This window comes from Bacillus sp. GB_SG_008 (genome assembly GCF_052038115.1).
GTDB classification, from domain to species: Bacteria; Bacillota; Bacilli; order Bacillales; family Bacillaceae_G; genus Bacillus_A; species Bacillus_A rhizoplanae.
The window spans coordinates 1-760,821 of record NZ_JBPZSK010000003.1; the positions used below are offsets into that span (position 1 = coordinate 1).

Below are 760,821 nucleotides of genomic sequence, written 5' to 3' on the forward strand. Positions count from 1 at the left end.
AGCAAAAAAAGACTTCCAATTTTGGAATACATTTTTCATGATGGATTGACTAGATTGCGTAGGCAAAGCACGATAATCATTCTGAATCATCACTTTAAATAATGCATCCAGAAAATTATAATCTACATAAGGTTTTTCTGTAGTTGGTTCTGAAAACAAATTACATTTCACTTCTTTTTGTTTTTCTTTTGGTTTTGTTCTCTCTTTTTCCAATTTTTTTTGATAGGCAAGAAGTTGTGTATCATTCATCTTCTCAATGTTTTTGGAGATTATATCCAAAACTTCTTTTTGTAAAGGTTGCAACTCCTTATCTTGTGTCAAACCTGTATATACTTGTCGTATATAAAAGTTTGTCGTGTTGTACATATTCTTAGCATTTTGGCAAGATTCTCGAAAATAAGAATACATACGATGTCCTTTTTTAATCCAAATCTGAAGAGTTTTATAATTTATTTGATTTTCCGTTGTCATTTTTTCACCTCCTTGTTAAGGATATTATACCAAAACAAGAACGTACGTTTCTATCGTTTTACTTGAACATAAAATATTTTTTTCGATTCACCTCACCACCTTCACATATGTTTAGAGGTGGGAGTCCTCTCGAAAGATATGATAGATTTATACCAATCAATTAATTCTTTATTTTGTTTCCAGACTTTTCTCTTGCTATGACAAACAACATATACGATACTATATAAAACATATCAATTTAGGAGGATTACACGCGATGGAAGAAAAACAATATGAACTTGCAACTTTTGCTGGCGGTTGCTTTTGGTGTATGGTAAAGCCATTTGATGAACTTCCTGGTATACATAAAGTCATTTCAGGTTATGCAGGAGGGCATGTTAAAAACCCAACATATGAAGATGTAAAATCTGGCGAATCTGGACATTTAGAAGTCGTTCAAATTACATTTGATCCTACTATATTTCCTTATCAAAAGTTATTAGATTTATATTGGCCGCAAATTGATCCAACTGATGATGGCGGGCAATTTTTCGACCGTGGTCCATCTTATCGTACAGCGATTTTTTATCAAAACGAAACACAAAAAGAGCTTGCTGAAAAATCAAAACAAACATTAGCAGAAAGCGGGACGTTTAAAGATCCAATCGTAACAGACATTCGCCCAGCTGCTCCATTTTACGAAGCGGAAGAATATCATCAACATTTTTATAAAAAAAATCCAGAGAAATATGCCAAGGAACGGAAAGAGTCTGGTCGTGAAGACTTTATCAAGGGAAATTGGCAGAAAAAATAATAAAGTGAAACTTCCATCAGCGGGGGTTTTCTTCATCCCCACTGATGGTTAGTTGAACCAATCGGGCTTTTACGGACAGTTAGCCCCCACCTATCTTCTTCGCTTCTCTCAATCTTGAGGTGAGGGGCTTACTGCCCGTTAATGCGGGATAAATGGACATTTTTTAAGACTGATGAAAAGTTGTTTCATCAGTCTTTTTAAATTTCAATATAATAATTGTTCTCTTACTTATTCACTTCATTCTTCATCTGTAAAGCAATTAAGCTAGCAAAATCATGCACAAGTGTTGCTGCTAAAAGAGAAGTAATTTGAGCTTGATCATATGGCGGTAATACTTCTACTAGGTCGAAACCGATATAATTAAATCCACTTAATGAACGCACCATGTTTAGTGTCTCGCGACTGTTAAATCCCCCTACTTCTAACGTACCTGTACCAGGTGCACAAGATGGATCTACAAAATCAATATCAAACGTTAAGAAACATGGTGTATCGCCAATGGTTGCTCGCATTTGCTCGAGAACGCTTTCAAAACCACGATCACATAATTCAGCTGTTGTAATGACGTTATACCCTAAATCATTACTAGCTTCTATATCACCAGGATGATTTAATGTTCCCCGGATACCAATTTGGAATACTTTTTCAGGTTGTAGTAACCCTTCTTCATGTGCACGAATAAATGGGGAACCGTGCCAATATTTCTCTTCATAATATGTATCCCATGTGTCTGTGTGGGAGTCGAAGTGAATCATTGCGACAGGTCCATGAACTTTCGCTGCTGCACGAAGACTTGCTAATGTAACTGAATGATCCCCTCCAAGACCTATCGGAATAATTCCTCGTTGCATTAATCCCAAAACAGTTTCTTCAATTATCTCATAACTACGATGAATATTGTGCGGGATCACAGACACATCACCAATATCAATTGCATTTGTATCATCAAACGGATAAACATGGTGAATTGGATGATATGGGAACAAAGTCATAGATGCTTGACGAATTGCTTGCGGAGCAAAACGCGCACCAACGCGAAAAGAAGCAGCCGTATCAAACGGCATTCCTAGAATTGCAATCTTTGCTTGCTCATTACTTGATGGTAATCTCATAAATGAACCTGTCGTACAAAACTCTGGTTTTACATCTGGCGTTAGTGGATATTTCATATGTCATTTCCCCTTATCAACATAATTTTTACATTCAAAAAACTTTCCTAAATCTTTTTTATTAAAATGCAAAAATCATGCCATGCAAAAAAATAATCCTTTCCCTACTGCTCATCTTTTGTCATCTATGCAAAATTGAATAACCTATGCCTTATAGCATAAAAAGGATGATAAAAGATCATCCTTTTTATGCTATAAGTTATTTTCTCAATCTCTCAATAAAATCATATAACTTATCCAGTGAAGTCATATTCTGATTACAGGCTATGCTATCTTGGCAAATATAGTTTCCCTTTTTAACAAAAGTACCTGGTACATCTCCTTTTATTTCAACAAGAAACATGCCTACTTCTTCATGACCATGGCACAATGCACAAATGCCTTTTTTGTTTATACTTTGGAATGTGCCTTGTAAACCAACAAACTTATTTTTATTCTTTGCTATAATAAACTTTCTACTTGTGCCTTTATCAATCCAACCTAGATAAGACATCTCTTTCATATTTATTCCTTCCATTTCAGGAAGCTTCAATTTTTTAGCTTTAGGAAATAATTTTTTTAACGTTTGCGCCGTAACTTCCTGAAACGGAATGACATATGGATTTAACTTGAGTAAAAACGCTTCTGCGTCTTCTCTATTTTCAACCGTCAAAATCATATCAATTAATTCTTGTTGTTCATCAGTAAGATTTTCAAAAACATCTAATACCTTTTCTATCGCAAGAGACTTTAGAGCCGCAATAACACCTCTATCGTTTGCTGTTGCATGTCCATTTACTAGAATATAAGCTTGTGATTTTATAAAATTATATTGATCACTTCTAATAAAAGCTTCCATCTTTATCACTCCATACAAAATTGTTTATCTATTTTTTATTTTATACAATCCATGGTCTTTATAAAATGCAGAGGATAGTTTAGAAACAAACTTTACATGAAAAAGCGCTAATTATTGTTTATACAATAATTAGCACTTACAATTTTTATTTTGAATACACTATTTTTTTTATTGTTTCAACAGCAAGAAAATATTCTTCTGCTAATTGATGAATGGATACTCCATCTTTAAAAGCATGTTTAATTGCTTTATTTCGATCATCAAGGTGCTTTCTTCCTCCAGAGCATGTACCCCATTTATGGTGAGCATTTTCTGGTTTTGGAATATAAATTGTTTCTCCTTGCACATACTTTTGAATTTCTACAATCAAATTTTCAGGTAAAACAGTCGCTGCTTTTACATATTTCATTTTTGCTCGCCCCTTATTTTTTATGTTTCATCTAAATAAGGTGCAAAGCCAACTATAGGAAAAATAATACAATTCCATTTAGGCGATTGTATGTTAGATTATTTGTCTACCTCATGCAAAGTATCGCCTTTTCCATACTTGGCTTTGCATGAGACGCTGCAGTATCTGGCAATTTCATTGTAATCGCCATATCAACACCTCCCAATATTTCTTTGGAATCAACCTTATTATATGATAATTTTTTCCTAATTGCATCTTCATGCCTTTTTAAAAATTGTATTATTAAGAAGTATTAAAACCACAATTGAAAAGACTGACCTAAAAAAAACAAACTTATCCTATTTTTTTACAAAATTATAACTTCCTACTAAAACCCCGCAAAAAAAACACACTTTGTAAAAATACTGTAATAATAAATTTAGTATTTTACTTTATAAAATACGAAGACAAGTTTATAGTAGAAAAAGATGATTCTTAAGCAACATGAGTAGGAGGAAGTATTTTGTCTACTTCAAAAGTATTAAAAGGCACTGCCTTACTAAGCGGAGCCACAATAATTTCACGTATTTTAGGTTTTATTTATTTCTTCCCATTTCAAGCGTTAGTTGGGAGTGATGGAGTTGCTTTATATTCTTATGCATACTCCTGGTATGGGATTTTATTAAGCTTTTCAACAGCAGGTATCCCTATCGCCGTTTCAAAATTTGTTGCCAAATATAATGCTTTAGGAGATTACGGCACAAGTAAAAGATTATATAATTCAAGCTTAAAAGTAATGATGTTTATGGGATTCCTTGGTTTCTTAATTTTATTTTTCGGGGCACCTTATGTATCCGAATTAATAGTTCGCTCTAAAACACCAGATCCTGGATTCGTTGCGGATGTAACACTAACAATGCGTGCACTAAGTTTTGCACTTATTATCGTGCCAGCGATGAGTGTTACACGCGGTTATTTCCAAGGTTTTCAACATATGAAACCAAGTGCGGTTTCACAAGTTGTGGAACAAATTGCTCGCGTTATCTTTATTTTAGTTGGAAGCTTTATTGTTTCTAAAATATTAGGCGGATCGGTTGCATCTTCTGTAGCAGTCGCAACATTTGGCGCTGTTATCGGAGCAATTGCCAGTGTTTCCATGCTCGTTATGTATTGGAAGAAGTACAATGGACTACGTCCACCAGAAGGTGAACGAAAAGTGCGCTCTTCTTCGGTTCCCTTAACAAAGATGTATATGGAACTGCTTCGCTATGCGATTCCAATTGTTTTTGTCGGCATTGCCATTCCACTTTATACGTTAGTGGATCAATATACGGTTGCCGATGCACTACAAGCAGTGGGCACACCACTTGATAAAGCAAATGCTGTTTTTGCTTACATTACGAACTATGCTCAAAAACTTATTATGATACCAGCATCACTAGCAACAGGATTTTCTCTCACAATCATCCCGGCAATTACACAGTCATTTACGGGTGGTAAATTAGATCAGTTGCAAAATCAGATTGAAAAGATCTTCACAATATTATTATTTTTCACAATCCCAGCATCATTTGGGCTTGCTAGCATCGCTTACGATGCATTTCGCATGGTATATTTCGATCACAATACAGCATTAGAAGGGTCACAATATTTAATCTCATTTGCACCATCTGCTGTAATGAGCGCGATTTTCACCGTATCAGCAGCTATCTTACAAGGTATTGATTATCAGCGTAAAACGATGATTGCTTTTACTGCAGGTATCATTGTAAAAGTTCTTGTCAATACACCGCTTCTATATGCGCTAGGTGGACATGGTGCTGTATTAGGAACGATACTTGGTTACCTCGTTTCTGATGTAATCATGTTATATTGCATTGTAAAATATACGAAGTTTAACATCGCAAAGACTGGTAAAACCGTATTACTTATTACAATTTACTCTGCAGCAATGTCTGCTGTAGTAATTGGGGCAAAAACGTTATTAAAATGGTTAATTCCCGGACAAACATATATGGAGTCTTTATTAATTGTAGTCGTATGCGGTGCCCTTGGTGCACTTGTTTACTTCGCTTTTGTATTTACAAGCGGGCTTGCTTCTGACATTCTTGGTGATCGTATCAATCGTTTGCCATTGTTGAAAAAATTAAAACGATAAGCATGGAAAAGGTGTAACTTACATTTCAAGTTACACCTTTTTTATTAAAGTAAAGTAATTACCATTTTAGAAGATGATATAATATGTATGATATTTATTTAAAATCAAGTTGAACAGTTTATAAAAAAATGAACCAAAACATATTATCTTACTAAAAAGGAAATTTGAATTTTTCATATTGCACTAACATTGTAAGTTAGGTTAGTTGTAACAAACACTTACCTAAAAGGCATCTATTCTAGCCTCCTCTAATTATAACCAGTAATTAACTGTGAAATGATTTAGTAATAACATTAGTGAATGAGAAAACTCTTTTAAACATAAATGAAGTGACAACCAAACTATTAATCTTATATATTAAATTATACAAGTAACATCGCAATAAAGGAGGTCCACATATTGTTTGAGAACCATGATGATTTAAAACGCGATATGAATCGTAACAACTTGCGCGCTGACTGTGAAAACTGTTTCGGCTTGTGCTGTGTTGCACTTCCCTTCGCAGCTTCGGCAGATTTTGCAATTGATAAAGATGGTGGCAAGCCCTGTCCTAATCTGCAAGCGGACTTTCGTTGCAGTATTCATAGAGACCTTAGACAAAAGGGTTTTAAAGGATGTACCGTTTTTGAATGCTTCGGCGCAGGACAAAAGGTTTCCCAAGTCACTTTCGAAGGAGTAGACTGGCATGAAAGTCCAGAAAAGGCGAGAAAAATGTACAATGTGTTTCCAATTATGCAACAACTCCATGAAATGCTCTGGTATTTAACCGAAGCTTTAACGTTGAAAGCAACTCGTCCGATTCACAGTGAGCTTAACCACATGCTTGATGAGACAGAACGACTTTCTCAACTTAGTCCCGATTCACTCTTGGAATTAGACGTTCCATTACACCGAGCAAATGTAAATGCTCTGCTTTTAAAGACAAGCGAACTAGTATGGACAGAGGCACGTCGTCAACATAAGAATTCAAAAAAAGGCAAGAGAATAAACCATCGAGGAGCAAATCTTATGGGTGCAAAACTTAAAGGAGCAGATCTCAGAGGAGCAAATTTGAGAGGAGCATACCTTATTGCTGCCGACCTCCGAGGCGCAGATTTGAGAGCGGCCGATCTTATCGGTGCTGATTTACGAGACGCCGACCTTAGCGGAGCAGATTTCACAGAGAGTATCTTTCTTACCCAAGTTCAGATTAACTCAGCGAAAGGTGATGCACGCACAAAATTACCCCACTTGCTTTCTCGTCCAACACACTGGTCTGCTTTGAGCAAAAAAACAAATTAAAAGAATCCAAGATGCTACATATGTAACAAATAGAAAAAGAGGATGTATATCTCATATACATCCTCCATAGCAATTATTCAAATAACCCCATGCTCAAATACCGTTCCCCTGTATCCGGTGCAATACATAACACTTTTTTCCCAACACCTAGTCTTTTCGCTAGCGTAATCGCAGCAAACACAGAAGCTCCTGATGATGGTCCTACTAAAATCCCCTCTTCTTTCGCAAGCTTCCTCATTGTCTCAATTGCATCTTCATCAGCAATTTGAATGATTTCATTATAAATCTCTGTATTCAAGTTTTTTGGGATAAACCCTGGACTTGTTCCCACTAATTTATGCGGACCCGGAGCACCACCTGATAAAACGGGAGATCCTTTCGGTTCCACGACTGCAATATATAAACCAGGAAGTTTTTCTCGTAATGTTTCTCCTGTCCCTGTAATAGTTCCACCTGTTCCAGCGGTTGCGACAAATGCATCTAATTCACCGTTCATTTGTTCATAAATTTCAACAGCTGTTGTAGTGCGATGAATTTCAGGATTTGCTTTATTCTCAAACTGCTGTGGAATAAAGCTACCTGGAATTTGCTGCTGCAATTCCAGTGCTTTTGCAATTGCCCCCGGCATCCGTTCAGCAGCTGGTGTCAGTACTACTTCAGCTCCGTATGCCTTCAGCAAGTTAATACGCTCTTTGGACATGTTATCAGGCATAATAAGAATTGCTTTATACCCTTTCGCAGCTGCATTCATCGCCAATCCTATTCCAGTATTACCACTTGTCGGTTCAATAATTGTGTCACCAGGTCGTATGAATCCATTTTCTTCTGCCATATGAATTAAATTATAAGCTGCGCGATCCTTTACGCTACGTGACGGGTTAAACATCTCTAACTTTACATATATATCAGCCGCATCTTCCGGAACAATGCGAGATAAACGCACAACAGGTGTATTTCCAATTAATTCTGTAACGTTATGATATATTTTCATATTCAGGGCTCCTATTCCATCCATTTCTACATCGTTTTACGATCATTTGGCAGTAACCATGATGATAAACCAATTAACGGCAACATACTACATAGCAGCATAATGAAGTTAAGACTATATATATCTGCCAATTTCCCAAGTACAACCGCTCCTAGTGCTCCAAGTCCAAATGCGAGTCCGACAATTAAGCCAGATACCATACCGACTTTTCCAGGAACAAGCTCCTGTGCATACACAACAATAACACTGAAACTACTAGAACTAATAAATCCAATACAAAGAAATAACGGGACAACCCAAACAAGCGAAACATGTGGCAATAATAGTGCTAGCGGTGCTGAACCGAGCATGGAAAACACAATAATATTTCGCTTTCCAAACCGATCTGCTAACGGTCCTCCAAAAAACGTTCCAAGCACGCCAGCAATCATGAAAGCAAATACATAAAACTGTGCATTTTTAATAGATAGTCCATAATGTTCAATTAAATAAAATTGATAAAAGTTTCCAATCCCTGCTCCGTACCATGAACGAACAAACGTTAAAAATACAAGTAAAACAATAACAAACTTAACCCGGCTGCTTATTACTAGACTTTCCGCTTCTAGTGCAGCTCGTTTTTTCCTTCTTACAGCCCCGCTTTCTAACTCCCCTTTATACCATGTAGAAACAAAGTATAATAAGACAATTCCGACCACCGCAAAGCCCGTAAACCAAATAGTACCGATTTGACCAAGCGGAACAAATACGAGTGCCGTAAAAATTGGCGCAAGCGAATTCCCGGTATTTCCTCCTACTTGATAAATGGATTGCGCTAAACCACGCTTTGCTCCTGCTGCCATATAAGCAACACGTGCACCTTCTGGATGAAAGACAGCGGATCCAAGTCCAATAAATAAAACGGATAAAATAACAATATAAAAGTTCGGTGCAAACGCAAGTCCAATCATCCCAAGCATGCTTGAGAACATTCCAAGTGGCAGTAAATAAGGGGAAGGCTTCTTATCTGAATACATCCCAAACATCGGCTGCATAATGGATGATGTCATATTCAAAGCAAAGGCAATCCACCCTACCTGCATATAAGATAAATTCATCGACTTTTCCAAAATTGGAAATAGCGCTGGCACAACTGCCTGCATCGAGTCATTAAGAAAATGACCGAAGCTAATCGCAAATAAAATACGGTAAATCGTTGGTGTAGTCATCGCATTCGGCTTTTGTGCTACCTGCATGTTACACGCTCCTCTCCTCCTGTGCTGAAAATAGCCTGTGTATATATTTCATACACCTGTTTATTTTTCTGACTTTTTAAACATTTACTATTCTATACCTCTTTTTCACCTTTTTCCACTTCTCTGCTTACTGTCTAGCAAAAAGCATGTAACGGCTAAAGTCTAGTAAAATACCCTCTTTGATTTGTTGTTAAAATTCAGAAAAACCTTTACCATATAAAACCATTCAAGTACCATAATATAAAAAGAATAAGTAAGGAGCTTTTAACATGAATCCATTATTATTAAACTTCCCTTCTGAATTTTATACTGAGAGGCTTCTCATACGAATGCCAAGACCTGGAGACGGAAAAGAAGTATATAAAGCAATCAATGAGTCTATTGAAGAATTAAAACCTTGGATGCCTTTTGCTCAAAAAGAACAAACGGAACAAGAAGTAGAAGCAAATATTAGAGATTCTCATGTGAAATTTTTAGCACGTGAAGATTTACGGTTACTCGTTTTTCTTAAGGAGACAGGTGAATTTATTGCTTCTTCAGGATTACACCGTATTAACTGGGATATTCCAAAATTTGAAATTGGTTATTGGATTCATTCTCGTTTTAGCGGGCAAGGATACATGACAGAAGCCGTTACAGGAATTATAGATTTTGCCTTTAATGAATTACAAGCAAATCGAGTGGAAATCCGCTGTGACTCAAGAAATGTAAAAAGCCGTGCCATACCCGAAAAATTAGGTTTTAAATTGGAGGGGATTTTAGAGAATAACAGCGTATCAGTAGATGGTGCTGAATTAAGAGATACATGTGTATATGCAAAGAAAAGATAACGAAAAAAAGAGTTGCTATACAGCAGCTCTTCTCTTCATATTTCAAACGAACTCTTTAGCGTATTACATACTTTTTATATTTTTCAAAATCACTCGTTTTACATTCCACGGTAATTTTCGTACCTTCATTTTCATAGTCTGTCGATAAAACATGAGCATGTTCGTTAAAATAAGAAATTAACTGTCCTTGATCATAAGGAATTAACATTTCACATTGTATATAATCTTGATAAATTTGCGTACGAATCATTTGTACAAGTTCATCCATACCTACTTTTTGTTTAGCCGACAAATACACACGGTTATCTTGTACCTTTGGAATTTCAATATCCATAACATCTGCTTTATTATAAGCATAAATCGTCGGGATATTTTCAACACCGATTTGTTTTAACGTTTGATTTGTAATGTCAATGAGATGCTCATAGTTTGGATTTGCATAATCAACAACATGAATAAGTAAATCTGCCTCCGCTACTTCTTCTAACGTCGAACGGAACGCTTTCACAAGATGATGCGGCAATTTACTAACGAAACCAACTGTATCTGTTAATAAAAATGATTTGTTATCTGGCAATTGAATATTTCGCACAGCTGTTTCGAGCGTCGCAAACAACATATCTTTCTCAAAGACTTGTTTTTCTTCAGATCCGTTAAACATTTCAAGCATCGCATTCATCGTTGTTGATTTACCAGCGTTCGTATATCCTACTAACGACACAACAGGTACTTCATTTTTCTTACGTTGTTTACGCTGCGTTTGACGATGTAAAGTAAGTGCTTCTAGTTCTTTATTTAGCGCTGCAATTTGCTCTTCAATCTTACGGCGATCAAGCTCTAGTTTCTTTTCCCCGACACCTTTGTTTCTCGTACCAACACCGCCGCTTTGTCTTCCAAGCGATTCGCGAAGACCAATTAAACGCGGCATCATATATTGCAAATGCGCGACTTCAACCTGTAATTGTGCTTCTTTTGTCTTTGCACGCTGCGCAAAAATATCTAAAATTAAAATTGTACGATCAATCACTTTACACTCTAAATCCTCTTCTAAATTTCGGATTTGTGAAGGCGATAACTCATCGTTGAAAATCACCATATTCGCATCGGCTTCTTTCACGAACGCTGACACTTCTTCAATTTTACCTGTTCCAATATAATGAGATGGGTTCACACGATGTAAATTTTGTGTAACTTGCCCTACCACTTCCACATCGCATGCTTCTGCTAAATTTGCTAACTCCTCCATCGAATATTCAAAATCACTTTGATTATTTAAATTCACTCCGACTAATATTGCTTTTTGTACTAACTTTTCCATATATTTATTCCTCCATTTCGATTACGCGCAAAATGAAAAACACAAGCTACTGCCTGTGTTTTTCATAAACGGATGAGAGCACGACAAATAAGCATAAAAACATCGCTGCCAGCTTGTTCAATGGTCGTCAAATCCAGCATGATACACCAATTCTAAGAAATGTTTGTATACATGCATCGTATCATTCTGTTTTTAAAGGCAAAACAAAAAGAGGGCGTATTCGTCCCTCCCTCTTTTCACATATAAGTTTAATAGGGTTCCTTTAAAGAGACAGACCAATCCCGTTCACTCTGTACACAGACAGAGCCTTTGAGCGCTATTCAATTATCGGCACAAAGTATTGAGACGTAATCTGATTAAGATCAAAGGAGACCCCTCCGTTCATTAAAAGTTACATAAATTTTAGCACAGTTATATAACTGACACAAGAATAAACTCCATTTATTAGCATAAAGAAAATCGTTATTTTTCTATCTTATTCATCATTTTTTGCGCATACGTCTTTTCCTATAACAAACGAAAGAAAACGCCTTGGTTTCAACAAGCACTTCGCCCACACTTATATCTTATGCTCTTCTTCAATGTCCTCTTGCTTTTCTTCTTTCATTTCATGATAGTATGATGGCAGTTCTATGCCATGTTCTGAGAAATAGTCCTCAATTAATGAAATTATCACTTTCAATGTTTTTACACGCGCATACAATTTATCATTTCCAGGTATAATATTCCACCTTGCATTCGGTTTATCTGTTTTTTCAAACATATCTTCCATTGCCTCGACATATTCATCCCACTTTTCACGATTGCGCCAATCTTCATCTGTAATTTTCCATTTCTTAAGAGGATTTTGCTCTCGCTCTTTAAATCGCGCTAACTGTTCATCTTTGCTAATGTGATAGAAAAATTTCGCTACTATGTAATGATCATCTGTTAATAGTTTTTCAAAATCATTGATTTCATCGTATGCTCTAGTCCACTCTTCTTTTGTAGCAAAACCCTCTACACGTTCAACCAATACACGACCGTACCAAGAGCGATCGAAAATAGTGATTTGGCCATATTGCGGGATTTTCCGCCAAAATCGTTGCAGATAATGATAACGTTTTTCATGAGGAGCAGGTGCACCAATTGGATTTACTTGCAGTCCACGCGGATCAAGGTGCTCGGTAATTCGTTTAATTGCTCCCCCCTTTCCAGCAGCATCCCATCCTTCCATGGCCAAAATAACGGCTATTTTTTCTTCTCGTAAAATCTGCTGCAATGCTAGTAAACGCATTTGATATTTTTCCAGCTTCTTATTATATTTTTGTTTCGATTCAATTTTTTTGGTTAAATCTACTTTTGCAAGATGATCTTTTTTCATAATTTAAGCCCCCTTTTTAAATAACCAACATTATTTTAACATAATTTTCAGTATTTTGTGTATACATATCTCATTAAAGAATACCAACACGTATCACATGCTATATATACTTTAAGTAATATATCTTTGATACTTTGTTTATAGCTTTTACAAAGTAATCAAAAAAACTTCATTGGAATTATCTGTGTTAAGAGAATTTTGTTTCTTAAAAATACAATACAAACATTAACTTGCATTACCGAATAAATGATAGAAAAAGAGTTTTTTTGAACTTTATTTTTAATTACTAAACAATCATTCATCAGCTTCCCAATACAAAGAAAAATGACTTAACCCCTTCCCTTCTCTCTTGTCTATATCCATTCTTTTTATGTAGTAAAAAAGTGATTCTGTCACTGTTTTGTCAATTTATTATTAAAGGATAAAGAATTCATAATAAAAATATCTATTCACTCGCTATCAATTGTGATATTCTGTTCATTGGAAAATTTATATATTGGTGGTGCATCCATGTTTTCATCGTTCAAAAGGTTTTTAATTGGTAGACCCCTTAAATCAAACGCCTTAGGCGAACAAAAATTAAATAAGCTAAAGGCATTGGCTATTCTTTCATCTGATGCTCTTTCTTCTGTTGCGTATGGAACGGAACAGATTTTAATTGTTCTTGCAACACTTGGATCGATTGCCTTTTGGTACTCTATTCCAATTGCAATCGGGGTTCTTATTTTATTAACCGCACTTATTTTATCGTACAGACAGATTATTTTTGCCTATCCGCATGGAGGAGGAGCTTACGTTGTTTCTAAGACAAATTTAGGTATAAATGCCGGACTCGTTGCTGGCGGATCCTTATTGGTAGATTATATCCTTACCGTAGCTGTAAGTGTATCAGCGGGAACAGATGCGATTACATCTGCGTTTCCGGCTTTACATCAGTATACCGTTCCAATCGCGGTCATACTTGTTATTTTCATTACAATCCTGAATCTTAGAGGAGTAACAGAATCCGCTTCTATTCTAGCTTATCCTGTCTATCTCTTCGTATTAGCACTCATTTTATTAATTACTGTTGGAGTGTTTAAAATCGTAACTGGACAAGCGCCAGCAACCCTACATACACCTATTGGTACTGCTGTACCGGGAGTTACATTATTCTTTTTATTAAAAGCATTCTCATCTGGATGTTCTGCATTAACAGGTGTAGAGGCTATTTCAAATGCTATTCCTAATTTTAAAGAACCCGCTGCTAAAAATGCGGCCAAAACATTAGTTATGATGGGAACAATTCTAGCAGTCTTATTTACCGGAATCACTATTTTGGCATTTTGGTACGGTATTGCTCCGAAGCCTACTGAAACTGTTGTATCTCAAATTGCATCAGATGTATTCGGAAGAAATTATGTTTACTACTTTATACAAGGAACAACAGCACTTATTTTAGTATTAGCTGCTAATACAGGATTCTCAGCATTCCCATTATTAGCTTTCAACCTAGCATCAGATAAATACATGCCTCGCATGTTTTTAATGCGCGGTGATCGCTTAGGATATTCAAATGGAATTTTGACACTAGGAATCGCTTCTATTATTTTAATAATTGCGTTTCAAGGAAAAACAGAGCAACTAATCCCGCTATATGCAGTTGGTGTATTCCTTCCTTTCACCTTGTCGCAAACAGGAATGATTGTAAAATGGTTACGCGAAAAGCCAAAAGGATGGTTACCTAAATTACTAACAAATCTAGTAGGGGCGCTTATTTCACTATCTGTATTACTGATTTTCTTTATCACAAAGTTTACACAAGTATGGTCTGTCGTTATATTCCTGCCAATTATTGTGTACACCTGTCATCGTATTTATAAACATTACGATTCCGTTGGAGAACAACTACGTATCGATCCAAATGCAGTTTCTCACAAATTTGAAGGAAACATTGTCATCGTACCCGTTGCAGGAATCACAAAAGTAGTCGAACAATCGATTAATTATGCCGAGGCTATTGGTGATACTGTCATCGCCGTATATGTAGCCTTCGACAAAGAAAGTGAAATAAAAATGCAACAAAAATGGAAAGAATGGAAACCAGATGTTCGTCTTATTACAGTGGTTTCTTCTTACAGAAGCTTAATGAGACCTCTTACAAAATTAGTAGCTATGATTCAAGATAAAGCACAGGAAAATCATCAGTCAGTTACTGTGCTCATTCCGCAATTTATAACCAAAAAAAGTTGGCATAACATCTTACACAACCAATCAAGTGTTTTATTAAGGGTATACCTTCTATATAAAAAGAATGTTATCGTTTCAACTGTTCCATTTAGATTTAAGAAATAGCTAGTAAACTATTAAATTTTTCTATCCTTTTACAAGAACAAGACCCCTAACTATAAATGAGTTAGGGGTCTTGTTTTTATTAGTTAGTTTTTAATACTTCTCCCCATTGTTCATATTTTTCATGCGGAGAAATTTTTGGCCATCCATCTCTTAGCTTTCACATCACATTGTTAATATGATTACGGACAAGCCTTTTTGCTATTGGCTCTGTTAAAGAATAATGTTGATAATTTAGCAAATAAAAAAGAAACGAATCTCTTAATCAAAAAAAAGAGACAAAACAGGCGCCTCCTAAGAAGAAACAAATCAATCCACAAACAATTGCTGCGTTGTTGCTGACAGGCGCGCAAGTTGTGTACTGGATTATTCAAATTTGTAAACTTCTACTTTTCTAATTATCTAGAGGTATGCCCATTTTGACTCCTAAATCCCAGCGGAGTGTGGTTTTTACCAGTACGGATCTTCTGGTTTCAAAACCCTCTCCCATATTTATAATATGAGATATTTTCCCTTTTGACTCTTCCGTATATCTTTTATTTCATTCAGGGATAGCGTCCCGAAATTTCAATAAGAAAATCATTAAAAACAGCCTTGATTATATATTAAGTTTGTCTTTACAGTTCTCGCAAATAAATTTCCCCTCCAAATTTAAATAGGCTTTAATTTCTGTAAATCCTTTTCTCTTAGGATAGGGTACGATTACTAATGCTTGTTCGTCCTTTTTAATATCTTCCTTACAGTAGACGCATTTCGGAACTATCAATGCCACATTAATCCCCTCTTTCATCAACATAACGATTATATTTAAAAATCTCTTGTAGTCGATCTTGACCTTTAGTGAATTCCTTAATGGGGTACCGCCAGCATTTTGGAAAAAAACCACGCTAAGCAAAAAATACAATAAGCTGCCCATATGGACAGCTCATTTACATAATTATCGTTATTGGAAGTTAGTTAATGAAGAGCAAAATTGTAAAGAATATGTTAAAGTCTGTTCTTTTCTCTTGTTGTATATAAGTATTTGACTATATACTTATGAACGAGAAAGAAAGTAGACGTATCTATATTGGCGTAATAACTTTTATCTGATCTGAAGATGAAGTTGAGCTGTAATCATTAGTAGGTATAAGACCTTTCGTTGAATATATAAGTAAATAATTATGTAATTACACAAGAATACGAGGTGCTTATATGCAAAAAACACTTGTAGATATGGATCGAACGGCACAAGTGTTGAAATTGCTTGGAGATAAAACACGTTTAACCATCGTTACGATTTTAAAACAACGAGAGTGTTGTGTATGTGAATTTCTTGAAGTATTTGACATGAGTCAGCCTTCTATTAGTCAGCATCTTCGTAAATTAAAGGATGCGGGATTAGTGAAAGAAAGACGGAAAGGCCAATGGATTTATTATTCCCTAAACTCACAAAGTGATTTGTATGTACTGATTGAAGATATTTTAGAACATGTACCAGATCAGCATGATAAGATACAGGTCATGCTGAATTGCGCTTCAAATACATGTTGTAATGAATAGATAGTGTGAATACGGGGGAGCTCATGCATGAAAAAGAAACTAACCGCAGAATTTTTAGGAACATACTTTTTAGTTTTTGCTGGAACCGGAGCCGTTGTGATCAATCAAATTACACAGAGTTTGACACATGTTGGAATTGCGTTAACCTTCGGACTTGTCGTGACTGCACTTATTTACACATTTGGACATATCTCGGGTGCGCATTTTAACCCAGCTGTCACGATTGGATTTTTCTTACTTGGGGATACAAACAAGTGGGATGCGATATCGTATATTATTGTTCAACTGTTGGGTGCGATACTGGCAAGTATGACGATGCTCTTGTTATTTGGAAATGTCGCCAAGTTAGGCACAACATTACCAAGAGGAACAGAGATTCAATCGTTTGGTTTGGAATTTATTCTTACCTTCTTTCTAATGATGGTTATTTTAGGATCGGCTGTTCATGGAAAAGCGGTTCAGTCATTCGCCGGACTTGCAATTGGCTCTACGGTTGGACTGGAAGCCATGTTTGGTGGACCGATAAGCGGTGCATCCATGAATCCTGCACGTTCCATTGGACCGGCAATCATGTCAGGTCATATGGAACATCTTTGGATTTATATTGTTGCTACCATATTAGGTGCGATTGCAGCGACTTTCGTTTATAAGTTTATGCATGAGGAACAACAAATCTAATACATTACGTACTAAAGGAGACATGACAGATGGAAAAGCAAACAATCTACTTTTTATGCACAGGAAACTCTTGTCGCAGCCAAATGGCAGAAGGGTGGGCGAAGAAGCATTTAGGTGACAAGTGGAATGTATATTCTGCAGGCATCGAAGCACATGGTGTCAATCCTAATGCGATTAAAGCCATGGAGGAAGTGGATATTGATATTACAAACCAAACTTCTGATGTCATCGATCGTGACATTTTAAATAATGCAGACTTGGTGGTAACTCTTTGCGGTCACGCAAATGATGTTTGCCCAACAACACCTTCGCATGTAAACCGTGTTCATTGGGGATTTGATGATCCGGCAGGGAAAGAGTGGTCTGAATTTCAACGTGTTCGTGATGAAATTGGGGCACGTATTAAAGAATTTGCTAAAACAGGTAAATAAGCGATAGAAAAGGACTTTTCGTACGTTGAAAGGTCTTTTTTTTTGCATACCGTATACATATGAGGTTTACATAACCTATCATTATCAGCAGTAACCAAATCCTAGAAAGCCATTCATACCAATAGTTTGTCAGCCTTCCGTTCCTTCCGCTGTATGCAAGATTTCATACAGCCCTGTCACAACAGCATTTGGCAGTTCAAACCGTTCTCGTAGCCTGCATGAAATCCTGTATATCCTTAGCGTATAAAATCCACGTTTTGTTGGCGAGACCTCAAAAAGAAGCGCGAAACGCACTTCTTTTCTTTGTAATCACTACACATCACATTGTTAATATGATTACGTACAAGCCTTTTTGTTATTAAATAATTCAGCTCCTCCCTACTAAATAAAAGAAAATATTACGGATTACTCACCTTTCAAATAATCGGTGTTATCGAAAGCTGCTATCAATCCCCCATATTTTGTTACTAATTCCTCAGTACATATTACCTTGTATTTAAGAAAATGATAAATACGATGAAATCTTGTACTTTGGAGGTTATAGTATGCGAAAAATAACAGTTGTTCTTTTTTGTATGATGTGTTTTATATTCAATAGCAATATATTAGCGAAAGCTTCCTCGTTTAGTACTCTTCCTATATCAAAGTCCTCTGAACGTTGGTATTTAAAAATTAATAAATCTGACGATAAGCCCAGGCTTTCAAAACCAAAACTGGGCCTAGTTAATACATATAGTCTAGATGTGAAAAATATGGGGGAAAATGCTTATAATTTAGATGTAGATATATACAGTAACTTTAACGATTCCAAAACTTTGCGGGCAAACATGGACGCACCGGAAACTGAAAGAACAGTTCCAAATAATGAATGCCATTTTTCTAACTTTCCTGTGTCAGTAAAAGCAAAGAGTATTACTGTTATCATTACATGGGAGGAAGAGCTACCTAAGACATTCTCTGATGGTAAAACGATAAAAGCGAGAAAATATAAAGAAATATTTGTGTTCGATCAAAAGTAGATGATAAAAAGCTCCCCCTTAAAACTAGAGAGCTTTTTATCATCTATTTAGGTATGAATATCATATATACAAAGTTGATATAACGCATGTTATTGAAAGTAAAAAAGCGAACCATTTCTTATCCATCCAATGACAAAAAGAGGTGCAATTTGTACTGAACTCCAAAAGTTAGACTTTTTCAAAGTGATTCCTTACTCCAATTTTTCTTTTAGTTATCATCCAGTTTCGATACAATTTCAAGTATGATTTTTGAAAATCTGCTAAATCATAGTTCTATCCAGTAACGCTGAACAATTTCGCCAGTATCAGAGGAAGTTGCTTCATTTTCTAAATTTGATAAAACACATCGCACTTCAAAAAAGATGATTTTATTTACTTTCATTTTTTGGAAGTTTTAAGATTTTGAAGAGTTTAAGAATAGACAAAAAAATAAACACTCAAAATTTCTTGCTAGTCATCCATACTGCGAGGCGCGACACGAATGACTAACAGGAATCAATAGCTCATTAAAATTAACTTCCTGTACTAGTAAATACACTTAATCCATATTTCCAGAAACGATAAGCAATGAAACATAGTATTATGGCAACGAATGGTGTGCACAAAGAAATCCATTTATACCCCTTATCAAAGAAAAATGCAGCTGGATAAAATGATGTAAAACTGTATGGAATAATAAATGTTAGGATAAATGCTATAATTTTATTATAGATAGTAATCGGGTAACGCGAAAAATCACTTAAATTGAATACGGCCGATACAACTGGGAGACTATCTGTCATCCAAAAAGAAAAAGTAATAAAAAACAGATTTAATGCAACAAAGATGAGACCACTTGATATAATCATTATGATCAATATCAGTAAATTTCCAAATGTAATAGCAATATTTAGATTACTAATGGAATAATAAAGAACAATTCCCCCTATTATAAGTTGCCCAAACCCATCCTGTTGAACGCGCTCCGCTATAATTTGGAACAGCGGGTTGATAGGACGGATAAGCAAACGGTCTAAATTCCCTGTCCGAATGTATTGCCATCCGATTGTCCATAAATTATCAAAGAAAATATGATGGATTGCCCTTCCTGCAAAAGCAATACCGTAGATTAAGAGAATTTGATAAAAGTTCCATCCCTTCAAAGTTTCAATATGATCAAATACCACTTTTATAAAAAAGATAGAGGCAAATTGTTGAATGAATACCGAAGAAATCCCTATTATAAAATCTACCTTATACTCCATCATAACTTTTAAGTGCTGCTTAAAGTAGACAAGGTATAAGAATGAGTATCGTTTAAGAGTATGCAACAATTCACTCACCCTCCAAATATTGTGATTTTTCGAATCGCTAACGTCCATAGGAATCGGACAAGAATTGTAATAAAAATTAACCATATAAATTGTGTGGCGATTGCCATATAAGCCTGAGCACCGGATATAGAACCCGTATAAATAGAAACAGGTACATAGACCATAGACTGAAAGGGCAAAAACATACTAATTTCTTGAAACCATTGTGGATAAAGCGATAATGGGACAAGCGCACCAGAACAAAACTGAATAACGGACTCTCGCAGCAGTCGAAGTCCCCATATATTAACAGTCCAAAAAGCTAATATACCAATAATAAGATCTAATTGAGTTCCAATTAAAATACCTAAAACCACACTTACTGTAAATAGTATAAAAGCCTCTAATGATTGTGGTAGTTGAATCCCTACAAACCAGATGGCAAACAGTAGCATAGGAAACGTTGTACGTATAGAATTAGAAATTTTTTGTCCTATATCCATCGCTACAAGTTTATCTAACAAATGATATGGCTTCATAAGTTCCATTGCTATGTCACCTTGTTTAATCATTCTCGCTAAATTGTTTCCTACTCCAGATACGTATTGTTCCAATAATAAAGCAATGACCATATAAGTTAGCATATTAGTTAGTGAAAGTGCTCCAACAGTTTCCTTATTCTCGTAAACAGCAGTCCAAAAATAATATAACGTACATAATTTAACGATAATTGCAAATGTACCTGCCCAATACCATGCTGCATAAGAAGCATCTAGCTTTATCTGCACTTTAAGCATTTCCCAATATTTCCTCAAGGGATTCCTCACCTCCATGCTGATAAAGATCTTTAATAATCGTCTCTAATTTAGGATTTGAAATAGTCAAGTCTGATATTTTATTGTGCCTTGCGAGTTCTGAAAGCACAAATTCAGATGAAACAGTCTTTGTGTGAAAACTTAGCTCTACGTGGGATAAGTTTTCTGCTTCACTCTTATGTATCACGATGTCATTTTGTAATGATACAGGAATTTCAAACATTGTGTGCTCTTCTAATTCTAAAGATAGGATGCGGTTATAAGAAAAACGATCTTTAAGATCTTGTAAGTCCCCATCATAAATAATAGACCCTTTATCAATAATAATAATCCGCCGGCAAAGTTCTTCTATATCCTGCATATCATGTGTAGTTAATACAACTGTTGCGTCCAGCTTCTTATTCATTTCCTTAATAAAACTACGTATTTTCGCCTTTACATCAATATCTAGACCAATTGTAGGTTCATCTAGGAACACAACAGAAGGTTGATGAAGAAAGGCAGCAGCCAACTCACAACGCATTTTTTGTCCAAGTGATAGCTGACGAACAGGTAATAACATTAAAGCACCGAGATCCAGTACATCTTCAAATACATACAACATTTCCTGATATTTTGTTTCTGGTATCTCATAAACATGTTTTAATAGTTCAAAAGATTCCCGCACCGGTATATCCCAAGCAAGTTGTGTACGTTGGCCAAAAACAGCTCCAATATTTTTAGCATTTTCCTGTCGGTTTTTATATGGAATAATTCCATTCACCTTAATTTCACCAGTATCTGGAGTTAAAATTCCACACAGCATCTTAATAGTGGTTGACTTTCCAGCACCGTTGAATCCGATATATCCGACCATTTCTCCTTTTTCTACAGAAAAAGAAATTGGTTTTACCGCTTGCTTATCATAATATTTACGTTTTATTAAAGCCTTTATTGCACCTATTAAACCTGGCTTCCTCTCTAAAATCTTATAACCCTTAGTAACATTCTTTACTTCAATCATTTACAATTCCCCTACTTCCCCTTTTACAAAAATTAGCCGTTATACAGTTAAAGTATTGTAGCAATCAGATAAATTTCTTCATCCCATTACACCTGCCCCCTATAAAATAAGGATTGATTGTAGATTATAAGCTAACATCCTCTTTTTACGAAAACGTTTGCATAAATAGAAACTAGTATAATTTTACAGGAGCATTTAAATATTATCAACAAATTTAAGCAAGGCATTAATTATACAACGAACTAATGATGATGAAGTTGGGTGAAATGTTTCAATTGAAAAGATTTTATATGCAACCCCTTGCAAAAACAACTCAACAAGACAAGTAATTATTCTTACATACTTATGTGTAGTTCTCTCAAAGGAACATAGCGATTACCAATGGTCAACAAAAGATCCATTACGATTGCTACTGACTCCAGAAATCAACAGTGGCTTTGAGAAAAATAACGTATTTTCCATGGAAGATTTGAAATAACATTTGTTTTCCCCGAATTACAATAGTTGAAGGAAAAAAGAGTGAAACATTGAAAATATTAAAACATCTCACTTTTCATATAAATATCAATAATCATATTTAATAAATTCATTCACTTAAATATTAAAGCAAAAGAACAACTCTCTCCCTCTCAGTTTGGAGTAATGGTTTTAAAGAGAGAAAATAATAATTGGCAAAAAATTTGGGAGACAAAAACTCAAGGCGTTGGTTTGGAGTTTTCAGGTTTAACTGATATTACTGGTGATGGTATAAAAGAATATTTATTCGGTGTTACAATCGGTGCAGCAGCAGGAAATAAACTTGAAATTTTCCAGTGGAATGATAACTCATTCAAAAAGATTGCAGATGTTCCTTATCATAAGATGGATATTTTGAACGGAAATCAAAAGGTAGGTTTAGCAGTTTGGCAGTGGTATATTGCTGATAGCTACCTTGTAGATGTATTAAAATGGAACGGTAAAAAATTGGCTTTTGATGCTGAATTATATTCCCAATACTACCCTGTCATTGAAAAATTCTATAACGATAAAATTTCAGAAATGGATGCCTGGTTTTATTGGTATTGTCTTGCGGATGCTCAAATAAAAGCAAATTTATTGGAAGAAGCCTCTAAATCCATTCAAAAAGGGTGTTCATTAGCAAAGCAATTATCGATGCCAGATGTAGTTCAAAATTTTAACGAATTAACTGGCAGACTTGAAGAAAAGAAAAAACACTTTTCCAACTAAAAACAGTAAATGTCCTGTTTAACTAGGACATTTACTGTTCTTTCTTTTAAAGCTCTAATAAAATAACATAATTGACAATATGCCCATCACTGTTATAATGGTACATCGGTATAAAAATAACAAAATGGTGATTTTGAGCAAAAAGGACGTGTAATTATGAAACAACATAACGAACAAGCAAGTGGAAAAGATCAAAAAATTAAAGTTGAACGTGTACAAACTGGCATGAGAATGGAAAAAAGAATGGTAAAAGTTTTAAAAGCAATGGCAGAGTATCACGATATTTCACTAGGCGTTCTTCTTGAAAGAATTGTTCTTCATGCTTTTGAAAACAAACCTATCTTTAGCCAAGAGAGTCTTGAAAAGGTTAAAGCTATAAAAGAAGTTTACGACATGGATTATGGTTTAGAAATGAGTCGTCAGTGGAATGATTCGGAAAACTAGAATGATTATTTTTAAGTACAGTATCATCTTGAGTTTTTGTAATCTATCCGTGAAGTAAAGAAGTTAAATAAAATTCCCTGGAGTGAAATTAAATGAAATTTAGTACATTAACGATATTTGACCATTACCCAAATCAATCATCCCGAACACCCAGACAATTCTACAACGAGGTATTGGACCAAGCCGTTCGAGCTGAAGAAATGAATTTTGATGGGGTATGGTTTACAGAGCATCATTTCTCAGATTTTGGCATCAACCCCTCTCCAGCAGTTATGCTCGCTGCGGTATCTCAAAGAACGAATAGAATCCGTCTTGGCGTAGGTGTTTCAGTACTTCCATTACATAATCCTTTACGAATTGCTGAAGATTATGCGGTTGTCGATCTTTTATCAAACGGGAGATTAGATTTGGGATTAGGTAGTGGATATAATCAGAAAGAATTTGATGGTTATAATATTTCATTAGAGGATAAAGCTCAGCGATTTAACGAGTCTCTAGAAGTGTTACAGAAAGCATGGTCAGGTAAGCCTTTTTCTCATCAAGGGGACTTTTTTCAATATAAAGAAATCAAGCTTAGTGTCCAGCCAATTCAAGCTCCGTTTCCCCCTCACTGGATTGCAACCTCTAGTGAAAATGGTGCTACTCATGTCGCCAGTATGGGAAGCAATTTCATGGGGCTTGGATTTAGCAAATCACGAGATGAATTAGCAAAGCTTATTGATACATACAAAAATGTGTATCAAAAATCAGGACATGGTAATCCAGATCAATTAGAAATCCCCGTTGCCTTCCATGTTCATGTTGCTGAAACATCTGCAGAAGCTGAATCAAATGCAAAAGGTCCTTATCAATTATTTATGAATACCCCGCATGGGAAAAATATCTCATATGAGGTCCTTAAACAGAATTTTAATCCAGTAATCGGGAGTCCTGATGAGGTTATTAAACAAATTCAGTCTTACCGTGAAATAGGTGTTACAAACTTTATGGCTGTAATGAATTTTGGTGGCTTAGAACATCATAAAGTGCTTTCATCCTTAGACTTATTTGGTAAGTATGTAATTCCTGCTTGTAAGTGAAAATTTGATAAAGTAAAACCTCCATCAGTGGGGGTCTTACCACCCGTTAATGCGGAATAAATCTAGATCATCCAGTTGTGACAAGATATATTTTCTTATTCAATATAGTGTAGTACTTTATTAAATAAACTAGATAAATTAACACAAGAAAAATCCCTACTTTTAATGAAAAAGAAGGGATTTTTAAAATTTTTATGGACTTAGGGACTTGAGTAATGAATAGGTCCTTTTTAAGAAAAACCCTCGTTTATTGAGTAAGAAAATTATCAATTTTAAAAAAATAATTGATTATATTTTTATATCATAATAGTATTCGAAATGTAGTCAATATTATTGGAGAAAGGAAAAAGAAACTATGAATATTAAAGTTGAAACTCTTCCAAAATATCGCATTGCATATGTGCGACAGGTTGGGCCATATGGTCCTGCTAACATTCAAGCAATGGAAAAGTTAAAGAAATGGGCTGAGGAGAAAAATCTTGTTAAATCGGCAATCATACTTGGAATTCCACAAGATAACCCTGAAACAACGCTTCCTGAAAACTGTAGATATGATGCTTGTATTGTGATTTCAAAGGATTATCAAATTGATAATTCCATTTGCGAAAGTGAACTTTCTGGTGGAAAGTATGTTATTTGCAAAGTCAAACATACAGCGGAAGATATTCAAAAAGCATGGGCTGAAATTTTTCCAGCTTTACACAACAGTGGATATCAAATTGACAACAAACCGATTTTAGAAAGATACACGAGTGTTATGATTAACAACGATTATTGCGAAATATGTGTACCTGTAAAATCGTTATAGTTTGATTAGTACATTTTCACTTATTTGAGACTTTATTGTAGCTTTGAAACAAAGTCGTACCTTTTTTAAGAAAGTTATACCGTTTGCAAAAAGATGAATCGTTTTATCCCATTGACCAATAAATTCATACAGGTTTGTTTTTTATAAAATCTAAACTTAAAACTGCTGAAAAAGAATCCATTTTGATTAATCTTTTTTCAAAATGGATTCTTTTTACTTATCTTAAAATGCTGGGTTTGATCAAACGTTATTTAAAATCTACAGCTACAAAAGAATCTGAGATTGAGGCGCTTCAAGACTTATTGATTTAAATCTAAACTTCTTTAGTTATATCATACTTTAACAATTGTCGTTGGTCATAAAACTTCTCATAAATAATACCCATTAGATAGAAAAATAATAGACCAAAACAAATGTGAATGAGTGTAAATTTAGCTCCAAATGAAGCAAATTCATACACCATAACCGGTAATTTTGCAGTTGTCCAAACTCCTAGAAAAAATACAATGTATCGTATGCTCGCTCCTTTTTTTAATAAAAGTGCCGCAATCGGAAAAGCAACATAGAGGGGACCAGCTGCAATTCCTCCTAATAATAGGGACAACAAGATGCCATAGATGCCAGATTTTTTCCCCATATATTTAATTAATGTTTCTTTCTTCATCCACTGGTCAAGCAACCCTACGAATATTAAGACAGGGGGAAGTAGAAACAGCATATCTAAAATACTTTTTCCTGTTAATTGAAATGCGTTCCATCCCAACGATTGGTTTATAAAAGTCAATATAATGAGTCCCAATAGTAAAATGAAAAAGAAACGATATCTTCTTAATTCATTCATACCATCACCACCCAAATAATATACGAGAATATGAGAGACATTAACAATGCAGATGCATTACGAGAATAAGCAAAACTTCGCCCAAATATCTTTTGTTCCATCGGTAAAGTTGTGATTCCTACTGACATTAATGTAGACATTAATGCCGCAACTTGAGGGAGGCCCGCACCATTTTGGACTAATGTATGTCCAAGAGGAAACACAATAAAGCTTGGAATAAGTGCAACAGAGCCAATTATTGCTGAATAAACAATACCGATGAATCCAGATTTTTCCCCAATGATGGAAGAAATGAAGGAAGGCGTTAATATAGATAGTGATAGTCCAACGAAAAGCATAATCGATAGCATGGAAGGTATAAGATTACGAAACATTTTCCATGACTTTAATAGAGCGTCTTTTGTTTTATTTCGATCCTTTATAAAAGAAATACTGGTAAGAATAATGGCTATAGCGTAAAGGATAGCGCCATTAATCATGTTTAGACTCCTCCCATTTTTTATATTTGTTTAAGAAAAATGATAAATTCTTAATTTTTTCTTCAATATCTATTTGAAAATCTTCTAATTGTTTTTTTCCAACTGTAGTAATTTTGTACATTTTTATCGGCTTATCTTGATCAGATGTGTCCAAGTAAGACTCAACAGCACCTTCTTTCTCTAATTTTTTTAGTGTGCGATATATGATAGCACTATCAATTGGATTGATGGGAAGCTCTTCTTCACATTTCTGCAGAAGTTTCCCTCCATAGCTATCTCCCTCTGTTAAAAACAGCAAAAGAAATGCACCTGTATGTCTCCCTGTATGTTTCATGAAATATACAACCTCCTAATTTAAGTGTAAAAAAGTTTTTTTCGTTAACATAACATCAAAATTATTACTGTTAATAACATTATACTGTCAGTAACAGTAATATGTTACTGACAGTATAAAATTAATCTAATGTCATGTCAATTCTAAAATATTCAACATGTTTTTTTATCTTTGTGATAACATGAATTCGATTGCAAATATTACCGAAGAATTGACAAAGTCAACAAAAATCGCGATTAAACATATGACCAAAACAATTGTTTCATATGTAAGAACAAAAACCTAAGCGGGCTAACCAAAAGGTAGGCGCATGCAGAAATGATCTATTCATAGAAACATAAGATAAGAGGCAAATTTAAAAAGGCGCCATCACTATGGCACCTTTCTATCTTTCTTATATAATCTGTAATGGACCTGTAAGTGTAGAAAAATTCGTATCGGAATGTTGTTCTAGAAGATCATATGCTTCACGCAACAATGTATCTTTCTTGCTGTATAGACTTGGACATATAGACATATTTCTTTTATCACAACAAGGGCACCACAACCCCTCAAATGATACATTGCTGGCTTTGATCGTATGTTCATTCGGATTTATTTCACAGAAAAGAAGTACAGTTCCTCCCTTTTCTATATCTAAATAGAGAATCACCCTATTTTTTTAAAATCGGATTTCACCGTTTTGATCCTTATTGAATGTAACATTCCTAATCTTCACTATTACTCACTCCTAGGCATTTATAAAGTATATGATATACTTTACATTTTTAACCACACATCCATTATATCATTAATCTATTACGTTATAAATTAAATGAACTTCCTACTGTAGATTATATGAACTAAAGAGTGTCTCTACCTCATTTCCGTCTGCTAAATCAATCCTCAATAATAAGAATTAAACGACATAGCAATTTATTTTATCATCTACCCCCAATAGACAAACAGACGACCATAGAATTGGTCGTCTGTTTTGTTTATAACTCAAGCTATGCTGGAATCCGTTTCCTCTATCTTTTTATAAATGCGCTATTGTTGTGACAACACATATTGAGCGTCTCGCAGCAAATAAGTTGCAGCTTCACTTGAAATGTGTTTCCCGCTTTGCGCCTTCACTTCATTCACAAAGCTGTTCAAATCGTTGTTTGCCAATTTGGCCTGCAGGCTGTTGGCAATTCCGGCATTGTCGATCCATTTCGTATCAGCAAAGCGTGTTACCAACGCCTTTAAGGAATCAATGCTTGCCACTGTCTGAAAGTGAACGGTTTTGCTTTCCTGATTACCGGCTAGGTCACTTGAAGATATAACAAGGGTATGCTGACCAAGCGGCAAGGTATACAGCGGAATCGCCGTTCCGATTTTGTAAGAATGCGTATCGAGCGTCACCGTCGTCTTGCTGTTGTCGACACCCGAAAAGTTATCGTTCAATGTAAACTGAGGCGTCAAATCCCCGGAATTTTCATAAATGCTTCCATCTTCCGGTACAGATACCGCGATTGCTGGCCCCGTCTTATCGATGCCAATAGCAAGATGTTTCACTGCTTCCACATTGCCGGCGTTATCTATAGCACGATATTCAACACTGTGCATACCTTCAACAGTCAGCGTCAATTCGGTCTTGTTTGTCCAATCGCCGCCGTCTACTCTTGTCTCGATGCGATTTACACCAGTTCCAGTTGGATTATCATCTGCAGTGAACTTCACATTCACATCCTTTGCATTCCAAGCGTCCTCACCTGTAACTCCATCCGTCGTTACCGTTGTAACAGGCGGCTGAACATCGGCGTCCCGTCCATAGACTTCAAATTCATAAATATTTGCAGTTCCCGTTTCAGCATAATTTTGCGGCGTAGTAATATAAAGTCTTACATATCTTACGTTGGATTTCGTTATATACCTGTCAGTGACGTTTGAAACGTTTCCTGTTACAGAATCAAGATCAGTCCAAGTAGTTCCATCCAGACTTCCTTGAAGCTTATAATTTTTAGTATTCAGAGATAAGCTATCTCCGCCTTCTCCCGCATGCTTTACTACCCATCTAGATATGTCATAGTTTTGTCCAAGATCGACCATCAGCCATTTGTCTCCGTTAGTATTTGAAGACCACTTACTGCCACTTGAAGCTGATCCATCTACTACCTTAGACGCTTCGTAACCTGTCACACTTCCACTGGATGTAACCGTCTTGTTCAAAGTTAAATTTACCGGAGCAGGATCGTAGCCTAAAGTGGTAACTTTTAATGGGCTGCTAAACTCTGAAACATTTCCTGCCTCATCCTTAGCTTTTACAGTAAATTGATATGTCGTATTTGGAGTCAATCCTGTTACTTTAAAGTTCGTACGCCCTGTTGTTGATCCAATCAGAGTATCTCCATTATAAATATCGTAGCCTGTAACACCTACATTACCCTTAAAATTATCTGTAGCTGCATCCCATGAAAGATTTACCATATTGTCTGTTAATACTTTCGTTGTGACATTAGCTGGTGCGGTAGGCGCTTGTTTATCTGCTGCAAGTGCATCCTCCGTATAATTATTGATGGTCCAGGTAGCTATCGTACTCTTTTTGGAAAAGTCTCTTCCATTTATCACCACTCTATCGGCGTAAATATCAAAAATCAAGCCTTGAGCACCTGGCTCTTTTGTATAAGAAGGATTATATTTAATCGCTCCATCTCTTATCATTGTAAAATACTGTTTGTTATACAAGGTACCCGGCAGCCTTATATCATCATGTGCATGTCCCGTTATTAAAACGCTTTGAGGGTATTTCCCCACAATATCCTTAAACTTTTGATCCTGTACCTCATCGCTTTGATAAGAATCCTCAGGCTTTGTCATTGAAACTGTATTCCCTAATGGCTGGTGGACGAATAAAAAGATCGGTTTATCTTTACTTGCACCCTCTGCCAACTTATCATTTAACCACTGCAACTGGGTATCCGAAATATATGCACTGTCTTTGTCATCAGCCTCCGTTGCCAAATAGATGAAGTGATATCCGTTTATCCATTTATCATAATAAACACCTGGCATACCAGTATGTGTCAAAAATCTGTTTTTAGCAGTTTCAAATCCTCCCATCCACCTTACATCATGGTTCCCTAAAACCAAGTTGCGATCAAGTTGAGGATATTTGTTCATTGTTTTCATGAATGTATTATATTGTGCATCTGTGCCAGATTCGGTAAGATCTCCAACAACGCTAACGCTTTGTACATTATTACTAATTGCGTCCTGCAATGCATAATTTAGGACAGCATCGTTGATATCTCCTTGTGCATTTGCATGGGTATCTGAAATAGCCATAAAGCTGAATTTATAGCTAGTATCCTTCTCAGGTGTTGTTGAAGCAAGAACAGTCACATTGATGCTTGTTGACAATGCTACATTATTCGGATTTGCAATCCCTGCTGGCAGTTCTAATGTTCCCGTTACCGTGAAATTCTGCTCGGTCTTTACAGCTGGATCGTAACCTGAATCAGCTATATTCCATGTCACAGGTACGTCGACATTTCCGCCATCGGTCACAAGTGCTACTTTACTTGGCAATCCAAGGGCCGCCGCTGTAGGCACTGTTCCGTTTACCACATCTTTAATCGTTGCAGGTGCTGTAATGCTTGTAAGAATCTTCGGCTTTATTTTTGCAAAAACTTCAACCTCTGCCACAGACAACAAAAGAGGTCCACTATGTGATTCCTCAAAGATGATCGTTATCTTTGTAAATTTAGTTCCAGACGGTATAGCAGCTTCCGCAAGATTAAATGTTACCGATTTATCGTCAAATTGAACAGTTTTTGCGCCTAAATCATATTCCTTTCCTGCTTCAGTATAGGCTTTGGCACTTAGTTTTTTAATTTTCCCATTCGTATATTGCGGACGATTATAAACAATAAATTTAGTTAGTTCTTGTGGTTTAGTAAAGTTAAAATCAACGGGTAACGGCAGTGAAATTCCTTCATTTCCAGTGAGACCCCATTTCAATTCCGCCAATGAACTTTCACTTATCATACCGTCAATCAGCTTATCAAAAGCTTTTGCACCACCTTGCATCTTTGCTCCATCACCAGTAACCGTCATATCCTTATTCGATAATGGCAGTTCTATTGGCTCTTCGTTCAACGTTTTTGAAAATTGAAACCAGTTGAGGTTGGCTACATATGTTTTTCCCGCCGCTACCTTAAATACAAGGTATACATCATGAGTTCCGGTAACATTGGCGATATCGGTAGATTGAGTCTGGTAGACATTCCAGTTGTCTGGTGCTGTAGCAGCGACAGTAAGTGTTCCCGCTAAAGGACCTGTCGGACTGTCAAGCCTGATCTCAATATTACCGCCTGCATTTGATCCCTTTACTGAAAGTCTTGCACTAAATTTCGTAGCACCATTAGCACCGCTACCAAAATCAATATTTTTATATGCTAAATACTGATTGTCATTCGTACCTCCTATACTTTGTCCACCATCTGGACAAGATTCAACTTTAAGGTAGGCACCCGACTTGGAACTAAAGTTTTCTGCTTCTGTGAGACTATATGCATCGCTTGCCGCATGCACTGGCGTATAGCCAACAATACTGCTGAGTAGGAATGCAACTATCATGATAAGTGAAAAAAATGACTTGTTAAACTTCCTTAAGGTAACCATAAACATCTCCTTTAATTTTTTTATTCCTATCGATAACACTTCTATCGTATCAACAGATTGTAAAATTCAAATCCGCGAACAGTAAACGTTTCGTAAAATATGGATTTCTTGCTTTTATCTGCATTTTTTGGGACTCTTTTCATCACTTCTGTTATATCGTCTTGTTTTCGGTAAAGTGTTACACACTGACCGACCTGCTTCCTGTCAGTTTGAAGAAAATCAATAGAGATATAATGGTTGTAACAGTAAGTATGCTTGATTTCGCTGCCGATGTTCCTTAAACCAGCTTAGAATCTAATCATGATAGAGATCTAACTGTTTCAGGTTGTAAAAAAGAAAAATGTTTTTCCGCTTTTGTTTTAATGTCGTATGGATTAAAATTTGATGAAACCACGTTTTAAACGAAGCAATCTCTTCATTTTCTAATAATAAAAAAAACAGACCAAAATATTGCTATGTGGTCTCTCATCCAACTTTTTAATTATCACTTTTTTCTTCCAAATGAGAATCCGTTAGGTGCAATTCACACCTCTTTTCTTTGCAAATCCTACACATTACAGGTTTTTTAATAAAAAAATAATCAGAATATAAAGAATATTCTGATTATTTTTTATCAATTTCTCTAGAAATTAACCCTCCCCTCCAACAGTCGGAATTATGGTAATATTTAGTTAAAAAGGAGGCGTATCTACTATGAGTACAGAAGTCATAACAAAAGAACAACTTACACGTTTACTCAATAATTGGTATCAATCGATATTGAAACAACAATTTGTTGAATCGAAACAATTAAAAGAAGGTATTGATTATAAAATCAACAATGTAGAACAAGATCATGAATTATTATTATATTATTCTTTGCTAAATTTTAGATACAAAGTTTTAACAGACTGGATAGAGATTAAAGAAGACAGTTTTGATCAGGTAGAGTCTTTTAAAATTCCAAGTGAAGGATTTCTGGCATATTATTATCATTTTTTCAAAGCGTTTCATTTTACACTCATTACAAAATATAAAGAAGCAAAAGAACAATACGAAGAGGCTGAAAAACTTTTAAAGTATGTTCAGAATCCATTTGAACAAGCTGAGTTTAATTATCGATTAGGTTATTTCTATTATCAATCGTATCAACCAATACTAGGAATTGATTACATAAAAAAAGCAAAAGAAGAATTTGCAAAACATGAAGATTATCAAATTAATGTAGCTCTATGTGAAAATATGTTTGCTTTATGTTGTATCGACTTAAAGCAATTTGAACAAGCAGAGGAAAGCTTCAATACTGCTTTAGATGTTTTCAAAAAATTAAATAGTGAAAAAGCTGTTTTAATGGTTCGAAGTAACTTAGGATGGCTGTACGGAAGTCAAAATCTTTCAGAATTAGCAATTCGTCACATTTCTGAAGTTGTTGAAAAATCACCTAGACATTATAAGGCTATTTTTACTATGGCTGAGGAAAATTACAAATTAGGTAGAATTGAGCTTGCAAATGAATTCATTAAATCTGGATTAAATCTCTGCAATGAACTAAAAAACAAAGAATTCCAACATCGTTTTATAATTTTACAAGAATTAAATAGACATTCTCACACTACAGAATTAGAAAAGGTAGTGTTGGAAGGTATTTCGTATTTTGAAAGCGAAGGTTTATGGGAGTGTGTAAAAGAATATACTGAAAAATTAGCATTGAAATTCTATGAAGAAGAAAATAATTCAAAAGCAAGTCAGTATTTTTACATGAGTATCATGGCGAGCAAAAAATACCGTGAAAAAGGAGCATTAAAATAATGAAAAAAATTGGTTTATTAATAACGGGACTAGCAATTACGAGTGCTTTAACTATGAGTTTAAATACTTTTACCGAATCCAATAGCCAAGCTTTGAATCGTGGAGATGGTGGCGGTGCACCTGCATTTTCTCTGGGGGATTATGGTGATATAATTAAACAAGATGGCCATGCTAATTTACCTGTGCCTGAATTAAATAGAGGTGACGGCGGTGGTATAATCATTTCTGAATCAGAACATGGGGTTGAATGGTAATCAAAAAAGATTTCCTTTCTATTTGATGACAAATAATGAATTCCACACTATTAATATACAAGGATACATTAAACAGGATGATATTCAAAATTTACTAAAAAAGAATTTTGATATCATCCTATTTTCATTCATATTAATTTTTAATTGAATCATAAGCATTCATTCTATCTAGCCATTATTAAAAGTAACAAATTCTTGATTTGTAATCCCTTAAAATAATACAATTTCTTATCTTTTTAATGAAAGAAAGCAGACCCTTTTCTAAAAAGGTCTGCTTTTTTCATTAAGTTTCGTATTTTCTTCTCCCTGAATATACAGGTATGAAATCCGTTATTGCTTAAGTCCATCTAAAGAAGTTGTAACAGACATATCAACCGTTCCTACTCCATTTACATTCCCACTGTCTGTATATTGCCAAGAATTCCAGCCTTTCCAATCACTTAATGTAGTTGGAAGGGTAGAGCCATACTTTGCAACCCAAATAGGTACATCGCCGAGTCCAGTTATGTTAAAACCATTTACATACCAGCGGCCCGTATAGAGCATAACGCGTTTTCCTGTTGTCTGCTGTACGTAATTAATAAAGGTACGTGCCCAGTTTGACACATAAGATCCTGTTATCGTATTTGTCGGACTAGATGGTGATTCAAGATCAAGTACAGGCATTAAATCGGTATGATATTGATTCAATACATCAACAAAATGTTTCGCTTCCACTATCGGGTCATTTTGTTCTGGATGAGCGAAGTGATATGCTCCAACTAAAAGGCCTGCTGCAGATGCATTTTGTACGTATTGTGCATAGGTTGGATCTGTATATGAAGTACCTTCGGTTGCTTTCATATAAGAAGCACTAATGCCAGACTGCTTCACTTGATTCCAGTCTATATTTCCTTCCCAGTGTGAAACGTCAATAAATGTATAGGCAGGTTTCAGTGTTGTCGTTACTTTACTAAAGCCTGTCCCTTGCATATATTCCACTTCAATCCAGTGAACATCAGCTAATCCATTTGTTGCATTTTGGTTATCATGAATATCAATTCTTAACGCTTGTTCGTTGTAAGTATTATACCCCCATGTATCTGCAACTTTTTGCCCATCTACATATACACGAACTCCATCATCTGCTCCCGTGTATAAAAGATACTGACCAGCTTTCAAGTGCTTAGCTGTGACATAGCGTGCTGAGAAATGAGTTCCTGGTACACCTGTAACTGGGGAGCCTTCAAGACCATTATCATCTTGTAAGCCGCCATTTGCTGCTTGTGAAAGGGTCTTAGCGCCAACAGGATATCCAGAAAGTGTTTCATTCGGATAGTAATATGCAAGCCAGCTACCAAATGGTACTACATCTGAAAATACAGCTGCTTGTCCACCATCTTGATAATATTGCGTATGAATGCTATGGGAGCCTGCTGCTACATTTGGTAATATAGCGCGATTCGTTTCACCAGCAGCTAATGTCCAGCGATCGATGACTAGATTATTATCAACCGAAACCTTTATACCGTCATCTGCAAACGACTGAACAAAGTAATCTCCTCCAGACAATTGCTTATTTTGAACAAAATCAGCTTGAAACTGTTGAGAAGGAAAACCAGCAGGAGCTCCTGATCCCCAGTTATAATGAACTTCTCCATTTGGATCCAACTGAGTATATGCAGTTTGCGAAGATAATACATTCGCATTAACCCAACCTAAAATACGATCGCCTTGCTTAATTTTGTTCCAAGTAGTAGAACCTTTTGTAGCACTTTGTATCACTTGTACCATTTGATATTTATAATTATTTGTAAATTCTACGAATTTCGAGCCATATTCCCCATATGGTAAAGTCCATATGCCATCACCGTTCGTAGATGGTTTTATAACTGCTGTTCGATTCTCATCTTTTATATTCGTTAAATCCGTAAGTGCCTTCCCGGCATCGAGCCAGCCTAACAGCTTACCGTCTTTTGCTACTTGATCCCAAGTAACATTTCCTATTGTTGCAGTCTTCACAACTTGAAGCGTTTGATATGTATAATCATTGGTACTTTGTACATATTGTGCACCAGCAATGCCATACGGTACAGTCCATATGCCGTTACCATCCGTACTTCCAATTGTAACAGAAAAGTTTGCCGGCTTTGCTATCCCTGCATTGTCTAACGCATAACTGCTAATCCAGCCAATAACTTGACCATCTATACTAAACTTATACCATTGTACACCTTGGTATGTAGCGCTCTCCAGTAACTGCAGATCTCGAAAAGCATATCGATCGGTCGATCCTAAATAATTTGCACCTGGAAGGCCATATGGCATGCTCCATATACCATTGACATTTGTCGCACCCATCACAGCCGTTTGATTTATGGTTTGCAAATTCGTCAAACCACTTAACGCACGACTATCGAGCCAGCCAATGACTTGATTATTTACGCTAAATTGATACCATACAACATTTCCTATCGTTAATTTCTGAATCAGTTTTATTTCTTTTCCTACATAATTATTAGTGGAACCGATATAGCTCGCGCCATTTAGACCATATGGATTAGACCAAACTCCATTCCCTGTTGTAAGGACGACCAGCTGATTCTGATTGACGTTCGTTGCAGCATTTAGAACCTTACTATCAAGCCAACCTCCATCTTTCCCATTTATCTGTACATGATACCAAAGCACACTCCCAACCTGTGCACTACCAATAACATGAACCATCATACCACTATATTTGGTAACGTCTCCAAGGTAACTAGCCCCTTGCAACCCATATGGTACTGTCCATATACCATTACCTTTCATATTATCCTTAATCAAGCCATCGAAATTTACCGCTTGTTCATTTGTGACGGTACTAGCTGCCAAAGTAGAGCTTGTAGTGTCCGCATTTGCAACAGGTACTGTCTGAAAACCGCAAACCGTAATAGCGGTACATACAGATAGCCAAATCTTTTTCACTTCTGCACACCCTCTCCTTAAATTGTAGTAATCTTGTAGCTGGAAGAGGTCTATTTTTATGTAATCTTTTAATATACGTTCTAATAAATCAGATCCCCAACATTTATGTCCCTCTCTACTACCTTTACATATTACTATTTTTATAGAAATTTTAATATAGTATTTTTGACAAGTATTTCGAAATATTTTTAACATACAAACTCTTCAACAACCTTTATATAAAAGTGTTTATTCACGTTTTATACAAACAAACGATACATTCTAATACATGTCATTTCACTATTTTGGTATAATTTTCAAAGTAGGTTATTTTCCTATTTATATATCATGTACTCGTACTATCTTTAGCGAATATTACTGGGATTTGTCCCGCTATTTATGAGTCGTAAGTCCCCTACTTCAAGGTTTAAGAGAAATTGACCAAGGCTAATGCGAGGGTGTAAATGCCCGTAAAGCAAAAACCGAAGTGCGCTAATTCAAAGATATGGTGACGAACAAATAATCTATTCATAAAAACATAAAATAAGAGGCACATTTAAAGATGACAAAAAACATTATATCCGTTATACCTTCTGGCATGTCTCCATTAAGCTGACATTTCCAACTGGATGCTTTACTTCTTCTAGAAGCGAAGCAAGAAGGTAAATTACAAAGAATAAAAGATAAAACCATAAAACTTTTAGGAGATGACTACTAAATATCTCTTGAATCATTAATAAATCTGCTAATGGAGAAATTGATTGTATAGCACGTTTCAATATCTTTATATTCGATAATAAAATAAATTATAATGTTTTATACTTTAGCTTAAATAGATTCAGGATGAATATTATATATCAAGTATTACAACGACTCTCTTCTTCCCTTATATAAGATTCGGACCAACTAATCATTTTATGGGGGTAGTTTTTTAAAATTCATTCAATGAAATCGGAAAAACTTCGAAATATATGATTTTGCGAAGATATCTATACAATAAAAAACTTAATTTCTGCAGGAATTAGTGTCACTTTATCACCAGAGATTACAATTTACAAAAACCTTTAAAAGAATACCGTAAAAATACAAATGAGAACTCCCCCTCCAAAAAACAATTTTATAATTTCTTCTACAATACACTCCTTGTGTATCTCTTTTCTTCCCTCTTCTCACCGCCCAAGATCCAGTAAATCCTGTTACAGCAATATTTTTTCACTCACGTTTAGCATAGCGGAAAAATACACCTACCTACCGTTATAAAGACCTTCATCATTTAATTACTTGAATGACAAAAGTAATTCGATTACAATCTAATTAGATAAGAATTAAATTAGGAGGGTTCTGAGTGCAATTAAACAAAATTGTTGAGTTTCATAAAGCGTTAGGTGACCTTACACGGGTTCGTATTATTGCCTTGCTCCAACAAGGTCCTTTGAGCGGACAAGAGATTGCTGGGAAGTTAGGGCTTAAGCCACCAACAATTACACACCATATTACGAAGCTGCGAGATGTTGGACTTATAAAAGAACGCCGTGATAAAAATACGATCTATTTTTCTCTTAATACAAAAATATTAGAGATGAGTGCTAAGGCTATTTTTACTGTAGGAACAGGAGGTGATTCAAACATGGAAATGTCGGTTACTGAAAAGGAACGTTCAGCTATTATCAATAATTTCTTCACAAAAGATGGAAAGCTGAAAAACTATCCTGCACAACGGAAGAAAAAACTTGTCGTACTTTCGCATATGATCAAAGGGTTAGAATTTGGGAAAGTTTATCAAGAAAAAGAAATCAATGAATATTTAAAGCAGTTTCATGAGGATTATGCAACATTAAGACGTGAGCTTATTATGTGCCAATATATGTACCGAGAAAATAATCAATATGAGTTAAACCCCGTTGAGCTATGGTGGTTGAAGTAAAGGGTGTCACCCGACGCCCTTATTTTTTTCGCCCAACTAATTAGATGATAATAAAATTAGATAAGTATAAAATAAGGAGGATAGATATGAATATTTCATTTATAAATGAAGAAAAACAATATCGGAAGTTATTTCTAGCTGGAATTGTTAATGGTATTGGAGATCGCTTTAGTTCTGTAGCTGTGTTAGCGATGCTACTGCATTTAACAGGTTCAGGTTTGGCCGTGGGAATGACTTTAGCAATCCGGTTGATACCTTCTTTGTTTTTTGGGCCAATCGGGGGCATTTTGGCTGATCGATTTTCAAGAAAAACAATATTAGTTGGAACAGACCTTATAAGGATCTTGTTTACCTTGTCCTTCATATTCGTTCAGAGTAAAGAGGATATCTGGATTATTTATGTTAGTTCATTTATTTTAGCTGCTGGTGAAGCTATATATGGACCAGCAAGAAAATCAGCAATACCTCGACTCGTTATTGAACTACCCCCACCTACCGCTCCGCGCTTGAGGTGGGGGTCTTACTGCCCGTTAATGCGGGATATTTTTATCAGACTTTTTAAAATATTTTGACACATATATTAGCCAATGCTAATATGAATGAAGAATAAACATATTAGTAATGACTAATACGAGTGGAGTGAATACAATTGTGCAATACAAATGATTTAGATATAAAAGCCAAATTTATTCGTGGCTTTGCTGATAAAACAAGGCTTCAGATTCTTCAGTGTATGATGGATGGTGAAAAAACGGTATCTGAAATTGTAGAAATTATCAAAGGAAATCAGTCCAATATATCCCAACACCTGAACTGTTTAAAAGGATGTGGCATTATCCTTGGAAGACAAGAAGGAAAGTACATCTACTATTCTTTACGAAATGCACAAATCGAACAGTTACTCACAATGTTTAATGTTGTATTTCATGAAGTACAGAACGAGGTAGCATCATGTGATAAAAACGATGCTTGTTTATCTCAAAAGGGAGAGAATTGTCATGATAGATAAGAAAGAGAAACAGACCTGTCAAACTTCTTCATGCAGTGACTCTCCATCGATTCCTGCTAAAATAGAAGTAGTAAAGGAAACATCATCGTGTTGTTCTTCTAAAAAAGAGATTCCAATTGTTCCTAAAAAAACTTCATGCTGCAGTAGTAACACTGATACTACAAAAACAGAAAATGACTCTTCTGATTCTTGTTGTGAGTCTAAATCGAAAAACGTATCTTCATGCTGCTCTTCTACCTCCACCACACCAAAAGAAGAAGTAACATCAAAAACCTCTTCTTGTTGTAGTAATAGTTCATGTGAAGACAATTCACTTCGTGACACTCCGAAAGTAACAGGAGATGGTGTAGAAACGTACCTGGTCGGAGGCATGGATTGCGGCGCTTGTGCCTTAACAATCGAAAAACATCTACAAAACGTGGCAGGTGTGAAAGAAGTTCGCGTAAACTTCGCTACTGGAAAGATGCATATTCGTCATGACCGAAACGCAGAGGACATTATAAAAGAAGTGTCAAATGCAGGATTTGAAGCATCCTTAGCAGGAAAACGTAGAGGAGCAACACCATCTTCAAAATCTAAAGATACAACTTTGATTCTCTCAGGATTATTTTTAGCTTTTGGCTTTTTTAGTGGATTTACAAATACACCACCCCTGCTTATTACAATTTTCTACGCAGCCAGTATCCTAATTGGAGGATATAAACCTGCAAAAAGTGCTTTTTACGCCTTAAAAAGTAAATCACTGGATATGAATGTTCTCATGACATCTGCTGCATTTGGTGCTGCGCTAATTGGACAGTGGCTAGAAGGGGCAACGGTTGTTTGGTTATTTGCATTAGGGGCAACATTACAAAACAAATCTATTGAACATACGCGTGAATCAATTCGTGGACTTATTAATTTAGCACCTTCAGAAGCATGGGTAAAAGTTGGAACAGAACTTACAAAAAAATTTGTAGACGATATTACAATAGGTACAACAATTGTCGTAAAACCAGGTGAAAAAATCCCATTGGATGGCACAGTTATTGAAGGTACTTCTACCGTGAACCAATCACCCATTACAGGTGAGTCTATTCCAATCGATAAACAAACTGGCGATTCTGTCTATGCAGGAACAATTAACGAAGAAGGTTCCCTATCTATCATGGTAACCAAGCTCGTCGAGGATACCACTCTTTCACGGATTATACACCTTGTTGAGGAAGCACAAGAAAAGAAAGCACCGACCGAAGCGTTTGTTGATCGTTTTGCAAAAATCTATACACCAATTGTCTTTCTATTAGCACTTGTCGTAATGGTAATCCCTCCTCTCCTTGGGATGGGAGCATGGATGGAGTGGATTTATAAAGGATTAGAACTCCTCGTTATCGCGTGTCCTTGTGCTTTGGTCATCTCTACCCCTGTCGCAATTGTATCTGCTATTGGAAATGCTGCGAGAAACGGTGTACTCATCAAAGGCGGGACAGCTTTAGAAGTAGCAGGTTCGTTAAATGCCATCGCATTTGATAAAACAGGAACATTGACCGAAGGAAAACCAAAGGTAATGCACGCGAGAAGTCTAGATTGTTCTGAAAATGAGTTACTGTCTATTGCGACAACAATCGAAGAATACTCCAACCATCCAATCGCAAGAGCAATCACAACATATGCAAAAGAACAGCAAATTCCCGCTCAAGAAGGAACGGACTTCCGTACAATTATAGGAAAAGGTGCACAAGTAAACATCAAAGGGGAAACCTACTATGCTGGAAACGCTACCCTATTCTATGATTTAGGTGTCTCACTTCAAGTGTGGAAAGAACCAATTCAAGAAATGCAACAAATTGGTCAAACGGTGATACTTGTTGGAACAAACCGCTCTATTCTAGGGATGATTTCCGTAGCAGATTCCATTCGTTCGAACACTTATCAAACCATTAAGGAGTTAAAACAAGCAGGCATTCAAGAAACTGTTATGTTAACAGGAGACAATAAAGGAACAGCTAAGCATATTGCACAGAAAGCGGAAGTAGATCGTTATTTCGCTAATTTACTACCAGAAGATAAAGTTCATTCAGTGAAACAACTTCAATCCGAAGGTAAAACGGTAGCAATGATTGGAGATGGTATTAATGATGCCCCTGCCCTTGCCACAGCAAATCTTGGTATTGCTATGGGCGGTGCAGGAACCGATACTGCAATGGAAACAGCAGATATTGTATTGATGGCAGACAATCTTGAAAAACTTCCTTATACAATGAAGTTAAGCCGTAAAGCATTGCACATTATTAAACAAAACATCTGGTTCTCATTAATTATTAAATTTATCGCTCTTGCCTTTATCTTTCCAGGCTGGCTCACACTTTGGATTGCTGTACTTAGTGATACAGGTGCTGCACTCCTTGTCATTTTAAATAGTATGCGTTTACTACGAAACAAGTAATCTGTTAAGAGGCTATCATATAGCCTCTTTATACATAATGAAGAAATGAAAGGGGATACATATGAAAAAAGTTCGTAACATCACATTACTGATGATTGTCAGCATAATCGTATTTTTAAGTGCATGTGGAGACAAACAATTAGAAAACTCATTGAATTGGAAAGTAGAGAAGTTTTCGTATACCGATCAAAACGGAAAACCTTTTGGTCTTTCGGACTTAAAAGGAAAAGTATGGATAGCAGACTTTATTTTCACAAGTTGTGAAACGGTTTGCCCACCTATGACAGCCAATATGACAAAACTTAAAAACATGTTGAAAGAAGAAGGAATCAAAGATGTAGAATTTGTTTCATTCAGTGTAGACCCTACTGTGGACAAGCCAGAAAAAATGAAAGAGTTTATGGAACGCTATGATACCGATATGTCTAATTGGCACTTTCTAACAAACTATACACAAGAAGAAATCACTACGTTTGCCAAGAATAGCTTTCAAGCATTTGTAGATAAACCAGCAAGTACAACACAAGTCATTCACGGAACAAAACTCTATCTTGTAGATAAAAACGGAACTGTTGTAAAGAGCTACTCAGCTCTTACCGATACACCGTACGAAGAGATTATTCAAGATATTAAAACGATTCGTTAATCGATAATGAAAAATAACTGAAGGAACGGAATATTATATATAGCATATCAAAAAAGGAATCATAACATTGATTCCTTTTTTGATAGTTCTATTGACATTGATGTGTACGATATACTATAAAGTTATATCCCCATTTGATGTAGTATTTATTATTACAAGTTTAGAAATCTATACACTTCATGACTAAGCTATCCTTTTTCTGTATTTGCCTTAGTCATGCTTATGTTTATCTTTTTTATCTTTATCTTTATCTTTACCTTTGCCTTTTTTCTCTTTATCTCCACCATGACCTGAGTTTTCATTATCATTTCCTTCATTATCACCCTGTTCCGGATTTTGAGCTTCCGGTGAAACAACTGCGGATGGCGCCACGGATGGTGCCGCTACTGGTGGCACCGCTGCTGGTGGAACAGCGTCAGGACTAATCCCATTAATGTACAGCTCATTATTCTTTTGATATACGCTGCTCGGCTGCTGAAATCTGGATGTGTCTGTTCCTAATGCTTGAATCATTGCTTTAAAAATAAGGTGTGAGATTTTTGTTGTATCTCCAAGCATATAATTCCCTGGGCCATTCTTCGCATAGCCAGTCCAAACAGCCATCGTGTATTGTGGTGTATAACCGGCAAACCAACTATCATTTGTTGCTTTAGATGGATAGCCGAACTGACTGAGTGTCTTGTCGTCAAAGTTTGTTGTTCCCGTTTTTCCTGCAATATCAAGACCCGGTACATTAGCTGCTGTACCTGTTCCGTTAGAGGCATTCACTACACCACGAAGCATATCGGTAATCATATAAGCCGTATAGTCATGCATAACGCGTTTGCCTTTCGGCTTAAAACTTATTTCTTTACCGTCTGAGAAAACAACTTTTGTAACGAAATGCGGTTTTGTATACACACCATCGTTTGCAAATGCACCATATGCTCCTGCCATTTCAAGAGGAGACACAAGGTTACTTCCAATTGCGTACGACTCATAAACCTGATTACCAGAAAACGTAATTCCAAGTGATTGTGCAAACTCTTTTGCTTTATTCAAACCAACTTTCTGTAATGTCTTCAAAGCTGGAATATTCCGTGACTCTACTAAAGCGTTCCGCATAGACATAGGACCTTTATAATCCGTATAAGCGTTTCGAATGGGTTTTCCATTTGAGTAATGATACTGTTCGTCCACAAGTTGGTGGTACGTTGACCATTTTAAATTTTCAATCGCCGGACCATAATCAAAGATTGGTTTAAACGTCGAACCTGGTTGACGGTTTATATCAATAGCGAAATTATTTCCTCGAAATGTTGCTTTATATTCATTGCGGCCACTTCCAATGGCACGCACTTCACCCGTTTTCGAATCCATAAACGTAAAAGCTGCCTGGAAACGGTCGTTCGGATAACTCACAATATCTTGCGTATTCATGATTTTATCGGCATACTGCTGTGCTTTCGGGTCGAGTGTCGTATAAATTTGAAGACCATCCGTACCGATATTGACGTCTTTTAACTTGTCTTCAACTTCTTTTGTTGCAGCATCCAAAAACGCTTCATACGGCATACCTTCTTGATTGGTTTTCGGAACAATACCTTTCGTTACCGGAACCTTCATTGCATCCTGCATTTGTTGCTCTGTGATATATCCTTGTCTATGCATAGATTTTAAGACAAGGTTACGGCGCTTTGTCGCTGCTTCTTCGTTTTCCGGTTTAGACGGATCGTAGTTATTCGGACTTTGCGGTAGTCCTGCCAACATAGCAGCCTGCGGAAGGGTCAATTTTTTCAAATCATTCGCTTCAATACCGTAGTAATTTTTGGCTGCGGCAGCAACGCCGTAAGAGCGGTTTCCAAGATTAATTTTGTTCAAGTACATTGTTAAAATATCATGCTTGGAATATTTTTGCTCCAACTTATACGCCAAGTACCATTCCTGTACTTTTCGTTTTAACGTTTTTTCAGGAGACAAAAATGAGTTTTTAATAACTTGCTGTGTAATGGTACTTCCGCCCTGAGATCCGAAGTCCCCAGTCAAGTTTTCGAAAATTGCTTTACTCGTTCGTTTTATGTCTATACCATGGTGTTCATAAAAATGAGAATCTTCTGTAGCAATGAATGCCTGTTCCAACACTTTTGGAACTTGATCATACGTGATTTTTGTTCGTTTTTCCTTTCCATATTCATAGATAAATTTTCCGTCTTTATCATAAAACTTCGTCGATAGTGGGTCCACCAATTTTGAAGCCTCTATTTCGGGAGCATCCTTAATCATATAAAAGAAAATAACGACTCCTGCTCCTACTAAACTGATGCCAATCAGCAAGCAAACAAGTAAGATCTTTTTCAAAAATGATCCTTTTGGGGAGGACTTTCCACTTCCTTGTTGTTCTTTCTTTATTTGTTTTCGTTCCTCACGAGAACGATACGTTTCTGACATTATTCTTCTCTCCTACGCTTCGTTTATTTATGAAAGTTGCAGACCATATTAAGTAAGCCCTTTTGTTAGCTTACTATCTACTAAATTATGAGTATTATATTTGGCCTAACACTTTCTCATCTATAACGCGTACATAACGTACTAAATAAGAATTTATTATATAAGCTCCTTCGTCACTTTTCGCAACAAAAAACTTGTCGTGTTCTATCTTTTCTAAAACTTCTTGTATAACCTCTTCCTTTTTAACATCTAATCCTTTTATTATTTTTTCTCTTTTAATATCATTATCCAAAGTATAGCAAACAGTAAATTCCTTCAAGTTGAATCTCCCTTTCTAATACGGTTTCCAGTATTTTTAGTAGAAATGAATTTCTATTTATACAGACCCGTATATGCGTAAAATTTATATACTACATACGCCGTAGTTGTCGCTCAATTTTGTTTTTCATAGACTTCACACATAAAATAAGCTTCCACCTATAATTATTTCGTAAGGAACATTATTTTTAAGGGGGTCAAAAAAGTTTTTTCAAAAAAACTTTTATAAAGTGAAACTTCCATCAGTGGATTTTTTTCCTCCTACACTGATGGTTAGTTGAACCAATCGGGCTTTTACGGGCAGTTATCCCCCACCTATTTTCTTTGCTTCCCTCTGAATTTTGAGGTGGGGGTCTTACTGTCCATTAATGCGGGATAAATAAAAAACCCGACTTGCAAATGCAAGTGGGCTTTCTTATTTTCCCTTAAAATGATTCACTATTTTCTGTACTCTACTTGTTGATATGACAAGGCGGCGTAGATATAGCTTTTGTTTCTTGTGTTTTATTATGATCTATATATAGGTATACACCAAGTATTAATAAAGCACTCATTACTGTGTATAAAAAGATTTTCTTTTTCATATCCTTCCCCTTACCTTATCAATAATCTAACCTATATTAACCAAACCATTTTTTCAAAGCTGGCACTCTCTTTATTACTAGCCAATCAAGCGCCAAAGCCGCAAGCAACGAAATGCCCACTAGCGGGAATAAAATCCCCAGTATGATAATAAGAACTACTACACCTTTCATTAATTTGAAATTCTTCGGCAAAGAAGGCGCACCTAATGTACCAGACGGCTTGCGTTTCCACCACATCATGCAACCTGTTACAGCAATTCCGATTAATACAAGACAGATTACAAGATCCAACAACTGATTTGCTAGGCCAAAATAATGCCCTTCATGCAGCGCAATCCCGATAGAAATCGCTTTAGCCAATATTCCATAATCCGCAAAACGTAAATCTGCCAATATTTTGCCGCTGTACTGATCGATGTGCAAAGTTGCTTCCCCTTCCGGTTTATCAGGCTTAACGGAAACTGTATACACACCTTTTTCTCCCTTAGGGAATGTGATTGAATATCCATCCTCTAAATGATTTTTTTCTGCTATTTTCATAATGTCTGCCACTGTAAGAGAGGCTGCTTTATTTCCCTTAGACTCCGGAACTGGTAATTTTTCTGCTGCCCAAGGTACATCCGCCACCGCTTTAGACGGAACAGTCGACTGCGGCAAATTACCGTCCCATAGTCCTGTTGGGTATCCCGTTTCTGTAGTCGTTGCGATTTTATTAATATAATCTCCCCATAACCCGGACCAAGGAAGTCCCGTCATTATGAATATAGAAATGAACAGTGAGAACCAGAAAGCCGGAACGGAGTGTAAGTCACGTAACATCGTCCGTTTTCCTTTAGTGAATCTTGGAATCAATGTACCAAAGATTGATTTTTTATTGCGCGGCCACCATAAATATAAACCGGTAATCAACAAAATCATTGCCCAACAGGCAGCCATTTCTACAATACGATCTCCTGTCGTTCCAATCATAAGCTCGCCATGCATCCGCTCCACTTCGCTCATGAATTTCTCTTCGTTCTTTAAATCCCCTAAAATTCTTCCATTGTGTGGATTTACAAATACCGTCATTGCACCTTCCTTATTTGTAATTCCTACTTCTGCTGAACGATCTGATACAAAGGATGGCTTGTACTTTATAACGGAAGCATCGGGATACGCTTTTTTGACTGCTTCTATTTGTTCTTCAGCAGTCAATTTTTCTTTTGCAGCCTGTACATAGTAATAATCTTTGTATATAATGTTTTCAATTTGCGGTTTAAATAAATAGATAATACCCGTTATTGTCAATAAGATTACAAAAGGCGCAAAGATAATACCAGCATAAAAATGCCAGCGCCATACAGCTCGATATAAAGATTGCGCTTTTGAAACTTCCGACTGAGCTGCATACTTTTCTGCAGAATGATTTATCGTTTGTCGTTTTGCAAACATGTTCTGTTTTCCCCCTAAATGATACTTGCTCTTCCCTTTTCGTATAAACATGTAAGATTATAATTCCGATTTTTAATATATCGAACATATGTGAAGGTTTTGTGAGAATTTTTCAAACTTATTTGTAATTTTTCGTGAAACTTTGAATAGAGCGGGTTACAGGTACTCACCTTCTACCTATCTGCTTTGTTTTCTCTCAATCTTGAGATAAGGCGCTTACTCCTAGTTAATTCTGGATAAATTTACATACTGTTCAAAGCAAAAAATAAGACACCTCTCACTATGCAGAGAGGCGCCTCTATAATAAATCCATACATGTTACTTACTTAGTTAATCTTTTAAAATTTCTTCATAAGGAATATTGGCTTCACTCAGCATAAAGAACTCGTAATCCTAACAATACAAGAAGCCAATATAGAAAATGTAAACCAACTTAGTCGTTCTTGAAAAAACATCATATCTAACAAGTTAGATTTCTGTTACTAGTTGCTGAAATTCGCCCATATCCAATAGTGGAAAAATCTTCGTTTCCACCATCCCTGGTAATTTGCCCGCTAAATCAATTTTCTTTACTGCTAATATGTCAGGTGCTTCAAAAGTGATAACCATATCGTATTCACCTACAATGGCATAAGCAGTTAAAATACGTCCACCGAATCGTTCATAGTTCTTATGTAAATTAGAAAAACGTTCACTAATATTTTTTATATTTACATTTCCTTCACGATTAAACTTTGCTAGAAGTATATATTTTTGCATAAGAACCTCCTCTTATTTAATAGGAATAAAAACAGCTAAGACTATATTCATTACTCAACAAAAATATTAAATTATCATTCTCCTCAGGTGAATTCCTTCTACTTTACATACTTCCCATTAAAGGTACTACATGATGATGCACTTCTTCTTTGTTAATCATTTTAATTAGAAAGGGCATATAAACAAACATCAATCAAACTGACGAATACTCGGAACAGATAAAGCAGACAGGACCACTACAATAGCCGCAATCGCTAAAATGATGATAGTCAAAATACCACCAATTATATTGGCCAACCATCCAACTATCAAATACCCTAACGGTAATAGCGCAAAGGACCCAAGCATATCGAGACTAACAACTCTACCAAACGCTTCTTCCGGCACAAGTTCTTGCAAACTCGTTTCCCAAATTAAACCGAAAATCATAATGCCAAACCCTTCAATAGCCATTAATCCAATTAATGCTGGTGTCCATGAGACAAAAGGCATTATTAAGAGCGCCAATCCACTAATTAAAACACCACCATACGCCAATAAACCACGTTTATGCCACTTCTGTTTCCCTCCAAAAACAAGAGCAGCAACAACAGCACCCCCGCCAGAAAATGCCATTCCGAGGCCGTAAACAAAAGGTTCAAAGTGATGATGAATATTAAATAACCAAGGAATTAAGATGACTACAATACCCGCGTGACAAATATTAATAAACGAAAATGCTAAAATTGTAATCCATAACCATGGATGGCTTTTTAATACTACAATTCCTTCAATGAAATCTTTTTTTAGGTTCACTTTATTATCTGCCCTGTCTTGCACTTTTTTTGCTGTCAAATCCCTCAAAAATAGTAAACATATAAAAGAAAGCAAATAAGTCAATGCATCTAATCCAAAACCGATACCTGCTGATGCGATGGAGACAATGAGACCCCCAAGTGCCGGACCAATTAAACGTACACCTTGGCTGCTCATCTGCGTTAAGGCGTTTGCTGCATTCCGAATTTCCGGCACAAACACTCTTGCTCGAACTGCTGAATAGGCTGGTTGAAATAATCCTTCCATAAGACCATACATTGCTACTAATACATATAAAATATGGATCGTTAAAGTATCAGTAAACATGAGAATTGCTAGCATTATCATTAATATCCCTCGAACAATATCAGTAAATAACATCAATTTAACACGATTAATACGATCTACAATTAATCCTGAAAATGGTAAAATAAGTACGTTTGGAAACATATACATCGTCATTGTCATCCCCATAACGACTGTCGAGCCTGTTAATGTATATACAACCACCGGAAGAATAACCATTGTAATAGAACTTCCAAGAACTGAAAAGAGCTGCCCGATCCATAAAAAAGTAAAATGACGTGATTTTGTAATAGGTAATAATAAATTACTTATATAATTTGAATTTTTTTGTTCTTGTATCTCTATCTCTCCTTGCATATGTCCCCTCCTTGCCTAAAATAAAACAATACCGCATTCCATTATAACATTTAAATGTGATCATTTTCTAAAGATTCAAATTTTATTAATTTTTGTATTTTATATCGTATTATCTAGCAATAAAAAAACGATTGCTATTTTCGAGCAATCGTTTTTTCTATTTCATAATCAATCTCAAGAAACTTCACACCAAACATCCACATTTGATGATGTGCTGTTAACGTGATTTTATCCTTCTCTCTTATCACAAACGTTTCAGCTAACGGTAAGCGAATCGTAAAAAAGCGGCTATGTAAATAAATCCCCTCATCCCCTTTTGTACTGTTCCGTAACCGACTCGTAATGATAAGATTTTTCTTATCATTACGCAGTTTTAACATTCCAGTCATATTCGCATATGGTAATGGCAGCGCAATATTCATGTATGTTTCTCCAGTATGTTCATGCTGAGAGTAGAGCGCGACAAAGATTGTTTCTTTCTGTTCGTTTTTCCGAATCCATGCTCTGACATCATTTCTACCGTCTTTTTCATCTTTTATAGAGACAATCTCTCCATGCATAACCTCTAACCGATTTCCCATTCCTAAATGAATTTGCTGCACACGTCGACTTATTTTTTCATAAAGAAAGGCAAATGTTTGAAACCAACGTGACCAATAAATAGTTGCTTTTAATTCATAGTTTTTCGTGTTCTCATAAAAATCAATAATGAGCGGTGATACACTTTTTGGATTAAACTGTTTACTATGAAAATCTATCATTTTATTTATAAGACCTGTATATTCGTTCTTCTCTATTAGCTTATTTTCCAATAAAACATTCTCTCCAATTTTCATCTTTCCTTTAATACGACTCATTGTTTTTCCATAATGAATGTATTTCGGATCATTCTTTTCGATCATCCACCCCATACAAGCAGGTAATGCCACGCCAATTCCGTTTACAACCCCATGAATCCAAACCATTTGTACAATCGAAATAGTCATCATTCCTCTGAAATTCCCGTATGAGTATAAAAGAGAGAAAAGAATAGTCACCATAAGTGTACTAGACGAAATGATAAGAAGAACTTTCGCACTTATAGATGTAAATTTTGTTTTCCATACAAAAATGCCGTAAACATAGAGCGAAATAAGATAGAGTAGCACCGCAAAAAACTCGAATATTCTCGAATAGGTAATGCCAATGGCAACTGTCATCGGAGAGATGATGATAATAAACATAACAATCGTATATAATTTACTTTTCTTTTGTTGCTTTCTCCCTAGCAAACCCGCAGATAAAGGAAGTAGAAAAGCAGAGTAATGAAAATGAGCTGCTGTGAGTAAGACGATATCTGAACTAAACTGCATAATTGGTATGTTTGCTACAGAAACAAAGAACCAAAAGCCGCCTAAAAATAAATACATAAATCCACTATCAATCGCTGTTTCTTCTAGCGGTTTCCATCCTCTTTCTAATAATCTACATACACCAAATAATGCTACAATACCCGTATATATGAACCAAATTATCGCAAATAGAAAATGGTTTGTTACAAAAGCAAGCATCGCACTTATCGCTGCAATTGGATAAATAAATACTGCAAGTTTGTAACAGAATAATTCATCTCCATCTCTTTTTCTCTTATCTACAATAGAAAACGCCATCGGGATAAATAGAAGAATTGACAATAATATAATCGATTCAACAGGATGTAACTTTGGCCACTCTAAAATGAGAAAAATGACATAACAGAGGAGACCGATTATTATATTTCGCATATATTTACATCCCTTTCTCTAAACGTCCCCTTATAAGAGAAAAGCGGCCCTAATATCGGATTTTGCACTTGTACATAAATCCGATAACAATCTAATTCATCATCATAACTTTCTATAATCTTTGCCTCTCCATATAAAAACCTTGGCAATGGAATTTTCATTCCACATAAGTAGAACCATTGTTTTTTTGATGAAATATAAATCGCTCCTTTTGCATCAACATGAAACGCAAGCGTCGATACGAGCAAATGTGGTTCACCGAAATAATCGACAATTTCATCTTGTTTATCATTCAAATACATAACAGCATTAAAATAACGCTTTTTTTCACCAAATAGAAACATCCGATTCCATCTTACAAATACCTCTCCTCTACTATCTTTCTCTGCAGTATTCTGAATGATAAACGGTACTTCTTCCCCTCTTTCTGAAAAGAACATCCGGAATCTTGCTGCTACTTTTAAAAACATTCTTACAGCAACTGAGCCTTCTGTAATTTCATCCATCCTTCCTTCTCCTACAAAACTATATTTTTCTGTAATTGCATAACGTTTCTGTAATTTTGGATGTAACTGATGATAGGATTCTCCTAATAATGTTTCGTAAATGGAAGACAAATTCTCACCCCTTTCTGCTTCTTTTACAATGTTTTGCTTGCGGTAAATTATTACTATTTACATAACCGATTATTGAGAATCCAATTAGCATGATGTTTAAAGTAATTGGATTAAAAGGTTGTATAAAACTATCAATATTTGTGAATCCTGCTGCAGCTGTCAATGCCAATAGTATAATAATATGAATGAAAAACAATTTCTTCTTTTGGAAAGGTATCAACCATGCGATTCCAAACACGATTTCCAAAAAGCCAATCATTTTAATAATCCATGCAACATTATCAGTTGCACCAATAAGACTAGAAAGCATTCGTACCTCTTCCGGGTGAGTATATAAAACTTTCGGAATAAGTCCTTGATAAATCCACACAAAAGAAAGTAAAAAGCAAACAAAATAGTACGTAACAGCTCTTTTCAATAATAAACGTGGATGAAATCCTTTTTCTAACCACAGTTTTAAAGCATCAAAACTCCATGCAGTTGCCCATCCTAATAACGGACGAAATATGTATGAATCTATAAATCCCCCTATATTTCCAAACCTTGTTTCATAATCATACTGCGTTTCAAAGCGAATCTTGTTCCCATTCGGTGTATACTTCCAATAGCCTCTTCCTACCGTAATCAACGAAAGCTTACTGTCTGTCCAAAAGTTCAGTGAAGAGATTCGTCCCCCATCTTCTTTTTGTAGTTCTCCTATTGATTCTCCTTCTCCAGCAATTTCAAGTCCAAAACCAATTTTTGTTTTATATAAAAAACGCTGCGGTTCGCCTTCCTTTCTCTCTAAATACGATATTTCTGTAAACCGCGCATCCCATTCTGTATGTATCTTTGGATCTTGTGTATATTTCCAAAGTTCATTCATTGTTGTTTCTATTTCAGTTTGCACATAAATAGGTTTTTGTTTTTTCATCCACACTGCTCCATCCGTATAATATAATTAATATATTTTCAAAATATTGTTATAACTTCTTCTTTTAAACATATTTTATATCATTTTCATTTCATATTATAATAGATTTAATTTTCTGAATTTTTATAACCCACTTGATTTCTCTCACCATTTTGATTACTATGGAACAAATGTTACCAACAACTTCATACAACCAATCACTCTCGCCGAACGACGTGAGATAGAGGTTGCAACTTTTATGAGTATTCTAAAGGAGACACAGAGATTGTCCATGAGCTTAGAAGAAAGGAAAAGTTGCCGAAATTTATATGTTTCTCTGAGCATATGAATTGGGGCTGTTTTCGAATAGAAACAGAACTGTCATATATACAGCGGTGTATATATGAAGAGCTATCTACAAAAAAGAGAGATCATGTTTCTTTATGATCGTCTTCTTTTTTGGCGGTTTTTTTATTAGCTCCGTTTTCTGTTTCCTTTTTCCTGTAACAGCACCATCCTCACCTATTTGAGATGGTGTTTTTTTATTTGCTTTCGGTAACTTACAGGAATGAAAGGGATCTATATTTCCCATCTTATGTTTAACAACATTCTTCCTAATTTATTAACCAATATTAAATTGAAAGTGGGCTCTCATGATGGAAATTATTGTTCAAAAATTTGGAGGTACATCCGTTGGAAGTATCGAACGTATTCAACATGTTGCGGATTTAGTCATTGAAGAATATGAAAGAGGACATGGAATTGTAGCGGTCGTTTCCGCGATGGGACATAATACAGATGAATTAGTATCTTTAGCTGCTGGCATCACAGATCAACCTAGTAAACGAGAAATGGACATGCTACTTACAACAGGTGAACAAATTTCAATTTCTTTATTAACAATGGCTCTGCAAGCGAAAGGTTATGCTGCAATTTCACTAACAGGCTGGCAAGCAGGTATTACAACCGAATCTGTACACGGCAGCGCAAGAATTACCGACATTGATACAGATCGTATTCAATCTCATTTACAAAAAGGATCAATTGTCGTTGTAGCTGGTTTCCAAGGATTAAGTGCAGAACAAGAAATTACGACGCTCGGCCGCGGCGGGTCTGATACAACTGCAGTCGCATTAGCTGCAGCATTACAAGCAAAAAAATGTGATATTTATACGGATGTAACAGGTGTTTACACAACTGATCCACGCGTTGTAAAAGACGCTTACAAATTAGATGAAATTTCCTATGATGAAATGCTAGAACTCGCAAACCTAGGTGCTGGTGTGCTTCATCCAAGAGCAGTAGAATTCGCGAAAAATCATAACGTTATATTAGAAGTTCGCTCAAGTATGGAACGAGAAAACGGAACAATCGTAAGGGGAGAATGTAACATGGAACAACAATCAATCGTAAAAGGCATTGCATTTGAAGACAATATTACACGCGTAACAATTAAAGGTTTACAACCAGATGGTCTTTCCACAATCTTCTCTACATTAGCAAGCGCTCATATTAATGTAGATATTATTATTCAAAGTATTACAAATGAAGGAACTGTACATTTATCCTTCTCTATTCATTCAAATGACTTAAAGGAAACACTAGCGGTATTAGAAGAAAATCACGAAACTATGCACTATGAATCTGTAGAATATGAAAACCATTTAGCGAAAGTATCAATTGTTGGATCGGGCATGGTATCTAATCCAGGTGTAGCTGCTAAAATGTTCTCAACGTTACAAGAAGAAAATATTCATATTAAAATGGTAAGTACATCTGAAATTAAAGTATCTGTTGTTATTGGTCGCCTTAACTTAGTAAAAAGTGTGGAAGCACTTCATGAATCATTTATGGCAAAAATTGAGCCTCTCGTATCAGTAAATTAAATGAAGCAAGGGATGGAGAGGTTATCAAGACCTACATCAAAAATATCCCTAAAATAAAGGAGAACACATATTAGTCATGTGTTCTCCTTTTTTCTTTTTCTCAAACTCAAGCCTCCTTTAGTAAAGAAAGACTGGATGTATTAAAGGTTTTTAGCTGTATTTGTTGCGATGTTTACTTTATTACTTAAAAAAACGTTTTTTTCATCAATTGTGAAGTAATAAAGTGAAACTTCCATTAGTGGAGAGTTTTTTCATCTCCCACTGATGGCTAGTTGAACCAATCGGGCTTTTACGGGCAGTTATCCCCTACCTATCTTCCTCGCTTCTCTCTGAATCTTGATGTGGGGGTCTTACTGCCCGTTAATGCGGGATAAAAAAGGATCAGCCTTGATTTTTAGATAAGGTAAGAAAGCTTGTGTAAGTTATTAGATGGCAATAGATAAGTTTCCACTAATGGATTGATGCGTAGGTTAACTTTACCCATTGTCATTTATATCTTGATATAAATTATTAGACATCCAGGTTATAGCATAATTGGTATAACCATTACTTAGAAGCCACCCATGCCCATTCCTGGGAAACCACCCATGCCCATTCCTGGGAAGCCACCCATACCCATTCCTGGGAAGCCACCCATGCCCATTCCTGGGAAACCACCCATGCCCATTCCTGGGAAGCCACCCATGCCCATTCCTGGGAAACCACCCATGCCCATTCCTGGGAAACCACCCATGCCCATTCCTGGGAAGCCACCCATACCCATTCCTGGGAAACCACCCATACCCATTCCTGGGAAACCACCCATGCCCATTCCTGGGAAGCCACCCATACCCATTCCTGGGAAGGCTATAATACGTTGAGAATCTAATGTCATGTTTCCACCTACTTTTTTATAAATATTTCATAGTCTTTTACATGCTATGTTTTAAAAAAATAAAGGAGCTTATTCTCCTTTAAAGTTAGGCAGACTAACTACCAATAACAGGTTTTATGTCAATAAATTTTCACTTCCTGCACCTTGTTACGCCTCCCGCTGTGACCTACGTCCCCTTCTTAACAAATGACCACTTGTTCCGTTATCGTTATATACATGTTAGACTACAGTTTCAATCTCTAGGTATGTAGTATGAGATGTATGAAAAAAGAGGATATATGCCCTCATACTGGACATAGTATCCTCTTCTAATCATAGTATATTTATCAATTGCATCCCTTGTTTTCTTTTTAGAACAAGTGAATGTTTTGCTTTTTGCACTCTTCACGCATGTCATCTGGCCATACAGAAGTTTGAACTTCGCCAATATGTGCTTTGCGTAAGAAGTACATGCACATTCTTGATTGTCCAATGCCACCGCCCATTGTAAGTGGAAGCACGCCCTCTAAAATGCCTTTATGGAAATCATAATCACGTTTGAAATCTTCCCCTCTTATTGTTAATTGTTCATCAAGAGATTTGCTGTCAACACGAATTCCCATCGATGATAATTCAAATGAAGACTGCAGCACTGGATGCCAGAATAAGATATCTCCGTTTAATTTCCAATCATCATAGTCAGATGCACGTCCATCATGTTTTTCACCAGAGCGCAGCGCCCCCCCAATTCCGATGATAAAGACTGCACCGTATTCTTTCGCAATCGCATGCTCACGATCTTTCGGTGTTAATTCTGGATATTTATCTTCAAGCTCTTGAGATGTGATAAATACGATATCTTCCGGTAAATATTTACCAAGGAACGGGTATTTTTCAAATAAATAATCTTCTAAATCTTTGAATATTCCATAAATTGTTCGTACTGTTTCTTGTAAGTAATCTACTGTACGCCATTCTTTTTGAATAATTTTTTCCCAATCCCATTGATCAACGTAAATGGAATGCGTTGCATCAAGTTCTTCATCACGGCGAATTGCGTTCATGTTTGTATATAAACCTTCACCAGCTTCATATCCATATTCATGCAGGGCAAATCTTTTCCATTTTGCTAGTGAATGTACAATTTCTAACTCTTCTCCTGAATGCAGCATATCAAATTCAATTGGACGCTCTACACCGTTTAAGTGATCGTTTAATCCTGACTTTTTCGTTACAAATAATGGTGCAGATACACGGAATAATCCAAGACGTTTTGATAATTGCTCTTCAAAAAATGTTTTAACTTCCTTAATTGCGATTTGTGTTTCTCTTACTGTCATTAATGTTTGGTACATGTTGTTTTCCTCCTAAAATGTTTTGATGTAGTGAGGAAAGAAACCAATAAAAAAAGCCCTTCTTTCCCAAAAAACTGGGACGAAAGGCTTTGGTTCCGCGGTACCACCCAAATTAGCAACAGAGGTTGCTCACTTATTCAGTACGGAGAGTAGAGATATCTCGATACTGTTCTTCTTGTAACGGCGAAGTTCCCGGCTAAGTCTACTTTCCTAAAAAGGATTTCGGTTAGCGACTCCAGGAGGTTCTTCATAACAGGCTTCGTATCAGGCTCACACCACCCCTGACTCGCTTGGACTACGTCCTATTACTACTCTTCCTTTCACAGTCGTTTTACTGTCACATCTCTGAAACATTTTATTAATGTTTATTCTATACAAAAAAATAAGAAAGTCAACGAAAAGTTTTAAAATATTTTTCAATTCTTTATTTTAAGGTTTTTCAAATAGTGTGTGATGAGAAAATTTTTGAACGCAGTTCCATAAATACAATGTGTCACACTTCAATAAATTATACTGTCTTATTAGTACAGATAAAATATAAGGAGGATCTTCATGCGTAGCTTAACTAATAAAGTTCCTGAATGGTTATATGTACTTGTATTTTGCACAGGCGGGATCAGTGTCGTTTCTCAAGGGTTCATCATGATCCCAATTGAAAGGCAGCTTTTATTATACTTTCAGATTTCTAAAAATATTGCATATCTCTCAAGCAGTATATTTTCTATTTTCTACGCTATCGGTTTCTTAATTTTTGCTCCTCTTTCCAATCGGTTTGGTAAGAAGAACATACTAGTTCTCGGTCTATTCGCTTTGTCTTTCTGTACACTGACGATTAGTTTTTACAAAATATATAACCTATTTTTATTTCTTAGAGCTCTGCAAGGACTGTTAGCAGCTACATTTACTCCCTTGGCTCTTGCATATGTATTTGAATTATTTATTCCAAAACGTCAAGGCTATGTCATAGGGATCTTAAGTACAGCTTTCACAATGTCTAGCATATTAGGGCAAATACTCAGTAATTTGTTTATATCTCAATATACTTTTCCTGTTCTTTTTTATCTTTTTGCTGTCATCCATATTTTATGTGCAACAATTTTATATTTCATTCTGCCTTCGTCTATCAAAAGTAATCGTCCATTATCTATCGCATACTGGCTTGATATGTTTAAATTATTCCAAAATCGTTACTTGGCAATTTGTTTAGCAATTACCTTTACTCAATTTCTTTCGTTCGTTGCAATTTATAGTTCTTTACATCATGTGTTAATAAAAACGTATCACCTTATGAATCATGAGATTTTACTATTTCAATGCCTCGGAATAATTGGAATGTCTATTTCTCTTTTCATAAATAGCTTTATTACACGGATTGGAGCCACAAAAATGATCACACTAGGACTCATCATTACTTGCATGGGAATACTCTTGTTCTTGAAAGAGGATAACATGTATTTTCTCTCTATAACTACGATCATATTTGCAGCAGGAATTTCAATTGTCTTACCTTCTATCATTTTTCATATTGGACAAATAAGTGAAGAAAGAAAAGGAGTTGCGATGGCGCTTTATACATTTACTTTATTTTTAGGGTCTAGTGTAGGTCCGTATATCGGGACAAAGATAATATTTAAATATGTCGTACTTATTATTTTCTCTATCTTATTCTTATCCATCCTAATGTCACTTTCTTTACGAAAAAAGCAACATTATTTCTACGAAAAGATACAAGTTAATCAAAATGATTAGTTTGCATTCAATACATTTTTTATTCAAAATAAGAGTTGCTCTAACAGTCATCTCACAACTTTTAGAGCAACTCTATACTTTTAATGTGTAGTAATGTGCTTAAGTTTATCAGGATTCACAACATAAAATATTTGCTCAATTTGATTCGTATTTTGCTTCCAAGCGAAACTGAAAACACCAACCACCTCTTCATCTTTTAATATGAGAACGCCTGGCTGATTATTTACCATGATAGCTTGTGCTTCTTTTCCTTTGAAAAATTTTGTAGCAATTGCAGATAACAAGCTCAGAACACGTTTTTTACTAATAATTTGATTAATAGCTGTAGCGACATTCCCTCCCCCATCTGCAATAAGTATTACATCGCTAGTAAGAATTTTTGAGATTTCTTGAATGTTACCTCTTGATAAAGCCAAAATAAACTTAGTGATCTGTTCTTGTTGAATTTCATATGATGTATACTCCTCATCGAAAGATACATTCATTTTCTTCTTCGCACGGCTAAACACTTTACGGCAATTTATTTCCGTAATATTTAGTAAGTCAGCAATTTCATTATGTTTTAAATCTAATGCTTCTTTTAAGACATAAACGGCTCTCTCTGTAGCAGAGAGTTTTTCCATAAGAACAACAAATGTATAATATAGTTGGTCATCTTGAATGATTTTCTCTGAAGGGTCCCATTGCATGCCCTGTACAATAGGTTCTGGCAACCAAGTACCAGCATAAGTTTCTCTTTTTTTTCTGCTCGACTGTAATTCATTTACACAACGATTTACAACCATTTTGCTTACATACGACTTTATGCTTTTAATATCAGTTGAATGAATTTCTTTCATCTGCAGTTTTATAAATGTATCATGGACAATATCTTCGGCATCGCTTAGAGATCCCAGCATTTTGTATGCTATAGAAATAAAATAAGATTTGTACAATATGTATAATTCACTTACATTCAAGTTATTTTGTTCCACGGTAGTTCCTCCTCAAAACCCTTTAATCCGTAAATCTATCATAATATAAAAAAGAAATACCCCAGAAAAAATTTTCTAGGGCATACCTATGCAAATTTCGCTAAAAACAATCTTACAAAAATAGCTTTCTTATGACAAAAATTATATTAAAAAAATTCTACAAATTATGTTGAAACCCATTAGACCAAGAAGGATGAATAGGTTCCCATCCATATTCCTTTCGAGCTTTTTTATTGGAAGCGCCGCGCTCCCCACGATTACTACCAGCTTGACGAAGAGGCTGAGGCGCACCAATTGCAGAAGCATAAACAGGAATCCAAACATTTCCTGGTGCAGGATTATCATCGACAATGTTAACAGGACCAGATGGCCAATCTAGAGCTAATAATGCAGCTCTTGCTGCATCGTCTACATGTAGAAAGGAAGCTACACCATCAGTTGCTGCAATTTCTTGCCGTCGTACCTGATCAGCAATCTTTCCATCTATTGCATACCAAGTTCCCGGACCATAAAGCGTTCCGTAGCGGAGTATAACAAATTCCGGAATTTGAGACACTTTTTCTTCTAACGCCATAATGCCCTTTATCGTCGTTTTTCGAGGTAACGGAGCTGCAATGTCTAACATTTCTTCTTCTATAGCTGGAGTATCTCCAGGTTCATATGCCCATGAAATACTTTGTGCAATTATTCGTCCAACTCCCACTGCTTTTGAAGCATCTACAAGATTTTCTGTTCCTTCAATTCTTATTTTTGCATTATCAACCAAGCTTCCTGCACTTAACGATGTAAGTTGATGAATCACTACATCCGGCTGACTTTTTTCCAGTGCTGTAAATACAGCATCTCGATTTAATGCATCTGCCACCACTGGCTTTGCACCCATTTTTGTCATTGCACTTGCATACGAGTCATCACGAATCATCCCAAATACTTCATGACCTTCTTTTACTAACAAAGGAATTAAAGAACGTCCGATTACACCTGTTGCACCAGCAAGAAAAACTTTCATTTCTATACCTCCATAATACATTTTTTAAAATTTAATAATTCGGTACCTTTAGAATGAAAAAATGACTATAAAATGTACTCTTTTTTTACGTTCATATTTAAGACAAATTGATCATGTAATGTGTGACATAACTATAAATATAATCACAAATTTTTTCATATCTCGGACTTTTTTTCTTTTTATGCAACGTAAAACTAAAAAATAACAATTCATATATAATTTTTTTGAAATATTACCAAAAATCTATTTTCTAAAAAAATATTGTATAATATTAATAAATTCAAGATTAAACACCTTTTACATAACACATTACTATCAGCAAAAATTAAAAGAGTCCTAACTGTGAAGGACTCTTTTTTCTACTTTAAAAGATTTCTATTAGCGGGATAAACCTGAGGATTTTGCGCATTACTGTCCATGTTATGATATACTATTATATCCTGCTGTTCATTTTTATGAGCAACTGTCGGAAAGGAAAAAGTCATAAACCCAAATTTTATTTTAAAGATTTATTGACTACTGTGGAAACAGATTTGCTATACAATAATAACGGAGTGATTATATTATATGAGTAAAGCTAAAGGTAAAGGTGGAACAGGTAGAGGAACAGGCAGTAAGGGCTGGAACCGATGGAAAGCCAGTGCCAACAAAAAAAAGAGTGCCAAACCTTATACAAGCAAAGGTGTTAAAAAAGCGGGTGGCGCAAAGACAAACAGTAATACAGGTGACAAATCCGAAAGATAGGGACTGCTATTTACGCTTGGTATCTTTCGTGTAAGATAGATGTTGTGTGGGTTTATTTTGCGGAGAAAAGCAAAGATTTAAAACAACAAAACAAGTGGTTACTCATTGTAAAAAGACAACTTTTAAAATTCATTAATACGATAATCTATATTATGAAAAAAGCTATTCTTTTAGTAAGTACTTATACAAAAGAATAGCTTTTTTATGATGTGGATACAATTTTCTATTTACTCGATGACGATATGACAGAACCACTTATAGAAATTTTCAAGTTATATTTAAAGCACAATATCGTAATCCTTTATTTTAATCGTTTCTATATTTCATGTTCATTTCTTTTGCTCTGCACAAACTATATCATACAATCCCTATAAGTTTTTATTAATCCTAAGTTTATTTTATTGAATTTTCAGAAATATAAGTTTATACTTATGGACAAATAAACAGGAGGACGAAAAATGCAACCAAAACTAAAACTGTCCATTGTTCTTATTCTTATGCTTTCTATTATTTTATCAGCATGTAACCAAAACAAATCAGAAACAGCCACTACTCAAACGCAAGAAAAAAGAAAACCAGTTTTAAATATTGTAGAATCAGGCGAAATCTCAACTTTAGATTCTTCAATTGCCTCAGATGGCTTATCCTTTGGCGCTCTCAATAACGTCATGGAAGGCTTATACATGCCTGGCCTTGAGGGAAAGCCTGTACCTGGAGCTGCAGAATCTCATACAGTGAGTAAAGATGGATTAACCTATACATTTAAACTGCGTGATACGAAATGGTCAAACGGCGATCCTGTAACAGCTCATGATTTTGTGTATGCATGGAAACGTGCAGTAAACCCTGAAACAGCTTCAGAATATGCACAAATTCTATTTGATATTAAAAACGCGAAAAAAATTAATAAAAAAGAACTTCCTTTAGATGAATTAGGTGTAAAAGCACTCGATAACAAAACATTAGAAGTTCAACTTGAACATCCTGTTCCATACTTCCTTGGATTAATGGGATTTGCCACGTTTTATCCTTTAAATCAAAAGTTCGTAGAATCACAAGGGAAAAATTTCGGATTAGAAGCTAAAAATGCAATCTATAACGGACCATTCGTACTAAGTGAATGGAAACATGAACAAGAATATAAAATGACGAAAAATCCAAATTACTGGGATAATAAAAATGTAAAATTAGAAGAAATTAATGCTCATATCGTCAAAGATATTTCAACAGCTGTCAATCTATTTGAAGCAAAACAAGTAGACCGAGCAACTATTAACGCTGAATTCGTAGATAAATACAAAGATAGTGATAGCTTAAAAAAATTAGCACGACCAACAACAGTTTTCTTACGTTTCAATCAAAAAAATCAAGTTCTTGCAAATAAAAATGCACGAAAAGCCATTAGCTTAGCTTTTGATAAAAAAGGCGTTGCTAATACAATTTTAAACAATGGTTCTATTCCAGCCAATGCACTCATTCCACAGGGATTTGTAAAAGGACCTGATAACAAAGATTTTCGCAGTACAAGTAATGTAAAAATAGAGACAAATGTTGCAGAAGCAAAAAAATTATGGGAACTTGCTAAAAAAGAATTAGGTACCCAAACTATAACATTAGAAATTTTAAGCACTGATGATTCGAATGATAAGAAGATTACCGAATTTTTAAAAGGGGAGCTAGAAAAGAATTTACCGGGACTAAACATTACATTAACGCAACTTCCTGTTAAAGTATATTTAGAGCGTGAATCTAAAGGCGATTACGAGATTTCTCTTTCTGGATGGGGAGCTGATTATCCTGATCCAATGACATTCTTAGATATGTTTATAACAGGTAGCTCATTTAACCGAATGAACTATTCCAATCCAAAATACGACGAGCTTATCCATAATGCTGGTTCTTCCCTACTAACAGATTTACCTGCTCGCTGGAAGGCTTTCCAAGATGCCGAAAAAATTCTCATAGAAGACGATACAGCCATTGCTCCTATTTATCAAGCTGGACTTGTGTATCTGGAACGACCATATGTGAAAGATGTTTGCATTAGACCTTTTGCTGGAGTGTATAGTTATAAATGGGCGTATATTAAACAGTAAGGGAAATTATCATTGTAACTAAATAAGAAAGTTGTTTAAAAAATATTATCAAGACCTAATTCGTAAAAAGTCATAAAAAATAAAGGGTGATACATATTAGTCATATATAATATGTATCACCCTTTTACTTCTTGTTCAACAATCGCGCCCTTTAATTGAATAACTAAAATGTAGGGGCTTTTTTATTATTTCTAATTTTAATTCAAGTAAAAAGAAGAGCTTCAGCAACTCGTGCCTGACCATTCGAACCTATTGTTCTAATTTAATGTTTTCTCTTGAATAATATTTAACTAGCATACTGAAGGTTCTTTTTTAAAATTCCAGGAAAACGACTAGTAGGCAGCTGGCCTTTTCTCTACAAGGATACTGAAAAGATATAAGACAGACATAGTGATTTTGGCCACTTAATTATCCTGCGTTTCAAATTATTTAATTGAATCCTGCTAATATCATTTTATAAGTATCTTTCTTTTAGCTCGGATTAAGGTACTTTTAGAAATTCCGGTCATTTCCTCTACATGTCTATAAGAGTGGGTTTCTAATAATCCTCCAACACATACTGTGAACCCCGATCAGATAGGATCTCTTCACGAGCTGCCTGTCAGCTACGAGCCGACTAGGCTCTTACCTCGACCGGACTATACCAGCTAGTTGTGCCTGACTTGGCTAGACACGCAATAATAAAAAAGAGCTAGCAAAAATACCGCTAACTCTCGTATTGATCAATAAATAGCCTAATTACAATCTTTGAATCAACCAATAAAATGCCAGCACAAAAATAAGGCAAGACGTTGAGATCATCATTTTACGATACCAAGGGAACCTTCGTAGCCATATCAAGAGGGGCAGTACTAGGCATAAGATCAATAGTTGGCCTGTTTCCACACCTAAATTAAACATCAGGAGTGAGCCAATCAGATTTTCTTTTGGAAGTCCTGTTTCAGCTAAAGCCCCGGCGAAGCCCATACCGTGAATCAGGCCAAATATGGCTGTCAATATCCACCGCCATTTCGCCTTTTGAACAAACATATTTTCCACTGCCACATAACAGATCGTCAGGGCAATCAAGACTTCGACCCAATGCGAACTGACCTGAATACGGTCGGTGGCCACCAAGAATAGTGTTATGCTGTGGGCGATTGTAAAAGCAGTAACAATTTTCAACGCATCCTTGAAGCGAGATGCGATTAATACTAAGGATAACAAAAACAGCAAATGATCATAACCTGTCAAAATGTGTTCGATTCCAAGCTTAAAGTATTTCCACAAAACAGCGCCAATCTTAGGCTGGGGAACGTTGCTCAGATTATCACTTTTAGTGCTATCAATATGGGAAAGGTTGATCAGAATATCTCTATTAGTGCTATCAATCATATCCTGCTGAAAATATTCCCCTGCATGGACCATGAGTACACTCGTATGAGCAGGCGCATCGTTAAACACCAGATCGTAATGAAGATTAAATTGTTCGATTTCTTCATCGGCGATAAACTTCAGTTGAAATTCCATGCCTCTTACGGCACCCTTTTGCGCCATGTTCATCGAAACCAATTCCATCGTTAAGGGCTTCGAATCCGCATCTATGCGAAGACCTTTCTGTAGATAGGATTCGATTTTTTGCTGGGCCAGTTCATCGTTCACCAGATTATCCAGGTCAGTACCGAATTGTGGAAACAAGTCTGTTTGTTCAATAAAAAGATCATAGAGAATCTCGTTCCCTTCAATGGTTAAATCCGAGTAATTCATATTTACGGAATGCGCAAGTGAAGTTGTGGCAGTCCCAAAAAATAATAAGATCATGATGATGAACATGGACAGAAATGAACGCTGCTTCATAGCGGAACCCCTTTTCATGAAATGTTAGTAATACAATCTGCAATATAGCTTATCCGGTTACGAACGTTCAATCTGCAACTTGAACATGTCGCTCGACTTATTTCAAGCTGTCCAAGAGTGTTTTTACTTGTGGGTTAAGGGTCAATGCGTTCAGAACGATCGTAAGTACCTCTGCGCGTGTGGAGTTGCCCTTGACGCTGATGATTCCCGCTTTTTCCGCATCCTTGACTTGGTTTGCTGCATAAGAGCTTGCGCTTGCTATATCCGCAAAGTTGCCTTTGGAAGCATCTTTGTCCACTTTACTTAAGTCCACAATACGGGATAGAATAATAACCATTTTTTCACGGTTAATCGTTTTGTTCGGCTTGAACGTCCTGTCATCGTATCCGGTAATCACTCCTGCGCTAGCAAGCTTCTCAATGGCGTCTTTACTCCCAGTGTCTGTCAATATCTTTCACAACAACCGACTGGACAACAATTAGGTCAATTTCTACACCGACGGCGCCAGCGACCGTCACATTACATATGAAATATGAGCTGGTATTCCGTTGCAGAGCGAGGAAATGCAGCTTTAGTACACCTTTGGTACCATTAATCGTCCAAATAATGAGGGGGAGAAAATTGATCTCCCCCCGTTTCATTACCGATCCATCCTAAATTTCGCTAATGTGATGATACCTGTGTGAATTCAATACAATAAATTCTTTTAAGTTAGAAGCTAATTCTTTACAGCTTCTGTTTCAAGGACGCTAATCTCCGACAAACCGACATTTGGTCCGCTTCCACCGGATACCTGGAATTTGACCCATGTCACCGTCTTTTCAGGGAAAGTTACAGAATAAGCGCTCCCGTCATTCGGGATTCCTGAAACCGTCACAGTGCTTCCGTCGCTAAAGGTAAGCGTTCCGCCGGGCGCCCAGTCAGCTAAATTGGGCCGATCATTGAAGATAATCTTGTTGAACGTTTGATTCGTCGTCCAATTCAGCTGGATCCATGGATTCTGTTCTCCCTTGGACGCCCATTCGCCTCTACCCGATTGCCCTATGATGCCATCGAACGCTTTGTCGGGAGAATAATCGACATTGTAATACGATGAAGCGGTAACTGCGGCGGTCCACGCTGGGATCTTATTAACCGTTACTTTAATACTTGTTGTCAAAGGCACGTTATTGGGATTTTTCACCCCAGTTGGCAAAGTTACAGTTCCATTTACAGTAAAGGTCTGTGCAGTCTTTACTGTGGGATCATAGTTTGAAGCATCTACATTCCATGTCACATCGGCATCCACCCTGTTTTCTAGATCGGAAACCAAGGATACTGTCTTTGGCAATCCAAGGGCGTCCGCTGTCTTCGCCGTTCCGATTGCTACCCCTGTTATGTCAGCAGGCGCAGTGATGCTGTTTAAATTAACACTTTGAGCCTCAATGTCAATGTCCTGCGACGAACGGTTATACATGGAATCGTCGGCGAATACCCTGAGTATATATGGAGTAGTCGGCGACAAATCTGTAAACTTATAATGTCTGTATTCATCGAATGGTTTGTCTAACGGCAGCGAAAGGCTGTTAAACGATTTGTCCACTTTCCCCGTGAGCTTGTTGATAAGCTGAATATTATATTCCAAAACGCGCACATTGTCTTTTGCTTGCTTTATTGTAAAAGCAAGTTCGTTGTTTTTGTAGGAATCGACCGTAATACCCTCTTCAAACTGCGGAGCCATGAGTTCTCTTATATCGCTCCTGCTATAGGTAAAGGCCTCTTTGCCTTCACCAACGACTTTTACAGAAGGTGTGCCTACATATTCATCTGTACTTAAATTATACTGTTTGATGATAATTTTTGAACCGTAAACCTCTATGAAATTCGCGATGCGAGGTGTGGTTTTGTAATTGATATACGAGCCTTCTATATATCCGCCGTACGGACCGTTATCAATATAACTGGAATATGAACTCGCACCGCTGTCGAGATACGTAGCCGCACCTTGATAGTGAGAACGTTCGTCGGTCGGGTCGTATTGCGTATGACCTGACATATATACCACCTGCGAAAAATTATTGTCGGCAATATATTTACCTACATTATTACTTGCCGCGCTGCTCCATGCCGATCCCCACACGGTTCCGCTTATAGGGTAGTGAGAAGATACAAATATGGGTTTGGTTGGATCGTAATCCGCTTCTTTTTTAATTTGGTCAAGGAAATTTTTGGTTTTCCCCACCGTATTGTCGTTGTTATAATTTCCGTCAAAACCCACAAAATTATATCCTTTTACCTTTACCCTATAAGCACTATTAAAGAAATCGTTATCGTATGAATTCGTTGAGGCGTTCCACGCGCCCGCCGAACCGACAGGTATAAATTGTTCGGCGCCGCCCATATCATGGTTGCCTCTTACCATATAAAGCTTCGTATTGTCAAACAGACCCTCACCTTTAAGTTTATTGTATATGTCTGTCAGATTTTTCATCCACACATATTCATTGGCGTTGTTACCGCCGGTAACGTCGCCAGGAATAAAGAGTACGTCGGCCTGTGGGAATAGTCTCAGTTCTGTTCTGTAATCTTTTTCAATGCGCGCGATTGTTGCGGGATTAGCACTTACTTCCGGGTCGCTGTCCACAATCATATTTAAACCGGCGGGAGTTAATGTTTTATTACTTTTTTGATAGATGAATATGGCGTTGTTTAGTTCACGTTCGTAATAATTGATGGTTTCCTGTGTATATAATTTTTCTTTTTGCGTTGTTGCAACCGTATTTGCCGTATTCAAGACCTTTTTCAAATGATCAAAATCGGTTTCGCTGAAGCCGTTGCCGAGACCGTCTGCTATTATTTTATTTGCTTCTGATATTTTGTCGTTAAGTGCCTTCATATCTACTTTATTTACAGCGTAACTATTATAATTCGCTTGAACTACATCACCGCTAAATGCACCTTTCCAAACATTAAGATCAGCTATATCGAATGAATTACCGCCATGTTTGCCCAATCCGTCGCTACCTATATTTAATGGGTTCGATGTATCTAAAGTTCCGACCCCCAGCGAAGTTTCAGTCATTTTGTAACCATCAATATACAACGATGCGAGCATTTTATCTCTGTCTACAACAAATGTCACGTAACGCCAATCGGAAGCATTAAACGTGTCGCGACCAAATTTTACTGATGCGGTCGGGAATCCTAAATTCATATTGACCGAATTAGCTGATGTATAAATCGCCCAGCCTTCGTTAGAGCTCTTAGTAAAATCCTTGTTTGATAATATTACCTGATTATTGTTAGTGTCACCCTTATACCAGAAGGATGTGGTAAAACTGTCATTACCAAAATTCAAGCTATGCTTCGTACCGACATAATTGCCGTCTCCGCTTTCTAAGTGCAGAGCTTTGGTCCCTGGTAACACACCGTCTACATAACTATAATTTCCATTTGCTGTCAAATTCTCTTGATTTACATCGTCCTTTAAATTATTATCGAATTTCATCGATGCAATAAGGGGGTTGGCATTTAATACTGCGTTCGTGGGTAATGAAGTTTTTTTGTCACCATTTGATGGTAAACTAACTACAACGCGTAATTTTTTACCAATATCATTTAACGTTACGGTGTAGCTTTTGGATGTACCACCCGATTTGACATTAATATATTTATCGCTTATACGTGATTCCTGTACTTGCCATTGAAATGTGAGATTTTTGCCATCTGACCCATGACCCATGATTGCACTGGCGGTGATCGTTTGACCGTAAAATGGCTGCATATTGTCGATTTTGACGAGTTTGTCGTCCGATTCGTTTGCAAGTGCGTCTGTGGTGGTCGATAACATAACGAATATCATCGTGAATACGAGGGAAATAGATAATATTCTTTTCATTACAGAAAACCTCCATATTTTAAGTATTTTAAGAGTCTGTTCAAAAAGCTTGTAAAATTGAGTAAAAAAATAGAGCCGTAGTGAAACTTTGATGCGGAACTCATTGATTATATCAATCATGTCGACGACTCCATTGTGCTGGAGAAGGTCGCCCCGCTTTACAAGGATGGCGGGCATCCTCCCATCGATCGGGATGAGAGGAGATTTTTCGTCATGGAAATCCCCCTTTCGTTTCCAAAAATGGTACTTTTTTAATAGGCTCTTTTTGAATTGTAATGTAAAAATATTATATTTATATTTTCTCAGAGTTAATTTATTGTAAAGTATGAAAATTTAGATTTATGTAAAATAATGGTATTGTAGATAAAAGTATCTAGTATATTCAAGAGAAACTTAATAGTTTATCAACCAAATATTTAAGGGGTACCGCCACATGTCCATCAAGCTAAGGTTTTGAAATATCCCCAAAACGAAAAAACGTTATTCTCTCTGTAGAAATATACAGGAAGAATAGCGTTTTTTGACCTCTTCTATTAAATGTGCATGCTATGTTTACACATGATGTGATGGCTTGTATTAACCCTTTATTATTACTAAAGTAGGAAGTATACCAAAATAACATGATGAATAACATGTCCCAAAGCGTGTGCAATCATCGCATATTGTAATCTCAGCTTCTGGTACATCCAACCAAAAGCCATTCCAAAAATGCTATTGAGTAAAAAGCAGCGTATCAGGATAAGGTTGTTCAGACCGCCAAACATCGTAATTGTTGCATTATTTTTAAATAGAAAAACGTTATCTTTTCTTGCAACAATATAAAAAAGATAACGTTTTTCTTTATTATGATAAAAGTTGATATTTAAGAGTGTAACTAATCGCTTACCAACAACCTTTTCAGAAAAGGTAAAATGCCCCTCTTCTATCAATTAACAACTATTCATTTGTAATCAGTCCTTTAAAAATGATAGCAGTGCTTCATTAAATTCTTTAGCATGTGTTGCATTTAACCCATGTGGACCACCCTTTATTAAAGCTACCTTAGAATTAGGAATTGCTTCATGTGTTAGCTTCCCACTATATTCAAATGGAACAGTTGCATCTGAATCACCATGAATAACAAGGGTAGGTATATTAAACTTGGCTAAATCTCCTCTGAAGTCCGTTTTGCTGAAAGCAGCGATACAATCTAGTGTTCCTTTAGGCGATGCACCCGCTGCAATATCCCTATTGTAAAGTCGGAATGGTTCACTGACTAAGTCAGTTCGATCTCCAGCAGCAAAAAATCCTCTCGTAAACTCATCAAGAAATGCTAGGCGATCACTTTTTACTCCATTTTCAAATCCTTGAATTGCTGCATCATCTAATACTCCCTCAGGATGATCTGCTGACTTGTAAAGAAATGGTGGTACAGCTCCTGCAAATACAGCCTTCTCTACTCTATTTGTTCCATAGTTTCCGATATAGCGAGCTACTTCTCCACCACCCATTGAAAATCCGACCAGTGTGACATCTTGGAGATCCATATGCTCTAGTAACAGATGTAAATCAGTAGCAAATGTATCATAGTCATAACCGTTCCATGGCTGAGAAGATTTCCCGAACCCTCGACGGTCATAAGTTATGACTCTGTATCCAGCCTCAACGAGAGCAGGAACTTGGTATTCCCAAGATCGACCACTTAATGGCCAACCGTGAATTAATACTACTGGCTTCCCTGTACCATGATCCTCATAATATAGCTCAATGGGTGCTTGATTTTCGGTTCCTACAGTAATTTTTGCCATTCTTCTACCTCCAAAAAATATTCTAATATATATTCTTTTCTTCAATAATCCGGATGAATCTCGTAACCTATTTATGCACGTTTATGTTGTGGACTCTAAGCATGAAACTCTATTGTTCCGATGAATTCATTTTCTGTTTTTGTAACAATTCCCCATCTAATACTTTTTTCATCATGAAATTAACCTAAAAGACGAAGCAATCCGATTAATTTCCTCTAAGGTCGGCATCCGTCGTTCCTGAAATTGAAACTCAGTCCACCTTCCAACTACTCGAACCCAATGAGGGGCGAGGGTTCGATCCACTTGTTTTTTCAACTTGCGCAAAGCATCAGCCACCGATGGAACTCCATCCCAACGTAGCTCTAAATTTAAATTTAATCCTCCACGTATGAGATGAATGTGGGAGTCATTTAATCCAGGAATTAGGAGTCGCTTATTTGCATCAATCACTTTAGTCGAAGACCCTTTGTATTGCATTACATTTGAATCGTTACCCACAGCTAAGAAACGGTCACCTCTAATCGCAACTGCTGTTGCCATCGGATTAGCTATGTCCATAGTCACAACATTTGCATTGTGAATCAATATTTCTGCCTCTAAAGTGTTTGTTTCATGCGACATAATCTAATTACCTCCTTATTAAATAACGTTATGTTAATAATCATTGATGGTTTAACCACATCTTAGTCCAAGGAACTAGCCGTTCTCCTAAGAACATGCTAATTAGACCTATTAATCCTAGAATAGGAGGAGCAGGTCCCAGAATACGAAGTGTTTGCAAAAAAAGCCAAGGATGATACCTGTACCTAAAACTAATAAAGCAGAACAAATTAACTATCTTCCTTAAACAAATGGTCTTAATTGCTGAACATTCCTCATATTCAATTCTAATAACAAAAATAGGTGACTATCAATATTGTTCTATCTATAGAATGTATAGGTAAAACCAATCAATTTTATGGTAAAAATAACTATAGTTACCATCTATAGAAATTATAGATAATTTAGAATTGATTAATGAATTGGTTTTCAAATACTATAAATTTGTATAGCGCTTCATGTTCTGTGAATGCTGCTATAACTAATATAACGAAAGGAGGAAATATATGACTAAGACCATAGGCCTTATTTGTGGTAGTTTAAGAAAAAACTCTTATAATCGAATCATTGCTCAATCATTAACAGGGATGGATGATTCCCATCAATTTCGTTGGATCGAGATAAATGATCTACCTTTGTTCAATGAAGACTTAGAAATAAGTGTTCCAGAAACAGTGACATCATTTAAATCTGCTATTCAGGACGTTGACGGTATCATTATTGTAAGTCCAGAGTACAATTCTGGAATTCCAGGCGTATTAAAGAATGCATTGGACTGGGCATCAAGACCTCGGGAATCTGCTGTTCTTAGCAGAAAACCAGTTGGTTTAATTGGTGCAACTCCTGGGGGATTAGGTACTGTTTATGCTCAAATGCAAATCAGAGAAATACTAGAAGCCATGCAAGTTCATGTTCTTCCATTTCAAAAAGTACTGATTTCCCAAGTACATGAAAAGATTGATTCCGATCAGAAAGTACTTACTGACGAACAAACAAAACGTTATCTTCAGCGTTATTTACAACAATTTATAAATTGGATAGATAAAGCTCCTATTTTAGATTAATAAAAGGAGATCAAGCATTTAAAAAAATTAGTCTAACTATTTTTCTGATTTTTAAGAAAATTATTGACGTGTCATAAGCTTATAGATAAATTAATTTTAACGGTCAGTTTAGTTATAAACTAATCGTAACAAACGAAGAAATTTATGATAATATTCCACTTTTTAAACTTTCTTCGATTACTTAATTTTTAGGAGGAATACATAATGTCTGATCTCTATTCTCGTATTAACAAAGATGATGCTGTCGTTCTTTTAGTAGATCATCAAACTGGTCTTATGTCCGGACTAGTACGTGACTATGGTGTTGATGAATTCAAGAACAATGTTTTAGCTCTTGCTCACACTGCTAAGTTTTTTGATTTACCAGTTATTTTAACAACAAGCTTTGAAAACGGACCTAACGGACCTTTAATGCAAGAATTGGTTGATCTCTTTCCTCACGCACCAAAAATAGCTCGACCTGGACAAATTAACGCATGGGATAATGATGATTTTGTAAAAGCAATCGAAGAAACTGAAAAAAAACAACTTATCATCGCGGGCGTAGTTACGGATGTTTGCGTTGCTTTCCCGGCACTTTCCGCTATAAAAGCTGGATATGAAGTATTTGCTGTTACTGATGCTTCAGGAACTTTCAGTAAACAAGTTGCAGATGCTGCCAATACGCGTATGGCACATAGTGGCGTGCAACTTATGAACTGGTTTAGCGTAGCGTGCGAATTACAACGCGATTGGCGCAACGATGTCGAAGGTTTTGGCAATTTGCTTGCTAGTAATCTTCCAGGTTATCAAAATATAATTGGAAGCTATATGGGAGCTCAGCGAGATCTTAGTAAACAAAATGCATAAATTTATTCCTAAGAAATAGCTATAAATCACTTTTTTTAAAAGTGGATAGTATAAATTTAGCGCTGATTTAATCAGCGCTCCCTTTTAAATTAAGAAGTATAGAAAGCTTTTATTTTTACGATTACAGCTGAAATTAACAGAAAATATAATTGTTTCAAAAAACTTTATTTGAAACAATTCAAAAAAAGGAGTGTTTTATTATGAGTAATTTAGAATTGTTAACCCCGGAGAACAGTGCATTAATTTTGATCGATTTTCAGCCTCAAATGACTTTTGGGGTTGCAAGCATTGACAGACAAACATTGATTAATAACGTTATGCTGCTTGCTAAATCAGCAAAAGCTTTTAACGTACCTACTATTCTTACTACAGTTGAAACACGCAGCTTTTCTGGTTATTTTTGGCCACAAATTCTTGACATATTACCAAACCATGAAATTATAGAACGTAGTTCAATGAACTCTTGGGAAGATTCAAAATTTGTTGAGGCAGTTAAAGCAACAGGTAGAAAGAAATTGATATTTGCAGCACTTTGGACTGAAGTTTGCCTTGCATTCCCTGTGCTTGAAGCAATTAAAGCTGGCTATGAAGTTTATGCAGTTGATGATGCTTCAGGTGGTACTAGTTTGACAGCACATAATGCTGCTATGCGTCGTGTAGAACAAGCTGGAGCAATTCCAGTGACAGCAATTCAAGTTTTACTTGAATACCAACGTGATTGGGCACGCAAAGACACTTATGATGCTGTTATGGAAATTGTAAAAGAACACACTGGCGCTTATGGTCAAGGCGTGGAATACGCATATACTATGGTACATGGCGCGCTTCCAAGCAGGAAAATATGAAACAAGAAAGAGTAACTGTCGGAGAAACTCATACAGGGAACACGATGGATGCTGGCGGTGCAGTAACAACGATTGTTACATGGGAAATTCAAGAAGGTAGAGAAAAACAGTTTGAAACATGGAGACATGAAATCGAAGCTGCCGCTACTAAATTTCCAGGGCATTTAGGCGTAAATCTAATAGTCCCCAATAACGGATCCAGGGAGTATACTGTTATTTTTCGCTTTGATACGTATGAGCATCTACGTGCTTGGCAAGAATCAGATATTCGTCGAGATTTGTTAAAAAAGGCAGAACAATTTCAAGCTACTAATCCAACTTACAAAACTGAAAGCAGTTTGGCTTATTGGTTTGTTACTCCGAAAACGCCAGTTCCACCGCCAAAATGGAAAATGTCTATTGTTACCCTTCTGGGTGTATGGCCTCTTAGCATGTTGGTTCCTAAAGTGATAGGACCTATTATAAAAAATATGAATCCTATTATGTCAGCTTTTTTTGTTTCTGTATGTATAGTGTCCTTACTATCATGGGTAGTCATGCCGATTCTCGGTAAAACATTTCATCCATGGTTACAGAATAATAGGAAGTAGATGAGGTGTGAACATGAATTTACCGGATATGATCTTATATAACGGAAAAATCACTACCCTTGACCCATCTCAGCCTGAGGTATCGGCTATCGCCATAACTGATGGTTTAGTCACTGCAGTAGGTGGAGATGAGCTTCTTGATAGTGCCACAGAAAAAACCAAAAAAATAGACCTTAAAAGAAAGAGAGCTATTCCGGGCTTGAATGACTCTCATATACACGTTATTCGTGGAGGTCTTCATTATAATATGGAATTGCGCTGGGAAGGTGTGCCATCACTTGCTATTGCTCTGGAAATGCTCAGAGAGCAGGCAAGGCGTACACCTGCTCCTCAGTGGGTAAGAGTAGTTGGAGGTTGGTCTGAATTTCAATTTAAAGAGAGACGGATGCCAACTTTGGAAGAGATTAATGCTGTTTCTGAAGACACGCCTGTCTTTGTGCTACATCTTTACGATAGAGCACTTGTAAATCGTGCAGGGCTGCGTGCACTGGGATACACAAAAGATACCCCAGACCCTCCAGGCTGTTTAATTGAGCGGGATAAACGAGGTAATCCAACGGGGCTTTTAATTGCCAATCCTAACGCTTCTATTCTTTATTCAAGTTTGGGTAGAGCTCCAGTACTTAATTTTGACGACCAGATTAACTCAACTCGCCACTTTATGCGCGAATTAAATAGATTAGGTATTACAAGTGCCATTGACGCAGGTGGTGGGTTCCAAAATTATCCTGATGATTACAAAGTTGTTGAACATTTAGCCGAGAAGGAACAATTAACTTTGCGTATTGCGTATAATCTATTTACGCAAAATCCAAATCATGAATATGAAGACTTTGCTTCATGGGCAAAAATTGTTTCTCCGGGTCAAGGAAATGATAAGTATAAAATGAATGGTGCCGGAGAAATGTTAGTATTCTCGGCAGCCGATTTTGAAAAATTTCAAATGCCGCGGCCCGAACTAGCTACGGTGATGGAAGCTGACTTAAAGAAAGTAATTTCTCTATTGGTGGAAAACCGTTGGCCATTCCGTTTACATGCAACTTATGACGAGTCAATAACACGTTTCTTAAATGTTTTTGAGGAAGTCAACAGAGAAATTCCTTTTAATGGTCTACGCTGGTGGTTTGATCATGCAGAAACAATCTCAGATCGTAGTATGGAACGTGTTAAGGCTTTAAATGGCGGTATCGCCATCCAAGACCGCATGGCTTTCCAAGGTGAATACTTTGTTGATTTATACGGAAAAGAAGCTGCAAAGCGTACTCCTCCGATTTATCGTATGCTAGACCTGGGTATACCTGTTGGCGCCGGTAGTGATGCAACCAGGGTTTCCAGCTATAACCCTTGGGTTGCTCTTTACTGGATGGTTGCCGGAAAAACCATTGGTGGTCTTTCGATATACGATAAAAAAAATAAACTTGACAGAAAAGTAGCCCTGGAACTATATTCCAAAGGAAGTGCGTGGTTCTCTGGTGATGAAGGTAAAAAGGGAACCCTTGCAGTAGGTCAGTTTGCTGATATTGCTGTATTGTCTGCTGACTACTTTACTGTGCCGGAAGAAGAAATCAAAGACCTTGAATCATTACTCACCATTATGGGTGGGCAGGTTGTTTATGGAAATGATGAATTTAAAAATTTGTCACCTGAATTGCCGCCAGCATCACCTGATTGGGCACCGACGGGAGTTTATGGTTATGGTGGTGCTAACCTAGCCCACAATATACTTTCTCACGATGCCCATGATCATAAGTTACATAGTTGCAGTAACCCTCTCCATCAACACACTCATACCGTAATAGGAAAAGATGGAACTAAATGGGGTATTGGTTGTACTTGCTTTGCTTTCTAAGTCAGAACCACCGGTCTAATGCCGGTGGTTTTCTTTCTACAATAAGGGTTTGGGACCGAGGACGGACCCAAATAGTAATGGTATTAAGATCATAATGGTAATATGGGTTCTGGTGCAAAGATAAAATAAAAGAGAATATAGCTTATATATTTCTAGCGGAATTCTATTTTATGCTGTAAGCCCAAACAATCGATGGATGAATTCTTTCTGGTTTTGAACAGACTGATGCCGTAAATCAATCTGTTCTTTTTTAATCATATGCATAGCTTCCACTCCTGCAAGAATGGATGTAGCTGTGCAAAAAGACTTGAATCCTAACATAAAACGTACACGTTTCTTAATAAAACGATGATCTTGCTCTATAATATTATTCAAATATTTGAGCTGTCGGATTTGGATGCCTACGGGCATCTGTTTTTCTTTCTTTAATTTTTTGATAGCAATTGGATAAGCTGGATTTTTATCAACGGTAATTATACGAGGTTTAGAAGCATGAAAAGACCGCAAGGCTTTCTTGAAGAATCGCTTCGTAGCCTTATGATTTCTTGTTTTACTTAGGTAAAAGTCAATCGTGTTTCCTTCGGAATCAACCGCATGGTATAAATACATCCACTGTCCTTTTACCTTTATATACGTTTCATCCACCCTCCATGAATCATTCGTTTGCTTGAGATAGCGTCGAATTCGTTTATCAGACTCCAGACCATATTGATGAACCCACCGCATAATGGTTGTATGTGCTAAGGATAGTCCTCGTTCTTCCATCATTTCCACCAAATCACGAAAACTTAGATTGTACCGCAGGTACCAACGCACTGTTAACAAAATGATGTCTGGTTGATAATGCCTCCATTTGAGCAAATCTCCCTTTTTCATACTTATCACACACCTTTGTTAAAGTAATAGTATCAGTATGTCCAAGTTTAGGAGATTACTTACAAGGGCATTAGAGTTTTTGCACCAGAACCGAAAAAATGTCCAAACAACAAGTGTTTGGACATTTTTAGGCATTCTATATTAGAAACGTTTTACTAATTCACGTGCATTAACAATTGCTGCTTCTTTAATTTCTTGTGCTTTTTCAGGGTTTGCATTCATTCCCTCAACTGCAATATATTCAGTATCATTTACACCGATGAATCCTAATACTGTTTTCAAGTGATTGCGACCAAAGTCTACAGCTGCGTATGCTCCTTCAGAATACACGCCACCTGTAGCTTGAATGTGAAGTGCTTTTTTGCCTTCTAATAAGCCAACTGGACCATTTTCAGTATATTTGAATGTTTTACCTGCGATTGCTAAGTTATCTAAGTATGCTTTTACTACTGGTGGATAGCTAAAGTTCCACATAGGGGTTACGAATACATAACGATCCGCATGCATAAATGTTTCTAGATTTGTGTTCATTGCTGCAACTTTTTGTTGTTGAACTTCAGTTAAAGTTTCAAAGCCTTCACCTGCTGCAAATTTACCCCAAGTAGCAAATACATCTGCATCGATTGCTGGTACAGTAGTATTGAATAAATCAATTGTTACAACTTCGTCTTGCGGATGCTCGTTTTTATAAATTAGTCTGTTCTTTTTTGATCATATGCATGACTGCTAATCTCAAAATAATAGATGTAGCCGTGTCAAGAGACTTGAACCTTAACATTGGAAGGACTCAGCTCTTAATAAAATGAGGAACAGGCGCATATGAAAAGATACTTGGCTGATTTGATTTTTCCATTTTTCCTTAAATAAAAGTCAATGGTATTCCCTTTTGAATCGACTGCACCATACATATACATCCACCGCCCTTTGACTTTAATATAGATCTCATCCCAAGATTTATAGATTATTTTCAATTTTCCTGAAATTTTCACGCTAGAATCATTATTGTATCTATTATACTGATACTTTTTCAGGATCATTTAACTTCTGCATAAAGATACGTGCTGCAAAACTTAAAAATTTATCATCAAAGTGAATAAGATTAATATCTTGACTTGGTGTTGGATCAACAATACGAACTATGCTCAAGGAATCATTATTAACAAAATCAGCCAGTGAGAGTGGTATTATGGCAACCCCATGTCCATTGCATACAAGACTCAATAGAGAAATAGAAGATTTTGTTTCTATATTTGCCTCAGATAAAGATAACCCTAAATTTTCACAATATATCTTAATTGATTCACGACAACTGCTTGAAGCCATTATTCTACTCAGCCCTACTAATTCTCGAAAAGAAACAAATGATTTTTCATTCAAAGGATGATTTTTTGGAACCACAAGGACGAGCTCTTCCCTATACAAAAGAGTGCTTGTTAATGTGTCTGGAGTTTGAAAACTACGTGTGATCCCTATATCAATATTTTTTTCAACGATTTGATTTACAGCAACTTCTGATTCTATGATTTTTACTAAGATGTTAGGATAGTGTTGTTGAAATTGCATAATATAAGGTGTTAAATAGGTGAGGTCCTCTAATAACCCTCCTATAGTAATCACACCTCTTTTCACACCCTTTAATTCAAAGATCTCATTATGAACCTCGTCAAATAGCTGCATGATAAATTTACCTTTATCAAATAGTAACTTACCTGCTTCTGTAATTTTGATACCTCTTCCAACTCGATGAAATAAAGGTGTATCAAGTTCACCTTCTAACACACGTATTTGTTGACTTAAAGTCGGCTGTGAAATACCTAGAACTTCCGCAGCTTTAGTAAAACTACCATTATTACAAACTTGAATAAAATACTCTAAATGGCGTAATTCCATTGTTGACACCCACTCTCAGCTTTTATTAAAGATTCACTCTTAAAAGAACACTTAGCCCCCGCACTATATAAGTAGAGCGGGATTCCTTTATGAATCTTAATTTTTAATTTTCTCACTAGTAAAATGATAATAACCGCAATCAATCCAACAATGTGAATAAGAACGCTGGCTTTATAGTTTCCTATAACTTCTGATAAGATGCCGTTTAATGGGATTATAAGTGCGATGAGAGCACCAATAAGTGCGGAAAGTAATTTATACATACCGCTTCTCCCTTGCATTTTTAAGGTTAATTTATCATGATTAGATTAACGAGTATTATGACATATGTCATAATACAGAGGGGATTTTTTACTTTTATTCAATTTATATTTAATTAGGATATTACTAATTCGAGATATATGTTCAAAAAATTTATAGTTCTTGCGCATAATATCCTAATTTTTTCAACTGTTCGATTATCACTTTTTTCTCACTAGAGCCCAAACCACCAAATATTTGCCGAATCGCCTCTTTATGCTGAGGGAAAATAGTATCCATCAATTCAATACCTTCTGAAGTAATTGACGCATACGTGACACGGCGGTCTTTAGGACATGGTTTTCGTATTAAGAACCTCTTCTTTTCCAACTTATCAACTACATACGTGATACTGCTACTTGCAAGTAATATTTTGTCTCCAATTTTTTGTATAGGCTGATCGCCTTTATTGTATAGTAACTCAAGAACTGCAAATTCAGTTGGATTAAGTCCATAACTTTTTATATCTTCTTCAATACGCTTTGTGATTGACTGTACTGCTCGTGATAATATAACAAATAACTTTAAAGATAAATTCTCATCATTATTAATCACACTCATAATCACCAATCCTTTGTAAAATATTTCTAATTCGAGATTTATTATATGATCGTCAAAATATTATGTCAATAATTCATTTTAGTTTTATCAAACCACTTATAATTTATTTCTCAACATGAGACGTATGGAATCGTAATAAGTCAATTGGTAATATATAGACATCTCAATTACGTTATTTCTTTTAAAGAGAGCTTGTTTTTTGACACAAGCTCTTTTTTTATCATAGTCTACATAGAATTCAGACATATTTTACATGGTGAGTTTTGTACCCTTACAGCGATAGAGACAAAAAATCTGGTTCTGGTGCAAAAACCTCAAAACAATTGCAATTAATCTCTAAAGCTTGGACATACCAAAACTTAAGCAGTCAGACGAATCCTGACTGCTTAAGTTTAATTAAAGAACTATTTCTCTGTGGCAAAATAAAACAGTGCTATGATTGGAAAAGCGATTCCCATCCATAATGCTGCACTCCATCCCCCTGAGGCGTATGCCCATCCTCCGATAGAGGATCCAACAGCACCACCCAAAAAGAAAATAGCCATGAATAATCCGTTTAATCGACTACGAATTTCTGGCTCCAAAGAGAAAATCAAACGTTGACTAAGCACAAGATTTGCGGATACTCCCATGTCCAACAGAATAGCTGCAACTACTAAAACAGCTATTCCAACGGGCGAACTACTCTGAATCATGAGTGGTAGTAATAAAGAAACGATAACAACAGCGAGAGCTATCCCAGTGGTAAGCCGAGTCCATCCGCGATCAGCTAGACGGCCACCTACTGGCGCAGCTATCGCACCCGCAATTCCGACAAGAGCATACAGTGCTATATCTTTCTGAGAAAAATGAAAAGTAGGGCTAGACAATAATAACGGAACAGTAGTCCAGAATAAGCTGAAAGTCCCGAATACACACGCATGATAAATTGCGCGACGGCGTAAGATCGGGGTAGTTCGCAGTAGTTTCCACATTGAACCGAGTAAGGCCGTATAGTTTGTGTTTGCCATTGGCCTCCTAGTAGGGAGTACTTTTGATAATATGATCGCTAAGAGAAGAATTACTGCCGCAGACAAGGCAAATATTGCATTCCATCCCCAAATGTCAGCTACTAGGCTTGATATCGGACGTGACAGCATGATGCCAAGTAACAGACCACTCATGACATTACCAACAACGCGACCGCGTGTAGCTTCTGATGCAAGGTATGACGCAAAAGGTACGAGAACTTGTGCTGCGACCGATCCCAATCCGATGAAGAATGAAGCCACTAGGAAAAGAATTCCGTGTTTCACAAATACTGTGGCAGTCAGGGCGACTGTACTTAGAAGTAAAGATATAACTACTAGCTTTCGGTTTTCAACAATATCTCCTAAAGGCACAAGAAATAGTAAGCCGACAACATATCCAATTTGAGTTAGCGTTACAATCAATCCGGCACTACTAGTAGAAAGTCCAATTGCAGAGCTAATTAACCCAACCAAGGGCTGTGCATAATAAAGATTAGCTACGATGATACCACATGCAGTTGCTAGAAGTATGGTTAACCCCGTTGAAATATCTTTATCAATTGTTTGATTTTTTAAATTAGACATAGTTAACTCCTCCTATACCATTATCCCGAAGTTCTTGGATCATCTTGGCAAATGCTGCCGCAGTGTCAGACGCCATTTTACTAAATTGAGTCTGAACTGCATCCAACTCTTCTTTCAAGACTTTCAATTGTGCCATCTCTCCCCTCTCTTTTCCCATGTATTATTGTAATAAGTTCTTGTGGAGTCTTAGGCTTAGTTGCATCAGTTAACATCGTAAGATTTTTTAACTATTAAATACTAAACGTTTAGTTCATTAATTAAAATAAATAATATACTAAACGTTCAGTTTTGTAAATGGGTTATTTTATTTTGTATTCAAATTAAGTATACTAAACGTATAGTTTATATTTTTGAAAGGAATGATTAATGTGCAAAGTAAAAGAGGTCGGCCGCGTAATGTCGAAACGCATAAGTCTATCCTTTCCGCATCCTATGAGTTATTGTTGGAAAAGGGCTTTAAAGCGGTCACGGTCGATAAAATTGCAGATCGTGCTAAAGTTAGCAAGGCCACGATTTATAAATGGTGGCCTAACAAGGCCGCTGTGGTAATGGATGGTTTTCTTTCTGCTACCGCTGCCAAGTTGCCTGTGCCTGATACGGGCTCGGCATTAAATGATATTCTAATTCACGCCACGAGTTTAGCCAGGTTTTTGACAAGTCGGGAAGGGATCATTATTACGGAGTTAGTAGGCGAAGGGCAGTTTGATTCAAAATTGGCTAAGGAATATCGTACCCGATATTTTCAGCCCCGGCGACTCCAAGCTAAGCATCTTCTGGAGAAGGGAATTCAGAGAGGAGAATTGAAAGAAACTCTCGATATTGAAGTAAGCATCGATCTCATTTACGGGCCGATTTTCTATCGTTTGCTCGTAACTGGCGAAAAGTTGGATGATTCCTATGTGCATCATTTGGTGATGAATGCATTTGAAGGAATCCGATTGACCTGAATAACATTCGAACAAAAATTTATTTACCACGAAATTGCCGATTCTCCACTCTCTCGATATAAACCGTCATGACCTTTCATCACTTTAATATAGCTGAGCGATATCGACCACCGGAGAATCAAAGAGCACTTTTTGAATCTATACCTGACCGATAAACTGGGTTTCCAACCACATTAATGAATTGGATAGTGTGAATTTAGAGAGTATTGAGGAGCATTATATTATACGGATACAAATTTATCTTAAGTTGATGGGCATGGGATACCGCCAACATTTCGGAAATTTTGTACGCTAAGCGAATTTTAACCTAAAAAAAGTCGAATTCCTGTACGCTAAGGAACCGACTTTTTTAGATTGGCTTGTTCAACTATCCTGCTCCGTTAGTTTAAGTACATTCCTTCACAATATTATCTATATATTAACATGAATATCCAGTCTTCTTTAAAGGTGTTGTTCAATTATATGGCCCGATTGTGGAAAAACAAGAGCTTTTTTGTCCCACTAAATAAGATCTGCCTTATCAAACTAGAACTTTTTATAAACCTCCGCGTATACACTTTTCAATTGCTCACGTAATTTTTTATTTTCTTCCTCTAACTTCTTATCCTTACGTTTAAGCGATTCAATAAGAGCCTCCTTTTATTATACAACAAACGCGAAAACATTCTGATTATTAACATTTATTCTATGTACTTTTAATTTAGTTTACTTTATAGTTAAGTTAACTTAATTATTAAGCGAGGTGTTTTATGTATGAAAAATGATCTTATTCAACAAATTAACAGTTTACAAAATCATTTAAACGTTCAATTAGCAAGTAGATTTGAGCATAAAATTGATAATCAACTTACAGCTAAGCAAGTTTTATTATTAGAGCTAATCCGGATAGGTATCACTTCAACGAAAGATTTAGCTACCCAATTGAATATTTCAACGAGTGCAGTTAGTCAACTTCTTAATAAATTAGAAACAAAAGAATACATTACCCGCAATATTAATAAAGAAAATCGTCGTGAAATCATATTAAAATTGGCGATAAAAGGCGAGCGGTATTTCGAAGAATTGCAAATGCTCGAAGATGAAATCAATCACAATGTTTATGGACAGCTACCCTTAGAAGACTTGAAACATTTGGTCCGTATACTTGAAAAATTAAATACGATTGTAAAAGGGGAATAATCTATGTATGTGATTAAAAGAGGAAAGTACATTTGGTTATTATTGCTTTTCGCTATTTTTTGTAGTAATTATATGCTCTATCACACGCAAATAGGAAATAATCTTCTCCCACCAGAAACAAATATGGTAGTATTAGGGTCATTATTAGACCTAATTATTATGTTGCCTTTATTCTTTATGTTGTATAGCAAGAAGTTTTCTGTAAAAACAGCGATTATTTTATCAGCGACAGGATGTATATTAGCTAGGTTTCTAATTCCAAATCATCTTTTAGAACCATTTGTAGCTATTACTTGGGCTGGAATTGTAATAGAGGCTGCGTTAATCATCTTTGAAATTATATTAATTGTTACATTTGTTCGTTACATGCTAAAAATCGTGAGAAAGGTGAAAATGAGCAAATTACCGGTAGTTTTTTCTTTCCCACATGCAATTGATGACTATGTAAAGAAAAATTCAATTATCCATGTGATTTGTTCAGAGGTGATGATGTTTTATTATGCTTTCTTCAGCTGGAAAAAGGCGCCACCTACAGGTATAACACTATATAAAAGTTCAAGTTACATAGCATTTCAAATCATGATGATTCATGCAATTGTTATTGAAACATTAGGTTTCCATTGGTGGCTTCATGATAAATCGATGGTTATTTCGATCATCTTATTAGTTCTTAATATTTATTCTGTAATTTTTTTCTTAGCGGATATTCAAGCTATTCGATTAAATCCAATTTATATAAACAATGGATCTATGTTTCTCTCTCTTGGATTATTAAAGCGTACAGAAATTCAATTTAAAAATATTGAGTGTATTATCGAAGATCCAGCGATTCTAGAAAGTAAGTTATCGAAAGATACGATTGATTTTATTGTACGAGATTTTGAAAAAGTTTATCCAGACATGATTTTAAAAATGAAAAAACCTGTAAGAGCAACACTATTTATGGGAATTCAAAAAGAATATTCACAAATAGCTATTCGTTCTGACAATCCAACACAACTTAAAGAAATTATTTTAAATAAAATAAGAATAAAAACCTAGATTTTTAAAATAGTCTATTAAACTATCTATTTGAGCTGCTGGTCCTTCTTGAATAGAACCAAAATAAAAAATCCATATTTTCTTTTAGATAACTAACTTTAAAGAGCCTTGCTACATAAAAATTGTAGGAAGGCTCTGATTTTTTTAGCTAAAAATTAAACGACCTTATTAGCTCTATATAATCCTTATATATACACAAAGATGTTTGCTACAAACGAGCAAACATCTTTTCTTTCAGCATTCTTTCTCAGAACAGTATTCACTTAGTCTACTTCGGTCAACCGCTTCGCTTCAAAATATAACACTTGAATAAACTTCTTCGTATTAATTCTCGTATGTCCAGATGAGGCTGGTTCATCTTTTGTCAGTTCTGTCATACGTTTTCGTATAATTGTAAAATCAAAAAATTTCGGAGCATAGCTTTCAAACTTCGGATTTGAAAAATCTGTTAAACCGAGAGAAGCTAAATGATTTAACGATTGATAAATCGCTCGGCGTACTCGTTGTTCAGAAGCTTTTCTTTCTTTATCAATCTCCGCTTCCGAAGCCGTTTCTCCTAATTTTTTAACAGTAATATGTTGAAAAATATCTTTTAATGCTGGGAATCCATACTCAAAGGTTTCTTTCTTTTCTTGCCCAAATAAATATTCTAACATACTCAGTAAATCTTTACTTCCGTTCTCTCCGGCAATTCCGAGTTCCGATAATAAATATTGGCCCGAATCAATAATTTTTTTCTCTTCTAACTGTGGTTCACTTCGTAACCCAGGCTTCTCCCACTGAAATACATTATTTAATGATTTTTGAATATCTTGAATGGATCGTTCTAAACGAATACGTTCTATTACTTTTCGTACAACTGACACAACTTCAATTTTATTAAGAGGTTTTGTAATATAATACTCTACCCCAAGGGAGTAAGCTTCACCAATTAATTGCTTTGATTCTACTTGAGAGATCATAATCACTTTTCCTGCAAATGACGGGGCAATGTTTCGAACAGTTTCAATCCCATCTCGAAGGGGCATTAATAAGTCAATAAATAATATATCTACTTTTTTAAAATTCAACTGATCTCCTTCTATGAAAGCTCCATCTTCTGCTTCTCCTACTATTTCTCCAAGGTCTTCATCTTCAATGATTTGTGATAGCATAGAACGAAATACTTCGTCATCATCTACGATGTAATAAAACATCCCCTCACCCTTCCTTAGTCAGACTAGACTCCGGCAGTCTCACAATAAACTTGCAGCCTCTTTCATTGTCTCCGTCTTGTAGTATAACCTCTCCCCCGAGTTCCGTCACCATCTCTTTTATATAAGACAGTCCAATTCCTGTTGATGGCGTTCCTGTTTGATCATACTTCGAGGTAAAACCAGGCTTAAACACTAGCTCCTTATATTTCACTGGGATTCCCGGACCATTATCCATCACTTCAAATATGACGAACGCATCTCTCTTCTTTACCTGAATTGTAATGGCACCAGTGCTATCAACTGCTTCCACAGCATTGGCAACTAAATTATTTAAAATCGACAAAACAGTGTATACATGATACTGCGTATGCTCCCCTTCTAAACGTTTAGAAAATGATATTTTTTTCTCTAATAACTGCGCATACTTCTCGTTAATTCTTATAATCATTTCTATTAGTTCATTTCCATTTATATATTCTGAAAGATTTTTATCTAAAAGAAGTTTGGATAACCCCGCAAAAATTCTTTGATTATCTTTTTTTATTTCGTGTACTTCCCCTGCAATTTTCAGCGCCTTTTTACTATACGCTGCTATGTCATTTTCAGTGTTTCCTACTTTTTTCTGTTGTAAGTTCCGATATAGTTGATACGCTTCTTGTGTAATCATTTCCGCATTTTGCAGCGTTTTCTTTAAATGAACAGATTCCACATACAAATTAGAAAGATGCATAAACATCTTTTCATTTTCTTTCCGAACCTGAGCTTCTTTTAATTTTGTTTCATATAAATTCATCATATTTAAAAAACCGAGAGCAAAAAAGCTCCGAAAAATAGCAATAATAATAATTTTATTGAATTCTGAAACTGTAATCATCGTCCCAAGCACAAAAACGTGATAGAAAGCAAGTTCTGACATACTCGAGATAATTTCAATCGTTATCCCCAAACATCCAATGATAAATGGTTTCTGGTGAAATCTGTTTACTTTACATAGTGAAAAAAGACTTCCATAAACGAAATAGTAAAAAAAGACTGGATAACGCATAGAAAAGGAGTCTGAAAAATGAAAAGAACCTTGCAGCATCCAGTCAAGACCAATGCGAAATGTTACAACAGCTGCGCCAACAATTATACCCGCTAAAGCAGCTGGAATTTTCCTTAAAAATAATAATAAAAAGAAAAAAAGCGGTGTTCCAAAGCTAACACGAAACGTATCATTAAATGGATGAAAATTCAGTTCTCCAGCGATCGGAACAATCAAAATTGCAAGGATTAAAATTGAAATATCTTTCTTCCATAATTGACGCCAGTTCAAATATGCCACTTCCTATTATTTAGTATTCTTATCTTGACTCGTAATATTGAAACATAATAAGGAAAGCCCGCTTATTATATAAACGGGCTTTATTTCTATAGTGTTACCTTTTCAACTGCTTTTATTTGACGATAAACAGGTTGCCACATTGCAGCTTGAACAGCCTTCCTGATATCGTTATCATTTAATTCCTCACGAGCAACACCTTCAGATACTGCCGCTTTTGCCACTGCAATTGCAACTATCTCTGAAATATTACGCAGTTCTTCTACTTCTGGAAGAATCGGTGCACCAGGCTGACTTGTATCTACCATACTCGCTACCGCTTCTGCCGCTGCTGCAAACATGCCATCCGTCATCACACGAGCATGAACAACAATTGTACCAAGACCAAGACCCGGGAAGATAAGCGCATTGTTAGATTGTCCGATTACATAAGTAACACCATTATATGTAACTGGCTCAAACGGACTTCCCGTCGCAACAAGTGCTCGTCCTTCTGTCCAAGAAATTAAATCTGCCGGCTTCGCTTCTGCAAGAGGTGTCGGATTAGACATTGGTAAAATAATTGGTCGTTCCACATGAGCTGCCATCTCTTTTACGATTTCTTCTGTAAATGCCCCAGCAACTGTTGATGTACCGATTAAAATAGTCGGTTGTACATGTTTCACAACTTCAGCAAGACCAATCACTTCAGTTGTTTTCCATTCTTTCACTTCTGATTCTTCACGCGCATACGGACGTTGGAAATCAAGAAGATCCTCCATGTTATCTGTAAGTAAACCATTACGATCAATACACCAAAAACGGCGATTTGCTTCTTCCTCTGATAAACCTAGGCGTACCATCGCATCGCGTACTTGATCTGCAATTCCAATCCCAGCAGTACCCGCACCGAAGACAACAACGCGATGTTCACAAAGCGGAATACCAGAAGATTTCACAGCTGATAACACTCCTGCAAGTGAAACAGCACCTGTTCCTTGTATATCATCATTAAATGTACATACATTATCGCGATATTTATCTAAAATTCTACGTGCATTTCGTGAGCTGAAATCTTCCCAATGTAGTAATGCATTCGGAAACTTGTTACATACAGCCTTTACAAATAAGTCAATAAATGAATCATACGCTTCTCCAGTTACACGCGGATGACGATTTCCAATATAAAACGGATTATTTAATAAATCTTCACGGTTCGTACCAACATCTAAAATAACAGGTAATACACGGCTTGGATCGATACCAACTGCCGCTGTATAAACGGCTAACTTTCCAATGGCAATATTAATACCACCTACGCCCCAGTCACCAATTCCTAAAATACCTTCACCGTCTGTTACAACAACTAAATCGATATTTTCTGCGGTTGCACCCATGTTATCAAATGCTTCTTCAATGCCGCTTGGATCATCAATTGATAAATATACACCGCGTGGTTTACGATACTCATGACTATATCTTTGAATCGCTACACCAACAGTTGGTGTGTATACAATTGGAAGCATTTCTCGCAAATGATCTGTGAGCAAACGATAAAATAATACTTCATTACGATCATGCAATGCTGTTAAATATACGTTCTTTAACAAGTCATCAGGCTGTGAACAAAACTGCTCATACGCACGTCGCGCTTGTTCATCTAACGTTAACACAGCTGGTGGTAACAATCCTTTTAATCCTAGTTCTTCTCTTTCTTCAGCTGTAAAAGCGACACCTTTATTTAAAAGTGGTGTTGCTAATACTTCTACTCCTCGTAATGTCGTTTTTAACGTTCCATCCGAGGAAACCATAAATTTACTCATACAATCCCTACCTCTATTTATATATACCATTTCTATATTGTAAATAAAAAAAGGGGGAAAATCCCCCCCTCTTTTAATTTTTCTTTAAAAGAGCTGCTCCCGCAATTCCTGGGTGCGTCATTTCATATGGATCTAAAATTAAGTCTAATTCTTCTTGTGATAATACACCGTTTTTCAAGCAAAGTTCTCGAACAGATTGACCAGTTGCAATTGCTTCTTTTGCTAACCGAGCTGCTGCTTCATATCCAATATGTGGATTTACAGCTGTAATAATACCAACGCTTTTCTCAACATACTCTTTTAAGCGTCCTTCATTTGCTTCAATTCCTTTTAGACAGTTATCTGTAAAAGCACGGAATCCATTATTCATAATGCTGATGGATTGAAGTAAGTTAAAGACAAGTACTGGTTCCATTACGTTTAGCTCTAATTGGCCCGCTTCTGAAGCAAGACAAATCGTATGATCGTTCCCAATTACTTGGAACGCAATTTGGTTAATAACTTCTGGCATTACAGGATTTACTTTTCCTGGCATAATAGAAGAACCAGGTTGACGAGCTGGAAGCATAATTTCACCTAATCCAACGCGTGGACCGGATGCCATTAAGCGCAAGTCATTTGCAATTTTGGACATATTCATCATACATACTTTCAGTGCAGCTGATACTTCTGTATAAGCATCTGTATTTTGCGTTGCGTCAACTAAATCCTCAGCTCCAACAAGAGGAAGCTCACTAATAGCAGCTAATTGTTTTACTACAGCCTCAATATACTGTGGATCTGCATTTAATCCTGTACCAACAGCTGTCGCTCCCATGTTTACTTCATATAAGTGTTGACGAGATTGCTCAATACGCTTCATGTCACGTCCAAGTACACGAGCATATGCTTTAAACTCTTGTCCAAGACGAATTGGTACAGCATCTTGCAAATGTGTGCGTCCCATTTTAATTACATGATCAAATTGTTCTGCTTTCAATTCAAAGATATCATGCATATAGCCCATTGTTTGCAATAATTCTTCTAACATATTTAACGTTGCAATATGAATTGCCGTTGGGAATGCATCATTTGTTGATTGTGCCATATTTACATGACTATTTGGGCTAATATAATGATAGTCTCCCTTTTCCATTTCTAATAATTCAAGGGCACGATTGGCAATGACTTCATTTGCGTTCATATTCATAGAAGTCCCTGCTCCTCCTTGAATCGGGTCAACGATGAAATGCTCATGCCATTTTCCTTCTAAAATCTCTTGTGCTGCTTGTGCAATTGCTGAACCTTTCTTTAACTCTAATCGTCCAACTTCTGTATTCGCAAGCGCAGCCGCTTTTTTCACGATTGCTAATGCTTTAATTAATCCTTCATGGATTTTATAACCTGTAATCGGAAAGTTTTCAACAGCACGCATCGTTTGAACACCATAATACGCATGCATCGGTACTTCTTTCTCACCTAAAAAGTCTTTTTCAATTCGTACATCTTTTGTAGCTTCAGTTATTGTTGCCATGTTTGTTCACTCCTCAATTTATTTTGTCCCTCATTAACAAACAATCATTCCCATACCTCAAAAATTGTGCAAGAAATAAAAAATTGGGCAGGAGATATACTACTCGTAAAGATCCGATTCGTTCAACGAATAATCAGCGAGAGATAAAAATCCCTCACTGATTAAAATTTCGTTTTTTACGCTGCTTCTGTTGTGTTTACTGTTTCTAGATAATTCTTCGCTTTCTCTTGATCGAATTCACCTTCCCATTTCGACATGACAATCGCTGCTAATGCGTTTCCTAACACATTGACAGCCGTACGAATCATATCTAAAATGCGGTCAATACCAGCAATTAAAGCAATTCCTTCTACTGGAAGTCCCATAGAACCTAACGTTGCCAATACAACAACAAAGGAAGCACCAGGAACACCAGCCATTCCTTTAGATGTTAACATTAGAACAAATAACAATGTAATTTGTTCCGTCAATGACATGTGTACATTATACATTTGTGCTACAAATAGTGCTGCCAGCGCTTGATAAATAGCTGATCCAGTTAAGTTAAATGTATAACCAGTTGGTATAACGAAAGAAGCAACAGCCTTCGGACAGCCGAACTCTTCCATTTTCCGCATCAGATTTGGTAAAACCGCTTCTGAACTTGCTGTTGTAAAGGAAAGAATCAGTTCTTCTTTTAAAACTTTCATTAAGGTGAAGATATTTACTCCCACCATTTTTGCATTAATGCCTAATACAACAACAACAAATAAGATAACTGTTACATAAACGGCAAGCACTAATTTTCCTAGCGGAAGCAGTGTACCTACTCCAAATTTCGCAACCGTTACAGCAATAAGTGCAAATACGCCAACCGGAGCAAATTTCATAACTTGGTTTGTCACCCAAAACATCGCTTCTAATACACCTTCAAAGAAATTAAAGACCGGTTTGCCTTTTTCTCCAATTGCAGCAACCCCTAGGCCGAATAAAACTGAGAAGAAAATAATCGGTAATAAATCACCTTTTGCAATCGACTCAAATACGTTTGTTGGCACAATATGAGTAATTGTATCTGCAAAGCCTTTTTTCTCCGTTGCCTCAGCCGATGCTTGATATGATGAAATATCACTATGTTGCAAATGGCTCATATCAACTCCCGTTCCCGGATGGAACACGTTTGCTGCAATTAAGCCCATTAAAATTGCAATCGTTGTAATAATTTCAAAATAGAGTATTGTCTTTCCGCCTAATTTGCCGAGCTTTTTCATATCTCCTACACCAGCTACTGCTACAACAAGTGCAGAAATAACAATTGGAACAACAATCATCTTAATTAAATGAATAAAGATATCTCCAAGCGGTTGAATATAGGAAATAGCTGTTTTATTACCAGAAAAGATTGCCCCTACTACAACCCCTAAAACAAGTGCTACGAAAATTTGTGTAGCTAATCCGAATTTTTTCATGTATTTTCATCCCCTTCATGCGAACGCTTTCAATTTGAATGTATAAAAGCTTTATTCACATGATATAGATAAACCTACAAAATCAGACAAAAATCTACAAGTTTGTCACAAAACTTTCAAAAATTTTTCTTAAAATGTTCATTGATGCGCATCTTCAGTATACAACCAAAAAATAGTATCGATAAAATATCTAATTATTTTGTATATTCTAAAAAATACGTCTATTTTAAAAATGAAACAAAAAGGAGTGGATGTTATGAAAAAACATACAATGACTTTCATTATATACCGTTCTTTTCTGTTTCATTTTCTCGTAAAGGAGCAAAGGCATTCGCCTTCGCTCCTTTTTTATTGTCATTATTAAAGGGGGAAGTAACAATGAAGCCGTATAAGCGAGTATTAATCAAACTAAGTGGAGGCGCTCTCGCCGATCAAGATGGAAACAGTTTTGGTTCCAAACACTTAGAACATATCGCAACTGAAATTTTATCTATTGTTGATTTAGGTATTGAAGTTTCTATTGTTGTGGGTGGAGGGAACATTTTTAAAGGGAATTTAGCTGAAACATGGGGTATTGATCGCGTAGAAGCAGATAATATAGGTACATTAGGCACAATTATTAATAGCCTAATGTTACGTGGTGTCTTAAAAAGTAAAACAAATAAAGAAGTTCGCGTCATGACATCTTTTCCCGTTACAGCTGTTGCCGAACCCTACATTCATTTACGAGCTGTTCATCATTTAGATAGAGGATATATTGTTATTTTGGGCGGTGGAAATGGCCAACCTTTTGTTACAACTGATTATCCAAGTGTACAACGAGCAATCGAAATGAATAGCGACGCCATTTTAGTCGCAAAACAAGGCGTAGATGGTGTCTTTACAAGTGACCCTAAACAAAATAAGTCAGCAAAAATGTATCGTCATTTAAATTATAATGATGTTGTTCAGAACAATATAAAAGTGATGGATCAATCAGCCTTATTACTTGCTCGTGACTATCATTTACCAGTCCATATCTTTAACTTTGATGAATCAGGAGTAATGAAAAAAATATGTTTAGGAGAACATATCGGCACCTTAATCAGTCATAAGTTAACAAAGCTTGAAGATGAAAACTAGCCTTTTCAAAAAATTCTACTGCCATTATGAAATAAGGTGCGAATTATACCGCACCTTATACTTTCTACAAGAGGGAGCGAGAACATAGAAATATTCAACTCCCATAGTTCATAACCCTACAATCACAAACCATTAAATACAACTACCGGTTCTTCTATATTATTATTAATCAAAACTACATCTGCACATTCCTTTGGCGCATGCTCTTCTATGTACATGTGACAAGCCGCATGATATCGCTGTAAAAACATTTCGCCTGCCTTCTCTTCACTTCCAAAAGCTTGCGCCTCTCGCTTGGAACCACGTTCTCTAGCAATATTAAAATCTGTTTCTACAAATATTCTATAATCAAACAACTGTTTTAGTTCTTGCTTAAATAAAAAGGTTCCATCTACTATAAATATCGTATCTTTTGAAGCCAATATTGGGTCTGAAGGAATATACATATCTGTCTCTAAATCATGTGATTTTATCTCATAACGCATCGTACCATTAGGCCCTAATGGCATTAATAACCGTTCAGAAAATGCTTTATAATCATGAGCATCTTCATAATACCCTTTCGCCGATTCCTTCCCTTGTGAATATCTAATTGCCCTCGGATGATGGAAATAATCTATACTTGTTCGAATTACTTTTCTTCCTTGATTTTGGATTTCTTTTGCCAATTCATTTGCAAATGTTGTTTTCCCTGAAGCTGTAATGCCGCTTACACCTACTCTTACAGGATGATTGAATTCAAGCATACATATATGTTCTGCAACCTCACGAATAGCAGTTTGACGTTTCACTCTAATTCCTCCCCACGGAATCTAACCACATTTCTTCTCGCATTAAAGGAAAATAATTCCTCCCTGCCATTTTAGTTTATCATCCAAAATATATGTTGTAAAAATATGTTTTCGTTTCTCGAGAGACTATTACAAATAAGAAAAAATGCCGTATTACGCCGCATTTTTTCTTATTTATATTACTAATCCTATAAATAATAATCAAACAACCCTGCTATCTTTTCTTTACACCGATCCCAAAAAGATAACTTATCAAAGAATGATATCGTCATTTCTTTTGAATCTTGAAAATCTTGTGCCAATACCTTATTTACTTGTTCAAGAATTGGACCACCCTTTATATAGAAATTCATCTCGTCATTAATACGAAAGCTACGTGAAGTAAAATTTGTTGTTCCTGTAACGATTGTTTCATTATCAAATACCATAGATTTTCCATGAAACATTCCTTTTTTATATCCGTATACGGAAATGCCATTCTCGATAGCTTGACGAATATAAGGATATGCAGCCTCTTTTATAAGAGGGATATCCGGTTTGAAAGACCAAAGTATTTTAATGGAAACACCACGCTGCCTCGCTTGAATTAAGGCATTCATAAGTTTTTCATCTTTTGGTATAAAATACGGTGTGGCAATAATGATAGATTGCTTTGCCTGCTTTATTAATTCAATGTACTTATTTATCACATCATGACCATTATAACAAGACAATGTGTGTAATGTTTTTCCTGGGACAATCTGCTTAGAAGTACTTGTTATTCCTTCAGAAGTATCTCGTTTCCAGTCTAATACAAACTGTTCTTCTAAATCTTTCACTCCTTCTCCCTGTATTCGTACATGATAATCTCGCCAATATCCAAAACGCTTGTCTTTTCCTAAGTACTCATCGCCTATATTGAAACCACCGCTATACCCTATTTTTCCATCAATTGTTGTAATACGGCGGTGATTCCGATGATGCAGTGAATAAAAAAAGAATGGAAATTCAGGTTTTCTACTATATGTAAAATGAACACCGCTCGCTTGTAATTCATTTTTCATTTTTCTTTCGAAAGACAAATCATTAATCCAATCTACTGATAAGTATACTTGTACACCTTCTTCTGCTTTTTCTTTTAACAAATTCAAAAAAGAATGACTGCTTTTATCATCTGAAATAATGAAGAAATAAGTGAAGATGGAATGTTTCGCCTCTTTTATATCAGAAAATAACTGCTCATATAAGGATTTCCCCTCAGCATATAATTGGAAATCACTATAGTGCAGCTCATATTCTTTAGATTGATTTTTTTTCGCTTCTATTTTTCTCCCTAGTGTTACATCAATATGCATCCAAATAATGAGAAAAGCTAATATGGCAATAATAATAGAAATAATCCGAAATATCTTTTTCACCATTTTGTTTTCCTTCCGCACAAAATAATTTTCTCTACATAGTATTTCAAAAGTTGCTTGCTTTAATGCTTAACGTCATTACGAATAGTATTTTTCTTTTAGAAGGAGACTGTATAGAACTCTATAAAAGCATATCAATATTACATAAGCTGCTTTAGTTAGCCAAGATACAAAAAGGGATGCAGTATCAAACTGCATCCCTTTTGTATCTTGAATTAAATAAAATTCCTCGCATCGTTATTACGCCCAAACTTATAAATTGCGATTAGGAAAAAGGCAATGGCAAAGGCAAATAAGATTAAAATGTTTAAATATAAATCTGCGAAATGTGTTCCTTGCTGTAATTTCGTGATTGTGTCTAATAGCCAACGCTGCGGAAGAAATTCAGCAACTTTTTGCACAGATGCTGGCATAATTTCAAATGGAAAGAAGCATCCGGCAAGCAAGCATGTTGGTGTAATAATAATATTTTGCATTGCATTCGCAGAAGTTGAGTTTTTCGCAAAAGATACAATCGCTAACGATAAACCAATTGCGACTAAGCCAAATAGCATCAGTACTCCAATCATAACAATTAAAGGCATATTTATATCAATATGAAACACATTGGTCATAAATAATACTGTTATAACAATTTGCACGATCAAAATAAGCATATTAACAGCAACATTAGATAAAATATATTTCTTCCCATCTATCGGTGTTGATAATAACCTGAAATACGTTCGGTTCTCTTTTTCTTTCAAAATTAATTCTGAGAAATTCACTGCTGAAAAAAGCATAAACATAATGAGATAGCCAACTGTTTGATTCGTCATATCTTTATTTTTCGAAGTATCCTTAAGCGTCTCGGCTGTTAACTTAAATGAATTTTTTTGATAACTTGCATACATCTTCTCAAACTTACTTTGATCATCTTGTGCTACTTTACTAATTGCCGTTATATTATCAATATAATTATACAAATACGATTTTATAAACCCTGTTACTTGAGCACCTTTAATTGAAGAAATTTGAATGTGACTCGGTTTACCATTTCGAACACTTTCTGAAAAACCTGAATCTAACGTAATTACTCCATCCAGCTTTTTCGAGGCAAGCTTCTCCTCAACTTCTGATTCCTTAATTTTACTCACTTTCACATGATTTAATCCTTCTATAAATTTCACGGTATCATTTGCTATATAATGATTTTCATTATTTACAACCCCGATGTTTAATGTCCCTTGCCCTGCATTTCCATACATCAGAAAAGAAATTAGTGCTCCCGCTATCGGTAAGCCGATAATAATAAGTAACCCTTTTTTATTTTTCAAAAGTACCGATAATGTTTTTTGTATGAGCCATAAAATATCTTTCATATTATAGCCCCTCCCGTCTGCGTAATACGATAATCGCAATCAATAAAAACAATGCTGAAATTCCAATATTCAAAGAAATTACCGGAAGTGCTGCCCCTAAATCATTCGCATAAATAATTTTCATAATTGCTGTATTTGCCCATGTTAATGGCGACATATTTGTAAGCACATTTTCTTCGACTACAAAATATGCTCCACCAAAAATAGAAGCCAATTGTACAACAACCATAATCACCGCTTTAGCTGCCTCACCCGTTTTCGTAATATATCCAATCCCTAATCCGAAGCTAATTGCAAGGAATACTTCTGTTAGTAAAATCAGAAAGACTACTCCAAGATGGTCCCCCCAATTTGCGCCATAAACAAATTTACTAAAGACAACGACAAGAAGAAGACAAAGTGCATTTACTACAAGACTACCGAATATTTTCCCAACGAAGATTTCCGCTTTACTAACAGGCGCGGCAATTAAACGATCTCCCGTTCTTCGTAATCGCTCTCCGCGAATGAGATAACTCGCTCCCATCGCTCCATACAAGGCAATCATCGTCGTCATCACAACCGCATAATAATCCATAGAGCTTGGTTTTTTAGCAGCTTGTAAAGATGTCTCTTTTATATAATCATCATGATTTCCACTTGAAATAACTGTGCTAACTTTCCCTGGATCTACTTTCGCAACTTCTACCGCTACGTTGTACTTATCAACAAATGTAGTAAGCATCCCCTCAACAATACTTCCTTCAATACTATTTCTATCACTCTCATATAACTTCACGCCATCTTGATTCATTTCTACATAGCCAGCATATTTATTTTGTTTCACTTCTTCTTTTCCATCTACATCAGTTGAAGCTTTTTTAAAGTGAATTCCAGATTTATCTGCTTCTTTTATAAACGCTTCAAAGGCCTGCGAAAACTGACTATTAGCTTCATCTTTATATAATACCTGTATATTTTCAATAGAAAGACTGTCACTATTAAATGCATTTGTTAAAGCTGTTCCCAAGACTAGCATAAGTACAATTGGGAATGCTAACATAAAAACTAATGTTCTTATATCTCGAAAATCTCTTTTAATTTGCACGATAGCAATATTGAAGATGTTCAAGCGATGAACCTCCTTTTTCTATTTACTATTAATCTTGTTAATCTCGTAATTTTCTCCCCGTTAACGTCAGAAACACTGTTTCTAAGTTGGGTGCCTGTTCTTCTACCGATCGTATTTCTATATCATGACTAATAAAATATTGAATAATTTTATTTAAATTGTTCACTCCTGTATCGGAATTCACTTTAATTACGTTTTCTTCTATTTGAACAGCTTTAACCCCGCTAATTTCTTTTAGTTGATCCATATCCATATCTTCAATTGTTTTTACTTCAATCCAAATATCTTTCGTATCAGTAATGATTGCTTTTAACTGTTCTTTCGTTCCTTCTGCAATAATCTTTCCGTGATCAACAATCGCGATTTTTGTACAGATCTCCTCCACTTCCTCCATATAGTGACTTGTGTAAATGATTGTGCTACCCATTTCGTTTAATTTTCGTACGGACTGGAGGATGTAGTTCCTTGACTGTGGATCAATCCCTACTGTCGGCTCATCCATAATAATTAACTTCGGACGATGTGCAAGCGCACAAGCAATGTTAAGTCTTCGCTTCATTCCACCAGAGAAGTTTTTCGGATAGCTTTTATGTCTATCACTGAGCCCTACAAACTGGAGCGCTTCTTCTACTCTCTCTTTCAATTCAGTTCCTCGCAATCCATATAATCCTGCAAAGAATTTTACATTTTCATAGGCGGTTAACTCCTCGTAAATCGCTATGTCTTGCGGCACAATACCAATGTTCATTTTTGCAAATCGGCTATACTTCTTACTATTTTTTCCTAATATGTTAATCTCACCTTCATTACTTCTTAGCAATCCAGCAATCATATTAATTGTTGTACTTTTACCAGCACCATTTGAACCTAAAAATCCAAATATTTCTCCTTGTGCGATAGATAAAGACATATTATCAACTGCGATGAAATCACCAAATTTTTTCGTTAAGTTTTTTATCTCTAATGCGTTCATCATTTCACCCCTATTTCGGTTTCTCTGCTGTTATTATAAACAAAAAGAATGAACCTGCTCAGTGCATAAGTTCATTCTTTTCACATGAGAATATTCACTTTTTTCCAGTGAGATCATTCATCTTATCTATTCCTTACTGTATCGGCAATAACATTGTTACTGAAAAACCATTGGTCCCATCTACAATAATTTTCCCATTAATAGACGCTGTTCTCTCCTCCATCCCAATGATACCGAGGCCTTTCTTAACAATGGTTGCCCCTTTTCCGTTATCTTTCACCTGCACCTTTACCATCTTGTTAAGCACATTAATATCTATTGAAATGACCGTCGCATCAGCGTATTTCATCGTATTCGTTAACGCCTCTGTAACATTTTCACCAATGATCTTCCATTGGATAGGAGAAATTGTATCCAAATTTCCTTTATGCACAAACGGAATTTTTATATTATGCTTGCTCGCAAATTCATCTATGAATAATTTCATACGATGAATTCCAATTTGTTCAGTTGGCGGTTTCATATTTTTAAGGGTAATTCTAATACTTTCAATACCATCTTTAGAAATATGAATCGCATTTTGAAGTAACTCCGCAGCTTTGTCTTTATCTATTTCCATTAACCTCTTTGCTGCTTCCATTTGAATAAGTGCCCCTGTCATGGAATGACCAATTTTATCATGAATTTCTTGTGATAATCGATTTCGTTCTTCTAGCTTAAATGTGTATTCAGATTGCCTTATGTATTCTTTATTTTCATGCAAACTTTTTGTGAGCCTTTGCATATCTTTTCGCATGATGTCATTTTGCGTTTCAAATTTCACCAATTTTTCCGTATATAGCCTTGCCATTGTGAAAATAACAAAACTAAATACAGCGATTAAACCGTATGTCATACGTATATCTTCCTCAACAAACAGAACCGGAAGAAGCATAATGAAAAACATCAGCCATTTTTCATATATGTAATAAAAAGTAAATTCATATAAATTCAGAGGTAAAAATAAAAATAATAACGGATGAACCTGTCCATATGAAACAATTGTAATGACAATCGATGCCAATATAACTACTTTCTTCGCTGTATCTTTTTTCAAAATATAAATCGTAACATTTACACAAAGATAAAGAAGTAAAGTAAATACAATCCATGGTAGATTCGTAACGTTGGAATGGGCATAACTGAACACAATATATAGGAAAACTATGAGCTTACTAATAATGATCCAAAATTCCATATTTCTAATCCACTGTTCCCGTTAAATAGTAAATGGCGATTTGCGTACGATGCTCAAGCCCCGTTTTACTAAGAATTGAGGTAATATAGTTCGCAATCGTCCCTTCTGATATAAAAAGCTGTTTTGAAATCTCTTTATTTGAAAAACCTTTTGCAATAAGAGCAATAATACTAAGTTCTCTTTCTGTGAAAAGACTCTTATCTATTTTCGGTTCTTCTTCTTTATTTTCTTGTAAGTTTGATTTAATTTTATCGAGGACTACATCTTGTATCACAGTATGTCCGTGATAAACACTTTTTATCGCATCTCGTATTCGCTCCGGATCATTATTTTTTAATAAATAACCTTTCGCTCCATTTTTTACTGCATCTAAAATGTATTCGTCATCATCAAATGTCGTTAATATGAGCGGCTTTGTTTTTGTTTGTTCACAAATTAATTTCGTTGCTTCCACGCCGTTCATATTCGGCATACGTACATCTAAAAGGGCAATATCAACATCATGTTTTTTGCAATACTCTAGTGCCTCTTGCCCATCATTTACTGTTACTAACACTTCAAATTCCGCGTATGTACTTAAAATGATTTTCATACCTTCTCTAATAAAAGAATTATCATCAGCTATTATCACTTTTATTTTCATAGTTGTTAGTAGGTGTTACCTTACTAACATTCGCCTCCTTTCAATATACAAATTTCACCATCTCATAAGTAACATTTTTCATTTTCTTTCCTACTCTTCAGTTACAGTAAAAGTTTCTTTCTTATCCTATTAAATTCACTTTTGCGGTATCCTTATTACGGAAATATTAATAGGTCATTTAGAATTACACAGTTTTATAAAGTGAAACTTCCATCAATGGGGGTTTTCTTCATCCCACATTGATGGTTATTTGAACCAATCGGGCTTTTACGGGCAGTTACCCCCCTCCTACCTTCTTCGCTTTTCTCTGAATATTGAGGTGGGGGTATTACTGCCCGTTAATGCGGGATAAACAAATTAACTGTCCGATCTGATTACATTCTTCTGCAAACCATATTGCTCCATCTGGTCCTAGTACAATCCCATGCGGTTCAGAGTTTTTCGTAGGAATTTGATATTCCGCAATTTCTCCATTCACCGTAATTCGTCCAATCTGATTACTTCCCCACTCCGTAAACCAAAGTACTCCATCCCTTCCTGCAACAATCGCATGTGGTCGGGCATTTACAGTTGGGATAGGGTACTCGCTAATTTTTCCCGATGTCGTAATTCTTCCTATTTTATTTCCGTTTATTTCTACAAACCATAGCGCTCCATCAGGTCCATTTGTAATGCCTACTGGAGCAGAATTCATTGTAGGTATAGAGTACTCAATAATTTGACCGGATGTTGTAATTTTCCCTATTTTATTACTTTTGTTCTCCGTAAACCAAAGTGCCCCATCTGGTCCTGATACGATAAATGACGGATAAGATTCCGAATTAGGTAATGTATACTCGATAATCTCGCCTAACAATGAAATTCTTCCTATCTTATTACTTGTTAGTTCCGTAAACCATATTGCTCCATCAGGTCCTTCTGTTATTCCATACGGAGCTGATTTTGTAGTAGGTAGCATATATTCAGTAACCTCGCCTTGCATTGTAATCTTTCCAATCTTATCCGTCTTGTATTCTGTAAACCATAGATCCCCATTCGCCCCAGATACTATACATGAAAGCCCAGCATCTGATGTAGGAACGAAGAATTCCTGTATTTCACCGGTTACAGTCATTCTTCCTATTCTATTTCCCTTATGTTCCGTAAACCAAAGAGCTCTATCCACACCGACCGTTATCCCATAAGGGCCTGATTCAGCCATCGGAAGACGATATTCATTAAATCTTACTTGCATTGTACTAAAACCTCCTTTTTGTTGATGCGTGCACTTATCATATGAAAATAAATATGTAAGTATTTCCGTGAATATAATTCATATACCTTCATTACTTAGAAGAAAAAACCACAAAAAATTGCACTCAATGAAACATTGAAGGAAAACCCAATAAAAAAACCTTTCACTGCTACATTTAAAGCTGTGAAAGGTTTTAATTTTTATCTTTTATAAGTATGAAGAGGATATATAGATTTTTTCCGCATCACTATTCAAGTTGTTTTTCATTATATAACCGCTTTTAAGCTTTCTAAAACCAATCCAATCATACATCCACAAACGGCACCATTTACACGAATCCACTGCAAATCTTTTCCTACGTTATTTTCAATCATCTCAATAAGTGTTTTATCATCTAATTTATCTAAATTTTCCTGTACGAGTTTTCCGATTTTAGAATGATTGCTTTCAACGACGTTTACAATTTGTTTTTGTAGCCAATCTTCCATACGTTGAACTGTTGCTGCATCTTCTTTTATTTTATTCATTTGTGTCGTCATAAACGGTAGAAGATATTTGTCCGCAAATTCATCTTTTTGAATAAAATCTACAAATTTTTGCTTTGCTTGCTCAAGAAATTCTGTTATCTTCTCAGCTGCCTCCCAATTCACAATCCAATTTTCTTTCCAATTCTCTAGTTCTTTTAATACCGATTCATTTTCCTTCATATGTAGGATTTCGTGGCGAATTTTCATCAATAGAGCTTGTCTCGTGCTATTATCAACGTTTTGCAAACTACTAATATTATTAATAATAAACTTTTGCAGAATGCTACCAACTTTTTCTTCATCGGCAATACTCATAAAGGATTTAAGCGCAAACTGTAAGAAACCATCTACTTTTATATTTTCTAGCGCCTTCATACCTAAACTACCAAGTTGATATCGAGCTTCATCCTGCGCTGTCCATTCTTTCGCTTTGACCAATAAATAATCTACTGTCTTTTCATCATATTGTTGTGTAACTATTTGATCGACAAGTGCTCGAAAAATATTACCTACGTTAATTGTATGTAAATACGTTTTTAATTCTTTTTCCAAAACAATAGCTAACTGTTTTGTATTCACTTGCAGAATCGCCTTTTCAGCAATTGTAACAATCCCTTTCTTTAACGCATCGGAATGCAGCTCTCTTTCCGCAATATGTAATACCGTTGCAGCCAACTTCATTTCTTTTATTTTATCGGTAATACTTTCTTTCGTAAGCCAATCATTTTCCAGCGTGGAAACAAGTCCTTTCGTAACCCGTTTCCGATTTTTGGGCAATAGAGCTGTATGCGGGATCGGTATCCCCATCGGGTGACGAAACAGTGCTGTAACTGCAAACCAATCCGCGAGTCCCCCTACTAAACCAGCTTCAAATCCACCTTGTATAATATTCCCTGCTATCGTTCCTTGAAACGGGATTGTTGCAACAAAACCAACCCCCATTATTCCAAGTGAAATTCCTGCTAAATATTTTGACTGTAATGACATTGTATTTCCACATCCTCTTATTATGTAAAGTAAACCTTTGTAAATTCATTGAATCATTTAGACCTTTGTGTATAGATTCCAAATTTCCTTCAACAAAAGCATATATATATACTATAATAAACCACATTAAAAATAACAAAGAAATTCATACAAAAAAACAAGAGGCTTATACGCCTCTTGTTTTACAATTTCATGATATTGTTAACAATTCAGCAATCCCCTTATTGATGAATTGAAGATTTATGCTTCCTTCTTTATTTCGAAAGAGTAATCTTTAAAATTTGTATTTTTATTGGGCGTTTTTTGGTTTAATGCATAGTAAAGATAATAAAGCTCCTACAAATGCTAAAAAAATTGACAGATAAAATATATAATTATCCGGCCCTTTCATTAATACTGCAAACAACGGAGGGCCTGCGGCTACTCCTACAAATCGCATTGAGCTATAAAGAGATGTAATCGATCCTCTCTGTTCCTTCTGGATTCCTTCTGTTACTAGAGCGTCTAAGCTAGGAAGAGCAACACCAATCCCAATTCCACTAATTACAAGACTCGTGATAATGATGTAAATGTTTTTGAAGAATATTGGAGTTATTAATGTTATTCCTAATAAGAAAAAACCAATACATATACACCACTTCATCATTATTTTCTTATTCCCAATTTTTTTCCCTGTTATATAAGAAGTAAGAGAAAGTGAAGCTAACGGAATAGCTAATACAAAGCCTTTCCAAACTCCCTCTAAGTGATATCGCTTTTCTAAAATGGAAGATAAATAAAAAAGGATACCAAACAGAATGAACATAATAATGCCTCCAAGTATAAAAATTGGAAAAAGCCAACGACCTTTCTCGCATAAAATCAACTTTACATTTTGAAGAAAAATACGTAATGGAGGAGCTTCTTGTTTTTGTTTAGGTGGCTTCACAAAAAAGAGAATTAAAATAATGGATATTATACACAAAATCGGGATGAACCAAAAAGGAAGGAACCAAACAAACGAAGCTAGTAAGGACCCTAAAATTGGACTTAAAACCTTACCTAATGTATTCGATGTTTCGACTAGACCTAGGCCACTGCTCACTTGTTTTTCATCTTGAAACATATCACCTACACAAGGAATCACAACAGGCATTGCCCCAGCTGAGCCAATTCCTTGAATGATCCTCCCTATTAAAATCCACGTATAAGGATTTTCAAGCTTCCATGATACCCAACCCGTAATAGCTCCCCCTATAGCTGCTATAAATAAACTAGGTATAATTACTTTCTTCCTTCCCCACTTATCAGATAAATAACCAGCTATAGGAATTAAAATAATAGCGACAACAGAATAAACAGTAATGATAAGAGAAACTTGAAAATCATTAATATTTAATTTCTTTTCAATTAATGGAAGGACAGGGATTAACATAGAGTTTCCAAGTGTCATAACTAAAGGAACAGATGAAAGGGCCCACAAGCTCCATTTTTCTTTTTTATCCATATTTATAGTATCTTCACCTCTTAATGACTTCATTTCAAAAATATACTCTTACTTTTTCATAATAAAGTTACTATTCCCCGTGCGTGCATTAATGTTGCATGAAAACATAAAAATCCCCTCCAGATAAGCAATCCAGAAGGGTCTTTTATTCACATCATTATTTTGGTATCTTATTTCTATTAACGCTCATTTGCTTAACAAGAAAAAGGATACCAAACCTTTAGCTAATAAGACGCGTAATTCGCTTCTTCTTCCACGACAATCGATAGTATCCATATTGTAAAAGCAAACTCACAATAAACGCAGCTGGATATCCAATCCATATTCCTTTTATCCCAAGGCTCGTATGATACGACAGGAAATAGGCCACTGGAACTTCCACACCCCAAATCGATATAACCGCAAAAATAGTCGGCCACAATACAGTTCCACTCGCACGCATTGTCGCACCAATAATTTGCGCATGACCGAAAATTAAGTAACTCCATAATGTAATCATAATGAGACTATGTGCAATATCAATCGTACTCTGACTCGTTAAAAAGAGCGCTAAAATTTCTTTTGAGAACAAATAAATAAAAGAAATTAATATTCCTCCAATTACATAGTTCATAACAAGTCCGGCTCGGATTACTTTTTGCAGACGATCAAATTGATTAGCTCCAATGGACTGAGCTGCAAATATAGAAACGGTAATCCCAAGACTCACAGCTGGCATCTGTACATAACTTGCCACTTGGTTCACTACTCCGTATGCCGCAGTTGCATCTGATCCAAAGCGATTTACAAAGGAAATAACGGCAATCTCCGATAATGAAACTAGTATCATATTAATACTTGCCGGAATGCCAAGACGTAATAATAATTTTAACAAATCCCAATCCATGCGAAGATACTTTCGAACTGTTGCATCAAATTGCAACGGATGTTTCGTTTTTCTTAAATAAACTAACAGAGCAATAAATGTAACAATTGTTGATATAACAGAAGCATATGCTGCGCCGTACACACCAAGTTTCGGCAGGCCTAACCAACCAAAAATAAGAATAGGTAATAATGCCATATTTAGTCCTGTACTAACAATTAAAAAATAAAATGGTGTTTTAGAGTCACCTGTACCACGCATAAAAGTCGTATAAGCAAAATATAAAAACAGAATTGGCATAGAAATAAATAAAATTCGTGCATAATGAACACTCATGTTGATTATGTTTTCTGGCGTACCAACAAGACGCATAATATCCATTGCAAACATACTACCCACTACCGCTAAGATCGCTCCAAGTACAAACGTAAATGTCAACGTTGTACCAACAATGGCCTTTAAGCGATCTTCATTACGAGCTCCAAAAGCCTGACCGATTAAAATCGAGCTACCAGAACCTATACCAATTACAAATGAAATAAGTAGAAAAAACAACGGGAAGAAGGCCGAAATAGCAGCTAAGTCATTAATGCCAAGCCAACGTCCCACCACTACCATACCAAACAATTGTCCAAGCGACTGCAATACATTACTTAACAGTAAAGGAATGAGAAACATAGACATAGAACGCCATATCGGTTTATTTTCTGTTTCTTCTTCAATTGTTTTCAAATTTCATAACCCCTTTTATCGAGATGTTTCGCGGTTATATCCACGCTCTCCATATGGCTGCAAATTCTCTAACCATTTCTCTTCTAGTTTCTTCAATTCTTCTTTTGCGTTAAAATATCCAGTATCTTTCTTTTTCAACACTTCTAATATTTCAAACTCAAAAGCATCTGCTCCGTATTCCTTCCAATCATCTTGCAATGCCTTATTCGTATGAGAACCCATATTAAGTAAAAGTCGTCTTCCACTCATCGTTTTTAAGTTCCTCGTACTCTCTACATACACTTTTCCGTTTTTCATATTCTTAATACAGTAAATCCCAGATTCTATTTCTGTTTCTTTATACAGTTGTTTTAACTCTTCTCTTCTATTCAATTTCCTTTCTCCTTTCACTTTTTCTATATTGTTCTCTATAATTTCACCCAGTACTGGCTTCCATCAGGTGTTCTGTCTAAGAAACCGTATTCGATTAAATACCTTCTTAACGTGACATAGTCAGAATATACATTTTCTAAAATCTCATTAACTTCTTTTTCTGTATACTTTTGATTGCTATCAAACTTTTTCACTAGATGTTTCAAAATAATTAGCTTTCGCTTTTGTTTCTTCGGAAATTTAGAAAGCGGTCCATCTAATCCTTCTGTAAAATGTAATTTCAAAATTTCTTCATTCTCATCTTCTGTAATATTATATCTTTGGTCGACCATTGTAGCTGTCCTATGAATTGGCAAGAATTTAGGCTGATTCGTTACCTTTTCTTCTGACAACTCCATCAGCGCAAGAAACACTTTTGCTTGCTTCATCTTCTCTCTTAATGTAAAACGATGATTCCGAATTGTTGATGTGCTTCCACCGTCCATTTCCTTCACAATTTCTTTATCGTTTAAACCCATATGAAAGAACTGTATCATCTTCTTTTGCAAGTCTGTTAAACCTGTTAACTTCTTATCTAACCCTAATAAATAGTCGAACATAGAAGTATGTTCATTTGCGATATGAAGCTGTGCAAACTTCTCTGCTTCATAAAAAACGTTTTGCTCTTGATAAATAATACCTTTCATAAATTTTTCTCCGCAAGCTAAACAAACGTATTCTTCAGTGTCCTTCTCAAATACATATCCTTTTTTTAATTCCTCAACCGTGGCATTCCAAAACCATTCTGAAATATCATTCATGCTAAACAATCCCCTAAAAAGTTTATTTTAAAAACAAACAAATTATGATTTGGTTTATTTTTATTTATAATACCACAACAAAAATAAACGTTTCAATATATCGTTTACCCATTTCTAAACAAAAATAAATAATGTTTGTTATTTTAGCAAACATCATTATTATCAGTTGCAGAGTAAATTTATTTTTTAAGTATGTAAATACAAGACAAAGAAGTGTAACAGATATGATAATTATTATTCACATCTCTTAGTCCACATACTATAACGTTTGTGATTCATAAACGTTACATGTATTCCCAAATAAAGCGAAACTTCCATCAGTGAGAATTTTCTTCATCCCCCACCTATCTTCTTCGATTATCTCTCAATCTTGAGGTGGGGGTCTTACTGTAGCATTTAAATTAAGTTTGATAAAAAACATCTTACAAACCCATATTTCTCAATAAATAAAAAGAATCCATTTTGAAAAAGATTGATCAAAATGGATTCTTATCTAGCAGATTTAAGTATCGATTTTATAAAAAAGTTTGATCATTTTCTACATGTGTTGCTCACCAATCGCGCCCGATTGCGGAAGATTAAAAAATGCGAAAGAGCTGTAAAAGTAGCTTCTAAATTATATTACTAACGCATCCGTTCGTAATATAATATTCAGTGCAATTTTTTTGGGTTTTAGGTATAATTTTTTTAGTAAGGTCCATCTAGTAACCGCTGTACAATCACTCCCTATCACGCACCCCATTGACTCCATACTGTCTTCAAAGGAGGATAACATGAATAATCAAATCTTTAGCGCACGCCTGACTCTCACAAGACTGGCATTACACGATTGGGAACTAATCCTCTCCATCTATTCCAACCCGACACTTATGAAACACATCGGAGTGGTGAAAAACCATGAAGAAATCCGCCGTAACTTTGAAAAAGAACTCGCTCCGTGGAGCATCGAATCCACACATTGGCTAACGTGGATAATCCACGAAACTTCCTCAGGTAACAACGTTGGCTTAATCAGCATCTGCACCCGTAACTTAGAGAAACTCACTGCGGAAGTAGGCTTTATAATACTGGAAGCATACAAAGGTAAGGGCTATGCTACAGAAGCAATCAAAATCATAATTGATTTCGCCGTGGAAACTTTAGAATTCAAAAAATTTATTGCGGTTTGTTCCGAAGAGCATATAGGATCACGCCGTGTTTTGGAAAAAACCGGAATGAGTCTGGATGAAATTGTGCCGGAAAGCACTCAAATCAATGGCAAGTTGGTGAATGATTGTTTTTATTCGTTAGAGAGATAACGGTTGTTTCTCCCTAACGATAGAGCTGCTAAGGGAATCTCAAAGGAAGTGAAAGGAGTGATCTGTTACAAGGCCCTTGCCGAATATCTCACAAGTCTTTGTTGCGCTAAACTTGAATAACTTATAGTTCGGTTACTTACGAATGATCCCTTCTCTTATTCAAGAATATGGGGCAATATATAAAGAATGAGCACAATTCTTGCTACAGAATTGCGCCCTTTAATAGAATAACTAGAACGTTCAGTCAACGATTTGATGGCCATGACCCCTGCATTTTCCTTAATTGAATAATTTGGCCTGTATGATAAGCATCATGAAGCATGATGTCCAGTAATTTCCCCTCAAGTGAATTTTGCTCAAGCTCTTTTTCGGAAATTGCACTCAATACCTGTCTTAAATTGCGTTGAGCGTTTTCAGAACGTTCAACGACTTTCCTCCATTCCTTATCATCATTAGATTGATTGGTAAGATAAAAGGTTTCATCACCGTCGAGATTATGTGTCCATTCACGGCCTTCCAAGTTTGCAGCAAGTCTCTCTTTGTAATAAATGAGATGATTAACGTTCTCCCAAATGGTTTTAGTTGCCTCTCCAGATGGTTTCCAGATAGCCTGTTCGGCTGTAAGTCCTTCTATAGCATGTTTAAACGGTGCATACCAACTCTCTTTATCGAATGTTGAATCTAGCACGTTTAAAAGCAAGTCAATTCGTTTCAAAGTAATCTCCTCCCTAAATAGTTAGAGTTTCAAAAAAATCCTTATAACTCTGTTGAGATTCTACATTTTTAAATAAACATCCTGCTTTTTAACTACCCTGCTAATCTTATTCCAAAATCTGGTCCGATTGCGGAATAAAAAACGTCCAGCATATCATACAGGACTTTTAATCAAACTTTATTGTAAATCAACAAGGAGATAAAGCATCGCGACTTTTTTAGAAACGTCGTAACTTTATTTAAAAGCCACAACGAGTATTGATGTGTAATATTTTAAAAAATAGCACAGGAGAAAGCCCCCCTTGGGGCTTTTTACGTAGAAATCTACACAGCAAACCGCGAATTATATATGCAAGATTTTATGCAGACTACAGAAACAGCTGCTACCGTCAAACACAGTCGCGGCGCGGTTGCATGAAATCCTGTATACAGTGAAGCCATTTGAGGAACGACAGATCCTTGCCCCACAAGGGCTGCGGCGCAAACGTCACTGTTGATAATGTTACGTTATGTTAACCTCACATGAATAGGGTATACAACAAAAATTACAAAACATATCACTTCTTCCGAATGGTACAATTAGGAAAAGGAGGAGAAAAAATGAATTGGACAGTCTTAAGAGATTCCAAAACCATGTGGGGGTTTGCAATTGCAATATTGTTTGCGATACTATCAGTTGTTTTGGCTGTAAAAGGAATCGGATATTGGGTAGCTTTTGTTGTGCTTGCAAGCATTCTAACGTTCCTTAGCGTAAATAAAGCAGACAAGGTTTACAAATCAAAAAGTTAAAACAGACACCCTCTCTGAACGGGAGGGGTTTGCTGTTTAAAGGGGTAGCATCAGGAAAATGCGGATTTACAACGATAAGCATTCTGATACAAGCCATATGAGACATTATGAAGTCTATTTTTGTAGGTGATTGGATTGTGTCTCAATAGGCTCTACACTATTGAGATTGTGAAGAACTGTACTTAAACTAAATGGCAGTTTAGTTCAACAAGAATATCAACTATAATAAATTTAGCACATAAAATTAGGAGGAGGATAAAAATGGAAAAGGTAACACCATTTTTAATGTTTCAAGATGGCAACGCAGAAGAAGCGATGAATTTTTATACTTCCATCTTTGAGGATTCTCGGATTACAAACATTGTTAGATATGGGGCTAATGAAGCTGGACCAGAAGGAACCGTAATGCAGGCTACTTTTACCTTGAAAGGGCAAGAATTTATGTGTATTGACAGTTATGTAAAACATCAATTCTCTTTTACACCTTCTTTCTCTATCTTTGTTACCTGTAATACTGAAGAAGAACTTGACAATCTTTATGAGAAACTTAATCAAGGTGGACAAGCACTTATGCCTTTAAACAATTATGGTTTCAGTAAAAAGTTTGGTTGGGTAAATGACCGATTCGGAGTTTCGTGGCAACTAAATCTTCCTTTGTGAATGTTTTAGGGGAAATTAATTAATAACTTAAACAAACGGGTGCTTTACTTGAACAAGACAAAATAAAAAAGTCGATTTTCTATAACATTGAGGAATCGACTTTTTTAATGGGGTGATTTCCTTAGCGTTGTAAATTCGCATTTTCCTGACGGTACCCCATGCCCATCAAGTTAAGGAGACGAATTTCCCCCAAAATGAAAAAAACGTTATTCTTTCAGTAAAATACTTGAAAGGATAACGTTTTTTATGGTTCTCTCGCTTTCTGAATAATCCCGTTGAATATGAATAACTGAGATATGTTTCACTCTTAAAATCACTGAATTACTTTTGAACTAGCACTAGGTCTAGCCAGGATTTCGCCTCATTGTACAAAATTGGATTGTTTTGCGGCGTGTAGTAGGTAAGGATTGCAACTGCCTGTGATACGACCCATCCGCGGGCCCTTGCCAATGTAGCATCGTCCGTACGAATAGCATCAAGGAACACATCGCGCGCCTCTGGCGAGTGCAACTTCCACGCGACCATTACATCACACGCAGGGTCACCTATGCCCATTGTCTCCCAATCAATCACACCGCTGATACGCTTATCACGTACGAGCCAGTTACGTACATCTAGATCGCCGTGATGCCAAACAGGAGGACCGTTCCATGGAGGCGCAGAAAGAGCCGACTCCCATACAGCAGACACCGCGGGATCGCCATTAAATCGTGCTAGCCAATATCGGAAGTCCTTGTCCCGTTGGGCCAAAGGAATGCCGCGTCCTAACGGCCCTCCCGTTGGATCGACTTGTTGCAGTGCTAGGACAAACCCTGCGAGATCGCGTGCTGCCTGAATCTCGTCAATCGCCTCTATCGGCACCGTTTCACCCCTCAGCCACGAATGTATCTCCCAAAACCATGGGTATTCGTTATTGGGGCGCCCCTGAGCGATAGGTACAGGGATTTCAAGCGGAACTAATGGCGCGAGTTTTGGTAGCCATAAGAACTCGCGTCCTCCTGGTGTCGTCGGTCCTTCCCTTCTCGCTAGCCGAATGGAATATTCGTCGCCAAGTCGGAAAACGGCATTTACCGTTCCAACTGGCTCTACCTTACGAAGGGGCAACTCTGCCCAGCGGGGGAACTGATCGACAAGCAAACGACGCACAAGTCGCTCTTCAATTTCCAATTCGTCAGCATGCATCTTCTCGGACATCGTATGATCTCTCCTTGGTAGCTCTGACATAAACCTTTATTGGTGGAAAATTATAATAATGCTCCGTACACCAAAGGTCAAAAAGCCACACTTTTTCATTATAAAATGCAGTCACACCTTAAAAAATTAACTTCTCTTAAGCGAATATAAAGCGATTTATATGATTAAAGATTACTTTCCTTTACTATTTCGGGCTATGACAGATGGTCCAAATGAACTAGTAATGATTCTCCATCGCCTCTATCAATTGCTTACGAAAAATGGACGTAAATGTCATCGTTATAAGAAGAAGACGGTCTTTGATATTCTAGGGATTGTGTACAAAACGACAGCGAAACATCAACAACAAGCTGCCTAGCAAAAAAATTATATGTTAATAGGTTTCTTTGATATGCCTACTTTTCCATTATTCAATCGTTTTGAAACGAGAAGGATTGCGTACCTAGTCATTTCCATCGTTAGCTTGATGAGTATGCGTCAGTACCCCTATTCATTCATCTTTTTTATTCAGTTCTTGGATTTGAAGGAGTTCAACGAAAACATTTAGCATGTCCTGTATTGGAATTCGATTGTCTACAAAATGTTGCAAATTAAATCCATTAAAAATAGCGATACCTGTAATTGCTAAAGTTCTGGCATCTAATGGACTTCCGATTATACCTTCGTCTTTCATTCTCTGAAAAAAATGTGTAAGGAATGATCTCCATTCTTCCATTTGGAGAATAAGACTTTCTTTTATTAAAGGTAATTGATTAGATATCATACATCCTTGGAGAAGCATGGGAGAAGATCCTTTTTCATAAGCTTCATTTACCAAACGAAAAGTATGTTCTTTAAACTCCTTTAGTAAATCACAATCTTTTTGAGTAAGAGCTTCCTTTAAATCTTCAAAATAAAAATCAATTCCTTCTTTTATCAGTTTCAACAAAAACTCCTCTTTATTGGAAAAATGAACATAGAAAGCACCTTTAGAGTAACCAGCATGTTTCACAATTTGATCAACACTTGTACTAGAATAGCCTTGTTTAGAAAACAAATTAATTCCTGATTGCATTAATTTGTTGATGGTGTTTTCTGATTGTTTCTGATGATAAATTCCCATAGCAACCTCCTTTTTTTCGAAAAATACTGAATATTTAATTAATAGTAACACATTCTTCATCATAGAATAAATTAGTTAATACCGACTAGTTAGTACTAAAAAATAATACTTATAGGGGTCTCGCCAACATTTTGGAAAAAACATGTTTATTTTGGATAAAATAGGAGGAATGAGCATGAAAAGATATGTTCAAAAGATTCTAATGTTTGCTATAACATTAGGATTAATGTTTAGTTTTACAGTAATTTCATTTCATGATACAAAAGTTTCTGCTGCAGAAATAATTAGAACTTCAGAAACACAATCACAGCCAATTACTCCTTTAGCAACATATTCCTTACCTTGGTATTGGTCAGCTTCATTTCAAACATATTACGAAGGATCATCAAGATTTATCTTTAAAGGATCAGGTAAACTTTACTTAAAAGTAACTTCATCATCTTCTAGAACTGGTTCCTACACCATCAGGGTAAAAAGAGACGTTCCCTTTTATAGTGATCCAACAGTGGGTTCTATAAGTGTTCCTGTAAACGGAAGTGTAACAAAGTACATTAATATTACAGATAGTTTGGTGAGTGATAATTATTATTTAGTTTTTGATACTTATTCAGGCCCATTTATAAAAGCATCTGGAAAAGTTTATAGATAGCCTATAAAGGGTAGCATCAGGATTATGTGAACACGAAAGCCCCTCCTCCTCGGTAATCTATGTATCTTGGAGGCTTTTTTATGGACTTCTAGATACATTGAATTCTGATAATGATACGTTATGTTAACCTAGCATGAATACGATATTCACCTCTTTTTAGATAGGATCTTATGAAAGCTATGACGAAATAAGATGATATACAAGGAGGAGAATATTCTGTTTAGAATGTTGTTTAAAAAGTTTATAAAGAAAAAATATGTTTGTTTAGTTTGTGGCTACAATCGTTTACCAGGACCACTCTATAATGAAAAAAGAATTCCCAACGTAAGTCTAATATGTGCTTGTTGTGCTTTTCAACCAGGATATGACGATGAAGAAATTGGATGGACTATTGAAGCATATCGTGAGAATTGGCTTCAAGAAGGAGCTACTTGGCTAGATCCCAAAAAGAAACCAAAACATTGGGATTTAAAGCAACAATTAGCCAATATTAATATAAAAAAGTAACTTCCAATAACGATAATTATGTGAACACGAAAGTCCTCCAGTTAAACAATCCGGAGGACTTTTAATAGTCTTCTAAATACATTGAATCCCGATAATATTACGTTATGTTAACCTCACATGAATATAATATTCATAAACTATCATTCAAATATCATGCATGCTCTTATCTATCTTTTTTATTAGACTCTTGAATTTGGAGTAATTCAACAAAAACATCTAGCATGTCCTGTATTGGAATTCGATTGTCTACAAAATGTTGCAAATTAAATCCATTAAAAATAGCGATGCCTGTAATTGCTAAAGTTCTGGCATCTAATGGACTTCCGATTATACCTTCGTCTTTCATTCTCTGAAAAAAATGTGTAAGAAATGATCTCCATTCTTCCATTTGGAGAATAAGACTTTCTTTTATTAAAGGTAATTGATTAGATATCATACATCCTTGGAGAAGCATGGGAGAAGATCCTTTTTCGTAAGCTTCATTTACCAAACGCAAAGTATGTTCTTTAAACGCCTTTAGTAAATCACAATCTTTTTGAGTAAGAGCTTCCTTTAAATCTTCAAAATAAAAATCAATTCCTTCTTTTATCAGTTTCAACAAAAACTCCTCTTTATTGGAAAAATGAACATAGAAAGCACCTTTAGAGTAACCAGCATGTTTCACAATTTGATCAACACTTGTACTAGAATAGCCTTGTTTAGAAAACAAATTAATTCCTGATTGCATTAATTTGTTGATGGTGTTTTCTGATTGTTTCTGATGATAAATTCCCATAGCAACCTCCTTTTTAAAAGACTGAATATTTAATTAATAGTAACACATTCTTCATCATATAATAAATTGATTAATACCGACTGGTTAGTACTAAAAAAATAATACTTATAAAGGAGTTGGTTTAATGACATTATCTCAAGGAATTATAAAAAAATGGTTGTTGCCGTTTATTTTATGTTTTTCAATGATTTTTGCATTTTTTCCACAATCTAAAGTAGATGCTGCCACTCGTACTTACGATTACACCATTACTAGTGGTCGTACAGCAGTAAGTAAAACTTGTCAAACTTCTTACGATGTTATTAATCACAAAGTAAACGTGACAAATGTAGGTGGAGGAATTTTCGCTTATGAACAAATTTGGAGTGATAAAGAGGGTAGGTGGGTAACGATGAAGTACAGATGGTTAACATACTTTAGTACACCCGTTATCTTTAAATCTGGAACAGAAGATGGAGACAAATGGAGAATATATATGAAAGCTGTTGATACATCCCATGTACATGTTGATTGTTATGGTTCTTCATCATTTTAGAGAACGTGGTGTTCAGAAAGATACGAGATCTGAATGAGGTCTCGTATCTTGTTTAAGGATTGGGCAACTATTTTTATTGAGAACGGTATCTCTAATCCAAAGGAAATTATGAACAGTGTAAATAAGCCGTCCATATGGGCGGCTTATTGTATTTTTTGCTTAGCGTGGGGTTTTTCCGAAATGTTGGCGGTACCCCTGAAACAAACAACAAAAAAGAATCCTGCATAAGCAAGATTCTCACAAAAAATATGGTTATTCCTTCAGTCTAATTAGTAAAGAAGATGGAAGACGCCTCATCGTTCCAAGTTGATCCGACATAGCTGACATTGATACCTGATTGCACCCAGAATCTTGCCCCTCTGTAGTTACTATCCCAACACATAACTGTCCAGTTATGATTGTAACCCGCCTTCAACGAAGAGATTTTATCGTTCCAAGTTGATCCGACATAGCTAATATTACTGGAAGCTCCAAAGTAACTCCCTCCGTAATTAGAATGTTGATAAAAATACGAATTATAATAAACAGCTTGGGCTGTAATCGTATTGTTCTTAGTATCCTTTTTACGCTCAATAACAGCACTCTGCAAATGAGCATTTAAACGGTCTTGATTTGTAAACCCATAGACTACTCCCTCTGCTTTTGCAGCGTCATCGAAAACAAACTGAGTTACATTCTTTACATGCGAATCATCTTGTGCATATTTAACACCATCAATCATAACAGGCAAGTCTTTTAATTGAACCATACTCTGTGTTGAAGGCGTTTGTTTTGAAACTGAAGTTGATGTCGTATCAGCAAAAGCAGTAATAGGAATGATCGCCAAAACAAAAGTCAGTAATGTAATAACTATTTTCTTCAAGAAAATCCCTCCTAGATGGTTTCCTATCCCCAAAAAAGGAAAATAGGCTTAATTCATAAGGAATTTAAGTGTTACCTTCATTCCTCGAATCATTTCCGTACCCCTTAATTATTATTAATTAGGGCTTCTCTATATGTATAAAATTCCCAATAAAAGTACAGCAAATTATAATTTCAGACAAAGAGAGTTCCTTTCCTTTCGATGTTTCCCCTTGTTTTTGGGTGTGAGTGCTGGCTAGTCGTGTGGGGACTAAACCCCACGAACTTAACGTAACTACATATAGAAAAAGCTGATTGCTTGAATTGATAAAACTGGGTGGTTCGGCTGGTATAATTGCTAGTCCAAGTCGAGCAATCTAAATCCTCGTTTTTGGTCTGTTCGGCTTGGCGAAAGCTAAAAACCAGCCGAAAAAAGTTTTGCAAGGAGGGAGCAAAGCGGACAAGGTGGAGATTTTTGAGCGTTCTTTGCTCAAAAATACTACCTGTTCCTTGCGGAACTTTTAGCCTTTTAATAATAGTGATAATAGAGAGCATCACAAAAAAACGTGTCAAACACTTGGTATGACTAAGTTTAACGGACTTTTTAGGGTGTCACCTTTTCGTGACACCTAAAAAATTACATATAAGGCCTAATACCAGCGTAGCTGCGTTTAAGGGCAAAGTAGTTTGTTTTGTAACATAAACGATCATTTTTGTTACGTTTCGTTTGAAAAAACGACCACTTTTATAACTATTGAATTTGTTGTAACAAAATACCGTATCAAAAATAATTTGTAACTTTATTAACTAAATACCTTTTTGTTAATGAAAAACATGTATATATTAATAAAATTCGCTACTTTGCCTCTGGTTACAAGAACGCTGGTACTGGGCCGTATTGAAAAGCAAGGTTTGACCAAACCTTGCTTTTCGTTCGGGGTAAAGATTATTTTGGAGGTTTCTTCCCATTATTATTCTATGTAGAGCTTGTCCTACACCAAAGGACAAGTTATCTACAAACGTAAAAAAGGTAGCTTTTTATTAGCTACCTTTTTTACGTTCATCAATCATTTGAAGAACACGTTAGAAACCTGATTCTAACGTGTTTTTTCTCTAGTTAAATGCGATTATGGTCAGCCTTCCAATCCTTGATAGCTTTCTTAATGTCATCCGGCTTTAGCCCTTCGGCAGAGACTTTTTTACACAAATCTGCAAACTCATTGTCGCTAGCGAATCGTAACGCGACAATTTGACCCATACTGAGGGCGGGATCGAGCAACTTTCCGGTTAGTACATAATAACGAAGGCTTTCCTCTGCTCGAATTGCCCGGTCTTGCGCCTTTAGTGCATAGATTCTTACAAGCGCTGCAACGATAACTATAATAATCATAATCAATACAAGAATAACAGCTTGAAGAATATTAGTTCCCGCATTAATAGCGCGGACCATATTTGTAATTGCACCTACCAAAGTTCCTAAAACTAAAAGTGTCAATACATAATGATACACAGGATGCATACGAGTATGGTTCTTATAATTTTGAGATTGCATGTATTTCCCTCCTATTCTCTATCTATCTTATTTACCCCCATTTAAATGTATAACTCGCAACGACAAACGCACCAATGAAGCATCTACAATATTAGTAGGAACACATACTACAAATTCTCCTCTGATAGTTTATAAAAAACTTCCGATAATGTTACGTTATGTTAACCGGGCATGTATATGATATTCATATTCTATTTTATCTATCTTACATAATAAGAATTGTCATATAATAGAAATAAAATTATGCGTTATATAGGAGATACAAATGAAAAAATTTTTAATTAGTTCTGCTGCAAGTCTGCTTACTTTTAATATCATATGGTCCTTAATACCATATATTTCTGATCCTAGTTATTCTTACCAGACTGATTTGAATTGGCCTACCATAATTGGATTCACTATAATTCTCACCATTTATGGTAGTATACTAGATCTTGTAGCTTGCCTAATTGGAGAAGTATTATACAGGAACATAAAACAATGTAGAGAGTTTCGATTTGGAATTCCTGTATTTATAGGACTAGCTGTTATCTATATACGTATACTCTTTCTTCTTAAAAATCCATATTCTTCTAGTTTGGTTACACCTATTATTATGGGTTCCTTAGCTTTTTATTTCGTACGTAGAAAAATATAACTAACTTCCAATAACGATAATTATGTGAACACGAAAGTCCTCCAGTTAAACAATCTGGAGGACTTTTAATAGTCTTCTAAATACATTGAATCCCGATAATTTTGTGTTATGTGAACTAGATTTGTATAGAGTATGCATTCAACCCTTTCGGATCTTCTTCAACTAAAGGGCCATATAGTTGAAGAAGCAAAATAGTTCAGTAATTTGCCCACCTGAATATAAATGTAAAAAGGTATATAGGATTTTTTCGTGAATAAACTGCTTTATACTCATGTAAGTTGATATGTGGTTGCAATGAACAAATACTTATGTTAAAAGGAGAGTTTTATTTGTGACACAAACTTCAAGAACTATTCCTGGAGCCGCAGTACGCGGAACGGCATCTGGTGTATTTTTCCTGGCGTTTTTCGGTACTCTGTGGGCGTACACAGGAATTATGGGATTGCAAGGCTGGGGAGTTCCATTGTTGTTAGTTACTGCTATTGCCATAGGTATAGCTCTGTTCGTCGGCGGTGTTTCATTAATACGTGCATCGCGACAATTAACGAATCAAGTTTCAAAAACAGATTTAAGGCGTGGGAAGCGTACGAGGTTTTGGTTTAACATTATTTTCGCGGCAGAGGGTTTAGCTATAGCAATTGCGATTGCTGTCTGTAACGCTACTCGTCACACTGAACTTATACCTCTCGTAATAGCTATTATTGTCGGTGCTCATTTTATCCCATTGGCCCCTCTATTCCAAGTTAGACTCTATTATTTTACAGGCGCACTCCTTTGTTTACTTGCTATTATTACATTGTTGTTTGTGCCTGAGAAGGTCACACTGGGGGAACATCAGATAAATGCATTTATGTCTGTAGTAGGCTTTGGCTCTGCCCTAATATTGTGGGGAACTGGTCTGGCAATATGGTTAATGGGTAGAAGATTGCTAGGTATCGTCCAGAAATAAATAACATAAAAAGTAAGATAGGACTTTACAGCGAAAAAATATGTTTATTGTACAATAAAATGAAATCAGAGGTATTTACTTATTCAGCCAACGGGCGCGATTGTTCAATAAGCAACACAAAAGGATCTTCAATCGAAGATCCTTTTTCAGTACCAATAATAGTGCGTTATGTTAACCGATTATGTATACGATATACGTCCAAAAATCTAAACAAATCGGTTCTTTCAAATGGTACAATAAGGAAAATAGTTGGATGTGAAGGAGAAACTATATGAAAGAAAAGATTTGTAATCAATGCGAAATACCGTTGACAAAATCCCTTCTGAAAGCTGTGGGAGGCAGTATTGGTATTTTGAACAAACCATCCCAACATGCTGTTGTAAATGCAACGTATAGTGAAGTAATTCCATATGTTTGTGCCACATGTGGAGAAGTTCGTTTTTTTGTTAATGATCCAGAAAAATATAAAGAACAGTAAACCTTCTCTTAAACACTGGGAGGGGTTTGCTGTTTATTTTGAAAGGAGTGTAAACCTTTGAACAAATATCAAAAAATTTCCCTCATGGTCATGATAGGACTTCCTGTTTTTTTTCTCATTCTGTCAGTAATTACAAACAATTGGAGATTCTTTTTTTGGAGTTTACCACCGAGCTTTATATCTGGAATGACAGGCTATTTTGTAGCAAAAAACTCCTCTAAAGGTATGAATAAAAATGTATAGTAAAGGATTTATTTTTAGGTAAAACAACTTCCACTAACAATAATTATGTAAATAAGCTGTCCATATGGGCGGCTTATTTTATTTCTTTTGCTTAGCGTGGTTTTTTTCCAAAATGCTGGCGGTACCCCTAAGGGGAGTTTTCAAATTACTTGTTCGGCAAAAATAATCAACTTCCTAGAATGATAAGTTAACCTTATTAAAAAAGCGCATAAAACAACAGTAAGCGACCTCGATCATCCTCTTAGGAATCACAAGGTCGCTTACACTATTTCTTCATTCATGGTATTCGTAATCCTTTCTTTATTAATTTTGATAAAAGCAACTTTTTATCAAAATAATAAGGTATAGAAGATATTCTAGAAAAAAGATCTTACTTTTACTACCCAGCGTTTACTAGATACGCTTTCGCCTTCCACTACTCTGGTGGTACCACCACCCTCTTTTTCAATAGATTTTGGTTTTATACCCTGTACATCATTTGTACATTCGCCTTGCTCTATCCCACTGGATTCACCTTCTTTTTTGATATGTATGTTTTGCTTGTACTTATCATACATCCAGATTCGAATTTTGTAAATACTAAAAATTATAAATTTTCTAAAAATTCAAAATATACTGTAAATAGGTGGTAATTATAAATGGTTACCATATGATTATAGTGTGCATACATTGAAATGAATTTGCTCATGATATAGGTATCGGGTACGTAACGGTTGAGCCCAGATCTATATATGGTTCATAACAGAGGTGTATATAGGTCGGTCAAAGATTGTATACAGGTCATTAGTTCATATAAACTATGTGGTTTGTGTGCAGTCGGAGAGAAGATTCTATTCGGTGGGGAAAAGGTTCATTGTAGTCGTATGCTAGCTGCTATGATTACAATGAGGTTCCAACTTATCGGATAGGGTCGAGCTAAGATCGTGCTGGGTACCGCAGGCTTTAGAGAGCAATTTAGCTCTTATAAGGCTAACGGTCATATATAGCCGAAAGGTTATATATGGTTGTACAGGTATTTTGTACGGTCGAACGAACCATTAGTATGAGTGGTGAACTGCTTGTTTATAGTCGAAAGATTGTAGGTGGGTAATAAACTATTTATATTAGTGCAAGGTAGATCGTTACGTGCTCGTGTTGTTCTAAAATTTGATACATAAAATCGAGTATTTAAATTATATTGAAAAGCAAACGAGATCTAATAAGATCTCGTTTTTATTTTAGGTGTCATTTTTTAAAAAAGATCGAAGAAGAACATAAGAGGTTTTTGATATCACTTAACGGGGTAGCACCAGCAAAACGCGGTAAATATACGTTAGGACAAATATTGTAAATAATCGTAACCAAAAACGTTTAAATATCGCTTTTGTGGTTATTTGTTTTTAGTTATGGTTTTGGATATACGGAATTGTTATACGAAAAGGAAAATAAAAGTACCACTTAAAATCACCAAAACGAAGGTTTATGTTGGAAAAATCCCTTAGCGTATAAAAAATGCGGTTTTTACTTCCAAAAAAATGTCTTAGCGTATGTTTTCCGCGAAATGTTGGCGGGACCCCTAGCATTTTTCACAATTTATTTATCTGTTTGTTTTTGCTTCTTTTTCAAATACTCCGCACGCAATTTTTCAATTTGCTGCTTTTTATCAAATTTGGCAGGCGTCTGTTTTTCATGAAACTTTGTCACAGCTACCTGACTTTTGTAATCCAATTGATACTTTCCCACTTTGTTCACCTACTTTTCTTATCTTTAAAGAGAATCTATTCAACAAATATAATATACCTTATTTTACTGAAGTAAACCTTATTACTTTATTAGTTTCCTACAACAAGAACTATGTTGACTAAAATGAAGACCGCGCGGTCTTCATTTTTTTGTACACAGCTTATTGAGGGTCTTACTGCAACATCGGTTCTTCTATGTTGTAGTAAATGAGGTCATATGTTGTACAAAAAAAGAATAGATCAAGCACATAATCTCTGCTTGTATCTATTCTCCTCATTCCCTCTCTTATAAAAACTATAATATTATATAAGAGATGTAGTCTTAATCGAGAATACCCTGTTTTTTCTGTTACTTAATAAAATCATTTTACTAAAGGGGATTTTTATAAGCTTTTAAACATATTAAATTCCAATAATAGGACGTTATGTTAACCGACCATGAATATCTATTCATCAATATTTTTTATGATTTTACTTTTTGATCTAAAAGTATCTCCAATTTTTTTCTCACCTACATACCAATAAACATATTTTTACTATTAGGACCCCAATTTTCTCCCATGAAACCTGACATTCCCTCTAAGTTAACGAAGCATGGAAGCACAGTATACATTACGCCCTGCATTGCATTAACTCTAAAAGTTATAACAAATCTCATTTTTGAATTATCAACGGGTGCTATCATTCCCATATCTGGACGTATAGCGTTTTCTGCCATAAGTGCCTCTTTCATTCCTACACTAGCAATACCGACGGGGCCCATATTACTTCTAATCCAATAATTCGAAACATTTGTTGCAGATGCCAAATCAGTTGGTTTATCATAAGTCATTAAAATTTGATTAGAAGAAATTTGTCTAGCCTCAAGAAGTATCGGGTGAGCGACCATTTGGCGAGGGTAATAAGTAAACATAGTATTCCTCCGTTGTTTTTTGAAATAGATAAATTACCCAGATAATATATGCAGATTTTTGATTTGAGTTCACGATAACGAATTCGAGCGTTGCGTTTGGTAGAACCCAAAATAATAGGACCTTATATAGACTTCACATGTATACCCATTCATTGTTCTTTCTTCAACGAAATGGCAGAATAATTCAATAAACCCCGTTCTTTTTCGCTTTTCTGACCTACAATTGGGCTAGGTACTCATCTATGTTAACTAAAATGAATATCTTATTGTTGAAACCATATTAATTACGGAGGAATTAGCATGGGATACTTTGTTACTGTAGAGTCAGGTGTAAATCTATATGTGGAAGATATTAACCCAGGGGGTAACAAGACCATAGTGTTTATACATGGTTGGCCATTAAGCCATAAACAGTTTGAGTATCAGTTTGATGTTCTTCCCGCAATGGGTTACCGCTGTATTGGCATAGACTGGAGGGGCTTTGGTAATTCGGATAAGCCAATGAACGGCTACAACTATGACCGATTGGCAGATGATATTCGCTCCGTTATTGATGCACTTCAATTGAAAAACTTTACACTAGCGGGTCACTCTACAGGTGGGGCTATCGCTATTCGTTATATTGCTCGACATAATGGTTATGGAGTATCTAAACTTGTCCTTATAAGCGCTGCCGCTCCTGTAGGTTTTACAACAGAAACTGCTAATAAATTTCTTAAAGAAACATTAAATGATCGCCCTAAAATGATGCAGGAAGTAACAGATAGTTTTTTCTTTCAGTATATAACTGGCCCATTCTCGAACTGGTTTTTTCAAATGGGATTACAGGCGGCAGGTTGGTCAACCGCCGCAGTCGTAGTTATGCTAAGAGATGAGAAGCTATATACTGATTTGCTAAAAATATCAGTTCCTACTTTAATCTTGCACGGCATTCACGACAAAGTAATTCCATTTGCACAAGCTCAAGAACTAAATCAAAAAATAAAAAATTCACAGCTTGTTCCGTTTCAATATAGTGGTCATGGTCCTTTCTGGGAAGAACGTGACAAGTTTAACCAACTATTGACACAATTTATTTAGTTAAAAATTTGACCTTAATTCAAATAAATGGAGAACGATAGCACAATAATCGGGTACCCTTTACGGACAGTAAAATCTTTGCTGTAATTATTATGCTCGATTCATTGTTCAACGAAAGAATGCTTGAGTTGAATAAGAAAGTAAAAAAACAAATCAAATAATTTCCGATAACGATAATTATGTGAACTAAAGGTAGCTTTGTTAAAAAGATATAAATGCGGTTTTAATGCAACAGAACCGAAACAGTTTCTGTTATCAACAAAAAGATAAAATTTTAGTCAATTTTGTCTAAAAGAAAACTATGCATCCATCGATTTCATGGTCGATATTCAATCGGCAAAATCGAATAAAAATTTACTTAATGTTCGTTAGGTACGTTTTACGTGTATTCACTTGATTGGATATCGACTGAAGTTTACTATGGGATAAACTTAGTGGAAAAATCATCCTAGCACTAAAAAACACGTTAGAAACCTGATTCTAACGTGTTTTTTCTCTAGTTAAATGCGATTATGGTCAGCCTTCCAATCCTTGATAGCTTTCTTAATGTCATCCGGCTTTAGCCCTTCGGCAGAGGCTTTTTTACACAAATCTGCAAACTCATTGTCGCTAGCGAATCGTAACGCGACAATTTGACCCATACTGAGGGCGGGATCGAGCAACTTTCCGGTTAGTACATAATAACGAAGGCTTTCCTCTGCTCGAATTGCCCGGTCTTGCGCCTTTAGTGCATAGATTCTTACAAGCGCTGCAACGATAACGATAATAATCATAATCAATACAAGAATAACAGCTTGAAGAATATTAGTTCCCGCATTAATAGCGCGGACCATATTTGTAATTGCACCTACCAACGTTCCTAAAACTAAAAGTGTCAATACATAATGATACACAGGATGCATACGAATATGGTTCTTATAATTTTGAGATTGCATGTATTTCCCTCCTATTCTCTATCTATCTTATTTACTCCCATTTAAATGTATAACTCGCAACGACAAACGCACCAATGAGGCATCTACAATATTAGTAGGAACACATACTACAAATTCTCCTCTGATTGTTTATAAAAAACTTCCGATAACAAGAATTATGTAAAAAGTAAAGCCGTCCTGATGGACGGTTTTTTGTATTTTTTGCTTAGCGTGGTTTTCTTCCAAAATGCTGACGACACCCCTAGATACCCTTTTTGTTACGAAATAATCCAGGTTATTTATTGTCTTTTTATAGCATAGAAAACCCTTAGCGTACGGAAATCAAGGTTTCAACTTCCAAAAAAATGTATTAACGTGGGTTTTATGTCATTTGGTTGGCGGGACCCCTTTATTAGGTTCTTGGATTTGAAGTAGTTCAACAAAAACATTTAGCATGTCCTGTATTTGAATTCGATTGTCTACAAAATGTTGCAAATTAAATCCATTAAAAATATCCATGCCTGTAATTGCTAAAGTTCTGGCATCTAATGAACTTCCAATTATACCTTCATCTTTCATTCTCTGAAAAAAATGTGTAAGGAATGATCTCCATTCTTCCATTTGGAAAATAAGCCTTTCTTTTATTAGAGGTAATTGATTAGATATCATACATCCTTGGAGGAGCATGGGAGAAGATCCTTTTTCATAAGCTTCATTTACCAAACGCATAGAATATTCTTTAAATTTATTTAGTAAATCTCGATCCTTTTCATTAAGAACTTCCTTTAAATCTTCAAAATAGAAATCAATACCTTCTTTTATCAGCTTTAGCAAGAACTCCTCTTTGTTAGGAAAATGAGCATAGAAAGCACCTTTAGAGTAACCAGCGTGTTTCACAATTTGATCAACACTTGTACTAGAATAGCCTTGCTTAGAAAACAATTCAATTCCTGATTGCATTAATTTGTTAATGGTGTTTTCTGATTGTTTCTGATGATAAATTCCCATAGCAACCTCCTTTTTAAAAGACTGAATATTTAATTAATAATAACACATTCTTCATCATATAATAAATTGATTAATACCGACTAGTTAGTATTAAAAAATAATATTTATAAAGGAGTTGATTGGGGTACGGAAATGATTCGAGGAATGAGGGTAACACTTAAATTCCTTATGAATTAAGCCTATTTTCCTTTTTGGGGGATAGGCAAAGATATCCATCTAGGAGGGATTTTTTTGAAGAAAATAGTTATTACATTACTGACTTTTGTCTTGACGATCATTCCTATTACTGCTTTTGCCGATACGACATCAACCTCAGTTTCAAAACAAACGCCTTCAACAGAGAGTATGGTTCAATTAAAAGACTTGCCTGTTATGATTGATGGTGTTAAATATGCACAAGATGATTCGCATGTAAAGAATGTAACCCAGTTTGTTTTCGATGACGCTGCAAAAGCAGAGGGAGTAGTCTATGGGTTTACAAATCAAGACCGTTTAAATGATCATTTGCAGAGTGCTGTTGTTGAGCGTAAAAAGGATACTAAGAACAATACGATTACAGCCCAAGCTGTTTATTATAAATCGTATTTTTATCAACATTCTAATTACGGAGGGAGTTACTTTGGAGCTTCCAGTAATATTAGCTATGTCGGATCAACTTGGAACGACAAAATCTCTTCGTTGAAGGCGGGTTACAATCATAACTGGACAGTTATGTGTTGGGATAGTAACTACAGAGGGGCAAGATTCTGGGTGCAATCCGGTATCAATGTCAGCTATGTCGGATCAACTTGGAACGATGAGGCGTCTTCCATCTTCTTTACTAATTAGACTGAAGGAATAACCATATTTTTTGTGAGAATCTTGCTTATGCAGGATTCTTTTTTGTTGTTTGTTTCAGTACTTTTTAGTACAAGGCCCAGTACCAGCGTTCTTGTAATCAGGGGCAAAGTAGAAAATAAGTATACAAATCCGCTTGATATACAAATGTTTTGTAGTAACAAAAAGGATTGCTTATGTTACAAAACAAACTACTTTGCCCCTAAACGTAGCTACGCTGGTACTGGGCCTAAATATGGATATGTATTAGCATTTAAATTGTGATGTAAAAGACTCCTTTTTTATTTTTAGATTGAAATATTTGTGGAATCTTGCCTGGTGGTGGGATCTTTTTTTATTGGGGCAAATACATGTGTTTTGTAGTAACAAAAAGGTTACCAATTAATAATGTTAGGGATACTGACGGCAAAACGCAGATTTTATATGCCAAAGATATACAGGATTTCATGCAGGCTGTGAGAACGATTTGAACTGTCAAATGCTGTTCTCACAGGAATGTATGAAATCTTGCATACAGAGAAGGGAACACGCAGGTGGCGGATATCTGGTGATCACAGTATTAGATTCAAAAAAACGATCTCTGATTATGCAAAAGCCCAGACGCTTCTAAAGTAAGACTGAACGATACGATTACGAAGGTCAGGCGCAGTGTTTTAATATAGGGTTGGAGTCGGAGGAGAACAATGGAAGGAAACAATATCGCTTAAAGCAACCGAATAATGATTCCATCTTCCGCCGAAAAACCTATAGCCATAAACTCTTGATTCCCCGACAGTCGTCAAAAAAAACCAGAAATTGTCTCCGTTTCTAAGCCACATATACGTGAAACGATACAAACAATGTTGAAGACCCCAGGGATTCAGGGCATAGGGTGGCATTTGTCGTATATATACCATGATTCTAGGTTCACTCCTTATTGAAATTAGACTTATAACCAGTTTATGCTCAGGGTCAAAGCTTAGATTGGATGTATGCCTAAGTAGCCCACCTAAATTCAAATATGAATGAAAAAGCTTATATGAAATTGTTTAAGGATTGGGCAACTATTTTTATTGAGAACGGTATCTCTAATCCAAAGGAAATTATGAACAGTGTAAATAAGCCATGGAGTTGTTCAACTAACGGGTGCGATACTTCAACAAGGGTATCACATTGACTTCCGCTTTCGAGAATTACGTCGACTAAAATGAAGACCGCGCGGTCTTCATTTTTTTGTACACAGCTTATTGAGGGTCTTACTGCAACATCGGTTCTTCTATGTTGTAGTAAATGAAGTCATATGTTGTACAAAAAAAGAATAGATCAAGCACATGATCTCTGCTTGTATCTATTCTCCTCATTTCCTCTCTTATAAAAACTATAATATTATATAAGAGATGTTGTCTTAATCAAGAATATCCTGGTTTTTCTGTTACTAAATAAAACAAGTGAGAATCCTATTTGTTATAAAACATTTCATTTATTCCTTCGGCCCAATCATTTTCTTTGGATCTACAATTTCATCGAATTGTTCCTCTGTTAATAATCCTGATTGTAGTGCCGCTTCCTTTAATGTTAACCCTTCTTTATGTGCATGCTTTGCAATTTTTGCTGCATTTTCATAACCGATATGTGGGTTTAAGGCTGTTACAAGCATCAAAGAGTTATTTAAATGTTGTCCTATCACTTCTTCATTTGCTTCAATACCTACTGCACAATTATCATTAAATGAAACAGTCGCATCTGCTAATAATCTAGCTGACTGCAAAAAGTTATACGCAATAACTGGCTTAAAGACATTTAATTCGAAGTTTCCTTGACTTGCCGCAAATCCAATTGTTGCATCATTTCCCATTACTTGCGCTGCAACCATCGTTAAAGCTTCACTTTGCGTTGGATTTACTTTCCCTGGCATAATCGAACTTCCTGGCTCGTTTGCTGGAATAATAATTTCGCCAAGACCACTGCGCGGCCCACTTGCAAGCCAGCGTACATCGTTTGCAATTTTCATTAAATCAGCAGCTAACGCTTTTAGGGCACCGTGCGTATAGACAACTTCATCATGACTTGTTAGCGCATGAAATTTATTTGGTGCTGATACAAATTGTTTTCCTGTAAAGTTACTAATTTCTTCCGCAACCATGTCACCGAATTTTGGATGGGCATTAATTCCTGTTCCAACCGCAGTACCACCGATTGCGAGTTCTTTCATATATGTACTGCTTTCTATTATCATACGCTCTGTCTTTTCAAGCATACGATGCCAGCCGCTCACTTCTTGTCCTAACGTTAATGGCGTTGCATCCTGCAAATGAGTACGACCAATTTTAATAATATGCGAAAATGCAGTTACTTTTTCTTTTAACGTTTCCTTTAATTTAGCTATTGCTGGTAATACTTGTTCTTCTACTCCAATAACACACGCAACATGAAGTGCTGTGGGGAACGTATCATTTGAACTTTGAGACATGTTTACATCGTCGTTTGGATGAATGTGTACATCCAGCCCTTTTTCTTTTAAAATTTGATTCCCGCGGTTTGCGATCACTTCATTCACATTCATGTTAGACTGTGTACCACTTCCTGTCTGCCAAACAACAAGCGGAAAATGTTCGTCCCATTTTCCAGATAAAATTTCATCAACCGCCTCTACAATTACAGCTGCCTTTTCGTCTGCTAGTTTTCCTAACTTCTGATTACTAATCGCTGCACTCTTCTTTAAAATCGCAAATGCTCGAACAATTTCAAGCGGCATATGCTCTGTACCAATCGGAAAGTTTTCTTTACTGCGCTGCGTTTGTGCTGCCCATAATTTATCAGCTGGAACTTTTATTTCTCCTAATGTATCTCTTTCAATTCTATATTCCATTTTTTCATCCCCTTAAAATAAAGTACCATATCAAAGATTATCAACAGTTTTTTACCCAACAATTCTTTCTTCCTGCTTTTCTTTTTTCTCTGAAAGTAAAGCATACGGCATACACATATACGTCATGGCAACTGGATCATAGCTTTCACACCAAACACTGTTTCAAACAATTCATTATTTAAAACATCCTTTGGTGCGCCTTCCATTACTTTATTCCCCTCTTTAATCGCAACAATGTGATGCGCATATTTAGCCGCGTGATTTAAATCGTGTACAACCATCACAACAGTTCGGTTTTCTTCTTCATTTAATTTTTTCAATAGCTCTAGTATTTCTAACTGATGGGCCATATCTAAATATGTTGTCGGTTCATCTAATAGCAATAACTCTGTATCTTGCGCAAGTGCCATCGCAATCCAAACACGCTGACGGAAGTTTCACTTTATAAGATAAGCGCTTTTTGCAATACATCATCATATACATATTCTTTTTGTACAAGTGAAGAAACCATGCCGCTTTGCAATGCACTATACGCCGGAACGAATGTCATTTTATCCCCTATGCTATACGGTGTACTATCAGTTATATCAACAATTAAATGGTCACTACTTCCACCAAGAATTTCAACATTCCTATCGGAAGGTCGTAAACCGCTAATATCAAGGTCCTGCCTTCCTATTGCAACGATCGCTCGTAGTCGCTCCCCTTTATCTTCAAAATACGGGACTTGCCCAAATGCATCTTTTCCAATAACGCCTTTTGGCATAGACGGCTTTCTTTTTATTTCAATGATTTCCGCTTCAATTGAAAATACATCTTGGTACATGAAAGAAATATTTTTTCCATACGCTGTTTCTTTCCCAAGAAAAATAGCTTCTCCAATCCGTAAAGAGTTAACACGTCCAATCTGTTTTCTTTGCATGATAAGTGGTAACGAACTTGAATTTCCACCTGAGATAAACCGAAGCGGTTTCCCAATTTTCTTCTCTACCATTTTTGCTAATTGCGTTAATTCTTGTAAAGAATGTTCAGTTGGAATAACACCGCTAAAACAAGTGAAATTCGCTCCAATACCATCGAGTACAATTCCAGATATATTCGATACTTTCTGCGCTGCATCCACCACTTCATATGGCATTATTCCTTCGCGAAGATCACCTAAATCAACCATTAAAATCACACGATGAGTTGTTCTGTATCTTCTCGCTGCTCTTCCCAATGCTTCTATGATGCATAGTTCAGAATTCAAACTAATATCTGCACAAAGAACCGTTTCTTCTACTTCTGACAAAGCTGGTGCACGAATTAATAAAAGTTCAGCTTCTTTCCCTACAATAGAACGGATTTTATAAAGATGCTGTAATCTAGAATCAGCAAATCTTGTATACCCTGCCTCCTGAAGGGTTTCAATTACTTCTTTTGCAGCGCCGACCCCTTTTGTTACAGGAAAACATATAATATTTGAACGCTCGCATAATCGTTTCATTATCATGGCATTATACTTCAATTTTGAAAGGTTTACTTTCATGATAGGCAGCATGTTTATTCCTCCTATTATATACAAAGCGGATTATGAAAACTTGTATACAAATAAGATTTTGCTTGACCTTGTATTCTCATTGCGAACAATGCTTTCGTTTCAATTTGCTTTGCAAATATAGCTGCCTTTTGCTCTTCGGTTGCATCTACCATGTACTCTTCAACAATAGCAGCAACAATTCTCCATAATTCTTTTTCCTGTACGTCATCTATCGAGCGAGCCAACGTAAATAATAAATCCCCAAAATGGTTTTGCAGTACCGAATGAATAAACTTGTTATAAACCTCATTCATATCATCTGTAAATACGACTGCTTCTTTAACCTCAGCAATATCCACTACCTTTGCTAATGTCTTCTTATGAATTCTGACTCCTCCTAAATCACGTACAAAAATACGTTGGACCTCTCCGCCTTTTGTAACAATAATAGAGTTTTGCATATGTCCTTCTAAAGCAATTCCATATTGTAAAACAAGTTGCAGTAAAGGAATCATAACTTTCTCAGTGTAATGAGCAACATAGTGAAATACCTCTTTTTTACCAATCGTTTCTGTTTCAAAATATGTACGCATCATATCTACAATAACAGGTTCCTCTTCTTTTAATGGATTGCTTGCTGTTAAACTAGCTCCAACCCATAATAATTCTCCCTCTTGCTTATATGCATTTGGGCTTTCACGTAAAATAAATGCTAAATTTCTTCCTAAATGAAAATCATTATGTTTTGTAAAAGTAGCTCCAACTCGTTCACGAACGACAACTACTGACTGTGCTAACTCTTTCTCATTCGCATAAATCGTATCAAACAGTGAAGAAAGAATTGGCCCATTTACTGTTATTTCTGGTGATACCGTTCTAACTGCACTTGTTGCTTGTGCACGTACTGGAAGCTTCACATGATACGGTAACTCTAATAGATTCATTGTTCGAAATGAAAGCGTCGCTCTGGACGAAAGTTGATATGGGATCGGAATAATACGTCCTTCCTCTAACTCTTCCCCATACTCCTCTGTTAGTACATGCTCATATTGCCATGGATGAACAAGAAATGGATAAAAGTCTTCTATTCTGCCCCCTCTGCTTACTAATATTTGAGAAGCAGTTTCATATAAATCTGGTAAATTTTCATATAATACAGGTTTTTCAAAGCTATCTCCTGTAACTGCTGTTACATCTTTATGAACAAGCAATACATATAACGGAACAACTTGCTCAAATTCAGGAGCATAACGTTTTACTTCTTCTTTTGATAAACCAAGTTTTGTTTTTGTTGAAGGATGAAGTGGATGCCCTTCGATTACTAATGACTCTGTATATAATAATTCGTCAAACGACATACATTGTTTTAATTCTTCAAGGAATTGGTATAGATTATTTGGTTTGTATTTTGCAAAAAACATCACGTTTGTTTCAAGCTGCTGTTTTGCCCATTCTTGTTTTTGTTCCCATGCTTCATAAGCTAATTCTAGGTTCTCTACACTGTTCTGTAACTCTTTCTGTAAGGAGTCTGAAATATGAAGCTGGAAGAATGGTGCTACTTCCTCAAAAAACATTTGTAATGAATCAATCCATATAATATGCCCTCTTACTTTAAACCGGAGCGGAAAAGCAAATTCGTATCGTTCAAATGCCCCTTCTTGTTGCACTTCTAATAATAATTCTGCTTCATTCATACAATCTATAATTTCAATACCATAATCATGCTTTAGCACCGCACAACTTTCTAATAATTTTTTTTCACGAATTAATGCATTACAAAAACGATTTAAAATACGATATTCCGCCTGTACTCGATTTGATTGTTTACTTTGAATGGACAAAATTCTTCACCTTCCCTTTTTGTTGTTTCACTTTTATATACTGAAATGCAAATGGGATTATACATAAAGTACCCATCATTACAAATGTTTCAGAAATACCCACATATTCAATGGCATAACTTACTATAATTGAACCGAGTGGAATCATTCCTCGATCCATTAATACAACACTAAGCATAAGTCCTCGTTCCTCTTCACAGACATTGTTTTGAAAATAAACACGATTACTGGAACGTAACAACTGTCCAAAAAGGCCAATAGAGAATAGTAGTATAAAAAATACAAATGTATTACTAATAATAAGGAGCGCTATACTAATAGAAAACAAAACTAAACTAATATAATAAATCCTAATTTCTGAGATGTACTCTAACACTTTAGGAAGAATAATGGTTGCTATAATGGCACCGATTGCTGCCGAAGACATCGCAATGCCAAATACTTCTGCTTTTCCCGTAAATTGATGTGAAACAAGTACAGGCAATACAGATGTATACGAAAAACCAAAAGCCATTGTAATCATTGATGTGATAAAAATGTTTCTTCCCATATGATCATGAGAGAAATATTGAACAATTTGTTCCCAGCTTGCCTTTTTCTTTTCGTTTCGTTTTTTCATCGTTTGATCTTTCATTGGTAAGACAAGAATGAATGCAATCAGTGAACAAACTGCCTGCATCGTAAATGTAAGTTCAATATGTCCTCCTGCAATTAGAAATCCAGCTACAGCCGGCCCTGTCGAGCGACAAACATTCATCACAAACGAATTCATAGATATAAGTTTACTAATTTGATTGTTCGTATCAATATCCGAAAGAAGTGTATTTCGATTTGGTGTTTCTAATGCACTAATTACTCCTCTCACAAATGAGAAAAGAAGGAAAATAAAAAAGGACGGAGTAATAAACACAACATAAATGGCAAGTAACGTTGTAACTGCTAGTCCCCAAAATGAATACGACTTCATTAACTTAATACGCGGATGCAGATCACAAAGCTTCCCTGCATATACACTAAACAATGCAATTGGAATGAGCCGTACAAAGTTTATCCATCCTAAATATGTAGCACTATGATACAGATCATAGACGTACCAATTGATTGCAGTCATTCCAAGCCAATTCCCCATAAATAAGAAAAATGAACTACTAAAGAAGAGTTTGCGAATATGAACCACCTCAAATTTTTTGTTGCATTTTTTAATGCTTCTTTTATAATTGAAATTGATTATCAGTATCACTGTAAAAACAATATAAAATATTCTCACTTCTTTGTAAAGACTAAAAAATTGAGAAAGGTGGTTTCTATGAACCTTAATAAAATTCAAACGTTAGCAGTAGAGGAACAAAACTTACTTTCTTTTTTACAACAACATCATGCTCCACTACATGAAACCTATCAACAAATGATTCGAAAGGGACGAACTGGTATACTCGAACGACTACTATCGTCCTTCATACGTGAAAATATATGTAACATGACAAGAACTGGAATCATATTTAGAAAACACGAAGGGGTGTTTGTATCATTTTCAGATCATCGTTGCCCAGACTATTTACTAGATTATATAAACACTCATATTCATCAATTTGACGAGTTTTCAATGATACAAGGACTATATTTTAAACAACAAAATACATATCTACTTATACCGATTCAACACATATATGCCTTTGAACGTCCTGTTGTAAAGGGACCTTACATTCTCATCTCACCGTCTAGTCAAACAGAAATTATACATCCAAATGAAGTATTGGCATTGTTACTACATGAAGATTGGCAAGGACCACTTTCCTATTTTCATATGTTTGAAGATGATCTCGCAAATAGCGCTGCCAATTTAGCTCTTGCTTATACATTTCATGAACAAACCGAGAATGTTTCAACGCTACAAGCTGCTTCTCAAGCACAAGATCCATATGCCCTTTTTGAACAGCTCGTTATAGAAGGTCACCCTTGTCACCCTGGTGCCAAAATGAGAAAAGGTTTAAGTCCGGAAGAAACACTTGCCTATTCAGCTGAGTTTAAAAATACAATTCCATTGCGCTTTGTAGCTGTACACCAAGATTATGTAAGCGCTGCTTTTATGGACGAACAAAATTGGAATGCATTATTGTTTTCTTTTGAACCTGTACTCCAAGTAGAAGCTGAAATAAGACTTGGCGATAAAATAGATGACTACATTTTATTACCGATTCATCCATGGCAAGCTACTCATACGTTACGTGAAATTTACAGTGCTGAACTTGAAAAACAAATTATCATCTTATTTGATTATGAAGCGAATTATTTAGCAGGCATGTCATTTCGTACAATCTTTCCTGAACAATATGAAACGATTAGACCGCATTATAAACTGACAACAAATATTCATTTAACAGGAGAAGTGCGGACGTTATCCGAACAAACCATTCATAATGGACCACTTATGAGCAATATTTTAAAACAAGTTGTTACGCAAGATACGATGATTGACGAAACTCGCTTTGTTCCAATTATGGAACGAGCTGGTGCTCATTTTCTTCATCCAAATGACATAGATGAAGAAATACAAACATTACGAAGCGAAAATCTCGCTTGTGTCATTCGCGACAACATTCATGCTTATGTAAAACACGACGAATGGGCTATTGTCGGTTCTGCCCTTGTTTCTTCTATGCATGGTGCAAATAAACCAGTCATAGCAGAACTAATTGAGTTGTACAAAGATAGCCATGACTTACCATTACACGATGCAATTGTTATGTTTATCGAAAAATATGTAACAAATGCTCTTACTGGCTTTATTCCACTCATGGTTAAGTATGGCATTGGATTAGAAGGTCACCTGCAAAATACAGTACCTGTATTTAAAAAAGATGGCACACCAGACCGCCTACTTGTACGTGACTGGGAAGGTATTCGAGTTCATCGTGGTCGTTTACAAAATGCGGGATTTGATGTAAACGTATTTCATCATAAATCAAGGATTCTAGTAGATGATGAAAAAAGTATGCGTAATAAAGTATTTTACTCCGTAATGCAAAATCACTTTGGCGAGTTATTTTTACATATAAGTCAGTTCTATCAACTAGATGAGCAACTGCTTTGGAATGTTGTAAAACGAGTCTTGAACAATATTTTTATAGATTTACAAAAAGATTCTAACTATAAAGAGCATGCAATATCTGACTATGCTGTCTTTTTTGCAGATAAAGTAGATTATAAAGCTTTAACTCTTATGCGTATAATGGGAGAAGCTCATTCCTATTTTTATGTGAAAGTTGACAATCCTTTATGTAAGTAAAGTAAAAACGAATGATTTTGAATCTCAAAATAGTGGGAAATGAATTGCGAAGAATCTATGATTTGACATACAAATTAAGATGAGCTCAATTATGAGCTCATCTTTTTGTTTACGGTATTAATTGCTCGTATACATACGGTTGCTTCGGAGCTTCTATTTTTTCTACTTTATTTACTTTTACAAGTGGAAATAAAGCTCCTCTATAGGTTGTCTCATCTAATGTTCCAGTAATCGTAACCCACGTTTCATTTTGTAATTTAGTAATTCCTTCACCGGAAACAATCATTCCATAAACGGTAGCATCTGCTATGCAACACGTAATACCGTAACGTGCAACTACAACTTGCTCTCCTTTCACGTCTGTATCACGGTATACAAACCCAGAAAAATTAATTTCTTTCCCTTTAAATCCAATAACATCACGACCAATTATATCTATAGCAGCCATATAGTTTTTATCATTTATTTGTATGCTTTTCTTTTTCAGTAACTCCTTTTCTAGGTCATCAGATGGTGCTTGAGAACTTGCTTGAGAACTTGGTACATTAGCAGTTTGCGGTTCTTCTCCATCTACTAATAACCTCTTCCAATCGTCATTTTCCTTTTGTGGCTTCGTTTGTGTACTTTGATTCATTCCGCGCTTGGCAGCAACACTTCCATCAAGTGATACACTTGAAAATAAAAAGGCACTGATAATAGGTATAAGAAATAATCCATAAAAGAAGCAAGTTCCTATTTTCGTTTTTGGGAGAACATGTTCCTCGCAGCAATGACATGCCTTTAACTTTTCATTTCCACTTCGCCACACTTGTAAACAGCCAAGTAACAAAGACACAATGGTTGCTACATAAATCAGTTTTACCATACGCGGTGCAATAAAGTTATCAATATGTCCCGTAATAAGCAGTTTGAATAATAACATCGCAAATCCAATCAATATAATGCCGCGAATATAAATATGAAATCCTCTTTTCTCCTGTTCTTCCACCTTCTTCGCCTCCTATTTCATGGTAAGTTGAACGATAACGTAAACGCTAATCGTTACAATCGCCATAAACAGAAACACAAACTTCTTTTGAAAATATGCAAATAACATAATTGTATTTTTCAAATCTACCATTGGTCCGAACACTAAAAAAGCGAGAAGAGCTTTTGCTGAAAAAATGTGACCAAATGATGCTGCAATAAATGCATCTGCTGCAGAGCAAAGAGATAAAACATAACCAAGAGCCATCATAACAAGTGGAGAAATGAGATTACTGTTCGCTAATTCGGCAAGGAAATGACGATCTAAAAATGTTTGAAATAAGCTAGCTAAAAATGCACCAATTAACAAATATTTTCCTGTACTAAAAAACTCATCTGCTGCATGAGAAGCAACCTCCTTCCAACTCCTTTTTGAATGCTGATGTTCACTTATCACACTGCTTTCTTTCAATACATTCTTGTCACGATATAAGTAATAGACAATACCTCCGATACATATAGCAACAAGAAAAGCAAGTCCAAAACGAGCATATACAATTGTGGGATTCATGCGAAACGCATAGAATGTTGACAAAAATACAACCGGGTTTAATATAGGGGCGGTAACCAGAATTACCATTCCTACATGAAGAGGTAATCCTTTTTGAATCAGTCTTCTTATGATTGGAATAATTACACATTCACACATCGGAAATAATACACCAACAAATGCTGCTGGAAACATGGCAACAATAGGATGTTTAGGCAACACTTTCTTTATCACGTCTTCTGTCACAAATACTTGAATAACCGCTGAAATGAATACACCAATTAATATGAATGGAACAGCTTCGAAAAAGATACTTAAAAAAATTGTATTTACATTCATCCACTTTTTAGGAATCAGTGCTTGCAACGATGATACATTTGTAAAATCAACAAAAAATAATAAGAACACAAATAGTGCGATTAACATTGTACCAATCATTTCTCTAGAAATCCGTGCAAGTGTCATCACAATCTCCTCCTTTATATTTTCATCTCATATTAACTAGCAATAAAGTGAAACTTCCATCTAACTTCTTTGCTTTCTCAGAATCTTGAGATTAAGATTTTACTGCCCGTTAGAGCGAGATAAAATCCTTTCCGATAGAAGCTCCTCTTTATTGTAAACATATGCTTGTCCTCTTTTTCTATGACATGTTTCATCCGCAACACACTTACTATATCTTACTCTCAAATCGTAATCATTATGATTTACTATTGCAATTTTCTTTTTCATCTTTTAAGATATAACAAGAAATAAAACGTAATTATTACGATTTAAAAAGGAGAGTCTTTATATGAAAAAAATTCCCGTTACAGTATTAAGCGGTTACTTAGGATCTGGAAAAACAACATTACTAAATCATATACTTACAAATCGCGATGGAATGAAAGTAGCTGTCATTGTTAATGACATGAGCGAAATTAACATTGATGCTGCACTTGTTAAACAAGGTGGTTTTTCTAGAACAGAGGAAAAACTTGTTGAAATTCAAAATGGATGTATTTGCTGTACATTACGTGAAGATTTAATTATAGAAGTGAAACGTCTTGTAGAATCTGGAGATATTGATTATATTGTCATCGAATCTTCAGGTATTAGTGAGCCTATTCCGGTTGCACAAACATTCACATATATGGACGAAGAATTAGCAATCAACTTATCAAATACATGTCGTTTAGATACGATGGTTACTGTCGTAGATGCGAATCGCTTCTGGGATGATTATGCTTCCGGTGAAAGTTTATTAGATCGCCAAGAAGCAATTGATGAGACAGATACACGCGAAGTGATTGATTTACTCATTGATCAAATTGAATTTGCAAATGTAATTATTTTAAACAAAACCGATATGCTAGAGCAGGATGATATTACAGAACTTCACAAACTATTACAAAAGTTAAATCCGGAAGCTCGTATTATTGAAGCAGTTTATTCGCAAGTGCCGTTATACACAATCTTAAATACGAATCTATTTGACTATGAAAAAGCAAGTCAAGCAGCTGGATGGATTAAAGAATTAAATAACGAACACACACCTGAGACAGACGAGTATAACATTTCATCATTTGTATTCCGTCGTAAGCGCCCGTTCCAACCTGAAAGATTAATGAAATGGCTTGAAAACTGGCCACTTGACGTCGTAAGGGCGAAAGGCTTCTTCTGGCTTGCTTCCCGCAATAATATCATCGGACTTCTCTCTCAAGCTGGTTCATCTATTACGATTCAAGGAGCCGGTGAATGGATTGCAGCTACTTCAAAAGAAGAACAGCAACAATTTATTTCAGAAGACCCAGACATTTTAAACCGTTGGGATGACACATACGGAGACCGAATTACAGAATTAGTCTTTATCGGTATTGATATGAATAGAGAAGAAATAGAACAATCTTTAGACCACTGCTTATTAACTGAACAAGAAATGTATGAAGACTGGGATATGTTCCATGACCCTATCCCTCCATTTACGAGTGCATTCTGTTAATATGTATCCTACTTTTCCTATTAAAAAGCCTAATTTCTCAATTTATTGTAGAGAAATTAGGCTTTTTTCATCACTCCATTAAAGCGACCTATAGTTTAATGACTTAATTTACTGATTATATCTTTAATCATTCACTTTGAACTATATAGATATAGTTTTTGTTGCAACTGTTTGTTGAAATGCCTTATCATGCTCAACAATAACCATTGTGGGATTAAATTGTTGAATAAGCTCTTCAATCTGCATACGCGAATAAATATCAATAAAATTTAATGGTTCATCCCATATATATAAATGAGCTTTTTCACATAAACTTTTAGCGATAAGCAGCTTTTTCTTTTGTCCACCAGAATAATGAGATATATCTTTCTCAAATTGAATTCGGTCAAAATCCATCTTACGTAGGATGGATTTAAATAACGTCTCATCAATCTCGTGCTCTTCAATAAAGTCCGATAACGATCCCTTCAAATGAGAAGTATCTTGTTGGACATAGGAAATGATGAGTCCTGAACCTAAATTAACTGAGCCTGTATGCTGTATTGGATGTCCTAGAATTAGTTTTAGGATACTACTTTTCCCGCTTCCATTCTTTCCATCAAGTACAATTCGATCCCCTTGTTCAACTATGAAGCGAATGGGTTCATTTACTATTTGGTCATCATACTTAACAGACACATCAGCCAAAACAACCAATTCATTTGACTGAAATTTCAATTGTTCTAATTTTAACGACTCAGTTTTCTCCACATTTTTTAGTAATTTTGACTTTTCTTCAATAGCTTTTTGTTGCCTTGATTCAAGGTTCTTCGCTCTCTTCATCATCTTGGCCGCTTTATGTCCTACAAAACCCTTATCTAACTTAGATCCTGAATTCCTTGTTCCATTTTTGGAAGCTTCCACTTGATGAGACCAATCTGTTGAACGCTTTGAAGACTGTTTTAATCTCCCTATATCTTTTTGTAGACGCTCATTTGTAGCCTCTTCGTGTTCCTGCTGTCTATCAAAATTTAACTTCCAAGAAGAATAGTTACCACTTTGAACTTCAATATTTGCTCTATTTATAGATAAGATATGGTCAACGCATCCATCTAAAAAGATTCTGTCATGTGAAATCAAAATAAACCCTTTTTTCTTCCTTAGATAATCAGAGACCATCTTTCGTGCATCAGTGTCTAGATGATTTGTTGGCTCATCAATTAATAGAAATTGACCCTCATTCAAAAACAGTGCAGCAAGCAACACCTTTGTTTGTTCTCCATTTGATAATGTTTTAAATGGTCGATACATGGCCTCGGCATCAACATTTAAATAGGATATTTCACGCAGAAATTCCCAATCTTCTGCTTGGGGACAAATTTCTTCAAGGATTTCATGAGTGAACTTGTTCTTATCCGAAACTGGGTAAGGGAAATAATTAAATTCTACCGAAGAAGTGATTTTCCCACTATACTCATAATTACCTAATAATAAATTAAAAAATGTCGTTTTACCTCGTCCGTTTCTACCAATAAACCCTAGTTTCCAATCCGTATCTATTTGAAAGTTTACACCTTCAAAAATATTATCAAAGCTACCTGGGTATGAAAAAGTTAAGTCTTGAACTTTTATCATTGACATAATAATTCCTCCTTTATATATCAACACTTTTCATATAAAGTCGGAATATCCATCAATTTTTTAATTCCTCCATATAAGTTTGATGGATATTAACGACTTATATAGAGCATTACATGTGTAACAATAGTGTCTGAATTACTCATTTTTCTCTCTCCTTTATTTGTTAGGTTACAGTTACGGATTAATAAATATCAACTTACCTATAAGAGAATAAAAAAATCCTCCCAATTTGTAATCGGAAGGATTAGTATTTCACTTATACTTAATAAGTTCTTATTAATCATTGGAATCATGACAAATAAAGTATGAACTGATTAATAAAAATGGATAGACTAACCCTATATTTTGTAGTTTGAAGTTATTAATTTCAAATTAAAATATAGATTAGTTAATCATTATTCATCCATCAGTCCTCTCATAATTCTATTTTTAGAGTAACATTCTTTTTTATGGAATGCAATATCACAATCATCTTCATCTGAAATTACTGCTAACTACTTCTTTAGAATCAACAATGTATATTCCTTCTTTCTTTACACTTCCCCTCCATAAAAATCTTAATCCTAAATTGTGTGGCATTAAAACAAAGTTTGATCAAAAAGTGAAAACAAGATTTTATTCAAAATCACAATCCATTTAAAGAAAGCTAACTGTACAATAAGCAAAAGAATCCATTCAAAAAGAATATTAATCAAAATGGATTCTTTTCTTTTTGAATGGACAATTCATGTAATAAAAAATCCAAATTCATTTAAAATTCTTCGATCAAAGCGATAAAGCATCGCATCATTTTTATAAACATCGCAACTTTGTTCAAAGCTTCGCGTCATTCTTACAAACATCGTGACTTTATTTCAAACCCACAATGGTAGGCGAGATGTTCAGGATGTTCGGAAAAGACAATACTCTTCAACTCCTTAAACATTTATAAATTGGTTCTTTATAATATACTCAATTAAATATAAGTGAACAGTACTCTTGTCCATGTTTAAGGTAAATAAGGGTTAAAATAGGGGTGCAGTGGAAATAAACTTGCCTAGTTTAGAGGAATAACACAAAAACTTCCTTGGTAATGAGGGAGAATTTTTTTATACAACATTGTGAAGGTTTACACTTAAACTATCGGGTGCTTTTGTTTAATACTAGATAAAAGGAGAACACATATTATATATGACTAATATGTGTTCTCCTTTATTTTTAAAGCTTTTTATAATTTAGTTCTTGATAATACTTACTGTGAAAGGGGATTTTTATAAAGTGAAACTTCCATCAGTGGAGGTTTTTTTCATCCCCCACTGATGGTTAACCATACCTATCACCTTGAATTCTTCTGAACTGTAAGGTAATAAACTACGCGCGTACATCTTCATATTTTAAGATATCATTATATTCTTTTTCTAATTCATCTAGTGATAATTCATATAATTGTTTATTTAATACTTTGTATACACCTACATCAATTAACTTCTCAATCAATTGCTTTTTCCTTTGTTCTACAGCATAACGGAGCCCATAACTCATTCTTTCTTCAAAACTCCTTTCGGCAATTTCCCTATAATAACCTTTACCTGCTTTAAAATAGATTTTTAGGAAGTGAGATTATACTACCGCTTTGTGGCCACATTATACATATATATGCAAAAAAAAAGATCTCATGACACTTTTTGAGATCTTTTTTTTTGAACATTCTACTTCTTATATCCGGAATGATTACATCAAATATTAACATTCCATCCAGCCTTCTAAACTCTTTCTTTAATAGTGTTTCTTGAAAATAAAACATACCGCATAGAAAAATGTATTTCTGTGCGGTATGTTTTACATATTACTTCTATTTTTTATCATATCTGCTTTCATCACCCTCACAGGTCCAATCTATATTTTCTATATCAACGGACCAACCAATAATTGTGACACTTTTTGCTTCTTTCCAAGAATCTACCTTGTCAAGTATTTGTCCAATATGAAGGGCATCTTCCGCATGTAACGATTGATATAATAGATAATCGTCTTCAAATATCCGTTCACCACATTCAACAATCCCATCTGTTGCCATCACAAGGTGATTGGTTCCTTCTTGTAATTCACGAACCCCCGACGTAAAACAAGGTGTTGCTGCTGAAAAAATATTCTTTCTGCCAATCCTCTCATAACATTGCCGTTTATTCAAACGCCCCTGGTCACATTGTAATAGTCTTGGGTGAAATAAGTAGACAAAACATTCCCCTACTGACAACCAATACAGAAAGTTCCCCTTCCGAAGACAAATAAGGCATGATGTTTGTCCTTGTATTCGTTCACTTTCTTCAATAAATTTTTCATCTGTAAAGAGCGATAATAAATACATATGCGTATGATGAAAAACTAGATGAGAAGGATAAGTGAAAAGCTGTAATAACTTCTCTTTTCTTTTACAAATTATATCTATAATATGCTTTGCTCTGTCGATAGTACTTTGTGCATCAAAAATCATAACAAATTCCCATGTTCCTTGTGGATCACACCAAGCAAGCACAGCATTTTTACTTTTGCTTGCACCAGCTTCTGTATTTCCACCATATAATCCGATAGAAAGAGGACCTAGCGTTTCTACATGAATCTCATTTAAATATGCTTTTTCATCACCAGTCCATTTAAACGTATGTACGGCTTCCATCCTCATCCCTCGTTTCATTGTTATTTTAAAATAAGCTTATATTATCTACTAAAAAAAAGATACTTTTTCACAGAAAAATTTAATAAATAAAACTTTTTACATCTTTACAAGCGATTATATCGTATTATACGATATAAAAAAGGAGTTGTAATCATGCTAACATTAAATAAACATTGGGAAACAATTTATTTTTATCTCCGTCACGAATATGAAGAAAATTTAACTCACCAAGCCATTCGTATTTTACAAATGATTTCTCGAAAAGAAGCACCAACCATCAGTCATATCGCCGCAGAACTACATCTCTCTCATAACACAGCTTCTGAACATATTAAACGGTTAATTCAGAAAGGGTTTGTAGTAAAAGAGCGCAGTAAACAAGATGAACGAGTTGTAATTGTAAAGCTAACAGAAACAGGACAACAAGCATTAGCTACACATACACTGCTCGATGAGGCAAAACTAAAACAAATAGGAGAGAAGTTATCTAAAGAAGAAAAAAAGCTGATTCAATCGGCATTTGAATTATTAGCGAAGGAGGCTCACGATGTCTTTTCTCATTAAAGTGATTGTTTCTGCACTTATTATTGGAGGAGTTACAGAGGTTGCCAAGCACTATAGTACACTTGGCGGCTTCATTGCGGCACTTCCATTAATCAGTTTACTCAGTTTATTTTGGATTTCTGTTGAAGGAGGCTCCCGGGAAGAATTAAGCCGTTTTGCACTAGGAGTTTTGTATGGTTTTCCAGCATCAGCCTTACTATTATTTATTGTATATTTAGGCCTTCGCAACTCATTTTCACTTAGCATTTCTATTCTATTTGGTATAGGAGTATGGAGTATTTTATTAATATGTCAAAGGTTTTTTCAAACTTAAGGAGGCTTTATTTTGATTACACATGTAGATGTCTTCGGGAAAAAAGTTGAAATACTGATAACGGGACAAGGAAAGCAAACTGTTGTGATTCAAACAGGTATGTTTTGTTCCCTTTACAATTGGATAAGAATCGCAACTGAACTGTCTGCATACTACAAAGTTGTTTTGTTTCATCGACCTGGTTACGGAACAAGTGAGTTAAATGAGGAAGACCGTACAACCGTTCAAACCACATACGAATTAAGAGAATTGCTACATGTTTTACACATCCAAGAACCGATTATTTTAGTTGGGCATTCTTATGGAGGTTTATGTGCCCAGCACTTTACCATGCTCTATCCAGAACAAGTTGCTGCGCTTGTTCTCATCGATTCAACATCTATGAATCTGCATCGCTTGGACGAACTAAACTTACCCACATTAGATAAAACAGATTCAGATGAAAAATGGATAAAAAAATGTTTATGCTATGCCAATATGGACACTGTCCAATTACAACAAGAGGTATCCCCAAAACTAACAGCTACGCAAACTACATTACCTATTAAAATACAAAAACGATTATTAGCTTTTACAATCTCTCCATCTCTTTATAAAGCTGTTGCATCAGAAATCATCCATTGGAAAGATTGTGCACAAAAAATAAAAGACTTAAATCAATTCCCTGATATACCATTAATAATTATTAGCAGAGATGCTCATCATTCTATACAACAAGCAATTCAAGATGGTATTCCTTATGAAGAAGCAGAAGCATTAGAAAATGTATGGCAAGAACTCATTCATGAACAAACTACACTTTCAAAACAAAGCCAGCTTGTTGTTGCTACTAAATCGGGGCACTCCATTGAAATAGATCGGCCCGATATTATAATTGAAGCAGTAAAACAAGTTAAAAATATACAACACTTATAGAAAAAGGAAAGCAGTGTCTATACTGCTTTCCTCTTCTTCTTATTCAAAGTCTTCTTCTAACTCTTCTACATCATAAAACAAGTTTCCATTGTTTACATGAATAGGGCCGTTTGCAACATCAACGCGTAACACCCATGCCCATGGCACAGATAAACGCTCATGCAGTGCCCGCCAGAAAGCCATCGATTTTCTCTCATATTCTTCGAACTCTTCTAACATCTCTTTATAGGAGGCACCGTCTAATTGAATATTTGCTTCCATTAAACGTGAAAAAGCGTAATGCTTTAGTTCTAGTTCTGCAGCAATTTCCATTTCCTCAGGTGTTGCCATACCAATAATCGTTCCGTCAGGTGGTAAAATCTCATACACATTGTGAACTTCTACAACTTCTCCTGGCATGGATGAAAATCTATTGTTTTTCTCGAACATATGAACAGCCCCCTTTTATTAAAAAACTTTTTCACTCCAGCCATTGATTTCTATAACTGTTACATAATCTCCTGCCCTTTTCGTCAATCTTCACACATTTTTTACAATGTCTTCCTTCCAAAGTCGATTTACTTGAATAAACTGATCTTCTATAAATGTCAGCTTATATATGTCAGGCATATGAAGCCCTTTCCAAAATGAAAAATCATATTTGGAATCGAAATAATTCATAATAAGGACCATAATATTCCCATGTGTTCCTATTACAATATTTTTCCCTCTATATTTCTGCAAGATTTTCATCATGCAAGAAACTCCGCGCTGCTGGGCAATAACGTTAGATTCTCCACCTTCAAGCTGAAAAGAAGGATTCTCCCATACTCTCGTAATGGATTTCTCAAAATCTTCGATAGGCTCTAAACTTAATAAACGTTCTCTTAAATCTTCCTCTAACTCAATCGATAAGTCGAAATGTTCAGCAATCCCTTCTACTGTTTGAATAGCCCTTTTATACGGACTAGCAATCACAACATCTATCGATTCATTTTGTAATACTTCTATCACACTCTCTGCCGCTTGCCATCCTTTCTCAGACAATGGTCGTTCTCTCTCATCTGGCGTATATGTAGAATGTGCGTGACGTACAAAGTAAATATTAGTCATTCCCCTATCCCCTTTGCATTTTTCATAATTATATAATAACTACTACAACTATAACGAAAGGAATTATCCAAATTTATATAAATTTTGTAATATAACAATAAAATACATTACATAACAAAAAGTGTGATGTTTGTATTTCTAAGATACTCCGCACCACACTTTTGTTTACATAATAAAATTATGGATTTATAATTATTCTAAAAAACATCCCATTAACAGTAGATTTTGTAAAGGTAATGTTTTATCCCGAATTAACGGACAGTAAGACCACCACCTCAAGATTGAGAGAAAAGCGAAGAATATAGGTGGATGATAACTGTCCGTAAAAGCCCGATTGGTGAGAGCTTTCCATCAGTGGGGAAAAGCATCCACTGATGGAAGTTTCACTTTATTTCCCGTGATGTAACATGAAATCACTTGCTTCTTCTTCAATATGATTTAACTTTGCAACCCCTTCTTTCCACTTATGAATGTAACGCGTTACACCTACCGTAAAAGAAACAAAAATAGAAGAAAGAATAACTCCATATACAACACCAACAGTACTCATAACGACACTTCCTTATCATAGGATAATAATATTAGTATACTCCTTTTTTTATCCAAATGCAGGAAGTTCATCTTTTTGTAACAATGACTGCTTATTCTTTAAGATATAGACACTTCCTCCTGCTTTTGTACATTCTTCCATTGCTTCGTTCCCAAAAAAACAACAACAAACAATCCAAACGTAGATATAAGCATAACAGTAGATGCTGGTATATAGTCCAAAAGTACACCATACAAAAGTGTTCCAAGAGGGACAATTGCTGTTGCAATTGTTTCAATTAATCCGAATACACGCCCTAAATATTCTGGTGCTGTCGTTTTTTGAACAAAGACTTGTAATGGAACATTAATCGTGATGATATTTACCCCAAAAAGGATCATAAGTGTAATGTAATATATGAAAACCATTGTTTTAGATAACGGAAGAAACATTGGTACTACAATGCACAACAATAATCCAGACAGTATGAAAAGGTTCCTACGAATCGTCCGAAACTTGTTTGTTGTTTCTGCTCGAATAGATAAAACAATAGAAGCGATTAACATCCCAACAGCAAACATTCCTTCAATTACTCCAAATTGCTGAGAGGAGAGTGATAATTTTTGAACGATAATATATGGAAGTGAGACCGTAACTGCACAAAAAAAGAAATTAAGCCAAAGTGAAAGTTTCAGCATCGAAAATATGTCACTTTGCTCTTTCACATATACAAAACCTTCTTTTATGCTCGTTAAAAAATGATCCTTATCTTCTTTTTTGTCTGCTTTATACAAATCAAATACCATAAATACTTCTATTATCGCTGCAAAAGCAAATGTAATACCATTCAGTAAAAAAAAGAATTTCATAGAAAATAAACCGTATACAAGACCACCGATAATCGGTCCTAAAATTGTTGCAAGCGATGTAGCTGATTGATTTAATGAATTCGCTTTTTGAATACGTGTAGTATCAACTAAAGATGGAATAGAAGATGTTAAAGTAATAGAGAAAAAACTTGCACATATGGATAACAGTGCTGCGGAGACATAGATGAAGATTAATGAAAGTCCAAGTGAAGTTGAAAGTAAAAACATGGTGAACATAATAAGAGCACTTAATATATCTGCTCCAACAGCAAGCAATTTCCGGTTAATTCGATCTGCTGCTGCTCCGGCGATTGGCCCGCAGATCATACGTGGTACAGAACCACAAACAAGTGTAATAGCAAATCCCATGCCAGATCCTGTCGTTTTTAAAACGTACAGCCCCATTGCAAACGTGTAAATATTTGCCCCAAGCATTGATGATAATTTTCCAATCATCATCAAAACAATATTTCGCGTCGCAATTTTTAATCGTGCATCATTTTGCTTTTCTAATACACCTTCCACATCATCACTCTCCTCTTAAAAGTTAAATTGTGTTAAACTTATTATATAATCAATTTTCTGAATTTGACAACAAAAAGTTTAATTCTATTTAACTTTTTTTTAAAAAAAGGAGAAGTTCCATGGCTACCCTCGGAGAAAAAATACGGACATTACGAAAAGAAAAAAAACTTACCCAATCTGAACTTGCTGGGACAGAACTTACAAAAAGTATGCTCAGTCAAATTGAAAATGGTAAGGCAACTCCTTCCATGAAAACGTTACATTATCTTGCTGATAAACTCGGCTGTGATGCAAGCTTTTTATTAGAAGAAGAAGCGAATGAATTTACTACTCTTGTGCAAGAAATGGAGCAACATATACAAGATATGCGTTTTAAAGATGTATACGAAATTCTTCATCCTATTGTGCATGATGCGCTACCATCTACACTAGATGCTGCACGTTTATATAAACAATACGCTAGAGCAGCACTTCATATGAAAGATTATCATGTCCATGCATATATTGAAAAAGCAACGTTAATTTTCAAAAAATATGCTTTATATCGCGAAAGTACAGAAACAAAACTCATCTTCTTTCGATTATTGTTTCTCAACAAAAAATATAATGAATGTTTACAATTAATCAATTCTATTCGTGATGAATATAAAGAAAAACATTTAGAGATGGACTTAATTATGCAAATTGAACTTTTTTTAGATGAAGCAATCATTTTATTAGCAATTGGAGATTATGACGCCTGCAAAGATATTATTTTACAAGCAATTGCTTTTTCTAAAAAAAATCAAGTGTACTATAAGATGGATGAATTTTATCGTGTTTTGTCCTATCAAGCCACATTTGCTAAAGATACAGAAGGTTACTTGTACTATTTAAAGAAAGCAGAGCAATTCGCTCTATTTACAGAAAACGCCGTATCAACAACTCTTCTTCATATATTACAAGCTCATTTTCATAATATGCTAACAAAACAATATGAAGTTGCACTTGCGCACATTGAAGCATACGGGGAACAGTCTTTAAAGGTGCTAGGTCCCCAAAAAGATGGTTTTTATTATCTTGAAAAAGGCAAAGCCTTATATGGTCTAGAACGTTATCATGAAGCATTACAAGCTCTACAACAAGTAACAATCCCTAATTATTCGCATCATCCAATAGACAAAGCATTATTGACTACAGCTGGCTCATTTCGTGCTTTATGCTATATGCACCTGCAGGATAAAGAACAAGCTCTGTATGAAGCAAAGCAAGCGCACAACGCTATTCAAGAATATCACGCTCCTATGTTTTCTTCTTTCACTGAAGAAACATTACAAATGATTCAAAAACTTTAAACTCTCTATCAATTGGTATATTATTCCTTACCATGAGCCAAAATAGTAGTATAGCGTAACTTCCATTAGTGGAAGCTCTCTTGATGGTTAACCAATCGGACACAGAGAGGAGTTTAAAAATGAACATTCAAAGAGCAAAAGAAATTTCAAAATCAACGGAACAAACAAATGTAACTTTTCAAGGTATGCCTGTTACAATTCAACATGTCGACGAAAAAAATGAAACAGCCCACATATACGAAGCAACAAACCCAAATCGTGAACTTACTGTTCCAGTTAACAGCTTAGAGGAAATATAAGAAATCCCACTTCATTTTATTTTGAAGTGGGATTTCTTATATTTCTCGTACTTACAGGCAGTTAATCCCTTGCTTAGATGTCTTACTGCTTATTTAACGAGACTATTCTTGGTTTTTCATGAATTTTTTCATATTAAATCTAATACGGTAAATGAAATTAAAATACGTATTAAATGACACACTATTCAGATTTCATGTTAAACTAAAAAGAAAAAATTTATAGCAAGGAGAAAACAAAATGAACAAAGCACCCTACTACGCGGTTATTTTCACTTCTCAACTCTCAACTGAAACAGATGATTATGAAATCGTTGCGGATGAAATGGTAAAGTTTGCAAAGCAGCAACCTGGATTTGTCGATGTTGAAAGTGTACGTGATGAAACTGGCTTTGGTATTACCATTTCGTACTGGGAATCACTTGAAGCTATTCAACAATGGAAAGAACATGCAGCCCATACGATTGCTAGAAAAAGAGGACGAGAACAATGGTATGAACATTTCCATACAAGAATTTGCCTTGTTGAAAGAGAGTACCGTGCTACAAAAGGAGAATAGTAAATGATAAAACCGAAAACTGCTCTTCTACTTCTGCACGAAATATATGGAATCAACCAACATATGAAGCATGTCATTCACACATTTTCCTCTTCGACTATAGATGTTATTTGTCCAAATTTATTACATCGCTCCTCTCCTTTTCATTACGATGAGGAAACAGAGGCATATTCACATTTTCTCAAGAACGTTGGATTTCAACAGGGGATACAACATATTGAAGATATGCTCGCTGAACTACGAAATAACTATATGCATGTGGGGATTCTCGGGTTTAGCGTCGGTGCAACGATTGCTTGGTTATGTAGTGAAGATCGTAGAATTGATTTTGTTATCGGATGCTACGGTTCACGTATTCGTGATTACACAAACATTGTGCCGACATGCCCTACGTTATTATTATTCCCTGCAAACGAATCTAGTTTTTCAGTTTCTACTTTGATTGATAGTTTGCAAAGTAAAGAGCAACCGCTACTAAACATAAAGCAGCTTAACGGGGAGCATGGATTTCTTGATCCATTTTCTCCAAAATACAACGAGGAGGCTGCGGATCAAGGGTATCAGATGATACATTCTTTTCTTCAAAACATAACAGAGAAGTAGCCCTACTCCTCTGTTATGTTTATTTTTCGTTTATCCCCGTGTTTTCTCAAGTACATATATCTTCCATTTATAATTCATAAGTGTGTAATATTCTTGAATTACAACATATTCCTTCGTATCTGTTTTGACAATATAAGTATTATCTCCTTTATATGTAACACTCTGTACGTTTTTATCTTCAAATTCTTCTTTTATTCCTTGTTCATGCAAAATTCCTTCTGCATGAACATGTTTCAAATAATTGTAAGGTGAGAAAATAGAGATTCCTAGCACGATAAAAATTGTTATAATAGCAGTAATATTAGCTACCTTCGACTTCTTCATTTCTTTTCCCCTTCAACTAAAATTACTTTTTATCTATCTTTATCCTTACTCTCATCCGCACTTTCTTCCTTATCTTCCTGCTCTTCATGAAACTCTACAGATGATTGTGCAGTAATTGATTCAAACGGTGTGTAGTAAATTTGAGGCGTCACTTTTTGAACAAACATTGTATATGTTGTAAGCCCAATAATAAAAAATAAAAACATTGTAAACATAACAACACCAATTGTTAAAATAAACATGGCACCACCCCTTTTGTAATCGTTATATTACAAAGTTCGATGCAATATGAGATAATCCTTGTTACAAAAAATGAAACTTTCATCAGTGAGGATTTTCTTTAATCAAGCCCTACCAATCGTTTTCTTAGCCCCCCATTAAAATGGGAGAAATAAACGTAATAAAAACATTACAATAACTCCCGTTAGTACTGCACCTAATAAGCTCCGTGTAAAAATTGCAACAAGGAACGTCGGAATAGCCGCTAATAAATAATCCACTTGCACGGTTTCGTTCATAAATAATGTTTGTGCTAACAATGCAGCCAATATTGCAATTGGAATATAATTTAGCCATCTTAACCCCCATTCTGGAATTTCTACTTTACTTAATACAAGCAGTGGCACTACTCTCGGAAGCAATGTGACGATTGCAGATCCGAGTACAACAAGTAATACATCCCATCTTACTTCCATTTTTCAATCACCATCCCAATTGTCGTTGCTGCAAGTGTTGCAACAATAACAGCAACACTATTTGATACAAAGAAATGAGCAAAAAATGCAATCATAATCGATGCAATGGCAACGCAAAGATGAACAAATAACTTTGGACGGCTGCTCACAAGTTGTAAAACAAACAACCCGATAAACATCGCTGGAAGTGCATAATCCATCCCGTATGTATGTGGGTCTGGTATCCACTCTCCCAAAACGCCTCCAATGATATTTGCTATTACCCAATTTACATAACCTGTCACATTTAAACCGAGCATCCATTTTTCACTTACATATTGTTTTCCTGTTATATGCTGGGCTGCAACGCCAAATGTTTCATCAGTAATTTGCGAGCCAATCACTATATTTTTCCAAACGGATGCTTTTTTTAAGTATGGAGCTAATGCTGCACTCATTAAAAAATGTCTTAGATTTACAAAGAAAACGGTAAAAATAATAGTAGAAGCTGGTGCACCCGCTACAAACATTCCAGCCATAATAAACTGTGCCGAGCCAGCATAAATCAGTAATGAAATAAGTGCAATTTCTGTTATTGAAAATCCAGCTGTTTTCTCAATAACACCTGATGCAACGCCAATGCTTAAATAACCGAGAACTGTTGGTAAACAATCTTTCACACCCTGCATAAACGTTTCATCTTGCGACTCTAATACCGCTGCTCGTTCCATCCTAACTCCCCCTTCACCCTTATGTAAGAAAACAGCTCACCTAATAAAGTGAAACTTCCATCATTGGGGGTTTTTCTTCATCCCCCAATGATGGTTAGTTGAACCAATCAGGCTCTTACGGGCAGTTATCTTCCACCTATCTTCTTTGTTTTCTCAGAATCTTGAGGTGGGAGTCTTACTGCCCGTTAGTGCGGGATAAACCGATATAAGCGTTGCATTCATATTGAGAAAAACCAAACTTTTACAACTCTTTCACAATATTATCCATTCGCTCTAATGAATCTTAACACTTCTATGAAATCTCCATGTATCATTCAAAGAATGATACATGACCATAAAAATCAGTTTCCTTCAATTTACAATACAACACGTACGTAAAAACATGTTAACGTTTAAATGATGGGTAGTTGACTGATACAATTTACTTCTGTCACAATCTCATTCCTTTTTAGTAGTTATGATTATACCTACTAATATAAAAAGAAAATTCAATCGAGTCAATAATATTCTGAATTTTAAATTAAAAAAGACAACTTTAAAAGTCGTCCTTTTTAATACTTATCTAACAGCCCTTCTTAATTTGCAGCATTGTATCCCCATTTTTGTAAAGCTCTTGTCTTCATGCTTTACAAGACGTGCTTTCATATTTGCATCAACTGATTTTGTTTGTAGACGCGCGATATTTTGCTGTGTCGCTTCATTTATTTTACTAAATGTTCAGCTGTTACAATATGCAAATGCTGTGTAACATCTTGACCATCTGTTGTAAATATAATTGGTGCAGATGAAACAGCTGGAATTTTTAGTAGTTCACCACTGCTTGCTATTTCATCAAACTTTGTAAATATAAAGCCATAAATTGACACATTTCATTTTCGTATTAAGATTAACATATATAGAGGAGGATTTATATGGAATATAATATTTTAAAGATCATTGCACTAGCAGAAAAACTCAAATATGAAATGCGGCACAGTTGGCTTTCTAACGGCCGTCAAGAGAGTGTGGCAGAGCATACATGGCGTATGTCACTTATGGCTATCCTCGTTCAGCCTTATTTAGATAAAGAAGTGAACATAGAAAAGTTACTTAAAATGGTGATTATTCACGATTTGGTCGAAGCTGAAGCTGGTGATATTCCTGCGTTTGATACAATGAATAGTGAAGAATTAAAGCGAAAAAAACAAGAAAACGAACAACAAGCAATCCTGAATATTAAACATACACTATCAGGTCCACTTGGAGAAGAATTATATGACCTATGGATGGAGTTTGAAGAAAAAGAAACATATGAAGCAAAAGTAGCGAACGCTCTAGATAAACTAGAAGTAAAAATCCAGCATAATGAGGCAGACATTGATACATGGCTTCCAATTGAACATAAAATGACATTCCAAGTTGCACAGCATACAGATTTTGATTCGTTCTTATCAAAATTACAACAGATTATTGAGCAAGAAGGGGAAAAGAAATTAATTGCTGCTGGGATTGATGTAGAGGCTTGTAAACAGTAGAAAGGTTACAAAATACGTTAAAAAAGCGGCATATGTAGTAGCCGCTTTTTCTACATTATTTTTTATTAAATCCTTTTTTAACTAAAAACTCTTTCATATGCAATCGCTTCTCCTGCGACATGAACGTACTCATTGAACCAGTCCATGTCACATCCTTTTGATTTGCCAATCTTTCCTTATAATACTGGTTTGTCGTATGATCATATTCATCTAATAATTCATTATATTTTTTCTCATCATATACATTTTCATGTACAATAGCTCCAACTGGTAAACGAGGTTTCACTCCATGATTTTCATCTGGTACACCAATTGTCATTCCAAAGACTGGATATACTTTCTCTGGTAAATGTAACAATTCACTTACTTGCTCTGGATTATTACGAATTCCGCCAATATAACAAATACCGTATCCAAGGGATTCAGCAGCAAGCGCTAAATTTTGAGCAAAGAGAGAAGCATCTACCGTTGCCACAATAAAATTTTCTGTTGTATCAGATTTAATTTCTGTTCCATGCTTCTCGCATGCGATTTCTAATCGCTTTAAATCTGCGCAGCAAACAAAGAATGCCGCGCAGCTTTTCACGTGACGATTTCCAGATAGCTCCGCTAGTTGCTCTTTCAATGCTTCATCTGTTACATATACAACTGAATATGCTTGCACAAAATGTGATGATGCCGCATGCTGTGCTGCTCCAATCATTCTTTCGATTATATTCTTTGGAATTAGCTCTTTCTTATATTTTCGGACTGATACGTGTTGTTCCATTTTATGTATAATTTCATTCATAACATCCCGCCTCCTGTGGTCTGAATACTCAATAATTAACATATTTTTCGCATACAGACAAACGATATGCTTATAACAAAATGATACATAAAAAGGATCAATCTTATTTGATTGATCCTTTCATACGTAATTAAGCTGCTTTCAACACCTTGACACCTTTGACAATATTCCAAACACAGTAATAAATTCCTACAACCGCAAAGATGACATACGTTACAATCATACCAACACCAATACTTGCAGCTTCTCCCATACCAATACCAACTGCCCCCGAAAGAGCAAGGCCTCCAAATAAGATAATGAATGGAATTATGTGCGTCCATAGTGCTTTTTTCGCATGATATTTCACGTCACCTTCAGCAATAAAGAAGACGATAATCGGAAATAAGAACGGTGCAAAGAAAATACTAAAATAACATAATGAAGATAAAATATTATTGCTTTTCATACGATTCACCTCTAAAGTTTTGTTGTTTTTGTTACTTTTATTATGCCATTCCAAAACTTTAGAAACTATCGTTTTACCTTTCAGCTAAATTACAGTTTTGTAAGATTTCTCGTTATATTTGATCCATGAGCCAATACTTTGTAATTGCCAAATATTCTCGAACATTAGATTGAATGATAATAGGTTTTGGTGTTCTTGCAGACAATCCCTCTAACTGCAATCCTTGTTTTTCAGCAATCTTTTTTGCACGATACATATGAAAATCGTTCGTTACGATAATTCCTTTTTTCTTATTTGCTGGAATAAGAGATTTTGAGAATTTTATGTTTTCATCTGTATTTGTAGAACGATCTTCCATTATAATTCGTTCTTCTTGAATCCCCTGTTTTATCAATCCTCGTTTCATAGCCAAAGCTTCGGAAATATCCTCTCCTTTTCCTTTACCACCAGATACAATTACAATTGTTTGTTGATGTGTTTTTAAATATTCCGCGGCTTTATCAATACGATATTGCAGAGAATAAGAAGGTTCTGTTCCTTTCACACGTGCACCAAGTACAATCATATAATCTGCATCGTTCGGCGCTTCCATATGTCCATGCTTGTAAATAATATATTGTAAAATACTCATATAACCAACTACGATCATCAAAAGAATCATGCCATACGTTATCCACTTTTTTCTTTTTAGCATTTCTACAAATACTCCCCTCTCTTTATTTTTTCATCTTAATATTCTTCCAACTACTTGTGTAGTCTTTTTTCCAATTCGGCCCAATTAATCCTTTAAAAGTAATATTCTTACTCCAAATAGGAATATAGAATCACGTATACAATACCATTTTTTCACATAGAGCATACTGAGATTTCTATTAGTGATGCTTAAAATTTTGAAGTAGAAATTCTGTTTATGAATAACAAAACAAAAAATCCCCTTAACACATTAAGGGGATTTCGTTATGCTATATGTTTCTCTTCCAATCTTTGTATAGAAACTGGATGTGAAAAATGATTCATCACAAATACAACACATGCTGTTAATAGTTCCGCAACAGGCATTACAAGCCATATTCCATTTACACCAAATAATTTTGGCATCACCCACAGAAGAGGGATGATCAGCAACAACCCGCGGCTCAATATAATAAAAACAGATTTTGTTGTTTGTCTTACGGATTGAAAATACTCTCCATATACAATGTTATAACCTAAAAATACGTATTGCGTGAAGAATAAACTGATTCCTATTAGAGTCATATTTAATAATTCTTCAGATTGAACGTCAAATAAACCGATAAGATATTTCCCAAAGAATAAACCGATAATTGTTGCGATAGCACCGAGTACAACAGCTGTTTTTACCGCAAGCTGTAACCCTTCTTTCAACCTTTCCGATAAATTTGCACCATAATGGAAGCTCGCGATAGGTTGTAGTGCTGCCCCAACTCCAAAGAATAAAAGTAACGTCATGGCATGAATACTGTTTACCATAGCAAATGATGCAACGCCCTGCTCTCCAGCGTATTGAATAAAAGTAACGTTAAAACCTATTGTTACAATCGCCGCTGTTATTTCTGTTGTAAAGCTAGGAAAGCCAATCACGAGAATTTCTTTTATTGTTTGCCACTCTAATTTTAGTTTTGTCCATTTTAAAATGCTGTTTTTTCTAAAGAAATGACTCAATAGTACAAGAAAGCCAATTGCTGCAGATAAAATTGTAGCGGATGCTGATCCTGTCACACCCCAGCCAAGAATGAAGATAAAAATATAATTAAATATAATGTTTAATACCGCTGTGATAATTAAACCTGCCATAGCTAAATTCGGATTTCCATCATTTCGTATAAATGTACTCAAAACATTTTCTAATACATATACCATTCCAAATGTAAATAATACATGGAGATAATCTAATGAATACGGTAAAATTACATCATTTGCTCCAAATAAGTAAGCTATATCTTCTATTTTCCATAAACAAACAATCATTAACACACCAACAATAGCAACGGCTACCGTCATAGATTGCGTGAAAATAGAACGTGCTCGCTCTACTTTATTTTCTCCTAAAGCGATAGAATACATTGTTGCTCCGCCCATTCCAATCCATAATGAGATCGAGAAAAAGATGGAAAATGCGGGAACGGCAACATTCACTCCTGCCAAACCATTCGCACCCACACCTCGGCTAACCATAATTGCATCAATCATAATATTCACCGACATCAGTACCATTCCAAGTACCGCCGGAATTAAATACGAAATAAATAAACTTTTAATCGGTTTTTCTCTTAAATTCTCAGTTGCTTCCATAACAAAACTCTCCTTTACGACTCTCTGCTCACATTGTAAACCTTCAAGTTACTTGAAGGTCAAGAGAGAAGTAAAAAATATATTTTATGATGAATGAAAGTTTTACTATTTTACCCCGTTATTTGTAGGCAGTAAGACCCCAAACTTAAAATTCTCTGAGAAACGAAGAAGATAAGTGTGGGATGCCCCTACTAATGAAAATTTCACTTTATCTTTTTTTCACCACAGGGATTTGAATTTCTGTCACTTGCTCCTCTTGATTACTCGTTACAGACAAATCAATTAAGGCTAGTTCAATTGCATCACCACATATTTCATACCCATCCTTCTCAATAGCTAGTAGCAGCCTTTTGTAAGTCTTATCGGTTTCTTCGTATGGTCCATGATGATACGCACACGCATATATCCCTTCTTCAATTACATTAGAAGTTGCAATTTGAAATGGCATGTAATCAAGAAGAATGAATACGCTATTGTACGCTTGAAAATCATGTTGTAATAATGCATCTTTTGCTACAGTAACACCTATATCACCCGAAAACAAACTACTATCTACTTGTTTCATATTTTTTTGAAGTGAATGAATATAATATTCAAACATGTCATCCGTTACATTTGGAGTAATAGGTAAAGACGTAATTTTACGCTTTGGTATTTCTGTAAAAAAGACAGTATGAGTATCTGTTTGCACAGCTTCTTTCATTAAACGAATTTTATGTTTTATTTTTGCTAACGTATATTCAATTTCCCTTTGTTTTTTCAGTAACATCTCTTCCTGTTTTTCCAATAAGTCCAACGCAAATTCTGGCGTTCTTTCATCTATATATCGTTTAATTTCTTTTAACGGTATATTTAGCTGGCGTAAAAATTTAATTGTATCCAACATTGAAAATTGATCAATCGTATAGTATCTATAATTCGTTTGTGAATCAACAATTGCTGGATGAAAGATACCTTTTTCATCATAATAACGCAATGTCGATTCAGGAATGTTATGCATTTTCGCCATTTCGCCGATTGTAAAACGTTGATTTAATAACATATTTATTTCTCCGTTCATTTCAAATTCATTAACCTAATCACACTTTTTATTGCTCCGTTGACAACAGTTTCACTTTATCTCGCTATTGTGGGTAACAGATATATTATACATGTATGTATTCTTTGCAATAAATAGCAAACTAAAAAGCGAGCCTTGTTCTTTTGGCCCGCCTTCACCTTTTATCAAATACGTTCCATCGCCGCTTTCACCGTTTCTACAACAAACGCAATTTCTTCGCTAGAAATTACAAGCGGCGGTGCTAACGTTAAAATGTTATTATAACCAGCTGTCGTCATACCGTTGCGGCCAATAAGTAATCCTTTTTCTTTACAAGCATTCACAACACTTGCAATTTTGTCCCCATCAATTGGCTCTTTCGTCGCTTTATCGTTTACAAGTTCAATTCCAATGAGTAATCCCTTTCCGCGAATATCTCCTACATATGGATGGTGACCAATCGCTTCTTTTAATTGTTCTAATAGAAGAGATCCCATCTGAGCAGAACGATCAATCAATCCTTCGTTCTCCATAATTTCTAAATTTTTAAGTGCTAATGCACAAGCCGCTGGATTTCCGCCAAATGTATTAATATGACGGAAAAACTCGTATTCTCCCGCCCCTTGAAACGCCTCATAAATTTCTTTTTTCACTGCCGTTACGGACAATGGTAAATATCCACTTGTAATTCCTTTTGCCGTCGTAATAATATCTGGTTTTACATCATAATGCATGAATCCAAATGGTTTTCCTGTACGTCCAAAACCACAAATGACCTCATCACTAATAAGAAGTGCCCCATGCTTTTTGCACGTTTCATGAACAGCCTTCATATAATTTTGCGGCGGCATTAAAATACCTCCGCCTGTGATAATTGGTTCCATAATAAATGCTGCTATCGTTTCACTCAATTCCCACGTCATCACGCGATCAATTTCTTTTACACATTCCACATCATAAATATCCTCTGCATCAATTCCTGGCATGCGGTAACAGTCTGGCGGTGTGACATGTAAGAACCCTGTAGCTAACGGCTCATATTGATATTTCCGCTGTGCTTGTCCTGTTGCTGCCATTGCTGCCATTGTATTTCCATGATAACCGCGGTAGCGTGCCATAACTTTAAAACGATGCGGTTCTCCTTTATACGCATAATATTGACGAGCAATTTTAAATGCTGTCTCATTTGCTTCTGATCCACTATTAGAGAAGAAAATAACGTATTCCCCACCAAGCCACTCATTTAATTTTTCTGCTAATTGAATTGCCGGCTCATGTGATTGTGACATTGGAAAATAGGAAAGCTTTTGTAACTGTTCATACGCAGCATCAGCTAGTTCTTTTCTTCCATAACCACTATTCACACACCAAAGACCGCTCATTCCATCTAGATAGCGTTTTCCTTCACTATCCTCCACCCAGCAGCCCTCTGCCTTTGTTCCAATCATTGTACTGCTTGGACTATACGGACGCATTCCATGCCATACGTATTTTTCATCTTTTGCTAATAATTCTCCAGATTGCTTCGTTTTCACCATACATTCCACCTTCCATTACAACTTTTTATATCTAAAGCTGTTCGGTGCCTCATGATGATTTAAATTTTTCTCTTCCTAAACTTTCATTCCACAAAAATGCTGTAAATCCTACCAGCCAATTAAAAAATTCAAAAGAGAAAGTTAGTAAATGTTATTTAGTAAAAAACAAAAGTGCTTTCCTTTAGCCGGAAAGCACTCTGTTTCTTAATGTGCCGATACGTCACTAATGCCATGTCCTGTATTCGACTTTACTAATATTTCATCAAATTTCGCGGCATCTTCTTTCTTACTAGATAAAATCGTCCCTAAATAGGCAGCTAAAAATCCAAGTGGAATGGAGATTATGCCTGGTGTTGTATATGGAAATAACGGCTCCCCAACAAAAATTGCTTTTCCAGCCACCGGATTCCATACATTCGGACTCAGCGCAACGAGGACAATAGCAGAAGTTAAGCCAACAAGCATACCACAAATTGCACCGGTCGTATTAAAACGCTTCCAATATATCGTGAATAAAATAACTGGTAAATTCGCACTCGCCGCAACAGCAAACGCAAGCGATACAAGGAACGCTACATTTAATGTTTGTGCAAATAACGCTAAAATAATAGAAAATACTGCAACTCCAACTGAAGCATAGCGCGCCATTTTCACTTGTTCTTTTTCCGTCGCTTTTCCGCGGCGTAAAATTTCATTATAAAAATCATGAGCAAACGCTGATGCAGCTGTTAAAACAAGTCCTGCTACTACAGCTAAAATTGTTGCAAATGCTACTGCCGAAACGAAAGCAAACAAAAAATCTCCACCTAACGCTTTTGCTAACATTGGCGCTGCCATATTTCCAGCAGCATTCGCTTTGACAATTGCCTCATTCCCAACAAATGCCGCCGCTCCAAACCCTAAGAAAATTGTCATAATGTAAAAAGCTCCGATTAACCACGTTGCATATACAACAGATTGACGAGCTGTTTTGGCATCACGCACCGTAAAGAAACGAACGAGAATATGCGGCAATCCCGCCGTACCAAGAACAAGCCCTAAATTTAAAGAAATAGTATCTAAACCAACTTTATACTTTACACCAGGATTTAAAAATGCTTCTTTCAGCGGTGTTGCTGTCTTCATTTGTGAAAACATTTCTGTAATACTAAAATTAAACTTCGCAAACACGATAACAGAAATAATAAATGTACCTGCCATTAATAATACTGCTTTAACGATTTGAACCCAGCTCGTTGCTGTCATTCCGCCAAAAATAACATATACAGTCATCAATGTCCCAACAATCAATACAGCCGTTGTATATTCAATTCCTAATAATAATTTAATAAGTGCTCCTGCCCCAACTAACTGTGCAATCATATAAAAAATCGAAATTGTCATCGTATTAAGCGCCGCTACCCCGCGTACTTTTCTTGCATCAAAGCGTGCTGCAATCATATCTGCTAACGTAAATTTCCCAAGATTTCGAAGCGGCTCTGCAACAAGATATAATACAACTAAATAGGCAACAAGAAAACCAATACTATAAAAGAATCCATCAAAACCTGTTAATGCTATTGCTCCGGCAATTCCAAGAAAAGAAGCAGCGGACATGTAATCACCCGCAATCGCCAATCCGTTTTGCCACCCGGTTAATCCACCGCCTGCTGTATAAAAATCGCTTGCATTTTTTGTTTTTTTCGATGCGTAGTACGTAATGACGAGCGTTCCAAGAACAATTATTAAAAACAATGTAAAAGCTGTTGTATTCAATATTTATCCCCTCTCTTTATCTATGTTTTCAAGAATTTGATTCGATAACCGATCAAATGATTCTGCTTTTTTACTATAGATCATACACAGGGCCCACGTCATAACGAACTGAGCAAATGCAAACACCCATGCCCATGTAATATCACCAAACGCTGGTGTATTAAGCACTTTTGAATATGATGTTAAAATAGGCAAGGCAATAAAAAAACTAAAAAAGAAAATGCTCATCGGTACAATAAATTTTTTCTTTACTTGTAACAAATTTTGAAATTCAGCAGATTGTACTACTTCTGTGTAATTGATTTCACTATTTAATTTACGAGCAGACGTTTCTTGTTTCACTTCATATCGTCCCCTTTCTTTTCAATACGAATAATAGAAAATCCCCTCCCATGAATGTATTAATTACTAAATTTTATAAATATTCAGAAACTTAATCTCATTGTAGACAATCTATTTTTATAAGCAAAGATTTTTCGATAGACAAATTGCGTCATATTTTTCCATTTTTAACGTAGCATTTATTGAAATAAAAAAACAGTGCTTATTGCACCGCTTTCTCACCTTCCAAATTACGAGCTGTTTCACTCGTTTCGACATCTTTCCCTTCTCTATATGTCTTGAATAGAAAATCGTAAAATAGATTCGATACTCCAAACCAATAATTCTCATTTTTATAATGATGGAGTATATGCTGCTTCTTTAGCCATCTTCCATATGGAGTCAGTGGACGAATTGGCCGATGAGCAATGTAATGTTTCCATTCATATACTAAAAGCATGAAGATCATTCCAATTCCAAATGATAATGTCACCGTGACGCTAGAAGTAGTACCGTATACAATGCATAAATATATCATAAATCCAGGAAGACTATACCACACGGGTAAAAATAATAACTTTAAATCATTCGGATATACGTGATGATCATAATGAAGACGTTTTAACATTTTTAATAAAAATGGATTCTTCGGCGGTTTTAAATGAAATAAAAAACGATGTGTTACATATTCATTAATTGTATAAAAGATAATACCCGCAATGACTGCAATAGCCGCAATCCATGTAAACAATTGCATGTTCAAAAAAACGATAAAAGCAATTAAAATTCCAATCATTATGACAATATCATGCTGAAAGAAATACTCTTTTATAACTCGCTTCATCCCTATATTCCTCTCCTTAGAAAGCGGCCGTAACGTATTGTTATGACCGCTTTCTTTTCTCTCTATTCTATTCCCATTATAAACTTACTTGCTTCTCCATTTGGATAGAAAAAATTACTTGAGCCAAATATATTCTGTTTCGGAATAATATGTTCCACTGCAAAAACTGTTACTTCCCCTCTTTGTACTTCTCCAATAATTAGCCCTAATATTTCATGATTTACAGCAAATGTCGGTTGTTTTGTTTGAAGTAATCGTTCAGCAGTTTGAAGAACAGCCTCGTATAATGGGTTTCTATCTGTTACTTCTTTACGAATTTTTGGTGCTAATGTAATAATAATTTCTTTTTCATTTACTATGGTTCGATACATAAAAATCTCCCCTTCAATTTATATGAACAATTGTAAAGCTGTATACACAAAATGAATGTAACAAACGACTAATATAATCCTTGCTCCCCTGTAATATACCCGAATGCTTTGTGTAGAAGCAATGTTCTTTCAAAATGAACAGAAAAAGCAATATTTAATGTATTTCTGAAAGAAATTCTCCTGCCTCTTCCTGTTTATATTCCATATTTTATTGTAAAATTCCTTGTTTTACACTTGAAAATTCAAGATAAAACAATAAGAAGTCCTATATAGCATATGAATGCTTGTATAATATGTGTATATAAACATAAAGATAACCCAAAATTGCAAAGTAACGCTAGATTTAATACAACATTAGAAGAGCTTTCAATTACTGTAAATATCCAAGTTGGTATATCGTCCTTTTCTCATCCCCCACTGATGGTTAACCAATCAGGCTTTTACGGGTACAAGACCGATGCATTCTCTCACCTCTTTATGTACAACCTTTATTTAAAGTTATTAAAATTAGCATTTGTCCTATACATGATTTATAAAGCTAGTGTAAAAAATTATTTAAAAATACAAAAAGATAAAACCGCTTACTTGACTAAAATCTCCCATTTCATGTATATTTAAGTTATTATTTAGCAGAATATTCAAGAATATAACAATTCAATTTTATGAATTTGTGAATGTTTTCTATATTATTCACTAAATGAGAAAGTAATCATATTTAGGAGGCATCATAACATGCAAGGTAAAGTAAAATGGTTTAACAGCGAAAAAGGTTTTGGATTTATCGAAGTTGAGGGTGCAGACGATGTATTCGTACACTTCAGTGCAATTCAAGGAGAAGGCTACAAATCTCTAGAAGAAGGTCATGAAGTTTCTTTCGAAATCGTTGAAGGAAACCGCGGACCTCAAGCTGCTAACGTAGTAAAACTTTAATTCAACATATGACAGGAGGTTATCCATCGGTAACCTCCTTTGTTTATTCCTCTGTATATTTCTTTTTCTCAGAGCGAAAACTATGTGAAATGAGAAAATAAAGGAGGAGAAAACAATGGGTTTACCTGTAAACGATTTTGAAGAAGTAAAATTCCGCGTAGAAACTGCTCAAAAAATGGTTGGCTCCGCGACGGTCACAATGGATCCTGAATCATTGCAGCATGCTACAAATGCGGTTGAATCAGCTCGCCTTCAGCTGGAAACAATGAAAGAAGTAGCAACAGATTTAGATACACCATTTTTATTAGATCAAGAAGAAAAATTAGAGAAATGCGAGCATCAATTACAAGAAGCAAAGCATTAAAAAACATCCAGGGGGATTCTCTGGATGTTTCTATTTATGTACGTAACGAACTATAAAGTGAAACTTCCATCAGTGTTTTTTCATCTCCCACCTATCTTCCTCGTTTCTCTCTAAATCTTGAGGTGGGGGTCTTACTGCCCCAAAATAGCAGGATAAAAACTACTGTAAGCTTTCTACATATAATCGTATAAAATTCCCTATCTCAACAAAGTAAATAGGGAATCGTTCAAGATAATCGGTTTCCATACTCCTTTAGCTTTGCTCCTATTGTGCATTGCCGAATGCAAAAGGAGTGGGCATAATATTTACTATGTTCTTTTCGAAAATGCTGCTGTAAAAAGCAGCCATCGCAATATGTTTCTAATAAATCATTCACTTCCGTAATGAGCTGCTTACGATCCACTCCTTCACACCCCTACTCTGTTATTTCTTTATGACTATCAATATCCGTTCCTTCAAGTGCTTGCGTTGCCAATTGATGAGCTTCTTTATTCTGTTTTCTAGAAACAGGTTCACATATCAATTTTATTCTCATCTGTTTTGCTTTTTGTTCGACTTGATCTAAATAATGGATTAAATGTTCCTCATAACATGGCCATTCACCTGCTAATTGCTGGAGCACCACTTGAGAATCACCGCGAAGTATAACGGATTCATACTTAACTCCTAGCTCTTCTAGCACATTCATTCCGTATAATAACGCAGCATATTCCGCTTCATTATTATCATCAATTCCTTCTATGTAAGCATTGCGACGAATTCGATACGTTTTTCCCTGCTTCTTATAATAAATACTCACTCCCACGCCCGCTTCTTTCTTCTCAATATCGTACCCTCCATCGAAATACAATAAGAGATCTTGCGGCTCTTCTTCAACTTGTTTACTCAATTTCTTAACTTCTTTTAACGTCCACTCCGTCCCCATTTCATCATAAAACAACAGTTCTTTCGCTCTCCCTGTTTTTTCAAAGTCTACTGCAAACTGCATCGCCTCTTCTAAACGAAGGTAATCTGTTTCAAGGTTAGTCTCTAAACCATGCTTTGTTCGATATAACCAAGCTATTTTATATTTCATTTTGCTCCCCCTTTTACATACAAAATCAATACACTACCAAATATTACATGTTCATTTTATAATATTTTGTCTATGAGCACAGTATTCTATTCCGAATACATCTCATCTCCGCACGATAAAGTGAAACTTCCATCAGTGGTTTTTTTCATCCCCCGCTGATGGTTAGTTGAACCAATCGGGCGCATGCCAGCAGTTATCCCCCACCTATCTTCTTCGCTTCTCTCTGAGTCTTGAGGTGAGGGCCTTACTGCCCCAAAATAGCGGGATAAAATGAAACTCCTGCAAATATAAATTGAGGAAAAGAAATAAGAGTTGTCACGATTAAGTGAACAACTCTCTTATCTATCTTATACAAATTTTTCAAACTGCACTCGTTTATTAATAAAATACATAACAGGTGCTCCAATAGCCATTACAACAAATTCACCAATTGCACATGTTAGCCATGTAAACAAAAATGGTAAGTCGAATGCAAGATGTAGTTCAATCGCAATAAGGAACATTGTAACCGTAAAGACAACAGTATTAAAAATCATACGCGCCCATATCCCTTTTATAAAACGCATAGAAACAATTGTACAAAGCAAGGCAATAATAGATTGTCCGACCCCAAATACAAGATCATATGCAATCATTGGTGAGAAAAAGAGGTTTGTTAAAAATACGCCTAACACAATCCCATAAATATATTTTTTATTGAACACAACAAGATGATTGAACATTTCCGAAATACGAAATTGAATATTCGTAAAACCAAAAGGCTGAATAAGCATAGAAACGACAATATATAAAGCTGCTAAAATCCCGTTACCAACAAGTGTCTTAATTTTCATTGTATGATCTCCTTAGTTTTTTTACGTGGGATGGTTACGAACCACGTGAATATATAAATGAACAAAATTACATTATATTTATAATTTGAATTCAAGTCAATATGGCAGAAGATGTATCAAATGATCTGAATTACAAAGGGATAGTCATAAAGTGAAACTTTAATCAGTGGGGGTTTTCTTCATCCCCCCACTGATTATTAGTTGAACCAATCGGGCTTTTACGGGCAGTTTATCTCCCACCTAACTTCTTTGCTTTCACCGAATTTTGAGGTGGGAGTATTACTGCCCGTTAATGCGGGATAAACTATCCTTTTCTTTTTATAAGACGTATAATAAAAAACATGAAAGATTTAGGAGGGTTTGTTCATGACAGCGACAATTCAAAATGAAAAAATGATTGTTTCTATTTCTGAAAAAGGTGCAGAATTGCAAAGCATTCGATTAAAAGAAGATCGTACAGAATATATGTGGCAAGGGGATTCAAAGTATTGGGGACGACGTGCTCCCATTTTATTCCCAATCGTCGGAAGATTAGTAGATAATACATATTATGTTGATGGAAAATCTTATTCGTTAACACAGCATGGATTTGCTCGCGATCTAACATTTACAATAAAAGAACAAAGTGAATCAAAAATTACATACGTAGTAACGAGTAATGAAGAAACATTACAAAACTATCCGTTTGCATTTGAATTACTCGTTTCTTATGAATTACATGAAACATCTGTATACGTAACATATGAAGTAATCAATCCAAACACAAAAGAAATGTATTTTTCAATTGGAGGACACCCTGGTTTTAATTGTCCTTTACTATCAAATGAATCTTTCACAGATTACTACTTATCTTTCAGCACTCTAGAGCACTTAGAAACAAGCGTATTAGAAGGACCATTTCTTTCTAAAAATAAACTCATAGTAGCAGAAGAAACAACCGAACTTCCACTTACATACGATTTATTTAAAAACGATGCGCTTATTTTTGAAAACATGAACAAAAACGAAATTGCCATCCGCTCTCACAAACATAATAAATTTATTAAAGTAGCATTTGAAGGATTTCCATTTGTGGGTGTGTGGACACCTGGAGACGGCGCACCGTTTCTATGTATTGAACCTTGGTATGGCATTGCTGATGAAGTAGAGCCCGTAAAAGACTTTAAAGAAAAAAAAGGAATTCAAATGTTAAAAGCGAATGAAACATTTACATGCCGCTATAGCATTACAATCGGTTAATCGGAGGTTTTCAATTTGATTGAAGTGTACATTGATGGTGCATCAAAAGGAAACCCTGGTCCTTCTGGCGCTGGGGTTTTTATCAAAGGTATTCAACCGCCTGTGCAGCTTTCTGTTCCACTTGGAGTTATGAGCAATCATGAAGCTGAGTATCACGCATTACTTGCTGCATTAAAATATTGCACCGAACATAATTATAAAATTGTATCGTTTCGAACAGATTCTCAGCTTGTAGAACAAGCTGTTGAAAAACGATATGCGAAGAATCCCTTATATGCACCACTTTTAGAAGAAGCATTGCAAATGACCCAGCAATTTGATCTCTTTTTTATGAAGTGGATTCCAAGCAGTCAAAATAAAGTAGCAGATGAATTAGCACGAAAAGCAATTTTAAAAAATGAACGGGGGTAGTGTATTGAAAAAAGAGTGGATTGCTCCTCTCGCATTGTTGTTCGTTGCCTTTATTTGGGGAGCTACGTTTGTTGTCGTTCAAAATGCTATGTCATTTGTCGGTCCATTTTCTTTTAATGCTGTACGTTTCTTATTAGCTGGACTTATTTTACTGGTTATTCAGCTCATTTCTATAAAAAAAATACCTATTAAACGTGCAAGGTATAGTAGCTCCGCTGGTATCATAGTCGGATTCTTTTTATTTATTGGTTACTTGTTACAAACATTCGGCTTATTATATACAACTTCTTCTAAAGCAGGATTTTTAACAGGGCTTAGTATTGTCATGGTACCTGTTTTATCGTTTATCTTTTTAAAGCAAAAAGCGAATATATTTATTGTACTCGGAATTACAGTAGCTACAATTGGATTGTTCTTATTAACAGCTGGAGATTCTTTTCAATTGAATATAGGAGACCTGCTTATCTTAGGTTGCGCTGTAGCATTTGCTGCTCACATACTTGTAAATGGATTCTTTTCAAAAAAGGTGTCTCCGCTATTATTAAGTACAACACAAATATTAGCAGTTGGACTCTTCTCTTCTATTTGTGCGTTTTTGTTTGAAGATTGGGAGAAATTATTTTCGCTATCATTATGGACGAATCGCTCATTTTTGTTTGCATTATTGCTAACATCGCTATTTGCTACTTCTCTTGCATTCTTTATTCAGACAACAGCACAAAAGTACACGTCACCGACCCGCGTTGCCATTATTTTCGCAATGGAGCCAGTCTTTGCTGCAATCACAGGTGTTCTTGTTGCGAATGAACAATTGTCAGTATCAGCTATCATCGGATGCATTTGCATTTTCTTAGGAATGATCTTTGTGGAACTCCCAAATAAACAAAAAAAAGAAGCGCAGGCTGCATGAAGTTATGTTTGTAACTTCCGCATAAAAGCCATCGCGCTTTTTTTATCGGTAATTTTCTCTTCATTTAATCGTTCTAACAAAGCAATAAAGTAACTACCATCAAACTGTAATTGATGCTTAATCGTCGCTTCAATCGCCACATTCACAATTCTATCAGATGAACCTGTATATCCTTGACCAAACATAATAAATCCTTGTGCTTCCTCTGATAATTTAAATCCTTTTGTATGTAAGAATGAAAGGTAATCTTGAACTGTTTGCATGATGTCCCCACCTAATTTGAAAAATTCTCCACTCTCTATCATACATGTTTTCGAGCGTTATGAGAATGAATTTTCTTTGAAAACTGCTGTAGAATCTCCTGTTTTTCTGAAAAATAAAGTGAAACTTCTATTAGCGGTTTCCCCCACCAATGGTTAGTTGAACCAATCAAGTAGCTATCTTCTTCTGATCCCTCATAATCTTAAGGCGAGGGTATGACCGCCCGCGAATAGTAGGATAAAAAATAAAATTCGTTGATTATTCATTTCATTTAGTTTAATATTGAACTGTTCAAAAATGAACTAAATACATAGGAAGAAGGATTAGCAATGGCGAATAACGATTTACATACAACCACAAAAATCATGCAATCATTTTTAGAGATTCAAAAAACAATTGTTTCATTCACCCAACAAAATGCTGCTAGCTTAGGATTGACGGTATCTCAAATGGGGATTTTAAACACTATTTATACAAAACCAGACCTTACTTTAAAAGCAGTAGTAGAAATGCTTTCTTTACCTAAAAGTACAGTAAGTGTAAGTGTAGAGGGACTCTTTCAGCTCGGATTGGTAGAAAGAGCACAATCTCAAGAAGATCGAAGAGAACTCAAATTAAACGTCACTTCTGAAGGAAAAGAAATCGCAAAAAAATCTATCGAAAATTCATCCTCTTATCGTGCAATGATGATTGCATTAGAAAAAATGCCACAAGAAGATATTCAAACTTTGTTACGTATTCATAGTCGTTTACTCACTCATTTACAAGAAATCGACCACAAATAAAGTTTTTTTAACATCCTTTCCAATAATAAGTTAGATAAACAAAGTCCTTTCAGATTATCACTGAAAGGACTTTCGAATTAGCAACACCTTAAGTTGCACTGCTTTCATTTGAATGTATATCCAAGATTTATAGATTAACTCTTTATTATGTGGATTTTCCTGATCAAAAACTTTCCTTTACTCAGTTACTCACCGCTCCATATGATACATGTCGTTTTTCAATTTTTTCTTCAATTTCTCTTATGTTCTCCTTATCATTCAATAATAATTGTTTATTTTCTATTAGTAATTGTTTAAAGGATTTTCTTATTTTTTTTCGCATACTTAATTTCCTCCTTGATTGATATGAAAGATTTCATTTATATAAAAGATAATTAATTATCTGTATTGTGTAATAATAAAAGATTTGTGTGAAATCCATTTGAATTTTAAATGAAAACTATGTATATTTTTTCATGAATCAATATGTGTATAGCTTTGCGATTGAAACATAACTCTTCCAACAGTTTGTTTACTACCTTTACAATCAATATAAAAAAACTAGATATGGTAGAAACCATATCTAGTTGAAATGTTTTAAACATAAATAATAACGCCCAATCAAATGTATAGTTTGATTGGGCGTTATCTATATTCTAAAATAAATCCTTTTCAAGAATCTCTTTTTATCCCGCATTAACGGGCAGTAAGACCCCCGCTGATGGAAGTTTCACTTTATAACATATTTACAAACATTTCAGGTCTGCCCCAATTCATTTGCTCACAAACGAATCGTATTTTCTCTATATCAATTGTGTGAAGAGCTTCTTCTAATTCACAAGAAATTGGCACTTCACAATGAATTTGTGCAAGTTGTAATGACATATGCAAATTGTCTAAGTCATTTTCAATTTTTGTACGCTGTGTTTTCGTTAATAGTGTAATGTTTTCTAAAACAGCTGCAACTGTTCCGTGCTCTTGAATGAGCTTATATGCTGTCTTTTCACCAATGCCCTTTACTCCTGGATAATTGTCACTTGAATCACCCATAAATGCCTTCGCGTGAACAATTTGCCACGGCTGTACACCTTTTTCTTCGATAATTTTTTCAGGCGTGTAATATTCATAGTTTCCAATTCCTTTGCGAAGGAGCATGACTGTAATATTTGTATCAACAAGCTGCAGCAAATCTGTATCACCCGTTAAAATAAACACTTCTGCTTCATTTTGATACGCTTTTGCTAATGTTCCAAGACAGTCATCAGCTTCATATCCTTTTATACCAATGACTGGAATAGATAAATGCGCAGTCATTTCTTGCACTAAATCGAATTGTGGAATTAATTCTTCTGGCGGTGCCCCGCGATTCGCCTTATAGTTTGAAAACGCTTCTGTTCGAAAAGTTGTACTCCCCATATCCCAGCACGTTACAATATGAGTCGGCTCAATTGTCCCAGACGCTGTTAATAAATGCTTCATATAACCATGAATCCCGTTTGTCGGAGTACCATCTTGTCTTTTCATAAATTGTCCGTAGACACTTGTTGCATAAAAAGCACGAAATAATAGTGCCATACCATCTACTAATAATACTTTTTTCATAATTCCTCTCCTAATGACAAAAATAAAAACCTCACGTCATGACGCAAGGTTATAAATAATCAATGATGATTGTACTTTTTATTATACATTGATTTACCCCATTTAGCATCTATAAAGATTACTTACAATATTGATGTAATAGTTCCACATATGTATTATTTCCAGTGGAAACAACAACTGCCTTTGCTGTTCCATTCACAATATGGGTACCTTTGTAGCATAAATTTTCAAGATAAAGTGGATTGTAATCTTTTATGCGTTTTAACGGCATAAATCGTTTTTTCTCGATATGATAACAACTTTCATATTTTTCTACAAGCATTTCTTTTCCTGTTAAAGGAGATTCATCTACTAATAAATCTTTTGCGTAAATAATGCGTGCATCAGCTGGTACAGTATCACCTGCGGAAAGACAAATTACATCACCTGGAACCAATTCTTCTACAGGAATATTCATCATTTCAGAATCTGAATCTACTCCATTTGCTTTGTCATTTACTACTCTTATGACAGCAACTGTTTTTGATGTTGCTGCACTCGTTTGATTCGTTTCCTTTTCAAACAGACTTACTTTTTCAATCAACTTCATCATGATATAAGCTAGCATGATTTTTTTATTCGCATATCGTTCATTTTTCCCGTATTGCGCGATACGTTTTTTGGCTTCTTTAACAGAAAGACCATTTCTTGTAGTTTTAAAATAAGCATATACAGATTTCACATCTCGAATCGCAACTTCTACTAGCATTTCATTATTTTTCTGTAAAATTTCTTGCCCTTTATGGTTTATGTTGCCTATAATTCCATCTCGTTTATTAACATATAACATCGTCCGTCTCCTCCTTGGCGCACGCAGGAAGAAACTCACTGTTTCTCAACTTATCTATTTACAGATATAGAGGGAGGAACAATTCGCTTCCTACCTACATGACATATTCTTTTTTTGAAATATATGGGTAACGGAACCGAGTCCGAAGCTGACATTGCTCCTCACCTCCTCATAAATTTATTTTTTATTATATATATTTGTACAAAATACAACCTTACTAAAAAAGACCTTTCCCGGAAACGAGAAAGGCCTGAACATACGCAAATAAGCGAAGTTTAATGAAGCTGCGCTTTATAAGCAGCTTATATTAAAAAAATCGCACCTCTCCCTCGCCGAGCTTTAGCACTGTATAGCATAGGTTCTTCACCAGCTACATTAAGAAAGACCTTAATTCGATCATTCCTGTTGACCCATTGGCGTCTCTCGACATTTTTGGGCAGTAGCATCTCTCTATACAGGAGCCTCACCTAACAGAGACATATTTAATTATAAGAAAAATGTTACTCTCGTTTCTAGTTGGTGTCAATGTTTTTTATGTAACATTCTCATATTTCTTCTATGATACTGAAAAACAAATAAAAAAACCTTATGTTATACAACATAAAGTTTTTATGAAGGACCCACATATGCCGTTCTCTCTAGATGTCCATAAACCCGCTCTCGCAGGTGGATGCTCTCAAAAATGCTTTCATCTTCCTTCTTAAAAAGATGGCATGATGGCTACATTTAAATATTGAACTTCCGTATTACTCTCATTGGTTTAAGACATACACAAGCTACGTACATCGTAGGCATTTATTATTAATCATAAGGATAAATAGAACCCCCGCACGTGCCGTCCCTCGTAAATGTCCAAAAACCCGCTACTCGCAGGTGGATGTTCTCACAGTTACCGTTCATCTTCCTTCTCAAAGAAAGGCTTGATGTTGGCCTCTAAATATCGAACTTCCGTAAAACTAACATCGGTTTTAGACATAAATAAGTTACGCACACCGCAGGATGTTTTATTTATTTGTCGTTATCTTATCACATTGTTCGCAATGTGTAAAATATATTGTTATTAAAGTATTTCTTGCTTGTGATCCTATTGTAATACAAAACTTTTTGAGGTGCAATAGGCTACTGTTTTTCTTTCGCAATTGGATTTTCAGGATAAGAAATCCAATCACTCCAGCTGCCCGCATATAATTTTACACTTGTAAAACCAGCCATTTTTAACGCTAATACGTTCGGACATGCCGTTACACCTGATCCGCAATACACAATCGTTTCTTTCTTTTTATCAAGATGAATAAAGCGCTCTTCTTGTGCGTCCTGTCCCTTAAAAGCACCAAAATCAGTTACGCCATCTTTCCAAAAATAATTTTGTGCAGTTGGAATGTGACCGGCCACTTTATCAACTGGTTCTTCTAATCCTGCATAGCGCTTTGGTTCTCGCGAATCAATAAGTGTTATATTTGCCTGTTTATTAATTTTCTCTTGTAATTCTTCCATTGTTACGACAATATCATGCTGCAGAGTTGGAACAAACGTCTTAGGTGCAAAAACTGGTATATCATTCGTTACTTCGACCTTTTGCTCCTTCCATTCTGGGAAGCCACCATTTAACACATATACTTTGTCATGTCCAAGGTACGTTAAGAGCCACCAGAGACGAGAGGCCATTGCTCCTCCTTGACTATCATATGCCACAACTGTTGTATGTTCATCAATCCCAGCTTGTGAAAGTTTTTGTACAAACGCTTCTATATTTGGAAGCGGGTGACGTCCGCCATGTTGTGTAACCGGACTTGATAAATCTTTATCTAAATCAAAATAGAGTGCACCTGAAATATGTGCCTCATTATATTGCTCTCTTCCCCAATTCGGATTTGCTAAGTCAAAACGACAATCGATAATACGAACATGCTCATCTTGTATATGTTCATGTAACCATTCGACTGTAACGATCATACTTAACGACCTTCTTTCTCTTGTAAACGTTCTACGTACTCCATCACCATTTCTTCTGTCACAATCTTACGTTGCGGTGCAATACCGTTTTTTGCAAGCCCATTAATTTGTTTTGTTACCATATTAATTACATCAACAGAGAAAGGTTTCCCATTTGATGCAAGCGATACTGCTGCTTCAATTGCTGCTTCACGTTGCGCCTCTAATTGTAGAAATGCTTTCACCACTTCATTTTGTTTACGAGAATGTGCTGTAATTGCTGCATGTACTTCCATGTTCGCTTCCCCCTAGTATAAGTCCATCGTAAGCCGAATCATATCCCGGCATACAATGCCATTTTCTATAATCTCTTCTTCATAATGCTTCGAAAAGTAATCAAAATCAATAGAAAAAATACGAAATCCACATTTTTGATATAAAGCAAGCTGCGAAACGCTCGAATTACCTGTCCCTATTTCAAGCTTCCGCATGCCGTGTTCTTTTGCAATTGTAATCGCATGCTGTAATAACTGCTTCCCGATGCCCTTACCCTGTTCTTGTTCACAAACTGCAATATTCATAATCTCCATCGTATTAGGGCGTGTTTCCAATAATATGTATGACCCTATCACATGTTCATCACGTTTAGCAACGTAAATCATTCCTCGTTGAAGATATGACTGTAACTGCCTTTCGCTCGGATCAGCAAGTAATAATAATGATATCGGTGCCTTATCTTCAGAAATACGCTCAACAATTAATTGTTCCATAAAAATTCTCTCATCTCCACCTGTTCTAAATACCCCTTGTCTTCCATAAGTAATACAAAGGAGGTCATCACTATGGACAACAATGAAAAGAAGTGCAATATAATCTCCATTGATGAGAAGAAAAAGAAAAATGGCACGTACTCCTATCCAAAGTTAGTGATAGAAGGAAAACCATATGAATTCACTTCCTTCGTCTTATGCGGCGAAACGCCAGATGGAAAACGTCTCGTCTTAACTCATATGGTTTCCTCAGATGAATTTGCAGGATTTGTAAAATCATTAGATGCTGTTCTACAAAAACGCATTGAACGTATCTTTTTCTCTTAATACTTATAGAACTTCTACTTCATGTTTTATTTTCATTAATTGTTTTTCCAATTCTTCTTTTCTCTTTTCGTATGCAGAAACATCAATTGTTTCCAATAACGCAAATAATAAACTTTCATAGTATTGCGCTGCGTCTTGCATCATGACTGTTTTCACAAGTTGCCATCCATGAAGCCATTCTTGTTTATAGTGATTAACAAATAGGTGCTGTTCTTCCATTACGTAATCTGCCACAAATGGTTCTAACGTTTGCTTCATTTCTTCTTGCATCAATGCTTTATCATTTTTTTCAAAGAAGCTTTTCTCACTTTTAAAATGGGATAATGCTTTTTTAAATTGTTTTGCTTCCATATTTGGAAATGGATTTTCATGCATAAGAACGCGATAGTCATATGTTGTATCTGTACGGATGACGAGCTGTTCATTCTTTGTAGCACATTGCACCGTTACTTCTTCTTGCACATGTTTCATCGTTTCATTCATCCATTTTTCAAGACGCAGCGACGTTGCACGCATTTCTTGCAATAAATCATGTTGTAAGAAGGCAATTAACTCCATCATGCACTCTTGTAATTTCTCTTTCACATTCCCTTGTGTTCGTAAAGAAGCTGGATTAATAAATTCTGTAAACACATCATTGTATCGTAAAAATAAGCGCTGTTTTACATAATATAGAAGCTCTTTCACTTCATTTTCCAATGCCATTTCTTCTGTTACAACACTATGCGAAGAGATCATATGAAGCAGTTCTTCACGTTCCGCTTCATATTTTTTTCGTTTTTGTTCTTTTTCTTCATTTCCTTGTGTTGCACTTTCAATCATATTTGTAAGAAGTTTATAACCGTTTTGAAGTGCTCCATTTAAAGAATGAACCGATACAAGCATTAAATCTCTCATGATAAACGAAGTGAACGCTTGTTCAAACGGTGCAAGACCAGAATGTTTTAAAATACCATACGTTTCTTTTGAAATATCTTTTCCTTGTTTTTCTTCTAATGCAAATAAGCTAGAAATCGCAAACAGACGTGGATTCCGAATCCCGTACTGCAACAATTGATCACTAATATACCCTTTTACTGTGTGTAATTCCTCTTCTGACTGTGCTAAATCCGCAGCATTAATTAAGAAGAACATTTTATCAAGTGCAAACGTATCTTTTACACGTCCAAGCTGAATTAAAAATTCTCGATCTGCTCGTGAAAACACGTGATTATAATACGTTACAAATAAAATTGCGTCTGCATTTTTTATATATTGGAATGCTACGTCTGTATGGCGTGCGTTAACAGAGTCTGCTCCTGGCGTATCAACAAGTGCAATGCCTTGTCTCGTTAATTCACAATCATAATAAAGCTCCATATATTCTACAAAGCATGACTTTTCTTCATTGGCCACATAATCAGCAAATTCAGCTAATGTTACGCGAGATTGCTCTCCTAAACGATGCCCTACTTCCGCATACCCATGCTGCACCGCTCGTAAAAAACTAAACGTTGTTTTTTGTCTGCCACTTGGCGCTGGATATTGCAGTACATCATCAATTTGTAAGAGTGCTTCTTCCAAAGATGTAATATCACGGTGAAATAACTTATAAACAGCCTTTAAGTCCTCAAAGAGCGCAGTTTCCGATTTGAACTGTACCACTACCGTACCATGCGGCTTCTCATCTGTTACCGGCAAAATTTGATTAATAGTTGCTGTTGTAGGATTCGGTGATACTGGTAATACTTTTTCTCCTAATAAGGCATTGGCAAAGGACGATTTCCCTGCACTAAATGCTCCAAATAACGCCACTGTAAATTGTTTCGTTTCAATGCGTGTTCTCTTTTCAACAATTTCGTCGTATACGTGCGTCAAAGCCGGAAGCTGTTTTAGAACAAATTCTGTTTCCTTTACATGTTCTAATACGCGCTGAATATTAACATTTCCTGTGCTTGCAACTTGATTTTCCGTATACGTAGATACAGCTTCTTGTTCTTGCAATTGAAATTTAGCATTTGTCACTCGTTGTGTTCGTTGTAAAATATCTTCTATTTCCATCGTTTCAGGCACAGAAACACAATCGTTCCATACATCATGCAAATATGTTTCATACTGATCGTACTGTTCCATATATTGACGTTTCATGTCATTCGCATGTTGCACCGCTTCGTATTGCTTTCGTTCTTTATCAATGCTTAGCAGCTCAGCTTTTCCTCTTTCTTGTAATATCGGTAAAGCTTTCGCAAATATAGATTGTGCCGCATTGTAATATCGTTTCTTTAATTCATTTGCAACATCTGCTGTATAATGTAATAAATAATCTCCTGTAAACCCTGCTCCTTGCTTAATCATTTCCTCTAAAAGTGACGATTCAAAAGAAATATTCAAATCATATACTGCTTTTCCTAATTCTTCTGTAAATATCTCTTCTTGCTTTGTAAAAGAAACAATATATTCTTTTACATGAAAGTCTAATTGTGCTTCTACCGTCTTTTGCAGGGACTCATAAAACGCTTGTAAACGACGCTGCTTTTCTTGATCAGTTTTTGCTTTTGCAAATAATAAACCAACTTTAAATTTCGTCAATTTTGTTTCTAAGTATTGATTTGCTAAATCACGCATTTCAAATGGCATTAAATATGCATTATCTAATATATTGTGCAGTCCTATGATAAATCTATTTTTTACTTCATCTTCTTTTGCATAAAATTCTTTTTCTTTTTCAGCAAGTTCTTCTAAAATCGACGTAACTTCTTCATACGATAATAGCGATGTCAATTCTTCACGAAGCGGCTCCAGCTGTTTCTCATACTGTGTTAACAAATAAGAAAGATGTTCTTGTTGTAAATAAGAAACTTCCTTTTCCATTCCACCTTTTACATAAGAACCGCGTTCTTTCATAATAGAAATAAGCAGATCCTCTAGCTTTTCCAATTCATTGTACGAATGTTGTTGCAATCGTAAAGACGTATAAAATATACCATCAACGTCAACATTCCAATTTGCAAATGACTGCATTACACTTTGCTGATACGCAGAAAAAGACAATTCATGTTCTTTATGCTTATCAATCTGGTTCACAACAAGATAAACCGTTTTATTACGTTGCTTTAATTCTTTGACAAACTGTAAATTCACTTCCGATTGCACATGATTATAATCCATCATATAAAAAATAATGTCGGCAAGATGCAGCGTAGATTCAGTCGCAAGTTGATGTGCATCATCAGTTGAATCAATACCAGGCGTATCAACAAGAACAACGCCTTCTGGGAGCGGTGCATCGCTCCGATAAATATGGATTCCAATCACTTCATCGCCATTTTTACAAAGCTGTTTTAATTCTTCTGCTGTATACATACCGTCATACTCGTATTTCTGTCCTGATTTTAATGTAACAACGACGCGAGCATGTCCTTTTTCTATCTTTACCACATTCGCACTCGTTGGAATCGGACTTGTTGGCAACAATTGATCTTTATATAAATAGTTCATCATTGTTGATTTTCCAGCAGAGAAATGTCCACAAAATGCAATCATAAGCTGCTCTTCTTTATATTTCTGTATAACTTCAAGCAACTTTTCACTATGTTCCATATCACCTTTTTTCTGCCACTCTTCATAAAAACAAACAAGCTTTTGTAAACTGTTTGTTTGCACTGTTTTTGTCATCCCCTCATGCCCCTTTGTTCCAAGATGTATCCACCTATTATATTACTAAATTTTCAGCATCTTCACAGTAAAAAAATAAAAAATCCCTTTCATTCTTTTTGAAAACGAAAGGGATTTCTATGTAATATAGTTCATTATTTAGTTGCTCCTACTCGATTTAACACATGTTTTGTTACAACTGCATATAAAACAACTGTTCCTGCTAAAAATGCATATACCATACAATCACACCTAACTTTCTTGATAATGATTATCAATTTTAAACACATTGTACCACTAGAGAGAATGATTATCAATATATATTTTAAAAATAAAAGCTCCTTTTCAAATAAAGGAGCTTTCATACTGCCTGTTCTAAAGGAGTAGTAGGATTGTTGTGCCCTCTTATTATAACTCACGGGAGAAATGTTAACAGTTAAAAAAATTGGAAATATATATCCCACCACTTTCCATACCGTATATACTAAAAGAAATATACAAAAAAGGAGAGGAAGTATGGCAAAGAGTATTTCACAAAATGAAAGAATTCATTCTATTGATATTATACGAGGGATTGCAATTTTTGGTATTTTCCTTGTAAACTGGCCTGTATTAGCTGGCATTGAATCGAGAGATCTAACAGGTGTTTACGAAGGATTGGATCGTTACATTCGACTGTTTTATGATCTGTTTGTCCAAACAAAATTTTACACAATTTTTTCCTTTTTGTTCGGCCTTGGTTTTTATATTTTTATGAAACGTGCTGAAGAGAAAGCATATCGTCCAAAATTACTATTTATACGTAGACTACTGATATTGTTATTGTTTGGATTTTTACATTATGTTTTGCTTTGGGACGGCGATATTTTACATAATTATGCAATAAGTGGATTTGTACTTCTTTTATTTTATAAAAGGCAACCAAAAACTTTACTAATCTGGTCCCTTATTTTATTAAGTATATGGGAATTTATTATGTTGCTTGCTAGCTCAACGATGCTAGTCGTTCCGCTTGAAAAACTTGGAGATTTTTCTGCTCCGGTAGTTCCGTTGCTAAATTGGAGCTTGCAAGTGCAAGATCGTTTTACTGCTTTTTACTCTGAAGAAATCGGCTATTCTCTTATGATGCTACCGGAAACAGTTGGTCTCTTTTTACTTGGCCTATACGCCGGCAAAAAAGAAATCTTCCGCCGCGTAAAAGATATTGATACAAAGCTAAAGAAATGGCAAATCATTGCCTTCATCGCTACTTTGCCAACATGGTGGATTATGATTGTCTATTTCAATATGAACGATTCATACATGCCATTTAAAATGATTGGCTTTATTACGTTAAGCGGAAAAACATTATTCATTTTTTACATTCTCACACTTATGCGTCTATTGCAGCATGCAAAATGGCAAAAAATATTTCGTCCCTTCCAATATGTTGGCCGTATGGCATTAACAAATTATATTTCACAAACTATTGTAACTTTATTGGTATTCGGTTTATTATTTCAAGCAAATATCGTATTCCCACTATGGGGCGGCACACTCTTCTGTATCGGCTTCTATATTATTCAAATCTTTGTTAGCCGCTGGTGGCTATCTCGTTATCAGTATGGACCACTTGAATATATTTGGCGTCTTGGTACCTATGGAAAAAACATGCCTATGAAAAAACAAAGCAGTATCTCATCGTGAGATACTGCTTTGTTTTACGCTTTAGAAACAGCGCTTTGCATTGCAACTTGCTCTTCTTTTACCTTCGTTTGTTTTTGCGGAATCATATTAAACACAATATTTAAAAGCACTGCTGAGGCACTTCCTAATACAATTCCGTTATCTGTTAAAATGCGAACGCTCTCTGGAAGCTGCGAGAATAATGTTGGCACAACTGTTACACCAAGACCAATTCCAACAGAACACGCAACAATTAATAAGTTTTCCTGTTTTGCAAAGTTAACAGCGCTTAACATTTTAATACCATATGCCATAACCATTCCGAACATAGCAAGCATTGCACCGCCAAGTACTGGCGTTGGAATAATCGTTGTTAGCGCGGCAATCTTTGGAATAAATCCAAGTACAATAAGCATACCACCGCATGTGTAAATGACAACACGATTGCGCACACCTGTCAGTTGAACAAGACCTACATTTTGTGAGTATGTCGTATACGGAAATGCGTTAAAAATACCACCTAACATCATTGCAATTCCTTCTGCACGATATCCTTTTGCCAATTCTTTTTCACCAATTTTTTTGTTACAAATATCCGATAGTGCAAAATAAACTCCTGTTGCTTCGACAATTCCTACACAAGCAACTAGAATCATTGTAATGATAGGTGTTAATTCGAATGTTGGTGTACCGAAGTAAAATGGCTGTACACCATGAAACCAATCAGCTTCCGCTACAGCTTGTAAACTTACCTTCCCCATTAATGCTGCAATTGCTGTACCAAATAATAATCCTAATAAGATAGAAATAGAGCGAATGAAACCATCAAAAAAACGGTACATGATGATGATAAATAACAATACTCCGAATGCTAATGCTAAATTGGGTAAACTACCAAAATCTTTGCTTCCTACACCACCAGCCATGTCATTAATCGCGACTGGAACTAATGTAACTCCAATAACTGTTACAACTGATCCAGTAACAACTGGTGGAAACAGTTTTACAAGCTTTCCAAACACACTAGAAAATAAAACAACAAATAGTCCTGCTGCAATAATAGAACCATACACAGCGGATACTCCATATTGCTTACCAATAGCAATCATCGGTCCAACTGCTGTAAAAGTGCAACCTAACACTACTGGAAGTCCAATACCGAAGAAACGATTCGTTAATGCTTGTAAAATTGTTGCAATGCCGCACATTAATAAGTCAATTGACACTAAATAAGTAAGTTCACGCTGATTTAATCCAAGTCCGCCTCCAACAATGAGCGGAACGATAACTGCCCCGGCATACATTGCCAACATATGTTGAATACCGAGAGATGCAACCTTAAGAGGGTGTTGCTTCATCTTACTTCACCTCCGCTGCCGCATGTTCGACAAAACGAACTGTACCATTATCAAGCGATGCGATTTCTGCCAACGATTCTACGCGAACGCCGCTCTCACGTAATTTACTTCCTCCATCTTGAAATGCTTTTTCAATCACGATTCCGATACCCGCCACTGTTGCTCCTGCTTGCTGTACTAAGTTCATTAAACCAAGTGCTGCCTGACCGTTCGCTAAAAAGTCATCAATAATAAGGACGCGGTCGTCTTCATGTATATATTGTTTCGATATAGAGATTTCGTTCGTTTCTTGTTTTGTATAGGAATATACTTTTGCAATATACATATTATCTTGTAACGTTAACGATTTACGTTTTCTTGCAAAAACAACTGTTACACCAAATTCTAATGCAGCCATTACAGCTGGAGCAATTCCTGAAGACTCAATCGTCACGATTTTTGTAATTTTCTCGTCTTTAAAACGCTTTGCAAATTCTTTTCCGATTTCTTGCATAAGCACTGGATCAATTTGATGATTTAAAAATGCATCCACTTTTAACACATCATCTGACAATACTTTTCCTTCTCGCATAATTTTCTCTTGTAATAATTTCATGGTTTGTTCCCCCTCTTATGCAAATAAAAAACTCCAAAAGCAGCCTTCACCCAATACAAGTGAGGGACGTGCTTTTGGAGCTTTGCAAAAAAAGAATGCAACTATAGCAATATATTCGTCCTCACTCATAGTCGAAGCATTTACGGTACTTCGGTAGAAACTTGCAGGCCATATTCCTGCGATTATATGAGTGTTGCTAACTTATTTAATTTAATAAAAGGATTATAACGCACTTTTTTTACTTTGAAAAGCATTTTACGAAAAAACACGTACAAATTTAAAAAATATACAATTTTCGTTCGACTTTTTGAAACCTCTTTCATTTTGAAATCATACCTATTTTTTAAGAACTTCAAAACTACTTAGGTTGCTAGCATTGTGAACGAACCATCTACTTCACATTTTTTTCACAATTCCTCATTACAAAATCTGTAATACATCACGATTTATCAACTTTTCATCATAAGCATAGTTTTAATTGTATCAATGAACACTTTTTGAAAGCACCGCTGACAATGTAGAAATTATCAAAATATTTCGTATGATAAAAATGTAAGATTCACTTTCTCGGGGAGGGAGAAAAATGGGAGAACGTAAACTACAGCCAGTCGAAAACAAACAACAAAAGAAAAGTTCACTAAAAGGAACATTAATTTCTGTTTTTTTGCTCGGCTTCTTTTTAATCTTCACATGGTTTAGTGTATACCAAATTTTTTTAAATCGATTGTAATGTTATTGGTAAACAAAGGGGAGATGGGATATGCACTTGCATAAGTACGAAAAAATTTGGCTCATTTTCGGTATCGGTTCATTATTTGTATTTTTAGCTATAATTGGAGTAAGCGCGTTTTATATGGGAAACCAGCCGCCTAGCTGCTTAACGACAATCGACCCAGAAAAAGTAAATGCGACTGCTCCCTTTGATCATCCTGGTGTAAAACAAGTTGGTAAAGATCATTATCAAGTAACAATTGTCTCACAAGCATTTTCCTTTACACCAAATGTCATTAAGGTACCAAAAGGAGCCAAAGTTGACTTTGTTGTCGCAACGAAAGATGTTGTACATGGCTTTGAAATTGCAGGGACAAATGTGAATATGATGGTTGAGCCCGGCTATGTGAGCACAGCTTCTCAAGTGTTTCAAAAGGCTGGTGAGTATTTAATCGTATGTAATGAATATTGCGGGACAGGCCATCATATGATGAGCGCGAAAGTAGAGGTGACTGACAAATGATACATGTTCAGGATAAAATATACAAAAAAGACGCCAAACTTGCGATGGCTCATATACATGTTGCATTTATCGCTCTATTCTTAGGAGGATTATGTGGGCTACTGCAAGTACTTGTCCGATCTGGAAAATTTAATCTTCCAGCTGGAATTGGTTATTATCAAGTACTAACAACACATGGTGTGTTACTTGGCCTCGTATTAACAACATTTTTTATTATCGGCTTTTTGTTTGCCTGTATGAGCAAAACTGCTGGGACTCTTTCAAAAGGAGTACGAACAACAGGCTGGATTGGTTTTTGGCTTATGACGACTGGAACAACCATCACCGCTATTTTTATACTATTAAATAAAGCTACTGTTCTCTATACATTTTATGCTCCGTTAAAAGCTCACCCTGGATTTTACATCGGTCTTACCCTCGTTGTTGTCGGCAGTTGGTTTAGCGGCCTTGCGATGTTTGCTCATTATCGCACATGGAAAAAGCAAAATAAAGGAAAAGCTGGTCCATTACTTAGCTTCATGGCTGTTATTACAATGCTGCTTTGGCTCGTTGCCACTCTTGGCGTCGCTGCAACAGTACTTGTACAATTTATTCCTTGGAGCTTAGGCATCGTTGATAAAATTGATGTTCTTGTTAGCCGAACATTATTTTGGTACTTCGGTCATCCACTCGTATATTTCTGGCTTCTCCCTGCCTACATGGCATGGTATGTCATTATTCCAAAGATTATTGGCGGAAAAATTTTTAGTGATTCTCTTGCTCGTTTATCATTTATTTTATTCTTATTATTTTCCGTGCCGGTTGGATTTCACCATCAATTAACAGAACCAGGTATTGATCCTGGATGGAAATTTTTACAAGTCGCCTTAACGTTCATGGTTATCATCCCATCATTAATGACAGCATTCTCTCTATTTGCATCATTTGAGCAATACGGCCGCTCAAAAGGAGCAACTGGACTATTTGGCTGGCTGCGTATGCTTCCATGGTCGGATGCTAGATTCTTTGCACCGTTCGTTGGAATGCTTATGTTCATTCCAGCCGGAGCAGGAGGACTTGTAAATGCAAGCCATCAATTAAATCAAGTTGTCCATAATACAATCTGGATAACAGGACACTTTCACTTAACATTAGCCACATCTGTTGTACTAACATTTTTCGGCATTGGCTATTGGCTTATCCCCCACTTAACAGGACGTGTTTTGACAAAAGAAATGAATCGCCTTGCGATGATTCAAACTTGTGTATGGGCACTTGGAATGTTCTTCATGTCTGCTGGGATGCACTTTGCTGGACTATTAGGAGCTCCGCGCCGCTCTTCTTTTTCCACATATGGAAATGCACCGCAAGCTATTGAATGGATACCGTATCAGATTGCACAAGCAGTCGGAGGAACAATCTTATTTGTCGGCATTATATTAGCAATCATTATCTTTTTAGATCTTGCTTTCTTTGCACCAAAAGGGCACACTGAATTTCCGGTTGGAGAAGTATCTGATGCGTCTGATCAACCACCAATTGTTTTTGAAAATTGGAAACTATGGCTTGGAATTACAGCACTACTTATTTTATTCGCATATACCATTCCATTTATGGATATGATTCAAAATGCGCCGCCAGGTTCGAAAGGTTTTAAATTCTGGTAATATAGCAAGCAGAGGTGCTTTTTTAGCTCCTCTGCTTTTTAATTCAATAATGGTACACGGTGAAGGAATTCTCATTACTTGCTGCGAATGTACTCTATAATATACGTGTATGGAGGAAGTGCAATGAGAAATAAGTATACAAGTTATTCCAAATTGAAACTTACATATCAATACAAATTTATCGATATCTATAGTAAATAAACTATTTACTATAGATATTATTGATGTGAAAAACGAAAAAATTATACTGATAATCTCTATTGATTTAAGCAAAGATACAATTGAAATAGAGGGAAACCTTGAAGATTTCCCCTCATAGTATCGAGGAAACTATATTTTCTTCAAAATCTACAGCTAACGATTGCACTAAAAATAATATTTCTAATCCCGATCAACTCTAAAAAGAAAACGAGCTACAATAAATAGCTCGTTTTCTCTCTTATAATTCGTAAATTCCTTTATATTTTCTTTCCAAATAATCCGCTAAATAGTTCGCATTTAATCCTTCACCCGTTACATCTTGCAAAATTTCTAAAGGCTTTTTCATTTTTCCATATCGGTGAATATTTTTTGTTAACCATTCACGAATTGGTGCAACATTTCCTTCTTCTAATAGTTCATCAAAATTTGGAATATCTTCTAGCATCTTATGCTTGAATTGTGCTGCATACATGTAACCGAGCGCATATGATGGGAAGTATCCGAAATCTCCACCAGCCCAGTGTACATCTTGCAGTACACCTTGTGCGTCATTTTCCGGACGGATTCCTAGGTAGTTCTCCATTTTTTCGTTCCAAACAGATGGTAAGTCTTTTACTTCTAATGTTCCATCAAATAATTCTTTTTCAATTTCATAACGAACCATCACATGAAGTGGGTACGTTAATTCATCCGCTTCGATACGAATGAAAGATGGTTTCGATTCATTAATTGCATCGTAAAACTCATCTACAGATAAACTATTAAATTGACCATCTGTATATTGTTTTAATAGATCATAATTCTTTTTCCAGAACGACTTATTGCGACCAATAAAGTTCTCAAAGAATAAAGATTGTGATTCATGAATACCCATAGATGTGCCATCACAAAGCGGTGTACCTTCTAATTCTTTTGAAATATTTTGCTCATACACTGCATGACCACATTCATGAACTGTTCCAAATACTGCCATACGAAAATCATTTTCATCATAACGTGTTGTAATGCGGACATCACCGCGATTTAATGTAATTGCAAATGGATGTACTGTTTCGTCTAAGCGGCCTGCATCAAAATTGTAATCCAATTGCTTTAATAGTTGTAAGCTAAATCGTTTTTGCTGCTCTTTGGAAAAATGTTTACTTAAAGCTTCCGTTTGCAACGTTTTATTTGCGTTAGCAATTTGTCCAACAAGCGGAACAATTCGCTCACGTAATTGTCCAAATACGCGGTCTAATACTTCTACTTTTACACCAGGTTCGTACATATCTAATAATGTATTATACTTGTATGTTTCATAACCCCAATATGTAATAAACTTCTTTTTAAATTCAACAATTTTTTCTAAGTATGGACGAAACATCTCAAAATCAGATTTTTCGCGTGCTTCTTCCCACACACTTTCTGCTTTTGCCTGTATTTTTACAAATTCTTCATATTCATTCTTTGGAATTTTCTTATTTCGATCATATTCTTTTCGGCACTCTTCTACAGTTTTTCTTGTCACATCTGAGAGTTTTCCTTCTGCAATTAACTCTTCTAACCCTATTAAATAGGCCTCCATCTCTTTAGAAGTTGACATATCGAACACTTCTGCCGAAAGCATACCAATTACTTCAGAACGTTGATCTACACCGTTTTTGGGCGCACCTGTGCGTAAATCCCAAAATATAAGGTTCAGCGCTTCCTCATAATTCATCATTTTCTTTATAAAAGCTAGAAACTCTTTTTCAATTTCATGTGTAACTGCCGTCATATCCAAGACCCTCCTTTTCCTACTTCACTTTAATTCAACACAAATACGCAAATTCCTCTTATATACAAATAAGCTTGGCATACGCCAAGCTTATTGTAACATTTCCCCTTCTACTGGGAGAACTCGTTTAACAGCTTCTACTACTTTCTCATTCTCACCTTCTGATAAGAATAACGAAATATATCCTTTATCTTCGCTCGTACGAATTAAACGCCCAATTCCTTGACGAAGACGTAAAATCATATATGGAACGTCAACATCCCAAAACGGATCATTTACATGCTTGCGCTTCGCTTCAAATACAGGATCATTTGGAGGGAATGGAAGCGACCAAATAATAACGTGAGATAACGAAGAACCTGGAATATCTAAACCTTCCCATAAATGAACTGCACATAATACCGTTTCCTCTTCATTTTGGAAACGAGAAACAAGCTGACTAATCTCTTGATCTCCTTCATATAAAAACGGTACTGACATTTGTTCTTTCCCTACATATTCTTTAAATGCTATTAATTCTTGTTTTGTACGGAATAGAATCAATGTACGTCCATTTGTTTTTTGAATTTCTTCTAATGCGTACTGACATTTTCTTTCCCATTCGTTCGCTTTTGCATATGTCGGTAAGTACACTTTCATCTGCTCTTCATATTCAAACGGAGAAGCAACTGAGAATGATAAATAATCTTTTACCCCTAAACTATTTGCAGTAAATGCAAATGAATTGTTTTCTGATAATGTCGCAGATGAGAAGATGTACGGAATTTTTTTGGAGAATACTTTTTCTTGCAGCACTTCTTCTACAGCACGCGGCATAATAACAAGCGTAAAGGCACCATCACCTTCTTCTCCCCACGTAATTACATTTTTCTCATGCATAAACAATCGTAATGAATGCTCTAATACATCTAAATGTTCGTCAACAATATTTAAATCATACGTGTTTACTGTGTACATTTCACTTTCAAAAACAAGCGCATCGCCAACTTCAGAAATTTTTGCATATAAGCGCTTTGCTTCTGTCGTTACTTTTTCTGTTAATTGAATTTCTAGACGATCAGAACCAGCAATTTCTTTCTTACTTTCTTTTAGCGCTTCAAAGAACTGTTCCGTTTGCCAAATAGTTTCTTCTACTAAATGAGCGAACTCTTCGCGAATATCATTTTGCAGTAATCTTGTTAAAAGTTGCTCCATCATTGTTTGTTTTAAACGATACGTAAGTGCTTTTTGCGCTGCATATTCTACAAGATGCCCTTCATCAAAAACAACGCAGCTACTTTCCGGTAACAACGGCATTTGTCCTTCACGTTTACGTGCATCATACGTCCAAATATGGTCCATATAGAAATCTTGCGAACAAATAATTAAATCTGCTGCTTTACGATAATGTTCACGAGATAATGTTTGTCCACAGCGATGACGAGACTCACACGTGAAACAATCCTGGAAATAGTCCCAAGATACTTTAGACCATTCTTCATCGTTTAATAACGGAAATTCTTTTCGATCGCCGTAATGAGTAAAGTTTTGCATTGTTCCATGATCAAATACGAATTGAGGCAATTCATAATATAAATCTTCAATCACTTCCGGAGCTCGTCCACTCATTACATCTTCAAGCTTACGTAAACATAGGTAATTCTCCATTGATTTTGCCAAACGTACATCGACAGATAGTCCTAATGCTTCTGATAATTTAGCAATGTCCCCTTCTTCTTTCACGAGCTGCTCAATCAACGTTTCATCCGCACAAGCAATAATAGCTGGCTTCCCTGTATAACGTGCATAACAAATCGCATAAAGAAGGTATACAATCGTCTTTCCTGTTCCAACACCCGCTTCAGCAAACATTACTTTCTTCTCTTGAAATGCTCGTTCTAATTGGAACGCCATAAAAATTTGCTCATCACGCTCTTCAAATCCCTTTTCTGGTAAAATGTCGTAAAATACGTCTCCAATCCACTCATTTAACTTGTCGAAAAAATTATCTTGTTTCCCCACTTCAAATGGCAGCTTTTGCTTCGTAAACATCGTATTCCTCCAACTACATAATTTCTATATAAAAAGACAGAGCAACCACTCATAAAAAGAGCAGTTGCTGTTTTCTTGTTGCTTACATAACAAACGAGCGAAAAAAGTTTTCCTAATTGCAGGAAAACTTTTCTACTCTATCAATGATTTTAAATACTGTTTATCAATTAATGTTTCATGTGATAAAGCTGATAGATATTCTTCACGTGCTCTTTGTAATTTATGATCCGCTACGCCGTGAAGGTTTACCTCTTTTTCTAATTCATCATACGTTCGATGAATAGCTTTTTGAATCATAGAAAATTGCAAACCATCCATTAGCGCTTCCTCCTTTAGATTATCGCATAATAGCAAGTATATGCGTTCTAAAGAAGTTTTATACTAATCACGCGGCGGACGTTTGCCAAAATACTGATAGTAATCAGTGCGAATAAATCCATTAAATAATTTTCGTTTCTTTGATGCATCTTTGCCGTACCATTTCTCAAACTCTGGATGGCTTGTTAATATATATAAAGACCAAGTATCCAGCGGTCGGAATGCTTGTCCCATCTCTGCATACATTTTTTCAACAAGAGGCTTTTCACTTAAACGCTCTCCGTATGGAGGATTCGTCACAACATAACCATATTCCTCTTTTGTTGTAAAATCTTTTACTTGCATTTGCTTAAATGTAATAAGATCACCAAGCCCTACTTCATCAGCATTATCCTGGGCAACTTGTACCATGCGATGATCAATATCTGATCCGATAATTTGAAGAGGTTGATCATAATTTGCTAAGTCTTCCACTTCTTGACGAGCTTCATCCCAATTTTGTTTACCAATCCAACCCCATCCATCAGAAGCAAAATCACGGTTAAAGCCTGGAGCAATATTTTGACCAATTAATGCGGCTTCAAGTGGAATCGTTCCAGAACCGCAAAAAGGATCTACAAACGGGCGATCTGGCTTCCAGTTGGTTAACATAATTAATGAAGCTGCCAATGTTTCTTTTAACGGTGCTTCCCCTTGTCCAACGCGGTATCCACGCTTATGAAGCCCAACACCACTTGCATCAATTGTCAACGTTGCTACATCTTTTAATAGCGCAACTTCGATACGAAATAGCGGGCCATTCTCTTCAAACCATGTTGTGCGTCTATATGTACTTTTTAATTTTTCAACGACTGCTTTTTTTACGATACTTTGACAATCAGGTACACTAAATAGTGTAGATTTAATCGATTTACCGATAACAGGGAATTCTCCATTTTCCGGAATATAATCCCCCCAATTTAGCGCCTTTGTTTTTTCAAATAATTCATCAAATGTTGTTGCCTTAAATTCACCAACTTTAATTTTTACACGATCCGCTGTACGGAGCCATAAATTACTGCGACAAATAGCTTTTTCGTCCGCTTCAAACGTTACTTTCCCATTATCTACCTGGCATTCATAACCGAGATTGCGAACTTCTCTTGCAACAAGTGCTTCAATTCCCATTGCAGCAGTTGCAATTAAAGTAACTTTTCCCATTTCCATTCTCCTCATATATATAATCAAACACTCATTGACAGTAACTGTTCTCTGCTAACCAGTTAAAATCATAACATTTTATTTCACTTCAATTGTATTAAATTTGTAAAACTTTCTTTACCATTTTAACTCACATTCCAAAAATTCATACAAATAAAAAGCCCTCCTCTTACAAAGGAGAGCTGAACAAACTCATGATTGGTTCATAACGTTCTGTAAGCCATGTTCTGTACCTTTGTACTGCAAACGGCCCACGCCTCGTACTCCGGTGGCAATCATCTATCTACAGAGCAATTGCATCTGTCTTTTCCCATCGTTCATTTCCTTAGGAAAAGTTCCCCTACCAATATTTGGGTTTCTCGCTCGTGGGGTTTACCTCGTTCCACTCCCATCATTTCTTCTGGGACTTCGTCACTGTGGCACTTTAAAGGTAGTCAAACCATATCCAATGGACTTAGGTTTTTTCCCTGCCGTTAATCCAGCTTTACGCCAGAATACCCTAGCTTATGACTTCGCTAGGCACGAACACTACGACCATCTCAGGTCGTGCGAGCATGGACTTTCCTCTACAACAAAGCGTTGCAGCGATTACCCAAACGTTATGACATGAATTAGTATAGTGGAAACATAAATATTTTGCAACGTTTTTTGCATGTAAATTGCTACAAGTTTATTTAGATGCTTCCATTATTCGTACAATTTACTTCCAAACACAGCTTTTTCCAAATTCGACAGACGTTTTAAAATATCTGTATTCGTATTATTGTAAACTGGTTGCGGAGTAGGAACAGGAGCTGGAGTTGGCGCTGGCTGAGATTGTACTTGTTGTGCCATTGCTTTTTGTTGCTCCAATTCTTGCTTTAAACGTGAATTTTGTTGCTGTAATTGTTCAATTTCTTTATGGAATGCTTCATAATCCTTAATAATCATGTCTAAAAATTTATCTACTTCTTCTTGTTGATAGCCTCGCATTCCCGTTTTAAACTCTTTTTCTAAAATATCTTTCGCTGTTAACTTAATTTTATCAGAAATCATTTAGGTCACCTCAAGTCTTTACCAAAACTTTCATTAAGTAAATTTTTTCAGAAACAGTTCGTTTTGTCAATCATATATCCTTATTCCACTGTTCTTCTTCTATTATATCTTGTAAATCAGAAAAAAGTATAAAATAACATTGATAATTTTGGGATTCTTCCTTTTTTTTCGCTGCTTCTACGATGTATTTAGGACTTCCTGGTTTCTCTTCATCATACATAGCAAGTAATGCATCACTTTTTTCAATGAAAAATTGATTTTTTAGCCGGAATTGTTCTGGGCTTTCATATTTCCGCTTCGTTATACTATCAACGTGATCTGCTTGTGAGAGAATACATTCATAATACTCCCGATTGTTTTCCTTCCAATTTTCTTCCTGATCTAAAAAAGGGGTAAATACAGCTAATTTCAAATCTGGATATTCCAATTGCAAATCAAATACAACTTCAGCTGTCCATAGTTCTACCCCTAATTGTCCACTAATTATAACCCATTCTAATCCTTCTTCTAACAAAGGAAGCAGCCTTTGTTGTATCGCTTTTTTTATGTAAGAAATTCCAGGATGGTCATTTGAAAAAATCCCTAATTCAAATGGCTTATATCCTGTAACAGCTACAACTTTCATATGAAACGCCCCTTCTCTTTTCAAAAAAAGAACTAGCAATTTGCTAGTTCTAGCATAACACTTACTTTTTAAACATGCCACCAACATTTGGGCTTGGTGGTAACATTGCTGGACTTACACTTGGGCCAACATTTGGGCCTGGCGGTAACATTGCTGGACTTACATTTGGACCAACATTCGGGCCAAGTGGCGATACTTGAGAACCACCTGGGCCAAACCCACCAAATCCACCAACATACACTGGATCAGCAGGGGATATAACATTTGCAGCAGAGTGTGTGTGTGGGAAATAATGCTGAGATTGCACTACCTGATGATGAACGTGTTTTATATGTGTTGGGTGAATATGAGGGACCACCGTTTTTGAGCATGTGTGTGTTACACAACATTTTGTCGGATGCACAATAGGAGGTGTTGTTGTAATTGGTGCCACTGCTCCCCCAAAAGGTGCAACTGCTCCTCCGAAAGGTGCAACTGCTCCCCCGAAAGGTGCTGCTCCCCCGAAAGGTGCTGCTCCCCCGAAAGGTGCAACTGCTCCCCCGAAAGGTGCTGCTCCCCCGAAAGGTGCAACTGCTCCCCCGAAAGGTGCTGCTCCCCCGGAGCAAGGATGACAATGATACATAGTTTTCTCTCCTCTCACAGTTTGAAAATGAGCTTACACTTTACAATATGAGAAAAGAGTAAAAGCCGTTTGTTACAAATACCTATTTCTATATCGGAAATTTGTCTATAAAAATTGTTTAAAGTTTGTAAAAATAAAAACAATTAATGTAATCATGACAAAAAACAAAAGTAAAATAACCTTGTTCACATTCGTCCTCTCCATACATCATATTTTAACGCTACCGTCATTGTAAAATGGATAGGAGGTCCGAACAACTCTTTTTTATGACATTTCGCATGTAAAATTTGGGTTTTTATTGAGCCACATATATCATCAATACTTTAGAAAATCCTTCTTCAATTCTTTACACATATTGCCCTATATAAAAGATAAAAAAACTACCCTTATAAGCTCGACTCGTTCAACTAACCTTTCATGGGAAAAGCACCCGTGAAAGGTTAGTTTCACTTTATAAAAAAGCCTCCTACTTGTTTGACAATACCAGTAATTTGATTCATTGCATTCATCATTTGACCTGCAGTACCCATCATTTTATTAATGTCATAATTTCCATCGGCTGTTTTAAATTGCGATATTAAACTAGAAAATTGACTTGGCTGTTGCTTTGCATAATTTTGTTTATTCATCATCGGATATGGCGTATGTGGATGAAAAGAAGATTGAATAGGTTGTTTCGGTGGATAAAACATTGGCTGATTCATTGGTTGATTCATTGGTTGATTCATTGGTTGATTCATTGGTTGATTCATTGGTTGATTCATTTGTGGAAGTTGAAAAGGTTGAAAATAATTTGTTTGATTCATATAGTAAGGCATAAAAGGATACATATTATAACGTAAGTATGGATCTTGTTCAATCTGATACATGCTGGACTGTTGAAACATACATTCTCCCTCCTCTAACAGTTTTCTATATAGTTAGAATATGAAATCATAAAAAAAATGTGTAATCATCCTATAAGTTGAAAATTCCTGCGTTGACTAACTTTTTCATTGGCCATTACTAGTCGATCCCCATTTTTCCAAATCATTACCATGAAAGGTAAAAGAAAACCGATAGTTGATAAAGTAATACAAATTATACCTTGCGCAAAATTTAAATTTTCAAAAAAATAAAAAAGTAAGCGTTTGTATGCTACCATTATATAGAAAAGATTCTTATGGGGGAGGAATCAGCATGGTATTAGGGGATTTAAAACAAGATTTTTTTGAAAAAAAGGGATATGAACCTGAGGATTTGAATGAGTTACTTGATTTTGCAAGACATTCTTATCTACAAGGAAAAATTTGCTTATCACAGTATAGAAGTGTAACACGTGAACTAGAAACAATTGGAGCTACAAAACCAGCTTACGAAACAGAAAAAAATATCGTGACAGAAGTATAAAGTGAAACTTCTATCAGTGGGGTTTTCTTCATCCCCACTGATAGAAGTTGAACCAACCGGGCTTTTACGGGCAGTTGTCCCCCCACATATCTTCTTCGTTTCTCTCTGCATCTTGAGGTTGGGTCTTACTGCCCGTAAATAGCGGGATAAAAAATAAGAGGGGATTCTCCCCTCTTATCACTTACATTGTTCTAAAATATTTTGTAATGTATAATGAATCGCCTGATGTGTTTCATAAAAACGCTTCCCATTCATTTTCTGTGCAAAACACTGTAAAGAATTGCTTTGTAAATTTGTACATACTTGTTCAATTTGCTGTACATGTATATATTTAGGCTTTACTCGATACAACCACTCAAGCGCAAGTTGTTTCCATTCTTCTAATCCTTTATCTACTAAAGACACGAATGGCTTTATATCATGATAAAAGTCAAACTCAAGTTCTTCACTTTCTCTTTTTTTTATAATCGTTTCATCGTTATATTCAATTATTTTTTTGGTCATTTCAATCAATGTTACATATTCCACTATTTCCACCTACTTATATACTAACTGCCACTACTTGAAACGTTTGTACCCAACTACCTTTCTCTTCATGCTGCAATAATTTTGCTTCCATATGCTTTATATGCATTTCCATTATCTCTTCTTTATTAACTACAAATTCTCTTTTTTCCTTAAGCGCATGATTAACTCTAAGTGCCATGTTCATTTCAAGCAAATCAAGAGTATTTAACATCTGATCCATTTTTTTCATTACATCCTCTTTCTGAACCATTTTCATCTTTAAAACGCCTCCCTCTTTGCCTTCCGTTTGTCATGTTAATTCGACAGCTCCTTTTCCGCTCCTGCATGCTTGACAAAACTAGTTTTAATTCGGCAAAGAAAGTGATTTTTTGTATGAAGTTTATGAAAGTGGCAACAATACGAAAGGGAGGTGTTGACAATGGCTAAAAGCAAAAATGAAAACAAGAAAAAACAAACTCAAAGTAAACAAAATAAACCAGAAACAGGAAATCCAAAATTGGATGGACCAAATTTCCCTGCTACATAAAGTAAAACTTCCATCAATGGGCGCTTTTCCCATTGATGGTTAGTTGAACCAATCGGGCTCTTACGGTTGGTTTGACTTCCTCTCCGCTCTCACTTCTTACTAACCGTTTGAGCGGGGTAAAGTGAAACTTCTTTTCATGGAAACGATTCTCTTCCATGAAAAGTCAGTTGAGCCAATCGGTCTCTTACAGCTTGTTTAACTTTCTTCCCGCTTTTCATGAAGCGGGATTTTTTTATTATATCATGAATAATGACTTCTGTTAAAAAAGGTCATTAAGTGAAGCAAACAAGTGTAATTGCTTCTGTTTGTGTAAAAACCATTCTGTAATATCAATGTCTATTTTCGGTTCTTCAAACAAAAACAATTCCTCTATATTCATTCCTGAATGAAACCAATCTTTCTCAGCATCACGATGATGGGAGATGACAGAAAATACATCGCGAAGCTGAGGAGTATCTTGTTCCTTAAAAGTAGGGAAGTATTGTTCATAATCTAACCTCGCCCCCGTATGAACTGTTTGAGAAGAAAATGTATAAAACGAATCCTTATAAGTTGGATGAAATAATAACCACGCTAATCGTTTCCCTAACTCAATTCTCTTTATCAGTGTTTCAAACTGACGTACGGAGAAACCATATAATTTCCCATTTACTGTTGGAAATATCACTGCACTAAAATGAAACAATTCCTGAAATTTGAATAATAATGTTTGGAATACATGCTTTTGATAAAAAGGATGCTCAATTACCGGCTTTTGGATGATATGTTGTTCATTAATAATGAGAGCCGTCATAAGTCGATCCTCATTTTTTTGGTTCCAAAAATAATTCCATTCTACTTCCATAAATATCGATACAGAAAATATTTGCAACAAATGAAACAGAGGTTTTTGCATTTGTTTACTATATCCATACAATAGCAGCTGAGGATATGCATCTAAAAAAATAAGCCAATTTGCACGTTCATATGTAAGAAATAACTGTTTACGTATCTCATTAGATAAAACTTTTGGATAATATTTTCCTTCTAAATCTGTCATATTCCAGCCTGCATTTCGAGATACCATACTGGCTAAAAATGACCAACGAATTTCTTTATTGCGTTCATAATATTCTTTATAAGCATGCGTGCGCGAAATATTATCAACATTAGCAAGAAGAGTTTGTTGTACAATACGATGCACGAGCTCTTGCTCTTCCTTTGTATAGGAAGAAATCTTCCTTTTTTGTCTTATTTTTTCATATTCACTTTGTGCAAACATAATGTTCTCGCCTCTTCTCTGTATTCAAAAAAATCGCCTATTTTTCATTTTTTTTGATATAATCACCTTTGTAAGTGATTCTATGCAAGTTGGAGTGGACAAACCATGACCATTCGTTATCCAAACGGAAGAAAGTATAATGAAACGCAGCAAACTCATACTGTGCCTACAAGTAAACATACTTATAGTAATAGAGGTATGTCACTTGAAGAGGAACTAAACGAAACAAATCAGTACTATTTAACGCACAATATTGCTTGCGTCCATAAAAAGCCCACCCCTCTTCAAATTGTAAAAGTCGATTATCCGAAGCGAAGTGCTGCTGTGATTAAAGAAGCGTACTTTAAGCAACCTTCTACAACCGACTACAACGGTGTATACAAAGGTAAGTACATTGACTTTGAAGCGAAAGAAACTAAAAATAAAACAAGTTTTCCCTTACAAAACTTCCATCTTCACCAAATTAAACATATGAAGCAAGTATTAGCTCATGGTGGTATTGCATTTGTTATTATTAAATTTACGCTTTTCGATGAATTTTATTTACTAGAAGCAAAACATATCATTACATTTTGGAATCGACAAGAAGCTGGTGGACGTAAATCAATTACAAAGCAAGAAATGGAAGAGCATGGATACTTATTATCGTGCGGTTATCACCCCCGCATTGATTATATTCATACACTAGACACACTTTATTTTTCGTGATAGAGTCAACAATAAGGCTCATTTTTCGACTTTTGGGGAGGAAATGAAAGGTAGGAGAAAGTATAATGTCAGAAAATTATCGTTCTCGTGAAGAACGAAAACACGCTAAAAAACAGAAACAAGAACAGCCTAAAAAAGCGAAACCAAAGAAAAAAGGTTCTTTTCTACGCAAATTTCTAATCACTTGCTTAATAATCGGCATTGTGGCACTAGTAGCTGGGGTTTCTGCTTTCTTTATTATAATAAAGGATGCTCCAAAATTAGATAAAGCGAAACTTGAAGTTCCATTATCAACAAAATTTTATGATAAAGACGGAAATTTCGTATATGAATATGGCGCTGAAAAGCGAACAAAGGTCACATATGACCAAATTCCAAAAGTAGTAGAAGATGCCTTCCTAGCTACAGAAGATTCACGTTTTTATGAGCACCATGGAATTGATTTTAGGCGTACTGCAAAAGCAATTTTCTCAAACTTGACTAGTGACTCCGGTACTCAAGGTGGTAGTACAATTACACAGCAAGTTATTAAAAACTATTACCTAACACCGGAACAAACAATAAAACGTAAAGTACAAGAATGGTATTTAGCTTACAAGTTAGAGCAGCAATATTCAAAACATGAAATTCTAGAAATGTACTTAAACAAAATTAACTTAGGTAACCGTTCTTACGGTATTGCAACAGCTGCAAAAAATTATTATGGAAAAGAATTAAAAGATTTAACATTACCTGAGGCAGCGATGCTTGCAGGATTACCACAAGGTCCTAGTATTTATGATCCGACAAAACCAGAAAACGTGAAGGCCGCAACAGAACGACGCGATACAGTATTATATTTAATGAACCGACATGGCTATATCACGAAGAAAGAAATGGAAGATGCGAAGAAAGTCCCAGTGACGGAAGGTCTTCAGCCGTCTCAAGAAGCAACACAAATGCCTTATCAAGGATTCTTAGATGCCGCTGTAAAAGAAATCGAATCGCAAATTAAAGATGTCAACATTGGTTCTGATGGTCTTTCAATTTACACAACATTAGATCCAAAAGCTCAGAATTATGCAGATAAAATGATGAACACAGAAGAAATCATTAACTATCCGGATGAAAAATTCCAGGGTGCATTCGTATTCATGGATACGAACTCAGGTGAAGTTCGTGCAATTGGTAGCGGACGCGGTGAAAACAAAGCAACATTTAAAGGACATAACATGGCTATTGACTCAGAACGCCAAGTAGGTTCTACAATGAAGCCAGTTTTTGATTACGGCCCTGCTATTGAATATAAGCAATGGTCAACATATCATCAAGTTGACGATTCACCTTATAAATATTCATCAGGACAAGAGGTTCGAAATTTCGATAACGGCCACAAAGGTCCGATGTCAATGCGCGACGCATTAGCACAGTCCCGTAACGTGCCTGCTGTCAAAACTGCTAAAGAAGTTGGTATAGGTAAAGCACAAACTTTCGCTGAGGGACTTGGCTTTACATTTGGAGCAGATGGTGCCCAAGAATCAACAGCAATTGGTAGTAATGAAGCTTCTCCTCTTACAGTTGCAGGAGCATATGCCTCATTCGGAGACGGTGGTGTATATCATAAACCACACTTTGTAACAAAAGTTGTGTACCCTGATGGCAAAGAAGTGAACTTTACACCAAAAGGGAAACGAGTAATGAAAGATTACACAGCATATATGACTACAGATATGCTTCGTAGTGTTGTGGATTCTGGTACTGGTACAAAAGCAAATGTTAGTTCACTAGATGTTGCTGGTAAAACAGGAACAACAAACTATACTTCAAAAGAACTAAGGGATTATGATTTCCCTGCTTCTGGAAGTCCTGATAGTTGGTTTGCAGGCTATACACCACAATATACGATGGCTGTATGGACTGGGTATAATAAACGAAATGAAGGCTATGTTGATAAAAATTCATCAGCGATCGCACAGCGTATGTTTAAAGCGATGATGAGTGAATTTGGAACTGATGACTCTCGTTTTGAAATGCCAAGTAGTGTAGAACGCGTAAATGATGAACTTTATGTGAAAGGTGCTAAAAAAGATAATATTAAAAAGATTGACGTAAGTGCCCCAGGTGGTTTACAGGCTGCATATGATCAATCTTCTAATAGCATCCAACTAAAATGGGCTGGTTCATCTGATACAGATGTATCCTACTCTGTAAGCTACAAAGGCAGTGATGGTTCCAGCGGAAGTCCAGACATAAGTGGTACAAGCGCAACAATTAGCGGCGTACAACCTGGTGCTACCTATACTATTTCTCTCGTTGCGACAAAAGGTAATAGCTCTAGTGCTCCGGTAACAGCGACGGTAGTAGTACCTGGTGATGACGCTAAGAAAAAAGCTGAAGATGATGCTGCTAAGAAAAAGGCTGAAGAAGATGCCGCTAAGAAAGCTGAACAAGATAAGCAAAATCAAAACAACGGGAATACCGCACCCGGTGGTGGAAATACCACACCAGGTGGCGGAAATACCACACCGGGTGACGGAAATACCACACCAGGTGGCGGAAATACCACACCGGGTGGTGGAAATACCACACCGGGTGACGGAAATACCACACCAGGTGGCGGAAATACCACACCAGGTGGCGGAAATACCACACCGGGTGACGGAAATCATCCGAATCCACCAGCAGAAGGTGGAAATCCAAATAAACCGACTCAATAATAACGATAACAAGCTACACACTAATAAAAAAGAAGCCATCTTCTCTACCGAGAAGATGGCTTCTTTTGCATAATGAGTACTTTTACATATAACTTTTCCAATTCTTCATATAACTGTGTCAGCTGAATAAAAGAATGATACTGATCTGGCTGTTTCATAATAAATAAAAAACGTTCCATAAAGTTAACTGGTTTTTTTTCTAATCTTTCTATTTGTTCATTCATATCCTGTAAACTGACAACAGGTGTTCTATTCATCCAGTGTAAAATAGATAAAAGATGTCCTGCAAATCGTACCATCGGATCTTTTGCTTCTTTTTTGTTTCGATTTCGAAATAATATAGAAATCTCTTCTTTTTGTTCTTTCCATAAGTTTAATACAGTAGAAATACTCATTTCTATCTCATTCCATGGCTTATACCGCTGCTCGATATCAAAGAGAAAGCACGTCTCTTCTAAAAGCTCCCCAAATGATTTTTCTGCATTGTATTCAATGACAGTCTCTTCTTCAAAGAAAGGACTACATCGAAAATCATTTGGTATTTCAAGTACTTGCTTCATTTCTTCTCCTTCTCTCTCATGCGTTTCTTACCTTCACGACATAGCTCTAACAATCTGCATTCTTCGCACTGAGGACGCTGCGCCTTGCAGTGATAGCGCCCAAAAAAGATCATACGATGATGTGTTACGCCCCACTCTTCCATCGGTACTTTCTTCATTAATGTCTTTTCTACCTCTAATACAGAATCTTTCCATTTGCAAAAGGCAAGTCGTTTACTAACGCGCTCTACATGCGTATCAACAGCAATAGCCGGAATACCAAATGCAACGGAGACAACAACATTTGCAGTTTTTCGTCCTACACCTGGTAACTTCGTTAACTCGTCTCTATCTTGCGGCACCTCTCCACCATACTCATCAATAAGCATACGGCATAGCTTTTGAATATTTTTCGCCTTATTCCGATACAAACCAATAGAACGAATATCCTGCTGCAATTCTTCTAAAGACACGCTTAAATAATCCTCTGGTGTTTTATATTTTTGAAATAGATTTTTTGTTACTTTATTTACAAGAACATCTGTACACTGCGCAGATAGCGCTACCGCAATAACAAGTTCAAATGCGTTGTCATGATTAAGTTCACAATGCGCTTCTGGGTACATCTCTCCCATTACATCAAGGCAATGTCTAATTTGTGTTTTATTTAGCATTTTTTCCTCCTACCATTATTGCTCTAGCCAATTATAAAACGGCACTTTTCCTGTATACTTCGTTTCTTGCCGTGATACTTGCTGATTTCGTTGCTGATTTTCTCTAAATTTCCGTCCTTGGTTCTGTGCTTGATCAACCGTTTTAATTCCATTCTTCTTCCATTCAAACAATATGCGATCGATATAACGAAAGTTCAATTTTCCACTCATAACAGCTTCGCGAAGAGCAGTTTGGATTAAAAGTGGATCGTGATTATCCTGATCTTGCCACATTGCTAACGTCTCGCACTCAAATGGAGATAATGGCCTTCCAAATTCATGCTCAAACACTGTATATAAATTGATTTGTAATTGTTTTTGTTCTCGCTCTTCCTCTTCAATATTCTCACTCATTAAAAAATGTAATATCTTTTCCCAAAGAGGCTGTAACGAGTAGCTTTCGCAAATCATTGCTGCGGATTTACGTCCTCCTTCTAGCGCTAAAAAGCCTTTTTGAATTAACGCTTGAATAATCTCCATACACTTTGTTTGTGTAATGGTCATCCGCTCTGCAATTTCTCCTGGTGTTGGGAAAGAGTTTCCCGACTCTAAAAATGTATGGACATGCAACAGTACCATGAACTCTACTTCATTTAAACCGAGTTTTTTATAATGCATCATTAATAATTTTGGAATCGCAATGCTGCCTTGTTCAAACCACTCTAACATGATTTTCTTCTTCATAATCAAACACCTCGCTTTCTAGTATAACACACCTTTTCACATTTCTTTTTGGCACAATTCGTCAAAAAAACCTCCCTATATGAAAGGGAGGTACGATTTGAACTGTCTAAGGCAATTGCAAAGATAGAAATAAAAGAGCTACTCTTATTTCATTTTGTTTTTCATAAATGTATCAATACGTTCTAACGCTTTCTCTAATTGTTCAAGTGAAGTTGCGTATGATAAACGAACGTTATTTGGTGCTCCGAATCCTGTTCCTGGAACGAGGGCAACTTTTTCTTCTTCTAATAATGCTTTTGCCCATTCATCAACTGTTTCATAACCAGCTAATGCTACTGCTTCTTTCACATTTGGGAACAGATAGAACGCTCCTTGCGGTTTAATGCAAGAGAACCCAGGAATTTGAATCAGTTTCTCATAAACGATATTTAATCGTTCTTCAAATGCACTGCGCATCATTTCTACAGGTTGTTGATCTCCAGCATAAGCAGCAATCGCTCCGTACTGCGCAATTGAAGTAGGGTTTGATGTACTGTGACTCGCTAAGTTCGTCATCGCTTTAATAAGTTCTTTATTACCTGCTGCATAACCAATACGCCAGCCTGTCATTGAGTGCGATTTTGACACACCGTTAATAATAAGAGTCTGTTCTTTTAATTCATTAGAAAGCTGAGCAATTGATGTATACTCTGCATCGCCATAAATTAATTTCTCATAAATTTCATCAGAAACAATTAAAATGTTATGCTCTACGCATACTTGCCCAAGCTGCTGCAACTCTTCTTTACTATAAATCATCCCTGTTGGGTTGCTAGGTGAGTTAATAATTACAGCTTTCGTTTTCTCTGTAATTACTTGACGCAATTGCTCCGGTGTGATTTTATAATTATTTTCTTCTAATCCATCTACATATACTGGTTCACCACCTGCAAGCTTTACTTGCTCTGGATAGCTTACCCAATATGGAGTTGGAATAATAACTTCATCACCTTCATCAAGTAATACTTGAAACAGCGTATATAAAGCATGCTTTGCACCGTTACACACAATAATTTGAGATGGTTCATAAGAAATACCTTGGTCACGCTCAAACTTTTTGATAATTTCTTGTTTCAGCGTAGCTAATCCACCTGTTGGTGTATATTTCGTATGACCTTCTAACATTGCTTTATGAGCAGCATCCATAATATGCTCTGGCGTATTAAAGTCAGGCTCTCCTGCTCCTAATCCAATTACGTCATGTCCTTCTGCTTTTAAGGCTTGTGCCTTTGCTGTAATTTCTAACGTTGTAGACGGTGTTAGAGCAGCTACTCGCTTTGCTAATTTCATCCTGAGTTCCCCCTGCACTTATTTTTCAATGCTATATCGTTTTAAAAACTTACCATCTTCGAATGCAAGATAATAGTAAGTGTAACGATTTTCATCATCAATATATGTAACTTCCCATAATGGAACATTGTTTTCAGCGCCTAATTTTGCTTTCACAAATTGCTTCGGCTTTCGCTCTTTGGCAACAATTTGCAAAGCATCTTTTTCAGAAATACCTTCGCTTGCTTTTCGCACTAGAATATCTCCTTTTTTCTCAGGCACCCAAACGATATATTGTTCTCCTTTTTCATTCACACCTTGTACAACTTCATATGGAGCTTGACCGTTATAATAATCGACTTTTGTTACTTTAGTAAGTTTTGCCTTTTCTTTTGCAATCTCAACTGTTTTCGATTCTTTCGGAATTTTTTTCTCCATCGTTGTATTATAGATGTGTACCCCATATAAAACAACAGCAACGATTACAATAAAAATTGTCAAAATCCACTTTTTCATTGTATCACTACGTTCTGTAAATCGTAAATATTGCTGTCTCTTTTTCTTTTTCATCTAACGCTAATCCGAACATCAAATCTTTTTCTTTTAATGTTCGATTTAAACTATCAACAATTTTGTATAAATCAGACGTGTATCCAAGACGCGTCGTTGATAGTACTTCAATTTTCTTCTCCATAAAAACTCCTCCGTTACACAAAATTTCTAATCATAGAAGAACGCATTGCGGTTACAATAAGAGTACATTCTTTATAAACCCTGCTTCATCACCCATCTATTATAGCAGGACATGTTCTTCAAAAAAAGGTTTGAAGTCGAAAACCATCGTATTTCTATACTTAATGTAAGAAAAAATAAAATTTCCTCCTACCCACATGTAACGCCTGAAGCAAATTTGCTTTAGGCGTTAATTTTTATCATGCTATTCGCAAGCAGTAAGCCCCCTCAACATTCCAAGAAACCAAAGAAAATAGATGAAGAATAACTGCTAATCCATGAGTGAGGGATGGAGAATCCCTTCACTCATGGATAATTTTCCTTATTATTCCATTTTTTCCATTAAATCCTCTAACGGTCCTTCGTACAATGGAATGCTCGGGATAGATTGAACAAATCGTTTCCCATAAAAAGATGAGGTGAGACGACGATCTAACACAAATACTGTTCCTGTATCCGTCGTTGTACGAATAAGGCGTCCAAAACCTTGTTTAAAACGAAGGATTGCTTGTGGCAAAGCAATCTTTGTAAATGCATCTTCTCCTTTTTCTTTTAGCCGTTCCCTTTTCGCTTGCATCATTGGCTGATCTGGTGACGTGAACGGGAGACGAACAATTACAAGACAGCTTAACGCCTCTCCTGGTATGTCAATTCCTTCCCAAAAACTGCTTGTTCCTAATAAAATGGATTTTTCAAACTCCTGAAACTTTCGAATCATTCGGGTGCGGCTACGATTATGAACACTCTGTGTCAATAAAAGAAATTCTTCCAGCACCTCTTCTTTTTTCAATACTTCATATGTCTGCTTTAACATTTCGTATGATGTAAATAAAACAAGCATTCGACCATTTGTAGCTTTAGCAATTTTCATAATATGTTCAGACACTGCTCTTACATACTCTTCTTCACTTACATGTTTAATATGTGGAACATCTGTTGAAACCATTAATTTTACTTGCTCTTCATAATGAAATGGTGATGGAATTGTTAATGTATTCGGTGTAAAATCCACTAATCCAAGCTCTTCTTCTATATAATCAAACGTATCATTTACAGTTAAAGTGGCTGAAGTAAAAATAACGCTCCGTTTACGTGTTAAAAATTGATCTGCAAATAAATCGCTTATATCAACTGGCTGTGCATATAGGATAGTCGAATGAATTGTTCCTTTCGTTTCTGCTTCCATCCATGTCACATGACTCGTATTTTCTAAAATAAGTTTCCGTAAAGAATGGGTCATATTAGAAAGCACCTCTATAAGATGCACAAACTCCCCTGTAATCATATGCATTTCCCATTCATTTTGCTTTTGTAACATTTCACCTTGTTTTTCTAATAACGTAAGTAATATGCCTAGTTGATGCACAAAACGATCCGTTAATTCAACAATACTGCGCCAAAGTTTTCCTCTTTCTTTATTTGCATCATAACGATATATGAGCGGTATATTTCCAGGTACGTGTTCTTGCTTTGTTTTTTGAAATATAAATGTACGCAGCATTTGGAAGAGCTCATCTGCGTCAAATTTGATTTCTTTCAACGTACGACTAATCGTTTGAAACTCAGAACGAACAGCAATTTGCGACTGCTTCATCATATCGTACACTTTGGCTAACACATCAGATGTTTCTAGCGTACCAAAACGCGATAAAATAAGTTGAAAATACATACAAGAAAACTGCTCTCCTAACGCTCTACTTGCCGTTTCTTCCAGATGGTGTGCTTCATCAAAAATAATATGTTCACATGATGCAAGTAATGGTTCTTCACTTACGAAATCTTGAAATAATAATGTATGATTTGTGATTACAACATCAGCAAATAATGCTTTATTTTTTGCACGCTGATAAAAACAGCGGCTAAACCACGCATTTTTCATGCTATTTGAATTATGAACATCACTGCAAATACGCTCCCATAGTAGCTTTCCTCCGGCTGGAATATTTAACTCATCTCGATCTCCCGATTCTGTATCAAGAAGCCATACTAAAATTTTCGCTTTCGTTAATGCATCATCGTAATGATTGTCCACTTCACCCAGTGCCTGCTCAAATTTATGTAAACATAGATAATGTTTCCGGCCTTTTAACATCGCTACTTCAAACGGAAATGGAAGTATTTTTTTTAACATTGGGATTTCCTTCGCTAAAATTTGTTGCTGCAACTGTACAGTTTGTGTACTAATAACTACTGGCTGTTCTTTTTCTTTCGCATAAAAAATACTAGGAAGTAAATACGCTAGTGTTTTCCCCGTACCTGTTCCTGCTTCAATTAGCGAAAATCTGGAGTCCCTAAGCGCTTCATAAATCTCATTTATCATCATCTGCTGTCCTTCTCTTTTTTCAAAAGACGGCATTACTTCAGCTAAGCGCTGCATCGCTTCTGTTAAAAAAGAAGAAAAATCAGCAATATTCTCTTCACCTACTTGCAATGTATAATTGCGTTTGCAAAGAGCAATGTTTCGGTGTATATCATATTTTTTCTCGTCATCTGTTCCATGTATCACTTTATTCAAAATACATGCAGACATAATGTCACCAATGTTACTTTGGAACATATCGCTTAATTCATATAACGATTGCAATGTAACAAGTGGTAAACTTTCCACTTTAGAAAGTAATTGTAAAAATATCTCTGCTGTCACCATCGCATCACTATCAGCACGATGAGGCTGATCATGGTCAAAGCCATATCTTTTTGCTAAATCACGCAATTTATAACTATCAGCTGTCGGCAATAAAATATGTGCCAGTTCAACTGTATCAATTTTCGGACATGCTACTTCTGAGAATCCAGCTTGCCGTAATTCTTCTTTCAAAAAATTCCAATCAAAATGAACGTTATGCGCAACGAAGTACGCACCTTGTAATAGTTCAATAATCATCGGCGCTACATCTCGGAACAACGGGGCTTGTCTCACAAGTTTTTCATCAATTCCCGTCAATTCTGTAATAAATGGTGGAATGTCCCGTTCAGGATTTATAAAAGAAGAGAAAATTTCAAGAATTTCTCCATCCTCTACAACAACTGCTGCAATTTGAGTAATTTTATCTTTCCCGTCTTTCCAGGCATTCCCTGTCGTTTCTAAATCGACTAGGACATAACGCTTACTCATCTATGACACCTCAATTTCTTACCTTTCAAACAACAAAAATTTCTATAGTGTTACTATACCACGTTTTCACTCATCTTAATGGAAAGATACGAAAAATGAAATGATTTTGCTTTCGTACAAGAAAAGCTATCCCTTTCGCAGAGATAGCTTTTCTTATACATTATAAAATTGTGCCTGCTTTTTCCGCTCCAAGCATTTCCACAATTTGATTATTGTCATCTAAAACAGCAATTTTCGGAACATGCGTTAGTACTTTTTCTTCTGAAACTAGCCCGTAGCAAATGATAATGACTTTATCGCCCGGCTGAACGAGTCGAGCAGCTGCGCCGTTTAAACAGATTACCCCTGTGCCGCGTTCTCCTTTTATAACATATGTTTCTAAACGAGCACCGTTATTATTGTTTACAATTTGCACTTTCTCATTTTCAACAATACCAACTGCATCCATTAAATCCTCATCAATTGTAATACTTCCTACATAATTTAAATTTGCTTCCGTTACCGTACCTCGGTGTAACTTCGCTCTCATCATTGTGCGAAACATAGTTGCTCCTCCTTATTCAACCGTAAATGTAATATTATCAATTAATCGTGCATTTTCAAACTTTACAGCTATTGCAATAATCATACGCCCGCTTACTTTCTCAACCTCAGTTAAATTCGGATACGCATATAGATCAGCATAATCGACAACACCATGTGTGTTCGTTTCAATATATTCTTTAATAAAGTTCGTAATATTTTTTGGGTTACGCTCCCCTTTAGCAACTCGTTCTTTCGCCATGCATAAGCTTTTATATAAATGCGGTGCTTCTTGGCGTTCTCTCTCTGATAAATAAATGTTGCGAGAGCTACGTGCTAAGCCATCTTCTTCGCGTACAATCTCAACTGGCACAATTGTAACAGGAATATTATAATCATCCACAAATCCCTCAATAACTGCTACTTGCTGTGCATCTTTCATACCAAAATACGCACGATTTGGCATTGTAATATTGAAAAGCTTCATCAATACAGTTACAACTCCAGCAAAATGACCTGGTCGCTGCTTTCCGCACAAAACATCCGTACGCTTCACAACTTCAATATTCGTTGTTCGCTGCGCTGGATACATTTCTTCGACACTTGGATAAAATAAATAATCCACTTCTACTTCACGCGCTAAGCGCTCATCACGCTCGATATCACGCGGATAACGATCTAAATCTTCATTCGGACCAAATTGCAACGGATTTACAAATATACTTAACATAACAATATCATTTTCTTTTTTCGCTTGTCTCAGTAATGTTAAATGTCCTTCATGCAAATAGCCCATCGTTGGAACGAATCCAACTTTTTGCCCACTTGCACGAAGCTCACCCGCGATTTGCTGCATCTCTTGCACTGTCGTAATAATATGCATTATTGTTTTCCTCCGTATAACGCTAAGCATTCTTCTTCTTTCATCGTAAACGAATGTTCTTTCTCTGGAAATTGTCTTTCCTTTACTTCATGAACATATTGTCCAATCCCTCTTACTATCTCTTCTTGCACAGATGTGTACTGCTTCACAAATTTCGGAACGCGTTTTACACCATACGTAATAAGATCGTGATATACGAGAACTTGACCATCCGTTCCATTACCAGCGCCGATACCGATGGTTGGAATTGATAATTGTTTTGTTACAAGCTCCGCTAATTGCATCGGTACACACTCTAATACAAGCGCAATTGCTCCCGCTTCTTCGCATTTTTTAGCGTCTTCTAACAACTTCTTCGCGCTTTCTGCATCTTTTCCTTGCACTTTATAGCCACCTAGCACACCGACAGATTGCGGTGTTAATCCAAGATGGGCTACAACCGGAATGCCTGCATTCGTAAGGAAACGAATGATTGATACAACTTCATCTGCTCCTTCGACTTTTACTGCATGTGCACCGCTTTCTTGTACAATACGGCGTGCGTTATGCATTGTTTCTTGCAGTGAAACGTGATAAGACATAAATGGCATATCTGTTACAACAAATGTATTTTTCGCGCCGCGGCGCACTGCTTTCGTATGATGAATCATATCATCAACTGTTACTGGAATTGTTGAGTCATAGCCAAGCACAACCATGCCAAGCGAGTCACCAACTAAAATCATGTCAACTTCTGCTTCTTCAGCAAACTTTGCTGATGGATAGTCATATGCAGTTACCATCGCAATCGGCTCACTTTGTTCTTTCATTTTCAAAAAATCCGTTACAGTTTTCAAAAACTTCTCCTCCTTTACCTGGAGAGAGGAGATGGCCGGATGAAAAAACATATAAAAAACCCTTCTAACCACAAAAAGGCAGAAGGGTAGTATCATTCGGCAAAATTCATCCCTCTGTCCCAGTCCTATTTTGGATCAAGGCAGAATCCACATTTTTATTTTGATTTTCCTAAACAGCGGTGCAGTTCACATTGATACTGCCCATATTCGACCTTATTATAACAAATAGCAAAACATAATTGCTATACTTTTCTAAAAAAGAAAATCATTTTTCACATACAATAGCCCTTCGCTTCTTTTTAAGCAAAGGGCTATATATTGATGCTAATCTAATGAGCAATGATACTTCGTTTTTCATAAGCAGCAAAGAAAAGAAGTGCAAACTAGCTGCTAAACGTTTTACTTTACTTCAATATCAGCGGAATGAATATGATGTACGATGCCTTCATGATCTTCAAGTATAAGGACACCATCAGCCGTAATTCCTTTTGCAATTCCCGTAATTGTATTTGTCATCGTCCGCGCTGTAATTTCTTTTCCAATACTCACAGCGTAACTTTCCCACAGAAGCTTAATAACTGAAAAACCACGATCTAAATACTCTTTATATAGCTTTTCCATCTGTAAGAAGATTTGCTGCATAAGTTCAGCTCGTACTATAGTTTTTTCGGCTTCGAGTGCTAAGGAAGTAGCAATATGCTGGATATCTTCCGCAAAATGCTCTTGTTTTTGATTGACATTAATACCAATTCCAATAATAACAGCATTAATTTTATCAGGATCTGCCTGCATTTCTGTTAAAATGCCAACTACTTTCTTCCCATTAATTAAAATATCATTCGGCCATTTAATGCCAACGGAAAGACTTGTGCATTTTTCAATTGCCTGCGCTACGCTAACAGCAGCTAACAATGTTAATTGCGGTGCTTGATGAATCGGAACTGTTGGGCGTAAAATAATGCTCATCCAAATCCCTGTCCCTTTTGGTGAGTACCACTTTCTGCTTAATCGGCCACGACCTGCTGTTTGCTCCTCTGCAACAACAACGGTTCCTTCAGCCGCTCCTTCATAAGCAAGACGAGCTGCAATTTGCTGTGTAGATGTTACCGACTCTTCAAAGTATACCGTTCTGCCTAAAAACTCTGTTTGTAAACCAAGCTGAATTTCATTTGCCGTTACTTTGTCCGGTTTACTTGCAATGCGATAACCTAAGCGTCGTACAGCTTCTAGCTCATATCCTTCTTCCCTAAGGGATTCCATATGTTTCCATACAGCTGTTCTTGAGCATCCAAGCTTCTCGCTAATCGTTTGTCCTGATAGAAATTCACCATTAGCTTCAGAAAAGATTTGCAATAACTGTTTTCTTATAGCAGATTGCATCTATGCAGCCACTCCTTTATACACTCTTTCTCATTTTTTAATCTTCCGTATACGACTTCTTCTTCAATTTTTTGCAATGCATTAGCAACCCACGGTCCTGCCTGTTCCTTTGACCATGATAATAAATCGTTGCCACTGACTTGCAATTGCTGACGATTATGAATTGGTAAATCTTCATATACCTTTTCCATACTCTCAACATTCAAATTTGAATATGTATTCATGACGGCTTCGTATACACGCTCTGCCATAAGAGCAATATCTTTCCCTGCTTTATATAATAAAAATACATTCCACCCTTGTTTTTCTCGTGCTCTCACATATAATAAAACGGATACAATATCTTTTATTTTTTTATTCGAGAATTTCCATTGTCGTAAAAAAACAGATGGATGTTCTTCTCTAATGCAATATAAAAAGAACGCCCACGCCTCAGTGTCATTTTTGAAAAAGCTCCAATCATACTCTGCCGATTTTGAAATAAAATCTCCGCACATTTGTAAATAAGGTAAATGCTCATATAATTTCGTTTCTACTAACAGCTGAAGTGCTTTTGCGCAATATGTACCGACAAGTAATTTTTCAAATTCGACTGTAATTCTCTCAATTGCTATATGTTCAAGTAAATGTCCATACTTTATAATGGCTTGTTTTGTTCCTGCTTCTAATGTAAATCCAAGTGTACTAACAAAGCGAATACCGCGCATCATACGAAGAGCATCTTCTTGAAAACGATCTGCTGCATTTCCTACAGTTACAATTTCCTTTTTAGCAATGGCTTGTTGTCCGCCAAATAAATCAACTATTTCTCCGGTCTCCGTCATAGCAATTGCATTCATTGTAAAATCACGACGCTGCAAATCTTCGTCTAACGAACGAACAAATTGAACACTGCTCGGGCGACGAAAATCTTCGTAGTCTCCCTCTGTTCGAAATGTCGTTACTTCATATGGAACATCTTCTTGTACAACAATGACCGTACCGTGTTCAATTCCAACAGGCACGTGGCGCGGGAATAGACGCATTACATCTTCGGGCAAAGCTGATGTTGCAATATCGATATCACCAATTGGTCTTCCAATTATATAATCGCGCACGCTCCCACCTACAAAATACGCTTCAAAGCCATTTTGCGTTAACGTATTAATAATTGGAACCGCTCGTTTAAATCGTTTCATGTTTGTCATCCCTTAATATGTCATAATAAATTGCCTCATATTGTGAAACAATCTTTTCTGAGCCAAATTGTTCATACGCCACTTGCATGGAACGTTTGGCCATTTTAGCATGTAATGTATCATCTTGAAGAAGCTGTATTGCTTGCTGCGCAGCTCCCTCTACATCTCCTAATTCACATATATATCCCGTTTCTCCATGTTGAATAACTTCAGGAATACCACCAATACGCGTACCGATACAAGGGACACCGCACGCCATTGCTTCAAGCAATACAAGTCCAAAGCTTTCTTTCTCTGATAGCAGCAGCATTACATCACTCATCGCCAGAAGCTCAGCTACATTATCTTGTTTTCCTAAAAATAGGACACGATCTTCAATTCCTAAATTTTTCACGAGCTGCACAATCGTACAAAATTCAGGACCATCACCAACAAGCAATAGTTTTACTTTTGCTTGTTTTACAATGAGAGCGAATGATTGTACCACATCCTGAACACGCTTTACTTTTCGAAAGTTCGAAATATGAATTAATACTTTTTCTTCTTTTTGTATGCCATATTCTTTTCTTAACTGGGACATATCTCTTTGAAAGTACACACGTTCATCAATAAAATTATAAACCGTTTTAATTTCTTTTTGCGTGTTTACTAATTCATATGTTTCTTCAATAAGTGAATGGGATACAGCCGTCACAACATCTGATTGTTCAATTCCAAACCGAATTAGATTATTTAAGGAAGGATCCGACCCTAATACAGTAATGTCTGTTCCATGTAATGTTGTTACAATTTTAATGTTTTCTCCAATCATTTGCTTTGCCAAATATGCGCAAATCGCATGCGGAATTGCATAATGTACATGCAATACATCTAACTTTTCTCTATGCGCTACTTCTGCCATTTTACTTGCTAATGCCAAGTCATACGGCGGGTATTGAAAAACAGAGTATTGATTAACTGTTACTTCATGAAAATAAATATTTGGATATACTTTATTTAAACGAAATGGCAATCCTGATGTAATAAAATGAATTTCATGTCCTCGCTCTGCTAACAACTTTCCTAATTCCGTTCCAACCACTCCAGAACCACCAACAGAAGGATAACAAGTAATCCCTATTTTTAATTTCATTTTACTCCTCCTATTAAATCTTCATCTAATAGAAGTGGCCTTTTGCTCATAAACCCTTCTGCATATGTCACGCCAACTTCTTTTCCAAACATTTTTTCACGCGCTACAACCGTTTCTACATACCCTTCTGTCAACGGGGTTTTTACACCGTTTGTTCCTTTTGTAAATTGACTTTCATATGCTTCTAGCGCAGCAATCTTATCAGAAATATATGAGCTAATATCAATACAAAAATCCGGTTTATGAAAGCCATTAATCATGTAAAAATAGAGTGATTGAACGCGATGCGGCGGAAGATCCGGCATATATTTACGAATTCCCGCTGAAAAGATCGCTTCTTCTACAAGTTTTGCACAGTTTGCATGATCTGGATGACGATCTTCATAAAATGGTACGAAGACAAGCTTCGGTTTATATGTACGGATAATTTTCACAATCTCTTGAATATACTCTTCTTTCATATACAGGCCGCGGTCTGGCATCGCTAGATTCATACGCTTCTGTACACCAAGTCTGCTAGCTGCTTCTAACGCTTCCTGTTTTCTCAGTTCTACCGTTCCATTAGAAGAAAGATCCGCCTCTGTTAAATCACAAATTCCAACTTCATACCCTTGTTTTGTATATTTCACGATCGTACCCGCCATACCGATTTCCACGTCATCGGCATGGGCACCAAAAGCTAATATATGTAATCCTTTCATGTCGTTCCCCTCATTTTCGTAGCTTTCGATAATCTAAATCGCCCCGCTCTACTGCATGCATTAAAAGCTCTGCACTTGCCATATTGGTTGCAAGTGGAATTGAGTATACATCACATAAGCGAAGAAGCGCATTCACATCCGGTTCATGTGGCTGCGATGTCAATGGATCACGGAAGAAGATCACCATATCCAAGTCATTTTTTGCAATCATTGCACCAATTTCTTGATCGCCCCCAAGCGGACCAGATTGATATCTTGTCACAGACATACCTGTCGCCTCCATAATTCGAAGACCTGTTGTTCCTGTTGCAAATAACATATGTTTTTCTAAAATAGGTTGGTATGCATACGCAAACGAGACCATATCATTTTTCTTTTTATCATGGGCAATTAAGGCAATCTTCATCTTTATTTTCCCCTTTAGTCAATAATATTTTCTAAACCATATACGAGATGATCTAATTGCATTACTGTTTCAATAGAAAGTTTTACTCCTGACATAAATGATGCACGGTTAAAAGAATCGTGACGAATCGTTAACATTTGTCCATCCCCGCCAAACAGTACTTCCTGGTGTGCAATCAATCCTGGTAACCGTACGCTATGAATATGAATACCATCAACATTTGCCCCGCGTGCACCTTCTAGTTGTTCTGTTTCATTTGGATGCCCTTGTTGTTTCGGTTCACGATTTTGGCGAATTAAATCTACTGTTTTCACAGCTGTACCAGACGGAGCATCTAATTTTTGATCATGATGCAATTCAATTATTTCAACATCTTGGAAATATTTCGCTGCCATTTGAGAGAACTTCATCATTAAAATAGCTCCAACTGCAAAGTTTGGTGCAATAATTGTACCAACTTGTTTCTCTTTTGTTGTTTCTATCAATTTTTGCAGCTCTTCTTCTGTAAAGCCTGTTGTTCCGATAACAGAACGGATACCTCGCTCTACCGCAAGTGTTACGTGTTTCTTTCCGATTTCTGGTGTTGTTAAATCAAGCAAAACATCTGCTTCCACTTCATCTAAACAAGTATGTAAATCCGTATAAATCGGAGCATCTATATTAGGTAATCCAGCAATGTCAGAAATTTTCTTGCCACCGTGTTTGTAATCAATAGCAGCAACTAAATTGAAATGTGGTGTTCTCTCCATAAGAAGTACTGCTTCTTGCCCCATGCGTCCTCGTGGCCCTGCAATAATTACTTTAATCTCATTCATTCCTTCTTCTCTCCCTCTTCAATACGTGTCCAGCGATCTTTATCACGTGTATTAAATTTTTCCATAACTATATTATGAGCTGTTTCTAAATCAATGTTTAAGCTATTTGCCATACAGATCATAACAAATAATACATCACCAAGCTCTTCTTCAATTGTCCGTTCTTTTTCGGTGCTTTTCTTTGGCTTTTCACCATAATAATGATTAATTTCCCTCGCAAGCTCTCCCATCTCTTCTGTTAAACGAACTAGCATAGCAAGTGGACTAAAATATCCTTCTTTAAATTGACTAATATATGCATCTACTTCCTTTTGCATATCTTTCATTGTTTTTTGTTCCATGTTATTCACCTCAAATCCTTCATTTATCATGTTAGCCAATTCATGACGATTTGACAAATATTATCGCATGTTATCGCTTATTTGCCACGTTTTTAAGACTACACTATGAAAACTCCCGTTCCACTTCGGATCTTGAAGTGGTAGTTTCCCATGTGTCACCTTTACTAGATGCTTAACACGCGTGAAGTTTTCTTGCCAATTTTTCAATAAATTACGTATACTATCCTTAAGACCAAGATAAGGTGATGACTACATACTAGGGGGATTTGCATGAAATTAAACTTAAAAATCCAAAATATTCTTTTTATTCTAATTGGTTCTGCTATTTTCTCATTTGGCATCGTTAACTTTAATATTGAAAATCATTTAGCAGAAGGTGGTTTTACTGGAATTACACTGCTTCTTTATTCCCTATTTTTACTAGATCCGTCTTATACAAACTTAATTTTAAATATACCAATCTTTTTTATAGGTTGGAAAATGCTCGGTCGTACGACATTTTTGTATACATTAATAGGGACATTTAGTGTTTCGTTATTTCTCTGGATTTTTCAGCGTTATGATATATTTAATTTACATTTAAACTTACAAAATGATATGATGTTAGCCGCTTTGTTTGCTGGCTTATTTATTGGTGTTGGGTTAGGAATTATTTTCAAGTATGGCGGCACAACAGGTGGAGTCGATATTATTGCACGGCTAGCTCATAAATATATCGGCTGGAGTATGGGGAAAACTATGTTTATGTTTGATGCCGTTGTCATTACCTTATCAATTCTTACATATTTAACATACCAACAAGGAATGTATACATTAGTTGCCGTGTTTATCGGAGCAAAGGTTATTGATTTTATGCAAGAAGGTGCATACGCTGCCAAAGGAGCAACAATTATATCTGAGAAAAATGATGAAATTGCTGCACAAATTTTATCAGAAATGGATCGCGGAGCAACTTTCTTAAAAGGAATGGGTACATACACAAAAATTGAACGAAATGTTTTATATTGCGTTGTTGCTAAAAATGAAATTGTAAAACTTAAAAGTATTATCACATCTGTTGATCCACACGCTTTCGTTGCTGTAAGTGATGTGCATGATGTTGTTGGCGAAGGGTTTACGCTTGATGAAAATAAGAATCCGTTACACAATTAACTATACATGTTCTTAAAAACAACTTAAAAACCCCTTTCTTTTTAGGGGAGGACGAGAGTCTCTGGCCGTGCATAGAAGCGGTCAGGGCTTTTTTTTGCCACATACGAGGTTTTAAAACAAAGAGAGAAAGCGAGTGCAGGTCCTGTTGTATTCTGCATAGCAGCGACTTAGATGTCGAAACATTAAACTAAATATACTCCCTCAACTTTTCTAAATCCTCATGAATCAAATCCAATAAACTGCGATTATAAAAAATTGAAGCAGGATGAAATGTCGGAAAAATTGTATAGGCTTTCTCTGTCCAAGTATACGTTGCGTCATTAAAATCTGCTAGTCGCCGAACAGGTTGCGTAAACACTTGACCGTGTATCTCTGACACTTTTTTGTCTGAACCAACTAAACGTTTGAGCGCAATATTTCCTAGTGTAACAATAATAGGTGCATGAATATGCTCAATTTCATAATCCAAAATTGGAGCGTGGGCAAGTATTTCCTGCTGATTCGGCGTACGATTATATTTACGCTTCACTATTTCTCCGCTTCGCTCTCGTTTCTCCCCCCATTTATATGGACGACTACGTACTGCACTAGTAATGTATACTTCTTCTCTTGTCACACCAACCCTCTTTAGAAAATCCATGAGCTGATTACCAGCTCTTCCGCTAAAAGGTATCCCATTATGAATTTCTGTTTCGCCCGGTGCTTCTCCTACAAGCATCATCTTGGGATTTTGTGGTCCTTGTCCATATACAAAACCTTCAACAGGATAGGGGGCCATTCTCTCTTTCGCTTGCTTCACTAATAACTCTGGAAATTCCATGTTTATCACCTCTGCTTGTTACACTTTTATCCAGCTATTCTTGGGGTAAACAGCTAACTCTTCATTTATTCTTACACAAACTTCTCAAATTACATACGTTTATTAATGAAAGACATAACAGAAACTTCGATAATTATGACAACAAAAAAGACTATCAAAACTGATAGTCTTTAATCATCATTACGCTGCATACCTGTATAAATTAATAAAAGACGAAGCAGTTCAAATACTGCAACTGCCGCTGCTGCGACATACGTAAGAGCTGCTGCATTTAATACTTTACGAGCTTGGCCATATTCGTCCGTTGATACAATGCTAAGCGCTTCAATTTGCTTCATTGCACGTTTTGATGCATCAAATTCAACTGGCAATGTAATAAGTTGGAATAACACACCCGCTGCCATTAGGATAATTCCTAATAACAATAAATTTGACATACGTGCAAACATACCGATCATAATGAAAATCCACGACATATTTGAACCAAAATTTGCAACAGGAACAAGCGAATGACGGAAACGCATAAAGCTATAATCTTTTGCATCTTGAATCGCATGCCCAACTTCATGTGCAGCTACCGCTGTCCCAGCAACAGAATGTCCATAATAATTGTCTGTTGATAAACGAACTGTTTTCGATCTTGGATCGTAGTGGTCAGATAAATGCCCTGGCGTTTCTTCTACCGCTACATTGTACAAACCATTCTCATCTAAAATTCTACGAGCCACTTCCGCACCTGTCATACCAGAAGTTGAATACACTTGTGAGTATTTACTATATGCGCTGCGTACTCGAGACTGTGCATACAACGGTATGATCATGATGATAGCAAAGTAAATTAAGTAAAAACCCATCATGAACCTCCAATAAAGTTATGTCATATAGTAATACCCATTCTATTTTCTTCCCGTAACATTGTCAACAAAGAAACCTTACAACAGAGGTTCAATATTTCACTTTGTTTGAAAAACAATCTTATCTATTCTTCGAATGCATTGCACTTTTTTGTTTTTCTTTTTCCCCTTTATATTTTCTCCAACCAACATACGTTAATGTAAAAATGATAATACCTCCTGTTACAGTCATAAACCATATAAGCGAAGAATCTACCTCGTCCTTTTTCGCCATGCGAAAAATTTTATTTAAATCATCTTTTATAATTCCCACTTGTGTTTGACCACTCTTATTTTGGATCATCATATAACGAAATTCATCTAAATATGACAAATGAGAATTCACACGTTGCAATTGTTTTTCCGGCAAGGCAATCATTAAACTGGGATAAATAATATCAAATTCATGCAAAAATACATTTAACGATTGTTGAAAACGATCATGTTCTCCTTTTTGCATTGCGTTTTCGATTTGTCCAAATGCACTCATTATATTTTCTTCCCGCTCCATCCAAAGCGGCTGATATTTCGATACTTCTGCATCTAACACGAGACGAAGTGCTAGCACATTATCTATCTTTATTTGTTTACTTATTTCTTGTCCTTCTAAAGATTTCAATGCTTTCTCATAAGCAAGCGAAATAACACGAATATGCTCAGGTTCTATTTTCTTTGTTTGATTGACCGTTAAAAACTGCTGTGAAAAATGCGTCAATATTTGCGTCGCTTTGTCGTATTCTTCTTGCTTTACAAACTGCAACGAGTCATCTAATAATCCATTTAGTTCATTCCAATTAGCTGCATATATACGAACAGGAAACAATATAAACATAAACGCTATGATTCCAGCTAATACTCTTTTCATTCTTGTCCCCCCTATAGCTTCTAATACAAAATATGTAGAGTGGGACAAGAATAGAACAGAGAGATTCATTTACTACAGTGAAAACTGAAGACGACGCTCCCGCATGCAAAGGTAGTATGTAATTCCTAAAGCTATTATACTGAGCCAAAATGTGAAATAACCAATTGGTTGATAGTACTTATCTAACACACCATACTGCGGCATTTGTCTAAATACATAATCAATGATGTCATTATGCAGCGTCCAAATAGCTGCAACTACAAAATGCCAACGCTTTATGCGGTAAAACGGAGCATACAGTAAACCTTGGATAGCCATTGCACCATGAGACACAATCAGCATATATCCTGACCACCCAATATCTCCTTGTACAATAAGCAACAATATGTTCATTCCAACAGCCCATACACCGTATTTAAATAAAGTTACAATTGCCAGAGCCTCCATCAATCCCCAGTTTTTCCTTTGAAGAAAAGCGATTAATACAAATACAAAAAACAAACTAGCTGTTGGACTATCTGGAACAAATGGCAAAAATATAAGAGGCGTTTCAATTAACTGATATTGATACCATATGTATCCATATATCGTTCCAAAAATGTTTACAATGAGTAAAAGCCATAAAAAGGTGCGTTCTCTCAATATCGAATATAAAAATGTCACGTTTTGATCCCTCAACTTTCTTAACATACAGTTATATTATAGCAAATTTCCCTATATACAGTGCAATTTCTATAGGTGGATATCTTACAGTCTATGAATAGCAGGATACATCAGTGGCATCCCTCACTGATGGTTAGTTTAACCAATCGGGCGCATGCCAGCAGTTATCCCCCTCATATCTTCCTCGCTTCTCTCTCAATCTTGAGGTGGGGGTCTTACTTCACGTTAATGCGGGATAAACTAGAAAAACTGACTGCAAAATTGCAGTCAGCATTCGTTTACTTTTTATTATATTTCTCGATAAATTCTGTTACTTTCTTCAACTCTTCATCTGTGCCTTTAAAGACACCTTTTGGCATTGCACCTTTTCCCTCTTTTGCGATTTTCGCAATTTCCTCCGGCTTTAATGTCAAGTTTTGCAGTGCAGGTGCAGCTGCTCCCCCTTGTAAGTTATCACCGTGACATGTTAAACATGTATTTTTTTGCATAATTTTATAACCGTCATCATTTTTATCAACTTGTACCGTTTTTACAATCGCACCTTGTCTTTTCGCAGCTGCCCAGTCATGTGTTGCAACAGATTGCCACGTTAAGAAAACGATGGATGCTAATGCTAAAAGCATAAAACCTGTTGCGGCCGGGCGTTTAAATGGACCGCGTTCTGGTCCTCGATCAAGAAACGGAGCAAGTAATAACGCGCCAAATGCGATACCTGGCATAATAAATGCTCCTATGACAGTATATGGACCAGATGCATAAGAATACTTTAACAATTGATACAGAAATAAGAAGTACCAGTCTGGAAGTGGGATATACCCTGTATCTGTAGGATCTGCAATTCTTTCAAGTGGTGATGGATGTGCCACTGTCAAACAAAGATAGCCAATTAAAAAGACTGCACCAACCATCCACTCTTTTAATAAAAAGTTTGGCCAAAATGCTTCTGTTTTCCCTGGATATTCGGAGTAATCTTTCGGAATATTCGGTTTTCTAACAGCAGGTACTCGCGAATCTCCGACAAACTTCATCCCTTTGCCACGATGCATAATCTCCCTCCTTTAATTATGTTCTTCCCTTATAATCTAGTAACATCTTATAGCGGACCGGAAATACCTTGTTTGCGAATCATGATGAAGTGAACTGCCATTAATCCGAGAAGTGCGGCTGGCAAGAAGAATACGTGAATAGCAAAGAAGCGAGTTAGTGTTTGGGCACCGACAATTTCGGAGTGGCCGGCAAGCAACGTTTTTAAATAAGATCCAATAAGCGGTGTTTGCTCCGCGATTTGAAGCCCTACTTTTGTTGCAAATAATGCTTTCATATCCCATGGTAATAAATATCCTGTAAAACCTAATCCTAGCATAACAAAGAAAATAAGTACTCCAACAATCCAGTTTAATTCACGAGGCTTTTTATAAGCACCTTGGAAGAAAACTCGAAGTGTATGTAAAAACATCATAACGATAACAAGACTTGCACCCCAGTGATGCATACCGCGAACAATTTGTCCATATGCCACTTCATTTTGTAAGTAATAGACAGATTCCCACGCATTTTTAATATCTGGTACATAGTACATTGTTAAAAACATACCTGACAAAATTTGAATAACTGTAACAAAAAACGTAAGTCCTCCAAAACAGTACACGAAAGCTGAAAAGTGATGCGCTGGATTTACATGTTCCGGTACTTCATGATCGGCAATATCGCGCCATAAAGGGGTAATATCTAACCGTTCATCTACCCAATCGTAAATTTTATTTAACATCTATTTCGCACCCCCTCTTGGCTTCGCTTTACCTAAATAAAGCGTTCCATCTTTCACCTGTGATTGAAACACATCAAGCGGAGCAAGAGGCGGTGTTCCTTTTACATTTATACCATCTTTTGTATAACGTCCTCCATGGCACGGACAATAGAATTGATTTGGATGTGACTTGTCCGAATTCCAGTTCACCGTACACCCTAAATGTTTACAAATTGGAGAGAATGCTACAATGTCTCCGCTTTCATCTTTGTGAACCCACGCTGACTTTGGTTCTTCTGATTTATACCAGCCGTCAACTTGTTTTACTTTAAAGTCGAAACGCTTCGGTTCAGTCGTAATATCCTTTACCTGTGCAACTGCAACCATCTCTCCCCCTGCTTCTTTCCTTAAAACTGGATCAAGCGCAAAGCGCGTCATTGGCATTAGAATACCAGCTGCCATAAATCCCCCTACACCTGTAAGAGTGTAGTTTAAAAACTGTCTTCTTGACACCTTGTGTTCTTTCTCACTCACGAAAATTTCCCCCCTCTATCAGAAATTGTCCCCCGTGAAAAACTAATATATAAGATAAAAAACTAGGACACTATCATGATATAATACCCTACTACATTGGTCAATATCATACTAATCACAATTATTAAAACTATCAATTTATTATTTATTTTCCCACTTTTCAGTTAATTTTTCCATAACATTTTTTATTTGCGCTTGAATTATTTCTCTTTTCGCTTGATCACTAAGCTGTTCTAGCGGTAGTGCTGGTAAACAAAATAGTTTTTCTGTCAATTCATGTTCACTTTCCTTCCAAGAAAAATCACTTGTGATCAACGCAATATGCCGCAAACCTTGTTCTTTCAAATAGTTCGTCCATTCTTGCAGACGATGCTTCTCACTTACATATGCCCCTTCTACATATGTAAATGGGGGTAATAAAAATACTCTACCTTTATACTCCCTCTCTAACTCTCTTGTTAAAGCAGAAATAAATTCTCCTTCTACAGCAGCCTCTTTCATCCCCTTTTCAAGCGAAATTGAAAGAAGTGGTATAATTCCTGTATCAATATATTCTCTAGCTTGTTCGTATTGCAATACATCTGCTACAGCCCATTTCACACTTAATAGCCCCCTTTTCCCCTTATTCCCACTCTAATGGACAGTATGACCTTCCCCCCCATACTACTTACCCATAAGAGCTTAATTAATTTAAATTATTTCTGAAAGAAGTCTCCATCTTCAAGCGCGTGAAGGGCAATAGCCCAGCGGTAAGATGGGGATGAAATCCGGTTAGGCACAGCCTAAAGTAACTCTTGGCAAATACACGCATGTTTTGCCCATCCATATAAGGATGTAGTTTCCCTTCGCCAATGTTTGTAGGTGTTGGCAGCTTCTTACGAAAGAGGGCCCTACCTTCCCAATCAGAACTGTTACAGAGCCACCATAGAGCCAAGAACTAGGGAATCATTCTTGGGTATGCAGCCTATGAACGGAGTCCACATAGGACTAAGGCTAGACAACCAAAGCTTTTTACAAGCCCTCACTTCAAAACGCATTAACATTTAAGTGGTCGGTAGTTGACCCAATCATAAAGAAAGTTTCACTCTATTTCTATTAAACCATACAGATAAAGGTAAAAAAAGAAAAACCATCTATAAAAGATGGTTTTTCTTCGTAATAGTCTAAAAATTTTCATAATTACTTTTCACAGATAAGTTTATAAGCATTTTAACTCGTCTGTTAACTTGCGGAACGTTTCTTCATCATGAGTATCAAGCGCTTCGTCAATTAATTTCAAAAGTCGTTCTTTTCGAAACGAATATACGCTTTCTTCTAAAAATCGCTCTGCTAATAAACGATCTTTTTCATTTACTTCGATATTCTTCGGTAAATATGGATTTTCTTCTAGCACTGCCACATAATTCGCATTTTGGAAAGATGATTTAAAATTGAGCTGAATATAAATATCTTCATCTCTGTTTAAGCGAATATCATGAAATGATTTTTCCGCATCAGTCGTCATTACATTTTGTTTATAAAAATGAAACGGTAAATCTTTCACGCAATTCGCTGACATTACCAACCCACGCGGACAATATTTCGCATGCTCTACAAAATGCACCTTATCCATTAATTGGTCATGACTCATTAAATAATTTAAAATCCAAACACATTCTCGCTGTTTCAGTTGATAATTATTTAAAAACCATTTTACAAAATCTTTCTTTTCATTCACAGAAACAGGGGTATTCATAGCGCTTGATCCCTCCTCTGTCCTTCTTTTTTCTTTTTACATTCAAGAAGTAGTATTCAGTTTCCTTCCAACTTATGAAAAATCCTCTAAATTATATAATAATTCTTCAATATGAGTTTGTGTCGGATCTAGCTGTAATAAACGTGTAAATACTTCTTTCGCCTCTTTTCGCAATCCCTCTTCTAACAAGAAGTAACCGTACTCCTCCAAGAAATCTGGATGATTCTTAAAAGAAGTATATGCGCTTTGGTAATGTTTTAATGCTTCCGAATACAATTCTAATTGTTTTTTCGCATGTGCAATATCCCAAAGTAATTGCGTGTCCGTTTCCCCATTATCAATGGCTTTTTCTACAACAGCAATCACCTCTTCATACCTTTCTTCTTCCTTTAAGATGTATGAATACTTTAAGGTAGCCCCTAAATGCGACGGATCAAGCTCTAATGCTTTCTTAAGCGAATCTTCTGCTTCATTTCTTTCCCCTAGCTTCGCTGCAACATTAGCAAGCTCTACATAAAATGGTATCGATAGTTCGTCAATTTTTATTCCTTCTTGAAGCGTTTCATAACTTTCTTGAAGCATACCTTCTTTTTCGTAGCATTTCGCCAAATACATATATAAAGATGCATATTCTGGATCTAACTCTTTTAATTCTTCCCATACACTGATTGCTCTTTGGTACTGTTCTCCTTGATACAACGTAAACGCAAATCCAAATAAAGAATGAATATCCTTCTGCTCCTCTAAACCTTCCTCATAATAAGAAATTGCTTCAGTCCATTGCCCAAGTGCGCTTAAATTTTCAGCCAATCGAAGCGGAACAACAACACCGCCCATCACTTTATGTTCTGGAAGTAATGATTCATAATATGGAATTGCTTTACTATCTTCTCCTTTACTGCTATACAATTCCCCAAGCCCGAAAGCAATTACCGGCTCATCTGGCATCATCGCTTTCGCTTTTAATAATTTTTGCTCTGCTACTTCGTCAAAACCTTGCATTTGATATAAATCAGATGCAAGGAGGAGAGATTGAACATATAATTCATCATTCTCTTGAATGTCGTGAAGTACTTCAATTGCTTCATCTTCTTTGTCTACATCAATATATAACTCTGCTAAAAATAACGTGAATTCACTTTCTTCTGGGTATAGCAACCGTAAATCTTCTACTATTTCTAGCGCCTGATCTACAAACCCTAGTGTATAATAATAACGAGCAACTTCATACTTTTCTTCATCCGTACCTTGTTTTACTTGCTCTGCTAATAGTTGTAATCCTTTCTCTGTTTCTCCGCTTTCAATATATGTAACAGCTTGTTCAAACTTTTGCATAACTAGCTCCTTTATATAAATACTTATGTAAATTCCATAATAAACAACTGTTTCCGTGTAAGCAACAGTGTGAAGAAGAAAAGAACCTTCTCAAAAAGAAAAGATTCTTTTAGTTTTGCAGCATATGTAACTGTTCAAAGAAGTTCGGATATGACACAGCTACTGCCTCGCTATTTTCAATCATAACTTCTCCATCTGCTATACACGATGCAATCCCTAACATCATACCAATACGATGATCACCATGACTATTTACCACGTTTCCATCTAATTGCGTTTTACCATGCACAATCATACCATCTTCTGTTGCTTCAATATGTGCTCCTAGTTTTTTCAATTCATTTACAACTGTATCAATACGATTCGTTTCTTTTACTTTTAATTCTTCCGCATTTTTAATCACAGTTGTCCCTTCTGCTTGCGTTGCTAACAGTGCTAAAATTGGAATTTCATCAATTAATTTTGGGATGAGCGCACCGCTAATTTCTATTCCTCTTAATTGTGAGGTTTCAATTGTAATATCACCGCTTGGCTCAAATTCTTCATTGCGAATATTCTCTATTGACAAACTCGCACCCATTTGTGATAACACATCAAGAATTCCAGTTCTTGTCGGATTCAACCCAACGTTTTTTAATACAACTTTACTATTTGGTACAATTGCACCTGCAACTAAGAAAAAGGCAGCTGAAGAGATATCTCCTGGCACCTCAATATTCGCCGCAGAAAGCTTTTGTCCACCTTCTAATGAGACAGTTAATCCATCAACAGTAACGCAGCACCCAAATGCACGTAACATACGCTCTGTATGATCACGAGACTGTAATGGTTCTGTCACAGTTGTCACACCTTCTCCTTGTAGCCCTGCAAGTAAAACAGCTGATTTCACCTGTGCACTTGCCACGGGAGAACGATAATGTATGCCTTTTATATTTCCCCCTCGAATAGAAAGAGGCGTATATTGTCCATCTTCTCTTCCATCAATTTTAGCACCCATTTGACGAAGAGGTTCTGTAACACGTTTCATCGGACGCTTTCCAATTGAAGAATCTCCGATAACTGTACAATGAAACGATGCATTTGCTAGTATACCAAGCATTAACCGAATTGTCGTTCCTGAGTTTCCAACATCTAATACTTCCGTCGGTTCTACTAGTCTTTGTAATCCTTTTCCATATACAGTGACATCGTTACCCTTTTGCTCAATCTTAATTCCTAACTTTTGAAAACAAGCAATCGTACTTAAACAATCTTCACCCTGAAGAAAATTTGTAATCTTCGTTGTTCCTTCTGCAATTGCCCCAAACATAACTGCGCGGTGCGAAATAGACTTATCTCCAGGAACAAAAATCGTTCCGTTTAATCCATTCTTAAGCTTTGTTAATCGGTTCACCTCTATCACCTCTATTTAATGTTCACGTATGTATTCTTTCTTTATCTCGCTATTTTTGGACAGTAAGAGCCCGATTGGTAAAATTCCCCCATTAGTGAGAGATGAAAAAAATTCAATGACGGTAGTTTCACTTTATTGTACTTCTTTCCTTCTTCTTTACGCAAATAGGATGAAAAGAAACGACTCCTAATAATGGAGCCGTTTCTTTTCTTATAAATATGTCTCTTCTTTTTTCAAATTCTCTTCTACAAGTTCAGTAAGCACCGCAATAATCTCCGCGTTCTCTTCTTTCGTTCCAACTGTAATCCGAATACCGTTCGGTAAACCAAGTGGACCACCGGAACGAACGATGTATCCTTTTTGTAGTAGCCTTTCAAATACTTCATCTCCTGGAAGACCAAGCTCTAAAAAGATAAAATTCGCCTGTGATGGATAATAAAACACTTGATACTTCTCACAAAAATCATAATATTGCTGTAATCCTTTATTATTCACGTTCACACACTCTTGTAAAAACGCTTGATCTTCTACCGCAGCTTGCGCAACTACTTGTGCAATTGATGACGTATTAAATGGTAATCTTGCTACCTCTAACGAACACATTAAGCTTTCATTTCCTACCGCATAACCAATACGAAATGATGCTAATCCGTATGCTTTTGAAAATGTACGTAATACCATAAGATTTTCATACTTCTCTAGAAGTGGTAATGTTTGCGGATAATCTTTAGCCCCAGCATACTCATAGTATGCTTCATCCATAATAACAAGTGTTGTTTTCGGAACTGCCTCTAAGAATGAAAGTAACCGCTCCATTGAAACGTACGTTCCTGTTGGATTATTAGGATTACAAATCCATACGATACGTGTATGCTCATCAACTTGTGCAAGCATTGCCTCTAAATCATGTGTCCCCTCTTTTAAAGGTACTTCACGTACTTCTGCTTTTTCAATTACTGCATGATGACGATATTGTGAAAATGTCGGCTTTGCCATGACAACATTTGTTCCTTCTTGTAACAGAGAACGGCTAATCATTTGAATCACTTCATCTAAGCCGCTACCAAATAAAATTTGTTCCTTTTTTACATGAAGGTGATCTGCTAATTTTTCACGAAGAGCATACGCTGCACCGTCTGGATAGAGCGCATATTGCCCATCTAACGATGCCAAAGCTTCAGCTACACGTTTTGAACATCCAAATGGATTTTCATTTGATGCTAGCTTTACAATTTTAGATAACCCATATTGTCTCTTTACTTCTTCAATATTTCTACCTGGCACATACGCTTTTAACGACAATAATTGCTCTTTTACTTTCACTGGAATTCCCCCTATTATTTTTGTAAATCGGGCCTTAGCTGCACCGCTTTTTCTAAATAGATATGATGAATTTCATGCTGTAGTTTATTGGTCATAACCGTCATCATAACGCGAATACATTTCTCAAGAGCATTTGGCACTTCTATTTCTTGCATGCACATGACCGGTACATAAGACCAACCCTCAATACGCCTTAATGCAGCTGCCGGAAAACATGCATTTATATCTGCTGTTGTGGAAATTAATACAGATACAATATCAACAGGAGAAACGCTATTATCGCTTGCCATTTCTTTCACTAAACGCTCTGTTGCAGTCAATATTTCCTCTATTTCATTACAATTGACTGTAGTTGCGCCGCGAATCGCGCGAATCAAATAGACTCCTCCTCTCTTAGAAATGCTTCTAAAGCCGTTCGGACGGTCTCATCTGAAATAGATACGACATCCACTACCCCAATCTCCTGCATAACGACCATACGAATTGTTCCACCGTTCGCTTTTTTATCTTGTTTCATCACTTGAACGAGGCGATTCACATCAAGTTTACTTGGCATGCTCGGATAGCCATATGCAGCAAACCACCGTTTAATCTCCTTATATTGAAGGTCTTTTTCATATATTTGTTCACTTAAAAAGATGGCAAATAACATGCCGATTGCAACACCATCACCATGTGTTATGTTTCCATATCCCATCTCTTTTTCCAGAGCATGTCCAAGTGTATGCCCAAAATTTAAGTGAGCACGAACACCTTTTTCAGTTTCATCCTCTGCAACAATTTTTGCTTTTACTGGAATCGCACGCTGCAGTGTATAAATTAACTTATCATCTCTTAAATCAGTTAACGTTTTCACTTCTTCGCGCAGCCAATGATATAATTCTATATCTCCGATAAACGAATGTTTAATTACTTCTGCAAAACCAGAGCGCCATTCTTTTTCTGGAAGAGAATTTAAAAACGGAGTATGGTAAATAACCGCCTCTGGCTGATGAAATGCACCAATCATATTTTTCCCAAGCGGATGATTGATTGCAACCTTACCTCCAACTGCACTATCATGCGCAAGTAACGTTGTTGGTACCTGTACAAAGCGAATACCTCTCATAAACGTCGCCGCAACAAATCCCGCTAAATCTCCAATCATTCCACCGCCAAGTGCAATAATAAGCGAATGGCGATCTAAACCTTTTTCAAGCGCAAACGTTTGAACCGCATAATAATTTTCAAACGATTTTTCCTTTTCACCACTCGGAATCACAAATGAAAATACATCTTTTTCTAATTGCAAAGTATCTTTCACTTCATCTAGATGAAATGAAGCTACCGTTTCATCAGAAATCAGTAGAATACTTGAAACGGCTGGTTTCATATTTTCTATAATCTTTGATAATTGTAACAATGCCTGGGCTCCAACATACACATTATATTGTTTGGAACCTGTTTGAATTTGTATTGTCCTCATCAAAATTCCCTCGCATATTCGTTATATTTCTCAATATTTTCACGAATTAAATCAATGCGATCCGTCCCAAATTGTTCAATCACGGCTGTAGCCAGTTCCCAAGCTACAACAGCTTCCGCTACAACACTTGCTGCTGGTACAGCACAGCTATCAGAACGCTCAATACTTGCTTGAAACGCTTCTTTCGTATCAATATCAATACTTTGCAGCGGTTTATATAAAGTTGGAATTGGTTTCATGACTCCGCGAACAACAACTGGCATACCTGTCGTCATACCGCCCTCTAATCCACCTGCATTATTTGTACGTCTCGTATATCCATTATCTTTATCCCATAAAATCTCGTCATGAACAAGACTTCCTGGCTTACGAGCTGCCTCAAAACCAATCCCAATTTCCACACCTTTAAATGCATTAATACTCATAATTGCAGCTGCAAGTTTTGCGTCTAATTTACGATCATAATGCACATAACTTCCAACACCAACTGGCATACCCTCTACAACAACTTCGACGATCCCTCCGATAGAATCCCCGTTTGTTTTTGCATCATCAATTGCTTGCATCATTTTCTGCGCTGCTTCTTCATCTAAACAACGAACAGGAGATGCCTCTGTAATCGTTTGTAACTCTTCAATAGAGTTATACGACTGCTTCTCCGCTTTCACTCCTCCAATTTCAATTACATGCCCTGCTACTTTTATACCCAGTTCTTCTAAAATGCGCTTTGCAACAGCTCCAGCAGCTACACGAACCGTTGTTTCTCTAGCTGAAGAACGCTCTAATACATTGCGCATATCGCGATGACCATATTTAATCGCACCATTTAAATCTGCATGTCCTGGACGAGGTCGTGTAATTTGTCGTTTCATCTCTTTTGATTCTTCCTCTGTTAACGGCTCTGCTCCCATAATTTTTGTCCAATGTGTAAAATCACGATTTTCGACAACGAGCGTAATTGGTGCACCAATTGTATATCCATGACGCACACCACTTAAAATTTGAACTTGATCTTTTTCAATTTGCATGCGGCGTCCACGGCCATGCCCTTTTTGTCTTCTTGCCAATTCTGTATTAATATCATCCGCTACTAAAGGTAAACCTGCCGGAATCCCCTCTAATATTGTCGTTAGTTGTGGTCCGTGAGATTCACCAGCTGTTATATATCGCATCGGTTACTCCCCTTTACTTCAGTATTTATGTAACACTATATCATAACCTCTATTGATTCGTAACTAATATGAAACAAAAAAGCGCAAGAAGGAATTCAGACATCCTTTCTTGCGCTTTTTCACTATAATCATTATTTTTAAAGCGTTTACAAATTATTTCGAAATAATTAGTAAATCCACTCATTCATTGATCTAGAATACTCAACTAGCTCTTCTTTGTTAAAGAAAATACCAATTTCACGTTCTGCACTTTCAAGAGAATCTGAACCGTGAATAATGTTTTTTGCAACAGTTAGTCCGAAGTCACCGCGAATTGTACCAGGTGCAGCTTCATTTGGTCTTGTTTTCCCCATCATGTTACGAGCTGTCTCAACAACACCTTCACCTTGCCATACCATTGCAAAAACAGGTCCAGATGTAATGAAATCTACTAATTCACCGAAGAAAGGTCTCTCTTTATGTTCAGCATAATGCTGTCCAGCAATCTCTGGTGTTATTTGCATAAGCTTAGCACCAACTAATTGAAAACCCTTTCTTTCAAATCTAGCAACAATCTCCCCAATGACTGCACGCTGTACACCATCTGGTTTTACCATTAAAAACGTTTTTTCCATAATAAATCTCTCCACTTCATATTATGTATGTAATTGTATATCCCCAAACACATAGTATCACCGTTATCAAAATTGTGCAACAGTTTTGAAATGGAGAGATTATTATTTTCCTCGAAAAACATTTAAAATTTACGTTTCCCTATATACTTTGCAACATTTTGCAACGCCAGTTTCGCCTGTCCACGAGGCAACGGCTTAATAACTTCTAATGCTTTATGTAAATATCTTTCACTAAATGCAAAGGCTTGATCAATTGCATTACTATTTTTGACCGCTTCAATAATTTCTTTCATTTCATTTGAAGGCGTATTTTCATTAACTTGAACAATTCTCTCGCGAAGTTTAGGATCTTCCATCGCATATAAAGCAGGAAGTGTAATATTACCTTGTAATAAATCTCCGCCCGCAGGTTTTCCAAGCTTTTCTTCTGTTGACACAAAATCTAAAATATCATCAATAATTTGATATGACATACCAACAAAGTAACCATACCAAAACAAACGATTGACTGTATCACGACATGCACCAGATGCAATTGCCCCTAATTGACAACTCGCAGCAATTAAAAGTGCTGTTTTTCGTTTAATACGGCGTAAATATGTTCGTAAATTTTGTCCAAAATCATACTTATCTTTAATTTGTTCAATTTCTCCTTTGCACACTTCAAGAATTGTATATGATAATGCTTTATGCACTTCTGGACTTTCTAAATTTGTAATGCATTCTAGAGACTTTGCAAATAAATAATCACCTGTATACATTGCAATACGATCACCCCAGTTTGCATTTACAGTCGCACTCCCTCTTCTCAAAAGAGCAGCATCAATTACATCATCATGCACAAGAGAAGCCATATGAATAAGCTCTAATGCAACGGCAACATGTTTAATTACATCGAGCTTATAATCTCCAAATTTCCCCGCAAGCAGAACGAAAACAGGTCGGATTCGTTTTCCACCGGCCTCAATCAGTTGCAACGCAGCTTCTTCAAGCAATTGTTGCTCAGAAGCAACAACTACTTTTAGTTGTTTCTCAATTTTATCAATATCCGATCGTAAAAAAGAATACATAAGTTGTAACTTCATATCGTTCACCTTAACCTAAAACTTCTTTTCTATTTTTATCCCGCTTTAACGGGAAGTAAGACTCCTACCTCAAGATTATGAGGAAACAAAAAATAGAGATAGGCAGGAGAGAACCGCCTGTTAGAGCCCGATTGGCGATACCTTTCCATTAACAGTTCCTACTAATGATAATTTCACTTTATTCCGGCTTATAACCTAAGTGCATTGCTGCTACTCCAAAAGTAAACGGCTTTACTCTTACTTGTTCTAGTCCAGCTTTTTCAAACATACGAGCCAATTCTTTCATTCCTGGAAATGTGCTTGCTGATTCTTGTAACCACGAATATTCTTTAAAACTTTTAGCAAATAGCTTTCCGAATAAAGGCATAATGTATTTAAAATATAAAAGATAACCTTGTCGAATTCCAAACATTGTCGGCTGCGATGTTTCTAAGCAAATAACCTTCCCACCCGGTTTTACAACACGAGTCATCTCTTTTAACACTTGCATATAATCTGGAACATTTCGGAGTCCAAATCCAATTGTGACATAATCAAACGTATTATCCTCAAAAGGTAGTTCCATGGCGTTACCATGAATTAATTCTACTTGATCCAATTGTAAAGCTTCCACTTTCTCTTTTCCAACCGAAAGCATATTTTTACTAAAATCTAATCCATATACTTTTCCATTTGAACCGACCGCATCAGCAAGCGCAATTGTCCAGTCAGCCGTTCCACAACATACATCAAGCGCTGTGCTGCTAGGTTGAACATCCATAATTCGCATCGTTTCTTTGCGCCATGCTTTATGTCTTTGAAAGCTAATAACTGAATTCATTACATCGTATTTATTGTATATCTTCTCAAATACGTCATGTACTCTTTCTTCTTTTGATTGTTGCATGCTTTTACCCTTCTTCCAACTGTAAAATTCAAAATACTCAAGTCGCCTCTTTTAATGTGGAAAAAAATGTTTCAATCCCTGTATCATCTTGCATCAAAGTATCAATTTGACTTCGTATCTTTTTTATCGATTCGTTGTATACGTTTTCCACTTTCGTTTTATCATCAGAAGATAAAAGCTTTTGAAATGCCGTAAATACTGGCGACGATTCTTTCTTCAAGAATATTTGATACTCAGTTTGCAAACGAGCTATTGCAAATATATTGTTAATTGTTGACTTTACATGTTTCACTTGAAAATGATCACACGTTTTTTGTAAAAGAGCCGATTCAATTATTCCTACACTGCTTAACATTTCTTCTATCGTTTCATATGTTTGCTGATATAACATAATTTTGTGTTCATTAATCTCTTTAATACCTTCTGCCAACGCACGAATCAATACGATATCATGATTCATTGAAAGTAAATAATAATATAGCCCACTATAATAATCCCCTGCTAATACTGTTAGTTGGCGCCGCTTATGAGACCCATCCGTCTCCTCTTTACTTGATACTTTCTCATGTGTATCTAAAGCAATTTGTACAAGCATAATGGTTACTACGTAATGTTCAATTTGCTCTCTATGTAAGTTTGCACTTTTTAAAATGGAATATAAGAACGCTAATTTTTTTTCATCAACAACTGGTTCTTCAATGTATTTTATAAAATAAGGATGGCATAGTTTTTTATATAGCTGCTCCTTTATATCCGTAAACCCTCCGTAGATGTTACCCACAAAAATCACCCTTGTTTTCTAATTCATAAAACTTATTATAACACATTCATTCATTTTTCTATAAAGAAAACTTGACGAAACGAAACAAAGTAAGAATTGAGCTCTATTCACCCTTATCCTGGCCGTTAGATTGGCATAAAGTGAAACTTCCATCAGTAGTTTTTTTCATCCCCAACTGATGGTTAGTTGAACCAATCGGGCACACGCCAGCAGTTATCCTCCACCTATCTTCCTCGCTTCTCTCTGAATCTTGAGATGAGGGGTCTTACTGCCCACGAATAGCAGGATAAAAAAAGAAAAGCAGTTTCCTGCTTTCCTACTAATTCGTCTTAATAAAAGATAGAATCTCCGCACGTGCTGGTGCGTCTGTTTCTAACACACCACGCACTGCAGTTGTTACAGTTTTTGCACCAGGTTTTTTCACACCGCGCATTGTCATGCACATATGCTCTGCTTCTACAACAACCATTACACCATGCGGCTCCAACACTTCCATAATAGAATCTGCTACTGTTGATGTAATTCGTTCTTGTAATTGTGGTCGACGCGCAACTGTATCTACTGTACGTGCCAATTTACTTAACCCTGTTACTTTTCCACCTCGTGGAATATATGCAACATGAGCAACGCCATAAAACGGAACGAGATGATGCTCACACATAGAAAAGAACGGAATATCTTTTACCAATACAAGTTCTTCATGATCTTCACCAAACACTTTATGTAAATGTTCTTTTGGATCTTCATGCATACCAGAAAATACTTCTGCATACATCTTCGCAACACGTTTTGGTGTATCTAATACTCCCTCACGATTTGGATCGTCCCCAATTGCTTCTAAAATAAGACGTACTGCATGTTCGATCTGTTCTAAGTTTACATTTGCCATCCGCTTGCCCTCCCGATTAAAACCTAAAAATACTACGAACACATTCTAGCATATATATGTTTTTAAAAGCAAAAAGAAGAGTTTCCGATAAGGAAACTCTTCTTCCCCGTAATATGTAAGGATTATTTAACCGCATCTTTTAGCGCTTTACCAGGTTTGAATGCAGGTACTTTGCTTGCCGCGATTTCAATTTCCTCACCAGTTTGTGGGTTGCGTCCTTTACGAGCCGCACGCTCACGAACTTCGAAGTTACCAAATCCGATAAGTTGTACTTTATCACCTTGCTTTAAAGCTTCTAAGATGGAATCAAAAACAGCGTCAACTGCTTTTGTTGCGTCCTTTTTAGAAAGGGAACTTGCTTCTGCAACAGCATTGATTAAATCTGTCTTGTTCATGCCATTCACCTCCTCCCAAAGATACGACTGTATAATGATCATAAAATGAGTCTTACCTTCATTTGTAGGCAATTTTTACAAATTCTATACTACAAAGATGTAGATAAAATCATTATCAAGGCCTATATTATACGATTCTCCTTTATAATTCAATATTTTTAAAGAAAATGTTACCACGAAAATGTGAAAAACTGATGAAACTTGACAATCAACTATAAAGTATTAGATAATGACATTTTGTTTTTCTATGAAAAACAAAAAAAGACTCCCAAATAAGGAGTCTTTCAATTATAAAATAATTGCTATTAAGCCGCCAGATCCTTCATTTATAATTCGTTCTAGCGTTTCTTTTAATTTATAACGAGCATTTTCTGGCATTAATGATAATTTTGCCTGAATTCCTTCTCGAACGATAGAGCTAAGTGATCGCCCAAAAATGTCCGAATTCCAAATTGAAAGTGGGTCATCTTCAAAATCTTGCATTAAATAGCGAACAAGCTCTTCACTTTGCTTTTCTGTTCCAATAATTGGTTCAAATGTTGATTCCACATCAACCTTAATCATATGAATAGATGGGGCAACAGCTTTTAATTTCACACCAAAGCGCGATCCATGTCGAATAATTTCCGGCTCATCTAAGCTCATATCTGCTAGTGCCGGTGCTGCAACACCGTATCCTGTTTGTTTTACCATTTTTAGTGCATCTGCAACTTGATCATATTCCGTTTTCGCATGAGCAAAATCAAGCATTAACTTTAATAAATGATCTCTACCACGAATTTCAACGCCTACCACTTCTTTTAAAATTTGATCGTACAATTCATCTGGTGCATATAAGTCTATCTCAGCAACACCTTGCCCCATATCAATTCCTGCAAGACTTGCACGATCAATAAATTCATATTGACTAAATTGCCATACAACGCGGTCAACATCTCGAAGACGCTTAATATCTTTTACTGTTTCTTGGACGGCCTCCTGATAGCTTTGACGAAGCCAGTGGTTGTCATTTAACACCATTACCCAACTCGGAAGATTTACATTCACTTCTAAAACCGGGAACTCGTATAGTGCCTCGCGCAGTACATTATATACATCCCCTTCTCTTAACCCTTCTACGCTCATTGCTAACACTGGAATATCATATTCTTCTACTAAACTTTGACGAAGTTGTTCTGTATCAGGATGATATGGCTGTACTGTATTAATAATCATAATGAAAGGTTTTCCTACTTCTTTTAATTCATTTACGACCCGGCCTTCCGCTTCAATGTAATCACGGCGGGGGATTTCTCCAATTGTTCCATCGGTTGTAATAACTACACCGATTGTAGAATGTTCTTGAATTACTTTCCGTGTCCCAATTTCCGCTGCTTCATGAAATGGAATCGGTTCTTCATACCATGGTGTATTAATCATACGTGGTCCATTTTCGTCTTCATATCCTTTCGCTCCTGGGACAGTATAACCTACACAATCTACTAAGCGGATATTCACATCGAGTCCATCATCAACATGGATAGAAACCGCTTGGTTTGGAACAAATTTGGGCTCTGTTGTCATTATTGTACGTCCTGCTGCACTTTGCGGCAGTTCGTCTTGTGCGCGCTGACGATCCGAATCGTTTTCGATATTAGGAATAACGACTAGCTCCATAAACTTCTTAATAAAAGTAGATTTTCCCGTTCGAACAGCTCCTACAACCCCTAGATAAATATCACCGCCTGTACGCTCAGCGATATCTTTAAAAATATCAACCTTTTCCAAGTGATTCCCTCCCTCAACATTTTTGGGAATAAATCATGATTATTCTTGTAGTTTGGACTGTACAGCATATGATTTTGTCCCAATTTCATATGACTATTTAAAAAGAACTTTTTGTATACGATGCAAATGTTTCAAGAAGTAAAAAACCCTTCTTCTAGAACTTATTCGTTAGAAGAAAGGTTCATGACTTATCACTTAAAAAAAATTGGTTCTTTGTTCTTTACTGTATACGGTAAGGAATACACCGGTACAAATGGAGTATGTTTCACAAGCAACTGGCGAATATCTTCTCCTTCTTTCACTTCATCACCATATTTTTGTAGCATGTCGTATAAGTCAACGCGATAATCAATATATACTTCACCTTTCTCATCAATAACAAAAGGTAGATTTTTACCAGAATATGGACTTTCCACTTGAGGAATTTCTTTATATCCCATTTTTTTATAATCAAGCTCATACACACCATCTGTAATTATTTTTTTATACGGTGGATATTTATGCTCATCACGATAGATTTGTAGTTTCAACTTTAAATTTTGAATCTGTTCAGCCGTTCGAACATCAATTAATTTCACAGTTGGATTTGTTTCTACATCAACTAATACATACTGATAAATGCCTCCGCTTTCAAAAGCATTTCCAGGTGGTTCTTGCATAAGCCCAGGCGTAATTTTTTGAAAATCAATTGGATATTTTTGATAGATTGGTGTATTCATATCGCGTGTTTTAATAGGCAATATATTACCATTTTGTTCTCTATATGTATTAACTGCTGTTTGCACCGCTTGTAATTGATCTTCATATGGTACTACATTTTGTTGTACCTTTTCTTTCGGATATAGACACCCAGATAGCATGCTGGTGCAACACAATACGAAAATTATTAGTGTTTTCTTCATCAGAACTCCGTCCTTTAGTTTCTATTGTTCAATTGGCCCACTAAATACAACAAGAAAAATAATAAGTCCAGATACAATCATACATGCATATGCAAACAAAGCTGTAAACCCTTTCAAAAACGTATTCTTTATTTTATGGCGACTTAACAAAATGAAAATAACAGCAATAAACATGAGAGCCATCGCTCCCAAAGAAAACCACATCTTTATAAGTCCAACAGACATATATACACCCCTTTATTTTAGTATATTTTCCTACTATTTTAACAAATTATAACTTTTAAACAAATAGAAACAATCTATTTATTCCATTCAAACTGAAAATAAGACGAAACTTCACTACTGAAGGACTAACGGTATACATTCACATATAATGAAACCAATAAAAAACCGAAGCGAACGAGACTTCTTCGCTTCGGTTGACCAAATACTCCCACAAACAGCTCATATTCATTCCTTCATCATATCGTATGCAATATATATAACAATGGTTTCTCGTACTTTATTTTTTAAACATTTTACTTAATGAGCTAAAATCGGTTGGCATGTTATTATTAATAATCGCATTTACAATTTGATCTTCTTTCTCTTTTGATACATCTCTTCCTGCCATCGTTGCAACTTGATGAATTAACTGACGTAACACTTGCTCATCTCGCAAATTTGCATTTTGGACAGAAGAAGCTAATTTAAAAATATCATCTTTATTTACTTTCGATTCCTTTTCAATATTGTTGAATAAATTATTATCCACCTTGTTCACCCTCTCTTGTAATCTACACTTCATCGTATGCAGAAAAAAAAGAATGGTGAAAAGACCCAAAATAAGAAAAAGCTGTACAAATGTATCTTTACACTTGTACAGCTTTTCTTACAACAAATCTGGAATTTCTTCTACTTCGTGTTTACGCACACGCCCCATCAGCGTTCCTACAGCATCTTTTACATTTTTCCCATTAAATAATACATCATATAAGACAGCTGTAATTGGCATTTCTACATTCATTTTCTTTGCCATCTCATGTGCAGCTTTTGTTGTCCGCACACCTTCAACAACCATCCCCATATTATCTAACACTTCGTTTAACGAGCAACCTTTACCAAGCAAGTTACCAGCACGCCAATTTCGGCTATGGACACTCGTACACGTTACAATTAAATCTCCCATACCTGTCAAGCCAGCAAACGTTAAGGGATTACCACCCATTTTACGACCCAAACGAGCAATTTCTGTTAAACCACGCGTCATAAGTGCCGCCTTTGCATTATCACCTAAACCAAGTCCATCAGTAATACCAGCAGCAAGGGCAATAATATTTTTTAACGCTCCGCCAAGTTCAACTCCAACAATATCTGGGTTTGTATATACACGAAAATAACTATTCATAAATAAGTCCTGGACTTCTTCTGCTGCTTCCATACGCTTTGCAGCTGATGTAACTGTTGTAGCTTGACGCAATCCAACTTCTTCTGCATGACTCGGTCCCGATAAGACAACAACATCTCGAATGAGATGTGCCGGAATTTCTTCTTCAATCACTTCCGAAATACGCTTTGAAGTTCCTGGTTCAATTCCTTTACTCGCATGAATCCATGTAATTGGCTGCGAAACAAGTTCTTTCATACTTTGCAATACTTCTCTGTATGCTTTTGTAGGTACAACGAGAAGTACTGTATCTACCCCCGCTAATGCTTCTTCTAAGGAAGAATAGGCAACGATACTGGCTGGCAATGTAATCCCCGGTAGATAACGACTATTTTCATGTTTTTCATTAATTTCATTCATGAGTTCTACTCGGTTTCCCCAAAGACGTACATCATGACCGTTGTCAGCTAATACCATTGCTAACGCCGTTCCCCAGCTACCTGCTCCTACTACTGTGATTTTTTTCATAAAATCACACCCTCTCCATTAGTCTCGTGCTCTTGCAATAACTTTAATCGGCGTTCCTACGAAACCAAACGCATCACGCAGACGATTTTTCAAGAAACGCTCATATGAGAAGTGCAGTAACTCTGGATCATTTACGAATACAACAAATGTCGGTGGTTTCACCGCGACTTGTGTTGCGTAGAAGATTTTCAAACGTTGTCCATTATGTGTTGGTGTTGGATTCATTGCAACAGCATCCATAATTACGTCGTTTAATACGTTTGTTTGTACACGAATACTATGACTTGCATTTACCTCATTAATAACAGGAAGCAATGTATGTGTACGTTTTCTCGTTTTTGCAGATAAAAATACGATTGGTGCATAATCCAAAAATTGGAAGTGAGCACGAATATTCTCTTCGAATTCCTTCATCGTTTTCTCATCTTTTTCAACCGCATCCCATTTATTTACAACGATAATAACAGCACGACCTGAATCATGCGCATATCCAGCGATTTTTTTATCTTGTTCAATAATTCCTTCTTCACCATCTAAAACAACTAAAACAACGTCAGAGCGTTCAATTGCTCGAAGTGCGCGAAGTACACTATATTTTTCAGTACTTTCATATACTTTTCCTTTTTTACGCATTCCTGCAGTATCAATGATAACGTAATCTTGTCCATCTTTACTGTACGGAGTATCAACTGCATCACGTGTTGTACCTGCTACATTACTAACGATTACACGTTCTTGACCAAGCAATGCATTTACCATTGATGATTTCCCAACATTCGGACGACCAATTAAACAGAATTTAATTGTTTCATCATCGTATGCTTCTTCTTCAATTTTCGGGAAATGTTTTGCTGCTTCATCTAATAAGTCCCCTAGCCCTAAACCATGTGTACCAGAAATCGGAAATGGTTCTCCAAATCCTAACGCATAAAAATCATAAATATCGCTGCGCATCTCTGGGTTATCTATTTTGTTGACCGCTAATACAACCGGCTTTTTAGAACGATATAAAATCTTTGCAACCTCTTCATCCGCAGCTGTTACACCGTCGCGACCATTCGTCATAAAAATAATAACATCAGCTTCATCAATCGCAACTTCTGCTTGTTGACGAATTTGTGTCAAAAATGGCTCGTCCCCAATATCAATTCCACCTGTATCAATAATGTTAAACTCATGATTTAACCATTCTCCTGCACTATAAATACGATCTCGTGTTACACCAGGAATATCTTCTACAATCGACACTCTTTCCCCAACAATTCTATTGAAAATAGTAGATTTTCCAACGTTTGGGCGTCCTACTATTGCCACTACCGGTTTTGGCATATACTTTCATCCTTTCTAATTGCTTCTGTTATTATGTAAAAAACCCTTCTTTGTGCAAGAAGGGATTTGCATTCCAGAATATTTCTCTTTATATCAAAACATCTCATATTATAGCACATTTCAAGAATGTTTCACAATAATATATAGGTTCTCTTGTAAGCGGTGTGCAATTCCATCTAAAATCGCTTCTAAATTATTAGCAACAAATTCCATTTCTTCCACTGTCTCACATACAAATAATGGAGCGCCGCCAGCGAATTTTTCTGGAATTGTTGTAATGACAGCAAGAATACATTTTTCTAATATCACCCTTTATCTCCCCTTCCGTTAGGAGCCTCAGAAGCCATATGAACAGCACTTTCTAACGTCGGAACATTTCCAATGACTTGAATAGCTTTCTTCACATCTTGATCTTGCGGCAAAACAAACACGCCTATTCTTCCATCATTTAAATCTCGTTTTGCAAGCGGTACAAGTGCTGGTGTTCCAGAATCTCGATAAACACCAAGCGAAACAGACACTTCATGTAAAATGGCTTGCCTTTGACCTAAATTCGCTAATGTTATTCGTGCATCAATAGACTTCGGTTTCAAAATAAACCCCATGCCATACTTCATAATTTCTTTTTGTCTCGCTGGTAAACCAATATTCATAATATAAATATTATCTACATAAAGACCAGCGCCTTCAAAATGTGGTGGCACATGTTCAATTTCAACAAGATCACGCAGTCGTTTACCGGACATTAACATTTTCGAAACAAAGAAACTTATTATTCCAGCAAAAATACCGGCATACCAAGATTTAAACCCTAAATACGCAAAGCTGGTTACAAAAGATGTTAACATTGCTAAATAGTTACGGCTCTCAAACACAAGTGCAATTCCTTCAATATATGTATTCCCCCGCGGGACAAGCTCATATCCATCTAATTGCTGCAGTGTATTACGCTCCATATTACGCACATCACGAAACTGCGATGCCGCTAATGTCAAAAATGTAATAGCGGAGAAATCTTTCTTCATAATAGATGGGATCGCAACCGCCCCAAGAGCAGACGCAGTAATTCCCATTGCAATATGAATAATCTTGCCATGCAAGCGAGTTGGATACTGCCTTGTATCAGTTTGAAGCATTAAAATTCGTGTAACTGTCCCCACAATTACCCCAAGTAAAATCGCTGATGTATATGAACTCATAAACTACCCTTGCCCCTCCTTCACTTGTTTTTGCTTAAATTGCCCTGTGTATGTCATTATTTTCCCAACGCTATATAGAAGACTAAAGAACATTGTGGACACAGCAATCATATTAAAAAACTGCAAGCTTCCCAGTTGATACGGAAAATTGAAGCTCTTTAAGACAAAAGCTACAAACAACTCACCTTGCAAGGCCCCTACATATAATCCCCATATACGTAATAGACGGTCTCGATGCAATAAAATAGATGTATAAACGAGAATACCACTCAGCATCCATGTACGATTTATGACAATCCAAATCGGATCGTATAATTCTATTAAAGAAAAACTTGTATATAGCATTGCGATTATAAGCGCACAAAGTAAAGTATAGATTTTTTTCCATACTGCATATACTGCAATTCCAACAAATGAAATTCCGCCCAGCAAAAGAGCATTTACTGAGATTGTGAAAGAAGAAATTGAAATCACTGTTTGCGAACAACTAATAAATATTAAAATGGCAGCACTAACACAAAGTCTAAACGTATCTTTTTTCAAAAAAAATGTTGCAACAATCCATCCCATCCACGCTAAAAAATAAAAATAACTTCCTTCCACGTTATCACCTCCTATTATTTCCATTATGGGGATTTTTCATGAAAAATAATCCTGTTCTACAGCTGCATATTTTTAAAAATAACAGCAACACTTTGTACTAAGGAGGTGGGGACACTATGGGTAAAGATCGTCAAGAAAAAAAATTGAAACAATCGCGACGTGTGGAATCTGATCGCAGTCAGTCACTACAATATCCGGGCGCAACAGGATTCGATACACCGGAGCAAGCGCGAAAACAAAATCAACATTAAAACAAAAACAGCCAACGTATCGTTGGCTGTTACTTTGTTACTCGGTATTAATGAGCAGTAAGATTTCTGCCTCGAAATTCCAAGATGTATCTTATAAACAAAAAACAACCGAACGGTTGATTTTTTCCTTGCTCTATCAAACAATAAAATGAAACTCCCATCAGTGGAGGTTTTCTTCATCCCCACTGATGGAAAGCCCGCTCAATCGGGCTTTTATGGACAGTAAGACCCCCACGCCTCAAAGATAGGTGGGGGTCTTACTATCCGTTAATGCGGGATAAAAAACCAATTAACAGAGCTGACTACCAGTGCAGAATGCAACAAATACAGCGTTAAGGATTCACTTTATTTTTACTTCGCCAAAAACCCCCTAGATAGAGTTCGTTCAGCGCTTACTATATATTGTTGTATCAATCCCGCGCTGGATAAGCCAATGGTATGTATCACCATTAATAACAACCGGCACTCGTTGAAGCTCAGCGATTGTTCGCGCCCCCAGCGCTGTCATTATAAACTGCAAATCTCTATGTAGTAATTCTATTTCTTCCATTAATTTCTCAATACCTTCATTTATCAGTACTCGTAAAAAATGGCCAGCAAACGCCGCAGCCGATGCTCCTAATGCTAACGCTTTCGCTACATCAAGTGCTGTTTGAATACCACCCGATGCAATAATAGAGAGGTTTTTTTGTATAGAGGATGCTTCAATTAAAGACGAAACAGTCGGAATGCCCCACTCATTGAAATAAGGAAGCACTCTCTGCCTTCTTTCATTTTCAACCGCAGCAAAGTTTGTGCCGCCATAACCGCCAATATCTATAATAGAAACACCAACATTGGCTAAATTCTCTACCGTTTCTTTACTCATACCAAAACCAACTTCTTTTACTATAACAGGAACAGAAGAATATTTTACAATTTGTTCAATTCTCTCTAGTGCACCTGTAAAATCTCTATCGCCTTCTGGCATTGTCAACTCTTGAATGACGTTCAAATGAATTTGCAATGCGTTTGCTTCAAGCATATCAACAGCTCGCTGTGCTTGTTCTACTGTTGCTTCGCTTCCTAAGTTTGCAATAACAATTCCATTCGGATTCGTTTTTCTCACAATTTTATAAGATGCAGCTTCTTGAGGATCTTTTAACGCTGCCATTTGCGAACCGACAGCCATCGCAAGCTGATGCTGATGCGCTGCCCAGGCTAGTTGTTCGTTAATATGTAGTGTATGCTCTCCGCCCCCACCAGTCATCGCATTGATAAAAATCGGCGAACTTAAAGAAAGTTCGCCGATTCCTGTTTGAAATGATATACTTTCATAACTTATATTTGGTAAGCTTTGATGAACAAAGACAATGTCACGAAAGCCATGTGTACGAGACTGTCCGGTAGAAAGAGCATACTCAATATGTTCTAATTTACGCTTTGCTCTTACCACACATATCCCTCATTATTTCTTTAATTTTTTTAGCTGTTCTCCAATAATATCACTTAATTGGAATGTAGCAGAATCAGAAGATGGTTCATATTTACTGTAATCTTCTGTTACATTATTTTCTTCAAGCGCTTCTTTTATACTTAAGGAAATACGTTTTTCTTCTGAATGAACTTCTAACACCTTTACTTTTACGTCTTGTCCGATTTCTAATACTTCATTCGGATTTTTCACATGACGATTTGCAATTTGAGAGACATGTACAAGTCCTTCTACACCAGGAAGAATCTCAACGAATGCCCCGAAAGTAACAAGACGTTTTACTTTCCCATCTAATATATCGCCTGCTTTTACTTGATTTGCAACATTTCCCCAAGGTCCTGGCTGTGCTGCTTTAATAGATAAAGAAATACGCTGTGTATCAGCATCAACAGATAAAACTTTTACTTTTACAGTTTCTCCCTGTGATAATACATCAGATGGTTGTTCTACACGATCGTGAGAGATTTGTGAAATATGAACTAAACCATCCACACCACCAACATTTACAAATGCTCCAAAATCAGTTAAACGTTGTACTGTTCCTTCTACAATATCACCTTCTTTTAAAGAAGAAACAGCTGCTTTTTTCTTCGTTTCCAACTCTTGTTCTACAACTGCCTTATGAGAAAGAATAACACGATTTTTCTCACGATCTAATTCTACAATTTTTACTGCTAATGTTTTCCCTTTATAATCAGTAAAATCTTCGACGTAATGCACTTCTACAAGTGAAGCAGGAATAAAACCACGCACACCAAGGTCAACTACTAGACCTCCGTTAACGATATCTTTGATTGTTACATCAAATACTTCACCTGATGTAAATTTCCCTTGTAATACTTCCCATGCTTTTTCTGCATCTACAGCACGTTTAGATAACACTAGATCATCATCTTCTAATTTAATTACTTTTAATTCAAGAGTTTGTTCTACTTCTACAACATCGCCCGCTTTTTCAATATGGACATTCGCCAATTCACTAATTGGAATGACACCATCAGTTTTGTACCCAACATTCACAAATACTTGCTTTTCTTCGACTTTTGTTACTTTACCTGTAACAATGTCACCTACTTGTAATGCCTTTGTGTCGACAACTTCTTCATTCATTTTTTCTACCATGGAAATACCTCCCTACTGAAATGGCAAAGCATCTTTATGTATATACGAAATGGAAACAATAGCTTCCATTTGCATGTATGTAAAATATTTAGAAAATACCCTCTTTTACTAACTTCTAACAAATCGACGGATTTGTCAAGGAAATTGTCTCATTAATTAACAGGAAGAATCGTATGTTTCAAGAAACAAAAATAAGGAAAGAGGCCAACCTCTTCCCTTATTCTGCGAACGTTACCGATACAATATCCATAATCTTTTGAACTACTTCTTCAATAGATAAAGATGTTGTATCTAATTCAACTGCATCCTCGGCTTTCTTTAACGGAGACACTTCACGTTCAGAATCTAATTTATCACGGCGCGCAATTTCTTCTTTTAGTTGTTCTAAATTAGATGGAAATCCTTTTTGAGTATTTTCTAAATGTCTTCTCTCTGCTCGTTCCTCAACAGAAGCTAACATGAAAATTTTCACTTCCGCATTCGGCAATACGTGCGTTCCAATATCGCGGCCATCCATAACAACGCCGCCTTTTTCTGCTAACCCTTGCTGACGACGTACCATTTCTTCACGAACGAGACGATGTCTTGCCACAATTGATACACGATTTGTTACTTCTGGTGTGCGAATCACTTCTGACACATCTTGTCCATTTAAAAAAACAAGTTGTACATTTTCTCTATGTTGAAATTTAATATCTATATTTTTTATGACTTCCATTAACTTTTCTTCATTTTCAATATCAACACTTTGCTGCAGCGCCGCATACGTTACTGCGCGATACATTGCACCCGTATCAATATAAACATAAGAAAGTTTTTTAGCAACAATTTTGGCAACCGTACTTTTCCCTGCAGCTGCAGGGCCATCAATTGCAATCGAAATTCGTTTATCCATTGTAACACCCCATTTTTCACTTATAAAAACAGAAGGAAAAGCAGGTACGTCCCCCCTGCTTCTCTCATGATTGTTTCACTTTGCATTAACAGGCAGTAAGAGCCTGATTAATTAAATTACGATCGACGTGGAGAAAAATTCTCCTACTAATAATCGTTTCACTTTATTCCGTTTCAAGTCCTCAACTATTGTAGCATAATCCTTCTTAGAAGCAAATGAAAAAGCTATTGATTAACCTCTAAAATATTCGTCATAACCCCTTTTGTTACTCCTTCATAATATACAACTTTTGATACATATTTCGCTATATGCTCTTGGGTTAAAAGTAATTGGACAATACATAGACAAAGACATTGTCCAATAAGTAAACGAATTAAAATCTTCTCTATTTTCTTCAAACTCCACATCTCCTTTTACTTATTACCTCGCTACTTTTTGTCAGTAAAACTCCCGCTTCAAGATTCTGAGGAAACAAAGCAGATAGATTGTAAATAACTGTTGGCATGCGTCCGATTGGTTCAACTAACCTACAGTGAGGATGAAGCCCCCACTGTTGGAAGTTTCACTTTATTTTCATTGTGATAATCTCTTATAAGTTTTATACTTTTTCATTGTCGAATCCAATCAAATCATGTTATGTTCTTAATGTATTTTCATTGATTGGAGAGGGGTAAAGGCATTGAAAAAAATTCTTGTTTTACACACAGGTGGAACAATTGCGATGGAAGAAGATAAAGAAACTGGGGTTGTTCAACCTGGCGCGCAAAATCCACTTTTAAAATTCATTCCAAATTTAGAAGAAGATATCGATTTAATTGTTGAAGATGTCTTTCATCTTCCATCTCCTCACATGACACCAAATGAAATGCTGCAATTGCAAGTCATGATTGATGAGAAGGTTAAGAACGATAACGTGCAAGGAATTGTTATTACACACGGAACAGACACGTTGGAAGAAACAGCTTATTTCCTTGACTTAACTGTACAAGCTGATGTACCAATTGTTGTGACAGGAGCAATGCGCTCAAGTAATGAGTTAGGTGCTGATGGTTTATATAACTTTTTGTCAGCTGTTAAAGTTGCTAGTAGTGAAGAAGCAAAAGGAAAAGGTGTCCTTGTTGTATTAAACGATGAAATTCACTGTGCAACGAATGTAACAAAAACACATACAAGTAACGTAGCAACATTCCAAAGTCCGCAATATGGTCCAGTTGGAATGGTAACGAAGCGCGGCGTTGTCTTTCACCAAGCATTAGTGCATCACGAAAAATATGCCGTTACACAAATTACAAAAAATGTTGTCGTATTAAAGGCATATGCAGGTATGGACGATACATTATTAGCTGCAATTGAACAGCTACCGGTTGATGGAATTATCATCGAAGCACTTGGACAAGGCAACTTACCGCCACGCACACTTCCTGCACTGCAACGTTTAATAGATAAAGATATTCCAGTTGTTCTTGTTTCTCGCTGCTTCAACGGTATTGTTCAAGATGTATATTCTTATGAGGGCGGCGGCAAACAATTGAAAAACATGGGCGTTATCTTCACATATGGTTTAAATGCTCAAAAAGCACGTATTAAGCTGCTTGTTGGGCTAGAAGTAACAAAAGAACAAATAGAGATTCAAGCTATGTTTAAACATTAATATACGATTGTAACAAAAAAACACCTCCTTAATTCGCATTCCTAAAGCTACGAATTAGACGGAGGTGTTTTTCATTTGTCACCATTCATTAATAAATTTTTATTGTTCTCGCTCTGCAATGGTTTTCGCAATTGCGTCTCCATGAAATCTACCATTTTCTATAAAAATTTCATTCGCATTATTACCAGCAGCAATTACACCAGCAATAAAAATCCCTTCCACATTCGTTTCCATCGTTTCCTCTTTATACAGTGGTCTTCCTGTTTCAGAATCAATTTCTACGCCCATTTTCGTTAAAAAACCATGATCTGGATGATAGCCTGTCATGGCAAAGACATAATCATTTGAAATTGTATACTCTTCGTTTCCTACTGTATACGTGGCTGTATGTTCTGTAATTTCTTTTACATGTGCACCAAATTCCATTTTTATCGTACCTTGACGAACTAACGCTTCAAATTCTGGCAAAATCCATGGTTTAATACTTGGAGAATATACTTGTCCTCGATATAAAACCGTCACACGCGCTCCGCATTTTACAAGTTCTAATGCCGCATCTACACTTGAGTTCTTTCCTCCGATTACCACAACATCACGATCAAAATACGGATGACCTTCTTTGAAATAATGCGCAACCTTTTCTAACTCTTCTCCCGGAACATTCATATAATTAGGGTTATCATAATACCCAGTTGCAATAATAATGTATTTTGCTTTATATTTCTCTTGTTTCCCGTCATTCTTTACTGTTTGAACAAGAAAAAAATCCTCTTCTTGCTGTACTTTTTCCACTCGTTCAAAAGCATTTACACGTACATGCTTCCGTTTCACTACTTCTCGATAATATGCTAATGCTTGATTCCGAACAGGCTTACGGTTTTCTGTAATAAAAGCAACTCCACCAATCTCTAGTTTTTCACTAGAAGAAAAAAATGTTTGGTGTGTTGGATAATTATAAATTGCATTAACAATATTTCCTTTTTCAATGACAAGTGGATTAATCCCGACATTTTGCATTGCAATCGCTGCTGCTAATCCGCATGGTCCGCCTCCGATAATAATCGCTGTTTCTTTTTGCATGTAAAACTCATCTCCTAGTCTTCTGCTCTCTATTCAAATAAAAAAATTACAAAACAAGAAAAAACCTACTTTCAGCAGTAGGCACCTATCTTTATTGTATTCATTTTTCATATATTTGTCATCTATACGATACGTACATGCGATAGACGTCCGCTAAAAATTGTCGAAAAGGTATACCTTGATTATTTAATACATGTTCCGGATCAATTTTACGAGCAGGATCAAGCTTTTTATGCGAGACAATAGCTTTCTTTGGATTTAAACCAAATTTGTGACACAAATACGCATGATACCAAGTAAAACGTGTATATGCATCCCAAAAATTTATATTCCCACCGTAGCAAAGTTCAACACCGATCGCTGCGCTGTTAGCATTGTGACCAAATATTTCATTATCTGTCGGAACGTTGTACCGAACATGGTAGGCTACCTCATTGATTGGAATAATCTCTAATATAGTTTTATCATCAATAAATGTATGAGCTGAAGCTTTTGGTTGCACTTCATTAAAATAATCTCGATTCCCAACCGCATTGCTGCCGGGATTTCCAGTATCATGACTGACAATAAAACGAACTTTTGAAAGTCGAATTCCAGATCGAGAGCCTCCGTGTTTAATATAATTTCGCTGTATAGGAAACTTCGCCATTCACATCATCTCCGCTCTTATAAAATTACCTTCCTAATCTTATATGTATTCAGACGATGTGTCTCTAACGCAAACATTATTATGAAAGCAGAAAATCCATCATATTCGAAGCAAATATCATAAACAATAACACACTTACTGTCACCGTATAAAAACCATAAAACCAAATTTCATCTTGCTTCGTTTCTAACCCAAAAAAACAATTCACTGTATGTAGGAAGGAAGAGCGTTTCACATGCTTTTTGCGTAAATTTTCAACTCGTTCCATTACATGTGTTGGCATCATAAAACGTTGTTCTGCAGTCGTTTTCATTAGAATCTCTCCTTTATAATTAGTGAATACTTTCCATCAGTGAGTACTGAACAAACTCCTTACCAATGGAATTTTCACTTTATTTCCGTTTTTCTATCTAAGGAGAGTATAGCACAAATGTTCTGTTAGAACAAGTGTTCTTTTTTTGTTTTTTACTAATTCATATAACTCATAAGCCATACAACTAATGCCCATGCAACTGCAATAACCGACCCAACAATATTATTACAACAAAAAACCGCAACTCCCTTTACAGGAAATTGCGGTTTGCATAATCAATAAGCGGTTTATACCCAACCTCTGAAGCGGCTTGCTTCTGCCATTTTACGAACACCAACCATATAAGCTGCTAAACGCATATTCACTTTGCGAACTTGCGCCGTTTCGTAAATAGAATTAAATGAGCTTACCATTACTTTTTCTAAACGAGCTTCTACTTCTTCTTCTGTCCAATAGTAACCTTGGTTATTTTGTACCCATTCAAAGTAAGAAACTGTTACGCCACCAGCACTCGCTAATACGTCTGGAACAAGTAAAATACCACGTTCTGTTAAAATTTTTGTTGCTTCTAACGTTGTAGGGCCATTCGCTGCCTCTACAACAATTTTCGCTTTAATATCCGCTGCATTTTCTTCTGTAATTTGATTTTCAATTGCAGCTGGTACTAGAATATCACATTCTAGTTCTAATAATTCTTTATTTGAAATTGTATTATTAAACAATTTCGTTACTGTACCAAAGCTATCGCGACGGTCTAATAAGTAATCAATATCTAAGCCGTTTGGATCATGAAGTGCACCGTAAGCATCGGAAATCGCAATTACTTTTGCTCCCGCATCGTGCATAAACTTCGCTAAGAAACTACCTGCATTTCCGAAGCCTTGTACAACAACTCGTGCACCTTTAATGTCAATACCACGTTTTTTCGCCGCTTCACCAATACAGATTGTTACGCCTTTTGCAGTTGCTGTCTCACGGCCATGAGACCCACCTAATACAAGCGGCTTACCTGTAATAAATCCAGGTGAGTTAAATTCGTCAATACGGCTATATTCATCCATCATCCATGCCATAATTTGTGAATTTGTAAATACATCTGGAGCTGGAATATCTTTCGTTGGACCTACGATTTGGCTAATTGCTCTTACATAGCCACGGCTTAATCTTTCTAGCTCACGGAAAGACATTTCACGTGGGTCACAAATGATACCACCTTTACCTCCACCATACGGCAGATCAACAATACCACATTTTAAACTCATCCAAATCGAAAGTGCCTTTACTTCGTTTTCCGTTACATTTGGATGGAAGCGGATACCGCCTTTTGTTGGACCAACAGCATCATTATGCTGAGCACGATATCCTGTAAATATTTTAACAGTTCCATCATCCATACGAACTGGAATCTTTACTGTCATCATACGAATCGGTTCTTTAAGTAACTCATATACCTCGTTTGGATAACCCAATTTCTCTAGGGCTTCTTTAATAACAATTTGTGTCGAATTCAACAGTTCGAAGTGTTGTTCTCTTTGTTGTGTTTGTGTTTGTGTTTGAGCTCCCTTTTCGGCTACCATAGTAAGTAAACCCCCTGTAATTTCACTTGTTTAGTAAACCTTCATTGCCTAGTATACACTCTTAAAATAGGAATGCAAGAGAAAACGCTAACAAATATATACAAACCTTTTTATTTTTTGCAAACGTTTTCAATATCATTATAGTCTTTTTATTCTTTTTAGAAAAGCGAAATACGTTAAAAACTAATATTTTTTATATAATGATTAAATATTTCACATAAAGAAAAACCTCAACTGTATCACTTAGCTGAGGTTTTCTTTTGTGATAAAATACTTATATATTTGCTCAATTGCTTCATTCGCCATAAGTTCTTTTCCATATTCCATCATTCGATAAATTGTAATTGTAGAAGAGTTACCAAACTCTGCTAAAATGGCAATCATATCTTCTTTCAATAACATAGTAGAATCTTCTTCTAACCATAGATAAAAACGATTTTGCCACGCATAAAGCTTTCCACCTGTTACTCCAAGATTATATAAACGACCCGCTAATGCAATTACATCCTCCAATGAAGCAAATTCGTATAGTATATGTTCGCTCTCATCAAGAGTAACTTGCATTTCAATATATTCATCTTGAAATTCTTCTTCCGTATCTGACTCTTGATTTTCTTTCGTAACAATAACAACCATACCTTGTGCTTGCAACGAAAACACCTCTACCGCAATTGGACCATCCGCTTCAAAGCCGAGCTCTTTATTCGCTTCTTGCATCATATCTCGAAACAGTTGTTGTACTTTCGGCGCATTTTTCCATAAATCTTCTTTTGTAAGTCCACGTTCTGACAAATCGTCGAACGTCAGAAAGATTTTAATTTTATTGTAATTTAAACGTTCCAACCTCATCCCGTAACCTCCTTACGCAACCGTTGCATCTAATTTTTATTATATGAAACAGAAAATAGATGGTTCTTTCCGAACAACTATTCTGACATTTTTAACCATTCATCCCATTCTTCTTTCGTATCCCCAACAAACCAGTTACGAGTCTCTTCGTTTTCTTCATCAGAAGTAAACTCAAAGGCAAAACCGCTAAGCCCAACACAAAGGTTTGCATATTGTTCATGTAATCTCTTTGCAAGCTGAACACTTGTCATTACATTTTCTTTTATTGTACAAGAAATAAACAAGATTTTAGGATTTACTTGTTTGATTACATCATCAATATCAGCTTCTTCTATGCCTGTCCCAATATAGATTACTGGATAACCTTTTCGACGCACATATGTTGTAAAAATAAATAATCCAAGTTCACATAATTCCCCTGGAGCGCATATAGAAAGCACCTTTGGTAGTCCTGTATTAATGGGCATACTATGATGCATCATTCCGATACGCGAGCGTAAAAACGAAGTCGCATACCGTTCTTCTGCACTTGTTATTTTTTCATTCAAGCGCATATCTTTTAACCTTACAAGCAATTTTATTAACACATCTGCAATTACTTTATCTATAGAAAAAATACTAAAAGCTTCATCCAGTAACTCGAGAGCTTGCATTTCATCAAATTTTAACAAAGAATAAAGGATATCGTCTACTAAAAGTTCTACTTTATTATATTCTATTTCTGATAAATTGTGATTTTGTAATTGATTATTTTCTAATAAACTAACCGCTTGTCCAATGGTAAACCCTTGATTCACTTTGTTAATAAGCCACTTTAATATTTGAACATGTTCTTCTGTATATAATCGGTGTCCAGCATTATTACGCTTCGGTGCAATGATTTGATACCGTCTTTCCCAAGCTCGCAATGTTCCTGGATGTATACCGAGCATATTTGACACCACTTTAATATTATATTTACCTATTGAACTTGGCATATCTCTTCCCACCTTAAAAAAACAACGTCAATCTTTTCTTTGTAATGTAATCAAATGTGTTTGTGCAGGAGCACGAAAACGCAATGGTACAAGTGTTGTTCCATAACCATTACTTACAAACAAAGTCGTATGTGGATATTCATAAATTCCACCTTTCAAAAAACGTGTAAAATGAAATAACCGAATTTGTCCACCATGCGTGTGACCACTTAATACACAGGAGATATTTTCCGTTCCATTTAATTTATATACGATATCAGGATTATGACTCACAAGGATACGAAATCCCTCTTCTTCACAATCTGCTAGTGCTAAATCTAAACGATCACGTTTCAAACTTACATCGTCAACACCTAGTAACCATATCTTTTCTCCAAACTCTGATTCAAATAAGATCCCTGTATTGTCTAAAATTTTCACTCCATTTTGAAGAAGCAACGCGTCTAATTCGTGAAAATCAATTTCATAGTCATTATTCCCCCAAACAAAATACACTTGTCCCATTTCATTTAACCGTTTAATATTATCAACTACTCGTGTTAGCGGTACCCCTTGTTCAGCTAAATCTCCACCTATAATAACGAGATCTACTTTCCCTTTCACTTGCTGTATTAAAGTTTGAGAAATCGTTCTTCTGTGAATATCCGAAATAAAAAAAATTCGTACTTCTCCAAAACTAATTGGAAACTCCGCAAACGATACGGTGTGTTCTAACAATGTATCACGCATCGCTTCTCTATACATCATAACAAAGCAAACAATCACAACGCATAATATGAAACAACCTAGTAATCCCCATGTCATACACTTTCCTCATCTTTCCTCTTAACAAAATCTAACCACATAATAACACATCACCCCAGCAAGTGAAGAAAAACCCTCTACTTCTGTAGAAGGTTTTTCTTCATCTCGTCATTCGCGGGCAGTAAGGTCTCCCGCTGACGGAAGGTTCACTTTATTTTTTCGGTTCTGGTTCTGACTTCTTCGGAATTTTTAACACTTGCCCTGGTTCTAAGTCTTCTGCTACTTCATTATATTTCTTTATAATCGCTATCCCATCTTCATTCGGAAAATATTTCTTTGCAATATCTTCGAGCGTTTCTCCCTCTTGTACTGTATGAAACTGAAATGTCTCTGATGGTGATGACTTTGATTCATTATCGGTTTTCTTTTTTGAATCAAAAAAAATAACTTCAAATGCACTTTTTTCAGAATTGGCACTCGATTCCGCCGCTTGCTTCTCCTCCATGTAACGCTCTGTATACCATAAAATACTTATTGGAAGAAGAATAAATAATAATGTTAAAATCCGAACAAAAAAGTGCTTTATTTTAAATTTTGATTTTTTCTTGTCTTTATGGACTTCACTACGAGGCGGTAAACCCTCTCCTTCTTTTTCCGTTGACTCTTTCATGTTCTCTTCAAACTCTGTTGTCTGCTTCGCCATATCGGTCACCACCATCTTCCGTTTGCTTTCTTAATTGCAATCCCATTATGAAATCGACTAAAAAATGCGCAAAAATCGTGATCAGTAAATTACCAGTCCATTGAAATACAAAACCAAATACACTACTAATCATCAATACAAAACAAAATAAAAACGGCTTAGTAATATAACGAATATGTAAAACTGCAAATACAACACTCGCAAAAATTAAGCCAAAATACGTTTGTATCACGCCACGAAATAAAAACTCTTCTGCTATTCCAATTAAAAGGGTAACAGCGAACACGCGGAAAACAGACATTCCTTGAAACATACGATCATTAATCCCGCCATCATCAAACCACGATTCAGGAAAAAAATGCATCGCAATATAATCAAATAAAACAATCACACAAGCTACTCCGCCACCTATTAGAAAAATAGATGAAAAATCCCATTTCCACAAAGCTAGAAATGCGTCCATACTCGGAAATAATATATACGCTAACAAGATTCCAATACATATAATGATCGCTTGCGTAATATATAAATTAAGTCGGATTTCTTTTAGACTCATGTCTTCAATACTTGTCTTGCGTATATCCATCATTCCTCCATTCTGAATCCGAAGAGCAATTGTAACTCTGTTTCCCAATTATAGTCGAAAACAGGTTGCCTTGCTTGTCTTTTTTTATAATCTTCTATATGAATCCCGCAATAGTCACAGCAATTTTCCGGCTGCGTTTCCTTTACATATCCAAACTGGGAAAGAATCGCTTCTCTTTTACAATCCGTTCGTCGCATCCATTCTTTCATCGTTTCTAGTTGACCGTATTTATTATAAAGCCGAGTTTTCACTTCTGCAATTAACTTCCGCTCCGCTTCATCTGACAAGGATTCAATCATCAATTCTCTACGTTGTATGATTTTCATCTTTTCAAAATGATACCGAATAAATCGCCAATGTTGTTCACTCAATCCTGCTGTATTGTAGCAAATTTCTTCTACACCTTCTAACGGTAATACTTGGGCTTGAAACATTGTTTCTCGTAATAAAGAAAATAAAAAGCGTATTTGTTGTTCATTTGGTAATTCTTCTTCAATAATGGAGATTGGCAACTCATGATCAAGGGGACTACATAACAAAATGGCAATGCTTGGCTTTCCATCTCTACCTGCCCGTCCAATCTCTTGCAAATAAGACTCTATATTTGTCGGATAATGAAAATGAATAATATAGCGTGTGTTTTGCTTATTTACTCCCATACCAAATGCACTTGTACACACAACGAGCTGGAGTTGATCATTCATAAATTGTTGCTGAATTAACATCCGTTCTTCATGTTCCATTCCACCATGATAATGCGCAACATCTTCAATCCCTTCATTTCTTAAATACGCTGCAAGACGTTCAGTCCAAGCTCTACTCGAACAATAAATAATGCCAGGACTTTGTAAATATTTCACATGAGATAACAGCACTTCTTTTTTCTCTTGAATGGTTTGTACAAATTCTACTTTCATAGCAATATTAGGGCGATCAATCGAATATAAATGCTGCCTCACATCTTTCAAATTCAAACTTTCAATAATATCTTGTAATACTTCTTTCGTAGCAGTAGCTGTTAAAGCAAGAACCTTAGGATAGCCCATCGATGCAATAACTTGATCTAGCTTTTTATAATCTGTTCGAAAATCATATCCCCATTGAGAAATACAATGTGCTTCGTCCACAACAAATAAAGAGATATGAATTTTCCTTAATTCTTTTAGCAACACATCTGATTGCAGCATTTCAGGAGACACGAATACAAATTTATAGGAATGCAATCGCCGCATAGCTTCTTTTTTCTCTGCCATTGTTCGAAAGCTGTTAAAAGCAATAACTTGATTTTTCACAATGTATTTTAACTGTGTAACTTGATCTTCCATTAATGACAATAGCGGTGAAACAATGAGTACCGTTCCATCTTGTATAAATCCTGGAAGCTGATAACAGAGCGATTTCCCCCCTCCAGTTGGCAGCATCGCTACAACAGAATTTCCATTTAATAAGTCTGCAATAACTTCCTTTTGTCCTGGCCGAAATGTCCGGTACCCAAACCACTGATATAAAATATCTTCAAGTTTCATGTAATCCCCCTACTCGCGCTAATACAAGACGAATTTCAAAATAGGAAACATGCTCTCCAGCAGCTTGTTTCAAGACTCGCAGCTTCCGCGTTTGTAACTTCTCAATCATTTTCTGTATTTGTTTCATTTTTTCTTTTTCTACAAATTGCTCCACCTGAAATTCTTTTTCACGCAATGCAATTTCCACAATATGATCCTCAATTGTCGCCACTTTTAATTTTCTTATCCTAGCAATTTCCTCCATAGTTCGTCCTTGCTTCCATAGTTGATATGTTTTTTGTGTTGATATACTAAATAAATCTGCTTTTTCATTCGGATACGCAATAATTTGTGCCAATAACGGAAAATTCTGCTGATGATTTTGTACATGTTGAATGATGAAATGAGTCGTTCCCCAAAATAAAAGATATACTCGAAACGCATCTTGCTTCATCATATTTCCAAGTTGATCTGTTGTATAACCAATACGATGGTATCCTGTTAGACGATATACGAAAATGGTTGCTTCTAGAGAGGTAACATACATTAATATTGAATTTATTTCTTTATATAACTGTTCCGCTAATTGTCCTCTTGAAACAGGAGAGTTCATAATAAATTGTTTTACCCACATCGTGATTTCTGTATCTTGCTGAATTGGAAGGAATTTCACATATTTTTGTTGCAAATTAGATACAGTTTGCACAATTAAGGATAACCTTTTCCAAAAGCTCTCTCCAAGTTCGCCGTATTGCAAACCGTGTAAATATTTCGGGAAAGAAAAGAATTTTCCCCATTCGTTTACTTGTTTCTCTCCCATTTCAGATAAAATGTAAGTATTTTCATGCACACATGTAATAAGTTGCTTGTTTAATAATGCTTCAATCTGTTTATCATAATCATGACGTCTTAAAGATTTATATACACTAAACAAAAAGGAAAGATGAAACATATTCCCATCTTGCAATGTTTGTGAAGAACGTTTCCCTTTTAAAAGGTGATAAATAGAAGAAACCGTTCGTTCACCTTTTAATTGTTTCAAACAGTATAGTACGGTATATTGTAGCTGCAACGCTTCTTCCACCCTTTCAGTCTACTTCTACTTTCATTGTAACAAAATGCATCTTATTTAGATATTTTTAAAATTTTATGTACAACTATAGAAATTAGTTGACACACTCAATTGATAAGAATTATCATTATAATTTTATATTGAAAAGTTTCAAAAACCGTTTTACAATAAGGTTATAATTTTTCATCAGTGTTCTTATATACATATACATATTATTTAGGGGGTATACAAAAATGGCAAAATATACAATTGTTGACAAAGATACTTGCATTGCATGCGGAGCTTGCGGAGCAGCTGCACCGGACATTTATGATTACGATGATGAAGGCATTGCATTCGTAACACTTGACGATAACCAAGGTATCGTTGAAATTCCAGATGTATTAATCGATGATATGATGGATGCATTCGAAGGTTGCCCAACTGACTCTATTAAAGTGGCAGAGGAAGCATTCGACGGTGACGCATTAAAATTCGAATAGTCTTATTGTTGACTTCAAAAAATACCCCTCAAATAATGAGGGGTATTTTTTTTACACTTTATTTTCTTCTATGAAGCACAACTTTCACTAGTCACTCATCCTAAATTTAGTGGTCAGCCCCATCAAACAGACTCTTACTACTCCTTACGCGAGATAAAGTGAAACTTCCATCAGTGGTTTTTTTCATCCCCTACCTATCTCCTTCGAGTTCCTCACAATCTTGAAGCGGAGGGCTTACTGCCTGTTAATGCGGGATAAAAAACATCAGCAGAAAAAACTTCCACTGATGCAAAACCTTCTATATTATGCATTTTTCATTTTCGCAAATACCCATACTTTTAATCGAGAAAATAAAGGAACAAAAATAATTGTTACTATAATTCCTTTAATTATATTAAAAGGTAAAATTCCCGCTACAATTATTTGACGCATTGCATCGTTAGACATAGCAGGTTGACCTAAGAACCAAGTGTAAGCTGGAAAAATGATGAAATAATTTAATACACTCATAATTACTGTCATCATAATTGTTCCGAACATTAATCCTGTTGTTAAACTTTTTACTGTGCGATGTTTACGGAATAAAAGAGATGCCGGAAGAATAAAGAGACATCCAGCAACAAAATTCGCCACTTCTCCTACAGGTACGCCCGTTAAATCGCCTTGAATACCATAATACAGGACATTTTTTATCCCTTCTACAATTACACCTGAAATTGGTCCAAAAGTAATGGCTGCAATTAATGCTGGGACATCACTAAAATCAATTTGCAAAAACGGTGGCAGCCCTGGAAGTGGAAAATCCAGCATCATTAATAAATACGCAATGCTGCTTAGCATCGCAACGCTCATCATTTGTACTACACTCTTCTGTTGTTTCATGTTTCTCTCTCCTTTTCCATCGATCATCTCATGGAAAGTGGAAAGGCTCTGCTATGCCTAAATATATTCCTGCATGAAAAAACCCTTCGCGTCCGAAACGCAAAGGGAGAAATTTTAGGCACATCAAACAGACGTTCAAACATGTATCTTTTTTGAACGCTCGAACCTCCATCTTCTCCCATCCAGACTGTACTGTCGGCTTTGGAATCGCACCAAATCCTGCCTTAACGGCTCGCGGGCTTAGAACAAAAATACACGTTCATCACCGCCGGTCGGGATTTTCACCCTGCCCCGAAGATAGACCGATATTCTATTTTCCTCATCATTATACAACAATTTTAAAACAATGTGAATGAAAATGCTTCTTTTTCACTCACATTGTACAACACCTTCCTATACTTAGCAGTCCCCCACCTCAAGATGCAGAGAAAAGCGAAGAAGATAGGCCGGGGATAAAGAAAACTTCCACTGAGGGAAATTTTCTTTATCCAGTCACATCCTCATAATTGCATGCTATTCTAACAATAAGTAAATAATACGACAAAAAGGAACAAATTTTCGTGTTTGTTCTTTTTTGTCCACAATTCTCTAGCCATTTATACGTGAAAGTGATAAGATATGATATTGTTAAGAAAAACAGCATTTTCTTACAATGGAGGAAATGTCATGAGTAAAGAAAAGAAACAGCCTATTCGAGAAATTATGAAAAAAAATCTTCGCAAAGAATACTTTTATTTAAAAAAGGAATTGCTGTTCTATTGTCCTCTTGACTCAGGTAACTTTTCAAGAGATACATATTATGTTGCTTTTGATGAAGATGGCATTAGTGTATATCAATATGATAAAAATTCAGACAGTAAACTAAAACTTCGCGAACGACATCCATGGAAAAGCTGGAGAAAAGTCAAAATTGATCATTATTTAACAAAAACTCATTTTGTCTTTCAAGGAGAACGAAATTGGATTCTTTCTCTTTTTCATCAAGGAAAAAAGGCAGAAAAAATCATTCAAACTTATACATCCTTAGAAACAGAAATTGTTTCCAGATCATTTTTAAAAAAACTGCCTGGTTATCGATCTAATACAACATTGAACGTGTATATTGGGAGTATTTGCTATACTGTACTTATTGCATTTTTATTAAAATTGATTCTCCCATCTCAAATTCAAATTGCTTTGTATTCGCTGTCTCTCGGCTGTATGCTGCTCGGTCTTCTTTGTTTCGTTATCGGTCTTATTGAACCTACTCTTGTCTTATTTAGAACAGAAGAAAAAACACGAGCTAAAGTGTTTTATTATTATAGCTATTTAATAATTGCTGGATTTGCATGTATCTTTATTTTTTGGTAACAAGTAAAAGAGCTAGTCTTCCTAGCTCTTTTTCAATTAATATGTAATTTTTGTGACGGATAAATAGTATCTTTTTGCAAATAATTTTTCACTTTTAATTCTTCAACAGTTGTACCGAACTTCCTAGCAATACTGACCAATGTATCACCTTTTTGCACGACATATACAGAAGCAGATGCTACCGTATTAGGCTTTTCTTGAATCATTTGCAGCGGATTTACTGCATTTGTTTTCGCTATCGTCCAAGCCCCTTTATGAATTTCTAAATGTAAGTGAGCACCATTCGATTGTCCTGTATTTCCTACTTGACCAATTTTTTGCCCTTTTAAAACTGCATCTCCCTCTCTCACAAGTCGTTTATTCATATGAGCATATACAGCTTCATAATCTTCATGTTTAATAAACACAACATGCCCGTAACTATCAGAAAAATAAGATCTTGTTACAACACCATCTTGCATAGCTGCTATTGAAGTGCCGATCGGTGCAGCAATATCAATCCCAAAATGTTTTCCATTTCTCGTTCCAAAATAATCGCTAATTCTCCCCTCTACCGGCCATGCCCACCGCTTTTCTTCAGCAGCACCTTCTGTTTGTGCTATAAAAAAAACACAAAAGAAAAGCAAAATGATTTTTAAAGCTTTCATTATAAATCCTCCGTTTTCTAAATAACAATCACACTTTCTCTATTTTGGTTGATTATAGCAAAAAGTATACCAAAAAAAGAAAGAGCCTATTTCTCTTTCTTCTCCTCCTTATCTCGAAATACAATCGCGCTTCTTTCATATTCTATATCTTTCACATTAGAACGAGCATTCACAACTCTTGCAACTGCAAATAAATAATCCGATAAGCGATTTACGTATTGCAAAACATATTCATTAATCTCATCTTGTTTCTTTAAAGCAACAATACAACGTTCTGCTCTTCGTGTAACAGTACGAGCAATGTGAATAATAGCCGCCCCTTGACTTCCTCCTGGTAAAATAAAGCGCTCAAGCGGCGGTGCTTCTTGTATATATACATCAATCCTTTCCTCTAGAAAAGTAATGATGTCTTCTGTTACTTTATACGGAATTTTTCTCTTCACAATCGCTAAATCCCCGCCACAATCAAACAACTCATGCTGAATTTTTTCAAGTTCTTGATAAATACCTTGAAACAATTCCCCCTCTAGCAATGTCATCGCATGTCCAATAAACGAATTTGCCTCATCAATTGTTCCATATGCCTCTACACGCAAATTGTCTTTATCTACGCGTCCTCCAATAAGACTTGTTTGTCCCTTATCTCCTGTTTTTGTATATAGCTTCATGTTTTCCCTCCTTATTTCTCTTTTTCATTCTTCTCTTATACTAACATTCCTTTTCTTTTTCAAAAAAAAAGCTTATCAAAAAGATAAGCTTAAAAATTCGCATATAATTTCATCATACTTATGTTGGCAAATATACAGAGAATGTCGTCCCCTTATCTACTACACTCGACACTGTAATCTTACCATCATGTCCTCGCACAATATTTTTTGCAATCGCAAGTCCTAACCCTGTACCACCTGTTTTCCCACGTGTACGAGCCTTATCCGCTTTATAAAAACGTTCAAATAAGAATGGAATATCATCCTCTGGAATACCAACCCCAGAATCTTCAACTTCGAATACAATTCCATTATTTTTCTCATCGATAATAAGCGATACTCTACCACCCGCATTTGTATGTCTTAAAGCATTATCAATTAAATTTGTTAACACTTGTTCCATACGATCTGGATCAAAAGAATGCTGCTCTATGGAAGTGCGAAAATCAACTACTAACTGCACTTCTTTTTCCTTTGCTATCCCTTGGAATTTTCGTGCAATCTTTTCAACAAATGGAACAATATCTACTTCTGATATATGTAATTCTACGTGACCGCTCTCCATTCGAGCTAAATCTAACAATTCATTCACAAGACGACCTAAGCGTACAGATTCATCATAGATAATTTGCACAAATTCATGCACTTCTTCTTTCGTTTGAACAATGTCATCTAAAATTGCTTCACTATATCCTTGCAGCATAACCATTGGTGTACGTAATTCATGCGATACGTTTGCAATAAAATCTTTACGCATTTTTTCAAGACGGCGTTCTTCCGTCATATCACGAAGTACCGCAACAGCACCGCGAATCTTCGTCTGATTGTACAGCGGTGTCATCAGTACAACATAATTACCTTTTTCTAAATTAACTTCTATAACTTGTTGCTGTTCACTTTCTACAACGAGATGAAACAGTTCAACAAGCTCCGATGGCAAACTCACACTTAACTCTATCTCTTTTTCTTCATACCATACTTGTAAGAAACGTTCTGCTGGCGGATTAATTACAACAACTTCTCCTTCTTGATTTAACGTAATAACACCATCAGCCATACTACTTAAAATACTAGAAAGCTGTTCTTTCTCTTGTTGCAGCGCATTAATATTAAACTTCAATTGTTTTCCCATTTGATTTAAAGCTGTTGCAAGTTCACCAATCTCATCTTGCGAAACCGCTGGTACCTTCGCATCAAATTTCCCGCGTGCTACTTCAAAAGCTACTTCGCGCATTTTACGAAGTGGGGCTGTAATTCGAGTTGATAAGAAAAAGGCAAAGAACGTTGTTAAAATAATCGCAATCCCCGCAGATAAAAAGATAAAATCCGTCGATTTTTCTATTCCTTGTTTTGGTACTTGTAACGATTGATATACAAAGACCGCACCATCTTTTGACGACTTTAACGGAACACCGACAATCATAATATCATTGTCAGGATTTTTCTTATTGTTTTCATCTGGGACGGTCTTAATTTTTTGTACCTTTTTACGTTCTGTAAATACCGCTTGTAACTCTTTGTCATTTTTCAAATCAGTTAGTGTTAGCGTTGCCAATCCTTGTTGTGCCGGAGAAGCAGATATTTCATTATTATCTTTCACAATAATAATACGCGAAAGGGGGTCAGCGAATTTATATGCGATATGTTCTATCGTCTGCTCATCCGTCCCCTCTTCTATTAATTCAGAAACACTCGTTGCAACATTCGTAAGCCTTGTTTCTCCCATTGTTACATAATAATTATCAAAAAACTGCGAAAGTAAAATGGCAACAAAACCAAGCACGAAGGAAACAAGGAGTAGAATCGTCATCCATAATTTCCCTACTACACTTTTCCAAAGCATTAATCGTTCACAACCTCAAACTTGTAACCAACACCCCATACAGTTACAATCATTTTCGCTGCATCTGCTGACTTTTTACTTAACTTCTCACGCAGGCGCTTTACATGTGTATCAACTGTGCGTAAATCACCGAAAAATTCATACTGCCATACTTCTTTTAATAACTGCTCTCGGTCAAATACTTTATCAGGTGCCTTCGCTAAAAATAGTAATAATTCATATTCTTTTGGTGTTAAATTCACTTCTTCTCCATCAGCTGTAACACGATGTGCGTCATTATCAATTGTGAGATGAGGAAATACAATAACATCTTTTGTTGTCGTATCTTGCGTAAAGAATGTCGTTGTTACTGAGCGACGTAAAACAGCTTTTACACGTAGCACAACCTCGCGTGGGCTAAACGGTTTTACAATATAATCATCTGTACCAACTTCAAATCCTTGTACGCGATTCACTTCTTCTCCCTTTGCCGTTAGCATAATAATCGGTGTGGCTTTTTTCTCACGAATACCTTTACACACTTCAATGCCATCTTTTCCAGGCATCATAATATCTAAAAGAATTAGATCATAATCATTTTGCAACGCTTTTTCTAACGCCGTCTCACCGTTGTCAGCCTCATCAATAATGTACTGCTCTCTCTCTAAATACATTTTTAACAAACGACGAATACGATCTTCATCATCTACAATTAAAATCTTTAATTCATTTTCCATCGCAACCCGCTGTACATGTAAATGTCACAACGGTTCACACCTACCTTTCTCCAATAAAGTAAAACTTTCCTCAAATTTGGTTTCCACTGAGGGTTCGTTGAACTACTCAAGTGCATATTAGTAGTTATCTCCCACTTGCCTTCTATTCCTCTGAATCTAGTGAGGGGGATATCCTAATTACTAATTAGAACAGAATAGAGCCCTAAACTTACCCTTATCTCATTTTCATAGACAAAACCTTTCATGATTGAAAGTTCACCTTTGCATTATGTTTCACAAAAATAATAAAATTTGTTCATAGTTTTTCCAAAAATATGTATGTTTCCTGAACAATATAATTTGTCCTCGACATCATTTTACAAAATTCTCTTATACTTTGTCATGTTTTTCTCAAAAAAGAAAAGAAATTGACAAAAATAAAATAGGAAAGTGACGGTTACCTTCCTATTTTATCCCGCATTAATGGGCAGTAAGCCCTCCACCTCAAGATTGTGAAGAATCCGAAGAAGATAGGTGGGGGGTAACTGCCCGTAAAAGCCTGATTGGTGAGAGCTTTCCATCAGTGGGAGATGAAAAAACTCTCCACTGATGGAAGTTTCACTTTATCCTGCAATAATGAATCGTACGACTTGACTCGTTGAAATTCAATTATTGTTATGCATATGAATGCAGGCCTGCAATTACTAAGTTTACCACAACAAAGTTAAACATAATAATTGCAAATCCGATTACTGCAAGCCATGCTGATTTTTCACCGTGCCACCCTTTAGACAAGCGTAAATGTAAAAAGGCTGCATAAAAGAGCCAGGTAATGAGTGCCCAAACCTCTTTTGGATCCCATCCCCAAAAACGTGTCCATGCAATTTGCGCCCAAATCATCGCAAAGATTAATGCACCTAACGTAAAGACTGGGAATCCAATTGCAACAGAGCGATATCCAATTTCATCAAGCAAATCACTATCCACTTTTTGTACTACTGGTTGAATCGCCGCTGCCACTCGTTTACGTAAAATCAATCTTAATAAGATATACAGTCCTGTTCCTATAAATATCGACCAAATCACTGTATTTAATTTTTTCGCATTAATAATAGCAGGTGTTTCTATAACAGGCTCAAGTTTGTCAGTTGTGACTAACTTTCCTTCATGAGGTCCTACTAAAGCAGGTAGATTGTACACCATTTCTGCTTGCTGCTCATTTTTATCAATCCATTGGAATTTCGCTTCATACTTTACACTTGAAAAAGCAGTTGTCGCTGCTATAAATCCAATTACACAAACAAGCGAAAAAATAACTGCTTCCAGCCAAAATGTTTGCTTACTTTTTTTTGACTGATCCACATTTTTCAGTAAATATATAACCCCCGCAATAAAACTAATTGCTAAAATAGCTTGGCCAGCAGCTGCTGTTGTTACATGAATCTGTAGCCAGTAACTTTTTAATGAAGGGATAAGCGGTGTAATTTCCCTCGGAAACATACTTGCATAGGCAATGAGTAAAATAGCAACTGGAAGTGCAAATAAACCAAGGATGCTTGTCTTATATATAAAATACATAATAATAAATGCACCAACCATCATCATGCCGAAAAATGTCCCAAATTCAAAAAAATTACTAACTGGTGCATGTCCTGATGCAATCCATCTCGTAACAAAGTATACCGATTGCGCAGCAAAACCTAGAATAGTAATACTTATCCCAATGTTTGCCCACTTCCGCCCTTTTTCTTTAATCGCACCTCCAAAAAACAACGTTGCAATTAAATACAATACGAAAGCAGCAAATAAGAAATTACTACTTATTTCTACCATACTCTCTCCCCACCTTAACTAATTTTCTTCTCATTGACTTTATCATTTGGCTGTGGAATGCTTGTCCCTTCTAAGACTTTTTCTATCTCTTTTCGCAAACCATACCAATTTTTATTTGTATGCCCAGCAATCCACCATTCATTGTTAACACGTTGTATCCAAATGCGTCGATGATTCCAATACATACCTTGAATAACACCGACCATGAAAATAAAGCCTCCCAGAGCTATAATCCAAAGTGTCAAATCTTTTCGTACAGTAAGCGCTGTAACGTTACGCGTTTCTACACCTGCAAAAGACATTTTGTATAAATTGTTTCCTTCTGGCTCTATATTTTGTCGAATTCCAACAAAGCTCACTTCTCCCTTTGGTGTTTCGGGTGTAAACATTTTAAAAACAAACGCTGGATTATTAGGTAGCTTCGTTTTTGTATTCGGTTTTCCACTTTCATCAAAGTAAAAATCCGGAAAATAACTTAACAACTGCAGAGAGTATCCATTTCCTAAATCGTATGTTTCTTTTGGATTTGCTAGGTCAACTGTAATTGGTCCCCATTTTTGGCCACTTTCTTTCTTTTGTAAAGCAAAAGACATTTTACTAAATTCGCCCTCTTTAAAATCTACTTGATAAAGAGCATAATGATCAAATTTAAGAGGTTCATTCACTCGAATGTTATACTCTTCCACTTTCTCAAGCTTTGGCTTTTGACCAGCAATATTTTTTCCAACCGCTTTATATAATACGGCATTTGTTTGATAGTTTTTCGGAATTACCTTATTCCCAACTCGATCAATCGCATCATCAAAGACTTCATTTTCTTTTCCTTTATCATAGACTTCTTTAATGAATTTTTCATTCTTCAAATAATACTTTCCGTCTGTTCCTGGGATTTCTTTCATTTCACCTTCACGAAGCCAAAGCGATTCATCTACATACATACCAGGGACAAAACGCAGCATTGTTCCAAATAAGAAAATAATAAGACCAATATGATTTACATATGGACCCCAACGAGAAAAACGTCCTTTTTCTGCTAGAATGTTATCATTTTCCACTCGTACATTGTATTTTCTCTTTTTCAAGTTTTCCTTAACACATTCAATTTCTTCTTTTGTTGCGAGTGCTACTCCGTATAATCGCTGCCTCTTTAAAAAACTCGGATGCCTTGTTACTCCTTGTTTTTTCAGCGCTTTATACAAAGGAACAACTCGGTCTAAACTACATATAACGAGAGAAATCCCGATAGATGCAATTAACATCATATACCACCAAGAGCTATATAAATTGTCAAATCCTAATTGGTAATACAATTTTCCAAGAAAACCATACTGCTGTTCATAGTATTCCCCCGGCGTGACATTTGGTGGGAGATACATTTCTTGTGGAAAAATCGTCCCCACTCCAGATGCGATAAGCGTAATAACAATGAGCCATACTCCAACTTTTACGGAAGAGAAAAAACTCCAAATTTTATCCACAACTGTTTTTGTATGTGTAAGAGACCGCCGTGCACTTCCTTCATATCGCATATCTAATAATTTCGTATCTTTCTCATCTTCAAAAGGCTTTCCGCAAGCTTCGCAAAAGATTGTACCAATTGGGTTTACATGACCGCAAACACACTTTATTTGTTCCAAATCCCTCACCGCCGTTTCTTTTCTCTATGTATCTATGTTTCATAACACTTTCACTGAATAATCAGAATTTTATTGTTAGGTACTGAAATTACAAACAGCACCTCAATTGACCAATACTACCTGTACAAATATATTTTCTATACATTTCTCATTTATGGAGTAATTTTCTTTAAATATTCTTCCATTTGTTCTTTAGATTGTGTACCTGTAATTTTTTCGACAATCTTTCCGTCCTTATCAATTAAAAACGTTGTTGGTAACGGTCCTACATCATATGTATTTAAAATTTCTTGTCCTTTATCAATCGCTACTGGAAATTTCAGTCCATATTGATTCACAAAGTTTTTCACAGCAAGTTCTGTTTCATCTGCATCTAATGCCACTATTTCGACACCTTTTTCTTTATATTTCGGATATAATTCATTCATATATGGCATTTCTTTCTCACAAGGTCCACACCATGTTCCCCAGAAATTTAAGAAAACACCTTTTCCTTTTAAATCTTTTAACGTAATTTTGTTACCTTCTAAATCAGTAGCAACAAAGTTTGGCGCTTCCTTTCCAACTTGCGCTTTCTCCTTATCAACAAAAAAGTTTTGATATAACGTAAACCCTACTGCCCCTCCTAATATGAGCAAAATGATTACACGAAATAACAGCCTATTTTTCTTCACGGTGTCTCTCCTCTCTTAACGAAATAAATAAGTTTAGCACATACTAAACTTTTCTATGTATTCACTTCTATCAGTAAAGATTTCTTTACTGATAGAAGCTTTTATTCCTGTTACTAAATACTATCTTGGTTTCGTTGAAGCAAGAGCACGAAGTTGTTTTACTTCATGAGGAGATAATTCTCTTGCATCTCCTGGGCGTAAATTACCTAACTCTAAAAAGGCATAACGCTCACGCTTTAATTTCATCACTTTACATCCAACTGCTTCAAACATTCTACGCACTTGGCGATTTCTTCCTTCATGAATTGTCAATTGTACAATTGCAACCTCTTTACGTTTATCCCAAGAAAGGATTTTCACATGCGCAGGCGCTGTTTTCCCTTCTTCAAGCATAACACCTTTTTCTAACATACGGATTTTTTCACCAGTTAACTGGCCCTTTACCTTTGCCACATATGTTTTTTCAACTTTATATTTTGGATGCATTAAAATGTTCGCAAAGTCTCCGTCATTTGTCATCAATATTAAACCAGATGTATCATAATCTAATCGACCAATTGGAAAAAGGCGCTGTGGAATTTCTGGAAAGAAATCTGTGACCACTTTTCTTCCTTTATCATCTGTTACACTCGAAATAACACCAGTTGGTTTATATAATAAAAAGTAAGCAGGTGTTTCTTTTTCAAGAGGAATGTTGTTTACTTCAACTTTATCTTGCGCACTCACTTTCGTTCCTAGTTCGGTCACGACTTTTCCGTTAACCTTAACTTTCCCTTGTTGAATAAGTTCCTCTGCTTTTCTTCTTGATGCGATACCTGCTTGTGCTATTACCTTTTGTAATCGTTCCATTTCGTTTCTTCACCTCAAATTCATCTTACCTTCATTAGAAGGACTTGGCAACTGTCTAACCTAGTAGACAATGCCCATTACTTACCATAAACAACATTGCCAACTTTGTAAGCTAATAAAGGAGTGCGGTATGATTCTCTTCTTTATTATGGTCCACTTCCTTCCATTTGCTTACGGCAAATGTTCACGTTTTTGTCAAAAACAATCCATAAAAAAGCCACTATTAAGCGCATTCTTAATAGTGGCTGTATTCGTATTATAGTCCAATTTGAATGAAAAATGAATCATTATTACTGAAACATAAGTGAAACAAATACAATTGAACACACGATACCAATTAAATCAGCAAATAAACCAACTTTTAATGCATCACCCATTTTCCGAATCCCAACCGCCCCAAAATAAACTGTTAAAATATAAAAAGTCGTATCTGTACTTCCCTGCATCGTGGAAGCAAGTCTCCCAATAAACGAATCTGGTCCGTATGTGGCAATTAAGTCCGTTGTAATACTTAACCCTGCTGATCCAGAAATAGGACGAATAAGTGCAAGCGGAACAATTTCTGCTGGCACATGAATCATATCTAGCATTGGTTTTATCACATGAATCATTGCATCTAGCGCTCCTGAAGCTCGAAAAATGGCAATAGAAACGAGCATACCAACCATAAATGGTAAAATGGATACAGCAATTTGAATCCCTTCTTTTCCCCCTTCTACAAACGACTCATATGTCGGTACTTTTTTTACCGTCCCATATAATAGAATAAATCCAATCACGCATGGAATCACCCATAGAGAAATCATATTGACGATACTCATTTTTTCTTCCCCTTTCTACTTCTTCTTCGGTAAAAATAACGATCAATCCAAATGGCACCAATCATAGATAGCACTTGAGCGATAAAGGTTACCCCTACAATTTCAGTAGGGTTTGCAGAATGATATGTCATCCGAATTGAAATAACCGTAGTGGGAATAAGCGTGATAGCCGATGTATTTAAGGCAAGAAATGTTATCATAGAACGACTCGCAAAGTCTTTTCCCCCATTTAACTCTTTTAAATGTTCCATTGCTTTAATCCCAAGTGGTGTAGCTGCATTTCCTAAACCGAAAAAGTTTGCCCACATATTGGATAAAATAAAACCCATCGCTGGATGATCCTTCGGAACTTCTGGAAACAATTTTTTTACAAGAGGCATACACAATGCAACAAGCTTCTTTAATAGTCCCGCTTCTTCTGCAATTTTCATTAAACCAAGCCAAAAAACAAGAACACTAATCAGTCCAATACAAATAGTTACAGCACTTTTTGAACCTTCAAAAACCGCTTTATTCACTTCTTCCATCGTTCCATTAAACATTGCATACACAATACCAATTAACGCCATCGCAGCCCAGACAAGATTAACCATCTGTTTTCACACCTAACATTTGTGAAAATACTTCTTTAAAATCGCTCCAAAACAAACCTGTTGTCACAATAAGCTTTCGTTTACTATAAAATAAATTACGCTCCCCAATTTCTTCTCCATTTAGATAAGCAATGGCGCGACCTACTTTCTCTCCATCTGTTACCTTGGCTGTTTTATCAAATTCAATTTGTAATGTGACCTTTTTTAACTCCTCTTTTGTTAGCGGCACTAACAAATCATTTTTCGTATATACATGATTTTTATACTTTTTGTCTTGAATTTCAGAAAGTACTCCCTTTTTTAGTACTGTAGTTGATATATACTGTTTAAAGCCTTCATTAAATAAATACATATGATCGTCCCAATCACTCGAAGCCTGCAATGTTACAACAATCAAATCTAGCCCATCTTTTGATGCAGTTGTTACAAGTGTTCGTCCTGCCTTTTTCGTAAAGCCAGTTTTTCCTCCTGTTGCATACTCGTACATAGATGTAACAAGCTTATGTTTATTTTTCCATGGATAATCCCACGCTTGCGACTGATACGTTTTCGTTCCAAAAATTTTACGAAATGTCTCATTGTTCATGGCGTACCGTGTTAACTGTGCCATATCATATGCTGAAGAATAATGTGTCCCATCCCCATCTAAACCGTGCGGGTTAGAAAAATGTGTATCCTTCATTCCAATTTGTGCGGCCTTTTCATTCATTAAATAGACAAACCCATCCGTACTTCCACCAATATATTCTGCAATTGCCTGAGCTGCATCATTTCCAGAACGTAACATTAAACCGTATACTAAATCCTCTAACGTTACTTTCTGCCCTGGCTTTAAATAAATAGCCGATCCTTCCACACGAACAGCCGTATTGCTAATTGATACCTTTTCTTTCATTTTCCCTGATTCAGCTGCCAAAAGCGCGGTCATAATTTTTGTAATACTTGCAATTTTTTCGGATTCATGCTCTAACTTTCCATATAGTACACGCCCCGAATGCTGCTCCATCAACACGGCATTACGAGCACTAACATTATTCATTTGTGCATATGTATCATTGGGTAACATACTTACACATATCATAATAAGTGCTATCACAATCCATCTTCCTCGCATATATTCACGTCCTTTTCGGCACTTTTTGTACAAGTGTATGCTTGGACCTTTAAAATATGAATGGAAGTTGAGGTAGAGGACTTACTGCCAGCAAATAGCGGGATAAAGTGAAACCTCCATCAGTGGGATTTTTTTATCCCCCACTTATCTTCCTCGCTTCTCTCTAAATCTTGAGGTGGGGGTTTTACTACCCACAAAAAAGACGCATCACGATGCGTCTAATATGATATCCACTGAAGTTCTTTTACACTTTCAAATCTTTTCTCTACATCACCCCAGTTGACAATATTCCACCAATTCTTAATATATTCTTCCTTTCGGTTTTGATATTGTAAATAATATGCATGCTCCCATACATCAAGTACTAATAGAGGGATCGTATCCCATTGCGTAAATAATTGATGAAGTGTACTTTGTAAAATTTCTAATCGCCCGGAACGAGGTGCCCAAACGAGAATCGCCCATCCAGAACCTTCCACCTTTGCTGCTGCTTCTGTAAAATGTTTTTGAAAACGTAAAAAGCTCCCGAAATCTTTTTCAATTTGCCTCGATAAGTCTCCATGTGGGCTACCACCACCATCTTTTTTCATATTGTTCCAAAAAATAGTGTGTAAGTAATGTCCGGAACCATGGAAAGCAGCTTCTCTCTCCCAATGCTTTATTAAATCAAATTGATTTGTTTTTCGTGCTTCTGCCATCATTTTCTCTGCTTTATTCAATCCTTCTACATAACTACGATGATGCTTATCATGATGAAGCATCATAATTTCCCTTGAAATATACGGTTCAAGTGCATTATACGGATATGGAAGTGGCGGAAGAGTATGTCCCCCAATCGGTACAGAAGTTTCTACATAATTTCTTTCGTATAATACATATTGTTCTGAATCAGACATTAACGCCTCTTGTAAGTAGTGTTGAATATGTTCAACATCATCACTAATTTCATAAACAAACTCCGCATCATAATCATATTCATTTTCTTTAATACGATCTAATAACATTTGAATTTTATATGCAAGCATATGGACATCATACACTTCCGTTGCCCGGTTATCTAATACGTGGAGAACACTTTCGCACCAACTTTCAACTTCATGAAAGTAATCGGTAAACACTTCTTGCTGACTCATATGTCACCTCCATCAATGCTATCCTTTTTAAATGTATTCGAAAGTATGAGCGTATATGACGTTTCAAAAAGCAAAAGAAGCTAGGAATCACCTAGCTTCTTACAGAGTTAATATTTTTGTATCATTTTCGTTTGATAGTCTGTCTCATAATATTCTAATTCTTCGCGCAACATTTGAAATTTCCCTTCTAACTCTTGCATCATTCGTTCAATAGAAAAAGGAGGTTGTTTTTGAAAGGCAATTGAATTCTTCCCTGTATAAGCTGATCGGCTATTTTCATACCAATAATCATTTTTCGGTGAAAAAAACTCTGCAATCACTTGATGATAGATTTTATATAACGTTCTTTGCGCTGCATTTTTTCGAAACGGCTCATTATTCATTACTACGCAGCAAGCATCTAACCCTTCTTCACAAAATACAAGTAAACGTCGAATTGAAGCTAACAATCCAGCAAAATACTGTTCATCGCCTTCAGGTGTTTCTTCTAATAATAAAGGTAATGTGTGATTATTTACATATTTTGTGATCACTTCAATTACTTCTTCCAAAAAAACAGTTACTTGCCGCGTTTGATTTTCAACCATTAAATTCGACATGCTAGTTTCTCCCCTCACCATTTTAACGGATTTTCGAAAATTGCTTATGCTGCTATTATTGTTTCTTCATCAAAATATACGCGATATTCTTCTATCGTATTAATATGAAAACGCTCTAGCTGTTTCTATTTTTATCACATAAGCTAGCGCAACATATATGTTTTGATTTTCGATTTTAAAAAGCAGATTTCCTTCAAAAGGAGTAAATTCTTGCAAAATTTCTTCAAAATAAAGTGAAACTTCCATCAGTGGGGGTCTTACTGCCCGTTAATGCGGGATAAAACATGAAGCTTCTTTTCTTTTCTTTTCTTTTCTTTTCTATCTTATATATTAATTCTTAAATGTAAAAAAATTTTGTAATATGCTAAATTACATTTTTTAGTTTATAGCTTTTGTAACTGAATTTTCCTTTTTATTTTCACTGAAGTTTGTCATAATAAAAATATTGCCTCAGTTTTCTTATATAAGGAGAGTTGTCTTTATGTCGTTTTCATGGAAACGTATGCTACAAATCGGAAAATTTATTTTCCCCTTTGTCATACTAACAATTGTGTTTTTTCAAGCACGAAAAGAACTATCAGGTATCTCATTTCGAGAAGCAGTTGAAACGATTAAAAACATTCCATCTGGTGGTTTTTTCTTAGCCGTTACACTTGGCGCATTGGCTATTGCTACAATGTTCTTTTATGACTTTGTAATGCTGCGGCATTTGCAAGCTGATATACCAGTTAAAAAGATTTTCCGCATTTCTTGGATTGCTAATACATTAAATGGATTTATAGGATTTGGTGGTCTTATGGGGGCAGGTATACGTACAATGTTATATCGTCCTTATGTACAGGAGAACGGTAAACTTCTTAAAAGTATCGCTTGGATGACAACGGCTTTTATTAATGGGTTAGCATTACTATCCTTTCTTGGCCTCATCGGCGTATTAGATACAAGATTTATTTTACAAGAAAAACCTTGGCTATGGCCAGTTCTCATCTTTTTCGCCCTTTTTGTCCCATTATACATAGGTGTTTCAAAAATAAAAAATCGCAAGCGAAAAACAGAAGAAGCAGAACAAGTAGAACAAAATCCAACTGTCCTCTATTCACTTGTTTCATTATTAGAATGGGTATCGGCAAGTATTGTTATGTATGTCATCTTACTTCTATTTGGGATTGAAGTAGATTTCCGTCAATTTCTCGGTGTATATGTCATTGCAGCCCTGGCTGGCGTTGTTAGCCTTGTACCAGGAGGACTTGGCTCCTTTGACCTTGTTTTCTTAACAGGACTAGAACAGTATGGATTTGATACAAGCGTATTGCTTCCTGCTATGTTATTATATCGCTTTGTATATTATATTTTACCATTTGGACTCGGATTGGTTTTTGCAGCGATTGAAATGACAGGAGCTGCTCTAAAGAAATTTGAAGATAAACCATTTATTGCACCTGCCCTCGAAACAACTGGAGTCCTTTGGACGTTACAACGTGATTTTCTAAGAAAGCTCGGTTCTTGGGCATCTGCTGCGTTAACAAGCTTTGCAGGAATCATGGTGATTTTCTCCACTATCTTTCCAACAAGTATTGAACGCGCCCATGTACTTCATATTTTAGTCCCTAAATACCTAGTACAGATTTCTTTTAGTTTATCGCTAACATTTGGTATTTTGCTCGTTATTTTATCAAGCGGCATTTATCATGGAACGAAGCGATCCTACTATATGACGATTGCAACCCTAATCGGAGCCGCGATTTTTAATACATTAAAAGGAATTGATTTAGAAGAAACCTTTATCTTACTCATTGTACTCGCTGTACTATATATGATTCGTAAACGATTTATACGTGAAAAAGTGGAGGTTTTATTCTCAGATGTAGTAAAAGTATTCCTTTTTTTACTTATTACATTGTATCTATACAAAAACTTAGGGGTACTATTTGCGGAAGCAAAGGAAGTGTTTAAACCTGATTTTGTTGTTCGTAATATTAAACAAGTACAACGAAGTGCATTTGCCGCAGCCTTTTTTGTACCAAGCTTTTTACTAATTGGTTCCATTATCGCAAATCGCTATCGAAGTAAATTTCCCGGGCAACCTTTCAATCCGAAACGGCTGCAACATTTTTTAGATGAACATGGTGGGAACGTGTTAAGCCATCTTGGTTTTTTAGGAGATAAGCAGTTCTTTTTCAGTAGCGATGGCAAAGCGATGATTCAGTTTTCTCCTACAGGTAAACGTCTTATTGTACTCGGGGATCCAATCGGACAGCAATCTTCTTTTCGTAAAGTATTAGAAGAATTTCTAACAGAAGCGGATCGTTTCGGATATATTTGCGTATTTTATCAAATTGAAAGTAAATGGATGAGTTTATATCATGATTTCGGTTACAACTTCTTCAAACTGGGTGAAGAAGCGGTTGTCGATTTAAACACTTTTACAATATCCGGAAAAAAAAGAGCTGGATTGCGTGCAACTTTTAATCGTTTCGAACGAGAAGGTTATACCTTTGCGATTCACGAACCTCCATTTGCAGATGAATTGTATGATGAACTCAAAAAAGTATCAGATGCATGGCTTGGTGGAAAAAAGGAAAAAGGCTTCTCTCTTGGCTATTTAGATCGTGATTATGTGAACCGTGCGCCGGTTGCAACACTTTCTGATGCTGATGGTCAAATCATTGCCTTTACAACATTGATGCCTGTATATCAAGATGGTGAGTTATCTGTTGATTTAATGCGTTATTACCCTAATGCACCAGGTGGAATTATGGATGCTATTTTCATTCATTTATTCCAATGGGCAAAAGAAAATGGCTATCACTGCTTTAATATCGGAATGGCTCCCCTTTCTAACGTTGGGTTATCGGCACAATCATTTTGGTCAGAGCGCGTCGCAGCAGCCATTTTCAACAATGTTCGCTATACATATAGCTTTAGCGGCCTGAGACATTTCAAAGAGAAATATAAACCAGCATGGAGCGGGAAGTATTTAGCATTTCGGAAAAATCATTCATTGCCAATTACGATGCTCGCTGTAACAAAATTAATCGGAAAACGAAAAGACAGCTAAACTTCTTAGCTGTCTTTTCGTTTCTGAACTTGTAATACAAACTGCTCCTCATATTTCTCTCCGTTTATATAAAAAGTACCCCATATTTTATAAATCCCTTCACTCGGAAACGTAACGCGAAATTGCAATTGTCCTTCATCATTAACAGGAACAACGTACAAGAAATGTTGTTTTTTTTCATCTACTATGCGCAGTGCAGCACGTTCTCCTGTATTTGAGCGAAATTTTAGTTTTTGCCCTTTTTCTATTTGAAATTGAAACGTTAATGTTTCCTCTTCATTCGGATGTAACGTACGAAATAAAAGCGATGTTTTGTAAGTACCAATATTTTTTGTTAATACACTATCTACAGCAATTGGCTTTTGTTTTTTTTCTTCTTTATTGCCTACTATAATATTTTTTTCAGCAAACTGTTTTGTTGTCTCTCCTATTTCTTCATATAAGAAAATTGTATATTCCCCTGCTTTTTTAAATTGATACGTGGCTTTATATGAACCATTACCAGTAAACGTTGGTCTCACCTGATACGACTGCGCTAACTGCTTGTCCACAATAAATAACCGAATGTTGTCGTTTACACCATGAATCTCATTCCCTTTTTTATCTTGTAATTGAAATGTAATATGTGCATTTTTATTTACATCGATATCATCAAGTTGCCACTTCACTTGTTGTACTTGTCCCGTTGTTTCTTCGCTGCTTTTGTATTTTTTCATATAAAATCCGCCAAGAACAATAAGAAGCAAAGCGATAATTCCTATTATAAGATTTTTCACGAAATCACCTATCTACTTTTTGATAAATTGTAACACAATTCAGACTATTTTATATATAAAAACATCTAATCTATATTCTTTTTTGTGCAATTATTTTATCTTACACTCTCTCCACCTACCTTCCTTGTCTTTTCATAATCTTGAGGTGGGATTTTACCGCCCATAAATAGCAATATAAATAGAAATACACGTTTGAAAACACACTATTGAAAACGCTCTACTTCGTGTATACTACAAAGAGAAAACTGCTTAATCGATATTATAATCACTATATAATATCGATTGCTACATAACGAGGAGGATATATATGAGCGTTCATATCGGAGCCAAAGAAGGCGAAATTGCTGAATCTATTTTATTACCCGGAGACCCTTTACGTGCAAAGTATATTGCAGAAAATTTTTTAGAAGATGTAACATGCTACAACAATGTACGAGGTATGCTAGGATTTACAGGAACATATAAAGGCAAACGTGTCTCTGTTCAAGGAACAGGTATGGGCGTTCCTTCTATTTCTATTTATGTAAACGAATTGATTCAAAGTTATGGTGTAAAAAACTTGATTCGTGTAGGGACATGCGGTGCGATTCAAAAAGACGTAAAAGTACGTGATGTTATTATTGCAATGACTGCTTGTACCGATTCTAACATCAATCGTTTAACATTCCCTGGATTTGATTTTGCGCCGTGTGCAGACTTTGAGTTATTAAAGAAAGCATATGATGCTGGTGTAGAAAAAGGTTTACATATTCGCGTTGGTAACATACTAACAGCTGATGTATTTTACCGTGAAAGTATGGACATGGTGAAAAAACTTGGCGATTACGGTGTTTTAGCTGTTGAAATGGAAACAACTGCACTATATACATTAGCAGCAAAATACGGTGTAAATGCATTATCTGTTTTAACAGTAAGTGACCATATCTTTACCGGTGAAGAAACCACAGCTGAAGAGCGTCAAACGACATTTAATGAGATGATTGAAATTGCATTAGATGCAGCAATTCAATCGTAATTTTCACAAGAACTTGTCATACGTCTGGCGAGTTCTTTTTTATCCCGCATTAACGGGCAGTAAGCCCCCCACCTCAAGATTGAGAGAGAAACAAATAAGATAGGTTTGGGATAACTGCTGGCATGCGCCCGATTGATTCAACTAACCATCAGGGGGGATGAAAAAATCCCCACTGATGGAAGTTTCACTTTATATGACTTTTTGAAAAAAACTGTCTCAACAAGCGACAGATTTCCTCTCCTACTCTCTTTATTCGTTTGCTATAATAAGAAGACTACTATGGAATTTACAATTTATGAGGTGAAGAAGTGAAAAAAAGAAGCATTGTGTTTAAGCTTTTTCTATTAACATCAGCATTGTTTACTGCTACATTTTTACTCTTTTTCCTTGGACAATCACTGTTTTTAGAAAAATTTTATATAAAGAAAAAAATTCATACGGTCCAAACATCTTTCGAAAAATTTGTAAGTAAATATGAAAAAAGCGATCAGTCAGTTGAAGAACTTTCAAAGTTAAAACAAGAGTTTTATGAAAAAACAAATGCTGAACTCGTCTTACTAGATCGTAATGGCATTATTCAGGATGACAAAAATTATCACATTGAACTTGTTGATAAGTCTAATAAAACATTTTTTATTCCACTCAATAACATTTTCACAAACGATGAATATTCTTCGTTTATAAAATTAGGATTAAACCTTAATGATCCAATCCGTGTACAAGGGATCTTAAAACAAGATATGATTATTCCTATTACAATTACTACTGCCGACAACAGGATATGGCAAAATGATAATATCATTTCAGACTTGAAGCAATTTGGTATACAACTTCAAGACGTGAAAAAAACTTTATATACAAAGGATTTCGGTGTTGGTGTTAGTACATTTGACGGTACTATTTCAAAACTGCACATTCCTTCCTCAAGTGATATTCGTCTTGCAAATAAAGATACATTAATCCAGGGCATTCAGCACTGGGAGCTTTCTGTCGCATTAGGAAAAACAAATACAAATGAAATGACGACGTATACAATGGGCGGGGAAAATGAAGTGAAATATCAGATTTTTGTTAAACCCGTTGTTAAAAATGGTGAAATAAAAGAATTTGCATTTGCAATGACATCACTGCAGCCCGTTGATGAAGCTATGCTTGTTTTGAAAGATTATTATGTTTATGCATTAATTATCGTCTTTATTGTCATTATTTTATTGTCATTCTATTACTCAAAAATTATTGCAAAGCCGCTTATTAAAATGAATCGTGTTACAAAGAAAATGGCGAACTTTGATTTTTCTGAAAAACTTCCAATATCAACAGACGATGAAATTGGAAGCTTATCAGGTAGTATTAACAGCCTTTCTGTAAATTTAAAAGATCGAATTGACAAATTGCATGTAGCAAATACAAAACTACAGCAAGATATTGAAAAAGAGAGACAGCTAGAGAAAACAAGAAAAGAATTTATCTCTGGCGTATCCCATGAATTAAAAACACCGCTAAGTGTAATCCGTAGTTTCGCTGAAGGCATTAAAGATGGTGTAAGTAAAGATACTACGTATTATACCGACGTTATTTTAGAAGAAACTGATAATATGAACCGCCTTATTGTCGAAATGCTAGAACTTGCAAAACTTGAATCTGGCACATATAAATTAGAAATTGAAGCTTTTTCAATTGGAGAATTAATCCAACAAGTTTATACAAAGCTATTATTTAGTATCGAAGAAAAAAATTTACACGTAGAGCTTGCATTAGATCCAACTATTTATGTACAAGCAAATCGCAATCGCATTGAACAAGTTGTCGTCAATCTATTAAGTAATGCAATTCGTTACACACCAAATGGGAAACAAGTAAAGCTATCTGTCATTGAGTATGAAGAAACGGTAAAAGTAGAAATTGAAAATAACGGTACGCCGATTCCTGAAGAAAGTTTAGATAAAATATGGGACCGTTTCTATCGATTAGACGCATCCCGTAGCCGTCATACAGGTGGAACAGGTCTAGGCTTATCCATTGTAAAAAATATTTTAGAACTTCATCATGCCGATTACGGTGTGTATAATAAAGAAAATGGTGTTGCCTTTTATTTCGAATTACAAAAAGCAAAAGAAGTCAAATAATTTGTTCTAATTTCACGAGGAGTTCACATGAAATTCACATACTCCCTTTATAGTAATAACTAGTTAATCCTTTCCTTTACACATATAAAAGAGGAGAGTGCGTGAAATGAAACAAGTAGGACAACCAATTCAAAATGAAAAACAATTAGAAAAAATCAAAGATATACTATTACAATCATCGAAGCGTGATGCTTTATTATTCGTGTTAGCTGTGAATTCAGGATTAAAAGTAAGCGAGATTTTACAATTAAAAGTTGGCGATGTTATTGATGAAAATGAACATGTTCGTCATTCTATTTTGTTCTATAATGACAAAATGAAAAAACATAAATGGTTCGCTGTAAATGAAGAATTGCAACATACTATCGAACAATACATGAAAGAGCGAAAAGTATGGAAACGAAATGAACCATTATTAAAATCTCAAAAGGGAACAAAGTCTATTACAAGACAACACGCTTGGTATATTTTAAATAAAGCGGCAAAAGAAGTTGGTTTAGAAGGGATTAGCTCACATACACTTCGCAAGACATGGGGATATTGTGCTTACAAATCTGGTGTAGATATTGCATTTTTACAACACTTTTTTGATCATAACACCCCATCCAAAACTTTAAAATACATCGGTATTGCTTAGTCATAATTACTGTAAATAGATTTTAAAAAAGGTAACTATTTTGTCAATAGTTACCTTTTTTAATCCAATAAACTCTATTACTTTCTTTACCATATTAATATATCTTTCTCTTTTCTTGTTTCTCCTATCTTCTAGTGATACTCTAGTAGTAGGGGGGAGAAATATGAACACATTAACAATTGAATTACCTAAAGAAACATTGGAAAAACTGCAATTATTACAACAAGCTCACAAACAGAAAACAGGTGCTGTCGTTACCGAAAGCACACTCATTCAATCTCTTATATCAAGAGAATTTATTCAAGAAATTACACCGTTTGATTTACAGAAATATGTACAACAAAAAGAACAGCGATAAAGTTCAACTTTGATTAGTAAGCGTTTTCACTACTGATTATTAGTTGAATCAAACTTGCCATTATAGGCAGTAAGACTCCCACCTCTTTTCTTGATGGTGGGAGTCTTACTGTTCGCAAATAGCGGGATAAACACCGCTATTTTCTATTGAATTGATTTTACATATTCCGCAATTGCATGAACTTCCTGTTTTGACAGTTGTGGCTTTTCTTCATATTGATGCTTCTCTACTGCCTCTTCAACGGTTTTCGCACTACCATCGTGTAAGTACGGGGCTGTTGCCCATACACCGCGAAGTGTCGGAGGATCAAAGTATCCTTTTAGTCTTTTATTTTGGAATCCCCCACGTGCATCACCATCATAATTTGTATCTGTTTCATTAGCAGTCCCAATGTTATAAAGGAAGTTTGTATTGTTCGTCGTTAATTTACCATTTTCATCAACAGCTTTTGTGCTATTTGTGAAATTATCTCCGCCGTGACATGTTAAACAATTTGCCTTTCCTTTAAACAGCTGCTCTCCATCCTTCGCAGTAGGTGTTAATTCTCCATTCCCTTGACGATATGGACTTTTTGGGACAGGAAACGAATTCGGATCATCCAAAAAGGCTTGCAAAGCATCATACATATGCTGCACATCTTTTGGAAGTTCTTTTCCAGGATCAATTTCCATCATACCGCCCATTTCACCTTGTACGGTATGAATATAATCTGTAAAATCATCACGTGATCCATCCCACATAAATAAACCTGTTTTTGTCGTTAAAACGTTGCTTGGTACATTTCGCTTCCCTTTTGGTGTCATTAATGATAAACCATTAATTTCTCCATCACTATGACATGTTGCACAGCTCATCCAGTTGTTTCCTGTAATCCCTGCTGCATATTTATCGCTATTTGCACTGTAGAATATTTCTTTTCCTTCACGTACAAGTTTCGATAAGGAATCTTTTGCAATTAATTTAACTGTCTTCTTATCAGCTTGCACTTTTGCATATGAATCATTACCACCTGTTTCTAAGAAAGCAAGATCATGACTCATCGCATTATGAACTACTAATGTGTTTTCTTTTGGAAGCAACATAATACCGCGCGGATTACTTCCTGGAATACGCCTTACAATTTGCGTTGCATTCCCTCCACGTGTTAAATCAAATACCATAAGATCTTCACTACCAGACATCACAACAAATGCCTTTGTTCCTTTTTCGTTAAAGGCTACATCGTATGGGTTTGATACAATCATCGTTTCATTTTTTGTATTCTTCACATTCATTGCTTCGAATAATTGTTTACGCTGATCTATAATTTCCTCATCTTTTTCTAAATCAATAATCGACACAGCTGGGAAAACTGTTTCTTCAAACTGAATTGGTGTATCTACATTTGTAAGCATATGTGGAACCCAGGCTGTTTTTCCATCTGGTGCAATAACAAATTGCTCTAATGTGTTTGGAATTCCTTGACTCTTTTTACGGTCTTCTTTATCTGGTGAAGATGCAAGTGTAATCACTTTCTTCACTTTATTACTCCCTGTATCTACAACACTAATTTTCCCCTCTAAATAGTACGGTACATACAATTTCTTTCCGTCTTTTGTCATTGCAAGCGTACGTGGGCGATCACCAATTTCAATCTTTTGCACTGTTTTCTTCTTTTCAAGATCAATAACTGATACATTACCAGAGCGAAAATTTGATACATATAACTTCGTTCCATTTGGATTTGTAACAACACCAAATGGCTCAATTTCAGTTGGAATTCGATCAATGACTTTCTTCTTATCAAGTGAAACAACATCAACTTTATTATCGTACATACAAGAAACATATAATTTCGTTCCATCCGGACTGATTGTTAATTGTCTCGGTTCTTTACCAACTGCGATCTCTGACACTACTTTTCTACTTTTTGCATCCATAACTGTCACTGTATTAATATCAATATTCGCTGTATAAATCCATTTCCCATCAGCACTCGTTACAATGTTATCACTATGAACAGCGGTGCTGCGCTTCTCTTCTTTTCCTGATGTTTTCATCCCACAACTAGCAAAAATCCCTATACTTAGGAGTAATACAACCGCCATAAACAATCGCTTCATTATCTAACCCTTCTTTCTCACTCTACCGAGCATCCCCTGTTATCTATATCTCCTACTGATGGAAATTTACTTTGTTACACCCTTTTTTCATAAAAACCGAACAAGTTTATCAACTTGTTCGGTTTATTAATATCATAAACTTATTTTTCTTTCTTCACTTCAACATTGACAAGCACTGGAGCAATACCATTCTTACCATGACCTGCTTGAATTTGTGGTACATTATCCTTATCTGCATTTCCAAGCTTCCCTTTTATATAAACATCGCCTGTATCCCAGAACTCACTTGTTTGCATCCCTTCTTTTAATGAAGGCCCATTGATTACTTGATCATAAAAATCAACATAACGAGAAGTAATCGTTTTTTGTTCTAATGAATCATATTTCGTTTTATCTGCATCTGTATTACTTAAATTTTGCAATGCAACACGCAACACTGCTGATACACTTCCAGCTGTATAAGGCGTATATTTCATTTCACCTTTTTTCGTTTCATATGCATGTGCTTCTTTGTTCCACATTTTACGATCTACTAAATCATATAGTTTACGCGCTTCTTCGCGATACGTTTCATCTTTCGTTGCTAAAAAGGCCGCTGTTAATCCTCGGATTGCTCCAAGCTGTGCTTCTAATGTAACAGGTTCAGTATCTTGTCCTTTTCCAATTGTATAACTATTTGCCATAAAACCATCTTTTGTTTTCATATTCTTTAATAAGAAATCTGCTTGCGTCTTAATCATATTTAGGGCACGTTTTCCTTCTTCTGTTTGTAAGCCTTGTGCCTCTGCCCCGCTTGCATATCCAACCGGCATACCATCAATGGCACGCTGGAATATACGAAGTGCCTCTACCATATAACCTGCATCAAACGTATCAATACGTTTGCCTTGTTCTTTTCCGCTATGCTCTGTAACAAATGCACCTGTTTCTTTGTTATAATGCATTGCTTCAATATTTTTAAAGACTTGTAACATGACATCACGATTCAATGAATAAGGGTCATCTGCTTTTACATCGTTAGACGTGTCACCATCTACATTTTCTACTGCTGCTTTAGCAAATGGTGCTCCATCAAATGCTGCTTGGAATGCTGGATTCACATTTTTATTATTAGGACGCTGATCTGCCATTCCAAAAAATTCAGCAGTTGGCCATAACATCATCCATTGATCGCGAAGCACACTGCGTGCATCTTTCACTTCTAATTGACCAGCTTTAGCAATGCCATTCTTTTCATCTTCATTTACTTTAATCTCATGAGGTAAGTAAACAAGGCCGCCCTCAGGGCTATATTTACTTCCTGCTCCGTTCGTTAATTGCTTTGTATTTGCATCATAAAATAGACCATCACGAATATATGAAAGTTTATTCCAAATTTCTTCTGTTAAAATAACACCTTGCATACCATCAGCACTACTTTTTCCAAGGCGAATATTCGGATCTTGATCTTGCGTATTTGATGTAGCTTCTAATTCTTCGTCCTTATCTACTGTATGGAAACCACCTAAAAAATCTCCCGCCCATAATGCTTGTTTTAAAAATGCTGAACCGTATGCGGCTGGTGTTAACGTTTTATTCATTTTCGAACGATCCCAGCGCAATGTTTTAAAATCCATTTGGAAGGCTGGTACATACGTCTTATCATCATTTTCTGCATATATAGACGTATCTACTTTTTGCATATAATGAGGGTCACCGCCAGCATATTCCATAAATGTCGGATACATATTTGCAAAAATTTCTTTACGTGGATATCCTACACTATCTGCTAGTGTATAAAACCGCTCTTCTAGCCAAGATGGAGCTTCTTTATTTGTTTCTTTTGTCATCTTCTGTACAATTGGGGCATGAAGTAAATGGAAACCAAGCCCTGATTTTTCTACTACCTCATACATTCCTTCTTCTGAGTACTCATAAGACTCGATTCCAGCCATATAATCAAATTTCGTTGGTTTATTTTGTTTTTGTGCATCTAAAAGATCTAAATCTAATCCTAAGCTTTCTGCTAACGGTTCCCCAGCTAATTCAAATTCTGCATATGCAAACATGTTTGCAGCTGTATCAAATGTATAGTCCGTTACTGGTACACCATATGTACTTTTTTCTTTTGCCGTCGTCTCTTCCTTTTTACCTGTACACCCTACTGAAAGTAACAGTGAGGAAACAACAGCAACTGTTGTCATCACTTTCCATGGCTTTTTCATCTATTCCCGCCCCTTTTAACGATACTGATAATTATTATCATGTAAACGCTGTTATTATATTATTAAATCAATCTTTTGTAAACTTTAAATTTTTCAAAACAAAAGATACAAAAACTATTGACAATGATAATGATAACCATTATCATTTATTACGAAGCCAACAATTGATGAATCAACCAAACGCTCAGTAACATTGTTACCCCTCTTTTTTCATAAAGAAAAACACTGTACATTCCCCCTGTTTGTACAGTGTTTTTCTTTTTATCCTAATTAGCGCTTTCAATCAATGAAGGTGAAGTCCCTTGATAAAAATACTACTTTATCCTACTACTATTTCACTTCATTCAAATAAATTTAGTTGTTCAGGTCTAGGTTCGCCATACGTAACACCAAGCATATCCATCATTTGTTTTGCATTATCTGCCGCATCTCCGCCAGAGTTATTGTTAAATAAAAGGTAAATTTCCTTTGTTTTTGATTTTAATTCTTGTAACCTCTCTATCCATTCTTCTAATTCCTGTTTGTTATAGCGATATAAACAACGGACTGCTCTCCAATTCTCTCCCGTATTCAGCCACCCATGTACATTGCGCCCGTGAAATCGAACTAAGGTCATCTGTTCATGCGTTGCTTCTAGTACAATTGGAATAGAACCAATTCCTGCTTGTGGTTCATCACAAATAGTATGGATCCAACCTTCTTGTTTCATAAATTGCAATGTTTGATTACGAAATTGTGGATAAAACCACGTTTGATTACGAAACTCTAATGAACATGGTATATCTCTCATCTTTTCTTTCGTATAGCGTAATAAATCCACATTTTTCTTTTGACAGTCGAACCAAGGTGGATACTGGAATAAAACCATTTTTAACTTATTTGCTTTTTGGAGAGGAACTATCGATTCTTTAAATGCCTGAAACATATCTTCAATATTTGCAAAAGGGGTCTCTCCGCGCATATGCCCTGTCATTCCTTGATAAGCTTTCACAATAAATGAAAAATTTGGCGGTGTTTCTAAAACCCATTTCTCATAATTTCTTGCAGGCTGTATGGCATAAAAAGAACTATCTACTTCTACGATTGGAAAATACTCACTATATGTTTGTAGTTTATGCTTCATTTCATAGGCATCTTTATATAAAGCGTTATGATCTCCCCATCCTGTTAACCCAATAGAAATCATCCGAACACCATCTCCTATCCACCTCTAAATCTCAAAAACATATTATGATATATGGACAAAATCCAAATTACAGAGTCATTTAATTGTCTCACATTAACAGGAAGTCCCACACACATACTAATGTAAGTTTCACTTTATAAATAATTCATCACAAAGTTACAATCTTAACAATTTCTATTCCATTGTTATCCTATGGCTTCTTAATCTACTATAACAAACCGAAAAAAAGTTTTGCTATACAAAAAACTCTCTTTCTTTACTTTTCTTTACCTCAGCTTAACGTTAATTTAACGCTTATTTTGTATAATTCATAGTGAAAGAACTTATACGAAACGAGGGTGAATGCAGATGAAAGTATTATCATCTATCCGCTTTTGGATTATTTTCATGTCATGTATAACGTTATGTTTTGCACTCTTTGTAATTGGAGAATACAATAAACCAAAAGCAGCCTCAAACGAAGGCACCATACCCTATGACGTCCTATATACAAAACAAAATCATATACCCCTGGTGCATGATGCGCAAAAAGAAAAGGTTGTTCTGAAGGGAATGGTGATAACCGACGCCACTTCGTATAAACAATTAGAAATAATTGCCAAACAAATCAAAGAAAAATATGCACATGAAAAACTCGATTCAATTGAACTTACAATCCATAATAAAAATAACAGTCAATATTATGATGATCTTGCTTTTGAGCCAACCGCTAAAGGAAACATTGTCATCTCCTATACACCGGTAACTAAAACCGCGCACAGTATGAATACAAATATAAATATTCAACTCAACAAGCACCCTTAATCTAAAAGGGTGCTTGTTTCTATGTATACGCACATTTTTTATAAATTAGTCAAGTATCCTAGGTCTTGTCCTGCAAAGATGAATATCATATATCGACAAATGATTTAAAGAGAGAGAACTTACATTAAGGAGGAATTATGTATGATGTATCCATACAATCAGTTCAATCAGTCGTATTATTCTAGAAATGCGATGAGAAATTACAAAAATTTAATTGGCACAAACGTTCAGGTTAATTTAGGAGGTCCAGAAAAAGCAGAGGGAACATTATTAAAAGTTCAAAGTGATTTTTGTGTCGTACAAAATGACGATGGTGTTGTTTACTATCCGTTACATCATATTAATGGCTTTGCCGAGCAATATGAAGATGACTCTGAAGAATCAGATGATAATGAACAAAACAACAATCAAAATAACCAATATGAGGCCCCTATCATTGTAAGCGGAAACCGTTTTGGAAGTGTTATTAACCGTCTAAAAGGAGAAACAGTTCAATTTAATCAAGGTCCGAAACAAATAGAAGGAACTGTTGTCGGCCGTACTAGAGATCATATTCTTCTTGAGGTTGATGGTCAGGTTACGTATGTACCAACGTTCCATGTTCAAAGTATGCGTTGGAACTATAATAATGACAATAATGACGATAATAACAATAACGATAACAACAATAATAACAATGATGATAACGAAACACGTAATCAAGATAACAGCGAAAAAAAGAGATGCAAACGATGCAAAAAACGCCGTTAAGACAATAACGGCTCATGTACTAGAAAATAAAAACATAAGTAAATCCCAGATTACTCATTTCATAATCTGGGATTTACTTCTTAAAAGAATGGAATCCATTCTTTTATTTTATTCATCCAATTTTCTTGCTGTTCTTTTCTCTGCTTTTCTTCCTCTTGTCGTTTTTTCTCTTCTTCTTTTCGCTTTTTTTCCTCTTCAATGGTTTGTAAATGTTTTGTATACTCAGCTTCTGGTATAAGCGACAAATCAAAGTTTTTTTGACTTGGCTGCCCAACTGCTTTTTTCATAATATCTTGAAACATCGTTGTCGTTATTTGACTACCACCAGGAACAAAATGTTCACTATCTGTTTTATCGTAGCCAACCCAAATGGATGCAACTAATTCTGGTGTATAGCCAACAAACCATGAATCTTTTGCACCGCTGCTCGGGCCATCTACAAGTTGTGTTGTCCCCGTTTTCCCAGCAGTCTCTACAGATTTAAGTTTTGCTTTTTCTCCCGTTCCTTTCTCTACAACCCCTTGTAATAAATACGTCATCTTTTGTGCCGTTTTTTCATCCGTAACACGAGTTTCTTTTTTATACCATTTCCCTACTACATTCCCTTCACTATCTTGCAGTTCCCGAATCGCATGTGCTTCCATTTGTACACCATCATTCGCAAAGGTCGCATACGCTTGTGCCATGACAAGTGGAGACGTTCCTTCACTCATCCCTCCTAGCGCTAACGCATAAGATTGATCATCATCTTGAAGCGGAATACCAAAACGTTCTAAAGACTTCACACCCTTTTCCAGACCAATTTGTTCCAGTAGCCAAACGGCTGATACATTATAGGAATTAGCAAGTGCTTCATACATCGTTACATTACCATGGTATACATTCCCGCTATTTTTCGGTGTATATCCATTAATGTCTAGTGGTTCATCTTTTAATACATCATATACCTCATATCCTTGTTCCAATGCTGGTGTATACACTGCCAATGGTTTTAATGTTGAACCTGGCTGGCGTTTTAATTGCGATGCATGGTTAAACTGTAAAAATTGATACGGCCCTCTTCCTCCTACAAGAGCTGGAACATCACCCGTTTTGGGATTCATGAGTACAACACCTGTTTGCATAATTTGATCAGAAGTAGTCTTTGGAAAATAATGATCATTATTCACAACATCTTCTACCGCTTGTTGCATCTTTGGGTCTAATTCTGTGTAAATTTGATAACCACCTGATAAAATTTCATTTTGTGTCAAGTCGTATTTATTCATTGCCTCACGAACAACATAGTCAACATAGTAAGGATATTTTCCCTCATATTGCTTTTCGACACCACGGTGAAGTGAAAGCCCTTCATCTTTCGCTATTTGAAATTGTTTGTCTGTAATATAGCCTTGTTCCTTCATTAAAGAAAGAACAACATTTCTTCTTGTAATTGATTTATTAAAGTCTTTAAACGGTGAATACGTAGAAGGCGCTTTAATTAATCCAGCTAAAGTGGCAGCTTCAGGAATCGTTAATTCCTTCACTTCTTTATCAAAATACGTCTTAGCAGCATTTTTAATCCCCCATGCTCCCTCACCAAAATAAATTTGATTCAAATACATTTCTATAATTTCATCTTTTGTATATGTGCGTTCAATTTTCTTTGTAATAAAATACTCTTTGAATTTTCTTGTAAACGTCCGATCTTGTGTTAAAAATACGTTTTTAGCAAGCTGTTGTGTAATTGTACTTCCTCCGGCAACAACTTCTCCTGCTGTTATATTTTTAATGATAGCATTAAAAATTCCGCTATAAGATATACCGCGATGCTCATAAAATTTTTGGTCTTCTACTGCAACAACAGCTTGAATCATAACGTCTGGAATATCTTTACGCTTAATTCCTTCTATTTTCGAAGAAGACAATTTTGCTGCTACCTGCTTATTTGCATCGTAAATCACTGTTGGCTGAGGTACTGCATGTTTTAATGCCGATATATCTTGGATTGTAATCATAATGTTCACAAAGATAAACAAAGATAAGCCAAAACTTCCTAAAATCAACAAAAATATCCGCAATTTTTTTCTTGTTTTGAACCACTCTCTTATCCTTTGTAATTGAGTGCTGTTCCACTTCATTCATTCACTTCCTCTACCTTACTTTCAAATGTATATATATGGGTAACATCTTTATCTTTACAAATTTTCTATGATATCGTTATAATTCGTCAAGTCTAAGCTACCCTTTTCATACTTTTTGTATGAAAAGGACATTCTATAAGTACGAGTATTACTAAAAAAGTGTTAACATTACTAATTTTTCAACTTGTCTAATGTTAAGTTTTTGTAAACTTTTCGATAAAATGTTTTAAAAACCGACAACTTTTTGGTAGAATGAACTAGCCAATATGCTTTACATAACTATTTTTTGGTGGGGGTAACAATATGGTTTTCAAATCGAGAAAAGATAAATTTTCAGAAATGCTAACGAATATTTCTGAAAATTTAAAAGAAGGCGCACAATTTTTTGTGGAGTATAAAATTAAAAACGCAAGTGATTTAAAAGAATTCTCCATGCGCATGAAAGAATATGAGTCAAAGGGTGATTCATTTATTCACGAAATCATTATGGAATTAAACAAAGCATTTATCACTCCAATTGAACGTGAAGACATTTTGCAACTTGCAATGAGTATGGATGATGTATTAGACGGATTAGATCATAGTGCTGGTCTATTTGAAATGTATTCTATTACAGAAGCAGACGAATACATGATTAAATTCGTTGATGCAATTAATCAATGTGCGATTGAAATTGCGTCGTCTATTGAATTGATGTCCAATAAAAAGCTACTCGATATTCGTACAAATGCAATCAAAATTAAAGACTACGAATCAAAATGTGATGATATTCGTAGACATGCTATTAAGCATCTATTCTCTCGTGAGAAAGATCCAATCAAGATTATTCAATACAAAGAAATTTACGAAGAATTAGAAGAAATTGCTGACAGCTGTCAAAGCGTAGCAAATGTTTTAGAAACAATTATTATGAAGAACGCATAAGGAGTTTGACCATGGATACACTCTTGATTTTAACCGTTTTAGTTGTCATTTGTGCTTTGGCTTTCGACTTTATTAACGGATTCCATGATACAGCAAATGCTATCGCAACAGCTGTTTCAACAAAGGCTTTAAAGCCAAGACAAGCCATTATTATGGCAGCCCTTATGAACTTTTTAGGTGCAATGGCATTTACGGGTGTAGCAAAGACTATTACAAAAGATATTGTCGATCCATTTACATTACCAAATGGTAGTGTCGTTATTTTAGCAGCGCTGCTTGCTGCTATCGCATGGAACTTAATTACTTGGTACTATGGAATTCCAAGTAGTTCATCTCATGCAATTATCGGTTCTATTGCCGGGGCAGCTATTGCTGCTGCTGGTTTTGGTTCATTAAATTATGAAGGCTTCATTAAAATTCTTGAAGCTTTAGTTATTTCACCGATTATCGCTTTCGTCATCGGTTACATCGTATATACTATTTTTAAAATTTCCTTTAAAAATTTTAACTTGACGAAAACAAACAAAAATTTCCGTTTATTCCAAGTGTTCACAGCCGCATTACAATCTTTTACACATGGCACAAATGATGCTCAAAAAGCGATGGGTATTATTACAATGGCCCTTATCGCAAATAATTATCACACTTCAACAGATATCCCTTTGTGGGTACAATTCGCGTGTGCAACTGCAATGGGTCTTGGTACCTCTGTCGGTGGATGGAAAATTATCAAAACTGTCGGTGGACAAATTATGAAAATCCGCCCTGTAAATGGTGTAGCTGCTGATTTATCATCATCAATTGTTATTTTCGGTGCAACTTTCATTCATTTACCAGTAAGTACAACACACGTTATTTCATCTTCTATTTTAGGTGTTGGTGCTTCACATCGCGTAAAAGGAGTAAAGTGGGGAACAGCAAAACGCATGTTAATTACATGGGTTATCACACTCCCTATTTCAGCTTCATTGGCTGCTTTATTCTATTACGTATTAGATCTTATTCTCTAAAGAAAAGTCGTCTTCTTATGTAGAAGACGACTTTTTTGTGAACACACATCATTCTGATTCAAAACATTGTATAATAAATGATGTATTTGTTACAAAAGAGGAGATGTTACAGTTGGAATATATTATGCTATTACTTGTTGGATTATTAGCAGGTACAATTGGAAGTCTAGTTGGTCTTGGTGGGGGAATCATTATCGTTCCGTTACTGATTAACTTACATAGTCTTTCTCCCCAATTGGCTGTTGGTACTTCAATTGTTACTGTCGTATTTACAGGTTTGGCTTCTACCCTCACATACATGAAGCATAAGCGAGTTGATTACAAAAGTGGCCTTATTTTATTTATAGGGAGTGGTCCTGGAGGAATTATCGGATCGTGGGCAAATAAATTTTTAAATCAAGATTCTTTCTCTTTATATTTCGGGGTTTTTCTCATTTTAGTATCCATTTTACTCATGATACGAGATAAAATGAAACCTCTATCGCTTTCGACCGGTTCTATTATTAAACGCTCCTTTACAACTTCTGAAGGAGAAATAATAACCTATCAGTTCCCACCTTTTCTTGCTATCATTATTTCATTTGGTGTAGGTTTTATTTCTGGTTTATTCGGAATTGGCGGGGGTGTCTTATTAGTTCCAGCAATGATGATTCTTTTCGCTTTTCCAGCACAAATCGCTGTCGCTACATCAATGTTTATCGTTTTTTTATCCGCAATTGTAAATTCAGCAACTCATATTTCACTTGGTAATGTAAGCTGGCTCTATGCCCTTGTTTTAATCCCCGGAGCATGGATTGGCGGGAAAATTGGAGCTTATATTAATACAAAACTAAGTGGTAACGCTATTATCAATTTATTACGCATTACCTTAATTATTCTCGGTACACGTATGATTATTAGTTCCATTTTGTAACGCATTCTTTTAGAATGCGTTACTTTTATATACATGTGTAAAGAAACACTCCTAAAATAATACATAATAATGAGCAAACACATAATAAGAGAAAGTTAGAAATATGGAAATTCCTCATGATAATCACTCCTATGTTCATTACATTTTGGTATTTTATTCCACTCTAACATGTAGTAATGCTTTCCTAAATTCAATAGGTAAACATAAAACTTTCATAAGAGCTTGCTTGGTTCAACTAATCATCTGTAGAGGATGAAGAATTCCCATTGACCATATCATACCGAAAAAAAGCAACATTTACATTTACAATGCCCTAACAATATAGAAGTGAGTGTTACAAATCATATGTAATTATTACATTATATATACAATCTTATTGTTTTCTATTTATAAACAAAAAACAAGCCGAGAAATGCTTCTCTTTACCTATAAGAGAAGCATTTCTCAGCTTGTTAAGCTTTCCTTAGTGTACAAGCGACCATCCCATAAAATCTTCATGGACTTGTCTTGCTCGTCTATCGTTTCTATCATATAACTCTGCATAACTATCTGTTTCTTCATCATAAGCCATCGTATAAATGATTTGTCCATCTATTTCGACCGATAGAACAACTCCACCCTTCATTTCTTCCACATGTATCACTGCATCTGTTGAAATCTTCACATCAGTCATTTTTTCATCTAACATGGTATGCCCCCTAAAAAATATTCCTTTCTAGTACCGTCCTTACACATACACACTAAACAGTATACTACTGTAATATGATATATTTCGTCAATAAATTAAAATTTCCATTAGCAGGAGACTACTAAATTGCAGAATAAAACTATAAGGTTTCTTCTGCAATTCACAAGTATAGTCTTATGCAAACAATTCCTCTATAATAAAATGAATAGCAATATATAAAGAGGTGCTTACATTGATTTTACATAAAGGAGAAATACTATTTCGTCAAGGAGAGGAAGGCCCTCTATATTTTGTAAAAAGCGGTCTATTAAAAGTAGTTCGCCTCCAAGAGGACGGCACGCCTTTTTTATTTAATATTATTGTTCCAGGTGAAACGATTCCTCACCACTCTTTAATCTCTCCAAAAGAATATCACGGCACTGCAATCGCTTTAATTAAGACAGAAGTAGAGCCAATTTTACGCAACGCATGGTATGAACAATTACATGCAAATCCCGAATCTTATGCCGATCTCGCCCTTCAGCTGCAAACAAAATTACGAATGATGCAAGAGCGTATCGATCAGCTTACAACCGTTTCTCCAAAAGAGAGGCTACTTCGTTTACAAAAATGGTTTACAACATATTTAGGAGACATTCCGGTCTATGAAATTTTAAACCAAACAGAAATTGGTCAACTCATTGGCATCCGTCGTGAAACAGTAAATCGGCTACTTCGAGAACAAACAAAAAACGAGGTGAATTAACACCTCGTTTTTTTAATTATTGCAAGCTAGCTGCTGGACCAAAGAATTCAAAGTGAATATTCTCTGGTACCACACCCCATTCTGTCAAATCTGCATGAATATGTTTCATAAACGGTACCGGTCCGCAGAAGTAGAAATCTGCTTCATTGGAAGGAATAATAGTTTGTAACCACGCTAAATCTATGAAGCCTTCTTTATCATAATTTTTTACTTTCTTATCTTGCTCAGTTGGATTAGAGTAGCAAGTATATACTTTTACTTGTTCATGCTCTTTTGCTACATTTGTAACATAGTCTTTCATTGCGTGTACATCACTGTTTAACGCTCCGTGAATAAAGTATACATTACGGTTTGGCGATTGCTCAATTAATGTATTTAACATACTCATCATTGGTGTAATTCCTACACCACCACTAATCAATACAACTGGTAACTGTGAATCCATATTCAGTACAAAATCTCCTGCTGGTGCGCTTAACGGTAAAATATCTCCTTCATTTACATGATCATGTAAATAATTCGATACCATTCCCTCTAGACCTTCTGCACTTTTCTCGCGTTTCACACTAATGCGATAGTAATCCTTTCCAGGTGCATCTGATAAACTATACTGACGGTTATGTGTATATGTTTCTCCTTCAATATTTAACTGTACACTTACATATTGTCCTGGTAAGAATGAAGATAGCGCTCCCCCATCTTCTGGTTTTAAATAAAAGGATGTAATCACATCACTCTCTTTTTCTTTTTTCACAACGATAAAATTACGGAAATCTTTCCAGCCGCCCGCTTTTTCAGCAGCTTCTTCATACATCTCTGCTTCTATACTAATAAATGCGTCAGCTATCACACCATAAGCTTCTCCCCAAGCATCTAATACTTCTTGCGGAGCATCAGCTACTTCTTTAATCGCTTGTAGCAAGCATTTACCAACAATTGGGTAGTGCTCTGCTTTAATACCTAAGCTACGATGTTTGTGTCCAATTTGTTTCACAACTGGAATAATCACTGCTAAGTTATCAATATAATTAGCAGCTGCGTATACTGCATTTGCTAATGCTTGTTGCTGTCTTCCTTGTTTTTGATTTGTATGGTTAAAAATATTTAATAGTTCCGGATGCTCAGAAAACATAATTTGATAAAAACGTGTTGTAATCTCCACACCTTTTTCTTGTAATAACGGTACAGTTGATTTTACAATTTCAATTGTTTTTGGACTTAACATACTATCCACTCCTCTATTTCCTTAGCTATTTCCTTAACTATTTCCATTGTATACGATATCAAAGATATAAGTTGTGATTTTAATCACTATAAACATGATGGTTTTGTGAAAAACGTTATTAAGTGAAACGTTATTAAGTGAAACTTCCATCAGTGGGGGTTTTCTTCATTCCCCATTGATGGTTAGTTGAACCAATCGGGCTTTTACGGGCAGTTATCCCCCAACTATCTTCTTTGCTTCCCTCTGCATCTTGAGGTGGGGGTCTTACTGCCCTTAATGCGGGATAAATGACACCCTCTATCTTCGTTAAAAAATTCCTCGTGAGATCGAGAAGAATGTTACTGTATATTAAAGTAACATCAATAATAAAAAGACATACTAAGTATGCCTTTTTTACTGTGCTTGTAATGCCTGTTCTATTACTTTTACATCTTTCCCATTTCCAAACTCTGTATACCCCCAGATATTCGTTTCACCTGTATATTTATTTACAAGAATATCAAGATCATGATATACACGATGTGCATAAATAACATATTCAATATTACGAGCTTCTACCCCTTTTTTCAAAATTTCATAACTTCGTTTCACATCTCGTTTTATTTGCTTGTTTTTCACTTTTGTCTCAACATCTTTTAAAGCATGTTCCTGTTCTTGAAACCATTTCATTAAATGGTTCCAGTCTCCATCTGTGTATTTTTCTGCTTTTCCATAATTTAAAAAGCCATTGTAGCTTTCATGTGTCGTGCGGATGAATTGCAGCACTTCTTTTGTCTCATCAACCTCTTCTACTTTCGGCATTGCCGTTACACCAACAGGCTTACTTGCATAGTGTACAAAAACTTTGCTTAAGCCGTAACTAGCGATTCCCATTACTATAAGAATTCCAAGTATACTGCACACCTTTTTCATACACCCGACTCCTTTTCTATACATAAACATTACATTTATTTCTAAAAAACGTAATATTTGTAATGTTCTATAAAAAAGAGAGAATTCCTGTTCAAATCATTCTTTCCATTTCGACAACGTTTTTCTACAAATTATTTGTAGGAAGTTGATTTTGTAAGATTGCATTTCCTTGATATGTAGCATATCCGAGTATTGCGAGTAAGAGTACGTATAAAATGAACATACCCATACGTGTTTTCATATTTGCAGAGTAGTACTTTTCATACTGTTCTTTTTCTTCTTCCCACTTATGTAATTTTCGCTCTGACACTGCTACTGCATCTTGCATCAATAGAAGATGCTGCTCTTTTTCCTCTTCATACGGCACGTAATCAAGTGGTTCAAATTTAGGAAACAAGTACTCTAATGCTATTTTTCTTTGACGCTCTTCTTTTGTTAATGATTTACCTCGCTCTTTCTGGCGAAGCATCGTTACTTCTTGGTGCATCATATAGATGGTACGATGTAGTGCTCCTGTTTCTCGTAATTCTTCTTTCAAACGTATCATATATTCTTTTACAGTATCTATTTTCCAACCAAGCTCTTGAATTGGTTGATTTCGTTTCGATACTCTGCGCCATTCTAAACAGCCTAATAGAAAAATAAACCCAAGAAAAATACTTTTTTGTACAATTGCATAACCAAGCAATATAACAAGGCCTACCGCCCAAATTTTTGTACTTACAACAGAAACAATTCGTCCCCCATCAAGTGGTGATACGGGAATTAAGTTAAAGAAATTAATCATACTACCAAGCATAATAACAAGTGCCCAAAACGGTTCTTTTGTTGTCATATACAGCGGAATTGCTGGTAAAAAAGAGAGTAAACCAAATAGCGGTCCCATATATGCAATGTATGCCTCGTCTTTTGCATTTTTAGGCAATTCTTTCATTCCTATAACCGCTCCCATAAATGGGATAAAAATAGCAGGTGAGGTTGCAATTCCTTTTCGTCTTGCTGCCCACAAATGACCCATTTCATGAATTAGTAATAAGTATACGAGTGCGACACCAAATTTCCATCCGTATATCGCTGCATAAGCGCCAAGAGATAACAGCATACTAAATATAGTAGAAAACTTTGCTAGTTTGACAATCGCAAATACAAACTTTAATTTAGACAACAGAAAAAGACCAACTGCTACAATAATCCCCCATAATCCTTTTGTATTTTGTTTCATATTCCTCTCCCTACCAATAATCTTTTTCTTCTTATTATGCCATATATTTTAAGTTTATTGGAAATCACTGTTTAATTGATCCATTTTTGGCCAATACTATACATGCAAGGAGGTGAAAACGGTGACATTACAATCTGTTATGATCGGTGCCTTATCTTTTCTAGCTTCTATGCTTATTTTTTATACTGTTGGACACGTATTACTATTAGATTGGCTACCAAACAATATTTTCATTAGCTCCATTATCCTTTCTGCACTTATTATCGCTTATTTTATTACGCGAAAATCTATGAGTGAACCGTCAACAAAAACAAAATAAAAGAGTGATGATATCTATCACTCTTTTTCTCATCTCCTAAAAGAAAGCCTCTTTATCTTTCTAACTCCATCTTTTCTCCATATTCTTTCACTATTTGAATAATATTTTGAAACGCACCAATCTCTTCTTTTTTATGATTAAACATTTTTAAATCATATTGATCATAATACGCTTCTAACATTTTTAGTTGAGACGGTGATAAATTGTTAGCAGGAACAAAAAAGTTCACTTCATATTGTTTATATCCTTCTTTCACTATTTCACCTTGAATTGAATCACTTTTTTCTTTATTTATTATCTTTTGCACTTTCGGAGGAAAATGTAATTGAAAATAATAATTTTTTTCTTTTTCTAACTTTTTATATAATGCATCTGAAATCGTGTAATACACCGTATAATGAACTGCACTTTCCTTTGTTTTAATATGAAAACGCGTAATTTGTAAATCCTTTTTCGTAATTTCAGTTATAGTTGATTGTTGTTCATCCTCATTTTGTGTTGAGGGTGCTGTCGGAAACAAAGAAAGCAGCTTTTCTGTATCCACCTTTGATATAAGGTAGAAATTCTTTGTATCGGTTTCTTTTTGTAACCAACCTGTTCTCGCTTCTGTACGAAGCCAAACTTTATACTTTTCTTCTTGTCCGTTTTTCTTAATTTTAATTACATATTCCGGTTCACCTAATTCACCTATTACGTTTTGTTTCTCCGCTTTATTTATAATATTTGCAACAATTTTTGCTTTCTCGTCCTTCAATATTTTTTCCTCTTGTCCTGTTTGGGATACAATTATTTGTATGCTCTCTTCCATAACACTCCCCGCTTCTTTTGCTGATTTCTCACCTTGTTCTATTTTCTTACCCATTTGGTTACATCCGACTAATAAGAAAAGAACAAACATGAATAACCATTTTTTTCGCATAGCTCCCATCCTCATTTCTCAAAATAAGAAAAGCTTATTGTTCTCAAAAGAAAACAAAATCAACCTAACAAACAAAATCGGATATAATATACATGAAAGGGGGCTTACAGCATGCCAATAGATTTTCACAGCCCAAACAATAAATATACGTATACAAATCGTCAAGCAACGGATTCATGGACGTCTATGATTCAAAATATTGTAGACGTCAAAGAAAAGAGAGTGATTGATATTGGATGCGGTGGTGGTATTTATACAAAACAACTCGCTATGATGGGGGCAGCTGAAGCAATTGGTTTTGATTTTTCAAATGAGATGCTCGAAGCTGCCAAGGAAAATTGCGCTCACATACAACACGTTTCATTTGTACAAGGTGACGCTCATAACCTTCCTTTTGCAGATGCAACCTTTGATATCGTTATATCACGAGCTGTTATTCATCATCTAGAGCATATTCCACAATTTTTACAAGAAGCATATCGTATTTTAAAGCGAAACGGTCTACTTATTCTCCAAGATCGAACAATTGAAGACTGCACGATTCCAGGAAGTTCAGAACATATTCGCGGCTATTTCTTTTCTTGCTATCCAAAATTACTCCATACAGAAGCTAAACGAAGACCTAAAACAAATCAAATACTATATTGGTTACACAACAGCGGCTTCCATACAAATCCTATTGAAACTCTTTGGGAAGTTCGTAAAGTCCATCCTTCAATTGAAAATTTACTTCAAGATTTATCACCTCGGACAGGTCGTTCTATTTTACATGAATTATCCGATGATGAACTCTCTCAATTATTAGAGCATATTCACTCTAAACTTCATAACAAATCTCCTATTATAGAACAGGATCGTTGGACTATTTGGACAGCCGTGAAAGAGTAGCAAGCCTCACAATGTGTGAGGCTTGCTACTCTTTCATAACCTTGTTCGGCAACACTCTTGATATCCACCGCTTCTTGCCTGTGCTCTTCCACACTTCGAGCATACTAAAAATCTGGATTGATTTCCAAACAAACTACCTTTATCAAAAAGTAACACTCCTGCTTGTTTAAACGAACGAGAATAATATAACCATATAAAACCACAAATTGCAGTAATACATACCAATACACCCATTACAAGCATCTTCGTCACCTCTGCTTTGTCTGTTCTTTCCAGCAAGTGGATGATTACATTATTCTCTACATTGAGCAATAAATCCTTCTTTTTTTCATGAAAACTCCCCGCACTTATCTTCCTCTAATCTTACAGTGGCAGATTTTCTCCTATTTTGATAAAGTGAAACTTCCATCAGTAGGGGGATTACTGCCTGTTCATATGGGATAAAAAACCTTACAATTTCCACAAAAAATTTACGATTTTTTAATAAAATAAAAAGTTGTCCTTCTATTACAATAAAAACACCAGTATATGTAAGGAGTGACAACATGATTAACTTTCTTTTATGTATCCCTTTTCTCATTTCTATAACTCTTTCTTCATTGTTTCCCACTTCAAAACCTTCCGAAATACATGTGCAAATAATCGGATTAAATGATTTGCACGGACAAATCAATACAACTACAATGCTACACGGACAACCTGCTGGCCGCGCCGATTATATAGCCTCTTATATCAAATCATATAAAGAACAATTCCCTCATACCTTACTTGTTCATGCCGGTGATATGGTTGGTGGAAGTCCTCCCATTTCTGCTCTCTTTCAAGATGAGCCAACAATAGAATTTTTAAATATGCTGAAATTTGATGTCGGAACAGTTGGTAATCATGAATTTGACGAAGGTATAGACGAACTAAAGCGACTTATTGATGGGGGTTTTCATCCAAAAACAGGTATGTTTCCAGGTAGCTCTTTTCCTTACGTTTGTGCAAATGTAGTAGATACTAACACAAATGAACCTCTATTTCCACCATATGCGATTAAGTGGATCAATGGTATTCCCATTGCTTTTATTGGCATCGTTACAAAAGATACACCTTTTCTTACTATGCACAATGATATTTCAGCGGTCACTTTTTTAGATGAAGCTACTGCTGTTCAAAAGTACGTACGAGAATTACAGCAAAAAGACATCCATGCAATTATCGTTCTTGCTCATGTAGCTGGCAAGACAACAGGCGGAATTACCTACGGGCCACTTGCTGATTTAGCAAGCAAAGTTGACGATGATGTAGATGTATTATTTGGTGGACATAATCATTCTTATATGAATGGATATGTTAATGGAAAACTACTCGTTGAAGGGTATTCTTACGGAAGAGCTTTTGCAAATGTGCAGCTCACAATTAATCGCAAAACGAAAGATATTACAAAAAAATCAGCAAAGATTATTCCTACTTATCATAATCAAATACAACCTAATCCAATCATCCAAACATGGCTACAGAGCTATCAAACAAAGATAGCCCCATTAACCGAGCAAATACTTGGAAAAAGCGTACACAAGCTGACACGAGATCAAAATAGAAACGGGGAAACAGACCTTGGTGCTCTTCTTGCTGCATCTCAACGTCAAGCTATGCAGGCTGACATTGCATTCGTCAATCCAGGTAGTATCCGTCATGATTTACCAGCTGGTTCCATTACATGGGAAAATACCTTTCTCATTCAACCTTTTGAAAATAAACTCATTAAAATGGATCTAACGGGTAGAGAAATTCGAAGTGCACTGCATGAACAATGGACTGATGAAATACGTATGTTACAAGTATCTGGAATTCGTTACACATGGAAAGAAAATAAGTTAGTATCAATTACACTAGAAAATGGGGAACCACTCGAAGATGATGCGACATACTCTGTCGTAGTAAATTCTTTTCTGGCAAACGGAGGCGATAAATTTACAATTTTCCAAAAGGGACGAAATCGCGTTGAAGGCCCGACAGATCAAGAAGCATTCGCAAATTACATTCGTTCTACTCCATCTTTAGAAAGCATTCAATCCAATCATATTCAAAAATTGGATTAACATCATGAAAAATATGTTAAAAATATCTACCTTTATATACAGAAAGAATTGAATCACCCTTACTATATATTGGATATTCTCTCACAGAATCTTCTAAACAAGTAAACATAACACTAAACAATGCAAAATAAAAAGGCGTTTCTACGGCCTTTTTTATTTTGTAAGCTGGTGGCGAAACGCATAAATAACCGCTTGCGTACGATCACTTACATGTAATTTATTTAAAATATTACTTACATGCGTCTTTACTGTTTTTAAAGCAATGAATAGCTCATCTGCAATTTCTTGATTACTCTTTCCTTGTGCAATTAATAATAAGATTTCAAACTCTCGCTCTGTTAATTCTTCGTGTAGCAGCTGTTCTTTCTTTTGACGCATACGTGACATCATTTTCCCGGTAACTTTCGGTTCAAGCACTGTTTCTCCATCGTACGTTGCCCGCACTGCATCTGCTATATCACTTGCTCTTGATGTTTTTAATAAATAACTAGTTGCACCGGCTTCAATGACTGGATACAGTTTTTCATCGTCTAAGAAACTTGTTACAACAACAATTTTCGCTTCCGGCCATTCTTGAATAATCGCACGCGTTGCCTCGACACCATCCATTTCATCCATAACAAGATCCATTAAAATAATATCTGGTTTTAATGATAATGCTAATTCTGAACCTTTTCTTCCGTTTTCTGCTTCTCCTACAACTTCAATATCCGGCTGAGTTGATAAATAAGCAGATACACCCATCCGAACCATTTCATGATCATCAACGAGCAATACTTTAATCATGCTGTTCCTCCTCTCTATCTATAAGAATCGGCACTTTCACCTCAATTTGCGTTCCTTTATTCGGAAAGCTTAATACCTTTAAAGTTCCGCCAATTTCATGGACACGTTCTTGCATGGAACGAAGACCGTATGATCCAGCTTTATTGACGCCTACTTCAAAACCTACGCCGTCATCAATAATTTTTAAAATTGCATATTCATCAATTTGACGCAGCCTTACTTCTGTTTTCTTTGCTTGTGCATGTCGCAGTGTATTTGACAACGCTTCCTGTACAATACGGAATAAGTGATCTTCTACACCTTTTTTCAATTGAATTGGCTCAATCAACCATTCAATCTTCATATGTTGTTTTCTTGAAAGCTCCGTTAATAATTCTTCAATACCTTCTGTTAATTTTTTACCTTCTAATTGAACAGGACGTAAATGAAGGAGCAATGCTCTCATTTCTGATTGTGCATTTACAACCATATTTTCAACAAGTTGTAATTGTTTTTGAGTAGTTTCTGATATATTAGCAGTTTGCTCATTAATTGCTGCCATCATCATTGACATAGCGAAGAGTTGTTGACTTACAGAATCATGAAGCTCCCTAGCTAAACGATGCCTCTCTTCTGAAATAACCTTTTGTCTCATTTCTTCATTCCAATGCGCTCGTTCATTCGTTACTTTTTGAAATAATCCTGCTTGCTCCTCTAATCTCCTAGCAAGTACAATTACCTTTCGCTCCACTTCATGAAATTCATCTTCTGCAGTAAACGAAGCATCTTTCGGGAAATTCCCTCGTTCTACTTCAAATAAAAAAGTCGTTAAACCTTGAATACGCTGCTGCATATAATAACCAATCGCATACCCAACAACTCCACCAATGAGAAGACTCATGCAGATAAGAAACAATCCAACTGGAACAGAAGCAATCGATTCTTTCCATAATAAATCATATACAGATTGCCCACTTTTCCATACATATACGATGGTACAAATGAATGCAATACTACTAGCAGATAACATAGAGTAGCGAATATACATCCATGAAATATTCTTTTGCCTTTTCATTATACTTTCCTCACTTCCGTATCGCCTACGATAAGCGAAGAAATAATTTTAATACGCCTAGGAGCCTCATTATAGTGTTCTGTTTTGAATGTTACATTGCGATTAAAACCTGTTTCTTCATGATTAGGAAGCAAAACTTTTCCAATAATAACAGAATGATTTAAAGATAGTTCAATATCGTATGGAACATACAAACGAATATTACCAATAACACCACGAATAACAATGACGGTTTCTCCTTCTGGAATCATAGCTGTTGTTAAATCAATTTCAACATCACCGATTCCATACTGAACATTAATATCTTCTAACTCATAAATATGATCCATTATTCGTACGTTACCAACCATTATATTCTTAAGATACGGTTCTGTTCGATAGATTTGTTTTTCTTCATTTATATATCCTTTTTCCTTAATTTCGACCTGTACCATTTTTGACTTCTGCTGACCTTGCACAAGCTGATAACCAACGAAAGCTAAACAAGCAAATAGAACAAGCACGAAGGCTGCTGATGAAAACAGGAAAAATACGAAAATGAGTCCTCCGACAAATAAAAGCACATTTCCTCTCACATATCGGTTCTTTTTTCGATAATTCCTTCCAAACATAATCATAATAAAAGCAAAAATAAGGGCACCCGGCTCAAAATGTCCGAGAATCATATCAAGAACAAGACCAAATCCAAATATAATGAGGAGCATTCCTACAAATTGTGTTTTCGAAAATTGTTTCTTCATCTCAGCTCCCCTTTCTTTGTCATATGTAAAGTGAAACTTCCATCAGTGGAGGTTTTTTCATCCCCCACTGATAGTTAGTTGAACCAATCGGGCTTTTACGGGCAGTTATCCCCACCTATCTTCCTCGTCTCTCTTTGAATCTTGAGGTAGGGGTTTTACTGCCCGTTAATGCGGGATAAACAGAAGAAAAAGGTATTGCATTCCAACACCTTTTCTTCTATCACTATATCATAAGCTTGTTTTATAATGTACTACAATTATTTTACTGATTCTTTTGTTATAGATACTTCTTTTTTCTCCTTCATTTCGCGCTCAAGCTTTGCAATCTTCATATCAAATGTGTCACGTTCATGATCTTCATTGATGCGAAGCTCTAAATCAAGAATGTGATTTTCAATTTCTTCAAAGCGTAAAAATGGGTTATTTTCATCCATTTTATGCAGAGCCGTATTCATGCGACGGTTCGCATGTGCCATATTTTCACGTGCCATTAATTCCATACGTTTTGCATTCATTTCTTTTAATTTATTTTTCATTTCAGAAAGGCGACGCTCTAATTCATCAATTTGTTCCATAACACCTGCATACATTTCTTCTAAGCGAGCTACTCGCCCTTCGTAATATGCGACTTCTTCTAATGCACGTTCTTGCAATTGCATTTCTCCTGCTTCTTGCGCAATTACAGCTTGCTTGGATCTCTTATTTACGAAATAACGCGCCTGCTCAAGCTCACGAGCAAAATTAGATTTTAATGTTTTATGACGCTCAATTAACTTTTCAATTTTTGTTACCTCACGTTCGCTATCACGTAAATATTGATTTAACATCGCAATTGGGTTTTTTCTTTCTTTCTCGTCTAACACATTATGAAGATCTGCAAGTATTGCCTCGCGTACACGTCCGAATAATGATTGTTTCATTTTAAATCTTCCTCTCTTCTACTTTATTATTTTAGTTGTTTAATATTAGTTATTTTTCATTAATTTGTTCCATTCATCTTCAAAATTGCTATATGGTTTAGAACCTTCTGAAGCAGACTCTACTACAACTTTTTCTTTTTTCCATTCGCGGTATCCATAATATAGAACGACTAATGCTACGATACCGATTAATGCTGGTGAATTAGAAAGGCCGATTGACAAGCCAACTAAACCGACAATACCCCAAGCTAACTTTCCAAAAAATGATCGTGCTCGCACAAATGACTTGTAGCTCCAATACACAATCCCTGCTCCAATTGCAAATCCTATAATACCAGCAAGACTTCCAAGAGCAATTAAAGCTAAAATACCGGCTGCGATAAACGCTAGAAACTGTTTCATCTTGTGCTTGCCTCCCTTCGATTTGATACTCTTATCTTAACTATTTTTTCATTTTTCTATAACGAGCTTAAGAACCGTTTTCTTCTCAGACTTAAGTCCTATTCATCATCAGACCTATATTTAAAGTGAGATGAAATTAGTCGTTATATTCAAAACAAAAGAGGATGCCTTATACAAGACATCCTCTTTTTCATTATGCTGTTTTTTCATATTCCTTTTTCTTAGCTATAGGTGAAAGACGCGGAAAATTAATTACAATTGAAATAATACCGCAAACCGCAACTAACATTGGATAAAATGAATACGGTAATAACTCAACTGGTGAAAGCGAAGCAAATCCTGCCGCTGTTAACATTTGTGCACCGTACGGGATTAACCCTTGCACGCTACAAGAAAATAAATCTAACAGGCTCGCAGATTTTTTCGGATCAATATTGTATTGATCTGCAACATTCTTTGCTAGTGGACCCGTGAAAATAATAGAAATTGTATTATTTGCTGTGCACATATTTGTCATACTTACAAGACCAGCAATTCCAAATTCTGCACCTTTTTTCGAACGAATATTACGCGTTAGTATATTCATTAAATACTGAATACCGCCGTTATATTGGATAATTTCAACCATTCCACCGATTAAAATCGCTAATAATACCATCTCCATCATACCATTAATTCCTACTGTAATACTTTTAAAGAAACTTGCTAATGTGTAGCTTCCATCTAACATGCCAATGATACCAGCAAACACTGTTCCTCCAGTTAATACAACTAGTACGTTACATCCAAGCAGCGCTGTAATTAACACCCCTGCATACGGCAAAATTTTCACCCAGTTAAACGCATGTGCCGTCATATTTGTATGAGTTCCTAACGTAAGAACGATTAAAAGTATAGTCGTAATAATGGCAGCCGGTAATACAATCAAGAAGTTTGTTTTAAATTTATCTTTCATTTCCGTTCCTTGTGTACGCACCGCAGCAATTGTCGTATCTGAAATAAAAGATAAATTGTCACCAAACATTGCTCCGCCAACAACTGTCGCCATAGCAAGTGCCATAGAAATATCCGTTTGCCCACTAATTCCTACTGCAATTGGCCCCAATGCTGCAATTGTACCCATTGACGTTCCCATCGCTAATGAAATAAACGCACCAATAATAAACAGTCCAGCAACTAACAAGCTTTGCGGAAAAATAGTAAGGGCTAAGTTTACGGTTGCTTCAACAGCGCCCATACCTTTTGCTGTTTCAGAAAATGCACCTGCTAATACAAAGATTAATACCATAATCATGATATCTGGATTGCCAGCCCCTTTAGCAAAACGTTCAACCTTTGTCGTAAAGTTTTCTTTTCTATTCATTACTAACGCGATAGCAACTGCAATTAAAATAGCAACTACGATTGGTAACTTATAAAAATCTCCTGTAATCACACCAGAACCAATAAATAGTGCTAAAAATATACCAAGTGGCAATAATGCCCATCCATTTCCTTTTGTTTGTTCCAAAGTAATATCCTCTCCTATTTCTAAACCTTTCCTTCACAAGAGCGAAAAAGACCTCTTCTAAAGAGAAGAGGTCTTATATATCATATAAGAAACACTCTTCTCATCTATCAAGCATATCGCTTGCTGGATTTGGCACAGCACTCTATATGAGTCCGCTGCCGAGGCATCGTAGGGCCAGTCCCTCCGCCTCTCTTGATAAGAAGGTTTCATATTATATTTTGTGTAAATCAATCCTTTATTACTTTACTCGCTGCAAAAGAAAATGTCAAATATTATTTCTATCAAAATAGTTGGTATTTTTTTGATATTTATAAAAAGTTACGAATGAATCAAACATTCCATGCAATTAAATAATATCTTTTATTTTCAAAATTTCTGTTTCTAAAATTGAAAACCATGAAAACTCCCGCCACTTATCTCCTTCGGATCTTGAAGTGGGGGTTTCTCGTGTATCACCTTCAAAAGATGCTTAACACGAGTGGAGTTGACACAGCTGCCTGATGGCACAACCCCTCTATTCCATCGGCAAACGCCTTTGGAACTGCTTTTTTTAAGATGTTATAGGAACCATTCACATCTGCGTTTAATAATTTGTTTTCTTTCGTTCGATACAGGCCACGCCTAATTCGTTTACCACTAAATACAGTAATTTCATATAGAAAAGCCCTCACGTATAACGTGAGGGTTTTGTTGTAATTTAAGCTGCTTGCTTCTCTGAAATCTCCTTCAAATAAGCTTGTCCTTTTTCTTCGTCATATTGACCTTCCCATTTAGACATAACAACTGCAGCTAATGAGTTACCTACTACGTTTACTGCTGTACGTGCCATATCTAAAATACGGTCAATACCAGCGATAAACGCTAAACCTTCAGCCGGAATACCTACTGTATGAAGCGTTGCTAATAATACAACGAATGATACGCCTGGTACACCTGCAATACCTTTTGAAGTAACCATTAATACAAGAAGCAATGTAATTTGCTCTGAAATTGATAAGTGAATACCATACATTTGCGCTAAGAAAAGAGCGGCAATTGCTTGATATAATGTTGAACCATCTAAGTTAAATGAATAACCTGTCGGAATAACGAAAGATGTAATGGCTTTCGGACAACCGAAACGCTCCATCTTTTCCATAATCTTTGGTAGAACCGTCTCTGAGCTTGCTGTAGAATACGCTAAAATAAGCTCGTCTTTTAAAATCTTAAAGAATTGAAAAATATTAATTCCAAATATTTTTGCTGTAATACCTAATACAACAACAACGAAGAAAATCATTGCTCCATAAACAACAATAACTAACTTACCTAATGGGATTAATGACGCTACACCAAACTTAGAAACCGTTACGCCAATTAACGCAAATACACCAAACGGCGCAAATTTCATTACTTGATTTGTCACCCAAAACATTGAATCTGCTACACCCTGGAAGAAATTCAGAACTGGCTTTCCTCTTTCTCCAATGGCAGCTACTCCTAAACCAAATAATACAGAGAAGAAAATAATTGGAAGCATATCACCTTTTGCCAATGACTCCATAATATTCGTTGGAACAATATTTACGAACGTATCAGCAAATGAATGGTGCTGTACTTGTTCTGTTGTCGCTGTATACTTAGAAATATCTGTTTTTTGTAACTGTGACATATCCACGCCTTTTCCTGGTTGGAAAATGTTCGCTACTAATAAACCAACAATAATCGCAATTGTTGTAATGATTTCAAAATACAGGATTGTTTTTCCGCCCAAACGTCCAAGCTTTTTGACATCACCAACGCCTGCCACCCCAACAATAAGACTGGCAACAACGATTGGTACGACGATCATTTTAATTAAGCGGATAAAAATATCACCAATCGGTTGTAAAATTTTAGCAACCATCGGATCACCATAAAAAATTGCTCCTACGGCAATACCGAGAGCAAGACCTATTAAAATTTGCCATGCAAGTCCAATTCTTTTCATACTTGCTGCGACCCCCTTCTTAGATGTTCTAAATTTCCATATTCTATTTTTCTATAAAATACAAAAATCACAGTATTAAATATTATAAGACTATTCAATACTTTCGCCCCTATTAAAATGATAAGACAAAAATAGAAATCTGACAACTAAAAAAATTTTCCTCTATGCAAATTTTTTTCTTGACAAAAACAAATCCAATGTCAGAAAACCTAACATGAGAACGATTCCTCTCTTCCTTATTTCTCGATATATGTTAGTTCGTAACATCAATAAATTTCTATAGTAGAGACGAACAATTTTTATGTGATTTCTTTATAATTTTCGACATTTAATAACAATTACTTAAATTTTTTTTACATTATCATTACAACAATAGACATTTTTCTCCTTCCTGTGATTATATAGAATAGGGAAAGGGGATAGACAGATGAACAAAAAAATAACAGCGTTTAGTTTACTGACAGCCGGCTCTATTTTCGTTTCTCCATTGCTTTCACCAGTATATGCGGAGACGAGTCAAGATAAATTATCTAATATTCAATCACAATTAGAAGGTAAACAACAAGAAATACATACGAAATCAACTGAAAAAGAACAAATCGAAAAAGAAATACAAGATTTACAGAAAAAAATCGATGAATTAACTGCTTCTATTAATAAAAATGAAGCAGATTTAAACGCAACAAAAGCTGAAATCGAAAAAACACAAAACAGTATTGATGAGAAAAAGAAACATATTGAAGAACTACAGAAAAAAATCGATACACGTCAAGAAGTAATTAAGCAGAGATTACAGTCCATGCAAGAGCAACCACGTACAAATTTAATTACAGAAGTATTAATTAACACAAACAATATCGCTGAACTAATAGAAAATATGTATTCTGTAAGTGTAATTTTAAATAATGATACAGATATCGTAAAACAGCAAACACAAGATCAAGAAACTGTAAAAAAAGAAAAAGAAGCGATTGAGAAAAAGGAAACACAACTTAAAGAATCTGAACAGACATTACAGAAACAACAGCAAGAACTACAAGCAAATCAGCAACAACAGCAAGCATTAATTACCGATTTACACGAAAAAGCTTCAAAGATAGATTCTGAGATGGAAAGTTTAGAAGAATCAAAGACTATTTTAGAAAACCAACGTCAAGCTGTTCAAAATGCAATTGAAGAGGAAAACCGTGCAGCAGAAGCGAAAAAGGCTGAAGAAGCAAAAAAAGCTGAAGAACAAAAACGATCTCAGCAATCCGCTCCTTCAGTGCAAGCCGCTCCTTCAGCGCAAAGCCAACCTGCACCTCAAGCGAAAAATACTGGCGGTTTTATTAAACCAGCAGCTGGTAGCTTTACTTCTGGATTTAATGATCCATCACGTGATCGTCATAAAGGACTTGATATCGCAGCTCCTGGAACCGTACCAATTGTCGCTGCAGCCGATGGAGTTGTTATTCGCTCCGATTTCTCTAGTAGCTACGGAAATGTTGTATACTTATCGCACCGTATGAACGGTCAAACATATACAACTGTTTATGCTCATATGAGCAGCCGCTCTGTTTCAGTTGGACAAAAAGTAACACAAGGCCAGCAACTCGGCTTTATGGGGAACACAGGTGATTCACACGGTCAACACTTGCACTTCGAACTGCACATCGGTGAGTGGAATCAAGCAAAATCAAATGCTGTAGATCCAGCTCCTTATATTAAATAAAAAAACTCGGCAATTGCCGAGTTTTTTATTTATGGAAAACAAGTGAATCTCATCTTTCACATGCACTTCTTATATATATTTTATGATTTTTAACACCTTCTAGGCATTACACATACAATAACATAAAAGCTTTTTTGAGGAGGTCTACACATGAATCAAGAATCACAAGCAGCCCTAATATTACAAGAAGCCAAAGAGACATTTATAGGCCGATTATTTTCAGTAACTGGATCCGGTATCTTTTTTATTGGTTCCTTCATCGCAGCCGTTGTAGCTTTTAAAACATACACTCGTCTATTACAAACTTCTACATCATAATAAAGTGAAACTTCCATCAGTGACGCTTTTCTCACTGATGGAAAGCTCTCACCAATCGGGCGCATGCCAACAGTTATCCCCCACCTCTCTTCTTTGTTCTTTCTGAATCTTGAGATGGGGTCTTACTGCCCGCAAATAGCGGGATAAAAAAAGCGGAGAATATTCTCCGCTTTTTTTAACTAAAGTACACCAATAACATTTAAAAATACAAGAAGAACCGTAATCGGAATAATATAACGCAGCAAGAAGAACCATACATGAAATAATATTTTTCCGCTCGTTTCTTTAACTTCTAATTCTTGCATTAACAACTCTTTCTTCATTTTATTTGGTACAAAGAGCGAAATTGCTAACACACCAAGTGGAAGTAATACGTTACTCACCGAAAAATCCAATAAATCAAAAACGGTCTTTCCGAATAATTTCACATCGCTCATAACTCCAAATGATAATGCCGCTGGAATTCCAACTACGAAAATAAGTAACCCAATTAAGAGCGATGCTGATGGACGCTTCTTTCCATCCCCTTTTGCTACGGAAGCAACAACAATTTCGAGCATAGAAATTGCCGATGTAAGCGTTGCAAAGAAAAACAGAATTAAGAATAAAATAAAGAAAAAATGCCCGAAAGGAATTTTTGCAAACACAGCTGGAAGAACGATAAATAGTAACCCCGGCCCTTCTGTTGGACTAACACCTAACGCAAAAATCGCTGGAAAAATTGCTAGCCCTGCAAGTACAGTAATAAAAACTGTTAAGCTTGTAATCGATATTGCTGATTTTGCTAAATGTTCTTCTTTTTTCAAATAAGAACTGTACGTGACCATAACAGACGCTCCAACCGTAAGCGAAAAGAATGATTGTCCCATGGCGTATAAGATTGTTTTTGCTGTTAATTTCGAGAAATCCGGTTTTAAGAAAAATTTGACACCTTCCCATGCTCCGTCCAATGTAAGAGAACGAACAATAATTGCAAGAAACAGAACAAATAATAGCGGCATCATATACTTACTTGCTTTTTCAATTCCTTTTTCTACACCTTTACTTACTATAAAAATTGTGCAAAGCATAAAAATAAATTGTGCTCCAATCGCACTTACTGGATTTGAGATTGTTTCTCCAAACAACTTTGCGTAATCAACGGCATTCCCCCATAATCCACCTGTTACACTATAAAATAAATAAAGTAAAATCCAGCCTCCAACAACACTATAAAATGCTAAAACACAAAAACACGTTACAACTCCCATGCGGCCAATCCATGGATATAATTTATTATTTGGTACTAATACTTTATACGCTGTCACCGCTTCTTTTTGCGTACTGCGACCGATAACAAATTCCGCCACTAAAAGCGGCAGACCGATAAATACTGTCATTAATAAAAAGACAAGGAAAAAGGCTCCTCCTCCACTATTTCCGGCAACATACGGAAATTTCCAAATCGCTCCAAGCCCAACTGCTGCCCCGGCTGCTGCGAGTACAAACCCAATTTTCGACGTCCATTGCTGTGTTTCTTTCATTTTCACTTCTCCTGATCTGAATATTTCTGTTTTTTTCATTCATATACTTTCAGTTCATACTCGCCCACCTCCTTTAGAAAATAAAAAAGTCCCCTACACGCTAATGCATGTAGAGGACGATATATGTAATATAATACCGTGGTACCACCTCAGTTGGATATAATTATCCCACTTTTCAGGTACAGGAATGCTTCCGATACCCTATCCTTGTAACGGCGGAACCCGGGTTGCCTACTATTAGTTCAACATACCTCTCGCAAGCCCATTCTGTATATTGTATCGTACCGGGCTCACACCTTCCCCCAGCTCTCTGAACGCTTCAAATATACGTACTCTTCTTGCTCATCGATTTCATGTATTGAAGTTCATTGTGATTATAGAGGAGATTATTACATTTGTAAAGAACAAATTAATTTACATCTCCTAAATATACTTCTGTCTTTTCATGATGAATAAAATGTTGTTGCAAGTGCACACGTAGTGTTTTCGGATATAAGCGATATTGCTCAATGTTATGTAGCGGCAACCACTCTACCCCAATTTGATCTGTATCTAGCTCTGTTGCGCATTCTATATTCGGTTCGCTAAGAAGTGTACACGAGAACATATATTCAATTTGATGAACATCAAAATCAAACGCGGCATATTCATGATTTTTACCTATATATTCTCTAATAAACAATAACTCATTTGGTTTAACTTCCGCACCGATCTCCTCTATACACTCTCGTTTTACCGTTTCCGTAAATGTTTCACCCGGTTCTTGACCACCGCCAGCCAGTGTATAATATTCCCCATATTGGTCACGCTTTTTAATTGCCAAAAAATGATCATCCCGTACAATTAATGCTTTTACTGAATTTCTGATTTTCATATCTCTTCTCCCCCTTTTCAGTAATGCATTCTTTATTTTATTCAAAAGAGGGAAATGTTACAAACTATCAAAATACTAGCTTTTCATCTAAAGAATACAAGAATTCTTCTCGGTGCTGTACATTTTGTACATAAACAGACTTCAGTACTTCCTGTAACACAGCATTCTGCGTCTTCTTATCTACTTGTAACTGCTTCACTTTCATACGTACTTCATATAAGAAATTCACATATTCCTCATAACTATCATCATATTTCCCTGCAATTTCATCACGAATTTTTTTCGCAAGCTTTGGGCTTGCCCCCCCAGTAGATACAGCAATATTTAATTTCCCACGATGAATAGCTGCCGGAAAATGAACATTACCGCTCTCAGGATTTGTAATTACATTTACAAGTTGATTCGGCGCTGCGTCATTTGCAATTCTCTCATTTAACAGTGGATCACTTGTTGCAGCCACGACTAAAAATGCATCTGCAAGGTCACTTGCTTCATATTCTTTTTGAAACCAGCGAATTTTATCTTCTTCTACAAGCTGAACTAAACTTTTATCAAGTTTTCTACTAATTACAATAATACTGGCTTCTTCTTGCAATAAAGGTGCAATCTTAAATGCCGCGACTCGTCCGCCGCCAATGAAAACAACACGCTTATTCTTTATTCGCACTGTTAATGGGTACATATACATCCTCCCTTATCATTTCTTCTGTACGTTCAATTAGCATGTCTTGAAAAGCCTGGTTTTTGCTTAAATACGGACATAATACAATGTGAGAATGGTTGTTTTCCCGAACTGCTTTTTCAATTCTCTTCATTAACAATCCTGTGAACAAAAGATACGGAAGGATAACAATAGGGGCGTTCGTTGTTTGATCAAGCTCATGTAGCTTCTCTTCAAATTGTGGCCTAGCCGCTGCTAAATAACATACTTCGACCTCTGCTACTTCATCTGCCGTTTTAAACAATGACGCAATGTCCCGGACATCTCTTAACGTTTCTTCATCACTACTCCCTCTTGCTACAAGTAAAAGGGTAACTCGTTTGCCAATCGCTTTCATTCCGCTACCATCTAGAACTGCAGTAACAAGTTCACGAGAAACGCCAAATGGATTTCCATATGAAAATGACACATGAGGATACTGATTTTGTAACCGTTCTAACTCCTTAGGAATATCCTTTTTCACATGAACTGCCGCTAATAAAAAGACAGGGACAATCACAATTTCAGTTGCCCCTTTTTGCACACAAGTTGTAATCCCCTCAGCGATAGAAGGTTGTGCTAATTCTAAAAAACACATTTGTTGAATAGGAGCTGATACACGTTCCATGCACGATGTAACAAAAGCAGTCGCTTCTTTACATGCTTCCTGTAAACGACTGCCATGACAAATATATAATACTGCTTTCATATTAAAGTACTCCGCTGAGTGGATACGAATGTTCAAGCGTTTGTTCAAACCAATGAATTTTCTCACGGAAGCGGACAACTTCACCAATTACAATCATACTTGGATTTTGAATTTGCTCATTCTCTGCCACAGATACAATACTTCCTAATGTTCCTGTAATTGTACGCTGAGATACTGTTGTCCCCCACTCGATCATCGCCACTGGTGTATGTTCACTTTTTCCATATTTCAAAAGCTGTTCACATATATAAGAAAGGTTGCTTACACCCATATAAACAGCAAGCGTATCCACACCTTTCGCTAAGTTTTCCCACTTCACCTCTTCTTCTGCACCTTCTTTCCGGTGCCCTGTTACAACCGCAAAACTTGTACTAGCTTCTCGGTGTGTAACAGGAATTCCCGCATACGCAGAAGCTGCAATACCAGCTGTAATACCCGGAACAACTTCAAACGGAATACCATGTTTCACCAATGCTTCCGCTTCTTCTCCGCCTCTTCCAAACACAAAAGGATCTCCGCCTTTTAGACGCGTCACAACCTTGCCTTTCTTTGCATATTTCACTAGAAAAGCATGAATCGTTTCTTGCTTCATTGTGTGATAGTTCGGAAGTTTCCCGCAGTAAATTAAATCCGCTTCTGGCTTTGCATAAGAAAGTAACTCTTTATTTACAAGACGATCATATAAAATGACATCTGCTCGTTGAATACATTTTACTCCTTTAACAGAAATCAAATCTGGGTCGCCAGGTCCCGCACCAACAATGTACACTTTTCCCATACTTTCTCCCCATTTCTTCTATAAAGTGAAACTTCCATTAGTAGATTTTTTCTACTGATGGAAGTCTACAAATCTTCATCTTACTGCCTGTTAGCATCGTATTAAGTCGTTTCTTGTTCATGCAAAACAAAAGCTGCACCCTTTCGAATTTTCTTCTTCTCATATAAAGAAATCTCTTTCACTTCCGGTAAAGGCAGAAAATATTTTTCAAGTTCTATTTCAACGAGACGAAATGCCTGCTCTTCACTTTGCGCAACAACGACTACAGGAACAACACCATTTGCTAAAACTGCTTCAAAACGATATAAGTCCATATTGTTCCCCTCCTAAGATGCAATCACTTCTTCTAAAATCGTATTTAATGCTGCTTGTAAATCCGTTATTCCAATACGACCAACAAACTCATAAAATGTTTCACTAGGAAGTTTATTTTCTTTAAAATATGTTAAAAACGCAACGAGAACATGCGGCAAATCTTCACCATCTATTTTCCCTTTTAGCTTTTCATTATAAGTACCGCCGTCTAGTAACGTTCCACCTACATAAATTTCAAAAGCTTCAACAATCCCTTTTTCTTTCGTTTTCATTTTGACACCTTGCAAACCGATATCCGCAATTTGTCTTTGTCCGCAAGAGTTTGGACAACCGATCATATGAATACGAACTGGCACATCTAATACAAGCTGTGTATCTAAATAATCCGCAATATTGCGTAATCTTTCTTTCGTCTCCACTAATGCCAAGTTACAATATTCAATACCTGTGCAAGAAACTGCATAACCGATAAATGACTTTGGTTTTGCAGAGATTGCTTCCAATAGTGGTTCTTGCAATAGGACATCAATATTTTCTTTCGGTACATTCGGAATAATAAAGTTTTGCGAATTACATGTACGAATTTCACCGTTTCCATACTGTTTTGCAATTCTAGCAATCTCATACATTTCTTCTGCATGCAGGCGACCAACTGGTACATTAAAACCAACATAGTATAAATCATCTTGCTTTTGCTTATGAACACCGTAAAAATAACCAGCATTCCAACCCTTTAGGGCACTTTCTCCTCTATCATGTAAAGTTCCTGTGTATTGTAATAACTGTTCTCTAAATTTTTCTGGTCCCCAATCTGCAACAAGAAATTTTAGACGAGCAAGATGACGCTTTTCACGATATCCAAAATCACGGAAAATGGTTGCGACGGCAATTGCTACATCTTTCACTTGCTCCGGTAAAATAAATACATCTAGTTCTTCTGCTAAATATGGACGCGCTGATAAACCGCCGCCTACTTTTAGATGAAAACCAATGACTGTTTCTCCGTTAATTTCTTTCGTTGCAGGTGTAAATGCTACGCAGTTAATCTCAGCATTTGCTGAATTGTACACATTCGAACTAATCGACATTTTAAATTTGCGAGGTAAATTTGAAAACTCTTCATTATGCTGAAAATATTCATATACTTCCTGCACAATTACTTGTGTATCAAACAATTCATTTTCATCAATTCCAGCAAGTGGATTCCCTGTAATATTACGTGTAATATCACCGCATGCACCGGCTGTGGATAACCCTACTTTCTCTAGCCGCTGCAGAATATCTGGAATTTGTTCAATTTGCAGCCAATGAAACTGAATAGCTTGACGCGTTGTAATATCAAGCACATCACGGCCGTAATCTTCAGCGATAGAAGCAAGAGTTTCCACCTGTTCGTTTGTTATAATTCCAGATGGTATATTTACACGCATCATGAAATATCCTGCCTCTTTTGGGCGCTGCAAATATAAACCTGCCCACTTAAAAGAATCCCATTCTTCTTTCGGAATAGACGAAAATCCATGCTCAGCATAATACGGAATATCTTTAAAAACTTCTAAACCGTCTTTTTCTAATTTCTTTTTTTCAGTTGCATTTAGCTTTTCATTGTTTGCCCATACTTTTTCATAACTCATCATGTATCTCCTCCTAGATAAAGCTTCTTTCTTGCAAATAAGCAATAATTTGCTCCGCACACTGTTCGATAGAATAGCGATGCGTTTCCACAATAACTTCAGCTTGAATCGGCTCCTCATAAGGAGAATCAATTCCCGTAAATTGCTTAATATCCCCGCTTCTTGCTTTTTTATAAAGTCCTTTCGGATCACGCTTTTCACACTCTTCAATCGGACACTTTACGAACACTTCAACAAACTCACCTTGTTCTAATATGTCACGCACTTGCTGACGATCTTCACGAAACGGTGAAATAAACGCTGTTAATACAATTGTTCCATTATCAACAAATAATTTCGCTACTTCACCGATGCGGCGAATATTTTCTGTGCGATCACCTTCCGAAAATCCTAAATCTTTATTTAAACCGTGACGGATATTATCTCCGTCTAACACATAATTACCAATATTCTTATCAAATAACTTGCGAGTTACTGCATTTGCCACCGTTGATTTACCAGAAGCCGACAATCCTGTAAACCAAAGAACAAAGCTATGATTTTTGTTTTGCTTTCGGCGTTCTTCCTTTGAAACAGATGCTGTATGCCAAGTAATATTTGTTCCCATCTTTTTCTCCCCTTACTTTGTCACAACTTCTTTTTGCAAACCACGAATTAAGACTTCTACGACTTCTTTACGGCTAAATGTACTTGGTGGCAGTTCTCCATTTCGCAAGAGCTCTCTTACCTTTGTACCTGATAAAATGACATGATCTTCTTTTCCGTGCGGACATGTTTTCGTTGATGCCATTCCCTCACATTTCGTGCAATAAAAACTATGTTCAAAAAAGAGGGGTGTAATTCCTAATTCTTCTATTGTAAAGTTCGTAAAAATTTCCTGCGCTTCATACGTGCCATAATAATTTCCAACACCAGCGTGATCACGGCCGACAATAAAATGCGTACACCCAAAGTTTCTTCTTACAAGTGCATGGAAAATCGCTTCACGCGGCCCAGCATATCGCATCGCTGCTGGAAATACTGCTAAAAAGACACGATCTTTTGGATAGTAGTTTTCTAGAAGTACTTCGTAACTTTCCATTCGAACATCAGCTGGAATGTCATCTGATTTCGTTTCTCCAACAAGTGGGTTTAAAAACAGGCCGTCAACAATTTCAAGCGCTGCTTTTTGAATATATTCATGCGCGCGATGAACTGGATTTCTTGTTTGAAAACCAACGATTGTTTTCCAATCACGCCGCGCAAACTCTGCTCGCGTTTCATTTGGATCTAAATGATAAGCGGCAAATTTTTCTTTTTCAATCCGTTTCACAAGCGTAATTGGTCCTCCCACATATATATCCGGACGATCGTATAATTTCTTAACACCCGGATGTGCTTCTTCTATCGTTTTATAGACAAGTAACGCCTCCTTTTCTTTATCAGGCGCATAAATCTCTTGAACTTGAATCACACCGTAAGTTACACCTTCTTTTACAAGTCGAACTTCTTCCCCCACTTTTAATTCCTTCGCTTTTTCTTCTGTTATAGGTAATGTAATTGGAATGCTCCATACATCTCCATCTGCTAATCGCATTGTTTCTACTACTGACACATAATCATTCTTTCCTAAAAAGCCAGTAAGTGGGCTATATCCACCGATCGCAATGAGTTCTAAATCACTTAATGCGATTCCATCTAACTCAATTTCTTTTACAATATGTGCTGTTTCATATGTTTCATCAATTCGATTGACTAATATTTTTGTATCACTCATTTTCTTTTTCTCCTTCTATATCAAGTATTAACGAATAGTAGTCTTCATTGATAATGAAGACCACATTCTGTTTTCAACTTCCCGGCCCAGCGCCCATCTCGCGAATCTCCACCCTCTTGCACCTGCACGGTACATTTTTCACATCCGATGCTCGGATACCCAATATCATGGAGTGGGTTGTACGGCAAATTATGCTTGTATACATAGCGCCATACTTCTTTCCAAGTCCAATGAATAAGCGGACAAATTTTAACAGATTGAAAGCGATGATCTCGATTGACAAACTGCGTATGTTTTCGCGTTTCAGACTGTTCTCTTCTTAAACCTGATATCCATGCTTTCCTACCTGTTAGCGTTTCTTCTAACGGCTTAATTTTCCTTAATCGACAACAAAGATTTGGATTATGTTCCCATAATTGATCACCATACTCTTTTGCTTGATCCTCAAGTGTAAGTGCCGGCTGCTTTTCAATAATATTCAATTTAGGAAATCGTTCCCTGACTTTTTTGATTAAGTCATATGTTTCTTGAAAATGAACATTTGTATCTAAAAATACAACCTTTGCAGATGGATTTACTTGGTTAATCACGTGCAATAAAACCATTCCCTCTATCCCAAAGCTGCATGCATAAACAATATCGTCCTCATAATGTTCATACGCCCAGCGTACTGCTGCCAAAGCGCCTTTCGTTTCGTCGTCTTCCTGAAATGAAACAAAATTATCTTGCCACGTTTCGTACGTTAACATCGTTGTCCCCCCTCATAACACCCATACAAAAAGGCGGCCTTAACCTATAGAAATAGATTAGGGCCGCCTCTAGTTTTTCTAGTCAGCGTGCTTATTTTAAGCGTACTTTTTCACTTTTTTCAAGCTGAATTACTTTACCATCTTGCACAACAATTGTAATAGAACCATATTTCATATCAGCAAGCATAGATTGAATCTGACTTGCTACTTCTTCAAATTGTCCGCGCACTCCCACGAACAGCCCCCCTTTTTCATAAAAAAAATCTTTCCCATTTCGAAAAGACTGTTCCGGTAACGTATCTACCTTATCTTCCAAAATGGATACCATTTTGCTGGAAGTAGCACCTTACTCCTATAAAGTAGGTTGCCGGGCTTCTTCGGGCCAGTTCCCTCCGCCACTCTTGATAAGAATTATATTTGTATTTTATCACAATTCTGATTTTTTTCAATCCTAGTTTTCCGATAAATTTTATGTTTTTTTGACAAAGAAGGAGTTGTTCACCTAAACAACTCCCACTTCAGCTAAGTAAGGACGCAGTCATACAAGTTCCTTTACACGTATGCGATCGTTCTCAATAATATTTTCATACGATTCTCTCTCCACAACAACTTGTGATTTTCCGTTTTTTGCAAACACAACTGCTGGGCGACGAATACGGTTATAATTATTTGCCATCGAATAACCATATGCCCCTGTACAAGAAATAGCTAAGAGATCACAAGAAACAACTTTTGGAAGCTCTACATCCCAAATGAGCATATCCCCACTTTCACAACATTTGCCTGCAATTGAAACAACCTCTTCAGCAGATTCATTTGCTCGATTTGCTAGTAATGCTTCATAACGGGCTCCATAAAGTGCTGGGCGAAGATTATCTGTCATACCTCCATCAACCGATACATATTTACGGATACCTGGAATATCTTTAATCGCTCCAACTGTATACAGCGTTGTTCCTGCATCCCCAACAATGCTACGGCCTGGTTCCACCCAAATTTCTGGAAGGGGGTATTCACATACTGTAAACTGCTCGCGTACCGCATCCGTCACAGCTTTCACATATTCACCAAGGGCAAGCGGTGTATCTCCCTCTGTATAGCGAATTCCAAAACCGCCTCCTACATTTAATACTGGAGCTACATAGTTCATTTCTTTTCTCACTGTTTCCAAGAAGTTGCGAAGCACTTCAATTGCACGAACAAATCCTGCCGTCTCAAAAATTTGCGATCCGATATGAGAATGAATTCCTAATACACGATAGTTTGATTTTTCTAATGCACTTTTTATCGCTTGTGATGCATGCCCTGTTGAAATACCAAAACCAAACTTAGAATCATCTTGACCTGTTGTAATATATTCATGTGTATGCGCTTCTACTCCCGGCGTCACGCGCAGCAAGATATTCACAACTTGCCCGTATTCTTTCGCTAAATCATGCAATACCTCTAGTTCAAAAAAATTATCTACAACAAAGCAGCCAATATTAGCTTCTAATGCCATTCTTATTTCTTCTTCTGTTTTATTATTACCATGAAAATGGATGCGCTCTGCTGGAAATCCCGCTTGCAACGCCGTATATAGTTCTCCGCTAGACACAACATCTAGCGACATATTTTCTTCGGCAGCTAACCTGCACATTTCCATGCACAAGAACGCTTTGCTTGCATATGCTACTTGATAAGAGAACCCACTTTCTCTAAAAGCACGATGAAATGCACGACATTTCTCACGAATTGCTGCTTCATCGTAAACATAAAGTGGTGTCCCATATGCTCTTGTAAGTTCAGTAGCATCGCATCCTCCAATTTCTAAGTGTCCTTGCTCATTAATGCGGCTTGTGCCGTGTAAATACATGTGAATTCCTCCCTTGTTTTCGCAAAACCCTCTATTACATTTCTTATTTATTACTATTATTCCTAATTTAGATAAACAAAAAACGCGCGGAACAATGTTCACACGCGTTTCTTATTAGAAGAATTTATGCCGAAAAAATAAACGTATTGTTATTTTCTCAAATAAGAAACCGCATCAAACATCTCCTAATAGCTCTCCATAAGCAAAATACTTATGACAGTACTACATTTATTCAATGCAGTCCCAATATATGAATGAAGTGGTCATTCATATATTTCGGCGATAACCCCTTTCAACCTATGATCATGAATACCACTTTATTTCCCATAGTTTACTTTTGATTACCGCGGCCTCTACCTTCGAGTGTAGATGAGGTAAGTCTATTTAATTTTCAAGCATCTTTTTGTTGCTATTAACAATATCAAATGACTAATTTATTTGTCAAACACTTTTTTCAAATCGGTTTACGGCAATTAATTTTCGTATCATCTGGTAAGCGCTTTACATCTATATTTTTCACAGTCCATTCACCACTATCATTTTCAAATGTAATCGTTACTTTTTCAAATGGCGGAAGCTTTCTCCCACCTGTTCCTGGCTCATATTTAATCATTTCGATAGATGTCCGAAACAAATATGTACCGCTGTACATTTTTTTTATACTAACAATTTTAGGGCACTCATACGGCTTTTGTTTTCCATAATGTTTTTGAATTGCTTCATTTATTCTCGGAAACAGCACGGAATAAAGTGCATCTTCTAGTAATAATGGCTCATGCTCAGCAGAGAAAGAAGCTGGATTTCCAAGTAAAATGAAACAACTTAATATAAAACAACATATTTTCTTCATAGTACTCCTCCATCTATCAATCAATGCCTTTATTTTATCCTTCTCTTCTTTTTCTATCCAATTGTTAGAAAATCATCCACAATTTCGCTATGTTTTTATATAATAGTACACATAGTAAAAAACATATAAATATGTAGCCTGTCATATACATAAAAGAGGCGGTTACTTGTAGGTAGTAGGAGGAGCCCGTTATGATACAACGTTTGTTTCCAAAAGTACGATTTGCTCTCGTGGCTGTCGTCTTATTGTGGATCAAAACATATATTGTATACAAATTAGCTTTTGATATGAAAATTGATAACGCTTTCGAACAAATTATGTTGTTCTTTAATCCATTAGCTTCATTATTATTATTTTTCGGTTTCGCTTTATTAGCAACAAAACATCGAAACCGAATCATTATCAGTATTAGTATCGTGCTATCCTTTATTTTATTTGGCAATGCTATGTTTTACGGATTTTACGATGATTTTGTAACATTCCCTGTATTATTTCAAACAAATAATATGGCTGATTTAGGGACAAGTATTAAAGAACTATTTACATATAAAACACTTCTTTTATTTGCTGATGTAATTATTTTAGCCATTTTATCTCGTAAATCCCCTAATTTTTGTGACACTACTCCTCTATCTCGGCAAGAGAAACGAACGTTTTTTAGTGGTGTAACAGCAGCATTAGCTTTGCAAATGGTTGTTTCAGTTATTTATAAACCACAACTTTTTTCACATTCATTTGATCGCCAAACGGTTGTGAAAAATCTTGGTTTGTATACTTATCATGTTTATGATATTGCACTGCAATCGAAATCTTCTGCTCAGCGTGTTTTTGCAAGCGGAGATAGCTTTTCTGAAATTGATAACTACGTAAAAACAAAGGATAGACAAGAAAACAAAGAGTTGTTCGGCGTGGCAAAAGGTAAAAATGTTATTTTAATTTCAATGGAGTCCACACAAAGTTTTGTCATCAATCAAAAAATAAATGGAAAAGAAATTACACCATTTTTAAATGACTTCATTAAAGACAGCTATTATTTCGATAACTTTTATCATCAAACTGGACAAGGGAAAACATCGGATGCCGAGTTTATTATTGAAAACTCCTTATACCCGCTTGATCGTGGCTCTGTTTTCTTTACACATGCTAATAATGAATATACAGCCACACCAGAGCAACTCAAAAAATATGGATATTACTCTGCTGTATTTCATTCAAATGATAAAACATTTTGGAATCGTGATTTGATGTATCCTGCACTCGGATATGATCGTTATTTTAATTTACAAGACTATACAGGTACAGAACAAATGTCTGTTGGTTGGGGATTAAAAGATAAAGAATTCTTTGAACAATCTATTTCAAAATTAAAATCTTTACCACAGCCGTTCTATACGAAATTCATTACATTAACAAATCATTTTCCTTTTTTGCTACAACCGGAGGATCAATCCATTGATGAATACAATTCAGAAAGCGACGTTGTAAATCGTTATTTTCCAACTGTACGTTATACAGATGAAGCACTGAAACATTTTATTGAACAATTAAAAAAAGAAGGCTTATACGACAATTCTATTATCATGATCTACGGAGATCATTATGGTATTTCTGAAAATCATAATGCTGCTATGGCACAATTTGTTGGAAAAGAAACACTTACTCCTTTTGATATGATGCAGTTGCAAAGGGTACCGCTCATCATACATATTCCTGGTCAGAAAGGAAAAATCATTTCAAAAGTTTCTGGACAAATTGATGTAAAACCGACGCTTCTTCATTTACTCGGTGTGAAAACAAACAACTCTATTGAATTTGGCACAGATTTATTTGAAACAAACGATGAACCACTTGTGGTTATGCGTGACGGTAGTTTCGTAACAAATGATTATATGTATACAAAAAATGTATGCTATAACAAAAAAACTGGTGAGCCAACTGATATTAACATTTGTCAACCATATATCGAAAAGGCAAAAACAGAATTGAATTACTCTGATAAACTCATTTACGGTGATTTGTTACGATTTGACCCGCATAATAAATATAAGACTGGTACGATGATAACGAAATTTGAATAAGGTGAAATTTTAATCAGATAGGGGTTTTCCATCCTCCACCTAGCTTCTTTGTTTTCTCTAAATATTGATGTGGTTGTAGGTTTTACTTCCTATTGATACAGAATAACGAACTAACCTCGAATTATGACAATTCGGGGTTTATTTTTAACGTAATATGTCCTTTATTTCTCCAAAAAGCAGGTTGTATTATATACTTTATTCATTCCAACAACATAATGGATTTCCTTGATTAATACTTCCGGTTTTACAACAAATGAAAATCCAATGAAATCTTTCTCAAAACGAAGAATTTTTTCATACTAGCACAGGAAATTTATGTTATGATAAAAAGGATAAACTTCCATAAACTAATCAAGAATCTATAAAAGAAAGCAAGGGATCAGATTTTGTACAGAGCAGCCATTCCAAACTTATTTACGCTCGGAAATTTATATAGTGGATTTCTATCCATCGGCTACGCTTCATTAGGATACTACAAATCAGCGGCAATTTTAGTTTTAATCGGAATGATGCTAGATAGCCTTGATGGAAGAATCGCGCGCTTACTTCGTGTCGATTCACAACTCGGAAAAGAACTTGATTCATTAGCAGACGTAGTTACATTTGGTGCTGCACCCGCTGTATTGATGTATTACACATCCTTCTCTAATTACGGTATTATCGGATTATACATAGCAGGACTTTTCCCTCTATTTGGAGCATACAGATTAGCTCGCTTCAATGTCACACCATCATCAACATCAATGAAATACTTTACTGGTGTACCAATTACAGCTGCAGGCGGTATCGTTGCTTTCTTAACGTTATTTTCACATGTGATTCCAAAAATAGTACTTATTACAGTATTCGTGGCATTTGCATTTCTTATGGTTAGTCGTATTCGTATTCCAAGCATGAAAGATGTACCCATTCCAAAATATAGTATTATCGTAACACTCTTTTTAATTGGGATTATTTATACGATGTATAAAACGAGCTTTGGTAATATTTCAGTTTTTCTATTCATTGCTATTCCGCTCTATATTTTGTTTATGCTGTCACAATTTCTTAGACAACGACCGGCACAAAAGAAGCGAGCAAACAAATAGTAAAAAAGAATCCTTCCTGTCATAAGGAAGGATTCTTTTTTTATCCCGCATTAACAGCTGTAAGAGTCCGATTCGATTGGGCGGGCTGTACACAAATAATAAAGTTGTTATAAAAATTATCAAGACTTAAATCGTAAAAAGTCATAAAAAATAAGGGGTGATACATATTATACATGACTAATATGTATCATCCCTTTTACTTTTTTTTCATAATCGCGCCCGATAGTTGAAGAATGAAATTAAAACTTTTCCCTAGGTGATCTGTTCTCAAATTCAAATTTAGCTGTCTGTACAAAATTTAGACCACTAGCGAGCCACGAAAACCCCTGGCAGCATAGTAGGATTCTGCTCCATTGTGATACACGAAGACGTGACCAAAGCGACGATCGCAAAAAAGTGCACCGCCGAGTTCTCTAATATCAGTGGGTGTTTGCACCCAACTCGACGTTTTCATATCAAAATTTTCAAGTTTCTGCAACGCTCGATATTGTTCTTCAGTCAAAAGTTCTATGCCCATAAAAGTTGCCATATCAATAGCGTTATTTTCAGGTTTATGTTTTTCTCTTGACTCTAGCGCTTCACGGTCGTAACAAACACTTCTGCGGCCTTTAGGACTTTCCGCTGAACAATCACAAAAAATGTATTCGTCCTTCTTTTTATCATAACCAACAACATCCGGTTCACCGCCAGTTCTTTCCATTTCATTGAGCGACCACAGTTTTTCAGTATTTGCATCCAGCTTTGCTTGGACTTTAGCCCATTCAAGACCTTTATGACGGTTCATGTTTTTCTCAAAACGGGCTTTCAATACTCTGAGTAATTCTTCACTTTGTTCTTGTGACAACTCCTTTTTATCACTGATTTTATTTCTCTTTGTCATGTTAGTTCCCCCCTTATTGTTTTTACTCATAATGGTTTAAGTATAACTATCTATTTGTTTTATATTGAACTATCCCCACCTAAAATCCTAACGGACTTTTGAGGAAGGGGATTCCCAAAAGGGACAACTAAGACAAAATGCTTAGTAGACCATACCCATTCAACAAGGTATAGTTTTTCTGCTTTCAAACTTAGACAAACCTTTTACTTCCAAGTCTGTAAGAGCCCCTGGAGGAAAAAGTTCGTTCACAGAACGAATCTTGTTATGGTTCGAAAGCTCCATCTGATAGAATGTGTGAACATGCAAATCAGACAGGATGCCAGACAGCCACTTCCATTGCGCCCAATGATGCAGACCTACCATCTTCTCTGGTAATAGTGAATACAAAATTGGTGGAAGTTTTTCTTTAAATCCCATTGCTCTTCTAGCAATGACATAAGAAGCTGTTTGGTGAATGCTGATACCAAAACGTTTCATATATTTGATTTTACCAATTTGAGAAGTGTACGCTGGATTTACTTCAAATACTGCTATACCCATCTTCTCGGCACGGCTTTGAATAGCTGAAATCATCTTTTTGTAAGCAAACATGCTCATCATCATGTTTGCCTTTTTGTTGCCATAAGGGTTCTTAATCTTTGCTTTTGTTGTGTTTAATTTTTCTACAACAATCGGTTTGTTTGCTTCTACAGCCATATCAACTAATGTAATGGCTTCTGCTTCCATAATTTTAGTAATTTGTTCTGATGTTTCACCTAAAATATCAAAGGATAATACACCCGTTTTCATTAGTTGCCCTTGTTTATTGATGTTTGACCAAGCAAAGTGATCAAAATTACAGTCTACTCCAATGACACCATCGGATTTGCTGAAGTTTTTATTTTGCTTCTCTTCAATATCTATTAAACATTTAAAAATGTAGTAATCCCCGTGATCTTCAATTGCCCAACTAATTGGTTTTCCTGCATTCTTTTTATCTGTGCAATTCCATTGAGGTATTAATTACTTTGGGAGTTCTCTTCTTCATAATGAATCGTCTGTCTATATAGAAAGCTACCAAAAGAGCCAGTAAACCTGTTAAAATCATATCGCTGTATGTTCCAAGTGGAAGCGGTTTACCTTCAAGATGGATACCATTTGCACGATATTCAAATCGTTTTACAGCGTGCTTTGCAGTTAAAAGGTCTTCTTGTTTAGCTAAGTCTTCCAATGGCGCTTCGAATACATATCTGTTGGGTGAATCACTATGAATAAAGAGGGTCTCTTTAGCATTACCCTTTTCATCCCAAAGTCTTACATCTGCTGCCGCTAGTGATTTTGCGTCGCCACCTGGTATGATCATTTTGTCTAATTTTGGAGCATTAGATATTTGATGCCTAGCCAGTATATTAAGATGATGTTTCGTAGTAATTGGTGCATCCGAACTAGAAACGGTGAAGACTTGTGTCGTTCCGGTGTCTCCATAAGAATCAAATATAGAAGATAAAGCTATTTCATCCATATCTTTATACAGAAGTACCCCCATTTGTTTCTTATTCCAATGGAATCCAAGATTTAGCCAATATGTTGCAAATTTTATATCCACGTAAAAAGGGTGGTCCACCTTTGGATTTTGAACGAATTGGTAAGAAGGATAACTAATTTCCTTAGATATTTTTGCGGCCACGGGTTCTCCTAGTTTCTGAGATATTAGGTGAAGTACTGCATCGATACCTGCGCTTTGACCGGCTGAAGTTAGGGTATTTCCTTCATGAACATACCTCACATCCTCTTTCCAATGTGTATCAGGATATTGCTTCATTAATATGGGTAGGAATTGCCAGTGTGAGGTGGCTGATTTCCCTTTTAATAAACCTGTATCGGCAAGATTCTTTGCTCCACCACAAATGCTGAAAAAAGTGGTAGTTTTACTGCTGGAATGTTGTTGAATCCATTCGCGAGTTGGTTGATATTTCTGTTTATCTACTCCGGGCATATAAGGGACCACAATAATATCTGGACTTTTATTTAATAGGTTATCCAGTTCTTTATAAGAGTAATGTGGTATTACATCCAGTCCGCCTGACAAGGACTTCACGTTTTTGTCCGGTGCAACGGCGTATACATTATAGGCATCCGTCATAGAAAACAGTGTGTATGGAATGAGAAAATCGAAATCTTCAGTTGGTATTGATGAATCCGCCATCACAACTGCCACAGTAGGTTTATTAGGGTCATACTCAGGGACTTTCACTCCTTGTAGCGAAGGAACTGGCTCATGGCGGACGTTTGAATAAAAATCTTTTTGATGGCGATTAAAGCCATAGAACCCGATCCCCACAAAAAACATAATAAAAATTAATACATAAACAGCTAAACGTAAGAATAACTTCTTCATTTTTTTCCTCCTCGTAATTTTATACATACTACCATCCGCCATCAATCAATATCTTGCCGGGCTTCGGCAAATCAAGCCCTCCTAGTAGTTGCAGCAAGGTGCTCTATCCCGCCCCCGCTCGGACCCATGATCGCAACGAATTAGCCTTTCCGGATGTGAATGTTGTTATTCTTTAACGCAACTTAATCTCCCGATTCCAATGAATAGACTTTTGATACATTCTCAACATAAATCATGTATTTTACTTCCAAAATGTGCCGCTTGTTATCTACCCTCACATTGTACTGAATTTGAATTGGTAAACACCACACACTTTGCGGAGTATCACGCAAAATTTCGTGATACCCCTGTAAGGTATATGTTCTATCTTGGTTCCATATTACTTTTTCTTCTAAAGCTTTCATAATTGTGCTAGAGCTTAATTTTTTCATCAGACTTCAGACTTAGCTGGTTTCAGACCACAAAAAAGACAGAGACTGAAATAGTCTCTGCCAAATATATTGCCTTAAAAACCGATATCAAGTTAAAAGAGATAGACCGTAACTTGAACAATAAATAATTACTTCGCTTTTTGTGTCAAAAATGACTTAAAGGGAGAGAATTTTTTCCTCTCTTCTCAACTAAACTGCCCGTTAGTTTGAGTGAAGCCTTCACAATCTCTACTCTATATTTCAACATAAATATCCAATTTTATTGAAAACGTTCCTCAACAATCTGGCCCGATTGTTGACTTCTAAGAATAAAATTTGACAACTTTATTCTCTCTACACACGAGCTTTCCATCAGTGGGGACGAAGAAAATCCCCACTGATGGAAGTTTCACTTTATTTCATTATAAGTTCTTTTTTATACACCGGAGTTAATGGCTCATTTCCTTCTAACACCGCTAAAATATTACGTACTGCCATTTCTGCCATTGCATCACGTGTTTCAATCGTTGCATTTCCAATATGAGGTGTTAACACAACGTTTGTTAATCCTTTTAATTTGTCTGTAATTTTCGGTTCAAACTCGAACACATCAAGTGCTGCTCCTTCAATTTCCTTTGTTTCTAAAGCATAAGCAAGCGCTTCTTCATTCATAATGGGACCACGTGCCGCATTAATAATATAAGCAGTTTGTTTCATCATTCTAAACTGTTCTTCATCAATCATATGATGCAACTTTGGATTATACGCACAGTTAATCGTAATAAAATCTGCTGTTTGTAATAGTTCTTCTAGCGTTACATATGTTGCCTCTAATTCTTGCTCCGCCTCATACTTACGACTTGGCCCTGTATACACGATATTCATACCAAATGCTTTTGCTCGTTTTGCTACTGCTTTTCCAATTTCTCCAAGACCAATAATACCAATTGTTTTACCGTATACTTCACGCCCTAAGAAAAAGAGCGGTGCCCAGCCATTAAAGCCAACTGTACGACATAGCGTATCGCCTTCTGGAATACGGCGCGCTGCCGCTAAAAGAATTGCAAACGTTAGCTCTGCTGTTGCCTCTGTTGAAACTTTTGGCGTGTTTGTTACCGCTATGTCTTTTTCCACTGCATATTTATAATCAATATTGTCATACCCAGCACCGTAGTTTGCAATAATTTTCAAATTCGGTGCTGCATCGATAACTTCTTCCGTAACTTTTGTTGAAAGTAAGCTTAATAATGCATCTTTATCTTTTACACGCGCTACTAGTTCTTCTGTGTCAATTAATGCTTCTTTATCATACATTTCCACTTCATGATCTCGTAATAACTGTAGTCCGATTTCTGGAATTTGTCCTGCTACTAAAATTTTCGCCATGTTTAAGCATCCTTTCTTTTTTACATAAAGTAAAACCTCATCATTTTTGGATAAAAATATGCTCATTCAATATTATTGTAAAAAATCACGTCGAAAAAAGACAAGGAATTTGATTAAACTATCATTATTCTTATCACTCTTCTTTACAAAATTGTGAAAAGAGGCTGAATACATTCAGCCTCTTTTCAATAGAAATTTCATTTTAACCCGCACTAACGGGCAGTAAGATCCCACCTCAAGGTTTAGAGAAAGCGAAGAAGATAGATAGGGAAAAGCCTGATTGGTTCAACTAACCATCAGTGGGGGGATGAAGCCCCCCACTGATGGAAGTTTCACTTTATTTCTCTCTTCCTTGCTCTAGCTTCACATCAATCGTTCCTTCTGCTACTGTATCACTAATTTGTTCTTGTATAACCGATTGCTCTGATTGGTCTTTTTGTAGGGCATTGCTCTGATTCGTTAACTTCCCGGTATCTTTATATTGTTGTTTCTCCATAAGAAAATCCTCCTTTTTTGTTCAACGTTAGTGTAAACAAAAAAGGAGGTTTTCATCACAAAACATTCTCTGTTACTTATTCAATCGGCTTCATGTTCCGGATTCGTTTTTCAAATGTTGCAATGTGCGTCACACCATGATTACGAAGTGTCTCTATATTTTCTTTTACGTAGCTACCTAAATCATTCGGGAAATGCGCATCTGAAGAAATCGTAATTGGAACACCATAATGCACTAAGCGTTGTAAAAACAAAGGGCTCGGACACATTTCTCTTACAGGATATCGATAATACAAGCCAGCATTCACTTCCGTAGCCGTATTTGTTTCAATTAAAGCCTTAGCAATTTTCTCATAATACGGTAATTGCAGATTTTCATCTATGCGATAGTTAAACACTTTAATATTATCTAAATGTGCAACAATATCAAATAAACCAGAACGTATCGCTTTTTCTAAAGTACGGAAAAATTCAGGATATAATACATGTAAATCATGCTGTCTAAAATAAGCGTCCGTGTCTGGATTATCAAATCCCCATCCATTAATAAAATGTACAGAACCAATGACATAATCCCAATTTCCTAACGTTAATAACTTCGCTAGTTCCTCTTCCCCGCCAATAAAATAATCTGCTTCTATTCCAAGCCGTAATATCACGCCTCGTTTGCTCCATCTTTCTTTCGCATCTTCAATTGCTTTAGTAAAATTTACAATTGACTCTACTCTCACCTGATCCAGCCATTCTTTTTGCAGATGTCCAAGTTCTGTATCACTAATATCGACATAGCGCTCATAGTATTCCTTTGCCTCGTAAAAACGATATAAGTGGTCAACTATTCCAACTTCCCGTATTCCTTTACGCACTGCTTCCTCTAAATATAAATCAATCCAATCCGATGAAAACGCGCCTTCCTTTACACGCTTTTGCAAACGTTCCCCAGCTTTTAAGATCCATTCCATTGAATGTTTCTCTTCCTCAATCGGTGCAAAATACTCAAGCGCTTCATTTGTGCGAGATAACCACCGCATTGAATACGGACCTTCTTCTAAATGAAGGTGATAATCTACTCTCATCTTTCTCCCCTCCTATAATGTATCAATTTCTTTTCGTTCGCCCACTCTCGATAATTGTCCTTGACGTTTATTTAATTCTTCTACTATCTCTTGTAATGATATATTTTTTTCTACTAGTAACACTAAGCAATGATACGTAAAATCAACAACTTCTTTTATAAGCTCGTCTTTCTCATTATTTTTCGCTGCAATTACAACTTCAGTACATTCTTCTCCTAATTTCTTTAATATTTTGTCTTCTCCTTTTGTAAATAAGTAATTCGTATACGACTCAGAGATAGGATTCTCTTTTCGCTGTTGAATTGTTTCATATAACTGTCGCAACACATCGCTCATTTCCTTATCCCCCTATAACACCTTATTATGAAAACATGACTTTTCTCCTGTATGGCAAGCTACACCTACTTGCTGGACAACTACCATAATAGAGTCTTGATCGCAATCTAAATATAGTGACTTCACGTGTTGAACATGTCCTGATGTTTCTCCCTTATTCCACAAACCTCTTCGTGAACGAGAATAAAACCAGGTCGTTTTTGTGTCTAATGTTTTTTCATACGCTTCTTCATTCATATAAGCTAGCATTAAAACATCTTTTGTACCCTCTTCTATCACAACAGCTGGCAATAGCCCTTTTGAAAAATCCGGCTTCACAATCTCACCTCAATTTGCGCTTCTTGTAACTTTTGTTTCGTTTCTTGAATGGTTGCGGTGCCGTAATGAAAAATAGAAGCCGCTAACGCCGCATTTGCTGATGTTCGCTGAAAAACTTCTGCAATATGTTCAATTGACCCACATCCACCCGAAGCAATTACTGGGATACCAACTGCTTTTGAAACTGTTTCTGTTAAAAGTAAATCATAGCCATCTTTTGTCCCATCTGCATCCATGCTCGTTAAAAGTAATTCCCCAGCACCTAAACTTTCCACGCGTTTTGCCCATTCGATTACATCTATTCCTGTATCAATGCGGCCTCCATTTACATATACATTCCACTTGTTTTCTCCGACCCTTCTTGCATCGATTGCAACAACTATACATTGAGAACCAAATTGCTCCGCTCCTTCTTGTATTAACTCCGGTCTTTGTACTGCTGCTGAATTTAATGAAACTTTATCTGCACCAGCTCGAAGTAACGCATACATATCTTGGACAGACGAGATTCCACCTCCAACTGTTAGGGGAATAAATACTTGAGATGCTGTACGTTCTACGACATCAATCATTGTTTTTCGTTCTTCGTACGTTGCTGTGATATCTAAAAACACAAGTTCATCGGCACCTGCCTCATTGTATGCAGCAGCGATTGCAACAGGATCACCAACATCTTGTAACCCGACAAAATTTACTCCTTTTACAACACGGCCATTTTTCACATCTAAACATGGAACTATTCGCTTTGTTAACATATGCCTGTCACCTGCAATGCTTCTTCTAAAATAACTTTTTTATCATATAATGCTTTCCCAATAATAACGCCATATAAGTTCATATCCTGTAATTTCTCAACATCAGCAAGTGAGCTCACACCGCCGGAAGCAACAATTTGAAGCGAAACCTCATCTTGTAATTTTTGTAATTGTTCAAAATTTGGACCTGTAAGCGTTCCATCTCTAGAAATGTCAGTAAAAATAAGCGTCTGCACACCCACTTTCTCCATTTCCTTTGCTAGTTGCACATAAGACGTTTCAGACACATCTAGCCATCCTCTCGTTGCTACATAACCATTTTTAGCATCAATTCCAACAATAATTTTATCTCCATATAAACGAACTGCCTCTTCTACAAATGAACGATCATATAATGCTGCTGTTCCAAGAATTACTTTCATTACTCCAGCTGCTAAAAGTGTTTCAATTGCAGCAATTGAACGAATCCCGCCTCCCACTTGCACTGAAATTCGCACTGCCTTGCAAATGTCTTCAATGACAGAAAGGTTTTCTGAACGCCCCGTAACAGCTCCGTCCAAATCGACAATGTGCAGTACACGTGCACCAAGTTGTTCGAATAACAATGCCTGTGCAACTGGGTTTTCATTCATTACTGTTTCTTGTTGAAATTGCCCTTGATACAAACGAACGCAACGACCACTTTTTAAATCGATAGCTGGGAAGATTTCCATGTTTCTATAACCTCCTTAAAATTTCGTAATATTTGAATTCCTATTTCACCACTTTTTTCAGGATGGAACTGAGCTCCAAATACATTTCCTCTTGAAACAATTCCTGGTACTAGAACACCATACTCACTAGCGCCTACTACAACGTCATTTGGACATTGCGCATAATAAGAATGAACATAATAGACGAATGCGCCATCCTCTATTTCATTCCATAAAGGATGCTCCTTTTTCTTTTGTAGCTGATTCCATCCCATATGAGGAATTTTATATGGTACGTCTAATTTTCTTACCGTTCCTGGAAGCAATCCTAATCCTTTCGTTCTTTCAATCTCTTCACTTTCTTCAAATAAAAGCTGCATCCCTAAACAAATTCCAAACAGGGGTTTTCCTGCAATCGCAACTTGCTTCAAAACAGAAATAAGTCCCTTTTCTTCTAAACAACGCATCGCTCTTGGAAACGCACCAACTCCCGGCAAAATAACGCCATCGCTATTCAGAAATGCTTCTGCTTCATCTGTTACAATATACTCTGCTCCAATATGTCTTAACGCTTGCTCTACACTTCGAATGTTGCCCATTCCATAATCTACAATCGCAATCATATTACAACATTCCTTTCGTGGAATTTACTCCTATAATTTTTTCATTTTTTTCGGTGGCATCATGCAGTGCACGTCCAAACGCTTTAAAAAGTGCTTCAATTTTGTGATGCGTGTTGCTTCCATATAAAACACGTGCATGTAATGTTATATTTGCTGTATGAGCTACCGCACGAAAAAATTCTTCAGCTAACTCCGTATCAAAATCACCAAGTTTTGGATTTGTAAATTCACCATCAAATACGAGATAGGACCTTCCACTTATATCAACTGTAACAAATCCTAACGCTTCATCCATCGGTACATAAGCTGTGCCATAACGATTAATTCCTGCTTTATCACCAAGTGCTTCTTTCAAACAATTCCCAAGAACAATTCCAACATCTTCTACCGTATGATGAGCATCAATATGCACATCACCATCCGCTTCAATTTGCAATCCGAAGCGGCCGTGCTTTGCAAATAATGTCAACATATGATCAAAAAAACCTACTCCTGTTTGAATTGAAACTTCTTGATTGCCATCTAGTTGCAGCGCTACGGAAATCTTTGTTTCAGTGGTGATTCTCGTTTGTTTTGCAGTGCGCATCATTTTTCCCCTCCTCTAAAGCGAATCTCAATTGCTCTCGCATGAGCTTGTAAGCCTTCTTTTTCTGCTAGATTGACAATATGCTGTTGCACTTGTCCTAGAGCTTCTTTTGTATAAAATAAAAAGCTCGATTTTTTCATAAAATCATCAACAGATAATGGAGAAAAAAACCTTGCCGTTCCACTCGTCGGTAACACGTGATTCGGACCTGCCATATAATCACCTAACGGTTCCGGCGCATACGGACCTAGAAAGATAGAACCTGCATGTTGAATATACGAAAGAGCTGTCATCGGTTCTTTTATGTGCAGTTCTAAGTGTTCCGGCGCAATTTCATTTGAAAGCTGAAACGCTTGTTCCAATGAATCTACAACAAGAATCGCTCCGTTTCTATTAATGGATTCACGAGCTATTTCACTTCTCGGAAGGCTCATCAATTGTTTTTCTATTTCCCTATTCACTTCCTGCGCTAATTCTAAACAAGTTGTGATACAAATAGCGGTTGCACGTATATCATGCTCTGCTTGTGATAATAAATCAGCAGCAATATACGCTGCATTCCCCGTTTCATCAGAAATAACAACAATCTCAGACGGGCCAGCAATCATATCGATATGAACTGAACCAAATACTTCTCGCTTCGCTAATGCAACATATATATTTCCTGGTCCTACAATCTTATCAACACGCGGAATCGATTCTGTTCCATATGCTAGCGCAGCAATTGCTTGTGCTCCCCCTACTGTATATACCTCATCAACTCCAGCAACTTTTGCTGCTGCTAAAATATGCGGATCTACTCCTTCACAATTCGGCGGTGTTACCATGACAATCTTGTTGACGCCCGCAATTTTTGCTGGTAAGACATTCATGAGAACTGATGATGGATATGCTGCCGTTCCTCCTGGTACATATACACCAACAGTTTGCAATGGACGAACTAGCTGTCCGCGAATAATCCCCTCTTTCTCTGTATCAATAAAACCTTGTCTCTTTTGCTTTTCGTGATAGGAAATGATATTATCCTTTGCTTTTTCCAATGCTGCTAAAAATGCCGGTTCAACACTTTTATATGCTAATTCCAGTTCTTCTTCCGAAACTTGAAATTGATTCAACTCTACTTTGTCAAAAGCCTTCGTATACGAAAATAGCGCTTCATCTTTCTGTCCTTTTACACTTTCAACAATTTTCCTCACATCTTGTTGAATCGTTTCTTCTATTGTGTTTGCCTGTTCTCTTAGCTGTTTTACCTTCCATAAAATATTAGAATAATCCTCATATACAATTTCCATATTTACCCTCCTTCATTCCTTTTCTATTAAGACAGTTTCCACTTTATTTATAATATTGAATATTTCGTCTTTTTTCATTTTTAAAGATGCTTTGTTTACAATTAAACGTGCTGAAATGTCGCAAATTTCTTCAAATACTACTAATCCGTTTTCTTTTAATGTTTGTCCCGTTTCTACAATATCAACGATTGCATCTGTTAACCCTAACAAAGGAGCAATCTCAACAGAACCTTCTATTTTAATAATTTCTACATCTTCTCCCTTCTTGCGAAAATATGCAGAAGTAATATTCGGATACTTTGTTGCAATCCTCTTTTTGTTATAACCGTTTGGACTATACGACGAAACGGAAGCAACGCAAAATTTACAACGTCCTACCCCTAAATCAATCATTTCATATACATCGTTTTCATATTCAAGCAAAATATCTTTGCCGACAACACCAATATCAGCTATACCATGTTCTACATACGTTACAACATCAACTGCTTTTACAAGAATGAATGAAATTTGAGAATTATTACTTTGGAATACAAGCTTCCTTCCTTTATCTTTTAGTTCTGAACAATCAATACCGATTCGTTCAAATAACGGAATTACATGTCGTTCCAATCTCCCTTTCGTTAACGCAATTTGAATGTTACGCATGAGGATTCTCCTTTTTTCTGCATGATCCATTTCCCTTTCCAAACATATTCGACTAAAGCATCTCCCGATACATCAATCACAGTTTTCACATCGCGCGCTCTTGCAAATTGAAATGTATCTTGTAAATTTCCCAACATTGACAGTTCTACCTTTATACCATCTTTGCCAAGTAAAATACGTAATTTTTCTGCTTCGGAAATCATATCTAACGAATAATATATGAGAGCATCTATTTGTTTTGGGTATGAATTTTCGTTCCGTTCTTGTAAAGTACGTACAATTTGATTTACTTGTATTGCTAATCCTACTGCAGGGAAAGATTCACCAAAATTTCCAATCAATTCATCATATCTTCCACCGCTAACAATCTCTTCTCCAACATCGGATATATATCCGCGAAAGATTACACCAGTATAATAATTAAGATGTTGGATCATCCCCAAATCAATAGATATATATTGACCATAACCAAGGCGATCGATGTTTTCATATATGTTTTTTATCCTCGCAATTGCTCTTTTCATTTCCTTACTCACAGCAAGTTTTTCAGCTTCTTCAACTACTTCTAATCCACCAAATAAACGAGGTAATTTTTGTAATAATCGTACTGTTTCATCTTGCATATCTAACTGCTTTTCTTGTAAAAAACGGGACAAAGCGGCAAAATTTTTACTCTCAATATATTCTCGCAATGCGTATTCATCTTCTTCTCGCAAAGACAATTTCTTCACAATGGATTTATAGAGTTCCACTTGGCCAATTTCAATTTTAAATGATTGAATGCCAGCTGATTGCAAAGCTGCAATCGCGCTTACAATACACTCAATTTCAGCGCGTATATTATCAATACCAATAATTTCGATTCCAGTTTGTGTAATTTCATTATATTTCCCTGTTAAAGATTCATTTGCTCTGAAAACATTTCCACTATATGTTAATTTCAAAGGAGTTTTCATCTTTTTTGTTCCAATTACACGTGCTAGCGGAATTGTCATATCCGGTCTAAGAACAAGGATGCGTCCCTCAGAATCAAAAAACTTATACATTTTCTCCTCGTCAATAGGACGGTTTTGAAATGCAAACACATCATAAAATTCAATCATAGGTGTCCGTATTTCTTCGTATCCTCTCTCGATAAATGTACGTCTTAATCTTTGTTCAATCTCTTCCATTAATGTACATTCTTGAAACAAAAAATCCTTTGTTCCATTTGGATTGGCTCTTTTCCATTTTTTCATCGTTACACCTCTACTTTCTTGGCACATGTCTACAAAAAATCTACAAAGATAACATATTTAATATGCGTCTCTTATTTGTCCATTATGAATTTCTTGAACTACTCTCATTTCCAAGTCAGCTAGCGCCCATAACACATTTGAAACGGGAAAATTTAGATACATTATTTGTTACGAGTTCATCTTCTCCAGTACTCATACATTCAAAACATAGCGCTTAGAAAACGAAAAAAGAGCTATGTAGATAAAAATACCTACATAGCTCTTTGGAGAATGTAGGTACACAGGAATAACCCTTGTACCTACACGTTTTTTCACGCTAGGTTCAAGGGTTTATGTATGATGATGTCGTGTAAATGAAATGACTGATTGTAAAGTGAACATTGTCATTACTCCCTTTCTCCTCTTTGTTTGAAGTCAGTATACTACCAATTAAATCAAAAGTAAATAATTTTCTTTCATTTTTTTGAAATAATATACGATTAACTCTCATATAAATACAAGTTTTAAAATTGAAATAATATCTTTCTTTTTAAATAGAAGAGAGCATCTAGCCATGCACAGAAGCGACCAGACCCTCTCTCTCCCCATAAAATGCTATAACAAAGAGAAAAAACAAGTGTAGGCCACTTTTTCTTCTGCATAGCAGCGACTTATATGTTAAAAAAACAAAATGAATATATATACATTAACGACCTATTTTCATCTCGTATTCTGTAATCACACCTTCATATTGAAGCGTAACTCCAATATCATCTAAACCACTGAGCAACTTTTCTTTCCACATCGGTTCAATGGAGAAAGAAAAGCTTTCCTCAGGAGTTATTACTACTTCATTCTCTAAATCTATTTCTATCATCGCCTGGGGCGCTATAGATGCAAGCTGCTTACGAATTTCCTTTCCCATCACAATCGGAAGAATCCCATTTTTTGTACAATTCATATAAAAAATATCGGCAAAACTTCCTGCGATAATAGCGCGAAACCCATAATCAGCAAGAGCCCACGGTGCATGTTCTCTAGAAGAACCGCAACCGAAGTTTTCTCCTGTAATTAGAATCGTAGCACCTTTTCGCTCGGGAGCGTTCAATGGAAACGCAGGATCTTCTTGACGATTATCTAAATAGCGCCATTCATCAAATAAAAACTCTCCAAATCCTGTTCTTTCAATCCGCTTTAAATACTGCTTCGGAATAATTTGATCCGTATCAATATTATCACGCATCAATACTGCAGTCGTACCTTTATGAATATGAAATGGCTCCATCGTAGTTCTCCTTTCTCACATCAACAAAATGACCGTAAATTGCAGCTGCAGCAGCCATAGCTGGACTAACGAGATGCGTTCTTGCTCCTTTTCCTTGTCTTCCTTCAAAATTACGATTTGAAGTAGAAGCACAATGTTCACTTTCTGGGACTTGATCTGGATTCATCCCAAGACACATCGAACACCCTGGTTCCCTCCACTCAAATCCCGCCTCTTCAAATATAAGATGTAATCCTTTTTTCATCGCTGCATCTCTCACTTGCTTTGACCCAGGGACAACAAGAGCCCTTACTCCTTCTTTTACCTTCTTTCCTTTCACAACCGCAGCGGCAATTTCTAAATCAGATAAGCGGGAATTTGTGCAAGAACCGATAAACACGTGGTGAATTGGAATATCCGCTGTACTTTGTCCTGGTTGAAGTCCCATATAAGCATACGCTCTTTCATCATTGATATCATTTGCCTGCGGAAGAACTTCATCAACGCGCAGCCCCATCCCTGGATTTGTTCCCCACGTAATATACGGTGCTAAACTTGCAACATCAACCGTAATAACCATGTCATACACCGCATCTGTATCCGTGTATAATTCACTCCACTTTGTAACTGCCTGTCCAAACTCTTTTGGTGCGTATTGTCGCCCTTTTACATAATCAAACGTCACTTCATCCGGTGCAATAATCCCAGCCTTTGCACCGCCCTCAATCGCCATATTACAAAGCGTCATCCGCTCTTCCATCGTCATTTCTTTTACGGTTTCACCATAAAACTCTATGACATGCCCCGTACCAACGGCTACTCCATATGTAGCAAGTACATGTAAAATAATGTCCTTTGCATATACTCCTTTTGGCAATAATCCTTTCAGTTCAATTCCCATCGCTTTTGGTTTGCGTTGCCATAATGTTTGCGTTGCTAAAACGTGTTCTACTTCACTTGTGCCAATTCCAAATGCTAATGCACCAAATGCTCCATGTGTTGATGTATGACTATCACCACATACAATTGTTTTTCCTGGCTGTGTAAGTCCAAGTTCTGGACCAATAACATGTACAATCCCTTGTTCCTCATCACCCATATCAGCTAACAGTACTCCAAATTCCTGACAATTTTTGCGAAGTGTATCCATTTGCTGTTTCGCAATTTTATCTGTAATATTCCAAACATCTTTTGTTGGAACATTATGGTCCATCGTCGCAAATGTTAAATCAGGCCGTCTAACTGTTCGATTCGCAAGCCGCAAGCCTTCAAACGCTTGCGGCGATGTCACCTCATGAACAAGATGCAGATCAATATATAGTAAATCCAGGCCGTTTTCATTCGTTGCTACAACATGTCGCTCCCAGAGTTTATCTAATAATGTTTTCCCCATTATCTCCCTCTCCCTACCAGTGCCTGTTCTTCCATCGTTTGTAATACATACTTTGTAAACGAAGTTGTCGTTTCATTCCCGCCTAAATCTGCTGTACATTTTCCAGAATGAAGGACTGTAGAAATTGCTTCTTCAATTGCTTCTCCTTCTTTTCTTAATCCAAATGATTGCCCAAGCATCATTGCAACGGAGCGAAGCATTGCGATTGGATTCACTTTGTTTTTCCCAGCAATATCCGGCGCTGATCCATGAATTGGTTCATAAAGAGATGGACCATTCTCCGCATGACTTGCAGACGGTAACATACCTAATGACCCCGCTAATACAGATGCCTCATCACTTAAAATATCGCCAAATAAATTTTCTGTAACGATAACATCAAATCGTCTTGGATTACGAATGAGTTCCATTGCTGCAACATCTACTAATAAATGCTCTAACTCTACTTCTGGATAGCGAATTGCTACTTCTTCTGTTACTTGTCGCCATAGTTTACTAGATTCTAAAACATTTGCTTTGTCGATAGACGTTACTTTTTTACGACGTTTTTTTGCTAATTGAAATGCATATGAAACAATTCGTTCTACCTCACGGCGATGATAAGTAAGTGTATCTGTTGCCACTTCTTCTGTCCGCTCTTTCGGAAATGAGAAATAGATACCGCCTGTTAACTCACGAACAACGACAAAATCAACTTGCTCTGCCGCCTTTAGTGGTGATAAATGCGCTGTTGCCTCTTCAACGGAAACCGGTCGAACATTTGCAAATACCCCTAAGCCTTTTCGAAGTGTAAGAAGTCCTTGTTCAGGACGCTCTTTTGCATGATCCCAATATGGACCTCCAACGGCACCAAGCAATACTGCATCACTTGCTAAACACGCTGTTAATGTGCGAGGTGGAAGCGGCTGGCCAAATGCATCAATCGCCGCTCCTCCAAACAATTCATCCTGCAAATAAAAATGATGACCGTATAACCTTTCTACCATCTCTAACACTTGTTTTGCGCTAGCCATAATTTCTGGCCCAACTCCATCACCAGCTAAACAAACGATTCGTTTTTCCATCTTCAAGCACTCCTTTACGATTTTGTAAGTGATCGTAATGTTTTTAATTTCCCTGCTGCATATACGTAAGCACGAGCTGAAGCTTCCAGTACATCTTGCGCTACACCAAAACCTGAAACTTGGTGTCCGTCTTCTTTCAACTCAACATGAACATGAGCTAACGCATCTTGTCCTTGTGTAATCGATTGAATACGATAGTCAGCAAGCTCACATTTTAAATGAAGAATTCTTTGAATCGCATTATAAATTGCTTCAATGCTACCGGCCCCAGTCGCGGCATCCTCCAGCACATTTCCATCAGTATCTTCTAAACAGACGGTTGCACTTTGAATGCTGCTTGATACAAAATGAACTTGCAATTGTTTAATATCGTACTGCTGTTTAGCAAACGCAGTTTCTCCCAATACAAGCGCCTGTAAATCTTCTTCTGTAATTTCTTTCTTTCGATCAGCTAACCGTTTAAAAGCATGGAACGCTAAGTCCCGCTCTTCTTCTGTAAATTCATAGCCTAACTCTTTCATTTTTTCTGTAAAGGCATGGCGGCCAGAATGTTTTCCGAGTACAAATTTATTTTGTTCTTCCCCTACAAGAGAAGGTGAAATAATTTCATAAGTAGATGCTTCTTTTAAAACCCCATCTTGATGAATACCAGATTCATGGGCAAACGCATTTGCACCAACGATTGCTTTATTTTTCGGAACAACCATGCCTGTTAAACGGCTTACAAGTGTACTTGTTGCTTTAATTTCTTTTAATTGCATGGAAGATGACGCCCCGTAATAATCGTTTCGAATATGGAGAGCAACTGCAACTTCTTCGAGAGCAGCATTACCAGCACGTTCTCCAATTCCATTAATCGTTCCTTCTACTTGAAGTGCACCGCCTTCAATTGCTGCTAATGAGTTGGCTACTGCCATGCCAAGATCATCGTGACAATGGCAGGAGAAAATAGCTTTCTCAAAAGATGAAACATGCTCTTTTAAATATCGGAAAAGAGAAAAATATTCCTCTGGATTGGTATATCCTACTGTATCGGGAATGTTAATTACATCCGCTCCAGCGCGAATTGCAACCTCTGCAGCTTCTGCTAAAAAAGAAGGTGTTGTTCGCGTTGCATCTTCTGCAGAAAACTGTACCGTTGAAAATAATGATTTTCCAAGCTTTACAGAACGATGAATTGTATCTAATACTTCATCCTTTGACATACGGAGCTTATATTTCATATGAATATCGCTCGTTGCCAGAAATACATGTAATCGAGGAGATACGCCTCCTTTTAACGCTTCATATGCAGTACGAATATCACTTTCCTTCGCACGGGCCAGACTCATAACAGAAGCATTTTGAATTGTTTCAGCTATACGTTTCACTGACCGAAAATCACCTTCAGAAGCGGACGCAAAGCCCGCCTCCATCACATTAATTCCAAGCCTCTCTAACTGCCGTGCAATTTGTAATTTTTCTTGTTCATTTAAATTTACTCCAGGCGATTGCTCCCCATCGCGAAGCGTCGTATCCATGAACAAAATTTGCTTCATATTACTTAACCTCCATTTTCACTCTCGGCTTTACAAATGGCATCATCTCACGTAATTTACGACCTACCACTTCAATTTGATGCGCATTCTCCTCTGCATTAATTGCATGGAATTTTTGTCTTCCTGCTTTATGTTCAGCAATCCATCCCCTAGCAAACGTTCCATCTTGAATATCTTTTAATACTTCTTGCATCGCTTGTTTCGTATGCTCTGTTACAACGCGCGGCCCTGATACGAAATCCCCCCACTGTGCTGTGTCCGAAACTGAGTAGCGCATATTTTCTAATCCGCCTTCATACATAAGATCGACAATAAGCTTTAGTTCATGTAAACATTCAAAATATGCAAGTTCCGGTTGATAGCCAGCTTCTACTAATGTTTCAAAACCCGCTTTCACAAGAGCAGTTGCTCCTCCGCAAAGTACTGCTTGTTCTCCAAATAAATCTGTTTCTGTTTCTTCTTTAAATGTCGTTTGGAGTACACCGGCGCGAGTTGCTCCGATTCCATCTGCATACGATAGTGCCTTTTCATAAGCTGTTCCTGTTGCATCTTGATAAACCGCAAATAATGCTGGTACCGCTGCGCCTTCTACAAATGTTCGGCGTACAAGATGCCCGGGTCCTTTTGGCGCTACAAGAAATACATCCACATCTTCCGGCGGTGTAATTTGATCAAAATGAACGTTAAACCCATGAGCAAACACGAGTGCATTTCCTTCTTGTAAATTCGGTGCAATTTCTGTTTCATAAACTTCCGGCTGTTGTTCATCTGGAAGCAATACCATTACAACATCTGCTAGTTTTGTAGCTTCAGCAACCTTATATACAGAAAATCCATCTTCTTTTGCCTTTTCCCAAGACTTCCCTTGACGAAGACCTACAACAACGTCAAAACCGTTATCACGTAAATTTTGCGCATGAGCATGACCTTGAGACCCATATCCAACAATCGCTACTTTCTTTCCTTTTAATACATTTACTGTTACATCCTTTTCATAATAAACTTTTGCCATTTTCTTTCTCCTCCTATATTTTAATAATTAATTAATTAACATTACTTGTTGTTTGTCTTGCTTTTTCATACTTCTTGTAAAGGCTGTTACTCCTGTTCTTGCAATTTCTTTTAAACCATATGGACGCAATAATTCAATAAGCGCTTCTACTTTTTCTTGTGCCCCTGTTACTTGAACGACGATGGAATCCTTTCCAACATCTATAACAGCTGCGCGAAACGGTTCAATTAAACTATATAATTCAGATCTAGAAGCAATTGTCGTAGACACTTTAATAAGTGCAAGTTCTCTTGCAATCATTGCTTCTTCTGTAATATCAGATACTTTTAATACATCAATTTGTTTATGAAGTTGCTTAATAAGCTGCTCCACTTGCTGGACATCTTCAACGTGAACAACAAATGTCATTCTTGAAATATGTGATGATTCTGTATGCCCCACTGAAATACTTTCAATATTAAAATGCCTCCTCGTCATCACACCTGTAATACGGTTTAAAACCCCACTTTGATTTCGAACCGTTGCTGTAACAATCCGTTTCACTATTCCACCCCCTCCATTTGGTGAACACCTTTTCCAGGAGCAACCATAGGCATAACTTTTTCAGATTGTAAAACACGGCAATCAATAAGAACAGGTTCTTGTAAATTCATCGCTTCTCGCAATTGTTCTTTTGCCGTTAGCGGATTTTCAATACGGATCCCTTTAATTCCATAAGCGTGGGCTAACATAGCAAAGTCTGGTTGACAAGAAAGCACAGAATGAGAATAACGCTGATTATAAAACTCATCTTGCCATTGTCTTACCATGCCGAGTGCTTCATTATTTAAAATCAGCACTTTAACGGGAAGGTGATGTTCCTTTAAAACACTTAATTCTTGCAATGTCATTTGAAAACCGGCATCACCTACGATTGCTACAACGAGTTCATTAGGCTCGGCAATTTGTGCTCCAATCGCAGCTGGCAGACCAAACCCCATCGTTCCTAGTCCTCCTGATGTAACCCATTTATCAGGCTGTTTCAATGCATAGTATTGTGCTGTCCACATTTGATGCTGTCCAACATCTGTCGTTATAATTGCATTTCCATTTGTAACTTCATAAAGCATTTGAATTACAGCCTGCGGTTTTAACATTTGTGAATCGTCTTTATAGCAAAATGGGTAACGATTCTTTCTTCTTCGTAAAAGCTGTAGCCATTCTTTATGATTTTGTTTCTCTCCTTTACACTCTAATAACGCTTCTAGAGCATGTTTAGCACTGGCTACAATTGGAATTTCCGTCACAACGTTTTTTCCAATTTCTGCAGGATCAATATCAATATGCGCTATCGTTGCTCCCTTTGCAAAGTAAGCTAAATTTCCAGTCAGACGATCATCAAAACGTGCCCCTATATTTATTAACAAGTCACATTCATACAAAGCCATATTTGCTGCGTAAGAACCATGCATACCACCCATTCCTAAAAACAATGTATCATCGGATGGAAACCCTCCAAGACCAAGTAATGTATGAACGACCGGAATCTGATACATACGTGCAAATGCAGTTAATTCATTTGCTGCTTTTGCATGCAATACGCCAGCACCCGCTAAAATAAGCGGTTTCTTTGCTACTTCAATTGCTTGTAGCAGTTTGTTAATTTGTAGTTGATTCGGATGATAATTCGGCTGGTACCCAGGTAAATCCATCTCTACATTGCTACATCGCTCTCCCATTTCTACAACCATATTTTTCGGAAGATCAATGACGACTGGACCTGGTCTACCTGTTGCTGCAATATGGAATGCTTCTTTTATAATCCTTGGTAAATCCGAAACATTTCGTACTTGATAGTTGTGCTTTGTGACAGGCATTGTAAGTCCGATGATATCCGCTTCTTGAAAGGCATCACTTCCTATAAGCGTTGTTGAAACTTGCCCAGTAAATACGACAAGCGGTAAGGAATCCATCATCGCATCCGCTAAACCAGTAATCACATTTGTCGCCCCTGGTCCACTTGTAGCAATAACAACACCTGGCTTTCCAGTAATTCTTGCATATCCTTCTGCTGCATGAATTGCTCCTTGTTCATGCCTTGTTAAGATATGAGGAATTTCACAATCGTAAAGCGCATCATATAGCGGTAAAACAGCTCCTCCTGGATAGCCAAAAATGACTTCTACCTTTTCCTTTCTAAGCGCATTTAACAATAACTGTGCACCGGTTGCCATTTTCTCTTCCGTTTTTGAAGACATCGTTTCTACAAACCTCCTTTATGAAATACGCGTATAAATAAAAAAGTCTTTCGCCCACACTCCAGCTATGTGCTGAAGGGACGAAAGACTTCGTGGTACCACCCTTCTTTGCAAGAAAAATTCTTGCCTCAGTGACTCTAATAGAGTCAAGCTAATAACGGAGCTACCGTCCAAACCTAAGCAAGTGCTTCAGCTTGGCACTCAAGGGCGATGTTCGTCAACGTGAACCATCGGTTTCCACCAACCACCGACTCTCTGTGAGGCTTCACAATCAACTACTCCTCCCTATCAACGCTTTATCCTCCCGCGAACGGAAGTTTTACTTTATACTTTCATAATTCCTCCTGTATTTGCCGAAGTAACAAGCTTTGCATATCGTGCTAAATATCCAGTTTTTACTTTCGGCTCTGGAGAAATAAATTGTTTTTTCCGTTGTTCTAATGCTTCTTTAGAAATTTCCCAATGAATAATACCATCTTTTAAATTAATAATGATCGGATCACCGTCTGCCACATATGCAATTGGTCCTCCTTCAGCCGCTTCTGGTGATACATGACCAATCGCAATCCCCCTTGTTGCTCCGGAGAAGCGTCCATCGGTAATCAATGCAACCTTTGTTCCCAGTCCTCTTCCAACAATCGCTGATGTTGGAGCTAACATTTCCGGCATGCCAGGTCCTCCTTTTGGACCTTCATATCGGATGACAACAACATGCCCTTCTTTCACAACACCACTATCAATCGCAGCAACCGCTTCATCATGAGAATCAAAACAAATCGCTTCACCAACAAATGATGTAACAGATTCATCGATAGCTCCAATTTTTAGGACAGAACCATCTGGTGCTAAATTTCCAAAGAGAATGGAAAGACCACCTGTTTTACGATATGGTCGTTCTTTCGGACGAATTACTTTTTCATCTAAGATTTTTCCTTCTTCTACTGTTTCATAAATGCTTTTCCCTGAAATTGTAATGCGCTCTGGATGAATTGCCCCTGGAATTTGTGAAAGCTCTTTAATAATAGCTGCTACTCCACCTGCTTCATGCACATCATGCATGGAATAATGAGAAGCTGGGCTAATTTTCGCTAAGTATGGAACACGCTTTGCAATATCATTAATACGCTGCAAGTCATATTCAATACCTGCTTCATTCGCGATGGCTAACATATGTAAAACTGTATTTGTCGATCCCCCCATCGCCATATCTAATGCAAAAGCATCATCAATTGCTTCTTTTGTAATAATGTCGCGCGGCTTTATATCACGCTCAATTAAATCCATTAAATGAAAAGCAGCCTGACGAATTAAGTTATGTCGTTCTTCACTTGTTGCAACAACCGTTCCATTTCCTGGAAGCGCAACACCAAGCATTTCCATGATGGTATTCATAGAATTTGCTGTAAACATCCCTGAGCAGGAACCGCACGTTGGGCATGCTGATTTTTCCATATCAATCAGCTGCTCTAAAGTTAATTTCCCTGACTTATGAGCGCCAACTCCTTCAAATACAGATGCTAATGAAAGCGGAGTGCCATCTTTTGATTTCCCTGCTTCCATTGGTCCTCCAGATACAAAAACAGAAGGAACATTCGTCCGAACAGATGCCATCAGCATTCCCGGTGTAATTTTGTCACAATTTGGCATAAACATAACTCCGTCAAACCAATGAGCTTGAATTACTGTTTCTGCTGCATCTGCAATGATTTCTCGACTTGGGAGTGAATATCGCATTCCGATATGTCCCATTGCAATTCCATCATCAACACCAATCGTATTAAATTCAAAAGGAACACCTCCTGCTTCACGAATGGCAGCTTTCGCTACATCAGCAAGATCTCTTAAATGAATATGCCCTGGAACAATATCGATATATGAATTACAAATTGCAATAAATGGTTTATGAAAATCTTCTTCTTTAACGCCTGCTGCATGAAGCAAACTTCGATGCGGCGCTCGGTCAATACCTTGTTTAATCATATTGCTTCGCATCGGTTACTCTCCTATCAACTTACTTTATTTTCTTCATAAATTTTTTCGCCATCTTCTACAACAAGCTTACGAAATTCTTCTAACAAACGATTTGTATGCGCTCCTGGTTTCCCAGCTCCAATTTCTCTGCCATCAACCATTGTTACCGCAATAACTTCAGCTGCTGTACCTGTTAAAAATACCTCATCTGCTACATATACATCATGACGTGTAAATAATTCTTCCCTTACGTCATAGCCAAGCTTCTCACCAATTTCCATAATCGCATTTCGCGTAATTCCTTCTAGTGCTCCAGCAGAACTTGGCGGTGTAATTAACTTATTACCTTTTACAATAAATACGTTATCACCAGAACCTTCTGCAACATACCCTTGTTCATTTAACATTAACGCTTCCTGCACACCGGCAAGTTTCGCTTCAATTCTCACTAAAATATTATTTAAGTAATTTAGTGATTTCACTTGTGGCGTTAATACATCTGGACGATTCCGTCTTGTTGCAACTGTTACAACTGGAATTCCTTTCTCGTAATATTCTGCCGGGAATAACGCTAATTGTTCAGCGATTACAACAACATTTGGCTTTAAACACGAATCAGGATCTAAGCCAAGATTTCCAACTCCGCGTGATACAACTAAACGAATATATCCATTAGATAATTGATTACGTCGAATTGTTTCAACAACAATATTGGTCACTTCTTCCAACGTATATGGAATTTCTAATAAAATGGATTTTGCAGATTCGTACAGACGAATGAGATGCTCTTTTAAGCGGAAAACATTTCCACTATAGACACGAATGCCTTCGAATACCCCATCACCATATAAATATCCATGATCATAGACAGAAACCTTTGCTTCATTTTTTGGAACAAATTCTCCATTTAAGAAAATCCATTGCTCGTTCACTTGAAAGCGCCCCCTATATCCTTGAATTTTTTTATTGGTTCCTAGTTTACGCCCCCTTTTCAAATAAATCAAAGAAATTTTTTGAAAATTTTAAATTTTAAAATTTATGAACAACCCTCTTTATATTGATATATCAACATTGTTAACGTTTACAAAATGTCAAAAAATTTTTTTCGACATTTTTCTTACAAAAAAATATTTGTTTAGGAGAAGGAATTTTGTCAAAAGATGCGAATCTATTGTATTCAATAAACGGACGTTCTATCACATATTTTTAGAAAAAGACTAGTAATAAAGCGAGGTGAAAAAATAAAAAATAAAATTTGAGGATAACACTCATATTTTTTTCTTATTACTCATAATCCTATTTTCAAAAATCATTTTGACAAATTTAAGGGGGCTAATAATATGGCATGTTTACAAATTAAAGGAACAAGACAAGAAGTAATGGAAATGCTTCAGTTATTTGATTTAATGAATACAAAAGGACTGTGTAAATTAGAAGATTATGTAGAATTACTTCCATATGCAGAGCAAAATAGAACAACGCAAAATCCTATGTACATTGCCTCAGTTGATGTACTATCAAATGATTATACGATGCACGATGTACAAAACGATCGTTTTGTAAGCGACATGTTGACTGGGGTTTATAACGACTAACTCTTTCCTACTCCTGCCAAACGTGTGAAACCTCTTTGTTAATTAGTGAATATTCTTCCGAAAAAGGAACATATTACTAGATGGCAGGAGGTGAATGACATGGCGAAAATTGGAGTAGAAGACTCTTTAACGAACGTAAAACAGGCATTAGAACAAAAAGGGCATGAAGTAGTCTCATTGCAATCTGAAAGTGACGTTCAAGGATGTAACTGCTGCGTTGTAACCGGGCTGGATTCTAACGTAGCGGGGATTAGCAACGCTGCGATAAAGGGATCTGTTATCGATGCAAGCGGGTTAACAGCTGAAGAAGTTTGTCAACAAGTTGAAAGTAGAATTCAATAAAGTGAAATTTTAATCAGCGGGGGTCTTCCTCATCCCTGCTGATTAAAAGCCCCACTAATCGGGCTCTTACGGGCTGTTTCATATTACAAGACTTCCTTAACATGTCCGTTTCGTTTAAGATAAAATGAAACTTCCATCAGTGTTTTTTCATCCCCCACTGATGGTTAGTTGAACCAATCGGGCACATGCCAGCAGTTATCCCCTACCTTTCTTTCTGATTTCTCTCTGCATCTTGAGGTGGGGGTCTTACTGCCCGCAAATAGCGGATAAAATAAAAAGAAGGCTACCTTTTACAAAAAGGCGCCTTCTTTTTTATATTTAATTAACGGGAAAGTAACATATACTGGATGAAAGCCCTGCCTCTCTTTCATCATTGCGGTTCCAACGACCGCTCCTTATACACTAGTACGTGTACAGCTTACAAATACAATTCATCATATACACGATCACTAAAGTTGTTGGCATCATTGCCCGATCTTTAGCAAACTAGAGACTTGTATAAGTAAGGAATAACCAATATATACTAGCTGTAACCGAGACACGAATATCAATTTTACTTCTTTTCGATAAAAATGTCAATAATTTTGTCAAAATAAAAACAGACTGCTTAGTAAGCCTGTTTGTTAAAATTGTGCTTTTTCCTTTAATACATATATAACAAATCCGCTCACTAACATACATAAACCGACAACAAAATTCTTGATGTTAATCATTTATACCTCTCCCTTGTTCTTCTTAAATCCTAATTCTTTATATAGTCATTTACTTTATATTCGTATAATTTTTAAACACACTTCATCCACTATATCATAATTTCCTTAAAATGCAAGCGTTCCGCTATCTCTTATTTACTAACCGCTGCACTGCATTAGGTACTGCTTCCAATGCTTTTTCTACAAGATGTGTACCGCTATGTAAGTGCATAACCTGAATTCCTTTTGCCCCAACTACTAAAAACGCAACAGGGTTAATCGAAACCCCTGCACCACTTCCACCACCAAATGGATGTAAGTTCTGCCCCTCTTGTGGTTGTCCACTTCCTTTGAAATCACTTCCACCTGCACCAAAACCAAAAGCAACTTTTGAAACGGTTAAAATAACATTCCCATCAGCTGTTGATACTGGCTTTCCAACAATCGTATTTACATCCACCATTTCTTTTAAGTTTGTCATTGCTGTTTTCATTAAGTTTTCAATTGGATGTTGTGTCATACAAAACCACCTCTTTTTCCTATCAATTCCTTTTTATCGTTTCCAAAAACGCGGAAGACATACCAACTTTTGTAATTTAACTATCTCATGAAATGAAACTTTCATCAGGGGGAATTTTCTTCATCCCCCACTGCTGGAAAGCTCTTACCAATCGCACTCTTACGACAGTTATCTTCCAAGTTTCTTCTTTATTTTCTCAAAATCTTGACGTGAGGATTTTATTGCCCGCGAAATGGAGGATAAAAAAATAAAAGCAGTTCATACTAAACATGAAGCTCTTTATGAAAGGAGATATTATAATGACTGATAAACATGAAGAACGCTATAGAGAAAACGAAGACCATTTTGAAGAGGAATACGCAGCTGAAATTGCACCTAATGGTGTGCCTTACGATGGAAGAGAAGAAGGAACAACAAAAACAGGGGGAGCAACAGCAGGATTTATCGCTCTTGCCCTTGCAGTCTTAGCTTTATTCGTTTTCCCAGTACTCTTTGGACTTCTTGCTGTCCTAATTGGTATATATGCCTATAACCGTGGTGCCACTGTTACAGGTGGAATTGCAGCAGTAATGGGCGGCATAACTGCGATTGTTGCACTAATATTTCGAGCAGCTATTATCAGCTTGCTGTACTCTCTTTTTACGTAATAAAGTGAAACTTCCATCAGTAGGGGAAGGTTTATCTCCTACTGATGGTTAGTTGAACCAATCGGGTTTTTATGGGCAGTTGTTCCTACCTCTCTGCTTTGCTTTTCTTTGAATATTGAGGTGGGATCTTACTGCCCGTTAATGCGGGATAAAGTGAAACTTCCATCAATTAGGATCTTCCAGACAATTTTTCATCACGGAACATAATAAAAGGTATCTCACTTTTCGCGAGATACCTTATCCTGTAAACACATCCTCAGATGGATAACGAATTTTTTGTTTTGCTGGCCGTGCAAGTGAAAACACAAGTGTTAATGGTCCAATTAACCCACAAAACATAACAAACATAATCACACATTTCCCAAAAGCTGATAAATCAGCTGTAATTCCCATTGATAATCCAACTGTTCCAAAGGCTGAAACCGTTTCAAACAACAATTCAATAAAGCTAAAGTTTTCAGTAAGCATAAGTACAAATACTGCTACAAAAATTAAAAATTGACTTGCAATTACAATCGACAAAGCTCTCATCACTGTTGACATTTTAATTGTACGACGAAATAAAATAACATCTTCTTTTTTCTTAAAAAATGAAATAACAGATGTAATTAAAATAACAAAAGTCGTAAGCTTAATACCGCCTCCAGTTGAAACACTTCCGGCTCCAATAAACATAAGTACCATCGTAAAAAACAACGTTGATTCATTCATACTTCCATAATCAATTGTATTAAACCCAGCTGTACGAGGGGTAATCCCTTGGAAGAATGATGCCCACAATTTTTCATTTAACGATAAAGAACCTAATGTTTTAACATTACTATACTCTAATATAAAGATGACAGTCATTGAAAAAATAATCAACGCAATTGTACCAACAATCATGATTTTCGAATGCAGTGTTAATTTTCGAAAACTTCGACTGTACCATATATCAATTAGTACTGTAAAACCTAAACCACCTATTACAATTAAAGAACAAATACCAATATTAATGATAGGATCTCCAACATATCTCGTTAAATTATCTGGCCATAAAGCAAATCCTGCATTATTATAAGCAGCTACGACGTGAAACAAGCTGTAATATAGCCCTTTTCCCAATCCGAATTCAGGAACAAAACGAATGGATAAAAATAATACTCCAACGAATTCAATACAAAGCGAGAAGAAAAACACTCGTTTTACTAATTTTACAAGTCCGCCAATATTCGTTTGATTTAATGCTTCTCCAATAAGAAGTCGATGACGTAATCCTATTTTCTTTCCGAGCACCCAAACTATTAAAATAGCAATTGTCATTAACCCTAAACCGCCTGTTTGTATAAGAAGCATGATGACAACTTGTCCAAATATGGTAAATGTACTATTTACATCTACTACACCTAAGCCCGTTACAGTCGCAGCTGATGTTGCTGTGAAAAAAGCATCAACCCAACTAATAGATGTTTTCGTCGCAATCGGTAATTTCAATAATATGCCGCCAACAATAATTAAAGCAAAAAATCCAATCGCTAAAATTTGTGGTGGACTTAATCGTATAAAACGATCATTCAAGTCACGTTTTTCTATCATTTCCATAATACTAACTCCCTTAATCCGTCCTCCATACTCCATACATAGTTGAGCATAATCTTTTTTCTTTTGAATTTCAACTTTTATTTTCGTATAAAAAATAGAAAATTCCTTATTCTTTCACGCCAAATTCACATTGAATTCACATCAATCTTTTATAGTATAACTATCGAAGCTGTTCCTCCCTAATAATGAGACATCCCCTAATGTCTCGAACAGCTTTCTATCCCTAGCTTAAATTGACAGAAATTGTCCCCCCTTCCTAAGCCATCTTGCAATGACAAGATGGCTTTTTTTTATCCCTCTACATGTGGAGCATTAGAATTACGTAGCAAAATCCTAAAAAAAGCAGTTAAGCGAGGAATATTTGCTGGCATACACCCGTTTAGTGAAAACTTTCACTTTATTTAATAATAAAGAAGAAGTGAATATGCTTCACTCCTTCCTTGATTTGCTCCCTTTTTTCGAGCGATATTCTTTCCCTTTATTATCATCACCAGTAACAAACTCTGTGCCGAACTCCTGTTGATATTGCCCTACTTTGGGTGCTCCTTGATTCCCGCTTCCTTTACTACCATTACGACTTGACATACTTCTTTCTTCCCTTCTGTATAATGATATTGTTAGTATGCTCCATTCCATTCTAAATACACATGAAAAGCCTTCGCATTGATTGCGAAGGCTTTTGCATAGTAAGGCCGCTTCTTAGTTTGGAATTTATCCCGCTATTCGCGGGTAGTAAGACCCCCATCTCAAGATTCAGAGAAAAGCGAAGAAGCTAGATGGGGGATGAAGCCCCCCCACTGATGGGAGTTTCACTTCACTATCTTCAACGCATCATATGATTCCCTAACTTTTCCACCATTTATTTAACAATATGAAATATGAATGCTATTTCTTACTAAATTAGCTTTTGTAAAATAGAAATCATGACTTGCATTTCATCTTCAGACAAAGTAGAAAATCGCTCTTTGAAATATTCCTTCTTTCGCATTTCCATCTCAGCCACTAATTCTTTCCCTTTATCAAGAATCTCCAAATACACAACACGACGGTCTGATGTACAGCGCGAACGCGTTACAAGTTCTTTTTTAATTAATTTTTCTGCAACAGCCGTAATGTGGCTATTCGATACGTTCAGCTCATTCGCAACATGGGAAACCATTTCTTTTTGGACCCGATTTAAAATACGCAACACGATAAATTCATTCCATGGAATATAATCACCGAAAATTTTGCCCATATCATTACGTAATGTACGAAACATAGCAAAAAAATTCGTAGACAGATCTTCCATTAGCAACTCGCGATTATTAGACATTTTGTACAGCACCTCTATTTATTTAATATGATTAAATAAAAACATTATGAACTATATTAACGTACTTTTTGGAATTTGTCATCCATTTTATTGGGAAAATCATGTATCTTTTTTTAGTTACTTGGTAATAGATGATAAAGGTTGCTTTCATAAAATGCTGTAAATTTTATCAGCAAGAAAACAGGGTGCACAGAAGCACCCTGTTTTCATTTTATCCCGCATTAACGGGCAGTAACCCCCCCACCTCAAGATGCAGAGAGAAACGAGGAAGATAGGTGGGAGATAACTGCCCGTAAAAGCCCGATTGGTGAGAGCTTTCCATCAGTAGGGAGGATGAAGAAAATCTCCACTGATGGAAGTTTCAATTTATTGTTCTAGCTTTTTACACTCGACAAAATATGGATTACCAATAAAAGTAACTTTACCAGCTTTCCCGTAAAATATTTGGTACAATATGAACAAATAGAGAAAGAGGTGTAGTACATGACATTACTTCAATGGTTTAAAAAAGGCATGTCCTTTGAGGCATATGTAAATGATATGACGGTGAATCAACACGAATTACTACATATTTATAATAATTTCTTAATTCCGAATGAACTTCTTCCTGTTTTAGAGCAACATCAAAACGATCGTTTAAACGTTATCGTTTTAACAGCAGATTGGTGTGGTGATGCCCTTCTTTGCGTACCAATTATGAAACGCATTTGCGAAGTTGCCAATATCGAGATGAGCCTACTCATTCGTGATGATAACTTAGAATTGATGGATCAATATTTAACAAATGGTACCGCACGCGCGATTCCAATTTTCATTTTTATGGACGCAGCAGGAAATGAAAAATATATTTGGGGGCCACGCGCTCCAAAAGTTCAAGAGTTCGTTACTTCTATGCGCGCTACATTACCAGAAAAAGATGATCCACAGTTTGAAGAAAAGCAAAAAGAAATGTATGCTGCATTTCGTAAAACATTAACTTCTGATACTTCCATTTGGGAGCACGTAATGGAAAATATGATTGAAAAAATAGCAAAATAAAAAAACTGCCAAATGGCAGTTTTTTTATTATAAAACAAAGAAGTAAAACACCGCGGCAATAATAAAACGATAATATGCAAATGGTGTTAATTTCACACGAGATAATAATTTTAAGAATGAAACAATTGCTAACATAGCAACCACAAATGCAGTAATAAATCCAGTTGCAAATAATGGGATATCTGCTGCGCTTAATTCATTCCAACTCTTAATTAAATCAAGACCTGTTGCAGCTACCATCATTGGTACCGCAAGAATAAATGTATATTCAGCAGCTGCTGTATGAGATACACGCGCTAACAAACCGCCACTAATTGTAGACCCTGAACGAGAAAAACCAGGCCATAATGCTAAACATTGAAACATCCCAATCGTAAACGCTTGTTTATACGTAATGTCATCAAGTGTTTTCGCTGTGCTTGGCTTTGAGAATTTCTCAGCAATAATCATTAAGATACCACCAGCAATTAAACTAATAACAACTGGACCTGGTCCAAATAAAACCTCTTTAATTTTGTCATGTAATAAAACACCAAGTAATCCAGCTGGAATCATACCGATAATAATATGTAATAAGTTTAACGATGGCCCTTGCTTTACTCGTCCAATTCCAACTAACGACCATAATCGTTTCCAAAATACAACAACAACCGCTAAAATAGATCCTAATTGAACAACAATTTCAAACGTTTTTGCTTTATCGCCTTCAAATCCAATTAAATGCCCTGTTAAAATCATATGCCCTGTTGATGATACAGGTAAAAACTCCGTTAACCCTTCAACAGCACCCATGATTAATCCAATTAACCAATCAGCCACAACCGTGCCTCCTTAATACCTTATAATACTTTTTTCATACTTTATCATAATACCTCATCTTCACTAAACACGCATCGTTTTTTTCATATTCGTTCAAAATGCACCAATGTTGTTATAGATACATATTACTTTTCTAAATTCCTATTCAATAGTATGATTGAAACGGCCTATTCGTATTTTAGAAAGGAGTATATATGAAAGAAACTACATCGATTTCACAAAAAATTAAGCAATTTATCTTATTATTTTTCCCCATATTTGTTACACAAATGTCATTATTTTCAATGAGTTTTTTCGATACGACGATGTCAGGACATGCAAGTGCCACTGATTTAGCTGGAGTTGCAATTGGAACAAGTATATGGCTTCCAATTAGTACAGGATTAACAGGTATTTTAATGGCAACAACTCCTATTGTTGCTCACCTTATCGGCTCCAAACAAAAAGAAAATGTAGCTCACGTTGTGACACAAGCCGTATACTTAGCAATCTTGGTCAGTGTTATTGTTATAATCATTGGATTTTTTGTGGTTTCACCAATTTTACATGCCATGCATTTAGAGAAACAAGTAGCCCAAATTGCTGCTCAATTTTTAAGCATTATCGCATTTGGTATCATTCCGCTATTTGTATATACAGTACTCCGCTGTTTTATTGATGCCTTAGGAAAAACCCGCACAACAATGATTATCACTTTACTATCTTTACCGATTAATATCACTTTGAACTATATATTCATTTTTGGTCATTTCGGTTTCCCAAAACTCGGTGGAGTTGGAGCTGCCATCGCTTCAACATCGACATATTGGTGTATTTTACTTATCACTATTGTCATTATCCGTACGAAAGAGCCTTTCTCTTCTTATGGTGTCTTTCAACGTTTGTATCGCCTCTCTATATCAAGCTGGAAAGAATTATTAAAACTTGGTGTACCAATTGGATTTGCAATCTTTTTTGAAACAAGTATTTTTGCTGCTGTTACATTATTTATGAGTAATTTTGACACAACAACCATTGCTGCTCACCAAGCTGCGATGAACTTCGCATCTCTTTTATATATGACACCACTCAGTTTATCCATGGCAATGACAATTTCTGTCGGGTTTGAAGTCGGTGCTTCCCGATATAAAGATGCCAAGCATTATAGCTTTATTGGTATAGGATTAGCACTAGCTTTCGCACTGTTATATTCTATCTTACTGTTTTTATTTGATGACAATATTGCCTCTATTTATACAAATGATTCTGCAGTACACGACTTAGCGAAACAATTTCTCGTGTTTGCAATTTTATTCCAATTTTCTGATGCCATTGCAACACCAGTACAAGGTGCACTTCGCGGTTATAAAGATGTGAATGTAGCACTTGTTATGACACTAGTTGCATATTGGATAATAGGTCTCCCGCTCGGTTATACACTTGCAACATATACAACTTTGGCTGCAAAAGGTTATTGGATTGGTCTCATTTTAGGACTAGCTTTTGGTGCAATCTTTTTACTCGCTCGTCTATTTCAAGTACAGCAAAAATATATTACATTAAAAAGCCGCTAAATAGCGGTTTTTTATATATCCTTAATATTTTGTATATAAATAAAAAAGTAATAGGATTCTTTATAAAAGAAAGCTATAATAAATTTTGATATTTACATAAAGGAGACTAATTTAATATGAGGAAGATTGCGATTGCACTATTATTATTCTTTTCTTCTATGCTTCCTGTTAAGGCAGCTGATGCAGAGACATATCAGCAAGAACATTTGTTAATTGTCAATGTAGCGACAAATAAGATGGCATATTATGAAAAAGGTAAATTTGTAAAAGAGTTTACAGTTGCTACTGGAAAAAGCAGCACACCAACACCCCTAGGAAAATATAATATTGTCAACAAAATTAAGAATCGTCCCTACTATGCCAAAAATATTCCTGGCGGTGATTCACGCAACCCATTAGGGGATCGATGGCTCGGTCTGAATCTCAAAGGAACAAAAGGAACAACATATGCCATTCACGGAACTAATAATGCAAGCGCCATTGGAAAATGGACAACACTCGGTTGCATTCGCATGTATAATAGTGACGTACATTGGTTATTTGATCGAGTTCCTGTCGAAACAACTGTAATCATCACAAATAAAAAAACAACATATAAAGCAATTGCTGCTACATATGGATTCAAACTCACATAATGTTTTTCGGGAGAAAAGGTTCTTTAAGTAAGAACACCTTTTTTCCTACAAATTATATATATAAATTATAATAATAGGATACACACATATATAAACAACTATTTTTATAATATCTCCCAAAAATAATTTCCCCACTATTTTTATAGAAGCATTTTTTTCATTTCATGTATAATACGAGGTAAATATTGGATTTTTAACAAAAGAAAGGAGAAAAATGTGAATTTATTCCTAAATTTTTTTATATATGCTGGAACAGGGCTTGCTTTACTATGTATCGGTTTTCTTCTATTTGATTGGACGACAAAAGTAAAGGAATTTCAATTAATTGCAAAAGGAAATGTATCTGCAGCTATGTCAATTGGCGGAAAATTACTTGGCCTTACGTTTATAGTGGGGGCAACCATCGCTCAGTCTGTTTCACTCATCGATATGATCATTTGGAGTGCTATCGGTATCGTAACGCAAATTATTGCTTTTTACATTGCAGAACTTGTTACAATGAGCTTCAGTATTAAGCAAGCAATTGAAGAAGATAATCGTGCTGTCGGACTTATGATTCTCCTATTATCCATATCTATCGGCTGGGTTCTCGCTCAGTGCTTAACATACTAAGAGTATATTTCTTCCTTATAACGTGCAACATATCAATAAAGTGAAACTTCCATCAGTGGAGGTTTAGTTGAACCAATCGGGCACATGCCAGCAGTTATCCCTCATCTATCTTCCTCGCTTCCCTCTGAATCTTGAGGTGGCCGTTAATGCGGGATAAAAAACATAAAGGAGTTGCAACAGTGGACGAAAAGGAAGAACAACAGTCTTATCAAGAAGAGTTTGCACCGGAAATTTCACCCGGTTATCGTCAAGATGTACATAAATCACCTCGTTATTCTAACATGACGTTTTTAGTCGGCATTGTCATTTTTGGAGCTGTACTGCTATTACTTATTACTTTCGTATATTTTAAGTAAAAGAAAGGACGAATTCATATGAATAATAACTCAGCAAGTTCAAGTAAAAGGGTTATAAAAACACAAAAAGGATACGCTGGAGATTCTTTAGACAAACATAGAGCTATCGAAAATGCAAATCTTGATTTGAGTAAAAAGGAGATACAGCAGCAAAACGAGAATTTATAAAGTTCAACTTCCATCAGTGCGGGTTCTTCATCCCTCACTGATGGTTAGTTGAACTAATCGGGCTTTTACGGGCAGTTATCCCCCCTATCTTCCTCGCTTCTCTCTGCATCTTGAGGTGGGGTGATCTTACTGCCCGTTAATGCGGGATAAAGTTCAACTTCCATCAGTGCGGGTTCTTCATCCTCCACTGATAGCTAATTGAACCAATCTTTACGTAAAATTGTCTCACCTCTCAATCAACCCTACATCTTGAGGTGAGATTATCCGTTAAATACGGGATAAGAAAAGAAATCCCTAGCTAGGGATTTCTTTTCTATTTATAACTAAACGAAAGAGGCGAAAAAATGACAGACTTAGACTATATACAATATATTCAAAAAACACTCCCGAACTTGCCTATCCATTCCTTTCATCAAGATGAAAGCGGTTGGGATAATGTTGCTATTCTCATAAATGATGAATGGTTATTTCGATTCCCTAGAAAAGTTGAATACGCGAAAAAAATTCCTCGTGAAAAACAATTATATGAAGTACTGTCTCCTCTGCTGCAAACACAACAAATAGAAGTACCGAACTATCATATTCTATATGAAAATAAAGCAGATACAATTCCTGTTTGCAGTTACTATAAAATAATTCATGGTAAACCATTTAAACCATCTTACTTACATAACCTCTCAATTAATGAAAAAACGAAAATTGTTACACAACTTGCATCATTTCTTGCTGCTTTTCATACAGTTCCTATTACACTTGCAAAAGAGTGGGGATTTCAGGTTGAGCAAACAACTGAATATTGGAAGAAGCTATATATGAAACTAAAACATTACCTGTTTACTACATTTACAATAGAAGAAACTAAACGATTGAATACACTATTTCAAACATTTTTTGAGCAATTATATACAAGCTCCTCTCCACAAACAGTTATTCATGCTGACTTAACACATAATCATATTTTATTTCATCCTCTCCTGAGGCACATTGCTGGTATCATTGATATAGGAGATGCACAAATTGGTGATCCCGCATTGGATTTTGCTGGATTATACGCTGATTACGGCCATGCCTTTACACTAGAAGTATACGAGGAATATACTGCTTTAACGAATAGAACGGATACAACATTTTTTGAACGGATTATCTCTTTTTATCAATATAGTCCTATACTGCACGACCTTGTATATGGTTTTGAAACAAATGATTCAAAAATGATTGAAAACAATACAAAACGACTGCTACATGTTTTAAGGGGAATACGCTAAACGTCTTCCCTTAATTTCTTTTCTTCAAACGCCATTAAGAAAGGTGGTTTGTATATTCTGTACCAAAACGAAGGCACGCTTCAACATCTTCGTCTTCTGGTGTTAATTCTACTTTTAATCCTTCAAGTACAACGTTAGCTCCGCGCTCCTGTAACTTTTCTATTAAAATATCAACAGCTGCCCCGTATTTCGGATATGCAGAATCACAAGAACCAAACACCGCTGCTTTTTTCCCCGTTAAATCCAACTTATCCATTTCATCATAAAAATCTAAGAAATCATCTAGTAAATCACCATCTCCCCATGTGTATGCACCTAATACAATCCCCTCATAATCTTCTAAAACAGACGCCTCTGGTGATGTCATAATATCGATTACTTCAATCTCTTTTCCAGCCTTGCGAATTGCCCCGGCAATATGATCTGCCATCTCTTCTGTATTTCCACTCATACTTGCAAAAATCATTACTAACTTACTCATTTTACTCTCTCCCCTTATTATGTATCTCATTCTCTTATTTTTTATATTTCCTTTAGTACGGAATGAATGAAAATGATAATTATTATCAATAAAAAAGATAACATTAGATTAATTGATAATAAATTATCAAAATCAATAATTTTTTTTAAAAAATTAATGAAAAGATACAAGCTTGTCCGTAAGACATACATATATTATAAATGAGCATAGTTCTTTCTTAACCCTCTCTAACGGAAAGAAATAGAAGCAACTGCGATATTCGCAGTTGCCTTTTTTTATCTCGTAATATAATTTCAACTATCCACTGTTTGTTAATTTACTTTATCCTTTTAATAGCTTCATTGCCGCTTGCAAAAATAATTGTGCACCACGAATTAATGCCGTTTCATCCACATCAAATTTCGGATGATGATGTGGATAACAAGTATCTTTATTTACATTTCCCGTCCCTAACTTTACAAAACAACCTGGAGCCTTTTGTAAGTATGCAGAAAAGTCCTCGCCTCCCATAGAAGGGGAAAGTGAGATAATACTTTCTTTTCCAAACAGTTCAATGGCACTATCTTCTACTACCTTTGTTACATAGGAATCATTTATTACCGGATTGTATCCGTAACGATACGTATATGAGTACGTTGCATCATGCGCTGCTGTAATCCCCTTCACAATTTGTTCAATAATTTCTTTAGATTCTTGTCGTAATGTGTTCTCAAAGCAACGCACCGTTCCTACAATCGTTGCTGTCTCAGGAATGATATTATCAGCTGTTCCTGCATGAAATTGCGTGACCGATACCACTCGTTGTTCAAACGCATCCGTCCGTCTTGACACAAGATGTTGCAAATTCGTAATAATTTGTGCCCCTATTGCAATCGGATCCACTGTTTGTTTCGGATGAGCAGCATGTCCTCCTCTTCCTTTAACTTCAATTGTAAATACATCCGGTGCTGCCATCATTGGTCCGTAGGAAATTCCTATTTGTCCACTTCCTAGCCCTGACATTACATGAAGACCGATGACATAATCTACTCCATCCATAACTCCCGCTTCCACCATCTCTTGTCCTCCACCAGGGTATTGTTCTTCAGCATGTTGAAACAAAAGACGAATTTCTCCACCCCACTCTTCATCATATTTCACTAAGGCCTCGGCTACACCTAACAAAATTGCCGTATGTGCATCATGACCGCAAGCATGCATAACTCCTGGTACACTAGATGCATACGGCTTCATCGTTTGTTCCTGAATCGGAAGTGCATCTATATCTGCTCGAATCGCAATAATATTGCCTGAACCTTTTCCTTTTCGTCTTGCCATTACACTACATGCTGTTGGTCTTGTTAAGTTAAAATAAGAAAATGAGTGTAATGTATCATATATAAACTGTGCTGTATGCTTCTCCTGAAATGACAATTCAGGGTGCTGATGTAAATAACGTCGCCACATCCGAATATTTTCTTCAGAAAGATATAATAACCAATCTACTTGAGATGATTTCATTCGTTTCAACCCCTTATTCTATTTTTAACAATCTTATTCCATCATAATGACCGTATCCCTTTGTATAACAAGAGTTTATGTGCGATTTTAGTTAGAGGGAATATAACCTTACCTCTTTCAATTGTAATGGAATTACAATTCTATCTAGAATGTAATATAATTGTTAAGTTAGGGATTTTCTTTTTTAACATTTAGTGCTACTATCAGAAAAGAGCCTTTTTGCCTTACACTTCCCTAAAGTGTGGGATTTCTGTGTTTTTCAAAGTGATGTAGGATATGATACTTACATACGGATACTATTTTATAGAGGGGGAAAGACATGAAAATATTAAAAGAAATATGGTCTCAACCACTCACGCAATGGGTTGCAAAAACTTGTTACTACCTTGCGATTTTACTTGCTTTACTATGGTTGTATGGGTTCCAAGATACAAACACAAGTACATTTATTTACAATGAATTTTAGGGTGGGAGCGTTATGAAGTTATTAGAACAAATCGAAAAGTGGGCGGTTGAAACGCCTGACCAAACCGCTTTCGTTTGGCGAGATGCGAAAATTACATACAGACAATTAAAAGAAGATTCTGATGCATTAGCATATTGGATTTCTTCCCAATATGGAGATGATCGTTCACCAATTATGGTATACGGGCATATGCAGCCAGAAATGATAGTCTGTTTCTTAGGATGTGTCAAAGCTGGACATGCGTATATTCCAGTAGACGTGTCAATTCCAACTGATCGTGTGCTGCGCATTGCAGAAAGTTCTGGTGCAAAGCTACTTTTATCTCCAACAGATGTTACAGTGGCTGATTTACCAGTTCAGATTGTTGATGGAAAGAAATTAGAAGATATTCTTCTTACTCATAAAGGAAACATTGCAAATCCTGAATATGCAGTACAGGGTGAAGACAACTTCTACATCATTTACACATCAGGGAGTACAGGAAACCCAAAAGGTGTACAAATTACGTATAATTGTCTTGTAAGTTTCACAAAATGGACAGTTGAAGATTTCAACTTACAAACTGGACAAGTCTTTTTAAACCAAGCGCCATTCTCATTTGACTTATCTGTTATGGACATTTATCCGTCATTAGTAACAGGTGGTACACTATGGGCAATTGATAAAGATATGATTGCACGTCCAAAAGATTTATTTGCTTCTTTAGAACAATCAGATGTACAAGTTTGGACGTCTACACCATCCTTTGCAGAAATGTGTTTAATGGAGCCATCTTTCTCAGAAGGTATGCTTCCAAACATGAAAACATTCTTATTCTGTGGTGAAGTACTGTCTAATGATGTTGCAAGAAAACTGTTAGAGCGCTTCCCAAAAGCTACTATTATGAATACGTATGGACCAACAGAAGCGACTGTTGCTGTAACTGGTATTCATGTAACAAATGAAGTAGTAGACAAATATCAATCTCTTCCAGTCGGTTACTGTAAATCAGATTGCCGTATCATCATTATGAAAGAAGATGGTACTGTTGCAGCTGATGGTGAGAAGGGTGAAATCGTAATCGTTGGTCCGAGTGTAAGTATTGGATACTTAGGAAGCCCTGAATTAACAGAGAAAGCATTCACAGTTATTGACGGCGAACGTGCTTATAAAACTGGTGACGCTGGTTATTTAGAAAATGGACTTCTTTTCTATAATGGTCGTCTTGATTTCCAAATTAAGCTACACGGTTATCGTATGGAATTAGAAGAAATTGAACATCACCTGCGTTCATGTTCGTATGTGGAAGCTGCTGTGGTACTTCCAATTAAAAAAGGTGAAAAATACGACTACTTATTAGCGGTTGTTGTTCCAGGTGAACATTCTTTTGAAAAAGAATTCAAATTAACATCTGCGATAAAAAAGGAACTCAATGAACGATTACCAAATTACATGATTCCACGAAAATTCATGTATCAATCTTCTATTCCAATGACACCCAATGGAAAAGTAGACCGTAAAAAATTATTGAGTGAGGTTACAGCATGATCCCATATGCATCATTTTATTTTTTCGTGATTGTGGGCATTTTGCTTATCCCTACCATCATTGCTGGGTTACAAGGGAAAATGCTGCGCAAATATAATGCAGTTGTAACACTTATTATGTTGGCAATTATCTTTTCTGATAAACCAACACAAGCTGTTGCATTGGCAATATTTGCAATTTGGCAATTTGTTTTAATTAAAGGATATTTAACGTTGCGACAGCGTGATAACAAAACAAGTATCTTTTGCACTGCTGTTATTTTATCGATCTTACCGCTTATCTTAGTAAAAATTACACCTGTTGTACCAGCTTTAAAATCAATCGTATTTTTTGATATACCAGCTATGAAATTAGTCGTATTTCTTGGTATATCATACGTAACATTTAGAGCAGTACAAATGATATTTGAAATTCGCGATGGACTTATTAAAGAAATATCACTATTTAAGTTCTGGGAGTTTCTTCTGTTCTTCCCTGCAATTTCAACAGGTCCAATTGATCGATATCGTCGCTTCCAAAAAGATGTAGAGAACCCACCATCAGCTGATGAGTATAAGATAATGCTTTATACGGGAATCAATCGTATTTTCCAGGGTTTTCTTTACAAATTTATTATTGCGTACTTAATTAAAAATCATTTTTGGGATGCAGCAATTTCTAAACAAGCTACATTTATTTCATTTATGACTGATATGTACTCTTATAGTTTATATCTATTCTTTGACTTTGCAGGATATAGCGCATTCGTAATTGGTGTAAGTTATATGATGGGTATTAAAACGCCTGAAAACTTTAACAAGCCTTTTTTAAGTCGTAATATTAAGGACTTCTGGAACCGCTGGCACATGAGCTTATCATTTTGGTTCCGCGACTTTATTTATATGCGCTTTGTCTTTTTTGCGACAAAGAAAAAACTAATTAAAAACCGTTATACAATTTCTTATATCGGTGCATTTTTAAACTTTGGAATTATGGGAATTTGGCATGGACTAACGTGGTATTATATTACGTATGGCTTATATCATGCAATTTTGTTTATTGCATTTGATATTTTTGAACGAAAAAACAAAAAACATAAGTTTTGGCCAAATAATAAATTCACACATGCCCTTGGAATTATCATTACATTCCACTTCGTTTGTCTCGGTCTCCTACTCTTCTCAGGTAACCTAGGTAGACACTTTTAGTTAAAAACTTCTTAGGAAGTTACACATCATACATTATGGATATAAAGGAGAATACACAATGGCTGAATTTAAAGATCAAGTATTAGATATTTTAGAAGAAGTATGTGAAAATGATATTGTAAAAGAAAATACAGATGTACAATTATTTGAAGAAGGTATTCTTGATTCTTTCGGTACAGTATCTTTATTAGTAGAATTTCAAGAACGTTTAGGTATTGAAGTGCCTATTTCTGACTTTGATCGTGACGAATGGGCAACGCCAAACATGATTGTTAAGAAACTGGAAGATATGCGATGAAAAAACCAACGTTTGGCCCGATGCTTCTAGCATTTGCTCTTTTTTGCGTGGTGTTACTTATTCCATCACGCTTCCTCTTACCACTTATCGGGGAGCAAAAGGTCAACGATGCCTCAACATCTTTAAACAAAGAAATGTTCCAGGGCATTGCACTGCAACAAAAAGCGCTAGAAGATCCAAAATACCTTCCGATGTACGGTTCATCGGAATTTTCTCGGTTAGATGTATATCATCCATCTAACTACTTTAAAGTGAAAAATGAAGAATTTACTCCGTTTCTTATCGGTCGCGGTGGAACACAAAGTCTTACTCATGTGTTAAATCTAGCATCGTCAATGGATCAGTTAAAAGATCGCAAAATTGTCTTCGTCCTTTCACCGCAATGGTTTGTAAAACAAGGGCTAGACGAAGTTCATTTTGCGCCAAACTTTTCATCTCAGCAAGCGTACCATCTCATCTTTAATGATGAATTAAAGCCTGAGACGAAAAAAGAAATCGCAAACCGCTTATTAAGTTTTGAAATTGTTCGTAAAGATACACTCCTAAAAACTTCTTTAGAAGGAATCGTATATGACGATACAAAACATAAAGTGAAAGCAGCGGCGGCAAAACCATTTGCGTATATATATCGTAACATTTTAGATCGTAAAGATTTAGTTACATCAATGTTTGATATTAAACCGCGAAAAACACATACAGATGCTGAATTAAAATCCCTTGCATGGAACGATATTCGTAACCATGCAGAAAAAACTGGCGAAGTAGAATCTCAAACGAATCCATTCGGCATTGAAGATCGCTACTATGACCAAAAGATTAAGGATAAATTAAAACGTCTAAAAGGATATCGAGCAAATGAATCATTCGATGAATCGCCAGAATATGACGATTTCCAATTAGTTTTAGACATTTTAAAACAACAGCATGCAAAACCATTATTCATTTCTGTTCCAGTTAATGGCCCATGGTATGATTATGCTGGATTCCCGAAAGAACGACGTGATGTATACTATAAAAAAATAAATGAACAAATTGAAAAAGCTGGATTCCCAGTTGCAGATTTTTCAAGCCATGAATATGATAAGTATTTCTTAAAAGATACTATGCATTTAGGTTGGAAAGGCTGGGTATATGTCGATGAGGCAATTCAGCAATTTTATGAGAGTAACTAAAAAAGAACGCTTGAATTTTCAAGCGTTCTTTTTTATATATAGATTGTACTTTGTAATCTTTCTAATGTCTCTTTCGCTTCTTTAATCACTCGCATTATAACTTGCTGCGCCTCTTCTGTTCTGGCTAAAGCAGAAGCTTGTCCTGCCCAAAGCGACATATATTGGCGATTATTTTGTATCGCTGCTGCTTGGCGAATTTCTGTTGTTAATACATTTTGAATTGGATATACAGGAAATTTTCCTTCTTTACTTTCCAATTGTTCAATAAAAGTATTTCGAATCCCTCTCGCATATTTACCCGAAAATGCACGAATCATTGTCGTACTTTGGTCTGTACTCATTATAATTGCTTCTTTATGCGCCTCATGGGCTATACTTTCATAACATGTTAAAAATGCTGTACCCATTTGTACCCCTTCTGCACCAAGTGCATAGGCTGCCACTACTCCCCGTCCATCCATAATCCCACCTGCCGCCACAATTGGAATATGCGGAACAGCATCAACAAGCTGTGGAATAAGCGCAGTTGTTCCAATCATAGAATCTTGTTCTTTTCCTACAAATGTTCCACGATGTCCCCCTGCTTCACTTCCTTGCCCAACAATAATATCTACTCCTAAATGAGCCAATATCTTCCCTTCTGCTACATTCGTTGCCGTGCCAATTACTTTTATGCCATTTCTTTTTAATAATTCTATCTCCTCCTGTTCTGGTGTATCAAAAGTAAAACTAAAAACAGGAACATTCTCCTCAATAAGAACTTGTAGCTGCTCTTTGTAACTTTTCGGCAGCTGTAACGTTTGCTTTGCTATTCCCAATTGCAATTTTTCTCGAATGGGCTTTAACAGATTTTGTGCCTCTTCTACTTGCTTTTCGTCAACTTCCATTTCTTTTGTAATAAATAAGTTCACCGCAAACGGATTATCAGTTAACTGACGAATAGTACGTACAGCTAAACGGATTTGTTCAGGGCTCATATATCCTGCACCTAATGTACCTAACCCTCCACTATTAGATACAGCTGCTACTAGCTCTGGGGTTACAATTGTTCCTGCCATCCCAGCTTGAATAATAGGGTATGTAATTTCCAATTTCTCGCATACTCGACTATGGAACATTTTTTCTTCTCCCCTTTCTCTTATACTTTCTTGTCATGCCAAATGATTTCCTTCTTTTCACAAGGATTGAATATCCTATAAGCGAATATAGTGAAAGAAAGGGGGGTGGGGAAATTTGATGCAGTATCCCAAACCATTAAAATACGGAGATACCGTTATAATCATTGCTCCAGCAGGTCCACCATCTATAGAGCATATTCTTCAAGCAAAGCAGAAATTAGAGGAAATAGGATTGGTCGTTATAATTGGACAGAGCGTACAAGAAAAACGAGGCTATTTAGCCGGAGATGATGCGATTCGTGTTCATGACTTACACAAAGCCTTTGCAGATCCATATGTAAAAGCTATTTTTTGCGCAAGAGGTGGATATGGTACTGGTCGCCTTTTATCTTATATTAATTATGCACTAATTCGAGATAATCCAAAAATCTTTTGGGGGTATAGCGATATTACTGCCCTACATATTGCTTTTGGACAATTCTCACAACTCGTTACTTTCCATGGTCCCATGATGGAGGAAGTTGGAAAGGGTCTTGATTCTCTCTCTTTCTCCTTTTTCAAACAACTCTTCCATCCGTACTCTATTATTTTGGAAGGAGTAGAATTTATTCATTCTTTCTCTTGTTCTATCACAGCTCCTCTTGTAGGGGGCAATTTAGCTGTAATTACAAGCACACTCGGTACACCTTACGAAATTGATACAAAAAATAAACTACTTTTATTAGAAGAAATTGCAGAAGAACCGTATCGTATTGATCGCATGTTAAATCAATTACGCTTAGGAAAAAAATTTGAACAGTGTGCCGGCGTTATCTTTGCAAGTTGTCACAACTGTACATCTACAAAGCCATCTTTATCTATTTCTGACATTCTGCATGATCACATTACATCTTATAATATCCCTCTTTTAAGCGGCTTACCAATTGGGCATATAAAGTCAAACATAGGAGTGCCTCTTGGCGTTCCTGCTACAATAAATGGACAACAAAAAATACTTTCCATATCATCTGGTATTAAGTGAAACTTCCATCAGTGTGGGCTTCTTCATCCTCCACCAACCTTCTTCGGTTTCTCTGAATCTTGAAGGGGGAATCTCATATTTCTCGTTAATGCGAGGGAAATTTGTATAGAAATAATAAAGGAGAAGCTTTTTGCTTCTCCTTTTTCCATTCAGTTATTGTTGTTGTTATTGTTGTTATTTCTGTAATTCCAGTAATTCCAGTGATTCCAGCAACAGTTGTATTTGTTTTTGTTATTATTATTATTGTTGTTATTATTGTTGTTGTTATTATTGTTGTTATTATTGTCATTATTACGGTTTTTCCAATTGTATATGTTATCCCAGCAGCAGTTGTTGTTATTGTTGTTATTATCAGCCATCTATGTCCATCCCCCCTTGGTCAAGCTACTAATACTATATGACGCAAAGGAAAAATGGTAACGGTACTTTATAGATAATAATTAAAAATTCTTCTTGAAGCAATATCAGCAATTTCTGGAGGTGTAAATGTTTTATCAAGATCTGTACCAATGTTTAAGACTGCCGTTGCTTCAGCATCAATGTTCTCAAATAATTCTTTTCCACGAATCGTAATAACAGGCACATCTTCAGGCAGTACGGCTTGTAAAAATTCAAGCTGTGTAAAGAATGGTAAAATCCATCTTCCATCACCTTGGAAATAACGTAAATGCACTGTTCCTTGTGAATCTCCTTCTTCAATATCAACTGTCCCTGCAACATAAACGTATGTTGTTAACAATGTTTCGTAAAATTCTTTTTGTTTTTGTTTATCATGATCAGCTAATGCTAATAATGTTTCTAGTTTTTTTTCTGGAATATGTGCCATACGTTGCCACCCCTGTTTTCAAAATTATTGTAATGTAATTATACAAAATATTCTTATTTTTTTCTATAAAATTATTCTTTATTTTCTTACTATAATATTAAAGTGAAACTTTACTACAATCTTTATATAAGCAATTTAAAACTTCTTCAGCTGTAACAAGTGTTGCAGACTTATTGTGACGGTTCAGAAATGTCATTAACACCTAATATTAAACATGGCTTTCCCGAATGAAATTTTTTTTTGTTAAATTCATTCAAAAAATACGTAAAAACCCCTTACAAAAAGAATAAAAATGTATTATCATGTATTAAAATACAAAATAAGAAAGGGGCATCACGGTGAAAATTTGGTTTTACGAAAAAACAAAGACAATGGATGATTTGCTTGGTATCTGGGACAATGTTCCAACTATTCCGAGAATCGGTGAAAAAGTAGAAATTTTAAAGCAAGTACGTACTGTAACAGATATTAAATATATAAAAAACGGAAACAATTTCCACGTAGAAATACTTATTTACTAAAGAGAAAAGCTCTCCGTATTCCCTTTAGGAGAGCCTTTCTCTTTCATCTGCTTTTTTGATCACAATCATATCATCAACTAGTTCCACTTTTACGTAATCACGTTCTTCTAAACACAAATGATTGACAGCCTCATCAGGCAATTCGACAGCCATATAGCGCTCTGTTAATACAACTTGGCTATATGCGGCTTGCTGTGCAATCCAATTAGCTTGTTTTTCCTCTTGAATCACTCGTAGTGATGGCAATCCAACTTCTTTTACTGTGCGCCAATTGTTACGAATAAAGGGAACAAGCCATAATAAACTAATGATAATAATAGCTAAACCAATCCATAAATTACTTTGCGCTTGTAGATCAGCAATTTTCACTGTTTCTTGTGCACTACTACTATCACTAAATTGAATGATGCTAACAACACTATTGTTTAAAGCATGCACAATGATATTGGTCCATAAGCTTTTCGTCTTAATATATAACAGGCACATGATTACGCCAAATAAAAACGCACCAATCACATCTATATGCCCGAATCCAAAAATAAGTGAAGAAACGATAATAGCACGTTTCAGCCCCCATTTATACGCCATTCGATTTAAGAAAAAGCCTCGAAAAATCACTTCCTCCATAATTGGTGCAAATATACAAGCTGAAATTACACTAAAAATCTTTGTAAAAGTAGTGCTCATATCAATAACATTGCCATCATTTAATAAATCAACTAGAAAATCAGGAATCAGCTGAGCTAATATGTAAAACTGAATAAAAGACATACCAAATGCAAAAATCATTCCCATAGCCGTAGCAATCAAAATTAACGCCCATGGAATTGATGCTGGTTTATCAAAAAAACTTCTAAATACTGCGTTATGTTTTCTCATCTTATAAAATAACCAAAGTAATGGAAAAACAAAGAAAACCAATGTTTCTGAAACAAACTCAAATGAACTACTTTCAGCACCTATTATGCCTAATGGAAGATATGTAGCCACCGCACCTAAAATCATCCATCCAAAAAAACTGCGAAGTCGAATACGCGAAAATGCAAGATTAATAGAAAACACCTCCAACATGATATGTTTATATTATAGTATCAATATGCTGTAATCTCTTCTTTTATTTATCAATTTGTTTTTATCTCATCCGATAACCGCAGAAAATAAATTCCCGTTCTTGAAACGATGCACTTGAAGCAATAAGTAAAACAGCTAGAAGACAATACTACTGTAAGCCGCTTCCTTGGATAAATTAATAATTGTTTAATTGCCCTTTTAGGAAATTCTTCTGTAATTGTGTGAGGTGCTAACCCACTTCCAAAGATTGTTGTAAATGTAACAATCATTTACATGTTTTACTCCGCAAACATAATAAAGTCTTCCATTTTTATTTTACGTGGAGCGCATTTTTTATAATAACTACCCCTGTAATAGCCCCAAAATTCATCTTCTAACGATTTAATAAGGTTTTTCATATAAAAAAACAATATATAAAATTATATTAACCTCTTAACAATTTGAGAAATACGGTAAATTCCCTGTTTTATATCTGTCAAAGATGCATAAGAGTAGGAGAATCGCAAATATTGGTTGCATGCTGAGCTATATATATTTCCTGGATAAAATAATACGCCCTCGTCAAGCGCTGCTTCAAAAAGTTTTTGCATTGATATAGATGGAAGAATTTTTACCCAAATAAAAAAGCCCCCTTTAGGAATATTCCAGGTTGCAATTCCTCGTAAATATTTCTCTAATGCTTCTAACATTGTACGGAGACGAATAGTGAGGTTTACTCTAACCGTTTCAAGATGTTGAGTATATAAACCACTTGACAGCCATTCAGTAGCTGCCCATTGTGATAATGAACTGGACCCATAATCAATTTGCATTTTAATATCAGCTAAACGATCGATAACAGGCTCAGGACCAACAAGCCATCCTATTCTTAATCCAGGGCTCAATGTTTTAGAAAAACTACCAATATATAAAACTTGTCCATGTCTATCATTTGCTTTTAGTGGTAAAGGCGGAGCAGTATCGATCCATAATTCTCGATAAACATCATCTTCTATAATGGGAAGATTCTCTTTTTCGCATACTTGCAAAAGTTCTTTTCGTCTCTTCTCTGACATGACAATACCTGTTGGATTATGAAAAGAAGGAATTGTATATATAATCGACTGATTTCGTTGTTTTTTTGCAGCAATATTAGTTGGTATTAATCCTTGATTATCTACTGAAAGACTAGAAAATTTCATTCCTGCTGATTGAAAAATATGTAGAGAATACAAATAGGATGGTTCTTCAAGAAGAATAGTTGATCCTTGTCGTAAAAGTCCAACTGAAATGAGTTGCAGTGCTTGTAAAGCACCTGAAACAATTAAAATGGAGTCAGGAGAACAAGTTATCCCGATTGTACTTAAATATTTGCTTAATTCTTGACGTAATGGTAAAAGCCCTTTCGGCACTTCATATCCTAAAGAGTCAATACGGTTTATACAACGGTGCATAACCGTATTTAAATTTTCTACAGAAAATAATTCAGAAGAAAGCTCCCCTTTCCCTAATTGAATTATATTTAAATCTGAATCTGCTTTATTAATTTCTTGTACGATCGATTGATTCGGCTTATAAAACCCTGTTTTTACAAACTTATTCCAATCAGGAGGAGCAGTATTTGCTAGTAATGTCCATGTATTATTGACTACTTTTGTACTAGCACCCATTTTTCCTTCAATTAAACCTTCCGCTTTTAATTCTTCTAAAGCTGTAACAACTGTACTTCGATTTACTCCAAACCATTTAGCTAGCTCACGTTGTGTCGGAAGTTTGCTTCCTATTGGCCATTCCCCGCTCATAATTTTATTTTTTATATACACAACAACTTGTTGATACAACGGGAGGTGTGATGATTTACTTAACTTCCTATTTTCCTTCTCCATCAAAATCACCTACATTTGGTTGGTTTTTAAAACAATACAATTGGTTGAAGACATTTTACTAAATCCTTATTAACATAAAGTGAAACTTCCATCAGTGGTGACTTTTTTTCATCCCACATTAATGGAAAGCTCTCACCAATCGGGCGCATTCCCCCACCTATCTTCCTCACTTCTCTCTAAATCTTGAGGTGTGGGTCTTACTGCCCACGAATAGCGGGATAATAATCAATTAACATGATAAGGATGTGAAAATATGAAGAAACAATGGGATTTTCGAATCATAGCTGCTTATGGATCTACAATTTTTCTTTGGGCTTCCGCTTTTCCAGCCATACGAGTCGGATTAGAATCCTATAATCCTGAGCATTTAGTTTTGCTTCGCCTATTAATCGCTTCGCTAGCACTTATCTTCTTCGCTATATTGACTCGCATGCAACTACCAGAATGGAGGGATATCCCTATTATTCTCGTATTAGGTTTGCTAGGATTTACTGTTTACCATGTAGCCCTAAGTGCCGGAGAGGCAACTATTAACGCAGGTACCGCAAGCCTACTCGTTTCTACCTCTCCCATTTTTTCATCCATATTAGCTGCCTTATTTCTGCATGAACGATTTGGGCTTCGTGGTTGGATTGGATCTATTATTAGCTTTTGTGGTGTCGCTATTCTTTCATTAGGAAAAGATAGTCATTTTACGCTCAATAGCGAGGTTTTGTTAATTCTTCTAGCATCCTTTTCAGAAAGCATATACTTTGTATTTCAAAATCGATATTTAAATAAATACGGGTTTCTTGCATTTACTTCCTATACAATTTGGTCTGGTACATTTTTCATGCTTTTCTTTCTCCCAGGGTTAGGAGAAAGAATTATGCATTCATCTATAGAAACAACACTTAGTGTTGTCTATTTAGGTCTCTTTCCTACTATGATTCCTTATTTTGCTCTAGCTTATATCATATCACGTATAGGGACATCCGAAGCAACAACTTCTTTATACTTAACACCCGCTCTAGCAATTATTATTTCTTGGATATGGATTGGAGAAATTCCCACTGTTTTATCAATAATAGGAGGGATAATAACTATATTCGGCGTTATTATAACAAATATAAAAGTTGATAAAAAAGAAACCCAAATAATGAAATTTGATAAAAATATTATGTAAACTATAAAGTGCAACTTCCATCAGTGGGTGTTTTTCTTCATCCCCCACTGATGTAGCTTTGTAATAAAGTTTGATTAAATTAACGATATTAACCTTGATATGAGAACAAATCTAAAGAGCATGTTTTGAAAAAAGATTAATCAAAACATGCTCTTATTTAATGTGGCCGATTAACTTCTTTATACAAAAGTCTGATTATTTTTGGAACCCTTGTTGCACTATAACACCTGTTAGTTTAAGTACATTTGACACTAAATTGTTCCTAAAGTTAACCGATAGTCCTTAATTTGACCGGGCTTGAAATTATGAAATTAGCTCAATTGTATTTATTTTATAAATGTATCGCACATCCATTCATAAAATTTTTCTTTCTCTTCAAATTGTGGATAATGAGCTGATTTCTCAAAAGCTATAAATTCTTTTTTATCAGCTTCAATCATATCAAAATATTTTTTTGCTGCATTAGAGGAAGTCATATAGTCATATTTACCCATTACAAAATAGCATGGTAATTTAAGCTTTGTTACTAAAGTAGGCAATGGATTTTTTAATACTTCCTTTAACAAAATATGTTGAGAATAGGATAACCCATAGTTATAACGGATTACATCTAATAAGTTATACTCACTACTGAATAACATACCTATGTTATTACCATCGGGATTATCAATAAGTCTTGAACTTCCACCATATTTCATAACATAATTTCGTGGGGTAAACGTATCACCAGTTTTGATTTTTTCAGTTAACCCTTGTAAATATAAAACATCATCTTTATTGCCAGCATTTTGAGCCTGATTAATAGAATAGTTTAAACTGTCAATTTCGCTTTCTACTGTATCACTCATCTGTCCAATACCAATATATGCTTCATATTTTTCAGGAGCTTTATAGGCAGCTTGCGTTGCAATATATGTACCATAAGAATGACCAATTAGTATTACCTTTTCTTTGCCAAGACGTTTTGATATATAATCCGTCATAGCCAGTAAGTCCTTCACCAATAAATCTGATGAAAGATTAGAATAGTCCTCAAAAAAATGATATGATTTTCCACTAGCTCTTTGATCATAATTAACAACCGTAAAATTATTTTCTAATAAGTCTTGATATTTATGGGCATATGGTATTTCCGGACATCCAGGTCCTCCATGTACAAAAATAATAACTGGATTATCCTTATCTTTGCCACGTATCATAATTTCATGACTACTTCCATTTATCTCTACTTGTTCTAATGCACTTATACTGTTATCACCTTTTATATGCGAAGTCCATGTAGGGAAAAAAAGTGCTATGATTAGTAATATTATAATAATTACTCCGATAAATTTTATTAATTTCTTTATATTTTTCATATGACCCCTTTCTGCTTAATGTATTTATTTGTCTTGCTTAAAGTAAATTATTACTTTTATTCATAGAATCCCCTCCCTCTTTACTTTAACACGGTTGAAACAAATACAGGTTACATTATTTGTAAAATTATCCATTAACAATTAATAAAAAGAGATTACTGCTTTTTGAACAAACCTGCCCCGTTAGTTAAAAAGAAAATATTCTTAGACAAATAATTACCTAGGGAAAAAGCATCGTAACATTTTTATAAATGTCGCGAGTTTATTTTAAGCATCACATCTTTTTTACAAACATCGTGACTTTATTTCAAAAACACAACTGATGGTTAGTTGAACCAATCGGGCGCATGCCAGCAGTTATCTCCCACCTATCTTCTTTACTTTTCTCTGAATCTTAAGGTGGAGGTCTTACTGCCCGTAAATAGCGAGATAAATCTTACTTACCAAATAAAAAAAAGCTGTCTCCAAGAAGGAGATAGCCTTTTTCTTCATCTTAATTTTATTTCGTTACCATTTCTGCCTCATTTTCTTCAAAAGGCCACTTCGGTAACATGTTACGAAGCTCCTTATCAGAACGATATCCAAGTGCGTATTCCGCTTGCATAATCGTATGAATTTCACGTGTTCCTTCGTAAATAACTGGAGCTTTTGCATTTCGTAAATATCGTTCTACTGGGAATTCATTCGAATATCCATAGGCACCGTGCACCTGCACTGCATCATTTGCAGCTTCAAATGCAGCATCACAAGCAATCCATTTTGCTAAAGATGTTTCCTGTGTGTTACGTTTCCCTTCATTTTTTAACCATCCTGCTTTATAGACCAATAAACGTGATATTTCAAGATTCGCAGACATTTTCGCAATCATTTGCTGTACAAGCTGATGTTTTCCAATTTCTTTTCCAAATGTTTTACGCTCCTCACAATACTTTACACTCGCTTCTAAACTTGCTTGAATGAGCCCACACGCCCCTGCCGCTACTGTAAAACGACCATTGTCTAATGATGCCATTGCAATTTTAAATCCTTCTCCCTCTTCTCCAAGAAGATTTTCTACCGGCACTTTCACATCATCTAGAAATACTTCTCCTGTATTACCCGCTCTAATACCAAGCTTTCCTTTTATCGCTTTTGTCGATACCCCAGGAAATGTTCGTTCTACGATAAAACAAGAAATACCGCGGTGCTTTAATTCTGGATTTGTTTTTGCAAAAATTAAGAAGTGGTCTGCAACATCACATAAAGAAATCCATGTTTTAGATCCATTTAATACGTAGTAATCGCCTTGTTTTACCGCTGTTGTTTGCATAGCAACAACATCTGATCCTGCATTTGGTTCAGTTAAACCGAACGCCCCAATTTTTTCACCTTTCGCTTGTGGAACAAGGTACTTTTGTTTTTGTTCTTCTGTTCCCCATTGAAGAAGAGTCATGCTATTTAATCCCGTATGTACAGATACAGCTGTACGGAAAGCTGTGTCACCACGTTCTAATTCTTCACAAACAATAGCGAGCGTATTATAATCCATACCAACACCGCCATATTGCTCTGGAATACAAACGCCCATAAACTGTAACTCAGCTAAACGCTTCAAGATCTTTTCTTCAAAATGTCCTTTTTCATCCCATTCTTTAATGTATGGAATAATTTCATTATCTACAAATGATCTCACTACTTTTCTGACACTTTGTTGTTCTTCTGTTAAAGAAAAATTCATTTGTACTGCCTCCTATATCCATTGGTTTTTTTTCATTTCCGTAATGCTTTCCTGCGAATACCCCAGGTTTTTCAAAATCTGTTCTGTATGTTCCCCGTGAAGTGGCGGATGTTTCTGCATCCGTACTGGTGTCTTTGCAAGTTTTAATGGTGAACCTACAAGTGTAAGATTTTCAATAGTTGGATGTTCCATATGAATTGTCATATCTCTCGAAACTGCCTGCTCTGTTTCTAATGCTTCCTTCACGTTGAGAATTGGTCCATTTGGAATCCCTGCTTCATCCAAAAGCTGTTTCCAGTCCTCTTTCTTTTTCTTTTTCATTTCTTTTGCAATAATATCTACAAGTTCTTCCCTATGCAAAAGACGATTTGCATTTGTTTTATAGCGATCTAAACGAGATAAATCTTGTCTACCAAGTAACAAACAAAACTTATGAAACTGTTCATCATTTCCAACTGCAACAACAAGATCTCCATCCTCCGCCTGAAATACTTGATACGGAACAATATTCGGATGCTGGTTTCCAAGTCTCTCTGGCAATTCTCCTGTACACAAATAATTGCTTGCTACATTTACTAATGCCGCTAATTGTGAATCAAATAAAGAAATATCAATTTCTTGCCCTTCTCCTGTTCTATTTCGGTGCTGCAAAGCGGCTAAAATCCCAATACACGTAAAAAGGCCTGTCAGCACATCTGCAATCGCAACTCCTACTTTTGCAGGCTCTTCATCCTTTCCTCCTGTTATACTCATAAGCCCACTCATCGCTTGAATCATATAATCATAACCAGGAAGATGTGAAGCAGGACCATTTTGGCCAAAACCGCTAATAGAAGCTAGAATAATATCTTCCTTCACCTCTTGTAACACTTCATAACCAAGTCCCATTCTCTCAAGTGTTCCAGGCTTGAAATTTTGTACAACGATATCAGCATGAGAAACAAGTTTTTTCAAAACATCCTTTCCCATTTGTGATTTTAAATTTAATGTAAGCGACTCTTTATTACGATTCGCACAAAGAAAGTAAGCGCTTTCTCCTTCTACGAAAGGCGGTCCCCATCCTCTCGTATCATCGCCATTTCCAGTATTCTCAATTTTTATTACCTCCGCTCCCAAATCACCGAGAATCATCGTACAAAAAGGACCGGCAAGAACCCGAGATAAATCAATAATTTTGATTCCGTGTAATGCTCCCTCCAACCCCTTCTCCTCCTATAGTAAAAACCAGTAAAACCAATTAGAGCGAACATAAGCATGGTGGTTTTACTGGTTTGTTTTTACACATTATTGTATGGAATGATTATTGTACTTTTACTTGTGCTAACACTGATTCGAAAGTATTGATTACCATATCTACTTCTTCATAACTAATTGTAAGAGACGGTTCAATACGAATTGTTTTTGAATTAATTAACGTTCCTGCAACAAGGATGCCTCGGTCAAACATTGCCTTCGATACCTCATAACCAATTTCATCTTTATGGAATTCGATACCAATCATTAAACCTTGACCACGAATTTCAAATACTTTGTCTTCGTGTCCTTCCGCAGCCCTTTTCAGCCCGTTTAAGAAATACTCCCCAACTTCCGCAGCTCGTTCTGGTAATTTGTCTTCCAATAATACATGGATTGTTGCAATTGCAGCAGCACATGCAAGTGGATTTCCACCAAATGTTGTTGTATGCATGAATGGGTTCTCAAACCAACTTTTAAATACTTTTTCTTTGGCAACAATTGCACCTGCTGGCATTACACCACCGCCAAATGCCTTCGCAAGACAAATAATATCTGGTACTACATCATATAATTCTGCAGCAAACATTTTCCCTGTACGTCCCATTCCAGTTTGCACTTCATCAAAAATGAGTAGTGATCCAAATTCATCACAGAGTTCTCTTACTTGTTTTAAATAATTTTCTGGAGGTAAAATAATACCGCCTTCTCCTTGAATTGGTTCTAAAATAACAGCTGCAACATCTTCCCCTACTAATGCACATGTTTCAAATGTTTTTCTCATCATCTCGATATCGCCAAATGGAACGTGACGGAAACCTGGAATTAATGGTAAAAATGGTTTACGGAACATTCCTTTTGCTGTTCCAGATAAAGATCCAAGACTCTTACCGTGGAAGGCACGTGTTGTTGAAATGAAAGTTGTTCGTTCACTATACATTTTTGCTAGTTTTAATGCCGCCTCCACACTTTCTGTACCACTATTCGTAAAGAAAGCATATTTCAAATCACCAGGTGTAATATCTGCTAAAATCTTTGCAAGAATCGCACGAAGTGGATCTAGTAAATCCTGACTATGCAATGCTTGACGCTTTAATTGATCCGTTACAGCTTTTACCACTTTCGGATTACGGTGTCCAACATTATAAATCCCGAATCCACCTAAACAATCAATATACTTTTTACCATTGATATCCATAAAACAAGATCCTTCATCAGACCATTCTACTGCTGCAAATTGCCCATCTTTTGTTACTGTTTTTCTATATGCAAGAAAACCAGGATTGACATGCTCTCTAAATCCATCTACTGTTTCTTTTTGAATCCAGTTAGCCTCTTCTTCGGAGACCTTTTCTTTTTCAATTAATTGCAGTACTTTCGTAATATAATCATTTACATTTGAATTGTTTACATCCTGCTCATTGAATTTACTTTCTACATTCGTCACCATTTATTTCACTCCTATAGTCTTTTTATTTGCAAACCACCCAATTGGTTCTACTTCTAGATTTATATTAATCTGCTTAATTTCTTGGAATTCTTCTAAACCAAACGTTCCTAAACTACGACCGATACCACTTTGCTTATATCCGCCCCAAGGCGCCTCGTTGTATGTTGGATGATAACTATTAATCCACGTAATCCCTGCGCGAAGCTTGCGGATTACGCGCATCGCTTTTGCGCCATCAACTGTAAATACACCTCCAGCTAAACCGTAATCTGTACCGTTTGCTAGCTCAATTGCTTCCTGTTCATCCTTAAACTTTTGGATAACTACAACAGGACCAAAAATTTCTTCCTGCACAATACGCATATCAGGTTTTACATTGACAAAGACTGTTGGTTCAATAAAGAAACCATCACCTTTTCCATCCGTTGTAATACGATTTCCTCCGCAAGCAATTTCTGCTCCTTCGTCTTTCCCAATCTCAATATAGCGTAATACTTTTTCCATATGCTCTTGACTTACAAGTGGTCCCATCTCTGATTCTGGGTTATCACCAGGTCCAACATTAATTTGCTTTGCACGTTCTACGAAACGAGTAACAAATTTATCGTAAACGCTTTCTTGTACAAGAATTCTTGATCCTGCTGAACACACTTGTCCAGTACCCGCATAAATACCAAACAACGCATAATCGACCGCTGTTTCAAAATCTGCATCTGCAAAAATAATATTTGGAGATTTTCCGCCAAGTTCTAGCGAAATCTTTTTCATATTATCTGCCGCTGTTCTCATAATGTGCTTTCCCGTTTTCGTTCCACCTGTAAAAGAAACCATATCCACTTTACCGCTCGCTGCAATTTCATTTCCTACTGTTGGTCCGGCACCCATTACCATATTTGCAACACCTTTTGGTAATTCTATTTCCTCAAAAATTTCAAATAACTTCGTTGCAGTGATTGGTGTAACCTCAGACGGTTTAAATACAATCGTATTTCCAGCCGCTAAAGCAGGTGCAATTTTCCATACACTCATTAATAACGGATAATTCCAAGGAACAATTAATCCACAAACACCAACTGGTTCTCTGACTACCATAGCTTGCATTGGATCAGCTACATGATATGTTTGTCCATCTGGTTTTGTAATAAGCCCGGCATAATAACGGAAGCAAGCTGCCGCATCCCCAATATCACCTTCTGCCTCGCGATGTGTTTTTCCATTATCCATTGTTTCAAGACGTGTAAGTTCTTCCTTATTTTTATCAATTTCATCTGCTATTTTAAATAAATAAGATGCTCTTTCAGCAGCGGATGTTTCTGACCAAATTCCGCTATCAAAAGTCGCTCTTGCCACTTCTATTGCTTCTTTTGCATCCTCGATCGTTCCTTCAGGCGCATATGCGATAACCTTGCCATTCGCAGGGTTAATAATAGGTCGTTTCTCTTGATTACTAGACTCTCTCCATTCACCATTTAGATACATTTTTAAATCTAGCATTATATATAATCCCCCTTTGTCGATCGTTCATATATTATATAAGCAATAATTGTGCCAACATTTAAAACACCAAGTAATCATACAAAAACTGACTATTTCTTCAAATAAAGTTCAACTAATCGGGATTTTACTGCCCGTTAATGCGGGATAGAACATACGAACTTATGCATTTTTGCATAGGTTATTACATTTTGCATAATTACAACAAAAATAAAGTGAAACTTCCTTTTGGAGCGCTCTTCTCCAAAAGGTTAGTTGAACCAATCGGGCTTTTACGGGCAGTTATCCCCCACCTATCTTCTTCGCTTCTCTCTCAATCTTGAGGTAGGGGGCTTACTGCCCGTTAATGCGGGATAACAAAGAGAAAGGAGTAGTCCATGTAAACTTCCCCTTTCTCTTTTAGAAATATGAAATTGTATCAACTGCTATTTCCTTTTCATTCATGATTTTTTGATATTTACGACTAACCGAAGATTGACTAATTCCAAGAGCTTTTGCGGCCTTCGTCGTTGTTTTATACTGCTTCATCGCAAGTAAGATTAATTGCTCTTCTACAGAATGTAATGCTTCTTGTAATGGTAAGACTCTTGTAATAACTGGCTTTGATTTTTTAAAGTCATAACCAAGGGTTAAAAATTTGCTAACAAATTCAGCTTCAATAACTGGATCATCTGCTGAGACTACTAAACGTTCAATCATATTTTGTAATTCTCGTACATTTCCAGGCCATGAATAAAATTCTAGTAAATTCATTGCATCTGGAGTTAAATGGTAGTTTTTATTATATTTTTCATTTAATTGTTGTAAGAAATGAAATGCGAGTACTGGAACATCTTCCATTCGTTCCCTTAACGGGGGAACATGCAGTGGAATTACATTTAAGCGATAAAATAAATCTTCACGGAACGTACCAGCTTCCACCATTTTTTCGAGACTTTTATTTGTGGCCGCAATAATTTGAACGTTTATTTTCGTAGGTACTGTGCTTCCGATTGGAATTACTTCTTGCTCCTGTAACACCCTAAGTAATTTCACTTGCAAATGTAAAGGCATTTCTCCAATCTCATCCAAAAATAAAATTCCTTGATCCGCTCGCTTAAAATATCCTTCTTTTCCATTTTTATCAGCACCGGTAAAAGCACCTTTTGTATATCCGAACAGTTCACTTTCCAATAATGATTCTGGAATTGCACCGCAATTTAATTTTAAAAACGGCTTTGAAGATCGATTTCCCAGTTGATGAATTGCTTGAGCAATTACTTCTTTTCCAACACCCGATTCTCCAGAAATAAGAACATTAGAAGAAAAATCAGCTATTTTTTTAGCTTGATTAATAATTTGTTCCATTTTCGGACTACAATAAATAAGTTTCTTAAGAAAACGATCTTTATTTTTATAATTGTCCAATTCCTTCTTATATTGTTCAGATATCTTTTTCATCTCATGCAATTCCGTCTTTAATCTCGTTGCCTCTGTAATGTCCCTTGATGCAATAATAATACGATGCAGTTCACCGGTTTCACTAAACACAGGGTTTCCAACCGCTAATATTTTTCTACCACTTTTTGTTTCTTGTACAATCGATACCTTTTTCTTTTGTTCGAGTACCAAACGAGTAACAGATGGACTAAATAAACCTTTTCGCTCTAAATCTAAAAGATTTTTCCCTAAAAGATCCTTTAAATCTCCTCCCCAGAAATCATTGATAATGGTTTCACTATAACGAATTAATTCCCCTTTAGGATTAACTACTAATATTTCATCATAAATACTAGATAAGATTGCGTTTAAATCTTTATTTAAATCCTTTATATATTCAATTTCCATGGCCATTTCCTCAACCATTGGTAAATCTTGTACAATAATAACCATTCCTTCAATGCTTTGATCGAGACTAGGAATCGGACTGTAATCAACTAATACTCCCATCTCGTTTGTTATTTGTAACTGATTTAAAATCGTTTTTCCCGTTGCATATACATTGTTAATATGTTCCTCATTAAAAATCTGTTCTGCTGGTACGTTCAGTACTTTTTCAGAAGTAGACTTAATCATCTTTAAACCAGATTCATTACAATTTACAATTTTCTTTTCCCTGTCTACCACAAAAATCCCCATAGGAATAGACATTAAAATGATTTTTAGTATATCTACACTTTTATTTTCTTGCTTAAATAATTCTGCAAAAACATCCTCTCTTCTTATGTATCCTTTTAACTCTCCTATTTCATTTTTCACAATCGCAATAGGCGCCCCAATAATTTGAAAGAGAGCTGTTAAGGAAATAATTTTACTAAGGTGACAAATTGTATCTAGTGAAACAGCATTTGAAAGTAATGCTTGGGCAGTTAATTCCGCATTTCTTGATAGCAGATCCTTTACATGGACGTATGCAAATAATTGATCATCCCTTTTTAAAAACAGAAAAGGTTCTGTTATATTTTTAACATCTATATTCCATTCCTTTTCAGGTTGATCAATAGGTAGAGAAACAATCTGTCTAATTTTTTTATGAGCAATGGAAAACATTCCGCTACCCCTCCTTTGAACTACTTAACTTGTATTGTATCACTAAAAATAGATTTTTTTAATTAATCCGATAATAAACTTTTTTCCTTTAATTTATTAAAAAAAGGAAGATGAATACTTCCATCTTCCTTTTTGTTCTCTAATTAATCACTACCACTAATTAAAATATCTTCTTGAATATAAGCTAATACCATCCCTGGAATTACCTTATCTCCTGCTTCTACTTCTAAAGATTGTACTTCTCCACTACATCCCATTTTAATTACTTCCAGCTGCCCATTCATATCTTTAATAGCAAACAGTGGTTCCCATTCGTAAATTCGGGAGTCCTTATCAATAGACACTTTTTCAACCGTTCCATAGCACGGGCTCGTAACGATCTCATAAAACAAAATGAATCATTCCCTTCTTTTATTCTATTAATATTGTTCTGCCAATGTTCGTGACTGAGGAATCATATGGAAAAAATTCCGAAAATCTCATTCCCTTCTTTTATTCTATTAATATTGTTCTGCCAATGTTTGTGACTGAAGAACCATATGGAAAAAATTTCGAAAATCTTCTACATCTTCTCCTTCAATCCCTAAATTAGGTGCCCAATATTGTTCCTGTTCAATATCTTCTTGACTTAATAGAATCATTCTTCCATTCTGAATAGAAGTAACCATTGCTTTTCCCAAAAATTGCTGTGAATACGTAACGGCAATATCATATCGATGACAATTTGACACGATACAATAATAACCGATTGGTTGTCTTTCAATTTCTTCTAATAAAATATCAAGCTTCATTTTATTCCTCCCTTTGTTAAAAGGTTAAAAATGCAACCAACCTCTTAGGCGCGATGCCTCTACAATCTTACGAACTCCCTCTATATAAGCAGCAATTTTCATATTTACTCCAAAATGTTTTGAAGTATTGAATACATCAGAAAAGCTAGATGTGATTTTCTCCTTTAAGCATTGGTCGACATATTGCTCTGTCCAATAATACCCTTGGTTATTTTGACACCATTCAAAATAAGAAACAATAACACCTCCAGCGTTTGCTAGAATATCTGGAACAACCAAAATGTCTTTCTCCTCTAACATTGTGATCGCCTCTTTTGTTGTCGGACCATTTGCGGCCTCAATTACAATCTTACATCCAAGCCTTTCTGCATTATGTTTCGTAATCACTCCTCCAATTGCTGCTGGAATGAGTACATCACATTCTTTTTCTAACAGCTCTTGGTTAGAGATCGTTTTACTAAAGAGGTTTGATACTACTCCAAACGAATCTCGATTTTCTAGTAAATAAGGAACATCCAAACCATCTGGGTTGTAAATGCCACCTAAAGCATCAGATACTCCTACCACTTTCACATCAATATCATATAAATATTTTGCTAAATAACTTCCAACGTTTCCAAACCCTTGAATGATTACTCGCATATTTTGGAGTGGAATATGTTTCAGCTCACTCACTAACTGAAGTGTATAGAATACTCCTTTAGAAGTAGCTGTTTCCCGCCCTTGTGATCCTCCTAGCATCAATGGTTTTCCAGTTATAAAGCCTGGGGAATCAAATTCTCTAATATGATCATATTCATCTAGCATCCAAGCCATAATTTGAGCATTTGTATACATATCAGGAGCTGGAATATCTTTAGTAGGCCCAACAATTTGGCTCACTGCTCTTACATAACCGCGACTAAGTAACTCTAGTTCCCTAGAACTCATCTCCTGCGGATTACAAATAATCCCGCCCTTTGCCCCTCCATATGGAAGACCCGTTACTCCACATTTCAAGCTCATCCAACCAGCAAGTGCTTTTACTTCCTCAGCTGTAACATCTGGATGAAACCGGATACCACCTTTTGTTGGCCCTGCTGCATCATTATGCTGGGCACGATACCCTTGAAATACTTTTGTTCTTCCATCATCCATTCGAACAGGAATGCTTACTTCTAAAAAGCGCATTGGCTTTTTAAGAAATTCAAATACTTCCTCTGGATAATGTAAAATCTGGAGCGCCTCTTGTAATATAGACTGAAATTCCTCTAAAGGATTTTCAACCTCAACTTTTCCCTGTATAGATTGAGTTGTATTTTTTTCTGATTGAATTGCCACGATAACACCTCATTTATATATTTTTACTAGTTTTATAAAGCAATAAGCGTGCCAAGTAAAAATATAATGTTTATCCCGCATTAACGGGCAGTAAGACCCCCACCTCAAGATTGAAAGAGAAGCGAGGAAGATAGGTGGGAGATAACTGCCCGTAAAAGCCCGATTGGTTCAACTAACCATCAGTGGGGAACGAAAAACCCCCCACTGATGGAAGTTTCACTTTATATTCCCTTTTCAGCCTTCTCTCTGGCACTGATTTACAAATTTTCTCTCTTTCTTTATGAATTGTTGAATGACTTATGCAATATTGCATGATTTTAAAATCCCCAAAATAAAAAACATCGGAAAAATTCCGATGTCTTTTGTTATTTTACATTTCCTGTACTTCTTCAAAATGCATTTGCGGCGGAGCTGATCGAAACATGTTCGTAACATATAAAAGGTAACCAATTCCAATGGCAGCCCAGCTAAGTCCAAGAATAAGCGAATTAACATTGAGGTTAAACCATAACACAGCTACTGTACCTGCACCTAAAATAGGCAGAACTAAGAAATTAAAAAAGTCTTTTACTGTTTTATATCTTTTTTTCTTTATAACATAGTAAGCGATTACAGATAAATTAACAAATGTAAATGCAATAAGCGCTCCGAAGTTAATAAGAGATGCTGCTGTTTCTAGATCGATAAATATAGCGGAAAGTGAAATAATTCCTACAATAATAATGTTATATACGGGAGTTCGCAAGCGAGGATGAATGTATCCGAATATCTTCTCCGGGATTACATTATCTCGCCCCATTACGTATAGTAATCGCGACACACTTGTATGAGAAGCTAAACCTGATGCCAATGTTCCCATAAATGTCCCTACTAAAAAGAATGTTTGAAATAATTTTCCTCCAACGAATAGCGCAATTTCTGGTGCCGCTGATTCTTGATCTTTAAATACGGATGCATCTGGGAAAAAGGATTGTGTGAAGTACGTAGTAACAATAAATAAAATTCCACCAATTAAAGCGGTAAGAAAAATAGCCCTAGGAATTGTCTTCTTCGCGTTTGGTGTTTCTTCCGAAAATGTAGTTACCGCATCGAAACCTAAAAATGAAAAGCAAAGAATTGTGGCCCCCACAACTAACGATGATATGTGTATATCTGATTGAAAAAACGGCTGAATGGAAAAAACTTCTCCAGTTCCTTCTCCTGCTATCAATCCTTTTATAACAAGAAATACAAACACAACCATTACTAATATTTGAAACACTACTAAGAATGTATTGAAATTAGCAGTAACATTAACACTAACAATATTTACCAGTGAAATCAGTAGGACAAATCCAACAACCCATAACCAAGAAGGAACACCTGGAAAAAGTGCGGACATATAAATCCTCGTTAATAGCGCATTTACCATTGGTAAAAACAAATAATCCAATAACGCTGACCATCCAACAAGAAATCCAAGCCTTGCACTAATTGTCTTCTGGGTATAAGTATAAGCAGATCCCGCAGTCGGAAAAACCTTTACCATTTTGCCGTAGCTTGCAGCTGTAAATAACATTCCTGCTAATGCAATAAGATAAGCTCCTGGAACATGCCCGCCTGTTTTTTCAGAAACGATTCCAAATGTATCAAACCCCACCATCGGCGTCATATACCCGACACCTAGCATGACAATTGACCAAAGTCCTAATGAACGTTTTAAACCAACTTCTTTTCCCACCTATCATTCCTCCTACTTTCTCTATCTAATTTCCATGTAAAGTTTGATAATTAAACAGAAAACGCTTTCAATAAACCGTGTATATTATATATCGCATTCCAAAACCCCTCCTTTTATTTTTTAAATATTCATGCAATTTTTGAGCCAAAATTTTCTTGTTCAAAAAATTGAGAGGATAAGCCAATTTTCACGCTTCAAAGATACAACAGGTGAGATTATTTTCTTTACATTTTTTGTTGGTTTTTTATTCATTTTGACATAACTTATTCAGTCTCTCATACCACTACATACACGTGAAGTGAAACTTTAATCAGTCGAAAAATAACAAATTTATCAAGAAATAAAGTGAAACTTCCGTCAGTGGGGGTCTTACTGCCCGCGAATAGCGGGATAATAACATTATGTAAAGCCAAAAAAGCTGCCTTTATATGAAAGACAGCTTTTTTCAATCCTATCTATTAAAAATCAAATACGAAATCATCATCTGATAATTTTTCAACATTTGTTGCTTTTACATAACCATTCCCTTTTACAGAGAAGAAATCATGGTTTTTCGTATCTGTACGTAAACCGTTTAATACAATTGGGTTAATTTCTTCTTCTTCAAAGTGTGGTTCTAATCCTAAGTTCATAAGCCCTTTATTTGCATTGTAACGAACAAAACGATTCACATCTTCCACAAGACCAATAGATGTATAAATTTCTTCTGTGTATGCTGTTTCAATTTCATACAGTTCCACTAATAAATCCATCGTTTCTTTTTGTACTTCTTGTTGTTCTTCAGCAGAAAGCTCTGCAAAAACTTGCTGTGCTAAAATACCGACGAATACGCCGTGGATGGACTCATCCCTGATTATCAAGTTGATAATTTCACCACTCGCCGTTAATTTTCCTTGCCCTGCTAAATACAACGGATAGAAGAATCCACTATAGAACAAGTAACTTTCTAAGAACACACTTGCTACCATTGCCATGTATAGTTCTTTTTTCGTTACTTGAGGTTTTAATAGACGGCGGTAGTAATTTGTAACAATTCCTGCTTTTTTCACAAGTAACGGATGAGTATCTACCCATTCAAAAATCTCATCAATTTCTTCTTCACTTGCCAATGTCGTAAAAATGTGACTGTAGCTCTTCGCATGTACTTCTTCCATTGCTCCCATGAAAGCTAATACACTTTTTGCCTGTAAGTTCTCAAGATGTACAAGAATAAGAGGCATTCCCTCGCCGCCTTGCTTCGTATCAAGGAGCGTTAAACCACCTAGTACGCGCTTATACGCTTGTTGTTCTTCCTTTGATAACTGCACCCATGTATTTTTGTCAGAAGAAACTGCGATCTCCTCTTCTGTCCAAAACTGAGCGATGTTTTGCTTCCAAAACATTAAACTAAAATCGTCTTCTTTCTTGTTCCAGTTTACCGCGCGCATTGAATCGCCCCTTCTTTATATTGTTACATTGTCCTAACGTACGGTAAAATTTCCATTTCATAATGAAAATCTAACCGTGCGTTAGAACGTAAATTTAATAACTAAGCATGAGCAGGGTGTTTCTGCCCCTGCTCATGATGATACTTTATAGTAAATACTACTTGTACAATTTGTTTCTTCTCTTTCAAAAGCAACTCATCATACCGTGCAAGCTACACACTCTTCGACACTTAACTTGCGTGTTCTTGTGTAATACAAGCTCTTTAATCCTTTTTTATGAGCATAAATATAGTAACGTGCTAATTCACGTGTAGAAATATCACTATTTACATAAAGAATTGTACTAATCCCTTGGTCAATATGTTCTTGAATTTCTGCGATTAAATCAATCAATTTAAACTGATTCATATCGTAAGAAGATTTATAATACCAGAACGTATCTTTTGATAAATACGGCATTGGATAATATGTCGTTGCATTCGCATACGTTCTTGATTCAATTTGACTTACGATCGGCATTACAGATGAAGTCGCATTTTGAACGTAACTGATTGATTGTGTCGGAGCAATAGCTAATCGATATGAGTTATATAAACCATGCTTCTGCACTTGTTCTTTTAAGTTTGTCCAGTCTTCTTTTGTTGGAATGTGGATTCCTTCGAATAACTGTTGTACTTTCTCAGTTACTGGACTGTAATCTGTTGTTTCATACTTCTCAAAGTATGTTCCTTTGGCATAATCTGATTTATCGAAGTCTTTAAATGTTTCGCCTTTCTCTTTCGCAATTTCCATACTCTTTTCGATAGAGTAGTAATTAAGCATCATAAAGAATGTACGAGCAAATTCTTTCGCTTCTGCGCTTTCATAAGCGATTTTATTTTTCGCTAAATAACCGTGTAAGTTCATCGCTCCAAGACCAACAGAATGAAGTTCATCATTTGCTTTTTTCACAGTCGGTGCGTTCGGAATAATTGTCATATCAGAAACAGCTGTTAAAGCTTCCATACCTGCATGAACTGCTTCACGCATTTCTTTATTCTCCATCACGTTCACGATATTTAATGATCCTAAGTTACAGTTAATGTCACGGCGGATAATGTCATCTGTACCATAGTCATTAATTTCAGATGTTTCTTGTAACTGGAAGATTTCTGTGCAGAGGTTCGACATCTTCACAGTTCCAATATCCTTTAACGGATGCTGTTTATTTGCATTTGATTTAAACATTAAGTAAGGGTAACCAGACTCAAGCTGAATCATTGCAATTTTAATGAGCATATCGCGTGCGCTAATATCAAGTGGTTTCTTTTTGATATTCGGATTGCTCATCAGTTCATCATACATTTCATCAATATCGATATCATCTAAATGTTTTCCGTACTCTTTATACACTGTATAAGGTGCGAAAACATGGAATGGTTCATTTTTCTCAGCAAGCTCAAAAAACTTACTTGGAACGATAACTCCGATTGAAAGAGATTGAATACGGCTCTTCTCGTCGGCATTTATTTTTTTTGTATCGAGGAACTCAATAATATCCCAATGGAAAATATTTAAATATACCGCTCCGGCACCTTTTCTTTGCATATTGTTACTCCACACACTTAAAACGTATGGGGGATAGCCATTTCTGCTACCCTCTCTATATCGCTATAGAGTTCAGACCATATCTTCTTCTCAATATATACACCCTTTAAATTTGGTTTGAGAAGCCAGGTTCGAGCTATACAGTCACCTACATAGCTACTTGGTCGTTGAACCTTCTCCTTATCTAACAGACTTAGGAGCTCGGCTGCTGATTTCCTGCAATCTTGGATTTTTAGGGGGCGCTACGTAATTTCTCCGTAGTATCCTACCTCGATATACTCAGGCGTTCCAGCAATTGACCCGGTTTTATAGTTGAGCCATAAGTTAACCCAACTGATTCGCATACGAAAACGAATCTTCAAGTAATTTCATAACTGGTACAACACCGCTTGCCGCGTTCTCGATACCTTTAATTTGTTCACCGCGCGCGCGCAGCTTGCTCAAGTTAAGCGCTACACCGCCGCCGATTTTTGATAACTGCATCGCTGTATTAATATTAAATCCAATTGAGTTTAAGCTATCATCCATCTCTAACAAGAAACAAGACACCATTTCTCCTCTTCTGCTTCTTCCCGCATTTAAAAAGGTTGGTGTCGCTGGTTGATAGTTTTGTTTTACAATCATACTTGCGAATTGCTTTGCTTTCTCGACGTTTCCTCGTCCTAAGTATAACGATACGATTGCTACGCGATCTGGATAGCTTTCTAAGTATCGTTTTTGATCATTCGTTTTTAACGCATAATCTTTATAAAACTTAGATGCTGCCATATAAGATTGAAACTCGAAGTTTTCGCCATATGTGATATCATATACAGCTTCTATCTCGTCCATCTTATATTCGCTTAACACATCATAGTAGTAATCGTTCTCCAACATATACTTGATGCGTTCTGCCACGCTATCAAAATGAACGGTATTCTCTTTCGCCTCTTCCATAAAGGCTGCTAATGCTTCTTTATCTTTGTGCAGCTGATAGAATCCGTCCTGCATTTGCGTAAGCTCATTATTCAATTCAATGTGTCGCAATCTCCAGCACCCTCTCTTTAAAAAATTCTACATCTTTATTTGTTCCAGATAACTCAAATTTCGATACAATCGGCACCTCATATCTCGTTGCAATCTTGTCTGCGCTTGCCCCAAACATATCTCCCCAATTGCGATTCCCGCTTGCAGATACTCCTTTTAAGCGTTCGTGATTACGTTCTAAAAATTTCAAAACACGTTCCGGTACATTTCCAAAACCTGTTGTATACGTAATAAGGACAAATTCTTCATCTAATACGAGATTTTCATTAATTTGAACGGCCGGCATATTTAATTTGTGGATGAAACGCTTCACGTTTCCTGTCATAGAATCATATGCAACTAACATCTCCGACCCCCCTCTTACATCTTTTCACATCATGTTCGTTCGTGATGAATTCTCCATATATTGTATTACTTTTTAAAAAAGGACACAAGATATATGTATAATTTCTTTTTATTTTAAAATTTATTTTTTCGACAAAAAAGGCCGATCTTTTTACAATACAAAGAATATGAAACAACATTCTAAAACGCATGTCAATAAAGTGTATTTCAAAAAAGTTGTCAACGGATTTACCTACATTTCCAAAAAAGTTAACAGTATAACATTGTCAAAAAAAGAAACATACCTCCGAAATCTATCGGTCATTTGTCATAAAAAAACGAACAGTTTCCTTATTAGAAACTGTTCGAAACCGGTTACACATTTTCTATATGATGCACCTCTTACTTTTTTTAAAAGAGGCAGTTACATTCAAATAAGAGATTTTCTTTTTAATATTCATTACTAAAAAACTCACAATCTATCCTTTTTTTGTATATTTCTGGGTCATTCACAACAAAAAGAAGAAAAATAATGAAATGACATTCTATTTACTGATGCTATGAAAAAGAAAAATGCGCAACATATTGTAAATATATGTACGCGCAAAAAAAACACAAAAAACGACTCCTATTCATTATTTTTTACGTACACAATGTCCTTCACAAATATATGATAGAAATTTTCATCTTTACATTGCATCGTAAAAATAGGTGATTCGTCATCGAAATACGCAATCGTACCTTTAACTTTTTGAATAGAATTTTGAAGTTTAGCTGCTACAAGTACAGTTTGTTCTTGTTCATATGCTGTTCTTAGTTGTTGAATGATCTCCTTGATTCGCTTTCGCTTTTCAGGAAACATAACCATCCCAACAAATTTTCTTCCTTTCTCATCTTTCCAAAAATAATCCCAATGCGGAAGTATTCCTTGCTTAAACTCTCCCATATAAGCTTCCCTCCTTATCTTTATCTCACCCTTTTTGGCAGTTATCGCATACCTATCTTCTTTAGGTAGACAATAACTTTCAAAAAAAGAATTTACTTGTTTTAATTAGCAAACAAATACATTAGCGTTTAAGTAGCAGGTAATTGACTTACGAACGAGGCATTTCCATATATGTATAGATAATTTCTCCCCCGCCCTGTGCGTTACCGCGAAAATGTTTAAAATCTTGGCGTTCTACTAAAACTTCACGAAACGTATAAAAGACTTCTTTTGTTACAACATATTCTTCTATTTCTTTATTTTTAAGTTGATCTAAGATCATATTTACTTGTTGTTTATCCATGCCAATCACCTCTCTGTAGTATTTTATCCCGCTATTCGTGGGCAGTAAGACCCCCTCCTCAAGATTTAGAGAGAAGCGAGGAAGATAGGTGGGGACAACTGCCCGTAAAAGCCCGATTGGTTCAACTAACCATCAGTGGGGCTGAAAAAAACCTACTGATGGAAGTTTCACTTTATCTCACGACTACTTCTGAATATATCCTTCTAATATAGCAAATCATTTCTTATCATGCTAACTCTTATGATACAATAAAACGGACAACCAGGAGGGATAACATGATTCGGAAAGCAAAACAAACAGATACTAAAGCAATATCTCCTTTATTGTACAACGCACTGCATGAAGTTGCTGAAAAATTAACAGGTAGTACAACTGAAACCGAAGTTCTAGAAGGTTTAGAGTATTGGTTTACAAAAAAACAAAACCGACTCAGTTATGAAAATTGTTTCGTTGAAGAGCGTAATGGAAATGCAGTTGGTGTTATTGTAACCTACCACGGAAGTGAAGCAACAAAGCTAGATGCCCCAATTGTAAAACGATTACGAAAAGTGAAACAAGATTCTTCTATTATATTAGAAAAAGAAGCCGAAGAAGATGAATATTATATTGATACCTTGTCTGTTTCATCCACACATGGTGGACAAGGTATTGGTTCAAATTTAATCCTTGCAGCTGAAACACACGCTCGAGAAAAAGGACATAAAAAAATTTCATTGTTAGTAAACTTAGAAAATAAGCCTGCATTTTCTCTCTATAAAAAGCTTGGTTATAAACAAGATAACACAATTACGCTCGTAGGCGAACCATATGCTCATTTAATTAAGCGTGTATAATACAAAGGCACAATCATGAAATAATGATTGTGCCTTTGTATTATACACGAGGCATTACGCCTATTTTGCTTCATGTATACGTTACAAATACATTTCCTTCTCTTACTTCGTGAAAAGTATAAATTGTACACCCCCACGGTTTCGTCTGAAACAGCAGCGGTCCATGCCATCCTCGAGCACGCAGCTCCTTACCAATCATCGTATTAAAATAACTATGTCCAATAAGAGCAACTCGCTGATATACATTTGCATATCCGATCAATACATCCGCTGCTTGCTTCGCTCTTTTTTGTACTTCTAAGTATGATTCAACATTCTTCGAATAACCGACCATCCAAAATGCGCGACCTAAAAACATCCATACATTCGGTTTATATTTCATCCATCTTGGTACAGGTAAAATAGAAGGAATAGCAGCTTCGCGAAAAAGTGGATTCTGAATAAAAGTAATATTGTTAGTCAACATTGTTGCTGATTGAACAGCTCTTTTTTGATCACTTGCCACTATAAACTTGGAGGCTTCAATCACTTCGAGCGTTTTACTTGGAATGTCTGTGTCTCTCATAATATCTTCATCTTCATATCTTTGCAGCCATTCTTGAAATTCTCGTACTGTAATCGCTTTTTTGTGAACACTAGAGCGTCCATGACTTATGAAAGAAATTTGCATCTTTCTCACTCTCCGTTCAACATGCTTCACATTATATTATTACAAATCCATACAGGTCTCATTCAGTGCTCCCATCTTCATGACTAGAAAAAGAAGATACACTATCAACTCCCTCATAGTATATGTATGTTTCATGTTCTCGAATCATTTTTAATTTCGTATATGCAAACAGAAATAAAAGAATAGCTATCAAGCTCCCCACAATCTCAAGTGCCATTTTATCGCCCCCCGTTTCATTATACTCCCATATACTCATGTTACAATTATGAATATGAGTTTCTTACATACATGTTACAATTATGAATATGAGTTTCCTACTATGAATTTCTTGTGAAAAATTAGTATTTTTTTCAAAAAATTTTCATGGAAACATTTACAAAAGATGAAATATCGTTCAAAATAAAGAAAAATACAAAAAGAACGAATCTTGTTCTCTTTTTCGTAAAAATGTAACAAGGAGAGTTGCTTATGAAAATCGCAGAAGCTGGAGATATCATTGAATTCAAAGACGGTTTACAAGGGCGAGTTCAAAAAGTAAATAAAAACTCTGTTATTGTAGATATAACAATTATGGATAATTTTAGAGAGTTAGATATGGAACCGCTTACTGTTGTCAATCATAAAAACTATACAATTATTACGCAACATGCATAGAATACTAGAAAAAAGAGGCAGCCTACAAAGCTGCCTCTTTTTTCTTTAGCGATTATCTACTGTTTCTGGATATAAATCATGATTCATTAAACGATATTCAGCCATTTTTTCATATTTTGTACCAGGACGTCCATAGTTACAATATGGATCAATAGAAATACCACCACGTGGTGTAAATTTACCCCATACTTCAATATAGCGAGGATCCATTAGTTTAATTAAGTCATTCATAATTACATTCATACAATCTTCATGAAAGTCTCCATGATTGCGGAAACTAAATAAATATAACTTTAACGATTTACTCTCCACCATTTTTTGCTCTGGAATGTAGCTAATGTAAATTGTCGCAAAATCTGGTTGTCCCGTTTTCGGGCATAAGCTTGTAAACTCCGGACAATTAAATTTTACAAAATAATCACGGTTCGGGTGATTATTATCAAACGTTTCTAAAATTTCCGGGCTATATTCAAATAAATATTTTGTATTTTGATTTCCCAGTAATGTTACATCTTTCAAATCTTCATCTTGTCTTCCAGCCATCTTAAAATCTCCCTTCATTCATACAGTAATTATACACCGCGTTTATTGCCCCACACTAAAGCGTGAAGTTGCGGCAATACTTTCGCGTCATTCATTTCCTTACATTGTACTGCTTTGTCAATGAGCCATTCATATTTTGTAAGCAGACGTTGAATTAACGATGCATCATCTGTCGTCTGCGTATCATCATTTCCAACTTGTAAGAAGAACGGAACGTGCGGATAACGTTCATGTACCTCTTTTGCGTATACAAAATCTCGATCGTCAAATACAACCACTTTTAAACTAAATTCCTTTCCTTCTAGCTTATCAATGATTGAATCCAACATAACAAAATCCGTTGTCATCTTTGAACTCGGTGGCTTTGGTGAAATTGTTACCTCATCTATATGAAGTAACCAATCTTGCCATTTACTTCCTTGCGTTTCAATTGCTGTACGAATCCCTTTCTTTTTTAGTAAAGAAATCAATTCTCCTAAATGTTTCAACAACGCTGGATTCCCACCTGAAATCGTTACATGCGAGAAATTTTCACCACCAATTTGCACCAGTTCAGAAAAAATTTCTTCTGGCGGCATTTGACGAATTTGCTCTTTCGCAGAACCATCCCATGTAAACGCAGAATCACACCATGCGCAGCTATAATCACAACCAGCTGTGCGAACAAACATTGTTTTTTGTCCAACAACCATTCCTTCTCCTTGAATTGTCGGCCCGAAAATCTCTAACACAGGAATGTTACTCACCGATCATCCACTCCCGTCTTACTTCTGCATAACTTGTTGGTGTTTCAAATAAGCGCACAAACTCAACACGCGCTCCTTTATATTCATTTTGTCGATCACCTTTTGTTAGCGCCTCTTCCATTTTCTCAAAAATCCATACAACCATATTTTCAGCAGTTGTATTCATTGCTGGAAGTGTTTCATTTAAGTAACGATGATCTAAATATATTTCAATTTCATTTTTCCAAATTTCTTTTATATCACCAAAATCAATCGCTAGGCCAATTTCATTGACATAACCACTAATTCCGAAAATTACTTTATACGTATGTCCATGAAGGTTTTTACATTTCCCTTCATAACAGTGTAGATGATGTGCAGCATCAAACGTAAATTCTTTACTAACCATAACACGCTTATTATGATACTTTAGTTGCTTACGATCAATGTCTTGATCGATTTTTTGTAGATTTTCAACAATGCGAAATCCAAAGAAGTCTTGTGTCATTATGCTTTCGCTCCTTTACGCTCTTGTACATATTTATCAAGTCCTGCTTTACGAAGCTGACACGCTGGACATTCACCGCAACCATCACCAATAATCCCGTTATAACACGTTAACGTTTTTTCACGAACAAACTCAAATGCCCCAAGTTCATCTGCCAATTTCCACGTTTCTGCTTTATCAATCCACATAAGCGGTGTATGAATAACAAATGGATAATCCATTGATAAATTTAATGTAACATTTAACGATTTCACAAACACATCACGGCAATCTGGATACCCGCTAAAATCTGTTTCACACACGCCTGTTACGATATGACGCGCTCCTACTTGTTTAGCTAACACAGCTGCAAACGATAAGAACAATAAGTTACGTCCATCCACAAATGTCGACGGCAACTCACCATCTTCATGTGTAATTTCCATATCTGTACGTGTTAACGCATTAGGAGCAAGCTGATTTAACAAGCTCATATCAAGTACGGTATGCTTCACACCTAATTCTTTTGCAATTTCAGCCGCACAGTCAATTTCAAGTTTATGGCGCTGATTATAATTAAACGTTACTGTTTCTACTTCTTCAAACTGTTCAAGCGCCCAAAATAAACATGTTGTACTATCTTGACCGCCGCTAAAAACAACAACTGCTTTTTCCTTTTTCATTTCACTCATTCTCCTCTTTTTTCGATTACAAGAAGAAAGAGCGTTCTTGAACTTTCATACTAAAAAAAACAAAACAATATATAAAGAATATTGTTCTCTCCTTAGTTTTTTATAGAGGGAGTTCGCGAACCTCTCCCATGCTATGCATGGACTGTCTTCTTCAATTTGCATCTTTCATTGTAACATAGCAGGTGTATGAGTGGGAAACGTCTGTTTTTTCTATTTTTTCTAAAAATAACATTTCATTTTCTTTCATATTAATAGTATGATAATTTTAGATGTCGCATCTTTCACTTCTCACAACAAGGAGGTTTTATAGCTGAAGGTTTTTATTATGTACCTCTTCTTAAATATATTGTTTATTCTGGTTACAATGTTAATTTATCATTTATTTTGGAGCGAAAAAGGAAATCACTCTCCGAAGCTCAATTCGTTTGTATTTGTCCTCTCTTGCAGCATTACCACTATTCTCTGTATGTCATTTGCTGCAAAAGTTGACTTTGGATTTCAATTCGACTTCCGGCATATCGTGCTAATTGTCGGAACATTATCTGGTGGCCCAGTAGCAGGTGGTATAATTTTTAGTGTTATGAATCTTTATCGTTTTTTTATTGGCGGGAGCGGTGCCCTGCCTTCTTTCATAGCATCTATCGCTTTGTACATTTCTCTTATTGCAACATACAAAACATATGTAAAAGGAAAAATAAGACCAAAAATGTATTTAGCTTTTTTTTACTGCCTGATTTTTGGCATCGTTTGGATTCCTTATTTTCTATCTATGGCTCCAAATCCAACGAACTATATACCTTATATCATTACATACGAATTATGCGCAATCATAGGAACTATTTTAATTTTATACTTAATGGACGTATTACAATCGCAAGTTCGTCTTGCAAAAGAACTTGTAAATGCTGAGAAATTTCAATTAATTGGTGAGATGGCTGCTTCAATCTCCCATGAAATCCGAAACCCTCTTACATCAACGAGAGGATTTCTTCAATTGCTACAATCGAAAAACTACTCAGAACAAGACAAACTGCTGTATTTAGACATCGCTATACGCGGTATTGATCAAGCCAACCTTGTATTAACAGACTATTTAACATTCGCAAAACCAAGTATTGAAAAAGTACAAGCTTTACAGTTAGAAAAAGAATTACTTCATGCTCTTACGCTCATGACACCATTAGCGAACCTTTCTAACGTTCGTATTCATTATACGAAACAAAGTAAAATATTTTACATAACGGGAGAAAAACAAAAGCTGAATCAATGTCTTTTAAACATTGTAAAAAATTGCATTGAAGCGATGCCAAACGGCGGAGACCTTACATTTACCTTAACACCCGCTCATAAACACATCCAATTACATATTCAAGATACCGGAATTGGTATGAACAACGAACAAGTAAAACGCCTCGGTTCTCCTTTTTACTCTACAAAAGAAAAGGGTACAGGTCTTGGAATGATGGTTGTGTTTAGCGTTATAAAAGCAATGAACGGAAAAATTGATATCTCTAGCAAGAAAAATGTTGGAACATCTTTCCTCCTTACATTTCCTTTAACAGAAAAACCGTGATGCAACTGCATCACGGTTTTTTCGTTTCATCCACAAGTTCTGCAAAAGTCTTCACTTTCCCATGTGGCTGCTGATGTTCTTTTCGCGCTTTCCATTGTCGTTCTTGCTCCTTCTTTTTATTTCCCATTATCTCAACTCCTTTTAAGATGTCCTTATATATGTTCCAACATATAAAGTAGGAATATACATACGTGAAGTGGTAGAAAATTCATGGAAATTGAAACAACAGTGGTGCATGTCGCCTGCAAGTACTCTAAATCATTCATAAAAAAACTTCCATCAGGACACCACTGATGGAAGTTTCACTTTATCTTTGCAAAATTGAATGTTTCGCTTCTTTTAACTGTGTAAGATGACGTTGTTCATGTAAATCTAAAAATTGTACCCATTGATATAAATTAAGCTCATCAAATATAGGGTGTTTGAGCGATTTTTCAAATAGTTCTTTTTCATTAACAATACTATGAAGAACATGCAAAAGCTTTTCTCTTGAACTTTGCAGCAATTGAATCATTTGTGCTTTTTTCATTAACGTTTCTGTTGGTTGCATTTGCTGAGGGGCTTCTCTCTTTCTTGTTCGATCGAGTGTAACTTGAAGGTCTTGTAGTGGAACAACTTTTCTTTCGTTTTTATGAAGTGCATATACAATTGCGGATGTAACAGATTGTTCACTAAGGTGAAGGTGATGTAAAACTTGCATAATGCTCCATTTATCACGGCGCGGTTTCGTATTAATTTCTGTATCTGTTAACATTTCAATTTCTGATAAAAGCATCTGTCTTGTAGACGACATTCCTCGTAACAACGTCTCCATGTTCATATTTGCATAAGATTGCACCATATTTCTCCCTCCTATTTGGTTAAAAAGAGGCGCTTCTTCTAAAGAAACACCTCTTTTTAAATTATTCTAAATTTTCTTTTATTATCTCATTTTTCCAAACATGTGTCGATTGCAAATTCATAAAAAACAGTGTATATTTTTTACAATTTTGTGTCATCTACTCCATCTAACCACGCATGAATTTCATCGATAACGCCCTTCACACATCCATCAGCAAATGGAGAAGTTAAATTTGCCGTTTCAACTAATTGTAAGAATGATTTACTTCCGCCTTGACGGCAAAGATGAACATAATCTCCCCATGCTTCTTGACGATTCTCTCTAGAGCGTTTCCAAAATTGAAGCGCACAAATTTGTGCTAACGTATAATCAATATAATAAAATGGTGAATTGTAAATATGCGCTTGACGTTGCCAAAAGCCTCCGCGCTCTAAATAATCATTTTCTTCATAATCACGGTGCGGTAAGTACTTTCTTTCAATCTCACGCCAAGCTGCTTTACGCTCAGTTGGTGATGCTTCTGGATGTTCATATACAAAATGCTGGAATTCATCAACAGATACACCATATGGTAAAAATAGTAAAGCTGAACTTAAGTGCGAGAAGTAATATTTCTCCGTATCTTCTTCAAAGAATAATTTCATCCACGGCCATGTGAAAAACTCCATGCTCATCGAATGAATTTCACATGCCTCATACGTCGGCCAATTATACTCTGGAATTTCATAACGGCGGCTTTCATATACTTGGAAAGCATGTCCTGCTTCGTGCGTTAACACATCAATATCACCAGACGTTCCGTTAAAATTTGAGAAAATAAAAGGTGCTTTATAGTTTTCAATATATGTACAATAGCCTCCGCCAGCTTTTCCTTTTTTCGCTACAAGATCAAGTAAATTATTTTCTAACATAAAGTTAAAAAATTCATTTGTTTCTTCTGATAGTTCTCTATACATTGTTTTGCCGTGGTTCACAATCCAATCCGCATCACCTTTTGGTACAGCGTTACCAGATGCGTATTCAAAATTCTCATCATAATACGCAAGTTTCTCTACCCCAATGCGCGCCTGTTGCCTTTGTCTAAGTTCTGTTGCAACAGGAACAATGTAATCAAGCACTTGCTTACGGAAATTTGCAACCATCTCTGCATTATAGTCAGTACGATACATTCTTGCATATCCAAGCTCTACAAAATTGTTAAAGCCCAGTTTCTTCGCAATTGCCGTTCTTACTTTTACAAGTTCATCATAAATACGGTCTAACTCTTCCTCATGTCCTGCTAAAAAACCATAATATGCCTCACTTGCTTGTTTACGCATATTACGATCTGTGTGCTCCATAAACGGAACAAGTTGTGATAATGTTCGCTCTTCTCCTTCAAACAAAATTTTAGCTGCCGCTAATAACTGTGTATATTGAGAAGATAATTTATTTTCTAACTGTAAATCTGCTACCACGTCATCAGAATATGTCTTCATTTCAGCCTCTGCAAGTGCAAAGAGCTGCGTACCATAATATTCTTCTAATTGTTTTCGAAATGGGGACTGTGTTAATGCCTCGTAATACTTTGTCACATATCCTTTCACAATTGGAGAATACTCATCAAAGAAATCTTGTTCTTCTTTATAGAATTCATCTGTCGTATCTATACTGTGACGAATATAACATACGTTATACATAGTGCTGAAGTCATTGCGAATTGCATTAATATGTGCAATCACTGCCTTTTGTTCTGCCGCTGTTTTTGCATTCTTGAATTGCTGCAAAGTTTCGGTAAATCTTTCTTTCACTTCGTCCATATTTGGACGTTTGTATTCATAACTCTCAAATGACATACAAATAGCTCCTTTCTCTTCTTAAAAGCATTCTCGTACTATTATTCCATATATTTTGCAAATCCCCTTTATTCATCAGCAAAATTCATCCTACACGCATTTTAAAATTCATACATTTTAATTTCAAACTTGAGATACATTGAAAATTCCATAATACTGTCCTTTAAGTAAGAAATAATGTCCAACTAACTATCAGCGGAGGGCTTACTGTCCGCGAAATAAAAAAACTTTGAACTGTGCATTCAAAGTTTTTTTATTTCTCATATTTCCCTATCTTCTTTAACAACGTTAATAGTTGATCTTTCTCATCCTTTTTTAACATATGAAATGATTCATGTATGACTTTTTCATGATTCGGAAAAATATTGGAAATCAATTGTATCCCTGATTCTGTTAAATGAGCATAAATTACACGCCGATCATTTGGACAAGGCTTTCGCTCTACAAGTCCTTTTTTCTCTAATTTATCAACAACATACGTAATACTACCGCTTGCAATTAAAATTCTTTCTCCAATTTGTTGCAACGGTTGATCTCCCTTATGATATAACAGTTCTAGCACTGCAAACTCTGTTGGATTTAACCCGTTACTTTGAATAGATTTATTAGCAATATCCATAACCGAACGGTGTACGCGCGATAAAGCGATAAATACTTTTAATGATTTGGAAATATCTTCTTTTTCATACTGAGACGTCATAGCTCTTCAATCCTTTACTAAATTTCTTTTCAAATAATGATATTATATCGAATTTCAAAAACACCGTCTGGTTTAAATATATTACAGTAAAAAATAATAAAAATATATAAAAAACACTGCATATTTAAGAATGTTTATATATAATGAAAATAAAAAAAAGGAGTTAGCAATTTTGAACATAAAACTACGCAACACTTTTTTATATATTTTATTTGTTATATTGCCAACCCTTGGTATTAGCGCTCTCTTTTTTTCATATCACAAATATACAATGCAGCGCGAAAATGAACAGGCAGCTCATACGGTCGTATTTTTATATAGAGACTATTTAGATCGTTATCTAGGAGAAGCAACATCTGCATTAGAAATGCTTGCCATGGTTATTAGCGCAAAAGCGAACGATAATAACCAAATACAACAAGTCCTACAGAATGCAGGTGAAAGAGACCCTCGCTTTTCTGGTCTGTATTATGCGAATACAGATTTTAAAATTACAGTAGCATCATCCAGTTTAAAAACAAATATTGATATCGCCGATCGTTCTTATGCACAAGAAACTTTGAAAAATAAACAGACAACGGTTTCATCTGCACTTACTGATCGTGTTTCTGGACATCAAGTCATTGTGATTTCTACTCCTGTTCTCAATAAGCACAAAGATGTTTCTGGACTCCTCGTAGCAAGTTTACGATTTGACTATATTGCAGCATCTTTAAATGCAATCAAACCAAAATACCATTTTGAAGTGCTTGATAAGCAGGGAATTTCATTTTTACAAGATGATGATCACAAATTTGCTCAAAAAAACACAAAAAAAATTACTGTTCCATTAACAAGATTACCGTGGAGCGTTACTATTTATCCGTTACCTATTCAACAAACCGTTTTATATCGGAACGTCTTTACGGAATTTTTAATAACATTATTTCTTATGAATATTTTATTTTTAGTTATAAAGTATATGCTTCTGAAAAGACAAACAAAAGTGGAAAGAAAACAAAATGAAGTACAAAAGCTGGAATTAGTTGGCTCTTTTGCTGCAAGTACAGCTCACGAAATCCGCAATCCTCTTACAGGCATTAAAGGACTTGTTACTCTTTTAAAAGAAAAACATACAAATGAACAAGACCAGTTTTATTTCTCAGTTATTGAACAAGAAATTGAGAGGATTAATGAAATTGCCAGTGAATTCCTTATCCTTGGAAAACCAACCGCTATTATTGAAAAAACATATGATTTAAGAGACATTGTAAAAGAAGTTTCGTTAATTATTCAATCCGAGGCAAATTTACATAATGTTCAAATTTCCATACATATGCCAGAACATCCAATTCTTATTCGTTGCTCAAATGATCATATCAAACAAGTTATTTTAAATATTACAAAAAATGCTTTTGAGGCAATGTCATTAGGTGATACATTGACAATTACAGCCGAAGCAAATGGAAATATAGCTCAATTACGTATTATAGACACAGGGAAAGGAATTCCAGAACACATCCAAAAACATATTTTCCATCCATTTTTTACAAACAAAGATACAGGAACAGGACTAGGCCTTGTCGTATGTAAAAGAATCGTTGAAATGTATAATGGTCAAATTACGATTAAAAGTAAAGAACATACAGGAACAACTGTGTGCATTATACTCCCGCTCCATTCACCGTAATCATCCCTTTTTTTATACGGGGATGATTATTTCATAAATGATGTAATAAACATTCTCCAAAACACATTCGATTTCACATTATATGACGTTTTTAAAAATGGCGTTTTTAACATTAAAAGCCACTTCGATACTTTACTCTCTTTGTAACGTTGATATTTCATAATAAGCATGTCCAATTCCTGACTTACTTGAATTGTCTCTATGCTATTAAGTCCATTTGTAAGCCCTAAATGAATCATTTCTTCTCTCTTCACATTAATATCGTACAAAAGCTTGTCCATTGTAGATTTCCGTTTTGCTACAAACATACGTATCCCCCTCGATATTCTTCCGTAATCTGTATTCCTTTCTTATTAAAAATGGAATTTTCTGTTTCTTCACCTAGCAAACACGAACATTCAGAAAATTAAACATTTTATCCCTGTAATTTACAAATCTTTATCCTCACCTTGAGAATTATTACAAATTATTCTATCTTTGTAAATACATTCGCAATAATAGACATTTTTTTTGTTTTATTTTAGCTAAAATCTCTCTTAATTATAGTTTTTCCTTTTTTTCACAATTATATTTTCGACATTTTGTGCGATTAAATTACTTCAAAACGCAAACGATAACAGTAGATTATCATTTTATCTCGCATTAACAAACAATCACCCCATCTCAAGATTATGAGGAATTAAAGAATATAGATGGGTCTACTAATGGTAGTTTCATTCTATTCATTTAAACCGAAAATGGACAATCTCTCGTCTATTGATGGGTGTTTTGTATTATTAGGAAGGGAGAATCTTACATGCGAAAATATGTTGTTATCTTTTTACTTATGGCACTACTGCCAATCATAACTTTTTCTGTACCGACCTACGCTCATACAAATAAAGTAGCGATTGTCATTGATGACTTTGGAAATAATATGAAGGGAACAGAAAAAATGTTAGCTCTTCCCATCCCGTTAACTGTTGCAGTTATGCCATTTCTTCCATCTACAAAACAAGATGCAACGTCAGCTCATCAAAAAGGACACGAAATTATTATCCATATGCCAATGGAGCCTGTAAAAGGAAAAAAAGAGTGGCTTGGTCCAAAAGCTATTACAACAGACTTAAGTGATGATGAAATTAGAAGTCGTGTCAAACAAGCAATTGAAGAAGTTCCATTTGCAATTGGAATGAATAATCATATGGGGTCAAAAGCAACTGCTGATGAAAGGGTCATGCGTATTATACTATCAGTTTGTAAAGAACATGGTCTCTTTTATTTAGATAGTAAGACAAGTCCGAACAGCATTGTAAAAAAAATTGCTGAAGAAATTGGTGTACCTACTGTAGAAAACAAACTATTTTTTGATGATGTATATACTTCTGCTCACGTAACAAAACAAGCAAATTCTCTATTGAAAAAAGTGGAAAAAGAACCTGTTATGATAGCTATTGGTCATGTTGGACCACCAGGTGAAATTACCTCTTCCGTCATCCGGTCTTATATTCCGAAAATCCAAGAAAAGGCTGATTTCATCTTCTTATCTGATCTTGTATCACCAGCACCACCTGTTTCTTCACAAAAATAGAGAGAGGCTTCTGCCTCTCTCTATTTCTAAATACGGTCTACATGACTAACTCGAAAACCTTTTTTCTCTAATCTCGCCACTAATGTTTCTAGCTCTTTTTCATCCAAATCCTCTGTAAGATTAACAATAACACGCCTTATATATTGATCACCATTATCTAACGTAAATAAACCACCGATATTATAAGACTTTAATAATGTGCCAAGCTCTTTAATGATTCCTTTAGATTCATGCGTCGCTAACGTTAATATATACCCACCTGTATTCATTCCAAATGAATCTTCAATCACATCAAAAATATTAGAATGTGTTAAAATACCAACAAACTCATGGTAATCATTTAGTACAGCTAGAAATGGCAGTCTACGAATTGTATAAAAAGCTCGAAAGAAAGAATCACGTTCAAAAATAAATGCTTGCTCATTTTCCATTAGCTCAGAAACATTTTCTTTTCTTCCCTCTTTCTTCCTACATTTATTCTCTAGCATATCTACTTTATAAACAATACCCTTGAAAGTCTTACTATCTTCTGTTAAAACAGGAATCGCTCTATATCCGCTACAATCCATTATCTCTAACGCCCGCTCCGCATCTTCACTCTCAGAGCAAGTCACAACTTGTTGCTTCGGAAGAAAATGATATTTAACTCGCAAAATACGTTCCTCCCCACATGACGACATGTAATCTATATATAATAAGGAGAGCCGTATTTTATGAGTAAAACTTCATTTATAAAAACGCTTTCATTTTTAAAGTTACTTTGTACCTTATCCCACCGCTCTTTAGGCATTTCTACCTAAAGAGGACTTTCAATTAAATAACTGAGCTTTTTGTTCCTTTAATCATTAACAGCTTCACATGATAATTCATTAAATACTCTAATCCTTCTAACCATTTTTTCGTTTCTTCTGGCGTTGTTCCCCATACAATTAATCCGTAATTATGAACAAGCACGGCTCCGCCACCCTCGGTAAAGCAAGGTACACTCTCTTCTAGCAAATTCGCAAATTTACTTTCATTTTCTACAATTGGAATTGTAATACCTGTAATACCTTCCTTACCAAAAACACGTTCTACATTTCTTTGTTCAAATGTTACTTCTCCTTCTTTTCCATATAACTCAGACATTAAATGGCTATCAACTGTTTGTACTTGTAAAATGCATTCTGCCTGACTTTTCTTATAAATATCTGCGTGCATAAATGATTCAGAAGCTGGTTTCTCATCGATCGCAAATACTGGTTCACACGTACTATTGACTACAATAAAATCATCCTCGACAAATAGTCCTTTATCTTTTCCTTCTATATTAACTAAAAACGTAAGCGGATCTTTAGACGTACGCATTGATAAGCTAATTTTTGTCCCATAAAACCAATCACGAAGAGCTAATTCCATCTTAATATCCCGTAGTTCTTTCCATTTCTTTAAAAATAATAACATATTGTCACCCCCGTATTGTTATCTTCTGTTTCTATGTAAAAGGCAATATTTTTTGATAATTCGCAAAATTTAATTGAATTATCACATGAGAAACCCTTTTTGTCAATACGCTTTTGCCATGTTCCATAAACTTTATCCAAATAAAAAGAGCCCTTTATAAGGCTCTTTTGTTCATTATAATTTGCAACATTGTATTCTTCTCTTGTTCATTAATAATGCGTAGTTTTTGTAGTATATGTGCATATATAATTATCTTCTTACGCATTCTTTTACTCACCTCTTCCCCTTCTTTCCCCTAACCAACTTTTTTTCTGTTGGTAAATTATATGACAATCTAGGGAAAATGTGTCCTTTTTTTATGCAAAAACAACATCTTGCGAATGTTGTTTTTTTCCATATATATGCCTATACTATACTCAACAATGTAATTCTAAAGTCAACTACCCACCACTGAAACGCTAACGTGTTTTGATGTGGGGGTTTGCAAAAAGCTCTGGTTGTCTATCCTCAGTCTTTTATAGACTCCGTTCGTAGGTTGCATACCCAAGAATGATTCCCTAGTTCTTGGCTCTATGGTGGCTCTGTAACAGTTCTGATTGGGAAGGAACGGTCAACCACATGCCTTCTTGTATAAGAAGTTGCCAACACCTACAAACATTGGCGAAGGAAAACTACATCCTTATTTGGATGGGCAAAACATGCGTGTATTTGCCATGACTTGCTTTAGGCTGTGCCTAACCGAAATTCATCCCCATCTTATCGCTAGGCTATTGCCCGTCACGCGTTCGAAGATGGGAATGAATTTCGGAAATACGTTAAAGTTGAGGGAAAAAATATGAACGTTGTTATTAGTACATTAAACGCAAAGTACATTCACACAAATCTAGCAATTCGTTATATTAAAGCATATGCCCAGCCTGAATTTGATTTAGAAATGGCTGAATATACGATTAACGATCCTGTCATGAATATTGTTACTGATTTACATAGGCGCAAACCTGATGTAATAGGATTTAGCTGTTACATTTGGAACATCGAAGAAACAATTGAAGTCATTCAAATGCTCAAGAAAATTAATCCAAACCTTATCATTTTTGTCGGCGGTCCAGAAGTTACATATGATGTGACATATTGGCTAAAACGTGTTCCTGAAATCGATTTTATTATTATTGGTGAAGGAGAAATTGCTGTAAAAAATCTTCTATTTGAAATACAAGGTGCACAGCAATTTGAAAATCTTGACGGTATCGGATTTATAAAAGCTGATGGTACCCATGTAATAAAACCGCAACGTGAGAAACTAAACTTAAAAGAATTACCATCCCCTTATCGTTTCCCGGAAGATATTCCACATTTAAGTAAACGTATTACCTATATTGAGACAAGTCGCGGTTGTCCGTTTAGTTGTCAGTTTTGTTTATCTTCTATTGAAGTTGGCGTTCGTTACTTCGATCGCGAACGTATTAAAGAGGATATTCGCTATTTGATGAAGAATGGTGCCCGTATTATTAAATTCGTCGACCGAACTTTTAACATTAGCCGCAGCTATGCTATGGAGATGTTTCAATTTTTAATTGATGAACACGTACCTGGAACCGTGTTTCAATTTGAAATTACAGCCGATATTATGAGACCCGAGGTCATTGAATTTTTAAATACACATGCTCCTCCTGGTTTGTTCCGATTTGAAATTGGTGTACAATCTACAAACGAGCAAACAAACGACCTTGTAAAACGACGTCAAAATTTTGAAAAATTGACGAGAACAGTTACAATGGTTCGTGATGGACAAAAAATCGCACAACATTTAGATTTAATTGCCGGACTACCCGAAGAAGACTATCATTCCTTCAGAAAAACATTTAATGATGTCTTTGCTTTAGGACCGGAGGAATTACAACTGGGTTTTTTAAAATTGCTGCGTGGTACGGGTCTTCGAATTCGAGCAAATGATCATCAATATATATACATGGATCAGGCACCATACGAAATGCTTGGAAATAATGTACTATCTTTTGAGGATATTATTCGAATTAAACAAGTTGAAGATGTATTAGAAAAATATTGGAATGCTCATCGTATAGATAATACCGTGTCATATATCATATCTCATACATTTGATACACCTTTTGATTTCTTCCAAGAGTTTGGAACTTATTGGGATACGCAAGGATGGAGCCGAATTGGACACCAACTAGAAGATTTATTCCAACGTCTGTATCAATTTTTACAATCAAGAAAAACTGCACAACTTCATACGATTAAGGCCTTATTGACAATTGATTATTTACAAAATCATAAATATCGTCCTCGTAAATCATGGATAGCGGAGCAAAGGAAAAAGGAGGAAGTATATTCCTACTACAAAATGATTATGGAACGGCCTAACATACTAGGAAACGAATTCGCTGCTCTTCAATTGACAGAAAAAGATTTGTATAAACACACAATTGTAGAGAGTATACCATTTGACTACCACCATTACATGAAACATGGTGAAATGATTTCCAAACCGTCCATCCTTGTTGCCCACTACAATCCAAAAACAACACAATGTGAATTATATGCAGCAAATATAAGCTGATGAACAAAAGCATAATTTTATAAAAAAACAGGAGCTTTCATTCATACCGAAAGCCCCTGTTATTCTAACTAATAGTCCAGCGAATCCCCGCTCTATCTACTTCTTCTTCAAAGCTATGTGGAATGCTTTTATCACAAATAACATGATGTATATCTGAAAATCCAGAAATACGATAATTTCCTTTTATACCAAGCTTCGTATGATCACATAAAATAAATGTTTCTTCTGCCTGTCGAATCATGGATTCTGATAATTTCGCTTTCTCCAATTCAAAGCTTGAAACTCCGAAATCAGGTAAAAGTCCATCAATTGAAATGAATGCTTTGTCAAAGTGAAATTGCTGAATGAGTTGCTGAGAAATAGAACCTGATACCCGGCAGTGCTTTGGAGCCACTTTTCCACCAATAAACATCACTTGACCATCAATCATTTTCTTATTAATAAAAGAAATTAATTGCATTGCAACAGGAAACGAGCTTGTGATAACAGTCAAATTTTTTCGGTAAATGAGATATGGTACCATTTGAAGTGGCGTACTACCATCATCAATAACAATGACATCACCATCTTCTACAAAAGTTGCTGCTTTATAGCCGATACGTTTTTTTTCTTCTAAACATAACATTTCTCTTTCTAGCATTGGAGGGTCCACTTTAGTCCCTGACAATCCGACTGCTCCCCCATATACTTTCTTCAATTTCTTCTCGCGATCCAGGTCTCCTAAATACCTACGAATTGTCTCTGTTGATACCGAAAATTCTTTTGCAAGCTCTGATACCTTTACTTTTCCTTTTAACTCTACTTTCTCAATAATAATCCGCTTACGCTCTTCTCCAACAACAGACATGACTTCACCTCCAGTTATACAAAGTCATATTTCTCTTCTATCAATACTACTTCCTCATGCATGTAAATTCTTCGTTTTTTCATCAAAAATGATTTTTAGATTTTGGAATACCGCTTCTAGAGTTACAACATTTTTCTACTTCTCGGTTCGTAATAAGCTCTATTTTTCATCTTTCGCTTTTATCCCGCTATTCGCGGGCACCTCAAGATGCAGAGAGAAGCAAAGAAGATAGATGGAGGATAACTACTGGCATGCGCCCGATTGGTGAGAGCTTTCCATCAGGACACCACTGATGGAAGTTTCACTTTATTGCCACTGTTTCTTCTTTCTTTGGACTGCATCCTATAAAGTGAAACTTCCATCCCTATTATTAAAATTCCCCTTCATGCTTTGTCCTCTCCTTTGTTTTCATATGTATAATTTCAATATAAACGTAAAATGTAAAAACCACATTAAACAAAGATTAATCTTTTGTTTATTGTTTGTTTTTATGTAATAGGTTGCTATTCCTATGTTTTCTCCCCTCGTCTTCGCCTACAACATAACAGAAAATTTACAAACAATTAAAAAACCTCACAAAAAAGAGACGTTTATAAAAAACGCCTCAGTTTTTCTTTCCTTTTTTTGAGTTACGATTTGCATATTTTGCAACATCTTCATTTTCGTACTCTACTGCAAATTCCGCATCCGGCAAGCTTTCTTTTGGAGTTTGATTGTTCTTTGCAGCTGCGTTACGACTTACCTTTCGTTTTACCATACGAAACACTCCTCAATCCTTTATATAAAACCAATGCTTACAGTACTAATATGGACATTGAAACTCCACTCTATAGATGGTAACTGTTAACAAGTTGCGAATACGCAATGTGAGGAAATGCTATAAAATAGGGAGGTACATATGCCTTTCTACTTTTATAAACAAGGAGCGGTAAATGTGAAGAGAAATCAACCAATCGACTCTCCTATTCTTGACGAAACAATTCCGCATCAAATGAATTTTCCTTCTTTTAAAGGAACTGGCATCACGATGCAACCACCATTCACCAATGAGTATGGCGTAATTATTGGTGACAGCCAGTATAATTCAGAAAATAGCCCCCTGAACAATTGGAGTGATGATATTGATCCTGCTATTATGGCCGGAGACCAATGGGTACATCCAACAAACGATATCGGCTGGATTGCTGAAGAAAATCAAGACTTACTGCAAAAAAACAATACGGATTCAGAAGAAACTTTTATGCATCCGCAGTTTGGTATTAACGATTAATATAGAAAAGCGATTGTATTTTATAAAATACAATCGCTTTTTTTATCCAACAATAATCCGTTCTTTTGGATACTTATATCGAAGTGGTCTCTCTTTTCCCCCAATTACAAATATGAACGTTAAAATACCAATTCGCCCGATAAACATGAGCACAATTAATACGAGTTTTCCAACTGTTGTGAGTTCTGCTGTAATTCCGGTCGATAAACCAACTGTTCCAAATGCTGAACATACTTCTACAAACAGATCCATTAATGGAAATGGTTCCGTTATACATAACACAAATAGTGCTGCGGCACATAGCAAAGCACCCATCAATGCAACAACAAATGCTTTTATAATATCTTCTTCGTGTAATTGTCTCCCAAATACCCGTACACTTCTACCACCTTTTGCAAAGGTATACAATACGAGGATACAAACTGCAAAAGTTGTTGTACGAATACCACCACCGACAGAGCTTGGAGAAGCGCCAATAAACATTAATATACTCATAAAGAACAGTGTTGGGGGCGAAAATTCTTGAATATCCATCGTTGCTAAGCCACCACTTCTTGTTGTAACAGATTGAAACAATGTATAAAACAACATTTCATGCCATGATTTCCCACGTAAAAAATGATTCCACTCTAACAAAAAAATAACGATTGTTCCAACAACCACTAAAGTAAAGAACGTTGTCGTTGTGAGTTTTGTAAATAATGAAAACCGAAATAATTCATGTTTCTTTTTACCTATATATTGTCTCACTTCAATCAATACTGGAAAACCAATTGCCCCTAAAATAATAAGAAGCATATGAATAATTTGTACGATATAATCGTTTTGGTACGGTACAAGCGATTGTCCCGTCAAATCAAATCCGCCATTCGTTGTAGCACTAACAGCTGCAAAAAAGCCATGAAAATATGCTTCCTTCCAATTAGGGAAGTAACGTAAAAATCTTGTTCCTAATAACAGTGCACCAATTACTTCAATTGAAATGATTAATATTAAAATAGAGCGCATTAAATGAACAAGTCCCGCTAAATTTCTTTGATTTTGATCTGCCATAATTAAACGTCGCTGCTGTAAACCTATTTTCTTTCCTGTAATCATCCAAACAAACGTACCAAGCGCCATAATGCCCAGTCCACCTAATTGTAAAACAAGCGCTAAAATAACAATACCTGCTGTAGTAAATGTATCTGGAATCGACACAACAGATAAACCTGTTACACTTACTGCACTAACAGATGTAAATAAAGCATCAATAAATGTCCACTCAACTCCTGGTTTTATAACAAATGGCATGCTTAATAATATAACAGACACAATAACAGCGATACCATAAAATAAAACGATGAGCTGTACGGGTCTTAAATGTTGTAACCATTTCCTAATACCTTTCATTCCATCACTTCTTTAACTTTTTTTACGACGAAATATTTCGAAATCTGAACTACTACCATGTGCAAATAATTCCTGAAATATTTTTGCAAATACCATACTATAAACGGTACCATTCCCGCCATAACTTAATGCGTAATAGAGATTTGCAATCGATTCGTCCTCTTTCAGAATGGGCATTCCATCATGTGTTCCGCCAAATATTGCTGCCCAATAATATTCTGCTTGTACGTGTTTCAACTGTGGGAATAATTTTGATGTTATTTGAACAAGAAGATTTCTTTTATGTAGTAGATGTGTGTCACCATATTTTTGTAACATACTCGGTTCATCTAGGCCACCGATTATAATTCGATTCTTATACGTGCGGCAATATAAATACGGACGCGCAGTTTCCCAAATTAACGACTGCTCGTACCATCCCTCAAAATTTGGTTGTTCGTTTGTGACAATTGCATAAGAAGTCGCCAAAGTTGCATTTGCTTCTTTTTTTATCTGTTGCGTTTCGTATCCTGTAGCTATAATAACAGCTTTAGATATAATTTTCTTTCCATTTTTAGTATAACAGATTGTATCTTTATGAACAGATTTAATATGAATAATCTCTGTATCTTCAAAAATAGCCGTTCCATTCTCTTTTGCTTTATGAATAAGAGCATGTGCTAACACATACGGATTCACTTCCGCATCTCCTCTTGTGTACAAAGCAGCTGGTTTTGTAAATGAATAACGTTTCGCTATATCTTCTTCTGTAAAAAACTCAACAGGAAAATCATAATATCTTAAGGTCTCATATTCTTTTCTTAGAAATGAAACATCATCTTTATTACTTGCATAATATAAGCTTCCTCTACGAATAAATTCAGGATCTATATCGAGTTTTGTTACCACTTGCTCCATAGTATCGAGCGCATCATAACATAATCGATATGCTCGAACTCCCTTTTCTTTACCAAATGTATGCACAAACGAAGTTAATGATTTATCTTGAGTGTATTGTAACAACCCTGTATTCGCAAGCGTACTTCCGCTTGCAACTTTCCCTTTATCTACAACTGCCACTTGTAGTCCAATTGCCGATAACATATATGCAAGTTGAGCACCCGCTTGACCACTTCCAATAATAAGCACATCACATATCATATCATTTTCCAACTTTTCATAACAAGGTATAGAAATCCCTTCATCCCAAAACAATTTTCCAAGTAGCAGTTCCATCAAATCTCTCCTAAAATAAATTTATCTTTCTTTATCCCATTATTTTTCGTTATTTCCCATAAAAAAATCCAGCTAGTTTTCACTAGCTGGATTATACTATCATGCTTTAGAAGTGGTATTTTCCACTTCTCTCAATGCAAAATCACCCGTACTCAACTAACTATTAGTGGGAAAAATCACCCACTAATAGAAGTTTCGTTTTACTTTGAACGCTCTTCAAGCCAATTACCAATTGTCGGATATGTTTGTTTCACTGCCGTTCCTCCGTATACAATTGACATATGCCCTGTCGGAATACACACATATTGCTTATCTACACTAGAAATATGATCTAACAATGCTTCCACTTGACATGGAAGTGCAATATGATCACGTTGAGCAGAGATATTCAATACATTTGCTTTAATATTTTCTAATTTCACTTGTTGGCCGCGAATGATAAGTTCCCCTTTTACTAACTTATTCTTTTGGTAGAACTCACGAATCCATTGACGATATGATTCTCCTGGAAACGGAATTCCATCCGCAACCCATTTTTGAACTAATCTCCAACTTTCTACAAACCGTTCGTTTTCTGAGCGATCAAGGAGCGCTACGTACGGACCTACAAAATTCGAAAGTGGTTTCAACATTTTATTTCCAAAGTCAATCATTTCTGGAGGGATATTTCCAAGTGTATCAACTGCTTTATCTAAATTAAAATATTTTTCATCTAATAATGGTCCATATAAACCTGTATCAGAAAAGTCAAATGGGCTCGTCATGAAAATTAAATTACGAATTGGCATATGCGGATGAAGCGCAGCGTAAATAGAAGTTAAGGTTCCACCCATGCAATAACCAAGAAGAGAAATTTCTTCCGCATTTGCTGTACGCAATACTTTTTTCACAGCTTTTGCAATGTAATCAAGAACAAAATCATCAAATTTCAAATGACTATCTTCTAAACCAAATGTTCCCCAATCTAGCATATACACATCAAAGCCACGGTCTACTAAGTATTCCACTAAACTATTCCCTGGCGTTAAATCCATAATATACGGCTTATTAATAAGAGCATAAATTAACAAAATAGGAACAGAATGTGTTTTTTCTTGTTTTGGAATGTAACGATATAACTTCGTTTTGTTTTTCGTCCAAATAACCTCTTTCGGTGTTAAGCCTACTTGTGGCTCTGGTTCACGAAGTAACACCTCACTTGCTCGTCTAAAGCGTTTATATGCTTTTTGATATTCCTCTGGATATAACTCTAATTGTTTTTCCCATTCCGTTCTTAATGTTGTCATTTTCACAACTCCTTTATTTTCATTTCTTTTAGAAAGAAAGAAGTGCATACCTATCATAGACATGCACTTCTTTGTTGTTAGATTACATATATAAACCGCCGTTAATATTTAATTGCTGTCCTGTAATGTACGCACCATCACGGCATAAATATACAACACCTTTTGCAATTTCATCTGCTTGACCGAAACGTTTCTTCGGAATTTTCGCTACGATTTGCTCACGAACGTTTTCCGGAACTTCTGCTACCATTTCCGTATCGATAAACCCTGGGCAAATTGCATTTACTGTTACATTCGTTCTTGCATACTCTAACGCTAAAGATTTTGTAAACCCAATCATACCAGCTTTTGCAGCTGAATAGTTCGTCTGCCCAAATCCACCAGCTTGTCCAATAATAGAAGAAATACTAATAATTCGTCCTTCTTCAGCTTCTGTTATGTATGGAAGTGCAGCACTTGTTGTATTGAATACGCTGCTTAAATTCACATCGATAACGCGATCCCAATCTTCACGGTTTAACTTTTTAAATGTACGATCTCTCGTAATACCAGCATTGTTAACTAAAATGTCTACTTTTCCAAAATGCTGTACTGTTTCTTCTACAAGACGCTTTGCATCCTCTAATTTAGAAACATCCGCTTGACAAGCATATACATCATGTCCTTCTTTCGCTAGCTCATTCACAAGGTTCTCAGCAGCATCTTTACTGCTATTGTAATTAATCACTACTTTTGCACCTTCTGCTGCTAGTGCTACTGTAATTGCTTTTCCAATCCCCTTTGCTCCACCTGTTACGATTGCTACTTTTCCATGTAATTGAGCCATTTTTGCTCCCCCTTTGTTATAATTCGCGGCCACATGATGGATGAGCTTTGCCTAGATGAACACCGCAATGCATACATACATTTATAAATGATATACCGCCCTAGAAAGAGGTGCTCCCCGCCTCTTTCAGAACGAATATATATTTAACGAAATTATTTTTTATTATCGTTTTTAGCTTGTACCGCTGGTGCTGCTAGTACTGCTGGTACTTGTAACTTTGCTAATACTTCATTTTGTTTTTCAAGCAGTTCAAAAATTTTATCTAATTTATTTTCTAATGTACGAATATCTTGTTTCACTTTTGTGACATCACGCTTTATTGTAGGAGATTGTCCAAGAGCCTCTACCTTTTCTTCCAAAAACTCTTCGATATTGTCAACTTTGTTTTCTAAATTAATAACAAGAGAAGCAACTCTGGCAATATCTTCTTGCGTTGGGATATTCACTTTCTCTAAATATCCCTTTGTTGCATCATTCATCATCTTTTGATAAAACAAGTTCAAATCTAGAACGCTTCCCATCCATGCAGAATACTCTTCTGTCTTGACTGTTTCATTAAGCGTTTTTCCCCAAAACTTTTCTGTCTGTTCGTAAACTTCTTTCCAAGCTTGTAGTGGATCGAGTTTTTGTTCAATCACTTCTCCTACACTCCTTTATTTAGTTATTGGAACAATTCAATCTATTCATTATTTTCTAATATTCCAACTAAAAGTTCAAGTGTGTATTTATTTTTTATTTTCCAAAAATACATTGACAAAAAATACAGATAGGTGTAAATTGCACATATAAGAAAAAAATTCCATCTAACTGATTCATGAGGTGATGCACAATCATGCTACAAAATGAACCAGAAAAAAAAGAAAGTTTGGACACAACCCAAACGAAACAACCAAACTCCATGCCAAAAAACTTCTTAGTTCCATTCTTACTTCTCTGCCTTAAAGACTGGAGTCTTCACGGTTACAAACTCATTCAGATGCTAATGGATATTGGCTTTTCTTCTATTGATCAAGGTAATGTATATAGGACTTTACGCAAACTAGAAAAAGAAAACCTCATATCTTCTACTTGGGATACAAGTGAAGGAGGTCCAGCAAAACGAATTTATTCTTTAACGGAATATGGAGAGGAATATTTAACATCTTGCGCTACGTCATTTGAGCAATATCAAAAAATGCTTCGTACGTTTTTTAACCTGTACACAAGTGCATTCTTTCCATTTTCCAATGTTCCAACAAAGGATGAGAAATCTTCATCGTCTTTTGGTGACATAGCAGATTAATCTGCGTTCACAATATGTAAAAAATTTATTTGGGGGTCAAGTCATGGAAACGAAACCACACGAACTTGTTGATGCATTCTGGAAAAACTGGTCACACTCTCTTTCCCTTTTTTCTTCAGCGGGAAAACAAATGGAACAACTTACATTAGAAACATTGAAACATCAGCAGGAAGCTTTGCATAAATTAACAGAAAGTACAGAAGAAATCGAAAAAGAAATCCAGCAATTTTCAGCACAAGCAAACACGCAATATACTGAATATGTAAAGCAATTTGCTGGTAACTCCTTTAATGAACAAATTGACGGATGGCAAGAAAAATGGAATGAACTTTCTAGTCATATGCACCAACTTACTGTTTCTCCAACAAAAGCATCTTTGTCTTTACTTTCACAAACAAGCGGACAATTCGAAGAAGCAGTAAAACAACTGATTAGCCAACAACAACAACAACGTCAAGAGGTTCAAAAACAAATGGAGAGTTTTTTAGAAGAATTCAAATCCATGCAACTAGACCTCGTAAAAAAGTTCGAGGAAAACTCAAACAATCTATTCACTTCCATGAAATAAGAAAAATGTGGCAACTTACTGCAAAAAATACTCGTCTCTTTCTTTCTCCCCTTACATCGGGATGGCTCACATTTTTCAACATGGAAAAGAAGGAGGAAGAAATGAATCTTTTTCAAGAAGCAGAATCTGTCCATGAGCTTTATTATGATGAGATTCACATTGGTGATCAAGCTTCTTTAACAAAAACGATTACAGACGAAGATATTGTTACTTTTGCAAAACTTACCGGTGACGTAAATCCAATTCATTTGCTTGATTCTTTTGCAAAAACAACGATGTTTAAAGAACGTATTGCTCACGGTATGCTCGTATCTAGCTTTATTTCAACAATACTCGGAACAAAGCTTCCAGGGAAAAATACCATTTATTTATCTCAAAATATGGCATTCCGTGCTCCTGTAAAAATTGGGGATACGTTACGTGTTGTGGCTGAAGTAATTGAAAAACGCGATGACAAAAGAATTATTACGTTACAAACAAATGTATATAATCAATACGATAAAGTTGTTGTTGAAGGTACAGCAACTGTCCTGAAAAAAGAGTAGCGCTGCTACTCTTTTTCATTTCATCCAAGAACTGTTAGTATGACCGATTACTTCCGCGTATGAGTGAAAACAGAACACATACAATAACATTATCAGCTATCATAAGCTGAAAATAGAAAAAGGGGTATATCTAACATGGCGAAAACAAATAAACTACTTGTCCCTGGCGCTGAACAAGCACTAGAACAATTTAAGTATGAAATTGCTCAAGAATTTGGCGTGAATTTAGGCTCTAACACAGCTTCTCGCTCTAACGGATCTGTTGGCGGTGAAGTAACAAAACGTCTCGTTTCACTTGCACAACAACAATTACGCGGATAATTAATCAAATAAATAATGGATTTGAGGCAGATATTCTCTGCCTCTTTTCTTTTGCCTGTAGAAAGTATGTAAAGTTCAACTTCCATCAGTGGGGGTTTTTTCATCCCCCCTGATGGTTAGTTGAACCAATCCCGCATAAACGTTAAATATCTGAGCAAAAATTTTTTAACTGGTTGACAAACATTAACAGTTCTTATATATTATACATAACAGCATATTTCCAAAGGGGAGTAGCGTCAGAGAAAATATTCTCTGAAACAAAGTCGTCATTACGTGGAACTATGTTCCTCCGGCTTTGTTGGCATATTTTATTACATATGTCTAGCAAGACCTTTGCCTATTAACGGCAGAGGTCTTTTTTGTGTTCTTTTTGAAATTTCTCTGCCATTGGTAGAGCTTATTTTGGGGAAGCTAAACAATGGGGAATTTTCTTCTTTTGTTTAGCACATATACAAACGAGAGGAGAATGTAAATGGATCTATCTTTATTATTGGAGTATGGTTGGGTATTACTTATTTTAGTTGTTTTGGAGGGAATTTTAGCAGCAGATAACGCACTCGTCCTTGCTATTATGGTAAAACATTTACCTGAAGAAAGACGTAAAAAAGCCTTATTTTATGGGCTTGCAGGAGCCTTTGTATTTCGCTTTGGATCGCTGTTTATAATTTCATTTCTTGTCGATGTATGGCAAGTACAAGCGATTGGTGCCATCTATTTAATGTTTATTGCTGGTAACCATCTTGTAAAAACTTATGTAAAAAAGAATGCAGCACACGAAGAAACAGAGAAAAAAGAGACAGAGAAAAAACAAGAAAACTTTTGGTGGACTGTATTTAAAGTAGAGGTTGCTGATATTGCGTTTGCTATTGACTCTATTTTAGCGGCTGTTGCATTAGCTGTGACATTACCGAAAACAAATCTTGGTACGATTGGTAGCCTCGATACAGCACAGTTTTTCGTTATTTTCGCAGGTGGTATGATTGGATTAATCATTATGCGCTTTGCCGCATCTGCTTTCGTAAACTTACTGAAACGTAAACCTGGGTTGGAAACTGCTGCATTCACGATTGTAGGTTGGGTTGGTGTGAAATTAGCGGTTCATACGTTGGCTCACCCTGCATTAGGTGTGATTCCACATGAATTCCCAGAATCAGCTACTTGGAAAATTATATTTTGGACTGTATTGCTTGGAATTGGTACATGTGGCTGGTTCTTATCAAAAGAAACAACGCCAAATGTACAACAAGATTCGAAAAAATATAACGAAAAAGCGCTGTAATTTCAGCGCTTTTTCCTTTTTCTTTGAAAATGACCGAACTTTCTTAATCATTGAAAACACACTATATTATATAACATAAATGTTAACGCTTTCATTAAAATCATGTCCTTTTTGTGAAATATTGCACAAACTTATTGAAAGTATGAACAAATACGTGTACTTTATTCATATCAAGAGTATTTATAAACGATGGATTAAAGGAGCGTAATGACTTATGCTAGAACAAGGAGTAGCTTACCTTGTGCAGCTTGCAAAGAAGAAAAAACAAATGCTAGATAACAATCCAATGCAATATTTTCTTCGTGCTGCACTTGCTGGTATCTATATTGGTTTTGTTATTGTACTATGTTTTAAATTAGGGAATTTCTTTCATGATGCACATTCACCCGCAACTTATTTAGCATCTTCCATGTTTTTTGGAATCGCACTCATTTTAATTCTTTATGGCGGTGCTGAATTATTTACAGGAAATACAATGTATTTCACAGTTGCAACTTTGCGAAAAGAGACAACGATTGGTGATACATTACGTAACTGGGGTGCTTGTTATGCAGGTAACTTAGTAGGGGCAATATTTTTTGCAGCACTCTTCTATGCGACTGGTATTTTTGAAACGATTAGTCACAATCACTTATTAAATGAAGTTGTCGGAGGAAAGATGGGCGCATCAACAATGCATCTATTTTTTAAAGGTATTTTATGTAACTGGCTCGTTTGTCTTGCATGTTTCCTTCCTTCTCAAGTAAAGGGAGATACAGCAAAAATACTTACGATAATGCTTATTGTCTTTACATTTTTCTTATCTGGATATGAACATAGCATCGCAAATCTATCACTATTTACAATTGCTTTAGTATCACCACACCCTGATACAATTTCTTTTGCGGGTGCAATTCATAACTTAATTCCAGTTACAATTGGGAATATTATTGGCGGATCGGTGTTTGTCGGCATGGTCTATCATTATTTGACTATAACAAAAAGTAACCCAGAATCTACAGAAGATGGAATCATTTCCACACAAACTGAAGAAATTATTCCATTACAAGTACATGTAAAATAAAATTTTAATCAGTGGAAGGTCTTCATTCCCCACTGATTATTAGCTGAACTACTCAAGCACATACCAGCAGTTATCCCCTACTACCTTCTTTACTTTCGCTGAATTTTGAGGTAGGGGTATTACTGATGAACATCAAAAATATGCATTCCAATCAACTTGGAATGCATATTTTTTAATAACTCCCGACGCATTTTATTATAATAGACGCAGAAATTTCTCCTGATTCTTTTCCTTTTTGTATTCGATTTAACATATAATGTTGTCCAATCGTATCATTCGTATGTAAATGAATTTTCTCTACATGTAAGCCTTCCTTACAAAATATATCTATGAAATACAATCCGTTTTTTTGCCGCAATCCCATATTATAATCGAGCGATAACGTATGTACCCTATTATTCCGAACAAAATTCAGCGCCTGCTCGACTGTGGTAGCTAGCATAAAGCCAGCTGGACACGGCCTTTGATCATCCATATATACGTTCATCTAATCCCTCCTCTACATACACATACTATATGAACATACTGTTCCAAGCGCAATAAATGGTGCAAAAGGAAGCGGTTCTTTATAAGTCATGCGCCGAATAATAACAGAAATAGTAAGAAAGCAAAGACCAAATAATGAAGAGAAACAAAGTGACAGTAGTATTGCTTTTGTTCCAACTACAAATCCAAGTAAAATGAGCAATTTTACATCTCCACCGCCAATACCTGCTGGATGAATTACTTGAATAATATATAAGAACACAAACATAACCGCTGCTCCCAGTAATCCATCCCACCATGGGGAAAGTGGTATAAAAAAACGCTCTATTACAAATAGCCCTGCAAAAAAGAATAAAATACGATTTGGAATTACCATATAGAGAAGATCTGTGATGGTAACAATGAAAAGAAGTGATAATAGAGTCCAAACAATAATAAGCTGCTCACTAGGACCGATAAAATACGCTGTAAAGAAAAACGATATACCTGCAATACCCTCAAATAGCGGATGAAAAGGTGAGATTTTTATATCACAATGTGTGCACCGTCCTTTTTGTATACAAAATGATACAATAGGAATCAACTCTTTTACTTGTAATACATAATGACAATGCGAACAGTGTGAGCGCGGTTTTATAATGGAATAACCGAGTGGAATACGATAGGCAACGACTTGATAAAAAGAACCTAGTATCAAGCCAACGAAAAAAGCATATGCATAAAATAGCATTTCGCCATCTCCTTTCGCACCTAATATAGCAAAAAAGTTGAACATGTTGTATTTTCAAAAACTTATCTTTATCTATAAAAAAACAGACCTTTACTAGGCCTGTTTTTCCATTTATACAACAAAATAAAATGCTTTTAATGGTCCATGTACACCAACGACAAGGTTCATTTCAATGTCAGCAGAGTTACTTGGTCCTGTAATAAAGTTAATACAAGAAGCTGGTGCTTCCCCATTTTCTACACGTGTATTTAAATCATGTACCGCTTGTGTAATACGCGGTACTAATGTTTCACGTGGAATAATAGCTACGTAAATAGTTGGCAAGAAGTGTAGTGAACGCCCTCTTCCTTTATGACTTTGCACTACAATTGTACCAGATTCCGCTAACGTATAATCACTAAACGAAATTCCGATATTTGCTTTTTCCGCTAACTTCATGTTTTCATCTTTCTTCTCGGGATCCCAAGTATTCACTTCTACGTTTTCGCCTGGAAGTTCCGCTCCAAACAGTTGTTGTAATCCATACTCTTCAAAACGATCATCTTGAGATAACATAATTGGCCCGCCGCCATTTTCTGTGATAACTTTCTTGATCGCTGCACTTAATTCATCTCTATTCGTTTCAATGACAGTCGTATGAATGTTGTTACATTGTTTCTTAAATACTTCTAATAGTTCTTCTTGTGAGTAATCGTTTAACGTCTCTAAATTCACATTATTTTTCCATTTAGGGCGCTGTACACCTTCTGTTTTACGCTCACGTCCAAGTTGTTTTGCGACATTCTCTAAAAATGAATCACGATTTTGAATCGTTCCTGCCATTAGTTATTCCCGCCTTTCTTATGCTCTTTATACCAATCACGGAACCTTTCTTTGCTTGGAGCTGGGAATTCGCGAATCTCCGTCCAATTTTTAAGCGGTCCCACACCTTTAGAAACGCGGTTTCCAGATGTGAATGGGCTCATTGCAGCCGGCGCCATTTTAGATCCCATTTTGTATAAAGCAGCAGAAGAAGCACCCATACTAAACATCTTCATCGCAAGCTTTTCTGCAAGCGGTGCACGTCCTTCTTTTTCCACAATTACTTGACGATGTTTTAATAACAAGTCATGTAATGGAATTTTTACCGGACAAGCTTCTGTACATGCTCCGCATAAACTAGACGCATATGGAAGTTCTTTATAATCATCATATCCACCTAAAAGCGGTGTTAATACCGCACCAATTGGACCTGAATAAATTGATCCGTAAGAGTGACCACCAACATGACGATATACAGGACATACATTCACACATGCCGCACAGCGAATACATTGCAGCACTTGACGGAATTCAGAACCTAAAATTTCAGAACGACCATTATCTACAACAACTAAATGGAACTCTTCAGGTCCATCTACTTCGTCTTCTTGAATTGGTCCTGCTACTGTTACATAACTTGTTAGCTTTTGACCAACAGCACTACGGCAAAGTAAACCAACAAGAACATCAAGCTCTTCCATTGTTGGAACCATACGTTCCATACCCATTACTGCAATTTGCGTTTTCGGGATAGACATCACAAGGTCTGCGTTACCTTCATTTGTTACTAAACAAAGAGAACCTGTATTAGCAACTGCAAAGTTACATCCTGTTACGCCAATTTCTGCATCCATAAATTTTTCACGAAGAATTTTACGAACGAATTTCGTCATTTCATATGGATCATCAGAGTTTTCATATCCTAATTTTTCTTTAAACACACCTTGAATTTGCGTTCTATTTTTATGAAGTGCTGGTGCAACAATGTGAGATGGTGGATCATTGTCTACTTGTAAAATGTATTCCCCTAAGTCACTCTCAACGACCTCACAGCCGATTTCTTGAAGTACATGGTTCATACCGATTTCTTCTGTTACCATTGATTTTGATTTAACTACTTTTTTCGCTTGTTTCTTTTCAGCTACTTGTTTAATATACTCAGCTGCTTCTTCCTTCGTTTTCGCAAAGAAAACATGGCCGCCTCGTTTTGATACATTTTCACTCAGCTGCATTAAATAATAATCTAAATTTTCTAGCGTATGCTGACGAATTTGTTCACCAAGGTCACGCCACTCTTCCCAGTTTCCTAATTCATCAGCTGCCTCTAAACGTTTTGTGTATAGACGCGTTTGTGCAGACGATACTGCTCCGCGCATAAATGAATCTTGAAGATTTTCGCCAACACGATCATTAAATTTTTTATCACTAGTTTTCATAGACATAGCTTACTTCCCCCTCCATCAGCGGCTATTCAATACTTCAGCAATATGCATCACTTTTACATTTTTTCCTAAACGCTCGATACGCCCGCCAATGTTTAACAAACACCCACAGTCTGCTCCAATTAAATAATCTGCTCCAGTTTCCATGACACTGTCGACTTTTTCATCTACCATTTGCTCAGAAATTGGTGTCATTTTTACTGAGAACGTTCCCCCAAAACCGCAACAATTTTGTACATTTGGTAGTTCTTTCACTTCTAGACCTTTCACATTTGATAGTAAAATGCCTGGAGCTTCTTTTACTCCTAGTAAACGTGTCATATGACAAGATTTATGAACCGTTGCTACGCCATCCAAGCGGGCACCAACGTCAGTAACTTTTAACACATCAACAATAAATTGTGTCAGTTCATATGTTTTTTCAGCTACTTTTTTCGCACGTGGTCCCCATTCTGGATCATCTTTAAATACGTGTGGATACTCGTGAAACATTGTCGCACAAGAACCAGAAGGTGTAACGATATACTCAGCGTTTTCAAATGTGCTAATCATATGCTTCATTGCTTCTTTTGCTGCTTCTACGTGGCCGCTATTGTAAGCTGGTTGTCCACAACAAACTTGCGCTTCTGGAAATTCAATTTCACAACCTAATCGCTCTAAAATTTCAACCGTTGCTTTGCCGACATTTGTTTCAAACATATCGACTAAGCATGTAACAAATAATGTAACTTTCATATTATAGTTCCCCCTCATTTCAACTCAGCCAACAATCATATGGTCATCAGATGACTTAGTAAAAAGAAAGAAGCGAAACATAAACTGCTCATGTTCATTCTTTCTTCTATTTAGAAAACGCTTACTTATTCTTTCTCTATTTTATCAAAAAAATAAAATTTTGAAAGTACAATATTACGAATTTGTTTTCTCGATGCCTGTGACCATACATTCCACATTCGTTAGGTGATCTTGCATCGCTTGCTGCGCTGCTTCAATATCATTCTCTAACACTGCTTCATAAATTTTTCGATGCTCTTCTAGAAGTCTTTCTGCTGTTGTTTGTTCACCATATAAAATAATTCGTCTTGTTTCACCAATTGCTTCAGCGATCATTTCAGAAACATGGTTCATCAATTCTAACAAAATATTGTTGTGTGAAGCTTCTGCAATTGCCATATGGAAATGAAAATCTGCTTTTTCACCAGCATTTTCATCTCCTACGCTTTTTTGCATCTCATCTAACCAATGCTGCATATTGTGTAAATTTTCTTCTGTACGTTTTACTGCCGCCGCACGAGCCGCTCCTACTTCAAGCACTTTCCGTACTTCCAATAAATTCACAATATCCTCTTGTTTCATTAATAGAGTTGTATTTAATGACGCTGTTAAAGAAGATGGATCGAAATTCTTCACATACGTGCCTTCCCCTTGTTTCATCTCAATTAAGCCCATTGCTCGCAAGGCACTTAACGCTTCGCGCACAGCAGATCTGCCAACTTGAAACTGCTCTGCCAATTGATGAACAGGAAGAAGTTTGTCACCAGGCTTTAGTGTACCATTTTTAATCATTGCTAAAATGGCTTCCGATACTTCTTCGTAAATTTTTTTCGGCTTAATAGATTTGTATTCCAGTTGTATCACCCCAGTATCATCCAAACAACAATGACAACAATTTATCCCGCGCTAACGGGCAGTAGGACTCCCACCTCAAGATTCTGAGAAGTCAAAGAAGATAGGCGAGAGATAACTGCTAGCATGCGCCAGATTCGTTCAACTAACCATCGGCAGGAAGATAAACCGTCTCCCCACTGCTGTAAGTTTCACTTTATATAGAAAATAGCATCCATATCTATTTTAGAACTAAATACACAGAAGTACAAACATTTTGTTCATAAAATGGACAAAAATTTATTCCGAAGAGATAATTGGTAAATAAATCGAAATTTTCGTTCCTCTGCCTTCTTCACTTTCAATATGCCACGTTCCGCCGTGAATGTGCACAATTTGTTTTACAATCGCAAGTCCTAGTCCCGTTCCACCATTATGGCGGCTTCTTGCTTTATCGACTCGGTAAAAACGTTCACCCAGTTTTTCAAGATGTTCCGGACCAATGCCAATCCCGGTATCTATGATTTGCAATTTACATTGCCCTGCCTGTTGTTCTAATTGCACATAAATAGCACCTTTTTCACCTGTATAGCGAATAGCATTATCTAATACATTATGAAGCACTTGTTGCATCCTATCTTCATCAATATTGACAATAATATCTGGATCAAGAGTTGTATGCAGTACAATTTGTTTTTCAATCACTTGTAATTCATACGTCTCTAGTACATCTTCAATTAACTGCGCAAATACAATAGGCTGCTTTTTAAGAGGAAAACGCTCTCCTTCAAGCTGTGCTAAATCCAGCAAGTCATGAACAAGCCGTTGCATACGCCCTGCTTCTTTATGAACAAGCTGGGTGAATTTTAATTGCTGCTCTCCTTTTGCTACTCCATCAATAATCGCTTCACTATATCCTTTAATATAACTAAGCGGAGTTCGAAGCTCATGTGACACATTTGCTAAAAATTCTTTTCGCTGCACATCCTCTTCTTCTAATGAACTTGCCATCTTATTGAACGCTTTGCCAAGTTTTCCAATTTCATCTTCTGATGAAATCGTAATCCGCTGCGAAAAATCTCCTTTTGCCATATGATGTGCGACCCGTTCCATTTGTGAAAGCGGCTTTGTAATTGTAATGACAATCTTTCGTCCAATCCATATAGTTAGCACAATCATTACAAGGGCAAGAGGAGCTAAAATGAGTCCCATTTCATAAATTAAATCTTTAATGCTCTTTAAAGGAAGATAAGAATATACAATGCCAACTAGCTTTTTATTGTCTAACACAGGAATAACGACACCCATAATGTTACGATGAAAGTGTTCTTCATACCCAATCTTCGTAATCGTATTTCCTTCTAGTAATGTTTGTCGGTCATTCTCACTAATAATTGAATTGTAATGAACATCAAATGGAAGACATGCACTTAAATCACGCGGATTGCTAACAAACAGTACATCTGCGCTCGCAATTTTATCGAATGATTTTACCTTTTCTTCAAATACATCTACGGGCTCATCTGCTCTATATTGCGCCACAAGACGATTTCCCTCTGCTTTTAATGTCTCTTCAATATTTTGAACATATAATTTCTCATACGAATACAGCGAGACAAAATATAAAAACGAAACTGTTACACACACAGCACATGCAACTGTAAGCCATAACTTTTGTACCATCGTAAGCATCTTACACCTCAAATTTATAGCCTACGCCCCAAACAGTTTGAATACAATTCCCCTGTTCTTTAAGCTTTAAGCGCATTGTTTTCACATGTGTATCAACTGTTCGAGTGCTGCCAGCGTAATCATAGCCCCAAACTTTTTCAAGCAATTGCTCTCGGCTAAATACTTGGCCATTATGTTGACAAAGAAAATAAAGTAAATCAAATTCTTTAACAGTTAATGAAATACTCTCATTTTCTATTTCAACGCGGCGACTTTTCTCATTAATTACAATCGGTCCAAATTCCATCTCTTCTTGCTCTTCATATTTCGTATATCTCCTTAATACCGCTTCCATACGTGCAATTAACTCTCCTGGGCTAAATGGTTTCACAATATAATCATCTGCCCCCGTCCGCAGTCCATTTACACGATTCCACTCTTCCCCTTTTGCTGTCAAAAAGATAATTGGAATATCTGATGTTTTTCGGATTTCTTTACATACCGCAATCCCATCCATTTCTGGCATCATGATATCTAAAATAACAAAATCAAAGTCTTCTGTTTCCAGTATGTGCAGTGCCTGTTTTCCATTTTGAGCTTCTTTCCACTCATAACCAAAGTTGTCTAAATACATACCAACAAGCTGCCTCATATCACTTTCATCATCAACAAGTAATACTTTATACTTACTCATTTCTTCTCCCCTACTCTTTGCACAAATTGAAATGGCCCTTTACCAACCGAAATCGTCTGTTTTATTTTCATTTCGTTTAAATCTACAACGTACACTTCATCACTATCATAGCTCGCAACATACCCTTCATTGCCAATTTGCCAAAATGCAAATGGATTCGACCCTACTTCAAGAGAATCTACTTCTTTATACGTTTTTCCATCGAACTTTCTCAGCGTGCTAGATCCGTGGCTAAGTACATAAATAAATTGTTGATCTGCAGACAAGTTAATTGGCATAAATGGTGCATCTAACGATTGAAGCATTTCGCCATCTTCGAGAGAATACTCAAGTACTTTTTCATTTACTTGTTTACCGTCACCGTGTCCACCAATAAAGATGTCCTTTCCATCTTTGCTAAGAACCGCACCAGTTGAAGCCGGCGGAATCATAAAAGAGTTCACAACCTTTTTTTGTTTCACATCAATGCTAGACAATTTCGTATCATAAAAATTGAGAACATATAACATCTTATTATGTTGCACCATGGTAAGCGGGCCTTTCCCCACCGAAATACTCTCTTTTTCTTTTCCATCGGTTGTGAAAATACGAATTTTTTGCTGATTTTGATCCGCTAGGAACAATTCTTTTCCATTTTCAGATAATAAGATGTTTGCTATTCCTTTTCCTGTATTCCATTTCTCAAGCTGCTTTCCATCTTTTAAAGAATACACATATATATAATCTAGTTGCTTACCATACACAAGCAAACGATTCCCGTCTGGTAACAACGTTGTTCCCATAATAGGTTCATTTAAATGCCACGTTGTAATTGTTTTTTTCGTATCAGTATCAATAAAGCTAATACTTCCTTCTTTTATATTTGTCGTAATGAGAAGATCCCTTTTTGGATCAATAGACTGATAAGCCCCTCCCTTACACCCTGTAAGTAATAGTACGATACAAAGTGAAATAAACCACTTTTTCAAAAGATTACCTCCATTATGGACAGTTTCGATATACTTGTAAAATAGCAAATAATTGTGAGGAAAGTGTGAAATCTTTTTTCTTTATCATAATCACTATATAATGGTAAAACAAATATAAAAATAGTGGGTGTTAAAAGTATGCTATTTCCCGATCTAGCAAATAAAATTGTCCGTGAAGTACGAAGACTCATTACCGAAAATATTATCATTATTGACATAAACGGAACAATTATCGCAAGTACAGACCAGGAAAGGCTTGGAAGCTTTCACGAAGGAGCTCTTCGCTGTGCGGAGCAAAAAAGGACGGTAATTATTACAAATGAAGATGAACAGAGCCTATGCGGCGTAAAAGCAGGCATCAACCTCCCTCTCCTCTTTCACGATGAAGTGATTGGTGTAATTGGAATTACAGGAGATCCTGAAAATATTTCACAGTACGGAGAAATATTACGGAAAATGACTGAGCTATTAATTCACGAAAACTATTTTGTAGAACAATTAGAACTTGAACAACGCTCATACGAAGCATTCGTATTTGATTGGCTCCAAGGTACTGATTGGTCCTCTAGCTTCTTAGACCGCGCAAAAACCCTTGGAATTGATTTACAAAAAAATAAACAACTCATTTTACTTTCATATAATCAAGATGATTCGATGCTCCAGCGGAAAATTTGGCAACATATACGCAACCTTTTACCAAAACAAGACTTGTTTGTACGCTGGGGCAACGACCGCTTTATTTTATTTCAGTCGTTTAAAACAAAAAAAGAAACATTTCAATTTTTAAAGCGATTAAAATATGAATGTGAAACATTATTTCCTATTATATTAAGCATCGGTATTGGACAAGCAGTTGCACCAAGTGAGATGCACCACTCTTATGAACAAGCACTCCGAGCACTTACTGTTTCTCAAAAAACGACAGACATTGTTTTTAATGAAGATTTGCGCTTAGAAATGTGTCTTCAGGATATTACTCCCCGTACGCGTGAAGCATTTTTACAACGCACCATTCATAAACTTCATACAGAAACTGAATTGATTGAAACATTGCGTTTATTTATCGAAAACAATCAATCGTATAAACAAACAGCGGAAATACTTCATATTCATATCAATACATTGCATTACCGCTTAAAAAAAATTGAAGAACACACCGAATTAGATCCAAAGCAAATAAAGGATTTAGTCATTTTATATTTCGCCCTACTCTTATTAGATAATCATCCAAAAAAAGAAGGGAAAATAGGATAATATTTGTTTATTCACACATAGCGGGAGCCCCCGCTTTTTTTTATCATAAAAATAGAAAAACACTGTGACAAAGTTTGTATTCGAAAAAACTTTGCATAACAGTTTGAGGGGGATTTTCAGTATGTTAAAACAACAAATTGTTGATGCACTCGTATCCATTGTTGGTAAAGAGAATGTAGATACGTCTAACATGGGACGTTTAACGTATAGTTACGATGCGACTCCAAACTTTCAGGCAATGCCAGATGCCGTTGTCGCACCTCGTAATACGCAAGAAGTAGCAGAAGTTTTAAAAATATGTAACGAACATAAGATTCCTGTATACGTACGCGGCTCTGGAACGAATCTTTGCGCAGGAACTTGTCCGCTAGAAGGTGGAATCGTCCTTATTTTCCGCCATATGAATCGCATTTTAGAAATTGATGAAGAAAATTTAACAATTACAGTGCAAGCTGGTGTCATTACATTAGATATTATTAAAGCTGCTGAGGAAAAAGGATTATTTTATCCACCAGATCCAAGCTCGATGAAAATTTCAACAATCGGGGGAAACATTAATGAAAATTCTGGTGGTTTACGCGGTTTAAAATACGGGGTAACGCGTGATTATGTCATGGGACTTGAAACAGTTCTACCAAATGGTGATATTATTCGCACAGGTGGAAAATTAGCAAAAGATGTAGCTGGCTATGATTTAACACGTTTATTTATTGGATCTGAAGGAACACTTGGCGTTGTAACAGAAGCAATTCTAAAGCTTGTTCCAATGCCAGAAACGAAAAAAACAATGCTAGCTTTATATCAAGATATTAATGAAGCTGCACGTGCTGTTTCTGCGATTATTGCAAACAAAATTATTCCCGCAACATTAGAATTTTTAGATCAACCGACCATTGAAGTCGTAGAAGAATTTGCTCAAATCGGCTTACCAACAGATGTAAAAGCCGTTCTGCTCATTGAACAAGATGGTTCTCCGGAAGTAGTAAACCGTGATATTGAAAAGATGGCAAACATTTGCCGTTCTCTTCATGCTGTTGATGTTCGCGTTGCAAAAGATGAAACAGAAGCAGATGCACTTCGCACAGCACGCCGCAGTGCGCTATCTGCATTAGCACGATTAAAACCAACAACAATTTTAGAAGATGCAACAGTGCCTCGTTCGCAAATTGCGCCGATGGTCGAAGCAATTAATGAAATTGCAAAAAAATATAACATTCCCATTTGTACATTTGGTCATGCTGGTGACGGTAACCTCCACCCTACTTGTATGACAGATGCTCGTAATGAAGAAGAAATGCACCGTGCGGAACAAGCCTTTGCGGAGATCTTCGCAAAAGCGATTGAACTTGGCGGCACCATTACAGGTGAACATGGCGTTGGTGCGATGAAGGCTCCTTACTTAGAGCTAAAGCTTGGTAAAGAAGGCATTGCTGCGATGAAAGCTATTAAGCAAGCATTTGATCCAAACAATATTATGAATCCTGGTAAAATGTTTGCAAAAGACTCTCGTAAAAGAGTGGTGGCTCAGCAATGACTACATTAAATACAAGGCAAATTCAAAAAGAATTTAAAGAACGTTTAAATGAAGATGAACTGCTGAACTGTATGCGCTGCGGCTTTTGTTTACCAACATGTCCAACCTACATTCAATCTGGGTTTCAAGAATCACACTCTCCGCGCGGACGCATTGCGTTAATGAAAGCAGTCGTTGATGGCTTAATTGAACCAGATGAAGACATAGAAAACACGCTAAATGTTTGTCTTGGCTGCCGCGCTTGTGAACCCGTTTGTCCATCGGGCGTTAATTATGGACATTTATTAGAAGAAGCACGTGATATTATAAATCAAAACAAAACATTCTCTATCCCAGTCAAAGCTGTTCGTAAAATTGTCTTTGAAGGGTTATTCCCTCATCAAAATCGTATGCGGACATTAACAGGACTGATTGGGTTTTATCAGCGTTCCGGCTTACAAACATTCACACATAAAACAGGGATTATGAAGTTATTCCCTCAAACATTAGCAACAATGGATCTCGTTCTTCCAAAAGTACCAAAAATGAAAGAAATGAAAAATCGACCTGAATTTTTATCAGCAAAAGCAGTAACGAAAAAACGTGTTGCTTTCTTTACTGGCTGTTTAATGGATACAATGTTCTTAGAAACAAATAATGCAACGATGAAACTATTGCAAATTGCTGGTTGTGATGTTGTCATTCCAAAAGATCAAAATTGCTGCGGGGCCCTGCACGGCCATGCTGGTGAAAAGAGCGGTGCAAAAGAGCTTGCGAAGAAAAACATTCAAGCATTTGAAGACTTAAAAATTGATTATATTATTACAAACGCTGGTGGCTGCGGAGCCTATTTAGTTGATTACGACTATTTATTAAAAGATGATCCAGAATGGGCAGACCGTGCAAAACAATTTGTTGCGAACATTAAAGATATTTCTTCTATATTAGTAGAATTAGATTTTCATAAACGCACCGACTTACGTCTGCCACCGCAAGTCATTACGTATCAAGATTCTTGTCATTTACGAAACGTGATGCGTACATCTTCTGAACCTCGCAAGCTATTACAAGCGATTCAAGGCGTAACTTATAAAGAAATGAAAGATGCCGATCGTTGCTGTGGTTCAGCTGGTATTTATAATATTGTACATTCTGAACTATCAATGGAGTTTTTAGACTACAAAATGGAACGAGTTCATGAAACCGAAGCAACAACAATTGTAACAGCAAATCCTGGCTGTTTATTACAAATGAAACTTGGTATTGAACGTGAGGGTCTTTCTCATAAAATGCAAGGAGTTCATATTGTAGACTTATTACTTGAAGCAGTAACACAAAAAGAACGATAATTTTAAATGAAAGACGGACGTACCTTTCTCTATTAAAGATACGCCCGTCTTTTTTATCGTCTACAACATTAAAAGTATGTTACTGTATCGTAAAAAAGAACGACAAAAAGATTACAATTACGTAAAAAAGCATCCATAATATTCCTCGTTACTCCTCTATAAATGCTGATGTTATCCCTTTTCTCTTCCTCTTCACCGGAAGTTATATCCAATTTATCTTTTATTTCTCCTCAGAAAAAATACTGTCTATTCCTTATACCATCTAGTATTTCGGCATTTGTTCTTTCTCTAAAATCTAGGATAAAAAAGGAAATCTCATAACCTATGAATTTTTTTCCAACCTTTTTTCGACAAAATCTGTGCTACGATGAATTTGTCAGTCAAACAGGCCGACAAAAATAAAATCTGTGTGATAACAGTTTCATAAACTTTTACATAGGGGGACAATTATAATGAAAAAACGTGTTTTACTATCTGTAGCAGCAGCAACTGCTCTTACATTTGGATTAGGAACAAATGGTGCGAAAGCAGAAACAGTGCAACCATCACCAATTAAAGTTCAAAATATTTCGCAATCTCCATTTTTCATGCAACATATGAATCAACAAGACTTCCAATCTTTCTTAACATCTCTTTTAAACTCATATGCAAAATGGAATCCAGGTGCTTTTCAACCAGGTAACTGTGTAATTCCTGGACAACCAACTAACGTAACTATTACAACTCCTTGGGGAGATGTTGTAATTACAAACCCAATTAATAACAACGAAACAAATACACCTGCTGATAAACCAGCTGATAACAACCCAGCTAATAAGCCTGCTGATAAACCAGCTGAGAAGCCTGTTGAGAAGCCTGCTGAGAAGCCTGCTGAGAAGCCTGCTGAGAAGCCTGCTGATAAACCAGCTGATAACAACCAAGCAACTAAACCTGCTGATAAACCAGCTGATAACAACCAAGCTAATAAGCCTGCTGATAAACCAGCTGATGACTCAAAAGGTTCATTAAGCGCATTTGAGCAAAAAGTTGTTGATTTAACAAATGCTGAACGTGCAAAACAAGGTTTACCAGCATTAAAAGTAGACACTGAGTTAAGCAAAATGGCACGTGTTAAATCAGAAGATATGCAAAAAAATCATTACTTCGATCACACTAGCCCAACATACGGTTCTCCGTTTGATATGATGAAACAGTTTGGTATTTCATACAGATCTGCTGGTGAAAATATTGCACAGGGACAACAAACTCCAGAAGAAGTTGTACAAGCTTGGATGAATAGTGCAGGTCACCGTGCAAATATTTTAAATAGCGGATACACGCACATCGGTGTTGGTTACGTAGAAAACGGAAACTACTGGACACAAGAATTTATTTCAAAGTAAGCATAAAATGAAACTTTAATCAGTGGGGGTTCTCCCCACTGATTATTTGTTCAACCAATTAGCAGTTTATCTCCTATCTAACTTCTTTGCTTTCTGCTGAATTTGGAGTTTTAGGATTACTGCCTGCAAATAGCGGAATAAATAGAGCCTTCTAAAAAGGCTCTATTTATTTTGTATACATATAAGAATGTAATATATGAGAAAAGTCATGAGGAAGAGGTATATCTACGTCAATTTGACGTTTTGTAATCGGATGTAACATTGAAATGTGAGCAGCATGTAATGCTTGGCGAGAAAGTAGCTTTGTCTTACCTCCATACAATACATCGCCGACCAGTGGATGACCGAGATAACTCATATGAACACGTATTTGATGTGTTCTTCCCGTTTCTAATTGAACTTTAACGAGTGTTACATTGCTCTCTTTTGAATATTGCACGACCTCATAATGCGTTACAGCACGATCACCTTTTGGAGAAACACGGCGCCTCGATGCATGGTGACGATCTCGTCCAATTGGAGCATCGATTGTGCCCCGCTTCTTTTGTACTTTCCCTTCAACAAGTGCCATATATGTTCTCTTAATTTTGCGTTCCATCAATAATCGATCCATAATCACACCAGCTAATGCATGCTTTGCAAAAACGACTCCGCCTGTTGTATCCTTATCTAGCCGGTGAATGTGACGTACCTTTGTTTCAATTCCTTGCATTTGCAAATGAAATGCTACATAGTTTGCTAATGTCCCTGTCCCGCCTTTACTTGCAGGATGCGTATCTACTTGTATTGGCTTGTTAACAATCAATACATGATCATCTTCATATATGATTTCTATATCATAAAACTCTGGTTCCACGTCATACTCCTCTTGCATGAACATATGAACTTGCAATTTATCTCCTTCTTGCAGTTGTTCACTCCAGCGTTTTCCTTCTCCATTAACAAGAATGCTTTTTTCCATACGATAGTGATGTAATAATTTTTTCGGAACTTGCCATTCTTCTTTCAAAATAGAATCAATCGTTCGTCCCTCCCATACAGAAGGAACCGTAATCTCACACCATTCTCCCATTTTCTTTACTTTCATATAATCACCTTATTTCTATTAATCCTCTTATTGTAACGGAAAATCCCTACTAACGCATAGTTAAAAAGACAGTTCAACAATTATTGAACTGTCCGTAAAAGCACGATTGCTTCAACTACCATCAGAACTCTACTGATGCTAATTGAACTTTATGCACGAAGTTTTTTTATCTCCTGCAACATTTCTTCGGCTTTTCTTTCATATGATAAGTCCTTAAAAAATTCAGCTAGTTTCTTGTAATCATTATAAGCATCTAATAATTGATCTATCGTCTCATGATTACATTTTTTCCGCGGTGTTTTCATTTTAACAGGATAACGATACTCACCTATATCATGAATTTTATAATACTCCTCCTCTACTTGAATAACTTTCACAAGCTCATCTTCTTCCGCATCTAGCGTGTACCCATCAAACTCTCGCAGTAGTTCATAAATAATATGTGTCCATTCATCCTTTGGATAAAAACCTTTTTCTAACCGATAGCCGACAATGCGATACATATGCCCATCATTTTCTGCAAATTGTACAGTATCATTCAATTTAAATTTAAAATAACGAAACATTGTCTTCACCCACTCTTATATGTAATTTCCTTATCTCATACTATTCGCTAAAAGGGTGGGAGGCTATTCATACAAATAGCTCTCACCATATAAGATGAGAGCTATTTTTCAATGCATTTCTTTCTGTTTCTTCTTCCTAAATGGGAGCCACCAGTTCCACTCACCAAACATTTTCATTAAACTCGGTACAAGGATTAATCGAATAATTGTTGCATCAAGAAATATCGCTAGCGCAACGCCAAGTCCCATTTGTTTCACTGGCAAAATATCAGTAAAAGCAAATGCACCTGTAACAACAATCATAATCAGTGCGGCTGATGTAATAATTCGGCTCGTTGACACTAATCCCTCTAATGTTGCATAATCATTATCTCTTGTCTCCTCGTATAATTCATGAATACGTGAAATAAGAAATACTTCATAGTCCATACTTAATCCAAATACTAACCCGAAAATAAAGATCGGTAATACAAATAATACTGAGCTCTGTTCTAATCCAAAATGGCCTCCTTCAAAGAGCCAAATGACAATTCCAATTGTCGCACTTAAACTAAGCACATTCATCACAATTGCTTTAATCGGTATAAGCAACGAACGAAATGCTAGCAATAAAATCAGAAATGTTGAAGCGAAAATAACAGACATACCAACAACAACTTTATTTTTAATCTCATCTTCTAGTTCTTGTTGAAATGTTGTCATTCCACCTAAATAATACGTTATACCTTCCGTTTTATAGTTTTCTTTAAAATCTCGCACCCATTGCTTTGCCTCTTCTGTTCTTGGCTTTGTATCTAAAACAATTTCAATTGTTGTCTTATTATCTTTCACATACGCCTCTAATACTGGCTCTACTTGCGCACGACTTGGCGATTGCAGCATTGCTGACAGTTGTTCTGCAGACATATTTCCAAGCTGCTCATATAGACTCTTTACTTCATATACATTTTTATCATTCTTTAACTTCTGCACAACCTTTTGCAACGTTTGTAAATTTTCTTTTTCTGTTACATTTCCTTTTGTTTCAACAACAAGTGTTACATCTGCATGAGTTTTTACCATTTTATTAAACGCGTCTTCATAACGTTCATAGGCAATGCGCGCTTCACTTTTCTCAGGTAATGATTCTACACCAGGGAACTGTAAATCTGCACTGCGCAGCGGTAATAAACAAATAATAATAAATGTAAATACAGCAACTGTCATCACAATCGGATACTTCATTACAAACTGTGCAAATTTACGCCACATTGGTGCTGTACGATGAACATTTTGGTTCTTTCCTATTAAACGTTTCCCCATTAATGCTAACAATGCTGGGAGCATCGTTAAAGAAAATAAAATACTCATTACTACAACAATCATCCCACTAATTGCGACAGATTGAATATAATCAATTTTGAAAAAGAATAAACCAGATAAACCAACAAATACACATAAACCTGAGAAAATAATTGCACGACCAGCCGTTTGATATGTAACTATAATTGCTTCTTTAACAGAACGATGTGCAAGCTCTTCTCGAAAACGATTCACAAATAAAAGAGCAAAATCAATGGATAAAGCAAGCCCAATCATCGGCGCCACGTTTAGTACAAAAATAGAAAGTTCCTTTTGTTCTCCGATAAAATATAAAATCCCCATCGTACTAATAACACTTAGCGCTCCGTTTAAAATAGGCAAAATAGATGCAAACAAGCTACCAAAAGAAAGCAATAATACAAGAAAAGCAATTGGCAAACCAATCATCTCTGCTACTTTCAAATCATTTTGTGTTCTTGTATTTATTTCATCATTAATGACTGGATATCCAGTTGGAGACACTTTTACTTCCCCGTTACTTTCTCTTTGAATCTCCTTTGCAAAGTCTAATGTTTTTTCTTTCCTCTCTTTACTTGTTTTCCCGGAAAATAAAATGGTTGCATAAGCAATATCATCCTGTAACATTGCTTTGTTTTCTATAGGATGATGAAAAGAATCGTATGTTTCTTCTTTTTGAATTTTTTTTACAATCTCATCAATTCTCTCTGTAAATCTTTGCTGAGACACACCTTGTTCTTTTTGAAAGACAAGCAGGAGCGTATCTTGTGACTGTTTAAAGTCTTTCTCTAATATCCCTTTTGTCGTTTGATAATCGCCTTCCGTTTGAAATCCATCCCCGCCTAATACCCCTGGAAGCTTCGGTGCAAATATGCCAAGTGTCACAGCTAGCAATACTAATAGAGCAATCGTTGTATAGCGAAATCGATATAAGAACGCTCCAACCTTTCCCCATGCATCTACTTTATGTACAGTTGTTTTCACCAAATATCACCTATCCCTCTTCTCCATTCTATGTCTTAGTGTATCATATCCATTCTCCAGCTCGTAAAGTGAAACTTCCATCAGTAGGGGCTTTTTTCATCCCCCATCTAGCTTCTTCGATTCTCTCTCAATCTTGAGGTGGGGGTCTTACTGCCCGCGAATAGCGGGATAAAAAAAGCTATCCTTTTAACCAAAAGGATAGCCTTTTTTTAACGTTCCTGATTCGTTTGAAAACGAGCTGAAAATAAGCGATGTAAGTAAATCGTGATAATAAGTAATATACCACCCATACAATAACCAGCTAAAACATCAGTCGGATAATGTACAGATAAAATGATGCGACTTAGTCCAATTAAGACAATGAATACAATTGCCAATATCGTTACAAAGCATTTCCCTACTGCACTTTTTACGTTTGCTGCGATGATATAAGCAAGAAATCCATACGTAACAATCACTAACATCGCATGTCCACTCGGAAAGCTATATCCAAGTGCATCTAGCGCCTCATTTATATTCGGACGATCTCTTTTTACAATGGATTTGATAAGCTTATTAATAAGATTCGTACTAATAATAGAAAGAGGATATATTACCATCGCTACGTAATAACGCTTCTTCCAAAAAAAGAAAAGACTTACTACTAGCACACTTACAATTCCAATTTCAGAACCGAGTTTTGTAAAATAACGAAAAAATGAAAGCGATGCTTCCGTTTGAAATCCCTTTACCATCGTTCTCACATATTCATCAACTATCGTTACTCCGCCTGAACGTACTTTCCATGCAATGATACTAAATAATCCAAGCAAAAGTATGATGCACATCATCTCATACATATGTAATTTCTTTTTCAACCTTCAGTTCCCCCTGCTATAAAAAAACGCGATTTCCGCTAAGAAATCGCGTTTTTTTATTACTTCCCTTTTCCTGTCTTTAGTTCTGTCCAGTAACGATCATAATCTTTTAATTTCCCATCCACATCGACAAGCCATTCTGTACGACTTAACTCTTCTGGTGTTAAGAAAATCATACGATTCTCTTGATATTCTTTACTATGAAGAGAACGAGCTTTTTCATTTGGATTACTATATCCAATGGATTCATAGTTTTTCACACTGACTTTTGGATCCATTAAGTAGTTAATAAACTTCTCTGCAAGCTCTTTATGTTTTGCACCTTTTGGAATCGCTAATGTATCTGCCCAAATTGTTCCGCCTTCTTTTGGAACTACGTAACCAACATCTTTATTCTCTTTTGCAATAAACGCTGCATCTCCAGACCATACTGTACCAATCCATGCTTCTTCTGTAATGAAATTTTGCTTAATATTATCTGTATCAAACGCTAATACATTTGGTAATAATTTTTGAATATCCGTGAAAGCTGTTTTTAATTCAGCATCATTTTGCGTACTATTTGAAAATCCATTTTTCTTAAGTCCCATACCAAGCACTTCACGAGAATCATTTAATAACTCTACGTGACCTTTATATTTTTCATCCCAAAGATCACTCCAACTTGTTGGCGTTTCTTTCACATATTTTTTATTATAAGCAATCCCTGTTACGCCCCATGTATAAACAATAGAATACTTATTTTCCGGATCAAACGGAGGCGTTTTAAAGTTCGAAACAAGATTTTCTACATTCGGAATGTTCTTTTTATCTAACGGCTCTAACAAATTCATGTTTACCATTGTTTTTACCATATAATCAGACGGTTGAATTAAATCATACTGTGCACCGCCTGCTTGTAATTTTGCAAGCATTTCTTCATTACTTGCATACTTATCATAGTTCACTTTAACGTTATACTTTTTTTCAAAGTCTTTAATAACTTGCTCATCAAAGTTATCAGCCCAGCTGTAAATATTTAATTCCTCTTTCTTTTCACCGCATCCTGCTAACACTCCAGCGGTAATTCCGAAAGTAAGTACTGTACTGGCAGCTACTTTCATCCATTTCATTTGCATTCCCTCCTGAATTTGAGCTTAATAGATGCAACCTGTATTCGTTCATCTATTATAATGGCAAATGGCCTCCTGAATTTTCTTCTCCATCCGCACCTTTTTTACGGAACATTTCAGAAGCAATCATTAATCCAACAATCACAACAATCAAAATTGTAGAAAGCGCATTGATTTCTGGCGTTACACCATGTTTTACCATACTGTAAATATACAGCGGTAATGTTGTTGATCCTGGTCCTGATACGAAGAAGCTAATAACGAAATCATCAATAGATAATGTAAATGTTAATAATGCCGCTGAAATAATACCTGGTGTGAGTCCTGGTAGCGTCACATAACGAAACGTTTGCCACGGAGTCGCACCTAAATCATTCGCCGCTTCTTCTAAATCACGTCCCATACCTGAAAGTCGTGCCGATAAAATAATAACAACAAATGAAACACTAAATGTAATATGAGCAATAATAATTGTCATTTTCCCAAGTTCAATCCCAAGCTGACTAAACAAAATTAGAAGTGATAATCCCATTAAAATATCTGGAATTAAAATTGGTAAATATACAAGTCCGTTAATTGCACCTTCAAAACGATATTTATAACGATGCAGAGCAACTGCAAACAAAACACCAAGCAGCGTGGAAACAATTGTCGTAACAACAGCAATTGTTAAACTGTTTACAAACGCATCCAGTACATCCTGTTTTTGAAATAAATCTGTATACCAATGAAGTGTAAAGCCTTGCCACTCCGCATTAATACGCGAGTCATTAAACGAATACACCATGAGTACCATCATTGGTAAATAAAGAAACAATAAAATCAACCAAGAATAGGTGACTAAAAACTTTTTCATATTCGTTTATTCCCCTCCGTTTCCATAGTTATATACTTTCGTAGCACGATAATATAAATAAATTAACAGAACGGAGAATAACACAACAATGATAGATAATGCTGATCCAAACGGCCAATCACGTGCACCTAAAAACTGATTTTGAATAACATTTCCGATTAATGCAACTTTCGAACCACCCATGATATCTGATACAACGAACATACCAATAGATGACACAAATACTAAAATCGAACCCGTCGCTATCCCTGACATCGTCATTGGAATTGTTACATGCCAAAACGCTTTAAGCGGTGTGGCTCCTAGATCGTATGCAGCTTCTAATTTTCTCTTATCAAGCTGTGCAATTGCTGCATATACAGGTAAAATCATAAACGGTAATAGTGAATATACCATTCCTAAAATAACAGATGGCGTATTATATAATAAATTTAAAGGTTCACTAATAACACCTAACTTCATCAATACTGTATTAACAAGTCCTTGTGAACGTAAAATAATAATCCAAGCATACGAACGTATTAAAAAGTTAATCCAAAACGGAATTGTTGCAAGAAGTAGTAAAATAGATTGCCATTTACGATCCACAATTGTTATCGTATAAGCAAATGGATATCCAATCAATAAACAAAGTACTGTTGTAATAACCGCAATTTTCACTGTTTCCCATAACGTCTCCATATAGAGCGGATCAAACACACGTCTCATATTCTCTAACGTAAAGCTCATCTCAACTGTCCCATACGCCCCGCGCTGCATAAATGCAAAAGCTAATACAAACAAGAGAGGGACTAAGAAGAAGGCACACAACCAAATAGCTGTAGGTAATGCAAGTAATTTTCCTTTTTTCAATTTAAGGTCACCTCATCCGCTTGCTCCCAGCCTACATATACATTATCACCAATGTCCCACTGCATTACTTCTTCTGCACTTTGATATGCCATCCATAGTTCTGCCGTCTTCTCATCGCGAATATATAATTTCTCCATATTTCCAACAAATTCAATATCTTCAATATGACCAAGGTGGTATCCAGGGACAGCTTGCTCTTCCACCGAACGTACTTTTACATGTTCTGGACGTACTGCCACATAAGTTTCCCCTGTTTGAATAATATTGTTTTCCCCAATAAATTTTGCAACGAACAGCGTTTTTGGTTTATGATAAATTTCTTTTGGTGTTCCGATTTGTTCAATGTGACCTTTGTTCATAACCACGATGCGATCGCTCATGCTCATCGCTTCTTCTTGATCATGCGTCACATAAATGAACGTAATACCAAGATTACGTTGTAAGTTTTTCAATTCACGTTGCAAATCTTTTCTAAGCTTAAAGTCTAGCGCTCCTAGTGGCTCATCTAATAACAACACACGAGGATTATTTACAATTGCACGCGCAATCGCCACACGCTGCTGTTGCCCACCAGAAAGTTTAGCCGGCTTACGATTACGGAATTCTGTTAACTGTGTTAAACGCATCGCTTCCTCAGCACGCTCTTTTTGTTCTGCTTCAGCAACCTTTTGCATCTTCAGTCCAAAACGAATATTTTTCTCAACGGTCATATGCGGGAATAGCGCATAATGCTGGAATACTAAATTCATATGACGTTTATAAGGAGGCAAGTCATTAATCTTTTCTTCATCAAGTGCAATCGTACCTTTTGTTGGTGTCTCAAAGCCAGCAATCATACGAAGTAACGTTGTTTTCCCACAACCACTCGGACCAAGAATTGTTACAAACTCTCCTTCTTTAATATCTAAAGAAAGCGGTGGAATAATAACTTGGTCCCCAAAATATTTTTCTACTGCTTCGACCTTAATAATATTTTTCATTTCCTCATCCTATCTATCTCATATTTTTATATCAATCTAAACAAAAAATCATGTTTTATACCACGCTAACAGACAGTAAAAATTTGAATAGTTACAGAGGTTTCACTCTATGTAGTATGTTTTATTCCGCTATTCATGTGCCATAAGCCTCCACCTCAAAATTCCGAGGAATCAAAAAATAGATGTGGAGAACCCCTATCAATAAAAATTTCACTTTATATGATACACACCCTGAATAGAAAAACCCCTTCAATTATGAAGGGGTTTTATCATACAGCTACGCTAACTGATAAATACCATCACTATTTTAACAATTTTCGGATGAATTTTAAAGCACTTTTTGTAGAAGAATAGCGGATTTTCATGTCAAACACTGTCGATTGAGATAAAATACTTTTATAATGCGAAAAGGTTTGAAAGCTGGACTCTCCATGATAACTACCCAATCCGCTTGGACCAACACCACCAAATGGTAAATATGGAGTCGCTAAATGATACACAGTGTCATTAATACAACCACCTCCATAAGAAATGGATTGCGTCACTTGCTTTTGTATATCTCGTTCCTCAGCAAAAACATATAATGCTAATGGCTTCGGATGACGTTGAACAGTTGCAATAACATCTTCTATATGTTCATATTCTAACAGTGGTAAGATTGGCCCAAAAATCTCATCTTCCATTACTGCATGATTCCACGTCACACCTGTAAGCACTGTAGGTTCAATAAGTAGTTTATCATTATCATAATTACCGCCTATCACAGCCTTCCCATCTTCCAAAAATGAACACAATCTTTCAAAATGACGCTGACTCACAATACGAACATATTTTTCATTTTGCAAAGGCTGCTCTCCGTATTGTTCACGCACAGCCTTTCTCATTTCTTCTATAAACGGTTCTTTAATAGAGGAATGAACATATACATAATCCGGCGCAACACACGTTTGTCCTGCATTTAAAAATTTCCCCCATACAATCCGACGCGCTGCAACATCAAGCTTTGCATCTTTATGAACAATACAAGGGCTTTTGCCACCAAGTTCAAGTGTAAGAGGTGTTAATTGTTTTGCAGCTGCCTCCATAACAATTTTCCCAACTCCGACACTCCCGGTAAAAAAAATATAATCAAACGGCTCCTTTAATAAAGCTGTACTCGTCTCAACGCCACCCTCCACTACAGCGACAAGCTCTGACGGGAATAGTTCCGTTAACATTTTCGCAATAATCTTAGAGACATTTGGTGTTAACTCTGAAGGCTTTAATACAACTGTGTTTCCGGCTGCCAGTGCTCCAATTAACGGGGCAAGCGCAAGTTGAAACGGATAATTCCACGGGGCAATCACCAACGTTACACCATAGGGCTCAGGAATAATTTTTCCCTTCGATCCAATATGAGTCATTGCTGTTTTAGCACGCCTCGGTTTACTCCACTTCGAAAGATTCTTTGTCATAAACGAAATTTCTTTTAGCGTATACCCAATCTCTGTTGTATACGATTCATGCTCTGATTTATTTAAATCAAGCTTTAGCGCTTGAAAAATTTCAGACTCATAACGCTGAATACTTGCATATAGCGCTTGTAGCTGTTTCTTTCTCTCATCGATTGCTCTTGTTTTTCCGCTATAAAAGTACGTTTTTTGTCGTTCTATAATTGATGCAATCTCCATAAATATTCACCTCTCTATTTCATCATACACCAGAATAGATTCTTGTTTCTTCCTATTTAAATTAAAACTTCTATGAGTGATTTTTGCATTCTCGACTAATGAAAAGCTCGCATCAATCAAGCGCATGCTAGTAGTTATCCCCCACCTAGCTTCTTTGCTTCTCTCTGAATCTTGAGGTGGGGGTCTTACTGCCCACGAATAGCGGGATAAAGTGAAACTTCCATCAGTGGGGGTTTTCTTCATCCCCCACTGATGGTTAGTTGAACCAATCGGGCTTTTACGGGCAGTTATCCTCCACCTAGCTTCTTTGCTTCTCTCTGAATCTTGAGGTGGAGGTCCTACTGCCCGTTAATGCGGGATAAAACGATATGTAGAATTTAATTATATATTACTTAACAAATGACTTGAAACATATTTGCCCATGAAAAAAGCTGTTGAAAGGAATCCCTTTCAACAGCTTCTCCATTATTTGCGGTATACGCGAATTGCACCTGCAGAATTATCGTCTGCTTGTCCAACTACTTCAAACTTCAGTCCAAGCTGCGGCACTTTACGTCCTGCATCTGGAAGTAAAGTGTTCATATACGCTTTAGAATCATCAAACTTCGTTACGCCTGGTAACCCTTTGTAATCAAATGTTCCGCGTGTTGGAGATACGACTTTCCAAGCCGGAGTTTGATTAAATGAGAACGCAGCATCTGCAATTTGGTATCGTGTGCTATTCGCAACACTTGGTTTACCGTTTAATGTTCCAACAATTGCTTCTGGATGAGAGTCAACTACACCAAGGAATCCTTCACCTGGGTGAACACCGACCCAGTTATCTGTAAAGCTAGAGTCTGCATACCATACAACAAGACCTGTATTGTACACTGGGCCGCGGCCATATTGTAATGATTCATCTGCACCAGCATAGTTTCTCCACTCTAAATAGTAGTTATGTGGCTTTTTCTCAAAACCGTTTGATACGACGAAGCCGTTTAATTTAAATTGTGGTGTACCTTCTGCATCATCAGAGAATACAACCTTGCCATCTACAGTTAATGTAGCATTGTCTAACGTAAAGCCATTTGGAGCTAAACCACCATCTGTAATATATTCGAATACTAATTTGACTTTTTTGCCTTTAAATTGGCTTAAATCGTATGACTTATCTACCCAGTTACCGTCAGTTGTATCCATGCCGCCTTTAACATTCTCGTCACCGATTTTGTCAATTAACGTTTTTGCTCCATCTTCCGTTACTGCATGTACTTCAAGGAAATCATAATCAGCTTCAACTTCATACAATGATTTGTAATCAAATTTCGCATTTGTTGCATTTGTTAAATCAAATACTGGCGTTTCTAATGTTGTATGAAGATCATCGCCTTTTGTACTATAGTAGTATTTTTGACCAAATGCAGGCTGAATACCTTTTACATCTTTATCTGGTAAATTTACACGAATCAAGCCAGGACGAGCTGATTTCGTTACACTTTGATCTAAGTATGTTGCAAAACCAATCCCTTTATTTAACTTATCATAATCTACTTCAACGATATTTGCCCAGTTACCGCCAATGTTCTTTTGAAAGAACTCCTTATTTTGCGGAGAGAAACTTGTTGGTGCTGTGCCTGCAATGTTACCAGCCCAGCTGCCTCCACTCATAATAGACCAAGCTTGAATCGGCTCACCTGCTCCAGTATATTGTGTGTCATACTCATCCGGTAGACCTAAATCATGACCATATTCATGTGCGAATACACCAACTGCTCCGTCTTCCGGCTCAATTGTGTAATCAAATGCTGCCATCTTACCGCCCCAATATGGAACCTTTGCTTGTGTACCTTCAACTGCATATGGTTTTGGTCCAATCGTCCAGCGATGAGACCAGATTGCATTGTCACCTAGTTTACCTCCACCAGCTTCTTGTCCTACACCAGCATGAAGTACCATTAAATGGTCAACAAGTCCATCTGGTTCATTTTTATTGCCGTCACCATCAATATCATATTGATCAAACTCATCGTAGTCAGCTAAGTTTACACCACTATCCACTGCCGCTTTTAATGCATCTTTTACAAGATCACGCGGCCCTAGAGGAGCTTTATTATCGTGCCCACTACCAGCATCATCACCATAATCAGCAGCTTTCCCTGGAACGGTTAACCAATTTGTTACTGTTCCGTCTACTGTATAGCTGCCGCCTGATTGCTCTTCATAGTACTTCTTAAATGTTTCAATTTTTGAACCATCGAATAATGTAAACGGCTCATCACCAAATAACATTTTTTCATAGTGTTCTTTATTAAAGTCGTTTGAGTACATATAACCAGGCTCTTGATCAATGTTGTTATGCTTAAAGTCAGCATATTCTACAAGTAATACAAGAACTTTATCTTTGCGAACAGGTCCGTTATATTCTTTTTGTTTTGCTGAAGTAGTTGGTACTTTACCGTTTAGTCCCGTTTTACCAACAGCTTGTCCAGCTACCGGACCGCCGACATGTTCATTTGCCTTTTCTTTTGTGTCGGACTTTTCATCTTTAACTTTTTTCAGAAAGTCAGAAGCTTCTTTCGTAACACTATCCCCCGCTGCTGGTTCTTTTCCAGGTTTTTCACCTTTTTTCTTTTCTACATATTTTTCAACAGCTTTTAACGTGTCTTCTTTCGACGCAGAGTCGCTAATGACACCACGTTTTTTCAACGCTTCTGCTAGGCGCTCCTCTGGAACTAAATGATCGTCGATTGGACTAGAAGTTGCTTCATTAGACGGCGTTGCCGCATAAACAGATTGGCTTCCAAACCCAAATGTGCAACTAAGCACAGCTGCCGCCGCAAGCGTAGACAGCACCTTAAAAGGTTTTTTCTTCATCCCTATTTCCTCCCTAAACTCAAATATGTACTAATATTTTGATAATATTAAAAATTCAATCTCTTTACAATATATTGTCTTAATTTGTAATATTCTTGAAAAAATCCTTCATTTTATATAAATATATATATAAATTTATTTATGTTTTCGGAAAATATTGATAAATTACAATAAACATATTAAAATTCTATATAGAATCACAAAATTCAGTTATTTTTTTACAAAACTTAAAATTACGACCAAATTTTACATTCTTCGACATAATTATATTTTTTAAGATTACAGTAGTGTTAATTACATTTTTTATATCCATATCTTCATATAAAGATTAACCATTAAGGGGAGATCATGCTTGCAAACAAATAAAAAGGAAATACTAGATCAAGAGTGGATCGATTTACTGCTGGAAGCTTTAGATATGAATATTAACACTCAAGAAATTAAAAATTTTTTAAAACTGGCGAATCAAGAATCACATAACTAATCATCATTGTTCTTTTTAAAGAAAAATGTGTTATAATAAATTACATCTTATGTCGACTACATACAGTAAGAAAGGTGCGCTAACATGATTGGAGAACGTATAAAACGACTGCGACTACAAAGAGGTATTTCCTTAACAGAACTTGCTGAAAAAGCAGGCGTTGCAAAATCATACATTAGCTCTATCGAACGAAACTTACAAAAAAATCCTTCAATTCAATTTCTCGAAAAAATTTCCAACGTTCTGCATGTTTCTGTTGATGTTCTTCTTCATGACGAGCCTACAGAAGAACACGCAATGGACTCAGAATGGATAAATCTTGTTAAAGAAGCCATGCATTCTGGTGTTTCAAAAGAACAATTCCGCGAATTTTTAGAGTTTAATAAGTGGAAACAGCAACAAAAATAATATTATGTAAGAAGAAGTGCTTTCTATGAAGGCACTCTTTTTTTTATTTGTACTACAAAAACTACAAAAGCGGGGAAAGGCCCCCGCTTTTGTTATATCACTTATTTTTCTTCGCCTTCAGTTTGTGAAGCGTTGAATGTCCAGTTTAGTTTCAGTTTATCACCTTGGAATTTATTTTGATCTTGACCATTATCAACAAATTCAAATTCTACCCATAAGTAATCTTCAGATTTTGGAGCAAGTCCGCCTTCCTCAGCCCACTCTGGTGCGAATACGTCTTTACCTACTGCATCGGGGTTTTCTTTCTGTAATTCCGCTAATGTTTTAGAATAGATTGGCTCACTTTGTTTATCCCAGTTCCAGAAGAAGTTTACACGAATATGTTCACCCAGGTCTTCCCCATTGTTATCACCTTTCGCATCTAACACTTCGTATTTAGTTGCTAATTGCACATCTTTAATTGTTAAGGAACCTTTATTTTTCAATACAAATTCTCGCTTCATTGTATCGCCTGGTTTTAAATCCTTTACATCAACCAATACTTTCGGATTAACATTAAGATCTAATGTACCATTCGCAAATGTATTGTTTGTTTCTGCTTTATCACTAAAGAATGCAAACGTTCCTCCACCAATTAAAGATAACCCTAATGCTGCTGATGCTACTCCCATGCCTAACTTTTTCTTAATACCCATTCTAAGTTCCCCCAATTTTCTTTTTATTGTTAGCTCTTATGAAGATAAGAGATATAACTAGTTGAATAATTGCTTCGTCTCGACATGATTTTTGTAAATATACTTCCTCTTTCTCTCTATGTATGTTCCTTAATAAACCTACTTATGGTTCATTATAAAGAACAATAAGTACATAAATAAAATCGCAAAAACTTCTAAATTTTCTGTTTTTATATTATTTTTTTCTATATTTCTTTCCTTTTCAGCATTTTTCTTACAAATTCTCTTTTTTTCATACATATATGATATTTCCTACAAGAAAGGGTAAGGCACCTCTTATTTAATGTAGCAAATAAGAGGTGCCTTACCCTTTCTCTTTATGATCGTTTCTCTCGCTTTTGGTATACAAATAATCCAATAAGCATCATTCCGATTCAAATTGTATTCATAATATATATCCCAAAATCCTCTTGCAATATATTTTTTATATTAGTCTCTATTTATGTAGAAAATATAACCGAAGTATGCATTACTGCTTCGTTTCCACAGCAGTTGATGCTTCTTGCTTTACTTCTTCTTTACTTTTCTCAGATTGTGTAGGTGCTAAATCGTCTTCTTGAATTTGTTTTTGTTGTTCTACATCTGCATTATTTTCCTGTTTTTTCTCTTCTTGTTTTGAAGATTGTTGTTCTGGCTGAGAAGAAGCTTTAGGTTGTACAGGCGTTTGTTTCTTTGCTTCGTTTGTTTGCTTCATTTTTTCTTCATTGATTTGTTTTTCTAATACTTGAATGTGTTCATCGACTTTTTGTAAAACCGCTTGTTTGTCAATATCATTACGAATACTTTGAATTTGTGTAAAACCAGCTTGTACATATTTTAATACTTCTTGTGCTGATTCTCTGTTATTTACCTTTATATCTTCTACTACTTCGTTATAATATGATTCAATCTCAGTATAAATACTTTGCACCGCTGTTATTTCTGCCTTGATTACCTCACGATGTTGTTTCCATCTAGCAAGCTTATTTTCTAATTCTGCAACAGTTCCCTTTGAGTTTACTGCACTATTTATCACATTGTACTGAGTGAAAATAGCGTCCTTATGCTTCTTTGCTTCCTCTGTTAATTTTTCAATAGTTTTCGGAAAAACAATTGCGACTGAGAGGTCCGATTGTACTGTTTGTTGATTTGAAAAAGATGCTTCCGTATATGTCACTACTTGAGAACCCATATAAAAGGCTACAGAACATATACACGGTAATATGAGCATTTTTCTTACTTTCTTTGAAAATTTTTTCATAACCACATCTCCCATTGTACACATTTAAGTTCTTTATAAAAAATTTTTTATTATAATGAAAATCTCAATAAAGAAAACCTAAGTAAGAACCAAAATGCTATATTCATGAAGAAATTTTTAGCATATTTTATATAAAACTATCGAAAAAAAAATTGGCGTTCCTATATATATCGAACTCTACAACCCTTTATATAGAACGAGACTATCTCATAAAGATAGCCTTCTCGTTTATTTCTTACTTATCTGTTCCATCAGTGGAGGATACCCCCACTGATGAAAGTTTCACTTTATACAGATTGTCCTGCATCAGAAGACTTGCTTTTCTTCTCAGAGTCTATGCTACGTATTGCTCCAAAAATAGAAACTGCAGAGTACCCTAGTAATAAGACACCTGGAATTATTAATAATAATGCTGCTCCTGCTTTAGAATTTGCATAGCTTAGTAGATAACCAACATATGGGACAGTAATATCTGCATATTTTCCAACTACGTTTTCAGCAGGAACTGGCTGTAAATCTGGACCATTGTTGTTATCCCCTTTTGTTTCATAGAACACTTTTCCATCTATATTTTGCACATCAATAATGCGGTGAGTAATCAGCTTGTTATCTTCTTTAAATGTGATGACATCACCTTTTTTATATTTTGAACCGTCTTTTGTTGGTTCAATTGCAATAATAGATCCTGTTAAAAATGTAGGTTCCATCGATCCTGATAGTACTGTCTTAAATTGATATCCCATCACTGTTGGAGCGCCGCCACTTGCCTTCGATGAAATCGCTACAAACGCTAAGCAAACCATAATAGTAAACAAAACAAACGAAATGATATTACTAAAAATTTTCCAAACTAATTTCATGTGTCTCGCTCCCTTCCTTAGTCTCTATGCGAACGGAAGTAAAAATATTCAAATTTATCATTCTTTTCGAAGAACTCATAATTATATTATAACGAACATTAAAGAACCGCAATAAAAAAAATAGGCAAAATTTGTTTGCCTATTTTTACTGAGACACTGTCCGCTTTTTTTTACGCTTCCAAAGAAATATTCCAATACTAATGACAGTAAGAATCCCTGCACCAATTCCAACCGCTAGTACATATGAAGGAATTGAATTTGTTATTTTACTTTTTGACGGCTCCTCAAATGCAACATCTTCTTTCGAAAGAACCTTTACACTTTCTAACGTTTCATTATTTTTTTTAATATCTACCGTCCCAACAACATCGCCGCGGTGAAGACCCGTTTTATATAATTGTGCTTCATCAATAGGATTTTCCTTAAAAACAGCTTGTACATTTTTGGCTTCACCTTGCTTTAATACAAGTTCAACGCTTCGTTCTAATTCACCATCTACTGATTTATTCAAGTAAGGCATTTCCTTTGTCCAATTGTTTTTATCAAGCACTTGTTGTTTTGCAAATTGGGGAAAAGCATAATCAGCAATTTGCCTCATATCTTCATAAATTTCTGGCTTTTGTGAAGCCATTACGACATTAATAATACGATTTCCATCTTTTTCATTTATTTCTACAAGTGTATTATGAGCTTCATTTGTAAAACCTGTTTTCCCGCCAATACAATTTGGATTTTCAAAATATCTTCCTTTATTAAAAATAGAAACCGTTTGCCTTGACGTTGTAACAGTTGTTCTCTTCGTATTCATTGCCGACATAATTTCTGGATACTTCATCGCACCTCTTGTAATCATTGCCATATCATAAGGTGTTGTATAATGATTTGGATCATGTAAACCATTTGGTGTGACAAAATGACTGTCCTTTGCACCTAATTCCAGCGCCTTCTCGTTCATCATCTTCGCAAAATTTTCTGTACTTCCTGCAACATGCTCAGCAATCGCATACGCCATATCATTTGCGCTCAACACCATTAAAATCATAAGTGCAGTATCTCGATCTACTGTCTCTCCTGGTTGAAATTCAATTTGATAATTACTTTTTTCTTGTTCCAGAGCTGTGGGAGAAAATGCAATTCTCTCTCCTGGCTTCACATGCTCCATCAATAAAATACTTGTTAATATTTTCGTTATACTAGCTGGATAAGCATGCTGATACGCGTTTTTATCATACAAAACATCACCTGTCTTCGCATCAATAGAAACCGCATACTGTCCAAACACATTTGGCGCTGGTGGAGTTCCTGCATAAAATTTAGCGGGGGCAATAAAAAATAAACCGCTTGCAATAATTAAAGCCAAAATTTTCTTTAAATTACCCATACAACTCTCCTTTTTTTCTCTCTTTATATCTACATATTAAAATCATAATAAATTAATATATATTTTTCACTCACTATCCTTCACTATATCATAACTTTATAAAAAAACACAGAACAGCATAAAAAGAAGGAGGAACTACTCCTCCTCATCTTCAAATAAATCTATAAAAATTTTTTTAGCCTCCTCTTCTGTTATCTCTTCTGTTAACCCTAAAAATGCCCAGCCCTTTGATTCTACCCATTCTATCAACTCATCTACAAACTCATCATGAGATATATCTACATCAAGAACTGCTCCATTAATAGAAATCGTTCTATATCTTGGTACAAACATCTTAAAATTTTTTCTTACCATATATACCCCTTCATTTAATATATTTTTATACGAAATGTTATTTGTTCCTTTGTATAATATATTAATAGAATAGTAGAAAGTTAACCCTCATTACGCCTTTAAATATCTAAAAATTTAAAATAATTACATATATTACTTGATTTTACTATAAGACTATCATACAATTAATTGCATACTAGTTTATTACATATAAATCCCCTGATCCCGTAGCTCAGCAGGGAGAGCGCCACCTTGACAGGGTGGAGGTCGCTGGTTCGAACCCAGTCGGGATCATAGTTGCTTATGAGACCGTATTCTACAAGGGTTTGTAGGTGTTAATGTTTTATACTTTACACACCAAAAATCACCCTAGTGTTGCGGTCATTTACTTTTCAGGGTGCAAGTCATTCATGTCTTCTTATACGGTAAACCAAATTGCCGATATAGGGAGGTATTTTATTTTGTCTAGAACAGGAAAAAGAGGAAAAGCCAAGTTAGGTCGTACAAATATTGAAATTACACAGGTTGAAACTTACACATTCCAAGAGTTATTTAACATTTATATGTTTGCAAAAGAAGCAGAAGGTCTCGCAAGAAGAACCCTTGAAAATAAGAAGGGATATTTCTTAGTATTTCACCGATATTTAGAAGAATATCATGAAGATGTAACACCTAATACACTTGATACAAATACTATTAGAGAGTTTTTATATTACTTGAAGAATGACCACATTAAGCATAAAAATAACCATTGTGTTAAGGAAAAATATAAATCCGTTGGTGTCTCCGTTTCTTATATAAATACTATCATGAAACATATGAGAGCATTCTACAACTTTCTCGTTGAAGAGGATTATGTACATTTAAACCCTTTTACGAAAATTAAGTCATTAAAAGAAGCACAAGATAATATAGAAGCATTATCCGTTGATCAATTAAAAACTTTACTTAAACAGCCAAATCAACGAACATACGCAGGATTTAGGGACTATGTATTAATGATGTTACTTGCTGATACGGGTATGCGAATTAGTGAAGCGTTAGACCTTCAACAAGAGGATATTGACTTTAAAACGAATGTGATTGAATTAAAAGGTACTAATACCAAAAACCGTAAAACTCGATATGTACCTATTTCCCAAAAGACTAGTAAGCTACTGCGTGAATTAGTAGTTGAAATTGAGGAATTTGATACCCTGCATATATTTGCTACTGTTTATGGAAATACCGTTGATCCTACACGATTTAGACAGAGATTAAAAACATATGGTAATAATGCAGGAATTAAAGGAGTAAGAGTCTCTCCTCACACTTTTAGACATACATTTGCAAAGTATTATCTACTTAATAATGGTGATGTGATGACCCTCCAAAAGATATTAGGGCATTCATCAATTGAGATGGTTAGAAAATATATTAATATGACAAGTAAAGACATTGTAGCTCAGCACAATAAGCACAGTCCAATTAACAATCTCCAAAACTAGAAAAAGGGTGAACGTTATGTTACCCTTTTTCTATAATTATCTTTTATCTTCTCCGATATTTACCTATGTACAGATACAAATTAAAAGTAACATCCACGCTTTTTATGTAAACTAATGGACATAGTATCAAAAATCTAACTAAACGATAAAATTATGTAACAATTCAACCTTAGATATTTTTATATTCAAATTTTCATTCTACTTCTTTTTGCGTAGCAAGTGATTTAAGCGATTCCACATAACCCTTTAATGCTTCATAAAGATCATCATAAGTCATACATTTTATATACTTTGTAGCAATTGCAGTGTTTTTCCTTCTCCAAATTAATCTCTTTTTCTCTTTTTCAGCTAAGAAGCGTTTTCTACCAATTATCAACAAACCATGGTACTCTAAACTTTCATCACTAGGAGATTCAAAAAAGAGTTCTCGCTCCTCTGATGACATTATACCTATTCGCCAAAACCAATCAACGATTTGACTATACCCCTCTTCAAAGCGACTTGCCCACACTTTAGTAGCTTTATTTTTTTTTTTGTAAAAGATACTATTTTCTTTAGCATCTTCAAATTCAACTAAAAGATATTGATTTTTTTTTGAGTCACCCACTACCAAATCACACCTAAAATCACCATGAATAGGAAACTCATATGCGAATGAATACTTATCAAAATAACCAAGATTTGCAACTGTTCCAATCATACATGAAAGAATAATATGTTTCCTAAAAAACGGAAGAATGTCATCCTCCTCATCTAACTCCTCTTTTTCCAAGAATACTCTAAATGCTTCTAATTCTTGTTGAGCTGTCGAAAGATTAAAAGTGCTCACATCAAATTCCTTCATTCATCTCTCCCTCTTTCTTGAAAACTATCGATTATACTCCCACGTTGAATTAGTGTTCTTATATACATTTTTTGAGTCTCCATATCTAAACTAAACAAAACCTTAAAATCTTTATCTATTCTATAAAGATACTCAAATTTATTTTTAGATGGTAGACGCTTTAAGATTGCTACACCTTCTTGTTTTTCTATCTCCATGTAAGTAGAAGCCGTCTTGAAATTGTTTAATTTATCGAAAATTTTCTCTTTCTCATCAGTAGTCAATGATTCTAATACTGCGTCAAAATGAGCCTCAAAAATAATTTCAATCATTCAATCACATCCCGTCTTTATTTGGATCAATTCATTTATTTTAAGAAATAGTATTTTCAAAACTTACTAACCACTATATACTCTTATATGGCTGTTAGATAAAATGCAACCTTTCCTTCCCTATTTAAAGTTCAAGCCAACTAACATAAAATACTTGCATCAGACCTCAAAAAACATCTTACTACTACACAGAAAGTATCCCCATAAAAATCCAGATTATAAATAAGTGTTTATTATTTTTAATATCAAATATGGTATTTAACTCCGATTGCAGGAGTATTAGTGCTCAACACTTTTTTATACAAAAGACTTTTATAAATGGTGATAACGTGCCCCCATTATAAATAAAATAGACACCCTTTTTAAGTGCCTATAGTGCTTAATGAAAGTAGAAGCAACTTTCTTTCGTACATATTCCAGGTATGAACATTTATTATTTAGTTAAGAAGATATTATTGATTTATGTATTCTTTTTTAATTTAACCTTTAATCAAATAAAATAATGATTTATTGTCACAAATATTAAAGAAGTTCACTATCTATTAGTTTCTGAATTGTCATTTCTTGAAGATTATCGTTTAAATTCAATTTAGTTGCTAAACCTAACTCTACTGTTCTAAACGCTATTAAAAAACAGTCTTCAATAAATATATCCTTAATCAAAATAACTTTTTCATTCGTATAGTTTATTATCTCTGTATCTGCTCTCATTAATTCTCTAAAATTAAATAAGTCCGTTTCGGTAGGAAGGGTGTGGTGTAGCAATTCAGAATAATTGGCATACAAATCATTTAATTCTTCTTGTTTTACTACTAAACCTTCTAAGCGTTCTTTCATTTTCCTTTTTTCATGTTTTCTAATCGAACTTTCAGCTAGCTGAGGACGGTTTAAACCATATAAAATTCTATACAGTTTTTCAACTAACAACCTCAGTATTACATCAACTAAGTATTTATCGTTTAGAGTTATTATTAAAAGTAATCTACTTCCATAACTTTTAAATTCTTTAATTAAGTTATAATAATTTTTACCCTGCATTTCTTCTCTATCAAAAGCATTACAAAGCACGAAAATGTCATTTATTGTTAAGTACAACTCTTTTAATTCATCTTGTTCGCTTAATCTTTGAAAAAAACTTGGAGTCTGTTCTTGTAAATAATCTAAATAATTATTAAAAATCCAGTCATTGTTCATTTTTGCTTCTCACTTTGATTTCTAGAATATTTGTTTATAATTTTAGTAACACTTGTTGAATCATAATTAATTAGTCCCTTACTAATTAGTAACTCCTCTACATATTCTTTAAACATTTTAACATTATACTGTAATACATCATTTTCAGCGTCTTCTATTTCTCTTATTAATCTAGCCAATAATGCTGTTCTACTAATATATAAATAATCTTTAACCTTTTTTTTCACCTTAAATTTATCTACTAGTTCCTTAACATCTTTATTTTTATTAAACACTTCTCTTGATAGAATTGTAGGAATTAGTACTGAGTAAAAATCCATTTTTATTTGCTCAGGATTTTGCTTATAATCCAAAGTTTTAATATTCTTCCACAAGAGCTTCATTTTCTATCACTCCAATTCTACCAATTATCTCATCACATATAGCAGTGATCATCTCGTTAAGTCTTTCATCATTTCTATCTACTATAGTTTTCTCGAATGGAGAAGTAGAAAGTTTATGGGACTCAAAAAATTTACTATTAAATATATGAACATCATTTTCTAAAACTATATCTGCAAATTCTAATCCTTCTATGTACTCTTGTTGCTTTGGTTTTCTACTTAAATCTACTCTAGTCCATATAACCCCTAAATTCTTCGGTTGAAAATATTTAAAAATACCATTCCTTTGATTATGAACAATATCTTTAACAACTCTCTCTAATAAGTCTACACCTAATACGGAATACGCATCAGGGACTGCAGGAACTAAATAATAATCACTCACATAAAATGACATTTCTGTATATACAGAATACGTTGGAGGACAATCTAAAAATATATAGTCATACTCTCTTTTCAATTTATTATCAATAATGTAATCCATTAACTTATTTGGGGTACTTGAATTTTGTTGTCTTTGCAAAAATATAGTCTCTAGTTCACCTGGAATTATGTCCAAGTTGTCTGACAATTCCAGAATTACATGTTTTTTAGCCAAACCCACCATGTCTTGCTTAAATATATTATCAACAGAACACTTATAATCTACTTCTCCACCTTCTTTAAAGAAAGTTGTTTCTTTGCCAAATCTCTCTAACAAAGATTGTGTTAAATTAGATTGCGGGTCAATATCTATTAGTAAAACTTTTACAGGTTCTCCATTTTGGTGTTGATAACGTTCAGAAAGATATAACCCTACTTCTTTACAAAGAGTAGTCTTTCCTACTCCACCTTTCATATTTATAAAAGAAATTACTTTTGCATCTTTTTCCACACTAGCACCTCCATATTATTCCTCTTGATTATATATTAGAAAACAAACTTAAGCATTACATTATTAAAACCTTATATAACAAACAAAAAATTCTTTCTCATCAAAATTATTATATATATCGCGTAAGACATATTGACTACCTATTTTTACAAAACAAAACACATATATAAGTAACAGATAATCAGAAATCATAAACCTTTCTAGTTCAAAACTCTCTAGATTCACACGATAAAATTATGTCTAGTGACAAGTTTATCACTAAAATCACACGTAATATCTATTTAACATGGTTGCGAGGATGAAATACATAAAAATCCAATTTTATACAAAAAACCTAATTTTCGTGTGATTTTACATAAATTTCATGTTTTTAATTTATTTTCACCTACCTTCTATCACAAAACGCTGATGTAGCAGACTTTTTTGTAATAAAAGGGATTAAAAATTATTTATTTTATATTCACTATATCGATGAGTAAAATAATTTCCTTTTGCTGATTTAAAAGTTAATGAAAAGATTGGGTACAGGGCATTTTCTAGTTCCATTGAGGAAGAAAATGATTTTTCTCCTGAAGAGTCTTGATCAGTCTTCCCTTCTATTGGATTACCGTAGATGTCGGTTCCTGCCTTTACCGTATAGTATTGTAAATCCTCATATGTAAAATTTTGCACAGATGATAAATCCTTACCAGTTTCTTGTTTGTAGACATCGTTGATTTTCAAATAAATATTCTCATCAATTATGATTCCTGTTTTAATATAAACTAGTCTACTTTCTCCAGATTTTATTATAAATGGCATACTAGTAATTTTTCCATCTGCTTCTATAAAACCTTGATTCATTCTACTATATTGCATAGGATAACTAAAGCCCTTTTCAGGTGAGTCCTCAGCGACTTGTTTTAATTCATAATTAATCAAGGATATTGTATTATCACCTGTATTTGACAATAAAATACCAAACTCTAAGGTTATAAGCTTCCCTCGAAAAAAATTACTAAATGATAGGTTAGTATTACTCACAGGCGTAAATGAATTAATGGTGATTTCTTCTTTATCTTTTTTGAAATCCTGATAAACAGTCCATACAAATGTAAAAACTGATATAATTACTGCTAGAAGAGCATATGTTATTTCATTCTTACGCCACTTACTCTCCTGAGGTTGTTCAGTCTTTTCACTAAGAAAGTTTCTTTTAAATTCTTTTCTATCAATTCTTCTTGGATTTCTTCTATAAGATTTTCTCATTACAATAAAAAACCTCCAGCATAACTTTGTTTTACATGTTGATTTGAATGACCCGTATTCTTTACATATTCCCCCCCCAACATACATACTGCTATCTTTGGTAAAAAGCACCCGCACATATACAAAAGATACCCCTAAGGAGTACCTACGCTTCCCTCTCTATTACCTTTTCCAAAACAATTCGTTTCTCAAACCCACCTCATTCTTCCTTCTTACTTGCCTTAATACTTTTCACCTTATCCATATCAAGGTTAAATACCTTTGCTATGCCACTAATTACTCCTAATATATCAGCAAACTCCTCTTCTACCGATTTTCCTTAAAATCTTCAAGTTCTGCTATGTTTTGCATCTATATCTTTTAGAAAACTGTGTGCCATTCTTTCAATTAATGACTACTTTATATTAATACTTTTGTTTTTAATGTATTGACGAAGAATTTAGACAATAACTAAACCTAATGTTTCCTCTGTATAATACGCTTTCGGATAGTATGTGATTACATTATCAGATACACTTAACTCTCCCATCAATACTTCTTGAAGGATTGATTCAATGTTGTCATACTCGGTGTATTTGATTCTGATAAGCTTGATTTCTTTTTCCTCACAGTACTCATTTTTAATTTGGTCACGGAGTTGAGTTTCTTTAAAAGCTTCTTCTCCACCCCAATGTTCCATGGGTTTAAAATGTTGTTCTCCATCAAATTCAATGAGTAATATTTCTCCACGCAAAATGGTCTTGAAGTCAAATGGCAATGTGTTGATATGCTTACAATCTTCGAATCTATACTCTCTTTTAAATTCAATACCGTTGCTCTCTAAAATTTCAGCGATTCTTATTGAACCCTTGCTATTAATCTTAGAGCATAAAGGACATCTAGAATCATTATTGAGAAAATCATTAGGTCTGGGACTCCATGTAAATCCACATTTATTATGAATCATTTCAACGTTACCCAATGCTCTCTCATATTCTCCAATGACACTATACTCATTGCCAACTCTCTCAAATACTTCTTGTTTAAATTCTTCTGTAGTCCTCCTATGTTTTCCGTAGCAATGGTCGCATCTAGAACCTGCAAGGAAGTTACCTGCCTGTGGAAACCATGTATTTCCACAAACATTATGTCTTACCTCAATCTCAACCTTGTTGCTTTTATAAGTACCAAGTATAGTGTATTCATCTCCAAGCTTAGATTTTATTTCCGATACATAAGCTTCATGCGGCTTTCTGGTTCTGTCTCCATTTGTTTGATTACGACAATATTTACAAGAGCCACCTGTTTTAAGGAAGTATCTTACCGTTACATCATCTTCTTGATTACAAACAGTGTGAAGAACTTTTATCTTTGTTCTTTCGTTCTTATATTTGCTTAATAATACATACTCATCTCCAACTGCATCCTTAAACTCCTTAACAAATTCTTCGTGCGTCCTTCTCTTATCACTATTCTTGTTAATCTCTGCACACTTTGGACATCTTCTTCCACGAAGAAATACGTTTGGTGTAACTGGATATTCATGATTACAACATACTTCGCTATTATGTCTCATTTGTAGATGTAATGATGATTTAACATATGTTGTTAAAATTGTATATTCATTATCAGTAAGCTCTTTGACTTTCGCTACGAATTGCTCATGATTTCTGATTCTATCCATTGTAGTAATTCCCCTTTTAGAAAAGTAACCAAGAAGTTATGCATCCCTTGGTTACTTACCTATAATAAGTTAATAAAACCTCCTATGTAACATTAATTCCACATCTCTCTAGTCTTTCTTTTCTATTGTTATAAAGTTGTTTTAGAATATGTTTTTTCTTCAAATATCGTTCGATGCAACTTTTTATGATAAGTTTATGTATAACTAATATTTACCTGTGTTTATTTCATTTATTCCTGTTCTTTTACTGCCCTATAAAGAGTCGCCCTGCTTATCTTGGTTATCTGTTCAATCTCTTTAACAGTCATCTTATTGGTATCTCTATTATAGAATAACTCAAGGGCATACTGTAAACCTCTGTTATTCTCTGTATACTTCTTTGGTCTTCCTTTATAAACACCCCTTTGCTTGGCCTCTTCAATGCCCTCCAATTGTCTTTCCTTAATCATGTCGGCTTCAAATTCAGCTATACCAGATAGTACAGTAATCATTAACTTACCAATTGCTGTTCCTGTATCTATCTTATCTCCACCCATGTTCAAAACAATAAGGGAAACCCCTTTGCTGTTTAAGTATTCAATGGTGTTTAAAGCATCTTTTGTGCTTCTGGCAAACCTATCTAGCTTTGTAACAACAATGGTGTCACCTTCTTGGACTGTCTCAAGGAGTAGGTTGAATTGCTCTCTATCCTCTTTCTTTCTCCCACTGACCTTTTCTTTAAAGATGGTGTTACATCCTGCTTCTTGCAATTGTTTAATTTGTGCAGTTAAATTTTGACCTGCTGACGATACACGACCATACCCATACTTCATATCAATCCCACTCCCTATTTTGATACATGTATATGAGACGTTAATAACCTAAGTATATCAATCACCCTATAATGTATCAATAGGGTGTACTCAAATGATACATAATAGCAATCAAATTTGTTTTGTCATTTAAGTATAATTCCCTATCTTTTTATACTTAAATCTACCTTTCGTAATAATAAAACATCACTCACCATTATTTTACTTTTTTATACAGAATATGATAAAATTTAACTATCATATAATTGGAGGTAACTAATGAAAAATCACATTTTCCAAGTCGAAATAAACAGTCAATTAAATTCATCTCCTGCTCAATTTAAAGACTTAAAACATCTAATTAGAGAATCAGAATTAGATAAATTAATTGGTGAGACATTCCCTTTAAATAAGTTTAATTCAGAATCAAACTTATTAATTAATGGTTCTAAAGAGCTACTCTTGTACTTTGAAAAAGTTGATGAAGAAAAACTAGATATAGTTGAGGAATTAAAAAACATTGAGTATATTGGGCTTTCTGACGATCACGAGATAATTTTAAGATTTAATAATGAATTGTTTGATGAAGATTTTAACGCAACTGGAATTTATGATTTTTCATATGATTTTTTAGACAACGCTTTTAATATGGGGAAATTTTCAAAATTTTGTATCTCAAATTCTTATAACGATCTATTAAGAGAAAACATAACCCAATTAATCGAAAAATTACCTTCTCTAAAAAAACAATATAGATTAATAAAAAATAAAAATGAATGGTTTTTAAGAGGGTTAACCTCCACAAGATACAACAACTACGATAATCACCTTGCTATTTACCTAACATTAATCTCTCTTCATAAATATTCAAAAGAAAATCAAACATCATTTAATTTAGAAAAGGCTTACTTATCTGATTCAGAAATTAAGATATTTTTCAGTCAACAAAACCCAATAAAGATACCGAATTTAGGGGAAATTTACTTCGGAGTCTATGTTTCTAATAATGAGATAAAAGAGGGAGCATTCTCTCTAGAATTAAGATATACCGTAGTAAATGAACAAGGTAAAAGTTTTAGTGGTCTATCAAACTACGTATTCAATATAAATCATTCGACAGGTATCAGTAACGTTCAGGAAAAACTTTCTTTTTCAGATAGAATAAATGAATTAAAGGATATTAATATACAACATATAATGAGTATTAAAATGAATAAATTAAGCGATAATCAATTATTCATGATATTTAAGAAAATCCATTCTTCCACACAAAAACTAAGCAAAGAAGCTAGGGATAAGGCAAATGATTATTACAATTCTACCTTAGTCAATAATACCCTTACAATAATTGAGGCTTTTGATAAATTCAACGAAATTACAACAGATGTGGAAGAAAGAATTTACCTTGAAAGAATCTATAATGAGGTATTAAAGGAATTAAGTGACAATTAATTAAAAAACTTCATTCTTTAAGAAGATACTGAAAAAATTCATATAAAAAGAAAAAGAAGTTAATTACCTAATATATTTAGGACGTTAACTTCTTTTATCATCTTTATATTAACAAAAATTTTCAATACTTTAAAAAAACATAACTCCTTAAATAGCTTAATGTGAATAATTAAAAGAAAATATTAAAAATCACACGGTAACGCACAGTAAATCTTCTCAATTAACACTCTTTTTAGTAAAATCAAACGTAATACATTTTTAATATGAGTAAAAACGTAGTATATAAAAGTCCGTTTTTATACAGTTCCCCAATTTATAGATTGGGGAACTGTCAATAATTATTAAAGTTTATTATGTTTAAAATGCTCGATTAATATTAAGTTTCCACTTATTTGAGTTTATGTTATTTATGTTTTAACTTAAGGTTAATCCAAAATTTAAAATTTAGCTAACTTGAAAATGGTAGTCTTTGCTTAGTGCATTAATTAACACATTTTTACCAATTCAATAAATAAAAAGAGAATACCTTTACCGTGGTATCCTCTTCTCATATGTTCAAGTGGTGATTTTCTTTTGGTTAATAAGCATATCTATCCTTAATAAAAATTCTTCTTCCCAAGAAGTAACGAACAATCTATATATAAGACCACTCTTAGTATCTAATTCCTTTTTATATATATGTGTTACATCTTTAACGTACCCTTTCCCTTTACCATATCTGCTAATAACAGAACTCCAAAATGGACTACTATTAACCTTTGGACTTAAAATATGTTGTCCTAAATAATTCTTAGTCTTTTCACCAAGACTATCCTTAAACTCATTATACAATTTAATGATATTTTCTTCCCATAGGCTTAGCAAAGTGCGACAAGAACGACTAATGTTATATTGTTTCTGCGATGATATTAGGTGGACCACTTTTAATATTTCCTTCTCAAATATTGAATCAACAAATTGACCCATCACTGTATATCCAGATTGATAAACATTGCCATTGTACCATTCACCAAAAAGTTTATTTGTGGCATTAATAGTACTTGGATGCCAAGAAGCTATGCACTGTGTTAATAGTTCATTAAATTCTTCAACTTTTATAAAATTGTTATTTAGCTTTAATGACTCAATATTCCTTTTTATGACTTCTATATACTGCATATCACTCTTGGTTATGCGTCCATTTGTTAGCCTGTGGAAGTCTGCATTCACCTTATAAATATATTTAATCAAACCTTCTTCCCTTTTCCTTATAACACTAAAAATTGTATCAATGAAAGGGATCTTTTCCTGATTATAAACTTCTACACTGGAATTAGAAATCACTTTCCCCTTTACGAAGCAACCAAACGGATTATAAAATAATATATTTTCTTTATCAAAATCTAAGTTATGCAATTCTCTCCAAATAGCATTTCTTTTATGATTTATCCCTTCTTCCTCATCCTCAACTACTCCGTTATCTCCAATGGTATTCTCTGGCTGTCCTTCTTCCCAATTTACAAGCAATACTAAATTGGATTTATTGCTATGAGGTGGATTAACAATAACATTATCAATTAAACCTTTTGTATTATAAGTAATAGGATTATTAAACCCTCCAACAAAAACACAAATTGTATTTTTCTGTTTATTAAGGTAGTTATGTAAATCTTCTCTAGCTTCCCATCCTTTTGAATCAAGTCCTCTTGTATCAATAATGCTCTCTACTTTCGAAATAGCCTTATCATTAAGGACTGCACTATTTACATGTACGTTGATAACCTCGGGGATACTCATATCTTCACGTGCAACTCGATTTATTAATCCAAACTCCCTTCTAAGCCAATCTTTCTGTCCCTCCAAAGTTCCTTCACCACAATATACAATTTTTTCGGTCGTACGATGATTAAGATTAGCTCGAGTTACAATTTCCTCAATAAAATCACCAACAGTTTTAGAATCTGAAGCTAGTTTTATAATTTCATCTTCTGTTAATCTAATAAGGTTTCTCAGTCCTCTATTGTACTCTTCAGGTAAAGTAGAACTATTACCCTTATCCTCCTTTACTTCACTCCAATACGAATGACAAAGTATTTCTAATAAGCTGATTACCTTACTATTTTCCATTTTCTTAATTTCAATAAATGTTTCAGAATCTGGTACAATAACAACCTCACTCATTGTTGTACCACCAGACCCTGTCGTGAGTAATTCATTCACTTTCTTAACCTCATCCCCTAATAACTTTCTCTCTTTGGAACTTGGTTTACTGTAAGAAATCAAATCAAAGAGGTGAGATGCAAGGGTAGTTTTTCCATTTCCTTTCTCCCCAATGAAAACTATTTTATACTTTTCAACTTCCAATTGGCTTTTTGCTTCAGTAAGCGTCTCCACCATGTTGTTTAACTCATTAATAACATAAGGTTCTTCCTCTACCTTCACTTGTTCCAAGATTTCTAATTGGAGCTGTTCTATACCTTTTATCAATCCACTTTTATTCTCCAAGATCAAACACCTCCACTTCTAACTTATCTACGGTTAGCTAACTGCTTTACTTAAAATAATATGCAAATTCAATAATCTTATGAATCTCAAGGTGTGATATTTAACTTATATAATTAAATTCAGATATACTATAGACCTCAAAATAAATCGTAGTACGATCTGTTTTGCACATGTCAAAATAGTGTCCCTACACCTCATGCGGGGATAATTTCTACTTTGAGTGCAGGAGTGTTAGTGCTTCTACCCTATCCAATGAATATGCGGTTACAATTGGTCGAAAGCACCCCCCTAAATAAAAAAAGACACCCTTAAAGAGTGCCTACAATTCTCTCTCTATTACCTTTTTCAAAACAATTCGTTTCCCAAATCCACCTCGTTCTTCCTTTTTACTTGCCCTAATACTTTTCACCTTATCCATGTCAAGGTTAAATGCCTTTACTATAATCAGCTAATTCCTCTTCTATCGGTGTTTCCTTAAATTCTTCAAGCTCTTCTACCAACTTACGCAACAACATTTTTTTAGCTTCTTCCTCAGTTGCTACATATGTAATAGATTCTTTATTCACCCTGTTAATAATGTCAGAGATTTAATCTCTTACCAATTTGTTATAAACCTTTTCAACAGTCATGTGTGACGCCCCTATTCTCTAAATAAAACCTACAACTTTTTATACACGGTCTTTTTCTACAGTAATCTATAGCTGATTATTAGACTGTTGATTAGTACTATTGTCTTCTTATTGTTTCTAAACAAAGTTCTATAAGTGTTTCAATTTGTTCCTCCGATATACCTTTTATAGGGATTTTTACATCTCCAATGATAATATACTCTGCCTTTTTGTTAGTATTTTCTATTTGTTGTGCGTCGTCGGTTACCGACTGCCTTTCTTTAAAAAATTTAACTGCGACAAATACTGCACCAATAATTGTAATAAGATTAGCTGAAATAGTGGTAATAGATTCCAGTAATTTAGGATCGAATAAAAACATATTTATTGGTTTTTCTGATTTAACTTGTTGAATAAAATCCCCTTGTATTTCCTCAGGTAATAGGTTTTTTAGTTCTTCTGGGATACCAATAGACAGTTTTTTTCCCTCTTCATAATGCTGAGTTAATTCGGATTCAAAACTATAAGTTTTTTTTTCGTCAAAAACAAGAATAGCCAACCTATTAGTTTTTGTATAATTTTGAACAAAACTTGTAATCTCTTGTACTACTGAGTCTTGTTTGAATACTTTGAGTTCCACTTCTTTTTCGCTAAATTTGATTTCTTTTATCAATTTCATTGTTACTGTTTCATCATCATAGGCTTCATATTCCCAAGCTAGGAGGGTTCCGTCATTAAAAGATTTACCTCCAATTATGGTTTTTGTAGATTCATTAACTTTTTTAAAAAATTTGACTTCATGGATCAAAGAATTTGGCTCCCACATAATTATCACCCTTTATTGTATAGAATCCATATTATTATAGCATTAATTTATTTTTCATAATATTCTAAGTCTGTTATATTTTTAGTTTCCTGTTAATTCAGAAGACCCTATTTAAGTGGAAGCTTATTTTCACCTCGTGTAATAGTTGATTATGCCTTTTTTACATTTACCTTTATTAAGACGTGAGTATTTGTGTGTTATATAGGTTAGATTTCAGATAAGCTACGTAGGTCCTGAAACATAGAAGAGATTAGAAGATACATGAAATGCAACTTTCCTAACAGTTCCGGTTTCACCAGCTTCGACCCTACCGTTCGTCTAAGTTATACCTTTACAAACCCAAAAGCGATACCCACTGTTATGGCATCGCTACCTATTTACTGAATACCAACAACTTCATTGTTAGAAATCAAACTACCTAAAACATTAAAATTTTTACCTTATTGGAATGATACCTTCTAATTCAATAATTTCCTCTTTAATTAGCCTCTCTAGCTTCTTTACAAAATCATCAATTTGATTAAGTTCTGTAAGAATAAAAAAGTTTGTACGCATCCAATAAGGTTTTGATTGTTTATTATCAGCTATTACCTCTACGCCTACAATCCCTCTTTTATCATGCAAGAAAAATCTTATAGATAAGAAATGAGTTATATTTTCTATATCTTCACCAGAAACCCATTGAAATTCGTTTAATTTAAAATTTGAAAACTTAATTATCCCTTGTCGTAAATCTTCAAGTTCCTCGTTTGTAGTGTATATATCAATGTTCGCATTACAGGAAAACCCCTGAAAATCAAGGTTCAATTCAAAGAAGTCTGTATCTTCCCATATTCTTTTTATTTTTATACTTGGCTCAGGCATTACAATTTTCCCCTTTGTAAAGTACAATTTTCAATTTTACTTTCGATAATATTATAGCATTTCTTATTAGAACTATATTCTGCTCCGTCTATTGATTCAACCACACGAAAACTCACACGTAAAAACGTCTCAATTGACAGTCTTTTCGCTAGAATCACACGTACTAAATATTTAACATGGTTGTGGGGATGAAATACATACAAATCCCATTTTATACACTTACAAATAAAAAGAGCTTATTGTCAGCGAATAAGCTCCTTTATCTATTTTATGTTGTACATGAAATACTTAATTAGCATTACGTTATCCTATATTTAGGATTTATGTTCTCTATGTTTTTACTTAACTTAAAGCTAATTAAAAACTTCATGTTTTAAAAAATACTCTAAATTTAATTCTCCTCTTTATTATCTTGTAAATGTGACCTATGAATTACATTACGCTTCGGATAATTTATTGGCTCAGTTGTGAATCTCTCTGCATCTTTATGTATCCAATATGTATTTGCTTCTGTTTTATACTCTCCACGCTCAACTACAAAGTTTTCAGGAATACAACCAATTAACCCAAACTTTTTAAGAGCATCTAATGCCTTATCTCTTGTTGTATGTCTAATACCTGTTCTTTTACTAATAGTTTCAACTGACACTTGAATTTGACCACCATTTGTACCACAGCGACTTGCTAAGTATCCATAGATGTAGAACGCTGTACAACCTAAGTCTGGATTAGTTATACACTCAATAAACACTTCAAATGGGATTTGATGCGTATATTCTTTATCATAGAAAGTACCATTGTATTCTGTATCATTAACCTCTCTTGTATTTATCGCAAATACAGGCTCTTTTATCTGCTTTCTCTTGACGTTTACCTTCAAATCATCATTCCTGTCCTTAAAATAACTCCATTCAGGATGACTTGTATCATCTTCCCAAAAGTACCATTCAACAGGTGCTTCTAGAAACAATACTGTTTTAGTGATACCTAATGTATCCAATACACCATCCTTTTTAATAATGTAATTAATTTCTTTGTTTGTCTCTGCTAAACCTAAGATGTATTTAATTCTCTTATCTGTTACATTCTCTAAATCCATCACTCCATACTTAGCGTAACGGTATAACCATGTGATGAAATATATGTATGTATAAGCTATTGCAACGTGCGGTGCTTTTGCATTCATTAACTCTTCATCTTGTGGCAAAATATCAAAAATATTATTTGGCATTAACAAATAGCTCTCTTTTTCTTTAAATGCCACCATGTATCTTATTTCTCGTTTACTCAACTTCTTAGCCATCCTCTTTGCTTACTCCTTTGTATTTGTTTATTCTTGTTTTTGTATCTTATACTATCTCTTTTAACGCTTCATCTAATTCTGGTATTCTCTCGAATAACCAGAACTTCATACCTGTTCTCCCATGTATCGCAGATGTAATGAATGGGATACCTTTGTCATATTTCAAAAATTTCATTGTCTGTTTTGAATAACAAAAAAAATAATCTTGATTTAGTTTTTTCATAGTTATCACACTCCTTCGATTTATAGTTTTATAGCGATTCGTAAAAGGTATGATATTTGGTGTAATTAAATATATATATAAATAATATGCTATCATATAAAAAATATATGTAATGTGGTGATATATATATTTATTTACACCGTATTTCATACCTTTTATAAAATGCTATCTATTGTGACTCCTTAAACCCTTGCAACACTCTTTTTTGTAAACGCTTACATTTTTAAAAACCTTAATTAGTTCTCCAGAGCTTGTAGTATGATTCTTATTGTAGACAATCAAATCTCTATGTCTACTAATAAATTATAGCATATCCCTTTATTTTTTTCAAATTTTGCACTATATATCTATTGACATTCAGAAGAAAATATGTTTCTAAAAAGACTACTCTATAGACATAATTACAATTAGACTAATGAATAAATAGGAAGAGAAGGTCAATTAAAAAATGTCTTTAATAGAGTAGTTTTTTGTTCTTTCTTAGGAAATATCAATTTTCTTTTCTAATTTGGTGCTTTTTATTCTAAATCTTTAGGTTATCAAAGAAAGGAGCAGGGCAACGGAATTGCAACTGCAAGTAAGTTATTGTTCTCAATTAATATAAATAATAATTATCTATTATTAACAGCAATAAATTCATATAATTTTTCACACAAACGTTTCGCTTCTTCACTTAGATCATCTATAGAATCTGTAAATGAAATTGCCCTTTTGCAAAAGCCTGCCTTATCAGATACTGTCCCCGAAGTCGATGCGTAACTGTCTTGTCGATTCTTGAAAAAGGACAACTTCACCGACAGGTGAAGTCTGTACAAAATGAAGTGAATTTCATACATAAGTTGTTTGGAATTGCATCATAATTTGTAATTAAACAGACTGTGTAGTCTCTATGTCTCTATTAAATGATTTTTGCACCAAAACCCATTTTGTTCATATTGAACTTTTCTAATAGACCTGATCGAATCTATGTCTTTGGAGCGGTTATTGCTTCTAATTTAAAATATTTTCTTTTCAAATTTTAGTCATATTTACCACTTGTTAAAAATTGTTTATAATGGTATGACAATTAGGAATGTAGGTGTATGAAATGAATGTAGGGTTATTGAAAAATATGATCAGTGATTTTTGGGGAGCTATATTTATATTATTTTTACTCTTATTACTGGTATCTGCTTATATTTTCCGAAAAAAATGTAAACCCAGTTTTATCATTGGTAGTGCCGGTCAACAAAACGAGCAAAAAAAGTATTTGATAATACTCCAGAAATTGGAGATGAGTTAAAGGAATGGTTAGAAACAGAATATAAAAATCTAACTGGAGTACTAGGCATTTGGCAAAAAAAAGCTTGGACTTATAAATGGTTACATTATTTTATTATTTCATGGGTTACAATAATCCCTATTATTATTCCTTTTTTATTAGGGTATGTACAACATAATGACTATGCAATGCTGTTGGTTAAAGTAGCTTCATTACTTTCAGCTGTACTATTAGGTATTCATTCAACTTTTAAAATCCAAGACAACTATAAAAAATACAGGTTATTTGAATCACAGATTTATGACCTTGTACGTCGAATGAAAGCCGATCCAGCATCCTTCGGAGATACAGATTCCCAACGAAGGATTGGTTTTTTTGAAGCTATACAAAAAGTTAGAGATGAAGGTAGAAATACAGAAATTGATAATATTCCAAATTCCACACCAAATTCTACGTTCAATGCTCCATCAAATAAGGAGCTGAAGGGATAGTGGATAATAATAAGTCTGTATTCATCAGTTATTCTTGGAAAAACGCAAAAGAAGCACGAAGTTTAGCTAACTTGTTAAAATCCTATAATTATAAACCGTGGATAGATGTAGAAAATTTAGATTTGACAGGAGATTTATACTCCCAAATATCTAAAGCGATAACCCAATCGAATTATTTCGTTTTAGTCTTTTCTTCTTTAACTCTCGATTCACAATGGGTTGAATTTGAAATCAATACAGCTAAAAAAAAATTAGATAATAATAATATATACTACCTTGATTTAGATAAAAAAATAATTCAACATAAAATTAATAATAAATCCAATCAGGAAAACATTCAGTTCTTAAATACTCTTCAGGTTATTAAAAATTTAATTTCACCTTAAGATTATAAACCAACCGCCCTGTAAATTAGGAGCGGTTTTTGTTCATGATTTGATAAAAGAAGAATTTTATTTGAAAATTTTTAACTAGCATCATACTCCTTAATCAACTTGTACAGGGTTGCTCTGCTCACTCCTAATTCATTAGCAATCTGCGTTTTGTCGATTTTACGAGCATATATTTCTCATACATTCCCTTAGGAGCAAAAGATATAAATAAGTGTTAGAGATATTCTATAGAAGAGTGTTGAGGTTAAAAATCATTGTACAAATCATTAAAAGTAGTTTAAGATACAGTTATATCAACGGTTTAACCGTTATAAGGAACGTGAATAAATTGAGCTACACCTTGACAGGGTGGAGGTCGCTGGTTCGAACCCAGTCGGGATCATATGAAAAACCCCTTGGTAGTCAAGGGGTTTTTTACTTTGTATTTCTCAATTCTCAATCCTTCAAAAACTCTCTGATCACAAATTGGTTACCCTATCGTAAATGATGAGTAAAAATAAAGTTGTTTAATCTTAATCCTCTAAACACATAGAACATCGTTCAAAAAAAGAACGATGTTCTAGAAATAGTCATATATTTTTCGTCACCTAGTACTCATTTTTCTTAAAACAAACAATAATAAAGCTATTGTTTGTTTTAACTGGTTAGCCTAGAATACCACTTACTTTACATCGAGGGAACTATGTATATTTATTAAAAAAGACCACCAATAATGATGGTCTATCTTATAGAACTAAAGCACTTGATAGTTTAAGTACCATATTTCACAAATTTTCTTATGAAATAAAAGGCGACCTTCACTTTGAAATAAAATTAGGAGTTATTAGTGAATGTTCCGAAAGTAAAGCACTTATGTTATATTCCTATTTCAATAAACCTGGCCCATTGCTTTAAGGTCAACTCACACCATTACAACTGCTTGCTTAATAAATTCACGATTTCTCTATTGCAACTGCCTGTACAACTTTATTTGAATTTTAATAAGATATTATGAAAGAATTATATTTTTTATAGGAGTTAACGTAGTTTGCAAAAAGAAAGAAGAAAGCTGTAAAAAAAACAAAATACAGTGTAAAGAAGGTGAAAAATAAAATAGTGAACAATGAAGAAACACTTTGTCGTAAGTTTGCAAAAATTATAGGCGGTCAATCAGGGTTTGCGGGCGGAAAGTGTGTAGCTACAATATCTCGAGATGAAATAAACGCAACGATTTTGGGAAAGAGATTTGGGGTGACTTCTTCTTTCTCATTCGAATCAATAAATAATTCAAATGGCGAAGCTTTATGTTTAGGAAGAGTAGCACTTTTACAAAATGAAGTGGAGCCATTTATTACTGTAATTCGTGATCAGGGAATAATAGTTTCATCTATCCACAATGAATGGTTGTTCGATAATCCACGTTTGATTTATGTCAATATCGAATCTGTTGAAGAACCATTGACTTTTGCAAAAAAAGTCAAAAGAGCGTTAAAAGCTATTTAACCATAATCTTTGCACCAATTAAAGGAACCTCATTCTCTTTTCATTTGACGTAAGACCATATGCGACTTACAATGAACACCTCTCAATAAAGCCTAGTTTCCTTATTAGATAATTTAAACGGATAACCCCTATTTGTTCGCATATTAATATGATGCATCTTAAAGTAAGGAGTGTAGGGAAAATATCAAAGACAAATTCCCCCCTTCTTCTGATGCACAATATAGATAAATAATAAAACGTAATAGTAATTTTTTCACAAAGTCATTTCATTTGAGAAAAATCCACAAACTTAATCAATAAACTGATTACTCCTACCCCCATAGCATGTGTAACTGTAAATAAAGGTTTCTTTAACTACGACTCGAATTTCAACATAAAAAGACAGGAGCTTGTGCTCACTGTCTTTTATTTATGAACTATATATTTGCATAGCTAAACAAGTTATTGATGTTCGATGCTTCTAAAAGATCATATTTGCACCAGAACTAGATTTCTTCTTTATGATGCTTTGCGAATATCTATTTTTTTCCCTTCTTTACGCCACTCTTTAAATTCAGCTGTTGCTGTGAAAAGTACGTCTGTGGATGAGTTAAGTGCCGTTTCACAAGAGTCTTGTAAAACACCTATGATAAAGCCTACTCCAACTACCTGCATAGCAATCTCAGATGGGATTCCAAATAAACTACATGCTAGAGGAATCAGTAATAAAGATCCACCGGCAACACCTGAAGCACCACAAGCGCATATAGCTGACAATACGCTGAGGATGATTGCTGTAGGAACGTCCACTTCAATACCAAGTGTATGAACCGCTGCAAGTGTCAAAACAGAAATCGTAACAGCGGCCCCCCCCATATTGATGGTTGCACCTAATGGAATGGATACTGAATAACTATCCTTATTTAAACCTAGATTTTCACATAATTTCATATTTACAGGAATATTTGCAGCTGAGCTACGTGTAAAGAATGCTGTAATGCCACTTTCCTTTAAGCACTTAAAAACAAGTGGGAAAGGATTTTGACGTATAAACACGAACACAATGATTGGATTGACAACCAGCGCCACAAAGACCATGCAACCAAGCAAAACTGCAAGTAATTTTCCATAGCTTAATAACGATTCGATTCCATTTGTAGTAATAGACTCAACTACTAGACCCATGATTCCTAATGGCGCAAACTTAATAACCCATGTAACTATTTTGGATACAACATCTGAAAAGTCAGAAATCATTGTTTTTGTCGTATCAGAGGCATTTCGTAAAGCCAAACCAAAGAATATCGCCCAAGCTAAAATACCGATATAGTTCGCATTATAAATTGCTTTAACTGGATTATCGACAATGTTCAGCAGTAACGATTTGAGAACCTCTACAATACCGCCAGGAGCAGTCACACCTTCAGCGCCCTTTGCAAGTGTTAAGCCTACAGGAAAAATAAAACTTATAATAACGGCAGTTAATCCAGCTAAAAATGTTCCTAAAAGGTATAAGAAGATAATGGATTTCATATTTGTTCGTTGACCACTCTTGTGTTGAGCGATGGCCGACATAACCAAGAAAAGTACCAACACAGGCGCAATTGCTTTCAAAGCACCTACAAATAAAGTGCCTAAAATTACAACAGGTTTTGCTGCTTCTGGAATTGTCACAGACAAAATAATACCAATAATCAAACCAACAATGATTTGTTTTACCAGACTCACTTGGCTCCACTTTTTCAGTATACTGTTCATAAATATTCCCCCCATTAGTTTAAGATACAATTGCAACATTGCTAATATAGAGCTATTCATTTCTCACAACCCTACAATAAAATTAAATCGGTTGAATAATAGATGACTTTTATTAAATATGTACCAATCTCTATCCTAGAGTTGTGCTTTTGATTTTCTCCTCCCACACTATTTCAGAATATCTCTAAAGGTTTTTATAATACAAAAATTCAGATAATTTCTTTGATGGATAGCCCCTTTTATTGCATTCTACTCCATAAAAATTAACTATCTTATCAATAAGTAGTATTATAATGATTCTTTTCACATATAACAATATTATTTTCTTTATTTTTCAAAATATCTTAATTGTCAAATTTCAAATCCGTGTATGTCTCCATGAATTATGCTTTCATAACCAAAAGAAAAAACGGCGCTTTAATGACACAAAAACACTGCCTATTTCCTTTTAGATTATTTTCATATCTCCCTAAAAATTATTACCCGTTCTAAAGATAGGACATAATTAAGCATTCAATGGCAATGATAAATTTATACAAAAGATTTATTTATATGCTTGTAAATTTTTCAAAATACAAAAATCATCTCAAGCTCTTAAGAGTTTGGGGAATCTTACGGAAGATAGGTCTTTTTCTTTAACCACTAAATTTATGCAATATTGTTTTCGTAAAGGAGAATCGGATATGTCAGAAACAATAGCTCAAACAAAGGCAGGAGAAGAGTTATCGAATTCATCTGCTAATCTGGAACAACATGATGTACTGAATCAGCTATTAAAACCAGAGGTTCAGCAATCTCTAACTGCCTTAGTGGAGCAGTTGCCAAAATTGACTGAGCTTGTAAGTATATTGACTAAGTCTTATGACTTTGTTCAAGCAGTCGCTACCGATGAGGTATTAAAGAGCGATACCGTTGGAGCCATTCAAGAAATTATGGACCCTGTAACAGACTGCGTGAGAAACATCGCAGCCACTGCTATAGAAGCGAAAGATCGTGCTGAGGAAAGCAATGAGGTAATCGGTCTTTTTACTCTTTTAAGGATGATGAAAGACCCGCAAGTGCAGAAGCTTTTCCGTTTTATAAATGCCTATCTCCAAATTAGCAGGGAACACAATAGACACGAATAAATCTTTTATATTCAAAATTAATAAGGATGGAGGATAAATGATGGTAAAACATATTGTCATCTTAGGCGCTGGTTATGGCGGACTTCTAGCGGCTTTAAACGTTCGCAAGTACTTAAGCAAGGATGATGCTCAGGTTACTGTAGTAAACCAGTATCCAACACACCAAATCATCACGGAGCTGCACCGTCTTGCGGCAGGAAGCGTTGCTGAGCCAGCCGTATCTATACCACTGGAGAAGCTTTTCAAAGGAAAAGACATCAATCTTAAAATCGAGAAGGTTGATTCTTTTTCAGTTGACAAAAAAGAAGTAAAACTTTCAGATGGTTCCACTTTAACATATGATGCTCTCGTCGTCGGTTTAGGAAGTAAAACTGCTTATTTTGGTATTCCAGGACTTGAAGAGAATAGCTTAGTGTTAAAATCGGTAGAGGATGCTAACAACATCCATCAACATATCGAAAAGCGTATTCATGAATATGCAAAGACAAAAAATGAAGCTGATGCTACCATTTTAATCGGCGGCGGCGGATTAACTGGTGTTGAGCTGGTCGGTGAAATTGCTGATAAGCTTCCTAACCTTGTTAAAGGCTATGGAGTAAACCCTAAAGAAGTGAAGCTTTTGCTTGTCGAAGCGGGTCCAAAAATTCTTCCTGTTCTACCGGATTCGCTCATTGAACGTGCACAGACTAGCTTAGAGGCGCGCGGTGTTCAGTTCCTATTAGGTCTTCCCGTAACAAACGTTTCAGAAAATGTCATTGATTTAAAAGATGGTCAGAAGATTGTAGCGAATACTTTCGTTTGGACAGGCGGCGTACAAGGCAACCCTCTAGTAGGTGAATGCGGCCTTGAAGTGAATCGCGGGCGTGCAACCGTTAATAATTACCTTCAATCTACGTCTCATCCAGATGTGTTTGTTGCTGGTGACTGTGCCGTTGTTTTTGGTCCAGATGATCGTCCATACCCGCCTACTGCGCAGATTGCTTGGCAAATGGGAGAACTAATCGGCTACAATTTATTTGCATACCTAGAAAACAAATCATTCGAAGAGTTTAACCCAATCAACTCAGGAACACTTGCAAGCCTGGGCCGTAAAGATGCTGTTGCCACAATTGGAGCAAGCTCCACTCAGCTTAAAGGAATGCCAGCATCCCTAATGAAGCATGCAAGCAACACTCGTTACTTATCACATATTCATGCGTTGTTTAGCTTGGCTCATTAAACCAAACGGGTATCAAAGTGTAAAACATCCTGTTTATTTAAATGAAAACAGATTTAGATGTAGAAGGAATTCTGTATAACTTACAATATTTTTAGGTATTCTAAGGATGTGAGATGTTATTATTTCACACACAACCCTAAACCAAAAGGCTTCCTCACCCGAAGCCTTTTGGGCATACTTAAAGTATTCATGCATCCATTAAGATTTTTCGCCCTATCCAGAAAAACAGTCAACGACGTTTTGAACCTCAGCCATTTTTTATAACCAGCTTGTTTTGTAAATCCAACGTAAATCATACATATACAAATTGAATATTTTAATACCATACCTCTCCTTTTCATTCGGATAACATATTAACCCATCAAAAAAGAAGCTAATTGTTTCGGACTCAGTCGGGATTATACAAAATAAAAAGCCTCAATCCTTTTATCATGAAGGAATTGTGGCTTTGCTCATTCTGGCTTCAATTTAAGCTTGATTCTCCTAATTCATATTAGACTTAGTCTACTTCACCATGACTTTTCTGTCCAACTAAGTGTAGCCTATCCGGATATAATGTATTACATACCTGGGAAACCTCCCATATCCATGCCCGGGGAACCACCCATGCCCATGCCTGGAGAACCGCCCATACCCATGTTTGGAAAACCGCCCATGCCCATGCCTGGAGAACCGCCCATACCCATGTTTGGAAAACCGCCCATACCCATGTTTGGAAAACCACCCATACCCATGCCTGGAGAACCGCCCATACCCATGTTTGGAAAACCACCTATACCCATGCCTGGAGAACCGCCCATACCCATGTTTGGAAAGCCACCCATGCCCATGCCTGGAGAACCGCCCATGCCCATGCCTGGGAAACCACCCATGCCCATGCCTGGAGAACCGCCCATGCCCATGCCTGGGAAACCACCCATACCCATGCCTGGAAAACCGCCCTTACCCTTGCCTAGGAGGCTGCCTAGGATGCCGCCCTTACCCTTGCCTGGGAAACCGCCCATGCCCATGCCTGGGAAACCTCCCATACCCATGCCTGGGAAACCACCCATACCCATGCCTGGGAAACCACCCATACCCATGCCTGGGAAACCGCCCATGCCCATGCCTGGGAAACCACCCATACCCATGCCTGGGAAACCACCCATACCCATGCCTGGGAAACCACCCATACCCATGCCTGGGAAACCGCCCTTACCCTTGCCTAGGAGGCTGCCTAGGATGCCGCCCATGCCCGGGAAACCTATAATACGTTGAGAATCTAATAGCATGTTTCCACCTACTTTTTATAAATATTTCATAGTCTTTTACATGCTATGCTTAAAAAAAAATAAAGGAGCTTATTCTCCTTTAAAATTAGGCAGACTAACTACCGTTACTGATAGGTTATGGTGATATATTATGTATCTTATGTGCTTTATTTCATGCAATTCCAAGCAACCTATATATAAATTTTCAGAATAACAATATCGGTATGTCAAAGATTTAGAGATTACTTACAATCGCTCTGAAGTTTTTGTACCAGAAAATATACTGTTCGTGTCACCCTTTCATGATGCCGTATTTCGTCCGGTTCCTTCACATTGACGCTTCTTTAGCCCGCTATTCGCAAGCAATAAGAGCACTCCATACCCGCCTACTGTGCTGATGCGCCGGCTTAGGCTAGTAGTTATACGTCTCTTGTCTTCTTTTCACTAACGAAATAGGAGGCATATTATTTTATCTTAGAATATACATAATTAATTTTTATTGGACGAGCATACATTCACTTTTAACTTGATCACATACAATAATAAGAATAGTAAATGAGGAGGTGCGTAATAATGCCGAAGCCAGCCTATGGTTACGTTACACTTGTGGGTCGCAAACCTATAGAAGTCAAATCAGGCGAAAACGTAAAATTTAATAGAAACGGTCCATTAAATCATATTGGTTTTAACCCACCTAGTGACACGCTAATAATTCCTGAACCAGGAGACTATAAAATCGAATTTATATTATTAATCGATGGTCCTGCTTCTAGTTCAGTATATGGTTTAATTTTAAATAATTCTTTAGTACCTGGGCAACTTACTAATTATGGTATACAAAGACTAGTAGATGGAGCGAGTCTCATGCTCACTGGACAAGCTATTATCCATATCCCAAAACATTCAACACTACAACTTAGAAATATAGGATCAACTACAGATGTGTTACTCCCAATTCTAAACGGACACAAAGTTAATGCTGCATCATTAACTATTGAGAAGCTTAGCTAGTAAAATTTATTTGTGCAGCTGTCGCGGGATCATGGTTTACGCTAGAATAGCGGGATAAAGCAAAAAGAGCGTCCATTTGGGCGCTCCTTTTGTTTATGAATAGCTGAATAACCGTTACCACCACGGTTATTCAGCTACAGTCATCATCATCTTCTTTACTTTTTCTTCCGACGGAACAAATCGAGTGTTTTGTATCCTTGTGAAAGGATATCAACCATTTGTTGATGGCGCTTATCGCGTGTTTGTTGTTGCTTCGCCGAGAATATGTGACGCGCCCAGTCTTTTTGATATCCAGGTGTTAAACTTTGGTAAAACTTAAGTTCATTTGGATGATCGGCTAATAATGCTTCAACATCTTTCACATTGTCCTCATAATCGGCAACGCATTGGCTGGCTTTCGATGTTGTCTTTGCTTTCTTTTTTTCACGTTTTAAACCAACAACTGTGAAAACTTCATCCATACTTACCATACGCGCGAACTTAATATCGCTATTCCCTACATACCCATCCTCTCCAACGTTCATTGCTGGAAACATTTCATCTCTATGAATAAAGGTTTTATAACGAGTATTCCCTTTTTTCGGATATGCGAAAAATACATAACCTTTCTCAAGTAAAAGCTGCTCATTATTAATGATAAATTGTGTATGTGTAACCATCTCATCAATTGTTTCTACAAAAATGAAAATAGCATCATGATCTTTCGAAAGGGTAGTCGTTTGTTCAGTAAAGACATCATAGTCGCTTGGTTGATTAATTACGGCCATATTTGTGAATTTATTTAGTTTTAATTTATCGATAATTGTCATAACAAGCTCCCTCGTTTTTATTTTATTACAATTTAAGTTTCATTTATTTTCTATTCAATCATTACACCTGGTCGTTCAGTAACTGATAGTTTAAGTCCAAATAAAGTGTACCTTATTCAAACAAAAATGTCTGTAAAGATGATTACTAATTTATAAACGCTCGTAAATACTTTTTTAAATAAAGGTTATGTAACAAATACTGTTGATATTTGAATGAACCAAATTGAAAACGATAATAATGAAACTTCCCTTAAAATGTATCAAATATAAAAAGAAAAAAATTACAATTCTAAAGGAAAAACTAACAATACTTAATGGTAGGGTAAAATTTCGGGTTATTTGCTAAAATTTATGAAAAGGAGGGATTTGTATTGAATAACAAAAAAAAGGTTTTACTTTCCATAAACATTGGATTAATTTTCCTAATGCTATTGCTAATACCTACTGTACACTCACCTCTATTGAGTATATCACTTGGAATAAGCATATTATTAAGTACTATTTCAACTACACTTCTAATCATTTTTTATCGAAACGCCGCAAAGCGATAATAAAAAGGCAGACCATACAATTAATAGTCTGCCTTTTCGTTTATCTAAAAAATGTAGTATTAGTCTACTTTTTGCTTTTTGCCTGCAAAAACAGAACATAGAATTAAGATTATTAAAATGCCTAAACAAAGAAAAATACTTGCTCGGTTCTGATCGCTGAATGCAAATGCCACGCAGCTAATAGTTAACGCTATGGCAGTAAATGAGGTCACATATGGAAATCCCCATACTTTAAAATGCGGCAACTTTGTATATGTTTTGCGAAGCTTAAGTTGTGCTAAACATATGCTGATCCACACCACTGATACCGTAAATCCCGGAATTGCCATCAAATACCCAAAAACACGGTCAGGTGAAAAGTACGCAACAAATGTGCCGCCAATAAGAACAATAGAGCTTAAGATAACACTATATAATGGAACACCGTTCTTAGAAACATATGAAAATAGTTTCGGTGCTTCCCCTTCTGCCGCTAAGGAATGCAGCATACGTGTACAGCCATAAATACCAGAGTTTGCAGCGGATAAAACAGCTGTAATAAGGACGAAGTTCATAATATGAGCCGCTCCTTTAAATCCGACTGCAGATAACACCTGCACAAACGGGCTTGCTTGGTTGCCGATTTCATTCCATGGAATTAATCCGCAAATGACAAGGATTGGGAGTGTATAGAATAATACGATTCTCCAAATTACTCCTTTAATCACTTTAGGCAATACCTTCTCTGCATCCTTCGTTTCTGTTAAAGTCAATCCGATAAGTTCGGAACCACCGTAAGAAAAAATTACGACTAACAATGCGGAAAATACTCCTGACCAGCCGTGTGGAAAGAATCCCTGGTGCTGTACATAGTTTTGCATATAGTCAGTTCCATCGCTCGGGATAATTCCGAATAAAATCCCTGCACCTAAAATAAGAAATAGAACAATCATCGTAATTTTAATTCCGGCAAACCAAAATTCAAACTCTCCGTAATTCTTCACATTCATAAAATTAATAACGACAATGAAAATAGCGCTAATAAGGCTTAAAGACCATAAAGACATAGAAGGAAACCAATATTGCAGAAAGCTTCCCGCAGCTATCACTTCAATAACACATACAACTAACCACATGAAACAGTACAGCCATCCAATCACAAAAGACACGTTTGTTCCAAATGCTTTATGAATAAACCCTTTCATATTCACCCCAGGATAAGCGATGGCCATCTCCGCAATTGCACTCATTACAACAAGAAGCAATAATCCGGCAAACAGATAAGAAAAAATAACTGCCGGACCCGCTATTGATACCGTTTCAGAAGTGCCTTTAAATATACCTGTGCCGATTGCTCCTCCGAGTGCCATCAAACGGATATGCCGTGGCAATAACCTTTTTTGTAATTCCATATATTTTCCTCCTCATTTTAATAAAAATTTATTTATTCAACAAAAGATTCCATAGAATCAAGTGCAGTTTTTCTTTCAATAAAAAAAATCGTCCCTGTCCTAAATGACAGGGACGATTTACACCGCGGTACCACCCTAATTGCAAACTTAAGTCTGCCTCTTGATTTTGTTAACGATCTTTTGACCGTCCTTCCCTCTATAAAGGTCGCCCTTTATTTCGAAAAAGATGCTCCGGGATTGAAATTCACGCTTATTTATGTACTGATTCGCACCTTCCATCAGCTCTCTGAAACAGGGAAATAGGCATTACTATATTCCTTTCATTGCATTTCCTATATTCTGTTTTCCATATAATAAAAAAGTCCCTACTGATTGTATCAGTAGGGACGAATATATCGCGGTACCACCCTAGTTGCAGACTTAGTCTGCCTCTCAACTTTGTTAACGATCATTTTTGACCGTTTTTCCCTTCATAAAGGTCACCCTTTACTTCGAAAAAAATGCTCCAGGATCGAAATTCATCCTTATCTTTGTACTGATTTTCACCTTCCATCAGCTCTCTAAAACAGTGAGATAAGCACTACTTATATTCCCTTCATTGCTCAATTATATTTCAATTTATATGACGTAGTTACGTTCTTTAGTAAGTATGTTTTGTATTATAGGGGTTGCATTAATATTCTGTCAATGATTTTAAGCAATATTTATTTAGTATGTTTTACTAAAGGAGGTCACGTATGTAACTCATCAACGAATCTGCGAAGTAACAACTCCTGATAATAATAGGTTATGTTAACTTTATATGGAAGATTTTTATTTTTTTATTCCAAATATTTAGAATTAACATTAAAATAAATAATAGGAGAGGGGTTATGAAATAACAAATTATAAATAACGAGGAGATAGAGATGAAAATACAATTAAAAGCTGATTTAATGCTACTAATGGTTACATTTTTTTGGGGTGCATCCATCTTACTTACAAAGGTTGGCCTCAATTACATAGAAGAATATAATTTAATCGCATTACGTTTTATTATTGCTTTTCTTTTGTCAGGTATAGTATTTTACAAGCATTTAATCAAAATTGATTTTAAAACTGTAAAATATGCGTTTATATTAGCTTCTATTTTGTTTGTAGTTTATGTTTTTGCGACTTTTGGCACAAAGTATACAACTGTTTCTAATGCCGGTTTCTTAATGAGTCTCACAGTCATCTTTATTCCAGTGCTATCATCTATATTTTTAAAGCAAAGACCTGAAAAAAAAGTTGTATTGGGAATTGTTTTAACCATAGTAGGAATAGGATTATTAACGTTAAATAGCGAATTTAAGATAGCTTCTGGTGATATATTATGTATCTTATGTGCTTTATTTTATGCAGTTCATGTCATCGTTACTGGAACAATGACTAAGCATGTTAATTCAATTGCCCTTGGGATATTACAACTAGGTTTTGTTGGTCTATTTAGTATCATTTTCTCAATGTTTATGGAAACCCCAAAACTTCCTGACACTGTTGAATCATGGTCTTCAATCTTAGCCTTAAGCATATTTTGTACAGCAATAGCTTTCATTGTTCAAGTTATTGCACAGCAATATACCAGCCCTACACATACAGGTCTTATTTTTTCATTAGAACCTGTTTTTTCTGCAGGTTTTGCTTTCTTTTTCACGGGTGAAACTCTCACATTTAAAGGTTACTTAGGTGCAACACTCATATTATTAAGTGTATTAATTGCTGAACTAGATTTTAAAGATTTATTAAAACTAAATTATAAGAAAAATATGGAATGAATACTCCCCCACTTAGCAGAGCTGGAAGTGGGGGTTTCTAACGTTTCGACCTAACGGACGATTAACGTTAGTGGAGTTAACACACTGGCGAGCTGTTTCACGCCTAACCCCTCTATCCCGTTTGTCCATGCATTCGGGAATGCTTTTCGTAAAATATTAGCCGCAGCGTTTACGTCTGCATTAATGAAGATTCCCTTCGCAGAACGATACATACCACGCTTGATTCGTTTTCCTGAAAAAGTTGCATGCTTGTCATTTGTTCTATACGTTGGAATGAAGTCATAATCCAAAAAACTTGCTTTGGATGTATACGATTCTTCAATTACAATCACTTCGATACCTACTTTTTTTGCTTTATATGTAATCATTTGAATCAATACACTGTGTGGGATATGACAAAACGTTTGGTTCTGTTTCTTTCCCATATCCGTTTCCTGTTTCCAATTTTTGTTCTGACCAACCACGATTTTGCAAATTCTCTCTTCCTGCGCTCGTTTTACAATCTCATGACTTGCCTTATGAAAAAGATCTTTGATTTTCAGATAACGTTTTTGATGAAGTTTTTCTAATCTTTTCGAAGTATAAGGTCCTTCGTTTGTTTGTTTCCCTTGTCGAAGAACACTTGTAAAATCACTCTTTAATTTGTTGTAGAATTGATTGATGCTTTTGATCTGCTTGCCCTTCACAAGAACAGGTTTCATACCTGTGTTTGTGACAATAGTTGCAAGGTTATCAATGCCTAAATCAATTCCCATATAACGTCCATTCTCTTCAACGGATGATATTTTGGAAGGAGCATCTACCACCAATTCCACTACATATGCATGATATTTAGGAATCACACGAACTTGTTTCAGTTTGCCTTTGGCGCAACCTAATTTTCCAATATTTAATTGGTATTTTGTCTTTGGAAATTTTAAAAAGGTATGATGTTTAATGACACAGTCTTGGTTTGTATACAGCACCTCCTTTTCCACAGAACGAATATATTTGGGAATTCTCGGTTTTCCTGTATATTTGTTTGGATTTTGTTGATAATCTCGTAAGCTTGAAAAAAAGGAATGCCAGTTTTGAAATACAGTTTTCATGATGGATTGACTGGATTGTGTAGGTAAAGAACGATAATCTTTTTGAAGCATAGCTTTAAACAAGGCATCTAGAAAATAATAATCTACATGAGGATTTTCTTTCGTAGGTTTGGAAAACAAATTGCATTTGATTTCTTTCTGCTTTTCTTTCGGTTTCATCTTCTCTTTTGCTAATTTCTTTCGATAGGCAAGAAGCTGCGTATCATTCATCTTTTCGATATATTGATCTATCATATCCAACACTTCTTTTTGTAGGGGCTGTAACTCTTTTTCTTGTGTCAGTCCTGTATACACCTGACGTATATAAAAGTTGGTCGTATTGTACATATTCTTGGCATTCTGACAAGATTCTTGAAAGTAAGCATACATACGATGTCCTTTTTTAATCCAAATTTGAAATGTTTGATAGTTGGATTGTTGTTCCTGATTCTTTTTCATCTTTTCACCTCCTTCTTAAGAAGATTATACCAAGAAGGAACGTATGTTTCTATTATTTTCTGAAAATAAGATACACTTTTTCGATTCACCTCGCCACCTTCACGTACGTTTAGAGGTGGGAGTCCTCTCGAAAGGTATGATAGATATTACGCCATAGTAGATAAAGTGAAACTTCCATCAGTGGGGGTCTTACTGCCCAAAAATAGCGGGATAAAATACAAGCCACGTTGAGAATATTCATTTATATCATTTTAATTCTCCTAATCTAGATTTACTTCGAGTAAGACTGACTATGTGAATGAAAAAGAGCGCCCCTCTTCGATTCGGGCGCTCTTTTCGTTATGAACGGCTAAATAATCGCTTCCACCATGATTTCTTTTCTTCAACTGCATAAGATGATTATCATGTTCGTAGAAAGATACACCGTATCTATCATTCTATACTCTTTTGGTTGGATCTATTTTTTGACGTGATTTTCTGCGATACATAACGGTCCAAATGATTGCAAGTCCTATGAATCCATACGTGACTAAACTAGAGATTGCTAAAAACGTAGATACTGAAAGGCTATAGACAAGCACCACTTTCAGCAATGCTTCCCCTAATAAAACAATCCCCCACCCTGCTGTCATGATTCGCAATACTTTACGAAAGTAAGCATTGTTCCACTTATCAGCAAAAGCCGCCTGTTCTTTTTGCGTTTTTCCGACAGTAAACCGTAAGGCGAAATAATAAATTAGCGGTCTTCGAGTGATAAGAGAGCCAAGAAAAATTAATCCCATAACTCCTGTGACAAAGGATTCTCGAACCAAAATAAGTTTTTCGTCTCCGCCAATGAGAGCAGCCAGAATTCCAAGAATAAATCCGACTAACATAAATACTGCAAATGCATCCCATTTTCTATACTTCAGAAAATAGATTATAGTTTCTACTAAAGGAATCATTGTGGCAATTATGAGCGCTGTGATGTTCGACACATGGCCTAATAACAACTCGTAAACTAAAATGGGCAATGCCGCATTAATAAGTAAAGAAAGGATAATTCCACGTACAATTTGTTTTCGTTCCATGTTACATCCCCTCCTCTGCATAGATCCCATGAAATCCAAATGGAATATGATGAGGAACCTCTGCTCTTCCGATTTCATCCATGGTTTGAGCATCTAAAACCAATAAAAATGAACGTCCTTGAATTCCGCTAAGAACCACTGATAGTAAAATCCCCTCATCCTCTTTAGTGCCGTTAGGTGTAGCCACAAATACTGGTTCACCAGGATAACAATCTTCTTGAGACCAAATCTTATTCTCCCCTGTATGGGTATCAATTTTAATCAACTGATTATCCATATTCTCTGGGTGAAGAAGACTTGTACTTACACCATAAGCGTATCGATAATTTTGTCCATTGTACCTTTGGTAGTGAATTGATGGCAGTTCAATACTTTCTGATGATAAAATCTCTTCCACTGCAGCAGAACGACCTTCCTCTAAAATATAACGCTTAAATTGAGGGTGGGATCCGATTTGAGAATCGCCTGTAAGCTGATCAATGGAAAGATTCGTAACAGCTGAAGCTTCTTTTGAAATACACGCATCGATAATAACATCCTTACCTTGCTCAAACGCATTGATTACGTGAAAACCAAAACCCGCTTGGCTTTCCACTATGCGATGCAACTTTCCGTCCGCTTTACTGACAACGAGAAAACGTAAACCCTGTTCTGGCTTCCAAGTTAAACTATCTGTGAAATTCTTACCCGTCATTAACAACATGGGCTGAATGATTAAAGGAAATTCCAACAAAATAATATAATGATTTGTAATCGCAAAACTATGCATATAACCTGGTCGATCTGTTTCAATACTTCCAATTAATTTTCTGCGTGCTGTCATAGGATCGATAGTGTAAATATGGTAGTATGTTGTTCTTCCAAACTGAATAGTAAAATTGATGAGTTGACCACTGTGAGGATCTAAATGAGGATGAGCTGTAGTCATATGAGCTGGAATATTATCTTGAAATTGGTAGACACCTATAGTATTTAAAGTTAGCGGATCAAATTCGACCATCCCAGGCGATTCGGTTAAAGCCAGAAAATGATGGTCCATTTTCATAATATTAACGTTAGTGTTATTACTGCCTCTTGCGGTTCCAGTTGATCCAAAGCCAGCCACTTGTTCTCCCGCTTCCATTACATGATGATAGGCTTCGGTTCGTAGGAAGCGATTTGTATATGACACATTTCCATGACGAAACGAAAACTTATGGATCATCGCTAATCCATCGAACCAATGTCCACCTGTAAAGTGGGCAGGACCATTTCGAAACAGACTACCAGACAGCCATATAGGAATCTGTCCTTGAATTGGTAAGCTTCCAATATCCACTTCTTTATTTAAACTACTTAACCCTTTTTGAAAGGTATTCAATTCACATTCCTCCTTAAAATAACATACGTAGTATGCGAATAAAAAAGTCATGCAAGCTTTTTTGTAAATCTTGATGAAGTATTTGCTGAACGCGTATTCCTTAAGAAAGAACCATAAAAGTCATAAAATCGATCATCGGTTTAGTTTTATTACACAAACCGCCGATCGGTTGATCAATGAAAGTTTTTCATCAAATTTCTAACAAGTTAATATTACATTGAATGAAAACTCCCACCACTTATCTCCTTCGGATCTTGAAGTGGGGGTTTTTTCATCCCCCACTGATGGTTAGTTGAACCAATCGGGCGCATGCCAGCAGTTATCCCCCACCTCTCTTCCTCGTTTCTCTTTGAATCTTGAGGTGGGAATCTTACTGCCCAAAAATAGCGGGATAAAAATACAGTCACGTTAAAAATATTCATTTGTATCATTTTAATTCTCCTAATCTAGATCTATTCTGAATTAAAAAGAGCGCCCATCTTCGGCGCTCTTTTCATTATGAACGGCTTTACACCAGCGCCAATGTACACGTAGACACTAAATACAGCCCTTTCTACAAGAAAAGCGAGCATTTCTGCTCGCCTTTGTTATTATTTCATTCCCATTTGTCCTTTAGAAGACGCTTTACCATAAATACCTTTGTTTCTACATCCAAAGAATTAACTACAGACCGGTTCTTTTTCGTTTAGACCAAGCGTCTGCGCTGTTGAAGTATGAATTTCTTGGAAAAGCTCTGGGTTTTCCACTAGAGACACGCCATAAGAAGGAATCATTTCTTTTATTTTCGATTCCCACTCTTTCATATATTGCGGGAAGCATTTTTCTAATACCTCAAGCATAACGTGAACAGCAGTAGAAGCACCCGGAGAAGCTCCGAGCAATGCAGCTATCGAGCCATCAGCGGCACTAACAACTTCCGTACCAAATTGAAGTGTTCCTTTACCGGCATTAGTATCTTTGATAACTTGCACACGTTGACCCGCTACCACTATATCCCAATCCTCACTTTTGGCATTCGGAATAAACTCGCGTAATTCTTCCATGCGCTTTTCATTCGATAACATAACTTGCTGGATCAGGTATTTTGTCAATGACATCTCTTTTACGCCCGCCGCCAACATAGTGAAGACATTATTCGGTTTTACGGAACCTATCAAATCAAAATTTGAACCAGTTTTTAAGAACTTTGGTGAGAAGCCAGCAAACGGTCCAAACAGCAATGTTTTTTTGTTGTCGATATATCTTGTATCAAGATGCGGAACAGACATTGGAGGAGCACCAACCTTAGCTTTACCGTATACTTTTGCATGATGCTGCGCTGCAACTTCCGGATTGTTACATACCATAAATAGTCCGCTTACCGGGAACCCTCCAATATGTTTTGACTCAGGAATACCAGTTTTTTGTAGTAAAGGCAGACTTCCGCCCCCACCGCCGATAAAGACGAATTTTGCAGTATGGTATTCGATTTTACCGCTATCGATATCATGCACTTTCACTTCCCACGAGTCGTCGCTAGTACGTTTAATATCCTCAACACTATGCTTGTAGTTTATCTCGACGTTTTTACTCTGTAAGTAGTCAAACAGCATGCGTGTTAAAGCACCAAAGTTGACATCCGTTCCAGAGTCGATGTTTGTTGCCGCTATCGGTTCATTCGATGTACGGCCTTCCATGATAAGCGGAATCCATTCCTTCAATTTTTCAGGGTCATCGGAAAATTCCATTCCTTGAAACAGAGGATTTTTTGAAAGCGCTTCAAAACGTTTTTTCAAAAACGTTACATTTTTTTCCCCTTGTACTAAACTCATATGAGGTATTGGCATAATAAAGTCCTGCGGATTACGAATCAGATTGCTGTTTACAAGATAAGACCAAAACTGTCTTGAAAGCTGAAACTGTTCATTAATTTTTATAGCTTTGCTAATATCTATAGATCCGTCAGATTTTTCAGATGTATAGTTAAGCTCGCACAGTGCAGCATGGCCCGTACCCGCATTATTCCATTCGTTAGAGCTTTCTTCTCCTGCATTTGCGAGTTTCTCAAACACTTTGATTTCCCATTCAGGTACTAACTCTTTCAGTAATGATCCCAAAGTCGCGCTCATGACTCCGGCACCAATTAAGATAACGTCTGTTTTCTTCTGTATTTTGCTCATTATAACCTTCCCCATCCCCTATATTTGCAAAAAAGAGTAGGCGTTCCTGCTTAGCTGTCACCAAAAGCAAGGCGACACCTAGACCCCACCTAGGAACACATCTTTTCTGTCTCAATTATAACCATATCATATCATATTCTATTATAATTATTTATGGGGTAAAATATCTACTATTATCTGATAATTATATACTATTTATAACTGATAAAAAAGTGAAAATTCCATTCACAAGGCCCTAGGAACACACAAAAGTCAAGGCCTTAACTCCGCTTCTGGTAAGGATTAAGACTTTGGTTTGCCGTTACCAGTGACCGACACCCTCTAATTTTCGCCGTTACTTGTGGTATGTTTCTCCGCACTTAATAGAGAGTAAAACGTTTAAAAAGGAAACTTTAGTTAGTTTAAATGTATAATACTTTACATTCTCTCAAAAATATCCATATCATCTATAAGCTCGATTTTTCACAATCTGACCCTTTAATGGAGCAACATATTTGATATTCTCAAACAACTTTATTGTACAAACCAATATTTTGATTAGCCTTTTTTATAATCGGTTAAACTTTGTTTTAAACGGTCGAACTTTATTTCAAATCCACATTTCCTCTTTTATTATCTCTATTCATTTACACAACTATTTGTTCAAACTATCATAGAATATTACATCTAAAAAATATAATTTTTTCTATAGATAATTTAACATTTCTCTCCTTTTAATCTAGCACCTATTCTTCATCTCTCAATAAATAAAAAATTAACAATCAATTCTAAATTTTATCTTTTTTCCTATTATACTTTGTTATATTGTTGTATAATATTTTTGAAAGCGTTTATTATTTTAATATACATAATTTAAAACGTTTTTATTTGAACATTCATACATTCCAGACTATTTATGGTTGGTAATTCAATTCCAATTTATCACAATGTATGTAGCGATTTTATCGCACTGATTTACTTAATAATAGGAGTAATCCTCTGGGTGATAAGTAATTGTGAATGTTTTTTTACAAAACAGATAAGTAATAACGTTTTGTATTATGTAAATTATCGTAATAACATAAGAAATATAAAATGAATTGCACTCGTTACTATTTCATTCATATTGAAAGAAACAGCCTAACGAGTAGGAGGTTTTGTCAAATGACGACGAAGAATACAAATACAAACAACCCGTGGGCTAAGTTCCATGGTCCTAACCTTGGCTATGTCATTGAACAGTACGATCGTTATGTAGCTCAGGAAGGTTCTGTTGATCCGGAGTTAGAAGAGCTTTTTGCAAGATGGGGCGCTCCTCCTTTTCATGCAGATTTTACAAATGTAAACAGCAATGTCTCTAATTTTTCTTCTCAAAACAATACAGATATAGAAAAAGTTCTAAAAGCTGCAAAGGTTTTAGAAAATATTCGTTCATACGGTCACCTATCTGCACATATTAATCCGCTGGAGGAAAAAGTGGATGGGCAGTTTTCTTTAGAGGGACTAGGCGAAAATGATTTGAAAGCGATTTCAGCGAAAATGGTTTGGGCAAACGCACCTGCAGATGTTCAAACAGCATTTGATGCGGTTAATAGATTAAAAGATGTTTATTCAAAATCTTTAGCTTATGAGTTCGCTCATGTGCACGATAGCGAAGAACGCGCATGGCTGCAAGAAATGGTGGAATCAACTTCTCTGTATCATCCATTATCAAACGAAAAACGAATTGCAGTCTTAAAACGTTTAACAGCAGTCGAAGGTTTCGAGCAATTTTTGCATAAAACATTTGTTGGTCAAAAACGCTTTTCTATAGAAGGCGTTGACATGCTTGTCCCTATGCTTGATGAAATTATTTCTGAAGGCGCTAAGGGCGGCGTGAAAGATATTATGATTGGTATGGCTCACCGCGGACGTCTAAGCGTACTCGCTCATACATTAGAAAAACCTTACAGTCACATGTTTACTGAATTTAAGCATTCAGCACCGATGCAAGACAAGGACAAAAACAATGTCGGCTGGACGGGAGATGTTAAGTATCATTTAGGTAAAGAGCAATTAATTGACTCTGATGGTTCTCTTACTCGAGTTACATTAGCTAATAACCCAAGTCACTTAGAATTTGTAGACCCAGTTATTGAAGGTTTTGCACGTGCTGCTCAAGAGAATCGACAACAAGCAGGTTATCCTGAACAAGATGTTTCTAAATCTTTTGCAATTTTAGTGCATGGTGATGCTGCTTTCCCTGGTCAAGGTATCGTACCTGAGACGCTGAACTTAAGCAGACTGAAAGGTTATCAAACAGGCGGCACAATTCATATTATCGCCAATAATGCAGTCGGATTCACAACTGATAGTTCTGATTCCCGTTCTACAAGATATTCTAGTGACCTTGCGAAAGGCTTTGATATTCCGATTGTGCACGTAAATGCTGATGACCCTGAAGCTTGTCTTATTGCAGCTACTCTTGCTTTCCAATACCGTACGCTGTTCAAAAAGGATTTCCTAATTGACTTAATCGGATATCGCCGCTTTGGTCATAACGAAATGGATGATCCAGCAGTTACACAACCGAAAGTATATAAAAAGGTTAGCAAGCATCCTACTGTAAGAGCTTTATACGCTGAGCAATTACAAACAAAAGGAATTCTACATGTAGAAGAAGTTGAAACAATTACGCAATTCGTGCAAGAGCATTTGAAAGCTGAATATGCTCAAGTTTCTTCAGATAAAAAAGAAGTAAGTGCTAATATTCCAGTTCCAGAAGTAGTTGCAAATGGAATTCCACAAATGATGACAGGTATTCCATTAGAAACACTTCAAGAATTAAACACGAGTCTTCTGCAATGGCCGGAAGGTTTTAACGTATATCCAAAGTTGAAAAAAATTCTTGAACGCCGTGAGAGTGCATTTAAAGATGGTGGTAAGCTAGAATGGGCAAATGCCGAGGCGTTAGCGTTTGCTTCGATTTTACAGGACGGTACGCCAATTCGTCTAACAGGACAGGATTCAGAGCGCGGTACATTCGCACAGCGTCACATTGTACTACATGATACAGAAACGAATGAAACATATTCACCAATGCACCGTCTACCACAAGCTCGCGCTTCCTTCGCGGTTCATAATAGTCCGCTTTCAGAAGCTGCTGTTGTAGGATTTGAATATGGCTATAACGTATTTTCTCCTGAAACACTTACAATGTGGGAAGCACAATACGGAGATTTCTCTAACACAGCACAAGCATTGTTCGACCAATTTGTTTCAGCAGGAAGAGCAAAATGGGGACAAAGATCTGGACTTGTACTACTCCTTCCTCACGGTTATGAGGGTCAAGGTCCTGAGCATTCCAGCGCTCGTCCAGAACGTTTCTTACAGCTTGCTGCAGAGAATAACTGGACAGTTGCAAACTTAACAAGTGCAGCGCAATATTTCCATATCCTGCGCCGCCAAGCAGCAAGTCTTGGAACAGACTTTGTAAGACCATTAGTAATTATGACGCCAAAGAGCTTGTTACGTCATCCACTTACATCTTCACCTGCTTCTGAGCTAAGTGAAGGCAGCTTCCAAACTGTTCTAGAGCAACCGAACCTTGGAACAGATGCAAGTAAAGTGAAACGTCTTGTATTAACTACAGGTAAGATGGCAATCGACTTAGCAGTAGATGTTGAATCTAACAAACAAGAGCATAATCTAGATGAAGTGCATATCGTTCGCGTTGAACAACTGTATCCATTCCCTAAAGAAAAAATCCAAGCAATCGCTCAGCGTTATGAAAACTTGGAAGAAATCGTATGGGTACAAGAAGAACCAAGAAATATGGGCGCTTGGCACTATATCGCACCAATTCTATTCGAACTTGCTTCTGGCAATATGAAAGTGAACTATATTGGACGTCCGGACCGTTCAAGTCCATCAGGCGGCGATCCACATGTTCATAGAAAAGAGCAAGAGTTAATTATTAATCAAACACTTAATATCAATTTCAAGTTACAAGAAGAACAAGACTTCGTTCACAATAAGTAATAAAGTATTCCCATGAATGGGGGGCGTTCCCCCATTCATGTTTAGAGAAGATTATCACAAAACATATCAAATCAATTGTTAGGCAAATAGGGGAGGACATTTAAAATGATTGAAATTAAAGTACCTGAGCTTGCAGAATCTATTACAGAAGGAACTATTTCTCAATGGCTTATCAACGTAGGTGAAAAAGTTGAAAAAGGCGCAAGCGTTGTTGAGCTTGAAACAGATAAAGTCAATGTAGAAATCATTGCAGAAGATTCAGGTATTGTATCACAACTACTAGGAGAACCTGGAGACACAGTTGAAATTGGTGATGTTATCGCAATTTTAGATGCAAACGGAACTGCAGTAAGTACACCTGCTCCAGAGCAACCAAAACAAGAAGTTACTGAAGCGCCAAAAGCTGAGGCTCCAAGTGCAGCACCAAATAAAACACCTTTACAAGGCCTTCCAAATACGGATCGTCCTATCGCATCACCTGCTGCTAGAAAAATGGCACGTGAATTAGGAATCGACTTAAATGAAGTACGCAGCACTGATCCACTTGGCCGTGTAAGACCGCATGATGTACAAGCACATGCTACTGCGCCAAAAGAACAACCAAAACAAGAAAAACAAAGTCCAAAACCAGCTGCAACTACTGAGTTTGAAAAACCAGTTGAGCGCGTAAAAATGTCCCGCCGCCGTCAAACAATTGCAAATCGTCTTGTAGAAGTTCAACAAACGGCTGCAATGTTAACAACATTTAACGAAGTTGATATGACAGCTATCATGGAATTACGTAAAGAACGTAAAGATGCATTTGAAAAGAAACATGATGTTCGTCTTGGCTTCATGTCATTCTTCACAAAAGCAGTTGTAGCAGCACTAAAACAATTCCCATTATTAAATGCTGAAATTCAAGGTGATGAGCTTATCATTAAGAAATTCTATGATATCGGAATCGCTGTAGCAGCTCCAGATGGATTAGTTGTTCCTGTTGTACGTGATGCAAACCAATTAAACTTCGCTGAAATTGAGAGCGAAATTAGCAATCTTGGTAAAAAAGCTCGTGATAACAAACTTACACTGAAAGAACTACAAGGTGGAACATTCACAATTACAAACGGAGGCGTGTTCGGTTCTCTTATGTCAACACCAATCCTAAACAGCCCACAAGTAGGTATTCTCGGTATGCATAAAATCCAAGTAAGACCAGTTGCGATTGATGCAGAACGCATGGAAAATCGTCCAATGATGTACCTTGCTTTATCTTATGACCACCGCATTGTAGATGGAAAAGAGGCTGTTAGCTTCCTTGTTGCGGTTAAAGAAATGCTTGAAGATCCAAAATCACTATTACTAGAAGGTTGATCATTTTATAGATTGTAGAACCCCCTTGCATTTGCAAGGGGGTTTTCTTAATTTCTACTTCCATAAGAAGGTGCCGTTAAAACAAACAAAACATTCACCATATCCTCAGTCTCATTTTTAAACTTGTGCTTCATAAAAGGCGGAATTCGAATGACATCTCCTTCTTGTAAAACATACTCTTCCCCCTCAAGTACAACACAAGCTGTTCCTCTCATGATAATGGCAATCTCTTCTTTATTGTGCTTGTAGTGGCTTTCTGTCGTTTGTGAATTTGGATTTAAATCCATCATTAATATTTCTACATTTGCTTTCATAAAATCTGGAGTTAATATATCGTAGACAATATGTTCATTATTCGAACGATACACCTTTTTTCGTTCCTCTTTTCTGACAATCAATGATTCATGGTCAATATCATTTACAAATAATGTGAACAGCGGTACATTTAAAGCTTTTGCAATTATTTTTAATATATTTAATGAAGGATTTGCAATTCCTCTTTCTAATTGACTAATTAAAGATGTACTTATGCCTGTTATTTCCGAAAATTCTCGTATACTATATCCCTTACTTTTTCTATATTCTAAAATTGTATTCCCTAAACTATAGTTTGACATCATACAGCTCCTGATCGATTTTATTATTTTCATACAAATATACGATTACCGTTTAACATACTAAACATCGTCTTAATATATTGAACACTACACTCTCTGTTATATATACTATGATTAGTTAATTATAATAAACATTGTACAAAATAATAAACACTACATTTCCAAACTTTGAATAAATAGGAGGACTTTACTTTGAATCAACCACGCGCTCTTTTACTTTATTTTTTATTATTTTTCGGAGTTTTTGCTCTTTCAACATCAGCTATATTTGTAAAACTTTCTAGCGCTCCTGCACCTGTTATAGCCTTTTATCGGATGCTGTTCTCTACTATCCTTATATTACCTATGTTCTATTTTAATAAAAATGCTATGCAGGAAATTAGACATTTAACAAAAAAACAATGGATGCTAGGTAGCCTGTCTGGAGTTTTTCTTGCTATTCATTATATACTTTGGTTTGAATCTTTACGTTTTACATCTGTAGCAAGTTCAACTGTACTTGTTACACTTCAACCCTTATTCGCCTTCGTTGGAGGGTACTTCCTTTTTGGAGAAAGATTAAGAGGCCTTGCAATTGGAGGTGGAATATTTGCTGTTGCTGGTAGTTTTGTAATTGGCTGGGGAGATTTCAAAATCGGCGGTACAGCCTTATTTGGCGACATTCTTGCCTTGCTCGGAGCTGCTATGATAACAGCTTATTTCTTAATCGGACAACACTTAAGAAAAAGTTTATCCCTATTCCCTTATACCTTTATTGGTTATGCAACTAGTTCCTTATTCCTATTTGGATATTCGTTTACTCTAGGATATCCTCTAACAGGTCACTCATCATATGACTGGCTATGGTTCTTTTGTTTAGCATTTATTTCAACATTACTTGGGCAAACAATTTTTAATTGGCTCATTAAATGGCTCAATACTTCAACGATCTCAATGAGTATATTAGGTGAACCAGTTGGGACATGTGTATTAGCTTATTTTATTCTGCATGAGGTAGTTACTGTTCAGCAATTGGTAGGGTCTAGTATTATATTAACGGGTATCTTTTTATTCTTAATGTACAATAAACCTGTAAAGTTAGAAAACAAAACGAGACATACAAAAATAACAGTAGACTAACACTAAGAAATTATCGTAATCTACTATTTATAAACTAACATATAGACAAGGTGACAAAATGGAATTAGGAAACTTCTTTTTTAATACGCTTATTACAACCTTTATACAGTTAGCTTCGTTAGTAGGATGCATTATTTTAGTTGGACTTTTATTAGGATATTTAGAAAATCGTTCCCGAACATATTGGACAATGGCCTTTGGAAGAAATGGGTTCCTCTTAACTTCATGGATTGGAACACCCATTCACGAATTCGGGCATGCATTTATGTGTGTCTTGTTTCGACATAAAATCGTGGATATTCAGTGGTTTCCAACGAATACGAGTAACGGGTATTTAGGATATGTGCAGCACGAATATAATCCTAAAAGTATATATCAAAAAATAGGTAATTTCTTTATCGGCATTGCCCCTATTTTTTCTGGAATTGCCGCGCTAGTTGGTTTAATGTATTTTCTTACACCGCACTCATACGCGGCATTTATGAATGATATTGAAACAAATATTCAGCCAAACGGCGTCATGAGTAATATGATAAAAAGCACTGTTTTATCTTCTATCCTATTATTGAAAAGCCTTTTTACTATTAACAATCTATTAAATCCTTATTTTTGGCTATTTCTCATTCTTGCAATCTGTATCTCTACGCATATTGCCTTAAGTAAACCCGATATAAAAGGTGCATTAGATGGACTTATTACAATCTTCTTGTTCCTATTCCTTTTCAACGTTATAGGAGGCCTTCTTCATTTTGATAGTCATACAATTATCTCAAATATAGCGAAGTATAATGCTTACTTCCTTGCTTTTTCTAGCATCGCTATTTTATTTTCATGCATCACGCTTGCCATCAGCTATATTCTTTACAAGATAAAACGTAAATGCATCTAGATATTCACACACTAAAAAATAAGAGGAATTGCCCTTCATCTGACCCTTTTAGATTAGATGAAGGGCAATTTTTTTCATGTTTTGACAAGCAGCAGTGAGATGTTGAGAAATAAACAACAATAAAGTTAGTTATTGGAGTAGTATGAGGATTTTGTGGACTTACAAAGTTAAAGGTACAATGCTTGACATGTTAGCATTCATAGTTAATTTTAATGAAGCCCCCCCTATTGACTGCAATAATTGCAGCGCCCCTTCCTTTTGTAATAATAGAAAATTGTAGCCACTCCCAACGCGATTCCCCAAATTGGAAATAACAAGAGAGGCGTTGATGCTCCCCAATTCTGAAAATTGCTGCTAAAAGAGAAATCAAGGACGATCTGAATACCAGCAACGGTTAACATTATAGAGACAAATCCAGCAGGAATGATGGCCAGAGCAGGAGGTACGCGCTTCCCAGCCAAAAACGGAATCCAACGAGGAAAGATTTCTCCCCACGGCTTTATAAGTCCGCGAGTAAGAATGGCTCCACTAATCGATACCAAAGCTAGGCCTGCTCCAGCCCATACAGCCCCTGAATCTTGAAGACTTTGAAATAATTCCTTTGTAATCCCTAGAGGTATTCCCAACAGCCATGCAATGCGGGTAATATCGTAATAAGCAGGGGCAAGGATCGCAACATAGGTTGCTAATCTTCCCCAGCGCGCCATAGAATTGGAAATCATCGAACGCTTCGTGCCATTTTTATACCCACAATATCTGCAAGCATCTCTGGATTGACGTTGAAAGGACAAGGCCGTCGCTGCCCATAGCACTCCTCCTACAAGACAAATAAATTGATTTACCACCGGCCATGTCATGTGATCAAAATAATGTAACGATAGTCCGAAAAGAGTCCCAATCAAGCAAATAGGAGCATAAGCTACTAACATAATTGCGCGGGTATCCGGGATTGTAAAGCAAAGAATCATCGCGACGCTCCAAGCATAAAAAATTAGAATCGTTCGGATAAAACCACGCACTTTGAACTTGAACATAAAAAGCACCACCACGCCAAAAAAACAAAGAATAGCAATGACTGGCCCTGTATCAGTAGCTGTAACATGTTTAAAAAATGAATGTAACGCATTCGGATCGTTCATCAAGCCTAATGGAAAACCTAAGCCTCCAAGTGACCAATACATCCCCAACGTACCATAAATAAGCGTCCAAATGATTGCTGCATATCGAACCCATTCTGGCCAACGCCTCCACCAGCGAAACAATGCATGTTTCGCTCCGGTCATCTTGGAATGAGATGCAGTATTCAAATTTACGGGATCCATGAAGATCACCACTCCTTATATGGTATTTCTTTTAGTATATGGTACGCTAGTAAACGGGAGGTAAACAGCCGATAAATTTCACCTTAAATTTGCGCCAATAACAACCTAATCGACAGAGAAGTCCCTTCGTTCGGCTTACTGATGACGATTAATTTTCCACCATGTGCTTCAATTAGTTGCCTCGCAATGGACAATCCCAAGCCCGAGCGTTCGGAGGGTATTATTACTGCATCACTTTTTACAAACGACTCACTAAATCCAATCCCGTTATCTTTAATCTGGATTTCCGCCATCCGGTCATAAAGCTGCGAAATACAAATCGCAATCTCGGTGCCTTCTGGATTATGGACAACGGCATTGACAAGTAAATTACGGATAGCGCGTGTCAACAGCTTTGGATCGCAAGTTACAAAAATTTGTTCTGGCTCCGAATCCATAATAAACAGATGACCGGTCGCCCAAGGTGCACTACTAACATCCGCCATTGCTCTGCGTACGAGTTCAACTATATCCACTTCCTCGACCTTTAGAGGAATCTGGCCCTGAATCGTTTCATTGAGATCCTGCACCATTTCTTTCAGGTGAGCCGATTTCTGTTGAATGATAGACAAGAATTCCCTCTGTTCCATTTCACTCCATTGATACTCCGTATTTATCAGCATGGCGGAATAACAGGATATATAAGTTAATGGTGTTTTTAAATCATGCGATATCCCTCGAATCCATTCTTGTTTCGCTTGTTCCGACTCCCGCAACTCTTTTTCGTTTTTTTGGAGTGTGCTCCCAAGCATCCGTAAATGCTCGAACACTTCCTTATAGACTGCATATGGAAATTTCAACGTTCCGCTTTTACGAGAGTGGATCTCATCCCAGCGCATAGGAAAATCATATTGACCGTTTGCCAAACGTCTAATCCAAACAATAATGAAATAAATCGGCTTCCCAAGATACCACCCAATCAGAAGCAGGGTCAGAAGAAAAAGTAGGGCGCACACCACCAATACATAAAGCGTAAAGATGTCTGAACTGTTTCCATCCGTGATTGTTTGTGGCCAAAAAAGCCAAGCTGTCCCAATGACAATTATTTGAATACAAACAAACAGAAAAAAGAAAGCTATTAGCAGTTGCAATGCTATACGAAGCATAACGTTCATTGTTCTAACCTCCTGCGGGTGGAACAAATTTATATCCGATTCCTCTCAAGGTAACAATCAATGTGGGGTTAGACGGATCAACTTCAAGCTTCTTTCTAAGTCTGGAGATGTGGATAACGACTGTTTTCTCATCCCCTTGCACCATTGTACCCCACACTTGCTCATATAATTGCTGAGCGGTAAATACCTGATTTGGATGTTTACAAAAATAGAGAAGTAGTTCAAGTTCTTTAGCCGGACAAGGAGTATCTACATTGTTAACGATAAGTTGACCGGTAGTACGGCTAACCGAAAAAGTATTATACTGATACAAATCCTCAGCGCTTACAACATCAGACGCATAGAGAGTGCTCCGTCTCAAATGTGCCTGAATTCGTGCAATAACTTCCATCGGATTGAACGGTTTGGTTACATAATCGTCCCCGCCTAAATACAGCCCCTGCAACTTATCCAAATCACTAGAACGTGCGCTAAGAAATAGAATAGGGGTTCTTATGGTTTTACGTAACTCCATACACAAGGAAAATCCGTCCATATCAGGAAGCATGACATCAAGCACAATTATATCAAAGCGTGTTGTTCGAACAGCCATGAGCGCATCAGCAGCGGAACTGGCTTTAGTAACATGGATATACCCTTCTTTTCGAAGAAGATTCTCAAGCATAGTTAAAATACCTTCCTCGTCATCAACCACTAATATCGCTTCATTCCGCATGATTCCAACCACCTTTGTAATAAGATATAATAAAGTGAAACTTCCGTCAGTGGGGGTTTTCTTCATCCCCCACTGACGGAAAGCTCTCACCAATCGGGCTTTTACGGGCAGTTATCCCACACCTATCTTCTTTGCTTCTCTCTGCATCTTGAGGTGGGGGTCTTACTGCCCGTTAATGCGGGATAAAAATCGAATCTTCAAGATTTTGGACAATTTCTGATAGCTTAATAATGATAATTACCTTCCCAAAGGGTGAATTCACATAAAATAAAAATCTTTGTTTAAGGATGTTGTTGAACTTCTTATTTAAATAATTTTACCTATAAGCATACGAAGGAAATATAACCTAAGGCTAAAGAAGAGTAGTAGAAGTTAGTATTCTATTATTTTGTCATTGTAATAATACAACCTTATCAAGATTAAAGTGGTAATACGAATTGATTTTAGAAGAATATAAAAAACGTGCATCAGAGCAGGAAGATTGGGAACTAGGATGGGAAGCAATTTCAGAAATAAAGCATCTCTTGAAAAAAGAGATGCTTTATTCTGCCCTTCTTGCTGCTTGCTGCAACGGATCCCACACACTGTTGTAAGGAGGAGAGTAACTTAAATCTACATCTTCTAAATCATGAATCGACATTTTATGGAACAGTGCCATCGCAAGTACATCTACTCTTTTATCCACGCCCTGCTCTCCTATAAATTGTCCGCCTAACAATTGCTGTGTGTCTGTTCGATACAATAATTTCACGTGCAGTGGTTTCTTACTCGGATAATATCCCGCTATGTTTGTCGCATCAATTTTTACAATTTCATATGGTATTTGTAATTGTTTCGCTTCTTTTTCATTCAAACCTGTTCGTCCTAATGTTATATCCATAAATTTCATAATCGCTGTCCCGACAATCCCTTTAAACGCTCTTCGTTTATCAACCATGTTCAGTCCTGCAATTCGTCCTTGTTTGTTTGCCGTTGTTCCAAGCGGGATATGGTCATGTTTTTCTTTTATAATGTGGTACTGCGTAGCACAGTCTCCTGCCGCATAAATGTCCTCTATATTTGTTTGCATATAAGCGTTAACTTGGATAGCGCCTTTTGGGTTTCTGATTATTTCTGTTCCTTCTAGAAAATCAGTATTTGGTTTGACTCCAACTGATACTAAAACAAGATCTGTTTTGTACGTTCCTTTATCTGTTTCCACAGATTCAACATGCTCTTTTCCTTGAAACGATTTCACATTTTCATTTGTAAGTATCTCAATGTTATGTTTCTTTGCTTCTTCATGAATATATGCTGCCATATCCTCATCGAAAACAGTACCTATATGTTGATTTCTCTCAATCATACGCACTTTTTTACCGAGTTCAACAAATGTTTCTGCCATTTCGAGACCGATTGCCCCGCCGCCAATTATCGTAACATGTTCAACTTTCTGATTATGAAGTGTCTCCATAATTCGCTTTGCATCTGGAATCGTTTTTAATACATGAACCCCTTGTAATTTACTCCCTCTCCAGTCCGGCATAATCGGATGCACTCCAGTTGCAATTAGTAAACGATCATATTCATATTCAAATGGCTCTGATGTTTGCGTATGTATGATGCCGCACACTTTTTTACTTGCTGGATCTACACGTGTCACTTCATGATACACTTTGGCATCAATTTGATACTTGTTTCGAAACGTATCAACGTCCCTAGCAATTAAGTTTTCAGTAGACTCAATCACTCCGCTAATCGCATAAGGAAGACCGCACTGCGCATACGAATAGATGTCGCCTTTTTCTAAAGTTATTACACTTGCTTCTTGGTCATTACGAACAATTTGCATTGCTGCACTCATTCCGGCTGCATCTCCGCCTATAATAACGTATTTCACCGTATCACTCCTTATCATCATCTATCGTTTACATTTCCCATATTTTTCATTTATCAGTCATTTTTTTATATTCTTCATTAACATTGTGAGCCCTTTTTTAATAGCAGTTTGTATAAACATTCCCCCTCAATCATTCTCCCTGTATCTTCAAATCCAATACTTTCATACAGTTGTTTTGCAACTAAATTTTTCGGTGCAAAAGATAAAAAAATTTCATTACAATTAGCATCTTTTCTCAGCTCTTCTATTACATGTAATAGCGCTGTCCTCCCGTAACCTTTTCCTTGATATTTATGATCTATCATGAGTCTACATATTTCAAAAAAGTTATGTTGTTCACAATACCCATACATTGTAAATCCGACCATTGTTTCATCGTTGTATATTGCCTTCGTAATCCAACCTTTTTGGACTTTCGACTGCGCCAATGATAAAGCATTTGAAGCAACAAACTCTTCACAAATAAAATGTTTGTCCTCTATATTTGTAGTTAGGAATATACATTCTATCCAATTCTCATTTGTAATATCTCTTAAGTTTATACTCATCCCATGCCCACTCTCTCTTCTTTAGTCTACGAAATTATATATTTCTACAAACAAAAACACTTCTCCTATAAGAGAAGCGTTTCTTTACATAATCAAATACCACACTAAAACCTCTCCTACCACAATCAAAACGGCTCCAAAAATCATAAGCGTCGTCTTCTTTAGCAACTCATTTTCCCGAAATGGAATGTTACATAAATAAGCGCCAAGCGTAATGCGTGATGGGCATGCAATGGTAGCAAAAGAAGAACTTGTATTTTGCACCGTCGTGACGAATTGCCACGGAAGTCCCACATTTTGCGCTGTTTGCATTTGTAATTTAATAAACATGGCGTTTGACCCGGCATTACTTCCTGTTAAAAAACCGCCAATACCACCGATAAATGGTGCAACAAAAACAAACATCATTCCAAATGTATGGCCAGCTGCTTCCGCTAATAACATATGCATACCTGATGCACCCATTAGTTCCGAAATGGCAATAAACATGGTCGTTGTAATCGCAAATGGGATCCATTGTTTCACTGTTTGCAGCAATGACTGCTTTATTATAATAGAAGGAACTCGGAAGAAAATAATGGTAAATAAACACGTAATCCCAAGCCAAAACCCTGGTGAATACAATAATTCAAGCTTGTAAGAATAAGATGGTAGGTTAATAACCACATGTGATTGTAACGCACTATGAAACGATGGAATCAAACGAGAGAACAATATACAGACTGTCAAAAATAAATACGGGCTAATAATCTTTACAATAGAAACTTCCTGCTGCTGGGCAGCAGCATGTTCCGAGTATGCTTGCCTCTGTTGTTTTGCTGTCATTTTAATGATGATAAATCCAAATGTTATCGTTACAATCGCACTTAAAATCCCAGCTAATTCAACGCTCACATATACATTAGACAAATAAATAGATAACGAGAATAATAGAAAAAATCCCGTTGCTTCTTTCCATTTTTGTACCACCGCAGACCAGCCACCAACTATATATAAAGAAAGCATGATAAAATACGCAAATATCGGGATACTTAATAGCGCTGTACCAGATCCAAGTTGTACTAAAGGCATACCAATAAGCCCTGATCCAATAATTGTTCCAGTTGCCATCGCTCCCCATGAGCTTGCTAATAAACCGATAAATGAAAGTAAAACTGCTTGAAACGGTTTATAACCAAGTGAAATAAAAATAGGAGCCGCCACCATAAAGCCAATTCCAAAACCACTTACCGATTCAATAAGAGGACAAATTCCAAAACACATTAGGAGCATTTGCAATAAACGGTCATGTGTAACATGTTCCATAAAGCGAGCAACTTGATTGATATACCCCATTTTATTCATAAGGTGAAATAAAAAAATACCGAAAAACAAAACATATCCGACGATAAAACAAATTAAACCACCCTTAATCGTCGCATGAACAACCTCCCCTATTCGCAAGCGAAACATCGGTGATAGTAAAACGATTCCGCTGCATACAACATAAGAAATTAACGAAGCTTTAAGAGATGTTTGCTTGAATACAAATAAACAAATAAAAATCATTACAATCGGAATAAGAGCCAGCAATACCGCCATACAATCATCTCATTTCTTGGAAGATACAATTGTATTTATTATATAATAGAAGAAAGAATTTTCAATCAATTAAGAAATAGTTTTTCGTTATCTATTTGAGGGCACAAATAGAAGGAGGAGGCTACCTTAACAAGCAGCCTCTCCCTTCTATCCCGCTATTCGCCCCACCTTAAGATCCAGAAATAGGTGGGGGCCCGTAAAAGCCCAATTGGGCGGGCTTTCCGTCAGTGGTGAATGAAGAACTCCACCACTGACGAAGGTTTCACTTTATTTCACTGCAGCAATGAGCTCGCGAATTTCATCTTGCTTTTCATTTTCTAACAGCTCAATCACTTTACTTCCGACCACAACTCCATCACATAATTTAATCATTTCTTCTATTTGCTCCGTTGTTGATATGCCAAATCCTGCAACAACTGGAAGCTGAACATGCGCTTTCACCTTTTCTAAATAAGCTTGCAATTCTTGCTCGAAATCACGCCGTACCCCAGTTACACCAGCTACTGTAACAGCATATACAAACCCTTGTGATTCACTTGTAATCTTTTGAATTCGTTCAATCGAACTCGTTACCGTTACAAGCGGAATAAGAGCAATCTGTGCCCCGCGCAATAGCGGGGCAATAATATCTTGTTCTTCATATGGAAGATCTGGAACGATAATCCCATCGACGCCTGCTTCAATGCACCTTCCAATAAAACGTTCTTTCCCGAACGCTAAAATAGGGTTTAAATACGTCATTAAAACAAATGGGATTTGCACTTCTTTCCTTACTTCCGCAAGTGCTTGGAAGATTCCTTCAAGCGTTGTTCCGTTTTCTAGTGCTCGTTTTCCTGCCCTTTGAATGGTCGGTCCATCTGCAACTGGGTCAGAAAAAGGAATGCCAATTTCAACAATGCTTGCCCCGGCTTCATCTAAAAAACGAATTTGTTCTTGTAAATCGCCATCTCCCCCCATTACGTACGGGATGAATGCTTTTTCTCCATTTTGAAATGCTGCAGTAATTCTTTCTACACCCATCATTTACACCTCTTCCATATAACGTTTTATACTTTCTACATCTTTATCCCCGCGCCCAGATAAACAAATAACAAGTCCCTCATCTTTTTTCATAGTTGGTGCTAGTTTAAGTGCATACGCCACAGCGTGTGAGCTTTCTAACGCCGGGATAATCCCTTCTTTTTTCGTTAACAACTGAAAAGCATGCAGCGCTTCTTCATCTGTTATCGAATGATAAGATACACGGCCAATGTCTTTTAATAAGCTATGCTCCGGCCCAACCCCTGGGTAATCCAGCCCTGCTGAAATGGAGTGGGCTTCTTGAATTTGTCCTTCTTCATTTTGCAGAAGATACATCATAGACCCGTGCAAAACACCAACGCTTCCTTTCGTTAATGTTGCCGCATGCTTCTCTGTATGAACCCCTTTACCTGCTGCTTCTACGCCGTAAAGAGCAACTTCTTCATCTTGTACGAATGGATAAAACATTCCCATCGCATTACTGCCGCCGCCAATACAAGCTACAACTGCTTCTGGTAATTTCCCTTCTAACTCCGCATATTGCTTCTTCGTTTCCTTACCAATTACACTTTGAAAATCACGTACGATTTGTGGAAACGGATGCGGTCCAAGGACAGATTCCATAACGTAGTGCGTATCATGTACATGTGCAACCCAGTAGCGAAGCGCCTCATTTACTGCATCTTTTAGCGTCCCGCTTCCTGCTGCGACACTTTCAACTTTCGCACCTAGTAATTCCATCCGAAAAACATTTAGTTTTTGGCGTTTTACATCCTCTTCTCCCATGAAAATAACGCACTCTAAACCAAGCAAGGCACATACAGTTGCTGTTGCTACCCCGTGCTGTCCAGCACCAGTTTCAGCCACAACTTTTTTCTTACCCATTCGCACTGCTAGAAGCGCCTGCCCAATTGTGTTGTTAATTTTATGAGCTCCTGTATGATTTAAATCTTCTCGCTTTAAATAAATTTTTGCTCCGCCGCAATACTTCGTAAGATTTTCTGCAAAATACAGAGGTGTTTCTCTCCCGACATATGTTTGTAAATAATGCTCTAACTCTTCTTGAAATGCTTCATCTTGCATTGCTTCTTTATATGCTGCTTCTAACTCTAAAACAGACTGCATTAACGTTTCTGGGACATAACGTCCTCCATAAATACCGTAATGACCTTTTTCATCTGGATATGCATATTTCATCTTTAACACTCCTTCGCTTTCGTTATGAATCTTTTCATTTTCTCGATATCTTTTTTACCATCTGTTTCAACACCACTGCTCACATCAACCATATATGGTTGAACCATTTCAATTGCTTTTGTAATATTTTCAAGATGTAATCCACCAGCTAATATACACTTTTTCCTAATAGCATTTGGCATGTGCTGTAATAACTCCCATGAAAATGTTTTGCCATTCCCACCATGAAATTTCTCTTTTGGACTATCAAATAATATAAAATCAGTTTCATATTCTTGTGCTCGTTCTATATCTTCTCTCGAACTTACACCAACCGCTTTTATAGACGGAATATTCAATCTTTTGATGTGGTGATTTTGTTCGTCCCCATGAAACTGTACATGCGTTAAACCACAATACGTTACAATTTTCTGGATCACTTCGATTGGCTCATTTACGAAAACGCCAACTTTCATCACATTCATCGGAAGCTCTTCAATAATTTGTTTTGCCTGCTCTGGCGTAATTTCCCGCTTACTTTTCGCAAATACAAATCCGATGGCATCAACGCCGTATTCACAGGCGGCTTTTGCTGTTTCGATGTCGGTAATACCGCAAATTTTCACTTTCATATCGTCACCTTCAGCGATTGAAAAAAGTCTCCAACAGACGGTGCTGTCATGAACGCTTCTCCGACAAGAATTCCTTTTGCACCGGCTTGCTTGACACGTATAATATCTTCTTTTGTATGAATGCCGCTCTCACTAATCCAAAGTACGTTTTGTTCATTTAACCGTTTCCCGAGCTTTTCCGTTGTACTTAAATCAACTTCAAATGTTTTCAAGTTTCGATTGTTTACTCCAACGACGTCAGGATTTAGCTCTAATGCCGTTTCTAACTCCTCTTCATTATGAATCTCTACAATTGCTTCTAAGCCGAGCTCCTTTACATACTCATACAACTCAAATAATTTTTCTTTTGTTAATGCAGCAACAATGAGTAAAATCAGGTTAGCTCCCGCATCATATGCCCGGTCAATCTGGATGCTATCAATGATAAAATCTTTACATAAAAGCGGTATATTCGTATGTGCTCTTACCGTTTCTAAATCATGAAAAGAGCCCTTAAAAAATTGATTATCTGTTAAAACAGAAATTGCTCCAGCACCGCTTGTTTCATAGATCTGTGCTTGTTTGGCGACATCAACATGTAAGTTGATATCCCCTTTAGACGGTGAGGCACGTTTTATCTCTGCAATCACAGTAAATTGCTGCAGCGCTTTTACAAGAGAATAAGATGTACGAGTTTCCTTCACTGGTGTATACGTTTCATATAACACCGCTACTTCTTTCTTTTTTTGCTCGATAATTTTTGTTAAAATGCTTTCCATTTAGTTCACCCTTTCTAGCTTTTTATTACTTGCAGCAATTAATAGATTTAATTTCTCTAACGCCTTTCCCGAATCAATACTATGAGCCGCTAAGCGAATGCAATCTTCAATTGTTCCTGCTTTTCCGTTTGCAAAAAGAGCAAGACCTGCATTGAATAACACTGTATCACGGTATACGCTATCTTCTCCGCGCAAGACGTTTAATGTAATATTGGCATTTTCCTTTGCATTTCCGCCTCTAATGGCTTCGTTTTTCACACGTGAAAATCCATACTCTTCTGGAGAAATACTTACTTCGATAATCTTGTTATCTTTTAAAAGTGCTGCGTGATTCTCTCCTTGCAAAGATGCTTCATCTAAAAATCCACTCCCATTTACAACAATTGCTTGTTTTCTGCCAAGCTTCTGCAGTACCTTTGCTACTGGAAGTAACATCTCTCGTTTATAAATACCAACGAACTGTGTTTCTAAGTGAATTGGATTTGTAAGTGGTCCAATCAAATTAAAGATTGTTGGAACATTTAATTCTTTTCTTACTTTCATAATGCGGCGCAGTGCTGGATGCATCGCCGGTGCAAATAGAAAGGCAATCCCGACTTTCTCTAACAAATAATCAATTTGCTTTGGCGTACATGCAATATTGACACCGAGTTCCTCTAATAAATCCGCACTTCCTGTTTTACTAGAAACGGCACGGTTGCCATGTTTCGCAACTTTTACACCGGCACCAGCAAGCACGAAGGCTGATGTTGTACTCACATTAAATGTTTGTGCACCATCTCCGCCCGTTCCGCAATTGTCCATCGCACCTACAATATGATTAGAAAATGGCAATGCTTTTTCACGAAGAGCTCGAACAAGACCATATATTTCATCCGCCGTTTCTCCCTTTGCTTTTAACACTGCTAAAAAAGCTGCAATTTCACTTTCTAAAATATCTTCGCTTAATAGCGCAATCCCTGCTTCATACATTTCATGTTCCGTTAAATCCTGCCTCTCTACTAATTTTCGAAGATAACTGTTCATACTCTCTCCACCTCTTTCACATTGGTTAAAAATGCCTGTATTAATTTTCCGCCTTCTTCAGTTGCAATTGATTCCGGATGAAATTGTAATCCGAAAAGCGGATAATAGTGATGACGAACTGCCATTATTTCTCCGTCATCCATCGCTGTAGCTAATACATCAAAACAATTAGGAAGAGTATGCTGCTCTGCTACGAGTGAATGGTAACGCATCGCTGTCAGCGGCTGTTTTACATACGAGAATATCGATGTACCATTATGTTTCACAAGTGACGTTTTCCCATGTTTAATCCGCTCTGCTTGAACAATTTCTCCACCAAAAGCAGTAACAATTGCTTGATGCCCAAGACAAATACCAAGAATCGGAATACTTTTATAAAAATGTTGAATCACTTCAATACAAATCCCTGCATCTTCTGGTCTTCCAGGTCCTGGAGAAAGAATAATTGCTTGCGGCTTCATTTCCTCCAATTCTTGAATCGTCACTTTATCGTTACGTAGTACAACGACGTTCTCTGCGCTGGAACCTAACAATTGATACAAGTTATATGTGAATGAATCATAATTATCAATGATAACAATCATTTCATTACCTCCAAGAGCGCTTTTGCTTTATTTAATGTTTCTTCATATTCGGCTGCAGGATTCGAATCATACACAATACCAGCCCCTGCCTGTACATATGCTTTTTCATCTTTTACAACCATTGTTCGTATAGCAAGTGCCATATCCATATTCCCCGAGAAAGAAATATAGCCAACTGCTCCGGCATACACATTTCGTTTTTCTGTTTCTAATTCATTAATAATTTCCATTGCCCTAATTTTTGGAGCTCCCGATACAGTTCCTGCCGGCAAGCAATACGCTAACGCATCAAAGCAGTTCATATTTTTTCGCAATGTTCCGGAAACTTCAGATACAATATGCATCACATGTGAATATTTCTCGATTTTCATATATTTATCTAATTGAACTGAACCAACCTCACTCACCCGTCCAATATCATTACGTCCTAAATCGACCAGCATCATATGCTCCGCTCGCTCCTTCTCGTTTGCAAGCAACTCTTTCGCTATCTTTTCATCCTCTTCTTTCGTTTTTCCGCGTGGCCTTGTTCCTGCAATTGGATTCGTCATAACCTTTTCATCTCGTACAGAAAGTAAGCTTTCCGGTGAAGAACCGAGTACAACATAATCTTGAAAATCAATATAAAACATATAGGGAGACGGATTCGCGGTGCGAAGCCGGCGATATAACGCAAATGGATTTCCTACAAAATCACTTTGCAAACGCTGCGATAACACAACTTGAAAAATATCCCCTGCCCGAATATGTTCCTTTGCCTGTTCAACCATTTCGTAAAACCTTTCTTCTGTTACAGAAGATGTAAATGTTAAAGAAGCATACAGCTCTTTCACATGTTCCTCTGATTCATGTAACAATTCCTGTTTATATACTTGCAGCTGCTCGTAAACTTCTTCATACGAGTCCATATCATCGCCTTGATACACATATACAAACGATAGCTTTTGTCGTAGATGATCATACACAACAAACATACGATAAAGTAGCACATGCACTTCTGGAATATTTAATGGGTCAGACAACATTTCTCCAATATCTTCATATTGCCGAATGACATCATAACCAATATAACCAACTGCTCCTCCGCAAAACGGAAATGGGCTTTCAACTTTATTTGGTGCAAGTATTCTTTCCAGTTCCTTTAATACGTTTCCGTTTACCTTTTCAGTCACACCATTTATCGTAATCTCTACTTCCTTGCCAATACTTTTAATTTCTCCGTAAGGGTTACACCCTAAATAAGAATAACGTCCTTTATCTTGATGAAGCTGCGAGCTTTCGAGTAAAAATTTTTTCTCACCTTTCATACGGCGATATAAAGCAATCGGTGTTAAACTATCGCCTTCTTCCTCTTGAATAACAAGAAAGGTTTTCCCTTGTTGTTTTCGCATCATAAATTGTTCTTTCGTTATCATGACTGTCACCTCTCTATTCAAAATAAAAAAGTCCCCTGCATATGGAAATATGCAGAGGACGATAAATTTACCGCGGTACCACCTCTTGTTGGATGCAAAGCATCCCGCTTTTTCAGGTACAATATTATACCCAATCCTTGTAACGGCGGAACCCGGGTTGCCTACTTATAGTTCAGCATACCTCTCGTAAGCCCATTCCGTACTTGGCACCGCACCGGGCTCTCACCTACCCCCGGCTCTCTGGAACGTCTCCAATGTACGTACTCTTCTTACTCATCGATTTATCATATTCATTTTTTTCTACACAAAAAGGGAGTACTCATCCTATAAAAAGGACGGGTACTCCCGTGGTGCCACCTTAATTCGTTACAAAAGTAACGCACTTTTCCGTATCGAAATACAATACGTGTCTCTTGTAACGATGAGATCTTTTCGCCAAAGCCTACTTTTTTCGTTTCGGTTTGGAAGCTCCGAAGCCCATTCCATATTACTTTCATACTGATTCGCACCAACCATCAGCTCTCTGACATGTCCATAATATGTACTCTTCTTCATCAACGCTTACGTTTTTAAATTTGAACTCATTATATGCTTTTCTTTTTTTAGAAGTCAACACTTTCCGAAAAAAAATTTTTATCTATACGTTAAATATTATATTGACAAAACATCCCGTTTTTATGTAAAAATAATAAATGCTCTATAAAAATAGCTATTTACTAATAAAATATTTTATATTAAAAAAATAAAATACCTTCTAAATACGCTTACATTTCTGAAAATTCTTATTTGCGTGTGGATTTTTTCGCATAATCATGTTAGATTATAATTATGCAATACATCAAAAGATACTACTTAGGGAAGGGGACTAACATGAATACACAGATTTTAATTTCAATTTCGATCTATATGATCGGGATGTTAGTAATTGGCTACATTGCCTACAAACGAACATCAAACTTAACAGATTATATGCTTGGCGGGCGTACATTAGGTCCCGCAGTAACAGCACTGAGTGCAGGCGCTGCTGATATGAGCGGATGGCTGTTAATGGGGTTACCCGGTGCTATGTTTGCAACAGGTCTAAGCAGCAGTTGGATTGCGGTCGGCTTAACACTCGGTGCATATGCAAACTGGCTATACGTCGCTCCTCGCTTACGTACCTACTCTGAACTGGCAAACAACTCAATTACAATTCCAGAATTTTTAGAACATCGCTTCCATGATAAATCTCATATGCTACGCCTTGTTTCCGGACTTGTTATTATGATTTTCTTTACATTTTATGTAGCTTCGGGATTAGTATCAGGTGCTGTTCTATTTCGTAATACATTTGGAATGGACTATCATATGGGACTTTTCATTGTTGCCGCTGTTGTTGTAGCTTATACGTTATTTGGCGGGTTCTTAGCTGTAAGTTGGACAGACTTCGTGCAAGGGATTATTATGGTTGTCGCACTCGTTTTAGTTCCAATTGTAACAATTATGCATGTAAATGGTCTTGGACCAGCATTTCAAACAATTCAATCTATTGATCCAAACTTATTAAATATTTTTAAAGGTACTTCTGTACTCGGCATTATTTCCTTATTCGCTTGGGGTCTTGGTTATGTTGGACAACCTCATATTATCGTTCGCTTTATGGCGATTTCATCTGTAAAAGAATTAAAAAGTGCTCGCCGCATCGGCATGAGCTGGATGATTTTCTCTATCGTCGGCGCTATGTTTACTGGACTAATCGGGATTGCTTATTATTCTGACATGGGCTTAAAATTAGCAGATCCAGAAACGATTTTCATTGAACTTGGAAATATTTTATTCCACCCACTTATTACTGGTTTCTTACTAGCTGCTATTTTAGCAGCAATCATGAGTACAATTTCTTCACAGCTTCTTGTTACATCAAGTGCTGTAACAGAAGATATATACCGTACATTTTTCCGCCGCTCTGCAACGGACCGCGAACTTGTTTTTGTAGGACGTATGGCTGTTCTAGCAATTGCTTTAATTGCAAGTGGACTTGCATTTAAACAAAATGACACAATTTTAGCACTTGTTGGTTACGCTTGGGCAGGTTTTGGTTCTTCATTTGGACCAGTTATTTTATTAAGCCTATACTGGAAGCGAATGACAAAATGGGGCGCTCTTGCTGGCATGATTGCCGGGGCAACAACTGTTATTACGTGGACACAATTTCAATTTTTAAAAGATATGTTATATGAAATGATTCCTGGTTTCGCTGCTAGCTTACTTGCTATTATCGTTGTAAGCTTGTTAACAAAGCCAGCAGAAAACGTTCAAAAAGACTTTGAAGAATTTGAAAAAATAGCTTCTTAATCTCAGAAAAAACAATCCCCGCTTCTATTATATAGAAGCAGGGATTATTTTTTCTCGCTTACATACTGAATTTTCTGTAAATTAACAAATTCTTTATATTATCTTAAATTAATCCTAACATTTTTTATGTATAGTATAACCAAAGACATTATACAGAAGGGAGACCGCTAACATGCTATCATCATTTCGCCTACAAAAACACTTTACAACTTCTTCATATGCTAAAACACAAACAGATACACCTCATATTAAACTTGTTCCTTCTGTTGTGCCGGTCATCGGCGTACAACTACACAAAGCTAAATTAAAGCTAAAAGCTGGACAACGTGCAGAACTTACAGCAGCTGTCCTTCCTTCTCTAGCAAGTAACCAAGATCTAATTTGGACGAGCAATAGTCCTGATATTGTAGAAATTAACGCTACAAAGCATAAAGCAATCGTAACAGGAAAACAAGCTGGACGAGCTGTTATTATTGTCACAACTGCAGAAGGAAAATTCCGTGACCTATGTATCGTCCACGTCCAACCGTATATAACAAAACCAAAATAAAGTGAAACTTCCAATAGCGGGAGTTTCACTTCTGTTCAATGCACGATAATAACTACGTCTTTTGCGTATATACTGTACCTTCTACTTGCTCTTTATATACGCTTTTTTGCTGTTGCAGTAAAAATATAGATACACCGCATAATACAAGCAGACTTCCTGCCACTTGCATTACATTTAATTTTTCACCTAGTAAAAAGAAAGCAAGAATTGTTGCACCAACAGGCTCCCCTAAAATACTCATAGATATTGTCGTCGCATTCACATAATTTAATAGCCAGTTATGAATCATTTGAGATACAGTTGGTACAGTTGCAAGTAAGAAAAATACAGTCCAGTCCCATGATGAATAACCTGTAAATGGAATTTGTAGCATCATGTTATAGACACTTAAAAATAAAGCTGCAAATGTAAAGACAGTAAAACTATATATCCAGTGGGACACTTTTTTCACTGTTGTTTGCCCAATAAATAAATATCCAACTACTGCAATCACACTTAAAAATGATAGTATATCACCTAAGATTGCTTCCCTACTCAGTCCTAAGTCTCCCCATCCAATACACCCTACACCAATAATTGCAATTCCCATTGTCGCAAGTGCAGCGAGTGTTGTTCTTTCTTTAAATAAGAAAAAACCTCCCACAAGAGATACGAGCGGCTGCAGTGCTAAAATGATCGTAGAACTTGCAACTGTTGTAAATTTTAACGATGCAAACCATAGAAGAAAATGCAATGCTAAAAAGAAACCAGATCCAATTAAAAATCCCCAGTCCTTTTTCTGAATTCTCGTAAATTCCTCTCTTCTCTTCCAAACAATAGGAAACATAATAAGCACAACAATCCATAAACGATACATACTTAAAACAGAAGATGGTGCTGTAGACATTTTTACAAAAATAGCCGCAAATGAAATCGTAATAATCGAAATCGCTAACGGCAGTGCAATTGATTTTGGTTGCTTCATATGTCATCTCCTTATCTATCCAAAATTCTCACTTCATTATAGCCCTTTCTTCTATTACTGAATACTAATTTTTTAGATTCTTCTCATTCTTATGCTAAAATAAAATTGTATTAACTTTTGACTTAGGGGAGATTACACAATGACACAAACAATAGGGAAAATTGAAGAACTTACATTTTACAGTAAATCATTGCAAGAAGAAATTTCGCTTCTCGTTTATTTACCAGCAAACTTCACGCCGCTTCATAAGCACACCATTGTAATTGCACAAGATGGAAGAGATTATTTTCAGCTAGGTAAAGCACATCGCGTGATAGAATCACTTCGTGAAACAGAAGAAATTGATCGAACTATTATTGTTGGTATCCCATATAAAGATGTACACGACCGAAAAGAAAAATATCATCCAAACGGATCACAAAATGACATGTACATTCGCTTTTTAGCTCACGAACTTGTTCCATATTTAGATGAGAAGTATCCAACGTATCAAATGGGGAAAGGCCGCGTTTTAATTGGAGATTCTTTAGGCGGTACAGTTTCATTTATGACAGCTCTTATGTATCCGCATACATTCGGTAAAGTGATTATGCAATCACCATTCGTTAATGAATCTGTGTTAGAACGTGCCAAAACATTTACTCAACCACAAACGTTAGATTTATACCATATTATCGGTACAGAAGAAACAAATGTAAAAACAACAGATGGCAATATTTCTGATTTTGTAGCACCAAACCGAGAATTGCATAATCTTCTCATAGAAAAGGGATTTACAACCTATTACGAAGAGTTCAATGGTAATCATACATGGAAATATTGGCAAAAAAACTTGCCACATGCATTTTCTCATATGCTATCAATGAAATAATACACAGTATTTTTCAGAATCATCTGATATAATAAAGGAGAGTTTTTTCATAAAAACATTTTACGTTCAGACAAGGGGAGGAATTTGGAGATGAAACTAGGTATTGTAATTTTTCCATCAAAAATGATTCAAGATAAAGCAAATGGTCTGCGTAAGCGTTACGATCCACATTATGCATTAGTTCCACCGCATATTACATTAAAGGCACCTTTTGAAGTAGCCGATGAACAGCTAGGCGCTATTGTAACAGAGCTGCATACAATTGCAAGCAAAGCAAACACGTTTACACTACATGTTGGAAAAGTGAGCTCGTTTGCACCTGTAAATAATGTCATTTACTTTAAAGTGGAAAAAACACCAGAATTAACATTTCTAAATGAAGAAATGCATAGCGGAATATTCACACAAGATCGCGAATATGCTTTTGTGCCACACCTTACAATTGGACAACAATTATCAGATGCTGAACATGCTGATGTTTTAGGTCGCCTAAAAATGAAAGATTTCTATTATGAACAACCAATTGACCGTTTCCATTTAGTATATCAATTAGAAAATGATACATGGACAGTATATGAAACGTTCCATTTAGGAAAGGAGCAGTAATAAGTTGCAAGCAAAATTCGTACAAAATGAAGAAGAGCTAAAAGATGCATTCTCCGTTCGGAAACAAGTATTTGTGGACGAGCAAAATGTTTCGTCTGAAGAAGAATACGATGAATATGAACATGTCGCAAAACATGTTGTTTTATACGACGAAGATGTTCCAGTTGGTGCTGGTCGTTTTCGTATCGTTGACGGCATAGGAAAAATGGAACGTGTTTGTGTCCTATCCTCTCATCGTCAAAAAGGTGCTGGAAAAATCATTATGAATGCGTTAGAAGCTCTTGCGAAAGAAGAAGCTCTTCCAAAACTAAAACTTCATGCTCAAACACATGCTGAGCCGTTTTATAATAAGCTTGGATATGAAACAATTTCTGATGTGTTTATGGAAGCTGACATTCCGCATGTTGTGATGATAAAAAAACTATAAAAGAAGCGCTTGCTTAGCGCTTCTTTTTATAATTTCTACAATCATCTTGCGTTTTACGCACGCTCTCATCACATATGACTTTTCAACATATAAGTCGCTGCTATGAAGAAAACAAGTGACCTACACTTGTTTTTACCGTTGCACGGGGCAGAAAAAGAGGCTGACCACTTCTATGCATGGCCAGATCCTCTCGCTTCCCTAACAAAAAAAGGTCTTTTATTTCGTTTTTTCAACATGTAAGTCACGGCTACGCCAAACAAAAAGTAACCTGCACTCGTTTTCTCTCTTTGTTTTACCACCGCACGGGGCAGGAAAAGGTCCTGACCGCTTCTATGCACGGCCAGATCCTCTCACCCATCTAAAAAGAAAGGGGTTTTTATGTCGTTTTTTCAATTTGTATTTATATACTCCAAATTCAACCACATAACTGTCTCACTTTTTTACATTGCCATTTCCTCTATCTTCCGATAAAGTTATAAGTTGATGCTACTTATTGAAGGTGAAATTATGACTAAGGAAAATTTTTCGCAAAAATCATTAACACATTCGAATATACCTCGCGCAACTTATCATATTCCGAAAACATCTACCGATTTAATTGATCGAAACGATGCGGATGTTACCTATTTTCGTGCTCTTGAACAACAAGGAATACATTTAAATGAAAAACAATTAGAAGCTGTTCGTCAGACAGAAGGACCCGTTCTCACATTAGCTGGTGCTGGCAGCGGAAAAACGTCTGTCTTGACAACACGCGTTGGCTATTTAGTCAACGTAAAAGGCATTCACCCGCGTAACATTTTATTGCTTACGTTTACCCAAAAAGCTGCAGAAGAAATCCGAAGCCGCGTAGCAACATTACCTGGTATGACACCCGCAGCGAGCCAATATCTTGTTGCCGGAACGTTCCACTCTGTTTTCTTAAAATTACTTCGCAGCCAAGGATACAACCAACAAATTTTAGCAAATGAAAAGCATAAACAAATTATCGTAAAGAAAATTTTAAAAGAACTTCGTTTAAAAGATGACTATGATGCAGAAAGTATGCTAGCAATGATTTCACTTGAAAAAAATAAATTAAATAGACCGAAAGATGTACAAGCAAAAACACCTGTTGAACGTGAATTTCAAGAAGTATATCAACGCTATGAAGACGTAAAGCAAAGTCATCGCTATCTAGACTTTGATGATATTTTACTTGAAACGTTTTATTTACTAGAAAACAATGCCGCATTATTAACACAACTGCAAGGTCGCTTTCAATATATTGAAGTGGATGAATTTCAAGATACATCGTACGCCCAGTATGAAATTGTGAAACTATTAGCAGCACCGCAAAACAACTTATTTATCGCAGGAGACGATGATCAAGCGATCTACGGCTGGCGCGGAGCTAGTCATCAAATTATCCTTTCTTTCCCAAAGGAATTTGATGATACAACCATTATTACTTTAAATACAAACTATCGCTCCAATCCATACATAGTAGGACTTGGTAATGAAGTCATTAAGCTGAATCAAGAACGATTTAACAAAGAATTGTACACCGTTCACGAAGAAGGAATACAGCCATTTTATTCAAGGCCAGCAACAACATTAGATGAAGCGAATCAAATTTTACAACTTATTCAAGATAAAGTAGCAAGTGGTGAACGAAACTATTCAGACTTTTGCTTACTGTACCGGACTCATTCTGTAAGCCGCTCCTTGCTCGATCAGCTTACGATTCATAAAATTCCGTTTGTCAAATACGGGGCAAGCCAATCGTTTTATGAACACTCGCTCATAAAACCTGTATTAGATCAATTGCGGCTAGCCTTTGAACCTTTTCGTTTAGAATCACTTGCAAGCATTTTACCAACAATGTATATAGGCCGTGATGAATGTATATCATTTATTGAACGAGAACAATGGAAATACGGTGAAGGTCGCTTCCCTTCCCTTTTACATTTTCTTTTACTTAATCCGAACTTAAAACCGTTCCAAGTGAAGAAAGTTAATGATCGTATTGATTTCTTGAAATTTATTAAAGAGCTTGAACCGAAAAAAGCATTAAAAGAAATCATTAAAGGAAAAGGGCAATACTTAGACTATCTGCAAAGCAATGACCGCTCTTCCTTTACAATGCAAAAAGAAATACAAGAAGAAATGCTTGAAGAACTCATTGAATCTGCAAATCGCTTTTCGGATATTCCAGCGTACTTAGAATTTATAAACACAGCTATTCAAATTCAAAAAGAAATGGAAACATTAAAAACACGAGCACAGCAAGATGCTGTATCGCTTATGTCTATTCATAACGCCAAAGGTCTTGAATTTCCATGTGTTTTCTTACTCGGTGCAAGCGATGGGATATTACCGCATTCTTCATCCTTAAAAGACGCAAACGATCGCGTCACTGATACTTCGGAAGCATTAGAGGAAGAACGACGCTTAGCATACGTTGCTATTACGCGCGCAAAAGAAGAATTGTACATTTCTTCTCCGCAATTTTTTAGAGGGAAGAAACTTGATGTTTCTAGATTTTTATTTTTGACAAGGGATGATCTACAAAAAACAAAATAACAAATGAAATGATTTCTGCCCGCGAATAGCGGGATGAAACTTTCTGAAATACAATCATCCTGCAAAACAAAAAATACCTTGGTTTTCCTTACAAAGAGGATAAAACAAGGTATTTTTTATTTTATTTTTCATAAAATGAACCTTCTATCAGTGGGAATTTTTTCATCCCCTAAACCTCTTTTGATTGTTACTGATTTTTCTTTTTATTTCCGCTGCAGTTACAACCTTGTTTCTTTATATATCCTAGTTGTTCTAGTTGTTGCTGCTGATTCAGCTGCCCTTGTTGCTGTTGCTGCATTTTGTACCAATTTTGAAGATTATTGTATGGATTAGGTTGCTGATAATTCGCCATGGCAAACATCTCCTCTATTTTTTAACGCTCTCTTTAGTATATGAACAACCCTTCTGTTTCGTTCCTTCATTTCTCAATTCCCCATCATTCGACTCACAATCGTCTCAATAATCGCTGCAACCCCAGCAACTGCTAATAACAAAATAATTGGCTCTGCTACTTTAGGAATCCATTCATAACACAAAAGCAATAGAGCGCTCGCCCATATTCCTGTACACCAATAGCAACTTAACAATTCACCAAAAAATTTACGTAAGCCCGTTTCTCTTATTTTCATATACGTTGAAACCGTACCATCCTCCTCTGTAATCTGTATTTCTTCAATAAAAGGCGCACGTATAAAAGACGTAATCTTATCATAGACCAAAAGGTGTGTTAACCGAAATACTGCAAATGAGAAAATAAAAAACATAAGCCAACTTTCAAAAAGCAAGTTCCTCATCCCCTTTTCTTTTCATCTAAATACAGGCTTATCCTTTGAAAAAAACAACTTTAGAGCAGTAACAGATTTACCCCGCATTCAATATTCTAGTAGTGTAATCAAAACTTATGATAAGGAGTGAAAAGAATGGGTAACAATGATGACAAAAAAGTTATAAACATCAATTGCGTATGTGATGTTGTAAACTTCATCAATGAATTACAAGATTGCGCAACAAGCACATGCCCGACAGGATGCGATGTTCCATTCCTTGGTGCACATCAAGGCTCTAGACTCGCAAATACTCGCCCATTTGTCTTATTTAATAGCGGAGGAGAACCATTCAAAGTATTTGTTGGTTCTGGTAGCATTAAAAAATGCTATTCGTACATTTACCGTGTAGAAAGTGTAGACGACTGCACTGCAGTATTACGTGCATTAGAAGTACACAGTCAAGATCAAAAAGATTGTGAAGAGCCAGTTTGTGCCTTCTTAAACAATCCCAACGCTACACTACAGGCAACAAATTCTGTTGTAACTGTTGATTTAAATTGTTTCTGTGCAATTCAATGCCTACGTGACGCACACGTTTCAGGCGTATAATATGTAAACCCAAAAACTATTGAGGTGGTAGGATTCCTACCACCTTTCGCACATTATAGCCCCATCATGCGAATGGATACGACATCTTCTATATTTAGGATGAAATTCCCAATTCGGTTCGATACTACCATTTGCAGCACCCCATTTTCATAAGAAGCAATAACCCCTACATAAGAAGCTTTCTCTGTTTTCACCATACATTTCACACTTGGTATATAATGTGGTCGATTTAATAAGAAATAAATTTTCTCTTCATTATTCATATCTTTAAACGATTTATTCTGCCACGTACTGCTTGAAGATTCTACAAATTGTTCATCATTTTGTTTTGGTTGATTCTCTTCCGCTACATTCGCGTACGTGTTATGTTGATCAACAACATCTATCTCCGGTTCATCCGTTTGCATGTTTTGTGGATCAACGACATCTATCTCCGGTTCATCCGTTTGCATGTTTTGTGGATCAACGACATCTATCTCCGGTTCATCCGTTTGCATGTGTTGTGGATCAACGACATCTATCTCCGGTTCATTCGTTTGCACGTTGTGTGGATCAACGACATCTATCTCCGGTTCATTCGTTTGCACGTTGTGTGGATCAACGACATCTATCTCCAGTTCATTCGTTTGCATGTGTTGTGGATCAACGACATCTATCTCCGGTACGTCCGTTTGCATGTGTTGTGGATCAACGANTGTGGATCAACGACATCTATCTCCGGTTCATTCGTTTGCATGTGTTGTGGATCAACGACATCTATCTCCGGTACGTCCGTTTGCATGTGTTGTGGATCAACGATATCTATCTCCGGTTCATCCGTTTGCATGTGTTGTTGTTCAACAACATCTATCTCCGGTTCATCCGTTTGCATGTTTTGTGGATCAGCTACGTTTACCTCCTCTACAATATGGTGAGTCTGTTCACTATTTTCAACATGATCTATTTCGTTTTCCTGTGTTTCAGCCGTTTGTTCTGTCTGTTTCACAATCACACTCCGCTGCACATGGCGCTGAAGTTTAAATAAATCCAAACGATGAGTATATAATAACGGTTGATTTTTCCCTTCCTTTATTTGTTTGTCCGCCATCCCCAATCCCCCTCTTTACTGAAACGTACGTTATTACAGTTATATTCATACTGGGCGGAGAAGTTTCATTAAAAATCTATTCTTTATCTATCTACATAAGGTACATTCCCTATTTTTTATAAAGTAAAACTTCCATCAGTGGGGGTTTTCTTCATTCCCACTGATGATTAGTTGAACCAATCGACCACATGCCAGCAGTTATCCCCTACCTATCTTCCTTGCTTCTCTCTGAATCTTGAGGTGGGGGTCTTACTGCCCGCGAATAGCGGGATAAACAAGAGGATTAAAAGCTAAGAAAATACCCATATTATGAAAAAGAACACGAAAGAAAAGCTTAATCTATTTACGATATAAGCTTTTCTTCCTAATTTAAGTTATATGTTATAGATATCGTGAACTACTTTTTGAAAGTACAGGTGTTCAACAAGTGTATGCTTCACATGCAGTTTCCGGTTCTCCCTATTGATAACAAATCTAAGGAATTATAGAAAGCAGATATTTCTGTAATTAATAAACAACTCTGACTCTAGGATCATTTTTAAAAGCATTCGTAATGTTTTATAGAGAATATAATAATTTCCAATTTTAGTGTATTACATGCAATTGCTTTATTTTTTACGGAAGAAGGAAATCGTCTCTTCCAATCCTTGAAGTAATGAAAACTTTGGATCCCAATTTAAGTATTTTCTAGCTTTATTATTTAATAGATAGCTATGAACAATATCCCCTGGTCTTTCCTCTTTGTATATTCTTTTATTTTCTATTTTCATTAAGCTATAGATTATATCCAGCAGTTCATTGACTGAAGTTTGTTGATTCGAGCTAATATTACATATTTGATTGTCAGCATTCCTAAGAGCCAAAAAGTTAGCATATGCTACATCTTTAACAAAGATAAAATCTCTTGTTTGATTTCCATCACCATATATAATTGGACTATCATTCTTTAATAAACGGTCAATAAAAACGGAAATAACACCAGCTTCTCCATTTGTATCCTGCCTTGTACCATACACATTGGAATATCTAAGAATTGTGTACTTTAAACCCGAAAGTTTTGCAAATAATTGAATATATGTTTCACTGGTCAATTTCGATAAACCATAAAATGATACAGGATTATGATCATGATTCTCATCAATAGGTAAATATTTAGGATTACCGTATACAGCAGCAGTTGATGCGTGGATAATTTTTTTCACGTTATACTTTATACAAGATTGTAGAATATTTACAGTCGCCATGATATTTTCACTACAATCGTAAAGTGGCTGTTTTACAGATTCCTGCACAGAAACCTGCGCCGCTTGATGTATTACAAAGTCTGGTTTTTCTATCATAAAAATTTTATCAATATCAGGATCTCGTACATCAAAATGATAAAAAGCAACTCCCGATGGAATATGATACTTATGCCCAGTAGCTAAATTATCAATAACTACTGTCTCTATATTGTTTTCCAATAAGGATTCAACAATATGTGAACCAATAAAACCTGCCCCGCCTGTGACTAAAACTTTCAAATATTTACCCTCCCCAAAAACTATATTTCTTTACATATAAGACAAGTAAAAATCTCTGTTTTTTAATTAATGAAGTTATCATTTCTATAAAATCAATATTGTTACAATTTATGTAAACTTTTTCTACAGTATGCTCTATAGTTCATTAATATCAGCTTAAAGCAGCTAACAAACAATGATGCTTTTGTTTTCCTGTGTTTCAGCAGTTTGTTCTATCTATTTCACAATCACACTTTTCTGCATATGAAGCTGAAGTTTATATAAAGTGAAACTTCCATCAGCGGGGGATTCTTCATCCCCTACTGATGGAAAGCTCCCACCAATCGGGCTTTTACGGGCAGTAAGACCCCCACCTAGCTTCTTCGCTTCTCTCTAAATCTTGAGGTGGGGGTCTTACTGCCCACGAATAGCGGGATAAATCCGAATGATGACTGTATAATAACGGTTGATTTTTTCCTTCTTTTATTTGTTTACCTGCCAACTTAATAGCCTTATCCGAAAGTCACAGATGTCTATATCGTCTAGTTCATGATGGTGCCTAAACTGGCAATCAAAGCTTTGTTCTATCTTTGCATATAAAAAGACCTCAATAATCATAAAGAGTCGAGAGGTCTCTATGTTTTCTTATTGCTTACTTAGAGAGACTAGTCAGAAAGTGAGGTTGGGTGACAAGGTGAGATCGGATTACAATCGTTGCAATCATTCTTTCTAATACAAACCTTGACAATTTCTTTTTCAATAACTTTCCAGAATACCTCAACAGTGCTTCCTGCTTTATATCCTGGGCGTGTTCCGAAATTTTGTGGTCTTGGTGTACCGTTACATAAAACGGCAAATCCACAAACTTCGAAATGGTCTCCTTCGTTTGCATCATCACGGTCAATGATACATTGGAATTCTCTTTCGTCACAAATGACTTTCTTACATCGTTTTCCTTTTTCATCCACAGCTATGAACGTAATTTTTTTCGCTAGCGAGCCGCAAATGATGACTTTTTCAGGGCAAACATCTTCAACAACAGGCGGTTGTGTGAAAAACACCTCAGTTTTAACGTCATGCCCAACTAATGCAGGCGGAACGAGCTTTGTTTTAAATTCAACGACTACTTGACAGCAAGTTTGCGGGTTTGGAATCGGGCATACAGTTGGCGTTGTTGTTACAGGACCAAAAGAGCCACTTAAACAGATACTATCATTTCCCTCGATACCTTTGAAATGTAATCCAATGCTTTGGAACTGTGCCTCCGTAAACGGTGTAGTGGAACAAATAACAAATGTACCCGAATTACCCGGATTAATTCTTTGTGATTGCGTTTTAAACTTTTGTACAATATCGGAATTCGGGAGACAACCTCTAAGACATTTCCCGCCACTTAAAGAGCCTTCATTTCCTGGGCCTGACACCTGGGTAAATGGACCCGGGTTATTCACAGTTAAACCTAAAGAATCTATGAAACCTTTACTGCTCGGACTATTGGTTACTATAATTTCTGCGCACCCAGCATTTGGTCCGCTATTTATGATATTTACTGTAACGGTTGCTCGTAAAAGGGGAGCAGCTGAACATGGACCATTTCCCGTAATAATTGCAACTACTGACATATCAGTTTTACACTCCTTTTTAATAAATTTGAATGTAAAAAAAGAAAAAAATCTATTTCTGTCGAATTCCCCTCTTTTTCAAACTATAGTATGTGTTTACAATAATAATGGTTTGGATAAATTCATCATTGTGAGTCTTTTATTTGGTCCTTCATGATTCTTTCATTCATAATGAACGGGTCTGTTATAAGATGAATTAGTTTTTTCATCTTTCGTTGTTACACTTCGTCGTTCAGTTGCTGATTCTATCCCGTAAAGCAAAATAAAACCCCCATCAGTCGAATACTGATGGGGGTTTCTGTCAATAGTTGGTTTATCTTACTTTTTCAATACATACCTTAACAATATCTTTTTCTACAAAATTAAAGGCGACTGAATGATCTTGTCCGCCAAAATTTGCTTCATGCGCGAAAACCTCGCACAAAATACCCTGATGGATAATACGGAATTGATCCCCTTCCTTGATGCCATCCTGTTGAGTAATACCGCATTGATCATCCCCTTCCTTCTTATCATTTTGTTCAATCAGACATTGAAATGGGACATCGTCTTTAATTACATGGTTCTCAACCTCACAACCATCTATTACTGCCGTATAGGTTATGGTTTTATGAATCACACCACAAATAACAACCACTTCCGGACATACCTTTTCAATGTTAGCTACTACCGTTTTAGTGGCACGGGCAGTTCCCCTTTTTGCAGGAGGCACCAGTTGCGTCTTATGCTCCACTATAATTTTACAACATAATTCTTTCCGAGGAATACGGGGTGAAAACGCACAAATACAATGACAACTTAATGTTCTAATAGCTCCATTACAATCTTTCCCTGTAATACACCCATCCTCAGGATCAAATTTTATAAAAGTCAGGGTGATCATTCTAGAGGCTCCCCTTAATAAAAAATCAACCTCAATTCCTGGTATTAAGTTACATAATTGATTACAAAAACCATTCATTTCGAGCACCTCCTTCACTTAAATTTCGGTACTATATTATTTTATGTCATTATCATTGTTGTTGTATGGGCATGCAAATAGGCGGATAAGCCTTGATATAACTAAATGGATCCGCCAATCATTTCTGTAATTGTGCTGACGACTTGTGATGACTTTTTTGATCTTACTGTTTGTATGTTCTAAGGTATGTTAAAGAATCTCAATGGGTTACTGTAACGCCATAGTCGATTTTTACAGTGCGGGAATTGAGAACATTCTTATTAAATTCGCGGAGCAGGAAATACTCTATAACTTTATCTTTAAAAATGTAACATTTGAATTTATAATTTTAATCATTGGATAAAGTGAAACTTCCATTAGTGGGGGTTTTCTTCATCCCCCACTGATGGTTAGTTGAACCAATCGAGCTTTTACGGGCAGTTATCCCCCACCTAGCTTCTTCGCTTCTCTCAATCTTGAGGTGGGGGTCTTACTGCCCGCGAATAGCGGGATAAGTGATAATCTAACTCTTTCCTCCCTACTCTTATTCTCGATGCCAACCGTTATCATTGCCTAGTTTGGTCCTACTAATGAGAAACTGTAACAGAAGTGTACCGTATAACCGATATGAAGGTGCTCTGTATGATATCGGGAACGCCGTAGTACTCCTCTGTTAGAATACAAATTAGCCAATGGAATCAGCATCGCTGCACTGGTTCCATTCCTATTGTCTAATCCCATTCCTTTTGCTACATTAGTAATATTAATATTCAACTGATTACACAACTTTGCTAGTTCATTAATATAAGAGACTTTCAAATTCAAAAATGAGTTCGCTTCATATTTAATCGACTCTACTGCTCTTTGTGTCGTTTCCTTTAAACTTTACATTTAAAAAGCCCTCCTGAATCGTATTTTTTACAATTCAAGAGGGCTTTTTATTTTATAAATATAGTTAATTTATCTTTTCGTACTAACCTAAAATATGATATCCAGAATCCACATGAATATTCTCACCAGTAACACCGCTTGCTAGGTCACTGAATAAGAATAACGCTGTATTTCCTACTTCTTCTTGCGTTACGTTACGACGAAGTGGTGCGCGTTCTTCAATTTGTTTTAAAATGCTGTTGAAATCGCCAACACCTTTTGCTGATAATGTGCGAATTGGTCCTGCAGATACTGAGTTGACACGGATATTATGCTTTCCTAAGTCGTTCGCTAAATATTTTACGCTCGCGTCTAATGATGCTTTTGCAACACCCATTACGTTGTAGTTCGATACAACACGCTCGCCGCCTAGATATGTTAGCGTTACGATGCTTCCACCTTCTGTCATCACTTCTTTCGCTGCTCTTGCTACAGCTGTTAATGAGAATGAGCTAATATTTTGAGCTAACAAGAAGCCATTACGAGATGTATCAACGAACTCACCTTTTAAATCATCACGTTCTGCGAATGCAATGCAATGAGCCAGTCCATGAATAACTCCAACCTCTTCCTTAATCGTTTGGAAGCAGCTTGCAATATCTTCGTCGCTTGTTACATCACATGGTAATACAAGTGATTTTTGTCCTTCTAATGATTCCGCTAAATCACGTACATTTTTTTCTAAACGTTCACCTGCGTAAGTGAAGATTAAGTTTGCTCCTGCATTATGTAATGAACGCGCGATTCCCCAAGCGATGCTTCGTTGGTTTGCAACGCCCATTACGACAATATTTTTTCCTTTTACATTGAGAAGATTCATGTATTTATCCTCCTATATTCATAAATTATAGTTGTTATTAGAACCTGGTACTATTTTTATATTAACATAAAATACTCTAAAGGCAAACAAAAATCACTAGCCCAAATTCACTAGTGATTCTTTGTTTCGCTAAAGAAGCGTTCTAATCCTTCTTCCCAAGATGGCATCTGTGAGAAATCATTTAATTTTAACATTTTATGCTTTAAAGTTGAATATTTGTGAGCCCCTTATTTTTCTTTTAATGGTCGCCACCACTGCACGTTTTGTTTATACCAATGAACTGTTTCTTCGATTCCTTGCTTAAACGTATACACCGGCTGCCATCCTAATTCTTGTTTTACTTTTTTCGCATCAATTGCATAACGGCGGTCGTGTCCTAAGCGATCCGTAACATGATGAATATCATCTTTTCCTTTTTTCAGCAACGCCAAAATCTGCTCAACAACTTCTACATTTGTTTTTTCATTATCTCCGCCAATGTTATACACTTCCCCAATTTTCCCTTTATGCAGTACAGCATCAATTGCACTACAATGGTCATTAACATGAAGCCAATCTCTTATATTCAATCCATCTCCGTATAACGGCAATTTCTTCCCTTCAAGTGCATTTGTAATCATAAGTGGAATTAATTTCTCTGGATATTGATATGGTCCATAGTTATTGGAACAACGTGTGACAATAATAGGTAATTGATACGTTTTGTAATACGATAAAGCAATCATATCCGCACTCGCCTTACTAGAAGAATACGGACTGCTCGGATCAATCGGTGTTTGTTCTGTAAATTTTCCTACTTCTCCTAATGAGCCATACACTTCATCTGTTGAGACTTGCACCATTTTTATATGAGGGTATTTTTTGACCAGCTCTAATAACGTTACCGTTCCAATTATATTCGTATCATGGAAAGGAATAGGATTTTCAATGCTACGATCAACATGTGATTCCGCTGCAAAGTTAACAATGGCATCTACCTTATACTTCTGAACAACATATTCTAAAAGTTCACGATTTTGAATCGTGCCTTTTAGAAAAACATAGCGAGGGTCTTGCTCAACAGAACGTAAATTTTCAAGATTACCACTATATGTTAACGCGTCATAATTAATAACATGGTAATTTTCGTATACTTTCAATATATAATGAACAAAATTACTACCAATGAATCCAGCTCCGCCTGTTACTAATATATTCATAGACAACTCTCCTACTAAAAAACAATCTTTACACTCAATAAGCAATGGCAGTAACCGATCTTTTTTTGACAAAATGGGCTCTTTTACCGGCCACGAATGTTCAAATCTTGATCCCTCCAACGCACACCGCTATCGTGTACAGCACTATAATACTCATCAACTTTATACATAACAACTGTATAATGAAGACACCATGTCCGCATTTGGTTAGAAGCACCTACAAAATAACCTCTTTACGAAATTCAAATGAATGTGAAACATCATAAAGTAAAACTTCCATCAGTGGGGGGGCTTTATCCCCCCACTGATGGTTAACCAACCGGTCTTTTACGGGCAGTTATCCCCCACCTATCTTCTTCACTTTTCTCTGAATCTTGAGGTGGGGGTCTTACTGCCCACGAATAGCGGGATAAAAATTTTATGTTATAACACTCCACACATCTGACATTCCCAACTTAAATCTAAACAACATATTTGCAAACAACAAAAAATCGGCTAAGATGGTAATAGTGTCTTTTTTAATAACAATGAGTCATAGAAAGGAATACAGTACGGTGAAAGATAAAAATTCTCGATATCAAATAGATTACGTCTTGATAATGATTGTACTTGCAATCGCTATAGTAAGTTGCTTTGCCATCGCCAGTGCACAGCCATCCTTGCCACCAAATTTACAAAAAGTTAATTTCGTTGCGCAGCAAATCAAATGGTATATAATTGGGATTATTGCAGTTGTTGCAGTTATGATTATCGACTTCGATCGCTATAAACAAATTTGTTGGTATTTATACGGATTCGCAATGGTTCTTCTTCTTGGACTTGAGTTTCATTTTCCGGGCGCGGTAACAATTAAAGGGGCAACAGCTTGGTACGCAATTCCAGGTATCGGTAATTTCCAACCCTCAGAAATCATGAAACTCTTTTTAATTCTTGTAGTTGGACGCATTATCGTAGACCATAATGAAAAATATACGATTCGAACGTCACGAGAAGATCTACTCTTACTTGGAAAAATATTTGCAGCGAGTTTACCACCATTACTGTTAATCGCAAAAGAACCAGATTTAGGGAATACAATGGTAATTTCAGCAATGCTTGCAGCCATGATTTTAGTATCCGGTATACGTTGGCGCTTTATTTTCGGTTTAGCTGGCATTGTCGCTGGAGTTGCTGCACTACTCGTTTATATTTACTTTGCACACACAGCATTTTTTAAAGCACATATTTTAAAAGAGTATCAGCTAGATCGTTTCTACGGCTGGTTAGCACCTTATGAATACCCAACACAGGGTTATCAATTAACTCAAGCCCTTTTAGCTACCGGATCAGGCGAGTTATACGGAAAAGGTTGGGACGGTGCAGAAGTATACTTCCCTGAACCTCATACCGATTTTATTTTTACAAATATTGCTGAGAAATTCGGATTTTTAGGAGGAAGCGTCGTTATTTCACTCTACTTCCTACTCATTTATCGCATGATTCATATTGCGTTAGAAAGCAATGATCCATACGGAAGTTATATATGTGCGGGAACCGTCGGGATGTTTACATTCCAAGTGTTCCAAAATATTGGCATGACAATCGGGCTACTTCCTATTACCGGGATTACATTACCGCTTTTAAGTTACGGTGGTAGTTCCTTGCTCACCTATATGATTGCGATTGGCTTCATTCTGAATGTACAGTCACGAACAAAGAAATTTATGTTTGATTAAACCATATCCTAGTGGATATGGTTTTTTTCTTGCCTTTGTAGCGGTATACTAATCAAAAAAAGAGTAGGTGATCCAATATGAAGTATGATGTTATCGGAGATATTCATGGCTGTTTAGAGGAGTTTCAATCATTAACAAAACAACTTGGCTATAAATGGGATAGCGGGTTACCTGTTCATCCACAAAAACGACAACTTGCTTTCGTCGGTGATATTACAGACCGTGGTCCTCATTCTCTTCGCATGATTGAAATTGTGTGGGACCTTGTCCTACATAAAAAAGAAGCATATTATGCCCCCGGTAATCATTGTAATAAATTATATCGTTACTTCCTTGGGCGCAAAGTGCAAGTAGCGCACGGCCTAGAAACAACCGTTGCAGAATACGAAGCATTAAGTACACGTGAGCAAAAAATCATACAGAAAAAGTTTATTGATCTTTACGAACAGTCGCCTCTCTATCACGTGCTGGATAACGGAAAACTCGTTGTTTGTCACGCTGGTATTCGCCAAGATTATATCGGGAGAAGTGATAAAAAAGTCCAAACTTTCGTCTTGTACGGTGATATTACAGGTGAAAAGCACCCTGACGGTTCTCCTGTCCGCCGTGACTGGGCGAAACATTATACTGGAGATGCTTGGATTGTATACGGACATACACCTGTACCAGAACCTCGATTCGTCAATCATACTGTGAATATCGATACTGGATCAGTATTTGGCGGAAAATTAACAGGACTTCGTTATCCGGAAATGGAAACGGTGTCCGTTCCTTCTTCAATGCCGTTTGTACCGGAGAAATTTCGTTCTATTGACTAAAAAAAGCTGGTGGAATCATTATTCCATCAGCTTTCTCATATCTTCCGGCAACTCCGCATGAAATGTAAGCTGCTTTTCTAATACAGGATGATAAAATGTTAAATTTGTACTATGCAATGCTTGTCTCTTTATTTCATCCGTTTTCCCACCATACAAATCATCACCAAGTAATGCATGGCCGAGATGCGCCATATGTACTCTAATTTGATGCGTCCGTCCTGTTTCTAGTTGAAGTGCCACATGCGTCTTACCTTTCAATCTCTTTTGCACATCGAAGTGAGTAACTGCTCGTTGCCCATCTTCACGGACCATGCGCTCAATAATACTATCATCTTTTCGTGCAATGGGAGCATCAATTGTTCCGCTGTCCTCCGCTATCGTTCCATGAACAATCGCTTCATATGTTCTTTTCACTTGTTTTTGCTGATGCTGCTTTGATAGCAAATGGTGAATAAAACGATTTTTTGCAATTAACATTAAACCAGATGTATCCCGGTCGAGCCTTGTTACAATATGTACTGTACTTGCAAGGTTTTGCTGATCATAATAATGCAAAAGAGCATTAGCTACACTCCCGCTTGGATGCTCTCTTGATGGAATTGTTGACATATACGGCCGCTTATTAATAACAAGAACAGAATCGTCTTCATACACAATCGAAAGTGGGATATTCTCGCTTAGCATTCCTTCACTTCTTTGCTCAGGTGGGAAGTATACTGCTAACTGCTCTCCCTCTTGCAAAACATGACGTACATTTACAGAATGTCCGTTCACTTCAATAGCTCCGCCATGAAACTTTATATCTGTTAACGCTGCTTTAGAAATACTCTTCGCTTTCAAAAACTCTCGAATAAGCATTCCATCATCTGTTTCTGTTATACACCAAGTTAAAGTAAACCTTCTCAACTGCATAACTCTATTCTATTCCTCTCTACCAATGTTCTTTAAGTGTTCCCAATGTATCCTGAGCCCGATTGGCTCAACTAACTAGCAACGGGAAAAACGTCCGCTGCTAGTTAGTTGAGCTTTACTGATCTGCCACAAAGGAATCACGCACTCGTTTCCAAAATGGAAATGGACGAAACCGCACAAATCGAACCCTTTGATTTGCCACCCGGTATTGAATCGATTTAACATCTTGATGATCCATCGTCAAATGATCAATTGTAATTTGCAAGTTCATTCCAGTAGCTGGTTTTAACACACACGTATGATGCTTCGGTAATACGAGCGGAGATCCAACTGTACGAAAAACTCGATTGTTAATAGACGCCATTTCTGTAATTTGAATGGCTTCCAAGGATGGATGAATAATCGCTCCGCCCAGTGCTTTATTATACGCGGTACTCCCAGAAGGTGTTGAAATACAAAGGCCGTCACCGCGAAATGTTTCAAAGTATTCACCGCGAATTTCTACATCCATAACAAGCGTTCCTTCGTTGCTTTTTACCGTCGCTTCATTTAGCGCTAAAAATTGTGATTCTTTACTTCCATTCATGTAACGAATAATGACCTCTAATAATGGATATTCAACAACTTGAAAAGGCGTTTTCGCAATCGCAATGACAAGCTTCTCAACTTCTGTTGGTAACCAATCTGCATAAAATCCTAAATGCCCGGTATGCACACCGACAAACGCTGTTTTGTCTAACCGATTCTGATAGCGATGAAACGCATGCAGCAGTGTTCCATCTCCTCCAACAGAAATTACAATATCTGGCTCTATTTCATCCATTGTAAATTCAAAATTGCATAAGTACTCTGTCATCGTACTTGTAAGCTCATTTGATGATTGATCTCCCTTTGACATAATTGCAAATTTCATCGCCCAACACCCTTTAGATTATTATTCTGTTTCTTTCGCCTCTTGCTTGCGCGAAAAAATCTTTTGTGCCTCTTTGATTTCAAGACGAATCGAAGACATTTCTTCGTCTAATAGATAAGCTGCTTCAGCTGCGCGCTGCAAACGCACTTTAATATCTTCTGGAAAGCGCCCACGATATTTATAATTTAAAGAATGCTCGATTGTTGCCCAAAAATTCATTGCTAACGTTCGAATTTGAATTTCAACTAACACTTTTTTCTCCCCACGAATCGTTTGCACAGGATAACTAATGACAACGTGATAGGAACGATAGCCACTTTCCTTCTTTTGCGTCACATAATCGCGTTCTTCCACAATTTCAAAATCGTTACGTTTTCGTAAAAATTCTACAACTGGCTTAATATCATCAACAAATTGACACATCATGCGAAGCCCAGCAATATCTTGCATTTCTTCCTGCAAACGATCGAGTGGAATATTGCGTTTTGCTGCTTTATCAATAATACTTGCGACGGATTTGACTCTACCTGTTACAAACTCAATGGGCGAATGTTCAGCCAACATTTCAAACTGAGAACGCATTCCTTTTAATTTTACTTTCAACTCTCCTACAGCTTGATGATAGGGAGCTAAAAATTCTTCCCAATTTCGATCCAATGTAACCACCACCAAAACAAATCAGTTTCTTCTATCCCGCTCTAATGGGCAGTATCTTTAGGTGTTTCACGATGCAAAACTGCCCATATGAGCCCGATTGGTTCAACTAACCGTCAGTACGATAATGCCTCCACTGACAGAAGTTTCACTTTACAGAAACACTTTTTCTACTGCATTTACGAGTTCCTCACCGTAATTCGCATTTCCTTCGATATTTTCAATTAAATATTCCAATTCTTCTTTCATTTGTTCTAACTCGATTTCAACGTCATGAATACGAACAAACATTGTTTCATCGTTCTTCATTGCATTTTTTAAATCTTCCCAGCACGTATGCGGGATACTCACGTAAATAAAAGAGGTTTCATTCTCTAAAATATATAAAAATGATAAATTGTCTGAATCTACAAGTACGTGACTACGTGCCTTTAAACCATCTACACGTAGCTCTGTATTTTCCGCACAAAAAATAAGAGCATCTTCTCTTTTTTCTACGCTCTTAACTTGAATTTTATTTTGCATACTTTAACTCCTCCATATCATACTTCCTGTCATAATCAACACTTTTATTGTAACATAACATACAACGAAACAAATAAAACATTGAATGAAATTTAGGAAAAAGCGATAATGAGTACCAGATATTTCACAAAAGGAGAGCGCATATGCAACAAGAAATTGAAATCGAATTTAAAAACATGGTCACAAAAGAGGAATTCCATTCTTTATGTCAGGCATTTGCTATTACAACATTCGCAAAACAAGTAAATCACTATTTCGAAACGCCTACATTTTCATTAAAAAATGCTGGCTCTGCACTTCGTATTCGTTGTAAAAATAATACTTATACACTAACACTAAAACAACCGGCAGAGGTTGGATTGTTAGAGACGCATCAAACCTTAACAGAAGAAGAAGCTAAAATAATGATTGAAACAAATAAGTTAATCAAGGGAGCTGTTTCCAAGCAATTAGAAACCCTACAAATTCCTGTTTCTTCATTACAATACATGGGAAGCTTAACAACAGAGCGAGCAGAAACAACATTTGAAGGCGGTACCCTCGTATTCGATCATAGTTTTTATTACGAACATGATGATTATGAGCTTGAATACGAAGTAAGCGATGAACAGGCTGGACAAGCAGCATTTGCTTTTTTATTAAAAGAACATAATATTCCTATCAGACATACAAAAAACAAAGTGCAACGCTTTTTTCTTGCCAAGGGCCAAAAAGAACAATAAACTAGCAAAGGGTTGATTAAGAGCTATTTATTTGCTCTTCGTGACAATCCGTTGCTACAATAAAGTGAAACTTCCTTTCATGAACGCTTTTTTCATGAAAGGTTAGTTGAACTAATCGGGCTCTTATGGGCGGTTTTACACCGTGAAATACATGAAGGTACCGCCCGTTAGAGCGGGGTAAAGTGAAACTTCCTTCTAGAATGCTTTTCCCTAGAAGGTTAGTTGAACCAATCGGGCACAGGTCAGCAGTTAGCCCCTATCTCCTTTGAATGATTTCTCATGAAATTGAGGTGGAGGTCTTACTGCCTACAAGTAGCGGGATAGATATACATTTGATGGAAAAAGGAGTTACAAGGATGAACAAGCAACCAACGACACCATTTGAAGCAATTGGCGGTGAACAAGGCATTGCAAAATTAGTCGATACATTTTATTCCTATGTCAGTAAACACCCTGACTTATCTCCCATCTTCCCAGACGATTTAACAGAAACTGCTAGGAAGCAAAAACAATTTTTAACACAATATTTAGGAGGACCAAATCTTTATACAGAAGAGCATGGTCACCCAATGTTACGTGCTCGTCATCTGCCGTTCGAAATTACACCGAAACGCGCAAAAGCTTGGCTCTCGTGTATGGAACAAGCGATGGATGATACCGATGTACACGGACCGATTCGTGATTTTGTATTTGAGCGTTTGACGTTAACGGCGCAGCACATGGTCAATACTCCCGAAACAGGTGAAGCTTAATGGAAAAACAGGAAGCAAAACATATTGCATCAATCTCGCCTTCCAAATGTGAGCCTAAGTCTGTAGAAGCATATTTATTTATTGATCCACTTTGCAAAGATTGTTGGGACATCGAGCCATTGATGATTAAACTATGGCTCGAATATGGAAAATATTTTTCACTCCGTCACATTGTTACCGGTAAGGTAGAAGGGGCCATCTCCCCATCACACAAATGGAATAAACCTGCTAATATTCGATTTGTGTGGGAAAAAACAACAAGTTTACACGGATTTTCTTGCGACGGAAAAGTATATACGCATGGGGCTTCATCAACTCCGTATATAACTTCACTTGCCATAAAGGCGGCAGAATTACAAGGTCGAAAAGCAGGTTCGAAATTTTTACGAAAACTTCAAGAATCCATTTTGCTTGAAAATATATCAAAGCCAGATATAGATATGCTGCTTATATGCGCGAAACAAAGCGGAATTGATATTGAAGAATTTAAACAGGATTTACATTCTGTCAGTGCCGCAAAAGCATTTCAATGTGATTTGAAATTTACAAATGAAATGCACATTACAGAAATCCCTTCTCTCGTTTTCTTTCATGCTAATTCTAATGAAGAAGGAATTAAAATTGCTGGTATTTATTCTTACGATGTATATGTACAAGTATTAAAAGAAATTGTAAAAGAAGAAATTGAACCACAACCACTTCCTTCTTTAGAAGTATTACTAGAGCAAGTTCAGTTTATGTCAACAAAAGAAATTGCCTTTATTTATAATTACTCTCAAACTGAAATAGAACGAGAAATGAAAAAATTGCTACTGAAAAGAAAAGTACGCATGGTTGATACAAAACGAGAGCGTTATTGGAAATGGATTACAAAAGAAAACGACCTGGTGTAAAACACCAGGTCGTTTTCTTTACGGCTTATAAAAATATTAAAGGGGATGGGAGAAATTTCACGTTCAAACAAAGGGGTATATGTTTGTATGTGAATTCGTTCACGTTTATTATATTACAAGATTCGACGTCAGATGACAACCCTTTTTGTCGAATTTCACATTTCTGTCACATTCTAAACGTTTTCATTTCGGAATATAGTATATAAGGAGTATTTGTCCCGCTATTCGCGGGCAGTAAGACCTCCACCTCAAGATTGTGAGGAACTCGAAGAAGATAGGTGGGGGATAACCGCTGGCATGCGCCCGATTGGTTCAACTAATAATCAGTGAGGGATGAAGAATCCCCCCACTGATTAAAGTTTCACTTTATAGGAGGGTTTCCAATGAAAAAATCCTATCTTTTATTATTTATTTGTATCGTTTTCCTCTTCTTTTGTTTATACGTCCTATCATTGTTACAAGTATTCCCACTAATTTTATCACTTCCCCTTTTATTTGGAGCAATCGTATTGGTTGTATCATACTTCAATAACCAAAAGCGATTTAAAGGATTTTAAACAAAAACGAGAGTCATACGACTCTCGTTTTTCTTCTACTTCTCTTCAAATAGAAGTGCTTCTAATTCATTTAATTTCTCTTCAAATACTTGCATTGCTTCTTTTACAGGTTCTGATGACGTCATATCAACACCAGCTTTTTTCAATACTTCAATCGGATAGTCAGAGCTTCCCGCTTTCAAGAACTCATTAATGTAACGTTCTACTGCTGGCTGACCTTCTTCTAAAATTTGCTTTGATAGAGCAGTTGCTGCACTAAAGCCTGTTGCATATTGATATACATAATAATTGTAGTAGAAATGCGGAATACGAGACCACTCTAAACCAATTTCTTTATCGATGACTAAACTATCACCGAAATACTTTTTATTTAGCTCATAGTAAATTTCCGTTAACATATCTGGTGTTACTGCATGACCTTCTTGCACTTTTTGATGAATAACGTGTTCAAACTCAGCAAACATTGTTTGACGGAATACTGTACCTCGGAAACCTTCTAAATAATGATTTAATAAGTATAGACGCTTCTTCTTATCATCTGTCGTTTTTAATAAATAATCATTTAGAAGTGCTTCATTACATGTAGACGCTACCTCCGCAACGAAAATTGAATAGTCACCGTACACATAAGGCTGTGTTTTTCTTGTATAGTAACTATGCACAGAATGACCAAATTCGTGAGCAAGCGTAAATAAATTATTTACATTATCATGCCAGTTCATTAAAACGTATGGATTTGTTCCATAAGCACCAGATGAATAAGCACCGCTTCGCTTCCCTTTATTTTCATATACATCTACCCAGCGATTTTCGTAAGCTTCTTTTAAAATATCAACATACTCTTCCCCAAGTACATTTAATGATTGTAATAACATATCTTGCGCTTCTTTATATGTTACGTTCATTTTCACTTCCGGTACGAGCGGCGTATATAAATCGTACATGTGCAATTCTTCTAATCCAAGTGCTCGTTTACGGATATCGATGTAACGATGTAATAAATGTAAGTTTTCATTTACTGTTTCCACAAGCTGATCATAAACAGACTCAGGAATATTATTATTGCTCAGTGCAGCTTGGCGAGCAGAATCATACTTACGAACATTCCCATAAAAATTATTTCGTTTAATTGCACCATTTAATGTGCTTGCAAATGTATTCTTATATTTTCCATACGTTTCATATACAGCATGAAAGGCATCATGGCGAACACGAGGATCATCACTTTCTAAAAATTGAATGTAGCGTCCATGAGTCACTTCTACCTCTTCCCCATTTTCATCTTGAATAGATGGAAACTTCAAGTCGGCATTATTTAATATACCAAATGTATTACTAGATGCGCCCATAACTTCAGAAGCCTGAGCTAATAACGCTTCTTCCGCTTCTGATAATACGTGAGGACGCTGACGTGTAATTTCCTCTAATGCATGCTCATATACTTTTAACTCTTTATTTTCTTGTAAAAATGAGCGCAATGTCTCTTCTGAAATCGTTAAAATTTCCGGCACAATGTACGCCATACTACTTGATACTTGTGAATATAAGCTTGTTGCACGGTCATTTAACGCTTGATAAGATGAATTTGTTGTATCTTGGTCGTAGCGCATATGTGCGTATGTATACAATTTACCAAGACGCATCGATACTTCATCTTCATACTGCAGCGTTTCTAACAACGCATTTGCCGATTCTCCAAGCTTTCCTTTAAATTCCGTAAGTTTTGGTAGTAACTCTTTCACCGCTTGAAATTCCGTTTCCCACTCTGCATCCGTTTGGAAAATATCTTCTAAGCGCCACGTGTTTTCTACTTCAACTTCACTACGTGCTGGCAGTGCTCTTACTTTTTTTTGTTCAGCCATGTGTAAACCCTCCTTATTCATATCTCCTAGTACAATTCGATTCTTCTTATACAATTCCTTCTGGGTACTTTTTTATTATATCCGTTTTCTCTTGACTCATGTTATACTTTGCTTCCACAAGCATAAGGGCCTCTGCTAAAAATAAGCGATCAAACTTCTGTATCTCTTTTTCTGTTTTTGGCACAAAAAAACATCGTACTTTTCGATATTTGTAAACATCAACTTGCTCAATCTTTCCAATCAAACATAAAAACTGCATATATTCTCTCACTGCCTGTTGCCAAAATACTTGCGGAAAATACGGTAGTAACCGTCTATGAATCGCTCTATGCCTCTCAACATAATGAAAAATGGTATGCAACGAAAAATATTCTCCTACCGTAAATTTGCCTAGCAGCTCAATTAAAATGTAAGCTTGCCATATGAAAGAATGAGTACGAAATGCTAGGAGCGATGGTAAAGGGACACCAATTTCAGCAGGAAAACAAGATGGGGATATATGATGATGATAAAGAAGCTCTAAAAAGGAGCGCTCACTTCGCTTCCACATATGAATACCATTTGCACGGAGGCGCTGTTTTTTATTCATCCACTCTTTTTCTAAACATTGGATTGATATAGGTGATGTTGTAAGAAGAGTTGTTAATGTAGTCGTATGAAGCGGAAAATAAATTGCATGTGAAAAAACGATAGACGAGGAAAAAGGTAAAAGAAGATTGCATTTAAAAAAAGCTTTTGCATCAGGACAAAAATAAAGGAGATAAGGGCTTGAATGATATTGCACACAGCAGGAATGAAAAGAAGAAAGCGACATCCAATATGTTGCATGACGTTTTAACTGATTTCCTCCCAAGATCCATAATATTTGAATCCCTTCTTTCCAATACCCTTCCGTTCGTTTTAACAACTGCTCTGCTGATAAAGTTGCACATTGATATTCAATAGCGATTTGTCGATTACCAATTGTTACAAACAAATCCGGCCGCTGCTGGATGGCTAGTATGTAATGCTCCATTTTTATGGAACAGCCTTGTGACTGAAGCCATCTGTATAACTGCTCTTTTCCCCGTAAGTGGTACGCCGATTCATTTTCAAGCTCGATTTTACAGCTATGTGATTTTTTATGAGCGAAATGCCACTGTTTTTGTTTTCCCAGTTTTAGCTGTACTTCTAAGTGACAAATGGGACAGAAAAAGCGCTCGTTCTTCCGTAACATAGCGAGCTGTTTTTCCTTCCATCCATGAAGAAGATGAATTTCTTCCCCATTTTCTTTCTTTGCAACAAACATCAAATCACTTCCTTTCTTCCGTATGGACTATTCTACAATGACGAGCGAATTCCTGCTGTAATGAAAAAAGACTCATTTCCATGAGTCTTTAGAGTAAAGGAGACAATAACCGATATGTCGATTCCACAATCCGCATCACAAGGTGGCGGTTCTTAAAGCGATCAACATAAATTTCATTTGATACCTGCAAATCTTCTTCAAAATCTGCCACAAGCTTGCGAATACTGTTTGTATCATATAAAAAGGCATTCACCTCAAAATTCAAATGAAAACTTCTCATATCCATATTTGCTGTTCCAATTGATGCCAAATCAGAATCAACAATCACAACCTTGCTGTGTAAAAAACCTTTTTCATATTCATATATTTTTACGCCTGCCTCTAATAATTCTGGAAAATAAGAACGAGACGCATAAAATACAGTCCTCTTATCCGGTTTGCTCGGCATTAACAAGCGAACATCAATACCTGCTAAGGCCGCTACTTTTAATGCTGATAAAATATCATCATCTGGAATAAAATATGGCGTCGCAATCCAAATTGATTTCCTTGCTGAAGCAATCATCGCAAAATATAAATGCTTAATCGTTTCCCATTTACTATCAGGTCCGCCCGCAACGAGCTGCACGCCCCCCTGTTCATCTCCCTCTACGATATCGACTTGTAAATAGTCTGATGTTAATATTGCTTCACCTGTCATGTAAAACCAATCTTGTAAAAAGATAAGCTGCAAACTTTGTACCGCTTCACCTCGTAAATATAAATGAGTATCTCGCCAAAACCCAAAATATTTATTTTCCCCTAAATATTCATCTCCAATGTTTAAACCGCCAACGAAGCCTTCATTTCCATCAATGACAACAATTTTCCGGTGATTTCGATAGTTAATTTTGTCATTTAAAATAGGAAAGCGAACAGGAAAAAACGGCACCATCTCAACACCTGCATTATTTAATTCCTCAATATATGTCTTTGACAGTTTAAAGCTCCCTACTGCATCGTATAAAAATCGAACTGTCACGCCTTCTTTTGCTTTTTGGATGAGAATGTCTTTAATTTTTGTACCAATTTTATCATCACGCACAATGTAATATTCCATATGGATATGATGCTTGGCCTTTTTCAATCCATCTAAAATTGCTTGAAATGTCTCTTTCCCATTTGTTAATACTCTCGTTTCCGTATGAAAAGAAATATTTAATGCCCCAAGACGGTCTGCTAGCCGAAACAACAATTCTTGATGTTCATGTTTTTTCAATATACGGTCATGATAATACTCATGCCCTTTATATTGTAAAAACGCCTGCTCATCTAAAAGCGCCTTCTTTTGAAACATTCGTTTTCTCCGAAAATTTTGTCCAAATAGAAGATATGCAAAAAAACCTACTACTGGAAAAATCCCAAGCACAATTAACCAAGTTAATGTTTTCGAGGGATTACGATTTTCTAAAAAAATCACAGATCCAATTAGAAATGCTGATATCGTAAATAGAGTACTTAAAATTCCCAAAAATGAAATATCTTTAATCCCAATTACATCTGAATAAAATGTTACATCAATAAACAGACGTAACGAAATAAACACAACCAATAAACCAATCAAAAAGAAAAATAGCTTCAATGTATTTTTCATTTCTGCCCCCTTACCTACACTTTTCATATATACATTTAAAAAGCCGATTTCAATATAAAGAAATCGGCCTACATTCCAGGAGAAAAATGATTACGAATTGTTTCAAGTGCATTTTCAGAAACAATTTGCTTTCCGTATTCATAAACGCGATGAATCGTTAAAGCGGATTCTTCTCCATATTCTAATATTACACTTAAAATACGGTCAATCTCCTCTTCATCGTGCACTACCTCATCAAATTCGACATATAGATAATAGCGGTCTTCAAATGAATATAATTCATCTTTTATCTCTTCAAATATAAGTCGATGACTTAATGAAATAACATGCTCAAAATCGTCGAATTTAATTAAAAAACCGAATATACCATCTTCATTAAAAATCGCTCCGGTTTCTTCTTCTATTTCCTGTTCAAATAACGATTCAATTCGCTCATCAAGGGGAATATCGATAATTTTATCGAGGCCAATTGGTAATTCTAATTTTTGCCCGTCTTTCGAAAGCTGCGCTTTCGTCACAAGTACTTCAATTCCTTTTTCAAGTGCTTGAACTTGAATCCAAAGCGGTCCATCAATAAAAAAGTCGTCATGGTCACGCGCTTCATCCATCATTTCCCAAAATAGCTGTTCACTTTTATCGCGGTTATACCAAATCTCTTCACGGTTAAATCCGCGGTCTTCTATATCAATGTACGAGATATAAAATTTCATCGTATGATCATTAACTCTTTCAATATCCAAAATGCACCTCTCCCTTCCTATTTGGAATGGTTATGAAGGGATTCCCCAATCATATTACAAAAAAAGTTAGAATCTTGTACTCTCATTTTATGATAAGATGCTCCAGAATGGAAATAAAATCACCATATTTTTAAAAAAAACAGTCATTTACCTAATTTTTCATTTGATAAAGTACGCTTCTTGACGAAATAATGACTCCTCCATATTTCAAGAAAGGCATTGGACATGTTATTCATGTAAATGATTGTCCTATATTCTTTTTTCCTGCATATGATGTAAACGAAACAAACTAAAAAAGACATTCCTTCTTCTCTAATTTACAATACATTTACCGTTCATATTAATCACAATCCTTTTCTTACATAGTGATTCTAACTAAAACAAATCTGATTCTAATAGGCCGTGTTTCTGTCTATTAGGACTGAACAAACGGAGGCAAACTGAATGGATTTAGACTTTCTCTCATCCATCCTTATAATCGTTGGTATCGACATTGTACTAGGCGGTGACAACGCGATTGTCATCGCACTCGCAAGTCGCAATTTACCAGAAACAGAGCGAAATAAAGCGATTGTTTTAGGAACTGGTTTAGCCATCATACTACGTATCTTCCTCACAGTACTTGCCGTTTATTTGCTTAACATTCCATTTTTACAATTAACTGGCGGAATTTTACTTACTCTCATCGCAATCAATCTGCTCACAGATAACAATCATGATCTTTCTAGTATTAAGGCAAAGACAACCTTATTTCAAGCCGTACGAACAATCGTTTTCGCAGACCTTGTTATGGGATTCGATAATGTACTTGCAATCGCCGGGGCTGCACATGGAAATATTGCATTAGTTATTATCGGATTACTCATTTCTATTCCTATTATCATTTGGGGAAGTAAACTCATTTTATTATGCATGGAAAGATTTCCTCTTCTCGTTTATATTGGTGCTGCTATCTTAGCTTACACAGCGGGTAATATGGTAGCACATGAAAAATTTTTCACATCATTTTTCGAGAAGAATCCATTTTTCACAGCAAGTATTCCCGTTCTCTTCACGATTACAGTATTACTCGTTGGAATTCTTGTAAACCAAGTAAAGCTGCGAAATACATAAAGTTCAACTACTCAGACGCCTGGTGTCCTGTTATGAAAATGTTTTTGACTGAGCATCGTTGGTCTAATTAGATTTCCCTATTCTTATTTTTCTACTTTAGTAAAATAAAGATTTAGACTGATGACTCAGTTTCTTTCATGAAGAAAATTTTTATTAAAATAAAATATTAGACTAAATAGTAAATATACGATTTTTATATGGGCAATAAGGACCATTCTGAGAAAGCACACTTCATAAAATCGGTATGTATACATTCTTGCATAAAGCTTTTAAAAAAGAAAAAGGGGAATTTTCATGCAAATAATCCGACAATGGAACCAAGAAGATAGTAATTACATTAGACAGAAGGTTATAGAATATAATACTTCACAACTACCAGATGAAGTAAAATCTCCTTCTGAGAATGTAAGCCTTGTGGTAAGAGACGAAGAAGGAAACATAATAGGTGGTATAACAGGAACCATCTTTTGGCGTCACATGCATATTGATTATCTATGGGTAGATAATCAATTACGCCATAAAGGATACGGAACTAAGTTACTACATAAAATGGAAGAGGTTGCAAAAGAGAAGAAATGTAGACTTATTATACTTGATACTTTCAGTTTCCAAGCTCCTGAATTTTACAAAAAACATGGCTATAAAGAATTTGGTCTCATTGAGGATTACCCAAAAGGATTCCGCCAACATTTTTTAGAAAAAAGACTGGAAGCATAACTTTCGATAACAAGAATTATGTAAATGTTATCTCCTTTTAGCAAAATACGACATATTTTATTCGTACAAAAAAAGGAGCTAATGGCCCACATTCCGCTAAAGCAGAATTGGGAATCAGCTCCTTTTCATATTATATTAATTTACAAGACGTTGCGCTTCGCGTAATTGAAATGTTCTCACTGTACGTGGTAAAAAGCGGCGAATTTCATCTTCGTTATAACCAACTTGTAGGCGTTTTTCATCAATCATAATAGGACGACGAAGAATACCTGGGTAATCACGAATAAGCTTATATAAATCTTGAAGAGGTAAAGATTCTAAATTAATATTCAATTCCTGAAACACTTTAGAACGAGTTGAAATAATTTCATCTGTTCCACTTTCTGTCATACGTAAAATCTCTTTAATTTCCTCAATCGATAATGGATCAGAGAAAATATTACGTTCTGTATAAGGAATATGGTTTTCCTCTAACCATAATTTCGCTTTTCTACAAGACGTACAACTTGGAGAACTATATAGTGTTACCATACATTACTCACTCTCCTTAAAAAAGTACACATTCTGTACTATTTCACATTTTCATAATTATGTTCAAACAAATTTTGTATCGCTTATGACTACTTGTCTAAAAATAAGGAATTTCAAAACTTGCAAGCGAACCTTTCTAAAAAAACAATTACTTTAAATAAGTAACTTCTATAATCATTATACAATAGAACAAGAAAGAAATATACAGTAAATTTTCTTCATAATATACATAAAAGTTATGTATACGATGTGTATTTTGTAAGAAAAATATGTGTATTCAGCTGACGGGAACACTTGTTCTTCTTCATTTTATCAAACTACATTCCTTCTGTCTACATACATATTTACATAGGCACTATACTTGAATTTCACATTCTAAAAAACAAAAAGACGTCTTAGTACTTTACTAGGACGCCTTCAACCTGCATTGACTTTATTAAAAATCTCCTTGTGTAACTATTCTAGATAGGACAATGCCGCTCACACTTATTTTATAGGACGATGTTCTTTTATGACACGTAACGATTTCATCTCATAATCCTCGGCACCTTGTACAGGAAGACCTGCTTCTTTATTCTTTCTTGTATATATAAGGTTTTCTTCCGTAATAATCTCGCCAGGAATGAAAATAGGAATGCCTGGTGGATACACCATGACAAATTCAGCGATGATTCTTCCAACCGATTCTTCAAATGGGATCATTTCCGTTTCGGCATAAAAGGCATCACGCGGCGTTAACGCCAGCACCGGAATGTCCGGCAATAACACAGAAGCATTTATATTGAAATCAGCCTGATCTTGAAATGTGGCCGACAGTTCTTTCAATGCATGTACAAGTTTTGCTAGGTCCTCATCGGTATCACCAGGTGTAATGATACAAAGAATGTTATATAGGTCCGAAAGCTCGACTTCAATATTAAATTTTTCACGGAGCCACTTTTCTACATCGTACCCAGTAATGCCAAGCTCTTTTACCGAAATCAAAAGTTTTGTTGGATCCATAGCAACCGCAGCGTTCGTTCCTAAAATTTCACGACCAGCGCAGTACAAATAGTCAATTTCATTTATTTCGGCACGTGTTTGCTCTGCTAAACGAATCGTACGTTCCAATAAAGCTTGTCCCTCAGTCGCTAATCGTTTTCTTGCCACATCCAAAGAAGCAAGCAAGATATAAGAAGTGGATGTCGTTGTTAACATACTTAAAATCGTTTGTACATGCTTCGGTGAAACACGACTTCCTTGCACATTTAAAATGGAACTTTGCGTCAGTGAACTCCCTAGTTTATGCACACTTGTCGCTGCCATATCAGCACCTGCTTGCATAGCAGAAAGAGGCAGCTCATCATGAAAATGAATGTGAGCCCCATGTGCTTCGTCTACTAAAACCGGAATATCACGTGCATGAGCGATGTCCACAATTTTTTTCAAGTCGCCAGAGATCCCAAAATAGGTAGGATTAATCACAAGCACAGCTTTGGCATCTGGATACTGTACTAACGCTTTTTCTACGGATTCAGGTGTAATGCCGTGTGAAATACCGAGATTCGGATCAACCTCCGGATGGATGAAAATAGGTATTGCACCTGAGAAGATAATCCCGCTCATAATGGATTTGTGTACATTGCGCGGTACAAGAATTTTATCACCAGGTCCGCAAACACTCATCACCATTGTCATAATCACACCGCTCGTCCCTTGAACAGAAAAGAAGGTATGATCAGCACCAAATGCTGTAGCTGCCAGATCTTGCGCTTGTTTGATGATTCCTTTTGGCTGATGTAAATCATCTAAGGGAGCGATGTTGATTAAATCTATCGCAAGTGCGTTTTCACCAATAAACTCTCTAAATTCAGGATCCATACCTTTTCCTTTTTTATGACCAGGAATATGGAATTGAATTGGTTCTTTTTCTGCATGTTCTACAAGTGCAGTAAACAATGGCGTGTTAGATTGAGAACACATTTTTAGCATCCACCTCTTCATTTATCTAATTTCCCTTTGTTTCCCCATCCATTTTAGAGACTTGAATGGAGAATCAACGGTTTATCCCGCACTAACGGGCAGTAAGACCCCCACTGATGGAAGTTTCACTTTATATTCAGTCTGTATTATGCAAATTAAGATTAGTTTTCCCGTACATAAAGTAGTTAACGTTTGTTATTTTTATCTAAAATAAAAATGATTCATGAACTTTACATGAATCATTTCTATTTATCCCGCTATTCGCGGGCAGTAAGATCCCCCACTTTATTACTTTTCCATCCAAGTTTGTGCCCCGCACATTCCACAGTAACCATTTGAATAATGATAAAACATATGTTATGTAACCATTTCGGTATACAGCATTCTCCGTGCTTTACTTTTTATATACATAATTATCGAATGTTGTTTACTGTCTCCGCGAATCTTTTAATACCTTCACGAATGAGGTTTGTGTCTCCTCTTCCAAAAGTAAAACGCACATACCCTTTTTCCGAACCAAAAATACTCCCTGGAACAAAGACTATACCCTTTCGTATAGATTCTTCCAATAAATGATATTCATTAATTGAATTCGGTATCTTACACCATAAATGGATGCCACCTTCTGGAACAAGAAATTCAACTTGTTTACCTAAAAATTTATCAAGACTTAAGGTCATTTGATCCCTTCTCTGTTTGAGTTGTTTTCGAAGCATGCAAATATGAGCATTAAAATATTCCGATCTCAAAAATTGATTTGCCACCCATTGAGGGAATACACTATGTCCAAAATCCACTTGCTGCTTCCCATCCGCCAGACGTTGAATTACTTGTGAAGGTCCAATAATCCATCCAATTCGTAATCCTGATGCTACAATTTTCGATAATGAACTAACATATAAAACATTTCCATTATAATCCATAGATTTTAAGGTTGAATTTACTTTTCCACTGAAAGAAGTTAAGCTGTAGGGATCATCTTCTACAATAGGTATACCAAAATCGGACGACAATTCTAGAATCTTTTTACGACGTGCTAATGAAAGAACACTTCCTGTAGGATTATGATGATCGGGATTTAAAAATATCATTCGCAATCTATGTTTTTTGTGTAAATCTATAATATCATCCGGATTAATGCCATGTTGATCCATAGGTAAATGAAATGTTTTTAACCCAGCAGATTGGAATAATGGAAGGGAAAAACAATAAGATGGATCTTCAATAGCAACAGCATCCCCCGGCTTAAGCAAGCATTGAACAATAAGATGAAGTGCTTGTTGAGCGCCTGACGTAATAAGAATGGAAGAAGGATCAGCATCTATATTTTTATAGTTATCAACATGCCAAGAAATTGTTTCCCTCAATATCTCATTGCCTTGTGGATGATCATAACCTAAATGTCCTGTAAATGTTTGCTCTGAGAGAATGGTACGAAATTGATCGGTTGGAAACAAATCCGGTGACAATTCTCCTCCAGCTAAATTAATTAAATCCGTCTTTTGAGTTTCCATACGAATTCGCTGAACTAGTGGCAAATTTGGGAGAAATGAGCCATCCTCTACATATCGGCCCCAGTTTGGGATGCGTTTATGCGATATTCCCCATATATCTGTACTTACACGCGTTCCGCTTCCTTTTTTTCGCTCTACTACCCCGAGCGACTGCAGCTCCTGATATGCAGATACTATCGTACTGCGATTAACTTGCAACTCTTTTGCTAAAGTACGTTCCGAAGGTAACATACTATTTGGTGAAAATTCTCCCGAAGAAATCCCATATTCAATATAGTCTGCAATTTGTTTGTAGACCGGCTTCTTATTCGCACGATCGGGTTTCCATTCCATTTCGTTTCATCCTTATCATCATTTCTTTATTTATAAATTTAATGACATGAATAATTAAAATAAATTTAAAAGTACTACCCTACTTATAATAAACAAACATCTCAAAAAAATAACCATCCACTTCTATAGTATTTTAATCATCCACTTATCTAAAACAATTCCATATATTAATAAAAAAAGGATTCCCTATAGTTTAGGAATCCTTTTCTTTCTATTTTAGATGGGAGCTTTGCAAATGCTTACAGCGCTTCAGCTGTCGTTTCATTCATCTCCCCTGTTATTAACATAGAATGTTTTTGAAGGCTATTGGAACGCAGACTATACGCGACTACTTTCTTCTTGTACTGTTTGACTACATCAACGTGATCGTCGTAACTATACACAGAAAACCTAACATTGTTTTTGCCTCTTTTAGTATCAATGATTAATGGCGTCCCACTGCTATTTGGAGGAAAATAATATTTCTCTAAAAATAACGCTTCGTTAAAATGATTAATAACTTGAATTTTATCTTCACCTTCCAAGCATTTTCCGTCGATGGTTACGGTGACATTCGCATCATTAAGTTTTGGATGCAATTCAAATTTTTGGGCAAACGATTCCACAACAGAGGTTGGAAGACTCGTCACTATTAATTTAATAGAAAACATAAGAATCAACGAAAGTATAAACCAGGTCGTCATATTTTATCATCTCCGTTACGCTCTAAAATAATATTTTTTGATTTCGATTTTTCTATTGATTGCACTCTTGAATCATATCTTCGACAACGGCTAATCTGAGATTGTATTTAATAATTAAGATTACCTGCGAAACCACCGCCAAAATATAAAGTGAAACTTCCATCAGTAGGGATTTTTTTCATCCCCCACTGATGGTTAGTTGAACCAATTGGGCGCATGCCAGCAGTTATCTCCCACCTATCTTCTTCGATTTTCTCTGAATCTTGAGGTGGGTCTTACTGTCCGTTAATGCGGAATAAAGGAATTCGCTAACCTTTATCCCGCTAATCGCGAGCAGTAAGACTACAAGATGACAATCGCATACCATGTAACTCCTATGAGAAGACTTAAAAGAAGTACGATATAAATAACAGACAAATTAGTCACATTCTGCTTCGTAGAGTTACCATAATTCTCCTCCGTATTTCTTGCAACTAATACCGTACCAAGGAGTGATCCAATTATAATAATAATGACTAATAAAAATGCAAATTTCATTGGTTTTCACCTCTCTAAAATCAGTCTATTTGAACAGAAAACTTAATAAATAGATTTCCGAAAAATTTTACATTTTCTAGATGAGGACATTTGTCTATACTAAGGGATCATTCTCTAGTAACTATATGGAATATGAATATAAAGTAAAACTTCCATCAGTGGGGGGTTTCCCCCCACTGATGGTTAGTTGAACCAATCGGGCTTTTACGGGCAGTTATCTCCCACCTATCTTCCTTGTTTCTCTTTAAACCTTGAGGTGGGGGTCTTACTGCCCATTAATGCGGGATAAAAGACACATTCTATGCTTAAGAACATAACCAATATACTTAAAGATACTACCTTTCTCTTCTATAATAAGAGATATTTTCCCGAAAAGGTCCATCCAATTTAACATCATTTTGCTCATCCACTTTACGAGTAAAAAGTATTATGATTCTAAGCAATTGCTATCAGTAAAAAATAAAGTGAAACTTCCATCAGTGGAAGTCTTACTGCCCGTTAATGCGGGATTAAAACACACATATCTTTTCAGACAATTCTTTCTTTTCTATCTTTTTTCACATACAATACATATATACATATACAAAGGAGGCTTATATATGGGGGCATTTTTTCTTGATTTCGCAATCGTTGCAGTATTAGTCATTGGGATTACCGCAACAGTCGGAATTATCACAAATGGGATTGGAGAAAAATTGTTTGGCGGTAAAGACAAAATGAAATTCGTAGATAAATCCTCTGAAGTGCAAGCTGGTTGGAATAAAGTTGGCGGTAAAGGTATTTATAAAAAACATACGTACTAAAAAATGAAGCAGGATTGGAATCCTGCTTCATTTTTATGCTTATTATTTTATTCTAAACTAACAAGTATTAAAGCTCTCGTTAATTCAACTAATAATCCATAAGGAATGACGAAGCACCCTCTAGAATCAAAAATTCATTTTACTTACTTTACAGAAGCCCATTTAAAGCTTAACTCTGGACCATATTTATTGATGTAAATATCTTGTATTGTTTCGCGCTGTAGATACGCTCTTCCGCGTTGGTATATCGGTGCAATAACTGCATCATCAAATAACATTTTCTCTGCACTCAATAAATTGTTCCAACGACCTTGTAAGTCTGAACTATCTTGTTTACCTTTTGTAATAATTTCATCATACTTAGGGTTTGAGTAACCCATTTTATTTTGTGCACCGTTTGTCACAAACATATCAAGGAATGTCATTGCATCTGGGTAATCTGGTCCCCAACCGCTAAATGAGATGTCATAATCACCGCTGCTCTCTAATTTTAACAATTGCGCAAAAGGTTGTGTTTTAATATTCACTTTTAAGCCTGGTAAATTCTTTTCTAATTCACCTTTTAAATACTCACTTGTTTTCTTTGCAAATTCTGTATCAGAGTTTAATAACGATAATTCAATTGTATCTTTTCCAAGTTCTTTTTTACCAGCTTCCCAATACTTCTTCGCTTCTTTCGCATCAGCTTTTACAAGGTTTCCATTCTCTTTGCGGAAATCTTTTCCGTTTGGTCCCTTAACAAAGTCAGCTGGAATTAAACCGTATGCTCCTTTTGAGCCGTTATTCAATAGTGTGTTTACCATTGATTCGCGCTCAAAGCCCATGGAAATTGCTTTACGAATATTTTTATTCGCTAAAGCTGGATTTTTTTCATTTAAACGTAAGAAATATACTGTTGGATCGCTTGTCGTTTTAAAATCGCTACCTTTTTTATATTTATCTACAAATTCTGCCGATAAATAAACACGGTCAACTGCGTTTGTTTCATATAAATTTACCGCTGTTGCTGTATCTTTTACGATATTATAGTTGATTTCCTCTAGTTTGACTGTTTTATTATCCCAATAAGATGGGTTTTTCTTTAACTGGAAGCTTTGCTCATGCTTCCATTCACTTAATACAAATGGTCCATTATACAATGTTGTATTTGCTTCCAATCCGTGCTTCGCGCCTTGTTCTTTCACATATTTCTCATTAAGAGGATAGAACAACGGATACACTGTTAAATCTACAAAATATGGAACTGGATTGTCTAGTTCTACTTCCAATGTATAATCATCAACTGCTTTTACACCTAATTGTTCTGGCGGCAATTGTTTCATATTGATCTTCTCTGCATTCTTCACATCAAACATTATGTAAGCAGATTTTGCAGTTGTATCTGGATTTACTGCTCGCTGCCAAGAATACACAAAATCTTTTGCGGTTACTGGGTCACCATTTGACCATTTTGCATCTTTACGTAATTTAAACGTATATTTCTTTCCATCTGCTGATTTTTCATACGACTCAGCAACACCTGGAACTAATTTATTATCTTTTCCAAGACGATATAACCCTTCCATTGTATTGTTCATTACATTTGAAGATGTTCCATCTGTTGTTAATGTTGTATCCATCGTTGGAAGCTCAGCTGTTTCAACCAGGTTAATCACCTGCTTTGCACTACTTGTGTCCCCTTTTGCTTTTGCTTGCGAATCTTCTTTTGAATATCCGCATCCCCCTAGAATCATGCTTACTGTTAATGTTGATGCAAGTAGCATCGGCACCTTTTTCTTCATGTATTATACCCTCCCCAAAAATGTTAGCCCTTTCATTAAAAAGAATAAAAAGTAATTAAGTTCTAACAATTCACATTATACATACAAATTGATTATTTGTATACTTATTTTTCTATCTTATTAAAATTTTCTGTTAACATTTTATATCCCAATCGCATTTATGTATCAATATTCATGTTTATTTTTTAACTAATTTAAATTATCTAAATATAATTATGGGATTTTTATAATATATTTTGTTAAAAGGTACTAGAAGAACAAAAAAACGAGCACATTTTTCATGTGCTCGTTTTCTCTTATTGATAAATTTCTTTATATTTCTTATATTCAGCTTCTGAGCAAAGAATAAAATGCCCCGGGCGAATTTCTCGCATCTTTGGCTCTTCATTACCATATTGATGCTGAGATGGATCATACACGATACGTTTACGATTGCGCTCATAATCTGGATCTGGAAGTGGAATTGCTGATAATAGTGATTTTGTATACGGATGAATTGGATGCTCATATAACTCTTCACTCGTTGCCAGCTCCACAATTTTCCCGTGATACATAACACCGATGCGATCACTAATATATTTTACCATTGATAAATCATGCGCAATGAATAAAAATGTTAGCCCTTTTTCTTTTTGCAATTTTTTCAATAAGTTAACTACTTGCGCTTGAATCGACACGTCAAGCGCTGAAATTGGCTCATCCGCGATAATAAAATCCGGTTCTACTGCTAGCGCTCTCGCAATTCCAATACGTTGACGTTGTCCGCCAGAGAATTCATGAGGGAAACGACTTGCATGCTCACGGTTTAGACCAACTGTTTCAAGCAATTCGTACACACGCTTCATACGATCCTCTTTGTTCTTTGCAAGACCATGAATATCAATACCTTCTGCGATAATGTCTCCAACGCTCAAACGCGGGTTTAATGATGCATACGGATCTTGGAAAATCATTTGCATTTTACGGTTAAATTTCTTTAATTCAGCACGGGATTTTTTACCATGCACATTTTCACCATTAAATAATACTTCACCTGCTGTTGCATCATATAAACGAATGATTGTTCTTCCTGTTGTTGATTTACCAGAACCAGACTCTCCTACAAGTCCGAATGTTTCTCCGCGGTAAATATCAAACGTAACATCATCAACTGCTTTTACAACTCCACCGCTCACATTAAAATGTTGCTTTACATTTTTTACTTCAATTAATTTCTCACGATTATTAGTCATGCTGTTCACCCGCTTTCATTTGTCGAATACGTCTTTGGACAATTTCAGGCGGCTCCACATTTGGAGCTTGTTCATGAAGTAGCCACGTTGCTGCATAATGTGTATCACTTACCTTAAATAAAGGTGGGTCCATTTCAAAATCAATCTTTAACGCCTGTGGATTACGCGCTGCAAACGCATCACCTTTTGGCGGTTTTAATAAGTCTGGCGGTGTACCTGGAATTGCATACAATTCCTCTTCCTCACCATCTAAACTCGGCATAGAAGCTAATAATCCCCATGTATACGGATGTTTTGGGTTATAGAAAATCTCATCAACTGTTCCAATTTCTACAACTTTCCCCGCATACATAACAGCCACGCGATCCGCCACATTCGCAACAACACCTAAGTCATGCGTAATAAAGATGATAGCTGCTTCTGTTTTTTGCTGAATGTCTTTCATTAATTCTAAAATTTGCGCTTGAATTGTTACGTCAAGTGCAGTCGTCGGCTCATCGGCAATTAGTAATTTCGGGTTACAAGCAAGCGCCATTGCAATAACAACACGTTGTCTCATACCACCTGAAAATTGGTGTGGATATTGTTTTAAGCGCGCTTCCGGATTTGGGATTCCAACAAGATCAAGGAGCTCTAGCGCCACTTTGCGAGCGTCTGCCTTACTCATTCCTTGATGCTTAATGAGACCTTCCATAATTTGGTTTCCAATTGTCATCGTTGGATTCAATGATGTCATTGGATCTTGGAAAATCATCGCAATTTCTTTTCCGCGAATTTGCTGCATTTCTTTTTCTGTTAACTTCGTTAAATCACGACCATCAAAAATAATTTCTCCTTTTTTAATACGCCCTGGTGGCTTTGGAATTAAGTCCATCAACGCTTTAGATGTAACGGATTTACCAGAACCAGACTCCCCTACAATCGCTAATGTTTCTCCTTTTTTTAAGTCAAAAGTAACTCCGCGCACCGCTTGTACTTCACCAGCATGCGTATCGAAAGAAACGTGTAAATCTTTTACTTCTAACAATGTTTTCATCATTCTGTCTCCTTTCTTCCTTATTTACGCATTTTCGGATCTAACGCGTCGCGTAAACCGTCTGCTACTAAGTTAAATGCTAAGATTAACATACTAATTACGGCCGCTGGAATAAACATCATATGCGGATATGTTTGAATTGACTTATACCCATCACTTACTAGAGAACCTAATGATGCTAACGGTGGCTGAATTCCAAGACCAATGAAACTTAAGAAAGCTTCTCCAAACACTGCACTTGGAATTGTGAACATTGTCATAACAATGATAGAACCCATTAAGTTTGGTACTAAATGTTTTACAATTAATTGTGTATTTGTTGCTCCAAGTGTGCGTGATGCTAATACATACTCTTGATTTTTCATTTTCAATACTTGTCCACGAACAACACGTGACATTCCAATCCATCCTGTAAGAGCCATTGCAAATGTAATCGATAAAATACCAGGATCCATTATAATTACCATTAAAATTACGATAATTAAGTACGGAATACCATTTAATATTTCAACAAAACGTTGCATTAAATTATCAACGCGGCCCCCGTAGAATGCGGAAATACCACCATATGCAACCCCGATAACTAAATCAATTGCCGCTGCTAATAATGCGATATATAAAGATACTCGTGTTCCTTCCCACGTTCTTGTCCAAATGTCGCGGCCAAGATCATCTGTACCAAACCAGAAATACTCTTTAATATCTCGTTTTTCATATTGGTCTACACCGTATTGATCCACACCATCAAACGGCAGCCAATGAATATTCTCTAACACCGGTATTCTCGGCGGCATTTTCGCACGGTTTAAATCTTGATCTTTATAAGAATATTTACTCATCATCGGACCAAAAATCGCTAATAACGCAATTATAAGGAGAATAACCATTCCAAAGACTGCACCTTTATGTTGAAACAGACGTCTTCTTACATCCTCCCAAAATTTTATACTCGGACGGGCAATAACTTCATTATCAGTATTGCTGCGATTTGCTGGTTGAAATAAATCTGGAGATATTTTTTGGATATCTTTCATTATTTTTTCCCTCCCGCTAAACGAATACGAGGATCAACTATACCGTATAGTATATCGACAATAAATATAACAAAAATGAAAACTGCACTATAGAAAAGGGTTGTACCCATAATAACTGTGTAGTCGTTCAATGTTATAGACTTAACGAACTGTTCCCCTAAACCTGGTATAGCAAATACTTGCTCAATAACAAGTGTTCCTGTCATCAAGTTAGCAACCATTGGACCTAAAATTGTAATAATCGGAATAAGAGCATTTCGTAACGCATGTTTTACAATGATTACACCTTTACTAAGCCCTTTTGCTTTTGCTGTTAAAATATAATCAGCCTGCATAACCTCAATTAATTCTGTACGTGCAAAACGAGCAATTGTAGCTGTTACACCTACAGATAACGCAATCGTCGGTAGAATTGTGTATTCAAATCCTTTCCAAAATGCTACCGGCAGCCATCCCGCTTGTACTGCTACATAATATTGTAATAATGCTGCAAAAACGAATCCTGGTACAGACATTCCGAGTACCGAAATGAATGTCGCCCCGTAATCAGCCCACGTATTCGTACGAAGAGCTGCAACAATACCTAGTAATAATCCCATAAAAGTTCCTAAAACAATCGCTTGAAAACCTAATTGTGCTGATGGACCAATACGACTTACAACCATATCTGTTACTGGACGGTTATCATACTGGAAGGACACCCCTAAATCTCCTTGAACTAAATTCTTCATGTAGTGCACATATTGTACTGGTAGAGGATCATTTAAACCATACTCTTCTAAAATGATTTCCCTTTGTGCTGGCGATAACTTCTCTTGGTTTTTAAGCGGAGAACCCGGCAATAATTTCATTAAAAAGAATGTTAATGTTGTGATTAAAAATAATGTAATAATCATGTACGCGAAACGTTGCAATGTATAACGTCCCATAACTAGCACCTCCCCATTTTCTCAAAAGCAATAAGATAGTTTAAAATATTCTTACTATTATTGATTTAAAATAAGAGCATATGCCCATCATAGGCATATACCCGTTGTAACCGATGGAGTAAAGTATATTATTGTTGGACAGAAGCCCACTTGTAAAAAAACTTGCCGCCATAATTACGTTTGACAACATCTTTTACAGCGCTTTTTTGCATATATGATGTTCCCTTTTGGAACACAGGAGCAATAACTGCATCCTCTTGAATTAAAACTTTCTCAAGTTCATTCCAACTCGGTATAACTCTTCCATTGTATCGTTTAACACGTTAGAAGATTCAGAATATTATAATTAAAACACATCCATTGTCGGAATTTCAGATACTTCTGTTAAATTCAACTCTTACTTCCCTTTGTTATTACTTGTTGCTTTCCCTTCGCTTGCTTTTTCTCTTTTTATCCGCAAGCTCCTAGCATGCTAACTATTAATGTCGATGCAAGGAATAATAGCAGCTTCTTCTTCATGTTGTATTGCCTCCCCTAAGTGCACCCCCTATGCCCTCACTATGTAAAAATGCAGAATTGAAAGAATAATCTCCAAGTTTCTACAATTTTCATTATACATATAATAAGGCGATTGTGAATATAGTTTTTTATTTTTTTGTTAAAATTTTTAAACTAAAATGTTTTTTTTGTATCTTTTGTAAAGATAGACCTTAACATTGTAGTTATCTAATTGCAACAAAATACGAAATTATGTATATTTTTCTAAAAATTCTTTATAGTACTCATTATAACTTTTATAGTATAATAATTCTAGTAATTTTTTTGTGGAGGTGAAGCATTTGAATACGCTTTTTTCACGTATTAGTATATTAACAGGCATCACAATCACGATTTCTTGTGCATGTGCTTTTATCCTTTCTACTTCCTTTTTGTTGAATTTTGTCAATATTATGTTTTATATCGCCTTAATCTTTATTATTATCGGAGGATTTCTATTTTTATTTCAGCGTGGTTTTTTCAATGTAACAATGTATTCTTTTAAGAAATTAGGTCGATCAAATAAAAAAGTTGAATCTTTAATTGAAGGCGAAGAAAAGCGTGATCCGAAAGAAATATTGTACCGCACATATTCTTTTGCATGGACATATCCTATCGTTATTACCGGTATCCTATTAGGAGCACTTTCAACAATCATTAGCTTCACTGTTCTTATATAGTTTGCAAACCACTCATTGTGTGTTATAATAGTGCGAAAATATTTACTTACAAATTTATATGCATGCGATGAGAAAGAAGAGTACATATTGAAGCAATTTCAGAGAGCTTGTGGTCGGTGAAAACAAGTAATTGTACAGTATGGAATGGGCTTTTGAGCACCAAACCGAAACGTTTTAGGAGTAGGCTTTGGCGTTACATCCAACGTTACAATGGATAAAGAGATTTTGCTTTAGCAAAATAATTAGGGTGGTACCGCGGTCCATTCGTCCCTATTTTTAGGGATGAATGGGCTTTTTTGTATTCAAAAAGCGAAAGCGGCTCGTCCAGAATTACAAGGCGCTAGAACTCTAGGCCGAAATATTGAAAGATGAAAACTATATAATTTTTTAAGGAGGACATACATATGTCAGTTATTTTTTCAGGCATTCAGCCAAGCGGAACAATTACACTTGGTAACTATTTAGGAGCAATGAAGCAGTTTACAGAACTGCAACATGAACATGATTGCTATTTCTGCATTGTAAACCAACATGCAATTACTGTACCGCAAGACCCTGTACAGCTTCGCAAAAATATTCGCAGTCTAGCAGCATTATACTTAGCATGTGGCATCGATCCAGACAAATCTACGTTATTTGTGCAATCAGAAGTTCCAGCACACGGTCAGCTCGGATGGATTATGCAATGTACTGCGTACGTGGGTGAATTAGAACGTATGACACAATATAAAGATAAGTCACAAGGAAGAGAATCTGTTCCGGCTGCTTTATTAACATACCCACCATTAATGGCAGCAGACATTTTACTATACAATACAGAGATTGTTCCAGTTGGAGATGACCAAAAACAACATATTGAATTAACACGCGATTTAGCAGAACGTTTTAACAATCGTTATCGCGAAGTGTTTACTATTCCGGAAATTCGCATTCCAAAAGTAGGTGCACGCGTTATGTCATTAACAGAACCTACGAAAAAAATGAGCAAATCAGATCCAAACCCAAAATCAATGATTAGCTTACTTGACGATCCAAAAACAATTGAAAAGAAAATTAAAAGTGCTGTAACAGATTCAGACGGCATCGTAAAATTCGATAAAGAAAATAAACCAGGTATTTCAAACTTATTAACTATCTATTCTTCTTTCTCAGGTAAAACAGTGGAAGAGTTAGAAGCAAAGTACGAAGGAAAAGGATACGGCGACTTCAAAGGCGACTTAGCACAAGTTGTTGTAGAAGCAATCCGTCCAATTCAAGACAAATATAATGAACTCATTAATTCTCCTGAATTAGATGAAATCCTTGATCAAGGTGCTGAAAAGGCAAACCGCGTCGCAATGAAACAACTTCGTAAAGTCGAAAACGCAATGGGATTAAGCAGAAAACGAAGATAAGGAAGAAAAGCGGAAGCGGCTTGTTCAGAATCGTAGGACGTTGGAGCCCACGACCGAGAAGTGTTCTTTACTTCGACCGAGGGGGCGAAACGACCGAAGATTCTAGCCGCTGGAGCTAGACATCTAGAAAAGCGGAAGCGGCTCGACTACTCGCATGCTGAATATTATCGAGAGGTCTTTATCCCGCATTAACGGGCAGTAAAGACTGGAGAAGAGCGGGGAAGAAAACTGCCCGTAAAAGCCCGATTGGTGAGAGCTTTCCATCAGTGAGAAAAGCATCACTGATGGAAGTTTCACTTTATATTCTGTCGAAGCGCCGATATATCACAAATAACGCCGATAAATGTGTCACTTCCGCCGATATCTTTATGAACACACAAAAAGGGAATGATCCGAAAAAGCACCTTACGTGCCTTTTGGATCATTCCCTTTAATTTACCTTTTGCTCATTTTCCATTTCCCACAGCTTTTCAAAGAACGGTTGTCCTCTCACAAGCCGTTCACAAAGCTGTTCATGTTTATCTGACCAGCCATACTTTGCTTCTTCATATAAACGGTTCCATACTTCTTCAAATGTCAGGTGTTGCACAGATGGATATGCTGCTGGATCCCATTCTGTATACCAATAGCGAATCTCCGCTGGGTTCTTCGTTGTATGTAGTTGATCTAGCGTCATAAAGAGCAGTTGTTTTAATTGTCTTTCTTTCCGTGTTAGCCCATTCATCATATGCGGAGAAGGTGATAAAATATGATGTTCCTTTTGTGATGCCTCCACTTCAAAATCATATGTTTCTGCCTGTACGTTTTCTACCATTTCATACACCATTTGCTCTTGTCTTGGAATCAGTCGACTTTTGCGTATTGGAATATTGTATCCAATTGTATCAATTGCAATAATTCCTTTTCCATCTGATACAACAAAACAATACTCTTGCTGCAGTCGTTCATGGTTTTTTCGAATATACGCCTTATGATGTACGTCTTCCAATAGTTTTGGCGGAAGCTCTAGCAATTCGTTCTCGATGTAATGATATAATGCGGAATCTACTTTTAATAATGGTACTTGATCTAACAATTCGATCGTATCATCCTTCCGCCATTCATAGAAATGACAGACGTTATACCCGTTTTCTTCACCTTCAAACCAATTTACCCATACATCATGCAGATATAACATTACTTTCCCCTCACTTCACAACTGTTTGTAGCTCTCATTATGGTCATCTTTCGTAAAATTTATTCCAATGGAGGAAATATATTCTTATTATTAATTTCTTCATTGTCTCTCACCTTTCATTCTCGTAAAGTAAAACTTTCATCAGTAAATATCATCCCCGCTAATAATGAGTGAAAAAGTTAATACCATGCCATCTATCTTCTTTATTTTCTTTAAATCTTAAGATGGATACTTACTACCTATTGATACGTGATGAAGTGAAACTTCCCTCAGTGGGGTTTTTTTCATCCCCCACTGAGGGAAAGCTCTCACCAATCGGGCTTTTACGGGCAGTTGTCCCCCACCTATCTTCCTCGCTTCTCTCTAAATCTTGAGGTGGGGGTCTTACTGCCCGTTAATGCGGGATAAAATAAAAAAACTTAGCTACAGCTAAGTTCATACATCATTCTTATGAATCAAAAGAAACTGCCTCTTTTAAAATGGTTTTAGCATCCATTTCTAGTAAAGCATTTGTATTGTATTTCTTATGCTCTACACAATCCTTTACGATATGAGCTCCTACAGCATACCCAAGCATTTTCGGATAGAGTCTCCATCCATTTAACAACACATCATGCTCCCTTGTACCTCGCTTCAAATCACACCTATCTAGTATATACCGATGCCAAAACATAATCGCTTCTTCTTTACTATAATAAGACACCCAAGGAGCATGGTAAGAATCTCCATACCTTTCATACACAGCTTGTTCTGCTAATCCTTCCATAACCATCGTATCCAAAATGGTATACTGTTCTTCTATCACCTTGCTTTCATGAATACGACATATGTGGTGATATTCATGGGTAAGCAATGCCTTTAACTCGGCAATCGAATTTTGTGAACTCACAAACAAAAACAAAGCATTTCGCATTGCTAATCCTGTTTTTCCGTTATATTCTCGCTGAACCGTGCGATTATACGGATCAGATAATAAAATAAATACCGGTATATCAGGTCCTTTCAACCATTTCCGCAATTCTTTGTACTCTACTGCCAGTTGCTCCCATACTCGTTCTTTTTGTAATATGTCAATTTCTTTCTCTCCATCTACTACTGGGCGAAACATTCCCTTTGAAACAAGAAATCGATACAAAGGTTCTTTTTCGAGCGGAATATATTTTGTTAACTTCTCACAAATTTTTTCTGGTTGCCAGTAATGCTCGCGCATCAATTCTGCCGTTCGAAACACTCCCATCTCTCTCCCTCCCTTTGTTTCATACATATGCAACTATGCGAAAGAAAGCAAAAAAAAAGTGCAGATTTTCATCTGCACTCTTTTCTTTTTTATTATTTATATGCTTTAAATACTAATGCTGCGTTATGACCACCGAAACCTAATGAGTTACTTAATACAGCACGTACCTCTTGTTGTCTTGCTTTATTTGGCACACAATCTAAGTCACACTCTGGATCTGGTGTTTCATAGTTAATTGTTGGCGGAACAATACCATCTGTAATTGTTTTAACAGATATAATCGCTTCTACTGCACCAGCTGCACCTAGTAAATGTCCTGTCATTGATTTTGTTGAGCTTACTGCTACTTTATATGCCTGCTCACCAAACACTTCTTTAATTGCCATCGTTTCATACTTTTCATTTGCTTCTGTACTTGTACCGTGCGCATTAATATAATCGATGTCTTCCGGCTGTAATCCAGCGTCAGCTAATGCCTGACGCATTGCACGAACACCGCCTTCACCGCCAGGAGCAGGCATTGTAATATGGAATGCATCACCTGTTGCACCATAACCAGCAATTTCTGCGTAAATATGAGCACCGCGTGCTAGTGCATGCTCTAACTCTTCTAAGATAAGAATACCAGATCCTTCACCCATAACAAAACCGCTACGATTTTTATCAAACGGACGGCAAGCCGTTGCCGGATCTTCATTAAATGTTAATGCTTTAGCAGAACAAAACCCTGCAAGTGCTATATTTGTTAACGGTGCTTCTGCTCCGCCTGTAATCATTGCATCCGCGTCACCGCGCTGAATTACTTTAAATGCATCGCCGATTGAATTGGCTCCTGATGCACAAGCTGTTACTGAACAAGTATTGATTCCTTTAGCCCCTGTGGCAATCGATACTTGACCAGCTGCCATATCTGGAATCATCATCGGTACTAAAAATGGACTTACGCGGCGTGCACCTTTTTCCATATATACTCTAAATTGTTCTTCGTATGTTTCCATACCGCCAATACCAGATCCAATCCACACTCCGATACGCGGAGCGTTCTCTTCTGTGATTTCTAATTTCGCATCTTCTACAGCCATTTTTGCAGCTGCAACAGCATATTGTGTAAAGCGGTCCATACGACGCGCTTCTTTCTTATCGATATATTTCTCGACTTCAAAGTCGTTAATTTCCGCCGCTACTTTTGCCGGAAATTGGTCTACATCTAAGCGTGTAATACGTCCAATTCCAGATACACCTTGCTTAATGTTGTTCCATGCAGTTTCTACATCATTCCCTACAGGAGTAACTGCTCCTAATCCTGTAATTACAACACGCTTTTTTTCCATACAAAATACACTCCTTTTCTCTCAGTCCTTATTTACCCCAACGAAGAGCAACTGCTCCCCAGGTTAATCCGCCGCCAAAGCCAACTAATATGATAAGATCACCATCTTGAATGCGTCCATTTTGTAATTCTTCTACCATAGCAATTGGAATCGAAGAAGCTGACGTATTCCCAAACTTAGAAATTGTCGTACTCATCTTCTCCTGCGGTAAATTTAATCGTTCTCTCGCCGATTCCATAATACGAATATTTGCTTGATGAGGAACTAAAAAGTCCACTTCTTCTTTCGTAAGGCCGGCTTTTTCTAAAACACGAAGACAAGAGTCACCAAGTTGACGAACAGCAAATTTAAAGACTTCTCTGCCATTCATAATAACATATTCATCTTGATAAAGGTGCTTACCACCACTTCCATCTGCTCCTAATTCAAACGAAAGAACACCTTTTCCTTCTGAAACAGCTCCCATAACGACAGCACCTGCTCCATCTCCAAATAGAACCGCCGTATTTCGGTCATTCCAGTCTACAATTTTAGATAATTTATCGCTACCAATTACTAATATATTTTTATAAGTTCCAGTTTGAATAAATTGTTGTGCTGTAATCATTCCGTACATAAAACCAGCACAAGCTGCACCTAAATCCATAGCTGCTGCATGCTTTGCTCCAATTTGTTCTTGAACTACGCAAGCAACCGCCGGAAACGAACGATCTGGTGTTACTGTTGCAACTAAAATAAGATCAATTTCTTCCCCGCTCATCCCTGCATGTTCAAGTGCTTTTTTTGCAGCTTCCACAGCCATATATGAAGTATCTATTGTATCATCGGCAATTCGTCTTTCTTCAATTCCCGTTCTTGTACGAATCCACTCATCAGATGTATCCATTATTTTCTCTAAGTCGTGATTTGTTACAACCTTTTCCGGCACATATCTCCCGATCCCTAAAATGCCTACATTCACATTGCAACCCTCCATTTTATATCAATTATTATGACTTGGTACTAATTTTAAATGATAAACTCCCTTTTGTCTATATAATATTAATTTTATAATACACTGCAAGCCGTTCCCGGAAATCACGCAATTCTGGATACGACTTTAAGTTGGACAACATGCCTTGAATAACTGGAACTCGCGGGTTGTTCCTCTTCATTTCTTCCTCTAATACATCTAAAGTTACCAATAATTCATCATTCCCTACTTGATCTACTAATGTGCGTTTTAACTGAATAATCTCATTTACAAATACTTCTTCATTATGTATGTGAGCTGCATTCACATCACAGAAAAAATGATTCAGTTCCCGTTCTAAAATAACCGGTTTTTCCCGCGAGCGGTGCAGACCTGTTACAATATCATCCATTCTTTTTAAGATGAATTTTACTGTATATGGTACATCTATATTTACCACATTAAAGATAATCAACTCCGAATATCCACGCGCTATCCCTTCGAGCATAATTATTGCATCCATAAGATAAGGAGTAACTTCTTCTCCATAAATAGAAAGTAAACTATTTCGATAAAAAGCGTGCGATTCTAATTTCATTCTTGACATTAATGTTTCTATTTCCTTATTAAAAGGAATCACATTTTCCCTCATACACATAATAATGAACTCTGTTTTTTGCTGTAATTCGTAAAACTGACAATGTAATTGTTTTTCAAATTTCTCACGTGGAGGTAATGATTCTTTTTCAATATCTATAACTTTATTTTGAATTTGATCGTAGTAATACTCCATTGTTGCCAATACTAAAGTGTCTTTCGATTTGAAATGCAAATAAAATGCGCCTTTAGAAATGCCGCACTCTGTTGCTATTTCTTGAATAGACGTCGCACTAACACCCTTCATTGCAAATAATTTAATTGCTGTTTCAATAATTAACCGTTCTTTTTCCTTCATCTTTTTCTCTCCCAAAAAAACACTCTTATTCGCATTATGACTCATCGGTCAAAAATTGCAAGTATTTCTCAACATTTTATCCCGCTATTAGCAGGAAATAAGACCCTCATCTCAAGACTCAGAGAAGATAAAGAAGAGAGATGCGCGATAAAGAATCCCCAATTGATGGAAGTTTCACTTTGCATCAGTCCTTTCAGTTGACCATTGACCGATCAGTCAGTTATACTTTGTTCGTTATGACCAATTAGTCAGTTATACTTTGTTCGTTATGACCAATTAGTCAGTTTCGATAAAAAGGAGTGTACAGATGAAGAAGATTATTAACTTTTCGTTAAATAACAAGTTCGCAGTCTGGTTATTAACGATCATGATTACGATTGCAGGAATCTATTCTGGTCTTCGCATGAAGCTAGAAACAATCCCAGACATTACCACACCACTTGTAACAGTAACAACTGTTTATCCTGGTGCTACTCCAGCTGAAGTAGCAGAAAAGATTTCGAAACCAATCGAACAACGACTGCAAAACCTAAATGGAGTAAACGTTGTAAGTTCCTCTTCTTTTCAAAACGCATCTTCTATTCAAGTAGAATATAATTTTGATAAAAACATGGAAAAAGCAGAGACAGAAATTAAAGATGCACTCGCTGACTTACCTTTACCAGAAGGCGTAAAAGAGCCGAAAGTTTCTCGCCTTAGCATCAACGCTTTTCCTGTTATGTCATTAAGTGTGACAAGTAAGAATGAGTCTCTTGCACAGCTGACAAAACGAGTGGAAAAAGATATTGTTCCAGGCCTAGAAGGACTAGACGGCGTTGCATCTGTTCAAATTTCAGGTCAACAAGTTGAAGAAGTACAGCTTGTCTTCAACGAAGACAAAATGAAAGAATTAGGGCTAAGCGAAGATACAGTTAAGAACATGATTAAAGGTTCTAATGTTTCTATGCCGCTAGGACTGTATACATTTAAAGATAAAGAAAAATCAGTTGTTGTAGATGGCAACATTACAACATTAAGCGCTTTAAAAGAAATGAAAATCCCGCTTATCCCTTCTACAAACCAAGGAAGTTCACAGGGGCCAACTCAGGCGCAGCAGCCTAATATGAATTCCGCTGCAATGGGACAAGGATTAGCAATTCCAACTGTAGAATTGCAAGATATTGCCGACATTAAACAAGTTGGGAAAGCAGAGTCCATCTCGCGTACAAACGGAAAAGATGCAATCAGCCTTCAAATTGTAAAAGCTGCTGATGCGAATACCGTTGACGTTGTAAATGCTGTAAAAGATAAAGCACATGACTTCGAAAAGAAATTTGATGACATCGAAATCATTTCAACATTTGACCAAGGTGCACCAATTGAAAAATCAGTAAACACAATGTTAAGTAAAGCTATTTTTGGTGCTATTTTCGCTGTTATTATCATCATGTTGTTCTTACGTAACATTCGAACAACGCTTATTTCCGTTGTTTCAATTCCACTTTCTTTATTAATTGCAATTTTACTATTAAAAGAAATGGATATTACATTAAATGTTATGACGCTTGGGGCAATGACCGTCGCTATCGGTCGCGTTGTTGACGATTCAATCGTTGTTATTGAAAATATTTACCGGCGCATGGCTTTATCCAACGAAAAATTAAAAGGAAAAGACTTAATTCGCGAGGCAACGAAAGAAATGTTCGTTCCGATTATGTCATCTACAATCGTAACCATCGCGGTCTTCTTACCGCTTGGTCTTGTTAAAGGAATGATTGGTGAACTATTCTTACCGTTTGCTTTGACAATTGTTTTCGCCTTATTAGCTTCTCTTCTTGTAGCTATTACAATCGTTCCGATGATGGCGCATTCTTTATTTAAAAAAGAAAGTACCAAAGAAAAACAGCAACATACTCACGAAGAGCAGCCAAGTAAACTTGCTAATGGATATAAACGCCTTCTAGAATGGGTATTAAACCATAAAATTATTACATCTAGCATCGCGGTTTTATTATTAGTAGGAAGCATTGCTCTTATCCCAATTGTAGGCGTAAGTTTCTTACCATCTGAAGAAGAAAAAACAGTAATTGCATCTTATAATCCAGCACCTGGACAAACATTACAAGATGTCGAAAGCGTTGCAACAAAAGCAGAAGATTACTTTAAGAAAAAGAAAGATGTAAAAACGATTCAATTCTCACTTGGCGGAGAAAACCCGATGAGTCCAGGTAACTCAAACCAAGCATTATTCTTTGTTCAATATAAAAACGATACAAAGAACTTTGAGAAGGAAAAAGAAAAAGTTGTTAAAGACCTGCAAAAGATGACAGACAAAGGAGAATGGAAAAACCAAGACTTCTCATCTAGCGGAAGCAGTAATGAAATTAAGTTATATGTATACGGCGACAGCTTACAAGAGATTGAACCTGTCGTAAAAGACATTCAAAATATCATGAAAAAAGATAAAACGTTAAAAGATATCGACTCTAGCCTTGCAAAAACATACGATGAATACACATTAGTCGCAGATCAAGAGAAATTAAGTAAGCTTGGGCTAACTGCTGCACAGGTAGGCATGGGACTTTCCGGCTCTCACGAACGCCCTGTCTTAACAACAGTAAAAGAAGATAACAAAGAGATGAACGTGTATGTTGAAGTTAAAAAACAAAATTACGAAAACATCGATGATTTAACAAATCGAAAAATCCAAACACCACTTGGCACAGAAGTGGCTGTAAAAGATGTTATGACCGTAAAAGAAGGTGAAACATCTAATACAATAACAAGACGTGATGGCCGTGTATATGCAGAAGTAACTGCAAAACCAACAACAGATGATGTAGCAAAAGCTTCTAGAAACATTCAAGAAGAAGTAAATAAGATGGATTTACCATCTGGCATCGATGTTTCGATGGGCGGCGTATCTAAAGATATTCAAGAATCCTTTACACAGCTAGGCTTAGCCATGTTAGCTGCGATCGCAATCGTATACTTCGTTCTTGTTGTAACATTCGGCGGAGCACTAGCACCATTTGCGATTTTATTCTCGCTTCCATTTACAATAATCGGTGCCGTTGTTGCCTTATTAATTTCCGGTGAAACATTAAGCATCTCTGCAATGATTGGTGCCCTCATGTTAATCGGGATCGTCGTCACAAACGCCATCGTATTCATTGATCGTGTCATTCATAAGGAACGTGAAGGGTTTACAACACGCGAAGCATTACTAGAAGCTGGTGCAACAAGGTTACGCCCAATCTTAATGACAGCTATCGCAACGATTGGTGCCTTACTTCCACTTGCATTAGGCTTTGAAGGAAGCGGCCTTATTTCCAAAGGTCTTGGCGTAACAGTAATCGGCGGATTAACAAGTTCTACGCTATTAACATTATTAATTGTACCGATTGTATATGAAGTAGTAAGTAAATTCAAACGAAAAAATAAAGTAGCCGAATAAAAAGCGAGACCTTTCCATCAAGACGGAAAGGTCTCTTTTACATATTCATTTTTCGACCGGTAAGTCACTTCTATGAGAATACAACCTGACCGCTACTTGCTTTCTCCTTTTGTTTTAAGCCTTGCATGTGGCAGGAAAAGGCCCTGACCGTTTCTATGCATAGCCAGATGCTCTTGCCCACCTAAAAAGAAGGCGGTTTTTATGTTGGTTTTTCAATTGGTATTTATATAGAAGTTATATTACTCTCCTGCGTCCGCTTTCCCAAGCTCATAAGCTTCACTCATAACCTTCATTAATAATTCCAATACAGGCTGTGCTTTTGCCATATCCAATGCAATACCGTTATCATCTAAAATTGCCTTTGCTTCCGGCAAATGTTTCATTGCGATTTGTAAAAACTGCATGTTTTTTTCGTTCATATTTTCTCATCCTTTCAACATCAAAGCTTTCTTCTCTAGTTTACCATGTGTTGCTGTCCTCATATAACTCCTTATATTGTTTTATATGAGAAATTTGACGTTGTAATCCGTCTTTTAATGCCATCTGATTTATAACAATCTTCTCTGTTTCCTCACCGTTTTGGCACTCTTTATGATGTATTTGAACTTCACCTGTTTCCTGTAATAGTTCAATGCCCTTTTGCCACTGATTTTCTTCCCCGCTGCAAAGAGAGTATATTTTGATCCCCGTCCTTTTTCGACCAAATTCATATAAACATCTAGCAACATCTTCAACATACAATAGGTCATATGCACATTCTTCTACGGGAACAGAAATAGTCTGTTGCTTTATTTGCGAAAGAATTAAATGCTGGTATGTCATAAACAACGGTTGCCACGGTCCATATACTGTCGGGACACGTAGTATGCAATAATCTGCACCACCCTTTTTTACTTCTCTCTCAATTTTTGAAAAATGCATACTATTTTCATCATTGCTGCAAGCCTGATTCGATTCTATAGAAGATAAAACGATTAATTTTATTTCTTTTCTTCTGCAAAAACTCTCAAATCGCTTTACATATTGCAATATAGTACGTTCGTTTCGAAAATCCTTTTGCTGATTTGGCTCACATAAGCAAAAATACGCAGCATTAATATCCGCTTCCTCCAACATTGCCCATCCTTCATCACCCCGCAACGAAAAATACGTAAATAATGCATTACGGCCAATTAAACATAATTTTTCTTCATTCATCTTGGACATACTGTTCATATTATCAAAATCAAATGCATATACTTCAACTTCTTCTTCAAGAAACTTTTGCACAAGATGATATCCTATAAATGTTAACGCCCCAACAACAATTACTCGTTTCATTTTCTCTCCCTCCTCAAATGCACGAAAAGCTCCTTATGTATAGGAGCTTTATAAATCTTCATACCACTTAAAAAACTGACACGCATTTTGTGCTACTTTATATTTTATATCTTGTAGATGAAAGGATAATAAAGTTGGGCAATTCTCTTGCAAACGTTTCTTTTCATATTCCCTAAGCAACTGTTTTCGTTCTTTTTTTTCTTGAATAGAGACAAATATTTTTACCGGAACAGATGATACTAAATACGGAAATGCTTTCTTTTCAATTTTCTGTTCTAGATCTGATTCTGTCGCATCATATGCTTGCATCAATTCACGAATTAACCGCTTATAAAAAAATTTGTGCTCTTTTTCAAGTTCAACATGTGCCGGTAAGTGAATACATGGATTAAACATGAGAACAGATCGAACACACTCTGGATATTGTTTCATCATTTGCAGGGCAACAAGCGCTCCCATTCCTTCTGCTATTATATGAATCTTTTCGTTCAAAATCTCCTTCTTCATGACAACATGATACAATCGCTTCGCCAAACGAACTGCCTGTTCATTCCCCCAATGTCTCCCAAATAAATTAGAAGAAAAAATCGTATAACCTTCCTTCCGCAATTCATTTAACAAGTGTGACCGACCTGCATGCTGAAGCCATAAACTTGTACCATTCTCAATAAAATAATTGTAATCGCCTAGCAGCAATATACCGAAGCCATTCGGCTTTTCCGGCAAGTGAATCACACATGGCTCTTGTTCTAAAAAGAAAAAACGTTCCGTAATACTCATACTTCTCCCGCCTTATATCACAACATCAAACTTACTCTTTTATAATGTATGATGCTAATGGCAATTTGCTTTGCAAAAACATCAAATATTTTTTTATATTCTTTTTAGAGTTATGTTACAATAAAAATAAATTGAACGAATAGAGGTGTGAAAAGATGCGTGTAATTTGGGCCTTTATCTGGTCGTTCCTGCTTGTGCAAATGATGAGCTACGTACTAAGCTCTATGACGCCAGGCGTTACATACGATTTCCAACAAGCGTCTATTTTTTCTGTAATTCTTACTGTACTTATAGTCGCACTGGGAGCATTAATCCCAAACGAGCCTGCACAGCAGCATTAATAAAAAAAGAGTCCGGAAATGATCCGGACTCTTTTTTTATTCAACTTCTACAACTAACTCGTTATTTAATACATCAATTAATACATGACTATGATCTGTAATTGTACCTGCAATGAGTTCACGCGCTAACTTCGTTTCAATTTGACGCTGTACGTAGCGCTTTAACGGACGTGCACCGTACATTGGATCAAATCCCGATTCTACAACAAACTCTTTTGCTGCATTTGTTAATTCAACCGTAATATGACGGTCTGCTAAACGGCTTTGCAGCTCTTTCACAATTTTATCGACAATACCTTTTATCTCATTTGTTGTGAGTGGTTTAAATAAAATAATTTCGTCCACGCGATTTAAAAATTCCGGACGGAAATGACCGCGAAGTTGTTTCATCACAAGATCTCTTGCTTCATCTTGAATAGAACCATCTTCTCCTAATCCTTCTAGTAAATATTGTGATCCGATATTGGACGTCATAATAATTACTGTATTTTTAAAATCAACTGTACGTCCTTGCGAGTCTGTAATACGCCCATCATCTAACATTTGCAGTAAAATATTAAACACTTCTGGGTGCGCTTTTTCAATTTCATCTAATAAAATAACCGAATATGGTTTACGGCGCACAGCCTCTGTTAATTGTCCGCCCTCTTCATACCCGACATATCCAGGAGGCGCTCCGATTAAACGTGATACTGCATGTTTTTCCATATACTCCGACATATCGATTCGAATGATTTGTTCTTCGCTATCAAATAATGACTGTGCCAGTGTTTTCGCAAGTTCTGTTTTCCCAACACCTGTAGGTCCTAAGAAAATGAATGAACCAATCGGACGATTTGGATCTTTAATACCAGCACGGGCACGTAACACCGCGTCTGCCACAAGACCGACCGCTTCTTCTTGTCCGATAACACGCTCTGATAAAATTTGCTCTAAACGAAGCAGTTTTTCACGTTCTCCTTCTACGAGCTTTGCAACCGGAATACCAGTCCAACGCGATACGATATTTGCAATTTCTTCTTCACTTACTTCTTCACGAAGAAGACGGTTATCTTCCTGCTTATTGGCATTTGCTTCTTCCGCTGCTTTTAGCTCTTTTTCTAGAGCTGGAATTTTGCCGTGACGAAGCTCTGCCGCCTTATTTAAATCGTAATTCCCTTCCGCTTCTTCTAACTCACGGCGCAAACGCTCCAGACTTTCACGTAAATCCCGTACTTTATGAATTTCTTCCTTCTCTTTTTGCCACTGCGCTCTCATTCCACTCGCTTTTTCTTGTAAATCGGATAACTCACGCTGCAATGTTTGCAGACGCTCCTGACTTCCGCGGTCCGTTTCTTTACTAAGCGCAGCTTCTTCAATTTCTAACTGCATAATACGACGTGTTATTTCGTCCAGTTCTGTTGGTAATGAGTCAATTTCTGTACGAATCGTTGCACATGCTTCATCAACTAAATCAATCGCTTTATCCGGCAAAAAGCGATCGGAAATATAACGATCTGATAACATCGCTGCAGCTACAAGAGCACGATCATGAATATTAACACTGTGATAAATTTCAAAACGTTCTTTTAAACCGCGCAAAATGGAAATCGTATCTTCAACCGTTGGTTCTTCTGCTAATACTTGCTGGAAACGACGTTCTAATGCCGGATCTTTCTCAATATATTTCCGATATTCATCAAGTGTCGTCGCTCCGATGCAATGCAGCTCCCCGCGCGCTAACATTGGTTTTAACATATTCCCGGCATCCATTGCTCCCTCTGTTTTCCCAGCCCCCACAATGGTATGAAGCTCGTCGATAAATAATAAAATCTTTCCTTCACTTTTTTTAATTTCATTTAAGACTGCCTGCAAACGTTCTTCAAATTCACCGCGGAATTTTGCACCAGCAACAAGCGCACTCATATCAAGCGCAAAAATAGTTTTATCCTTTAATCCTTCCGGTACATCTTTACGGACAATACGCTGTGCCAATCCCTCAACAATTGCTGTTTTCCCAACCCCAGGTTCACCAATTAATACAGGATTATTTTTCGTTTTACGCGATAAAATGCGAATAACGCGCCGAATTTCACTATCACGTCCAATAACCGGATCAATTTTCCCTTGCCGTACTTCTGCTACTAAATCACGGCCATATTTTTGCAAAGCTTCATATGTTACTTCTGGATTTTGACTTGTCACTCTTTGATTCCCCCGAACTTCTGTTAATGCTTGTAATAACGCTTCTTTCGTAATACGAAGCGATGTAAACAACTGACGTATATCATTCGTTTTCTTTTCATCACAAAACGCAAGAAGAATATGTTCTACTGAAATATAATCATCTTGCAGATGCTGCGCTTCTTCTTCAGCTCTTACAAGCAGTTGCTGAAGTGCACTGGTAACATATACTTTCCCTGCTTCAATGCCACCCCCTGTAACAGAAGGCTTTCGCTTTAACAAGCGCTCTGCCTCTTGCATAAGCTGATCTATATTTACATCCATCTTTTGAAAAATACGGATTGCTAATCCATCTTGCTGTTGAAGAAGCGCAACTAAAAGATGTACAGTATCAATTTCTTGATGATGATGCTTAGTAGCAATTGATTGTGCACTCATAATCGCTTCTTGAGTTTTTGTCGTCATTCGATTTAAGTCCATTACAGCCACAGCTCCTTTACACTTTGACTTTTTTTGACCTTTGATTTGATTATACGACAAATTACCTATTGTATTCAATGAAGATGACTTTATGACAATCTTATTTTTTAAATCCATTTCGACATAATAAATCCCGCAGCTTATAACTGCGGGATTTATTATGGTCTTCTTTTATATGTCCATTGTCTGTTTTGGTTTGTAACTCCTGGAAATTTATCTCCAGCAGAGAGCTTTACCATTTTTGGATCCTTAACCATGCTCCCTGTTTCACCAATTTCAACATATATACCATCATTTGGTGCTTTTTGACCAGCTCGGAATCGATGACTTTGTCCCATATCCATTCTCCTTCCATTCCATCATTACATCTTTAGTATGTCCCATTTTAGAAAACCTTTTCTGTTATGTTTAGGAAACCATGCTCATATAATGAAATTACACATTTTAGCAGGAGATACATCAGTATATGTAGAAACAAAAAAAACTGGCCATAACGACCAGTATCAAAGGAGAGTCAAACAACTTATTACGAGAAGATTACACTCTCATTATAAACACGATAATCTGTTCATTGTAACCCTTTTCACAAATTGTACAAAACGAAAGAAACATTATTCGAACTTTCAGAAAACAACTTGACTTTTCCATTTACCAGTGACAAATAGTGGACAGCACAAGAATATAGGAATTAAGATGAATATAATACACAAAACTTTTTATAAAAGGTGAGAGACGCATGAAAAAACAACATTTAATTGCATTAGATTTAGATGGTACTTTACTTACAGATCAAAAAATGATTTCAGCGCGTACAAAACAAACTATTGCAAGAGCAAAAGAACAAGGTCATATCGTTGTTATTTCAACCGGTCGTCCATTTCGTGCGAGTCATGCATATTATAAAGAACTTGGATTAAATACACCAATCGTCAATTTCAACGGTGCATACGTCCATCACCCACTTGATAGGAATTGGGGAACACATCACTCTCCGCTTGAACTTGCTACTGCGCAAGAAATCGTTCGCGCATGTACGGATTTTGGGGTAGAAAATATTTATGCGGAAGTGATTGATGATGTATATGTAAAACAAATTGATGCAGATAAAAAACATATTTTCGAATTTGGTTCCCCTAAAATTTTCACAGGTGATTTACTCGACATTTTACAAGAACACCCAACTTGCTTATTGATCGATGCACACGAGTCAAAATCAAATTCTATCCGCCAGCATTTAACGGATATGCATGCAGAGGTAATCGATCACCGAAAATGGGGCGCTCCTTGGCCGATTATTGAAATTGTAAAAAGCGGGTTAAATAAAGCAATTGGCTTACAAAAAATTTCAAGTTACTACAATATCCCAAAAGAACATATCATCGCATTTGGTGATGAAGATAACGATTTTGAAATGATTGAATTTGCCGGGCACGGAATTGCAATGGGGAACGCTATTCCAGAATTAAAATCATTAGCAAATCACGTGACATTATCAAACGAAGAAGACGGAATTGCTCTTTATTTAGAGGAGGTTCTTGGATTGTAAGGCGAAAATTCCCTGCTTATAGTATGACGCCAAGCGCACATACTATAGGAGACACAGTAAATGTGTCAATGTTTTTCTGCTAAAAGGGGGAATTACGAATGGGCAAAAAGAATAAGTCAAAACGTTTCGTACAACAAGGGGCAGATTCTGTTATGCAGCATGATGCAAGATTCCCATACCGTGGTACACTAGCTGAAGCAGAAAAAGAAAGAAATAACTCTTCTCTTGGAGGGTTCTAATGGGTAACTTACTATTCCAACAAGCACGAGATGCTGTTGCACAAGCTGTATCTTGTTCAAACCATAGCGAACAACAAGCACTTGTTGATAAAGCGAAAAATGCTTTACTGTCCGCTTATACCAATTCTTCTACTGCCGAAAGAGTACAATTACGCGAAATGCAAGATGAACTTCAAAGCATTTCAGCAACGGAGTAAAGTGAAACTTCCATAAGTGGGGGGCTTTTCATCCCCACTTATGGAAAGCTCTCACCAATCGGGCTTTTATGGGCAGCTATCCCCCACCTATCTTCTTTAGAAAAGCGGAAGCGGCTCGCTCAGAATCGCAGGACGTTGGAGCCCCTGACAGAGAGGCGCTTTTTGCCTCGTCCGAGGGGGTGAAACGACCGGAGATTCTAGCCGCTAGAGCTGGACAATGCTTTTCTCTGAATCTTTAGGTAGGGGGCTTACTGCCCGCGAATAGCGGGATAAAACTTAACCGAGCAACTCTGACTAGATGAACGAATAAAAGAGGACCACATACGGTCCTCTTTTATTAATCTTTACGGAACAATCCAAACACCCCAACCGTTTGTATAATGTTTGTAAATGCACCTGGATCTACTTTTTTTATAACCCTTTCTAACTCATACAACTCGTAGCGAGTAATAACAATCATTAACATTTCTTTATTTTCATTCGTAAACGCACCTATCGCTGGAAGAGTCGTAATCCCTCGAACCAATCGTTCATGAATTGCCTTTCGCACTTCCGCTCCATTTTTCGTTACAATAAACGCAGTAATTTTCACATGGCGCGTATGTATTGCATCAATAATACGTGAAGATACATATAATGTCACTAACGTATAAAGCGCCTTTTCCCAGCCATATAAATAGCCGGCCGCTATAATAATGAGCGCATTAAACAAGAAAAAATACGTTCCCACCGGCTTACCTTTTACTCTGGATAAAATCATCGCAATGATATCTAGACCACCAGTTGAAGCTCCCCACTTCAAAGCAATTCCTACCCCTAACGCAGAAATGATTCCTCCAAAAATAGCATTTAAAATGATATCGCTAGAGATCGCTTTTACTGGCACTATTTCTAAAAATAGCGTCATAAATACAACGCTTAAAAAACTAAATACAGTAAATGACTTCCCTACTTTTTTCCAAGCTAAAATAACAACCGGAATATTGAATAAGCCAAAAAGAAATCCTGTCGAAATATGAATTGACATAAAATCTGCTAACACTTGCGAGAGTAATTGTGACAATCCAGCGAAACCGCTGGCATACACTTTCGCTGGTGTTAAAAATAAGTTCATTCCAATTGCATTCAACAAACCAGCAACGATAACAACAACTAACTTTTTCACAAGTTCACCATAGTTCAGTTTTAAGTCCATATCTCCTAGCCCACCTTTATATGAATTGCATTGTATACATAGTCTTAACGAAAACGGAAATGATAAACGTACAACTGTTATGAAGGGAGTTGAATCCTATGCCTCACACAAGCGACAACGACAAAAAAGCGCGTGATAATAACGCCAAACGCACACAAAAAAATGAAGAACAGCAAAAAAATATACAGCAAGGAAAACTTGCTTACTCCAAAAAGACTGATCATCTATAAAGTGAAACTTCCATCAGTGGGGGTTTTTTTCATCCCCCACTGATGGTTAGTTGAACCAATCGGGCTTTTACGGGCAGTTGTCCCCCACCTATCTTCCTCGTTTCTCTTTGAATCTTAAGGCGGGGGGCTTACTGTCCGTTAATGCGGGATAAAGTGAAACTTCCATCAGTAGGCAATTTTCTAACCGACAGTTAGCAGAACTAATTTAGTTCTTATAATTCAGTCTTAAACCCTCTGTTTCATTTAGATAATTCCTCCTCGTACATCAACATTTTCGTTGATGTACTTTTTTATGCAAAAAACCACCTCAAATTCACATCATGTTCACTTCCTTTTTCTACAATAGTAATAACGATTTTTTGATGAGGTGTTTACATGAAACGAAGACAATTATTTATCGCTGCAGCGACGCTCGGCACATTAATGTTATCTGCATGCGAACCGAAAGATAGTTCTGATCCAATTGCAACTTCAACTGCTGGTACGGTAACAAAAGGAGAATTTGATCAAGCATTAAAAGAACGTTTCGGAAAAGATATGCTCTATGAAATGATGGCACAAGATATTATGATTAAAAAATACAAAGTATCCGATGAAGAAGTTGATAAAGAATTTAACAAAGTGAAAGATCAAGCAGGTGATAATTTCAAAACATTTCTTGAAAGCAATCGGATGAAAGACGAAGAAGACTTAAAAAAACAAATTCGTTCTAGCTTAGCCATCGACAAAGCAGTCAAGCAAACTGTAACAGAAAAAGATATAAAAGCACGGTATAAACCAGACATTAGAGCTAGCCAGATTTTAGTAAATGATGAAGAAACGGCCAATGATATAAAAAGACAACTAAACAGCGGAGCATCATTTGAGGAACTAGCAAAAAAATATTCCGAAGATACGGTTTCAAAAAACAACGGCGGAGATTTAGGTTACTTTGGCCCCGGAAAAATGGTACCCGAATTTGAAGAAGCTGCTTATAAATTAAATATCGGTGAAATAAGTGAACCTGTAAAATCACCAAAGGGCTATCATATTATTAAATTAACAGATAAAAAAGAATTACAGCCATACGATGAAGTAAAAGATTCGATTCGTAAAACGATTGAAAATGAACGTATACAAGATAATACGTGGCGCCAAAAAGTATTATCAGACGAATTAAAGAAAGCAAATATTAAAGTAAAAGATAGTGACTTAAAAGATACATTTACACATGCTCTACAATCATAAAAACAGCCGAACAAATTAGATTTGTTCGGCTGTTTCGTCATTATTTCTTAAAATATGTCCAACCTTCTTCTTGATAAACCTTTTCTTCTTTCATCAATTTACCAAGAGCACGTTTGAAAGCTGCTTTGCTCATGTTAAAGCGCTCTTGAATATCTTCTGGATGACTCTTATCCCAAAATGGCATTGCACCGCCGCGACTTTCCATATACTCATAAATAACCGCTGCATCATCTTCCATTCCTTCTTGTTTACGAGGAAGAAGTGAAATGTTGATTGTTCCATCTTCTTTTACATCAACAATACGGCCTGTTACGCGCTCTCCGATACGTACTTGCTCTTTACGCTCAGAATGGTGCAAGAATGCACGAAAATGTTCATCCGTTAATACAAACGATCCTACTTGCAAAGAACGGTACACACGACCGTTTACATTTTTATTGCGCATAGATGGCGTTGCTTCTACTACAATTTCTTGCATGTCTGCATCTCTTGCCGGAAGCGCAATTAAACGACCACGATTCGTTAATTTTAATGTACAATACAATTCATCATCTTCTTGTGGCCATACTGGTGTATAAATTGGAAACTCATCAGCTGGAATTAATATATCTTTCGAAACACCGATATCAACAAACACCCCTAAACGAGGCTTCACTTCCACAACTTTTACCCAATTCCAATCATCTGTTGTAATAAGTGGTGTTTTCATCGTTGCTGCTAAACGTTCTTGATGATCGTGATATAAAAACACTTCAATCGTGTCGCCTTCTTCAATCTCTCCAGCTACTTCATTTTTATGTAAAAATACTTCATCTTCTTCGTAACCGACCATATACCCAATTTCTGTTTCACGTAAAACCGTTACCTGTTCAATCGCTCCTGGTTGTAGCTTCATATTTTTAATTCCCTTCTCTATATAAAATTTATCTTATTCTAACGGGTGGTATCCTTATTGTTTCTTAATGTAAAAACAGCTCATAAAACTAAATTAACATAACTGACTATCAATGGGGATACCCCCACTGATGGAAGTTTCACTTTATTTTTTTATCATTCCAAACAAAGTTTCATTATACACGTTTCTTCCTTTATTTGTCCAACTCGCCAAAATTAACTATAATAGGAGTTGGAGTTTAATTTGGAGGTGCTTACTATGGCAAAAGATAGTTCTTTTGATATCGTTTCAAAAGTAGAATTTCCAGAAGTAACAAACGCTATTAACATCGCGTTAAAAGAAATTCAAAATCGTTATGACTTTAAAGGAAGCAAAAGTGATATTAAATTAGAAAAAGAGGAAATCGTTTTAACTTCTGATGATGAGTATAAACTTGATCAAGTAAAAGACGTTCTTATTTCAAAATTAATTAAGCGTGAAGTTCCTATTAAAAACTTAGATTACGGAAAAGTCGAAAGCGCTTCTGGTGGTACAGTTCGTCAACGTGCAAAGTTACAACAAGGCATTGACAAAGAAAACGCTAAAAAAATCAATAACATTATTAAAGAATTAAAATTAAAAGTAAAAACGCAAGTACAAGACGATCAAGTTCGCGTAACAGGTAAAAGCCGAGATGACTTACAAGCAGTTATCACAGCTGTGCGCGGTGCTGATTTATCAATCGACGTACAATTTATAAACTATCGTTAATTGTACATGAAAAAAATCCTCTAATTAAGAGGATTTTTTTCGTTTCTTCACTAATACAATAAAAATCATGAACAACAAGTAAACGCAACCTAGTGCCAAAATAAACGACCAGTTCCACCCCGTTTTTTCTGCAAGCGCATATACGTTAGCCGTTTCTCTTTTCATCACAAGATAATATTCCCCGTTTTCTTCTCGTACCATATCATCTTCTAATAACCCGCGCAGCTCACGATTTTCTCCAACTTCACTTGCAGCAAGCGTCACCTTTTGCGTTTCTGTTGTATTATTAATAGCAATAAACGTTGTCTCATCTTTATACATGCGTTTTATAATACTCATGCCATCTTTATCATACAATAGTTCAAACGTTCCGTACCGAAGAGATGGTAATGTTTTTCGAAGTTCTCCTAACCTCTCTATATACTGCACAAACTTCTCATCCGTTTTAAAATCCATTAAACGACGATTATCCGGTGTCTTCCCTCCATCTAGCGCAATTTCAGTACCGTAGTATATAAACGGAACACCCGGTGATGTATATAAATAGGCAAGTGCTAATTTCAAACGGGTCGGTGGATAATATTTATTTTCTTTTGCGATTCTAACAAAACGCTCCGTTTGACTATTATCTACAAACGTCCCTTCCATACGATTACCGTCCATTTTCGTCACATCATACAATGACCTTACAGAAATATTCGGCTTTGCAAATACCTCAGTAATACGCTGCTGATAAGCCTGATTAAATCCCCCTCCACTTTGCGTATCCTCTATTACAAAGAAATTTTGTTTCACACTCTGCACAGCTGCAATCACTTCATCCAAAAACGACCTCGTTACATTCTCATTATGTATCAAATGGTAACCGTCTATATCTGTTTCCTTAATCCATTGTTTAGCACCCTCAATAGTGCCCGTTTCATCTTCATTATCTACTACAAATTCAAGCATAACTTTCATCTCTCGCTTGTGTGCTTCTTGGACAAGTTGCTGCATGTCCTTCATCGTTCCAAAATGTTCATTCATTTTTGTTAAATCAGTAGGATGATAACCGTCATAACTACTACTTTCAGTAGGCGGTGACAACAAAATAGAAGTAAAGCCCATCCCTTTTATATAATCAAGTCGTTTTATAATCCCTTGTATATCTCCCCCTTGATATGCTTCTAAATTATTCGTATCAATCCCTTTATCATTTTTAGAATCACCATTATTAAAACGATCGATCATAATAGAATACACAATTTCATCTTGCCACTGACTCGTCTCCTTCGCTGACACATGAATCGGTAATTGAAATAAAAATAATAGACACATGAAACATAGAAAATACTTTCCAAAATCCCTCTTCACATTGCTTCCCCCAACTTATTTTTCTAATTATAAGAAAAGTATAACAATTTATCCTTATCTCGTATACTCATGCATTTCGATTACACAAAAGCAATATTTTTCCTTACCTAAAGTGAAACTCCCATCAGTGGGCATCTTACTGCCCGCTAATGTGGAATAAAAAATTTATCATGTTATATTTCCTTACATAACAAATTAAATTTTCTGAAAAATCTGTTGATTTATTTTCAATTATTGAATATGATACTAAATATAACTTTCAATGTTAATTTTTATAACATTATAGGAGGGGAAAAGATGAATATGGAGGATACAGTATTTCTTTTTTTATCTACCGTGATGGTGATGATTATGACACCTGGGCTTGCTTTGTTTTACGGAGGAATGGTTCGCAGTAAAAACGTACTTAGTACAACGATGCACAGTTATAGTGCAATGGCCATCGTGTCCATTCAATGGATTTTTATCGGTTACTCTTTAGCATTCGGACCGGATTGGAATGGACTTATTGGTAATTTCGATTGGTTCGGCCTACAAAATGTTACTTTCACACCAAATGAAGCCTACAGTGCCACAATTCCACACAACTTATTCATGATGTTTCAACTCATGTTTGCAATTTTAACTCCCGCTTTAATTTCTGGTGCATTCGCAGAAAGAATGCGATTTTCCGCTTTTCTCATTTTCATCTTACTTTGGACGACACTTGTATACGATCCCGTTGCTCATTGGGTTTGGGGGCTAGGAGGATGGCTTCGAGAACTTGGAGCACTCGATTTTGCAGGAGGAAACGTTGTTCATATTACATCCGGCGTGGCAGGTCTTGTATTAGCCATTTTCCTTGGAAAACGTAAAGATGCCCACGACTCTTCACCCCATCACTTACCATTCACAATCTTAGGAGCAGGATTATTATGGTTTGGTTGGTTCGGCTTTAACGTCGGTAGCACATTAACATTAAATGATGTTGCACTCACAGCTTTTATTAATACAAATACAGCCGCTGCAGCTGCTGCACTTACATGGATGCTTACGGAATGGTTCTTCCAAACAAAACCAACTGTACTAGGTGCTGCTTGCGGAGCTATTTCCGGTCTCGTCGCGATTACACCAGCTTGTGGTTTTGTGACACCATTATCTGCCCTTATTATAGGTGCAATTGGCGGTGCGCTTTGCTTTATGGCAGTCTATTTCTTAAAACATAAGCTCGGTTACGACGATGCACTTGATGCCTTCGGTTGCCACGGTATTGGCGGAACTTGGGGCGGCATTGCAACAGGACTATTCGCTACAAAATCCGTTAACAGTGCAGGCGCAGACGGATTATTTTACGGAAATGCAGCACTTCTATGGAAACAGCTGCTCGCAATCGGAGCAACCTATGCCTTCACAGCCATAGCCACGTATGCAATTATTAAAGGAATTAGTTTATTCCTACCAGTTCGCGCCCATGAACATGAAGAGAAAATGGGGCTCGATCTTTCCCTTCACGGAGAAAGAGCGTATGAACAAGTCGAAACTCCTCTTATTGGAGATATTTTAGACAGCAAGTTAAAACAAAGTGTTTACAATTCTCCTAAATAGGTCGTGTTTAAACGAAATGACGAAAAGAGGATTTCATAACGAAATCCTCTTTCTTCTATTATTAAAGTTAGATGAAAAAAATGTACTGATATCAACAAGAATAAAACTACTTAATAAGTAATCTACCTAATTTGATCAAAGATACGCTCTTTCCCTAGATATAGGGCATAACATGTAAAAAGAATCCAACTACTATAAAGGAGCGCTATGAATTATTATGATAAATCCATTCTTTAACAATACAAGACAAGTAGGCGTGGGCGCAGGTGTGGGTGCAGGTGCTGTCACATTTAGTTCTGCCCAACAAACACTTCATGCAATTCATCAAACGATGGCAACAGATCCTCTTTTTACACATGTCGTACACCATTATGCTATGCCCCATTATATTGTACATCACCCTGTTATCTTCCATCATGTTATGTATCCAGCTGCTCTCTCGACAATTCCCTTTGGCTCAATATATTATCTCTAAGGAAAGCTTTCGGTTTTCCTTTTTCTTTACATAAAGTGAAACTTCCATCAGTGGGGATCTTACTGCCAATTAATACAAGATAAAACTACTTAATAGGGAATCTACCTAATTTGATTAAAGGTACGCTCTTTCCCTAGATATGGAACATAACATGTATAGAGAATCCACCTACTACAAAGGAGCGCTATAAATTATTATGATAACTCCAGTCTTTAACAATGCAAGGCAAGCGGGCGTGGGTGCTGGCACATATGCTGCTGCACAAGAGACACTTCATGCAATTCATCAAGTGATGGCAACAGATCCTCTTTTTACACATGTCGTATATCATCATGTTATGCCCCATCATGTTATGCCTCATCATGTTGTATATCACCACGTCATATATCCAACTGATTTCTGGACAATTCCGTTTGGCTCAATATACTATCTCTAAGGAAAGCCTTCTGCTTTCCTTTTTTCTTTACTTACCTAAAGTGAAACTTCCACAAATGACCTCCCACTGATGAAAAGCTCTCACCACGCAAGCTCTTAAGGAAAAGAAGAAAAACTGACACAAAAGATATTTTATTTGTCTGTTAGTCAGTCTCATCAGCTAGGCTGTCTCCTATAGTACGAGAATCCGTTCTTACAATTCGTACAATATTTCCATAAGACAGTGTCAGTATATAGTATTTACCTATTACTATATACTTGCTATAATTTAAATCGAAATGATTACGCTTTATACAAGGAGATTATTTTTCATTTAAATCTGTTCTTAATCTACTTAAGAATCAAATTACAAGTGATGGACATTTCTTATGAAAATATAGTTGTAGAAGAATTGTTACAAAAGCGAGCAAATACGATTGTATATTCATCTCATCATTCTACATGTAGTCACAATCATCCTGAGCAAGCCATCACCCCTGCGGTCATGAACAGCACAATGGAATTAAAACTATTACACCCAGGATATTCCTCCAATATCTAGGGGACAATTAGAAAAACCGTTAACCTTCGGTGGTATTATTCTTTTTGTAAATCGTAATTGCTATTATTTATATTAAGTTTCATATTTGTAATAAGGAGAATGAGTACATCATGAAAAAATGGAAATATGGTGCATTAGTAACTGCTTTGGCCCTTTCAACCGCTATTGCAGGCTGCTCTAAACAAGATGAGTCAAAAAGCAATACAAAACAAGACAAGTCTCTTAAGGTCGTAACAACATTTTACCCTATGTACGACTTTACTAAAAATGTGGTTGGATCCAATGGAAATGTAGATGTGTTAATTCCTGCTGGGACAGAACCACACGATTTTGAACCCACTCCAAAAGATATTGCTAAAATTGAAAATGCCGATGTGTTTGTATACAACAGTGACTCTATGGAAACATGGGTACCTAAAGTACTAAAAAGCCTTGATAATAAAAATATAAAAGTGGTAGATGCAAGTAAGGGTATTTCACTTATAGAAGGAACAGCTGAGGTTGAAAAAGATAAGCATACTAATAAGGAACAAGGACACCCAATGGATCCTCATGTATGGTTAGATCCAGTGTTAGCCCAAAAAGAAGTAGAAAATATTAAACAAGCAGTTATAGAAGCAGATCCAACTCATAAACAAGATTATGAAAAAAACGCAGATCAATTTACTGCAAAGCTAAAAGATTTGGATAACCAATTTAGAACAACTCTCGGTAATGCAAAACATAAAGAATTCGTGACGCAACATGCGGCATTTGGGTACTTAGCAAAAGAATATGGTCTTACTCAAATTCCAATTGCTGGTCTTTCTCCTGATCAGGAACCAAGTCCAGCCAAATTAGCGGAACTTCAAAAGTATGTAAAGGACAACAATATTAAAGTCATTTATTTTGAGGAAGTAACTTCTCCAAAAATAGCAAAAACCCTTGCGGATGAAACGGGAGCAAAAACAGTTGTATTAAGTCCAATTGAAGGAATTACAAAAGAAGAACAAGCCAAGGGAAGCGACTATATTAGCTATATGAAAAAGAACTTGGATGCACTAAAACAATCTATTATGTAATAGCAATAGTAGTGCGTTTTACAATCATGTAAAACGCACTTTTCTACTTACACCTAAAGAAAGGAAAAGGCGGATTTCATGAAAATCATATCTATGAATCAGGTTCAATTTAAGTATGGAAACGAAACCATTTTAGAAGATATTTCTCTCGATATAAATAGTGGTGAGTTTGTTACACTGACTGGACCGAACGGAGCGGCAAAATCTACTCTGTTACGGATTATGTTAGGCTTATTAAAGCCCTGGAAAGGAACCGTAAGCATCAGTAAAAAAAATGAACAAGGGCAGAAACTTATCATTGGTTACGTCCCTCAACAAGTTTCTTCCTTTAATGCAGGATTTCCAAGTACCGTGTTAGAGCTTGTACAATCTGGTCGTTTTCCTCGTGGAAAGTGGTTTCGTTCACTTTCTAAAGAAGATCATGAGCATGTTGAGCAAGCGCTACTTGGAGTCGATATGTGGAAATTTCGTAATAGCAAGATTGGAGAGTTATCAGGAGGACAAAAGCAACGCATTTGTATCGCTCGTGTCCTAGCTTCCGAACCAGACATTCTAGTTTTAGACGAACCCACTACCGGCATGGATTTTGAAAGTCGCAATCATTTTTATCAATTGATGAGACATCATGTCACAGAACATGGACGAACGGTCATCATGGTTACACATGACTTGGATGATGTAAAACCGTATGCAGATCGAAACATTTATTTAGAAAGAAAGGAGAACACACAATGGAGATGCTTCACTTTGGGTTCATGCAGCGAGCATTTTGGGCAGGTGGATTAATTGCCCTCATAGCTCCTATATTAGGAATGTTTTTGATTTTAAGACGCCAGTCTTTAATGGCGGATACCCTTTCTCATATTTCATTAGCTGGGGTAGCACTTGGTCTAACTCTTCATTCCAATGTTAATTTAGTTACGATTATCGTTATTATTATTGGTGCATTAGGAATTGAATATATGAGAAATACCTATCGTACGTATTCAGAAGTATCCGTAGCTATCCTTATGGCAGCGGGATTATCCTTTGCTCTCGTCCTAATGAGTTTAAATCAGGGCGGTGTTTCAACTAGTGTAGAACAATATCTGTTTGGATCTATTATCACAATTAGCAAAGAACAGCTTCGTTTCTTAGTAGTAGTTTGTATCTTGGTGGGAATCTATTATCTAGTGTTTCAACGCCCTCTGTACGTATTGACGTTTGATGAAGATACAGCCTTTACAAGCGGACTACCTACAAAATGGCTATCCTTGTCCTTTAGCGTATTAACAGGTCTAACCATTTCCGTTATGATGCCTATTATAGGTGCATTGCTTGTATCAGCGCTTATGATATTACCAGCTGCAATTGCGATGCGTATGGTAAAAGGATTCAAAGTAGCTATTTTATTTAGTATGGCAATAGGCGTCATTAGTATGTTTTTAGGACTCACTTCTTCATATAAATTAGGGACACCGCCTGGGGCAACTATTACACTTGTTCTTGTATTATTTTTAATTTGCGGCCTGTGCATCCAATGGGTTTGGAAATCTATTCGCTCTAATCGCGCATAAAGTGAAAGATATTACAATCTGTCACGTATTGTCTTAACAACAAAAGAAGCAGAGCAGCTTTCAAAATACGCTTATTAAAACTGAGGGTCATAGCTTACACGCTATGACCCTCAGTTTTATTCTTTAATATTTATATTGTACTCCTTAAACCAGACATGAATTTGCCCTAAATGAGCTAACAGCTGCGGCCCCGTCATCAATTGCCCGAACCACGGTGTTTGAAATGCACTGCCCCCTGATTCAATTAACCCATGCAGCTGCTCTTTATCAAATAATTCATGAAGAACGGATTGTTTATCCGTTAATAACTCTTGTAGCCATGAAGTAACTGCCTTCGTATAATACGGATTATGCGTTTTCGGATATGGGCTTTTCTTTCTATACAATACATCATCTGGCAATACACCTTCTAGTGCCTTGCGTAATAGACCTTTTTCGCGGTTTTTATACATTTTCATTTCCCAAGGAATATTCCACGCATATTCGACAAGACGATGATCAGCAAATGGCACACGTACTTCTAAGCTAGCGCCCATACTCATCCGATCTTTTCGATCAAGAAGGGTCGTCATAAACCAAATCATATTTAAATAAAATAATTGTCTTCTTTTTGCATCAAGTACGCTCTCCCCTTCTAAAGCGGGTGTTTCGCGCACTGATTCTTCATAACGATACTGTACATACTCTTGCAATTTGAGTTTTTTACGCCATTCTTTTTTTAACAATTGTTCACGCGCTTCTGTTGATCGCATCCATGGAAACGCACTTGATTGTAAGTCATCTTCGCGGTAAAACCACGGATAACCACCAAAAATTTCATCGGCACATTCACCTGACAAGCTTACGACAAAATCTTGTTTAATTTCTCGGCAAAACCACAACAGTGAGGAATCAATATCCGCCATTCCTGGCAAGTCACGAACAAGAACAGCTTCTGTTAAATGTTCCGCTAAACTTTCGTTAGAAATAACGCAACGATGATGAATCGTATTAAATGTATTTGTCATTAATGTAATAAACGGAGCGTCTGAATTCGGCTGAAATGCATTCGATTTAAAATATTTTTCATTATCCTCATAATCAATTGAATACGTATGAAGCTTCCCTTTTTCTTCCCGTTCATACGCCATCGCCGCAAATGCAGTAATCGCACTAGAATCGACGCCTCCTGATAAAAATGTACATAACGGAACATCCGATACTAGCTGTCTTGTAATCGCATCTTGCAATAGAAAACGAACTTGTTCCACCGTTTCTTCAAAGCTATGTGTGTGCTCTTCACTCGCGACATTCCAATAACGCCAAACTTTTAGACCGTCTTTTGAAAACGTAAGTGCATGACCTGGACGCAATTCTTCAATTCCAGCAAATATACCATGCCCAGGAGTTCGGGAAGGCCCCAATCCAAGTACTTCCGCTAACCCTTCCGTCGTAACCTCCGTCTTGATATCTCGATGAGCTAAAATAGCTTTTAATTCTGAGCCAAACAACAACCTTCCTGCATCACATTTGTAAAATAATGGTTTAACCCCTAATCGATCGCGCGCAATAAAAATCTTTTCTTCTTCCTCATCCCATACAGCAAATGCATAAATGCCATTTAAATGCTCAACGCATTGCTCTTTCCACTCTATATAGGCTGTTAATAAGACTTCTGTATCGGAATGTCCTTGAAACGTGTATCCTCTATTCCGTAATTCTTTTCGAATATCTTCTGTATTATATAACTCTCCATTATAGGAAATTGTATAGCGTTCTTCTTTTTTCATCCGCGTCATCGGTTGTTTTCCACCTTCTGGATCAACAACAATTAACCGTTTATGCCCAAATGCAACATGATTCCTAAGCCAAACATTCGTATCATCCGGTCCCCTCTTCGCGAGCGTTTCTGCCATCTTCGTTATTGTTTCTTTTTCTTCCAATAACACTTTTGTATAATCAACCCACCCTGTAATGCCACACATTGCTATCACCCTTTCTCATCTCATATCCGCAGTCTGTTTTTATTTTATGCCCAATTTCAATTCTATGTGCCTTGGTTATAAAGAAAGACCGAACTGTCTATAACAAGAATAGAAACTTCTATAAAAAAGGAGGGCACAGGAATGAAACAGCGTAAACATATTTTGTATAGCCAACCGCGTGCTCATACAATCGGAAATGTTGAATATATAAACGAGGAATGGATATTTTTCGATGAAGAAAGCGATGAAGCTTCTTTATTAGAAGATATGATTGAAGATGGATTTGAAGTTTTATATAACAATAATTGGTTACCTGCTCGTTTTTATGAACATAATACTTTGCAAGTAGCAGATGAACATCATCCGTTGCAAAACGGCGAAACAATTCGGATTCGAAAAAAGTTAATGACAAGCTATCATGAGTGGATAGAAGAACTTCCAGATTCCTCATTTTCACTCGTAACCGAAACATTACAATCGTTAGGCTACTCTTTATACGACTGTATATATTCTCATAATTCTCTATCCTTCCAACCAAAAGACCAGCCATGCGAAGGAGTTAATTTTCTTTTATTTGATAATGAAGAAATGATTTGTTCCCTTCATCACCATTATGTACGCTATTCTACACAAAATAAGGATATATTTAAAATTACAAAAGCAGATGGCGATGAATTGCATATTAACAATTAAAAATAAAGTGAAACTTCCTTCAGTGAGGGGTTTCCACTGAAGGTTTGTTGAACCAATCGGGTTTTTATGGGCAGTTATCCCCCACCTGTTTTCTTCGCTTTTCTCTCAATCTTAAGGTGGGGGTCTAACTGCCCGCGAATAGCGGGATAAAAACGAGGATGTCTCAAAAGTAATTAAATACTTACTTTTGAAAACATCCTCATTTTTGTATTAAGCAAATGGTGAAAACCCTAGTGGTAATCGTAAACCAAGATATAACACAACTAACAACACAATAACAAATTGAATCCAAAACGCTCTTGTTAATTTCTGCTTGCTTGCTTTCACAAGAATCATTTCCATCGCAGCAATTACCCAAATACCACCGAGCATTTTCATCCCATATAACATAGGCATCCAGTGGACGTCTTTGTAAATTAATAATCCTGATACAATGATCAAAATATACAGCAAACGAACCACCATGTGCATTGGTTTTGCTTGCTTTCCACTCTTATACATCGAATATGTTACAAAAAACAAAATAATCCCGAGCGACCATGCAGTAATATGCATATGTATCATATAAATCTCTCCTCCTCTTTTGCACATTTTTTCACTTTATATGATACCACGTCTATTTCTTTTCAGGAAACATTTAGCTTTTTTCACGTTTAAATGATATAATATTTAGAGTATTTACAAACTTCTTGTAAAAACAAAAGGGGGAACTAGCATGATTCAAACAAAAGACATTATCGAATTAACAGAAACTTACGGAGCAAATAACTATCATCCACTACCGATTGTAATTGCGCAAGCAGAGGGTGTTTGGGTAGAAGACCCAGAAGGCAACCGTTATATGGACATGCTTAGTGCATATTCTGCTGTAAACCAAGGTCATCGCCATCCAAAAATTATTCAAGCGCTTATCGACCAAGCACAACGTGTAACATTAACATCACGTGCGTTCCACAGCGATCAATTAGGTCCTTGGTATGAAAAAGTCGCGAAATTAACTAATAAAGAAATGATTTTACCAATGAATACAGGTGCAGAAGCTGTTGAAACCGCTATCAAAGCAGCAAGACGCTGGGCATACGATGTGAAAGAAGTAGAAGCAAACAAAGCAGAGATCATTGTATGTGTTGATAACTTCCATGGCCGTACAATGGGCGCAGTATCCATGTCATCCAACGAAGAATATAAACGCGGATTCGGACCAATGCTTCCAGGTATTGTTGTCATTCCTTACGGCGACATCGAAGCATTAAAAGAAGCGATTACACCAAATACAGCTGCATTTATTTTAGAGCCAATCCAAGGCGAAGCTGGTATTAACATTCCACCAGCAGGTTTCTTAAAAGAGGCACACAATGTATGTAAAGAAGAAAATGTATTATTTATCGCAGATGAAATTCAAACAGGCTTAGGTCGTACTGGAAAATTATTTGCATGCGATTGGGACAATGTTATTCCTGATATGTACATCCTTGGAAAAGCGCTAGGCGGCGGTGTATTCCCAATTTCTTGCGTTGCTGCAAACCGCGAAATTTTAGGAGTATTTGAGCCAGGCTCTCACGGTTCTACGTTCGGTGGTAATCCGCTAGCTTGTGCAGTTTCACTTGCTTCTCTAGATGTACTATTAGAAGAGAATTTAACAGAACGCTCTTTACAATTAGGAGAAAAGCTGTTAAATCAATTACGTGAAATTGACAATCCAATGATCACAGAAGTACGCGGAAGAGGATTGTTTATCGGAATCGAGTTAAATGAATCAGCACGTCCTTACTGTGAACAATTAAAAGCAGCTGGCTTACTATGTAAAGAAACACATGAAAATGTAATCCGCATCGCTCCGCCTCTTGTTATCTCTGAAGACGATTTACAATGGGCGTTCGAAAAAATTAAAGCGGTATTGTCTTAATAAAAAAGAAGGTTGTCTCTTAGGAGACAACCTTCTTTTATTATGCAATGATCCTAACTATATACAACAGACCAGCTATAACAGGAAACATTAGTAATATACCGATGATACATGATATCCACACATGCTTCCATTTCCACCAACCAATTATCTTTCCTCTCCAAAACAAAAACAACGAAAAAGGAATTATTAAAAAGAAAGCTGTACCAAGCCCAGGCACATATCCTCTCTTCAAGATTGCCCCCACAAGATGAATAATCCCATTCATAAAAATCATTGACTGCGTGAACAGTACAGCATATAACGTCATCTGCGTCAAAAACATATTGTGTATAAACACAATCAAACATACAAAAACAGTTAATATAAGTAATGCTATTAAAAAATGCTTCTGTTGTAATGCATTCTCTTCCATCTGAATGGGCTGTAAATACTTTATTTCTGGAAAAAAATAATACTCTTCTGCATTATGCAAAGCGAAAAAAATAGGAATGATCCAGAAATAAGAAGAGCGCGGTATATTATTTGACATTATTACGGAGCGTTCCAACATGTTCAACCGTTATAACAACTTCATCACCAGCATGTAAAAAACGAGGTGGTTTAAATCCCTTTCCAACTCCCGCTGGTGTTCCAGTCGCAATAATATCTCCTGGCTCTAACGTCATTCCTTTACTTACAATTGATATAATTTCTTCAATTGAAAACATCATGTTTGCCGTTGTAGAAGATTGACGTACTTCTCCGTTCACCTTCGTTTCAATATGAAGCGCATTCGGATTAGCAATCATTAAGCGATGCACAATAGCTGGTCCCATTGGACAAAACGTGTCAAAGCTTTTTCCAAGAAAAAATTGCTTATGCTTCTTTTGGATATCCCGAGCTGTAACATCATTTATAACCGTATAACCAAACACATGATTAAGAGCTTTTTCTTTCGAGATTTCCTTTCCACGCTTTCCAATCACAATGGCGAGCTCGCCTTCATAATCAAGTTCACTCGTAGCATGCGGATGACTATAAATTTTATCACCATCACCAATTACAGTTGTTGGTGCCTTTGTAAAAATAATGATATTTTCTGGAACTGCTTCCGCTCCGTCCATTTCGATTGCATGCTCACGATAATTTTTTCCAACACAAAGAATATTTTTTCTTGGCCTTGGAATAGGAGCCAATAACTTAACTTCCGATAATGGATAATAAGCATCTTTGCAATTTTCTTTCGCCCATTCGACAATCTCAATTACTTTTGTAATAAAGGGTTCTCCCTGGTCGATACACTCTAGCATTGTAATGGGAATCGTAACTTTTTCTCCTTTTTTCCTCTGTGCTTCTCTTACATGCAACACTGTTTGTGATGTCTCATCTACAACACCAACAAACACTTTTTCATCTGCTTTTACTGTCACAAACCGCATATTTCCACACCCCATCTTCAAAATCATACTGTAATTGTATTCGTACCTACTAATGAAAATCCTCCTAAAAATATTTTTAATTTACAATATTCTTTCTATTTTTTATGCAATTAAAATGCTTTTTTGCCAAAATATGTAGAATACCTTCTTCTTTTAGCGAATGTGTTTCTTTTTTATGGAAAGTTTGTATAATATGTACTAAAGATACTCTTAAAATCTATAAGGAGACGGAGCCGATTCTATGTTTGAGCAAGCAATTGAAAAAAAACGAGAAAAAATGAAATACTTAGCCAAACGTTATGGAATGACATCTCAAAAAACGGTTAGTTGTAGTCAAGAGCTGGACAGGCTCTTAAATGTTATATTACTCATACAAATAGATGATGTGTCAACTCAAAATATAGACGTGCACTCCCACTGAGTGTACGTCTTTTATTTTTAAAATAACTGACACATATTTACACAAACGCCCATACAATAATAAAGTAAAACTCCTATCATAGAAACTCGTATTAAAAAGGGACAGATACAAAAATTTTGAACATGAAAGGTGTTTTCTATGCCTGCAATGGTTGGACATGTTAATATCGTTAATATCGGATCGAGCGGTGTATTTCATATTGGAGATGTATTTGCCATTCGTCCCATTAGTTATTCTCGTGCATTTGCAGGAGCGGGTTCTTTTAATGTTGGAGAAAGTGTATCAATATACAATTACGAAAACACAACAAATGTAAATGATAATGATGTAATCGATCAGCCAGTCACTGCTACTTATTAAAGGGGGGGAATAAAAATTGAAACTGTATGTACATCAAAGTATTATTATTAACAATGTACGAATAAATAACCTTACAACTTCAGCCGTCTTTCAAATTGGAAGTGCAGGGAGTATTAAAACATTGTCAAAGTTTTCTAATACAGGCGGATTTACACAACCAACTCCGCCACTAACAGCTCCGGGACAAATTATTTCAATTTCCCCTCCTCCTAGTTCTTCTTAACGTACCAATATCATAGACATATACCAATACACCCTCCAGATTGAAAAGGAGGCTTCTAGCAGTGAGTCAAGATCTATATACTTATTTACAGCAACTACAACAATTCATTCAAAAACAACAGGAAAAAATAAATGCTTTAGAAACACAACTAGCGCAGCTGACAGAGCAAGTAGAAGAACTGAAACAGCGACCATCCTCTTCAATTGGGAAAGTCGAATACAAGTTCGATCAGCTAAAAGTCGAAAATTTGAATGGTACATTAAATATCGGTTTAAATCCATTTACGAGCAAAGGAGAAATAATTGAAGACTTTAATGTTGAAACTGAAACATTAAAGGTAAACCCTGAAACCCAAGTAAATCCCGATTTTTATCAAGATATCATTCAAGAAATGCACCGCTATTTAGACGAAGAAGCGTATAGTCGCATTCTTCATTTCGAACAGGAAGAACGAACACCTCTCGATGATATGTACCGTCAAATGATGATCGATGATATAAAACAACAAATGGAACACCGTCTTCCATACTATTTATCTCAAGTACAGCCACATCCAGAAATTACATCTAATCCACAATATATGAAAGATGTCATTATTCGAGCAATGAAACAAGATATTGATAAGGCATTTGTTACCTTTATTCAGCATATACCGCGTAACTTCCGAAAGGAGTAAATGCATATGAATTTTACTGTTATTAATCACGAAATCAAAGTGGGAACAATTAAATCGCTTGGGATATCTTCGTCTGCTTTATTCTTAATCGGCGATGCAAGCCTCATTATTTCATCTTCTATTTTAGATACACCATTTGAATCTGTTACAGGAGGTCCGTTTGTACCACTCGTAACTGCTGTACCTACCACTCCTCGATAAGGAGGACTCGTTATGCGACATATTTCTGTTGTCCATCAGCTCTCTGTCATCACACTAGGACTTGATGCCATTGCTCAAATTGGCGATACAAATCATGCGGAATTAAAAAGCAGAGCAATTGTCGTTCAACGCGAAATTCCTTACTTTTTGGCTCAAGAAGGAAATTTGGAAGTATACGAAATATTTGTTGATGACGAAATCACGATTCCAACTCGCATAAACGAAGTAAACATGACTGTCATTAATGAAAATCCCTTTATCGAAGTAGGCTGCATTGACATTCAAAGTATGTTAAGCGCTGGTTGCCTTCACATTGGATCTATTGATTATGTATTTTCAAACTCACGCATTTTACAAATTCGCCATTTTGTTACAGAAGAACCTTTTAGCAAATAAATCATATAGTATCGTAAAAGCAAAATGAAGTAGGTGAAAATATGCCGTCCGTTGTTGGGAACTTAGTCGTTCAAAATAGTAACGGCTCTTTCAACTTAGGGGATTTCTATAATGTGTCTCCAAAAGAAAATACGAAAGCTTATAATGGATCCGGTTCATCAAATGTTGCTTTTGTCCTTAATACATTTAACGGCGTAAGCGGTACAAATACATTTGATTCAGATGTGGCTGACCAAGATCAAATCGGAACAGCATAATGTAAAACTTCCTTTAGTAGGGGGTTTCCACTGAAGGTTAGTTGAACGAATCGGGCTTTTACGGGCAGTTATCCCCCACCTCCCCTCTTGGCTTTTCTCTCAATCTTGAGGTGGGGGGCTTACTGTCCGCGAATAGCGGGATAAAATGAAACCTCCATCAGTGGAGGTTTTCTTCATCCCCACTGATGGAAAGTCCGCCCAATCGGCCCATGCCAGCAGTTATCTCCCACCTCCCCTCTTCGCTTCTCTCTGAACCTTGAGGTGGGGCCTACTGCCTGCGAATAGCGGGATTGTCGATTGACCATAAAGTCATTTCTTTCGGAATATATCTCCTTAACTGTGTGCAATTTCAAAAAAAATAAAATATTATTATCATTTTATAAAATGATAATAATTGGGGTGAACAATACAATGACAAAAAAAGCTGATTTACTTCTTCATCCTATTCGAATGCGGATTATACAACAATTGCTGCTAGGTAAACCACTAACGATTGCACAACTTTTAGATGCACTCGGCGATGTTCCTCAAGCTACTTTATATCGTCATATGAATCTTTTAATTGCAGCAAATTTTATTGAGATCATTAATACGAAAAAAGTTAAAGGAACGGAAGAACGAGTATTTGCGGTCAAAAAAGAGAACTTACAGGTTCCCGAAAAAGAAATCGAAACGACTCCACAGGAAGACCATATTCGCCATTTTTCAGTATTCCACGGTAATTTACTTCAGTTAGTGACATCTTATCTGACAGAGACTCCCCCAAAACAGTATAAAGAAGATGGATTCGCTTATTGGTATGCACCTATTCATTTGACGAATGAAGAATTTCAGGAACTCGTCCAGTCTATTAATACGTCTATTGAAAAAGTGATAAATAACAAGTCGACGCCTGAACGAACCACTCGAATTTTTGCAGGCATGTTTATTCCGCAAAAATCACAAGAAAAATAAGGAGGAATCGCAAATGCATTATGGTTATGAAATTGGGATAGAGGAACTTTGGAATTGGTTGCCACTGCTTCTTCCCCTCCTAATTTTACAATTCATTTTAATTTCTGTAGCATTATGGGATTTGTTAAAAAGGGATTTTAGCAATGAATACAAATGGCTTTGGGTCGCAATTATTGTTTTTGTTAGTATTTTCGGCCCGATTTTATATTTTACCGTAGGAAGGAGAGGACGATAATATGGGCATAATCCAGGTGAACCATCTTCAAAAAAATTACGGGAATCATGAAGTCATTAAAGACATTGATTTTCAGATTGATTACGGCGAATGTGTCGCTCTCCTTGGTCCAAACGGAGCTGGTAAAACAACGATTATCAAAATGCTTTTAGATATAACAAAACCTACAAGTGGTCAAATTCTATTCCAAGGGGAGCGTCATGACCAAATGCGTCAATTTATTGGATACTTGCCGCAACATCCCACTTTCTATCCGTGGATGACAGGAAAGGAATTGCTCGAATTCATGGGTGGACTTTCAGGTATAGATAAGAAAAGTTTAAAACAACGAATGCACGAATTACTAGACTTAGTGGGGCTGAGTAAGGAGAAGGATAAGCAGATTGGAACCTATTCGGGAGGAATGAAGCAAAGGTTGGGCATCGCCCAGGCACTCATCCATCAACCTAAGTTACTAATTATGGATGAACCAGTTTCCGCGCTGGATCCACTAGGACGAAGAGATATGTTGGAATTGCTTAAAGTGATTAAACAGAAATCGACCATTCTTTTTTCCACTCATATCCTGCACGATGCGGAAGAGCTTTGCGATAAGATACTTATCTTAAACCAAGGTAAATTGCTTTTCAACAGCTCTATTAATCAAATAATCAAGCAAAATCAACAACCTGTTTTTATTATTCAAGCACCTCGAGTTAACGAGTGGGCTCCACAACTTGAAAACGAAGATATCGTTGAATCCATTGTACAAACAGGTAGTTCCGCAAAGGTGCGTGTTAAAAACATTGAACAGGGTAGAATCTGGCTATTAGACAATATTAATCGTTTACAACTGCCAGTTCAAAAGTTCGAACTAGTACAGGAAAGTCTAGAAGAAATCTTTTTAAGGATGGTGAAGTAAACATGAACCACTTATCTGTCCTATTAAACAAAGAATGGCTTGAAGCTAGAAGAAGTTATAAGTTACTGTGGTTTCCTATCGTATTTATGCTTTTAGGAATCATTCAGCCTCTTTCATCCTATTATTTACCTCAAATTTTGCAAATTGCTGGTGGATTGCCTGAAGGTATGAATATTACATTACCCAAGTTTACTGCAGAAGATGTGTTGGCTTCAACCTTAACCAATCAATTTGACCAATTGGGCTTAATGGTTCTCGTAATTGGTATGATGAGTATCGTTGTATCGGATAAAAATAGCGGAATGCTGACGTTTATTTTGACACGCAACACAACACTAGGCGAGTATTTGCTGAGCAAGTGGATTGGGCAGGCTGCTATTGTCGCAGGGGCAGTTACAACTGGAATGATCATGGCAATGTTTTACACATTCTATTTGTATAACTCTGTACCATTAGCTAGAGTCGCAGCAGGGCTTGGCGTTTATTACATTTGGTGCCTGTTTATGTTAACACTAACATTAATGATGGGTGTTTTACTATCTAGATCCTCGGCAGTTGCTGTGTTATCAATCTTTGTTCTGATCCTTTTGAAAGCCGTAACCGCATTTGGATCTGGATTTCAAATTTTAAATCCCGCGCATTTGACGAATCATGCAGTCAACATCATGATGACCGGTAATGCTTTACCTCACCTTTTCCCAACATTAGCTGTAACGTTATTACTCATAGTATTTTTCCTGTTTTTATCAAAATTCTATTTATCTCGAAAAGAGTTGCCTTCTATGTAACTAAATATATATAACAGTAACCTTGATGGAGCGTACATACGAAGAGAGATTAAAAGGTAATAAAGTGAACCTTCCATCAGTGGGGGTTTTCCTTCATCCCCCACCTATCTTCTTCGCTTCTCTCTCAATCTTGAGGTGGGGGTCTTACTGCCCGCGAATAGCGGGATAAATGAATCATGACATTGTAAAGAGGAGTAGATAAAAGATGAGTGTTCAAATTGTATTAGATGATAGTGATTTAATATTGAATATTTCAGGATGGACAGCGGTTACTACTTTGAGAAAGATGATAAAAATCCCTTACACTTTGGTCGAAGAAGTACAAGTGGGAAATTTCAAGTTTCCCTGGACAGCTATTAGAAAAACAGGCATTGCTACATTTGGTTATAAAGCTGGGCTTTTCATTATTGATGAAAAGAAATATTTCTTATCCTATCATGACACCAATAAAGTAATCATCCTTAGTTTGAAAGAATATGAGTTTGACAAAATAGTAATTGAAAGCGAAGCTCCAGAACAACTAGCAAACACTATTTTGATGCGTTGCTCTTCACATAAATAATACTCTTAGAGGGCTTCATGATCCAGATGTTTGGTCTATCACGAGCAATCCCGCTGATTATTCGCAGGATTGCATAGATTGTAACAGTCGTTGATAATCCATTGGTGAATAACTTTATTGTCACTTTACAGGGATAACAAAAAAACGGAGGAAACCCCCTCCGTTTTCTCGTTCTTTATCCAATCAAACTTTAATCAAGTCCATGTTTATATACTTGCGACACACTTATTGAATTTTACCTTATTTTACTTGTAATACATGACTGCCATCAAAGAAGTATAAGTATGTTTCTTTTACTGGTTGATGCAAACTTTTCTCAAGTGCTTTACGATAAAGACTCAGCTGCACTTTGTAACGTTCTTCTAACGTTGATTTCGCTTGTTCAAATCCACCTGGGAACCTGCCTTCAATTGTATCTGTTTTAAAATCAATTAAAACGATGCCATCCTCTTCTTCAATCATACAATCAATAACACCTTGAACAAGGATCGATTCATCTTGCTCATCTTTCCAATCTTGATATGCTTCCTCTGCTGATAACATCATCGTAAACGGCACTTCGCGCTCTACATGTTTTGCAGCTAGCATCCGTTTCCCTAATTCTGTTTCAAAAAATGCAACAATCTTTTCTGGTGCTATTTCTTCTGCTTGTTCAAATGTTAAGAGCTCTTTATTTACCATTTCAGCAATTTGTTCTTGAATAGCTTCAATTGTTATTGCTTTTGCTAAGTTTACATGCTGCATAACAGTATGAACAGCCGTCCCGCGCTCTGCATACGTCAGCCCTTTTTTCTCCATGAAACGCGGACGTGTTTCAATCGGTGCACGAACTCGTTTTATAAACGTTGTATCACTGCCTTCTTCCACTTGATAGTTTCGTTTAATTTCTGTAACAGATTGCTTTGCTCGGTGCGTTGCTGCATCTTGGAATCCATACTGCCATGTTAATCTTTCATACACTTCGTCTTTTTGTTCACTGCACACAGAAACCGACTTTTGTTCTCGAAGCGCTTCTAATAGCTCTTGCTTTTCTTCTTTTACTGGCTCCGGTGCTTGCAATCCCGCTCCGTCAATTGCTTCTACTTTCCAGTTCGCATCATACTCATATATATCAGTTGAAATATTTCCTTGTCCCATCTCAAAAAGCATATCACTATCTTTATGTCTGCATAATGACGGTGCAATCCAATCTAAATAACAAGTTGCTCCGGCACGTACATAATCCGGCAATAACCAGTTTATATGATCACGTGAATCCAACCATTTTTGTATTTCTTTACCTTTTACTGTACCAATTAAAATGAGCTTTTCTTTCGCACGTGTTAAAGCTACATATAAGACGCGCATTTCCTCCGCAATAAGCTCCATTTTCAACTTCCGCTTAATCGCTAACTGTGATAATGTCGTATATTTAATACGCTTCTTCGGATCAATAAACTGCGAGCCAAATCCGAAATCTTTATGCAGCAAGAAACGCTTCATTAAATCTTGTGTGTTAAAACGTCGTCCAAGCCCTGCGACAAATACAACAGGAAACTCTAGCCCCTTACTTTTATGAATTGTCATGATACGAACAACATCCTCTTGTTCTCCGAGAGCACGCGCTGTCCCCATATCATCACCGCGTTCTAAAATACGTTCAATAAAACGCAAGAAGCGGAATAAACCGCGAAATGAAGTCGCTTCATATTGGCGAGCACGATCATATAACACGCGAAGGTTTGCTTGACGCTGTTTACCAGCAGGAAGACCGCCCACAAAGTCATAATATCCTGTTTCCCGGTACACCTTCCAAATTAAATCAGAGAGCGACTGCTGACGCGCAAATTCACGCCACTCTTGTAAATGCTCGTAAAACCATGATAGTTTCTCATACAATTCTTTCTCTTCCTCTAACGGTGCCCCTTGCAAGAATGAGCGCATCACTTCATAAAAGGAGCCCTTTTTCCCGTGAGTACGCAGCATCGCCAAATCTTCGTCTGTTAATCCAACAATTGGCGAACGAAGCACAGCTGCTAACGGAATATCTTGCGCTGGATTATCAATGACACGAAATAGGTTCATCATAATATTCACTTCTGTCGCTTCAAAATAGCCAGTCGAAAGCTCTGCATAAACCGGAATTCCTTGTTGTTTTAATTCTTCCATAATTTGCGGTGCCCATGGCATGGAGCGCAGTAAAATAACAAAATCACGGTAAGTAACTGGGCGCATACCATTTGTTTTACGATCATACACTTCATAACCAGAATCGACCATTGCCTTTATTCTTTGCGCAATGAGGCGTGCTTCTAATTGTGCTTTTTCTAATCCCACGCCTTCCTCTTCATCCACTACTGCGCTACTATCAGACTGATGAATAAATAACAGCTCTGCTGATGTATCTGCTCCGTCTGGATAACTTGCTCCAAGTTTCAACTCAGCGTCTTCATCATAATCAATTTCCCCGACAGCTTCGCCCATAATTTGTTTAAAAATAAAATTTGTCCCTGCTAGTACTTCATGACGGCTGCGGAAGTTTTTTGCTAAATCAATTTTCATACCGCCATCTATACCTTCAGATGTAAAGCGTCTATACTTCCCTAAAAACAGTCCTGGTTCTGCTAAACGAAAACGATATATGGACTGTTTTACATCGCCCACCATAAATAAATTTCCGTCTTGCTCAGAGTCTTTTGTTACTAGTTTAATAATGGATTCTTGTACAAAGTTTGTATCTTGATATTCATCGACAAGCACTTCTGTAAATTTATTACGATATTGCCACGCAACTGGTGATGGGCGAATGTCTCCTTCGCTCGAACGTTCACTTAAAATTTGCAAGCAAAAATGCTCTAAATCTGTAAAATCAACCATCCCTTTATCACGCTTAATTACTTGAAACTGTTCGGTAAATATTTTCACGAGATCAACAAGCTTTTGCAGTACGGGATGCATATCTTGAAAATCACGTAAAAAGCTTCCTGGACTGCGGCTAAATAATTCTTCGTGCAATTTCTTTACTACATCCTTTGCTTTATTACGTAAAGAATCAACTTGTTCCACAATCGCTTCATTATAATCACTCTTTTTAATGCGCTTTAACGTTTGCCAAGCAGCCGTTTGCATCGCTTCGTATGTGCTTGTCCAAGATTCATTCGCTGCCCCGGACAAGTTCTGAAGTAACAGGAGATCAGCTTGCAGCGTTTCAACGCGCGGTGCTGGTCCATCTGGTAACATCGCAAGTTCGATTGCTTTTTCTACATATTGTTTTGCCGTTTGAAGCTGAACCTTTACATCTTCCAATAAATACGAGGCATATATAAGATCTTCAATTGTTTTTCCTTCTACGTCATATGCTTCAACCAATTTATCAAGCCAACCATTTGGATCTGGATGTGCTCTAGATTCTGTATGGAGTGCTAAAATCATGCGCTGCAAGTCATCATCACTACGGTCGCTCGTATAACGATCGACAAGTTCAAAAAACAATTCATTCTGCTGCATGCCGTACTCTGCTTCTAATATGTCATCCAGTACTTCTTCTTTTAATAGTTCATTTTCCGTCTCATTCGCAATGCGAAAACGCGGATCAATATCGAGCATATAATAATACGTACGAATCACTTGTAAACAGAAAGAATGGATTGTCGAAATGGATGCCCGGTTAAGCAGACTTAACTGTTTTCGAATATGCGGTGAGGCTGGATCATCAATTAATACTTTTTCTAACGCTTCACCAATTCGATTTTTCATCTCTTGCGCCGCTGCATTTGTAAACGTCACAACAAGTAAACGATCGACATCAACCGGATTGTCCTCCCGAATCATTTTACGGATAATGCGTTCAACAAGTACCGCTGTTTTTCCCGACCCAGCTGCAGCTGCAACTAAAATATCACGTCCATCAGCAACGATTGCCTTCCACTGATCATCGGTCCACTGACTTCCTTCTGGTTTTGCTGGCCAAGTTTGTATCGTCATGACTGGGTCTCCTCTCTCATTTTCTCTAACGCTTCACTATCTTTCATCTCTTGTAACGCTCTGTATTTATTATCTTCTAACGACTCATCAAATTGACAAACAGAGCGAAAATTACAAAACGTACATGCCGTTTTATTTCCCATTTTATACGGTGCAATATCAATTACACCTTCTGTAATATCTGTCCCAATGTTTTCAAATGTACGATGTACATATTGCTGCAGCACATTAAATTCTTGTTCACTTGCGATATCAGAACGTGCGCTAAAGCTGCCATCTTTTTTGAGGCCCGCTGAAATAATATTAGAGCTTCCTGTCGTTAACGTGTTATCCATTAACCGAACAACATCAGCATCTCCAAGGACAAGTCCTTTCATTTTAAATTTCTTTAAAATCTCTTGTTCAATTTCAATCTCTGAAACGTCACCTTTCATTTCAACGATTGGGTTATGAATATGGAAATAAAGGACTCCCGCAGGATTTGCAGTTCCACCTTGTTTCATCCATTTGCTTGCGTTTGTTGTAACAACATCTAAATACGTCAGCATCTGCAGGGCTAAACCGTAATATACTTCTGTTAAATCTAATTTTTTAGCGCTTGATTTATAATCAATAATACGTAAAAACGTTCCAGTTTCATCTTCCGCTTTATCAACGCGGTCAATTCGCCCGACTACTTCCATTTTCACACCATTTGATAGTTCAAAATTCATAGCTGGCAATGAATTTGTTCCGCCCATACCAAATCCTACTTCTAAATCAACAGGTACAAATCCGCTCGACTTCGCATGCTCTCTTAAGACAAGTGAAGTACGGAAAATGATTTGCTGCAATTTATGTTTTAAATAATGATGACGGTTCGAGCTTAATAAAATTTGACGCTGCAAAAGCGGTGCTAATTCTTCAATGACTGTGACAGAAAGATATTCACACTCTTTTACTGTTAAATCGGCCCAAGTACGTTTTTCTTTCAATAGCTTATCAGCAATTTTTTTCAAAGCTGCATGGAACAGTTCGCCGATATCTGGTGCATCTAATTTGAAAATATCACGTTCTTTCAAAGATAATCCATGCTGCGCAAAATGTGCATACGCACAGCGATTAAAGAGTTCCATGCGTGATACGCTGCCTCTAATTTTGTCACCATATAACTCTTGGCTTACAGCATTACTTAATTTACGTGCCCGGTTTCGATAAAATAAACTTGATAACACACGGCTGCTCTTCTGCTTCCATTCTGGCGACGTGACATAAAAATTGTATACATCCCACCAAAAGGAAAGATTCCCTTCAAAACCGTATCGTTTCCAGTTTTGCAGTTGCTGCGTTAAATACGAAAGTGTCACTTCTGGCGTTGCAACATATGAAATTTGCTCACGAGATGACAGATCATTTACATCATTCGTTAAAAATATTCCATCGGCAGAAGGAAACATTCTTTTAATCTTCTTTATGAAGCTAGATGCTAGTAACGTTTTCCCTTCTTCATCTGCTAGTGGACAAGAAATATATAACTTCTCTGATGCTCTAGTAACCGCTTGATAAATGACAAATTGCTCATCTAATAACTTTTGCCGCGCTGTTGGTGCAAGTTCTATTCCCGCTGAAACAAGTACTTCTCGTTCTTCGTCAGATAACACACCATCATCTGATGGCGCCGCTGGAATGACCCCTTCATTTGCCCCAATCACAAATGCTGCCCGAATGTTAGAAAGACGAGAACGATCAATATTTGCAATTAAAATTTGATCTAAAGACGGCGGAATATTAGCAAACTGGAGTGACTCTAACCCTGTCGTCATAACATTTACAAACATAGAAAGAGACATTTTCTCTTCTCCAAGCATTTCAACGCACGTATCCAACAGCGTAATCACTTGTTCCCATACTTGATCATGATCATTCGCAAATAAGAAGTTCCCTTCTTCTTCTGCTCGCAAACGTAAATCTTCTAATTTTTTCGGAACGTCTAGCTCTTCTAAAAATAAATAGACCGCTTCACACATACTCATCGTTGTTGCTGCTCGCTTTAATCGCTTTTGCAAGCGAATAATAGGTGTGCGAACAATCTCACGAAGGCGGTTAATCTTTTCTTCCATTTCTCGTTCGCTGTCTGTTTGGCCGCCATGTACACCATCTAATGAGCGGTAACGACGATATGTCCACGGTTCTTCCGAAGTCCACCGTTTCCCTTGTACCCCATACGCTAAACAGTAATTTTCAAATTCATCCATTTCATCACGTATTCGCGCTTTATTCACATCCAACGGGTACAACAGTTCGGTTTTCGCGCAGCGAAATACCGCATCGTAACGCCAATTCCCACTAATGACTTCTAAGGCTGAGCGAATTAACTCAATTAATGGATGATGAAGCATCGGACGTTTTTCATCAATAAAGAATGGTATATTATAATCAACGAACAACGTCTTGATCATATCGTAATAGCTTTCACCATTGCGAAGAAGAACAGCTATATCGCGATAACGATAGCCTTCTTCTGCTACTAACCTACGAATTTCGCGCGCAACACCTTCCACCTCTGCCCGCAAATTAGCCGCAGAATATAGTGTAATCTGTGATTCTCCTTGAAATTCTGCATACGGACGAGAATCATAATGCGCATCTAAATGCGCAAGTGCTCTTGAAATAAAGCGTGGTTGTTCTCTCATTATAATTGTATCTTCAATAATGATTTTCTCTTCCCTTGCTACTTGCTTCACTTTTTCATATGTTAAAAGCGTTTGGTAAAACAAATCTAGCTCATTCGCCTTGTTTGATAGCGTTTGTTCATCGAGCGTTAATGCAATTGTTATTTTTGCACCGCATCTTAATAGTTGCCTTACAATTTCTAACTCTTGTGGTGAAAATGTATGAAATCCATCAATATAAATGATGCTATCTTTCACATACTCTGAATGTGGAAGTTTTTCAAATAAAAGCTGCATGTAATCTTCAGAGTCTAAATATTTTCCAATTAACGCTCGTTCAAAATCATCATATAGAAGCTGCAAATCATACATTTTATTTGCTAACAATTTCTGTTCATTTCCACTGCTATGAGCATCTAACTCTTGCCACATCGCATACACATTTGACGGCGTTAAATTGTAGCGTTTAAATTCAGCAATCATACTGCCAAGTTGTTCAAAAAATCCATTTTGCTCCGCTGCTTTTTGGAAGACATATAATTCTTCTTTACGCGCCTCTACAATTTTACGAAGCAACATATGCACGCCAGATTCATCAATATGAAGGCGGCTTGCTCCGCCTACTTCCTGTAATACCTTCCATGCTAAACGAGAAAAACTAAACACTTGCGCACGAATGGAGCCGCTCACGTTTCCATTAATTAATGCTTGCTGCGTTTGGAACGTCATCTGTTCTGGCACAAGATATAAAATCGTTTCACCTTTTGGACGATGCTGGAGCTCTTGTTGTACTTCTTGCAAACACATTGTACTCTTTCCACTTCCAGCTCGTCCTATAATAAATCGAAGTGACATGTAAACCCGCCTTTCTGTAAGTGAACCTCTATCAATCAGGATATATCCGAAAAAGAAGGTAATTCGAAATTTCGAATTACCCTTTAGAGAAATTTGTTTGTACTTCATTGATTGGCCAATAGCGCAAATCAACTTTTCCAACAACTTGTTCTATTTTTACAAATCCGAAATGACGGCTATCCCAACTTCCTAAACGATTATCTCCAAGTACAAAGATAAACCCTTGCGGAACAACCTTTTCGTCCGTTAACTCTTCTAGAGTAAAATCGCCTGTTAGCTGTCGTCCATGAATTTGTTTTTTATATACATCTAAATACGGTTCTTCAATAAATTGTCCGTTAATATATAGTTTATCATGTTTGTATGAAATTTTGTCACCTGGGAGACCGATAATTCGCTTCACATAATCTTCCTCTTTATTTGCATGAAAGACAACAACATCAAAGCGGTTTAACTCATCAAACCGATAACCAACTTTGTTCACAACCAGCATGTTACCATCTTGAAGTGTAGGCATCATCGATTTTCCTTCCACAACATACGTTGTAAAGAAAAAAGTGCGAAAAAATACAGCTAATAAAACACCTATAAAAATAGTTCTCATCCACTCTACGCTTTCTTTTTTCCACTTTCGCTTCATCACGCCACATCCCTTTCTCTTTTCTATAACAGGGGTGCGCTCACTTACGAAGTCTAATCTCTACTCAGTTCAAGCTTTACTTCAATTTTCTTTCCGACATACCATAAAATAAAAATAACGCCGATTACAATAACTGTTTTTACTGGGTTATGTACAAAAGAAGCAAGATCATGCCCAACGTAACTTAGCACGAAAACCATCACAAGCTTACCGAGAGAGAGGGCTAAAACAAATTGCCGTTTACTAATACGCGACAATCCTGCTACAACATTAATAAGTGCCGATGGTGTAAACGGAAAACAAAATAAAAGAAAGATTGGCGCAAATCCTTTTCGCTCAATCCACGTCATCGCACTGCGTACTCGCGGATGCTCATTTACAAAAGCGAAAAAACGACTTCTGCCAAAACGACGAATGATAAAAAACACGAGCAATGCCCCTATACATGAACCGAGCCATGAATAGAAAAAGCCAAGCCATAACCCAAAGACAACCGCATTTGCCATAACAAATAAAAAAAGCGGCAAAGCCGGAATAAACGCTTCAATCATCGGAAGACCGATTCCAATTAATGGACCAAACGCCTGGTAGCTTTCTAATACGCGTTTCAAATTTTCTATTGTGAAATGTTCTTTGATCGATTGAAAATCCATTCTACACTTTACCCCTTTGCTATATTCCTATCCTTTACTTTATCATTGCTTAGCTGAAAGAGGAAATGGTAGATATGACATATAAAGATGTATTTATTAATGTTCCATGTTTTTATGTGAAAATCCTGCGTTATGATTGTATAATAACCTATCATTATTTGACACGATCTTACATATTAAGAAATAAAAAAAGGATGGCCTATGCCATCCTTTTTCTCGTTATATGCTATAAGATTATAGTTTTACAACGTTTTTAGCTTGAGGTCCACGGTTACCTTCTTCTACTTCAAAGCTAACTTTTTCGCCTTCTTCTAAAGATTTGAAACCTTCAGTTGTGATAGCAGAGAAATGTACGAATACATCGTTTTCGCCTGGAACTTCGATGAAACCGAAACCTTTTTCATTGTTAAACCATTTTACTTGACCTGTTTTCATAATAACTTCCTCCTAGGAAATAAATATATTTTGTAGTTTTCACAACATAAAAAAAGAATCCACACATTATCAAATGCGAAACAGAACACATACACAATTTCCTCGCTAGTTTCACGGCACTTGATAATATATGGATTGCTTGATTTAAGTATTCAACTATACATTGACTATACCATACTAAAGAAAGAATGTACAACATAATTTGCGAGAATAAGAAAAAGGAGGAATCTACCTTCCTTTTTCTTATTCCATATATAATCAATCTTCTTTTTTTAAAAGATACATCTTCTCATATGCTGGTTTTAGCTCTAAAATCTCATTTTGATTAACAATTAAAAATTTTGGCGCTGTTTGTTTTCTTTTTCGATCTTCAAATTCTGCACGCAGCTGTGCAGTTCTGTTTCTTTGATTTTCAAAGCTGTTTTTAGATACTTCTAGTTTAATTGTCTGACCATTTATGAATTCAATGAGAATATTTCCATGCGGAAGTTTTGTCACACTTTCAATATGAAAATGAGATAACCAGGCACATTCTTTGCGAGAGTAAGAAAACGTGGGGAAAAAATAAATATGATCTGTAGGACTAATTGCAATCGGTGCTTTATGCGTAAAACCTGTGTATTCTTTCGTTCCGTCTTTCCGCCCACCAAAACTAGCTCCATATTGACGACAGCTTTGCTCCACAATCTCAAGGGGTTTTTGATACACAAAAAACTCATCACTTTCTTCAATTACACGCGTCACAATTCGTTTATCTTTCAAAACAATTGGAAGTAGTGCAATCGTTTTTGAATTAATAATGTACTGTGATGTGTATTTTTCAGCTTCGCTACTCATCTTTTTCTCTCCTTTTTCATTTTTAGATAATTTTTATGTAATTATCTACATGGATAATTGTACCATTTCAATTTGGGAATACTCGTCATTTTCATTTTTTTTACAATTTCTTATTATTAAATTAAAATTTCCTTTTATATATCTTTATAAATACTAAATTTAAATAGCATAATCTTCCTGTATAAAATAACATTTCCTTATACGAAACTTTATATTCTAACATTTCGAAATATTTGTAACGGTAAAAAAAGCCAGCTCGAAAGCTGACTCTTTCTTATCACGCTATTCGCGGGCAGTAAGCCCCCACTGATGGAAGTTTCACTTTATCCCGCATTAACGGGCAGTAAGACCCCCACCTCAAGATTGAGAAAAAAGCGAAGAAGCTAGGTGGGAGATAACTGCCCGTAAAAGCCCGATTGGTTCAACTAACCTTCAGTGGAAACCCCTCACTGATGGAAGTTTCACTTTATATTATCGCGTAAACTGCTCTTCCTCTGTAGAGCCTTTCAATGCGGTTGTTGACGAAGTTCCGCCCGTGATCACTTGTGCTACTTCATCAAAGTATCCTGTACCAACTTCGCGTTGATGACGCGTTGCAGAGTAACCGTGCTGCTCTGCTGCAAATTCAGCTTGCTGCAGTTCTGAGTAGGCAGCCATACCACGCTCTTTGTAACCGCGCGCTAGTTCAAACATGCCGTAGTTTAAGGAATGGAAACCAGCAAGCGTTACGAATTGGAATTTATATCCATAAGATGCAATTTCTTTTTGGAAGTTTGCAATTGTTTTATCATCTAATTTTTTCTTCCAGTTAAAGGACGGTGAACAGTTGTAAGCTAACAGTTTACCAGGGAATTTTTCATGAATTGCTTCTGCAAAGCGCTTTGCATCTTCTAAATTTGGCTCGGATGTTTCACACCATACAAGATCTGCATACGGTGCATATGCTAAGCCGCGCGCAATCGCTTGGTCAAGTCCAGCTTTCGTACGGAAGAATCCTTCCGGTGTTCTTTCCCCTGTAATAAACGACTTATCAACAGGATCAATATCACTTGTAATTAGATCCGCTGCATCTGCATCCGTTCTTGCGATAATGAGCGTTGGTACTCCCATTACATCAGCCGCAAGACGTGCTGATACTAAATTGCGCACTGCTGTTTGCGTTGGTAGTAATACTTTTCCGCCTAAATGACCACATTTCTTTTCAGAAGAAAGCTGATCTTCAAAGTGAACACCAGCCGATCCTGCTTCAATCATTCCTTTCATGAGTTCAAATACATTAAGCTGTCCGCCAAAGCCAGCTTCTGCATCGGCAACAATTGGTACAAAGTAATCAATATCACCACTGCCCTCCATATGCTGGATTTGATCAGCACGCTGCAGTGTTTGATTAATACGCTTTACAACTGCCGGCACACTATTTGCTGGATACAAGCTTTGGTCTGGATACATTTGTCCTGCTAAATTTGCATCTGCTGCTACTTGCCAGCCGCTTAAATAAATTGCTTGCAAACCTGCCTTTACTTGCTGCATTGCTTGATTCCCAGTTAATGCTCCTAATGCATGAATGTAATCTTCACTATGAAGAGAATTCCAAAGCTTTTCCGCGCCGCGGCGTGCTAACGTATATTCAATATCAATCGATCCGCGCAAACGAATCACATCTTCTGCAGAATATGGACGTGTAACCCCTTTCCAGCGTTTATCAATCTCCCAACTCTCTTGTAACTGTTGTACTCTTTCATTTACCATTTCTTCCATCCCCTTTTCTTCATTTATCCCGCTATTTGCGGGCAGTAAGACTCCATTGATGGAGACTTCACTTTATAAAATTTCATACCCCGGTAACGTTAAAAACGGTACAAATTCATCATTCATAACAAGAGTAGTAAATAGTTTCGTAGCTTCTATAAATCGTTCTTTTTCAAAACGATCGCTGCCAATCTCCTGCTCTATTTTTACTAACTCTTCTGCTTTGAACTGTTCTACTAGTGCAAACGTAATCTTTCGTCCATCTTCTAATTTTCCTTCCTCATGACGAATCCATTGCCACACTTGCGCACGTGAAATTTCTGCAGTTGCTGCATCTTCCATTAAGTTATAAATTGGTGCTGCTCCTCTGCCACTTAACCATGATGCAATATATTGAATCCCCACGCTAATATTTGTACGAAGGCCAGCTTCTGTAATCGTTCCTATTGGAACTTCTAATAAGTCTTGTTCGTTTATACTAATTTCTTCTCGTTTTCGATATATTTGATTTGGTGTTTTCATAATGCGATCAAATACTTCCATCGCTACAGGTACAAGTCCCGGATGAGCAACCCAAGTCCCATCATGTCCATCACACGCCTCACGCTCTTTATCAGCTCGCACTTTCTCAAATGCTGCTTCATTCGCTGCCGAATCGTTCTTAATTGGAATTTGTGCTGCCATCCCACCAATTGCCGGTGCATTGCGGTGATGGCACGTTTGAATAACGCGTAAGCAATAAGCGCGCATAAAAGGAACACTCATTGTTACCTGCGCCCGGTCCGGAAGTAGAAACTGTTTATGATTGCGGAAAGTTTTTAAGAAGCTAAAAATATAATCCCAACGTCCACAATTTAACCCTGCTGAATGATCACGAAGCTCATATAAAATTTCATCCATCTCAAATGAAGCATGAATCGTTTCTAAAAGCGCGGTTGCTTTAATCGTTCCATTTGGAATACCAATGTATTTTTGTGCAAATACGAACACATCATTCCATAGTCTTGCTTCTAAATAACTCTCCATTTTCGGTAAGTAAAAGTATGGACCGCTTCCTTCTTTAATTAACTCTTTTGCATTATGAAAAAAGAACAATCCAAAATCTAATAAGCTGCCTGATATTTCTTCACCGTCTACTAACACATGCTTTTCTTGTAAATGCCAACCACGCGGACGTACCATTAATACAGCTGTTTGTTTATTAAGACGATACTCTTTTCCGTTTGGATTGTTATATGAAATCGTTCCCTTAACTGCATCTCGTAAATTTATTTGTCCTTCAATCGAATTCTGCCATGTCGGTGCATTAGAATCTTCAAAATCTGCCATAAATACATGTGCTCCTGAATTCAAAGCATTTATAACCATCTTGCGATCAACCGGCCCTGTAATTTCTACGCGGCGGTCTTGTAAATCATCCGGAAGCGGCGCAATGGTCCAATCATCCGCTCGAACATGTGCAGTTTCCTCTAAAAAATGCAGCAACTCTCCTGTATCAATTCTCTTTTGTTTTTCTATTCGTTTCTGTAGTAATTCTTTACGGCGCTCGTTAAAATTCTTATGCAGCTCTTTTAAAAACGAGAGTGCTTCTGGTGTCAAAATCTCCAAATACGCCGGTAATATTTCTCCAACGAGTGTGACCCGTGAAGTTTGTGTCGACATATTAGCATCTCCTTCTCTCCAAACTGTTTTATAACAGATTTGATTTTATGATTATATTATATAACAAAAAATCAGAAAAGGAATAATTTTTTTGAATATTTTAACAATATTCAAAAATTGGTTTATCCATACTTATTACATAAATCAAAAAACAAAATATATAGTTATCACAATCATAACAACCGAGTTAAGTTGAGGCATATTCAGACCTAAATTACGCAAAAGTAGCTGTAGATGAAAACTCCCACCTTAAACTAGGCTACGTCCCGTACGTTTTGAAGATGAAGTTTTATTTCCAATTTTTACATAAAGCAAAACTTCCATCAGTGGGGTTCTTACCGCCCGCAAATAGCGGGATAAAAAAAGCATAAGGTGTACAACTTTTACTGAAAGACAAGAGGAATAAAGTTTGAGGCTTAAATTAAAAGGAAAGACATGTTGTTTAACAATTATAAGAAAATGAAAGAGGAGTGGGAAATCTACTCCTTTTATCACGACATGTTTTTGTTGTTGGCTCTGTGGCAGGACCCCATACCCATCAAGCTAAGATTTTAAAGTATCCCCCAAACGGAAATTTTTTGTTTTTTATAGCACCGAAGTTCATTTTTATCATTTTGGGGAAGAATGTGTTTCTTAACTTGATATTGATGTGGAGGGACCCTAGACAAACAAAAAAACGAATCATTTGATACGGTTAAAATAATCTATTTGGCAAAATAATAAGTAGTTATCAAAAATGATAACTACTTATTATTTTATTGATTATTTTATAAACCATTTCCTAAATAAATATACTAATCCAATTAAAGCTAAAACAGTAATAATAGTTCCTGGAATCCCAAAACTATTTAACATATTGGTCCTCCTTTTTTAATATTAGCTTGGATTTATTGTAAAAGTACCACCTGAATGATTAACAGTAACCGTACACCATGTTGAAGCATAAGCTACAACCGCAGTATAATTCTTAGTTGCAGTTAACGTAGTATTTAGTCCAGAAGTAGAAATTGATCCAGAATATACTTTACCAACACCTCCACTTCCTACTAATCCATAAGCATCATGATAAACTACTGTTTTTACAGAAGATACTTTACTAGCACCTGCTGTTGTACTAGTTTTTAAGTTAGAAGCACCGAAACTTTGATTTATAAGATTTTGAATATCATCCTTAATTGTTCCACTTACTGTTACTGTAACACCATTAGCTGTTTTAGTTCCATAAATAGATTTTGAAGCAAATAAAGATATCCCTGATGGAAGAGGTTGTTTAGCATACATTTCAACAAAAGCTTGATCTTTTAATGAAAACGCTTCTCCCATTTTGTATTCATTATGTATTCTTTCAAAATTAGAAACTACTTCTTCATGGGATAAATTTGATAATTTCTCTTTATACGCTTGTTTTTGATTTTCTACAGTTTTTTCATGTGAGAGATTAGATTCAGCATTAGCCATATTACCAAACGTAAAACCCAAAGTTAAAACAACCGGTACAATTAGAGCGAAAATTTTTTTAAACATGACAAATTCCTCCAAAAATTAATATATTTTGTAACTTTCTAGCATATTGTAACAAATATACATATATTTGTTATTATAATATTACTTAATTTTTCGACAATTATGTGTCTTAAAAGGAGGAGAGGAAGCAACCGTGACGTGAAGTGCAAAATTCCCATCAAATCACGAAAGCTTAAATTGTACTGCGGATACCAACGTACTGCTAACAAGATGATGTCTGATTGATAATGTTTCCACTTCTAAAAAAATGTCTTATCTTGGGTTTTATGTCATTTGGTTGGCGGAACCCTTTTTTAAGAAAACGTTAATAGGGGTCACGTCACATCGCTATCAAGCTAAGGTTTTACACTACCCATAAAGCAAAAAAGGCGTTATCCTTTCTGTAGAATTATAAGAAAGGATGGCGTTTCTTTATGAATCTTTCGATTCTTAGTTTAAATGTCGTGATAAAAATCCCGATAAATCCAAAAAATGTCGTGATAAAATGAAGAAAAAACCATAAAAAATAGGCGTATCAACACGTTGCTTGATACGCCTTAAAACTATATTGTTAAACAACATGTGTCGTCGTGTCGTAATACTTACATTTCTGTCATTATGTTAAATTCAGTATTACATATATACCCTACGCTTTTTAAATACTCTATAGATTTTTCTTTCCCCTCGTGTTTTGGAGCAGGGACTTATTTGTCTTCTTTTTTATGCTCTTTGTCTTCTTGTTTCTGTTCTTTTTTATACTCTTTATCTTCTTGTTTCTGTTCTTTTTTATACTCTTTATTTTCTTGTTTCTGCTCTTTATATTCTTGTTTCTGTTCTTTTTTATACTCTTTATCATTGTTTTCTTCTTGATGCCCATTATTTCTTTTCGGTTGCTGGGGCTGCTGTTCCTGGGATTGCTTTTGTTCGTTTTGCCCTTGCTCCTCGTATTTTTCTTCCTTTACAGAAGACGAATTCGATGATGCATCCGGTGGTGACTCTGGTTGCGATTGTACCTCTGGAGGCTGTTGCTCCTGATTAGACGGCGGCGGAACAACCGATTTCTTCTTCTCATTCTCTTGCTTTATATAAACACCTGTGCCGACTCCTGCTTTCTGAGCATTCTCGCGCACTTGCATAGTACTGTCTTGATATACGACTGCAACATGTTTTGTCTCATACTCTTTCTTTAACCCTTGCATAGCCTTGTGCAACTGCGGTTCTAGCGACTTTTCCTTTGTAACAGATGTTAACATAACTTGCTTGTCATTCGTTAAGTATCCATCCTCTTGACTTTGCTTTACAATGGTACGTACTACGTCCTGCAAAGGTTCATTTTTCCATCGTTTCATTTCATTTAAAATGCGCTTTCCATCATCATTACAAGCTCGCAATTCTATAACACGAAGATCCTTTGTTACACTCGCCTCTAAACTTGGATTAATATCAACAGAGACATAAGCAAGTGCTTTTTCTTCCGGTTGGTTGTAGAAAAACAGAAACACACATAGAAAACAAGCAACAAGCAGCGATGCAGGCTTTAAGAAAGAAGGGATTGAAAAACGCGGTACTCTTTGTTCTTGTTCGTTAAACGAGACTTCCTCTCCAATCATATAAGAGTGCGATTTTCTTTTAAACGTGATAAACTCTCCGTCTGGCGTTAAAACAACTACGCGATGTTTTTTAATATCCATCACAATCCCTTTATTCATCATTCTTCCCCCCCTCTTATATAATCAAGAATATATGTATAGTTGTTTGCAAAGATAATACACATTGCAATAATGTATTTCCTATGCCGCTCCAACGTTTTCCGACTTGCCCTAACACGCGGTTCAATTTGTTTAAGCGGTAACTTTTTCTTTCGAAACAACTCTTCTATCATTTTCTCTTCTTTTATAATAATCTTTGCAATTTCTATTAAGTGCTCACGCGTATCACGATGCTTTGGAGATTCCTTAGCAAGCTCTACAAATGTGATTTTAAATTCGTCTAGTACACTTTGAAAATGAAGAATTTCCTCCTTACGGTTACTGTTTTCCATCTCTTTCATATACTCCGTAAGCGATGCCTGCATCTCTACCATTTCCTCTTGCTGGTCTTCTTTTAAAAAGACGAGATTATGCCTAGACTCCTTGCGTATATAGTCAATTACATCTCTTTTTATAAGAAGCTCAGCAAACGCAAGAAAAGATTTTCCTTTTTTATATGAATATTGTTCAATTGCTTGATTAAACGCAAACAACCCAATGCTATATTCATCATCCTGCTCCGTAATATATCGGCGGCAGACAGACGAGATTGATTTTCGAATAAAAGGCCGATACTGTGCGATAAAAGCCCCCTTATCTCCTACGTTGTTTTGTATGTCAAATACTATATCTTCTATGGCCGGTTTTTTTATGATTTTCATCATTAAACTCAACACTAGTAATCCCCCTCCCCCCTTTTGCTTCAAATAGCAAAATGGTCACTAAAGAAGTGACCATTATACCACAATTTCTTACTACTTTTCTTTGTGCTTGTCTTCTTGCTTGTCGTGACCAACTTTTTTACCGTTGTCTTGATGATCATCGTTTCCTTGATGATTATTGTTTCCTTGATGATCATTGTTTTCTGTTTGATCCTTTTGGTTTGATTGCTCATGCTTCTCATGGGAAACAGCCGTTTTATGTGCTGGTTGTGCTGGTTGTGCTGGTTGTGCTGGGTGCGCTGGCTGTGCCGGTTGTGCCGGTTGTGCCGGTTGTGCCGGTTGTGCCGGTTGTTCTGGTTGTGTTGCTTGTTCTGGTTGTTCTGGTTGTACTGGTTGTGCCGGTTGTGCCGGTTGTGCCGGTTGTTCTGGAGTTACCCCTGTATTTTGATCTGCTTTCTTGCTTTCTTTTGCAAGAGCATTAGCTTGTTTTTCTTGTTCTTTCTCTATTTTAGCTGCAATCTTTGAAAAACTCTTCTCTATATTTTTGGCAATTGCAGCTTTTGCTTTCGGATTTTTCACTTTATCAAGCACTTTCGCTAATGCTTCGATGTTGTTTCCGATATGTACTTTTACTTTCGCTGCTTCTTTTTCTTCTTTGCTAACAGGCTTTTCTGTCTTTGTTTTCTCTTCACCAGCAGGCTTTTCTGTTTCTGCTTTCTCTTCGCCAGCAGGCTTTTCTGTTTCTGCTTTCTCTTCACCAGCAGGCTTTTCTGTTTCTGCTTTCTCTTCGCCAGCAGGCTTTTCTGTTTCTGCTTTCTCTTCACCAGCAGGCTTTTCTGTTTCTGCTTTCTCTTCGCCAGCAGGCTTTTCTGTTTCTGCTTTCTCTTCACCTGAAAGCTTATCTGCTTTTTCTAAGTCCTCTGCCGCTTTTTCTAATGTATCTTGTGTAAGATCATCTTTTCCTTTTTCGTTTAGTACACTCGCCTCAGAAATTCGTTCCGCAGCTTGCTCAGACAATAGCTTCGCCTTCTCTAAATCGTTTGACGCAAGAGCCATTTTAATATCTTCCACCATCGTTTTCACGAAATAAAAGAAGTCGCCTTGTACTAAAGATGGTTTTTCTGTTTCCGTTGTTTTTACCGCGTCTGTGTTTTCGCTAGCATACGCTGCTGTTCCCATTAGAAACGGACTGCATGCCATCATAGTTATCATAGTACCTTTTAATAGTGCCTTTTTCATATAATTATTCCTCCATTTGCTTTCTTCACTATACATATTCGGAGGGAATGAAAGTTTTATAGGGGTCAAAAAAATATTTTTTTATAAAAATAAAAAGCTGACATTTCGTCAACTTCTTCATAGATTCATATTTAAAGGGTAATTTTTTCATATCATCCGTAAACTTCTAGCTATATAAAATATGATTGTACTAAATAATATAATGAGAAATATAACAAAAGAAATAGTAGGAAATCCAACTTCCCTTTGCATTGCAATTTGTGCATTTTCCCAAGTACTATATACACCAAATGTTATAATCTCAAGTTGTAACCACCCTAATAATGTACGCGAGTGAATATACAATCGTTGTTTTTGTTCTTCTGTAACATCGGAAGGATAGTTAAATAACTGAGGAAAACGACTTAAAACATGAAATAATACATATAATCCTAAGCCAACAATTGGATGAATAAAAATATTCCCCTTTCCACCAAATCCGTCCGCTTCTCCATTCAACCCAAAATGAGTTGGAATCCTATGCGGTAAAGACGGCCAAATGAATCCAATATATATAAGCATCACAACTATTCCAATAAGTGACAAACCATCTAACCATCTTTCAAGATTTGTTTTCTGAGCAATCTTTTTCATTTCTATCCCCCCTTGCTGCATATTTTTATTTTACTATATTTTCCACAAACAAAAAAAGAATGTCCTATCATTATACTTATTTTTATGAACAAACTTTTTTTCAAAATAAACAGCATACAATAAAGTGAAACTTCCCTCAGTGGTTTTTTCATCCCCCACTGATGGAAAACCCGTCCAATCAGGATAAAAATAAAAAAGAGGTGGAGAGCATGCCTGCAATTGTTGACAGCATTATCATTTCAAAATGTAATGGGAATGTAAATTTAGGTGACAAATACAATGTAAATCCTCAATTCCGAATTAAAGAACACCTTGGATCTGGATCATCAAATGCAGCAAAAACACTAAAAGTTTTTAATGGGGTTAGTACCGCAAATGTATTTGACTCTGATCTAAGTGATCAAGATATAACATTCACACTGTAAATTAGTGATTTAAACTGTAACAAGAAAAGAACAAGTAGATTCTAGTCTTTATAATAGACATCTACTTGTTCTTTTCGAATTTTGGTCTTAATAAAGTGAAACTTCCCTCAGTGGGGTCTTACTACCCGCGAATAGCGGGATAAACAACTGCTGTTTTTAATGATTATTTCCTCTTATACTCCTCAAACGTATGAATTCTCTCAAAAATTGGAGGATGCGTATACAAGAAAAATTTCACCAAAGCGGGCGGATTCACCTGACTTAAACTCGTCTTTGATAAATATTGAAATGTTTTGACCCCCGACTGATTATCCTTCGTCATGTCTAATGCATATTGATCGGCCGCTCTCTCTTCAATGCGCGATACGTAATTTGTTGCAGGGCTTACCGCAAAGGAAAGCATAGAAGATATAAGAAAAAATAGTGGTAAAACTGAGAAACTAGCTATCTTAGAAATATGCAGTGTATCTCCCCACTTACGAATACACGCTTGAATAATGCGGTTAATAAGGTACATGCCAACGAAAGTTAAGGCAATATAACTTCCCACGCCCCAATATATATGCTTCATCACGTAATGACCCATTTCATGTGCCATAATAAATAATATCTCTTTATCTTTTAACTGCTCAAGTGTTGTATCCCATAAAACAATGCGAGAATTCGAGCCAATTCCCGTTACATATGCATTTAACGCATTTGTTTTCTCTGACATATTCACTTCATACACATGCTCCGCTGGAATATTTGCTTTATCTGCTAATGTTAAAATCTTTTTCTCGAGCTCCTTATTATGCAACGTGGAAAAATGATTATATAGCGGATCAATAACTACCGGCTGAATGAACGTTAAAAAGATGGTGAATGGAACCGAGAGCGCCCAGCCATATAGCCACCAACGTTTTGGATATTTTTTAATGAGCCATAATAGCACAGACACCGTGAGAAACATAAGGAAAAAGTTGATCCAAAAATCAAGCACATGTTCCTTTATCCAATTTGCCGTTGATTGCGTAGAAATGCCGTAATCAACAGACACTTGATGACCAATCCATTGCAGCGGCAATGATAGCGCTGTTGTCACAAGTGATAAATAAAACAAATAAATCGCAATTTGCAGTACCCGTACTTTTGTTGTATCTTTCGCCCATTTTTCAAACCGCTTTGATACACCGAAAATGAGTACAAATAATAAAACAATCCATTGCAGCGGCGTCGCTAAGAAAAATAATAAATTTTTCACCCGAGAGTAATCTTGACTAAGTGTCAGCTCCCTTGCATTCATAAATGTTGCTGGATCTGCACTCGTTCCTTTGTACATTTCTGGTATCATCTCATGATTCCATCCAAATAAATACCAATATATAAACAAAGCAAATAACACGTACAAAAAAAGGGCCCAGCTCATCACTTTTCGCATGTTTTCTCCTCCTCATCGCTGCCTGTCTATTATTATTGTAGTTCGTTCCTCGAAAAATAGAACAAGCTAATACGATGAATTGTCATGTAATATTCACTCATGCCTCCTCTTTTTTCAGACTTTTCTTATAAAATAAAATTGGGGGGATTGGAATGAAAAAACTGTATATTACCTTTACGTTAGGACTTATTATCGCAATCGGGATTGGAATTTTTTATTTTACAAGTTACCGAAAAGTATCAGCGGAAATACCAAAGGGGATTGTTATGGAAGATGTAAACGGCGCACCTGTATCATTTGATCAATTACCGAAAAAATTAAAATTAGTAGAATTTATGTATACAAAATGCCCAGATATTTGTCCTGTTACAACATATAAAATGAAATATTTACGAGATGAGCTTGTGAAAGAGAAAGTTTTCGGAACAAAAATCGAATTTATTACAATTACCATTGATCCGAAATACGATACGAAAGAAGTTCTGAAAAATTATTCCAAAACGTTTGACATGAAACAAACGAAAGGTTGGCACCTGCTGCGCGGCGATGAAGAAGAAACGAAACAATTAGCCGAATCTTTTAACTTCCGCTATCGCGATCCTGGAAGCGGCCTTTACATTCATACTTCAAACTCTTATCTACTAGATGAAAACAATCGTTTAATCGAAGTATTTGGTATGGGAGAACGCGGGTTTGATAGTAAACAAGTGTTAGAGAAAATTAAAGAGGAAATGTAAAAATACAAATTGAAAAACCGACAAAACCTTTTTTTAGGTGGGTAAGAGCATCTGGCCATGCCTAGAAGCGGTCAGGGCCTTTCCTGCTACTGGCGAAGTTAAAACAAAGAGAGAAAGCAAGTGCAGGTCATTTTTTGCGCTGCATTGCAGCGATTTTTATGTTAAAAAATATCGCAACCTACCATATGTATTGCTTCTATTGCAACAGACAAATAATACGATATCGGCGCTTTTTAAGGTATATCGACCATTCGACATAACATATCGGCGCTTCGGCAATATTCAACATACGTACACAATAAGAAACTGCTCCCCAAAGGCAAGTAAGTGCCTTTGGGGAGCAGTCTCTTTTTACTTTTTCTTTTGCACCGGTAACCAAATCTCTAGTTGTGCAAGCTCGTGCTTATCTGCATGGCACCGCTCATCATATAATTCAAACTCTACAACGCCAGAATGTTCGTAGCCAGAATGCGGGAACCACTCTGTAAAGATGGCATTCCACGTTTGCTGAATCGATGCTACCATTTCTTCGTGCGGAACTTTTGGCGTTGTAAATACAGCGTACGTTGCTTCCGGGAATGTACGGCACGTCATCTCGCTTGATACACCATCAAAGCTTGTTGCTTCCATTCCGATAATATACGTAATTTCCCCTGTTTCTAAATTAAAATCTGTACACATTCCTAATTCTACACATTCGTTCGTATGCTTACGGTTTGGAATATTTTCCGACAAATTATTTTGCAAATACTTTTCCCACATCGCTGGGATATCTTTTAGATTTTGTCCTTCTTTACTTGTTGTCTTCATTTCATACCCAATCACTTGAAAAGCTGGCTTTGTTTCTATACGAAATTCCATTTGGATTCCTCCTAAATACGGATTAAATTTCCGCTGCATCACATTCACTTTGGAATATAACGGCGTTCGAATCTCTTGCTTTCGATATGCACTCGGCGTCATATGAAACAGCTTTTTAAAGGCCCGCGTGAACGTTTCATGAGATTGAAAGCCATGCTCTAGTGCAACATCGAGAATTTTCTCCTCCGTATGAGAAAGCTGATAAGCTGCCCGGGCGAGCCTTCTCTTTCGTACATACTCCATCACAGAGTCTCCAACTAACGCTTGAAACACGCGGTGGAAATGAAACTCTGAAAATCCTGCAATACGAGCTAGGTCCTTTAATGTTTGCTTTTCCATTACATCTTCTTCAATATAATCTATTACCTTTTGAATTTGTATTTCATAACTTTCCATCTCTGTTCACCTGCCTTATATGTATTATCATAAAGGGAACTGGAATTTTCTTCTTGATGTTTTTTGCTTTTATTATATAAAACTTTTAACTTTTTAATAAAAAGAAAGCTACCGATCAGCAGCTTTCTTCCCACTCTATTGTAATTTCTCTAATTCACTGCCAAGAAACTTCGCAATCTCTAACATACCGTACTTTCCAACAACTGCTTCGGCATCAGCATTATAGTTTGTGTTCGTATTAATATCATAAGTGAAAATTTCACCATCAGCATTTCGAATAAACTCAATGCCAGCGATTGCTATATTGTTAGCGGCCAAAACAGCCTCATATTTTTGAATAATTGGGTCGTTAAATCCTTCTACAATTTGAAACTTCGGTTTTTCCGGAGCTTTCTCGCCAACTGGACAGAACAAATCTCCAATTTGACAAGCATCAGCAGGGCATAATTCGAAACCTTTCGATGTATCGACTTGAACTGCATACACAAACTTTCCGCCTACAAACTCACAACGCGTAATATAAGGTTCAGGAGCTTGTATATATTCTTGAATCAACGTAATACCATCTACTGGCTCTTCAAACGCTGCGCTTTCTACATAATCTTTTAAAGAAGCAACAGACTGGAACAATTGAACTCCCAATCCTTTTCCAGCGCGGTTATGTTTCGTAATGAATGGACGTCCTTCAAATTGAGCTGCCGCTTCTATAATATGATCCTTACCAACAGCTGCGATTGTCTTTGGTGTACGAACTCCTTGAGCGTTTAGTGCCATATATTGTGCAACTTTACTTACTTCAAGTTGCAATGCTCTGCTTCCATTGAACACCTTTCGGTTATGTTGCTCTAACCAAGCAAGTACAGCAGCCGTAAGCTCCGGTGCAAAGCGGTGATTTCTCGTATGAGAAGAAGCGCTCATTCGGTTATAAAATACGCCTTCTGGCGGAACAGAAGAAAGATCAACAATACCTTCGTCTAAATGCCATTCTTCATATGGAAGTCCAAGTTCTTCCAACCTTTTTATAAGATGAGTTGTCCACTCTTTATTTTCATGAATAATGTGAATTTTCCCCATAGAAATACCCTCTTTCTAGATGTAATAGTTTCATTATACTATTTTTTCTGTACGGAAAAAGAAAAAGCTGTCTGTATGACAGCTTTTCATTCTACACTTGCAACGCCTTCTCTTTTAATGCCCTTCTCAAAATCTTTCCTGTCGTATTTTTCGGAAGTTCTTCTAAAAATTCAATACTGCTCGGTACTTTATATTTCGCAAGATGTAATGAACAGTACGCCATAAGCTCCTCCACTGTAACAGTATTCGTTTTTAGTACAACATATGCTTTCACTGCTTCACCTAAACTTTCATCTGGAACACCGATAACAACAACTTCAGCAACAGCTTCATGCATATATAACACTTCTTCTACTTCGCGCGGGTAAACATTATAACCGCCAACAAGAACGATATCTTTTTTGCGGTCTACAATATAAAAGTAACCTTCCTCATCCATTTTTGCTAAATCACCTGTATACAGCCAGCCATCACGAATTGTTGCTGCTGTATCTTCCGGCGCTTTGTAATAGCCCTTCATTACATTCGGGCCGCGAACGATTAATTCTCCAACTTCGCCAACTGGTACTTCCTCACCCATTTCATTTACAACTTTGTTTTCCACATTCTGAACATTCGTTCCGATTGAACCAGGCTTACGCGAACGATCAAGCGGATTAAAACAAGTGACGGGCGATGCTTCTGATAATCCATACCCTTCCGAAACAATAACATCAAACCTTTTTTCAAAGTTTGTAAGAAGGGCAACAGGCATAGACGCACCGCCAGAAATACAAAGACGTAGCGTATGAACATCTTCTGCACTGGCATCCTCATATAAATATAAATAATTGTACATAGTCGGTACACCCGCAAATATCGTAGCTTCGTATGTACGACAAATACGAAATACCTCTTTCGGGCTAAACTTTGGCAACATTAAAATTGTTGCACCGTTTACAATTGGCGCATTGACTGCCACCGTTAAACAAAATACGTGGAACATCGGAAGTGCTGCAATCACACGGTCATGCTCTGAATACTGTAAATACGAAGCAACATCGCTTGCATTACTGTATAAATTTTTGTGTGTTAACATTGCTCCTTTTGGCTTTCCTGTCGTTCCAGATGTATATAAAATAACGGCAACATCTTCTTCTTGTATATCTGGACCTTGAAAAGCGAGATCTCCGCTGACTACTAAATTCGTAAACGTTTTCATTTTTCCAGTTTCTTCATGAGTTGAATTTGCTGAGGTTTCACAAATGATGATGTTCTTGATGGAAGGAAGTCTTGATGTAAGTGATTGCATAACTGGTAGAAGGATGTCGAGTGTGATGATTGCTTTAACGTCTCCATTTTGTAAAATGTAATATAGTTCATCTGGTGTATAAATAGGATTGACTGGAATAACGGTGGCTCCTGCACGCATTGCTCCGTATAAACCAATTAAAAAGTGCGGTGAATTCCCAACAATTAATGCGACATTATCCCCTTTGCCAATACCCATTTTTGCTAAACTACTAGAAAACTTAATGACTAATTCGTTAAATTGGTCATAAGAGACCGATTGATCCTGAAATATATAAGCCGGCTTGTTCCCTTTCATTTTCACCGTTTCGGCTAATGATTGAACGAGATTCACAAAACCCCCACCTTTTATAAAATTTTAAAAATTCTAAATACATTATATTAAAAGAAAATTAAGGGTGCAAGTTACATTTCATCAAACAAATATAAAAAACAACCATACGTAAGATATGGCTGTTTTTTTATCTACTTAAAAGAATAAAGATAAGAAATCTTCTTTTGTTATATTACCAAAATAACGTGGCACTTCTACATCTGCTAGCGCCTCAGCAAATGCTCCCTTATCAAATACCTTACCACTTAAACGCTCTTCGATGTCATGCACATCTTCAACACCGAAAAAGTCCCCGTAAATCTTACATTCTGAGACTACACCTTTTTGTACTTCTAACCGAACATCTACTTGTCCAACTGGGAAACGGTGTGAATGCTTCAAGTTAAATTTTGGAGACTTCCCGTAGTTCCATTCCCAATTCCGATAACGTTCTTCTGAGATTTTATGGATTTCTTTCCAGTCATCTTCCGTTAATTCGTATGTCGGGATTTCATTTTCCCCTTCAAAAATATTTTCTAAAAGGAGCTGTTTAAATTCTTCAATTGTAATTTTCTCATTTAAAAACTCCGCAATATTTGCAACACGGCTGCGAATTGATTTAATTCCTTTTGATTGAATTTTATCCATTTTTACATTTAATGCAGATACAACATGGTCAATTTCTGAATCAAATAATAACGTACCATGACTAAACATACGGCCTTTTGTCGCAAACTGAGCGTTACCAGAAATTTTTCTTCCTTCCGCTAAAATATCATTACGGCCGCTTAATTCTGCGTTAATACCTAATTTCCCAAGCGCTGCTGTAACAGGTTCTGTAAACTTTTTGAAATTGTTAAAGCTATCTCCATCATCTTTCGTAATAAAGCTGAAGTTTAAATTTCCTAAATCATGATACACAGCGCCGCCTCCAGAAAGACGTCTTACAACATGAATTCCCTTTTCACGTACATAATCAGCATTAATTTCTTCTACTGTGTTTTGATTCTTGCCAATAATGATAGATGGCTCATTGATGTAAAACAGTAAATACGTTTCGTTAATATTTAAGTTTTTCACACAATATTCTTCAATCGCTAAGTTAATCGTTGGATCTGTAATTCCTTTATTATCAATAAATAACATCATTTCACCTCAAGATTCCCAAACGTAACCGCTATGAGCAAGCACCGTGCGGCCGTTAAAAATTTGTTTTGCTTCCGCTACTAAATCAGATAAATTGCCTGTATGCGGCAAATGAGTTAAAAGCAGCTCTCCTACATTTGCTTGTTTTGCAATTTCTCCTGCTTCTGTACTATTCATATGCCCAGCTTTTGATCCATCTTGATGCGCATACATGTTACATTCACAAATAAATACGTCCGCATTTTGTGCAAATGAAACAAACTTTGGCATGTAACTAGAATCTGCTGTATACACAACAGTTTTCTCACCAGCTGTAATACGCATCGCAAAACATATAGCAGGATGCACCGTTTGTAAGAAGGAAATGGAAAATGGACCAATTTGTAATGTGTCCGCTGGGTTGTAAGGAACCCCTTTTGTATACGGTGTATGTGTTAACGATGCAAATCCTTTTGCATCAAAAGTATGGCCATAAATCGGCAGTTCTGGTAATACACCATTTGTCATACTTGTGATTAAGCGAGCATATTGAAGTACCCCAATATCAGCAACATGATCGTGATGATAATGTGATAACAGAACAGCATCTATATCAGAAGGCGTTATGTATTTTTGAAGCTGTGCTAGTACACCGCTGCCACAGTCGACGAGTAAACGAAAGCCATCGTGTTCAAATAAATATCCAGACGTTGCTTCTCCCGCTTCTGGAAAACCGCCCCAAAAGCCAACAACTGTCATTTTCATATGTATTCATCCTTTCTAATCCATTAATCATTGTTTTACATACTCTGTTTCACTTTCTATTCTCCATTCTTAACTATAATGGATTTTCTACACATTTTCATTATTTCTAAATTTGTTATAAAACAGTTATTGACTTTAATCATTTGTACTAATACAATAATAGTAACAAATGGAAATGGAGGGATTTACCATGATGGATCAACCAATGGAGTTCTTCAGAAATTTACCGGCAAAAACTTGTTCCCAATGCGGAAGAGAGATTGATGAGCAACACGAAGCGTATCATAACAAATGCGACGATTGTACGAACGAAGAATAATAGATTGTAAACATAAGAAAAACCTAGCAGATATCATCTACTAGGCTGGCATCATTGTACCTTTCACCGTTGACCCTTTCACCAAGAGCTCCAGTTCAAACTCGTACACTTCTTTATTTCGATAATTTTTCGTATGAATTTTATCCATCATCAGTTCTACAACTTTACGCGCCATTTCATCAATTGGCTGATCGATTGTTGTAATACCTGAGTCTGTAATTTGTGATAAGAACTGATTATCAAAACCAACTACAGCTAAATCGTCAGGAATGCTCCAGTCGTGTTTGTTTGCTTCTGTGATAATTCCTGCTGCGACTTCATCTCCCCCTGCCAAAATAGCGGTAGGATTTTTTTTGTCTTGCAAAAGCTCATAAAACATGTTTTTTCCATCCTCAACAGAGTAAGCGCTTTCAATGAAATCAATTGACTCAACTTGTTTGCTTTTTTCTGTTACAGCACGTAAAAATCCCATTTTTCTCTGCTGATTTATCACCTTTGTCTCTTTCCCCCGACAGAAGACAAGATGACGATATCCTTGATCTAACACATGCTTCGCTGCTATGTAAGCTCCTTGTGCATGATCAAAGTTTACAGTTGGAATGTTTGCTTCTTCAATATATTCATTGCATAAAACAATTGGTCCATGTTGTAAATAAGGCTCAACATCCTCCCACTGATTTTCAAGTGAACATAAAATAATTCCATCTACTTGTTTCGTAGATAACAATTGTAAATACTCCATCTCTTTTTCTGGTAAATATCTTGTTTGACAAATAATCAGTTTATATTTATGATCTGAAGCTACAATTTCAATCGCCTCAATAAATTTACTGAAAAAAGGATCTGTCACACGCGGAACCAAAACTGCAATCGTTTCCGTCTTTTGCTTGCGAAGTCTTCTCGCTGCAGAATTAGGAACAAATCCAAGGTGTTTCATCGCTAATTGTACTCTCTTTTTTTTCTCTTCCGATACATACGGATGGTTATTAATTACCCGAGAAACCGTTGTTCTTGATAACCCCGCTAATTTCGCTACGTCCTCGATCGTCGACACGAAATTCTCCCCCTTTGAATGAAAACGTTTTCTTATTTAGAATTATATAGTATATAATTGGAAACCGCAAGACACCTTGACGGGAATTTACTATATTAATATTGTAAAAATTAAAAACTAGTAAATTAACGCTATAAACTGCAGGAAAAATGGCTCTATAGTTCGAATTTATTTTTGTGTTGCAATTAGTAGTATAAGATAAGCTTATAAACTGAGAAAAGATGATATATGAATCAAACGGACCGTTCACTTTCCATTATCCGGAATTGTAACAAAAAAGAATCGTAACAGCAAACGCTTTAGCAAAAAAATATGTAATTCTTCATTCTTACTGCTGGCATAATGGTATCAGCAATACTTCTTTATATTAAGAGAAAAGAACTTAATTATAATAAGAAAGGGAGTATGTAACATGAAAACAAGTATAGTTTTGGAGAAGTTTGAAGAGTTAGCAACATACTATAAAAAAGAGCTGGAGAAGTACCCATTAGAACTATTGATACAAAAACCTTCCGATGAAGAATGGTCACTTGGACAAATGTACAATCATCTAATTTTATCAGCTTTCCATATGCAAATAGCGGCTATTGAAAAATGTGCAAATCAAACAGCTGCTATTGGCGGGGATAAAACAGACGCCGGAGAAAAAATTTATGCAATGGGAGCATTTCCTCCTATCCAAATTAAAGTACCTGCTCACCCTGAATATACACCGAACAACCCAACGAATAAAGAAGACCTTAAACAAGGGCTGTTACAACTGATTGAAAGAATGAAAGAAATTGAACCTACATTATCAACTATTCCAAATAACTATAAAGTACAACATCCCCGCCTTGGTTATTTAAACGCAGAGGAATGGTTTGAACTTATTTATATGCATTTTCAGCATCATCTTCGTCAAAAAGAAAGATTAGATTTATTGCACGTTAATGGGTAAAAACTACTCTTTTACTACGACATATCGTTATCCAAAATAAAAAAGCTAGCAAAGTGCTAGCTTTTTTGTGAAGATGCGAGGGAAACCTTACTGAAAGGGCTTCCAAAATTTATTTTCTCTAATGGAGAATGTTTATCGTATTCATCATGAAACATTATCTCTCGAAATTTCTATTTTCTTGTACTGATCATGTTTTACCACTTGGCGAGCTTCGATATCTTGATGCTCTTCATTCTTTAACATTTCTGAAACATCTACAACAACTGTATTTATTAAAACGTTTACTACATATCCAGTTAATTTTAAGGATGGGTTATCACGATAAGAAAACTGAACATAATCCCCAATGTTTACTTTGTTCATTTTTTCCATAATAAAAACCTCCTATATGTACTTTATGTTTTTTCTTTATAGTTGTTTCTGTTTTTTCACTTATTTTCCCTTCATAATAATACGCTTTATCAATAATTATGCAAAAAACACCTGGAAATGCAAAGAAATATGCAAATATATATAAAACCACTCTATATGAAATAAAAAATCCTAAAGACTACAAGTCTTTAGGATTTTTCATTTATTCCGCTTCCGCAAATTTTCCGAATTGACGCTTATGCATCCAAGTTAATGTTCCAATTGTTCCAAGTGATAACAGGACGATAAAGATCATTAAAATACCTGCATTGTGCCACATAAAGCTGTAATCTCCACTTGAAATAACCGCTTTAAATCCTGATACAGAATATGTCATTGGGAACCATGCGTTAAACACTTGCAATGGTTTTGGAATTAACTCAAGTGGGAATGTACCAGCACTTGTTGTTAACTGTAAAATCAATGTCAAGATCGCAACAAAACGTCCTGCATCGCTGAAAGCTGTTACTAAAAATTGAACTAACGCAATAAATGATAAACTTGTAATAATGCTAAACAATACGAAGTATGGAACACTTTGTACTTCAACACCTAACCAGAACAGCAATATCGCATCTGCAATAAGTGCTTGAATCACACCAACTGCAAAAAGTACACCAAACTTACTAATAAACCAGCTAAATCCTGATTTCGGTATACCAACTGTTTCGCGTAATGGGAACACGATAGATAATAACAGTGCTCCAACGAATAAACCAAGAGATAAGAAGTACGGTGTAAAGCCTGTTCCGTAGTTTGGAACTTCTGCTTCCTTCTCAGTTTTCACTTTTACCGGAGCAGCGAACATATCGTATTTCTTCTCGTCGCCTTTTACTTCGCTTGTTTCTTTAGCGCCCTCGCCAAGTTTTGTTGCAAGTTCTTTTGAACCGTCATTTGCTTCGCCCAATCCATTCGTTACTTGACCAGAACCGTCTGCTAGTTGGCTGACGCCGTCTGCCATTTGTTTCGAACCAGAAGATAATTCACCTAAGCCACCTGCTAATTGGTTTGCTCCAGTAGATAACTGACCTAGTCCTGCTGTTGCTTTTCCTGATAATTCACCTAAGCCACCTGTTAACTGGTTTGCTCCTGCAGATAATTGACCTAAGCCGCCTGCTAATTCATTTGCTCCAGTATACAACTGACCTAAGCCTGCTGTTGCTTTATTGGAAAGTTGATCTAGACCACCACTTATAGTACTTGCACCAGTCGTTGCTTCTTTTAATTTCTCACCAAAAGTTTGGAAGTTTGTTATAAACTGCTGTTGACCTGCTGCTAATTTTTCTGTACCTCCTACAAGCAGTTGTTGACCATTTTGTAGTTCATTTACACCAGCTTGTAATGAAGTTTGACCATTAGACACAGCTTTTGCAGTGCCCGCAGTTTGTTTTGCATTGGTTACAACACCTTGATTATCTTTGATAAGTTCTTGAACAGTTGGTGCTAATTGTTGTTTATATTCCTCTGGTAACCCATTGATTTTTTCTTGCAGCTGCGCTATATCAGCTGCAACTTCATTAGCGCCACCTGCAGTGTTCTGTGCAAGGTTGCTTACTTGTTCAGATCCTTTTGTTAGCTCTGGTAACTTATTTTTCATATCCGTTACACCAGCTAACGATTTTTTCAAGCCTGCGTTTGTATCTTCAATACCTTTTTGCACTTCTGTTGCACCAGCAGCTAATTTTTCTTGACCACCTTGAAGTTGGCCAAGGCCATTCGCTAACTGATTAGAACCCCCGGAAAGAGAAGTAAGCCCTGTCTGGAACTCTCCTTTTGGATCTATAAATTGGCCTAAACCTCCTGCAATTTGCTGGGAACCAGTTGCTGATTTTCCTAAACCTCCCGCAATTTGCTGGGAACCAGTTGTTAAGCTTCCCAAGCCTCCTTGGAACTCTCCTTTTGGATCAAGGAATTGTCCTAAGCCTCCTGCAATTTGCTGGGAACCGCTTGTTAATTTTCCAATCCCCGTTATCATTTCACCAGTCTTACTATTTAAAGTATTTAATCCTTCTGTTACTTTTCCAGAACCATCTTTCAATTGACTCGTACCATCATGAAGCTTACCTGCTCCCTCACTTGCATCAGCAAAACCTTTAGAAACATCTTTTAATGAATCAAACATTGTCTCAGCATACGTTTTCGTTACCGAATTTGCTACTTCACCTTTGATTTTTTCAATGGCTGATCCACCAATTTGTGAAGATAAGAAGTTTAAACTTTCATTTGGAATGTACTCTAGTTTTGATTTTTTAGGGTTTTCATCCAACAGTGTTGTTGTATTTTTAGAGAAATCTTTTGGAATGCGGATCGTTATGTAATATTTACGATCGTCCATTCCCTCTTTTGCCTTTTTGTCGCTGACAAACTCCCATTTGAAGCTTTTATTTTCTTTCAAATTATCAACAAGTTCCTTACCGGCCTCAATCGGTTTTCCATTATATACTGCACCTTCATCAAGGTTTACAACTGCAACTGGTAAATCATCTAATTGGCTATATGGATCCCAAAATGCCCATAAGAACATACCAGCGTACAATACTGGAATAAATAATACTGCAATAATTGGAATTAAGATTTTTTTACTTTTGATAATCGTCGCAAACTCTTTTCCAAGCAGTTTAAATCCTCGCATTGTTTCACTCTCCCTCTAAATTATTGACTACTTTGTTCATTTAGTCAGTTTTTGTAAAATAAGAAGAAAATAACGACCAATTCATCTTCTCGTATGTGTTGCTATCTTCTTACAATTCCGCCTCCACTAACTTATGACCAAACCGTTCACTTGGTCATATTTTATAATAATAAGAGGATTATCTTATTTTGACAATCCCTTTAATAAATATAGTTCAAAAAGTTCAGCGATATGCTCTTTTTCTAACGGTTCGTGATACTTTTCCCAGTCAGAAATAAGAGATACATACAGATGAAGCATGATAAATGCGGTAATTTCTGGATCACATGCTATAATTTCACCTTTTGCAATTGCAACTTCAAGACGAGATTTAATAAATGTAATAATTTCAGAATCCAATTGCCGCATAACATCTTGCACTTCTTTTGTGCCCATATCTCGCTCTTCTTGAATAAGCTTAATCATAAGTTGATGGTCTTTACGGAATTCTAAAATGCTATATAAGGCACGATGTACATTTTCAAAAAATGATACATTTGAATCAATTGCTGTTTCTGCGACTTGCTTCATTTCGTTAATTAAATTTGAAATGATTTCACCAAACAGCTCTTCTTTATTTTTAAAAAACGTATAAATTGTTCCTTTTCCAACATTTGCAAGTTTTGCAACTTGATCCATTGTTGTTGCTTTATAACCAAAAGCGGAAAAAGATTTTGTTGCAGCTTCAATAATTGCTCGTTTTCGATCAATTGCCATGTTGTCACCTCCAATAATGACTAAATGAATATTTCAGTCAATCAGTACGAATATGATATTACCATAGCTTACCAATGTTTTCAAGTTTTATTTTTAACGGAAATTCAACATTACTCCTTAAAAAATAAAATTCATTATCCCTCATTGTATCAAAAAATAACAAAAGTAAACAAACACACTCGTCTGTATTACAGACGAGTGTGTTTTATCCCGCATGAACGGGCAGTAAGACCCCCACCTCAAGATTCAGAGAAAAGCGAAGAAGATAGGTGGGGGATGAAGAAAACCCCCACTTATGGAAGTTTCACTTTATCTTCCACTTATGAAGCTTTCTTTAACTCAATTTGTGCAAGCACCGGATCATGATCACTCATGCGTCCATCCTCTTCCATGACATTTGCATTTAAATGAACTGGATCAACAATTGTGTGCGGTGCAATGTTATTCGTTACAAAAATATGATCTAACACTTGTGCATTTCCTTCATGAATATACGTATAGCGATTTTCTTGCGGAACTGTTTCAAGCATTTCTTTCATGATGTCGCCTTTTAATGCTTGCATTGGTTTTGAAAATTCAAAGTCATTCATATCACCGACTACAACAACTGGTGCATTTGCATGTCGCCCCTGAATACCTTTTACGAAACCATTAACTTCCTCAGCAAGTTGCACGCGTTTTGCTTCACTTTTTAGTACAAGTGGCTGGATTTTTCCAAACGGCGATGCATCTCCTAATTTAGAGTTTAAATGATTGGAAATAACAACGATGTTTTGGCCTTGGAACGTAAACTCAGCAGCTAACGGTTTACGTGTATCGTCAAATAATGGATTGTTTTCTCCAATTCGTACAACATTTTTCTCAAGTAAAACCGGCTTTTGTGCTAATTTCACACGAGATGGATTATAGAAGAAACCAACACGAATATTTGCTCCTGGTGCACCGCCATCTTTATTGTTTTCTGGTGCAATCTCTATATACTCATACTTTGGTCCGTGAATTTCCTGAATCGCATCAATTAAACGTTTTGCACTAAGTGATGCATCTGTTGTACCGTCATTAATTGTTCCATTGTTATCTTGCATTTCTTGAACACCAATAATATCTGGCATCTTTAAATTGTATTTAATTGCGTAAGCAAGACGTCTTACTTTTTCATCGGACGTTTCTTTTATATTTGCTGAGAAGTTCTCAATGTTATATGTCGCAATTGTGAGTTTATCAAGGCGCGGTTGAATATTTGCACCAAGTTGTTTAAATCCACCATCTTGCAGCGCTGGAAGCTCTCCTATTGGAGCAATACGATAATTTCCGTAGTCGTAACCAACTATACCTGTTACATCTCCAAGAAGTTGATCTCCTGCTTTTGCTACATAATTACGTGCGACCTTAACGGAAAGGCGCTCTGGATTTAAATTGTCAGCTTGCAGCAGCGGCGTCCCGAATTTTGTCGTTACTTTCTGACTGCCATTAGCAATCGTTACATATAAGTTACCGTTTTTTTGCGGTGCAATCACTTTTGGTTGTGGCAGTGTTACAAGCATTCCTTCTAAACTTTCATAAAAATCAATTGCATCTTCTGCTGGATCAAACATACCGAATCCATCATTATCAATAACTGTGTCTGGTATTTTTACACCGTTTTCTCCCAATACAACTGCTTCTGGCAGTTTTTGATTACTCGCTTTAATTGTAGCGCTCTTTGCTTTAATTTCTGTAATCGATAAATCTGTCTCAAAACGTTCTGCATATCCTGGTCCGATAAATTCCTCTACTTGTCCATCTATAGAAACGAGATCGCCTACTTTCACGCCCCCATCTTTTTTATAAACATAAATTCCTTCTGAAGTAGCTGGGTCTTCATCAGGCTGCGGATCTTGCATATAAAATCCATATTTATCTAATTGTGTAACAATACCTGTAACGACTTTTACATCTTTTCCATCATAAGCAGACACGTGCGATTTCCCTTGAATATCATGAATGCGAATAGGGTCATTTTTCACAATCGTAAACGAGAATGTTGCAATGCGAGAATCTTCAAATCCCTCTTTCACTGCAATCGCTTTAATGACACTATTTTCATTAAGCACAATTTGTTCATTATAAAGAATACTCTGAGCTGTTGGATTAGATCCATCTAATGTGTAATAGATAGCAGCACCTTCTGTTGCTGTTGTTAATGTTACAGCTGTTCCTTTGTCTACTTCGCCCCCATTTGGGTTAGCGATTACATCGCTCACCTTATGATTCTCATTATCTTGAAACGCATAAGCTGTAACAGATTTTAACCCTGGACTACTAAAATAACTATCTAACGTACCTGTTAAGCGCACTTTTTTCCCTATATTTTCTGGGTGATCTTTTACATTCACTGCTTTACGAACTTCACCTATTGGAAGCTGAACTGGCATAATTTTATCCGCGTTTATTTCATCCGGAGAAGCAGCAATTGCAACATTTGTATCTCCAAATTTCGCTGGGTCTTTCGTATATTTACCTGGATTTTGCGTGTACCCAACAATATACCCTTCTACAACCGCTTGTTTCTTTCCTTGCTGCTGAAACAATTGAATTGCTTCATCAACAGTTAATACTTGTTCCTGTTCAGCCTTCGCTACAATATCTGTTACTAACACAACGAACACGAGTGAAAAAAAGATGATTGCTAGCTTTTTCAAAGAAATCCTCCCCCTAAATGTTTGTCCTATACCTTAGCATGTTCTATCATAGCAGGGATTCTTTATAAAGAATATTACATTTATGAGAATTTACAAAAAATTAATTTTGTACAAAAATTAAGCAAGGAGCAGATTTTTTTCGATATGATCCAGTTCCAGTGGCTCGACTACCCGCATGTTGAATATTGTCGAAAGATCTTTATATTCATATATCGGCGAACACGTAAAAAAGGGGCTGACTCTAAAAGGCACCTACGTGCCTTTTAGGTCATCCCCTCTTACTATTGTGCCATTAACTCTTCTTGTTTCGTTTGTTCTAAATAAGATAATACATATTTTACCGCTGCTTCGCCTTGATCAATACAATCTGGCAAACCAGCGCCAGCATAAGAGCTTCCTGCTAAATAAATGCCAGGTAATTCTTCATTCATGAACTGTTTTAAAGTTTCCATACGCTCTTTATGACCAACCGTATATTGCGGCATCGCATCTTTCCAGCGGCTGACAACAGTAAACTCTGGCTCAGCTGTTATATCCATCGTCTTTTGCAGATCTTCTAACACGACACGAACCATTTCTTCATCTGTCTGCTCCACAATTGCTTCATCACCAGGGCGTCCCACATAACAGCGCAAGAGCACTTTTCCTTCCGGCGTCGTATGCGGCCATTTTTTATGCGTCCATGTACATGCTGTAATCGTAAAATCACTATTACGAGAGACAACAAATCCTGTTCCTTCAATATCACGCTGAATCGCTTCTTTTGGGAACGCTAACGCTACATTCGCAACTGACGTAGATGGAATGTTGCGGAAAAAACGGAACTGTTTATATTGAGAAAACATCGCTGGCAACCACTTATGAGATGCAGCCATAACAATAGCATCGGCTTCTATTTCTTTACCATTGCTAAGTGTAATGCTATAACAATCACCAATTTTTGTGATTTTTTCAACGCGCGTTCCTTTCATAACCGTTTCATCTTCTAATCTTTCTTCAATTGCATCTACAATGGATTGTAATCCTGTTTTCAACGTTAAAAAGATTCCTTTTGCCTTCGCGTCCTCTGGCTTTTTCGGTGCCAATGTACGCATACCGAGCGAAATACTGCGATATTTTTGTTCTACTTGATAAAACTGCGGGAACGTCGACATTAAACTCATCTGATCAATATCACCAGCATAAATGCCTGATAACAACGGCTCAATTAAATTTTCAACCACTTCATTTCCTAAACGGCGACGGAAAAAATGACCGAGTGATTGATCCGATATTGGCTTAGAACGAGGAAGCACAAAATCAAAGCTTGCTCGCACCTTGCCGATAGGAGAAAATAACCCAGAAAATACAAATGGTTTAATTTGCGTTGGAATCCCCATCATCGAACCGCTTGGAATGCCATGCAAACGATTATTTACAAGGACAAACGATTTTCCTGTTGCATTGTTGACAAGTTCATCGCCAAGATTTAATTCTCGTGCTAACCTTGCTGCACTCTCTTTTCGCTCTAGGAACGAATCTGGACCACGTTCAATTGTAAATCCGTCTTTTTGCAGTGTTTGAATTTTTCCTCCGAGCCTACCTGATGATTCAATAAGCATCGTATCAATCGGCAGCCCTTGTTCACGAATTTCTTTTTGTAAGTAATATGCTGTTGTTAAGCCAGAAATCCCGCCACCTATAATCACTACTTTCTTTTTCAAGTCTGCTCCCTCCTTCCTCGCTTTATGAAACTGCACTCCACTTTTTTATAACAACATCTGCTAAACAAGCAATAAATGCAGCACTTGCATTTGGCATTTCTGGACGATAATACTTTGCATTTATTTCTTCTGTTACAATTTTACATTCAATATCATTGTCATATAGTACTTCTAAATGATCTGCAACAAATCCAACAGGTGCATATACAAAAGAAGTGTATCCATATTTCTCATGCAATTCACGTGTTAAATCCTGCACATCTGGCCCAATCCATGGATCTGGTGTATTACCGGCACTTTGCCAGCCTACTGCATAATTTTCCACTTCAGCTCCGCGGGCAATATAATCAGCCGTTTCACTTAATTGTTCTGGATACGGATCACCAAGCGCAATGATTTTCTCTGGCAAACTATGCGCTGATACGATAAGAGCAGCTTTTTCACGCTCATCAGCTGTCATTGTTTCATATGTTGCTTTTACTTGGTTAACCCAGTAATCGATAAATTTTGGTTCTTTATACCAACTGTCAATACCATGAATTTGCAAGCTGCCAAGCTTTTCTGCTTCTTCTTGCGCTCTTCCTACATACGACTTTACGCTGAATGTAGAATAGTGCGGCGCAAGAACAAGGGCAATTGCATCTTTAATTCCATCTTCGTGCATATTCTTCACAGCATCTTCAATAAACGGCTCAATATGTTTTAAGCCGAGATACATTTTAAACTCTACTTCGTCTTGCATTTCATTTAAATACGCTTCTAACTTTGTTGCTTGCTCAAGCGTAATCTTTGCTAGAGGAGAAATGCCACCGATTGCTCGGTAGCGTTCTGTTAGCTCTTCTAACATTTCTGCGCTTGGCTTTCTTCCTCTGCGAATATGTGTATAGTAACGTTCAATATCTTCTTCTTTATAAGGCGTTCCATATGCCATCACAAGTAAACCGATTTTCTTTTTCATGCGGCTTCTCCTTTACTTCGCCAACTGTTCTCTTGAATAGTCGTGTATGAATGCAGTCATACGTTTTAACGTCTCTGGATTTACCTCTGGGAATACACCATGTCCTAAGTTAAATACGTATCCCGGTTGTTTCATTCCTTCGTCTAAAATCGCTTTTACATGCGTTTCAATAACATCCCACGGTGCAAGTAAAATAGATGGATCTAAATTTCCTTGCACCGCCTTTTGAATACCGCGCGCACGCGCCTCTTCAATCGGCAGACGCCAGTCCAGACCGACAACATCAAGTGGCAAGTCATGCCATTCATTTGCTAAATGACTCGCTCCAACGCCGTGCATAATAAGCGGTACATTCATAGGACGAAGCTCTGTGAAAATACGCTCCATTGCTGGTTTAATATATAAGCGGTAATCCGCAACATTTACTGTACCAACCCAAGAATCGAAAATTTGGATTGCTTTTGCACCAGCATTAATTTGCGCTTTTAAATACGTAATCGTCATATCTGCAAGCTTATCCATTAGCGCAAACCATGCTTTCGGCTCTGCATACATAAACGCTTTCGTTTTATGATAATTGCGAGACGGTCCGCCTTCAATCATATAACTTGCTAGCGTAAACGGTGCTCCTGAAAATCCGATTAGCGGAACATCAAGCATTTCCGTTGTTAATAAACGAATCGTATCTAATATATATGGAACGTCATCTTCAGGATGAATTTCTCCTAATTTTTCTACATCTTGCAGCGATTGAATAGGATTATCAATCACAGGCCCAATTCCAGATTTAATCTCTACATCCACACCAATCGCTGGAAGCGGTGACATAATATCTTTATATAAAATAGCAGCGTCAACGTTATATTGATCAACAGGCAGCTTCGTTACATAAGCACAAAGCTCTGGCTGATGTGTAATTTCAAACAAAGAATACTTTTCTTTAATCTTTCTGTATTCCGGCTGAGAGCGACCCGCTTGGCGCATATACCATGCTGGTACATAATCTGTACGCTCTCCTCTGCATGCTTGTAAAAATGTTTCATTGATTTGTCGTACCAAAACCCTGTTCCCCCTTCTTTTCTAATGCAGCTAACGAACCCTATCCTTTTTATCTTTTCTTACTATACAATCTGTAAAAACAAAATGTACAACATTATGTACGATGTTCATGAAATTGACACAAACATATGTCTAAATCCCTTCTTTTTTCGGAACATTTTCATTATAGCACAAGCTGAATTTACGGCTTAACCTCTTTTGTTTTTTCTCCTTCTCGATTCGTTTGCGGATTAAATGGTACAACATAAAAACGAGGTGCTTTAAAAACGTTCATAAACTTTGCTTCATATTCACCTTTTCCTGTTACTGTACCTATATGAGTTGCTTTCCCATTGTCTATTTTGTAAATTCGATATTGAACTCTCTTATCAGGAAGTTGATTCCATGTTAGTTTTGCTGTAAATAAACCAAGCGGGGTAAACATTAACTTAGCTTCTAAACCATCCACTTTACTTAAGCGAATCGGCATCCCAATCGTTTCAACACCGCGTGGCTGTACAAATTTCTTTTCACCTTGTACATTTACTTTCGCTAAAATTGTTTTAAATAGTTTTGTTGGATAGGCACTGCTGCCACGCACATAATGTTTGTCATCAGTGCGGTCATACCCCATCCAAACAGCCCCAACTAAATCTGGTGTATAACCAACAAACCAAACATCTCTTGCTCCAGTTTCTTGATTTGGCAAAGAGGTTGTTCCTGTTTTCCCAGCAAGTGGTCCTTTATATACACCATCTTGTGCAGTTCCTTCTTTCACAACACCTTCAAGCATTTTTGTCATATACCAAGCAGTTTGCTTAGAAAAAATTTTTATTTCTTTTCCTGTTGCTTGTCCAATGATTTCTCCGTGTCGATTCAACACCTTCTCAATTACATGCGGTTCAACGATTTTTCCACCCGCTACAAATGCACGATACATTTTCACAAGTTCAAATGGGGAAACTCCTTCTTTTAAACCGCCAAGCGCAGTACTAAGACCGTGTTCAGGAATATAGATATCTCCTTTTTCTAAATATCGCATTCCTTCCTCCACGCCAATTTCATGCAGAAGAGATACAGCTGGAACATTTGCCGATTCTAATAACGCATCATACATCGTTACTTCCTTCGAATATTGATTGTTATAATTGTGCGGTTCATAGCCATCAAACGAACTTTGTTCATTTGTTAATAAAGAATACGGTGTATATTTTTTCGTTTCAAGTGCTGGTGCATATACGAGAAGCGGCTTTAATACAGATCCCGGCTGCCGCTTTGCGTAAATTCGATTTAACCCGCGTGCTAAGTAATGCCTTCCTCCAACTGCAGCTCTTATCCCGCCTGTTCTACTATCCATTAAGAGAACAGCACCTTGCATCTCATCGTCTTGCATTGGAAAATTACGGACATTTTGCAATTGTTCATACGCTACCTTTTGCATCTTGTCATCCATCGCAACAACAAATGTATATCCTCCGCGCAATACTTCTTGATGAGATAATCCATACGTACGAGCTGCTTCATCGACTACCATATCGATATATGGCATATAAGCAAGCTTCTGTTCATTTCGATTTGTATGAAGAGCAATCGTTTTTCCTTGATAACGAACTGTTTCTTCTGCCGATAAATATCCTTGCTTATGCATTAACGATAAAATCAAATCCCGGCGTTCCTTACTTTTTTCAGGATGCAAAAACGGAGAATAGCTATTCGGTGCTTTCGGAAGAGCAGCGAGCATCGCACCTTCTTCGACCGTTAACTGCTGTGCGTCTTTATTAAAATAAAATTTTGCAGCTGCTTGAATGCCGTATGCCCCGTGCCCAAAATAAATATGATTTAAATACATTTCTAAAAGCTGCTGCTTCGTATATTTCTGCTCCAAGTGAAACGCAATTGCAACTTCCTTCATTTTTCGAAATAACGTTTTTTCATGTGACAAAAAGACATTTTTCACAAGCTGCTGTGTAATCGTACTCCCACCTTCTACTTTCTCTCCAGCTAAAATATCTTTATAAAGTGCTCGTATAATAGAAGAAAAATCAACACCATGATGTTTATAAAAACGTGAATCTTCAACAGCTAAAAACGATTGTTGAACAAATGTTGGGATATCTTCAATATGTACCAATTCTCGATTTTCCACGTAAAGTTTCGTGATTTCTTTACCTTTCTGATCAACGATACGTGATGAAGAGTGAAATACAAGACGCTTTTCATCCATCATATAACCACCAGCAAATATAATCAGTTTATATAGAACAATTGCAAATATAAAAATTGAAACAAAGCCAATGAGAAACATCTTTGTATTCTTCACGCCTCACCCTTCTTTCCAAATGATGGTACGTTTATTATTTGAAAAAACATATCCTTTATGTATCATCTTCGAAGGTTTTTACACGTCTTGATATAATGAAGAAAAATAAAGTGAAACTTCCATCAGTGGGGGTTTCTTCATACCCCACTGATGAAAATTTCACTTTATAAGAAAATTGAATTCACTGTAACATATGTTTTAAGTTCCTAGTACCTTTTTGCCAAGAGGTTTCGTACTATTCGAATCTGGTTCAAGTGTAATACCGATGTTATCGAAGGACTGTTTTTGTGAAATTTCATATGTCAGAAGTCCCGAACCAGTTTCATCAGGTTTAAAGATTCCAGCGTTTTTTCTTTCGCCATCTTTCAATAACCAAACTTGATACACTTCTGAATTTTTCACTTGTGGCAAATGATCCGCTTGTACAACTAATTTTTTCTTATCTCCTTGTTGTATAACAAACATATATCCCTTTGTATTTTCATGATTTTGATCGGTTGATACTAATGGACGAGTAGAAATTACTTCAATTGGATCGCTGTTTAATTCATGCTTAGCTAAAGGTTGTGTTTTTAATTGTGAATTTTCGATTGTTAATGCTACTGTAATCACTAACATTGTTACTAGTACTCCTGTTGCCAACGGTGTAAATTGTTTTTTTAGTAAAGCCGTCCATTCTTTCCATTTCGCTGTTACTCTGTTATCTTCATTCGTTTGTTCGTCTGCAAATATAAAATCAAACACTTCAGCTTTTAATGTTGCTGGTACTTCTTTCTCCTCAAAATCGAAATGCAGCGCTTCCCAAGCTGGCTGCATTGATTGATACTCAGCTTGACATTTCGGGCATACCTTTAAATGTTCTTTAAACTTTTTTTCTTCTTTATCATCAAATGTATTCGTAACGTAGGATAATAAATGCTCACATTCTCTCTCCATACTATCCCCTCTATTCTAGATATTTTTTTAATTGCTTTAAAGATTGATGAAGACGACTTTTAGTGGTTCCCAATGGTTCATCTTCCATTTTAGCAATCTCACTAAGGGAATAACCTTTCCAATAGAGCAAGTCGATTAATCTTTTTTGAGACGTAGACAAATTCTGCTTTGCCTTTTGAATTTCAACACTGTGCAGCCTTTTCTCGATTTCATTCTTTGAATCTGCTATATGTATAGGTTTTTCAGCATCATCAAACTTCCTATACATAAGTTCTTTATTTTCTTTTCGGACATAATCAATACATATATTCCTCGTAATCGTAAGTATCCAATTTACGAACTCACCTTTTGAAGGATTATACATACTTTTCGTTGTCCAAAGTTTTAAAAAAACTAATTGAACAACTTCTTTTGTTTTGTCTTCATTTCCCTGAAAAAATTTAAAAGTGAAACTATATGTCAACTTAATATATCGTTCATATAGTTCTTCTAATGCAGGACGATGGTTTCTTTTTACTAATTGCATTAACTCATAATCATTTTTTTCTTTCATTCTCACCTGCACTCCCTGTTTTTTCATTTATTTCTGATAATTTGTAATTTATTCAATTATATAATTCAGGAAGAAAAATAGGAACCACCAACAATGCTGGTCGCTCCTTTTAACAGAATATTTACCACTGTTTACTGTTTAAATGTAGTTTCACTATTCAACACAAACCATATATCTTTAACCCCTTGTCCATTTATATCTCCTTTTGATTTATCATTCGCAAAATAGTAAAGGGGATAGCCTTTATACGTTACTTGTTGTTCTTTCGTATCTTCTCTTGTTATCGTAGCAAAGTCTTTTTTATCAAATCCTTTTGGCACTTCAAAATCTTTTGCAACAAATGGCGGCCAAAGTTTTACACAGTCACCACTACAATTACTTACCTTAGATGTGTCTTTTGCAAAATAATAGAGTGTCTTTCCGTTTGCATCTGCTAAGTATTTTCCAACCTTATCGTTCTCTAATAATTGTAAACTAGAAGATTCGTCTTTATTACTAGAAACTTCACTCACGTTTTCTCCACTCGTTTTCTTACTTTGAGCCCCTTCTTCCTTATCGCTATTACACGCTGCTAATAAAAAAATGCTCGCTAATATGGATACAACACATTGCCATGCTTTCATACTGACTCCTCCTTCAATTTTTTATTTATATGTAAGGTAACGATTGAAAGATTGAATCGGTTTTATAGAAAATAAAAAAAGATGCAAGCCTTTCCTTCTGCTTACATCTCTTTCTAACTCTATCAAATTTATTCTGCTATTCGCGGGCAGTAAGCCCCCACTGCTGGAAGTTTCACTTTATGTAAACTGAAGAATTTTTATATGTTTCTATATATTGAATATCGTTATATTAACAACACTTTATACTCAAACGCTCTTTCAGTCTACAACTATTTTTTCATCTTTTTGCTTATACCAACTATGCATCTTTTCCGCATCTTCTAATCTCGTATGTTTTAATTCATAATGCCGTCCTGCACCTGATGATGCAACCGCAAACATATACGTACACAATTGATCTTTATGCTGGAAGTAAGACTGACTTTTCTTCATCGATTGAATATGTCTTTTTCTCACTAATCCCGTATATTTAGCAATGCCGCGATATACAATTGTGAGCTGATTAGGTTGCAGCGCATATCCGCCTGTTGTAAATTTTCCATATCCAAGAGCTGTAAAAATCATAAACAATGGAATTAATACAAATAGCCCTATATATTGTTTAAAATATATACTCACTCCGGCAATTGGTATCGCAAATATCATACAAATGACCCAACTATAAATGAGGTAGCGACGCAGTGCAGCCTTTGGTAAATGTGTTACATGATCCTCTATTTTGTATGGTAATTGCAAGTGCTCCAATAACTTTTGCACATCCTTTTTTTTCATAAGGGGATGCAACGTAACATTCATGTCATTTTTTCCAACGCTTTGAATCACTTCTACGTGCACCGAGCAATAAGCAAACGGTTGGCGAAGCAGCGCTTCTTTAATCGTAATAGCTTGGATCCGGTGTAACTTTAACACAAGTTCCTTTTTCTCAAATAGCCCTTGCGAAATGCGAATTTCATCTCCTCTTCGATAAACAGTAAAATTCGCATGTTTAAATGCATATGAAATTGTTGAAATAACCCATGAAAATACAAGTAAAATAGCCGCCATATACATCCAGCCGTACATATCACTATTTTCCACATATTTTTCGACTGCATTGATAAGATGCTGTGGAAGATAGTCTTTTAGCTCTTGCGCAAATATGAAAAGAAACGAAAATAACAACCCAAACTGACCGGATGTAATAGATGCAAGGAGAATTTCTTTTACTGTTAGTTTATAAACAGCTGTATTCGTTTCATTCGTTTGTGTATGCTGTTCTTCTTTTAACTGTTCTTCTATTTTCGCTTCTTCATTTAGAAGAGAAATTATATGCTTTGCCTCATCATTTGTAATCCCCGCTAAGTTTACCTCTGGCTCATGGCCTCCGCCAGCCGTTTCAATTTTTAATTTCGTTAAACCTAACAATTGATAAACAACATTGGAGCTTGTATTGATTGTTTGCACACGCTCTTTATTTAAGTAGCTTTCTTTTTTCACAAATAATCCATGTTTAATATGTAGAGTATTATTTTCAATCCAATACACTTTGTAATACCATTCAATCATAGTAGAAAGAATGGTAAATGCGAAAATACCAAATGGAATCAAATACCAAAATGGAAATTTACCTTTCGTACTAAAGAGAAGTAGAAATGTTGGCAGAAGATCTTTAATCTTTAATTCAAATAAAATGGTAATTGGATGCTGCCTCTTATACATCTTCATCACTTACCTTCGCCAGTTCAGAAATTTGGCGTTTTAATTGTTCTGCTTCTCTCATCGTTAAACCAGGAATACCGTGCGTCATTGCAGCTGTAGATACTTTTAATTCTGTTAAGCCATACTTACGCATTATTGGACCTTGTTCAATCGTTATGTGCTGAATACGAATCATCGGCACTAATACGCGCTGAACAACGAACATTCCATGTTGAATTTCCATCTCTTCTTCATTTAATTGATAACTATGATAGCGTTGACGTAAATTTGGAAAAACAAGATAGCTGAGCGGCGCATACGCAAGAAGCCCTATTACAAGCGCACCAAATATCCAGCCTGTCCAATCAAATTTAATCATAAATATAAAATAAGCAATTGTAATAATAAGACCGACTCCAGATGTAATGAGCGAGCTAATTTGCCATACCCGTACCATGCTGGAATGAATTTGATTTTCTAATGGTTGCATCGTTTCACCTCTATTTCATCATCTAGTACATCTTTTCTATGAATCTATAACCTTAGTTACCAAACTGCATTAATCATATAAAAAACATAATTGGAAAACAAGTTATTTTTAGTAAATGTTTTCCTTTTTTGAAGGTATAAAAAAACTTTCGCATCTGTATAGATACGAAAGTTTTTCGCGTTACATTATTCCTTTTTGCTGTAAGAAGCGCAGCCGATAGCAGTTCATTGTCACTTCACCGAGCCGCTGTAAAAGTTGATAGTTCGCGTACGCCCCCACCGGCGCACCGATGATTGGTACAAGCTGCAGCATCTTGGCTAAGTCAATATAATCCCGGTATTCTTGCTGAAATTTCTCCCAATCAATATGATTTTCTATATTCGTATCCCACGTTTCAATAGCCTTCCATATTTCTTTTCGATGATCATCACTTGAGAAAGCGAGTTGGAATACATGAAGAATGAATAACCGCTCTTCTTTTTTACTCGTATCATAGCCGTACAATGTCGCCGCATCAAATAAAAATTTAATTTTAATGCTAAGCAAAAGCGGGAAGTCAGCAAGACCGAGCAAGAAACCTCCTGCTCCTGTTCCAGCTCCTTCCGCGGCTGCAATCTTTTTATATTCATCCATTTTCTTTAGCACTTCTTCATCTCTTCTTTGCAATGACCAATCCGTTTCTTTTAACTTCGGTTTGATGAAATTTGAACCGATGCTAATTCCTTGCACCATCGTTTTAATCGTTTCTGTTAATATGTTTTGCACTTTTGCTGGAATGAATTGCTGCACTTTCGTTTGCATTGCTTTTGAAAAACGTGTCATTGCGGAAGAGTTTTTTATAATTTTTCTTTTCCACTGCTGCAATTCTAAGATGACCTTTTGTTCATATTCAGTCATACTTTTCTTCCTTTCAATATACAGTGAACCTTCCATTCATCAGATTTTTCACCTATATTTTAAGTGCGGGATAATTTTTTTAAGCGCTTTGCGCCGTATTGATATACAAATCCAACGCTAAATAACATATTTTCAAGAAATACGATTCCTGTCATCATCATATCCTTCGTTGCAACCGCAAATAGCACGGTGAAAATTACACCACCTACGCAAAGGACAGCACATAATAATGCGAGAAAATCCTTCATCTTCGCTTCCTCTGAAATAGGATATAAATCCATCCATAACTTCAAACGATGATGCTTCCATAAGCTTAGCAACTGATAGCCAATTAAATATAAAAACACGACACTGACAATAAGACGTGCATATAGAAATGGAACAAAGTATAAAATCAAGCTGCCAATTATAAGTAGACGAACATACAATCCAAGATAATTTCCTGAACGTAAAAACGTACGAACAAATAAGAATAAATATGGTCGTTTTTCTGGTACGGTATTGAGAATAAAATCAAGCCATTTCCGGCGAGATACACGTTCCTTTAACGCTGGCACATCGACAAACATATTGGCAATGCGGTATAGCAATAACATTTTCTTTCCTTCTTCAGCAATTAAGTATTCCCAGTTTAGCGGTTTTCCTCTTACTTTTCGCTGCAAAAATACAAGATAAACCACCATCGCAAAAATGATTGCTCCCATATAAACAGCCGAAGCGCGCTCTACAAGGAAATATACAAAGAAAAAGTTAAGCACAAAACGGACCAACCAGTCAATGAGATGAATACGGTTATCCGTTATATAAGACTTTTCCCAAGTGACAAATAAATTCCAAGCTTTACTTAACACAATAGCGAGCACAATTACTATGTATGTTATTCCGGATTGTTTCATCTGCTGGAAATAGAGCGGAGCAATCGCTGCACTGGCCATCGCTACCAGATACAACTGAATGAGAAACGTAAATTGAAATGCTTTTGTGAAATATGCTTTTAATTTTTCTTCTACCGGCAGTAAATATACAAGATCCGCTTCTTTTAATAACGTTTGAATCGATCCTGCAGTTAATACAAGGCCCAATAGAACTGCTATAACAAATGCTGCTGGAAATGAAGGTGTTAATGTTTGTAACCATTGCTGATAATAATATGCACCCGCACCGATGATAAATACAAAAATAAATTTTAAATGATCATTAAACACATATTTACCATATGTACGAATTTCTTTTAAAAAATGACGAAACCGTTCGCTCCATAACTTTTTACTATTCATCAGCATCTTCTTCCTTCGTTAGTGCAATGTAAATATCATCAAGCGTTGCACCCGCCATGTTAAACTGCTGTTGCAGCTCTTCAAGTGTGCCCTGTGCACGAATTTCGCCTTGATGCAAAATAATGAACGAATCACAATAACGCTCTGCTGTTGCTAAAATATGTGTACTCATTAAAATGCCAGCACCGCTTTTCTTCATTTGATCCATCATTTGCAAAAGCGATTGAATGGCTAACGGGTCTAATCCAATAAACGGTTCATCCACAATATACAGAGAAGGCTGCACTAAAAAGGCGCTCATAATCATTACTTTTTGTTTCATCCCTTTTGAAAAATGGGATGGAAACCACTTCAAACGATTTTTCATGCGAAACTCTTTTAACAATTTTCCTACGCGTTCTTCGTATTCTTTTTCCTCAACGCCATATGCCATTGCTGTTAGCTTTAAATGCTCTTCTAATGTTAACTCCTCATATAACACAGGTGTTTCTGGAATAAATGAGAAACTAGAGCGATATGCTGTCATATCCTCTTTTAATGTCTTGCCGTTAATCGTAATGTGACCTTGTTTCGGCTCCATCAATCCGATGATGTGCTTAATTGTTGTACTCTTGCCTGCACCATTTAAACCAATTAAACCGACAAGTTCCCCTTTCTTAACGGAGAATGAAATATTTTGCAATACAGGCCGTTTTGTATATCCACCTGTGACATTTTCGACTCGCAATAATTGTTCCATATGACACCACTTTCTTCTTTATGTATGTATAATCATCTTACCAAAAAATTAAAGCTCCTACATAGTACGGAACTTTTATAAAAAGAAAAAATTTCCTTTACATAACTTTTACAAAAGCGGACATCATAATTAGTGAGGAAGGAACACATTGAAAAAGCAACCATAAAAGTGATGAACACAGCATAGCGAAATCATCATGAAATGGGGTGTCTATAATGGACAAAGTGAGTGAGTTTACACGGAGCAGATAATTGTTTAATTTTAGAAACGGGGTGTCTCGAGGAGAGTAGATACTGTTTTATAAAATAAACAAGTCATTTCAGAAGGATTGCAACATCATTTCATTGTAAATGGGGTGTCGACGGCAGAGTAGATGTCGAATTACCACGCATTTCCTAATAAATGAGGTGTCTGTTAAAGGTAGATTAAACGAAAACGCTTTTTCAACCCTTCTTCAGAAGGCAGGAAGCTTAATTAGCTTCCTGCTTTTCGTGTTTTTTCTACTATGTAATTATGGTAAAATACGGCTAAGACTACTGAAAGGATGAGGAATATGAATCATACAGCAGATAATTGTATTTTTTGTAAAATTATTGAAGGGCAAATTCCTTGCGCAAAAGTATATGAAGATGAGCATGTACTTGCTTTTTTAGATATTAGCCAAGTTACAAAAGGACATACACTCGTAATTCCAAAAGTACATAAACAAGATGTATTTGCATTAACACCAGAAATTGCTGCACACATTTTCTCTGTCGTTCCAAAAATTTCGAACGCTATTAAAACCGAGTACAATCCAGTTGGCTTTAACTTACTAAATAATAATGGAGAAAAAGCAGGCCAAACTGTTTTTCACTTCCATCTTCATTTAATTCCACGCTACGGCGGGAAGGACGGATTTGGCGCTGTGTGGAAATCTCATCAAGGTGATTACACAATGGAAGAGTTACACAACATTGCAAACACAATTGCAACTAGTGTAAAGTAGTATAACACTTTCATCGGGACTGATGAGTTGAAAAGATCAGATTTTGCAGATAATCTTTCTTATATAACATATTAAGACAGACTAACCGTTTCATCTGAATAGATAACCTATTGTAGTATGTACAATAAAATTGTACATACCATACATATCCCGCCAATAAAAGCGAACCTAACGGTTTGTTGTTTCACCAAAAGTATTGGCGGATACGATCTTTTCTGTTTTAAAATGAAAAGTAATTGCATTGCTCGTACAAGAAAGAAAAGACTGACAATAAAACAAATTGTTGTAATCCATTTCACTTTTCTCCCCCCTTGTCTTATGCATATGCACGTTTTTACACATCATGAGTACAACGATAAAGTAAAACTTCCATCAACTGATGGTTAGTTGAACCAATTAAGGAGGTCCTTTTTATGTCAAAATCTAAATTCTTCCTAACTGGCGTCATTTGCGGCGGAGCTGTCGCTGGACTTGCTGTGCTCTTTTCCACTCCTTCATCTGGAAAAGATATGCGAAATAAGTTAAAAGAAAAAGGAAATGATATAAAGAAAACATTATCTGATATTACAGCAGATACTAAATTATTAAAACGACAAATTGTTGAAACAGCTTCTGAAGGAAAAGAGGTAATTCAAGAATTAAGAAATGATATGCACGAAACATTCTCTGTATGGAGACAAGATATTTCCCAAAACAAGCGCCATATTGAACAAGAAATTGAAGACATTCAAAAATCAATTGAAAAATTACAACAAGCAGTTCCTGATAAAGCGTAACTTTTCGTATATAACAAATATTTTTGATTCGGCTCTTCTCTTACACGGCACATGACATACATGTGCCGTATTTTTTATACAATTACACTGTTTCCTTTTTTCATGCAAATGAGAATAAAATTACGTTAATCTTTACCCTAATCCGCAATGAAACGCTTCCAAATTAACTCGGAATTTGTATAGTTTTGTCATTTTTCCGAAAAATTTTCACAATTCTAACAAAAAGACTTTATTAATTTTTATTTTACTGGCATAATAGATACTAATGAATAAGAATTGTATAAAGTGGGTGAATAAATGAAAAGCGGGGAAAAAAGTTATTCGATAAAAGAAGCGATGATTTTCAGTCAACGCATCGCTCAACTATCAAAAGCATTATGGAAATCTGTAGAAAAAGATTGGCAGCAATGGATTAAACCATACGATTTAAACATTAATGAGCATCACATTTTATGGATTGCGTATCATTTAAAAGGGGCTTCTATTTCAGAAATTGCAAAGTTCGGCGTAATGCATGTATCCACAGCTTTTAACTTCTCTAAAAAACTAGAAGAGCGCGGTTTACTTATTTTTTCAAAAAAAGAAGATGACAAGCGAAACACGTATATCGAGATTACGGATATGGGAGAGCAATTGCTGCTGCAATTAATGGAGGAGTATGACCCTGAAAGTAATTCTGTCTTTAATGGCGCTTTGGCTCTTCGTAATTTTTATGGTAAATTCCCAGAAAATATCGAATTAATCGCCATTTTACGAAATATTTACGGGCAAGATTTTATCGACATTTTCGAGAAATCCCTGGATAATATCGAGGACAATTTTACAGAACTCGATGAAAAACTTGTTAAAAAATTTTAAATTTATTCTTTTAATGCCATCATACGTATAAATTCTTGCATTAATGGTTGAAATAAACCTTGACGTTCAAGCGCTTCTGCGGTCTCTTTTCCTTCGAGGCTTCGTGGAAGCGCTTTTTCAAATTTATCCAACAGTGCATCAAATAAAAGTAAACCTTCTTGCTTTTCGATTATGTATTGCTCGTTCATTTCTTCACAAAGAACTAACAAACGTTCTACATCACGTCTCATCACTTTCTTCTTTATAATTAAAGAGTAAAATGGACACTTTTGTTCATCTATCATTTTAAAAAGAAGCGATACATAATATTCTGCTTGATCTAAGCGCTTGACAACGTCCATTTTCTTCCCTCTCTTTCTAATACAAGTTTCTCTATTTCAGAATTTTATAACACGAACAAAATATCGTATGATACAATAGATTCAATTATATGTATTTTCGCCAAAGGAGGACTCTCCTCGTGACAATTATATTTATCGCTTTTGCACTTATTGTTCTAGTTTATACGAATTTCATGACGCACACACTGTGTCAACAAAAACAAATGTCTGATCGACGTAAAACGGGTGTCTTTCGGTTCATTAATGTATGTATCACTATTTTATTAATTTCTAGTTATATAGAAATTATATTTCATGCAAAGTGAGGAAGGGAACCCCCTTCCTCACTTTTTTCCTTTATAAACAAATTATACCTACTATCACCAATAAAATAAATAACACAAGCAACAAAATTAATTGTCGATTCATTATAATTTCAACCCCCTCACCTTATTTTGTATGCCTATAAACCTAAAATGGTGAAATGGCCTAATCTTACAATACTCACCCACAAATGGTTAATTTTCCTTTATCAATAGGAAAACATGTTGAAATATGTTATATTAAATTTAGTACATATTGCTTATACTATAAAAAATACATAATAGTAGGAGTGTTTATTTCATGAAGAAAGCAATACTTGCTCTAGCTGTAACAAGCGTGTTCACATTATCAGCATGTGGCACTTCGGACAAAGTTGTAACGTCAAAAGCTGGCGATATAACAAAAGATGAGTTCTATGATGCAATGAAGAAACAAGGCGGTCAAAACGTCTTACGTAACATGACAATGGAAAAAGTATTCACTAAAAATTACCCAGTAAAAGACGATGCCGTTAATAAAAAATATGACGAATATAAAAAGCAATACGGTGATCAATTTGATGCTTTATTAAAGCAAAGCGGTATGACTGAGAAACAATTAAAAGATTCCGTTCGCGCTGAGCTTTCAATGAGAGAAGCTGTGAAGGCAAGTATCACGGATGAAGAAGCAAAAGCAAATTACAAACCTGAAATCAAAGCAAGCCACATTCTTGTAAAAGATGAAGAAACTGCGAAAAAAGTAGAAGCTGAACTAGCACAAGGAAAATCTTTTGAAGACTTAGCAAAACAATACTCTGAAGATACAGGTTCAAAAGATAAAGGCGGCGACTTAGGATACTTCGGACCAGGTAAAATGGTAAAAGAATTTGAAGATGCTGCATATAAATTGAAAAAAGATGAAATCAGTCAACCTGTAAAATCACAATTTGGCTACCATATCATCAAAGTAACTGACATTAAAGAATTGAAACCATTCGACCAAGAAAAAGATCGTATTAAAGAGGAACTTGTTGATAAGAAAATCCAAGATCCACAATTCATGAACGATCTTGTTACAAAAGAAATGAAAAAAGCAGATGTGAAGATTAACGATAAAGATTTAAAAGATATCTTCGAAGCTCCGAAAGCAAGTACATCTGGCGCACCTAGCTCATCTGGTTCATCTAGCAAATAATAAAAAAGCTCGGCATATGCCGGGCTTTTTTGTTTTGCGTATTAAATAAAATGAAACTTCCATCAGTGGGGGGGTTCTTCCTCCCCACTGATGGAAAGCTTTTACCAATCGAGCTTTTACGGACAATTATCCCCCACCTATCTTCTTTACTTTTCTCTGAACCTTGAGGTGCGGATCCTATTGTCCACAAATAGCGAGACAATCACACCTAGTGCAAATGATAATGAATTTTTGAAAGCTTATTAATTTCCACAAAAAAGTAAGTTACAATAGAACAAAGAAAATAATCTACTATAAAGTGAAACTTCCATCAGCAGATGCTTTTTCTGCTGATGGAAAGCTCTCACCAATCGGGCTCTTACGGACGGTTTTTCTTCTTGAAATAACCTACATTACCGACCGTTTGAGCGGGATAAAACGAGAAGAAACGGAATTTATAAACTATAGGGGTAAAAGAAAATGAACAATAAATTTCATGAACTCAATAAACAAAAAAAACCGCTATTCGTCACTGTGTATGACCAATTGTATAAATTAATCATGGATGGAACATTTCCCCCTGACAGCAAGCTTCCAACAGAACCCGAATTGGCCAAAATATTCGGCGTGAGCAGAATGACATTGAGACATGCTTTGGCACTTTTGCAGGAAGATGGATTGGTTAAAAATATCCATGGAAAAGGAAATTTCATTACAAAATTTCATCATAATGAAAGTAACGATGGCCTGGAGAAGTTGGGGAATCCCTTATATAAATGCTATACGGAAAAAATAGATGATATCGAACTGAATTTCCGAATTGACCTAGTAACGGACTATGCAATGCAAGTATTAAATCAAGAAATGAGTGCAGTGGTTGCGTTGGAACGCTGGTATAAAAGTAACGATAAGATAGTTGCTTTTGCTTTTACGATGATGCCAATAGAAGCTGTTTCCAAATTAAATCTTGACTTACAAAACGAGAAGCAAGTATTGGAAATGTTGGAGGAGAAAGTATATGAACTCGCTAATTCCTCTACCATCGAAATTAAACGTTCTAATTCCGTCAACACTCCGTCATTAAAATACCAAATTTTCCACGGAGAGGAATGTGATTTGATTTTAGAAAGTGTATATATCAGCGATAAATACCCTGTGGTTTATAATAAATACTATATACCAATAGAATTTAGTCAGATTAGGATTAAAACATCTAAATAATCGAATGAGCAATCCATTCTCTCTTAGAAACTTCCATTCGTGGAGGGCTATACGTGATAAAGTTCTATATTTAATTTGCAAGCGATGTATTTCATACGAAATACATCGCTTTTTTTTGTAACAAAAAAGACAAATTCCGAAAGAAAGATGGGTTGTGAGCCAATGAAAGGTATGGTATCCTTTTCATTGTTAAGATGTATACAAGTTTTTAGACAACTATACAATATAGTATACTTCAAGGAGTTATCATACATTACCATGAAAGCGCAATCAGAAGGTAAGATGGTTTTGGTTATTCATGTAAGTTCCTTATAAACATCATAAGAAGGAAGTATATGATATCGTTTTCATTACCCAGATGCATACAACCATACGATATTGTATATTTTAAAGGGTTATCACGCATGATCATGAAAGCGTAATCAAAAGGCAAGATATTTTAGTCATTTATGGAAACGTTTCCTTTATAAAAGCGAGACAATCATGAATCAGGAAGACAATTTCCTGCATAACAAAAGGAGAGGAATATAACTATGTCTACAATAACTGCAGATGTAAGCATGAAGAAAACTCAAGAATATAATGCTAAGAAAGCAGTACCTATTACCTTACTGTTATTTCTATTATGTTTAGTAATTGACAATTCATTTAAGATAGTTTCTGTTGATATGGCAAAGGATTTTCACATTTCAGCGACAACAGTTAGCTGGCAAGCAACCTTAGCTGGCCTTGTAATTGGAATTGGAGCAGTTGTTTACGCAACTTTAGCAGATTCCGTTAGTATCAGAAAACTTTTTAGCATTGGTATTATTTTAATATGTGTTGGTTCAGTCATGGGATATATTTTTCAACACTCGTTTTTATTAGTTGTTATCTCACGAATGATCCAAACTGCAGGTTTAGCATCAGCTGAAACATTATATGTTATCTTTGTAACAAAACATTTACCTGCAAATGAACAAAAGAAATTTTTAGGATTAAGTACAAGTAGTTTTGCTCTTTCACAGCTTATAGGTGCATTAACTGGAGGTTATGTTTCTACATACTTCCATTGGACAACTCTATTTTTACTTTCTTTAGTAACACTTTTCACCCTTCCTTTTATTTTGAAATATCTTCCTAAGGAAGAAGCGAAAAACAGTAATGTAGATGTATTAGGATTATTTCTAGTAGGAATCATTTCAGCATCCCTACTACTATATATTACTGATTTCAATTGGATGTATCTTATCTTGTTTATTGTGGCAATTACATTGTTCCTTACTTATATTAGTAAGAACTCAAAAGCTTTTATCGGAATATCATTCTTTAAAAATAAACAGTTTATCTCATTACTTGGAGTTGCTTTTGTAATTTACTCTGTACAGTTAGCATATATTTTCTTATTTCCATTCTTGCTTGAAAAGATTTACGGTTTGCAGCTAGATACCATTTCATTATTATTAATTCCAGGATATATAGCAGCTGCTGTTGTCGGGGCTCTTTCCGGGAAAATTGCGAAGATTCTGGGAAGCAAGCAATGTATTACAATCGCTATGTGCAGCATTATGGTCAGCTTACTATTAGGCGGATTCTTTATAAAAACTTCTGTTGTTGTATTCGTGATATCCATGATTTTATTCTCTAGTTCATTTGCACTCATGTATGCACCATTACTTGATTCTTGCATTTGTACAATTGAAAAAGAAAAAACAGGAACAGCAATCGGGTTTTATAACTTAACACTTAGTGTCGCTATGTCGATCGGAATTGCCTATACAGCAGCAATGATGGACCATTCCGCAATGCGACAAAACTTCTTCGGGATTACAAGCAATTTGGATGCTTCCATGTTTAGTAATATCCTATTCATTCTCGTACTCATTACCCTTTTCAGTTTATCTCTGTACTGGGTATTAGTTGGACGAAAAGCGACAAAATAGATTATTGAACAAGTTGTCTATTAGTTAACTAGTCATATAGAATTTCTTTGTAAGAAAAACTTAGAACATAGTAGAACCCTAAGCCCAAAAGCTTAGGGTTCTCTTTTGATTACATGAAAAGGGCAGAGATAACAGGTTTGGATGAATCTGTTATCTCTACCCTGACCATTTATTTACCTATCTAAAAATAACGTCTCACTCTATTCATATATTTTATATACTCTTCCCCAAATTTCTTGATACACCATCTTTCTTCTGGAAGAATAATCCAGTGCGCTGATATTTGGAAAACTATTAATAACCCAAGCAATATCCATGAATGTGTAAGCAATGCACAACCCAAGAAGTAAATGAAATATGCAATGTACATAGGGTTGCGGGATATTCGATATAACCCGTTTACATTTATCCCATTCATTTTAGGATTAGCATAATTTACTATAGATACCGCATATAAAACAATTCCTGAAATATAGATTATCAGGCCGATATAAAACCAAACCGAGTCTGTTCTAATTTTGAATAGTAATAAAAATAATAGCATAAGAGCGGTCGTAATTTGATAAATCCAGAGGGCCACTTTTTCTTTTCCCAATAATGGAGCAAAGAAACCTGCACGTTTAGGCCCCTCTTTACTTATTGCACTCAATAGGCCATACCTTATAAGTATAATTGGTATAACTGTCAAAAATGCATTCATTCTATCCCGCCTTTTAGGTCTTTAATTTACAATTGAAGTTTATTACTACATTATTTATATTACGAATACCCCCAAATATGTAAACTTACATTTATTCGCTAGCGTCAAATGAATCAAGCACAAATACTTTCACTTTGTAACGACTGCCACTAAAGTTGAAAATTTGGGAAGTACTATAGCTATCTCCTTTAATTTTCACTGAGTTGATCATGATCGGTGTATCGCCGTCAAGCTTCTCGCTTCAACCATTCCGGAAACTTCGTCGCCTTCTACTAATGAACTTGCATTACGTATCCCCTCATAGGAATGGCTCAATTTGTAGGGTAACCACGAAGACAAAATAAAAAGATTTCACTTCTCGGGCCTTTCGGGCCATATGGTTGGCAATCTTTTCATGTTTTGGGCTATGGTTTATTGCAGACGTTGAATAAACCAATAAAATGCTACAACAAAAATAAGGCAAGACGTTGAGATCATCATTTTACGATACCATGGGAACCTTCGCAGCCATAGCAAGAAGGGAAGTAATAGGCATAGGAACATGAGCTGACCCGCTTCCACACCTAAATTAAACGTCAGGAGTGAGCCAATCAGATTGCTCTTTGGAAGTCCCGTTTCGGCCAAAGCCCCGGCGAAGCCCATACCGTGAATCAGGCCAAATAAGGCCGTCAATAGCCACCGCCATTTCGCCTTTTGAACAAATATATTTTCCACTGCCACATAACAGATCGTCAGGGCAATCAAGGCTTCGACCCAGGACGAGATGACGTGAATGCGGCCCGACGCCACCAAGAACAGTGTAATGCTGTGGGCGATTGTAAAAGCAGTAACAATTTTCAACGCATCCTTGAAGCGAGTTGCGATTAATACTAAGGATACCAAAAACAGCAAATGATCGTACCCGGTCAAAATGTGTTCGATTCCAAGTACAAAGTATTTCCATAGGACGGATTCACTTTCAGGCTGAGCAATAGTTTCAGGCTGAGTAATGGTGATTTGAACATCTTTATTTTTGGTATCAAGAATATTCTGATAGAAATATTCCCCTGAATGGACCAAAAGTACATTCGTATGAAGAGGCGAATCTTCAAACATCAGATTGTAATGAAGATTAAATTGTTCGATCGCTTCATCGGCGGTTAACCTTAGTTTAAACAATACGCCGATATGGGAAGCCTTTTCTACCACCTCCATCGAAAGCATTTCCATCGTTAAGGGCTTCGAATCCACCTCTATACGAAGATCTTTCTGTAATACCGCTTCGATTCTTTCTTTCTGCAAGGACAGTTCCTCGTTCTCCAGATATTTATCCTTGTTGGTATCAAATTGTTCCAGCATGTCTATTTGATCAATAAAAAGTTCATAGTCAATCGTTTTCCCTTTAATGTTTAAAATCGAGTAACCTTGACTTTTGACGGTATGGGCAAATGAAGTGCTGGGATTCGCACAAAATATTAAGGTGACTATGAACAAGGACAAGAATGCACGTAGTTTCAAAGCGAGACCTCTTTTCATCAAAGTTTAAATCTAATCCCTTGGAGCGAATTGTAATTGTGTTAATAAATATTGAGCGTCTAAATATAGAGCGTCCCGCAGCAAATATTTTGCCGCGGGACCTCTTTTCATCAAAGTTTAAATCTAATCCCTTGAGCGAATCGTAATTTTGTCAATGTATCGCTCGCGCTTAAGGTTACAGTGGCATCTTAATTGACCGATCCGCTTGGCGCATTGTCCGTTGTCGTTGGCGATTGTTGATCACTCAATTGCCTTACTTCGTCCTGAGTCAATGCGTCGCTATATACGCGAACGTCGTCCAGCAGTCCATTGTAAGCTTCTCCGCCGGTTTCAGTGGCTCCCAGCACGATTTTACTCGTTACAGTCGGGAGCGGTCCGACATCCGTTGCTTTGCTTGCCACTAAGTTACCGTCGACATAGATCTTCAGCCCCTGTGCATGATCGTAGGTAGCCGCATAATGATGCCAATTGTTATCGTTGTAGGTCCATGGAAAATACAACGCTTTATAACCGGATGAACCATTGGTCCAATAGGCCGCGCGAGCTTGACCGTTTACCAACTGAAGGGCCGTGAAACGGTTAGAATTACGGAAAATGCTCGTGGTGCTGGTTGCAGGCTGAGAAGTCTTGAACCAAAACGATACGGACTCGTCACCCGTTTGATTCAAAGTTGCCGAAGAGTTGAACTCGGCCCTTGAGCCACCGCTGAAAGCAAGCGCTCCACCGATCTTGCCCGAACTGTTCCAAGTCGGGTTGTTAACCAAAGTTCCGGTGTTGCCTTTGCCTGAAGCATCGCCGACGGTTGTACCGGATCCTTCATCGAACTTCCAGTGGGCTGCTAGTTCGGCAGGCTTTGCAGTTACGCTCATGCTTATTGTCAATGGAACGCTGTTCGGGTTTACGACTCCAATAGGCAGAGTTACTTTTCCTGCTACCGTGAAGGTCTGCGCCGTCGTGGCAGTTGGATCGTAGCTTGCACTATTTACATCCCAATTCACACTGGCATCCACATTTCCCCCATCGGTTACAAGGGCTACTTTTTCGGGCAATCCAAGAGCTGCCGCTGTCTTCGCCGTTCCGATTGGCACTGTTACCGGTGCAGGTACTGTGATACTGCTCAATTTTTTTTCTTGAACCTCTGTCAATTCAAACCAGTTCAATCTCCAAAAACCTGTATTTGCATTCAGCCTTATTTTATGTGAGCCTTCACTCAGTTTGATCGTATCGGAAGAAAAAGTGTCATAATTCCAATTCCCGGTTGAAAATGGGGTTCTCGTTTGAGGTACTCCATCTACCTGGAATTCAACCTCTGCCGGACGCCATGTTGCCACCCTGTAATTTACTTGATAGAATCCCGATTTTGCCACATCTACGTTATATTCCATCCATTCGTCTTTTTCTATACCCATAACCACCCATGCGCGTCCGCCATCATTATTCGGAAAATTTCTAAATACAGAATCCGGTTTTCTCGCATTGTAGTTTTCACCTTCTATCCTTCCTGGCACCGATGCTGAACCAGGCATTACATCTAAAATATTTACATTAAAGCTGGCTGTCTTTCCACCTACAGTCACAGTAATTGGTGCTCCTTCTTTAAGAGTGACACTATCAAAGCCGGTAATATTATCATCCGTTACGTTCTCCACTTTTGTTGTTCCATCGCTGTAAGTGCCTGTCACAACCAGCCCGTCTATATTCACCCCATCTCCCAGCAGGTAATTCAACTTTGTTGGCAGTTTAGTTATTTCGATGCTTTTCAACGTAACGTCAGAAGTCTCATTGGCAATCGCCTTTATCTGATCTGTAGACAAAGCTTGATTGTAAATTCTTGCAGCATCAATACGTCCATTGAAGCTTTGTTTACCGGTACTGTCTGCACCGATATACGTTCCCGTTGTTGGCTTAGAAGGATCTGTTGTATTATTGGTTACCGGTGTGCTCTTGCCATTGATATAAAGCTCCCAGGCTCCGCTTCTTCTTGCCGCAGTAATATTGGTCCATTGTCCTGGAGTCAAAGCAGTCTGCGATCCAAGGATCGTCTGCCCGTTGATCGCAATGGACACCTTATCGCCTTGGTCATGATCCAGCATGATTGAATATCCATTGGTAAGGCCATCTCCGTTAGACAATATTTGTTGCGATCCTGAGGTTGCACCATTCCACTTCACCCAGGTTGTTAGCGTTACATTGTTCTGTTTGTTGGATGCAAGATCTGCACTTGCATAATTACCGTCAGCACCGTTCAGGCTGAGCGAAGCTGAACCTTCCATTTTATCCGTCTTATCATAGGCAACACTTCCATGCAAGGTTGCATTAATCCCATTCTTGATACTGTCGTTGCCATTGTCGTTAAATCCCCACATATGTTTGGGGTTGTTACCATCCATAATTTGGAATTCATCTATGTTTACGCCCGCTGCGTTGCCATCGCTTTGTATGGCGATCTTGTTATTTGGACCCGGATTCAGCTCAACAGGTACCGCCAATTCGTTATACGAGCTCATGCTTCCGGTAGTCGGAAAGCTGAGCGTCTGTACTTTGGCCCCATTTACATATATTCCCTTGGTAGCATTGGTAGCATCGGTAGCATACCTTATTTTCAATATTTTATTGCCGCCAGAAGCTCCTCCGTCAACCTTGATCGACTCGATATATGCGCTTCCATGGTTCATATTCACATACTTGCCGCTGGACGAATTTATGTCGTCGCCAGAGGTTGCATATGCGAACACACTATCCTCGGCTTCATACATGCCGGTTGTATTTGGGTGCAGACTCACAGTACCTTCCCATATGGTTTTTTGTGTAGTTATATCCCTTCCCTTTATATGTACCTTGTCTTTATATACATCAAACATCATAGCTTGACTATTTAAAACGGCACCGTCTCTTAATGCAGTGAATTTATCCGCGTACATGTTGCCTTGTATCTTAGTATCGTCGTGAAGATGTCCTGTTGTTAAAATAACCTGTGGATATTTTTTAAGGATTTTTCGGAACTCCTGGTCCTGTGTAGTTCTTTGATAATAACCATTCGAAGAATATGACTTGGATACGGTCTGGTGAATAGGCTCATGCAAGAACACAAAAATCGGCTTGTCCGGTTCAGCATTTGCAGCAAGCGTGCTGTCCAACCAGGCTAACTCTTCATCGGACATATACGCATAATAGGACGGTTTCGTATCATACCCTAAAAATATAAAGTCATAGTCTTGTATTTCCCGGTGGTAATACACCTTCTTTTCTGGTATTTCTGCCTTTTCTATAAATCTGTTCTTCGCTACATTATAATCCGACTGCCAATCATATTCATGATTTCCCATTGTATAATACACCGGCGGATGACCTTTTACAGAATCGATAGCCTTTTTTATGGCGTCATATTCACCGCTATCCCCGACATTGGTTATATCCCCGGATAAAACTATTGCACTGGCATTATTATTTTTAGCATCCGTTACAGCTTTAGCCGTTTTACCCGTATCGCTATGCGTGTCGGACATTGACATGAAGCTGAAGATAGGTTCTTCCTTAGTGCTTTCTATCCCTGCTGCATAGCTTTTTCCCTGAAAAGGCACAGCACTAAGGCCTACTAGAATAGCTATCATCGTTAGTGTTAGAATTTTTAACCTTTTAAGAAATAGCATAATTAAACCTCCTGTTATTCTTTGTAATACTCAATATGAAATGGCTGTTTGTCATTTTGCTTAGCCCGTTAAGGGGTCCCTTAGAGGGGTTGAAAATCAGGATTTTATATTACTTGATCGCTTAGCGGGAAAAATTCGCGTTTTGACGGCGGGACCCCGTTAACGTCGAATCTTGTTGTCGCTCCATCGTTTTTTTCTTCTTCTTTAGCATGTAGAATATCGTCTGCTACCTTTTCCATTCCGCTCTTTTCATTTTTTCCCCTTTCCTTTTTCCTTTTAATAATTTTGAATAAAAATACGAGGCAATGAACATTAATTTTAAGTAATGCGGTCGTATCCCATGCCAGAAAGAAGTGTATCATTGTTCGAAATGTTTAATAAATTCCAAAAATCTGTATACCGTGTTAAGTAAAACTTAAAATGACCTTTAGATACTACCAGCAATGCAATTTAATCTTTTTGCCCCAGAACCCATTTACGAAACTTTTACATTTGATTTACTCTCTATTAAAATTTGTCACTTACAATTTAGTAAAAAAGCAAGTTTGATTCTGAAGGGTGTGAATTTAAAATAAAGTTCTGCAGTTTGTAATAAAGTTCACCGTTTATCAACCCGATTGGTGGAACCGGGCTAAAAATAAATGGAATTCTCGTCTATACAACCGTACCGATTCGGACAAAAGTGAGTGCTGAACTTTTAGATACAGGAGAAATTTCATTGCAATCTAAATTCACCCTGTGCATGAAAGGACTCGATGGGATTATGGTCAGATTTTCGAATCTTCTTTTTTAAAATTAAAATCAAGTGTAGAATTTATGAAAATATAATAATGTAATCTGCTTAAGTTGAGGTGAATGATGAATTTTGAACAAATGGAGCATATTGTAAATGTTGCAAACGAGATGTCAATATCAAAAGCAGCAGAAAAATTATTTATTTCATCTTCAGGGATGAGTCAATCTATTACCCAATTAGAAAATGAGCTTGGTATAAAAATCTTTAACCGATCAAAACAAGGAGTTACTCCTACTTTTGAAGGTAAAATCGTAATTTCTAAAGCAATGACTTTACTAAACACTATTAAAGAACTAAATAAAGAAATTTTTGAGTTAAAAAATAGCAATCAAACTCATTTAAAAATCTTAACTGCTCCTTCCTTTACTTTTATACTTCAAGAAACAATGGTAAAGCTTATTTCGGAAAATAACGATATTACATTCGAATTAATAGAGCAAAACCCTACAGAAATTATTCAGAATTTCAACAAGGAAAATTATGACATCGCTTTAATTCCCGCTTCTTTAGAAGAGTTAAAAAAAGAAAAAAATATTCTTTTTGAACATATTCATACAGGGCATATTTGTATAGCGGTTGGTAAAAATTCACCTTTTTATCATCATGATTATGTAACACTTTGTGCATTAAAAGATTCAAAATTAGTGATGTATAATTCATCTGACTATAAAAAGGTATTAAAATTAACAAAACCGAATTTAAATCAAGTGTTAGTTAGTTCGAATAGCAACAGCCTTCTTTATAAGCTGGTAACAGAAAGTCAAGCCATCTTGTATCTGCATGATTTTTCTATTAAAAAAAGTTCAATGGTTATGAATGGGGATATAAAAATTATTCCATTAAAGGAAGAAAAACATTTTCCAGTTGATTTCTGGCTTATTTATTTAGAAACGAAAAATTTAACGAAAGTAACTAAGGAATTTATGAATGCCTTTTTAGATAATTTTAAAAAATGCATTTAATTTATAGAGAGGTAAAGAATCCGTATAACAGGTCTGAAGAGGTAATGTCTCGAAAACAATATTTTCGATTCTATTATAACCACCGTTTTTAGAGCAAAAATAAGAGACTGAGCCCTTGCAAATATAGAACTCAGTCTCTTATTTTTGCACGGACGCGTTCCCCTATCGTAGTTCACTTATGGTTATGGAGCAGAGCAGGCTTTCCGGAACTTGTAATCTCAAAATAAAGTGAAAAAACGAAGGAGTTTATCCCTTCGTTTTTATGTTAAGAGTAGAACTGATTTTATTTATTTGGCATCGTAGCTATATATTTCTTAACTACTTCATATACATATTCTTGATTTGCCGCTGCGGTATTGGGGTTGTATTTTCCGCCGTTTACTTTATTGTTAGATAATACTCGAATCCCTAAGAATGGTACATCATAAGCTTTTGCGATTTGCGCTGCGGCAGCACCTTCCATTTCTTCTACAGATGTACCGTATTTTGTATGGAACCACTTAATTCTATCAACTTCATTATTCCAAACGTCTGCTGAACCTATAGTACCTTCAACTACTTTACCTTTTGTATACTTATCTTTTACTGCATTAGCTGCTGCAAGTAAGTCTTTATCTCCCTCATAGTAATGGATTTTTTCAGCATTAGGGTCTTCGCCTGCACTTCCTTCAGAAGCCATTAAGTCCATAGGTTTCCACGTAGTTGGATCAATTCCTTGGCTTTCATCCTTATTTCCTGTTTTTAATGAACCTAGGTTTACAGTTCTTTGTCCTAAAACAATATCAAATACGTTTAAATTAGGATCATGTCCACCTGATGTTCCTTGGTTAATAATCGCTATAGGCTTATATTTTTCAATAGCCACTGCTGTAGCGGCTGCTGTATTTTCCATTCCTTTACCTGTTTTCTCAACGATTACAGGATAGTTGTCTACAGTTCCTTTATAAAATACAAAAGCTCCAGATTTTTCCTCTTTGACATTTTTTAACCTTTTTGCAAATTTTTCAGCTTCTATTGGCATTGGACCTTGAATTAAGATAGGTTTTTGATTACTTTTTGCCTCAGTTACTTGTTTTGAACTAGCATTACATCCTGCAAGTATTGAGAATGACAATGCGATAGTAGTTGCTAGAGAAGCATATTTTTTTAACATGTTGTTCTTCATAAATAATCTCTCCCTTTTCTCTTGTTGTTTGATACACTCGAGGTTTTGGTCCAAAGAAAAAAGTTCTAGAAATTGTAGAAGAATCTCTACTTTCTAGAACTACGGTAGTCAAAGTTAATTAAGCAAAAAATGAGGCGAATGCTAAATTATAGAACGGTAGCGGCTCAATACACCGAACGACCGAATACTTTAACCCGTAGTCCAGTTCTTTCATTGGGAACTAGGTAGAAACGCTCGGACCATATTACCGAGTATATACGAGTGATGATATTTAAGATTATTACATTGGTAATATAACAAACTTTTAGTGAATACGCAATGAAAACATGAACATTTTTTTCTAATACTCAATAAACGTTCGCTTTTATCGATATAACAGATAGAAGGTTTTGTTTCTTAATGGATTCGGTCGTAAAAAACTTAAAATCCGCATACTAGAATTAGCTCATTAATCAAAAATAGGAAGTAATTACCCTTTTCAGTTTATCTCTGTACTGGGTATTAGTAGGATGAAAAGCGACAAAATAGATTATTGGACAAGTTGTCTATTAGTTAACTAGTCATATAGAATTTCTTTGTAAGAAAACCTTAAAACAATGATTTCAGAAAAGAACCCTAAGCTCAAAAGCTTAGGGTTCTTTTTTATTACATTAAAAAGGCAGTTGTCTAACCTACTCAATCCTAGCCATTTACTTATCTATTTTCCAAATCTCTTGCGATATCCGCATTTTCTACATAGTTCCTCTACTGCCTCTCTTCGTGAAAATCCATCTACAAGGTTTTTTGCTCGCTCCCCTTCGATAATATCAGAAAATGAGGCATCGTTAATATTTCCAAGGTTGATAATGCCCTCACCATCTAAACAGCAAGGGATTACAGTTCCATTTGCTAAAATACCTGCTTGATTTCGAAGGCCATAACAGAAGCCCTTTCCATCGTCCTCTTCTTCATGTAATGCAGGCCACTGGAATTCGTAATCTTGATTGATGAAAATGCGATCAGCAATCTTCACGCCGCTTCCTGGTGTGACCTTCTCTTCAATTTTGTACGGTAAATCAAATTCGTTCTCAATGATTTCTAGTAATTGTCTGTTTCGTTGTATTTCCACATTCGTCTTATTGTCTTGTGTGAGATTCCATAATCTCAGTGAAACAATCAATTCCGATTGGCTCGTCGCTTCTTTAATAAAAGAAAGTATGCTCCTCACATATCCTTCCTTATCTGTAGAGCCCTCATGACCATCAAAACTATGAAGTGAAAAGTTCATCTGTCTGAGTGCAGGTTTATTTAATAACCTGTCCCTCTTTTTATTAATTAATGTTCCGTTAGTTGTAATATTAACTTTAAACCCTTTTTCATGACATAAGTCTAACAATTGATCTATTTTAGGATGAAGCAGCGGCTCACCTTTTACATGTAAATAAATATAGTCTGTGTGAGGTTTAATTTGGTCTAATCTCTTAGAAAAATCCTCCACAGAAATGAATTGCTTCTGCCGTTCTGTTGGGGGACAAAAGCTGCACGCGAGATTACATACGCTAGTAATCTCTAAGTAAAACTTCTTAAACTTTTTCAATCTCAATTCCTCACTTCTTTGACTACTTAGAACAGGATAAAATATTGTTCTATCACTATTACAGCATAATTTTTCATAAATGGAAACATACTTATTCAAGGAAACTACTGTTACTATTTTCTTTGTTTGGAAGAATGGAATTGTATTTTGATCCTCACTTATTCTGCTACAAAAAATAAAATAATGATTTCAATAAAGTGAAACTTTAATCAGTGGGGGTTTTCTTCATCCCCCACTGATTATTAGTTGAACCAATCGGGCTTTTGCGGGATTAAAAAACTACCCACCCGTTAAAGTGGATAGCCCCCTTTTATTTAATTGCCTCATGAACCTTTAACTGCTTCCCTTTTATCGTTGTGTTTTTCATTACTTTTAAAACAAGTGGTCCTTTTCCGTTTAGAATATCAACATAAGAAACATTATCCTGTATCGTAATAATCCCTATATCATCCGCTGTAACACCTGGAATTTTGGCAATTGTACCAACAAAATCCACTGCTCGGATTTTCTTTTTCTTCCCACCATTAAAGTAAAGCTTCATGATTCCCTTATTTAGACTCGCACTTTTATCTTTTTTAATCATTGGCTTAGCATTTATTTTTTCTTCAAATGCCGCCTTTCTTTTTGTAACTTCTTCTTTTAAAGGTGCATCTATTTTTAAAATTTCAAAACCGATATACTCTTCGATTTCTGCTAGAAATCTCTCTTCATACGGAGTTACAAATGTAATTGCTTTTCCGCTATTACCAGCACGCCCTGTTCTTCCTGTACGGTGTACGTAACTTTCTTTTTCTAATGGAATATCATAATTGATGACGTGGGTAATATTCTCAATATCAATTCCTCGTGCTGCTACATCTGTCGCTACTAAATAGCGGAATTTCCCTTTTTTAAAGTCATTCATTACTGCAAACCGATCTTCTTGCACCATACCACCATGAATTTTATCACAAGGATAGCCAGAACGTTTTAGCTGTCTAAATACATCATCTACATTTTCTTGCGTACGACAGAAAATAATGCAACTATCTGGATTTTCAATAGTTGTTATATCTTTCAGAAGAGAGAACTTCTCTTCTTCCCTCACTTCTAAAAGACTATGTTCAATTTTATCTGTCGTAATACCAGATGCTTTAATCTCGATGTTGATTGGTGATTCCATATATGTGCGAGACAAATTTTCAACATCTTCTGGTAATGTCGCAGAAAATAGCATCGTCATTCGGTTCGTAGGTAGTTCGTCAATAATTGCTTCTACTTGATCGATAAAGCCCATATTTAACATTTCATCTGCCTCATCAATCACCAAATACTTCAAACACTCTAACGAGAAAGTCCCTTTTTCAATATGATCTAATACACGTCCAGGAGTGCCGACAACAATATGTGTCTTTTGCTTTAGTTCTAATTTTTGACGCGCAAATGGAGATTTTCCGTAAACCGCAGTTGCTTTAATACGCTTAAATCTGCCTATATTCGTAATATCTTCTTTTACCTGCGCAGCAAGTTCCCTTGTTGGTGTAAGGATTAACGCCTGCGGCTTATTTTCTTCCCACTCAACCATTTCACAAAGCGGAATCCCAAAAGAAGCTGTCTTACCGCTTCCTGTTTGTGATTTTACAACAAGATCTTTCTTTTCTAATGCAATCGGGATGACTTTCTCTTGCACTTCTGTTGGCTTTTCATATTGTAAGCTAACAAGTGCTCTTATAATTTCCTTACTCAATGCGTAATTGTTAAAACTTTGTGGACTCATGTACTAACCTCATTTTGTTATATATTCTTTTATGTATTTTTCACCATTGTATGAATACCATATGCATAATTCCATTTTTTCTATGGAGTTTTAATTTCTCCTTGGTATCATAAACTCGAAATCCAAGTTCCAGCATCTGCAATATTCTTAAATGTTCTAAAATAACAGCAACTCTTATATGATAGTTTATGTATTTTTGCAACATCATTCCTGCTAGACCTGTTTTCAGATTGAAGAAGTCTTCCGAAAATGCATCAACGTAGAGCATTAATAAGTATACGTTATTTTCAACACATATGCCTACAAATCTAACACATCTTTTTCTGAACAAATTTGTCTCTCAACAGAAACACATTCAATATATTTTTTGTAGCCAAAGATCTCGATCATCTACCATAAAAAGTCTACGTCATTTATGCTACCACCGATACTAATCTACATAAGATTTTAATAAGCCCTTGAAAATCTTATGTGAAACCAATATTCTAATACTATTAACTCTCTACTTAAGGTTGTGTTTAACATGCGTATTAATAAGTACATTAGTGAATCCGGAAAAGCATCTAGACGCGGTGCAGATAAATTAGTCAATGAAGGAAGAGTCACGATAAATGGAAAGGTTGCGAAAATAGGCAGCCAAGTCGAGCCTGGGGATGATGTTCGTGTAAACGGTAACCCAATACGGATGGCAAGAAATTATGTTTATATTGCCTTAAATAAACCCGTAGGTATTACGAGTACAACAGAAAAAAATGTTAAGGGTAATATTGTTGATTTAGTCAATCATCCATTAAGAGTTTTTAATATCGGGCGACTAGATAAAGATTCAGATGGCTTAATACTCCTTACGAACGACGGTGATATAGTCAATGAAATTTTACGTGCTGAAAATAAGCATGAGAAAGAATACATTGTTACAGTAGACAAGCCGATTACTCCTGAATTTTTAAAACGAATGGCTGAAGGTGTAAAAATTTTAGGTACGAAAACGCTGCCTTGTAAGATGGAACAACTTTCTAAATATGTTTTTCAAATCACTTTAACACAAGGACTAAATCGTCAAATTCGTCGCATGTGTGAAGTGCTTGGATACGATGTTTATAGACTACAGCGAACTCGAATTATGAATATTCATTTAGGTAATCTACCCGTTGGACAATGGAGAGACTTATCTAAAAAAGAGCGCAATCGATTATTCCAAGACTTGAACTATGAGCCAAAGGAATGGTAAAAAAGATGGACCAAAACAGTAAGAAACTGTTTTGGTCCATCTTTTTTTACTGTACACGTTTTGCGTGGCACTCGTTTTCCTATCTATTTTCCAAATCGTTTGCGATATCCGTATTTTCTACATAGTTCCTCTACTGCCACTCTTGATTTAAGTCAATGACCAGTCATAATCTTCCCATTAAAATGAAAGTTAACAATGTAATATAGGGGGTTATCTTATGGCTATCACAGTAAAAGAACGATCGGATCAGCGAAAATCCGCTCTGACTGCTGGCACATCACTTATCATCATGACACTTGCTGCATTTTTTTCCTATGGCTTTGCCCATGAAAGCCTTGTTGTGCAGGGCGATGCCGGCGCCACATTTCACAACATCATGTCATCAAATATCCTTTTCAAGGCCGAAATCTTTGGTTGGATCATCATCCTTATAAGTGACATTGTTGTCGCCTGGGCTTTCTATATCTTCCTGAATCCCATTCATAAAAACCTTTCATTGCTCGGTGCGTGGCTTCGTCTTACCTATGCGACTATATTGGGAATTGCCATACTGAATTTAATATTTGCGCTACTTCTCACGAAAAATAAAGACTATTTATCATTATTTACAACCGATCAACTTCAAGCACAGATGATGCTATTTTTAGACGCATTTGAATCTATTTGGTCTATTGGTTTAATCATTTTTGGTGGGCATCTCATGATTGTGGGCTACTTAGCTTTTAAATCAGACAGCATACCGAAAGTTATTAGCATCTTATTGTTGCTTGCTTCAATAGGCTACATTATCATTCACCTATGCAATACATTTCTTCCAGAATATGATGAGGTAATTTCCATACTTAACTTTGTATTTACTGTACCAATGATTGTAGGAGAATTGGGCTTTGGTATATGGTTGCTGCTTAGAGGAGGAAAAGTCCATAAAAGTGTATGACAACTTCCTAAAAATTATTTTCATAGATTCGTTTCTTAATTCTACTTAATGACTCCGGGGTAATACCAAGATAACTTGCTAACTGATGTTGGGGTACACGGTCGACTAAATGAGGTCGTTTCTGTAATAGTGCTTTGTAGCGTTCTTCAGGTGTAGATGCAATAAATGCAGCCATTTCATCTTGCATGTCACCTAGTTTTTCCTCAATCATCTTGCGTGTCATTGTTTCCAATTGTGTATATTTGTTATACATGTCCTTTTCGGTATCAATGTCACCAACGACCAATATACAGTCTTCTACACAAGTTAAAGAATACGCCGATGACTTGTCTTGTTTATGCTGATTGAAATTGGCAATTGCTTGTTCTTCTGTGTAGAAATTAGATGTAACCTCTTTTCCCGTTTCATCTATAGAATACTGCCTAACACACCCCTTCAATACGAAATAACATTTAGTAGGAGCATCTCCTTGTCTAAGGAGCATTGTTCCTTTTTTATATTCTTCAATAAGTATATCTTTAACGATTGCTTGTTGTTCCTCTTCGTTCAACGTTGTAAATTTAGTCAAATACTTCAGTAATATTTTTTCCATTTTGCTTTCCATTCAACTCCTTTGATTGAAACTCATCTTAAATAGAACGGTTCATAAAAAACGCTATCCTTTTTATACATTTCTATAAAAAGAATAGCGCTTTTTTCATAATTTAAAAAGTTACTTTAATGTCTTTTTTACAAACAAAATAAAAAGCAACAGGCTAATAAACCCAGATACAGCACAAACAATAAATAGCATTTGATATCCCATGAGCTGTGAAACAAGTCCTAGAATCATAGAGCCTAAACCAATCCCTAAATCAAAAGCAGTAAAGAATGTAGCGTTCGCTACACCTCTTTTCTCTGGTGGAGCTAATCGTATAGTTACTACTTGAAGAGCCGGTTGTGCTGATCCGAATCCGATTCCGTACAAAATAGCTGTAATAACGAGTCCAACAAGCCCTTTTGTCATTGCTAGGACGAATAGTGCAATTATCATTATAAAAAGCGCAGGAATAATAATGACTCCTTCTCCATGTTTATCGGATATTTTCCCTGCAATCGGTCTAATTACTATAAGTGTAACAGCATAAACTAAGAAAAAAGTACCGGCATTTACTTGAATTTTTGCTGCAAACAGTGGTAAAAATGTTGTAATGCCACCAAAAGTAAGGGATAGGAAAAATGTAACAATAGCGATTGGTAAAACTGTTTTTTCAAAAAATGATATTGGTTGTTTTGATGTATTCTGAACCGCTGGTATTTTTGTACCAAATGCAAGTATGAATGCCATAATTGCTAATGCTGTGCATAGAAGGAATAGATAGTGAAATGAAAATGATTTTACTACCCAAAGACCTACTATTGGTCCTAAAGCCATACCTAAAGTCGATGCAAGTCCATACCATCCCATTCCTTCTCCGCGACGCGATGGTGGAATCACATCAGTTATAGCTGTTCCGCTCGAAGTTGTAGCAATTGCCCAGCTCATTCCATGGACGATACGTAATACCACTAAAAATATAACTCCTGTTACCCAATCATAAAAATACATTGTAATTGCAAAAAAGAGTAGTCCGCTTATTAAAAATACGCGCCTGCCATATCGATCCATTAATCCTCCAACAATAGGACGTAAAATGACTGCCGATATTGTAAACACTCCAATAATAAATCCAACTTGAGATTCACTTCCACCTAATTGTTTAATAAACATAGGCAGTGTTGGCATTAGTAAATAAAATCCACCAAATAGGAATAATGCTGTAATTGTCAGCATTATATAATTCTTTGTCCATAAACGTTCCATTGTAATGTAATCCTGCTTTCTATCATTTAATAAATTGAGAATGTTCTTACCGCCCAAAAGTAGCAAGATAAGCAAATAAAAAAGCAGTACCACCGCTATAGAAGTGTTGGTACTGCCATATTGAGTGCCAAGTGTTTTGTTAATTAGAACGTACTTGCTACTTTAACAGCCTTTTCAAGCCCTGCAGCAATAATTTCTTCTGCTCTATCTGGGAATTTGTTGTGCCCCTCAATTACTACCTTCTCCATATCTTTTACACCGAAGAAGCCCATCATACTTGCTACATATTTAACAGCCATTTCCATTTCAGCTGCTGGTCCTTCAGAATATACACCGCCACTTGCGTTTAATAATGCAATTTTCTTATCACCAATAAGACCAACTGGGCCTTCTGACGTATATTTAAATGTTTTACCTGCACGGTTTAAGTAATCAATATACGTGTGTAGTACAGCTGGGATTGTTAAGTTCCATAACGGGAAACCAAATACAACTTTATCAGCTGCAAGGAATTGATCTAAATATTTATCAGCAACAGATACAGCCTTTGCTTCTTCTACTGTTAAATCAAGTCCTCTACTAGCCTTAAATGTGCCGTTAATCATATCTACTCCTACATACGGCAATTCTTCATTATATAAATCAAGCTCTACCACTGTATCATTTGGATGTGATTCTTTATAGCTTGCTAAGAAAGCCTCATATAATTTCACGCTAACCGCTTGGTCTGCTGGACGATTGTTTGCTTTTACAAATAAAACTGTTGTCATTTTCTGTTCCCCCTATTTCCTTCAAAACGTAAGAATATAGTCAATTTGATTGACTATATTCTGTATAGTACAATAAAATGTAATTATAGTCAACTTAATTGACCTTATTTAAGGAGGTTTTATACATGAATCATCAAGATCAAGTATTTAGTAAATTGGATCTTACATCACTTTTGTCATTATCTTATAGTACATTGATTTATGAACTACATGACAGATTAAGTGAGTTGGGGTTTGGAGATATTAGACCTGCACATGGTTTTATGTTTAAACATATCATTCCTAATGGAGCAACAGGTATAGAATTAGCTGAACACTTAGGAATTACAAAGCAAGCTGTGAGTAAGATGGTGGATTATCTTGAGAAAAGTGGTTATGTAGTACGCAAAGCTCATCCCACTGATAAGAGAGGGAAAATAATTGTTTTGACCGAACGTGGTTGGTTAGTAATGAAAACAAAAGACGAGATAATAGCTGAGATAGAACAGCACTGGGTCGAAAACATAGGTGCTAAACGAATGCAGATGCTCAAAGAAGATCTAACAAATTTAATTTATGAAGCAAATGAAGGTAAATTATCATCGAGATTACGACCTGTCTGGTAAATATAGAGTTTAAACAGAGGACTAATCGTGCGCCTATTAACTTAAGAAACAGATAATTTCTTTAAACGATATAGAAAAATTAAAACGTTTATATCAAAAACATTTGCTCTTGATGAAGCTCCAAAAGCCCACGAATTCAGTCAGCGTGGACATGGTCGTGGACGAATTGTACTTCATATTGTTGATTAATGTTGAGTTAGAATATTTTAAAGCCGATCCTTCATCAGTGTGCAGGAAATCGGCTTTTTCTGTATAAAAAATTGTTTAAATGAAATCGTGTTCATTAAATGAATGGCTGAGCATAAATATTTTAATTGTTACACCTTATATGCTACGTTTATAAATGAATACTGAGCAAGGGAGATGGTGAAATGTCTGTTGATAAACAAAACAAAGTAAAGATAATGCACCGTAACACCCATGAAAATAACACATACCTTTTTTTAAATAGTCTCGCTTCTATTCTTGTAAGTGGTGAAGATACTAATGGAGAATTTTGTGTAATTCATACTTCTAGTAAGAAAAGTGATGGTCCTCCGTTACATGTTCATGAAAAAGAAGATGAAACATTTTTCGTGTTAGAAGGAGAAATCACATTTTTCGTGGGCGATGAGATTATCTCAGCAAAAGCCGGCGATTATGTATTTGCCCCACGCGGTATTCCCCATACACTTAAAATTACTTCAGATACAGCTAAATGCCTGGTTACTGCATACCCTTCAGGTTTTGATAGTTTTATAAAAGACTTAGGTGTACCTTATCGAGATGGAATGAAAATACCTGAAGGTCCTCCTCCTCTAGAAGTATTACAAAAGCTTATTAAGACTTCAGAAAAGTATAATATTTCTTATCCAAACTTAACTCTTTAAAAGATCGTGGCACATCCGAATGTAATAGTGTCCACTATCCTACGCTCAATCAATCTCACTTTACACATTTCGCAATTCTTTTACTATTTTTAATCCAACATCAAATACATCATCGAGGACAAATGATAAAAGCGGGTTTAATGGTTCCTGGTATTTATAGTCCATCGAAAGATAAATGGGCTAACATAGGTATGGAAGCTCCTAAAATGTAATAATATTCTGAAGGGGAAGAGTGTATTTTGTTTCTTTTTTTATCATATCTGGCGAGAAGACCCTCACCTCAAGCGCGAAGCTGTAGGTGGGGGTAGTTCAATTTAAAGCTACAGTCATACAACTACCCAAATTTTTGTCGTCCGACATCAAAATGTTAGCTTGATAGTGATGTGGCGCTACCCCTTGTAATAATCAGACTTTGTCAAACCATAAACAACAGTATCTTCATGAACTCCCCAGTACAAACAGCTCTGTTTAAATGTTCCTTCATGTTTCAATCCTAATTTTTGCATGACTTTAATAGAGGCAGGATTTTTCGTGAAGGCATCAGCATAAATACGATTTAGACTTAATTCTTCAAATGCGTACTTAACGATGACTTTCCCCGCTTCTGTACAATACCCTTTATCCCAGTATGATTTACCTACCCAATAGCCCAGTTCTCCTTTGTTGTGTTTTTTATTAATAAAAAGATATATACAACCTATAAGCATATTTTGCTCATTAACCATTGCAAAGTGGAAACTGTCCCCTTTATCCATAGCTTTATAAGTGGATGTAATCCACTCTTCTGCCCAGCCATCGGGATATGGATGAGGAATAATTGTAGTAGTTTTTGCCACCTCTTTATCTCCTGCTAATTCTTGAACTTTCGGAGCATCATCTAATTGAAATGGGCGTATTGTTAATCTCTTAGATAAGAACATCGGATATTGCATTTCTTTTTCCCCTTTCTAACCCCATGAATAATTTGGCCATTAAATTAATAACATAAAAAAATCCACAGTTGTTAAAAAGAAAACTGTGGATCTTTTTTTTAAAACAAGCTACTGGCGAACTTTCCCAAAATACATAAGATCCCATATCGCCTTTTCGTTCAGTATTTCCACCACTTCAGCACCTTCAAATCGCTCTAGCTGAACATCACCAATGAATCTCAGATAAGCCCCATCAAAGCCGGACTGTATAGCTGCTTCTTTTATTTTTCCTGTTAATTCATCTATAAATTTTTGGACCACAAGATTTTTCTCTCGTTCAAATGTAATAGTGTAATGATGTATATCATCTTTGTAGTCGTACACAGTTGTGTTTGCTACTGGTTTTCCAGTAACAGGGTCTACATACTTATTACATGCCGTGAAACGAACGTTTCTTTCGTTATCAACGATAATCTCATTCTCTTTAGCCAGCATGAAAATAGGGAATGCTTCGTATCCGTACTTTTGTTCAGCCGTAATAAATGAAGCGATCACTGTATAATCCCCAATTTGTGCACGCGCCCAATACCAGTTATTCATAAGCTCCATCATGGGAGTATTCCCCCAGTTATGATCGTGGTATCCAGTACCAGTATAATGCTGAATAGTATTATCTATTTTTATGTCTGCTTCTACGATTCCATAGGGAACAGATGGTAACCAGGCAAAATACTTCTCTTCACCGTTTCCATAGAACCAATGACCAGTTTCTGGCCTCCAAGAGGGAACCGCACCTTTAATCGTGATATCAGCTAAGACATCCTCAATTTCGATATGGATTTGATAAGTATTTAAATCACCTTTGAAGATGTTTGGTCCAATACGAACTTCACATTGATCGTTAGATGCGAAAAAGTCTTGCTCCGAAGTCTGATAAATTTTTTTAATAGTACGTCCATCAGAAAGATCAAGATTAAAAGTAACAAAAGGAGTAAGTGGTTTGTTACTTTCAATATATGGTTTTGTAAAGAATACAATCACCAGTTTTGAACCATCATTCAAATGAGCATCGAAGTACCACCATTCATAAGTCCCTTCACTTCCATCCGTACGCATACCGTCTTCCCATTTTTCTATTTGTCCTTTTTTAAGACCTAATTTCTTGTAATGTTCTGGTGTTGATCCTAATACAGCGTTCATGGTTTTCATGCTCATCGCTATCTCCTCCTAAAAAATCATATGATTCACATACCATAATTTAATTTTTAGAAGATAATTTTATTTGATTACTAATTAACAAATTATAAATTCTAAGCAATTCCGTTACTTCAGAATCGAGCAATGCTTCAAATATTTCATTCAGGATTTATTTGGCATGCGTATTTTTAAAATATCTGTAAAAGGTAATGACAAACTACTTAGAAAACCTTAACTTTTATATACATGTACTTAAACAAACGGATGGTGTTCTTACTAGCAATGAAATGTATTCATTTTCCCAAGTTTATTAAAACACCATCCTCCCCTACTTTTTGTTTAAAAAGTAGGGGGGATTTTTTGAAGGTTTTGTTTTTTTCTCAAAGCACTACATTGTAAATATAAGTTGAAATCTTCGACAATCACGCCCGATTGCCAAAGATCAATCATGTTTTTCCGATCTTCTTAAGTTAAGAGAAGCGATTTACCGGTAATTATTATGGATTGGTTGAAACAAATCTTCTTGAGCAGTCCGAACGACAGAAAAATTATCAACATTGTAATGACCATGAAGTATTTCATTATGATGACTTATTATCTGTTCGGCAGATAAGGTCGAAGAATCTGTCGTCGAATGACCATCCCCAACTAAAGTAACATCAAAATGATTCACCGTTGCCGTTCTAACCGCTGTGTCAATACAGTGTTCTGTTTTACATCCCATAATAACAAGATGCTCAATCTCATTGTCCTTTAAAAAATCCATTAATGGCGTACCATAAAACGAATTTGTAGCCGCTTTATCAAATATTTTTGCAGTGGTTGGCACCTTTAATTTTGGGTGTATTTGGAACCCTGGACCTTTGCCGTCAGCAACATCTATATCCCTTATAAAGACGATTAAAATTTGTGATTCTAATGCTTTATTAATAACAAAATTAATATTATCTAATAATACGTCTTTATTCCGTACACTTTTGCTTTTATCATTTCCATCAACTAATTCTTGTTGAACATCAATAATAAGCAACGCTTGTTTCAATAGAAAAACTCCCTTTTATTATAATTTTTATACATGTTCCCCAAACCGTTCTTCATTTTCATGTTCATCATATCGCCCCCCTTTATCTTCTAAACCTATTTCGTTATAGAACCGTAACATCCTCTTTTTCAATCTAGTATGATTTCAAGACTTTTTCCCTTTTATTACTATCGAAAAGAATCGAAACAAAAAGTAAAAGCGCTTGCATAATTAAAAATCCGAGTTATAATACTTGTATACAAGTATACTTGATTAACATGAGGTGAAGTTATGACGGAATCAATGGAATTTCTTTATCCTGAAAAATGGCTTTCAAAAGCTTCTACTGGTGATCGTGTTGCAAGCGAACTAAGAATGCGTATTATTGCAGGTAAATTTGAAAGCGGTACCATTCTATCGGAAAATAAACTAGCTGCCGATTTTTCTGTAAGTCGGTCACCCGTTCGTGAAGCATTGAAAGTACTAGCATCTGAAAATATCATTCGCTTAGAAAGAATGGGTGCAGTTGTCATTGGTTTAACCGAAAAAGACATCGAAGAAATATATGATGTCCGTTTACTTATAGAAACGTTTATCTTTGAGCGACTTGTAAAGATGGATACGAATGAGTTAGTAAGAGAACTAAATAAAATTATGGAAATGATGAAAATCGCCATTAAATATCATGATGCTGATGAGTTTTCTTATCAAGATATCTTATTCCATGAAACGATTATTCGCACCATTGAGCATTCCTACATCCTGATGATTTGGAATAATTTAAAACCTGTTATGGAAAGCTTAATTCTTTTATCAATGCGTACCCGTTTCAAAGAAAAGTACGAAGACTTTGAACGGATTATCAAAAATCATGAGCTTTATATAAAAGCAATCGAATCAAAAGATCGAACCCTCATGATTAAGGCCTTACATCAAAACTTTGATGATGTTCAAGGGAAAGTTGAAGACCTCTGGATGTCACAACAAATGTTATCTAAAGGAGTAGAGCAAGAACATGAGTAGCTATATGTTAGGTATAGATATCGGTACAACAAGTACCAAAGCAGTATTATTTACTGAAAAAGGCGAAGTCATCCAAACAGAGAATATTGGTTACCCACTTCGCACACCGGATATATCCACAGCGGAACAAGATCCAGAAGAGATTTTCCAAGCTGTTTTGCAAGCAATTTCAAATATAACGAAACATCATTCAGATAAAAAACCATCGTTTATTTCATTTAGCAGCGCCATGCATAGTGTCATTGCCATGGATGAAAATGACCAGCCGCTGACACCTTGTATCACTTGGGCAGATAATCGCAGTGAGGCATGGGCACATAAAATTAAAAATGAACTAAATGGCCATGAAGTTTATAGACGAACAGGAACACCCATTCACCCTATGTCACCATTAAGTAAAATTACTTGGATTGTGAATGACCATCCTGAAATCGCTGTTAAAACGAAAAAATATATCGGAATAAAAGAATATATCTTTAAAAAATTCTTTGATCAATATGTTGTCGACCATTCCCTCGCTTCATGCATGGGGATGATGAATCTACAAACGCTAGATTGGGATGAAGAAGCTTTAAAAATTGCTGGTGTAACACCTGCTCAATTATCTGAGCTCGTACCAACCACTACGATATTTAGCAACTGCAATCCGGATTTAGCCAAAAAGATTGGAATCGATCCACAAACACCATTTGTCATTGGTGCCAGTGATGGAGTGCTTTCGAATCTAGGTGTGAATGCAATTAAAAAAGGTGAGATTGCGGTCACAATAGGGACAAGTGGTGCCATTCGAACCATCATTGACAAGCCGCAAACAGATAAAAAAGGAAGAATATTCTGTTATGCCCTAACGGAAAAGCATTGGGTAATTGGTGGGCCGGTAAACAATGGCGGAATGGTCCTTCGCTGGATTCGCGATGAACTTGCTTCATCAGAAGTAGAAACTGCAAAAAGACTAGGAATTGATCCATACGATGTATTAACCAAAATTGCTGAACGTGTGCGACCTGGTGCAGACGGATTATTATTCCATCCATACCTCGCAGGTGAACGTGCGCCATTATGGAATCCAGATGTACGTGGCTCATTCTTCGGTTTAACGATGTCACATAAGAAGGAACATATGATTCGTGCAGCCTTAGAAGGCGTTATTTATAATTTATATACTGTATTTTTAGCATTAACTGAATGCATGGACAGTCCTGTGACCCGTATTCAAGCAACAGGAGGCTTCGCAAGGTCTGACGTTTGGCGACAAATGATGTCCGATATTTTCGCATCTGAGGTCGTTGTTCCAAAAAGCTACGAAAGCTCCTGTCTAGGTGCATGTATATTAGGTCTCTATGCTACAGGAAAAATTGATTCTTTTGAAATCGTTTCCGAAATGGTTGGCAGCACCTACAAACACACACCGAAAGAAGAAGCAACAAAAGAATACAGACAATTACTGCCGATATTTATTAACTTATCTAGAGCATTAGAAGAAGATTATACACGAATTGCTAATTATCAAAGAAATTTAATAAAGTAAAACTTTCATCAGTGATCCCCCACTTTCTCGTCTCTCATTGAAATTTGAGGTTGGGGATTACTGCAAAAAAATAGGGGATAAACACAAATACAGCTAATATTAGGGGGAAATTACGATGCCATTAGTCATTGTAGCAATTGGGATTTTAGCATTACTTTTACTGATAATGCGCTTTAAATTAAATACATTTATTTCATTAATCATTGTATCGTTCGGCGTTGCTTTAGCACTTGGAATGCCGCCAGAAAAAATTGTTAAAACCATTGAAGCAGGATTAGGCGGAACACTTGGCCATTTAGCACTCGTTTTTGGACTTGGTGCGATGTTAGGTAAGTTGCTCTCAGATTCTGGGGGCGCACAACGCATTGCCATGACTCTTGTGAACAAATTTGGTAAAAAGAACATTCAATGGGCTGTCGTGACTGCCTCATTTATTATCGGTATTGCATTATTTTTTGAAGTAGGATTAGTATTATTAATTCCGATTGTATTTGCCATTTCAAGAGAATTAAAAGTTTCCATCTTGTATCTCGGTATTCCGATGGCAGCAGCTTTATCTGTAACACACGGATTTTTACCGCCACACCCAGGACCAACCGCTATTGCTGGTGAATTGCATGCAAACATTGGTGAAGTATTACTTTATGGTTTTATGATAGCGGTTCCAACAGTTATTTTAGCTGGACCTGTATTTACTAAAATTGCGAAAAAGCTAGTACCTGAAGCATTCAACAAAACTGGTAATATAAAATCTCTAGGTGAACAGAAAGTATTTAAACTTGAAGACACACCTGGTTTTGGAATCAGTGTTTTTACCGCTTTACTGCCTGTTATTTTAATGGCAATCGCTACGATTATTACTTTGTTGCAAAAAACAATGGGATTTAAAGATAATAGTTTACTAGCAGCGATCCAGTTTATTGGGAATGCGGATACTGCCATGTTAATATCCTTATTAGTTGCTATCTATACAATGGGATTGGCAAGAAATATTCCAATCAAAAACGTAATGGAATCTTGTACAACAGCGATTTCAAATATCGGGATGATGCTCTTAATCATTGGTGGAGGCGGAGCCTTCAAACAAGTATTAATTGATGGCGGTGTTGGTAACTATGTAGCCGAATTATTCAAAGATACTTCATTATCACCGATCTTGCTTGCATGGATTATTGCTGCTATCTTACGTATTTCCTTAGGATCTGCTACAGTTGCTTCATTAACAACTGTCGGTTTAGTAATTCCGATGTTAGGTAACACAGACGTTAACCTTGCTTTAGTTGTCCTTGCAACAGGAGCTGGTAGTTTAATTGCTTCACACGTGAACGATGCTGGTTTCTGGATGTTCAAAGAATATTTTGGTTTAAGCATGAAAGAAACATTTGCAACATGGACCTTACTTGAAACTATTATTTCCGTATCTGGATTAGGATTTACTTTATTACTAAGCTTATTTGTATAGATCTTTCTAGGCAGTAACCCCCTCACTTAAGTGAGGGGGTTACTGCCTATTAATCTAAGAAAAAGGGGTCCAAAGATATGAGTATTTTTTTCCTTATACGAATTATTGTTTTACAACTCAATCATTCCCCATTTATTCCCTATTAAAAATTTACCTATACGCAATTAAAATAAATTCATATTATATATGACAAGCAATATTTGATTCTTTAAAAAGGAGGCAGTTTACTTGTCATTAAAAAAATTTGTAGATGCCTTACCGATTCCCCCTGTCTTAAAGCCAGAAGGTACTCGTGATGGAATCCCGTTCTATGAGGTAGCGATGAAGCAAGTCAAACAAAAATTACATCGTGATTTGCCGCCAACTACCGTATGGGGTTACAACGGTATGTACCCTGGCCCTACATTCGAAGTAGAAAGAAATCACCCTATTTTTGTAAAATGGAAAAATAAATTACCCTTTGAGCACCTATTGCCCATCGATCACACCGTTCATGGTGCGGAACCAGACAAACCTTCCGTTAGGACAGTTGTCCATTTACATGAAGGTCGGGTTCGTCCGGAAAGTGACGGATATCCTGAGGCATGGTTCACAAGAGATTTTCAAAATGTTGGGCCAAAATTCGTGAATGAAGTTTACTATTATCCAAACTGTCAGCGCCCTGCAACACTTTGGTATCATGATCACGCCCTTGGAATCACTCGTTTGAACGTTTACGCAGGCCTAGCTGGTTTCTATATTCTCAGAGATGAAGAAGAGGAAAAATTGCATCTTCCTAGTGGAGAATTTGAAATTCCGCTGGTCATCCAAGATCGTTCGTTCTATCCTAATGGTGAACTGTTCTATCCATCCCAACCAGGCAATGAACCACCTCCAGCACCACAGCCACCTCCGCCAATAGATCCAACATTACCAAATCCATCAGTTGTCCCAGAGTTTTTTGGCAACACAATCTTAGTCAATGGAAAAGTATGGCCGTATCTTGAGGTTGAGCCACAAAAATACCGATTCCGTATCCTAAATGGCTCCAACTCTCGTTTTTATCGTATACAGTTAAGTTCTGGCCAAAATTTTATCCAAATTGGCACGGACGGGGGACTTTTAGAAAAACCAATCAAAGTATCCCAAATCATTCTTGCACCTGCTGAACGTGTCGAGGTCATTATCGATTTTTCAAACCATAATGGTCAAAGTATTATTTTAACAAATGACGCACCAGCCCCGTTCCCTAACGGCGAAAGTCCTTCTGAAGACCTCAGACAGATCATGCAATTTCGAGTCAAACAAAAATTATGCAGATCTGACAAAAGCAAAATTCCACAAAAGTTGAGTTGTTTGGAACAACTTAATCCACAGGATGCTGTAATCATACGAAAAAACACCTTAATTGAAACTACCGATAATTTCGGACGTCCAAAACTATTATTAAACAATCTGGAGTGGGATCAACCCATTACAGAAACCCCGTATAATGGAACTATAGAGATTTGGGAGCTATACAATACTACAGCGGACACTCACCCAATTCACTTGCACCTTGTAACCTTTCAAATTTTGAACCGCGCTGTATTTACTGGCGACCCCAATGGCTCTAACCTCAAAGTCGGGCCACCAATACCACCCGATCCAAGCGAGAGAGGGTGGAAAGATACTGTTCGTGCCAATCCCGGAGAGGTCACCCGAATTATTGCACGTTTTGGGCCATTTACAGGAGTCTATCCGTGGCACTGTCACATTCTTGAACACGAAGATTACGAGATGATGAGACCATACGAAGTTCTGGATAATTCTTCTTTTAATCCATGTGAACAAGTTCCCGAACAATGCACTGATGAATCCTTTGCTCAATGTTTTGACTGCCATAAACATCGTAAAAACAAATGCAGTAAACAAAATCGACGCGATGATGATTGAATTCGATATTCCAATTTAGTTATAGATTTTTTAGCAACGACCTAAAAGGGTCCAATTTTTTTATCCCTTTCAAATCTTAAAATAAAAAAGAAGAGAAATAATTATCCCTTGATTTCTCTTCTTTTTTTAATTCAGTTAATACCTTTAAAAGAATGAAAAACTTCATTTACTTATATACTGCATTTAATAGAAATCGTGAAATCCATCTTTAAAGAGAACATTCTTTCTCAACAGTTTTCACCAACTGTTTCAATTGCTCGACACCTTGCTGTAAAGAAAGTGAATAATAGCGCTGTGTGCTTTTTTGCTCTATACTTACTAAATGATTGTCACGCAGAATTTTTAAGTGATGGGAAATTGCCGGACGTGATAAATTTGACTGCTCAGCAATTTCATTTACACTAAGCGGTTGTCTTTCTGCCAGCAGCAAAATAATATCTTGCCTCACTGGATCACTTAAGGTGTTAAATAATGGTATACAACTCCGAAAAACATCACTAGCTGTTTGTATCATGTTAGCACCCTTCCTTTTCTGAAAGTCCAAATTAAACAAAGAACTATTTTTCTTCTGTAACATATTTGGCTAGTTTTGCAGCTACACTTCTTGGAACAAACCTTACCGAAAAAGCACCAATCTTATTTAATGCTCCCGTAACAATTGTACGTTTTCCTTTCATCAATGCATTATACCCTTTTTTAGCAACGATATCAGAAGGCATCGCCACTGAGGATAGTAGCGATTTCTCAGCATTTGCATTTGAAAAGAAATTTGTTTTAGTAGGGCCTGGACATAGAGATGTAATGGTAATCTTAGTATTTGATAGCTCCTCAATAAGCGCTTCTGACAATGAAAGTACATAAGCCTTCGTCGCATAATAAACAGCCATTAGTGGTCCTGGTTGAAAGGCTGCAGTACTTGCTATATTCAAAATCTTACCACTGTTTCGTTGCTTCATTTTTGGTAGGAAGTAATACGTCAATTCTGTCAATGCATTTACATTTAAGTGAATCATGTTTAATTGTTTTTGAATATCTATTTCATCAAATTTACCAAATAATCCAATACCGGCGTTATTAACTAAAACATCAACTTCCATTCCTCGTTTTTCAACTTCTTCGTAAATTTCTTTCGCTGCACCAGGTAGGCTTAAGTCTTGTGAAATAACAGTAACTTCCACGTTCCTGATAGATTTCTTGATTTCTTCTAACTTTTCACTGTTCCGTGCAACTAAAATCAGATTATATCCATCATTCGCAAACAGTTTTACAAACTCATAACCTAAACCGCTTGTAGCCCCTGTTATCAATGCTGTTTTATTCATATTTCCTCACTCCTTAATACTTCCAAATGTTTAAACACTTAAACATTTAAAATTACAGACTAATAATAAATACAAAATATTCTCTATGTCAATTAAAGATATATATAATTATATTAGCATAATGAAATATTAGAGCTACTCATGTATGATGATCACCTTCAATAATCCAAGCATTTGAATTAACAATATGATGAAGCTGCTTATCTCTTTCTTCAGGCGTATTTCTTATATCTCCACTTTCAGACCTTCTCCAAACAACGTTATCTAACTCGTAATATGGAAGATTTAATTTAGAAGACAATGTTCTTGCTAAAGTTGTTTTTCCGCTGCCGACAGAGCCGATGATGTGAACTTTATTAGGATTTTTCCTCTTCAATACGATCACCGTTTTATGAATTTCTATATACACATTTTCTTTTCCTATAATCCAATTGCCTAGCTACATCTTTTCCAGTCTTTGAAGGATTTGTGGGAATAAATGATAGTGTAAGAGTTGCAACTGTTCTGTTAGTGAAATATCCATAAAAACGCCATCCTTTTCAATGAGTCCTACTAAAAGGATAGCGCTTTTAACAAAAGTAGCGTATACTCTTTTAAGCTTGTCCATTGTTTAACAATCAGAACATATAGAAAGTAATTTATAATCTATATAACTAGGGTCATAGTAAATGAATTGATTTCCCCCTAAGTTTAACCATCCATTTTGTTCGTAAAATACTTTATAGGACTCATTATGATGTAATTTACGAATCACATTGCCATTCATAGAAGGCTGATCCCTTAAGTTCACATTATCACCTGTAATAGTAGCAATCCCTATATAGTTACAGTAACAAATATAACTAGAGTCGTAGTAAATAAATTCATTTCCCCCTAAGTTTAACCATCCATTTTGTTCGTAAAATACTTTATAGGATTCATTATGATGTAATTTACGAATCACATTACCATTCATAGAAGGTTGATCCCTTACATTCACATTATCACCTGCGATTGTAGCAATTCCTATATAGGTGCTACTAGTTCCGTTATTATTACTGGTACCCAAATCTATATAGGTGCTACTAGCTCCATTATTACTGATATTCAAATCTATATAGGATGTATTACAATCGACATTCCCATTAATCCCTTGTACTTTTCCACCATCTGTGTATTGCCAGATATCACAATTAATTCCTGCACCTCTTTCATTATAACGCGCAATCCACAATAACGTATTTTTTTGTAAACGTGAAGGATTTAGACTATTTTCAAAGAAATATAGATTGCTATAAACTCCGTTATTTGTATATCCTGCATTTTTTAATTCCGTTAAAAATGCATTCACAGCATCCGTTAATGTATCCGGATCTAAATTCCCATCATTGATTTCTACATCCACAAATATAGGTGCAGTTAATGTTACGCTCTTTAAATTTTGAATGAAGAAAGCAGCCTCTTGTTTAGCATCATCAACAGAGATTGCTCGAAAAAAGTGGTAAGCTCCTGTAAGTATGCCAACATTATTAGCACCATTTATATTGTATTGAAAGGTTGGATCTACATAATTTGTACCTTGCTCAGACCCCTCTGTTACTTTTGCAAACATAAAGTTTACTTGGTTACGATCATTCTTTACTTGATTCCAATCAATTGTCCCATTATGGTGACTGACATCAATTCCAAATGACATGATATAACACTCCTAAATCGTTTATTTAATCTTTTTGTGGTATTAATTTATATTCTCAATCAGTTAAGGCATCTATAAAAATTCCACTATTCTCATTTAAAATAATATAAGGGGTCGACCGCATGTCCATCAAGCTAAGGTTTTGAAGTACCCCCTAAATGAAAGTTTTCTTTCTCTACAGTTCATTATTTTGAGAAGTCAGCTCATTTTTTCGTTTTGGAGGTATTTACTTTTCTTAAGTTGATGGGCATGTGACATATCATCTTCTCCGTTATCTTTTAGAACAAAAAGTTTATCGTTATACTGACTCAACATATACAAAATTTCAGCTCTACTCTCCCTTTCAAAGTCGTTCGTCCACTTAAACATCTTCAGAAACATTTTGAAAGTAGGTTTATAGTTCGCCTTTTCAAGTCTTAATAATTGCAAAATAAATCGTTTTGTTATTCTATATATCCTTTTCGAAAGCGCTACATCTAAAAATATGATCATATCTGCATGTTGAAAACTTTGAGATACCCATTTATGATGAGCGCCTTCAACAATCCAAGCATTTGAACTAACAATATGATGAAGTTGCTCATCCCTTTCTTCAGGCGTATTTCTTATATCTCCATTTTCAGTCCTTCTCCACACAACGTTATCTAGCTCGTAATATGGAATCTGTAACTCCGAAGATAACGTTCTTGCTAAAGTTGTTTTCCCGCTTCCAACAGAGCCTATGATATGAATTTTATTAGGAAGTTTCCGTTCCAATGCGACCACCGCTTTATGAATTTCTATATATACATTTTCTTTGCCTATCTACATCTTTTTTCCCATTCTCCAACAACGTTGATTGTAAGAATTACGCTCTTCCCCTATTATTTCGAGTCCTTGTTTTTCATAGAATTTAATAGCTCTCAAATTGGACTGTGCAACGCGGAGATGATATTCAAATAAATTACGCTTTTTAAACTGATCTTCAGCATATTGAAAAAGTTCATTACTATATCCCTTCCCGCGGCCCTCGGGAATTACATACACAAAACTTACATAGCCAATCTCTCGTCCTTCATAGCTATCGTACCTAAGAACTAATTCCCCAACTGCCTGTTGATCACCTTCCAATAGAACAAATCCTTCCGGAAAATTCACTTGCTTTTGCTTCGCATACTTTATATATTCACTCTCATTAAACCCAAGTTCTTCATCTGTATCTGTAAAAAATCTAATGATCGTCTGTTTATCCTTTTCTACATCAACAAGCCGGAACGTAAGCATTGGCATCATTTCCTTTCACTTCATACTTAATTTCATCGTACAATATCTTTTATTTCGATAAAATGATCCAAAACTTTATGATACATATAAGAGATACTTATCAATCTAACAACCTCTTATTCAATTATCCTGTTCCGTTAATTAAATGGCTCTGCTAAACTTAATTGTTGATTTTCTTATAAAAAAAACGAGAAGTAATGCTTGGCGTCAACCTATTACTTGTACCGAACTAGTTGATATTACTCATTATTGTTTCCAAATAATGAGTAATATGCGGTTAATTATGAATACTATTCCAAGAATAATAGCTAAGATTGGTTTATCAACAAAATACAGAGCGGATGAGGCAGCTCCGAAGATTACTAGTTCCAGAAGAAACCTGTACGGTTCTGGAAGTTTCAACGATGCTTTAGGTGCAATGAAAGCCCCCCATAATATCGCCAAAAGTAGTGGTGAGCCAATACCAAAAACAAATTTTGTATACACGCTTTTCCCAACTTGAAAGCCCCAATAACCTAGTGATGCAAGGGCACATAACTCTAGAAGAAAGCGAATAGCTAAATTTACAGATTTTATGAACATGAAAGAACACTCCTTTGAAAAACATGTCTTTTTGATATATCCCAGTTCTTCGGCAACAACGTTTTCTTTTGATTATAAAGTGAAACTTTATAGATTATGAGTTTTATTTTCTTTCCATTTCAATGTATATCTATCACACAAAAAAACGACCCGCATTGCAGGATCGTCAAAGTCTATTTTTCTTTCAGATGTTGTTGTAATTCGTCTATGACTTTTTGTAAAACAACGTGCTGTTCTCGTGCCATTACCAATTCTTCCTTTACTAAAGTCAATTCCTCCATCACTGTATCATGAGTCTCACTTATAATCTTTTCAACTTTTTGTAAAGCATCGTACTGTTCTCGTGCCAGCGCTAATTCTTCCTTTACTAAAGCTAATTCCTCCATCACCGTATCATGAGTCTCACCTATGACCTTTTCATCTTTTTCCCCGGCAATCCTTGCCACATATCCGATGACCGGTAAGGCAATGCCTTGAAAGATCGTCTGTACTACGTACTCTACCCATTCTACAAGAGTATTTGGATGCTGAAAGAAAAGCGGCACAATTACAAGCCCAAAAATAATATAAAAGCAAGCCATTGTAGAAAACCATAGGGCCAGTTTGTCACCAAGCCATGCATTAAAGCGTCTTATCATTTATCACTCCTTATCTAAAATAAAGTTGCTCTTTTGTACATTTGAATAAAAAAATTTGCGTTCTGTTCCATTTGTTTCGCTATTTAAATGAATTTATCCCGCACTAACGGGCAGTAAGACCCCCACCTCAAGATGCAGAGAAAACGAAGAAGCTATGTGGGGGATGAAGCCCCCACTGATGGAAGTTTCACTTTATATCAATCTTTTTTACGGTGTTCCAGCGACTTAATAAATAGAATGACAGCATTAATGAGAAGATATACAGCTGCAAATCCCCAAATGATTTGCTCAACAGGTGGAAACTTCGTCTTATAAATAAACGGTCGAACGCCCACATAAAAAAGAGCATGATATACGATTAACAAGTTCATCCACTTAAAGAATAATCTCCAATTTTTCACTGTGATTCCGGCTACAACAACAAGGATTGTAAAAAAAAAGAAGCTAAGTAGAAGTCCTGTTAAAAATCCTGTCGATTCATTAATCATTTCAATTATCAAAAAAATATCACATCCTTTCATGCATAATGTACTATCATACTATGCGCAAAAGGGACAAGCTGTTCGTACACGTGTACTTTGCAAAAAAATATCATATGTGATTCGTATATATGTCGATTTCGGCACCATTTTACTAAGAAATAAAAAAACCCGAATTGTGTACTTTTTAATGTTCACAATTCGGGTTTCAGTAAAAAAAACGTGTATATTTATTTTTACTAATTAGAGATGTTTCTTTACGCCAACGCACATGCATGTTCTTGCTGATCTACCGGAACAACCGCATCAGTTAATGCTGCGTCTAATTCAGCTGCATATTTCAGCTTCTCTTCCCCGCTCCAGTTTAATGTCGCTGCCATATAATTGATTACAGCATCTTTCCATTTATATACCCAGTGAATATTGAAGAAGACAGCTCCCATACGGCGTACGAAGAAATCAACTGGTTTTGTTGTCATTTCGAATTCCATTGCGTATACAAGTGGAAGAAGTACGTCAAGCGGCATATTATAGCGCTCTGCATCTCCTTTATATTCTTTCGCTAATTCAAAGAGAACATCGACGTTTGAACCGTAGAACTTCGCAAATTGTTCTGCTTGCTCTACTGTTAAACCGTATTTCTTTCCTTCCTGTGCTTTTTTCGCAATGAATGCTGGAAAATTTTTAGAACCGCCAACATGACCGCCAGAGATTGGCATATGCTTCGTTGAGCTTACAGGGTATGAACCGTGACCTTCTTTTTGCAGTAAAGATGCGACATAGTCGACAACCATCTCTGCCATTTTGCGGTATCCTGTTAATTTTCCGCCGGCAATTGTGATTAAACCAGATTCAGAAGTCCAAATTTCATCTTTACGAGAAATTTCAGATGCGCTCTTTCCTTCTTCATAAATTAATGGACGAACGCCTGCCCAGCTTGATTCGATATCCTTCTCTGTAATGTTTACAGTTGGGAACATGTAGTTAATCGCGTTAATAATATAAGTGCGATCTTCTGTTGTCATTTTTGGTACTGCTGCGTCTTTATCATAAAATGTATCTGTTGTACCTACGTATGTTTTACCCCCGCGTGGAATCGCAAATACCATACGTCCATCTGGCGTGTCAAAGTAAATTGCTTGCCCTAATGGGAAACGTTTTTGATCGATAACAAGGTGAACACCTTTTGATAACTGCAATACTTTCCCTTTTTTCGAATTATCTTTTTCACGAAGCGTGTCTACCCAAGGACCTGCTGCATTGACAATTTTTTTACCGTACACTTCATATACTTTTCCGTCTAATACATCGACTACACGTACGCCGCATACTTTTCCTTCTTTATATAAGAAGCCATCTACCTTCGCATAGTTCACTGCTTTCGCGCCGTGTTTAATCGCTTCTTTCATAACTTCAATTGTTAAACGCGCGTCATCTGTGCGATATTCTACGTAGTAACCGCCGCCTCTTAATCCATCTTGTTTCACAAGCGGCTCTCTCTTCATTGTTTCTTCGCGGCTAAACATTTTTCTGCGCTCACTTTTCTTAACGCCTGCCAAAAAGTCGTATACACGAAGACCGATTGATGTACTAAATGCACCGAACGTACCGCCTTTATGGAACGGAAGCAGCATCCACTCCGGTGTTGTTACGTGGGGACCGTTCTCATATACAATTGCACGTTCCTTCCCAACTTCAGCTACCATTTTCACTTCAAACTGTTTTAAATAACGTAAACCGCCATGAACAAGCTTTGTGGAACGACTTGATGTACCTGCTGCAAAGTCTTGCATTTCAAACACAACTGTTGATAACCCGCGTTTTGCTCCGTCTAATGCAATACCAGACCCTGTGATTCCTCCGCCGATAACAATAATGTCTAACTCTTGTTTATTTACTTCATTTAAAACATTTTGACGTTGTTTACTTGAGAATTTCATGGTAATTCCTCCCTTTGATTACGAAAAAAAGAGACCACAAACATCACTACAGAATTGCTTCTATAGCGTGTTGTGGTCTCTCCAAATCTCCTACCGAATTATTAACTTATCATCATAATAACACTGTTTATAATTATTTAAAAGCTTTCGTTGCTTCAATTGCTTTTTTCCAGCCAGCATATAGCTCTTCACTTGTACCCGCTTCCATTGCTGGTGCAAAGCTCTTATCCATATTCCACTGTGCTGCGATTTCCTCTTGACCTTTCCAATACCCAACTGCAAGACCCGCTAAGTATGCTGCTCCTAAAGCTGTTGTTTCGTTTACTTCTGGACGTTCTACCGGCACGCCTAAAATATCACCTTGGAACTGCATTAAGAAGTTATTTTTCACTGCGCCGCCATCTACGCGTAATGTTTTTAACTCAATACCAGAATCAGCTTCCATTGCGCATAATACATCTTTTGTTTGATATGCTAACGATTCAAGTGTTGCACGTACAAAATGTTCTTTCGTTGTACCACGCGTTAAACCGAATACAGCGCCGCGTACTTCACTATCCCAGTACGGCGTTCCAAGCCCAACAAATGCCGGTACAACATATACGCCGTCAGTTGATGCAACGCGAGTCGCATACACTTCACTTTCACTTGCATCCTTGAACATACGCAGTCCGTCGCGAAGCCACTGAATGGCAGAACCTGCTACGAAAATACTACCTTCTAATGCGTATTCTACTTTTCCGTTTAAGCCCCATGCAATTGTTGTTAATAAGCCATGCTCAGATGCTACTGCTTTTTCACCTGTGTTCATTAACATAAAGCAGCCTGTTCCGTACGTATTTTTCGCCATACCTTCACCGAAGCAAGCTTGGCCAAATAATGCAGCTTGTTGGTCACCTGCAATACCTGCAATCGGTACATTTTGACCGAAGAAATGATAATCAACTGTATGACCGTATACTTCAGAAGATGGACGTACTTCCGGAAGCATGCTTGCTGGTACTGTTAACATTTCAAGAAGCTCTTCATCCCATTTTAATTCATGAATGTTATACATTAATGTACGAGAGGCATTGGAATAATCTGTTACGTGAACGTTACCACCAGATAGTTTCCATACAAGCCACGTATCAATTGTTCCGAATAATAACTCACCGCGCTCTGCTTTCTCTCTTGCACCTTCTACGTTATCTAAAATCCATTTTACTTTTGTACCAGAGAAGTATGCGTCAATTAAAAGACCTGTTTTTTCACGAACCATATCGTTATAGCCTTTTTCTTTTAACTCGTCACAAATTTCAGCTGTTTGACGGGATTGCCATACGATTGCGTTGTATACAGGTTTTCCAGTTTCTTTTTCCCATACAACTGTTGTTTCACGTTGGTTTGTAATCCCGATACTCGCAATTTGCTCTGGTTTTACGTTTACTTCACTTAAACAACTTGCAATAACCGCTAAAATTGATCCCCAAATTTCTTGTGGATTATGCTCAACCCAACCTGGCTTTGGAAAATGTTGTGTAAATTCTTTTTGCGCAACATGTACAATTTTACCTTCTTTATTAAAAAGAATCGCACGTGAACTTGTTGTTCCTTGGTCTAATGAAAGAATAAACTTTTCCATATGTATTTCCCCCTTATGCTACTTTTCTACTATTTGTATTTTTTCCGCTCTGTTTACTTGTCATATAAGAGATTGCTAGAACAATCACTGTTACAATTACTACATAGATAAGTGCTGAGTTTTGTTTTCCCTCAAATACAACTTGATGGAATAATCCTGCTAATGATCCGCCTAAAATTGGTCCTACTACTGGAATCCATGCGTATTTCCAGTTCGATCCGCCTTTTCCCGGAATCGGTAAAAGAAAATGTGCAATACGAGGTCCTAAGTCACGTGCTGGATTGATTGCGTAACCAGTTGTTCCTCCTAATGATAAACCAATACTTACAATTAAGAAACCTACGACAAATGGATTTAAACCATCCGCAAATTTATTTGCTCCAATTGCTAAAATACCAAGTACTAAAATAAAAGTTCCAATAATTTCACTTAAAAGGTTTGCAAATGTATTTGGAATTGCCGGTCCTGTTGCAAATACGCCTAACTTTGTGCCTGCATCTTCTGTTTCTTTCCAATGTGGTAAGTAATGTAAATATACAATAACTGCCCCAATCATTGCCCCCAGCATTTGTGCTGCGATATAACCTGGTACGTCACTCCAAGGAAATGCTCCTTTAAACGCAAGTCCAATTGTTACCGCTGGATTTAAATGCGCTCCGCTAATTGATCCAACTGCATAAGCAGCTACTGAAACCGCTAAGCCCCATCCCATCGTAATAACGATCCATCCTGAATTTTGTGCAAACGATTTCTTTAAGCTGACACCAGCACAAACACCGCCGCCAAGAATGATTAGTATTGCTGTCCCTATTAACTCCCCTAAAAATGGTGACATATAACCCCTCCATAATCAAATTAAAACGCTTTCAGTGAAAGAGGAAAATTGAATGGCCATTCTTTTTTTCAAAAGAAAAAATCCACAAATACAAGTTTCTATAGAAACATAGAAACAATGAAATGTGGATCTCTTCTTTTCTCCGTCACGTTTATTAACTTGTTTATAATGTTAACCGCAAATGAAAGCGGTGTCAATTAAATTTTTTCACATTTTTGTCACTTTTTATGAAAGTGTTTCCATAACTCTTTTTTCGATGTTGTAATCGCTGTTGCACCAGCTTCTAAAGCTCTTTCCACATCATCAACTGTACGTATAAATCCACCTGCTAAAATAGATAATCCGGTCCGTTCTTTCATTTCTGCAATCACGTCCGTTAAAGCTCCCGGCAGCACTTCAATGTAATCCGGCTTTGTCTTTTCTAAAAGAGCACAACTTTTTTCCATTGCACTAGAGTCAATTAAGAAAACGCGTTGAATCGCAACGACACCTTTTTGCTTCGCTTTCATAATTACGCTAGATTTTGTAGATAGCACACCATATGGACGAAACTCCTGGCATACATATTCTGTTGCATACGCATCACTTTGCAAGCCATGAATTAAATCAACATGTAAAAAGACTTTCTTACCATGCTGCTTCGCTAACGCCACGACACTTTTCAACTGACCGACATGAATATCTAAAATTACAATATATTCATACGAACTATGTAACAACTTTTCTAAATCCTTAATTTGCCGAACAGCTGGTAATATTTTTTGTTCATGAAATTCCATTCAAAAATCCCCTTCTGTATATCTTTCTATCTCTTATAGTACACAAATTAAGGAAAAAGAAAAGATAGTCCACTGTCTTTTTACGTGTCCGCAAAAATATCGGCGTTATTTGCGATATATCGGCGGAAGTGGTGCATTTATCGGCGCTTCGACACAATATAAAGTGAAACTTCCATCAGTGACGCTTTTCTCACTGATGGTTAGTTGAACCAATCGGGCTTTTACGGGCAGTTTTCTTCCCCGCTCTTCTCCAGCCTATACTGCCCGTTAATGCGGGATAAAGACCTTCCGACGATGTTCGATATGCGAGTAGTCGGGCCACTAAAACTGGATAATATCAAAAAATAGAAAGAGCTGACCATTTATAGTCAGCTCTTTCTTATATAAATTATTGTTGGCAAGCAACCGTTGAAACTTGCCATTGTACACCGAATTTATCTTTCAATTGGCCGTATAATGGGCTCCAGAAAGTTTCTTGAAGCGGCATTACGACTTGACCGCCGTCTTGTAATTTTGCAAATACTTCTTTTGCTTTTTCTTCACCTTGTATATGAATTGCTATAGTCACTTGCGATCCAACAACTTCGTCCGGCTGACCTGGGAACGTATCAGAAATCATCAGATCCGTATTCCCAATTTTTAAATGTGCATGTAACACACGATCTTTTGCCTCAGCAGGAAGTGGGTATTCCGGATTTTCTGGCATTTCTCCAAACGTTTGAAGCATTTCAACCTTTGCATCCAATGCCTTTTCGTAAAACTTAACCGCTTCTTGTCCATTACCATTCGTCACTAAATACGGGTTAATACCTAAAATCATCACAAGCACCTCTTTCTAAAATATTTAGTAGTCATAAACATATGTAACCACAGAACAAAAACAGAACATATGTTTCTGTTTTATTTTATCATATATTACTTGTTTATGGAACTCTTTTACTTCATTTGTGCAATAAAAAAAATCGACACTTCCTATGAGGGATTTAGCCTTAACGCACAAAATTCGCAAAATGATTCTTGAAGTATGGCATCCTTTCGATTACACACGAAAGTGTTCTAAAGGGGGAAATGCATGAAATATAAATATAATGAAAAGGAGTGAGATGCTAATGGAAGCAAGCACCTTTTTAGGACTGTTTTGGGGATGGGTGACGGTTATCGTATCAGGAATACTTTTCATACGTCCATCAGTACTACGTGAGCTGAAAAAATTAGTAGTCGAAGACAGAGGGTTTGGGATTATGTATGGCTTTCTATCGATTTTTTTAGGGTTAGGCACTATTATCCTGCATAATGTATGGGCATTCAACTGGCAGGGATTCATCACACTCATTGGATGGCTCGCGCTATTAAAAGGAATTTACGTAATTGCATATCCTGAACCATCCAAGAAAACCGACTTCGAAGTACGGATACTATCTACGCGTATAACACTTGCTATCCTTGGTGCTTTGGCTCTATGGATGCTTATAGTAATCTATATGAAATAATCTGTAATTCGAAATAGGCCTCAGTAGATTCGTTAAAATCAGGGTAGTTGTAAATCTGCATTTCCTAACACTCCCCCGTTTAAAAGGAGATGAGTAAATGAAGCTGAATCATTTGAATTTATGTGTTGATGATTTATCGGCAGCGAGAGCTTTTTTTGAAACATTTTTTGATTTTCAATGTTTAGAAGAGAAAGGAAAAGCTCTTGTAGTCATGAGTGATAATGATGGATTTATTCTTGTATTAAGTGATCCAAAAGCGTTTAAAGGCGGAAAAGATGCGACATACCCAGAAGCTTTTCACATTGGTTTTTTAGTAGAAGAACCAAATGAAGTTGATCAAGTATATAATCGCTTAATAGAGGGCGGTATTGAAATAGATAAAGAACCTTATAAGATGAGAGGTAGTAGTTATGGCTTCTACTTTACAGTATTCAATGGATTGTTGATTGAGGTTTCTTGTCTTGATTATAAAGACGGTAAAAGAATCTCAAAACCTAATGTTACTAAAGATTCTAAACGTTAATGAACTACCGGATGCTTTATATGAAAAAAGGCTCTCTAAATTTGAAGAGCCTTTACTAGTTAATTATTATTTCTTTATCGTAATAGTAATTCAGCATTATACTTAAAAACTTTAAATACAGCCCTCAAAATTATTTTTCATTTAAAGATGAATTGCATAATAGGCAATTCATCACCTCTTCAAGTACTAAGTCAGGGGTTAATACTCCTTCTTCTGTACGCCAGCCAATACATCCATCTGGTCTTACGAGTACAGCCCCTTTAGGATTTATTCCATATAACATTCCAAAAATGTTGTCCTGATCAACAAAATCTCCTTTTGGACAAACACGGTACACATTAATGCTCGTTCCTAAATGGGAAGCAACAGTATGTGCCGCAGTTAAACCTGTCTGAGAATAAACTTATACTCGCTTAATTTTAATACATACAATATAGCAATCTCATAATTGACATTACGTTTTTCCTGCATCCTTGAATTTTCCATATCATTATTTGTCATTAAGATGATAGCATAGTTGAACAACGCCAGAGGAAAACCTTTTTGTATTAACCAGTTTTAGATTCAACCTCTGCTTTATGTCAATAAACAAGGGTTTTCCTTCTCCTAAAATAACAGGGTGAACAGATAATCTAAATTCATCAACAAGCCCTAAATTTATAAAAGTTGTAATAAGGCTCGCCCCGCCATAAAGCCAGATGTCTTTACCAGGCTTATTCTTTAATTTATTTACTTCTTCAAAAATATTATCATTTATTAATGTTACTTTATTATCAGTCCTTTTTTGTGTTCTAGAAAACACATATTTTTCTTTACTATGAACTAATTTCCAAATTTCTTTTTCGGTATCAGAATCTTCATTTTCTGGAGTATATTGTCCCCATAAATCATAGCTTCTTCTTCCGTATAAAATAGTATCAATATGATTTAAGAAATTAATGAACTCCATATCAGAGTCCATGATGCACCAGTCTACTTCCCCTTTTTGCCCTTCAATAAATCCATCTAAAGTAACTGCTAAATCTAAAATTATTCTTCTTGGTCTTTTGTTATTGGACATAGTTTTTCCTCCTTTTACTCCTAAAAAATTGTTTCTTCCACCAGACTTTTGTATATTTCTTCATATTTGTCGGTCGTATGCTTCAGCGTAAAGTTACTAAAGTTATTGAACTAATCTGCCGGTTAGTTCAATAAGAGCAGTTGATACTTTTCTCTTATCTCATTAAAAAATGTTTTAGACTATAGATAAAAGTATTAGATTATTAAAAAATAGTTGTAAACTGAAAAGATGTTTTCTGTGTAGCGTGAAATTTTTAAAAATCCCTTCAGGAGATCTGAAGGGATTTTTCCTATGTTTAATGATTATAATTTTTTTTGAAAACTCTATACTATATTTAAAAATATGCCCGTTCTGTAATTCCACAATCGTGCCATTTTATTAAATAAAAGCTTAAAAGAAAATTGGATATCTTTTTTACATTTTGAAGAGATTGTTAAAATTTCTATATAAAGGGTCCGTGTCAAGAAGTATTTTGACGATAATATGTTAGAATAGTTATTAGGAATGAGTCTAACTCATAAAAAAATGTGTAGGAACGAAAAGAGAACATAGTTTGAAATGGAGGAATTATATGAGTATAAGCAAAAAACGCAAGCCCAATAAACTAAAAATCGTTTTTCGAGTATTAATGATTATTATTGGGGCATTTATAACAGCATATGGACTAGAATCGGTATTAATCCCAAACAACGTTTCAGACGGTGGTGTGACGGGTTTAAGTATTGTTAGCTCACAACTACTTGGATTACCATTAGGACTTCTAATTGCAGTCATTAACATCCCTTTTGTTTGGTTGGGGTATAAGCAAATTGGTAAAAATTTTGCTATTTATTCGATTATCGGTATTGCTTCACTAGCAATCGGTACTATTCTTATGCACAACGTACGAACTATTATTCACGGTGATACATTGTTAGTTACCGTTGTTGGTGGGATTATCATCGGTTTTGGTATGGGGTTAGCATTGCGTAATGGCGGAGCTTTAGATGGAATTGATATGTTAGCCGTATTACTTTCTCGAAAATTACCTTTTGGGACAAGTGACCTCATCTTATTTTTAAACATGTTTATCTTTATTGTTGTCTCAACAGTATTTGGTCTTGAAGGGGCTATTCTTTCAGCAATTGCTTACTTTATTGCTTCTAAAGTAATTCACATCGTTGAAGTAGGTTTAAGTGGTTCTAAAACATTTAAAATTATCACAAAGGAACCTAAATTAATGGTAGAGACAATTCGAGAACGCTTAGGTCGAAGTGCAACTTATAATGAAGTTTACGGTGGTTATTCACATGAAAAATTTAAAGAAATCACTTGTGTCATTAACCGTTTAGAAGAAAGCAAAATGAAAGAAATCATACATGAAATTGATGAAAATGCCTTTGTTACGGTATATGACGTAGCAGAAGTAAAGGGCGGTAATTTCAGAAAACATGATATTCATTAATTATAACTTAGAAAGTTTTAATATAGTTTCACAAAAAATCACCTTTTAGTTAAACTAAAAGGTGATTTTTATACTGGATTTTTATCCCGCATTAACGGGCAGTAAGAGCTCGATTGGTTCAACTAACCATCAGTGGGGGATGAAAAAAATCGACATCTGTTTATGTAAACCGTCATTTTTTGATAGGTGCCTTTTTTGACAATACTTCAAATGCTAAGAATTGTGTTACCTGGCTAGAGTTGAAATTATTATCTGAGACTAGTACAAGACTGTCGTTCCCGTTTGCAAGTTTAGGGCCCCAAGAAATGCCTTCCATATTGTCAAGCTTAGATAAACCTAATGTGTTCAAATCAAGAATCAGACGCTTTTTAACAGGCTTAAATTTGCCTTCTTGTAACGAATCTATATGACTAATATCACTAGCTCCGTTAAGATCAATCTCATAAATACGAATATAGTTTTTAAAGGTTCCATCTGCACCTTGTACACCAGAACGTTCAACTGTTAATAACTCGTGGTTGTTTACCGCGAGAATCTCTGACACGCCATTATCTGCGTATTTGCCAGACGCTGGCGTTGCTGGAATTGGATCAACAGGGTATGCATACTGTCCTAGTACATTCCCTTTACGATCGTATTGAGTGATCCGTGAAAGTGCCCCGGAGTTTGGAGTAGGTATAGGCCCGTCCTGATATAATGGACCTTCCATTGCAACCCATAGCGACTTACCGTCGGGTGCAAACGTAGAACCTTCAAAACTCAGGTTATTACGTGCTCCAGTCTCTTGTGTTGGTGATACTTTAAATATTTCTGGCAAAGGCAATGTAGATAAGTATTGTCCATCACGAGTGGCATGTTTCACGAACGGATTTAAGCCAAGAGAACGATCACCCTCACTCGCATACCAAATACTCCCATCTAGAGGATCAATGTTTATGGATTCAAAATCGGGAACTTCTCCACCATGAGTGGTGTATTGTGTTTGATTGGGATAAACGCTTCCATCGGCTTGCTTTAAAAAATTCACTCCGGTCAATTGAATAGACTGAAAACCTTGAATATTATAGTTGAGCCTAGCATTATAAAAACGCGCAGGATTATAACTTGATCTGTCGTCGCTTATCATAACCCATGTGTTACTTTTAGAATCGTACCTAAGTCCTGAAAGACCACCCACAGTAGTTCCTTCAAAATTCTCATTGAACGGGATTTTTTTCTCTCCAATAAACCTTAGACTCTTAACAGAATGTTTTTCGTTTACGTTGTTTGCATCATCCTTTTTCTCGCTAGAATGGTCATCATTTTCCTGTGATACATTTTGCTCAGCAGCATGAATAGTAATAGGTGATAAAGCTAGACAAGCACTTAATGCAGCAACACTTAAAACGTTAAAATACTTAGGTAACTTAAATTTTTTCATAATACTCTCCCTCTTCCATGTTTATTTTTATACAGCCCCATTTCCTTCATACAAAATTACCCCTCTAAAATAACACCCAGATATGAATTTCCATTTAAGAGACTATTAAAAAAATGTAAAGCATTGTCAAAATTTTAAACAACTTAAATATAACGACTTTCTTTCAAAGCCCCACAACGAAAAAGGATGGCAACCTCTCGGCTGCTCATCCTCTAACATACAACTATTAAAGCAAAACAGAATCCTCATCCTTGTCTTGATGACGTCGCTCCCGTTCTTCTACTAAACGTCTCATCAATACACTTGTTAACGAAATAATTATCTTTAGCAAAATAGGTTAACTTTTTTCTATATTTAACATCTTAATAATTCTCACGGGGGGTGCTTGGTGACATCTTGTTTATGGTACACAGCTCCGTTTTACTAAAGATTAGCGTCCCTTTAAATATTATCCGTTATGATTGAGTAACAATTGGCTGTGTTTCTTTGACAGTGTCCACACTATTATTACTTGTCAATTTTAATGTAATTAATGTGAAAAGGCCGATTATTAGTAATCCTGATAAAATAAACATCCCAAGGGTAAATGCTACAGATCCAAGAATCATCGGTCCTACAAATCCGCCTAATGCCGCAAATGAATTGACTAAAGCAATACCCACAGGTGCAGTAGACTCGGTGAAGAAAAATGTCATGTAGGCAAAGAAACATCCAGTAAATCCATATAATCCGGCAGATGTAATTGTTAACATAAGTACCATCATAAAGACGCTTTCTGAAAAGCCACATCCGATAAAGCCCAATACTGAGATAATAAAGCAAACAATTAAATGTTGTTTGTACGCATTCGTTCGATCCGAATACCATCCGACAAATATAATAGCCGGAATACCTACTAATGAAGGAATCATGGCTAACCAGCCTATTTCTAAGTTGGTCGTGGCAATTTCTGATAAGGATTTAATGATGGTTGGCATCCAGAATGACAAGCCATAGATACCTGTATAAACAGCAAAATATAGCATAGATAACTTCCAAACCTTTGAATCCTTCAGCATGTCTAGTTTTGAGACTTTATTTACTTTTGAACTTGCTTGCCGTTCAGCACTCAATTCGCCCTCCAGCCAATCTCTTTCTTCCTTCGATAACCATTTTGCATTTGCAGGTCTATTTGTTAAGAAGAAAATAGTAAGAATACCTAAGATAATGGCCGGGATGCCCTCAAGGATAAACATCCATCTCCATCCTGACATATTGAGCCAAAATATGTTATCAATAATCCACGTTGACACTGGTGCGCCGATTAGGCCGCCTATCGGTAAAGCCAGCAGTAATGCAGCTGTTGCTCGTCCTCTTTCACGGGCTCTAAACCAATAAGTTAAATACAAAACAATTCCAGGAAAAAATCCGGCTTCAGCAATACCTAATAGAAAACGCAGGGTGTATAAATGTGTCGTCGTTTGTGCGAAACCAGTTAAGATTACTATAATTCCCCATGAAAGCATAATCCGGGCAATCCAAATGCGCGCCCCAACTTTATGCATAATCATGTTACTTGGGACTTCAAAAAAGAAATAGCCAATAAAGAAAATACCGGAAAGAAGACCAAAAACTTCAGCAGATAAAGCTAATTCTGCATTCATTTCTAAAGCAGCATAGCCTAAGTTTACCCGGTCTAAGTAAGCAACAACATATAGAATTAATATAGTTGGAAGAATGCGTTTCATCGTTTTACGGATTGTACTTTCTTCTATAGCCTTAATATTCTGATTCATCAAATCCCCCCCTATCTGTTTCATCAGCTTTGTACATTTTCTAAAATAATGGCAATGCCTTGTCCGCCGCCAATACAAAGCGAAGCTAATCCATATTTAACGTTTCTTTTCCTCATTTCAAGTGCTAAAGAATAGGTGATTCTAGCACCACTTGCGCCTACAGGATGTCCTAATGCAACAGCCCCTCCGTTCACATTCACCTTTTCCTTATCGACACCTAACTCTTTAATTACAGCAATAGATTGTGAAGCAAATGCCTCATTAAATTCGAACAAACCAATATCCTCTAAGCTTAAACCAGCCTTTTCTAATGCTTTTTTGCTTGCTGGTACGGGGCCAATACCCATAATGCTCGGGTCAACTCCTGCAACGCCCCATGTTACAATTTTCGCAAGTGGCTTTAAGTTATGTTCACTCACATACTCCTCAGATGCGACTAACACAGCAGCTGCACCATCATTAATGCCGCTCGCGTTCCCTGGTGTAACAGTCCCATCCTTTTTAAAAGCGGGCTTCAATTTCGCTAAACCTTCTACAGATGCACCTTCACGAATATGCTCATCCGTATCAAAAATGACTTCCTTGCCTTTTCTGCCTTTTAACTTAATCGGAACAATTTCCTCTGCAAAACGGCCGCTATCTCTTGCTGCAATGGCCTTTTCTTGTGATTCCACAGAAAACTGATCCTGCTCTTCTCGGGAAATTGAATATTTTTCAGCTAAGTTTTCAGCTGTCATCCCCATTCCACAGCCAACGTAGTTATCTGTTAATGTTTCCCATAACATATCATCAACTTTTGGTGCTTTATTTGGTGAGCCGAAGCGCGTGCCTCTTAATACATGCGGTGATAAGCTCATATTTTCGGTTCCTCCAGCGACAACTACTTTTGCATCTCCAGAAGCAATGGACTGTGCGGCAGATACGATAGACTGCATGCCCGAACCGCATAATCTATTAAGTGTAAGCGCAGATGATGACTCTGCCATGCCGCTTTTTAAACCGATATGTCTGGCTAAATAAGCAGAGTCGCTGTTTGTATGGATAATATTCCCAAATATGATTTCATCTACATTAGAAGCTTGAATTCCGCTTCTTTTCAATGCCTCTTCCGTTACTGCTACACCCAAATCGATGTCGGTCACATCTTTTAATGCCCCGCCAAAAGTACCAAAGGCTGTTCTTGCTCCGTCAACAATATAAGTTGCCATTCTTTTTCCTCCTCTTTTTTTATTACATGCCGCCTGCGACTTTAATATGTTCTCCTGTAATACCGCCTGCTGCACCTGTCACAATAACTGTTCTTTGCTTGTCCATGTGTTGCCCTTCATTCTTCACTTATTACTTACGAGTGTTAAATCATTCACATACTCTAAATCAAAACCAACCTTTTCACTTAATTCTTGTATTGAAATCTCTTCCATCATTTCTACAACTTTTACGCCTTTATCCGTAAATTTAAAAACAGCGTAATCGGAAACAAATAAATCTACTTTTCGAATTCCGCTAGTTTTATATGATAATTCTTTGACTAATTTAGACGTTCCATCCTTTGCAAACAAGGTAGCTGCGACAATAACCTTTTTTGCTCCTGTCACCAAATCCATCGCTCCACCAACGCCTAAAATCGGCTGATTCGGAACGGCCCAGTTGGCAATTTCACCATGAACATCCACCTGAAGTGTGCCTAAAACCGCTACGTCAATATGACCACCTCTAATCAAAGCAAAAGAATCAGCACTATTAAAAAATGATGCACCTTTCAAATAGGTAACCGGTTCTTTTCCTGCATTAATTAAATCAATATCTAAATTTTCCTCTGCAGGAGAAGGTCCCATACCTAACAATCCATTCTCAGATTGTAAATAAACCTCTTTATCACCTAAATAGGAAGCAACCAAAGTAGGAATTCCAACTCCTAAGTTAACAATCTGTCCATCTTCTAATTCTTCGGCAATTCTCTTAGCAATAATTTGTCTTTTATCTTGACTCAACATAATCACTCCCTATCTTTGAATATTTGCTTTGGATGACATAATCCACATACGCATGAGGCGTCACAACAAATTCTGGGTCCAGCTCACCAACTTCAACAATTTCATTAACTTCGGCAATGACTATTTTTCCAGCTGTAGCCATCATAGGGTTAAAGTTTCTAGCTGTCGTATGGTACACTAAATTTCCAATTCGATCTGCTTTATCCGCCTTTATAATAGCGACATCACCTTTAATAGCCTTTTCAAAAATGTATCTCTCTCCATCAATTTCTCTTTCCTCTTTGCCCTTGCTTAATTCAGTACCAACGGCGGTTCTTGTGTAAAAACCACCTATTCCGGCACCACCGCAGCGAATTGCTTCAGCTAATGTACCTTGAGGCAGCAAATCGATTTCAAGCTCGCCTTTAGACCAGGCTATTACCGCTTCTTTATTAATGGAAAAAAAGGAGCCAATTGCTTTTTTGATTTTTCCCTGCATGAATACTTTATGTAATCCTTGTCCAAGATCCCCTAAATTATTACTAACAATCGTTAAATCACGAATATCTGTTTCTAATAGTTCATCAATGATCGTTAAAGGTGTACCTGATAAGCCAAAGCCTCCTGTTAAAATTACATCACCACTCTTGAAATACTTTCTTATTTCACTAGACTCAATGACTTTATCCATTATTTCCCCTCCATTTCTTTATAAAGCGCTTTCTTTTTTGGTTAGAATAAAATAAAATTAGAAATCGTTGTGATAGTCGAAATCTATGAGGTAGACTTGAATAAAACATCAACTCGTTAACTAGACTGCAGTCTGTTTATAATTAGACCGTAGTCTGATTTTATAAAAATATAAATATTCTGTCAATTTATTTCCGGAGGATTTTTCATGCTAGAATCAAAAAAAAAGCAGCGCAGAGGAGAAGTAACACGCGATAAAATTTTAAAAACAGCTTTAAAACTTTTTAGCCAAAAGGGTTATGACAAAGTAACAGTCGACGAAATCGTGAAAAAAACCGGCACTTCAAAAGGTTCATTTTACCAACACTTTTCGGCTAAATCGGACATATTTTTAGAGAGATTCACAGAAGTCGACAATTATTATTTAGAAGTTTTCCATTCTTTCCCGAAAGATATGGACCCATTTGAAAAACTATTTATTTTCACTCAGAAATTATTGCGCTTTCTAGAAGAAGAAATGGGTAAAGATCTTATGAAAGTCATTTATAGTTCCGCTCTAAATTCAAAAGAACACACTTACTTTTTAAATTCAAACCGTTCACTCTTTCAAATCATCTTTACACTACTTGAAGAAGCTAAGGACCAAGGATCCATTGGCACTGACCAATGTGTGGAAGTCATTTCTACAATGGTCACACAAAGTCTAATGGGAATCATCTATCACTGGGGTATACACGACTCTGACCAAAGTCTAGAGTCATTATCAATACCGCTGATTAAAACAATCCTTGAGGGATTGAATATGAAGAACTAAAACAAATTTAGAGGCCATCCGCGAGAAGATCTTTGTAGAATTGGACTTATGATGGGTACACAATAAGAAGACCGTTCTCATGCGAGAACAGTTTTCTTATATATGGAGGAGCTATAGCAGCCCTTCCACTCGTAAGTTTATTAAGCATTATTTGGTTATATGTTCAAGGTGAAGCAAGCGAAAGTTTGAGTAAATTTGCTCTTGGTGTTCTTTGGGGATTTCCAGCTACTGCGGTTTTATTACTTATCGTTTATCTATTATTAAAGAATACAATAAACCTATATGCATGTATTTTTGTTGGCATAAGTGGCTGGATATTTTTTTAATCATTAAACAGAACCTAATTAATTTTGTAAAAACAAATTTTCTTAAATGATAGAAGTCTTAAACCACACCTATTGAATTAATAGAGGTTATTCCAGAAAAGGGCGCGATTGTACAATAACAATTAGATTTAAACGACTTTATTGTTGTATTTTTAAGTGCAGTGAAGTAGTCTTCCCCGCTCCATTTGGTCCAACTACTCCGTAAAATGATCCACTTGGTACTATTAAGTCAATATGATTGACTGCAATAGACTCGCCGAATCGTTTATACAGATTAAGAAGCTGTAGCGCTGGAGAGGATTCATCAAATGTGGCTTCCAATGATATTGATTTAGAGCTTTTCATAACCATAGTTCCTCCTTCAGGATTTTATCCCGCATTAACAGGCATCAGAATTGTAAAAATCGCGGATATACCATAAAAAAAGGATGGCAACCGTTCATTCGGCTACTCATCCTCTAACATACAACTATTAAAGCAAAACGGAATCCTCATCCTTATCCTGATGACGTCTTTCCCGTTCTTCTGCTAGGCGTCTCATATATATTTCGCCTTCTTTTTCAATAAACTCATTATCAATTTCTTGCTCTTTTTTCGACGTGTATAAGACCATATAACCGCTCACAATAATCCCAATAATAATGAGATAAATCCACCATGGTAAAGTTTCCATTCAAATTCCTTCCTTTCATAAGACAAGCTTTGTTAGTTTCACTGTATGAATGAAAGGAAGGTTTTATGACTCTTTTATTTTGAAAGGACCTTCAACTTATCGATGAACCCAAACTGCCCCTGCTGACTTATCATCAGCTTGACCTACTACTTCAATTTTAATTCCAAGATTCGGAAGTTTTCGTCCTGCATCTGGAATTACGCTGTTCATATATGATTTAGAATCATTAAATTTAGACACACCTGGTAATCCTTTATAATCAAAGATTCCGCGCGTCGGTGAATTTACTTTCCATGCTGGCGTTTGATCAAACGAGAACGCAGCATCTGCAATTTGATAACGAGTACTATTTTTCACACTTGGCTGTCCATTTAATGTTCCAATAATCGCTTCCGGATGAGAATCCACTACTCCAAGGAATCCTTCGCCTGGATGCACGCCAACCCAGTTATCTGTAAAGCTTTGATCTGCATACCATACAACAAGTCCTGTATTGTAAACTGGACCGCGTCCATATTGCAGCGCTTCGTCAGAACCTGCATAGTTTCTCCACTCTAAATAATAATTATTTTTCTTCTGCTCAAATCCATCAGAAACAGTAAATCCTTTTACAGTAAAGCTTGGTTGTCCTTCTGCATCATCAGAGAAAACAACTTTATTATCTACCGTTAAAGTAGCATTATCAAGCGCAAATCCTCTGTAAGCTACAGCAACATCTGTTAAATATTCAAATTGCAGTTTTACTTTCTTCCCTTTGAATTGACTTAAATCATAAGACTTGTCAATCCACGTATCATTCGTTGTATCCATGCCATTCTTTACGTCTTTGTCACCCATTCTATCAATCTTTGTTTTCGTTCCATCTTCCGCAATAGCGTATACGTCAAGGAAATCATATTTTGCTTCCAATTCATAGAATGCTTTATAATCAAATTTCGCATTCGTTACATTTGTTAAATCGAATAATGGCGTCTCTAAAGTTGTATGTATATCATTTCCTTTTGTACTATAATAAAATTTCTTTCCAAAGCCAGGTTCAATATTTTTCAAATTTTTATCCGGTAAATTTACACGAATAATTCCTGGACGTTTTGATTTTGTAACACTTTGATCTAAATACGTCGAAAAGCCGATACCTGTGCTAAGTTTATCATAGTTTACCTCTACAATATTCGCCCAGTTCCCTTTCATATTCTTTTGGAAGAACTCTTTGTTTTGCGGAGAGAAACTTGTTGGTTCTGTTCCTGCAATTCTTCCAGCCCAGCTGCCGCCGCTCATAATAGACCAAGCTTCAATTGGCTCACCTTGTCCTGAATACTTTGTATCATACTCATCAGGTAAACCTAAGTCATGACCAAATTCATGAGCAAATACACCAACTGCACCGTCTTCAGGCTCGATTGTGTAATCGTATGCAGCCATCTTTCCGCCCCAGTTTGGAACAGATGCTGTTGTGCCATCGATTGCGTAAGGTTTTCCACCAAGTTTTGAACGGTGAGACCAAATCGCATCATCCTTTAATTTTCCGCCGCCAGCTTCTTGGCCAACACCAGCGTGAACGACCATTAAATGATCAATAATTCCATCTGGTTCATTTTTATTACCATCACCGTTGTAATCATACTGATCGTATTGATCAAAATCAGCTAAATTAATTCCTTTTGCTACCGCTGCTTTTAACGCGTCTTTTACTAAGTCACGCGGTCCTAAAGGTGCTTTATTATCATGACCACTTCCTGCATCATCACCGTAATCAGAAGCTTTACCTGGAACAGTCAACCATTCTGTTACAGTTCCATCAACTGTATAACTGCCGCCTGATTGCTCTTCATAATATTGCTTAAATGTTTTAATTTTTGAACCGTTGAATAGTGTAAACTGTTCATCTCCAAACAGCATATTTTGATAATGATCACGATTAAAATCATTCGCATACATATATCCTGGTTCTTGATCAATATTGTTATGTTTAAAATCGCTATACTCTACAAGTAACACAAGAACTTTATCTTTACGAACAGGCCCGTTATATTGCGCTTGCTGCGCCGAAGACGTCGGAACTTTACCATTTCCATGTATCTTTCCATTTAACCCAGGTACTTGCCCAGCTAATGGACCATTCTTTGACTGATGCTGGTTCTCTTTCTCTTCCATTTTCGCATCTTTTACTTTTTTCATAAAATCAGTAGCTTCCTGAGTAAGGCTGTCTTCTGGCGTTGTTTCCTTTCCAGGATTTTCGCCTTTTTTCTTCTCTACATATTTTTCTACAGCCTTCGACGTTTCTGCTTGTGATGCAGATGGATCGATAACCCCGCGCTCCTTCAACGCATTTGCCAAACGTTCCTCCGGTATTAAATGCTCATCTATGAAACTAGATGGCTCTGATGATGATTCAGCATAAGCAGCATGACCACCGAAGGCAAACATAGAACTTAGCATAGCCCCTGTTGCCAACACTGAAAAAGTTTTTAATTTTCTGTTCTTTTTCAATGCAATCCCCCCCCTATTGTGTATAAGTTGTCGACTTTTTTGTCGATATTTATATATTATTATCGATTGATTTAATTTTCAATATTTTTGTAATATACAGACTATTTAATGTAATTTATTTTATTATAATAATTTTTCTGCAGTAGAGCTGATCATTTTTTTGTTCTACTTCACTTCAATAATCATAAAAAAAAGATTCTACCACGATAGTAGAATCTTTTTTGCAATCTTTTTTAGTTATGGAAAGTCGGTTTATAAAACGAACGATTATCAAGCGCAAAGACACGCTCTGTATATTCACCTGGTTTTGTGCGGCTTAACGCACGATCCATCATGTTCATCTTCGCATCTAAGTTATCAATATAATGGAGAATTTCTGCTTCTTTTACAAGCGGTGGCTTCGGACTGCCCCATTCCGCTTTGCCGTGATGCGATAAGACGATGTGCTGAAGAATCAATATTTCTTCTGCTTCAATTTGCAGCTCGTCTGCTGCTTTGCCAATCTCATTTACCATAATCGAAATGTGGCCAAGCAAGTTCCCTTCTAACGTATATGTTGTTGAAATTGGACCTGATAATTCAATTACTTTACCAAGGTCATGTAAAATAACGCCTGCATACAATAAATCTTTATCAAGGGACGGATATAACGTTGCAATTGCTTTTGCTAAGTCAAGCATTGATACAACATGATACGCTAGTCCCGATACAAACTCATGATGATTTTTCGTTGCTGCTGGATAATCTAAAAATTGACTTTGATACTTATTCAGCAAATGTCTCGTAATGCGCTGAATATTAGAGTTGCTCATTTCAAATATGTACTGTGTAATTTTCTCGACCATATCTTCTTTTTTAAGTGGCGCCTTTTCCACAAAGTCTGAGATATCTGTTACTTCATTCGAATTTGCTACTCGAATTTGTTTTACACGAAGCTGAATGCGGCCTTTATAATTTTGAATATCGCCCGCTACTTTTACGATTGTTTCCGCTACATATTGCTGCTCTACTTCAGGTGACACATCCCATAGCTTTGCTTCGATATCTCCGCTTTGATCTTGCAAAATAACTGTTAAAAATGGTTTTCCGTTACTTGCAATCCCTTTTGTTGCCGACTTAATCATTAAAAATAACTCGACTTGCTCACCAACTTCATACTGTGCAATTTTCTTTTTCATATTCTTTCCTCCACCGTCATCGATATTGTTAGTATAGCATAACCTCACTGCTTTAACCTTTGCATTTCATCTTCTTCAAAGAAAGATAGAAGATGTTTATGACAAGTAAAGAAAATGACTTGCCGTTCTTTCGCTAATTCCTTCATAAGATGCACAGTTCGCTCTGTTCGCAGCACATCAAAATGGACAAAACTATCATCAATAATAAACGGATACTGCCCTTCAAACGTATGCGCTAACGCAAACCGCAGCGATAAATAGAGCTGCTCTGCTGTCGCTTGGCTTAATTCATGGCTGTAAAAACGCAGTCCATCTTCTCTTTCTACAATAAACGGCTCTTCTGCATCTGGCGAAAAGACTTTTACATATTTTCCGCCTGTTAAATACACAAAGTATTCTTCCGCCTTTTGTAAAATGCGCGGCAGCTGCACTTCATGATAATACTTCTTCGTTTTTGTTAATACAGCCTTTGCCGCAGCATAAGCAGCCCACTTTTTCACTTGCTCACGTACTTGTGATTTTTTTAGTTCCCATTCATGAAGCACGTCACCGTACGTATGACCATCTTCTAACTGCGCAATCTCAAGACGCAGAGCTGCCAATGTATTCGTCAACTCTTTTTCCTCGCGCATCAGTCGTTCTAGCTGCTCCTGCTCTTTTTGGCGCTCCTCTTCGTAGCCTTCTAAACGGTAACCAGTCTCCAACGCTGCAGTCATTAATCGTCCTTCCAACAAATCCATTTGCGGAATTAACCGATCAAGCTGCTGCTGCTTTTCTTCAATCTGCTCCGCTTGCTTTGCCGCAGCCAAAAAGGCCTCTTCATCAGCTGCTCCGGCAATATCCCAAAGTTGCTGACGTTCCTCTAGGAAATGATGAATTTGCTGTTGCACCGCAGCTTGTTCTTCTTTCCACGCAGCATCCTTTTCTTCCAGCTGCTTTTTCTGCAATTGCTTTTCCTTTTCTTTCTGCACATCTTTACTCATACCATGTAAAAATAACGACGGTGTGTCCATGTTTCCTTCTGTAGAAACAGTTAGCTTCATTAGTTTATGTTCAAACTGCGAAATCATGTCTTCCTGCAGTTCTTTTCGTTCTTGCTGCTTCGCTAACTCACGGTACAATTGCTGCATCTTTTCAAGCCGTTCAAACGCCGGCAATATATGAGCATACGTAAAACTATCTGGCAGTGCGTACATCTCTTTATACGATTTCACCTGCTCATTCACCTGAAACAAATCACGCTCCCACTCATCATATTCAGAAAGAACGCGTTCATATCCTCGCTCAATTTGCTTTAACTTAAATTCCTCGCGCTCTAATAGCTTCCGCACTTCATCATCCTTCTCCAGACGATGCCTTACTTCAAGCGCTTCATTACTTTCATGTCCCTCTGACGCAGACCCTTTAGAAGCAGAGCCCATATACATCACATACAAAACGACAAGGCCAATTAAAAGAAAAACACCAACAAACAATAACTTGCGATTATCCATTAAAACGCCCGCAAGCAGCAGCAAAGCATTCATAACGAACAGTACCATCGTAGCTTTATTCATCTGCGGTGCGGTGTTACTTCGTTTCTGTCTTTGTCCTCTTTGCTGGGACGCTGCACTTTGCGCTTTTGGCAAATGTCTCTCCCGCTCTTCTTCAGACATCGTTTGTGCCTTGAGCCTGTTAACTGCTTCCTCTTGTTCCTCTAACTGTTCCTGATCTGTTTTAAATCTTTCATCTAACTGCCCTTTACGCTTCTCTAACTCTTTTGCTTGCTGCATCATCTGCGTAATTGTTTCCTTCATAGCCAAGCTCGTATTGAAAGAAAGAACGTCCTCACGTGCAAACGCTATCCCGATTTGCTGCTGCAAATCTTGTATTTCTTCTTCTATATGTGAAATACGCCCCGTCAAATCCCGCACTTCTTGCAGCGCTGCTTCATAAGACATATGCTGCAAACGAAGCTCTTCCACATACACCTCTTGCTGAAGCAATTCTTCATTTACTACTAGCACTTCTATTTCAGTTTGAGCTGCATTCAATTTCTTTTGCAGTCCATCTCCTTGCAGCTGAAGTGGTTCAAGCCGTGCTTTTACCGCTTCATAACGCTTTAGACCATCAACTGGAAACGCATGTCCCGCATGTTGTTCTAAAAAGCGTTCACACGCACGTTTTTCTAGAAACAGTGGCTGCAACGCTTCTAGCACTTCGTAATCTTGTTTTCGTTTTCCTGCTTCTTGCTGCTCTGTGCGAATGACGGTAAGGCGCTCTTCTATGCCCTTTTTCTTTTTCACAAGCTCTTCATACGCCGCAATCTTTCCTTGCCAATCTGCGAGCTGATCTTGCAGCTTTTTTAGCTCCTGCAATGCTACATTAATTTCGGGCTTACGGCCATTTGGCTTAAAGCGCTGCTCCATTTCTTTCTCAAGCATTTTTTCGAGTCGTAATAACCCGTCGCTGCCAACTGCACTTGCCGAAAATAAATAGTTGCCAATATCGTTTTCACCGATATGGTGAATATTTTGCAAACCATGCATATCAAATGAAAAAACAGAATCAAACAACTGCTCATTCATTCCGTTTAACAGCTGCTTTAAAACATCTTCGCCGCCTGTTTTTCCATCCGCAAAATAAACCGTCACTTCCCCGGCCGCTGTTTTTGGAAGACGCTCAATTTTTAAGCGTCCGTATTCCTCGGTGAAAACAGTAATTGCTCCGCCGTATTTCCCGCCTTCTTTCGGCTCATAGCGGCGCTGTCCCCTCGTTGGAAAACCAAATAAGATGCTTTTCATAAACGAACGAATCGTTGACTTACCCGCTTCATTTTCTCCGTACAATACAGTAAGCATGGAAAGGCTCAGCTCGACATTTTCTAATTTTCCATATCCGTAAATATGAAGCTTTTCAATTCTCATGCTTTGCTCCTCTCTTGCTCTAGTAATTGCTCTAAAATAATATTCTCGGCGCCCTTTTGAATCTCTTTCTTTTCTTCCTCAGAAAACGAATGAAGCACCTTCCTCGCAACCGGCGAAGTCCAAATCGTCCGCAGCACCTCATCCATACTAGAAAACACTTCAAGCTCCTGAAGCACATTGCCAATAAAATGATTCTCTTTCTTCAACTTCTCAATTTCCGCAAACGAAATCGTTTCATTCTTCCATTTCACAACATGCACAAAATTACTGCGTTCTTCTCCCGAAGACACAATATGAAGGACTTCCTCGACGCGCTTCTCATCACGTAAATAAGAAGCAAGCGGACCTTGCCCTGTAAACGTCATCGTCACAAGCAAACCTTCCTCTTCTTTTCGAACACCGTTCATACTCTCTGTACATGCATGAATAAGATCGTCAACTGTCTCTAGCTCATCAATGTTGATAGAAATCTCATCCCACACAACATCTGCCGTACTGAAAAATGTCAATTCCGTCCCTTGCTTAGACAAGGAAACAACATACGCACCTTTCTCTCCTGTTTCCTTTCGGTGCCGTCCTTGAATATTGCCAGGATACACGATGCTCGGTTCTTCTGTTAACACTTCACGCTTATGTATATGACCAAGCGCCCAGTAATCAAACTGCTTTTCCTTCAATTCACGAATTTGAAACGGCGCATACCGATTATGCTCGGCATCTCCTTCAACGCTTCCATGAAGCATACCGATATGAAACGGCGCACCCGTCATCTTTTTATATTGCTCTGTCATATTATCCGTCACAGCTTGCTGCTGATAACTAAATCCGTAAATGGAGGCAAACAGCTCACCGTTTTTATAAAATGATTTTTCTTCTATGTAAGGTTCTGTAAAAATATGTACATTACTCGGAAACTCAATTGCCGCCCAGCTTCCACCTAAATGATCATGATTGCCGTGAATCACATATACCGGAATATCATACTGCGCCAAACGCTTCATTTGCTCACGAACAAACACCTGCGCCCGCAAACTTCTCGTCTCCGCATCATACAAATCACCCGCAAGCAAAACAAAATCAACCTGCTCTTGAATCGCTTTATCCACAATGCGTGCAAACGAACGAAACGTACTTCCCTTCATTCTTTCCCATATAAAAGCTGGCACATTCAATTCCATCCCTTTAAACGGACTATCCAAATGCAAATCTGCCGCTTGAATAAACTTTACTTCTTTCACAACGTAACGTCCTTTCTCCGTCATACTTGGCTTTATTTTAACACGGAATGTCACATGCTTGTCTTATTCCAGCGCTAAAAAAAGAAGCAGCTAAACGTGATAGTCTTCCAATTAAAGGTTTATATAAAGACAAAAAACTTTGGCCTTCTATAAAACAATGAAAATAAGCCAGATGTAAATAAACATCCAGCTTATTTTTATTACCTCGCTCGTTACGTTTTCCTGCTTATACTTTATAGTATGAACATGCTCACTCTTTTTTTACTTTCGCTTCCTCACCTTGTGTTTCCAACTTATTAAGTATTTCATGATATCTTTGCATTTCTTGCTCACTATTATCCCAGTTTTCTCCGTAAATATGATTAATTTTGTTTGCTGCAATTTCTAATATAAAAGTGCTATCATCACTTTTCACTGATAAGTACGTATTTGCCCCTTCTTGATAAATCTTAGCAGGATTTGAATTTTTTAATTTCTCTACACTTGGTTGCCCTGCCTTTTCCATGACAACTGGCACATAATGATCCGCTACAATTTGGCGAAGCGAATTCTCGCTAAAGTCACTTGTTTTTAATGAATGTAATGTTAATGCAGCCGTATACACACTTAGATTCGTTTGTTCTTCTTTCAGTTCTTTATCTCCAGACTCAATAACAGCCTTCCTCTCTTCTTGGCTTACATTCGGCATCGTATTTCCATCCGTTTTATGATAAAGGTAATATAATTTCCCGACACGGTAAACGAGAGTAAGAGACAGCGTAATTAACAAATAAATATACCATTTGTTATATCGCCAAGATTTATTTTTTTTCTTCATCTCTTCCATCCCGCCAGCATCTATCTTGTCATGATTTTTCTCCACTTCATTCACCCTCTTTTCTCATTTACGCATAAACAATTGCATTCAACTTTCGTAATTGCATATTTCTCTAATTCAGCAAAAATATCATAACAAATAAAACATTTTCAATTTGTCATATTCCGTCGAAAAAGGACAAAAAGGGGTTATCCCCCATTGCTATCAAGTTAAGAAGTTCATTGTTCCCCAAAACGAAAAAACGTTATTTTCTCTGTATATTTCTACAGAGAGAATAACGTTTTTCATAACTTTTTCTATTCAAAATAAACTGCAATTGCTATGGATGTTTTTATAAACAGTTCAACTTTGTTTCAAGCCAACGCCTTATTTTGAACATTAACTTTATTAACTACTTTAACTTCTGTAAGAAGGATGTCCCATGCTGTGGAGCTCTCACATTAAAATACTCGGCTGCTGTTGCTGCAACATCCGCCATTGTGCTTCGCTCACCAATCTCTCTATTCGACAATCCTTTGAGATATATTAACAGAGGAACTCTTTCTCTTGTATGATTACTATGACCAATTGTCGGATCATTACCGTGATCAGCCATTACAATCATGATATCATCTTCAGTTAGTAAGGGAAGAATTTCAGCTAATTTGCGATCACTTAATTCTAATCGGTCTGCATATCTCGCAGAATCTTCAGCATGTCCCGCTAAATCAGTTTCTTGAATGTTTAAAGCAATGAATCCATCTTTAATATCCTTAATTTCAGCGATTGTTTTGTTCCATAATGTTTCTGAATCCACGCCTGGAAATAATCGTTTGCTTTTCGTCTGTATAATATCAGCTACTTTTCCTAGTAAAGATACGGTAATACCCTCATGATCAAGAATTGTGGGTATCTGTACTTCTGGATCAATTCCATAACCTAAATGAATAACTTGATATCCATTATCGTAAACACCAGATTCTGGCGCATCTACTCCAGCAAACTTGCCTTTCTTTACTTTTCTTGCCGCTAATAAGTTTTCTAGCTTAATATTCTGTCCACCAAATGTAATTACTCTCGACACTTTGACTACTTCTCGTACTGTTTTTCCTAATTGAACGACGTCTTCAAAAGGCATTAAATCGAAGCAGGAAGAAACATTATATACTTGTCCTAAATCAGTTTCGAGATTATCACCAACAGTTGCACATTCATTTACAACGAGAATTTTCGGTTCATTCTCTTCTCCTACTTTTCTCACGGAATATCCTCTGACTTCTAAATGCTCTTTGACAACATCAATGACCTCATTAAAAGGTTGATTCAAAGGAATTTTCGGAGTTGTCCCCATGATTTCTTGATGACCCAAAAAGGAATCAGCTCCCTGATGAGCTAGATTCGCTGTTCCCCAAACTGCTTCTGGAGAATAATGAAGTAGCTCTGACTCCTTACCAATCGCATTCATTAAACCTAGCTTCTCTAATGTAGGTAATTGTACAGTTGGATGTTCACGAATAATATGCCAAGCGGTATTACTTCCCACATCTTGAGGACGTACTTCCTTTGCATCATCCATATACCCAACACCAAAGCTATCCAATACGATTACTATGAATTTACCCAATTTGCTCACCTTCTTAGTAGTTTCCCTTGGCTATCGTATATTCCAACTATTTCTGGTTTGCCGCTTTGAATTCCTTTCACTACAGCAACCTCACTTCTCGTTACAAACACTTGCGTTCTAAATGACATAATGGCAGTCAGGCCTATTGGCCATTGCTTTTCTAATTCCAAATAGTAATCAATGCTTTCATTAGAAAAAGAACCAGATTTAGCCATTGAACGGTTCGTTCCATCCGTCAAAAGAACTTGATCCAAATGTCCACGGCGATAATAACCTCCACCAAAGATATAACTTTGACCATTGAATTGATGTGATACTTCACTTACATAAACCATTGCTGGTTTTTCCACTAAATTTTCAACCGCATGCAATGGTGTCGTTCCCGTTAAAGCATGTCCAGGTTCCCCTTGCGTACCTCCAATTTTTTTAATAAAAGGAATCGTATAGGAACAGGTTGCTGAAGGAACATTTAGTTCCGTTAAGTCAAAGCCATTCTCTGTAAGAAGTTTTTTTGCACGATTAATTGTTTGAACATTGTGGGTTTCCTTTAGGTCTAAATCATCACCTGAATACAAGAAACACGGAAAGGAAGTAATCCCTTTTATTTGCACATGCTTTAGTTCACGAAAATGTGGTATTAAAGCTTCTAGTTCCTCCAGTTTAAAACCACCATATTGACCTTCGTACAGTTCGTCATCATTACTTACAACCCGTAATAAAACATTCTGTGTAATACCTAGTTCACTAGCAACTGTATCAATTTGCTTTAATTTATCTAATGAATACACCGTAATATACTTTGTGCCGTAATGCATAACTTTCTTTAAAAGATGTTTCGGTATTTGTACAAGATGTCCAACATTTCCAAGTGGAATATCATTTTCCATCATGACTAACGCTTCTCTAAAGTCAACAACGACAGCATGCTTTATACCATTTTTCACCAAAGCTTTTGAAACATATGGATTACGACCAAATTGCTTCGTCATAAAAAATAATTCAATACCGTTTTCTTCGGCAGTAGAAACCATTTGTCTTGCATTTTCTTCAATCATATCTAAATCTAAAATATACGTATCTGGTAAAATAACGCCTTGTTGATGAAAAGAAACGGCCGCATCTATCAATTGTGGGTTCCGTTCAATTACTTTTTTTAAAAACAAAAAGAACGCCTCCCCTATCGATTACTCAATAAAGTAATAATATGCAAATATAAGAAATTAAGCTCATTTTCATGGAAAGGAACAGGCGATAGTTCCGCAATCTCTGCCCATTGCTGTTTGGCTTGTTTTCCATTAGGATCTAATTCAATTTGTTCGGCAACTAGGGAACCCATCGGATCAACCGCTTCCCCTTTTCTTTGTCTTTCAGTAGCCATGGCTAAATGAGTGATGAATCCATCTGCCTCATCATCTTCTTTGATAATATTATTATTTTTCAATATACGTATAGTCGCTTGTGCATATTCATAAACAGATTCATCTATCGTATTGGAATCTCGTAATACAACTAATTTTTCTTGAATCATGCTGTTACTTCCTCCTAATATCGCGGTGTCATTTTTCCTTCTTTAACTTGCTTTTGTATATCTAATAGTGTCACTATCGAAATATATTTTCTTATAATCGTTTCAATTAATTGATTGCCATCTTGGCAAATAATAACCGATTCTGTCATTTTCTCTAAGTTTCTTGAAGTAGGAATGGCTTGATAATTTACATCGTTATAATTCCGCTCGACTATTTCATCGTAATTCCATACACCTGCATCAATCTGATTTTCTTGAAGTGCATAGATTAATTGATTCGATGGCATTTCAACGAGCTCCACATTTTTCCCTTTAACTAAAAGATTAGTTAGTTCTTGTTGGTCAAGAGAATCGTGGTCAATTCCTACTCTCATTCCATCTTCTAGTGCCGAAGCATCATTGGCTAGTAATAAAATATGCTTAGATAAATAAGACTGATTACCAAACTCCATCACGATTTTAATATTTGCGCCAGAATCAATCGCCTTCTCAGCTGCATACTTTGAAACAACTGCAAAGTGATAAGTCCCTTGTTCAACAGCCTTAATCCGATCCTCTGATCCTCTAATATACGCCATATTCAACTTAATGTTATGTTTTTTAAATGTTAAATATAAACCAGTTGCAAAGCCCTCATATAGCCTCGAGTATGGAAGTGGCATTGTCGCTGATAATTGATTGGAGAAAGCATACTCTTGCAGTATCGCATAATTTATATCTGTAATAAACGTTCCTAAATGCCCTCTACCTTCCGTCTGGATTGCCTTATTTTCTTTCAAAAAAGCAATAGCATTCTGAACAGTTCCTCGAGAAATAGAGTATTCTTTTTGAAAATCACTAATAATCGGCATTCGGTCATGAATATTTAATGTTAAAAGCTCTGCGGCGATTGCCCTAATAACAACACCTCTTTTTTGATATAAATCATCTTTACCCATATAACTTTCTCCTTTTATCTTATATATCTAAGTTTTTCACTCGCTTAATAGCTGTATCTAATATACGTAATACCGTTTCACTCCCCGAGCGATTTGGATTAATACGTATCATGTTTTTGGATGCTTCTGGATTGGCAGCTCTAAATGTTCCCGATAGTCGGTAGAACAAAGGTGAGAATTCATACTTAGACTCCGCACCAACTGGATTAGGTAATCCACCTAATTTTTCCGCTTCTGTCAACACATCTGAAGCAATCGGCTCTTTCAATTCTACAATAATTACCTTTGATTGTGCGTTCGCAATATAAGCTTCTTTAACACCTGCAAGCTCCCCTTGATTTAACCTAGCACACACATCTTCAGAAACAGTTGCCGATATTGCTAATGATACAGGTGCATAAATTAATCCTCGTATCACATCAATCGCTTCAAACCCTTGTACCTGTAATCCACCAGAATAATTTTCTTTTCTAAGCTTTTCAATGTAGTTCTTATCACCTATTATACACCCAACACCTTCAGGACCTAGAAGTTTAAATGTAGAAAAGCAAGCTAGGGACGCCCCTAATTCTGAGCCGATTTTTGGAACTTTAGCTACCGCATAATTGTCATCTGTAATAATCGGCAAACTAGAATTAATTTCTTTCATACACTGAATAACTTCACCAATATCGTAAGAATCTTCAGGCTTTTGTCTTGTAAATTGAACCAGCGCAGCATCAATTTGATGCTCTTTTAAAGTCTCTCTTACTTCATCGAGATTATTGAAATCTGCTTCAACTGTCTTTAAGCTCATCATCTCAATTGATGTCTTAGTAGTTGGGTAGATTGGAGCTTTATGGACAAGAAGTGTGTTCGTTGGTTTCATCACTGCATGTAAAGCTAAACGAATAGCCATTGTTCCAGCACCACGAACAAGCATGGCTGCCTCTGCTTCAAAGAAGTCCGCTAATACCTTTTCGACCTTATGCGTTGTCTGTGGCTGATTTAACCCAGGAACAACTCCTAAATCTCCTCTTGTTAAGATTTCCGATCCTTTAAATTCTTTCGTAACTGAATCAACTAATTTAAACTGAAGCTGAATGGCTTCTTCAATACTTAAACTTTTTAATGGATAAGTTTTCATACGAATAACTTCCTTTACTTTTGTTAGATATAAAAGCGTTGTGGATTTTCAATCAGCATTTTATTAACAAACTCTTGAGAAATTCCTCCTGCTAAAATCATTGGGATAAACTTTTCCAATAAGAATGTATAACCTGGTCCACCTAAATATTTCAATTGCGATTTACGAGTAATATCCATTGATAGAAATACTTTATCCGTAAACCCTTCTGCTTCAATTGCTTTTAACATCTCCAGTCTCGTCCGGTCTGGCATATAGTTTTCTTTACCGACTGTATCAAATTCTACATACACACCTTGTCTAAGAAGATGAAGAACATATTCAGTATCACCTGTTAAATCAACATGACCGATAACTACTTTTGACAGATCTACGCCTCTCTCCTTAAAGAATTCAACCTGCTCGTGCCCATACGTTCCGAGCGTACAATGTGTTGTAATTGGTACACCTGTTTCTTTATGAGCAATAACAGCTGCCTCAAATACTTTTCTTTCACGATCTGTCATATGCTCTTTACTTGTGCCAATTTCACCGATGACACGTGCTTTTATATCCGTTTCATCGATTCCAACTGTAATTTCCTTAATCATTATTTCAGCTAATTGTTCAATCGAAAGCTCTGAAATATAATTAGGTAAAAACTTATCTTGATACCATCCTGTTGCTTGGACAATATTTATTCCAGATGCTTCAGCAACTTTTCGTACATAATCAGGATTTCGTTTCATACCTCTTACCGTTACATCGATAATATTTCGTACACCTAGTTGATACAATTCTTTAAATTCTTGAATCGTTTCTTCAAAACAGTTTAAATTACAATCATCATTATTTTTTAATCCTGATAAATCAATTGTTGTATGTTCATGAGCTAATGTAATTCCATTTACTAATGACATATTTTCATCTCCATCTATTTTATAAACCTGGTGGTGTCATTAATCCCAATAATACAAGTACGTTAGAGATGATTCCCACTAACAATGCTCCAATTGGTCCAATTGCTAAATCAACAAATTTTTTCTTAAATGTACTATTTAATACGTATAATCCGACTACAAATAGTGCTCCCCATGCAGGTGCAATAGCACTTGCCGCGATTACACCGCCAACAAGTAAAGCAATTTCTAAAACTTTTGTAATAGCTGTTCTAATCTGATCCCCTGCATCACGCATACCTGGGAATTTATCTAAGAAGAGCGAGAACTTCGTTAATAGCAATACTTCCATTGCCATCCAAACTCCACCGAGTACAAATGCTAAAATAGGATTTCCAAAACTTGCAGCAATGGAACCGATTACAAAAACCATCTTAATTCCAGCTGGTGAATATACTCCTGTTGCAATACCTGTTGTAACAACTAACGGTATGAAACCAATAACACGCGAAAATTCAGTAAGAGCTGCTGAACTAAATTGACCATTTTGATATAATGGAGCAGAAAGTGCTGATTCAGTAACAATTACTAAAGATGCGGCTAGTGCAATCAACGCTCCAGATAGAGCAAATAAATACCAATATTTTTTGATTTCTAATACTCTCGCTGCAAATAAGCTGGCTAATTGCTCTTGAGAGTTATTTTTTTCTCTAGAATCTGTCATTGCGAAGTAGATCATAAATATCATACCTACCATCAATGCCATTGCATTCGCATTAATAACAATGTTATTACCATTTGATAACGCGATTGTTCCAAACTTTGTCACTAAAACTTGTGTTAATACTACGAATGAACCAGAAATTAAACCTTTTTTCCATCCATATTGAAGTGCCACTACTAAAGCTGGAAAAATAGCAAATGCTAATAATACAATTGAAGATACTTTCCCTAAATTTCCAAGAAAATTATAAGGTAGTAAATTAAACAACTTCTGAATAAAACCTAAACCTGCTCCCATTATTACACCATAAATTGCTCCAGCAATTCCGGCAATAACAGTTGATTTTTTCCCTCTATCCGGTAAATAGCTTCCTATAATATCTGTTCCTAGCAATACAACGTGTATAATAATAACGCCACTCGCAATAGACTGTGGAATAAAACCAACTATATATCCAATCCCAAAAGCCAACGCTGTCGTTCCAAGGGCCGATTTAGTTACCCTTTTCTCCTTATATTCTAAAGCAATAGGACGTAGTGCATCATTGAACACGGCAATATTCTTGTTAGACATAATGGTAGTTACGGCACAAAGCGCCGCCATTACTAACATATTAATAATCACAGCTATTCCCCCTTATTTAAAAGACATTCCATTAAGTTCGAAACAATAAACTCCATATCCTGTGGAGTAAATCCAAAAGCAACTTTTCCTTCTGCAACACTAGCTTTTATTTCATCAGCAGAAAAAGTCTTTCCTGGCATACCTAAGCTCACACATTTATCTCCACCTAGTAAGGCAATCGCCATTGCTAAAGCTCCGCCTCCGCCTGTATTGCAAGCGCCTACATAATAATCAACAGCTCCACTTTTAATAGCCATTGCTGCTTCTAAATCACTTTTCACTTCCCATGTAAAAGCACCATTTGCATATTTCTCAACTAAAGAAGCCAATTCCGTTTTTGCTACTTGACCACCGATTACAATTTTCTTCATTATTATTCCTCCATTTCATATTTTTTCAATATACATTTTTTTGTACATTAATGTACATTTTTTTGTATATTGAATATTTATCAATTCTTATGATTACGATTTCATTATAGGGCTAAAATTTTTTTCTTGCAAGCGTTTTCTTTAAGAAGTCAAAAATATTTTTATTTGACAATTATATACTTTTCCAACATTCCCTTTTTTTGATATAACAGTAAAAATGTATTCTTTAATTCCTGATCTAATAACTGTAGTTCTTCTGTAAGAACTACATACCAAGGTTCAGGAGGTAGTAGTCAAAATGCGGGTGTGAAAATCCAATTAGAGTACGATTTACTGAGTGGGCAGTTTCTACATGTTCATGTAGGAGCTGGAAAGCACAATGATAAAACCTACGGGTCTACTTGCCTAACATCTCTTCAACCGCAAGATGTATGTATACGCGATTTAGGATACTTCGACTTAAAAGATTTACATACCATACAAGAGCACGATGCTTATTTCATCTCGCGACTCAAGCTCAATACTCGCATATATAAGAAAAACAAAGAGCCTGAATACTTTCAGAACGGAACGATTAAAAACATTCTGAGTATATTCAACTAGATATGGATCAATTTATTGATCCATTACAACCAGGTGAAACCTACGAAATCCCTGAAATCTATATTGGAATGTGTCAAAAGCTTCCCGCAAGACTCAATCGAACTTTAATAAAGTGAAACTTCCATCAGTGGAGAGTTTTTTCATCTCCCACTGATGGTTAGTTGAACCAATCGGGCTTTTACGGGCAGTTATCCCCCACCTATCTTCCTTGATTCTCTCTGAATCTTGAGGTGGGGGTCTTACTGCCCGTTAATGCGGGATAAATCGTTCTTTTACTTTTCTTAGGTTGATGAGCATGGGGTTATCCCCCTTTTTCTTCAAAAATAAAACAGATACAAAACTCATCTTACTTATTACCGATACTATCACATATTTCTTTTGCATAATCGCTCATTTTATGACACAATAGTTATAACATTCTGATTATTTATTTTGGAGGGAATTTTCATGGGCGTATACACACTAACAGTTTTCGAAAAAGACGGTTCCAAAGTACTAGACGAATCATTTGAGGCTGCGACTGAAACAGAAGCAAAATCAAAAGGCGAAACCCTTTTACGAGAAAAACAATTGTATGACCACACACACCGCTGCACATCTTCAAGCGGAAAGCTTGTCTTATTCCAGCGCTAAAAAAAGAAGCGTCTGACCGCTTCTTTTTCACACTATATCTTCTTCACACCACAGAAACACAACTTCTACGATTCGATTACCTAATCGAACGCGCTTATTCCACATTCCTGCTTGAATAAGGCGCTTTAACTCATCCTTCATTTTATCCGTCCAATCAAGAATACTCTCTCTCTTATCGTACGGATAAATACTTGGAAACTCTTCATGCAAGAGACGCAAACTTTCCGCATCCAGATGAAAATGAAAAAAATAATTCGCAGTAAGAGAAGGCTCCTGCAATTGTAAAAACTGGTGGTCAATTTGCTTTTTATTACGATAAAACGTAAAAATATTGACCTTCCCACTCGTAATCTGATCAATTTGAATTTCGTGCTTTTCAATAATCACGCTGTTCAAGCCAACTCCCTCTAAACCATATAAAATCATATTAAACCATATAAAATTATATAATATTTTGTTTTTCTTAGGTTTCTTGAGGTAAAGAACCATTGGTCCGACCCTCCATTGGATTAGGGTCTAGCACAACACCTGTGTCTTTCGGTCTCGGAAGCACACCACAGGGCTGGAGTTACCAGGGCTATCTATATTCCCGTATGACAATCCTTCCATCGGAATTTTCACAGTTCTCTAAGAAACTTGTTCATACAGAAATATACACTTAAAAGTTTTATTTTAAAAGGGGACATCCATTATCTTGTAACTTAGTATCTCTTTGAAGTACATTCCATTTTTGTAGATTCCTATATCTTTCAACTCTTTTTTTGTATCATCGAACCATTTTTTCACTTTTTTCCAATGTTTGAAGAGATCCGATACCTTCTGTCCCTTTTTTACTTCCTTTGTAAAAAGGACTGACAGAAGTTCCTTAGGAATTTTTTCTTCAAAACCCATCCCTCTACGAGCCAACACAAATGCAGCTGCTTGGTGAACGGATAAGCCATATTGTTGTTGGTACTTTACTCGACCTATAAAGCTAGAATAATAAGCATCTACTTCAATTAAAGCAATGTTTTCTTTAAAAGAGATAGAAAATAAAGACTTAATTATATTACGAAAAGAAAAATTGTTTGCCATTCGATTGAACGATTTTCTTCCACATGATTGTAAAAACTTCAGTTTTTCAATTACAAGGGTATCTACTCCAAATGAATGGATCCATCTCATGACTTCATACAATGTTTCTTGTATGATAAAATCTCGTTTATTTGCAGATACGGTATTGATATTATGCATCCAAAACACTCTAGAAGCACGGAAGTTTCCTTTTTCATGAATAATCGTCACAGACAAATTATCTGGGTTAATATCCATTCCTGCAACACCTTTTGAAAAATCAGGTTTTGTTGTCATTTCTTCTTCTAAAGTTAAATGAACTTCGTATCTGCCATTTCTTCGTTTTAAACGAATCGAATAAGATTCACCTGTTTCCAAATAAGAAGCGATGTTACATACAAATTTTTCAGGAAAACGAACGGTAAAACGCAATCGATCGTTTCTCTTAGAACTCAACGGATTCAAAATAGCGATTTCGAAAAGGTTTTCTTCTACATAACTTAATTTTATATTTTCGTTTCCGCCTTTAGACTTTTCTCCACGAGAATAAAGAGAGTCACTTCTAGATTCACGCCATTCTTCTTTGGTGATTTTCCCTTTTTTCAAGAGTTTCATTCGTTTTTTTGTTCCATCCACCATTTTAGGAACAGTTCCATTATCAATATGATGTTGATAATAATTACGCTGTTTTGTAAATGTTTTGATTTTGGATTGTTTATATAAAATCCTTTGCTTCGTTCGAAGTATTTGTTCTTCATTTTTATGTGTGCGGGATTTTAACTTCTCGATTTCTTGATGTAATTTTGCAATCTTCATATCATTTTGCAAAACATATGTAGGAAGAAGTTCTTCTTGTGAAGAAATAGAAGCTTCCGCCTCTAAAAAGGAGTCTCTCATGTAACGAGAGTTTGGAATGAACAATTGTTTTGTTTTTTCTACAACTTCTTTACGAGCTTTCCCTTCGAAAATTCGTTCACGAGAATATCTTTTGGAAGATAGAAATTTACGCATTAACTCATCCAATGTTTGTGTTAAAACTGCATCTGGATGAATAAAAACGCCTGTATATGTTACTTGTAAACGATCATTCTTCTTTGACATGAGAGATTCACCCTCCGTACCGAACTTATGTTCTTTTTAATTTTACAAAGTTTCGAAGAAAAATACAATAGACTTAGAAAAAATATTTCTGAAAAATCACAAAACAATACGTTTCAATATTGTTTTATACGATTTTGTACAGTTTTAGGTTAACTATTAACACTCCCTCAATGCATACTACTTTTGGTATATATGTCTTTAACCAAGAAGTTGACCACTTTCATTTGGAAATTCATCATTCATAATTTTCCCATCTTCAAAATACAATTAGAACAACTCAAAAGTAGAAAGGAAGCAATCATATGCATTTCGGTAGCAAAGGTTGGTACGTAAATGAGTTAAAAAAATTAGGTATCCGTTACTATGAAGGTAGAAAACTAGAGTCATATCGTACGCATATTTTGGCTGGGTTGTTAGAGAAGGCTAAGAGGCAGTCGGCTTAATGTAAAGAAGCTCCTTCTTAAGCGGAAGGAGCTTTTTCATTGGAATTCTTATATCTTCAATCATTTCTAAAATATGACCGGGTACTAGTTTGTTATAAACTGACATCGCAGCTCCTCTCTTTTCACTTTTTCCATCACACAAAAATCACCTTGTGAATTTTAGATAAAGTATGCTAAATTGAACTCTTATTTTTTACCGCAACTATCGTCTAAATCATACTGCTTTGAGATTAGTTGATTACGAATTTTATCTAATTGTCCACTTATTGATTTTTTTATCTCATTACCTGTACGGCTTTCAAAACTTTGATTTAATTCTACGGCCTTTCCTGTTAATTCTTTACATACATCATGAAATAAATCATGATTTTTCCGAAGGATATATTGCTCTTCATCTATAATTTGATTTACTTTAAACGATACTTCTGTTTTTAGAAACGTTCGTTGCATTTCTGTTTCCAAATGTTTTTTTGCAGCTTGTAATTCGTCTATAACATGTGTTGCAACATCTTTTGTAGCATTTTCAATTTCCTTTTCAATCTTTTTAATCTCCCCTATAAAATCTACCACGTTATCTCCTCACTAATCCTGTAAAGTTAGTCGCTAATTCATTATCTTTATCTCGTAATGATTTTGCTGCATAAGCAATATCTTCTCCCAAATAGCCTAAATCTCTTTGTTCTTTTCGCAAAAGATAAATTAACTCTTCTGCCAAATCCACATCATAAAAATAATCTCTTCCGTTTCTTCTTGCTTTGGCGATCTCAGCAATCGCTTTGTCTACATCATGCTCACTTAACAAATGATATTTTCCGCCTGAACCTGTCTCATGCTTTAATTTTCTCTTTAACTCCATAATCGCTTCTTCTTCTCTTCTTTGAAATTCTTCTATATTTCGTGCAATGTCTAATAATTTATCGCTTATTGCTTGAATATCTCTTGCTTGTCTAATAATTTCTTCGGGTTCAAATTTTAATTGAACACTTCCATTTGAGTGGAACATACCCTCAAATGTATTCATCGGATGTTCTCCCATGAATACTACAGCAAGAATTTTATCTAAATTCCCATTACCTTTTACTGTATATTGCTTTCCGATTATAGGTGCTCCAAATTGTGCAAAGTTTCCTACTGCATCTTTCCTATGTGTATAATCAACAACCTTATGATCCATCTCTCCAGAATCTGCACGTTTCTTCGCCTCTGGACTTAGTAATCGATATATATTAGGTGCGGCATATGTAGTTGCATAAAAGTTCCGTTCTGTTGCTACATATTGGGCTAATCCAGCACCTAAACTATGGCCTGTCGCATGAACAAAAGTTGGCTGATATTTTTCATTTACTTCATCTACCCAATTTATTGCAGTATCGAATTGTGTTTCCTTATTTGATTTTTCTAATTGCGTGGGATATACACCATTTCTTTTCACTTGAAGATTCTTTTGATTTCCGAGAAAAACTTGATTAGTGTCTGCAGTTAAATCGCCATCAAATTTACCAAACTCTGTTCCACGAAATACGAATGTAATATTTTCATAGTGTAATTTATTCTCTTTATATTCCTCAGCGGGTACTACTGCAATAGCTTGCAAACCATTTTTTACCTTTTGACGATCTGTATTGATAGATTCTATGACTCTCCAAACATTACCATTATTGCCTTTAATCTTTTCTCCTTTGTGTAAATATCGATCATCATAAACATAGTCAGCTAATTTAAAATAATCTTTATCGGTCGCAATTGGATTTTTTTTGAAATTACTCATATGTTCCAACTCATTTCATGGTATATTTTAACTATCTTCAAATATAAGGAGATTTCCAATGAAAAAGAAATTAATTGTAATTTTATCCATTTTTTTCATTATATCAGGAGGATATATAGGAATGAAGTACTTCAAACAAAAAGAAATTGAAGACCAATTTTTGAAAGAACAGAAAACCAGAATAGAAAAGTATATTCGTTATAATGTTAAAGACGTGGAATCTATTACTTTCACAGAATATAGTGTAAGTCCGATGGGCGTTCCTCATATAAACGGATATATAAATAATGATCAAGAGTTATGGTTTGATGCTAGTGTAGTCGGTTCTAAAAACTTTGAAGATGATTTTTCATCTTCTGGAGAATTATATGATAAATACACAAAGAAACCTGAAAAATCCGTATCTGAAATTGAAAAAGAAGAGAAAGAAAAGAAGCATGAGTAGTCAAAAAGGACTACTCTTATTTTGTACAACATATTTTAGAAGAAAATTAAAATAATTGCACACCCTCCAAATGCCATTATCACTATAAGCTATTCATAAGCCGTTCCAAATAAATCATAAAACCACATATCAATGTAACTATGTAACAACCTAAAATGGATAATATAGTTTTATCCCCTATTATAGAAAATACTCTATATTTTTACTTTATGGTTTATGACAACTTCACATTCAACACGTATACTGCTGCTGGTACATACTGCATGAACGATCCTCAAGAAAGTGTTGACTGACGATACAGTTATTTCATTTGTACGGATAACAGAGCAGGGTCGTTACATTAAACATGAAGGAATATTGAAATCAGTGACGAATTGTTCGAATGAGTAGTGATAGTGTCGGCTCTTCCATAAATTTTTTAGGAGATGATTGATTTGAAGTTGTTGCAAATAAGACTTTTGGTCAAAGATTTTAAGAAAAGTGCCATGTTTTACAGAGATTTATTGGAGTTTCCAGTTAGTTGGTACGAGGAAGACATGGAATATGCGCTTTTCAATAATGGAGAGACGAAAATTGAGCTTGTATCTCGAAAAATGATGGCCGAATTGGTCGGAGAGGGAAATAAGCCTTTAGAAGTTGAGTCTCAATCAAGATTCTTGCTTCAATTTGAAGTTGAAGATGTCGATAAGACTTATAACCGGTTCAGAGAAAAAGGAATTGAATTTGTTAATGAACCGCACGATCGTAAGGAATGGCGATCACGTATTGCACATTTTCGCGATCCTGATGACAACTTAATTGAAATATATAAAATGCTATAATTTGATTGGTCAAAATGAAATTTTATAATACTAAACACCTTTAATCACACAGTTCGATTTATTTGAACTGTGTTAATTTTATTTGTGAGAGTATAATTTTTATGGTAAACGAACAAAAAGGACGGTGTTTTTGTTCGTATTTCTTCTATGTATTCTTTTTCATTTAAAGTTCTTGTTGTAAACTGGCATCGCAATTCCTCAAATACTTTAATTCTATTATTTTACCACACAAAATTTACCATTACCCTTGAAATACATATATGATATCCGCAGAAAAATCCACAATTTCCGCAAGTAAAACAAGCTTTCCTTTTCATACTCAAGCATATACTGTTAAAAATTCTAAAGGAGCATGTTCACATGTATTACGGAACTAAAGGCTGGTACGTGTACGAGTTGAAAAAACTTGGGATTAATTATTATGAAGGACGGAAGTTGGAGAGTTACCGGGCGCATGTTTTGCGGAACTTGTTGTTGAAAGAACAGGAGGAAAGAGAAAAAGAAGAAAAAGAAGATAAATAAGACCTCTACGTCGACGGCGTAGAGATTAGAGGGCACTCATATAGATCCAAGAGAAACCTTAAGAAATTAAGGTTTTTTTCTATAGAATTGAGGGTTTCCTTTTATTGTCTAGACAGCATTACCAAGAAATGTTATATTACCATTTTATAATTATTATTAAGCTAAACAAGGAGGAACCTTGCATGCAATGGTATTTACAAGCATTTAAAAACTATGCAGGATTTCAAGGGAGAGCTCGTCGTAAAGAATACTGGATGTTTTTCCTTTTTAACTTCATTATCACTATTGTAATGGAGATCCTTGCGGCAATGTCAGGTGTATTTTTAATACTTTTCTTACTTTATGCTGTCGCAATCATATTACCATCCTTAGCCGTTGGTGCCCGCAGATTGCACGATACCGGAAAAAGCGGATGGTGGCAACTGCTGAGCCTTATTCCTTTCGTTGGCGGTATCGTTCTCATTATATTCTTTTGCCAGGATAGTGAAGAATACGATAACAAATATGGCCCATACCCTAAGTTTAAAACGAACTAATGCTATTATTCTAACTACATAAGCAAATAAATAGCCCGTGAAGATTTTCTTCATGGGCTATTTCTCTTTTTCTTTTATTTGTGGTACAGTTCACCGTAATTAACCGTAAAGTGAAACTTCCGGGGGGATTTCTTCATCCCCCACTGACGGAAAGCCCGCCCAATCGGGCACATGCCAGCAGTTATCCATCACCTAGCTTCTTTGCTTATCTTTGAATCTTGAGGTAGGGGTCTTACTGCCCACGAATAGCGGGATAAACGAGAAATGACTTGAGTTGCTACATGTGTAGCCTCAAGTCATTTTTCTCTTTACTGGATGATTAGTCCCAAAATCAGGCGATGGTTCGGTATTACTAAAGTGGCTGTCGCTGGTCTATACTAATCTACCATTTAAAATTACCTGTGCCCTTATCTTCTGCTTCTTCCGCGCCATTGATCTTTATTGGCTTACGGAAGTTTGATTTTGGTTCAGGCATTTTGCTGTTGGCGCCTTTGATGCTTTTCCAGATAGCTTCGTTAAGCAGCGGTTCAGACGCGCTGTCTGAGACCTCAAGATTCATTTGGGCTGATTCAGCGGCCATTGGAGCGTTCTTTGGATTTAGCTCGTCAAGTGACTGCTTTGGAACGATCGCCTTATAAGGGTTATAATTCGGCTTATCTGTAAAGCTATTTACCATCGGAGTTGCTGCTGCGTCAAATTGTGTCATCGGCGGTACTCCAACAATCAATTCCATCGTACGCAGCATGGAAGTGGTCGTATAGAACGTGGAATCCACCTTACCCGTTTGCGTATACGGACTAATTACAAGAGCTGGTATACGGTGAGCGTCAACATGATCGGAGCCATTTTGCGCATCGTCCTCGGTAACGAAAATTGCTGTATCCTTCCAAAATTCGGAGTTCGAAACAGCTTCTACGATGCGGCCTAACGCCAGATCGTTATCCGCCACCATCGCTCTCGCAGTCGGTTTACCTACTGATGTCCCTACGGTATGGTCATTAGGCAATCGGAGAAACTGGACAGTTGGCATCTTGCCTGCCTCTTCAAAAGTCTTAAACTCTTTTAACCACTCATCCGCTCTCTTCTGGTCTTTGATATTCAAACCATCGCCCGGGTAAGCAGCATCTGTTTTTGCTTGCAACTTCGGCATCGTAGAAGGCGCTATGCCGTTTCGAGCATAAAATCCGTAATTACGATAGTCGATGCCAGCTTGATCCAGACTATCCCATAAATAGGCATTATCAACATTATCGCTTGGTGCCGTAGAAAGCTTGTTTTCGCCTTCCCAATCATAATCACGTGCCCGTCCGCCGTACCAATGAGGCCAAGTCTTTTGCGTATACGAATTGGCCATAGCTGCCGTGGACCAATTCCAGCCATCTGCCGAAACATCGGCATCCGCATAAAAATTGTCGATCGTGACGAATTTGCGGGCCAAATCCCGATGATTCGGCGCCGACTCATCCCCGAACAGATTCAGGCTTGGATCCCCATTTCCTTTTTCCAAAGAACCAAATACTTGGTCATAAGTACGGTTTTCCTTCAATATATAAATCACATGCTTAATCTCGGAGGAATCCCCGACATGACGAGGAATAACTTGCTTCGCCTCATTTGAGTTGATGCGAACCTTGTCCCGTTCATTAAACCCGTTGTTCTCAACCACCTGCTTTGTATACTTGTTAAGCTGCCCTTCGTTCGGCACATCAATGATGGAAAGTGTTCCTTTCATCATCGATGAGGTTTTTTGATCATCCGGAACACTCTTTTTAATAGTAGGATCTGGGCCATTCGGGTTTGGGCCGGCTCCGAATCCTTTAGCGTTGGCCACAAACAGCTGCTCTCCATCCTTTGAAATCTCCACTGCAGACGGATACCAAGCGGTTGGAATCATCCCCTCGATCTTTCCATGTTTCGTATCGATGACGACTACATCGTTATTACCAGCGTTGGCCACATAGAGTTTCTCTCCATCCTCAGAAACGGCCATTGCGTTGGGACTGCTTCCCTCTTGTGCACCTTTGTAAGGAGAGAGATCAATCGTTTGTTGCACCTTGCGTGTCTTGGTGTCAATAACAGAAATGCTATCGCTATCACTGTTGGTAACATACATAAGTTCTCCATTTGCACTTAACTTCATAGCGCTCGGATGGGAACCGACTTTGATCTGATCCACCGCTTCTCCTGTTACCGTATCGATGACCGAAATCGTATTCCCGCCCCAGTTGCTTACATACGCAAATCCACCGTCATTGGAAAGCTTAACAGTGTAAGGATTATGCCCGACCGGAATCGTTTTGGTAACCTGTCCGGTTTGGACATCAATGATCGACATGGAATCATTCAGGTTATTGGCCACGTACAGGAATTTACCGTCCTTTGAAATGTCCAGTCCCCCCGGGAAGAAATCTACATCTTTCGGTAATACAATCGGTTGCTTTTCCGTTAGACGCTGTCCCTCCACATCATAGACGCGAATCTTTTGGTTGCCTCCGGTAGTAGCATACACATGTTTACCATCAGGACTATAAGTGACACCCCAAGTCAGGGATTCTGGATATTTGTACTCCAGAGTTTGAATAACTTCCCCGCTCTTCACATCAACGACCATTATGGAATGGATAGATTGTCCACTGTTAGCGTACAAAATGGTTTTTCCATCCGGGCTCATGACTGAAGCGAACGGTTTATCACCCAACTTCACTTGTTTTCCAGCAGGCGTGATGGTCCAACCGTTTGCTGGTTTTTCAATTTGTGCTCCCCAAGGGAATTGGTTATAAGCAGCCAAAGCCGCTGTTCCCCCACCGAATGTCAAACTTACAGCCATAGTTACCCCAATCCACTTCTTCCAATTCTTTTGCATATTCTCACTCCTTACCAAGATTTTGTATGTGCAAAACTACATAACTTGTTCAACTTCCACGATTTTTCCTGAATCAAGTGCTGACTTCCGATTCATCCATTCATAAATGATAGGGATGATAAACAAACTAATGCATGTTGATGTGAGCATGCCCCCTACAACCACAATTCCAAGAGTCTGTGTCACAATCGTATCCCCCCCGGACGTAAAACATAGGGGAAGAACCGTTAAGATGGTTGTACCCGCTGTCATTAAAACGGGACGAATCCGTGTCAGTGTGCCTTGCAGTACGGCATCTCGCGGAATCATTCCTTCCTTGAGGTTCCGTTCAATTTTATCCACAAGTACGATTCCGTTAGTCACAACAATTCCGGTGAGCATCAACAGCCCGACAAAAGCGCTCAAATTCCACTCTTTCCCGAATAGAATCAGCCCCCAGACGGAACCAATCAGGGCTAAAGGGATGCAGACGAGAACAGACATCGGAACCTTCCAGCCTCGGAAAAAAGTACTGACGATAAGGAGAACTAACAGCGTCGATATCCCCAACGCGATAGCCGCTTCGACCACCATTTGCTTCACCTGTTCCGAAATCCCGCCAAAGGTATACGTAACTCCCGGCGGCATTTGCACATCCTTCAAAATGTGATCCACTTGGTCAGTGACCTCTCCCACATTCCTTGAGATAACATCAGCCGATACGACTGCAAAAGGACGCCCATCCCGTTCACGGATAACCGGATTGCGAAAATTGTGCTGAAGGGTTGCCAACTTGTTGAGAGCGACAACGCTTCCATCCGCTGCAGTAAAAGTTTCATTGGCCAATGCATCAATGATGTTTTGTCCCGGCAAGACGGTAGCATCCGCTGCCACAGGTACGGCTTCCACTGAAGTGACCGCATCATTTTCCAGGATAATCGGAACTTCCCCAGAATTGATTTGGACCGAGATCTTTTCCCCTTGAGAAAGATAAGGCTTGATCCTCTCTAGGACATCCTCCATTTTAATTCCAGTACGCTGAAGCTCGTCTCGATTGATGTTTAATAGATAAATAGAGTTGCTGTCATCATTATCCGCTGCCCCTTCCACACTTAAGCCCTGTACTAACTTCATCTTGCTTTGGATAACTCGCGCCTGTTGTTCCAGCGTAGCGGTATCCGCTCCTGTAAGGATCACCTTCAACCTCGAGTCGTCTCCGGCGATATTCATATTTGTGACCGTAAACAACGCTTTGCTCGGGATCGCTTTGACTTTTTTGGTCAGTGCTGCTGAATAAGCTTCCACATCTGTTCCCTTTTTCACCGCGACTGTGATGTTGGCTACATTATTGCGTGGAATCCAGCCTCCACCTTCATCAAACACATCGTCAAATTGCGGTAGAAAATTGGAGCCGATCGTAGCCGAAAAGGTATCAATAGCAGGCTCCTTGCCTAACACATCTTCAATCTTTTTCACCTCAGCATTAACCTGGGATAGGGAACTATTTTCCGGGAGCTCTACCTCAATGTTGATTTCCCCCGAGCGTCCCATTGGCAAAACATTGGTGGGCAGGAGCAGTGCTGCAGCCACTGTAACAGAAAAAATCCCTGCACAAACCGCTGTCACTGTCTTCTTGCGTGGCAGTGCCCAACTAAGCATACGGTGAAGAATGTTTTCCATCCGTTTGCTGTCCCCCTTGAGGGAACCTTTATTCAACCAAAATAGCGATAGACCCGGTATCACTACTAGCGACACTACCAAGGAGGTTACTAGCGCGATCACCACCGACCAGGCGAATGTTGAGAATGCGGCACTAATCATCCCTCCAACTAAAGCGATAGGGATAAACACAGCCACCGTTGTTGCCGTTGAGGAAACAATCGCTGGAATCATTTCCTTAACAGCTCCTGCAATGACAGGAATCGTAGCCTTTCTTCCAGTCTCCTTCACCCGACGATAGATATTGTCCAAAATAACAATTGAATCATCGACGACCCGGCCCATCGCCACCACCAAACCGGATACAGTGAGCATATTCAGGGTAATGTCCATTGCCTTTAGAAAGCCGGTTGTCACCAAGAAACAAATTGGCAGCGTCAAGGCGATCAGCAATGTAGCCCGAACATGGCGAAGAAAAGCAAAAACACAAATCATGGCAAACAAACTGCCCAATACCCCTTCCTTTAGCAGACCAAAAAGAGACTTTTGAACTTGAGCCCCGTAATCATAAAGGATGTTCATCTGCACGTCTTCGGGCAGTTTCGCCTGGACTTCATTCACCCGTTGTTTAATTCGATTCGATACATCTGTCACATCGGAGGAGGGCGTTTTCAGCACATCGATAAGGACGCTCGGTTTACCGTCCGTTCGCGAAATCGTCTTTAGATCTACCATGCCTTCGGATACATCGGCCACAGAGGAGAGATTTACCGATTTGCCCTCAGCATTGCTTATCTTTATCTGCTTCAGCAGCTCAGGATTGATAGTCTCGCCTGTTACTTGAATCGGAATTAGAGCCTGCTGACTCTGAATCTTTCCTTTCGGCCATACCGTATTGGCGGAAGACAACGCTTTCTCAACGTCTTTCAACGTCAGCCCGTTTTTTTTCAATTCATTCATGCGGACCGTTACAACATAACCTTTCTGTCCTGTCCCCGTAAGGCGTACTTCTTTTACCCCCGGAACATACTCCAGCTCCTTTGCTACCTTTGTTTGGATTTCTGTGCGAAGCTGTTTCTCGTCGGTCGCTGTCCCTTTACTTACTAATCCGATTCTCATCATAGGAAAAGAGTGAGTACTGACTCTCGTGACCACCGGTTTTTCGACTCCTGCTGGAAACTGATAACTGTTCAAGGCTTGAATAATCTCCTGTTCCGCCTTTTGCACATCAAAATTGAGCGGAAAATAAAGACTGGCAAACAACCCTCCATCATAGGAGTTGGTTTCTAGATATTGAAGCCCATCTATTCCTCTCACAGCTTTTTCCACCGTACTTGCAACATCGCTTTTCACCTGATTGGCATCAAAGTTCTCCGCCCTTACCGTAATCATCAAGGTCGAATTGTTAATGGCAGGCATGTAATCACGCTGCATTTGATAAGCTGAAATCCCGCCCCACAGCATAATCAGAAGGATCGACATTATAACCAGCACAGAACGTTTCGTTACTGCTTCTATCAATCGTTCCATCGTTTTTTATCTCCTTCTTTAGCATGTAGAATATCGTCTGCTACCTTTTCCGTTCCGCTCTTTTCATTTTTTATTCGCTCTTCCTTTGTTGCCTTGTAAAAAATTTTGATTAAAAATACGCTATGAACGTTGATTTATCAACAAGACTTCGTTTTACCCCGCATTAACGGGCAGTAAGACCCCCACCTCAAGATTGAGAGAAAAGCAAAGAAGAAAGGAGGGAATAACTGCCCGTTAATGCTCGATTGGTGAGAGCTTTCCATCAGTGTGGGATGAAGAAAACCCCCACTGATGGAAGTTTCACTTTATTTTTTGAAAAAAGGTTGATCAAAACCCCTCTGATGTTTCAGACCATATAATTTAGAATAAAGTTCGAGAAAAAATGTTCATAAGTCTTGTTTTATCAACGTTCTTATAAAATATGTACTGTATTTAAATCAATCTTTTTTATAAACGGTGCAACTTTATCACAAACGGTCGAGCTTTATTTTAAATCCCCCCTTCAGAATCAAATTTGCTTTTCTGTTTAATCGTAAGCGACAAAATTTAATAGAGCGTAAATTCAATGTAAAATTTTCGTAATCTTGTGGAAATGATAGAATAACGAGGATTATCAATGGGGCACACGACCATTATGCGTTGAGTTCATCAGTATAGGTCTGAATTAGACAAGCGACTCGTCGTCATCTAAAACATACAAATGATTCATGAAGAGTATACGAGACGTATATTAAAGTAAAACAATTGCCAAAATGATGGAATCTACTTTGCGCTTTCTGGTATAGATACTTCTTCTATCTTGCTACATAAGTAGATAAATAGCCCATGAAGATTTTCTTCATGGGCTTTTACTACTCAAAAACATATGTCAACATTTACTTCAAATGCTTTTCTTATCTTACTATTCATTTCATCAATAATATATCATTATTTAATTCTAGTACTAACTCTAACTATTTTTTTACTTCTTTTACAAATTCCCATGTTTCTCCTTTATCTTTTGATTGATAAAGTGCACTGCTATCGCCATTATAGTCCCCATCTGCTCCTTGTCCAACTAACATATTAAAAACTCCATCTTTCTCATAAGGCATACCTGGAGAATCAAAAGGACTTATTATAGACTGTGTAGTATCTAATTTCACTTCATGAGGTGGATAATTTACCTTTTTAAAAGATAGGCCCCCATCATCTGTACGGTATAACTCTCCCTCAGTACCAGAAGGTCTAACTGCTCCTAAAAATCCAAGTTTATCATTTATAAAAGTTATTCCTGATACACTACCAATTCCTCCAATGAATGGGTCTGTATTTATAACCTCCCATGTTTTACCTCCATCAATAGTCTTGCTTAGTGAATAAAACGTACTTCCTAGTGCTTTATCTGTCATATTTAGTTTATAACCAACTTCTTTTGATAGGTAAAACTGTTCCTTGTTATTCGTTACATCTTGTTGCTTCTCTTTAGAACTCTTTTGCTTTGGATTCGTATTTGGTTTACTCCAATTCGGATCACCTATTAAGTTATATCTAGCAGGTATTATCTCCTTCTCTTTTCCAGGGACAAATATGGATACTGTATATCCAATTATTTCAGTAGTTGCTTCTTCAAGCTTATGCTCCTTACCATCCTCATTAATATTAATAATTCCCTCTGTATTGTATCCCCAATTTCTTTTTCCATAATAAATTAATCCATACTTACTTTCATTCCACTTACTAACTGTTTGCTTAACTGGAATAGCCTTAACCGTTTTAATTAGAGGTTCTACTAGTTTATCATCATCATAATCAGGATTTGCATATCCATTTCGTATTACAGTAATATCTTGTGACTTCTTCTTATCATAGGCTATTAAATAAGTTTCCTCTTTCCCGTGAGCATTTTTCCCATAAACAAATGTATCAAATGCTGTAATTGTTCCATCTGAATTAAATGTAAGGTCGAAATCACTTGCCATATATAATTTCTTTGGCAAAGGATATTTTTTATTTATATCTTCAAAAATACCTTCTACTCCATATTGATATATGTTGTTATGTTCAAATTTAACTGATCTTTCATGTTTTAATCTTTCTATAAACCATGCAAGTTTGCCATTATAATTTACTGCACTTTTATAAATCTGCACCCCATAAAATGATGTGATTACAACAAGAATGATAATAGAAATGTATTTCCATGCAGTTAATTTTTTAGATTCATATTCTCTATCTTTTATAATTCTCATTGTAGTAAATGTAATTACAGATATAAAAAATACTACACATAATAATAAAATATAAATATTATAATTCATTCTTCCATACTTACAGAATGAAGCTAACTCATAACAAAAAATCCAGTATCCAATTATTAATATTGGGTTTGTTAATAATGATATAAGTATCTTTTTTGCATTTTCCCTAAATATGTAAATCACTCCTAATCAAATTTATTAATTTATATTTATCTATATTAAGTATACTTTGTTTTACCAAATATTTGTATAATCATTTGTTCATCCTATTACTTCATTGCATACGAATGAAAGTTAAAGTAACCAGAATTGATATAGTAATGAAAAGCAAATGAAAAAGTTCTTTTACACTTGAGGGTAGTTAACCTTCTTAAGTTGATGGGCATGTATTGTAACCCTTATTTACTTAGTTACCTATCGTACGATTGTGTGCGAAAAAAAAAGAAGATAATTCTCTACAAATTGAAATCTCTGGAACGGCTATATATGCAGAGGAGTTCCAAGTTTCGATTTAAAAATAGGAAAAAGTTCGGCATATAACCGAACCTTTTTCATCTGTTTATCACTTCAATAAAAGCTGTATTCCCATTGTTCCTAATTGTAGAATGGAATTTTTGATTTTCTAATGTCTCAGCAACTTGTTCTAATTTTTGTACATCATCATGATGAATGAGTAAACTGTCTGATCCACTTTCTTCAATGTGGATATGTTCAATATTACCAATGGCTTTGTGTATGGTTTGTAAAAAATCGGGTTTCATAAATAAGGCCTCCTATATTTACAGTTATTTGTTTCTATTATTTCCTTATTTATAAAAAATTAGGCCGGTTGATAAACCAATCTTGGTAATCTTGGTAATTTTGTTTTTTTAACTTGTATATGTCCTAACCATCAACTGACTCATTATTTTCAATAAGCATTTGAATTTGACAACTATACGATTCTGTATTAAAGAAATCATTAAATAACTCCACTTCGATGAAATTTTTAACTTTTACATTATGTTCTTTTACATATTTAATGATTTTATCTCTACGTTCCGCTTCATTCTCTTTACTATAGGCTAACGTTACATACTTTCCTTTTGGTAATACTTTTATATTTGGTTCAGTTTCCATATTCGAATTCCCTTGAAACCTACTAAAAACATACCTTGGTTCTACATTCCACTCTGAATTAACGCTATATATGATCCCTCTTTCCATTGACATTTTTCCATCTCTATCTTGAATGATTTTCTCTAAATCTGAATAATAAAGTAACTCCTGTAAACTCCCCACTTCTTTACATGGTGCTACAATTACATAACGCTCTTCCAAAGATTTAATAGATATTTCATCATTATTTAATATCGCTTTAGAAGTCTCTACCTTCATATGTAAGCTATCAATGGTTTTGATTACTTCTTGCATTTTATTTATGTTTTCTTCTGCTTCATCTCTTTTTAATTGTAAAAATTGCAGTAATTTCTCCGTATCACAATCCTTAAAAATCTCTTGAAGTTCTACTATACTCGTTCTTAACTCTCTACAGCTTTTTATAATATCTATGTGAATAAATTGATCTATAGAATAATATCTATAACCTGTTGTTTCATCAATATATCTTGGAATAAGAATTCCCATTTTGTGATAATATCTTAACGCTTTTATTGTAATGTCTTTCATTTTTGCAACTTCCCCAATAGAAAATAAGTTTTTCACCCGAATCACTTCCTTTATATATTTTCTTACATCCTTGTTGACTCTCCTCTTAGGGGAGACCTTATGATCATAATAAGGCATTTACAACAAAATACGAAATGAAAATTTACTTATGTAAAAGGGAGTTTATAGACATGGATCAAGTAATATATAGAAGCCTAGTTAAAGAAGATTATGAAGCAGTTAAAACATTGATTGGTGAAGCATTTGGCTTCAATGAATTTATTAAGGATAAGAAATTTTTAGATTCAATATTAAACATCTATCTACAAGGTTGTATTTTAGAAAGTTCATTTAGCAAAGTAGCAGAAAAAAACAATAAGATTATTGGTGTTATTTTGGGCGATTCAAAAAAAGACAAAAATCGTTTAAAGAAAGCCCATAATACTGTAAGTCTTTCCTATAGCATGCTTAAAGTACTCATGGCTAATAAGGAGAATAAAAAATCCATAAAAGAATTCTCAAAGGTTCAAGATGCATATAAAGAACTTATAAAAGAAAAAGAAGAGGATTTTCAAGGTTGTATACAGTTATTTATTGTATCAGGGGAATCTAGAGGTCTTGGAGTTGGAAAAGCTCTAATGAACCATTTATATAATTATATGAAAAGTATGGATGTAAAATCCTTATATCTATATACAGATAATAGATGTAACTATGGATTTTATGACAGTCAAAACTTTGAACGTATAAATGAAAAAGAAATTTATTTTGATTCAATGAAAGATAAACTTAATGTATTTTTATACTGTTATGATTTTTAACTAGTAGTAACAACCGTATCACTTATTTGTGATACGGTTCTACGTAACAGGGCAGACGGTCAACTTCCCGATTTCGTACTACTTCGGCTTCCCTACGACCAACCCAAAGAAAAACAAATCTATCAATTGATCTATACTCCTCGTTATGCGTTCTTGATTCGACGCTTCCCAATGCCGCCCCAGCTCATTTTTGTACATCGTGAAGTACAGCATAATTATCTCTTCTGTTTGATCTCTATGAATGTAGCCCTGTTGCTTTCCAATCGCGACAAACTTCATAAATAATTGCATGACTTTCCGCTCATTATAACTCTTCAGCCTTTGCATCAACCCACTCCCCTCAGAGAATGGGGATTTCTGAAAATTATCCGATATAATTTGTAAATTTTTAGCTTCCAGCAGCATGATTTCCTTCGTCTTTTCAGGAAAGGAACACGCTGAATCCAGAATCTTCTCATACTGCTCCAACTGTTTGTCCATCCAATTCATAAGCATGTCAGTATAGAGCTGTTCTTTTGTTCCAAAGTAGTTATAAATGGTAGAGGGAGAAACCTTCGCATTTTGAGCGATTTCATTCACGCTTACCTTTCGAAAACCATGTTTGGAGAACAATTCAAATGAGGAGCTGTATATCTGCTCAATTTTGTTCTGTTTCCGTCGTTCGAATCCGTTCATATTCTCCACCTCACTTGTAGTGTAGCTCAAGTTTTAGAGTAAATGCAGAAAATGTAAGTTTGTACCGGGGATTCGGATTTGCTCTAAGCAAAGAAACACAAATCGACAAGGTACCCGTATATTGTATGTTCTATCAGAAAAATAGTTCGGGCAACGGAGATTCCGAGATTTCGGCTCATTTATAAAATGGTTTTGAATTTCATGCTGATACATAAAAAAGTGGCCGATTTAATGGCCACTTTTACTAACTTGTATGCTTTCATCAAAAATTAAGGGAAACCTAAACTATAAAGGTTTCCCATTCTTTGTTAAAGTATGAATCCGTAGCACTATAACTTTTAAAGCGGCGGATTTTCCACTCCTAAATGAATCCAATCTTCCTTTGGTGGACCATAAACTCCAAATGGTTTTATTCCTGCTTGACGCATAAGAACTGTAACTTGTCCACGATGATGAACAATGTGCTTAATTAGCCCCATTAGGATCGTAGCGTTTGATTCCTGTCTTCCAAATGCTTCTTGTATTTGCTTTAGAGATTCATCTGTCCATTGTTCTTCAATAACTTTGGCTGCATCGAGACTTATATTTTCAAAGGTTTCAGCAATTTCCTTCGCTGAGGTTGGTACACGTTCTGCATTTTCTACTCCATCTATCTTCAAGCCGAAATGAGCTAAATACCCTGGAATACTTGTTGTAAAATGCCACGCAATCCTTCCCAAAGTACGACCTTCTGTATAAACTTGTTGTTGTAATGATTCATCTGTCAAACCATCCAAAACTTTTTGGGTTAGTAATGCTTCCCTATTCCATTCATTAATAAAATCTGAAATTGTTACATACATGAATAATTCCTCCTCAATCAAAATTTTTTGAAATACAGTGCAAAACATTCGTTTCTATATCTTAATTTCCCTGCTTGAATTAGAACAACTCATTGATAGAATTGTTTTTTTGTATGTGGTACAAGCTATAAAATGCTTTGCTCACTTTGATAGCCAAACAGAACATCTGTTCTCTATTTAACTATATCAAGAATTCAGAAAAACATCAAATAGATGGTAATCATTTAAGAAATTAAATTGGAAGCTGTGTCTGAGAGACCTTAGCTCGCCCGTTCGCTCCAACCTGCTTATTTCGTCATCATAACAATCCACTCTTCGGATAAAGTAAAACTTCCATCAGTGGGAGATTTTCATCCCACTCTTATCTTCTTTGACTCTCTCTAAGTCTTAAGGTAGAATCTTACTGCCCACTAATGCTGGATAAACACCAAAAAAAGCCATACAAGTTTGATAAATTTTTAAAGGCAGCCAAAAAGTGACAGAAAGAATCGGAGAAATTGAGAATAATCATTCTTGACTGTCAGCTAATTGTAAAATTGCAAAGGAGTGTTCCTTGATGACAAATAGTAGAATGAATCCTAAGGTCGATGAATTTTTAAATGCGGCCAAAAAGTGGAAGGAAGAATACGGGAAGTTGAGAAATATCGTTCTTGACTGTGAGCTAACCGAAGAATTTAAATGGATGCATCCTTGTTACACGTTTGAGAAAAAAAACATAGTTTTAATACATGGATTTAAAGAATATTGTGCGCTTTCGTTTCACAAAGGTGCCTTGTTACAGGATACTCATGGGATTCTAATCCAACCAACGGAGAATGTACAGGCGGGGCGCCAGATTCGATTCACCAATGTTCAAGAAATAGTTGAAATGGAAGCCATCTTGAAAGCCTATATTTATGAAGCCATTGAAGTTGAAAAAGCCGGTTTAAAAGTGAAAAAGAAAGAGCATAAAGAATTCATAATTCCTGAAGAACTTCAAAATAAATTCGATGAAATGCCTACTTTTAAAACTGCTTTTGAATCATTGACACCGGGACGGCAAAGAGCATACATTCTTTATTTTTCTCAAGCCAAACAATCCAAAACTCGAGAGTCAAGGATTGGAAAATATATCCAGAAAATTCTCGATGGAAAGGGATTAAATGATTGTACTTGTGGGCTATCTCAAAAACAGCCCAACTGTGACGGCTCACACAAGTCATTGGATAAGAAAAAATAATAATCAAACTTTAAGATATTGTCTCACTTTGCGTTCATTCGAAATCTTTTTAGATCGCAGGTAACATTCAATCAAATAATTTATTCGCGGAGTATAAACAAACTACCGTATAACAGGCTTACGCATTATCAGTTAAGAAAAGAAAAATACTGTACACAAAAGTGTACCCTTTAGCTTTTTGCTGAAAGATACACTTTTCTTGAACTAACAGGTGCTTTAGTTGAATAAGCCCATCTAAAAAAGTCGGTTCCTTAGCGTACAGGAATTCGACTTTTTTTAGATTGGCTTAGCGTACAAAATTTCCGAAATGTTGGCGGGACCCCATTGCCATCAAGTTAAGAAATCCGTTGTTCCCCAAAACGAAAAAAATGAGCTAAATTCTTATAGGTAATTGTGGAAAGACAAAATTTTCGTTTTAGGGTACTTCAAAACATTAGCTTGATGGGAATGGCGTTGATTATATCATTTTCATTCAAAAGCAAAATACAGGAATGATTTCTTTAGCAATACACTACATGCTTTGACTTAAGAAAATATAAATACTCTATTCCGGCAGCGGTTATCTTCGTGCCGGCCCGTCCTCTACCTTTGACGACAAATCCTTCGCTTTCTAAAATATCCAAGCGGCGGCGGATTTGCTGAGGGGACAAGACAAAGTCCGATTCTTTGCTTTGACTGGAAATCAGCTCTCTGCTTGCCGCTTTTCCTTTTTCATTGCATTGCTTGATTACTCCCAAGATGAAAGCGCGCTCCTGCATTTCCAGTATACTTTCACATGCGGAATATTCGGATGTCATACTGTCTCCCGCTTGTCCCAGCATGGATGGAAGATCTCTTTTCGTCACGATATTCCCCTCACAAACCGTCAGCATGTAATCAATTGTACTTTTCAGTTCCCGTATGTTGCCGGGCCATTCATATTGCATGAAATGTTCCAGCACATCTTGCTCTACCTTTACCCACTTTCCGCTCTTTGTGATGAGATGCTTAATCAAAAGCGGAATATCCGCTCTTCTCTTAATGAGCGGCGGAATGTAGAGATTGAGTACATTCAGTCGGTAAAACAAGTCTGTTCTGAATGAACCGTCCCGCATCTTTCCTTGAAGATCTTTATTCGTTGCGGTAATCACTCGAACATTAATAGGTATGATTCTTCTACCGCCAATTCTGCGGATTTCCCCCTCCTGCAGAACGCGCAGCAGATGTGATTGAACTGTGAGACTTATGTCGCCGATTTCATCCAAAAAGATAGTCCCGTTATCCGCCAACTCAAACAGACCTTTCTTTCCTCCCTTTTGCGCTCCTGTAAATGTCCCTTCTTCGTAGCCGAACAATTCGCTTTCAAGCAGGCTTTCTGTTAATGCGCTGCAGTTCACAGCCAGAAACGGTCCATTTTTCCGCAATGAATGCTCATGAATTGCATGCGCAAACAGTTCTTTTCCTGTTCCTGTTTCTCCCTGAATCAAAATCGGATGCTCCGACAAGGCAAGCTTCTTGGCGATCCTCTTGCACTCTTTCATTACATCATGCTCGCCGATAATATCATGAAACCCGTATTTCGTATGAAATCCTTTATTTCGCATTTCTCTTTGCGCTGTCTTTTCAATTTCAAAGGCTTGATGCACACTCTTGAAAGTTGCGACAATTGTATTTTCTTTTACCATTTGCGATCGAAAAATTACGACATCCACGCCGTCTATGTCAAAGAACTTGCTTTCATCCCTGCCGTTCATGATGAAATCAGTAATATCCCGGCGATTTATCGCATGTTCTATATACGTATTAACCACATCTTGCGCAATAACATGAAACAATGCCGCAAGCCGATGATTGAATACCGTAATCCGTCCTTCCTGGTTGACGACCAATATCCCATCATCAACAGTTCCTACCACATTTTGGATATGTTCACTCATCTGCTTTGCCTCTCGCTCCGCATATAGCAGCTTACGTTGTAATTCAATGATATTGCTAATATATCTTTCTGAAATCTTCGAGGATATATCCTTGTTTAAACCACAGCATTCTACAACTTCCAGAATTGTTGTCATATCAAAAAGACGCACGCCTATATCGATGACTTCTTTTATATAAGAAGGACAAAGATGTGTTTCTCCTGGTGAAACAGCAATTTGAACATCTTCATAAAACAAGTTCCCCTTCCGAAAAGGAATGAATTGAACATGATCGACACCAAGCTGATATAAGGATTCAATAAGCCTTATAGTTGCATCATCATCGTCATTCACCATCAGAACTGCTGAACCTTCAGGTATTCTTAAAAGTTTGTCAATGTATTCATGATGAACTGTTCTCTTTCCCACAATTATTTTCTCCGCATTCGCGCTATACATACCGTTTGTTCTATCATAAGCGGCATCTGATGAATACAAGATAATTGTATCTTTCAGAGACCGCGGTATTCCTTCATCTATCGCATGGCTTTTAATATGCATATAGTCTCCGAGCAATTGTTCCAGCTGTTCCTGCAAGGCTTGCCTTGTTTTTAAGCTTCCCGCTATAAGTGTAAGTGAGGATTTTGACATAAAAACACCTGCTTGTCTTTAAATTGGTTCTATTGTATCACCAAAAAAGGACAATAAAAACCTAAAACTCTAATCTAGCCATACAATTTTCATAAAAATCAATCTACTCATATTGGCATGGTTTTTGCTTATGTAAAGCAGTGAAGTGTTTATGGATTTGAAAAGGAGGAAACCAGTAGAATGCGAGTAAAAAGAAGATAGTCAATAAACGAGAATTATTTTGTAAGCGTTTTAGTTTCATGCATTTATTTTAAATACAAAGGAGATACGTGTATGAGTCAACCACAAGAAAAGGCTGTTTCGCTCGGAACAGCGGGAAAAAGAGAGAGGAAAATCAATATTTTTGTATTGCTGTTCGGCATTCTCGCAATAGCAACTTTATTAACTTATGTTTTGCCGGCCGGGGAATATGCGCATATTGAAAAGGATGGGCACACAACAGTAAATCCAGATTCATTCAAATGGATTGCATCGGCACCGGTCGGATTCTTTGACATGGTAAAAGCTGTCCATACAGGAATGGTAGAAGCAGGAAATATTATCTTTTTTTTATTGATTATCGGAGGGTTTTTCGGTGTCTTACGCACAACAGGTACAATTGACGTGCTTATTGCCACAATGGCTCGGAAGTTAGCGACGCGTGAAAAGCTATTGATTCCTGTCGTGATGCTGGTTTTCGCTGTAGGCGGCTCTTTAATGGGGATGGCGGAAGAAACACTGGCTTATGTTCCTCTTGTTATTCCGCTTGCATTGGCTCTGGGGTTTGATACAATTACAGGAATTGCCATCGTCATAGTAGGAGCATTGTCAGGGTTTACGACCGCCATCATGAATCCCTTCACAGTAGGAATTGCGCAAGGAGTCGCAGAATTGCCGATGTTCTCAGGTATGGGATTCCGCCTTGTTTTATTTGTTATTGTCTACCTTGTTTCTGTTCTTTATATCTATCGTTACGCAATGAAGGTAAAGAAAAATCCTTCTATGGGAATCTATGGAAAATATACAAAAGAGGAAGCGAACCAGCTGTTGCAATCAAGTGCGAGGTTAACAGCGAGACATAAGTACATCTTAGGCGCTTTTTTAATTAACTATATCGTCTTGGCGTTTGGTGTCATCAAGTTCCACTGGTACATTACAGAAATCGCAGCCTTATTCGTTGTATTGACAATTGTAATTGGAATCATCGGAAAACTGTCTGCAGATCACATTATCAACTCCTTTATCAAGGGTTCTGAGGCCTTGCTCGGCGGTGCTTTAATAATCGGCGTATCACGCGCCATTCTTGTTGTACTGAATGAGGGACATATCGTTGATCCTATGCTGCATCAAGTATCTGAATCTATCCAGCATATTCCGGCCTATTTAAGCGTTGCCGGCATGTACAGCTTCCAAACTCTTATTCATTTTATTCTAGCGTCCGGCAGCGGTCATGCGATGCTGACAATGCCAATTATGGTGCCGCTCGCAGACTTATTGCATATTACACGCCAGACTGCAGTGTTGTCTTTTTCTTTTGCGGACGGAATCGGAAATATGATTTTCCCGACCGCAACTACTTTAATGGCGAGCTTGGCAATTGCAGGCATCCCTTGGACAAAGTGGGCGAAGTGGATTCTGCCGCTGGTGCTCATTCAATATCTCATCGGATTAATAGCGGTCATCACAGCTCACTTTATTGGATATGGTCCATTCTAATATAGGACAGGAAGTATTGACAGGAGGAGAAACGAATTGCTTACTTTAATCAAAAATGGCGAAGTATACGCGCCACGTTACCTAGGACGGAAAGATATATTGATTGCAGACGATAAAATCGCATTCATGGATGACAGAATCGAAATTCCTGACAACTTTGCCCCTATTCAAATCATTGATGCGGCAAATCTTTTGGTTGTTCCGGGATTTATCGATTCACATGTTCATATTATTGGTGGAGGCGGCGAAGGCGGATTTAAAACCCGCACCCCCGAGCTGATGCTCACTGATATTACAACTGCAGGTATTACAACACTGGTCGGCTTACTTGGTACGGACGGGACAACGCGTAAAATGGAAAGTCTGCTTGCCAAGGCGCGGGCGCTTGAAGAAGAGGGTATTTCCTGCTTCATTCATACAGGCTCCTATCAAGTACCAGTAAAAACACTGACGGGAAAAATCGAAGACGATATTATTTTAATCGACAAAATTATCGGTGTCGGGGAGATTGCAATCTCCGACCATAGATCATCAGAACCTACATTTGAGGAGCTGGCTAAAGTCGCCGCTGCGGCACGCAATGGCGGTATTCTGTCAGGAAAAGCTGGCATATTAGAAGTTCATGTAGGAGACGGAGATGAAAAGCTTTCATTGCTACATGAAATTGTAGATAAAACCAACATTCCAATTCGGCATTTCCATCCGACACATATCAACCGAAATGAAGAATTATTCAGGGCGGGTATTGATTACGCGAAGCGAGGCGGATACGTAGACTTTACCACAAGTACCATTCCTCAGTTTTTGGAGGAAGGCGAAGTAAAGTGCAGCAAGGCATTGCGTATAATGCTTGAAGAAGGAGTTCCAGTCGGACACATCACCTTCTCTTCAGACGGGCAGGCCAGCCTTCCTTTCTTTGACAGCAATGGGGAGTTTGCAGGCCTTCAAGTCGGAAAAGTATCGTCGCTATATCACGAAGTGCGCGATTCTGTTTTAGAGGAAGGCATCCCGCTGGAAACGGCATTGGAGGTCATCACCACGAATCCAGCACAAGTGCTGAAGCTTTCAAGTAAGGGCAGTATCCAAACCGGAAAGGATGCTGATATCGTATTGTTACAAAAGGAAACATTGACAATTGCCACTGTAATGGCAAGAGGAAAAGTGATGGTAGAAAAGGGTGTTCCGCTGATAAAAGGAACGTTTGAATGAGGGAGAAACACTTATACTAAATACGGACCATGTACGAATAGAACAAGATTTTTTAGGAGAAAAGCAAGTTCCAGGCGATGCCTATTACGGAATCCAAACGATGCGAGCCGTTGGAAACTTTCCAATAATGGGGTATCCTGTCTATCCGTCTTTAATCGTATCCATCGCGATGGTGAAAAAAGGCATGTGCGCTTGCCAATATGGAAATCCGGCAGCTTTCGGCTGAAATTGGGCACGCAATCGTACAAGTTGCCGAAGAAATCATAGCGGGACAGCTGCATGATCAGTTTATAGTGGATCCGATTCAAGGCGGTGCAGGAACGTCACTCAATATGAATGCAAATGAAGTCATTGCAAACCGGGCACTTGAAATTCTCGGTAGGAGCAAAGGGTCATACTCCTTCATCAGCCTAAATACGCACGTGAACATGTCCCAGTCTACAAATGATATATTTCCTACAAGCATTCATCTTGCGGTGCTGCAAATGGCAGAAGTATTGCTCATCACAATGGAGCATTTGCATGAAGTATTTGCCGCAAAAGCAGCTGAATTTTCATAAATAGCTGTAGAGAGATAAATTTTTTATCTTGGGGGTACTTTAAAATATTAGCTTGATGGGCATGTGGCGGGACCCCATAGCCATCAAGCTAAACTCTTGAAGTACCTCCCTAAACGAAAATTTACTTTTTTATCGTTCCGATCTCCAAATTTAACTTGTTACTTTCAAAATATCTCTCAATTCCTCCACCGTCAGCACTTCGTCCTTCTTCCGATGGATCATCCGATGACAATTGGAACAAACAGGAACAAGGTCCTCTTCCGGATTAATTTCCGTTGCTTCCTCAAGTGTACTTAATGGTTTTACATGATGCACTTCTATAAAACCTTTTCCTCTTTCTCCGTACACTTTTTCAAAATCAAATCCGCACACAGCACATGAACATCCGTGGATTTCAATAGCCGCTGATCTATTGCGTGCATCACGTTCATAGCGTGTTCCGTAGTATGTTTTTGCAGTCCCTTCTGTATAGAAAATATCCTCTTGTGCCAGTTCCGATGTAATATCCTCTTCTACAATTTTCTCCCTGTATTGTTTCTGTACTTCAGGGAACATCATCTGAAATGTCTCCTCATTTTCCCGTACCCACGGATTTACTTTTTGGTTATTTCCTTTGTAATGAACCATAGAAACGTCCTTTATAGAAACAAACGGGTTGTACTCAAACAAAAGTTCCAATCCTCTCCGCTTTACTCGTGTAAGCAATTGTTTTTTAGAGGAACTTCGCAAGCGTTTTTTGTGAACTACATTCCCATCTTCTAGTAGCATCACTCGATATTCAGGTGCTTTTTCATCTTCAGAACACTTTACAATAAGGATATAGTATTTCGTTTTAAAA

723 protein-coding genes, 1 tRNA gene, 3 other RNA genes, 25 pseudogenes, 11 riboswitches and 8 other annotated features are annotated in these 760,821 nt (G+C 36.3%); of the genes and pseudogenes, 231 read left to right on the plus strand and 521 right to left on the minus strand.

The annotated features are described in order from the left end of the window. A pseudogene (locus ACTDJC_RS07765) lies at positions 1–471 on the minus strand (RNA-guided endonuclease InsQ/TnpB family protein); the annotation flags it as partial. A gap of 256 nt (positions 472–727) precedes the next feature. Between ACTDJC_RS07765 and msrA the strand changes: the two are divergent. After that, positions 728–1,264, plus strand: a complete 537-nt coding sequence (gene msrA, locus ACTDJC_RS07770) for a peptide-methionine (S)-S-oxide reductase MsrA (protein ID WP_440603063.1) — start codon at positions 728–730, stop codon at positions 1,262–1,264. Between the two features lie 224 nt (positions 1,265–1,488). Here the strand turns inward: msrA and speB are convergent, their stop codons facing one another. The 3 genes from speB to ACTDJC_RS07785 form a co-directional block, all read right to left on the minus strand. Next, positions 1,489–2,433, minus strand: a complete 945-nt coding sequence (speB, locus tag ACTDJC_RS07775; RefSeq protein WP_440603064.1) for an agmatinase — start codon at positions 2,431–2,433, stop codon at positions 1,489–1,491. Between the two features lie 199 nt (positions 2,434–2,632). After that, the gene (locus ACTDJC_RS07780; RefSeq protein WP_440603065.1) at positions 2,633–3,271 is read right to left on the minus strand and encodes a FusB/FusC family EF-G-binding protein; all 639 of its coding nucleotides are present in this window, start codon (positions 3,269–3,271) and stop codon (positions 2,633–2,635) included. 145 nt (positions 3,272–3,416) lie between these two features. After that, entirely contained in the window at positions 3,417–3,680 is a 264-nt protein-coding gene (locus tag ACTDJC_RS07785; protein ID WP_440603066.1) for a CD3324 family protein, read from the minus strand. A gap of 502 nt (positions 3,681–4,182) precedes the next feature. Between ACTDJC_RS07785 and ACTDJC_RS07790 the strand changes: the two genes are divergently transcribed. Together ACTDJC_RS07790 and ACTDJC_RS07795 are read left to right on the plus strand one after the other, a co-directional pair. Further along, the gene (locus tag ACTDJC_RS07790; protein ID WP_440603067.1) at positions 4,183–5,817 is read left to right on the plus strand and encodes a putative polysaccharide biosynthesis protein; all 1,635 of its coding nucleotides are present in this window, start codon (positions 4,183–4,185) and stop codon (positions 5,815–5,817) included. A 432-nt stretch (positions 5,818–6,249) separates the two neighbouring features. Continuing rightward, a complete protein-coding gene (locus ACTDJC_RS07795; protein ID WP_440603462.1) occupies positions 6,250–7,098 on the plus strand; it encodes a pentapeptide repeat-containing protein in 849 nt (282 codons plus the stop codon). Between the two features lie 73 nt (positions 7,099–7,171). Here ACTDJC_RS07795 and cysK read toward each other — a convergent pair whose 3' ends face one another. Beyond that, positions 7,172–8,089, minus strand: coding sequence for a cysteine synthase A (gene cysK, locus ACTDJC_RS07800; RefSeq protein WP_253629270.1), 918 nt, complete (start codon positions 8,087–8,089; stop codon positions 7,172–7,174). A gap of 26 nt (positions 8,090–8,115) precedes the next feature. Next, positions 8,116–9,324: an MFS transporter gene (locus ACTDJC_RS07805; protein WP_440603068.1), complete on the minus strand. Its 1,209-nt coding sequence runs from the start codon at positions 9,322–9,324 to the stop codon at positions 8,116–8,118. Between the two features lie 269 nt (positions 9,325–9,593). On the opposite strand from ACTDJC_RS07805, the gene ACTDJC_RS07810 reads away from it, so the two are divergent. Beyond that, entirely contained in the window at positions 9,594–10,154 is a 561-nt protein-coding gene (locus tag ACTDJC_RS07810) for a GNAT family N-acetyltransferase (RefSeq protein ID WP_440603069.1), read from the plus strand. Between the two features lie 55 nt (positions 10,155–10,209). On the opposite strand, the gene hflX is transcribed toward ACTDJC_RS07810, so the two are convergent. Further along, on the minus strand, positions 10,210–11,472 hold the full coding sequence (gene hflX, locus ACTDJC_RS07815) for a GTPase HflX (RefSeq protein ID WP_429720723.1): 1,263 nt from the start codon (positions 11,470–11,472) through the stop codon (positions 10,210–10,212). Between the two features lie 559 nt (positions 11,473–12,031). Then, a complete protein-coding gene (locus tag ACTDJC_RS07820) occupies positions 12,032–12,835 on the minus strand; it encodes a polyphosphate kinase 2 family protein (protein ID WP_098310565.1) in 804 nt (267 codons plus the stop codon). Between the two features lie 510 nt (positions 12,836–13,345). Between ACTDJC_RS07820 and ACTDJC_RS07825 the strand changes: the two genes are divergently transcribed. Further along, the gene (locus ACTDJC_RS07825; RefSeq protein ID WP_440603070.1) at positions 13,346–15,169 is read left to right on the plus strand and encodes an APC family permease; all 1,824 of its coding nucleotides are present in this window, start codon (positions 13,346–13,348) and stop codon (positions 15,167–15,169) included. A 595-nt stretch (positions 15,170–15,764) separates the two neighbouring features. On the opposite strand, the gene ACTDJC_RS07830 is transcribed toward ACTDJC_RS07825, so the two are convergent. Next, positions 15,765–16,082 (minus strand): hypothetical protein, encoded by a 318-nt coding sequence (locus tag ACTDJC_RS07830; protein ID WP_440603071.1) that lies wholly within the window; start codon positions 16,080–16,082, stop codon positions 15,765–15,767. Positions 16,083–16,360: 278 nt separating this feature from the next. Between ACTDJC_RS07830 and ACTDJC_RS07835 the strand changes: the two genes are divergently transcribed. The 4 genes from ACTDJC_RS07835 (at position 16,361) to ACTDJC_RS07850 (ending at position 18,836) form a co-directional block, all read left to right on the plus strand. Then, the gene (locus tag ACTDJC_RS07835; RefSeq protein ID WP_440603072.1) at positions 16,361–16,708 is read left to right on the plus strand and encodes an ArsR/SmtB family transcription factor; all 348 of its coding nucleotides are present in this window, start codon (positions 16,361–16,363) and stop codon (positions 16,706–16,708) included. Between the two features lie 27 nt (positions 16,709–16,735). Beyond that, positions 16,736–17,386: an MIP/aquaporin family protein gene (locus ACTDJC_RS07840; protein WP_440603073.1), complete on the plus strand. Its 651-nt coding sequence runs from the start codon at positions 16,736–16,738 to the stop codon at positions 17,384–17,386. Between the two features lie 29 nt (positions 17,387–17,415). Next, positions 17,416–17,817, plus strand: coding sequence for an arsenate reductase (thioredoxin) (arsC, locus tag ACTDJC_RS07845; RefSeq protein ID WP_440603074.1), 402 nt, complete (start codon positions 17,416–17,418; stop codon positions 17,815–17,817). A 545-nt stretch (positions 17,818–18,362) separates the two neighbouring features. Then, a complete protein-coding gene (locus ACTDJC_RS07850) occupies positions 18,363–18,836 on the plus strand; it encodes a hypothetical protein (RefSeq protein ID WP_440603075.1) in 474 nt (157 codons plus the stop codon). A gap of 512 nt (positions 18,837–19,348) precedes the next feature. On the opposite strand, the gene ACTDJC_RS07855 is transcribed toward ACTDJC_RS07850, so the two are convergent. From ACTDJC_RS07855 to ACTDJC_RS07865, 3 genes are read right to left on the minus strand one after another with little or no spacing between them, the layout of a single operon-like run. Further along, on the minus strand, positions 19,349–20,149 hold the full coding sequence (locus tag ACTDJC_RS07855; protein WP_440603076.1) for an ABC transporter permease: 801 nt from the start codon (positions 20,147–20,149) through the stop codon (positions 19,349–19,351). A 5-nt stretch (positions 20,150–20,154) separates the two neighbouring features. Further along, complete coding sequence (locus ACTDJC_RS07860; RefSeq protein ID WP_440603077.1) at positions 20,155–20,925, minus strand: ABC transporter permease; 771 nt, start codon at positions 20,923–20,925, stop codon at positions 20,155–20,157. Beyond that, entirely contained in the window at positions 20,918–21,946 is a 1,029-nt protein-coding gene (locus ACTDJC_RS07865) for an ABC transporter ATP-binding protein (protein WP_440603078.1), read from the minus strand. Before ACTDJC_RS07865 ends, ACTDJC_RS07860 begins: the two co-directional genes overlap by 8 nt. Positions 21,947–22,588: 642 nt before the next feature. Between ACTDJC_RS07865 and ACTDJC_RS07870 the strand changes: the two genes are divergently transcribed. From ACTDJC_RS07870 to ACTDJC_RS07885, 4 genes are all read left to right on the plus strand, one after another. After that, positions 22,589–23,173, plus strand: coding sequence for a hypothetical protein (locus ACTDJC_RS07870; RefSeq protein WP_440603079.1), 585 nt, complete (start codon positions 22,589–22,591; stop codon positions 23,171–23,173). Between the two features lie 156 nt (positions 23,174–23,329). Continuing rightward, on the plus strand, positions 23,330–23,617 hold the full coding sequence (locus ACTDJC_RS07875; RefSeq protein ID WP_429709462.1) for a hypothetical protein: 288 nt from the start codon (positions 23,330–23,332) through the stop codon (positions 23,615–23,617). Positions 23,618–23,709: 92 nt separating this feature from the next. After that, complete coding sequence (locus ACTDJC_RS07880) at positions 23,710–24,696, plus strand: LLM class flavin-dependent oxidoreductase (RefSeq protein ID WP_440603080.1); 987 nt, start codon at positions 23,710–23,712, stop codon at positions 24,694–24,696. Positions 24,697–25,051: 355 nt separating this feature from the next. Beyond that, a complete protein-coding gene (locus ACTDJC_RS07885) occupies positions 25,052–25,504 on the plus strand; it encodes an AraC family transcriptional regulator (protein WP_440603081.1) in 453 nt (150 codons plus the stop codon). Positions 25,505–25,817: 313 nt separating this feature from the next. On the opposite strand, the gene ACTDJC_RS07890 is transcribed toward ACTDJC_RS07885, so the two are convergent. From ACTDJC_RS07890 to ACTDJC_RS07905, 4 genes are all read right to left on the minus strand, one after another. Then, on the minus strand, positions 25,818–26,345 hold the full coding sequence (locus ACTDJC_RS07890; protein ID WP_440603082.1) for a permease: 528 nt from the start codon (positions 26,343–26,345) through the stop codon (positions 25,818–25,820). Further along, entirely contained in the window at positions 26,342–26,824 is a 483-nt protein-coding gene (locus tag ACTDJC_RS07895) for a hypothetical protein (RefSeq protein ID WP_440603083.1), read from the minus strand. The genes ACTDJC_RS07890 and ACTDJC_RS07895 overlap by 4 nt, the downstream gene beginning before the upstream one ends. Further along, positions 26,817–27,158, minus strand: a complete 342-nt coding sequence (locus tag ACTDJC_RS07900; RefSeq protein WP_253629233.1) for a PadR family transcriptional regulator — start codon at positions 27,156–27,158, stop codon at positions 26,817–26,819. The genes ACTDJC_RS07895 and ACTDJC_RS07900 overlap by 8 nt, the downstream gene beginning before the upstream one ends. Positions 27,159–28,187: 1,029 nt before the next feature. Then, entirely contained in the window at positions 28,188–31,805 is a 3,618-nt protein-coding gene (locus ACTDJC_RS07905; protein ID WP_440603084.1) for a carbohydrate-binding protein, read from the minus strand. A gap of 693 nt (positions 31,806–32,498) precedes the next feature. On the opposite strand from ACTDJC_RS07905, the gene ACTDJC_RS07910 reads away from it, so the two are divergent. Both ACTDJC_RS07910 and ACTDJC_RS07915 read left to right on the plus strand, forming a co-directional pair. Further along, positions 32,499–33,593 carry a hypothetical protein gene (locus ACTDJC_RS07910; RefSeq protein ID WP_440603085.1) on the plus strand — a complete coding sequence of 365 codons (1,095 nt, stop codon included), beginning with the start codon at positions 32,499–32,501 and terminating at the stop codon, positions 33,591–33,593. Next, positions 33,593–33,847, plus strand: a complete 255-nt coding sequence (locus tag ACTDJC_RS07915) for a Phr family secreted Rap phosphatase inhibitor (RefSeq protein WP_253629229.1) — start codon at positions 33,593–33,595, stop codon at positions 33,845–33,847. The genes ACTDJC_RS07910 and ACTDJC_RS07915 overlap by 1 nt, the downstream gene beginning before the upstream one ends. A 336-nt stretch (positions 33,848–34,183) precedes the next feature. On the opposite strand, the pseudogene ACTDJC_RS07920 reads toward ACTDJC_RS07915, so the two are convergent. Together ACTDJC_RS07920 and ACTDJC_RS07925 are read right to left on the minus strand one after the other, a co-directional pair. Beyond that, positions 34,184–35,497: pseudogene (locus ACTDJC_RS07920) on the minus strand (GH25 family lysozyme); the annotation flags it as partial. A gap of 36 nt (positions 35,498–35,533) precedes the next feature. Then, a pseudogene (locus tag ACTDJC_RS07925) lies at positions 35,534–36,988 on the minus strand (GW domain-containing glycosaminoglycan-binding protein); the annotation flags it as partial. A 1,129-nt stretch (positions 36,989–38,117) separates the two neighbouring features. Here ACTDJC_RS07925 and ACTDJC_RS07930 point away from each other — a divergent pair. The 5 genes from ACTDJC_RS07930 to ACTDJC_RS07950 all read left to right on the plus strand — a co-directional run bounded on the left by ACTDJC_RS07930 (position 38,118) and on the right by ACTDJC_RS07950 (position 42,776). Then, positions 38,118–38,696 carry a metalloregulator ArsR/SmtB family transcription factor gene (locus tag ACTDJC_RS07930; RefSeq protein WP_230576131.1) on the plus strand — a complete coding sequence of 193 codons (579 nt, stop codon included), beginning with the start codon at positions 38,118–38,120 and terminating at the stop codon, positions 38,694–38,696. Between the two features lie 86 nt (positions 38,697–38,782). After that, positions 38,783–39,268 carry an MFS transporter gene (locus tag ACTDJC_RS07935; protein WP_440603086.1) on the plus strand — a complete coding sequence of 162 codons (486 nt, stop codon included), beginning with the start codon at positions 38,783–38,785 and terminating at the stop codon, positions 39,266–39,268. 77 nt (positions 39,269–39,345) lie between these two features. Continuing rightward, positions 39,346–39,705 (plus strand): ArsR/SmtB family transcription factor, encoded by a 360-nt coding sequence (locus tag ACTDJC_RS07940; RefSeq protein WP_440603087.1) that lies wholly within the window; start codon positions 39,346–39,348, stop codon positions 39,703–39,705. Next, a complete protein-coding gene (locus ACTDJC_RS07945; RefSeq protein WP_440603088.1) occupies positions 39,695–42,130 on the plus strand; it encodes a heavy metal translocating P-type ATPase in 2,436 nt (811 codons plus the stop codon). The genes ACTDJC_RS07940 and ACTDJC_RS07945 overlap by 11 nt, the downstream gene beginning before the upstream one ends. A gap of 61 nt (positions 42,131–42,191) precedes the next feature. Then, a complete protein-coding gene (locus tag ACTDJC_RS07950; protein WP_253629224.1) occupies positions 42,192–42,776 on the plus strand; it encodes an SCO family protein in 585 nt (194 codons plus the stop codon). Positions 42,777–42,986: 210 nt separating this feature from the next. On the opposite strand, the gene ACTDJC_RS07955 is transcribed toward ACTDJC_RS07950, so the two are convergent. The 8 genes from ACTDJC_RS07955 to ACTDJC_RS07990 form a co-directional block, all read right to left on the minus strand. After that, a complete protein-coding gene (locus tag ACTDJC_RS07955; protein ID WP_440603089.1) occupies positions 42,987–45,203 on the minus strand; it encodes a transglycosylase domain-containing protein in 2,217 nt (738 codons plus the stop codon). Positions 45,204–45,297: 94 nt separating this feature from the next. Beyond that, entirely contained in the window at positions 45,298–45,522 is a 225-nt protein-coding gene (locus ACTDJC_RS07960; protein ID WP_098310539.1) for a hypothetical protein, read from the minus strand. A gap of 619 nt (positions 45,523–46,141) precedes the next feature. Then, positions 46,142–47,536, minus strand: coding sequence for a PepSY-associated TM helix domain-containing protein (locus tag ACTDJC_RS07965; protein WP_440603090.1), 1,395 nt, complete (start codon positions 47,534–47,536; stop codon positions 46,142–46,144). A gap of 468 nt (positions 47,537–48,004) precedes the next feature. Then, entirely contained in the window at positions 48,005–48,295 is a 291-nt protein-coding gene (locus tag ACTDJC_RS07970) for a GYD domain-containing protein (protein ID WP_098310535.1), read from the minus strand. Between the two features lie 189 nt (positions 48,296–48,484). Continuing rightward, a complete protein-coding gene (locus ACTDJC_RS07975; RefSeq protein WP_440603091.1) occupies positions 48,485–49,753 on the minus strand; it encodes an MFS transporter in 1,269 nt (422 codons plus the stop codon). 134 nt (positions 49,754–49,887) lie between these two features. Next, positions 49,888–51,516, minus strand: coding sequence for a YndJ family protein (locus ACTDJC_RS07980; RefSeq protein WP_440603092.1), 1,629 nt, complete (start codon positions 51,514–51,516; stop codon positions 49,888–49,890). Continuing rightward, the gene (locus tag ACTDJC_RS07985) at positions 51,504–52,133 is read right to left on the minus strand and encodes a DUF4166 domain-containing protein (protein WP_440603093.1); all 630 of its coding nucleotides are present in this window, start codon (positions 52,131–52,133) and stop codon (positions 51,504–51,506) included. The genes ACTDJC_RS07980 and ACTDJC_RS07985 overlap by 13 nt, the downstream gene beginning before the upstream one ends. A gap of 4 nt (positions 52,134–52,137) precedes the next feature. Beyond that, entirely contained in the window at positions 52,138–53,046 is a 909-nt protein-coding gene (locus ACTDJC_RS07990; RefSeq protein WP_440603094.1) for a DoxX-like family protein, read from the minus strand. A 213-nt stretch (positions 53,047–53,259) separates the two neighbouring features. Continuing rightward, positions 53,260–53,447, plus strand: a riboswitch (Lysine riboswitch). A 234-nt stretch (positions 53,448–53,681) separates the two neighbouring features. On the opposite strand from ACTDJC_RS07990, the gene ACTDJC_RS07995 reads away from it, so the two are divergent. Further along, positions 53,682–54,911, plus strand: coding sequence for an aspartate kinase (locus ACTDJC_RS07995; protein WP_440603095.1), 1,230 nt, complete (start codon positions 53,682–53,684; stop codon positions 54,909–54,911). A 550-nt stretch (positions 54,912–55,461) separates the two neighbouring features. Here ACTDJC_RS07995 and ACTDJC_RS08000 read toward each other — a convergent pair. Both ACTDJC_RS08000 and asnA read right to left on the minus strand, forming a co-directional pair. Continuing rightward, entirely contained in the window at positions 55,462–55,785 is a 324-nt protein-coding gene (locus ACTDJC_RS08000) for a hypothetical protein (RefSeq protein WP_440603096.1), read from the minus strand. 350 nt (positions 55,786–56,135) lie between these two features. After that, positions 56,136–57,119: an aspartate--ammonia ligase gene (asnA, locus tag ACTDJC_RS08005; RefSeq protein ID WP_440603097.1), complete on the minus strand. Its 984-nt coding sequence runs from the start codon at positions 57,117–57,119 to the stop codon at positions 56,136–56,138. Between the two features lie 72 nt (positions 57,120–57,191). Next, positions 57,192–57,452 (minus strand) — a binding site (T-box leader). A gap of 219 nt (positions 57,453–57,671) precedes the next feature. Here asnA and ACTDJC_RS08010 point away from each other — a divergent pair. Then, positions 57,672–58,868, plus strand: coding sequence for an MFS transporter (locus ACTDJC_RS08010; protein WP_440603098.1), 1,197 nt, complete (start codon positions 57,672–57,674; stop codon positions 58,866–58,868). Positions 58,869–58,948: 80 nt separating this feature from the next. Here the strand turns inward: ACTDJC_RS08010 and ACTDJC_RS08015 are convergent, their stop codons facing one another. Both ACTDJC_RS08015 and ACTDJC_RS08020 read right to left on the minus strand, forming a co-directional pair. Next, a complete protein-coding gene (locus ACTDJC_RS08015) occupies positions 58,949–59,842 on the minus strand; it encodes a sigma-70 family RNA polymerase sigma factor (protein ID WP_440603099.1) in 894 nt (297 codons plus the stop codon). 157 nt (positions 59,843–59,999) lie between these two features. Continuing rightward, a complete protein-coding gene (locus ACTDJC_RS08020) occupies positions 60,000–60,851 on the minus strand; it encodes an NAD-dependent epimerase/dehydratase family protein (RefSeq protein WP_440603100.1) in 852 nt (283 codons plus the stop codon). Between the two features lie 567 nt (positions 60,852–61,418). Between ACTDJC_RS08020 and ACTDJC_RS08025 the strand changes: the two genes are divergently transcribed. Together ACTDJC_RS08025 and ACTDJC_RS08030 are read left to right on the plus strand one after the other, a co-directional pair. Continuing rightward, entirely contained in the window at positions 61,419–61,595 is a 177-nt protein-coding gene (locus ACTDJC_RS08025; protein ID WP_020060606.1) for a DUF3934 family protein, read from the plus strand. Positions 61,596–62,053: 458 nt separating this feature from the next. Then, positions 62,054–63,691: a peptide ABC transporter substrate-binding protein gene (locus ACTDJC_RS08030; protein ID WP_440603101.1), complete on the plus strand. Its 1,638-nt coding sequence runs from the start codon at positions 62,054–62,056 to the stop codon at positions 63,689–63,691. 449 nt (positions 63,692–64,140) lie between these two features. On the opposite strand, the pseudogene ACTDJC_RS08035 reads toward ACTDJC_RS08030, so the two are convergent. From ACTDJC_RS08035 to ACTDJC_RS08065, 7 genes and pseudogenes are all read right to left on the minus strand, one after another. Next, positions 64,141–64,236: pseudogene (locus ACTDJC_RS08035) on the minus strand (recombinase family protein); the annotation flags it as partial. 193 nt (positions 64,237–64,429) lie between these two features. Next, a complete protein-coding gene (locus tag ACTDJC_RS08040; RefSeq protein WP_440603102.1) occupies positions 64,430–65,527 on the minus strand; it encodes a HupE/UreJ family protein in 1,098 nt (365 codons plus the stop codon). Between the two features lie 97 nt (positions 65,528–65,624). Beyond that, entirely contained in the window at positions 65,625–65,975 is a 351-nt protein-coding gene (locus tag ACTDJC_RS08045; protein WP_440603103.1) for an S-layer homology domain-containing protein, read from the minus strand. A 270-nt stretch (positions 65,976–66,245) separates the two neighbouring features. Then, complete coding sequence (locus ACTDJC_RS08050; protein ID WP_440603104.1) at positions 66,246–69,524, minus strand: DUF7402 domain-containing protein; 3,279 nt, start codon at positions 69,522–69,524, stop codon at positions 66,246–66,248. Positions 69,525–70,354: 830 nt separating this feature from the next. Next, positions 70,355–71,191 carry an alpha/beta fold hydrolase gene (locus ACTDJC_RS08055; RefSeq protein WP_098308574.1) on the minus strand — a complete coding sequence of 279 codons (837 nt, stop codon included), beginning with the start codon at positions 71,189–71,191 and terminating at the stop codon, positions 70,355–70,357. Positions 71,192–71,362: 171 nt separating this feature from the next. Continuing rightward, positions 71,363–71,812: an amidohydrolase family protein gene (locus tag ACTDJC_RS08060; RefSeq protein ID WP_255258111.1), complete on the minus strand. Its 450-nt coding sequence runs from the start codon at positions 71,810–71,812 to the stop codon at positions 71,363–71,365. Between the two features lie 40 nt (positions 71,813–71,852). Then, complete coding sequence (locus tag ACTDJC_RS08065; protein WP_440603105.1) at positions 71,853–72,020, minus strand: DUF1427 family protein; 168 nt, start codon at positions 72,018–72,020, stop codon at positions 71,853–71,855. A 277-nt stretch (positions 72,021–72,297) separates the two neighbouring features. Between ACTDJC_RS08065 and ACTDJC_RS08070 the strand changes: the two genes are divergently transcribed. The 5 genes from ACTDJC_RS08070 to ACTDJC_RS08090 all read left to right on the plus strand — a co-directional run bounded on the left by ACTDJC_RS08070 (position 72,298) and on the right by ACTDJC_RS08090 (position 76,988). Then, a complete protein-coding gene (locus tag ACTDJC_RS08070; protein WP_440603106.1) occupies positions 72,298–72,855 on the plus strand; it encodes an NADPH-dependent FMN reductase in 558 nt (185 codons plus the stop codon). Between the two features lie 204 nt (positions 72,856–73,059). After that, entirely contained in the window at positions 73,060–73,704 is a 645-nt protein-coding gene (gene ycaC / locus ACTDJC_RS08075) for an isochorismate family cysteine hydrolase YcaC (RefSeq protein ID WP_440603107.1), read from the plus strand. Between the two features lie 200 nt (positions 73,705–73,904). Then, a complete protein-coding gene (locus ACTDJC_RS08080; RefSeq protein ID WP_098308568.1) occupies positions 73,905–74,549 on the plus strand; it encodes a hydrolase in 645 nt (214 codons plus the stop codon). Further along, positions 74,546–75,139 carry an antibiotic biosynthesis monooxygenase gene (locus ACTDJC_RS08085; protein WP_098308566.1) on the plus strand — a complete coding sequence of 198 codons (594 nt, stop codon included), beginning with the start codon at positions 74,546–74,548 and terminating at the stop codon, positions 75,137–75,139. The genes ACTDJC_RS08080 and ACTDJC_RS08085 overlap by 4 nt, the downstream gene beginning before the upstream one ends. A 13-nt stretch (positions 75,140–75,152) precedes the next feature. Next, a complete protein-coding gene (locus ACTDJC_RS08090; protein ID WP_440603108.1) occupies positions 75,153–76,988 on the plus strand; it encodes an amidohydrolase in 1,836 nt (611 codons plus the stop codon). Positions 76,989–77,156: 168 nt separating this feature from the next. Here the strand turns inward: ACTDJC_RS08090 and ACTDJC_RS08095 are convergent, their stop codons facing one another. From ACTDJC_RS08095 to ACTDJC_RS08130, 8 genes and pseudogenes are all read right to left on the minus strand, one after another. Continuing rightward, positions 77,157–77,864 (minus strand): IS6 family transposase, encoded by a 708-nt coding sequence (locus tag ACTDJC_RS08095; protein ID WP_440603109.1) that lies wholly within the window; start codon positions 77,862–77,864, stop codon positions 77,157–77,159. Positions 77,865–78,005: 141 nt separating this feature from the next. After that, a pseudogene (locus tag ACTDJC_RS08100) lies at positions 78,006–78,554 on the minus strand (FMN-dependent NADH-azoreductase); the annotation flags it as partial. A gap of 128 nt (positions 78,555–78,682) precedes the next feature. Then, a pseudogene (locus ACTDJC_RS08105) lies at positions 78,683–78,817 on the minus strand (DDE-type integrase/transposase/recombinase); the annotation flags it as partial. Positions 78,818–78,875: 58 nt separating this feature from the next. Next, a complete protein-coding gene (locus tag ACTDJC_RS08110) occupies positions 78,876–79,754 on the minus strand; it encodes a LysR family transcriptional regulator (RefSeq protein ID WP_440603110.1) in 879 nt (292 codons plus the stop codon). A 53-nt stretch (positions 79,755–79,807) separates the two neighbouring features. Then, positions 79,808–80,017 (minus strand): annotated as a pseudogene (locus ACTDJC_RS08115) (DMT family transporter); the annotation flags it as partial. Between the two features lie 151 nt (positions 80,018–80,168). After that, positions 80,169–80,615 carry a MarR family winged helix-turn-helix transcriptional regulator gene (locus tag ACTDJC_RS08120; protein ID WP_440603111.1) on the minus strand — a complete coding sequence of 149 codons (447 nt, stop codon included), beginning with the start codon at positions 80,613–80,615 and terminating at the stop codon, positions 80,169–80,171. Positions 80,616–81,019: 404 nt separating this feature from the next. Beyond that, positions 81,020–82,210: an MFS transporter gene (locus tag ACTDJC_RS08125; RefSeq protein ID WP_440603112.1), complete on the minus strand. Its 1,191-nt coding sequence runs from the start codon at positions 82,208–82,210 to the stop codon at positions 81,020–81,022. Then, positions 82,203–82,346: a hypothetical protein gene (locus ACTDJC_RS08130; RefSeq protein WP_176524567.1), complete on the minus strand. Its 144-nt coding sequence runs from the start codon at positions 82,344–82,346 to the stop codon at positions 82,203–82,205. Before ACTDJC_RS08130 ends, ACTDJC_RS08125 begins: the two co-directional genes overlap by 8 nt. 232 nt (positions 82,347–82,578) lie before the next feature. Between ACTDJC_RS08130 and ACTDJC_RS08135 the strand changes: the two genes are divergently transcribed. Further along, the gene (locus ACTDJC_RS08135; protein ID WP_176524565.1) at positions 82,579–83,157 is read left to right on the plus strand and encodes a TetR/AcrR family transcriptional regulator; all 579 of its coding nucleotides are present in this window, start codon (positions 82,579–82,581) and stop codon (positions 83,155–83,157) included. A gap of 525 nt (positions 83,158–83,682) precedes the next feature. Here ACTDJC_RS08135 and ACTDJC_RS08140 read toward each other — a convergent pair. Continuing rightward, a pseudogene (locus tag ACTDJC_RS08140) lies at positions 83,683–83,796 on the minus strand (DUF6262 family protein); the annotation flags it as partial. A 114-nt stretch (positions 83,797–83,910) separates the two neighbouring features. On the opposite strand from ACTDJC_RS08140, the gene ACTDJC_RS08145 reads away from it, so the two are divergent. Continuing rightward, positions 83,911–84,336 carry a MarR family winged helix-turn-helix transcriptional regulator gene (locus tag ACTDJC_RS08145; protein ID WP_098308554.1) on the plus strand — a complete coding sequence of 142 codons (426 nt, stop codon included), beginning with the start codon at positions 83,911–83,913 and terminating at the stop codon, positions 84,334–84,336. Positions 84,337–84,339: 3 nt separating this feature from the next. Continuing rightward, positions 84,340–85,377, plus strand: a complete 1,038-nt coding sequence (locus tag ACTDJC_RS08150; protein WP_440603113.1) for a beta-carotene 15,15'-monooxygenase — start codon at positions 84,340–84,342, stop codon at positions 85,375–85,377. 263 nt (positions 85,378–85,640) lie between these two features. Here the strand turns inward: ACTDJC_RS08150 and ACTDJC_RS08155 are convergent, their stop codons facing one another. The 5 genes from ACTDJC_RS08155 to ACTDJC_RS08175 all read right to left on the minus strand — a co-directional run bounded on the left by ACTDJC_RS08155 (position 85,641) and on the right by ACTDJC_RS08175 (position 92,657). Next, positions 85,641–86,573 (minus strand): response regulator, encoded by a 933-nt coding sequence (locus ACTDJC_RS08155; protein ID WP_440603114.1) that lies wholly within the window; start codon positions 86,571–86,573, stop codon positions 85,641–85,643. A gap of 4 nt (positions 86,574–86,577) precedes the next feature. Next, a complete protein-coding gene (locus ACTDJC_RS08160; protein ID WP_440603115.1) occupies positions 86,578–87,888 on the minus strand; it encodes an ATP-binding protein in 1,311 nt (436 codons plus the stop codon). A 95-nt stretch (positions 87,889–87,983) separates the two neighbouring features. Further along, entirely contained in the window at positions 87,984–89,717 is a 1,734-nt protein-coding gene (gene malS / locus ACTDJC_RS08165; RefSeq protein ID WP_440603463.1) for an oxaloacetate-decarboxylating malate dehydrogenase, read from the minus strand. A 52-nt stretch (positions 89,718–89,769) separates the two neighbouring features. Next, complete coding sequence (aspA, locus tag ACTDJC_RS08170) at positions 89,770–91,209, minus strand: aspartate ammonia-lyase (RefSeq protein ID WP_440603116.1); 1,440 nt, start codon at positions 91,207–91,209, stop codon at positions 89,770–89,772. A gap of 176 nt (positions 91,210–91,385) precedes the next feature. Next, on the minus strand, positions 91,386–92,657 hold the full coding sequence (locus ACTDJC_RS08175; RefSeq protein ID WP_098308544.1) for a cation:dicarboxylate symporter family transporter: 1,272 nt from the start codon (positions 92,655–92,657) through the stop codon (positions 91,386–91,388). Positions 92,658–93,035: 378 nt separating this feature from the next. Between ACTDJC_RS08175 and pyrH the strand changes: the two genes are divergently transcribed. After that, entirely contained in the window at positions 93,036–93,779 is a 744-nt protein-coding gene (pyrH, locus tag ACTDJC_RS08180) for a UMP kinase (RefSeq protein WP_098308542.1), read from the plus strand. Between the two features lie 122 nt (positions 93,780–93,901). On the opposite strand, the gene ACTDJC_RS08185 is transcribed toward pyrH, so the two are convergent. From ACTDJC_RS08185 to ACTDJC_RS08245, 13 genes are all read right to left on the minus strand, one after another. Then, the gene (locus ACTDJC_RS08185; protein WP_440603117.1) at positions 93,902–94,570 is read right to left on the minus strand and encodes a hypothetical protein; all 669 of its coding nucleotides are present in this window, start codon (positions 94,568–94,570) and stop codon (positions 93,902–93,904) included. A gap of 188 nt (positions 94,571–94,758) precedes the next feature. Next, on the minus strand, positions 94,759–95,970 hold the full coding sequence (locus ACTDJC_RS08190) for a phospholipase D-like domain-containing protein (RefSeq protein WP_440603118.1): 1,212 nt from the start codon (positions 95,968–95,970) through the stop codon (positions 94,759–94,761). A gap of 212 nt (positions 95,971–96,182) precedes the next feature. Continuing rightward, complete coding sequence (locus ACTDJC_RS08195; protein ID WP_440603119.1) at positions 96,183–97,328, minus strand: ABC transporter permease; 1,146 nt, start codon at positions 97,326–97,328, stop codon at positions 96,183–96,185. Between the two features lies 1 nt (position 97,329). Continuing rightward, on the minus strand, positions 97,330–98,439 hold the full coding sequence (locus tag ACTDJC_RS08200; RefSeq protein ID WP_440603120.1) for an ABC transporter permease: 1,110 nt from the start codon (positions 98,437–98,439) through the stop codon (positions 97,330–97,332). Positions 98,440–98,476: 37 nt separating this feature from the next. After that, the gene (locus ACTDJC_RS08205; RefSeq protein ID WP_440603121.1) at positions 98,477–99,412 is read right to left on the minus strand and encodes an ATP-binding cassette domain-containing protein; all 936 of its coding nucleotides are present in this window, start codon (positions 99,410–99,412) and stop codon (positions 98,477–98,479) included. A 133-nt stretch (positions 99,413–99,545) separates the two neighbouring features. Then, positions 99,546–100,649, minus strand: a complete 1,104-nt coding sequence (locus ACTDJC_RS08210) for a sensor histidine kinase (protein ID WP_098308530.1) — start codon at positions 100,647–100,649, stop codon at positions 99,546–99,548. A 4-nt stretch (positions 100,650–100,653) separates the two neighbouring features. Further along, the gene (locus ACTDJC_RS08215) at positions 100,654–101,292 is read right to left on the minus strand and encodes a response regulator transcription factor (protein WP_098308528.1); all 639 of its coding nucleotides are present in this window, start codon (positions 101,290–101,292) and stop codon (positions 100,654–100,656) included. A gap of 328 nt (positions 101,293–101,620) precedes the next feature. Next, complete coding sequence (locus ACTDJC_RS08220; protein WP_440603122.1) at positions 101,621–102,526, minus strand: Vgb family protein; 906 nt, start codon at positions 102,524–102,526, stop codon at positions 101,621–101,623. A gap of 266 nt (positions 102,527–102,792) precedes the next feature. Beyond that, a complete protein-coding gene (locus ACTDJC_RS08225; RefSeq protein WP_440603123.1) occupies positions 102,793–104,040 on the minus strand; it encodes a DUF445 domain-containing protein in 1,248 nt (415 codons plus the stop codon). A 289-nt stretch (positions 104,041–104,329) separates the two neighbouring features. Further along, positions 104,330–105,559, minus strand: coding sequence for an MFS transporter (locus tag ACTDJC_RS08230; protein ID WP_440603124.1), 1,230 nt, complete (start codon positions 105,557–105,559; stop codon positions 104,330–104,332). Between the two features lie 187 nt (positions 105,560–105,746). Further along, positions 105,747–107,075 (minus strand): MATE family efflux transporter, encoded by a 1,329-nt coding sequence (locus ACTDJC_RS08235; protein ID WP_440603464.1) that lies wholly within the window; start codon positions 107,073–107,075, stop codon positions 105,747–105,749. Positions 107,076–107,138: 63 nt separating this feature from the next. Continuing rightward, positions 107,139–107,495 (minus strand): GIY-YIG nuclease family protein, encoded by a 357-nt coding sequence (locus tag ACTDJC_RS08240; RefSeq protein ID WP_429719243.1) that lies wholly within the window; start codon positions 107,493–107,495, stop codon positions 107,139–107,141. Between the two features lie 35 nt (positions 107,496–107,530). Then, on the minus strand, positions 107,531–108,295 hold the full coding sequence (locus tag ACTDJC_RS08245) for a DUF2087 domain-containing protein (protein ID WP_098308512.1): 765 nt from the start codon (positions 108,293–108,295) through the stop codon (positions 107,531–107,533). Positions 108,296–109,068: 773 nt separating this feature from the next. Here ACTDJC_RS08245 and ACTDJC_RS08250 point away from each other — a divergent pair. Then, a complete protein-coding gene (locus ACTDJC_RS08250) occupies positions 109,069–109,593 on the plus strand; it encodes a GNAT family N-acetyltransferase (RefSeq protein WP_098308510.1) in 525 nt (174 codons plus the stop codon). 244 nt (positions 109,594–109,837) lie between these two features. Here ACTDJC_RS08250 and ACTDJC_RS08255 read toward each other — a convergent pair whose 3' ends face one another. Further along, positions 109,838–110,308: a DinB family protein gene (locus ACTDJC_RS08255; RefSeq protein WP_440603125.1), complete on the minus strand. Its 471-nt coding sequence runs from the start codon at positions 110,306–110,308 to the stop codon at positions 109,838–109,840. 599 nt (positions 110,309–110,907) lie between these two features. Between ACTDJC_RS08255 and ACTDJC_RS08260 the strand changes: the two genes are divergently transcribed. Both ACTDJC_RS08260 and ACTDJC_RS08265 read left to right on the plus strand, forming a co-directional pair. After that, the gene (locus tag ACTDJC_RS08260) at positions 110,908–111,096 is read left to right on the plus strand and encodes a hypothetical protein (RefSeq protein WP_440603126.1); all 189 of its coding nucleotides are present in this window, start codon (positions 110,908–110,910) and stop codon (positions 111,094–111,096) included. A 261-nt stretch (positions 111,097–111,357) separates the two neighbouring features. After that, positions 111,358–111,756 (plus strand): VOC family protein, encoded by a 399-nt coding sequence (locus ACTDJC_RS08265; protein WP_440603127.1) that lies wholly within the window; start codon positions 111,358–111,360, stop codon positions 111,754–111,756. 321 nt (positions 111,757–112,077) lie between these two features. On the opposite strand, the gene ACTDJC_RS08270 is transcribed toward ACTDJC_RS08265, so the two are convergent. After that, positions 112,078–112,950 carry an aminoglycoside phosphotransferase family protein gene (locus tag ACTDJC_RS08270; protein WP_429721200.1) on the minus strand — a complete coding sequence of 291 codons (873 nt, stop codon included), beginning with the start codon at positions 112,948–112,950 and terminating at the stop codon, positions 112,078–112,080. Positions 112,951–113,086: 136 nt separating this feature from the next. Between ACTDJC_RS08270 and ACTDJC_RS08275 the strand changes: the two are divergent. After that, positions 113,087–113,308: pseudogene (locus tag ACTDJC_RS08275) on the plus strand (IS4 family transposase); the annotation flags it as partial. A gap of 132 nt (positions 113,309–113,440) precedes the next feature. Here the strand turns inward: ACTDJC_RS08275 and ACTDJC_RS08280 are convergent. Then, positions 113,441–114,052: a TetR/AcrR family transcriptional regulator gene (locus ACTDJC_RS08280; protein ID WP_440603128.1), complete on the minus strand. Its 612-nt coding sequence runs from the start codon at positions 114,050–114,052 to the stop codon at positions 113,441–113,443. Positions 114,053–114,227: 175 nt separating this feature from the next. Between ACTDJC_RS08280 and ACTDJC_RS08285 the strand changes: the two genes are divergently transcribed. Then, the gene (locus tag ACTDJC_RS08285; protein WP_440603129.1) at positions 114,228–114,701 is read left to right on the plus strand and encodes a hypothetical protein; all 474 of its coding nucleotides are present in this window, start codon (positions 114,228–114,230) and stop codon (positions 114,699–114,701) included. A 225-nt stretch (positions 114,702–114,926) separates the two neighbouring features. Beyond that, positions 114,927–115,208, plus strand: a complete 282-nt coding sequence (locus ACTDJC_RS08290) for a hypothetical protein (RefSeq protein ID WP_440603130.1) — start codon at positions 114,927–114,929, stop codon at positions 115,206–115,208. Positions 115,209–115,371: 163 nt separating this feature from the next. On the opposite strand, the gene ACTDJC_RS08295 is transcribed toward ACTDJC_RS08290, so the two are convergent. Further along, positions 115,372–115,983, minus strand: coding sequence for a TetR/AcrR family transcriptional regulator (locus ACTDJC_RS08295; RefSeq protein WP_440603131.1), 612 nt, complete (start codon positions 115,981–115,983; stop codon positions 115,372–115,374). Positions 115,984–116,107: 124 nt separating this feature from the next. Between ACTDJC_RS08295 and ACTDJC_RS08300 the strand changes: the two genes are divergently transcribed. Further along, a complete protein-coding gene (locus ACTDJC_RS08300) occupies positions 116,108–116,518 on the plus strand; it encodes a hypothetical protein (protein WP_440603132.1) in 411 nt (136 codons plus the stop codon). A gap of 265 nt (positions 116,519–116,783) precedes the next feature. Here the strand turns inward: ACTDJC_RS08300 and ACTDJC_RS08305 are convergent, their stop codons facing one another. Both ACTDJC_RS08305 and ACTDJC_RS08310 read right to left on the minus strand, forming a co-directional pair. Beyond that, positions 116,784–117,380 carry a peptidase inhibitor family I36 protein gene (locus ACTDJC_RS08305; protein ID WP_440603133.1) on the minus strand — a complete coding sequence of 199 codons (597 nt, stop codon included), beginning with the start codon at positions 117,378–117,380 and terminating at the stop codon, positions 116,784–116,786. 1,095 nt (positions 117,381–118,475) lie between these two features. Further along, entirely contained in the window at positions 118,476–118,910 is a 435-nt protein-coding gene (locus tag ACTDJC_RS08310) for a DUF6526 family protein (protein ID WP_440603134.1), read from the minus strand. 265 nt (positions 118,911–119,175) lie between these two features. Here ACTDJC_RS08310 and ACTDJC_RS08315 point away from each other — a divergent pair, with 265 nt between their 5' ends. The 4 genes from ACTDJC_RS08315 to ACTDJC_RS08330 all read left to right on the plus strand — a co-directional run bounded on the left by ACTDJC_RS08315 (position 119,176) and on the right by ACTDJC_RS08330 (position 121,217). Continuing rightward, the gene (locus tag ACTDJC_RS08315; protein WP_440603135.1) at positions 119,176–119,547 is read left to right on the plus strand and encodes a hypothetical protein; all 372 of its coding nucleotides are present in this window, start codon (positions 119,176–119,178) and stop codon (positions 119,545–119,547) included. A 331-nt stretch (positions 119,548–119,878) separates the two neighbouring features. Then, positions 119,879–120,496, plus strand: coding sequence for a DUF7010 family protein (locus ACTDJC_RS08320; RefSeq protein ID WP_440603136.1), 618 nt, complete (start codon positions 119,879–119,881; stop codon positions 120,494–120,496). 271 nt (positions 120,497–120,767) lie between these two features. Beyond that, positions 120,768–120,974: a hypothetical protein gene (locus ACTDJC_RS08325; protein WP_440603137.1), complete on the plus strand. Its 207-nt coding sequence runs from the start codon at positions 120,768–120,770 to the stop codon at positions 120,972–120,974. 57 nt (positions 120,975–121,031) lie between these two features. Beyond that, on the plus strand, positions 121,032–121,217 hold the full coding sequence (locus ACTDJC_RS08330; RefSeq protein WP_440603138.1) for a hypothetical protein: 186 nt from the start codon (positions 121,032–121,034) through the stop codon (positions 121,215–121,217). Between the two features lie 1,572 nt (positions 121,218–122,789). On the opposite strand, the gene ACTDJC_RS08335 is transcribed toward ACTDJC_RS08330, so the two are convergent. Continuing rightward, complete coding sequence (locus ACTDJC_RS08335) at positions 122,790–122,939, minus strand: hypothetical protein (RefSeq protein ID WP_098311040.1); 150 nt, start codon at positions 122,937–122,939, stop codon at positions 122,790–122,792. Between the two features lie 510 nt (positions 122,940–123,449). Then, positions 123,450–123,851, minus strand: a complete 402-nt coding sequence (locus tag ACTDJC_RS08340; protein ID WP_098311039.1) for a hypothetical protein — start codon at positions 123,849–123,851, stop codon at positions 123,450–123,452. Positions 123,852–124,151: 300 nt separating this feature from the next. Between ACTDJC_RS08340 and ACTDJC_RS08345 the strand changes: the two genes are divergently transcribed. Then, positions 124,152–124,931: an alpha/beta fold hydrolase gene (locus ACTDJC_RS08345; protein WP_098311038.1), complete on the plus strand. Its 780-nt coding sequence runs from the start codon at positions 124,152–124,154 to the stop codon at positions 124,929–124,931. Positions 124,932–125,431: 500 nt separating this feature from the next. Here the strand turns inward: ACTDJC_RS08345 and ACTDJC_RS08350 are convergent, their stop codons facing one another. Continuing rightward, entirely contained in the window at positions 125,432–125,866 is a 435-nt protein-coding gene (locus ACTDJC_RS08350) for a DUF6526 family protein (protein WP_098311037.1), read from the minus strand. Between the two features lie 366 nt (positions 125,867–126,232). Then, positions 126,233–126,853 (minus strand): TetR/AcrR family transcriptional regulator, encoded by a 621-nt coding sequence (locus tag ACTDJC_RS08355; protein ID WP_440603139.1) that lies wholly within the window; start codon positions 126,851–126,853, stop codon positions 126,233–126,235. A gap of 231 nt (positions 126,854–127,084) precedes the next feature. On the opposite strand from ACTDJC_RS08355, the gene ACTDJC_RS08360 reads away from it, so the two are divergent. Beyond that, complete coding sequence (locus ACTDJC_RS08360; protein ID WP_098311035.1) at positions 127,085–127,681, plus strand: peptidase inhibitor family I36 protein; 597 nt, start codon at positions 127,085–127,087, stop codon at positions 127,679–127,681. A 1,468-nt stretch (positions 127,682–129,149) separates the two neighbouring features. Here the strand turns inward: ACTDJC_RS08360 and fumC are convergent. The 5 genes and pseudogenes from fumC to ACTDJC_RS08385 form a co-directional block, all read right to left on the minus strand. After that, the gene (fumC, locus tag ACTDJC_RS08365) at positions 129,150–130,538 is read right to left on the minus strand and encodes a class II fumarate hydratase (RefSeq protein ID WP_098310352.1); all 1,389 of its coding nucleotides are present in this window, start codon (positions 130,536–130,538) and stop codon (positions 129,150–129,152) included. A 134-nt stretch (positions 130,539–130,672) separates the two neighbouring features. Next, positions 130,673–130,969, minus strand: a pseudogene (fecE, locus tag ACTDJC_RS08370) (Fe(3+) dicitrate ABC transporter ATP-binding protein FecE); the annotation flags it as partial. Positions 130,970–130,980: 11 nt separating this feature from the next. Further along, positions 130,981–132,078, minus strand: coding sequence for an alanine/ornithine racemase family PLP-dependent enzyme (locus ACTDJC_RS08375; RefSeq protein ID WP_098310353.1), 1,098 nt, complete (start codon positions 132,076–132,078; stop codon positions 130,981–130,983). 14 nt (positions 132,079–132,092) lie between these two features. After that, positions 132,093–133,898 carry an IucA/IucC family protein gene (locus tag ACTDJC_RS08380; RefSeq protein WP_098310354.1) on the minus strand — a complete coding sequence of 602 codons (1,806 nt, stop codon included), beginning with the start codon at positions 133,896–133,898 and terminating at the stop codon, positions 132,093–132,095. After that, entirely contained in the window at positions 133,882–135,165 is a 1,284-nt protein-coding gene (locus ACTDJC_RS08385; RefSeq protein ID WP_440603140.1) for an MFS transporter, read from the minus strand. The genes ACTDJC_RS08380 and ACTDJC_RS08385 overlap by 17 nt, the downstream gene beginning before the upstream one ends. 39 nt (positions 135,166–135,204) lie before the next feature. On the opposite strand from ACTDJC_RS08385, the gene ACTDJC_RS08390 reads away from it, so the two are divergent. Continuing rightward, positions 135,205–137,184 carry an IucA/IucC family protein gene (locus tag ACTDJC_RS08390; protein WP_098310355.1) on the plus strand — a complete coding sequence of 660 codons (1,980 nt, stop codon included), beginning with the start codon at positions 135,205–135,207 and terminating at the stop codon, positions 137,182–137,184. Between the two features lie 109 nt (positions 137,185–137,293). Here the strand turns inward: ACTDJC_RS08390 and ACTDJC_RS08395 are convergent, their stop codons facing one another. Together ACTDJC_RS08395 and ACTDJC_RS08400 are read right to left on the minus strand one after the other, a co-directional pair. Beyond that, positions 137,294–138,172, minus strand: coding sequence for a TIGR03943 family putative permease subunit (locus ACTDJC_RS08395; RefSeq protein WP_440603141.1), 879 nt, complete (start codon positions 138,170–138,172; stop codon positions 137,294–137,296). A gap of 12 nt (positions 138,173–138,184) precedes the next feature. Then, positions 138,185–139,165 carry a permease gene (locus tag ACTDJC_RS08400; protein ID WP_253629165.1) on the minus strand — a complete coding sequence of 327 codons (981 nt, stop codon included), beginning with the start codon at positions 139,163–139,165 and terminating at the stop codon, positions 138,185–138,187. A 328-nt stretch (positions 139,166–139,493) separates the two neighbouring features. Between ACTDJC_RS08400 and ACTDJC_RS08405 the strand changes: the two genes are divergently transcribed. Beyond that, a complete protein-coding gene (locus ACTDJC_RS08405) occupies positions 139,494–140,681 on the plus strand; it encodes a GTP-binding protein (RefSeq protein WP_098310358.1) in 1,188 nt (395 codons plus the stop codon). Between the two features lie 141 nt (positions 140,682–140,822). Here ACTDJC_RS08405 and ACTDJC_RS08410 read toward each other — a convergent pair whose 3' ends face one another. The 3 genes from ACTDJC_RS08410 to ACTDJC_RS08420 all read right to left on the minus strand — a co-directional run bounded on the left by ACTDJC_RS08410 (position 140,823) and on the right by ACTDJC_RS08420 (position 144,957). Beyond that, positions 140,823–142,301: an Lsa family ABC-F type ribosomal protection protein gene (locus tag ACTDJC_RS08410; protein ID WP_440603142.1), complete on the minus strand. Its 1,479-nt coding sequence runs from the start codon at positions 142,299–142,301 to the stop codon at positions 140,823–140,825. A gap of 1,350 nt (positions 142,302–143,651) precedes the next feature. Beyond that, positions 143,652–143,822, minus strand: a complete 171-nt coding sequence (locus ACTDJC_RS08415) for a Fur-regulated basic protein FbpA (protein WP_098310360.1) — start codon at positions 143,820–143,822, stop codon at positions 143,652–143,654. A 310-nt stretch (positions 143,823–144,132) separates the two neighbouring features. Next, positions 144,133–144,957 carry a hypothetical protein gene (locus ACTDJC_RS08420; protein WP_098310361.1) on the minus strand — a complete coding sequence of 275 codons (825 nt, stop codon included), beginning with the start codon at positions 144,955–144,957 and terminating at the stop codon, positions 144,133–144,135. Between the two features lie 153 nt (positions 144,958–145,110). On the opposite strand from ACTDJC_RS08420, the gene ACTDJC_RS08425 reads away from it, so the two are divergent. The 3 genes from ACTDJC_RS08425 to ACTDJC_RS08435 are packed head-to-tail and all read left to right on the plus strand — an operon-like array spanning position 145,111 to position 146,749. Beyond that, on the plus strand, positions 145,111–145,521 hold the full coding sequence (locus tag ACTDJC_RS08425; protein WP_098310362.1) for a MarR family winged helix-turn-helix transcriptional regulator: 411 nt from the start codon (positions 145,111–145,113) through the stop codon (positions 145,519–145,521). Continuing rightward, a complete protein-coding gene (locus ACTDJC_RS08430) occupies positions 145,505–145,834 on the plus strand; it encodes a DUF3147 family protein (protein ID WP_253629160.1) in 330 nt (109 codons plus the stop codon). The genes ACTDJC_RS08425 and ACTDJC_RS08430 overlap by 17 nt, the downstream gene beginning before the upstream one ends. Before the next feature lie 12 nt (positions 145,835–145,846). Next, positions 145,847–146,749 (plus strand): alpha/beta fold hydrolase, encoded by a 903-nt coding sequence (locus ACTDJC_RS08435; RefSeq protein ID WP_440603143.1) that lies wholly within the window; start codon positions 145,847–145,849, stop codon positions 146,747–146,749. 39 nt (positions 146,750–146,788) lie between these two features. Here the strand turns inward: ACTDJC_RS08435 and ACTDJC_RS08440 are convergent, their stop codons facing one another. The 4 genes from ACTDJC_RS08440 to ACTDJC_RS08455 all read right to left on the minus strand — a co-directional run bounded on the left by ACTDJC_RS08440 (position 146,789) and on the right by ACTDJC_RS08455 (position 149,764). Continuing rightward, the gene (locus ACTDJC_RS08440) at positions 146,789–147,178 is read right to left on the minus strand and encodes a hypothetical protein (RefSeq protein WP_098310365.1); all 390 of its coding nucleotides are present in this window, start codon (positions 147,176–147,178) and stop codon (positions 146,789–146,791) included. Between the two features lie 90 nt (positions 147,179–147,268). Continuing rightward, a complete protein-coding gene (locus tag ACTDJC_RS08445) occupies positions 147,269–147,841 on the minus strand; it encodes a histidine phosphatase family protein (RefSeq protein ID WP_440603144.1) in 573 nt (190 codons plus the stop codon). A 388-nt stretch (positions 147,842–148,229) separates the two neighbouring features. Next, positions 148,230–148,391 (minus strand): peptidase, encoded by a 162-nt coding sequence (locus ACTDJC_RS08450; protein WP_154709674.1) that lies wholly within the window; start codon positions 148,389–148,391, stop codon positions 148,230–148,232. Positions 148,392–148,489: 98 nt separating this feature from the next. Continuing rightward, on the minus strand, positions 148,490–149,764 hold the full coding sequence (locus ACTDJC_RS08455; protein ID WP_440603145.1) for an MFS transporter: 1,275 nt from the start codon (positions 149,762–149,764) through the stop codon (positions 148,490–148,492). Positions 149,765–149,883: 119 nt separating this feature from the next. Here ACTDJC_RS08455 and ACTDJC_RS08460 point away from each other — a divergent pair, with 119 nt between their 5' ends. The 4 genes from ACTDJC_RS08460 (at position 149,884) to ACTDJC_RS08475 (ending at position 152,556) form a co-directional block, all read left to right on the plus strand. Beyond that, on the plus strand, positions 149,884–151,098 hold the full coding sequence (locus ACTDJC_RS08460; RefSeq protein WP_440603146.1) for a helix-turn-helix domain-containing protein: 1,215 nt from the start codon (positions 149,884–149,886) through the stop codon (positions 151,096–151,098). Positions 151,099–151,217: 119 nt separating this feature from the next. Further along, positions 151,218–151,397: an H-type small acid-soluble spore protein gene (locus tag ACTDJC_RS08465; RefSeq protein WP_098310369.1), complete on the plus strand. Its 180-nt coding sequence runs from the start codon at positions 151,218–151,220 to the stop codon at positions 151,395–151,397. A 238-nt stretch (positions 151,398–151,635) separates the two neighbouring features. Then, the gene (locus ACTDJC_RS08470; protein WP_440603147.1) at positions 151,636–151,953 is read left to right on the plus strand and encodes an antibiotic biosynthesis monooxygenase family protein; all 318 of its coding nucleotides are present in this window, start codon (positions 151,636–151,638) and stop codon (positions 151,951–151,953) included. A gap of 6 nt (positions 151,954–151,959) precedes the next feature. After that, positions 151,960–152,556 (plus strand): dienelactone hydrolase family protein, encoded by a 597-nt coding sequence (locus ACTDJC_RS08475; protein WP_440603465.1) that lies wholly within the window; start codon positions 151,960–151,962, stop codon positions 152,554–152,556. A gap of 30 nt (positions 152,557–152,586) precedes the next feature. On the opposite strand, the gene ACTDJC_RS08480 is transcribed toward ACTDJC_RS08475, so the two are convergent. The 5 genes and pseudogenes from ACTDJC_RS08480 to flhF form a co-directional block, all read right to left on the minus strand. Next, positions 152,587–152,880, minus strand: a complete 294-nt coding sequence (locus tag ACTDJC_RS08480) for a hypothetical protein (RefSeq protein ID WP_098310371.1) — start codon at positions 152,878–152,880, stop codon at positions 152,587–152,589. Between the two features lie 29 nt (positions 152,881–152,909). Further along, positions 152,910–153,122 (minus strand): DUF3951 domain-containing protein, encoded by a 213-nt coding sequence (locus ACTDJC_RS08485; RefSeq protein WP_098310372.1) that lies wholly within the window; start codon positions 153,120–153,122, stop codon positions 152,910–152,912. Positions 153,123–153,257: 135 nt separating this feature from the next. After that, on the minus strand, positions 153,258–153,575 hold the full coding sequence (locus tag ACTDJC_RS08490; RefSeq protein ID WP_098310373.1) for an AzlD domain-containing protein: 318 nt from the start codon (positions 153,573–153,575) through the stop codon (positions 153,258–153,260). Beyond that, positions 153,566–154,285, minus strand: coding sequence for an AzlC family ABC transporter permease (locus tag ACTDJC_RS08495; protein WP_440603148.1), 720 nt, complete (start codon positions 154,283–154,285; stop codon positions 153,566–153,568). The genes ACTDJC_RS08490 and ACTDJC_RS08495 overlap by 10 nt, the downstream gene beginning before the upstream one ends. A gap of 701 nt (positions 154,286–154,986) precedes the next feature. Further along, positions 154,987–155,139: pseudogene (gene flhF / locus ACTDJC_RS08500) on the minus strand (flagellar biosynthesis protein FlhF); the annotation flags it as partial. A gap of 57 nt (positions 155,140–155,196) precedes the next feature. Here flhF and ACTDJC_RS08505 point away from each other — a divergent pair. Continuing rightward, positions 155,197–155,799 (plus strand): HD domain-containing protein, encoded by a 603-nt coding sequence (locus ACTDJC_RS08505; protein ID WP_440603149.1) that lies wholly within the window; start codon positions 155,197–155,199, stop codon positions 155,797–155,799. Positions 155,800–155,854: 55 nt separating this feature from the next. Here ACTDJC_RS08505 and nfsA read toward each other — a convergent pair whose 3' ends face one another. The 10 genes from nfsA to ACTDJC_RS08555 all read right to left on the minus strand — a co-directional run bounded on the left by nfsA (position 155,855) and on the right by ACTDJC_RS08555 (position 165,218). Then, positions 155,855–156,589, minus strand: a complete 735-nt coding sequence (nfsA, locus tag ACTDJC_RS08510) for an oxygen-insensitive NADPH nitroreductase (RefSeq protein WP_440603150.1) — start codon at positions 156,587–156,589, stop codon at positions 155,855–155,857. A 130-nt stretch (positions 156,590–156,719) separates the two neighbouring features. After that, complete coding sequence (locus ACTDJC_RS08515) at positions 156,720–157,037, minus strand: DUF4870 domain-containing protein (protein ID WP_253629154.1); 318 nt, start codon at positions 157,035–157,037, stop codon at positions 156,720–156,722. A gap of 112 nt (positions 157,038–157,149) precedes the next feature. After that, positions 157,150–157,731 carry a YdcF family protein gene (locus tag ACTDJC_RS08520; protein ID WP_440603151.1) on the minus strand — a complete coding sequence of 194 codons (582 nt, stop codon included), beginning with the start codon at positions 157,729–157,731 and terminating at the stop codon, positions 157,150–157,152. 263 nt (positions 157,732–157,994) lie between these two features. Then, positions 157,995–159,350 carry an MATE family efflux transporter gene (locus ACTDJC_RS08525; protein ID WP_440603152.1) on the minus strand — a complete coding sequence of 452 codons (1,356 nt, stop codon included), beginning with the start codon at positions 159,348–159,350 and terminating at the stop codon, positions 157,995–157,997. A 208-nt stretch (positions 159,351–159,558) separates the two neighbouring features. After that, positions 159,559–160,392, minus strand: a complete 834-nt coding sequence (locus tag ACTDJC_RS08530) for a MerR family transcriptional regulator (protein WP_440603153.1) — start codon at positions 160,390–160,392, stop codon at positions 159,559–159,561. A 182-nt stretch (positions 160,393–160,574) separates the two neighbouring features. Then, positions 160,575–161,927, minus strand: coding sequence for an aspartate aminotransferase family protein (locus tag ACTDJC_RS08535; RefSeq protein ID WP_440603154.1), 1,353 nt, complete (start codon positions 161,925–161,927; stop codon positions 160,575–160,577). A 204-nt stretch (positions 161,928–162,131) separates the two neighbouring features. Next, a complete protein-coding gene (locus tag ACTDJC_RS08540; RefSeq protein WP_440603155.1) occupies positions 162,132–163,682 on the minus strand; it encodes a solute symporter family protein in 1,551 nt (516 codons plus the stop codon). 3 nt (positions 163,683–163,685) lie between these two features. Further along, positions 163,686–164,024 carry a DUF485 domain-containing protein gene (locus tag ACTDJC_RS08545; protein WP_440603156.1) on the minus strand — a complete coding sequence of 113 codons (339 nt, stop codon included), beginning with the start codon at positions 164,022–164,024 and terminating at the stop codon, positions 163,686–163,688. Between the two features lie 202 nt (positions 164,025–164,226). Continuing rightward, positions 164,227–164,847, minus strand: coding sequence for a sterol desaturase family protein (locus tag ACTDJC_RS08550; protein ID WP_440603157.1), 621 nt, complete (start codon positions 164,845–164,847; stop codon positions 164,227–164,229). A gap of 62 nt (positions 164,848–164,909) precedes the next feature. Beyond that, entirely contained in the window at positions 164,910–165,218 is a 309-nt protein-coding gene (locus tag ACTDJC_RS08555) for a cytoplasmic protein (protein WP_098310385.1), read from the minus strand. 732 nt (positions 165,219–165,950) lie between these two features. Here ACTDJC_RS08555 and cspD point away from each other — a divergent pair. Continuing rightward, the gene (cspD, locus tag ACTDJC_RS08560; protein WP_098310386.1) at positions 165,951–166,148 is read left to right on the plus strand and encodes a cold-shock protein CspD; all 198 of its coding nucleotides are present in this window, start codon (positions 165,951–165,953) and stop codon (positions 166,146–166,148) included. A gap of 115 nt (positions 166,149–166,263) precedes the next feature. Beyond that, the gene (locus ACTDJC_RS08565; protein WP_098310387.1) at positions 166,264–166,512 is read left to right on the plus strand and encodes a DUF2564 family protein; all 249 of its coding nucleotides are present in this window, start codon (positions 166,264–166,266) and stop codon (positions 166,510–166,512) included. Positions 166,513–166,738: 226 nt separating this feature from the next. Here ACTDJC_RS08565 and ACTDJC_RS08570 read toward each other — a convergent pair whose 3' ends face one another. From ACTDJC_RS08570 to ACTDJC_RS08580, 3 genes are all read right to left on the minus strand, one after another. Continuing rightward, positions 166,739–166,915, minus strand: a complete 177-nt coding sequence (locus ACTDJC_RS08570; RefSeq protein ID WP_098310388.1) for a zinc-finger domain-containing protein — start codon at positions 166,913–166,915, stop codon at positions 166,739–166,741. Between the two features lie 12 nt (positions 166,916–166,927). Next, on the minus strand, positions 166,928–167,587 hold the full coding sequence (locus ACTDJC_RS08575) for a ribonuclease H family protein (RefSeq protein WP_440603158.1): 660 nt from the start codon (positions 167,585–167,587) through the stop codon (positions 166,928–166,930). A gap of 347 nt (positions 167,588–167,934) precedes the next feature. After that, positions 167,935–168,420 carry a QueT transporter family protein gene (locus ACTDJC_RS08580; RefSeq protein ID WP_440603159.1) on the minus strand — a complete coding sequence of 162 codons (486 nt, stop codon included), beginning with the start codon at positions 168,418–168,420 and terminating at the stop codon, positions 167,935–167,937. Positions 168,421–168,426: 6 nt separating this feature from the next. Then, positions 168,427–168,471, minus strand: a riboswitch (PreQ1 riboswitch). Positions 168,472–168,786: 315 nt separating this feature from the next. Between ACTDJC_RS08580 and ACTDJC_RS08585 the strand changes: the two genes are divergently transcribed. The 3 genes from ACTDJC_RS08585 to ACTDJC_RS08595 are packed head-to-tail and all read left to right on the plus strand — an operon-like array spanning position 168,787 to position 170,980. Next, entirely contained in the window at positions 168,787–169,659 is an 873-nt protein-coding gene (locus ACTDJC_RS08585; RefSeq protein ID WP_440603160.1) for an aldose 1-epimerase family protein, read from the plus strand. A 15-nt stretch (positions 169,660–169,674) separates the two neighbouring features. After that, complete coding sequence (locus ACTDJC_RS08590) at positions 169,675–170,070, plus strand: reverse transcriptase-like protein (protein ID WP_440603161.1); 396 nt, start codon at positions 169,675–169,677, stop codon at positions 170,068–170,070. Positions 170,071–170,074: 4 nt separating this feature from the next. Continuing rightward, a complete protein-coding gene (locus ACTDJC_RS08595) occupies positions 170,075–170,980 on the plus strand; it encodes a DMT family transporter (protein ID WP_253629144.1) in 906 nt (301 codons plus the stop codon). A gap of 2 nt (positions 170,981–170,982) precedes the next feature. On the opposite strand, the gene ACTDJC_RS08600 is transcribed toward ACTDJC_RS08595, so the two are convergent. Beyond that, positions 170,983–171,243: a DUF6123 family protein gene (locus ACTDJC_RS08600; protein ID WP_253629143.1), complete on the minus strand. Its 261-nt coding sequence runs from the start codon at positions 171,241–171,243 to the stop codon at positions 170,983–170,985. 327 nt (positions 171,244–171,570) lie between these two features. On the opposite strand from ACTDJC_RS08600, the gene ACTDJC_RS08605 reads away from it, so the two are divergent. Beyond that, complete coding sequence (locus tag ACTDJC_RS08605) at positions 171,571–172,026, plus strand: MarR family winged helix-turn-helix transcriptional regulator (protein ID WP_253629142.1); 456 nt, start codon at positions 171,571–171,573, stop codon at positions 172,024–172,026. 181 nt (positions 172,027–172,207) lie between these two features. On the opposite strand, the gene ACTDJC_RS08610 is transcribed toward ACTDJC_RS08605, so the two are convergent. From ACTDJC_RS08610 to ACTDJC_RS08645, 8 genes are all read right to left on the minus strand, one after another. Continuing rightward, positions 172,208–172,348: an FbpB family small basic protein gene (locus ACTDJC_RS08610; RefSeq protein ID WP_098309341.1), complete on the minus strand. Its 141-nt coding sequence runs from the start codon at positions 172,346–172,348 to the stop codon at positions 172,208–172,210. Between the two features lie 392 nt (positions 172,349–172,740). Then, positions 172,741–173,607, minus strand: a complete 867-nt coding sequence (locus ACTDJC_RS08615; RefSeq protein ID WP_440603162.1) for a 5'-3' exonuclease — start codon at positions 173,605–173,607, stop codon at positions 172,741–172,743. Positions 173,608–173,725: 118 nt separating this feature from the next. After that, positions 173,726–174,436: a P-type ATPase gene (locus ACTDJC_RS08620; RefSeq protein WP_440603163.1), complete on the minus strand. Its 711-nt coding sequence runs from the start codon at positions 174,434–174,436 to the stop codon at positions 173,726–173,728. A 316-nt stretch (positions 174,437–174,752) separates the two neighbouring features. Then, positions 174,753–174,918: riboswitch (M-box (ykoK) riboswitch) on the minus strand. A 131-nt stretch (positions 174,919–175,049) separates the two neighbouring features. Further along, positions 175,050–175,233, minus strand: a non-coding RNA gene (gene ssrS, locus ACTDJC_RS08625) — 6S RNA. A 22-nt stretch (positions 175,234–175,255) separates the two neighbouring features. Next, a non-coding RNA gene (gene ssrS / locus ACTDJC_RS08630) (6S RNA) lies at positions 175,256–175,440 on the minus strand. Between the two features lie 115 nt (positions 175,441–175,555). Beyond that, positions 175,556–176,389 (minus strand): sulfurtransferase, encoded by an 834-nt coding sequence (locus ACTDJC_RS08635; protein WP_440603164.1) that lies wholly within the window; start codon positions 176,387–176,389, stop codon positions 175,556–175,558. 2 nt (positions 176,390–176,391) lie between these two features. Next, entirely contained in the window at positions 176,392–176,664 is a 273-nt protein-coding gene (locus ACTDJC_RS08640) for a YpbS family protein (protein ID WP_098309349.1), read from the minus strand. 12 nt (positions 176,665–176,676) lie between these two features. Further along, positions 176,677–177,138, minus strand: a complete 462-nt coding sequence (locus ACTDJC_RS08645) for a GNAT family N-acetyltransferase (RefSeq protein ID WP_440603165.1) — start codon at positions 177,136–177,138, stop codon at positions 176,677–176,679. Between the two features lie 72 nt (positions 177,139–177,210). Between ACTDJC_RS08645 and ACTDJC_RS08650 the strand changes: the two genes are divergently transcribed. After that, on the plus strand, positions 177,211–177,465 hold the full coding sequence (locus ACTDJC_RS08650) for a DUF3931 domain-containing protein (RefSeq protein WP_098309351.1): 255 nt from the start codon (positions 177,211–177,213) through the stop codon (positions 177,463–177,465). A gap of 3 nt (positions 177,466–177,468) precedes the next feature. Here the strand turns inward: ACTDJC_RS08650 and ACTDJC_RS08655 are convergent, their stop codons facing one another. Beyond that, positions 177,469–181,119, minus strand: a complete 3,651-nt coding sequence (locus tag ACTDJC_RS08655) for a dynamin family protein (protein WP_440603166.1) — start codon at positions 181,117–181,119, stop codon at positions 177,469–177,471. A gap of 495 nt (positions 181,120–181,614) precedes the next feature. On the opposite strand from ACTDJC_RS08655, the gene ACTDJC_RS08660 reads away from it, so the two are divergent. After that, positions 181,615–182,784 carry a DUF418 domain-containing protein gene (locus ACTDJC_RS08660; RefSeq protein ID WP_440603167.1) on the plus strand — a complete coding sequence of 390 codons (1,170 nt, stop codon included), beginning with the start codon at positions 181,615–181,617 and terminating at the stop codon, positions 182,782–182,784. A gap of 14 nt (positions 182,785–182,798) precedes the next feature. Here ACTDJC_RS08660 and pbuX read toward each other — a convergent pair whose 3' ends face one another. Next, a complete protein-coding gene (gene pbuX / locus ACTDJC_RS08665; RefSeq protein WP_098309355.1) occupies positions 182,799–184,121 on the minus strand; it encodes a xanthine permease PbuX in 1,323 nt (440 codons plus the stop codon). Between the two features lies 1 nt (position 184,122). Next, a complete protein-coding gene (locus tag ACTDJC_RS08670; protein ID WP_098309356.1) occupies positions 184,123–184,716 on the minus strand; it encodes a xanthine phosphoribosyltransferase in 594 nt (197 codons plus the stop codon). A 108-nt stretch (positions 184,717–184,824) separates the two neighbouring features. Further along, positions 184,825–184,926: riboswitch (purine riboswitch) on the minus strand. A gap of 373 nt (positions 184,927–185,299) precedes the next feature. On the opposite strand from ACTDJC_RS08670, the gene ACTDJC_RS08675 reads away from it, so the two are divergent. From ACTDJC_RS08675 to ACTDJC_RS08685, 3 genes are read left to right on the plus strand one after another with little or no spacing between them, the layout of a single operon-like run. Next, positions 185,300–185,446, plus strand: coding sequence for a cytochrome c oxidase subunit 2A (locus ACTDJC_RS08675; RefSeq protein WP_098309357.1), 147 nt, complete (start codon positions 185,300–185,302; stop codon positions 185,444–185,446). 30 nt (positions 185,447–185,476) lie between these two features. Beyond that, positions 185,477–185,950, plus strand: coding sequence for a cytochrome c oxidase subunit II (locus tag ACTDJC_RS08680; RefSeq protein ID WP_098309358.1), 474 nt, complete (start codon positions 185,477–185,479; stop codon positions 185,948–185,950). Next, positions 185,947–187,596 carry a b(o/a)3-type cytochrome-c oxidase subunit 1 gene (locus ACTDJC_RS08685; protein ID WP_440603168.1) on the plus strand — a complete coding sequence of 550 codons (1,650 nt, stop codon included), beginning with the start codon at positions 185,947–185,949 and terminating at the stop codon, positions 187,594–187,596. Before ACTDJC_RS08680 ends, ACTDJC_RS08685 begins: the two co-directional genes overlap by 4 nt. Before the next feature lie 439 nt (positions 187,597–188,035). On the opposite strand, the gene ACTDJC_RS08690 is transcribed toward ACTDJC_RS08685, so the two are convergent. From ACTDJC_RS08690 to ACTDJC_RS08730, 9 genes are all read right to left on the minus strand, one after another. Further along, the gene (locus ACTDJC_RS08690) at positions 188,036–189,553 is read right to left on the minus strand and encodes a carboxypeptidase M32 (RefSeq protein ID WP_440603169.1); all 1,518 of its coding nucleotides are present in this window, start codon (positions 189,551–189,553) and stop codon (positions 188,036–188,038) included. Between the two features lie 90 nt (positions 189,554–189,643). Beyond that, positions 189,644–191,584, minus strand: coding sequence for an ATP-dependent DNA helicase (locus tag ACTDJC_RS08695; protein ID WP_098309362.1), 1,941 nt, complete (start codon positions 191,582–191,584; stop codon positions 189,644–189,646). A gap of 132 nt (positions 191,585–191,716) precedes the next feature. Continuing rightward, positions 191,717–191,902: a DUF3921 family protein gene (locus tag ACTDJC_RS08700; RefSeq protein WP_440603170.1), complete on the minus strand. Its 186-nt coding sequence runs from the start codon at positions 191,900–191,902 to the stop codon at positions 191,717–191,719. Between the two features lie 63 nt (positions 191,903–191,965). Then, the gene (locus ACTDJC_RS08705; protein ID WP_098309364.1) at positions 191,966–193,102 is read right to left on the minus strand and encodes a THUMP domain-containing class I SAM-dependent RNA methyltransferase; all 1,137 of its coding nucleotides are present in this window, start codon (positions 193,100–193,102) and stop codon (positions 191,966–191,968) included. 211 nt (positions 193,103–193,313) lie between these two features. Beyond that, positions 193,314–193,702: RNase P RNA component class B (gene rnpB, locus ACTDJC_RS08710), an RNA gene on the minus strand. 87 nt (positions 193,703–193,789) lie between these two features. Next, complete coding sequence (gene gpsB / locus ACTDJC_RS08715) at positions 193,790–194,137, minus strand: cell division regulator GpsB (protein ID WP_098309365.1); 348 nt, start codon at positions 194,135–194,137, stop codon at positions 193,790–193,792. A 70-nt stretch (positions 194,138–194,207) separates the two neighbouring features. Next, positions 194,208–194,762: a DUF1273 domain-containing protein gene (locus tag ACTDJC_RS08720; protein WP_098309366.1), complete on the minus strand. Its 555-nt coding sequence runs from the start codon at positions 194,760–194,762 to the stop codon at positions 194,208–194,210. Positions 194,763–194,823: 61 nt separating this feature from the next. Then, positions 194,824–195,195, minus strand: a complete 372-nt coding sequence (locus tag ACTDJC_RS08725) for a CotD family spore coat protein (RefSeq protein ID WP_440603466.1) — start codon at positions 195,193–195,195, stop codon at positions 194,824–194,826. A gap of 635 nt (positions 195,196–195,830) precedes the next feature. Then, complete coding sequence (locus tag ACTDJC_RS08730) at positions 195,831–196,271, minus strand: YppG family protein (protein WP_440603171.1); 441 nt, start codon at positions 196,269–196,271, stop codon at positions 195,831–195,833. Positions 196,272–196,563: 292 nt separating this feature from the next. On the opposite strand from ACTDJC_RS08730, the gene ACTDJC_RS08735 reads away from it, so the two are divergent. After that, on the plus strand, positions 196,564–196,773 hold the full coding sequence (locus ACTDJC_RS08735; RefSeq protein WP_098309369.1) for a YppF family protein: 210 nt from the start codon (positions 196,564–196,566) through the stop codon (positions 196,771–196,773). A gap of 177 nt (positions 196,774–196,950) precedes the next feature. Here the strand turns inward: ACTDJC_RS08735 and ACTDJC_RS08740 are convergent, their stop codons facing one another. From ACTDJC_RS08740 to ACTDJC_RS08750, 3 genes are all read right to left on the minus strand, one after another. Beyond that, entirely contained in the window at positions 196,951–197,301 is a 351-nt protein-coding gene (locus ACTDJC_RS08740; protein WP_440603172.1) for a YppE family protein, read from the minus strand. A 13-nt stretch (positions 197,302–197,314) separates the two neighbouring features. After that, positions 197,315–197,557, minus strand: a complete 243-nt coding sequence (locus ACTDJC_RS08745) for a hypothetical protein (protein ID WP_253629128.1) — start codon at positions 197,555–197,557, stop codon at positions 197,315–197,317. Positions 197,558–198,086: 529 nt separating this feature from the next. Continuing rightward, positions 198,087–199,088: a DUF2515 domain-containing protein gene (locus tag ACTDJC_RS08750; RefSeq protein WP_440603173.1), complete on the minus strand. Its 1,002-nt coding sequence runs from the start codon at positions 199,086–199,088 to the stop codon at positions 198,087–198,089. Positions 199,089–199,193: 105 nt separating this feature from the next. Between ACTDJC_RS08750 and recU the strand changes: the two genes are divergently transcribed. Together recU and ACTDJC_RS08760 are read left to right on the plus strand one after the other, a co-directional pair. Further along, entirely contained in the window at positions 199,194–199,796 is a 603-nt protein-coding gene (gene recU, locus ACTDJC_RS08755; protein ID WP_098309374.1) for a Holliday junction resolvase RecU, read from the plus strand. A 65-nt stretch (positions 199,797–199,861) separates the two neighbouring features. After that, complete coding sequence (locus ACTDJC_RS08760) at positions 199,862–202,492, plus strand: PBP1A family penicillin-binding protein (protein WP_440603174.1); 2,631 nt, start codon at positions 199,862–199,864, stop codon at positions 202,490–202,492. 44 nt (positions 202,493–202,536) lie between these two features. On the opposite strand, the gene ACTDJC_RS08765 is transcribed toward ACTDJC_RS08760, so the two are convergent. From ACTDJC_RS08765 to ACTDJC_RS08845, 17 genes are all read right to left on the minus strand, one after another. Beyond that, positions 202,537–203,052 (minus strand): YpoC family protein, encoded by a 516-nt coding sequence (locus ACTDJC_RS08765; protein ID WP_440603175.1) that lies wholly within the window; start codon positions 203,050–203,052, stop codon positions 202,537–202,539. Next, complete coding sequence (gene nth / locus ACTDJC_RS08770) at positions 203,049–203,705, minus strand: endonuclease III (protein ID WP_098309376.1); 657 nt, start codon at positions 203,703–203,705, stop codon at positions 203,049–203,051. The genes ACTDJC_RS08765 and nth overlap by 4 nt, the downstream gene beginning before the upstream one ends. A 15-nt stretch (positions 203,706–203,720) precedes the next feature. Further along, positions 203,721–204,428 carry a DNA replication protein DnaD gene (gene dnaD / locus ACTDJC_RS08775; protein ID WP_440603176.1) on the minus strand — a complete coding sequence of 236 codons (708 nt, stop codon included), beginning with the start codon at positions 204,426–204,428 and terminating at the stop codon, positions 203,721–203,723. A gap of 144 nt (positions 204,429–204,572) precedes the next feature. After that, positions 204,573–205,757, minus strand: coding sequence for a pyridoxal phosphate-dependent aminotransferase (locus tag ACTDJC_RS08780; protein ID WP_440603177.1), 1,185 nt, complete (start codon positions 205,755–205,757; stop codon positions 204,573–204,575). An 18-nt stretch (positions 205,758–205,775) separates the two neighbouring features. Next, the gene (locus tag ACTDJC_RS08785) at positions 205,776–206,252 is read right to left on the minus strand and encodes a cell wall elongation regulator TseB-like domain-containing protein (protein WP_429719119.1); all 477 of its coding nucleotides are present in this window, start codon (positions 206,250–206,252) and stop codon (positions 205,776–205,778) included. A 7-nt stretch (positions 206,253–206,259) separates the two neighbouring features. Then, positions 206,260–206,430 carry a YpmA family protein gene (locus ACTDJC_RS08790; protein ID WP_098309380.1) on the minus strand — a complete coding sequence of 57 codons (171 nt, stop codon included), beginning with the start codon at positions 206,428–206,430 and terminating at the stop codon, positions 206,260–206,262. Between the two features lie 363 nt (positions 206,431–206,793). After that, positions 206,794–209,583: an ATP-dependent DNA helicase DinG gene (dinG, locus tag ACTDJC_RS08795; RefSeq protein ID WP_440603178.1), complete on the minus strand. Its 2,790-nt coding sequence runs from the start codon at positions 209,581–209,583 to the stop codon at positions 206,794–206,796. Positions 209,584–209,743: 160 nt separating this feature from the next. After that, positions 209,744–210,127 (minus strand): aspartate 1-decarboxylase, encoded by a 384-nt coding sequence (panD, locus tag ACTDJC_RS08800; protein ID WP_098309382.1) that lies wholly within the window; start codon positions 210,125–210,127, stop codon positions 209,744–209,746. A 12-nt stretch (positions 210,128–210,139) separates the two neighbouring features. Continuing rightward, entirely contained in the window at positions 210,140–210,988 is an 849-nt protein-coding gene (gene panC, locus ACTDJC_RS08805) for a pantoate--beta-alanine ligase (protein ID WP_098309383.1), read from the minus strand. Then, positions 210,988–211,824: a 3-methyl-2-oxobutanoate hydroxymethyltransferase gene (gene panB, locus ACTDJC_RS08810; RefSeq protein ID WP_098309384.1), complete on the minus strand. Its 837-nt coding sequence runs from the start codon at positions 211,822–211,824 to the stop codon at positions 210,988–210,990. Before panB ends, panC begins: the two co-directional genes overlap by 1 nt. 399 nt (positions 211,825–212,223) lie before the next feature. Then, positions 212,224–213,204 carry a biotin--[acetyl-CoA-carboxylase] ligase gene (locus tag ACTDJC_RS08815; RefSeq protein WP_253629122.1) on the minus strand — a complete coding sequence of 327 codons (981 nt, stop codon included), beginning with the start codon at positions 213,202–213,204 and terminating at the stop codon, positions 212,224–212,226. Then, positions 213,189–214,382, minus strand: a complete 1,194-nt coding sequence (locus tag ACTDJC_RS08820; RefSeq protein ID WP_440603179.1) for a CCA tRNA nucleotidyltransferase — start codon at positions 214,380–214,382, stop codon at positions 213,189–213,191. Before ACTDJC_RS08820 ends, ACTDJC_RS08815 begins: the two co-directional genes overlap by 16 nt. Then, positions 214,369–215,514 (minus strand): N-acetyl-alpha-D-glucosaminyl L-malate synthase BshA, encoded by a 1,146-nt coding sequence (gene bshA, locus ACTDJC_RS08825; protein WP_440603180.1) that lies wholly within the window; start codon positions 215,512–215,514, stop codon positions 214,369–214,371. Before bshA ends, ACTDJC_RS08820 begins: the two co-directional genes overlap by 14 nt. Next, complete coding sequence (bshB1, locus tag ACTDJC_RS08830) at positions 215,511–216,215, minus strand: bacillithiol biosynthesis deacetylase BshB1 (protein WP_098309389.1); 705 nt, start codon at positions 216,213–216,215, stop codon at positions 215,511–215,513. Before bshB1 ends, bshA begins: the two co-directional genes overlap by 4 nt. Positions 216,216–216,225: 10 nt before the next feature. Continuing rightward, positions 216,226–216,621 (minus strand): methylglyoxal synthase, encoded by a 396-nt coding sequence (mgsA, locus tag ACTDJC_RS08835; protein ID WP_098309390.1) that lies wholly within the window; start codon positions 216,619–216,621, stop codon positions 216,226–216,228. A gap of 14 nt (positions 216,622–216,635) precedes the next feature. Further along, entirely contained in the window at positions 216,636–217,436 is an 801-nt protein-coding gene (dapB, locus tag ACTDJC_RS08840) for a 4-hydroxy-tetrahydrodipicolinate reductase (RefSeq protein WP_098309391.1), read from the minus strand. Next, positions 217,433–217,777 carry a nucleotide pyrophosphohydrolase gene (locus ACTDJC_RS08845; protein WP_440603181.1) on the minus strand — a complete coding sequence of 115 codons (345 nt, stop codon included), beginning with the start codon at positions 217,775–217,777 and terminating at the stop codon, positions 217,433–217,435. Before ACTDJC_RS08845 ends, dapB begins: the two co-directional genes overlap by 4 nt. Before the next feature lie 270 nt (positions 217,778–218,047). Between ACTDJC_RS08845 and ACTDJC_RS08850 the strand changes: the two genes are divergently transcribed. After that, complete coding sequence (locus tag ACTDJC_RS08850) at positions 218,048–218,929, plus strand: YitT family protein (RefSeq protein WP_440603182.1); 882 nt, start codon at positions 218,048–218,050, stop codon at positions 218,927–218,929. Positions 218,930–219,116: 187 nt separating this feature from the next. Here ACTDJC_RS08850 and ACTDJC_RS08855 read toward each other — a convergent pair whose 3' ends face one another. The 30 genes from ACTDJC_RS08855 to ACTDJC_RS09000 all read right to left on the minus strand — a co-directional run bounded on the left by ACTDJC_RS08855 (position 219,117) and on the right by ACTDJC_RS09000 (position 245,218). Further along, positions 219,117–219,749 carry a uracil-DNA glycosylase gene (locus ACTDJC_RS08855; protein ID WP_098309394.1) on the minus strand — a complete coding sequence of 211 codons (633 nt, stop codon included), beginning with the start codon at positions 219,747–219,749 and terminating at the stop codon, positions 219,117–219,119. Between the two features lie 170 nt (positions 219,750–219,919). Then, positions 219,920–220,603 (minus strand): zinc metallopeptidase, encoded by a 684-nt coding sequence (locus tag ACTDJC_RS08860; protein ID WP_098309395.1) that lies wholly within the window; start codon positions 220,601–220,603, stop codon positions 219,920–219,922. 121 nt (positions 220,604–220,724) lie between these two features. Continuing rightward, positions 220,725–221,507, minus strand: a complete 783-nt coding sequence (ypjB, locus tag ACTDJC_RS08865) for a sporulation protein YpjB (RefSeq protein ID WP_440603183.1) — start codon at positions 221,505–221,507, stop codon at positions 220,725–220,727. Positions 221,508–221,579: 72 nt separating this feature from the next. After that, entirely contained in the window at positions 221,580–222,197 is a 618-nt protein-coding gene (locus ACTDJC_RS08870) for a DUF1405 domain-containing protein (RefSeq protein ID WP_176524615.1), read from the minus strand. Positions 222,198–222,448: 251 nt separating this feature from the next. After that, the gene (locus ACTDJC_RS08875; RefSeq protein ID WP_098309398.1) at positions 222,449–223,216 is read right to left on the minus strand and encodes a menaquinol-cytochrome c reductase cytochrome b/c subunit; all 768 of its coding nucleotides are present in this window, start codon (positions 223,214–223,216) and stop codon (positions 222,449–222,451) included. 47 nt (positions 223,217–223,263) lie between these two features. After that, complete coding sequence (qcrB, locus tag ACTDJC_RS08880) at positions 223,264–223,938, minus strand: menaquinol-cytochrome c reductase cytochrome b subunit (RefSeq protein WP_098309399.1); 675 nt, start codon at positions 223,936–223,938, stop codon at positions 223,264–223,266. Further along, positions 223,939–224,451, minus strand: coding sequence for a menaquinol-cytochrome c reductase iron-sulfur subunit (qcrA, locus tag ACTDJC_RS08885; protein WP_098309400.1), 513 nt, complete (start codon positions 224,449–224,451; stop codon positions 223,939–223,941). A gap of 141 nt (positions 224,452–224,592) precedes the next feature. Further along, positions 224,593–225,051 carry a YpiF family protein gene (locus ACTDJC_RS08890; protein WP_098309401.1) on the minus strand — a complete coding sequence of 153 codons (459 nt, stop codon included), beginning with the start codon at positions 225,049–225,051 and terminating at the stop codon, positions 224,593–224,595. 598 nt (positions 225,052–225,649) lie between these two features. Then, complete coding sequence (locus tag ACTDJC_RS08895) at positions 225,650–226,186, minus strand: ReoY family proteolytic degradation factor (RefSeq protein WP_098309402.1); 537 nt, start codon at positions 226,184–226,186, stop codon at positions 225,650–225,652. Positions 226,187–226,258: 72 nt separating this feature from the next. After that, on the minus strand, positions 226,259–227,521 hold the full coding sequence (locus ACTDJC_RS08900; RefSeq protein ID WP_440603184.1) for a tetratricopeptide repeat protein: 1,263 nt from the start codon (positions 227,519–227,521) through the stop codon (positions 226,259–226,261). Between the two features lie 109 nt (positions 227,522–227,630). Further along, positions 227,631–228,914: a 3-phosphoshikimate 1-carboxyvinyltransferase gene (aroA, locus tag ACTDJC_RS08905; RefSeq protein WP_098309404.1), complete on the minus strand. Its 1,284-nt coding sequence runs from the start codon at positions 228,912–228,914 to the stop codon at positions 227,631–227,633. A gap of 210 nt (positions 228,915–229,124) precedes the next feature. Then, complete coding sequence (hisC, locus tag ACTDJC_RS08910; protein ID WP_098309405.1) at positions 229,125–230,237, minus strand: histidinol-phosphate transaminase; 1,113 nt, start codon at positions 230,235–230,237, stop codon at positions 229,125–229,127. Between the two features lie 14 nt (positions 230,238–230,251). After that, the gene (gene aroH, locus ACTDJC_RS08915) at positions 230,252–230,614 is read right to left on the minus strand and encodes a chorismate mutase (protein WP_440603185.1); all 363 of its coding nucleotides are present in this window, start codon (positions 230,612–230,614) and stop codon (positions 230,252–230,254) included. Beyond that, positions 230,611–231,702, minus strand: a complete 1,092-nt coding sequence (aroB, locus tag ACTDJC_RS08920; RefSeq protein WP_440603186.1) for a 3-dehydroquinate synthase — start codon at positions 231,700–231,702, stop codon at positions 230,611–230,613. Before aroB ends, aroH begins: the two co-directional genes overlap by 4 nt. Continuing rightward, positions 231,702–232,874 carry a chorismate synthase gene (gene aroC / locus ACTDJC_RS08925; RefSeq protein ID WP_429709331.1) on the minus strand — a complete coding sequence of 391 codons (1,173 nt, stop codon included), beginning with the start codon at positions 232,872–232,874 and terminating at the stop codon, positions 231,702–231,704. Before aroC ends, aroB begins: the two co-directional genes overlap by 1 nt. A gap of 167 nt (positions 232,875–233,041) precedes the next feature. Beyond that, entirely contained in the window at positions 233,042–233,488 is a 447-nt protein-coding gene (gene ndk, locus ACTDJC_RS08930) for a nucleoside-diphosphate kinase (RefSeq protein ID WP_098309409.1), read from the minus strand. 122 nt (positions 233,489–233,610) lie between these two features. Then, a complete protein-coding gene (gene hepT, locus ACTDJC_RS08935; protein ID WP_098309410.1) occupies positions 233,611–234,573 on the minus strand; it encodes a heptaprenyl diphosphate synthase component II in 963 nt (320 codons plus the stop codon). Positions 234,574–234,751: 178 nt separating this feature from the next. After that, positions 234,752–235,459, minus strand: a complete 708-nt coding sequence (locus ACTDJC_RS08940) for a demethylmenaquinone methyltransferase (RefSeq protein WP_098309411.1) — start codon at positions 235,457–235,459, stop codon at positions 234,752–234,754. A gap of 37 nt (positions 235,460–235,496) precedes the next feature. Beyond that, positions 235,497–236,240, minus strand: a complete 744-nt coding sequence (locus ACTDJC_RS08945) for a heptaprenyl diphosphate synthase component 1 (protein ID WP_440603187.1) — start codon at positions 236,238–236,240, stop codon at positions 235,497–235,499. Between the two features lie 319 nt (positions 236,241–236,559). Next, positions 236,560–237,129, minus strand: coding sequence for a GTP cyclohydrolase I FolE (gene folE, locus ACTDJC_RS08950; RefSeq protein ID WP_098309413.1), 570 nt, complete (start codon positions 237,127–237,129; stop codon positions 236,560–236,562). 122 nt (positions 237,130–237,251) lie between these two features. Further along, positions 237,252–237,524 (minus strand): HU family DNA-binding protein, encoded by a 273-nt coding sequence (locus tag ACTDJC_RS08955; protein WP_001043860.1) that lies wholly within the window; start codon positions 237,522–237,524, stop codon positions 237,252–237,254. Positions 237,525–237,812: 288 nt separating this feature from the next. Further along, positions 237,813–239,291 carry a stage IV sporulation protein A gene (gene spoIVA, locus ACTDJC_RS08960; RefSeq protein WP_098309414.1) on the minus strand — a complete coding sequence of 493 codons (1,479 nt, stop codon included), beginning with the start codon at positions 239,289–239,291 and terminating at the stop codon, positions 237,813–237,815. A gap of 191 nt (positions 239,292–239,482) precedes the next feature. Further along, on the minus strand, positions 239,483–240,193 hold the full coding sequence (locus ACTDJC_RS08965; protein ID WP_440603188.1) for a hypothetical protein: 711 nt from the start codon (positions 240,191–240,193) through the stop codon (positions 239,483–239,485). Between the two features lie 21 nt (positions 240,194–240,214). Next, positions 240,215–240,418: a DUF2768 domain-containing protein gene (locus ACTDJC_RS08970; protein ID WP_098309416.1), complete on the minus strand. Its 204-nt coding sequence runs from the start codon at positions 240,416–240,418 to the stop codon at positions 240,215–240,217. Positions 240,419–240,695: 277 nt separating this feature from the next. Continuing rightward, a complete protein-coding gene (locus tag ACTDJC_RS08975) occupies positions 240,696–240,947 on the minus strand; it encodes a stage VI sporulation protein F (RefSeq protein WP_141525043.1) in 252 nt (83 codons plus the stop codon). Positions 240,948–241,064: 117 nt separating this feature from the next. Continuing rightward, a complete protein-coding gene (locus ACTDJC_RS08980) occupies positions 241,065–242,087 on the minus strand; it encodes an NAD(P)H-dependent glycerol-3-phosphate dehydrogenase (protein ID WP_429718706.1) in 1,023 nt (340 codons plus the stop codon). 18 nt (positions 242,088–242,105) lie between these two features. Beyond that, positions 242,106–243,416, minus strand: coding sequence for a ribosome biogenesis GTPase Der (der, locus tag ACTDJC_RS08985; RefSeq protein WP_098309419.1), 1,311 nt, complete (start codon positions 243,414–243,416; stop codon positions 242,106–242,108). A gap of 120 nt (positions 243,417–243,536) precedes the next feature. Next, positions 243,537–243,725 carry a capping complex subunit for YIEGIA gene (locus tag ACTDJC_RS08990; protein WP_098309420.1) on the minus strand — a complete coding sequence of 63 codons (189 nt, stop codon included), beginning with the start codon at positions 243,723–243,725 and terminating at the stop codon, positions 243,537–243,539. Then, positions 243,722–244,615: a YIEGIA family protein gene (locus tag ACTDJC_RS08995; protein WP_440603189.1), complete on the minus strand. Its 894-nt coding sequence runs from the start codon at positions 244,613–244,615 to the stop codon at positions 243,722–243,724. The genes ACTDJC_RS08990 and ACTDJC_RS08995 overlap by 4 nt, the downstream gene beginning before the upstream one ends. 3 nt (positions 244,616–244,618) lie before the next feature. After that, positions 244,619–245,218, minus strand: a complete 600-nt coding sequence (locus tag ACTDJC_RS09000; protein ID WP_440603190.1) for a YphA family membrane protein — start codon at positions 245,216–245,218, stop codon at positions 244,619–244,621. A gap of 116 nt (positions 245,219–245,334) precedes the next feature. Between ACTDJC_RS09000 and ACTDJC_RS09005 the strand changes: the two genes are divergently transcribed. Beyond that, complete coding sequence (locus tag ACTDJC_RS09005; RefSeq protein WP_098309423.1) at positions 245,335–245,469, plus strand: YpzI family protein; 135 nt, start codon at positions 245,335–245,337, stop codon at positions 245,467–245,469. A 385-nt stretch (positions 245,470–245,854) separates the two neighbouring features. Here the strand turns inward: ACTDJC_RS09005 and fni are convergent, their stop codons facing one another. The 4 genes from fni to ACTDJC_RS09025 form a co-directional block, all read right to left on the minus strand. Further along, a complete protein-coding gene (gene fni / locus ACTDJC_RS09010; protein WP_440603191.1) occupies positions 245,855–246,904 on the minus strand; it encodes a type 2 isopentenyl-diphosphate Delta-isomerase in 1,050 nt (349 codons plus the stop codon). Between the two features lie 12 nt (positions 246,905–246,916). After that, a complete protein-coding gene (rpsA, locus tag ACTDJC_RS09015) occupies positions 246,917–248,065 on the minus strand; it encodes a 30S ribosomal protein S1 (RefSeq protein ID WP_098309425.1) in 1,149 nt (382 codons plus the stop codon). Between the two features lie 217 nt (positions 248,066–248,282). Next, positions 248,283–248,960 (minus strand): (d)CMP kinase, encoded by a 678-nt coding sequence (cmk, locus tag ACTDJC_RS09020; protein ID WP_098309577.1) that lies wholly within the window; start codon positions 248,958–248,960, stop codon positions 248,283–248,285. A 224-nt stretch (positions 248,961–249,184) separates the two neighbouring features. Continuing rightward, complete coding sequence (locus ACTDJC_RS09025) at positions 249,185–249,358, minus strand: DUF5359 family protein (RefSeq protein ID WP_098309426.1); 174 nt, start codon at positions 249,356–249,358, stop codon at positions 249,185–249,187. 281 nt (positions 249,359–249,639) lie between these two features. Here ACTDJC_RS09025 and ACTDJC_RS09030 point away from each other — a divergent pair, with 281 nt between their 5' ends. After that, a complete protein-coding gene (locus ACTDJC_RS09030) occupies positions 249,640–250,611 on the plus strand; it encodes an asparaginase (RefSeq protein ID WP_098309427.1) in 972 nt (323 codons plus the stop codon). Positions 250,612–250,710: 99 nt separating this feature from the next. Here the strand turns inward: ACTDJC_RS09030 and ACTDJC_RS09035 are convergent, their stop codons facing one another. The 11 genes from ACTDJC_RS09035 to ACTDJC_RS09085 form a co-directional block, all read right to left on the minus strand. Next, entirely contained in the window at positions 250,711–251,691 is a 981-nt protein-coding gene (locus ACTDJC_RS09035; RefSeq protein ID WP_098309428.1) for a YpdA family putative bacillithiol disulfide reductase, read from the minus strand. Between the two features lie 118 nt (positions 251,692–251,809). Beyond that, positions 251,810–252,340, minus strand: a complete 531-nt coding sequence (locus ACTDJC_RS09040; protein ID WP_098309429.1) for a peptidoglycan recognition protein family protein — start codon at positions 252,338–252,340, stop codon at positions 251,810–251,812. A gap of 79 nt (positions 252,341–252,419) precedes the next feature. Next, entirely contained in the window at positions 252,420–252,653 is a 234-nt protein-coding gene (locus ACTDJC_RS09045) for a DUF3961 domain-containing protein (RefSeq protein ID WP_440603192.1), read from the minus strand. A 287-nt stretch (positions 252,654–252,940) separates the two neighbouring features. Beyond that, on the minus strand, positions 252,941–254,230 hold the full coding sequence (gene gudB, locus ACTDJC_RS09050; RefSeq protein WP_098309431.1) for an NAD-specific glutamate dehydrogenase: 1,290 nt from the start codon (positions 254,228–254,230) through the stop codon (positions 252,941–252,943). A 243-nt stretch (positions 254,231–254,473) separates the two neighbouring features. Next, complete coding sequence (locus ACTDJC_RS09055; protein ID WP_098309432.1) at positions 254,474–255,079, minus strand: genetic competence negative regulator; 606 nt, start codon at positions 255,077–255,079, stop codon at positions 254,474–254,476. 77 nt (positions 255,080–255,156) lie between these two features. Next, positions 255,157–256,056, minus strand: coding sequence for a MerR family transcriptional regulator (locus ACTDJC_RS09060; RefSeq protein ID WP_440603193.1), 900 nt, complete (start codon positions 256,054–256,056; stop codon positions 255,157–255,159). A 27-nt stretch (positions 256,057–256,083) separates the two neighbouring features. Continuing rightward, the gene (locus ACTDJC_RS09065) at positions 256,084–256,860 is read right to left on the minus strand and encodes a metallophosphoesterase (protein ID WP_098309434.1); all 777 of its coding nucleotides are present in this window, start codon (positions 256,858–256,860) and stop codon (positions 256,084–256,086) included. 151 nt (positions 256,861–257,011) lie between these two features. After that, positions 257,012–257,503 carry a LysM peptidoglycan-binding domain-containing protein gene (locus tag ACTDJC_RS09070; RefSeq protein ID WP_098309435.1) on the minus strand — a complete coding sequence of 164 codons (492 nt, stop codon included), beginning with the start codon at positions 257,501–257,503 and terminating at the stop codon, positions 257,012–257,014. Beyond that, a complete protein-coding gene (locus tag ACTDJC_RS09075; protein ID WP_375337656.1) occupies positions 257,478–258,092 on the minus strand; it encodes a CPBP family intramembrane glutamic endopeptidase in 615 nt (204 codons plus the stop codon). Before ACTDJC_RS09075 ends, ACTDJC_RS09070 begins: the two co-directional genes overlap by 26 nt. Next, on the minus strand, positions 258,089–259,615 hold the full coding sequence (locus tag ACTDJC_RS09080; protein WP_440603194.1) for a RecQ family ATP-dependent DNA helicase: 1,527 nt from the start codon (positions 259,613–259,615) through the stop codon (positions 258,089–258,091). The genes ACTDJC_RS09075 and ACTDJC_RS09080 overlap by 4 nt, the downstream gene beginning before the upstream one ends. After that, on the minus strand, positions 259,605–260,666 hold the full coding sequence (locus ACTDJC_RS09085) for a helix-turn-helix domain-containing protein (RefSeq protein ID WP_440603195.1): 1,062 nt from the start codon (positions 260,664–260,666) through the stop codon (positions 259,605–259,607). Before ACTDJC_RS09085 ends, ACTDJC_RS09080 begins: the two co-directional genes overlap by 11 nt. 233 nt (positions 260,667–260,899) lie before the next feature. Between ACTDJC_RS09085 and ACTDJC_RS09090 the strand changes: the two genes are divergently transcribed. Next, positions 260,900–261,148 carry a ferredoxin gene (locus ACTDJC_RS09090; protein WP_098309437.1) on the plus strand — a complete coding sequence of 83 codons (249 nt, stop codon included), beginning with the start codon at positions 260,900–260,902 and terminating at the stop codon, positions 261,146–261,148. Positions 261,149–261,451: 303 nt separating this feature from the next. On the opposite strand, the gene ACTDJC_RS09095 is transcribed toward ACTDJC_RS09090, so the two are convergent. Beyond that, a complete protein-coding gene (locus ACTDJC_RS09095; RefSeq protein ID WP_253629105.1) occupies positions 261,452–262,030 on the minus strand; it encodes an ECF transporter S component in 579 nt (192 codons plus the stop codon). A gap of 166 nt (positions 262,031–262,196) precedes the next feature. After that, a riboswitch (FMN riboswitch) is annotated at positions 262,197–262,333 on the minus strand. Between the two features lie 363 nt (positions 262,334–262,696). Here ACTDJC_RS09095 and ACTDJC_RS09100 point away from each other — a divergent pair. Then, on the plus strand, positions 262,697–263,380 hold the full coding sequence (locus ACTDJC_RS09100) for a hypothetical protein (RefSeq protein WP_098309439.1): 684 nt from the start codon (positions 262,697–262,699) through the stop codon (positions 263,378–263,380). A 32-nt stretch (positions 263,381–263,412) separates the two neighbouring features. Here the strand turns inward: ACTDJC_RS09100 and ACTDJC_RS09105 are convergent, their stop codons facing one another. The 13 genes from ACTDJC_RS09105 to ACTDJC_RS09165 all read right to left on the minus strand — a co-directional run bounded on the left by ACTDJC_RS09105 (position 263,413) and on the right by ACTDJC_RS09165 (position 276,525). Beyond that, positions 263,413–264,027 (minus strand): peptidoglycan DD-metalloendopeptidase family protein, encoded by a 615-nt coding sequence (locus ACTDJC_RS09105; protein ID WP_098309440.1) that lies wholly within the window; start codon positions 264,025–264,027, stop codon positions 263,413–263,415. Between the two features lie 86 nt (positions 264,028–264,113). Next, a complete protein-coding gene (locus tag ACTDJC_RS09110; RefSeq protein ID WP_440603196.1) occupies positions 264,114–264,695 on the minus strand; it encodes a cob(I)yrinic acid a,c-diamide adenosyltransferase in 582 nt (193 codons plus the stop codon). 118 nt (positions 264,696–264,813) lie between these two features. Continuing rightward, positions 264,814–266,544 (minus strand): ATP-binding protein, encoded by a 1,731-nt coding sequence (locus ACTDJC_RS09115; RefSeq protein WP_301287781.1) that lies wholly within the window; start codon positions 266,542–266,544, stop codon positions 264,814–264,816. Positions 266,545–266,576: 32 nt separating this feature from the next. After that, complete coding sequence (resD, locus tag ACTDJC_RS09120) at positions 266,577–267,293, minus strand: DNA-binding response regulator ResD (RefSeq protein ID WP_253629103.1); 717 nt, start codon at positions 267,291–267,293, stop codon at positions 266,577–266,579. 654 nt (positions 267,294–267,947) lie between these two features. After that, positions 267,948–269,105 carry a c-type cytochrome biogenesis protein CcsB gene (gene ccsB, locus ACTDJC_RS09125; RefSeq protein WP_253629102.1) on the minus strand — a complete coding sequence of 386 codons (1,158 nt, stop codon included), beginning with the start codon at positions 269,103–269,105 and terminating at the stop codon, positions 267,948–267,950. A 14-nt stretch (positions 269,106–269,119) separates the two neighbouring features. Continuing rightward, entirely contained in the window at positions 269,120–270,742 is a 1,623-nt protein-coding gene (gene resB / locus ACTDJC_RS09130; protein ID WP_098309445.1) for a cytochrome c biogenesis protein ResB, read from the minus strand. Between the two features lie 152 nt (positions 270,743–270,894). Further along, positions 270,895–271,416 (minus strand): thiol-disulfide oxidoreductase ResA, encoded by a 522-nt coding sequence (gene resA, locus ACTDJC_RS09135; RefSeq protein WP_098309446.1) that lies wholly within the window; start codon positions 271,414–271,416, stop codon positions 270,895–270,897. A 120-nt stretch (positions 271,417–271,536) separates the two neighbouring features. After that, complete coding sequence (gene rluB, locus ACTDJC_RS09140; RefSeq protein WP_098309447.1) at positions 271,537–272,265, minus strand: 23S rRNA pseudouridine(2605) synthase RluB; 729 nt, start codon at positions 272,263–272,265, stop codon at positions 271,537–271,539. 290 nt (positions 272,266–272,555) lie between these two features. Further along, on the minus strand, positions 272,556–273,086 hold the full coding sequence (gene spmB, locus ACTDJC_RS09145) for a spore maturation protein SpmB (protein WP_098309448.1): 531 nt from the start codon (positions 273,084–273,086) through the stop codon (positions 272,556–272,558). Continuing rightward, the gene (locus ACTDJC_RS09150; protein WP_440603197.1) at positions 273,083–273,679 is read right to left on the minus strand and encodes a nucleoside recognition domain-containing protein; all 597 of its coding nucleotides are present in this window, start codon (positions 273,677–273,679) and stop codon (positions 273,083–273,085) included. Before ACTDJC_RS09150 ends, spmB begins: the two co-directional genes overlap by 4 nt. Further along, a complete protein-coding gene (locus tag ACTDJC_RS09155; protein WP_098309450.1) occupies positions 273,672–274,793 on the minus strand; it encodes a D-alanyl-D-alanine carboxypeptidase family protein in 1,122 nt (373 codons plus the stop codon). The genes ACTDJC_RS09150 and ACTDJC_RS09155 overlap by 8 nt, the downstream gene beginning before the upstream one ends. 218 nt (positions 274,794–275,011) lie before the next feature. Then, positions 275,012–275,926 (minus strand): superoxide dismutase, encoded by a 915-nt coding sequence (locus ACTDJC_RS09160; RefSeq protein ID WP_098309451.1) that lies wholly within the window; start codon positions 275,924–275,926, stop codon positions 275,012–275,014. A 107-nt stretch (positions 275,927–276,033) separates the two neighbouring features. After that, positions 276,034–276,525, minus strand: coding sequence for a DUF3907 family protein (locus tag ACTDJC_RS09165; RefSeq protein WP_098309452.1), 492 nt, complete (start codon positions 276,523–276,525; stop codon positions 276,034–276,036). A gap of 481 nt (positions 276,526–277,006) precedes the next feature. Here ACTDJC_RS09165 and mprF point away from each other — a divergent pair, with 481 nt between their 5' ends. After that, the gene (gene mprF / locus ACTDJC_RS09170; RefSeq protein WP_253629096.1) at positions 277,007–279,583 is read left to right on the plus strand and encodes a bifunctional lysylphosphatidylglycerol flippase/synthetase MprF; all 2,577 of its coding nucleotides are present in this window, start codon (positions 277,007–277,009) and stop codon (positions 279,581–279,583) included. 5 nt (positions 279,584–279,588) lie between these two features. Here the strand turns inward: mprF and ACTDJC_RS09175 are convergent, their stop codons facing one another. After that, positions 279,589–280,359: a hypothetical protein gene (locus tag ACTDJC_RS09175; RefSeq protein ID WP_440603198.1), complete on the minus strand. Its 771-nt coding sequence runs from the start codon at positions 280,357–280,359 to the stop codon at positions 279,589–279,591. 307 nt (positions 280,360–280,666) lie between these two features. On the opposite strand from ACTDJC_RS09175, the gene deoD reads away from it, so the two are divergent. The 4 genes from deoD to ACTDJC_RS09195 all read left to right on the plus strand — a co-directional run bounded on the left by deoD (position 280,667) and on the right by ACTDJC_RS09195 (position 284,495). Next, on the plus strand, positions 280,667–281,374 hold the full coding sequence (deoD, locus tag ACTDJC_RS09180) for a purine-nucleoside phosphorylase (protein WP_098309455.1): 708 nt from the start codon (positions 280,667–280,669) through the stop codon (positions 281,372–281,374). A 308-nt stretch (positions 281,375–281,682) separates the two neighbouring features. Further along, positions 281,683–283,500, plus strand: coding sequence for an ATP-binding protein (locus tag ACTDJC_RS09185; protein ID WP_440603199.1), 1,818 nt, complete (start codon positions 281,683–281,685; stop codon positions 283,498–283,500). 106 nt (positions 283,501–283,606) lie between these two features. Next, complete coding sequence (locus ACTDJC_RS09190) at positions 283,607–284,137, plus strand: tyrosine-type recombinase/integrase (RefSeq protein WP_098309457.1); 531 nt, start codon at positions 283,607–283,609, stop codon at positions 284,135–284,137. 163 nt (positions 284,138–284,300) lie between these two features. Beyond that, on the plus strand, positions 284,301–284,495 hold the full coding sequence (locus ACTDJC_RS09195) for a DUF3924 family protein (protein WP_098309458.1): 195 nt from the start codon (positions 284,301–284,303) through the stop codon (positions 284,493–284,495). Between the two features lie 143 nt (positions 284,496–284,638). Here the strand turns inward: ACTDJC_RS09195 and ACTDJC_RS09200 are convergent, their stop codons facing one another. The 3 genes from ACTDJC_RS09200 to ACTDJC_RS09210 all read right to left on the minus strand — a co-directional run bounded on the left by ACTDJC_RS09200 (position 284,639) and on the right by ACTDJC_RS09210 (position 289,987). Beyond that, positions 284,639–286,597, minus strand: coding sequence for a beta-propeller fold lactonase family protein (locus tag ACTDJC_RS09200; RefSeq protein ID WP_440603200.1), 1,959 nt, complete (start codon positions 286,595–286,597; stop codon positions 284,639–284,641). A 140-nt stretch (positions 286,598–286,737) separates the two neighbouring features. Beyond that, on the minus strand, positions 286,738–288,801 hold the full coding sequence (locus ACTDJC_RS09205) for a hypothetical protein (RefSeq protein ID WP_440603201.1): 2,064 nt from the start codon (positions 288,799–288,801) through the stop codon (positions 286,738–286,740). A 340-nt stretch (positions 288,802–289,141) separates the two neighbouring features. Further along, positions 289,142–289,987 carry a DUF72 domain-containing protein gene (locus ACTDJC_RS09210; RefSeq protein ID WP_098309461.1) on the minus strand — a complete coding sequence of 282 codons (846 nt, stop codon included), beginning with the start codon at positions 289,985–289,987 and terminating at the stop codon, positions 289,142–289,144. A gap of 348 nt (positions 289,988–290,335) precedes the next feature. Here ACTDJC_RS09210 and ACTDJC_RS09215 point away from each other — a divergent pair, with 348 nt between their 5' ends. Beyond that, the gene (locus ACTDJC_RS09215) at positions 290,336–290,791 is read left to right on the plus strand and encodes a hypothetical protein (RefSeq protein WP_098309462.1); all 456 of its coding nucleotides are present in this window, start codon (positions 290,336–290,338) and stop codon (positions 290,789–290,791) included. A gap of 141 nt (positions 290,792–290,932) precedes the next feature. Then, positions 290,933–291,541, plus strand: coding sequence for a hypothetical protein (locus tag ACTDJC_RS09220; RefSeq protein WP_440603202.1), 609 nt, complete (start codon positions 290,933–290,935; stop codon positions 291,539–291,541). A gap of 80 nt (positions 291,542–291,621) precedes the next feature. Here ACTDJC_RS09220 and ACTDJC_RS09225 read toward each other — a convergent pair whose 3' ends face one another. Further along, positions 291,622–293,661, minus strand: a complete 2,040-nt coding sequence (locus tag ACTDJC_RS09225; RefSeq protein WP_098309464.1) for a transglycosylase domain-containing protein — start codon at positions 293,659–293,661, stop codon at positions 291,622–291,624. 306 nt (positions 293,662–293,967) lie between these two features. Between ACTDJC_RS09225 and ACTDJC_RS09230 the strand changes: the two genes are divergently transcribed. From ACTDJC_RS09230 to ACTDJC_RS09240, 3 genes are all read left to right on the plus strand, one after another. Next, the gene (locus ACTDJC_RS09230) at positions 293,968–294,588 is read left to right on the plus strand and encodes a DUF47 domain-containing protein (RefSeq protein WP_440603203.1); all 621 of its coding nucleotides are present in this window, start codon (positions 293,968–293,970) and stop codon (positions 294,586–294,588) included. Between the two features lie 11 nt (positions 294,589–294,599). Then, on the plus strand, positions 294,600–295,598 hold the full coding sequence (locus ACTDJC_RS09235; protein WP_440603204.1) for an anion permease: 999 nt from the start codon (positions 294,600–294,602) through the stop codon (positions 295,596–295,598). Between the two features lie 112 nt (positions 295,599–295,710). Next, entirely contained in the window at positions 295,711–296,511 is an 801-nt protein-coding gene (locus tag ACTDJC_RS09240; RefSeq protein WP_440603205.1) for a sulfite exporter TauE/SafE family protein, read from the plus strand. A 463-nt stretch (positions 296,512–296,974) separates the two neighbouring features. Here ACTDJC_RS09240 and ACTDJC_RS09245 read toward each other — a convergent pair whose 3' ends face one another. Further along, on the minus strand, positions 296,975–297,199 hold the full coding sequence (locus ACTDJC_RS09245) for a hypothetical protein (protein WP_098309467.1): 225 nt from the start codon (positions 297,197–297,199) through the stop codon (positions 296,975–296,977). Positions 297,200–297,431: 232 nt separating this feature from the next. Between ACTDJC_RS09245 and ACTDJC_RS09250 the strand changes: the two genes are divergently transcribed. Continuing rightward, positions 297,432–297,944 carry a Crp/Fnr family transcriptional regulator gene (locus ACTDJC_RS09250; protein ID WP_098309468.1) on the plus strand — a complete coding sequence of 171 codons (513 nt, stop codon included), beginning with the start codon at positions 297,432–297,434 and terminating at the stop codon, positions 297,942–297,944. A 16-nt stretch (positions 297,945–297,960) separates the two neighbouring features. On the opposite strand, the gene hmpA is transcribed toward ACTDJC_RS09250, so the two are convergent. The 3 genes from hmpA to ACTDJC_RS09265 all read right to left on the minus strand — a co-directional run bounded on the left by hmpA (position 297,961) and on the right by ACTDJC_RS09265 (position 301,303). Next, on the minus strand, positions 297,961–299,169 hold the full coding sequence (gene hmpA / locus ACTDJC_RS09255; protein WP_440603206.1) for an NO-inducible flavohemoprotein: 1,209 nt from the start codon (positions 299,167–299,169) through the stop codon (positions 297,961–297,963). 393 nt (positions 299,170–299,562) lie between these two features. Beyond that, the gene (locus tag ACTDJC_RS09260) at positions 299,563–300,081 is read right to left on the minus strand and encodes a hypothetical protein (RefSeq protein ID WP_098309472.1); all 519 of its coding nucleotides are present in this window, start codon (positions 300,079–300,081) and stop codon (positions 299,563–299,565) included. Between the two features lie 124 nt (positions 300,082–300,205). Beyond that, positions 300,206–301,303, minus strand: a complete 1,098-nt coding sequence (locus ACTDJC_RS09265; protein WP_098309473.1) for a site-2 protease family protein — start codon at positions 301,301–301,303, stop codon at positions 300,206–300,208. Positions 301,304–301,424: 121 nt separating this feature from the next. Between ACTDJC_RS09265 and ACTDJC_RS09270 the strand changes: the two genes are divergently transcribed. Next, positions 301,425–301,622 carry a hypothetical protein gene (locus ACTDJC_RS09270; RefSeq protein ID WP_098309474.1) on the plus strand — a complete coding sequence of 66 codons (198 nt, stop codon included), beginning with the start codon at positions 301,425–301,427 and terminating at the stop codon, positions 301,620–301,622. A gap of 52 nt (positions 301,623–301,674) precedes the next feature. Here ACTDJC_RS09270 and ACTDJC_RS09275 read toward each other — a convergent pair whose 3' ends face one another. Continuing rightward, the gene (locus ACTDJC_RS09275) at positions 301,675–302,541 is read right to left on the minus strand and encodes a hypothetical protein (protein ID WP_440603207.1); all 867 of its coding nucleotides are present in this window, start codon (positions 302,539–302,541) and stop codon (positions 301,675–301,677) included. A gap of 111 nt (positions 302,542–302,652) precedes the next feature. On the opposite strand from ACTDJC_RS09275, the gene ACTDJC_RS09280 reads away from it, so the two are divergent. Next, positions 302,653–303,429 (plus strand): class I SAM-dependent methyltransferase, encoded by a 777-nt coding sequence (locus ACTDJC_RS09280; protein ID WP_440603208.1) that lies wholly within the window; start codon positions 302,653–302,655, stop codon positions 303,427–303,429. A 33-nt stretch (positions 303,430–303,462) separates the two neighbouring features. Here the strand turns inward: ACTDJC_RS09280 and ACTDJC_RS09285 are convergent, their stop codons facing one another. Both ACTDJC_RS09285 and ACTDJC_RS09290 read right to left on the minus strand, forming a co-directional pair. Continuing rightward, positions 303,463–303,672 (minus strand): hypothetical protein, encoded by a 210-nt coding sequence (locus ACTDJC_RS09285; protein ID WP_098309580.1) that lies wholly within the window; start codon positions 303,670–303,672, stop codon positions 303,463–303,465. A gap of 85 nt (positions 303,673–303,757) precedes the next feature. Continuing rightward, complete coding sequence (locus ACTDJC_RS09290; RefSeq protein WP_440603476.1) at positions 303,758–304,039, minus strand: hypothetical protein; 282 nt, start codon at positions 304,037–304,039, stop codon at positions 303,758–303,760. Here ACTDJC_RS09290 and ACTDJC_RS09295 point away from each other — a divergent pair. Continuing rightward, positions 303,975–305,516 carry a bifunctional metallophosphatase/5'-nucleotidase gene (locus tag ACTDJC_RS09295; protein ID WP_440603209.1) on the plus strand — a complete coding sequence of 514 codons (1,542 nt, stop codon included), beginning with the start codon at positions 303,975–303,977 and terminating at the stop codon, positions 305,514–305,516. The genes ACTDJC_RS09290 and ACTDJC_RS09295 overlap by 65 nt on opposite strands. Before the next feature lie 153 nt (positions 305,517–305,669). Here the strand turns inward: ACTDJC_RS09295 and ACTDJC_RS09300 are convergent, their stop codons facing one another. From ACTDJC_RS09300 to gltP, 7 genes are all read right to left on the minus strand, one after another. Next, positions 305,670–306,302, minus strand: coding sequence for a response regulator (locus tag ACTDJC_RS09300; RefSeq protein ID WP_440603210.1), 633 nt, complete (start codon positions 306,300–306,302; stop codon positions 305,670–305,672). Next, complete coding sequence (locus tag ACTDJC_RS09305; RefSeq protein ID WP_098309480.1) at positions 306,295–307,356, minus strand: sensor histidine kinase; 1,062 nt, start codon at positions 307,354–307,356, stop codon at positions 306,295–306,297. The genes ACTDJC_RS09300 and ACTDJC_RS09305 overlap by 8 nt, the downstream gene beginning before the upstream one ends. After that, entirely contained in the window at positions 307,356–308,096 is a 741-nt protein-coding gene (gene liaF, locus ACTDJC_RS09310; RefSeq protein WP_098309481.1) for a cell wall-active antibiotics response protein LiaF, read from the minus strand. The genes ACTDJC_RS09305 and liaF overlap by 1 nt, the downstream gene beginning before the upstream one ends. Positions 308,097–308,353: 257 nt before the next feature. Further along, complete coding sequence (locus ACTDJC_RS09315; protein WP_098309482.1) at positions 308,354–309,016, minus strand: PspA/IM30 family protein; 663 nt, start codon at positions 309,014–309,016, stop codon at positions 308,354–308,356. Positions 309,017–309,061: 45 nt separating this feature from the next. Further along, positions 309,062–309,418, minus strand: a complete 357-nt coding sequence (locus ACTDJC_RS09320) for a lmo0954 family membrane protein (RefSeq protein WP_098309483.1) — start codon at positions 309,416–309,418, stop codon at positions 309,062–309,064. Between the two features lie 193 nt (positions 309,419–309,611). Then, positions 309,612–310,928 (minus strand): Na+/H+ antiporter NhaC family protein, encoded by a 1,317-nt coding sequence (locus ACTDJC_RS09325; RefSeq protein WP_253629083.1) that lies wholly within the window; start codon positions 310,926–310,928, stop codon positions 309,612–309,614. A 97-nt stretch (positions 310,929–311,025) separates the two neighbouring features. Next, positions 311,026–311,130, minus strand: a riboswitch (SAM riboswitch). A gap of 495 nt (positions 311,131–311,625) precedes the next feature. Continuing rightward, a complete protein-coding gene (gltP, locus tag ACTDJC_RS09330) occupies positions 311,626–312,897 on the minus strand; it encodes a glutamate/aspartate:proton symporter GltP (protein WP_098309485.1) in 1,272 nt (423 codons plus the stop codon). Between the two features lie 427 nt (positions 312,898–313,324). On the opposite strand from gltP, the gene ACTDJC_RS09335 reads away from it, so the two are divergent. Together ACTDJC_RS09335 and ACTDJC_RS09340 are read left to right on the plus strand one after the other, a co-directional pair. Then, a complete protein-coding gene (locus tag ACTDJC_RS09335) occupies positions 313,325–314,608 on the plus strand; it encodes a murein hydrolase activator EnvC family protein (RefSeq protein ID WP_440603211.1) in 1,284 nt (427 codons plus the stop codon). A gap of 150 nt (positions 314,609–314,758) precedes the next feature. Beyond that, the gene (locus ACTDJC_RS09340) at positions 314,759–314,926 is read left to right on the plus strand and encodes a hypothetical protein (RefSeq protein WP_440603212.1); all 168 of its coding nucleotides are present in this window, start codon (positions 314,759–314,761) and stop codon (positions 314,924–314,926) included. Positions 314,927–315,105: 179 nt separating this feature from the next. Here the strand turns inward: ACTDJC_RS09340 and ACTDJC_RS09345 are convergent, their stop codons facing one another. From ACTDJC_RS09345 to ACTDJC_RS09405, 13 genes are all read right to left on the minus strand, one after another. Further along, on the minus strand, positions 315,106–316,449 hold the full coding sequence (locus ACTDJC_RS09345) for a sodium-dependent transporter (protein ID WP_440603213.1): 1,344 nt from the start codon (positions 316,447–316,449) through the stop codon (positions 315,106–315,108). A gap of 109 nt (positions 316,450–316,558) precedes the next feature. Continuing rightward, positions 316,559–316,804, minus strand: a binding site (T-box leader). 54 nt (positions 316,805–316,858) lie between these two features. Then, complete coding sequence (locus ACTDJC_RS09350; RefSeq protein ID WP_440603214.1) at positions 316,859–317,323, minus strand: NUDIX domain-containing protein; 465 nt, start codon at positions 317,321–317,323, stop codon at positions 316,859–316,861. 67 nt (positions 317,324–317,390) lie between these two features. Next, positions 317,391–318,005 carry an NAD(P)-binding protein gene (locus tag ACTDJC_RS09355; protein WP_440603215.1) on the minus strand — a complete coding sequence of 205 codons (615 nt, stop codon included), beginning with the start codon at positions 318,003–318,005 and terminating at the stop codon, positions 317,391–317,393. Next, a complete protein-coding gene (locus tag ACTDJC_RS09360; RefSeq protein ID WP_440603216.1) occupies positions 317,974–318,732 on the minus strand; it encodes a sirohydrochlorin chelatase in 759 nt (252 codons plus the stop codon). Before ACTDJC_RS09360 ends, ACTDJC_RS09355 begins: the two co-directional genes overlap by 32 nt. A gap of 1 nt (position 318,733) precedes the next feature. Beyond that, entirely contained in the window at positions 318,734–319,510 is a 777-nt protein-coding gene (cobA, locus tag ACTDJC_RS09365) for a uroporphyrinogen-III C-methyltransferase (protein ID WP_440603217.1), read from the minus strand. A gap of 101 nt (positions 319,511–319,611) precedes the next feature. Beyond that, positions 319,612–319,824 carry a DUF3906 family protein gene (locus tag ACTDJC_RS09370; RefSeq protein WP_098309491.1) on the minus strand — a complete coding sequence of 71 codons (213 nt, stop codon included), beginning with the start codon at positions 319,822–319,824 and terminating at the stop codon, positions 319,612–319,614. Positions 319,825–319,836: 12 nt separating this feature from the next. Beyond that, entirely contained in the window at positions 319,837–321,459 is a 1,623-nt protein-coding gene (locus tag ACTDJC_RS09375) for a nitrite/sulfite reductase (RefSeq protein ID WP_440603218.1), read from the minus strand. A 13-nt stretch (positions 321,460–321,472) separates the two neighbouring features. Further along, positions 321,473–322,066 (minus strand): adenylyl-sulfate kinase, encoded by a 594-nt coding sequence (gene cysC / locus ACTDJC_RS09380; RefSeq protein WP_440603219.1) that lies wholly within the window; start codon positions 322,064–322,066, stop codon positions 321,473–321,475. A 12-nt stretch (positions 322,067–322,078) separates the two neighbouring features. Beyond that, complete coding sequence (gene sat, locus ACTDJC_RS09385) at positions 322,079–323,215, minus strand: sulfate adenylyltransferase (protein ID WP_440603220.1); 1,137 nt, start codon at positions 323,213–323,215, stop codon at positions 322,079–322,081. A gap of 44 nt (positions 323,216–323,259) precedes the next feature. Further along, the gene (locus ACTDJC_RS09390; RefSeq protein ID WP_440603221.1) at positions 323,260–323,964 is read right to left on the minus strand and encodes a phosphoadenylyl-sulfate reductase; all 705 of its coding nucleotides are present in this window, start codon (positions 323,962–323,964) and stop codon (positions 323,260–323,262) included. Positions 323,965–324,055: 91 nt separating this feature from the next. After that, positions 324,056–324,199 (minus strand): YezD family protein, encoded by a 144-nt coding sequence (locus ACTDJC_RS09395; RefSeq protein WP_429709257.1) that lies wholly within the window; start codon positions 324,197–324,199, stop codon positions 324,056–324,058. A 67-nt stretch (positions 324,200–324,266) separates the two neighbouring features. Further along, positions 324,267–324,375, minus strand: a riboswitch (SAM riboswitch). Positions 324,376–324,502: 127 nt separating this feature from the next. Next, positions 324,503–325,819, minus strand: a complete 1,317-nt coding sequence (gene lysA, locus ACTDJC_RS09400) for a diaminopimelate decarboxylase (protein ID WP_440603222.1) — start codon at positions 325,817–325,819, stop codon at positions 324,503–324,505. Positions 325,820–326,000: 181 nt separating this feature from the next. Beyond that, positions 326,001–326,183: riboswitch (Lysine riboswitch) on the minus strand. A 90-nt stretch (positions 326,184–326,273) separates the two neighbouring features. Beyond that, a complete protein-coding gene (locus ACTDJC_RS09405; protein WP_440603223.1) occupies positions 326,274–326,669 on the minus strand; it encodes a DUF3888 domain-containing protein in 396 nt (131 codons plus the stop codon). Positions 326,670–326,860: 191 nt separating this feature from the next. Here ACTDJC_RS09405 and ACTDJC_RS09410 point away from each other — a divergent pair, with 191 nt between their 5' ends. After that, positions 326,861–328,747 carry an LTA synthase family protein gene (locus ACTDJC_RS09410; protein WP_440603224.1) on the plus strand — a complete coding sequence of 629 codons (1,887 nt, stop codon included), beginning with the start codon at positions 326,861–326,863 and terminating at the stop codon, positions 328,745–328,747. Between the two features lie 386 nt (positions 328,748–329,133). Further along, positions 329,134–329,835, plus strand: a complete 702-nt coding sequence (gene pssA, locus ACTDJC_RS09415; RefSeq protein WP_098309498.1) for a CDP-diacylglycerol--serine O-phosphatidyltransferase — start codon at positions 329,134–329,136, stop codon at positions 329,833–329,835. Positions 329,836–330,133: 298 nt separating this feature from the next. Here the strand turns inward: pssA and ACTDJC_RS09420 are convergent, their stop codons facing one another. From ACTDJC_RS09420 to ilvE, 25 genes and pseudogenes are all read right to left on the minus strand, one after another. Continuing rightward, complete coding sequence (locus ACTDJC_RS09420) at positions 330,134–330,715, minus strand: DUF4256 domain-containing protein (protein WP_440603225.1); 582 nt, start codon at positions 330,713–330,715, stop codon at positions 330,134–330,136. Between the two features lie 159 nt (positions 330,716–330,874). After that, positions 330,875–331,504, minus strand: coding sequence for an IS200/IS605 family accessory protein TnpB-related protein (locus ACTDJC_RS09425; protein ID WP_440603226.1), 630 nt, complete (start codon positions 331,502–331,504; stop codon positions 330,875–330,877). 184 nt (positions 331,505–331,688) lie between these two features. Next, on the minus strand, positions 331,689–333,092 hold the full coding sequence (locus ACTDJC_RS09430) for a DJ-1/PfpI family protein (protein ID WP_440603227.1): 1,404 nt from the start codon (positions 333,090–333,092) through the stop codon (positions 331,689–331,691). A gap of 37 nt (positions 333,093–333,129) precedes the next feature. Continuing rightward, positions 333,130–333,328, minus strand: a pseudogene (locus tag ACTDJC_RS09435) (ATP-binding cassette domain-containing protein); the annotation flags it as partial. A 588-nt stretch (positions 333,329–333,916) separates the two neighbouring features. Continuing rightward, the gene (locus ACTDJC_RS09440) at positions 333,917–334,888 is read right to left on the minus strand and encodes an NAD(P)-dependent oxidoreductase (protein WP_440603228.1); all 972 of its coding nucleotides are present in this window, start codon (positions 334,886–334,888) and stop codon (positions 333,917–333,919) included. A 337-nt stretch (positions 334,889–335,225) separates the two neighbouring features. Next, positions 335,226–335,384 carry a DUF4025 domain-containing protein gene (locus ACTDJC_RS09445; RefSeq protein ID WP_440603229.1) on the minus strand — a complete coding sequence of 53 codons (159 nt, stop codon included), beginning with the start codon at positions 335,382–335,384 and terminating at the stop codon, positions 335,226–335,228. Positions 335,385–335,460: 76 nt separating this feature from the next. Beyond that, positions 335,461–336,459, minus strand: a complete 999-nt coding sequence (locus ACTDJC_RS09450) for a histidinol phosphate phosphatase domain-containing protein (protein ID WP_440603230.1) — start codon at positions 336,457–336,459, stop codon at positions 335,461–335,463. A 12-nt stretch (positions 336,460–336,471) separates the two neighbouring features. Then, a complete protein-coding gene (locus tag ACTDJC_RS09455) occupies positions 336,472–336,795 on the minus strand; it encodes a phosphoribosyl-ATP diphosphatase (protein ID WP_098309503.1) in 324 nt (107 codons plus the stop codon). Positions 336,796–336,807: 12 nt separating this feature from the next. After that, positions 336,808–337,113, minus strand: a complete 306-nt coding sequence (gene hisI / locus ACTDJC_RS09460) for a phosphoribosyl-AMP cyclohydrolase (protein ID WP_098309504.1) — start codon at positions 337,111–337,113, stop codon at positions 336,808–336,810. Further along, complete coding sequence (gene hisF / locus ACTDJC_RS09465; protein ID WP_440603231.1) at positions 337,110–337,868, minus strand: imidazole glycerol phosphate synthase subunit HisF; 759 nt, start codon at positions 337,866–337,868, stop codon at positions 337,110–337,112. Before hisF ends, hisI begins: the two co-directional genes overlap by 4 nt. After that, complete coding sequence (gene hisA / locus ACTDJC_RS09470) at positions 337,862–338,581, minus strand: 1-(5-phosphoribosyl)-5-[(5-phosphoribosylamino)methylideneamino]imidazole-4-carboxamide isomerase (protein ID WP_440603232.1); 720 nt, start codon at positions 338,579–338,581, stop codon at positions 337,862–337,864. Before hisA ends, hisF begins: the two co-directional genes overlap by 7 nt. Further along, positions 338,554–339,183, minus strand: coding sequence for an imidazole glycerol phosphate synthase subunit HisH (gene hisH, locus ACTDJC_RS09475; RefSeq protein ID WP_429713620.1), 630 nt, complete (start codon positions 339,181–339,183; stop codon positions 338,554–338,556). The genes hisA and hisH overlap by 28 nt, the downstream gene beginning before the upstream one ends. Before the next feature lies 1 nt (position 339,184). Further along, a complete protein-coding gene (gene hisB, locus ACTDJC_RS09480) occupies positions 339,185–339,769 on the minus strand; it encodes an imidazoleglycerol-phosphate dehydratase HisB (RefSeq protein ID WP_336482702.1) in 585 nt (194 codons plus the stop codon). Next, entirely contained in the window at positions 339,769–341,061 is a 1,293-nt protein-coding gene (gene hisD, locus ACTDJC_RS09485) for a histidinol dehydrogenase (protein WP_440603233.1), read from the minus strand. The genes hisB and hisD overlap by 1 nt, the downstream gene beginning before the upstream one ends. Positions 341,062–341,073: 12 nt before the next feature. Further along, positions 341,074–341,709, minus strand: a complete 636-nt coding sequence (hisG, locus tag ACTDJC_RS09490) for an ATP phosphoribosyltransferase (protein WP_098309510.1) — start codon at positions 341,707–341,709, stop codon at positions 341,074–341,076. Beyond that, entirely contained in the window at positions 341,685–342,947 is a 1,263-nt protein-coding gene (hisZ, locus tag ACTDJC_RS09495; RefSeq protein WP_440603234.1) for an ATP phosphoribosyltransferase regulatory subunit, read from the minus strand. The genes hisG and hisZ overlap by 25 nt, the downstream gene beginning before the upstream one ends. Before the next feature lie 685 nt (positions 342,948–343,632). Beyond that, a complete protein-coding gene (gene leuD / locus ACTDJC_RS09500; RefSeq protein WP_098309512.1) occupies positions 343,633–344,211 on the minus strand; it encodes a 3-isopropylmalate dehydratase small subunit in 579 nt (192 codons plus the stop codon). Then, positions 344,189–345,583, minus strand: a complete 1,395-nt coding sequence (leuC, locus tag ACTDJC_RS09505) for a 3-isopropylmalate dehydratase large subunit (RefSeq protein WP_440603235.1) — start codon at positions 345,581–345,583, stop codon at positions 344,189–344,191. The genes leuD and leuC overlap by 23 nt, the downstream gene beginning before the upstream one ends. Then, complete coding sequence (gene leuB / locus ACTDJC_RS09510) at positions 345,583–346,647, minus strand: 3-isopropylmalate dehydrogenase (RefSeq protein ID WP_440603236.1); 1,065 nt, start codon at positions 346,645–346,647, stop codon at positions 345,583–345,585. Before leuB ends, leuC begins: the two co-directional genes overlap by 1 nt. Positions 346,648–346,661: 14 nt before the next feature. Next, positions 346,662–348,185 (minus strand): 2-isopropylmalate synthase, encoded by a 1,524-nt coding sequence (locus ACTDJC_RS09515; RefSeq protein ID WP_098309515.1) that lies wholly within the window; start codon positions 348,183–348,185, stop codon positions 346,662–346,664. 1 nt (position 348,186) lies between these two features. Next, positions 348,187–349,197: a ketol-acid reductoisomerase gene (gene ilvC / locus ACTDJC_RS09520; RefSeq protein WP_098309516.1), complete on the minus strand. Its 1,011-nt coding sequence runs from the start codon at positions 349,195–349,197 to the stop codon at positions 348,187–348,189. A gap of 27 nt (positions 349,198–349,224) precedes the next feature. Next, complete coding sequence (gene ilvN / locus ACTDJC_RS09525; RefSeq protein WP_098309517.1) at positions 349,225–349,740, minus strand: acetolactate synthase small subunit; 516 nt, start codon at positions 349,738–349,740, stop codon at positions 349,225–349,227. Further along, positions 349,740–351,434 (minus strand): acetolactate synthase large subunit, encoded by a 1,695-nt coding sequence (gene ilvB, locus ACTDJC_RS09530; protein WP_440603237.1) that lies wholly within the window; start codon positions 351,432–351,434, stop codon positions 349,740–349,742. The genes ilvN and ilvB overlap by 1 nt, the downstream gene beginning before the upstream one ends. A gap of 73 nt (positions 351,435–351,507) precedes the next feature. Next, positions 351,508–351,735, minus strand: a binding site (T-box leader). A 23-nt stretch (positions 351,736–351,758) separates the two neighbouring features. After that, positions 351,759–353,426: a dihydroxy-acid dehydratase gene (ilvD, locus tag ACTDJC_RS09535; RefSeq protein WP_098309519.1), complete on the minus strand. Its 1,668-nt coding sequence runs from the start codon at positions 353,424–353,426 to the stop codon at positions 351,759–351,761. 14 nt (positions 353,427–353,440) lie between these two features. Next, on the minus strand, positions 353,441–354,337 hold the full coding sequence (ilvE, locus tag ACTDJC_RS09540; RefSeq protein ID WP_098309520.1) for a branched-chain-amino-acid transaminase: 897 nt from the start codon (positions 354,335–354,337) through the stop codon (positions 353,441–353,443). Between the two features lie 408 nt (positions 354,338–354,745). Here ilvE and ACTDJC_RS09545 point away from each other — a divergent pair, with 408 nt between their 5' ends. Both ACTDJC_RS09545 and ACTDJC_RS09550 read left to right on the plus strand, forming a co-directional pair. Then, positions 354,746–355,000: a DUF3911 family protein gene (locus tag ACTDJC_RS09545; protein WP_098309521.1), complete on the plus strand. Its 255-nt coding sequence runs from the start codon at positions 354,746–354,748 to the stop codon at positions 354,998–355,000. A gap of 99 nt (positions 355,001–355,099) precedes the next feature. Continuing rightward, a complete protein-coding gene (locus tag ACTDJC_RS09550) occupies positions 355,100–355,342 on the plus strand; it encodes a YkuS family protein (RefSeq protein WP_098309522.1) in 243 nt (80 codons plus the stop codon). Positions 355,343–355,965: 623 nt separating this feature from the next. On the opposite strand, the gene ACTDJC_RS09555 is transcribed toward ACTDJC_RS09550, so the two are convergent. Together ACTDJC_RS09555 and ytfJ are read right to left on the minus strand one after the other, a co-directional pair. Beyond that, the gene (locus tag ACTDJC_RS09555; protein ID WP_098309523.1) at positions 355,966–356,055 is read right to left on the minus strand and encodes a phosphoribosyl-ATP pyrophosphatase; all 90 of its coding nucleotides are present in this window, start codon (positions 356,053–356,055) and stop codon (positions 355,966–355,968) included. 124 nt (positions 356,056–356,179) lie between these two features. Next, complete coding sequence (ytfJ, locus tag ACTDJC_RS09560) at positions 356,180–356,554, minus strand: GerW family sporulation protein (RefSeq protein ID WP_098309524.1); 375 nt, start codon at positions 356,552–356,554, stop codon at positions 356,180–356,182. A gap of 299 nt (positions 356,555–356,853) precedes the next feature. Between ytfJ and ACTDJC_RS09565 the strand changes: the two genes are divergently transcribed. Beyond that, positions 356,854–357,201, plus strand: coding sequence for an imidazole glycerol phosphate synthase (locus ACTDJC_RS09565; RefSeq protein ID WP_098309525.1), 348 nt, complete (start codon positions 356,854–356,856; stop codon positions 357,199–357,201). 237 nt (positions 357,202–357,438) lie between these two features. On the opposite strand, the gene ACTDJC_RS09570 is transcribed toward ACTDJC_RS09565, so the two are convergent. The 3 genes from ACTDJC_RS09570 to ACTDJC_RS09580 all read right to left on the minus strand — a co-directional run bounded on the left by ACTDJC_RS09570 (position 357,439) and on the right by ACTDJC_RS09580 (position 360,097). After that, positions 357,439–358,782 carry a TrkH family potassium uptake protein gene (locus ACTDJC_RS09570; RefSeq protein ID WP_098309526.1) on the minus strand — a complete coding sequence of 448 codons (1,344 nt, stop codon included), beginning with the start codon at positions 358,780–358,782 and terminating at the stop codon, positions 357,439–357,441. Positions 358,783–359,211: 429 nt separating this feature from the next. Continuing rightward, positions 359,212–359,367, minus strand: coding sequence for an imidazoleglycerol-phosphate dehydratase (locus tag ACTDJC_RS09575; RefSeq protein ID WP_098309527.1), 156 nt, complete (start codon positions 359,365–359,367; stop codon positions 359,212–359,214). A 310-nt stretch (positions 359,368–359,677) separates the two neighbouring features. Further along, positions 359,678–360,097 carry a MarR family winged helix-turn-helix transcriptional regulator gene (locus tag ACTDJC_RS09580; protein WP_141525048.1) on the minus strand — a complete coding sequence of 140 codons (420 nt, stop codon included), beginning with the start codon at positions 360,095–360,097 and terminating at the stop codon, positions 359,678–359,680. 483 nt (positions 360,098–360,580) lie between these two features. On the opposite strand from ACTDJC_RS09580, the gene ACTDJC_RS09585 reads away from it, so the two are divergent. After that, entirely contained in the window at positions 360,581–361,135 is a 555-nt protein-coding gene (locus tag ACTDJC_RS09585; protein WP_098309528.1) for a thioredoxin family protein, read from the plus strand. A gap of 27 nt (positions 361,136–361,162) precedes the next feature. Here ACTDJC_RS09585 and bacA read toward each other — a convergent pair whose 3' ends face one another. Next, the gene (bacA, locus tag ACTDJC_RS09590; protein WP_098309529.1) at positions 361,163–361,954 is read right to left on the minus strand and encodes an undecaprenyl-diphosphate phosphatase; all 792 of its coding nucleotides are present in this window, start codon (positions 361,952–361,954) and stop codon (positions 361,163–361,165) included. A 194-nt stretch (positions 361,955–362,148) separates the two neighbouring features. Between bacA and ACTDJC_RS09595 the strand changes: the two genes are divergently transcribed. From ACTDJC_RS09595 to ACTDJC_RS09620, 6 genes are all read left to right on the plus strand, one after another. Next, positions 362,149–363,507: an MATE family efflux transporter gene (locus ACTDJC_RS09595; RefSeq protein WP_440603238.1), complete on the plus strand. Its 1,359-nt coding sequence runs from the start codon at positions 362,149–362,151 to the stop codon at positions 363,505–363,507. A 116-nt stretch (positions 363,508–363,623) separates the two neighbouring features. Continuing rightward, positions 363,624–364,142: a L,D-transpeptidase gene (locus ACTDJC_RS09600; protein WP_098309531.1), complete on the plus strand. Its 519-nt coding sequence runs from the start codon at positions 363,624–363,626 to the stop codon at positions 364,140–364,142. A 216-nt stretch (positions 364,143–364,358) separates the two neighbouring features. Beyond that, positions 364,359–364,754 carry a DUF350 domain-containing protein gene (locus tag ACTDJC_RS09605; RefSeq protein ID WP_098309532.1) on the plus strand — a complete coding sequence of 132 codons (396 nt, stop codon included), beginning with the start codon at positions 364,359–364,361 and terminating at the stop codon, positions 364,752–364,754. A 179-nt stretch (positions 364,755–364,933) separates the two neighbouring features. Continuing rightward, positions 364,934–365,110 carry a 2-isopropylmalate synthase gene (locus tag ACTDJC_RS09610; protein WP_098309585.1) on the plus strand — a complete coding sequence of 59 codons (177 nt, stop codon included), beginning with the start codon at positions 364,934–364,936 and terminating at the stop codon, positions 365,108–365,110. 18 nt (positions 365,111–365,128) lie between these two features. Then, entirely contained in the window at positions 365,129–365,278 is a 150-nt protein-coding gene (locus ACTDJC_RS09615) for a hypothetical protein (RefSeq protein ID WP_195933936.1), read from the plus strand. A 344-nt stretch (positions 365,279–365,622) separates the two neighbouring features. Continuing rightward, complete coding sequence (locus ACTDJC_RS09620) at positions 365,623–366,543, plus strand: aminoglycoside phosphotransferase family protein (protein ID WP_440603239.1); 921 nt, start codon at positions 365,623–365,625, stop codon at positions 366,541–366,543. 34 nt (positions 366,544–366,577) lie between these two features. Here ACTDJC_RS09620 and ACTDJC_RS09625 read toward each other — a convergent pair whose 3' ends face one another. Together ACTDJC_RS09625 and ACTDJC_RS09630 are read right to left on the minus strand one after the other, a co-directional pair. After that, complete coding sequence (locus tag ACTDJC_RS09625; RefSeq protein ID WP_440603240.1) at positions 366,578–367,024, minus strand: flavodoxin; 447 nt, start codon at positions 367,022–367,024, stop codon at positions 366,578–366,580. 321 nt (positions 367,025–367,345) lie between these two features. Beyond that, on the minus strand, positions 367,346–368,524 hold the full coding sequence (locus ACTDJC_RS09630) for a M20 metallopeptidase family protein (protein WP_253629056.1): 1,179 nt from the start codon (positions 368,522–368,524) through the stop codon (positions 367,346–367,348). A gap of 319 nt (positions 368,525–368,843) precedes the next feature. On the opposite strand from ACTDJC_RS09630, the gene ACTDJC_RS09635 reads away from it, so the two are divergent. Genes ACTDJC_RS09635 through dltD form a run of 5 tightly spaced genes read left to right on the plus strand, consistent with a single transcriptional unit; the run spans position 368,844 to position 373,174 of the window. Next, on the plus strand, positions 368,844–368,990 hold the full coding sequence (locus ACTDJC_RS09635) for a teichoic acid D-Ala incorporation-associated protein DltX (protein ID WP_098309537.1): 147 nt from the start codon (positions 368,844–368,846) through the stop codon (positions 368,988–368,990). A 12-nt stretch (positions 368,991–369,002) separates the two neighbouring features. Then, positions 369,003–370,517: a D-alanine--poly(phosphoribitol) ligase subunit DltA gene (gene dltA, locus ACTDJC_RS09640; RefSeq protein ID WP_098309538.1), complete on the plus strand. Its 1,515-nt coding sequence runs from the start codon at positions 369,003–369,005 to the stop codon at positions 370,515–370,517. Then, positions 370,514–371,704 carry a D-alanyl-lipoteichoic acid biosynthesis protein DltB gene (dltB, locus tag ACTDJC_RS09645; RefSeq protein WP_440603241.1) on the plus strand — a complete coding sequence of 397 codons (1,191 nt, stop codon included), beginning with the start codon at positions 370,514–370,516 and terminating at the stop codon, positions 371,702–371,704. Before dltA ends, dltB begins: the two co-directional genes overlap by 4 nt. Before the next feature lie 58 nt (positions 371,705–371,762). After that, a complete protein-coding gene (gene dltC / locus ACTDJC_RS09650) occupies positions 371,763–372,002 on the plus strand; it encodes a D-alanine--poly(phosphoribitol) ligase subunit DltC (RefSeq protein WP_098309540.1) in 240 nt (79 codons plus the stop codon). After that, positions 371,999–373,174 (plus strand): D-alanyl-lipoteichoic acid biosynthesis protein DltD, encoded by a 1,176-nt coding sequence (dltD, locus tag ACTDJC_RS09655; RefSeq protein WP_440603242.1) that lies wholly within the window; start codon positions 371,999–372,001, stop codon positions 373,172–373,174. The genes dltC and dltD overlap by 4 nt, the downstream gene beginning before the upstream one ends. A 32-nt stretch (positions 373,175–373,206) precedes the next feature. On the opposite strand, the gene ACTDJC_RS09660 is transcribed toward dltD, so the two are convergent. Then, entirely contained in the window at positions 373,207–374,292 is a 1,086-nt protein-coding gene (locus ACTDJC_RS09660) for an NAD(P)H-dependent flavin oxidoreductase (RefSeq protein ID WP_440603243.1), read from the minus strand. Positions 374,293–374,410: 118 nt separating this feature from the next. On the opposite strand from ACTDJC_RS09660, the gene ACTDJC_RS09665 reads away from it, so the two are divergent. Together ACTDJC_RS09665 and ACTDJC_RS09670 are read left to right on the plus strand one after the other, a co-directional pair. Beyond that, positions 374,411–375,313: a S66 peptidase family protein gene (locus ACTDJC_RS09665; protein ID WP_440603467.1), complete on the plus strand. Its 903-nt coding sequence runs from the start codon at positions 374,411–374,413 to the stop codon at positions 375,311–375,313. 101 nt (positions 375,314–375,414) lie between these two features. Further along, a complete protein-coding gene (locus ACTDJC_RS09670) occupies positions 375,415–375,714 on the plus strand; it encodes a hypothetical protein (protein WP_440603244.1) in 300 nt (99 codons plus the stop codon). 26 nt (positions 375,715–375,740) lie between these two features. Here the strand turns inward: ACTDJC_RS09670 and ACTDJC_RS09675 are convergent, their stop codons facing one another. Beyond that, positions 375,741–376,139 (minus strand): SseB family protein, encoded by a 399-nt coding sequence (locus ACTDJC_RS09675; RefSeq protein WP_098309544.1) that lies wholly within the window; start codon positions 376,137–376,139, stop codon positions 375,741–375,743. 338 nt (positions 376,140–376,477) lie between these two features. On the opposite strand from ACTDJC_RS09675, the gene ACTDJC_RS09680 reads away from it, so the two are divergent. Beyond that, complete coding sequence (locus tag ACTDJC_RS09680) at positions 376,478–376,660, plus strand: DUF3913 family protein (RefSeq protein ID WP_098309545.1); 183 nt, start codon at positions 376,478–376,480, stop codon at positions 376,658–376,660. Positions 376,661–376,684: 24 nt separating this feature from the next. Here the strand turns inward: ACTDJC_RS09680 and ACTDJC_RS09685 are convergent, their stop codons facing one another. The 3 genes and pseudogenes from ACTDJC_RS09685 to pdxR (ACTDJC_RS09695) all read right to left on the minus strand — a co-directional run bounded on the left by ACTDJC_RS09685 (position 376,685) and on the right by pdxR (ACTDJC_RS09695) (position 379,596). Continuing rightward, entirely contained in the window at positions 376,685–377,713 is a 1,029-nt protein-coding gene (locus ACTDJC_RS09685; RefSeq protein WP_253631096.1) for a CPBP family intramembrane glutamic endopeptidase, read from the minus strand. A 158-nt stretch (positions 377,714–377,871) separates the two neighbouring features. Continuing rightward, positions 377,872–378,000, minus strand: a pseudogene (locus ACTDJC_RS09690) (ABC transporter permease); the annotation flags it as partial. Between the two features lie 150 nt (positions 378,001–378,150). Beyond that, positions 378,151–379,596: a MocR-like pyridoxine biosynthesis transcription factor PdxR gene (pdxR, locus tag ACTDJC_RS09695; RefSeq protein ID WP_440603245.1), complete on the minus strand. Its 1,446-nt coding sequence runs from the start codon at positions 379,594–379,596 to the stop codon at positions 378,151–378,153. Positions 379,597–379,849: 253 nt separating this feature from the next. Between pdxR (ACTDJC_RS09695) and ACTDJC_RS09700 the strand changes: the two genes are divergently transcribed. After that, complete coding sequence (locus ACTDJC_RS09700; RefSeq protein ID WP_440603246.1) at positions 379,850–380,761, plus strand: DMT family transporter; 912 nt, start codon at positions 379,850–379,852, stop codon at positions 380,759–380,761. 326 nt (positions 380,762–381,087) lie between these two features. Here the strand turns inward: ACTDJC_RS09700 and ACTDJC_RS09705 are convergent, their stop codons facing one another. The 16 genes and pseudogenes from ACTDJC_RS09705 to ACTDJC_RS09780 form a co-directional block, all read right to left on the minus strand. Continuing rightward, a complete protein-coding gene (locus tag ACTDJC_RS09705) occupies positions 381,088–382,119 on the minus strand; it encodes an alpha/beta hydrolase (protein WP_440603247.1) in 1,032 nt (343 codons plus the stop codon). Positions 382,120–382,618: 499 nt separating this feature from the next. Further along, positions 382,619–383,836: an acyl-CoA dehydrogenase family protein gene (locus ACTDJC_RS09710; RefSeq protein WP_098309548.1), complete on the minus strand. Its 1,218-nt coding sequence runs from the start codon at positions 383,834–383,836 to the stop codon at positions 382,619–382,621. 12 nt (positions 383,837–383,848) lie between these two features. After that, a complete protein-coding gene (locus ACTDJC_RS09715; RefSeq protein ID WP_440603248.1) occupies positions 383,849–385,036 on the minus strand; it encodes a CaiB/BaiF CoA transferase family protein in 1,188 nt (395 codons plus the stop codon). Positions 385,037–385,136: 100 nt separating this feature from the next. Further along, on the minus strand, positions 385,137–386,519 hold the full coding sequence (locus ACTDJC_RS09720; protein WP_098309550.1) for a putrescine aminotransferase: 1,383 nt from the start codon (positions 386,517–386,519) through the stop codon (positions 385,137–385,139). Beyond that, on the minus strand, positions 386,520–388,013 hold the full coding sequence (locus ACTDJC_RS09725; RefSeq protein ID WP_098309551.1) for an aldehyde dehydrogenase family protein: 1,494 nt from the start codon (positions 388,011–388,013) through the stop codon (positions 386,520–386,522). It lies immediately after the preceding gene. Positions 388,014–388,412: 399 nt separating this feature from the next. Next, the gene (locus ACTDJC_RS09730; protein ID WP_440603249.1) at positions 388,413–390,542 is read right to left on the minus strand and encodes a sigma 54-interacting transcriptional regulator; all 2,130 of its coding nucleotides are present in this window, start codon (positions 390,540–390,542) and stop codon (positions 388,413–388,415) included. Positions 390,543–390,685: 143 nt separating this feature from the next. After that, a complete protein-coding gene (locus tag ACTDJC_RS09735; RefSeq protein ID WP_429709183.1) occupies positions 390,686–390,934 on the minus strand; it encodes a hypothetical protein in 249 nt (82 codons plus the stop codon). Positions 390,935–391,042: 108 nt separating this feature from the next. Then, the gene (locus ACTDJC_RS09740) at positions 391,043–391,333 is read right to left on the minus strand and encodes an SAV0927 family protein (protein WP_440603250.1); all 291 of its coding nucleotides are present in this window, start codon (positions 391,331–391,333) and stop codon (positions 391,043–391,045) included. A 24-nt stretch (positions 391,334–391,357) separates the two neighbouring features. Further along, the gene (locus ACTDJC_RS09745; RefSeq protein ID WP_440603251.1) at positions 391,358–392,653 is read right to left on the minus strand and encodes a Glu/Leu/Phe/Val family dehydrogenase; all 1,296 of its coding nucleotides are present in this window, start codon (positions 392,651–392,653) and stop codon (positions 391,358–391,360) included. Positions 392,654–393,023: 370 nt separating this feature from the next. After that, the gene (locus ACTDJC_RS09750; protein ID WP_440603252.1) at positions 393,024–394,373 is read right to left on the minus strand and encodes an APC family permease; all 1,350 of its coding nucleotides are present in this window, start codon (positions 394,371–394,373) and stop codon (positions 393,024–393,026) included. 458 nt (positions 394,374–394,831) lie between these two features. Next, positions 394,832–395,800 carry a class 1b ribonucleoside-diphosphate reductase subunit beta gene (nrdF, locus tag ACTDJC_RS09755; RefSeq protein ID WP_440603253.1) on the minus strand — a complete coding sequence of 323 codons (969 nt, stop codon included), beginning with the start codon at positions 395,798–395,800 and terminating at the stop codon, positions 394,832–394,834. Between the two features lie 198 nt (positions 395,801–395,998). Further along, a pseudogene (locus tag ACTDJC_RS09760) lies at positions 395,999–397,384 on the minus strand (ribonucleoside-diphosphate reductase subunit alpha); the annotation flags it as partial. Between the two features lie 330 nt (positions 397,385–397,714). Beyond that, a pseudogene (locus ACTDJC_RS09765) lies at positions 397,715–398,413 on the minus strand (ribonucleotide reductase N-terminal alpha domain-containing protein); the annotation flags it as partial. Continuing rightward, positions 398,400–398,759: a class Ib ribonucleoside-diphosphate reductase assembly flavoprotein NrdI gene (gene nrdI, locus ACTDJC_RS09770; protein ID WP_242217049.1), complete on the minus strand. Its 360-nt coding sequence runs from the start codon at positions 398,757–398,759 to the stop codon at positions 398,400–398,402. The gene nrdI and the pseudogene ACTDJC_RS09765, both read right to left, overlap by 14 nt. A 606-nt stretch (positions 398,760–399,365) precedes the next feature. Beyond that, on the minus strand, positions 399,366–399,683 hold the full coding sequence (locus ACTDJC_RS09775) for a hypothetical protein (protein WP_440603254.1): 318 nt from the start codon (positions 399,681–399,683) through the stop codon (positions 399,366–399,368). A 148-nt stretch (positions 399,684–399,831) separates the two neighbouring features. Further along, complete coding sequence (locus ACTDJC_RS09780; protein ID WP_253629045.1) at positions 399,832–400,026, minus strand: abortive phage infection protein; 195 nt, start codon at positions 400,024–400,026, stop codon at positions 399,832–399,834. A gap of 275 nt (positions 400,027–400,301) precedes the next feature. On the opposite strand from ACTDJC_RS09780, the gene ACTDJC_RS09785 reads away from it, so the two are divergent. Continuing rightward, positions 400,302–400,859, plus strand: coding sequence for a GNAT family N-acetyltransferase (locus tag ACTDJC_RS09785; RefSeq protein ID WP_440603255.1), 558 nt, complete (start codon positions 400,302–400,304; stop codon positions 400,857–400,859). A 70-nt stretch (positions 400,860–400,929) separates the two neighbouring features. Here ACTDJC_RS09785 and ACTDJC_RS09790 read toward each other — a convergent pair whose 3' ends face one another. Continuing rightward, positions 400,930–401,529 carry a histidine phosphatase family protein gene (locus ACTDJC_RS09790; RefSeq protein ID WP_253629043.1) on the minus strand — a complete coding sequence of 200 codons (600 nt, stop codon included), beginning with the start codon at positions 401,527–401,529 and terminating at the stop codon, positions 400,930–400,932. Positions 401,530–401,587: 58 nt separating this feature from the next. Further along, on the minus strand, positions 401,588–401,746 hold the full coding sequence (locus tag ACTDJC_RS09795) for a hypothetical protein (RefSeq protein WP_098309562.1): 159 nt from the start codon (positions 401,744–401,746) through the stop codon (positions 401,588–401,590). 251 nt (positions 401,747–401,997) lie between these two features. Between ACTDJC_RS09795 and ACTDJC_RS09800 the strand changes: the two genes are divergently transcribed. Next, positions 401,998–402,183 carry a YkvS family protein gene (locus ACTDJC_RS09800; protein WP_098309563.1) on the plus strand — a complete coding sequence of 62 codons (186 nt, stop codon included), beginning with the start codon at positions 401,998–402,000 and terminating at the stop codon, positions 402,181–402,183. A gap of 45 nt (positions 402,184–402,228) precedes the next feature. Here ACTDJC_RS09800 and queF read toward each other — a convergent pair whose 3' ends face one another. From queF to queC, 4 genes are read right to left on the minus strand one after another with little or no spacing between them, the layout of a single operon-like run. Beyond that, complete coding sequence (gene queF, locus ACTDJC_RS09805; protein WP_098309564.1) at positions 402,229–402,726, minus strand: preQ(1) synthase; 498 nt, start codon at positions 402,724–402,726, stop codon at positions 402,229–402,231. Between the two features lie 29 nt (positions 402,727–402,755). Further along, positions 402,756–403,472, minus strand: coding sequence for a 7-carboxy-7-deazaguanine synthase QueE (queE, locus tag ACTDJC_RS09810; protein ID WP_098309565.1), 717 nt, complete (start codon positions 403,470–403,472; stop codon positions 402,756–402,758). Continuing rightward, complete coding sequence (gene queD / locus ACTDJC_RS09815; protein ID WP_098309566.1) at positions 403,465–403,959, minus strand: 6-carboxytetrahydropterin synthase QueD; 495 nt, start codon at positions 403,957–403,959, stop codon at positions 403,465–403,467. The genes queE and queD overlap by 8 nt, the downstream gene beginning before the upstream one ends. Further along, on the minus strand, positions 403,959–404,621 hold the full coding sequence (gene queC / locus ACTDJC_RS09820) for a 7-cyano-7-deazaguanine synthase QueC (protein ID WP_098309567.1): 663 nt from the start codon (positions 404,619–404,621) through the stop codon (positions 403,959–403,961). The genes queD and queC overlap by 1 nt, the downstream gene beginning before the upstream one ends. Before the next feature lie 95 nt (positions 404,622–404,716). Continuing rightward, positions 404,717–404,760: riboswitch (PreQ1 riboswitch) on the minus strand. Between the two features lie 234 nt (positions 404,761–404,994). Here queC and ACTDJC_RS09825 point away from each other — a divergent pair. Continuing rightward, positions 404,995–406,203 carry an ATP-binding protein gene (locus ACTDJC_RS09825; protein ID WP_440603468.1) on the plus strand — a complete coding sequence of 403 codons (1,209 nt, stop codon included), beginning with the start codon at positions 404,995–404,997 and terminating at the stop codon, positions 406,201–406,203. Between the two features lie 10 nt (positions 406,204–406,213). Here the strand turns inward: ACTDJC_RS09825 and ACTDJC_RS09830 are convergent, their stop codons facing one another. The 4 genes from ACTDJC_RS09830 to ACTDJC_RS09845 all read right to left on the minus strand — a co-directional run bounded on the left by ACTDJC_RS09830 (position 406,214) and on the right by ACTDJC_RS09845 (position 409,579). Beyond that, positions 406,214–406,330 carry a DUF6254 family protein gene (locus ACTDJC_RS09830; RefSeq protein WP_098309568.1) on the minus strand — a complete coding sequence of 39 codons (117 nt, stop codon included), beginning with the start codon at positions 406,328–406,330 and terminating at the stop codon, positions 406,214–406,216. A gap of 180 nt (positions 406,331–406,510) precedes the next feature. Further along, positions 406,511–407,044 carry a DinB family protein gene (locus ACTDJC_RS09835; protein ID WP_098309569.1) on the minus strand — a complete coding sequence of 178 codons (534 nt, stop codon included), beginning with the start codon at positions 407,042–407,044 and terminating at the stop codon, positions 406,511–406,513. 140 nt (positions 407,045–407,184) lie between these two features. Continuing rightward, the gene (locus tag ACTDJC_RS09840) at positions 407,185–408,879 is read right to left on the minus strand and encodes a M3 family oligoendopeptidase (protein WP_440603256.1); all 1,695 of its coding nucleotides are present in this window, start codon (positions 408,877–408,879) and stop codon (positions 407,185–407,187) included. Positions 408,880–409,132: 253 nt separating this feature from the next. Further along, positions 409,133–409,579 (minus strand): MarR family winged helix-turn-helix transcriptional regulator, encoded by a 447-nt coding sequence (locus ACTDJC_RS09845; RefSeq protein WP_429709159.1) that lies wholly within the window; start codon positions 409,577–409,579, stop codon positions 409,133–409,135. Positions 409,580–409,751: 172 nt separating this feature from the next. On the opposite strand from ACTDJC_RS09845, the gene ACTDJC_RS09850 reads away from it, so the two are divergent. After that, the gene (locus tag ACTDJC_RS09850) at positions 409,752–411,248 is read left to right on the plus strand and encodes an ATP-binding protein (protein ID WP_440603257.1); all 1,497 of its coding nucleotides are present in this window, start codon (positions 409,752–409,754) and stop codon (positions 411,246–411,248) included. A gap of 26 nt (positions 411,249–411,274) precedes the next feature. On the opposite strand, the gene ACTDJC_RS09855 is transcribed toward ACTDJC_RS09850, so the two are convergent. Beyond that, the gene (locus tag ACTDJC_RS09855) at positions 411,275–411,556 is read right to left on the minus strand and encodes an aspartyl-phosphate phosphatase Spo0E family protein (RefSeq protein WP_253629037.1); all 282 of its coding nucleotides are present in this window, start codon (positions 411,554–411,556) and stop codon (positions 411,275–411,277) included. Positions 411,557–412,044: 488 nt separating this feature from the next. Here ACTDJC_RS09855 and ACTDJC_RS09860 point away from each other — a divergent pair, with 488 nt between their 5' ends. Continuing rightward, positions 412,045–412,818 carry a divergent polysaccharide deacetylase family protein gene (locus ACTDJC_RS09860; RefSeq protein WP_440603258.1) on the plus strand — a complete coding sequence of 258 codons (774 nt, stop codon included), beginning with the start codon at positions 412,045–412,047 and terminating at the stop codon, positions 412,816–412,818. Between the two features lie 26 nt (positions 412,819–412,844). Here the strand turns inward: ACTDJC_RS09860 and cbpA are convergent, their stop codons facing one another. Further along, on the minus strand, positions 412,845–413,471 hold the full coding sequence (gene cbpA, locus ACTDJC_RS09865) for a cyclic di-AMP binding protein CbpA (RefSeq protein WP_440603259.1): 627 nt from the start codon (positions 413,469–413,471) through the stop codon (positions 412,845–412,847). A gap of 160 nt (positions 413,472–413,631) precedes the next feature. Continuing rightward, complete coding sequence (locus ACTDJC_RS09870; protein ID WP_098309576.1) at positions 413,632–414,261, minus strand: class II aldolase/adducin family protein; 630 nt, start codon at positions 414,259–414,261, stop codon at positions 413,632–413,634. An 835-nt stretch (positions 414,262–415,096) separates the two neighbouring features. On the opposite strand from ACTDJC_RS09870, the gene ACTDJC_RS09875 reads away from it, so the two are divergent. Further along, positions 415,097–416,845, plus strand: a complete 1,749-nt coding sequence (locus tag ACTDJC_RS09875; RefSeq protein ID WP_440603260.1) for a B12-binding domain-containing radical SAM protein — start codon at positions 415,097–415,099, stop codon at positions 416,843–416,845. A 64-nt stretch (positions 416,846–416,909) separates the two neighbouring features. Here the strand turns inward: ACTDJC_RS09875 and ACTDJC_RS09880 are convergent, their stop codons facing one another. Then, positions 416,910–417,692, minus strand: a complete 783-nt coding sequence (locus ACTDJC_RS09880) for a DeoR/GlpR family DNA-binding transcription regulator (RefSeq protein WP_440603261.1) — start codon at positions 417,690–417,692, stop codon at positions 416,910–416,912. A gap of 604 nt (positions 417,693–418,296) precedes the next feature. Then, entirely contained in the window at positions 418,297–418,449 is a 153-nt protein-coding gene (locus ACTDJC_RS09885) for a hypothetical protein (RefSeq protein WP_176524721.1), read from the minus strand. Positions 418,450–418,590: 141 nt separating this feature from the next. On the opposite strand from ACTDJC_RS09885, the gene ACTDJC_RS09890 reads away from it, so the two are divergent. Further along, a complete protein-coding gene (locus ACTDJC_RS09890) occupies positions 418,591–418,962 on the plus strand; it encodes a DUF3905 domain-containing protein (RefSeq protein ID WP_440603262.1) in 372 nt (123 codons plus the stop codon). Positions 418,963–419,004: 42 nt separating this feature from the next. On the opposite strand, the gene ACTDJC_RS09895 is transcribed toward ACTDJC_RS09890, so the two are convergent. The 5 genes from ACTDJC_RS09895 to phaR form a co-directional block, all read right to left on the minus strand. Further along, entirely contained in the window at positions 419,005–420,354 is a 1,350-nt protein-coding gene (locus tag ACTDJC_RS09895; RefSeq protein WP_440603263.1) for a TrkH family potassium uptake protein, read from the minus strand. 12 nt (positions 420,355–420,366) lie between these two features. Beyond that, positions 420,367–421,569, minus strand: a complete 1,203-nt coding sequence (locus ACTDJC_RS09900; protein WP_440603264.1) for an NAD(P)/FAD-dependent oxidoreductase — start codon at positions 421,567–421,569, stop codon at positions 420,367–420,369. 200 nt (positions 421,570–421,769) lie between these two features. Further along, complete coding sequence (phaC, locus tag ACTDJC_RS09905) at positions 421,770–422,855, minus strand: class III poly(R)-hydroxyalkanoic acid synthase subunit PhaC (RefSeq protein ID WP_429709140.1); 1,086 nt, start codon at positions 422,853–422,855, stop codon at positions 421,770–421,772. An 82-nt stretch (positions 422,856–422,937) separates the two neighbouring features. Then, positions 422,938–423,681, minus strand: a complete 744-nt coding sequence (gene phbB, locus ACTDJC_RS09910; RefSeq protein ID WP_098310903.1) for an acetoacetyl-CoA reductase — start codon at positions 423,679–423,681, stop codon at positions 422,938–422,940. A gap of 152 nt (positions 423,682–423,833) precedes the next feature. Continuing rightward, positions 423,834–424,319 carry a polyhydroxyalkanoic acid synthase subunit PhaR gene (gene phaR / locus ACTDJC_RS09915; RefSeq protein ID WP_440603265.1) on the minus strand — a complete coding sequence of 162 codons (486 nt, stop codon included), beginning with the start codon at positions 424,317–424,319 and terminating at the stop codon, positions 423,834–423,836. A 194-nt stretch (positions 424,320–424,513) separates the two neighbouring features. On the opposite strand from phaR, the gene phaQ reads away from it, so the two are divergent. The 6 genes from phaQ to ACTDJC_RS09945 all read left to right on the plus strand — a co-directional run bounded on the left by phaQ (position 424,514) and on the right by ACTDJC_RS09945 (position 428,739). After that, positions 424,514–424,963 (plus strand): poly-beta-hydroxybutyrate-responsive repressor, encoded by a 450-nt coding sequence (phaQ, locus tag ACTDJC_RS09920; RefSeq protein ID WP_098310905.1) that lies wholly within the window; start codon positions 424,514–424,516, stop codon positions 424,961–424,963. Between the two features lie 43 nt (positions 424,964–425,006). Further along, complete coding sequence (gene phaP, locus ACTDJC_RS09925; protein ID WP_253629032.1) at positions 425,007–425,531, plus strand: polyhydroxyalkanoic acid inclusion protein PhaP; 525 nt, start codon at positions 425,007–425,009, stop codon at positions 425,529–425,531. Positions 425,532–425,632: 101 nt separating this feature from the next. Next, the gene (locus ACTDJC_RS09930; RefSeq protein WP_098310907.1) at positions 425,633–426,076 is read left to right on the plus strand and encodes a MaoC family dehydratase; all 444 of its coding nucleotides are present in this window, start codon (positions 425,633–425,635) and stop codon (positions 426,074–426,076) included. Positions 426,077–426,211: 135 nt separating this feature from the next. After that, complete coding sequence (locus ACTDJC_RS09935; protein ID WP_020061915.1) at positions 426,212–426,397, plus strand: alpha/beta-type small acid-soluble spore protein; 186 nt, start codon at positions 426,212–426,214, stop codon at positions 426,395–426,397. Positions 426,398–426,610: 213 nt separating this feature from the next. Further along, positions 426,611–426,783, plus strand: a riboswitch (yybP-ykoY riboswitch). A gap of 86 nt (positions 426,784–426,869) precedes the next feature. Further along, entirely contained in the window at positions 426,870–427,676 is an 807-nt protein-coding gene (locus tag ACTDJC_RS09940) for a TerC family protein (RefSeq protein ID WP_440603266.1), read from the plus strand. A gap of 214 nt (positions 427,677–427,890) precedes the next feature. Further along, on the plus strand, positions 427,891–428,739 hold the full coding sequence (locus ACTDJC_RS09945; protein ID WP_098310909.1) for a formate/nitrite transporter family protein: 849 nt from the start codon (positions 427,891–427,893) through the stop codon (positions 428,737–428,739). A gap of 172 nt (positions 428,740–428,911) precedes the next feature. On the opposite strand, the gene ACTDJC_RS09950 is transcribed toward ACTDJC_RS09945, so the two are convergent. The 9 genes from ACTDJC_RS09950 to ACTDJC_RS09990 all read right to left on the minus strand — a co-directional run bounded on the left by ACTDJC_RS09950 (position 428,912) and on the right by ACTDJC_RS09990 (position 437,136). Further along, positions 428,912–429,226, minus strand: a complete 315-nt coding sequence (locus ACTDJC_RS09950) for a cyclic-phosphate processing receiver domain-containing protein (protein ID WP_440603267.1) — start codon at positions 429,224–429,226, stop codon at positions 428,912–428,914. Positions 429,227–429,238: 12 nt separating this feature from the next. After that, positions 429,239–429,955 (minus strand): prepilin peptidase, encoded by a 717-nt coding sequence (locus tag ACTDJC_RS09955; RefSeq protein ID WP_440603268.1) that lies wholly within the window; start codon positions 429,953–429,955, stop codon positions 429,239–429,241. Between the two features lie 111 nt (positions 429,956–430,066). Next, a complete protein-coding gene (locus tag ACTDJC_RS09960; protein WP_098310912.1) occupies positions 430,067–430,777 on the minus strand; it encodes a LutC/YkgG family protein in 711 nt (236 codons plus the stop codon). Then, a complete protein-coding gene (locus tag ACTDJC_RS09965) occupies positions 430,777–432,198 on the minus strand; it encodes a LutB/LldF family L-lactate oxidation iron-sulfur protein (protein WP_098310913.1) in 1,422 nt (473 codons plus the stop codon). The genes ACTDJC_RS09960 and ACTDJC_RS09965 overlap by 1 nt, the downstream gene beginning before the upstream one ends. Before the next feature lie 18 nt (positions 432,199–432,216). Beyond that, positions 432,217–432,933 carry a (Fe-S)-binding protein gene (locus ACTDJC_RS09970; RefSeq protein WP_098310914.1) on the minus strand — a complete coding sequence of 239 codons (717 nt, stop codon included), beginning with the start codon at positions 432,931–432,933 and terminating at the stop codon, positions 432,217–432,219. Between the two features lie 174 nt (positions 432,934–433,107). Next, on the minus strand, positions 433,108–433,797 hold the full coding sequence (locus ACTDJC_RS09975) for a FadR/GntR family transcriptional regulator (RefSeq protein WP_255258176.1): 690 nt from the start codon (positions 433,795–433,797) through the stop codon (positions 433,108–433,110). Positions 433,798–434,103: 306 nt separating this feature from the next. Beyond that, positions 434,104–435,495: a sensor histidine kinase gene (locus ACTDJC_RS09980; protein ID WP_440603269.1), complete on the minus strand. Its 1,392-nt coding sequence runs from the start codon at positions 435,493–435,495 to the stop codon at positions 434,104–434,106. 1 nt (position 435,496) lies between these two features. Then, positions 435,497–436,168, minus strand: coding sequence for a response regulator transcription factor (locus tag ACTDJC_RS09985; RefSeq protein ID WP_429709121.1), 672 nt, complete (start codon positions 436,166–436,168; stop codon positions 435,497–435,499). Next, on the minus strand, positions 436,165–437,136 hold the full coding sequence (locus tag ACTDJC_RS09990; RefSeq protein ID WP_253629027.1) for a YncE family protein: 972 nt from the start codon (positions 437,134–437,136) through the stop codon (positions 436,165–436,167). The genes ACTDJC_RS09985 and ACTDJC_RS09990 overlap by 4 nt, the downstream gene beginning before the upstream one ends. A gap of 138 nt (positions 437,137–437,274) precedes the next feature. Here ACTDJC_RS09990 and ACTDJC_RS09995 point away from each other — a divergent pair, with 138 nt between their 5' ends. From ACTDJC_RS09995 to ACTDJC_RS10010, 4 genes are all read left to right on the plus strand, one after another. Continuing rightward, positions 437,275–438,390 (plus strand): CdaR family transcriptional regulator, encoded by a 1,116-nt coding sequence (locus ACTDJC_RS09995; RefSeq protein ID WP_440603270.1) that lies wholly within the window; start codon positions 437,275–437,277, stop codon positions 438,388–438,390. 121 nt (positions 438,391–438,511) lie between these two features. Further along, positions 438,512–439,924, plus strand: coding sequence for a glycolate oxidase subunit GlcD (gene glcD, locus ACTDJC_RS10000; RefSeq protein WP_098310920.1), 1,413 nt, complete (start codon positions 438,512–438,514; stop codon positions 439,922–439,924). Beyond that, complete coding sequence (locus ACTDJC_RS10005) at positions 439,921–441,252, plus strand: (Fe-S)-binding protein (RefSeq protein ID WP_440603271.1); 1,332 nt, start codon at positions 439,921–439,923, stop codon at positions 441,250–441,252. The genes glcD and ACTDJC_RS10005 overlap by 4 nt, the downstream gene beginning before the upstream one ends. Positions 441,253–441,704: 452 nt before the next feature. Beyond that, on the plus strand, positions 441,705–442,634 hold the full coding sequence (locus tag ACTDJC_RS10010; protein ID WP_440603272.1) for a CAP domain-containing protein: 930 nt from the start codon (positions 441,705–441,707) through the stop codon (positions 442,632–442,634). Positions 442,635–442,800: 166 nt separating this feature from the next. Here ACTDJC_RS10010 and ACTDJC_RS10015 read toward each other — a convergent pair whose 3' ends face one another. The 10 genes from ACTDJC_RS10015 to ACTDJC_RS10060 form a co-directional block, all read right to left on the minus strand. Continuing rightward, a complete protein-coding gene (locus ACTDJC_RS10015; RefSeq protein WP_440603273.1) occupies positions 442,801–443,721 on the minus strand; it encodes an RluA family pseudouridine synthase in 921 nt (306 codons plus the stop codon). A 149-nt stretch (positions 443,722–443,870) separates the two neighbouring features. Continuing rightward, the gene (locus ACTDJC_RS10020; protein WP_098310924.1) at positions 443,871–444,287 is read right to left on the minus strand and encodes a histidinol dehydrogenase; all 417 of its coding nucleotides are present in this window, start codon (positions 444,285–444,287) and stop codon (positions 443,871–443,873) included. A 108-nt stretch (positions 444,288–444,395) separates the two neighbouring features. Beyond that, positions 444,396–446,591, minus strand: coding sequence for an MMPL family transporter (locus ACTDJC_RS10025; protein ID WP_440603274.1), 2,196 nt, complete (start codon positions 446,589–446,591; stop codon positions 444,396–444,398). 209 nt (positions 446,592–446,800) lie between these two features. Continuing rightward, positions 446,801–447,448 (minus strand): phosphatase PAP2 family protein, encoded by a 648-nt coding sequence (locus ACTDJC_RS10030; RefSeq protein WP_440603275.1) that lies wholly within the window; start codon positions 447,446–447,448, stop codon positions 446,801–446,803. A 59-nt stretch (positions 447,449–447,507) separates the two neighbouring features. Next, positions 447,508–448,560 carry a polyamine ABC transporter substrate-binding protein gene (locus tag ACTDJC_RS10035; protein ID WP_098310927.1) on the minus strand — a complete coding sequence of 351 codons (1,053 nt, stop codon included), beginning with the start codon at positions 448,558–448,560 and terminating at the stop codon, positions 447,508–447,510. 55 nt (positions 448,561–448,615) lie between these two features. Beyond that, positions 448,616–449,416: an ABC transporter permease gene (locus tag ACTDJC_RS10040; protein WP_098310928.1), complete on the minus strand. Its 801-nt coding sequence runs from the start codon at positions 449,414–449,416 to the stop codon at positions 448,616–448,618. A gap of 6 nt (positions 449,417–449,422) precedes the next feature. Next, entirely contained in the window at positions 449,423–450,268 is an 846-nt protein-coding gene (locus ACTDJC_RS10045; protein WP_098310929.1) for an ABC transporter permease, read from the minus strand. Continuing rightward, the gene (locus ACTDJC_RS10050; protein ID WP_440603276.1) at positions 450,265–451,248 is read right to left on the minus strand and encodes an ABC transporter ATP-binding protein; all 984 of its coding nucleotides are present in this window, start codon (positions 451,246–451,248) and stop codon (positions 450,265–450,267) included. Before ACTDJC_RS10050 ends, ACTDJC_RS10045 begins: the two co-directional genes overlap by 4 nt. Positions 451,249–451,550: 302 nt before the next feature. After that, positions 451,551–452,918, minus strand: coding sequence for an aldehyde dehydrogenase (locus tag ACTDJC_RS10055; protein ID WP_440603277.1), 1,368 nt, complete (start codon positions 452,916–452,918; stop codon positions 451,551–451,553). Between the two features lie 465 nt (positions 452,919–453,383). Then, positions 453,384–455,774: an immune inhibitor A domain-containing protein gene (locus ACTDJC_RS10060; RefSeq protein WP_440603278.1), complete on the minus strand. Its 2,391-nt coding sequence runs from the start codon at positions 455,772–455,774 to the stop codon at positions 453,384–453,386. Positions 455,775–456,126: 352 nt separating this feature from the next. Between ACTDJC_RS10060 and ACTDJC_RS10065 the strand changes: the two genes are divergently transcribed. Together ACTDJC_RS10065 and ACTDJC_RS10070 are read left to right on the plus strand one after the other, a co-directional pair. Beyond that, on the plus strand, positions 456,127–456,258 hold the full coding sequence (locus tag ACTDJC_RS10065; RefSeq protein WP_253629016.1) for an anti-repressor SinI family protein: 132 nt from the start codon (positions 456,127–456,129) through the stop codon (positions 456,256–456,258). An 84-nt stretch (positions 456,259–456,342) separates the two neighbouring features. Next, entirely contained in the window at positions 456,343–456,666 is a 324-nt protein-coding gene (locus ACTDJC_RS10070) for a helix-turn-helix domain-containing protein (protein ID WP_098310934.1), read from the plus strand. A gap of 101 nt (positions 456,667–456,767) precedes the next feature. Here the strand turns inward: ACTDJC_RS10070 and ACTDJC_RS10075 are convergent, their stop codons facing one another. The 5 genes from ACTDJC_RS10075 to ACTDJC_RS10095 all read right to left on the minus strand — a co-directional run bounded on the left by ACTDJC_RS10075 (position 456,768) and on the right by ACTDJC_RS10095 (position 461,235). Beyond that, positions 456,768–457,361, minus strand: a complete 594-nt coding sequence (locus ACTDJC_RS10075; protein ID WP_098310935.1) for a CalY family protein — start codon at positions 457,359–457,361, stop codon at positions 456,768–456,770. Positions 457,362–457,869: 508 nt separating this feature from the next. Beyond that, the gene (locus ACTDJC_RS10080) at positions 457,870–458,640 is read right to left on the minus strand and encodes a DUF4047 domain-containing protein (protein ID WP_440603279.1); all 771 of its coding nucleotides are present in this window, start codon (positions 458,638–458,640) and stop codon (positions 457,870–457,872) included. A gap of 287 nt (positions 458,641–458,927) precedes the next feature. Beyond that, positions 458,928–459,500: a signal peptidase I SipW gene (sipW, locus tag ACTDJC_RS10085; RefSeq protein WP_098310937.1), complete on the minus strand. Its 573-nt coding sequence runs from the start codon at positions 459,498–459,500 to the stop codon at positions 458,928–458,930. Positions 459,501–459,645: 145 nt separating this feature from the next. Next, positions 459,646–460,881: a D-alanyl-D-alanine carboxypeptidase family protein gene (locus ACTDJC_RS10090; RefSeq protein ID WP_440603280.1), complete on the minus strand. Its 1,236-nt coding sequence runs from the start codon at positions 460,879–460,881 to the stop codon at positions 459,646–459,648. Between the two features lie 135 nt (positions 460,882–461,016). Further along, positions 461,017–461,235, minus strand: coding sequence for a hypothetical protein (locus ACTDJC_RS10095; protein WP_440603281.1), 219 nt, complete (start codon positions 461,233–461,235; stop codon positions 461,017–461,019). Positions 461,236–461,435: 200 nt separating this feature from the next. Here ACTDJC_RS10095 and ACTDJC_RS10100 point away from each other — a divergent pair. Together ACTDJC_RS10100 and ACTDJC_RS10105 are read left to right on the plus strand one after the other, a co-directional pair. Then, positions 461,436–461,508: transfer RNA gene (locus ACTDJC_RS10100), tRNA-Val, on the plus strand. Positions 461,509–461,675: 167 nt separating this feature from the next. Beyond that, positions 461,676–462,701, plus strand: a complete 1,026-nt coding sequence (locus ACTDJC_RS10105; RefSeq protein ID WP_440603282.1) for a tyrosine-type recombinase/integrase — start codon at positions 461,676–461,678, stop codon at positions 462,699–462,701. A 193-nt stretch (positions 462,702–462,894) separates the two neighbouring features. On the opposite strand, the gene ACTDJC_RS10110 is transcribed toward ACTDJC_RS10105, so the two are convergent. The 8 genes from ACTDJC_RS10110 to ACTDJC_RS10145 form a co-directional block, all read right to left on the minus strand. Next, the gene (locus ACTDJC_RS10110; RefSeq protein WP_440603283.1) at positions 462,895–463,545 is read right to left on the minus strand and encodes a Shedu anti-phage system protein SduA domain-containing protein; all 651 of its coding nucleotides are present in this window, start codon (positions 463,543–463,545) and stop codon (positions 462,895–462,897) included. Further along, entirely contained in the window at positions 463,542–463,856 is a 315-nt protein-coding gene (locus ACTDJC_RS10115) for a hypothetical protein (protein ID WP_440603284.1), read from the minus strand. Before ACTDJC_RS10115 ends, ACTDJC_RS10110 begins: the two co-directional genes overlap by 4 nt. A 522-nt stretch (positions 463,857–464,378) precedes the next feature. Next, positions 464,379–465,050, minus strand: a complete 672-nt coding sequence (locus ACTDJC_RS10120) for a hypothetical protein (RefSeq protein WP_440603285.1) — start codon at positions 465,048–465,050, stop codon at positions 464,379–464,381. Next, a complete protein-coding gene (locus tag ACTDJC_RS10125) occupies positions 465,047–465,433 on the minus strand; it encodes a hypothetical protein (protein WP_440603286.1) in 387 nt (128 codons plus the stop codon). The genes ACTDJC_RS10120 and ACTDJC_RS10125 overlap by 4 nt, the downstream gene beginning before the upstream one ends. After that, a complete protein-coding gene (locus tag ACTDJC_RS10130; protein ID WP_440603287.1) occupies positions 465,408–466,307 on the minus strand; it encodes a ParA family protein in 900 nt (299 codons plus the stop codon). The genes ACTDJC_RS10125 and ACTDJC_RS10130 overlap by 26 nt, the downstream gene beginning before the upstream one ends. A 438-nt stretch (positions 466,308–466,745) precedes the next feature. Then, on the minus strand, positions 466,746–467,555 hold the full coding sequence (locus tag ACTDJC_RS10135) for a hypothetical protein (protein WP_440603288.1): 810 nt from the start codon (positions 467,553–467,555) through the stop codon (positions 466,746–466,748). Between the two features lie 439 nt (positions 467,556–467,994). Further along, positions 467,995–469,218 (minus strand): hypothetical protein, encoded by a 1,224-nt coding sequence (locus ACTDJC_RS10140; RefSeq protein WP_440603289.1) that lies wholly within the window; start codon positions 469,216–469,218, stop codon positions 467,995–467,997. A gap of 230 nt (positions 469,219–469,448) precedes the next feature. Next, a complete protein-coding gene (locus ACTDJC_RS10145; protein ID WP_440603290.1) occupies positions 469,449–470,030 on the minus strand; it encodes a recombinase family protein in 582 nt (193 codons plus the stop codon). A gap of 258 nt (positions 470,031–470,288) precedes the next feature. On the opposite strand from ACTDJC_RS10145, the gene ACTDJC_RS10150 reads away from it, so the two are divergent. Next, positions 470,289–471,461: a hypothetical protein gene (locus ACTDJC_RS10150; RefSeq protein WP_440603291.1), complete on the plus strand. Its 1,173-nt coding sequence runs from the start codon at positions 470,289–470,291 to the stop codon at positions 471,459–471,461. 555 nt (positions 471,462–472,016) lie between these two features. On the opposite strand, the gene ACTDJC_RS10155 is transcribed toward ACTDJC_RS10150, so the two are convergent. The 5 genes from ACTDJC_RS10155 to ACTDJC_RS10175 form a co-directional block, all read right to left on the minus strand. Then, complete coding sequence (locus tag ACTDJC_RS10155; protein WP_440603292.1) at positions 472,017–473,945, minus strand: hypothetical protein; 1,929 nt, start codon at positions 473,943–473,945, stop codon at positions 472,017–472,019. 726 nt (positions 473,946–474,671) lie between these two features. Then, entirely contained in the window at positions 474,672–475,379 is a 708-nt protein-coding gene (locus tag ACTDJC_RS10160) for a hypothetical protein (RefSeq protein WP_440603293.1), read from the minus strand. A gap of 435 nt (positions 475,380–475,814) precedes the next feature. Continuing rightward, the gene (locus ACTDJC_RS10165; protein WP_440603294.1) at positions 475,815–476,243 is read right to left on the minus strand and encodes a hypothetical protein; all 429 of its coding nucleotides are present in this window, start codon (positions 476,241–476,243) and stop codon (positions 475,815–475,817) included. Between the two features lie 391 nt (positions 476,244–476,634). After that, entirely contained in the window at positions 476,635–477,546 is a 912-nt protein-coding gene (locus tag ACTDJC_RS10170; RefSeq protein WP_440603295.1) for a hypothetical protein, read from the minus strand. A gap of 46 nt (positions 477,547–477,592) precedes the next feature. Then, complete coding sequence (locus tag ACTDJC_RS10175) at positions 477,593–477,769, minus strand: hypothetical protein (protein ID WP_440603296.1); 177 nt, start codon at positions 477,767–477,769, stop codon at positions 477,593–477,595. 776 nt (positions 477,770–478,545) lie between these two features. Between ACTDJC_RS10175 and ACTDJC_RS10180 the strand changes: the two are divergent. From ACTDJC_RS10180 to ACTDJC_RS10190, 3 genes and pseudogenes are all read left to right on the plus strand, one after another. Beyond that, positions 478,546–478,629, plus strand: a pseudogene (locus tag ACTDJC_RS10180) (IS6 family transposase); the annotation flags it as partial. Between the two features lie 589 nt (positions 478,630–479,218). Next, positions 479,219–479,521 (plus strand): hypothetical protein, encoded by a 303-nt coding sequence (locus tag ACTDJC_RS10185; RefSeq protein WP_440603297.1) that lies wholly within the window; start codon positions 479,219–479,221, stop codon positions 479,519–479,521. Beyond that, complete coding sequence (locus ACTDJC_RS10190; protein ID WP_440603298.1) at positions 479,521–479,907, plus strand: toll/interleukin-1 receptor domain-containing protein; 387 nt, start codon at positions 479,521–479,523, stop codon at positions 479,905–479,907. Before ACTDJC_RS10185 ends, ACTDJC_RS10190 begins: the two co-directional genes overlap by 1 nt. 80 nt (positions 479,908–479,987) lie before the next feature. On the opposite strand, the gene ACTDJC_RS10195 is transcribed toward ACTDJC_RS10190, so the two are convergent. Continuing rightward, the gene (locus tag ACTDJC_RS10195) at positions 479,988–480,086 is read right to left on the minus strand and encodes a helix-turn-helix domain-containing protein (protein WP_440603469.1); all 99 of its coding nucleotides are present in this window, start codon (positions 480,084–480,086) and stop codon (positions 479,988–479,990) included. A gap of 919 nt (positions 480,087–481,005) precedes the next feature. Here ACTDJC_RS10195 and ACTDJC_RS10200 point away from each other — a divergent pair. Beyond that, positions 481,006–481,395 carry a DUF1259 domain-containing protein gene (locus tag ACTDJC_RS10200; protein ID WP_440603470.1) on the plus strand — a complete coding sequence of 130 codons (390 nt, stop codon included), beginning with the start codon at positions 481,006–481,008 and terminating at the stop codon, positions 481,393–481,395. Between the two features lie 498 nt (positions 481,396–481,893). Here the strand turns inward: ACTDJC_RS10200 and sstT are convergent, their stop codons facing one another. Then, complete coding sequence (sstT, locus tag ACTDJC_RS10205; RefSeq protein WP_440603299.1) at positions 481,894–483,132, minus strand: serine/threonine transporter SstT; 1,239 nt, start codon at positions 483,130–483,132, stop codon at positions 481,894–481,896. A 683-nt stretch (positions 483,133–483,815) separates the two neighbouring features. On the opposite strand from sstT, the gene ACTDJC_RS10210 reads away from it, so the two are divergent. Continuing rightward, the gene (locus ACTDJC_RS10210) at positions 483,816–484,259 is read left to right on the plus strand and encodes a DUF1641 domain-containing protein (RefSeq protein WP_440603300.1); all 444 of its coding nucleotides are present in this window, start codon (positions 483,816–483,818) and stop codon (positions 484,257–484,259) included. A 40-nt stretch (positions 484,260–484,299) separates the two neighbouring features. After that, positions 484,300–485,478 carry an NAD(P)/FAD-dependent oxidoreductase gene (locus ACTDJC_RS10215; RefSeq protein WP_440603301.1) on the plus strand — a complete coding sequence of 393 codons (1,179 nt, stop codon included), beginning with the start codon at positions 484,300–484,302 and terminating at the stop codon, positions 485,476–485,478. A gap of 560 nt (positions 485,479–486,038) precedes the next feature. On the opposite strand, the gene ACTDJC_RS10220 is transcribed toward ACTDJC_RS10215, so the two are convergent. Further along, complete coding sequence (locus ACTDJC_RS10220; protein WP_440603302.1) at positions 486,039–486,749, minus strand: hypothetical protein; 711 nt, start codon at positions 486,747–486,749, stop codon at positions 486,039–486,041. A 552-nt stretch (positions 486,750–487,301) separates the two neighbouring features. Here ACTDJC_RS10220 and ACTDJC_RS10225 point away from each other — a divergent pair. Continuing rightward, positions 487,302–487,739, plus strand: a complete 438-nt coding sequence (locus tag ACTDJC_RS10225) for a BclA C-terminal domain-containing protein (protein WP_440603303.1) — start codon at positions 487,302–487,304, stop codon at positions 487,737–487,739. A 155-nt stretch (positions 487,740–487,894) separates the two neighbouring features. Here the strand turns inward: ACTDJC_RS10225 and ACTDJC_RS10230 are convergent, their stop codons facing one another. Further along, positions 487,895–488,548, minus strand: coding sequence for a YdeI/OmpD-associated family protein (locus tag ACTDJC_RS10230; protein WP_440603304.1), 654 nt, complete (start codon positions 488,546–488,548; stop codon positions 487,895–487,897). Positions 488,549–489,158: 610 nt separating this feature from the next. Continuing rightward, positions 489,159–490,490 carry an amino acid permease gene (locus ACTDJC_RS10235; RefSeq protein WP_440603305.1) on the minus strand — a complete coding sequence of 444 codons (1,332 nt, stop codon included), beginning with the start codon at positions 490,488–490,490 and terminating at the stop codon, positions 489,159–489,161. Between the two features lie 105 nt (positions 490,491–490,595). After that, positions 490,596–490,823: a binding site (T-box leader), on the minus strand. Between the two features lie 46 nt (positions 490,824–490,869). Next, positions 490,870–491,098: a binding site (T-box leader), on the minus strand. 300 nt (positions 491,099–491,398) lie between these two features. Here ACTDJC_RS10235 and ACTDJC_RS10240 point away from each other — a divergent pair. Further along, complete coding sequence (locus tag ACTDJC_RS10240) at positions 491,399–492,286, plus strand: DMT family transporter (protein WP_253628986.1); 888 nt, start codon at positions 491,399–491,401, stop codon at positions 492,284–492,286. Positions 492,287–492,336: 50 nt separating this feature from the next. Here the strand turns inward: ACTDJC_RS10240 and ACTDJC_RS10245 are convergent, their stop codons facing one another. The 5 genes from ACTDJC_RS10245 to ACTDJC_RS10265 form a co-directional block, all read right to left on the minus strand. Continuing rightward, positions 492,337–493,812, minus strand: coding sequence for an RNA-guided endonuclease InsQ/TnpB family protein (locus ACTDJC_RS10245; protein WP_440603306.1), 1,476 nt, complete (start codon positions 493,810–493,812; stop codon positions 492,337–492,339). A 437-nt stretch (positions 493,813–494,249) separates the two neighbouring features. After that, positions 494,250–494,882, minus strand: a complete 633-nt coding sequence (locus ACTDJC_RS10250; RefSeq protein ID WP_440603307.1) for a VC0807 family protein — start codon at positions 494,880–494,882, stop codon at positions 494,250–494,252. A gap of 1 nt (position 494,883) precedes the next feature. Continuing rightward, a complete protein-coding gene (locus tag ACTDJC_RS10255) occupies positions 494,884–496,242 on the minus strand; it encodes a carotenoid oxygenase family protein (RefSeq protein ID WP_440603308.1) in 1,359 nt (452 codons plus the stop codon). Between the two features lie 212 nt (positions 496,243–496,454). After that, complete coding sequence (locus ACTDJC_RS10260) at positions 496,455–496,673, minus strand: hypothetical protein (protein WP_440603309.1); 219 nt, start codon at positions 496,671–496,673, stop codon at positions 496,455–496,457. Between the two features lie 228 nt (positions 496,674–496,901). After that, entirely contained in the window at positions 496,902–498,401 is a 1,500-nt protein-coding gene (locus tag ACTDJC_RS10265) for a malate:quinone oxidoreductase (RefSeq protein WP_440603310.1), read from the minus strand. A 1,143-nt stretch (positions 498,402–499,544) separates the two neighbouring features. Here ACTDJC_RS10265 and ACTDJC_RS10270 point away from each other — a divergent pair. Both ACTDJC_RS10270 and odhB read left to right on the plus strand, forming a co-directional pair. Continuing rightward, positions 499,545–502,400 (plus strand): 2-oxoglutarate dehydrogenase E1 component, encoded by a 2,856-nt coding sequence (locus ACTDJC_RS10270; RefSeq protein ID WP_098310766.1) that lies wholly within the window; start codon positions 499,545–499,547, stop codon positions 502,398–502,400. Positions 502,401–502,505: 105 nt separating this feature from the next. Beyond that, positions 502,506–503,753, plus strand: coding sequence for a 2-oxoglutarate dehydrogenase complex dihydrolipoyllysine-residue succinyltransferase (gene odhB / locus ACTDJC_RS10275; protein WP_098310765.1), 1,248 nt, complete (start codon positions 502,506–502,508; stop codon positions 503,751–503,753). A 47-nt stretch (positions 503,754–503,800) separates the two neighbouring features. Here the strand turns inward: odhB and ACTDJC_RS10280 are convergent, their stop codons facing one another. Next, a complete protein-coding gene (locus ACTDJC_RS10280) occupies positions 503,801–504,370 on the minus strand; it encodes a helix-turn-helix domain-containing protein (protein ID WP_429718641.1) in 570 nt (189 codons plus the stop codon). 192 nt (positions 504,371–504,562) lie between these two features. On the opposite strand from ACTDJC_RS10280, the gene ACTDJC_RS10285 reads away from it, so the two are divergent. Both ACTDJC_RS10285 and ACTDJC_RS10290 read left to right on the plus strand, forming a co-directional pair. Then, positions 504,563–505,489 carry a DMT family transporter gene (locus tag ACTDJC_RS10285; RefSeq protein WP_098310763.1) on the plus strand — a complete coding sequence of 309 codons (927 nt, stop codon included), beginning with the start codon at positions 504,563–504,565 and terminating at the stop codon, positions 505,487–505,489. A 58-nt stretch (positions 505,490–505,547) separates the two neighbouring features. Continuing rightward, positions 505,548–506,378: a hypothetical protein gene (locus ACTDJC_RS10290; RefSeq protein ID WP_440603311.1), complete on the plus strand. Its 831-nt coding sequence runs from the start codon at positions 505,548–505,550 to the stop codon at positions 506,376–506,378. A 224-nt stretch (positions 506,379–506,602) separates the two neighbouring features. Here ACTDJC_RS10290 and ACTDJC_RS10295 read toward each other — a convergent pair whose 3' ends face one another. The 13 genes from ACTDJC_RS10295 to trpE form a co-directional block, all read right to left on the minus strand. Beyond that, positions 506,603–507,700 (minus strand): hypothetical protein, encoded by a 1,098-nt coding sequence (locus ACTDJC_RS10295; protein ID WP_440603312.1) that lies wholly within the window; start codon positions 507,698–507,700, stop codon positions 506,603–506,605. An 83-nt stretch (positions 507,701–507,783) separates the two neighbouring features. Continuing rightward, a complete protein-coding gene (locus ACTDJC_RS10300; RefSeq protein ID WP_440603313.1) occupies positions 507,784–508,854 on the minus strand; it encodes a sensor histidine kinase in 1,071 nt (356 codons plus the stop codon). A gap of 4 nt (positions 508,855–508,858) precedes the next feature. After that, on the minus strand, positions 508,859–509,569 hold the full coding sequence (locus ACTDJC_RS10305; protein WP_440603314.1) for a response regulator transcription factor: 711 nt from the start codon (positions 509,567–509,569) through the stop codon (positions 508,859–508,861). A gap of 541 nt (positions 509,570–510,110) precedes the next feature. Continuing rightward, entirely contained in the window at positions 510,111–511,448 is a 1,338-nt protein-coding gene (locus ACTDJC_RS10310) for an FAD-dependent oxidoreductase (RefSeq protein ID WP_253628978.1), read from the minus strand. A 77-nt stretch (positions 511,449–511,525) separates the two neighbouring features. Continuing rightward, positions 511,526–511,996 carry a GNAT family N-acetyltransferase gene (locus ACTDJC_RS10315; RefSeq protein ID WP_440603315.1) on the minus strand — a complete coding sequence of 157 codons (471 nt, stop codon included), beginning with the start codon at positions 511,994–511,996 and terminating at the stop codon, positions 511,526–511,528. A gap of 84 nt (positions 511,997–512,080) precedes the next feature. Then, positions 512,081–513,577 (minus strand): L-lactate permease, encoded by a 1,497-nt coding sequence (locus tag ACTDJC_RS10320; protein WP_440603316.1) that lies wholly within the window; start codon positions 513,575–513,577, stop codon positions 512,081–512,083. A 267-nt stretch (positions 513,578–513,844) separates the two neighbouring features. Then, complete coding sequence (trpA, locus tag ACTDJC_RS10325) at positions 513,845–514,597, minus strand: tryptophan synthase subunit alpha (RefSeq protein WP_440603317.1); 753 nt, start codon at positions 514,595–514,597, stop codon at positions 513,845–513,847. Positions 514,598–514,600: 3 nt separating this feature from the next. After that, on the minus strand, positions 514,601–515,794 hold the full coding sequence (gene trpB / locus ACTDJC_RS10330) for a tryptophan synthase subunit beta (RefSeq protein WP_440603318.1): 1,194 nt from the start codon (positions 515,792–515,794) through the stop codon (positions 514,601–514,603). Positions 515,795–515,796: 2 nt separating this feature from the next. Continuing rightward, the gene (locus ACTDJC_RS10335) at positions 515,797–516,405 is read right to left on the minus strand and encodes a phosphoribosylanthranilate isomerase (protein WP_098310757.1); all 609 of its coding nucleotides are present in this window, start codon (positions 516,403–516,405) and stop codon (positions 515,797–515,799) included. Continuing rightward, a complete protein-coding gene (trpC, locus tag ACTDJC_RS10340; RefSeq protein WP_253628973.1) occupies positions 516,402–517,163 on the minus strand; it encodes an indole-3-glycerol phosphate synthase TrpC in 762 nt (253 codons plus the stop codon). Before trpC ends, ACTDJC_RS10335 begins: the two co-directional genes overlap by 4 nt. After that, a complete protein-coding gene (trpD, locus tag ACTDJC_RS10345; protein WP_253628972.1) occupies positions 517,164–518,189 on the minus strand; it encodes an anthranilate phosphoribosyltransferase in 1,026 nt (341 codons plus the stop codon). It abuts the gene before it with no gap. Continuing rightward, positions 518,186–518,773 (minus strand): anthranilate synthase component II, encoded by a 588-nt coding sequence (locus tag ACTDJC_RS10350; RefSeq protein ID WP_098310754.1) that lies wholly within the window; start codon positions 518,771–518,773, stop codon positions 518,186–518,188. Before ACTDJC_RS10350 ends, trpD begins: the two co-directional genes overlap by 4 nt. Then, entirely contained in the window at positions 518,770–520,188 is a 1,419-nt protein-coding gene (gene trpE, locus ACTDJC_RS10355; RefSeq protein WP_141525090.1) for an anthranilate synthase component I, read from the minus strand. The genes ACTDJC_RS10350 and trpE overlap by 4 nt, the downstream gene beginning before the upstream one ends. Before the next feature lie 51 nt (positions 520,189–520,239). Then, positions 520,240–520,474, minus strand: a binding site (T-box leader). A gap of 42 nt (positions 520,475–520,516) precedes the next feature. Further along, positions 520,517–520,755: a binding site (T-box leader), on the minus strand. Positions 520,756–521,058: 303 nt separating this feature from the next. On the opposite strand from trpE, the gene putP reads away from it, so the two are divergent. Both putP and ACTDJC_RS10365 read left to right on the plus strand, forming a co-directional pair. Continuing rightward, positions 521,059–522,522 carry a sodium/proline symporter PutP gene (putP, locus tag ACTDJC_RS10360; RefSeq protein ID WP_098310752.1) on the plus strand — a complete coding sequence of 488 codons (1,464 nt, stop codon included), beginning with the start codon at positions 521,059–521,061 and terminating at the stop codon, positions 522,520–522,522. A gap of 172 nt (positions 522,523–522,694) precedes the next feature. Beyond that, on the plus strand, positions 522,695–523,072 hold the full coding sequence (locus tag ACTDJC_RS10365; RefSeq protein ID WP_440603319.1) for an Ig-like domain-containing protein: 378 nt from the start codon (positions 522,695–522,697) through the stop codon (positions 523,070–523,072). 52 nt (positions 523,073–523,124) lie between these two features. Here the strand turns inward: ACTDJC_RS10365 and ACTDJC_RS10370 are convergent, their stop codons facing one another. Next, positions 523,125–524,036, minus strand: a complete 912-nt coding sequence (locus ACTDJC_RS10370; protein WP_440603320.1) for a DMT family transporter — start codon at positions 524,034–524,036, stop codon at positions 523,125–523,127. A gap of 139 nt (positions 524,037–524,175) precedes the next feature. On the opposite strand from ACTDJC_RS10370, the gene ACTDJC_RS10375 reads away from it, so the two are divergent. The 4 genes from ACTDJC_RS10375 (at position 524,176) to ACTDJC_RS10390 (ending at position 528,505) form a co-directional block, all read left to right on the plus strand. Beyond that, a complete protein-coding gene (locus ACTDJC_RS10375; protein WP_440603321.1) occupies positions 524,176–524,907 on the plus strand; it encodes an alpha/beta hydrolase in 732 nt (243 codons plus the stop codon). A gap of 90 nt (positions 524,908–524,997) precedes the next feature. Continuing rightward, the gene (locus tag ACTDJC_RS10380) at positions 524,998–525,513 is read left to right on the plus strand and encodes a YjcG family protein (RefSeq protein ID WP_098310748.1); all 516 of its coding nucleotides are present in this window, start codon (positions 524,998–525,000) and stop codon (positions 525,511–525,513) included. Between the two features lie 4 nt (positions 525,514–525,517). Further along, on the plus strand, positions 525,518–525,940 hold the full coding sequence (locus tag ACTDJC_RS10385) for a GNAT family N-acetyltransferase (RefSeq protein ID WP_440603322.1): 423 nt from the start codon (positions 525,518–525,520) through the stop codon (positions 525,938–525,940). Between the two features lie 507 nt (positions 525,941–526,447). Next, the gene (locus ACTDJC_RS10390; protein WP_440603323.1) at positions 526,448–528,505 is read left to right on the plus strand and encodes an ATP-dependent helicase; all 2,058 of its coding nucleotides are present in this window, start codon (positions 526,448–526,450) and stop codon (positions 528,503–528,505) included. Between the two features lie 187 nt (positions 528,506–528,692). On the opposite strand, the gene ACTDJC_RS10395 is transcribed toward ACTDJC_RS10390, so the two are convergent. Together ACTDJC_RS10395 and ACTDJC_RS10400 are read right to left on the minus strand one after the other, a co-directional pair. Then, positions 528,693–528,857 (minus strand): cytochrome C oxidase subunit III, encoded by a 165-nt coding sequence (locus ACTDJC_RS10395; protein ID WP_440603324.1) that lies wholly within the window; start codon positions 528,855–528,857, stop codon positions 528,693–528,695. Between the two features lie 73 nt (positions 528,858–528,930). Next, positions 528,931–529,290, minus strand: a complete 360-nt coding sequence (locus ACTDJC_RS10400; RefSeq protein ID WP_098310744.1) for a DUF1360 domain-containing protein — start codon at positions 529,288–529,290, stop codon at positions 528,931–528,933. Positions 529,291–529,425: 135 nt separating this feature from the next. On the opposite strand from ACTDJC_RS10400, the gene ACTDJC_RS10405 reads away from it, so the two are divergent. Continuing rightward, positions 529,426–529,881: a CotY/CotZ family spore coat protein gene (locus ACTDJC_RS10405; protein ID WP_098310743.1), complete on the plus strand. Its 456-nt coding sequence runs from the start codon at positions 529,426–529,428 to the stop codon at positions 529,879–529,881. 53 nt (positions 529,882–529,934) lie between these two features. On the opposite strand, the gene ACTDJC_RS10410 is transcribed toward ACTDJC_RS10405, so the two are convergent. From ACTDJC_RS10410 to rfbB, 8 genes and pseudogenes are all read right to left on the minus strand, one after another. Next, positions 529,935–530,558 (minus strand): CotO family spore coat protein, encoded by a 624-nt coding sequence (locus ACTDJC_RS10410; protein WP_440603325.1) that lies wholly within the window; start codon positions 530,556–530,558, stop codon positions 529,935–529,937. 1,018 nt (positions 530,559–531,576) lie between these two features. Further along, the gene (locus tag ACTDJC_RS10415) at positions 531,577–532,491 is read right to left on the minus strand and encodes an NAD-dependent epimerase/dehydratase family protein (RefSeq protein ID WP_440603326.1); all 915 of its coding nucleotides are present in this window, start codon (positions 532,489–532,491) and stop codon (positions 531,577–531,579) included. Positions 532,492–533,135: 644 nt separating this feature from the next. Next, positions 533,136–534,092, minus strand: coding sequence for a hypothetical protein (locus ACTDJC_RS10420; protein ID WP_440603327.1), 957 nt, complete (start codon positions 534,090–534,092; stop codon positions 533,136–533,138). Positions 534,093–534,405: 313 nt separating this feature from the next. Then, the gene (locus tag ACTDJC_RS10425) at positions 534,406–535,053 is read right to left on the minus strand and encodes a hypothetical protein (RefSeq protein WP_098306233.1); all 648 of its coding nucleotides are present in this window, start codon (positions 535,051–535,053) and stop codon (positions 534,406–534,408) included. A 552-nt stretch (positions 535,054–535,605) separates the two neighbouring features. Beyond that, the gene (locus tag ACTDJC_RS10430) at positions 535,606–535,881 is read right to left on the minus strand and encodes a hypothetical protein (protein WP_309247648.1); all 276 of its coding nucleotides are present in this window, start codon (positions 535,879–535,881) and stop codon (positions 535,606–535,608) included. 124 nt (positions 535,882–536,005) lie between these two features. Next, positions 536,006–536,782 carry an enoyl-ACP reductase FabI gene (gene fabI, locus ACTDJC_RS10435; protein WP_098306231.1) on the minus strand — a complete coding sequence of 259 codons (777 nt, stop codon included), beginning with the start codon at positions 536,780–536,782 and terminating at the stop codon, positions 536,006–536,008. Between the two features lie 110 nt (positions 536,783–536,892). After that, positions 536,893–537,000, minus strand: a pseudogene (locus ACTDJC_RS10440) (dTDP-4-dehydrorhamnose reductase); the annotation flags it as partial. Between the two features lie 9 nt (positions 537,001–537,009). Next, positions 537,010–537,981 carry a dTDP-glucose 4,6-dehydratase gene (gene rfbB, locus ACTDJC_RS10445; RefSeq protein WP_440603328.1) on the minus strand — a complete coding sequence of 324 codons (972 nt, stop codon included), beginning with the start codon at positions 537,979–537,981 and terminating at the stop codon, positions 537,010–537,012. Between the two features lie 554 nt (positions 537,982–538,535). Between rfbB and ACTDJC_RS10450 the strand changes: the two genes are divergently transcribed. Together ACTDJC_RS10450 and prpE are read left to right on the plus strand one after the other, a co-directional pair. Continuing rightward, the gene (locus tag ACTDJC_RS10450) at positions 538,536–539,696 is read left to right on the plus strand and encodes an FtsW/RodA/SpoVE family cell cycle protein (protein WP_098306229.1); all 1,161 of its coding nucleotides are present in this window, start codon (positions 538,536–538,538) and stop codon (positions 539,694–539,696) included. A gap of 77 nt (positions 539,697–539,773) precedes the next feature. Continuing rightward, complete coding sequence (gene prpE, locus ACTDJC_RS10455) at positions 539,774–540,514, plus strand: bis(5'-nucleosyl)-tetraphosphatase PrpE (RefSeq protein WP_098306227.1); 741 nt, start codon at positions 539,774–539,776, stop codon at positions 540,512–540,514. A gap of 18 nt (positions 540,515–540,532) precedes the next feature. Here the strand turns inward: prpE and ACTDJC_RS10460 are convergent, their stop codons facing one another. From ACTDJC_RS10460 to ACTDJC_RS10475, 4 genes are all read right to left on the minus strand, one after another. After that, positions 540,533–541,420: an RluA family pseudouridine synthase gene (locus ACTDJC_RS10460; RefSeq protein ID WP_440603329.1), complete on the minus strand. Its 888-nt coding sequence runs from the start codon at positions 541,418–541,420 to the stop codon at positions 540,533–540,535. Positions 541,421–541,541: 121 nt separating this feature from the next. Beyond that, positions 541,542–542,339, minus strand: a complete 798-nt coding sequence (locus ACTDJC_RS10465; protein WP_098306225.1) for an NAD kinase — start codon at positions 542,337–542,339, stop codon at positions 541,542–541,544. A 21-nt stretch (positions 542,340–542,360) separates the two neighbouring features. Beyond that, positions 542,361–542,996, minus strand: a complete 636-nt coding sequence (locus ACTDJC_RS10470; RefSeq protein WP_098306224.1) for a GTP pyrophosphokinase — start codon at positions 542,994–542,996, stop codon at positions 542,361–542,363. A 150-nt stretch (positions 542,997–543,146) separates the two neighbouring features. Then, positions 543,147–543,518 (minus strand): hypothetical protein, encoded by a 372-nt coding sequence (locus tag ACTDJC_RS10475; protein WP_098306222.1) that lies wholly within the window; start codon positions 543,516–543,518, stop codon positions 543,147–543,149. A gap of 143 nt (positions 543,519–543,661) precedes the next feature. Between ACTDJC_RS10475 and ACTDJC_RS10480 the strand changes: the two genes are divergently transcribed. The 4 genes from ACTDJC_RS10480 to ACTDJC_RS10495 all read left to right on the plus strand — a co-directional run bounded on the left by ACTDJC_RS10480 (position 543,662) and on the right by ACTDJC_RS10495 (position 546,442). Continuing rightward, positions 543,662–544,240 carry a CYTH domain-containing protein gene (locus ACTDJC_RS10480; RefSeq protein WP_253628951.1) on the plus strand — a complete coding sequence of 193 codons (579 nt, stop codon included), beginning with the start codon at positions 543,662–543,664 and terminating at the stop codon, positions 544,238–544,240. A gap of 356 nt (positions 544,241–544,596) precedes the next feature. Then, positions 544,597–544,992: a globin domain-containing protein gene (locus ACTDJC_RS10485; protein WP_429708390.1), complete on the plus strand. Its 396-nt coding sequence runs from the start codon at positions 544,597–544,599 to the stop codon at positions 544,990–544,992. Then, positions 544,992–545,885, plus strand: coding sequence for a ClpXP adapter SpxH family protein (locus ACTDJC_RS10490; RefSeq protein ID WP_429708388.1), 894 nt, complete (start codon positions 544,992–544,994; stop codon positions 545,883–545,885). Before ACTDJC_RS10485 ends, ACTDJC_RS10490 begins: the two co-directional genes overlap by 1 nt. A gap of 383 nt (positions 545,886–546,268) precedes the next feature. Then, a complete protein-coding gene (locus ACTDJC_RS10495) occupies positions 546,269–546,442 on the plus strand; it encodes a hypothetical protein (protein WP_253628948.1) in 174 nt (57 codons plus the stop codon). 35 nt (positions 546,443–546,477) lie between these two features. Here ACTDJC_RS10495 and pepF read toward each other — a convergent pair whose 3' ends face one another. From pepF to mecA, 4 genes are all read right to left on the minus strand, one after another. Then, positions 546,478–548,304: an oligoendopeptidase F gene (pepF, locus tag ACTDJC_RS10500; RefSeq protein WP_098306212.1), complete on the minus strand. Its 1,827-nt coding sequence runs from the start codon at positions 548,302–548,304 to the stop codon at positions 546,478–546,480. A gap of 46 nt (positions 548,305–548,350) precedes the next feature. Beyond that, positions 548,351–549,592, minus strand: coding sequence for a competence protein CoiA (locus ACTDJC_RS10505; RefSeq protein ID WP_440603330.1), 1,242 nt, complete (start codon positions 549,590–549,592; stop codon positions 548,351–548,353). An 88-nt stretch (positions 549,593–549,680) separates the two neighbouring features. Beyond that, a complete protein-coding gene (gene cls, locus ACTDJC_RS10510; protein ID WP_429717192.1) occupies positions 549,681–551,225 on the minus strand; it encodes a cardiolipin synthase in 1,545 nt (514 codons plus the stop codon). 68 nt (positions 551,226–551,293) lie between these two features. Then, positions 551,294–551,965 carry an adaptor protein MecA gene (gene mecA / locus ACTDJC_RS10515; RefSeq protein ID WP_440603331.1) on the minus strand — a complete coding sequence of 224 codons (672 nt, stop codon included), beginning with the start codon at positions 551,963–551,965 and terminating at the stop codon, positions 551,294–551,296. Between the two features lie 444 nt (positions 551,966–552,409). Here mecA and ACTDJC_RS10520 point away from each other — a divergent pair, with 444 nt between their 5' ends. Then, positions 552,410–553,078, plus strand: a complete 669-nt coding sequence (locus tag ACTDJC_RS10520) for a TerC family protein (protein WP_098306204.1) — start codon at positions 552,410–552,412, stop codon at positions 553,076–553,078. 294 nt (positions 553,079–553,372) lie between these two features. Further along, positions 553,373–553,795: a GNAT family N-acetyltransferase gene (locus ACTDJC_RS10525; RefSeq protein ID WP_098306202.1), complete on the plus strand. Its 423-nt coding sequence runs from the start codon at positions 553,373–553,375 to the stop codon at positions 553,793–553,795. A gap of 135 nt (positions 553,796–553,930) precedes the next feature. On the opposite strand, the gene spx is transcribed toward ACTDJC_RS10525, so the two are convergent. From spx to ACTDJC_RS10550, 5 genes are all read right to left on the minus strand, one after another. Beyond that, the gene (spx, locus tag ACTDJC_RS10530) at positions 553,931–554,326 is read right to left on the minus strand and encodes a transcriptional regulator Spx (protein ID WP_230574977.1); all 396 of its coding nucleotides are present in this window, start codon (positions 554,324–554,326) and stop codon (positions 553,931–553,933) included. A gap of 486 nt (positions 554,327–554,812) precedes the next feature. Beyond that, positions 554,813–556,288 carry an aminotransferase class I/II-fold pyridoxal phosphate-dependent enzyme gene (locus ACTDJC_RS10535; RefSeq protein WP_440603332.1) on the minus strand — a complete coding sequence of 492 codons (1,476 nt, stop codon included), beginning with the start codon at positions 556,286–556,288 and terminating at the stop codon, positions 554,813–554,815. 413 nt (positions 556,289–556,701) lie between these two features. Further along, positions 556,702–558,135: a MocR-like pyridoxine biosynthesis transcription factor PdxR gene (pdxR, locus tag ACTDJC_RS10540; RefSeq protein WP_440603333.1), complete on the minus strand. Its 1,434-nt coding sequence runs from the start codon at positions 558,133–558,135 to the stop codon at positions 556,702–556,704. 239 nt (positions 558,136–558,374) lie between these two features. Further along, entirely contained in the window at positions 558,375–558,818 is a 444-nt protein-coding gene (locus ACTDJC_RS10545; protein WP_440603334.1) for a YfmQ family protein, read from the minus strand. 342 nt (positions 558,819–559,160) lie between these two features. Beyond that, positions 559,161–559,355 (minus strand): hypothetical protein, encoded by a 195-nt coding sequence (locus ACTDJC_RS10550; RefSeq protein WP_098306192.1) that lies wholly within the window; start codon positions 559,353–559,355, stop codon positions 559,161–559,163. 599 nt (positions 559,356–559,954) lie between these two features. Here ACTDJC_RS10550 and ACTDJC_RS10555 point away from each other — a divergent pair. Then, positions 559,955–560,158 (plus strand): hypothetical protein, encoded by a 204-nt coding sequence (locus ACTDJC_RS10555; RefSeq protein WP_440603335.1) that lies wholly within the window; start codon positions 559,955–559,957, stop codon positions 560,156–560,158. A gap of 143 nt (positions 560,159–560,301) precedes the next feature. On the opposite strand, the gene ACTDJC_RS10560 is transcribed toward ACTDJC_RS10555, so the two are convergent. The 6 genes and pseudogenes from ACTDJC_RS10560 to ACTDJC_RS10585 all read right to left on the minus strand — a co-directional run bounded on the left by ACTDJC_RS10560 (position 560,302) and on the right by ACTDJC_RS10585 (position 566,887). Further along, a complete protein-coding gene (locus tag ACTDJC_RS10560) occupies positions 560,302–561,939 on the minus strand; it encodes a peptide ABC transporter substrate-binding protein (protein ID WP_440603336.1) in 1,638 nt (545 codons plus the stop codon). A 296-nt stretch (positions 561,940–562,235) separates the two neighbouring features. After that, on the minus strand, positions 562,236–563,171 hold the full coding sequence (locus ACTDJC_RS10565; RefSeq protein WP_440603337.1) for an ABC transporter ATP-binding protein: 936 nt from the start codon (positions 563,169–563,171) through the stop codon (positions 562,236–562,238). Then, positions 563,164–564,207, minus strand: a complete 1,044-nt coding sequence (locus tag ACTDJC_RS10570) for an ABC transporter ATP-binding protein (RefSeq protein WP_440603338.1) — start codon at positions 564,205–564,207, stop codon at positions 563,164–563,166. Before ACTDJC_RS10570 ends, ACTDJC_RS10565 begins: the two co-directional genes overlap by 8 nt. Before the next feature lie 20 nt (positions 564,208–564,227). Continuing rightward, positions 564,228–565,244, minus strand: coding sequence for an oligopeptide ABC transporter permease (opp3C, locus tag ACTDJC_RS10575; protein ID WP_098306182.1), 1,017 nt, complete (start codon positions 565,242–565,244; stop codon positions 564,228–564,230). Further along, complete coding sequence (opp3b, locus tag ACTDJC_RS10580) at positions 565,241–566,170, minus strand: oligopeptide ABC transporter permease (RefSeq protein ID WP_098306180.1); 930 nt, start codon at positions 566,168–566,170, stop codon at positions 565,241–565,243. Before opp3b ends, opp3C begins: the two co-directional genes overlap by 4 nt. A gap of 515 nt (positions 566,171–566,685) precedes the next feature. Then, positions 566,686–566,887, minus strand: a pseudogene (locus tag ACTDJC_RS10585) (hypothetical protein). Positions 566,888–567,009: 122 nt separating this feature from the next. Here ACTDJC_RS10585 and ACTDJC_RS10590 point away from each other — a divergent pair. Together ACTDJC_RS10590 and trpS are read left to right on the plus strand one after the other, a co-directional pair. After that, entirely contained in the window at positions 567,010–567,387 is a 378-nt protein-coding gene (locus tag ACTDJC_RS10590) for a DUF3899 domain-containing protein (RefSeq protein ID WP_440603339.1), read from the plus strand. Positions 567,388–567,445: 58 nt separating this feature from the next. Further along, positions 567,446–567,662: a binding site (T-box leader), on the plus strand. Positions 567,663–567,791: 129 nt separating this feature from the next. Further along, positions 567,792–568,781, plus strand: coding sequence for a tryptophan--tRNA ligase (gene trpS / locus ACTDJC_RS10595; RefSeq protein WP_440603340.1), 990 nt, complete (start codon positions 567,792–567,794; stop codon positions 568,779–568,781). Between the two features lie 430 nt (positions 568,782–569,211). On the opposite strand, the gene ACTDJC_RS10600 is transcribed toward trpS, so the two are convergent. The 5 genes from ACTDJC_RS10600 to ACTDJC_RS10620 all read right to left on the minus strand — a co-directional run bounded on the left by ACTDJC_RS10600 (position 569,212) and on the right by ACTDJC_RS10620 (position 574,433). Then, a complete protein-coding gene (locus ACTDJC_RS10600; protein ID WP_098306176.1) occupies positions 569,212–569,958 on the minus strand; it encodes a YjbA family protein in 747 nt (248 codons plus the stop codon). A gap of 448 nt (positions 569,959–570,406) precedes the next feature. After that, a complete protein-coding gene (locus ACTDJC_RS10605; protein WP_440603341.1) occupies positions 570,407–571,195 on the minus strand; it encodes a DUF2268 domain-containing protein in 789 nt (262 codons plus the stop codon). A gap of 92 nt (positions 571,196–571,287) precedes the next feature. Continuing rightward, positions 571,288–572,526, minus strand: a complete 1,239-nt coding sequence (gene fabF, locus ACTDJC_RS10610; RefSeq protein ID WP_440603342.1) for a beta-ketoacyl-ACP synthase II — start codon at positions 572,524–572,526, stop codon at positions 571,288–571,290. 28 nt (positions 572,527–572,554) lie between these two features. After that, positions 572,555–573,487 carry a beta-ketoacyl-ACP synthase III gene (gene fabH, locus ACTDJC_RS10615; RefSeq protein WP_440603343.1) on the minus strand — a complete coding sequence of 311 codons (933 nt, stop codon included), beginning with the start codon at positions 573,485–573,487 and terminating at the stop codon, positions 572,555–572,557. 70 nt (positions 573,488–573,557) lie between these two features. Beyond that, on the minus strand, positions 573,558–574,433 hold the full coding sequence (locus tag ACTDJC_RS10620; RefSeq protein ID WP_440603344.1) for a TetR/AcrR family transcriptional regulator: 876 nt from the start codon (positions 574,431–574,433) through the stop codon (positions 573,558–573,560). Between the two features lie 307 nt (positions 574,434–574,740). Between ACTDJC_RS10620 and ACTDJC_RS10625 the strand changes: the two genes are divergently transcribed. Continuing rightward, positions 574,741–577,869 (plus strand): efflux RND transporter permease subunit, encoded by a 3,129-nt coding sequence (locus ACTDJC_RS10625; RefSeq protein ID WP_440603345.1) that lies wholly within the window; start codon positions 574,741–574,743, stop codon positions 577,867–577,869. A 239-nt stretch (positions 577,870–578,108) separates the two neighbouring features. On the opposite strand, the gene ACTDJC_RS10630 is transcribed toward ACTDJC_RS10625, so the two are convergent. Genes ACTDJC_RS10630 through ACTDJC_RS10640 form a run of 3 tightly spaced genes read right to left on the minus strand, consistent with a single transcriptional unit; the run spans position 578,109 to position 579,969 of the window. Next, on the minus strand, positions 578,109–578,288 hold the full coding sequence (locus tag ACTDJC_RS10630) for a ComZ family protein (protein WP_098306163.1): 180 nt from the start codon (positions 578,286–578,288) through the stop codon (positions 578,109–578,111). 40 nt (positions 578,289–578,328) lie between these two features. Then, positions 578,329–579,189: an NAD-dependent epimerase/dehydratase family protein gene (locus ACTDJC_RS10635; protein ID WP_440603346.1), complete on the minus strand. Its 861-nt coding sequence runs from the start codon at positions 579,187–579,189 to the stop codon at positions 578,329–578,331. Positions 579,190–579,237: 48 nt separating this feature from the next. After that, positions 579,238–579,969 (minus strand): alpha/beta hydrolase, encoded by a 732-nt coding sequence (locus tag ACTDJC_RS10640; protein ID WP_440603347.1) that lies wholly within the window; start codon positions 579,967–579,969, stop codon positions 579,238–579,240. Between the two features lie 155 nt (positions 579,970–580,124). On the opposite strand from ACTDJC_RS10640, the gene ACTDJC_RS10645 reads away from it, so the two are divergent. Then, positions 580,125–580,310, plus strand: a complete 186-nt coding sequence (locus ACTDJC_RS10645; protein WP_098306157.1) for a YjzD family protein — start codon at positions 580,125–580,127, stop codon at positions 580,308–580,310. 36 nt (positions 580,311–580,346) lie between these two features. On the opposite strand, the gene clpB is transcribed toward ACTDJC_RS10645, so the two are convergent. Both clpB and ACTDJC_RS10655 read right to left on the minus strand, forming a co-directional pair. Beyond that, positions 580,347–582,953 carry an ATP-dependent chaperone ClpB gene (gene clpB / locus ACTDJC_RS10650; RefSeq protein ID WP_440603348.1) on the minus strand — a complete coding sequence of 869 codons (2,607 nt, stop codon included), beginning with the start codon at positions 582,951–582,953 and terminating at the stop codon, positions 580,347–580,349. Between the two features lie 158 nt (positions 582,954–583,111). Further along, positions 583,112–583,291, minus strand: a complete 180-nt coding sequence (locus ACTDJC_RS10655) for a YjzC family protein (RefSeq protein WP_035437288.1) — start codon at positions 583,289–583,291, stop codon at positions 583,112–583,114. A 398-nt stretch (positions 583,292–583,689) separates the two neighbouring features. Between ACTDJC_RS10655 and ACTDJC_RS10660 the strand changes: the two genes are divergently transcribed. The 3 genes from ACTDJC_RS10660 to ACTDJC_RS10670 all read left to right on the plus strand — a co-directional run bounded on the left by ACTDJC_RS10660 (position 583,690) and on the right by ACTDJC_RS10670 (position 584,935). Then, the gene (locus ACTDJC_RS10660; RefSeq protein WP_253628926.1) at positions 583,690–584,499 is read left to right on the plus strand and encodes a Cof-type HAD-IIB family hydrolase; all 810 of its coding nucleotides are present in this window, start codon (positions 583,690–583,692) and stop codon (positions 584,497–584,499) included. Positions 584,500–584,597: 98 nt separating this feature from the next. Next, positions 584,598–584,738, plus strand: coding sequence for a hypothetical protein (locus ACTDJC_RS10665; protein ID WP_020059838.1), 141 nt, complete (start codon positions 584,598–584,600; stop codon positions 584,736–584,738). Then, entirely contained in the window at positions 584,738–584,935 is a 198-nt protein-coding gene (locus ACTDJC_RS10670) for a DUF3813 domain-containing protein (RefSeq protein ID WP_230575000.1), read from the plus strand. The genes ACTDJC_RS10665 and ACTDJC_RS10670 overlap by 1 nt, the downstream gene beginning before the upstream one ends. Before the next feature lie 337 nt (positions 584,936–585,272). Here the strand turns inward: ACTDJC_RS10670 and ACTDJC_RS10675 are convergent, their stop codons facing one another. Continuing rightward, positions 585,273–586,130 (minus strand): YitT family protein, encoded by an 858-nt coding sequence (locus ACTDJC_RS10675; protein WP_440603349.1) that lies wholly within the window; start codon positions 586,128–586,130, stop codon positions 585,273–585,275. Between the two features lie 98 nt (positions 586,131–586,228). Here ACTDJC_RS10675 and ACTDJC_RS10680 point away from each other — a divergent pair, with 98 nt between their 5' ends. Together ACTDJC_RS10680 and prsA (ACTDJC_RS10685) are read left to right on the plus strand one after the other, a co-directional pair. Further along, positions 586,229–586,360 carry a DUF3941 domain-containing protein gene (locus ACTDJC_RS10680; protein ID WP_098306147.1) on the plus strand — a complete coding sequence of 44 codons (132 nt, stop codon included), beginning with the start codon at positions 586,229–586,231 and terminating at the stop codon, positions 586,358–586,360. A gap of 375 nt (positions 586,361–586,735) precedes the next feature. Continuing rightward, a complete protein-coding gene (gene prsA / locus ACTDJC_RS10685; protein ID WP_440603350.1) occupies positions 586,736–587,587 on the plus strand; it encodes a peptidylprolyl isomerase PrsA in 852 nt (283 codons plus the stop codon). A 40-nt stretch (positions 587,588–587,627) separates the two neighbouring features. Here the strand turns inward: prsA (ACTDJC_RS10685) and ACTDJC_RS10690 are convergent, their stop codons facing one another. Beyond that, complete coding sequence (locus ACTDJC_RS10690; protein ID WP_440603351.1) at positions 587,628–588,482, minus strand: CvfB family protein; 855 nt, start codon at positions 588,480–588,482, stop codon at positions 587,628–587,630. Positions 588,483–588,740: 258 nt separating this feature from the next. Here ACTDJC_RS10690 and ACTDJC_RS10695 point away from each other — a divergent pair, with 258 nt between their 5' ends. Continuing rightward, complete coding sequence (locus tag ACTDJC_RS10695) at positions 588,741–589,232, plus strand: YajQ family cyclic di-GMP-binding protein (protein WP_242221106.1); 492 nt, start codon at positions 588,741–588,743, stop codon at positions 589,230–589,232. Positions 589,233–589,256: 24 nt separating this feature from the next. On the opposite strand, the gene ACTDJC_RS10700 is transcribed toward ACTDJC_RS10695, so the two are convergent. Beyond that, positions 589,257–590,549 (minus strand): alpha-amylase family glycosyl hydrolase, encoded by a 1,293-nt coding sequence (locus ACTDJC_RS10700; RefSeq protein ID WP_440603471.1) that lies wholly within the window; start codon positions 590,547–590,549, stop codon positions 589,257–589,259. A gap of 333 nt (positions 590,550–590,882) precedes the next feature. On the opposite strand from ACTDJC_RS10700, the gene ACTDJC_RS10705 reads away from it, so the two are divergent. From ACTDJC_RS10705 to ACTDJC_RS10730, 6 genes are all read left to right on the plus strand, one after another. After that, complete coding sequence (locus ACTDJC_RS10705) at positions 590,883–592,169, plus strand: ammonium transporter (RefSeq protein ID WP_440603352.1); 1,287 nt, start codon at positions 590,883–590,885, stop codon at positions 592,167–592,169. A 217-nt stretch (positions 592,170–592,386) separates the two neighbouring features. Next, a complete protein-coding gene (locus ACTDJC_RS10710; protein ID WP_440603353.1) occupies positions 592,387–592,644 on the plus strand; it encodes a DUF3947 family protein in 258 nt (85 codons plus the stop codon). A 196-nt stretch (positions 592,645–592,840) separates the two neighbouring features. Next, positions 592,841–593,080 (plus strand): DUF3947 family protein, encoded by a 240-nt coding sequence (locus tag ACTDJC_RS10715; protein ID WP_440603354.1) that lies wholly within the window; start codon positions 592,841–592,843, stop codon positions 593,078–593,080. 650 nt (positions 593,081–593,730) lie between these two features. Further along, positions 593,731–594,681 (plus strand): metal ABC transporter substrate-binding protein, encoded by a 951-nt coding sequence (locus ACTDJC_RS10720; protein ID WP_440603355.1) that lies wholly within the window; start codon positions 593,731–593,733, stop codon positions 594,679–594,681. A gap of 78 nt (positions 594,682–594,759) precedes the next feature. Next, positions 594,760–595,467, plus strand: a complete 708-nt coding sequence (locus tag ACTDJC_RS10725) for a metal ABC transporter ATP-binding protein (protein WP_440603356.1) — start codon at positions 594,760–594,762, stop codon at positions 595,465–595,467. Then, on the plus strand, positions 595,413–596,237 hold the full coding sequence (locus ACTDJC_RS10730; RefSeq protein WP_098306128.1) for a metal ABC transporter permease: 825 nt from the start codon (positions 595,413–595,415) through the stop codon (positions 596,235–596,237). The genes ACTDJC_RS10725 and ACTDJC_RS10730 overlap by 55 nt, the downstream gene beginning before the upstream one ends. Before the next feature lie 116 nt (positions 596,238–596,353). On the opposite strand, the gene asnB is transcribed toward ACTDJC_RS10730, so the two are convergent. Further along, positions 596,354–598,201, minus strand: coding sequence for an asparagine synthase (glutamine-hydrolyzing) (gene asnB, locus ACTDJC_RS10735; RefSeq protein WP_098306126.1), 1,848 nt, complete (start codon positions 598,199–598,201; stop codon positions 596,354–596,356). A 141-nt stretch (positions 598,202–598,342) separates the two neighbouring features. On the opposite strand from asnB, the gene ACTDJC_RS10740 reads away from it, so the two are divergent. Beyond that, positions 598,343–598,894, plus strand: coding sequence for a DUF2777 domain-containing protein (locus ACTDJC_RS10740; protein ID WP_098306124.1), 552 nt, complete (start codon positions 598,343–598,345; stop codon positions 598,892–598,894). A gap of 210 nt (positions 598,895–599,104) precedes the next feature. Here ACTDJC_RS10740 and ACTDJC_RS10745 read toward each other — a convergent pair whose 3' ends face one another. Continuing rightward, a complete protein-coding gene (locus ACTDJC_RS10745; protein WP_253628915.1) occupies positions 599,105–599,458 on the minus strand; it encodes a YisL family protein in 354 nt (117 codons plus the stop codon). Positions 599,459–599,609: 151 nt separating this feature from the next. Here ACTDJC_RS10745 and ACTDJC_RS10750 point away from each other — a divergent pair, with 151 nt between their 5' ends. Beyond that, positions 599,610–600,800 (plus strand): ornithine--oxo-acid transaminase, encoded by a 1,191-nt coding sequence (locus ACTDJC_RS10750; protein ID WP_440603357.1) that lies wholly within the window; start codon positions 599,610–599,612, stop codon positions 600,798–600,800. Between the two features lie 40 nt (positions 600,801–600,840). On the opposite strand, the gene ACTDJC_RS10755 is transcribed toward ACTDJC_RS10750, so the two are convergent. Both ACTDJC_RS10755 and ACTDJC_RS10760 read right to left on the minus strand, forming a co-directional pair. Beyond that, positions 600,841–601,332: an HXXEE domain-containing protein gene (locus ACTDJC_RS10755; protein ID WP_255258082.1), complete on the minus strand. Its 492-nt coding sequence runs from the start codon at positions 601,330–601,332 to the stop codon at positions 600,841–600,843. Further along, positions 601,322–602,221: a fumarylacetoacetate hydrolase family protein gene (locus ACTDJC_RS10760; RefSeq protein ID WP_440603358.1), complete on the minus strand. Its 900-nt coding sequence runs from the start codon at positions 602,219–602,221 to the stop codon at positions 601,322–601,324. The genes ACTDJC_RS10755 and ACTDJC_RS10760 overlap by 11 nt, the downstream gene beginning before the upstream one ends. Before the next feature lie 241 nt (positions 602,222–602,462). On the opposite strand from ACTDJC_RS10760, the gene ACTDJC_RS10765 reads away from it, so the two are divergent. The 12 genes from ACTDJC_RS10765 (at position 602,463) to ACTDJC_RS10820 (ending at position 608,195) form a co-directional block, all read left to right on the plus strand. Continuing rightward, positions 602,463–602,642: an aspartyl-phosphate phosphatase Spo0E family protein gene (locus tag ACTDJC_RS10765; RefSeq protein WP_098306118.1), complete on the plus strand. Its 180-nt coding sequence runs from the start codon at positions 602,463–602,465 to the stop codon at positions 602,640–602,642. A gap of 138 nt (positions 602,643–602,780) precedes the next feature. Continuing rightward, positions 602,781–603,002: a spore germination protein gene (locus ACTDJC_RS10770; protein ID WP_429720569.1), complete on the plus strand. Its 222-nt coding sequence runs from the start codon at positions 602,781–602,783 to the stop codon at positions 603,000–603,002. A gap of 16 nt (positions 603,003–603,018) precedes the next feature. Further along, positions 603,019–603,225 carry a spore germination protein GerPB gene (locus ACTDJC_RS10775; protein ID WP_098306114.1) on the plus strand — a complete coding sequence of 69 codons (207 nt, stop codon included), beginning with the start codon at positions 603,019–603,021 and terminating at the stop codon, positions 603,223–603,225. A gap of 61 nt (positions 603,226–603,286) precedes the next feature. Beyond that, positions 603,287–603,901 carry a spore germination protein GerPC gene (locus ACTDJC_RS10780; protein ID WP_440603359.1) on the plus strand — a complete coding sequence of 205 codons (615 nt, stop codon included), beginning with the start codon at positions 603,287–603,289 and terminating at the stop codon, positions 603,899–603,901. A 6-nt stretch (positions 603,902–603,907) separates the two neighbouring features. Continuing rightward, entirely contained in the window at positions 603,908–604,102 is a 195-nt protein-coding gene (locus tag ACTDJC_RS10785; RefSeq protein WP_440603360.1) for a spore gernimation protein GerPD, read from the plus strand. 12 nt (positions 604,103–604,114) lie between these two features. Beyond that, a complete protein-coding gene (locus ACTDJC_RS10790; protein WP_440603361.1) occupies positions 604,115–604,498 on the plus strand; it encodes a spore germination protein GerPE in 384 nt (127 codons plus the stop codon). 41 nt (positions 604,499–604,539) lie between these two features. After that, positions 604,540–604,755, plus strand: a complete 216-nt coding sequence (gene gerPF / locus ACTDJC_RS10795) for a spore germination protein GerPF (RefSeq protein WP_090915729.1) — start codon at positions 604,540–604,542, stop codon at positions 604,753–604,755. A 411-nt stretch (positions 604,756–605,166) separates the two neighbouring features. Then, entirely contained in the window at positions 605,167–605,709 is a 543-nt protein-coding gene (locus ACTDJC_RS10800; RefSeq protein WP_440603362.1) for a helix-turn-helix domain-containing protein, read from the plus strand. 13 nt (positions 605,710–605,722) lie between these two features. After that, complete coding sequence (locus ACTDJC_RS10805; protein ID WP_440603363.1) at positions 605,723–605,944, plus strand: PLD nuclease N-terminal domain-containing protein; 222 nt, start codon at positions 605,723–605,725, stop codon at positions 605,942–605,944. A gap of 1 nt (position 605,945) precedes the next feature. Continuing rightward, positions 605,946–606,845 carry an ATP-binding cassette domain-containing protein gene (locus ACTDJC_RS10810; RefSeq protein WP_440603364.1) on the plus strand — a complete coding sequence of 300 codons (900 nt, stop codon included), beginning with the start codon at positions 605,946–605,948 and terminating at the stop codon, positions 606,843–606,845. Between the two features lie 2 nt (positions 606,846–606,847). After that, complete coding sequence (locus ACTDJC_RS10815) at positions 606,848–607,633, plus strand: ABC transporter permease (protein ID WP_440603365.1); 786 nt, start codon at positions 606,848–606,850, stop codon at positions 607,631–607,633. Positions 607,634–607,838: 205 nt separating this feature from the next. Next, on the plus strand, positions 607,839–608,195 hold the full coding sequence (locus ACTDJC_RS10820; protein ID WP_440603366.1) for a hypothetical protein: 357 nt from the start codon (positions 607,839–607,841) through the stop codon (positions 608,193–608,195). A 240-nt stretch (positions 608,196–608,435) separates the two neighbouring features. Here ACTDJC_RS10820 and addA read toward each other — a convergent pair whose 3' ends face one another. The 13 genes and pseudogenes from addA to ACTDJC_RS10885 all read right to left on the minus strand — a co-directional run bounded on the left by addA (position 608,436) and on the right by ACTDJC_RS10885 (position 627,425). Next, the gene (gene addA, locus ACTDJC_RS10825; protein ID WP_440603367.1) at positions 608,436–612,158 is read right to left on the minus strand and encodes a helicase-exonuclease AddAB subunit AddA; all 3,723 of its coding nucleotides are present in this window, start codon (positions 612,156–612,158) and stop codon (positions 608,436–608,438) included. Beyond that, positions 612,155–615,664, minus strand: a complete 3,510-nt coding sequence (gene addB / locus ACTDJC_RS10830; protein WP_440603368.1) for a helicase-exonuclease AddAB subunit AddB — start codon at positions 615,662–615,664, stop codon at positions 612,155–612,157. The genes addA and addB overlap by 4 nt, the downstream gene beginning before the upstream one ends. A 76-nt stretch (positions 615,665–615,740) precedes the next feature. Continuing rightward, entirely contained in the window at positions 615,741–616,304 is a 564-nt protein-coding gene (gene lepB, locus ACTDJC_RS10835; RefSeq protein WP_440603369.1) for a signal peptidase I, read from the minus strand. Between the two features lie 53 nt (positions 616,305–616,357). Beyond that, on the minus strand, positions 616,358–616,957 hold the full coding sequence (locus ACTDJC_RS10840) for a TVP38/TMEM64 family protein (RefSeq protein WP_440603370.1): 600 nt from the start codon (positions 616,955–616,957) through the stop codon (positions 616,358–616,360). A 234-nt stretch (positions 616,958–617,191) separates the two neighbouring features. After that, positions 617,192–617,392 carry a cold-shock protein gene (locus tag ACTDJC_RS10845; protein ID WP_035437341.1) on the minus strand — a complete coding sequence of 67 codons (201 nt, stop codon included), beginning with the start codon at positions 617,390–617,392 and terminating at the stop codon, positions 617,192–617,194. Between the two features lie 258 nt (positions 617,393–617,650). Continuing rightward, positions 617,651–618,229, minus strand: a complete 579-nt coding sequence (locus ACTDJC_RS10850) for a competence protein ComK (protein WP_429708277.1) — start codon at positions 618,227–618,229, stop codon at positions 617,651–617,653. Positions 618,230–618,700: 471 nt separating this feature from the next. After that, positions 618,701–619,978, minus strand: coding sequence for an isocitrate lyase (gene aceA, locus ACTDJC_RS10855; protein ID WP_440603371.1), 1,278 nt, complete (start codon positions 619,976–619,978; stop codon positions 618,701–618,703). Positions 619,979–620,050: 72 nt separating this feature from the next. After that, positions 620,051–621,640 (minus strand): malate synthase A, encoded by a 1,590-nt coding sequence (gene aceB / locus ACTDJC_RS10860; protein WP_440603372.1) that lies wholly within the window; start codon positions 621,638–621,640, stop codon positions 620,051–620,053. Between the two features lie 876 nt (positions 621,641–622,516). Beyond that, complete coding sequence (locus tag ACTDJC_RS10865; RefSeq protein ID WP_440603373.1) at positions 622,517–623,164, minus strand: hypothetical protein; 648 nt, start codon at positions 623,162–623,164, stop codon at positions 622,517–622,519. Positions 623,165–623,991: 827 nt separating this feature from the next. Continuing rightward, positions 623,992–624,852 (minus strand): annotated as a pseudogene (locus ACTDJC_RS10870) (anti-sigma factor domain-containing protein); the annotation flags it as partial. Further along, a complete protein-coding gene (gene sigI / locus ACTDJC_RS10875; RefSeq protein WP_440603374.1) occupies positions 624,852–625,568 on the minus strand; it encodes an RNA polymerase sigma factor SigI in 717 nt (238 codons plus the stop codon). The gene sigI and the pseudogene ACTDJC_RS10870, both read right to left, overlap by 1 nt. 78 nt (positions 625,569–625,646) lie before the next feature. Further along, complete coding sequence (locus tag ACTDJC_RS10880) at positions 625,647–626,792, minus strand: DUF5667 domain-containing protein (protein ID WP_440603375.1); 1,146 nt, start codon at positions 626,790–626,792, stop codon at positions 625,647–625,649. A 147-nt stretch (positions 626,793–626,939) separates the two neighbouring features. Beyond that, entirely contained in the window at positions 626,940–627,425 is a 486-nt protein-coding gene (locus ACTDJC_RS10885) for a DUF1648 domain-containing protein (protein WP_253628893.1), read from the minus strand. 209 nt (positions 627,426–627,634) lie between these two features. On the opposite strand from ACTDJC_RS10885, the gene ACTDJC_RS10890 reads away from it, so the two are divergent. Next, complete coding sequence (locus tag ACTDJC_RS10890) at positions 627,635–627,850, plus strand: spore germination protein (RefSeq protein ID WP_440603376.1); 216 nt, start codon at positions 627,635–627,637, stop codon at positions 627,848–627,850. Positions 627,851–628,013: 163 nt separating this feature from the next. On the opposite strand, the gene ACTDJC_RS10895 is transcribed toward ACTDJC_RS10890, so the two are convergent. After that, positions 628,014–629,270, minus strand: coding sequence for a M48 family metallopeptidase (locus ACTDJC_RS10895; RefSeq protein ID WP_098306070.1), 1,257 nt, complete (start codon positions 629,268–629,270; stop codon positions 628,014–628,016). Positions 629,271–629,422: 152 nt separating this feature from the next. On the opposite strand from ACTDJC_RS10895, the gene ACTDJC_RS10900 reads away from it, so the two are divergent. Beyond that, positions 629,423–630,007 (plus strand): SCO family protein, encoded by a 585-nt coding sequence (locus ACTDJC_RS10900; RefSeq protein WP_440603377.1) that lies wholly within the window; start codon positions 629,423–629,425, stop codon positions 630,005–630,007. Positions 630,008–630,358: 351 nt separating this feature from the next. Here ACTDJC_RS10900 and ACTDJC_RS10905 read toward each other — a convergent pair whose 3' ends face one another. The 5 genes from ACTDJC_RS10905 to ACTDJC_RS10925 form a co-directional block, all read right to left on the minus strand. Then, entirely contained in the window at positions 630,359–631,264 is a 906-nt protein-coding gene (locus tag ACTDJC_RS10905) for an AraC family transcriptional regulator (RefSeq protein ID WP_440603378.1), read from the minus strand. A gap of 135 nt (positions 631,265–631,399) precedes the next feature. Beyond that, complete coding sequence (locus tag ACTDJC_RS10910; protein ID WP_440603379.1) at positions 631,400–632,338, minus strand: ATP-grasp domain-containing protein; 939 nt, start codon at positions 632,336–632,338, stop codon at positions 631,400–631,402. Between the two features lie 91 nt (positions 632,339–632,429). Beyond that, on the minus strand, positions 632,430–633,962 hold the full coding sequence (locus ACTDJC_RS10915) for a fatty acid--CoA ligase family protein (RefSeq protein WP_440603380.1): 1,533 nt from the start codon (positions 633,960–633,962) through the stop codon (positions 632,430–632,432). 135 nt (positions 633,963–634,097) lie between these two features. Then, on the minus strand, positions 634,098–635,087 hold the full coding sequence (locus ACTDJC_RS10920) for a lipoate--protein ligase (protein ID WP_098306060.1): 990 nt from the start codon (positions 635,085–635,087) through the stop codon (positions 634,098–634,100). Positions 635,088–635,096: 9 nt separating this feature from the next. Then, complete coding sequence (locus tag ACTDJC_RS10925) at positions 635,097–635,831, minus strand: MBL fold metallo-hydrolase (RefSeq protein WP_098306057.1); 735 nt, start codon at positions 635,829–635,831, stop codon at positions 635,097–635,099. Between the two features lie 190 nt (positions 635,832–636,021). Between ACTDJC_RS10925 and yhfH the strand changes: the two genes are divergently transcribed. Further along, positions 636,022–636,150 (plus strand): protein YhfH, encoded by a 129-nt coding sequence (yhfH, locus tag ACTDJC_RS10930; RefSeq protein WP_253628890.1) that lies wholly within the window; start codon positions 636,022–636,024, stop codon positions 636,148–636,150. Positions 636,151–636,190: 40 nt separating this feature from the next. Here yhfH and ACTDJC_RS10935 read toward each other — a convergent pair whose 3' ends face one another. Beyond that, the gene (locus tag ACTDJC_RS10935) at positions 636,191–637,204 is read right to left on the minus strand and encodes a LacI family DNA-binding transcriptional regulator (protein ID WP_429708251.1); all 1,014 of its coding nucleotides are present in this window, start codon (positions 637,202–637,204) and stop codon (positions 636,191–636,193) included. Between the two features lie 412 nt (positions 637,205–637,616). Here ACTDJC_RS10935 and ACTDJC_RS10940 point away from each other — a divergent pair, with 412 nt between their 5' ends. Then, positions 637,617–638,144 carry a DinB family protein gene (locus tag ACTDJC_RS10940; RefSeq protein ID WP_440603381.1) on the plus strand — a complete coding sequence of 176 codons (528 nt, stop codon included), beginning with the start codon at positions 637,617–637,619 and terminating at the stop codon, positions 638,142–638,144. A gap of 144 nt (positions 638,145–638,288) precedes the next feature. Here ACTDJC_RS10940 and ACTDJC_RS10945 read toward each other — a convergent pair whose 3' ends face one another. The 16 genes and pseudogenes from ACTDJC_RS10945 to ACTDJC_RS11020 form a co-directional block, all read right to left on the minus strand. Beyond that, entirely contained in the window at positions 638,289–638,516 is a 228-nt protein-coding gene (locus ACTDJC_RS10945) for a DUF2187 family protein (protein ID WP_440603382.1), read from the minus strand. A 202-nt stretch (positions 638,517–638,718) separates the two neighbouring features. Further along, a complete protein-coding gene (locus ACTDJC_RS10950; protein WP_440603383.1) occupies positions 638,719–641,187 on the minus strand; it encodes a YhgE/Pip family protein in 2,469 nt (822 codons plus the stop codon). Positions 641,188–641,370: 183 nt separating this feature from the next. Beyond that, positions 641,371–641,943, minus strand: coding sequence for a TetR/AcrR family transcriptional regulator (locus tag ACTDJC_RS10955; protein ID WP_429708243.1), 573 nt, complete (start codon positions 641,941–641,943; stop codon positions 641,371–641,373). Positions 641,944–642,263: 320 nt separating this feature from the next. Next, positions 642,264–644,531, minus strand: a pseudogene (locus tag ACTDJC_RS10960) (DUF6359 domain-containing protein); the annotation flags it as partial. A 374-nt stretch (positions 644,532–644,905) separates the two neighbouring features. Next, complete coding sequence (gene hemY, locus ACTDJC_RS10965; protein WP_440603384.1) at positions 644,906–646,327, minus strand: protoporphyrinogen oxidase; 1,422 nt, start codon at positions 646,325–646,327, stop codon at positions 644,906–644,908. A 22-nt stretch (positions 646,328–646,349) separates the two neighbouring features. Continuing rightward, positions 646,350–647,285 (minus strand): ferrochelatase, encoded by a 936-nt coding sequence (gene hemH, locus ACTDJC_RS10970; protein ID WP_440603385.1) that lies wholly within the window; start codon positions 647,283–647,285, stop codon positions 646,350–646,352. Between the two features lie 12 nt (positions 647,286–647,297). Continuing rightward, positions 647,298–648,344, minus strand: coding sequence for a uroporphyrinogen decarboxylase (gene hemE, locus ACTDJC_RS10975; RefSeq protein ID WP_440603386.1), 1,047 nt, complete (start codon positions 648,342–648,344; stop codon positions 647,298–647,300). Between the two features lie 181 nt (positions 648,345–648,525). Then, positions 648,526–650,628: a transglycosylase domain-containing protein gene (locus ACTDJC_RS10980; protein WP_440603472.1), complete on the minus strand. Its 2,103-nt coding sequence runs from the start codon at positions 650,626–650,628 to the stop codon at positions 648,526–648,528. A gap of 213 nt (positions 650,629–650,841) precedes the next feature. Next, positions 650,842–651,579, minus strand: coding sequence for an anti-sigma factor (locus tag ACTDJC_RS10985; RefSeq protein ID WP_098306033.1), 738 nt, complete (start codon positions 651,577–651,579; stop codon positions 650,842–650,844). Between the two features lie 10 nt (positions 651,580–651,589). Continuing rightward, positions 651,590–652,132 (minus strand): RNA polymerase sigma factor, encoded by a 543-nt coding sequence (locus tag ACTDJC_RS10990; protein WP_098306031.1) that lies wholly within the window; start codon positions 652,130–652,132, stop codon positions 651,590–651,592. Positions 652,133–652,263: 131 nt separating this feature from the next. Continuing rightward, on the minus strand, positions 652,264–652,755 hold the full coding sequence (locus ACTDJC_RS10995) for a COG4315 family predicted lipoprotein (RefSeq protein WP_098306029.1): 492 nt from the start codon (positions 652,753–652,755) through the stop codon (positions 652,264–652,266). A gap of 258 nt (positions 652,756–653,013) precedes the next feature. Next, on the minus strand, positions 653,014–654,453 hold the full coding sequence (locus ACTDJC_RS11000; RefSeq protein ID WP_440603473.1) for a PH domain-containing protein: 1,440 nt from the start codon (positions 654,451–654,453) through the stop codon (positions 653,014–653,016). Beyond that, positions 654,446–654,922 carry a PH domain-containing protein gene (locus ACTDJC_RS11005; RefSeq protein WP_098306027.1) on the minus strand — a complete coding sequence of 159 codons (477 nt, stop codon included), beginning with the start codon at positions 654,920–654,922 and terminating at the stop codon, positions 654,446–654,448. Before ACTDJC_RS11005 ends, ACTDJC_RS11000 begins: the two co-directional genes overlap by 8 nt. A gap of 180 nt (positions 654,923–655,102) precedes the next feature. After that, positions 655,103–655,819 carry an EcsC family protein gene (locus tag ACTDJC_RS11010; protein WP_098306265.1) on the minus strand — a complete coding sequence of 239 codons (717 nt, stop codon included), beginning with the start codon at positions 655,817–655,819 and terminating at the stop codon, positions 655,103–655,105. A 59-nt stretch (positions 655,820–655,878) separates the two neighbouring features. Further along, a complete protein-coding gene (locus ACTDJC_RS11015; protein ID WP_440603387.1) occupies positions 655,879–657,096 on the minus strand; it encodes an ABC transporter permease in 1,218 nt (405 codons plus the stop codon). Next, positions 657,089–657,835 carry an ABC transporter ATP-binding protein gene (locus ACTDJC_RS11020; RefSeq protein WP_098306023.1) on the minus strand — a complete coding sequence of 249 codons (747 nt, stop codon included), beginning with the start codon at positions 657,833–657,835 and terminating at the stop codon, positions 657,089–657,091. Before ACTDJC_RS11020 ends, ACTDJC_RS11015 begins: the two co-directional genes overlap by 8 nt. A gap of 553 nt (positions 657,836–658,388) precedes the next feature. Here ACTDJC_RS11020 and ACTDJC_RS11025 point away from each other — a divergent pair. Then, positions 658,389–658,823, plus strand: a complete 435-nt coding sequence (locus tag ACTDJC_RS11025; RefSeq protein ID WP_098306021.1) for an HIT family protein — start codon at positions 658,389–658,391, stop codon at positions 658,821–658,823. Between the two features lie 107 nt (positions 658,824–658,930). Here ACTDJC_RS11025 and ACTDJC_RS11030 read toward each other — a convergent pair whose 3' ends face one another. Beyond that, positions 658,931–659,122: a hypothetical protein gene (locus tag ACTDJC_RS11030; protein ID WP_098306019.1), complete on the minus strand. Its 192-nt coding sequence runs from the start codon at positions 659,120–659,122 to the stop codon at positions 658,931–658,933. 114 nt (positions 659,123–659,236) lie between these two features. Here ACTDJC_RS11030 and ACTDJC_RS11035 point away from each other — a divergent pair, with 114 nt between their 5' ends. Then, positions 659,237–659,599 (plus strand): YtxH domain-containing protein, encoded by a 363-nt coding sequence (locus ACTDJC_RS11035; RefSeq protein ID WP_098306017.1) that lies wholly within the window; start codon positions 659,237–659,239, stop codon positions 659,597–659,599. Between the two features lie 297 nt (positions 659,600–659,896). Then, entirely contained in the window at positions 659,897–660,457 is a 561-nt protein-coding gene (locus ACTDJC_RS11040) for an HTH-type transcriptional regulator Hpr (RefSeq protein WP_098306015.1), read from the plus strand. A gap of 2 nt (positions 660,458–660,459) precedes the next feature. On the opposite strand, the gene ACTDJC_RS11045 is transcribed toward ACTDJC_RS11040, so the two are convergent. Beyond that, entirely contained in the window at positions 660,460–660,798 is a 339-nt protein-coding gene (locus ACTDJC_RS11045; RefSeq protein ID WP_440603388.1) for a DUF1878 family protein, read from the minus strand. 89 nt (positions 660,799–660,887) lie between these two features. On the opposite strand from ACTDJC_RS11045, the gene ACTDJC_RS11050 reads away from it, so the two are divergent. Further along, entirely contained in the window at positions 660,888–661,103 is a 216-nt protein-coding gene (locus ACTDJC_RS11050; protein ID WP_141524955.1) for a hypothetical protein, read from the plus strand. Between the two features lie 31 nt (positions 661,104–661,134). Here the strand turns inward: ACTDJC_RS11050 and ACTDJC_RS11055 are convergent. Continuing rightward, positions 661,135–661,206 (minus strand): annotated as a pseudogene (locus tag ACTDJC_RS11055) (YjcZ family sporulation protein); the annotation flags it as partial. Positions 661,207–661,401: 195 nt separating this feature from the next. Here ACTDJC_RS11055 and prsA (ACTDJC_RS11060) point away from each other — a divergent pair. From prsA (ACTDJC_RS11060) to ACTDJC_RS11070, 3 genes are all read left to right on the plus strand, one after another. Next, positions 661,402–662,274, plus strand: coding sequence for a peptidylprolyl isomerase PrsA (prsA, locus tag ACTDJC_RS11060; RefSeq protein ID WP_440603389.1), 873 nt, complete (start codon positions 661,402–661,404; stop codon positions 662,272–662,274). Positions 662,275–662,733: 459 nt separating this feature from the next. Beyond that, on the plus strand, positions 662,734–663,474 hold the full coding sequence (locus ACTDJC_RS11065; RefSeq protein WP_440603390.1) for a GntR family transcriptional regulator: 741 nt from the start codon (positions 662,734–662,736) through the stop codon (positions 663,472–663,474). A gap of 533 nt (positions 663,475–664,007) precedes the next feature. Beyond that, a complete protein-coding gene (locus ACTDJC_RS11070) occupies positions 664,008–665,396 on the plus strand; it encodes an MFS transporter (protein ID WP_440603391.1) in 1,389 nt (462 codons plus the stop codon). 181 nt (positions 665,397–665,577) lie between these two features. On the opposite strand, the gene ACTDJC_RS11075 is transcribed toward ACTDJC_RS11070, so the two are convergent. The 3 genes from ACTDJC_RS11075 to ACTDJC_RS11085 all read right to left on the minus strand — a co-directional run bounded on the left by ACTDJC_RS11075 (position 665,578) and on the right by ACTDJC_RS11085 (position 671,261). Further along, the gene (locus ACTDJC_RS11075; RefSeq protein WP_440603392.1) at positions 665,578–666,096 is read right to left on the minus strand and encodes a methyltransferase family protein; all 519 of its coding nucleotides are present in this window, start codon (positions 666,094–666,096) and stop codon (positions 665,578–665,580) included. A gap of 411 nt (positions 666,097–666,507) precedes the next feature. After that, positions 666,508–667,593, minus strand: a complete 1,086-nt coding sequence (locus tag ACTDJC_RS11080) for a HupE/UreJ family protein (RefSeq protein ID WP_440603393.1) — start codon at positions 667,591–667,593, stop codon at positions 666,508–666,510. Positions 667,594–667,799: 206 nt separating this feature from the next. Next, a complete protein-coding gene (locus tag ACTDJC_RS11085) occupies positions 667,800–671,261 on the minus strand; it encodes a LamG-like jellyroll fold domain-containing protein (RefSeq protein ID WP_440603394.1) in 3,462 nt (1,153 codons plus the stop codon). Positions 671,262–672,119: 858 nt separating this feature from the next. On the opposite strand from ACTDJC_RS11085, the gene ACTDJC_RS11090 reads away from it, so the two are divergent. Continuing rightward, a complete protein-coding gene (locus ACTDJC_RS11090; RefSeq protein WP_440603395.1) occupies positions 672,120–673,019 on the plus strand; it encodes a LysR family transcriptional regulator in 900 nt (299 codons plus the stop codon). Between the two features lie 283 nt (positions 673,020–673,302). Here the strand turns inward: ACTDJC_RS11090 and ACTDJC_RS11095 are convergent, their stop codons facing one another. The 4 genes from ACTDJC_RS11095 to ACTDJC_RS11110 all read right to left on the minus strand — a co-directional run bounded on the left by ACTDJC_RS11095 (position 673,303) and on the right by ACTDJC_RS11110 (position 677,847). Further along, complete coding sequence (locus ACTDJC_RS11095) at positions 673,303–674,184, minus strand: 5'-methylthioadenosine/S-adenosylhomocysteine nucleosidase (RefSeq protein ID WP_440603396.1); 882 nt, start codon at positions 674,182–674,184, stop codon at positions 673,303–673,305. 177 nt (positions 674,185–674,361) lie between these two features. Beyond that, positions 674,362–674,465, minus strand: a riboswitch (purine riboswitch). A 416-nt stretch (positions 674,466–674,881) separates the two neighbouring features. Beyond that, positions 674,882–675,760 carry a radical SAM/SPASM domain-containing protein gene (locus ACTDJC_RS11100; RefSeq protein WP_440603397.1) on the minus strand — a complete coding sequence of 293 codons (879 nt, stop codon included), beginning with the start codon at positions 675,758–675,760 and terminating at the stop codon, positions 674,882–674,884. Between the two features lie 310 nt (positions 675,761–676,070). Next, on the minus strand, positions 676,071–677,516 hold the full coding sequence (locus tag ACTDJC_RS11105) for a DEAD/DEAH box helicase (protein WP_440603398.1): 1,446 nt from the start codon (positions 677,514–677,516) through the stop codon (positions 676,071–676,073). 40 nt (positions 677,517–677,556) lie between these two features. Continuing rightward, entirely contained in the window at positions 677,557–677,847 is a 291-nt protein-coding gene (locus ACTDJC_RS11110; RefSeq protein WP_440603399.1) for a DUF4180 domain-containing protein, read from the minus strand. A 183-nt stretch (positions 677,848–678,030) separates the two neighbouring features. Between ACTDJC_RS11110 and rluF the strand changes: the two genes are divergently transcribed. Further along, positions 678,031–678,747: a 23S rRNA pseudouridine(2604) synthase RluF gene (gene rluF / locus ACTDJC_RS11115; RefSeq protein ID WP_440603400.1), complete on the plus strand. Its 717-nt coding sequence runs from the start codon at positions 678,031–678,033 to the stop codon at positions 678,745–678,747. Positions 678,748–678,964: 217 nt separating this feature from the next. Next, a complete protein-coding gene (locus ACTDJC_RS11120) occupies positions 678,965–679,684 on the plus strand; it encodes a DUF4386 domain-containing protein (RefSeq protein WP_440603401.1) in 720 nt (239 codons plus the stop codon). Between the two features lie 7 nt (positions 679,685–679,691). Here the strand turns inward: ACTDJC_RS11120 and ACTDJC_RS11125 are convergent, their stop codons facing one another. From ACTDJC_RS11125 to ACTDJC_RS11135, 3 genes are all read right to left on the minus strand, one after another. Beyond that, positions 679,692–680,276: a Crp/Fnr family transcriptional regulator gene (locus tag ACTDJC_RS11125; protein WP_440603474.1), complete on the minus strand. Its 585-nt coding sequence runs from the start codon at positions 680,274–680,276 to the stop codon at positions 679,692–679,694. Positions 680,277–680,396: 120 nt separating this feature from the next. Then, a complete protein-coding gene (locus ACTDJC_RS11130) occupies positions 680,397–681,527 on the minus strand; it encodes an MFS transporter (RefSeq protein WP_440603402.1) in 1,131 nt (376 codons plus the stop codon). Positions 681,528–681,670: 143 nt separating this feature from the next. Beyond that, on the minus strand, positions 681,671–682,297 hold the full coding sequence (locus ACTDJC_RS11135) for an FMN-dependent NADH-azoreductase (protein WP_440603403.1): 627 nt from the start codon (positions 682,295–682,297) through the stop codon (positions 681,671–681,673). Positions 682,298–682,422: 125 nt separating this feature from the next. On the opposite strand from ACTDJC_RS11135, the gene ACTDJC_RS11140 reads away from it, so the two are divergent. The 4 genes and pseudogenes from ACTDJC_RS11140 to ACTDJC_RS11155 form a co-directional block, all read left to right on the plus strand. Further along, positions 682,423–682,902: a MarR family winged helix-turn-helix transcriptional regulator gene (locus ACTDJC_RS11140; protein ID WP_440603404.1), complete on the plus strand. Its 480-nt coding sequence runs from the start codon at positions 682,423–682,425 to the stop codon at positions 682,900–682,902. Between the two features lie 78 nt (positions 682,903–682,980). Then, complete coding sequence (locus ACTDJC_RS11145) at positions 682,981–683,091, plus strand: zinc-binding dehydrogenase (RefSeq protein WP_098306261.1); 111 nt, start codon at positions 682,981–682,983, stop codon at positions 683,089–683,091. Between the two features lie 182 nt (positions 683,092–683,273). Next, positions 683,274–683,771, plus strand: coding sequence for a quercetin 2,3-dioxygenase (locus ACTDJC_RS11150; RefSeq protein ID WP_440603405.1), 498 nt, complete (start codon positions 683,274–683,276; stop codon positions 683,769–683,771). A gap of 77 nt (positions 683,772–683,848) precedes the next feature. Beyond that, a pseudogene (locus ACTDJC_RS11155) lies at positions 683,849–683,983 on the plus strand (DinB family protein); the annotation flags it as partial. A gap of 177 nt (positions 683,984–684,160) precedes the next feature. Here the strand turns inward: ACTDJC_RS11155 and ACTDJC_RS11160 are convergent. From ACTDJC_RS11160 to ACTDJC_RS11170, 3 genes are all read right to left on the minus strand, one after another. After that, positions 684,161–684,703, minus strand: coding sequence for a GNAT family N-acetyltransferase (locus tag ACTDJC_RS11160; protein WP_440603406.1), 543 nt, complete (start codon positions 684,701–684,703; stop codon positions 684,161–684,163). A gap of 108 nt (positions 684,704–684,811) precedes the next feature. Next, positions 684,812–685,897 (minus strand): hypothetical protein, encoded by a 1,086-nt coding sequence (locus tag ACTDJC_RS11165; RefSeq protein ID WP_440603407.1) that lies wholly within the window; start codon positions 685,895–685,897, stop codon positions 684,812–684,814. A gap of 466 nt (positions 685,898–686,363) precedes the next feature. Continuing rightward, the gene (locus ACTDJC_RS11170; protein ID WP_440603408.1) at positions 686,364–686,921 is read right to left on the minus strand and encodes a cysteine hydrolase family protein; all 558 of its coding nucleotides are present in this window, start codon (positions 686,919–686,921) and stop codon (positions 686,364–686,366) included. Between the two features lie 270 nt (positions 686,922–687,191). On the opposite strand from ACTDJC_RS11170, the gene gntR reads away from it, so the two are divergent. The 4 genes from gntR to ACTDJC_RS11190 all read left to right on the plus strand — a co-directional run bounded on the left by gntR (position 687,192) and on the right by ACTDJC_RS11190 (position 692,827). Further along, positions 687,192–687,923, plus strand: coding sequence for a gluconate operon transcriptional repressor GntR (gene gntR, locus ACTDJC_RS11175; RefSeq protein ID WP_440603409.1), 732 nt, complete (start codon positions 687,192–687,194; stop codon positions 687,921–687,923). Beyond that, complete coding sequence (gntK, locus tag ACTDJC_RS11180) at positions 687,916–689,451, plus strand: gluconokinase (RefSeq protein WP_440603410.1); 1,536 nt, start codon at positions 687,916–687,918, stop codon at positions 689,449–689,451. The genes gntR and gntK overlap by 8 nt, the downstream gene beginning before the upstream one ends. A gap of 115 nt (positions 689,452–689,566) precedes the next feature. Further along, positions 689,567–690,913, plus strand: coding sequence for a gluconate permease GntP (gene gntP, locus ACTDJC_RS11185; protein ID WP_440603411.1), 1,347 nt, complete (start codon positions 689,567–689,569; stop codon positions 690,911–690,913). Positions 690,914–691,141: 228 nt separating this feature from the next. After that, entirely contained in the window at positions 691,142–692,827 is a 1,686-nt protein-coding gene (locus ACTDJC_RS11190) for a multicopper oxidase family protein (protein ID WP_440603412.1), read from the plus strand. Between the two features lie 208 nt (positions 692,828–693,035). Here the strand turns inward: ACTDJC_RS11190 and ACTDJC_RS11195 are convergent, their stop codons facing one another. The 14 genes and pseudogenes from ACTDJC_RS11195 to ACTDJC_RS11260 form a co-directional block, all read right to left on the minus strand. Continuing rightward, entirely contained in the window at positions 693,036–693,341 is a 306-nt protein-coding gene (locus ACTDJC_RS11195; RefSeq protein ID WP_440603413.1) for an ArsR/SmtB family transcription factor, read from the minus strand. 43 nt (positions 693,342–693,384) lie between these two features. Then, positions 693,385–694,149, minus strand: coding sequence for an SDR family NAD(P)-dependent oxidoreductase (locus tag ACTDJC_RS11200; RefSeq protein ID WP_440603414.1), 765 nt, complete (start codon positions 694,147–694,149; stop codon positions 693,385–693,387). Between the two features lie 142 nt (positions 694,150–694,291). Next, positions 694,292–694,525, minus strand: a pseudogene (locus ACTDJC_RS11205) (shikimate kinase); the annotation flags it as partial. A gap of 234 nt (positions 694,526–694,759) precedes the next feature. After that, positions 694,760–695,824: a GH25 family lysozyme gene (locus tag ACTDJC_RS11210; protein ID WP_440603415.1), complete on the minus strand. Its 1,065-nt coding sequence runs from the start codon at positions 695,822–695,824 to the stop codon at positions 694,760–694,762. Positions 695,825–696,022: 198 nt separating this feature from the next. Further along, positions 696,023–696,580 (minus strand): AAA family ATPase, encoded by a 558-nt coding sequence (locus ACTDJC_RS11215; protein ID WP_440603416.1) that lies wholly within the window; start codon positions 696,578–696,580, stop codon positions 696,023–696,025. 48 nt (positions 696,581–696,628) lie between these two features. Further along, a complete protein-coding gene (locus tag ACTDJC_RS11220; RefSeq protein WP_440603417.1) occupies positions 696,629–697,096 on the minus strand; it encodes a GNAT family N-acetyltransferase in 468 nt (155 codons plus the stop codon). Positions 697,097–697,333: 237 nt separating this feature from the next. Further along, complete coding sequence (locus ACTDJC_RS11225; protein ID WP_440603418.1) at positions 697,334–697,669, minus strand: YrdB family protein; 336 nt, start codon at positions 697,667–697,669, stop codon at positions 697,334–697,336. A 173-nt stretch (positions 697,670–697,842) separates the two neighbouring features. Beyond that, a complete protein-coding gene (locus ACTDJC_RS11230; RefSeq protein WP_440603419.1) occupies positions 697,843–698,307 on the minus strand; it encodes a hypothetical protein in 465 nt (154 codons plus the stop codon). 197 nt (positions 698,308–698,504) lie between these two features. Continuing rightward, complete coding sequence (locus tag ACTDJC_RS11235) at positions 698,505–698,807, minus strand: hypothetical protein (RefSeq protein WP_440603420.1); 303 nt, start codon at positions 698,805–698,807, stop codon at positions 698,505–698,507. A 236-nt stretch (positions 698,808–699,043) separates the two neighbouring features. Further along, on the minus strand, positions 699,044–700,726 hold the full coding sequence (locus ACTDJC_RS11240) for a glycerol-3-phosphate dehydrogenase/oxidase (RefSeq protein ID WP_440603421.1): 1,683 nt from the start codon (positions 700,724–700,726) through the stop codon (positions 699,044–699,046). A 133-nt stretch (positions 700,727–700,859) separates the two neighbouring features. Continuing rightward, positions 700,860–702,350, minus strand: a complete 1,491-nt coding sequence (gene glpK / locus ACTDJC_RS11245; RefSeq protein WP_440603422.1) for a glycerol kinase GlpK — start codon at positions 702,348–702,350, stop codon at positions 700,860–700,862. 13 nt (positions 702,351–702,363) lie between these two features. After that, on the minus strand, positions 702,364–703,185 hold the full coding sequence (locus tag ACTDJC_RS11250) for an MIP/aquaporin family protein (protein WP_440603423.1): 822 nt from the start codon (positions 703,183–703,185) through the stop codon (positions 702,364–702,366). Between the two features lie 218 nt (positions 703,186–703,403). Further along, positions 703,404–703,964, minus strand: a complete 561-nt coding sequence (locus tag ACTDJC_RS11255; RefSeq protein ID WP_098305945.1) for a glycerol-3-phosphate responsive antiterminator — start codon at positions 703,962–703,964, stop codon at positions 703,404–703,406. A gap of 388 nt (positions 703,965–704,352) precedes the next feature. After that, the gene (locus ACTDJC_RS11260) at positions 704,353–704,784 is read right to left on the minus strand and encodes a VOC family protein (RefSeq protein WP_098305943.1); all 432 of its coding nucleotides are present in this window, start codon (positions 704,782–704,784) and stop codon (positions 704,353–704,355) included. A 289-nt stretch (positions 704,785–705,073) separates the two neighbouring features. Between ACTDJC_RS11260 and ACTDJC_RS11265 the strand changes: the two genes are divergently transcribed. Both ACTDJC_RS11265 and ACTDJC_RS11270 read left to right on the plus strand, forming a co-directional pair. Then, positions 705,074–705,454 (plus strand): hypothetical protein, encoded by a 381-nt coding sequence (locus tag ACTDJC_RS11265; protein ID WP_098305941.1) that lies wholly within the window; start codon positions 705,074–705,076, stop codon positions 705,452–705,454. Positions 705,455–705,551: 97 nt separating this feature from the next. Continuing rightward, complete coding sequence (locus ACTDJC_RS11270; protein ID WP_429720009.1) at positions 705,552–705,977, plus strand: VOC family protein; 426 nt, start codon at positions 705,552–705,554, stop codon at positions 705,975–705,977. Positions 705,978–706,107: 130 nt separating this feature from the next. Here the strand turns inward: ACTDJC_RS11270 and ACTDJC_RS11275 are convergent, their stop codons facing one another. Then, positions 706,108–706,314, minus strand: coding sequence for a hypothetical protein (locus ACTDJC_RS11275; protein ID WP_429718090.1), 207 nt, complete (start codon positions 706,312–706,314; stop codon positions 706,108–706,110). Positions 706,315–706,467: 153 nt separating this feature from the next. Further along, positions 706,468–707,037 (minus strand): dihydrofolate reductase family protein, encoded by a 570-nt coding sequence (locus tag ACTDJC_RS11280; protein ID WP_440603424.1) that lies wholly within the window; start codon positions 707,035–707,037, stop codon positions 706,468–706,470. 571 nt (positions 707,038–707,608) lie between these two features. Here ACTDJC_RS11280 and ACTDJC_RS11285 point away from each other — a divergent pair. After that, entirely contained in the window at positions 707,609–708,481 is an 873-nt protein-coding gene (locus tag ACTDJC_RS11285) for a YitT family protein (protein WP_440603425.1), read from the plus strand. A 172-nt stretch (positions 708,482–708,653) separates the two neighbouring features. Here ACTDJC_RS11285 and ACTDJC_RS11290 read toward each other — a convergent pair whose 3' ends face one another. The 5 genes from ACTDJC_RS11290 to ACTDJC_RS11310 form a co-directional block, all read right to left on the minus strand. Continuing rightward, the gene (locus tag ACTDJC_RS11290; RefSeq protein WP_440603426.1) at positions 708,654–709,901 is read right to left on the minus strand and encodes an esterase-like activity of phytase family protein; all 1,248 of its coding nucleotides are present in this window, start codon (positions 709,899–709,901) and stop codon (positions 708,654–708,656) included. Positions 709,902–710,356: 455 nt separating this feature from the next. After that, on the minus strand, positions 710,357–711,676 hold the full coding sequence (locus ACTDJC_RS11295) for an MFS transporter (protein WP_440603427.1): 1,320 nt from the start codon (positions 711,674–711,676) through the stop codon (positions 710,357–710,359). Between the two features lie 23 nt (positions 711,677–711,699). After that, positions 711,700–712,884: an acetyl-CoA C-acetyltransferase gene (locus ACTDJC_RS11300; RefSeq protein WP_440603428.1), complete on the minus strand. Its 1,185-nt coding sequence runs from the start codon at positions 712,882–712,884 to the stop codon at positions 711,700–711,702. Positions 712,885–713,007: 123 nt separating this feature from the next. Continuing rightward, positions 713,008–713,670, minus strand: coding sequence for a 3-oxoacid CoA-transferase subunit B (locus ACTDJC_RS11305; protein ID WP_098305926.1), 663 nt, complete (start codon positions 713,668–713,670; stop codon positions 713,008–713,010). After that, positions 713,654–714,340, minus strand: coding sequence for a CoA transferase subunit A (locus tag ACTDJC_RS11310; RefSeq protein ID WP_098305924.1), 687 nt, complete (start codon positions 714,338–714,340; stop codon positions 713,654–713,656). Before ACTDJC_RS11310 ends, ACTDJC_RS11305 begins: the two co-directional genes overlap by 17 nt. A 207-nt stretch (positions 714,341–714,547) precedes the next feature. On the opposite strand from ACTDJC_RS11310, the gene ACTDJC_RS11315 reads away from it, so the two are divergent. Continuing rightward, positions 714,548–715,153 (plus strand): TetR/AcrR family transcriptional regulator, encoded by a 606-nt coding sequence (locus ACTDJC_RS11315; protein WP_098305922.1) that lies wholly within the window; start codon positions 714,548–714,550, stop codon positions 715,151–715,153. A 149-nt stretch (positions 715,154–715,302) separates the two neighbouring features. Further along, on the plus strand, positions 715,303–715,479 hold the full coding sequence (locus ACTDJC_RS11320; protein WP_440603475.1) for a hypothetical protein: 177 nt from the start codon (positions 715,303–715,305) through the stop codon (positions 715,477–715,479). A gap of 138 nt (positions 715,480–715,617) precedes the next feature. Here ACTDJC_RS11320 and ACTDJC_RS11325 read toward each other — a convergent pair whose 3' ends face one another. The 15 genes from ACTDJC_RS11325 to ACTDJC_RS11395 form a co-directional block, all read right to left on the minus strand. Then, positions 715,618–715,824 carry a hypothetical protein gene (locus ACTDJC_RS11325; RefSeq protein WP_440603429.1) on the minus strand — a complete coding sequence of 69 codons (207 nt, stop codon included), beginning with the start codon at positions 715,822–715,824 and terminating at the stop codon, positions 715,618–715,620. Between the two features lie 127 nt (positions 715,825–715,951). Next, entirely contained in the window at positions 715,952–716,152 is a 201-nt protein-coding gene (locus tag ACTDJC_RS11330) for a sporulation YhaL family protein (protein WP_098305920.1), read from the minus strand. A 96-nt stretch (positions 716,153–716,248) separates the two neighbouring features. Then, the gene (locus ACTDJC_RS11335) at positions 716,249–718,642 is read right to left on the minus strand and encodes an immune inhibitor A domain-containing protein (RefSeq protein WP_440603430.1); all 2,394 of its coding nucleotides are present in this window, start codon (positions 718,640–718,642) and stop codon (positions 716,249–716,251) included. Between the two features lie 233 nt (positions 718,643–718,875). Further along, positions 718,876–719,820 (minus strand): 3'-5' exoribonuclease YhaM, encoded by a 945-nt coding sequence (gene yhaM / locus ACTDJC_RS11340; RefSeq protein WP_440603431.1) that lies wholly within the window; start codon positions 719,818–719,820, stop codon positions 718,876–718,878. A gap of 44 nt (positions 719,821–719,864) precedes the next feature. Beyond that, complete coding sequence (locus tag ACTDJC_RS11345) at positions 719,865–722,726, minus strand: AAA family ATPase (protein ID WP_440603432.1); 2,862 nt, start codon at positions 722,724–722,726, stop codon at positions 719,865–719,867. Next, a complete protein-coding gene (locus tag ACTDJC_RS11350; protein ID WP_440603433.1) occupies positions 722,723–723,964 on the minus strand; it encodes a metallophosphoesterase in 1,242 nt (413 codons plus the stop codon). The genes ACTDJC_RS11345 and ACTDJC_RS11350 overlap by 4 nt, the downstream gene beginning before the upstream one ends. A 250-nt stretch (positions 723,965–724,214) precedes the next feature. Continuing rightward, positions 724,215–724,826, minus strand: coding sequence for a hypothetical protein (locus ACTDJC_RS11355; protein WP_440603434.1), 612 nt, complete (start codon positions 724,824–724,826; stop codon positions 724,215–724,217). Positions 724,827–725,172: 346 nt separating this feature from the next. Beyond that, positions 725,173–726,393, minus strand: coding sequence for a phosphopentomutase (locus ACTDJC_RS11360; RefSeq protein ID WP_440603435.1), 1,221 nt, complete (start codon positions 726,391–726,393; stop codon positions 725,173–725,175). Continuing rightward, positions 726,390–727,547 carry a YhfX family PLP-dependent enzyme gene (locus tag ACTDJC_RS11365; protein ID WP_440603436.1) on the minus strand — a complete coding sequence of 386 codons (1,158 nt, stop codon included), beginning with the start codon at positions 727,545–727,547 and terminating at the stop codon, positions 726,390–726,392. The genes ACTDJC_RS11360 and ACTDJC_RS11365 overlap by 4 nt, the downstream gene beginning before the upstream one ends. A gap of 14 nt (positions 727,548–727,561) precedes the next feature. Further along, a complete protein-coding gene (locus ACTDJC_RS11370) occupies positions 727,562–727,912 on the minus strand; it encodes a hypothetical protein (RefSeq protein WP_440603437.1) in 351 nt (116 codons plus the stop codon). Positions 727,913–727,926: 14 nt separating this feature from the next. Next, a complete protein-coding gene (gene yhfZ / locus ACTDJC_RS11375; protein ID WP_440603438.1) occupies positions 727,927–728,850 on the minus strand; it encodes a GntR family transcriptional regulator YhfZ in 924 nt (307 codons plus the stop codon). Between the two features lie 19 nt (positions 728,851–728,869). Continuing rightward, complete coding sequence (locus ACTDJC_RS11380; protein ID WP_440603439.1) at positions 728,870–729,976, minus strand: aminotransferase class V-fold PLP-dependent enzyme; 1,107 nt, start codon at positions 729,974–729,976, stop codon at positions 728,870–728,872. Positions 729,977–729,999: 23 nt separating this feature from the next. Then, positions 730,000–730,875: a phosphotriesterase family protein gene (locus ACTDJC_RS11385; RefSeq protein WP_440603440.1), complete on the minus strand. Its 876-nt coding sequence runs from the start codon at positions 730,873–730,875 to the stop codon at positions 730,000–730,002. A 19-nt stretch (positions 730,876–730,894) separates the two neighbouring features. Then, a complete protein-coding gene (locus ACTDJC_RS11390; RefSeq protein WP_440603441.1) occupies positions 730,895–732,202 on the minus strand; it encodes a YhfT family protein in 1,308 nt (435 codons plus the stop codon). 2 nt (positions 732,203–732,204) lie between these two features. After that, positions 732,205–732,573, minus strand: coding sequence for a DUF2620 domain-containing protein (locus tag ACTDJC_RS11395; protein ID WP_440603442.1), 369 nt, complete (start codon positions 732,571–732,573; stop codon positions 732,205–732,207). Between the two features lie 264 nt (positions 732,574–732,837). Between ACTDJC_RS11395 and ACTDJC_RS11400 the strand changes: the two are divergent. After that, a pseudogene (locus ACTDJC_RS11400) lies at positions 732,838–733,271 on the plus strand (transposase); the annotation flags it as partial. 352 nt (positions 733,272–733,623) lie between these two features. Further along, the gene (locus tag ACTDJC_RS11405) at positions 733,624–733,809 is read left to right on the plus strand and encodes a YhzD family protein (RefSeq protein ID WP_154711722.1); all 186 of its coding nucleotides are present in this window, start codon (positions 733,624–733,626) and stop codon (positions 733,807–733,809) included. 27 nt (positions 733,810–733,836) lie between these two features. Here the strand turns inward: ACTDJC_RS11405 and ACTDJC_RS11410 are convergent, their stop codons facing one another. Next, positions 733,837–734,196, minus strand: coding sequence for a hypothetical protein (locus ACTDJC_RS11410; RefSeq protein ID WP_098305908.1), 360 nt, complete (start codon positions 734,194–734,196; stop codon positions 733,837–733,839). A gap of 285 nt (positions 734,197–734,481) precedes the next feature. Next, positions 734,482–735,963, minus strand: a complete 1,482-nt coding sequence (locus ACTDJC_RS11415) for a hypothetical protein (protein ID WP_440603443.1) — start codon at positions 735,961–735,963, stop codon at positions 734,482–734,484. 302 nt (positions 735,964–736,265) lie between these two features. On the opposite strand from ACTDJC_RS11415, the gene ACTDJC_RS11420 reads away from it, so the two are divergent. After that, positions 736,266–736,406, plus strand: coding sequence for a YflJ family protein (locus ACTDJC_RS11420; protein WP_440603444.1), 141 nt, complete (start codon positions 736,266–736,268; stop codon positions 736,404–736,406). Positions 736,407–736,592: 186 nt separating this feature from the next. Here ACTDJC_RS11420 and ACTDJC_RS11425 read toward each other — a convergent pair whose 3' ends face one another. Together ACTDJC_RS11425 and ACTDJC_RS11430 are read right to left on the minus strand one after the other, a co-directional pair. Then, positions 736,593–736,976: a hypothetical protein gene (locus ACTDJC_RS11425; RefSeq protein ID WP_440603445.1), complete on the minus strand. Its 384-nt coding sequence runs from the start codon at positions 736,974–736,976 to the stop codon at positions 736,593–736,595. A 1-nt stretch (position 736,977) separates the two neighbouring features. After that, on the minus strand, positions 736,978–738,174 hold the full coding sequence (locus ACTDJC_RS11430; protein WP_440603446.1) for a lipase family protein: 1,197 nt from the start codon (positions 738,172–738,174) through the stop codon (positions 736,978–736,980). Between the two features lie 58 nt (positions 738,175–738,232). On the opposite strand from ACTDJC_RS11430, the gene ACTDJC_RS11435 reads away from it, so the two are divergent. The 4 genes from ACTDJC_RS11435 (at position 738,233) to ACTDJC_RS11450 (ending at position 740,498) form a co-directional block, all read left to right on the plus strand. Continuing rightward, positions 738,233–738,619: a DUF1433 domain-containing protein gene (locus ACTDJC_RS11435; RefSeq protein WP_440603447.1), complete on the plus strand. Its 387-nt coding sequence runs from the start codon at positions 738,233–738,235 to the stop codon at positions 738,617–738,619. 434 nt (positions 738,620–739,053) lie between these two features. Further along, positions 739,054–739,440, plus strand: a complete 387-nt coding sequence (locus tag ACTDJC_RS11440) for a VOC family protein (RefSeq protein WP_440603448.1) — start codon at positions 739,054–739,056, stop codon at positions 739,438–739,440. A gap of 360 nt (positions 739,441–739,800) precedes the next feature. After that, positions 739,801–739,962, plus strand: a complete 162-nt coding sequence (locus ACTDJC_RS11445; RefSeq protein WP_253628820.1) for a DUF2639 domain-containing protein — start codon at positions 739,801–739,803, stop codon at positions 739,960–739,962. 182 nt (positions 739,963–740,144) lie between these two features. Further along, positions 740,145–740,498, plus strand: coding sequence for a DUF805 domain-containing protein (locus ACTDJC_RS11450; RefSeq protein ID WP_440603449.1), 354 nt, complete (start codon positions 740,145–740,147; stop codon positions 740,496–740,498). A gap of 382 nt (positions 740,499–740,880) precedes the next feature. Here the strand turns inward: ACTDJC_RS11450 and ACTDJC_RS11455 are convergent, their stop codons facing one another. The 5 genes from ACTDJC_RS11455 to ACTDJC_RS11475 form a co-directional block, all read right to left on the minus strand. Continuing rightward, entirely contained in the window at positions 740,881–743,361 is a 2,481-nt protein-coding gene (locus ACTDJC_RS11455; RefSeq protein WP_440603450.1) for a beta-propeller fold lactonase family protein, read from the minus strand. Between the two features lie 36 nt (positions 743,362–743,397). Then, positions 743,398–746,529, minus strand: a complete 3,132-nt coding sequence (locus tag ACTDJC_RS11460) for an efflux RND transporter permease subunit (RefSeq protein WP_440603451.1) — start codon at positions 746,527–746,529, stop codon at positions 743,398–743,400. A gap of 953 nt (positions 746,530–747,482) precedes the next feature. Next, positions 747,483–748,952 (minus strand): WD40/YVTN/BNR-like repeat-containing protein, encoded by a 1,470-nt coding sequence (locus tag ACTDJC_RS11465; RefSeq protein WP_440603452.1) that lies wholly within the window; start codon positions 748,950–748,952, stop codon positions 747,483–747,485. A 368-nt stretch (positions 748,953–749,320) separates the two neighbouring features. Further along, on the minus strand, positions 749,321–749,530 hold the full coding sequence (locus tag ACTDJC_RS11470) for a hypothetical protein (RefSeq protein WP_440603453.1): 210 nt from the start codon (positions 749,528–749,530) through the stop codon (positions 749,321–749,323). A gap of 124 nt (positions 749,531–749,654) precedes the next feature. Next, entirely contained in the window at positions 749,655–750,473 is an 819-nt protein-coding gene (locus ACTDJC_RS11475) for a MerR family transcriptional regulator (RefSeq protein ID WP_440603454.1), read from the minus strand. Positions 750,474–750,607: 134 nt separating this feature from the next. Between ACTDJC_RS11475 and ACTDJC_RS11480 the strand changes: the two genes are divergently transcribed. Next, on the plus strand, positions 750,608–751,237 hold the full coding sequence (locus tag ACTDJC_RS11480; protein WP_440603455.1) for a GNAT family N-acetyltransferase: 630 nt from the start codon (positions 750,608–750,610) through the stop codon (positions 751,235–751,237). A gap of 78 nt (positions 751,238–751,315) precedes the next feature. On the opposite strand, the gene ACTDJC_RS11485 is transcribed toward ACTDJC_RS11480, so the two are convergent. Continuing rightward, a complete protein-coding gene (locus tag ACTDJC_RS11485; RefSeq protein WP_098305886.1) occupies positions 751,316–751,912 on the minus strand; it encodes a TetR/AcrR family transcriptional regulator in 597 nt (198 codons plus the stop codon). Between the two features lie 338 nt (positions 751,913–752,250). Then, on the minus strand, positions 752,251–752,754 hold the full coding sequence (locus ACTDJC_RS11490) for a DinB family protein (protein ID WP_440603456.1): 504 nt from the start codon (positions 752,752–752,754) through the stop codon (positions 752,251–752,253). Positions 752,755–753,310: 556 nt separating this feature from the next. On the opposite strand from ACTDJC_RS11490, the gene ACTDJC_RS11495 reads away from it, so the two are divergent. After that, positions 753,311–753,973, plus strand: coding sequence for a DUF1801 domain-containing protein (locus tag ACTDJC_RS11495; RefSeq protein ID WP_440603457.1), 663 nt, complete (start codon positions 753,311–753,313; stop codon positions 753,971–753,973). A gap of 500 nt (positions 753,974–754,473) precedes the next feature. Here the strand turns inward: ACTDJC_RS11495 and ACTDJC_RS11500 are convergent, their stop codons facing one another. Next, entirely contained in the window at positions 754,474–756,519 is a 2,046-nt protein-coding gene (locus ACTDJC_RS11500) for a sigma 54-interacting transcriptional regulator (RefSeq protein WP_440603458.1), read from the minus strand. Between the two features lie 273 nt (positions 756,520–756,792). On the opposite strand from ACTDJC_RS11500, the gene ACTDJC_RS11505 reads away from it, so the two are divergent. The 3 genes and pseudogenes from ACTDJC_RS11505 to ACTDJC_RS11515 form a co-directional block, all read left to right on the plus strand. Then, positions 756,793–758,214, plus strand: coding sequence for a YfcC family protein (locus ACTDJC_RS11505; protein WP_440603459.1), 1,422 nt, complete (start codon positions 756,793–756,795; stop codon positions 758,212–758,214). A 36-nt stretch (positions 758,215–758,250) separates the two neighbouring features. Beyond that, positions 758,251–759,423, plus strand: coding sequence for a beta-aspartyl-peptidase (gene iadA, locus ACTDJC_RS11510; protein ID WP_440603460.1), 1,173 nt, complete (start codon positions 758,251–758,253; stop codon positions 759,421–759,423). 13 nt (positions 759,424–759,436) lie between these two features. Further along, positions 759,437–759,977 (plus strand): annotated as a pseudogene (locus ACTDJC_RS11515) (lyase family protein); the annotation flags it as partial. Between the two features lie 156 nt (positions 759,978–760,133). On the opposite strand, the gene ACTDJC_RS11520 reads toward ACTDJC_RS11515, so the two are convergent. Next, a partial coding sequence (locus ACTDJC_RS11520) for an HNH endonuclease (RefSeq protein WP_440603461.1) occupies positions 760,134–760,821 on the minus strand: 688 nt, incomplete at its 5' end.

Excerpts from the sequence above, each read along its gene's own strand:
- msrA (WP_440603063.1), top strand. The coding sequence starts at position 728 with ATGGAAGAAAAACAATATGAACTTGCAACTTTTGCTGGCGGTTGCTTT.
- speB (WP_440603064.1), bottom strand. The coding sequence starts at position 2,433 with ATGAAATATCCACTAACGCCAGATGTAAAACCAGAGTTTTGTACGACA.
- ACTDJC_RS07780 (WP_440603065.1), bottom strand. The coding sequence starts at position 3,271 with ATGGAAGCTTTTATTAGAAGTGATCAATATAATTTTATAAAATCACAA.
- ACTDJC_RS07785 (WP_440603066.1), bottom strand. The coding sequence starts at position 3,680 with ATGAAATATGTAAAAGCAGCGACTGTTTTACCTGAAAATTTGATTGTA.
- ACTDJC_RS07795 (WP_440603462.1), top strand. The coding sequence starts at position 6,250 with ATGAATCGTAACAACTTGCGCGCTGACTGTGAAAACTGTTTCGGCTTG.
- cysK (WP_253629270.1), bottom strand. The coding sequence starts at position 8,089 with ATGAAAATATATCATAACGTTACAGAATTAATTGGAAATACACCTGTT.
- ACTDJC_RS07805 (WP_440603068.1), bottom strand. The coding sequence starts at position 9,324 with ATGCAGGTAGCACAAAAGCCGAATGCGATGACTACACCAACGATTTAC.
- ACTDJC_RS07810 (WP_440603069.1), top strand. The coding sequence starts at position 9,594 with ATGAATCCATTATTATTAAACTTCCCTTCTGAATTTTATACTGAGAGG.
- hflX (WP_429720723.1), bottom strand. The coding sequence starts at position 11,472 with ATGGAAAAGTTAGTACAAAAAGCAATATTAGTCGGAGTGAATTTAAAT.
- ACTDJC_RS07820 (WP_098310565.1), bottom strand. The coding sequence starts at position 12,835 with ATGAAAAAAGATCATCTTGCAAAAGTAGATTTAACCAAAAAAATTGAA.
- ACTDJC_RS07825 (WP_440603070.1), top strand. The coding sequence starts at position 13,346 with ATGTTTTCATCGTTCAAAAGGTTTTTAATTGGTAGACCCCTTAAATCA.
- ACTDJC_RS07830 (WP_440603071.1), bottom strand. The coding sequence starts at position 16,082 with ATGGGCAGCTTATTGTATTTTTTGCTTAGCGTGGTTTTTTTCCAAAAT.
- ACTDJC_RS07835 (WP_440603072.1), top strand. The coding sequence starts at position 16,361 with ATGCAAAAAACACTTGTAGATATGGATCGAACGGCACAAGTGTTGAAA.
- ACTDJC_RS07840 (WP_440603073.1), top strand. The coding sequence starts at position 16,736 with ATGAAAAAGAAACTAACCGCAGAATTTTTAGGAACATACTTTTTAGTT.
- arsC (WP_440603074.1), top strand. The coding sequence starts at position 17,416 with ATGGAAAAGCAAACAATCTACTTTTTATGCACAGGAAACTCTTGTCGC.
- ACTDJC_RS07850 (WP_440603075.1), top strand. The coding sequence starts at position 18,363 with ATGCGAAAAATAACAGTTGTTCTTTTTTGTATGATGTGTTTTATATTC.
- ACTDJC_RS07860 (WP_440603077.1), bottom strand. The coding sequence starts at position 20,925 with ATGCTTAAAGTGCAGATAAAGCTAGATGCTTCTTATGCAGCATGGTAT.
- ACTDJC_RS07865 (WP_440603078.1), bottom strand. The coding sequence starts at position 21,946 with ATGATTGAAGTAAAGAATGTTACTAAGGGTTATAAGATTTTAGAGAGG.
- ACTDJC_RS07870 (WP_440603079.1), top strand. The coding sequence starts at position 22,589 with ATGGTTTTAAAGAGAGAAAATAATAATTGGCAAAAAATTTGGGAGACA.
- ACTDJC_RS07875 (WP_429709462.1), top strand. The coding sequence starts at position 23,330 with ATGAAACAACATAACGAACAAGCAAGTGGAAAAGATCAAAAAATTAAA.
- ACTDJC_RS07880 (WP_440603080.1), top strand. The coding sequence starts at position 23,710 with ATGAAATTTAGTACATTAACGATATTTGACCATTACCCAAATCAATCA.
- ACTDJC_RS07885 (WP_440603081.1), top strand. The coding sequence starts at position 25,052 with ATGAATATTAAAGTTGAAACTCTTCCAAAATATCGCATTGCATATGTG.
- ACTDJC_RS07890 (WP_440603082.1), bottom strand. The coding sequence starts at position 26,345 with ATGAATGAATTAAGAAGATATCGTTTCTTTTTCATTTTACTATTGGGA.
- ACTDJC_RS07895 (WP_440603083.1), bottom strand. The coding sequence starts at position 26,824 with ATGATTAATGGCGCTATCCTTTACGCTATAGCCATTATTCTTACCAGT.
- ACTDJC_RS07900 (WP_253629233.1), bottom strand. The coding sequence starts at position 27,158 with ATGAAACATACAGGGAGACATACAGGTGCATTTCTTTTGCTGTTTTTA.
- ACTDJC_RS07905 (WP_440603084.1), bottom strand. The coding sequence starts at position 31,805 with ATGGTTACCTTAAGGAAGTTTAACAAGTCATTTTTTTCACTTATCATG.
- ACTDJC_RS07910 (WP_440603085.1), top strand. The coding sequence starts at position 32,499 with ATGAGTACAGAAGTCATAACAAAAGAACAACTTACACGTTTACTCAAT.
- ACTDJC_RS07915 (WP_253629229.1), top strand. The coding sequence starts at position 33,593 with ATGAAAAAAATTGGTTTATTAATAACGGGACTAGCAATTACGAGTGCT.
- ACTDJC_RS07935 (WP_440603086.1), top strand. The coding sequence starts at position 38,783 with ATGAATATTTCATTTATAAATGAAGAAAAACAATATCGGAAGTTATTT.
- ACTDJC_RS07945 (WP_440603088.1), top strand. The coding sequence starts at position 39,695 with ATGATAGATAAGAAAGAGAAACAGACCTGTCAAACTTCTTCATGCAGT.
- ACTDJC_RS07950 (WP_253629224.1), top strand. The coding sequence starts at position 42,192 with ATGAAAAAAGTTCGTAACATCACATTACTGATGATTGTCAGCATAATC.
- ACTDJC_RS07955 (WP_440603089.1), bottom strand. The coding sequence starts at position 45,203 with ATGTCAGAAACGTATCGTTCTCGTGAGGAACGAAAACAAATAAAGAAA.
- ACTDJC_RS07965 (WP_440603090.1), bottom strand. The coding sequence starts at position 47,536 with ATGTTTGCAAAACGACAAACGATAAATCATTCTGCAGAAAAGTATGCA.
- ACTDJC_RS07970 (WP_098310535.1), bottom strand. The coding sequence starts at position 48,295 with ATGCAAAAATATATACTTCTAGCAAAGTTTAATCGTGAAGGAAATGTA.
- ACTDJC_RS07975 (WP_440603091.1), bottom strand. The coding sequence starts at position 49,753 with ATGCAAGGAGAGATAGAGATACAAGAACAAAAAAATTCAAATTATATA.
- ACTDJC_RS07980 (WP_440603092.1), bottom strand. The coding sequence starts at position 51,516 with ATGCGAAATATAATAATCGGTCTCCTCTGTTATGTCATTTTTCTCATT.
- ACTDJC_RS07990 (WP_440603094.1), bottom strand. The coding sequence starts at position 53,046 with ATGAAAAAACAAAAACCTATTTATGTGCAAACTGAAATAGAAACAACA.
- ACTDJC_RS07995 (WP_440603095.1), top strand. The coding sequence starts at position 53,682 with ATGGAAATTATTGTTCAAAAATTTGGAGGTACATCCGTTGGAAGTATC.
- ACTDJC_RS08000 (WP_440603096.1), bottom strand. The coding sequence starts at position 55,785 with ATGACATTAGATTCTCAACGTATTATAGCCTTCCCAGGAATGGGTATG.
- asnA (WP_440603097.1), bottom strand. The coding sequence starts at position 57,119 with ATGTACCAAACATTAATGACAGTAAGAGAAACACAAATCGCAATTAAG.
- ACTDJC_RS08010 (WP_440603098.1), top strand. The coding sequence starts at position 57,672 with ATGCGTAGCTTAACTAATAAAGTTCCTGAATGGTTATATGTACTTGTA.
- ACTDJC_RS08020 (WP_440603100.1), bottom strand. The coding sequence starts at position 60,851 with ATGAAAGTTTTTCTTGCTGGTGCAACAGGTGTAATCGGACGTTCTTTA.
- ACTDJC_RS08025 (WP_020060606.1), top strand. The coding sequence starts at position 61,419 with ATGAGTAAAGCTAAAGGTAAAGGTGGAACAGGTAGAGGAACAGGCAGT.
- ACTDJC_RS08030 (WP_440603101.1), top strand. The coding sequence starts at position 62,054 with ATGCAACCAAAACTAAAACTGTCCATTGTTCTTATTCTTATGCTTTCT.
- ACTDJC_RS08040 (WP_440603102.1), bottom strand. The coding sequence starts at position 65,527 with ATGAAGCAGCGTTCATTTCTGTCCATGTTCATCATCATGATCTTATTA.
- ACTDJC_RS08050 (WP_440603104.1), bottom strand. The coding sequence starts at position 69,524 with ATGATTGATATAATCAATGAGTTCCGCATCAAAGTTTCACTACGGCTC.
- ACTDJC_RS08055 (WP_098308574.1), bottom strand. The coding sequence starts at position 71,191 with ATGGCAAAAATTACTGTAGGAACCGAAAATCAAGCACCCATTGAGCTA.
- ACTDJC_RS08060 (WP_255258111.1), bottom strand. The coding sequence starts at position 71,812 with ATGTCGCATGAAACAAACACTTTAGAGGCAGAAATATTGATTCACAAT.
- ACTDJC_RS08070 (WP_440603106.1), top strand. The coding sequence starts at position 72,298 with ATGACTAAGACCATAGGCCTTATTTGTGGTAGTTTAAGAAAAAACTCT.
- ycaC (WP_440603107.1), top strand. The coding sequence starts at position 73,060 with ATGTCTGATCTCTATTCTCGTATTAACAAAGATGATGCTGTCGTTCTT.
- ACTDJC_RS08080 (WP_098308568.1), top strand. The coding sequence starts at position 73,905 with ATGAGTAATTTAGAATTGTTAACCCCGGAGAACAGTGCATTAATTTTG.
- ACTDJC_RS08085 (WP_098308566.1), top strand. The coding sequence starts at position 74,546 with ATGAAACAAGAAAGAGTAACTGTCGGAGAAACTCATACAGGGAACACG.
- ACTDJC_RS08090 (WP_440603108.1), top strand. The coding sequence starts at position 75,153 with ATGAATTTACCGGATATGATCTTATATAACGGAAAAATCACTACCCTT.
- ACTDJC_RS08095 (WP_440603109.1), bottom strand. The coding sequence starts at position 77,864 with ATGAAAAAGGGAGATTTGCTCAAATGGAGGCATTATCAACCAGACATC.
- ACTDJC_RS08110 (WP_440603110.1), bottom strand. The coding sequence starts at position 79,754 with ATGGAATTACGCCATTTAGAGTATTTTATTCAAGTTTGTAATAATGGT.
- ACTDJC_RS08120 (WP_440603111.1), bottom strand. The coding sequence starts at position 80,615 with ATGAGTGTGATTAATAATGATGAGAATTTATCTTTAAAGTTATTTGTT.
- ACTDJC_RS08125 (WP_440603112.1), bottom strand. The coding sequence starts at position 82,210 with ATGTCTAATTTAAAAAATCAAACAATTGATAAAGATATTTCAACGGGG.
- ACTDJC_RS08130 (WP_176524567.1), bottom strand. The coding sequence starts at position 82,346 with ATGGCACAATTGAAAGTCTTGAAAGAAGAGTTGGATGCAGTTCAGACT.
- ACTDJC_RS08145 (WP_098308554.1), top strand. The coding sequence starts at position 83,911 with ATGAAAAATGATCTTATTCAACAAATTAACAGTTTACAAAATCATTTA.
- ACTDJC_RS08150 (WP_440603113.1), top strand. The coding sequence starts at position 84,340 with ATGTATGTGATTAAAAGAGGAAAGTACATTTGGTTATTATTGCTTTTC.
- ACTDJC_RS08155 (WP_440603114.1), bottom strand. The coding sequence starts at position 86,573 with ATGTTTTATTACATCGTAGATGATGACGAAGTATTTCGTTCTATGCTA.
- aspA (WP_440603116.1), bottom strand. The coding sequence starts at position 91,209 with ATGGCAACAATAACTGAAGCTACAAAAGATGTACGAATTGAAAAAGAC.
- ACTDJC_RS08175 (WP_098308544.1), bottom strand. The coding sequence starts at position 92,657 with ATGAAAAAATTCGGATTAGCTACACAAATTTTCGTAGCACTTGTTTTA.
- pyrH (WP_098308542.1), top strand. The coding sequence starts at position 93,036 with ATGAAGCCGTATAAGCGAGTATTAATCAAACTAAGTGGAGGCGCTCTC.
- ACTDJC_RS08190 (WP_440603118.1), bottom strand. The coding sequence starts at position 95,970 with ATGGTGAAAAAGATATTTCGGATTATTTCTATTATTATTGCCATATTA.
- ACTDJC_RS08195 (WP_440603119.1), bottom strand. The coding sequence starts at position 97,328 with ATGAAAGATATTTTATGGCTCATACAAAAAACATTATCGGTACTTTTG.
- ACTDJC_RS08205 (WP_440603121.1), bottom strand. The coding sequence starts at position 99,412 with ATGAACGCATTAGAGATAAAAAACTTAACGAAAAAATTTGGTGATTTC.
- ACTDJC_RS08210 (WP_098308530.1), bottom strand. The coding sequence starts at position 100,649 with ATGGAATTTTGGATCATTATTAGTAAGCTCATAGTTTTCCTATATATT.
- ACTDJC_RS08215 (WP_098308528.1), bottom strand. The coding sequence starts at position 101,292 with ATGAAAATAAAAGTGATAATAGCTGATGATAATTCTTTTATTAGAGAA.
- ACTDJC_RS08220 (WP_440603122.1), bottom strand. The coding sequence starts at position 102,526 with ATGCAAGTAAGATTTAATGAATATCGTCTTCCGATGGCTGAATCAGGC.
- ACTDJC_RS08225 (WP_440603123.1), bottom strand. The coding sequence starts at position 104,040 with ATGTCATTACAGTCAAAATATTTAGCAGGAATTTCACTTGGAATAATG.
- ACTDJC_RS08230 (WP_440603124.1), bottom strand. The coding sequence starts at position 105,559 with ATGAAGTCATTAAGAGGTGAAGATACTATAAATATGGATAAAAAAGAA.
- ACTDJC_RS08235 (WP_440603464.1), bottom strand. The coding sequence starts at position 107,075 with ATGTCTATGTTTCTCATTCCTTTACTGTTAAGTAATGTATTGCAGTCG.
- ACTDJC_RS08245 (WP_098308512.1), bottom strand. The coding sequence starts at position 108,295 with ATGAATGATATTTCAGAATGGTTTTGGAATGCCACGGTTGAGGAATTA.
- ACTDJC_RS08250 (WP_098308510.1), top strand. The coding sequence starts at position 109,069 with ATGAATAATCAAATCTTTAGCGCACGCCTGACTCTCACAAGACTGGCA.
- ACTDJC_RS08260 (WP_440603126.1), top strand. The coding sequence starts at position 110,908 with ATGAATTGGACAGTCTTAAGAGATTCCAAAACCATGTGGGGGTTTGCA.
- ACTDJC_RS08265 (WP_440603127.1), top strand. The coding sequence starts at position 111,358 with ATGGAAAAGGTAACACCATTTTTAATGTTTCAAGATGGCAACGCAGAA.
- ACTDJC_RS08270 (WP_429721200.1), bottom strand. The coding sequence starts at position 112,950 with ATGTCCGAGAAGATGCATGCTGACGAATTGGAAATTGAAGAGCGACTT.
- ACTDJC_RS08280 (WP_440603128.1), bottom strand. The coding sequence starts at position 114,052 with ATGGGAATTTATCATCAGAAACAATCAGAAAACACCATCAACAAATTA.
- ACTDJC_RS08285 (WP_440603129.1), top strand. The coding sequence starts at position 114,228 with ATGAAAAGATATGTTCAAAAGATTCTAATGTTTGCTATAACATTAGGA.
- ACTDJC_RS08290 (WP_440603130.1), top strand. The coding sequence starts at position 114,927 with ATGTTGTTTAAAAAGTTTATAAAGAAAAAATATGTTTGTTTAGTTTGT.
- ACTDJC_RS08295 (WP_440603131.1), bottom strand. The coding sequence starts at position 115,983 with ATGGGAATTTATCATCAGAAACAATCAGAAAACACCATCAACAAATTA.
- ACTDJC_RS08300 (WP_440603132.1), top strand. The coding sequence starts at position 116,108 with ATGACATTATCTCAAGGAATTATAAAAAAATGGTTGTTGCCGTTTATT.
- ACTDJC_RS08310 (WP_440603134.1), bottom strand. The coding sequence starts at position 118,910 with ATGCAATCTCAAAATTATAAGAACCATACTCGTATGCATCCTGTGTAT.
- ACTDJC_RS08315 (WP_440603135.1), top strand. The coding sequence starts at position 119,176 with ATGAAAAAATTTTTAATTAGTTCTGCTGCAAGTCTGCTTACTTTTAAT.
- ACTDJC_RS08325 (WP_440603137.1), top strand. The coding sequence starts at position 120,768 with ATGAAAGAAAAGATTTGTAATCAATGCGAAATACCGTTGACAAAATCC.
- ACTDJC_RS08340 (WP_098311039.1), bottom strand. The coding sequence starts at position 123,851 with ATGTTTACTTATTACCCTCGCCAAATGGTCGCTCACCCGATACTTCTT.
- ACTDJC_RS08345 (WP_098311038.1), top strand. The coding sequence starts at position 124,152 with ATGGGATACTTTGTTACTGTAGAGTCAGGTGTAAATCTATATGTGGAA.
- ACTDJC_RS08350 (WP_098311037.1), bottom strand. The coding sequence starts at position 125,866 with ATGCAATCTCAAAATTATAAGAACCATATTCGTATGCATCCTGTGTAT.
- ACTDJC_RS08355 (WP_440603139.1), bottom strand. The coding sequence starts at position 126,853 with ATGGGAATTTATCATCAGAAACAATCAGAAAACACCATTAACAAATTA.
- fumC (WP_098310352.1), bottom strand. The coding sequence starts at position 130,538 with ATGGAATATAGAATTGAAAGAGATACATTAGGAGAAATAAAAGTTCCA.
- ACTDJC_RS08375 (WP_098310353.1), bottom strand. The coding sequence starts at position 132,078 with ATGCTGCCTATCATGAAAGTAAACCTTTCAAAATTGAAGTATAATGCC.
- ACTDJC_RS08390 (WP_098310355.1), top strand. The coding sequence starts at position 135,205 with ATGAACCTTAATAAAATTCAAACGTTAGCAGTAGAGGAACAAAACTTA.
- ACTDJC_RS08400 (WP_253629165.1), bottom strand. The coding sequence starts at position 139,165 with ATGACACTTGCACGGATTTCTAGAGAAATGATTGGTACAATGTTAATC.
- ACTDJC_RS08405 (WP_098310358.1), top strand. The coding sequence starts at position 139,494 with ATGAAAAAAATTCCCGTTACAGTATTAAGCGGTTACTTAGGATCTGGA.
- ACTDJC_RS08410 (WP_440603142.1), bottom strand. The coding sequence starts at position 142,301 with ATGTCAATGATAAAAGTTCAAGACTTAACTTTTTCATACCCAGGTAGC.
- ACTDJC_RS08415 (WP_098310360.1), bottom strand. The coding sequence starts at position 143,822 with ATGAGTTATGGGCTCCGTTATGCTGTAGAACAAAGGAAAAAGCAATTG.
- ACTDJC_RS08420 (WP_098310361.1), bottom strand. The coding sequence starts at position 144,957 with ATGGAAGCCGTACATACGTTTAAATGGACTGGTGATGAAAAAGCATAT.
- ACTDJC_RS08425 (WP_098310362.1), top strand. The coding sequence starts at position 145,111 with ATGCTAACATTAAATAAACATTGGGAAACAATTTATTTTTATCTCCGT.
- ACTDJC_RS08430 (WP_253629160.1), top strand. The coding sequence starts at position 145,505 with ATGTCTTTTCTCATTAAAGTGATTGTTTCTGCACTTATTATTGGAGGA.
- ACTDJC_RS08440 (WP_098310365.1), bottom strand. The coding sequence starts at position 147,178 with ATGTTCGAGAAAAACAATAGATTTTCATCCATGCCAGGAGAAGTTGTA.
- ACTDJC_RS08445 (WP_440603144.1), bottom strand. The coding sequence starts at position 147,841 with ATGACTAATATTTACTTTGTACGTCACGCACATTCTACATATACGCCA.
- ACTDJC_RS08450 (WP_154709674.1), bottom strand. The coding sequence starts at position 148,391 with ATGAGTACTGTTGGTGTTGTATATGGAGTTATTCTTTCTTCTATTTTT.
- ACTDJC_RS08460 (WP_440603146.1), top strand. The coding sequence starts at position 149,884 with ATGGCTACCCTCGGAGAAAAAATACGGACATTACGAAAAGAAAAAAAA.
- ACTDJC_RS08465 (WP_098310369.1), top strand. The coding sequence starts at position 151,218 with ATGAACATTCAAAGAGCAAAAGAAATTTCAAAATCAACGGAACAAACA.
- ACTDJC_RS08470 (WP_440603147.1), top strand. The coding sequence starts at position 151,636 with ATGAACAAAGCACCCTACTACGCGGTTATTTTCACTTCTCAACTCTCA.
- ACTDJC_RS08480 (WP_098310371.1), bottom strand. The coding sequence starts at position 152,880 with ATGAAGAAGTCGAAGGTAGCTAATATTACTGCTATTATAACAATTTTT.
- ACTDJC_RS08485 (WP_098310372.1), bottom strand. The coding sequence starts at position 153,122 with ATGTTTATTTTAACAATTGGTGTTGTTATGTTTACAATGTTTTTATTT.
- ACTDJC_RS08490 (WP_098310373.1), bottom strand. The coding sequence starts at position 153,575 with ATGGAAGTAAGATGGGATGTATTACTTGTTGTACTCGGATCTGCAATC.
- ACTDJC_RS08495 (WP_440603148.1), bottom strand. The coding sequence starts at position 154,285 with ATGGAACGAGCAGCGGTATTAGAGTCGCAAGATGAAACGTTTATGCAG.
- ACTDJC_RS08505 (WP_440603149.1), top strand. The coding sequence starts at position 155,197 with ATGGAATATAATATTTTAAAGATCATTGCACTAGCAGAAAAACTCAAA.
- nfsA (WP_440603150.1), bottom strand. The coding sequence starts at position 156,589 with ATGAATGAAATTATACATAAAATGGAACAACACGTATCAGTCCGAAAA.
- ACTDJC_RS08515 (WP_253629154.1), bottom strand. The coding sequence starts at position 157,037 with ATGAAAAGCAATAATATTTTATCTTCATTATGTTATTTTAGTATTTTC.
- ACTDJC_RS08520 (WP_440603151.1), bottom strand. The coding sequence starts at position 157,731 with ATGCTAAAAAGAAAAAAGTGGATAACGTATGGCATGATTCTTTTGATG.
- ACTDJC_RS08525 (WP_440603152.1), bottom strand. The coding sequence starts at position 159,350 with ATGGAAGCAACTGAGAATTTAAGAGAAAAACCGATTAAAAGTTTATTT.
- ACTDJC_RS08530 (WP_440603153.1), bottom strand. The coding sequence starts at position 160,392 with ATGTTATTAAATCAACGTTTTACAATCGGCGAAATGGCGAAAATGCAT.
- ACTDJC_RS08535 (WP_440603154.1), bottom strand. The coding sequence starts at position 161,927 with ATGGTGAAAACGAAGCAATCTGGAGAATTATTAGCAAAAGATGAAAAA.
- ACTDJC_RS08550 (WP_440603157.1), bottom strand. The coding sequence starts at position 164,847 with ATGAAGCGAGTTATAAAAGAGTATTTCTTTCAGCATGATATTGTCATA.
- ACTDJC_RS08555 (WP_098310385.1), bottom strand. The coding sequence starts at position 165,218 with ATGTATCGAACCATAGTAAATGAAAAAGAAATTATTATTACATTAGCA.
- cspD (WP_098310386.1), top strand. The coding sequence starts at position 165,951 with ATGCAAGGTAAAGTAAAATGGTTTAACAGCGAAAAAGGTTTTGGATTT.
- ACTDJC_RS08565 (WP_098310387.1), top strand. The coding sequence starts at position 166,264 with ATGGGTTTACCTGTAAACGATTTTGAAGAAGTAAAATTCCGCGTAGAA.
- ACTDJC_RS08575 (WP_440603158.1), bottom strand. The coding sequence starts at position 167,587 with ATGAAATATAAAATAGCTTGGTTATATCGAACAAAGCATGGTTTAGAG.
- ACTDJC_RS08580 (WP_440603159.1), bottom strand. The coding sequence starts at position 168,420 with ATGAAAATTAAGACACTTGTTGGTAACGGGATTTTAGCAGCTTTATAT.
- ACTDJC_RS08585 (WP_440603160.1), top strand. The coding sequence starts at position 168,787 with ATGACAGCGACAATTCAAAATGAAAAAATGATTGTTTCTATTTCTGAA.
- ACTDJC_RS08600 (WP_253629143.1), bottom strand. The coding sequence starts at position 171,243 with ATGCAAACAGTTCAAGATTACCTTTCATTCTTACATACAAAAGGATTT.
- ACTDJC_RS08605 (WP_253629142.1), top strand. The coding sequence starts at position 171,571 with ATGGCGAATAACGATTTACATACAACCACAAAAATCATGCAATCATTT.
- ACTDJC_RS08610 (WP_098309341.1), bottom strand. The coding sequence starts at position 172,348 with ATGCGAAAAAAAATAAGAAAATCCTTTAAACAATTACTAATAGAAAAT.
- ACTDJC_RS08615 (WP_440603162.1), bottom strand. The coding sequence starts at position 173,607 with ATGAAAAAAGTATTATTAGTAGATGGTATGGCACTATTATTTCGTGCT.
- ACTDJC_RS08620 (WP_440603163.1), bottom strand. The coding sequence starts at position 174,436 with ATGTTATATGTTAATAAACGAGATGGAATTATAGGCAACATAAACCAT.
- ACTDJC_RS08635 (WP_440603164.1), bottom strand. The coding sequence starts at position 176,389 with ATGATCGTTACAGTCGAATGGTTACATGAACATATACAAGATGAGCAT.
- ACTDJC_RS08640 (WP_098309349.1), bottom strand. The coding sequence starts at position 176,664 with ATGGAAGTACATGCAGCAATTACAGCACATTCTCGTAAACAAAATGAA.
- ACTDJC_RS08645 (WP_440603165.1), bottom strand. The coding sequence starts at position 177,138 with ATGGAACAATTAATTGTTGAGCGTATTTCTGAAGATAAGGCACCGATA.
- ACTDJC_RS08650 (WP_098309351.1), top strand. The coding sequence starts at position 177,211 with ATGGACAACAATGAAAAGAAGTGCAATATAATCTCCATTGATGAGAAG.
- ACTDJC_RS08655 (WP_440603166.1), bottom strand. The coding sequence starts at position 181,119 with ATGACAAAAACAGTGCAAACAAACAGTTTACAAAAGCTTGTTTGTTTT.
- ACTDJC_RS08660 (WP_440603167.1), top strand. The coding sequence starts at position 181,615 with ATGGCAAAGAGTATTTCACAAAATGAAAGAATTCATTCTATTGATATT.
- pbuX (WP_098309355.1), bottom strand. The coding sequence starts at position 184,121 with ATGAAGCAACACCCTCTTAAGGTTGCATCTCTCGGTATTCAACATATG.
- ACTDJC_RS08670 (WP_098309356.1), bottom strand. The coding sequence starts at position 184,716 with ATGAAATTATTACAAGAGAAAATTATGCGAGAAGGAAAAGTATTGTCA.
- ACTDJC_RS08675 (WP_098309357.1), top strand. The coding sequence starts at position 185,300 with ATGGGAGAACGTAAACTACAGCCAGTCGAAAACAAACAACAAAAGAAA.
- ACTDJC_RS08680 (WP_098309358.1), top strand. The coding sequence starts at position 185,477 with ATGCACTTGCATAAGTACGAAAAAATTTGGCTCATTTTCGGTATCGGT.
- ACTDJC_RS08685 (WP_440603168.1), top strand. The coding sequence starts at position 185,947 with ATGATACATGTTCAGGATAAAATATACAAAAAAGACGCCAAACTTGCG.
- ACTDJC_RS08690 (WP_440603169.1), bottom strand. The coding sequence starts at position 189,553 with ATGACGGCAGTTACACATGAAATTGAAAAAGAGTTTCTAGCTTTTATA.
- ACTDJC_RS08695 (WP_098309362.1), bottom strand. The coding sequence starts at position 191,584 with ATGTTTACGAAGCAAAAGCTGCCATTTGAAGTGGGGAAACAAGATAAT.
- ACTDJC_RS08700 (WP_440603170.1), bottom strand. The coding sequence starts at position 191,902 with ATGGATGGTTTGCAATTTTCTATGATTCAAAAAGCTATTCATCGAACG.
- ACTDJC_RS08705 (WP_098309364.1), bottom strand. The coding sequence starts at position 193,102 with ATGGGAAAAGTTACTTTAATTGCAACTGCTGCAATGGGAATTGAAGCA.
- gpsB (WP_098309365.1), bottom strand. The coding sequence starts at position 194,137 with ATGATTTCTGATAAAATTAAGTTAACAGCGAAAGATATTTTAGAAAAA.
- ACTDJC_RS08720 (WP_098309366.1), bottom strand. The coding sequence starts at position 194,762 with ATGAAAGTTGTAGCTGTTACAGGATATAAGCCATTTGAATTAGGGATT.
- ACTDJC_RS08730 (WP_440603171.1), bottom strand. The coding sequence starts at position 196,271 with ATGTTTCAACAGTCCAGCATGTATCAGATTGAACAAGATCCATACTTA.
- ACTDJC_RS08735 (WP_098309369.1), top strand. The coding sequence starts at position 196,564 with ATGGTATTAGGGGATTTAAAACAAGATTTTTTTGAAAAAAAGGGATAT.
- ACTDJC_RS08745 (WP_253629128.1), bottom strand. The coding sequence starts at position 197,557 with ATGAAAATGGTTCAGAAAGAGGATGTAATGAAAAAAATGGATCAGATG.
- ACTDJC_RS08750 (WP_440603173.1), bottom strand. The coding sequence starts at position 199,088 with ATGTTTGCACAAAGTGAATATGAAAAAATAAGACAAAAAAGGAAGATT.
- recU (WP_098309374.1), top strand. The coding sequence starts at position 199,194 with ATGACCATTCGTTATCCAAACGGAAGAAAGTATAATGAAACGCAGCAA.
- ACTDJC_RS08760 (WP_440603174.1), top strand. The coding sequence starts at position 199,862 with ATGTCAGAAAATTATCGTTCTCGTGAAGAACGAAAACACGCTAAAAAA.
- ACTDJC_RS08765 (WP_440603175.1), bottom strand. The coding sequence starts at position 203,052 with ATGAAGCAAGTACTTGAAATACCAAATGATTTTCGATGTAGTCCTTTC.
- nth (WP_098309376.1), bottom strand. The coding sequence starts at position 203,705 with ATGCTAAATAAAACACAAATTAGACATTGCCTTGATGTAATGGGAGAG.
- dnaD (WP_440603176.1), bottom strand. The coding sequence starts at position 204,428 with ATGAAGAAGAAAATCATGTTAGAGTGGTTTGAACAAGGCAGCATTGCG.
- ACTDJC_RS08780 (WP_440603177.1), bottom strand. The coding sequence starts at position 205,757 with ATGAAATTAGCAAAGCGAGTAGCTGCTCTAACACCGTCTACAACGTTA.
- ACTDJC_RS08785 (WP_429719119.1), bottom strand. The coding sequence starts at position 206,252 with ATGAAAAAGTGGATTTTGACAATTTTTATTGTAATCGTTGCTGTTGTT.
- ACTDJC_RS08790 (WP_098309380.1), bottom strand. The coding sequence starts at position 206,430 with ATGGAGAAGAAAATTGAAGTACTATCAACGACGCGTCTTGGATACACG.
- dinG (WP_440603178.1), bottom strand. The coding sequence starts at position 209,583 with ATGAGTAAGCGTTATGTCCTAGTCGATTTAGAAACGACAGGGAATGCC.
- panD (WP_098309382.1), bottom strand. The coding sequence starts at position 210,127 with ATGTTTCGCACAATGATGAGAGCGAAGTTACACCGAGGTACGGTAACG.
- panC (WP_098309383.1), bottom strand. The coding sequence starts at position 210,988 with ATGCATATTATTACGACAGTGCAAGAGATGCAGCAAATCGCGGGTGAG.
- ACTDJC_RS08815 (WP_253629122.1), bottom strand. The coding sequence starts at position 213,204 with ATGCAATCTGCTATAAGAAAACAGTTATTGCAAATCTTTTCTGAAGCT.
- ACTDJC_RS08820 (WP_440603179.1), bottom strand. The coding sequence starts at position 214,382 with ATGAAACGATTTAAACGAGCGGTTCCAATTATTAATACGTTAACGCAA.
- bshA (WP_440603180.1), bottom strand. The coding sequence starts at position 215,514 with ATGAAATTAAAAATAGGGATTACTTGTTATCCTTCTGTTGGTGGTTCT.
- bshB1 (WP_098309389.1), bottom strand. The coding sequence starts at position 216,215 with ATGAAAGGATTACATATATTAGCTTTTGGTGCCCATGCCGATGACGTG.
- mgsA (WP_098309390.1), bottom strand. The coding sequence starts at position 216,621 with ATGAAGATTGCCTTAATTGCCCATGATAAAAAGAAAAATGATATGGTC.
- dapB (WP_098309391.1), bottom strand. The coding sequence starts at position 217,436 with ATGAATGAGATTAAAGTAATTATTGCAGGGCCACGAGGACGCATGGGG.
- ACTDJC_RS08845 (WP_440603181.1), bottom strand. The coding sequence starts at position 217,777 with ATGGAACAAAAAACAATGAAAGATATGCAAAAGGAAGTAGATGCATAT.
- ACTDJC_RS08850 (WP_440603182.1), top strand. The coding sequence starts at position 218,048 with ATGAAATTAAACTTAAAAATCCAAAATATTCTTTTTATTCTAATTGGT.
- ACTDJC_RS08855 (WP_098309394.1), bottom strand. The coding sequence starts at position 219,749 with ATGGAATTTCCAGAGTTATTAGTGAAGCAAGCGAAAGAGAGAATGGCC.
- ACTDJC_RS08860 (WP_098309395.1), bottom strand. The coding sequence starts at position 220,603 with ATGGGTTTTTACTTAATTTACTTTGCTATCATCATGATCATACCGTTG.
- ypjB (WP_440603183.1), bottom strand. The coding sequence starts at position 221,507 with ATGAAAAGAGTATTAGCTGGAATCATAGCGTTTATGTTTATATTGTTT.
- ACTDJC_RS08870 (WP_176524615.1), bottom strand. The coding sequence starts at position 222,197 with ATGTTAAGAAAGTTGAGGGATCAAAACGTGACATTTTTATATTCGATA.
- ACTDJC_RS08875 (WP_098309398.1), bottom strand. The coding sequence starts at position 223,216 with ATGCATCGTGGCAAAGGGATGAAGTTTGTCGGAGATTCGCGAGTACCT.
- qcrB (WP_098309399.1), bottom strand. The coding sequence starts at position 223,938 with ATGTTAAATAAAATTTACGATTGGGTAGATGAACGGTTAGATATTACC.
- ACTDJC_RS08895 (WP_098309402.1), bottom strand. The coding sequence starts at position 226,186 with ATGAATACCCCTGTTTCTGTGAATGAAAAGAAAGATTTTGTAAAATGG.
- ACTDJC_RS08900 (WP_440603184.1), bottom strand. The coding sequence starts at position 227,521 with ATGCAAAAGTTTGAACAAGCTGTTACATATATTGAAAGCGGAGAAACA.
- aroB (WP_440603186.1), bottom strand. The coding sequence starts at position 231,702 with ATGAGGACAATACAAATTCAAACAGGTTCCAAACAATATAATGTGTAT.
- aroC (WP_429709331.1), bottom strand. The coding sequence starts at position 232,874 with ATGCGATATATAACAGCTGGTGAATCTCACGGACCACAACTAACGACA.
- ndk (WP_098309409.1), bottom strand. The coding sequence starts at position 233,488 with ATGGAAAAAACGTTTTTAATGGTAAAACCAGATGGTGTACAGCGTGCA.
- hepT (WP_098309410.1), bottom strand. The coding sequence starts at position 234,573 with ATGAAGTTACAACTTATGTATTCTTTTTTACGATCGGATATTGATAAA.
- ACTDJC_RS08940 (WP_098309411.1), bottom strand. The coding sequence starts at position 235,459 with ATGCAACAATCAAAAGAAGAAAGAGTACATGACGTATTTGAGAAGATA.
- folE (WP_098309413.1), bottom strand. The coding sequence starts at position 237,129 with ATGGCAAATGTAAACTTAGAACAGATCGAACATGCAGTACGTCTTATT.
- ACTDJC_RS08955 (WP_001043860.1), bottom strand. The coding sequence starts at position 237,524 with ATGAACAAGACAGATTTAATCAATGCTGTTGCAGAAGCAAGTTCCCTT.
- ACTDJC_RS08965 (WP_440603188.1), bottom strand. The coding sequence starts at position 240,193 with ATGAAGAAAACACTAATAATTTTCGTATTGTGTTGCACCAGCATGCTA.
- ACTDJC_RS08970 (WP_098309416.1), bottom strand. The coding sequence starts at position 240,418 with ATGTCTGTTGGACTTATAAAGATGTGGTTTTCTTTGGGAGCGATGGCT.
- ACTDJC_RS08980 (WP_429718706.1), bottom strand. The coding sequence starts at position 242,087 with ATGAAAAAAATCACAGTAGTAGGAGCAGGTAGCTGGGGAACGGCGTTA.
- der (WP_098309419.1), bottom strand. The coding sequence starts at position 243,416 with ATGCCAAAACCGGTAGTGGCAATAGTAGGACGCCCAAACGTTGGAAAA.
- ACTDJC_RS08995 (WP_440603189.1), bottom strand. The coding sequence starts at position 244,615 with ATGAGTTCATATACATCAGCGATTTTACTTGGGGTAATTGTGGGGACA.
- ACTDJC_RS09005 (WP_098309423.1), top strand. The coding sequence starts at position 245,335 with ATGGGTAAAGATCGTCAAGAAAAAAAATTGAAACAATCGCGACGTGTG.
- rpsA (WP_098309425.1), bottom strand. The coding sequence starts at position 248,065 with ATGGTAGAAAAAATGAATGAAGAAGTTGTCGACACAAAGGCATTACAA.
- cmk (WP_098309577.1), bottom strand. The coding sequence starts at position 248,960 with ATGGATAAACGAATTTCGATTGCAATTGATGGCCCTGCAGCTGCAGGG.
- ACTDJC_RS09035 (WP_098309428.1), bottom strand. The coding sequence starts at position 251,691 with ATGCAAAAAGAAACAGCGATTATTATCGGAGGCGGACCATGCGGATTA.
- ACTDJC_RS09040 (WP_098309429.1), bottom strand. The coding sequence starts at position 252,340 with ATGGCGAAGTTTCCTATACAGCGAAATTATATTAAACACGGAGGCTCT.
- ACTDJC_RS09045 (WP_440603192.1), bottom strand. The coding sequence starts at position 252,653 with ATGAAAACGACTGCAGAACAACGTTTTATGATGCCAACACATGTAATG.
- gudB (WP_098309431.1), bottom strand. The coding sequence starts at position 254,230 with ATGGTAGCCGAAAAGGGAGCTCAAACACAAACACAAACACAACAAAGA.
- ACTDJC_RS09055 (WP_098309432.1), bottom strand. The coding sequence starts at position 255,079 with ATGAGGTTGGAACGTTTAAATTACAATAAAATTAAAATCTTTCTGACG.
- ACTDJC_RS09060 (WP_440603193.1), bottom strand. The coding sequence starts at position 256,056 with ATGCCAAGTTCAATAGGTAAATATAATATTAAAGTGGTGTCAAATATG.
- ACTDJC_RS09065 (WP_098309434.1), bottom strand. The coding sequence starts at position 256,860 with ATGACATGGGGATTACTAGGTTGTTTCATATTATGCGTTGTGATTGTT.
- ACTDJC_RS09070 (WP_098309435.1), bottom strand. The coding sequence starts at position 257,503 with ATGGCGAAGCAGACAACAGAGTTTGAAGAGAACATGAAAGAGTCAACG.
- ACTDJC_RS09075 (WP_375337656.1), bottom strand. The coding sequence starts at position 258,092 with ATGATGGATATACGCAAGACAAGTATTGAAGACATGAGTCTAAAAGAA.
- ACTDJC_RS09080 (WP_440603194.1), bottom strand. The coding sequence starts at position 259,615 with ATGAAACTTGAAGATATTTTATATCAGTGGTTTGGGTACCGGACATTT.
- ACTDJC_RS09090 (WP_098309437.1), top strand. The coding sequence starts at position 260,900 with ATGGCAAAATATACAATTGTTGACAAAGATACTTGCATTGCATGCGGA.
- ACTDJC_RS09095 (WP_253629105.1), bottom strand. The coding sequence starts at position 262,030 with ATGAAACAACAGAAGAGTGTAGTACAAATGATGAGCGTTGCGATGCTA.
- ACTDJC_RS09100 (WP_098309439.1), top strand. The coding sequence starts at position 262,697 with ATGAGTAAAGAAAAGAAACAGCCTATTCGAGAAATTATGAAAAAAAAT.
- ACTDJC_RS09105 (WP_098309440.1), bottom strand. The coding sequence starts at position 264,027 with ATGAAAGCTTTAAAAATCATTTTGCTTTTCTTTTGTGTTTTTTTTATA.
- ACTDJC_RS09110 (WP_440603196.1), bottom strand. The coding sequence starts at position 264,695 with ATGAAGCTATATACAAAAACAGGAGATAAGGGACAAACAAGTCTTATT.
- ACTDJC_RS09115 (WP_301287781.1), bottom strand. The coding sequence starts at position 266,544 with ATGACGATTCTACTCCTTGTTTCCTTCGTGCTTGGTTTTGTTGCCATT.
- resD (WP_253629103.1), bottom strand. The coding sequence starts at position 267,293 with ATGGAAAATGAATTAAAGATTTTAATTGTAGATGATGAAGATCGTATT.
- ccsB (WP_253629102.1), bottom strand. The coding sequence starts at position 269,105 with ATGGTAGAAATAAGTAGTAATTTCTTATTTGCTGCTTTCGTATTGTAT.
- rluB (WP_098309447.1), bottom strand. The coding sequence starts at position 272,265 with ATGGAACGATTACAAAAGGTAATAGCACAAGCAGGTATCGCATCAAGA.
- spmB (WP_098309448.1), bottom strand. The coding sequence starts at position 273,086 with ATGAGTATCGTCAATATGATTTCTCTATGGGTGATTCCATGCGTGATT.
- ACTDJC_RS09150 (WP_440603197.1), bottom strand. The coding sequence starts at position 273,679 with ATGGTTAATCTTGTCTGGGCTGCGATGGCGTTAATTGGTATTGTGTAT.
- ACTDJC_RS09155 (WP_098309450.1), bottom strand. The coding sequence starts at position 274,793 with ATGCGAGGAAGATGGATTGTGATAGCACTTATTATGATATGTGTAAGT.
- ACTDJC_RS09160 (WP_098309451.1), bottom strand. The coding sequence starts at position 275,926 with ATGAGTCAGCAAGAAGTGTTTACCGATTACTTTCATGAAGTTGAAAGT.
- ACTDJC_RS09165 (WP_098309452.1), bottom strand. The coding sequence starts at position 276,525 with ATGTCGAATTTAATGGTTGAAAATCAAACGCGGCAAGTAACTGTTTTT.
- mprF (WP_253629096.1), top strand. The coding sequence starts at position 277,007 with ATGTCGTTTTCATGGAAACGTATGCTACAAATCGGAAAATTTATTTTC.
- deoD (WP_098309455.1), top strand. The coding sequence starts at position 280,667 with ATGAGCGTTCATATCGGAGCCAAAGAAGGCGAAATTGCTGAATCTATT.
- ACTDJC_RS09190 (WP_098309457.1), top strand. The coding sequence starts at position 283,607 with ATGAAACAAGTAGGACAACCAATTCAAAATGAAAAACAATTAGAAAAA.
- ACTDJC_RS09195 (WP_098309458.1), top strand. The coding sequence starts at position 284,301 with ATGAACACATTAACAATTGAATTACCTAAAGAAACATTGGAAAAACTG.
- ACTDJC_RS09200 (WP_440603200.1), bottom strand. The coding sequence starts at position 286,597 with ATGAAGCGATTGTTTATGGCGGTTGTATTACTCCTAAGTATAGGGATT.
- ACTDJC_RS09205 (WP_440603201.1), bottom strand. The coding sequence starts at position 288,801 with ATGAAAAAGCCATGGAAAGTGATGACAACAGTTGCTGTTGTTTCCTCA.
- ACTDJC_RS09210 (WP_098309461.1), bottom strand. The coding sequence starts at position 289,987 with ATGATTTCTATTGGGTTAACAGGATGGGGAGATCATAACGCTTTATAT.
- ACTDJC_RS09215 (WP_098309462.1), top strand. The coding sequence starts at position 290,336 with ATGAAAGTATTATCATCTATCCGCTTTTGGATTATTTTCATGTCATGT.
- ACTDJC_RS09220 (WP_440603202.1), top strand. The coding sequence starts at position 290,933 with ATGATGTATCCATACAATCAGTTCAATCAGTCGTATTATTCTAGAAAT.
- ACTDJC_RS09225 (WP_098309464.1), bottom strand. The coding sequence starts at position 293,661 with ATGAAGTGGAACAGCACTCAATTACAAAGGATAAGAGAGTGGTTCAAA.
- ACTDJC_RS09230 (WP_440603203.1), top strand. The coding sequence starts at position 293,968 with ATGGTTTTCAAATCGAGAAAAGATAAATTTTCAGAAATGCTAACGAAT.
- ACTDJC_RS09235 (WP_440603204.1), top strand. The coding sequence starts at position 294,600 with ATGGATACACTCTTGATTTTAACCGTTTTAGTTGTCATTTGTGCTTTG.
- ACTDJC_RS09245 (WP_098309467.1), bottom strand. The coding sequence starts at position 297,199 with ATGTTAGATGAAAAAATGACTGATGTGAAGATTTCAACAGATGCAGTG.
- hmpA (WP_440603206.1), bottom strand. The coding sequence starts at position 299,169 with ATGTTAAGTCCAAAAACAATTGAAATTGTAAAATCAACTGTACCGTTA.
- ACTDJC_RS09260 (WP_098309472.1), bottom strand. The coding sequence starts at position 300,081 with ATGAAAAAGGTGTGCAGTATACTTGGAATTCTTATAGTAATGGGAATC.
- ACTDJC_RS09265 (WP_098309473.1), bottom strand. The coding sequence starts at position 301,303 with ATGAAACAAAATACAAAAGGATTATGGGGGATTATTGTAGCAGTTGGT.
- ACTDJC_RS09275 (WP_440603207.1), bottom strand. The coding sequence starts at position 302,541 with ATGCGAAAAAAATGGTTATTCATGTTTGTTCTTTTCTTATTAGTCGGA.
- ACTDJC_RS09280 (WP_440603208.1), top strand. The coding sequence starts at position 302,653 with ATGCCAATAGATTTTCACAGCCCAAACAATAAATATACGTATACAAAT.
- ACTDJC_RS09285 (WP_098309580.1), bottom strand. The coding sequence starts at position 303,672 with ATGCTTGTAATGGGTGTATTGGTATGTATTACTGCAATTTGTGGTTTT.
- ACTDJC_RS09295 (WP_440603209.1), top strand. The coding sequence starts at position 303,975 with ATGATTAACTTTCTTTTATGTATCCCTTTTCTCATTTCTATAACTCTT.
- ACTDJC_RS09300 (WP_440603210.1), bottom strand. The coding sequence starts at position 306,302 with ATGATTAAAGTATTGCTCGTTGATGATCATGAAATGGTTCGGATGGGT.
- ACTDJC_RS09305 (WP_098309480.1), bottom strand. The coding sequence starts at position 307,356 with ATGAAAAGGCAAAAGAATATTTCATGGATGTATATTCGCTACTCTATG.
- liaF (WP_098309481.1), bottom strand. The coding sequence starts at position 308,096 with ATGAAGAAACAATTTTCGAAAACACAATTTGTAGGAATGCTCCTCATT.
- ACTDJC_RS09315 (WP_098309482.1), bottom strand. The coding sequence starts at position 309,016 with ATGAAACAATCATTATTCGGACGTGTACGCGAGGCAATACTTGCAGAT.
- ACTDJC_RS09320 (WP_098309483.1), bottom strand. The coding sequence starts at position 309,418 with ATGAAACAGTTTCTAGCGTTTATCGCAGCCGGTATTTTAGCTTTAATT.
- gltP (WP_098309485.1), bottom strand. The coding sequence starts at position 312,897 with ATGAAAAGAATTGGACTTGCATGGCAAATTTTAATAGGTCTTGCTCTC.
- ACTDJC_RS09335 (WP_440603211.1), top strand. The coding sequence starts at position 313,325 with ATGAACAAAAAAATAACAGCGTTTAGTTTACTGACAGCCGGCTCTATT.
- ACTDJC_RS09340 (WP_440603212.1), top strand. The coding sequence starts at position 314,759 with ATGAATCAAGAATCACAAGCAGCCCTAATATTACAAGAAGCCAAAGAG.
- ACTDJC_RS09345 (WP_440603213.1), bottom strand. The coding sequence starts at position 316,449 with ATGAAAGAAACACAGCAATGGACGTCGAAAATTGGGTTTGTACTCGCA.
- ACTDJC_RS09350 (WP_440603214.1), bottom strand. The coding sequence starts at position 317,323 with ATGAAAATCAGAAATTCAGTAAAAGCATTAATTGTACGGGATGATCAT.
- ACTDJC_RS09355 (WP_440603215.1), bottom strand. The coding sequence starts at position 318,005 with ATGTACCCATTAACAGTGCGAATAAAGAATAAGCGTGTTGTTTTCATT.
- ACTDJC_RS09360 (WP_440603216.1), bottom strand. The coding sequence starts at position 318,732 with ATGAAAGCAGTATTATATATTTGTCATGGCAGTCGTTTACAGGAAGCA.
- cobA (WP_440603217.1), bottom strand. The coding sequence starts at position 319,510 with ATGGGAAAAGTGTACATTGTTGGTGCGGGACCTGGCGACCCAGATTTG.
- ACTDJC_RS09370 (WP_098309491.1), bottom strand. The coding sequence starts at position 319,824 with ATGGACTTATATCGTTTTGAAGCAGTTTTAGCAAATGGTGTTGTTCCT.
- ACTDJC_RS09375 (WP_440603218.1), bottom strand. The coding sequence starts at position 321,459 with ATGAGTTATGAAAAAGTATGGGCAAACAATGAAAAGCTAAATGCAACT.
- cysC (WP_440603219.1), bottom strand. The coding sequence starts at position 322,066 with ATGGGAACAAATATTACTTGGCATACAGCATCTGTTTCAAAGGAAGAA.
- sat (WP_440603220.1), bottom strand. The coding sequence starts at position 323,215 with ATGAGTGATACAAAAATATTAGTCAATCGAATTGATGAAACATATGAA.
- ACTDJC_RS09390 (WP_440603221.1), bottom strand. The coding sequence starts at position 323,964 with ATGTTAACGTACGAAACGTGGCAAGATAATTTTGTTTCATTTCAGGAA.
- lysA (WP_440603222.1), bottom strand. The coding sequence starts at position 325,819 with ATGTATTTACACGGCACAAGCCGCATTAATGAGCAAGGACACTTAGAA.
- ACTDJC_RS09405 (WP_440603223.1), bottom strand. The coding sequence starts at position 326,669 with ATGAAGAAAATATGTTGTTTTATATTAAGTTGTTTCATTTTACTTGGA.
- ACTDJC_RS09410 (WP_440603224.1), top strand. The coding sequence starts at position 326,861 with ATGATACAACGTTTGTTTCCAAAAGTACGATTTGCTCTCGTGGCTGTC.
- ACTDJC_RS09420 (WP_440603225.1), bottom strand. The coding sequence starts at position 330,715 with ATGACAAAGAGAAATAAAATCAGTGATAAAAAGGAGTTGTCACAAGAA.
- ACTDJC_RS09425 (WP_440603226.1), bottom strand. The coding sequence starts at position 331,504 with ATGAAAACGGGTGTATTATCCTTTGATATTTTAGGTGAAACATCAGAA.
- ACTDJC_RS09430 (WP_440603227.1), bottom strand. The coding sequence starts at position 333,092 with ATGAAGAAGTTATTCTTACGTTTAGCTGTTTATGTATTAATTTTTATT.
- ACTDJC_RS09440 (WP_440603228.1), bottom strand. The coding sequence starts at position 334,888 with ATGGCGAAAATTTTAGTAGCAGGACAAATTCCAGAAATCGGACTACAG.
- ACTDJC_RS09445 (WP_440603229.1), bottom strand. The coding sequence starts at position 335,384 with ATGGAGAAACAACAATATAAAGATACCGGGAAGTTAACGAATCAGAGC.
- ACTDJC_RS09450 (WP_440603230.1), bottom strand. The coding sequence starts at position 336,459 with ATGAGAGTAGATTATCACCTTCATTTAGAAGAAGGTCCGTATTCAATG.
- ACTDJC_RS09455 (WP_098309503.1), bottom strand. The coding sequence starts at position 336,795 with ATGAGCGATGTGTTGCGACAGTTATATGAAACAATTCAACAGCGAAAA.
- hisF (WP_440603231.1), bottom strand. The coding sequence starts at position 337,868 with ATGTTAACAAAGCGAATAGTTCCATGTTTAGATGTGAAAAATGGCCGT.
- hisA (WP_440603232.1), bottom strand. The coding sequence starts at position 338,581 with ATGGAAATCTTCCCAGCTATCGATTTAAAAAGTGGTCGTTGCGTTCGT.
- hisH (WP_429713620.1), bottom strand. The coding sequence starts at position 339,183 with ATGATTGCGATTGTAGATTATGGAATGGGCAACATTCGAAGTGTAGAG.
- hisB (WP_336482702.1), bottom strand. The coding sequence starts at position 339,769 with ATGCGCACTGCAAAACAAACGAGAATCACCACTGAAACAAAGATTTCC.
- hisD (WP_440603233.1), bottom strand. The coding sequence starts at position 341,061 with ATGGAAATTGTATATGAGGATTATTCTAATATTTTATGGAAGGTAAAA.
- hisG (WP_098309510.1), bottom strand. The coding sequence starts at position 341,709 with ATGCGTAACATTCAAATTGCGTTAACGAAAGGGAGATTGGAACGACAT.
- hisZ (WP_440603234.1), bottom strand. The coding sequence starts at position 342,947 with ATGAAAAAATGGAAAAGAGCCAATCCAAATGGAACAAAGGATTTTTTG.
- leuD (WP_098309512.1), bottom strand. The coding sequence starts at position 344,211 with ATGGAGCCATTTCATATTCATAAAGGTACGACTGCAGTATTGATGCGT.
- leuC (WP_440603235.1), bottom strand. The coding sequence starts at position 345,583 with ATGGGGAAAACATTATTAGATAAACTCTGGGAGCGACATGTTGTAGCA.
- leuB (WP_440603236.1), bottom strand. The coding sequence starts at position 346,647 with ATGGAAAAACGAATCGTTTGTTTAGCTGGTGATGGAGTTGGGCCAGAA.
- ACTDJC_RS09515 (WP_098309515.1), bottom strand. The coding sequence starts at position 348,185 with ATGAAGCAAATTTTGTTCATGGATACGACGCTTCGCGATGGGGAGCAA.
- ilvC (WP_098309516.1), bottom strand. The coding sequence starts at position 349,197 with ATGGCAAAAGTTTATTATGAAAAGGATGTAACAGTAAATGTATTAAAA.
- ilvB (WP_440603237.1), bottom strand. The coding sequence starts at position 351,434 with ATGTCTTCAAAAACGGAAGAGAAAATGGCAACCGGTGCACAGTTATTG.
- ilvD (WP_098309519.1), bottom strand. The coding sequence starts at position 353,426 with ATGCGAAGCAATATGATTAAACAAGGTATTGACCGAGCGCCGCATCGA.
- ACTDJC_RS09545 (WP_098309521.1), top strand. The coding sequence starts at position 354,746 with ATGGCATGTTTACAAATTAAAGGAACAAGACAAGAAGTAATGGAAATG.
- ACTDJC_RS09550 (WP_098309522.1), top strand. The coding sequence starts at position 355,100 with ATGGCGAAAATTGGAGTAGAAGACTCTTTAACGAACGTAAAACAGGCA.
- ACTDJC_RS09555 (WP_098309523.1), bottom strand. The coding sequence starts at position 356,055 with ATGATTAACATCAAGAATTTTGTTGTCGGTTTATGTATGTTAGTGAGC.
- ytfJ (WP_098309524.1), bottom strand. The coding sequence starts at position 356,554 with ATGACACAACATCCAATTGAAAACTTAATGAAAACAGCAATGACAAAC.
- ACTDJC_RS09565 (WP_098309525.1), top strand. The coding sequence starts at position 356,854 with ATGACTGATAAACATGAAGAACGCTATAGAGAAAACGAAGACCATTTT.
- ACTDJC_RS09570 (WP_098309526.1), bottom strand. The coding sequence starts at position 358,782 with ATGGAAATGATAGAAAAACGTGACTTGAATGATCGTTTTATACGATTA.
- ACTDJC_RS09575 (WP_098309527.1), bottom strand. The coding sequence starts at position 359,367 with ATGTCAAGTCGTAATGGTAGTAAAGGAAGCGGGAATCAAGGAGCACCC.
- ACTDJC_RS09580 (WP_141525048.1), bottom strand. The coding sequence starts at position 360,097 with ATGTCTAATAATCGCGAGTTGCTAATGGAAGATCTGTCTACGAATTTT.
- ACTDJC_RS09585 (WP_098309528.1), top strand. The coding sequence starts at position 360,581 with ATGACATTACTTCAATGGTTTAAAAAAGGCATGTCCTTTGAGGCATAT.
- ACTDJC_RS09595 (WP_440603238.1), top strand. The coding sequence starts at position 362,149 with ATGAAAGAAACTACATCGATTTCACAAAAAATTAAGCAATTTATCTTA.
- ACTDJC_RS09600 (WP_098309531.1), top strand. The coding sequence starts at position 363,624 with ATGAGGAAGATTGCGATTGCACTATTATTATTCTTTTCTTCTATGCTT.
- ACTDJC_RS09615 (WP_195933936.1), top strand. The coding sequence starts at position 365,129 with ATGAATAATAACTCAGCAAGTTCAAGTAAAAGGGTTATAAAAACACAA.
- ACTDJC_RS09620 (WP_440603239.1), top strand. The coding sequence starts at position 365,623 with ATGACAGACTTAGACTATATACAATATATTCAAAAAACACTCCCGAAC.
- ACTDJC_RS09625 (WP_440603240.1), bottom strand. The coding sequence starts at position 367,024 with ATGAGTAAGTTAGTAATGATTTTTGCAAGTATGAGTGGAAATACAGAA.
- ACTDJC_RS09630 (WP_253629056.1), bottom strand. The coding sequence starts at position 368,524 with ATGAAATCATCTCAAGTAGATTGGTTATTATATCTTTCTGAAGAAAAT.
- ACTDJC_RS09635 (WP_098309537.1), top strand. The coding sequence starts at position 368,844 with ATGAAAATATTAAAAGAAATATGGTCTCAACCACTCACGCAATGGGTT.
- dltA (WP_098309538.1), top strand. The coding sequence starts at position 369,003 with ATGAAGTTATTAGAACAAATCGAAAAGTGGGCGGTTGAAACGCCTGAC.
- dltB (WP_440603241.1), top strand. The coding sequence starts at position 370,514 with ATGATCCCATATGCATCATTTTATTTTTTCGTGATTGTGGGCATTTTG.
- dltC (WP_098309540.1), top strand. The coding sequence starts at position 371,763 with ATGGCTGAATTTAAAGATCAAGTATTAGATATTTTAGAAGAAGTATGT.
- dltD (WP_440603242.1), top strand. The coding sequence starts at position 371,999 with ATGAAAAAACCAACGTTTGGCCCGATGCTTCTAGCATTTGCTCTTTTT.
- ACTDJC_RS09660 (WP_440603243.1), bottom strand. The coding sequence starts at position 374,292 with ATGTTCCATAGTCGAGTATGCGAGAAATTGGAAATTACATACCCTATT.
- ACTDJC_RS09665 (WP_440603467.1), top strand. The coding sequence starts at position 374,411 with ATGCAGTATCCCAAACCATTAAAATACGGAGATACCGTTATAATCATT.
- ACTDJC_RS09675 (WP_098309544.1), bottom strand. The coding sequence starts at position 376,139 with ATGGCACATATTCCAGAAAAAAAACTAGAAACATTATTAGCATTAGCT.
- pdxR (WP_440603245.1), bottom strand. The coding sequence starts at position 379,596 with ATGGAGAAGGAAAATAGGAAGTTAAGTAAATCATCACACCTCCCGTTG.
- ACTDJC_RS09700 (WP_440603246.1), top strand. The coding sequence starts at position 379,850 with ATGAAGAAACAATGGGATTTTCGAATCATAGCTGCTTATGGATCTACA.
- ACTDJC_RS09705 (WP_440603247.1), bottom strand. The coding sequence starts at position 382,119 with ATGAAAAATATAAAGAAATTAATAAAATTTATCGGAGTAATTATTATA.
- ACTDJC_RS09710 (WP_098309548.1), bottom strand. The coding sequence starts at position 383,836 with ATGAATTTTTCTTTAACAGAAGAACAACAAAGTGTCAGAAAAGTAGTG.
- ACTDJC_RS09720 (WP_098309550.1), bottom strand. The coding sequence starts at position 386,519 with ATGGTGACGAATGTAGAAAGTAAATTCAATGAGCAGGATGTAAACAAT.
- ACTDJC_RS09725 (WP_098309551.1), bottom strand. The coding sequence starts at position 388,013 with ATGCTAGATTTAAAAATGTATCTAAATGGTGAATGGAGAGAGTCTAGT.
- ACTDJC_RS09730 (WP_440603249.1), bottom strand. The coding sequence starts at position 390,542 with ATGTTTTCCATTGCTCATAAAAAAATTAGACAGATTGTTTCTCTACCT.
- ACTDJC_RS09740 (WP_440603250.1), bottom strand. The coding sequence starts at position 391,333 with ATGAAGCTTGATATTTTATTAGAAGAAATTGAAAGACAACCAATCGGT.
- nrdF (WP_440603253.1), bottom strand. The coding sequence starts at position 395,800 with ATGCGCGCGGTAAACTGGAACAAGAAAGAAGACGATTTTAGTTTAATG.
- nrdI (WP_242217049.1), bottom strand. The coding sequence starts at position 398,759 with ATGTTAGTTGCATATGATTCTATGACAGGAAACGTGAAGCGTTTCATC.
- ACTDJC_RS09775 (WP_440603254.1), bottom strand. The coding sequence starts at position 399,683 with ATGGGAGAGTTTAAGCAAGGAATACTTCCGCATTGGGATTATTTTTGG.
- ACTDJC_RS09780 (WP_253629045.1), bottom strand. The coding sequence starts at position 400,026 with ATGGATAAACAACAAGTAAATATGATCTTAGATCAACTTAAAAATAAA.
- ACTDJC_RS09785 (WP_440603255.1), top strand. The coding sequence starts at position 400,302 with ATGATTCGGAAAGCAAAACAAACAGATACTAAAGCAATATCTCCTTTA.
- ACTDJC_RS09790 (WP_253629043.1), bottom strand. The coding sequence starts at position 401,529 with ATGCAAATTTCTTTCATAAGTCATGGACGCTCTAGTGTTCACAAAAAA.
- ACTDJC_RS09795 (WP_098309562.1), bottom strand. The coding sequence starts at position 401,746 with ATGGCACTTGAGATTGTGGGGAGCTTGATAGCTATTCTTTTATTTCTG.
- ACTDJC_RS09800 (WP_098309563.1), top strand. The coding sequence starts at position 401,998 with ATGAAAATCGCAGAAGCTGGAGATATCATTGAATTCAAAGACGGTTTA.
- queF (WP_098309564.1), bottom strand. The coding sequence starts at position 402,726 with ATGGCTGGAAGACAAGATGAAGATTTGAAAGATGTAACATTACTGGGA.
- queD (WP_098309566.1), bottom strand. The coding sequence starts at position 403,959 with ATGACACAAGACTTCTTTGGATTTCGCATTGTTGAAAATCTACAAAAA.
- queC (WP_098309567.1), bottom strand. The coding sequence starts at position 404,621 with ATGAAAAAGGAAAAAGCAGTTGTTGTTTTTAGCGGCGGTCAAGATAGT.
- ACTDJC_RS09825 (WP_440603468.1), top strand. The coding sequence starts at position 404,995 with ATGTTAATTTATCATTTATTTTGGAGCGAAAAAGGAAATCACTCTCCG.
- ACTDJC_RS09830 (WP_098309568.1), bottom strand. The coding sequence starts at position 406,330 with ATGGGAAATAAAAAGAAGGAGCAAGAACGACAATGGAAAGCGCGAAAA.
- ACTDJC_RS09835 (WP_098309569.1), bottom strand. The coding sequence starts at position 407,044 with ATGGTGCAATCTTATGCAAATATGAACATGGAGACGTTGTTACGAGGA.
- ACTDJC_RS09840 (WP_440603256.1), bottom strand. The coding sequence starts at position 408,879 with ATGTCATTTGAGAGTTATGAATACAAACGTCCAAATATGGACGAAGTG.
- ACTDJC_RS09845 (WP_429709159.1), bottom strand. The coding sequence starts at position 409,579 with ATGACGTCTCAGTATGAAAAAGAAGATATTTCCAAATCATTAAAAGTA.
- ACTDJC_RS09855 (WP_253629037.1), bottom strand. The coding sequence starts at position 411,556 with ATGTTTGTAGCAAAACGGAAATCTACAATGGACAAGCTTTTGTACGAT.
- ACTDJC_RS09860 (WP_440603258.1), top strand. The coding sequence starts at position 412,045 with ATGCGAAAATATGTTGTTATCTTTTTACTTATGGCACTACTGCCAATC.
- ACTDJC_RS09870 (WP_098309576.1), bottom strand. The coding sequence starts at position 414,261 with ATGTTATTATTTTTAAAGAAATGGAAAGAACTACGGGATATTAAGATG.
- ACTDJC_RS09875 (WP_440603260.1), top strand. The coding sequence starts at position 415,097 with ATGAACGTTGTTATTAGTACATTAAACGCAAAGTACATTCACACAAAT.
- ACTDJC_RS09880 (WP_440603261.1), bottom strand. The coding sequence starts at position 417,692 with ATGTCTGTTGTTGGAGAAGAGCGTAAGCGGATTATTATTGAGAAAGTA.
- ACTDJC_RS09885 (WP_176524721.1), bottom strand. The coding sequence starts at position 418,449 with ATGGTAAAACGAAAGGTAAGTCGTAACGCAGCTGCAAAGAACAATCAA.
- ACTDJC_RS09890 (WP_440603262.1), top strand. The coding sequence starts at position 418,591 with ATGCCTTTCTACTTTTATAAACAAGGAGCGGTAAATGTGAAGAGAAAT.
- ACTDJC_RS09895 (WP_440603263.1), bottom strand. The coding sequence starts at position 420,354 with ATGAAAGGTATTAGGAAATGGTTACAACATTTAAGACCCGTACAGCTC.
- ACTDJC_RS09900 (WP_440603264.1), bottom strand. The coding sequence starts at position 421,569 with ATGGAACTGCTACTTGGAAAATTGTTTTGGGATGAAGGGATTTCTATA.
- phaC (WP_429709140.1), bottom strand. The coding sequence starts at position 422,855 with ATGACAACATTAAGAACGGAATGGGAAAAACAATTAGAGTTATATCCA.
- phbB (WP_098310903.1), bottom strand. The coding sequence starts at position 423,681 with ATGGCTCAATTACATGGAAAAGTAGCAATCGTAACAGGTGGAGCAAAG.
- phaQ (WP_098310905.1), top strand. The coding sequence starts at position 424,514 with ATGCTACAAAATGAACCAGAAAAAAAAGAAAGTTTGGACACAACCCAA.
- phaP (WP_253629032.1), top strand. The coding sequence starts at position 425,007 with ATGGAAACGAAACCACACGAACTTGTTGATGCATTCTGGAAAAACTGG.
- ACTDJC_RS09930 (WP_098310907.1), top strand. The coding sequence starts at position 425,633 with ATGAATCTTTTTCAAGAAGCAGAATCTGTCCATGAGCTTTATTATGAT.
- ACTDJC_RS09935 (WP_020061915.1), top strand. The coding sequence starts at position 426,212 with ATGGCGAAAACAAATAAACTACTTGTCCCTGGCGCTGAACAAGCACTA.
- ACTDJC_RS09940 (WP_440603266.1), top strand. The coding sequence starts at position 426,870 with ATGGATCTATCTTTATTATTGGAGTATGGTTGGGTATTACTTATTTTA.
- ACTDJC_RS09945 (WP_098310909.1), top strand. The coding sequence starts at position 427,891 with ATGCTAGAACAAGGAGTAGCTTACCTTGTGCAGCTTGCAAAGAAGAAA.
- ACTDJC_RS09950 (WP_440603267.1), bottom strand. The coding sequence starts at position 429,226 with ATGAACGTATATATGGATGATCAAAGGCCGTGTCCAGCTGGCTTTATG.
- ACTDJC_RS09955 (WP_440603268.1), bottom strand. The coding sequence starts at position 429,955 with ATGCTATTTTATGCATATGCTTTTTTCGTTGGCTTGATACTAGGTTCT.
- ACTDJC_RS09960 (WP_098310912.1), bottom strand. The coding sequence starts at position 430,777 with ATGGCAGGAACGATTCAAAATCGTGATTCATTTTTAGAGAATGTCGCA.
- ACTDJC_RS09965 (WP_098310913.1), bottom strand. The coding sequence starts at position 432,198 with ATGTCTATGAAAACTAGTGATAAAAAATTTAATGATCGTGTTGGCGAA.
- ACTDJC_RS09970 (WP_098310914.1), bottom strand. The coding sequence starts at position 432,933 with ATGAAAGTTACATTATTTGTTACATGCTTAGTCGATATGTTTGAAACA.
- ACTDJC_RS09980 (WP_440603269.1), bottom strand. The coding sequence starts at position 435,495 with ATGCTTACGATGGTACAAAAGTTATGGCTTACAGTTGCATGTGCTGTG.
- ACTDJC_RS09985 (WP_429709121.1), bottom strand. The coding sequence starts at position 436,168 with ATGAGTAAGTATAAAGTATTACTTGTTGATGATGAAAGTGATATGAGG.
- ACTDJC_RS09995 (WP_440603270.1), top strand. The coding sequence starts at position 437,275 with ATGCTATTTCCCGATCTAGCAAATAAAATTGTCCGTGAAGTACGAAGA.
- glcD (WP_098310920.1), top strand. The coding sequence starts at position 438,512 with ATGTTAAAACAACAAATTGTTGATGCACTCGTATCCATTGTTGGTAAA.
- ACTDJC_RS10005 (WP_440603271.1), top strand. The coding sequence starts at position 439,921 with ATGACTACATTAAATACAAGGCAAATTCAAAAAGAATTTAAAGAACGT.
- ACTDJC_RS10010 (WP_440603272.1), top strand. The coding sequence starts at position 441,705 with ATGAAAAAACGTGTTTTACTATCTGTAGCAGCAGCAACTGCTCTTACA.
- ACTDJC_RS10015 (WP_440603273.1), bottom strand. The coding sequence starts at position 443,721 with ATGAAAGTAAAGAAAATGGGAGAATGGTGTGAGATTACGGTTCCTTCT.
- ACTDJC_RS10020 (WP_098310924.1), bottom strand. The coding sequence starts at position 444,287 with ATGTTTCGTTATTTTAAATTTAAATTGAATGATACTGTACAATTTGCA.
- ACTDJC_RS10035 (WP_098310927.1), bottom strand. The coding sequence starts at position 448,560 with ATGAAATGGATGAAAGTAGCTGCCAGTACAGTACTTACTTTCGGAATT.
- ACTDJC_RS10040 (WP_098310928.1), bottom strand. The coding sequence starts at position 449,416 with ATGAAAAAGTTTTTAGTCACCTATTCTTGGTTGATTTTATTGTTTCTT.
- ACTDJC_RS10050 (WP_440603276.1), bottom strand. The coding sequence starts at position 451,248 with ATGAAAAATATTATTAAGGTCGAAGCAGTAGAAAAATATTTTGGGGAC.
- ACTDJC_RS10055 (WP_440603277.1), bottom strand. The coding sequence starts at position 452,918 with ATGGAGATTGCATCAATTATAGAACGACAAAAAACGTACTTTTATAGC.
- ACTDJC_RS10060 (WP_440603278.1), bottom strand. The coding sequence starts at position 455,774 with ATGAAGAAAAAACCTTTTAAGGTGCTGTCTACGCTTGCGGCGGCAGCT.
- ACTDJC_RS10070 (WP_098310934.1), top strand. The coding sequence starts at position 456,343 with ATGATTGGAGAACGTATAAAACGACTGCGACTACAAAGAGGTATTTCC.
- ACTDJC_RS10075 (WP_098310935.1), bottom strand. The coding sequence starts at position 457,361 with ATGGGTATTAAGAAAAAGTTAGGCATGGGAGTAGCATCAGCAGCATTA.
- ACTDJC_RS10080 (WP_440603279.1), bottom strand. The coding sequence starts at position 458,640 with ATGAAAAAATTTTCAAAGAAAGTAAGAAAAATGCTCATATTACCGTGT.
- sipW (WP_098310937.1), bottom strand. The coding sequence starts at position 459,500 with ATGAAATTAGTTTGGAAAATTTTTAGTAATATCATTTCGTTTGTTTTG.
- ACTDJC_RS10090 (WP_440603280.1), bottom strand. The coding sequence starts at position 460,881 with ATGGGTAATTTAAAGAAAATTTTGGCTTTAATTATTGCAAGCGGTTTA.
- ACTDJC_RS10095 (WP_440603281.1), bottom strand. The coding sequence starts at position 461,235 with ATGGTAAGAAAAAATTTTAAGATGTTTGTACCAAGATATAGAACGATT.
- ACTDJC_RS10110 (WP_440603283.1), bottom strand. The coding sequence starts at position 463,545 with ATGAAGGAATTTGATGTGAGCACTTTTAATCTTTCGACAGCTCAACAA.
- ACTDJC_RS10115 (WP_440603284.1), bottom strand. The coding sequence starts at position 463,856 with ATGATTGAAATTATTTTTGAGGCTCATTTTGACGCAGTATTAGAATCA.
- ACTDJC_RS10120 (WP_440603285.1), bottom strand. The coding sequence starts at position 465,050 with ATGAACAATGACTGGATTTTTAATAATTATTTAGATTATTTACAAGAA.
- ACTDJC_RS10125 (WP_440603286.1), bottom strand. The coding sequence starts at position 465,433 with ATGAAGCTCTTGTGGAAGAATATTAAAACTTTGGATTATAAGCAAAAT.
- ACTDJC_RS10135 (WP_440603288.1), bottom strand. The coding sequence starts at position 467,555 with ATGAGAAAATCTTATAGAAGAAATCCAAGAAGAATTGATAGAAAAGAA.
- ACTDJC_RS10140 (WP_440603289.1), bottom strand. The coding sequence starts at position 469,218 with ATGGATAGAATCAGAAATCATGAGCAATTCGTAGCGAAAGTCAAAGAG.
- ACTDJC_RS10145 (WP_440603290.1), bottom strand. The coding sequence starts at position 470,030 with ATGAAGTATGGGTATGGTCGTGTATCGTCAGCAGGTCAAAATTTAACT.
- ACTDJC_RS10150 (WP_440603291.1), top strand. The coding sequence starts at position 470,289 with ATGAAAAATCACATTTTCCAAGTCGAAATAAACAGTCAATTAAATTCA.
- ACTDJC_RS10160 (WP_440603293.1), bottom strand. The coding sequence starts at position 475,379 with ATGTGGGAGCCAAATTCTTTGATCCATGAAGTCAAATTTTTTAAAAAA.
- ACTDJC_RS10165 (WP_440603294.1), bottom strand. The coding sequence starts at position 476,243 with ATGCCTGAGCCAAGTATAAAAATAAAAAGAATATGGGAAGATACAGAC.
- ACTDJC_RS10170 (WP_440603295.1), bottom strand. The coding sequence starts at position 477,546 with ATGGCTAAGAAGTTGAGTAAACGAGAAATAAGATACATGGTGGCATTT.
- ACTDJC_RS10175 (WP_440603296.1), bottom strand. The coding sequence starts at position 477,769 with ATGAAAAAACTAAATCAAGATTATTTTTTTTGTTATTCAAAACAGACA.
- ACTDJC_RS10185 (WP_440603297.1), top strand. The coding sequence starts at position 479,219 with ATGCTGTTGGTTAAAGTAGCTTCATTACTTTCAGCTGTACTATTAGGT.
- sstT (WP_440603299.1), bottom strand. The coding sequence starts at position 483,132 with ATGAACAGTATACTGAAAAAGTGGAGCCAAGTGAGTCTGGTAAAACAA.
- ACTDJC_RS10210 (WP_440603300.1), top strand. The coding sequence starts at position 483,816 with ATGTCAGAAACAATAGCTCAAACAAAGGCAGGAGAAGAGTTATCGAAT.
- ACTDJC_RS10215 (WP_440603301.1), top strand. The coding sequence starts at position 484,300 with ATGGTAAAACATATTGTCATCTTAGGCGCTGGTTATGGCGGACTTCTA.
- ACTDJC_RS10220 (WP_440603302.1), bottom strand. The coding sequence starts at position 486,749 with ATGCTATTAGATTCTCAACGTATTATAGGTTTCCCGGGCATGGGCGGC.
- ACTDJC_RS10225 (WP_440603303.1), top strand. The coding sequence starts at position 487,302 with ATGCCGAAGCCAGCCTATGGTTACGTTACACTTGTGGGTCGCAAACCT.
- ACTDJC_RS10230 (WP_440603304.1), bottom strand. The coding sequence starts at position 488,548 with ATGACAATTATCGATAAATTAAAACTAAATAAATTCACAAATATGGCC.
- ACTDJC_RS10235 (WP_440603305.1), bottom strand. The coding sequence starts at position 490,490 with ATGGAATTACAAAAAAGGTTATTGCCACGGCATATCCGTTTGATGGCA.
- ACTDJC_RS10240 (WP_253628986.1), top strand. The coding sequence starts at position 491,399 with ATGAAAATACAATTAAAAGCTGATTTAATGCTACTAATGGTTACATTT.
- ACTDJC_RS10245 (WP_440603306.1), bottom strand. The coding sequence starts at position 493,812 with ATGAAAAAGAATCAGGAACAACAATCCAACTATCAAACATTTCAAATT.
- ACTDJC_RS10250 (WP_440603307.1), bottom strand. The coding sequence starts at position 494,882 with ATGGAACGAAAACAAATTGTACGTGGAATTATCCTTTCTTTACTTATT.
- ACTDJC_RS10260 (WP_440603309.1), bottom strand. The coding sequence starts at position 496,673 with ATGATACAAATGAATATTTTTAACGTGACTGTATTTTTATCCCGCTAT.
- ACTDJC_RS10265 (WP_440603310.1), bottom strand. The coding sequence starts at position 498,401 with ATGAGCAAAATACAGAAGAAAACAGACGTTATCTTAATTGGTGCCGGA.
- ACTDJC_RS10270 (WP_098310766.1), top strand. The coding sequence starts at position 499,545 with ATGACGACGAAGAATACAAATACAAACAACCCGTGGGCTAAGTTCCAT.
- odhB (WP_098310765.1), top strand. The coding sequence starts at position 502,506 with ATGATTGAAATTAAAGTACCTGAGCTTGCAGAATCTATTACAGAAGGA.
- ACTDJC_RS10280 (WP_429718641.1), bottom strand. The coding sequence starts at position 504,370 with ATGTCAAACTATAGTTTAGGGAATACAATTTTAGAATATAGAAAAAGT.
- ACTDJC_RS10290 (WP_440603311.1), top strand. The coding sequence starts at position 505,548 with ATGGAATTAGGAAACTTCTTTTTTAATACGCTTATTACAACCTTTATA.
- ACTDJC_RS10295 (WP_440603312.1), bottom strand. The coding sequence starts at position 507,700 with ATGGATCCCGTAAATTTGAATACTGCATCTCATTCCAAGATGACCGGA.
- ACTDJC_RS10300 (WP_440603313.1), bottom strand. The coding sequence starts at position 508,854 with ATGAACGTTATGCTTCGTATAGCATTGCAACTGCTAATAGCTTTCTTT.
- ACTDJC_RS10305 (WP_440603314.1), bottom strand. The coding sequence starts at position 509,569 with ATGCGGAATGAAGCGATATTAGTGGTTGATGACGAGGAAGGTATTTTA.
- ACTDJC_RS10315 (WP_440603315.1), bottom strand. The coding sequence starts at position 511,996 with ATGAGTATAAACTTAAGAGATATTACAAATGAGAATTGGATAGAATGT.
- ACTDJC_RS10320 (WP_440603316.1), bottom strand. The coding sequence starts at position 513,577 with ATGGCGGTATTGCTGGCTCTTATTCCGATTGTAATGATTTTTATTTGT.
- trpA (WP_440603317.1), bottom strand. The coding sequence starts at position 514,597 with ATGGGTGTAGAAAGAATTACTGCAGCATTTCAAAATGGAGAAAAAGCA.
- trpB (WP_440603318.1), bottom strand. The coding sequence starts at position 515,794 with ATGAAATATGCATATCCAGATGAAAAAGGTCATTACGGTATTTATGGA.
- ACTDJC_RS10335 (WP_098310757.1), bottom strand. The coding sequence starts at position 516,405 with ATGAAAGTGAAAATTTGCGGTATTACCGACATCGAAACAGCAAAAGCC.
- trpC (WP_253628973.1), bottom strand. The coding sequence starts at position 517,163 with ATGGAAAGCATTTTAACAAAAATTATCGAGCAAAAAAAGAAAGAAGTA.
- trpD (WP_253628972.1), bottom strand. The coding sequence starts at position 518,189 with ATGAACAGTTATCTTCGAAAATTAGTAGAGAGGCAGGATTTAACGGAA.
- ACTDJC_RS10350 (WP_098310754.1), bottom strand. The coding sequence starts at position 518,773 with ATGATTGTTATCATTGATAATTATGATTCATTCACATATAACTTGTAT.
- trpE (WP_141525090.1), bottom strand. The coding sequence starts at position 520,188 with ATGATAACGAAAGAACAATTTATGATGCGAAAACAACAAGGGAAAACC.
- putP (WP_098310752.1), top strand. The coding sequence starts at position 521,059 with ATGAATACACAGATTTTAATTTCAATTTCGATCTATATGATCGGGATG.
- ACTDJC_RS10365 (WP_440603319.1), top strand. The coding sequence starts at position 522,695 with ATGCTATCATCATTTCGCCTACAAAAACACTTTACAACTTCTTCATAT.
- ACTDJC_RS10370 (WP_440603320.1), bottom strand. The coding sequence starts at position 524,036 with ATGAAGCAACCAAAATCAATTGCACTGCCGTTAGCGATTTCGATTATT.
- ACTDJC_RS10375 (WP_440603321.1), top strand. The coding sequence starts at position 524,176 with ATGACACAAACAATAGGGAAAATTGAAGAACTTACATTTTACAGTAAA.
- ACTDJC_RS10380 (WP_098310748.1), top strand. The coding sequence starts at position 524,998 with ATGAAACTAGGTATTGTAATTTTTCCATCAAAAATGATTCAAGATAAA.
- ACTDJC_RS10390 (WP_440603323.1), top strand. The coding sequence starts at position 526,448 with ATGACTAAGGAAAATTTTTCGCAAAAATCATTAACACATTCGAATATA.
- ACTDJC_RS10395 (WP_440603324.1), bottom strand. The coding sequence starts at position 528,857 with ATGGCGAATTATCAGCAACCTAATCCATACAATAATCTTCAAAATTGG.
- ACTDJC_RS10405 (WP_098310743.1), top strand. The coding sequence starts at position 529,426 with ATGGGTAACAATGATGACAAAAAAGTTATAAACATCAATTGCGTATGT.
- ACTDJC_RS10410 (WP_440603325.1), bottom strand. The coding sequence starts at position 530,558 with ATGCAAACGGACGTACCGGAGATAGATGTCGTTGATCCACAACACATG.
- ACTDJC_RS10420 (WP_440603327.1), bottom strand. The coding sequence starts at position 534,092 with ATGTCAGTAGTTGCAATTATTACGGGAAATGGTCCATGTTCAGCTGCT.
- ACTDJC_RS10425 (WP_098306233.1), bottom strand. The coding sequence starts at position 535,053 with ATGAATGGTTTTTGTAATCAATTATGTAACTTAATACCAGGAATTGAG.
- fabI (WP_098306231.1), bottom strand. The coding sequence starts at position 536,782 with ATGAATCTTCTCAATGTAAAAGGAAAAAATATTGTCGTAATGGGCGTT.
- rfbB (WP_440603328.1), bottom strand. The coding sequence starts at position 537,981 with ATGAATATATTAGTAACAGGCGGAGCTGGATTCATTGGTAGTAATTTT.
- prpE (WP_098306227.1), top strand. The coding sequence starts at position 539,774 with ATGAAGTATGATGTTATCGGAGATATTCATGGCTGTTTAGAGGAGTTT.
- ACTDJC_RS10465 (WP_098306225.1), bottom strand. The coding sequence starts at position 542,339 with ATGAAATTTGCAATTATGTCAAAGGGAGATCAATCATCAAATGAGCTT.
- ACTDJC_RS10475 (WP_098306222.1), bottom strand. The coding sequence starts at position 543,518 with ATGCAAAATAAAATTCAAGTTAAGAGCGTAGAAAAAAGAGAAGATGCT.
- ACTDJC_RS10480 (WP_253628951.1), top strand. The coding sequence starts at position 543,662 with ATGCAACAAGAAATTGAAATCGAATTTAAAAACATGGTCACAAAAGAG.
- ACTDJC_RS10485 (WP_429708390.1), top strand. The coding sequence starts at position 544,597 with ATGAACAAGCAACCAACGACACCATTTGAAGCAATTGGCGGTGAACAA.
- ACTDJC_RS10490 (WP_429708388.1), top strand. The coding sequence starts at position 544,992 with ATGGAAAAACAGGAAGCAAAACATATTGCATCAATCTCGCCTTCCAAA.
- ACTDJC_RS10495 (WP_253628948.1), top strand. The coding sequence starts at position 546,269 with ATGAAAAAATCCTATCTTTTATTATTTATTTGTATCGTTTTCCTCTTC.
- pepF (WP_098306212.1), bottom strand. The coding sequence starts at position 548,304 with ATGGCTGAACAAAAAAAAGTAAGAGCACTGCCAGCACGTAGTGAAGTT.
- ACTDJC_RS10505 (WP_440603330.1), bottom strand. The coding sequence starts at position 549,592 with ATGTTTGTTGCAAAGAAAGAAAATGGGGAAGAAATTCATCTTCTTCAT.
- cls (WP_429717192.1), bottom strand. The coding sequence starts at position 551,225 with ATGAAAAATACATTGAAGCTATTTTTCTTTTTGATTGGTTTATTGGTT.
- ACTDJC_RS10520 (WP_098306204.1), top strand. The coding sequence starts at position 552,410 with ATGGATTTAGACTTTCTCTCATCCATCCTTATAATCGTTGGTATCGAC.
- ACTDJC_RS10525 (WP_098306202.1), top strand. The coding sequence starts at position 553,373 with ATGCAAATAATCCGACAATGGAACCAAGAAGATAGTAATTACATTAGA.
- spx (WP_230574977.1), bottom strand. The coding sequence starts at position 554,326 with ATGGTAACACTATATAGTTCTCCAAGTTGTACGTCTTGTAGAAAAGCG.
- ACTDJC_RS10535 (WP_440603332.1), bottom strand. The coding sequence starts at position 556,288 with ATGTGTTCTCAATCTAACACGCCATTGTTTACTGCACTTGTAGAACAT.
- pdxR (WP_440603333.1), bottom strand. The coding sequence starts at position 558,135 with ATGGAATGGAAACCCGATCGTGCGAATAAGAAGCCGGTCTACAAACAA.
- ACTDJC_RS10545 (WP_440603334.1), bottom strand. The coding sequence starts at position 558,818 with ATGACGACCTGGTTTATACTTTCGTTGATTCTTATGTTTTCTATTAAA.
- ACTDJC_RS10550 (WP_098306192.1), bottom strand. The coding sequence starts at position 559,355 with ATGAAATTTGCATTTTTATTAGTCATTATTATTATAATTGGATCACTC.
- ACTDJC_RS10555 (WP_440603335.1), top strand. The coding sequence starts at position 559,955 with ATGGGGGCATTTTTTCTTGATTTCGCAATCGTTGCAGTATTAGTCATT.
- ACTDJC_RS10560 (WP_440603336.1), bottom strand. The coding sequence starts at position 561,939 with ATGAAGAAAAAGGTGCCGATGCTACTTGCATCAACATTAACAGTAAGC.
- ACTDJC_RS10565 (WP_440603337.1), bottom strand. The coding sequence starts at position 563,171 with ATGACTAATAATCGTGAGAAATTAATTGAAGTAAAAAATGTAAAGCAA.
- ACTDJC_RS10570 (WP_440603338.1), bottom strand. The coding sequence starts at position 564,207 with ATGAAAACATTGTTAGAAGTAAAAGATTTACACGTTTCTTTCGATACG.
- opp3b (WP_098306180.1), bottom strand. The coding sequence starts at position 566,170 with ATGGGACGTTATACATTGCAACGTTTCGCGTACATGATTATTACATTA.
- trpS (WP_440603340.1), top strand. The coding sequence starts at position 567,792 with ATGTCAGTTATTTTTTCAGGCATTCAGCCAAGCGGAACAATTACACTT.
- ACTDJC_RS10600 (WP_098306176.1), bottom strand. The coding sequence starts at position 569,958 with ATGTTATATCTGCATGATGTATGGGTAAATTGGTTTGAAGGTGAAGAA.
- ACTDJC_RS10605 (WP_440603341.1), bottom strand. The coding sequence starts at position 571,195 with ATGGGAGTGTTTCGAACGGCAGAATTGATGCGCGAGCATTACTGGCAA.
- fabF (WP_440603342.1), bottom strand. The coding sequence starts at position 572,526 with ATGGAAAAAAAGCGTGTTGTAATTACAGGATTAGGAGCAGTTACTCCT.
- ACTDJC_RS10620 (WP_440603344.1), bottom strand. The coding sequence starts at position 574,433 with ATGAAGGAAAAAGAACGGTTAATTATTGAAACAGCAATTAAATTATTT.
- ACTDJC_RS10625 (WP_440603345.1), top strand. The coding sequence starts at position 574,741 with ATGAAGAAGATTATTAACTTTTCGTTAAATAACAAGTTCGCAGTCTGG.
- ACTDJC_RS10630 (WP_098306163.1), bottom strand. The coding sequence starts at position 578,288 with ATGAACGAAAAAAACATGCAGTTTTTACAAATCGCAATGAAACATTTG.
- ACTDJC_RS10635 (WP_440603346.1), bottom strand. The coding sequence starts at position 579,189 with ATGAAACGAGTAATTGTTGTTGGGGCGTTAACATTTATAGGATATCAT.
- ACTDJC_RS10640 (WP_440603347.1), bottom strand. The coding sequence starts at position 579,969 with ATGAGTATTACGGAACGTTTTTTCTTTTTAGAACAAGAGCCATGTGTG.
- ACTDJC_RS10645 (WP_098306157.1), top strand. The coding sequence starts at position 580,125 with ATGCGTGTAATTTGGGCCTTTATCTGGTCGTTCCTGCTTGTGCAAATG.
- clpB (WP_440603348.1), bottom strand. The coding sequence starts at position 582,953 with ATGGACTTAAATCGAATGACGACAAAAACTCAAGAAGCGATTATGAGT.
- ACTDJC_RS10655 (WP_035437288.1), bottom strand. The coding sequence starts at position 583,291 with ATGGGACAAAGTCATCGATTCCGAGCTGGTCAAAAAGCACCAAATGAT.
- ACTDJC_RS10660 (WP_253628926.1), top strand. The coding sequence starts at position 583,690 with ATGAAAAAACAACATTTAATTGCATTAGATTTAGATGGTACTTTACTT.
- ACTDJC_RS10665 (WP_020059838.1), top strand. The coding sequence starts at position 584,598 with ATGGGCAAAAAGAATAAGTCAAAACGTTTCGTACAACAAGGGGCAGAT.
- ACTDJC_RS10670 (WP_230575000.1), top strand. The coding sequence starts at position 584,738 with ATGGGTAACTTACTATTCCAACAAGCACGAGATGCTGTTGCACAAGCT.
- ACTDJC_RS10675 (WP_440603349.1), bottom strand. The coding sequence starts at position 586,130 with ATGGACTTAAAACTGAACTATGGTGAACTTGTGAAAAAGTTAGTTGTT.
- ACTDJC_RS10680 (WP_098306147.1), top strand. The coding sequence starts at position 586,229 with ATGCCTCACACAAGCGACAACGACAAAAAAGCGCGTGATAATAACGCC.
- prsA (WP_440603350.1), top strand. The coding sequence starts at position 586,736 with ATGAAACGAAGACAATTATTTATCGCTGCAGCGACGCTCGGCACATTA.
- ACTDJC_RS10690 (WP_440603351.1), bottom strand. The coding sequence starts at position 588,482 with ATGAAGCTACAACCAGGAGCGATTGAACAGGTAACGGTTTTACGTGAA.
- ACTDJC_RS10695 (WP_242221106.1), top strand. The coding sequence starts at position 588,741 with ATGGCAAAAGATAGTTCTTTTGATATCGTTTCAAAAGTAGAATTTCCA.
- ACTDJC_RS10700 (WP_440603471.1), bottom strand. The coding sequence starts at position 590,549 with ATGTGTCTATTATTTTTATTTCAATTACCGATTCATGTGTCAGCGAAG.
- ACTDJC_RS10705 (WP_440603352.1), top strand. The coding sequence starts at position 590,883 with ATGAATATGGAGGATACAGTATTTCTTTTTTTATCTACCGTGATGGTG.
- ACTDJC_RS10710 (WP_440603353.1), top strand. The coding sequence starts at position 592,387 with ATGATAAATCCATTCTTTAACAATACAAGACAAGTAGGCGTGGGCGCA.
- ACTDJC_RS10715 (WP_440603354.1), top strand. The coding sequence starts at position 592,841 with ATGATAACTCCAGTCTTTAACAATGCAAGGCAAGCGGGCGTGGGTGCT.
- ACTDJC_RS10720 (WP_440603355.1), top strand. The coding sequence starts at position 593,731 with ATGAAAAAATGGAAATATGGTGCATTAGTAACTGCTTTGGCCCTTTCA.
- ACTDJC_RS10725 (WP_440603356.1), top strand. The coding sequence starts at position 594,760 with ATGAAAATCATATCTATGAATCAGGTTCAATTTAAGTATGGAAACGAA.
- ACTDJC_RS10730 (WP_098306128.1), top strand. The coding sequence starts at position 595,413 with ATGGAGATGCTTCACTTTGGGTTCATGCAGCGAGCATTTTGGGCAGGT.
- asnB (WP_098306126.1), bottom strand. The coding sequence starts at position 598,201 with ATGTGTGGCATTACAGGGTGGGTTGATTATACAAAAGTGTTATTGGAA.
- ACTDJC_RS10740 (WP_098306124.1), top strand. The coding sequence starts at position 598,343 with ATGAAACAGCGTAAACATATTTTGTATAGCCAACCGCGTGCTCATACA.
- ACTDJC_RS10745 (WP_253628915.1), bottom strand. The coding sequence starts at position 599,458 with ATGATACATATGCATATTACTGCATGGTCGCTCGGGATTATTTTGTTT.
- ACTDJC_RS10750 (WP_440603357.1), top strand. The coding sequence starts at position 599,610 with ATGATTCAAACAAAAGACATTATCGAATTAACAGAAACTTACGGAGCA.
- ACTDJC_RS10755 (WP_255258082.1), bottom strand. The coding sequence starts at position 601,332 with ATGTCAAATAATATACCGCGCTCTTCTTATTTCTGGATCATTCCTATT.
- ACTDJC_RS10760 (WP_440603358.1), bottom strand. The coding sequence starts at position 602,221 with ATGCGGTTTGTGACAGTAAAAGCAGATGAAAAAGTGTTTGTTGGTGTT.
- ACTDJC_RS10765 (WP_098306118.1), top strand. The coding sequence starts at position 602,463 with ATGTTTGAGCAAGCAATTGAAAAAAAACGAGAAAAAATGAAATACTTA.
- ACTDJC_RS10770 (WP_429720569.1), top strand. The coding sequence starts at position 602,781 with ATGCCTGCAATGGTTGGACATGTTAATATCGTTAATATCGGATCGAGC.
- ACTDJC_RS10785 (WP_440603360.1), top strand. The coding sequence starts at position 603,908 with ATGAATTTTACTGTTATTAATCACGAAATCAAAGTGGGAACAATTAAA.
- ACTDJC_RS10790 (WP_440603361.1), top strand. The coding sequence starts at position 604,115 with ATGCGACATATTTCTGTTGTCCATCAGCTCTCTGTCATCACACTAGGA.
- gerPF (WP_090915729.1), top strand. The coding sequence starts at position 604,540 with ATGCCGTCCGTTGTTGGGAACTTAGTCGTTCAAAATAGTAACGGCTCT.
- ACTDJC_RS10800 (WP_440603362.1), top strand. The coding sequence starts at position 605,167 with ATGACAAAAAAAGCTGATTTACTTCTTCATCCTATTCGAATGCGGATT.
- ACTDJC_RS10805 (WP_440603363.1), top strand. The coding sequence starts at position 605,723 with ATGCATTATGGTTATGAAATTGGGATAGAGGAACTTTGGAATTGGTTG.
- ACTDJC_RS10810 (WP_440603364.1), top strand. The coding sequence starts at position 605,946 with ATGGGCATAATCCAGGTGAACCATCTTCAAAAAAATTACGGGAATCAT.
- ACTDJC_RS10815 (WP_440603365.1), top strand. The coding sequence starts at position 606,848 with ATGAACCACTTATCTGTCCTATTAAACAAAGAATGGCTTGAAGCTAGA.
- ACTDJC_RS10820 (WP_440603366.1), top strand. The coding sequence starts at position 607,839 with ATGAGTGTTCAAATTGTATTAGATGATAGTGATTTAATATTGAATATT.
- addA (WP_440603367.1), bottom strand. The coding sequence starts at position 612,158 with ATGACGATACAAACTTGGCCAGCAAAACCAGAAGGAAGTCAGTGGACC.
- addB (WP_440603368.1), bottom strand. The coding sequence starts at position 615,664 with ATGTCACTTCGATTTATTATAGGACGAGCTGGAAGTGGAAAGAGTACA.
- lepB (WP_440603369.1), bottom strand. The coding sequence starts at position 616,304 with ATGAAGCGAAAGTGGAAAAAAGAAAGCGTAGAGTGGATGAGAACTATT.
- ACTDJC_RS10840 (WP_440603370.1), bottom strand. The coding sequence starts at position 616,957 with ATGGATTTTCAATCGATCAAAGAACATTTCACAATAGAAAATTTGAAA.
- ACTDJC_RS10845 (WP_035437341.1), bottom strand. The coding sequence starts at position 617,392 with ATGAAAACAGGTCAAGTAAAATGGTTTAACAATGAAAAAGGTTTCGGT.
- ACTDJC_RS10850 (WP_429708277.1), bottom strand. The coding sequence starts at position 618,229 with ATGAGTAGCGAAGCTGAAAAATACACATCACAGTACATTATTAATTCA.
- aceA (WP_440603371.1), bottom strand. The coding sequence starts at position 619,978 with ATGGTAAATGAAAGAGTACAACAGTTACAAGAGAGTTGGGAGATTGAT.
- aceB (WP_440603372.1), bottom strand. The coding sequence starts at position 621,640 with ATGTCGACACAAACTTCACGGGTCACACTCGTTGGAGAAATATTACCG.
- ACTDJC_RS10865 (WP_440603373.1), bottom strand. The coding sequence starts at position 623,164 with ATGTTTAAAAAAATTTTCGCTCTAATTGTACCGGTTGTTTTAACTTTG.
- ACTDJC_RS10880 (WP_440603375.1), bottom strand. The coding sequence starts at position 626,792 with ATGAAAAAGGCACTATTAAAAGGTACTATGATAACTATGATGGCATGC.
- ACTDJC_RS10885 (WP_253628893.1), bottom strand. The coding sequence starts at position 627,425 with ATGAAAAAGATTGCTCAGAAAACAAATCTTGAAAGATGGTTAGATGGT.
- ACTDJC_RS10890 (WP_440603376.1), top strand. The coding sequence starts at position 627,635 with ATGCCTGCAATTGTTGACAGCATTATCATTTCAAAATGTAATGGGAAT.
- ACTDJC_RS10895 (WP_098306070.1), bottom strand. The coding sequence starts at position 629,270 with ATGCGAAAAGTGATGAGCTGGGCCCTTTTTTTGTACGTGTTATTTGCT.
- ACTDJC_RS10900 (WP_440603377.1), top strand. The coding sequence starts at position 629,423 with ATGAAAAAACTGTATATTACCTTTACGTTAGGACTTATTATCGCAATC.
- ACTDJC_RS10905 (WP_440603378.1), bottom strand. The coding sequence starts at position 631,264 with ATGGAAAGTTATGAAATACAAATTCAAAAGGTAATAGATTATATTGAA.
- ACTDJC_RS10910 (WP_440603379.1), bottom strand. The coding sequence starts at position 632,338 with ATGGGGAAAATTCACATTATTCATGAAAATAAAGAGTGGACAACTCAT.
- ACTDJC_RS10920 (WP_098306060.1), bottom strand. The coding sequence starts at position 635,087 with ATGTTATTTATTGATAATAAAGGAATTACAGATCCAACGATTAACTTA.
- ACTDJC_RS10925 (WP_098306057.1), bottom strand. The coding sequence starts at position 635,831 with ATGAAAATGACAGTTGTTGGCTTTTGGGGCGGTTTTCCAGAAGCGGGA.
- yhfH (WP_253628890.1), top strand. The coding sequence starts at position 636,022 with ATGATGGATCAACCAATGGAGTTCTTCAGAAATTTACCGGCAAAAACT.
- ACTDJC_RS10940 (WP_440603381.1), top strand. The coding sequence starts at position 637,617 with ATGAAAACAAGTATAGTTTTGGAGAAGTTTGAAGAGTTAGCAACATAC.
- ACTDJC_RS10945 (WP_440603382.1), bottom strand. The coding sequence starts at position 638,516 with ATGGAAAAAATGAACAAAGTAAACATTGGGGATTATGTTCAGTTTTCT.
- ACTDJC_RS10950 (WP_440603383.1), bottom strand. The coding sequence starts at position 641,187 with ATGCGAGGATTTAAACTGCTTGGAAAAGAGTTTGCGACGATTATCAAA.
- ACTDJC_RS10955 (WP_429708243.1), bottom strand. The coding sequence starts at position 641,943 with ATGGCAATTGATCGAAAACGAGCAATTATTGAAGCTGCAACAAAATCT.
- hemH (WP_440603385.1), bottom strand. The coding sequence starts at position 647,285 with ATGAAAAAGAAAATCGGTTTACTTGTGATGGCATATGGAACGCCTTAT.
- ACTDJC_RS10980 (WP_440603472.1), bottom strand. The coding sequence starts at position 650,628 with ATGTTTCTCATTGGCTTTGTTTCAATTTTTATATTTGCAATTGTTCTA.
- ACTDJC_RS10985 (WP_098306033.1), bottom strand. The coding sequence starts at position 651,579 with ATGGAGAGAGAATGTGAGCATTTATTATCCTACGTTACGAATACATTT.
- ACTDJC_RS10990 (WP_098306031.1), bottom strand. The coding sequence starts at position 652,132 with ATGAAAGAAAAAAATGATTATGAGTTAATGCAATTAGTAAAAAGAAAC.
- ACTDJC_RS10995 (WP_098306029.1), bottom strand. The coding sequence starts at position 652,755 with ATGAAAGCATGGCAATGTGTTGTATCCATATTAGCGAGCATTTTTTTA.
- ACTDJC_RS11000 (WP_440603473.1), bottom strand. The coding sequence starts at position 654,453 with ATGTATAAGAGGCAGCATCCAATTACCATTTTATTTGAATTAAAGATT.
- ACTDJC_RS11005 (WP_098306027.1), bottom strand. The coding sequence starts at position 654,922 with ATGCAACCATTAGAAAATCAAATTCATTCCAGCATGGTACGGGTATGG.
- ACTDJC_RS11010 (WP_098306265.1), bottom strand. The coding sequence starts at position 655,819 with ATGACTGAATATGAACAAAAGGTCATCTTAGAATTGCAGCAGTGGAAA.
- ACTDJC_RS11015 (WP_440603387.1), bottom strand. The coding sequence starts at position 657,096 with ATGAATAGTAAAAAGTTATGGAGCGAACGGTTTCGTCATTTTTTAAAA.
- ACTDJC_RS11020 (WP_098306023.1), bottom strand. The coding sequence starts at position 657,835 with ATGGAACAATTATTGCGAGTCGAAAATGTCACAGGTGGATATACAAAA.
- ACTDJC_RS11025 (WP_098306021.1), top strand. The coding sequence starts at position 658,389 with ATGAATCATACAGCAGATAATTGTATTTTTTGTAAAATTATTGAAGGG.
- ACTDJC_RS11035 (WP_098306017.1), top strand. The coding sequence starts at position 659,237 with ATGTCAAAATCTAAATTCTTCCTAACTGGCGTCATTTGCGGCGGAGCT.
- ACTDJC_RS11040 (WP_098306015.1), top strand. The coding sequence starts at position 659,897 with ATGAAAAGCGGGGAAAAAAGTTATTCGATAAAAGAAGCGATGATTTTC.
- ACTDJC_RS11045 (WP_440603388.1), bottom strand. The coding sequence starts at position 660,798 with ATGGACGTTGTCAAGCGCTTAGATCAAGCAGAATATTATGTATCGCTT.
- ACTDJC_RS11050 (WP_141524955.1), top strand. The coding sequence starts at position 660,888 with ATGTATTTTCGCCAAAGGAGGACTCTCCTCGTGACAATTATATTTATC.
- prsA (WP_440603389.1), top strand. The coding sequence starts at position 661,402 with ATGAAGAAAGCAATACTTGCTCTAGCTGTAACAAGCGTGTTCACATTA.
- ACTDJC_RS11065 (WP_440603390.1), top strand. The coding sequence starts at position 662,734 with ATGAACAATAAATTTCATGAACTCAATAAACAAAAAAAACCGCTATTC.
- ACTDJC_RS11070 (WP_440603391.1), top strand. The coding sequence starts at position 664,008 with ATGTCTACAATAACTGCAGATGTAAGCATGAAGAAAACTCAAGAATAT.
- ACTDJC_RS11075 (WP_440603392.1), bottom strand. The coding sequence starts at position 666,096 with ATGAATGCATTTTTGACAGTTATACCAATTATACTTATAAGGTATGGC.
- ACTDJC_RS11085 (WP_440603394.1), bottom strand. The coding sequence starts at position 671,261 with ATGCTATTTCTTAAAAGGTTAAAAATTCTAACACTAACGATGATAGCT.
- ACTDJC_RS11090 (WP_440603395.1), top strand. The coding sequence starts at position 672,120 with ATGAATTTTGAACAAATGGAGCATATTGTAAATGTTGCAAACGAGATG.
- ACTDJC_RS11095 (WP_440603396.1), bottom strand. The coding sequence starts at position 674,184 with ATGAAGAACAACATGTTAAAAAAATATGCTTCTCTAGCAACTACTATC.
- ACTDJC_RS11105 (WP_440603398.1), bottom strand. The coding sequence starts at position 677,516 with ATGAGTCCACAAAGTTTTAACAATTACGCATTGAGTAAGGAAATTATA.
- ACTDJC_RS11120 (WP_440603401.1), top strand. The coding sequence starts at position 678,965 with ATGGCTATCACAGTAAAAGAACGATCGGATCAGCGAAAATCCGCTCTG.
- ACTDJC_RS11125 (WP_440603474.1), bottom strand. The coding sequence starts at position 680,276 with ATGGAAAAAATATTACTGAAGTATTTGACTAAATTTACAACGTTGAAC.
- ACTDJC_RS11130 (WP_440603402.1), bottom strand. The coding sequence starts at position 681,527 with ATGGAACGTTTATGGACAAAGAATTATATAATGCTGACAATTACAGCA.
- ACTDJC_RS11135 (WP_440603403.1), bottom strand. The coding sequence starts at position 682,297 with ATGACAACAGTTTTATTTGTAAAAGCAAACAATCGTCCAGCAGACCAA.
- ACTDJC_RS11140 (WP_440603404.1), top strand. The coding sequence starts at position 682,423 with ATGAATCATCAAGATCAAGTATTTAGTAAATTGGATCTTACATCACTT.
- ACTDJC_RS11150 (WP_440603405.1), top strand. The coding sequence starts at position 683,274 with ATGTCTGTTGATAAACAAAACAAAGTAAAGATAATGCACCGTAACACC.
- ACTDJC_RS11160 (WP_440603406.1), bottom strand. The coding sequence starts at position 684,703 with ATGCAATATCCGATGTTCTTATCTAAGAGATTAACAATACGCCCATTT.
- ACTDJC_RS11165 (WP_440603407.1), bottom strand. The coding sequence starts at position 685,897 with ATGAGCATGAAAACCATGAACGCTGTATTAGGATCAACACCAGAACAT.
- gntR (WP_440603409.1), top strand. The coding sequence starts at position 687,192 with ATGACGGAATCAATGGAATTTCTTTATCCTGAAAAATGGCTTTCAAAA.
- gntK (WP_440603410.1), top strand. The coding sequence starts at position 687,916 with ATGAGTAGCTATATGTTAGGTATAGATATCGGTACAACAAGTACCAAA.
- gntP (WP_440603411.1), top strand. The coding sequence starts at position 689,567 with ATGCCATTAGTCATTGTAGCAATTGGGATTTTAGCATTACTTTTACTG.
- ACTDJC_RS11195 (WP_440603413.1), bottom strand. The coding sequence starts at position 693,341 with ATGATACAAACAGCTAGTGATGTTTTTCGGAGTTGTATACCATTATTT.
- ACTDJC_RS11200 (WP_440603414.1), bottom strand. The coding sequence starts at position 694,149 with ATGAATAAAACAGCATTGATAACAGGGGCTACAAGCGGTTTAGGTTAT.
- ACTDJC_RS11210 (WP_440603415.1), bottom strand. The coding sequence starts at position 695,824 with ATGTCATTTGGAATTGATGTCAGTCACCATAATGGGACAATTGATTGG.
- ACTDJC_RS11220 (WP_440603417.1), bottom strand. The coding sequence starts at position 697,096 with ATGATGCCAATGCTTACGTTCCGGCTTGTTGATGTAGAAAAGGATAAA.
- ACTDJC_RS11225 (WP_440603418.1), bottom strand. The coding sequence starts at position 697,669 with ATGTTCATAAAATCTGTAAATTTAGCTATTCGCTTTCTTCTAGAGTTA.
- ACTDJC_RS11230 (WP_440603419.1), bottom strand. The coding sequence starts at position 698,307 with ATGATAAGACGCTTTAATGCATGGCTTGGTGACAAACTGGCCCTATGG.
- ACTDJC_RS11240 (WP_440603421.1), bottom strand. The coding sequence starts at position 700,726 with ATGAAATTCTCAAGTAAACAACGTCAAAATGTTTTAAATGAAGTAAAT.
- glpK (WP_440603422.1), bottom strand. The coding sequence starts at position 702,350 with ATGGAAAAGTTTATTCTTTCATTAGACCAAGGAACAACAAGTTCACGT.
- ACTDJC_RS11250 (WP_440603423.1), bottom strand. The coding sequence starts at position 703,185 with ATGTCACCATTTTTAGGGGAGTTAATAGGGACAGCAATACTAATCATT.
- ACTDJC_RS11255 (WP_098305945.1), bottom strand. The coding sequence starts at position 703,964 with ATGGAATTTCATGAACAAAAAATATTACCAGCTGTTCGGCAAATTAAG.
- ACTDJC_RS11260 (WP_098305943.1), bottom strand. The coding sequence starts at position 704,784 with ATGATTTTAGGTATTAACCCGTATTTAGTGACGAATGGTAATGGACAA.
- ACTDJC_RS11265 (WP_098305941.1), top strand. The coding sequence starts at position 705,074 with ATGGAAGCAAGCACCTTTTTAGGACTGTTTTGGGGATGGGTGACGGTT.
- ACTDJC_RS11270 (WP_429720009.1), top strand. The coding sequence starts at position 705,552 with ATGAAGCTGAATCATTTGAATTTATGTGTTGATGATTTATCGGCAGCG.
- ACTDJC_RS11280 (WP_440603424.1), bottom strand. The coding sequence starts at position 707,037 with ATGTCCAATAACAAAAGACCAAGAAGAATAATTTTAGATTTAGCAGTT.
- ACTDJC_RS11285 (WP_440603425.1), top strand. The coding sequence starts at position 707,609 with ATGAGTATAAGCAAAAAACGCAAGCCCAATAAACTAAAAATCGTTTTT.
- ACTDJC_RS11290 (WP_440603426.1), bottom strand. The coding sequence starts at position 709,901 with ATGAAAAAATTTAAGTTACCTAAGTATTTTAACGTTTTAAGTGTTGCT.
- ACTDJC_RS11295 (WP_440603427.1), bottom strand. The coding sequence starts at position 711,676 with ATGAATCAGAATATTAAGGCTATAGAAGAAAGTACAATCCGTAAAACG.
- ACTDJC_RS11300 (WP_440603428.1), bottom strand. The coding sequence starts at position 712,884 with ATGGCAACTTATATTGTTGACGGAGCAAGAACAGCCTTTGGTACTTTT.
- ACTDJC_RS11305 (WP_098305926.1), bottom strand. The coding sequence starts at position 713,670 with ATGTTGAGTCAAGATAAAAGACAAATTATTGCTAAGAGAATTGCCGAA.
- ACTDJC_RS11310 (WP_098305924.1), bottom strand. The coding sequence starts at position 714,340 with ATGGATAAAGTCATTGAGTCTAGTGAAATAAGAAAGTATTTCAAGAGT.
- ACTDJC_RS11315 (WP_098305922.1), top strand. The coding sequence starts at position 714,548 with ATGCTAGAATCAAAAAAAAAGCAGCGCAGAGGAGAAGTAACACGCGAT.
- ACTDJC_RS11325 (WP_440603429.1), bottom strand. The coding sequence starts at position 715,824 with ATGAAAAGCTCTAAATCAATATCATTGGAAGCCACATTTGATGAATCC.
- ACTDJC_RS11330 (WP_098305920.1), bottom strand. The coding sequence starts at position 716,152 with ATGGAAACTTTACCATGGTGGATTTATCTCATTATTATTGGGATTATT.
- yhaM (WP_440603431.1), bottom strand. The coding sequence starts at position 719,820 with ATGAAAAAGAAAATTGCACAGTATGAAGTTGGTGAGCAAGTCGAGTTA.
- ACTDJC_RS11345 (WP_440603432.1), bottom strand. The coding sequence starts at position 722,726 with ATGAGAATTGAAAAGCTTCATATTTACGGATATGGAAAATTAGAAAAT.
- ACTDJC_RS11370 (WP_440603437.1), bottom strand. The coding sequence starts at position 727,912 with ATGATTCAAGAAAAATTAGTTGTATTACGAGATTCCAATACGATAGAT.
- yhfZ (WP_440603438.1), bottom strand. The coding sequence starts at position 728,850 with ATGGGTAAAGATGATTTATATCAAAAAAGAGGTGTTGTTATTAGGGCA.
- ACTDJC_RS11380 (WP_440603439.1), bottom strand. The coding sequence starts at position 729,976 with ATGAAAACTTATCCATTAAAAAGTTTAAGTATTGAAGAAGCCATTCAG.
- ACTDJC_RS11385 (WP_440603440.1), bottom strand. The coding sequence starts at position 730,875 with ATGTCATTAGTAAATGGAATTACATTAGCTCATGAACATACAACAATT.
- ACTDJC_RS11395 (WP_440603442.1), bottom strand. The coding sequence starts at position 732,573 with ATGAAGAAAATTGTAATCGGTGGTCAAGTAGCAAAAACGGAATTGGCT.
- ACTDJC_RS11405 (WP_154711722.1), top strand. The coding sequence starts at position 733,624 with ATGGGCGTATACACACTAACAGTTTTCGAAAAAGACGGTTCCAAAGTA.
- ACTDJC_RS11415 (WP_440603443.1), bottom strand. The coding sequence starts at position 735,963 with ATGTCAAAGAAGAATGATCGTTTACAAGTAACATATACAGGCGTTTTT.
- ACTDJC_RS11420 (WP_440603444.1), top strand. The coding sequence starts at position 736,266 with ATGCATTTCGGTAGCAAAGGTTGGTACGTAAATGAGTTAAAAAAATTA.
- ACTDJC_RS11430 (WP_440603446.1), bottom strand. The coding sequence starts at position 738,174 with ATGAGTAATTTCAAAAAAAATCCAATTGCGACCGATAAAGATTATTTT.
- ACTDJC_RS11435 (WP_440603447.1), top strand. The coding sequence starts at position 738,233 with ATGAAAAAGAAATTAATTGTAATTTTATCCATTTTTTTCATTATATCA.
- ACTDJC_RS11445 (WP_253628820.1), top strand. The coding sequence starts at position 739,801 with ATGTATTACGGAACTAAAGGCTGGTACGTGTACGAGTTGAAAAAACTT.
- ACTDJC_RS11450 (WP_440603449.1), top strand. The coding sequence starts at position 740,145 with ATGCAATGGTATTTACAAGCATTTAAAAACTATGCAGGATTTCAAGGG.
- ACTDJC_RS11455 (WP_440603450.1), bottom strand. The coding sequence starts at position 743,361 with ATGCAAAAGAATTGGAAGAAGTGGATTGGGGTAACTATGGCTGTAAGT.
- ACTDJC_RS11460 (WP_440603451.1), bottom strand. The coding sequence starts at position 746,529 with ATGGAACGATTGATAGAAGCAGTAACGAAACGTTCTGTGCTGGTTATA.
- ACTDJC_RS11470 (WP_440603453.1), bottom strand. The coding sequence starts at position 749,530 with ATGAAACCCGATTTTTTACAAACCATACACAAAGCCATTGGTAATATT.
- ACTDJC_RS11480 (WP_440603455.1), top strand. The coding sequence starts at position 750,608 with ATGGATCAAGTAATATATAGAAGCCTAGTTAAAGAAGATTATGAAGCA.
- ACTDJC_RS11485 (WP_098305886.1), bottom strand. The coding sequence starts at position 751,912 with ATGAACGGATTCGAACGACGGAAACAGAACAAAATTGAGCAGATATAC.
- ACTDJC_RS11490 (WP_440603456.1), bottom strand. The coding sequence starts at position 752,754 with ATGTATGTAACAATTTCAGATTTTATTAATGAATGGAATAGGGAAGCA.
- ACTDJC_RS11495 (WP_440603457.1), top strand. The coding sequence starts at position 753,311 with ATGACAAATAGTAGAATGAATCCTAAGGTCGATGAATTTTTAAATGCG.
- ACTDJC_RS11500 (WP_440603458.1), bottom strand. The coding sequence starts at position 756,519 with ATGTCAAAATCCTCACTTACACTTATAGCGGGAAGCTTAAAAACAAGG.
- ACTDJC_RS11505 (WP_440603459.1), top strand. The coding sequence starts at position 756,793 with ATGAGTCAACCACAAGAAAAGGCTGTTTCGCTCGGAACAGCGGGAAAA.